This is a genomic window from endosymbiont of Acanthamoeba sp. UWC8 (genome assembly GCF_000730245.1).
GTDB lineage: Bacteria > Pseudomonadota > Alphaproteobacteria > Rickettsiales > Midichloriaceae > Jidaibacter.
The window spans coordinates 173,015-1,095,760 of sequence record NZ_CP004403.1; the positions used below are offsets into that span (position 1 = coordinate 173,015).

Genomic DNA, 922,746 nt, shown 5'->3' on the forward strand with positions numbered 1-922,746 from the left:
GGTTGGAAGAATTGGTTCAAGCAATCCTAGCTCCTAGGGTCAAACTATTAAAATATTTATCAAAATTCAATGATGAAGAGCATCTGAAGCAGGGAATCTATCATAAGCATGAAGCGAGCCCTGAGCTATCCAGCCAAGAAATTTTGACAAAAGCAATGGAGCTTAGTAATCAGCTAATTTCTGATAAGATTTTAAATCTGCTTAGTGAAGAAGGTGAACAAATAGGTAAATCCATACGGCAAAATAAAGATACTTTTATAAGATATAAGAAATGTTTTTTAAAAGCGGATGGAGAAAGGTTCGTCAGATTGGTTAAAGCAAACTTTGCAAAGAAGTATCCTGATATTGTTGAGATTTTAACAAGAGAGCAGGAAAGAGTTTATGATGTTGACCAAACATATAAAAAGTATATTTCTGCCGAGCTTTGCTTTTCACTTACTTTATTTTGTAAAAGAATACTTGAAATATATGAGGCATTAAAAGCAGAAGAACAGTTATTCGAGTATGATGATTTAATTATCAAGACTTTAGACTTACTGCAAAATTCTGAAAGTTCTTATTGGATTCTTTATAAGCTTGATATGGCAATAGATCATATTTTAGTCGATGAGGCACAGGATTTAAGTGAGATACAATGGGAATTAATAAAATCCGTTTCTGAAGAATTCTTTGCAGGGGAAGGCACAAAAGATTATGATAGAACGGTTTTTATAGTCGGAGATTTCAAACAATCGATATATAGCTTCCAAGGAGCAGACCCGAAAGAATTTGAAGCAGCCAGGGCTTACTTTGAGGAAAGAGTAACTAATGCTTTAAAAGTTTGGAGAGAACTCAATATGAGCACTTCTTTCAGGACTACTGCTCCTATTCTCGGATTTATTGATAATTTGTTAGGCGATAACCATGCCTTTATTCATAACTATACAAAACATATTCCTTTTCGAAACGGGAACGGCTATATCGGGATGTTGCCGTTAATAGAAAAACCAAAAAACAAAGAATTAGAAGGTTGGCACTTACCTGAATACGAAGATGATATAAAGCATAATCAAAAGAAATTATTGGCTAAGCAAATTGTAACAAAAATTGACGAATGGATTACAAGTAAACGTAAACTTTACGGACACTTAAGGGCAATAGAGCCAAAAGATATCATGATATTGGTCAGAAAAAGAAGTGAGCTTATAGATTACTTAATTGCTGAGCTGAAAAAGCGTAAAATTCCAGTAGTTGAGCATGACCAATCCAATTTACAAGAAAATTTACTTATTCTGGATTTACTTTCACTTATTAAGTTTATTAATTTGCAGTCTGATGATTATAACTTAGCTTGCTTACTTAAGTCTCCTATAATAGCTCTCAATGAAGAGCAGTTATTTGAAATATGCCATGCAAGAGAAACATCAATATGGGAAAATTTAAAATTAAAAAACCAGGGAGTTTATAAATATTTAGAAAGCCTAAAAGATTCCTCATATGATTTAAGTATATTAGAGCTCATTAATAAGGTTTTATATATTGATGAGAAATATAAAGTTTTTATAGAAAGATATGAAGATGGAGCTAAAGACTTAATTAATATATTTATTGAAGCGATAATAAAATTTGAGATCTCATCATTCAGCCTTTGTGCTTATCAGGGATTTGTGGAGTGGTTTAAAGATTATAAAGCTAAGTTCGGAAGCTTGGTTCACAATGATAAATTAAGAATAATGACAGTTCACGGCTCTAAAGGTTTACAAGCGCCGATTGTTATTATAGCTGATAGTGCTTCTTCTGAACAATCTCCGATTGAGAATGTATATTGGGATAAAAATGAAGATTTATATTTAAGTTGTTATAGTGAGTTTGATTGCGAAGTAATCAAGCTTGCAAAAGAGTTCTGCAATTCTAATCAGGAAAGAGAAAATTTAAGGTTATTATATGTAGCTTTAACCAGAGCGGAAGATGAGCTATATATCGCGGGATGGGAAAATAACCGGATAAAGGGAAGTTGGTATGATTTAATTTCTAAAAAGCATGATAGTAGTATTGAAGTTATATCGAGCTATGCTGAAGAGGAAGCAGAAATAAGAAGTAAAGATAATTATAAAGAAGTTATATTAAGTAAAGCAATAAACTTAGAAAAGAAAAAAATAATACGGCCTTCATTGACCAAAAAGGTAAGTGTTAATCCGGCATTCATGGAAAGAGGAAAGGTAATTCATAAATTGCTTCATGAGCTTCCGCAAATTCCACAAGCAAGCTGGAATAATATTCTAGAATCCTTAGATGAATCAATCATACAAGATATTACCTTAACTATAAAAGCATTTCCTGATATATTCTTTTCAACAAACTCAATTTCCGAACTTCCGATAGTGGGTGAATTGAACGGCTCACAGCTTAGCGCTCAAATTGATAAAATAATTTTTAAAGAAGACCTTATCCAAATAATTGATTTCAAAACTGATACTCGGCCTAATTTGAATGAGATTAAGGAAAATTACATAATACAACTTAAGTTTTATAAGCAATTACTCCAAAAGAAATATAGACAAACTCCTATAAAAATTTATTTACTTTTTAGTAGTAATCAAGAGCTTATAGAAATATTTAATTGAAGACAAAAAATATGTACACATCTTATTTATATTAGATTAGACTAAATTTATAATAATTTGCTATATAGCTGGTAAATTATTTATAGTTAGCAAGTAGCATATAAATTTTAAATCCAAGCAGGATAGAAAATTTAACCCTAACTGATAAGGTAAATATGGGTACACCTGAACTTAAGTGCATTGAGAATGTACCGGCTATTCTTCAGCAATCTGGAATAAGTTTAAAGCAAAAATATTTTAAAGAAATTATTGATATCAGTCCTGAGATCGGCTTTTTAAAAATAAATATTGAAAAATGTTTGGCTGAAGGAGTTGTACTACACGTTTTAGAGCGAATCAAAGATAAATATCTCTTTAGCTTACATTCCAACAATCTTTTATTAAGCTCCAATCAAGGCACGTTAAATGACAAGCTCATTAAGCTTAAATTATTAACTGAAAAGTTTAAACCGCTAAATATCACCATGCGCGCAGCATGGTCGGTTCTAAAAGGAATTCCTGCAGTTGATTTTCTACCATTTCCTTACAATGAGAAAAATCTCAACATTATTAGTGATAATGTTATGAGGATTCAAGATTATTTATCGCGGCAAATATTAATAGAAAACCCTATGAGTTATTTTGAATTCAAAGGAAATATCAGCGAGCCGGAATTTTTCATGAGATTGGTTGAAAGAACGGGGTGTAGCTTATTACTTGACCTTAATAATATATATGCAAATTCAATTAATCATAACTTCAATCCGAAAAACTATATTGATATTATTTCAGACAATATAATTAAAGAAATTCACATATCAGGGCATACTAAAGCCAAAGTAAACGGGAAGGAAAAAATCATTGATACATCCAACAATAAAATCAGCAAAGAAGTATGGGAGCTGTATTCTTATACTATTTTAGAAAAAGGGTGTATTCCGACATTAGTAAAATGGGACTATAATTTACCCGAATTTGGCGAGTTATTAGCAGAAGTAAATAAATGTAATGAAATATTAAAATTGAATAGCTATAGAAATGCTGCTTAAGTTACAAAAGCACTTTGAAAGATATATTATTACTAAGCAGGCCTCAAAGCTTATATTAAAGCTGATTAGAAGTAGTGATCTTCCAAAAGAAGCCATGCTTGAAGTTTATCGGAACAATGTTTTCAGCAGGCTGATAAGTTCTTTAAGAGATATATATCCTTTAAGTAATAATGCTCTTGGAAACGAATTTTTTGAGCAGTTAGCTAAAGAGTTTATAAAAAAAGATTTAGCAATTCTAAGTTCAAATAATGAAAACGGCAGAAATTTGGCGGATTTTCTTTTAAGTTATAATCATGTTCATAAAATTGATTATTTATCCGACCTTGCAAGGCTTGAATGGTTGGTGCATGAATCAAGCCTTGCCGCAGAAGATTATCCATTATTATTATGCATGTTGGACGGAATAAATGAAAATGATATCGATTTAGAACTGCGAGCTTCAGTTAGAATATTTTATTTTGATTATCCTGTTGATAAAATTTATAATCAAAAAATTGACTTAAAAGAAATTAAAGAAACTGGTGAGAAGGTATATACTCTGGTGGTTAGAAACAACTTTGAAATTGAGCTTTTTACACTTTCTGCTATTGAGTATCACTTCTTATTACTATTTATGCAAAAAGTTACCCTGGATATGATAATTATTGCATTACTGGAAAAGTTTAACACTACCGAAGATGAGGTGACGCAAATTCTGGAAAGGTTATTATCACTTGGTATTTTCAAAGTAAAATAGTCTTATAAATCTATAAACTTTAATTGAAAATAAAACTTATAGTGTTACATTTGCTCAAAAATTGCGGTTAAATATAAATGCAAGTAAATCAGGTTAGAAAATCCTTCTTAGAATATTTTGAAAAAAATGACCATAAAATAATACCTTCTGGTTCGCTTGTACCTCGCAATGATCCGAGCTTGATGTTTACCAGTGCCGGCATGGTGCCATTTAAAAATTATTTTACCGGTACTGAAGTTGCTATTAATAAGAGAGTAAGCACAGCACAAAAATGCGTACGTGCCGGCGGAAAACATAATGATCTGGAAAATGTGGGTTACACAGCACGGCATCATACATTTTTTGAGATGTTGGGAAATTTTTCTTTCGGAGATTATTTTAAAGATGAAGCTATTTTACTAGCTTGGAATTATTTAACTAAAGAGGTCGGCTTAAATACGGATAAGCTTTATATTACAATCTATCATGATGATGAAGAAGCTTATAAAATTTGGAAAAAAATTACCGGCTTTTCTGATCAAAAGATAATCAGGATTGCTACCTCTGATAACTTTTGGTCAATGGGCGATACGGGGCCTTGTGGGCCTTGCTCGGAAATATTTTATGACCACGGCGATAAATATTGGGGTGGGTTACCGGGAAGTGCGGAAGCGGACGGAGACAGATTTGTTGAAATTTGGAACTTAGTATTTATGCAATATGAGCAGTTAGCCGACGGCTCAAGGATTGCATTACCGAAACCGTGTATAGATACCGGTATGGGACTTGAGAGAATTTCAGCCGTATTGCAAGGCACTAATCATAATTATGAAACTGATTTGTTTAAAAGCTTAATCAAGGCTTCAGAGCAGATATCAGGTAATAATGAAAATATTACTTCACATCGGGTTATCGCCGATCATTTAAGATCAAGCGCTTTTCTTATCGCCGACGGCATTCTGCCATCAAACGAGGGTAGGGGATATGTTTTAAGAAGAATTATGCGGAGGGCTATGCGGCACATACATATATTAGGTGCTAAAGAGCCGTTAATGCATAAATTAGTGCATACTTTAGTAAATGAAATGGGAGAAGCTTATCCTGAACTAAAAAGAGCCGAAGCGGTAATTACTACAACTTTAAATCTTGAAGAACTTAAATTTAGAGAGACTTTAGACAGAGGATTAAAATTATTAAATACAAATATTGAAAATTTAAACGCAGGCGAAGAACTGAAAGGTGAAATAGCATTCAAACTTTATGATACTTACGGTTTTCCGCTTGATTTAACCAAGGATATTTTAAGATCTAAGCAAATCATGGTTGGCGAAGCCGGGTTTGAACAGGAAATGGAAGCACAGAGAAGTAGAGCAAGAGCCGCATGGGTAGGTTCGGGAGAAAAAGCAACCGATGAAGTTTGGTTCAATATCCATGAAACTTCAGGCGCTACCGAGTTTTTAGGTTATGCGTCGGATGAAGCTGAAGCTATTGTGAAAGCAATTATCGTTGACGGCAAACTTGTAGAACAAGCCTCGGGCGGAGAAGCAATTATAGTTTTAAATCAAACCCCGTTTTATGCCGAATCGGGTGGGCAGGTAGGAGATACCGGATTTATTGACCGGCATATGGTTACGGATACTAAAAAATATGCTTCTCATATTTTCGGCCATATTACCGTTCTCAGCGGAGAAGTTAAATGCGGCGATATTGTGCATGCTAAAATCGATGTTGAAAGAAGAGAAAGGATAAGGGCAAATCACTCCGCAACTCATTTGCTTCATAAGATTTTAAGGGAAAGTTTAGGCGAGCATGTCACGCAAAAGGGATCGCTTGTTACTGCGGAGAAATTGCGATTTGATTTTTCCCATGCACAGGCTTTAAATAAAGAGCAGATACGGAAAATTGAAAAAGAAGTGAACCGAATGGTTATTAAAAATCACGAGGTGCTTACGGAGCTTTCTTCCATGGATAAAGCCATAGAAAAAGGTGCGATGGCACTTTTCGGTGAAAAGTACGGTGAGGAAGTAAGAACAATCGGCATGGGGGAATCTCTGGAGTTATGCGGTGGAACCCACGTAGCGAGAACCGGAGATATCGGCTTATTTAAAGTTGTTTCCGAAGAAGCTATAGCTGCGGGAGTGAGAAGAATTGAGGCGGTTACGGCTTTAGATGCTTTGGAATATGTTACTTCCAAGGAAGAAATAATAAAAGATACTGCCGGTATGTTAAAATGCTCGGAAGGTGATATACATGCAAGGGTGGAATCGTTAATTGAAGAAAAGCGCAAAGCTGAAAAAGAAATTTCCTCACTGAGGATAACGCTCGCTTTATCATCTGAAGTTACCTCGGAAATGCTCGGGAACATTAACTTTACGGTTAAAAAGCTTATAAATATTGCACCTCAGGAATTAAAAAACATTGCACTTGAAGTTCAAAAGCAAGTAAAAGAGGGTGTTATACTGCTAACTACTATTTATGAAGAGAGAGTATCGATCATGGTATTGGTAAGCTTGGGTTTGCAGGCTAAATATAAAGCCGGAGATATCATTAAAGAGGTTTTAACTGCAATAGAAGGTAAAGGTGGAGGAAAAGCCGATATGGCTCAAGCCGGCGGAACTAGAATAAGCGGTATCGATCAGGCTATTGAGCAGGTAAGGAAGTTTATTTTACAATTAAAATAAACTAAATATATTCAAATAAATTTAATATATTTAAAATATTAAAATAGGATTTTTGTGCTAAAAATTATTCTTATGATGAATTTTAGTAAAAAGAATAAGATGTTTAATAAAAGATTTAATTATAAAGCCGTTATAAAAGGCCGACATATTGAGGTGCAAGATGTTCCTTTAAATATAGGACTTCCTTTGATTGAAGTAATAAAATCCGGAAATTTAGATGAAATAAGGGCTTATTCAGAGGATATTAATGATATAGAGGTGGTAAACCGTAATCAGCAAACTTTACATACGCATGCATATTTGCTTAATCATAATAAGAAAAGCACTTTTGAAACTGTAAGTATACCTTATAACAAGCAACAAAATAAGATAACCCTTTCATGGTTATATGTTTCTTTATGTTATTTAGCGGCAATGAATGACAATAAAGCAATATTAGATTATCTTTTTTGTACTAAGAAATTTCGAACTTTTTCAGAAGCTTATCAGGGTTATGTTATTTTAAATGCTCTTGATGTTGCGCTCGAGTTCGGCAACAAAGAAACCGCAGCGTTTTTATTGGAGGAAGGTGTAGAACCTTTATATAAACATCCTCTATGGCCAAAGTGTAGAGATATATTCGGAAGTGAAGAACCCTACTCTTATTTTTATAAAATAACATTATATAATATTATAAATAAAGAAAACAGTTTGAAGTTATTTGCAGAGCATTATAGCGGGTTACCTGCTGAGATAATTGAACATATTTGGTCATATAAGGTTAAGCATATGCTTAAAAACACTGAGCTGATAATACCTTGCAGAGATGAAATATTGGAAGAAAGAAAAAATAGTGCTATCCTATGCGGAAGTATTTTATTAGGAGCTTCCTTAGGTTTAGGGTTAGGGATGAGCTTATCCCCCTTACTAACAACTATACTTTGCACCAGGGTTGGCTTGATGTATTACGTATATAATACGGAATACAAGAAAAATGCACTAATATTTTCCGAAGCAGTGAATTTTGCATTATTGTCCTATTTCTTAGGAGGAATGGATTCAGTAGTAACAAATTCAATATCAATGGTTGCCGTTGAAAGATTCAGATCATTAGGGAGCGAGCTTAATAGTAAGTTAAAACTTGCCGGAACAGCGCTTGCTGGAATAGTTACGTTTGCTGCTGCTAATTATGCTTTTAGCTATGAATATAGTTATCTCTCTTGTATCGGTTCACTAATTTTAATTTTCGGGGTAGGAGCAGGTATGAGTAATATATTGAATGCATCTGAAGGGCATGGATTAAAACCATGGCTTAACTACGGGATAAGCTTAATCCGCCCGGAAGTGGAAATATTTGCCGATGTTTCATATAAAACCTGTTTACGCGCAAAAGATTATGCAATGAAAAGTGTAAGCAAATTTACTGATAAAATAGCAAAAAGTACTAATAATTCACAGCTCGACGAGGTAGGAGAAGGAATAGCTCGTTAGATTATTAATACGCTATTGAGCTTAAAATTCAATTATATAACTTTATATTGAAATATAATTTTCATATTTATATATTATAATGTTATGCATAAATGATAGTGTACTGATAACGATGAAATCAAATAAAATTTTAATTAATGGATTTAACATAAGAATCCATAATCTTATTTGTAAATGTGAAAAAGAAATAATTAATAATATTTTAAATGAGGATATCAAAAATACTATCACGTGTTTTGAAAAGTATAAACAAAAATTTGAAATCCATGCTAAACATAGTGTTAAAAAATTTAATAAAAATGCTGAAGACATATTTTTGAAAAGAAAAGGCAAGCAGATAGAACTGTGGTGGTCGAACGGAACTTTATTTTATCTGGCCGCAATTAATAATAGTAAAGATATATTGAAATATTTTATGCAAAACAAAATATTTGTAAAGCCTGCTATTATAGAAACTAAGCTTTATTATGAGCATATACTAAGAAATTCTCTTGACCTTGCCCTTAAACTTAATAATAAGGAAACAGCATTATTTTTAATGAAGAGAGGTATAAAACCTCTTACTAGGCCAAGAGCTTTTCTTGACTTAGCACTTGAATATAATAAAAAAGAAAAGGTAATATCCTTACTGGAAGAGGGCATAAAACCACTTTATAAAAAAGGTGATCACCATTCATATATATATAAATTAAATCTATATAATGCATTAGCTGCAATTAACAATTCGCCGATATGTTTGGAGTATTTTTCAAAAGCATCTTTGGCCAATGAAATACTTTGTGAAATTGCTTCTCATGTAAAACCTATATCTGAAAAAAATAAGGCGCTGATTGAGCCGCTTAGGCAAGAAATATATGAAGCGAGAGTAAAAACCTGTAAAAAAGTTATACCTCTACTGCTTGGAACGGTGGCGGCTCTGGGGTTAGGGATGGCATTTTCACCTCTGGAAACTACTATGCTGTGCGGAGTAGCGGGAATGATGTATTTTACTTATCATACCAAATTTGAAAAAGTAGGTAAGCAACTAGCTATGCCACTGATAGCAAATATATCAACAAGTAAGACATTAATTATCATGGGAGAAATAGATCATGGAAAAATATCTTACTTAAATAAACTTAGCATATATGGAATGCTTAGCACGGTAACGGTAATTCCTAACATAATAACCCTTATATTGGAAAAAGCAACAAACAATAAACCAATTAGTTATGCAACATCTACTGTATTGTCAGCGATGTTGCCTAACTTAATTTATGCCAATCTATGCAGAGAAAATTGTTTAAATCTAAGCTTAAATCAGCATTTGTTACTAAGTGGGTTCCATTTATTAATTAGCTCTTTAAGCTTAATTTTAGGTTTAGTTTTTAAAGATGAGTCTCTTATTAAATATATTGCAACTTCAACTGAAGAAGATAGAAAGATATTTGCCGATATTTCATATAAAACCTGTATATCATTAAAAAACTATACAATGAAAGGAGTATCTAAGTTCGCCGATAGAGTATCCGAAAGCTTGGAAAATATAGCTGAAGGGGTGAGTGATTTACAATCAAACGTGATGATGCGCTGAAACACAAAAGCGCATCATTCGTAAAAATGCGCTTTGTTCAACTTAAAGCTATATTATAAAATTTTAACCTTATAAGCAGCATCAATTGATTCAGGTAATGTTCGGGTTCTTTCAAATTTACTTAGTAAAGGTAATATAACAAAGAAGTGAAAGAAATACCAGGCAGTGGAAATTTGTCCGATTGTTATATAAGGCTCTTCCGGGGGGTTACCGCCGATATAGCCTAGTATTAAAAAGTTAATACAAAATATAAAAGTAAAAATTCTGAATATCGGCCTGTAATTTGAGCTCTTTACGGGGGAACGATCCAACCACGGCAAAATGAAGAGCACAAGTATAGCACCGAACATAGCAAGCACCCCGAGTAACTTATCGGGAATCGAACGTAGGATTGCATAGAAAGGCAGGAAATACCACTCAGGCACAATATGAGGCGGCGTAACCAACGGATTAGCTTCTATATAATTATCCGGGTGACCCAACTTATTAGGCTCGAAAAATAAAAATGCAAAGAAGACTAAAAAGAAAACACCGATACCGAAAAAGTCTTTTACCGTATAATAAGGATGAAAAGGAATAGTATCTTTTTTAGACTTAACTTCTACGCCCGTCGGGTTATTGGAGCCGTGAATGTGAAGAGCTACAATATGGATTATAATTACTCCGACAATTACAAAGGGCAATAAAAAGTGCAGGGCAAAAAACCTGTTTAATGTGGGATTATCAACCGAGAAACCGCCCCATAGCCACACAACTATGCTTTCGCCGATAAAAGGAATCGCCGAGAATAAGCTGGTGATTACTTTCGCCCCCCAAAAGCTCATCTGCCCCCAGGGTAATACGTATCCCATAAACGCGGTTGCCATCATAAGCAGGAAGATTAAAATCCCAAAGAACCAAACCATTTCCCGTGGTGCTTTATATGAACCGTAAAATAAGCTTCTGGCAATGTGGAGATAAACTACGATAAAAAACATTGAAGCCCCTACCGCATGCATATAACGAATTAACCACCCGTAGTTAACATCACGCATAATATGCTCAACACTATCAAAAGCCATTTTTACATGCGGGGTATATTGCATAGCTAAAAATAAGCCGGTTAGAATTTGTATCACAAGCGCAAGGCCTGCAAGCGAACCGAAGTTCCATGCGTAGTTTAAATTTTTAGGTGTTTGGTATTCGGCATTATGTTTCATAAATGAGAAAACCGGCAAGCGGTATTCAACCCAATCAAACACATTTTGAGCTATAGATTTTTTATCTTTAACTTTCATTTTTATAATTATCCTATTTTTATAGTAGTATCGCTAACAAATTCATATGGAGGAATAGCAAGATTAGTTGGGGCAGGGCCTCTTCTTATTCTGCCCGAAGTATCATATTCCGAGCCGTGACAAGGACAAAACCATCCTTGATAATCTCCTTTATACCCAAGCGGAACGCACCCTAAATGAGTACATACTCCGATTGTAACCAGCCATTTCTCATAACCTTTCTTTACGCGCTCGGAATCTTCCTGCGGATCCTTTAAATCCGAGATCGGCACGATTTTAGCTTCGTCGATTTCTTTTTGACTCCTATGTCTTACAAATACCGGTTGCCCGCGCCACATGACGGTAACACTCTCACCTTCATTAATTTTCGATATATCAACCTCCGTGCTACCTACTGCAAGCACTGCTTTATCCGGCGCTAAAGATTTTACGAAAGGAATTGCCGCTGCTGCTGCACCTGCGCATGCTACCGCTGATGCAGTGAGGACGATAAAGTCTCTCCTTGTGGTTCCGTCTTCGTTGGTTTCTTCCGAATCATGGGAGTATATGTTATTTTCTTTATTCTCAGTCATTTTCTTAATTAAAAATTAATAAACTGAAGTATAAGGAATGCACGATTTCTGTCAATTAGCTTATAAAAAAAATATTATTTGGCAAGATAATATTCTTTGTACCAATCAACGAATAAAGGTATCCCCGTATATATATCAGTTGCCGGTATAAAGCCTAAATCCTGCTTAGCCTCACTTATATCGGCAAACGTTTCTTCGACATCCCCCGGTTGCATAGGTTGGTAATTGATGATTGCTTTCTTTCCGACGCATTCTTCAATGACTCTGATAAATTCTTTTAAATCTTCAGCTTTGCTGTTACCTAAGTTATATACTTTATGCCCGATAAAACTTGATTTAAGTGCTCCCATAACCCCGTAAACAACATCGTTTATGTATGTAAAATCTCTTTTCATGTTTCCCATGTTGTAAACATCAATGGGCTTTTCTTCAAAAATGTTCTTGGTAAACTTGAATGGAGCCATATCAGGACGGCCGTAAGGACCGTATACGGTAAAGAATCTTAAACCGATAGAATTGATTCCGTAAAGGTGAGCATAAGTATAACTCATTAGTTCGTTAGCTTTTTTGGTTGCTGCATATAATGATATCGGCTCATCCGTTCTATCATGAGTAGAGAAGGGAAGTTTCTTATTATTTCCGTAAACTGAGCTCGAGCTTGCATAAACTAATTTATTAAAATTTTTTATATTGCGACAAAGCTCAAGAATATTTAAGTGCCCTTGCACGTTACTTCTCTCATACTCAAAAGGGTTCTCAATCGAATATCTTACACCGGGCTGAGCCGCTAAATGAATAATATCCTTAAATTCATGTTTTTTAGCTAATTTGGTTAAGAAGTTGTAATTGCAGATGTCTTCTTCGTAAAACTTAAAATTCTTATGTTGTTTCAATAGTTTAGTCCTGCTTTCCTTAAGCTGCTTGGAATAATATTTATTCATATTATCAATCCCGACCACTGAAAAACCTTGCTCAAGAAGATATTTAGCAACATGAAACCCGATGAAACCGGAGCACCCGGTAACTAATATTTTAGATTGGTCGATAACATCTTCTATAACATTATCCAATTTAGCAGTTATATCTATTGCACCGACAAGCGGAATTGCTCCTACTCCGGCAGCAGTGCCTGAGAAAGAAGATTTTAGCGTAGAGTTTTCAGATATAGAGGAATTTTTACTCTTTAAAAATTTTGTTATACTATCCATTTAGTTAGCAACATTTTTTATGATGAAAATAAAGGATATAAGCTTTATGTCAATTGTGAAGTAGTAAGAATTTGAAGGAAGGAAGTCATATGGTTAAAAGGAAAGTAATTTTTTTAATATAGTGTTCCTGAGTACATATATTGTTGCAGGTAGGGTGTTTATTAGTTAGGATTAAATAATTATGTATTTTGTAGACTAGTTAGATGTTGGGACTCCTTAAATTAAACTTCAGCAAGTTTATAATAATATTAACAGCAGTTTTATTGCCTCATATAGCTTTAGGATGCTCAACGTATGATTATCTTACTAAAGAATTTGAGCTGTATTTAGAGAATAATTATCAGGGAATTGCGAAGAGATTATATGATAATGCGGTAGAAAGCACTGCAAAGCTGAATGAAGAATGCTTAGACAAATATTCTATCGCTTTAGGAGATATCGGCATTTTTGAGCATGTTGTATTTAATCAAAATAAGCTTCATCCGGTTAAGGGTAGTTGGATGCATAGGTATAGAGTCAAGAGGTGTGGTTTTGATAGGGTATATAATCTATATTATTTTGCAAACGGGGGTGATTTACCAAAGGTGTTTGCAGGTATTATGGGAGAAACCAATGCTTCTCTTCAATTAACCAATGATACTTTACTTGCTGTGCATAGTATTAAAAGTAAATTGTTTCCATCTTGTAAAACCGAAGAAGAGGTAGAACAAACTTTTGTTGTATTTAATTCAAAAGTAATTTTGTTTAATAATGAGAAAACTAAGTGGAGTGAGGAGTGGGATATTAAAGCCTGTAGCCAGAGGGCTAAGGTAAAAATTAGTTTTCAGCTAGACGGTAAAGGCGGAGCATATTATACTCTCAATGAATCGGAAAGTATTAAGCATGAGTAGTCTAAACAAAAAGGGTAAAGCCTGAAACTTTACCCTCCTTATTGTGAACTTTAATTATATAAAACATTATATAAAGTTATTTATTCTCTTTATCTTCTTCTTTGTTCGTATAAGAAGAAGAATGAGCCATTTGCTCTTTACGCGCATTACCGCCTTTTTCGCCTATATCATGATAAAATTCACTTCCGTAAGTTTCTTTAGTAATATTACCGCCGATTTTACCACCTTCATGACCCATTGCCGCATAATTATCATGCATTTTTTTCTTTTCATCTGCACTTAAATTCTCTGAGCTTTTATTCTTATTATTTTCATTAACTGCCATAACAGCCTCCTTTAGTTGTATTTAACTCTTCAAAGCATATAGTTAATAAACCACAAATAGGCTACCGATGTAACATTAAATAAAATTAATTTTTAACTTACGCATAAAGTTATAATTTATAATTATAAATCACTTTCAAAGCAGCCGATACTTACAGGTATAGCTAAATTTAAAATTTAGAAATCCATAACCTGACATTTTGTGTTGATATATCAATCTTTAATAATTTCAGATGACATACTCTTTATAAAATTGATGAACATTGCTTACTTATGAATAAAGAAGAAATTTTTCCATAATGCAGTTAACAATAGTTCAGGCAATTTAATACAAATTTAGTTGTAAAATATGGCTGTCAAGTATACTTACCGTGAGTATGGAAGTTAGTTAGGAACAATTATGAATTATTATGATATTTTAAAAGTTGAATATAATGCGACAGAGGAAGTGATAAGAAAAGCTTATTATAAAGCAGCTCGTGAGTCACATCCTGATAAAAACCCGGAGGACAGGGAAGCTGCGGAAGAAAAATTTAAAAAAATTGCTGCTGCATACGAAGTTTTGAGTAACCGAGAATCGCGTGCAGAATATGATGCTTATTTGTTGCTCGAAAAAAATAGATCTAAACAAAAGGCATATCAAACAAGCGCACAGAAAGCAGACGACTACTCGCCGAGCGAAAACCAATGGCAAGATCCGGATATGGATAGAGAGCGTGCCGAGCAATTACTTAGAGACATAACTAAAATTATGGAGAGCTACATTGAAGAGCAAAAGCGCAGACATGAGTTAGGTAAGCAACTTGCTAATGCGGCAAAAGAAGGTAACTGGCAGCAGGTGAATAGCTTGTTTAAAGAAGGTGCTTTTTTAGATGAATTATCCGATGAGAACCTAGCTGCATTGCATTATGTAGTTGAAAATGGAGATTCAAAACGTATGCAAGCATTAATAAATAACGGAGCTAATATTGATGTTCAGGACGGGTATGGTAATACACCGTTGCATTATGCCGCCAGCAAGGGAGACATAGAGACTTGCAGCTATTTAATAAGTAACGGGGCTAATTTATATTTACAAAATTATAGGAATAAGAATACACCATTGCATTCCGCACTTAAAAACGGACATATTGATGTGGCTCTTTTTCTAGCCGAGTACCCTACTGAAGGAGGATTATTTATTTGGAAAACAAAAAGCCATGATTTACAAGATAAGGAAGGAAATACCCCTTTGCATATTGCTTTAGAAAATCAATACTATGACCTGGCAAATGAATTATTGCATCAAGGTGCAAAAGTTGATATTCAAAACAATAAAGGATTTAAGCAGAGTAGTTATCTTAGTATAGTAGGGTCTCATACGACAAAGATATTGTTGGAAAGAAGAATTAATGATTTAGCTAAAGAAAGTTCATCATGTATAACAATGTAAGTAATAATTATTAATTAGTGCATAAGCAACATCTTTATATAATATAATCCTCATGATTTGAGGTAAAAACATGATAATATATATTATGGAAAATATGGTTGTAGCTATATATAAATTACGGATTTGAAAAAAGAATAATAACAATAAAAAAGAAATCTTATACAACTTTCTGCTGACTTTAAAAAAAAGGGCAACTCTATTTTTTATTAAAGCTGCCCTAGCACAACCTTGTCAAGGATTTAAACTATAACATGAAACTTTCTATAATCACTATAAAATAAACCAATCCGGTATAAGAATTAAAGCATACTGATTGCTAAGGTAGCTGCTATTGCTGCCGAATCATAAGAAAAGTTCATTTCAGGAATTAAAGAAGTTTCTTCATATGCTGGTTCTGTACCGTTAACTAAAGTATTTAAAGATTCTGTAGCTGAAATGCTGTATTCCAAACCTTTACCTATTGTATAAGGGATGTAGCTGGAATAACCTGCAACAACTGATCCTAAGGTTAATAAGTGAGCAGGAAGTTGTATAATTTTATCAAAAGTATAAGAAATACTATCTTCATATTCACTTCTAAAGAGAAGCTGCATAGCTTCAGTTTCATTATTAGTAATTTCTACTAAATTATAATACTTTAAAAGTTGTTCATTTTCTAAATGATAAGAACGAGTCACGCAAGATGTATAGTATAAAAATGATGCTCCAGCAGGCTTATTCCATTGCGTTATTGATTCAAGAGAGTTCCAATATTCATCGGTTAAACTTGTAGGAGTTATACTACTGGAATATTGTGCTAATTTATTAGACAAAGTATCTAAAATATCAGAAGTTTTTAAGAAAGAGCTTGCTAAAAAATTAATTGCGTTGTTAATCATATTTGCATTCCGTTAATCTTAGTTATATATCTTATTATATACTATATTTATTACAAAAATATTATGAAAACTCTAATTTAACACAACTTTAACAAAAAACTTTGTTACTGGTAATCTTTTACTCTCCTTTAACAGTAAAAATGGTGTATAAATTTGTTGCAATAAGATAAATACCGGAAGCACCAACTAATGAGTAGATAATTCTGCTCATTAAAGTGAGTTCACCAAAAATAAATTTTACTAAGTCAAAATTAGCGGTGCCTATCAGCCCCCAATTAACTGCTCCTATAATTGTTAGTATAAAGGCCGCCAGTTCCATCCAATTATTTGTATCTCTCATAGTATTGCTCCTTTGTTTAATAAAATATCAAGTTATTATCTAACTATTATAATTAAATAAAAATCACTTTATTATTAATTTTTTGTTAAACATTGCTAATTTAATATTAAGGGTTAGGTAATATTATATAAAGTGAACTTGACTTTACTAAAAAGTAGATTATTTTTTGTGAAAATAATCTATAAATATTAAAAATGAAAAGTAAACTTATATGTGCGTCAATGCTCGCTTTAAGCATATCTTTAAGTGGTTGCGGTTTTAAATCAATTTCTCATGGTCGTGAAATTAGTGAGAAGGAAGCCTCTAATATTGAAATCGGTAAAACTTCAAGAGAAGATGTAATTATAATGTTTGGTGAGCCTTCTAAAATAACTGATGATGGTAAAGTATTTTTTTATGGATGGACCAGAGGTTCAAAAGTAGAAGTATTAGGCATGGGCGGTGGGTCATCTGAAGGTAAATCTTTGGTTGTAATTTTTAATAATAATGGAATAGTAAAAAATTATAGAATAACCAGGGGCATGGCAACTGGCCAACAAATTGATTAGTATGCTTAAAAATATATCAATCTCATTAATTGCTTTAGTTCTTATACAAGGATGCACTAATAATGCAAGCAGTGACCCTGCTCTGTTTGATAAGCTTCAAAAAAAATATGAAAGCATGAATTGCAATGAACTTAAAGCAGAAATATTATCTTTGGATTCAAAGTTAAATAGCGCTTATAAAGGTAGAGAACCAGGTATAGTGGATGCTGTTAATCCTATTTCTTATATCCCCGGTGTTCTTAGTGGTCAAAAAATGTTTAATGAGAATAAATCTAAGGAAATTAATGATAAACTAACAATTTTAAATACTATATATCAAAAGAAAAGGTGTGTAAGTACTATGGTTATTGAAAAATAGGAAAAATTGGGGTTTTTATTATTGGAGATTTATAACTCCTAATTTAGCTAAGCAAGAGAAATTAGCCCATGTTTTTTTTACAAGAATGCTGGTGTTAGTAGTTTTATATATAGTGTATTAAGTTGAATATCCTAAATACATGGAGCATAGTTGAACTACAAAAAATTAAACTAAGTTTGCGTATAATTGACTATGTCATTTATACAGCGCACGTGCCATAAATGGCGGGTAGGCGTGTGCTTCTTACCATTCTTATTATCTGATTTTTCAGTTGTAGGCTATATAGTCATATTAAACTTAATTTATTGTATTTGAATAAACACGTTAGATATTCAACTTAATTTACCATATCAATCACTATGAATATAATTAAAAACCGCGGAGTCATATGTAACGTTTTAAGCTTTGAATATGATAAATTAAAAACGTTGAACCAAGCTCATTCTGTTTCTATGGTTATTGTAAATGATAAAAAATAATATTTAAAAGCTGATGCTTTAGTGAATAAATTGCCCAATATCCTTTTAGGAATCAAAACTGCTGGTTGTGTGCCTGCCTTATTTTTAATTATAAAAATAAGATTATTGTTGCGTGTACATACCCTCAAAGTGGAAAAGTACATTTTTACCTCAGTAGAGCCGTGTATTCAACAAAAATCCTGTGAGGTGAACCTGAAAAACAGTTTTTTATTTATTCTAAAAATACAGAGCATTATATGCTATTAAATATTGAAATCTATTCTAACTCTGACACTTTATTTGGCTTTAGACGTGTAGCACATGAAAATAAAAAAAATGCAAAAATTGAATTCGGCAATCAACTCTCAGTAAATGATATGTTATAATTGAGTATTGAAAGTGCATTATACAAATAAATTTATTTACTCTTAAGCGGTATACCAAGCTCTTCTAATTTACGTTTAATATCACCTATTGATTCATTTGCCGCATCTATGCCCGCTTGATAAAGCTCCTCATTTTTGCTGCCGTCATCAAAAGTGCCGTAACCATCCATATTCGGATGTATCTCTATATCAGCCTTCTTGGCTTGCAGCCTTGAGAGCTCATAATAAAATATCCAAAATGCTCTGTAAGTTAAATCCAGCATATTACCTAATTCATCTTTCGGCGGCGGCGCACTGATATCAATGGCAATTATAATTTTAGGCCCATATTGCTTAGCAACTTTTACCGGTACAGGCGCTTTGACTCCGCCGTCAACTAAGGTTCTGCCGTAAATTCTTACCGGGGTAAATAAGGGCGGAATAGCTGATGAAGCATGCACAGCAGGAACAATAGGCCCTGTTCTTATAGCAAAGAGATTATTGGTGCCTATATCGGTCGTAACTGCTACAAAAGGAATTTTCAAAGATTCAATATTCTTTGTATTAAGATTTTTTGCTAAAAACTTTTGATAATGATAGCCTCTAATCGGTCCTTTCAGGGTAACAAGCATCTGCAAGGAATCACCGATTGAAGGATCCAATAATTCCTCTCTTTTAATCTTAATTAGTTTATTTTTGATTTCTTCAGCGTTAGGGTTATCGGCATATAAAGCTCCAACGGCACTACCTACACTACACCCGACAATTAAATCTATAGGAATGTTATTTTCTTCAAAAACTTTTAATACTCCAAGATGAGCAATCCCTTTAGATCCCCCTCCCCCTAAAACTAGTGCAATATTAACATTTTTTAGTGGCGGAGCATAAGGGGGCTCCTTAGGTGCTTGAACAAAAAGCTTTGTTTGCGTACAAGCTGAAGGAAGTAATAATAATAATAAAATAAAGCACTTAAAAAACTTCTTCATAAATAATTGTAAATATTCAACTCATCTTTCTATAGATATACAAGCAAACCAGCTAAGATTAAATAAATTTTTATAAGTTATTTATAGTGCATTAAGTTGGAATATATATAGTGAGACTGAAATATCTTATTAAATAAAGTTTATGTATGAAGGGCATAATCTTTTATACAAGCACGCGATATATAATGCGGCTAGAACAAGTTTCTTAAGATTTTAATATGTATTAAAAAACTTAACTTAGTATATCTATTTAACCTGCAATTAAAGACTTTAGCATCCAACAAATCTTTTGATGGAATCCCAGCCTTTGAGTAAGCATATCATTTGTAGTATAATCCTGCTCATCTTCGCAAACTTTTATCAATTTTTCAATATTAATACACATGGTTTTATGATCATTTAAGAGGTCTTCTACCATTTTTCTCCACGGATACTCCGAATTTGGGTTTTTTGTACTACTAAGTGCACTGAATTCACTAAAAGTTCCCGGAGCTTTATCTCCTAACATTCTGATTTTTTCCGCAGTTTCATCGACCATTTCTGCTAACTGCTCATATTGCTCTTCAAGCATTTTATGTAAAGAGTTAAAATGCTCACCAACGACGTTCCAATGATAGTTTTGAGTTTTTAAATAAAGTGAATAAGTATCAGCTAGAATAACTTTCAATTGGTTAATAACCTTAGTCATAGTTAACTCCCCTTTTAACTACTATTACCTCTTATATTTAAGTCTAGCTCTTAAGCAATAAAAAGACTACTATTTTTTATTTAGCGCACTAAAAAGAGATTCAATTTTAGCTGCCTTTTCTTGCGTTTCATCAAGTGCAAACCTGAGCTCGGGAGAAAATCTTAATTTTAATTTTCCTGACATTGCTTTACGAATTTCAGGAGCAGCTTCTTTTAAAAATTTTAAAACTAACGTCTTATCTTCAAAGTTGGAAATAAGTATAAAAGCGGTAGCATGTTTTAAGTCAGGGCTAATCCTTACTTCCGTAATAGTAATCATAACACTTTCTAATAGTGGGTGATAATATTCACCCTTTATAAAATATTCGGATAATGCGCTCCTTATTTCTTGGCCGATTTGTAATTGCCTGCTCGACGGAGGTTTAGAATAAATTTTTGTCATTATAAAGTTCTTGCCTCTTCAATAAGCTCATAAGCTTCAACTTTGTCACCCGGCTTAATATCTTCATAGTTTTCAAACGTGATACCGCACTCAAAGCCTGTTCTAACTTCTTTAACATCATCTTTAAAGCGTTTTAAGGCTTTAAGTTTACCGTCAAAAATTACTACGTTATCACGAATGAGCCTTGCATTAGCCTGCTTTTTAATCGTACCTTCCGTTACATAGCATCCGGCTACTTTGCCGAATTTGCTTAAATCGAATACTTCTTTAATATCAACATACCCTAGAATATGCTCTTTAATAGTCGGTGAAAGCATACCAGACATAGCTGCTTTAACATCATCAACCAGATTATAAATAACCGAGTAATATCTAATTTCCACCCCGTATTTTCTGGCAAGATCACGAGCAAGACTATTAGCTCTTACGTTAAACCCGACGATAAATGCTTCGGATGCATTAGCAAGAGTAATGTCAGATTCCGTAATTCCACCAACACCCATATGCAGCATTTTAACTTGAATTTCTTCAGTAGAAAGCTTCATTAAACTATTAGAAATAGCTTCGACGGAACCCTGTACATCCGCTTTAATAATAATATTAAATTCTTTAAAGTGGGAGTTCTTAGCTCTTAAGAATAACTGCTCTAAAGAAGTTTTTCTGGAACTTATTAAGGCTCTTTCTTTTTCTTTATTGATTCTAAACTCAGCAATTTCTTTCGATAATTTTTCATTAGCCGTTATGATAAATTCATCCCCGGCAATCGGAGCTTCATTTAATCCGAGAACTTCTACAGGTGCTGAAGGCCCTGCTTCAGTAGTTCTCTGCCTTTTATCATTATTTAGAGCTTTAACTTTACCATATGCTGTTCCGGCAACAATAAAATCACCGTTTCTTAGTGTTCCGTTTTGAACTAAAAGAGTTGTTGCAACCCCTCGCCCTTTATCTACTTGAGCTTCAATTACTACTCCTTTGGCAAGCCTATTAGGATTAGCTTTTAAGTCCATCACCTCAGCTTGTAGCAATATTGACTCTTCAAGTTTATCAAGGTTAATCCTTTTTTTAGCAGAAACTTCAACAACAATGGTATCACCGCCCATATCTTCAGGAACAAGTCCATGGATTAAGAGTTCATTTTTAACTCTATTAGCATCTGCATCCGGTTTATCAATTTTGTTAATTGCAACAATTATAGGAACTTCAGCTGCTTTTGCATGGTTAATTGCTTCAACTGTCTGCTGCATTATCCCGTCATCAGCCGCAACAACCAGAACTACTATGTCAGTCGCTTTAGCACCCCTGGAACGCATTGCGGTAAATGCTTCATGCCCTGGAGTATCTAAGAAAGTTATATAATGACCGCTTTCAAGTTTAACTTGATATGCCCCGATATGTTGAGTAATACCCCCTGCTTCGCCGCCGACTACATCGGTAGATCTTAGAGCATCAAGCAATGAGGTTTTACCGTGATCAACGTGCCCCATTACCGTAACAACTGGTGGTCTGGTTTTTAAGCTTTCAGGAGAATCTTCAATTTCACTAAGCAATGATTTTTCAATATCTTCAGCAGTTACTCTTTTAACTTTATGACCGAATTCTGTGGCAATAAGTTCAGCAGTATCCGCATCAATTGATTGATTTAGGGTAACCATCATTCCCATTTTCATTAATGCTTTTATAACATCTGCAGCTTTTTCCGACATACGGTTTGCAAGCTCTTGAACACTGATTACATCAGGTAAAATAACTTCACGGAAAACTTTTTCCTTATCTTTCGGAGTATCAAAATTTCGCTTAAATTTATCTTTAGATCTTTTAAACGGTGAGGAACTTTTGTTTCTTCTGAAAGTTCCGTCTTCCTGATCCATCATCATAACTTGCGCAACAGAGAGTTTTTTATTAACTCTCTTATCCGGCTCTGCTTTTTTAACCGGAGCAGTGAATTTTTCTTCTTCCTCAATTTCAGCTTTGGTTTTCTTCTTAGCGATTATAACCCCGGGCTTAATATTAGTGTCCGTAGGTTTGGTCTCTTTATCCGCTACACCGACAATATCTTTTTTAACTTCGGTTTCAGGTTGTTTTTCTTCTTTAGGTTTTAAACTTGCACCAATGGTATTTAAATTTTTAACTTTACCTTTAGTAAGAAGTATAGCCTTTAGCTCATTACTTCTTTTCTTAGCTTCTTCTTCATGCCTCTGTTTTTCTTGTGCAATTCTTTTTTGCTCTTCAGGGCTTATGTTTTCTTCTACTTTTTCCACTACCGGTTCAGGTTTAGGTTCTACAACTACTACTTTTTCTTCTTCTTTCTCTTTCCGGGCTTTATTGCTGCGGCCTCTTCAGCCTTCTTTTTAGCTTTACTGATAAGCTCTTGTTGCTCTAAGCGTTATTTTTCTTCTTCTTTAAGCCTTTCTTGTTCTATTTTTTTATCTATTTCAGCTTTGCGTAAAACTTCAACTCTTCTTTCTCTTTCTTCTAAAGTTAGCCCGTCCAGCTCATCGATTCCGTAGTTACTGACTTTTTGTTTAGGAGAAGCCTTAGTTGAACCTCTTGCTTTAGTAACAACTACAACAGTACCTTTTGAATGAGTAACCGGTTGCTGAGCAGGCCTGTTTTTTATCTGTACCCCCCCGGATACACCAAGCTTACCTCCGGCATTACTAAGACCCAAAGTACCTGACTTTAGTGTTAAAGTTTTTTTGCCTGTAGATTGGTCTTTATTATCACTCATTAAATACTACCTCGCCGAGAATTTATTTTTGAGCTGCCTCAGGTTCGAAATACGCAACCTTTCTTGCAGCCATAATTATATTGTCAATTTCTTTATTGCTAAGCCCGCTTTTCGGACATAGCTCTACCAACTCATCATGAGATAAGTCCGCTAAATCATTTAATTTTTTAATATTGCTCTTATATAATTTTATAGCAAAATCATTAGTTATACCTTCCAGCTTTAGAATTTCAGGATCAACTTTACTTAGCTCTTCCGCCTGTGGAGTAATTAATTGCGAAGCATCCTCATGAACTAAAGCATATTGCCCGGCTCTGGAAATCAACTCTTCGGCAATACCTTCATCAAGTCCTTCAATATTAGCTAAATCTTTAATTTCCGCATCAGCAATGTCTTGAATCGAGGAAAATCCTTCTGACGCAAGAAGTTGCGCTAAAATTTCTTCCAAATCAAGAGCAGCCATAAATTTAGCAGTAATTGCATTAAATTCTTCGGTTCTTCTCTTGGATTCTAAATCTTCAGTAATTACATCCAAGTTCCAGCCCACTATCTGGGAAGCAAGCCTTACGTTCTGCCCACGCTTACCGATTGCAATACTTAATTGCTCATCAGGAACGACAGCCTCAATTCTTTTCTTATCCTCATCAATAATAACTTTAGTGACTCCGGCCGGAGCAAGCGCATTAACGACTAGTGTCGCATAATCCGAACTCCAAGGAATAATATCAATCTTCTCGCCGCCCAGCTCGGATATTACCGCTTGAACTCTTGAACCTCTGACGCCTACGCATGAACCAACGGCATCTATTGAGGAATCCGAGGAATACACTGCTATCTTAGATCTTAAGCCCGGGTCTCTCGCCACTGCTTTAATCTCAATAATTCTATCATAAATTTCAGGAACTTCTTGAGTAAATAATTTAGAAAGGAAATCGTTATGAGTTCTTGTAAGAACAATTTGCGGTCCTTTGCTATCTTTATTAACTTCAAGCACTAATGCCCTAATTCTATCACCTTGCTTCACTTTATCATTTTTAAGCAGATTTTCTTTTTTAATTAAAGCTTCTGCCGAACCGATTTTGATTAAAATATTTCCGTATTCTACTTTTTCAATTACTCCACTTATAATCTCGCCGACTCTGTTTTTAAACTCATCATATTGTTTATTCTTCTCAATTTCTCTAACTTTATTGGTAATTACCTGCTTGGCGGATTGGGCAGCAACTCTTCCTAGGTCAATAGGAGGAAGCGGTTCTGAGATTATATCGCCGACTTCGGCATCTTCACTTTTATTTTTTGCATCAGAGAGCGCAATTTTGTTTAAGCTTCTAATATATTCATCAACTTCATCACCCAATTCATCTTCAACGTTGTCAACGACCAACATTTCTCTATAAAGCCTAATCTCACCGGTTTTACGATCAATTTCAGCACGAACGGAATGTTCATGACCATACTTTCTTCTTGCTGCAATTCTCACAGCTTCTTCTAATGCTTCAAGAATTAAATCTCTATGTATGGATTTTTCTCTTGCAACAGCATCTGCGATTTGTAAGATTTCAGTACTTCCAAAACTTCTCTCGCTCATCTTAGCTTAAAACCTCGTTTATTTCGTGTTAGAGTTTATATTAGAATCAAAATATTGCAAGAAAGCTTCTTCAATATTATTAAAATTTAAATTTATTATTTCATTTGCATCTTTCGGCAAAATTACAATATTTTCTTCGTTGACTTCATTAATTTTACCGACAAATCTTCTTCTTCCGTCTACTGCTTCGAATATAGTTAACTTAATTATATTGCCTATATTATTTTCAAAATCCTTTAAACGAGTTAACGGTCTATTTAAACCGGGAGAGCTAACTTCTAGGGTATATCTTTCATCGATTATATCCTCAACATCAAGCAGTGCGGATATATGTCTGCTAACTTGTTCACAATCTTCAATAGCAATATTCTCATTATCCATTCTATCAATCATGATTTGCAAGGTCTTGCTTCTCCCTGCTTGGAGATTTTTAATTCTGACTATATCAAAGCCTAAAGCCCTAACTGATTCATTAATAATCTCAAAAATCTTACTTTCCGCCTGTGTTTGGTAAATTGCCATGTCTTTTAAAAATTAATTAAAACAAAAGGCGGGAAAACCCCACCTTTTGTGGTATATAAACACTAAATCAGAGCGATTGTCAAGAATTGTTATCATCAATGAAATTATAATAACTCTGCTAATTTTTGCCTAATGTAATCTTCTCCAATATGAGAGCTAAAAGCCACGAAATTCGGGCATCTTAAAGAATTTTTATTGTAAGTTAGTATATTACCCTTTCTATCGAAAATTAAACCTCCTGCGCAAGTCAAAATAGCATGCCCGGCGGCTATGTCCCAAGTGTTTATGCGTGAAAAATTTGAATACATATCATATATTCCTTCTGCGACTAAACAAAACTTAAAAGAGCTTGAAACCTGTTCTGACGATGTAACATTCAGAGAAGCGATAAAATTCAAAGCATCTTCACCTAAGTGCCTGGTCGGAACTACAATATTTAGAGCTTTATCGTTTTTTATATTTTGGTTAACTTTTATTTGAGTAGTAATGCCGTTGTATTCCTTATAAGCTTTTTTATCAGCGCTTGTATAATATAGGGCTTGTTTTAAGGGTTGGTAAATAATACCAAATTCAGAGGTTTTATTTTTAATTAAAGCGATATTGATTGTAAAGTCGCCCTTTTTTCTAATAAAAGATTTTGTGCCGTCAATAGGGTCAATTAACCAGTAAGTATCGTTTTCTTTTAATATATCCATATTATGTTCCTGATCCGCTTCTTCGGAAATAATCGGTATATGAGGAAACATTTGCTTAAGTTGAGCAGTGATTAAATCGCTTAATTCCTGATCTGCAATTGTTACAGGAGATTTATCGGGCTTATACTGCACATTGATATTGGAAAAATCATAATATCTCCTCGCCTGCTCTCCGGCCTCTTTAACTAAAATAATAAGCTTTTCTATTTGATTTTGTTTAAGCAGCATTTTTCAGTTTCATATCTAATAGTTTTGTTACTTCTTTAATAATTTTAGAAGCATTAAGCCCCGCTTCTTCATACATAACATCCACATTATTATGATCGATAAATCGATCAGGTAAGAACATTGCTCTGAATTTCAGATTATTGGAATCAAGTAGACCTTCCTGTGATAAAAATTGCATTACATGGGAACCGAACCCACCTATCGCTCCTTCCTCCAGTGTAATCAGCACCTCATGATTTTCGGCAAGATTTAAGATTAGCTGCTCATCAATAGGTTTAGCAAATCTTGCATCAGCTACAGTAATTTTAATATTAAATTGTTTTTCAATTTCGTGAGCAGCTTTTAAAGCTTCCTCAAGCCTGGTACCAAGCGAAAGGACGGCTACTCTCTTGCCTTCTCTTACCACTCTACCCTTACCGATGGTAAACGGCTCAATCTTGGCCGGTATCTCTGCAAATGCGGCTTCTCCCCTTGGAAACCTGAAAGCTGACGGCCTATCATTAATCATATAGCAAGTTTGTATGGCGCGCATTAATTCAAGCTCATCGCTTGGTGCTATAACTACAAAGTTCGGTAACATTGCCAGATATGCTATATCAAACGAACCTGCATGCGTAGAGCCGTCTGATCCCACTAAGCCAGCTCGATCAATTGCAAATCTTACCGGTATCGATTGAATAGCAACGTCATGTACTACTTGATCAAATGCTCTTTGCAAAAATGTTGAATAAATAGCAACAAATGGCTTAACCTTATCAAGTGCTAAACCTGCTGCAAAAGTTACCGCATGTTGCTCTGCAATCCCGACATCAAACATTCTATCCGGGAATCGTTCTGCAAATATATTTAGTCCCGTACCTGAAGGCATTGCCGCCGTGATACCGACCACACTTTCATCATATTCGGCAATTTTAGTTAAACTTTCGGCAAACACTTTAGTATAGGTAGGCCTGATACTTTTTGACTTGATCTGAATTTTAGTATCTAAATCAAACTTGGATACCGCATGGAATCCTTCCAAGCACTCTTCCGGTGAACCGAACCCCTTCCCTTTTTTAGTTATAACATGAAGAAGTATTGGGCTTGAAATCCCTTCCGCTTCTTTTATATTTTCCAAAATAGGAACCAGTTGATCAAGGTCATGCCCGTCAACCGGGCCTACATAGTGAAACCCCATTTCTTCAAAGAAGTTTCCGCCTGTAGTAAAATCCTTAGCATATTTTTTAGCTTTCTTAGCAAAATTTTCTATAGGGGAAGGCATATGGTTTAAAAAGTTTTTCGCTAGGCTTCTTACGCTTAAATAAGGCTTCGATGACATAAGCCTGCATAAATATTGGCTCATTGCGCCGACTGCAGGTGCAATTGACATTTTATTGTCATTTAATATCACAACCATTTTTTTCTTTAGGTGCCCTGCATTATTCATCGCTTCATAAGCCATTCCTGCACTAATTGAACCATCTCCGATTACCGCAATCACATCATGGTCGCTTTCATTTATATCTCTTGCAATAGCAAGGCCTAAAGCAGCCGAGATAGAAGTGGAGCTATGCCCTGCCCCGAATACGTCATATTCACTTTCAGAGCGTTTTAAAAACCCTGAAATACCTCCGGGTTGTCTTATGGTATGTAATTTATCTTTCCTGCCGGTTAATACTTTATGCGGATATGCCTGATGCCCGATATCCCAGACCAGCAAATCTTTCGGAGTATTAAAAACATAATGTAGCGCAACCGTAAGTTCGGCGACTCCTAAACCGGCGCCCAAGTGTCCGCCCGTTTTAGATATGGTAGATATGATTTCTTCTCTTAACTCTTCAGAGAGCTGTTTTAATTCTTCAATATTTAAGTTTTTTAAATCGGAAGGGTAGTTAACACTATCTAAGATTTTATATGGATGTTGTTTGACCATGCCGGAACTTCATATTTTTGTTCCCAAGTATAATGAAAAAGATTAATTTTATCAAAGAAATAAACAAATAGATGGAATATTTTTTTGCTTGTTTTATATAGGGTATATATAAAGTAGGCATTATCAGTTAAACCAGAGAGAAGATTTATGGAATATAAATTAATTGTGCAGGACTCTGAAAATTCTGAAATTACAGAAATACTTAAGCAAGGAGTTAGATCTTATAGCTCTGCCTATTTTAACGGAGTGGTGGGGGGAGATAGCTTTGTTATATACGCTCAAAATAAGGTAGGGAAAGTGATCGGAGGTATCTCGGGGAATTTGGGAAGGTATGCAAAAGTTGCGTGGGCGTGGGTTGATGAAGAACATCGAAGTCAAAAGCTCGGGACAAAACTTTTTAACGAACTGGATAAGTTTGCAAAGTTAAAGGGTTCGAAGTATATTCTACTTGATACTTTTGATTTTCAGGCACGGCCTTTTTATGAGAAAATAGGTTATGAATGCATTGGTACAGTAAAGCGGTTGGTAGAGGGCTATGATTGCCACTTTATGAGAAAAGAGTTATGAATTTTTAGGGGGAATGGACTTATGAAAAATCACTTGTTTTGTTTTGGGCTTGGTTATACTGCTCTTGAAGTTATAAGAGAGCTAAATTCATTAGAACCTGAAAGTTGGAAATATTCGGGCACAAAACGCAATCCGGCCAACGTTCCCGATAAGCCGATAATTGAAATAATTGATTTTGATGATCTTATCATTATACCCAAATCAGTTACTCATATACTTCTTTCCATACCGCCTAAAGAAGATGGTGATATAATATACAACCGATTTTTACATCAAATTAAAAAGTTACCTAACCTGAAATGGATAGGTTACTTTTCAACAACCGGAGTTTACGGGGATTATCAAGGTGAATGGGTAGATGAACAGAGTTTAACAAAAACTGAGAACTTCCGATCGCTTTTAAGGCTTAAAGCTGAATCACAATGGCAAAGTCTTACCGAATTAGCAGCTGTCAATATATTTAGGCTTTCCGCAATTTACGGAGTTAATAGAAGCGAGTTTGAAAAGATTTTATCAGGTAGAGCTCAAGTTATTATTAAACCTAATCAATTTTTTTCCAGAATTCATGTGAATGATATTGCTCAAATTGTGGCAAAAGCAATTACTTTCTCAGCTACAAAGGAAATTTATAACTTATCCGATGATTATCCGTGCGCGCAGAATGAAGTTACCGAATATGCTTATAAGCTTTTAAACTTAACTCCTCCAAAACCGATTGCTTTTAAGGAAGCTGAGTTATCGGAAATAGCACAATCATTTTATCTGGAAAGTAAGCGTGTAAGCAATAATAAAGTTAAACAAGGTTTAGGTATTAATTTAAGATACCCTACTTTTAAAGAAGGGTTACAAGCTATATTCAAAGAGATTCATGAAAGCTAAATTTTATTATATTTTAATAGTTATTGTAATAACTATTTCTCGGTTTGTATCTTTAGCATTTGGCGCTCAAGAGAAAAATATTGTTTATATATATCAAGATGAAGGTGTTAGCGACGAATCATTATTACATACCATCTCTACCTTAAAAACTATTTTACCTTCAAGCTATATTGTAAATAAAATCAATGCAAAGGAAGTAAAATTTGGCCAATGGGCTAAAAATGCAGCGTTATTCGTAATGCCGGGTGGAGCTGACCTACCTTATGTTAAAAAATTAAACGGTAAGGGTAATAGAAATATTAAAAATTATGTTAGCAACGGAGGTTCATATTTAGGTATTTGTGCCGGTGCTTATTATGCTTCAGCCTATGTAGAATTTGATCAAGGAGGTGAATTGGAAGTAGTAGGATATCGAGAACTTGCATTTTTCCCGGGCAAATCAATAGGATCTGTTTTAGCTAAGTACAGCTACAAAAATAACAGCGGTTCCCGAGCCTCTAAACTACATATTACCTTAGATAATGTTAAAGAAACAGTTACTTACTACAACGGAGGCGGATACTTCGCCGATGTAAACAAGTATCCTAATGTTACAGCCATCGGATATTATGAAAATAATTTGCCCTCGATAATATATATTACTTATGAGAAAGGAAACATTGTATTATCAGGCGCACACTTTGAATATACTCCCTCTTTATTGGATGCAAATGATCCATATTTAAAAGATATTTTGCCGGCTTTAGAGTATCATAACACCTCACGCAGCCTTCTAACAATAGAAATACTTAAAAAGCTTGGTATAAATTATGATTAAAATTATGCCAGAAATACTTCGCATATACTTTATTGTTACCTTATAAGCATGATATAGCTAATAACCTATTAGCCTTTAGCATAAAATCCTCTAATAATTTTAAGGTTATGGATAATATAATATCACAAAGTGTTGTATATAGCCCAGCGCAACAAAGTATTATAAAAATGCATAAATCTACTTTTATGATTAATCAATTAATTCTACCCAAACTTAAGTATAAACTCAGTATACTTACCCAACTCTGATCTACACTCTAAAGCTCCCCCCATTTCTTCCATTACCATTTTACAAAAGGATAGACCTATACCGGTGCCTTTGCTACTCTTAGTGTAAAACCTTTCAAAAATGTGCGGGAGGTCTTCCTTACTAATCCCTTTTCCATAATCTTTAAAATATAACTTATGACCTTCTGACCAAATATCTATTTCTACATTACTGCCGCCATGCTTTAATGCATTGCTGAATAAATTATATAATACATGTTTTATATAATGCTTTGATCCGTAAAATATAATATCATTTTCAATATTTATATTCACTTTTCCTAAAGATTCAGTTGAAACCATAAAATCCTTTATAGTTTCTTCTAAGCATTCTTTTATTGAATATTCATCTTTATCTTGAGCAATTACCATAGCTTTTAAGGAAGTTAACAATCTATCTACCGTGCTTATTCCCTCTATACTTGCTTTCTTCAATAATATACAAGTTTCCTGCAAAGTTTTTAAAGTATTATCTTTTTCAGCTATGCTTGATATAGCCTGTTTTTTATCAATTACTTTTTGAGCAAGAAGTGAGATATATTGAGCTCCCATATTGATTGTTGCAAGCGGAGTCTTAACCTCATGAGCAATTGCACCTCCGAATAATTGCATAGCCTCAAGTCTTTCTTCGGAGTTAAGTTCCTTCGGGCGCGCAAACAAAATACCGATTAAACTTGCAAACAGATAAACATATATAGATAAATATATAGTTTCAAAATCAGCCGGGAGAATAGCATCACCAATAACCAATTCATAAAATAAAAATCCGAAAAGCATACCGACCAGTGAGATCAAAATAAAACTTAACCAATCTACAAGCATTGTAAGCAGCATTATTGATAAAGTTAAATTAATTAACCACTCATAGTGCGCTTCTAATATAATTAGCATTACGGTTGTAACAAACGGCAAACAATACATGAGTGTAAAATGCCAATATAAGGGAAAGTAATGTTTTAACTTTTCAGGCCAATAATCTTTCATCAATAAACCAACGCACAGCATTCCTGCAAATATCCTTAATCCAAGCATAATTAGGTAATGCGTAGGCTCCTGATATGTCCACATAAAGTAAGGCACCACATAGTTAATACAACAAAATATCCCGAACATTAGATAGTTAGCCCCATATCTTTTAACTTTATCGTTAGAGTATTGATATATATTTTTCGGGGTAGGTAAGTATTTACTAATTATTTTAATTAACGGAATATTGTTAAATTTAATATTTTTCTTTTTATTGGGCACTTTAGGATCAACAAAAGCAATACAACGGTTTTGTATAATATGCGTTGAAATAAAGCCGATAAATCCCAAAAGAGCAATAATGATCGGGATCGAAAAATTTGGAATACCAACTATCTCAGCGGCAAGAAATGATATTATAGAAACTAAGTTACATACCCAAAATGATTCTTTACTTACTTTAAACTTAAGTAAGCCGAAAAGCAAAGGGATCCCTATTGAGGATACCAGCAATAAACTGGTAATTACAAGTAAACTTACAATATTATAATTTTGTAAAGATATAAATATCCCTAACGCGCCGGTAATTAAAGTTGATACCTTCATTAAATTCAATTTTCCGATTTCCGTATTAAAACATTTTTCAGGAAAAACATTGTGTGCTATCAGTATGCCTGCTGAGTTAAGGGAAGAATCTGCAGTCGACATAATAACTGCAATCATTCCTGAAATTGCAACTCCTTTCATAAACGGAGGCAATAAATTATCTATAATGGTTGGGATTACAGTTTTCGGCTCAATATTTGGAAATAATTTTAGCGCGGAAAAAGCCATGCATACTACTATAAATATTAAAGCAAAAGAAAGGAAAGAGTATATATATGTTATCCTACTTAGTTGATTATGGTTTTGCGCCATTAAATATCTTTGAATTAAATGCGGCTGAAAAATTATAAGCGGGATAACCATAAAAAGAAATAATGCAATATACTCATCAAATTTCGGGTGAGAAAGAATATGAAAATGATAGGTAAGATCTGGGTTAGAAAAAACTTTAGCTAGCCCTCCTACTTCAGTTATCGCAACGCTTGCAACTAACGGGATAACGACTATTAGTATGGCAAACTGCAACACATCAGTCATAGTAACCGATTTTATCCCCCCGAACGTAGAGTAGCAGACTATTAAACTGCAAGCTATATAAATTGCAGTTGAATAGTTAATACTTAAAAAAGAAGCCATTAAAGAGCCTAAAGCAGTAAACTGCACTCCAAGTACTCCTAAGCAAACGGCATATCCGACAAGACCTGAAAACACCTCTGCTTTTACTCCGTAAAAATATTTAATTATATCCGAAACCGAAATCATACCATCAAAACGATTATCAAATTTAGGCGCTATATACTTAGCAGCTAGAAATATCGCAATCGGAATAGCAAGGCTTGGGATAAGATATACCAAGCCGTCTTGAAAGAATTGGGCAGTGTCACCGGTTGTAGTTCCTCCCCCAATCATGGTTGCAAGCAGAGTAAGTGCAAGGACGGGAGTACTATATGACTTATTAGCTATTGCATAATCTTTTATATTCTTAATATCTCTGCCGGCAATAATCCCTACTATTAAGGTGATTGTTAAAAAAGCTAATACTATAGCTTTATCCGGATCAAAAAATTTAATAATACTTTCCATTACCATGTACTCTGAATAATTTAATCAATTGATCATGTTATAGGTGTAAATTAATCGGAGAATTACCTATATCTCAATAACCCTTACCAAAATTTTACAAATACATAACCATATGTTAAAAATTATGCAACATTCTTATAATTTAATTATATTTAGTATTTTTTAAGTAAAAGAATAAGGTATTGAAACTTAATATAATAAGTACAAAATATATTATTGTGTAAAAGATAAGCTTATTCTTTTCCTAACACGTGCCTTTCAATGCTTTCAATCATACTGCCGGCAATATCCTCACCACTAACGCTTTCAATACCTTCTAAGCCGGGAGAAGAGTTAACTTCCAGAACTTTTGGCCCGGTATCAGATCTGATTATATCTACTCCCGCTACTTTAAGCCCTAATATTTTTGCAGCAGAGATTGCCATTTTCTTTTCTTCAGGAGTAAGTTTGACGGGTGCAGCTACTCCGCCCAAATGTAAATTCGCCCTGAATTCATCATCAGCTGCTACTCTCTGCATTGCACCGACTACCTTGCCGTCAATAACGAAGCAACGGATATCTTTTCCTTTTGCTTCCTTGATATATTCCTGAACCAAAATATTTACTTTTAAACTCTTAAAAGCATTGATAACGCTTTCAGCAGCTTTATTGGTTTCTGCAAGCACAACACCTACTCCTTGGGTTCCCTCTAATAATTTTACAATCAGTGGAGCTCCTCCTACCGTCTTTATCAGATGCTTAGTATCTTCAGGTGAGTTTGCAAACCCGGTTATAGGCATATTAATACCTTTATCGGCAAGCATTTGTAAACTTCTTAGCTTGTCTCTGGAGCGAGTTATTGCAACAGCTTCATTTAATGAGAATGCACCGGATGCTTGAAACTGACGGGTTACCGCACAACCGTAAAAAGTGGTAGAAGGTCTAAGCCTCGGAATTACCGCATCTATACTTTTTAATATCTCACCGCCTCGATAGCATACGGTTGGCTCATTGGCGCTTATATTCATATAACAATGGCGAACATTTATAAATTTCATATTATGCCCTCTTAGCTCACCTGCTTCCATAATCCTTCGATTAGAATAAAGATCAGGGTCGCTTGCAAGAAGAACTATATTTAAAGACGCTTTTTTAGATACATGAAGTTTGTACAGATTCCTTGCTTCTTTGCCAGAAATATCGGAAACCATGAACACAGCATCAGGATCAACTAAAACTTTATTTTGCATAGCTTCTCTACCGAGCAGCATACGATAACCCATAGAATCCCGATTGGTCAAAGTGATTTCAATATCCCAAACTTGATCACCAAGCTTAATAGGCGTAACTACTACTACTCGCTTTTCCACTTCACCGTTAGAGCTTCTGACTACTCTTCTATCAACAACGGGAGCTATGCATCTATGAATAATTTTACGGTTGTTTTGAATCGGGTGAACATCAAACTTTGCATAAGCTTTGCCTCCCTCATCATAACAATGAATATTAAAAGCATGTAAAGCAGAAGTTTTGGCTCCGGAGTCAACTCTAATCTTTACTGCGGGCAATCCAAGCTCCGGTAAAGAACACCATTCCTCACTTCCAATTATAAACTTTTCGGTCATTTATTTACTAAAATTAAAATCTAATAAGTTATTTCTGATATATATAAAAAATTTATTAAGTAAATATATATTTAATATATTTTTAAATTATTTTTATTTTAGCATCGGGCAGCCTAATGTAAAGAGGATCAACTTCATTTAATAACTCAGTATTAGAATTTTGCAAATACTTTAATGCGACCATACCGACATTCTTAGCGTTCGGAATATTTATCTCATCGGCAAATTTGTTACCTATTATTTTAGAACCGGCCGCAAATTCACTTACTAAACTATACTCAACAAGCTCAATAGTGCTATGCGGAATTTGGTTAATAAATTTTTGTGCATATACCTGGTTTCTGCCCGCGTCTAAAACCGAACAAATTTTTTCATCCTTGCCGAAAGCAATTGTCTCCAAGCAGCTTATACCGATTACTTTTTTACCGGCTGCAAAAGCAATTGCATTGGCGGTTGCAACCCCTATTCTTATACCGGTAAAACTTCCCGGGCCGTTAGAAACTGCAAGATAATCAAGCTCCTCATAAGTAGTATTATTTTCCTCAAGCACCTGCTCAATCATTAAAATTAACTTTTCCGATTGCTTATGAGCTCTGCTTTCTAAAATATAAGATACAACACTACGGTCATTTAGGAGAGCGACCGAGCACTCTCCTAAACAAGTTTCTATAGCTAACATTAACATATAGGCTTAGTTCTTATGTCTTCTAGGGTCGCTTTTTAAAGTCATATGGCTTACAACTTCTTTAACGCCTTTAACTTGACTTGCTAATCTAACAGCCAAATCCAATTCTTTTTTAGTTTTAGCAATACCGATTAAATATACTACTCCGTTATTTACATCAACGGTGTAGTTAATTGAGCTTACGCCTTTTTGGAAAAGAAGCTTTGTTCTTATTTTGGTAGCGATCCAAGAGTCATTTGCTCGTGTTTTGATATCTTTATCACCGACTTCCAGTTCATTGATTACTTCATGCACACCCTCAGTAGACCAAGCTATTTTTACGGCTCTTATGGCATGTTGATTTTTAGCAACGCTTCCGGTTAAAAGGACTCTGCCTTCTTTGACGGTTACGCTGATTTTCGATAAAAGGTTTGCTACATCTTTTTGAGCAAACTCATTCTTTATTTTTGCCATGATGGTTGCATCATCAATTATATGTCCGAGGGTTCTCTCTTCGGCAATAGAGGCTCCGACTTCACCTGTAGCTACGACTGCCACCGGTGCACAGCTGGTAGAGCTTAAGACTACAATTCCAAGTGATACCAGTATATTAAATTTATTCATTGCGACTATCTCCTTTTAATAATATATCTTTTGCTTTATTTAGCTTTTGGGCTATGTACTTTGAACCTCCGTGGTCAGGATGGTTTTTAAGTATAAGCTTTTTGTAAGCTGCTTTTATTTCTTCTTCGGAAGCATTCTTATTTACTCCCAAAATTTCGCACGCTTCATTTTTGCTTACCTCTTGTCTATCACTACTAGCATTAATTTTTTCAGATTGCACTCTAAAATTCTTTATAAAAGGCAGAATAGCTAAGAAAAGATTAGCAAAATATGCTAACTTTATTGAACCCACTCTTAAAATAATAAAGAGAGCAGCAATCAAGCTTCCGAAGCTAAATAATTTATTGAATTTACTGGTATTTCTAACCCTATTACTTTTTCTATTTAGAAAGATAAACGCTAAACATATTAACAAGATTATTAATGCAATATAAAAAATCAATGAAATTAACCATATTATATTTTTAGCAGTGTTACCTAAGTTGATAGCTAAATCAACAGATAATCTTACTAACAGCCTTAAGTAGCTCCGATGGTGTTTTTATAGGAGGTAAGCATTTACCTTGTGTACAGATATATGCAAGTGGAGAAACTTCATTGCTTTCAGTATCCCTTATTTGTTCGATGATAATATTAGCATTCGGGATCCGTGCTGCTTCTAATACGAGTGGATAAGCCAAGTCTACATCACCGATTATTTTAATATGGATAGCATGTTCAAGCAGTGCTGCTCCCGACAATAATGAGCTTATGGAAAACGCTTCTATATCAGTGCTATATAATGCGCTAATTAAATCTTTTGCTTCATCATGAAATTTATCTTCCCCCAAGAGGTAGTATAATTTTGCTAAGACAATAGTTAATATACCACTACCGGAAGGGGTGACACTATCCTCTACTGTTCTAGTTTGGCTGATTAGGTCTTTCTGAGCAGTAGTATCAAAATAAGCTTTGCTTTCTTCGTCATAAAATAATTCTTTTATAGTTTTCACCCATGTTACCGATTGATCAAGGTATGCTCTATCTCCGGTTGTACTATACAGCTCTAAAGCAGCAAGGCAAAGATTGGTATAGTCCGTAAGGAAAGCGATATTCATTAAATTTCCTTTACAGTAACTGTGACCAAGTATCGCATCACTACTTTGCATATTATCTTTAATAAACGCAAAAGCGGAAACCGCAAGTGCAAGCCATTCTTTTTTATCGAAAACCAGGGCTGCCTTTGTTAAGGAATAAATCATTAAACCATTCCAATCAGCCAACACTTTATCATCACTGGAAGGTCTTATCCTCTTTTCTCTTGCTTTAAAAAGCTTTTCCTTACAATGAATAAGTAATTCAGCTGGAATTAAAATATCATGATTTTGATGATTCCTATGTAAAATATTTGTGCCTTTTTCCCAATTTCCATTCTGCTCAATACCATATGCCTTTTTAAATAAGGCACTATCGTCACCTAATATTTCATCTATTTCTTTTGATTTCCATACATAAAACTTACCTTCCATTCCCTCACTTTCAGCGTTTTGGCTTGAAATAAATGCTCGATTGCCTTGGCTATCAGGAACGGATAACATTTCTCTTTTAAGCCATTCAACTGTTTCTTCTATACGTGTTTCATATAATTTATTTTTCGATTCCCGCCATACTTCGGTTAATAAGCTGATAATAAGCGCATTATCATATAACATCTTCTCAAAATGAGGGGCAAACCACCTACTATCGGTGCTGTATCTAGCCCAACCGCCGCCGAGGTGATCATAGATACCGCCTTCGCACAGATGAAATGCCGTATTTTTAACAACTTGCTTCATATCATCCCGATTTTTTCTCATCCCGACGCGCCATAAATATTGCCACATTAATGTCTGAGGGAACTTAGGCGCTTTTTTTATACCGCCGTATTCCGGATCTGATATTCCCACTAATTTCTCTGCCGACATATCAATATCTTTGAGTGAAATATTCGCCGCCTGCGCAAGACCAGGTTTTCTTGAGACATCGGCATTTAGAGCATTAGTTACGGTTGTTGCTATATCGGAAAGACCTCTTTTGTTTTCTTCCCAAGCTTGACGTATATAGTTTAGCACATCTTTAAAGCTAGGTAGACCATAACGCCGCTCTTTAGGGAAATATGTACCTCCATAGAAAGGTTGCCCATTGGGAAATAAGAACATAGTAAGTGGCCATCCGCCTTGCTGCCCCATTAAATTTATCGCTTGCATATAAATATGATCGATATCAGGACGTTCTTCTCTATCAACCTTAATGTTAATAAACCAATCGTTCATCAGTCGGGCAGTTTCCTCATCTTCAAAGCTTTCCCTTGCCATTACATGGCACCAATGACAAGCGGAATAGCCGACGGATAAAAGTATAGGTTTATTTTGTTGTTTAGCAAGATCTAAGGCTTCATCACACCAAGGCCACCAATTGACATAGTTATGCTTATGTTCTAAAAGGTAAGGACTGGTTTCTTGTGCTAAGCGATTGCAGCTTTTAGATTCATTCATATAATTCAACCCTCAAATAAATAAAAATAAACCAGCAAAATTATTGCTATTGTTCCTAAGATAATATGGGTAATAATTAGAATTTTTGATCTGTTTAACCCTAAAAAGTCTTTATAGGTAACGATCATTCCTCCTATCGAGGTAATTACCAATATTGCGATAACAATTAAATAACTAAAGTGTTGATAAGTATATATTCCTAAAACCGCAATTCCAATTATTGAGAGTAGCCCGTGAAGTAAAACATAAGCTTTAGGGGTTTCTTTATCTTTATAGATATATGTAGTAATTACCAACCCTAAAATTGTCGCAATAAGCAAGATAAGTATTGTAGATATAAGCATTTTTTTACCTCTTTTAAGATATTATATGTTGCTTTTTAAGCGGGCATAAAGCCGGCCCCTCAATAATGCTTCCGTCTATGTTAAATCTGCTGCCGTGACACGGACAATCCCAACTTACTTCAGCTTCATTCCATTTAACAATGCATTTAAGATGCGTGCAAACTGCCGAAACCACATGTAACTCATTGTTATCATCCCGATAAACAGCAAACTTCTCTCCATTTTTTTCTATAATCTTTCCTTCTCCGGCTTCTATACCGGATAAATTTTTAGCATCAACGTTACTCGGGTAATCAGAAAGATATTTGACTGTGGAGTTTACATTTTCTTTAATAAACTTCTTAGCAGAAGCTATAGGCTTAAAACGATTTGAATTATAAGTACTAATTACAGGAGATTCTTTCCCCTGAACTAAATCCGCAAGCAACAACCCAGCAACTGTTCCATAAGTTAAGCCATCAGCATTATAACCTGTCGCAATAAATATATTTTTTGATTTGCTTGAAACAGAACCTATGTAAGGAATTCCATCAGAGGGTTGATAATGTTGTGCAGACCATTTGTATAATATCTTATCAACTTCAAAATTTTTATAAATATAATTTTCAATAATTTTATAATGTTGTTCATGGGTTTTAAAACCGGGTTGTCCGGTTTTATGACTACTGCCGCTAACAATTAACGTATCTATTTTGTCGGAAGTAATATTATGAGTACTAATTGCAAAACCGGGAACGCGGATATCCCAAAAATTCCCGTTAGGGTATCTTTCACCTTTTAATTTAACCGCGACTGCATAGCTTCTATATGGGAATGCTAAAATTTGAAACTTATTAATTCCAATCGGTAAATGGGTAGCTATTATTACTTTCTTTGCTTTTATATTACCTTTTGGAGTATGAACCAAAGAATAATCACCCTCCTCTTTTATACCTAAACAAGGTGTGTTCTCATATATATCACATCCGATGCTACTTAAGTAGTTTGCTAATGAGCGGAGATATTTTAAAGGATTAAACCTAGCTTGATTATCCAGCTTAGCAGCTGAAAGAAAATTAGTTGAGAAAGGCAAACGGTCTATTTTTTCTATATTAATTCCAAGATTTATAAGAGCTGAGGTCTCATTATTAATTAAGCTGACACTTGCCTTATTATTAGTAAAAAAATAAAATGGCCTTCGATGGAAGTCGCAATTGATACTATGCTTTATTACCATATTCTCTATAAAATCGATCGCGTCTTTACGGGATTGACTAATTATTTTCGCAGTTTCAAAATCAAACTTCTTTACTATATTTTGATAAAAAGTTTCAACTGGTATATATAAATTGCCTGTAGAATACCCACTGGTTCCAAGGGCGACGCTATGTGATTCAATAACGCAAAGTTTTTGTTCTTTTTCAATTAAATTGATTGCAGCAGTAATACCCGTAATGCCGGCTCCAATAATAACTGTATCAACAATTATATTAGTATCTAAAGTGTTAAATTGAGTATTAACATTAGAATTAAAATCCCAAAGAGAGCTTTTGGTCATTATATTCTTCTCCATTGTAGTTCGCTACACCAAGAAAGTATTTTGTTTTTTATTGTAAGTACTAAAAATACCTTTAATTTATGTTTTAATCTAACGTGAAATTAATATTATTTTAACTTTATTAAATATCCGAAGCTTTTTAAGTTATACATAAAGATATTGATCTATGAAGTTTAAAATTTCTCCCTCAATATCTTTCTCTGCTTCAGTTAATTCATGCCCCGTATTTTTAAATAGTCTTAGCCTTTTTGGCTCATGAGCTAAAGTATAAGCATAAATTGAACAATTTTCAGGTAATATGGTATCTAAGGCTCCATGAATAAAAAGCGATGCAACGCCGGATTTAATATTAGAAATAACATCTGCGCCGTAGCTTTGCGTTGCAAGAGTAATTATGACTTTTACCGCTGTTGAATCTACTGCTGCTCTTATGGCTACCGCACCACCGAATGAGTGACCTACTAATGCAATATTACTAATTTTTTCTTGCTTAAGAAAAGATATCCTTGCTTCCACATCCTTGACTGAGCCGTCTAATGAACGAGTATCGCAAAATTTAATTCGTAGTGCCGAGATAGCTTTAAAATTAAGAATGTTACATAGGCTTGGGTAAAGCTCACCATTACACGGGCTATCAAACCCACCGCCTATGCCGCCGACAAGGATAATACAGCAAGTTGCATCATCAGCTTTGTAATATTGCATTTCAACATTACCTCTTTCGGTACTGACTGATAAGGATTGATAGTTACTCATTAAGCTTCTTCTAATAAAGTAATTTTATTTTGTTTCATCTTTTATATTATCTTTTTCCCGCTTAAATTTTTTGTGCATTTCTTGCGCTTCAGCTTGAGTAATATGATTATTAGCTAGCATAAACATCTCCTTTTCTTCTTTCTCAATATGTTCTAAAATACTTCTTTTTAATAAAGAAAATATCGTGTTTTGATCATCTTTGTTTACGGTGCTATTTATATAGGTTGCAAGAAGTTGATCCGCTGACTCATGTTCTTTTTTACCGAGATCAGAAACTACGCCTAAAGCTCCTAGTTTATCTTTTAAGGCATAATAAAATACTTTTTCTTCAGCCTGATTATGCAATAACATTTCATTTTGCAGCTTATGCAGTGTTTTCATATCTAAAGGATCCTTCTCTAACTGTGCTAAGAAGTCTCTGATTTCATTGTGATCTTCTTGTAATGATGCATATATATCGATCATAAAATATTTCTCCGAATACAAGTTTCGATTCTAATCGCTTAAACTTAGCTATTTAAATTATATAACTGGTTATATTTAATCCTGAGTTTTTTTCTTACCACCAACTTCCCCTCCTGCACCCGCCGGGAAAGGTGCCGTAGTATCAATGCCGTTTAACGGGCCTTCTTGGCCTCCCGCAGGTATTTGGTCATCTTCATTCGTATCCAAAAGATCTGAGGAAAGCTGCATATCTTTATAAATATCCACCTCATGATTTTTAGCGAATTCCTGATAAAAAACTTTCCTTGGTTTCATGTCGTTTTTTTCATCTTTATTATGTTGGGTATTGATTTTTTGGTTACTGTTATTGGGGCTCATGATAAACCTTTCAATTTTATATTTATAATTTATTTATATAAATATAAGCTTTTATAAATGTATTATAAAAGTGAAAATGATACACATTTTTACCATTTGCTAATTCACTATGATTTATTTATAAATAAGCTTCAAATATAGAAATAGATCAATAAATATTGCATTTAAACTTAAATTTATTTATAATAACAAATAATACCTTTAATAAAAAGAATTAAGTAATATGAAAAAAAGATATATAATTATAACCGCAAGCTTAGCTGCAATATATGCAGGTTTTTGGGGAGTGTGCGCAAATACTTTTAAACACCATTTAGAGAGCGAGTTAAAAAAGAGTAATGTGATGTATGAATCAATTTCAATCACCGGTACTCCTCTTTCCATCGGAGCCAAAGTTTATAAGCCAAGCACTGAAATTAATAAAAACCTTAGCTTGAAAAGTAATGATATAGCGACTGTTAAAGCCGATTTATTCGGACAAAAATATACTTTGTTACTACCTAAACAAGTAGAGATTATTCATATCAAAAATGAAGAAATATACAATAATTTAATCGACTTAAAAAATGCCGAATTTACTATCGGGTTTAAAAATAAACCGATTAAAAATTATAAGGTAGATTACTTTGAACAATTCGAATTACCGGCAAGTAAAGAGTTTGAAGCGCTTAAACTAGTAGCTTTTAAAGCTGATGAGGTTGCGGTTTTTAATAATGAAAACAAACTACTACTGAAAAACCATGGATTTTCTTTCAAAACAGATTTTGAAAAAATAAAGCTTCCAGTGATTAAGGCTGATACTGAATTTACGTATAACGGCACAAAATATGAAGACGAATTTTTCCCTGTTGAAACTGATCCTAGGATAAAAGATTTTTCTCAAATGATTAAATTTATCTTAACCAGTAATTTATATGATAATTTAAAATATAAACTTAACTTAAAAACTGATATTCTTCAGGATGACAATATAGGCAAATATAAATATGGCTTTAATACTATAAGCCACATGGACATAAGAGATTTAGTAAATGATCAGCAAACTTCTACTGTAAACATTAATGCTGAAAAAAACAAAGTTATAAATATTGCTGCTAATTATCATTTAACTTCTAAATATACTCCTAAATGGTTTGATGCATCCTTAGAATATAACAAAAAAATGCATAAAATAAGTCCGTATTTAAAATCAATAAATATTCATGATATTGAAAGTATAATTCCTAAGCTGCATGAATTTAAGTATATAAATTTTGATCTAAATGCAGAACTTAGCCTCTTATTAGAGTCTCCCTATCCCGCCCCTACAGTTAAAATAAATAAAATTGGTTTTGAGACAGATCAGTATGCAGCTTATGTAGAAGGGATAATAGCTGAAGCAACTGATAACCCAGTGGAAATGTTTATATATATAAATAATTATAATCAGCTTTTTGATGACTATATTAATTATGGAAATAAGATGCTGGCAGCTATGCAAGTTAAGGATATCGACATATCTTCCAGGAAAACTGCCGTTAAAGATACCTTAATAGGTATAGCTGAAGAAAAAGACGATACTAACATGAAAATTAAAATTTCTTATAATAAAAATACTAATGAGTTACTTTTAGGTGGAAAAAATTAGGTTCGAAATAGTTGCGCTATTTGAGCCGTGGAATAAAGACTCACCCTTATTATTTTAAAAAATTATTCAATTATAAAATAATGCCTTGAATAAAAACCAAGGCTCTTTTTTATTTATATTCTTAAGTACCTCAAGCATGCTTATAACTAAATAAAAAAAAATAACTCTTTATCATATTAACAACATATTAAAGATTTTCTATTAAACCTTATTTTATGTTTGCTTTTTAAAGTTTTTTTCACTAGCTTTAAAATTAGCTATTTCAGCATGTAGCTTTTTAGCATTTAGTTATATTTTACAAAAAATATTTCAACCTTTTTAATTTCTTTTTAAATAAGGGAGGTCTAAATGGCACACATTTCTTTAATCGATAAATCAATGCATAAAACTTATTCATGGCTCTATGAGATTGAAGAACACATGGGCTGGGATGAAGGTAATGAAGGAAGAGCATTATCATTGCTCAAATCTACACTTCATAGGCTAAGAGACAATTTACTTATAAATGACTTAGCACATTTCGCCGCTCAGCTTCCCGTCTTAGTCAGAGGATTGTTATTTGAAGCCTGGAACCCTGATCACACCCCTGTGAAAGATAGAAAACACGGTGAATTTTTGGCAGCTGTATTACACGGATTACCGGAAACACATAAAAATATCGACATTGAAGAAGGGGTAAAAGCCATTTTCAAAACATTATATTATAAGATTGATCCTTTGGAGGTTGAAAAGTTAAAAAAAGTGCTCCCTGACAGTATCAAGGTCTTGCTTCCTTGAGACGCATGTTAATAGCCGACTATTATAAGAATTAAAAAACTAATATTGAGGAAATTATGATTACAACAACTGATAAGGGATATAAACAAGATTTAAATAAAGATTTAATAAATGATGAATTCGAAAACGCAAAAAATGATAGCCAAAGCGAAGATGAAATGTCGGAACATTTAAATAACATTGACGGCGGTTCTATACAGATTAATGAGCCGATCAATGATAACTTTCCCGGAGAACTAGACAATGGTTTTGCGACAACTAATGATAATAGCAGATCACCATATTATAGCCTTGGCGACGGCGGAGATTAATTGCTATCTAACTTAACTTTCATAATAAAAAATATTTCATTAAATTAATTCGCGTCATAAAAGTTTTAAAGGCGCGTTTTATAATCTTATCTTCCCTTGCTTCTTAAGAACAACATATCCGTATTTAACAAGTTTATTTATTATGTTCATTATTGTAACTTCTTAGCTAGCCGATAATATAAAATCAAATATATCAACTTTCGGTAAATATGATTAAAAATGAAATTCATAATCTTGCGAGAGGCATCATAATTCAAGATAATCATATATTATTGGTTTCTCATCCTGATTGGGACGGAAATACATTTTATCTTCCGGGTGGTCATATAGAGCATAGAGAAGCTGCCGTTTTAGCATTAATAAGGGAATTACGTGAAGAAGTAGGATATGAATTTGGAGTGGGAAGATTTTTAGGTTGTCTGGAATATATTTTTAACCCTACTATTGATATTACTGTTTGCCATTCACATGAATTTAATTTTCTCTTTTTAGTGCACTCGGAAAGCATACAGGATATATCTCCTATCGCTCAACAAGAAGCAAAAGTTAAGTTAACTTGGGTTAATATGAATAATTTAAATAAAATTAACCTTCTTCCGAATCCTTTAATTAAGCTTATCCCTAAATGGCTTAAATTAAATTTAAAAAACTCTTTCAGCAGTTATTAATAATATTGCAATGATATTAAAAATAAGTATAACTTAATGATATCGCTAAACTATATCGTGTAATTATTATGACGGGGATATTAAGTAGAAGTCGAGAGGGAAATAGGGTGAACAATGCAAATTGCGAAATAAAAAAAATGATAAGAGTAGAGAGCGAGGAAGAATTATTAGGACTAACTAAGCTTTATAGTACTCAAGATTTATTAGGAACCAAAGATAAAAATCAAGGTTTTATAAATTATAAATTTGTTGAAGAAGTAGCTTTGTCTATATGTTTATATTCACCGTTAATTGCAATTCCCTTTGCTTATCTTCCGATTACTTTTAATAATGTTACTTTAGTTTGTCTTTCAGCAATAGCATTAGCTGCTAATACTGTAATGGGCATAAATTTACTAAAAAACTATTTTTTACCGGCAAAGAGCTTTGTAGCCGAAATATCTGAAGAGAATAATAGTAGAGGTTTTAAAAAATTACTAATTATAAGCAGTGATGAAAATGATTATACAGATGAAGAAGTAACAACGCCTAGAATTTATGATATCAACGAAGAAACCCCAAACTCTAAAAGAGAAAATATCATATCAAGCCTTCGAAGAAACAGTAGTTTTAGTGAAACAGTTATTCTCAAAGGCCTTAAAAAAACATTCAGCTATGAAACTTTAATTTAGTTATGGAAAACCTTTCTTTTTAAACATCTATTTTCCTTGCTTATAAGAAATAAATTTGTATATTGATAATAAAAATTTATTGAAATATGAGTGTTTTAATTTCTACCGAACTAAAGAGTATAGTTAAGGATTGGATCAGCTATCTTTCTAATATAAAGAAATATTCTAAGCACACATGTAATGCATATGTTACGGATCTCTTTTACTTTATTTCATTTATATCAAGACATAACGGCGGAGAACAAGTAGATATAAAGCTAATCTCCAATCTAGGTGTACAAGATTTTCGTGCATGGCTTGCCGGCAGAAAAAATAAAGATTTAAAAGCTACCTCAAATGCTCGCGCTCTCTCAACCTTAAGAGCATTTTATAAATATTTAAGTAATCAAAAGATTATTGATAATAAAAATATATTTAATATAAAAATTAATAAGGTGAATAAGCCGCTTCCTAAAGCCCTACCCCCTAAATCCGCCGTGGAAGCGACTAAAATCATTGAAATTTTAGCTAAAAAAGATTGGGTAGGAGCAAGAGATACGGCTATTTTACTACTCTTATACGGCGCAGGGCTTAGAATCAGCGAAGTATTATCACTCAAGCTTTGTAATATACCTAAAAATTCGAATGAAATGCTTTTAATTAAAGGTAAAGGTAATAAAGAACGGCTTGTCCCTCTACTCCCTAAAATTTTAGATGCAATAAACCATTATATAAAACATTGCCCGTATGACACATCGGAAAAAGAGATTTTCAGAGGGGCAAACGGCGGGGTATTAAACCCTGATGTCTTCAGGGAAACAATCAGAAGCTTAAAAAACACTTTAGGCTTGCCGCACTACACCAGCCCGCATGCATTCAGGCATAGTTTTGCTACGCATTTACTGGGGAGCGGCGGCGACTTAAGAACAATCCAGGAACTACTAGGCCATCAAAGTTTATCGACCACTCAAAGATATACTAAAGTTGATGCTGAAAATATGATAAACGCCTATAAAATGTTCCATCCCAGAAGTAAAGAAGCCAAGGGCAGTTAGCCCTTTATTTTTATAACTCGTCGGTATGCTCCGTAGACATCTTTTCAGGGAATAATTTATTAAAAAGTTCATTTGCCAAATGATCTGTTTGGAACCTGTCTTTTAAATTTATTTCCATTAATTCATAATAATTTATATCAAAGTAACCGGGCTCAGGAAAATACTCCATACACTTTTCAACTCTATCAATAACTATATTTTCATTATAGAAACTATATTTAAAACAAATCCCTTTAAAGATATCATAATAATCTATAGACTCGGAAATTTTCTTGCATTCTTTAACCTTAGTATCAATTATTTTTTTGTAATTTAGTCTTGAATCGATCGGAATAATTTTTTTTGAAAATATTCCGCAAAATTAGTTATGTCTTCTTCAGAGAAGCCTTCAAGGCTTGATTTGCAGAAATTTTTAACCTTTTCCTCGATATAATCAATATCAAGAAGTTTAAATGCATCTTTATCTGCTAAATCATATATTGGAAACAAGCTCTCTGAGAAATTATTTTGTTTTGCAGCAGGGGTATTAAAAAGATTGTTAAATTCCCAATTACCAATAATATCATTAGTATCAAGAATTTTACAACTATATTTTTGAACTAAATTCTGGTAATAACCGATAAGCTAATTTTTAATTGTTAGAATGTATAATTAACTACTTCTTACCAAACTTCTTCCCCCTCAAGCGCATTACATAGGTAATTACTTCAGCTACCGCCTTATAATGCTCAAACGGAACATACTGATCAATCTCGGTAGAGCTGTAAAGTGCGCGAGCAAGCGGAGGGTTTTCAATGACGGGAATCATATTTTCAATAGCAACTTCTTTTATTCTAAGCGCTACATTATCCTGACCCTTAGCGATAACCTGCGGTGCCGGCATGTTATCCTGATCATATTTTAAAGCGACTGCAAAGTGAGTCGGGTTGGTGATTATCACATCAGCACTCGGCACTGAGGCCATCATACGTTTCTGCGCCCTTTCCATTCTAATCGATTTCAACTTAGATTTAATTTCAGGGCTTCCTTCAGTTTGCTTATACTCCTCCTTTATCTCCTCTTTAGTCATCCTTAAGTTTTTATAAAATTCGTACCTTTGATAAAAATAATCGATGGCCGCAATTGCTCCCATTACAATGCAAACCGCTATCATCATTTTAGTTATAAACTTTAAAGTGAGTGCTAAAAACCCGTAAAAGCTTAAAGTATGAATCATAGGCAGAACCTTGAGCTCTGAAGAGATTGCCAGGTATATTGCCATTGAAATCGCGATCATTTTAAAGATCCCTTTAATAAGCTCAACAACCGACTTCATTGAAAATATTCTTCCGAAACCCTTCATCGGGGAAACTTTACTTAGGTCAAACTTAAGCACCTCAGCAGACAACACAAAACCATGCTGTGCGAAATTACTGAATATAATTGTAATTACCGCAATTACTAAAGGAATAGATAATATAAAAAGAAAATCAAAGATCAACCTCTTAACAAGATGCATTATGCTTATCCCGTTATCACCTATAACCAGCTGATGAGCCGAATAAATATAAAAAGAAATTTTATTTTGAATCATTTTCAAGAGATAGGGGTAAACCCAACTTAGCAAAATGGTAAATGCAAGCAGAGTAATAAAATTATTTACTTCTTTAGAAGTAATCACCTGCCCTTTTTTAAATGCTTCATCTAACCGCCGCTGGGTAGGTTCTTCAGTTTTTTGATCCGTATCTTTATCATCCGACATATTTTAACTACCGTAAATCTGTGACAATTGCTCTTGGTAATAATCTACAAACCACATACTGAGGCTTGATAGTATAAATATAAATACCAAAACGTTTATTATAATTTGTATAGGAAAAATCAATGAAAATAACTTGGAGTTGCGGTATCAGCTTTGCTAATATACCCACCCCTAAAAAGAGCATCAAACTTACTACTAAAAAGGGTAATGACATTTTAACCCCTGTTATAAAAGCACTTGATGCGCTTCTGATAATCAACTCGGAAAAACTCTCAAAATGTTGGGCGAACCCTCCGATCGGTAAATGTTTATAAGTATCAGCAAGGCCGGAAATTATTACTAAATGCAAATCAAGACTTAAAATAAGCATTATAGCAAGCATAGTAAAGAAATTACCGAACAAGCTACCTTGGGTAGCTTGAGTAGGATCAAAAAGCATGGCAGATGCAAGGCCGGATTGAGTTGCCATCACTAATCCGAATACATGCACAGCACTAATGATAAATTTAGTTGCAAGCCCAATCATTATTCCGATGCTTATTTCCCCAAACAGTAACGCTGCTATTGAAATCACCGAATCAGGGAATAAAATATTATTTTGCATTGACGAAAAAATTAGCAGACTTACAGCTCCGGCAAAGATTACCTTTACCATAGAAGGAATACTTGTTTCACCAATAGCCGGGATGAACATAAATGCTGACCCTACCCTACTAAAGATAAGAAAAACCGAAAACAACCCCGAATTGGAAAATTCAACTAATGTCATATAAAAAATTAAAATTTAACTCAATGATAACAAATAACAAATTGCATTTATTTGCAATATTAAGTTAACATAAACATTAAATAATATTAGCAGTTTAAAAAGTCTATATGTTATATTTAGTAAGAAAGCCGGAAGAGTCCATTATTATAAATAATAATATTGAGATTAAAGTTATTGAAATAACAAGAAAACATGTAAAGTTAGGTCTTAGTTTTCCAAATTCTTGTTCGGTTTTAAGAAAAGAAGTATATGATAGAATGCAAAAAGAGAACTTGGAAGCGCTTATCGCTTTTGATGTTGAGCAAGATGATAGTAATGATGATAAAGTAAAATAATTATGAAAGAAAAATTAAAAGAAATAATACTAAGTAGAAAATTTCAGGTTGCAGCCGTAATAACTTTAGTAATTGTATTGACTGCCGTAATTACCTATCTCATCAGTTATACTTTACTTACCCGGCAGACAAAAGATGTGGTTTTAGTTGAAACTAAGTATGAGTTCCCGCTGCTCGTAAACAGTCATGATGAATATCAGGGCAAAGCTCTTATTGAGCACGGCACATATAAAGAACATTTGACGCCTATTATTAAGAAGATAGTTAAAAATGATGCTACATGTATTGATATAGGTGCAGGCTACGGGTATCATACCGTTTTAATGTCTAAACTTGCAACAGATGGAGAAGTTTATAGTTTTGAAGCAATTCCGAATGTATTTAAACTGCTTCGTTATTCAGTTAATATGAATAAGCTGAAGAATACTAAAGTATTTAATAATTTACTTTCTTCGGAAAATAATAAAGCTTTCTTAGAAACTTATACGGAATACCCTACACTTTCCTCAACTATAATAAGCACTAAAACAACAAATGCTAAAAAAGATCATTATATTGAAAAAAATGCAGAAGCACTTGATTACTTACTTCCTGATTTAAGTGATGTTTCCTTAATTAAAATAGATACCAACGGAAGCGAACTTGCAATCATTAAAGGAGCTAAAGGAATTATAAGCAGATCTCCTAAATTAAGCATAATATTACATTGGAACTTTAAAAAGTTTGCCTATTATGGAGATATTTACCCAAGACTTATAGATAATTTTACTAATGCAAAATTTGAATTTTGGATAATTAATCAAGACGGAAGCATGAAGTTGATTACTAAAGACCAATTGCTTATCTTAGAAAATGCCGATGTATTAATCACTAAAGACTATATCGGTTAAGAAGATTTAGATAAAACAAAAAAATAACTATAATGTTATATTTAACTTTTTATGGTATTTTATTGAATTATAAGTTAAATTAAAAAGAATATAAGCTTTTATATTTTGAGGGGATTATGAAATTCGGGGATAAAAATAGCACCGGGGCAAAAAGTAAGTTAAAAATCGGAAATAAGGAATATACTTATTTTAATCTGAATAAAGCAGCTCAAAACTTAAATATTGATGCTAAACGGCTCCCTATTTCAATGAAAATTATTTTAGAAAATCTTTTGAGGTTTGAAGATAACCGAGTTGTTAAAAGAAAAGATCTTGAAGCTGTCGCTGAATGGTTAAAAACCAAAAAATCCGATCATGAGATAGCCTTTTTACCGGCTAGAGTTTTAATGCAGGATTTTACCGGAGTGCCGGCTGTGGTTGATCTTGCTGCCATGCGTGATGCAATAAATAAATTGGGCGGAGATGCGAACAAAGTTAACCCTCTTATTCCCGTTGATCTGGTAATTGACCACTCTGTGCAGGTAGATAAATACGCCACCCCTGATTCTTTAAAAGTGAATGTAAAATATGAAATGGAAAGGAACCTGGAAAGATATGAATTCCTAAGGTGGGGTCAGGATGCTTTCAATAACTTTAGAGTTGTGCCTCCGGGCACCGGGATATGCCACCAAGTAAATTTAGAATATTTAGCTCAAGTAGTTTGGACAATGTCGATGGGAGGTGAAACTTTTGCCTACCCTGATACTTTGGTCGGGACGGATAGCCACACAACCATGATTAACGGTTTATCAGTTCTCGGTTGGGGAGTCGGAGGTATTGAAGCGGAAGCTGCAATGCTCGGGCAGCCTATCTCAATGTTACTGCCGGAAGTAATTGGATTTAAAATGACCGGCCACTTAAGAGAAGGCGTAACAGCAACTGACTTAGTGCTAACTGTTACTAATATGCTTCGTAAAAAAGGTGTAGTCGGTAAATTCGTTGAGTTTTACGGAGAAGGCTTAAAATATTTGCCGCTGGCGGATCGTTCCACAATTGCTAATATGGCACCGGAATACGGGGCAACTTGCGGGTTCTTCCCGATTGACGAAGAAACTATAAAATATTTGGAGTTATCGGCAAGACCTAAAGAAGTAATCGAATTAGTTGAAACTTATGCTAAAGAACAGGGCTTATGGCGCGATGACTCAATGAATATGGAATTCACCGATACCTTAGAGTTAAACTTAAGCGAAGTAGAACCAAGTTTAGCAGGGCCGAAAAGACCTCAAGATAAGATAAACCTTTCTGCAATACCTCAAAATTTTCAAAAAGAGTTACCAAGCTTAAATAAAGACAGCTCTAATACGAATAAAGAATTTCATGTTCAGGGCAAAAGCTTTACACTCGGCAACGGTAATGTAGTTATTGCTGCAATCACAAGTTGTACTAATACCTCTAACCCGAGCGTAATGATCGGTGCAGGACTATTAGCTAAAAAAGCTTTAGAAAAAGGCTTAAATGTTAAACCATGGGTGAAAACTTCACTCGCTCCGGGATCAAAAGTGGTTAGCGAGTATTTGAGTAAATCCGGCTTGCAACACTATCTTGATGAATTGGGGTTTTATCTGGTCGGTTACGGATGCACTACATGCATAGGTAATTCAGGGCCTTTACTTGAAGAAATTGAAAAAACTATAGTGGATAACAATCTGGTAGTTGCAGCCGTTCTTTCAGGGAATAGAAACTTCGAAGGAAGAGTACACCCTTATGTAAGAGCTAACTATCTTGCTTCGCCACCGCTTTGTGTAGCTTATGCGATTGCAGGAACGATGGAAATTAATTTAAGCTCCGAGCCGATCGGTAAAGATAAGCATGGGAACGATGTTTTCTTAAGAGATATTTGGCCGAGTAATGAAGAGATTAGAGAAGTCATGAGCAGTGTAATTACGCCTCAGATGTTTGCGAGTAAATATGCCGAAGTTTTTGAAGGCGAAGAAGAATGGAAGCAAATCACCATTTCAACCGGGCTTAATTATACATGGAATGATAAGAGTACTTATATCAAGCAACCTCCATACTTTGAAAATATGAGCATTAATCCGAGCGGAACGGATAATATATCAAATGCTCGAATACTTGCTCTTCTTAGTGACAGCATTACAACCGATCATATTAGCCCAGCAGGAAATATTGCTAAAACCAGCCCGGCTGCTAAATACTTACTTAGCCATAATATTCCCGTCGATGAATTTAACTCTTATGGCTCAAGACGCGGCAACCATGAAGTTATGATGCGTGGAACTTTCGCCAACACCAGGATTAAAAATGAGATGGCCGGCGGTGCTGAAGGCGGCTTAACCAAATATATGGGTGAAGGTGAGGTTGAAAGCATTTATGATGCTGCAATGAAATACAGAGAAGAAAATATTCCATTGGTAATTTTTGCCGGTAAAGAATACGGAACTGGTTCATCCAGAGACTGGGCAGCTAAAGGAACTAATCTTTTAGGGGTAAAAGCGGTTATTGCTGAAAGTTTTGAAAGAATCCATAGATCAAACTTAGTTGGAATGGGAGTTATGCCTTTAGTATTCCAAAACGGTTTAACCTGGAAAAATTTAAAGCTTACTGGCAAGGAAACTGTGCATATTACAGGTTTGGAAAATATTACCCCGCTTAAACCGGTTAAATGTACTATTTCATTAGATGGTATGATTATTCATGAAATTACTTTAACTCTAAGAGTTGATACTGAAGTTGAAGTGGAATATGTGAATAATGGCGGTATTTTACAATATGTGCTTAGAAAATTAGTTTAATTATTTAATTAATATTTGCTTGAAAGAGCAGACGAAGAAAGATACAAAAGGTTCTATCAGTAATCACACTAATAAAGTAGAACCTTATGTCCTTACCTCTTGTTACCAAAAAAATTCCTTATATATTTGAGATCCATGGTGAAAAATTAACTGATGATTATGCTTGGTTAAGAGATAAAAACTGGCCGGATGTTAGAGATGAAGAAGTTCTAAATTACCTAAGGGAAGAAAATAAATATTTTGATAGTATTATGGCTTCTCAAAAAGATGTGGAAGAGGCTATATATAATGAGCTTAAGAACCGTATAAAGCTCACTGATACCACCTATCCTATAAAGCGCAATGAATATTATTATTACTCCAAAACAACCGAGCATTCCAACTACCAGATTTTTTGCAGGAAGAAAAATTCCTTGGATAATCCTGAAGAAGTTATTCTTGATTGTGATGAGCTTGGAAAAGATCTTTGTTTCTTTGATTTGGGAGCAGTTGCCGTAAGTCCCGATCACTCTATGTTAGCATATTCTACTGATACTACGGGCGGTGAAAGATATACTATATATGTTAAAAATTCAAATAATAACACATTATTAAAAGATGAAATTAGTGATAGCATTGGAAGCATAGTTTGGCATAAGAACGGGAAAGGGTTCTTTTATACTAAACTTAATGAATTTTGGAGAACGGATAAGGTTTATTACCATGAACTCGGCACTTCAAGCGAGCAAGATAAGGTGATATTCAAGGAAAATGACCAAATATTCAGGGTCAGCATTGGCAGATCAAAAAGTGAACAATTTTTAATAATTGAGTCTGAAAGTAAAGATTATAATGAAAATTGGGTAATTGATTTTAACTCGGATACCTTAGAGCCAAAGTTAATTGAGCCGAGGAAAGATGATCACCTTTATTATATCGAGCACAGAGGTGAATATTTTTATATAAGAACCAATTCAGGCGGGAAAAATTTTAGGTTGGTAAAAGCTCCCTTAACTAGTCCTGAATCGGCTAATTGGCAGGAAGTTATCTCGCATAGCAATGAAAATTACTTAACTGATTTCTTTACCTTTAAAGATAAAATAGTGGTGCAGTCTCAGTACAAAGGTTTAAGTTGTTTAAAAGTATATGATTATGATTTTAGAAACTACCATGAGATAAATTTTCCCGATCCTACCTACTTTATCGCCCCGATTTTCACAACTTTTAATGCTGCAAATATTAGGTTTTCCTATTCTTCATTAAACTCCTCTGAGGCGGTTATGGAAAGCAGCTTCTCTGACAATCAATTAGAAACCTTAAAAACTAAGGAAGTATTAGGTGGGTATGATAAATCTCACTATGCTTCAGAAAGAATATTTGCTAAAGGTAAGGATGGTGTAGAAATACCGATTTCTTTAGTTTATAGGAAAGATAGATTTAAGCATGACGGCTCTAATCCGTTATACCTTTACGGATACGGTTCATACGGATGTGCTACCTATGCAAGATTCCGTTCTGATATAGTTTCCCTACTGGATAGAGGGTTTGTATATGCGATCGCTCATATTAGAGGCGGTGATGAGATGGGACAAGAATGGTATCTGGATGGTAAGTTATTAAATAAGAAAAATACTTTTGATGATTTTATTGCTTGTGCCGAATACTTAATCGCTAATAATTATACTCGTAAACAAAATATTGTAATAGTCGGCTGTAGTGCAGGAGGTTTGCTGGTTGGAGCCTGCGTGAATGAAAGGCCTGATTTATTTAAAATGGCTGTTGCGGATGTTCCTTATGTCGATGCGCTAAACACTATGCTCGATGAAAATTTACCTTTAACTCCAGGAGAATATTCCGAATGGGGTAATCCTAAAAATGAAGAATATTACCGCTATATTAAATCTTATTCACCTTATGATAATATAAAGAGACAAGATTACCCGGCATTATATGTAACAGCCGGATTAACCGATCCAAGAGTAACTTATTGGGAACCGGCAAAATGGGTAGCAAAACTTAGGGAATATAAAACGGATAATAACCTGCTCGTGCTTAAAACTAATATGGACGCCGGCCACTGCGGAGCTTCAGGCAGGTTTGGATACTTAAAGGATATCGCACAGGAATATAGTTTTATACTTAAAATCTTCGGGGCTTGATTATTATATCTCAAGCCCTTTAGTTTTAATATTTATAAACGTGAATTTCGCACAGAATCTTTATTTATTGCAAGTTCTGTAATTATTCTTTCAGCCCATGTCTTAACTTCAAATTTATTTAAAAAACTTACAACATCAGCTTTTCCTTCGAGAAAGGCACAATCCTCCGGAGCTTCACCTCGCTTATTTTTTAAATTAACTTCTAATCCTTTTTCTTTAAGGAACTCAACCGTGTGAAGTTGCCCGCCGCGTGCGGCAAAATGCATAGCTGTTTCTCCATCCTCAGCCACAGCGTTAATATCTGCTCCTTTGTCTACAAGACGCTCAATTATATGGTTATGCCCGTCTTGTGCAGCATAATGGATCGGGGTTTCACCTTCTTCAGTTTTGGCATTAACTTCAAATCCTTTTTTTAATAAAAATTCTACTGTATCTTGATGCCCGCCTTCAGCAGCAAAATGTAAAGCCGTTTCATTGTCTATAGTTACAGCATGAATATTGGCACCATATCTTTCAAGAAGCTCAATTATATGGTTGCACCCTTTTTGTGCAGCATAGTGAATCGGGGTTTTATCCTCTTCCGTTCTAGCATTAACTTCAAGTCCTTTTTTTAGTAAAGATTCTACTATAAGTTGATTCCCACCCTTTGCAGCAAAATGTAAAGCCGTTTCACCGCTTTTGGTCTTAACATAAATACCAGCCCCGTTTCTTATTAGTTCATCTACCCTTTTTAAATCCCCTGCCTTTACAGCTTCTATGGATTGCTCATTAATTTTATCTTTCATTTTAATTTTCCAAAATAATAATATTATTTTTATATTTTTATAATTTATAAGCATATTACTTATACTTAATATTGTACTAGCTAGCTAGCTTGCATGCTAGTTAATTACTACACTTAATATAAATAGTAACCACAAAATTATTTAATAAATAAATAATTATTATAAGTAACCTATATAGCAATAAACAAAAGAATATACAAAGGGTGTTTAAGTATAATTTATAATAAATGTTCAAGAAAGGTATTCGGATATTGCAGCCGAAAACCCCAAAATCACCAGTACTTTGGAGGCGGGCTAATCCTCTTCAATATCCCAATTATACCGCTTAGTTTTGCCGGTCTGATAAAAACAGGTAACCTCTTCAATAAAGCCCTGAAAATCCCTATTCTCTTCAACTAGCCTATTTACAGTATCCCAATCAATTTCAATACGGCTCTTTAGCAGGAATTAACACCTGACTCTCTACAGGAGTTTTACTATCAAGCAAGATAAAGCCGATTCCGTGTAGTGCAGAAAGAATCTGCAATTCACGCTTGGTATCGGAACCTTCCAATTCCGCCGCTACCAAATAGCCATAGTTAGCCCAGGAAGAATTAGATACTGCCTGAAAGAATGCCCGGCGAACATTTGAACGGTTGATGAGCAGCTTAACTTCAAATGACCACAATTTGTTTTTTTTATCTAAATGCGCCATCTCCCTTTGAGGTATTGATGCACAGAAGAAATCAGATTCTGCTTCCTCTATTTCGGCCTGATCGCTTTGAGTCGTGTAGTAATATTTGCGGGGTCGCTCTTCTATGGTTTTCAGTTTTGCATTTCATTTCTGCATGTGCTTACGCCGCGCCCCGATTTCTGCGATAATTTGCTGGATTAATGCTTGATCATCATCAAGCTTATTAACAATTGCTTTACTGCGCTCCCGTTTGGCCTCGCACTCATCAGGATAGATTTCAAATATCCACTCTGCAATATCCCGGGCAATAAACTTCTGCCCAGGATGCTTCGATAGGTACTCGATGATTTTTTTACTTAAATCCAGATTCATATTCTTACTTTTTAGGGTTCAAGGACAAGTAATCCTATCAATTTATCAAAAAATGACAATAGAAAGCAAAAGTTTATAAGTCATATTACACAAAACGGAATAAATCTGATTTGGTGTTATATCCTTAATACCATACAGCACATTAGTTAATGTTAATAGCAATTCATTTTATACAGAGCATAGAAAATAATCAAACTTTAGTAAGATAGAGAAGGAAGATATTGCTGAAAGCCGGATTTTATGTGGTGGAGACAAACGGATTCGAACCGATGACCCCCTGCTTGCAAAGCAGGTGCTCTACCAACTGAGCTATGTCCCCATATGCTTTAAAACTGCTTACTTGCTTATAAATATGTTTTTATAAAAAAGCAAGCATAAAATGGAGCGGGAGAAGGGATTCGAACCCTCGACCCCAACCTTGGCAAGGTTGTGCTCTACCCCTGAGCTACACCCGCATGTTTTAAGCAAATGCCAATATAATTGTAAAATTAATAATTGCAATAGTATTTTTAAAATTTCTCATCCTGGATTGTTTCTTCAGGAGTTATAGCTTAAGAACCACTAAAAAAGTTAGGGTTTTTAAATATAAATTCAGATTTATTAATCTTAGTATTAGTTTTTATATTATTAAATATAATTTCTATTTCCTGCCCGCTTTCATCAATCACATCAACTTCTACTAACTTTATTTTATGATTATCATCACGTTCAAACTTAAGTGTCAACCCGGCTATAGCTGATTTTTCGTAATCTTTGTTCTTCTCTGAGATAACAAGTTCGGAACAATGCTTGCCTGCCGTATATTTCTCAACATGCACATCTTTTGCAAGGTTGATTCTTTCTTTACTTAAAAAGTGAGCAAGTACGGCTTTGGTTGAAATATAACTAGCCTCCTCCAGCTCATAATCATAATATACTATATTTTTTCCGTTACTGATAACAAGTGCTTTTTTTGGCTTTAAGTATTCCCATTTCATCTTGCCTGGCTTTGATAATAAAAACTTACCTTCTTTAATTGTACCATCGCTGCCATATTGCTTAAAATCAGCGCTAAACGTTGTAATTGAGTTTAGATAGTTTTCAACTTCAATAACGGGATCAGCAGCTGCAAACATTATATTCGGGATTAGCAAAAAAAAGATAAAAAGAAGTGATTTATTATACATATGACTTTCCTTATATTTCTTGTATTTTAAAACGTTAAAAATTTATTATTTTATGTTACAGTAGTATAATAAGTGAACCCAACTCAAATATTCAAGTGGTTATTAGGGCTTTTAAGATATTAAGTAAAATTATTTTCAGCTTAGTTGCTTTAGCGGCAATATTGTTGTTTTCAACTTATATTTGGCTTGCAACCGGTTCAAAATCCATACCATTCGCTGCAAAATATGTTTCAAATCAAGCGACCAAATTAGTACCTAATGCAAAATTTAACATAAAAGAGTTAAAAGCCGGCCTTAATAAAAAAGACTATAGCATATATTTTGATATTAATAACCTAAACATTACTCTATCAAATTATGACCCTTTTGTTTTAACTAATACAAAGATAAAATTCCATCCGGCTGGTTTAATCCCTTTCACCAAGCAACCGCTGGTTAATTTAGAACTTTCACTTGATAAAATTAACTTTGCTCCTTTAAAAAGCGGAAATCAGGAGTTAACCAAGGATATTCCGGTAGACTTAATTGATAACTTTATTTTAAAAAATAAAAAGAGATTAAAAAGATTTAATTTCATACTTCTTAATACCAGCTTCACATTCATAAAGAATAATAACCCAATTACATTCAAGGTTGAAAAAGCTTCATTTAGTCCGGTAAAAAGTGGTAACACCCTATTACTTAGAGCAAAAGTACAAGCAAAAATAAATAAGGAAAATATTACCATTAATTCTTTATTTAATACTTCTTCTAAAAAAGAACTTGTTATCTCAGGAGTAGTTAAAGGGATAAGTTATAAATCTCTTAATGAGCTTGGCTTTGGTACAAAGATACTTAACAATGCAGATATTAAATTAGATTTAAATTTTAAAGCAATAACTACAAAGTTTAATACCTTTGATCAACTTAACTTTAATATTAACAGCACTAAAGGCTTAATCAACCCTAATCAGGATTTTACCACACCGGTAATAATAGATAGTTTAACAATTTTAGGAAAGTGTTTAAACAGCTGTAGCACTATTGAATTTGAAAGGCTTAAGATTCTTTTCCAAGGCAATCAAATTTTAGTAAGCGGGAAATTTACTGATAACATATTAAGTATAAATACAAGCACCAGCAAAATTAACTTAGAACAAGTATTAAAACTCTGGCCGAGAACCTTATCTCCTAAGTCATATACTTGGCTAAGCGAGTACTTAAAAGCGGCAGAAATAAAGGGAGTTAGCGCACACTTACATTTTAACCTCGAGGATTTGGCAAACGGAAAAGATTTAAAAGATGATAGTTTATATGTAACATTTCCGATTGAAAATGCAGCTTTACAATATCCTAAAGACTCCCCTTTAATAAGTAATATTGACGGCATAATAGATATTTATCCAAATAAAATTGATATAAAAATTAAAAATGGAAAAATACTTTCTTCCGAACTTAAAGATTTTGATATTAATATCAATGATCTTATCGGCAAAAATACTATGCTTGATATTAAAGGTAAATTAATCGGTTCAGTTCAGGATTCTATAGATTTAGCTTATATATACTCTAAAAAACAAAACTCGGAGTTTAAAAACTTACAGGGCAATATAATTTCTGAATTAGAAATATTAATCCCACTTATAGGAGAAGAAAATAATAAAAATTTCAATCTTAGCGTGGCTTCTCAAATATCCGACCTTAAAACTGAAGTATTTAATAAATACCCGATTTCTAATGGGTTATTAAAAGTAAATTTAAAAGATAATATTCTACTTATAAACGGCACGGCGGATTTTGCTGATAATGTTCCGCTTATAATCAATCACGAAGAGTTTTTAAGCCCAGAAGATACTAATAAATATATTAGTAAAACTAAGGTAGAGCTGGCACTAACTAAGGATTTTATTAATAAACAGGGGCATAGTATCGGTAATATTATTGCAAGCAATAATAAAATCCCTGCTAATTTAGTTATCACTAAGGATTTAAACCAGGCAACCAGTGCAGAAATTGAAATTAATTTAAAGAATAACAGCTTAAATATTAGTAAAATAGGAGTTAAAAAGAGAATCGGAGATCCGGGTTTTTTAAAATTAAAATTGGATAACATAAATGGCGAATATAAAATTAAAGATTACAAACTAAGTATTCCAAACCTTACCAGCGAAGGCACAATTGAAACAGACCAAGACTTTAACATTGCAAGTGTAAATTCCAATAAAACAATTGTAAAAGGCAGCTCATTCGGTTTTACCTATAAAAACTCCATAAAGTCCGATTACTTACTTTTAAGAGGTAATGAGGTAAACTTAAGTACCTTAGATTTTTCTAAACTTTCCGAAACATCAAACACTAAGCGAGATAAACCATTTATATTTGAAAGTAAAATAAGGAGGTTGGTGCTTAAAAACGGAGTAATTATTAATTCTCCGGCATTTAATGCAAAATGCACCCAAAGCAGCTGTAATTTCTTTAGTTTAAACGGAAGTTTAGGAAATAATGAAACAATAGAAGCAAGCCTCAATTATCCCATTCTTAATATACAAACCTCCAATGCCGGTAAAATTATTGCCGCATTCGGTATTTCATCTAATATAGAACATGGGTCATTGAAGCTGACCGGAACTTATTCACAAAAAGATACCCTTACGGGTAGTTTGAATATAACTGATTTTAATTTAAAAAATGCTCCTATCTTTACTAAGCTACTCTCAATATCCTCACTTACGACTGCATCAGGAATTATTAATATTATGCAAGGTAAAGGCGTATCTTTCGATAAGTTAAGCTGCCCATTCACTTTTAAATCCGGGATTATAACCATAAATAATTGCGTCCAGAAAGGTGCGGTTTTAACTATTGTTACCGAAGGCACTATAGACTTAAACAAAAAATATATTGATATTTCAGGCACATTAGTTCCTGCAAATATTATTAACTCTATTGTTGATAACATTCCACTAATCGGTAGCACCATCTCAGGCGGCAAAAACTCAGGAATTATAGGCACTAAATTTGCTTTAAAGGGTAGTTTAGAGGGTGAAGGCCCTTCTCCCTCGGTAAATCCGCTCTCTATATTAACCCCCGGATTTTTAAGAAATATATTTTAAGATTTGCTCTTTAATTATTGATTTAACATGATATATTGCCTACGCGAAAATAAAATATATGAGTAATTCATGAAAATAATTAAACTGAGTAATGACGATAAAGTCCTCTCTTTAAAACAAGCACTTTATGCAACGGAACCTTTGCATAAAGATGCACAAGAAAAATATGAAGCTTCCACTGCACTTATCTCTCAGGCTATCCTGACATCTGCAGCCTATATACTCACAGTTATTTCAAACCAGGTTAGCTTAACTTCAAGCTTTGTTAATAGCTTTGTACTTAATTCAGCTGATCACTTAAGCGGGATTAGTAAATAAATTGATACTATAAAACTTTAAAATGCTGCTTAAAATTTATTTAAAGAACTAAGCAGCATATACAATTACTCATTAGTCTTTTGTTCTAAGTTTTTAGCTTCTTCCTGATACCTCTTTAGTTCCTTTAAGTTTTGTGGCAAAGGCGGTACATCTTTTAAATCGGGGGTAATCTTTTTATTTTCTTCCATATCCTGATCGGTAATCACCGGAGTCTTTAACTTACTTAGTTCATTCACTTCATTATTGGAATCAGCTTTATTATCTTCAACTTCAGCTGCATTTGCTTCATTAAATTTAAAAATGCCGGATGCTTTTTTAGCATACTTTTTAAAGAATTCTTTAAATGAAGAGGTTGGCTTATTTTGCTGCAAGCAATACTCATCAAATTCAGTCTTTTCCGGATAGGGGTAAAATATCACCTCTCTGTGGTTTATTCCTTTATTAATAGGAACTTCTCGGGTTTCTTCATATCCTATATTATTAATAGTTACATCATTATTTACAACTTTAGGTTTTCTAAACTCTGAACTAGGGACATTAGGTTTTGTTGTTACTGCGGCAGCAGAAGGGGGCGGCAAATCATCCGCAAAGTCATAATAGCTATAACCCAAACTCGAGCTACCTCCCTGCTCCGTTATATTTAAATCATCGTCGGGTAATGATTGATTGCTTGTATCATAATTTCCCTTCGGTACTCTCTTAACTTCCGTCGGTGCTTGCTCTATATCATTTTGCTGTGAAGAGGAGCTATTATCTTCACCGCTAAAAAAGCTTTTTGTTTTTCCTACCCCACCCTTAAAGAAGCTCATAATAGAAGATTCCTCACCTTTCTTCTTAGTTTCAGTGTTTTGGTGCTGCGTAACTGCGTTATTTCTTTCGACCTCAGCACTATATGATCCGCCTAGAGGATTCTTATAAACCCCGGTAGTTTTATTAATAGGTTTAATTCCGGGATTAGTTGAATAAAATCCGTTTGCTCCGATATCAGTAGTAAAAGGATTGTTTTTAGATTTTTTAGATAGGCCGCCGTTTTCAACAAACATATTATCCCTAACCGGATGGCGTTTTATAAATGATTGTTTTCTTTGCGGGTGCTTATTATTATACCATGGATTAATCGCGCTAGAGCAACCCAAAAGCGAAAGTGTGCATGATAGCACTACCAACCTTGGTAACAACTTTATTATAGCGTGACTCATAGTAAAAACCCCTGTAACAAATGATAACAAATATTATCCAAGATACTAATATGATTTATTTCTGTTATCAATTAATTTTACTTTATTACTTACTTATAAATAATTGACTAATGGTTGCTTAACGCTTATATGTAATAAAACTTCTTATATAAGTATATATTTCTAATATTTAAGAGTAATTACATGGCTTTAATGCAAGTTATAAAAGAACCAGATCCTTTACTAAGAAAAGTTTCAAAACCCGTCCAAAAATTTGATGCGGAGCTTACAAATTTTATTGATGATTTAATTGAAACCATGTATGAGGAAAAAGGCATGGGAATTGCGGCAATTCAGGTAGGCAAGCCGATTAGAGCATTAGTTGTAGATATCCCAATTAAAGAAGAAAAGAACCCTCTTGTTATAATAAATCCTAAGATTAAATTTTTATCTAAAGAAACGGTAATTTTAGACGAAGGGTGCTTATCAGTAAAAAGCGACAATGGTACTTTAGTGAACGGTAAGGTTGAAAGACCTATCAGCATCACGATTGAATACCGGGATTTGCAAGGTAACTTTAAAAAACTGGTAATCGACGGCACAAAATCAGAATATGACTTATGGTTTGCAAGGTGCTTACAGCATGAGCTCGATCATTTGGACGGTATTTTATTTATAGATAAGCTTTGTACAATGCAAGATATTGCTGCCGTAAGTAAAAAAGAATGCATTAAATCCTAAGAGTTAAGCGGATTATTAAAAACTACCGCCCCGATTACACTTGAATAAATAGAAGTTTTAAAATACTATGCAAACAAAAAAGTAGTTTATGTCATTTAGTGAAAAGTTAGATAAAATTATTGGCCGTTTTGATGAATTGAATCAAAGATTCTTAAATCCGGACGCTATTCCCTCTGCTGAATTTTCTAAAATAGCTAAAGAGCGATCGGATCTTGAGCAGATCGTTCCCTTAGCACAAAAATACAGAAAAACCGAAGATGCAAAGCAAGAGCTCGAGCAAATGCTCAAAGATCCCAATCTTGACCCTGATTTTAAAGAAGTTGTCCAGCAGGAGATTAAAGATAGCACTAAACAGCTTGAAGATCTTACGCAAGAACTTAAAGTTGCTTTAATTCCGAAGGATGAATACGATGAGAAAAATGCTATTATAGAAATTAGAGCAGGAACCGGCGGAGATGAAGCTGCACTTTTTGCGGCAGTACTTTTTAGAATGTATCAAAGATATGCTGAAAAAAACCGATGGAAAGTTGAGATATTATCAGCATCGGAAACTGGTTTAGACGGATACAAAGAAATCTCTGTTTCTATTACCGGTCGAGGCGTATTTGCAAGACTTAAGTTCGAATCAGGAGTGCATAGGGTGCAGAGGGTTCCGGAAACCGAGTCAAGCGGAAGAATTCATACTTCAGCTGCAACAGTTGCCGTTTTACCTGAAGCCGAAGAGGTTGATATTCATATCGAAGAAAAAGATCTAAAAATTGATGTCTTTAGAGCAAGCGGTGCAGGAGGACAGCACGTAAACACAACCGATAGCGCAGTCAGGATCACCCATATACCTACCGGGGTAGTCGTTACCCAACAAGATGAAAAATCTCAACATAAAAACAAAGCAAGAGCCTTAAAGATACTAAGATCAAGGCTATTCGAAGCACAAAGGGAAAGAATCGAAGCTGAACGCTCAGCACTTAGAAAGGGGCAAGTGGGAAGCGGAGACAGGTCGGAAAGAATCAGAACTTACAATTATCCGCAAAGCAGAGTAACAGACCACAGAATAAACATTACTTTGTATGATCTGAATAAAGTTACCAATGAAGGGTTTATAGATCCGTTTATAGACGCATTAAATGCTGAAGACCAAGCTGAAAAACTCTCTGCCTCTGAGGATTAAAAAATGAGTAAGGAATTTAATACTGCAAATGGTCATAAATTCCTTAACATTAGTTGGAAACTATTATTAATTACGTTTTCCATCTCTTTAGTCGGAGTTGCATTGTTATATTCTGCTGCTAACGGCAAGATGGAACCCTGGGCAATTAAACAACTTTATACAATTTTGTTTACTCTTCCGTTAATTATTCTTTTATGCTTAGTTGATACATATTTAATTTTTAAATATGCATATGTCTTTTATTTCATTTGTCTCTTTTTATTGGTTTTAGCTGAGGTTCTCGGGCATAAGGCAATGGGAGCACAGAGATGGTTAAAACTAGGTTCCTTAAATATACAACCTTCCGAATTCGTTAAACTTGCTATCATATTATCATTGGCACGCTATTTTCATACCTTGCATTCGAACCAGGTAAGCAACTTTAAATCTCTTATAATTCCAATATTAATTTTTTACTTCCTGTGATTCTTGTTTTAAAGCAACCTAATCTCGGTACTGCGGCAATAATTATTATGATTTCTGCTGCGATTTTTTTTGTTTCCGGAGTGAAGATTTGGAAATTTGCTCTGGTCATTATAGCGGGTTTAGGTATTCTGCCGGTTATTTGGCAGTTTATGCATGATTACCAAAAACAGCGTGTACTCACTTTCCTTGAGCCGGAACGCGATCCTTTAGGCGCAGGATATAACATTATTCAATCTAAGATTGCAATCGGATCGGGCGGAGTATTAGGCAAAGGTTTCTTACAAGGCTCGCAAAATCAACTTAGCTTCTTACCTGAAAACCAAACTGATTTCATATTTACTTTACTTGCCGAAGAGTTCGGCTTGGTTGGCGTTGCTATATTACTTATTATGTATTTTATAGTTAGCTTATATTGTTATTACATATCATTTAATTGTGACAGCCATTTTTGCAGGCTTGCTTCAGTCGGAGTTGCAACCATGCTATTTGTTCATGTGTTTATTAACATAGGAATGATTTCGGGTATGTTACCTGTAGTCGGAACTCCCCTGCCCTTTCTTTCTTACGGAGGGTCAAATTTGATTGCCTCATTTTTGGGTATCGGGATTGTGCTTAATTCCCAAAGTCATAAAAGTTTAAAGCTTACTAAGTCATTGTAAGACTCCTTATATATCAAGCATATAAAATTTCATTGCAATATCATTTTAATCTATTACGCTGATATACTTATTGTTAACGGGGGAGGCTAACAATGAGTAAAATTTTCCAAAGGGAATCTATTGTAGATTTACCAACCGATGAATCTTTACACCGTATAAGCATAATAAGAAAGCTAATCGGTTCTCTAAACGTTATTCAACTTGATAAAGATTTACAGGAATTTAAAGATTCATTCCAAAGATTAGATATTTTACTTGAACATTACAATGTACAAGATCTAATCGAAGAAACTATTAATTTTGAAGCAAATTTCCATGATGGCTCAATGGAAAGAAAGTATGAATGTATTGATTATTTAGTTTTAAAGGGCGCAAAATTAAATGAATTAAAATATGTTTTTGACAACTTAAATATCTATGAAATTCAGCTCTTACTTGATAGAGGATACCCTCAAAATTTAGCATTCAAAAGCATTTTTGAAATATTAAATCAACAGGATAGCCAGGAAGAAATCTTACATAAAGCGAAATCGTTACTAGACCACCTTATACAAGATAATAAAGAAATAATTAATGAGCTGGATCACAAATCATTACCGGACAACCTACCGAATGAGTTTATTCACCTTCTCATCGAAAAAGGACTCGATTTAAAAGTAATATTTGCTAAAGCATTGTTTAGTAATCCTGAAAATGGTTTAGAAATACATGAGATACAAAAAAAATACTTTGATATCGCGTTTAAGCATAAACCGGATATTGATAATACCTTTTATGATTTAAGTTTATTCAATCTTACAAATATTAATATTGCTGCTGTTGAATATTTGCTTAGCAATGGGCTATCACCCGATGCACTTACTAAAACAATAATTAATTGTTTAACTATAGAAAATTATCTTAACTATGATTTGGGCTTACAAAAAGAGTTTGTAAAAGAATTACTTGAGCTTGCTTTAAATAAAGGTGTGGAGATTAATTATACAAAAAAGAATAATTTTTTAATTGAAGAATTTGCAGGGCTGGGTGAATATGAGCTTCTTGACTTAGTTCTTTCCAGAGGCACGGATAATATACTCTCTATCTCTGCTTATATTGAAAGCTGCTATTCAATTACGGCTTGCATGGAAATACAAAAAAGGTTCCCTGATACTTATTCAGAAAAAGAAATTTACCAATATTTAAGGGCGGAGGGCAAATCAAATTCCGAAACCGGATTATTTTTAGACAAATATAATTTAACCAAAGATTATTTTAATTACCAAAATGGTTTTGAAAGCAACCTTAGCGATATAGAAATTGCTATAATCGAATCGCAAAATATTACCGCGCACGCAATAGAAGAAGCTAAGCCGATTAATAAATACGGCTTTAATTTATTGCATATCGCTTTGTTAAATCGAGACTTCGCCCTAGCCAATAAACTAATAGAAATGGGGGTTGACCTTACTGAAGCTAATAATAATGAGGTATCCGGAATTCTAATGTTACCGAGAGCTTATGACTCCAGAGGAGTTGATGAGAAAGAAGTAGAAAAAATATACGATATAATTATGGCTCAATATAAAGACATTGATATTATACTTTCTAACGGAGAGAACGTTATAGATCATTACCTGAGCAACCAGGCACACAAAGAACTGGTAATAAATAAATCAAAAGACCCGTTATTTTATTTCTTTAAAGAAGATTCGGATCTGTTTTTACCTTCACAACAGACTGATAAGACCCACATAGCAATTAGCCACGGTGAGCATTTTTGGTCAACTGGCATATACGCATTTGCAAGGCTGGTAATGAAAAAGCATTCCGATGTAATGTTCCATCTGGTTACTAAAGAGATGCTGGAAAGCGGGGGAGATGAATTTGTTAAGCAATTTGACGGGTGGATAAACCCGGGCGCAGGAGACAGTTACCCGAAGCATCTTAATGAGTTTAATATAACAGACTGGCAACCGCAGTATGAAATTGAAGAAACTTATCAATTAGCACTAGATAAAACCTCCTTGTACAATATTCCCTATATGGGCATGTGTGCAGGAGCGCAACATTTTATACTTTATAATAAAGGATATTTAAGCCCGTTGAATGATTATGACCATGGTCGACATGAAATTTCATACCTTAAGGGAACGCTTGCGCACTTCCAGGCGATGACTTCACTGGAACAACAGCAAGCTCTCTTAAGTTGCGAGTTTCCGGAGATAAAATTTATGGGCGACACTGCTCACCACTTTGCGGGAGTTTTAAATAAGCTTGGAAACGATATTGAGCTAGGTGCAATTTCAGAAGATGAGATACCGATGTCATATGCTCATATTAACGGATTAAGCTATGCTACGCAATTTCATCCCGAACATTATTATAATATTGATAATGGTGAAGGGGCTGTAAATTACCAAATGGTTTGGCTGGATAATTTTATAAATTTAAGCAAAATGCATCATCAGGCTGTTTACAATAATGAAATTTATCCTGAAATTTATATGAGTAAAATTAAGCATAGGCTTAAGGAATGTAATAATCAAAAAACAAATATTACTCAAAATGAACAGCATGAACAACCATTTAATATTGAAAACACTGAGATTTTGCACTTAATAAGTTGGTAGCAAATTATAATAATAACAATATTAAAGCCGGTATTTTAATCTTTCGTTAAAAAGATTTACTAAAATTAATATCGGCTCTTCGGTTCTTTTGTATTGACGGGTTTATGTATATGCACTACTATATCAAAATTATTTTTACGCGAATCCACAAGCTCTTTTTTATATATTTGAAGCATGGAATTACGTAAGATTGTGCAACAAATTTATTAAAAGGACGCTACTTATGTCAACAGGAACAGTTAAATGGTTTAACGCTCAAAAGGGTTATGGCTTTATTGAATTAGAAGAAGGTGGGGACATTTTTGTTCACATTAGTGCAGTTGAACGCGCTGGTTTAAATTCACTTCGTGAAGGTCAAAAACTTACTTTTGAAGTTAATAAAGGTAAAGACAATAAAGAATCTGCAGTTAATTTACAGCTTTTAAAAGGCTAATTAACCTAAACAATTTTCTAATAAAACTTCTTTTAAAGTTCCGTAAAAAAAAGCTTTCAAAACAAGTTTTATATATATCTAAAAGCTTAAAAGCTAGAAAATTATAAATCTATATTAGATGAGGAAGATATTTAAAACCTTCCTCATTTAGTTTTAATATGAGAGTTTTTTTATGAGTAACTTTAATACAATGAATCTTTCTGATTCATTAATGAAATCTATTACTAAAATGGGTTATACAACCCCTACCCCAATTCAAGCGGAAACAATTCCTATTGCATTAACAGGCAAAGATATTATAGGCACTGCACAGACAGGCACTGGGAAAACAGCAGCTTTTCTTATCCCGCTTTTTTCAAAGTTAATGGCTTCCAGAGAAAGCCATGCTATAATTTTAGCTCCGACAAGAGAGCTAGCTCTACAAATAATGCAGGTTGTTGAAAGCCTTATGCCTCAAGACGGAAGATTTCCGACCGCACTATTAGTCGGCGGCGCCGATATAGGAAAACAATTAAGACAACTTAAGGCAAAACCGCGCTTAGTTGTAGCAACACCGGGAAGAGTTAACGACCACATAAAGAGAAGAAGTATAAATCTTAAATTCTTTAACTTATTAGTTTTAGATGAGTTTGATAGAATGCTGGATATTGGCTTTACTCCGCAAATTGAAAAAGTTATAAGCTTTATGGGAGAGAATCGTCAAACTTTAATGTTCTCTGCTACCCTAACCCCGCAAGTAATTAAATTATCTAAAAAATATTTAACGGATCCTGCGGTCATAAATGCCGGTACAGTTAATACTCCGGTTAAAAATATTGATCAGAAGATGGTTAACACTACTGAAAGAAATAAATACGATGACCTTTTATCTGAGCTAAGTAAGCGTGACGGCTCAATAATTATATTTGTCAGTACAAAAAGCGGTGCGGATAAATTAAGCTTCAAATTAAATAATGATAACCAAAACACTTCTCCTTTCCATGGTGATATTCCACACAGAAAACGTGAGAGAGTGGTTAAAAACTTTAAATCTCAAGATTTTAGAATTTTAGTTGCAACTGATATTGCGGCACGCGGTCTTGATATTAATCACATTAGGCATGTAATTAATTATGACTTGCCAAGATGCCCGGAAGACTATATTCACCGTTTAGGAAGAACTGCACGTGCCGGCGCTAAAGGTTCGGCGGTTAGCTTCATAGTTCCTGCTGATGGTAAAAAATGGACGGCGATTAAACGTATAATGAAGCAAGCATAAACTTCATTTAACTCTAAGTATTTAAAACTCCTTTGAGGCAACCCTTAAGGGAGTTTTTTTATGATAAAATTTTATAAAATAGCGCAAGCAATATAAAATTATAGATAATTTTGAATAGGATTTAGGCAACTGTAGCAATGAATGAATTGTTAAGAACCTAATAACCAAAGTATGCCCTTAAATAAAGATAAGGGTTTTATTACTTTAAACATATACGGTAATTAATCCATCCTCCGGCAAAAACATTCATATTTTAACTTGAAAATTTAATAACTTACAATTCCTATAACCTTAAAATAATTGCATTTTACTGCTTTTGTGTAGATTAAGGCTAAGCTTAATAAAAAATTAACAACTTTTCACTTCCCCCTTAACATAATTTAAATATTAGTATGTTATAATATGCTTTAATTATAATGAGAACTAGATATGAATAAGAATAAATTACTAAATGATCAGGATGAACGTGTTGAGAATGACTACACAAAATTTGCAAGTGAATATAATGAGCAATCTGAAATTATAGATAATTTAGAACAAGGATTTAACAGTCCTAATAATGAATGAATAAAAGACTAACGCCCCTAATAAGAAATAAGGACTTTATTATATTAAATAAATAAATTAAATGGTAAATAAGATGGCTAAAAAAAAATTTGCTGAAGCAGCCTTAAGTAGAATAATTTCTGATATTAACACACCTGATAAAATAAAGAGTAAAATAATTGAAAATGTGCTAAATACATATGTAGCTTCATCAAAAGTAAAACAGCAAGAATTTGCTAAAGAAGTGTTTAATGAAGTGTATATTGGAAGAATACAAATATCTAAAGAATCCAGACAAAAAATCATTACACAATATGAATCTGAAATAATAATACCCGAGCCAACTCCTGAAACTAAAATACCTAAAGCTGAGCAATCTTCTGCTCCTAAAGAAGAGGCTAAAACTTCACAACAACCACAAACTGAAGCTAGCGATAATACAGCAGGCAGTAGCACAGAAGGTTCTTCGAACACAACATTAAATGAAGAAGCTAAAGCTGGCGAAGATGTAACAGATGATAACACGGAAGCTTCCTCTAATACTACTACCGATAAAACTCAGAAAAACCCAAAAGAAGGATTTTATAAAAATTTTACAAAATTTTTCAAAGAAGGGTTAAATACAACTCAAAAGGTATTTTATACCTTTACAGGTGCTGATAAATATGACGAAAATGGAGAGCCGATAAAGCACCCGGAAGAAAACAAGGAAGAAAATTTAGGCGCAACTAATAATAATCAAGAAAATTCTACACCTTCTTCCAAATGGTATTCATTCATTTTTGGTAAGAAACTAAATAAGAGTGCAACACCTGAAGCAAGTGCAACACCTGAAGCAAGTGCAACACCTGAAGCAAGTGCAACACCTGAAGCAAGTGCAACACCTGAAGCAAGTGCAACACCTGAAGCAAGTGCAACACCTGAAGCAAGTGCAACACCTGAAGCAAGTGCAACACCTGAAGCAAGTGCAACACCTGAAGCAAGTGCAACACCTGAAGCAAGTGCAACACCTGAAGCAAGTGCAACACCTGAAGCAAGTGCAACACCTGAAGCAAGTGCAACACCTGAAGCAAGTGCAATACCTGAAGCAAGTGCAACACCTGAAGCAAGTGCAACACCTGAAGCAAGTGTAACACCTGAAGCAAGTGTAACACCTGAAGCAAGTGTAACACCTGAAGCAAGTGCAACACCTGAAGCAAGTGCAACACCTGAAGCAAGTGTAACACCTGAAGCAAGTGTAACACCTGAAGCAAGTGTAACACCTGAAGCAAGTGTAACACCTGAAGCAAGTGTAACACCTGAAGCAACTAATTTAGCTAAAAATATGGCAAAAGAATTTGAAGAAGTATTTGCTAGTATGCCGGTAGTAAGTGAATCACCAACTATAACCCCCATTCCTTTTACTACGCCAAGTGCAAGCCCTGAACCGATTTATTCTCCTTCACCTAGCATAAATGGTTTCTTTAAATGCTATAATGCCGATGGAAGTGTTTCCGGGGCTAATTTACATCTTCCTGAAGATCCTAATGGGCCTACGCTTATTTGCTCTACTCCTGATGTAACGGATTATACTTATTAACCTTAATCAGAGCTGCTACATTTTATTTGTTACATCTAGCAGCATTCTTTTAATGTTAATTAAAAGGTAAAAAATATATTAATGCTAAAAATAAAATAGAAAAATAAAGGAAATAAATTTATGAACACTAAAATATTTACCGCTCTAACCGCCTTAGCTGTTATAATCCCGCTAAGTGCGCTCGCAAATTCATATGATGAGAAAAAAGATAGCTATTCTCCAAGCTTTTTTAATAATGATATTTTAAAAGATACATATGTTTCTATTGGGTATGGAAAGTCATTGCCGCAAGGAAAGCTTAAATTGCTTTCTTTTAATGATAATAATGATGAGATTTTTATAAAAGAAAAAAATAAAAATAAAGATATTTTTAAAACTTCTTTAGGAAAAAAAATCAATAATATTAGAATTGAACTTGAATTTCTATACAGTAAGAAACATGCCTTTAATTCAGTAAATAATTATTTCCCAAATCAAACTTTATCACAGAATATTACTACTTCTCATTATACTTATTTGATCAATACCTTATATGATTTTAAGAATTTTCACAATAATCTAAAGCCTTATATCGGCTTAGGTATCGGTATATCGCGTAATAAAGTTGCCTCTACACCCCTTATACTTAATACAGATTCATTACCAAGTACAATTTTTGCAAATAATACAAAAAAATCTTCCACCTCATTTGCCTGGAATACAAGCTTAGGTGTTATAGTAGATGTTAATGAGCACGTGTTTTTAGATTTTTCTTATAAATATATGGATCTAGGTAAAGCTAAAGGTACACCTCTTATTGATGCAGGGGGAATTACTACAGACAACAACAACATCAAGGGTAGATTCAGGAACAATGTGTTCTTAGTAAGTGCCGGGTTTAAGTTTTAATTAAGCTTAAATATTTTAAATAATTAAAAAGAGGTATAGCTAAAAATTATACCTCTTTTTTTACTTGCCTTTTTTATCCTTATACTTCTATAAATAATTATAAGAAAACTCACTGCTTTCATAAAATTTTTCAAATCAAACAGCAAGTCTCTTAGGGCTTTAATTTAGAATAAGATAAAAAATTAATTTAGTTTTCGTCTTTATCTATTTTTTTACCGGCATCAAAATCTTCATGAGCCATTTGCTCTTTTCTTGCTTCGCCGCCAATTTTCCCGCCCTTTTTACCCATAGCGGAGTAATTATCATGCATTTTTTTCTGCTCTTCGCTACTTAAGTTAGAATTATCATTTTGGGATTGTTGGTTTTTATTTTCTTTATCATTTTGATTAACAGCCATAGAACGCTCCTATTATTTTTAGTTTTTTAATATCACTTAAAAAAATAAGTAATTAAATATAACTGTAGAAATTTACTCTCTTATAATATAGGTAAAAATTTATTTAATTTTACTTGAAAAGTATGTATTAATTTATTATCTTTTTATATCGGCATCACTATTTCCTGTTTTTATTGTATAAAACCTGGTATCCAGTGATTTTTTTTATACCACTATATAAAAGATCATAAGTAGTAAAGTTTGAAGAAATCAGGGGCTGTAAGCTATTAGCTACATGTGCGGCAACGAAAGAATTATTGGCACGTGTATAGGAATTAAAAAGATTTCCTTTAAAGTTATTAAAATAATTTTTTATGGACTGTGTGTGTAGTAAGTCTGAAACCAAATAAGCAACTAATACTGCACAAAAGCATTGAAGATTATATATAAATGATTCATTAGAGTAATTTTGAGGGTTTTTATCGCGAATTAATGGCGCTTCGTACTTAGCAGGCATACAGGCTGCTTTTATGCCTTGAAAAAAAGTAAATTTTAGTGCATTTATTAAGCAGCTATTATTATAATTTTCATTATTATTCTTTGTAAATGAATTTTCATAATTACTAATAAATAAATTAGCTACCTGAGTATTTGAAATAATGCCAAGCATGGGAATGAACCCGGTTGACAATATTCTTTCTAAGTAAGCTAAGCTTAATGTTTGAAAAAGTATTTCTTTACAGTAATTAAAGGAAGCTGCGAATATTAGCCCGCCTGATATATAATCAATTAAATCTTTTGTTTGCTCAGAGATATATTTTTTCCTATTTAGCAAAGAGGTAACTATTCTAACTGATAGATCAAAAGTTATAATACCCATAAAATATTGCGGATCAGAAGCAAGAAATGTACCTGTTGAATACATGATAGCCATGCTTAAAGCTATATCAATATTACCTTTTGATAACATAAGTAAAATCCCCCTCTTTACAGCTAAGGAGATATTGCTCTTAAGCTTGTAGAAAACCTTAAGACTAAACCCCTCCCCCTTAACTGGATATTAATCACTATATAAGATTAAAAGCTTAAAGAAAAAAGGCAACTAAGAAATTACATGCATTAAAATAATGATAGAATTTAAGTAAGGCTCTTTACTCTGCTAATATTAATTATCATTAGCAGATTTATTAAGCTGCTTAACAAGTTCTTTACTTGGTCTAAAATAAAGGGAACCTTTATTTCCGACTTCAATTTTTTGATTAGTTTTAGGGTTTCTCGCAACTTTCTCCCCTCTTTTTCTCACCACCATCGAACCGAAGCCTCTAAGCTCAACTCTATCACCGCAAACTAAAGCAGTAGCTATTTCACTAAAGAAAATATCTATTACTTCTTCCAGTTTATTAAGTGACATACCTTGATTATGTTTTTTTAACCAAGATACAAGGTCTTTTTTACTAACTGCTTTACTCATATTTGCAATAAATTATAATTTTTAAAGAATTATATCAGTATTGATGGCAATTGTCTATATTTATTGTAAAACCATTGTATTAGCTGTGTATTTAAGATTAGAAAAAATGGTAGCCGTAGAATCCAAAATCTTTTCCAGCCTGCTGGTTTGCTTAACTAAGCTGACATCAACCACTTCCAGGCCTTTTATATCTTTGTCTTTTGCAAGCCAGGCGATTGCTTCATCTTCTCCCCCTAAAGCATCAATTAAACCATATTCGAATGCTTGCCTTCCCGTATAAACTCTACCGTTTGCAATCGTTTTTAATTTATCGCTTTCTATTTTTCTTCTTTCTTGAACCATATTTAAGAAAACCTCAAAACTATCCTGAATGGTATCTTCGACTGCATTCTTTACTTCTAATGGCATTTTTTCAAACGGATTAGGTGAAGCTTTGTAAATAGATGTTTTTAGCGTTTGTAACTTAACTCCTAAACGTTCGGCAAGCTCGGTAACTTCAAAGGATTTTAATAATATTCCTATTGAACCGGTTAAAGTTCCTTCACGTGCTAAAATATGATCAGCTCCAATTGCAGACATATATCCTCCGGAAGCCGCTATTTCACCCATTACTGCCACTACTGGTTTTTTATCGGCAATTTTTCTTAAAGCATAAAATACGTTCTGCCCTCCGACAAATGACCCGCCCGGGCTATTAATATGTACAATTAAAGCTTTAACGTTTTTATCATTTGCTAATTCCTTGAGGGCTAAATTTCTCTCATGATCATCCATTATGATCCCTTCGAGCTGAACCCTAGCTATATATTTTGAAGGGGAGGATATATTTGCTTTATTTCCAAACAAGCTCCAAAGTAATAAAATAAGAGCGAGTAATGCAAAAAAACGCCAATTAGCTATTTGTGTTTTAAGTTTATTTCTGTCGAAAATCTGATCTGAGGTAAATGACATATTAAAATATTATTATTATCTTTTCTAAAAAGTTATATTAACCTAAAACTTTAATTAATCATCCTTTTTTTAGTAATTTTTTAATTGACCTATTGCTGGAATGAGGCTACACAACCCTTAAAGTTAATTTTTTAAATATGATGCTGTTATTATTGATTTTATGCCTATTAGGATACTTTATATATTTTAAGGATAAATTTAATTTATCATATAGCGTTGCTATCCCCCTATCCTCTTCATTAATTATTTCTCTTCTTTACATATCAGCTTTGCTTAGAATCTTAGACATCACTGTATATTTTATCTATATTTTAGGAGTTTTACTTTCTATTTATTATATTGTCAGCAATTTTAGAGACAAAAGATTATTAATTGATTTTTTTTCTTATGATCTCTTATTCCTACTTGCTGCAATCGGTATATATTATGTGAGAATAACACCTTCATACTACATTTCATGGGATGATTTCACTCATTGGGGAACAGCTGCTAAAGAGATTTACCTTTATAAAGGCTTGCACACGGTAAGTGACCTGACTTCTCTTTACCCGATCCATTTTAATTATACCAGAATACCTGCTCTTTTTTGTTACTTTATAACTAAGAGTATCGGATATACTGAAGGTAATAATATGTTTGCCATGGGTTTATTATGTATGCTATTCAGCTCAACGGTGTTAGTGCGCCGAAGCATGTTGCAAAGTGCATTATTATTCTTTTCAGTGCTCGCTGCTGCAATACTTTACACTCCGATTTTAAGATCCCTTTATATGGATGGAGTAGTCGGCATAATTTTTGGATGTGTTATATCAATTTATTTGCAAGAGAAACATAAAACAAGAGCCTTGCTTTGTATTCTCCCCATATTGTTTATATTGCCAAATATTAAGGAAATTGGTTTTTGGCTCGCATACTTTGCAATTACAGCTATTATTATAGATTTATTTATTCGCCATAAATTAAAAGGCTATGTAATATTTTATATATTACTTTTACTTATTGCGCCGTATGTTAGTCATAAATTATGGGTAATTTATCTACACAAATTTAATATAATTTCTTCTCATAGCACTTTTAATATAATATTATTTTTTAATACTTTTATAGACCTGCCTAACTTAGCTTATGGCAAATCAATACTTATAATGTTTATGAAAACCCTTCCCGAGTTCGCTGTAAAAGAAGGAACTATTGTAATTTATTCTCTATTTGCAATGGCGATATATGTGTATAGAAAATATCAACTTCCACAAAATGAGTTGGTTAGAATTAATTCTATAATGCTGGTTTTATTCTCCCTTTATTTAAGTTTAAGGCTATTTATATGGTTACATTATGCGGGAGTTTATCTAGCATCAAATAATAAAGTTCAGTCTTCTTCATATTTGAGATATTACGGATCATTTTTTATAGCCTTCGCTTTTATAGCAGCTACTTATATAAAAAAAGGATTTTTAAATTCAGCTTATAAAAAAACTACTTTAACTGACAATATTACTCTAATTTTTACATTAATTTTCTTTAGTATTATTAGTTATAATTTATATAAAAGGCCGCCCATTACATTCGATAAAGATAGAAAATTAGCTTTAGATGCTGCCTCTCCTCTTCTTGAATTTAAAAAAAATAACCACAAAGTAATGATAATATTTAATAATGTCAGCCAATTTCATTGCCCGCAAATCATTTATGAAATCGCACCTTACGGGACTTTTGAAGAATTAGATATATGCAGAAATAAAACCGGAAATTTCTGGCCGGGCTCTTATAAGCTTGAGGAAAACTTTACTATTGATTTTAATAAGTTCAATGACAAAACAAGCAACAATAAAGACCCTGAAAAATATGATGTTCTATATATAACTTCATTAGATGATAATTCAGAAAGAATAATAGCTAAAGCCTTAGGCTTAAAAGAAGTTAAAGACAAAGCATTTATTAAAATAAATGGTAAGTTTACTCCTTATAAGACATAAAAGTTGATAAGTTTACCTTATTAAATAGCTTTTTTATTATAATATGTTTATTATTATAATTAAGGCTTATAAAAAATAAGAGGGAGTTTATGACTAAATCATATAAGGAAATTACCGGAGATATATCTGTATACTTAAGTAAAATGCATAAAGAAATTCCGGATGTGATGAGTAGTTTGGGGGCTTTATCTAAAAGCGTCAGTAAAAACGGAGTTTTAGATAAAAAGACAAAAGAACTGATTGCTATGTCGCTTGGGGTCGCTGCTCGCTGTGACGGTTGCATTGGGTTTCACACAAAAACATTATGTGAGCTGGGAACAACGCGTGAAGAACTGTTGGAAGCACTTTCTATGGCTATTTATATGGGCGGTGGCCCTTCTACAGTTTATGCGGCATACGCGCTTAAAGCTTTTGAAGAATTCAGCAACCAGTAAGACTAAACAAAAGAGATAAGAAGCGGGGGGATATGGTACTCATTCGTGTTAATTTTATTTAACAGCACAAATTCACCCTGCTTTTTTCTTCTATTTATTTACACTTATAGAATAAATTTGATATATATCTCCAGCTCTCTAGATTGGAAGATTTTCTATTTTAAACTATAATAATAAATAATATAATAAATTAAGTTGAATACCCTACATATAGAGAGCATAGTTGAACTATAAAAAATAAACTCAGTTTGCGTATAAATGACATAGTCATTTATACGAGCACGCGCCATAAATGGCCGCGAGGCGCGTGCTTCTTACTATTCTTATTATCTGATTTTTCAGTTGTAGGCTATATAGTCATATTAAACTTAACTTATTATATTTGAATAAACGCGTTAGATATTCAACTTAATTCATTATATTATTTTAAGGCATCAAGCGATTCGAAAATTTCTTTTGCCATGGCTTTAGCTCTTAACCCGCCATATTCATTAGATTCTTGCTTATCCAGAATGTTTAGAGCAAAAATATAAGTCTGGCCTGGTTTTTCCAGAAAGCCTATAAACCAACCAAGCCACATATCTTCTTTTTTACTACCATTAGTATTTTTTTGTAAAGCGCTACCGGTTTTACCATATAACTTATATCCATTGGCTAATTTCTCTATAAACATAATATTTTTAGTATGGTCTATTGCAGACTTAGAGATCGGTAACTTGTAAGCAATCATTTTGTTTAAAAACTCTATCTGCTCATTAGCCGAAATTTTGAGCGATGAGTTAAGCCAGCTATGTGTCAAACCATCTTCTTTGCCCAGGTTTCCGGTTAAATCCCGGTTACCGTAAGAAAGTCTTGCAATATAGTTTTCAAACTTCTCCATCCCTAATTCTTGGGTCAAAACTTGCGAATACCAAACGACTGAATTAGCCATCCATCCCTTTGGCGTATGATCTTTAGCATGAACTTCAAGTACAGTGGAATATTCAGGTTTAAATTTCCACTTAGGGTTATCTTCGTCTTTAAGAATACCGCTATCAAACCCTATTAAACTCAAAGCAACCTTAAATGTAGAGCAAGGAGCAATTCGTTTATTACACCTGTTGCTATTAATGATTTCAACAGTCTTTTCCTTGTTTAAATCATATAGAATAAAGCAGGGTTTAACACCCTCAAATATTTTATTATAATTCGGTTGAGCGCTAGCATTGCTTGCTAAAAGCAAAGATAAGGAAAAAAACAATGGTTTAAGCAATTTCATAAGATATAAGCTCCGGTTATTAAAAAAAGGGATTAATAAAAAACTCTTTTAGTAAAATATCAAGTAAAAAATAAAATAAGCTTTACCTCATCACTATAAATTTATCTTCCAGATATTCTAAAATACCTGATCTTCCCCCTTCTCTACCGATGCCGGATTCTTTAACCCCACCGAATGAAGCAACTTCGCTTGATATGCCGACATCATTTATTGCAACCATACCATATTCCAATTCCTCAGCTACTCGCCAAGCTCTTCGCATATCTTCAGTATAAACATAAGCAGCAAGGCCGTAATTAGTTGCATTTGCCCTATCTATTACTTCATCCTCATTTTCAAACTTAAATAATGAAATTACCGGAGCAAAAATTTCTTCTTTTGCAATCAGGGTATTATCTGAATTATTACTAATAATTAGAGGTGCTAAAAAGCAAGGGGAAGACCTATCAATTTCCGCCTGATATAAAATTTCTCCACCGTTTTGTAAAGCATCGCTCACTAACATATTAACCTTATTTACAGCCTTCTCGTTAATAAGTGCTCCAATGTTGTTAGTTTCATCAAGTCCGTTACCGACTTTTATGCTGCTAAATTCTGCTTTTAGTCGTTTTAAAAATTCTTCAAAAATATTTTTATGAATATAAACTCGATTTACACAAATACAACTTTGTCCTCCGTTCCTTAGCTTTGAAGCTAACAATCCTTTAACGGCTTCTTCAATATTTGTGTCTTCAAATAGAATAAACGGTGCATTACCGCCCAGCTCAAGCGTAACTTTTTTAACGGTTTTACTGCATTTTTCCATTAATAATTTACCGACGCTTGTTGAGCCGGTAAAAGTAAACATCCTAACCTCAGGGCTTAAAGTTAAAGCATCCCCAATTGCATTCGCATCTCCGAATACTATATTTAGCACACCATCAGGAAGCCCGGCTTCTTGAGCAAGTTTTGCCAAAAATAATGCGGAATAAGGAGTTTCCTCGGAAGGCTTAACTATGAGGGTACATCCTGCCGCGAGCGCAGGGGCAATTTTTCTTGTAATCATAGCTGAAGGAAAGTTCCAAGGAGTTATAGCAGCTACCACTCCGATCGGCTCTTTAAAAGTAAATAGTTGCTGATCGGCTTTCAGTTTAGGCACAATATCACCGTAAATTCTTTTAGCTTCTTCAGAAAACCACTCTATAAATGAAGCTCCATACTCAATCTCAGCTCTAGCTTCAGCAATAACCTTACCCTGCTCCATAACCATGATCTTTGCAAGCTGCTCTTTATTAGCTATAATCAGCTCATAAAATTTGCGTAAAATTTTGCTGCGTTCTTTTCCGGTAGTTTTTTTCCATGGCAAGAATGCATCTCCGGCTGATTTAATTGCCAATTGCGCATCAATTGTTGAACAGAAAGGAACATACCCAAGAATTTCTCCGCTTGCAGGATTATACACGGGAATAGTTTTCCCTGAAGCCGCATCTACCCACTTTCCGTTAATAAAGCATTTATTTATAAATTCCATGACGCCCCCTTTTTATATATTTAAAGGCGACACGATCTAATAAACTCTTATTGATAGCCTTTACTTTAAAATCGGCGACCAAGCAGGATCTGAAGCATCACCAGGTGTTTCAATCATTCTTTCATGATAACCTGTAATATCAATTGCGTAAATATTACTTTTACCACCGGGCTTTTGTCTTTCAAACATAATAACCCTACCATTCGGAGACCAGGTCGGCCCTTCATCTAACCAACTTGAGGTGAGCAATCTTTCACCGCTGCCGTCAACTCTCATCACCCCGATATAAAATTTTCTATGCTGCATTTTAGTAAATGCTATATAATCACCCCTCGGTGACCAAACAGGGGTTGCATATGAACCACCGCCAAAACTAATCCTTTTTATATTCGAACCGTCACGATCCATAACATAAAGCTGCCTTGAACCACCTCTATCGGAATTAAAAGTAATTTTAGTTCCGTCAGGTGAATATGAAGGAGAGGTATTAATAACCGCACGATCATAAGTTAACTGCTTAACGAAATTACTTCTTAAATCGATTTCAAAAATATTTGTTGTTCCACTCTTTGCAACCGACATAATTGCATAATTACCATCTGGGGAAAAGCGGGGTGCAAATGACATACCCGGAAAATCACCGACTAGTTTTTGTGTGCCTGTTTCTAAATCCAACATATAAACTTTTGGTACTAAATTTTTATAGGACATAAAAATAGCTCTTTGGCTATTAGGGTCAAATCTTGGGGTAATAACCAGATCACTGCCATTACTCAGCAGCTTTAAGTTCGCTCCATCCTGATCCATTATAGCTAGTTTTTTTATGCGTTTAGTATATGTCCCGCTTTCAGCTATAAAGAGAATTCTGGTATCAAAGTACCCTTCTTCCCCGGTCAGCCTTTTGTAAATTACATCCGCAATTTTATGCGCTACTCTTCTCCAGGCGTTTTTGGAAACCGTGTAACTTCCTCCTTCAAGCTGAATCTCGTTATATGGATCCCACATTTTAAATTTAATATTAATATGGTTTGAATCTTTTATTTCAACCTGACCTGAAATTAATGAAGTAGCATTAATTCTTCGCCAATTGGAATAGGTGGGCGCCTTATCTAAAGTTATATTTTCTAAAAATGCATTTTTATTGATAGGTCTAAAAAGTCCGGAGTTTTCAAGATCATTACTGATGACTTGCTCAAGTTTTTCTCCGATTTCTTTACTAAGATTACCGGTTCCTTTGAAGCTATCAACTGCAATCGGCATAGCCTCAACATTTCCTCTGGTGATATCAATCTCAACTAACGCCTGAGCTATGCTAACCTGCAATAGTATTAATGAACAAAAAACAATAACTCTATTTAGCATCCCTTACCTCTTTTTATATTTTTCGTCGGTATCCTGCATTAATTTACCGCCAATAGCATAACCGTTGCCGGGCATTTCATTAATAATAATCCTCACCCTGTTCGGTTCACTTCCTAAAGCTACACAAACTGCATCAGTGACTTTTTCAACTAACAATCTTTTTTGATCATCAGTCCTTCCTTCCATCATATTAACTACTAGTACCGGCATATATTTTATCCTACTTAATAACTATTCCGTGATTAGGAGCGGAGCAGCATCACCACTTCCATCAGTATTCACGTTACTGCTAACCACCTCAGCTATAATTTCAGCTTCTTCTTCCGCTTCATATACTCTTGTCACGGAAATAACTTTTTCAGCTTCTTTAACATCGAATATTTTTACTCCCATGGCATTTCTGCCTGTGATTCTAATATCATGTACCCTGGTTCTAATTAATGTACCACGGTTTGTGATCAAAATAATTTGCTCATCTTCATGCACCGGGAAGCTTGCAACAACGGAACCGTTACGTTTTGAGGTATTTATATTTAATACACCCTGCCCGCCTCTATCCGTTATTCTATACTCATATGCCGAGGTACGTTTTCCATAACCGTTTTCAGTTATCGCTAGAATATACTCTTCATTTTTGGCAAGCTCAACAGCTTCTTCTTTAGTAAGCTTTTCAAAATTATATCTGTTTAGTTTGTTTATTGCGCTCTGATCTTCCGGGTTCGCAGCAATCATCATTCTTACATTTTCACTTATTTTTAAGAATTCATCGCGCTTCTCCATTTCTATTTCAGCCCCTTTTAAGACTGATAGTGAAATTACCGCATCTCCTTCCCTGGCAAGCTTAATACCTCTTACACCATCCGAAGATCTACTCTTAAATACCCTTACCGAATCTACGGGGAAACGAATCGATTTACCCATTCTGGTTGAAAGTAGCATATGATCATGAGATTCGCAAACTGCAACACCGATAAGTTTATCATTATCATCAAGTTTGATGGCAATCTTACCGTTGGATTGAATATTTACAAAATCAAGTAAGCTATTACGTCTGATATTACCGTTAGAAGTTGAGAACATAATATTTAATTGATCCCAAGTAGATTTATCTTCCGGGAAAGCCATAATATTATTAATTTTCTCACCATCAGAAAGCGGGAATAAGTTAACAAGCGCCCTCCCTTTGGATTGAGGGGTACCTAGTGGGAGCTGATAAACTTTTGTTTTATAAACTTTACCGATATCCGAAAAGAATAGTAATGTCGTATGGGTGTTACTTGCAATTATGTCGGTCGTAAGATCTTCATCATGCATTGAAAGCGCTGACCTACCTTTACCTCCACGTTTTTGCGACCTATAAGCATTAAGCGGAACCCTTTTAACATATCCGGTTAAAGTAAGGGTTACTACCATTTCTTCTTTCTGAATCAAGTCTTCAATATCAACTTCTGCTTCATTCAATTCAAAATCAGTTTTTCGAGGTGTTGCAAATTGCTGTTTAACTTCTGCAAGCTCAGTAAGTATAATTCCATATAATTTTTCTCTTGAAGAAAGAATGCTTAAATACTCTTTAATCTCAGCTGCAAGTTCTTTCAGCTCATTTTCTATTTTTTCTTTTTCTAAACCGGTAAGTCTTTGTAATCTCATTTCTAGAATGGCTTTTGCCTGCTCTTCAGTAAAATAGCAAGCTCCGCTAACCAGGTTGTTTCTGTAATCATCAACTAAACTTAGCAATGATTCAACCATTTGCGCTTCCCAAGATCTTTCCATTAACCTTACTTTAGCCGCTGCCGCATCAGGCGAAGCTTTAATTAAGGCAATCACTTCATCAATATTACTTACTGCTAAATATAAACCGATTAATACGTGCGCTTTATCTCTGGCTTTAGATAGAAGGAAAGAAGTTCTGCGCGCCACTACTTCTTCTCTAAATTCAACAAATGCTGCAATTATGTCTCTGATTGACATAACTATCGGGATACCTTTATTAAGCGCAAGGGTATTATAAGCAAAAGAAGATTGAAGTTCGGTAAATTTATATAGCTGTTTTAATATTACGTTAGAGACAACATCTTTCTTAAGTTCAATTACCACCCTTACACCGAGCTTGTTTGACTCATCTCTTAGTTCATATATACCTTCAATTATCTTTTCTTTGGTTAAGTGCTCAATATGTTTAACTAGCTCAGCTTTATTAACCTGATAAGGTATTTCATTAATAACAATTGCTTGTCTGCCGCCGATTTCCTCAAATTCCGTTTTCCCTCTGACGATTACAGAGCCTCTGCCTGTCATAAGTGCTTTTTTAGCTTTCTCACGACCTAGAATTAACCCTCCTGTCGGGAAGTCTGGGCCTGGAACATAAGCGGTTAGTTCCTCAGCGGTAATTTCGGGATTTTCAATATAAGCACAACAAGCATCAATAACTTCACCAAGATTATGGGTTGGAATATTAGTTGCCATTCCGACCGCAATACCGTTGGTACCATTTACCAATAGGTTGGGGAACCTTGTCGGAAGAACTCTCGGCTCTCTTTCCGAACCATCATAGTTATCTTGAAAATCAACCGTACCTTTATCTATATCGTTAAGTATGGCTGAGGAGATTTTAGCAAGCCTTACTTCAGTATAACGCATTTGCGCCGGTGAATCTCCATCCATAGAACCAAAGTTACCCTGACCGTCAATGAGGGGAATTCTAAGTGAGAAATCTTGTGCCATTCTTACTAAAGCAAGATAAATCGAATCATTCCCGTGTGGGTGATATTTACCTATTACATCACCGACGATTCTTGCGGATTTTTTATAAGGTTTATCATGAAAGTTATTCATTTCATACATTGAAAATAGTATTCGGCGATGCACCGGTTTTAAACCGTCTCTCGCATCCGGAAGCGCCCTGCTTACGATTACGCTCATTGCATAATCAAGGTAAGACTTTCTCATCTCATCTTCAATTTTAACCGGTAATACATTAAAAAATTCTAAATTTAAATTTTCACCTTTACTCAACTTCTTGCGCCTTAATTAATTTTTTTAATTACGTGAATACTAGCTAAGTTCAGAATAAAAGGCAACGGGGTATTAAAAGTTTTATTACTAAGAACGATAAACTATAAAATGCTTGCAGTCAGATGAGATATTAAAGTATGTTGATATTATAATTTATATAAGTTTTATTCTATATGATCACAAGAATCATAACAGTTTTTCTGCTTATCTTATTATCTCCGTTAATTTCACACGCTGATAAACCTTTATTAAATTCAAATATACAAAATGCCAAGCGTGGAATTGTAAGCATCAGTAATAAGCTGGTTGCTTCACTTTATGCTTCGGATACCAGTAAAGAAATTTTCGGCACCGGTTTTGTTGTCGATAAGAAACAGGGGTTCATCATAACCAATGAACATTTAGCTTCAAAGCAAAGGATTAGTGATTATAAAGTCAGCTTTTTTAACGGTAGGGAAGCTGAGGCAAAATTTTTTTACAGTGACCCGTGGATAGATTTTGCCTTATTGAAGGTTGATCCGAAAGATATTCCCCAGAATGTTGTGCAATTGGAGTTTAGTAACACACCTATTGAAAATGAAGAAAGCGTAGTCATTATCGGCAATAATCAAGGTAATAACTTTTCCGTCCAAACCGGGGTTATCAGCAATCTATACGAGTCATGGGGTGCCTTCCCAAGTCAAAATATGATTATTAGCTTAAACACTAAAGGCGGTTCAAGCGGTTCACCTATATTAAATAATAGAGGAAAAGTTATAGCTTTAAATTATGCTGCAGATCAAACTTATGCTGCCGCAATTCCAATTGCTTACATCAGGGATGCACTGCAATATTTAAGCAAGAATAAAATACCTCCGAGAAGAGATATAGGAGCCCTGCTTGAATATTATTCATTGGATAAAGCAGCTACGTTTTCCAACTTTCCTAAAGGCATTATAGATGATTATATTAATAAATATCCGGGCTCTTTCAGCAAAGCACTAAAGGTGAGTACAGTGCTTGAAGAATCTCCTGCACACGGAATATTGCAACCCGGAGATATTATTTGGAAAGTAAATAACATTGGAATCGGGGCTAAGCTTTATGAATATCAAAAGCTTTTAAATACATCTTCAGATGATTCAGTTAATTTAGAGGTTTACAGAAACGGTAAGCTAATAAGTTTAAAAGTTCCCTTATATAACTTATATGATTTAGAACCTTCTAAGTTTGTCATGTTCGGTGGAGCAACTTTTGTTGAGGTGGATAACTTTTTAAAGCTAACTACGGGAGCACCTAAAGGAAAAGTCTTTGTAACCAATGTTAATACAGGTTCAAGCTTTGATGTTTTACCTTGGATTAAAATTAACAACTACGGACTAGTCTATCTCATTAACGTGGTAAGTATAAATAATACTCCCATTAATAACTTAGGTGATTTAATAAAAATAATTCCTGAACTTACTGAAACTAAAAACTTTAAAATTAATTTTAAAAATTATGCTTATTACCAAGGTTTCGACTCAGTTCCCTATACTAATAGAAATGAATTTGAATTAGAAATTAAATATAATTCTCCCGATTCCGAACCTACCCTTATGAAGTTTGATAATAAAAAACTGGAGTGGGTATCTCAGAAAATTCAGGAATTACAAAATAAATAGAGCTGAGGTAATCTTATTTATAATTAGAAGTGACTACCTTCTTTCTAACTATATTTAAAATTAATATATAAAAAAATCTTCTACACTAAGCGCATTTTCTAAAAATATTTGCGAGTAGTAAAGAGCCAAAGTCATTGGTAGGGATAATAGCTATTTCATCTTTATAAATTATTTTAGAAATAATTTCATCTATTGAAGAATAAAGTTCTTTCGGAAAACCAAGTTTATCACCTTCAGAAGAATTAAAATCTATTATTGTAGTCAGCCAATCAGATTCAGCAACATAGATTATATCGGCACCACCCTTTCCAATAACAATATTAGCAGTGTTAGGCAGTAATTTTATTATATTATCTCTATCATCACCTTTTATTATATATGTAAGTCGGCCATTTTCTGTATCAAATGGATCAGGCTCAATTTTAATATTACTTGATAGTAGCTTAGCTATATTTATTTGTTGATGAAATGCCGAACATATATACCTTTCTGTCCCATACGGGTTATAGCCGCTATGCAAAAATATTTTTCCAAAATCATCTTCTATATGAGAGTTAGTCGGCATATAATGTTTATTTCCCTCATCATTTAAAAATATCCCTCTTTTCTCAGGCTCGTGAGCTGAAAACATCTCAGCATTTTCATTAAATACAGCCTCAAAATCATTACTTTTTTTATTTCTTTTACCGTATAATGCGAGATAATTATTAGGAATTATATTAGCAGGAATAACTACTTCCGGGCTATATTCCTGATAATATTGATCAAGCTGATCTAAATATTTATCTGCCGCTTGTATAAAGAGAGGCTTAGCGGTTATCCTATGTTTCAGCAAAGTTAATACACTATCGAGCCCGCTAATATCATGCCTAATTTGCATATTATTTTCATGCCTTTCAAGATATTGAGACAAAGTCATTTTAGAAGCTTCATAGGCAAAATAATCAACCTTTCCTCGCAAACGGGAATTATAAACATAAACTTCATCCGAGTTAACTTTTATTGCTATAAACGGACTATTTTCATCAATAAAACCTATTGTCGGCCAGAAATAAATATTTTCATGTTCATCAGAAAATATTCCCTTAACAGGTAGTTCCTTACGTATGCCTTCTTTAATTAATTGATTTTTTGACTTTAACCCGACTTTTAAACAATTGCTTAGAATCATATCCGCTAGCTCATATGCACTTGCATCAAAGCTACCGATCTGGTGAAAAATTAAAACTTCCATAATGCAACTATATCTAATTGACAAATATTTGTGCATTATAGCGTTTTATATAAACACAAACAACAAATATGTAAAATTATATAATTAAAGGTATAAATTAAATATTTAATTGTTTAGCCGAGTTCTTTATCCACCCAATCCTCACGAACTTTTACGTAAAGAAAAAGGTGAACCTTACGTTCTAAAATTTTTTGTAGTTCAAGCCTTGCTCTTCTGCCGACTTCTTTGATTTTTTGGCCGCCGGCTCCTACTACTATATTTTTATGGGTTGATCTAAGTACCACAATTGCTTGATGAAGCTTTAGGCTGCCGTCTTTCTGATCTTCCCATTTTTCGGTTTCCACTTTTAAAGAATACGGCAACTCTCTGTTAAGTAACAAAAACAACTGTTCACGAGTAATTTCTTCCGCCAGGCTTCTACTTGGAGTATCCGTATATAAATCTTCTTCATAGTACCAAGGAGAATTCGGCGCTTGGCTTACTAAATGGTTTACCACATCCTTAACACCGTCATTTTTAAGCGCAGATATCATAAATATTTCTTTAAATATATTTAAGCCGTTTATATCTTCAGCTAATTTTAATAGTAGATCTTTCTTAATTAAATCGACCTTATTAATTACTGCAATCAGTGGTTTATCCTTAATACTTACAATAATTCTATTTAGCTCAGGGGTTAAACCTCTTTTCGCGTCAATCAGCACACAGATTAAATCTGATTCGTCAATTCCTGCTCTGGCATTATTGACAATGTATTTTTCTAAAGTTTTGCTTGGCTTAAAAATCCCGGGGGTATCAATAAAGACAAGCTGAGTACTCTCAACATTTAAAATGCCTCTGGTCAGAGTTCTGGTGGTCTGAACTTTCGGGCTCACAATTGAGATTTTTTCACCGATTAATTGGTTGATAAGGGTTGATTTACCGGCATTCGGCTCGCCGATCAAGCCGACTTTTAAACATTTTGTAATTTTATCAGACATTATTTTTTTCCATTATTTTTAACATTAGAGTAGCTGCTGCTACTTCAGCTTGTTTTTTTGATTTCCCTTCACCGATTGCGCTCCCTATATTTTCCACAATAACCTTTACTTTGAAGTGGGGAGAATGATCTAAACCCGTTTTTTCAACAATTTTATAAATCGGAATTGCCAGCCCCATATGTTGCACATCTTCCTGCAACCTGGATTTAATATTTTTTTCAGTCAGCAGCGCTTTATTACTGAGGTACTTACCCCATAAATTTTCAACTATACTCAGTATGGTAGCATAGCCTCCATCCAGATAAATAGCCGCAATCACTGCTTCCATAGCATCTTCCAGGTTTCCGGGATTTTCTCTGCCTCCGTTGGTATCCTCTCCGCTATCTAAAATTAAATCTTCTCCGAGATTTATGCTTTCGGCAATTTCCGAGACTATATCTTTACTGACCAGTTTTGCATGCATAGTTGAAAGCTCCCCTTCATCCGCATCCGGGAATTTCTTATATATTGCTTCAGCAATTACCAACCCTAAAACACTATCCCCTAAGAACTCCAGTCGCTCGTAGGTTGCATTTTTAGTATCTGAGTTTTTAGCAACACTCGGATGCGTTAAGGCAAGTTTAAGTAATTGCCGGTCTTTAAATTTATAATTAATCTGCATATTTAAAACTTTGAAAAGATCTGCCGGCATTACCTTCCGTTATTAATTTCCATAATGACAAATCCGAGGTAAATACTAAGAATGCCGCTCTTCCTACCAGATTTTCTACCGGAACATAGCCCACTTTATTAAGAAATCTACTGTCAAGTGAATGATCCCGATTATCACCTATAAAGAAATAATGTCCGGAGGGAATTTTAAACACTTGAGTATTATTATGTGAGCTATAGATACTTATTCGTTTATCTCTTAAAATTTTATAGGTTAACCCGTTTGGTAAAGTTTCTTCAAAAGCCTCGCAATATATGGTTTTACCATCCTTATCTTTAAATTCAAAATCACCGATTTTATCTCGAATTACCGGCTTACCGTTTATATATAATAGCCCTTCTTTCATTTGAATTTCATCACCCGGCAACCCGATTAATCTTTTTATATAATTAGTGCTGCTATCTAGGGGTAACTTAAAAACTATTATGTCACCTCTTTCAGGCGGTTTAAAAAAAATTCTTTTCTCAAAAAGCGGGATAGGGAAAGGTGAAAAAGAATATTTACTATACCCATAATTATATTTTGATATAAATAGATGATCCCCTTCTCTAAGCTCCGGAATCATTGAACCCGAAGGAATTTTATAAAATTCGAAAAGAAATGATCTGAACAACATTGCAAGTACGAGAGCATACAGAAAGGACTTAGAAATATCCATCCAATCATAGCTTTTTATATTTCTTATAAAATTAGAAGAATTCAATTTTCAACCTATAAATAAACTTAAGCAGTGAGTAGTATTATCTATTTATACATTTTTTCAACAAAGGCTTGTAATATTACTCAACTTTTTTCATACTATAGGTGAGCAATAAGCCCCCATCCTTAGTTAAAATCTTAGCGGAAGCATTATATACAAGCGGATAATTGTGATATCCGTGACCGAAATACTTTGTTTTAAAAACCGGAATATCTAAAGAATTTGCCAACCTGGTTAATGCATCATTAACTGTTGAGCTCACCCCTTCTTTTTCAAGGAAATCACCGAATATAATAGCTTTCGCCCCCTTAAGCACACCTGACTGTTTTAGATGCTCAAGCATTCTATCAACTTTATAGCCTTCTTCATTTATATCTTCTAAGAAGATAATCTTATCTTTACTTTCTAACTCCCATTTTGTACCAATACTATTTTGTATAATCGCCAAATTCCCACCGCTTAACTTACCTTTTAAATTAGAAAATTTGATTTTATTAAGTTGGAAATCTATAGGAATTTCAACTTTATATCCTTCCGTTTTAATCAAGCTTAAAAGCATTTCAAAATTTTTCGGATCAAATTTTTCAGCTATTTCTTTAGCTACAGAGCCATGAATAGTATACCACCCCCATTTTTGGCTTAGAAAAAGATGTAAGGCCGTTATATCACTGTATCCGATAAATATTTTTTCTTTTGAGGGCTTTTCTAAGTCATAAAGTTTTGCTATGATTCGCATAGAACCATAACCTCCTCTTAAAGCCCAAATGATTTTTTGTTTTTCATCTCTTAAACTTTTTATAAGATGATTTGCTCTATATTCATCCGTATTAGAGCAGAATAAAGTTTCCTTAAGTAAATCTTTAGGCATATCAACTTTAAATCCTAAGCTTCCGAATTTTTTAAGCATGGATTGTATGGTAGCTTTATTTACTTTGCCGCTTGCAGGGGCAATAATATCTATATTATTTAATTTTTGAAGAGAAGACAATCTATCCTCATTAACATGAGAAGCAAATGAGTTCACTGAAAAACTACCCACCATAAAAAATAAAATATAAAATATACTTTTCATATTAACACAGCTGCAAGCACCAAACAAATTATTCTACTTATTAATTCTAATTAATTGCTAAAAAGCAACTTATTACAAGTTATTCTTTAAGTCAAAAACCATATAAAATATTTAAATATTAAAGTTTTGTTAAAATCGGCTTGATTAATATGTTATTTGTTAATATAATTCACTTAATTCAATAATAAGGTAATAATATATGAGATATAATATAGATAAGGAGTTATTAACTATTGATATATTTAACGATCAACCTATCTCAGAGACAAACCCTGAAATCAAAAAATATATAAGAGTTTGGAGAAGTGTAATTTTTCAAGCAATAGTTGATGCAACAAATTGTTCTAAAAAGAAAAAGAATAAGATACTTAAAATAAAAGCTTTACAATGGTTAAACGGTAATTCACAGGATTTTATAGAAATTTGCTCTTATGCGGAACTTAACCCGGATTACGTTAGAAACAAGGTTATGCCTTGGATCCAAAACCACCGGAGAAGCACTCTACCATACCATGAAAAAAAGGCATTAGACCTTACGACTCATTAAAAACGCATCTCCGATTTTTTGCGCAATTTATTGACATATTGCTAAATTGCATTTAATAAACTAACTAAAATAATTAATAATTACTTGGTATACATGACTAAACCGTTAATGCCTAAAGCGACCGCTATTTGGCTTATTGAAAATACAACTTTGACATTTGGGCAAATTGCAGAATTCTGCGGGCTACACCCGCTTGAAGTGCAAGGAATTGCCGACGGTGATGTAGCAAAAGGTATTATAGGGATTGATCCGGTTACATCAGGACAAATCACTAAAGAAGAAATAACCAGATGTGAAACCAATCCGAAACTTTATTTAACTCTTTCTGCCAATGCTCAAAAGCTGATGAAAGAACAAGCCAGGCAAAAGAAAAGCGCGAAATATACTCCCGTTGCCAGAAGGCAGGATAAGCCTGATGCAGTTGCTTGGATAATTAAAAATTGCCCTGAACTTAATGATTCTCAAATCATGAAGTTAATTGGAACAACAAAAACAACCATTAATGCCGTTCGCGATAAATCACATTGGAATTCCCCTAATATTAGGCCACGTGACCCTGTATTACTCGGGCTTTGTACCCAGACTGAACTGGATAGAATCTATGATTTAGCTAAGCAAAAATCCGTGCAAAAAGCACAGGAAGAAAAATCCGAAGCTATGAGAAAATTAGAAGAATAAATGTTTTCTAATCAATACATGCATCAGGCATATACGCTTGCATGTAAGGCTTATGATTCAGGTGAAGTTCCGGTTGGAGCAGTAGTTGTGCATAATGAAAAAATTATCGGAGCAGCATATAATCAAGTGGAAGTTGCAAAAAATCCGCTTGCACATGCTGAAATTTTAGCACTTGAGCAGGCTTTAGCTTTTACCCGTACAAAATATATTGAGCAATGCGAGCTATATGTTACATTAGAGCCCTGCCCTATGTGTGCACATGCTATATCTCTTGCCAGAATAAAGCGAATTTATTTTGGTGCTTATGATGAAAAAGGCGGAGGCGTTGTTCATGGAGCTAAAGTTTATAACTCGAGCTCATGCCATCATCATCCTGAAATTATAAGCGGAATAATGGAAGATGAGTGCAGCAGGCTTCTCAAAAATTTCTTCAACAACTTAAGAAGATAAAAATAAATACTCCTTTTTTAATTTAGTGCGTTATATTTTTTAAATTTTAAACTTGAATTATGGTTTAATACCACTATACCTTATCAAAATTGAAGTTATAAGGATTTTAAATATGCTGAGTATGCTTGTTTCTAAAAAAAAGATGTTTCTGATTTTTATCCTTGGTTTTTCTTGCGGGCTGCCTTTGCCGATCACCCTTTCTACTCTCTCTGCATTTTTAAAGGAATATGGTTTTGCTCTTTCATCTATCGGATTATTTAGTCTTACTCAAATTCCGTATGCTTTAAAACCACTTTGGTCACCATTTTTGGATAATTTAAAACCTCCTCTGCTCTCTTTTTTGGGCAAGCGTCGCGGCTGGCTTATAATAATACAGGCATTCCTTATCATATCCATATTTTTATTAGGGCAATTTGACCCTAAACAATATTTATTTTCAGTTGCAATTATTTCTTTAAGCGTTGCTTTCTTCTCGGCAAGCCAGGATATCATTGTTGATGCCCTAAGAATTGAAAGCTTGAGCGAGGAAGAACAAGGAATAGGGGTAGCTTATTACACATTCGGCTATCGAATCGGTATGTTTGTTGCAACTGCCGGAGCTTTATATTTTTCACATATTTGGAACTGGAAAATTAGCTTCTTAATTCTATCATTGTTATCAGTACTAGGGATTATTTCTGCTCTGCTTATTAATGAACCGGAACACAAGGTATTAAAAGAAGCCGAAAATATTAAAGAATGGTTTTATAATGCTTTTGTGGTTCCGTTTACCGAACTTACTAATCGGTATAATTGGTTTTATGTACTATTATTTATATCTCTCTATAAACTTTCTGATGCTTACCTCGGAGCAATGACTAATCCGTTCTTATTAGAAATGAAGTTTTCCAAATTAGAAATTGCGTTAATCATAAAAACATATGGGTTATTTGCAATGCTTATTGGAACCTTTGCAGGAGGTTATCTTGTTAAATATTATAACATCTATTCATTGCTGTTATATTCTGCAATTATTTCTTCCGTTTCTAATTTAGCCTTTATTTTACAATATTATGCGGGACATGATGCCGAAACTTTAATGATGGTAATATCAATAGAAAACTTTGCAAGCGGCCTAAGCTCTGCAGTTTTTCTCACTTATATCGGCTTGGTTTGTAATAAGCAATTGACCGCTACTCAATTTGCTCTTCTTAGCTCTATTGCTTCGATAGGTAGGACTACCCTATCTTCAAGCTCAGGTTTTTTAGCGGAAAAGGTAGGATGGGTTGATTTCTTTATTTTCTCTGCCATACTGTGTTTGCCGGCATTAATACTTATTAAATTTATAAATAATAGTCAAAAGGGTAGCATATGGAATTTAAATACGAAACACACGGAGATACCAGAGAATCAAGTATAGTTTTTTTAGTCAGCGAAGAACTTGATTTACCGCAAGCGATAAATGACATTGATAAAAACGGATTAGTAAAAAATGCTGTTTCAGCAGACAAAAGTTTTACGGGTAAATTCGGCCAATTTTTAAGGGTATTTGTTTCATCAGAAAATAAAACAAATACAATTATATTAGCCGGGATAGGAAAGCCTGAAAAGCTCGATGAAACCAACCTGCTCAGCTTAGGAGGCAAGATTTCAGACCTGGCTAACCAGCTGAAGATTGAAAGTTTAGAAATTTTCTTTGATAAAATTAGTAATCTGACTTTAAAAGAAGCAGTGCTTGCTAACCAATTAATGCTTGGTATTAAACTTAAAAATTATAACTTCAATAAACATTTTGTTGCTAAAAAAGATGAGCATGTTCAATACCTAAAAAATATTTCTCTAAGCTTAGTAGAAAGCAAGGAAGCAGAACAGTTAGCAAATTCTTATTCCAAAATTGCAGAAGGCGTTCATCTGACTCGTGATCTGGTTTCCGAGCCACCTAATGTGATTTATCCGGCCTCTTTCGCTAAAAAGTGTGAAGAGTTAAAAAACCTTGGTGTTAAGGTTACCGTTTTAAACAAAGATGAAATGAAGGAATTAGGCATGAACCTAATTCTTGCTGTCGGCCAAGGAAGTGATAATGATCCGTATACTGTGATTATGGAATGGAACGGCGATTCTGGATCTAAGGATGCACCGCTCGCATTTATCGGTAAAGGGGTTACTTTTGATAGCGGCGGGATTAACATTAAGCCGTCAAGCGGAATTGCTGATATGAAATATGATATGGCAGGCGCCGGAGTTGTCACCGGGCTTATGCATACACTTGCGGCTAGGAAAGCTAAAGTAAATGTAATCGGGGCAATAGGTCTTGCGGAAAACATGCCATCCGGTTTGGCGCAAAGGCCAAGTGACGTGGTTGCTTCTATGTCAGGCCAAACGGTAGAGGTAGATAACACTGATGCCGAGGGAAGATTGGTTTTAGCAGATGTACTTTGCTATGTAGAACAAAAATACAAGCCGAAATTTATGATTAACCTTGCCACCCTCACAGGTGCAATTGTAGTTGCTTTAGGTGATGGCCATGCCGGATTATTTTCTAATGATGATGCTCTTGCAGAACAAATTTCAAAAGCCGGTAAAAAAACCGGTGAATTGGTTTGGAGAATGCCGATGTCTGAGCATTATGACAAACAAATTAATTCAGATATAGCAGATATTAAAAACACAGGCAGCGGAAATGGCGCAGGAAGCATTACCGCAGCTCATTTCCTACAGCGTTTTGTTAATAAATGTGCTTGGGCTCACCTCGATATAGCCGGAGTAACTTGGAATAAAAAAGGCACGGATATATCACCAAAAGGCGCCACAGGCTTCGGAGTAAGGCTACTTAACCAAATGATTGCGGATAATTTTGAGTGATATTTTAGCAAATCAGATTTTAGAAAAGACGCGTCATTTACTTTTTAAATTGGCGCGTTTTATTTTTTTAGTAAGCATGCTTTATATAACTCTGTTTTTAATTTTCTTTATCTATTAAAAACTCATTGCAAGGTAACAAGTTATAACGTAAGTATTTCAAAAAAATAACACAGCGGTACAGTGAAAGAATTATTAAATACTATCGCAAACAAAAAAGAAAGTGATACATTTGTTGATTGGATTGTTAGTTTAAGCGTGCCATGTGGGATTATCAGCGTTACTTTTATACCTTTTGCAATATTTTCAGACGTTGCTCGTTTCATTTCAGTTTTAACCGGAACATTATATGTAGGTGCAATGGTAGCTGAGCTTGCAATAAATAAGGAATACACATATTTCTCCCCTACCCAAACTACTGTAGCGCCTATAATAGGCATTTCCGATTCACAGGATTTAGATCCGGAAATTTTCGACTATTATAACCCAAGCTTAAACAACCAAGGAACTGATGATAGTTAAATAACTGTTGCTGAACCCATCTGCAAAAGCTTATTCTATGGTTTTTTAAGAAAACCTTACGGGATTAATACCTATAAACTTAGCTCCTTTAGCAAGGAAGTAAAATAAGGGATTACTACATAGGGTGAAAAACAATTTATACATATAGCTGTTTACAATCAATATTAATGCCTGCTCTTTCGGCAGGACATCAAAAATAGCTAACAAGCTAATTACGAGAGTAGTATCAATCAGTAGCGAAATTGCAGTACTTAAATTGCTCCTAAGCAACAAAAATTTCCCTCTCGAAAGCTTTTTAATCCGCATATAAAGAATAACATCCAATGATTGCGCAGCATAGCTTGCAATAATAGAGCTAATGAATGCAACATTGAATGAACCGAATATATGAGCAAACTCAGGATTACTAACTTTTGACCATGCGGTTGCATCTAAATGAGTAGCAATTATAACAATAAAAGCAACCATGATATTCATAATGACTGATAGCCTTACGCAAAATTTGGCTTTTTCAGCTCCATAAAACTCAGCTATTATATCGGCTACCATAAAGGTAAACGGGTATATTATAGCCCCGACGGATAATTCAAATGTGTGAAATGATAGAAGAGGCAAATAAACAAACTTTTGATAAATAAGATTACCGGTTGTTACCAATACGGAAAAAATTGCACATAAAGAAACATAAATCTTTTCTCTAATATCCATATAAATGATTAATTACTTTTTTGTGAATTGTGATTATATATTTATTTATATGCCTTGTATATATTGTGTGTATTAATCTCTTATATTTAAAGTATTTTTATACTATATATTAGGCTATAAAAAAATAAACATACCATACCCCATGAAATCCCCTATTTTAAGTTTAAAGGAAGTAAGCCTGACTTTTGGTGTTAAGCCTTTATTTGATCATCTTTCACTAAGTATTTATCCTGACGACCGCATTGCCGTCGTGGGACGTAACGGAGAAGGTAAATCCTCCCTACTTAAAGTGATAGCCGGATTATATGACTTAGACGGTGGAGAAAGGTGGGTAATGCCCGGTATTGAGGTAGGTTATCTTCCTCAAGCAATCGATGTTGAGGATCATAATATAACAGTTTATAATTTTATATTAAGCGGTATCAAAAATGGTGAAGAAGAAACCTCAAGTTATTTAATAGATATTATCATTGCACCCCTGAAATTAGATCCGAATAACTTATTAAGTGAACTATCAGGAGGCTTACTTAGAAGAGCATTTCTTGCTAAGACATTAATCAGCAGCCCTAAAATACTGCTTCTCGATGAGCCGACCAACCACTTGGATATTGATACCATTGAGTGGCTTGAAGAGTATGTAAAAAGTTACCAAGGTGCTGTAGTCTGTATAAGCCATGATAAAGCTTTTCTAAAAAATATTTCAAATAAAACTTTTTGGCTTGATAGAGGAAAACTGAAAGTTAATAACTTAGGGTTTGAAAATTTTGAAAAATGGTCTTTGGAAGTTCTTGAACAAGAACAAAGAGAGCTAGAAAAAGCCGAGAAAAAGCTGGATGAAGAAGAATTGTGGAAAGTTCAGGGAATCTCAGCAAGGAGAAAGCGAAATCAGAAGAGATTAGCTGATTTATATACTTTAAGAGAAAAGACTCAGCAAGGTAAAGCTGCCCGTAAAATTTTGTTAAATAAAATTCATCTGGATCCGCTTACTCCAGTCCTTTCCTCAAAAATGGTTTGTGAGTTCAGAGACGTATATAAAACCTATGAAAATAAACATATTTTAGAATCATTTTCCATGCGCATAATGCGTAATGATAAGATAGGTATTATTGGCTCAAACGGTACAGGTAAAACAACTTTTTTAAGGCTATTAACGGGTGAAGAACAACCAGATAAAGGCTCGATTAAAATCGGTAAAACCGTTGAGGTAACTTATTATGACCAAAAAAGGGTAGCTTTAAACCCAGATGACACTTTGTGGAAAACATTATGCCCCGAAGGAGGCGAATATCTAAAAGTCGGCGAAAAATTTATGCATGTTGTCGCTTACTTAAAAAACTTCTTATTTGATCCTAAACAAGCGAGGGATAAAGTTGCAACCCTTTCGGGCGGTCAAGCTAACCGGTTACTGCTCGCTAAGGCATTAGCTAACCCTGGATCTTTGCTAATCTTAGATGAACCGACAAATGACCTCGATATGGATACATTAGAAATGATACAAGATGTTCTTGCCGATTACCAAGGCACCTTAATTATTGTAAGCCATGATCGTGATTTCCTGGATAGCATTATCAACAAAACTATTTATTTTGAAGGCAACGGAGTGATTGAAGAATTCTTCGGCAGTTATACTGAACTTAGAAAAATAAAAGACGATCAAGCCAAAGCTAAGTCAAATAATAACTCAAAATCATCTCTTAAGCTAAAAGAAGAAACTAATAAAGATAAAGTACCTTCAGCTAAAAAATTATCTTATAGCCTGCAAAGAGAATTGAGCCTTATGCCTGAAAAGGTACTGGAATTGGATCAACTGATAGAGCAATTGGAAATTATACTTTCTGAGCCGGATTTATATCAAACCGCACCGGAAAAATTTGACGAGAAATCAAAACAACTGGAAGAAACCAGACAAAAACTTGAGGATACTTGGGCAAGATGGCAAGAACTGGAAAGCATGTTATGAGCTAAATAATATGCTTTCCTGTTTTACTGATAAACTAACTCCATTTAGGCTCAAATTCATAATGTAGAATCAGTCTTCCAGATAATATTCAACACTGGTTAGCACTCTTACCAACTTATCCGAAAAATAAGCATCATTAGTACCGTAAGACATATTATCCTGAGCTATTATAATTTCTCGAGCAGAAATACTAAAGACTCCTTGAGAGGCACGCTTAATTTTACCGATTTTGCTTCCGGAGTTGACGGCAAATTCTTCTGCTGCTTTTCTTGCTTCTTTGGTTGCACTCGCAAGCATCTCAGGTTTTATATCATTAAGCCCGGTAAAGAAAAATTTAGGACCGTTATATTTATATTCATCATAAGCAACAGTAATATTTTGTGCGATGATCTCCCCTATATTTTGACTTGCCTTTATTACTTCATCAATCTTTTTAGATTTCACTACGACTTCCGACTCCATAAAATATCTGGGAGCCTTATTATTTTGATCATAATAACGCTGTGCAAGCTTATCGGATACCCTTATGCTTTGGATTGTCACTTCATCTTCAGATAAATTATATCTTTTTAAAAAACTCTTTATTTTATTTATATCATCATTAATTTTAGTCTGTGCTAATATTAAATTTTCATTAGCAGTATTAATAGGAATCACCCAAACCGAGCTATCAGCCTTAACTTTTTTCTCAGCAAGTCCCTTTACTTGCACAGTTCTATCCAGCATTTTTACATTACTGAAAGATTTAGCCATAATTGCAGCACTTCCGGTGCTTCCTAAAAAGATCGAAAGAGCAAGTAATGTAGATCCTAACTTCATATTTAATCCTCCTTAATGTTTAGTTGCTTTAATAATTTTTTAACTCTGCCTCCGGGAACTTCCCTTACCTCGCTAGGGTTTAAATCGCCAAGTTCAAACTCATGATAGCTAACTCTGATAAGTCGGCTTACTTTAAGATCGAAATACTCAAAAGTTCTTCTTATTTCTCGATTTTTGCCTTCATTTAGAATAACAGTCACCCAAGTGTTAGTGGAAACTATTCTATCTATGGTAACTTTAATACTACCATATCTGATGCCTTCAACGGTAATTCCTGATTTTAACTTATTTATCATTTCATCAGTTACTCTACCATGCACTCGGCAACGATATTTTCTATCTAAATTAGAACTGGGAAGCTCCATTTCCCTTGCAAGCTCACCTGAGTTAGTAAGTAGCAGTAGTCCCTCACTATTTAGATCCAACCTTCCGACCGAGATAACTCTAGGCAAACTTTTGGGTAGTATTTCAAAAACGGTTTGTCTACCTTGTGAATCTCTGGTAGAGGTGATAACTCCGGTCGGCTTATAAAATAGCCATAGCCTTATCGGCTCTGCTGCTGAAATAATTTTACCCTGAACTTTAATTATATCCTGATCCGTTACATTTAAAGCCGGGCTTTGTATAACTTCAGAGTTTACTTCTACGCTACCCTGCTCTATCAGCCGCTCCGCTTCTCTTCTCGAGCACACTCCGCTTCGAGCAATAACTTTTGCAATTCTTTGTCCGCTATACATTGCATTCTCTTATAAAAGCATTAAATATTTTATAATCATCTTCCGTGGTTAAATATTCCGGATGCCATTGCACGCCTAAACAAAATTTATACTCACTATGTTCAATTGCTTCAATTACGCAATCAGAAGCAAAAGCCGAAGCTATGATATTATCTCCCGGTTTTTTGACTGCCTGATGATGAGTGCTATTTACCATACTTTTATTACTTCCGATAATTTTATGAAGCAAGGTGCCCGGCACTAACTCGATTTCATGGCTTGGTAAATGCTTAGGGTTCTTTTGCTCATGTTCAAGGCATTGTTCTACGGAATCAGGAATGTGCTGAATGAGAGAGCCGCCGAATATTACGTTTAGCAGCTGTTCTCCTCCACAAATTCCTAATATTGGTTTATTTTTAGCAAGCATGGCTTTTGTAATACTAAATTCAAAACCGGTTCTGTTATCTTTGGTTATAACTTTATCACTTATCACTCCTTCATTATAGAAAGACGGGTCAATATCAAAATTACCACCGGTAATTATTAACCCGTCAATAATATCCGAATAGTTATCTTCAAACCCGACACCGTAAGGCAAAGCGATGGGGATGCCACCCGTCTCAACTACAGCTGTAATATAATTTTCTCTTAGCGCATACCAGGGGTATGCTGAATATGATTCACTGGTTTCATGATCTAAAGTGATGCCGATTAATGGTTTTTTCATTAATAATTAGGATTTCTTACGCTCTTAATAAAATCTTCTATCATATTAGGGTCTTTTATTCCAGGAGAACTTTCAAGAGTTACCGAAGCATTTATCATAACGGCGCCTGAAACTCTTCGTGCATAATTGACGTTGTATTTATCTAAAGAGCCGGATAAGAACCAAGGCTTATCAATCTTTACTTTTTTTAAAAGCGACCAATCAAATTTACTCCCCGGCTTGTCTATATAAAAATTGTTATCCGAATATGATTCAAACAAGTACATGTCCGCAATTTCAGAGTATTTATCCATTAATTTAAAATCTTCTAATCTACTTACCCTTATAGTTTTTATAATTGGCAAACCGAAGCGGGATTTTATTTTTAATATATCTCCCACCTCTTCATCAGAATGGAATTGAAGAATCTCAGGTTTATAATATTTTATAATATCTTCAACATTTGACTCATAAGTTGAAAGAACGGCAATTTTTCGAATTCTATTCGGGATTTCTTCGGTAATGCTTTCTGCGAACTGCGGGGTAATATTTCTTGGAGAATACTTGTAAAAAACACAACTGATATAATCTACTTTATTCTTCACGGCAGCGTTAACTGCCTCTAAATTAGTTAACCCACATATTTTTATTTTCGGTACCATAAATCTATATAAGCCATAAGATATTTATATGCTAAAAAGCTTAAAGAAAAACCTTTTTTCTCATTTAATTGTAACTTACTAAGCTATCTAAATATTATATTAGAAAATTTGTTTAGTGTTGTCAAACCTAACTCTATTCTTTTTGTTTAATCGGAATACCGAATAGCTCAAGCCTATGCTCCACTATCTTATATCCAAGCTTTAGTGCAATTTTTTCTTTTAGGATCTCAAGCTCTTCATCATAAAATTCAATAATTTTGCCGCTTTGAATATCAATTAAATGGTGGTGATGCTCTTTATCGTCTTCTTTAAACTCATACCGTGCCTTGCCTTCTCCAAGCTCTAATTTCTCAATGATTCTATATGATTCCAATAAGTTTATCGTTCTATATACGGTTGCTAAGCTAATTTTCGGGTCAATTGCATTGGCTCTCATATACACTTCTTCTACATGAGGATGATCTTCTGAAGTTGCAATAACTTTCGCAATCACTCTTCTATGCTCAGTCATCTTCAAACCTCTTTCAAGGCAAATCTTCTCAATATCTAATGCCATCCGGATTTATCCCGTTGTTTAAATGAATAGTAAAATAAATATTGCAAAATGTAAATTCTAAGAAGTAATATGCGGCTAATAGTTTAAAATAATAATTTTATAAAGTTATCAATATGCCGGATGAAAAACAAAATAAAGTGAATATATTATGTATGAAGTGGGGAACCTTATATTCAGCGGATTATGTTAATAAACTATATAATATGGTTAAGCGTAATTTAACCTTACCCTTTGACTTTTACTGTTTTACGGAAAATGGGATAGGCATTTTACCTGAAGTAAAAATTAAACCCCTGCCTGAAATCAACATCCCGGCTAAGAATCAAGTCTCCCCTTGGCGTAAACTAAGTATGCTAGCTTCCGATCTTGATGGTATAACCGGCAAAGCTTTATTTTTAGATTTAGATAACATTATTATGGATAATATTGATTGTTTTTTCACTTATTCCGACAAGCTCTCGATAATTGAAAACTGGACGCAAAAGGGGCAAGGTATAGGTAATTCCTCGGTGTATTGTTTTGAAATCGGAAAATACGGCTATATCTTAGATAAATATAACCGCGATCCTGAAGCGATCGTCAACCGATATGATAATGAACAAATATTTGTTTCAAAGGAAATTGGTAAGGACTTAGTTTTCTGGCCTGAAGAATGGTGCAAGAGTTTTAAAAGGCACTGTATTGCAGGTCGTTTCATGAGGTTTTTTAAATCTCCTATTATTCCTAAAAATGTTAAAATTATAGCTTTCCATGGCCATCCCCGCCCGCATGAAGCTTTAGAAGGCAGATGGCCTAAAAAGCTAATACCGTTCTTAAAGAAACCAAGCTGGCTTTCTGAGTATTGGAGATAGTGTAGTTTCATGTATGCCCATTGACTCGAAAGTTATCATTTCAAACAATGGTTTGCCGGAATCCAAGCTGTTCGGAGATCTTTATTTTAGCCGTGAAGATGGGTTAGAAGAAACTAACTATGTATTTTTAAGCGGCAACCGCTTAGAAAAAAGGTTTCAAGAACAGAAAATTTTTAAGATAGTTGAACTGGGTTTCGGCACCGGACTTAACTTTTTAGCTACCTTAAACTGTTGGAGACAGTATTATAGAGTAGGAAAAAAACTTAGCTATATAGGTATAGAAAAATTTCCACTCTCTTCTGAACAAATTTTTCAGGCACTTTCCCGGTGGCCGGAATTAGAACATAAATTATTGCTTAAAAACTACCCTACTAAGCACAGCGGTGTTTTTGAAATTAAAATGCCTGAATGGACAGTAGAGCTGACTCTCATATTTGATGATATAAACAATGCACTTAAGCATAAGCAGAATTCTGTTAATGCATGGTTTTTAGATGGTTTTGCGCCGAGCAAGAACCCTGAGATGTGGAGCGAATTCGTTTTTAAAAAAATGGCCGAATACTCGAGCGGATGTGCAACATTTGCAACTTTTACCGCAGCCTCTCTGGTGAGAAAAGGCCTAGAAAAAGCAGGTTTTAATGTAGTAAAGCATAAAGGATTCGGAAGGAAAAGAGATATGCTGATAGGAAATATAAAAAACAACCTCACAAAAAACAATCATTTTAATACGGTTATAACCGAAAAGAAGGCAATAGTTATCGGTGCCGGCATTGCAGGTGCTTCAGCTGCTTACTCATTAAATAAAAGGGGTTGGGAGGTAACAGTTTATGAAAAGGAGAATGATATTGCTTCCCAGGCTTCAGGCAATGATTTCGGTATTTTATACCCTAGAATAGAAGCTATTTGGAACAACATAACCGAGTTTTATTACCAAGCTTTTGAGCATTTACTCTACATTTTAAAACAAGATAATTTAAATGAAATTTGCGGGTTTAATCAATGCGGACTACTTATTTTACCACAGAAGGAAGAGGAAATAGTTAGATTTAAAAAAATTGATCTTCATTCGAAAGAAAGTTATGTAAAGCTCATATCTTCCCTAGAGGCATGCGAAATTTCCGGAGTAGAAATTAACACTCCTTGTTTATATCTGCCCCGAGGTGGTATACTCAGCATTCCTAAACTCTGCAAATTCATGCTTTCACAAGAAAGAATTCAAGTTAAAACAAATGCTGAGATTACCGAGCTTAAGTTTGAGAATAACAGATGGCATATTTTTTCTCATTGTAGTTTAATAGATAGCGCTGAAACTCTTATCATCGCCAATTCTTATGCAGCGGAAACCTTACTTCCATTACAATCAGCCCAAATACAAAAAATAAGAGGCCAAGTAACTTATTTGCCCGAGATGAAATCTGAGCTAAAAAGTGTGCTTTGTTACGGAGGATATATTACCCCCTCAAGGAATGGATATCACCACCTGGGAGCAACTTTTGACAAGCATTTTTTCTCATTAGAAACAAATCTTGAATCTACATATAAAAATTTAGCACAACTGAATAAGTTTTTACCCGACTTCATTGATCAAGGGATAAATGCAGAAGAGCTGAAAGGCAGAGCTGGCATTAGGTGTTACAGTAAAGATAAGCTTCCTCTCATCGGTTTATGCCCTAATCCGGAATTTTATAAGACTAATAACGGCGAACAAATCCCTTACCTCAAAGGGTTGTATCTTTCAATTTGCCACGGTTCCAGGGGTGCTTTATCCGGAATTTTAGGCGGTGAAATCATTGCTTCTCAAATAAACCAAGACCCGGCTAATCATACGATTACACAAGAAACTATTGATCTGATAAACCCTGCCAGGCTTTTACTAAGGGAACAAAGGAAATTACTTTAACACCATAATACAAAACTAAACTACATTTAGATAATTTTTTAGATATATAAAAACAATTAATATTTTTGTAATAAATTTATAAAACTTGTCCAAAGATCATTTTTTTTATGTCAAGACCTAATTTGCACATTATCAATAAAAATATTATAATATTTGAAATATTATTAATATAATAAGTAAAAGTATGCTACATAATTTTGATAGCTATAACCAATATAATGTAATATCAAGTAGATATGAAATAAGGCTTACTTTTAGAAAGCTTGTAGACTTTAATTTTGTTAAAACATATATTTTTAAAAACTTGCCGGAAATTAAAAAAGCGGTAGCAATAGAAAATGATAACATCAACGCTATAGAAGCAATAACAGAGAAATTCTCAATTTTAATACATGCAGCAACATACAGTAACCCTGAAACAGTTAAATATTTAATAGAAAAAGGTGCCAATGTGAGCTATGAACGTCATATTAATCATGATGCACAACCTCATATAGCTATAATTGCATATACATTGCTTGCTGACTTTAAAACATTAGATACTTTAATTAGAGCCGGAGCTAACATAAATTTACATCACTTTAACACTTATATATTGCCTAAAAGCCGCCTTGAATTTAAAGAAAAGCTATATACTATCTTGAGAAATATATCAGATGAGTATAAAGAAAAGGTTACAAGTCGAATCATGGTAGAATTTGTCCTTACAGAGGGCTTAAATGTGAATATAAATGGCTTAATAAATGAAAAAAGTTTAAAAAATATTTTTACCACAATTTCTAACGAAGAAAATGACAGGATTGAGGACTTACGAATAAACTTACTGCGTCCTTTACATAATAATATAATTAAATCACGAGGGAGTTTAATAAGACTAAGCTTGTGTGTTAGCGCAGTTGCGGCAATTGCTGCACTGAGTTACTATGCCTCTCCTTTAACAGCTATAGGAGCGACAACCTGTTTAGCTGTATATGCTGTATATAAATATTTTTCATCTGATATAGGTTATAATTTTATAACAGATATTAATATTGTTAAGGAAAAAGTAAGCGAAAAAGCTCATAGTTTTATTGAAGCTATAAAAGACAATAGTGAAAAGGTTATTTCTTTTATCAGATCATAAGATACTAATAAAAAACTCTTTTAGAAAATGAATCTAAGAGGTTTTTTTATTTAATAATATTATTTAGCTTTGCTTCTCTATCCTATTCCTTATTTCCTGAAATGAACTTTCATATAATATTTCACCATTTCTAAACACTTTATTAAGTAGGTTTTTATTCTCACCAAGCCGGCTTAAATTTATAGTAGAAAACTTATTTTCTTTATCTTGAATTAATGCAAGCCTACCTTTCTTAGATTTTTTAGAAAGATCGGTAATCGGGTTTTTAGAAACCTCCAGCCACTTCCCGTTGCAGCAAATAGCTGAAGCTTTCATTGCAAATAACATAGTATCTCTATTTAGCTTCTGTAGCAAAGTTGCACCCATACCAAAAGCAATATTATCGGCACTTTGCTTTTTATTCTTCATAGCGGCTAATATAGCATCTATATTTTCTATGGAAACACCATCACCCTGAATAACCCTGAGATAATCGGGCAGCACCTTATAACCTTTGGAATTTGTGATGTAGCCGAATTTATCCATCAGCATTTCGATGGTATTGGTCACAACCGTAATCGGGTCTCCACTATCCGGCCTGATTACTAATGTGCCCCCGTGATTCTTCACTTTATCGAAAAGTTGCTTGCCCCAAATATTTTCAATTGCATGCCATATATCATATGAATCGGAAACGACCGCAACTAATTTCCCCTTTCCTCCACAGGTGTTTAAAATATGCTCATAAGCCTCACTCTCATTTTCTTTACCGTAAGCAATTATTGTAGAATGCTCAGCAGCAGGAATCGAGTAACCGGCCATCAACTCATTATAATATTTCTTTGCACTTAAAATTCCCGAAATGGTATCAGAACCTTTAAAATTAACCAAATGCGCCATCCCGCCTATAGAAGCGGTTTCAAATGAGCTGGCTCCCCTTGCCCCGAAATCATGCAGCTTAAATTCCAATCCCGCTAAGGTATCACAAGTTTCCGACATATATTTTTTAATAACCTGCTTACAGGTATATGAAATGGTGGCAACGGTAGTCGGGTACCAAATCCCCCTTAGCAGCGCAGTTTCTATATAGGTGGTTAACCAAAAACATTTCGGATCAGTATTAATAACTTGCGCTAAAACATTTTGTATGGGAATAATACTACCTTCTTCCACCGCTTCAATTTCAATCGGAAGATATCCGTTATACTTATCTAATATATATTGCCACCCCTCCTTGTTAAACGGAAGCCCATGAACAGTAAGAAATTCCTCCGCTTCCTCAATATTTTCTTTATTGATCGGAGAAGTTAAATATTCTTTCAGGAAAGCCTGTAACCCGAAAAATATACTTTGCGGGAATATTCCACCCCTCGCTTCAATATAGCAAGAAACATACTCGGTGTTAACCGGATACTGGAGGTAGTGAGATGTTTTATATGAATCAGTATTAAGGATAAAATTTTTATTCATACTTTTCCTCCGTTTTTCCCCATAATACATAGCCTTGGTTGCGAATTGTCTGAAGGTATTGCGGGGTTTTATTAGTTCCTTCAATTTTAGCTCTAATTCTTGCTACTATAACATCTATTGTTCTTATATTAACATCTAAAAAGCATTCAATAATTTTATCACGGGTGACTATCTCTGCTGGTCTCTGAGCTAATATTTGCAATACTTTTGATTCATTAGTAGTCAGGTGTATATAATCACCGTTATTTTTTCTTAAATTACTGCTTTCAATATCAAATGTATATTCACCGAATATACACCTCTTACCTTGTTGCTTTCCTTCATTTCTCTTTAAAATATTTTGGATTCTAAGAAGTAATTCTTTAGGTTCAAAAGGTTTTGCCAAATAATCATCCGCTCCGCTTTCTAAACCATTTATTCTATCATCAACATTACCAAGTGCAGTTAACATAATTATTGGAGTTTTCAGTTTATCTTTACTTCTCTTCAAAAACTCTAAGCCGGATTCCCCGGGCATTATGGTATCAAGTATTATTATATCAAAAATAAACTCGTCCAACTGTTCTTCACATTCTTTAATATCTTTTGCAGTCGATACTATATAGCTATATTCCTTTAAAAACTTAGCAATTAAAAACCTAATTCTATCATCATCATCAACAACTAAGATATGTTTAAGCATTATTACTCAACTACTTTAGGAACAACAAAGCATCCATACTTGCTTGTCGGAGAATTTTTAAGCACAGCTTCTTGTATACCACCATCGGTAACTTCATCTTTCCTCCTCGGTAACTCCGCATTAATAACGCTTCTTAGCGGCTCAACACCTTCAGTTTCCGCTTCATTTAATTGCTCAACCCAATTCAAAATACTATTCAACTCTTTTTCATAGCCGCTAGCCTCCTCATCAGTAATACGGATTCTCGCTAAGTGAGCAATTTTTTTAACAACGGAACTATCTATAGACATTGGCTTATGAAATAAGTTAATATATATAAACTTTTTTATATGATTATCAGATTTTTTCAAGCAATGATTTTTGAGAACCACCAAAACTTTTTAAGCGCTATAAAGCAAAATTCCTCACATTATAAACTCATGGCGTTGGATGTGGGGGGTAAAAAAATCGGCCTTGCGACTTCTCATGTTAGTTTAAATGTTGTTACTCCTTATAAGGTAATATTACGTAAAAACTTAAAGGCTGATATAGCTTCACTAAAGCATGAGATTATGGAAAATAATATCCATGGGTTAGTAATAGGGTTACCGATATCCTCTAACGGGGAACATACGGAAAACACTAATAAAATGGTTGTTTTTGCCAATAAGCTTGCAGGAAGTATTGATACTCCGATAACTTTTTATGATGAGCGATATAGTACAAAACTTGCCGATGTAATGTTAAGAGATTTAGATATGAATCGGAAGGAACGTAATCAAATCGACGATCAGATCTCTGCAAGTATAATTTTAGAAGATTTCCTAAGATTAAATGAATTAAATAAAACTAAATACTTATAAATTTTGTATATAAGGCATAATTACGAGATATTATGAAAAAAATTCTGGAAGAGATGAATATATAGAATTATTCATAGATTGCAATAAATCATTTACAGAGGAATTAAAGGATTCTCTAAGCAAATATCAACGGCTTTCACTTTATGAGCTCAATATAACGGATTATCAAGCTGAAATATTAGCAGAAGCATTAAAAGTTAGTACTTCTCTATATAGATTTGAATTGCTGGGTTGCGAAACTAAATTAAAAAATTGGATAAAGTTAGCGGATGCTTTAAAAATCAATACTTCTATTAATTCCTTAACTATAAATTACCCTAACATCAAAGAAAGAGGGTTAAAAATATTAGCAGAAGCTTTGAAATATAACGTTTCATTAAAAGATTTATATTTAAATAGATTTACTATTAATGATATAGTTGCGAAATGCTTATCTGAAGCTTTTAAGTGCAATATTTCACTTGAAAGAATAACTTTAAATAAGGTTAGTACTGATAAAGGCATAAAATACATAGCAGAAGCTATTAAAACCAATCTTTTTACAAATGAATTAACAATTAATTATAAAAATCCTTTGTCTGAAGAAAGTGAATTTTTCCTTAATAAGAATGATAGCAAGGAATTAATAGTTGATTGTATAAAAGCAGAAAAAGAGGGTAACCTTAATAATATTCCTTTTCCAAAAATTGAATTTTGCTTTCCGTTTATCAGAAATATGCTTGACAACCTCCCCTCAGCAGATAAAAAAGCAACCAGATATAATTCTTTAAAATCTATAGTAAATTACCGAAACACAACTCTTTTAGCGCGCAGAGGAATAACTAAAAGCTGCTTGCTGCCGGGCTTACCTTTGGAACTTACAGCTCACATAAATAACTATTTAACCCATGAAGATTTTTTATCGCCGATATCTCCTTTTCGAAAAAGAGATATGGAAATGGATTTATTAATAAGAAGAGTATTAGAGTTGCCACCTGAAGATTTATCCGTTTCTTCTGAAGAGCATAAGCAACGGCAGAATAATCCCATATTACCGTCAGTTAATGAATATAACGGGGCTTTTAATATGGCTTTATCTGCTTTGCTGCTATCTGCAGCATCTGTTAGCATAGTGGTAGTCGCTTCAATATCAGATATCTGCACAACCTCTACTGCATTAATATATGGTGTCGTAATTCCTACGGGAGCTATTTATCTATTTAAAAATATTAACTATGCTTTACAAAGAACTTCTATCTTCCAAGATAGATTGGTGCACCTTACTGCAGAGAAAGATATAAGCCGCAACTAAAAATATTAAGTTTATATCGAGGGGGGCCTTATCACTATTTATAGCGGGTGCTTGTATAAATAACTATGTGATTTATGCACAAACTTTGTTTAATTTTAAATTTCAGCCAAACTATATGTGTGTATGCTATTTAACAATATTTATCTTCCCTTGGTGCTTCGATAATTTTCTTTACTTCTTCAAAGTCACTAAAGCGATATTTAATATCACCGATAATCTGGTAATCTTCATGACCTTTACCGGCAATAATTAAGGTATCACCCTCTTTAAGGCTATAAATTGCATGCTTAATCGCAGCCCTTCTTCCTTCAATTTCAAGTGCGCCTTGAGTTCCGCTTAGTACTTCCTTTCTAATCTGCTTAGCATCTTCATGTCGCGGATTATCATCAGTAATTATAACCACATCCGCTAAGCGGGATGCAATCTCACCCATAATCGGGCGCTTTGATTGATCACGATCTCCGCCGCAGCCGAATAGTATATGAAGTTTTCTTGAGGTAAACTTTTTTGCCGAGATCAGAACTTTTTCCAATGCATCGGGTTTGTGAGCATAATCAATGAAGATTTGTGCGTCTTTATATTCCCCGACTTTTTCAAGCCTCCCTACCGCAGGTAAAAGAGACGGAATAGCGGAGACGGCATCTTTAATCTTTATATCGCTTGCAGTTATTAAACCCAGTGCACAAGCTAAGTTATATTTTTGGAATTCAGCATTAAACGGAAACTTAGTTTCAAACTTCTCCCCAAATACAGCAATATTTAATAACTCACCGCTTTGAGTAAAAGTAATATCAGCATCTCTTATTCCATAAGAAATTACCTGAATATTTCTTACGTTACAAATAGACTTTAATTTCTCAAACTCTTTAATGTCCTTATTCAACACGGCAGCAGAACCGCCAGGCAATAGCTCTGAAAAAAATCTTAGCTTTGCCGCAAAATATGCATCTAAAGTTTTATGATAGTCTAAATGATCTTGAGTAAAATTGGTAAACCCGCCGGCTTTGAAGTCTACCCCATCTAATCTATATTGATCCAAGCCATGGCTTGAAACCTCGATTGCCGTGTGAGTTATATTTTCTCTGACTAAATCTTTGAGAACGGAATGCAGCTTAACAGGGTCAGGTGAGGTCATGGTTCCTAATGAATCATACTCGAGTTCATTGGATATCACTCCTAAAGTACCTATACTTGCAGCTTTTATGCCAGCATATTCCGCCATTTGCCTATAGAACCCGACGGTAGAGGTTTTACCACTGGTTCCCCCGACTCCTACTATATTTTTCGGCTGGTGTTGATAAAATTCAGCAGCAATAATTGCTAATTCTTTTCGCGGGTTTTCAACAAAATGATAGGTTGCCCCTGGCTTTTGAGCGATCTTTGAAGAAGAAGCAACAATAATTTGTGTAGCACCTTTTTCTATGGCTTCGTCAATAAAATCTTCACCGTTAAATTTCTCTCCCCGTATAGCCACATAAATATTTCCCTTTTCAACTATTCTTGAATCGAAAGCAATCCCGGTAGCTCTACTTAGGTCGGTCATTTTTCATCCCCAACCTTAAGTGCTGCAATAAATGCGGATTGTGGGATATCAACCCTACCGATCGACCTCATTTTCTTTTTACCTTCTTTCTGCTTATCTAAAAGCTTACGTTTCCTGGAAATATCTCCGCCGTAACATTTAGCGGTTACGTCTTTTCTAAGCGCACTTATTGTTTCGCGAGCAATAATCTTTCCGCCGATTGTAGCTTGAATCGGAATGGTAAACATATGCTTCGGAATTAAATCTTTAAGCCTCATGCACATTTCTCTTCCTCTCTGCTCGGAGCGGGATTTATGAACGATTATTGAAAGCGCGTCCACCGGCTCGGAGTTTACCAGAATAGTAAGCCGCACCAAATCACTCTTCATGTGGCAGTCAAATTGCCAGTCGAAACTTGCATAGCCTTTTGAGCAGGATTTTAGCCTATCATAAAAATCATATACCACTTCATTAAGCGGTAGCCTATAAACTAACATAGCTCTGCTGCCCACATAAGTAAGATCGAGTTGCTCGCCTCGCTTCTCCGTACATAAACTTAACACCGAACCCAAGTACTCATCCGGCACCATAATGGTCGCTTTAATCCACGGCTCTTCCATGAATTCTATATGTGTCGGGTCAGGCATATCGGAAGGATTATGAACCTCGAGCACTTCGCCGTTTCTAAGGTGAACTTTATATATTACGCTTGGTGCAGTGGTAATAAGATCAAGGTTATATTCCCGCTCTAATCGTTCTTGAATGACTTCCAAGTGGAGCAATCCTAAAAACCCGCATCTGAACCCGAAACCCAACGCCGTTGAAGTTTCCGCTTCAAATTCAAAGCTTGCATCATTAAGCCTTAACTTAGCCAAGCTTTCTTTTAATACGTTAAAATCACTTGCATCGGTCGGATAAAGACCGCAAAACACTACCGACTGAGTCGGTTTGAAGCCGGGTAAAGCTTTATCGCAAGGGTTTTTATCATCAGTTAAAGTATCTCCGACCTTGCAATCAGCCACCTGCCTGATTGAAGCGGTAATAAACCCGACTTCTCCCGCGGATAATGCATCAGCCATAACTTTTTTAGGGGTAAAAATACCGACGCTGTCAACGTTATAAGTTGCATTATTGGACATCATCTTGACCTTCATTCCTTTGCGAATAGATCCATCTATTATCCGCAAAAGAATAACAACTCCAAGGTAAGCATCATACCAACTATCCACAAGCAATGCCTTAAGCGGTTTCTCCGCTTCCCCTTCAGGTGCGGGCAAAAGATTAACGATTGCTTCCAAAACCTCATCAATTCCGATACCTGTTTTAGCGGAAATATGTACTGTAGAAGAGGTATCAAGCCCGATTACTTCGGTAATCTGCTCTTTAACCCTTTCCGGATCGGCTGCCGGTAAATCTATTTTATTTAGTACCGGGATAATCTCATGATTATTTTCAATTGCTTGATAAACGTTTGCTAAGGTCTGCGCTTCTACCCCCTGACTTGCATCAACTACCAGGATTGAGCCTTCACAAGCGGCAAGGGACCTACTTACCTCATAAGCAAAGTCAACATGTCCCGGAGTATCAATTAAATTTAAAATATAAGTTTTTCCATCTTTAGCTTTATAATTCAGCCTTACGGTTTGGGCTTTAATCGTAATACCCCTTTCTTGCTCAATATCCATTGAATCAAGCACTTGCTTAGTCATTTCTCGTTTTTCCAAACCGCCGCAGGTTTCGATTAATCTATCCGCTAAAGTAGATTTACCGTGGTCAATATGTGCAACAATTGAAAAATTTCTTATTAATGAAAGGTCTGTAGTCATTTTTTACAAGCATCATTTTATATGGCATGAATGATACATGCATTCCATAGAAGCCTCAAGCTAAAAAATTTTAATGTGCCTGCTCTTTCATTACTCCATATGCTATTCTAAACTTACTTAAACTTCAGCACTGATCTTTTTAACCCCATCTTGCTAACTAATTGAATCATTATCCGATAGATTGTATTAATTCCATATGTTCAACTTTGATTTCTAGAACACCTCTTTCAATTGAGTTTATTTATAACTATTTAGAGAGCTCAGGAAATATGCTCCCCCTAGATACTAAGCTTTGCCAATACCCTTGTTCCCCATTTATTGTCGGATTATTATTGCTCTCGGATGGATGAAGCCTAAAGCTACTTTTATTAACAGGAGCTATATATGAGAGGGTAGTTAACACTTCCGGCGCTTCTTTCTCAGCTTGCTGTTCAGGAAAGAAAAGTTTTTCTTGGGGTTGAGTTGGTTCCTTTTCAGGATCAGCCTTCTTTGCTTCAAGTTCATCTACTAATATATTTAACTGATAATTGCTTCCTAATAAGCGATTATTTTCTTTCTGCAACTGAGCTTTTTCTTCTTGCAAACTAGTAATTTCATCCACAAAAGCATGGTGCTTTTCTTTTAAAGAATCGATAAACTTATATAACCTGTCATTTTCCATTTTTAACATGGAATTTTCTTCTTTAATATTCGTTATTTCAGCAGACATTGTTTTTATATAATTCTCTAAAATCGGTTGCAGAATTTTATCACGATAGTATCTATCTAAAACATCTCTCCACCCACTTTCAAGCAATCCTTCCAATGATCTAATCGTACTATATTCTTCTGAAGACGAAGAGTTTATTGTATACTGTGGAGTGTTCGCAACCTCAGACATTGAAGCTTGGAATATAATATTCCCTTCCGCTTTTTTAATGTGACAATTCTCCTTTCCCTGCATAACCCGCCTCTTATTGATGATATAAAATTTATAAAAGTTAACAATCTATTATAAAGAGTTAAAATAATTTTCAATATATATTTTATAAACTCCAATTATTGGTAGATGGTATTTTTATAACCTGGTCGTAGTAAAGCTACTCTGGCTTTTTTCATTACTTATCCTTTCTTGCCAACTAAAAGGCTTATTATCATATATATATTTAACCTTACTATCCGCGGAAAGATGGGCTACCAGCACCGTATTCCACTCTTTCCCGCCAATATCCCGGCGCTCTCTCAATCGGCTGCGTGCTACTCTCTGAATGTGTTGTAAGCGTATATCCCTCAGGAGGCAGAGTTATGAATTGCTCAAGAGCTTCTAATGTAAATTGCTCAGGAGCAAACTTTGAATTTTCCGGGTTGGGTTCAAAATAAAATTGATTAGAATGAGGCTGGCTGGATAGGGCTGTAGAAGTTTCGGTATATTCAGTAGGTCTAATGATTTGTTGCTTAAGAAGAGCATTTTCTTCTTTTATTTCTTCTAACTCATTTTGTTTTTCTTCCAATTCCGCTTGCTTTAATAAACAAAACTCCTCCCAGCGCCCGGCAATACTTATCGAGCGCTCATTATTATCCTTTAATTTAGCAAATTTTTCTTCTAAGACTGCTCTCTCGTTTTGCACTTTACTAAGCTTTTCGTCTAAGACCGTATATTCCTTTTGCAAAGCAAGAACTTCACTTCTTAAACCTTCCTCTCTTTTTTTTAAGTATTCAAGGCACTTAAATAAATTTTTATTATCTTCAGTCAAGCTCCCAACTTTCGCTCGCAAAACTTCATTCTCATCATTTAAACTAGTTTTTTCTCTCCACAAGCTGCCGTTTTGATTTCTCCAATTACCTATCTCTTTTTGTAAACCTTTTTTATTTTGCTTTAAATTAGCAATTCTTTTTAATAATTCTTCTTCGTTTCTTCTTGCATTAGCTTCGTTTTCTATTGCTAACTTTTGTTCCCTTCTTATTTTTTCAATAAAAAAGCTTCCTAACGAAGCTTTACTACTACTTATACTGCCTAAATCTTTTAGCGATTCACTTAGAAAGCTATCGCTACTCGCGTTACCTTGGTTAGGCACGAATGAAATATTTTGCTTCGGCTCTTCTATCCTCCTTTTTTTGCGTTCAGGCTGCGATTCGCTTGTAACTTCAGTGTGACGCGGCCTTATCGGAACATGGCTATACCCGTTTTCATTTGCATTCCCCCTCTCCTGCATAGTGCTTCCCCCTTTTTAACTTATACTCTTTATAAAACTTAATCATTATACTATAAAGAGCTAATATAATTATCAAATACTTTTCTTTCTCTATACTTCAATTAAATTTATTGGCTAATTACGTGATATATACCAATAGCTTTTAAATTTAAAAGTATCTACTCGGGCTTTCCCTACCGGAGACTAAATCCTGCCAAAATCCTTGGCTTATCTCAGGTGATCCCGGGAATCGGAATTGATCATCCTGTTCGTTAATGCTTTCCACAGCCTCAGAGTCTTTATGTAAATGCTCCGGGTTAATAGTAGTTAATTGAGTAGAAGTTTGTTGCTCTGAATAAATTTGCATTAAACTTTCATCGTCAAGTATAAAGCTTGGTTGATGATAAACTTCCTCTAAACTAGCTATCTTAGCTTTTAACCAACCAACCTCTTGGGTTAGAAGAATATTAGAGTCTGCTAATCCGATATTTTCTTCCTTTAATCGGCAGTTTAATTCTTTCATGGCTTCAACTGCTTCCCTCGCTTCATTAACCATTTCTTGCGCACATTTAATTGTCTTTTTCATGTTATAAATTTCGCCCAATAAAAATTTATTTTGATTTTGCAAATGTTCATTTTTTTTATTAAGATCCTTAATAGCTTTTTTTTCCGCTTTTTGTTCTTTTTCTGATAATTCAGCTATTATTCGTGCTTTATATAAGCCGAGATATGGATTTAAAATATTTAAAATATTATCCATTGTATAATGTGATTTAATTTTCGGATCAGCATTACACGGATTATCCGAAGCTATTTGAGTCGCATGCCCAACTTGTTTTCCCTCTATTTTTAGATACGCTTGCCTTAACACTTCCATTTCGGCACTTGTAAGATGCTTACTTCCAAATTTAGAAATACTTCCCTGCTTATCTGCTACTCCCCTCTCCTGCATAGCGCTTCCCCTTTGACTATACTTAATTCTATAAAGACCTAATATCATATTATAAAGGGGTAAAATAATTTACAAATAGTTTTCTATTAAACTTTTAATTTTATTTATTCATTAATTAAAGCCATACTAAAATTCAGAATTGAACTTTCAATTTAAATGTGAATTAATATTACTTAATTAGAAATAAAAATTAACGGATAAACAATTTAGATCATGAGTAAAATACTGGATTTTTCCGAACTTCTTATCACAAAATTTTGCCATGATATTTCCGGGCAAATTAGCGCTATTGATAATGGACTTGAGTTTTTAAAGGATGGCCATGAAGAAATAAAAAACAAAGCAATGGAGTTGGTTTCTTCATCAAGCGCAGAGCTGGTAACCAGAATGAATTTTTACAGGTATGCCTACGGCAATCTCAAACGCAACGGAGAAGCGGATATTGAGCAATTAAGCAAGCTCATTCAAAAACATTATATGAATTCTAAAATAAAAATAAATTGGCAATATAACACTGATATCTGTTTAAGGGGAATAACTAACCGAGCCTGCAAATTGCTTATTAACCTTGTAATAATCGCCTCAACTTACCTTATTCACGGCGGTGAAACGGAAATTAAAATTGAAAAAGGTTCGGCTGGCAAACTACTTAGAATCACGGGAAGGGGTAGAGATATAAAAGTTAATCCCGAGCATAAATCAATTTTAACCGAACATAATGAAGCAGAGCCGACTATATTTAATATACAGGTTTTCCTAACCCGAAAACTTGCTGATGAACTAAACGCTCAACTTCAAATGGACTACAGCAACGGCCATATTACTTTTTATGCGGAGCTTTAATCGGCAGAAAAATTAAGGGCTATATATGCATTATTAGTTAATGTTTTATCTCTCTAATAATCATAGTTATCAAATAAAATAAGCTAAGTTGACTTGCTATTTTACTGTTTCACATGTAAAAACTTTAAATAGTTAATTTATGGTTTAAATGGATATTACAAATGTTTTCTTATTTTGCTAAAAAATTGTTCGGTAGCTCAAATGATAGGTTTGTTAAATCCTTATATCCTGTTGTTGCCAAAATTAACTCACTTGAGCCTATATTTGAGAAGCTTTCAAACGATGCATTGAAGGCAAAAACTTTTGAATTTAAGGAACAGCTAAAAACCGGACGGACTTTAGATGATTTACTGCCAGAAGCATTTGCAGCCGTAAGGGAAGCTTCCAAGCGCACACAGGGAAAGAGACATTTTGACGTGCAGCTAATCGGTGGCATAGTGTTAAATAATGGTATGATTTCGGAAATGAAGACCGGCGAAGGTAAAACATTGGTTTCAACACTCCCCGCTTATCTGAATGCATTAACCGGTAAAGGTGTCCATATTATAACCGTTAATGACTATCTTGTTGAACGCGATTCAAAATCAATGGGAGAAATTTATAACTTCTTAGGCTTAAGCGTCGGAAGTATTACTAACTCAATTCCAGACTGGGTGAGAAAAAAAGCTTATGAAGCTGATATAACTTACGGAACTAATAATGAATTCGGGTTTGATTATCTCCGCGACAATTTGAAGTTGGATCTTGAAGAAATGGTTCAAAGGCCGTTTAATTATGCAATTGTTGATGAGGTGGACAGCATTCTTATAGATGAATCAAGGACACCACTTATAATTTCCGGGCCTACCGAGGATAACTCGGATCTTTACTATAAAATCAATAAACTCATCCCACTTCTAGGAGAAGGAGACTATGAAACTGATGAGAAAGGAAAGAATTGCGCACTGAGCGATAAAGGCCATGAGACGATTGAGCAATTATTGAAAGACCATAAGATAATCAGCAAAGATGCGGAGCTGTATAACATAGAAAATATGGGGATTGTCCACCATGTTAATCAAGGATTAAGAGCTCATAAAATCTTCCAAAAAGATGTCGATTACATCATCAAAGATAATAAAGTAATGATCATCGATGAATTTACAGGAAGAGTTTTAGATGGCAGAAGATATTCGGAAGGGCTTCATCAGGCATTAGAAGCTAAAGAAAACGTACAGATTCAAAATGAAAACCAAACCTTAGCCTCAATAACTTTTCAAAATTACTTCAGAATGTATCCTAAGCTCGCGGGCATGACAGGAACCGCTATGACTGAAGCAAACGAATTTATTGATATTTATAAGTTACCGGTATTCAGCATTCCAACCCATCTTGAAGTAAAGCGTAAAGATGAGGAAGATGTTATATATAAAAGCATGAAGGAAAAATATGATGCGATTATAGAAGAAATAGAAGCAAGCCATAAACACGGGCAGCCTATACTGGTGGGAACAGTAAGTATTGAGAAATCTGAATACCTTTCATCCTTACTTAAAAAAAGAAAAATTAAACATAACGTACTAAATGCAAGGCAGCATGCTAAGGAAGCCGAAATCATAGCACAAGCCGGAAGACCGGGGAATGTTACCATTGCAACCAACATGGCAGGTCGCGGAACTGATATTATGCTTGGTGGCAACCCTGATATGCTAATTAACGAAGAGCTTAAGAAATATCCTAATAAAGATATAAATATCATAAAGGAAGAAGTTTTAGCTACAATTGCCTCTGATAAGGAAAAGGTACTTGCAGCCGGCGGATTATACGTTTTAGGAACTGAAAGGCATGAATCCAGAAGGATTGATGACCAATTGAGAGGTCGTTCGGGAAGACAGGGAGATCCGGGAAAAACTAAATTTTATCTTTCGCTTGAAGATGATTTGATGCGTATATTCGGCTCGGAAAAGATCAGCAGCATGCTAACTAAGCTTGGCCTTAAAGAAGGTGAAGCAATTATTCACCCGTGGATAAGCCGCTCGATCGAAAAGGCTCAACAGAGGGTAGAAGCCAGAAACTATGAAATACGTAAGAATTTACTGAAATTCGATGATGTTATGAGCGAGCAGCGCTCGGTAATTTACGAGCAACGCTTGGATTTAATGAAGTCGGAAAAATTATCCTCCTTCGTAAAAGAGCTAATTGTGGAAATAAACGGCTCATTGGTTGAGAAGTTTGTTCCTAAGAAATCTATCTCGGAAGAATGGGATTTAGACTCATTTGAAAAAGAGGTGTTTAGAATTTACGGCTTACATTTAAATATTAAGGATTTTGCTTCTAGTGAAGGTGTGGCAAACGAAGAAATTTTAGATTTTCTGGAAGAGCAGGTATTTAGCGCTTATCAGGATAAAGTGAATAAATATGGTCAAGAGTCGATGCAATATGCTGAAAAGCATATAATGTTGGTTACACTCGATCACTTATGGAAGGATCATTTGCATATGCTTGATCATTTACGTACCGGGATTAATTTAAGGGCTTACGGGCAAAAAGATCCGCTTAATGAATATAAAATAGAAGCATTTAAATTATTCCAAACTATGCTTGATGATTACAACATATTAATTGTACAAAGAATTTTCCAATTACATATTCAAGATGCTTCCGAGCTCGAACAGCATAACAATGAAGCAAAAATGATCGAATCTAGAAACGATCCGAGCATTGAGCAAAGCCGTAACTTTTTAGGAGAAAGAGATCCGAGCAATCCGGAAACCTGGGGCAAAGTTTCACGTAATGAACCCTGCCCTTGCGGTTCGGGTAAGAAATACAAACAATGCCATGGTGCAATTGCTTAAGGGTTTTAAGTAATCATTCCTGATCTTGTGATGTAAAAGTGTTACACTGATTTTATAGCAATGATAGATATGTAAACATAAAAATGACAACAAAGAACCCAAGAATTAATGTTACCTTCGAAGCAACAACTATAGGCTTGATTTCACACCTGGCACACTTGGAACATAAATCCGTAGCTAGCTTTGTTCGAGAACTGGCTCTTGAAGCATTAGAAAGGCGCGAAGATCTTTATCTATCTCAAGTAGCTGAAAACTTGGATAAAGATAACGTAAAAATTTATAGCCATGAAGAAGCATGGAAGTAAAATATCACATATGTTATCAGGAAGAAGTAGTCCGAAAATATATTCCCAACCTTTCATCTTCTGCTAAAGCACTTATCAAGCAGGCAATTGAAGAACTTTTAATGGTAGACCCGGTCGGGTTCGGTAAAACCTTTACGTTATAGTTTTAAAGGGCATAGGCGATTACGTGTAAGTGATTACCGAATAGTTTATCGCATTGAATATGAAACCACCACAGTTGTTATCGTTGCCATAAAACACCGCAAGGAAGTTTATGAGTTATAAAGTAAAGTAAGTTGAATATCCTAGTATATAGGGAGCTAGTTGAGCTATAAAATTTCAGCTAAGTTTGCGTATAAAAACCATAGACATTTACAAAGCGCACGCGCTATAAATGGCGGTGAGGAGCGTGCTTCTTGCTATTTTTATTAAACTCAATTTATTATACTTATTTTTATATAATAAGGATAGCTTAATTAAAACAAACTAATCTATGTTAAGCCCCTAATCCTTTATTATTACCCTAATCCTATATTATTATTTTGGCTACTCCTCTCGGCTTTGAGATTTGCTGTTTTTTCCCCTACTACCGGTTTACCTTCTCCTTTCTCCTTAGGCTTATCATCTTTCTTAGTCAGCTCTACTTTCCCGTCATTCCTGGCTTTTTCAAGCATTTCATCAAATTTCTTAGCATCCTGAGGACGGGAATTTTTTTGAAATTCATCGGCATTTTTATTTGTGGAGTTTTCAGGGTCTTTTCTTTTATCACCCATTACATCTCTTTTAACATCTCCTGCTACGCTTACAACATCTTTTAAAACCGTGTTACCGGCAGCAAGTGCACCTGCTCCTACAATTTTCCCACCTTCTTTAAGATCACCCACCGCCATTTTTCTAAACCCTTGCGCGGCTCCTTCGGTCATTTGGGTAAATGATTGTACTGCTCCTCCTAATAATCTTAAGCCTTGAGTAAGAAGAGGTATCTTAACTTCGTCTCCGATATCCTTAACTTCAGTCCCTAATTGCTTTATCGGCGCAGTTACGTTCATAACAAATTCTCCGCCCACTCTTGTTAAAGCAGCTCCGGCAATTTTATATGAATCCAGTTCATTTGGTCGTAGTATAGTCCTTCCTGCCGCACCACTTAATATACATGTTTCATGCACAAGATGCCCCGCCGCCTCGGTGGAAGCGGCTCCTATACCAAAAAGTCCACCCACGGCTTTTAGTGCGGTAGAAGCGGCAATAGCTACTCCCCACAATGATTTCCTGCTGAAAGACTTTGATTCGGTAAAATTTTCTCTGGTAATTCTTAAAGGCATTGATGCCCATTCATTTATCTTTTGCATTCCTGTGCTAGCCGCGCTACATACTGTATTCAAAGCAGCACCTAAATTATTAAACCCGGCATAAACTCCATTTCCTGCTTTCTGCAGAATAGTATCACTAGGATTATCCCCCAGCTCATATTTCTTTTTGAGTTCACCAAAACCCGGTTTTTTATCAGCCATTTTATTCACTATATAATTTATTCCTATTGTTTCATAATATTATAAATAAGTTAATAAATAGTTAATTACTTGTATCTATTTTTTATATTATTATTCAGAAAGGCACAGGTTAATTATTAATACTTAAAAGCTTGAAAAAGCTAAAAAAATAGTAATACTACGAAACCAGAGCTTTAAAGCAAAATTATAAAATGCAGATAGCGGCAAAAATTACGGGCTTTCCTTTTTCGGAAGATGTTTTAGGTTATTTAGCTAAAGATATTAGTGCTAAGTTTAATGATATTTATATAGCAAATAAGGTTGTTGTTGTTCTTCCCAGCCGAAGGGCGGTAAGGAATCTAAAATCTAAATTATTAAGCTTGAGTCGCGATAAAATTTGCTTCCTTCCTCAAATCATCACTTTTTCGGATATACCTAATAACCTGATATTATTTAACTCTGACTGTGATAACTTAGACATGAGACTGCCTGATATAATAGATAGCTTTTCGCTCGATATGATAGTCTTAGAAATTATCGAAGAAATAAAAAGTTTATATCCAAGCTTTAAAACCTTTCAGGATAAAAAAATTTCAAGTTATATAAAAAATTTTTATTAAATTTTTTACATACAACCAATGCTCATCCTCAATAAAAATCGATAATCCCGATTATGAAATATTTAATTACTTACTTGATACCTTCACTCAGAAACTAAAATCATTAGGTAAGGTAACTGAACAGCAATTAAGAAACGAAGCAATTTTTAGACTTAAACATGCCTGGAATGTTGAAAAAGCCGGCAGTCATATTTATTCGGTTCTTCCTACTTCTAATACACCTTATATATTTGATTTTTTAAAACTGGTTAGTATAAGAAAGAATGCTGAAATTATAATTAACGGATTAGAGCCCCCGATCGATCTTACGGAATGGGAAAGCACTACTGAAAAACATGCTAATTTCTTTATTAAAGGCTTTTTAAACCATATAGGCTTAAATATAGATAAAATTAATTGCTTACCTATGTCTCAAGCTGTTAGTAATGATTATAGGATTATTGAAGCGAAAAATGAGATAGAAGAAGGAAGGCAAATAGCTTTAGCTATAGTAGACCACTTAAATTCCGATATTCACAACATCGGTATTGTAACTGAAAACCGTATAGTTGCGAAACTTATTAAAGAAAATCTTAAAAGATATAACCTTGACATAAATGATACCGTAGCAAGAAGCTTAATAGAACTTAATGAGGTTAAGTTTTTCTTACTTATTTTTGAGCTTGCTGTTAATAATACTTTAGATAAAGTTGCCCTACTTAGCTTTCTTAAACACCCTCTTACTAATTTAACCATAAATGAAGTAGAGGAATTTGAAATTAATTATTTTAGAATTCCTAAAATTTATAACTCGCTTTTTGAAGTGCTAAGCCAAATTGAGCGCAATGAGCAATATTTAGGAATTACACAAGTTATAAAAACCGTGTTGGAATTTAAACCTAAAATATTATCCGGCAAAACTTTTTATAGTTTTTTCTCTGAGCACTTGAGGTACTTTAACACGCTAGTGAGTGAAGAGATAAGGAATAGCTTACCTAGCTTGGACTATCTTATCGATTTAAAAATGGAATTAAAGCCTTTAACTTATGCCCATAAGCCGATAAAAATCCGACGTTACAAAGAGCTGTTAATAAAAATATTAAGCGAACAATCTTATCGGGATGAGGAATTCATTGAAGAAGTACAAATCCTCACTCCACTTGAGGCGAGGCTACAATCATTTGACCTTGTTATTATTCCAAGCCTTAATGAAGGAAATTTTCCTGATATTACACGAGATTGGCCGCTTATCGATGCTGCTCTGGCCACGCAATTTAACTTTCCTAACTATCAGGAGCCTTTAGGTTTCGGTGCTCATGATTTTAATAGTTTAATTAGTAATAGAAAGGTTATATTATCGCGTTCACGATACTCCCAAGGCAAAGAAACTACGGAATCCAGGTTTTTATCCCAACTTAAAGTTGCCACTTCAATTGAACAAGTTAATTATAAATCTGCTGAAGACTCGGAAATATTTGAATATAAACCATCTGCGAGGGCTAACCCTAAGCCGCCCCTTTCTGCAAGACCCAAAAAGTTTTCCGTAAGCTCCATTGAGCGGTTGATATATAATCCGTATGTTTATTATGCAAAATATATTTTAAACCTTAATCCTCTGGATGAGCTGGACGTAACTTCAATAAAAAGAGATTTCGGCATTCATTTACACAAAGCACTCGCTGAGATTTTTGAACAAACCTTACCTCTTTGTGCTGAAAAATTTACTAACGATTTACTAAATAAATTTAAGGCTTGTGCTGAAAAAAGCGTTTTAAGTGATAGTAACACTTTACAATTTTGGCTTAAACGCGTGGAACGAATTGCTCCTTGGCTATATGATTATGAGAAAGAGATTTTGCCGAATTTGAAAGGAAGCCTTACTGAAAAAAGAAAAGAGATTAATTTTAATATTGCAAATACGACTATCTCAATTTCAGCTATTTTTGATAGGGTGATGTTATATAAAGACGGTGGGATTAAAATTATTGATTATAAAACCGGGTATACCCCGCTGCAAAAAGAAGTAGATAGAGGCTTATCCCCCCAGTTTCCGATTGAAAACTTGATATTGCGAGAAGTAATGAATACCGATGATATATCTCAGGAGTATATAGAACTACGGGGCAAAAAAGACATAGCAAACAGCAAACCGATAACGGTTGATAGCAAAGTCAGTAGAACAGAACTTATTAAGTTAATCACCATATTTTTAGATCCTAATCAAGGATATTTTACAAGTATTGACTTAGAAAAAAATCAAAGGTTCAAAGAATATCAACACTTGATTAGCTTAAATCTAGAGTAAATTATGCAAAACGGGTATTACCTAGGAGTTACTTTTAAACTTCTTAACTTATTAATTTTTACCGCTATTTCCTTAGGGCTGCTCGCGAAAAGTAAAACGTTGAATCCTATTGAAGAATTTTTTATTATCTGTATTTCCGGCACCTTATTTCTATTACCTTGGGTAGTATTCACCAAAGCAAAGCACCTTAGGGTTAAAAGCTATTGGGGTTATGTTTTAAGAGCTTCATTTAGTATTATCGGCATGGTTGCCTGGATTGAATCTTTAAAAAGTCTTGGTGCTAATGAAGCAACCTTAATAGCTTACCTTAATCCACTGTTTACCATAATTCTTGCTACACTGTTCAGAGAGGAAAAACTTAAGCTAACTTCGTTTTTTGGGATAGCGTTATGCATACTTGTTGTAATTTATACCCTTAAAGTTGAGACTGACAGGTTTAATATGCAAGGTATGTTTTTCGGGTTTTGTTCAGCTTCAGCCTGGTCATTTTATGAAATAATTTGTAAAAAACAATCTTATGCCGAGCATTTTTTGACGCAGGCATTTTATACTCTTTTATTCGGTATGCTTATAATGTTACCTTATGTGATACTTAACAATACTTTCAATAAAGTTATCGAATTTGAGGTAATTGGAATATTAGGTATCTTAAGGGTGCTCAACATAATCTGCTTATTTCTGGCTTATAAATTCGCTCCTATAAATATATTAGCGCCGTTTGGTTATTTTAGATTAGTATTTATGGCAATAGGCAGCTTCCTCATCTTCCATAACACCCCTACCCTAAGCGTCATATTTGCAGCAATTATAATAATTGTTATTAATATTTATATTTTTAATATACAAAAATTAAGAACCGAATAAACATAGAAAAAACTTTATAACTATAGTTATTATTATATTATGTTATAAATGAAAAACACAAAATATATGGATTGATTTATACTTTTTAACTATATATAGTGTAATTATAATTAATAACCATAGATACCAGTTGAGGGAAGTTTATATGTCTTTATTAGATGCAGCTCCGATATTTAAGCCTTTTTCTTATCCGTGGGCATATGATGCTTGGAAGGTACAACAACAAATACATTGGTTGCCTGAAGAAGTACCGATGGCGGATGATGTTAAGGATTGGAAAAAGAATCTTACCGAGGGCGAGAGACATTTACTTACCCAAATCTTCAGATTCTTTACTCAAGCTGATATTGAAGTGAATAACTGCTATATGAAGCATTATGCTAAAGTATTTAAGCCGACTGAAGTGCAAATGATGCTTGCCGCATTTTCTAATATGGAAACTATCCATATTGATGCTTATTCACATCTCCTGGATACTTTAGGGATGCCTGAAGTAGAATATCAAGCCTTTATGAAATATAAAGAGCTTAAAGATAAATATGACTATATGCAGCAATTTAATTCCGACTCTAAAGAGGATATTGCAAAAACATTAGCGGTATTTGGAGCTTTTACCGAAGGATTACAGTTATTTGCTTCTTTTGCAATGCTGCTTAATTTCCAAAGATTCGGGAAAATGAAAGGAATGGGACAGATTATAGCATGGAGTGTCAGAGATGAAACATTGCATACTAACTATATTATTCGTTTATTTAGAACATTTATAAGTGAAAACCAGGAAGTTTACACTGATAGCTTTAAACAGTTTTTAGTAGATGCTTGCCAAACTATTGTTTCTCATGAAGATGCATTTATTGACCTTGCTTTTGAGTTTGACGGTGCCGTACAAGGATTAACCGCAAGTGACGTAAAGCGCTATATCAGGTATATTGCAGACCGCAGGATTACTCAATTAGGTTTAAATCCGGTTTATCATATAGAACGTAACCCGCTTCCATGGCTGGATGAAATACTAAATGCTCCGGAACATACTAACTTCTTTGAAAACAGGGTTACCGAATATGCAAGGGCTGCCACTAAGGGAACTTGGGATGAAGCCTTTTCAGCAGCATAGGCCTCTTTGATTATATAAGCTTTTTGAGATAATATTTTTGGGAAGCTTATTATTCATTTAATGCTTGGTTGGATCATTTGGGCAGATTCTTTATAACTCTCGGGTGCTTTACCTTTGGGTAGATTATCTTTTATATACTCTTTATTCTCATAAACTTGCTTAATTTCACTTTTTGCTTTTTCACTTATCTCGATTTTAGGAGAGTCAATATTAGCAAATTTCTGAAATGTTTTACCCAAAAGAACATCGATAGGTCTAAAAACGGCTGATAATAAAGTTCCTACTGCTATTTTTTCAATAAGTGAGTCAACATGTAAATTAGTACCTAGAGTGCTGTTGATATCGACTTCAGCAGTTTTAGTTGCACCTTTTAAAGAGCTTTTTACCACATCTTGAAAATTTATATAATCACTTTTACTCATAAATTCGGAAAAAATAAGGCTGATACTCACCGTTAATAATGTCCCTACCCTAACAGGCAGCTCAAGCACATTAAGAAAAACTGAGCTTAGCGTACTTCTAACAGCTGCATTTATTATGGATTGAAAAAGATCCTGTGCATTAGAAATAAATTTTCGGCCTAAATTTCTTTCCAGTTCATCTTTTCCTATTGTAGAGTTTTCAATAGCATATTCTAATCTTCTTATTTGAGTAAAAACCGCAGCTGAAATGATTGCGGCAGGAATTATAAGGATTGCTACAGGGATTGCCGCTAAAGGAGAAGCAGCAAATAATGACATAACCGCAGCAGAGATAATAGTCATACACACCATGCTCATTACCGCTTCACCAATGGTAGTAATCATTTGCGCATAAAATTTACCCTCATCGCCGTAAAGGTTTACAATATGGTTAGCAAGTGTAGTTGCGCCATAGGAAACTCCCATCGCCCCGATAATCCCGGCAGTTGCAGGTAAAGATAAAAAGCTTAGAGAAAAGAAACCTAGAAACAAAGCATTGTAATATATAGGCCTCTCATCCATTTTATTAACACTGCTACTGATTACATAACTGCAATAATTATAAGTTGAACAAATCCAGCTCTTTGTACCTTTAATCACCTCATAAGGCTGATATAATATTGAAGTAACTCTAGCTAAGGGATATTCTTTCAAATTTAACCTTTAAAATGATCAAAACTTCATATTTTAAATTATAAATATAATTAATTAATAAATGGTTAATTGGTGTTTTATTTATAAAAATACTAACTGTTGTTTTATTCCACTTTTATGTTAAATATTTGTTAGTCAATTATTTATTAAAAGCATGAGTTTGCTTAAAGGTTTTTTAGTACAGTGCGACGTTATTAAAGCTTTAGTTTTAAGAGAGGCACGCACCAGGTTCGGAAACAACTGTTTAGGATTTCTTTGGGCTTTTATCGAGCCTATAATTTGTATTATTACCTTCTATGGGGTTTTTTATTTTTTAAACCGCTCAACATTCTACGGTTCGAATATAATAAGCTTCATAACCACCGGGTTAATTCCTTTTATGTTATTTAGGCAAATAACCATTGCAGCAATGAATGCCATTGATGCAAACAAAGCCCTTCTATTTTATCCGCAAGTTAAGCTTTTAGATTTAATCATTGCGCGGAGCCTTCTTGAGATCGGCACAATAGTTAGTGTCTTTATTGTAATTATGTTCTTGAATTGTATATATATAAATAACTTTCAAATTGATAATCCGCTAAATGTTTTAATGGCTCTCTTTACTACCGGCTTTTTTGCAATGAGTTGTGGATTAATATTTTCCGGCCTAAGTATTTATAGTGATATGGTAAAGCGGGTAGTACCCCCTGTTATTAGAGTATTATTTTATATCTCAGGTATATTTTTCAGCATCTCCTCGCTCTCTAATAATTTGAAATCAATACTTTTAGTCAACCCTATTTTGCATCTGGTTGAGATGCTGAGAAGCGGTTGGTTTATCACCTATGAAAACACTGATTATAGTTGCCGATATGTGCTTTATATATCGATATATCTTACTTTTATCGGCTTAGCTTTACTAAATTTTTCTAAGAATAAGCTTGAGCTCACATGATTAAATTAGAAAATATTAGTAAATCTTATCATACTAAGCATGGTACTAAAATTTTATTTAAGAACCTATATTTAAATATGCCTCTTCGGCAAAACATTGCAATATTAGGCAAAAACGGCGTAGGTAAATCTACATTACTCAGAATAATAGCGGGCATTGAAGAGCCCGACTCGGGCAGCATTATAAGAGATGCGCGCATATCATGGCCTATAGGCTTTTCAGGCGGCTTTAACGGATCATTAAGCGGAGAGGAAAACTGCTTTTTTGTTTCCCGCATATATGGCGAAGAGATAAAAAGAGTAGCTGAATTTGTTAAAAACTTCTCAGAGCTTGAAGATTATTTTTACATGCCCTTTAAAACTTATTCAGCCGGTATGAAAGCAAGACTCGCTTTCGGGTTGAGTATGGCTTTGGAATTTGATATTTATTTAGTTGATGAAATTACTGCCGTCGGAGATGCTGCATTTCAGAAAAAATGCCGTGATGCTTTTGCAGAGAGAAGAAAAAGATCAAATGTAATTATGGTTTCACATAACTTTGATATTTTAAAAGAATATTGTTCGCTGGTTGCAATTTTAGAAAGCGGTAAAATTACCTTGTATGACAACATTGACAAAGCTATAGAAATTTATAAAAAGAGTTTAAATCAAAATGAGTAATGCAAAAACAATAAAGTCGATAATACTAAAAACCGACCAAAGAAGATTAGCAAGGGGAAAAGCTACGCTGATTAAACTCGGAGTTTTTGTATTATTACCTACCTTAACAGCATTTATTTATTATATGTTTATTGCAAGTAACTTTTATGAGTCCGAGGCGCAGTTTAAGGTGCACACGGGAAGCGGAAAAGCATTAAATAATGATTTGACTGCCGAAGCCTATATTCTCTCAAGAGAAGCCCTTACCAGATTAGAAAAAGATTTTAATTTTATAGCTTCCTATCAATCTAAAAAAGTTGATTTTTTTAATAGACTGCCTGAGCATGCCAATTTTGAAGATGCTTATCAGTATTATTTAAAACTGGTTAAAATTTCATTTGACCAAACTTCGGGTATAGCCACCTTAAAAATCAAGGCTCCCACTCCATATAAAGCTAAAATTTATGCGGATGCATTGCTAAAATATTCAGATGATATAATTCTTAAACTCGCGGATAAATTCCGAAATGAGCAGCTGACTTTTGCTAAGCAGGAATTAAATAATGCGGAAAGTAGGCTGGCAGTCGCCAGAAGCTCCCTTTTGAAGCTTGAAGACTCTGACCGCCCCCCCCTTAATTCTCAAACTACTATATCTAATCTTATTCCGGTAAAGATCAGCTTAGAAAAAGAACTGGCACAAACTAAAATTAAATACAATAAGCTTAAAGCTAACCTTAAAACTACTTCTCCTCAGCTGGTCGCCTTACAACATAAAATTAATTACTTAATTTCAAGCATTGAGCAAGAGAATAAGAAAATTGCAGATGCGAAGGCTAATAGAGAAAACCCTCCTACACAAAGCTTCTTATTAGAGCAAATTTTAGCTGAAAGAGATTTTGCTGAAGAATCTTATAGATCTGCTATAAACTTTCTGGAGAACTCAAGGAACGAACTCTTAAGGCAATATCATTATCTTGCGATAATTGTTCCGCCCAACATGCCCTTCTCAGCTATATATCCTAATGTTTTTACCGGCACGCTTACGGTTTTTTCATTAACCCTTGCTTTATTTGGGATATTTAGCTTATTAATAGCAATAATTAGAGAGCATGTAAGGATTTAATTTAAGTAATGAACATCGGCACGACTTCCAAGGGTATATATAACATTCCTCAGCTAAAATACTTTTTCCCCAGAGAAGCAAACCTTTTTCTCATAAACCGTTTTAGCAGAGCAAGGGCTGATATGGTAGTCGGCTGGGGCAATAAGCCTAGTTCAATAAATGCAAAGAAATATGCTAAGAAACATAACTTACCCTATACAAGTTTAGAAGACGGGTTTATCAGGTCACTGGCACCGGCAAAAATTTGTCCTTCTCCCCTCTCGATTATATTTGATGATATCGGCATTTATTATGATGCTTCCAAGCCTTCGCAACTGGAAAACTTAATAACAGCTAATGAAGTTACCGCTTCTGATTTAGAGCGTGCTAAAAACTTAATCAGAATAATAAAGCAGCATAAAATCAGTAAGTATAATCATGCACCGGAAAATTTATCTATTCTTAAAAAGATAAAAAATTATGTTTTAGTGATTGACCAAACTTATAATGACTTATCGGTTTCAGGCAGCTTAAGTAGTGCAATTACTTTCAAAAATATGCTGGAAGCGGCACTTGACGAAAACCCCGGCACAACTGTTTTAGTTAAAACCCATCCTGAGGTGGTAGCCGGATATAAAAAGGGATACCTCACGGAACTCGCTAAGCAATATCAATGTCAAATTATTTCCGAGGCTATAAACCCTTGGAGCTTACTCTCTTATGCACAAAAAGTTTATACCGTTTCCAGCCAAATGGGTTTTGAAGCCTTAATGGCTGAAAAACCAGTTCGTTGCTTCGGGCTACCCTTTTATGCCGGTTGGGGTTTAACCATAGATGAACAAACTACAAGTAGGAGAAATCAAAAACGGAACTTATGTGATGTTTTTATTGCTACATATTTAAAATATTCCGTATACCTCAACCCTTTTACTTTACAAAGATGCGAGTTGGAAGAAATCCTGCCTATAATTTCCCTATGGAAAGATATTAACCAACAAAACATAGATATAAAAGCTTGCACTTACATATCTAAATGGAAGCAAAAAAGCATAACAAATTTTTTAAAAAGCACCGAGGCAAAGCCTAAATACTATTATTCAATAAAGAAAGCTATAGCGGCCGGTAAAACAAATGAGATTTCAGCTTGGGCTTCTAAACTAAAGCCGGAAGAAATATTAAACTTTAGAAAGCAAGGAATTAAGCTGAACCTAATAGAAGACGGGTTTTTAAGATCAGTCGGCTTAGGAGCAAACCTTATAACCCCGCAATCAATTGCGATAGATAAGAGGGGAATATATTATGACCATCATCATCCCTCTGACTTAGAATATATTATTCAAAACACTAACTTTTCTGATGAAATAATTTTACGAGCAAAAAATATTATTAAATCGCTAAACGAGCTGGAGATCACCAAATACAATGTTGGTTTAAAAAATACTAAGCCACTTACCTTACCACCCGATATATTAAAAATCTTGGTAGTCGGCCAAGTGGAAAATGATGCCTCAATAAAGCTCGGTACAGTAGATATAAAAACTAATCTTGATTTGTTAAAAACGGCCAGAGAAAAAAACCCCCTCTCCTTTATTATATATAAACCGCATCCTGATTGCGTTGCCGGGCAAAGACGAGGCATGATCAGCACTAACACTGCAATTCAATATGCTGATCTAATAGTTGAGGATATTTCAATCATTAAGCTTATTGATGAATGTGATGAAGTGCATACTCTTACCTCCCTTACCGGTTTTGAAGCGCTGATCAGAGGAAAGCGTGTAAGCTGCTACGGTCTTCCCTTTTATTCCGGTTGGGGCTTAACTAATGATTTATATAAATGCTCAAGAAGAAACCGAAAGGTGACTATTGAAGAATTGGTAGCAGGAACTCTGATTATTTATCCCAGATATTTAGATCCTAAAACAAATCTATGGTGCTCGGTAGAGGTGATTATCGATAGGCTAAATGAAATGAAACAAAAGGGTGTGACATTATCCAAACTAACGCGATTACGTACACTTTTCGGAAAGCTTAAAAGAATGAGGGTATCGGTATGAGAAAGGTACAGAAATTTCTTTTCCTTCAAGGCCCCCATGGTTCATTTTTCAAGCTTTTAGCTCGAGAACTAGAAAAGGAGGGGCATAAAACCGTTAGGATTAATTTTAACGGCGGTGATTGGATAGATTACCCCAAAGGAATAGCTTATAAACATTCAATGAAAATGTGGCCGGAATGGTTATACAACTTCACTCTTCACAATGAAATAACCGATATAGTTTTATACGGAGACTGCCGTCCCCTACATCGTCTGGCTATTTTACGCTTAAAAGGAAGCAATATAAAAATTAATGTATTTGAAGAAGGGTATATTCGTCCCCATTGGATAACTTATGAGCTTGACGGGGTTAACGGTTATTCTCAAATTCAAGAACAGATAAATAAAATAATTGAAGATAGAAGAAATGACCAACCTTTTGTTGATCCATTTATTCCAATAAAATACAACATGCGTTATATGATGAGATATTGCATACGCTATTATTTGTTTAAATGGTTAGGGGTATTATTTTATCCTCGTTATAAAAACCACCGACCGGTTAATTCATTATATGAAGCAATCATGTGGATTAAGCGCTTTTTTATTTTGAAACTAAAAAGGCGATTTGTGCTTAAGAAAGCTCGCTACCTTACTCAATCAAATACTAAATACTATTTGTTTTTAATGCAGCTTTATACAGACTATCAAATCCGTGAACATAGTCCTTATACCTCAATGAAGCATACTCTGATAGAGACTATTTACTCATTTGCAAAATTTGCGCCCATTAATACTAAATTGGTGATAAAAAATCATCCCCTTGATAGCGGGCAGAAAAATTACGGAAAATTAATAAAAAATATTTGTAATGAGCTAGGTATTAGCGGAAGAATTCTATATTTAGACGGCGGCAACCTCCCTGAGTTATTAGAGGGCTCACTTGCCGTAGTTACGGTGAACAGCACGGCAGGCCTACAGGCAATTCATCATAAAAAGCCGTTAAAAGTGCTTGGCACTGCAATTTATAACAGTGAAGAACTTGTAAATAAAGCTACCCTTGATGAGTTTTGGAATAATTATAAAAAACCTAATCAACAAGCTTACACAAGGTTTAAAAATTATCTTATGCGAAAAAACCAAATTAACGGCAGCTTCTATGATCCCGAGGGAATTAGCCAATTATTGCAACAAATAGTTAAAAAGCTTTGTAATTAAATGTTATTATAATAAAAGTTTCATTATTCCTTCTTCTAGCTTATAATTCTCAAAATTATAAGCTAGAATATATAAATGCATATTATTAGAAGTAATCCGTTTTGGAGTGAAGATAACGTAATGAACATGCTTTTGCGTTATGATAATTGGAATAATGCCACTCATACCCCGCTTAACTTAAGCTATAAAGTTAATGTACCTCATATAGGACAGCCTTTAGAAACGTATAGTGATCTGGAAGCTTTAATGCATATTATGTCGGATACATTCGGTATAGAGATAAGAAGCACGGGGCCTTTGGGTGAGTATGACATCGAGACTAAACAAGGCACATTTTTGACCAGTGATGATTGGAAATATTATGATATTATAAAGAAAATAAAAGATACTTCCGCTTACGACACACCTAGGAGTAGTATTAAACTAGCTGAACTCGGAATAACTAAAGACCAAATTAACAGCGCTTTTGAAGAGGTTGAATTTGCATCCGATATAAATATCGAAAAGTTTTCTTTTATGTATGAAAGAATTGAAGCAGTTAAAAATTCGAAATCTATAAATCAATATCAATCTGCATTTAAATCATCTCAAGAATTTGACGAGAGCCTTGAAGTTGCTAAATATACTACGAGCAATTTATTTGAATTATGGGCAAGATATACGGATATAAATATCCAACCTACCAATAATAACGAGGAAATTAAAATTGATGTAAGACTTTTAAAGTCCGAAGACGAGAATAATTATTTCACGGTTTATTCCGGTCCTCAGTATGAGTATACCGAATGGGATAACGGTAAAACCACTTCTTTCAAAGGTGAGTTGAGCTTAAGTATTAGAGGCCCTGAATTCTCGGTTATACCTATCAGCATGAGTGATTTTCCTGCCGATGCATTTATTGAATTGCATCACGGTATTGCACATGCATTTCTGGATCACCCGGTCGATAGCTTGTTATTTAACGGCGGTAGGAAAAATTTCAAATATGATGGCTGGGAAGATATTGTTATTTCATCACTCACTTATAATCCGTTTAGTCTATGCATGTCTGTGCTCGGTGATATACCCTGTATGAAAAATCCTCACTTGGTAAGGTCTATAGACAGCTCTCTTATAAAAGAAAATCGGGAGGATTATATTGAAGCGGATGACGGAGAGAATATAATTTATTTAAAAGGAAAAGAATTACACCCGATCACCCCGATGCCACTTGATATTAAAGCAATGCAATATCTCTATACCCCTAATTGTAAAAATTCCGGACAGGAAATTACATATAAATTTGACGGCAACGGCAGTGAATCAATTTTCGGTTTTAAAATCCCACCGCAAGCAATTTTTACGCTTTGGGATTGCAGCAAAAAAAAGCATAATAGATGCCTCAAGCGTTAAAGATACTATTAAAATAGATTTGGAACCGGGTGCCGGGCATTTTAACAGCATAGGCAGTGAAACTTTCTTAATCGGTTATGATGCTTATGTTAAAACCGTGCATATGGGAATAAACGGGGGAGCCATCCATACTTCCCTCAGCGGAGGACATAACATATTTTTAAATGGCTTAAATAATCAAGTATATTTGGAAAGCTCATATAATAACATTATCCTCCCAAATGAAGAAAGTAATGTATCAATACATAATTTTTTTCAACACTTTACTAATTCACTATATGCAGATAATGGTTCAATATGCGAGGTTATTGATTTAGGTAATATTGCTGAAGATCATGTTTTAACCTTCAGTAATCATACTATTGAATTTATCTAAACAATATGACCGGAACAGTATTGTTGTAATAGACTAAAGAAGCTGGCAGCTGTTATTCACTACTAAACTGTTCCTTCATCACTCTTTCTTCAAACATATTTTGCTTATCAAATAAAATCTTAAGCACCTTATCTTTTCTTTCGGTTATTTCTACCGATCTCACATTTCTAACTTCGGTAGAATCCGCAACCGCGCTCACAGGTCGTTTATCCGCCTCCAATACTTCAAGCCGTACCCGGCTTTTATGAGATAAAAGCGCGCCTCTCCACCTTCTCGGTCTAAAAGGACAAATCGGAGTAAGCGCTAAAATATTGGCATCAAGAGGAATAATCGGTCCATATGCGGCAAAGTTATAAGCACTACTTCCGGCAGGTGTAGCGATTAAAACACCGTCGGCAACTAAACAATCCAGTCTAACTTCATCGTTTACAAAAATTCTGATTTTTGCAGCTTGGTTAGTTTCCCTAAGCAGCGATACCTCATTAACTGCAAGCGCCACATGTATTTCACCTTCCAACGTTTCTGCTCTCATCTCTAAAGGATAGAGCCTTGTTTCCACTGCTTTATCAATATGATCCAATAAGTCCTCAAATACATAATCATTCATCAAAAAGCCTACGGAACCTCTATTCATCCCGTAAATCGGAGTGCTATGATCCATATATCTATGCAGCGCCTTAAGCATCATGCCATCACCTCCGATAGTGATCACTAAATCACACTCCTGAGGAGAGACGCTCATAGCATCAATAAAATCATATTTTTTCATGATTTCCTTATAGGCATTCAGCGCTACTATGGAATTAAGATCAGCCATTACTCCGATGCGTTTATATTTACTCATTATATAATGTTTAAAAACCTTGCAATAAGATGTTGTTTAAAAGCTTATTTACCATAAAATGTAAATGCAGGAAACAGTATTAAATAATAATGACAAACGAAGTGGATGATTTCAAGCTCTGGTTTAGTATGGTTAAGGATGTAAAAAAACTTAATACCAAAGCTAAAGTAGCAACTGAACTGAAGCCTCTCCCTAAACTTGACCCTTACAAGGCTAAACCATTGCCTCAAATCTTTGCTCCAAAGAACAGTAAGAATTTAATTGATTTAGAGATTAATAACAGCGCCGGGATTGACTATTCAACAAACAGGAAAATTGTGAAAGGTGAATATGTTATAGACGGCACTCTTGATCTTCACGGAAAAACTCAAGAGCAGGCTTTTTTAACTTTAACTAAATTTATTGAAGAGGCATATCATGCTCAAAAACGATTATTATTAGTTATAGTCGGCAAAGGTAAGCAATCGGAGAACAATCACGGGTTATTAAGAGGATTAGTACCACATTGGGTTAACCACCCAAGTCTCAGGCATCTGATAATCGGCATTAAGACCGCAGCTCCTAAGCATGGGGGAGACGGTGCAATTTATATATTATTAAAAAGAATAAGAAATGATTCTAATTACAAGACCAAAAGTACAAGCAAGACTTACAAAGTTTAGGCTTAAAAGTATGGGTTATAAAGTTATTTGCTATCCTCAACTTAAAATTGAGTTTAATATTAATATTACTCTACCAGAAGTTGATTTATATAACAGCTTAATTGTTACTAGCCAAAACACCGCTCAAGCTATAAAAGATTATGCTCAACTAAAAGATATTCATGTTCACATAGTCGGGGAGAAAACCGCTGAAGTTTTAAGAAATTACGGTTTTAAGAATATAGCATCTATCAGCAATGATCATATAGAGTTAATCAGTAAAATTAAAGAGGGGGTGCCGCATTTATCAAAACTTCTTTATCTGCGCGGAGACCATGTAGCCGGTGATATCAAAAGGAAGCTCAGGCAAAATTACATTATTGATAACCTAATAGTTTATAAATCAGTAGAAATTCCTATGCCAAAAAAAATACTTTGCCTCTTAAAAAGCAAAATCATCAGTATGGTACTTTTTTACTCTCCGCGCACTGCCGCCCTATTTGCAAAGAACACCATAAACCTAAATTTTTTAAATATAAGCGCGATATGTATTAGCCAAAACACAGCAGATGAGTTATCTTCTCTAAACTTTAAAGAGATAAAAATAGCTAAGCTACCGAACGAGAATTCAATGCTGGAATATATTACAAATGAATAAAAAGATATTAGTTATCTGCGGGGCTACCGCTTCCGGCAAATCCGCATATGCAATTGAACAGGCACTAAAAAGAAATGGTATAATTTTAAATGCCGACTCGATGCAAATATATAAACATATCCCTATACTTACCGCCCAGCCGAGCAAAGAAGACTTAAGTATTGTGCCACATGAATTATATGGCGGGGTTGAAATTGACGCAGAATTTTCGGTAGGCAAATGGCTAAGCCTAGTAGTACCTAGAATAAAAGAAATATTAACAATCGGAAAAACACCGATTTTAGTCGGCGGCACCGGTTTATACCTAAAGTCCCTAATTGAAGGATTTGCAGTTATTCCACAAATCTCTTCGGAAACCAAAAAATACATAGCTGATATCAGAGCTAAACACACAAATTCAGAGATTCATGCAATGCTTGAGACGAGGGATATTGCCTTATACAATAGGCTAAAACCCAATGACACGAAAAGAATATTGCGTGGACTTGAAGTTTACCATGAAACTAAAAAATCCCTTTCGGATTGGCAAATAAATAACCATACCTCTTTCTTTAATAGAAGTTTATTTTCCATAACCCTAATCAACCCTGAACGTGAAGTTATATATAATAACTGCAACCAAAGGTTTATTAAAATGCTGGAAAATGGTGCGATTGAAGAGGTTAAATTCATTATGGAAAATTATCCTGATATTAGATACCCTGAAGCAATCGGTCTGAGAGAAATTATATCATACCTCAAAAATGAATGTACGTTAAATGAGGTAACTGTTAAAGCACAACAGCTAACCAGAAATTATGCAAAGCGCCAGCTAACTTGGCTTAAACACCAGATGAAGTATGATAATATCATAGAAAGTACCTGATTATCACAACTCGGTAAACAGGCTGGTAAACTCTAAGTTTATCTCCTCAATAGTTGTATTATCATTTGCGCAAAACTCCTCCAGTAGTATAGCATATTCTTTCTGAAATGAAGGTTTGCCGGCATAAGCAAATTCCGCATTGCGGTACTGATCCAAGTCAATCCCCATTTCAATAATGCCGAACTTCTTTAAATTCTCATTTATTATTTTTATTTCTTTATTAAGTATTTCATTTTTCGCATTGTCATAAAATTTTAATTCCTGAGATTGCAAATCAAATTCAAATATTACGTTTTCATCTCCGGCTATCTTAACTGCGAGCTTAAAAAGAAACTCATCCATATCATTTATATATTTCTCAACCAGCTCACCTTCCGGAGTAGTTTTTTCATTGCAGGGGTTTTTTAGCTTAAATTTATGATTAGCATATTCGGTTATATTATTTTTGCTCAATGCTTTTATTGCACCGTAAAAATTAGGTGCCTGTTCTTTAAATCGCTCGTATGAAACTAAAGTCATCCCTTGCCTATGCTATATAACTATTTAAAATTTATGGTAATGTGGGTAATAATTCTTTGTCAAATATTTTAAAATATAGCTGATTCTAAAAACCCCTTGCCTACATGCTGAAGTGTGTTAAATTTCTTGTATAATATTACTCTATGGAATTTTAATGCCTGCAATTTTCACCCTCATTACCGCTGCACCCGTAGATCGTGTCATATCTTCGGTAGATAATGTTGCTAATCAAACCGTACATGCTGCTCCGAAATTTTCATTTTTAGGGCTTTTTTTTCAAGCTGATTTTGTTGTTCAAACAGTAATGGTGCTATTGTTACTCGCTTCAGTGTGGAGCTGGGCTATTATTTTTAATAAAACAATCTCATTAAAAGCTATTAAATTTAGGATGAACCGTTTTGAAAATGAGTTTTGGTCGGGCGCATCTTTGGATAAACTTTTCAGACAAGTTAAAAATAAGCAGGATCACCCGCTGGCTATCATATTTTCTGCGGCAATTGATGAATGGAATACCAGAAACACTAAAAACATCGGTTCTGATTCAAGTCTAAGAGCCAGCGCCAAAGAAAGAATCCATCAGGCGATGCAAGTTGCCGCCAACAAAGCTTTAGATAATATTGAAAAAAACTTAAACTTCCTAGCCACAGTTGGCTCAAGTGCACCGTTTATCGGTCTGTTCGGCACCGTGTGGGGAATCATGGTAAGCTTCCAATCAATTGCAGTTTCAAAGAATACCAGCTTAGCAGTTGTCGCTCCTGGAATTGCCGAAGCATTGCTTGCAACTGCTTTAGGGCTTGCTGCCGCTATACCGGCGGTAATTTTTTATAATAAATTTGCTTCGGAAGTAAACAGAATTTCAAACAAGGTTGATGCTTTCTCAATGGAATTAAGCTCAATGATTTCAAGAGAATTGGATAATCAATAATATGGCTACAAATCTTTTTCGAAATACCTCAACCCGTGCAAGGCGCACACTAAACAGCGAGATAAACGTTACGCCTTTCGTTGACGTTATGCTGGTACTGCTGGTAATATTTATGGTTACTTCACCAATGCTGGTCGCGGGAGTAAATGTTGACCTTCCGAAAACTAAATCTTCCCCACTTTCCGGGCAGGATGAACCGCTTGCAATCACAATTGATAAGAAGGGGAACATTTATTTGCAGGAAAACAAAATAAGTATTGATGAGCTGCCTAAGAAGCTGGGAGCAATACTTGGTGAAAAGAAGGATACCAGAATATTTGTGCGTGGCGATCAGAGTGCAAATTATGGTAAGGTAGTAGTAGTTTTCAGTTCATTAAAAGAAGCCGGGTTTAATAACGTTGCGCTTGTAACCCAAGCACATACCACCCCTTAAGAAGAGAGCATTTTAGATGTACAAGGGTTTATTAGCTTCAGTAGTATTTCATATTGCAATACTATGTTTATTTATTTTTGGCCTGCCTTTTAGCTACCATAAAGCCGATCTCGATTATGCTATTGTGGTTGATATGGTTGATATCTCTGAAATCACTAATATTAAAGTCAATAACTCTCAAAAAACTAAACCTAAAGAAGTTGAACAAACAAGAAATATCCCTAAAGCTAAACAGGAAAAAAAGATAGAAAAGATTGAGCCTGAAGCAAAAGAGGAGCCTGTAAAGAGAGCTGAAGATACAAAGGCTGAAACTTTACCTGAAAAGAAAAAATCACCTGAAAAGCTTAAGAAAGAGGATCAAAAAAAACTTGAGAAGGAAAAAAAGAAGAGAGAAGAACAAAAGAAAAAGCATGACGATGATCTTTTTGCAAAATCAATATTAAATACTTTGGAAGAGGCTTCCGAAGCTGAAAAAGAAGATAAAAAAAAGCCCGATAAGAAGGAGACTAAAACAAAACCTTTAAAAGGTGAAACAAATAAAGAATATAATTCATCACTTCCCCTCTCGCTTAGCGAGAAAGATTTTATTCGCTCACAAGTTGAAAAGCACTGGAATACGACAGCTTTCAGCGGCGCTGATAGTTTAGGTATGCAAGTAACTCTCCATATTAAACTTGATAGAGAAGGAAACGTAGTTGAAGTTAGACCGGTTAAAAAACTTTTTAATAATAATCCTAAATATGAAGCTTTCGTTGAAAGCACAATAAGAGCTGTAAAAATGGCTTCCCCAATTCAAAATTTACCTATTGAAAAATTTAAAACCTGGGAGGAGATGAAATATAACTTTGATTCGAGCGGAATGATTTATTAATATTCTCGCTTCGCCTCAAAGAGGGATCTTAAAACCTCCCTGGCGCACTTAGAAACCATTGAAAATTAAAGAATTGAGATAATAGCAGATAAAAATAATATTAGAATTGAACTAAAACTCTACAGCTTGAAGCAAATCAATGCCACTATTTCTAAACATAGTTTATTAAGTTATAAATCACACAATAATATTTATTTAACCTAGGCGCTTTATAACAAAGTAAAGATACATAAAAATTATTTAATAATTTTTATGAGCGCTGCCCCTTTAAAAAAAGGGTGGGGCGGAGGGGCGCGCTACTATTAATTCTATTAATTTTGATAATAAGTCATTAGGATTATCTGAAGGCTTGTTTAAATAAATATGTAAGTTATTCAAATTAATTTACTATATAATAAATTAATTTGAATATCCGGCATATTTAATATGTTGTATAATTTAACAACTGAATAATCAGATATAATGATAGTGAGAAGCACGCGCCTTAACGCCATTTATAGCGTGTGCTTGTATAAATGGCATAATCATTTATACGCAAACTTAGTTAAATTTTTTATAGTTCAACTATGCCCTGTATGTAGCATTTTCAAATGCTTAAGAAATCGTAGAAAGATCAGTTTCAAGAGGTATAAAATAATGTACTTTACTCAACTCTTCATTACCGTTTATAAATTCATTTACCTCAATTGTATCATTCGGACATTCATCATATGTCTCGATAATAGATCGACTATCAATCCGAATTACCCCAACATTTTCATTAGCGGCAACTTTTAACCATTCTTCCTGAGCGACTTTATCCAAACATAGTTTTTTATCCTGAGGGTCAAGGTAATTAACTTGAATATATCCGTCATACTCATCACTTTGAGAGAGGATTTGAGCACCGGGATGGGCTTTAAGCTTAAGGGATTCTTCCTGTTCCCCTGTAAGATTTGCAGAAGAAGTACTATTTTTATATTTTGAAACTATCGTTTCTAAATAGTCTGAATCAGTATAATTTTCAAATATGAGAGTCACTATACCGTCCGTAAGCCCGCTCCAACTATCAAGGTAGCTGGTGTCCACCATTTTAGAAGCAATTAATCCGGCATATATTGCATATTTAAATTGATTTTGTATGTCTAACTTATTAACTAAATGAATTTGTAAAGCAACTTCAGCTAGCGGAAGAACTACTTTCTCGAAAGTTAATAATACACCAAGCTGAAGAAAATCTAAACCAGCAGGTTTTAGCTCATCAATGGTTGTATCATTTTCTTTAGTTTTTAACTGATCATAATGATAAACCATATTAGTTATCGGGTATATGGAACTTAATGCCGCAATATTTTTCACCAACGAGAAAGTTTCCAATACTATAAAACTTTTTATAGGCGAAGAGTTTGGAACCTTAGAGTAACAAGCACTAACTATAGAATTTAAAACAGTGTCGGTTAAGAAACTGGTCGGAATATCCGTGTATTTGTTCATGGTTTACCTCAAAATAATTGATTAAATCAAGGTTATGATATCACTTAGGAATTAAAAAGTTGATTCATATTAATTAGAGAGGAATATATGCTAAGCTTCTGTTAAGATAGGGTGGTATTGTTATGAGATATTACCCTATAGATCCATGTATATAGCATTAGCCGTTTTTTAAATTAAAAACTCTAATTTGCAAGTAATTAACTATAACAGCTTATTTCAAACGTTTCCTTAAGACGGATTCTTTATCCAATTGGTTATATTCCTCTGCTGCATCGGCTATATTACCGATTGACCTGGAGCGTATATTTACATATTCGGTTAACTTTGCAAGATCTCTTGTGGTTGTAAGGTTGGACATTGCGCCCTTACTTGTAAATTGAAACTCAATAGGAGTCGGCCTATTTATCGGTATAAACGAAAATTTTATAATACTATTTATTATGTTATTATATATATCATATTTAGCAGCAAATGCACCCCCTACCCGGTTGTTCTCAAGCGTGAAGTCCTCAAAGCTTGCTATACCGTTATTTACTTTTATTCTGCCTTTCACCTTATCAAATAAGCTTTCTCCATATTTAGCATAATAATCAAGCCGTTTTAATTTATCATTAACAGGAGTAGCAAGTTCAGGGATATTTACTAACTGCCCAACATCAAAACCCTTAATCCCCACCTTTTTAGCTAATAATTCAACACTGCCTTGCATATTGGATACTAAAGAAGGCATGTTCATTCCGCTACTGCTTACTGAACCGCTCGCACTTAAATATCCCGACATATTGTTTACTCCGGTAAAACTTTCCATTAGTTTCCCGGGGTTAACATTATATAAAGCGAGAGAAAAGCTAACACTTGGTACAGGAGATAAAACGGCAACATTACCTCTAATGCTAGTTTGACCGTCAAAAACTCTTGCATTCAGCTTATCAATTATGATAAGACCGTTATTTAGCGTGCTTAAAAACTCAACATCACTTGCATTAAATTCATCATTAATAAATTTGTTTGCTTTCAGTTCTATGCTTCCTTCATGATTATTAGCGCTAAAGAAATTAAATCCGCTAACTATAGCATCCTCTTCTTTTTTATCGTATAAGCTACTTTTACTTTCTTTTTCCTGATTTCGGAAATGAACTACTAAGGCTTCTCGTAGTGAAGCTTGAGAAGGTAGAACATAATTTAAAAATTTTGTATCTAAAGAATCAAAGTTAAAATTTAAGTTTATAGTCGGTTTAAACGACGGTAAAGATAAATTTACCCTTCCATCAAAATCTGCAAATTCAGACTTTGCGGCAATTTTGTTTAAAGCAAGTAGATTAGGAGATATCCCCAGTGAAAAATCAAAATTATTATATTTATATTTATTTAAAGTAAACTCATCTACGGTAATATCAAAATTTACATTCCCGCTAAATTTTCTAAGCCACTTATAATCATCCGTATTTTTAGAATAAACATCACCGGTTTTATCATAATCACTAATGTAAAATTTCGTGACTAGGTCACTTAGCATTTTATCGAGGTTAAAATAATCACCGTCTACTTTATTAAATCTTAGCCCTGTATAAAGGCTAACTTTTTCCTTATCCCCATTACGCGCGCTTAAAGAACCCACGAAAAGTAAATTATCTAAAGCTGCCTTTATATCCACCAATTTAAAATTATTAGGAATTAATTCAGCTTGAGATTTAATAATAAACTTTTTGAAGGAATATAATTTATCATTATCCTTATCAATGTTTAACCAACCTAAAAATTTTGGAAAATCATTAGAAACAAATTCCAGATCACCGATAAATTTTGGCCTAATTGTGTTGTTAGTTATTATTCCTTTCAAGTTTAACTCACTACTACCAGGAAGCTTAAATTCAAAAGTATTAAGAGAAATATCGCCCGCAAAGGAATCAAAATCAAATATTAAATTTGTTATAAGCTCTGAATTTACAGTTAAAGAATTGATTTTAAAGTTAAAGAAAAGATCAATACTATTAAAAATTTCAGTATTAAAATAGCTCAACAATCCATAAACTATCTCCTGTAGCTTGACTGAGGTTGCGGTATCTTTATTTTCCCATAAGGCAAATTTATCTAAATTAATATTATCCGCCGTAATATCTATATTAGATTCAATATTCGGGTAAAACTCAGTTTTAGAATTTATAATAATATTTTTAATATTATTGGAATTTATAGTTAGTTTTTTAATATTGAGATATTTTCTACTTGCTTCAACCTCACCTGCTATACTTAAATTCTCTTTACTTAAAAGAGTTTTTATATATTGAGAGCTTGAAAAATGCTGGCTAAACTTCTCTACATCAGTAACTTTAGCAGTAATATTCCCGGCAAGTTTGGGTTCTGAAATTAAATTCTCTAATTTACCTGCGAAGCTTATTTCTCCGGTTTTATCATATAATCTTACTGCTGCTTGGTCAGAAGAACCTTGAGCATCCACAGCATCAAAAGTTGCTGTAAAGTTTATCGGTTTATGATTGATCTCAAAATCACTCTCAAGTTCAATATTTTTAGAGAACCAGCCATCCTTGCTAAGTTTTAAGTTTAACTTCTCTAATACTCCTTTTTCCACCTTATCTTTTGTAGAACTTAAAACATCAATTGATGAGTTTGTTATAACAAAGCTATTTAAATCCAACTTTTCGTTTAATTTATTTTCTTTAAAATTTTCTAAAATATTAGTTAGGTTAAATTCCCCGTTATTTAAGTGCAGCTTTTTAAATTTAGCTTGTCCTAAAGAATTCGGTAGTGATAAAAGACCGGAATATATTTTGACTCTAGAAACTTTAGTAAGTAAAGCGTTCTTATTATTATTAATTGCTACTTTTTCCAGCTCCACATGGGGAAGCGGGAATATCTTATATCTTATATTACCGTTAATTTTTACTTTTAGATTAAATTGTTCTTTAAAAACTTTTTCAACTACTTCTTTATATTGATTGAAAGCAATAAAATATGTAGCAAACTCTAAAACTCCTAACACAATAAATATGATAAGCAAAAACTTAATAATTTTACTTGCTAAAGTTTTCAAGATTAACCCCTGGAACGTTGAAATAGTTGTATATATTATTATTTAATATTAAAGCTGCTCAAGAGAATGGTCAACAAAAAACCCTTTTCTACTTTTTATAGTTTAAAAAAAGCTCTTTTTAAATAAGCTTAAGAATAATAGTTAATTTTTTAAAACTACTGCTAACCGGCACAGTCGTAAAACATATAACCTAACTAGCTTTCAATATCATACACCTCCTGCAAGCACCATAGGAGATGCAACTGTTGTTATATTATTTACCTGCATGCCTGCAATTTTTCATTTCAATTCTCTCACACCAATTTCTGTTATCATTCTCTCCCGCAAGGTTATATTTTATTGCATCAATTAAGGGGCGTTCGTAAATATTATTTAACAACTTACTTTTACCCGGGTTTCTTGCTGCTACTACTGAATTTAACGGAGCTTTGCTGATATCTTTTGCTAATTCGCATGCCAAAGAGGTGGAAATATTTAGCTTATCTTCGGCATTAAACTCAAATTTTTGATCTTTGTTAAATTTCTCAATAAGCACACTGCCCAAGGCAGAGTAAGTAATTGCAAGAACTTTAGCTTGGTTCTTTTCATCTAATTTTATACTATGGTCATTTTCTAATGCTTTGAAAGTTTCACTTAATATTTCCTCAATTTGCTTAACTTGGACAGTAATTAAATATTCACTCTCAGCATCCTTAATAATAAGACGCCTAGCATATAAACTCCTAATCACATCTTCTAAGCGCTCGACAATCTCCCTTTCATTAGTCTCAATATTTCTTATGTTAGTATATAAATTATAAAACACATAGGAAGTTAATAATGAGCCGCAAGCAAGCAAATATCTAAATACTACCGAATAATTATTATCAAAAGCTAAAGGATTATAGATTGCTAACCCGGCGGAGGCTGAGCAGAAAATTTTATATATACATTGCGCAACAGTACCGCTATTTAAGTATTTATTATACAACCCTTGATTAAGTGAAAAGTTTATAGGCTGAGAACCGGACTTAGACTCTCCTAAGAATTTATCATATATTTTACTTTTATTTTTATAAATTTTTTGCGATCCCTTAGGTAAGTTTTCCTCATTGCCCCGGCTCTTTGCAGTCGCTTCACTTAACTCTCCCTCCTCATACTCATCCTCGGAGAATTCTATATTATAGCTTAGTTCTTCGCTTGCATCATATTTGTGATCCGATAATTCTCCCGCATGTCGGCTCCACCTCTCGCTTATTTCCCCCTCAGCATTTTCTGCCTCGGAATAGCTGCTAATTTCGAACCTCCCTTTTTCACTACCGTCTCTTAAGCTTTCTTTTGATGCTTCCTTCTCTTTACCTTTACTTTTAGCATCATCTTCATCTTCAGAATGTTGCTTTATGGCTCTTATGGACTCATTAGACGGCTTTTTAACTTGGTTATCTTTAGTCATAACCTCATCAATAATAATTAAAAAATTTTCTATACTCGGTGTTAACTTCAGCTGTGCATGATTTGGTTTATGCGCGCGAACTAGATTAGATACATAAGATCTTTTATTAATAGTGGAGGCGATAATCTCCGCAAATTCTTCCGCTATCCGTTCACAGTGGTCGTTATCAAAAGCTAATAAGCCTAGGCTGCCCTGATTTAACAAATATTTATTAAATGCAATCAACATGTTTAAAGTGTATTCAGTAACTCTAAAATCATTCAAGCAATTTATATTCTTTACTCCTTTTAGAGTTAAAGCTTTTTCCAATGCTTTTGCGATAGTATCTCCTACTAGTTTATATGGTCGCTCAACTTGGTTTTCTATATCTCCTTCTTCATTAGCCGAGTACTTATCAATTTCCTGGAAGGTCTGTTTAAGCTCTGAATATAGCTTTTTATTTTTTCTGCAGTTTATATCGATTGCATGCGTATATTGATATATACTATGGCTTAAGGAAGTCGACACGGTAAAAATTAAGTTATTAAGCGCTTGGATCCCTTTATCATAGCTCTCATCATCCTCGTCAGTAAAAAGTATAATCCCTTGATTGCCGAATATCTTGGAGAATGATATTGCAGCAATAAATACACTGATTATTTGTAGCGGAATACTCTGCCAAGCAAAAGTTCCTACCTTTTTAATCAACCTATTTTGCATCCAACCTTTTATGTCATTTAATTCTTTATTTTCCTCACCTGATGTCCCCACCTCTTGAGTAAAATATGAATTCACAATATCTTTCCATTTGTGCTGCACGGTTCCCTCCCCTTACCTCTTTTTATAAGCTTGTATTCATGCAGATAAATACAGCTTCCCCAATATCATATTATGCAGTTTAAAATAATTGCAACAAATTAATTTAGAAAAAAATTATTGTTATTCTGAATTAGCCAAAAGCACATCACCGGCAAGATATAAAGAGCCGCAAACTAAAATCCTTGCAGGAGCAGAAGAAGAGCTTATACAATAACTAACAGCTTCTTTTAATGACTCTGCGGCAAATGAGGAGAATCCTAATTTCTCCGCAGCTACCGCGATTCTCTCCGGCCTCTCGGCAAGCGGTTCGGATTTTACCTCCACCCCGACTACGCATTCCACTTTATCCTTAAAATGCATTAAAAATGATTCTACATCTCTATTTCTCGTCCGGCCGTTAATTAAGTAAATTGGTTTATCCTTCCACTTTTCCATCATTAGCGAAAGCATCTGTGCACCTGCGTTGTTATGAGCTCCGTCTACCCATAATTCCCAATCTCGGGGCAACATTTTAACTAATACTCCGCTTGTTATATTTTGCAGACGTGCCGGCCATTTAGTTTTAGCAAGCCCGTTAATAATATTTTTATAAGTAATATCAAACCCTTCCAGATATTGTAAGGCTGCGATCACTGCACTTGCATTGATTATTTGGTGGTAGCCCTCTAATGCAGGAAGCGGGAAGTCATACTCTCCATCTTCATCAATAAAACTAAAATGATCTTTTTCACCTCTAAAATTCCAGTGCTCACCACACGCAAATAAAGGAGCATCTAATTCTTCACACCTGTTTTTTATTACCCTGTAAGCTTCTTTCGGCTGCCACCCTACTATGCAAGGACAATTGTTTTTTATAATACCTGCCTTTTCATAAGCTATCTTACCAATCGTATCACCCAAATATTCCATATGATCATCAGAAATTGGAGTAATTATGCTAAGTAGCGGGTTATCAATCACATTAGTAGCATCAAGCCTTCCTCCCATCCCGGTTTCAAGCAATACAATATCAGCCGGAACTTTTGCAAAAGCTAAGAAGGCTGCAACCGTGGTACCTTCAAAGAATGTTACCCCTAAATCTCCGGCGGCAATTCTGGTTTCTTCCATTATTTGATATAAATATTCATCGCTGATCTCCTCGCCTGCTATAGTTATTCTTTCATTAAACCTTACTAAATGGGGAGAGATATATCTATGCACTTTATACCCTGCATCTTCTAGAATCGCCTTTAGGTAAGCAATGGTAGAACCTTTACCGTTCGTACCTGCTATATGTATCACGGGAGGAAGATGTTTATGAGGATTACCAAGCTTATTTAAAAGCTCTCTTACTCTTTCTAAACCTAAGTCTATCGGCTTTTTACCGTAAGGTATCGGCCAATGCGGCATTTTAACCATATATTTTTAAGATAAAAATGATTGTTTCTCATATAAATGCTAGTTATATTATAGGACAAAATAAGTAGCTATAGAAAACTTTATGCAACAAAAAAGAATTAAGTTAGGGAATTTTGAGATAGGGAATGATCTTCCGTTTACCTTAATTGCAGGTCCTTGCCAAATGGAATCAAGAGATCATGCGATGAAAACTGCAGAGGAAATTTGCAGTATTGCAAAAAGGTTAAATATTAATGTGATATATAAAACTTCTTTTGATAAAGCTAATCGCACATCACTTAGCGCTCAAAGAGGTATAGGATTAGAAAAAGCTTTACCGATATTTGCCGAAATAAAAGACACTTTCGGCTGCCCGGTTATAACTGATGTTCACTCCGAGTTTCAATGCGAGATCCTTTCTCAAGTTATTGACGTACTGCAAATTCCGGCTTTTCTATGCAGACAAACGGATTTATTAATTGCAGCCGGAAATACTGGAAAAGTTATTAACGTTAAAAAAGGACAGTTTTTAGCTCCTTGGGATATGAAAAACGTTGCAGATAAGATAGCTTCCACGGGCAATGAGAACATTATGCTTTGCGAGCGCGGGGCAAGTTTCGGTTATAATAGATTGGTAAGTGATATGCGTGCACTTCCTATAATGGCGACAACCGGCTACCCGGTTATATTTGATGCCACTCATTCCATACAAGAACCCGGAGGAGCAGGCGCACAAAGCGGCGGGCAAAGAGAATTCGTAAAAGTTTTAGCAAGAGCTGCGGTTGCAGTTGGAGTAGCGGGCGTATTCCTAGAAACCCATCCTGATCCTGATAATGCGCCCAGTGACGGGATGTGCATGATTCACTTGCATAAACTTGAGGCAATTCTTAAAGAGCTGATTCAATTTGATAATATTGCAAAACAATATCCTTCCAATTACTGATTATGAGCGAATTTGATAAAAACATCAGAAAGATTATTACCGAAAATAGAAGAGCTTATCATGAATATTTCATCGAGGAACTTTATGAGGCGGGAATAGTTTTAACCGGCAGTGAAGCTAAATCCTTAAGATGTGGGAAAGCAAGTATCGTTGAGTGTCATATCTCAGAAGATAAAGGTGAGTTATTTATCCACGGATCATATATTCCGGAATACGATAAAGCGAAGTTATATAATCACTACCCGAGAAGGCCGAGAAAGCTATTGCTCCATTCCCGCGAAATAAAAAAATTAACCGGGCTCATTCAGCGAAAAGGGTATACGGTAGTACCGCTCAAATTTTATTTCAATCTTAAAAATAAAGCAAAATTGTTAATTGCAGCTGTAAAGGGCAAGAAACTCCATGATAAAAGGGAAACCATCAAACAAAGAGAATGGGACAGACAAAAAGCCAGGGTTTTGAAAGATAGCGGTAATATTTAAGACTCATTATATTAATTAAAAAAAACAAAATTGTCATCATACATATTATAAAAACTAAATTTCTGATCAATTAAGAATATAATTCTAAAACCTTGAATAATTCTCCCATCTGCTCTTTATCAACTAATCTACCTAATTCGGATTGTATTTTCTTTTTGTCCGCTCCGTTTTTTATTAGCTGCTCTGCGCGGAACTCAATCCCGCACTTTCTTAGAAATTCCCCTTGAGTGCTAAATAGACACTGTAATTCTTCTCTTTTGAATATATTTATAAGTGAGCTAAAATCCACATGAGATGTTAAATCCGAGTTACCAATATTATGAAAAATATCACGGTAAGCATTATCTTTCATTGCTTGTAATGTGCTTATAAAAGGTGGATTTAGATAACCGTAATCAATTATTAACGCCGCCCCTCCATAATTTTTTAAACAAGTAGTGATTTTATTTGCATATGATTCTCTTACTGGTGAAACTTCTATAATATCCTCTGCTTTGCATTCAATATCCAACTGAATTTCTGCTCCTAAAGGCATTAATATGAATTCATTTTCTTTTAGAGTAACATATATTTCTCTAAAACCATGTCTAACTTTAATAAACTGCTTTATAGGCAAGGCATCAAAAAATTCGTTATTAATAATTATATTATAGCAAGGTTCAAGATTCTCTATATCCTTAAGCCATATAAAATTATAATTATGTCGGGAGAGCTTTTGTCGTTGAATTGATTTTAAGCTTTCGCTGGTTTCTACCATATAAATTTTTTGTATATCCTCACCGAACTCTCCAATGTGCTTAGTACCTCGCAGTAAGTCATCCATAAGAGTTCCTCTGCCCCCGCCGATTTCAACTAGATTAAATTTAGGCTTACCTAAATTAATCCACGCATTAACACACCATATCCCGATTATTTCTCCGAACATCTGACTTATCTCGGGCGCGGTAATAAAATCGCCTTTTTTACCAAAGGGGTCACGCGTATTATAATAATAAGAAATGCATAAGCTCATAAATTGATCAAGCGGAATACCTTGATTCGAATGAATCAGACTCCTTATTCTCTCATTCGGATTCATCGGCTAAGTTCTCGGGCATATATTTTTCTAAAACTTTTTTAACCAGAGGAGCAGTAATTTCTCGCTTTTGCTCTAGAGAAAGCTTATCAATATTTTCAACCAATCTTTTTATATATTCAAAGCTTCGTTCGGTACGAGTAAAAATATACTCCATTACATCTGAGGAAACAATTAGCTGCCGATCAGAAAAATGCCTCATCAATAAAGCTCTTAAAAGCCCATCATCCGGCCTCTTTATAATCACTTTAGCGGTTGCGTTAATTCTCGACTGCAAATCTTTTAAATTATACCTGGGCAAAAACTCTGCCGTTATAAGCAATCTTATTGAATGCTCCTTAGCAAGATTAATTTTATGAAACAGCTGATTTTCATCTCCAAATTGCTCAATATCTTCTAATATCCAAGCTTTAGCTTTAAGATTAAGCTCTTCATCATCATAACTTATAAATTCACCCCCTGCTTCTTTAGCAAATATTTTAGCTAAATGGCTTTTTCCCCCTCCTTCAGAACCTAGTATAAGCATTCTATATTCAGGCCATGTCTGAAAACTTTTTATAGCCTTATAAGCTTCAAGGTTACAGTAAGAGATAATAAAATTCTCTTCAGTAAATTCTTTTTCATGAATAAATTTAAAGGTAAATTGCATAATCCACCGTCAAATCAACCAAGTGACCATTGCAGGAACATACACCATACCTAAAACCGTTCCGGCCAGCACTGCCGCTGCCGCCTGCTCAGGATGGCACTTATTAAGGGTAGCGAAAACAACCGTATTCGCAGCAGGCGGAACTATAGAGAGCAATATCATAATTTTATATATAAACTCATTGCCTTCAAATATATGCATAACATTTTGATCTAAAGTAATTATCGATAACACAATCATTGGAGCTGCTAAAAATTTTGCCGAAAGAAAACAGGCTAAAAATTTATAATCAATTTTATAAGCCTCAAGGTTAGCAAGCGCAAGCCCGATAATCATCATCCCTAAAACTATATAAGCCCCTCTCAAATGTTGCGCAAAATGACTTACCTCACTAGGCAACTTAAATCCGAGATAATTTAAAGTTAACCCGAGTATAAAAGCATAAATCATAGGTAACCTCATCACCTTATGCAAAGCTTGCTTCTTGGTATAGGTTCCTCTGGTAATAATATATGCACCAACCGTATAATCGTATAAAGAAAACCCGATATTTCCAAGCATATAAATTCCAACCTGATGCTCATCGAAAAGCATCAACGCAAGCGGGAAGCCAAAATATCCGGTATTTCCCGTGCCTGCTGCAAAAGCGATTAAATTCGCTTTACCGTCTTTCCAAAGTTTACCTGCAAAATATAAATAGATAAAACAAAGAGAAATACAAAGAATGAAACAAATTAGGGGGAGAAACAAATAACAAGGTTGAATTTTAACATTTAGTGCTACGTTAAAAAATACGAAAGGTACAATAAAATAAAATAATAAGGAAGCTATAGATTGCCTATCAATCTTAAATAACCTTCCACCGAAATACCCCATTATTATATAAATATATAACGGCCAGATTTTAAGACAAAAGCTTAAAAAAATCTGCATCAGTTATTACTCTCATACTTCGCAAGCTCAACATGCGCTCGAAGCTCTATTTCATCCAACAAGGCTTCCAACTTTCTATCCTCGGTTTTAACCCTTTCAAAACTCAATTTAGCTTTAATCTCTTCTAATTTATCTTTGCTGATATTACCGCTTAACAAGATATCTTTAAATTCTTTAAGTTTAGCAAGTATATCTTCGCCGCGAGCAAAGTTTTGCTGCCTGCTTATATCAGGAAGATTAGCTTCCTGTAAAAAAAATAAGCTCGAGACTGCAGAAGTATTCGCGGCTCTCGCAACTTCCTCTTTTTCATCTGCTTCTGAAGCTAAAAGTGTTGAAAACCCTGAGCTTAAGCTAACTTTTTTCTTCTTCTTAAGTTCAGAAGCTTCCTTCGGTTTATTAATTTTAAAAACTTCCATAATACTTTTATAACACAAGCTTTTATTGTTAACATTTATATAGAACATTTTAATCGCTTATGCTACAAACAAAACATTAGAATAACCAAAAATAAATGAGATATGCCTAAGCTAACTATTGACGGCAAAGAAATTGTTGTTGAGGAAGGAACTACCGTAATTCAAGCATGCGAAACGCTGGGGATTGAGATACCGAGGTTTTGTTACCATGAAAGGCTTGCAATTGCTGGTAATTGTAGGATGTGTTTGGTTGAGATGGAAAAATCTCCAAAACCTGTTGCAAGCTGTGCACAGCCTGCACTTGAAGGTATGGTGATTAAAACTGATACTCCAATGGTTAAGAAAGCTCGTGAAGGAGTAATGGAATTCTTGCTTATCAACCACCCGCTCGATTGCCCGATTTGTGATCAAGGCGGCGAGTGTGATCTTCAAGACCAGGCATTTTTTTACGGGAGGGGTAAAAACCGTTATACTGAAGAGAAGAGAGCAGTAAAAGATAAATATATGGGGCCTTTGGTTGCAACCCATATGACCAGATGTATTCACTGCACACGTTGCGTTAGATTTTTGGAAGATATTGCCGGCACTCCGGAACTGGGCGCAATCGGAAGAGGTGAAGAAATGGAGGTGACCACTTATATTGAAAAATCATTAAGTTCAGAGTTATCGGGAAATATAATCGACCTTTGCCCGGTTGGTGCATTGACTTCTAAACCTTATGCATTCAAAGCAAGGAATTGGGAACTTAAAAAAACCGAGACCATAGATGTTTTAGATGCAGTCGGTTCAAATATTAGGGCAGATAGTCGCGGCCGTGAAATAATGCGTATACTTCCGAGGATTAATGATGATATAAATGAAGAATGGATTTCCGATAAAACCAGGTTTTCTTATGACGGATTAAAGTATCAACGCCTTGATACCCCTATGGTAAAAAAAGGAGATTTATTGGAAGCCGTTTCATGGGAAGAAGCTTTAAGCACTTTAGCAGATAAGATAACAAAATCTTCAGCTGAAAAGATCGGGGCTATCGCCGGGGACTTAACTGATGTTGAAACCATGTTAGTTACTAAAGAGATGCTGCAAAAACTCGGCAGCGCTAATTTTGATTGCAGGCAAGACGGTAGCCAAGTTGATAACAAATATAGATCACTTTACACATTTAATACCACAATAGCGGGGATAGAGCAAGCTGACATCTGTTTAATCATCGGCTCAAATCCAAGGCATGAAGCAGCTATTCTTAATGCACGAATCAGAAAAGCACATCTATATAATAACTTAAAAGTCGCAGTTATCGGTGAAAAAGTTGATTTAACTTATCCTTATAGATACTTAGGAAATAATGCATGGATATTAAAGCAAATTGCCGATGGGGATCACCCTTATTGCAGTATCCTGAATAGTGCTAAAAATCCGATGATAATCCTCGGTTCACAAGTGTTATGCAGAGATGATTTTGAAGCTACGCTTTATCAAGTTAAACGCATTGTTAATGAATATAAAGTAATAAGAGATGATTGGAACGGCTTTAATGTGTTGCAAAGAGCGGCATCTAGAGTTGGCGGACTTGATATCGGCTTCATTCCCGGCAAAAACGGCAAACCCGTTAACAGAATGGTTACTGAAAAAATGGATGTTTTATTCCTGCTGGGTGCTGATGAAATAAATTTTTCAAAACTTCATCCTGATACTTTTGTAGTTTATATCGGTCATCATGGCGATAAAGGAGCTCATAGAGCTGATATCATTCTACCGGGTGCGACCTATACTGAAAAAGAGGCCACTTATGTTAACCTTGAAGGTAGGCCTCAGCGAACTAATTTAGTTGTTTATCCACCCAATGAAGCGAAAGAGGATCGGGTAATTATAAGCGATATTATCAGAAGCTTAAAGCTTGACCTTGATTACTCTACCGTTAAGCAGGTCAGAAATAAGATGTCGGAAGTTTCAAAAATATTTGAACAGATGAACAGAATTAAAGCATCTAAAGAGTTTCCTGAAAAAGGCGGGAAGTTTAAAGATTTCTTATCTGATAACTTTACAAATCCTTTTGAAAACTATTACATGACTGACCCGATTTCGAGAAACTCCAGGACTATGGCATTATGTACTAAAGAAATCACAGGATCTGCTGATCAAAAAGTTGCTTAAAGGTTTTTAGTTATAACTATTTTATAGCTTTAATATTTACTATCAAGAAGTAAGTTAAGGTAATAACTACATAAGCTTGTTATTATTATTAATATATGGTTTATTAAATATAGTAAGTCTAAATAGTAAAGGTAAATATAATGAGCAAAGTTTTAGTTTTATATTACAGCATGTATGGCCATGTGAAAACTTTAGCGGAATCTGTTTGCGAAGGAGCGAGATCAGTCCCGGGTACTGAAGTTGTATTAAAAAGAGTTCCTGAACTTATGTCTGCTGAGCATTTCAAGCAAGCAGGCGGAAGAGAAGATAATACTCCGATTGCCGACCCTAACGAATTAACCGATTATGATGCTATAATCTTCGGCTCACCCACCAGATTCGGCAATATGACTTCTCAAATGCGCAATTTTCTTGATCGTACAGGTGGGATTTGGGCGAAAGGAGGGCTGGTAGGAAAATTAGGCAGCGTATTTACTTCAACAGGCACAGGCGGCGGTAATGAGACCACTATTACTTCCTTCCACAGCACGTTATTGCACCACGGTATGATAATTGTAGGATTACCCTACAGCTGCCCTGACCTTGTAGATATGGAACATAAAATCGGCGGCAGCCCTTATGGCGCTTCTACTCTTGCAGGCCATGACGGTTCTCGCACTCCCCATCAAAAAGAACTCAATATGGCTAAGTTTCAAGGCAAACATGTAGCGGAAATTACGGCAAAACTGACTAAGTAGCGTAAATATAAAATAAGCTTTTAAGATTATATGGAGCACATTAGCTCCTTTCTTAAACTTTATTAAGATTTAGTTAGACCTGCTAATAGCTTAGCTCTCATGCTTTTTTAATAAGAAGGCAACAACATAAAATATATCTTCATTAATTTACTAACCCTTATCTATCTAAATTAAAAAGCTTAGTTTTTATAAGCAGCATTATACTAGTCAGAGAAACGGTTAAACTAATAGCCATGATAAAAGCAGTGCTCTTAAAACTACCTTGATGAAAATAACCAGCAACCTCTAAGCCTATCGCAGTAAGAATAAGTCTTGCTGAAAGTATGATTGCTGCAATTTTTCCCTTAGATTCTTTAATTATTCCAAGCGCCTCATAATATAATATATTAATCGGCAAAACTACACCCATCGAAAGCAGCACAAGAGCACTAGTTATAGCAATAGGGTTCTTACTTTCAGTAACTCCTAAAAACAAGATTAATACCGCACTGGATGCACACAAAAATACACCCGCTAAAAATAACTGCTTTCTACTGATTATTTTTAAAACATAACTACTGGATATACTAACCGTAGAAAAAGCTACCGCCATAGCTCCTTGATAGAAACCGAATTTTTCTAAACTCATTTTAAAATCCGCCATATAAAGTATCGGAGATATACCTATAAAAATCCAATAAGGGCAGGAAAGAAAACAAAATGAAACGGTAAAAGCAATCACCTTTCCGGAACGCAAAACCGGCAAATAGGAAACAAATAATTCAAGGTTCCCGCTTTTTAATTCTCTATCATGCTGCTCCTTAATAAATAAACAAAGCATTATAAGGCATATTATTCCGAAAATTAATAGAACGATAAAGTTGCCTTTCCAACTATAATACAGATTAACATAGCTGCCAAGAATAGGTGCAAATGCCATAGCTAAGGTCACAACTCCGTTTAAAATTGAAATAACATTTAGTTGATCTTTTCTTCCATATATATCGGAAACTATGACATAAGTCAGAATTGCCGGAGCAGCTACCCCTGCTCCTTGTAGAAACCTACCCAAGATAATAATATAAAATTGTTCGGCAATAACACATAATATGCTGCCTAAAATAAAAACAACCAGCCCCCAAATCATCACGATTTTCCTACCGTAACGATCTCCGAGAGAACCTACCACCAGTGAACTAATGCAATATGCAATAAGATTAGCACTTAGAGTCAGCTCAACCATAAACGGCGTAAGCTGAAACTGTTTGCTGATTTGAGGAAAGCTCGGCACGAACAGATCAACTTCCGCCCCTGCTAAAATACACAAAAGTATGATAGTTAAAAAGCCGGAAGAAACTTTCATAAATTTAAGCCTTCTCCCCACCAAGCCTAGCTATAATCTTATCTCTACCGATTAAAGGTAATATGTATTTCAGCTCAGGGCCATGCTCCATTCCGGTGATTGCTTTTCTAAGCGGCATAAATAAATTCTTACCGCTTTTTCCGGTTTTTTCTTTAATTTTAGAAATCCATTCATCCCAAGTATTTATAGTAACTTCCTCTTCAGGCAAAAGCTCAGCTGCTGATGCGGTAAAATCTTTATCATCAATAGTAGGCGTTATATCTTCTCTACAAATTTTACTCCACAGCTCAACTTCTTTTATAGTATTTATATTGGGCTTTACTGCTTCCCAGAAACTTTCATCAACTTCACCGATATTTAGTCCATTTAGCCTTTCCTTAACTTCGGAATATTTTAAGTTATGAACCAGCTTGGTATTTAATCTCTCCAGTTCTGAAATATCATAGTTTACCGGGGATTTACTAAACTTTTTAATTGAAAAGTCTTTAATTAATTCTTCTAATGAGCTTTTAATCTCAATCGGATCAGAAGTTCCGATTTTAGCTAAAAAACTATTAATAGCCATAGGTTCAATGCCGCTTTCCCTCAAAGATCTGATATCAAATCCTCCTATTCTTTTAGAAATTTCACCTGATTTTGAATTAAGCAATGAAAGATGGGCAAAATTTGGCGGGGTAGATCCCAGAGCTTTAAATATTTGGATATGTATCGCACTATTGGTGACATGGTCTTCACCTCTTATGATATCAGTGATACCAAATTCAATATCATCCCAAACAGTCGCAATAGTATAAGTCATGGAGCCGTCAGCTCTAATTAGCACCGGGTCACTTATATTAGCGGCTTTAAAATGCAAATTCCCTCTTACTCCGTCATCCCAAACAATATCTTCCTTATCAATTAAAAACCTCCAATGCGGCTTAATCCCCTGCTCTTCAAGCTCCCTTTTCTTTTCATCGGAAAGCTTTAAAGAAGCTCTGTCATAGATAGGAGGAAGATTACGGTTAAGCATAATCTTTTTTTTCATCTCCAGCTCTTCTTTAGTCTCATAGCATGGGTAAAGCCTGCCTTCTTTTATCAGTCTTTCTTTAACCGCTTCATATTTCTCTACCCTATTTGATTGAAACTCTATCCTATCCCAATCTAAACCGAGCCATTTTAAATCTTCTTTTATAGCCTCTGTGTACTCATCTTTCGAACGCTCAACATCAGTATCATCTATTCTTAAAATAAACTTTCCACCCATACTTCGGGCAAAAAGCCATGATACAATTGCGGTTCTTACATTACCGACATGCAAATATCCGGTTGGGCTTGGGGCAAATCTTGTTATAACACTCATATAATCAACTTATTGTTTAGTTCTAAAACATGTTCGCTAGTATTTTCTTTATACCGATTCAAATCAAGTAGTTTTTTCGCTTTTTAGTAGATTGTTATCTATTAAAACACTGTTTTCACCATCTCTACTATGGTATATTTTTATAATATCGCTTAAAGAAGCTTTACTTAAAGCCTCTTCAACTGATGCGGCTTCTATAACTTCTGTTTTATTATCTTTATTAAATAAAATATATTTATTTTTATCATCACTTAAATTAAACATTTTTTCGGTTAAAGTATTATCAAAACCTTCCGGCTTGACTTCAGTATTTTCCCACAGTTTTTCAAAACTTTTATTTTCCATACTTAACACCTTATTATTATATTAATTTAAGTATATAAGGAAAATTTAATTCCGGGAATATTTCAGTTGTTGTATAAGATATCAAAACTTAAGAAATAACTACGCATCTTTCAATACCGGCTAAATCTTTAGCAATATTTTCAACTCTGTAACCTTGTGATTCAAAAATTTCCTTTACACCTAAAGCTTGACCTATTCCTATTTCAAAAAAAGCCTTACCGCTTTGCTTAAGATAATCCCTCATCTCATCGGCTATTATTTTATAGCATGTATAACCGTCTGCAAAATCAGTTAGCGCAATTTGCGGCTCAAAATCCTTTACCTCATTAGCAAGTTCCCTCAATTCATTTATCGAAATATAAGGAGGATTGCATACAATAATATCATATGTGCGTCTAGGCACCTCGCTAAACCAGTCGCTCTTTATAAAAGCAATCCTATTATCAACTATATTTTTTACTGCATTTTGCTTAGCAATTTTAAGAGCAGCAGGAGATATATCAACCGCAGTTATTCTTGCATTTGAAAATATAGCTGCAAGAGTAACGCTTAAGCACCCACTTCCTGTGCCAAGATCTAAAATATTAAGCTCAGCTTCTTTATCGGAAAAATATTTAATCACTTGTTCAATAATGGTTTCCGTATCATTCCTTGGAGTCAGTACCGAAGAATCAACTATAAATTCATAATCCCAAAATTCTTTTTTACCTAATATTTGTGATATAGGTTCATTTTGTATTCTTCTTTCTATTAAGTTGAAAAATTCTTTTTCTATATTTTCATCAACCTCACTATCCGATAGTGCAAATAATCTTTCCCTACTGCTTTGGCATACCAGCTTAGATAATAACAACTCTGCCTCTAAAGCAAATACCTCAATCCCATGATCACGCAAAATCACTTTACCTCTTTTTAATATCTCAAAAATTTTATACTTCACTTTTTAATTATCTCTTTTTCTGTTACTATATAATCAAGCTTTTGATCATGGTCTTCAAGAGGAATGTTTTTCACTTCTTGGAAAGAATACCCTATTCCTACCCTTATAGCATTAGGATATTCTATAAATGTTCTATCATAATAACCACCTCCGTATCCAATTCTGTTCATACTTCTGTCAAATCCGAGTAACGGCGTTATTATTATATCCGGTGTAAGTTCCTCACCCGCTGCTTTTGGCTCAAATATTCCATAATCATTTCTTTCAAGCGGGTCATCGTTCATCCATTTTATAAACTTTAAGTAGCTGTTTTTTTGTATTATTCTCGGTAACGCTACTTTATAACCCGTACTCATAGCTTTAATTAATATTGGCAATATATTAACTTCATCCGATTTAGGATGGAAGCCGGCAATTGTTTTTATATTAAAACCTTCTATTAAGCTAAAGAGATTATTTTTAAAACGAATAAAATCATATTCGATATATTCAAGCTTTATTTTCTTCAGTTGTTTAAGCTCTATTCTTAATTTATTTTTCATTCACTTCTAATTAAACTTTTATATTAATATATATATGATAGTATGAAACATAGATAATTTTTAGTTATATCGCGAAACAATGAGAGTGCTTTTAATTGAGGACGACCACGACACTGCCAAAATAATAGAACTTGCTTTAGCGGCAGAGGGCATTGTGTGCGATATTACCGACCTAGGTGACGACGGAAAAGACGCAAGTAAGTATAATGAATATGATTTAGTCATCTTAGATCTTATGTTACCTGATATGAGTGGCTATGATGTACTTAAAAGTATACGCGATTATAATCTAAATGTACCGGTTTTAATTTTATCAGGCTTAGGTGATTCAGAAGAAAAAGTTAAAGGATTAGTTTGCGGTGCTGATGATTACCTTACTAAGCCGTTTGATAAACGCGAACTTATTGCTCGCTTAAAAGCTATCATAAGAAGGTCTAAGGGGCATGCGAAATCGGTTATAAAAATAGATAATTTAGTAATCAATTTAAATACTCATACTACAACAATTGATAACAAACCTGTTCATTTAACCAGCAAAGAACAAAGTGTTTTAGAGCTAATGGCTTTAAAAAAAGGTGCGGTAATTTCGAAAGAAAACTTTTTAAGCCATTTATATAACGGCATGGATGAGCCGGAACTAAAGATCATAGATGTATTCGTGTGTAAAATGCGTAAAAAATTATATGATATATCAGGCGGTATAAATTATATAGAAACTATCTGGGGACGAGGATATGCATTGAAAGATCCTGATGAAATACCGGAAAGCCAAAGAATAATCGGAGACGGGCGCCTATTTAATGCAGTGTAATTATAACTAGTAATTAATATCTTTATTTTCTGAAAGTAACTTAGCTAGGTTTAATACGTGGTCTCTTGCTTTTTTAGAAGAGATGCTTTTAAAATATTTTACCACCTCTTTTATTTCATTACCTAGGGACTCATTAATATTTTCTGCTACTTCATATTGATTGCTTGCAGAATCTAAGGTCATATATTCATTTTTATCAGACTTAAACACATAAACTTCTTCCGTAGCACTGCTGACTAATGCTTTTAGGCCTTCAAAAAAATACTCGATGTTTGTTTTTAAAATGCCTGCAAATTCATAAAGCTTACTACAACTAATTCTATTATAGCCTTTTTCATATTTCTGAATCTGCTGGAATGTTAACTGCACTGCCTCGCCTAGCTTCTCTTGACTCATACCAAGCTCTTGCCTTCTTTTTCTAAGCCTCTGACCAACATGCAAGTCAACCTGGTGTCTATTTTTACTACCCATATATCAATAATATATTACGTAATTACTATCATAAAATTAAAATTATTTATTTCTTGCTAAAAAGTATTATAGTTTCAGTATTAGGATTTTATTTAAATCTCCTTTTTGCACAAATAAGCAAAAAAGTGAGGATTGCTATCCAAATTGCACTAATGTGATAATATAGTAAGTAAAAAGATGATTGCAATGTTTTTTTTGGAACATTTGTGTTAAGGAAACCTTCATGATTTATTTCAAGCTCGGCTAAAACCCTGCCAAACTGATCAATTACTCCTGTAATACCATGCTTAGCAACTCTTATTAAAGGAGTATTATACTCTATCGCTCTCATTCTGGCCATGGTATAATGTTGGTATGGACCTATGCTATTACCAAACCATGCATCATTAGTAATGTTAAGCATTAATCCGAAATCCTGGCCTTGGTAAGCATAGGGAATGTGCGTAAAAATTGATTCATAACATATTAAATTTAGGATCCCCGGTAGGTTTTCAGATATTCTAGTGGTTTTAAACTGTTTTCCGGAGTTAAAATCTCCTATACCGTAAGCTACCTTTTCAACAAAGTCAGGAAAGTATTTTCTAAGCGGTATATATTCCCCGAATGGAACTAATAATATTTTTTTATAGACTGATACTACCTTTCCCTCTTTATTTAATGTAACGATAGAGTTATAAAGATTCCACTTCCCACTCTCTTTATCAGGTTCCAACCAATCCGCCCCGGTAATTAGAAATCCGTTTTTTGAAATAATTTCCGCAAGCAAAGTTTTAAATGTAGAGCCTTCATGTAAAATATATGGAAAAGAAGCTTCCGGCCAAATTGTAATAGTGTTCTCTCTTAAATCTTTTAAAGAGAGTTTTATCAGCTTTAAAAAATCTCTACTCTGCTTTTCAGGGTCACCCATATGATGCTCAGTTAAATTCGGCTGTACAAGCCTAAGGGTATAATCTTCAATATATTCTACTTTAGCATCCTTTAAACGCATATACCCGAAGCTAAATATAGCTAAATAGCACATAAAAATTGCTAAAATATATTTTATATTTCTTGAATAAAAACACGTTCCAAGTGCGCATACGATAAAACTTAGCCCATAAACACCAACCACGGATGCAAACTGTGAAATGTTTTCAAGCGAAAGCACTGTATAGCCTAATAAGTTCCAAGGAAAGGGAAAGATTAGAAAGCTTCTTAAAAATTCAAAAATTACCCATAGTGCCGAAAACCCTAAAACATATGCTATCCTATGGTAATTAAAATATTGTGCCGCTATAACCAACAACCCGATAAATAATGCTATAACCAGAGGGATTAAGATTAGCACAAACGGAATCATCCACCAAAAACCGGAGAAATCAGTGAGCAAAGAATACATTATCCAATATAAGCTGCTAAGAAAATGACCGTATCCGAATATCACTCCGGCTATAAACTTTTGTTTTAAACCTTTTTTAGAATCCAGATAAAGTAATAAAGAAGTTAAGGAAATAGGGATAATAAGAAATAGGTCAAACGGATGATAAGCAAGAGTGAGCAGCGCTCCTAAAAACAGGAGAAAAACTATTTGTTTAAAAGTAAATTTATTTACAAATTTATAGTTAAAAATTAGAAGAACACACTCATTTACCTTCTTCTTTACCACTTTTCTTCTCCTTATTAGCAGGTGAATCTAAGACATTATTTTCACCTTCTTTAACGTACGTTACTTTATTTGATGTATCAAAATATTTTTCATATTCTTCTTTAGTATATATCTTATTGTTTATATCTTGAGGAGCTGATAATTGAACATCTTCGTCTTTTCTATTATTATCCGATTCTGGGACTTTGTTCTTGCTTTTTTCTTTGGTTGCCTGCTTGTGAAGTTCAAAAAGTTGAGAAACTGGAACCAGCATCACTTCACTATTATTTAGTTCCCCTATCCATTCATTTATGGCTTTAACTGACATAGGATACGCATGAAATTTTCCTAATGCAAATCCTCTGACTTTTGCCATATTTTCTAAACGTAATAGATTACTTTTTACGGCTTCTACATCAAGTTCATCATCAATTGTAATATTAATATCAATATAATTTACATTCAAAGCTTCGGAAAGATCATCTAAACTTTCATTATTGACTTCCCCTCCATATATGTAAGACAGTTTTTTTTGTTTTAAAAATCCAAGAATCGGTAAAATGTCATCTTTAGAATCAGTAAAAATTTCTCTTGCACCAGAAATCACCCCTTTAATTTTATCAGATTTAAAAGTAATAAGCTTTAACCTTAATAAATTTTCTTCCACACTTAAATTGTTCATTAAAGCTAAAGATCCTGCATCATTAGCGGGGTACTCCGCAGGATGCATAGGAAGATTAATATAAACTTCATGCCCGCCTGAAACGCCTTTATTTATCCAATTAATAACATCTTGGCTATAAGGCGAAAACCCGAGTGCAATTAGAGCATCCATTTCAACGGCACTTATAGTCTCTGACCTGGATAGGCCTAGGCCGTCTACCAGAAGAGCGACCTTAGGGCGGATGACAGCTAAATCCCCGTTAGTCTCAGGATTATTAAGCAAAGTAGAGTTTACCGGCTGCTTAGTTGCTTTTTGAATTGTGTGCGGTATAATATTGTCATTCGATTTTTCTGCTTTTACTTCTTTTTTACTATCTTTAGGTGTGTCAGATGCAAAGGATCTTTGATCCTCTGATTTAATAACCTCTGGCTTCGCTAAAACCGGTGAATTGTTATTTAAACCGGTTAACACCAATTTACCTTTCTCAAGTTGATGATTAAGAAATACTTCCTGATTTAAATGTATAATAAGAAAGATAGATACTAACGAAGTAATTAATATTACATATAAAGTAATATTAGTTTTTATTCCGTTTAAGTACTGCAAAATTTTAGTTAACATACTTCTATGCTAGTTAGAGAATATTTATTTGGAAATACTAAATCGCATTAAAAATTTAAGCAAGCAAAAAGGGTGACAATTTATTATAGGCATAAGCAATTTAATGGTGCCGAATGTCTGATTTGAACAGACGACCTACCGCTTACAAGGCGGTTGCTCTACCCCTGAGCTAATTCGGCGTAATTTAACGAGATTTTATTTATCATAGTTATATGCTTTTGGCCAGCAATATTTTTGTTTGATAAATTAATTACGGTTATTATTTATTACAAACATATATACTAACTAATGTAAGTTATATAATATTTTAGTGCAATAACTTTAATATATGAAACATGAAACAAGATTTTTCGGTTAGATATTCCGCCCCCAGTTTCTGTAATAATCCGGAGAGTATCAACTCCCTTAATGCAGAGCAAAAATATAGCTTTGCACTACAAGTTTGCTACTTTATTGAAAACGGATACCTTTACGAGGAAGAAGACCAATTAAAAGATTATTTAAAACAACTTACAATTCATCCCGATTTAGAATTAAGAGTATTGATAGCAAATCGGCTTAAAAATTCCAAACATCTTCCGCATGAAATAGCATTAAAGTTAGCTTTAGATATCAATAAAGTTGCTGCCCCTATTATTGCAGATTCCCCGCAGTTAAATGATTATGATTTAATAACGCTGCTTAATACCTCCAAAGAGACAAGCAAACTTATAGCACTAACAAAAAGGAATAATTTAAGCGAAGAAGTATGCTTTAAAGTCGTTTCCCTAAAAAATTTAGCGCTGATTATCAGCATTATACAGAATCCCGGTAGCCAAATCAGCTTTGAACTTTATCGCAATTTACTAAATACCTACTATGATGATCAATCCTTCTTAAGCGCACTTTTAATGCGAAAAAACTTAGATAACAGGTTGTTACAAAAGCTTGTTATAGAACTGAAACCGGAAGCAAAGAATATTATCACTAAGCATTTCAATCTTTATATTAATAATATTACTAAGATATTTTGCCCAACCGATATTAATTCATTTGAAGATAAACCCACACATAACGAAGAAAACGAACTAAGAAGAAGAATTGACCAACTTTACTCTCAAAACAGTTTAAATAATGCGATCATTATACACTATCTATGTAAAGGCGACCTATATTCATTCTTATATTCAATAGCTAAACTTTCCGATATACCTTTTAGTCAAATTAGGTTTATAGCCATTAACCGCCTAACAACCAAAGAGTTTGAAAACCTTTATTACTCTTCGGGGCTACCGGTTAATTTTATGGAAGCTATACAAACTATACTAACGGCAATTACTAGTGCTTCAAAAGAAGGAGTACGTGTCACTAAAAGCGACTTTCCGTTATTGATAAGCAAATATTTAAAAGAGAATAAAGCAAAATATAAAGTTGAGGGGATAGGTTATTTGCTTAAGCTCATCTTTCTTAAATAGTAGTCCAAGGAAACCGGAGGATCTAAATCCGGCTTAAGAATCGGTAACCTTTTTAGCACCAATGCTTTTAGGCTTTGGTTTAATAACTTTACTTTTTTCCTGTTTTTTAGGCGCTTTTGCTTCTTCAATATTCATATGTTTTTTGAGTTGCTGTAGCTCTTTATCAGTTTGAAGGGCTATTTTTTTTACCACTTCTAACTCATCCTTAGTAACAAAGTCCATCTTTTTAACAAAAGATTCTACATACTGTCTTACATAATCGGAAAGCTCCCTTCTCATGGTGGCTGCCGAGGCAAATGCTGAGCTAGCTAATTTGCTGAAATCTTCGAAAAATTTATTGTCTTTTTTCATAAAACCCCTTAAAAGATAATAACTTACTAATATTATTTTATTTTACTATTATAAATCAATGCTCGCAATCATTTTTCCACAAATTAACCCTGTAGCTTTCTCAATCGGCTTTTTTGATATTAGGTGGTATTCACTTGCCTATATAGCAGGTATTTTTATCGGCTACTACCTATTTATTCATCTTGCTAGAAAATCTGGATATGAAATTTCTAAAAAAGCTCTTGATGATATTATAGTTTATTTTATAGCAGGTATAATGATCGGTGGTAGATTAGGATTTGTCCTATTCTATGATTTAGATCGATATCTCACGGAGCCAATTGCAATATTTAAAACTTGGGAAGGCGGCATGTCATTTCATGGCGCACTTATCGGCTTAATTACGGCGATTTACCTTTTATGCCGGAAACATAAGCTTCTATTACTGCGCATATTTGATTTATTATGCTGTGTAGTTCCTCCAGGAATTTTTTTAGGGAGGATTGCTAATTTTGTTAACGGCGAGCTTTACGGAAGAGTAACCGATGTAGAGTGGGGAGTAATATTTCCTAATGCCGGGTATTTACCGAGGCACCCCTCACAATTATATGAAGCACTCGGTGAAGGTTTAATATTATTTATAATAATGCAGCTATTATTTCATTTTACGCTTCTTAGGAATAAATCAGGAATTTTAACCGGCATCTTTCTGATCGGATATTCCTTAATCAGAATATTTATTGAAAATTTTCGAGAGCCTGATTTTCAAGTAGGATATATTTTAGATAGCTTAACTTTAGGGCAGCTTTTATGTGTACCGATGTTCATGTTAGGAATATATTTGTTACTAAGAGATTCTATAACTAAAGTTAAAGCTAATTTAAACCTATAAGCAACCTGCAAGCTTTGCTTGTTTGAGCCATATTATATACTCCCGTTGAGCTGTTAACACATGCACCTGCACCCATACCGCTACCTTGCGTAGCCCTCACAATTCCAGTAGTAGCGCCTTTAGAATTCCCTAAAGCGTCCGTAAGACCGTCATCCATTTTCTGATCAATTAACAAAGCCTCCCCGGGTACTAAAGCACTTCCTAACAACGGAAAACTGGGCGTAACATCTTTAGCAGCCAAACATAAAGTCGTAACGCTTGCATCAAACACTGAAGAATATGATCTGAGTACATAACCCGCGGCCTCTATTTTACTTGCCGGCGCAGTAACACCGGGTGTTCCCGTAATATTGGTTACGGGAGGTATATACATATTCAACATTTCCGCCAGGTAAAGATGGTTCCAAGCTTGAGATATCTCATTTAAATTAACATCGGTGTTATAATCGATTGATCCATTGCCGTTCCCGTTACAGATTGAGCTGTTAGCTGCACATCTTGTTCCCCACATGGAGAAAGCCGAATTCATATCCCCGGGAATTTTATTATATTTATTAACAAATGTGTTGAAAGAAGTTTGGTAAAGTTGATAGTCCTTAATAATCGATTGCAGCTTTGCTTGATTTATCATATTATACCCGATACTGATGCCTGCAACTATTAATGCGATAATTATAATTGCTATTGCAAGCTCTATAAGAGTAAAGCCGTTTCCAACTAAATTATTTTTATTCATTTTATTAAACAAGATTAAAAGCGCCCTTCCCATTATATTAAAATTTTCAATACTAAGGGCTTAGGCAATATAAATAATAATTACAAAATTTTAAATTTAGCCTGCACGTACGACTAACAGGCATTACTGCTATTATAACATTTTTTAAGTTTTTCAACTGAGTAAGTAGTCTGCTTAATGCTTGGAACCACAACTTCATTACAACAATCAAGGATAGTTTGAGAATTAACTAAGCTCATTTGCCTAACAATATTAGTAAATGATTCAACAGCATTCATATTAACTTTAAATATATCTTCAAAGTTTTTAGAAGCTATAGCATCATTACTGTATTTTTCACATACCGACCACATATCATCCATAATTAAATTCCAATTGGTAATATAATTATTAACTATTTGCGCTGAAAATTCACTATTTTGAGTAGCATGGTCAATTCCTTTTATGCATACATTAACCAATTGCTCCGAGTGGTTGCTAATATCTTTTATTATTAACTTTTCTACCTTATTAATCGCTGCTTTATTTATAGTCTCAATCGACTCCTTTATTATGCTTGCATTTTTATCTACCTGCTCAGCTACTTTTGCGGTATGATCAATATGAATTTTTCCTTTCTTATTAGGCTTAGCCATTACTTATCCGTTAAAATCTTTATATCATTTTTGATGATAAGTGAAATTTTAAAACAAGTAAAGACAGTAAAAACTTTCTAGATTAAGTTTTTGATTTCCAAGGCTTAACAATAACGATTGTATTAGCCAGTTTATCATGCAACCCTTGCTTTTTTTTAGTCAGTGGCATAAATAAAAAGCCGATAAAGAAAGTATATCCGACAAAGCGTAAAATATATTGTTTAAGCGTTGGAGTGTCACCGGTATTTGCATCAATTATTTGACATCTGGTTATCATTTTACCAGGAGTTGCCCCTTTCCACTTCCAAAATAAAATTACGAATAAGGCAAAGAAAGAAAATGATAGTATTTGCAGTATAATAAAGCTTCTTATCAACCCATTATTCATTAAATAAAAAGGAAGAGCTTTTGCAAATTCAATAGCAGAAGATATTCCGACTATATTAATACTGAAATTTTCAAAACCTTCATATACTTGATCCGAAGTTTGTCTATTGTAAAGGTAATAAGCTATTATTCTTAATATAGGAGTAGTTATAATAAATATTATAAAGACATCAACAACCGTAGCTATTAATCTTCTATTCATTGTTGCAAGCTTGAATTGCCGGCCGTTTATAAATGTTGTATACTGCTCATCTTTTAATTTATTATGTGCACCCAACATAACAACCGGGTTTAGATTGTGTAAAAAGTTCTTCATAAGATTTACCTCCCGATAATCTTGGTTCCGTTCATATATTTTTGTAATGCGTGTGGTATATTAATACTTCCGTCACTATTTTGATAGTTTTCAAGGATTGCAACTATGGTTCTGCCTACTGCAAGACCTGAGCCGTTTAAGGTATGAACAAAATAGTTTTTTCTACTATCCAGTTCCTTATACCTTGCTCTCATTCTTCTTGCTTGGAAATCTCCGCAAGTTGAGCAGCTTGAAATTTCTCTATATTTATTTTGCCCTGGCAACCATACCTCAAAGTCATATGTCTTTTGTGAAGAAAAACCGGTATCTCCTCCGCAAAGCAGCATTATTCGATAAGGTAATTCCAATCTCTTTAAAATTTCCTCGGCACAAGCCGTCATTCTTTCATGCTCAGCTTTAGAATCTCTCGACCTTACAATACTCACCAGTTCAACTTTAGAAAACTGATGCACCCTAATCATCCCTCTGGTATCTTTACCTGCACTTCCTGCTTCAGATCTGAATGAGGGAGTATATGCAGTATATCTTAAAGGAAGTTCCTCTTCCTCTAAAATCATCTCTCTGACTAAATTAGTCAATGAAACTTCAGAGGTAGGGATTAACCTTAATCCTTCCCTGGTTAAGAAAGAATCCTGATCGAATTTCGGTAGCTGCCCTACCCCGAACATTGCCTCATTCTTCACTAGTAGAGGTGGAGAAACTTCAGTATAACCGAATTCGGATGTATGAATATCAAGCATGAAGTTAGCTAATGCTCTTTCCAATTTTGCTAAATCTTTTTTTAATATGACAAATCTGGAGCCGGACATTTTAGCAGCTGCTTCAAAATCCATCTGCTTTAAATCTTCACCAAGCTCATAATGGTGCTTTGGTGTAAAATCAAATTGTTTAGTCTCGCCCCATTTTTTGATTTCTTGATTGTCAGCTTCATCTTTCCCTTCCGGCACTTCATCAAGCAGTGTGTTAGGGATGTTTATCATTATCTCTTCCAGCCTGCTTTCTAGTTCTTTTATACTTTCCTCAAGCTGTGGCACCTGCACTTTCAGCTCATCTGCTTGCTTAAGCAAGTGGCTCACATCACTTCCTGCTGCCTTACCCTTGCCTATTTCCTTTGCGAGCTCATTCCTTCTAGTTTGCTTTTCCTGTAAATGTGTCTGCTCTTTCCTTAGCTTTTCATCAAGTGTAATAATATCATTTGAAATATTTTCTAAGCCTCGCTTGAGTAAGCCTTTATCAAACAGCTCCGGGTTCTCTCTAATAAATTTAATATCATGCATACTTTTTGCTTAAACCTTTTCAATTACTTTGCATATTACTATAGAAATTTCGTAAAGCAAAAGTAGCGGTATTGCAAGCAAAACTTGGCTGATTACATCAGGAGGAGTTAGAATTGCCGCGACTATAAATATAACAACTACGGCATATTTTCTCTTATCTGCAAGCCAACTACCTTTCAAAACTTTAGCTTTTGCGAGAAGCAAGGCTATTATTGGCAACTGAAACGCTATACCAAAGCCAATAATCATCTCTAATGTTAAATCAAGATAATCACTAATCTTTGCTTCTAACATAACGGGCAAATATTCAGTAGAATTAACATTTTCAAAACTGAGGAAAAACTTCCAAGCCATTGGTATTACAAAATAATATACCGTCGCTGCACCTAAGAAAAATAGTATGGGGATAAATAAAAGTATAGGAATTAATGTCCACTTTTCTTTCCTGTAAAGCCCGGGCGCAACAAAAAAATAAAGCTGAAAGGCAATGAAGGGAAAAGAAAATATAAACCCCGAGTAACAGGCAACTTTAAAATAAGTAAAAAATGCTTCGGTTAAATTAGTAAAAATCAGGCGCCTACCTGCTTTAGGGGAATATATTTCAAGTAACGGCTTAGTTAAAAAACCATAAATTTGCTCCGAGAAATAATAACTGATAAGAGCAAAAAATATAAAAGTAATTACACAAAGAAAAAGACCTGGTCTTAAGCTCAACAAAATGGTAGCTGAAATTATTTTTTTCAAACTCTCTTTCCGGCTGTTCAGAACTTTTAATCATCGGCATTGCGCTTCAAATCCGGCATAATCTTAGAGAGGTCATAAGTTTTCTGAATATTTCCGTCTAAGTCTAAAATATAATTTACAATATCGCTTTCATCTTCAGCTTCCGACTCGCTTTCTTCCTTAAAAGCTTCGTTAAAATAGCTTAGGTAATTTTGATAATATTGTTGAATTTGAGAAGATAGTTTTCTCCATGACCTTACCAGTGCTTTAAGCTCTTTCGGCTTTAATGCCAACAAAGCAACTACTGAAACAACAACCAATTCTCCGAAAGAAAAGCCGAGCATAAATTTTTTTTTATTACTTAAACTAAGGTTTAGCATAATATAGACTTGAATTAAAGCGCTTCCTGCAATATTTTTATATTAATAATACAAAAAATTTATAAGCATGTCCAATTTAGAGCAAGTAAAAGAAAGACTGAAGAGCGCATTGAATAAAGTCAATAATAAGATTATTGATGCACAAAAAGCAATTCAAAGTCAACATCAATTAGAAACTGAAAATAATGAATTAAAAGCAGCCATGGCTCTTTTGCAAAAAGAAATTTCAGAACTTAAACATAAGATAAGGAGCATAGGAATTGAGCAGGAGCAAAAATCTTTGAGTAAACAAGCTGAAATATCTGCTCCAGAAATTAAGGCTCCCGGTTCGAGGGTAAGAAAATCTATTGACGGAAATAAGACTGATGAAAGCGAAGAGATTAACTCCAAGGTTTCACTTAATGAATTGAAAGGTTTAGTGGGGAATAAGAAATGGGAATAGTTAACTTAAAATTTCGTAATCATAATATCCAATTTGAATGTGATAATGAGGAAAGAGTAATAACTTTATCTGAAAGACTAAAGAAAAAAATTGAAAATTTTTCAAATATTAAAGGAGCAACCGATACAAAGTTAATGTTTTTAGTAGCTTTAATGCTTGAAGATGAAGTTGATAATTTAAGCAAAGAACTTGAGCAAACCAAGGTTCAGCTTGATGAGGAGTCTGAAAGTAATAATGATGTTCTGTGCGATACATTAAATTATGTGGCAGAATACTTAGAAAATATTGCAGAGAGATAATAAAAGTAGTAGAATACGTTTAAGGATAGACTGAGTGGTTCGTCGATGGGGCTAATTTCCTCCGGGGCCGATAAGTAGCTACATCGGGAGCCGTCCCTGACATCTAACCCGGCGTGGTGATGTTAAATGGCGCCCACCTTAATATAAAGGGCCTGTAGCGGGAAGCTTACCAACGGCCAAGTCAGTTTATCCTTTCGCTATAATAATTATGGCTTCTTATAGACTAGAATTTACTCTTTTATTTTCCATTAATTTTACCTTCTGTTAACTCAGCTTTCTTATTTAAGTTTTTAGTAAAATTCCCAATTGATTCCCTTAATCCTTCTTTAGTTAGTCCTTGTTCTTTACTCAGGTCTTCTGTAAGTATGGGGAATATTATTTTTGTAATCTCTTCAACTGCTTTCTGTAATTGCAAATCTTTTATCCCCATACCTACTAAATTCTGAAACTTATAAGCATTTTGTTTCACGCCAAAAAACTTTTTCACCATATTAGAGTTATTATCTACACTATCTTTCTCTATTTGAGTTTGTACTGAATGTATTTTAGTAAGTAATTCCGGTGGGCTATTCTCAATAATTTTCTCTACTTGTAAGGCTTGCCGCTCTTCAACCGGATTCAACATTTTAGATACTTTGTGGAGGAAAAAAGATATTTTACTGTTGCTATTGCTCATTAGCAACCCGTAAAAAGAGCTATCTTTGTTTATTACCGCTGTAATTCCAGTCTCCTCTACCACACTATGATATTGCTGCTTCAAAGCCTCTATACCTTTATCTATTTCTTTTGTAAGCATATCTTTTTTTAAATCTCGCTTACTTAATACATTTTCTTCCTTATAAGCTTGCTTCAGATCAAGTAATTCACAGCTACCCTTAGATATTTCAGCTAAAATATTTTGAAATTCTTGCTTTATTACTTTCTTTTTTTCAGCTTGCTCCTCAAACAATAAATGGGAAGCAATTTTACTATACAATACATTATGCAAAGCCTCTGCTAGATCATCAATTTTTTTCGATTCTATTGAGGTTCCAGGTAATGATTCCTGTAATAATGCTTGTAGCGCTTCCGGTGTAACAAATTCCTCAATATTACTTCTACTTATACTAAACCCTATAGGTAGGCTTATGTTATAATTAACACTTATATTGAAAGGAATTTGCATTTCTTTAAATATATTTCTTAATACATCCTCTGCATCTTTATATTCTATATTTATTTTATGTGCTTTCGCCGCTTCAGCCCCTAAATTATCAGCAAAATAATCTATCTGGAAATAGAAGTCGAATGCTTGGTTTAGATCATTAAATTGCTTAATAAGAGCTCGGCATTTTATTCCTCTTTCTCGATACCTATCACGTATCTCTCTAACCTGAGCATCATATCCCTCTCTTTTCATAAAAGTTTATTAATATATTATATATATTAATAATCATCTTATAAAAAAAAGCTTAATATTTAGTTAATCAACTTATTACTTGCTATTAAAATCACAAGATTTGCTTATAAAGCTCCTATCAATGTAAGTTTTACAAAAGATTAGGCCATATGTAATTTACACAAGGCAGCAGCTGCAGGTGGAGTTTATTACGAGGCAATCGTAATAATTCCTCTTTATTTACAAAGAAACCTCCGGAAACTTCTTTATCATTAAATTGCATTTCTTTATTTAAAGTGGTTTGATATAAAAATATTCTTCTATGATGCCGGTCATTATCAAATATAAATTCAGCTAATGTTTTAAGCTCCGCTTCTAAGCCTAATTCTTCCTCCAATTCTCTTTTTGCTGCATCAAGAGGAGCTTCTCCCGCCTCAACGTGCCCGCCCGCCGATGTGCAATAATATCCGGGTAGATATTTAACATGATTAGCTCGCTTTTGAATAAAAATTTTGTCTCCTTCTCAAACTAAAATATGCACTATTTGATTGGGTAATAACTCCTCATATACTTGCTCACGAGTAGCTCGTATAAAATCTTTCCTTTATAGTCTATTACATCTATTTGCATAACATTATAAAACAAAAAAGTTGTGGATGGATAATATGCAATCAGGATACTAAAGCAACTATAATTGAATTCTAAATTATCTTTTACCCATGACGTTCGGCAATTTTTGTCCACCGCCAATCGGAGTTACGGGTGGGGTAAGTTGGTTGAATAATTGATTAGGCGTAATGCTTTGCACAAACCCTTGCATAGCAGAACATGCCTTATAAATTAATAAACCAAAGAAAGGTGAAATCTGGTTTGCCTTTTGCCATAAATCATCTTCAAATTTAAAAAGCCCAAATTCAGTATTATTACTTGCACCCGTACTTCCGCCAGTTCCCATTCCTCTTAAGGTGTTTGCAGTAAAATTCTGCATTGCAACATCATCTGACATTAGAAAAAACCTAAATTAACTTTGCTATTCATACTTTAATTATATATTAATTGTACTACATTATATATGTAACTACAATCTGATCAGCCATGTTTGTCGAACAATCAATTAAAAAAGGTATCGGTATAGTCTCGGAAGCTGCAAGAGCTATGCCTGCGGCACCGGGTATATATAAGATGATTAATATTGAGAGTGAGATTGTATATGTCGGTAAAGCCAAAAATTTACCCAAGCGGGTTATATCTTATACTAAAGTTGAAAACTTGCCAACCCGCCTTAAGCGTATGATTGCCTCACTAAGCAGAATTGAATACTTAACCACTAACACCGAAGCTGAAGCATTACTTTTAGAAGCGAATCTTATAAAATCATTAAAACCGAAATTTAATATTGCTTTAAAAGATGATAAATCTTTCCCCTATATAGTTATAGAAGATAAACATGACTATCCCAGAATTGCTAAATTCCGAGGGACAAAGAAAGAAAATTATACTTATTTCGGCCCTTTCGCGCAAGCCAGAAACGTAAATGAAACCATAGTCGAACTGCAAAAACTATTTGGAATCAGACCATGCAGCGATAGTTACTTTGCATCACGGAAAAGGCCTTGCCTACAATATCAGATTAAGCGCTGCACCGCCCCTTGCACTAATAAAATATCCAAAGAAAACTATCAAAAAATAGTTAAACAAACAAAGGATTTTTTATCGGGTAAAAACTCGGAAATTCAAACTAAGCTGATCAGTGAAATGGAACGCGCCAGCGAAAAGCTTGATTATGAGAAGGCCGCGGAGCTAAGGGATAGAATAAGGCTCTTAAGCCAAACTCAAGCTAAAAATAAATTTAAAACAGACAGTATTTCAGATGCGGATTTAATCGCGCTCCACAGAGATGATACAGGCTGTGCAGTTCAGGTTATGTTTATCAGAAACGGCACTAATTACGGCGATAAAGTATACTTTCCCATTCATACCGAAGAATTGAGCGACGGTGAAGTCATTGAACTTTTTATAGGACAAATATACCAAAGGACTCCTCCTGCAAAAAATATTTTAACCACTACCGAGCTTCCTTCAAAGGAGGCGCTTGAGCAGGCTTTAAACAAATTATGGGATATAAAAACTAAAATAATTATCGCTAAAAAAGAAGCGCATAAACACTTAATGGAAATTGCATTACTGAATGCTAAAGAGGCATTGAGTAGAGTTAATAAACAAAAAGCAAAACAATTATCTACGCTTGAAAATGTGGCTAAGTTATTTGAGTTACCGAAAACACCAAAACGCATTGAAGTCTATGACAACAGCCACATTCAAGGAACTAATGCCGTCGGTTGCATGATTGTTGCAGGCGCTGAAGGATTTATGAAAAATCAATATAGAAGATTTTTGATTAAAAGTCTAAAGGGAATAGGTGAAGGCGATGATTACCAGATGCTGAGAGAAGTTTTAGAACGAAGATTTAAAAGACTTATGCCTGATAATTATCCTGATTTAATACTAATCGACGGAGGCAAAGGTCATCTGAGTGTTGCAAAAGAGATGTTTGAGAAGTTTAATATTAGTGATATAAAATTAGTCTGCATTTCAAAAGGAGCTGATCGAAATGCAGGTAGAGAGTTTTTCCATACCCTCGATAAAAAACCTTTTCAATTGGATAGAAATGACCCTACGCTACATTATTTACAACTGATAAGAGATGAAGTGCACCGTTTTGCAATTGAATCACATCGTAAGCGCAGGATTAAAGACACGACTAAGTCCGGAATTGATGAAATTCCGCAGATCGGCGCAAAACGCAAAAAGCTGCTATTAAGCCACTTCGGTTCTTTAGAAAGATTAAAAGAAGCAAATTTTGAAGATATTATTAGGATAGGCGGGATAAGCAAAAAGATTGCAAAGTTAATTCACAACTATTTACACAATGAGCAATAGTTAGTAAACTAGCCTCATAATTAACCAGTCCCCTGCTAGGTTCATGTTAAAAGATCTACCTAATTTTCTAACCATTTTAAGGATTTTATTGATTCCTGTGTTAGTATTATCTTTTTATCTGGAAGGCAAGCTTTCTCATTATATAGCAGCTTCTATTTTTATATTTGCCAGTATCACCGATTTCTTTGACGGCTACCTGGCCAGAGTATTAAAAGCTCAATCTAATTTCGGAAAAATGCTCGACCCTATAGCCGATAAGTTATTAGTTGCCTCAACTCTTATGATGCTGGTTCACTTCGGCCATGCACCTGTAATTCCTACCATTGCTATTTTATGCAGAGAAATATTGGTTTCGGGATTAAGGGAATATCTTGCCGAATTTAAAGTCAGTATTCCCGTTTCAAAATTAGGTAAAGTTAAAACCGCAGTTCAGATGGCGGCAATCATAATATTGCTGTTAGGTAATAAAGTCTTACCAATACCTTATTTAGACCGTATCGGCGAAATAGCACTATGGGTGGCAGCAGTTTTAACCCTGATTACCGGGTATGCATATTGGAAGGAGAGATTTAAATATATTTAAACCGTTTTCTATTATCACAAGCTTAAACTTGTATTTTTATTATTATTTTCACTATATCTGTCTTGATGAGATTTTGTAATCTCTATACCTAATCCTTTATTTAGTTGGTCTTTTACAGCGTTTTCTAATTGCTCATTAAAAGCTTCTTCAGGTAAATATATACCGCCACTAACCAGACCTGCCCCTGTATATTTGCTGGCATCATAAAATATCTTACTTAACCCCGTAGCATTTCCCTTACCCCAACTATTAAATACAACTTCTCCAACAATTTTTTCCGACTTACTACTAAGCTTCAGCTCTCCTTCCTTAATCTCTATCAGATTTTCAACATTTATAGATTGGCCAGATAATTCTTTTATAACTTCTTTCATCATTAATCTTATATTATAGCCATCTACTCCGCGGTTTTCCCCTTCTCCGAAAAGGTTTTGCGTAATTTTATCCGCTATCATATCAAATACTATAATTAATTCTATATCTTGAGGGTTATCAAGATTTTGGTATATCTCTCTTGCAAGTAAGTTTATGTTTCCCTTGTATTCTGAAACATGCTTTAAACGGTCGGGGTCAATTTCAAAATTGGCATCAATCTCCTCATGCTCAAATTTTTTAATCAAGTATTCCCCTAAATTCTTGTTATGAGGCAGAATATTTTTCTTCAAGCCTTCCATTAGGTTTTCTTTTATTACCTCCGATATTGCCTTTTCATCCGGTAATTCCGCCTCACTTAAATCCACGCCAACTAACGAAATACCCCTCAAATCAACACCTGAAAAATCACCGATTAATTTTGCTCCGCCTAAATTCAAATCTCCACCCAGATCTAAAGATTCTACCATCGTCTTTAGGGTAGCAGCATCGATTACCGCGCCTTCAAAGCTGACATTTTCCAGAGTTGTACCTTTAAAGGAAGTATTAGTAAATTTACTACCGTTAAAGCTGGTATTAACTATTACAGATTTATCAAAGGAGGTGTTAATAAAGTCTTTACCTGATAAGTCTCTGCCGTCAATGATTATATCATCATATTTAACCTGCTCCTCCGGCTTTTTACCTTCCCCGCTTTGCTCAATTTTATTTTCCATAGCTTGGTCAAACTCTTTTTGTCTTTCAATCTCTGCAATAGTATTTTTAATATCGTCAGCTATATTTACTAATATCTCACCGGCCTTTCTTCCTTTAATTACTTGGGGGATTCTTTCACTTCTTTCAAGTTGTTCAGTGACTAGATCTATAATATTATCTTTATTTACCTCAAACTGAACTTTTAATTCTTCTCTTATACTCGGGTCGTTTTTAATTATCTCAAGTAGCACCCTTAAAGCTTTAATACTTTTTCCCTCTCCATAGGCATCAATTATTTCAATCAACTTATCTGAATGATTTAATAAATGAGGAACAAGATCATATAAGCTACCTTTTAATCCATATTCATTCAGTACTTCAACCTTAGGTAATACTTGATCTAATACGCCAACGATTATCTCGCTTTTCTCTAAAAAATACTTCCTTACGTTTTCATCATTCTTTGTAATCTCCAGCAAATTCTTGGCAATTGATAAGTATTTTTGCTGATCAGTTATTTTATCGTCTTGATAAATATCTATTATCCCAACCAACTTATCTGAATGGTTTAATAAATGCGGGACAAGATCATATAAGCTACCTTTTAATCGATATTCATTCAGTGCTTCAACCTTAGGTAATACTTGATCTAATACGCCAACGATTATCTCGCTTTTCTCTAAAAAATACTTCCTTATATTTTCATCATTCTTTGTAATCTCCAGCAAATTCTTGGCAATTGATAAGTATTTTTGCTGATCAGTTATTTTGTCGTCTTGATAAATATCTATTATCCCGGCCAACTTGTCAGAATGATTTAATAAATGCGGAACAAGATCATATAAGCTACCTTTTAATCCATATTCATTCAGTACTTCAACCTTAGGTAATACTTGATCTAATACGCCAACGATTATCTCGCTTTTCTCTGCAAAATACTTCCTTATATTTTCATCATTCTTTGTAATCTCCAGCAAATTCTTGGCAATTGATAAGTATTTTTGCTGATCAGTTATTTTATCGTCTTGATAAATATCTATTATCCCGACCAACTTATCTGAATGATTTAATAAATGCGGAACAAGATCATATAAGTTGCCTTTTAATCCATACTCTTTAAGCCCTTCAACATTTTGGAATACCTTATCTAAAACTTCCGCAATAAGTCCACTGTTTTTAGTCAGATAATCTTTGATTTCCTTATTTTCATTTACTAGGGATAAAAGTTTTGCTGACATATCAACAAATCTTCCTCCCACGAAATCATTAAAAACATTTTGTAGAACTTCCGGTTTATCAATAAGGCTTGGAAGTATTTCAACAAATGGGTAAATATTAGCAGCCGAGATACCGAATTGCTCCGCTTTTTTACTTATACTTTCCGGCTCAAGCTTTAGTCCTTGTTCAACTTCTTTTTTATCCTGCTCTAATATCCCGACAATTAAATTTGTAAATAACTCATCTTGAGCTTGTTTTTTGATTAATTCTTTTAAAGATGTTTCCTTATGATCTACCGTGCCTACCATCTTAGGATCATTTAATAGCTCTAGAATTTTTTTGGATAAAACTATATAATCATTATTATTTATAGCACTTACTATGATTTGAGCTTCCTGCGGCTTAGTTAAAACTACATTTAAAATATCGAGAATTTGACTATCAAACTTATAATCTTTAGTTGTGTTCTTTAAACTTTCATTTTCTTCTATAATTTTCTTAGCAATTCGGGGTAAAATGGTAGGATTATTTTTAATAATATTTTGTAACTTCGGGTTACTTATTAAATTTTCAAGCCGGATAAATATAGAGCCGTTTAATGCTCCTTTGGTAATATTTTTTATAGCTTCTCTATCTGTTGTTATATCTGTTAAGGCAGGTTTTAATTTATTTATTTCATCAGAAGTAAGGTAATTATTTTGCTCTAAATATTTACTGATATGAGGCATAAAGCTTTTATTACTAAGATCTTGGATAAAATTAGTAAAACTTTCTTTTTCAGTTAATCCGCTTTGAAAATCCGGATCCTGGGCTATCTCAGATGATAGCGCGAGTTTAATTAGATTAAAAGCATGTATAGGGTGAAGTATAGCAAATGAAAGACTTTTAAAAATTAACCCGAAACTGATCGCTGGTGCTTTCTTTGCTTTTTCCTCCGGAAGAATTGCTTTTACGGCGCTTTCGAGTAACCTGTCATTCTTACCCTCTAAAAAATAATCAATAGCACTATAAATACCGCTCCATGCTTTTCTTTTCTCTTCTAATTCAATATTTATTTCATTTAACGGCTCTAAATTAGCATCTCTCATTTTAAAACATCCCTTTATCTCTCTTATAAATAAAGTTTAGCAATAATAAGTTAATGAAAGGTTAAGGGCTAAACCAGTAAGCAAAAAAAGTAATAAAAAAAATGAGAAAAATCACTTCTTCTCACTTTTTTAAAAAATTATTTATATAAGCTTCTATTTTTCCTTAAACGCTTTATGGAAGCTATCAAGGATCGGGCTCAACAAATATTGAAGAAAAGTCCTTTCACCCTTGATAATAAAGGTCTCAGCAGGCATACCGGGTTGCAGCTTTATATCATAATTGATGCTTTCAATCGCTTCCGGCTTTATTTCAATTTTAGCAACATAGTAGAAGGGCTGTTGTTTGCTTCTATCTTCTATCGTATCTGCTGAAACATAGATCACTTCCCCGTCTATTCTCGGCACCAACCTGGTTTTATATGCGCTAAGCTGAACTTTAGCTTTCAGCCCTTCACGAATACTTTCAATATCTTTAGGCTCTACATGCGCTTCAACAATCAGCTTATCATCCTGAGGGATAATTTCTAAAATCGGAGCTCCTTGCCCTACAACCCCGCCGACAGTGTGAAATTTAAGCCCGGTAACAATTCCTGCATTTGGAGCTCTGATTATGGTTCTCTCTAATATATCCTTATCCGCTTCATATTGTTCTTTTAAATCCAATATCTTGGAATAAGTTTCTTTGAGTTCGTCATCAACTTCCTTCTGGTTTTCGTTTTCTAAGCTTATGATGTGTAATTGATTCTCAGAAATTGCTTCGTGAGCATTAGCAATATCAGCCTTGATTTGACCTACCCTACCCTCTAATTCCTGCACTCTCCTTCTTTGCTCCAAAAGCTCTGTTTTTTTAGCATAACCTTTGTTAAAGAGAGTTTCCAAGTTCCTATATTGTTCCTGAAGTATTTTAAATTGCGATTCATAAGATTTAAGCATAGCTTCTAAACCTTTTATCTGCTCCCTTTGCTCTACAATTTTCTGATTATAAATATCTTTTTTACCGTGATATGCTTTCCGCTTGGATTCAAATAATGATTGCTGGTTTTTTATAATCTTTTCTACCTCAGGAACTTCTCTATCAAATATTGGGTCACTGAAATCAATTTGTTCTTCATCAAATTTTTCAGCAAGCAACCTTTGCTCAATAGCTTTAGTAGCACGCAACCTACTTAAACTGATTTGCAACCTCGCCTTATCGGACGTATCATTTAAAATCACCAGCGGCTGGTTTTCTTTCACCACTTCTCCGTCTTTTACCAAAATGGCTTGAATAATTCCGCCTTCTTTATGCTGAATGGTTTTACGATTACCGCTTAAAACGATATGGCCTTGTGCAATAACTGCGCTATCAAGAGGCGCAAGGCTACCCCAAACTATAAAGAAGCCGAAAGCAACCCCGATTACCATAAAGGTAAATTTTATAGGCTTATATATTTGTTTTTTCAGATCAAGAGAATGCTGCATGATATACTTAGCTTCTTCAGGGTTCGCCCCTTTCATAAAGCTGTTAATCTCTTCATAAAGTTTTTTAGCTGCCGGGACAAAACCTTTAAAGCTAATTAATTTTGATATAATATTTTTACGCATTGCCGTGCCCCGGTACATTTTTCAGTTGATTCATTTGGCTTGCCTGATTCATTTGATCCATTACCTCCTTCTTACTTCCGAAGGTAGCAATCACCCCGTCTTTAAGGATCATGATCTTATCCGCTACATTAAGTATAGAAGTTCTATGTGAAATAATTATGCAAGTAATATTTCGATCTTTTGCCACATCAATTGCAGTTGCAAGCGCAGCTTCACCTACGCTGTCAAGATTAGAATTAGGCTCATCAAGCAGTAGAATTTTAGGATTACCGTAAAAAGCTCTCGCTAATGCAATCCTTTGACGTTGCCCGCCAGACAGCATGGAACCGTCAAACCCGATTTCGGTATCATATCCCTTAGGTAGCCTCAAAATCATTTCATGCACACCGGTAATTTGCGCAGCCATCACCACTTCTTCAGGATCGGCATTCGGATCCATTCTTGCAATATTCTCTTTAATAGTTCCGGCAAAAAGCTCTACATCCTGCGGCAGGTAGCCGATATATTTACCCAGCTCCTCGCGCTTCCAATCTTTTAGGCTGGCATCATCCACTCTCACCGTACCGATCGAAGGGTTAAGCGCCCCTGCAAGCAATTTCGCAAGCGTAGTTTTACCTGAAGCACTAGGGCCTATTATAGCTAAGGTCTCACCGGCTTTTAAAGAAAAAGTTATCCCTTTTACAATATGTCTTTGCACGTTAGGCGGGTTATAAAATAAGTTTTCAACATCAACCCTACCTTCCGGCTCAGGTAAAGACATTTTCTCTTCATGCTTCTCAACTAGCTCATAAGCCGCATTTAATCTATCATATGCTTTTCTGCAATTAACAAACCCTTTCCAGGAATTAATCGCCCCTTCAAACGGAGCAAGCGCCCTTCCTACCAGTGATGAACTTGCAATAATTGCACCCGAAGACATTTGGCCATTAATTACAAGGTAAGCTCCGAAACCCGTTACCAGAATTTGTATAACAAGCCTGATGAATTTAGTGATTTCAGTGAGGACGGAATATCTTTTGGTAAATAAAGAATGCGTAGTCTGAATTTTTCCGTTTAATTTCTGCCAACTTTGAATGATGTTAGGCAACAGCCCCATAACTTCAATAACTTCAGCATTTCTGGTTGCTTGATCGACTTGCCTTCTGCTTTTGATATTTTCATCATTCATTGAATCAAGCAGAGGCTTAGTCAACTTATCTGATAATATAGCGAACCCGACTAATAATGCGCCCCCGATAACAGATAGAAAGCCCATCCACGGATGGATTATGAAAAGTACTATAATAAATATTATTGCCCATGGAGTATCCAGCACCGTGAGTAGCCCGGGGCTGGTTAAGAAATTTTTAATGGTTTGCAGATCGGTTAATTGTTGGCTCCCGATGTTCACTTTCGATTCAAGGGACATTTTTACACTACCCGTGAACACCTTCTCGGAAAGCTGCCTTTCTATCCAATTACCCATTTGGGTCATAGCAAATGACCTTCCCGCCTGAAGCATGGCAAGCAACAGAAGTGCAAGCATAATAACGAGAGTCAGCATAACCAGCGTATCCACGTTACCGCTTGAAATCACCCTATCTAACACCTGCATTGAATAAATCGGAGTTGAAAGCATGAGTAAATTTATAATGCACCCGAAGAGCAATGCATACTTAAACATTATCTTACACGCAAAAAGCGTCTCTTTTATCGGGGTGATATTCTCTTTTCTTTTCATAAAACCTGAACTTTTTTAGTATAATATACAATCAACCATTCTTTAACTCTAGCAGGAAATTATTAACAATTCATTAACAACTTATGTATCTCCATGTATTTACAATATTATTTTAACAATAATATTATTATTTGCATTTAATTTATTTTATATTATAATTCGCTTTGTGAATTTTAACAATATTGAGGGTTTATGAAAAAGATTCTAGGAATTGCTGCATTAGCTATTATGGCTAGTTCAACAGCATCTGCAGCAGAGTATTACGCTTCTTTTAGCGGTTTATACGGTAAGGGTGGCGTAAAATCATCAAGTAAAGATTTTGGAGAATATAACTCTAGTAATTCTAAACCAAAAGGTTTTGATGTAGCAGTTGGGTCGCAAATCACACCTGAAACTAGAGCTGAACTTGCTATTGGTTACCTTGTAAGCGATAAAAAAAGCAAAGCTTATGAAAGCACTTCTTATAGAGGTGAAAATTTTGGTAAAGCACAAACAATATCTGTAATGTTAAATGGGTATTATGATTTCGCAAATTCTGGCGCATTTACTCCATATGTAATGGCTGGTGTGGGATATGCTCATAATAAATTCAAAACTGGATTTGTTGGAAAAGATTTAAACAATGGTGGGAAAGTTATCAATACTCCTTACAATAAATCTAAAGGTAGTTTCGCTTATCAAGTTGGCTTAGGTATAGATGCTAAAGTAGCTGACAATGTTAAACTTGGTATTGGTTACAGATTTAAAGATACTGGGCTTAATTCAGTTAAAAAAGATGGAAACAAAATCAAAGTTAAACACTCTCACTTAGCATTAGCTCATGTTAGATTTGAGTTTTAATTATCTTAAAGCTTAAGTCGAATATACTACTAAAAAAGCTTACCTCCATAACGGAGGTAGGCTTTTTTTTATTGCTTGAGTTTTGCCTGGATAATGAACAAAAATATAAAAATAAAATTGCATTCAATATACATTTGAGTATAACTATTTGGTAAATAACTAATGTATAAATAGAACAATAATGAAAAAAGTTTTCTTTTTGGGCTTATGTTTAAGCCTTTTCGCCGCACAAGCAAACGCTGATGATTGGTATGGTTCGATAAGCGCAATAATCGGGAAAAATAGAGATAAAGATAATATTACTCGCAAAGGAGAAATTAAAGGGGTTTCACTAACCTCGGATGGTGCTGAGATAGGGCTTGGTACTTATCTTACTCCTGATATGCGCGGCGAACTCAGCTTAAACTATTTTGTCGGGAAAAAAGGATATTTTTTAAAATCTCAAGAAGCTACCGGTCATATTAAATTAAAGCATGAATCATATTCTTTATTATTCAACAGCTATTATGATTTTAACAATCATACCATGGCTGTCCCTTATGTTATGGCAGGCTTAGGTTATGCAAATAATAAAATTAACATTAAATACTCTGAATATGAAATGTCTAAAACTCAAACAGATCAGGGAAAACTTTTCGGCTCAAAAAAAGGCCTTACATGGCAATTAGGAGCCGGGATAGATATGAAGGCAGCAGAAGATCTTAAAATCGGTATAGGATATAGATTTAGAGACACAAATACATCAGGCAAGAAACTAAACCAATATCATATGGTTTTAGCAAACATTAAAATGGATTTCTAATATCCGACCCTCAAACTACATAAAGTCGGTTTATCAATTTAAAGTAAACCGGCTTTTTTCTAAAAATACCTCATGATCACTCAAACTAAAAATTGCAATAATATTTCACTTTATGTATAACCTATTATGCAACATATATATTTTAGGATAATATAATGAAGAAAACTATATTAGCAGCAGTGGCATTCAGTGCAATTGCAGCAACTGCGAACGCAGACGACTTTTATGGCTCAATTAACTTAGGCATGGGGAAAGGTAAGCCCAAAATCGAGGGCACTACAGGCAAGATGAAAAGCTCATCTCCCATAGCCGGTGATATTGCATTCGGAACTTATTTAAATCCTAATATCAGATCTGAATTAGCATTTTCTTTACATAGCCATAAATCTAAAAATAAAGATATTGGTTTACAAGTTAAGGAATCAGGCATGGGTGGGATGTTAAATTTCTATTATGATCTGTACCCTACCGATAAATTCACACCTTATTTTGTAGCCGGAATGGGTTACGGTAAAAACAAGTTTAAAATCACCGGGACAAACGTAGTAGAAAGAACTAAGCCTAAGTCGAAAGGCAGCTTCGGCTATCAGGCAGGTCTTGGGGTTGATTTCAATTTTGATGTTACCAAGGTAGGCTTAGGCTATAGATATCGTTCATTCGGAATGAGTAAATCGGGTGCAGATTATTCGCTCAACGGAACTAATTTAAAAGTTGAACCGAAAGCAAGCCATATGTTAGTTTTAGGTGCAAGATACGATTTTTAATTAATCGGCTGCTTAAAAACATAGTTTGAAAACTAAACTAATAGTAGCGCGCCCCTCCGCCTCACTGAAAGAGGGGCGGCGCTCATAAAAATTGTTTAATAATTTATGTATATCCTTGAGTATTTATCCTCAGATTTATAGCTTAATTTACTACCATTTTTATTGAGCTAAGATCTGGATATAATTGCTCCTGCTATCTTCAGAGCTTCAATGATTACTAGATGTAGCTATTATTCTTAATATCTCTCTACCACTTATCTCTATTCTCATCCAGAATCTTTAGCTTTTCTTTAACTCGTCTTCTTAGCTCAGCTTCATCAATGTTTTCATCTTCTTCAAAGTATTCATCATCTCTAGGCCAGAAGTCTTCTATATCTATGGCTTGTAACTCATCAAATGTTTTTAGGAACAAGCTACCTTCAGGATAAATTTTATACGGTCTAGAGAGCTTATCATATTCATCACTACTTATTTCATCTTTAAAAAATTTACTTAGCAATTCTTTTAAAGGGGTATTCTTTTTATCTTCTTTTAAATCCTTACTTCTTTTACTTAAAAAGGTTCTAGAAAAAGTTTGACCATCCATTTTGCTATCAGCAAAATCTTTCATCATTTGATAATATTCAAACCTATTTTTATATATTGAATTACTCATTGTACATTACCTGTATTTTTTAAAGATTTTATTTGTGCCTCACCTAATTTCCATCCACTAACAAAGTTACCCTCTAAGTCCTTCATAACATTTACTCCCGTCTTTTCATTACAATAATGAATAACTCTCTCAGTCCCACGATGTGTTCCTGCTATTACTATAATATCATCCTGCTTAATATGCTCTACTATTTTTTGTTTAAACTATACTGTGTTAAATTATATATCCTACATACCTGGAGCATAGCCAAACTATAAAAAATTAAACTAAATTTGCGTATAAATGACTATGTCATTTATACGAGCACGCGCCATAAATGGCGGCTAGGCGCGTGCTTCTTACTATTCTTATTATCTAATTTTTCAGTTATAGGCTATACAATCATATTAAACTTAACTTATTCTATGTAAATAAACGGGTTAGATATCCAACTTAATTTACTATGATCGAATGTTAAGATTCTTCTTGTTTACATGAGGGAAAATTTTTCAACAGTAATGAGAACAAAAACAGGCCTATCCGCAAATAATAGGTCTATTTTACCTTTAAAACTAACCTTTATACATTCTCTATTAAAGGATGATATTTAAAATTATCAACATAAGGCCTCGGCTTCTTCTTTTTCGGCTCATTAGGCTCTTCCAGTTTAAACTCAATGTTATGCTTGCTTGCATAAGCGATCGCTTCTTCTTTGCTATTAAAATGTAAACTAACTTCATTAGCCATCATATCTTCGGCACCCGTCCAACCCATGATAGGGTCAATAAAGCGTGAGTTTTGCGGTATATATTCCAATATCCATTCCTTAGTTCTATTTACGCCCGATTGCATTGCAGTTCGACATGGCTTATAAATTCTTGCAGTCATAAAATTATTTCACTATTTTAACTTTTATTAATAACTAACATATCTAAAATAAGGTTTCAAATAATATGGCTGAAAATAAGAAAAAATCCGTAGATAAGCTTTCTTTCGAGGAAGCATTAACTGAGCTTGAATCAATTGTAAAAAGCCTAGAAACGGGAAGTGTTGAGCTTGATAATGCAATTGAGCTTTACCAAAGAGGGCTTGAGCTAAAGCAGCATTGCAGCACCCGGCTCGATCAGGCTAAATTAAAAGTTGATAAAGTTATCCATGAAAAAGGTGTGGCTAAGGAAATAGAACCTTCTAATTTAAATGCTTTTTATGAATAAAGTTATTTAAATAAATACCTCAATCTCCTTAAGAATATAAACCTGGAGTCCTCAAAGAAATTATGTGGATTATTGATTAATTTCCGAAGCCTTCTGATTATAACAAATCTTCTTTTCGTATTATTTCTTATAATAGGTCTTCCTATAAGCCCGGTTCCTTGCCTTAATTTATAATCCGTACTAAATCGGTAGCGGTCAAATAAAACCGACTTATTATCTATCTTTATGGCACGAACAGGGTTATATATGTATTTTGTTTTGCCTATGTTATTTATTTGATAAAAATTAATCTCACTGGTAATAGTCATTTTTGATTCTAAAGACCAATCAATTACTTTGGTTGTAAAATTACCGAATGAATAAAAGTCATTAATTAAATAACTCAAGAATCTGAATATTCTTTCCTTATCAGGAACAAACAAATTATTTAAATGCGAAATTACCTCTTGTTGATTTTTTACCCTCCTGTTAAATGCATCATGGGCATAAAAAGCTTCTCCCGTATATAACACCGGCTTCTCCCAAAGCATGGAAAGCACCCCTACCCCTGAGTTTATGAGAAGGATGCAATCCGCGATATTAAGCAGATCTTTTATGTTATAATCATCTGCCTCAATTCCCCCTGCAACCTCATAACTTTCTTTAGTTAAAGGATGCTTTTTATAAACCAGCACCCAATTCTTCGGCAAGCTCTTTGCAACGCTTCTAACTAACTCCACGAATTCATCATAAGTTTTGATATATACCCCACAGAAGAACTTGATTACCGTATCGGAAGGAGTTTGAAACGGAACAAATAAAACTTTCTTACCGGGGTTAATCTTAAGTTGCCGTAATAATTTATTTGCCGCTATTCTTTCGGGCTGATCCTCCAAAGCAGCATCATTACTTTTTTCTTCGCTTATATAATTTAATACTACTTCCCTCTTTTCTTCACTTATTTCAAAATCCCAATTTTCCGAATTATAGCTTTTGCTATCCGCGTTAAACCCATTTCTATCAAAAAACATTGAGTTAGGAAGCGCTCCCCGTTCAATCACGAAGTACTCGACTTCTCTTTCACGCAAGAAATTATAAATTTTTAGCCTGATCTCATTAGAATAAGGGTTTTGTAATATTACCCGATTAATATTATTATCTTTTAAATATTCTTCTAAGTAGTTAATATCCTCAAACTTCTCTTCTTCCTCATAAAATATTTTACCGTATCTGGGTAACACTTCGCGATTATATATTGCAGGATGTGTTAGAGTAAAAATCAAACTATTACCTTGCGAAAGATCAGGTAGCGGTTCAGGCTCTTCTTTCCGTTCTATATAGCTCTTTAGCAGCTTATTAAACAATAATCTGTTCTTTTGTTTCCGCTTCATATAAGAAGATGAGCTATTTACCTCATGCCAGATATGAAAAAGCGAAATACCTTTAGCAAAAGTTATGTCTCCATATAACCTTATTAAGCTCTTAAACCCGTTATACTCTACTACATCCCGACAATTTTTATAATCTTGCAGAAAATTTTGCGGAAGCGGAAAGTGTTTAGCTCTATGCGCAAGCCTACAGGTAAATTCCAGATCCTCAAAACCCCAACCGGCGAATTCTTCATTATTGCCTCCCCTTGCCAGGTAATATTCCCGGTTAAAAACTTGTACTGAAGTGCCGGTGGAAAACTTTTCAACTACTTCTTCATTATTTATTAAAAAGTGTTGTAAAAACTGCTTTCTTCTCGCGGTGCGTTCCGTATTAAAAAATAACTCGCTACCGTGCTTGGTAAGATAAACCACCCCGAAGCCGATAAAATCCCTTACATTATTTTCTAAATCATTGAGCTTAATTTCTTCTAAAACATCTTGGTAAAACCCATCATATACCGCCAGGTCTATATCCATAAACATTATAAAATGTGATAAACTGTACATTGCGCCGTAGTTTCTTGCCCTTGCCGCTGAAAACAACAGGTTATCGCTATCTAAGCGCATATAGGATATACCTAACTCCTTGCAAAGGTTTGCGGCTTGCTCGCTGATATCAAGTTCAGTGCAATCATCTACCAGTAGGAAATCAATATTATTCGGTAAATTTCTATCTAACTTACAGAAAGATATTCTTTCCAGTATATCTTCTCTTTGGTTAGTGTATTTAAAAGGAATAATCACGGTTAAATCCGCATCATTCCTCAAATCTAAAGGCTTAATTTTAACTATGTCTTCCATCTATAAATATGAATTTATCAGTATATATTGCGCCCGAGTATACAACAAATTTCGCTACATGCATTAATGTTTATATAATTCTTTTCTCATTAAATAACAGGTTGTTGCAGGATAACTTAATTTAACTTCTTAATGTTTTATGTATTGAAGGTTGATTGCTTATCACTTTTCTGTTAAAAGCTTTATATAATTAAGAAAATTAGAAAAAATGATAAAAAACTTTTTCTTTATGGTGCTTAGCCAAGTAATTAATATTCTATTAATATTTAATTGCAATGCTAATACATTTAATCAAGCGGAAAAAAATGCGAATACTCAATTTATTAAGTCACGTGCTATTTTACCTAATCACACCTCTCACGGCCCTTCGGTTATCAACAGCGCTTATATTGAAAACACCGCTCAAATTTTCGGACATTTTACCGCAGAAGATGCCTTCTTTAATAAATTGATAGTTTACGGATTTCTTAATATCTCAAATTCGCAAATTAAAGATGCCTCTATATATGGCTCCGCCAAAATTAGCAACTCCAACTTCATTAATAAGCTTACCGTGTTTGGTACCATGATTGCCAAGCATTCCACATTTAAGAATATTAGCACTAATGCCAAAAAGATATTTATTGAAGATTCTAAAATTGAAAATCTTGAAGTTATTGCAAATGAAGATCCCTCTATCCCGCAAATTCTATACTTAGATAAGAAAGTGAATATAGGCAGCATAGAATTTAAATCAGGGAAAGGTATAATTATATCATCATCCAGAGATATTAATATTGATCAGATCAAAATAATAGGTGCGGTGGTTAAAGAAAATTATTTATAAATTCACCACGCTTTAAGCAAATCGCTGCTTAATTAAATTAATGATCAGCTCAATCTCTGCGCTTGTATATTCTTTTTTCGGTAGGTTATTTCCCCATACCGGGTTAGGGTATAACGGGTCATCTTTATAACGCAAAATAATATGGATATGTAACTGCTCAACTATATTACCGATAGCAGCAATATTAAGCTTATAAGGAGAATAGCTTTGCTTTAAAAACTCCGATATATCACAAATCTCTTTAAAGAGTAAAATTCTCTCCTCTTCATTTAAATCAATAATTTCTCTCAATCCCTCTACTCTCGGCACTAAAACAAACCATTTGAAGTTAGCATCTTTTATAAGAAGCAATCTTGAAAGAGAAAAATCATGAATAAATATAGTATCTTCATTTAGCTTAGGGTGAAGCTCAAAATTCATAAATGCAGCCTCTGTTTTATATTTTCAATCAGCATTTGAGTATAATTATGTTTTAAAGGAGTAAAAGGTTCAAATTCATTACTTATAGGAGCAGCTAAACCGACTTTAAATAAATGCTTTACAAAAGCCATATGCTTACTGCTTAACATACTTCTCGGAGCATAAATGAATACCGGCTTACCAAGAGAACACGCTTCACTGCACATAGAAATTGAATCACCGGTTACTAATATTGCTTCAGCATTAACGAGAAATGCCTTATAAGGATTATTTTCACATTTTTCGGGCTCATATAAAAAATACCTTGCTTTAGTTTTTTCTAAAGCCTGCTTAATTTTTCCAATTAATGCAACAGGAGTTCTTCTGCTTGAGGTGATAAGTAAGCTTCCCGAATAATTTTCGGCAATATTCGTAACATTATTAATAAACTCGGTAATATGTTTTTCTTTAAATTTACATTTTTTTGTAATTTCCGCCGATTAGTATAGCCAGATACGGTTGCTTATATTCAGCTAAAACAGCTTGCCATTTTAAGCTTTCCTGCCCAAGCTCGTAAGAAGAAAAGCATGAAATAGCGAGCGGAGTAAAAATCACATTATCAGGATAAGATATAAATTGTTTTCTATCATGCTCAGGAAGGATTACCAGATCAAAAAGCTTATAACTTTTTTGTGCTCCTAAAATTTGAATGATTTTAGTGTTTCTATTTCTGTCCTTTAAAGCCAGCGCAACACTTGCGGCTCTTCGCCCTGCACTTATTATTACATCCGGCTTATCTTGCATTAAATGCTCGGCGCTATTCTTATTTAATAATTCAAACCCACTTTTAAAAAAGATCGGTATAGCAACAAGTTTGTTATACTCTAAGCGCTTTTCTTCATAATCAAATCCCAATAATTTAGCTAAGGCGATTGCCTGATTCGAGTTGCCTGCCCTATCATCCGTCAGCACAAAAACTTTTAGCGACATACTTCACTACATCTTACAGTACACATCTCACTACACATCTCACTACACATCTCACTACACATCTCACTACACATCTCACTACACATCTCACTACACATCTCACTACACATCTCACTACACATCTCACTACACATCTCACTACACATTCCGCTTGCAGTTTACAAAAAAATTTGCTACAAACCAACTAAATAAATTTGATATTTTACAAGTAAGGTTAATTAATATGTCTAGAAGATGCGAGTTAAATTTAGAAAAAGCAGTAATGAGCGGTAACAACGTTTCTCACTCAAACAGAAAAACCAGAAGAAGATTTCTACCCAATATTCAGACTTTTTCTTTACTCAGCGATGCACTCGGTACTTTTATTCGCTTTGATGCTGCTCCAAGCACTATCAGATCTGTTGAGCATAACAACGGTGTTGATAATTATTTGCTCAAAGCCAGCCCTTCAAACTTAGGCAAAAAAGCTAAAGCGCTTAGAAAAAAAATAATTGAAGTTTTAAAAGCTAAGCAAGCCGGCTAAATTTAAAATATTATACCATTTAAAAGAAAAGCAGCCCTTAAACCAAGGCGTTGCTTTTTTACCGTATCACCATAACTTTTTCACTTAAATTATATATTCAATATATTAATATTACAAAACCCCCATCTTTTTGACTAATATTTAAATTAATGCTATTATTATATTAATAACAACAAATTAAGTGGGGATTAATGAATAATCATCAATTAGCACAATTTAGTGCAGCAGCTTATACAAAAAATTCTTCTAAATATGAAACTAGTGAATGGAAAATGTTATTAACTTCTGATGATGTTAGCGCCAGTAAATCAGGATTTTACGGTACGGCTTATATAAATGAGACAAGCAAAGAAGTAGTTATTGCCAACAGCGGCACCAACTTTAATGTGTTTGGTTTAGGATGGTTATCAAAATTTGATTTCTCGGTTCCGGTTGACTTCGTAAAAGACTTATACTCTGATACACAGTTATTTTTCGGATATGTTCCAAACCAATTTACTTATGGTGCAGATAAATTTACCGATGCAGTAATTAAGCAGCTCGGCAATGAGGCGCATGACTACACATTCACAACTACCGGTCACTCGCTTGGTGCTGTTTTATCAAATTTAGAAAATGCTAAACTTACATCATTAGGATATCAGGTTTCTTCAGTAAATATTGATAGCCCGGGTTCTAAGCCTATATTAGAGAACTATATACAAGATAATAACTTAAAGCTTGGATGCGATAACTTGGATATCACCACTTTCAATGCACCTAAGCACCTTGCAAATACAGTTCATAATGAAGTGGGAAATGTTTATGAATTTACAATGCCGTATACCGATTCTTCCATCTTCGGCAGCATAATGGAAACAATCCACAACCACCAGTTTAGAAACATTATTACCAAAGCTTTTGATAAAGATTCAGGTGATTTTATTGAGTATGAAAGGGTGAATGATGAACTTGTTTACTTTGTTGAAAATAATGCGGGCTTTGAAGTTGCATAATTTTATTGCCTAAAAATTAAACGTTAATTAAACGGCACCCTGCTCAAAACCTAGAGCGGGGTGTTTGCTATTATGAATAGCATTTGAGCTTTTTTATTGAATTAACAAGCTAAATCCCTTAATAAATTATTAATATTCTTTATTTCTTAAAAAAATTATCCTGCCCATAGATAAATAATTAACTGTGTGCTAATGTAGCGCAAGAACAAAGGGTTTTATAATGAGAAGTCATCATTCAAAAGTTTCAATTGATAAAAGCCAGATTTATAGGCAAAACACCCTATTTGATCACTTAATCGGGTTATGCCAAGATTATCTGAAAAACAAAAAAAGAGAAAAGGATATAGACCGATTCCTGAGATCCGGCAATAATATTAATGCTTTGATGCAAAGGGGGCGTAATGGAGATTCCCCTTTAAAAATGATTATATTTATTGCTTTTAAAAATATTAAAAATCCTCACGAAGCACAAGCTAAGGCGATAAAGCTACTGGATATATTGTTTCACTATACAGGGAGGTTAAGCTCCACGCAAAGACGAGATCTTCTATGCATGAGAAACAATAGCGGTTATAGCTTTTTAAATGAAGCTATACAAAAGAAAGGCTTAAAACTAATCAAATTCATTTTTAATAAAGTTAAATATGAGCTTGGTAGAGATTCTTTGGAATATAAGAATCTAATCAGCACAAAAACCGGAGAAAATTTTACTTTACTCCATGACGCAACTAAATCAGGAGATAAAGATATAGTTGAGTTCGTATTTAAAGAAGCTAAAGAATGCTTAGGCGATAATTCTTTGGAATATAAAGAGCTACTTATCGCCAAAACTAAAGAAAATTTTACCTTACTGTTTTACATGTTAACTCCGGAAAATAAAGAACTTCTTAAATTTATATCTGAAGAAATAAAAAGTATATTTGGTAGCAACCTTTATGAATATAAAGATTTGCTGACAACAAGAACTAAAGGAGGTTTTAACTTGTTTCACCGAGCAGTTGCAATGGATAATACTAATAGTCTTAATTTTCTTATCCAAGAATTTAAAGAGGTATTTGGAAGAAATTCCGGTGATATAATAGCAGAGCTGCTTAATCAGCGGAATGATAATGGGCGTATTCCGCATTCCGGTAGAAATAGGGAGATAAATATTTTACTTAAAACTTACAGGAAAGGTAAGGAGGATATTTTTACAGAATCCGAGATCGATATTTTCTCCGGTTCTTTAATAGAGATAAAAGGTAAGAATGCTGAACTTGGTAATGCAATAAAGGAGTTTAGTGCATTCTTTAAGGAACAACTTTTTATTGTGAAACAGACATATAGGCTACTTTTAGATTTATATATTACAAAAAATTTTATCTCAGAAAATCAACGATTATCAACAAAAAATAATTTTAAAGAAGCTACTAATAAAATTAATGATGCTTTATATGGTAACTATAATACCCGATCAATATCAGGAATAGAGCAGTCGAGAGATGCGGGCAGTAATAATAAAAGGAAAGAAATAAAGCTTGATAATGAAGCAAGTTCATGTGAGCAACCAAAACAAAAAAACACAGGGTTTATTTTGAAACCGAACAAAATGAAGGCATGCACCCCAAAGAGCGCTTAGAGCAGGAGCTTAAGAGAGAGGAAGACGTGAATATATTCTTATCAGCTAAGTTTGCTTTTTTCAAAAATACAGCTATAGATATCCTAAAGTTAATAGAAAGAGAATTGAATACAATTAAAATTTTACTTAAATTACCTACCTTAGAGGCCGGCTCAAATAATATCTCAGTTAAAATCCAGACAAACGAACAAAACATGGCAAATTATGACTTATCCTCCGTTCATCAATTACCGGCAGTTGCAACCGCTGATAAAGAGAAACCCGCAGTAGCTAAAATCAATCAAGTTAAAAATGATTCTATAAAAAGCCAGCATATAGAGGAAAAAGGGGGCACCGGTGACAAAAAACCTATCAGGAGTTATACTGAAGCTTTACAAAGGGAGCAGCAACCGCCGCTACGTTATTTTCCGAGAGGTTAATTTTATATATAAATCATCGACACTGGCAATATTAATCAGATAATATCATAGCTATTCAATAGAAATTTAAGCGGACAAACTATGGTTAAAATCGAACAAACACCTTTAACCGACCAAATAAAAAGCACTATTTTTAAAGGGTTTGCCGAGCATGCAATAGAACGAACCGGAATTAACGGTATAAATGATGCTATTTCCTTTGTTGCCTACCGAGGCACTGAATTCATCGGAGCTATGGTAGTTGATCTTTTTTGGGGTCAATTGCATATAAAATATCTTTATATAAAGAAGGAATATAGAGGTCAAAATCTAGGTAATCAGCTTACGGAGCATGCTTTAAACTTCGGGAGGTCACATAAATGCGATTTTGCTTTTGTGGAAACTATGAGTTTCCAAGCATTAGATTTTTATATAAAACTTGGATTTAAGCTTGAGTTTACCAGAGACGGTTATGCAAAAAATACCTCATTTCATTATTTAAGGAAATATTTATGAACTATATAGTTAAAGCAAATAATCTCATTATCCTCAGAAAAGGACATATTTGGTTAAAATTTTTCAACCACTTACCCCATTAAGCTTTTTACTTTTGAAGTCAGAATGTCAAAATCTATAGGTTTTATCAGGTAATCCGCCACGTTTAATGCCATACCTTTTACTATATCCTGCTTCTGCCCCATTGCGCTTAAATAAATTACCGGGATGCTAGCTGCTTGAGAATCAAGCATTTTGATTCTTCTGACAAACTCATATCCTGAAACTTGAGGTAAGTTTATATCGCATATAACAATCTTAGGCAAGCCTTCATGCGGTGATTGCATATAATTTAATGCTTCAGCCCCATCACTGAAAGCTTTAACTTTATATCCTTCCGCCTCTAATATTTCAGTTAAATTTCTTCTAAAAACTTCTTCATCTTCAATACAAATTATATCTATCATAGATCCCCCTTGAGTTTATCCTTCTGACTAAAAAAAGAAAGTATAACCTTGGTTCCCTTACCAAGCTCACTTTCTATATTAATACTTCCACCGTTAAATTCCATCAATTTGTGTGCTAAATATAATCCTATACCGGTACCTGAGATAGTTTTAGCATTATGTGCTCTATAAAACTTACTAAATATCTTGCCCTGGTTCTCTTTAGGAATACCAATGCCTTGATCTTCTACTACTAAAATTGAATTATTATTTTCGGCAAATAACTTTACTATAACTTTACTATTAGGCTTAGAAAATTTTATTGCATTGGATATTATATTAGAAAGAACCAAATATATGCTCACTTTATCAAAATATATATTATGTAAATGCTCATCGCAGATAAATTCTAAAAGCACTTCTTCTCTAAAATTTTTAAAATTAACTGCCAGTTCTTCTAAAGTACTTTTAAGGTTGATTTCAACGGGGAAATAGCTGCTATTTTCTTTAGCTACACTACTTTCGATCATTGAAAGCTTCATAGTATTTTCTATGAGCGTAGAGAATTTTAATATATAGTTATTAATATTTTTAATTTGCTCATCAATTTTATCTAATCTTAATCCCTCTTTAATGCTAAGTTCCTGATCATTAAACATCGGCGCAACCTTAGTGAAGCCTTTAGTTGAGCAAAGCACTTCAAAACGTTGGGTTAGTTGATTTAAAAAGGAATACATATGATTTATATTAATCTGTAATAATCTTATAGAAGAGGCAATTACAGTTAAAGGCGTTCTAAACTCATGAGAAATAATACCGATAAATTCATTTTGCAGTTCGCTATTTCTTATTTCCTGTTCTAATTTTTCGGCAAGATCTACTGCTTGTTTTTCACTCCTTTCTTTTTCTTCTATTAATTTATCAACTTCAACCCTTTTCCTTACATCTATAATCAAACCGGTTAAGTGAGTGCAATAATATAGAACCTGGAAAATAAAATTATCTATCTTTTCATCTGCTTTTTCTTTACCGGTTACTTTAAATACAACTATTAAACTAAAAGTCTTATCACTATTTGCTACCGGCATAGTAATAATATTTATTAACTTATCATTCAAAATAAAGTTTTTTGATAATATAGAATTAGCTTTTTGATTAGCAGTAACCTCATTAATAAATTCAGCAGTTAAATATTTTTTACAAAGATTTTTATTATTTTTATCTACAAAATATTCTCCCATGGTAAGATCAATTTCATTTTGTAAAATTTTATATATACCCATCCCCTCAATTTTTAATAAATTTGCTAAGGTATTACACATAATGTTTGATGAGGTATGGATGTTTTCTTCTTGCCTAATCACCTCAATCAAGCTTTTTACTGTGGTTTCAAGGGCTAGAAATTCTTGTAGGTCTTGGTTTGAGGTATGCAATATACTCAGCTTTTTCCTAAGCCGGAAAATATAAAATGCCATAAATAGGCTAAGAAAAACTAAGATAATTATATAATACAGCATACTCCCCCTAACACAAAGCAAAATGCGAATACCCCTTTAATTTAATTTTCAACTAATTTTATAATTTTTACTACTAAAAAATATCACTTCAATACATATAGCTTATATTTAAATAACCATATTATTAGAGAACTTCTTTTACTTTCTCAATATCGACAGATATATCATCTTCCTCAATTTGATGGGGAGTCAGGCTATTTGTAGTTGTATCAACATCCTGATAACTTAACTCCATTTGCCCTGCAAGCATCTTATAAGGCCCCCTATGCCCATCAAACGGGTTAATCTCTACTATTTTCGTGCCCGGTTTACAAAAAACCAAGTTACTAAGGCCGGAACCGTGAGCAGCGACAATTTCTTTAGCATGATGAAATATTACCGCCTGCTCCCTTACATGCAAATCTTCAAGGAACACTTTTTTATAGCCTTTAGGTTCTAATATTTTAAAAAGCTCATCTTCATTAATGATTCTTCTTGAAAAGGCCTTACTTCTTGATACAAAAATTTTCTCGGGAAATTGCTTATTTTTATCATTTATTAGGAACTTTTCATTTAGAAAGCTTATAACCCATTTCGGAAATAATTTGCCTATCGCCGGCTTAACCGCTATCGAAGGAACAAGCAATTTTTCAGCTTGTATAAATTGATTTTCTTTACCTATATATATTTTATCTTCATCTATCCCTAAGAGCCTTATTGATTCTTTCTGATACCGATACTTAATGTTATAAATATAAATTTTATCAAACGGAATTTTAGATTCCTGCAAAAGTTTAATTCTAGGCAAGACATGAAACACCCAATGATAATAGTTCTCCTCACCATTAGATGCGATCACAGCTAAAGTACTACCAACCTTCTTTGGTTCAGGAAAGCCTTTCTTTTTTAGTAATGGGTTATCTTTGATTGTACCCCCGTATTTTAAAACGGCCACTTCTTCAAGTATCTCACTTGCCTCGGTTATTACCCGCCCATCTTCAAATACATATCCGTTATTAAGAATTACTATAAATTCCTTTGGATCTGCGGTATTAAAATCGATATACATTACATTTTTGGGATATTTCTCTTTATACTCTTCCAAGGTAGTAGTTTTCAGAGGTAAACTAAGCTTCCTCTTATCTTGAAAGAAATAAAAGGATGCAGCCGTAATAAATATAATACTAAGAAAGATAGCAAAACGCTGCATCAAGCAAACCTATTTTAAATAAATAACAATAATTTATACCAATTGCTCAGATATACTAAATAAGCTTTTCTGTCAACGGTTATAAGAATTAAATAATTTCTGAAATCCTGGCCAAAACTTCGTCTTTGCCTAGAATTTCAACAACCTCATAAATACCGGGCGCAGCAAAAGTTCCTATCACCCCTGCCCTCAACAGCTGCATTACAAGAGTTGACTTGACTCCTTCATTTGCTGCAAATTCGCTGCTATTTTTTTTCTAGCTCTTCTTTTGTCCATGGTGAGATATCTTTAAGTAGAGGTAATAATTTTGATATAACCTGCCTACCCTCCTCATTTAAGACTTTATTTGATCTTTCATCCAGAGGCTTTGATTTACTTATATAAATTTTAGCTCCTTCTTTAAGCTCATTCAAAGTTTTAGCACGAACTTTTAATCCCGGTATGCCACTTAAAATTCGCTTTGCATATATATCATCCAAAGAAATACCAAGCGCAGGTGTAATTAATTTTAATAGCTCATTATCATCGGAATTTGCTATATAATGAGCATTAATTGAATTTAGTTTATCAAAATCAAATCTGGAAGGAGATTTACCTAAACCGTCTACATCGAATAACTCGATTGCTTTTTGCTCGGAGAATATTTCATCATCACCGTAACTCCAACCTAGGCGGAGTAAATAATTTTTTAAAGCCTCAGGTAAATATCCTATTTCTCTATAAGCTTGCACGCCTAAAGCACCGTGACGCTTGGAAAGCTTTGCTCCGTCGGAACCGTGAATAAGAGGTATATGCGCATATTTAGGCACCGGCCAGCCCATTGCTTCTATAATCTGTTTTTGTCTGAAAGTATTAGTAAAGTGGTCATCTCCTCTAATTACATGATTTACCTGCATGTCAAAGTCATCTACGACTACGGCAAGCATATATGTAGGGCTACCGTCGGATCTAAGCAAAACCATATCATCAAGCTCAGCGTTTTGCACAACCACCTTTCCTCTCACAAAATCCTCTACAACGGTTTCCCCGCTCCTACTTGCTTTTAGTCGAATTACGGGGTTTATTCCCGCAGGTGCTTCGCTTTTATCTTTCTCTCGCCAAGGGCTTTGGAATTTTTGATTAGGATTCTTATCCCTAAATTGTGCTATCTCTTCAGAAGAAGAATAACAATAATAAGCTTTCCCCATATTTAAAAGCTTATAAGCAACTTCTCTATGCCTTTCCTCATTTTTAGATTGAAAAACCAACTCCCGATCCCAGTTAAGCCCCAACCACTTCATACCTTCGATGATTGCATCAATTGCCTCATCAGTTGATCTTTCCTTATCGGTATCTTCAATTCTAAGTAAGAACTCACCTTTGGTATGCTTAGCATATAACCAGTTAAATAAAGCCGTTCTTGCACTTCCGATATGCAAAAACCCTGTAGGAGATGGAGCGAATCGAGTTATAACTTTCATGGATGCTATCTATTTTTTAAAAAAACATAACATAACATTAAATAAAATGAAAGCCTACTTAATGCCCCCGAAGCTTGCATAAACGGGGCCGAATACCGAAATTGTTATCCAACCGAGTATTGCACCCATGACTAAGGTAAGTGCCGGCTGTAGAAATGATACGATACCGTTTACGGCCTCATTTACTTCCTGATCATAAAAGTGATTAACATTTTGCAGTGAACCGTCTAAGTTACCGCTGTTTTCACCAACCTTAAACATTCTCACAACCAGGGAAGGAAATTGTCCGGTAGCTTTTAGAGCATTAGTAATTTTTTGGCCTTCCGATACACCTGTTTTAGCAGCCTCTATACTTTCCTTAAGTACTTGGTTTTGTACTACGCTGCCTGCAATGGTCAAGCATTCCAAAATACCCATCCCGCTTTTATATGTTAGCGCAAAGAAGTGACAGAACCTGGAAATTTCAAGTTTTCTGACTACAAGACCGACATACGGCAATTTTAATATTATCGCATCCACTTGATAAGCAACAGCAAGAGAAGCCCAGCATAATAGCCTTATTAAACCAAAAAATATTACTGGTCCGCAAAACACTACATACCAGTAATTTACCACAAAATCGGAAGTTGCAATTAATGCTTTAGTATAAAAAGGCAATGGAATATTTTGAGCTAACAAAAACACTGTTAATTTAGGTATAACATATACCATCATTATCATGATTACTCCCATTAGAAGGAAGAATAAAAATAACGGATACATGGTAGCTTTTTTTATCTTGGTTTTTATATCCAAAATCCATTTCAAGTGGTGCTCCAAGTGCCCGAATATTTCAGCGAAACTTCCGGTTTTTTCGCCGGCTGCAACAAGTGAAATAAAAACATTATCAAATATTTTAGAATGCTCTGCCATCGCAACTGATAACAACTTCCCACTTTTTAACGAATCATGTACATCCATCATTACATTTTTAATAGTTTGTGAATCTGAATCCTCCTTTAAATCCCCGATTGAATCTAATATAGGTACACCTGCTTTCTCCAATTGATGAAGATGAACACAAATAAGGATTAAATCCTGCAAAGATGCTTTATTAAAAAAATTTACTCCTGAAGATTTTAACTCTTCGGCAGTTATTAAATCCAAGGATGATTGTTTTAGTTTGGCTTCAAGCTCCTGCTCATTTCTGGCACTGATCTTACCTTTCACTACTTTTCCTTCTTCATTTAATGCTTTATAAGAATATAGCGCCATTTATTTCATCCTCTCCGTCATATCGACAGTACTGATTAACTCATCTATATCGATAGTCCCCTCTAATACTTTATTAATTCCGTCCTGAGCCATAGCGATAAAACCGTTTTCTTTAGCATAGCTTAAAATTTGTTTGCGTGAAGCTTCTCTGGAAATCATATCATCAATCTCCTCATCTACGGCTAAGATCTCCATAATTGCTACCCTGCCTTTATACCCTGAATCATAGCATTTCGGGCACCCTTTATGCTTATATAGCTTAGGTGGATTTTCTATACTATGTCCTAAAATTTTGCATTCAAACTCATTTGGGCTATATTCTTCCTTGCACTCGATACAAAGTTTTCTCGCAAGCCTTTGGGCAACCATGCAAATAATTGTTCCGGCAAGTAATGAACCTTTTATTCCTAAATCCATCAACCTTGGAATAGCACCTACCGAATCATTAGTATGAAGAGTAGTAAACACCTGGTGCCCGGTCATTGCCGCTCTTATTGTCATTGAAGCGGTATCTTTATCCCTCACCTCCCCGACAAAGATTATATCTGGATCCTGACGCATCATTGACCTGATACCATCGGCAAAATTCATCCCCGTGCCTTCCCTAACCCCGCTTTGCCTAATCAATGAAAGCTGATATTCCACCGGGTCTTCAAGAGTCATTATATTTACATTAATGGAATTTATAAATGACAGTATGGAATAAAGCGTGGTACTTTTACCACTACCCGTAGGCCCAGTTACGATGATTATTCCTTCAGGGCGTTTTAAGAGCCTGTATAAGAGCTCGACATTATATTCCGATAAACCTAAATCTTTTAACGAAACCAAAGCTTTTGCCTTATCCAAAATCCTTGCAACAATGTTTTCGCCGTGAACCGTCGGCTGGGTTGAAACCCTAAAATCAACGGTTCTTCCCATTACGACATAAGAAATCCTTCCATCCTGAGGGCTTCTAGTTTCCGCTATATTCATAGAAGAAAGAATCTTTATCCTAACTGCAATCGCCGACCAATATTCTTTATGAAAGGTAAGGATCTGCATTAGCTGACCGTCAATCCTATATCTCAACCTTACAAAATTATTTTCAGGTTCCAGGTGAATATCCGAGGCTCCCCTTCTTATTGCATCAAATAAAATTGCATCTACAAGTCTTACGGTGGGATTCAGATAGCCTTGGTCATCAGCTGATAAATTACGCCCCTTTTCAAGCTCAGCTTCTATCTCTTTTAAAATCCCCTCAACCTTCATTTCATATTCGTAGTATTGCTCAATTACATCGTTGATTTGTGATTCATTGGCATACTGAGCAACCACTTGGATACGTTTGTCAAAAAACTTTTTTATCTGATCAAAAGCTACAATATTATAGACATCGGTAGTCACTACGTGGAGTTTATCTCCATCTAGAGAGATCGGAAGAATTTTATATTGGGTAGCTATTGTTTTTGGAATTTTTCTGATTAAATCTACATCGAGAGCGATTGCTTTTAAATCTAAAGTTTCTATACCCGAGGATTCTGCAAAAACTTCAGCTAAAGCTGTTTCTGTTATAAAACCTAAGTCAATCAGTGTTTTTCCTAAGTCTTGTTTATCTTTAGCTTCTTTTTGCTGCTTTAAAGCAACTTGTAACTGATCTTTAGAAATCAATCCTTTACTTAAAAGCGCCTCTTCTAAAGAAATAGTTACTTCCTTAAGATTCGAATCCGATGAATCGGGATAATTTAAATTTGGTATAAATTCATCACTTTCCGCAATATTAGTTCCATGCTCTTTGAGTATGCGCATTGCTTTTTCATTGATCTCTTCAATTGCAGCATAAGTATTCTTTTTCTTCTGCTCAGGTGAAAATTCTTCATCATCCGGATGATTATCGTATCCTATACTCATCTTATATTAACCCCCCGAGAAACCCCTTCTCTACTTTTAAGTATAATATAAATTTAGCTCTTAAGTAAACAATAACTTCATATATTATGTAGGCTACAATAAAACCAAGCAAAGTTTTTTAAAAATTATTAAATAGATTTTTCCTAATCTCAGCTGCCAGGGAAGTAAGCAATTGATTCCCGCTTAAGTTAAAACTTGAAGCATTTTGAGAAGGAGAAGAATTTTTATTTGTATTAAAAAAATTATTTACCTTACGTTGGTGCGACCTTTCCGAGATACTAAGAACTATTCTTTTAAATTCCTGATGTAATTGTTTTGACTTTCTTTCCATGCTCTTTTCAACATATTTTGTAATGTCTTTTTCTAATTTATTTATCGCGGCATTTATATAGCTTTGCGTTTCCAGTAAATGTTTATTTTTATTATTACTTTTCATATTTATCCTTTTTCTTGGGATAATATCTCCTTACCGGATTATACGGAAGTCCTCTTATAAAGATTTATGGGATAATTTTAGTATACCACATTTTTAAAATATAAACCGTAAGGAGGCGCAGTTGAACCGGCTGCAGTTCTATTTTTAGCTGCAATAATTTCCTTCATCTTTTCAACCCTCCATTCTCCTTTCCCTATTTTTACCAGCGTCCCGACGATTATCCTTACTTGATTATGTAAAAATGACGGTGCGGCAATGTTAATTAATACTTCATTACCGTTTTCTAAAATTTTAATTTCATCTATAGATTTAATTGAAGTATCGGATTGACAATATACGGATCTAAAACTTGAGAGATCATGCTTACCGATCAAGAAATCGGCCGCTTCCTGCATATCCGATATATTCAATTTCTTAATTACATGCCACGCTTTATTATTATCCAACGTTAAAGGAGAGCTTCTGTTAACTATTTTGTAAAGATAACTTCTTTGCTTTGCATCAAATCTGGCATGGAAATCAGAAGCTACTTGCTCAGCTTTGATAATCGATACTAAATTAGGTTGCAGGAAATGATTCAGTGCATCTCTAATTTTATGCAGAGGGACTTCTTTTACTAGATCGAAGTGCGCAACTTGTGCGTATGCATGAACTCCGGCATCGGTTCTTCCTGCGCCGTAAACGGTAACATTCTCCATAGATAACTTATAAATACTTTCTTCTATAAGCCCTTGAACGGAGATACCCGTCTTTTGGCGTTGCCAACCGACCAGTTCGGTTCCGTCATACTCTATTATAATTCTATACCGTTTCAATTTCACTACCAAATCAATTTAATAAAATTACTTTGTTAATTATTCAATATCTTCGCTTAAGATTATTTAGCAAAATTATTTACTTATATGAATAGAGAATATAGAATAATTATAAATTAAACGAGTACTTAAAATGCTAGCTGAGTCAAACAATGCCGAGGGCATTAAGTTTGGCAGGTCGATTAGAGGATTAGATTGGAAGTTTGAAGAAGGTTGCGAAAGAACAATTAGAACTTTATGCCAAAAACTTAATATTAATGAGGTTTTGGCTAGAATACTTTATAATAGAGACGTAAAAACTGCTGAAGAAGCAGAAAACTTTTTAGACCCTAAACTTAAAAACTTAATCCACGATCCATTTGCCCTAAAAGATATGGATAAAGCATCTAAACGAATAATCGATGCTATTAATAATAAAGAAAAAATTTGTGTTTTCGGCGATTACGACGTGGATGGCGCTACTTCCAGCGCGTTGTTAAAAAGATTCTTTAGAGATTTAAATATTGAAATCGGTGTCTATATACCCAACCGCCTCAAGGAAGGATATGGCCCCAATAAGCTAGCTTTTGATAAGCTGAAAGAGGAAGGTTATAGCTTAGTAATCACGGTAGATTGCGGAATAGTTTCCTTTGAGCCGCTTAAACATGCAAAAGATATTGGCCTTGAAGTGATTATAGTTGACCACCATTTAGGGATAGAACAGCTACCTGAAGCTGTAGCCGTAATTAATCCTAACCGATTTGATGAAGATTTTCCTTATAAATATATGGCTGCCGTTGGTGTAGCATTTATGGTAACGGTTGCTCTAAGAGCTAAACTAAGAGAAGAGGATTGGTTTGTAAAAAATAATATAAAAGAGCCTGATTTACTCAAACTTTTAGATCTGGTTGCACTCGGCACCGTATGTGATGTTATGATATTAAAAGGAGTTAATAGAGCTTTTGTTACCCAGGGTCTTAAGATTATTGCAAAGCGCGGGAATATAGGAATTGCTACCTTAGCTAACCTGGTTAAAATTGATTCCGCTCCGAAAGCACACCATTTAGGTTATGCTTTCGGCCCCCGTATCAATGCGGGAGGCAGAGTCGGCGAGGGTATTTTAGGAACTTACCTTCTTTCTACCGAATGCCCTAAAGAAGCATATAATATTGCAATGCAGCTAGAAAAATATAATGAAGAAAGACGCTCTATAGAAATAAAAGCTTTAGAAGAAGCTATTGAACAGATCGAAAAAAACCGGCTTTATAATAATTCAATTATGCTGGTAAAAAGCAAGGATTGGCATATTGGAATTCTCGGCATTCTTGCAAGTAAATTAAAAGAAAAATATTCCAGACCCGCTGGGGTGATGGTAATAAAAGAAGATACCGCTAAAGGCTCAGCACGTTCGATCACAGGCCTTGATTTAGGCAGGGCGCTGGCAAGCGCTAAAACTGAAGGTTTACTCCTTGAAGGCGGTGGTCATGCTATGGCCGGCGGATTTACAGTTGAAATTTCTAAAATGCAGCCATTTTGTGATTATCTTATTAATAAACTGGATATAGGTGCAGAACCTTTCATTAAAGCTAAGGAATTACATATTGATCATGTTCTTTCTGTCGCTTCCGTGAACCATAAATTAATTGAAGATATCAACATAGCCGCACCTTACGGCAGCGGCAACCCGGCGCCTAAATTCGCCCTTCATGATGTCATCATAACCCGTGCTCTTATAGTCGGTGGCTATCATGTTATGGTTATTGTTACCGATAAAAAAACCGACAGGGGCAATAAAGTACAGAAATGTATTTTATTTAAAGGCTCAGAAACGGACTTAGGACAATTTTTGCTAAATAGTATCGGCAAAAAAGTCAACATTGCCGGTACTATTCAAGCGAGTAGTTTTGATAAAAATAAAATAGACTTTATTATAGAAGATGCAGCAATAAATGATTAAACAATTTAAAAATATTTTAATTATCGGTGACGGCGCTTGGGGCTCGGCCCTGGCAATTACTGCAGCAGATAATATAGAAAAAGTAATTATATACAGCCGGAATTTAAAGGTAGTTGACTCAATTAACAAGAATAATATTAACCCCAAAAGCTTCCCTTCCATAAAGTTACCCGCTAACATATCTGCAACCGATGAGCCTGCTTCTTTTAAAAAGGCGGAGTTAATTTTAATTGCTATTCCCGCCCAGATTTTAAGAAAATTTTTATCGGATTTCAAGGAATATATTTCAAATAATGTTCCTATAGTCATCTGTGCTAAGGGTATAGAAAACAACACATTAAATTTAATGAGCGAAGTATGTAGGCAAATCATGCCTCAGAACACTATTGCTATTCTTTCAGGGCCTAACTTTGCCAGTGAAATTGCTGTAAAAAAACTCTCGGCATCCCTTATTGCATGTGCACAGGAAGAAACAGGGGTTAGTATTGCTCGTGCGCTCAGCAACCCTGCATTCAGATGTTATTACTCAAATGATATTATAGGTGTACAAATTGCCGGAGCTGCAAAAAACGTGATTGCTATTGCGGCAGGTATTCTTGAAGGCTTAAATTTAGGAGAAAATGCTAAAGCAGCTTTAGTTACTCGCGGATTAAATGAAATAACCCGCTTATCAATTGCGCTTAACGGAAAACTCGAAACTTCTTTCGGTTTGGCCGGTATGGGAGATTTGATTTTAACATGCGGCAGCAGAACCTCACGTAATATGAGTTTGGGGTTTATGCTTGCAAGCGGCAAATCGATCGGAGAAATCTTAAATGAAAACGGGACTTATGAAGGATACCCTACTTCACATTCAATTAATGCATTATGTGAAAAATTAAACTTGGATTTACCTATATTTAAGGCGGTATATAGGATTCTTTACCAAGGAAGCAACATAGAAAAAGAAATTGATCTGCTGGTTAACCGCCCGCTTAAAGCCGAGACGTTTTAAATAATTCGGCTTTAACTTTAGGCTTATTTTTTCCCCGCACTGTAGTAATAAATTATTTTATTGAATTGATTAGTTAGCCAAGCAATCAATATAAATTATATTTTTCAAAATATAATATTTCATCTCTTATGACAGATATGCCGATTTTATTCTCTTCTTTAAACATTAATTGCAAAATAAACTTACTAATATATAATATATTTAGAAAATTTATAATAAATATCATATATAGCGTTTATATTAATAAAAATTTATGAAACCTTTGTTAATTTTTAATTAAATCTTTTAATAAATACGAAGGAAATAACTATGAAAGAATTAAGAGAAAAGTATGATAGTTTACGTTTTGATAACTCGGAATACTATAATAGTAAGAATAGACTTATATATACTCTTGAAAGTATAGAAATTATAGAAACCATCATCTCAAAAAACGAGAAAATTAACTCTATAGAAGAAGTGGCGTTTATATTATTAAATTTACAGTTTATCGGCTCAGCACAGGAACAGCTTGCTCGCAACTTTACCGAAAAGCATGCCAAACTTGCAAGCATGAGTTTTGCACATGCAGAAGGGAAAACAAATAAAAATTGGTTTGGACATGACAGATTAGCAATAGCTCATGCAACAAATATACAAGAGCTAATATCATATTGGTGCTCAGATAATCAATCAACCTTAGACTATATATTTAAACTAAAAGATACAATTAGAGAAACATTATGCGAAGGCCGTATTTTAGAAGAACCAAGCATATTAATGCTAAATAACAATGTAGAAATTAAGTTTGAAGCCGGGGTGCTACCTTTAATATCCCAATCATATAAAGCACCGAATATTAGGAAAGCTTCCGATAAAGCATTATTTAATATTCGAGAAACATATAATTTAATTCGCCCCTTCATAGAACCTAATGATTTAAACCATGATACCTTTGTTAAATCACCGCTGAGACAAGCTTTAATTTTACTTGCCGTACAGGTTATCTGGGAAAATCTTAAAGATTACATGCAAAAGAAAAGAATACATAATACTCCTGAGAACTGGCAGCTTTTAAGGGAATATAGAAATAGAATAGCACATGGTTTACTCTTTAGAAACTTAGTAAGGAATACAACTTTATTATGGGAAGATGTAATAAATTTACCCCATATCATTGATATAGAAATGATAGAACATACCTTAAAAAATAAATATAAGGATACTAAAAAACACGAAGATCTAAAAACAAAAATTATAAAAACCGATTTAGCTACTAAAGAAAGAGGTAAAAATAAAGAAAAAGAGAAGGAAGTAGAAAGGGCGGTTGTAAAAACAAATCATAAAAAGAAAGGGAAAGAAAAAGGAGATAGTCCCTATGGTGTTAACTTATTGTCCATACAATCACCTGAAGAGATTAGAAGAGGGATAATAAGAGAAATATTCCTTAATCTTACGTCTAAGGATTATGAAGCTTTTACTGATAATATAAAAAGGATTAATATAAATGAACCCTTAATATTTGAGTTAAATGAAGAGGTAAGATATGAAGAACTTATAAACGGTAGATCATCACGTATTCAAAAAAGATTGGAGCAAAGTAATAAAAGAATAAATTTTATTAGAAATCATCGGGAGCTGTACGCTAAAGAAAATTTAGATATAGAGCAGCTTTCAAATAGAGAATCAAAGCTTGCTTATTTAAAAGAAATACTTTTAGAGGAAGCATTCGAACAATTTGGGTTAAAAATAGTTTGTACCGAGTATACTTTTGAGGTTTCTAAAGGATTTGTTTTTGATTTTAACCCCACGTTTAATTCAAAATGTAAAGTCCCTAAAAATTATGCTTTGCATATTTTGTCGTGGTGTCTTTTAAATGGGGACTTAAAAGCTGCCGGAATTTTGCTGGATCATGGGGCAAATATTAATATAACTGTTCTTGATGACTTTATATCTCCGAATTCCTTATTGCATGATTATATTAATAGAGAACAAATTGAAGTAATAGAATTTTTATTAAAAAATGGTATTGACCCGAATATTGTTGATAGCTTTGGTAATACTCCTTTATCTTTTGCTATCGGTACAAATTATAGAGAAGCAGTGAACCTGCTGATTAAATTTAGCGCTGATATTGAATTTACTCCTCGACTTGACATAAAAAAGCTTGCATCCACTCCTGAAAGTAAAGACTTTTTACATATAATGGAATCACCGTTTTGTAGAAGTTTAAAAGGAGAACTTGCGATAACGGTTGACTTAATTAAAGCGGTCATCTCTCAAGATGGTTTAGAGAAAATGAAACGAGTTTTATCTGCTAAATCCTTAATACTCACCCCGGGGCGTAGAATTTCGACGGATTGCGTTGGGTACGCATTACATTATAATACTCAAGCATCAAAATTAATTACTACACTTGCAGAAATTTGCCTCTCTCCTACAAGTGAATATAGAGATTTATATGAAGCTATATTGCTTAATAATGCCGAAGGTATTAAGCAATTTTTTGCTGATAAAAATCCTCAAATGATTTGTAATATTTTTAAATATAAAATCCCTATTTTAAGTCATAGACACGAATCACAAGGTAAACCTTTAGGAAAAGAAGGATTTAGTATTCTACAGTTTTCTCAAGCAATGGATTACCCGCAAATAACTGAACAACTTAAACAAATATTTAGCGAGGCGCTTAACGGCATGAAAGCCTTGACTTTTACCGAGCGCTTAGAGAATGAAAAGGGAAAACCTGATTCATATAGAGGAGTATAGCAAAGTATGTTACATGAAGTTATGCGGCCACAGGCAGTTCAAACTGCTTGAATACAGCGGATAATGCGCTCACCAATTCATCCATCATCTGCTCGGTATGGAACGGGGTTGGGGTAATTCTCAACCTTTCTTTCCCTTTCGGCACGGTTGGGAAATTAATGTGCTGAACATATAATCCGTAATCTTCAAGTAGCCTGGTTGATATCATTTTTGATAGAATCGGATCTCCGATATGGACAGGAATTATATGAGTTTCATTTTGATAATATTGTATTTTAGCCTTATCAAGCTTCTCTTTTAACTTACTTACTACTTCCTGATGCTTTTTACGTTCAAAATCGGATGTTTTTAAATGTCTGATACTTTGAGTGGCAGCGGCAGCAACCGCAGGCGGAAGCGCAGTGGTAAAAATAAATCCGGGCGCGTAGCTTCTTATTGCATCAATAATTACTTTTTTTCCTGCGATATACCCACCGATTACCCCATAAGCTTTTGCCATGGTGCCTTGAATAATATCCACCCTATCCATCACCCCTTGCATTTTGGCAATTCCTGCGCCCCTCTCCCCGTATAATCCGACTGAATGGACTTCATCAATATAAGTGAGAGCATTATACTTAACCGCAAGATCACAAATCTCTTTAACGGGAGCAATGTCACCAAGCATCGAATAAACCGATTCGAATAAAATCAGCTTCGGTCGCCAAATTTGGGTTTCTTTTAAGCTTTTTTCCAGATCTTCAAGATCATTATGTTTAAATACTCTCTTCTCAGCTCTGCCGTCTTTAACTCCGTGTATCATGGAAGCATGATTAGCTTCATCCGAAAACATAACTACATCGGGTAAAATTTTAGTAAGTGTTGAAAGCGTTGCCTGATTTGCCACATAGCCGGAAGTAAAAACTAAAGCCATCTCTTTTTCGTGTAACTCGGATAGTTCCCTTTCAAGCTCAACTATAGGCATACTGTTTCCGGAGATATTCCTGGTGCCCCCGGCGCCCACACCCATAACTTTTGCTGTTTCCACCATTGCTTCAACAACTTTAGGATGACGGCTCATACCTAAATAATCATTACTACACCACACGGTTATCATTCTATTCAGCCGCGGACAAAATGCTTTAGGCGACGAGTTTTCCGAATATTTCAACTCGGTAAATACTCTGTATCTCCCTTCGTCTTTCACCTTATCTAAGGCTTGCTGAAAAATTTCTAAATATTGTGGCATAATATCATAAAATAAAAGAGGCAGAAAAACACTAACATATTTTCCCGCCTCATGAAATCAAAAAATAATTTTTATTATTCTTTTGTTACAGAAACCTTTACAGCTTTCTTTTGAGAGATATTAAATGCAACAAAAGCCAAAGTTGCAGCATAACCGAAGCATGGGTCTAGAAGTTGAATACCGTGATGGTGTTCAAATGCACCTGCTAAAATCCCGATAGAAGATAATACCAACATCGTTGTATTTATTTTAGCATTTTCTAAATTTTTACCCAATAGTGATGCTAATTTTGGTGCAACTGCAAGCGCAAGGATTGCTGCAAGCGGCGCTACATGAAGAAAATTAATTATTGTTTCAAACATAGTTATGGTCTCCTTGATTAAGTATGTGTATATTTAATATAAATCTGTCTAATGCGCAATTATATATTATTAAAATATATTGGCTCATTTATAATTTCAACCTTTGCTTTGATAAATTTTATAGTTAGTGCTATTATAGCATGCACAAAAATGATTTTATTCGTATATGACTTTATTACAACCCATACGCGGCACACATGATATAATGGGTGCAGATGTTAAATTACATAACCACATAACTGAAACTGCTTATAAAATAGCACAGAACTATGGTTATGAAGAAATACAAACTCCTATATTTGAGAGAAGTGAAGTTTTTCATAGAACTTTAGGTGATACTTCCGATATTGTAAGTAAAGAAACATATACTTTTATTGATAGAGATAAAACAAGTATAACTTTAAGGCCTGAATTTACCGCAGGCATTGCAAGAAGTGTAATTTCTAACGGGTTAACTCAAAACTTACCTCAAAAACTCTTTTCTGCGGGAGCACTATTTCGTCATGAGCGTCCGCAAAAATGTCGTTACCGTCAATTTCACCAGATTAATTTTGAGTATATAGGTGCTAAAACCGCTTATTCCGATATAGAAACCATAGCGCTTGCCCATGAGGTTTTAAGTAAACTTGGTTTTAATGAGGAAATTACTCTTGAGATCAACACTCTCGGTGATCTTGCGAGCAGAGGAGAATATAAAAAAGCTTTGGTTGCATATTTCAGTAAATATAAAGAAAAGCTTTCTTTTGATAGCTTACGGAGATTAGAAAAAAATCCCCTTCGCATATTAGATACTAAAGACGAAGAAGATAAAAAGATTGTTGCAGATGCTCCACTTCTTTTAGATTATCTTAATGATAAATCTAAGGAGTATTACTACAATCTGCTGGAGGGGATTACAAAATTAGGTATAAATTATAAAGAAAACCCTAAGATAGTCAGGGGAATGGATTATTATACTCATACTGTATTTGAATTCACTACTACCGAACTCGGCAGCCAAGGCACTGTTCTTGCCGGCGGCAGATATGACGGATTGGTTGAAATCATGGGAGGATCTTCAATCCCGGCGATAGGCTTTGCAGCAGGGATTGAACGCTTAGCTGAGCTTATGAAGCTTAAAGGCTTTAATTTCCCTATCGATAAAAATTTTTACTTTATTGCAATCGGCGAGGTTGCCGAGCAAAATGCATATGTATTATTAAATAATTTGAGGAAAGCCGGATTTAGAATTTTTGCGGAGTATAGCGGCAATATTTCAAAAAGATTTAAGAAGTCTAACTCTCTAAATGCCGTAGCTACCCTTATTTTCGGTGATGAAGAATGTGTAATGAATGTAATAAAAGTTAAAAATATGATTTCAGGAGTTGAAGAAACAATTCCTTTGGATAAACTAAATCAATATCTAGAAAAATTTTAGGAGAAATAGGGTGAGTGCTCATATAATAGTTTTAGGGAATGAAAAAGGCGGAAGCGGTAAAACCACTTCAGCAATGCATTTAATCATCAGCTTATTAAAGCTTGGGTTTCGAGTCGGATCTATTGATATTGATTCCAGACAGCAATCTTTAACTCGCTACATAGAGAACAGAGCGCTTAGTAAAACTAAGAACAATCTTAATTTAGAAGTCCCTGAGCATATGGTAATTGCTAAAAGCAAAAACCCTAACATAATTGAAGGGAATAAAGAGGAAGAGGAAAAGTTTTTAAGCGCACTTAATAATTTAAAAGAAAATAATGATTTTATTGTTATTGATACTCCCGGAAGTGATGCGCCTTTAAGTCGAATTGCTCATTCATATGCCGATACCTTAGTCACCCCGATAAATGAAAGCTTTATTGATGTAGACTTATTGGGTAAAATTAGTGCAGATAATTTGGAGGTAATAACTCCCGGAATTTATAGCGCAATGTTTTGGGAACAAAAATTAAGAAAAGCTGCTAGAAATCGTGGGGAAATAAGGTGGGTGGTAGTTAAAAACCGAGTATCCTCGCTTGATACTTTAAATAGAAGAAACATCGAAGCTTCTCTCGTAAAACTTGCCAAAAAACTCGGTTTTATTGTAGCGCCAGGGTTTAGTGATAGAGTAATTTTTAAGGAACTTTTTTTACACGGCCTTACATTACATGATGCCGGAACAACTAATTTAGTTAGAATAAACACCTCTATGATAGCAGCAAGGCAGGAGTTGAGAGAATTTATTCAAGCTTTAAAAATTAAAGAAATTACTGAAAAAATTGCGGCTTAACAATTGAGGATGTTCTAAATTTTATGAAGGGTATAATTTATACCCTTTGTTATCCTAGAATTTTTATGAAAATAAATTATTAAATTTATTGTTTAAAAATATAAGATTTAATAGATAAACAATCTTCACTTTTACCAAAGTAATTAATAAGAATGTATCACATTTGTAACCACGCCCCAAATCACTATACTTTCTTTATCAGTAATATCGATTGGTTGAAATTCGGAGTTTTCAGGAAGAAGCAGGATTTTTTCCTTATCTTTATAAAGTCTCTTTACCGTAAGCTCTCCTTCAATTGCCGCGATCACTATTTTACCGTGCTGCGGCTCTAAGCTTCTGTCAACTACCAACAGGTCATCGGGATGTATTCCGGCATTAATCATTGAAAGGCCGGTTGCACGCACCAAATATGTCGAATCAGGGCTCTTTACCAGGTATTCATTTAGATCAAGCATATTTTCAATGTTATCATCCGCAGGTGAAGGGAAGCCGGCTGCGACCTTAGAGCTATAGAGAGGCAGTTTGCAAGGCGGACGATCAAGTATGGTTAACACCTCTTCAATTCGAGTAACCGGTACTCTTATCGGTTTTGTCGGTTCACCATATTTACTCCCTGCCCCGCGTGGTCTACCTGACCCCTCTCTTTTTCCGCCCCAAATAACATTCATGAACTAACCTCCTTACTCTACAATTTATCCATAAATAGTTCTTATTATATAGATTATCGTACATTATTCAAGTTAGTTTTTATATAATTGCTGATTTATAATCCTAAAGCATCCCACGCATCCTTAAAATTTATTCGTGCGCTTGACTTAGCCCCGGCTTTTTCTGATTCAAGTATAAATTTTTCTTTTTCTTTAAAGTTAATTTTATCAACCCAGCTTTTTAACTCGCTTTTTAAAGGATTTACATATGTTACTTCCGTCGCTTTAACATTAGGTATAATATCATCAACCATAATTGCCAGCTCATAGGGTATTAATTCCTTAAGTGTAGTATTATTATGTTTGATATTATTATCTATGAAATTCGGATTACCTCCCAACCCGTTAACAAAACGCTGAAGTACAATACGAAGTAAGGATGGTACAGTTGTATTATATTTATTAAATTCTTCGAAAAACTCTTTAGTATTATCGTTCAATTTATCATCATTATTAAGCCTTATACCTTGCTGCATAAAATATTCTATAGCTTTTACATTTTTTTCTATAACAGCCTGCATTAATGCTGTTTTACCTTCTTTATCCTTTATCTCCGGATCAGCCTCATAGTCTGTTAAATATTTTATAATATCTTTATCCTGAGATTTTATCCCCAATTTTCCTACATACATTAGCGCAGTTTTACCATTAATATCTTGGATATTTGGATTTGCTCCTACCTCCAGCAAATATTTCACGATTGCTAAACATCCGTTTTGCGCTGCAAACATTAATGGTGTTTTACCTTCATTATCCCCTAAATCCGCATCCGCTCCATTTTCCAGCAAACATTTTACCTCCTCTTCTTTCCCCATACCGGCTAAATATATTAAGGCCGTTTTATGGCGGTCACGAGAATACTTTTTATTTATATCTTTACCTTCTGCTATAAGATGCGCTACACTTTCCACGCCCTCACTTGCAGCAGATATAAAAGGATTTCTATCAAGCAGGGTATAGTCAGGAATATCAGTATTTTTCATTTTTCTTCATAATTAGTTAAAAAAGCATTATATCATGTGCAAATAGCATAAGAAACTAACGTTTATTTAAGCTAAAGTTAAGATTGTTTATATTATATGTTACTAAATTTATGCTTGTAAAGTAACAAATTAAGGTTATGTGTAAGGAATATAGAGTGGTTACTATAAGTAATAATGTATTTCTTAAATATGGCTCAATATAGTTTGAGGGAAAGTTAAATTTTTGTTAAGGGTTTGAATAATAAGGAAAAACAAATCATTCTCCAATAATTTCAACTATTGAAAACTAATAATAAAGCAATATTTAACAACTAAATTAAAATTAATAGTGTACAGGTTGTTGGATTTAGTTAATAAACACTCAGTAGCTCATCCCATCTGGTCGTATACCTGGGAGATAATAAGTCAGCCTTTACCTTCCATTCTTTTCTAATGCCTTCGGCCGCATGCTGAATCAAACGTTTACCGAATTTCTTATTAAGCTCATCAACTGCCTTCATGAGAGCAACCGACCTTAACTCTTTTCCCGAGTTGAATTCCTCGGTTATATCCTGCTGAAAGTAATTTTCTCTTACTATATCCAGTAAAACCACTCCAGCTTTTTTATACTGGAATCCGCGCTTATATATTGCTTCCAGGCCTTTTATTGCCGCACTGATCAGCGCCCCCGTATCCGAAGTCGGATAGGTAAGTTCAATTAATTTACTTTTGTTGTATTGCTTAATATCTCTAAAACTATCAGTCCTGATATAAATATATATCCCGTATGCTTTAGAATTTTGCCTTCTCAGCTTTCTTGCAGCATTTGCCGTATATGAAGCAATTGCTTCCCTTAGCTCACTAAGTTCGCTCACACTCCTGCCGAATGTGCGGGTGGAAGAAATTGATTTCTTTGCCTCAATCTCTTCAAGCTCTAAACAGGATAGCCCGTTTAATTCATATATTATTCGCTCAATTACTACTGAAAAATGCTTCCTAATAAAAGTAGCACTTGCTTGTTTTAAATCATAAGCGGTTCTGATCCCGAATTTTAGCTCAAGTTTCATGCCCCATTTTTTTCCGATACCCCAGACGTTATTAATACCCAAAGACTGCAAAGTCAGGTTTATCTCTTCCTCTCCCAATAAACCGCAAACCCCGCTCTTCGATTTCTTAGCTACTTCTCCGGCGGCTTTTGCCAGAGTTTTAGTATAACTTAAGCCGATAGAAACCGGCATACCCGTCCAAAGCATTACCTTCTCTCGGAGCATTACGCAAAATGCAACGGGGTCAGCTATACCGGTTAAATCAATAAACGCTTCATCGATTGAATAAATTTCAATATTCGATACAAACGCTTCAAGGGTAGCCATGACTCTTCTTGAAATATCACCGTAAAGCTCAAAATTTGATGAATGAATAATTATTTTATGCTGCTTACATAATGCTTCAAACTTAAAATATGGCGCTCCCATGGGTATGCCGAGTAATTTGGCCTCATTGGAACGTGAAATAACACAACCGTCATTATTAGAAAGAACTACTACCGGTTTATCAATATAAGAAGGACTGAACAATCTTTCACAGGAAACATAAAAATTGTTACAGTCCACTAACGCAATAAACCTTTTCATACTATTTAAAATCGATGAATAACCGCAGTTACAACCCCCCAAACCGAGATATTCGGCTTATTCGTAATATCAATTGCGTTATAATCATCATTTTCGGGAAGTAATAATATACTACCGTTATCGTTATAATATCTCCTCACGATCAACCCTCCTCCAAACGTTGCCACCACAATTTTTCCGTTATCAGGTTCAACGCTTCTATCAACGATCAATAAATCACCCGGATATATCCCGACATTCATCATCAGCACGCCAACCGCACGCATGAAATAAGTGGAAGGAGGATTTTTAACCAAACAGTCATTGAGATTGATTAAGTCCTCAACGAACTCATCGGCAAGCGCAGGTGAGCCGGCGGCGACCTTGGAACCGAAAAACGGTAATGTCATTGAGTTATATCCTGAAAAGAAGAATTTTTTCTCCATCATATTAATAGGATCTATATATTCCTCTACATCTTCCTTGCAGTTAATATCCGCATTAATAAGTAGCTTTAATTCGGTTTTTAATGTATTTAAATTATTGTGCATATCTTTCCTCGGTATGTTTCCAGTTTATGTTTTTTACTATACATGATATCCGTACACTAATCAAGAAGAGATGTATTAAATATACCTACTTAAATTATAAGTTTGAAAATTGCTCAAAGTGTATATATAAATTTTTTTAATAAAAATAGCTTATTATTAAAAACCCATGAGAAATCAAGAGATAAACTTAATTGCATTGGCATACTATGGTAAAATAGAGGAAATCAAATCTTTATTAAATGCAGAAAAAAATATTAATATAAAAGCCCAAGGGTTTTTAAACGGACACCCTTATACAGCGCTAATCGCCGCAGCTGAAGGCGGTCATGCAGATGTGGTGGAGTTATTATTAAATAAACAACAAAAGCCCGGTATTGTAAACAGAGTGCTTAGCTGGCTTGCAGGAACATCCCAAGATGAATATATAATTGCTTTAGGTAAATCAATCCGTCAAGGCCATTTAGAGGTAGTAAAGTTACTATTAAAGCAAGGTTTAGATTTAAATAAAAAAACCAAAGACGGGGAAACATTATTAATAACCGCAGCTAAAGGCGGTCATACGAAAATAGTAAAAGAGCTTTTAAGTAGTGGCGCGGATTTCAATTTAGAAGACAAAAGTAAAAACACCGCATTAATACACGCCGCCGAACGCGGACACACGGAAACATTAGAAATACTTCTGGAAAAAAAACTAACAAAAGGCTTGTTTACAAGGATATTTGAACCTTTGTTGAGATGGTTTATAAAGCCGAATGATGGTGAAACCGAATATAGCAAAACTTTTGAAAAGGCAATAGAAAACGATCATAATGAAACAGCGGAATTGTTGCTGAGTAAAGGCTTAAATATAAATATTCAAGGGGAGTTAGGCTATAAAACATTAATATCCGCAGCAAAAACCGGAAGCGTAGAGCTGGTAAGTATTGCTTTAAATAACGGCATAGATCCCGATAAGAAAGATAAGTTAGGTTACACTGCATTAATGCATGCTGCAGAAAACGGTCATATAGAAGTGGTAGCAAAACTATTAAACAAGAAGGCTAATGTAAACGCTTACCGCAATGATAACAGAACAGCATTAATGCTTGCAGTGAAAAAAGAGTATGAGGAAATAGTAGCAATATTATTAGATAACGGTGCCGATCTAAATACAAGGGATAAATTCAGTTTAGAAACTGCTTTAATAATTGCAGCCAAGAATGGAAACTTAGAGATGGCAGCATTACTTATAAAAGCAGGAGCAGATATTAATATTACGGATATTCACGGCAGAACAGCTAAAGAACTGACGGAAAATATCGGTATAAAAAAATTATTTGAAAAATTTGATTTTTACAAAACAGCACAATTGAATGATACGCCGCCTTTACTTAATATAACAACTCGATATATTTCTTACCTTCTAGTGAAAGATCAGGATTTTAAAAAATCTTATGAAACTTATATAGAAAAATCCAAACTTACTCCGGAAGCAATTGAACTGATTAACGATTGCATACCGAATAGAGCTTCAACTGCCGTTATACCTTATAATCCTACAAAGTCGATGGTTAACAAATGGATTACTCAGATAGAGGGCGAAAAAAAATTATTTGAATACACTTTCGCCGGAAAAGCAAAAGAAATTAAGTATTTACTGAGGAGTGTAGAGAATATTAATATCAATGCTCAAGGTTACTGGCCTAACAACTCAAGTTATACGCCGTTAATGCTGGCAGCCGCCGGGAATTCAAACCGCTATATTGCCGCCTTCTTAACGCTTTCAATGACAAGTCACCTGCCATTAGCTATATTAAAAGACTCATCTTCCATTAAAACAGTAGTAACCCTCCTAAAAGCAGGGGCGGATCCGGATATAACGAATAATAAAGGTCAAACAGCTAAAGACCTCACTCAATCGGAAAATGTTAAGCAACTGCTTGAAAAGGTTTCGGAATATAGAAAAATCAAGCAGGAAAAAGCATTAGCTCAAGGAGTACCGTTTTCAATAAATAAGAAAAAAATAAGCAGCTGGGCTAAACAAATAGAGCAGGAAAACGCCGTTTTGCAAGAGATATAGCTTAACGGTTAAAACCTTATATATAATTTATTTAATGTTCTCTACTTGAATGCAAAATATATTTAAATTACACTTAATTTAAATATATAAGTATTTGAAAATGAAAGCCTTTAATTCTTATGACGCAGTGAAGAAGCTAACTGATAGAGGAGTTCCCGAAGAGCAGGCAAGCGAGATTATTAATGCCATTATGGTTAGCAAAGAACATGACTCGACTAATGATACAGCTAACAACCAGAGTACAAAAATAGAACAGGAGCTCGCTTTAATTAGAAAGGATATTGAAATACTCAGAAGTGAAATAGCTACTAAATCCGAGCTCAGTGAAATAAAAACAGAATTGGTCGAAATTAATTCGGAACTCAAGCAGGATATCGCAAATACAAAATCTGAAATAAAACAGGAAATCAATGATTCTATAAATGAACTAAAGCAGGATATCGCGAGCACCAAATCTGAAATAGAACAGGAAATCGATGACTCCGCAAATGAACTTAAACAGGATATCAACAGCGCAAAGCAAGAAGCTACCGAAACAAAGCTGGAATTCAAGGAAATTAAAAGAGACCTTTTAAAATGGATCATACCTCTTTTTATTGCATTTGCAGTAGTTCTTATTGTTAAGAATTTTCCTGTTTAGGCATATTTATTCTACCTCTCGCTCAATCCTAATTATATATATAGTAAAAATATATAAAAAAGTTAGTTAGTAATTTTTATAAATGCTACTTATCTAAGGAGCGAAGGAGGGCACTAATATTTCATTAAGGTAGCTCTGAAGTTTTATTCAAATAAATATATAAGATATTCAATTTGATTTACCGGACATAGAATGCATTTAAGCAAAATTCTGTTTTAGCCAACGAAACAAATTTTTAAATAATCCGTCATTATTTGAACTTCTTAAACCGAAGGGATCCATTGAATTTTCTGTTTCGGTCAAGTGTATCAACATCCCGACCGGTGTTGCGAATGAAACTCCGCTCGAATTTCCCCCTAATCCTTCTAATTTTATCGGGTACCCTACTCTTACGGTTTTAGAAAATATATGCCCGACCAACTCTTTCATCCCGGAAAGCTGGCAAGCTCCACCTGTGATAACTATTTTATTTCCACCCTGCCTACTCACTCCACTTTCATCAAGCTTATGCTGGATAATTTCCAAAATCTCTTCAACTCTGGCGCGGATTATTTCAACCAGCATGGTTTTAGGTACAACATTCATCTCACTGTCATCATCATCAGTTAAAGGAACTTCGATCATTTCCCGCTCATCCGAAGGGGTTATAATAACTCCTCCGTAAAGGTTTTTTACCCGCTCCGCATTAGTAAAATCAGTACAAAGCCCTCTTGCAATATCATTAGTAACATTAATTCCACCAAGTGGAACTCCGTCGGTAAAAATTAAATTACCTCTGCTGAAAACTGAAACCGAGGTACAGCTACCCCCAAACTCAATTAAAGTTACCCCCAAATCCATCTCATCGGCAGTTAGGCATGCTATACCGCTTGCATAAGCCGAAGAGATATAACCTTCCACTTCCAGTTGGCATCTTGCCGCACAATTAGCAATATTTAACAATGTGCTTGCTTGCCCGGAAATAATATGGAAATCACAGGAAATTTTATTACCGTACATGCCGAGCGGACTCTCAATCCCCCTATTCCCGTCAAGCATATAATCATACGGAAAGGAATGAATGATCTCTATTTCCTGATCGTTATATTTATCGATCACTTGGAAAAGCAACTTATTTAATATCTTCTCATTTATTTCATGTCCGGTCACCACCATTTCAGATGGCACTCTATGTGAAATTAAATTATTGGAAGTCATCCCGATATAAATCTTCTGTATGCTTTCGCCGGCAAGTTTTTCAGCCGCTTCTACTGCATAAATGATTGATTTCTCGGTTGCTTTAATATCAGTTATAATTCCGGCTCTAATGCCATGGGAAGCATGATGCCCGACGCCGAGTATTTCAATTCTCCCTTGGGTACCCATTCGGGCTATAAAACAAACTACCTTAGAGCTCCCGAGATCTAATACAGCCACAATGTTACTTCTTTGTTTAGGCATAATTTATGCTTCCAGTTATCCGTCTTTTGATTTGTATTCAATATAAATTTTATCAGGGATGAGCCTTAAATCAATAACGCTCAAATCATTATTTTTATATTTAACTATATTTGTAAGAATTTCCAATGATTTCTCTACATTAACTTCCGGTAACTTCACTTGTAAATCTCCTTGTAAGTAAAGATCCCACCTTCTATTACCGATTTTAATAATTGATAATACCCGGTTTGATAATTTGTTATGAAACAGCATATCTTGAATAACATGATAATCTTTATTAGCATCTTCTCCTACTATCAGCAAATAGCCGGTTTTAAGACTATTTTCCGATACTTTTTCTATAACAAACCCGCTATGGTCAACCAAATAAAACTTCCCTTTATACCACCAAATCGCACTTGGCACTCTTTCTTTAATTAAGATTTTTATTTTTGAGGGCAATATCCTACTTAAGCTTGCTCCTTCAATCCAAGGATTGGTTTTAAGCTTTTCTCTAAGAGAGATTAAGTCTATATCAAATATATTTTTAACTTCATCTAATTCGGCAGTTTTTAAAACTTGATTATAACTTAGTTTATTTACTCCTAATATTTCAACCTCATCCAAAGTAAAAACTTTCTGCTTTAAAAATTTGTTCGGTAAGCTCGGGATATTATCAAAAGCACCATGAGGAAAAATGTAATAACCGACTATGCTTAAAAAAACTAAAGTAAAAATCTTCAGCTTAAAAGTTCTTAGTCTTTGTGCTTTTGCTTTAAGCAAAGTTTGTCGTGATTTAATTTTATAAGTTTGCTGCTTCATTTTTTAATTGATTTCATACTTAGCATCACTTATTAACTGCTCCACTAAATCTTTCATAGTTAGGCCGACTCTTAATATCAGATCCGGTACCATTGAATACTTGGTAAGCCCCGGATGCGTGTTAATCTCAAGGAAGTATAATCCTTCGCTACCTTGGTTTTCATTATATCTGAAATCGCATCTGCTTACTGTTCTGCACCCCAGCGCTTCATGCACGACTTCAGCATATTTTAGCGCTTTTTTATAAACATCTTCCGGAATTTCCGCCGGAAATATATGATCGGTAACCCCATCGGTATATTTTGCTTCATAATCTAAAAACTTGACTTTCGGTCTCAGTTCAAGCACACCTAAAGCTCTGCCGTTAAAATATGCTACACTCAGCTCTTTACCGGGAATAAATTCTTCAATTAAAAGCTGATTACCATACTTCCAATCTTTATAATCAAACTGGAAATTATCACCTTCTTTTATAATATGCACACCCAAACTTGAGCCTTGCTGCACAGGTTTAATTACATACGGCTTTGGAAATAACCCCTCTTTAGCTTTAGATGCTTCGACTACTTCTTCTAAGGTAACAACTTTTCCGGGCGCAACCTTAACACCCCTGCTTGCCACTATTTCTCTGGCCATCCTTTTATTAATCCCAATCGCAGAAGCCATAATTCCTGAATGCGTGTAAGGAATTTTCATAGTTTCCAATACCCCTACTATAGCGCCGTCTTCTCCATAAGTTCCATGTAACGCATTAAACACAACATCAGGCTTGACCTCAGCAAGCTTTATTGCAATATCTTCTTTCGGATCTATAATACTCACCTTATATCCCAGCTCATTTAAAATTTTAACTACCTGTTCCCCTGACATTATAGAAACGTCATGCTCAGCAGATAAGCCGCCCATTAATACTGCTACATGCTTAAACTTATTACTCATATATTTTTTTCTTCCCTCTCATAGTATTGGAATTCTTCCAAATAATTTTTGAGCACTCCTTGCTCATGAAAAATATTTTCTGCTTCTTTTAAATCCTTAGGTAGCAATTGTAAAGCATACTGTTCATCAAATGCATTTCCATAGATTCTTTCATAATATAAATTCTCATTTTTTAAGCCGTGTAATGCCCCAATTAATACAAAAGCAATCACTTTTTCAAGTGATGCATTTGCCGAAGGCACTCTAAGTTCAATTCTTCTAAACTCAGGTTTACTATCAGGAACCCTAATTGCGGTTGTTCGGTTATTTCCTCCCCAACTAATATTAATTGGAGCCATAAATTTTGCACTAAATCTACTAAAATCTTTCTCACCCCCGAAAAAATATATTCCCTCTCTTATAATATCAAGTATTCCGTATATGCATTTCTTTAATTCATAACTCTGATTAGTATTAGCTAAAGAAAAAAAATTTCTCTCTTCTTTATTAAGAAAATTTAGATGTACATGCAGTGAAGAACCGTAATCTCCCGGGAACGGCTTCGGATCAAAATTAACCAAGTAACCACATGCTCTGGAATGCTTCCCTAAAATGGCTTTCAGCTCCTCCAAGTAAGTTATCAGTATGGGTAAATCGGAAGTATAGTTTGATTGCACCTCAAATTGCCCCCTTCCCTTCTCTTCTTCAAGTATTATGTTTTGTTCAGCCAAAAGCTGCCTAAGCAGAGAAGCTTGAAGATGATCAATTTGATTATCCTTTAAATCAGTAAGATAAAACTCAAGTTCAAAACCGATTTGAGGAGTAAGGTTGAGAGTAGAAAAAAGCTCATCCTGCAAATTAAGAATGAGCTTTTTTAAATTTCCGGTAACCACAACTTATTTTATTTCTGAATTTATCCAATCACTTAATGTACTCTTAGGCATAGACCCAACTTTTGTAGCAATATGCTTGCCGTCTTGGAACAGCATTAACGTCGGTATGCCACGAACGCCCATTTTAGTCGGGGTATCCGGGTTTTCATCAATATTCATTTTCAACACTTTAACTTGGTTTTCAAATTCGGAAGCAATTTCATCAACAATCGGGCTCAGCTGCCTGCATGGACCACACCATTCCGCCCAAAAATCAACTAAGGCATATCCCTTATGTTCTTTTACTTCTTTTTCAAAAGTTGTATCGGTTACTGAATTTGACATTATTAAGTCCCTATTAATACATTTAAACTGATTAGATGCTATTTTAAATAGGTTATATTGTCAATACGCGCTTGAAAGTATACGAAATAGTGGTATAAGTTTACAAATCAATATATATATTTTAGAGATTCATGGCTAAAGAAGAATTACTTGAATTTAAAGGAAAAGTAGTAGAACTTTTACCAAACGCGACTTTTAGAGTGCTTCTTGAAAACGGGCATGAGATTATTGCTTATACTTCCGGCAAAATGAGAAAAAACAGAATAAGAGTTTTAGCCGGTGACGATGTTACCGTGGAGATGACTCCTTACGACCTTTCCAAAGGAAGAGTAAAACATAGACATAAAGACGGCATCCCCGCTCCCGTTGAGGAATAATGCCTAAACTTATCCTTGCCTCAACCTCACCGAGAAGATTATCTTTACTTAAGCAAATCGGATACACACCCGACCTCATCTTCGCCCCCGAGATAGATGAAACTCCTCTCAAAAAAGAACTGCCTTCAGCTTTAGTAAAAAGATTATCCTATGAGAAAGCTAAGAGAGCGCAAAGCGAGCATAAGGATGATATAATACTTGCAGCAGATACTGTGGTTGCAAGAGGAAGAAGAGTTATCGGAAAACCTGAAGGAACAGAGGAAGCGCGCGCTTTTCTTAACTTTCTTTCAGGTCATAAGCATAGAACCTATACGGGAGTTTCAGCAATTTACAAAGAAAAAGTAATTACTAAAATTTCACATACCACAGTTAAATTTAAAAGAATTTCTGCTGAAGAGTTGGATTTATATATAGCATCCCGGCAGTGGGAAGGAAAGTCAGGCGCCTATTCTATTCAGGGTATGGCTAATATGTTTATAGAATATATTATCGGCTCTGACACTAATGTAATTGGGTTAAACTTAAACATAACTTATAAAATCTTAAGCTCTTTAGGGCTGAAACCGATGGTCGGAAGCAAAAGCACTTAGCTGTAATTCTTTGCAGAAGATAACTTACATATAAATTAAGCTTGGCAATAAAATACAGTTAATTTTAGAAGCACATCTTTATATTAATTAATATATACTTATATTTTACCTACATATTTATATTAACAACTTGGGATAAAAATCGCTTAAAAGTTAAGTATTTATTAAAACCTGACTTTAAGCTATGATATTTGTATAAACAGTTGAGCATATTGTTGCAATAGATTCTTTTACCCGCCCTTTCCTTTTTCTTAAATTAAATATAAGAAATTGATTAATAACCTTACACTTCATAAGTTCACTAATCTCCTCTTCAAGCAGCTCTTGTTCAAAGCGCAATCTTTCTAATTCTTTAAAATACTTTATGTCTTCAATCATAAAAAAGCTCTAAAAGCCAGTTAATATTACTATTACAGCAGGATCAACTAAACCCCATACCCCATATATTTAACAAATTCTTAATAAAAAGTTAATAAAAAATTTAAATTTATAAAACCGCAGATTCTTGAAGCCTCCAGATTAAGTAAAAATCCTTTCATCCCATTTTGGCATTATATACAAAAATAAATTATTATTACACTTAATTTTTATTATTTTTTATAATAAATTAACTTTATAGGTCATATTTATTTATTAGACATTAAATAACTTAGAAAAAATTATGAATTTTAAAAACTTGTAAATATTGTGATTTATTACTATTCTATGATGTGTAGTGTTTATTGGTAATTGGAGATAAAATTAAATGAATATTCATGAGTATCAGGCAAAACAAGTGCTTGCAAAATATGGGGTATCTGTACCGACGGGAGAAGCGGCATTTAGCGTTGAAGAAGCAGTTGCTGCGGCTAACAAGCTAATTCCGGCTGATACTAAAGACAAAGATTCTATTTGGGTAGTGAAAGCTCAAATTCATGCAGGCGGCAGAGGCAAAGCAGGTGGTGTTAAAGTTGTTAAAACCATTGAAGATGTAGAAGCGGAAGCAAAAAGAATGCTTGGCATGACACTAATCACAAAGCAAACCGGGCCTGAAGGAAAGATGGTAAGAAGGCTTTATATTGAGAAAGGCTCTCATATTAAGAAAGAATATTACCTATCTTTAGTTCTTGATAGAATGACAGGCGGCTTGGTGTTTATAGCATCCACTGAAGGCGGAGTAGAAATTGAAGAAGTAGCTGAAGCTCATCCTGAAAAAATCGTAAAAGTTGCAGTTGATCCTGCATATGGAATTCAGGATTTTCACCTGAGAAAAATTGCTTTTGGGCTCGGCTTTGAAGGTGATAAAGTTAAGGCTCTTTCTAAGCTTGCGAGGAACTTATATAATGCGTTCATCGCAACCGATGCTAATCAAATTGAAATCAACCCGCTTATTGAAACTACAGACGGTAGCATATTAGCACTTGATGCAAAAATTAACTTTGATGCAAATGCTCTTTACAAGCACCCTGAGATCGCCGAACTTCGCGATGAGCATGAAGAAGATCCACTTGAGGTTGAAGCTCATAAGGATGACCTTAACTATATTAAGATGGAAGGGAACATCGGTTGCATGGTAAATGGTGCCGGGCTTGCAATGGCTACCATGGATATCATTAAGCTTTACGGCGGTTCACCTGCAAACTTTTTAGACGTGGGCGGCGGAGCAACTAAAGAAAAAGTTACTAAAGCTTTTAAATTAATTCTTTCGGATAAGAACGTGAAAGGCATTTTAGTTAATATCTTTGGCGGAATTATGAGATGCGACATTATTGCAGAAGGAGTAATTCATGCTGCTAAAGAAGTTGGGGTGCAGGTGCCTGTAGTTGTTAGACTCGCAGGAACAAATGCTGATAAAGGCAAAGAAATGCTTTCCTCTTCAGGGCTTGCTTTAATTCCGGCAAATGATTTAGCTGACGCAGCTCAAAAAATCGTAAGTGCAATCAAATAATTTAAAGGTTAACAAATGTCTATTCTGGTAAATTCTAATACTAAAGTAATATGCCAAGGTTTCACCGGAGCACAAGGCACTTTCCATTCCGAGCAAGCAGTTGCGTACGGCACGAAAATGGTTGGTGGTGTTACTCCCGGCAAAGGCGGCACAACACACCTGAATCTTCCGGTATTTAATACCGTAGATGAAGCGGTTAAAAAAACACAAGCTAATGCATCGGTAATTTATGTCCCGCCTGCATTTGCAGCCGATGCTATTTTAGAAGCTATAGATGCTCAAGTTGAGCTTATAGTTTGTATCACCGAAGGTATCCCCGTGTTAGATATGGTGAGAGTTAAACGTGCATTGGTCGGCTCAAAGTCAAGGCTTATCGGCCCCAACTGCCCGGGTGTTATCACCCCCGATCAATGTAAGATCGGTATTATGCCGGGTTACATTCATAAACCGGGTAAGATCGGTATAGTATCAAGATCAGGTACTTTAACTTATGAAGCAGTTGCACAGACTACTGCCGTAAACTTAGGACAATCCACGTGTGTGGGTATTGGTGGTGATCCGGTAAACGGCACTAACTTCGTAGATGTACTTGAGCTTTTTGTGAAAGATGAAGAAACCGAAGCAATTATCATGATCGGTGAAATCGGTGGTACTGCTGAAGTCGACGGTGCAAACTTTATTAAAGAGTCAAAAACCAAGAAACCGGTAGTAGGGTTCATTGCAGGAATAACTGCTCCTCCTGGTAAAAGAATGGGGCACGCAGGTGCAATAGTTTCAGGCGGGCAAGATACAGCTGAAAGCAAGATCGAGGCAATGAAAAGTGCCGGTATATTTGTCTCTGAGTCTCCTGCAAGCTTAGGGACTACAATGCTGGATGCATTAAAATCCAAATAAGCTTTATAACTAATCACATTTTAAAAGCACTATTAGTTCCGAAAAAGCTAATAGTGCTTTTTTAGCAGAAAAATTATGTAAGCAAATCTGGAGATAGTAAAAATGATATGTTAGAAATTATTAAAATTAAATCGTGAGTATATATAATGCGTATTATCACCGGAAAACATAAGAACCGAAAAATACTTACCGCCTTAAAAGGTAACAATGCTAAAAACTTTAGGCCAAGCACCGAAAAAACTCGAGAGGCTATTTTTAATATTATTAATAGCACAACCTTTGAAATTGAAAATTTTATGGGAAGTGCCAATGTTCTTGATTTATTCTGCGGCTCAGGAGCATTAGGCTTGGAAGCGTTATCGAGAGGTGTAAAATTTGTAACTTTTATTGACAAGGAACCATCTCATATTGCGATCTCTAAGCAAAACGTAGAAAATTTTAACGAGCTTACAAACTCTGAATTCATAGTCTGTGATGCTACAAAGCTTAAAAGCAACCATAAGAAATATAATTTAATTTTGTTAGACCCCCCTTACAATATGCCAAACATCATTACCTCTTCTCTTAAAGCTTTAGAAGAAGGCAATTGGATTGATAAACAGAACTTTATAATTATTGAACATGCCAGAAGAGATAAGTTTGTTTTAAGCCCGGGATATGAAATTCTTTCTTCAAAAGTATATGGCTCTTCAGCACTCACAATTTGCAGATTTTTAGGCCATAAGTAAAAAAATGCTTGTTTTATGTGATAACTATGATATATAAATGACCCATGACAGGATGATCCCGTAGCTCAGTTGGTAGAGCAATTGACTTTTAATCAATTGGTCACGCGTTCGAGTCGCGTCGGGATCACCACTTAAAGCCCCACAAATAGCACTCTCCAGCCCTTTCTTATATTTTTTACTCACTAATACTAAAATATTCTTCCCCTCCCCTCTTATCTTCGCCCTAACCTATTGTATTTACGAATATATTAGCAGCTTTTTTCTTCTCATTTTATTGATATTATACTTAGAAACTTTCCCCCTCTTTAGTACACGGTTAGTACACAAAATTATCCTTTTACACTCTCATTTCGATTTGATTATTTTGTTTTCTAACCACTTTTATCAGAACTTAATTACGGTTGACTTTGCAAGCCTTTGTACGGTAACACCTGAATTTATAAGCAAAACTTAATTAAGACAAAAGATGACAAAGCTAACTAAAACAATAATTGAAAACGCTGAGGTAAAGGAAAAACCTTATTTTATATTTGATACTCAAGTTCCCGGATTTTGTGTAAGAATATCACCAACAGGCAAACGCCATTACTACCTACAATATATGGCTAATAAATCCGTTAAAAGGCTAGCGCTAGGGCAACACGGTATTATAACGGTAGAAAAAGCCAGGGATAAAGCAATTACCATGTTAGCCAAGGTTAAAGACGGAGGAGACCCGCAAGCAGAAAAAACTAAAAAAGCTCTGGAAGCAAATATGAAAGAACTTGCTGCTCGTTATCTGGAATATATCCCTTCTCACTGTAAAAAACGTACTATAAAAGGATATGAGCATTACCTCAATCAGCATATACTTCCTTCCTTAGGTAACATGAAAATCTCGGAAGTTACTCGTGCCGATATTGCTTATATCCATCATACAATGAACCACATCCAATACAAAGCTAACCGTTGCCTGGCTGTGTTATCTGTTATGTTTAATCTTGCCGAAATGTGGGGTTTAAGAGTTGCCGGCACCAATCCCTGCAAGCATATTAAGAAATATACAGAGCAGAAGCGAGAACGATTCTTAAGTAAAGAAGAAGCTAAGCGCCTAGGGCAAGTATTACAACAAATGAAGACTGATGATAGTGAGAACATAGCAGCCGTTTATTGCATTGAGCTTTTACTTTATACAGGTTGCAGGCTTGGGGAGATTCAAACTTTGAAATGGGGTTATATAGATTATAATAGTTCCTGTATACGCCTGCCTGACTCTAAGACCGGTGCCCGTATAGTCCATATAGGAGCTAATGTGACTAGTTTACTAAAAGAGATACAAGCTCATCCGCTAAGGCCTAAATGTCAAGCCCCCGAAATATGTTCCAGTTTTTAGTTAGTGACAAGTCATGTAGTTAACGATTGTATTAGGAGCTGGCGGCTTGTAATTTAGAGAGCTATGAGGTCTAATTTCGTTGTAGTGTTTACGCCAGTTTTCTATAATAACTTGTGCTTCATTTAATGTACAAAATGATTCTCCATTTAGTAATTCATCTCTAAGGCTACCGTTAAACCTTTCATTGAATCCATTCTCCCATGGGCTACCGGGAGTAATATATGCTGTTTTTACCTTTAGCACTTCTAACCATTTCTGAAGAGTTTTAGCAGTAAACTCACTGCCATTATCTGAACGGATAAAATCAGGTATCGCTTCCGTCATAAATAACTTAGATAATACATCAATCACATTATCAGATGTAAGGTTATAACCAACCTTGATTGCTAAGCATTTACGACTAAATTCATCTATTACCGTTAGCATCCTGATCTTCCTGCCATTACTTAGCCTATCCGTTACAAAATCGTAACTCCACACATGATTAGCATATAATGGCCTAAGTCTAATACAGCTACCATCATTAAAGTATAACCTTCCTCTCTTCTTCTGCTTTTTGGGGACTTTTAATCCTTCTTCACGCCAAATACGCTCAACCCGTTTATGGTTAACTTGCCATCCGTCAGCTTTTAGTAATGCTGTTATCCGGCGATAGCCATAACGTCCATATTTAGTTGCTATATCTATAATATCTTTACGAAGAGCATCTTCATCATTAGCTTTTTTAGGTATATAGCGCTGAACAGAGCGAGAGACATACAATAATCTACATGCCTTACGCTCTGATATATCATATTTTTGACATGCTGATACTACTGCTTTACGCTTCTGCTCAGCGCTTATTAGTTTCCCTCAGCTACATCTTTTAGTATTAAATTACTAAGGGTAAGCTCAGCTACAGCGCGTTTTAAACGCATATTCTCAACCTCAAGATTCTTTAGACGTTTAATCTGGGAAATCTCCATGCCGCCATATTCTTTACGCCATTTATAATATGTAGCATCAGAAATACCTAACTGTTTGCACATCCTGATAACGCTCTCTCCCTGGCTAAGTATTACCTCTGCCTGCCTTAATAACCTTATTATCTGCTCACTATTATATTTCTTCTTCATCATATAATTACTCCATCTAAATTTATTTATAGATTAGCTCAATAGCTATCTATTTACTAACCTATTCATGGAGCTATTATACGGGGGCAGGACAAAATAGTAAAACTAACTCAAAATCTCATCCTCTTAAGCCAAAGTATTTACAGCATCTTTTATTAGAAGATAATGATTTTAAACATTTAAATACTACAACTAAGGTTACTCCAGAGCTATTAGAGAAAGTTGAGCTACGAAAGTATTACCTTTTTTGGACTAAGGATAGAGAGCTATATAACTACGAGCAGGAGATCAGGAGGGTTCACGAACTTTGGGCTATATGGTTAAGAGAGCATGGAAAATCACTATTTGAAGAAATTGAGTGTAAAATAGATACTCAAGAAGAACAAACGGAGTTAGAAAAGTATCATCAAGAAAAGAATGATACTATTTCTAAAAGTTTTAAAACATTCAAAGAAGAAATTAATAAGCTTCATACTTCAAATAAGTTAATGACTAATCCTCACCTTTTAGTTTTAAAAGCTTGGGATTATGAAAATATTTATTATGATCGAGAGCAATACCGCTTTAATAATTTTCTTACAACGACTGCAGGCGATCCGAACGAAAATGACGAAGGTAGTTTGAATAGCTTTATATCCTGGGGAGCAGGTGTATTTAGAGATGCAGTCAATAAAGTTACCGGTACGGTAAGCAGTATATTTCAATCCATGTTTGGAGAATATGAGGTTACAGACCCGCTAAGTGAAGCAATGACTTTCTTAGAACGTGCTAAAAGCTTAGATGATGTTTATTCCTGGACGATTCATAATGCTCTAAGTTACTTTTATCTGCTTAAGGAGAGCAAAGGCATTGTAGATATTGATCAAGATAAAGATGCAGGCAGGATAAAACAAACATTTTACGAGCACTCTATAAATGCTTATAGGGCAATAAATGATACGGTAATACCGCAGCTCGAAAGCCAGCTTGCATATTTAATGATGCATAACGTAATAAACTCTACAGATGATCTAACATTGCAGTTAGCCGGCTCAATAGAGTTGTATAAAAAGATTATGGAGCTTATAGCCGGTAACATAAATGTTATTTCAGAAAGTAGTGGGGAGCAAGGGATAAGGGTTAAACGAGGAGTAGGGTTAAGTGAAGTAATAAATAAAATAAATATGACTGAAGCAATCATGCAGTTTGCAAATAACAGCATTGAAACTAAAGCAAACAGTAGAACTCTTTTAACCAGCTTGGCTGACCCGGTGATATTCAAAGGTAGCCAGATAACCGCCGCTGAAATTGAGGATTTAGGAGGAAGATTATTTGAGATAGAAGCATATGACTTAGATAATGACGAAGATTGGTTTGGAACTATCTTTTCTGCACTTATCGGTATTGCTCAGATCGTAATAGGAGTAACATTAATTATGACTGGTCAATTATCAGCCTTTTCAGTACTATTTGCCAAAGGGATGATAATAAGCGGGATAAGTGATATAGTATCAAGCACAATATCTATAATTAACGGCACCCCGATTGACCCGATAGAGTTCTTTAAATCTAAAGGAATAACCTATGCTATAAATTTAATAACCGCAGGACTTGGTCAGTTAGGAACTAACCTAGGAGTATTTGAAGGTCTAGCCAAAGGTTTAGAAGAAGCGGGAAAAGTAGCTACATTCATAAAGGAAGGAGCTGTAATTGCAGTAGGAATACAGGCGGTAGGAGCCGTTTTATACAATGTAGGTAAGCATGCGGCATTAGATAAAGATGAATTGGAAGCAAAAGTTAGAAATGAAGTAGAAACTTTAGTTGCTCAGTATATGGCGCAGTTAAAGCAAATATTTGCAGCAGATACCTGGAACAAGAATAACCAAGCTATAGAAAATATGCTAATGAAGCAGGCTGAAGAGATAATTAAAGGCTATAGCAAGAAATTTACCGATACAGGTACCCAGAGTATCCTTGGAGGACTATCAAGCGTAATAGGATTAGTTGCGAGCGGCACGGGATTTGGGAATATAGGAGGAGGGTTTAATGTAGCCGGTACAGTCTTTAACGGAGTAACTACGCTTGCCATGAACGGGATAAAGAGCAGTGAAGCGCTGGATCATTTTATAGAGAAGATGCAAGCAAGGATTAAAAGTCTTGCAGAAAGAAATGCACTTAATAGTTATAATATGATGCAAAGTCAGTTAGTGAGTAGTTTTGGCGAAGTTGTATCGGTGGAGCTGATGGATGCGATCAGCAGTCAGGGATATTTAGTAAACGGAGGGATAGATTATAATAACTGCCAATCACTTAAAAAGCTCAATGTAAGCCCTGCAACACAAGCAATAAGAGATGTCGGGCTGATTACGATATGTGATAAGATAGGTCAAGCATTAAAAGGGGATTACTCTTCAGATATATCAAGATTTAAAAATAATTTAGTGAGGTTATTAACCGGAGGATTATATAGCGTTAAGAAAGAAGGGATAAGTAATATAGCACAGTTTCTAGCCAGCGAAGGTGTAAACTTTGTGAGAAGCAGAGTTGAAATGCATGAGAAGGAGAAGGCTGAGGCTGAGGCTAAGGCTGAAAAAGAGAAGGCGGAAAGAATGAGGCCTGTAAGAGAGCAAGCGGATGATATGCTCTTTAGGTATGATGAAACGACCGAGTATGTAAAAAACAAACTTGACGAATCGATGAAGCGCGCTGAAGTTAAAATACATGAGGTTGAGATAGGAGATACTGTAGATGGTATAGCAGCTGAGTACGGGGTGAGCAGAGATGATATTTTAGAAGCAAACCCTAACTTAAAAGATAAAACCTCTGTTGATAAGCAAGGCAGAACAATAATACTGATTAAGGAAGGAGAAAAATTAATCCTACCTCAGGGCGCCAGTAAACAAACGGGTTCAAAAGGCAATAGCGGTAATCAAAAGCCCAATAAGCCTACAAATGATAATACAGATACTAAATCCAAATTTACCCAACCTGAGCCCGATAGAAGCAACAACAAGGCTGAACCCCGATCTTCCTCACAACCGACATATACTTGTATAGATGGAATGTGCTCTATGGACGGGGAACAACTACGGGGTAATGATAGGAGTAATAGTGTAGATGAACCTATATTTCAAAATATCGGATTATCCACAAACGATAATAACAAAGAGGAGCTTTTAAGGTCAATAGAATTAAAGCTTCAAAAAGCATATAAATGGAGCGAAGATAAGGTTGATGATGGAATCCGTTGGATGGAAAAAGGACTTGCAATAGATAAAGCGAAAGCTGAAGCAGTTGCTTCACAGTTGCCTGGCAGAGAAGATGGCCCAGCTGATGCTTATAGGCATTTATTATGGGCTGCTGAACTTACTAGAAAATCTTATTTAAGTGGTATTATTTTAACTCTTCACGAAATTTCATCACCGAGTAAAGGCACAATGTCAGATTTGCATAATAATAGAATAGGTAAAGAAATAGGCTTATATGTTGCTGAAAATGGTGGAGATTGGTTGGAAATAGTAAAATTATCTAGAGATATAATGAAAAAAAGTTTCAGTGACTATGATTATAATTTTCCACAAGACTGGATAAAACATGATAGCATTATTTTTAAGGAATACTATACTACTGATAAAGAGAAAATTATTTTACATAACGGCTTGAAAGTTGATAGACCAAGTGTTCTTCATCCATCACTTTGGACAAAAAACCCTGAAGTAGTAAGGAATGGCGCTAGGGTAAGGCTAAGTAACCAAGAATCAAATTGGCCTAAAGAAAATTGGGAAAATAATTTTTATTACGAACCTGGGAGTAAAGCAAAGTAATATGAGTAAGATTAAAAAATTTTTTAACATTAATATATTTAGAAAGAAATATCTAATACTCAAATTAATTATACCAATACTATCAGTTTTATATTTTATATTATTTCAAATTTCCTTCTTGGGAAAAGAAGAAATAAATATATTTTTTTCTATTTCCAATATATTTTTAATTATATCAATTTTTATAATAAAATTCCCTAGAAAATATAAAATTTTATTCCTACCTTTTTTTATAATGAATATTTTCGTTTGTTGTAGAGGAATTGGGTATTTAGTAGTATTTCAATTTTTAGAATATAATAATGACTTCATATTTATTATTTTGATATTACTGGTTTACTTATTTATTAATTTTTATATGTTGTATTTATTTTTAAGCATAGTTAAATTAAATATCAAAAAATAGAAAAAGCAAGATTGTGAAACTTAAGAATTTAAAAATTAGGCCTGAATTGGAAGGAAATAAAGATAAAAGGCTAATTGACGATATACAGGAAGATAAGCAAGATAATCCTACCTCACGGTGCTAATAAACAAATGGGTTCAAAAGGCAGTAGCGACAATCATAAGCACCATAAAGCTGCAAATGATAATACAGATACTAAAGTCGCATTTACCCAACCTGAGCCCGATAGAAGCAACAACAAGGCTGAACCCCGATCTTCCTCCCAACCGACATATAGTTGTATAGATGGAATGTGCTCTATGGACGGTGAACAACTATGGAGTAATAAAGAAGCGGGTTACACAGCACAGGATTCAGCGAAAGCAACCCGAATATCCGATAACCATGATTACACAACTAATGCGGGGGATGATAATGCAAACCGCGCAGGCGATTTGAAATACGAGGAATTTAAAAGACGCGAATTAAGTAAGTGGCAATGGGAATTATATGAGCATCATGTTAATAACAATGTTAACAATAATATTTTAGAAAACCCTTATACTATAGAATATAATTTATATAATGATGAATTACTGGATGACTACTTAAGAGGAGCATATGCTCGGTATCAAAAAGAAGGTGACTTTACAACCTCTCCTTTTGGGTTAATGTTACACACGACGGGAAGCGGGATTAAAGAATTCAAACGAGAAAACCCTAAAACTGCTCAATTCATAAGGGATGCAATAGATGAGGTAGAAAAGGCATTAGGTTATGCAATAGATCCTTACCTGAAAATGAATAGTGAGTTCGCTGACTTATTCTATGATGCTACTATAGGGAAGGAAGCTAAGGAAAATTTATATCGGAAAGAGAATGAGTTTTGGAAAGATGTTCACAGCAAATATGAATCAAGCTTTACCGATGAACAAAAGGAAGCATTTAAAACAATTCTTGAGGCTTCAGGGATTGCAGGAACGGGTAAGCTAATTAAAGAAGGGGCAACCGTAGCTTTTAAGAAAGGTACGCATCATCTACACAAAAATGATATCCCAACGCAAGCATAGTTGATGATATTAATATTGGATCAGGGAAAGGAAATGTGTAAAGGTTGGAGATGTAAGAATTGATGATATCAGCCACCTACCACCACTAAGACAAGAGTATATTAAGGAAGTAAGAGGACTAAAAGAGGTAGTAAACGACTTATATAGCCAAGGAAAAACGAGCGAGGAAGTTGCTCGAATAGTTAGCCAAATGAGAAAAGATATCGGAGTTAAATATAAAGATTTGACTCCTCAAAAATTATTAGAAAAAATATATGAGAGAAATGAGATAAAATATGGTGATAAACTCGGCCCTACCACAGATTATTTTAGAAGCCAGGGTATGTCATGGGAAAATATTATCGAGAAAGCTTGCCGTGAAGGTGGGAAAGATATTAATTTTAATAAATAATTGTAGGTAAATTACTTATGGAACAATTTTATGATAAAAATAATAAATTAAATATAAAATTATCTGAAGTAGCAAATGATCAGTTATTTATTAAAATAGCTGATATTATAATTCAAACTATTGGTGCTACTATTATTGAAAAATTAGATGGAATTGATCAGCGATATTGGGATTTTAAGCTAGGTAAAGCTAAGTTTTGTTTACATCAAGAACATTATTTAGGTATCATTGTTTATTCTTTAAGTGAGGATGTAAATGAAATTATATATAAACTATGTTGTAAAGTAATAGACATACTGCGAAATGATAAAAGGATATGATTATCTATCAGTGAATAATATCACCCTACTAGGTCAATACACTTAGGAGGACATTCAAAAATAGTAAGTGAAAAGCTTGCTGATAAGATGGATAAAGCTATTAATACCGGTGAAATGCAAGGATGGACACAAGAGCAGTATAAAGAAGCGTTGCATAATATAATAGTTGAGGAGAGAGCTAAGCTTAGGAGTGGAGATAGAGCTTTAAATAAACATAAACGATATTGGGCTGAGGAGCAGAAGTAAAATGGATAAAGAAAAAAAACTTGGTTTATTAATGATGACGGAAGGTGTCCCCAAACTTTATATGTCATGTATGATCATAGAAGATGTGGATCTAAAGTAAGATTTATGGTGGGTAAAGAAATTGATATAGAAGAGACAGGCATTTTAATATTTAATGTAGAAGATACAAAGTGGGCTAAACCTGAACATATATTAAAGTGGGACTTTTTACCAAATAGCACAAGGATACCGCTTGCAAATGATAAAGCGCTAAAGTTACTGGAAGAAGTAGCACCCGGGCAGTTCCAGGCAATCCCAGCTGAGCTTAGAATGCCCGATGGTAGCATAATTAAAGATTATAAATTGATCAATATTATTTGCCCGGTAGAAGCTATAGAGTATGATAAATGTCCTTTGAAACCAGAAAAATTTAGAACAGAGGCTAATAAACATGAGGAGTATTATTATAAAAGAGATTGCTTAAAGGATAACATACAAATAGCTGTTGAAAAAACCCGCCCTGTATTTCTAGCCTCCGAAAAACTAAAAAAAGCTATAAAATCTAATAATATTACAGGCATGGTTTTTAAAGACACATACGCAGGCTGCCATAAGTTTATAGAGGAATAGTCTTCCGGCGGAGTAACTACGCTTGCCATGAACGGTATAAAGAGCAGTGAAGCGCTGGATCATTTTATAGAAAAGATGCAAGCAAGGATTAAAAGTGCTGAAGAAAGAAATGCACTTAATAGTTATAATATGATGCAAAGTCAGTTAGTGAGTAGTTTCGGCGAAGTTGTATCGGTGGAGCTGATGGATGCGATCAGCAGTCAGGGATATTTAGTAAACGGAGGGATAGATTATAATAACTGCCAATCACTTAAAAAGCTCAATGTAAGCCCTGCAACACAAGCAATAAGAGATGTCGGGCTGATTACGATATGTGATAAGATAGGTCAAGCATTAAAAGGGGACTACTCTTCAGATATATCAAGATTTAAAGATAATTTAGTGAGGTTATTAACCGGAGGATTATATAGCGTTAAGAAAGAAGGGATAAGTAATATAGCACAGTTTCTAGCCAGCGAAGGTGTAAACTTTGTGAGAAGCAGAGTTGAAATGCATGAGAAGGAGAAGGCTGAGGCTGAGGCTAAGGCTGAAAAAGAGAAGGCGGAAAGAATGAGGCCTGTAAGAGAGCAAGCGGATGATATGCTCTTTAGGTATGATGAAACGACCGAGTATGTAAAAAACAAACTTGACGAATCGATGAAGCGCGCTGAAGTTAAAATACATGAGGTTGAGATAGGAGATACTGTAGATGGTATAGCAGCTGAGTACGGGGTGAGCAGAGATGATATTTTAGAAGCAAACCCTAAATTAAAAGATAAAACCTCTGTTGATAAGCAAGGCAGAACTATAATACTTATCAAAGTGGGAGAGAATTTAATCCTACCTCAGGGAGCCAGTAAACAAACTGGTTCAAAAGGCAGTAGCGGGAATCAAAATAACTATAAGCCGGCGAATGATAATACGGATACTAAATCCGCATTTAACCAACCTGAGCCCGATAGAAGCAACAACAAGGCTGAACCCCGATCTTCCTCCCAACCGACATATAGTTGTATAGATGGAATGTGCTCTATGGACGGTGAACAACTATGGAGTAATAAAGAAGCGGGTTACACAGCACAGGATTCAGCGAAAGCAACCCGAATATCCGATAACCATGATTACACAACTAATGCGGGGGATGATAATGCAAACCGCGCAGGCGATTTGAAATACGAGGAATTTAAAAGACGCGAATTAAGTAAGTGGCAATGGGAGTTATATGAACATCATGTTAATAACGATGTTAACAATAATATTTTAGAAAACCCTTATTTCATAGAATATAATTTATATAATGATGAATTACTGGATGACTACTTAAGAGGAGCATATGCCCAGTATCAAAAAGAAGGTGACTTTACAACCTCTCCTTATGGGTTAATGTTACACACAACGGGAAGCGGGATTAATGAATTTAAGAATACAGAAAAATATAAAGATATAAAACGATTTATATTTAATCCTATAGTAATAGATATATCTATCTCAGAAGCAGTAGCTTCTCAGTTACCAGGTAGAGAAAATGGTCCTGCTGATGCATATAGGCACTTACTATGGTCAGGTGAACTAACTAGAAGATACCCCGAGTGGGGAGTAGAATGGGGGTTAAATAAGCATGAGGAAACCTCACCAAGCATAGGTTCAGCTTCAGATTATTATAATAATAAAATAGGTATGGAAATAGCCAGGGATGTTGCTAAAAAAGGAGGAGATTGGCATGATATAAAAAGGTTATCTAGAGATGCAATTAATAAAAGTTTCAGAGACTATGATCCCAATTCTCCCCAAGGTTGGATAAAACACACAAATGAGTATGGTGAATTTTATACTACCTGCAAAGAACGTATCACTTTAGATAATGGTTTGGAAATTGACAGAGTAAGCGTTCTCCACCCGTCACAATGGAATGGTAATCCTAAAATAAAAATAGATGGAGTGGAAGTTGAATTAAGTATAAAAGAATCAAATTGGCCTAAAGGTAATTGGGAGAAAAATTTTATATATGAACCGGGAAGCAAAGCAAAGAAATATGAATAAGATAAAAAAATTTTTTACTATTGAAATATCAAAAACTAAAATTTTTATTAATAAGAATATTTATGTCAATCTCAGCTTTTTGCTACTATACACTTTTTACATTTTTAGCAGCTTTCAATGAAAAAATCATACACCTTATACCTCCTATAGCAAATATAGCAATAATGATACCTGCATTTTTAATTAGATTTCCAATAAGATACAGAATATTATTACTACCTTTTTTGATATTAAATATAAATATATCTTTCAATGAAATCCGAGATGCAGCTGAGATATTATTAAAACGAAGTGATATGCGAACAATTAATAATTATATTTTTATCGTCATGATATTATTGCTTAACTTAGCAATTAATATCTACGCAATATATTTAACTATAAGTACAGTTAAAGTTTCTGATAAAGAGTATATATATAAAAAAATTAAAGGCTCATTATATGTTTTTTATAATGAGAAAGGGAAGAACTTGTTAGCATTTTATACTCCACTTATTTTAATGATTAGCTATGCATTAATATATATAGTTTTAAATATAATTTATAATAGATTAGCAGCATATTTTATTATATTTAGTGCCCTTGTTATTATATTTTGCTCGATACTTAAAAAATATTGCAATTCTTATATAAATGCACTTTTAAGAATATTTATAAATTTACTAATATTATTAATCTTGGGCACAATAGTAGCACCTATGATTATAACTTTTATAATAGCAGTGGGAGATTTTTATTAATAAAATAAAGAAATACGTCGAGAAGCTGAGGATATGAAGAGTAAATCCGCCAACAGGATTAACAGAGCTTCCGGAGTATTTGTAAAGCAACCTCAATCTACTGCTGAGCCTGAGGTTTATCCGGTTAAGGATGGTGACACTGTAGATGGTATAGCAGCTGAGTATAGGGTGAGCAGAGATGATATTTTAGAAGCAAACCCTAAATTAAAAGATAAGATATCTGTTGATAAGCAAGGCAGAACAAAAATACTGATTAAGTGTCAAGCCCCCGAAATATGTTCCAGTTTTTAGTTAGTGACAAGTCATGTAGTTAACGATTGTATTAGGAGCTGGCGGCTTGTAATTTAGAGAGCTATGAGGTCTAATTTCGTTGTAGTGTTTACGCCAGTTTTCTATAATAACTTGTGCTTCATTTAATGTACAAAATGATTCTCCATTTAGTAATTCATCTCTAAGGCTACCGTTAAACCTTTCATTGAATCCATTCTCCCATGGGCTACCGGGAGTAATATATGCTGTTTTTACCTTTAGCACTTCTAACCATTTCTGAAGAGTTTTAGCAGTAAACTCACTGCCATTATCTGAACGGATAAAATCAGGTATCGCTTCCGTCATAAATAACTTAGATAATACATCAATCACATTATCAGATGTAAGGTTATAACCAACCTTGATTGCTAAGCATTTACGACTAAATTCATCTATTACCGTTAGCATCCTGATCTTCCTGCCATTACTTAGCCTATCCGTTACAAAATCGTAACTCCACACATGATTAGCATATAATGGCCTAAGTCTAATACAGCTACCATCATTAAAGTATAACCTTCCTCTCTTCTTCTGCTTTTTGGGGACTTTTAATCCTTCTTCACGCCAAATACGCTCAACCCGTTTATGGTTAACTTGCCATCCGTCAGCTTTTAGTAATGCTGTTATCCGGCGATAGCCATAACGTCCATATTTAGTTGCTATATCTATAATATCTTTACGAAGAGCATCTTCATCATTAGCTTTTTTAGGTATATAGCGCTGAACAGAGCGAGAGACATACAATAATCTACATGCCTTACGCTCTGATATATCATATTTTTGACATGCTGATACTACTGCTTTACGCTTCTGCTCAGCGCTTATTAGTTTCCCTCAGCTACATCTTTTAGTATTAAATTACTAAGGGTAAGCTCAGCTACAGCGCGTTTTAAACGCATATTCTCAACCTCAAGATTCTTTAGACGTTTAATCTGGGAAATCTCCATGCCGCCATATTCTTTACGCCATTTATAATATGTAGCATCAGAAATACCTAACTGTTTGCACATCCTGATAACGCTCTCTCCCTGGCTAAGTATTACCTCTGCCTGCCTTAATAACCTTATTATCTGCTCACTATTATATTTCTTCTTCATCATATAATTACTCCATCTAAATTTATTTATAGATTAGCTCAATAGCTATCTATTTACTAACCTATTCATGGAGCTATTATACGGGGGCAGGACAGATAAATTACGTTTAGGATAGATAGCCTGTATTTCCAATATACGCATTATCCTTAATACACGCTTGCGGTTCGTTTCATATCCGGCATGACTTAGTAATACCGTAATCCTCCTGTAGCCCATAAATGGATAACGGTTATGTAAATCTTTAATTTCATTCATCAAAGTAACATCATCCGATAACACTTTAGGTTTATAATATAAGCTTGATAAATTGACTCCCAATAATTTTGCCTTGCAACGTTTACTTAGCTTGCTACCTTTAGATGTATTTACTATTTGTTGTCGCTTCGCCAGGCTTATTTGCCTAGCACTTTCGACAAAAAATCGTTCTCTACCTTTAATCTCCCTATAGTAGCATGTAATGCTTCTATCTCTTTGTTTGGATCTTGAGTTGTGCAAGCGTTCTTAAATACTTCAGAACCATGTTCTAATAAGGCGGCTTTCCATTTGTATATTTGGCTGGATACTACCGCATATTCTTGGCAAAGCTGGCTTATCGTCTTATCTCCTTTCAAGGCTGCTAGCGCTACCTTAAATTTATATGCTGCTGTATGGGGTTTCTTCTTTATATTTGATTTAGTCATAAATTACCTTCTATATTTAAGTTTAATTTACACCCTAAATCCTCCTCTCTCAACTGTTCCAGTTTTTGGGGAGCACTTCTGGTATTTAGGGAAATCTTTAGCGGATGAGCTAAGAGTTCAAGGTATGGAAATATTTACCAAAGTGAGGAAAAATATGAAGAAGCGTATAATCAACAAAGCGCAGAAGTTCTTATTAAGCAAGAGAGGTATAATTGAAACCGTGATAGATCAATTAAAGAATTGCTGCCATATAGAGCATAAGGCATAGGAGCCCGATAAATGCCTTTGTAAATATCATCTCGGGTTTAATCGCTTATTGCTTTAAAAATCGCAAACCATCATTAAAACTTAATGATTTACAACCGCTTAACCATTCCCTTATGCCGAACTGAGGTTAAGTAATAGCACATTTATAAGTGAGGCAAACATGAAAGAAAATCTAGAATTGTTACAAAATAAAATAGATCAAGCAAAATATGAACTTAGAGAAGTTAAGCGGGTATGAAGCAGGAATTAAAATAGCAGGTAGTTTTGAATGCCATTTTTTAAGAATTCGTATATCTTACTTGCTGAACCTCCCTTCTCATGTACAACTATAAAATCAGCCCCTGCATCTGCAAATTGATGACATCTATTTAATGCCACCTCAACAGTTTCACCGATTACCAAAGCTTCTGTACGCGCAATTATCTTAAAATTATTATCCTTCCTTGCAGTTTTTATTGCTTATAGCTTTTCGCAGAATTTATCAATATCTTCTAAATATTGATTAGAGCTTGAAAAGCTATTTCTTTTAGGGGTTTGCTTATCTTCAATACAAAGTCCATTAGCTCCTGAGTAAATCAAAGTTTTGACAGCAGATTTTAATGCAACCCCTCCATTAAATCCTGTATCCCCATCAACCCAAATTGGAATAGTTGTTTCACATCTCATTGAACGAAGCATGTTTGAAAGAGCTTCAATTCCAGCTATCTCTGCATCAGGTAAGCCAAGAGTTTTTAAATGGCAAAGGCTACTTAACCATATGCCATCTTTGCCGGCTTCTTGGGTAAGATAGGCTGTAACACCATCATAAGCTCCCCAAAAATATTGTATTCTATCCAAGTTTGCATACATAATTCTTTTTCCCAAAGCATTTTTCATTAATATTGACTGAGATGGATAAATTTCAATATTACCATCATAATTTTTAAAGGTGTATTCGTTTGCTTAAAAGAAAATCAAAAGTATAAAATAACCAATGGCTTTATATAGCCCCGGGGGGGTATTGAGGCCGGAGAAACGGCTATTCAGGCAGCTATCCGGGAATTAAAGGAGGAAATAACCTTAGATCCTTTAGAGATGTATTGTACTGACAAATGTGAAGTATTTTTTTCCAAAGATGACAACTCAATCAGGATTGCCCCTGTTTTTTATGTTATTGTTTCTGCAAAAGCTATTGTTTCTATAAATGAAGAGCACCGGGAATATGCATGGTTAACTATCGATCAAGCTCTAAATAAACTTTCCATGCCTTTGCAAAAAGAGGTAGTACGCCATGTATATGAATACTTCATCATTAACACCCCTCCATCTTACTTAAGGGTTTAAAAGCATAATTTAAATCAACAAAGCTTGCTCTTACGGCTAAAGTATGAAGATTTAAAAAGAGAGATAGAGCATTATATTAGAGGTTATTAAGAGTCACTGAAGCATAGAGGGTATGCATTATATATTAGCTATAACCTTTAAAGAAAAAGCTTCAAGAATAAGGCAAAAACATGCGGATCACAATTCTGGCAATCTTATATCGCGCTGCTCTTAACATGCTCAAATCCTCAAATATCCCTAAAAAATTCATATAATCTCTAAAAGAATAAGCTGGTTGACAAAATGCTGTATTAACCTAAGTTTGGTATAAAGGATGTTGTAAAAGGGTATTGCGATAAGGAAGGATGTGAACTAAGTTAGCCGCTAATCGGCTCTAACATCAATAAGAGGTAACGATGTTCGCATCCCTGATTGATATATTCAGTGCAGTTGACAATTTTTGCAAGCATTTTGATAAGAGTTGCGGCAGATTTTTAATCAGAGGGGATAATAAGCGAAGGCAAAGGGCATGCAGGATGACATTATCGGAAATAATGACGATCATGATACTATTTCATATAAGCAACTACAGGACATTTAAAGAATATTATAAAGATTGCATACTCAATCACCTTAAGAGCTGTTTTCCTAATTCGGTAAGTTATAACCGTTTTGTAGAACTAATACCTGTAGGCATAATGCCGCTTACTGCTTTTCTTCACGGCATGAGAGGTAAAGAGACCAATATATATTTTTTGTAGATTCAACTGCAATAAAGATATATCATATAGCGAGGGAGAAGCGGCATAAAGTATTTGCAGGCTATGCAATGAATGGCAAAAACTTTATGGGATGGCTGTTTGCAGACAAAGGATATTTAGGAAAATCTTTAACAGGAGAGCTAAAGGCTCAAGCTATAAAAATATTTACCAAGGTGAGAAAAAATATGAGCAAACGTATAACCAATAAAGCGCAGGAGCTCCTGGTAAACAAGAGAGGGATAATTGAAACCGTGATAGATCAATTAAAGAATTGCCGGCACTACTAAAACAAGTTCGTGGTTTTTAGCTAACTCTATATGAAGCATAGGATTATAATGCGAATCTTCAAATACGTAATCATTATAAATAATAGCTTTAGTTAATGAAGAATAGGTAAGCGGGCTAACGAAATGCTTTGCCGATTCAGTTAATATAATGCTGATCTCATGCCCTTTTTTCTCTAATTCTCTAACTAAATCAATACTTTTATAAGCTGCTATGCTTCCTGTGATTATTACCAGTAATTTGGCCATAAAGTATACCTATTTTTAGATAAATTACTGCTATAAATAATATACTAATACTTACTAAGCATAACTTGAAATTAAGAAGCATTATTTAGTCTGATTTAATATATATAGTAAATTAAGTTGGATATCTAACACATTTATTCAAATAAAATAAAATAAAATAAATTAAGTTTAATTTAATATGACTATATAGCCTACAACTGAAAAATCAGATAATAAGAACAGTAAGAAGCACGCGCCTAGCCGCCATTTATAGCGCGTGCTCGTATAAATGACTATGTCATATACGCAAACTTAGTTTAATTTTTTATAGCTCAACTATGCTCCATGTATGTAGGATATTCAACTTAATACACTATATATAGCTTTCTAACAGCAATTCCGCATTATATTCATTTGTTGTATTGTACATGGCTAATGAAAAATATTTTTCTAAAGGGATTTCTGTCCAATTAGGGTTATCAGAATTAATTTTTAAGTAAATATTTTTATTAAACGAATCATAAATTATTTGATAAATAGTATAATCCCATACACTCCCTCCTTTATCCATAGATTTATCCATTAAATCTTTAAAACATTCAATATCACATCCTCCCTTATCATGCAAAAAATTAACTAAATTATCCCGCCTACTAACTCCTAACCAGGTACTCTCATCTGTCGGTGCGGGAATATCCCCCCAAGTATCATTATGAAAAAAATTTGTAGATCCGTATGGTTGATTTAAAATAGGGTAATAAGGTCTCATTCCTAATAGAGGAGAAAATTCATAAGAATGTGTCTCATTATGGCTTGCAGCATTAATTATTAAAGAATAATCGGCTTCTAAACTATACATTTCATCTTTGAATTCTGAAAGGTTTCTTGAGCTTTGGACTGCTTTCAAAAGAGTAGCCAGCAATGTTTCTTTGCTGGTATCAACAGCAAAACCTCCCGAAGGCATACCATTATTAAATTCTGCAAATATTCCCTCGGAATTTATACAAGTAGGACAATAAATTTGACCCGGCATAGATATAAAGGCAGTAGGAAGCTTATTATCCTCATATAGCACTGTCAGTGTCAAATATTTAGCACACTCATCGAAGGGTTTAAAAAAGTCATAATTTCTACCTATAAGCCCTGCATTTAACTCATTTGAAGTAGGCGAAAAAAGAAATGCACAAGCACTTATCTCGCTTGATTTTTCTCTCAGTAAAGAATTAAGTGTTTCCATTCCTAAAAGAATTTTACAATCGCTTAGGCTTATTCCCGATCCTTCAGCCATACCTTCTATAAAACTTTTATAGTCGGTAGGATATCTTTGATAAAAAATTTCGGCTTTATCCGCTAGTCTCTCATATGAAATACCTTGCTGACCATAGTAGTCTGTTAATATATTCAACGTTTTTAATAAATCTTCTTTTAAAAAATAACCATAGTCAGTACCCATTTTTTTTCGGGTTCCGGTTAAAACTAAAAGGTTAATATTATTTATTCTTTCATAAAGGGATAAATGCTTAATTGGCATAATGCTTAAATAATTATGTTTAGGAATAGTGACACTTAAATTACATAAAAGTTTCTGTCAAGGTTAAATCACTGCACTACTGACAATTTGTATTACATACAAACGACAAAAACCATTTAAGGTTATTGTATATAAGCAACAATTACAATATTGTATTAAGACCGTTGATTATTCTTGGTTCTTAAAACTATCGATAAGATTTCATCTATTTGTTTAATGATTTGAAATTTACCATTTTCCTTATTATCAATAATAAAGCAATCTTCCGTAGGTTCAAAGTTTTTGCTAATTAATTTAGCATAATCCGGTTGAACATGATCCCCCCTTTCTAACAACCTTTTGGTCATAGTGTCATAATCTGATACTACTTGAATAAATAAAGCATCCGGTAATGCGGTTTTAATAGCTTGACGGTTTTTTCTTTATAAAGTGCCTGGGTTATTACCAACCCCTCATCTTTATTATTAATCATATTTTGTGTATTTTGTATTATTATCTCAGTAAAACCATCCCGCATCTCTTGAGTAAACGGCTGCTTGCTTGTAATTGCTTCTAGCATAGGAGCAGGAAGCCAATTATCAGCATCTATAAATTTATACTTCAAATGCTTAGATATCACTTCTCCGGCATAACTTTTCCCGGCGCCCGCTAAACCAAATAAAAATATAATCATAATTATTCTCCTTATAACTCATCTTTATATGAGTTGTTATAAATTTTTTCCTCAATCCTTAGTAAGGCTTCTTCCATATTTTGCACATCACTTAACGAATCCCTAATTGCAAGCAAACTTGCCTGATGATCATCCCAGTCTTTTACTATATCATTAACTAAACCTGATATTTGCTGCTCAATAGGTAAGTTACTATCTACAGTTTTTGCAGCATTTAATTCAACTAGTCTTTTAGCTATAAAGTTTTGATCGCCGGCGATAGGCATAACTATCATAGGCACCAGGTGATATATTGATTCTTGGACGCTATTAAACCCACCATGAGTAATAAAAATGTCCGTATTTTTTAAAATAGTAGTTTGATTTAACATTAGGTTAATTGAAATATTAGGATTAGTATTATACTTCAATAAGCTGTTATATACCTCTTCTTCTCCGCCGGTAGATAATGTTACCTTATATTCGGTGCCTTCAAAAGCATTTAATATTTTAATAAACCTATCTAAATCATGGTTATACAAGGTACCGAATGAAACATATATCGTAGGTTGTTTTAAGTCGGATATACTATTATTAGCCGGTAATTCCTCACCCAGGTAGCGAGCAGGGAAAAAAATATATTTATTTTTATTAAAATATTGAGAATGCCGTTGCAGGTAGCATGAGGTATAAAGGATAATATCCGAACTATATTGACCTGATATTAAATCAACCAGAGTTGAAATATCACTCGGATAAAGCTCTTGCAGCCTATGAAACGGCTCTTCTATAAATTCGGGAAGATTAGTATATACAGCCCCTTCTCCGGTGTTTATTATAGTCTCATTATTGATTGCCATAACTGTTGTGGAGCAAATTGATGGGATGGAAAGCTTTTTAGCAATAACATGTCCCCAGATTGCCATATTATCATAAATTATTAAATCTACCGATTCTTTGGTACAATCTTCAATTATTAAAGGAATAAGATCTTTTGCTGCATTTACGGCACCTTCAGTAAGCCTTAGCAATCTGGCATGTAAATCAGTCGGCGGAAGCTTAGTAACCATCAGATATTCTAAGGAAGGTATATTCGGATACTGCTTATATTCAACATTCATATTTTGTATCAGCTCCTGATATTGTAAAGGAGCATAATAGATTACCTCATGTCCGCGCTTATTCAAAGCCTCAACCAGAGATTCCGTTGCAACAATATGCCCTCGATACACCGGGGCAAAAAAAGCAATTTTTGACATAAACTTAAAATCCTATAATTTTTTAGTTAAAAAAAGCGGTAGTATTATTTATAATAACCGATTCTTGATAAAGATAGTTAATACTGCATACTAAACCGTCTTTATTATATATTGAAAAAGCTTCCTCATCTGATAAAATTGCTTGCTTTTGATCTTCTAGCCAATGGAAAAGCTGTATATTTCCTATTGCATCTAAGTCGCTTAAAGAAAAACCTTTTTGAAAATATGAATTATATACTTTTGTATAATAAATTCCTAAATATTCTATATTATATTCTTCGGCGAATCTCTCAACGTGATGATGATTTCTAATTATATCATCAATTAACACTATTTTTTCTATAGGTTTGGGATACAGTTTAATGAATTCATTCAGTGCTTTTCCTTTATCTTTCGGTAATCCGGTAATAATTTCATGACCTACATAAATTACTCCGTTTGACATTATAGGAGAATCAGTAGAATTACTAAACTCAACTTCCGATTCAGTAAATTTCATACCTAATTTTGTTAGCCATTCACCTGTTTGCTCACTAAACAACCCTGTACGTCCTGTCAAACCTATAACAAGGTGCTTTGAGGAAAGAGAAGTCAATAAATTGATTAAATTGGAGTCTACTGCATTAAAGCTTGTTGCAGTAAAACAATTATACAGTATATCTGCGAAATATGTGGTTAATAGTGAGTTATCTTCAATCCTTTCATTTATATGGCTTTTAGTATTACGTATATATTGAGCATACCATGTTGAGCTACATATGTACTGGGCGGGAGTAAGTATAACATCATCAAGGTCGACCAGCACTAAATCCGCTTCCAGCAGTCGGCCTTGAATAAAAATATAGTCGAGGGAAGAAGTTTCTATAACCGGCATGATTATAATTTCACCATCATATTAATTAATATTATTAAAAACCTTATAGTAATAAATTTTTATATTTAGAACATCAAAGGTAACATAATCTATTTTATAGAAAATTCAATAGTTTTAAGGATTGCTTAAAAACTTATTATATTACGCAACGCACTATATCTCTCCTTATACATTAACTATATACAAAAGAACTAAGCTTAGCACTACAGCATTGTTCAAGCCGGTATTATATAAAGACCGGATTAAAAGAATTCAGATGATAGTTTAATAATTTAATTGACGACGAATAGTATTATAAGATTTCGTTTGCATTATTTTTACGAAGCTTTTGTATTTGGAAAGTATAAATATTAATAGCAACTATTATTATTGAAGCTATCACCACACTCAAAGATGGTATAATTTGAAATAAAATAAAACTTCCTATCCCCATAAATACCAGTCTTAAAAAAGCTAATGGGGCTAAAACGTTAATAGGAGCGAACTTATAGGCTAAGAATAAACAAACTACATTCATTACTCTTAGTGCACCTAAAAACCCAATTTCTTTATGATCAATAATTTTACTTAATATATCATTTCTTATAACATATGGAAGCATCATAAGTCCGGCAAATAAAAAAGTATAAAATGCTTGAGATAAGTAATGCTCGGAATAAGACTGTTTCTTACAAATTATCTCATATAATGCCCAAGATACTACTGAGCATAATGCAACCGATACCCCCCAAAGATTAAATTTTAAAGTTTCCAGTTTAAGAGTAAAAAGTATTATAACTATACATAGCGTTATAGATAAAAATACTATTTTGTTTATTTTCTCTTCTTTAAAAACAGCGGCAAGCGCTAAAGTAAATAACGGAATAAGGTAACTTATTAAAGTTGCTTCATTAGAACCGATACTTTTTAAAGCTTCAATCCATGTAACCATACCTGTTATGCTAAATAGCGCCCTAAGTATATATCCTAAATGATTTTTTGTTTTTAAATATTTTGCCTTAGTAAAGACCACCCAAGGAAAAAGGAAAGCAATGCCAGAAATACAAATTATAAAAAATTCTTCCACAGGATTAATTGTATGACTTTTTGCTAATAATATTATTGAAATAACAGTAAATATTAATAGATTTAGAATTTTAAAAACAACACCTAAAAAATTTATTCTGCATTTTCACTTAAACATCTAATAACATTTATTGATAATTAATTTTTTAAATATCTATAGTATTAAGCAAATAAATTTCACGACTATAAATAAAGTTCTTTTAAATTAATTTAAACCAAACATTAATATGTTTAGGATATTATTGTCAAATAAAATAGTTAAGTCAGGGAAATGATTTTGATTATAAACCAAGAAGCTCTTTATATCCAAGTCGTATAATATTATGATTGTTCAAAAAATGAAAAAACAACCAGTAAATAATATTTCACAAAAAGTATAGAGTATTTTAGGTTGTGTGAACAAAATCTACAAATAAAAGAGAGGTGGTAGTTTCTTGCTAGGAAGAATAAAAGAACTACCGAAATTAATTACTACATAGAAGAAGGGGTTTGGAAACAAATATATGCATTTTTAGGGAGAGAAAAAGGGATACGTAGAAAAAAAGAAGGAAGCTTAAGGTAATCTATTGAAAGGGTATGTTATATAGTAAGCAGCGGTTGCCGGCCTAAGGTTGTAGGTTGGTCTATGAGCAGCCGTATGAAGGCTGAGGTTGGTTAATAATGCATTACTCATGGCAATTTGGCAGCGTAATCCGCCTAAAGGGCTTATTTGGGATACTGACAGAGGTAGCCAATATGCTTCCGACAGTCACGTAAAAATTCTGAATGATCATCATATTGTTCAAAGTATGAGTCGTAAAGGTGATTGCTTTAATAATGCCCTTACAGAGAGCTTTTTCCATACCTTGAAAACTGAATTAATTCACCAATGCAAATTTAAAACCGGGCATCTTCAACAAAGTAATGTTAGGGATCCCACGTAGTAATGCTCTTGTGCTGCTACTAAATCTTCTTGAGTGAATACAGGAGGCCGCCCTCCTTTTTTCCAAATAAGTAATATGCTTTCAATGGATTAGTTGCTCAAATAATAATTAAGCTACAATGCACATAAGCTAAAAACTTGGGATCTCACTATATTTATTTACTTTAGATCCATTTACATATAAATGATTTCTTAATTAAAATTAACTAGCAATATCTAAGTAATTGCATTATTTCAGTAAATAAAAACGGTAATTCATAAGTTAACCATATTTAGATTATGCATAAGCATATAATTGAGGATAAAAATGAAAGAAAGATTAGAAACGTCTCAGAAATTAAGAAGAGAGGTAATGAATAAGTTATTATGGCTTGTAATAAATAATGGTAGTAAACCGATAAATGAAATACTTAATGCCGGTGCCGACTTACATCTTAGCGAATATGTAGTTTTAATAAATGCTGCCCAATATGGCGGGTATAAAGAAATGGTGGAATTTTTTCTCAAAAATGGAGCTGGTATTAACGAGAAAGATAATGATGGCAATACATCATTAATACTGGCTGCTCGCAAGGGGCATAAAGAAGTGATAGAAATACTTTTGAAGAGAGGAGCTAACATTAACGAGAAAGATAATAATGGTGCTACAGCACTGATTGCTGCTGCTCAAAATGGGCATAAAGAAGCAATAGAAGTTCTTATTAAATATAAAGTAAGCGTGGATAGAGGAATTAGAGGATATACAGCATTAATGTTTGCTGCTCAAAATGGGCATTATAAAGCAGTAGAAATTCTTCTCAAAAATGGTGCAAGCATGGATAGAGAAGTTAAAGGAGAGTCAGCATTGATAATGGCTGCTAGAAATGGGCACAAAAGAGTTGTAGAAGTTCTGCTCGAGAATGGTGCAAATATCAATAAAAAAAATAATAGCGGTTATTCAGCATTAATGCTTGCTGCTCTAAATGGACATTTTGATGTAGCGATTGTATTGATAAAAAATAATGCGAATATTTATCAAGCAAATAATGATGGTAAAACTGCCGTAGAGTTAACAAGCAATCAGAGCATTACGAGCTTACTTACGCTAGTGATTTCTTATCACAAAATACCAAAGCTACGTGATACGATAGTTTACTGGTTGGCAAAAGCCGTAAATAGGGATCCTAACTATGAACAATTCGGATCTGTTTATAACAGTCGTATGATGGAAAGCAATTTTTTACCCGAAGACTTAAAAGACGAAATTGAAAATTATATTTTTCCTGTCAAACCTTCTAATAACCCTATTGTAAATCCTTCCGGGAGTGAGATAGATTCTTGGGTAGCAAAAATCCAGGCAGAGCAACAAAGGAAAGAGTTAGATAAAGAAGGTTTAAGGATATCATAGGAAAAACTTCCTATTGGAGCAGTTTCTAAAGAAGTTTTTCACAGAAGGCTTATAATGATTTAATGATGCAATTTTTCTGCTTAACAAGCCTTCCTTCTAGTACTATATTCCAAACTTTGATAACATTTTTTTTAATACTCCAATGATTCCTTTACCATGAAAAAGTGAAGCAACGTGAATATTTCTTTCCAACGCTTGCTCTATTTTTGCTTGCTCCTCATACCCGATATGATTAGAATCTAACTTTAAAGCAGTCAAGGTTCTATTGGTTTTTAGAGCTTGAATAATACTTTCTGCTCCTTCATCATGTATATTATTTGCACCTAAGTTCAAAAAAGTTAAGGAGCTGTTTTCGGCAATAGCCTGAGCAATACTCTTTACCCCTTCATCATCTATAGGATTAAAATATAGATCTAAAAAAGTTAAGGTATAATTCTTTTCTAGTGCTTGAGCGATGCTTTTTGCTCCTTCATTGCCTATATTGTTATAATTTATATTTAACGAAGTGAGGATTTTATTGTTTTCCAGTCCTTGCGCAATATTTTTCGCCCCTTCATCGCCTATATTATTTAAGCCTATATTTAAGGAAGTAAGGGTTTTGTTATTTTCTAATCCTTGAGCAATGCGCTTTGCCCCTTGAACGCCTATATTATTACAATATAAATCTAAAGTAGTTATTGTTCTGTTATTTTCCAGTAGATCAGCAATATTGCTTATCCCATCACAACCTATATGATTACCGGATATATCCAAAGAAGTTAAGGCTTTGTTTTTTATAAGAGCTTGAATAATACTTTTTGCTCCTTTGTCACCTATATTGTTCAATCCTAAATGCAAGGTAGTTAAAGTTTTATTTTTTATAAGTGCTTGAGCAATGCTTTCTGCGCCTTCAGAATCAATATTGTTAGAATCTAAGTTTAAAGAAGTTAAAGTTTTATTCTCCTGCAAAATCTCAGCTATCATTTGAATATGTATTAATTGCAGCTTTGCCCCTTTTAAGTCAATAGATGTATAACGCCTACATTCAGTTTCAACTCTTTCTTGTAACCCTTTTTCGCCTTGAGCAAGCAGCTTATTCCATTGTTCTTTATTAAACATATAAAACATAACTATAAAGTGATTTAACCACTAAATATTAAGGTTAACATGAAATATTATTATTAGCTATTACATAAAGCCTTGTTGCTCAAATAGGTATCAAGGAATATTCTTGATCTTATCCCGTTATAGTGGAGAAGTAGTTAAGCAACTTTGTAGTAATATTGCTCAAAAATGTTAGGAGAGCAATAGTTTAAAGTAGAATGTCTACGTTTTCCATTATAGAAAGCTTCTATGTATTTAAATACAGCACTTTTTACCTCACTTTTAGTTTTAAAAATACGCTTAAAAGTTAATTCGTTTTTTATAGTATGAAAGAATGATTCAGCAACGGCGTTATCAAAACAGTTGCCTTTGCCTGACATGCTTGATCTTACGCCTAATTGGGTCAAGGTTTTCTGGAATTTAGAGGCAGTGTATTGGCTACCCCTGTCGGAATGATGGATCAATCCAGGAGAAGGTTTACGATTCCAAAATGCCTTAAGAAATGCTCTTGTTACTAGGCTCTGAGTCATTCGATCTTCCATCTCCCAACCCACAACTTTCCTTGAATAAAGGTCTAGGACTATGGCCAAATACATCCAACCTTCCCGAGTCCAAAAATAGCTGATGTCAGCAACCCAAACCTGATTAGGTGCAAGTACATTAAAGTTCTGCTCAACTAAGTTAGGAAGAATAGGATTATTGTGCTTGGAATTAGTAGTTACTTTAAACTTGCGTCTGTACTTACCTTGTATGTTACACAATCTCATTAGGCGATATATACGTTTATAGCCAACTTTCTCTCCCTCTGCCTTGAGCTCGGCATGGATTCTGGGACAGCCGTATATTCCCTTAGAGATTACATGAATTTCTTTTATCCTTACAAGAAGATAAGCATCTCTAGTTTTCCTAGCACTTACTTTGTTATTCTTCCAGCCATAATAACCACTTTGTGCTATCCCAAACACTTTGCACATTTCTCTTATACTATATTTGTGCGCTTCTCTCTCTATAAATGCATATTTTACTTTAGCGGGTCGGCAAAATATGCTAGCGCCTTTTTTAATATGTCTCTCTCCCTCTTTACTCTCTCCAGCTCCTTCTGTAACCCCTTAAGCTTTGCTTCTTCAGGATTAAGCTGCCCTTTGCCGGGAAATGCTATATCCTTATCTCCTTTATTGCTTAATACCCGCTTCCATTTAGCTATGGTACTTTTACTGATCCCTAGACCCTCCGCTGCTTGACTGAGGCTATATCCTTCTTCAGTTACTAGCCTTACTGCTTCTACTTTAAATTCTTTTGTATAATTCCTTCTTCTTTCTTTTCTCATTTCTTTCCTCTGATCGGTTATTTCTTTTTTATCAGAGTTCCTTTCCTCCTTCTCTACTTTTTCGGCACAACATAGAAGTGCTCCCCAAAAACTGGAACAGTTGAGAGAGGAGGATTTAGGGTGTAAATTAAACTTAAATATAGAAGGTAATTTATGACTAAATCAAATATAAAGAAGAAACCCCATACAGCAGCATATAAATTTAAGGTAGCGCTAGCAGCCTTGAAAGGAGATAAGACGATAAGCCAGCTTTGCCAAGAATATGCGGTAGTATCCAGCCAAATATACAAATGGAAAGCCGCCTTATTAGAACATGGTTCTGAAGTATTTAAGAACGCTTGCACAACTCAAGATCCAAACAAAGAGATAGAAGCATTACATGCTACTATAGGGAGATTAAAGGTAGAGAACGATTTTTTGTCGAAAGTGCTAGGCAAATAAGCCTGGCGAAGCGACAACAAATAGTAAATACATCTAAAGGTAGCAAGCTAAGTAAACGTTGCAAGGCAAAATTATTGGGAGTCAATTTATCAAGCTTATATTATAAACCTAAAGTGTTATCGGATGATGTTACTTTGATGAATGAAATTAAAGATTTACATAACCGTTATCCATTTATGGGCTACAGGAGGATTACGGTATTACTAAGTCATGCCGGATATGAAACGAACCGCAAGCGTGTATTAAGGATAATGCGTATATTGGAAATACAGGCTATCTATCCTAAACGTAATTTATCAAAGCGCAGACAGGAGGATGTGGTGTATCCATACCTACTTACAGAATATAAGCCCGTTAAACCTAATGATGCTTGGAGTATTGATATTACCTATATAAAAATGCAAGGAGGCTTTATCTATTTAGTAGCACTAATAGATATAGTATCACGCATGATAATAGGGTGGTGTTTAAGTCCCTACCTTGAAACAGAAAGTTGTTTAGAGGCTTTTAATATGGCTATTGTATTAGCTGTTCCTACTATTATCAATTCAGATCAAGGATGTCAGTTTACCAGTAAGAAATGGGTTGAGAAAATGCAAGAATATCAGATATTAATCAGCATGGACTCAAAAGGTGCTTGGCTGGACAATGTATGGATTGAAAGATTTTGGCGCAGCATAAAATATGAGGAGGTATATTTAAAGTCATATGATAGTATAGCTGAGGCAACCCAAAGTATTGCCCAATATATTGAGTTCTATAACCACAAAAGGCCTCATCAGGCCTTAGGATATAAAACTCCTGCTCAAGTTTACTTAACATTAAAAAGGAGTGATATAAATAATATATAAGACACATAGTTACAAGGCACAAACCCTCCAAGGAGCGCATTGTCCCTACTTGAACGAGCCGGCAGTTATAGATAACCTCAGTAAATCTAAGTTTAATATTGACACCGGCAGCCTTCAAGAGTTATAAGAAAAAAAATATCTGTAACAGACATGTAACCAGGTATAAAGAAAGAAATACAGGTAGAGAACTTCTTTGTCTGGATTCCTTAAAAACAAACCTTATTTCTCCTCAACTCAGAGGTAAGTTCATTCCAAATAAATGGGAGCACTTACCATCATCTTTCTATATCCATGCGTAGTATTCTCTACAATTTCTCTCCTTACATATTTATTTTTATTACACTCCGCATGGTACCCTTTTGTTTAAGTACTATACCTACATAATTTAATATTAATTATTATACTAACTTAAGTAGATTGTTAAGTTGATAGTACCAATCTAGCCTATATATATGTATAAATTACTAAAAGAGGACTAGCCAATAATCTTTCTCTAGCTAGACCTCAATTTTAGTCTTTACTCAAATGTTTCAGGTAATAGAGAGATTAAGCATAGTTATCTGCTATCTGCTCTGCATTTACTGTATATAAGCTTAACTCCTCTTCTACATTTAAGTCGTAACCATATGATAATAAGAGTATCTTTTCTAAAATGCTTTTACCGAACATATATGTTACTACAGCAGTATCTATCAACGCATTAGGTGAGAATGATATAATAGAATTAGGAACGAGTGAATTGGCTGCACCGGAGTGTGGACTTGGTGAGGCACTAGGACTAGGGCTTACCGAAATGCTTGGAGTTGGTGAAGCACTAGGACTAGGACTAGCTGTTAAAATCATAGGCCCAGATACTACATAACTTACCCCTTTATAAGAATTAGCACTATATGCACCAATAATAAAATCATCAACACCATCTCCGGTTACATCCCCTGCTCCGCTAACTGAATAGCCTGAAAAGCTATTCGATTCCCCGTTTAGTTTGAAACCATTGCTTCCATCCAAACCGGATAAGTTAATGCTTGAAGAAAACGGTGTTTTACTTCCAAATACTACATAACTAGCACCAGCCTTAGAATTAGCACGATATGCACCAATAATTAGATCATCAATACCATCATTGTTTATATCTCCTGCTCTACTTACTGAAATGCCTGCATTATCATCCGATACCCCGTTTAGTCTAAAACCGTTGCTTCCATCCAGAGCAGATACATTAATACTTGAGGAAAATGGAGTTTTGCTTCCAAATACTACATAACTAGCCCCTGCCGGGTAATTAACACTTTCAGCGCCAATAACTAAATCATCGATACCATCGCCGTTTATGTCACCTGCACTGCTTACTGCATGGCCTGCATTCCCGCCTGTTACTGCCCCGTTAATCTTAAAACCGTTGCTTCCGTCTAAGTTAGATAAACTAAAGGGATTAGAAAACTCATATTATTCCTCATATTAATAAAGTTAACAATTACATATCCACATATTAATAATATCAATGAATACCAGTATAATTCATAAAATATTTATATTACTTAAATACACTATTATTGTTAATTTCATGCTATTAATTATTAAATTAAATAACAATAATATAGTTACTCGGTTGGTTCATAACTTATTTCTTTCACCGCCGTTAAGGTGATGGTACCGATCCAGCCTATGAATAATATTATTTTTTTATAGTATCTCATTTCCCCCAATTGCGTGCAGAATGTACCTCCACCTCCAGAGGGACGCTTATTTTGCATACACCTTCCATTACTCTTTTTATAACTTTAGAATAATCCTCAAGTTTATTTTCCGGAATTTCAAACAACAGTTCATCATGAATTTGCAAAACCATGCAATCTTGAATTGACTCAGGCATATGCACCATTGCTTTCTTAATTATATCGGCATTGCCGCTTTGCAGAGGAGCATTAATTGCAGCGCGTTCGGCAAATCCCCGCATAGAATAATTTTTATCATTAATACCATTAATATAACACTTTCTGCCAAGTAAATTTTTTACATACCCATGAGTTTTTGCATATTCTATTGTCTCATCCATATATTCTTTGATTCCCGGATACTGTTTAAAATATTTATCTATATAATCCTTAGCTTCATATTGCGAAATATCCAAACGCTTGGCTAATCCAAAGGCACTAATACCGTAAACTATACCGAAGTTAATAGTTTTAGCCTGCCTTCTCAGATTGGAATCTACATCTTTTAAAGCAACCCCAAATATTTGGCTTGCGGTTATTGCATGTATATCCTGCTTATCATGAAATGCTTGTTTCAGGGCTTGAATATCCGCAATATGAGCAAGTAGCCTTAGCTCTATTTGTGAATAATCGGCAGAAATAATTAAATGGTCTTTGTCAGCAACGAATGCTTTTCTGATTTTTTGCCCTTCATCGCTTCTGATCGGAATATTTTGTAAATTCGGATCCCGGGATGAAAGCCTACCGGTATTGGTCAGCGTCATCATAAATGTGGTATGCACCCGCCCGGTTTTTGGGTTTATTGAATTAGGTAGCGCATCCGTATAAGTGTTAATCAGCTTTGAAAATTGTCGCCATACCAAAATTTTATCTGCTATATCATAGCCTTGATCCGATAGTTTTTCTAAAATATCGGCACCTGTTGAAAATGTTCCGGATTTAGATTTTTTACCTCCTTTAATGCCAAGCTCGGTAAATAAAACTTCCCCAAGTTGTTTCGGTGAAGAAAGCAAGAATTCCCGCCCGACTTCTTTAAAAATTTCTTTTTCCAGTTCGCTCAACCTTAGCTTAAATTCTTGAGATAGGTTTTTTAAAAATGTTCCGTCAACTTTAACTCCTTTTATCTCCATTTTAGCAAGTATAGGAGAGAGTGGCTTTTCAATACTTTCATATAAGTAGAACTGCTTTTCATGCAAAAGCCTTTCCTGTAAATTATCATATATTCTTAATATAGTTACTGAGTTATGAGATGCTTCTTCACCCAGATAAACTCTTATTAAATCATTAAGTTCACATGAATGCTTTCCGGTTTCAAGCGAATAAGATATCTGCGCAATATCATCAAAAGCTTTAAGCTCAATATTTAAGCAATATAATTTTTTATATAATTCTTTTGCATTTATAACTATTTTCAGCACATAAGTTGCTTCGAAAAGCTCCTTAAATTCTTTGACTATATCATTATAGTTTATTGACTCACTTTCAAGGAAGCTTTCCTGTCGGCTATTATTACTATAATGTATCTCATAATTAGAGTTATCGTAAGAGAAATAGAAAGTATTGCCGTTATCAAAAATACTAACCTTCCCTTCTCTTATAATTTGCTCAATATGGCTCTTTATTTCGCTTAGCTTTTCGATTTTAATAAAGTTTTCATTCCTTTTTGGTTGCGTAAGCTTGATGCTTGTAGTTTTTTCTTTAATAAATTTACTTACTAAAGATTTAAACCCCTGTTCATATAAGTATTTAGCTAACTTTTCATTATCAGGCTCTTTTATTTTTAGTTCATCAAGATCACAATCAATATTATAGCTTCTCTTTAGGTTTGTTAAATCTTTAGAGAGATAAACTATATCCTTACTCTCAATTAATAGGCTCTTAAGCCTATCTTTTTCAATATTATTAATGTTTGCATATATATTATCCAAAGTTTCAAACTTGGATAACAGCTCTATTGCTGTTTTAGGCCCAATTCCTTTTGCTCCGGGAATATTATCCGAACTATCTCCTATTAAGGCTAAGTAATCCGCTACCTGATACGGCTTAACCCCTAATTTGGCGACTACCTGCTCCTCTCCTATCTCAATATTTTTAATCGGGTCGGAAAGCTTTAAATTATCGCATACAAGTTGCATCAAATCTTTATCGGAAGAAATGATTTTTACTTCCATTCCTTGCTTTAAGGCGTCACTCGCATATGCGGCTATTAAATCATCAGCTTCGTAGCCATCCGCTTCCAATGAGATAATGTTAAATGCTTCAATCGTTTCTCGAATAAGGGGAAATTGCACAATTAAATCATCAGGTAGCTGAGGACGGTTAGCTTTATATTGAGGAAACATATCATGTCTAAAATTTTTTTTACCTGAATCCAACACGACAGCTAAATAATCCGACTTATCATTGGAAAGAAATTTAGAAAGCATGTTACAGAACCCGTATACGCAGGAAATAGGCATACCGTCGGCTCTGGTTAACGGAGGTAATGAATGGTAAGCTCTAAAAACAAAACCGTACCCGTCAATTAAACATAATTTTTTCATTCTTAACTTTACTTAAAATATAATTATTCATATTAATTGAAAGCAAAGTACTATGTGTAGAGAATTTAATCAATAATAACCGTTACTCGGTTAAAAACAAAAATTTTATAATTACTACTTTGAATACATTGCTATCTTGAGATAATTTTATTACTCTTCTAATAACCGGTATAAAGTTAATCCATTTGGCGTTTAATATGAGCAAATCCTACTTTAACGACCTTTTCACTTATGCAGAAAACTGGGTAACTGATAATTATTGGATACTTCTTGAAATAACATTGATTATTTTAGGCTGCTATTTTTCTAATAAAATCTTTTCCCATTTTTTATATAGGCTTAAGATAATTTCGAAAAGAACCAAAGCTTTTTGGGATGATGCGTTACTTATCAGCATAGAAAAGCCGATAAAGCTTGCTATATGGTTAATTGGTTTCACCTTTATATTTGATGCTGTAAACCATGAGATAAAAATTAATTTATTGAAGTTTGCCCCCTTAATTAGAAACATATCCGTTATTGCCATCGTAAGCTGGATAGCGATCAGCTTTACTTCTGCATTTGAAAACAACTGTATTAAGGGCACTAAAAAAACCAGGTTTGATAGGTTTACCGCTGATATAACGGCTAAGATCTTTAAAGTTACAGTCATTACTATTGCAGGGTTAGCAATATTAGAAAGCTTCGGTTTTAACATCAGCGGTATAATTGCTTTGGGAGGTATCGGGGGTGCAGCCTTAGCTTTTGCATCACAAAGCTTGCTTTCCAACTTTTTTGGTACCGCGATAATTTATCTTGATAAGCCTTTTGCTATAGGAGAAAACATTCTGATTAAAGGGGAGAATCTTAGAGGAACGGTTGAGGAAATCGGCTGGAGGATTACTATGATACGCACCATGGAACAAGTTCCGGTCTATGTACAAAATTCAGTTTTTTCAAAAGACTCAATTATTAACTACTCAAGAGTTACTCATAGAAAAATTAGTGAAAAAATTGGGATAACCACACTTGATATTAATCAGGTGGAGATTATTACCCAGGATATTAAAAACTTTCTTGAGTTACATGCCGATATAGATAATGAGTTTAAAATTATAGTAGCACTAACAGATTTTGGCCAAGAATTTGTTGAATTACTTGTCGATGCGGTAATAAAACTAAGAGATACGAAAGATTTTCCTAACATAAGGCAAGAAGTTATGATCGGAGTATTCAACGTTTTAAAGAAACATCAATGCCAGGTCGTCTTCTCGAATGATAATAAAGCCTTATTGGCTAGAATCTAGGGGGAATAAAATTAGGCAAGTACCCAGGCTGCTTTTTATTTCACCAACTCAGCTTCAACCACATCGGCAAACTTGCTGTAAGGTAATAAACCTTCAAGCTTTTTACCGTTAATGAAGAACACCGGAGTAGCATCAAGCTTTAACGCTCCTACAGCTTGGTAAGCATTCTCAAGCACTTCATCAGTTTTCTTTTTATCATTGATGCATTTATTATAGTCTTCATCAGATATACCGCCGAGTTTTGCAATATTATGTAACTTCTCTTTATAAGAAATATTGAATGCCCAAACTCTTTGGGTTTTAAATAAGGTTTCTATAAATTGAAATTTTCTTTCCCCCGAGCAGTGAATCAGCATGGTAGCAAGAGTAGCCGGGTGGTTGGTCGGAAAATCACGCATAACATAGGCAATTTTACCAGTATCAATATAATTCTCTTTAATTACAGGAAATATATTTTCATGAAATGTAGCACAATGAGGGCAGGATAACGAGGAATATTCAAAAACTTTAACTTTAGCATCTTTATTACCTAGCAAAAAATCACCTTTTTTAATGGTTAAAACTTCCTCTTTTGTTTTCTTGGTCGCATAATCTGGCTCTTGTGCGGTTAAGCTCAAAGGATGAAGAGTTAGAAATAATGCAAATACTTTAAAAATTTTATTCCTTAACATATTGTATAACATAATAATTGTTTAACTAAATATAAAGCCGGCAAGTAAAAACTCAAGCACTAAATCGCGAAATCAAATTCTCTCTAGATTCCTAAAACCTGTTTTTGTAATTCAAACAGCTGATTAGTCCCTACCCTTGCGAGCTCAAGCATCTGCAAAAAATCTTCTTGCGTATAAGGTTTTTGTTCAGCGGTTGCTTGAATTTCAATAATTTTATTATCATTAGTTAAAATGAAATTAGCATCAACCTCAGCGCTGCTGTCTTCAAAATAATCTAAATCCAATAAATGCGACCCATCAACTATACCACAGGAAACTGCTGAAATCATTGATGTAATAGGCATTTTTGAAATTATTCTATCTTCCAATAATTTCTTACAAGCTAAATATAACGCTATATACCCGCCTGTGATTGCAGCCGTCCTGGTGCCGCCGTCCGCATTTATTACATCACAATCAATTATAATCTGTCTTTCTCTAAGCAGCTTTAAATCTATAATAGATCTTAAAGAACGCCCTATTAATCTTTGGATTTCCTGAGTTCTACCGCCAAGACCTCCCTTAGATACCTCTCGCTGCATCCTAGTATTAGTAGACCTAGGAAGCATACCGTATTCGGCAGTCACCCAACCACTTCCTTTACCTCTTAAAAACATCGGCACCCTATCATCAATAGTTGCTGTGCAAGCTACATGAGTGTTACCAAACTTAACTAAACATGAACCTTCTGCATTATTAATGAAATTGAGGTCAAAACTAATTTCTCTAAGTTCATTGTGTCGGCGGCTGTTTTCTCTGATAATATTTTTCATATTTTATATTTATAATAGTTCTGCATAAGCATCAAAAAGCTCAACTTTATTATATGAGCTGTTGATAAGCGTGTATTTCACGGCTTTCATTATTCCGCTACTGTGCTCAATAAAAACTAACTTACCTTTGTTTTTAAGTTGCATTAATAGCTCGTCGGGAGCTTTATTTAAAGCACCGTTTATAATTATAATATCATAGGGAGCATTTTCCGGTGCACCTGCTAATAAGTTGCCACTCTTAATTGCAACATTGTTTAAGCCTTCCTTTTTAACGTAGTCTGCTGCTTTTATTGCAAGAGAGTTAATCGATTCCAAACCGATCACTTTTTTTGCAAGCTTAGCTATAATAGCCGTGGAGTATCCGCTTCCGCATGCAACATCCAGCACTGAATCGTCTTTACTAACCCCGCAAACATCCAACATTCTAGCGAATACAGCAGGTTCAAGCATTTTTCTGTTTTTATCAAGAGGAAGTCTAGCATCAAGGTAAGCCATTTCTCTCCACTTTCCCTCAATGAATTCATGTCTTGGTACTTCTTGCATTGCATCAAGTATATTATGATTAAAAACATTATTTGTCATAACTTGGTTTTTAACCATGTTGGTTCTAGCTTGATTAAAATCTTTCATTTAACTCTTTTAAGAAAATACACTAATAGGAGCAATGTAAAGAATTTATCCTTTTCTTTCAATAGGCTTAATTAGTTAGCTGCAAAAAACTACTAATAATTTTGCCTTATAATAAGTTAAATTTAATATGCTGCATAGCCTACAACTGAAAATCAAATAACAAGACTAGTAAGAAGCACGCACCTAGCCGCCATTTATAGCGTGTGCGCTTTATAAATGACTATATCATTTATATGTATAGTTTATTTTTATAGTTCAACTATGCTCTCTATATGTAGGATATTCCACTTAATCTACTATATAAATAGATATGGGCAAGAAGACATAAACATAAATCGATTCATACATTGTTGCAGAGCTGAGTTTACCTAAATATCGAAAACTTAGTCACCACTCATTCTTTATAATTTATAAATTTATACTGCTTGGTTTAACGCATCAACTATAAGGTTACTGGCTTCTTCTTTATTAATATTAGCTGCTGCCGAGTATTCTTGAGCTAATCTGTCTAAAGCGGCATCATAGATTTGTCTTTCACTATAAGACCTATCAGGATCATCAATATTTCTGTATAAATCTCTAAGAACTTCCGCAATTGCTACTGCATCCCCAGAATTAATTTTATTTTCGTATTCTTGTGCTCTCTTACTCCACATACCTTTGACTATTTTCGCTTTACCTTTTAAGCTCTTCATCACAGCACCAAATTCATCTGAATTACATAAGTGCCTTAAACCTGTTTTGATAGCTCTTGAGGTTGGAACCCTAAGAATCATTTTATCTTTTGCAAAGGTAATGACATAAAGCTTCATCTCTACTCCTGCAATCACCTGAGTTTCTTCACCGGTAATCTGCCCAACGCCATGGGAGGGATAAACTACGGAATCCCCAACAGTAAAAATCTTTTTGCTTGCAACTTGAAACATAAACCTTCCTCAATTTTAAGCTTTCCACGCGATCATTCTATCATAATTGTAAAAAAATACAAACTTTATCATTTATAAAATTCAGTAAGCTTTACAACCTGATTAACACAGATTATACAATCAAGGTTTAACTCTTATATTTTTATTACCGGTTAAGGTTAGCGCCTATTTGACGTATCCTTTTTCCTGATAATATTTCATTGCACCGGGATGAATCGGTATAGCACGGCCTTCATTAATCATAGCACTCGGCTCTAAGTTAACAAATACTGGATGAAGTTTTTTAAAGTTACTTAGATCCTCAAATACTGATTTGGTCACTTCATATACGATTTCCGAACTTGTATCGGTAGTAGTCAGAAGTAATGCTTTTAGTCCAAAAGTGTTGATATCTTCCGTCTCACCTACATATAATCCGCCGGGAATTTTAGTCATGGAATATTCATAGTTTTTAGCCACAAAATCTCTTACTAAAAGATCATCAACATTCAGTATTTTTGTATCGCACATACTCATTGCATCCTGGAGCATTCCGCTCGGGTGACCGGCTAAAACCACCATAACATCTATTTTTCTATTACATAATGCTTCAATTTGCTCTTCAGGCTTAAGTTCGGTTGCACTTTTAAATGTCGAAATGCTCCAACCCTTAATGCTCATGAGCGCTTCCATAGTAGCTCTGGCGCCTGTGCCAAGATTACCGATATTTACTACCTTACCTTGAATGTCATCCAGTTTTACAATTTTGGAATCTTTCCTAACTACCATAGTAAAAGCTTCGTTGTGTAATGACAGAACATATCTTAGCTTTTCAAACGGTCCTTGCTTTTCAAATATATATGTACCGTCAAAAGCATATTCCTGCCAATCGGATTGAACAATTGCAAAATCCATTTCCGCATTTCTTAGCGCTGCAAGATTATATATTGAACCCGGCGATGACTCAACGGCACATCTTAAGCCCGTCTCATTTCTTTTTCGGTTCATCATGCGGCAGATTGCTCCTCCTGCCGGGTAATATACCCCGGTTATAGGCCCGGTTCCTATAGTAATTAAGTTATCATCAATATAGGGCTTTTTTAAATCAATTTTTGATAATTTATCTAATTCTTTTATATTGGTATTAGGTGTGTTAATCGGTTTACTTACACTATTTTTCAAAGTTGAAAAGGTTTGGCGGATACCTTGAGTAATACTTTCCTGCTTAGGCTGCTCCGAACCGCTCGGCTTAATTATAACTTCAGGGCTTGATGATTCGTTTTGTCGGTTATTCATTTGCTCATCAGTTTTCTGCCCCGGCAGATTAATCGGAGGTAAGTATGTTGGTGCGTTCTGTGCGCAAGCTACAGTTCCGATATTTATAAATAAGCTTACAAAGCAAAACCAAACAACTCTTTTCATTACAACCCTTTATACTTTTAAACAGATAATCATATTATATTTATGAATTACTTTTACATTATTTACAAGAACCATAACGCTTTTTTAACATATACGCGGTATGATTAAATTATATCGGCAACTTAAATTAATCGGTATTATATGCAAAATTTGTTTTCCAGTCCTAAGCCCGATTCAATAGCAGCTGCTTTCTTGCACAGTAAGTGATACTAACCTCGGGAGATAACCCGTTCAGGAGTTTCTAAGTAACATTTCCTCAAATTGGATCAATAGCATTAGAAGCAGAGGAGAAACCCCGCAAGCTTTAACTATAGGTTATGTATCTTTGAAGAGGTACTTATAACTTTTCCTCTTTTCTCCTTTACTTCTTCTCTTTTTTCTATCCTTTGCTGCCACATTATTTTCCTTTCACCTTTTCCACCATGTATATTATCATCTTGCGAATCTCTATTCTCCTTATTTGAAGCATCTTGTCCTATATCATCTACGCTTTGCTTTGATACAAATCTATCAATAGCTTCATTTAAATCCTCTTTTAACATTTTATAAACTTTAAAGTTGCGTTCTTTAGCTTCACTCATCCATTCAAATAAATAATCTTTTATCTTATCATTATCTTCATTTATAAAATCCGTAAAAAATCTTATACGCTCTTCTTTATTATACTTCACCTCATCCGAGAGATAACTTTTAATAAATGAATTTAAGTATTTTTTCATAATTGAATCAGTCGCAACCGTGTATATACTTATAATTTTAAAAAATTTAAAAAACAAGCGAATGATCTTTTTTCTTCAATAAGAAAGTTAAAAGGCGCAATTATTTTATTTTTAATTTCCTGTTCATCCGATATTTTAATACGATTTATCCCCCTAATCATTAAACCGAAGGAGATTTGTGCAGATCGATTAATTTCTTTTTCAAGAAAATACATAGTATTTTCAGCTTCCTCTTTAATAGTTTTAGTAATTTTTTCCAGCTCTTCCTTACTGATTTCCTGCTTTGTATTGCTCCCACTTTCTTCAACTCTGGGTTTAACTCTCCTTTGCCTTTCTCTTGAACTTTCCAAAATCTTTTCCTCTAATTCTCTCTTTTTTTCAATTTTGCTTATTTTTTGTTTCATTTTATTTCCCTTAAATAATAGCGTTAAAATAATTATTAATGTTTATAAACACAATAATATTCAATAAGGCTATAAATCTTTCATAATATTTCTATATTAAATAGTAAATAAAAACTTATTCTAAAAATTTTTATCATATACTTTGTTAAAATATTATTTAATTCGCAAAATATCAATATACTTTTCAACGCATTCAAATAAGCAATTTTTAGTTAAATGCTATTTTTTATTAAATTTTAATTAAAATGTCCTTAATTTTTCTGTAACTTTCTTATGGTATAATTCCTTTTAATAAAAATCAAAAGATAAAAATATTTTAAAATATGCGTAGAAAAAGAGATAATGAACAGCAAATACCAAATGAAAATTTATCCCCGAAAAGCACTCAAGGTAAAGTTAAAAAAATAAAAACCGGAAGGCATTCCAATATAGAAGATTTAACTCCTGAGCAAAGAATATGGGATCAATTAGCCCGCCTGATGCAGGATAAAACTGAATCATGTACAGCTATAACCTTTGTAAACAATAAAATTATTATAACTGATAATGATGTATTCTATAATTCTAAAGAAGTTAACCTAAAAATTAGATTTATAGAAAATATTATGGCGTATTTTTCTAATTTTATTCAAAACAATCCAAGCTTAGAAGAAAGGAAGCGCATTTTCATAGATATTTGTTTAAAAAAAGGCTCAGGGAAGGTTTGTACAACCTGTTACTTTATCTGATGATATTATACAAAAAATAGCTATGGAAGTTATTACCGAAGAAAATTATCTTAATTATCCGCTTGGAAAAATTAATTGTACTACAGTTATAGAATCGGGTTTAAGCCCGGAGGATACAGCCCAAGCTCTTCAACTTTTTATGGTTTTCACAGAAATTGCGATAAACTTAATTAAGATTGAAGAGACATTAGTTAAGTTTGGAAGGACACATCCGGTAAACCTTGCTTTTATTAATAATGAAATAGATTTACCGACTCCTAGAAAGGGTAAGAGCAAATTAAATTTAATAAAATATAAAAACTTAGCAGTTAGCGATGCTTTCGGATATATGCTGCTTCATATTGAAGATAAAGCCGTGCACGCGGAAATGCGAATACTTAGTTTTCTGCTGGCCACTACTTCTTTAACTAATTTGCCAGATATATATATCGGCATAACAAAGCTATGCTGCCATAATTGCAGGCTAGTACTTGAAAGTGTAAACAAGGTATTAGATAGAGATTTTATACTTAATAGAGGACAACATGATTTAGAATTTAAGAATTGGGAGCCTCCTTTTTTTTTGAAAGATAATTTTAAAAAGCATTGTTTTAAAGATAATTACAGCTTAGTTAAAAAAATACAAGAAAACTATAATACCTACCTGAATGCAGGTGCTAGGACACCAAAAAATTGCACCCCTAAAGTAAATCAGTATGCTATTTCTCCATTTAAAATCAGAACTGCTAATACATCACGCGTAAAAGCATTAACCGGCTCAGATACCGAGATAAGCCCTTTAAATGCTCCTCTTCCCTCTTTTTTCTTACCTCCCGCTATTTCAGAGGTAAGCCGATCGGTGCAAAAAAATCTTTTTGTTTTTGAAGATACTAATTTTGAACAAGAACTTGAAATATTAAATCGGCTATTAAAATTGGATTCTGAAGTAAAAATCAATTTTTCAGATGATACAAAATACCAATATAAGATTGTAGCTAGTCCCACAAAATTTCCTGAGTTATCTCCGGTTCTTATGAATATATTCAGTGAGTTTGACTCAAAATATGCGGACGGTTTTTTTACGATAATTGCAGATCCCGGTAAGATAATTTGCAATACTTTAACCGAAAGGTTGTTTAATATAACTCAATTTGCCTTAACTAAAACATCAAATAGTAATGATATCCTAAACCAAAGCTTTTCAATTGACTCATGCTCCGAGAGCAGTTCTTTTGACGATATAGAGGATATGCCTGATCTGTCTCCTATAATTGGCAGAAGATTATCTAAGCCTGCGGAAGGGATTTACCGAAGCTAAGCCGGAAAAATTAATTTTTCGGCCAGATTCTTTCATACCATTTAATAGGTTTTTTGAAAGTAGTTTGGCCGTCTTTTTTCATTTTCTCTCTAATATCTTCTATTTTCCACCCGGTAAGTTTCGCAAGGTTTTGTGCTTCTTCCTCAAATCTCACACCTAAACCGTCTTTATACTTCTTAGCTTCTTCACAGCTGCTTTCCCCGTTCCAAGGATGATTCATAATAAATCTGCCCTGAAAATTAGCTTTGTCTTTTGTTTCGTTAAATACTATATCATCCGGGAAATGCTCAAGGTCGTACCTGACATGCATTCTGGTTACAAACACGTCATTAACCGGCTGGATAAATCTTTTTCCTACACCTCCTGATGCAAAAGAATCGCTTGTGCCGGTATTAAGTAGGCTTTCCACCCAGAATACTCCGAGCTCTCTTAATTCTTCAGGTGACATCGGCTCTGAAGCACACGGATCGCACCATCCCATATCCCAAGCATATTCAAGCATTATTGTTTGCATATTCTCCTTTCTAACATGCTCATCAAACATAGCTTTATAAAAATTATTGAATTCCTTTCTGACAAAGAGAGGAACATTTATATCGGTAGGTATGCGTGAGGTTCTATAATTGGTCGGCTCAACTCTGCCGTCCTTAGTTAAGGTAAAAATAAATAATTCCTGCGCGCCGTCCGCATTAACGGTACCGAGCCTAATCGGCAGCATAAATTTCTTTGATTCGAAAGCGACCTGAATAGGCCTTAAATATTTATGTCCAAGCTTTTCATACTCAGCAAGGTTTACTTTAGCAACGAAAAATTTTATTCCCTGCTTTATATAACTCATCACGACATCTTTAGCCTCATGCGGAACTTTGTAACCGTTTTGATTTAGCCACTGAATGAGCCCACCGCTCTCTTTTGCTGATAAAATTACTATATCATATTCACCAACCGTATATTCTTCTTCAATCGTGATCCCAAGTGACGATGCGGAATTACCGCCTCCTTGAGCCATTTTGCCTACAGCAGAAAATGCTATAAATCTTTCCTCTTTCCTACAAGGATCAGAATCAAAATACTCTACAAGCCTGGGAGAAGTAAAAGCATCCAAGTGATCTACTATTTTATTTTCAGTTACATGCACTTGCTCTTTAGTTATACTAACCGGCACTGGAACAATCATCGCGAACTCTTTAACATCGCCTGTATAATCACTTGCCATGGTTATCACATTTTTATCTTCGTTGCGGGTAATTACTACCTTAGATGCCTTATTAAAAATTTTCGTATCAGCTTTAGCAACATAAAATCCGCAAAATGCATTTGCATTATTTGCGGTAAAAACTGAAAGAAAGGCTGAAGTAATTAACAGTTTAGAAATAATTTTTTTCATAGTGCTTTGCTCATTTTATTAAAAATTTTCGGGTACTCAAAAGAAAGAATAATTCTTACCAGTAATACCATGCCTGATGTTAAGGCTAAAGAGTACACAATATAATACGGATTATAAAAATAATATCTTAGTATTATTGCCCAAACTCCGGCAATAATACCGAATACTATTCGCCTAGAGGAAGTTTGAGGCGTAGTTTTCGGATCGGAAATAGTAAAAAACGTAAACAAAAATGCCGCGCCGTTTTCAAACTGATAAAAAATAAGGTTTAAAGGCTCATTAAGCCAAAATCCGCGCGCACCGGTTAATACTATATACGTAGAAATAAAAGCCAAAGCAACATCAAGCCTATTTGATTTCACTGCGACAAACAACCCGATTATAATTAAGAGTGCCAGCACCCAAGATAAAGTCCCCCACTGCCCAGGCGATATCCAGGCGGAATTTGAAAATAATAATACACTGATTAACCCGAAGATTGCCGGGTTAAATATATGACGATTATTAAACCTGACAATAAACTTTGAGGCAATAGCAACTACTCCCGCCAGTATAAAAATTATAAGATCATTACTTCTTAACACCAAGCTTAATGATAACCCGGTAATTACCGCATTTTTTGCTTCAAATCTTTGCTTAAATAAAAGACAACAAATATATTGAGTAAGTGAGGTGCTTAAAGCCACGATAAAAACATTAAAACAATTAATATCAAAATCTAAAAAATATATGCCGAGCGTTAGGAAAAGCACTTGTGCAGCCATTTGATATGACCTGACATCAGTTCTCTTTATATTCTCTGTATTTTGCATTTTTATTAATTTCCGTATCTTAATTAAGATATTAACATTTTTGCAAGCTTAAAGTAAAGGCTTCAATATCTCAGAGCTTGGCTTGTTAAATAATTTTTATTAAATTACTTAAAAACTTTTTAAGATAACTAACTGTGCATAGAAAAAAGATATTAGAATTACTTAATGACTACACCTCGCAACATATAGAAGAAGTTGAATATAAAAACCGAATTATTTCATTTATTAAACAAAACAGTGATTGTTTTGACCGATCTAACAAGGCAGGTCATCTTACCGCCTCAGCATGGCTTTTAGATAAGAGCGGTGATAAAGCATTACTTATGCACCATGCGAAGCTAAATTCATGGATGCAGCTTGGCGGACATTGTGATAATGACCCGGATATAATCTCAGTTGCATTGAGGGAAGCTAAAGAGGAATCCGGAATTAATGGTATTGAACTTGTTTCGCATGCAATCTTTGATATCGATGTTCATTATATTCCGGCATTTCATACTGAAACCAGTCACAATCATTATGATATTAGGTTTTTACTTCAAGTTAAAAGCAATGAAGAAGTAAAAATAAATCATGAATCTAAGGAACTTAGATGGGTGAGTAAAAATAAATCCGACCTCCCTACAGATTCCTGGTCAATTGTAAGGATGTTTAATAAGTGGAGAGAATTTCAATAAAATTTAAAATCTTAAAACACTTTCTTTAGTTATTTGCCGGCGTTCTTTTAATAATTTAGCTGTAAAAGAACCTTGCCCGAAAGCACTATTTGCCATCTCAATATCTGATATTTCATTAAAACTTAGTATTTACTTTTTACTGATTCTTCAATCTCAGGGGGCGGGTTTTTACCCCACCCTGATAGAATAATTTCCCCATACTTCTGCGGATTAATTTTTTCACCTTTTCGAGGTTTCAGATATAACGGCACTTTAATCTTCGGTACTTTAATATAGCACCAAACATACTTGCCTCCGACCTTACCTCTTTCTAAAAAAATTTTACAGCTTGATCTCATATTTTTATAAACTTAAATGACTACCGACTTCTTTAAGAGCTAGTTCTAAAGGAAATTCCTCCCTAACCATCTCTCCTAATAAAACAGGCTCAGGCATCGGCGGCAAATTTTCTTTTAAGTATTGTTGCCTGGATTGAAACATTAAATGGCCGGTATCTCTTTTAGCTTCTTTTCCTTCCGTAATTTTTAGGTATTGTTCGGAAATTAGCGTTGCCATATCAGAATGAAGAATTGAAATATTAGTAAGGGCTACTTGTTCATTTAATTCGGGCGCCAAGGAATGTGTAGAAATTTTAATATGTGCAAAATCTTTATTTTTTAATTCATTATCAATAATCCTTTGAGCACCGATTCTTTGTCTTTCAATATGAGGTTGTATAGAAGTAATTAATATAGTTATTTCCTTTCCTTTTTTAAATTCTTCTTTTTCTTCCACTTCTTGGATCAACTTATTTAAAGCTGCTTTTATAGTATCTCCGGTGTCCGGCCTGGCAGTACCTTCTCTAGCTACCACATCAATTAAATTTTGCTCATCTAAAGGTTTATTAAAGCAATCTTGATAAATATACTTTACTAAATCACTTTCATAAACTTTCTTTGTTTCACCTTCAGCATAGTTTAAATACTGCCTACCATCCGACCTTTCTATAAAAGAATTAGGCTCACCGATATATTTAACTCCAATAAAATCAGCTACTTTCTTAATAAAGCCGGGGCTTTCCAGAGCACCCATATTACTTAACTCTCTTTTACCGGTTAAAAACCTTTCAAAGCCTAGATTAACTCCTTTTAATTCTTTTATATTCTTAAGATTATCCATATTCCATATTAATGGAAGTGCAGCTGACCCCAAAACCCAAGTTTCATCGTAGCTTTCGACTAATGGCACCTTAGCTACAACTAAACCCATTATTTTAGCATTTTCAAAATAATCTTTCTTTAAATCATTATTTTGCATCCAATCCATGGTAGCCAGTGAAGTACGCTCTTGGTTAACTTTTCTGTTAAATGCAGTTTGAGTCCAATATAAAATAAAGTCCTGAATATCTTGATTATCGAATATAGATTCGGAAAATAAATTTTTTAATATCTCAGCAGCTTTAAATTTTTCAAAACTAGGCTGAAATGCACCTGCACCGTTAAGATGGGTACAAATTGAATTAAATGTAGAAACAGGATCTTTAAATCCCCCCATAATATTTATACTTTCCCAAATATTTTCCTTTGAAAAAAGGCCTGAAATATACATATTCTTTATAAATGCTTCTTGCTGAACCTGTGCCGAATAGGTTTCAACAACTTTAGGCGGGTTTCCGTCTTTGTAAGAATAATCTACATTATATTTATCCCAACCGTTAAATCCTAACTCAGATAACACGAGCATTAAGCTTGAACTTTGCTTCATATTTACCTTTCGAATTCAATTTATAAATCAAGGTATAGAATATTTTTTCAAATAACAATATTTTTATTGTTAAAATATAAAGGAGCTTTTAAAAATATCAGTATATATAATGAAATTATAATTTTTCTACAATACGCGCTCTGGGGAAAGATATACTAAATACAGTTCCTTTGCCCGGTTCACTTACCACGTTAATTTCTCCGTCGTGAGCAATAACACAAGTTTTAGCAAAGGCTAATCCTAAACCGTAACCCATAACCCCAACATTTCTATCATTCTGAATCCGCTCGAATTTTTTAAATAGTTTTTTTAAATCCTTCTCTTCAATACCTATTCCGGTATCTTTAAATTGAATCACAATCTCCTTCTTACGATTACGCACTCTGGTAAAGGCCTTAACTTCCAAACTTCCGCCCTGCTTGTTATACTTAGCTCCGTTGGTTGCAAAATTCTGTACCATTTGTCCTATCATTATATCATCCCCTATCATATTAGGCAGATCGGGAGCTATATTTAAAATTACTCTTACTCCTTTCTTATTTGCATGGTGCATAACCATGTTGATATTGCTTTGAATTACCTCGGTTAAATTAATTTCCTTATATTCAAGTTTCTTCCCTCTCTCCTGAAATTCAAATAACTTTAAGAAGAAATTTATTTGTTTATCCTGATGCACGGCAATATTATAAATAAATTCCGTATACTCTTTATTTTCTTTATCCTCTGCATCGCTTAATTTCTTTTTTAAAAGCTTAGCAAAACCAATTATACTTGAAATCGGGTTCCTTAATTCATGGCTTAAAAATGACATATTACTTTGAATAAATTCGTTTGCATTACGAAGGTTTTCATTTGCTTTAGTAAGCTCAGCTTGTTTAAGCCTTAAATCCTTAGTAATATTCTGAATATTCGCGAGCTGAGAAGCAAGGTTATTCAATTCCAAGGCTTCATATTCCGGAATTTCTACATTTGCCCCTTTACTGATGTTATCGGCGGCATTACTTAGCTCAATTATCGGCCTTACAACTATATAGGATAAAAATAACAAGATAGTTATAAAAACAACCCCCAGTGTTATATTTTTAATGATATGCGGAATTATTTCCTGCTTAAATTGTTCATAATAATTTACGGTATCTTGGCCGACTAAGAATATAAAAGGATAATTTTCCGTATTCATTTTTAGGGTAAAAATATGATTACCTATTTTGATAGGTTTTGATAGAAGATAAGAATTTGAATGTTTTAACCTAAAAACTTCGTACTTTAATGCTTCAGGTATTTTAATACTTTGTTCATTGATACTACGATCTGATGCAAGCAAAAAATTCCCTTCTGTATCGAGTAAAATGAAACTGACGTTTTTATCAACTACTGACTGCAATGATTTTGCAATTTTTGCAAGATAAATTGCGATAGATAAATATCCTATAAATTTATTTTTAGCCTGCATTCCCAGTGCCGTAGAAAGCACCCTTTGTCTAGTAATTAAGCCGAAATCTGGCTTAGAAAATTTTAATTTCCACGGGTCTTCAAATGCCGCTTCAATCCATGAGCGTTTCGTTGAGCTTAAGTTTATCGGTTGCTGTCTAACCCCCATTATACTATCAACCACCATGTAATGTTCAGGGTTTACATAATGAATTAATGTCCATGCTAATGTATCTTTCTTAAAATTTTCCCTTTGATGCTTTACTAAAAAAGCTATATTTGAATATGAGTAATCACCACTTTGGATAATTTTTTCAGCCAAAAATTTAACCATATTTTCAGCAAAGCTAATTTTTTCATAAAGAGCTATATTTAATTTATAGCTTTGCTCCAATAAATAATAATTTTTTTCTTTTTGAAATTCTTTATATTTTAGCACTGCGAAAATAATTGAAACACAGACAGTTATTATTACAACGCAAACGGAAAAATGAAGGTGAAGATTAGCAAGAGAGAATCTCTTAGTTAAATTTAATAAGCTCTTTTTAAAGATTTTCAGGTTAAATAAATTTTTGGCCTTCATCAACATTTTTACCTTAATAAGATAGCGCTAATATATATAAAATTCTGTTATAAAAAATGTTCAAAACTTTATATATAGAAAATAAATAGCTGCATTGGTTAGAGAAATATAATATGCATAAATTGTTTTTTAAATAGTTATAAACAGATAAGTTCATATAAGCGACTTAATCAACCTTTTATTTTAATATAATTCTTTTTTATTAAGTTCAAATAAACTTATAGCAACAGCATTTGAAAGATTTAAGCTTTCTACTTTATTTGATATCGGTATTGATATTAAAAAATCACAGTTTTCTTTAGTTAACTTTCTTAACCCTTCCCCTTCACTACCGAAAATTATTCCGGTTTTCTTAAAGGAGTTCACCTTAGCAAACCCTTTGTCTCCAGCTGCATCCATGCCTATAATCCAAAATTCATGCTTTTTAAGCAATTTTATAGCATCAGATATATTAGTTACCGATATAAGCGGTATATTTTCAATAGCTCCGCATGAAGCTTTAGCCGAAACCGCTGTTTCGCTTACCGAGTTTTCTTTTGTAATAATTACGGCATCCGCATCGAATGCTGCACTTGATCTTAAAATCGCCCCTAAATTTTGCGGGTCGTTAATTTTATCTATAATAACAATGGTAGAAATTTCATTCTTACTTAGATTTAAAAAATCTTTTAAATTAGGTTGCTCAAGAGGATTTGTTTTTAAGATAACACCTTGGTGTACCTGATTACCCACTAATATTTTGTCGATTTCGTATCTTTCAACTATCTTGGCGGCTATTTTGCTGGGGATTGCTGATTTTATTTCATTATATGCTTCTTGAGTTATAACCAACTCATGAATCTTCCTTCTTGAATTGGATAACGCAGCTAAAACCGTATGTTTCCCGTAAATCCAATAATCTTTATTTAATTTATTTTTTCTTGTTTTCATCATAATTTTATTTTATTAAAACTTTTACATTATTTTTAAATATTAAAACATTAGCTGAAGGCATCTCAAAATTGCCCGCCTCTAAACGTAAATCTTTACCTTCAATATGAATAGGAGTTATAGTATAAGCACTCCCTTTTTTATAGTTGATTACCGCTTCCTGAGTAGTCGCCGTATACCCGTCCTGGTTTGTAAGTACTATATCACCGCATAAATGTATTAAATCCGAATTTTGCTTATATTCTCCATTTTTAGAAGATAAGGCGTAGAATTTATGCTCACCCTCAATTCTTAGCTTACCTGTTATGTCGGATAATTTAATTGTATTATCATTTGTTTTATAACCGCTTTTTGCCGTAAGTATATAAGGCCTACCGTTTTTATCTTGCCCATGTAAATTCGGGTTAACCATTTCATTAGAAGAAAGAGTGTCTAATTCTTCATTACTTATACTATTTAATTTTACTCTATCCTTACTTTTTAAAAATGAGGGTAATATCATGATGCTAAACAATAGAATAGCCACTAAAACTACCAGCATTCTTTTTAAAACCTTAACTGCTAAACTGTATTTTTTCTCCATATTCTAAACAACACCAGCCCTTAAAAGATCATGTATATGAATAACCCCTACAGGTTTATTTTCATCATTTACTATAAATATTACGGTAATACTTTTTAAATTCATAATTCCTAAAGCTTCCGAGGCTAACTTATCCTCATGCAGGGTAATAGGATCAGCAGTCATTACCTTAGTCACTTTAGTTTGCTTGAAATTTAAATCCATATGCCTCCTTAAATCCCCATCGGTAATAACCCCCATAAGTAAACCGGCTTCATTTAATACGCCGACGCATCCTAACCTTCTGCTTGTCATAGTTAATATCGCTTCAAAAGCAGTTTCATTATAATTAATTAACGGGATTTCTTTATCCTTATGCATTAGATCTTTGAGCCTTAATAATTTGGCTCCGATATTTCCCCCTGGATGGAACACTCTATAATCGGAATTGGTAAAACCTCGTCTTTTATATAATGCAACTGCTATAGCATCACCGTATGCCATCATCATAACTGCAGAAGTAGTAGGAGCCATTATATCACAAGCTTCCGGCGTTGCAGGCAGCACTACGGGGATAAAGCTGGCATTTGAAAGGGTGGAGCTTTTCTTTCTACTAATACCGATAATTTTTATTGAAAATCTTTTACAATAATCAATGATGGGAGCAAGTTCCGGAGTCTCTCCTGAATTAGAAAGTAAAATTACAATATCGTTAACAGTTATCATACCGAGATCGCCATGACCTGCCTCGGCGGGATGAATATAGATTGCAGGCGTGCCCGTAGAAGCAAGAGTTGCAGCAATTTTCCGCGCTATGTGTCCGCTTTTTCCCATACCGCTTACAATTACTCTGCCGGTAATAGCATATATTTCATCAATGATATTAGTGAAGTCTTGGTTAATTTCCGATAATAGATCTTGAAGCCCTTGGATCTCGCCTTTAATCACTTGACGGGCTATATTTTCATCAGATAATTTAAATTGATTAATATCTTGGATATTCACGGCTGCCTTTTTTTATCTGTAAAATTTTTGGCAGTATAACATAAAAATATTGTATGATAAATAAATGAATAAAGTCAGGAGCTTCTCCCCCAAAAAACACCTGACTTTAAAACGAAGCCTCCTATCTACTTGATAGACTCCCCCGCTTCATGTATTTCATTATACACACACCAATCGTTAACAAATCGTTAACAACAACCTATAATCTTACTCAGGTATTGTTTTTTTATGACTATAATAACTTAGTTGCTTCATTTTTTGGCTTTATATTCTGTATATTTTTGCTTTCTGATATATTCCGCCCAAAGCATCTTACCTCTATTGGGAGCAAAGCTACCTTCTTCACCCGACTCTCTATCTTTATCTCTTATTAGTACTTTTTCAATTAAGTTTGCTGCTACCTTATCTATCTCCGCACCTTTATCCTTATCTCTTATTATAATTTGAACAGGCGTATTCTCATTAATATCACAAGCATTGCGATTTGCCCCGTAATCAAGTAAAAGATCTACTACCCTTTCATGCCCGAACATACATGCATTAATTAATGAGCTTCCGGTTAATATACTAATTTGAAACTTTATTTGCTCATCACCGTAAAATTTTTTTGTTATACTCTTCATCAAAATAATTTTTTTTCAAAAAATATCAGTCGACTTTTTTTTAATGGAGACAGCTCCACCGGGACGCTCAAAATTTTGCCCGTTTGCCATTTGGAAATAATTACTCAGTGCATTCTCATCTCTTTTAGGTGCAATACCCGCTTCTATTAATAAATTTTCCACAAGCTCGCTTCTTAAAACCGCATAATGCAATGGAGTTCTTTTACAATTATCCGTTGCATTAATATCAGCACCGGCTTTAATCAAAGCATGCGCAGCTCTTATATCACCAAGCGCGCAAGCTATATGAAGCGCGGTTCTTCCTTCCTTATCCCTTTCGTTGATATCCAAGCCTTTATCCTTCAGAAAGCATAGCGACTCCGTGAGCTTGGAAGCCCTCATTTTCGCAGCTAAAATTAATACCGCATTATCTTCACCATCTTTACTGTTCCAATCAAATTCCTTTTTTTTAAAAGCATTAATTAAATATTCCGCTATATAAGGCTTATCTTCTTTATAAATTTCTTTTCTGATGGCTAAATGTAAGGCAGTGCCGTAAGTTTTTTCCGAGTAATTATACTTTACTCCTTCCTCTAATAAGTAAGTAATCTTATTAATATCACATGATTCCACCGCTGCATGCAACGGAGTGTAATACGAAGGTGTAATGCTGTTAACATTAACTCCATGTCGTATTAACTGCTTAATAACTTCGAGAGGAGATTCCTTTGTTATCAAAGCTGCATTCCCTTCACATCCTTTACTAAGTAACAGATTTATTACTACTCCTCTATTAGGGGACGGGCTACCGATTTTGTTTTCATTAATTAAAAAATTTCTTATAAACATTTTTTTGTCTTCATTTCTTAATCGGAAGTTTAAAAACAGATTTTTTAATCCGTTTATATTATTACCTCTCTCTCTTAATTTTGCGCTTATTTTCGCAGAAAATACCTCTTCCAATCCCCTAACTTCGCTTCCTTTAAGGGAAACTATTTCTTCCGTTACTCCGTTAAGTGCCGCCAACATAAAAAATTTTACATTTTCATTATTTACAAACGGAAGCTCTTCTTTTTTATCTTCTCTATTTTTATAAGTAGTATTATTTGATTTATGGCTTTTTTTCTACCCATCCTTTCCTCTTTATCTATATAGCTTTGCAAAAAGCATACAAATAGATAAAACTAAATTACATTGGAAGTTAAATTTTATAAATATTTCTCTTTATATGATTTTGGCTTTCAGTACATCAAACCTAAAACCGTCCCAAAGTAATCCACCATATGGAGCGAGCAGTTTAGTGACTAAGTTTTTCAAATCCTGAACATCCACACCTTGGAACGCTTTTTCAAAAGCATGTGAATATTCATAAGCAATATTAGAATTATCTTTTTCTAAATAACGCAAAATTGATTTTCCGCTTGCACTCCATTTATTTTGCGCTCTAAAATAAAAGCGTGCCAGCTGCTCATAAAGCTTGGCAGTGGAAGCAATCTGTTCTGCACGTGAATTGGGATAAAGAATATCATCAAGTAAATCAGTGATTAAAAAACGCTCTTTATCAGTTTCTTTCTTTTCCCAGACTAAGGGTTTGAGATCAAATTTTTCTCGGGTAAAATCCTTAATGCGTTTTGAGAAATTTGACTCAGGCATTATTTCCCTTCCGTTTAAAATCATTTCCATACTACCGCATATCCCTATTTCCTTTATCTTTTCAAATAATACTCCCAAAGTCTCAGGATCATGAATAAAAACATCGATCAGCCAATCATCATAGATGAAAGCTTCCCGATAAGAATTAGATATTCGCTCATAAACTATGACAATATCCAAATCGGAAGCGTTTGTGCCTAGCCCCTGTGAAACGGAACCTCCCCAAAAGACTGCTTTTGCCGCACTATAACGCTCATCGATTAATTTTTTAATTACACTTAGCGGTTTTTTACGCATTATTCCTCTTCTTGATCATCCATATCACGCTTAGGTCAGTCTCTTGTTTCACAGCCTTAAGCCCGGCTTTTTTATAAGCGTGTATAGCTGCTTTATTATAGCTGCATAAAATGTTGTTTTCTGTCAAGGTAAAGGTTATTTTATGGATATTGATGGATAATAACAACATGAAATTAGTTGGCTTCACGTTATGTTACCGGCTCATGCATAACGGTGGACGGCGGAATTTCATGGGGAGGATAATCGGAAAGTAGGTAAACTCATGCGCTTATTTAATTTTATTTTAAAAGCAGCTTACCCCTATCGCATTTATTTAGCCGGTATGTTACTTACCATGGCAGGCACAGCTTTACATATTAACTTACGAAATTACCTGACGAAGTTATTAATCAATGCGGTAGTAGGTTCTCAAAATAATGAAGTAATCTATATAGCTTTTACTTATTGTGTACTTCAGGTTTTCATTGTTTTAGTTTGGGTGGTTTATGACTTTTGTGCAATAAAAAATATTCCGCTTACATCAGATATAACCAATCTAATGATAGCAAAGATCGAAAAATATGATATTACTTTTTTCAAGATAATCTCGGCGGCAGCCTTTCGTCTAAAATTAAAGATACCGCCACCCTTATTCCCCATATTATCTATACTATAATAGATAACTTTCTCCATTTTTGCTTTCTTATCTTAATTGCCTTTATACTTTTATTCCAAGTGCATTGGTTTTTTTGCTTTATCGTATCTTTTAATAGCACATTACTGCAAAGATCGGAGAATGGCCATGAAGACATTTTAATTTTATAAAGGTACTTAATTATTTTATCTCCGGGTTGATTTAAATCATAGATTAAATATAGTTAACTTACCTTTAACCATTATATGAGCAAATAATGGCATTTATAGAAGAATTTAAAGCTTTTATTTCTCGTGGCAATGTATTTGAGCTTGCAGCCGGGATTATGATAGGGGCTACATTCAACAATATGCTGAATTCTCTGGTAGGAGATATAATTATGCCGATAGTCGGCTGGTTGACGGCAGGGATTGATTTTTCCAATTACTTTATAGCTCTTAACGGAAAGCATTATGATAGCCTCAGATCTGCTAAAGATGCAGGGGCGCCGGTGGTAGCCTATGGAATATTTATTAATTATGTCATCAAATTCTTAATTTCTTCAGCTGTAATTTTTCTGGTAATTAAGCAAGTAAACCGTTTACATTATTCATTAGCACCACAAGATAGCAGAAATCTCAAAAAGGACTAAACATGAAAAGAATAAATGTTACACATGATGAAATAAAGTTAATAGGCATTAAAGTAAGGACGAGTAATAAAGCTGAATTTAACCCGAGCACTGCAAAAATAGGGGCAACTATTGAGCGATATTTTATAAATCAAATTGCCGGTAAAGTAGCTGATCGGAAGAATCCCGGTACGACAATTTGTTTATATATGGAATATGAAAGTGATATGGACGGGGAGTATTCTTACTTTATCGGTGAAGAGGTAACTTCTTATGATAATTTACCTGAAGGATTAAATACTCATACCATCCCTTCTCAAACATATGTAAAATTTACTACGCAATCAGGAGTTATGCCTAATGTAGTTATAAATGCCTGGCAACAGATTTGGCAAATGTCTGCAAGCGATTTAGGCGGCATACGTAGTTACCGCGCAGATTTTGAAATCTATGATACAAGAAGCAAAGATCCGAATAACACTATAGTTGATATTTATATAGGAATTAAATCATGACATATATAGTTGAACAAACTTTATCTCCCTCCGGTAATGATATTGACTTTCTTACAAGAAAAATTAATGAGGAAGCAAATAAACATGGAATAAGTGAAGAAGCTTATCAGTTTGCTTTTTTTATAAGAGAAAACGGAGAAAAAATTATTGCAGGCTGTAACGGTTCGGTCATTTACGGAGCAATTTATACTGATCAACTCTGGGTTGATCCCGAGTGTAGAAATAAAGGCCTTGGTAGAATGCTAATGGAAAGAGTGCATAGCTACGGAGGTGAAGTCGGCTGTAATTTAGCAACCGTTACTACTTTAAGCTTTCAAGAGGCTTCGAGTTTTTGTGAAAAACTTGGATATAAATGTGATTTTGAGCGTGCAGGCTATTCTTATAATTCTAAATGCATATTTTTAAAGAAGAAGTTATAACTTTTAAATCTGAACAAAAAAGAAATATAGTAAATTAAGTTATAAATCATACAATAGCATTTATAATCCGTGCACTTTATAACCAAGTATTCCGTATCACTAATTTAATTGTTAAATTATTAATTTAACATATATTTTTTATTTATACTCTAATACTTAATATATTTTAACATTGTTGATGAGTATTTACTGCTAATATTATTTTTAATAAATAATTACTTTTAGTAATCTATATTTTTTAGTTTTATACAAAAGTATAATGTTGATTGCTCTATAAACATATAAAGTATTTTGATAATTTAAAATTTTTTTATTTTATCTACTTTTAATAGAAATATAAGTTTAAAAATAAATTTTGTAACTAACGTTAATTTGGTTAATTTAAAAATTATACAGGGGTATTAATGGAAGATCATTTTATTAATTTAGCTTCAGCTAACATTCAAACACATAACTCAGATGACTCAAGCTTCATAGTTTTTGGAAGAGATGAATTGCCTAAAGAAGAAGAGAGCTTTATACATTTTGGAAGAGATGAATTACCTAAAGAAGAAGAGAGTTTTATACGTTTTGAAAGAGAATATGGAGAAGGGCAGTGTTCCGGAGAATGGAGTAGCTAATTCCAACGCTTTCTATTATATAGTAGATATACTTACTGCAAGAGCATAACTTTATATGGCTTTTTATAAGCTTAGCCTCTATTATATTTCTCTATATTATTTCCAATCTTTTCTCCTAATCTCTAACCTCTTTTTTTACTTTCTCTTTCCTATCTGTCGGGTAGTGTGACTATTATTGCTTTTTTATTTCAGGTTTGTTACTTTTTTATTAATTAAAACTTATTTGCATATGTACTTAAAATAATTTGTATTTATTTGGTATATATTATCTCTTATTTTGCACCACCAGGAACATTTGAACTTAAATTTATAGCTTCGAACTTAAATTAGCTGTAAAAACCTCAGCGTAGAACATTTTCCGTTTTCTGTCGTGACCCCAAGTACAGATACATAAGAATTATTAAATAATTTTTATGAGCACTACCCTTTAAAGGGGGCAACGCTACTATTATTTAAGTAATTTCAGAAAAGAAGCCGCTAAGGTAATTAAAGTCTATCAAAATAAATGTGTAAGGTATTTAACTTAATTGACTATAATTCTTTATACAAACATGTAGTAAATTAAGTTAAATATCATCCATATAGAGAGCATAGTTGAACTGTAAAAAACTAAGTTTTCCCATAAATGATATAGTCATTTATAAAGCACCTGCTCCATAAATGGCGGTTAGGCGCATGCTTCTCATTAGCTTATAATATGAAGGCTTTATTAGCGAACAAAAACTTTTCCGGTTCTTTTAATTTTTCTTTGTAATTGAAGGATTCCATATAACAATGCTTCAGCTGTAGGCGGGCAACCGGGAACATAAACATCAACGGGCACAATCCTATCGCATCCCCTCACAACCGAATAAGAGTAGTGGTAATACCCTCCGCCATTTGCACAGCTTCCCATAGAAATTACATACCTCGGTTCAGGCATCTGATCATAAACTTTTCTAAGCGCCGGCGCCATTTTATTGGTCAGCGTCCCTGCAACAATCATCACGTCCGATTGCCTTGGCGAAGGTCTGAATATAAGCCCTAACCTATCAAGGTCATAACGGCTGGCTGCAACGTGCATCATCTCGACCGCACAGCAGGCAAGCCCGAAAGTCATCGGCCAAAGCGAACCGGTTCTCGCCCAATTTACTAACTTATCAAGCTGAGCTATAACAAAACCGCGGTCACTCATTTCATCAGTAACCTGATTAAGTAGAGCATCTTGTTCAATTCCAGGTGGTATAGGTCTTAACGTCACTTTTTTCTACTCCCTTTTATTCCCAATCTAATGCGCCTTTTTTCCATTCATATATGAAACCGATGGTCAGCACCACTAAAAAAACTATCATTGACCAAAAGCCGAGCAACCCGATATCTCTTATAACTACCGCCCATGGAAAGAGAAAAGCAATCTCAAGGTCAAAGATTATAAATAAAATTGAAACTAAATAGAACCTAACGTCAAATTTACTTCTGGGAGCATCAAATGCTTCAAACCCGCACTCATAGGAAGAAAGTTTTTCGCTATCGCCTCTTAGGGTAGCAAGCAAAAAAGGCAGAATAGACATTATAAACGCCAAGCCTCCAGCTAGTATTAAAAAAAGTAAAATCGGTAAATAATCTGTTAGAATATGTTGCATACTAGCTCTTCTTATCAACCATAATGTTTCTTGTTGCCGACGGTAAAGTTACCGTTAACCCTTCCAAATCTTCACTCACAATTATTTGACATCCAAGCCTTGAAGTACGGGTAAGCCCGAATGCTAAATCGAGCATATCTTCTTCTGCTTCAGAAGGCTCCGGTAACATATCGTAAAACTCTTTATCCACAATAACGTGGCAGGTTGAGCACGCAAGCGAACCGTCACATGCTCCTTCCAAATCAATATCATTTTGATGAGCAACCTCAAGCAACGAGAGCCCTAAGGGCGCATCTATCACCTTTGTAGTTCCGTCATTTACAATAAAATTAATTTTAGGCATCTTATCCCTTAAGCAGCTTTTAGCGCGTTTTGCTCATTTATAACTTCAGAAACGCTTTCTCTTTTAATTTTTACTTTAACGTTTTCTGCTATTTCTACAACCAAATAGTTACTGTTTTCGTCAACTTTAACAACTTGCCCGAAAATCCCGCCTGAAGTCACTACTTTATCACCTTTGCTAATTTTGCTCAGCATCCCTTGATGCTCTTTCATTTTCTTTTGTTGCGGACGGATAAGGAGAAAATAAAACACCACCATGATTAAAACAAGGGGAGCAAAACTGGTGAGCATTGAGGGTTGCTGAGTTGCTGCTGATGTTGCATCCGTTGCAAAAGCTTCTGAAAATAAACTCATTATGTATCCTACTTTAAATTTAAATTTTTCGGTATATTAATTTAACCGCAAAGTTAATGCAAGTAATTTGGGCAGGAGTATATATTCATTGAGTTTTAAAATAGCTCTCAGCCGGCTTATTCGCTTCGCTTTTTAAATACTGATATTTTTACATCTACCGTCACGGTTAATTCTTTTAATGAAAGCAGCTCTGCTTTTTTTCTCCCCTCTCGATTTAAAATAAAAAGGAGTCATGGCAAGCAGGTTTTCTATATCTTCCTGCACGCCGATCCGGCATTTAAATGTGAGAGGTAAAGAATTTTCAAGTGTGAAATATTCTTCTGCTTTTTTTATTAATTTATCTTCTGCTTTTTCGGCAATAGAGGAAAATAATATATTTCTCATTTCTATTAAATGTGAAGAGGAAGGCGTAATAGTAATTAACCTACCCGTGTCGGCAAGCACCCTATGATATTCATTAAAATAAAGCGGAGCAAACACGGAAAGTGCTATATCTATTGTCCTTTCTTGAAGGGGTAGCTTAATTGCGCTCCCCACACACCATGAAACCCCTTTATTATGCCCGGCAGCTAATTTTATCGCCTCTTTTGAAATATCAATTCCGTAGTAATTTCCTTTTACTTTTAAATGGCTATCTAAATGCTGTTTTAAATTAGATAAATAGTACCCCTCTCCGCAGCCGATATCAGCTATATGAAAGTTTTCTTTTACCGGTTTTAAGTATTCATTAGTAATGAACATATTTAAAGCGTCGGATATCGGTTGGTAATATCCTTTATTTAAAAACTTTGCTCTGCTATTTACCATCATCCGGTTATCACCCGGGTTTTTAGAGTTTTTCTGATTTACAGGTAATAAATTCACATAGCCCTGGCGTGCTTTATCATAAATATGACCTTTCTCACACCCTAAATATTTATCATACCCGATGAGCTTTTCCGCACCGCAGATAGGACACATAAGCGCCAAAACTTCATTAGCCGTAATTTCCTGGTTTGTATGCGGCATTATAGCTCCTAAAGTAAGTTAATTAATTTTTAGAATAGCGAGCTTAAAAGTAGTGCTTGTAAGCTGCTCCTGAGAACAAGTTGCTTATATAGTATTGCCCTCCCTTCGTTTAAACCGATTCAACCCCTTTAACTTCAGGTATATAATGTTTGAGCATATTCTCAATACCGCTTTTTAAGGTAAGCGTTGAACTTGGGCAACCTGAGCAAGCGCCATGCAACTCAACATAAACCACTCCTTCTTTAAAACCTTTGTAAATTATATCACCGCCGTCATTAGCTACAGCCGGCCTTACTCTGGTCTCAATTAATTCTTTAATTTGTTTTACCGCTTCATTGTCTTCCCCATCATCCCCGGCTTCTGCTTTAAATGCATTTTCCATTATCACAGGTTTTTGTGCGACAAAGTGATCCATAACGGAAGCAAGTACTATAGGCTTTAAAACACTCCAATCAGCACTCGGGTCTTTTGTAACAGAGATAAAATTATCAGTTAAAAATATTCCCTTCACACCTTCAATTTCAAGTAAGACAGCGGCAAGCGGAGAAGTAGAACAGTCTTCACCTGAATGATAGGTGAGAGTACCTTCTTTTAATACTTGAACGCCGGGAATAAATTTTAAAGTTTGAGGGTTAGGAGTTTCTTGAGTCTGTATAAACATAACTTTCACTCATTAATTTTTTGAGGAATGATACTCTTTAATCATATAAATGAAAATAAAATTATTTTTATTAATTGGGATTGAATTTTCCAATCTCCTTAGGCTGCCGGCTTTAAAATATATTTATTTTGCACGCACACTTCCATCAAAATCATTTCTTGAAGGGGTTCCGATTAAATCCTTAGGTGCAGAAATTTTATTATAAGGAATTATTGAATTTCTAAGTAATGTAATAGTAATCCTTCTATTTTTCTCGGCATAAGGGTTATTCGGATCCGCCGGATCCGTATCCGCTTTTCCGACTACTCTTCCGATTTGCTCGGAAGGAACTCCGCTTTGCACTAAATATCTACGTGCTGCATTCGCCCTATCCGCAGAAAGCTCCCAATTAGTATATATGCCGTTAGTATCATTTACCGCTCTATCGGTAAAACCTGAAAGCTGGAGGAAGTTAGGAGTAAATTGAATGAGCTTGGCAATTTTAAATAATATTACTTCCGTAAAAGCGGTAAGCTCAGCGCTGCCGGGTTTAAACATAGGGTGCTTATCTTGTCCGAAAATCCTAATCTCTAAACCTTCAGGGGTAACAACTAACTGTAATGAATTTTTATACTCCTGTAGGCTTTTATCTTTTTCAATTAACTTATTTAACTCACCTTCAACTAATTCATATCTTTGATTTTCTTGTTCTTCTAAGCTCGCTTCGGTTCCGATTTTTTTTACGGTTACAATATCACCGACGCTTTTTACGCCGTATTTGAATCCTTGAGTTTTATCTTCATCTTTTAATCCTTCTTTTTGTGCAGCTGAACTAAACCCACCTTTAAAACCTTCACCTAGCTGCCCTGAGATTCCGATCGTCGGATCAAAGTATTCGGCAATACCTTTTAGCTTTTCAGTCGGCACGGCATTTAAAAGCCACATAAGTAAAAAGAAAGCCATCATTGCAGTCACGAAATCTGCATAAGCCACCTTCCAAGCTCCACCGTGATGCCCATGATGTGCGGCAAACACTTTCTTTATAATTATCGGAGCTTTTTTAGTTTCTTCTTTTTCCTTATCTATATCTTTCTCTTGCATTCCTATCTCACAATTAAGTTCTTTTTCAAGCTTTTTTCAAGTTCGACAAAGCTTGGTTTTAAATGATCTGGGATAATCTGGCGTGCACATTCAATGGAAATGGTGGGAGGGTGTCCCTTAGCATGCGAAACAATTGCTGCTTTTATGCACTCCAGAAATTTTACTTCTTCATTAGTATAGCCTTCGAAAAACGCACCGATTGGGGATATTATTCCATATGATAAAAATACACCTAAGAATGTCCCTATAAGAGCCGCTGCAATTTTCCTTCCGAGTATGCTCGGATCAGCTGCAATTGATGCCATTGCATTAATTACACCAAGAACTGCTGCAATTATTCCAAGCCCGGGTAAGCTATCCCCTAACCTATTAAAGCAGGAAGCAAGGTTTTGACCCTGTATTTTTTTCTCAAATAATTCATCTTCCATCATTTGTTGCAATTCATAAGGGTTTTCAAACCCTAGTACTATTAGGCGCATATAGTCGGAGATAAAGGTGGTAACCTGCTTATCTTCAAAAATTTTTTTAAAGCGTTTAAATAGAAAACTCTTTTCAGGGTATTCGATTTGATTCTCTAAATCCATTTTGGAATTTGATTTAGAGTATTTAAGTAAATTGAATAAAAACGAGAGCAACTCAACATAGTCTTCTTTTGAATAAGGCTCTCTTTTTGTAACTTTATGAATATTAGTGAATGCTAATGTCAGCGAAGTTTTTGAATTGGATATAATAAAAGAACCGACTGCCGTACCAAGAATAATTAAAGCTTCGAAGGGATGAATTAAAACTAAAATATTACCACCTCCGCCTATGAAGCCGATAACCAGTGATAATATTACTATAATTATGCCTAATTGGAACACCGTTGCCGAAATATTAAATACACCCTTAAGAATTAGTATTATATAATATTTCGGCTAGGTAAAGGATTGAATTAGAAAAATTATATTTTTACCACCAGCCTAAAGCATACCACCATGCCGAGCCGATAGTCGCCCAAACCGCCAAATTAACTAAACTTACCAGAAAACCGACCTTCCACCAAGTTTTAGTATTAAAGTAACCTGCTCCGAAGAAGACAGGAGCCGAGCTGATTCCATAGTGAGTTAACCCTGCGGCAAGCGAGGAGAAATAAGCGAGAGCTAATGCGGAAACCAACTTCGGTACACCTGCACTGATCAGTAACATTAAAAATGTACTGTAAAGCACGGTAATCTTTGCAGTAATACTTGCAAAGAAGTAATGAACATAAAAATACAGCAATCCTATTACCACAATTGTCAGCATCATGCCTTTGCCTGCAACCAGGTGCTCAATTTGCCCGCCGATCCATGCCATTATACCGAATTCTTTTAAAAAACCCGACATCATTACAAGCGTACCGAACCAGGTCAAAGTATCCCAGGCTCCTTTTTCGCTTAAAGCATCATTCCAGCTTAATACCCCGGAAATTATCAGTATACAAAACCCAAGTAACGCAGTGGTAGTTGCATTGAACCCTACCCTATAATCTAAAATCCAAAGTGTAATTAATAATACGAAAGTTAAAAGCATTACAACTTCATGCTTAGTAATTTTACCCATCTCTTTCAAAGCCTGCTTAGCAAGGCGGGGAGCATTTTCAGTGCTTTTAACACTAGGTGGATAAATAAGATAAATGACTAAAGGAATGAGGAGCAAGCTTATTATCCCCGGAACAATTGCGCCCAATGCCCAAGTTTCCCAAGATATATCTACGCCGAACTGCGGCGCAAGTTTAAGAACCAAAGGGTTTCCCGCCATTGCAGTTAAGAACATAGCACTGGTAACTACGTTCGATTGAAAGCAAACCTGTATTAAAAACCCTCCGCTGTGGTTTTTATCCTTCCTGGAAGGGTTATTCTTTTCATATTCATCAGACAACGCTTTTGCGATCGGAAATATTATTCCCCCGCCTCTTGCCGTTACGCTTGGAATCATTGGAGAGAGTATAAAATCGGTTAATACTAAACCATATGATAGCCCTAAAGTACTTTTACCGATTTTAGAAATAAAGTAGTAAGCTATCCGCTTACCTAAACCCGTTTTAATGAATCCCCTTGATATAAAGAAAGCAAACACTACAAGCCAAGCTATATCTATACTGAAAGCGGAGAGCGCCTGATGGAGAGTCAGAGTATGAGTAATTATACATACTAAAATACTGAATAACGCTATGGCTCCAATCGGCATAGGGTTTAAAATTATGGCAATAATAGTGGTTATGAAAATCCCGAACAGGTGCCAAGCTTTAAGATCGACCCCAATCGGTGCAGGAACATTCCACAGCACTGCTCCTAAAATGAATACTAACAGCACTTGTTTAAGGTTTATGTTGCCGGAGCTCATATATAAAAACCAAATGAATTTTTAAATTTAATGCAAAATATACCAAATAATACCGAAAAATCTAGCGGTAAAATAAGAAAATAATTACCTTGAATCCTATTTATTTAATGATATGAACAATAGCTCATTTATACTTCTGCATTGTTTATTACCCCCCTTTCCGAGCCTTAATTCCCCAAAAAAATCTTCGGTTGATCGATAAAAGCTTGCAATATAAAGAAAAATAGGGTATAATTCAGCGCTTTATAAATAAATTTATTATGGTAAGCATGAATATTATCCTTCGGCTTTTTACTGTTTTATTTATCTTATTCTCACAAGCTGCAACAGCAAATAACAATGAAGTGTTATTTGAGAAAGAAATGCAGGTTATATCAATAGATAAAAAGAAAAAAATTGCAAAACCCGTGGTCGGATTATCTTTTACCGAAACCGGGATTGCTTCATGGTACGGCCGTGAATTCGGCGGAAGGCCGACTGCAAGCGGAGAAATCTTTAATCCTGATTTAATGACCGCTGCTCATAAGTATCTACCTCTAAACAGCATAGTTAAGGTCACCAACCTTGAGAACAGCAAATCAATAAAAGTTATTATTAATGACAGAGGGCCTTATATAGAACCTCGCGTTATTGACCTTTCAAGAATGGCGGCGGAAGTGCTGGGTTTCAGCAAAAAAGGGTTGGCTAAAGTTAAAGTAGAATACCTACATAACGAAACCATGGACTTAAGCAATGCTATATCTCCTAACAGAAAAAAAAGGTTGCATAGAGAGATTGAAAAGTTTTCCGCTAATAAATGGCGGAAGGTTATCAAGGCTCATCAGTAGGTAAGCAGATTATATGTATAGTTGGTTCCTTTTATCTTTTACATCTATTCTTTTTGTAAAATACTGTTGACCTATAGAATATTCATTTTAATCTATTGGAAGATAGAAAATTTGTTAATTAGATTAAAGTGTTTTTTAAAGACAGATCCATTTTTATAGAAGATGAGAAATATTTTATTGAAGATAAAGTAGCGGAGTTTATTCCGATTGCCTGCCATTACGATAAAGAAACACTACTTACCAAGAACGGGGAATTACTGCAAATAATTAAAATTTCCGGGCTGGAAACAAATGATAGCGAATTTCAAAAAGTGAATTTGCGTGACCAACTTAGAAAAGTAATAAAAAAACATGTTACCGAATATAAGTATGCAGTTCATATACATGTGCTTAGAAATAGAGAAAATATGGTTCCTCCAGGTGAAATGCCTTTTGGCTTTGCTGAAGAACTAAACCAACAGTGGGCTAAAAAAAACAATTGGGATAAACAGTTGGTTAACACGTTATATGTAACCATTATCAGACAAAACATTCAAACCGGTACCTTCGACCCGAAAACTTTGATTTTTCCACTAATTAAAAACCAACATTATAATCACTTAAATGCTGCATGTGAAGAGTTGCACAATATCACCAATAATATGGTTGATGACCTAAAAAGATTCGGTTCAACCAAGCTTGCCATGCAGAAAACCGAAGACGAAGGATATATATCTGAACTCCTTTCTTTATATAACAACCTTGTGCAATTAACCCAAACGAGAGCTCATGTACCGATTAAAGATTTATCCGAATACTTAGCAAATATTAAAATTAAATATAAATTTAATACCGTGGTAATAGAAGGCGCTGATTTTAAAAGATATTGCGCTGTATTTAGTTTAAAACAACCGCAAAATATCTCGGTTAGTGCATATGATAAGCTGCTCCAGCTTGGCATGCAGTTTATAATTTCAGAATCTCTGTACTTCGTATCATCAGATACCGCATTAAAGAACCATAAAAAAATGATGTCTCATTTAGAGGCTGCCAAAGCACAAGATATAGCCCAAGAGAATGACTTAGCCGACATTCTAAATGAAGATAAGGGCAATAATAATGATTACTGTGCTCATCAGGTTACCCTCTTGGTATACAGCGATGATGAGAGTTTTTTCCAAGATAAATTAAACAAAACCGTTGAAGTGCTGCAAAATATTGGCCTGGTTGCAGTAAGAGAAGATTTTAAAATGGCCAAATGCTTCTGGTCACAACTACCGGGCAATTTTAGATTTATAGATAGAATTAACTATACGGCAACTAATTTAATCGGTGCACTCACCTCGATTCATCATAAAAATATAGGCTGTTATAGCGGCAGTAAGTGGGGGCCTGCTATTTCCCTGTTTAGAAACAATGACGGGAACCCATATTACTTCAATTTTCATAATCATAACAACGGTAACACATTAATTATAGGCAATGAACACAGCGGAAAAAATGTGCTTATGAAGTTCTTTCTTACCCAAAGCACTAAATTAAATCCACGAATAATTTTTATTGATGGTGAAGGCAATTCCGAAAAATTTATCGAGGAGCTAGGCGGATTATATGTTAAACCGAACCCGGATGATTTCTCTCCCGTTAAAATAAAGCTTTTTGATAAAGAACTTTTTAGAGGAAAATTAGAACTGTTCAGTAATTTCTTAACTAATTTAATTTATCCCCGTGCCAGTGATAATGCGCAATACCAGGCTTTTTTTGCCGCCCTTGCTAAAAGCTTATTCGAAGGTAATGAGAATGAGGATCCTTATACCCTACTTAGCGGTATAATTGAAAAATCAGAAGATGAAGCAATAAAATCCAGTTTCAACAGTTACTTTAATAGTGAAATTTACTCCAACTTCTTCGATGAGGATTTTTTGGATTTATTCACTTTAGAGGATATTCTAAGTATTGATATAACGGAGCTTTCCAAGTCTAAACCGATTCAGGAGGCTTTCTTAGTATTATTACTGCTTAAGATACCTTCACTTCTCGATGGTAGACCTACTATTATTGCATTTAATAAATGTTATGACTTATTCTTCAGCAACGTGTTTTCCTCGCTCTTTCCCTCCTGGCTTGATGAACTGACGAGTAAAAATGCAATTGCTTTTTTCTCAACCGATACGACTGATAAAATATTAGATAATGATTGTTTGCGAAATTGTTTAGATAAGTTTGCTACTCAAATTTTTACTTCAAATAAATTTGCCGATAAAAAATTTAAGCATTCGTTCAGCCTTAATGAATTTGAGTTAACTCAAATTAAAGCTTATAGTGTTGAGCGCCGAATGTTCGTGCTAAAACAGGGAGAATATTCAATTGTCGGTGTGCTTAATCTTGCGGATTTACCGGAAATATTAGAGGTACTTAAATAATGCGTTCTTTTTTATATATATTTTTCTTATCGTTTTCTATTATTTTTATTGATATCAGTTTATCTTTTGCTTACTCGGAGAGCGGTTCCTGCGCAGATTGGACAAGGGGATCGGATACCATGGGGAGGAGGGAAGTATGTAAAGGCGGTTTCCCCACCACTAATGAGCGCATGAAAATAGCAAGAGTTAATACTGATGCGTTTAGTCCCGTATATAAAATTTACCATCAATGGTGTTGGTTTCAATTTTTCGGAGAATGTGTACTTTGGGATACTAATATTCGTAGCGCAACATTTCATGAAAGCGATTTTTATAATCGGCTTAGTGAAAACTTTGGCTTAAGCTCAAATGCAAGACAGTTATTTTGTCATACGGTTGCAGTGTATTCATATGCTCCGGGCGCAGGTTATCAGCATAGCGGAAGAAATGATACAAATCGCACGAAAATTTGCGGATATTACTGTATGTCTGATGTCGGGGGCACGTGCTCTCCTACTTTCAATTGGGATTATTCCTTAATAGGATGTGTTGACGGACCTATTTATCCCGGCCCTCCTACTTTTAATGACACGATCGCACCCGGAATGGAACCGATGGTTGATGACACGATCGGGCTTGAGGATTCACTTGATGTAAACGGCAATAGAGTACAAGGATATATAAGTTTAGGCAGTAAATTCGATCAACCGGTGATTCGCTTAAATGAAATAACCGGTGCCGGAAGTATTGAACGTACACTACTACTTAGATATAAGTTTCCCGGTGATACTACAAATTACGACAATTTAAAAACTTGCAACCAAATCCCGGGCTCGGAAAATAAAATAAGCTATTGCGCGCAAGTTCCATCCGATAATCCTTCGCAGGTGTGTGTTTGTCAGGAAAATTCCTGTGCAAATGAAGTTTATTTAGGATGTGTACCAAGACCGACTCCTCGTCAATCAAACTACGGAATTGTCAGTGAATATACTACCACTAATGGCACAGTTAGCGGCAAATCTACACAAAATCCCGCCCTAAAATATTATTTTGTTAAGTTAACTAATAGCGGAGAAATCATTTATATTGATGCCGATGGCTCGGCCGCAGCCTACGGTAGTGATAAAATAGCCTATAAGCTTGATGCTGCGGGTAGTTTAAGCGCAACGCCGGCTAATGGAACCTTGAATTATGCGACGCTTGCGCTCTCCCCGACATTCGGCAATCAAGAAAAAGATTCCCTTCCGCTAAAAGAATATTATGAAAATATTCTTACCGCTTCTAACGGTCAAACTACAACTATACTTGCACAAGACGTTTCGGCAAAAATTTACGGTGTACAATTTGCTGCATTCATTCCGCAATTTAATGCTAACGGCACATATCGCAAAGTAAAGATTATAACTCCTGCTATAAGAGCAAGTACGGACGGTTGCGGCGCTTATAGTGTAATTGTGGGAGAAGACGGGTACACAGGTTCCGATATGTATCCTTCATATACCGTCCCTTCAGGAAAAAGAATCAGAAATCTCTGCTGTGCTGGAGGAGCGGGGTCTTCTAACTGTTTAGTTCCGCCTATTACGGCATGTAAAAATCCGAAAGGTGCTATGCCTGAGCCTGATTATACTGCTGAATTCTCAGTGTGCCCCGGAATTTATAACGGCGCTGTTGATGTTAATAAGCCTGATAAGATGTGTTTAGTCGAAAGTGACAGTTTAGTCGGGAAATCCGACTGGGATTTTATTAACGCAAAAGACCAGGTATGCGTTGATATAATAACTCCTTAATTATTCCGGTTCTATGATCATAGAAAACATTATGGTTATAAGATCTGATTTAATCTGATAATACTCCGGGTTATTTAAACTTCTGATTGATTAGTAGTTAAAGTTATAATAAAGTGACGCTTTGAGTTTTAAATCCTTAAATATTTTAACAATAATTATGCGATCAACGGTTAAAAAAATGATTTTTTGGAATGACATAAAGCTAGCTCTTCAATTAAGAAATAGTGAAATAGATGAAGATGAAAAATTTTATTACTATTTAGTTACTGTTGTGCTCTTTACAATATGCGGTTTAAAGGGGGGATTGTTAGCTTTATCAGTTGAAATAATAGGATTATTTTGTATATTTAAAGCTAATCGCCGAGGAGATAATAAAGCTTTTATCGAGCGCGTTGTTTGCCTTTCCTTACCAATTGCGGTTAAAGGATTTGTACTTTTACTACTAATAATATCAATTGAAATGCTAATGCTTGAATTTATCATTAACAGTAAATCGGGATTAAACTCGTTCATTTTAATAAATAGTTTATTTTATTTATTTTATTATTATATACGTTTATATAAATCTATAAAAGTCGCTTGCGGGCTAACAGATAGGTAACAGCAACTTTACGGCTCATAAAATAAGCAGATGGAGCACTTATTTAAACTTTAAATTATGTGTTGCATTTATAACAATAGGGGTTGTAATTATCACCTTTAATGCTACTATTAATTGAGAATATTTTATCTAAAATTTAGAGTTATAATTTATGGCATTAAGTATTAGTCTTCCAAACAACATGGATATGATAGTAAAAATCGGAGTATTCGGTGTTGGTGGGGCAGGTAATAACGCAGTCAATAACATGATTACGTCGAACCTTGAAGGGGTGGATTTTTGGGCGGCAAATACTGATGCACAAGCATTAGATCACGCACTTACCAGTAACAGAATTCAGTTGGGAGCAACTTCGACAAAAGGTTTAGGAGCCGGTTCACATCCTGAGGTCGGTAAAGGAGCGGCGGAAGAATCAATGAGTGAACTTCTTTCTGCGATGGAAAATTTGAATATGGTGTTTATCACCGCAGGTATGGGAGGCGGAACCGGAACAGGTGCAGCTCCCGTCATCGCTAAAGCAGCAAAAGAAAAAAATATCTTAACCGTGGGTGTTGTTACCAAGCCGTTTCATTTTGAAGGAATGCGCAGGATGAAAGTTGCCGAACTCGGTTTAGAAGAAATGCAAAAATATGTGGATACATTAATTGTGATCCCGAACCAAAATTTATTTAGAATTGCTAATGAAAAGACAACTTTTGCAGATGCTTTTAAAATGGCGGATAATGTTCTGCATTCGGGAGTAAGAGGTATAACCGACTTAATCACCATGCCGGGACTTATTAACCTGGACTTTGCGGATATTAGAACCGTTATGAGTGAAATGGGCAAAGCAATGATGGGCACCGGTGAAGCTGACGGTGAAAATCGCGCGATTAAGGCAGCTGAAAATGCCATCTCTAATCCGCTCCTTGATAATTCGTCCATGAAAGGTGCTAAAGGCGTGCTGATCAATATCACGGGTGGCGCGGATATGACCTTATTTGAAGTTGATGAAGCAGCTAACAGAATTAGAGAAGAAGTTGACGGTGAAGCAAATATTATTTTCGGTTCTGCTTTCAATGCGGATTTAGAAGGGAAAATCAGGGTATCGGTGGTTGCAACCGGAATTGATTCCGAACATTTCATCAAACGCACTAAACCTGATGTAAATTACCAAAAGCCTGAAAATATTATAACCAAACCTCAAGCGATTGATACAACTACTTATGCTAATGACTCGGAGACTGAAAGTGAAGAGCAGCAGCAGACGAGCAATGCTTTTATAGCACCAAAACCGGCTGAACCTGAAGAATATGAGTTTCAAAACTTGGTTAATGATCAGGAAGAGGATGCGGAAGATAATGCATCTTTTGAGCATACTCAACCGACTGCTGAAGCTTCAACTGATAAAACCAAAGAAGCTAAACCTTTCAGTTTATTTAGTAAAGTTACTTCAAGCTTTGCACATAAAAACACTTCTAATGACGAGAAATCTCAGAAGCAGCCTTCAAAAGAGGATTTATTTGATATTCCTGCATTCTTAAGAAGAAAAGGTAATCAATAACTTTTTTAAACATTAAAAATAATTTAAGAGGCTATTACAAGCCTCTTAATAATTACGGATTTTTTTTAAAAGCATTAAAATAGCCAGGTATTAATGGATATGGATTATTAATAGCAAAGTTATGAATCACCTCATGACAACTACTGACAAGAAGCTTATTAATGCTAGTGGTTTTACACTTATAGAACTTTCTATAGTATTAATAATAATAGGATTCTTAATTGCCGGGGTATATGCCGGCACCACCCTTATAAAACAAGCACAGTTACGTTCGGTGGTAGAGGATTTTCAAAAATATTCCATGATGTATAATACATTTTATAATAAATATAATAAAGTTCCGGGAGACACGAATATAGCTTTTTCCTTATGGGGTACTGAATGTGCAGCCTCTATGGCGTTATGCAATGGAAATAATAATGGTATAATTTTCAATAACGATGAATCAAATAAAGCTTGGAAGCACTTACAGCTCGCAGGCTTACTAAATTCTAATATAGCCATACCTAACGGAATTGAAGAAAGTAAAATAGGGGTTAACGCGCCGGCCAGCAAGATAAAAGGAGGGGGCTATATGTTCTTTGGTGACCTTTCTCCCTACACCAATAAAGATAATGTAATATTCATAGGGTCAGAGCGACCTTCAACAATGTTGATAGGTAGTATACTTACCCCTTATGAGTCATGGAGCATAGATCAGAAAATTGATGACGGTGCACTAGACGACAGCGGTAATCACAGCGGCAGTATTACTGGCATGGTGAGAGCTATCAGCGGTAGTGGTGGCAGTTGTATGAATTCTGTCACCAATTATTATAATATAACGATCGCAACCCCTGCATGCAGGCTGGGTATGAAGGTAAATACCTGGTAGTAAACATTATTCATTAATAAAAATTCTTTTTAAGAAAGTTTTTTTACAAAAAGATTAATCTAAAATTTCATCATTATTAATAAAATTATACCATAAGGAGCTGCCCATATTGCTTAGCATAGCGGGCATATTACTAAAGCCTAATTTTATTTCATATAAATTATTAGCCAGGCAATAGGAAAGATTATCAGTACAATGCCCTTCGTCCAGATAAGTTTTAAACTCTTCCCTAAATAAAACATATTCTATATTTTCCTCAACACAATTACTAAACTTCGGTTCGAAGTTTTCTGCACTACTGTTTTCCTTATAACATTTTGAAACAATATTAGTACATATAGCAAAATCGGATTTGTTATAATTAAATGCTTTATCATATAGTTTATTGAGCAAACTTGTTATCTTTAAGATGTTAAATGCTCCTTCAACCTTCTTCTCTAGCTGAGTGTCTATTTGGTTATTTAGAACCTTTAGTACATTATATTTCTCACATAACGCTCGCGAGAAAGTACCCTGCTCAAAGGGTAAATCATCATATTCTTTTTCCGGAAAGATCGGCATCATAAAATTTTTTCTCATAAGCTATACTCCGGTTAAATTAATTAATTAAAAAAGTTATTTTGAAACTGAAACTGATTAATAAATCTTTTCCGAATATACTCCTTTAAAAAAAAATGGTATACTTTCCGAGAATTTTTATGCTTAATTTATGTGGATGGTATGATAAAAATACTAGTATTACAAAGTAAGCCGCCTTATAAGCTCAGATGGTACCGAAATTTTATTCCCTTCCCCTACCGTTTGAGAAAGTTGTGAAATTTTAACCATAGCTCCTTTCTCTCTTAATATCTTTATAATTTCCAAGTCTATTTTTAACTCAGGAAGGTGGGTAATTATCTCTTTTATAACTTCATTATTAGTTATTCTCACTAAATATTCTTCTTTTTCTTCGTTAAGCACAACATCAACATTATCCCTTAGTTCCCCTTCTCCTCTTGTTCTTCGTAACCATTTCAGTGTTTTTAAGTTATCCGCTTCTTTTACAACATGAAGATAACATGGGCTGTAAGGTTTTAAGCAATTAGCCTGATATGTTATCTCCTTAAGCTCGGCTTCCTTATTTTCAAGTTCACCAAAGCTTATTGCTTTATAAAGGGCTGTTTTACCGATATATTGGTTAGGCATTTCAACATATTCTAAACTTTCATCTAAAAGTATAAACCTATCCCCGCTACTATGGTTACCGACCTCTTTTTCGGTACCAAATCTTCCTCTTAGAAACTTACTTAGTTTATATTGATTCTCACTCAGAAGCTCAGCATTTTGAAATTGGATAATCTCATTATTTATCACGGCTAAATTGCCGTAGTTAATTAACTCATCAAAGCTTATGCTCTTTAAGCTACCGCTTATGATATTTACCGTCACTGAACTTTCAAGATCAATAACTCCCGGAATTGCCTCATTATTTAAAGTGCTTAACACCGCTCCCATAGTCGCAGCTCTTTTTACTCGGCAAATTTCTTTATATTCTTGTGTATTAAAATTTAAATATACGGTGCAGCCGCTCCAATTGCTGCTCAGTGGGCAAGCTGCAAATAGTACCCTACCCGTCTGATTAGTTTTTTCTTCTCCCAGTGACGGTATATCTAAAATTTCCAGGTAAGTTTCTGCAATTCTATTATCGACGGAATTTATACCACTGATATCCATATCAGGTCTCATATCATATAAATCAAGATTTTCAGCTACCCCTTCAACTTTTAAAACACGGTTTTTACCGAAACATATATTAGTAATTCTAACGAAATGCTTTTCATTGTTAACTTCAATTTCAACTAAATTCCCGGGGTTAAGGAATGCATATTTAAGTGATAAGGTAAAAGTATATTGCATCTGCTCAAGCCATGAACCGAACAAAGCTATATCAGCAATTCTTCGGGCGATATGCTCAGCCATAACAATCGGCAAGTTAAGGGTTAGTTGCTCCTGACTTGAGGTGTGATATCTTTGTGCATGAACGGTAGAAACCTGAAAATCACGATAAGAATTGAAGAAATTAATATTAATGAATTGAGGCAGCTCTGTTTCCTGCACTCTTTTTATATGAATTGTTTCAATATTATCTCTTGAGACTTTAGTAGCAACTAAGTCATCTGGATCAATTTTATATATTTCTTTATGTATCCGCGGCATAAAAGTAAGGCGCCGGTTCTGCTCAACAATATCAAAGAAGTAAGCTTGTTGAAGCATTTTGATCACATTTCTTAGATTGCTTGGTGATGTAATACAAAATCCCTCAATCGGGTGATTAAGCTTAGAGACATCAATATCGGATTGCTTTAATGCAGTCCTTTGCAACAGCTCCATAATCACTTGCGCAAGAGTCGAGATACCTAATTTACCTTGTACCCAGTGCCCTCTAGCCCAGCAGGCACCATCAGCCCAAACATCATTTAAATTAGGCCAATAAGGATAAGGCCTTGCATCCCAAGTCCATAAAAATTTATTTTCAATCATCTCGGAATTTCGCCACTTCTTCTCGGTGGCCTCAATTGCGGCACGCTGAGCAAAAAGGTCTATACTTGCATCGGAATGAATCGGCACATTTGATTCCGAGGTAGACGGATCATAAAATACATTAGGTTGATTCGAGGCACAGGTTATCGAAGGAAATCCGTATTCGGTAAACCAAATTTTTTTAGATTTCGGCCGCCAGGAAGTCTTTTTACCGTCTGGGTTATAGTGCTCGTTCTCCCACCAGTATCTTATATTTTTCCATGCCCACTCGGGTGATAAATCTGCCTTTCCTTCTTTTTTAGCTGAATCCGAATAGTAAAAATCATACCCTTCTCCCGATTCCCATCCCTTCATTAATTTCTCAACATCGTATACACTGTGCTTTTCATTACTAAGTGGGAAATATGCATCGATTCCGATGAAATCAATATGAGGTGATGCCCATAAATCATCGAGATGATGCCACCCCTCATCAGAATGGTGATATTCACTCCAATCGGCAGCATAACTGACTTTAACCTTCTCCCCTAAAATAACTTTTACTTTAGCTGCTAAATTTATTAGCTCCTCAACAGCCGGAAAGTTATTATCTTTAGTTTTTACAGAAGTTAAATTTTTCAACTCCGAGCCGATGATAAAAGCATCAACTTTGCCTTTAACCAGGCGGGCATAATGCAAAATAAATTCATTATAACCCCGTTTTTTATTAAAAAAGCTTTTAACATCTTTGGCTTCACCCGATATATGTCCTCGCCACGGCTTATCCTCTTGATCCACAAAGACCATAGGGTAGAACATTACTTTAAATCCTCTCGATTTCATTTCATCCAAATAGCGTGATATGCTTTCATCATTAGTAGTACCGCCGTAAATCGGACGTCTTTCTTTCTGAGTAATAAGCCGAGCTGTTTCACGAGTAAATCCGGCAACTTTCCACATTGAAGGAGTAGTCAGCACATTAGCTTTATATTCGACTCCCGGTTCAATAATTGCATTATTTATATCAAGCGAAGAGGCAAACCATGAAGCTACGGGAGCAACCCATTTTACATTAGGCAGTGTTTCTTTCAACTGATCCAGCGCGAGCACGGCATCGGCCTTACCCGATAAGTTATTCCGGTTAATTGATTGTCGCATTCCCCTTTGAATCCAACCTCCGTCATAATAATCCACATCCAGTTTTTGCTGCGTATTCGTATCATAAACAAACTCACCGCAACCCGGGATGATAATAATCGATTCAATCAAATCCTCTACTCTTTCTACTTCCCCGCCGGAGCTAATTTCCTTTCTTACTTCAAAATTAAAATTAGGAATACGGTTGCCGAATTCCGCAAGCTCTAAATTTTCAAATACTACATAAGCAACCCCTCGATAAGCTGGAGTTTTTCCTATTCCCTGTATACTTTCTATCAAGGGATCTGGAAGTTGGGCTTCATCTCCCCGATAAATCCTCATATTATAAAGAGTGGGGTCTAACGCTCTTCCATCGGCTATCACCTTATTAATTGAAGAAATTGTTCCTTCACATAATGCAATTGCAAGTGAAATACTGTAACTGTAATCAGTATGGGTTTGCTTAATTTTCATCCCCTTACCGCCGCCGGTCTGGCGCCTGATATGAGAAGTTTCCTTGATATCGGTCGCCCATATAATGTTTCCTGCAATAAGTGCACTACCGAAAAGTATATTAATCATTTCACCGTACACCGAGCTTTGCATTGCTAAATCAGAAAGTCGCTTCCCGTGAGTATTAATATTCTGCTTACTTCCAAATAGGTTTTGATCAATAAATGAACCGGCAAAACTTCCGGCCAGCTGACCGATACTTGCCCCGAGCGCACTTCCGATACCTGCCATACTTCCTAAGCTTGCACCTGCAATGCTTCCGACACTACTTAAAATAATTGAAGCCATATTTAATTACCCCCCCTGTTTACAAATTGATAAATTTTTATAATTTTATTTTTAAGCTCATCGGTTAACCTATGCTCAACCACCTTACTTCTACTAATACATGCATGAATTAATGAAAAATTATCTGTGCTATAATCTGCAATAATTCCTAAATGGTATGAATTCGGCAAACCTTGAAATAAAACAATATTGCCTAAATTTAGAAAATTAGTTTCCTCTAAGTGTTGCGTTAACTCCTTTTTTAAATATTGCGTTCCATCAAATATAGAATAGTTTAAAATATCATAATCTTTAATTAACCCGCCTTGCTTAGAATAGATGGTAAGAGATTCTGCAATACCTATAATAAGGCCTATACAATCCACTCCTATTCCCTTTTTTTCTTCCTTGTAGATGGAAGGGAGTGTTTAAAAAGCTTCGAGCTTCAGCTACTATTCTTGCATTTATTGTTATCATGGTTATATTTTCAAAAAAAATTAGTTGGTTGATATGAGTTGGTTAGAAAGAATTAAAAAAGGCCTAAGCAAAACCTCAGGCAATATAACATCAAGCATAACTAGTATATTCACTACTAAAAAACTTGATGAGCAGACTTTAGAAGAGCTTGAAGAACTCTTAATCATGTCGGACATGGGGGTAAAAGTCGCAAGCGGTCTTATCCAAAGTTTAAAAAAAGATAAATTTCAAAAAGATATTACTGAAGAAGAAGTTAAAACTTATCTTGCAGATAAAATAGCAAATATAGTTTCTCCCTTTGCTAAAGAGCTGCAATTTACATGTAAACCACAAGTTATATTAGTATGCGGAGTAAACGGCAGCGGTAAAACTACTACTATCGGCAAAATTGCCAATAAGCTGAAAAATGAAGGAAAAACGGTTTTACTTGCAGCTTGTGATACCTTTCGAGCGGCCGCCGATCTTCAACTTAAAGTTTGGGCTGAACGCGCAGGATGCGAACTAATTCAAGGAGAACCGGGAGCAGACCCTGCAAGCGTTGCATATAAAGCTTTAGAAAAAGCAACTACCGAACAAGTCGATGTTTTATTAATCGATACTGCGGGACGTCTGCAAAATAAAAAAAACCTCATGGAAGAACTCGCTAAAATTATTAAAGTTATTAAAAATTAAATCCTGAAGCTCCGCATGACACATTGCTTGTTCTGGATGCATGCGTCGGGCAGAATGCTATCTCTCAGGTTGAAATATTTAAAGAAGTAGTAAACATTACCGGACTTATAGTTACTAAATTGGATGGTACTGCTAAAGCCGGCATATTGGTTGCAATCGCTCAAAAGTTTGCTACTCCTGTTCATTTAATTGGAGTAGGAGAGAAAATCGAGGACTTAGATCAATTTGATGCTAAAGCATTTAGTAAAAGCTTATTCGGCTTAGAATAAGTCTTATTTATTTACCTTAAAAATATTATTTCTTTAATTTAAAAGTAATATTTAAAATTTATTTATTTAATTAAAATATACTTTGTTTGTATAGTATAAGCTATAATTTCGCATTTATGGAAGTCTTCTCTTATAAAAACAATAAAAATACAAATAATATTAACTAAATATTAACATATTTACTTTACATTTATATAAGCAATTTAAAATGGAAGGCAATAATGGGATTATTAGAAGAGTTAAATGCTAAAAAAGGGAAGTTAAATAAAACCTCTGAAAGAAGCAAAGAAGTAGAGATTAAAGAAACGGAAAAAACTTTTAGTGAAAAAAAGCATCTCTTGGGAAAGTTGCTGTTAAAAGTAAAAAACTGGAGATAGTAGAAAAAGAAGTTTTTCAGAAAGAGATCGATGATGCCTACAAAGAATGCCAAAATAACACACGACCTTTAGAAAAGTTAAAAAATACATTGCAAGAAGATCTTCTATTTATAACTAATACTCTTAACCATTTAAATAAAAGCGGCAAACTCACCCCTCAAAAAGAGCTGGAATACAATAAATATAAAGAAAACCTCCAGGCAAGAAAATTATATGTAGATAAAAAGATTGCTCAATTTAAAATTGAAAACAGTATAATTCTTGAGCAAAATACATTGAAAGATAATATTTCTAGAAAACTTGATGATATTACATTAGAAGATGCTCAAGCTTTAAAATCAATGTTTGACCAAGGTAAAGCAATTTCCTCAATGGTGATAACAGAAACTGGAAACGCCAAAGATGCAACTGAAAATGAAGATCGTTCTGCATTATTATCAGCAATTCAAGGTTTTAATAAAGGAAAGTTAAGAAAGGCATCCCACCAAGAAACCAACCGGCCTCAAAAACCTGGTAAGGAGCCTGAGTTATCCATTTCTCAAAAGTTAGGCTCAATGAAAAATCCTTATGAAGACGTATTGGAACTTAGAGAAAAAACCGCAGAACTCAAACTAAATTTGAAAACTACAAAAGAGCTCAAAGATATTAAAATTAAAATTACTGATCTTTCCGTGCAATTGATGAAAGAAATCTCTTTTGCTAAAAAGAAAGGGGTGAATAAAGAAATTATAGATGCAAAGCAAGCACAAATTCATGAGCTTGGGAAAGTATCAAAAGTTGTAAATAATATGATCGCTGATAGACGTGAGGCGGATAGAGAAAAATCTGATATAGCATTGGAAATAAAAAAGCATATTGAAAAGCTTAATATAAATGATCTAAGTGCAATGAATAGATTGCTGGGCAATATCGGTAATAGAAAACTAAGCGAGATGATTGATAAAGACGGGAAGCAACAATATAAGGAAGAATCTTTAGCTTCTACTAAGACAACTTCCAAAAACGAAAAGAATACACATTTAACCGAGCAACAAAAGAGAAGCAAACAAGAACATAAAGATATGAAGCTTGCTAAGAAGCTCCAGCAAGAGGAATCAGATTATGAACTGGCTTTAACACTTCAGAAAAAAGAAGATAAAAAACTTGCTAAAAAATTAGATACACAAGAAAAAGATGAACACCTAGCACGTAACCTCCAGGAAAAGCAGGATAGAAAATTAGCGGAAAGCTTAGGTACTGTATCAAATAAAACAAAAATCAGCCATAAAGCACACTCACCGGTAAATAAAGATAACATACATTATGTTAAGAATACCCAAAAATCTTCGCAAGAATCTAACCACTTGCAGCCGGAAAATTTTCCCGGTAGCTTTTCAATATTACAACATTTTTATAAGCTGATAGAAAATATAATTGATTTAATTTATCCAAAAGTACAAATAGAAGATAAAGTTAGTAAGAATCCGGTAAATAGCTTTAAAACAGCTGTAAAAAATAATGAAAGGCAAGATGATAAACCGCTTTCACGTTAAAACAAAAAATTAAATTATTAATTTATATGCTATTAATCTCCCCCTATTTCCAAGCTTTTTTATAAAAGTTATTCATATTTGTATATAATAACTAAACAAAGTTTATATACTTTCTCTTGAGCAGGCTTTTAAAACTTGTTAACATTGCTCGAATTTTAATTTTAAGAGTTAGTAATGATCAAGAAAAATATATTTCGTATTATTATAGCCTGTATGGTGCTTTATCTAGGAGTTATGGGCTATATTTACTTAAATCAAAGAACGTTATTATATCATCCCGAGCAGGAAATGATCGGTTTAGAAAGTTATAACATGCCAGGCACCGAAGAAATATTTTTAACTACCAAAGACGGAGTTAAAATTCAAGCATGGTATAAAAAACCGGATACGGGTAAAGAAATGGTAATATTTTACCATGGTAATTCCGGACATATCCCGCAAAGGATAGATAAATTGAAAGAATTAAATGCAATGGGTTATGGATTTATTATTCCTGCCTGGAGGGGATTCGGGAAGAGTGAAGGCTTTCCGACCGAAAAAGGAATCCTTAATGATGCGGAAGCAACTATTGAATTTATTAAAAAAGAAGGCTATGACCTCAAAAAAGTTATTGTTATAGGAGAATCTTTGGGAACTGGGGTCGCCACTCAAATGGCTGCTAAGCATGAATTTAAAGGTTTACTGTTAATTACTCCTTATACAACTATTCAAGATAGAGCCAGTGAAATATATTTTTATATTCCGGTTAAATATTTACTCAAAGATAACTTTGATACTATTAACAATATATCAAAAGTTAAGGTTCCGGTAATTATTATTCATGGTGATAATGATGAAATTATTCCACATACTCACTCATTAAAAATTATAGAAAAAGTAAATGAGCCGAAAAAGTTGATTATTTATCCGGGTATAAACCATACTAACTATGATTCAAAAACAGTGTTTACTGAAATGAGAAACTTCTTTAAAAGTTTAGAAAAAGATACTGAGGTAGAAGTTGATCAAGAGTGATTTAGCAATAATAGGTGCCGGTCCCGTCGGGCTTTTTACAGCCTTTCAAGCCGGCATGCTTGGCTTAAAATCAATAATTATTGATTCGTTGGAATTTATGGGCGGCCAGTGTGCTGCTCTATATCCTGAGAAACCAATTTATGATATTCCCGGTTTTGAACACATTTCAGGCTTGGAACTTATTGAAAACCTTTATCGCCAGGCAAAACCTTTTAATCCTCACCTGCTGCTTAACAACACGGTTAGTCATATAAGCAGGGAAAACGGCAGATGGCGGTTAAAAACTTCTCAAGATATGGAAATTGAAGTTTCCGCAATCATTATTGCAGCCGGCGGCGGCGCTTTTGGTGCGAATAAACCTCCGCTTGAAAATATAGAAAGTTTTGAAGGTAAAAGCGTTTTCTATATGGTAGGAAAAATGGAGGATTTTAGGGATAAAACGGTTGTGATAGCCGGAGGCGGTGATTCAGCCGTTGATTGGACAATTATACTTTCGAGTATTGCTAAAAAGGTTTATGTAGTACATAGAAGGGATAAATTCAGAGCTTTACCTGAGAATATAAACAAAATGCATGAAATATCCAAGACAGGTAAAATTGAATTTGTAATTCCTTATCAGTTAAAGGCACTGCATGGAGAGAACGGTTATCTGAAAGAAATTGAAGTTATTGATTTAGATAATAATGTAAGAACTATTGAAGCGGATATACTCTTACCCTTTTTCGGGCTTGCAATGGAGCTTGGAGCAATTGCCGATTGGGGGTTAAATTTTGATAAAAAACATATAGCGGTTGACCCGGTAAATATGACTACAAACTTAGAGAATATCTATGCAGTCGGTGATGTAGCCACCTATAAAGGAAAATTGAAATTAATCCTAACCGGTTTCTCGGAAGCAGCGTTGGCTTGCCACTCAGTCTATTCTGTGGTATATCCGAATAAGCCTTTACATTTTGAATATTCCACAACTAAGGGCATACCAAAAATATAAAAAATATTAAGAGAATATGATTTTATGGCTAATTGCCAAATTATAGATGGTAGAAAGATAGCAGAAGAATATTATGCATGGCTTAAAGCTGATGTGGATTATTTAAAGGAAAAACACCATCTTACTCCCGGGCTTGCAGTAATTTTGGTAGGTGATGACCCGTCAAGCATAGTTTATGTGAATCATAAGTTAAGAAGAGCAAAGGAAATCGGTATAAATATTTTTGAATACCCCCTGCCTGAGAAAATTTCTTCTAAAGTACTAATTGCAAAAATTGAACATTTAAATAATGATCATCGCGTACACGGTATTTTACTGCAACTTCCCCTCCCCGGCCATTTAGATTCTCATGAGATAATCAATTATATTGATTCCGAAAAAGATGTAGACGGTTTTACAATCAAGAATATCGGATTACTCAGCTCATGGCGGGATTGCCTTGAACCGTGTACACCAAAAGGCGTGCTTATCCTTTTAAAGCGCATATTCGGAGAAGACTTATCAGGAAAAAAAGCTGCCGTGATCGGTAGATCCATGATTGTCGGTAGGCCGATGGCTATGATGTTACTTAAAGAAAACTGTACGGTAACCGTTTTACATTCAAAGTCTGAGAATATTGAAGAAGAGTGCAAACGAGCCGATATTTTAATTTCTGCAACCGGTAACCCCGGAATGTTGAAGGCAAGCTGGGTTAAAGAAGGAGCATGTGTTATTGATGTCGGGATAGTAAGAAGAGAGGGAAAACTTTACGGAGATGTGGATTTTGATGAGGTAAAACAAGTCGCCGGCTATTTAACTCCGGTTCCCGGCGGAGTAGGCCCTATGACTGTTGCTTGTATGCTCGGCAATACAATTAAAGCTGCATGTGCTCAAAAAAAGATATCGCTTGATAAAGAAAAAAATGAAAAATAGATTAAAAACACTTTTGCGTTGCTTTTATAAAGCAATATATAACACTGTGTATCACGAAGGGGTTGAGCATGCGGGTTACATGGCATTTTTACTGATGCTGACTATTTTTCCAACCCTTGTATTTTTTGTCGCTCTAGTCGGGTTTTTCGGCAAGCAGAACTTATCTGAACTATTAGTTAATTTAATTCTTGAAAGCTCATGGGCTAATTTTATTGAAGCTTTAAAACCGAGGATTATTGAAATTACCTCCAGTCCTCCACAAAGTTTACTTACTATTGCGATTATAAGTGCACTCTGGACTGCTTCTTCTATATTTGAGGGGTTACGTACTATTTTAAATAAAGCTTATAAGATAACTACAACAGCTACCTATTTAAAAAGACGTCTGATAAGTTTTCTGGAATTTGCCGGCTTAATGATGATAACTATTATTTTACTGGTTACCTTGTTAATCGTGCCTTGGATATGGAATTATGTATATATGTTTGTAGAAATTTACGATAACCCGCTGATTAATTTTATAGGTAAACCGACACATATGCTCCGTTACCTGATTTTAATCTTATTCGGCTTTATACTTGTTTCCGGGCTTTATTATTATTTACCAAATAGAAAGATGAAATTCACCCTGACATTTCCAGGTACTGTTTCAGTGCTCTTAGGATGGGCAATATCTTCAGCGTTATTTAGGTTATATTTAAGCTACTTTCCTTCAATTAATATAATTTATGGGAGTATTGCAGGTGTAATAATCGCTCTGCTCTACTTTTATATATGTAGCTTAATATTCATTTTCGGGGCTGAATTTAATTATCAGGTTGAGAAAAATTTCGGATTAAATGTTAACTTATATACCAAAGATAAGAATAAAGTTTAATTTTTTAAACTTAGATAAATAAAAAATTGAATAATGAAAGCTTCATTACTAATTATAATATTTATTTAATATAGTTATGTTATAATACTAAGCTAAATTAACTATTAAATAATCTTTATCTAATACCATGAAAGAAAACATAAAAAATACCTCACGAAATAACTTTAATGCGACCGATATACAACCGGATTTAATCTCAAGCATTAAAGATGCTAATGAAGAAGTTGCCAAACAACTTTTAGAGCAGGTCGGCTCCACATATTCAGAGTATATAAAGAATAAGGCATTAAGGCTTGCAATTCAATACAATATGGCTGAAATAGTGAATATTTTAATTAATAAAGGTGCTGACATTAATGCAACCGATAATAGGGCTAATACTCCCTTAATGTTTGCAGCCGAAGGAGAAGATATTAAAAGTGTTGAATTACTTTTAAGTAAAGGTGCTGATATTAATGCTCGAAATAGCGATGGTAATACTGCTTTAATGTTAACCGTAGAAGTTGATATAGCCGAATTCCTTATCCGAAAAGGTGCTGATATAAATATTGAAAATAATCAACATAGAACTGCCTTAAATATTGCGATCGAGAATGAGAAAATAGCTATTATGGAGCTACTTATAAAAAAAGAGGCTAAAGTAAATATGATTGCTCCGATATCGCACCAAAATAAAAATTTTTCATATTCTATCCACCAAGGCGGTAATAAAAGTTGGGTAAATATGATAGGCAGAGAAAATGAAATTAAACTACGTAATTTATAATTTAAAAAAAAATATTAGTTTTAAAATAGCCGTGAACTAATAGTAAGAAGTGTTTATAATATGATCACAATAAAAAAAGCTCACTATTCTTAAATAAAAACAGTGAGCTAAATTTTTATAATTTTAATATTAATTAATTTAAGGCCATACCTATTCTGCATGCAGATGAGGTAGTTGTCATATTATAATACCCGGTTGCCGATGCAACACAAGCACCCACTGCTGCTCCGTTTCCGTCAAGAGATCTTACAATTCCAGAAGTCCCACCAACAAAATTTCCGCTTGCATCACTTCCCGCATCATCCATTTTCTGGTCAATACTCCATGCACTGTCAGGAGTGAGTATCCCGGTAAGCAAAGTATCAGATGCGAGCGGCGCCCCTAAAAACACTGCATTGGTTGTTGAAGAAAATGGTGTAATATTACCGGCCATTATATATCCTCCTCCGCTTATTTTACTAGCCGGAGCATTTGTTCCTATAGCAGTTGTAGTTGCAGTAACAGCGACAATATTAGCATTCAACATACCGGCCAGTTGCAGGTGCTTCCATGCTTTGTTAACTTCATTATTAGTAGTTGAAGCATTATCGTAGTTGATTACTCCGTTATTATTCCCCACACAAATTGCAGAAGATGCAGCACAGTTAGTGTTCCAAAGGTAGTATGCGGTATCCATATCTCCCGGAACTTTACTGTATTTGCTCAAAAAGTTATTATATGTTGTTGCGTATTGTTGAAAATCAGTAATTACTGAACGTAATTGCGCCTGCTTTATAAGATTATTACCGGCAGATACCCCCGCAATTAAAAATCCTATAATAACTAACACTATTGAAAGCTCTACAAGCGTAAAACCTTTTTGATTTAATAAATTCTTATTAACGTCTTTCATACCCTCTCCCAAAGTATTTCCTAGTAGTATACTTTAATTAAAATATAGAGATAATAACTTTGCAAGCAAAATATCAAATTATCTGCGAAAAACTCTAATATTTCTTAATCTATATTTCTTACCGGTTTATAATCTCATTTTCCCTAACCCTTCCAATGGATTTAAAAAATGCTCCATTGTTAAAAAATTTTAAAAATGATGCTAGCTTTTTTATTTTTATATGCTATAAACTTTTTTGGATGTTCCTCGGTAGCTCAGTGGTAGAGCAAGCGGCTGTTAACCGCTTGGTCGCTGGTTCGAATCCGGCCCGGGGAGCCATCTTTTGTTAATAAGTGCTAGCTTTGGGTATATTAATGGCACTAATAGTCAGTTGGAATATCAATTCAGTCAAATCTCGTCTCTTACATCTGATAAAGTTTATTGAAGCTAATCAACCTGATGTTTTATTACTTCAGGAAATCAAATGTGAAAAGCATAACTTTCCTTTTCTGGAACTTGAAGAACTCGGTTATAATATAGCAGTACATGGGCAAAAATCTTATAATGGAGTAGCAATATTAAGTAAGTCTCCTATTGAAGATATTTTCATTGATCTTATTACAGAACCTGATTTTAAAGAGCATGCCAGGTATATAGAGTGCTTTACCCGGGTACACGGGTTAAACTTAAGAGTTGCTTCAGTATATGTTCCTCAGGGCACTGAAGTTGATTCGGAAAGGTTTGCTTTTAAGCTTAGATTTTATAAAGCTTTGGAAAAACGTTATCGGCAGATAATGATACAGGATGAAATGTTGGTTGCAGGGGGAGATTATAACGTTGCGCCTGAAAATATGGATGTTTACGACCCGAAAAAGTTAGGCGGAAGCCTAGGTTTTCATTTAGAGGAAAGAAAATCGTTTAGATCACTTTTAAATATGGGAATGAAAGACTCATTTAGAGTGCTTAATCCGCTTAGCCATGAGTATAGCTGGTGGGATTACAGAAGCAGCGGATGGCAGCATAATAAGGGCATGCGTATAGATCAAATTTTGGTTTCCCCCAATGTTGCAAATCATTTACAAAGTGCCGGCGTTTATTCCGAAGTGAGAGGATGGGAAAAAGCTTCCGATCACGCTCCTATTTTTTGCAAGCTTACTAATTTATAATATATAATATTAATGCTTTTTAGAGCGGGTATTCTGCAGCTTATTTATCTCTACTTCAGATAATCCGGTAGCTTTGGAGATAAATAATATACTTTCCCCCATATTAAGCATATTTAAGGCGACTTGACGCATACCTTGCTGCATGCCTCTTTCCATTCCCTGCTGCATACCTTTTTCGATTCCTTGTTGTACGCCTTTCTCTATAAGTCTATCCGCAATAGTCATAATATCTCTCCTTCCTTCTTCGGTTACCGCCTCTTTAAACGCCTCTATTATCTCTTCGGCTCTTTCACTTTCACCAGCTTCTACAGTATACCACAAAATGTCAATTATGTAATTACTATCTTTTTCGCTTATCTCTCTAAGCAGCGGTCGGATACTTTGCAAAAACGGTAAAATGTCGCGTGCGAATATCCTCTTCATTACATATTCCATTACTCCCGACCACACTCTTTTTCTCAGCTCATCATCTTCTATCTTTTGCACCTCTATGAGTTGGAATGGGTCATTATATATTTGCTTTGCAAGAGAGGGGTCGTCAAATAAGCTCCATAAATCAAGTGGAGCAGTATATTTTTCCAGCCCCGCATAAAATATCATCGGGTATACAAACGGCAAATGCTTGGCTTTAGGGTTCTTTTTTAAGTGCTTATCACAAATGTGAAGCATATATTTATACAACCTAAACGGCATCCAGTAATCAGGCTTACTTTGATGCTCGACCAATAAATAGAAATACCCTTTCTCTTCACCGAAGTTTACTGAAAAGAGAATATCTACCATCCCCTTACCTAAGCTGTTATCCAGGAAATTTTCACTCTCGGGTTTCAAAGGTATTCAGGTTAACTTTATTTCTTATTTCTTTAGGTAAATGTGCTTCAAAGAACTCTTTTGCTACCCTCGGGTTAGCCATTGCTTTCTTGAAAAAAACATCATGCGGTTGGTTATTACTTACTTTCTTGACGGGCATTTCGGCTAATTGGCTTTTCAAATATACCTAATATAAAGCTTTAATAATCGCAAGCTTTTATATGGATACTTTTTTAAAGAGAATGCGCTACAGTAAAGTTTTTACCGAACACCCTTTCCGTCCACTCAGCCACTACGCGTTCTTTAACCGAAGCTAATATATTTTCCGGATAGGATTTATCTCTTTCAGAGTGTTTAAAACACATATTAACAATATGAGTAATTATCTCAGGCGGTATTTTATATATCGGAGTTAGTTGATTAGCTTTAGCAAACTCTTCACCTTCTTCACTAGTACGGTTTTTATACAATGGATAATACAATAAAATAGCAGCAACTCCACCCTCGGTAATCTTCCCCTTCACCATCATTTCTCTTTCTTTTAAGTAAAAATAAGCACTATCCGCATTGATATGTTCCATATCAAGCTTTTTCGGGTTCAACACAACCTCACGACTTCTTATAATGATATTTTTATTTTTTTCATCAATAAGATGAGCATAGTTAATGTAAAACTCATGACTTAAGGAAGAAAAAAATCTTACTGCGTTTATTTCATTTGAAAGATACATTTTTAAAACACTCTCGTTTTTCTTAATATTACAATTCATAAGATTAACTGATGCTAAATATGCGAAATAATGATTATATTCAATATCATTATATGCTGTTAGTTGAGCCATAATATATTCGATACCTACTTTACCGCTTAGCCTTAAATCTTCTAAATAGCTAAACCGCTTAGTATCTAATGCTATAAAAGCTAAGTTATGTAAGTCAGGTATTTTACTTAAAAGTTTATCAGCATAGCCGTAGTCTCCTATATTAATAGCGCAAAATGCAGCATATTCAACACCTCCCCCATGCTTTAGCAGGAAATCCGTTTCTTCCTCTAAACCATTTTGAGCAAATTTTTCAATTGCTGAATTAATAATATTTTTGAAATTAAAGCTTTTAATGCTTTTCAACCCGTTTACCAGTAGATTATCTCCGTCTATGGCAGCCTTCATTAGGATCAACAAATACTTGTCTTGGGTTTCATCCAGAATTTTTCTTCTGATTATCTCTTTGCTAACTTTTCTCTCCTTGCTATTCTCAACAAACACTATGTGATCAGAAGTTTTGCTCTCTATAAAATTAGGATTTGAAATGCATAAAGTGCTTTCAGACATTGCATTTTGCTTCATAATATTGATATTGTTATTTTCCCCTTACTAACACCGTATATTAAAAAAATACCGCCTGTAAAGTTATTTAAATAGAATGCTTTCTTCCAGCTTTTGAATTTGATCCCTTATCTCAGCTGCTTTTTCAAACTCAAGTTCAGCTGCAAACTTAAGCATTTCTTTATGTAGTTTTTGAATTTTAGACTTAATTTTTTCAGGGCTCTCAAGCTTCCCTTCAGTCTCAATCGTTAAATGATCATGCTCATAAACGCTTTCAATTATATCTCTAATTGATTTTTTAATAGTTTGCGGAGTAATTCCATGTTCCTCATTATACTGCTGCTGTATCTTCCTTCTTCTTTCAGTTTCTCCCATAGCCCGCTTAATTGATTCGGTAAGTTTATCGGCATAAAGAATAGCTCTGCCTTCTACGTTTCTTGCCGCTCTACCGATAGTTTGGATAAGTGAAGTTTCCGAACGTAAAAAACCTTCTTTATCAGCATCAAGAATAGCAACTAAGGAGCACTCAGGGATATCCAACCCTTCCCTTAGCAAGTTAACCCCAACTAAAACATCATAAATACCTTTTCTAAGGTCTCTGATAATTTCCACACGCTCAATGGTGTCAATATCAGAGTGCAAATAAACCGCTTTAATTCCGATATCGGTTAAATATTCGGTCAAATTCTCGGACATCTTTTTGGTAAGTGTCGTGACCAGAACTCTTTCTCCTTTTTCTACTGCATTCCTACACTCATTTAATAAATCATCTACTTGGGTTTCAACCGGCTTCATCGTGCATATCGGGTCTATAAGTCCGGTCGGCCTGATCACCTGTTCGGCAAATTCTCCGTTTGTATATTTCAATTCAAGCTTTCCGGGAGTGGCTGAAACAAATATGGTTTGCGGTCGCATTGAATCCCATTCGGCAAAAGTAAGCGGCCGATTATCTAAAGCCGAAGGTAATCTAAACCCGTATTCAACCAAAACATTTTTACGAGCCCGATCCCCGTTAAACATTCCGCCCACCTGGGGCACGGTTACATGACTTTCATCAACGAACAATAATGCATTAGAGGGTAAATATTCAAATAATGTCGGCGGCGGCTGCCCTGCTCCTCTACCGGAAAGATATCTGGAATAATTTTCAATACCCTTGCAGCTTCCCGATTCAATCATCATCTCAAGATCAAACTTAGTGCGCTCTTCAATGCGCTGTGCTTCGATTAATCTATTGTGCTCGCGAAACCATTCCACACGCTTGCGCATTTCTTCTTTTATAAACTTAATCGATTGCTCGAGGGTTGGCCTTGGAGTAACATAGTGGCTATTAGCAAATACAGTAATTTCTTCCAGGTCTTTAATCTTTTCTCCCGTTAACGGATCAAATTCATAAATTTTTTCTACATCATCACCGAACAAGCTTATTCTCCATGCTCTATCCTGATAATGTGAAGGAAAAATATCTAAATTATCTCCCCTTGCTCTAAATGTACCGCGCTTAAAATCTATATCATTACGCTGATATTGCAAGTCTACCAGTTTCCTCATAATACCGTTGCGATCAACCTTAGTATTCTTTTCAATTTTAAAAGTCATTTGAAGATAGAGTTCAGGCGAACCGAGACCGTATATACATGAGACGGAGGCAACTACAATTGCATCTTTACGCTCTAAAAGCGCCCTGGTTGCGGAATGCCTGAGTAGATCAATCCTTTCATTAATCTGCGCATCTTTTTCGATAAAAACATCTTTATTTGCTATATATGCTTCAGGTTGATAATAATCATAATATGAAACAAAATATTCAACCGCATTATTGGGGAAAAAGCTTTTCATCTCCGAATATAGCTGAGCCGCCAGAGTTTTATTATGCGCCATAATAAGAGCCGGTTTTCCGGTTCTTGCAATAAGATGCGCCATGGTAAAAGTTTTACCGGAGCCCGTTACACCAAGTAACACCTGATCTTTTTTATTAGCTTTGATCCCCCGTTCGAGCATATCAATTGCTCTTGGTTGATCCCCTGCAGGTTGATAGCTTGATTGTAAATCAAATATGCTCATTATCTTTTAAAAAAAAGAGTTATAATTAAAAAATTTCCTGCTTGTTTATAACATGAATACTTTTTTATATAAACTGATTTTTACTTTCATAGATTTTGTTTTTACAAAATGACTATTTATGTTAGGTTGAGTTTTAAGTTAAACCTTATTGCAGGCTTTAAATTATGAAAAAAAATCTTCCCCTATTATTTTTCTCTTTTATTATACTTAATATATTTTGTTGGCTTTCTATAACCGCTTCGGCTTGCGAAAAGCATGCAAAGTATAATCATTCAAACCATAAAGCCGTAATTAAAGAATTACTGAACTTAACCGGGGTTGTGTGCAATGAAGAAGTAGGAGATATTACAAGCTGCACTAAACAGTGGATAAGACCTGAAAATAAAGAGCGATGGGAAATAAGTGATGCCGAGAATGAAAATATCTTAAAAAATAAAGATAGGATAATCACATTACTTAATGAATTAAAAATTTATGAGGCGATTGATGCTAAACATTCTCAATATGATTACGGAGTAGTCTTAGGTGCAACCGCAAATACCATGAGAATTAGGCTTGCACACTTAGCTAAGCAGATTGATCAAGGCATAGAGATTAAGCAGGTGGTTTTCTTAGTTTCCCAGCGTCCCCGATTCGAAAATATTGAAACTGAGGAAATATTATTTAATGAAAATAATTTTTATCTTCCTCTTAAAAAAGGTTGGGTTAAACCTCAAAAAACGCCTGCAACAGAAACTGAAATTGCTAAATTTTTATTTGAGCAATCCGATTTACCTGAAAAACTTCAAAGTTTAGCGGTGGTATTTGTCGATACCCCGGGGAAAAACGGTTTGCCGGCAACAGTGAAAAGAGCTTCCACAAGTGATACGGTTGTAGCCTGGATGAAGTTAAACCCTAAATCAGGTAATGTTTTAGCCGTTTCCAACCCGCCTTATATCGGTTATCAGCATGTCGTGTTGAAAAAATATTTAAATCCCGGGTTTGAGTGTGAAACCATAGGTGCACCTAAAGTAGATCCTGATAAAGTTAGCATTAGAGTTGTGCTTGACAGTATTGCTAAAAATATTGAGAATGATCCTTCTTTTCTTAGCTAAACAATTAATATTTTAAAGGCTTATAATCAGCCTCCCTTCTTTTTATGGTTATAAGCCTTACTCATAAAATGACTATAGATTAATAACTTAATTTGCTTCATAATATTTTTTTAACATTAATGTTATGAATAAATTATGCGGAATAGGTCTGAAATACAGAAATTCATTAATTCTTATGAATGGAAAAATTTACTTAAATACATTTCCTGCCAAGACATAGAATTAAGAGACTTAAATAGCATTTATCAATATCAGAAATCGCGCAATCGATATTCTTTTCCTAATAGAACGATTTTACCTGCACACATACCGGATAAAGCAAGTTTACTTACCATAGCAACTCAAGCAGCTGAAGAAGACTTGGTAAATTTTCTGTTGAACAAAGGTTGTGAAATTAATCCAGAATTGGGACAAACCCCGCTTGAAGTGTTATTAGAAAGTTTATTTCGTAGGCATGAACCGGACTTTAAATATGACGATTTTAAAGGTAAGCAGCTTTTGTTGATGGAAAAAATTTTAAATTATGCTTTAACTAATAACATTAAAATTAATTTAAAAAAAATTCCGCTTGAAACCACTTCTCCCTCTTCCACTACTTCAAGTTCTTCGCTTAATCTACCTAAAAATTTGGAATATAATCCATATAAATTTAATTATTTACAAATTATTTGCTGCGGAAAACCTCGGGAACTGAAAATGGATGAAAAATCATTATTTAATATAATCAAATTGCTTATTAGTTGCGGAGATGATGTATATTACCTCAATGAGAGAAAAAAGAGCTTAATAGATTGTATACGGGATATTAAAATTCTGGAAATGATTTTAGAAGTTGGAAAATTCACCTCTGAATTTATAAACAAGCATATTGACAATTATAGATCACAAGAATCAAGGTTTAAATCTTTACCCGGAACCAAATTATTATCCTCAAAGATCAAAGCCTTATCAGCTTACCAAGATTATAAAGATTATAAAGATTATCAAATTAATATAATTGGAAAGCAGCTTGTAATACAAGCACTCATGACTAAAATATTTCCTATAACCTTGTCAGATGAAGCGGAAGTTGCTTTTAGAGAGACTTTAACCGTAAGAGATATATTAAATTTAAAGCTGACTTGTAAAAGTATATACGACAGTGCTAATGAAAAACAACCTGTAAGTTATATAGAGTATATTAAAAATGAAAGGAAAGCTCCTAAACAAGTTGGGAACCCCATATTGATTTAAGCAAACAATAATTTAATACTGAGTTAGGTTATAAATTTCTTCCCTTACCGAGTTGACTCCTTCTTTGCTCACGCTACTGGTAGAAATAATATTGTTAAACAGTATAGCATGCTGCTTTATTTCCGACTCGGTTTTTTCATTTACCGCTTTCAGTTCCGAGGCTTTTAACTTATCAGTTTTAGTCAGGATAATCTGTACCGTAGTTGCATAATCGCCTAAGAATTTAATCATTTCCAAATCGTTATCTTTAATGCCGAACCTGGAATCAATGAGCATAAAAATACGCCTCAGCTCTACTCTTCCGCGCAAGTAATCATATATTAACCGGTTCCACCCTTTTATCTCGCTTTTAGAAGCTTTGGCATAGCCGTAGCCGGGTAAATCAACGATATGCAACTTATTATTTACCGAAAAAAAATTAAGCTCGCGCGTTCTGCCCGGGGTATTGGAAACCCTTGCGATGCGCTGGCCGAGTATCGCATTAATAATGCTTGATTTACCAACATTAGAGCGCCCGATAAAAGCAACCTCCGGAATATTAGCTGAAGGCAATCCTTCTATACTTACAGCTCCGGTTACAAACTTGGTATCTTTTAGGAAAAACTTTTCTATTTCTGTAATCATATAAATCTTTTTTAGTTCACAATATAGCTGAGAAAGCCGTAGAGCGCAAATTATCAATACTGATATATTAAAATAAAGCAATAGCTGCACTCATTTTTAAAAAAAGAACGGCTTTTTATTCCCTACCCAGAGCCGGTTGAGGCTGAGCTTTGGTTATCTTGTCAACAAATTTCTCCGTTGTTTCTAAGCTATGGTTAATCGGGTTGTTAATTTTCGGGAGGAGAAAATCTTTAAACTTCAAATAGCTGCAAATTTTTTCAACTACTTCAGGGAGTAGGGTTACCTCCTTTATTTCATGTTCAGGCATATATGCCGTCAAACTACCGTCAGGATTTAAAACCTTATTTCTTATCAGCAGATCACTTATTAATTTGGTGTGAAGCTGATTAAGTTTTTCCGTGTGATACTCATTTAATTCATCTCTTCCCTTGAGTATTTCATAACACTTAACTACATGCTCGTTAAAAGGAGGAAGTTTATCCCAGCCGGTTTTTTTAATTTCAGCTAAACTTGCTTGAAATTCTTTATTTTTATTAAAATAATTTTTATGGGAAGTAAAAAACTCTGAAACCCCATTCATACAATTATTAATATTAGGGTTAACCTTAATCAAATCAGTTATTAGGCTATTTATTTTCTCCATTTCCAAAGTACTACAATATGAATTAATTAAATTAACATCATTAATGGAGTAGTTTTCTTTTAAATTATTAGTAATTACTTCTACCCCTGAACCAGTAAGGTTATTAAAAGATAGGTCAATGGAACGCAACGTTTGATTAATTCCTATTGCTTCAGCTATCGGTATAATGCTTTCATCATTAAGTTTACAGCTCTCCAGGTTAACTGTTTTTAAAACTTTATTATTTTTTAATAAATCCGCTATTAATAATGCTGTCGATAAATCAATATTATTGTGTGAAAAACTTAGGAAATTAATTGATTCATTATATGTCAAAACTTTAAAAAAAGTTTTAAGCATACTCTCATTTAATTTTATACTTTTATAAAAATCTCTGGATAAATGTAAAGTGGTCATATTTTTAAGGTTTTCTCGTAGGTTTTCAAAAAAATTTTCCTCACCTTTGTTTAAAACCGATAATAACATTTCTTTATCTATATACTCACCTGACAATAAACTTTTAGTTTTTTTAATAATTTTTTTCCGCTTCTCTTCCGGAAGGTTGCTTTCAACATGTTCATTGCGCTCTAAATCATGTGGTATATCCACATATAGTCCATCCACATGTCCATAATGCTGCTGTAAATCATAATTAGGACTTACATCCACATGTCCCGGATGCCTTGATTCATAATTATATCTCATTAGTTTACCGTGTTAATTATTAATTTTCGTAATTTTAAAACATAATAAAATTAAAAACAATAAACATATAAAATATTTATATTAAATTACTATTAAGAAGAAATAATTATTAACGTTTTCCGCTGAACTTCATAAACTATAATCTTTAAGCCTTCACCTGCCCTTTAGGCTTACCATTTACTATGCCACTAAAGAGCTCAAGCTCTTCCACTAAAATATAGTCATTTTTTCTGATTTTTTCTTTAGTGGTTAGTATCTCATGCTCAACAATACCTAAGGATTTTAAGAGCGCCCCGCCGAGCTGCAATCCCGTCTCGATAGTTGAAGGCACTGCAATATCGGCGCCTAATTTTCTGATTCCTTTACCTTCCCTATAATCCTGAACTCTGGCAATAACTTCAAGGTTTTTATAGTGCGCGGATATAGTCTTAACCGCTTTCCTTAAATCAACCTTATCATCCATGGTAAGTATAACCGCTGCCGCCCTTTCAGCTCCTACTGCTCTTAGAGTATCAATCTTGCTGAGTTCGCCGTGATAGACCGGGAACCCTTGCGTACGCGCTTGCTTAACAAGCGTATAGTTGCTGTCAACCGCAACATAGTTTATCTGCTCTTGCGATAGCATAAAACCGACAACTCTCCCTACTCTTCCGAATCCTGCAATAATTACATGCCCGTTTAAATCACTAACCCCTTTAAATTCCTGGTTTCCTTCCACTTCCTGATTAATATCCACCTTATCTTCAATAAATGCACCAAGCATGGAAAGCAGCGGCGTAACCGCCATAGTGATTGCAACCAGCATAAACAGAAACTGCGCAGTTTGCTGATCAATAATTCCTCCTTGCGAAGCAAGCCCAAAAAGTACAAACGCGAACTCCCCCCCTTGAGAAAGTAATAAACCTGAATGTATAGCAGCTCCGGTACCGAACCTAAATATCTTACACAGCACGAATACAATCGTTGCCTTAATTGCCAGTAACCCGAAAGAAATAGCAAACAGTTTGCTTAAGTTACTTAGAATAAAATTGATATCTATCGACATCCCGACAGTCATAAAGAATAACCCTAACAGCAAGCTTTTAAACGGCATTATGCTGCTTTCAACTTTATTCCTGTATTCGGTTTCCGCAATCAACAGCCCTGCTATGAATGCACCCATCGCCGTTGATAGCCCGAGCTCATTGGTAAGCATAGCCGCGCCCAAAACAATAAGCAGAGTAGCTGAAACATATACTTCTTCACTTTTTGCCGAACCTATTAATGAAAAGAGGGGGCGCAGAAATAATCTACCGGATATGGAAATTAAAATAATTACCACCAACGCCTTAAGCGATGCCAAGCCGATGCCTGCAAGTAAGTTTTCCTTTGAGCCGCTGATGAGCGGAAGTATGGCAAGAAGCGGGACAACGGCAAAATCCTGCATAAGAAGCACTGCAAGCGATAACCTTCCCACCTGGGTGGATTGCCTTTTACTCTCTGCCAGAACCTGTAAAATAATTGCAGTCGATGAAAGTGCAAGCGCTGCTGCAATTAAAACGGCAATGCTGGTTTCAATCATAAATATTTGCTTTAACACTGCAACTATAGCAAGCGTACTCACCGCAATCTGCAACCCTCCAAACCCGAACACGTGCAGACGCATTTGGATTAATCGCTCGAAAGTAAGCTCAAGCCCTATAACAAAAAGGAGGAAAACCACACCGAATTCGGCAAAATATTGAGTATACTGATAATCTTTTATTAAATTAAACCCGTGCTCTCCGATTGCCGCACCCACAACTAAGTAACCTAAAACCGGGCTTAAACGAAGTTTTTTTAATAAAACAACTATAAAAACCGAAGCTCCTAGAAGCACTAATATGTCTGGTAAATATCTGAGATTATGCATTAAACCTTTAAAACCTATAAAAAACCTTTTGTATACAATATTTAATTATATTATACCATATGAATTGCACAAGCATTTTATCTGATAATCAATGACTAATAAAACCGTTTTAGTTACCGGAGCTGCAAAAAGGATAGGCAGAGAGATATGTTTATTTCTTGCTCAAAACAGTTATAATATACTTTTGCATTACAATCACTCAAGCGATGAAGCATTCAGACTGAAAAAAGAAGTTGAAAGCCTAGGTGCTACCTGCAAATTGCAGACTGCAGACTTTCTTAATGAAGATGAGACAAATAACTTATTTGTTAATGAAAAGTTTGATTTGCTTATTAATAATGCAAGTATATTTGAAAACGATACCTTCAAAAATATTGATTATAAAAGTTTAGATAAGCATTTTAAAGCTAACTTATATGCTCCAATTCTCTTAAGCCAAAGATTCTTTAAAGATTTACAGTCGGAGGGTAAGCTAGGTAATATTATCAATATACTTGATTACTGTATAAGCGCGATGCCTAAAAATTTTCTCTCCTATATTTTAAGTAAGAAAGCTTTGTGGGAATTTACTCAAGTTGCCGCTTATGAAATGGCCTCCCATATTAGAGTAAACGCGATTGCACTTAGTAACACTTTAAAAGCGGAACAGCAATCGGAACAAAATTTTGCTAAATCCATCAATGATTCGCCGCTTAGGCTCTCGCCGAATATAGAAGAAATCTACAATTCAATAAATTTTATTTTAAATACACCCTCAATGACCGGACAGGTTTTATTTTTGGACGGCGGTAAACACTTAAACATTTTAGAACAATTATAAGTATGAATAACAGCACGTTAGATAAGTTAATTTCAACTATTGCAAAGCTACCCGGCTTAGGACCGAGATCGGCAAGAAGAATCGTATTACATCTGATTAAAAGCCCAGATGCACTGATGCTACCTCTTGCCGAGCAGTTGACTCAAGCAGCACAAGAGATAAAAATATGTGAAGTATGCGGCAATGTGGATGTGGTATCACCATGTAACATCTGTAATGATGAAAAGCGTGATGATTCTATAGTTTGCGTAGTTGAAACTGTATCTGACTTGTGGGCGCTGGAAAGGTCAAACTTTTTTAAAGGAAAATATCATGTATTAGGAGGCACTCTTTCCGCGCTCGGTGGAAGACCCCCAGAAAGCTTAAACTTTAATTCTTTAAGCACACGAGTTGCAAAAGGTGCTATTCAAGAAGTAATCATTGCAACTAATGCGACACTTGAAGGGCAAACCACCGGCCATTATATCGTTGATTTACTCACCCCGTTTGAGGTGAAGATAACCAGGCTTGCTTATGGTATCCCGATGGGTGGTGAACTTGATTATATGGATGAAGGCACATTAAACTTAGCACTGAAAATGCGCCAGGATTTTTAAAAAATTATTACTCCTTTCGCATGATAAAAAAGCGAATTATTATACAGCGAAATGATATTGATAAGCGTCCGGGAAGATATAAAACACCCATTGAAGTGAAAGGGCATGCTTTTGTGAATTCTTTGAATTTACGCTATGTAAAACTTCTAACTTATAATTTAAGTTAAAATTTATTCTTTTTATTAAGAATCATTATCTTTTTGTTAACTAACTATTAATAGTTGGGTGGTACTATCAATTATTATTCGGTTATTACGATGGTTATTCAATGAAAGGATTAAAGCGTGAAGATTTAAAGAAGCTGGAAGGGTTGGTTGATAAAATTATAAAAGGGGAAATGCAAGAAAATGATTATAAAGACTTTTTAAGTATTTTCTCAAATCCCAGATTAGCGCTATGCCAAGCATTTGCTGAGGCTTTGGTTCCACCGGGTGAAAACCCTAATATTTCTGAAGAAGATTTGCATAAACTGGTTTCAGGGCTAATTAAAGAAAGTGCAATACGGGCACAAGCTAACACTTTTTTTAGAGCGGCAAATAGTTATATAGTAAAGGAGCTGTTAGTTACAGAACTTAATTATCATATATCAAAAAACAGAGCAGATAAAGTAGAGCAAACATTTAATATTCTCAAAAAGCATTTAGGCGAGATTACAAAGTTAGAAAATAGTGAGGCATTGGCAAAGACGACGGAATCATATAGAAACTTCATAGAATTTAATATACTAGATAATTTCAAAGGTGAAAATAAACAAAAATTAAGTAATAGTACGGAAAACCTCACGATAGAGGATTTAAAAGGTGGCTTAATCGAGCTTTCGTTTAACAAAGAAAGGTCGGTTAATAAAAATCCGAAAGAGATAATTGCAACATACCAAAAACTTGAAAAAGAAAAGATGGAGGATGTATATAAAGATAATCCATATCTACGCCCTAAATCCGGTACTATTACTCAAAGATTAAGCAGCATCACAGATTTTATAAAAGATAATCCTATCACAGATTTTATAAAAGATGGTGCGAATACAACTATAAATTATGTAAGGGAAAACCCGTGGAAGAGCGCGGGTATGGCGGTTGGTGCTTTAGTTCTGGCGGCTGCAACCGTTGTAACCGCAGGGACGGCACCAGTAGCTGCCGGTATTATCGGTGGAGCCGGATATCTCGGTTATAAGGCTGTTACCGAACATAAAACAAAGTCTAAACCCCAAGAAATTGAAGTAGGTAACCCTATCCTACAAAGTACTACCAAAGATAGCTCTACTCCTTCGGTGAGTCCCCCTACTCTTACTAAGGATTTAAACTCACAACCCGCTATGGATCCGCATGTAGCACAGACATTAATGCAATTAACAAGCTTATTCCCGGACGAGGACAAAAAAGCAGTTTCAGCTTTAATGGTGGAAACAAATAATTCTCATCCGAAAAAAACTGAAGAAAAAGCGGAGGTACCAGCTAAAGCGCAAGGAGAGATAGAAAACCAAAGCCTAGAAGCAAGCGCCGGTTTTGCAGCCAAAATCGGGCAACACAGGATCTCGGGCGAAGGAATAAGAAAAAGTCAAGCCGAGGCTAAATCAGGAACAATTAGCAAGTAAACTAAGTTTAATTTCTAATGCACTATTTTAAATATACTAAGTTAAACTCAATAGTAGATTATCCCCCCACAACTGAAAAAACCATAAAGAATGCATTATTTACCTTCTTTTATGCGTAGGATCAGATTACTCGTAGTTCAACTATACTGTCTATAATCTAACAGCATTGCAAAGTAAGATCACACTCAAACTCAGGCTCAGACTTCTCCGCGGCAACCACTTCTTCATAAACCGGACGCCCTTCAAAAAACGGTTTTAACATCTCTTCAGAATAACTGTACTTTGTAAGAAAATCATTATACCCCTCATACTCAATTCTTTTACAATCTAATGAATTATATTTCTGAATTGCTTCCTTATCCTTCTCAATTATGTCACCGACTACATACCTCGGAGTAAGGGAGGCATCTTGAAGATATGGATTTTTATACACTGATTTTATCATCTTTTTATTATTAAGCTTGTAAACCGCAATGATTTCAGAGCCTTCAACGTTATTCGGAACTAACTCATATTCGCGGGGATAGCAACCGCAAATTTTCGGTGCTCCCGCTTGCAACTTAATTTCCAGAAGAATATTTTCTCCCTTTACTTTAGATGTAAATCCGAGAGCAAATACGGAAGCCATGAAAGGTTCAACTGATACATAAGTGCCTCCGTACGGCCACAAATATGCTTTCTCAACTTTGAGTTGGTTCCAGCTTTCGTCAATATGAAAACCTAAAGTTTTTTGCATTTTAGTTTTTCCGAAAGCCCTAGTGCCGTACTTAAACAATATATCCACACTCCCATCATCCAAATCTGCAACAAAACCCCGATAAACCGTAATATCCTCCTCAAATACAGGCACACTAACTCCGTTAAGCGCTAAAACTTCCAATGTAAAATCATTATCAAGCCGGTTAAGGGCATTGCCGACAACCATATGGTAAGCATCAAATTCGTTTACTATTTTGCTTAACTCCATATCATCGGGAAATATACATTTCAGTTCTTGAAAACCTTCGAGCCTTGCCTGGCTATCCTCATTAAAAATTTCATTTAAAATTTTTTTAGCTTGGTTAATTTTATTTTCATTAACCGTTTGAGATAATAAATTATTTTCAAGCTTAACTTTAGCAAGATTAATATAATGCTGCGCCAGCTTATGAGTTAAACCGTATATAAAATCAAATTCTTTTGAATCTATATCGTCATTAATATTATTTACTAAGTGTTTATGCTGACGAGGTATTTTAATACCCGCCTTATCAATAATATTAGCAATTGCATGATACTTATTATTTTCTATAGAGTTATCCAACCCTTTTATAATTGCATTACTTATATCGGAATGAATATTAGTTTCAAAACATACGTCGAGCCCATAATGCAGCTGAGCAGCAAAGTCATAATTACCTGTAACAATAGCATTATTATAAATTTTATTTAGATTTTCAGTTGGGATTTTAACAATTTTTAGCAGCATCTTGAGTAATTCAATCTCCCCTGAGAGTATAAATAAATTATTTTCATCTATCGTAATAGTAGCTTGCGGCTCGGGAAAGATTTCCAAAATATACTTAATTAATTTTTTATCACCTACCTTTATTACTGTTGATAAATCATGATTCCTAACTTGTACGCCACACTCAACTAAGAATTTTACTATATCCAGATGTCTGCCGTAAATCGCATTTACTATTGCATCATCACCAATCTTAGCTCCATGTTCGAGCAAAAGCTTTATCATCTCCAAGTGCCCGCTGCCTGAAGCTACAGTAATTATTCCTGCATTTTTACCAAACTCAACATTACCCTTTATAAGAAATTTCATTATATTTAAATAATTACCGTCTACTACATCATATATGCTAACCACATCAAATTTATTCAGATATTCATTTGCCTCTTGAGTAAAGCCCCCTTCTAAAGCAGCAATAAAAAGTTGTTCTCTTGAAATATTTTTATAGTTTTTTAAGGCATCCATATATTTATCTATTTAATATTTATTATATTAAATACTATTATAACACGACATTATTAAACAAATATTAAGTCATTGATTAATATTGCAAAAATACATCTAAAGTATTGATTTAAATCACCTCTTGAAGTAACTTTTAATTTCTCTTAATGATGTTGCTTTGGTTATTATTACGCTTAATAAATAAATCAGACCGCCAAAAGTAATTAATATGCTAAGTGATACATAGGCTTTAAAATTAATCGTAAATCTCTTAAGCAGGTATATTGAAATCGTCATTACTATTGCAGATATAATATATTTAATAATTTTAGAACTCATACCTGAATTAAGTTTAAACTTACCTCTCTTTTTAAGCAGTAGCCATAGTAGCGAGATGTTTATCCATGCCGAAATCGAAGAAGCTAAGGCAATCCCGACATGCTTTAGATACTGAAGCAGAATAATACTAAATAAAGCATTACTTAACACACATATAAAAGCAATTTTTACTGGGGTTTTCGTGTCTCCCCCGGCGTGATAGTTAGCAACGAAAATTTTAACCAAACTATAAGCAGGAAGCCCTAAGGAAAAGGCCATCAGTGCTTTAGCGGTTTCATTTGTAGCAAGGCTTGTAAACGCATCTCTTTCAAATAAAACTTCCACTAGTTCAAAGGCAAGTATGAAGAGTGCAAATGATGCAGGAATAGAAATAAACAGAAGAAAGCTTATTGCTTGATTTTGTAGCCTTATCCCCTCCCCGATATCACCTCTTTTAAAAGCTTTAGCAAGCATAGGCAGCATCACTATCCCCATGGTTGTGCCGATCAAAGCAAGCGGAAGCTGGTTAATTCTATCCGCATAATATAAATAAGAAAGTGCACTCGGGATAAATGAAGCAATCACGGTATCAACCAGTACATTAATTTGCGCAACCCCCGAACCTATTATACCGGGTACTATTCTTCGCGCCATAGTACGGATATCCTCAGTTAGTTTAAGTTTAGCAAACCTAACTAAGCATCCTTCTTTATAGAGGAAAATTATCATCCAAATTAATTCTGCAACTCCGGCTACTACTATTCCATAAGATAGCCAATGTAATTTTTCTACTTGAGAATTTCCCTTAAGCGCAAAAAATATAAGTACTAAATTTAAAATAACAGGTGCTGCTGCAAAAGCAAAATACTTCCCCCTGCTGTTTAAAATACCTCCGTAAAATGCAACGAAGGAAATCAAAGCCAAATAGCTGATGCTCACCCGCGATAATGATACAGCCAGATTAATATTATCAATTCCTTTAAGCCCGGGCGCCGTAAATTTTATCAACTCCGGCATAAAGATAAATATGAGCCCACAAAAAATTATTAATGCAATAAGCAAGAACCCTTGAATTCGGGATGCAAACTTTTGAGCTTCAAGCTTACCTTCTGTTTCCAGAATGCCTGAATAAAGAGGAATAAAAGAAGCGCTGAAGGCACCTTCCCCGAAAATGGTTCGGAAAAAATTCGGCATTCTGAATATTATTATAAATATATCGTTATATATTCCGGCTCCCAGTTGAGCGGCAAGTATTACATCTCTAATATATCCGAAAAACCGGCTGATAAGGGTAGTAAGGCTAACGACCAGAGCACTTCTTAAAAACATCTCAAAGTATAAATAAATTAATTAATAACCTTTTATAGCAAAGAACCAAGGCTATTTAAACAACAGATTTTTAAGGCTATAGAAGATACGGTCGACGTTTACCCCATAAATTCCAAAACTGTAAACACTATAGTATTTACGCCTAAGAAGAAGCCAAGGCTATACAGAATCGACCTAAGATACTTTTTCATTTTGAAGAATATTACGGAGATAATTAGACTTATCAATATTATTAATGAAAGCACTATAATAATGCTTATATAAAAGTAAATGGCATCCCGATGTAATTTTTTATCCAGAGCATTTAATATTGATGCAATAAAAGGCGCAATAATCACGAACAGCACAAATAATATAGCTATACAGGTTATATAAAGCAGGTTAATATACTTAATTTTAAACCCCTATAATTAGATAATTTATTAATATCCCGCTTATTTTACCATATAATCATTTTTATTCATAGATAACATTAATAACTTTAAGAAAAATATTTAAACGCTCATAATCTCGCACCCCAAGTAATTATATTAATTCTAATTGCTGATTAGCAAATACTTAAAGTTAAGATATAAAAATAATTCTCTACATATAGCACACCCTTCCACCTTTATTCGGAACGGCATATAGCACATAAGCTAAAGATATAGTGAATTAAGTTGAATATCCTACATACCTGAAGCATAGTTGAACTATAAAAAATCAAACTAAGTTTGCGTATAAATGACTATGTCATTTATAAAGCACACGTGCTATAAATGGCCGCTAGGCGCGTACTTCTACTATTTTTATTATTTGATTACTCAGTTACAGGCTATACAGTCATATTAAGTTAAATAACTTACATATTTATTTAAACAAAACTTCAACTTTATTAAATTAATAGCAGCACCCCCTCCGCCCCCACCTGAAACGCATTTATTCCAATATCAATACTTAAGTATACTATACCTATAATCAACTAAAAAACGCATACCATAAATAAATTACGATATGCGCTATAATTTGATTACCAATGAAGTAAAATATCGGTTATTTTATATTTGACTACTTAGCCGCGGAAGAAGGCTTGTCTTTTCTTTCTTTAATCCTTGCAGCTTTACCTCTTAAGTCTCTCATGTAGTAAAGTTTCGCTCTTCTTACTTTACCTTTTCTCACTACTTCAATTTTATCGAGACGCGGAGAATATAATTTAAATTTTCTTTCTACGCCTTCGCCGTTACTGATTTTTCTTAAAGTGAAGCCGGAAGCGATTCCTCTGTTTTTAATATGGATACAAACTCCTTCGAATGCTTGTATTCTTTCTGTCGCACCTTCTACGATTTTAACGTAAACTTTTAAGGTATCACCGGATCTGAATTCCGGAATAGTTTTGCCTGCAACTAAGGCTTGAATCTTTTGAGATTCATATTGTTGAAGTAAGTTCATTTCTTTTCTCCTTTAATGTATTGGTTCCATAAATCGGAACGTGCATTTTTAGTTTTCATTTCAGCTTGCTTTAGGCGCCATTTTTCAATTTCCTGATGATTACCGGAAAGCAAAACATCCGGAACTTCATGGCCGCGCCAATTACTTGGCTTTGTAAAGTGAGGGTACTCTAAAAGGTTTTCAAACTTTCCTGCACCAAAACTTTCATTATCTAAAGCTTCGCTCTTTTCCAGTACACCCGGCAACAACCTTACACAACAATCTATTAGTGGAAATAAAGCAATATCACCGGATGAGACAACATAGTCGCCCATACTTATCTCGGCAATGTTATACTCCGTAAATATTCTTTCGTCAATCCCTTCATACCTGCCGCAGATAATATTAATACCTGAAGGATGTTCACTTATAATTTCTTTAGCAATTTTTTGATTAAAAACTTTACCTCTGGGAGTAAGGTAATAAATAGGTTTGCTATTATTTATAAAGCAAGAATCAATTGCAGCACCCATTATATCAGGTTTGATAACTAACCCCGCTCCGCCGCCGTAGGTGGTATCATCTACGGTTTTATGCTTATCATATGCAAAATCTCGGATATTATATACATCCAATCCCCAAAGCCCTGCTTTAAAGGCATTACCAATAATTGATGAATTTAATGCACCCGGATAGATCTCAGGAAAGAGAGTTAGAATAGAAACCTTCCACACGGCAGATAAGTTCTCCCTACTCTGAAGCTGCAAGAACTTCTTCTAACGGCTCAAGTAAAATATGTCTTTTTTCTAAGTTGATTTCCGGTACGAATTGCTTAGTAAAAGGATAGTAAATAGTTTTTTCCGAGTTTAAATCATAAATCTCTAAAATATCTCCGGCACCGAAGTTTACTACACCCTTAACTACCCCAAAGTTAGTACCGTTTTTTAATTTAGCATCTAAGCCCATAAGGTCTGCATGATAAAATTCATTGCTGCCTGCTGAAGGCAACTCCGACCTTTTAATATAAAGCCTGGTGTTTCTTAATTTTTCCGCATCATTCCTTGAAGCAATACCTTCAATACCCGCAATTATATAATCTTTCTTAAGAGTTATAATATTTATTTGGTATTCTTTATTGCTTTCATCAAATAACTTTTTAAAGTTAGCCAGATCCTGCGGATTGTCAGTAAAACTTCTAATCTTTACGTATCCTTTTACCCCATTTACTGAAGTAATAACCCCTACACAGATATCGTAATCGTTTTTAGCTCGTTGAATCGACATTTTAAGACCTTTTATTAAACCTTAAGCTCGTTAAATAATTTATTTATTAGCTACTTTCTCTTTTTTATCGGCTAATAAACCAAAATTAAGTAAAAATTTCTCCACTCTATCAGTAGCTTGTGCCCCAACAGAAAGCCAGTGTTTAGCTCTTTCCTGATTAATAACAACTCTTTGCTCGTTATCCTTAGCAAGCAACGGATTATAACTGCCTATCTTCTCAATAAACTTACCGTCTCTCGGTGAGCGAGCATCCGCAACAACTATTCTATAATAAGGTCTCTTTTTAGCGCCTGATCTGGATAATCTAATTTTTACACTCATTGTTTCAAATTATTCTTAAATTATTTTGAGATACTTATAATCCAACTCTTTATTAATGTAAAGATATAATATTATATGATAGTCATTTTTCATAATTCTCATTAAAAATATGACTAAAGTATTAAATTATCTCAACTTACTACCTACCATACAATCATAATTGTTATAAAATATTAAATATTAACGTAGCGTTTATTTTTAAGTTAACCCACTTTACTTTAGAATAGTTTAGTGTTTCTAATTAATATTAACGCAATTAATAAAGGGGAAGAGGCGTGATCCATCAAGCTAATGTTACATTTAAAGGTAAGCGATACGAAATCTCGGTTTTAAGCTGTGAATCAGAGAAAGAATCCGATCCCGATGATTATCTTACTAAAGCTAAATTCTTTGAAATTTGGAAAAGCTTTTTGTTAGGAAGCACTGTAATTGCAGGTATTGAGAAGCTGAGTTATATTAAAAAACTTAATCCTATGTCGATTAATCGTGTTTTTAACGTTATTATGCAGAAAGCTAACGCTACGGATAAAACAGATTTAAAAGAAGAAAAGATTGATGAAGATATAGATGAACTGATCTTTACATTTGAATCCGATCTACCTGATGAAAAAGCGAAGCATGAGGCGAATGTGAGTAAATTACAACTTGCCTTTGAAAGCAATCGAGTTGAGCATAGCATAATCGAAAAGAAAGACCTCCTACAAATTGCGATCGAAACCAATCAAATGGATGTAGTAAACATTCTTTTTGATAAGTTTCAAATAAACTATAGTGATACTCATATGAAATCTGCTCTTTCAAGAAGAAAGGAATATGGTAAAGATATGTCGATTCTGTTACTCAAAAAAACGGAGCCTGATCTATATTCGGAAAAAGTAGCTTTAAATGAGTTATTTCGTTATGCGAAAGAGAATGATTGGGATAAATTTTTATCATTTTTAAAAAAGCAGCCCAAAGAAATTGAAAAGTATATTAATAACAAACTTAAAGGCCATTGCTTGCTGCACTTAGCTACCGCCCATGCTCCACTGGAAGTGGTTAAGACTCTGGTTGAGATGGGTGCGGATTGCAGCATTACAAATGATAGAGAGCAAAATTCTCTGCATATAGCCGCCCTTCTTGCGGATGATAAAAAAACCTTCTATTACTTACTAGAAAAATTTCCTTTGATGCTAGAGTCCAAGGATTATTTCGGCAATACACCGGCTATGATAATAGGTCGCAAAGATAGCCCTCCTGAAGTTGAAGAAATTGCTTCCGGATTTACCGAATTCAGCATCTCCTCCAAAGTTAAAAAAGATACTTTAGATAACACACCTTCAGGCGAAAAAAGTTTTTCTTTCGGAAGCCCTAAAATCTGGGAACTTTATGAAAAGCTAATGCAGAAGGCTTATTCAACAGATAGTAGCATTTTTAATTCCAGATCATAAAAACTTTATATTTCAATAGCTAAACTCCAAAGGAACAAAGGTATAAAAATCAGCAAGTTAAAAATATTATTATTATCAGTTTAATATACTTTACTTGCTATTAATTTTATGATCTCCTAAATCGGAAATTTTATAAAGGACACGGCATGAAACAAGAACAACTCTTAGAAAGATCTTTTAAAGCTGGTGATGTAACTCATAATTTAAAAGTTATTAGCGGTGGTGCAGAACCCGAGTCTTCAGCTTGGTGGGCAGCTCAATATATATATTTAGTTTCAAGGAATTTAACAGCTGAAAGATTTATAGACCTTTGGGCAAGTTTTATCCGTAATGATAGCGAAATTAAAAATTGGACCATAACGGATTACATTAATTCTTTAAATTCAACACAAATTAACGAACAATTTGAAGTTGAATATAACGGAGAGAAAAAGACTACTAATCTTTTTTCACTCGCGATTGAAAACAATCAAATAGATATAGTAAACACTCTTATTGAAAAATTTGGTGTGAAAGCTAGTCTAAAAGATTTAGAGAAAACCATAACACTACCGCTTAACAATGGCGCTTTAATGTATAAAAATTTACTAAATTTAACTTCAACTGCGATGCCTATGTTAATAATGCTTGCTAAACATAACAAATGGGACTTGGTTTCAGATACACTTGAGCAGCCAACCACAACAATAAAGGAAAGTATAGATCAAATGAACCAAGGTAAAACTCTCCTACATCTTGCCTCAGGCGCAGGGAAAGAAGAGGTAGTAAATAAGTTAAACGATTTAGGGGCGAACTGTGGGATTGCTGACAAATATGGGATGACTCCTTTACACTTAGCTATCGCATCAGGTAAACAAGAAACAGCTGAGAGATTGTTTACAAAATATCCTCAAGCTTCAGAACATAAAGATAAATATGGAAGAACCCCTATGGAGTATGCTAATCATAAAATTAGAGCTTCTAGTTTTGCAGATAATGTACTTCAATCAACAAGCAGCCAACAAGTCCGCTCAATGTAACTGAGTAGCATAAGACAACGGCTTACTCACAATAAGTAGGTCGTTTTGCAAATTAAATAATATAAAATTTAAAAATATAATTGATTACTAAAATGCTGGATCGATTGAATAGATATGTATGTACCCCGGATAGCCGAATACTGAATGCTACTACATATGGCAAGCTGATAAATGCGATAGAAGGACAAAAAGAATTGATAGGAAATCTTGGAATATCTGAGTACATCAGTAGCCTTGATCCTTCAAAAGAAGATTTTGGAACAAAGAGCATAGAATTACTTAGGCTATTAATCGAGCATAATAGAAAAGTTCAATATAAGGATAGTAATGAACAACCTGTAGGCGCATTATTTGAAATGATGGTAAAACGCACTACTATCCTAAAAGATAATCCCGGTGCTATTCACAGCTGTATAAAACTAGCGGAAAAAAAAGGCTTTATATGCCTTTCAACTTTTATGAAAAAAATTACTGATCCTGAGTTATTTAAAACACATTCGGCTCTCACAATGATTTTTATGATTGCTGATCATTGTAGAAAGGATAATAATTGGGATAATTTTTTCTCAGCTTTAAAAAGTTCACATGAAATATTTAAAGACTATATAAACGAACCTTTTAAAGGGAGGATATTGCTTGAGCATGTTTGCATAAGCGGCAGATCCGATATAATAAACGGCCTTCTTGATTTAGGAGCTAAATGTAACATTGCCTCTCCTGATAACGGCAGGTATCCGCTCCATAGCATAATAGAAAGCACAGAAAAAAATTATAATGAAGAATCTATTGTAGTGATTCAAGTAATATACAATAAATACCAAGCTGCACTTCAAGTTGCAGATTATTCGGGAAGTACTCCGTTGTTATATGCTTCTGCAGAATTTTCAATGACTAAATATTATGATAAATTAGCCTTAGATGCAAAAGATAAAAACTTGTGTAGCATCAACAAACCATCTTCGCAATCTCGCGGAAGAGGCTAGCCGTTGCCCCATTTACTTCACTTAGAACAATCGGGGTACCATGATCGGAGGAGGAAGCAATTTTAGGATTAAGCGGAATCTCGCCTAAAAAGTTAATACCTGCTTTTCGGGCGAAGTTCTCAGCACCGTTTTGACCGAAAATATAAGTAATATTTTTAGACTTTTCATCCTCAAAATAACTCATATTTTCAACCATTCCAAGCACGGGAATGTGAAGCTTATTAAACATGTCATAAGCTTTCCTGACATCTGCGAGAGCCACCTCTTGAGGGGTGGAAACCAGCACTACACCATCGATAATATAATTTTCCGCTAAACTTAAATGCACATCCCCGGTTCCGGGCGGGGTATCAATCACCATTACATCCACTTCTCTATCATCAAATGCCCAATTAGTCATTCTCATTAACTGAAATAAAGCCTTAGTTACCATAGGCCCACGCCACACGGCTGCTGCATCGGGATTGACTAAAAACCCCATAGACATTAATTTTATTCCGAATTTTTCAAGTGGGATCATAAGGTTGTTTATCAATTCGGGCTTTTCAGAAATTCCAAACATCTTAGGCATAGAAGGGCCGTAAATATCAGCATCAACCAATGCCGTTCTCTTTCCGTTCTTGCTTAAAGCAACCGCTAAGTTGCAGGCAACAGTAGATTTACCAACCCCTCCCTTTCCGGATGCAACTAATATTATTTTCTTTATTCCCATTATGGGTAACTTTTTGCTTATTTTGGGGTTTTCCTGAGTAGAGCTAAGAGTTATTTTCACCTCCCCTACCCCTTTAATTTTTTTTACTTCTCCCTCGCATAAGTCTCTCAAATGCTCTTTAGCTTTGATTTGTTCAGGGGTTTTTAATGCACTGTATTCAAGGGTAAAAAATACCGAATTATCTCTTATTACCACTCTTGGAATAAAGTCGGTAACCGGCTTTCCCGTTTCAGGATCAATAATATTAACTAACGATCCGATAATTTGTTTTTCTGTAATCATAGACATACTCTTGCCATAAGCGTTGAAGTTCGATATAGTTGATACCTATATGGAAAATTGAATACTAGGCAACAACAATATGTCAGACTTTCGCAATCCTTGGGATGATAGCTCCAACCGAAATAAAAAACCAGATAATAATGATGATTTGGATGAAATAATCCGCAAAAGCCAAGAAAAAATCGTGGATTTCCTTCAAGCTAAGAAAAAACCTTCAGGAAGCGGAGGAAACAGCAATTTCAGTGGTTCAAATTTCTCCTTACCTTCAAATAAAATCATCATAATTGCATTGCTCGTCGGGCTACTTTCCTGGCTTTCAACCGGTTTTTACACCGTGCAACCGGATGAGGAAGGTGTAGTTCTAAGACTAGGGAAATATAATAGAACTTCGATTCCAGGTTTAAATTATAAGTTTCCTTCTCCAATAGAAACTATCGTGAAAGTAAGTACTACACGAATTAACCGTGAAATTATCGGCTTCCGTTCAAACTCACCGCAAAACTACGGTACTTCAAGGCTATTCGGTTCTAAACCTAATGACGTTGCGGATCAAAATATTGAAAATCGTCCTGAAGAAAGTCAAATGTTAACAGGCGACGAGAATATAGTTGATATAAACTTTGATGTACAATGGAAAGTAAAAGATGCAAAAAACTTCTTATTTAATTTAAGAGATTTGCCTAATGAAAACACGGTTAAAAGCTGTGCGGAAAGTGCGATACGTGAAGTAATAGGTATACATAAAATTTCCGACGCTTTAGCGCAGGAACGTTTTCAAATTGAACAGAAAGCTAAGCAACTGTTACAAGAAATGTTAAATAACTATAAAATGGGCGTGCACATTGAAAGATTGCAATTACTCAGGGTACAACCGCCGCTTGAAGTTATTGATTCTTACCGTGATGTCCAATCTGCAAAAGCCGATAAGGAAAAACTTATCAACGAAGCTTTGGCTTATAGAAATTCAATGCTACCTCGAGCAAGAGGTGAAGCCGAAAAATTCCTCCAGGATGCGGAAGGTTATAAACAGCAGGTTATAGCTAGCGCTCAAGGTGAATCAAGTAGGTTTAACTCAATCTATAACGAATACCAAAAAGCAAAAGATGTAACCCGTAAGAGAATGTATCTGGAAACCATGGAAGAAATACTTTCGGGAATGGATAAGATTATTATGGACGGCAAAGCTTCCGGCGGAACCGTGCCTTATCTTCCTCTTAACGAACTACTGAAAAAATAACAATAATAGCGAAAAGAAATAGGGGTTAATATGACAAAGAATTATTTTGGTTTAACACTAATAATTATAGTAATTGCGGCTCTGTTAGCAATATTCAACTCCGCATTCATTGTTGATCAAAGACAAGTTGCTTTAGTAATTCAGTTCGGTGAACCGATTAAGCAAATTGATACACCGGGGCTTAAGTTTAAAATACCTTTTATTCAAAATGTGTTCTTTTTTGACAAAAGGATTCAAAATTTAAAATCTGAACCGACTGAAGTTATAGCTTCCGATCAAAAAAATATGCGTGTTGATTCTTTCGGCAAATATAGAATAAAAGAGGCTCTTACATTTTATCAAACAGTACAAACCGAGGAGAAATTAAAATCCAGACTTTCATCAATTTTAGATTCTAACCTTAGGCAGGTTTTAGGTAGTGTTCCTTTTAAAGCTTTGCTTAGCCCGCAAAGACCCGAGCTCATGAAAAAAATTTGTGACCTGGTGAATACGGAAGCAAATAGTTTAGGAGTTGAAATGGTCGATGTAAGAATAATGAGAGCGGATCTCCCTGAAAAAAGCCGCGAGGCAGTATATCAGCGTATGAAAACCGACCGTTTGAAAGAAGCTAAAGAAATTAGAGCGCAAGGTGATGAGCAGGCACAGATTATTAAAGCTACCGCTGATAAAGAGAAGAAAATTATCTTAGCGGAAGCGCAAAAGAGAGCCCAAATGCTGCGTGGTGAAGGTGACGGAGAAGCAATTAAAGCCTTCTCATCAAGTTTTAGCCGTGACCCGCAATTTTATGAATTCTATAGAACTCTGCAAGCTTATAAAAAGTCTATTAATAAAGATAACACTAAGCTTATTTTATCGCCTGACGGTGAGTTTATGAAGTTCTTCGGCAAAGCTAACTAAGGTTTTTTTGTATGAAATGGCTTGATGTTTACGATATTGCAATTGAGCTTGAAGAGCGCTACCCGGAAGCTGATATTATTAATATTAGATTCACCGACTTAAAAAGTTGGGTAATGTCTCTTCCGCGCTTCAATGATGATCCGAATAAGTGCAATGAAAAAGTGTTGGAAGCAATTCAAGCAGCATGGATCGAAGAGCGGGAATAGTTGTGCAGGCAAATGAAGAAGAATTAAAGGCACTTATCACGATCACTTTAAAATATGCTGCTAACGAAGGCATAACTTCAAAATCCGACACAATTCACAAAGATGAGGTAGCAAAAGCAATTTTAAAGCAAGCAAAAGAAATAGGGATTAATATGGACTCTGATAAGCAATCGGAAATTATCTCTGATACCCTTAGGCTTAATGATTATTTTCCTTCAGAAGCTTATATAACGGCTACTAAAATTCTAGCTTTTATCCTGGAGAAGGATAGATAGAAGGATAGATAGAAGGATAGATAGAAGGATAGATAGAAGGATAGATAGAAGGATAGATAGATAGATAGATAGATAGATAGATAGATAGATAGATAGATAGATAGATAGATAGATAGATAGATAGATAGATAGATAGATAGATAGATAGATATAGCTACTTTCACATAAGTTGAGAATAAATATTTTTATATAGTAAATTAAGTTGAATACCCTACAGAGAGCATAGTTGAACTATAAAAAACAAACTAAGTTTGCGTATAAATGACATAGTAATTTATAAAGCGCACGCGCCATGAATGGCCGGAAGACGCGTGCTTCTTATCATTCTTATTATCTGATTTTTCAGTTGTAGGCTATATAGTCATATTAAAATTAACTTATTATATTTGAATAAACGCGTTAGATATTCAACTTAATTCACTATATTACTTTCTTTATTATTTGGATAAGCATTGCTTAAACATGCCGTTATGCCGAAGGTTATTACTGCTTAGTTAGTAAATCAGCAAACTCATGATTTACATCTCTATGCTCCGCTTCATCATTGCGAACTGCAACTACTACATCACGTAAAGTTGCATTACTGGGTAGTTTCCAATATTCTATAGCAGTGTTTGTAGCCGGGGTATTTATGATACGCCCGTTATCAATCTCCTCTAAATAACTTGTGTAGCTAATGATAGCCTCTTCTTCAAAATATCCTATTAATCTATGAGCTGTTTTCGGTGAAATTAAATATAATACGAAGAATGCATTAAAGAAAATACCTTGCGCCAGCAGTATTACCATACGCTCCAACCAATTTGGTTTCGCAATTTCCAGAAAGGTCATTAGGTGTATGCGTTCATTCTCAGCTTCATCAAGCAGCGTTTTTATCCATCCGTTATCAGGACACTGCTTGCGCAAGCATTTTAAATGAATTAATAAACCTCCTACCATTCCTGGTACAGCAGCTACGGTTTCCAGCACTACAGCTCTATGGCCGTATCTTTTTCGGAAAAAAGTGTCGGCTATCCAACGTAAAAACTTACACATAATCATAGCGAATCTATCAGATAAACCATTGGGTTTATGATGAAGGGTTAAATTTGGTTTGTCGATTTTCATAGTATAGCTCTTATAAATTTAATTCCTTATTGTAAAATTCTATACCCAGCATGAGACTCTGAGCAATTTTTCGTGCACGATCTATAAAAAAATCAGCAATTTCTTTTGAGCAAGTATTATATGCATTTTCTTCAAATATAGATAGCCAACGCAAAAAATGCTCTTTGTGTAAATTAGGAATATTTATGTGCTTTAAAAGAGGCTGACCTTTATATCGGCCTGTAGAGAGCACAATAGACGACCAAAAATCACACATACGCGATAAATGCTCATCCCAACTACCTTCAATAACACTATCAAAAATAGGCGCAATAAGTTCATCTTCTCTAACTTTAGAATAAAAGCTATGCACCAAATTCTCAATTATAGGCTCCGTAATACCTAGCGATAATCCGACATTATTACGAAAATTGGAAGCCAGCCTCGGTTTTTCTGCCATAATTACTTTACAAATTTTAAAGTTGCATCTAAAATACCCCTTATAAAATAATCTAACATATTTAGTTTATTAAACACAATAGTTTTTAAAAATTTATATGCGATTAACTCTTCACACTGATTATGCTTTCAGAATATTAATGCATTTAACCGCAAATAATGAAAGCTTAAGTACAATAGATCAGATAGCAAAAATATATAACATATCTAAAAATCATTTAGTTAAAGTAGTAAATACATTGGTAAAAGCAGGTTTTGTTAAAACAATCAGAGGTAAGGGAGGGGGTTTACGCCTGGCTTTTAAGCCTAAAGAAATTAACCTAGGCGCTGTTGTAAGGGCAACCGAGCCTGACTTTGCATTAGTGGAATGTTTTTTACCTACTAATTCCTGTATTATCACTCCTATTTGCGGATTAAGACATATATTTAATAAAGCCATTAGTAATTTTCTTAAAGAGTTAGATACTTATAATTTGCATGATTTAAATTTAAGCAAAGAAAAGATTGCCGGTATTGCAAAAATTTAATTTGTGCTCAATTATTGGGCACGCTAAGCAAGTAATTAGCTATCACTATAAAAAGATATAGTAAATTAAGTTGAGAATAACCTACATATAGGGAACATAGTTGAACTATAAAAAAATAAACTAAGTTTACGTATAAATGACTATGTCATTTATACGTGCACTCGCCATAAATGGCCGCTAGGCGCGTGCTTCTTACTATTTTTATTATCTGATTTTTTCAGTTGTAGGATATATAGTCAATATTAAACTTAACCTATTATATTTGAATAAGCGCGTTAGGTATTTAAGTTAATTCACTATATAAATTTTTCTATAATTAGCCTCGCCCGCTACCCTTGGATTGCTCTTCCGGCTGCTTATCCTTCAGTTCCTGTTTCAATTCGGTAAACACTTTATCCACTTTTTGTTCAGCACTCTTACCAAAAATAGAGCACACCAGATCCTTAATATTATCCATTAATCTTATTACAATATTGTTTACACTCGCATCCATCTTTATTGCATTCTTTGAAATTTGTGCAGCCTTGTTATAAATCTCTTCCATTTCTTGCGGAGTTACTTTCTGCTCTTTAGCATATTTCTCGGCAATTTCTCTTATGCCGCTCACAAGCTCCTGCGGTGATTTTTTACGATTATCGCCTATGACATTTTTAATATCTTTAATACAATTACCGATTGCTGCTTCATGTTTTTCTATCTGATCCAGAAAATAATTAATTTTAGTAATTTGCCGTACTTTTTGCATTAAATCATCTTTTGAAAATACAGGCTCTTTGATAATTTTTCCATTTTCACTTATAAGCTCTAAACCATATACTGTATTACCTGGTTTATCGAAGACATATTCGCAGTTAATTTTCAATTCCCGTTCATGAAAAATTGATTGTACTGCGGCATTTAAAATGTCTTTAGCTGTTGTCAGGCATAAATCATTCTTTCTCATATCATTATACGCATCTCTATAGTTACTTGCATCATTACTTCTTGACTTGCGTAACTTTCCGCTAATATCAGCAAAATCAATTTGAATAAAACCTTCTTTATTATTAAATTCATTTCCAATATGCTCTAACATACCGCGAACTGCGAAATTAACGCTCCTAAAATCCACTTTATCTTCCTTGGATCCGTTACGTAAAATTTTGATATTATCTACATATCCCGGATCAAAAGTTAATAGTTCTTCTTGCGGAGTAATGCCCTTCGGCGGTATAGGTTTTATTTCTTTAAACGGTGATTTAATTCGCCCTTTCATTTCTTTATTATCATTTTTCATATGTTTGCCATATTTATTATCTTTACATTATAATAACAAAATATGATTAACATCCGGTTAATACAAAAAAACATTTAACCGCTTAATCCTACCCCTTATCTTCAAGCGCGATTAGCACCAAGTACTTTGAAACAACAATAATTATAGGTATAAAAAATAAAATTAGCGCAACCAATAGCCATAAATAACCGTGGTTACTTATCCCGAGTGTTGCAAATATTAAGCTCGGCAATGCAAAAACCAATACAATAACGGAAAGCAACACGTTAGCTTTACTCCCGAGCAGCATAGCGCTTGATAACAATAAAAACAGTAATACAACCGCGCTTAGCAGCACTTGTGATATCAGCACTATATGCCAATATTCAAATCCCACTTCGGTTAAAAATAAAACCAGCGGGATGAGGCAGGATGATATCAAAACATAAAGTGCAAGTTGAGCCAAATATTTTGCGAGTATAATTAGCGCAAATTCCGCTCCGATTAAGTAAAACTGTTCCAAGAACCCAAGCTTATAATCTTTTGAGATGAGAGTTTCATGGGTTAAAATTAACACAAAAATGTTAATTACGAATATAATCCCAATGTTTACTTCAAGCGCCGCTTTAGCCGCCCCGATTGCAATTTTAAAAGTAATTACCGCAGTTAAGAAATAAAATAGCGGATAGATAAGCTCATTAAAGTTCCTAACACTTAACAACCACTGCCTTTTAAAAATCAGCTTAAAAACCTTAAAATCACTAGGCCTCATCTGCTGAGCTATTCGACTCATGTTTATAATCCTCAATTTCCAAAGTTAAAGGTGTTTTTAATTTAGTTTCCTGGTTGGTGGAAATTATAACAATTCCGCCTTGTGAACATTTAGCGGAAATTATGTTATGCAAGGTTTCTACACCTAAACTATCTAAATTTACTAACGGTTCATCTAAAAGCCAAATTTTAGCATGGCTAAGTAATAATTTACTCAATATAACTTTTCTTTTCATCCCTTTAGAAATTTTCTTTACCGGCAAATCCGCGACTTCCTCCAATGCAAAAGTTCTAATTGCAGCAGTAATAATTAACCCTGTATTATAAATTTCTGCCCAGAATTTTAGATTTTCCAATACGGTTAAGCCTTCATCCAAAGCTTCTTCATGACCTATATATTCGGTAAGGTAGCAATATTCATCAAGCGCTGATTCAATATTAATTTCATTAAAAAATATTTCACCTTTTTGAGGTTTTAGGATAGTTGCTATGGTTTTAAGCAAAGAAGTTTTACCGCTGCCGTTGCTTCCTTTAACAATAAGGCAAGCCCCATTCTGTAAAGAAAAGCCGAGATTAGAGAAAATATTTTTATTGCCTCTATTTAAGGATAAGTTGTTGCAGGTAAGCATTACTTACCGTCACTTTTATACTCTTCATAGAGATGCGCATATTCTTTGCCTAAACTTAAAAGCTCCTCATGACTTCCGAATTCCGATACTTTTCCTTCGGAAATAACATATATTATATCCGCTGATTCTATGGTCGATAACCTATGCGCAATTACTATAGTGGTTCTACCTTTTTTCAAATATTCCAAAGCCATTTGCACTTGTTTTTCCGATATTGCATCCAGAGCTGAAGTTGCTTCATCCATAAGCAGTATAGGAGCATTTTTTAAAATTGCTCTTGCAATTGCAATCCTCTGCCGCTGTCCGCCTGATAATTTCACCCCGTTTTGTCCGATTTGCGTATCATATCCCTCAGGCAAATTTATTATAAAATCATGAGCTGCAGCTGCAAGAGCCGCATCCGTAATCTCTTCCTCGGTTGCATTTAACTTACCATACCTGATATTTTCTCTAATGGTATCGTCAAAAAGCGCAACTTCCTGGCTGACTAGCGCCATAGAATCCCTTAGTGATCTAATCCTGATCTTAGAGATATCTTTCCCATCAATTAAAATCTCACCATAATTCGGATCATATAAACGTTGCAGCAGATTTAAAATAGTAGTTTTTCCACTTCCTGAAGTACCAACTAAAGCAATGGTTTTTTCCTGTGGAATAAACATATTTACCCCATCAAGAATTTTTATATCATTTTTATAAGAAAAGAAGACATTCTTAAATTCGATATTATAGCTTTTAAATTTAGCTTCCGGCAAGGTGATGTCATCATATATAGCCGGCTCTTCATCAAGCATGGTGAATAATCTTTTACATGCGGCAAGCCCCTCTTGTAATGAGGTATTAAGCTGAGAAATTGCCTTTAAAGGCCGGTATGCCATTAAAAGTGCAGCTACAAAAGAAAAGAATGCACCCGGAGTAGTGTGCCCTGAGATCACCTCTAAACCACCATACCAAATAATGGTTGCAATAGCTATTCCCCCTAAAGTTTCCATAATAGGAGATGACGCGGATTCAACATAGGCTCCTTTTTTGTAAAGCTCTAAAAACCTATCGATAATTCTATTAGCTCGAGAAATTTCATATTCTTCCCTGCAATATGATTTAATAATTCTGGTATTTTGGAATGTTTCATCAAGCCTTACGGTAAAGCCGCCAAGCTCTTCCTGAATATTACGGGCAATCTTACGCATTCTTTTACCAAGTCTGATGATAGGCAAAAACGCGATTGGAATCATAAGCAGTGCAATTATAGCTAAGCTAAAGCTTTGATAGAACATCACACCTATTAAACCGATCAAGGTAAAAAGCTCCATAACTCCACTGGTTACCACATCGGAAACCGTTTTCCGCATAGCGTTTATATCATTGGTAAAACGTGAGATTAAATTGCCTGAAGCATAATCGGTAAGAAAGTTTGTATCCGCATAAATTAAATGCTCATAAAGCCTAAGTTGTATGTCGGAAATGATTTTCTGCCCGATTTTCTTCATAGTGTAAGATTGTAAAAAAGAAGCTATTCCTTTAATTATCGCATTCACCACCACTGCGAAAGGAACAATGTAAAGCATGGTTAAATCTTTTTTAACAAAGATGTCATCCAATACAGGTTGCATCAACCAGGCTCCGATCGAAGTAGTAACGGAGATTATAATCATGCAGAAAATGGCAAACTGAATTTGTTTGCCCTGTAATTTTACATGCTCGCTAAACAGTCTTCCTATTAGGTATAAACTGCTGTCATATTTACTTTTCTTATTTTTCTTCTGAAACACACTAGTATCCCCTTATTCTACTATTTTTTTCCAGATTTCTTTTAAGAAAGATTGGTTTTGCTTTCTCTTTTTTTCCATGTTTTCTTCAAAAGCATTATCTTCCTCATAATCATAAGGAATTATTTCTTTAACCGGAGCTCGGTTTTCTTTGTTTTTAAATCTATTATTATTAACACCTTTTCCTTTTCTTTTGTCTACTCTTTTGTGGGTATGCTCCACTTCTCTCTCCTGTTCATGGAAGGTAGGTTTCTTAGCATTAGTTTTCCACTTTCTCTTAGCGGAAGAATCTTCTTCTTCAGCCGGTTCTTCAACCGCATAAGGCTCGACATCAATTGCCGATAATGCTGATTGTGTCACGGCTTCTTCCTTAGTCTTCTTACTTTTTTCAATAAAGAACCCGTCTGCACCCGCTTCTTCATCAGTATAAAAAGTTATTCTGACTTTATGTGATTTTTCAAGTTTTGAAATTTCCTCACGCTTATTATTTAAAATATAAAACATTAGTTTTTCACTGCCTGATACTTTAATCTCATCACAGCTTCCTTCAGCGAGATCATTATCCAATGCTCTTAAAACGGCAATAGCGGTTGCTTCCACTGGTCTGATTCTTCCCCTACCGTCGCAGTGCGCGCAAACGTGAGTGCTTGATTCAAAGAAGCTTTTACGCAGCCTCTGACGTGTCATTTCAAGTAAACCAAACATACTGATTCTATTTACTTGGATCCTTGCGCGGTCGTTACTAAGCGCCTCTTTAAACTCTCTTTCAACTGTTCTGCGATTTCTGGAATCCTCCATATCGATAAAGTCGATTACAATCAAACCGGATAAATCTCTAAGCTTAATTTGTCTGGCGATTTCCCGTGCAGCTTCCATATTGGTTTTTACTGCGGTGTTTTCTACATTTCTTTCAGAAGTTGCTCTTCCGGAGTTAACATCGATTGCAACAAGTGCTTCCGTATGGTTGATAACCAAATACCCGCCTGATTTAAGAGGTGCTACAGGATCGTAAAAAGTATTTAATTGATTTTCAATGTTATATTTTACAAATATAGGTGACTTGCCTTTATATTTTTTGACGCTGTCTACGCGTTTAGGCAGAATAAGTTCCATAAATTTTCTGGCATTTTCATAAGCTTCGTCGCCTGCAACCAAAATTTGCTCCATGTCGCTATTATAAAGGTCACGAATTGATTTTTTAATTACATCTCCTTCTTCATGGATGAAAGCCGGGGCTTTTGAAGCAAGCGTGTGTTCCCTAATATTATTCCAAAGCCTGATCAAATAATTAAAATCTCTTTTTACTTCGGTTTTGGTTTTATGAGCACCTGCGGTGCGCACGATAACGCTTGCGGCCGTACTTGCCTTCTCGTTTAGTTCATCCGCAACACTTTTTAGCCTTTGTCTTTCCTGGTTATCCATAATTTTTCTGGATACACCGCCTGCCCTTATTGAATTCGGCATTAAAACGCAATATCTGCCTGCAAGTGAGATATAAGTTGTAACCGATGCTCCTTTATTTCCCCTTTCTTCTTTTACGATTTGGATAAGCAGTACCTGATCTTTCTTTATTACTTCCTGAATTTTATAGTTTTTATAAAAATCTGGACGGAATTCTCCGACCGAACTTTCTTCACCTTCAGCTTCCGAAGAAATTAATTCGGCTTCAGCTTCCTCTCCTTCGGAAGCGGCATCTCCTTCAGCAGGTTCTTGAGCGATTGTATCCTTAGTATTTTTAGTCTCTTTAACTTCTTCTTCTCCTTCTTCTTCGATATCAAACTGCTCGATTTTCCTATTTTCATCTAATAACAACTCTTTATCTTCCGCATCAACCATAGATGAAAGTAAAGCTTCTTTATCCACCTTAGGCAATTGGTAATAAGAAGGGTGGATTTCAGGAAAAGGTAAGAATGCATGTCTTTCCCCTCCGTAATCAACAAATGCAGCCTGTAATGAAGGCTCAACTCTAATTACTTTTGCTAAATATATATTTCCCTTTGTAGATTTCTTATAAGTGTTTTGATAATCAAATTCTTCAATTATTCCTTTATTAATCACTACTGCGCGCGTTTCTTCAGGATGTGCGCCATCTATCACCATCAGTTTTGACATCTCTTTTCCTCGTTATCTCTGATTTAAATTCTAAAAACATAGTTTAATTTTGATAAAACTTTTGTGCTTCAAAGCATTGTACAATTGCCTGCACCGATAAAATAAGCTATTTAAAGCAAGTATTTAAAAGTAAATCCGCATTTAGTCAATCTATTTTAAGTAACAGCCTTAGTTCCTTAATTTTTGTATAAAGCGATGCATTAAACTATATCGAATGAGCAAAAATATCTATTTCCGGCCAACCGCTTAAATCCAGATCGGCTCTGGTAGGTAAAAACTCAAAGCACTTCCCTGCAAGTTCCAGTCTCCCTTCACGCTTAAGCATAAAATCCAACTTATCTTTTAATGCATGCAAATATAAAACATCCGAAGCTGCATAATTAATCTGATCCTGGGTAAGCTTAGCCGCCCCCCAATCGGAGGTTTGCTGCTGCTTGGAAATCTTAACTCCGAGCAGTTCATGGCATAAATCTTTTAAGCTATGCTGATCCGTATATGTACGCGCAAGCCTGGAGGCTACCTTAGTACAATAAACGTTTTTAAGTTCGACTTTTAAGTAATGATGCATAATTGCAATATCAAAACGAGCAAAATGGAAAATTTTTATCCGGCTTTCATCATTTAAAAACTTTTTTAAATTAGGACAATCATATTGCTTATTCGGAAAATGCACCACATGGACATTTTTTGCTTCATCGCTTAGTTGCACGACACAAAGCCTATCCCTAAAGTTATTAAGACCCATAGCTTCGGTATCAATTGCTAGATTACCTTGAAGTGAAACATTACTCGGAAGGTCATCAATATGATATTTAGTATTTATAGCGGTCTCCTTATTACTGGTCATTCGTTCCTCTTTATATAATACAAATCAATTAATATAAATAAATTTTCTGTCATTTTTTATCCTAAAAGGTTAATATGCGTTCGCAGCATCAATTGAAATAACAATATGTATAAACTTATTGCAGGGCTCGGCAACCCGGGAGAGAGATATAAAAACACTCGTCATAACTTAGGGTTTATGGCGATAGATGAAATTGCACTGAAACTCAATGTTATGCAATTTGTTAATAAATTTCATGCTGAATTTATTTCTCTCCAAGTTGGAAATTACAAAATTCTTCTGCTAAAGCCACAAACTTTTATGAATAATTCAGGCACGGCAATCAGAGAATGCGCTAATTTTTATAAGATACTACCCCAAGATATTTTAGTAATCCATGATGAGCTTGATCTGGAAACAGGCAAAATAAAAATTAAAATAGGCGGCGGCAGCGGCGGCCATAATGGTTTAAAATCAATTGATCAAAATATAGGTAATAATTATTACAGGCTTAGGTTCGGCGTAGGAAAGCCGGAGCATAAATCTCAGGTTTCCGATTATGTTCTGCATAATTTTAATAGTAATGAAATCAAAATTGTATCTCAGGGCTTAAAATTTATTAGTAATAATCTTGGATTATTACTCAATTCCAACTATGATAATTTTCTAAATAATTATGCAAATGAACTTAAAAAAAACGTGGAGCAAAAATAATGGGATTTAAATGTGGAATCGTCGGTCTTCCTAACGTCGGTAAATCAACTCTTTTCAATGCACTCACCTCTTCTCAGGCTGCTGAGGCGGCAAATTACCCTTTCTGTACAATTGAACCGAACGTCGGAAAAGTTTCCGTTCCTGACGAAAGAATTAATAAACTTGCAGCTATTGCGCATTCGGCTAAAATTATTCCCAATCAAATAGAATTTGTTGATATCGCAGGTTTAGTCAGGGGCGCAAGTAAAGGCGAAGGTTTAGGCAATCAATTTTTATCTCATATCAGGGAAGTAGATGCGATAGTAAACGTACTACGTTGCTTTGATGATGATGATATCACCCATGTCGAAGGGAAAGTTGACCCGATCAGCGATATTGAGATCATAGAAACCGAACTTATTCTTGCCGACCTCGAAAGCTTAGAGAAACGCTTACCCAATTTAGAAAAGAAAGCAAGAACCGATAAAGAACTGGCACTTGATGTTGAGCTGATTAATCAGGTTACTAAAGTATTAGGCAGCGGTAAACCTGCAAGACTTGCCCTGACTAAGGATAATGAAAAGCGCCTTAAGAATCTACAGCTTCTTACTTCAAAACCCGTAATGTATGTCTGTAATGTTGCGGAAGATGATGTTTTATCAGGCAACAAATACTCCGAACAAGTTTTAAACAAGGCGAAGGCTGAGGGGGCATTTTGCGTTTTGGTTTCTGCTAAAATTGAAGCTGATATTGCAAATCTTGAAAGCGAGGAAGAGAAAAAGGAATTTTTAGAAAGTCTCGGTATGAAAGAAACGGGTTTAAGCCAAGTAATTAAAGCCGGCTATGATATGCTCGGGCTCATTACTTTCTTTACCATAGGGCCTAAGGAAGCTCATGCTTGGACTATTATAAACGGCACTCTTGCTCCCCAAGCTGCCGGAGTTATCCATACCGACTTTGAAAAAGGATTTATCAGATCCGAAACCACTTCTTACGAAGATTATATAAAATATAACGGGGAAAGTGGCGCAAGAGAGGCTGGAAGACTAAGGCTGGAAGGTAAAGATTACAAAGTTAATGATGGTGATATACTGCACTTTAGATTTAATGTTTAAATTATTATTATAAATATGCTAATCTATTGATTAACTATAATGTAAATAATTGAATTATGAATTTCTTACTTAGCAATAGAACAGTAACTTTAGGTGCAATCGGGCTAATGTTTTTTTTAGCTTACAGTAATTATAAGGAATATAAAAAAGAATATACTCCCGAGTATTATAAAAAGCAGGAAATTTTTTATAAAGGAGTAAATCAAACCGAATCCAAAGGTGCTAACGCAAAACACAGCATTAATTTTGATCCTCATAAAGATCCTGATGATTATTCTTTAACCGAGAAAGTTATCTACAAAGTATTTAAAAATGATATTGAAAAAGCTAAGCAGATAAGCGGGCAAGCTGCATTAAGATTTAATACTAATCACGATACCCAAACTATCAGAGGAATGAATAATCAACTCGGCAGATTTACTCCACCTCCTCCGCAGCAGCATGTTATAGCTGGCTCAAGTGATGATACGCCTCTCATATTCGGCGCTAAAGGGGGTGATAAACTAACTTTTTCTTATAAAGTCCGTGAGCTTGAAAATGCCATCCCCTATTCCAAACAAATTATACTAGGCAAAAAAACCGCTCCTCAAGCAATTGAAAAAGCTCTTATAGGTATGACAGTTGGGGAAAAACGATTAACTAAGCTGGCACTTAAAGAGATTGATAAAAATAGCCGAACTGATGAAAAAGTCGTGATAGAAATCACGCTGCATAAAATAGGTTAAAGAGAGCTTTTAAAATAGGATGCTTACCCTAAACGGTAAGCTGAACACTTGCTATTTTAGCTAAATTAAGAATTATGATAATTAATAAGAATATCATATTTACAAAAATGAAAAATAACAGCAACCGCACCTTAACGGACGACCCGATAATCCTGAAAATTATCGAAGCGGCTAGAAACTTCGATCATAAAGCTTTAGAAGAGGTTAATGTAAATCAACGAGATAAAAAAACAGGCTTCCATGCTGCAACGATACTAGCTTATAACAGAGAAACGGAGGTAATAAAATTTTTAAAGCCATACATACTAGGTATCGCTAAAGATAGATTTGGCATCAGAAAAAAGGTAATGAAAACAGCAACTGAACTTATTAATTCGCAAGTAGGGATAAAACATGTTTGGGATCACCTTTATAAAAATATAGTAGTAGAGGGATTCATCATGGGTGGACATACCGATTTAGCGCTAGAATGGATCAATAAAGGAGCAGATGTAAATATTGCTGTAAGTATTGCTGCTAAACAGGGGAATGATGCGTTGGTAACTTTATTGCTGAATAACTATAAAGTAAATATTCATGCAGCCGTATATATGGCTGCCGAAGGCGGGAATGAGGAACTGGTAGATTCATTGCTGACTCGCGGAGCCAATACATCTTTCGCTATAAGCGGTGCTGAAATAGGAGGACACAGGAACCTAACGCAGAGGTTATTAGAGCAAGCAAAAAATGAAGATAATTATGAATACGCTTTAAATAAAGCTGTGAGGGAAGCCGCAGGTTATGAGCATAAAGAGCTGGCGGAATGGTTAATTGAAGAATATAAGGCAAATCCGCTTGAAGCCTTAAATGGAGCTATTTGGAATAAATCTTTTAACTTTGCTACATACTTGATAAGCAATTATAAAATATTACCTGAAAAAATATCTGCTTCTTATAATGATGATTTAAAATCATATTTCAAAAAAAAGAAATACAATATCTATTCTTTTCTCAGCGGCATCACTGATAATGAGCTAAGAAAAGCATATATCCACCATACAGCTACTATCTTAGACATTAGTCCTGATAAGCTTAGTAATAATTTTAGCAGTATACTAAAAACTATGGAAGACGAGAAATTATCTTTCGATGATGCATATGTTTACTATGTTGAGAAGAAATATATAGCCTGCGGAATATCAACTCCGCTGGGTGATTATGTAGCCTCTTTCTATAAAGTATATACTGCAAATGCTCCTATTACGAGGGAAGAAATACTAATACCTTCTGAAATTTTAAATAAAATCGCGCACTTTTGTATAGAGCACCCGAAGCTTAAGCGTGATGATAAATCGAATGAGCAGAAATACCCCCCGTTATCGGAGAGCGGAATAAATAAGGTTATTAATTTATGGGTAAATAGAATAAATGTTGTTTGCTTTGAAAGAACCGAAAGAATTAAAGCTCAAGTCAGTGAGCTGGCACTTTTAATTACAACGGCTTATAATGATAACTTCCCCGCAGTAATAACTCACTCTATAAATGACCTATATAATTCGGTAACCGGCTTTAGAGATAAGCTCACGGAAGAAAAATCCGATGGAAGGGGGAACCAAATCTAAAGGGTTAAAATTAAGAAAAATTTTTAACAATATATTAATTATATTATTCATAAAAATATATTATAACAGCAGGTTAAATTATTAAATTTATATTATAAATGAAAAATAACCTCAATTCCATTTTAATAAATAATCCGGAAACACTACAGATCATTGAAGCGGTAAAGATACGGGATTATGAAGAATTAAAAAAAATATGGGATAACCCAGCAAATAAAAAAACTGCTCTTAATGCTGTAAAAATATTAGCCGGGCATAGAGAGCTGGAAGCAATTAAACTTTTAATGTCTATTTCTTCTTATGATATTTCAAGCTTCATGGTTGAAGGGTTTGCGGTGAGGGGCGATATTGATCTCACTTTAGAATGGATAAACAAGGGGGTAAATGTACATAATGCCGTAAAAGGTGCCGCAGAAGGCGGCCATGTAAGCTTGGTAAACTTGCTACTTGGAGAACATAAGGCAAGTATACATGATGCCGTAAAAGGTGCTGCCGAAGGCGGCCATGAAGAATTGATGTATTCATTATTAGCTCGGGGAGCAAACATAAATTTTGCTGTAGAAGGAACTGTACTACGGGAAGATAAGAAATTACTGGGAAGGCTATTAAATCAAATAAAAAAAACAGTAAATTATAAAAATATTTTAAACACGGCCTTGATTACAGCTGCAAAACATCAGCAGAGAGAATCCATAAAATGGTTAATCGAAGAATATAATACGGATCCGATAAAAGCTTTAAACGGGGCAATTTATGAAAAAGATTTCGGTTTTGCAATAGAGATAATGCTCACCTATAAAGATAAAATAATACCCGAAAATATATCCCCTGTGTTAACTCCTCATTTAAAAAAGTATTTTAATGAAAAATTTAATATTTACTACTTCTTAAGCAGTGTTACTGATGATGAATTAAGAGAGAAATATATCCAGCATATAGCTAAAATCATAAGAGCTGATACTGAACAACTTAAGGATAATACGGAGGATTTCATTGATATTATGAAGAATCATAAATTATCCGCCAATGATGCATATGTTTACTATGTTGAAGCTAAATATATCGAGCGGAAGAACCCAACTCCGCTGGGTGATTACATATCATCATTTTATTCTTTATATAATACGAATATATTTACTCCCCAAGGAGGAAACAATGAAATATGCATACCAAATGAGATACTGAACAGAATAGCTTATTTTTGTACGGAGCACCCTAAACTTAAACATGATGATAAATCTTCGGGTCATAGATATTCTTCCCTATCTGAAAAAGGAAATAATGCGGTTATTGACCTTTGGTTTGAAAGAATAGGGGAGATTATTTCTTTAAGACCTGAGGAATATATAAGAAAGGTTAGCGAGTCAGCAATAATGCTCACCTATGAAGATGACGACAACTTCTCTCCGGTGATATCCAATCCCATAAAATATGAATATACTTCAGGCTTTGCAGATAGGATCAGAGCTAGGCAAACCAATGTACTTGATCGTTAAGCATAGCCCAAGCCGATAAAGTAGCACCTACCTTAGATGGGCAGCGCTCATAAAAATTATTAAATAATTTTTATGAATATCACTTTTTATACAACCAATAAGCTAAAGATATTTATTAGCAAACATATTGCTTAATTTATCATACAATTCCCGTAAACAGCTTTACCGCTAAGCTTACAGGTGAAAAACCCGAGGTAAGAGAGCGTTAAACCGAGATAAACATCAATAAAAAACAGACCTATTGTTGATAAGCGAAACATCTGTTATAATATTCTAAAAATAGTAACAGACAGCGGATGAATACCCCCAAACATTTCGATGCGGTTATATTCGGCGGCAGCTATATGGGACTTACCCTGGCACTTTTTCTTGCAAAGCTTGATCTCAAAATCGCTGTAGTAGAGAAGCAAAACCTGAATTTGACTAAAAAGAATAATGAGCCATCCCGTTTACTGGCAATTGCCAAAGCTTCCATGGATATTTATAAGAAATATAATATAAATGACCTGTTTGGGAGTGAAGCTGAGCCGATTACTTTTATTAGAGTTTTAGAAGAAGGAACTACCGCTTACCTTGATTTCAACCCGCAGGAACTTGGCTTAAGCAAGTTCGGCGTAATGATTGAAGAGCATGTGTTACTGAAAAGGTTATATAACAAAGCAATTAACACCCCAAATATATCTCTGTTTTATAACCGTGAAGCCGCCAACATAATCACTGAGAAACATAAGTCTCAAATTAAGTTTAAAGATGAGTCGGAGTTCACCACCTCACTCATAGTTGGATGTGACGGCAGAAATTCCTGGGTTAGAAGATTTTCAGGAATAGGTGTGCAGAATTTTGATTATAAACAATCGGCGATTGTGTGCGATATTTCACATACTCACAACCATGAAGGTGCGGCAATTGAAAAATTTATGCCCGAAGGACCTTTTGCTATTTTGCCGAAATTCGGCGGCTATAGTTCGGCAATCGTCTGGACTTGTGAATCCAAGCATGCAGCGGCAATTGCAGAGCTTGATAAAGAAACGATTGCAGAAATTATAGCAAAGAAATTTGGTGATTATTTAGGGGAGCTAAAGGTAACCGGTGACATTAAATTTTTTCCGCTCAAATTAATCAGTGCAAAAAGTTATATAGCATCAAGGCTTGCTTTAGCGGGAGATGCAGCGCATGCGATTCATCCTATTTCCGGTCAAGGCCTAAATCTGGGGATAAGAGATGCCTTAAAGCTTGCCGAGCTAATTGAGCAAAATCTGGAATTGGGTTTGGATATCGGCTCGGAATTAATGCTTAAAGAATATGAGAGAACAAGGAAAGTTGATAACAATGTGATGATAGAGGCAACTCACCATTTAAATTTATTGTTTTCCAATAATATAATGCCTATAAAACTAATCCGCGGAATCGGACTAAAAGCAGTGAATAAAATACCCCCTCTTAAAAAAATGTTTATGAAATATGCAATGGGTCTGATATAATGGTTTTAATTATAAAAATTGAAGATAAGCTGAGGTCGGCATTTAATCCTGAGCACCTGGAAGTATCGGATGATTCGGCAGCACATGAGGGGCATTTAAACTATAAGCACGGGACTGTTACTCACATTAAAATAAAAATAAAATCATTATGTTTTAAAGGCAAAACTAAGATCTCTATGCATCAGTTAATTTATAACACCCTGGCAGAAGAGATAAAAATGGGACTACATGCAATTTCAATCGAGGCAGACGAATAAATTATGAAAGCTTTAAAAGAAACCGCTAAACATTTTTTTGATCAAGAAATTTTAAGGAAATATGATATCAGAGGTACCTTCGGTAAAAACCTCAATGAAGCTGATGCATATTATTTAGGCAAAAGCTTCGCCGTGTTTCTGCATAATAACAATATACCCCTTAAGGTGTGCGTCGGTTACGACGGAAGAATCAGTTCTCCTTCCCTTGAAAAGGAACTGACGGAAGGATTAAGCGAGTCAAACGTTGAAGTAGTAAGAATCGGATTAGTGCCAACTCCGGTACTTTATTTTGCTACTCACTTTATTCCCGGAGCCATATCAGGCATTATGGTCACCGGCTCACATAATCCGCCTGATCAAAATGGTTTTAAAATGGTAGCCGACCATGCCTCGGTTTTTGACAACGATATATCGGAACTGGGAGAGATTGCGAAGAGAGGAAAGTTTATCGATAGCAGCGGCGAAGTTAAAACAACTAATATTATTGAAGCTTACCTTAGTAAAATTATTAAGCTCAACACTCCTTCTAATTCTATTTTAAAAAAATTAAAGGTAGTATGGGATCCGGCTAACGGAGCGGCTTGCGAAGTAATCAAGCAATTGGTTGAAAGATTGCCCGGTGAACATAAAGTTATTAACGGCAAGGTAGATGGGACGTTTCCATCTCATCATGCTGATCCCACCCAACCGGAGAATTTAGTGCAACTGATAGATGAAGTTAAGAAAGAAGGAGCAGATTTAGGCATAGCCTTTGACGGCGACGGTGACCGTATAGGAGTAGTTGATAGTGAAGGTAGAATACTATACGGTGATCAACTGCTTATGATATATGCAAAAGATCTGCTTAGCAGAAATAAGAATGCTAAAATTATAGCTGACGTCAAAACCAGCCAAGTTGTTTTTGAAAGTATCAGAAACTGGGGCGGAGAAGATATTTTATGGAAGACGGGGCACTCTTTAATTAAGCAGAAAATGAAAGAAGAAAACGCTATGCTTGCCGGCGAAATGAGCGGGCACGTGTTCTTTGCTGAAGATTATTACGGCTATGATGATGCAATTTTTGCCGCAGTCAGGTTATTGAAAATTTTATATGACGGCGAGAAATCATTAACTGAAATTTATGATGAGTTACCTAAAACCATATCTACTCCCGAAATCAGAATTGAATGCACGGAAAAAAGAAAGTTTAAAATCATTGATGAAGTCACCTTGCATGCAAAAAAGCTTGGTTTAAGTATTAATAACATCGATGGTGTCAGAGTAAACAATGATTTAGGCTGGTGGCTGGTGCGTGCTTCAAACACACAAAATTGCCTGGTTGTAAGAGTGGAAAGTCTTAGTGAAGCCGGTTTGAATGCACTGTGCAAAGAGCTTTTTGAAATCCTTGAAATTATTGAAAATACTTTGGATTTATCTCCGCTTAGTAGATTTGTTTAAGATGTATATAGGATATTCAACTTAATCTACTTATATTTAAAACAGAATAAAATCGAACGGCTTTAAGCTTATAGTTTTAAGCCTTTCACACCTTATAACTTTTGCAATAATAATTCATTGATAAGTTAATAATAAATTAACCTAATATCTCTATTTATTTAATCTCTTTATATTATATTACCTGCATTATTAAATTTAGTATCTTATATGTATTATAATGCTTTAAAAAATTATCATGGCCTGTTTAGAAACCCTTGGGTAGGAACCGCCCTAAGTGCAGGGCTTATTTATGCCTTAGACGGTTACTCAAATTATATGCAGATAGCTCACATGGCATTGGGCTTAACATCTATGTATTTACAACTAAAATCCAATCCTTGGGACTATGAATTTATAAAGAATTCTATTCAGTATTACATAAGGTCACATTTATGGGAATTTGCTTTTACGGCATGTACGGCACTTGTTATCTACTCTGTTGCACCTTCCTACCTTTCCGTTTCCTTCTCTGATTTATTAGTAAGGCATAATACTGCCCAAAACGATACTATCAAGATTATTAATCTGCTTACAACAGTATCGGATTGTATTTTGGAAAGGATTGCAGGGTATAATACTATGTATTTTATGAAAACTCATCAACTAAATGACATTAGCCGGTATGCTGATAAAACTAATAAAGAAAATTTGAAATTATTACTAAAAGAGATAAGTTTTTCTTTTGAAGAATTAAAAGAAAGCATAGGTGTATCAAAAAACACACAATTATATATCAATAATAACCCATTTTTCGGGGGAGCATCAACAGGAGAAATAGTTGTAAAACCCTTTGTTGAATTAAATATAGGAACGATTAATCATCACCTTAACAAAAATAATGGCGATAGTACCAAAACCATAAAATGCCTTAATGCAATAATTGCACATGAACTAGGGCACATAAAGCATCATCACACTTTGAAAACTCTATTACTAAAGATGTGTATTACTACTATAGAAGTCCTAAGTTCAAATATTTTACCTACAGCATATGTAAACTCAATTCTAAGCACTATAGGGAAAGCATTTTCTCAACATAATGTATATGAAGCCGATGAGGTTGCAATAAGAGCAGTCGGTAAAAAAGCTTTTATAAAAGCATTAGATAATAGCTTTGCAAATCCGTTAATTCAAATATTGGATCCTATAGCAAAAAATAGCGAAAATACCCATCCAACAATTATAAACCGGATTGAAAGAGCTAGAAATTTTGTTGACACCATCGATCAACCCTTAGGCAGCAGAGTAGTTTCCATAGTATGATTACAGGGTAGATTCGGCACCCTTAACCTCTCTTGAAGGTAGCTTTACAACCTCTATTTATAGTGTATTAAGTTGAATATCCTACATACATCGAGCATAGTTAAACTATAAAAGATTAAACTAAGTTTGCGAATAAATGACATAGTCATTTATTCGAGCACACGCCATAAATGGCCGCTAGGCGCGTGCTTCTTACTAGTCTTATTATCTGATTTCTTAGTTGTAGGCAATATTGTCATATTAAACTTAATACACTATATCTGTTTAGCTGCCTCCTCATCTTCCAGCTACTCTGCATAATTATTACTGACTCTACTTAAATAAAAGCATTTCACATAAAGAGAGAGAAGCAGCATAGAGTATTTACAGGCTATGCAGCAAAAGGCAAGAATTCAATGAGATGGTTTTTAGCTAAAGTTACAATGTTGTTAATTTAAAAAAGAGGGCAGTGTTATATCGAATATCTTTTTTGCTCAGATATAATCTCGACCCTATTATTTGCAGTAATCAGCTAAATCAGTCAACACAATCACCTTGTATGCGAGTTATCAGAAGCATGCTTAGTTACCTTTTCAACAAAAGTCTCTACTTTATACTTTTCTGAAAGAGAAGCTTTAGCATGTAGCTTAGTAAGCAATGATTGAACCAAATCGTTTACCAAGTCTAAAAGATTAAATTTTTTATCTGACGAACCTTTGCTTTCGTTTGCTAATAATTTATTATCAATTTCTTTACAAAAATCATTCTTAAACCTTCTAAAATCAGCCTTAAAGCTTTCTCTATTAGTTAAGGAGTTATGTATTTCCGTAACCATTTCTTTCATAGCTGTTGCTAAATGTTTATTATACCCTTCTTGTTTAACACCCTCTAGTGCGGAGGATAGAGCACTAGTCATTTTCTCAAAATCTTGGGCAAAATGATCTAAGTGCTTAGTATCATTAGATTTGCTGTATTTCTGTAAATGTTCAGTTAGAGGCTTTATATAGTTATGAGCTATTGCACTAACCATAACCTCCCGCATATCATCATTATAGAGCATGGCCTTAATGACCTCATTTTTACGTGTATGCTTCTCGATTAATGAATTAAACTTATTTTCTTCTACCTCACCATATTTCTTTGCAACTTGGTATACACTTTGCTCCATTGCCTTATCTAATTTATCTTGACTGGTAATCAGAATTTCAACTAATTCATTCTCTCTCCCTGCAAGCTGTTGCACAAGCTGCTTTAGATCTCTTTTCATTAGTTTATTAAAACTATCTTTATCTCTTAACAAACTTTCACGATCTGCAAGTTCATAAATTTTTGAAAAATATAAGTAAGTTTTCTCCTGAGCTGTTTTAATATCATTTGCATTCAAAGCTTTCCTTATTGAAGCTATAAAGACATCTTTGTTCGCAGTATAGGATACTGAGGATCGATCCTCTCTGGCAGAATTATACCTAGCATCCGTAATAGGATTCATAATCTGACTTACCTCTTTGTTTTGCGCTTCTATATAGTTTTTAAAATCCTTAGTTATGTCTAATAATATATCAACGTTTTTAATTAGATATTCTTTAAGTGCAGGCCATTGCTCAATTAAAGCAGATAGCTTATCACCCTCCCTACCAAGCGCATTATATCCTTCCATATAATCTGGAGTGATCCCAAATTGGCTTAATATATTAACTAAATTTTGGCTAAACCCTGTAACTTTCATCCTCTCTACCGGCTTAAGCTCTAACCAAGTATTAAAATCAAAATCCTTTGTCATCTCTTTAAGCGCTTCAGCTAATTTAAGATTTCCTGACTTTCCTTCAGCTTGCTGATCAGATCCCCCTTTTTCCGCTCTATTTATTTCCTTTGAAGCAACAACCTTCTCAGCGGAATTAGACTTAATTAAGCTTATCTTTTCAACTAGCTTCTTAGTCTCATCACTGATTTCGGTATAATTTATTTTACCTTCAGATGTTCTCATCACTCACCCCATTACTACAAAATTCCCATAACAATTTTATTATAACATAAAATTAATATGAATTAATAAAAACATAATTTATATCTTTATATTATCACATATATAAAATCAGCTTTATATTTTCAGAATTTTGAAGATACTCCACGATCTATAGTGATTTGCTCAGCTGCCTCCTCGTCTTCCAGCTACTCTGCATTATTAAGCAAATATTTTCTCTGGAGCACTACAAATCAATTGAGCAAATATTATAGTAAGTTAAGTTGAATATCTTACATACTTATTTAAACAAGCCTTCAGACGACCTTAATGATTTATTGTTGAAATTAATAGAATTAATAATAGCGCGCCCCTCCCGCCCCTCTTCAGAGGGGCAGCGCTCATAAAAATTATTAAACAATTTTTATGTATCTTTATTTTGTTAGAAAGCACCGAGGTTAAATAAACATTATCGTATGATTTATAACTTAATTTACTAGAAGTTTGTATTTTTACACAATTTCATGCATTTTTTATCGGTATAGAATCATACTTTGAACATCTTTAAAGTCCTATAAGAATGAGCTCGTTCTTGATAAGGCAAGCTTTTTAAAATAAATCTAATAAAAACCTTTGTCGTATAGCAGAACCCGACTATCGTATGTCAAACAGCCGGTCGAACTTGGAAATTTTAAACATTTGTTTAACTTGCCCTTCCGGGCTGCATAAAATTAATTTGATATTAGTATTTGCGCATTTATCTCTGGTAAGCAATAAAATACCAAGGGCTGCCGAATCAATAAAATCAACCCCTGCAAGGTCAATAAAAAGAGTATTAAAATTTTTAGCAATAGTATCTTCTATAAAGGATAGAAAAGCTTTATTATCCGTGAAAGTAAACTTTCCCGTTAACTTTAATTTTATACCCTGCTCTTCTTCTTTATATGTATATTCCATATCATTTATATAGCTGTTTTTTTATACTTGTTTAAATTATTAAAAATCATGTGAAAAAAGCTTCCTCGGCAACCACCCTGTTTCTTCCGCCTTCTTTAGCTTTATATAAGCACTGATCCGCCCTTTTTAAAAGATTTTCAGGGGAATCATCGCTGCTTAAAGCACTAACACCTAAACTTATCGTGCACTTAATTTCCGAGGAATCCACGGTAGTAAGCGGATACATCTCAACTGACTGCCTAATTCTTTCACTAACTTTAATTGCATCTTCAAGTTTTGTATCAGGCAATATAACTACAAACTCTTCCCCGCCGTACCTAGCACTTAAATCGGTAGGCCTTACGCCAAGCAGAATTCTCCTTGCCACCTCTTGTATGATAATATCCCCGGCTTGGTGACCGTAGGTATCGTTTATATTTTTAAAGTGATCGATATCCAGCATGATTAAAGATAAGCTTTTCCCGGTGGAAGCTGCATTAGTAACCAGGTTTTTTATATGAATATCAAAATATCGGCGGTTATAAAGATTAGTTAATTGATCAATTACGGATAGAGAAAGATTGTGTATATAATTTTCTCTCAATGCATCCTGATAATTTTTTCTCTTAATTTGAGTACTGGTTCTGGCTAAAAGCTCATTTGATTCTACCGGGTAAAGTAGATAATCATTTACTCCCATTTCCAATCCTTTAGTTAAAGTCTTCTCGTCAGCTTCTTCAACTATAATTAGAATCGGTATACCTCTAAGCTTGTCATGATTTTTAATATGAGAGCATAGTCTTAACCCGTCTGAATCTATAAGCTGGGTACTTATTATAAATAGCCCATAATTGTTTTTTTCAGCTAAGCTTAAAGTTTCCTGTTCTTCAGTGACTATATCAACGCTAATTCCTGCTGAATTTAATTTTTCCTTAATTTTTTTCGCTTGGGCAACATCATCATCAACTAAGATTACTTTCGCCCCTTCAATCTTGTTGCTTTCATCGATAATGATTTCTTCCCCTACCCCGAGTTGGTTACTGGTAACATGCCTTGCCCTTAGCTCATCCATCATGAATTTTAATCTGAGCAACGATTTAATACGGGTAATAAGCGCGTGATCATTAATAGGTTTGGTCAAAAAGTCATCAGCACCAGCACTTAAGCCGTTCACCTTATCTTCCTGCGCATTCAACGCGGTCACGATTATGATAGGAATATGCATAGTATTGGGGTCATTTTTTATTATTTTAGTTGCTTCAATGCCATCCATTTCCGGCATCATGACATCCATTAAAATAATATCCGGGTTAAGCTCCTTAGCTTTCTTAACTGCTTCCACCCCGTTATTTGCCACGAATACTTCGTAATATTCCTGTTTTAGCTTGGTTTCCAGCAATTTGACATTAAATACTATATCATCGACTACTAAGATTTTTGCTGTCATTTTTCAAACCATAAACTTTTCTATTTTTAAGCCAAAGCTTTGGAAATCTATCGGTTTTTCAACATAGTCTATAAAGAATTCCGAAAGATCTTTTTCTTCAAGTTTCTCTTTAGAAAAGGCAGAGACCGCTATAATCGGGATGTTTTTCAAAATCGGATCCTCCTTGATAGATTTAGCAGCTTCAATACCGGACATTCCAAAAAGCTGAATATCCATTAAAATAAGCTTAGGTAACTCTTTAAGCACAATTTCTTTGGCATCCAATCCACTTGTTACAATAATTACATCATAACCCTTAAATTTTAAAAAGTCTCTAATAAGCTTAGCATTAATTTCATTATCTTCTACTAGAACAATTTTTCTCATTAGTTACTGATATTAGTTTTTTATATTTATTATAATTAATTAAAAATACACTGTATTTATATCTTTTATTATTTCATATTAATTTACATTACTCCATCTTATATTTTGCATTCCTATATAATATATTACAATGTATACATAAAATATAAACCTAAATGCAAATTATTATTTATCGTTACCCACAGATAAATACTACAATTTTACATGAGTTTATTTTCTTATTATTAAGCAGTAAATATTGTTAAAAATATGTGCTTCGCTTATAATTCTTTTAATAAAATCATAAAGAATTAATAAATGGTTATAGATTTCCCTATATTTGAAGCTGAGATTAGAAGCTTATTAGAACATAAACAAGTTGATAGAATTGCAATTGCAGTATCGGGCGGGGCGGATAGCATGTGCCTTACATACTTATGCAGAGAGTGGGCTAAAACAACAAATACCGAGATAATCTGCTTAATTGTTGATCATAAATTTAGGCAAGAATCTACAATTGAAGCAGAATTAATAAGAAAAACCCTCTTAGACGAAGGGCTGAGAACAGAGATATTAACTTTCCATACGAAAAAGCCGAAAGCTAATCTTCATGCGATCGCAAGGGAAGAGAGATATAATTTGCTCACCAACTTTTGCAAAGAAAATAATATTAAATACCTACTTACCGCACATAATAGAAATGATCAGGCAGAAACAGTGTTAATGCGTATATTTCGCGGCACGGGAATAGACGGGCTTGCCGGCATACCGATGCATTATGAAATAAACAGTGTAAGCATATTGCGCCCTCTACTTCCATTTTCCAGGGAAGAAATTGAAGCAACTTTAACATATGCAAAATGGGAATGGGTAAATGATCCTTCCAACTTAAACGAGAAATACGAGCGCTCTAAAATCAGGAAGCTGATTAACGCATTACCGGAAAAACAGCTTATAATATCAAGATTAAATTTACTCGCTAAAAATTCCACAAGAGCTAAAAGATTTTTAAATAGCTATTCAAATAAGGCGTATGAAGAAATATCCTATGAGGGCAAATTCGGAGAAATAAATTTAAATAAAACGCAATTCTTAAAGCTTGATGAAGAGATAGCACTTCGAGTTTTAACCAAGATATTAAATCGAGTAAGCGGTAATCATTACCCTCCCCGACTGGAAAGCTTAGAACTGTTATATAATTTAATTAGGGAAAACAAAGATTTTATAAAAACATTATGGGGTTGTGAAATAAATACTAAAGCTGAAACTATATTGTTCTATAGAGAATTAAATGCTGTAGAGCATATAAAAAAGCTTATCCCTCATCAGGAAACCATTTGGGATAACAGGTATAAACTCAAAGTCACGGAAGAGCTTTCCGTAGGAGCACTAAATCAACAAGGGCTTAAAACCCTTAAATCCTGGATTAAAGATAGTCCTATTTCAAAAATCACTAATGACGATAAAATGGAAAAAGAGGGCACAGAAGATCATAACAAATTTAGTGAGAAGCTCCCCGCTAAACTATTATATACTACTCCCGGATTATTCAAGGACGGGAAGTTAGTATTTTACCCGATTTTAAGCATAGGTTTACAAGAGTATAAAATAGATTTCAGCCGCAAGAGCTAGGTTTTATAAATACTCTGGACATATATTTTAAAGTATAATAGCCTCTAAGTTATAAGGGGTGGAATATTATAAAAATCAATGCTTAACCAAAAACTTACGGTTAAAACCGCTCAAAGTTTGGCAATGACTAAACAGATGCAGCAATCATTAAAAATTCTGCAAATGAACACTATTGAACTAAGGGAATTTATAGATACTCAAATTCTTGAAAACCCGTTTATTGATTTTCCCGAAGGTGCCGGTTTAGGGGCTAAGGAAAATCTTGAAGAACACCGCTATGAAAGTGTACAAACCAAAGAAAATGACGGTAATTTTAGAGAAGATTATATTAGTCGAATAGTAGATAATCAGATCACTCTAAAGCAACACTTGATTGATCAAATATTTATTACGATACATGATAATAAAGAAAAACTAATTGCGGTAAGGTTTACCGATTCTTTAGATGATAACGGATACTTAACCGAAAATATTTCAGAAATAGCTAAAGCTCTCAAGTGCGAAACAGCAAAAGCGGAAGCTGTATTAAATAAGTTATATAAGCTTGATCCTATAGGCGCCTATGCACGAAACCTACAGGAATGTTTAAGCTTACAGCTTAAGGAAAAGGGTATATACGATGAAGTTTTTGCAAACATTTTAGCAAACCTTGAAGGCATAGCAAAAGGAGAGATTAATAAGCTTATAAAAGTGTTTAAAATTACCTTGGAAGAATTTAAAATAAGAATGGCTTCAATTAAGAAACTTGACCCGAAACCGGGTAGGAATTTTTTTACCCACATAACACAGACATTAATCCCTGATGCTTTCATATTTTTTGATACACATGCTAACCTTGTAGTTAAGTTAAATAACGAACACCTTCCGAGCATTAACTTAAACAGCAATTTATATAAAGATACATTAGAAAATTTAAAGACTAAAGATGACATAAGCTTTTGTAAGCATAGATTTCATGATGCTATGTTTATCGCACGAGCGCTCGAGCAGAGAGCAAACACCATATTTCAAGTCACTTCAGCCATTGCAGAAGAACAATATGAATTTTTTGAAAAAGGAATAAATTATTTAAAACCTATGACTCTTGCTGATATTGCTAAAAAAACCAATCTTCATGAAAGCACGATAAGCAGAATAAGTAATAAAACTATTGCAACCGTGATCGGTACTTTTGAGATTAAATACTTTTTCACCAGCAAAATTAAATCTAATTTTGCAGAAAACATTTACTCCTCAAGTGCAATTAAAAATAAGATCAAAGAATTGATTGAAGAGGAACAAGCGAATGAGGTGCTGGCCGACGATAAAATTTCCGCAATATTACAATCAAGAGGAATAGATATCTCAAGGCGCACGGTAACTAAGTACAGAGAAGCGATGAATATTCCGTCATCTCACCAACGCAAACGTTTAAAAGCAGCAGCTTCTTAAAAAAACTTAAACCTGTTTTAAAGATTGAATATTTGCCGCATAGTTTTGCTCCCTAAATATATAACTTCCCGCGACCACTATGTTTGCTCCCGCTTCTTTACACATGCGAGCGGTAGAATCATTAATTCCGCCGTCAACTTGAAGATCAATATTTCGCTTTGACTCAATTATTTTCCGCCTAATATTTTTAATTTTCACTAGTTGAGAAGGAATAAAACTCTGCCCACCGAATCCCGGATTCACGGTCATTACCAAAATTAAATCAATTTTATCATATAAATAATTAAGTATTGATTCATCACTACTCGGCACTAGCGATATACCTGCTTTCTTCCCTAAAGAGTGAATTTTATCGATTAACCTCTCAATATGAACCGTGGCTTCTGCATGAAAAGTAATAATATCGGCGCCTGCTTGCGCAAATTGTTCAACATGTTGTTCCGGGTTACTCACCATTAAATGAACATCGAAAGGAAGCGGGCTATATTTTCTGATTGATTTAACCACATTTGAACCGAGAGTAATATTTGGAACAAAGCTTCCGTCCATAACATCAATATGGATATAATCCGCGCCGGCCTCAGTGATACGTTTTACTTCTTCGCCCAAAATTGCGAAGTCACTTGAAAGTATGGATGGAGCAATTTTAAGTTGCATAGTTTCTCTTAAAATTTTGACTTTTAACTATTTAAATGATAATAAAATTCTAACTGATTTTCTATAAATATAAATATTAAATGAAAGCTCCGATTAAGAAAATTTTTAATGAGCAAGTAGAAATGCTAAACGAAAGACTGCATGTAGGCATATTAAAAGCAACCAAAGCAGCTGCAAAAGCCTGTTATAGCTGGATAGGAAAAGGTGATGAGAAGGCGGCCGATCAAGCGGCGGTTAATGCAATGCGAAGCGCATTAAATGAACTTGATATAAGCGGAGTGGTTGCAATCGGAGAAGGCGAAAGAGATGAAGCTCCCATGCTATATATCGGTGAGCAGGTAGGCAGAGGAGGAGTAGAACTTGATATAGCGCTTGATCCGCTGGAAGGAACCACATTATGTGCTCATAATGCCCCTAATTCGATTTCCGTTATGGCGATGACCAATAAAAACGGCTTCTTGCATGCACCTGATACTTATATGGAAAAAATAGCGGTAGGCAACGGTCTTCCGGTTGGAGTAATCCATTTAGATAACTCTATAAAACAAAACTTAAAAAACTTATGCACAGCTAAAAAATGTTCAATTTATGACCTCCATGTGTGTGTGCTCAATCGTCCTCGTCATGATAAACTCATAGCTGATATCAGAGAAGCCGGTGCAAGGGTGAAACTGATCAAGGACGGGGATGTAATGACTGCAATTGCAACCACACTGCCTAGCTCAGAGATTGATCTTTATATTGGCACCGGCGGTGCTCCTGAAGGCGTACTGGCTGCGGCTGCTTTAAAAGTGTTGGGCGGCCAGATGCAAGGCAGATTACTGTTTAAGGATGAGATAGAAGAAGCGCGCGCCAAACGCATGGGGATTTTAGATACAACCAAAGTTTATGAAATTAATGACATGGTGCAAGGGGAAGTTATTTTTGCTGCAACCGGCATTACTTCAGGGGATTATCTGGAAGGATTAAAGCAACATAAAGATGAAAGGTTTAGCTATCATTCTCTTTTAATTTCATCAATTACTAATATGATTTCTTATCATAAGGCTTGTGAACTTTAACTTTAACTTCTATATTATAAATTAGTTATAATATAGTTAAATCAGGCAAGCGATATGAGGTCTGAGCATTTTACCAAGTTTTTTATATTTATAGCTTTAGGGTTAAACATCGGTTTTGCTCAAGATTACCCCTGCCCCCTCAGTTTGTACTTACCGGAGCTTAAGCTGGAAACTAATTATCTCAAAGTTCCCCAGGAAAAAGATTTAGTGCATGAAAATGCTTCAGATCTGATTAATACTAAGGCTAAACTTAAAGAAACCAAGAATCCTTCCATACTTGGAGAGGAAGGCAGCAATTTATATTTAATATTTGAAGAGCAAAAAAACCTTTGCCCCAACAATAAGATTATGGCCGAAGAATATGAGAGAACTCAACATTTTAAGAAACACCCTACCGATTATGCTAAGGAAAAAAACTCAGCATTTAAAATGCCAAGCCCTACAATCGGATTTAAAATCGATCTTGATACTTCCAAATAAATTTTGGAGCTAATTAAGTTGAATACCTTACACATTTATTTTGATATGACTTTAATTACCTTAATGACTTCTTTTTTGAAATTACTTAAATAATAATAGCGCGCCCCTCCGCCCCCCTTTAGAGGGGCAGCGCTCATAAAAATTATTAAATAATTTTTATGTATCTTTACTCTGTTACAAAGTACCCGAATTAAATAAATGCTATTGTATGATTTGTAACTTAATTTATACTATTATATAACAAGCAAAAGTATTTTAAGCCTTCCGCTGCTCTATCTTCCCTGCCCTTTTTCAACCCCTGGTTCTTTAGCTTTCTCAATCATTGTATTAGTAAGACTTTTTAGTGTTTCAGCTTTCTCACTTGCAATATCTTTAAATTCATTCGGTGTCATAACCGATTGTACTGCAACCGCGCTCAACCCTGCCACGGATGCAGCTACCCCTGTTATTAAACTAACTTCTCCTCCCATCATTCCTAATCCCCCGGTTATAACTGAAGCACCGGCCAACAGCCCTAAACCCGGCAGTACTATCCCTACACTTGCAGCAATGCCTACCACTGCCGCCGCTACAAAAAATGCTGCCCCGGCAGCAATAGCAATTGCTCCGGCTTTTAAAATAGAAGTTTCGTGCTTTTCAAAAGATCCTTTTTGTTTATATTCATTAACAGTTTCAGCTATATCTTCAAAAGCTTTATCAACTTCTTTTTCAAATTTAGATATTTTATCAACTGCTTTTTTGACTGATTTCTCAAGCTCTTCATCTTGAATTTCTTTAACGGCTTCTAAGATATCTTTTCTTCCTCCTTTACCAAATTTTTTTAGCATAGAACTTAAAGTGCTACCGCATAATACCTTTTTTGTGGCTTCATCAAAATGCTTAATTATCTTTTTTTTATGATCTTTCTTAAGCTCATCCAAAGCTTCATCCAAGTTATAATGTTTGCCCCGCTCCCCTTTATCGCTTTCTCTTTTATACTCTTTTGCAAATTGCTTTAATTCACTGTCAATATTAAGCTTTAGTTTACTTAAAATTTGGTTTTGCTGTATCTTTTTCGGCATATACTCCCCCTTCCTTAGCATAAAAAGCACTGAATAAGCACTCCCCCCTTATTTATTCAACTATACAAAAGAATAGGTTAATATTTGGTTAACTTTTATTATATTTTCTTAATAAAATAAATTTTATATATTAATTACATGCTTTATCATAAAAAACTAAGGATAAATAAAGGGCACATTAGTATTAACCTAAGTGCCCTCATTAAAAGTTTTAATCTTAATTAAGTTTTAGTCTTTAATCTCCCTGGGATTTAGTGAACCCGGCCATTCCCTCAAACACATAAAGCATTTGAATAGTGCTGATCTCTACACCTTTGTTTGAAATTGCCTCACTAAGTTCTAAAATATCTTTTTGGCTAAGTTTATGATCTGCATTTGAAGAAATATACCTTAAACGCCATAAATCATAGGATAGGTTTTCCACCTCATTCTCCGGCCAAACTTTAATTCCTCTTTGCGAAATATTTTCAAGTTCTAATTTAGGGTGTAAAGCCTTCACTTGCTCAGCTATAGCCTTCGGGTTAGCACTTCTGTCTTCAATATAGAAATCTACTCCGATAATCTCTTTGCTTTGTGTATCAAGCTCCATTTTCGGCAAGTTAATAAGCTTAGATTCACGCTCAGCCAGTGGAGAAAAATGTACAGGCTTTTTACCTAGATTTTCCACGACTGCTTTAGCAAATTCCATAGTCTCAACTTTTTTCTTACTTTTACCTTCTTTATAAATATCAGCGGTATGGATTCCCTCTTCAATCGTTTTAAGCCAGGCATTTTGGATTTTTACCGCCACATCAGCTTGCCCGATGTATTCAAGCATCATTATTGCACCATTTAATAACCCTGAAGGGTTAGCCATCTTTTTACCTGCAATATCGGGAGCAGAACCGTGGATTGCTTCAAACATCGCATAATTCTCTCCGATATTAGCGCTTCCCGCTAAGCCTACCGAGCCTGATACTTCTGCGGCTATATCGGAAATAATATCACCATATAAATTTAGGGTCACTATAACATCAAAGATCTCCGGGCGAGAAGCAATTTTTGCTGCTCCAATATCGACTATAAAGTGATCAGTCTTAATCTCAGGATAGAGAGGTGCAATTTCATCAAATATAGCGTGGAAAGAACCGTCGGTAACTTTCATTATGTTATCTTTAGAAACACAAGTTACTTTCTTCCTATTGTTAAGGAGTGCATATTCAAAAGCATATCTTATGATTTTCTCACAGCCCTGCCTGGATATAAGCTTAAAACATGCGCTACTGTTAGCAGTCATGCGATATTCAATACCGGCATATAAATCTTCTTCGTTTTCTCTCACAATCACCATATCCATCTTTTGGTGGTTGCTTTCAATATAAGGATAATATGAAACAGTCGGGCGCACGTTAGCAAATAACCCTAAGCCTTTTCTAAAAGTTACGTTAAGGCTTTTATACCCCTTACCTTGAGGGGTGGTAATCGGTGATTTTAAAATAATTTTATTACGCTTTACCGTCTCCCATGCTTCCTTAGAAATTCCCGACCCGAAACCTTTGAGATATAATTTTTCACCGATATCTATGGTTTCTATATTAAGCTTTGCTCCCGCCTCTTTCAATATGAAAAGCGTAGCTTCCATTATTTCGGGGCCAATGCCGTCACCGTAAGCTACCGTAATAGTTCTTTCTGTCATAATTTTTCCTTATTTTGTCGATCCCTTAATTTAATGTTAGCTGCTACTATATTAAAATCAAGATTTTAAGTTTATTTTTTCAAATGCTTCTGCACTATGGAAAACAATTTTTGAGTTCCGTTAGTTGTTTTCATTTTATCATAAGCAGTTTTAAGCTTTTTAAGCTTGATACTTGATTCTACCAATTCTTCAAGTTGCTCCGCAAGCACTATTGATTTAAATTTGTCTTGTGTAATAAGACGTGCCGTAGCATTTTCTGCAAGATATAAAGCATTGTAGTATTGATGGTTATCAGTTGCATGCGGAAACGGAACCAAAATAGCAGGTAGCTTAAAGTTAATCAGCTCTGAAATAGTCGAAGCGCCTGAGCGGCAAATGACCAGATCCGCTTTTAAGTATAATTCGCCGATATTTTCAAAGAATGGCTTAATAACAGCTTCTACCTCAATTTTCTTATAAGCCTCTATAGTTTGCTCCACTAAATTAGGGCGTGCCTGCTGGATAATTAATAACTTTTTACGTAAAAGAGGCGGCAATAGTTTTACAGCTTCCGGAATGACTTCAGAAAAAACTTGTGCTCCTTGGCTACCACCGAAGACTAATAAAGTAAATTTTTTATTTTTAATTCTCTCTTGCTCTGCTTGCTTTAAAAGTTCATCCCTAACCAAGTCCCCAACAACTTCCACCTTGTTTTTATATTTTTCTGCAATTTTTGTAGTGTTGGGCATAAAAAGAGTAAGCACCTTTGCATAACGCAGGAACCATTTATTAACACGACCTAAAACTGCATTAGGTTCATACATAATGATCGGAATATTAAGTATAATTGCTGCAACAATACTAGGCAATGCAGGATATCCGCCGAATCCTACCACACATCCCGGCTTTATTTTAAGGTAAATAAATATGACTTTTAGGATATTAATCAACAGTAAACTTAAACCTTGAAGCTTAGAGATTATCCCTCCCGAAAGATTAGAAGAGCTGATTTGAAACTTTTTAACTGATTGAAAGCTTCCATAAAGAAATTTATTCGCCCTATTATCACAAATAAGTACCGGATTAAAATTTTCTTTAACCAGTTTATCGGATAAGGCCTGTGCAGGGAATATATGCCCTCCTGTACCGCCGGTTGCTATAATAATAGTGTTGTTATTCATCTTTAGTAATATTTAAATTTTCAATAAATTTTCCGAAATCACTTGCTTCCGCAAAGTCTTTATATACGGAAGCATATCTTACGTATGCCACCTGATCAATTTTTAAAAGCTCATTCATCACCAATTGCCCGACTGCCTGTGAAGTTATCTCACCCTCGCCGTATTTCTCAAGTTTTTTAGTAATACGGGATACTATTTCTTCGAGCTGCTCCGCCTCCACCGGTCTTTTTCTCGCTGCAACCTGCATGGATTTCAATAATTTTGACGGGTCAAAAAGTCGCTTGTCTCCACCTTTTTTAATAACAAAGAGCTCCCTCATCTCAATTCTTTCATAGGTAGTGAACCTTCCTCCGCAATCAGGGCAAAACCTTCTGCGTTTAATAGTTAGGCCATCCTCTGATGGACGAGAATCTTTAACTTGACTATCTAAAAACCCGCAGAAAGGACATTTCATAGATTTATCCTATTATTGAATTACTTTCTAATTCTCCGAGATCTTTAACCTTTTTATCCTTTATCTCAATTAGGAGATCGCTTATAATTTTATTCTGGCAGTAATCAAAAATAATTATTTGCTGGCTCCCTGCTTCCGGGACGGTAAGCAATATCAGCTTATTACCGACTTCTTTCATATCCTGAATTTTAGATTCAAGGATGATTTTAGCGGAAAGATTCTCGCACACCAAGCTTGCAGAGTTTTCTCCTTCAGGAGCTTCTTTGACAAAATTGTATTTATTACTTATATAAGTTATAACTCCTATACCTAAAGCTATTACTATTGCGTAAACAAAAAAATTTAATAATCCGAACTTGTTGCTTTTATGATAACCCATATTATTCCTCTTAATTTATGAGTAAGTTTTATAACCAAACCTTTGAATTCGTAGTTACACTTGAAGAACAAGGTTTACGACTCGATAAGCTACTCGCATATAAACTAACAGAATTTTCCAGAACTAAAATTAAAAAGTTAATAGAGAGTGATAATTTTTACTTAAATGATTGTACCTTCTCTAATATCTCTTATTCTGTCAGGGAAGGAGATGAGCTAAGAATATTTGTTCCACCCTGTGAGAAATCGTTACTTACCCCTAAAAATTTAGATTTAAATATTATATATGAAGATAATGAATTAATTATTTTGAATAAGCCCCCTTATCTTACTGTGCACCCAGGTGCCGGCAATCATAATGATACTTTGGTAAATGCGCTTATTCATCACTTCGGCAATAATTTATCCCAATTAGGCGGTGCTCAAAGGCCGGGTATTATACATAGATTGGATAAAGATACTTCAGGGCTGATTGTAATTGCCAAAGATGATATCACTCATGCCAAGCTTTCAAAGCAATTAGCGGAGAGGGAAATTAAACGCACCTATTTAGCTTTAGTTTACGGCACACTTACCCCTCATATAGGCACAATTCAAACTAATATTGCAAGAAACCCGAAAGATAGAAAAAAAATGACGGTAGTCAAGGGTGAAGGCAGGGTTGCAATCACAAGATATAATGTATTGGAAAAATTCGGCGGGGACGCTATAAGCTTAATTGAATGTGAACTTGAAACCGGTAGAACCCATCAGATAAGAGTACATCTAACCCATAAAAAGACTCCGATTATCGGCGATCAAACTTACGGCACTAATTTAAATCATAATTTAAATTGCTTTAATAAAGAAACAGCCGAGCTTATCAAACAGTTCCCACGCCAAGCTTTGCATGCGGTTAGGCTTAAACTTACCCACCCATCCGGTGGGCAGGAACTCAGCTTTGAAAGCAATTTGCCTGAGGACATTACGCAGCTTTTGGCTGGACTTAGGAGTTGATATATTATAATATGCAGCAAGTTTAAAAAAGAAGAAGTTAATAGCGCCCCCTCTTTAGAAGGGCAGCGCTCATAAAAATTACCAAGTAATTTTTATGCATCTTTACTTTATTATAATCCATCCGGGTTAAATAAATGCTATCATATGATTCATAACTTAATTTACTACACAGAGAATCGAATCAACTTATTAAAACTAAAGCTATTAAGCCCCTACCATAGCCTTGTCCGTTTCCTGAGCGATATATTTCAACTGTGCTTCTTCCAAATTGTGAGCTGCAATCACTCCTTTAAAATCATAACCCTTTTTAGTTAGGCTTTTTGCATACCAATCCTTTGCGAACGACCCGATGTAAAGTGATAGCGCTAAAAATAACAGCATAAAAGCCTCCTGATTGATTTTAGCCCAAGAAAACAATAAATATAGTATAAAATACGCTAAAAAGATAAGCACACTTGTGCACCACATGCGACAGTAAAGCGCCCATACCCAGCTGAAGCAGGCTGCTCCGACTGAGAATTCCTCTTCAATATAAATCACATCTTTGAAATAATCATTAACTTGCTTTTTTGAAAATACGGAAAAAACTTTCATAAGTGTTATAATCCTCCTGATATTGCAAGTATTATACTAAATAATACTATAATGTAACTAACTTTTACCGCAATTTTTAATCCCCACTCCTTAGCTTCACGCTCTATAGTATATTTATCTTTTAAGCGTTCCAGTTCTTTATTTATAAAATCTACGCGTGCGGTAGCTTGGGTAAAGCCTTTAATATCCTGCTCGAGATAATAGATATCGGTAGCACTTTGCTTAATTAGATTTAAATTACCTTGTGATTTTACTTTATTAATTGCCGCAAAAATGTCTTTCTTTATTGCCTCGCCTTTAATAACTTCATCTAAAATAGTTTTAATTTTTTCAGCATAAAGCTCGCTTAAATTTATAAGCTCTTTTACTCCTGTCTTTTCCTGTGCAATACCTAGAATCATTAGACTTATAAAAGTTTTATCCTTCTCCAGCATATAAAAACTTATAAGTTTAGTTACCCTAAGCTCTTCAGCAAGGCCGATTCTGCTTGCTACAAAACAAAGTAAGTTCTTTTTCAAAAGCAGTTCGTCAATCTCTATGCTTTGCTTATCCAAATAGGTTAAAATGTCTTTAATTCCGTAACATATTTCCCCTCTTATTACATGGCTTTGAGAGGGCAAAGAAACATTAAGATCATAACAGCATCTTTCAATCCCAAACCCGAACCCTGCTTTTCTTATATTATTGGTTGCTTGCTTAAGCTCTTTTAAACCGGTTGCATAGTTTTTATTTTTAAACCAAATTGCAATCTGTTCATAATATGAGAACAAATCTACAAACAAGCTATTGGCAATAAATTGGGTAATTTCATTTTCTTCGTTATTAATGCTGTATATGAGCAATGGCCCTAAACTTTCTTTATAAAAAGTTAAATTTTTATATCTGACGGGTCCATTAGGATCTAAAGCAATAATAACTTTTATTAAATGCTCATCCTCTTTAGAAAATAAGGAATACGAAGAAAACCTTTTTTTCGCTATCTCCTGCAAACTTTCTAAAGCTTCGATAGTTAGTTGCTCGGAAGCACTTATATCCAGCCACTTCACTAGTAATGATTGCTTTATAAAAGCTTTTGCATCTTCCCAATTACGTGCCAAGTCATAAGCGAGTGGAGCTTTATGAAAATATTCTTTTTCCTTGAATATTACCGGGCGAGGTAATGCCGGCTTTTCAAGAACGGCCGGTAAACTATAGCTGCCGTCCATTAGTATATTTTCAATATCTTTAAAGCCCCATCTGATATCTTTATCATCCGTTACCAATCCTTTGAGCATATCCCCAATCGTACCGCCGAAATGAAAATGCTGATTTAAAAAGCTGAAAGTGCCGTTTTGCAACTTACTTTCCAGTATGTTTATATGCTTTATATCTTCAAAAAAGATTTTGGAAATTATACTTGAGATTGTCATGCCGAGTGCATAATAATCCACGCTCTTATCCCCCTCTCCTTTTCCCCATTTATGGCATTGAGCTCTATTTACCGTTTCATAAGCATCCCCTTGGCAAAGTCCATTTAAACTTGATATACATTCGGATATAATAATTTCATCTTTTTCATCTAAGAAAATTGTAGAAGGATTAATATTACCATGCACGATTTCAATGTTATGCATATCCTTAATTATTTTATTAAGCGGAGCGACTATTTTTTTAAGTATAAATTGATGGGAAAATTCTCTCCCCTCTTTAATTAATTCTTTTAAAGATTTACCGTTAGGCTTTTCACATATTACGCATAAAAACCTTTCTCCTTGCTCTCCGATTGGGGTTATCCCTATTTCCAGCGGTCTGATCAAGTTATGAATAGTTATTGCTTTTAATGCAATAATTTCCGCAAGTCTTGTCGGTATATTCTTCTTAAATACTAAACAATAATAGTTTTGGCTGCTTGTACTTACGATATCTTTTGCAGAGTAGGCATCGGCATTAGGAGTGGAAAGGCTTTCTATCTTCCCTCCGCTTATATCAATTAAGTATTTATCCGCTACCAAATCAACCGCTTCGCTGATACCTATAGTTTCGCAGTTAATATCCTTCAGTTCGGAGCGGATTTTACCTAAAATGCCGTTTAAACTTACTTCCGTTATATTCGTTGCTTCCGAAATTAATTTTGAGATAAAAAGGGTCATAATTTACTAAAGCTTCTTAATCTCCTTTAATACTTCGTCTATATGTGTTTTAACCGAAACCTCAGGCCATATTTTTCTTATTACACCTTCTTTATCAATCAAAAAAGTACTACGTGTAATACCCATATATTTCCTGCCCATAAAACTTTTTTGCTCCCAAACTCCATATTGCTCACAAACATCCGATTCATAATCAGAAGCAATTCTAAACGGCAGACAATGTTCCCCAGAGAATTTACTATGGCTTTTTAGATCATCTTTGGAAACCCCTATTATTTCAGTATTCAGCTCCTTAAATTTCAACATATGATCTCTAAAGTTTTTTGCTTGGGTAGTGCAACCCGGGGTGTTATCCTTAGGATAAAAATAAAGTATTACGTTCTTTCCTTTAAAATCTCTTAAGCTAACACTTTCGTTTTCACTAATAGGCAACGTAAAATCTATTGCTTTATCCCCTTCTTTCAAACCTATTGCCATTTTTTCTACTCACATTACGTTGTTATACCTTTCAAGTTATATAAAAATATGCTTCAAGCAAAGATTTTTTTGACATTTATTGCATTTTCAATGAAAGTATTTTTGAAATTTCTTGAGCTATTTAAAGTGTATACGTTATTTATTAAATTTTTAATTTTTATTACTCCTATTTTAGCAAGCCTTGCCGCTCTCTCATGTTCGGCTGTATTCATAATATATTTACTTAGCTTTTCTTATAGCCTTGTTAGAATTGATGAAATTTTCTCTTCCTTTAAAAGGAATAAACTTTTGGTGCTTAGCTTATTAGCATTCTTAAGCTTTTGTTTTTTAAGTGCTTTATATTCTTTAAATTATAAAAGCACCCTTTTAGAAAGTTTAAAAGTTTCGGCGACTATTCTTTGCGGATTTATGTTGCTATTTGCTTCTCACTCAAAGTTACCCAACACTAAACTATTTTTGTCGGGTTATCTAGTTGCATTGGTTTTTTGTTATATGGAATCTATCTTTAACGGAATGATTATAACTAATATTAATCATTATTTATTAAATAAGACGATATATTTTGATCCATCTTACCTTAATCGCGGAATGACATTTATTGCAATTGCCGTGTGGGTTGCAATTATTCCCTTAATTCAGAATAATCGCAAAATCAGTAGTTATTGCTTATTGCTCTTAAGCTTTGTTATCATCTTTATTTACACAAGTGAATCAGCAAAACTCGGTATAATAGGCGGAATAGTTACTTATATTTTAGCTAAAATATTTAAGCATAATTTTGTGGCAATTTTTCAAGTTGGGATAGGTGGGGTTTATATTTTTATTCCCATCGCAATTTGCTGCTTAATTTATAATCCGCGCGCCCAAACTTTGTTTCAACACATTCCATGGTCGTTTGAACATAGGATTTATATCTGGCAAAATGTGCTCGATTTAATTTCACTTCGGCCGCTCACCGGCTATGGCTTTAATGCTGCAAGGATTATCTCCGAGCTAAACTTAAGCTCTATGATGATCGGTAGTACAAGTATCAGCCTTTTACCTCTTCATCCGCATAACGGTGTTATACAGATATTACTTGAGCTCGGACTTATCGGTTTAGTTTTAAACCTAACGGTTTGGCTAAGTATTATAAGAAGCATTGCTCTTACTTCTTCTATAGGAGAAAATTTCAAGCCGTTTATTTATGCGCTTCTTGCTACATATATTACCATTTCCCAATCAAGTTTTAATATATTTATGAGTTGGTGGCTATGTTTGATCTTCATTATTGTATTTAACTTTTTGATTTTAAGCAAAGTTGAAGATAACAAAGAATAAGCTTATTTTTTCTCCAAGTTACTAATTTTAGCTCTACCCATCAATTTGAAAAGCACAATGTTACGTATACTCCGAAAGAACGGGTATAGCACTTTAGACATTAAGTGTGATTTAAATACAAAATAGTTAATTTTGTTAAACAGCCCCGTCCGAGTGCTAAGTAGGGTGAGAATATGGATTGCTTCACTGCCGTAATATAATGAGTCATCAACTTTCAATACCATCCCGTTATCAATATCCCAACCGAGCTTAGTTATTTCATCCATTACACTGCTTGGTTGGCGGGCATCTACCAGGGTTAAATTGCCTATATCCTTTTTAATTCTGATTGCGCGGCAATACATATCACATAGGGGGCATTCATAATCATAAATCAGCCATATACCCTTTTCAGCCTGCTTAGTAGGTGTATCCGTCATCTTTTTAGCCCGTGTATTGTGTTGTTCTAAGTTATTATTATAAAAGCTTTTAGCTTTTCAAATTATATTATTAGTTTTAATTTATTTTATTATCACTTCTTTATTTTCAATCCATTCATAACCGAGATATCCGGATCTTAAGGTCAGTTCTATTGCCGAGCCTTCCTTTACTCTCTCAAATTCAGCGGCGCTTACGGATGTGGTATATAAGTCTTTATTCTTATTCCAATGAGGAATTGAGATATAATAATATTTGTCTTTTTTACCTGTTATCTTTTTCTCAACAACCTTTGCATAGTATATTTGCTTGGAAGATTTATCCAAATGAATATTAATAAAATCCGTTACCGAATATATACCTAACATAAAAACATGTAAGCTTACCATCAAAGCATGGATATAAACAATGTGTGCTTGCGAAGTTCTGAAAAAGTAAAATACAATAGCAATCAAATATACGCTAAATAGTTTTAACGAATGTCCCAATGAATCTTCAAGTAACGAGGAGCAGTCTTCCTTGCTCTCTATCATCGCTAAGATAACAAGTGCATAACATATGAAGAAGCAAACGAAGTTTATATGGAATAAATTAACCATTGAGTTATATTTATTGTCAGCTTTAAAATTCGGAAGCATGGCTCTTTCCATTGACTTATCCAGCTCTTTAAGTTTCAACATTATCGTATTTTTATCATCTTTTGTACCTAAATCATTTTCTCTACCTATAGCCCATAATTTTTTATTTCTGCAATGAATAAAGTTTATTCCTGTAGAAAACAACTCTAAAACTTGGGTTTGAAAAACTGCATTTTTTAATAAAAGCTGGTACAATGTGAGGTCATTTGAAACAATATAGATTTTTTTATCAAATTCTTTATTTCCTATTTGAAGTTCTCGTGAAACCTTAATTAATTTAAAAAATTTGTCCAACCTTGTTTCTCTTTTTAGAGTAAAATTATACTCGGAAGAAGAATTGATATGAAATATTATATTATTATTACGAGCAAACCTATATTTAAAAACAAATAAATTGATAATCTGATCCAGCTTTGAATTTGAGTACCCTTCCTGTAACCGTAACAAATACCATGATGAATAGAATTTATAGGTATAAATTGCTCCTACAAAAGAAATAACGAATATAATGAACTCTATCATATTATATAATCTCCTTCTTACCTTATACCTTTAAAAATACTCAGGATGCCTTTCACGTAATTTATCTTTTAAAACCTCCGCACCTTTGTTCATATAATGTTCGGGATTTATTTTATAAGCCAGATCAAGAATAAACCATGCTTTCTCAGTATCATACGCTTCAAAGAATACTTTACTTAAATCAACATAGGCGCCGACTATGAACGGATTTTTCTGCAATGCTTTTAACATGTAATGGTAGCCCTCGTCAAATTTGCCTAGGCTATAATAATGGTTAGCCATAAAAATATATAGCACATAACCCTTTTTCGTATTTTGAGCAGCCGCTTCTTCAAGCACGGCGATTGCCTTTTCTGCTTCTTCTTTAGAAGGTTGTTGATTGATTGCGCTCATTACCTCGGTTAATTGCTCATCATTATTATCACTTATGATTTTTTTAAATAGCCCAGTTTGTTTTATTCCATATTGTAACATGTATTCGTTGGCAGTTAGAAAAGCAGTGAGCTGATCATTTCTGCGTAAATGCTCATCAATTTCATCGATAAACCGTTGTTCGGAGATTTTTAATGACCCACCTTTTACTAACGAATATAATCTGCAAATATCTTTATTAATGCCGCAGGTTTCAAGATAATTCCCGGGGATCCCGAGATCGCCTTCTTGAAAAATTATACCGTCACGTGCGGTTGTAACATTTACCTGGTACTCTCCTTCCAAGCCCGGTTTAAAAGTATAATTTAATTTTTCAAACAACTTTTCTCGGGATAAATAATCTTCAATAATAAATGGATGAAGGTTTTGAGTATAGAGAATATATTTAAAGTACATATTTTTGAACGCAGCAGGTATAACAAATGAACCCGTTTCAAATTCCGCTGCTTTTTTACCGTTAAAAAAGAAACTCGTGTTTTGTGTTTTTGTTTTTTGAACCGTTTTAGAAGTAACCGCAGAATCTCTACCTATGGAAAAAGCCATCTCCAAATCAAATTGTCTAGTTTTATCCGAAATAATTTCCCGTTTTTTCGGAAGTGTTATTTTATCTCCCTTTTCCAACTGTTTAAACAGTTCGTTTAAAAACTCTCTGTTTCGCTTTTCCTTACCCCTGAAATTTATAATGTAATAGATAGGTACGCTATGGTAGGTTTGTTTTTCATGGTTAATCGTATATTGATAATTATTTGAAAAATCATAAATTATCTCGCGATCAGCTTCCCGTACGGAAAATTTATCGGGTGAAAGACTAACGATTGCAAAAGTTTCACTATCTTTAATGTTTCCTGACGTATCATGAATTTTAGTTACTTGAGAAAACCGTAACACCTCTGCGCTTGCTGAAAGAGGAAAAGATAAGTTTAGAATTACTGCAAGGATCATTAGTTTAAACATATTTTCTTCTAAAGTTTAAAAATTTTTCTGTATTATATCAATATTATTCATAACATTCAATAAGTTATTAGTTTAAAACTTTAAGCAATCAACTTGTTTTCAAGGTACAGTCATTTTCACTTAAGTTGAGAGCAAAAATTTGTTATGCATTTGAACCCGAAAATTCTGAAAGTAGCTTTCTTACACGCCTATTTCTAGCTTATTAAATTATATATCGTGTTAAGTTGAATATCTTACATACATGGAGCATAGTTAAACTAAGTTTGCGTATAAATGACCTAGTCATTTATACAGCGCACGCGCCATAAATGGCCGCGAGGCGCGTGCTTCTTACTATTTTTATTATCTGATTTTCAGTTGTAGACAATAAGTCATATTAAACTTAACTTATTGTATTTGAATAAACGCGTTAGATATTCAACTTAATTTACTATACCTTACCTGCATCAAACCTTAAGCAGTTTACTTATCCCGGGGATATGCGGCTCTCCCCTGAAGTTAATCGCATTATTGAATTGCTTGTAACAAGTCGTGAAGGATTTATTACATCCGGCTATGATTTCATAATTATCACCTATGCTCGGTTTGTAAGGTAGCGGGTTTGCCAGCACTATTCTTCCGCCTTTCTTATAGCTTTGAATTTCTTTTGCAACTCCTTGGTTTACGCCGGTCAAAAATTTTATACTACCGTATTGAAAGAAATCGGATTCCTCTGCGCGATTAATATCAATTATAATATTATTACTTTGAGCCTCGGTTATGCTACCTGAAAAAGTATATTTGCTTAAATCCGTTTTACATTTTTCATCACCGAACTTAGCTCGGCAGCGGTGGGAATAGAGATCCCCGATATTTTTATTTAAAGCATGGGTCAGACCTTTTACTTCAGCGATAAACATATTATCTTTAATGCTGACTTCACCAAACCAACCTCGCTTCAAGTGAAGCTTTCCCGCACTTAAATTTTCATAGTTAAATAAAAATATTTCAATCTCGGCATGATCATATTTTCCGGCAATTAAGTCCTGCTTTAAGATAAGCTCGTTATCCAACATACCTTCAATCTCAAGGTTATCAACCGCAAGGCCGGAATTACTTTGGATTGCGGTTCCCGTAAACCCGGAAGCCGAATGGTAGGTTATATTATTAATATTAAGATCCTGATCAAAATCAGTAAAGCCCAGCTCTTCGCCGGATTTTAATTTCAGCAGCCAACAGGTGGCGAATGTTGTGGTTTCCTGCTCTAGGAGCTCGGCTAGTTTGGGGGTGATTGTGTTCATAGGTATTATACTCTTATTTCAACAAGCGGAATATTATTTAACGAATGGGTTTGATAAGCTTCAATCGAGGTAAGCAGTGAATCCGTATCAAACCTCACCGGCACATCAAACTTAAAACTTGCGGTAATTTTTACATCTGCAGCAGGAGGCGTTTTAAAAGTTATAATTCCTGCAGTATAATCCACGTCTACCTCCTTATATTCATTATCATCTAAGAAAATTTTGACCTTGCCGGGCACCGGTTTAGATATTATTCTCTGTTCTTTAACCGCTGCTGTTTTATAGGTTTTTACCAGTTGGAATGATTTTTTCTTCCCATCTCCAATGGCGATCAGTTGGTTTTTAGCCGTATAATCATTCCAATCTTTAAACCTGAATCCGATTGCCTTACCTTTACAAATTCTGAAAAAAGCTATCAGCTCCTTAATATGCTCTTCGGTTTTTATGCCGTAAGCAACATTATATTGATTTCTTGATTGCTGCCAATTTATGTTCCTTTGCTCGTATCCGCTAGTCATCGTAATAACATCGGTGGAGTAGCAAGGGCCGCCGCTTGATCCATAGGAAATATCCTCGGGAAAGCGTTGTTCAATGAACTTTATTTTTTTCTCTTTCATAGCGTTCTATATAATTTTTCATTACGTTAATATCTGCGTCAGTGATTAGATTCTCGCTCGGCTCTTCTTCTTTAGGCACATCTTCCAAGCTTTTGACGAGCTCAGTGCCTATAATCCTGTGCTCCATAGGGAATATTTTGATTATAAGCGAGCTTACCTTAAAAAAGGTGGTAAGCAGATCGTGTTCCTTAGAGTTATAAAGCTTTAATTTTTCCAAAGCCTCCTCGTCGCCAATTAAGGCGAGTTCTATGATATTCATCACTTCATCAGATATGGAGCGGATGGTTGAAGCCGTCAGCTTTTGTGCCGACAGCAACTTGGTTAACTGTTCCTGGTTCATTTTTATATGTGGGGAAGAATTTATAAATTGTTAAATTGTCATTCCTTTTTTAACATCAGATGCAGAAGCATTTCTTTTTAACCTCTCTTGTTGAGATTCATGGGTAACATTATGTGATTTTGAAGTAAGATTAGGGCTACTCATACTTCTAGCTAGTTTTTGCACTTCTTGTTGGTCTTGAATATTTAAATTTTTTAGGCCATTACCCTGATTATTGTGACCTACCTCAGGTGTTGTGACTGTTGCTTGCTGCTGTTGTGGTGCAGGCACAGGCTCTGGTGTCGGCTGCTGCTGTCCTGCTGCTGGTGATGCTTTAGCCGCTTCTAGTTCTGCTTGTGTCGGACGTGGCGGCACAGGGGGTGATATTGGCTGCTGTTCCTGTTCCGTAGAGATTACCTTTTTATCAGTGGACGGGCTAGCAGCGCCCTTCCATTCAACTGCCGCAGTTGTAGCTTCTTTATCTTCCTTCTTAGACTCCTGTCCCTTACCGTCATTCCGCTTAGCAGTGTCGGTAGTTTTAGAATTAGCCGTATTTGCTTTTTGCATACTTCCCGAATTATTAGGCTGATTAACTCCTCCCGTAGTAAGCGCGGCTTTCGTGAAGCTGCCCAGTTCAGGGAGAGCCCCGGTTGCAGCTTTCACATTTTCAGCCAATGTTTTATCGGTAAACGGAGTAGCTACAATAGCCCCGAGCGCCGCAGTTCCCTTTAAAAGACCGTTCACCAGATCACCGAACATGCCCATCGGAGCGGAAACCGCCTTAGCGATGGAATGTCCGACCGGAGAATTGAATACTTTAGCTGCCTTATTTGCAGCTACCGTTCCTGCGGCAGCCGCCCCGAAAATTACCAACGGCAAAACAGCGGGAGGGAAGAACAGCATAGCTGCAATCAGTAACCCCGCCCAAATCATCATCATAGTTTTATTAGACGGAGTAAATTCATCTTTAAGTGCATCGCCGAACCTACTTAAAAACCCGCGTTTTTTAGGTTTTCCGTCATTTTCCTGCTGTGCTTGAGCATCTTGATTTTGAATAGTTTGCTCTTGAGCTTGGTCTATCTTGTCTACTTGATTAGAGCCCGGTTTCTGATCTTGCACTGCCTGTTCAGGCGTCGGTGGAAGAGGCTTGTTCGGTACTATACGTTTTTGTTGATCAGCTTGCTGTTGTTGTGCTGCCTGCTCAGGCGTAGGCGGAAGAGGCTTGTTCGGTACTGCACGTCTTTGTTGCTGCTCTTGTGCTGCTGAGGTAGGTATATCTGATATGTTATTATTAGGGTTACTCTCCGCCAATTGCGGTATCACAGTTTCTTCCATACCTTCTGTCTTTGCTTGTAGTTCATCCTTGGTCGCAGGAGGTGCTCCCTGTATTTGTGCTTCAGAAGCTAAATCCCTTGAACTATTTTCATCTTCCGGAATCGGTGGAAGAGGCCTATCTTCTATGTTTCCTGCACTTTCTTCCCTACTCTTCAATCTTTCTTCTTGCTCCTTTGCTAACTGAGCAACACTTTTTGGCTCTGTACCCGCTTCCTGATGAGCTTTTGCTATTTCTTCCTTTGCATTTATTTTATTAATATTTTCAGACTGATTTTTAAAAGCTTTTTCCAGAGCATCTCGTCTTTGCGCCAAACTTAAAGGCTCCTCCCCTGCTGCCGCTCTAAGCTCTCTGATCTCTTGCTCGGCATCAATTTTATTTGCATTCTTTGCTTGATTATTCTTAACCTCTTCCTCTAATGCCGCTTTTCTATCCGCTATGCTTTTTCCGCTTTCTCTTATAACTCGCTTAGCTTCTTCAGCGTTGGTTTCCGCGCTTATTTGAGGAGCTTCAGGTGCAGTAGTACCCTGCTCACTAGTATTGGAGTCTTTACCATTAGCTGCATCTAGTTGAGATAAGGTGGGGGTTACTCCTTCTACCGCATCCCTTGGAGGAAGGGGAGGAGGCATATCTTCTATGTTTTTTGCACTTTCACCTCTACTCTTCAATCTTTCTTCTTGCTCCTTTACTAGCTGATCAACGCTTTTCCTCTCTATGCCTGCTTCCTGATAAGCTTTAGCTATTTCTTCCCCGGCGTTGATTTTTGTACCCGCTTGAGGAACTTCCGGTGTAGTAGTACCCTGCTCTCTGATATTGGAACCTTTATCATTTACAGACTGTTCTACCGCCTGCTGTGAAATAGGTTTATCGGGAGTAGCTGCTTCTAAGATAGAGTCTACCGTTACTCTTGCCTTCTCTGCTATAGCGAGTCCGGGCTCCGTTGTCTGCTGTCTGGCGTTGCTATCTACTTCAGGTGAAGGTTTAGTATTAATCCCATCACTTAATGATTCATTAATGCTTTGCATTTTATCAGCTACCTCTTTAGCCGCCTCTAAAAATGCCCGTGATTTAGTATTATCAACCTTTTTTACTTGTCCTAACTCTATTCTAATAGGAGATACCGGCTTTTTATTTCCTGAAAGCTTTAAAGCTTCAAAATCATCTTTAATTCTAGCGTGTTGTTTTATATTTTCATCTAAGCTATTGGTAAACTCTAATATATTTTGACCTATGGCTTCCCGATTATCCCCTTTATAATTATTTGCAAAATCGAGCACGCTGCTCGCAGCCTCAACCTGTTCGCTCACATTCTGCACTGGGATATTTTTATAAAGTTCCCGCATAGTTGAAAATACAACGGCAAATTTTTCAGCGGAATCCGCAACTTCCTGCATATAGGCAAAAGTATTTTTAAAAGCTATAGTCGGATCATTTTCAGATTCGCCTAAAATCCGTGCAGTTCTTGCTTCTAAATCTAAATTTTGTTCAAAAATCTCTTTCATATACTTAAGCCGAAATAAAAAATTATAATTTTATCTTAATAAAAAATAGTTAACAAAATATTAACTTAGAACGAAATACCGGGAGTTTTTTGTGAAACATCGGGAGATGCATCGGGTGATTTAATATTATCCGAAAACTTCATACTTTTACTCATTGAGTCCAACACCCCAAATTCCTGCCCGAGTGAGGCTATATCTGCTTGAATACTTTTATTCTGTGCTGCTTGGGTTTTCTGCATCTCCATCACTTTTTCCTGATGTTGCATTGAAAACTGTCGATCTTCTTTAAACTTTTTGGAATCTTCAATTTTACCCATCACCGAAGAAGCTGGTAGATCTTCTCTAACCGCGCCATGCAACTCATGTGGCTCTAGAAAAGTTGTCGCACTTTCAAGCAGCGAAACCTCAGCCATATTTTCTGCACCCCCGATCACCATATCTTTAAAACTTCTGTTACGATTTAACAGCCCACTTTTATATTGCTCGAGAGCGGCAGTAGCCTTCCCGATATCACTGATTCCATTACTGATTTTTATATCAATAAGCAATTCTTTATCGGCAAGTAAACTCACCTTCTTCTCGATAAAATGCGATAATTCATTTAAGAGCGCGCTTTGTGATTCGCTTAATTTAGCATTCGGCAAAGGTTGATACCCGTTTTTAAGCGCATCTTTAATTTCGCTTAAATAGTCTTCATTATTTTCTTTAAATTCTTCGTGCTTTTTGAAAAAAGTATAAAACTCTTCTTTAGAATTTACCATATATCACTCCCTTTCCCCTCTTCTCTTTAATTCTAACATATAATATTTATTATTTAAGAAAAAATTGTAAAGCCGCTCCAATAGTTGCTATGAAGGTGGACGTTTGAATAAGTGAAACTCCGATAAACCATTTAAGCAATTCCGACCTCAAATGGGCTATTTTTATTTCTATTCTGAGGGCAACTTCCTGCATATTATGTTCAATTTCCTTGTCTCCTTTAAACGCTTTCTTTTTGTTGATTATATTTCTAAAATAATTTTCTTGAACGTTTTGCATATGTATTTATTTCATTAGTTAATAATATGTTTAATCAATCCGGAACTAATCAGACCCAGTTCAAATTCAATGAATGAATCAAATTTTGCGGTTACTTCGTACTTAGTAATTAAAAACTTTCCGCTTATCAGTCCGCTATCCAGATATATCCTGCATTCTAATTCAGTATTACTGAAAGCTAAGCTCTTCAGTAGATTCTGCACTTCACTTTTATGATATTCTCCCCCCCATAGAAACAGTTAAACTATTTGTAGAGGAAACGGGAATTTTGGTTTTCCAATTAGTATCCAAAATACTGTTTTCATTTAAAAATTCGTTTTGTAGACTAAAGTTATATATTTTTACTCCTTTAATCCGGTAGCTTTTATTTTTAATATCAAAATAAAAAGCTGAATTATCAAAATCTTGTGCTGTCATATATTTAATGAATTGTTTCTATCCAGAATTTTACCTTAATTTCTCCGCACCATAGCCTTTCAGCTTTAATAAAGTTTATTTTAGAACCTAATATTTTTATTCTTGAGACCACAAAGTCCTGCGAGATGTTATTTAAGGTCGGTAAATAATCTTCAATAAGATCAATAATTTCAATGCAGGATTTGCTGCTTATATCACGTGTCATAACTTCAAGGCTTACGTTAAACACCCTGCCGTTACTTGAGACGGACGACCAATCCTCAACTATCAGATTACTGAATTTTACTACTGGTAAGCTCACTTCTTCAATTAGCCCTGAATATACACCTGATATTTTGCCGGATAATTTTTGACAATTATTTAGCGCCCCGATTAATTCTTTTTTAAATGATATTATAGATGTCATGTTATTCCTCTCTGCAATAGATGATTTGAAATATATCTGCTTGGTTATGATTTATGATCTTTTCAATTTTGAATATTTGCCGGTTAAATTTTATCCGCATATTTTCCGTAATATTCTCGTTGTAGCGAATCACTATGCTATAATGCCCTTCTTTTAAATCTACATGAGCCCTATGCTTAACATTCCCCTTTTGAGGAGTTACGGCCGCCCAGACGGATATACCGTCATGCCATGTATAAATACTACCGCCCATGTCATCACGAGCTAATTTATAAATTTGAAAGGTAATTCTTTTATTTAGTTGAGTAAATTTCGGGTTCATAGCTGATTATATTTTTAATTTTTTAAACGGGTCATATCTTTTCATATCGAAACTTACTTTAGTTCCGCGCGACTCATAAAGGTGAGCAACATGCTCGAGTAAAATTGAACCTAAATGTGCAGGAATTGCTGCAAATGCAGAACCATATCCGCACTTACATATTATATCAATTTGTGCTGCAATCGGAGTGACGTGAAGCAATAAACAATTCTGATCCAAGCTATAATGCTCAAGTCCATATTTCATTTTACTGCCGTCATGATACCTTATCTCCACTTGCTTTATGCTTTCTATAGGCCGTATAGGCAATTCAATCTTATAGGTTGCAATATCACTAAATTGGATAAGCCATTCCTGATTGATTAAAGCAAGCCCGGTATAGTTTTCACACATTTCGGCCGCGGCATTTATCATTGTTTTAATTAAATTGTCATCATCATTATGTTCTATCTTGAGAAAGTTTTTAACCTGTGTCATATCAAGTGCCAACCCATGCTCTTTATTCAGCCTTCTCATTACTTTAAATTTTTTCATAATTTTAGTGGATTAATTAATTATTTAATATTATCTTAATATTATACTTTAAGGAGCTAGCCGGACGCATTTATATAAACCAAATACACACACAATGCCTCCAACTAGATTACATCCCCTAAAGCTTTAGCGAGGGAAGGGAAATATTAGGGAGATAAAAATATCTCCCTAAATTCATTAAGCACTAAGCTTCATTATCTTAAGCGCTTCGAAGTTAATTACATCGCCCCCTACTCTTTTAGTGGTATAGAATTTAACGAATGGTTTATTGGTAAACGGATCCCTTAAAATTCTTATATCCTGTCTATCCGCTATTTGGTAAGCATGCTTGAAATCCCCGAATATAATTGATAAGCTACCGTCTTTCATGCTGGGCATATCCGCTGATTCAACCACTTCCGCGCCGAGTAAAGTATTAGGTACCTTATGCTCAAGACCCGGCTGCCATAAATATATCCCGCTTACCGGATCCTTTAAAGTCCTTATGCTTTGCATTGCATCACGACTCATTAAAAATTTTGCATTATTTGTATAGGCATTTTTTAAGCTAAAGAATAATTTAACTATACTTTCTGCGGTAATCTTGCCGTTAACCGAAGAATGGATCTGCTCAATTTTTCCCCATTCTTTACCTGCTCCGTAGGTAAGCATACCTTTTGGTTTACCTTCACCGTCTCCGCTTAAAAATGCTTCATTTTCTTTTCTCTCAAATATGTCAATAAGCTTATTAGCTAACCAGGATTCAAGGTCAATACTGGTATCATCAATAAGTTTTTGAGTGAGCTTAGGCTGCGCATATAATTCATGCACCATTATAACTTTTTTAGATAAGTTCAGCTGAGTAGATTTATCTATATTATCTGCTTCCTGTGTCCATCCGGCATTTGCTTCCGCTCTATCTTCAATTATTTCCAAGCTACTGCTTGAAATTTCAGCAATGCTCGCAAGTTTTCTGATCGGGGAAAGTTCCTTTAAAGCTTGAGCAATTTTTACCGCCATTTTATTAGTAATAAGATAGCCGCTGTTTCTATCGGAAAGCTTTGCATGTTTTTGCTCAATATTGATCAAATCATGCTCCATTCCTTTTCTTAAGTAGTTACAAAAAGCCTTACCGTGGTTCTGCTCATCAATATTATTATATTCGGCTTTCACTTCAGCCGCCGGTCTTGAGAGAGCGGTTTCAATTTTATTTATGCTTTTTTGATAATGATCAATACTGTCATTTAACCGCTTCAAGTGCATCTCTGTTAACGGGTCAGCTGTACCGTGTTTATTAACTTCAGAAAGTTTTCTGTCATTTATCGCCTTAAACTGCTCCCAGTTGTGAGCTAAAGTATCAACTTTTTGAGTAATTTCTCCGATATTCATATAGTTCCTTTATTTAGTTATTATTAGATTTGATTGTTATAGTGATTTATTCTAGGCATTAGCCTTGAATTCTTTTTATTTCTAAGTTATAAGATAGCTTCCCTTGTCAAAAAGGGCGATTAGCTCAGATGGCTAGAGCGCTACGTTGACATCGTAGAGGTCACTGGTTCGATTCCAGTATCGCCCACCAAAATCCGATTTGCTCTTTCTAAACTTTGCTTAAGTCTCAGATAATCATCCTCACTTTTTATGTAATTAATCTCGGCATATTTATTTGCCGGGAAAGTAACCAGGCTGATTTCTATTAAATTAAGCTTAGTAAGGTAACGTGTTTGTTTTTCGATAAAGTAATCAACAATGGTATATCCTATGCTTAGGCCTTTAATAATTTGATTAGTAATTAATGAGTAGGCCTCTCTTGCTCTATTTAGATCTAAAAGTAACCTACCCTCAACTAATAAGCCTTTCTCATCTTGGGTCATCTTATTAATGATTCCGATTGGCTCCTTTTGATCATGCTGCCACAAAAGTTTTATATTCAGGTTCATCTTTAATGAATCAGTGAACGCACCTGGCATAATAAGATCATTGTGGCTATCTTTCACATTAAAAACAGAAGCATAGCCTTTAAAAAATCCTTCCTCGTTAATACTTTTTTGTAGCAGAGAATTGTGGGCTGTGTAATGATAATTCATATAAGGGGTTCTCAAATAATATTTTTAATATGCGTTTTTTTATAATTTTTTTATTGTTTCCAATACTTGGATTTGCAAAAGTATATCAGGAAATTACTGATCCTAAGATGCTTGCTTTTCTTAGTGTAGCGGGGCCAGAGCCTGCAAATGAAATAATTTTGCAGGATGATAGTAGAATGTGGGTACACGGCTGTGCTGCGGGCTCGAGGGTTACTATAAATGATGTACCTGCCAAGGCCGGCGAATACCGAATAAAAGATAGCGACCATATAATAAAAGTTGACGAAAAGGGCAAATTAGTAGAATCAATAAAGAATATAAAAAACATTACATGCATAGGAACTCCAAGTTGAATTATTGGTTAGCAAAAAGTGAGCCCGGGGATTATTCCTGGGATGATTTAAAAAGAGACCAAACCACAAGATGGGACGGGGTTAGGAATTATCAAGCCAGAAACAATCTAAAAATGATGAAAAAAGGTGACTTATGTTTCTTTTATCATTCAATCCATAAACCTGCAATTCAAGGAATTATGGAAGTAATAGGAGAGCATTACCTTGATCCGGCAGACGAGAAACAAACCTTTGTTGCGGTTGATATGAAATATGTCAAACCCTTAGCTCGTCCTGTTTCTTTGTCTGAGATTAAGCAATACGAAGAGCTTGGCAAATTACCGCTTCTTAAACAATCCAGACTTTCAGTGATGCCGATCAAAAAAGAAGAATGGGACTTTATATTAACTCTTGCAAGTAAAGCGTAACCTTCTGATTTTTTTATAGCTTATCTCCTTCTTTTAAAGGTGCAAGCCCGACTGCTGCTCGCTTTTCGTTTATGGTCATGAAGCTTGCGTTTTGTACCCTTTCCCAAATTGATTCACGCCTTAAAGCTAATGCAGTTATGCTATCGGTATCATAGGTCACCGTATATTCTCTACCGTAAACCGCTCCGAACCAACTGCTTAAATGTTCACAAATATTGGCAATAAGCGGAATAATAGTTTGCTCCCATAGTGCAAGCCTTGCTTCCACCAAATTACTGTAAGTGTTATCCCCTGGAATTCCGAGCAGTTGCGGCGGCATCCCGAAAGCAAGTGCTATATCGCGAGCAGAGCTATGCTTAGATTCTATAAAATCCATATCTTTCGGTGACATGCTCATTTCTTTCCATTCCAAGCCACCTTCCAGAATTAGCGGCCTTCCTGCATTATTTGCTCCCGTAAAATTCTCATCAACCATATTTTTTAGGCGGTTAAACTGCTCCTCACTCAAGTTAGCCGGGTTACCTTCACTATTTTTTACCGTTATTGCTCCGCTCGGTCTCGCTCCGTTTTGCAGCAGCGCCTGATTCCATGCTCCTGCCTGGTTGTGCTGGTCAATACTATAGGCGGCGGATTCAATTGAGGATAAGCCGTACCAATCAGAAAGAGGGTGAAAGTTTTTTATATGTAAGAGTGAAGAATACCCCGTAATCGGATCAACATTATAATCTACCGATTTACTACCAACTGTATATCTATAACCTGAAGGCATAAAATTATGCCCGGCAATTACAGCTACTCTATCCGGCCTTAAGGAGACCAGTTCTTCAATTCCTCCCCGTTCGGAGCCGATTGCCAGCAAATAGGCATTACCGTTTATCAACCTATAAGCGTAGATTGACTCCATTAGCTCTTTACCGCTCATTACAGGGTTAGGATTGTTAAGCAAATCTAAAATCGGGTGCTTCTCTATTGGTACCTTCCCGGCTTCATTTGCAAGATATAATTTAAACGGAACACTCGCCGCACTTTGCGCAATCATAGTAATTGAGCGGTGGGCAATCACATTTTTCATATAGGCTTCACTTGCAAAAATCCGGTATTCCCTATCCATCCATACCGGCTTATTAAGCGCATATATATAGGAGCTATCAAGATTCATATGCGCATAATTTTGACCGGCAAAGTTCTTATGAAGAAATCTTTCTTTAATTTTTTTAAACATGATAAGCAACCTTTTTATTTAACTTTTAAAAAAACCGAGTAATGATTAAGTAAGGTAATTTTTTAAAAACTATTAATCTTATATTTATTGTTATAGTTAATATAATATTAATACGGAAGCCCCCACCATCTAATAAATTAAAAAAATGTTAAAAAATTTAGAAAAATATCAAGAATCTATAAAAAAATCCATACGTGCAATTGCACATGCACCGGATTTAAACATTAGTTTTAGTAGTGAAATTGAAAATGCTGTTTTTGAAAATAAACATGTTACGCTCCCCCAAATTACCTCTCCTAAACAGCTGGAGCTTATAAAAGGCTTGGCTGATTCTGCGGCTTTTAGGTTAAAATTTGATGTAAATTCTTATACCCTCAATCCTCATACAAAGCATAAAAAATGTTTAACCCATTTAATCACGGCAAGGTGCGAAATTTTAGGGATGGAACAATATCCAGGCACAAAAAAAAACATATTGACCAAGCTTCTTGAAACACAAAAAATAAATGATGATTATACCCAATTTTTATATGTAGGGTTACACTATTATTTAAATAATTTTGATATTGACTTATTCCCAAAGACTAAATTACTTATCGAGCAACATAGGGAGCATTTTGAGCAGTTAAAACTCACTTTAAGAGATGCAAAGGGATTTATAAGCGCAGCTGAGAGCTTAGTTAGTATCTTACCGATTAAGGAAGATGAGGAAAAGGCTCAAGTGGAAATCATAGATTCAGAAACACTTATAGAACCCGTTTCTCAACCTCCCGAGTCCATTCCTACCGAAGAGAAGAGTCCGTTTAATTTAAAAAACCCTACCCTGATTGAAGGTAGTCAAATAAATCATACATCATTTTTGGATAATATGATTTTAGATTATAAAATATTTACTACCGAATTTGATCAGGAAATGCCTGCCGAGAAACTGGAAAGCATTGAAAAACTCAAAATACTTCGTGACCAATTAAGCTTAAAAACTGCCGGCATACACAAAGAATTTGAACAACAGGCAAGAAAATTTAAGCAAAAGCTTATGGCACGAAGATTTTGTAAGTGGGAGAAGATGCATGAAGATGGTGTAATTGACAGCACTAAACTAGCCGGGCTGATCAGTAATCAAAAACTAAATAACGTTTTCAAAAAATTTAAGCAGGATAATTTAAATGATACCATTATTACCCTTCTTATTGATAACTCAGGCTCAATGCGAGGAAATAATATTGCAACCGCCTCAATACTTGCGGATTTATTAAGTAAAACACTGGATTCCCTACGAATCAGCATGGAGGTATTAGGCTTTACCACCCTTGATTGGAAGGGGGGAAAAAGCTTTCAAAAATGGCTCGGAGCCGGCTCACCGAAAGATCCGGGCAGGCTAAACGGCACACTTCATATTATTTATAAAAAAGGATTTGATTCATGGAGAAAATCTGCGCGTAATTTCGGGCTTATGCTTAAAGAAAGTATGTTGAAGGAAAACATAGATGGGGAAGCATTAAAATGGGCAGCGGAAAGAATTTTAAAACGTCCTGAGAAGCGTAAGATTCTAATAGTAATATCAGACGGTGCACCGCTTGATGAAGTAACTATTGCTAATAATTCACCCGGCTATTTATCTTCCCATTTAATAAATACTATAAAAAGAATAGAAAGAATGCCACTTGAACTAATTGCAATCGGCATCGGACATAAGGTAGAAAAGTTCTACAAAAACTCAATCAGTATAAAGAATCATAACCATCTCGGCGAAGTACTTTTCAGTAAATTGGATCAGGTTATGAGTAAATTTTATACTTAAAGTTTTAGAGTTAGATCACTTTGCAAACTTCAGTATTAAAATTCCGAATAATGCGGAAGCCATAGAGGCTATAATTACCGATGAACGCATAATGTTAATGAATTCCTCTCTTTCGAAAGTAAGGCCGCCGATGAATAAACTTAAAGTAAAGCCTATTCCGCCTAACACACATATCGCATAATATTTCGCCCAGCCTGTGTTGTTCGGCAGCACGCACCATTTTAATTTTACAACTAAGTAAGAAAATAAAAATATACCTAGCTGTTTACCAAAAAACAGACCGAAAATTATACCTAAACCTAAATTTGAAAAAAGAACGTCAGTAGTTAAGTACTTGAGTGGTATTTCAGAATTTATAAAGGCAAATATCGGTAAAATACAGTAATTAACAAAAGGGTGTAAATTAGCTTCCAGCTCCTTAAGAGGTGAAGCATTACTCTCCTCAATTGCAACAGGAATAAAAATAGCAAGTATGACCCCTGCCAGCGTCCCATGGACTCCTGCTTCAACTATAAAGATCCATAGCAATATACCGAGTATTGCATAGTATTTTACTTCTTTTACTTTAAAATAATTTAATGCGAATAGTGCTATGGTCACAAGAGCTGCAATCAAAAGCGCAGCTGTATTAATAGCGGAGGTATAAAACAAAGCTAAAATAATAATTGCAAGTGCATCATCAATTAATGAAAACCCGATAATAAAAAGCCTGAGCTCTAAAGATATTTTTCTGGCAAAAAAGGATAAAATACCTAACACGAATGCAGTATCGGTTGCCACCGGTATTGCCCATCCTTTTTCGGTAATCTGGCCATGATTAAAATGCATATATATCAGAACAGGTATTACTAGTCCGCCTATTGCCGCGGATGTCGGCAGTATCAATTTTTTTCTTTCTTTATATTCACCGACTACCAAGTGATATTTCATTTCTAAACCTATAAGAAGGAAAAACAGAGTCATCAACCCGTCATTAACAAGTTTAAGGAAAGTAGTAGTAGTTCCGAACCCTCCGATTTCTAAAGACACCGGCAATTTAACAAGCTTCAGATAATATTCATATAATGCAGTGTTACTGATAACTATCGCAAGGAATAAACTGCAAATCAGCAGCAACCCCGAGAAGGCCTCAGTTTTAATAAATTCTCTAAGATTTAACGCCATATTAACCCTACATAACTACACCTATTATCAAACATCCTAAATAATAATGGTTAATATTTAGTTAACAAATTAGAAAAATATAGATTTATCAATTCCTGTTAACAGTTTATTAACTAACTCTCGTTAAATTTATGGAATATTCCGATACTGTTTTCATATAAATAAAATGAAAGAAAATACCAAAACCGCAGCTAAAATTTTAACCCGAAAAAAGGATCAAAATCTTATTTCATGGAGAGAGCAAAGGAAATTAATCCTTCTTCAAGAAAATATCGATGAACTTAAAACCGACCTTAACATATTAACAGGTAAAATAAATATTTTATACAATTCAGGTATGTTGGAAGATGAAATATATAATCCGCTATTAAAAAATATTACGGATAATATTAATAAACTTAACACTTTAGAGGCAAAGGCTACCCAAGAAATTAAAACAAAAAAAATGAGCGGGCATACAATTGATATAGGGCAGCTTAAAATTCAACTTGAGCAACATTCAAAAACTACGGAAAAAATCGGAGAAAATATTGAAAAGCTTATATTTAAAAGACGCAAAATTGTAAATCAGATTAGAAACATTAACTCCGTTAAAAGTTCACTGGAAAAGAACCTTAATGAAATTAAGCAGTCGATAAACTCCACTCCTCAGGAATCACGCATTGAACATAATTTACAGGGTAAAATTGTAAAAAAAGAAACTGAAAAGACGAAACTTATGTCTGATAAAAAACAAATTGAGGGAGTGATTTCAAATATCTTATTAAAGGAAATTCCTAATTTGAGTATAGACTTAAATAATTTAACGGATAACTTGCCTTCTAAAGAGCTGGGGCTTCAAACAGTAATTGATAAACTTATAGATAAAATAACCGGCATAATCTCGAATATTAAAGAATATTTAAAGCCTTCTTCCGAGGCAAAAAATATTCAAAAACCAACTGAGATTATGAACGAAGAGGTAAAATTGACTAAGCCTGTTATTAAACTTTACAAAGAAAAGGAACCGGAAATACAAGAGAATAAGAACGTACTCCCTAAGAAACAGGTAAAATGGGCTGATAAGGAAGAACAAAGGAATAATTCCCCTCTTCCCGAGGGAAGAAAATTATAAATTTATAAAAAGGCTTTTTTTGCTTAAAAAAGTTTCTTTAATTTACTGTAAAAATTACTTACTGCCTATTTTCTGCCATGAAATAAACCGGAACAATAATCCCCGAGCTTTAAAGCCAGTTTAAAGAAGAGGGGAATAAAGAAGACTGCAATAAAGGTTGCAGCAAGCATTCCTCCTATAATCCCGGTTCCTATGGAATGCCGACTTGCCGAACCTGCCCCCGAGCTTAGCGCAAGAGGCATACATCCTAAAATGAATGCAAGCGAAGTCATAATTATCGGCCTGAAACGCAAGTGTGCCGCCTCAATTGCCGCTTCCGTGACCGATTTACCTTCCTTGTGCAGCATAACGGCAAATTCGATAATTAATATGGCATTTTTTGCCGCAAGCCCGATTAAGGTTAATAAGCCGACTTGGAAATATAAATCAATATTTAAATTCCTTAAAACGACCGCAAGCAATGCGCCGAAGATAGCAAAAGGAACTGCCATAATTACCGCAAAAGGCAATGACCACCGCTCATAAAGAGCAGCCAGAATTAAAAACACCATAACAATCCCGAAACCGAAAGCTGAAGAACTTGAGCCGCTCGCTGCCTTTTCCTGATAGGCTGAACCCGTCCACCCTATGGTATAATCGGAAGGCAAAGATTCCTGAACCACCTCTTCTATAGCAGCCAGTGCTTGTCCCGAGCTAAACCCGGCTGCAGGTGCACCCATAATTTTAGCCGCCGGGAAAGCATTAAAGCGCTCGACCAGATCAGTCCCCACCGTTCGCTTCACCTGTACCAGTACATCAAGCGGAATCATTTTACCGCTACTTGATTTAACAAAAACATGTTTTAAATTTTCAGGGCTGCTCCTGAAGTCGGCATCGGATTGTAAAATTACTTTATAAGGCTTACCGTACAAATTAAAGTCATTAATATAGGAGCTGCCGAAAGTGCTTGTCATCGTTGAAAATAAGGTATTTATCGATACCCCTAAAGCTTTGGCTTTCACTCTATCTACGATAATCGAATACTGAGGTATGTTAACTGAAATCGTGGTCTGCATACCGCTAAGCTCAGGGCGTTTGCTTGCTTCGACCACTAATTTATTCGCGGTTGCGGCTATAGTTTGGATATCGGCTCCGCTCTTATTCTGTAAATAAAACTCGAAACCTCCCGTCATGCTGATCCCGGTGATCGGAGGCGGGTTGAAAGCCATAAATACCGCTTCTTTAATGTCCGCTCCCATTCCCATAAAAGTTCGGGTTAGAGCTCTGGAGTCATGCGCCGGATCTTTTCTTTCCTCCCAATCTTTAAGTGCGACGAATGAAGCTCCCGCACTGCTTTTAGAGGATGCGGAAAGAAGATCAAACCCGGCGAAAGTTACAATACTCTTTACCGCAGGATGACTCATCATTCGCTTGGTTACTTCATCGGTAACCGCAGTTGTGCGAGAGAGCGAAGCACCCGGAAGTAAAAAAGGCATAGCGAGTATATAACCCTGATCCTCCTCAGGCACGAGTGCGGTAGGAGTACGCGCAAACATAAGTGCGGAGAACAAAATCAGTACCCCGAATATTGCAATGCCCCTTGCGGCACGCAGTATAATATAACGTACACCTGCACTATACTTATCAGTTACGCTCTCAAACCATTTATTAAATTTTTCGAATATTTTAAACGGTTCCTGATGATCATTTTTTAACATAAGCACACAAAGCGCGGGAGTTAAGGTTAATGCTACAAATCCTGAAATAGTTACCGAAACGGCAATTGTTATTGCAAACTGTTTATACATTTCGCCCGTCAAGCCGCCCATAAACCCGACCGGTATAAATACCGCACACAATACGAGAACAATCGCGATAACCGGCCCGCTCACCTCTTCCATGGCTTTAATTGAAGCATCATGTGAGTTTAAGCCTTGTGTTCGCATGATTCGCTCTACGTTCTCAAGCACAACTATTGCATCATCTACTACAATTCCGATTGCAAGCACCATCCCGAAAAGTGTGAGCAGGTTTATTGAGAACCCCAGCAGATACATTCCGGCAAAAGTTCCGATCAATGATATAGGTATAGCAATTATCGGAATAATTGTTGCCCTTGCATTTTGCAGGAAAATATAAACAACGATTACCACCAGTAATATCGCCTCAAGAAAAGTCGTAATAACCTCCTTAATTGATGAACTTACGAATTTGGTAGTATCAAACGGCAATGCATAAGCTACCCCTTCAGGAAAATTTTTATTTAATTTTTCTAAAGTTTTAGCGACAGCTTCTGTGGTTGCCAGAGCATTTGCTCCAGGCTGCAGATAAATACCGATTGCCACCGAAGGGTTGCCGTTATAAGTTGCCGCAAAGCTGTAATCTAAAGCACCGAGCTCAACCCGCGCCACATCTTTCAACCTTAAAGTTGCACCTTTAGAATCTGCTTGCAAAATGATATCTTCAAATTGCTTTATATCCGAAAACCTGCCTTGGGTAGTGATAGTATAGGTAAAAGCCTGCGGGCTGCCGTTCGGCTCCTGCCCGAACTGGCCGGGTGCAAATTGTGAATTTTGCTCAGCTATAGCTGCTGCAACATCGCTTGGACTTAAATTATATTGCGCCAATTTATCAGGGTGCAGCCAAATACGCATTGAATAATCTTTGGCACCGAAAAGAGAAGCATCTCCTACTCCCGGAGTACGTTTCAGTTCATCTATAATATTAAGTAATGCATAATTACTTAAATAAATCGGATCATAACGATTATTGGGAGAAAATAAGGTTATAACCTGTAAAATAGAGCTTGAACGCTTATTAACCGTAACCCCCTGCTGCCTCACTTCGGCGGGCAGTCGTGCGAGTGCAGCTTGCACTCTATTATTTACGTTAATCGTTGCCTGATCGGGGTCAGTGCCGATTTGGAAAGTTACGGTAAGGCCTAATTTCCCGCTGTTTGAGCTTGATGAACGCATATAAAGCATGCCGTCAACACCGTTAATCTGATCCTCAAGAGGGGCTGCTATAGTGCTTGCCACCACCTCTGCACTTGCACCCGGATAATTTGCGGAGACAACCACTTCGGGCGGAATAATATCAGGATATTGTGCAATCGGTAAAGCACGCATTGATATAATTCCGGCTAAAACTATGATAATAGAGAGAACGGAAGCAAAAATAGGCTTATCTATAAAAAAACGCGATATCATATCTCTCTCTAATTATTGTGATTTTTTCAGTTCTTCGGTTTTAGCAAATTGTACCGGCTGGCCGGGGCGAGCTTTAATCATTCCTTCTATGATGACTCTATCCCCTACGTTTAACCCGCCGTTAATAATTTGGCCTTTAGAAGTTTTGCCGCCTAATGCAACCGGTGCCACCGCTGCTTTATTTTCTTTATCAACGGTATATACAATTGCCCCTTGTGCAGTTTGAATTATCGCCTTTTCCGGAATTATAGCTTTGCTATGGTCTTTTAAACCTTTAACTTTTACTCTGACGAACTGCCCGGGTAATAATTTCATTTCAGGATTAGGGACAATAGCTCTTGCATTTATAGTTCCCGTTGCACTATCTATTATCACATCCGTAAAATTGATATCGCCTTCATGCGGATAAGCTGTATTATCCCCAAGTTTAACTTCTACTTTCAGGTTGTTCTCGGTTGAGCTTCCCTCATTTTGAGTAACTGATTTTTGACGGTTTAAAGCATCACTGTCCGGATAGGCGAAATTAATATATACCGGGTCAAATTGAGTAATTCGGGTTAAAAGATTATTACCTGAACTTCCTCCTACTAAGCTGCCTTCAGAGTGAGATTCCTGGCTGGTAATCCCCGAAATCGGTGCAACTACTTTAGTATAGCCTAAATTTATTTGAGCAGTTTTAACTTCAGCTTCCGCTTGTTTCACTGAAGCTTGTGCCTGTTGATAGCTATAAAGTGCATTATCGCGCTCCTGAACCGTTACGAATTTACGTTTGAGCAGTTCTTCAGTGCGCTGTAAATCACGCTTGGTTCGTTTTAAAAGATCGCTACTATCCTGCAATTTTGCTTTTGCTTGTTTTAACGAGGCCTTAAATGGCTCAGGGTCTATTTGAAATAAAACATCTCCCTGCTTCACAAGCTTACCTTCAGTATATTTACGTTCTAATATTATACCCTCGACTCTAGCTTGTATCTCAACTTCTTTTATTCCGGCTACTCTTCCCGGGTATTCATATTCAAGCTCAATATCTTCAAGAGTTATTTCCTGTATTGAAACTTGCGGAGCAGGAGGCTGCATATTTTTTGCCTCATCTTTACAAGCCGCCAGTGCAAGCAAAGAACACATTCCTATATATTTAAATATTGATGATTTATTACTAAATCTATAACGCATATTGAATACCTCAAAACCTGATAAAATTAACATATCAGTATTTACTAATTATTTCTGCAGTTATTTTTACCTATTAATTAATAGTATAGTGTTCTTTTGTTATAAAAAAAGTTATTTTTTTGAGCATCGTATATTATAAGTTTCTCATATCCAAGCTTAAATACAGCCTATTTAATTGATAACCCGGTGATAAGCGTTATGTAAAAACCTAGCATAATTAAGCAACCATAATATATTATACTATGGTTTATTTCACTGGTGTTCCCGACAAGATTCGAACCTGTGACCTTTGGATTAGGAATCCAACGCTCTATCCTGCTGAGCTACGGGAACATACAATTGTTTTTTTATATAAATTAATCTTGTCATGTGTAAAGCTATTTTTACCGAATATTTAATAAGTGCGTAAATTCTCCGTATAATTTTATTGATAAAAGGTTTATTATCTGTTGTAATTAGAGAAGATTTTATATTTTAGTAAAAATGAAAAAATACCATATTAGTCCGGCAAAATTATTTTGGCATTTAATTGAGGGAATAACCTCAAGTTGCTTCTTAAAGTTTAAACACAGATTAATTATAAGTGATTATGATGTAAGCAGGAATATTGCCAAAGACACAGGAATGGTAGCAAAAGATATAAATCGTATTTTAGAAAAAGTAAAAGGTAGCCATGAAAGACAACAGAAGAGATAATAAACCAAGATATAGATATAATAACAGAGATAACTATTCGGATCAATCCAGAGGCTTAGCGCTTCCTTCCCCTGCACTACTTGAAAGTTATGATGAGATTTCTCCCGGATTAGCTGATAAGCTTGCAGATATCATAAAACAAGAGCAAAAACATCGGCATGATTGGGAAAACAAATATTTGCGTGCAATGAGTAGTATTGCGAAGATAGGTCAATTGTTCGGATTGGTGCTTGCTGTTATAATCATTTATGCAACGATACTACTTGCCGGCGAAGAAAATAATACTTACATTGCTGCAGTCACTTGCTTTTCCGGATTTGCATTTTTATCATGCGCAGTTCTTGCTTCAATAAAAACTAAGCAGCATATGCGTAGACCTCACTATACAAAACAATATAAACGATAAGATAGTTTAATAGTATTAATATCGGCTCTTCATTTTAGCAACAGAGAGCCGATGATTTTTGAAAAAATCTTAATAAGGCATTTTAAATTCTTAAACTATGTTTATATATTTAATCATAATGCTGTTATCAGGCAAGGGTTCAATTTTTGCTTCTATTTTTTGCTTATCTTGAAATTGCAAAGCTATTGAAATATTACTTCTTTGATCGAGCGCACTCGTTAAAGCATTTTTATAATTTTGATAAGAATCAACTGATTGGAAAGCTTTTTCTTGGGCGAGCATCATATCCATAAAGTGCATTTCTTCCGGAGAATCCACAAAATCAAATAGCTTAATAAACTTATCATTACATATAAGCAACCTTCCGTTATGCCCTAAAATAGCTGCGGCGTAATCATATGAAGCAACTAATGTCTTAAGTACATTTATATGTTCATTATAAACTCTTCCCATTGCAAGTTGCTCTATTATATTCTCATAGCGGAAAACAGTATCCCCTCCTTGCACAGGAATCACCGATACTTTTAAAGTTTTCCCGTCGGGCAGATACATAAAGAAAAATTCGGATTCAGTTTGCTCCGTTATGTACTTCATCTGCTGCCATTTAAATTCTTTATAATTTTTTACTTCAGGAAGCTTACCTTTCTCTCTCATTTTATCTATGAGTGATGAAAAGCTGAGATTTGATGAAATACTATTCTGCTCTAAATTGAATAATGTAATAAAAGCTTGGTTATAGAAAGCTACATTCCCTAAATTATTTATTATCAGTAACGCATTAGCATCAACTTTCAATAAACTTTCCAAAGTATTATTTAAAGCAATAACTTTCTTCTCGAGCTGTTCTACCTCATTTATAAAATTACAATAACCTATACTTCCTTCGCCCGATACCTTGATCTCATTTATTCGTAAAATCACCGGCTGATTATCAATAATAAATACTTTTTTTATACTTATTTCTTCTGAGTCATCTTTGGTTAATTCTTCATAAAAGAAATTATTAAATTCCGGTATATTTCCGGAAGAATCATTATACCCCATTTTTTGTATCAAATCCTTGTATGCCTGATTACAAAAAATAATTTTCCCGTCAATTCCTCTTTTCCATGTAGGGATAGGTAAACTATTAATCAACAAATCCAACTCATAGCTCATTACTCTGTATTTATGAAATAGTTGAGTTAAATTTAATTCTTGAGATTTAGTTTCGGAAACATCAAAGAGCCATACCAATAGCCCATCAAGTTTATAACGCTTTGCTACTTGTGCAACATAATATAAATACTTAAGTTGCCCGGTATTATCTAAAAATGAAATAAACCCAGAGGTTTTTTGTTTCTTTGAAGTGGATTTAGTTACTATATTTTCAATTTTTTCCCATTCTTTAAGCGAAAATAATGCTTTGAATGACTTAGCATTCATATTTGTAGGCATACCTAAAGAACTGTAACTTCCGTTTAAAATTTCCAAACTTCCTTCCCTATTAATATAAATTAGCATGGTGGGGGAAATTTTAGCTATATATCCTTCCTTAATTTCTTTATTTTCATAGTCTTCAAGGTCATTTGAAAGCATGAATACATAAAAAATCAGTGCAAATGTAATTGATATTTCTATTATGTCATAAACGCCGAAATATGCGGTTGATTCAAGATAGATAAATGCTGAAAGTACTATCTCTACCAGCACGAGAGAGATTAACACTCCTTTTCTGAATTTTTTATAACCGTTAATAAGCGACATATATTATGGGATTAAAACAATTGAACCGCTGGAAGCGCCTGATTCCAGTAATTTATGCGCTTCCGCCGCTTGTGATAGCGGGAATCTGGCAGCTATGTTGATGTTTAATACTTTACTTGTTATCATTTCAAATACTTCTTCGGCACTTAAAATCAGCTCCATTTTATTTGCTTTATAATCGGATAACGTCGGACAGGTTAAGAATAATGATTTTTTCTTTAATAAACTTAAATCAAGCGGCTCAACAAACCCGCTTGCATGCCCGTAATAAACCATAATCCCGCCAGTCATTAAGCAATCTAACGATTTATAAAAAGTATCTTTCCCTATCGCATCATAAACTGCATTAACACCTATGTTTTTAGTAAATTTTACCACTTCTTTTTCCCAATCCGCTGTCTTATGATTTACAACATAGTGGCAACTTTTAAGTGCAATTTGCTTTTTTTCCTCTGAACCGACGCTGCCGATCACTAATGCTCCTAAGTGCCTGCACCATGCTGATAAAATTTGCCCGACGCCTCCTGCCGCACTATGGATCAAAACAGCTACCCCTTCCCTTACCAAAAACACCCTACGGATAAGGTAATGCGCAGTTAATCCTTTAACTAGAGAAGCAGCAATTGTTTCATCGCTAATATGGTCAGGAACGGCAACCAAATATTTGGAATCAATGCATCTAAACTCTGAATATGCACCACTTTTTACGGTAGCGTATGCAACTCTTTGCCCGATCTCAAAACCCTCTACCTTTTTGCCTAGTTTTTTTATTACTCCGCAGGCTTCTATTCCGCAAATAGGATCAGTAGAATTATAGCTCCCTCGCCTAGTCTGCACATCAATAAAGTTTACCCCGATTGCAGTATGCTTCAGTAAAACTTCGTTATCTAAAGGCTCACCTTCTTCCCTTTCTCCTATCCTCAAAACTTCAGGTGTACCGACTTGATCAAAATAAACGAACTTACCCATTTTAAACTTTTAATTTATTTTTTATAGTATCATATTGATATAGTTTATCTATCTTGCCAATAGAAGAAATGGTAGGTTGCTTATTATTTGATAAAATTTTTCTTAAATACTTCTGAACCTTGCTCGGATCTATAGCATTAACCTTATCAATTACCTCGGAAATAGGGACATAGCGGCCATAAATTGAAAGATTGGAGGCAAACTTTTCAGCTCTTGACACCGGGTTTTCCCTGGACATTAATAACCCTGCTCTCACTTGCGCTTTAGCACGCTTTACTTCTTCTTCCGTAATAGTGGATAGCATTTTATGAAGTTCTGCAATTACTACATCGACTAATTCATTTATATTATAATCACTACTTGAAGAATAGATGCCGAAAATTCCGTTATCTGCATAGCTGCTACCGAAAGCGGAAATAGAATAAGCTAACCCTCTATTCTCTCTAACCTCTTGAAATAATCTGGAGGACATTCCTCCTCCGGCTATTATAGAGAGGGCTTGCTGAGTATAATAATCATCATCATAGTAAGAGACTCCTTCAAAACCAAGCACAAGATGAACTTGCTCTAAATCCTTATTTATCCTTGATTCACCACCTCGGTAATCACTTTTTATCTCTAAGTTTTCTGATTTACCGGGGAGTAAGTTAAACTTGGATTTAATCAAATTATTATAATTATTAACATCAAAATTACCTGCTGCCGAGACTATTACATTATTAAATCCGTATCTTGAATTAACATATTCTATTATTTGATCTCTGCTTAAACTTTTAATTATTTCTTCTTCACCCAAAATTGATCTTCCAAGCGGTTGATCCGGGAAAGCAGCTTCCTGAAAATTATCAAATATTATATCATCAGGAGTATCTTTAGTTTGTGCCATCTCCTGTAGCACTACTTTTCTCTCCTTATCAATTTCTTCGGTTGAAAAAGAAGAGTTTTGTAGAATATCAGAGAGAATATCAACCGCAGTATCAATATCATCTTTCAGCACCTTAGCATAGTAAACTGTTTTCTCTCTTGAAGTGTAAGCATTGAAATATCCGCCTATCATATCAAATTCTTCGGCTATCTGCTTAGCAGTTCTGGTATTGGTACCTTTAAATGCCATGTGCTCTAAAAAATGGGAAATTCCGGACTGTTCTTTTTTCTCAAATTTACTACCCGTTTTCATTAATACGCTTATCGCAACCGTTTCCACCTCTTTCATTTGGTCAAATGCCACCACCATGCCGTTTTCTAAAGTACAAAAGTTGCGTTCATCATTCATATCCCATATCCTATAAAGCTTAATTTACTCGGAACCTAAAGTAATTACGCTTTATCTTCAATTGAAAAGTTCATTACATGTTCGGAAAATTTGAATATGGGTGTTACTTAAATACTATAATATAAATTATATTATAAATAATATTTAATATAATAATATCAAATAAGAAGATTTTAAATTAAAAAATTAGGTAGAATTAAATAATAATTTTTTTTATAATATGAAAATAAATCTTTATTAAGAAGAAAGTAAGAGAAAATTTTTTAAGTAGCTAATACTATAGCATTAATACAAAGATGATAAATATGATTTAGAAATAAACTAAAAGGTATGGATAGTATGTTAAATAAACCTATTGAAAAAGAAATATGTAAATTAACAATCGATCCAATTTATTCCATACAGACCGCAAGATTATATATTCGACAAACTTTTAAAAATGATTTAGATAATTTTATATCTCTATATGGGGATGAAAAAGTTATGGAAAAATATACTGATGGAAATATCCGTAATCCAGAAAGAATAAAAATAATGATAGATATTAATATAAAAAGGTGGGAAGAAAAAAATCCTTATAGCAGTATGTCAATATTTGATAAAGAAACTAACGAATTTATGGGTAATATTTTTATCTCATCATTTGAAAGAAGTGACAATACTGGCTTACTTGGTTTTCTTTTTCATCAAAAATTTTGGAACAAGGGTTTTGCTAAAGAGGCGGCTTTTGCTCTTACAAATGTATTCATCCCTTATATTACCTCAGTAAGTAATATCGAAACAATTAATGAAATTATTGCTTATGCAAGACCTGACAATCTCGCTTCGAACAAAATTCTGCAATTTTGTGGTTTTGAATTAAGTGAGGTTGTTGAAAAATTTGGAGCGGAAAGATTTAAATACAGCTTAACTCTAGAAAGATTAAAAAATTCAAGAATTAACCACGAACAAAATACCATATGTATTTAGATATCTCTATTGTAATAATTTTTTAATTTCTAACTTAATATTAGGTGTAATATCAGGCGCTAAAATTAAAAACTTAAGAGAATAAGCGGCTTTGCTCCCTAAATCAGCGGAAGTGATAATGTGATCAGCAAGGCATATGATGTATTACTGAGCCATCACTGGAGTGACCAGGAACTTAATGCATATGAACAGGTAACTAAGGCTAACCTTGATGCTATTGCAAGAGAGGCGCAGGTTAAGGAAGAAGCTATGGCTGAAGGTAGGGAGAAAGGAATAGCTGAAGGTAGAATAGAAGAAAAAGTATCTATAGCTAAAAAGATGTTACAATATGGAGTACCTTTAGAAGAAGTAATGAAAATCACCGGGCTTTCGCATGGAGAAATTGATAACCTGAAATAGAGAAAAAGCAGCTGACTAAAGACCGGGAGATAATATTTTTAGCTATAACAAATACTTTGAAAATCAGATAGGATATAAGCTTTTAAGCTATATTTCATCCTCTATCTCAAAATACTTTGCTATAATAATCTTAATTATCTAACTATCTACTTATCTGCAAAATCAGAATTGCGGTAAGCTGCCATTGCCGCCATATTTAAAACATCTGATTCAGTGGAGCCCATTTGCACAATTTGAATTGATTTCTTAATTCCGCAAAGAACGGGCCCGATTAGCTTACCACCTCCCAATTCTTGTAATAATTTTGAAGCAATATTAGCACTGTGAAGCGCCGGCATTATTAAAATATTAGCCGGTTGAGATAACCTGCAAAACGGATATAGTTTTAATAGCTCAGCATTTAATGCAACACTTGCCTGCATTTCACCGTCATATTCAAAATCAACATTGCGCTTATCAAGTAAGGTAACGGCATCTCTTATTCTTTGAGCTTTTTCTCGCATAGGGTTCCCGAAATTTGAGAAGGAAATAAATGCAACTCTCGGATCATGCCCCATAGACCTTGCCTCTTCTGCCGCATGGATGGCAATTTCGGCTAACTCGTTAGAATCCGGGATTTCATTAATTGTAGTATCTGCAATAAAAATGGTTCGGTTTTTCGCAATCATGATGGAAAGTCCGAACAATAAATTTCCCTGCTTAACTTCAACTGCTTTAGTGATGTCATCAACGCAAGATAAGTAACTCTTAGTCAACCCTGTCACCATCCCGTCATTATAACCGAGCTCAACTAAAAGTGAGGCGAAAACATTTCGCTCTCTTCTTAGTAAATTCTCACAGTCTTTATATAGGTAACCTTTTCTTTGCAACTTACCGTATAGGTAATCTACTAATTTTTCATAGTCGGGATGATGAACGGCATTGATAATTTCTATATCACTTAAACTTCCGACTTCAAGCTTACTTAAGGTGTGGTTAATCGCCTCTTCATAACCGACTAAAACAGCCTTTCCATAACCTAAATTGCGCCACTCTATTGCAGCCCTGATCATCGCTTCTTCATCGCCTTCGGTAAATAGGATGGTTTTAGGGCTCGCTCTTAAGCGCTCAAAGAAGAAGTTCATCATATTAATTGAAGGGTTGAGTCTTGCAGCCAATTGATTTTTATATGCATAAAAATCTTCTATCGGTTTACGCGCAACACCTGTTCGCATAGCGGCTTCGGCAACTGCCATTGAAACCACATGGATAAGCCTGGAATCAAACGGAACCGGGATTATATAGCTTGCTCCGTACTTTAACTTTTTGCCTCCATAAGCTGCTGAAACCTCTGCCGGCACCTCTTCCCTGGCGAGCATTGCAATTGCTTTTGCGGCAGCTATTTTCATCTCATCATTAATGGTTGTAGCCTGAACGTCAAGCGCGCCCCTAAATATATAAGGGAAGCCCATTACATTATTCACTTGGTTATCGTAGTCGGATCTTCCTGTTGCAACAATAGCGTCACCCCTAACTTCTCTTACTTCTTCGGGTGTAATTTCCGGGTCAGGATTCGCCATTGCAAATATAATCGGGTTTTCCGCCATTACCCTAACCATCTCTTTAGTCAAAGCACCTTTAGCCGACAAGCCTAAGAATACATCTGCTCCAACCATAGCTTCGGCTAAAGTTCTATGCGGAGTATCGACCGCATGGGCAGCTTTCCATTGGTTCATCCCGTTAGTTCTGCCCTCATAAATTACTCCAGACGTATCACATAAGATAGCATTTTCATGCGGCAATCCCATATTTTTTAATAATTCGATACAAGCAATACCTGCTGAACCTGCACCGTTTACTACTACCTTTAAGTCTTTAAATTCTCTACCCGTGAGGTGGGCTGCATTAATTAGCCCTGCGGCGGTAATAATTGCAGTACCGTGTTGATCGTCATGGAATACGGGAATATCCATTAATTCTTTTAGTTTGCTTTCAATGATAAAACATTCCGGGGCTTTAATATCTTCTAGATTAATCCCTCCCCAACTTGCGCCTAAATATTTAATTGAATTAATGAATTCTTCGGGATCTTCCGTAGACACTTCTAAATCAATAGCATCAATGTCAGCAAACCTTTTAAACAATACTGCTTTTCCTTCCATTACCGGCTTGGATGCGAGCGCACCAAGATTACCTAAGCCTAAAACAGCGGTTCCGTTAGAAATAACTGCAACAAAATTACCTTTTGAAGTATATTCAAAAGCTTTAGCAGGATCATTATGAATTTCAAGGCAAGGCGCAGCCACACCAGGTGAATATGCTAATGATAAATCCCTTTGATTAGTAAGCGGTTTTAAAGGATCTATTCCTAATTTTCCTTTTTTGCCCTCAGCATGAAATTTCAAGGCTTCGTTATAAATACTAACCTTATAATCATTATCATTTTTGGCTGACATATATTTAACATTTCAATGAATATTTTATTATGCAAGTTATAAAACTCCAAACTTAATTTGCAAGCTTAATTAGAATATACGCAACCTGATTTTTATCTTTCTTTACTATATTTTATAAAAAACTTTTTAAGACATGTATGATTTATGATTTCTATCTACCCGGTTTTTCGGAAAAGTATTCCTCATACTTTCCTTCTCTACCGTTAAATTGCTCAGCATCTGGTGCGTGAGGATGCTTTTCGGTAATATTCGGCCATTGGACGGAAAATTTCTTATTAATTTCCATCCATTGCATTAAATCTTCAGACTCAGGCTTTATCGCTTCCGCCGGGCATTCAGGCTCACACACCCCACAATCGATGCATTCGTCAGGGTTAATAACCAGCATGTTTTCACCTTCATAAAAGCAATCAACTGGGCATACTTCGGCACAATCCGTGAATTTGCACTTTATACAATTTTCCGTAACTACATATGCCATATCCCGAAACCTTAAGACTTGTTTTTTTATATCTTGAAATGTAAACTCTTTTAGTTTATATACGAGAACTAATATTTTGCAATATTTCTCTTTGAGCAAAATGTGCGGATGTGGCGGAATTGGTAGACGCGCTAGACTTAGGATCTAGTGTCTTTCGACGTGTGGGTTCAAGTCCCACCCTCCGTACCAATCTTAAAACCCTAACTCTAAAGGATAAGAAATGAACAAAGTGCTAATTGTGGAGGCGACATTACACCCTGATACCGCTGACGCCTTATCCAGCGCGGTCAGATTCGTATTAGAACAAAACGGAATTGAATATGAAAGAGTTCAAGTCTCAGGTATATTTGAAATTCCTGCAGCAGTAAGCATAGCCTTAGATGCGTTTGATTACGACGGAGCTATTGTCGTCGGTAGCCTTATTGGCCAAGAAAGTATTACTCTAAATACAATTTATCAGGAATGTGCCCGCGGTGTTAACGATATATCTATCCATTTTTCATTACCGATCGGATTTGGAATATTTATGGTAGAAAATGAAGCTCAAGCTTTAGAACAAGCGAGCGCTATAGGTAAACAAGCTGCCACCTGCTGTTTGGAGCTAATTAAAATAAAAAACCTCTATCAATCTTTTCATAATGACTCAGGCAGTGGATACAAAAATTAAATTTTATTCTTCCAAAATTAGAGCAAAAAGAAACTCAAGGATTTTAGCAATTCAATGTATATATGCTTACGAAACTTGGCTTTATCATCTTGACTCAGTAGATATTAACCAATTGATAATAGATGTTGCATCAATTAATAATTTTGATCTTTTTGACTCGACCAAGAAAGATCCGATTGATAAAAAGTATTTAATACACATGATTAAAGGGGCTATCGCCAGCTTAAAAGAACTGGATCACAACGCATCTCTTTACTTGGCTCATGACTGGAAAGTTGAGCGGTTACCTAAGTTGGTAAAAAATGTTATCAGACTGGGAATCTATGAGCTTATTAATACAAATGACTTGGATAAATCAATAATTATTAATGAATACCTTGATATTGCCAAGCTTTTCAATCATGAAGGAGAAGTAGGATTTATTAATACCGTGCTTGACAAAGTTTCCAAGGAAAATTTATAGATGGATGTATTGATTTATTTAGTACCGTTTACCGTTCTATTTAGTTTGATCGGCCTAGTTGCACTTATATGGGCGATCAGATCTAAACAATATGACGATATGAAAGGTGCTGCCGAACGTATTTTATTTGATACCGAAGACAATAACCGGAATGATTCAAAAGATAAAAATCATAAAAAATAAAAATTACTATTAATTTCTACTTAACCATTTTGATGGATCTATATTCGGAAATATTGAATTTTCAATATATAATAATTTTACTAAAATGGGAGATGTATGTTAATTGAAGAAAAAGGGATTATTATTTCAGTAAGAAAATTCCGGGAAAGTAGTTTTATAATAAAGTGTTTACTTGAGCATTCCGGTTTAATTGCAGGGCTACATAAAACAAGAAAAGCTAAGCATATCCAAGAACCGATTGTAGGTAACTTAATTCAAGCTAAGTGGCAGGCACGCCTTGAAGAACATTTGGGTTTTTTAAATTTTGAAAATGTTAAAAATACTGCTTCACTTATTTCAGGTAAAAAGTTACCGGTTTTAATTTTAGATTCAGCAGTAAATCTAATTAATATTCTAGTAGTTGAAAAAGAGCCTCACGATACTTTGTTTTCCTCACTTGAGAATCTACTTAATATTATAGAAGATTATCACGATGATAAGCTTGAAATATTAGCTGATTATATCAAATTCGAAGTTTTCGAGCTACTGGGTAATTCAGGGTTTGGCCTGGATTTAAGTAAATGCGTAGTAACTAACAGTACGGAAAACTTAACTTATATTTCTCCAAGATCCGCTTCAGCCGTAAGCTTAGAAATCGGCAAACCTTATGAAAATAAACTTTTTAAACTTCCAAAATTTTTGCTTCCCGGGGAATCAAATGATTATGTGATAAATGATCTAAAAGAAGCCTACAAAATTTCACTTTATTTTCTTGAAAAACATTTATTAAAGCCTTTTGCCAAACCTTTACCGCTAGCCAGAAAATTACTGCAAGAGTATATTTTGCAATTAAGCTAGCTTCTAGCCCTTTTCATATTCTTCACTTCCCTTCTAATCAACATAAATCCGGAAAGCATAATTAACAGATAACCTAAGTACTGCATATTATTAGGTACCTCACCAAACACCATATAGCCTGCAATCCCGCTAAAGATCAATTTACTGTATCGAAATGGTGCGACTACCGATATATCTCTCTTTAAAGCATTAAAATAAGCTAAACTATGTACAAAGTAAAATAAAGCCATAATAACAATATACTTTAAATGAACCCATTTGAGGTTAAACGCGGAAAAGTCAATAAGCCCATTAGGGATAATCGATAGCTTAACCCCATATAGATAAACATCATCAAATTTTAAGATAGCGCCGGGCAATGACCACATGAGCGCAAACAGAAGCAAATAAAACAACTGAGTACGATTTTTTTCGGTTCTTCCTAAAAGTTTTACGGTTACACTGTTCATTGACCAAAAAATTATGGCTAAAATAGTATAAACGTAATAACTGTTAATATTTAATTTGTATTCCGAAGAAGTAAAAAGCTGTGGATTTACAATTATTATCGCCCCGATAAATCCTAGCATTATTGAAATTATTTTTGTTTTAGACCATCCCTCATTAAAAAAAGCCATTCCGATAATCGCAAGAATAATATATTGCAAATTTTCAAGCGCAGCAGCATCAGCAATTTTTATATTTTCTAAGCCTTTATAAAAACAAATTCCCCCAAGCACACTAAAAAAGCTGCGTAGAAAGTGAATTTTTATTTCAGAAGTTTTTAGTAGCTGGAGCCCTTTAAATAAGACCCAAGGCAAGGTAATAATAAAAAGTATTAATTTATAAGCAAAAACTATTTGAGCAGGGGTTATTGATTGAGTAAGTATTTTTGCACAAATATCCAACGAAGCAAGCGCTATATTGTTGATTATCATGAAGCACATTCCCAATACCGCATAGTACTTATACATACTCTCAACCATATAAAAATTTTGAAAATTATACTGTTTAATTTTTATTTAGCAAGGGTAATGTTGAAAAATTTTGTTGATATATTAAAAATTAATATATTTCCAAATGATTACACATTAATTTAACTAACTTAATCTTATATTTTTATATGACAAATAGACGAAATGTATTTGTTGTAAGATTTATAGTTTAATTTACTATATTACTCAATTTAAACTCCCTGGTCTCCGAATATTTATTTTATACCGGGAACTCGCTATCTACCCCACATGAAAAGTCTTCAGCATTGAGTAGATATTAATTAAAAAATAAGCTCGCAGCAATTAAACTGAGAGCTCATCAATAAGCAATAGAATTAAAAAATTCTATGAATTTACAGCTTTTTTAAGATCCTTACCGGCAACAAATTTAGGGCGCTTAGAAGCAGGAACTTTAATTTTTTGCCCATTTTGCGGGTTTCTTACTTCTTTAGCAGGAACATCAGATATTTTAAAAGTTCCGAATCCGACTAATCTTAGATCTTCACCTTTTTTAAGCGTCTGCTTTATAACTTCCAACACAGCATCAATAGCTCTTGATGCATCAGCTTTTGTAGATTTTAATTCATCTGCAATCGCAGCAATGAATTCCGACTTATTCACAGTTTTACCCTCGTTTTATGGTTAATTAAAGTCACATGTATGACCTTATTGTAGTAAGAATTTTATGGCAAGCGATTTTTTAATTAATTCTAAAATATTTTTTCCTCTGTAAGCGAGATAACACCTCCCTTGAAGGAGATTTATGAATATATATTAACCCTGTTTTTATCAAGCATTTAAATACTCAAATGCTAAATTTTTATAATTTTGTTCAGAAGTTTTAATAAAATTAATTTCATCCTGAGTAAGCAAGCGGTGGAGCTTTGCCGGCACCCCTGTCCAAAGCTCTCCGGTACTGACCACCTTCTTCGGAGGAACTAAGCTTCCCGCTCCAACCATAGCATTAGTTTTTACCGTTACATAATCAATAACTTTTGCTCCCATACCGATAAAACTATAATCTTCAAGCCGGCATGCATGCAGTAATGCGCTATGGCCGATAGTCACTCCCCTCCCAATAATCGTAGGCCCTTCATGGCGGTTAACATGCACAATTGTTCCGTCTTGTATGTTACTTCCCTCTCCTACCCTAATATAGTTTACATCACCCCTTAAAACGCAATTAAACCATATACTAGCTTCTGCTCCTATTTCCACATCTCCGATAATAACTGCGTTTTCCGCAATGAAAGCGGTAGGAGCAATCTTAGGATATTTATCCTTATAGGGAAGTATTATAGCCATATCATTTCTTCTTAAAGGTTTTTTTAGGTTTATTAGCGCTTGCTGATATTATATCCAGAGCTTGAGGCAGATCGATTTCCATTAAATTTTTCTCTTTTACGGAAGTAAAATTTTTTCCCCTCTGAACATAAGGACCGAACTTACCGATACCTAATTTTATCTCCTCTCCAGTTTCTGGATGTTTACCTAGAATTTTCGGCAAACTGAAAAGAAATTCTGCTATTTTTAAATCTACATTTTCGGGTGAGAACATTTTCGGTAACGAAACTCTTTTTTTAAGGCTATCTTCACCAATTTGAAGGTAATGCCCGTAAGGACCTTTTTTAAGGAAAATTTCTTTACCGCTCTTCTCGTCAACTCCGATAACTTGAGGTGCCTCAGCCTTAATCTTCTCATCTTTACCTTCATCTCCTTCCTGCTGATTACCGGAAGCACCCAAGTTCTGTATATAATCACATTGCGGATAATTACTGCATCCAATAAATGAACCGAAGGAACCTAGCCTTAGGTGCAAAGTCCCGTTGCTGCATTTCGGGCATTTGACTTCGTCAGGAGAATCAGGAAATAAGAAATGTCTTAAATGGTTTTCTAAACTGGCTAGCACATCTTGATTTTTATATTTCAATACTTCTTCGGTCTTAGGCTTAAATTCACTCCAAAATTCTTTGAGTACCGCTTTCCAGAGTTTCTCTCCATTTGCCACGTCATCAAGTGCATTTTCTAGATTCGCAGTAAAACTATACTCTACATATTTTGCAAAATTTAATACTAAAAATGCACTTACTATCCTCCCTCTAACTTCAGGAACAAACCTTTTTTTTTCAAGTACTACATAATTTCTCTCCTGTAAAATCGAAAGAATGCTCGGGTAAGTTGAAGGTCTACCGATACCCAACTCTTCCAGCTTTTTAACTAAGCTTGCTTCAGTATATCTTGGTGGCGGTTGGGTAAAATGCTGCTCTCCGTTAAGATTTTCTAAATTTAAATCCTCACCTTGTTTTAAATTCGGTAATAAATTTGTTTTCTCTTCATCTTCGTCATCTTTATCTTCCCGATAAATTTTAAGGAACCCGTCAAAAGTGATTATTGAGCCGGATGCACGAAAGGTGCCGATTTTATCATCATCTTTAATAATAACACTTGTAACATCCAACTCAGCACTTCGCATTTGGCATGCTATCGTTCGTTTCCAAATCAGTTCGTAAAGTTTATAAAAATCCGTTTCCAAATATTGTTTTATCTCACTAGGCTTTAATGTAATATTTGTCGGTCTGATCGCTTCATGAGCTTCTTGTGCATTTTTACTTTTCGTTTTATAAAAACGTGCCGCACTCGGGATATAATTTTTACCGAAACTCTTTTCAATTTCTCCCCTAATATCTGTAACTGCTTCATCAGATAAATTTACCGAATCAGTTCTCATATAGGTAATAAGCCCTTTAGCCTCACCGGCAATTTCTATTCCTTCATATAATTTTTGGGCAACCATCGAAGTTTTCTTTGCCGAAAACCCGAACTTTCTTGCAGCTTCCTGAATTAATGTTGATGTAGTAAACGGTGGGCTCGGGTTTCTGGTTGATTTTTTCTTCTCAATTTCGCTGATGCTATAATGCTTTTTATTTAATACATCAATTATATTATATGCTGTTTCCTTGTTCTCGATAGTTAGCTTTTCTAACTTCTCACCTTTATATTCTACAAGGGTTGCTAGAAAAGTTTCGTTTTTTTTATTTCCAAACTCAGCTTCAATCGACCAATACTCTTGAGTTTTAAAACGTTCGACCTCTTCTTCCCTTTCAACTATTAACCTAAGCGCTACCGATTGAACTCTGCCGGCTGAACGACTACCGGGTAATTTTCTCCATAGTACGGGAGAAAGAGTGAAGCCTACCAAATAATCCAACGCTAGCCTTGCTTGTTGGGCATCAACCAAGCTCATATCAATATCACGAGGATTAGAAACCGCATCTAAAACAGCTTTCTTGGTAATCTCATGGAATACTACCCTTTTAACCTTGCTTGTAGGCTTCAAAGCTTTTTTCTTTTTAAGAATCTCAAGTATATGCCAAGAAATCGCTTCACCTTCTCGGTCAGGGTCAGTAGCTAAGTAGATGGTATCTACGTCTTTTACCTTTTTCACTATTGCTTCGACATGCTTTGCTGATCTGCTCATCACTTCATAGTGCATGGCGAATTCTTTATCCGGATCAACTGAGCCGGATTCCGAAGGAAGCGAGCGTACATGACCATAAGAAGATAGTACACTGAAATCTTTGCCCAAATATTTACCTAAAGTCTTGGCTTTAGCCGGCGATTCTACTATTAATAAATCCATATGTTTTTATTGAACTTACATGTTGAAAATTGCATAATACAAAAAATGTCATAACATGTTTTATTCAATACTCCTATGCTAAAAATTTTTCTAAGAACAATATTAAAAGCCCTACTTTTTGTATTGTTAATCATTTTGGTTTTCATTTCTACTAAAAATATCGAACCAAATCCACAAATAAAAGAAATAGAAATTAATAATCAACCGAAATGAATAATAACCTACAACCTTTCACTTATATAGAAAATTTTCTTGAGATGCTTTCAGCTGAAAGAAATGCTTCTAAAAACACAATTCTTTCCTATAAAACGGATTTAATTTATTTTATAAGATTTTTAGAAACGACCGGTTGCTCACTCTTTAGCTGCGATCCTAAAATATTAAATAGATATATTATTTCTTTAAGTGAAAAACATTTGGCAAGTAAAACCGTCAGGCGTAAAATTTCAGCACTAAGGCAGTTTTTTCAATTTCTGGTAGAAGAAAAGCTTATTATGCAAAATATTACTCTTGATCTGGAAATGCCGAAAAAAGATCACAGTTTGCCCAAAGCTTTAAGCCAAGAGGATATGACGATACTAATCAATACTTCTTGCCTCGATACTTCGGCGGAAGGCTTGAGGTTAAATGCCATGCTTGAAATTTTATATTCTACGGGACTTAGAATCACTGAACTGGTTAGCTTAAAAATGCAATCTTTGCAAAAAAGCTCAGCTGGAATCGAGCAGTTTATGATTATTAAAGGTAAAGGTGGTAAAGAAAGACTGGTTATTTTAAACGACCAAGCTGTAGAAGCATTAAATAAATATTTAAAAATAAGGCTTAGTATTTTTAAAAAGAATATTAGTACTGATTGGCTTTTCCCTTCTTTGGAAAAAAGCGGCAAAGTAAGCCATATTACCCGGCAAAGATTCGGGCAACTTTTAAAAGAACTTGCCGTTGATTCAGGCGTTGATCCGAAAAAACTTTCTCCGCATAAAATCAGACATTCATTTGCTAGTCATTTATTGGAAAACGGAGCTAACTTAAGAGTGGTGCAGGAACTACTCGGGCACTCTGATATCTCCTCCACACAAATTTATACCAAAGTACTAAGCGAAGCTGCAAAAAAATTAGTCTTTGAAAAGCACCCTTTAAGTAAAGAATAAATAATAATAATAATTTATTACTTTCAAAACTAAGTTTTTGATATTTACATAATTAACTAAATACCATATTCTGAGATAGTAATCATTATTAAGGGGAACCTATGAACAAATTTACAACCATTTTAAGTGGTTTAGTAGTATCTTTTATTGCAAGCAGTGCATTAGCAGATTCTTCTAGCGCAAGCACAGCACCGGATGAAAGCAGCAAGCCGATGGCTTCTACGGAACAAAGCGAAATCAGCCCAGCACCGAGCAGCAGTGAAGCATCAGGTGAAAGCAGCACTAAAAGCTCTATGAGTTCTAAAGAAGAAAAAAAGTCTCACGAGGAAGGACTTGATGTGCATAAAACAGATGAACATATCGAGACAAAATAAATTTTAATTTAACTTAAATTTTATTATGAGATGCTTTTAACAATTTATGTTTTAAGCATCTTTTTTTATATAGTAAATTAAGTTGAATATCCTACATATAGAGAGCATAGTTGAATATCCTACATATAGAGAGCATAGTTGAACTATAAAAATTAAACTAAGTTTGCGTATAAATGACTATACCATTTATAAAGCTTACGCTCAATAAATGACGGCTAGGCGCGTGCATCTTACTATTCTTCTTATATTTGAATAAACGCGTTAGATATTCAACTTAATTTACTATAAGGTTCCTTCTTCGATTTGATTTATTTTTATTTGTCCTTCCCTAATAACCTTGTAATCTCTATCATTAATTTTAACAATCGTTGAGGGTAAATGCTTGCTTTTTCCTTCTATTATAACGACTCTTTCATCAAAAACTTTGAGTGCTTCAGCGGAATCTTTAACCGGAGCATGTCCTGAAATATTCGCACTAGTTGCAACAATAGGTTTATCAAGTTCCTTAATTATTTTTTGCAGGTATGCAGAATCCGGTATCCTTACTGCTAAACTTTCACCGTTATTATAAACATTTTCAGCAATCAAATTTTGATTGTTTTTAATCGGAAGCACCAAAGTCAAAGCTCCCGGCCAAAATCTTTCAGCTAAATTTAGCGCTAAGTTATTTACCTCACAAACTTGCCGGATTTGCTCAATATTTGCAAAAAACACCGGTAAAGATTTCTCTTTCTCTCTCACTTTATATTCAAATATTTTTCTAACTGCCTCAGCATTGCTTGCATCACAACTTAAAGCAAACAAAGTATCTGTCGGCAACACGATAATCTCGCCTCTCATAAAGCACTCGGTTATATATTGCAAATTATCATTAATTGATTTTATAATCATTATTATGGTAAAAAAATTTGGAATTATAGTCTATCTAAGCTGCCTGGTAGTTTTTGTAAGCTAATTGCATCTTTTTACTTGTTTTAAACTTATCCGGGAATATCTTTAGTTAATGATTTTTTATCTTTTACTGATTTTGCTTCTGATGAAGGTTTATAAATAAACAACTTTCCGCAGTAAGGGCAACTAATTTGACTATTTTCTAATATTTCCAAATAAACTTTCGGATGACCTAAAGCGCCGTTGCCGCCATCACAGCTTACCTTTCTTTCATCTACAACAACTTTACCTTCAGTCATATTTTACCCGCACAAGATCATTAATATGTTTAAATAATATTGGTACTTTAAATAAATTTAAAGCAAAATCCAATCTCTTATGTTTTAAAGAATACATCCCCAGCCGGAATAGATTTTATCCCGCCTCCCGTAACTAAAAGTAAATTACCTTCATCTTCAATACCGATAAAAATTCCTTCAATAGTTTTATCAGCAAGGTTTACGGTTAAAGTTGAGTTTATCCCTTTGGCTTGGCTTAACCATTTATTTTTAATCGGTGAAAACCCACTATCCAGCCAGATGTTATAAATATCAACAAAATTTTTTAAGATATTCTCAACCAACGCATCATATTCATAGGCTATTTTGCAGGCTTCTAAGCTGGTTGCATTATATTTTGCCAAATATGCAGAATCTTTTAAATTTACCCCGATTCCAACTAAAACCAAATCATGCTTAACTTTCTCCAGAAGTATTCCACATACTTTCTGGCCATTAATTAACACATCATTTACCCATTTGAATTGCACATGTAAGGGCGGAGATAAATTTTTAATACTTTTAGCAACGGCAAGAGCTGCTATGTAGCATATTTGCCCCAAACGCTCAGCTTCAATCTCAGGCTTTAAAATTATGGTTAAGGCTATATCCGATTTACTCCCCTCCCATAATTTACCCGACTTTGCATGAGCTTTAGTTTGCTCTTTAGCTAATACAACATATCCTTGATGTGCTGCCCCTGAATCTATTAACCTTTTTGCTTCTTCTTGAGTGCTGTCTAAAACTTGATATTTCTTTATAAACCAATTGTCTAACTTACTCATGGACGCCAATCTAATAATACTTTTACTACTTCCTCGGCAATAATAACTATCGGAGCCGGAGAAATGAAATACAACAGGTTAAACACTACTGCTAAAGCCCCAATAACTTTTAAAGTAAGGGGGAAGAAACCTTGTACCGAATTTTTTGTTTCATCAAAATACATAATTTTAACAATTCTTAAATAGTAAAATGCAGAGATAACACTTGCAATAACCGCCGCAACCGAATAAACATACATTCCTTCTTTAATTGCCGCAAAGAGAACATGAAATTTAGCAAAGAATCCGGCAAGCGGAGGTATACCCGCAAGGGAAAACATCAATACCGCTATTGCGAAAGCTAAGTACGGATACTTTTTAGCAATACCTGATAAATCCGATATATTATCTTTATATTCATCATCTTTTCTTAGCATTAAAATACAGGCAAATATTCCTAAAGTCATTGCTAAGTAAATTATAATATAAACGACGAATCCTCTTAAACCTTCAACTTGGTTAGCGGCAATACCGATTAATGCAAAACCTACGTGCGCAATCGAACTATAAGCCAACATCCTCTTTATACTTTTTTGCATTATAGCACCGAAGCTTCCGATAAACATAGAGGCTATTGAGACAAATATAATAATTTGATCAAATTTATATAATCCTAATAATAAATTATACGGGTCAGATAAGATACGTGCAAACAATGCAAGCATTGCCACCTTCGGGAGAGCAGCAAAAAACGCAGTCACTATAGTCGGTGAGCCTTGATAAACATCCGGCGTCCACATATGAAACGGTGCAGCGGAAACTTTAAAACATATTGAAACTACTATAAAAATAATTCCGGTTAAAATTATGACAGGCAACATATTACCACTCTCAACACCCATGGCGGCAGCATTATAACGGTAGTGCGTTATTGCTTCAAATCCTCCCGTACCGGTAAATCCGTATAGCAAAGACGCCCCGAATAAATAAAGTCCGGATGAGAGCGCGCCTAAAACAAAGTATTTTAGACCGGCTTCAGCGGAAAATTCATTATTGCGGTTAAAAGCAGCCATAATATAAAGCGGCAAACTCATAAGTTCCAAGCTTAAATAAAGACTTAAAAAATTTTTAGAGCTAACTAGAAACATCATGCCCGCAGTTGAAAGCATCATAAGCACCGGCATTTCAAAGCTAATATACTGATCAGTTTTCTCTAAGGAAGCTTGCATGAAGAATATAGCTATTGCAGCGATCAAAAGTAAAATTTTTATAAGGGAGGTGTATTCATTAACTAATAACATGCCGTTAAAAAGCATAGTATCTTTAACTGTATTTGCACACACATGATAAATCGAAGCAATCATCAAAACAATTGCGCCGTAACAAACATACTTTAAAGTGTTTTTCTTTGCAAAAGCACCGAAGAGAAGAAAAAGCAATGCACCGAAGATTAAGTTTAATTCCGGCACTATAACAGAAAGGTCATACCAAATTGAATACATATTTCTCAAAGTTAATAGTTTGTATCATTTATATCATTTATAGCACTTTGGTCTACAATATCTTTCAGCACCTCAACGGAGCTTGTGATATTTTTAGTTATAACCTTAGGATAAATCCCTAAAATAATAACCAGGAACAAGAGTGGAAGAAATGCGGCAACTTCCCTTTTATCCAAATCGGAAATCAAGGCAAGCTTTTCATTTTTTACTTCTCCAAACATTATTCTTGCATAGAGCCATAACATATACGCGGCTCCCAAAACCATTCCCGTGGCAACTAATGCACCATAAATTTTATTTGCTTCAAATACACCGAGTAATACTAAAAATTCCCCAACAAACCCTGAGGTACCGGGGAGCGCAACGGAAGCAAGCATAAAAACCATAAACACAAGTGCAAATTTAGGCATTAAGCTGGTTAATCCACTATAAAATGCGATTTCTTTGGTGTGCATTCTATCATAAACTACTCCTACACAAAGGAATAGAGCACCTGAGACCAAACCATGACTAACCATCTGAAATACTGCTCCTTCAATTCCCTGTTGCGTGAAAGCGAAAATGCCGGCAGTTACAAAGCCCATATGGGCGACCGAAGAGTAAGCGATTAACTTTTTCATATCTTCCTGCATCAATGCAACAAGTGAAGTATATATTACAGCAATAATACTTAGAATTATCACCATATCGGCGAAATAGTGAGATGCCTCGGGAAGCATAGGTAAAGAAAATCTTAAAAACCCGTACCCGCCTAATTTTAATAATACACCCGCCAATATTACCGATCCTGAAGTCGGAGCTTGTACGTGCGCATCAGGAAGCCAGGTGTGAACCGGCCACATCGGAACTTTTACCGCAAAAGAAATAAACATCCCGAGCCATAACCATTTCTGCACTTCTAAAGTATAGGTGGGAAGTATATCATATAACTCAAATATGTCGGTTGTATCGGTGTGATAATATATAAATATAAAAGAGATCAATAGAAACACCGAACCGAAAAAAGTATAAAGAAAAAATTTGAATGCAGCATAAACTTTTTTTTCTCCGCCCCAAACACCGATAATTAAAAACATAGGAATTAGAACAGCTTCAAAGAATATAAAGAACAAAAGAATATCCGCTGCACAGAAGGTACCAATTACTAATGCTTCCAATACTAAAAAATTAATCATATACTCTTTTACGCGCTTCTTAATGCTATTCCAACCGGCAAGAATACAAATAGGAAGTAAAAATGTCGTAAGCAGAACAAAGAATATTGATATCCCGTCAATACCAAGCGAATAATGAACATTATAACCATCTATCCAAGCTTTTTTCTCTACAAATTGTAAAGAAGCGTTATTAGGGTCATATAACCCCCATACGTAAAGCGAGACTATGAACTCTATAAGTGTGGTGATAAGGGCAAGAGACTTTATAAGTAATAAGGATTTTTTTTCGTTATTAGTAATAAAGATTAAAGCAGCTCCGATAAGCGGAAGCAAAATTAAAACTGTTAAAATCGGAAAACTATTCATAAACCATCAAATCCTAATAAGTGACCATGTTAATAATAATACAAGCCCTAAAAGCATTACAAGTGCATAGTGGTAAATATAACCGGTCTGCAAAAAGCTTACCACTCTTGCAAATCTATATGAAGTTAGCGCTGCTCCGTTCGGTATACTATCAACTATTCTTGCATCTGCTATCTTCCATAGTTTTAATCCGAGCAACTTGGAAGATTTTACAAACAGCACATTATACAGCTCATCAAAATACCATTTGTTAAATAAGAATTTGTATACTCCACTAAATGTTCTTTGAATTTGGTTAGGTAGATTAGGTGCAAACATGTAAAGAACATATGCCGTAAAAATTCCGAATATACCTGCAAAAAGTGGTAACCATTTCACCCATGCTTCAACGTGATGAGCTTTCTCTAAAGTGTTATGATGCTCAAGCCAAACAATTGAGCTCCTCCAGAATTCCCCGTTCGGGTTTACTATATCGAGTGTATTATATCCGATATATCCTGCAAATACAGCACCTACCGCCAGAATAAGTAACGGAACCGTCATAGAAAGCGGAGATTCATGCACGTGAGAAATAACTTCTTTACTCGCTCTAGTTTTACCTTGAAATACTAAAATTAATAAGCGCCAAGAGTAAAAAGCCGTAAGTACAGCCGCGCTAATCCCAAGCCAGTAGGCAGTTTTCCCATAGATAGATCCTGCTGCATAAGCTGATTCTAATATAATATCTTTAGAATAAAACCCTGCAAACGGATATATTCCGCCCAAAGCAAGAGAACCAATCCACATCATAACAAAGGTAAAAGGTATTAATTTCCGAATACCACCCATTTTATTAATATTTTGCTCATCACTCATTGCATGGATCACACTTCCCGCGCTCAAGAAGAGTAAGGCTTTAAAGAATCCGTGGGTAAGCAGATGAAATACACCGGCGGCATATGCGGAAACTCCGCTTGCAAAAAACATATAGCCGAGTTGGCTACAGGTTGAGTAAGCAATAATCTTTTTAATATCAGTTTGCACCAATGCCACGGTTGCAGCAAAAATACAAGTAAATGCTCCAACTACAGTTATTACATTTAGCGCAACCTCTGAATGCTCAAAAAGAGGCGAACACCTTGCAGTTAAGAATACACCGGCTGTTACCATGGTTGCAGCGTGAATAAGCGCAGAAACCGGAGTAGGCCCTTCCATAGCATCGGGCAACCATGTATGCAAGCCGAGCTGCGCGGATTTACCCATGCATCCGATAAACAATAACAAGCATATCACGGTAATAGTACTTACTTCACAGCCCATAAAGGGAATCGTCTGATTTAACTTTCCCGGAATCTGCGGAAATATTTGCGAAAATTCCACACTTCCGAAGGTCAGATAAATTAAAAATATTCCAAGCGCAAAACCGAAGTCTCCTACTCTATTTACCAGGAAAGCTTTCATTGCTGCTGAGCTTGCACTCTCACGTTTATACCAAAAGCTGATTAAAAGATAAGAACTTAACCCTACTCCTTCCCATCCGAAAAAAAGCTGCACCAGATTATCGGCACAAACTAACATAATCATACAGAAAGTGAATAAAGAAAGGTATGCCATAAACCTCGGCTTATGTGCATCATGACTCATATATCCGATCGAGTAGATATGTACTAGAGCGGAAACTGAAGTAATTAATAAGAGCATCATTGAAGTCAGCACATCTATATAAATAGACCAGTCAACTATAAAATTGCCACTCTTAATCCATTCCAGAAGCTTAATATGAACTATCGCACCATCTAAAGCCACTGATTTAAAAAGCATCCCTGCACATAATGCTGAAATAATTACTCCGCTACAGGTAATTGCTTGCGCTGAATAATCGCTTATTATACGCGTATTAAACCCGACAATAGCTGCTGCAACGAGAGGAGAAAAAACTAATAGTATTGCATATAACTCTAAGCTCATAACCCCTACCCTTTCATCGCTTTAACTGATTCAACGTCAATGTCACCTTTATTCCTAAAGTAAACGACTAGTATTGCAAGCCCGATCGCCGCTTCCGCCGCTGCCACGGTCAGTATAAATATAGTAAAAATTTGCCCGTAATAATCATTAAGCACTACCGAGAAGGTCACGAAGTTAATATTAACCGCGAGCAGCATAAGCTCGATTGACATTAAAATAGTGATAATACTTTTGCGGTTAATGAATATCCCGCATACTCCGATAACAAATAAAATTGTTGATAAGGTTAAATAATGATTTAAACCGATATTTCCGAATAACATTGTCTTCATTAAATATCCACTCCTTCTCCGACTTTTACGTTTACAAGTTTAACCGTATCTTCTTTTTTCCTGGTTATTTGTGTATGTATGTTTTGCCGTCTTACTCTCTTTTCATGTCTTATGGTAAGCACGATTGCACCGATCATAGCTACAAGTAAAATTAACCCTGAAACCTGAAAAGCAAAGAAATACTCTGTATATATTCTAAGCCCTAAAGCTTGGGTATTAGGAATGTTAGGATCCAAAAGGAGGGGAGAGTTAAATGCAATATTATCAGATGCTTTTATAGCATAAAAAAGCTCGACAAAAATAATTATCCCGAGCACGACAGCAAGCGGCATAGTTTTAAGAAACCCTTGCTTAAGAACTGCAAAATCAACATCAAGCATCATGATAACGAATAAGAAAAGCACCATGACTGCTCCTACATAAACTATAACCAAGGTCATTGCTATATACTCTGCACCGATTAATATAAATAATCCGGCTGCATTAAAAAATGCAAAAATTAAAAATAGCACTGCATGCACCGGGTTTTTAACACTAACCACCATCAGCGCAGAAAGCACAATCAATATGGCAAAAGAATAAAATACTAGCTCTTGCATTATCCGTTTATAAAAATATTTGATATGATATAGATAATGCCCAAAAGATTTATATGCAAGAAATTTTATATGTAACTATTATTTTCGGTTAAGGATATAAAGGTATTCTTGAGAGGATATTTTATATTTATACTTTTATTTAGTCATCAAGCTTATTAATTTCTTAACATCTAGTTAACATAATTTAATATAACTTAACTTTTTATATTTAACAGCTCCCAATATAGCTTAATTTTAATAATATACTTAGGAAGTTGTAGAATGTCATTTAAAAATACTATTGAGTTAATGTATAGTAAGGAAACTGAAGGAACTCAAAATGCTTCATTAAGTAGAGTTAAGCCTTATCTTTTTAATGCAATACTTTTTTACGCTAGCTCGAATAAAGCTAACGGCATGAGATATGAGGAGTTACTTAAGTTAATGACTATAACTTTTATCAAAGATACTACTAATTTGTACATGAATACCCCCGATGATAACCCCAAAAAAAACTTACTCTTGAGAATTAATAAAATTATATTCAGCGGAATTTATATACAATACAGCTTTAATCGCAGAAACTTACTACCAATTCTATTATTTTGCAACATTCACTGATTTACCGCCTTCATTATCAAATATTGTTTTTAGTATTATAATTTTTCATGCTGTAGAAGTATCTTTGGATTTTAAATTAAGTAATATTGAAGAGATTACTCAATTAGTTATACGTTATTTTGAAATCTTTACTAAACCAGATAAGGAATTAATTTCTCATAAAGAAGATTTAAAAACAACCGAATTTACCGGTATCCTTCCGCTTATCGAATATGAAGCTGATACACCTTGCTTTAAACTTGGTGAAGGTAAACAATTATTAGTAAAAAGCTTTATTCCGAACGAATATAAACAGGTTAATTTTCTTGATCTTAAAGACAAAAAACTGTGTCTTGATAGCAGTACACAAGAAAAATGGATTGAGCTTGCTAATAAAGATGGGTATACCTTACATTTAATCGATAGCAAATCCCTTACCGGGATATATAATCACTGTCCTAATACCACCGTAGAAGCAGTAAAATTTCTGAGTGATAGCAATCTTAACCATGAACCTGCTCAAGTACACTATTTACTCTCTAATGAAGCTTATCAGGAATGTAACTTATAATGAAGGGTTAATAAAAAAGAAAAAAGATGAACGCTAAAAAATCTTTCAAACCGGCCTATGCCTCTTAATAGTGACTATTCTTACTCTAGCAACTCATATATACACTTCCGAATAGATAAATCCAAATATGGATCTAATGACCTAAGAGCAAATTTGCTTGCTGAACTTTAGCTATTATAAAATTAATTATATAATAAAATTGCGGCTCCCATAATAAAATTTTAACATATTTAGTATATAGTCCATCTATAAACACATAATCTCCTATTTATATAATGCCAAGTAACAGCTTAAAGAATAATAATCCTAAAACCCCTCGCAATACTTTACCATACAACGATGCATTTGGATTTTACATACCCGAAACCGAAATTAATAAAATTTACAATATACTTGCACTTAAAGTAGCAAAATACATATTATTAATCCCTTATGGAATAGCACGCTTTACAAACCACGATACTATTGCTTTAATAATGGGAGCCGGTCATATTGCATTAGATTATACGGGAAATTATTACCGCTTTAAATATTCAATGGAGGCTTTAAATAGCTACCTGAAATATTTCAGTACATATGAAGAAAATATAGAGCCTAAAATAACTACGCTCGTTTCCTTAGTTTATAAACCGTATGATATAGCTGAAAATCTTGTATATTCGTTATCCTCATTTACATATAATAAAATAGCTGAATCAGTTACAAATCACATATACACGTTTATGTTTACGGAATATATGAAACCGTGTTTTAATCTTGATAAAAATAATGAACAAGCATTTTTCACTCAAAGCATGGAACATGAGGATTTTATTAACTTAAATTTAGAATTCCTTCCAAACACCCTAAAACTTTGTGTTGACGACAAAGGAGAAAATGCATGGTCTTATGCATTTCTTGAAGATACAGGACCTCAAGGTTATTTGGTTAATACTGATACGAAAACAGGATTGTATTTTCATAAATGCCCCCCAGAAACTGAAGAATTTTATCAATTTATAAAAAGTTATTCAAATTCTAAAGAATCTGAATGCCTGGCTAAATACGGAGCTAAATATGCTATTACCCTTGAAGCATATAAACAGTGTTTTGGGGATACACCTGAGTTTTATTCAACGCTCTCTATATATAAAGCTGAGCGTGAATGCTTAAACTCTCCTGAAGGAACGGATATATTCTCTACTTCATTTTCAATTACTAACACGCATGATGAGTTATAAATTAATGAGAACCCTTTAAAATTTATTTAAAGGGTTTTTACTAGAATCGTAAATTAAAAATTTGAGCCAGCGGGATCAATTTCCTTCAATTCACCTTTTTCGATTTCAAATATAGAAAGCATTCTTTCATTGCTACCGTCTTTTTTAAATCTGAAGATACCGGAAGCCCCTTGAAACCCGCCATCATCCAACAAAGCTTCTAAAATATTATCTTTAGTTGATAGCACCGCAAGTAATGCTGCTGCATCATAAGCAAGAGCTGATATCTTGAATGGTTCTGCGCTATTGTTATCATAGAATCGTTGTTCGAAATTTTTTAAATGTAAATTCGGAGCGGCTGCAATCCAAGCACCGTTTAAATGTTTTGCTGAAACCAGTTTTTTATTATCCCATTGCGGGGATCCGAGGAATTTTAATTTAATTTTATTTTCTTCTGCCCAATCATACATATCTTTTGTAATTTCATAGGTAAATTCTCCCCCCTCAGGCATTAGAAGGGCAAAGCTTTTTGTATTATTTCCTTCAACTGCCGCTTGCTTCAATATAGCAGCTTTAATTATAGTTAAAGCATTTTGAGCATTTGTTAAGACGGTATCAGGAGAATGAATATATCTAGCTATATCTATAACTTGATAATTACCTTCTTCCGCATTGTTTTTAAGAATGTTTTCAACATATAAGCCATATCTGTTCTCAGGCAACAATCCGAAGAGCTTATTATATCCTTCCAGTGCAGCGTAATTTACAACTCTGTTAATAACTTGATCAGGCATTATCCCGATCAAAAATAATCCCTCATTATTTAATAAACTAATATCATTTGAAAAGGAAATAAGCGGGATTTGATGCTTGTAAGCATAACTGTAAATTACTTTGGTATGATGGGAAAATATAGGCCCTATAATAATATCATATTTTTTTTCATCCAATAAATTTAAAATTTCTTCCGGATGAGCTATATCGCTTCCGATATCGATCGGGTTGATATCAACTTGGCTTACTTTTAATTCATGAAGAGCCAATCGGGTAGCTTGCAGCATGTTATCACCTATCTCGGTATGCTCCCCTGAGAGCGGTAGGAGAAGAGCAACATCTAATCTTCGTTGGTTTTCTGAAACATTTTTTTCCGGGATGGGTTGAAGTTCAACTTGTTTATTATCAACATTATTGCTAGTACAGCCGGATAGTGTTAATAAGGATAAAACTATAAAAATTTTCTTCAACATAAATAATAATTGTAAATTAATGTACGAGCATAAGATAAATAAAAAAAATGAATTTTCAAGCATATCTAACGCTTTGTTTATAATTGCTACTCCGATCGGCAATCTTGAGGATATTACTTTAAGAGCTTTAGATACTTTAAAAAAAGTTAATCTTATATTATGTGAAGATACCAGGGTTACGCAAAAGTTGCTTTCCGCTTATCAAATTAACACTAAATGCTTCCAATTTGATGACCATGCTTCAGATAATAAAATCGAGAAGTGCCTTACCCTCATTGAACAAGGCCAGTCAATCGCTCTGGTTTCTGATGCAGGTACTCCCATTCTTTCCGATCCCGGCTATAAGCTCGTTAATAAAGCGATGGAACGCGGCATAAAAGTGGAATCTCTGCCTGGAGCATGTTCATTGATTAATGCCTTAGTTTTAAGCGGATTCAAAAGCTTAAAATTTTCTTTTTTAGGATTTTTACCGCATGAAAAGGCTGCCAAAGAAAAAACTTTATTGGAATATAAAAAATTTGAAACCACTTTAATCTTTTTTGAAAGTCCCAGACGATTGCTTGATACCTTGGAAACTGCAAGTAGAATATTCCCTACCTCACAAGTATGTGTAGCGCGGGAAATGACCAAAAGGTTTGAAGAGATTACCAGAGGTGATTTCACATCACTGATTAATCATTATTCCTCAAAAGATGAAATAAGAGGAGAAATAGTAGTATTAATAGAAACTGAAGCCGATAAAGAAATAGATGAGCAACATATTAAAGAGTTATTAAAATCACTCTTGCGACAGAAAACTAGCTTAAAAGATGCTGTTGCAGAAATTTCAAACTCTTTTGGCGTTGACAAAAAATAAAGTATACGACCTAGCCTTATTAGTTAGAAATGAACTATAAACTTAAGCATATGGTTCATTATTTATTAATTTAGCTTGGTATAGCTATTCACTAAAATCATGAGTAATATGTTCAGCTAGATTTATATATTCCTCATAAACCTGTTCCCAAATTTGCTTGTCTTTAATTTCAGGCACCGGTATTTGATAGCTGTAAAATAATTTTGCTTCCTCATATGATAGCTCAAATATTTTATCCTTAATTAAACTTGAATCCTTTTTATATTGAGGGAATAAATTAATGAATTGTTTTAAAGATGATTCATAATTTTTATTACAATCTACAGGTTGGTTATTTTTGGTTAAAGTGCATAAATTAGATTGTTTTTTAGCTTCTACCAGATTTACGAATATTTTTACCTTTGCCATCTCAACGATATTATGAAATGAATTAACATATTGAGCAACATCATCTTGTGCTGCTTTTACATTATCGGATGAGGAATCAAAATAAAATTTATAATAATTATTTATGGTATCATAAGTATTATCTACAAAAGCCGCGGAGTATTGCTTCAGATTCCACCAATCGCTATGATCGAGCAGATCTCTTAAATTAGGAGCCTTTTCTAAATTAAAGCTATTATTATTTTCTAAATGGCTCTGCTTTTCCAATACCTCCAATTTCTCATAAATTGTATGCATTTTTTCCACATGCCTCATGAATTTGAGTTTAGAAACGAATTCTTTATCTGTTTCATCCAGCGTATTAAGATCAAAGCTTTCTAAATATTCTATGTTGCTTAACTTTTTATTAAGTTCGGCGGTATTGAAAACTATATCTTTAAATAGCAAATTAGTATGGTGTTCAACACTTTCCTCAGTAAGAACCCGGGAGCTTTTTAAGTTTTCATATTGATGTTTAATACCGAAAAGTTCTTTTACCTTATATAATAGTGATTCTTGTTCAATATATTCATTGCCGTTTCGGTCAACTTTAATTCCAAAGAACTCTTTAGTTTCTTCGATCAAGTTAATATTAATACCGGAAAACCCCGTTTCATATTCATCTATAATTTGTCTACCTTGCTTGTCAATAAACTCCATTATTGCCGGGGATATCTTTTCCAGGGCATCAGAAAGAAATAGGACAAATTTCTCATCAATAATTTTAGTATATTTATCCGGAAGATTCTTCAATAATTCCGCCTGATACTCAAAAACTTCTTTCATTACTTTTTCTAAAGTTTGATGAAGTTTTTCAGGATCTATACTTTCATCAGCAGGCAAATAATAATGCAACCTATCAATCGCTTCCAGCTTAAATGCTCTCAGTTCATTGCTTATATCCTGCTTAAGGGCTTCATTGATTTGATTCAATTGCTTGCCTATAATTGCCCCAATCATTTCGGAAGATAATTCAGTAACTTTTAATATAATACCAGCTCTTGCATCATTTGCGGAAGCTTCTATATTTTTTTCAATAATACTAATTTGCTCCCGGGCTCCTTCTTCAAATATATTTATGTGGTTTTTTATTTTTGCTTTTATTTTATCAGCAAAATTAAACTTTAAAATCGGATGGATGTGCTTTGCTTCATAGGCATCAAATTTGTTAATTATTTCAGTGCTTTTCTTACCTAGCATAACAGGTTGAAATTTAAAAATTTTTGAGAAAGCAGCTAGTTTATTATGATTAAGCTTTATAGTAATAGCATCTTCTCGATCAGTATTAATAAAGCCCTGCTTAGTTATAAGGCTATTTAATTTTTCAAAGCTTTTTTCTTTAATTGCATCTAACTCTTCCATTAAAGCGGAATCTATATTTCCACTTACCTTTTTACTCCATGATATCCCTTTGCTAAATTTTTTACCTGAAAGCAGTTCTGCGGATGCTTCTCCGGTAAGAATTCCTTTTATTATATCTAATCCTGTATTAATACTATCTACAACAGTAGTAAACGGGTACCACTCCCCTTGTTTGCTAAATAGCTTATCTTGAATTCGCTCCCCATATGCAAAGAAATCATAATTACTATACTTATTACTTATCTCTTCTACTTGTTTTTGAAATAAAACTTCATTCGCATTTTTTTCTAAGCTCAGCTTATTTTCTTTCAATATATCGGTTACTTTTTTAAATATCTTGTCACCTTTAAATTTAGCGCTCCACAAGCTCAGCTGCTTAATAACCTCTTCTTTCTCCTTAAGTTCCTTTTCAAGAATACTACTTTTTACACTTTTATTATCATTTTGTTTTGCCGGCAGCTTATTTATTTTTTCTATAAGTTTCTCTCTAAGCTTAGTTTCCGAATCGATAAGTTGACTAACATATTTCTGATTACTAAGCTTTTCAGCTATAGAGTTATTTTTTTCAAGTTTTACTTCGAATATATAGCCTTTAACTAAAGTCAGGATATTATCTTCATTTCCGATTCCCTTGGTATCAAAGCGGTTATTCAATTCTTTATAGACATCTTTTGTAATCTCATCTATTTCGCTTTCTCTACTTATTATCTCCTGCTCTATCAACTCTTTTGCCTGCTTCACACTTTTTATTTTATTTTCAGGGTTTATAAATTCACTTTTTAATTGGCTCTCCACCTCTTCTTTAAAGTTTTTAATAACATTCTTCATTTCCTCAGAGTGAAAGGAAGACTCATTCTTATTTTTCATTAAATTATAAGATATTTCTCTTAGAAGTTGCCCTTGTTTAGCTGAATCAATCGTATTTAATACTCCGATCGCTTCTGCGGTCAGTGATTGCAGCTCTTTCTTTCTTAACCCTGCTGCTGCAATAAGTTTATTAAGCTCTATCTCGAAGTTTAATGGCGGTAGAATCTCTTCGACATTTGCCTCGGTTAATTTATTAATTTCATTTATTTGAAAAGAATTAAAGCTATTTATTTTTAAAAAATCATTCAGTTTATCCTCCCATTGCATAACTTCAACAAGTTGCTTGTTAGAGTCTTTAATTAGAGAATTAATTAAATTTTCTACTACTTTTAATTCCTTGTTATGCGCCTTATTTAATAGTTCAGCTAATCCGGTTTCCAAAACATCAAGTTTTTCAAAATGTAAAATACCTTCCTTTATTATCTTACTAAAATTACTTGTTATGGATTTTAATACATCTTCTTTTTTACTATCCATTAGATTTAAAAATTGCTTTAAGTCACCAATCTCTTTGGCTTTATCTTCTTTTTGTTTATTCAGGTTATTTAATTTTTCTTTCCATTCTTTGAGGCTGTTTAATTTATATTTGTTGAAAGCATTGTTTTTCAAAGAGGAAGCGGCATAGCCGCTAATTATGTCTAAAAACTTAGGATCAAGCATTAAGCTCAATACTTTAAAATCTTGCATTGCTTCATGATTATTATATTTTCCTTCCCCCAGCGCTTGAAAGCTAAAATTTTCTATTTGGAATAGCTGCTTAGCTTTATCTGGGCTTACCCCTATATCCTGTAGCATTTTCATAACCAGAGATTTATTCACCGAAGAAACTTCAGGTAAAAAATCCGTCTCCACCTTATCAGCTGATGCAATGTGTTTTGATTCATTAATTACAAAGTTAAGTTCATTTAAAAGATTTTTTATATTTTCCTGATATTCTTTGACTATTAATTTACCCATAAAACACCGTTTATTAAACATATACCTTTAATATATTTAATAGTAACATATATTTAATAAATAATAATTAATAAATGAGATATTAATAAAAAATACTATGAGTTAAATTTATAGTATAGTTTAATGTATCATCAATTAAATCATTCGTTTGGTCTATTTTTTCGGCCAGGTACTCAAGGCTCTCTTCCGCTAAATATAAAGCGCCGCTTGTAGTATAGCTTAATAGCCCTAAAACGGAAATTATTGCCATATTTTTTACTTCAGGTGCTCTTATTGCTTTCCCGTCTTGTAACTGGTTTTGGCTGTTAATGCAAATAGCTCCATAAGTTAATGCTATCCCATTTACTATATAGCCCATATTCATTATTTTATTTGAAAAAAAAGCTAACCAGTTTGCACTATTTTTTAGTGAAGTACTCGCTGATACAAAGATCTTCATACTGGCATTTATATCTAACATTCTTATTATATTAATATATTATAAAATTATTATTTATCAATTTAATATTTATTCTTATTCTTAAGTAAAATAAGTGTATAAATAGCCATTATACCTTTGTCCACATTAAAACCCCTTTAAAATCACTTTTCTAAAAACTTGTAAATAAGTTAAAAATTTATAAGTTAGTTCAAAAATAATTCCGGGAGTAAAAAATGGTAAAAGATACAAAAGACGGAAGAGTTGAAGGCGGGAAAAAAACTAGCGAGGGTGGCAGGGGTGATCCTGAAAAAGCAAGCCCTGCTGCCGTTGAGCGTTATCTTAAAGGGATTCATTATCCTGCCGGCAAAGCGGATCTTGAAAAAACTGCTAAGGAAAACGGGGCTCCCTCAGATGTATTAAGTGTTTTAAGCCGCTTTGATGATAAAGAGTACAAAAGCCCGATTGATATTGCAAAAGAAGTGGGCAACGTTGAATAAAAAATAATTTAGCTAAATTATTTTGACTAAATATTTTTATCAAAGCTTGCATAATTGAAAACAATAGAGTATATTATGTTTTCAATTATATTTGACGCGGGGTGGAGCAGCCCGGTAGCTCGTCAGGCTCATAACCTGAAGGTCGTTGGTTCAAATCCAGCCCCCGCAACCAAATATTTCCCAGTGTTTCAGCGTTTTTATAAAATCATAAAACTTTCCGGGGATACCTTGGGGAAACTTTGTGATTGCAATATTTAAAGAAAATTATACAATTTCATTTTTCACTTTTAGAAAATCTTCAGTAAAGGTTTATTTTAAAATTTAAAGTAAAATTGACTAAGGATGGAAAATAATTTTTTGCTGTTGTAAAAATTAGCAGAGTGCACGCTATTTCTTTTCCCCCACTTCAAACCCTGATTGCTCCTTAAGTGTAGCCGTGTACCCAATATGTTAAGGAGAACTCTTTTATCTTGCCTTAAAGACTAATATATACTCCCCCGCCTCTTACCTTATCAATGCCCTTACACCCTTTTGTTAAAGTTATTTGTTATATACAAGAAGTTGTATGATCTTTTAGCTTAAAAAAATAGACTCTTAACTAGTAATAAATGTTTTATGGTAAGCTTTTTTATTTGGTTTTTCACAACATTAAACTGAGCTTTATTTATTCTATATATAAAATAAACTAAGTACCCTTGCTTTTACCATGAAAGTTACCCTATTCAACTTATCTACTATAATTCTTTACCTGATAGGGAGTTAACATTGAAGACTAATTAAATAATTTTTTATTTGGAATATCAGCTTTATTTACCTCTTTGAGAAGTATTACTGCATTGTGTCTCAAACCTTCTGTTTACAGAAAAAGTTGAGAATTGAGAAGAGCTTACTCTTTGCTCTTCTATTTCCATGTTATCCAGGCTAACTAATTCTGTTTCCAAATGATCTCTGGTTCGGAACAAATGGTTTTTTAAAATTACTGTTATTGTTTTATGTGTTGCTTGTACAGCTTCCTTAATTTTTTCTACATCCTCTTCTTCACAGAAAATACCCTCTTCTATTACAGGAGGATTTATAGATTCGGGATCAAGTTCTTTAATCTCTTCTATACTTTTGAAGAATAATGGATTCCCCTTTTTGAAAGCCTCTTTTAGTACTGTTTTTAAACCTATTATATTTCTCTTTTTGTCGCCCCAACCTTTATCTATACCTTCTTCTATTGAAAATTCTTCAATCATAACCATATTATTAGCCCATGTTTGATCTGCACAATGTGATTGTGACACTATTGGTTGTCTTATAAGTTTCAAATCATCCATTGAAGGAGAACCTCCTGCTTTAAAATCTGAGCTGAATTGAATAAACCCTTTACCATTTCTAGTACATCTATCAGGTATAGTTGTTATAATAGGGTTTTTATCACTAAATATAATTGCTATATTAGACCTGCTTTTTATTATGTTTCTTAATAAATGAACTGATTCCATATCACCTTTTTGTCTGCCAGCATTGTCCTCCGCCACAAATGATTCCGGCAATGTCGACTCGTTATTAGATAGTAATACACAAGTATTGGGTTCAGGATAATATACTCTACAAGGAAGGATTTTTGCTACAGCTATTCTAATCGCTCTATCAAGCTGGCTTATAAAGCTTAAAGCTGGCATCATTTCTTTTGTCTCTTGGTTTATATTAATCGGCAAATCTTCTAGCCTAGAAGGGAACTCATAACCTGTTGTCATAATTGTAGGTAATGAAGTTGATTCCATGTATATTTGATCATATGCTGTATATATATTATTAAAGCTTACAACATCAATATCAATGAAACTAAAATAGATAGGTGCGTTAGGAGCAATTTCTCTAAAATATTTTACATAGTTTTTAGTATTTTCATGAATTCTTAATCTCTCTCTTAGAGCTTGATATGGTACTTTATGCTTTATTCCATCTTCATTTATAGTTCTAAAAGATTCAGCTTTTTCTTCATCATACCTTTTGAGTTGTTTATAGAAGCTTCTTACTATATGGTATACTACAGGCTTACCATTACTATCATACCAATGAAAATCCCAAAACATCCCAAATTTCTCATGAGATATTTCACTGCCTACCTGTATGCTCATTTCTCTAAATAGGCAGTGATTTCTTCTCGTACTCAAAGAGCGAGGTCTATTTAAAGCAAAGCTGACAGCAAAGCGGTTTTGATTAGATTCATTAGGGTCATTAAATGCTTGTTCAGCAAGTTTTTGCAAAAATGGTTCTATAACTGTACTTTTTGGATATTTATCAGATAATAAGTCATGTTCTTTAATCCTCTCTTTTTTAATAGGAACATTTCCTCTTAAAAGTGTACCTGCCGATGCATCTTCTAATTTGTCCTGAATTTGATTTTTTGGTAAAGTTTTAATTGCTCTATATGGCATAGTCTCAAGATTTCCAGGATTGAAATTAAACATTTCTTCGGTAAATTCTCCATCTAATTCTTCATCTGAAGAAAGCTCTTCTAAATCTTCCTCATGGTAAGGTACATATGCTATTGTATTTATTAGGTAATTAGGTTTCTCCTTTTTTAGATTAGCAACTGTGGAGGTAGGTGTATCACTAGCCAATAATGTGTCTTTATTTTGTTTATTTTTTAAAACCTCTCTTATTTCATCACTAATCTTTGCTCCAGCCTTAATTAATATTTCAAAAATTTTATTATAATTTTTTTCATAAGCGTATATTAAGGCTGTTTTACCAAACGCATCTTGCTCATTCAACGCAGCACCAGCTATAATTAGTTGATTAATAATTTTTAGACGACCGAATCTAACAGCTTCGATTAAAGGAGTGGTGTTATTAATTTGTTCATTGATATTTACTATCTTTGCAATAAGGAGTTGCGCGATATTTTCTAGATCGTTTTCTATTGCATACATTAAAGCATTAAGTTTTGTTTCATCATCTGCTTTAGCTATTATTAGTTCGACTAGACTATTGTTTGCGTTATTTTGCATAGCATAAATTAATGCTGTATAATTCTTTTCATCCGATATATTTACATCTGCTCCCTCCTCAATATATATTTTTGCTATGCTAAAATGATCATTTTCAAGAGCAAGCATTAGTGCAGTCCATTTGTCCTCATTTTGCAAATCTAGATTAGCTGAATGGGTAATAAGAGTTTGTGTTATTTCTCTACCAATTTTCATATTATCACAATTTGAAATAAGCATTAAAGCAGTATTTCCATAATGATCTTGTAGGTTAGGATTTGCTTTAGCATTAAGAAGATCTCCAACTATTTGTATATAGCCTTTTTCAGCAGCAAGCATTAAAGCAGTTCTACCCTCATCATCTTGATAATTAACATTGGCCTCAGCACTGATTAGTTTATTTACTATATCTTCATGACCATTGTCGGCTGCTAAAATTAAAGCAGTGTTACCATTATGGTCTGTAATTTCTACATTTGCTCCATATCCAAGTAATATTGATAAAGCCTCACAGCACCCATATTGTGCGGCAACCGTTAAAGCAGTTTCTTCATTACTAGGAAAGTTCACATCGGCTCCTTTAGCAATTAAAAACTCAATTGCTTCTGTAAAATTCAAGCGTGCTGCACGGGTTAAAACGGTAAAACTTTCATGTTCTTCATCATAATATATATTATGTAATTCTTTATATCCAGCTTCAAATATAAGTTTAACTGTACCAATTTCTCCGGAAAGAATAGCTGAAATAAAAGCATCATCGCCTAGCTTATTTATAATATTAATATCAATATCAGGTTTATATTTAAACAGCATTTCAACTGCTTTAGTGTTTCCTTTCCTTGCAGCAATTATTAAAGTTGTGTCACCGTCTCTATTCTGAATGTTAATATTGGTATCATTCTTTTTAAGTATTTCTACAAACAAACTTAATTTTGGTACAGTACTATCAAGAATTAGCATTAAGGGGGTCCAACCTTTAGAGTCTTGTTTATTAGTATCTGCATTTTTGATAATTTTCTTAGCTTTAACCCAATTTTCTTCCTTAATAGCATCTATGAGCAATCGACTATTGTCGTGGTCTTTTGAAATTAACTTTCTTTTCATCTTATATACTCCTAGCTATAGGCATATTTTATGCCCAAGATAATTATAATGTTTCTAACTAAAAAGGATTATAATACACCTTGGTTTTATGCATGTTAAGTTGTATGGTTTGACTGTTAAGAATAATTAATTATGTTTCTACTCATTCACTGAATTTGGCTTTTCTGGTAAATGAGGATATAATTTTATTGCAGTATAGAGCTAATTAAACTCTCTAAAAGAGTAATGGGGTTTTTATTAATATAATATTATATGGATAAATAAAATTTCTCTTGTTAAAGTCGTTTTTATTATAAATTTAATATGTTGTAAGTATTCTTAGCCTAAAACCAAAGGCATTAGTTGGTTACAATGGCTTTATATTAAATTTCTTTTATTTAGCTTTCTCTATCAATATGTTGATCTTCTTATATTGCCAATTTCTTTGTTTCCAGGGTTCTGCAATCATCTCAAGTAATTGCCCTACTTTCGGGAAATACGGCTTTGTTGCCTAAATCAGAGGTAAACAATATTTTACCCTTTACCCTGTTATTTAAGAGAGTTTTACCGATTGAGGCCTACCTAGGATAGTCATTTTGTTAAGCATATGGCAACCAAGTAATGTTTCTGCATCTTGATTGTCCCATTTTCTAGATCTTAGTTTTGCACCTATAATGCTTTTGTACCGGTAAAATGCATTCTCTACAATTTCTCTTCTTCCATACTCGTTTTTATTATACCAAGCATGGTACCCTTTTTCTCTTATATAATGTATTGTATCAAATCTCGGTGTTATGGGAGAGCTTTTAGCATTCTTGGGGGGTGGAATTATGGGTTTAATATTTTGAGTTTCTAAGAATCTGTAAGTATTGTTACCATCATAACCTCCATCAGCTAAAACCTCAGCTACCTTCTCTTGGTTTGCTTGCTCTATTAATGGTTCTAAGCATTTACGATCATCTGTTATATGATTGGTCATAACACGTGAAATTATTAATCCCTCTTTGTTAACTCCTATATGTAACTTACGCCATACTCTTCTTTTTACTTCACCTCCATACTTGAAAACAAGCCATTCACTTTCTCCGTATACTTTTATGCCAGTGCTATCTATTACTAAGTATCCATTTTCAGTTAGTGGTGGTAACTTTATTCTCTCAAGTAAACATTTAGACCGCTTAGATAGCCTACTAAATTCAGGTACTTCACGCTTAACTTTAATAAGCTCAAATATTGATTTGACAAACCCTTCGGTTTGCCTTAGTGGCAGCTTTAGTAACATACGCATTGTTAGCATCATCTCAATTGCATAATCAGAATAAAAGGTTAACCTTCCACGTTTACATATACTGCCTTTACTAAAATACCATAACTCATCTATATCCTTACTTATCCATACAGTAAGTGATCCTCTATTCTTTAGTGATTGGTTATACTCTTTCCAATTCTTTATTTTGTATTTAATTTTCCTAGAGTCGCTTCTTCCTTTAATTTTCTTCTTCATAGTAGCTTTTTTCTTTTTGTCTTTAGCTTGTTAGTATTACTGCCTTACTTATCTTTTGCTACCGCTCTTATTTTAATTCTTTTGGTATTCTGGTAAACTTCCAGCTCTATACTTATTTGCGCAACAAGACCGCAAATCACTTAATCGACCGTCCCTAAAACGGGCGATTTAGGGACGGTAACTTTACTAAACAAAGCATACCTAAAAACCTGTCTCTAAAATGCGTCCATAAATTGTGCTTGTCTATAAATATCTTTATGCCTTTTATGGACACCCCTCAAAAAATCCTTTTTGAAAAGGAAATTCAGATTTTATTTTCTAAGAAAGTTGTAAGTATAATACTGGATTCTAAAATAGATACTAACCTTATAATTAAAGCTTTCAACCGGGTTATAAGCATAAAACTAAATTCAGCCCATTGATGTTATAGTAGTATTGCAAAGAATGAGATTGAAGGAAGAAGTTATTTAGTTTTATGAGGTATTTTATAATTCATAAGCAGGAGTAGGTAAATGAAATTGTCCCCTTAATAAAGTATTTATTATTTATAGGTGAGCTTTTAAGGGTAGCGTTGCAAAGAATGGAATTGAATGAAGAAGTTATCTAGTTTTATGAGGTTTTTTAGAATTCATAAGCAGGAGTGGGTAAGTTGAATTGCCTTTCAATAAAGTATTCAATATTTATAGCAGAGCTCTTATGCAAGTGATAAAGCTGCCCCTTAAATAACATGGTCATTGTCTCAATTCCTCGGATGGTATTATAAGCTGTTTTATAACTATGATAACCCATAGCATCTTTAGTTTTCCATTTTACCCGTCTATGATCTTGCTCAATAATATTATTTAGATATTTGTTCTTTCTTATAGTTGTATTGGTAAACTTTCCTTCTTTTTGTAATTGAGTAAAAGCTAAGGTATATGAGGGATTAGCATCTACCGTGATACTTTTTGGTTCATAAGTATTTTTCTTATTGAGTAATTTAGTTAAGAATAATTTAGCTGCTTTGTGATTACGTGTCTTGCTTAAGTAGAAATCAATAGTGTTTTTGTTACTATCAATTGCTCTATATAAGTATAACCATTGACCTTTAACCTTTAACCTTGATATAAGTTTCATCCAGGTACCAAGAAGAATTGGTGGATTTGACAAAATAGCTAACTTTCTTTTGTATTTCAGGCCCATAATGCTGAACCCACCTGTATATGGTACTTGGAGAAATGTTTAATCCTCTCTCTTCCAGCATTTCACTTAAATTACGATAACTAAGTCTGTACCTCAAATACCAGCGTACACATAATAATATAATCTCCCCTTCATAGTGGCGCCATTTAAAATCTATAGGCTGATACTTCCTCATATGAATAAATCATTAGTTGCTTGCTTAACTCTATAGCTACTCTCAAATCTTATTCTTTGCAACACTACCCTTTTAAGTAAGTAATAAAGGTACCCCTTAAATAGCTTGGTTATTGTAATTTATCTCTCTCACTAAACTATAAAATAATATAAAAATTGTAGATTAAATAGCATTTTACTTATAAAATGACACTATATTATTTAAATTGGTATATTCCATGTTGGATAAAAGTAAAAATTTCCAAGATATTGCACCTGCTGATGAAGAGCCACAGGACTATGAGGTAGCGGAATTATTAGCAGAGTTTGCCGAAGTGGATATCTCTCAATATAAAGGGATTACTCCAACAACAACCGAAGCTTCACCTATTGATTTAAACTCCCCTTACCTTGACTTAGGAATTAAGTTTTCTGAATTAAAAGAGCATGAAAAAGTTGTGATGGCTATGGCTCCCCTCAATAGCTCCGGTGATATTTACCATATGCTGGCATTCACTATACTATCTAAGCACCACAAAAAGTTAGTGCCTAAAATATTGCTAACTCATGATAAGGATGCTAATAAAGAAATATTTCCCGAGTCCAGCAAGTTAAATACCGGTGATCAAGTAAGAAGAGCTTTAAGCTTTGTCAACACTTTAGGTTATAAAGATTACTTTGAAGCTCTAAGAATTGATAATAGTGCACATTACGCAAACATAAGGCAAGGAACATTAGAAGAAGTATTGGAAGAAAAAGAGTATAAATATTACATTGATCATAGGCTATCAACTACAATAATTTCTAATCATTTTGATGAACATGGTTTTGATAAGACTACTAACATATTAAGAGATGGTTTTAAGAAATGGGAAAAGGAATATATTGTTCCACCACAAATTAAAGGAAGAATATATTTTTTTGTAGATCACAGCTTGAGAAATATAAATTATGATATAAACCCTAAAAATGAAGAAATAAAAAAACCTACTATCATTTTTCATACACGATATTCCGCTAAAGCAAACTACAAGCAAAGTTCTTTTATTAATGTTTTAAATAATCTAGCTTCCTCTCTGCAAGAACGTTATAATATTATAACAATCCATGCGGATAATAGAAAGAATAAAGAAGGGAAAATAAAAAATTCTATAGCTAACATTTACCCATTTATGTATGAAATATCAGATGAACAAGATTATTCAAAATTAGCCCACCTTCGACTTTTGACGTGCTTATATGAAAATCGAGATAAGATTAACTTACATGGTATAATAGGAACTACAAGCGGCACTTTAGATTTAGCTGCCTTTATTGGACACAAGGTATTAAATATACATCAAGTTACCACTCCTTTTAACTATCAAGATTACCGCCTATTCATGCAAAGTACCTTTCTATCTATTCAAGCATTATGTATAAAAGAATTGAGAGTCGAATTATTTAATGAAGAATGTGAATTATGGCTAAGCAAACAACCAGCAAATAATATAGTATGTTTACCTATAAAAGGCATAGGGAATATTGATCCTGAAGATAAAGAATTTATCTTATTAAGGAAAATAACTAATATTAATAATAATAAGGAAGCTGAAAGGCAATCTTTCGTCGAACGCTTAGAAAAACAAATAATACAAAGGCTATCATCTGCCCAGCAAGAAAACACCGAAAAAAATGAAATTGTAAGGCAATAAGAGTGACTAACAGCAGTTAATACCTTATATACTTGGATTAACTGTTGACACATCACCTAACTTGTAGCTGAAGCTCAATTTGTAAAAATTGTACGTGAAGGATTTTTATTGAGGTGGAATGATCTCAAATCCCTGTTTTTAGCATTCCAGGTAAAATTGGAATAATTTAGCTATCCTACTCGCCTACCTCCCTTATATTTAGATAATACCTTGTATGTTTGCGCTCCCCTCTACGGGTAAGGGCACCTTTTTCAACTAGATCATGTAAATCTCTTGTAGCAGTTGCACGTGTAGTTTTAGTAATGCTTAGGTAATTTTCTGCACTCAACCCCCCTTGAAAGCCCTGTGATCCTTCTTGAAATATACGTTTGATAACTTTATTTTGCCGTTCATTAAATTTATCTTTAAACCGGTCATAAAACTTGGTCTTATTAATCATAAACTCAATTTGTATTTGCGTATGGCTTTGTGCCTCTAAAACAGTTTGTGCAAAGTATGAAATCCATGCGGTAATCTCATTATGCTTATTAGCTCTTTCCAACTCGTCATAATATATCTTTTTCTGCTTTGCTATCATATGCGATAAAGCTATAAGGGTAGGCTTCCCAATACTTTGTGCTAAAGCTTTTTCTGAAATCGCCCGTGCAATTCGTCCGTTGCCATCTTCGAAGGGATGAATAGATACGAAATATAAATGCGCAATTGCAGCACGTGTAAGAAGAGGTAATTTATCTTTGCCCCCGAGAGCAGTGTCATTAAACCACTTTATAAAATGCTTCATTTCTTTTTCCATATCTTTTGAGGGGGGTGCTTCAAAATGAATATTAGGTCTGTGAAAGGCACCTGATATTACCTGCATCGGCTCACTATGTGTACGATATCTTCCTACATCTTTTAAATCATTGCGGCCTTTAGTTATCATTCTATGCCAGTTAAAAAGTTGTTCATCATCCAGTGGCTTATCAAAAGATTCGTATAAATTCATCATTAATTCCGTTATACCTTGTTCTGCCGGTGTAATGGTATGGTTGTCGGTTTGCAAGCCAAATTGCCTACGAATTGATGACTGTACACTATCTCGGTTTAAATACTCGCCTTCTATTTCTGAGGTTTTAAGTGCCTCATTACTTATAATCTCGATAATTAACTTCTTTTTATTATCTTCACTTAAATGTTTAAATGCACCAATTAATATACCGGAGTTTTTTAGAAAATTGTTTTCCAATCCTTCTAAAACACTTTTATCATATTTAAAATTTGGCCAATCTTCTTGTTGCCAGTTCCAAGTCATGAGTTATAGCTCATTATTTTATAACTTATAATATAGCTTATTTATGAGTTATAAAAAAGGTTTTTATAACTCATATTGGTTTAACATAAAGCTAATTCTAAAAAGACAAGTGCCGGGTAAAAACAAAATAATTCGGCATAGATGATTAACTATGTTTTAAATAAAAGGTTTTATTAGAATTTATATTTCCACAACAAAATAAAATAGATTACTTATTCAAATACCATATCGTAACATTAAGCACATTAGCATAAGTTATCCAAATAAAATAGGGTATCAACAATAGTCCTGAAAATTTAGATACATTAAAGAAATAATACATAGTAATTATTACAGTAAACCATAATAATGTAAGATCTAACCAAGCATAAAGAATTTTATGCGCTCCAAAATATATATAAGACCATGTGCAATTAAGGGCTAATTGTATTACAAAACATATGTTTTGTTTTGTAAATATAGTATTAGAGCGATCAATCTTATTAATATGCCCCCAAGCAATTCCAATTATTATATATAAAATTAACCAAACTGGGCCAAACAGCCAATTAGGTGGTGTAAAGCCAGGCTTTAAAAGATTTGTATACCAATCCTTTTCAGATAATTTTGTAATAACAGCAGCTAACCCTCCTATAATCAAGCAAAGCGACACACATATAAAATAAGGCTTATATATATTAATTGTTATTTTATTACTTTTTATAGACATAGCCTGTTACTCCCCTAAGATTATTTGAAAGCATTTAGTAGCTTTACCCCAGCTTCTTTCAAAGAACCATCCCCATTAACATAATAATATAGAGTGGCTTTCTTTATCCCTAGTTTCTTTGCAACTTCCTCAGCCATCGACTTACGATTAGACATAGCAGCCATTGCCATCTGTAAGGTCGCTATATCCATCTTACGTGGCCTTCCTCCTAATCTTCCTCTCGCTCTTGCTGATAGTAAACCAGCTTTCGTTCTCTCTATTATCAATTCTCTCTCGTATTCCGCTATAGCTCCAAATATACCAAACACTAACTGATCTTATCCCGCTAAGTGGAGAAGTAGTTAAGCAACTTTGTAGTAATATTGCTCAAAAATGTTAGGAGAGCAATAGTTTAAAGTAGAATGTCTACGTTTTCCATTATAGAAAGCTTCTATGTATTTAAATACAGCACTTTTTACCTCACTTTTAGTTTTAAAAATACGCTTAAAAGTTAATTCGTTTTTTATAGTATGAAAGAATGATTCAGCAACGGCGTTATCAAAACAGTTGCCTTTGCCTGACATGCTTGATCTTACGCCTAATTGGGTCAAGGTTTTCTGGAATTTAGAGGCAGTGTATTGGCTACCCCTGTCGGAATGATGGATCAATCCAGGAGAAGGTTTACGATTCCAAAATGCCTTAAGAAATGCTCTTGTTACTAGGCTCTGAGTCATTCGATCTTCCATCTCCCAACCCACAACTTTCCTTGAATAAAGGTCTAGGACTATGGCCAAATACATCCAACCTTCCCGAGTCCAAAAATAGCTGATGTCAGCAACCCAAACCTGATTAGGTGCAAGTACATTAAAGTTCTGCTCAACTAAGTTAGGAAGAATAGGATTATTGTGCTTGGAATTAGTAGTTACTTTAAACTTGCGTCTGTACTTACCTTGTATGTTACACAATCTCATTAGGCGATATATACGTTTATAGCCAACTTTCTCTCCCTCTGCCTTGAGCTCGGCATGGATTCTGGGACAGCCGTATATTCCCTTAGAGATTACATGAATTTCTTTTATCCTTACAAGAAGATAAGCATCTCTAGTTTTCCTAGCACTTACTTTGTTATTCTTCCAGCCATAATAACCACTTTGTGCTATCCCAAACACTTTGCACATTTCTCTTATACTATATTTGTGCGCTTCTCTCTCTATAAATGCATATTTTACTTTAGCGGGTCGGCAAAATATGCTAGCGCCTTTTTTAATATGTCTCTCTCCCTCTTTACTCTCTCCAGCTCCTTCTGTAACCCCTTAAGCTTTGCTTCTTCAGGATTAAGCTGCCCTTTGCCGGGAAATGCTATATCCTTATCTCCTTTATTGCTTAATACCCGCTTCCATTTAGCTATGGTACTTTTACTGATCCCTAGACCCTCCGCTGCTTGACTGAGGCTATATCCTTCTTCAGTTACTAGCCTTACTGCTTCTACTTTAAATTCTTTTGTATAATTCCTTCTTCTTTCTTTTCTCATTTCTTTCCTCTGATCGGTTATTTCTTTTTTATCAGAGTTCCTTTCCTCCTTCTCTACTTTTTCGGCACAACATCAATCTACGTCCATACTTGAAAAGCAGGGGATATCCAGGCTACTATTAGCAAAATATAAGAAGAGCGGGTGGCTGGAATCACTAGGTAAAGGAGCTTTTAAAAGAGCCGATGATATAGTGGGTTGGCATGGCGGAGTTTATGCAATTCAAAAGGAAGAGAAACCGCCGCTTATACATGTTGGGGGCTTAACTGCTATTATTTTACAAGGCTCGGGGCATTATATAAGATTTAAAGAAGCTATACAACTATTTGGACAGTATAAAGTAAATTTACCAAGATGGTTTAAACAATATAAATGGGAAGAACCTATAGAATATTACAGCACTAATTTTTTACCCGCTGAGCTAGCTTTAACTACTTATAAAGAGAAGAACTTTTCTATAATTGTATCAGCATTGGAGCGGGCAATACTGGAATGCTTATATCTTGCTCCCGACAAAATTGACTTGGTAGAGTGCTACCAGATCATTGAAGGTTTAACAGGTTTACGTCCTGATATACTACAAGAGCTACTGGAAAATTGCAGCTCAATCAAAGTTAAACGTTTATTCATGTATATGGCTGATAAGGCCAATCATGATTGGCTAAAATTCATTGATCTTACCGATATAAATTTAGGTAAAGGGAAAAGAAGCATTGTTAAAAACGGTGCATATAATATAAAATATGCAATAACGATATCAAAAGAATTAGAAAAACCTCAATAAGAGAAGAATATAAAGCACAAGTCGATTTTTTATTTATAAAAAGCATATTTTTATATTTGCAAACTCTGTAAAAGCTCAAAATAATAATTTATATTTTTACCTTATTTTCCCATACTAAGTGTAGAAAATATGTAGAAAATAAAGAGATTATGAAAATAGGATAAATAGTAAAACCCTTATTTTATCTGGCGTGCCCGGGAGGAGTCGAACCCCCGACCCACTGCTTAGAAGGCAGTTGCTCTATCCGGCTGAGCTACGGGCACATATGTCGTTGCTAATATATAAATTTTTTCTCTTCTTACGTCAATTAAAATATACAACTCTAACTCATTTAAGTAACAATATAGAAATTAACTTACAATTTTTCTTTCTTATCACTTTTTCATTATAATTATACCTTTTGATACTTTATGTTTAGCAAACCTTTAGAGCCCCTGCTCCACTGTTGCTGAAAATAAGCGGGATATAGTAGTTACTCCTCTAAAAGAGTTAGAGGAATTTTTTATCAATGTTAAGGAAATGCTTAGCTTTGCTTTAAGCATTATTGGTGATCGGCCCGGTAGTTCTTCCGCTGATAAATTGATCAACATACTCATTCCCTGAAGACTCGATGTTCTTTCCTTCACCTTGCCAGATAATCTCGCCCTTATAAATCATGGCCACTTTATCAGCTATAGTTTTAACACACTTCATATCATGAGTAATAGTAATTGTGGTTGCTTTAAGCTCTTTAGAAAGATTAGCAATCAACTCGATTATTACCTGCGAAGTAATCGGGTCAAGCCCGGAAGTCGGCTCGTCAAAAAATATAATACTCGGATTATTTGCAATGGCTCTTGCAAGAGCTGCTCTTTTTTGCATCCCGCCTGAAAGCTCGTTAGGGTAAAGATCTAGTGTTGCTTGGTTTAAACCCACTAGTGCCAGCTTTTCCTCAGCTATTCTTCTCGCTTCTTTACGAGAAATATTTTTGCCTTGCAGAAGAGTAAATGAGACATTTTCCCAGATTTTCAAACTATCAAACAAAGCCCCACCTTGAAACAGCATCCCAAATTGATTAAGCAAATCCCCGCGCTTTATGATCGGGATATGCGTTACATCTTGCCCGTCAATTTTTACCAAGCTGCCCTCATCCGGTTCCAGCAAACCCATAATCGTTTTGATTAATACGGATTTCCCACTGCCCGAGCCGCCGATTACCACCAGCGATTCCTGTTCGGGAATATTTAAATTAATCCGTTTTAGAACTTGCTTAGTTCCAAATGATTTTGATAAATTTTCTAATATTATTTTATAATTTTCTGCCATAATTTACTTTGAAAAAAGAAGTCCGGTAATAATATAATTAGTAAATAAAATAAAAATTGAAGCTGCAACCACGGAATTTGTAGTAGCACTTCCAACGCCTTGCGCTCCACCTTTGGAGTTATAACCATGATAACATCCCATAATCGTCACCACGAAACCAAATGCCGAAGCTTTAATTAAACCTGAAGTCACATCCTTAACTTCAAGGAACTGTATAGTACTTTTTAAATAAGTATGCGGAGAAAAACCAAGCTTATAAATACTTACCAAATATCCACCAAATACTCCGATAATATCAGCAACTAACACCAAGCACGGAAGCATTATAATCCCGGCCAAAACCCTGGGAATAACTAAATAGTTAAATGGATTAGTGTTTAAAGTATATAACGCATCAATCTGCTCGGTTACCCGCATAGTACCGATTTCTGCAGCAATTGCCGCGCCGATTCTGCCTGCAAGCATTAACCCCGCCAATACAGGCCCTAGCTCCCTGGTAATTGATAACACAACGACCGAGGCTATCGAACTTTCGGCATTAAAACGAGAAAACCCGGTATAGCTTTGCAAAGCAAGCACTGCACCGGTAAAAACCGCAGTAAGGCCGATCACGGGCAGAGAATAATAGCCTATTTCTATCATCTGCCTAAATAGCACTTTAAAATAAAACTTGCCGAAAAAACAAGATTTTACTGTTTCATACGTAAACATGCCAAGCCTTCCTAAAGACCTTACAAAATCTAAAAAAACCCTACCGACTACTCCAACGAAGTTCATATTACCCTATATAAACCTTTTTATATCTACTACCTAATGAGGTTAGCACCTCATAGCCAATTGTTCCAGCACAATTTGCAACTTCATTTACGGTAATATTATCTCCGAGCAATTCAACGTAGTCTATTTCATTAAATTCTTCTTCAGTCAGATTGTTAGCATTAAAGATTATCATATCCATTGAAACTCTGCCGATTTGCCGAAGCTCTTTATTATTGTAATACCCCTTACCTAAATTACTTAAGTTTCGAAAGTATCCATCCCCGTAACCACACTCAAGAGTGATAATTTTATCGCCTCTTTTTGCACTTACGGTTGCGCCGTATCCTATCGCCTGATCTTTTTCCAATATTTTTTTCTGAAGGATCCCTGCTTTTAAAGTCACGACCGGTAAAAACGGGGTGTGTTTTTGATGACATGAATGAATTCCGAATAGTGCCGCTCCCGGCCTTACCAAATCAAAATGATATTCTTCTCCTAGAAATATTCCTCCTGAATTAGAGAAGCTAATAGGAATATTTTTAAACATTTTTTGATATTTCTGCATCTCATTAAGTTGCGCTTTATTCATTACATGATTAACTTCATCAGAACAAGAAAGATGGCTCATTATATATGTTAACTCAATATTTGAAATAAGCTCCGAATTTGTACTGATTTGTAGAGCATCGCTCTTTTGTAAAGCAAGCCTTCCCATACCTGTTTCCAAATGCAGCACGGCAGCCAATTTCTTACCGATTTTTTTCCCGTAATTATTCCAGATTTCCAATTGAGATAAATCACTTATTATTGGGGTTAACCCCATCTCGGCGGCAGCTTTTGCCCCCTCAATGCAGCTTACACCGTGCAGAATATAAATATTAGGATTTTTCAAATAAGTTTTAGAGTCAACAACTTCAGTTATACTTATAACTTGTTCATGCTGTAATTTTTCATATGCATCTTCACCGCTTGCTGAGAAATTTTGTTCATTATAATTTAAACTTATAATGCTATCATTAACCACCTTTGGTAAACTATAATCACAACTTCTGTTTAATAAATAAATATTATTATTGCTCAAAACTTTTCTACATTCCAAAGCCTCATCAAGATTAGCAACAAAAAAATCATTACAGCCTTCAGCAAAAAGCTTTCTAGCAACCGGCATCATCCCAATACCATATGCATTAGTTTTTATTGATGCTCCACAAATTGCCTTCCTTAAGTAGCTTTTTAAGATTTTATAGTTTTGCGATATCCTGTCTAAGTTTATCTCAAGCACCGATTTTGCAAATTTCCCCACAGAGTTTTTTATATTATTTTCAACATACTAATTAAGATATCATAATTTTTAAAAAAAAGAATTGAATATATATATTAGGTGTATTATAATGATTCTTAAGAGCGTCCCTTCCCTCCCCCTTATTCTCCAGGGACGCTTCCTTTTGCTTTATTTTATGAAGATTTTAAATTTAAATTCTCCAAATTTTGATAAAAGACCAGATAATTCATCTATTGATACTCTCATCATTCATCACACCAACATGCAGGATGCGGATTCCGCGCTAAAAAGGCTCTGTAGCCCGGAATACACTGTAAGTAGCCATTATTTGATTGATAAGCATGGAGTTATTTATCAATTGGTGCCGGATCATTTAAGAGCTTGGCATGCCGGTATAAGTTCATGGAGAGGTAAAGAAATGGTAAATAATTTTTCCATCGGCATAGAGCTGGATAACCAGGGAGCAGAACCTTTCCCGCCTCAACAAATTGATTCATTAATAGCTTTAAGTAAAGAACTTATAACCAAGCACCCGATCGAAGCCAGAAACATTATCGCTCATTATGACATCGCACCCCACCGGAAAGATGACCCTAACCACTTTTTTAATTGGGAATTGCTGGCAAGCGAAGGTATCGGCATATTTCCGAACATAAATAATACTGCTGAGCAAAAGGTTCTAAGCAATTTAGTCTGCGAAGATATAATTAAAATTCAACATAAGCTTAAAACTTTCGGGTATGACATTAATCTCACCGGCGAGTTTGACTTTCAAACCGCGCGGGTTATTATTGCATTTAAGCGCCATTTCTGCTCTTCTTCATTCTTAACTAATAATCAGGAACTATGGACTTTAGAGGCAGAAAAAAAACTGAATCACTTAATGAGCATGATAAATGAAGAAAGCTAATTTCGGTTTTAAAGAAGTAGAGGAAACCAAGAAAGAAAAATTAGTACAGAACGTGTTTACGACCGTGGCATCGAAATATGATATCATGAATGACGTAATGAGCTTTGGGCTTCATCATATTTGGAAAGATATGGTAATTGAAGAGATTAAACCTAAGTATTACGATACTCTTTTAGATGTTGCCTGTGGCACAGGGGATATTTCAAGAAAATTTTTGGAAGCTGGCGGCAAAGAAGCTTACCTCTGCGATCTGAATCAAGCTATGCTTGATGCCGGCAAACAAAAGATGCTTGATGAATATGCATATCTTAATAATAAGATGCATTATATTTGCGGTAATGCCGAGAACCTCCCTTTTGAAGATAACAGCTTTGAATATTATACCATTTCATTCGGTATTAGAAATGTTACTCATATTGATAAAGCTCTAAAAGAGGCTCACCGAGTTTTAAAGAAGGGCGGTAAATTTATTTGCTTAGAGCTCTGTAGCACACATGAAGGGCTGATAAGAAAATTTTATGACTTTTATTCATTTAAGGTTATTCCTAAAATCGGCAAAATGATTACGGGGAGCGAGGATTCATATAGCTATCTGGTTGAAAGTATCAGAAAATTTCCTAAGCCCGAAAAGTTTTCTTTAATGATTGAGCAGGCAGGGTTTGATAACATAAAATATAAAACCTTAACTTTCGGGGTGGTCGCAATCCATACCGCTTATAAGGTTAGAGATTAAGGTAAAGTTTGAAAATTTTACTCCTTACTTATTTTTGAGGAATAAATATCATTAAGCATTCTGTTTGCTTCTTCCTCTTTCCAGTTGCCGGCAAACTTTAGCAAATTACTTTTATCCTTTTTGTTATTAAGCGCATAAGTATATAATAATTTTTTAATAATTTCAGCTTTTATATCGAGAGCCTTATTTAAATATAATTTAAGAAAATAGTAAAACTTTACGAGCATTTTTTAACCCATTTTGCAGCTGAATTTATCATATCCTGTTTTAATTTTATGAGCCTACTTTCAAACGTCTTATCTTTAAGAGACCAGTTATTAAGAATATCCTCATATTCGTAATACAAGCCTAATAAACTATGAATACCATAAGAATCACCTAAATACTTATTACTTTTAGAGTAAATATCAGCATTAAAGTCAATAATTTTCATTATTTTTTCTAATACTTCAATAGGATCCATCTCAATAAGTGCAATCTTCGTAATATAATATTTTAGCAATATTAATACCGCTTCATCTCGATTATCAGGAACTGTAATTCCTAATCTCTTTAATGCTGCATTAAAGGCAAGAATAAATTCTTCAGTATAGTCTGATTTTGGATATGTTATGTCAATAAATTCATCATAGAAGATACCTTGGTTCATTAATTTATCAAAAATATTTTTTATTCTTATTATATTAATTGGCTTAAAATAAATTATGGCAGCATAATATTTTAATTCATTTTTAAACTCATTTATATTCGTTAATAAGTCTACCACTCACCTAATATCCTACACTTTATTCCAAGTATAAAGCTCCATGGAAAGTACCAAGCACTCATCATTTACGCATTTACAGCCGCCGCAAATTTGTGTCGGTTTAAATCTGTCTAGCTTGCCTCTTTCCACCCAATGATCAAGCATATTACGTGCCTGCTCACCACTTAGATTAAATTTTTTGGTAATCTCAAGTAAACTTACTCTCGGGTGCTCCATTATATATTTTTTAAGCTCCAAGATTAGCATCTTTTTGCTCCGTTTTTTTATTAGTTACAAAGAGTATAAATACGGTAATCAGTATTAATAAACCTATGCTCATATAAATCTCTTTTGCATCTTCTCTATAAGATATAACTGCAAGCTGATAGAAAGAACATGAAACAACATAAGCAAGCAATGTTGACCATACGGCGGAAATAACCGCCCACTTGGTTCCAATCTCTCGTACTATTATTCCAAATACCGAAACACATGGGAAATACAGCAATACAAATAATAGATATGAAAATACAGCTATTCTCCCGTCAAAGCCTTTTTGCATAGCTCGGTAAATTGACGCTGAAACCCCTTCCGCATCTAAAAATTCATCTATGACGTTTTGATCGGAAAGATTAAGCCAGAGCGGGGTGGATAAATTTTCCGTAATTTTACTTATATTCTCAGGAATGCTTAAAAATGCATTTTTAAGTTTCTCTGCTATATTTATCGGTTTAGGCTTAATTTCATTGTTACCCTCAATAGAAAGATATAAAGAGTTTAAAGTGCCCACCACCACTTCTTTCGCAAAAATCCCGGTAAACAGCCCAACAGCCGCCGGCCAATTTTCTTCTCTGATTCCGATAGGTTTAAACAGGGGAGTAATTTTTTTACCGATAACCGCAAGCATGGATTTACCGTTAGTTTGGTTGCCGATAGTCAAATCGAAACTTACCGAGTTCAAGCATTGCAGCACAATGAACACTATGACTATAAGCTTTCCGGCACCAAACACGAATGAATGCACTTTATCAAAAGTTTTAAGCATTATTCCTTTTAGAGTTGGTAAATGATAATCAATCAGTTCCAACATCAAATGCTCAGGCTCTGATTTTAAAAATGTTTTTTTAAGTAACCATCCGGTAAATATTCCGACCATGATTCCGATTATATATAATAAAAATACTATATTTTGCCCGCTCTTGGGGAAAAATGCGGCACAGAACAGGGCATATACCGAAAGCCTTGCCCCACAGGACATAAACGGTGCAATCATAGCGATTGCAATTCTGTCATTTTGATTATTCACAATACGGGCAGCCATTATAGCAGGCACATTACAGCCGAATCCTACCACAAGCGGGAAAAATGCTTTTCCGGGAAGCCCGATTGCTTTCATTGCTCTATCTATTAAATACGCAGCTCTAAGCAAATAGCCGCTATCCTCTAAAAATGAGAGAAACAGGTATAACCCGAATATGATGGGAATAAAGGTGAGTACGGTTTGAATGCCCCCTCCGATACAATCGGCAATCAGAAAAGTAAGTAATCGGGGAGAAGAAATTTTTTCCAACAGTAACCTCGGTATATCCATAAATACTACTTCCGAGAACAACTCAAAAAAATCTTGAAATGCCCCACCCACTACTATACTAAAAGTAAAAGCCAGATATACCGAAAGTAGAAAAATAGGTATACCAAGAAATTTATTTAAAAATATTTTATCCAGCTTATTACTAAAATCACTACGTGTAATTTTTTCCCGACTTATAGCAATACTTGTTATTTTATTAATGAATTCGTATCTGATGCCGGGAATAATTATTGAGCTTTCTTCATCATATTCTGTCATTATCGCCTGTTGAGCAGCCTGAATCTGATGAGAGGCGACCGACGCTTTATTATCCTCTGCTCTATTTTCCAGGTTCTGTAAAACTTGCCGCTCGCTTATCAGATTTTCTTTAGCAATCCACTTTATCTGCCCATATATTTTCGGAGGATAAATCTTCTCTATAAAGCTTTCTTTATCTTCCGTATTTCCGAGAAACCCAGTTATTTCTTCTTTTAAATCATTAACCCCAATATCTTTCCTGGCAATCAATTTAACAACTTTCGCCCCTAAGGCTTGCTCGATCTTTTTACTATCAATATTAATCCCTTTATTTTTAGCAACATCGCTCATATTAAAAGCTAAAATCAAAGGAATTTGCATTTCCAGTAACTGAACGGTCAAATATAAATGGCGGGCAAGATTGGAAGAATCGATAACATTGACGGCTAAATCATATTCTTCATTAACTAAAAAGTTATGGGCTATTTCTTCATCTAGAGACCCGGATTGATTTAAAGAGTATACACCCGGTAAGTCAATAATTTCAATTTCAGTATCATTATGCTGGAATGTACCTACTTTCTTTTCAACCGTAACTCCCGGCCAGTTGCCGACAACTTGTTTTAAGCCTGTTAAAGCATTAAATATTGTGGATTTACCACAATTAGGATTACCGATAATTGCAACTCTTATCTTTTTCATCTCCCTTGAACCTAAAACTTAATTGATCGGCTGAACGATTATATGTTTAGCGATATAACTATCAAAAGCCAACTTAAAATTCTCGGTGGCAATAATCATATAGCCACTTTTTTGTTTATTGACTACCGTAAGCTTTGTCTCAGGCGTAATCCCGAGCTCAATCAACCTTTTCTTCATTATAGGTTCAAGGTCAATATTTTTTACAATAGCTTTAAAACCTTCTCTAAGTGTAGAAACAGGAGTAGTCATATTAATCTCCTAAACAAAAAACGAGATTGAGAATCATTCTCATTTTATACTATAAATTAGCTAATCAGTCAATACTATTAAGGAATGATAGAAAGTTTTAGCCTTAGCTTAAATTACGTGATCAGCCCAGTTCTCATTTAGATATACATCATTCAGCAGCTCCGGGTGCTCACCCATGAAAGCAATTGCTATCTCACCGCTCGGGTTATTAGCTATAGTTAAGAACGTTGCATTATATTGCTCATTATAATAGATGGCTAAATCCTCTTTCTCTATTGTTCGCTTGCTGCAAAACAAGTATATTTTATCTTTCCCCTCTTCAAATGCATCTATTACATTTGTTTTTTCACTATAAACTTTAGTGCTGCACATACTAAAGAAAAATTTATCCTCTCCTCTATTTCCGCTAACATAATTTACTCCGCCTTTGATAAATATCTTACTTCCTTGCGTAGAAGCAATAAGAGAATTATTTTCATTATTATTATCTACCATAATAACATCAGTTGGGATCCTTTGGACGTTTACTTCTTTTATGAGGTCATAATCAGCAACGCTATGATGAGTGAAGAGAACATAGTCTTTATGGTTGTTAGTGTTTGAGGTATCGGCTGTATCATATTCATCGTGGCAGCTGAAGCCTATACTATTTAAAACTTTACCCCCATACCAATAAGCAAGGAAAGACATAGCCCCCGCTGAAGTAAGGTAAGCAGCACCGGCAAACACAGCAGAAACAGTAAATGCATTAAATTTTAAAATTATTGAATTCAAAAATGTATTTGGATTTTCAAGAGCACGATTATAGAAATAAGCACCTAAACCTGCACCTGCTGCTCCGGCAACCGCACAATTTTGACAAACCATTTCCCACCCCTTAAACATAGTAATTTTTCTAAGAGCACTTTACCTTATTTCCATTGAAAACAAAACCTCAATTTCTTAGAAATTTTTAAGCTTTGTTAAATGTTAATAGCCTTTTATTAAGGCAATGAATCCTACTTATTTATTATATATGCATTTAAGCCTTTGCTATATAACGGTGAATTATCCAATACCCTGCCCCTGACTCTGCTGCTTACCTGCGCCTGCGGAAGGTGATTGGCTACCGCTGGCAGCCTCTGTTGCAGCTGATACCCCATTTTCGACTAATTTCTTACCTGCATTTAATGCTCCCGTTAGATCACCTATTCCGCCACCTTTATCGCCGCCGCCTTCCTTACCGCCGCCTCCACCGCCGCCCATCATAGAACCTAATTTACCGCCTGCTCCCCCGCTTGCTCCACCCATACCTCCTACTTTTGCTGCACCCGCAGCTACTAATGGCGCTGCCATATAATCCCCCTTATTTTATTATATAATTTAATTATAAAATAATTTATAAAATAAGGTCAAGTTTATTTAATAAAATACAGTTATGTCCTATATTTTTATATATTACAAGATATACTAAATTAATGGTAAGAAAAGATTTCAAGCTTGATAGAATGGCTTTTACACAACCATTCTTATCATTATTAATACACTCGTTTTTTAGGCGGAATCACTTTCATTTCCTCATCTAGAGTAGTAAGAACCACAGGGCGGTAATCAATGCTAACCTCTCCTTTATCATCTAAATAAGTTAAGCTATGCTTCATCCAATTTTTATCATCACGCTCTGAATAATCTTCTCTGGCGTGCGCTCCCCTACTTTCTTTTCTATTTAAAGCCGCATTGATGGTTACCACTGCTTGCGCTCTTAAATTATCAAGTTCCAAAGCCTCGACCAGATCACTGTTCCAAATCAACCCTCTATCGGATATACCGATATCCTGATATGAGCTATAAACATTCTTCATCATTTCCACCCCTTCAGCCATCACTTCTTCCGTCCTAAAGACACTGGCATGGGTCTGCATGGTTTTTTGCATCTCTTTCCTAATTTCCGAGGTATGAAGTTTACCGCTTGAGTTTCTGATTTTATCAAATCTTGCAAATCCAAGTTCAAAAGCATTTTTCGGTAATTCCTTATGCGGTGTTTGAGGTTTAACCAGTTCAGCCGCTCTAATTCCCGCCGCTCTTCCGAACACGATTAAATCAAGTAGTGAGTTAGATCCTAATCTATTAGCACCATGGACTGAAACACATGCAGCTTCCCCGATCGCCATAAGCCCTGGAACTTCCACCATTTCTTCGCCTTTTTTAGTTAAAGCTTCACCCATATAGTTAGTCGGTATACCGCCCATATTATAATGCACGGTAGGTAGCACCGGTATAGGTTGTTTGGTTACATCGACGCCTGCAAATATTCTGGCCGTCTCCGATATACCCGGTAGCCTTTCATGAATTACTTTCGGATCAAGGTGAGAAAGCACTAAGTGAATATGATCTTTATTTGCGCCACATCCTCTTCCTTCTCTGATCTCCATCATCATCGAGCGACTTACTACATCCCTTGAAGCTAAGTCTTTAGCGGTCGGAGCGTAACGCTCCATAAATCTTTCACCGTTGCTGTTTATAAGATATCCACCTTCTCCTCTCACCCCTTCGGTGATTAAACATCCTGCTCCGTAAATACCGGTCGGGTGGAATTGAACAAATTCCATATCCTGTAGTGGTAATCCTGCTCTTAACGCCATACCACCGCCATCACCGGTGCAGGTGTGCGCAGAAGTTGCCGAGAAATAAGCCCTGCCGTATCCGCCCGTAGCAAGTACGACCAGATGAGCTTTAAAACGGTGCAGCGTTCCGTCTTCCAAACAATATGCAGTCACCCCTCTACACTCACCGTCAACCATGATTAGATCAAGGGAGAAATATTCAATAAAGAACTCTGCATTACGTTTTAAGCATTGCTGATATAAAGTATGTAAAATAGCATGCCCGGTTCTATCGGCAGCAGCACATGTTCTTTGTGCAGCTTTACCTTCACCGTACTCGGTAGTCATCCCGCCGAACGGGCGTTGATAAATCTTTCCTTCCTTTGTACGTGAAAACGGCACACCGTAATGCTCAAGTTCAATGATTGCTTGCGGCGCATTTTGGCACATATACTGGATTGCATCCTGATCTCCGAGCCAATCCGAGCCTTTAACCGTGTCATATGCATGCCAACGCCAATCATCTTCTCCCATATTGCCGAGTGCGGCGCTAATTCCGCCTTGCGCAGCAACCGTGTGGCTTCGAGTAGGGAACACTTTTGAAATACATGCGGTTTTTAAACCTTTTTCAGCCATACCAAGGGTTGCTCTTAATCCGGCTCCACCTGCTCCGACCACAACCACATCATATTCATGATCAATAATTTTATACGTACTCATTTTTCTTTACTCTCACCCGACGATTCTAAACACAATATGCATGCTGAACAATGAAATAATCCCGCATGTTAAAGTCACTATTGAAACAAAATACAATATTATAAGCGACCAGATTTTAATATATTTACGATGTACGTAATCTTCTATTATCACCCTCATCCCGATCATACCGTGATAAATGGAAACACATATAAATAAAATTATAAAAGTCATATTTATCGGCGAAATGATATATTGAGGTATCATCTCTTTAGGGCTTCTTAAAATCAGTATTACTGAAATTACAAACCATATACAAAGCGGAACCAAAGCGATTGCGGTAAATCTTTGATGAATCATATGTGCAGTTCCGTTTCTTGCGGAACCTAAGCCCTTAGCTTTACTTAATGGTGAATTATAATCCATATTTATACTCCCATCCTTAAAGCTATTATCCATGAAACTACAGCTAGAATTAAGGAAATTACGATCGAAAGCCAACCGCTTTTATTCATAGCCTCTATCGAGAAACCCATACCGAAATCCCAAAATAGGTGTCTAATACCTGTACAGGTATGAAAAAAAAGCGAGTAGCTCCAGAGCATTAAAAATGCTTTTCCCGCTGGATGCGCAAAAAATTTCCATATAATACAGTTTTCCGGATCTTGCATATACGGCAAATAGATAATCCACCAGATGATGCCAATTAAACCGATAAACAAAGCCACACCAGAGACGCGATGAAAAATGGATAAGACTGAGCTTATTTGGGGCTTATATATCCCTAAATGCGGGGATAGCGGCCGTACTTTTATATGTTGCATATTCAATAAATATTCTACTAAATATTTATATGTTAGTATTTTATTGCTGATATGCAAGCGATAATTTCCTCTCACAATAGAAAAAGGTCTTAAGCTTACAACTACTTAAGACCTTTTTAGTAAATTTTACTTACTTTAAAATATGAAAATATGCTATTTAAACCGCTTCACAATTTGAGCCGGCACTAACAAACTCATCAATCGCTTCACTTGACTCAGAATCAATATACGGAACTTCACCGCTCACGACTTTACTACTTAGCTCATGAAGCATAGCACCCTTAGCAATCGATGCTGAAAAATCCAACTCATTGCCGCTTACTTCAACTTCACCGGCCGTTTCTGCCGTACCCATACCTTCATATAAAGGTTTTTCAATTTTAACTTCTCCCGAGCTTATCTTTTGATTCAACTCATCGATCATTTTAGCATAGTTAACTTTGCTTATCGAGTCCATAATCGCCTCCCTCTCAGTTAATAACATAAGAATAATTTATAATAATTATCTTTTATAATAAATTAGCCCCTTATTTATTAATTAAATAGCAATTTTAGATGTTTTTCAATCTATTAAGATAATATAAATTAAAATAATTCAGTTGATTTTAATAAAAATTAGGTTTTATAGGCATTTAAATTTTTAATTTTTTATATATCAATAACTAAGTTATTAAAAAATAAAAAAAGCAGAGCTTTTACACTCTGCTTTTTTAATCTTAAAGCTTTTTAAGCAACAAGTATTAGAACTGGAGTTTAGATCCAAGTAAGAATACTGTACCTTTGTTGCTCGCATAAGTAGTAGCACCATCAAATGTATTGTCTTTGCTCTTGAAGCAAGTAACTTCAGCATAAGGCATTAGGCCTGGAGCTAATTTATAATCAAGCCCTAAAGAAAGCATCTCGAGCTTGTTTCTCTTAGCATTTTCCTGAACACCGGTTTGTGTGTTAGCATAAGTTAAGCTTACACCAGCTGGGCCAAACTCATAACCTGCACCTAAAGTCCAATACTTAGTACCTTTAGCGCTAGTATCTTTACGAACTGTAGATTTACCCCAATCACCATAAGAACCACCAAGGTTAACACCCATGAAGTTTAAATTTAAGCCTGCATTCCAAGCTTTTAAGCTTCTATAAGTTTTGTTTAGTGCGCCAGCAGTATTAACTTTCTTAGAATCTCCTGCTTGGCCGGTAAGAGCTGCTTTAACACCGACTTGGTCAAACATGTATTCATATTTTAAACCAGCTTCAAATACGTTTTTGAATGCTTGCCTACTAGCTACAGAAGTTGTTACGCCTCTAGCTTCAGCCACAGTTCCATAAGATTGAACATCAGGCGTATAAGAAAGACCGATCATAAAACCAGAAAAGCTTGGAGTATAGTAAGAAACTTTACCTGCATTAACTCCTTTACTTCCGACCTGCCCTAAGTTATTAGTAGGAAGGTTTGGGCTTACAAGGAATAAATCTTTAAAATTATTTCCATCAGCAGCTTTTGAATTCCACCAATATTTTGCATCACCGATTATCCCACCGGTTGCTCTTGCAAAAGTAGAAGCATCAACATGCATTGCGTGGCTCGCACCATGAGTATTACCCATTTCGATATGACCGAATGCACCTTCAACATAAGCCATAGTTTGCTCAGCTCTTCTGTTGCTATCACCAGTATCAGCAAAAAAATCTTCTTTAGCTTTAGAAGTATCTGCATTAAGCTTAACCATACCACCATATTTTAGGCCTGATTCAGCTTCACCATCAATCTTAACCCATAACTTGGTATCATTAACAAGTGAGTGATTGTTAAGTTTAGAAGTTGTTGTATCGCTTGGATTAGAATGCCTAAAAGCTTTCTTCTGTTGAACATATCCGAGTTGAGTATCAAGCGAACCGCCGAGTGTTACTTGCGGGCCAGAAACCTCAGATGAATCACCGGCATTAGCAGTAGCTGCGAAGCTTGCTACAAGTGCAGATGTTAATAATACTTTTTTAATCATCGTTTTCCCTTTTTTAGGTTTATTATTAAAAAGCCAATTGGCTCGTTTATAGATCTTAATTAAGCATAAGTTACCCTAAGCCCTCAACATTTACTTTTTGATTTCTATTTTTTATGAAGAAAAAGTTGCGATTCAGCAACAGGGGTTCTTGCTAAAAAGCACCTTATATAATAACAAAAAGCGGCACTTAAGTACCGCTTTTCATTTTATATTAGTAATGAGTCTTATTTAGAAAGAAACCTTCACACCGGCTAAGTAAACCTGGCCTTTGTTATCTTTAACGGTTCCCGCTCTGTCATGCTTAAAGTGGGTTGCTTCAGCATAAGGCATAAGCCCTTGAGCAAGTTTATATTCCACGCCTAAAGAAACGACTTTTAATTTGTTGTATTCGGAAGCAGGGTTATCGACGAATGCGTCGGCAGTTCGATTCCAAGATACGGTTGCACCTCGCTTACTTTCATAATAAGTTACGCTTGCTCCGAATTTATCGGTTTCATATGCAGCTCCCACGTTCCATAGCGAAGCACCGTATTTTTGCCCTGCAACTTTAGCTGTGGTCGCTCCGGTTTTGCCCCAATCAATATATGAACCTGCAACTGAGAAACCTTGATATTTAATAAGCGCTCCTACTTCCCATGCATTTAACTTCTTTCTACCTTTTTCTACGCCTTCAACTATATATTTTTTTGCTTTCCCGTGTTGGAATAATAAAGAAGTATTAAATTCAAACTCATCGAATGATTGTTCATACTGAAGTGCAAGTTCCACTATATTAGTATAACCTAACCCTCTGTCATTTTTCCTGGTATGCATTTTTGCATTCGCAATCGTTCCTTTCGCTTCAGAATCCGGAGCGTAGCTTACACCGGCTTTAAACCCGTTAAATGAAGGAGTATAATAAGAAATTTTATTAGCCTTCGATGTGATTTCAGTACCGACTGCCAAATAAGGATCGGAAACAAAAATATCCTCATAGCTTTCAAATTCCCGCTTGGCAGGATTAGGATTAGCTTCTCGTTGCGAAGTATTTTGATGTATCCAAAATTTATAATCTCCATCGATACCGCCAGTCGCTTTAGCAATGCTTACCGCAGAAACTTTCATTTTATCGGTTGCACCGCCATGGCTTCCCGCTTCAATTCTTCCAAAGCCGGATTCCACATAAGTCATTACGCTGTCGGCAATATCTTTCGATCCGTTTTTAGCTCTTGAGGTATCCGCGTAAAGCTTAATTGCGCCGCCGTATTTCAATCCGTTATAATCACCGTCAACTTCGATTTTAATTTTTGTATCATTAACAATTGCAGAAGAATTAAGTTTGCCGCTATCTGCTCTTGTAGGCGTTTTATATCTGAAAGCTTCTTTCTGCTGAACGTATCCTGCTTGAGTATTAAGGCTACCGCCTAATTTTAATTTTATTCCTTCAAAATTATCTCCCGCTAAAGCCGTTAAGGGAAATAATCCAAGGATAGTTGCCGTTATAAATTTATTCATTTTACTTGCTCCGCAATATGTTTTGCTGTATTTTGGGCGATATTATAAATCGAGATATGATTTACAAGCTTAAAACCCATACTTTTATTTATTTTTAAATAATAAGTAGCAATTATATCACAAATATCTTTTCAATAACGTTACATATATGACATTTAGCATTGAAAATTATAAAATTAGCTCCCCTGTTATTCTTGCCCCAATGTCGGGGGTCACTGATAAGCCTTTTCGCAAGATGGTAAGAAAGTTCGGTGCACCATTACTAGTGACCGAGATGGTCGCAAGTCGCGCGATGATCGTGCAAACCCGTCAATCCATGCAAAAGTGTGAGCTTGATCAGGAGGGAGGCTTAACTTCCGTACAGTTAGCTGGCTGTGAACCTGATATCATGGCTGAAGCTGCCAGGTTAAATGAAGATATGGGAGCAAAGATTATTGATATTAACTTCGGTTGCCCTGCTAAAAAGGTAGTTAACAGCTACTCAGGTTCTGCTCTTATGCGAGATGAAGATAAAGCTTTTAAAATTTTAGAAGCGACTGTTAAAGCGGTGAAGATCCCGGTTACCCTTAAAATGCGAATGGGTTGGGACGACAATAGCCTTAATGCTCCGAAACTTGCAAAAATGGCAGAGGATGTCGGGATAAAAATGATAACCGTTCACGGGCGCACCCGCTGCCAATTTTATTCCGGCTCGGCAGATTGGGAATTTATCAAAAAAGTTAAAGAAAGCGTTAATATTCCGGTAATTACCAACGGTGATATAAAAACTTTTGCCGATGCGGATCAGGCGTTAGAAAAATCAAAAGCCGATGGTATAATGATCGGGCGTGGTGTTTATGGGAAACCGTGGCTTATAAACCAATTAGCTCATTATTTATTGACAGGTGAAAAACTACCTGATCCTTCTATTGCAGTTAAGCTTGAAACCTTGTTGGAACATTATGAAGAGATATTGTTATATTACGGAACGCAAGCAGGGATGATGATGGCAAGGAAGCATATCAGCTGGTATAGCTCAAGCCTACATGGCTCAGCTGAATTCAGATCATCTATTAACCGCTCTTCGGATCATAACCAGGTCACTCAGCTGATCAAAGAATTCTTTGGTAGATTTGAAGGTCAGTAATAACTAATTACTCAGCTTATTAAAAAAATTAAATTATATTATCGGCGGTTCTACCAGGTCTTGAAGCTCACCGGAGTTATCATTCTCCGATAAACTTTCTACATTTTTAAGTTTGCGCTGAATTGACCGGGTTCTGACCTCGGCATCCCCTATCACTTTACTTGCCTGATCTAATTTTAACTTAGTTTTGTTAAGTATATCGGAAAATTTGTAGAACTCATTCTTAACTGCACTTAAAACTTTCCAAACTTCACTGGAGCGCTTTTCGATTACCAAAGTTTTGAAGCCCATTTGCAGACTGTTTAATATAGCGCTTAATGTAGTCGGACTGGTAATAATTATTCTATATTCTCTTTGCAGAAATTCAATCAAACCCGTTCTTCTGATTGCCTCGGCATAAAGGGTTTCCACAGGCAAAAACATAATGGCGAAATCAGTAGTATGAGGAGGCTGAATATATTTTTCGGATATTAGTTTAGCACAAGATTTTATACTGCTTTCAAGCAATTTTGAATATTGCTCTACTTCCTCTAAATTTCCTTTCTCCTGAGCTTCAAGTAACCTATGAAAATCCTCAATAGGGAATTTAGAGTCAATCGGCAGCCATACCGTTTTCTCAAGCTCTTTTCCGGGTAATTTAACTGCGAACTCAACTCTATTACTCTTCTCAGGAATCACTAATACATTTTTTTCATATTGTTCATTAGTAAGCATTTGTGTGATCAGGGAATCAAGCTGAACTTCTCCCCAAATACCGCGCACTTTTATATTAGTTAAAACTTTCTTTAAATCACCCACACCGCTTGCTAAAGTCTGCATTTCTCCTAAGCCTTTATGCACCACTTCCAGCCTTTCACTCACCATCTTAAATGATTCGCTCAATCTGGTTTCCAAAGTAGTGTGAAGCTTCTCTTCCACGGTTTCACGCATTTTTTCCAGTTTCAAGCTATTGTCGGTTTGAAGTTTATGTAAACTTTCCGATAAATCTTTTCTAATATTATCAAATTTAATTTCGTTAAGCTTGGTGAGGTCGGAAATTTGCTTACCGAACAATTCCAATTGATTCTTTTGCATTTGCCCCATACTTTGCAGGCTGTCTCTCATCGAGTTATTAGTATGAGTTAAGTGTTTAAAGCTATCTTCTCTGGCTTGCTTGGAATTAACTTCAATTATTTCCGATAATCTTGTAAGACTAAACTTAAGCTCCCTGATTAAATCACAGGATGTTTGATGCTTAATAAGAAGCACAGCTATAGTTATAGCCATGCCTATTGAAATCCCAAGCAACGCATATATTAGATATAAAGGCATATAAAATTATTTTTCCTTAGTAGGATTCATTATTTCTTCCGAACTGATAGAGTTATCTTCCACTATTTCATCGGGAGCTTTAAAAGCTCTAAGCCCCGGAAGATTAGCAAAGAAAATGGCTTGAATCTGCTTAATCACCAGCATTATCGGCTTACCTGAAATTGTGGCCGCATCAGGTGTTCTGATTATCTCTAAAATAATATCATTCTTATTTTCCACCTCACCGACGGAAAGTCTCTTTAACATCCCGGCAAAAGTGTGAACCTGCTCCTCATTTACCTTTTTTATCGGCATTAAACGCTGATTGCTTGAAACCTGATCAATATAATTATTGATTTCCGAAGCATAGATTTCCAACATTTTTTCATATCCTCTTAAATAAACTTTAAAGTTAAATAAAGGAAAAGAATCACTTGAAATTTTCTCATACCCTCCTTGAATAGTTATTCCGAAAGGCTGGGTACTGATTTCAGCTTTTTTAAACTCAATTTTTTGAGTATTAACAGCAGGTTTAGAAACAGGCGATGATTTATTTTTCTTCTCACTTTCTTCAGAATGGTGCTTTAATTCATTAATTAACAAATCAAGCTCTAAGCTTATATCACCTAACTCAACTTGGCTTAAATGCCTGGATTGCATCTTAGCGTCTTTAGCAGCATAGTTAGGATTATATTTCAAATTCGGCATAGTAAATTTTATACCCGATGAAATACTATTATTCTCATTTTTGTTGACTATCCAAAAACTAAAGCAATCTCCGCTGAATAATAACTGATTTTCATTGGTTTTATCATATGCTTCAAACTTATCATTATAATAAAGCATTTCTTGTATGTGATTATTAAACTTGGAAGTATCCGTCTCATCTTTAAGCTTTGCAAGAGATCCGTTCAGCTTTAAACTTAAAAAAGGTCGTTTATTACCTTCAAAATCTTTAAACTTAATTAATAATTCCTGCTTATGACTTATGGAGTTAGCTACCGAGTGCAATTGACTTGGAAAAATTATTTTTACTCGATTACGGATCGGGTTACTTCTTAAGTCGATTCTTTCCATATTTTTAATATTATAATACTTACCTGAACCGTATTTTATTGAAGGGCTTTCAATTACCGCTTTTACATCCCAAGCTAGAAAATTAGTAAATTTGATGTCTTTATACTTAAATTCCACTCCCTTTAAAACAAGCTGCTTGGTCATAGTTTCTACTGATTTTGTTATAGTGCGGGTGTGTGCAAACCAGAAACCGAAGTTAGCTATTAAAAGTATTATAACTATTACAATGATCGAAGTAAAAAATTTACGCATGGATAAAACTTAAGTTAAAAAATATTTATAAAGATATTGTTAGCGTACTCTTAATTTGTCAATCGGGAAGTTAAAACAACTCAATATAATTGAAGCAAGAGACCCATAAACTATACTACCGTTTTTTCCGGACATAAAAGTAATATGTTAATATGTTGTTACCTTATATAGCTTCTCTGCTTGCTAGGACGGTAAATATTAACAATTATAACATTTGTAATAAAAAACTAATAAAAAAATTGTAAAAGGTAAATTTGTGTGCTAGGTATCTAACTATCATGTAAATTTTTACAAATGATATCTAGGTCATTAAACGATTTTTACTAACTACTATTGTTTTAAATACAATAATAAATTATAGGAGATAAGTTTATGAAACAGACTGAAAACTTAAAGAACGACTACCAATCCATCAAAAAAGATCTAGCCGATACAACAAAAAAAGCCGGCGCTGCTGCTGAAGATAAATACAATGAATATAAAGAAAAAGGCAAAGAGGTCGCGGAAAATATCGGAAACAAATACACCGAGCTTAAAGAGAGAGGTAAAGAAATGGCGGAAAATATTGAAGATAGAGCTTATGAAATGGGCGCAAAAGCCAAAGATATGATGAACGATGCCGAAGACAAACTTAAAAAAGGTGTTTCTTGCCTGGAAGATCAAGTTAGAGCGCATCCTATGGTATCAGTCACAGCTGCAATGCTTGTCGGTGCAATGCTAGCTAAGCTTTTTTCAAAAAAATAAGAGTAGGCATATGCTTAAATATATGGTTTTAGAATATCTTAAAAACAGAATAGTAAGCCCGCAGCAAAATAGTAATTTTTCTATGTGCGTTATAATGCTTATGTTATTAGGATTTATCAGCTTAATAGTAGCTGAGTGTTATCTATCTTATTATATATATAAGTATGCGATAACCTTACTTCATTATTCCGAGCTGAAAGCTTCCGCGATAACCGCAGGTATGTTTTTGCTGCAAGCTGTTATTCTCATTTACATAGGTTACTTAAAATTTAATAAGCCTATGAAAAAAAATTGGGTACCCGAAGAAAAGGATAAAGTTAAAAACATAACTTCAGCCTTTATTCAAGGCTTCCAATCAAGATAACGTTCCAGTAAAAAAGTGTTAAGTTTGTTTAAAAGGGCTTTTTTAATAAGAGCCCTTTTTTATTGTGTAAGTTTTTTTGTTTAAAAATATGTTGCATGGTTATCTGCTAATGCAGGAAACGTTATTGAATGATCTCGTTTTCACCCGGTGATGCGATGAACTCGTTATAAGATAATTCTTCTAAGCCGAATTGCTCCTTATTAGCATCTAAATATTTTGAGACTTCAGGTGAAATATTTGTTTTCCAAAAAGATATCATATCCGCAAAATAGTAATCGATCAGCTCCTCATTAACGCCTCTGGTAAATAGCTCAGGTACTCTTACTATCAGTTCTGCTTCATATTCATGAGAGCCCCTATAGATAAAATCGAAAATCCTTTCAGTAAGCTCCATATCCCCAAGTTTTAGAATTAAAGAATTAATTTCATCTTGGTAATTATGACATACACTGTTTATAATTTTAATTATTTCATTGGACTGCTCTTTACCGGTCATCCGGTAGATATTTTCCAGTTCTTCTTCAGATTTATCACTAAATCTTTTAATAAACTCCTTTACTTGATTGCTTAATTGAAAGTCATCAATTTCACCTGAATTAATTTGATCATAAGCTTTTTTAAAAGGGAATAAACTTAGTAAGGATTTATTCTTGATTAAATCAATAAGCTCACGGTTTGAACAGCTTGAAAGAGCGGGATTTCCTTCATTTAAGCCTAACACTTCAGCCAGTTTTTCCAAAGTACCGCGCTCGGCTTTCAGGTATAATTCCTGCATAAAATAATCATTTTTGCCGAAAGGTTTACTATCGTTTGAAAAAAGCATATAAAACATGCTGTGCGCCGCTTCATGAACTATACCTGCGCGCGTAATTTCCGAACTCTCACTTGGCAACACCATAAAAACTTCTCCGTCCGGAAAAGATACTGCTATATCATCACTTTTTTTTACTTCGCTTGAGACATAAATAGTGAATCCCGGTTTATAGTCAGCGGTAAGTATATTAAATATATCCTGATGCATAAATGTAGCACTAAGAACGCTTTCATGATTATAAGCGTTAAACAATATTTCTTTATCATATCCGGCTTCAGCTTTAGTTTTGGTTAATAATATATGCGGTAGAGAATACGGAAATTCATTTTCGTCTAATAGATATACCATATCTTTTAAGTTTGGGAGCTTTTCAAAAAAACGAGCTTTTTCAGCTTCTCCCGAGCTAATTATATTATTATAATTTTCTACCGCCATTTCTAATATTGCATTAATATCTTCAAAAGTATTTTTCATCTTTTTTTGCAATGCTTCCGGCTGATCCAGACAAAACACAACATTTTTTATATCCCCTTTTACTTCATTCCTTTTAGTAGTTAATTGAGCGTGCGCTTCGGATGCACACATCTTTCCCCCGTCCTTTAACACCATCATTGCTCGATCAACCGATGCTTTTGCATTGTTAAATCCGGCCTCTCTCAAACGTTCAATTAAATTTTCATATTTCCCCTCTTCCTGTAACTCGCCCGGCTCTACGCCAATGAAGCCGACATCAATTTTTACTTTTTCAAAGGCTGCCGGAAGTTTATTATATATAGCTAATGTTTCACTTTCAGGATCTTGTTCAATTGGAAGCAAGAAAGTTAAAGTGGTATTTTTAAACGGAGTATTAAGCATATTAATGCACCTAAATTAATAATATATATAAAAACAATTATAATTTAGAGAATTAATTAAATAAATAAAACTTTTATGAATAAATATGAATAATAAAGAAAAAATGGTACCCGCAGCCGGACTTGAACCGGCAAGGGATCGCTCCCCACGGATTTTAAGTCCGTTATGTCTACCATTCCATCATGCGGGCACAATATGAAACTGCATTATGCCTATTGTTACAAATAATTCAACAACTTTTATTGCAGTAAATCATTTTTTATGGCTCTATATAAAAAACTTATGTGAATTTATATATGATAGGTAAACTTACCGGGGTTATTGACTCAATAGAAGATGATCATTTAATACTCGACGTAAGCGGTGTCGGCTACTTAGTTTACTGCGCAGGTAGCACCTTGGCATCCCTTAACATAAACCAAAACTTAGCTATTCTTATTGAAATGATAGTAAAGGAAGATCAGCTTACTTTATACGGTTTCACCGATAGTTCTCAGAAGAAATGGTTTAAATTGCTACAAACCGTGCAAGGTGTAGGGGCTAGGATGGCACTTTCCATATTAGGTATTTTAACCCCCGATCAACTGATCGGCGCAATTTTAGCTCAGGACTATAATAGCTTTAAGCAGGTATCAGGGATTGGAGCCAAACTCGCCTCCCGAATCGTTAATGAGCTGCAAAACAAAGAAGGCATAACTTCGTTATCCGGCGGCTTAACCGGGGGTTCACCAAACAAATCCTCCATCTCCGCCTCACAATCGCAAAATATAGTCGGTGATGCGCTTTCCGCCCTATCAAATTTAGGGTTTAATCGTAGCGAAGCTTATAAGGCACTTACCGAAATTTATAATCAAAATAATGAAATAACTTTAGAGCAACTGATTAAACAAGGCTTGTCAACATTAGGCAGGAGATAGTAAGGAAGTTCAAGAGGCTAAAGTTATGAAGACAAAGTAACTATAGAATTACTTTAAAGAAAGTCGTTTTAAGAAATTAATATGTCCTTAACAGTAAAGCATTCCTCGAGGGTGAGGCAAGCTAGGATGATGATTAACATTTAAATTATACAGTGAAGTTAATGCCTTTTCATCATCCCGCTCATACCTGATTATTTAAGGTTTACAGCTCAGTATGCCCTTCAATATGTTGAGGCAATACGAACATATCTTGGGTTAAATCACCACTATATCCGTAAAGCGCAACGGTACATTCCGCCGAATCACCTGCAATGTGAAAAGCTTTAGAAGGCTGCTCATTCATAGTAATATCAAAGATATTTACATTATTAAAGGCTTTGCCGTAAAGTTTAAAAAGATCAATTTGATCACCTTCTTTAGGGTTAAAATCTCTTATAATGATTTTACAACCCGGTATTTCTTTGCCGTATTGGTTAATTGACTTCCCTATGGAAGTTTCTTTGCCGGAATCAAGAATGCTTGGACGAACTTGTACTTTATCGATAATACCGTTTATACATTGAATCTCACCGCTGTTATAAACTTCATGAACCTTAACGGGATTATTACACTCAATAAGCCCCTTCTCTTTAAAAGCATTAAGGCAATATTCCAATAAAGACCCCCCATCATACATCTCAATCCCGGTTATTACCGTCGGAGAATTAACTTCAACCCCGGTATTAGCGTCACAAAGCTCAATACCGTTTTCTTTTACAACCACATCAAAGCACTTCTCAGCTCTTTCATCTTTATCGCTTACTAGGTTTTTTAATACTTGTTTTAATTTAGGCATAGAAAACTCCTACATTAATAATTCAATAATCATATTCACCTTCATACTTTCACTTATATATGTCAATACTTTCTTCTTTATTATCACAATAAATAAAATATTAACAAATATATTAAGGAATTAATATAAAGCGAAACTTTATAAATAAACTTATAAAGGCTTGATCAATATTATTTTAATTTTATCTACCCCTGCCCTGGTCTTTACCTTGCGAAGCGGATTGGGCTTTTATTAAGTTAGTCCAAAACCCGTTATTAGGCGCATTATTTTGAAATTGCAGCCTTGCCATAATATAACTCATTTTTTGACCCATGATAAATCTTGACCAGAATCCTTTAGGCTCGGCAAGGCCAACAATCTTAACGTCTTCAAACTGTTTATCCAGGCCTTTAGGATTATATATGCTAACCGCCGACTCCATCTCTTCCTGCTTTAGCTTCTCTGCAAGTTTATTACGTGCCAGCGGTTCATTATGCGGCCTGAGTGCTTTAGGATCACTTTTACGAAAGGGCGATTCATTAACAATTTCTTCAACTAATTTATTTACCTTTTTTTGGTCGGATTTAGATATAAGAATGCTTATTACTATTATTAAAAGCAATATTAATATGCTTGCCGCAATTATTATATAAATTAAATTTTGCATAAGGAATTTTTTAGCTATTATATATTTATAATATCATTCCTAATAAATATTAACAATATAAGATAGCTTGGAAAAAATGCAGCATAAACAAAATTTAACTAATGAAATATTTAGGAAACTTATACATTTATCTTCCATATGGGTTCCGCTTTCTTTACTCTTCATTCCGATAAATTTCATGCAAGCAGTCTTTTTTACTTTAGCTCTATCGCTAACTTTATTTGATACTCTAAGAATCAGCAAAAAACCGATCGGTCAAAAAATAAGAAAATTTTTAAATAAAATTAAGCTTAATTTTATTTATCGTGAACATGAAATAAATAACTTAAGCGGTGCGACTTATATGATGATTTCCGCCGCCTTTTGCTCATTTATTTTTGATGCGGAAATTTTTATAATCAGCTTCAGTGTTTTGATCATTTCAGATACATTAGCCGCAATAGTAGGTAAAAGCATAGGTAAACGCCCTATATATAATAAGACATTGGAAGGAAGCCTTACATTTTTTATTTCCTCTCTAATTATTTCGGAAATTCTATATATATTTTTATTACAAAAGATCGGCTATAGTCTAACTATTCTGATTATAGCCTCTGCATTTACTACACTTGTTGAGCTTTATTCCAAAAAATTGAAAACGGATGATAATTTAAGCATCCCGATTAGCTTTGGTTTAATTTTATTAATTTATAAATATTTTATGCATTATAATTGATATGGATGAGTTAGATCAAATAACCGGCATACGCCCGATAAGACCAATCGATCCGATAGGGTATGAGAACCTGATAACCTCATTTCCGCAAAGCTTGATAAGACAAAAACCTAAAACACAAATTAATGGGCTGGTTGTAAGAGTAGATAAACAACATATTACGATAAAAACTGCGCTTGGTGAAGTGATACTTAAATCAAAGTTAAATTATGAGACAGGTACGGAACTTACTATTGAGCCTTATATACAGGGAGAGGACGTAAGACTTAAAATTTATGCTCTAAATTCTGGAAATAAAGCTGCGTTTGCGACTTTTAACCTGGCACGAAGACGGGGACACAAATCTTATACAAAAAGCACCCACGTTGAACAGGCTTTTGCAATTGATAAAACCTCTGAATTTATACATGCAATATTAGTCAATAAAAGAAACTCAAATTTAATTACCAATAACCCTAATATTTTAGAATCCATTTCAGGCCATCTACCTAAAAATACAAGTAACTTAGAAGGAATCTTTTACGAAGGAAACAAATTTCAATTTAAATTGCTGCAAATTACCGAATATAGTGAATCAGTTATATACCTTTCCGAGGAAAACAAAGTTATTTTATCAGCCACAATAAACGCTAACGATAAATTTAGCGAGGCTATCTTAGAAACTATTATAGGTAATTTTACTTTTAGTAATAGTGAACTTGAATTTAAAAACGAGGACTTTATATATCTTGAGTTAAGTGCAATTTTACCTTTGGAAGTTGGAACTTTAAAGCTTGATGACCTAAATGAGATGCTGGGGTTTTTAGATAGCTTGGAACATAAATCAGTTCAATCTTTCTCTTACTCAGCCGACTACTTAAATTTACTTAAATTAAAGCTTGATACAAGAGATGATTTATTAGCTGTTAACCTTGCTCAAATTCTACTTACCAATTTTAGTAAAACGGATTTGCACATAGCCGAGAACGAGCTGGAGGGAAAGATACAAGTTGTTACCCACCATATATATGAACTCAGTTTAAAAATGCCATGGCAAGTTATAATTGCTCCCATCATTCATAATGAGATATTATATTTTATAAAAATTTTTATAAAGAAGCCTATAGAGGAACCCAAAGAGTTAGTCAGACGTTTTGTAATTGAACTTGATACCGTGCAATTGGGGAAAATAGTATTGGACGGATTATTTACCGAGAATAAAAATATTACTTTGTTATTCTTAAAGTTAAAGTCCAAAACTATTTTTAGTTCCGATTTTGAAGAAGAGATAAGAAACTTATTTTCAATGATCAGTAAATCCCAAGGCTATGAAGGCACAATCAGCTTTAGTTCCATGGAAGAATATACTTCGCCCTTAGCTGAAAATCTTCGCTCTCAACGCCCGCTTTAAAGTTAACAAATATATTTGATAGTATATATTAGATCACTAAGCGTAAAAAATCAGTTGCAAAAAGAGCAAATTGTTATTAGATTCTCTTCTGAAATCATTACGGCGGAGTAGCTCAGCTGGTAGAGCAGAGGAATCATACTCCTTTTGTCGGGGGTTCAAGTCCCTCCTCCGCTACCACTTATTTAAATTACATATCTCATATCATTTGCAAGTATAATACAAATTCTCTTATAGTAAGCCTAAGAAAGTTTTATTCTTTATTTATAAGCTCAGTTAAAGTAATACCGATTTTATTATCAACAAGCACTATTTCCCCCTTAGCTACCAAGCGATCATTAACATAAACGTCAATCGCATCTCCGACCTTACGATCAAGCTCAATTACAGCTCCGCGGGTGAGCTTAACCAGTTGGTTAACTTTCATTTCAGCTTTGCCTAATACTGCTGAAATTTGTAACGGGATATCATATACTACTTGTAAGTTAATATCACCTTCAAGGCTGCTGCCTAAATTTTCCGTATTTTCCGTCATATACTCTGCTCCTCGTTAACTGCTGGCTGTTCTTCTTTATTTTCAGTTGGTTTTATATTATTTTCAACATCATTTTGATATTCTTTTTCTTTAAAATATTTTGCATATATATTATCTAAAGCGGCAATGATTTCTTGCTTGGATTTTTTAATACATGCATCTTGAAACTCAACCGCACAATCCTCTTTACCTAAATTATGATCGATAGCAAACATTAAACTTCCTTTAAAGCTATGCTCACTATACGCTTTTTCTATCTCATCTTTAATATGTAAATAAGTTTCCGGGTTTAATTTAATATTTAATATCGGCTCATCGGCAAAATGGTTAAAATTATCTTTTATAAAATTAATAATTGAGTTTTCATCAGTTGACTGTTCAGCACTTCCTTTAATTTTATCGGCAATAGCGAAAGCAAGCTCGGCACAGCCTTGAATTAATTCTTCTTGATCAGAATTAATATTCAAACTTAATTCATTAATTTTTTCCATTATACTGTTGAGAGTAGTAAGAATTGTATGTTTAAATTGCTCTTCTAATCCTTTTTGCTTTTCGATCCCTTGGAGTTCGCCTTCATTAAAAGCCTGCTTTTTCGCATCCTCTAAATCTTTTTGGGAATAAAATATATCTTTTAAATCATCATTTGTTTTTTTCTCAACTTCTAAAATATCATCAAATAATAAAGCATTGTCATCATTCATTAAAGCATGAGGCGATGAAGATCCTAATTCGGCAAACGGAAATCTTGCAGTTGTCATATTAATATACCATCTGATCGCCGTTTTCACCGGTTGCAATCTCTATCTCAGCTTTACTGATCAATTCCTTGACCGAATTAATAATTGCAGTTTGGGCTTCATTAACATCTTTTAATTTAACTGGTCCCATACCTTCTATCTCCTCCAATAATATTTTAGCAGCCCTTTGCGACATATTCTTTATAAACAAATCTCTGATTACTTCAGAAGCTCCTTTTAATGCGAGTGCAAGTTTAGATTTATCAATAACTCTAAGCACGGTTTGAATACCATTACCTTCGATTTTCTTAAGATCTTCAAAGGTGAACATCAGGCTTCTGATTTTCTCTGCCGCTTCTACACTATATTCCTCAAGCATCCCCATGAACTTCTCTTCCACATTACGTTCCAAGTTATTAAATACTTCAGCTATAATTTGGTTGTTATCACGTTTTTGGGTCTTGCTGAGGCTACTTATAAATTCTGATTTTAAAGTTTTCTCCACTCTTTCTAATACTTCTTTTTTAACCGTATCCATAACCAGCATCCGCTTAATTACTTCAAAAGCAAACTCGGGACTAAATAAACTAAGGACTTTAGAAGATTGCACAGGGTCAAGCTTACTTAAAACTAAGGCTGCAGTTTGCGGATATTCTTTCTTCAGATAATTAGCGAGTAGTTCCTCTCCGACATTGGCGAGCTTATCCCAAATATTTCGGCCTGCCGGGCCTCTAATATCTTCAAGGATTGAATCCACCTTATCTTTACCTAATATTTTTCTAAGGAAACGCTCCGTATTTTCTATATTTCCGACTAATGATAAATTCTCGGTAATCTCAACACTGAATTCACTGATTAACTTTTCAATTGATTCGGGAGGAATATTTCCTAAATTAGACATTGCCAAAGAAATTTCTCTAATCTCACTTTCCTCAAGCATTGAAAATATCTTAGTAGCAAGGTCATCATTCAATGTCATAATTAACATTGCCGCCTTTTCAACCCCTTTATTTTTCATTTCCCCTACCCCTTATTATTCTTGGTATATCCAGTTTTTAATCAAGGATACCGTTTCCTCTGGGTTCTTATCAACGAGTTCGTTAAATCGTTTAGTCACCCCTTCTCTCCTTTGCTTTTGCTCTTCCATAGTAATTTGATCTATATTGGTCGGATTTGCTCCTCCAGAGTTCGGAGCGTTTCCGAAAGCCATATTTTTCGTATCAGCTAATCCTTTAGCCATTCCTTTCATCTCCTGTTCCAGGCTTGCCATAACATCAGAGGTTAGTCCTTGTTCTTGCATAACACTTTTAGCTTTTTCCAATGAACGCAATACAAGCGGCCTTATTACTAAAAGAACCATTAATATCAGCACTATTCCAATCACCACAGTTTGGACAATATTCTGTATATCATTTTTGATGAAATCAAACATTCCTTCCTTAACGGGAGCATCAACAAAATCGGTAGCAAAAGGCATATTTATAACTTCTACTTTATCGCCACGCGCAATGTTTACTCCAACACCCGAAATAATCAGCGATTTTATTTTATCTAATTCAGCTTGGCTTCTTTCGCTGTACTTCATTTGCTTGGTAGTCGGGTCAGTTTCATAATTACCGTCGACAAGCACTGCAATCGATAAGGCTTTTACCCTTCCGTTTTCTATAACTTTATTGCTGACGGTTTTTGAAATCTCATAATTGATAATTTCATCAGTTCTTGAGCGCTGCCTTGAAGCGCCTGCCGCCGCTCCTTGCTTAGCATTCGGAATATTTGAAGAAACTCCGACCACGCCGCTAGGCTCGGTATCATTTTCATTCTCTTCGCTGCTTTTTTGCGATCTCACTACTTGGCTACTCGGGTCATAAATCTCTGAGCTGATAACCTCACGATCCAAATCCATATCTACAGCCACATTAGCTTTAACTTTTCCTATCCCAATTGTTCTTTCCAATAAATTTTCAATTTCCTGCTTAAGTTTATTTTCGATATTAAGCTGCATTTCCATTGCAGTAGAAGCAAGATTTGCCGCACTCGCATCCTCAGCCCCTAATTTTAAGGGTCTACCTAGGTTATCAACTATAGTTATATTTTCAATTTTAAGACCTGGCACCGCAGTTGCAACCAAATTGGCAATGGAAGCCACTTCAAGCTTACTTAATGCTTGATTCCCTTTCATTTTAAGTACTACGGAAGCTGAAGGCTCGGAACCGATTTTTGAGAATAATTCTTTTTTAGGTATAACAAGATGCACTCTTACATTCTCAATCTGGTTAAGGCTGCTGATGGTTCTCACCAATTCACCTTCCAGCGCTCTTACTAAATTAACATTATAGACGAATTGCGAAGTGCCTAGTGCATCCGATCGATCAAAAATTTCATAACCTGTAATATTTCCGGAAGTCGGAAGCCCTTCTTGAGCGAACATCATTCTAAGCATTAAAAGCTTATCACTGGGTACGCTTATCTCAGTACCTTCCGTGTTGTTCTCATACTTTATTCCCATTGATTGCAATTTCATTCCGATCATACTTGCATCTTCTATCGAAAGATTAGAATAAAGCGGAGTTAAAACCGCCGAAGACATTTTAAAAACCAGAAAAATAAAGAAAGCTATCACTATTATTGCAGCACCAATAATAGCAGAGATTTTTGCTGCACCCAGCTTCTTTAAAAACTCCATTAACCCTCTAACCTCTTACCCATCTATATGTATCATAACTAAAATTTTATATAAATAAAGAGGGTGTTTTAAATTTTAATTATTTTTTAATATTCACAAGTTGACTTACAGTCGCTTTGAATTAAAAGTATAATGCTTATTCTGAGCTATCTTCCACCCTTACAGCCTCAGTAATTTTAACTTTTCGCGCTTTTTTGAGATTAATTTTATTTGAAGATTTCTGCGTTATATAGCTATCAAAACTATTATCAATTGTAATAATCACTTTATTATCATCTGGTATAGTATTAGGTTTAGCCTTAAATATTTTTTGACGAATGGTGCTGAAAAAAGAGTCTTTCAGATTATCTCTGTCATCCGTTATAATAATATTTTTTTTATTTTTGATAACTTTTTCTTCAGTATTTAAATTAGTTTCAGGTGCCGGATTTATAACTGAATTATTCATGGCTAGTTTATTATTAACCAGTTCTTTAACTTTCGGGTTAGACGATCTTTCACTTAAAGCTAATATATCCTCTCCCTTATCATTTTTCCTCTTTAAGTCGAGAGTATTAAGCAGTGCTTCGAATGCTTTAACACGGTCATTGAGTATAGCTCGCATGGAAGGAGTATATCCTTCAAAATCAGGGATTTCTCCATAAACGCTATAATCAATTAGTAAACTTACTATTTCATAATGGCCTTCTCTAGCTGCAAAGTGTAAAGCGGTAGCACCTCCCATATCCTGTAGATCAGGGTTTGCTCCCTTTTTAAGTAGATATTTCACCACTTCCGTATGCCCCATATAGGCGGCTCTAATCAGAGGAGTGGCATTTATTTCACCTTGTATATCAAGCGGGTAGCCTGTGGCTGCTAATTTTTTTTACCATGGCCAGGTCGCCGCTATTTGCCGCATTAATAAGCGGGTCTCTAAATAAGTTTTCTTTCGAATAAGAAGTATTGGAGAAAATTAAGAAAACAAGGAATAAAAAGAGGATTTTAATTTTGGAGGCCGAGGCCGGAATCGAACCGACGAGTGGCGGATTTGCAATCCGCAGCATTACCACTTTGCTACTCGGCCATATTATCCTAAAAGCAGAGCTTATTTTATTGATTAATCTTAATAGGTCAAGTTGCATATTTTAAAAAATAAAAGAAATAATTTATTTTTATACTTATTTGAGTATTATCGTTTTAATTCAAATTAGCAAGCAATGAAAACCTCAACCAATAAACTTTTGTATTTTATAGCTTTTATTCTTCTTTCAGTAGGAAGTATAAGGATTATATTAACATATGATAAGCTTACTATTTCTCCTGATGAACTAGTGCATGTTGCAACCGGTTTAGAACTGATTGAGAACGGAACTTATTATTTGGAAGCTTTGCATCCGCCGCTGGCAAGGTTATCGGTTGCGATTCTTCCTTATCTGGGAGGAGCAAGTTTGAGTGAAGAATTCTATGCTAAGTATTCCCATCCCTTCAATGAAAATAGCGGTTATAAGCAGAGCTTTGAAGGAAGGAACCTTGGCGGTCAGCAGATATTTTTTGCTAAGAGCCATGATAACTATAAGAAAATGGTGTTTTTAAGCCGCTTAGGCATACTGCCTTATTTTCTCCTTTGTGGAATAGTTATATTTGTTTGGGTTAGAACCCACATAGGCAGTTATACCGCATTATACTCAATTTTGTTTTATACCACACTTCCGATAATACTTGCCAATAGCGGCCTTGCCACTACTGATATGCCGATGTGTGCATTATTAACTTGCACGATTTTTGCCCTCTTAGAGTGGTTGGAGAGTGCTTCATTTAAAAACACTTTATTACTTGGCTTTTCTTTTGCGCTGCTTGTGGTAACAAAATTTTCGGGCGCTATTTTTTTTCTAATTGTTGCAGCCCCGATCATACTTGCTAAAGACTATGCAACCGGCAAAGTTTCAAGAGGGTTTAACGGAGCAAGAGTTACATCAATTATGTTAATCAGCATAATTACTTTTTTTATGGTTTGGTGTACTTATAATTTTGAGCTTACAACTTTATCTTACCCTTATTTTTTAACTCCTGAAAAAGTAAGCGCATTAAAAGCCAGCTTACGGGATTTTGGTTTAAGTGAAAAGTCGGTCAAAAAATTATTTACCGCAAAAATTTTACCGTTTCCCGAATTTTTTCATGGCTTATCGGATCTTAGTGACCGCATTGCTTATGTTTACGCCGGGTATATTTTCGGTAAAGTTTTACTATTTCAAGGAGTTTGGTATTTCTTCCCTGCTGCAACCCTTTTTAAGACTCCCCTATTTGTTTTAGCTTTAGGGCTATTGGGCTGCTGTTTATTAATAAAAATATTTATCAGCCAAAAAAATTGGAAAGTAGTAGCCCCGGTTATCGTGGTATTTACGCTGCTTTTAGCAAGCACGGCTTTCAACATGAATATAGGGCTTAGGCATTTATTACCAATTTTCCCGTTTATTTGTATTACGGCAGGCTATTCACTGGACTTTTTACTGAATAGGAGGCCACTATTTATAAATGGACTAACCGTTCTTTTACTTGCAGCCTACTTAGTTACCACAGCTCTATCCCACCCGTTTTATGTAGCTTATTTTAATTTTATGGCTCAGGGTAGGGGAGAAGAAATTTTAATTGATAGTGATTTTGATATCGGCCAGGAGCTGGAATATGCACTTACCTTTCCTGAGGTTCATAATAATATTGATAGCTTAAAACTTTACTACTCAGGCCTTGCTGACCCCGGGTTCTTTGGTTTCAAAGAATATGTACTTTATCAGATGGAACTGCACCATAAGAACTTTAATATAAATTTCGGCAACTCAAGATATTTATTAATCAGTATCCCGTTACTTAAACTGCTACCTAAGGAAAAGAAATCAGATATAGCAAAATGCAAAGATGCCCGAAGAATCGGGCAGACTTTCATGCTTTATGATTTTAACAGTTGTATTTAACTATCCTCTACTTGACGAAACGTGCCCTTCATTACCCTGAACCGCTTTTTTCAATCCTTCTAATCTATCTTTCCATTTATTCATTTTTTCTGAACAAACTTCTTCTGTAATCTCTTTAACTTTTTTGCCTTCGCCTTCACCTTTAAGCAAAGAGCATTCATGTTTATAAACACCAACAAATTCATTCACGCATTGGAAATATTTACTTTTTACCTCATTCATATTAAGTATACTTTCTTCCGTCAATAATTGCTCTTTTGATTTGCTCGGAAAAAACGTATTCCAAGCAATTGTACAAAGCGAAGTAACCCCAAGCGCAACAGCACCGTAAATGGCTGTAGAATATGCTTCCTGTGATTTATACTCATCCCAATAAGTAAAAGCTGAACCGAGTGTAGCACCTATTATAGAGTAGATTAACAAACATCCGAAATTACCTATTTTCGGACTAGATTGGGAAATACACTCTTTTACAAGCAATCTTCTTTGATTACATTTTGCATTATAATCCTTAGCCAAATCCTTATAAAAATCATCAAAGCTTTTTACCGCTTCTTTTTGCTCTTCGGAATTTTCCGGAGCGGAATGTTTTTCAAGTTGTGCTAATATGTTTTTTTCAAGTGCTTTTTTTAAGCTACCCTTCCCATGCCCTGTTTCATCTTCTGTTGAAATCACACGTGCAATCACAGTCTCGGGTATTTCCTCAACTCTCAACCTATTAAGGGTTGAAGATGCTACCACAGGAACAAAAATTTTCTTTATTCCCTGCTCAATCTTGGCTACCTTATCATAATCATTTTTTAACTCATAGTTTTCTTCTAAAACTAACCTCATTGAATCATAACAGGCTTTTTCAATTTCTTTATTTATTATACTTTCAGGACTTTGAATTAAAGCTCTCATCTTAATAACCTCCTTTCCAAGTAAACTAAACTTATCTTAATACTTTTAGTTAAAGCATTAGAATTCATACTATTTCTACTCTTTAGAAGAAGATAGGTGAAAAAAAATATAATTTAACGTATTAATTTATATTACTTTTCTAATACTATCATAAGCTCATCCCACTCACGCTTAGACATGCCGCTTAGCTCTTGGGTTACTTTTTCGCCGGCAAGCATTCTTTTTACTACACCCATACCCTGCTCGGAAATCGAGGCTGAGTTTAAACGATAGTTTTTAAATGCTTCAAAGGTTAAAGGCAGCCATTTTTCTAAGATTGAAATAATAGCATTAGCATATTCCCTAATCTCAAACTGGGCATGCGCATCCGCTCTAAGCCTTAAGAAATGAAGTAGATTATTCAGATCCACCTTCCAATACCATTGAGTATAATAATTCACCGGCAGATTCATCCTGGCAAGTTCACGAGTAAGCCCTGCACGGCTCGGATCTAATACTTCATTAGTCTCTTCGTTAAGGTTAAGCATTTCCATATAATGCTTATAGCTTTGTTCGGAATCATTCTTTAAAATCTCGAGTACTCTGGCTGCTTCTTCGCCTTCTAAAACTCCTCCCCTACCCTGCCTGTTAGTATGTGATTGCATGGCTAGATTTTCGGGAGCGGGAATATAGAATTCTTTATCCAAAATAGAGTAGCGAGCGGAATATTCATTAACATTTGCAGTTCTATGCCTTATCCATTGTCTTGCAATAAATATCGGAAGTTTCACATGTAACTTTATTTCACACATCTCAAACGGGGTGGTATGCCAGTGGCGCATTAAGTAATTAATAAGCCCTTTATCCTCATTAATTTTCTTAGTACCCTTACCATATGAAACCCTTGCCGCTTGGACGATTGCAGAATCATCACCCATGTAATCAATTACTCTTACAAAACCGTGATCCAAAACTTTTATCGGCTCAAAAAGTATTTCTTCAAGTGCATCTACGGTTGCTCTTGAGGTTTGTTTCTTAAATTGCTTTGCTTCTCTAATTTCATCTAATTGAAGTTGACTTAAACTCATAATCCCTTAATCGAATAGTTTTTTATATACTATTAACCCAAATAAAAACTTTTGCAAATTGAGTTTAAAAATTTCCTAAGGTTTTCTTTTCTTGTGATTAATTATAATGTAAATTAATAGAGTACTACTACTCCTATATAAGGCGCTTAGATGGAACCGATTGTTTTACAGGAAAAAGAAAAATTAATTAAGCGGATCGCAGAATCCAAATCTAAAGCAAAGGTAGCTAAAATCGAGGCTGCATTTAATATGGCTTATGAAGCTCACAAACCGCAGTTTCGCGCATCCGGAGAGCCTTATATTCTTCACCCGCTTGCAGTTGCAGATATTTTATTGGATTTAAACATCGATACCGCCTCAATTATAACTGCACTACTGCATGATACCGTAGAAGATACTCATGTAACCATTGAAGATATTGAAAAAACCTTCGGCAAGGAAGTAGCTAAGTTAGTCGACGGAGTAACTAAATTAAATAAAATTGAAAACCAACCTGAAAATGTTAAGCAGGCTGAAAATTTCAGAAAATTATTGCTGGCAATTTCTAAGGACATTAGGGTTCTTCTTGTAAAGCTTGCCGATAGAGTGCATAATATGCGCACTCTAAGCTATATGGGCAATGATGATAAAAGGCTTAGAATCGCTCATGAAACTATGGAGATTTATGCGCCGCTTGCTGAAAGAATCGGTATCCATAAATTTAAAAATGAATTACAGGACTTAGCTTTCGCCGAGTTACATCCGGATATGAGGAAATCTATCTTAAGCAGACTGACTTTCCTCAGAAAAGAAGGGTGCTCGCTGGTAGATACTATTGTTAACGAAATTACCGGTATACTTGCTCAATCGGGAATAAAAGCAGAGGTACACGGTAGAGAAAAAACTTCCTGCTCCATTTGGCGTAAGATGGAACGCAAGAATGTTACTTTTGAGCAATTATCGGATATTATTGCCTTTAGGATTTTAATTGATAATATTGAGGATTGTTACCATGCCCTTGGGGTGATGCACTCAAAATACCATGTAATACCCGGAACTTTTAAAGATTATATAAGTACACCGAAAGCTAACGGCTACCAATCCTTGCATACAATTGTAATGGGCCCGGAGCGCAGATGCATTGAAATTCAGATCAGAACCTATGAAATGCATGAAGTTGCCGAACTTGGTTTTGCAGCTCACTGGTCTTATAAACAAAACAACCCTTACGGCCATGAAGGCACCCAGTTCAGATGGGTACGAGAACTCCTGGATATTTTAGAAAATGCCTCCTCTCCCGAGGAGTTTATGGAGAATACTAAGCTTGAAATGTATTATGACCAGGTGTTCTGCTTTACTCCTAAAGGTGATTTAATTGCACTGCCTAAAGGTGCCACCCCGATTGATTTTGCTTTTGCCGTTCACTCTAATGTAGGCTTAAGCTGTATCGGAGCCAGGGTTAACGGCAGGATAGTACCGCTTAAAACCGAGCTTGAAAACGGAGATCAAGTCGATATCTTACGCTCTAAAGTTCCGATGCCTTCTCCAACCTGGGAGAAAATCGTTATAACAGGAAAAGCAAGAGCGGAAATTAGGAAATTTATTCGCTCCAAACAGAGAGAAGAATATATCAACCTCGGCCGGGCTATTTTAACTAAAACTTTTGAGCAAGCCGGAAAAGAATATAAAGAAAAAGATTTAGAACCGATTTGCGAACAGTTCCAATGCAAAACTATTGAAGATATTTTAGTCTCGGTGGGAGACGGCATATTAAACAGGCTTGAAGTGTTGAGGGCTATTCATCCGGAAGAAAAACCTGCACGAAAATCTTTAAATCCCCTCTCTTTACTACGCTTTAAACCTAAAAAAGAAGAGTTAAGCCAATCCTTACCTATAAAAGGCTTGATTCCCGGTATGGCGGTGCACTTTGCCGGTTGCTGCCATCCTCTTCCGGGTGATAGAATCGTCGGAATCGTAAACACAGGCAAAGGAATTACTATTCATACACTTGATTGCGAAATGCTGGAAAACTTCTCAAGCATACCGGAAAGATGGATAGACGTAGGTTGGGAAGGTACCGGGGATGAAGCTTATGTCGGCAGAATTAAGGTAGTAGTGGCTAATGAAACCGGAGGGCTGGCTGCGGTCACGAGCTGTATTGCCGCACAGGAAGTTAACATTACCAATATAAAAGTAGTCGGCCGTTCATTGGATTTCTTTGAACTATTGATTGATATTGAGATTAAAGGCACCCAGCAGCTGGTTGGTTTAATCACTGCGGTAAGGTCACTTAACTGCGTTCACTCGGTGGATAGGACGAAGAGTTAAAGATTTGTTAAGATTTTCAACTCTTTTGCTTTAGTAATTAACAATTTTCCATCATTAAAAAGTTATTTGATATTTTCAAAATAAAAATATATAATAGGCATGTTTTAAATATGATTTTAATTTATGTCTAGTTTTATTGAAAGAATGAAACCTGTTTGCAGGAATCTGCATCTCTTTGTATTTCCCTCTAGAATCAATAGAATAAAATACCTTTCGGAATGTACGGTTAATTTATTAATTACCTTTGCAGCTCTTCTTATTTTAGAAATACTTTTCTTCATTACTAATCTGCTCTTCGGCTCTTCTCCACTCCAAACACATGGAATTATTAAAGAACTTACTTTTTGCATTCCCGGTATTATCCTCATAGCCAATCAAGTAATATTAGCTGTTAACAGATTACATGACATTAATCTCAAAGGTTGGTGGATCTTACTGATTATTATTCCTACACTTTTTTACTTTATTGTGTGTATTATTCCCGGTACTAAGGGTGATAACAGATTCGGAGCCCAGCCTGAAAAGGCTACGAAAGCGGAATATTTCTTAGCGGCGCTTCCAATCCTACTTGTTGTTATATACTTTGTTATATACATATTATTAGATTTATATTTCCCCGAACTAATTATTAAACTTAAAGCTATATAAACATTGTAATTACCCATATGACTAACATTATTGAAAAATTGAGACCTGTCTGCGCAAAACTTAACCTGTTTGTGTTCCCGGAAAGGATGAATAGAATAAAATATACTATAAAATTTTGGTTAAATTTATTATTAGCTTCTGCTATCAGTGCTGCAATTCCTTTTGGGGAGTCCGTTATTTTTAAAAGTTTATTTTTTGTTCTAACTGTAATTTTTGCAGCTAACATACTTATTTTGATTACTAAGAGATTACATGATATTAATCTCAGCAGTTGGTGGGTATTATTAACTTTTATTCCCTTAATCGGAACAATATTCAGCTTTATATTATGGGTCTTTCCCGGCACTAAGAACGAGAATAGATTCGGCTTGCCTCCGGCTAAAGCCTCAAAACTAGAATATGCTTTCGCCGTTTTAATAATAATTTTTATGACCCTGTTTTTTATTGTAATACTATTTATACTATATTTTAGCTCCCTTTATACCCCTATAGATAAACTATCTATATCAAATAATTTATAGATAAATACAATAAAAAAACGCACCCTAAAGTAAATTAGGGCGCGCTTTTCAAAACTATTAATTTAACTTAATACTTAAACAATCTGTTTTTTAACATAAGAACCGGGTGCAGCCTCAATAGCAGCTTTAGCATTGATTTTACGGGGCTCAACTAATTCTCCCGATTTAGGCTTCAGCCATTTGTCCCAATCAAGCCACCAAGAACCCACCACTTCCTTAGCATTATTAAACCAAGTATCAGGGTTTGCATCATACTTTTCATTCACCCAATGATTATATTTATTTTTACTCGGATGATTGACGACACCTGCGACATGACCTGATGCACTGAGCACGAAACGTATATCGCCCTTATAAGTTGAAGTTGCTTTATAGGTAGCCTTCCACGGCGCAATATGATCTTCACGGGTTGAAAGCACATAGGTAGGCAGATCAATTTTGCTTAAATCAATACCTTGACCGCAGAGTGATATACCGTTTGGCTTTATTAGTGCATTATTTTGATACATATTTCTTAAATAAAATGAATGCATTTCAGATGGAAGCCTAGTCGGATCGGCATTCCAATATAAAATATCAAACGGGAACGGTTCTTTTCCAAGCAGATAATTATTTACGTAAAATGACCAAATCATGTCATTAGCTCTTAGCATGCTGAAAGTTTGTGCCATTTCAGAACCGTCAAGATAACCTCTCTTATTCATCCTACTCTCAAGCATGGAAAGTTGCTCTTCATCAATGAAGACGCCTAAATCACCGCATTCCTCAAAATCAATTAATGTGGTTAAAAAGGTCGCAGACTTAATATTATTAACTTTCTTACTTTTTAGGTAAGCTAAAGTACAGGCTAGCAATGTACCCCCTAGGCAATAGCCTAAGAAATTCACCTCTTTTTCTTCGGTTATTTCCTGCACAACTTTAAGCGCAGCAAGCGGGCCTTCTTTCATATAATCTTCAAAATTTTTACTTTTAAAGTTTTCATCCGGGTTATTCCAAGAAATCATAAATACGGTATAGCCCTTATCTACAATCCATTTTACAAAAGAATTTTGCGGCTTGAGATCTAGAATATAATATTTATTAATCCATGCAGGCATCATGATTAAAGGAATTTTTTTTACCTTATCAGTCGTCGGCGCATATTGAATCAACTGCATCAAGTCATTTTGATACACCACCTTTCCTTCAGTAATCGCTAAGTTTTCACCTACTTTAAAAGCTTTAAAATCAGTTGTAGCAATTGAAAAATTACCTTTGCTCCTTATCGCGTCTTTTAAGAAATTTTCAGCTCCCTTGGCAATATTTTCCCCGTTAGTTTCTAAAGTTTCTTTAATCACCTGCGGATTAAGGTGAGGAAAGTTAGTCGGTGCCATTGCATCAATAAATTGCTTAATGAAAAAATCAAGTTTATGAATTTCTTTTTTATCAAGATTGTGGCATTCTTTCATTACATCTTTTACCCAAGCGGAATTTAGGTAATAAGCTTGTTTAATAAAATTAAAGAAAGGGTTATTCTCCCATGCTTCATCAATAAAGCGATTATCTTTACCTTCCGACTTAAATTCAGATTCAATCTCTTTTCCGGCAGCTTTATGTGCAACATTAGTCATAAGCTTTAAGTAATCTTTATATAGCTCCAAACTATGCTCCAGCATCTTTTCCGGATGCACGTATATCTCTTGCATAGCCTTGCGTGTTGCATCGGATAAATTAAACGGATCCGGCTCCACAGCTTTCATTTTATCGGACATATTTGCCGCCATTTCACTAAAAGCATTTTGGTAAGCTGTGAATGCATGTATTAAATTCTCGGATAGTTTATGAGAATCGTAGTTGGTATTCATTTCTCCTCCCCTATTGGTCTTTAACATATTGAAATTCTATTAACATTAAGTTAAAACATTTTTTTATATAACACACTAACTATTTGATTTATACTCATATAAATTAACACTTATACAGAACCAAAAAGTTAAATGAATACTAATAAACACAATCTTAGAAACTTATTGTTTTCTACGCTTCATAAGGTAATCAGCACATATTACCCAACCTTACTTAAGCTCGAAGAAGAGTTTAATAGCGCAAAAGATAAAGATATTTTCTTTCTTAATAATACGACAAATACAGAAGCAATAACATGCCTACAACAATTTATTCAATACACAACAATTAAACTGCTGTTAAACAACCTAAGTAATAACCTGGAATTTGTTGCAGAGTATAAAAAAAAATATGATAATTTCATCATAAATAAAGATAATTTTGATAGTACTACATTATTAAAAAAAGCTGACCGGTATAACCTTTGAACCGGTGCTGACAGCTCACCCGACTGAGCCGCTTTCTCATGAAATTTTGCATAAAGTTTCTAAATTGCATATTCACCTGGAAGAAAATCCGGCTTCTTTTGATGATAAGTTTGTAGCTGCTCTTTTGCTCGAGCTGATGCAAACTCCGCTCACCCCGAAGTGCAAACTTTCAGTTGAAGATGAAGTGAAAGATAATTTAGAGTATTTTTATAAGTTGTATCAAGCACTGCCTATACTTATTAATAATATAGTTGAGACGTTTTCAAGCAGTGAGATAAAAACAATTAAAAGACATAATTTCCTGAAACCGAGAAGCTGGACGGGTGGAGATGCCGACGGCAATCCTAATATTACTGCTCTCACTATGCTAAATGCAGTTGAAGCGCAATCGAAAGCAGTGATTGCTTGGCATATAAAAGTATTAAATCAATTAATCCAAAAAGAGATTCCTGACCTCGGGTTATATCAAAATATCATACAGCTAAGGCTGCTTTTAGTGCAATATCACGGTGATACTAAAAATATAGAAGAAAACTATAAAAGCTTTATAGCATTCTTTAATAATATTATGCTTAAAAATGAAGCAGTTTTGAAACAATATCCCCATATTGGAACAATATTGGAAAACTTTAGCATGCAGCTGACTACTTTCGGTTTCCACCTTGCTTTAATAGATGTCAGGCAAAATGCCGGAGTTTATGACGGGGTTTACCTGCAAATTTCTAAGTTTCTTAAAAAACCGATAACCTATACGGATATTATTCAAGATAGCTCACTCAAAGAAACTTTATTTAAAGCCTTTAAAGAGAATAAGTTTCTGAAGGATTACCCGTTAATTCAAACTGAATTCTTAAGAATTCAGGCAATAGCTAAATTTCCGCATATATTTTCTAACTTAATCATATCTGATACCCAAAATATATCAGATATATTAAACCCGGCTGCACTATGCCGAATATTTAAAGTGAACCCGACCATAATACCTTTGTTTGAAACTATAGAAGCTATAACTAACGCCCCCTCTATCATGCAGGCTTGTTTAAACAACAGCCATTATCAAGACATACAGGGAAATAAGCCGATAAAGATAATGCTGGGCTATAGTGACTCGGAAAAAGAAGCAGGAATTTTTATCCTTCCGTTAATTGAAAAAGTTACCACGGATATTAAAAAGTATTTTGAAAAACAAAACTTGGAACTTTCTATATTCCACGGCAACGGGCTTGACTTATCCAGAGGCGGGTCAACTCTTTTTGAAAGCGAGCAAACCATTCAAGGTAATCAAAAACGTTATTTATTTAATACGGTAGATAACACCATAATATATTTTTTCCATATATTGAATTCTAAATTGCATAAAGTTGAAGATAGCTTTCTTCCTGAGGTCACTAAATTAGCCGAATCCTCGGTTATTTCCTTTAAGAATCTTTTTAAGAAAGGAGATAATTTAAGCTCACTTGAAAATTATCTATCTTTGGCTTCACCTTATTGGTTATTTGTTAAAACTAACAATTTCAGCTCTAGACCTAGCTCCAGAAAAGCTGAAGATAGTAAAAACGCGGCTTTCAAGCCATGGCTCATCCCGAAGTTTTATCCGAATGGAGAAGTGCTGGCAGGGATTAGAGCGATTTCTCAAGTAAACACGATTGAAGGAACATTCTTAAACTTTAATTTATGGTATGGCTTAGAGGAATTTTTACATGCAACCGAGCCGAGTAAACTTAATAAATTATTAACCACTTCACCCGTAGTTAATGACTTATTATTAAAGTCATTAATTGGAGTTGAACTTACTGATTTAAATGCGGCTAGGCAGTTTTTCCCTCTGCAAATTGATAATAAATTCTTCTTAACAATTGAGCAAAAATATAATTCGCTATTTAATATAGTAAATAAATTAAATTTAAAACTGCCCATCCAAGTAGTAAGTGAGTTATCATCTAAAAAAGATTACGCAAACCCGATTAAGCATTTCATCAGCTTTTCCTGTAAGAATTTAGTATATAAATCCGTAAATTATCATCCGAAGACAATTAGGGAACTTTTTTCTTCCGATCTAACCGAAGAAAAATACATTGAATTAATTACAAATCTTTTCGGCGCTGCATATTGCGGTTTTACCGAATATCGCACCCCGCCCTATTCTTTACTTGATGTTAGTTTTACTTTTCTTTTGCAAAGCAACAACTTGCAAAAGGGTAAAGACAAAAGTTAAACCCAACACCCCGAAAGTTTTAAAAGAAACCCAAGTTCTTTCAGAGAAATTTCTCCAGATTACTTCATTTAAAACCGCACAGGTAATAAAGAAAACCAGCCATTGTTTTGATAAATTAAGATAAGTTTTATCATCTAACTCAAATGCTTGACCAAACAAATGTTTTAATAAAGCTTTTTTTGCGATAAGATCATATATAAGTATTGAAGCAAAGCTTAAATATAATATGGTAGGCTTAATTTTAATGAAAGTGGAGTCTCCGCTAAAAACTGTGATTCCGCCGAAAATTATGAGAATAATATTAGAAAAAACCATAATCTTAGGTAGCTTGCGCTTTATAATATAAACAACCGAAAGAGAAAGAAGGGAAGCAATGATTAAGCAAGTAGTGGCAGTTACAATATCACTTTTGTAATAAGCTATAATGAATACAAGCAGGGGAAGGAAATCACATAACTTTTCAATTAATTTTTGCATTTTAATAATTTTATAAAAAACTTTATGAACATACTATTGTTAAACAATTTCAACCACAAGCAAAATATAGGCGGTGTTCTTATCAGGCTTGCTTTCACTCTTCTTTTTATATCTTTAGCACAAGTTACATACTCCGAAGAGAACGAAGAGCATAGTGATCAGAAAATTTTTACCGTAAAAAATATTAATATTTATGCGGAAGGCGAAACCTTAGAGGAAGCTACCGACAAAGCACTTAGAGCCGGGAGTATTGAGGCTTTGGACAAATTACTGAGTAATATTATAGTATATGATGAGCGCCATAAAAGCAGCTCAATTATCAATCGAACGAATGCCTATGATTTTGTTAATTACACAGAAATTGAATCTGAAAGAATGACTTCTCATTCCTATAAAGCAACTATTACTTATAAATTTAACCATAAAAAAATCCGCAATCTTTTAAATTCCTCAGGGATAAAATACGTCGGTAGAACTGTACAAAATGCTTTATTGATACCGATTTTACATAGCAAAGGCGGTAGTATCACTATATGGAGTAACGATGATTGGAGAAATGCCTGGGACGAAACTTCGCTGAAAGTAGGCTTAATGAATTATATTTTAAGCGAAGGAGATTTGATTGACATAGGCGCTCTCAATCCTAAAGAAATAATGTCGGCACCTCTTGAAAAATATACTTCGATACTTAAAGATTATGAATCGGAAAGCTTGATTGCGATATTCAGCACCGAACTTGATAATAAACTCGATATCACCATAAGGTTTTTGAATCCTACCAATAATTATTATAGATATACTTCGCTTTTACGAAATAAAGATGAGAGCGAAAAAGAATTTTATAAGCGTGCGGCACATGAGCTTACTATTAAAATTGATGCCGATTGGAAAGGTGAAAAAGTATTTGATAATGAACGATACTATTCTTCAAAACTCATAGTTAAATATAATAAGCCTGCAGGATGGATGAAAATTAAAAAAGATTTGGAAGAGATCAAAGAAATACTGCAGATAAAACTTTTAAACAAAAGCGCAACCGAAGCTGAAATTGAAATTATTTATACATTACCTCCCGCTATATTTTCCAATGAATTATTATATAAAGGCTATGCACTTAAAAAAACTGAAGGGCAGATTCATTTAGTCAGTCGTTAAAGTTTTGCCCGTTAAATAAAAATTTTTTTCCTCTTAGTGATTCGTTAACCATTTGTTAACTTTTGATTGTTAACCTGCAAGAATAATTCAAGCATGAGGAATAAAATGGCAACAGTTACTTTATTCACTAATTTAGAAACTACACCTTCTAAATTTAGCCTGCTCTCTTTAAAAGGGTTTTGGTTATCATTATTTTCTATAACCGCTTACTTTAAACAAAAAAAACTGACCACTTCAGGTAACGCAACTAATTCGATAGCGAACAGGAGCAACCTTGATAAGGAAATACCTAAGCCTCTGACATACGGAGTCTGGTATGAAATTTACAAAGAAAGAAACAAACTGGAATTTGCTTTAGATAGCATATACTCATCAAATTTGCATAATTTACCTTTTGAAGTAAAAGATAATTAAAATAAATTAAATTAAGCTGCAAAGCACAAATTTAACACCTTTTAAAATCCGTAGATAAAAATTCTTGATAAATTTTATTGAAATATATAATCTTTTTTATATAATCAGGCTTTATTTTTTATTTTGGTAAAGATGAAGTTCCCGATTACATTAATACCTGCCGGCACTCAGATTGATTTTATTGGTAAAAAATCAATAGCATTTGTATTCAGCTTAGTGTTAACACTTATAATATGTGTACTTTTTTTTGTAAAAGGGTTGAACCTTGGTATTGATTTCACGGGCGGAATAATATTTGAAATAAAAACCTCAAAAGAAGTCGAGCTGAAAGACCTTAGAGATTTATTAAGTAATGCGGGCTACAAAGGTGCAACTTTACAAAATTTAGGCCAAGCTGATACAATTTTGATTAGGATTCAACCTAAAGATAATGCGGAACAAAAACAGGAAGTTGAAGAAGTTAAGAATTTATTAGTCCGTCACCTTGATAAGCAGGTAGAATTCCGAAAAGTTGATTATGTCGGCCCTAAAGTAGGTAAAGACTTAGTATTTAAGGGTATTTCAGCAACCGTGCTATCTTTAATATCGATGATGATATATATCTGGTTCAGGTTTAACTGGCAATACGGAGTAGGCGCAATATTAGCTTTAGTTCATGATGCTTTTGTTACTTTAGGGTTTTATATAATTTCAGGTGAAGAGTTTAATTTAACTTCCATTGCTGCGATTTTAACCGTAATCGGTTATTCGATAAACGATTCGGTAGTAATTTTTGACAGAATTAGAGAAAACTTTAGGAAATATAAACTTACGGATGTTGCAAAACTGATCAACCTAAGTTTAAACGAAACTCTTTCAAGAACGATAATGACGGTACTTACCACTTTAGTTGTTTGTATTGCCTTAGTCGTCTTTGGAGGTGAAGTAATTTATGGATTCAGTATGGCTATGTTAGTAGGTATTGCTTTTGGTACTTATTCATCCGTATATATAGCAGCACCAATATTATTACATACTAAAATCAATAAATTATAATTGAGCTTAATTTAAAGGAGCATAACAATGAGTTTTAAAAGGTATTTTACTCGAAAACCAATAGACGAGTTAGTAAAAGAAGCAAATAGCTCGGATGGCCTGGAGAGGTCTTTAGGCGCTTTCCAACTTATAATGCTTGGGATCGGAGCAATTATAGGTGCAGGAATATTTGTATTAGCCGGAACAGCAGCAGGTCACTATGCAGGCCCTGCGGTTGTTATTTCTTTCGCCTTAAGCGGCCTTGCCTGTGCTTGTGCAGGTTTATGTTATGCAGAACTATCCTCCGCTATTCCGATTTCCGGAAGTTCCTATACATATACCTATGCTACGCTAGGTGAATTGGTAGCATGGATAATTTCAGGGATGATTTTACTTACCTATATTTTAGGAGCATCGGCAGTTGCCAGTGGTTGGTCGGATTATATGCTAAGCTTTTTAGGTGACTACGGTATCACTTTAGCACCTCAATATACCTGTCCTACAGGTAATGCGCTAAGTTTACCGGACGGCTCTTCAGTCACATGTATTTTAAATCTTCCTGCGGCAATTATTGTCGGTTTACTTGCAATAGTGGTTTTTTTAGGATCTGATGCTTCTGCAACAATCAATACCATTATAGTTGTAATAAAAATGACCGTGTTGCTTGGATTTATTGCAATCGGTGCTACTAAGGTCGATGTAAATAACTGGATACCGTTTATTCCTGAGAATACAGGAAAATTCGGAGAGTTCGGTATTTCCGGGATTATAGGCGGAGCAGGAGTAGTATTTCTGGCATTCACCGGATTTGATGCAGTTGCAACTGCTGCACAAGAAGCTAAAAACCCGCAAAGAGATTTACCAATCGGAATTTTAGGCTCTCTCTTTATCAGCACCATCACCTATATTTTAGTATCAGGCGTGCTAACCGGAGTTGCTAATTATACTGAACTCGGTGTAGGTAGCCCGATTGCGGTTGCGGTTGATAAAATGAATATGCCGTGGTTTTCGACTGTAATTAAAATTGGAGCAGTTGCCGGCTTAACTTCGGTAATTCTAGTTTTAATATATGGAGTGGTAAGAGTTCTATATACCGTTACTCATGACGGTTTATTGCCTAAAGCTTTAGCTAAATGTCACAAGAAGTATCATACTCCGCATATTTTAACTTTCCTTGCGGCAGGTGTTATAGCGATACTCGGTTCAACTTTACAAATCAATAAGCTTGTTGAACTTGCAAATTTCGGTGCAATGGTTACTTTTGCAATTGTATGCTTCGGTACACTTTACTTAAGATATAAATATCCTGATCTTCCAAGAGGCTTCAGATGCCCGCTGGTTCCATGGATTCCGCTTGCAGGGGTTATATTGTTCGTACAAATTATTGCCGGCCTTTCATTAACCACATTTATTTATGCGGGTATTTGGATTGCATTTATACTGGTTATTTATTTTGCATACGGGCAATTTAACAGTAACCTTCAGAAAAGCATAAACGAAGGTAAACTTAAAGAAGAAGTTCTATAAATAAAATCCAAAATATTAAGAATAAAAAAAGCGCTAATATTAGCGCTTTTTTTATTTTCATTATATAGTTAAATTTTATTCGTTTGAATATCTTCGGTTTTCATACCTACAGCTCATGGTGGTGAGTGTGCTCGCACATGCTTAAAATACTGCCGACTTTATCCTCATAGTTATGGTATTTAGCCCAATCAGCCACTTCATGATAATCTATATGGCTTTCTTCGCTAAGTTTGTATACCACGTCAAACTGGTTGTTATTAAGTGCATGCCTTAACTCAACAATATCGACTCCGGGCAGCTCTTCACTTTTTATAACTTTATGATAACCGTTCCATATGTTTTGAGATGCTTCAGTATCTTTAAGTAAGGTGGCTATATTTTTATTGTTCTTAAGCGCATAATCATAAGCTTTATTACCTTGTTCATCAATCAAATCAGCCCTTGCTCCGTACCTAACCAACAGTTTTGCTACCTCAAATGCATCTTCTTGATTTTGACATATGGAAGCAGCATGAAGTGCGGTATAGTGATCTTTATAACTTACTATATTAGGATCGGCTTTATATTTCAGTAGCAGCTCAACTAAATCCTTTTTACCGGTAAATGCCGCTAAGTGAAGCGGAGTTAAACCGTCACTTTTACGTTGAATATCGGGGTCAGCACCATTTGATAAATCTTTCATTAAAAGTTTAGGATTATCAATTATCACATCATAATGTAATTTTGATTCACTATTTTTATTAGCGTTCGCTATTATTTCCACAATCTTATGAGCCAAAGGCTTTAAGTTTTCAAACATCCCGTTTAGCATTTCTTCTGCATTTTTTATAAAATTTATAAAATTCTTAACATTTTTCTTATCATTAAGAAAATCGTTTATTAAATTTAATGTTTCATGTTTAGCCATTTTATTTCATCTCCTATACTTAATTTTCATTCACTATAATCTACTTTTAACATAAAAATAAACACTAGATTTGTGAAAATATAAAGGAGCGCTAAAAACTCAAATATTTAACTAAAAGAGATCATAAGGCTTTTCTTTATACAAGCCTTCAATTTTTACTATTTTACCGTCAAATTCTCTTATCTTAACTTCAGCTTCGGTCATAAGTTCACGGGAAATTTCAATGCTGCGTTTCCAATCTTCCTGGTTATCCTGGTGGTTGCCCGGGAAATTAACATCATAAACCACTTCGGTAATACCGGCCTGTATAATTGATTTTGCGCATCTTGAACATGGTATCCAAGGTGTATATATTGTGCAGCCTTTAGCTGAAACCCCAATCCGTGCACAGTGTAAAATTGCATTTTCTTCAGCATGGTTAACCGCAAGCAATTTATACTCTCTATCATAATAACGGTAATCATGATCAGCAATTGCTCTAGGCAAACCGTTATATCCGGTTGATCTTATTTCTTTATCAGGCCCCACAATTACTGCCCCAACACGGGTGCTCGGGTCTTTGCTTTTCATTGAGACCAAATAAGCCATGGTCATAAAATATTCATCCCAGTGTATACTATGCAACATCTCTTAACTCTTTAATATTTAACAAGTTTAATTCACCTACTATTACTGTAACAGCTTTACCTGAAATTAAAACCTTATTTCCAAGATTTTTACACTTAATCACCCCACCCCTTGCAGAAGCCTGGTAAGCGATCATTTCAGTTTTATTCAATTTTTCGCTCCAATAAGGGATAAGCCTACAATGTGCCGATGCACATACCGGATCCTCATTGATCCCTACTCGAGGGGCAAAATATCTTGAAATAAAGTCATATTTATCATCGCGAGAAGTTGCGATCAAAGCGCGGCATGGATATTTTGTAAGCAACGCCAAATCGGGAGCTAATTCTTTTACCTCTCTAGCTTCGGCAAACTCGGTAAATATACAATTCTCGGAAAACCCGACAAATGCAGGTTTAATTTTAATAATTTCAGCAATTGACGGAGAATATTCAATTGAGGTTACATTATAAAGCGGGAAATTCAAGTTTAGCCATTCTCCGGTTTTATTGACAATTAGTTCCCCGGCTAAACTCTTAAAACTAATCTCATCATTTTCATTATGTAATCCTTCTTGAATAAGGATATGGCTTGATGCAAGAGTTGCATGCCCGCAGAGGGGAGCTTCGGAGTTAGGGGTAAACCACCTGATATGGTAGGAATTTTTAGCCAGCGGCTTCACAAAAGCAGTTTCGGAATGATTTACTTCTTTTGCAATATTTTGCATTAATTCTTGAGAAGGGAATTCTTTAACAATACAAACACCAGCAGGGTTGCCCTTAAATTGCTCGGAGGTAAAAGCATCTACAATCCAAATTTTCATGAGGAATACTAAATATAAATTTCTTCACCACTTTACCACTATTTAAATTAGATGCAAAATTATTTAATGAGCTCGATAAACACAAGGAATTCTGATATTTTTTGGAAACATAATATAATATGAGCCTTTATTATTCATATATCCGGCAAGCTCTTCAGCTACTTTCCCCCTGCCGTAAAATATATCCGCGCGTATCGCTCCCTTAATCGCTCCACCCGTATCTTGCGCTATGAATAAACGGTTATAATCAAATGAAGGAAAGTTAGTAGTTTTAGGAGTAGTGGTTTCCACCCAAACCGGAGCTCCATACGGATATAATCTTGCATCAATTGCAATTGATCTCTCGGAAGTTAACGGCACGCCCTGCCCGCCTATCGGGCTATCCCCCTTAACTGAACGGAAAAATACATAAGACGGATTTTCTTCCATAATCTTTTTGCCAGCACTCGGGTTTTTATGTAGCCATACCATCATATCAACAGCTGAGGATATTTTATCCTTACAATGCTTTTTAAAAAGAGGCCCGATTGACTTATAGGAATGCCCGTTTTCATTATGGTAACCGACCTTGAGCTCTCCTCCTTCCTGCAATTTGACTACTCCTGATCCTTGGATATGCATAAAGAAAAGCCTGGCTTTATTGTCCGTATAAGCAATTTCCAATTTTTTACCGTTTAGCAATCCTTTATTGATTGCAGAATGCGAAAAGTGAGCTTTGCCTTTTAATTTTAAAATATCTTTAGGGGTAGCATATATCGGATATTTGAATTTTTTTGTTTTTTTCCTACTTCCATTTAATTCAATTTCATAATAACCGGTAAATTTACCTACATCACTCATCTTAGCATCAAATACCTTATAAGGAATAAACCACTTTTCAAAAAACAGCCTTGCCACTAAATTATTTTTTAAGTTTGAACTTAATGCTTCATTACAGACAGGCATCCAATCACCCACTACTCCGCCGATATCTGTGAGTTTACTGATATGCTTATTCGGTTTGCGTTTGATTATAGCTTGGCAGGATTTTTGAAAAGCTTTAAAGGCGTCAAGTTGGCAATCATATTCCCAGTGTTTTAAATCACTAAAAGCCGCTTGCTGGAAATGCACTTCTTTTAATTGTTTTTTAGTTTTGGTCGGGGCACAAGAACTCAGCCCAAGTATAACTAAGAGGAACATAATCCAGGGAGCTTTTATCTTATTTGGATTCATATGTTTTTTGTTTCTACTAATTCCCAGATAGAAGTGTTACCCTTTAGGTGCTTAGCAAAAACCCAGACATCTTGAATTGTTTGAATTTTTGAAGGGTCACCCGTGATAATGTTACCTAAGTTATCCTTAATCAGATTAATTTGCTCACTGATAAATTTTACTGAAATAGTTAAAATGTTACCGTTTAGCTCAGCATCGGTAATCTCGCACTCTTTAAACCTTATAAGTGTACTTTCATGTACTTCTTTCGCATCATTTCTTCTCTCGATTTCTCTTGCAAAGCTACTGAATACATCGCGGCTAAGCAGTTGTTGTAATACCGATTTATCACCTCCTACATACGCCTTCACAATCACCTCAAATGCTTGCTTTGCCCCGTTTATAAATTTTTCCGCATTAAACCTCGGATCTATTTTTCGTGCTTTATCAAAAGTATCTCTTACCTTCTGCGGCATTGAGGCTTCAAATGCCGAAGCAATATCAATTTCAGCTTCGGTATTATCTTCTCTGGATTGGCGCTTTTTGAAGTTCTTTATTATTTCATTTGTTCTTGTCTCATCCCCATCTTCAACTTTTCCTAAAGTTTTAAAAAGCTTAGTAAATATAAAACCTGCAATAACCGCTAAAATCAATACATCCAACATAGTAATAATACTTTCAAATTTATAAATTTATTTATACTATATTTTTATCAGATTATCTTTGTCTTGTACAAGATAATTTGCTATAAATTAAATTTAGTAAATTAGTTTGGAAGCAATATGGAAAATAATTCGGAGCAACCTCAGAAAAAGAGCTCAGTAGTAGTAAATGCACAATATATTAAAGATTTATCATTTGAAAATCCTAAATCTCCTATGAGCTTAATGCTCGAAGAGCAACCCCAGATGAACGTCTCTCTTGATATTTTAGTTACTCCTCTGGAACCTATGGTTTTTGAAGTAGTACTGAGTATTGAGGTGCGAAGCTCTGCTAAGGGAGAAGATTTATTCATCATTGATTTGCATTACGGAGGAGTGTTTACCCTTGAAGCTGAGAATGATGCCGAAAAAGAACTCACCCTTCTGGTTTACTGTCCTTCTATTCTTTTTCCTTATGCAAGAAGGATTATTTCCGACGTCTCCAGAGACGGTGGCTTTCCACCGCTTATGATTTCACCTATCGATTTTATGGGGCTTTATTCTCAGAAGAAAGCCAATGAAGCGGCACCGAATAAAGAAGAAGAAAGCAAAGTTATAAACTGATGGAACCTAATTTAATAATTGATATAGCAAAAGAGGCGATCTGGGTATACTTTAAGTTAGCCTTACCTCTTTTACTTATTTCACTTTTTATCGGGCTGATAATTTCCCTCTTCCAGGCATTAACTCAAATTCAAGAAGCTACTCTTTCATTCGTACCGAAGGTCATCGTAGTATTCTTAAGTCTTATTTTTCTTTTTCCTTTTATCGGCAGTAGCTTAAGTGACTTTAGCGATCATCTCTTCTCTTTTATGATCAATTTGGATTAACTGCATCTTTTTACAATATCCCAGACACAAGCCACTAGCCCTTTTTAGTGGTCAAAGGCATATAACTCTATCTCAAAATAGAGCCCACCTTAAATCTTCTTTAAAAACTACTTTTCAGGTTAAGAATTAAATACGACAAGTTAATACCCGGAGCTATCCGTAAATTAATCTTCATTATGGCTCTTTTCAAAACGTTCATGTCTTTCCTGCGCTTCAATTGAGAGGGTAGCGACCGGCCTTGCTTCCAACCTCTTAACTCCGATCGGCTCACCGGTATCATCACAATACCCGTAAGTACCTTTAGCAATCCTCATTAACGCAGCATCAATCTTATCAATAAGTTTACGATACCTATCACGGGTTCTGAGCTCAAAAGTAGTCTCTGTTTCAATACTTGCCCGGTCATTCAAATCCGGCTCGTTCCAGTTCTCTTCCTTCAAGTGTTCAACTGTCTGCATAGATTCGGAAAGTAAATCCGCTTTCCATTTTAATAGCTTTCTTCTAAAGTACTCCAACTGATAAGACCCCATATATTCTTCAGATTCGGAAGGCTTATAGTCGTGAGGTAAATCTACTATTTTTATGTCTGACATGTTTGCAACTAAAATTTAATTAAGCTATTTGATTTTATATCTAAAAGCCCCAAATGATCAAGGAGAATTAATTAAATAGTTTAGGGTTTAAGCTAGGTAAATAGTATTTTAGATCTCCTCTCTTAAATAGAATGAATAACTTAAATTATTCGTTATCTCTTTTCTTAACTTCTTTTCCCCATTCATTAACAAGCTTATCAAGTTCGTCGTTGAGCTTATTAATCTTAAACTGGACTAAAACATTTTTTATTAACAAATTTATATTCGGAAAACACCAGTAAACTACCCAACCAATTGTACTATAGCTGTAAATATATAACCAGGTTTTAGGCTCAAGAATAAATTTGATCGCCATATCATGAGCTTGGCTGTAATTGAGAATAATTTGTATTAAGTACGGGGCTATGCCGGCAAAGTTAAACATTAATACTATTTTCGTTAAGTATTTGTTTTGATAACGATCTACTACGCCTGCAATAAATCCGGGTAACATTCCAAAGAGAATTAAAAATAATACATGAGTAGAAAAGACGGCAATAATAACCATAAGCACGGTTATAAAAAACCCGCCGATACCTATCGGGGAAGTTGCCTCACTTTGTTTTTCTACTTTCCTCATATGTATGAGCCTTTAACCTTAACTCTAATTTATAAAATGCCTTTTCTATTATTTATCACAGCATTTATAAAAGATGTAAAGAGAGGATGTGGCTCGAATGGCTTAGATTTTAATTCAGGGTGAAACTGTACCCCTAAAAACCATGGGTGATCTTTAAGTTCGATAATTTCCATAAGCTTTTTATCTTTTGATATTCCGCTAAAAGTGAAACCGACGGATTCCAATCCATCTTTATAGTTAATATTGAATTCATACCTATGTCGATGGCGTTCGCTTATAATCTCCCGGTTATAAATTTGGTATGCAAGGGTATCTTTTTGTAATACACAATCATAAGCTCCCAAGCGCATAGTGCCGCCCAAATCTTCATTTACTTCCCGCTTCTCGGTAGCTCCGCTTTTTTCCCATTCGGTAAGTAATCCGATAATATTAGTGCAGTGCTCAGTAAATTCAGTTGAACTTGCATTTTCAATATTCAACAAATTCCTGGCCGCTTCAATAGAAGCTAATTGCATCCCAAGGCAAATACCGAAAAAAGGAATCTTGTTGATACGCGCATATTTTATTGCAGCAATTTTCCCTTCTATGCCTCGGCTTCCGAAACCACCGGGCACCATGATTCCATGTACGTCTTTAAGTTTTTCATCTGCATTTAAATCATTAAGGCTTGATGCATTTACCCAACATAGTTTAACTACACATTTATGATATATTCCGGCGTGATCAAAAGCTTCAATTAAAGATTTATAAGCATCTTTAAGCTTATTATATTTACCGACGATCGCAATTTTTACTTCTTGTTCCGGGTTTTCTGCTGAATGAATAATATTATGCCACTTATCAAGATTAGGTTTCACATCATAAGGTAGATTGAAGCATTTTAATACCTGCTTATCAAGTTGCTCTTCATGGTAAGCAACTGGAACGCGGTATATGTTTTTCTGGTCTAACGCCTGGATTACCGAATCTTCCGGAATATTGCAAAACAGAGCAATCTTTTGACGCTCGGAGAGCGGAATTTCTCTTTCCGAACGGCATAATAAGATATTAGGCTGAATACCAATCGATCTTAATTCTTTTACCGAATGTTGGGTAGGCTTGGTTTTTAGCTCTTTTGCCGCATTTATATAAGGAACTAAAGTCAAATGTACATAGATAGACTTACTGCTACCGAACTCATAGCCTAGCTGCCTAATTGCTTCGAAAAACGGCAGTGCTTCAATATCTCCGACCGTGCCGCCTATTTCACATAATACGAAGTCTGCATCTTCCGTGCCTTCTTTGATAAACTCTTTAATTAAATCGGTCACATGTGGTATTACCTGCACGGTTCCGCCTAAATAATCTCCCCTTCTCTCTTTAGCAAGAAGCTTAGAGTATATTCTGCCGGCAGTAGTATTATCACCTTTTCTAGCCGGAACCCCGGTAAATCTTTCATAATGCCCGAGATCAAGATCCGCCTCTGCCCCATCATCGGTTACAAAAACTTCCCCGTGTTGGTAAGGGCTCATAGTGCCCGGATCAACATTCAAATAAGGATCAAGTTTTTTCAGTCTTATTTTATATCCTCTTGCTTGCAGCAATGCTCCCAGTGAAGCGGAGGCCAGGCCTTTTCCCAAAGAAGAAACGACTCCGCCCGTAATAAAGATAAATTTTGCCATATTTATTTTGCAATCGGTGCTTGCGGCATTTCCTTAGCCTTACGGGAATGCTTACGGTCAATCACCAGATGTTCGTCTCCGATAGATTCAATTATTGATTTAGCTTCTTTTCTTTCTAATATCACCAGTTTTGCTAAAGCTAAGCTGTTTATCATAAATGCTGCAGCTAAAAACATTGTTAGTTTAGAAAAAATATTACCTGTTGCTCGGCCGGATAAAACGTTATGCCCGCCTCCTGATAGACCTGAAAGCCCGTCATTTCCTGTTTTTTGTATTAAAATAACTGCGACCAGCGCTAAAACGATGAAGATTTGTAAGATTAAGAGTACTGTTGCCATATATCCCATGTTATGCTAATTAGTGGAATATAATAATATTTTTAAGTATAACTTGCAACTTTGATTTCAGTATTTTTAAATTAATATATCAATATGAGTAAACATCAAAATAACAAAAAGGCCGCCAATTTAAGTATAATCGGGCTTAATCTTATAATATATTTATTGGTTATTTATTTTATTTATCACTCGTTAAACGGAGAACGCGGTATATTTGCCTATCGAAGGCTTTCTAAGGAACTGGAAATTAAACGGAGTACTCTGACGAGCTTAACTACTGAAAAATCTCAACTGGAAAATAAAGTCGGGCTTATAAGCAAAGATAAAGTTGATCTTGATATGCTTGACGAGCTGGTAAGAAGGAAACTCGGGCTAGCCGGCAAAAATGATATCATGATAATAATTAAAAAGGATTAATAATAAAATACCTCACCCATATTAAACGGGCAAGGTGTTACCGGTTAGCTTAACCTTCCAACCTCGGAAATACTCCGAACGGCTCATTAATTTCATGGCCTTCTTTCAAAGCAAAGTCTTTGTTTAAAGTATTAAAGCTTCTTTCTTTAACATTTAGAATATCAAGAATTTTGCCGGAAGCATCAGGCATTATAGGTTGTAATAAAATTGCAATTACTCTTATTACTTCAGCTAAAGTATATAGTACCGAACCCATTCTCTCTACATCGGTTTTTCTTAAATTCCAAGGAGCCTCGCGATCAATATATTCGTTAGCTTTTGCACTTAAATCTATGATAAATTGTATAGCATGATTTATGCCCTGTTGATCGATTTCTTTTCTTATCTTATCAATTGTCTGATAAGCAAAATTTAAAAATTCAACATCCTTATCGTTTAATGTGGAAGAATAAGGTACTTTCATTTCGCAATTTTTATATATAAAGGAGAGCACTCTTTGCGATAAATTACCGATATTATTAGCCAGATCCGCATTTACTCTGCTGATAAAACTTGATCTTGAGTAATTACCGTCATTACCGAACGGCACCTCCTTCATCATAAAATAACGAACATAATCTAAGCCGAATTCTTCAACCAAGTTCACGGGATTAATAGTATTACCTAATGACTTTGATATTTTAACCCCTTCGTTAGTCCACCAACCATGCGCAAAAACTTTTTTCGGGAGCTCAATTCCGGCAGCCATCAAAAATGCCGGCCAATAAACCGCATGAAACCTTAAAATATCTTTACCCACCACATGTAAATCACATGGCCAATAATGCGAATTTTCTCCTCCAAGTGCCGATATATAATTAAATAAGGCATCCAGCCAAACATAAATTACATGCTGCTCATCTCCCGGAACCGGTATTCCCCACTTAAACGAGGTTCTCGATACCGATAAATCGGTGAGGCCTGATTTCACAAAAGATATCACCTCATTCCTTCTTGAAGGAGGTGCAATAAAATTCGGGCTTTCTTCATATAATTTAAGCAACTTATCCTGCCAAGCCGATAATTTAAAGAAATAGCTGGGCTCTTCCAACCACTCCACATCAGCTCCAGTTGGTGCTTTGCCGTCAACCAGCTCGGATTCACTGTAAAAAGCTTCGTCACGAACTGCATACCATCCTGAATATTTACCTAAATAAATATTACCGCTATCAACTAATCTCTGCCAAATTTCAGCTACATATTTTTTATGCCTTTCTTCAGAGGTTCTGATAAAATCATCATTGGAAAAATTCATTGTTTGAGAAAGATTTTTAAAGCTTACATAGACCTTATCGGTAAATGCTTGCGGGTCTTTGCCTGCTTTCACCGCGGATTTTTCAATTTTTTGCCCATGTTCATCGGTGCCGGTCAAGAACATAACATCAAACCCGTCCAGGCGTTTAAACCTTGCTAATATATCACATGCAAGCGATGTGTAAGCATGCCCGATGTGAGGAATATCATTTACATAATAAATTGGAGTAGTAATGTAAAATTTAGGTTTTACCGACATATCAGCTATATTATTATGATTTTGTAAGCAAACTTTATACTCTTCTTAAACTCATTTCCAGTTCTTTTTTATTTCTTACCCAAAGTAAAAACTGAGTTATAGAATCAACTTGGTCATCATTTTTTACATTCGGGAAGCAAAACAGCTCCTCTTCCAGCCCCTCAAGCCATTCTCTACAGCTAGGAAAATAAACTTTCCCTGCTTCAAATAATATTGAAGTAAGTACTAATCTGGTAACTTTATCATATTTCGGAGTGGACTTAATAATGTTAAGCGGCGAAGATAACAATTCCTGGATAAGTTGCTGGCCGCTTGCCTTATCTTCTATTATAATCCCGATTGCATTATGTTTCTGCTGTTGCTGCAAAATACTTTTTTTAAGTTCAGGGTAATTGAGTTTATCACGAAAAATATCCAGTAAATAAAAATTGTTCTCTTTTAGCCCCCATGTAGTACATACGGAATAATCGTTCGACTCTCCATTTTTGATGGCGGTATCCCAACTTTGATATATTTCTTCTATCCCTTCGGCATTATCATATCTTAAAATCCAGTTGGGTTTTATTATTCCTGAGTTAGTCGTCAAGGGATTTTGCTGATACTGAGCTTCATATGCGTAAGCTCCCATCTCTTGTTTATACATATTTAAAGTTTCCGCATTATCTATACTTTCATTAAGTATCTCCCCTTTTTTTCTTAAGCGATAAAAACTGTTAAATTTTATTTCTTCATTTTTTTCAGCAACCGCTTGTAGCTTTAAATGTTTAAAAATATTCTTCTTAAGTAAATATCCGCTTAAATCATCAGGGTGTAACCTTTGCATAACTAAAATAATCGCCCCGTTTTTTTTATCGTTTAAGCGTGAAGAAAGAGTTTGCTCATACCAATTAATACATTTCAAGCGCTCAAGTCTACTCATTGCTTTGAGGGATGAAACGGGGTCATCAATTATTATAATATCTGCTCCTTCTCCCGTCAGTGTACTACCTACCGAGGTTGCAAACCTGAACCCGTGCTCATCGGTTGAGAATTTATGTTTTTGGTTTTGCCCGTGCTTAATTTTAAACTTAGGAAAATATTGCTGAAACCATCCAGTTTCCGTAATGCTCTTTGAATCCTGCGAATGCTTATTGCTTAATGCCTGGTTATAAGAAGCCACGATAATTTTCTTATTCGGGTTATTGCCCAGTATCCATGCCGGCCAGGCAACACTGATACAAAAGGATTTTAGTGCACGAGGCGGCATATTAATTAATAATCGCTTTATCTGTTTTTTCTCAACTGCTCTTAGGTGCTCAAGAATTAAATCAAGGTGCCAGTTATCAATAAATTTTTGATTGGGATGTAAAGTTTCAAAGCTCTTAACCAGGAAGCTTTTAAGATCAAGGTGATATAATTTTTTTAATATATTTTGGGTTTCACTTTTTTTGTTTAAATTTTGCATTATAATCAAAACGGTAAGTTCAATGGAATTTTAACATAACTACTAAGCACCTGGAAGCCCATGCAAGATAAGATCCTTAATTTAAGAGCGTTATTTCCTACATATGATATTGACGGTTATATCATTCCTTCAAGTGACGAATTTAATAACGAATACCTCCCTAAACATTTAAAGCGCTTAAAGTGGCTAACCGGCTTTACTGGCTCCAACGGCCTATGTATCATTACTGATAAATTTAAAGCTTTTTTTACCGACGGGCGCTACTTAATTCAAGCTAAAACGGAGCTCGGAGATGATTATCAAATATTTAATATGACAAATGAAGAATATACTAAATTTTTCACTTCTATTGAAGGCTCTAAGCTTGGATTTGATCCAAATCTGCTTACCAAATCAGCATATGATCATTATTGCTCTTTAGCTAAAAAGCTTAATATCGAGTTAATTCCATTAACTAAAAATTTAATTGATGAAATCTGGCTGGATAAACCATTACCAAAAAAAGTAATATTATTGAATTAGGTTTAGAGTTTGTTGGATTAAGCAGAGAAGAGAAAATTAAACAGGTTCTTGAAAATTTTTCCGATTGTGCGGATTATTTACTGCTCACCTCATTAGATTCAATTTGTTGGCTGTTGAATATAAGAGCTGATGATATCAGCTATACACCATTTTTACTATCATACTTGATTATGGATAAAGAAGGCAACCTAGAGCTTTTCCTAGATCAAAACAACCAAGATTTTCAGCTAAAAAATATCAAGGTAAGAACATTTAAAGAATTAAAACCATATTACCTGGAGTTAGTTAATAGTAACAAAAAAATAGCTTTTGATCTGACTTCCTGTTCTTACTGGTTTTTTGCTAACGCTGAGCGTGAGCAAATCATGTCTATTTCAGATCCTTGCCAAATGCTGAAAGCCTGTAAAAATAAAGTTGAAATCAAGGGCTTTAGAGATGGACATATTGAAGACGGCATAGCACTTTGTAAATTCCTATTTTGGCTTGAGCATAATATTGATAATGGAATAAATGAAGTGAGGGCAGCTAAAAAATTGCTCGAGCTGCGAAAAGAAGGAAAATATTTTCAATACCCGAGCTTCGGTTCTATTTCAGCTTTTAAACAAAACGGTGCGATTATTCATTATCACCCTACCCCAAGAACTTGCCTTAAACTAAACCGGGACGGGTTATATTTAATTGATTCGGGAGGACAATATTTGAATTGTACTACCGATGTCACCAGAGTCACTTGCTTCGGAAAAGCTCCTCAAGAACAAACAACTAATTTTACTTTGGTGCTAAAAGGTTTTATCACCCTTTCAAAAGCTGTTTTCCCGGTATCCGCCACCGGGCTTCAGCTAGATGCATTAGCTCGTTATCCGCTGTGGCAACATGGTTTAAATTATCCGCACGGCACCGGGCATGGAGTTGGGCATTTTTTATCGGTGCATGAAAAACCGAATAATATATCTCCTGCAAAGCACTCATATGTAGCATTGAAGCCCGGTATGATCACTTCAATTGAACCGGGATTTTATAAACAAGGTGAATACGGGATAAGGATTGAAAATTTAGCTCTTGTAAAAGAATCCGAATACCCGGGGTTTTTGGAATTTGAGGCTCTTACCTTAGCCCCGATTGAAAGTAAGCTTATTAATGTAAATTTACTCGATGAAGGAGAAAAAACCTGGCTTAATCATTATCATGAGAAAGTCTATAACAACATAGCACCCCATTTAAATCGAGAAGAAAAAAAGTGGCTTAAGGATAAAACCGATCTGCTTTAAGAAGCAGGTGCCTTCCCTGCTGCTTGCGATGCTGGTTGAGAATTAGTTAAAATAGCCTCGGCGTTTTGATTAGAAAGTCCTTTAACATTTTGCATAGAAGTATTAGTTATTTTAAGCCCGTCAACTTTAATGCCGTTTAATATAGCTAAATCTAAATTACTGCTATATATACGAGCACCCGACAAATTAGAAAATGATAAATCTACTTTTTCCATATAAGTTGAATTTATTATAGCGTCTTTTAATATAGTATTATTCAATTTCGCATTAGTTAAAATAGAATCGGATAAGTTAATTGCCGTTAAATTTGAACCTCCGAAGTCAGCATTATTCAATATAGATTTAGTAAAATTGCTCTTAACCAGACTGGCATTTTTAAAAATAGTATCTTCTAAATTTGATTTAGAGAACTTACTTTCTAAAATTATCGAATTGCTAAAATCAGCTGCTTCCCCATATATTTTAGTTAAATTTGATTTTAAAATATTGCTGCGTTGAAAATTTGCAAAAAATAAAACCGAGTTACTAAGGTTAGTGTTATTAATTTTAGTATTAGATAAATCTGCGGAATATAAGTTAGTTTTTTGCCAATCGGCATTTTTTAAATGTATATTAGATAATGTTGCATATTTGAATTTCGCTTCAGATGCTTTGCTGTTGCTGAAATCACTGCCTGTAAAATCACTATAGGAGAAATCGGCATGATTTAAAGCTGCTTCTTCAAAATCAGCACCTTTAAAATTTGCTTTATTACCGATTGCTCCTACCAAATCTGCTTTATAGAATTTAGCTTCTTCAGCATAAACCGAGTTAAAGCTGGCTTTTTTAAGTTCAGCTTTGGAAAAATTAGCAACTGCTAAGCTCGCCTCATCAAAAATAACTCTTTCAGCCTTTGCGTTTCTAAAATCAGATTCTTCCAAATATGCATTTTTAAAGTTGCAATCAGTTAATACCGAATTAGCAAAATTTGCCCTTAATAATTGAGCATTAGAGAAATCAAGCCCTGATAAATCCAATCCTGATAAATTAGTGCCTAAGTCCTGAGTAATTTTAATAGGCTCCTGTTTATCTCTTTGCTTATCTAAATAGCTTTCAATTACTTTACGAGTAAGATTGGATTTAACAACTTTAACTTCCTCTATTTTCCTATCGCTTGAAGAAGAGCTGATTTCTCCTATAATATCATCAAACTCTTGTAATATATTAGAATCGTTTGCTTCTTGGCTATAAGCATTAACTGAAAATATATTTGCTGCAACAAATATTGCTCTAAAAGCTAAGCTTTTGATATTCATCGAATTTAACTTAAAAATCTATTATAAATACTTTTGTACAAGTTCTTCGGCGATTTGTACAGCATTTAAAGCAGCCCCTTTTCTTAAATTATCACAAACTACCCACATATTAAGAGCGTTAGGGTGAGTAAGATCTCTTCTTATTCTGGAAACGAATACGGCGGTTTCGCCTGCAGCTTCTATAGGCGTTATATAATGATTATCCTCAGGATTATCTATAACCAATACTCCGTCGGCTTCATTTAATGCTTCTCTTGCTTCTTCAGTGGTAATGCTGTTTTCAAACTCTACATATACGGATTCCGAATGCCCGACAAACACCGGCACTCTTACACAAGTTGCCGAAAGCAGAATAGAGGGATCTAAAATCTTCTTTATTTCGTCATGCATTTTCCATTCTTCTCTAGTGTAATCATCTTCTACAAATTCATCAATATGAGGGATTATATTAAATGCAATACTTTTAGGCAAAACGTTTGCCGGAACATGAGCGTTCATATATTTTGCCTTAGTTTGTCTAAACAACTCATCCATTGCGTTCTTGCCTGCTCCTGATACCGACTGATAGGTAGAAACTATTACCCGCTTTATTTTCGCACATGCATGCAATGGCTTCAACGCAACAACCAACTGAATTATTGAGCAATTAGGATTAGCAATAATATTTTTCTTATGAAAATCTTTTAGATCATCAATGTTTACTTCCGGAACAATAAGCGGAACCTCAGTATCCATTCTAAAGTAAGATGAATTATCAATTACTATGCACCCACTCTTTGCAGCAATATCGGCATATTTTTTTGCTACCTCAGAACCTGCGGAAAAGAGCGCAATATCGGTTCCCGTGAAATCATAACCTTCAAGAGCTTGAACTTCTAATATTTCATCTCCGAAGCTAAGTTTTTTACCCCTCGACTTTTGTGAAGCTAGGGCAACTATTTCATTTACCGGAAATTCTCTATCAGATAAACACTTAAGCATTTCCCTCCCGACGTTACCCGTGGCTCCGACAACTGCTACTTTAAACGACATACTTAGCTCCAAATGCTTAAATTTTAGCCCGAATTGTAGTATAAAACTTACTTTTTACAACAAAGAAATGTGAGTGGCAAAAAACGGACAATAAAATCATAATTATAAATTCAGTAAAAATATTAATTATATGTAAATAATTATAGATATCTTACTATAGGAGAATATAATAATTTTAATTAAACAAAATTTGGTATTGGTAATGACCGAAGCTAAAATCAATGTAAATTCAAATATTAATATTTATGCAAATGATAATGAATTTGATTCTTCTTTAGAGTCGGAAATTATTCTCGGTATCAATACCCTATCCGAGCTTGAAGTCATTAACAATGTAAAAGCTTTTCTTCTTCGTACCGGTAGATTCTCTCCGGAGATAATTGAAGAATCCATGTTAAAAGCAATTGAAACTTACAAACCGAGTAGCCTTGAAGAACTTTTATCTAAGGAAAATTTATTATATCGGGAAGAAGATTTAGCTTCGGCTTACAAGGGTCGATTAACCATAAAAGAAATGATGGAAGATTTTGATGAAAAATATGGAGATAATTTTCAAGACACTATAGATCCTGATATTCATTGGGAATTTTACGAACCTTGCTAAACCTCAGCAAATATATCCCTCTAACCGAAAGGATTGCTTTTTATTGACTTAACCGCCCTACCCCAAGCAGGCTTGTTAGGGTTCTCATGGATTGAATTATGCTTAGTTTCAGTCCATTTAGGCTTAATCTCTTCTAAAGGCTTTATATATTCTTTGCTTTTAGTTGCAATATTAAAATTAATCTTTGAATTTATAGTATTATAAAAATCTCCGGCTAAAAACTTTACCGTATTATCAAAAAACTGATATATCTCCTGCATATTATAGCCATATTGAGCACCAAACCCCGCTACTTCCTTTGCACTAGCTACCAGCTGAAAAAATCGCGCAAACCATTCAGAAATTTTATGCGCTGCGGGATAATTTTCCACCTCACTAACCATAATTTGCTTTATAGCGGCTCGCAGTGAAACATTATTTGAATTATGAATTTTTAAATCTAGGCTTATTTTATCCGCAAATGGTTGAATAGAAGTAAAATCCCCTTCTCCTTCCAACATATGCGCAAGTTCATGTACAATTACATCAGCGGATATTTTTTTTATTGTTATCACATAATTTTTTTCCGACTTAATTTTATTTAAAACCTTATTAAATGAGCTGCCTTCAATTGTTCTGCAATTACCCTCATCAAGTTCGAAAAACCTTCTGTCATACACATTAAAGCTCAGCCTACCTTTCATGCATAATGTAGTAACTAAATCAAACATATGTTTAAATACTTCATACTGATAAAGCTTCTTAACCTCGGCCATGAACCTGGTCATATTTAAACTATTTTCAGCTTTGGTGTTCAGTTCGATTATTTCAAGCGGGGTTTTATTAATGATCGGTAGATTCATAAACTTATTTTATAATAATTTTTTCAATACAATTCATTCCTGAGATTATCGGGGTAGCTACAGCACGCAATAAGCTTATATTGCAGTTAGTTGCCGCCTTAGCTTTAACTCTCTGATTCTTTCCTCTCTGGGTACGATCAGGTATAACCGTAATTGAGGACTCATCAACACTTATTGAAACCACTGCCGACAACCCGTCTTCAGCCAGCTTAAAAGAATCTACTTTTGCTTGATAATTAATTGATAGTACGGATTTACTGATTCTTATCAAATACGCTATATATTCTTCTCTGCTTCTGTTTATAATGCCCCTTTCGGTTTTATCAGGCAAGGTGGAATCTACTCCGGTTATCTGATAGATAAACCTTGCTTCAGTGTCAGCATAATAGCTAAAAAAGCGTTTTATTTTAGCAGCATCCTGAGTAGAAAGAACCGCATACATATCCATCACCAGCTTTTCTGCACTATCTTTATTTAAAGAAGACGCATAAGCTTTAGAATATGCCGCTTGAGATACCACTATTATCAACAAAAAAACTAATAAGCTTTTTTTCATATATTGTTTAGAGTTAAGTCTACTTAATATAATGCGCTAAGAGTAGTAAAAAGGTCAATTTATTTTATAATTTTATTGCATATAGGCCTGATAAAGTATATGTTGGCCTTTAAATTTTAATATTATTTTTTTACTGATTGCATGAAAGATGTATAAAATACCGACAAAATTTTTTAACTTTTTATGGTTTTTCATTAAGAAACAACCGATCGGTTTTATAATTATTACTCTTACCTCACTGGTAAATGCAATTTCAAGCACAGTGTGGCCTTATGTTACAGGCAATTTAGTCGATGCTTTCGTTGATTACTCCGGCTCTATGGAAGGTGCATTTGAAGCCCTGAAAAAACCTATTATTATTGCATTTTGTTTTTGGATAGTTATTGAGCTTTTATCCCGAATCAGGGGGTTCTCATTATCAGCCGTCATGCCTAAATTTCAGGCGGCAATCAGATTAAGCGCTTTTAAATACGTGAGCCAGCACTCACATGCTTATTTTGTTAGTAATTATGTCGGAGGGATAGCAAACAGAATATCCGACCTCCCGCGCGGCGCACAAATGGTGGTTGATGTTTTAATTACCATCTTTATCCCGGTATTGGTTGCAATAATAATCTCCTGCTCCTTTTTCTTTTCGGTTAATCCTTATTTATGTTTAGTGCTGTCTACCTGGCTCGGGTTACATTTACTTATTTTATTCTTTATGTGCAAAAAAGCTGCTAGCCTTTCTCGCACCCAATCGGAAGCCAGAACTTATCTACAGGGTAAGATAGTCGATACTATCAGCAATCATCTTAATGTAAGATTATTTACCCATCACAAACATGAAGAAGAAAAAATAAATGAAATTTCCGATGATGAAAAAGATAAACTTAAAGCCACTCTCCATTATGTTGAAATAATTAAATTAGTTTTAGGGGTGATGGGAATTTTTTGGATGGTAGTATTATTTTCTACTACTTTTAAATTTTGGAGTAGTGGGATTATCACGATCGGTGAGGTGGTGTTAGTAATTAATTCTACATTAAATTTAATGGCGCAAATGGGTGTTGCCGCTGAAGAAATGACTTATCTAATTAGAGAAATTGGAGTTTGTCAGCAAGCCCTCAGAATCTTCCAAGATCCGGTAACTATTACTGATGTCCCTAATGCAACCAAATTAAAAGTTAAAAACGGCACTATTAAGTTTGAAAATGTTAACTTCAGGTATCGTCATAATGAAAATATGTTTTATGATCAGTCTTTAACTATACGGGGGGGACAAAAAGTCGGGCTGGTAGGGTTTTCAGGCAGTGGTAAAACAACTTTTGCCAACCTTATTTTAAGATTATATGAGATTGATTCAGGAAAAATTACCATTGATGATCAGGATATAACCCAAGTTACCGCTAAATCTTTAAGAAAAAATATTTCATTTATTCCGCAGGATCCGATTTTATTCCACCGGACGGTAATTGATAATATTAAATACGGAAATATTCGCGCAACCGATGAAGAAGTAATTGAAGCAGCTAAAAAGGCCGGTTGCCATGAGTTTATTCTCGGCCTGGATGAAGGATATAATACTACCGTCGGAGAAAGGGGCACTAAACTATCGGGCGGGCAAAGACAAAGAATAGCAATCGCACGGGCAATATTAAAAGATGCGCCAATTGTAATTATGGATGAAGCAACTTCAGCCCTGGATTCGGTAATGGAAAGACAGATCAGAGAAAGCTTAAAATACTTAATGGAAGGGAAAACTACTCTTATTATAGCGCATAGACTTTCAACATTGTTACATGTAGATAGAATCCTCGTATTCGACAGGGGGCAGATACTTGAAGACGGCTCTCATACCGAGCTCTTAAGTCACAAAGGTCATTACTCTTTATTGTGGAGCTTACAGCAAGACGGGCTGTTACCTGATATGAATAAAAAAACTGAATAAGGGTTGAAATGAGAACTGCACTTTTATTTCCCGGCCAAGGTTCACAGAGCATTGGAATGGGTAAAGAACTTTATGATACATTCTTAGAAGCTAAAGAAGTATTCCAGGAAGTCGATCAAGCTTTAAAGCAAAACCTCTCTAAAATTATATTTGAAGGCGATCAGGAAACCTTAACCTTGACTTCAAATACTCAACCTGCCCTCATGACGGTTTCAATTGCCGTCATGAGAGTATTGGAAAAGCAAGGCAAGTTAAATATATCAAAAGATATCTCCGCAAGCGCCGGCCATTCCTTAGGAGAATATTCAGCTCTTGCAGCAGCTAAGTCTTTCAGCTTAACCAATACTGCACAGCTGTTAAGAACGAGAGGCAATGCAATGCAGGAAAGCGTTCCATACGGAAAAGGCGGCATGGTTGCGCTGCTTGGAACCGAGATAGAACAAGCTGAAAGCATTTCCAAAGAAGCTAATAATTTCGGAATTTGTAATATTGCCAATGATAACGGCGCCGGGCAAATTGTTTTAAGCGGCGAGATCTCAGCAATGAATTACATTCTAGAAAACTATAAAATCTTTGGAATAAAGCGAGCTGTCAAGCTCCCTGTCAGTGCTCCGTTCCATTCGGACTTAATGAAAAATGCCGAAAAAATTATGGATCAGGCATTATCAGCATCTGAGATTAATTTACCCCTCATTCCGATAATAGCTAACATTTCGGTTAAAGCCTATTCATCTACCGTAGAAATAAAAGAAAATTTGGTTAAACAAGTTTGCGGAAGAGTAAGGTGGAGAGAAACCATGAACACTTTAGTTAATGACTATAAAATTGAACGTTTTATAGAGATCGGTTCAGGAAAAGTGCTAAGCACTATTGCAACTAAAATGTTTCCTGAGTATAAAGCTTTAAGCATATTATCCCTCCAAGATATAGAAGAATTTTTAAAGTAGGAGAAACAAAAGATGTTTAGCTTAAATAATAAAAAAGCTCTTGTCACGGGAGCAAGCGGCGGCATAGGCAAAGAAGTTGCAAAAAGCTTAGTTGAAGCCGGCGCAAGCGTAATTTTAACCGGTACCAGGGAACAAGCTTTAAAAGAAGCTTGCGAGTCCTTAGGGGATTCAGCGAATTATTTGGTAGCTAATCTTGGTGACTCCGATTCGTTATCCGGTTTATTCAATAAGGCTGAAGAAATGACGGGTGGTATTGATATCTTAGTTTGTAATGCGGGAATTACGAAGGATAATCTTACTATACGAATGAAGGATGAAGAATGGGAAGAAGTAATCAGGATTAATTTAACCGCTACTTTTAAGCTTAATCAAGAAGCCCTAAAGAAAATGATGAAAAGAAGATTCGGCCGTATAATTAATATAACCTCGGTAGTCGGTTTTACCGGCAATTTCGGTCAAGCTAACTATTGCGCCTCTAAGGCAGGAGTAGTAGGGATGACTAAAGCAATTGCCATAGAATCAGCCACCAGGGGAATTACGGTAAATTGTATTGCTCCGGGATTCATTGAAACTCCTATGACCGATGTTCTAAAAGATGAAGTCAAGCAGCAGATATTACAAAAAGTGCCGATGCAAAGAATGGGGACACCTAAAGAAATTGCAAATGCAGTGCTGTTCCTCGCTTCCGAAGAAGCTTCTTATATCACGGGGAACACCCTGCATGTTAACGGCGGCATGTACCTGGCTTAATTCCATGGGATTCAACTTAAGAGAGTTATATAGTAATTTTATAAAAGATAAGGGATTAGAAAACGATCCCGGCCAATTTGAGTTGGTGAATATATTAGATCAATATAAAACCTATCTTGAAACAAAAAACCAACCGCTTATAAAAAGAATTTTTTCTAAAGGCTCTCGAAATAAAGAAGAAAAAAAGAAAGGCATATATATTTACGGTGATGTAGGTAGAGGTAAATCCATGATCATGGATTTATTTTATAATAGCTTAATTTTAAAAAATAAACGGCGTATTCACTTTCATCAATTCATGCTTGATTTTCATAATGCCTTACATAAATATCGCATTAAAAATCAAAGTATAAGTAATAGTGATGATCAAGTAATTATGCTTGCCAAGCAAATTGCAAAAAAAGCCAAAGTTATCTGCTTAGATGAGTTGCAGGTAAATAACATAGCTGATGCTATGATTGTGGAGAGGTTATTCACTGCTATAATTAACGAAGGAACCTTTATAGTTATTACCTCTAATCGTCATCCTGAAGAGTTGTTTAAAGACGGGTTGCAAAGAGAAAGATTCGTACCCTTTATAAATTTAATTAAGCAGAATTTTTTAATATTTCAACTTAACAATTTTAAAGATTATCGCCTGGATAAACTAACCTGTTTAGATAAGCTTTTTTTCTCCCCCTTAAATCAAGAAACGAAAAACCGAATTAACGAGATAATCGGCACTATTACCGGCAATAAAAAATTAGAGCGTAAGGAATTATTTATTGAAGATAATAAAATATTAAAGCTGGAAAGGACGTATGGAAATATAGCTGTTTTCACCTTTAATGAGTTATGTCTTATGCCGCTTGGCGCGATTGACTATTTTAAAATTGCGCAAAATTTTAATACGTTAGTTATTGAAGATATACCGGAGTTAACTAATGATAACCATAATGAAGCTTTAAGGTTTATTACTCTTATTGATTGCTTATATGAGAATCATACCCGCCTTATATGCTCCGCAGCAAATCCGATTGAGAAGATCTATAACGGTACCAGAAACCGCTTTGAATTTGATAGAACTATATCAAGGCTTACGGAAATGCAAAGCGCCGAGTATATCATGGCTCAGCAAAAGTCTTAGGTTTAGTTCTTATCTTTAATAGACAAGCTTAAAAGTTCATTTTATACTTAAAGTTCATATATGTTTAAAGTGGATAAAATGTTTTCAGTTTATTTTTGGGTAGGATTTGTTGCTTTTGTTTTGGTTATGCTTGCAATTGATCTCGGTGTGTTAAATAAAAAGCCTAAAGAACCGAAATTTAAAGAGGTATTCTTTTTAACAATTTTTTGGATGATTCTTGCTTTCTTATTCGGAGGCTTGATTTATGCTTATGCCGGCAGCCAAAAAGCAATGGAGTTCATCACGGGTTATTTAGTCGAGCTTTCTTTAAGTATCGATAATGTGTTCGTATTCGTATTATTATTTAATTATTTTAAAGTAGAAATTAAATATCAGCATAGAGTGCTTTTTTGGGGAATAGTAGGCGCAATTGTAATGAGATTCCTCATGATCACGGGTGGAATTTATTTAGTGCAGCACTTCCAGTGGATATTTTATATATTCGGAGCATTCTTAATATTCAGTGCTTATAAAATTGCTTTTTCGAAAAGTGAAGAAGTGGAAATTGAAGATAATAAGTTAATTAATTTCTTAAAACGTTACCTTAGGGTTACAAATAAGCATCATGGCGATAAATTTGTAGTAATAGAAAAAGGTAAACGAGTATTCACTCCTTTATTTATACTATTAATTTTGGTTGAAAAAAGTGACCTTATATTTGCCATGGATTCAATTCCTGCCATCCTTGCAATCACTCAAGATTCTTTTATTGTGTTTACCTCTAATATATTTGCTATTCTCGGGCTTAGGTCGCTTTACTTTTTACTTGCTAAAGTAGTGCATAAGTTTGTTTATTTAAAATACGGCTTAAGTGTTATTTTAGCTTATATAGGAACTAAAATGATTTTACTGGTGCAAGGAGTTCATATCCCGACTTCTTTATCCCTTGGAGTGATAATCCTATCTATTTTAGTTTCCGTATTGCTTTCTTTAAATAAAGCTAAAAAAATACAATAACTTATAAGTTGAAATATAGAGTTTTAATAAAACCATTGCATTTAGATTTTCAATCTTCTAAAAAAGCTTAATATAAATAATTTTTAAGTAATATTTTATTATGAACCCTACTCAAAAAGTTAGAAAAATTTTATCCTATTATGAAAGTGATAACCCCGGAACTAAAACAAATATAGCAAGAATATTAATGGCCGGGAAGCTGGGCGGCACGGGAAGGATGGTAATACTTCCGGTTGATCAGGGTTTTGAACACGGACCTATAGCAAGCTTTGCACCAAACCCGGAAGCTTATGACCCGCATTATCATTATAAGCTTGCAATTGATGCAGGCTTAAGTGCATATGCCGCTCCTCTCGGTATGCTTGAAGCAGGAGCCGATACTTTTGCGGGAGCAATTCCGCTTATATTAAAAGTTAACAGCTCTAATGTACTATTAAATAAAAATTTGGCTCCCGATCAAAGTATTACTGCAAGTGTTAAAGATGCACTTAGACTCGGTTGTGCAGCTGTAGGGTTTACTATTTACCCGGGCTCGGATCATTCCCTTCATATGATAGAAGAAATTAAGGAAATGTCTGCTGAAGCTAAATCTTATGGGTTAGCTACGGTAATTTGGTCTTATGCAAGAGGAGGCATGGTTTCCAAGGATGGAGAAACGGCTCATGACGTGATAGCTTATGCGGCACATATTGCAGCACTACTCGGTGCACATATCATTAAAGTTAAGCCTTCTATTGATGCTATTGAATTAGATAATGCTAAAAAAGCATTCGAGAAAAACCCCGTCTCAATAAAAGAATTAAAAGATAGGATAGCACATATTGTGAAAACTACCTTTAACGGCAGAAGGCTAATGGTGTTTTCAGGCGGAGCAACAAAATCTACCGAAGATGTATATAATGAAGTAAGAGCTATTCGAGACGGCGGCGGAAACGGTTCAATCATCGGTAGAAATACTTTCCAAAGACCAAGAGCCGAAGCTTTAAAACTTCTTTCGGATATTATAGAAATTTATAAAGGCAGGCTATAAATTAAACTTAGGATTAAGTATCTTAATCCTAAGTTTATAAACCGAGCTATATCTTAAAAAACTTAACAAGGAACCGGCGGTAGATTTCTTCGAGCTTTTCTATGTGCTCTATTGACGAACATTCGTCTACCTTATGGGCAGTACTGTTTAATAGACCAAATTCGATCACGGGACAATAATCTTTAATAAATCTTGCATCGGAGGTGCCGCCCGAAGTGCTGAGTTCTGCTTGTTTGCCCACGATTTGAGTAATACTTTCCTGCAAAATATTTATAAGCTCAGCTGATTCAGTAATGAATGATTCCCCGCTTATACGATATTTTAACTCATATTTTTCAAAAGCAATATCATCACAAATGGATTTAATTAAATTAATTAATCCTTCTGAAGTATGGTTATTATTAAACCTGATATTAAAAGTAGCTGAAGCAAGCGCAGGAATTACATTATCTGCCGAGTTACCGACATCTACTGAAGTGATTTCAAGGTTTGACGGATCAAAAAATTTATTCCCCTGATCTAAGTTATATATTTTTACTGCATTTAATATTTTGATTATATAATTAATCGGGTTATCAGCATTATGCGGATAAGCAACATGGCCTTGCGTACCTTTTATTTTTAAATAAAAAGTAATACTTCCTCTTCTGCCGACTTTAATTGTATCGGCAAAATTAATTGTTGAGGTCGGCTCCCCTACTATGCAGGCATCAAGCTTTTCCTCCATCTTAGAAAGCTGATTTAAAACTTGTTTAGTGCCGTTTATCCCTTCGGCTTCCTCATCCCCGGTAATTAAAAAACTAATGCTACCGCTAAATTGATTGTCTTCAATAAACTTAGATACAGCAGAAATCATAGCAGCAACTGCGCCTTTCATATCCACCACACCCCGCCCGTAAATTATCCCTTCATCAATAATGCCTGCGAAGGGATCAAATTTCCAACTACTTATATCCCCGGTCGGCACCACATCTGTATGCCCGGCGAAACAAAGGTGCGGAGAAGCAGAACCAAAGCGCGCATATAAATTTTTAACCTCATATGAACCATTCCCACTAAAAGTCATAATTTCACAGTTAAAGCCATGCTCTTTAAGAATCTGATAAATTAAATCAATTGCCCCATCATCCGTCGGAGTCACACTGTTGCATGCAATCAGTTTTTGAAGTAAAGGGATCAGCTGCATTTACGGCCTCAATAATTCATTTAAAGAAGTTTTCGAGCGGGTTTTTTCATCAACTTTTTTAACTATTATAGCTGCATAAGTATGAGTTTTACCGTCACTGCTCGGTAGCGTCCCGGGCACCACTACCGAGTAAGCGGGAATTCTGCCGTAAATAACTTCATCCTTCTCACGATCATAAACCCTGGTTGATGAACCGATATATACCCCCATAGAAACAACAGCTCCCTGCTCTACAATTACACCTTCGGCAATTTCGCTTCTTGCCCCGATAAATACATTATCCTCAATTATCACCGGGTTTGCCTGCAACGGCTCTAAAACTCCACCTATACCTGCTCCGCCCGAAATGTGACAATTTTTCCCGATCTGAGCACAACTTCCGACAGTCGCCCAAGTATCAATTAATGTACCCTCATCAATGTAAGCACCGAAATTTACGAATGAGGGCATTAATATTACATTTTCAGCAATATAGGCACCATGGCGCACGATGCAGCCCGGCACTACTCTAAAGCCGGAATTTTTAAAATCATCTTCGGTATAACCAGCAAATTTCAAAGATACTTTATCATAATATTTAAAATCCGATCCATCAGTAATCATCTTATTTTGATTATATTTAAATGATAAGAGAATAGCTTTTTTTATCCATTCGTTTACTTGCCATATTCCCTCTTTTTTTTCGGCGACTCGAATTTCTCCTTTATCCAGCTGTTGTAATACTTGAGAAATTTTTACTTTTATGTCTAAAATTTCCATTGGATCTGAGGTTGAGTTACGCTTTTCCCAAGCTGACTCAATAAAATCTATTATATTTACCATATTTTTACTCGAAGCAAATTAAATATAATTGAAAATATACCTAAAATAGAGGTATAAACAATAACAAATGATTTTATTCCATCTAACATGATTGTAACTTGCGATAATTGTAGTACTAGTTTTAATGTGCCTGAAAATGCTATCGGTGAACATGGCCGGTTTGTACGCTGCTCTAAATGCGGGCATGAGTGGGTAGCCACACTTCCCGAAAAGCCGTTTAATTTAGATCAGGAAATAATAAAGAAGGAGATAGCCCCTCCCCCTTTACCGGATAAAAATCCTTCTGAAGCAAAGGAGCCAAAGCAAACTGCCTTATCTCCTAAAGCAAGCACAGGAAGTGAAGTGCAATTTGATTTAAATGCCCTACGTCCTAAAAAAGTTACCACTCAAGAAATTGCCCCGCCTCCGCGTAAAAAAACACTCTTCTTTTATAGTTTGTTAATAATAACTCTCATTGCTGCTTTATTATTAGCCGGGGTTTCTTTATTAGTTTATAGAGATGCCGTAATTAAAAAATTACCCAGCCTCGAAAAAATATATAAAAAAGTCGGTATTTATAATTACAGCAACTTGATTTTTGAAGAAGTAAACTGTCAAATAGGCCAACAAACTTCTACTACGCCAACGTTAAAAACTCAAGCTGTTGATATACATTTAAGGGTAAAGAACACCGGTTTAACTACCCAACGTTTAAGCTATATAAAAATTACCGCATTTGATAAAAAAATGAATAAACTTAGCGATTTTAAAGTTAAGCAGATGAAAGCCGTTAAGCCTAATAAAGAACAGGTAATTAACATTACTATTAATGCCGTTTCTAAAAAAACTCGCTTTATCAGCATAGAGATGGGCAACTACCCTGATTTTTATTTATATAATTCAAAGTATATTAAGACTTTTGTTCCGCTGAAATAACTATTTATTAGGGTCTTTGACAGGCCTTAGGAAGCAAAGTAATTACCAAGGCCTAAGACTTATTAATTTAAGTTAGCAATTACACCATTAATAAATTGTTTAACCAGAACTTCCGGGTTATCCAGCTTTATTCTTGCGAGCTTGCCTTTAGTGCCGAGTGAGCAAATACCATGAATTCCCGCCCATATAATTGCAGTGGTAGATTTAATATCAGATGTCTTATTGCTTGCAATATCAGATATAACGCCCTCTAAGAGATCAAATAACTCTGCAATTTTATTAGTATACCAATTAGGTAATATCTGCTTATTTGAAAAACGGTATTCAAATAATATATTCCATAAATTATAATCTTCTCTACTGAATTTTAAGTATTCTTCTGCAAGCAGATATATAGATTTCTCGGGAACAGCCTCTTGATCAATCACCGCTTTCAGGCGGTTTAAAAGCATATCAATTATTCTTGCATTTACATGAATAAATATATCATCAAGATTAGTAAAAACATTATATAAAGTACCCACCGTATAGCCTATCTCAGCAGCAATTTTTCTGGTGCTTACCTGGGTATATCCGCTTTTACTTACAAGGTTAAAAGCCGAATCCAATATTAGCTTAGTTAATTCATCTCTTGTGTGATCGCTTCTGCGTGCCATTTGTTTATAACTAATATGATAAAGTGTGGAAAACTTACCATTTTTAAAAAAGTTGTTCAAGTTAATAAATAATAATTTATTAACATAATTTTATTTTAACTATATTATTCGTATAAATTTAGGGATATATCTATTAAAAAAGGTGCTTACTTATAAAGTAAACACCTAATAGATTATATATCTAATTTATATTTAAGCGTGCATATTTTCTTGGCTATTAAAGATGAAGCTATCTTCAATTAATGAGCCGCTATAATTATATAAGCACACCAAATATTCCGGACTTACATCAGCTAAGTGTATAGCCTTTGTAGCCAATTCATTCATCTTTATGTTTGTAATAAATAAATCTTCAAAAGTTGCTTCAGGAAAATTAGAAAAGTCTAATATCGCCTTTCCTTCAAAGAAATCTCTCACTACAAATTTGCACCCGTTGATTTCCTTACCGTTTAGCTTAGTCGCTTTCCCTATGGAAATAGTATCATCTCCCGGAGTATTCGGGATAGCTACAATTTCACCGCCGTCATAATGTACTTGTAATATTGCAGCACTCGATTCCGCTGCCGCTTTAAAGTTTGCTCCATCTGATGCAGGAGCTACTTGAAGCACAGGCATAATAACCTTATAACTATCTAACAAATCACAAGAAACAAAACCTTTTTTCAGGAATTCCTCCAAACAAAAATCCTTGCGATGTTCAAAAGCAATATTACTACTAATTCCGATACCCGCAATATCACTTTTGGTTGCTACTTCCCTATCTGATTCAAGATTACAAATTTTTATGCCTTTCTCTTGGTTTAAGTATTCAAGACACTGTTCTGCTCTTTCTAACTTATCACCTCCGATATTAGCTTTAACTTCTTTTTGCAATTTTTTACCAAAATCGCTTACCTTGTCTATAACATCACTTACATCAGCTTTTAATTTTTTTTACTTCTTCAGAATTTTTTAATTTTTGCAGTCCCTGCTTTATCTTTTGTTTCAATTTCCCAAAATCCATAACACCTCTAATATGTTCATTTAGTTAATGCATTGATTTTAATAATTTTTCTGCAAAAAATCAGCATAAAACATAATAATTTATTATTAAGAAATAAAAACTAAATTTTCTCAATTCTAATTTCATGGTTGGTATAAACACAAATATCAGCTGCAATTTTCATAGATTTCTTAACTATTTCCTCCGCGCTAACCTCTTTAATATCAATTAAAGCTCTTGCGGCAGAACGTGCATAATTTCCACCCGATCCTATCGCAGCTATACTATGCTCAGGTTCTAATACATCCCCTGTTCCGGAAACAATTAAAGTTATATCTTTATTTGCGACAATCAGCATTGCTTCTAATTTCCTTAAATACTTGTCAGTACGCCAATCTTTAGCCAGTTCAACAGAAGCCCTAAGTAATTGCTGCGGATGTTTCTCCAATTTCTCTTCCAATTTTTCAAATAGTGTGAAAGCATCTGCGGTTGAGCCGGCAAACCCTGCAATAATTGTGCCACCTGCAAGTGTTCTCAGTTTATTAGCCGTAGATTTCATTACACAATGCCCCATGCTCACCTGGCCATCACCGGCTATCACCACTTGCCCGTCTTTTCTTACGCATAAAATAGTTGTTCCGTACCATTTATTTTGATCATCATGCTGCATAAATTTCATTACCCGTTTAAATTACTTATCTTTTTTGTTATTGGAAGAAGGGTTCAACCCGGACATATTTTTAAGCATTGCTTCCATAAAATCAGCATTTTTCTTACTATAGTCTTCCCACATTTTTGTCCAGTTATTTGTGAATAAGAAATTGCCGCCGCCTGCGGAACTCATGAATTCCTGCATATTATTTTCATTTTTCTTAAAATGATCCATACTATGAGTTATATATGCATTAAACACTGACGAAAGGTTGTTATCATAAAGCTTTATTATTTGCTTTAAAAACTCTAATGGAAGTAGGCTATACCCCTTAGATTCATGTTCCAAAATAATTTGAGTTAAAGTTACCCTGGTTAAATCTTCTCCAGTTTTTGCATCTATAACTATTATGTTGTGATCCTCTTTAATCAGATTACTTAATTCCTCCAATGTAATATAAGCACTGATTGCAGTATTATAAAGCCTACGATTAGGATATTTTTTGATGACAATTTTATTATTTTCTGGCAATGTTCAACCTATAAAATTACTTTATATATTTATCATACTGAAAAAATGGCAACTAATCAAAACCCTTTCGAGGAACTTTTAAAACAATGGACGGAACAAACCCAAAAATTTACTCAAGATCCTCAAGTTCTCGACGCAATGACGGAAAGTTTTTTAAAATTGCAGAAAAATATTTTAAATTTCTATGAAAATAAAGACAGTTCAAGTTCCGGAATTAATTTATCTCACGACATACTTAATGCAATCGTTAAGCTCAGCAACCGGGTTAATGAACTTGAAGAACGGATCAGAATATTGGAAAACAATACCGGAAACACTTAAAGACCGGATAAACAACGATTATTATTACCTACAAAAAGGACTAAACTTATATAACACTTCTCATATAAGCACTTATAGCTCACCAAAAGATTTAGTTAAAAAAATTGGTTCAACTCAATTATTTCATTTTAAAGGTAATGGAGTACCGCTGGTATTCATACCCTCTCATATTAACAAAGCTTACATTTTAGATTTCTCCGAATCCTGCAGTCTTATAAGGAGGCTTAAAACTTCAGGAGTTAACCCCTATTTAATAGAATGGAATGAACCTGGAGAAGAAAAATATTTTAACTTTGAGGACTATCTTAATTATCATATAAAACCGATTCTAGATATTGTTAAAGCTAGAGAAGGAAGAAAAGTGATTGTTGCAGGTTATTGTATGGGTGGGTTATTTGCACTTGCAGCTGCACAATTATTCCCGGATTTAGTGGATGGTTTGATTACTCTTTCAACTCCTTGGAATTTTCATACTCCGAGCTTCCTTGATTATCCCTTGAGCCCCTATTATGCAGCATTACTGAACTCCCTATATAAAAATTCTCCTTCTATCTCAAAGCATTTAATTCAGCTTATTTTTTACTTTTTAAAATATAGAGATATTAATAATAAATATATTAAATTAGGCAAAGGAGAATGCCGGCCTGATGAATTTGCTATGCTTGAGAACTGGGCTAATGATGGATTGGATATATCAACCACCCTATTTATGGAATGCATGCAGGATTTGGTTATTCAAAATAAAAGCTATTTAAATGAATGGCGAATTAACGGAGAAATAATTACTCCCGATAAATTAAAGCAGAAGTCATTTTGTGCCGTGGCATTGAATGATAAAATTACTCCTATTTCTGCAACACTACCTTTAGGTATATCTCTTAGAAATTCCGTACTAAAAGCTGTGAATTCAGGACATTTAGGGATGATAATTAGTGACAAGCATTCAATATCTCCTTCGCTTATCGAGTGGATAAAATTAAATTTTAAGCATTAGTGAGGAGGAATAAAGATGAAATTTATTATAATTGCTAATTCTTTAACCATTTCAAAGGAAGAGATAAAAGATATTGCAGGGGAAGCAAAAATTATTGCACTCGATGGTATTGCTAATCATCTGCTAAATATTAATATAATACCTCATGCTGTGGTAGGAGATTTTGACTCAATTTTTGCTGAAACTATAGTTAATTTAAAAAAACTTGATGTAATTTTATATAGAATAAATGATCAAAACAGTACTGATCTGGATAAAGGAATTTGTTTTTGCAAACAAAATGGTGCAACGGAAATTATTATAATAAATGCATTCGGTGGCACGCGGCTTGATCATAGCTTAATGAATTACAGAACATTAAAAAGACATTACTCAAAGCAATGCAGAATAAAAATTAAAGAGCAACAGTCATATTTAGAATTGTTTACTAACTCAACTTTGATAATTTCAGGCATCCCGAAATCGAATCTTGCACTACTGGCCGCACCGCTTGCAGCGACTACCTCTCAAGGTTTAGAATATGATATGGATAATCATATTCTAGAGTTCGGCTTAAGTGAAAGCACCTCAAACTCGTTAAAAGCTGAGCAGGCAACTATAGAAATTGCAGGCAGTGCATATTTAATTCATGAACTTAATTGCCAAGTACAACCTATTTAGAATTCTTTAAAAATAATTTAATTGAACCTAAACTAGCCCCGACCAGAATTAAAATCATTGAAATTAATACATTCATACTAAACTCTGCTTTTCCGAGTAAAATCATCCATACTACTCCTAAGAGCGGCATTAAGTACCCAAATAGCATAACAGCTTTTACATCACCGAACCTTACGGCATACCCCCAAATAGTATAAGCAGCTCCCCAAGGGGCGATACCAAGATACATAATAGCTAGTAAATGTTGAGTAGATATAACTGTCGACTCTTCTACAAATATGTGAGTAATAAAAGCTAATATTGATATAATTCCAAGGGGAAGCCCTACCGAATCAGCAGGAATATCGGAAAATTTTCTATTAATAACGGAAACGAATGACCAAATAATAGAGTTCAAAAACCCCATCATAAATCCGAATAATACCTCTCCTTTCATGCTCATCCCACCGTCTTTAGCTGAAATGAAAACAACCCCTATAAACCCGATGACAGCACCGATATAATGCAAATTACTAAGCTTTTCTTTGAAAAGAAATGCAGCAAAGAATAAGGCAAAAATAGGCCATAGATTAGATACTAAATAAGAAAGCACAGGATCACCATGTTGCATGGCAATTAAGAATGTAGCATTAGAACTGAATATTCCGATTACATAAGTTAACACATAGTTTAACGGCTGCTTCAATTTAAGCGTAATGCTCCCGTATTTATATTTCCAATAAATCATATGTACTATAAATGCAAAAAAATAAGCTATGGAAAGACATAAAAAAGGAGGGATTCCTTTTGTATATATTGAAACGATCGGAAGGGTAGACCAAAATATAACTGCAATTAAACCGAGTAGGGTTGCACTCTGAGTATTTTGATTAGAAACCATGCTAACTCCTCTTTGACAAAATTAGTAGGACTTTATCGAAAATACATAAGAAAAGCAATAAATTAATGTTTTTTATTTCTCAACCACATGAGAAAATATACACTTTTTATACTTTTTGAAAGTATGGTTTACAATATATTCCATCGTTTTATCAGTAATTCTATTCAGACACGGCAAGGTAGGCAAATATTATTTTATCTTCTCAGCAGCATAACCTCTGGCAGAAATATAATCTAAAAATTCTTTCCCTTCATTAGTAAGCTTGATTCGGTTTTTCTCCTTTTTAGTTAAGCCAGACTTTTGTAAAAAATCTATTAATTTTTCAGAAGAAATTTTAGGCTGCCCGGCTTCATGAAGTTTAAAAATCGAACTTATCTCTTTACTATCAATCGTCTTATCTTCAGCGCTAGCTAATTTTTTAAGTAAAGCTAACTGGCTTGGTAAAATTATCTGATATGTGCGCTCAAAATATAGCGATATATATGCATCACACAACAACCCTTTAAGAAGTTCTTTTTCTGATTCCTTATCCTCATTCTCTTCTAAGAATGTATTTATAGCAAAATATATGTCATTAACCAAACTTATTTCATGCATTCTAACTACCTCTTCAGCGCTTTGCGGTGAATTAGCCGTCGTTTCTTGTAAAGGTTCAAGAGGGGTAGTTTCAATTTGCCCAGTCTTCATATATTTTTGGGGCACAGCTTTTGTTACAAATTCTTTAATATCCCCTACTTCTTCTTGATTCCCCGGTATTTCTACATCAACTCCTTGAGGGCTTGAAACCTTCAAACCTCTTTCATGAACAGCATCATTTACTGATACCATAATATTCCTTAAAGGATTCGCAAAGTACTTAAATATAAAGAACGCAACGATGGGCCATGATATTGCCTGAAGGAAATTTAATATATCTATAAAGTGATCCATGACATTACATCCTATTATCAAAAATTAATAAATTAACAAGTTAGCACTATTATTTTTTTTTAAGTATGATATTAAAAGATTATAAGTAACCTTAGGAACGTGAAAAAAAATAAAAATTTACTTAAATACCCTTTAATCCTTAAAAAGTATAGGGCTTTATGAATAGATTACAAAAATTATTACCCAATCCCCATCAGATAATACCTAAAGAAAAGATTAAGAAAACCTTATCACCCGTCAACTGTATTTTACCCTCTTATTCCAAATGTTTCAGCAGTAATAACGGGCTTCTTGAAATGATGCAACCTTTAATCACCCATATAACTAATTTAAGGTTAATGCAGGATCCCGGACTTTCTTATAAAGAAGTTGTTAACGAGTATATTACAAATTTTATTAAAAATGCTCCGATTGCGGTAGCTTTTTTGGATCTTGATTTAAGAATAGTTACTTATAGCTCTAAATGGACTTTATGGTTTAAGGAAAACTTAACGGCTAAATCCAATTCTACCCAGCTGGAAGGAAAAAATATAATTGATTTACTTTCTCCATGCCCGAAGTTAATAAAAAAAATATTAAATAATAACTTAAAAGGCATCAGTGAATTTAGAGATGTTTTAGAATATAAAATCAAAAATCGCACACGTGCAGTCAGGTGGGAATCTTTCCCTTGGCGCGACCATGAACAGAGTCCTCTCGGGGTTGTAGTTTTTTGTGAGGATATTACCAAAAGGCAACAACTTACTTTACGTGCTAAAAAACTTGAACAGAGCAACCAATTACTTGAGAATTTTGCGTTAATTTTTTCTCACGACTTAATTCAACCGATACGTCAAATTAGTAATTTTATCGGAATTCTAGAGGAACAATTTAAAGAAGCTAATATAAAAAACACTCAAATAGAACATACCTTCTCAATAATAAATAAAAGTTTATCTCAAATTAATACTCTTTCAGAAGGTATTATACTTTATTGTAGAAAAGGAGAATTAGCAATTAGCTTAGAACCGGTATCCTTATTACAGACTATAAATGAGATAAGCAATAGCTGCCTTATGTCCAATCAACTAAACTTAAATCTCTTATTTGATAACACTATATACCTAAAGGCCAATAGAACCTGCATGCTGCAATTATTTCAAAACTTACTTACTAATGCAGTAAAACACTCTTCTACGGAAAACCCTTTAATCACAATATGCAGTGAGAAATTAAATAATAATTTTTATAGGGTAACTATTCACAATAAAGGCGCTTGTAGTTCCCGTTATATTAAGAAAAATATATTTGAACCCTTTTGCTCTTCCAATAAGGATGGTTCAGGCTTAGGTTTAATGATTTGTAAAAAAATCGTTACTTCGTTTGGCGGAACCATTGATATTAATTCAACAAAAAAACACGGCACTACCGTTACCCTAACTCTTCCGGCAGCTGATTAGCTAGGTAAGGTTACGGTTTTAGTCCAATAAGTGAAAGCTTTATGGAACTGGTCTTTAAATTCCTCAAAAGAAAAAGATTTTCTTATAAAACCACTCGCCTGCAAATGATAAGAAGAGAGCACATCTTCGCTGCTTACGTTACTGGTTAGCATAATTACCGGTATATCGCGATATATCGGCCGTTTTTTAATATCTTTTAGAATATCAAAACCTTTCATCCCGGGTAAATATATATCAAGTAATATTAGATCAGGTTTTGGAAATTGGCTTTTACCTTCTTCATTTGAATCTCTAAAATATTCTAATGCCTGTTGACCGCTATGTATGGTATATATAGTTATCTGCTCGGGGAAATCCTCTAATGCTTTTCTTATTAAGAATTCATCCTGTAAGTTATCTTCAACTAATAATACGTTAAAATGTGTCTTCTTTTCTTCTACTACAGAATTTTCTGCTTCAAAGCCTTCAAAAAAGCATGTAATTTGAGCATTAAATATTTTAGCAATTTCATATAGCAAGCTTGCGGATATTTTATTTATTCCCTGCTCATAACGCTGAACTTGTTGAATAGAAATATTAAGTTCACTAGCTAATTTTTTTAAAGGCCAACGCATTTTTACTCTAAAATTACGAACCTTTTTACCAAGAAATTTATCTAAATTATTTATTTCTAAACTCATATAAGATCAATTAACCATATGATTTTTTATATAATAGCAAAAATAAGCTTAAAAGCTAAGGTAAAATTTTTGTTTTTTTAATGCAGCATACAAACAAGCATTATGGTTTATTAGTTGGTATGTCAGGTTATTAAACTTTCATAAATAAAACTTAAGGAGGAAACTATGGCAGTTAATCAAAATAAAAAGTCAAATTCACAAAATCTAACCAACGAAGATAAGCAAAGAATGAGTGCTAATTACGCTGCAATGGGCAAAAAAGGTGGAGACACTACCAAAGAAACTTACGGCAGCGAATTTTACAAAAATATTGGTAAAGAAGGCGGTAATGCACGTAAAGAACAAATGGCTCATTCCTCTTCATATACTAATAAAGAGAAAGGAAATAAATAGTTCTTATGCGGGGGGTATTTTTCATACTGAAATATTCGCTTAATAATGAAGACTAAATTATATAACCCGAAGTATTAATTATTTCTAAGATCATAAAATAATATACTACGGGTTTTTTTACAAAGATTCTTAAAGCATCCTTACCCTTCAATTGAATAACAAGAAAAACCACTTTTTACTAAATATTTGTTTAAATTGAGCACTAAATAAGTAGATATTATAACTCTCACACTTTCATAAATTAATATTTTCAATCTTTTTTATAACCATCCAACCTTCTTTTTTTATAAATCTTATCTAATAATCAAAAATAGTTCCATGTTCTTAATAAATTATTAACCATATTAGGTTATATTATTTAAGCATTAACAACATAAACTAATCAAAATTATATGAATTTTAAGAAATTTATCCCGATACAAGCACACGAGTTACCTAAATTTTTACTCACCTCTTTTATGATGGTGCTAACCCTTTATATATACAGCATTGTAAGAAATGCTAAAGACGCAATCATTATCTCTAATGTTGGTGCCGAATTAATAAGTACCTTAAAGTTATTCGGCGTACTACCCTTCGCAATAATATTTATGGTAGCTTACACAAAAATAATTGATTACTTAAATAGAGTCACCACCTACCACGTGGTAAACTGGTTTTTCATGAGCTTCTTCATAGTATTTGATTTATTTCTATACCCGAATACGCATTTAATTCATTTTGATTTAAGCAATATGATAACTAAGCTTCCGGCACTGAAATATTTTTTCGTTATGGTTGAAAATTGGTCATACTCATTATTTTATATAATGTCCGAGTTATGGGGCAGTATGATGCTATCATTAATGTTCTGGCAACTTGCAAACCAAATTTATTCTATAACTGACGCGAAAAAGTTTTATTCACTATTCGGCTTTGTCGGGCAAATCGGCTTATTTTCCGCAGGTTCATTTATGATGCTGTTTACTAAAACCGGTACAACTTGGCAAACTTCATTACATTATATAACTTCCTCTATATTATTATCAGGAATATTACTTAGCATTGCATTATTTGTTTTAGGTAATTACCTTGTCGGTAATGATACAATAAACGGAACCCAAACTAAATCCAAAAAGAAAAAGCCGGGTTTAGTTGAAAGTTTAAAGTATGTTTTCTCCTCTAAATATATAGGATTAATTGCTCTCCTTGTTATATGCTATGGTATTTCAATTAATCTGGTGGAAGGAGTGTGGAAAAAGCTAATTCAAATAGTTTATCCAGATCCAAAAGATATTAGTAATTTCGGCGGCAAAGTACAAATGTACACTGCCCTTGCTACGTTTACCGCGATGCTGGCAAGCTCTTTTGTGCTTCGTATTTTTAGCTGGAGAACGGCTGCTATAATAACTCCTATTATTATTTTAATTACCGGAGTACCGTTTTTCATATTTGTAAGTTATAAAGGATGGTTTGCAAATACATTGGATGTGACAAGCACAACTATACTATTCTTCGCAGTTATATTCGGCGCTACACAAAACGTTTTAAGTAAAGCAATAAAGTATTCTTTCTTTGATCCGACCAAGGAAATGGCTTATATACCGCTTGATGAGGAACTTAAAGCTAAAGGGAAAGCAGCTGCTGACGTTATCGGCGGCAGGCTGGGGAAATCCGGAGGTGCAATCATTCAGTGGAGCATGCTCTCTTTCATAACCGGTTCTACACTTGTTAGCCTTGCTCCCATACTTTCTATTATTTTTGTAATAGTTATGTGCATATGGTTTATTGCAGTAATTAAGCTTAATAAAGAATTTAAAATAAAATCTTCCGGATCTAACTAATTTTGTTATTTAAGCGGCTTATACTGTTTAGTATAAGCCGCTTTTTAATTTAATATAATAAATTATATTAAAAAAACCAATACAATATTATCTTCTCGCTTTTTACTAAGAAATTTGCTCGGCGATGCTTTGAAATATTTCTTTAATTTCAGGATCTTCAATCTCTGCTAATGCATTAGTCATGGTACTATTTATAACACCCGGTTTTTTCGGCTGTAGTGTATTTAAGCTTGCATCTTTCTTTTTTCGTTTGGGTATTATCTGTAGTTTAATTTTATCTACTGCTCTATAGCCGAAATAGGTTGCAATTTTTTCAACAATTATATTGGAATTCGCCTGAATTTCTAATCCGAATCCTGGGTTTTCAACTCCTATAGTTAAAATACCATTAATGTTTTCCTCTCCTTGAAATTTTACTACCACGGGAGAACAAATTTGAGCAATTCTTACTCCTACAATTTGCTGCCAATTGGCTGTTATTTTAAAGTTAATAAACCCATATTGTTTACATATCGGCTTAGTCACTTCTTCAATAATGTTTATCAGCTTCTTGGGTGCAGAAATTTTTTGCATATCACTTTTGGAATTTACTTATTCTAAAGCTTAAGGCTTCAGCTATATGGTTTTTGCTTATATTTTCCTGATTGTCAAGATCTGCAATAGTCCTGGCAACCCTTAATACTCGATTATAACCTCGCATTGAAAGATTAAATTTTTCAACTGCTTTCTTTAAAAAGTCGATTATCTCTCTATTAAGGTTGGTAGCTTTAGTCAGTACTTCACCGTCGGCATGCGCGTTAAGCTGAATCTTTACTCCACTATATCTGTTTTTTTGTATTTCACGAGCGCGAGTTACACGGGCAGCCACATTTTCGGAAGATTCGCTCTCATCTTCTTCAATCTCTAAAATATTTACAGCCGGCACATCAACTTTCAAATCAAACCTATCAATAAGAGGGCCTGAAATTTTTGATTGATAATCCTCAGCGCACCTGGGAGCCTTGGAACAAGATGAGTTAATATCACCGAAATACCCGCACCTGCAAGGGTTCATCGCAGCAATCAGCTGAAAACGCGAGGGGTAGGTAATATGGGAATTTACCCTTGCAATAGTTATGCTACCGGTTTCTATCGGCTGTCTTAAGGATTCTAAAACATTACGGGGAAATTCAGGCAGTTCATCTAAAAACAATACTCCGTTATGAGCAAGGGTCACTTCTCCGGGTTTAGCATTTCTTCCACCCCCTACAATTGCAGCCATTGAAGAGGATGAATGAGGATCTCGATAAGGCCTTTTAGTAATAATTCCTTCAGAATCGGCAATAATCCCTGAAATACTTGCAACCACACTTACCTCCAGCACTTCTTCAGACGTAAGCGGCGGCACAATTCCGGGCAAACGTTTTGCAAGCATCGATTTACCTGAACCGGGAGGGCCGATCATCAACATATTATGCCCTCCTGCAGCAGCAATCTCTAAGGCTCGCTTAGCAATCCTTTGCCCTCTTATATCTTTAAGATCCGGATACTCGCATACATATTCAACCTTATCAACTTGCGGACATGTAATGAAGTGCTTTCCGTTTAAATGGTGAATTAAAGCTATAAGCGAACTTGCTGCAACTATTGAATTATTACCCGACCATGCTGCTTCTTTTCCATTTAACTCTGGACAAATCACTCCCAATTCCTGTGAATTAGCAAATATCGCAGCCGGAAGTACACCATTCACATTCTTTATTTTACCGTCAAGCGAGAGTTCACCCATAATAATATATTTTTCTACTTCCTCTTGCGAGACTATTTCAAGTGAAACTAATAATCCAACGGCAATAGCCAAATCAAAATGATTACCTTCTTTTAAAAGATCGGCAGGGGAAAGATTCACCGTAATTCTTTTTGCCGGGAAAGCAATCGCCATACTATGAAATGCTGCTCTTACTCTTTCTTTAGATTCTGCAACCGATTTATCAGCAAGCCCGACAATATTAAAACATGGTAATCCCGGTGCTATATGTACTTGAACATCTACTTCCTTACATTCTATTCCTAAAAAGCAAACAGTTTTTATACTAGCAATCATTAGCAATTTATATTATTTAATTAAAGTTATTACTGCTATAGCATGTTAAATATGCTATTTCTAGGAAAGAATTTTATATATCTATGTTATGAAAATGAATTTTATTATAATACTATTGATTTTAGCTGCCGTTTTTATGTTGCTTAACATATATTTAATAAAAAGTTACTTAAACCTAAAATTAAGTAACCAAAAAATTCTTTTAGCAAGTAAGGCAAAATCACTTTTTATGCAGAAATTAGCTTATGAATTTCGTAATCCTTTAAATGGTATTGCAGGATTTTCGGAAATGCTGGAAGCCGGATATTTCGGTGAACTTTCTCCAAAACAACAAGAACGTGTACATGATATATATACCTGCGGAAATCAGCTTCAAAGCTTAATAAAAGATTTAATCGATTTATCTAAAGGTGAGTCGGGAATGGTTGAACTGATTGAAACTGGGACAAATCTTTCTGTTATAATTGATAAAGCTATAGATGGTCTTAAAACTAAAATTTCTTCTAATAAAATTCGTATTTTAACTGATTTGGAACCTATTGACTGTCAAATTACGGGGGATCAAAATAAGTTGGTTCAGGTTTTTAGAAATATTATTGATAATGCGGTGAAATTTTCTTTAAAGGGCGGGCAAGTCACTATAAAGCAATCAAGTATTCAAGATAAATTTCTTAAAATCAGCATTGCTGATTCAGGTATAGGTATGAATCAAGATATTTTGGATACTCTATTTTTATTCCCTGATGACACCAAAAAAACCAAAAGTTTGAATAACGGGTTAGGCATGGGTATGCCTTTGGCTAAGCTTTTTATTGAACTGCACGGGGGAATAATTGAAGTTGATAGTGAGGATAAAATCGGTACTACGATTGCAATTTTAATTCCTGAATCCAGGTTAAAACTTTGTTAGCTTAACTTAAATATTTATAAGCCCAGCTCATCGTCATCCATTGCAGCTTTGATGTTAATTTTATCATACCCGTAAGAGCTGAACTTATCCTGCTGGCCTTCTATGATCCTTTCTTTAACCGCCTTTATGGCAAGAGCTTTATCTTGATGTGTTTTATAGTCCCAAACTACTTCATCAATTTGTTCCGCACTTAAATTTTTAAGCTGCATGGTGCTTGCAACCCCTTCACTTGCTAAAAATGCGGATCCGTATTTACCATTTACTTCCATTGAAGCAAGTTGAATTAGCATTTGCACTAAGTTAGAAGCTTTTATTTGATCCATTGAAAAAGCTATAATATCTTTTACTTGCTCATCTTTAAGCTTAATGATTAACGCTTCTTTAAGCCCATATTCCATTAATTTTAATCGTTCTTTCTGCATAGGTTGATTCCCCTCATGTTCTTCCCATACATTCATCTTCCCATACAAGTTATTAATAAAACGTTAATTTTTTTAATTATTTTAAATATTTTTTTATTATTTTCAAATGTAATGCTATAAAAACATTTCAAGCATGCTGCCAAAAACCGGCTAATTATTATAAAATTTTAACCGTGTGTACTTTCTAATTATTTACACTTTAATTAATTTGTAATAATAGTATTACAAAAATATCAGTTTTGTATTATCACTAACAATATATTTATAGAATTAATTCAGCTAAAGTTTATATAAGCCTTTAGTAACTCTGTACTTAATTATAACAAAAATTTAAAAAAAGAGCTTTTAGATGAAACGTAGAACTCGTAGCCAAAGCAATAGTGTTAATGAAGAAGTAATAATTAAGTTATTAAAAGAAAAGTTTATTTTTGCTTTAATTGATAACCCTGAATGTGATGTGATAAATCTATCTGTTTATGATAGTGATATTGCATTAAGAATATTTAGCATTATTGAAAATTATTTTGATAAAAATTCTATTAAACCAGAAGGTACCAAGTTAAATATTAAGGAATGTGCAATCCTAATATCAAGCTCAGATGTTGAGAAGTTTACCGGACTTGATAAAATTATTAATAGAAATTTTATAAAAAATCATAATAGCCGGAATACCAATATTCTATACGTTCCGCTAACCGAAGACGAGATTATAAATCATAAAAATTCCACACAAGTTTCCGAATTTGAAAAAGAGAAAAAAATACTTATAGACAAGCAAAATGAACTTAAAACAACTTTAGCTAAGGAACTAAGAGAACTTACTAAGCAATCAACTATCAATATCAGGCTTATAGAAAAGTTATTGGAAGAACAATCAGAAAATAGAATATATATTACTGAGCTAACTTCAGCATTAGTTAATATGAAAGCAGAGAGAGTAAAGTTACAGGAATGCATAGAACATTTTTTCCCTCTTTCTTTACCAGGCAATGACGAAGTTTTTGCAAGCGAATTACCTAAAGTTTGTACTATCAATAAACAGCTCGACAATGATGATGAGGAAATTGACGTTGAAACTACAGGTGAACCCTTAAATAAGAAAATAAAGTTTAATAAAAAAGAAGTGGCTGTAGAAGCATTAATTTCTTTAAGCTCTACAAAAAGTACAAATACAGAACCTTTTGTATCAAAGATCAATAAGTTTAAACCTAATAATACAGATACTAAGTTTGCTGAAAGGATTTTATACAATAAAAATAGTAATACCTACTGCAAATAAGTATTTTTCAGTTAAATACATTTCTTTTTATTTTAACCTTAAATTTAGGTACTATATGGATTATGCAGTCTTTTTTGTATAAAGTGATTCAATCACATGGTTCGCATTTTGCGGAATGAAATTACAATAGTAGTCTTTGGCTAAAGTCGGCTTGTCTAAATTTGAGTATCTCCACACAAATTCTAAAAAACTATTGTGTGTGGTTATTTCTTTATCTTTAAGTCGGATTTTTATAGACAAACCATTAGTTGAAGATTGTGCAATCCCGCAATATTCACCACCTTTTATATAATTAGAAGTAGCATTTAGGGTTATTACATTGCTTTTTAAAACATTATCATTAAATTCAGCAAGGCTACTCGCTTTATTATCTAAATGGATTGATATACCAAAATGGTTAACTACTCTTCCAAAAGCAAGTACCCATGCAATCAGCTCGTTCTCTTTAAATACCGTTTCATATTCTTCAGAAGTCAGCTTAGGTCTTTCTTTATCAATTAAGTGATTATATAAAAACCCGGTAATTTCCAGGATTAAAGCTTCATTATTTTTATCAATCTGCTCTCCATAATATTCAAACTTCTCCATATCCAGAGGCTTTGTAAGTGCTGCATATTTTTCTACTATATACCTTACCTGAGGAGAAAGTGCATCAAGCTTAAAATCAGCAATAACAGGTTGAGCTGTGGTATGATGTGCTAGTTTTTCATCGTAATTTTCTTCTCGCATCCATGCAAAAGGGTTATGCTTCTCCGGCAGATATCCTTCACCTTTATAAACAAATCCTAAACTTGAAAAAATGGCTTTTAAATGGTTAATTCCTGAGTTTTCAGAAGGTAAATCTATTATTGCAAAATGATCTAAATGTATGTCATCTCCATTAAAAAGCTGATCATAGAACGGTATACTCTCTTTATAACCATCCCATAACATTTGAACTAACTGCTGCCTAATTTTTTCCTTCATAAAGCCTCCCTAATTTGTTACCCCTTAATATGGGAAAGAATAACACATTAGTTTGTCGATACAAATGTAAAATAGTAGATTTAATACTATAGTGAAATAAGCTGTATTATGGCGCTCACAAACTAATATAAGCCTTAAAGGCTATAAGTACATTAATTCTCTTATTATGCTGCAATTTAATTGCTTTTACTATACATGCTCATAAGTAACTAAACCTACTAATAAATAAAAATAGCCTAACCAATTAATGGTTAGGCCATCTTTATTTATTTTATTCAGTTACTAGTTAGCAGCATTCTTTAAATTTTCCTGATCTGAAGAATTTTCTTCATTTTCAGAACCTGTGCTATGTGTAACCTGGTTTGCTATAGCAAAATCTTTATCCCGTTTGTAAGCAGCTTTTTTGATTACATTAGTATAAAAACCGGTTCCCGCAGGAATCAGCCTACCTACAATAATGTTTTCTTTCAAGCCTTGAAGCTTATCAATTTTACCTGCAACCGCCGCATCGGTTAAAACTCTGGTGGTTTCTTGGAATGAAGCAGCCGAGAAGAATGAACGAGTCTGTAACGAAGCTTTGGTTACCCCTTGTAAAATCGGGATAGCAACCGCAGGCATATAACCTTGCTCTAAAGCTTTGTTATTTACAATCTCAAATTCTTCACGATCAACCTGTTCTCCGGTCAAGAATGTAGTTTCACCCGGATCAGTAATTTCAACTTTTTGCAACATTTGTCTTAAAATAACTTCAATGTGCTTATCGTCAATTTTTACACCCTGTAACCTATATACTTGCTGTACTTCATTCACCACATAAGTAGAAAGAGCCTCAACACCCATAATTCTTAAAATATCATGAGGAGATGGATTTCCTTCCATTAACATATCACCTTTAGAAACAAAGTCTCCTTCATTAACCGTAATGTGTCTGCCTCTCGGAATGAAATACTCTACAGGCTCAAGTGCAGTATCTTTTGATCTTACTATAATTCTACGCTTAGATTTATAGTCTTTACCGAATTCAATATAACCGTCACTTTCACTAATTAAGGAGTGATCTTTCGGTTTCCTTGCTTCAAACCTTTCCACAACTTTTGGAAGACCACCGGTAATATCCTTAGTTTTCGAAGATTCTTTCGGTATACGAGCAATAACGTCACCCGCATTAACATATTGATTATCACTTACACTTAAGATCGCATCTACAGGCAGGAAGTATCTGGCTTCCAATCCGTTAGCTAAGGTAATAACATTTCCTTCTTCATCCTGAAGTAAAATTCTCGGTCTTAGTTCAGAACCTCTAGCTTGCTGTTTCCAATCTATTACAACCCTGTTACTTACTCCGGTAGTTTCATCCAATACTTCTTTTAATGAAACACCTGACATTAAATCTGCAAAAGTCGCTCTACCTGATTTCTCAGTAATAATTGGAATGGTATACGGATCCCACTCGGCCATTTTCTGACCCGGCTTAACTCTTGTGTCATCATCGACTAATAATTTGGCGCCGTATGGAACCTTAAAGCTTGCCTTCTCACTTCCCTTATCATCAAATATTAATACCTCACAGCTTCGGCTCATAATAATCTTTTTACCTTGGCTATCCGTTACGATATTTTTGTGCAGTACTTTAATATTCCCTTCATGTGAAGCTATTGCCGATGATTGAACTGCACCTTTTTGCGCAGCTCCCCCGATGTGGAACGTTCTCATAGTTAATTGAGTTCCGGGCTCTCCGATCGATTGAGCAGCAATTACGCCCACTGCTTCACCGATATTTACCATATCTCCAGTAGCAAGATCTCGACCGTAACACTTAGCGCATACTCCGCCTTTACTCTCACAGGTAAGTACGGATCTGACTTTAATTCTATCAACCCCTGCTTCGTCAATTCTTTCAACTACTGCTTCGGTGATCATTTCGTTAGCTTTAGTGATTAACTCACCACTTGTCGGATGGAAAACATCAGTAATCGCAACTCTTCCAAGTATGGCTTCGGAAAGTTGAACGACGACTTCACCTGCTTCAATGATCGGTTTAGCTACTATACCGTTTTGAGTTCCGCAATCGTTCTCAACAATAATACAGTCCTGTGCTACATCTACTAATTTTCTGGTTAAGTATCCAGAGTTAGCAGTTTTTAAAGCCGTATCTGCCAATCCTTTTCTTGCCCCGTGAGTTGAAATAAAGTATTCAAGCTCGGTTAAACCTTCTTTAAAGTTAGAAGTAATCGGGTTTTCAATAATTTCACCCGACGGCTTAGTCATAAGCCCTCTCATCCCTGCAAGCTGCCTTAGCTGCGCAGCTGAACCCCTAGCTCCTGAATCCGCCATCATAAATATACTGTTGATTTTCAGCTGGCCGGGAGTGTTATCGTTATTGCTCTTCGGCTTGCTTGATATAATTTTCATCATATCATTTGCAACTCGGTCGGTACAACGAGACCAAGCATCAACTACTTTGTTATATTTTTCACCGCTGGTAATCAAGCCGTCAGCATGTTGACTTTCATATTGCCTTGCTTCACTTAGTGTTTCTTGAATATGCTTCTCTTTAGTTTCAGGTATAACAATATCATCTTTACCGAATGAAATACCCGAGATACAAGCGTTGCTAAATCCGAGCTGCATAAGTTGATCGGAAAATATTACGGTCGCCTTTTGCCCACAGTGCCTATAAACCGCATCAATTAATTTAGAAACTTCTTTCTTAGTAATAACTCTATTAACTAAATCAAAGCTCATATTTGCATCTTTTGGCAGTAGCTCGGATAAAATAACTCTTCCCGGAGTAGTCTCTGCAATAAAAGTAGTTATATTCCCGTTGCTATCAATTTTTTTTCTTCTGGCTTTAATTTTTGCATGTAATGATAATGTTCCGGCATGCAATGCATGCTCTATTTCAGCTACATCCACAAATGCCATCCCCTCGCCTTTTTCATTATCAAGCTGGATAGTCATATAGTAAAGCCCTAAAATAATATCCTGGCTAGGTACAATTATCGGCTTACCATTGGCCGGGCTTAAAATGTTATTAGTAGACATCATAAGCGCTCTTGCTTCAAGCTGAGCTTCAATTGAAAGCGGAACGTGAACCGCCATCTGGTCACCATCAAAGTCAGCATTGAATGCTGCGCATACGAGAGGGTGTAATTGTATAGCTTTACCTTCAATGAGTAGGGGTTCAAATGCTTGGATACCGAGCCTGTGAAGGGTTGGGGCACGGTTTAATAACACCGGGTGCTCTCTGATAACTTCTTCTAAAATATCCCACACCTCAGGTTTTTCCAATTCCACCATTTTTTTAGCGGATTTAAGCGTGGTTGCAATTCCGTACATTTCAAGCTTGGAATAAATAAACGGCTTAAATAATTCTAATGCCATTTTTTTAGGTAATCCGCACTGATGTAATTTTAGTTCCGGGCCGACAACGATTACCGAACGACCTGAGTAGTCAACACGCTTACCAAGTAAGTTCTGTCTAAATCTTCCTTGCTTACCTTTCAGCATATCCGCTAAAGACTTAAACGGACGTTTGTTGGAATTTTTAACAGCTCTTCCTTTTCTACCGTTGTCAAATAACGCATCAGCTGCTTCTTGAAGCATTCTTTTTTCATTACGTACAATAATATCAGGCGCTTTAAGCTCGATTAAGCGTTTAAGTCGGTTATTTCTATTAATTAGCCTTCTATATAACTCGTTAAGATCGGAGGTCGCAAATCTTCCGCCGTCAAGCATTACAAGCGGTCTTAAATCAGGAGAAATTACCGGAAGAGCTTCTAAAACCATCCATTCAGGTTTATTACCCGACTCTATGAATTCTTCAATAAGCTTAAGTCTTTTAGCTATTTTTTTACGCTTAGTTTCAGAGAAAACATCTTTTAATTCTCCCCTTAACCTATTTTTTTCTTCTTCTAGATCTAATTTTTGCAATAATCTTTTAACTGCTTCCGCACCCATTGATGCTTCAAAAGAATCTTCACCGAAGTCATCTTGAGCTTGATAGAATTCATCATCATTCAGAAGTTGGCCATATTGTAAATTAGCCATTCCCGGATCAATCACAATATATGATTCGAAATAGAGAACTTTTTCGATGTCTTTAATCGGGATATCAAGCAAATTGCTGATTTTGGAAGGTAGCGAACGCAAGAACCAAATATGCACAACCGGGCTCGCAAGCTCAATGTGCCCCATTCTTTCACGTCTTACTTTAGAGGTAGTTACTTCAACACCGCATTTTTCACATACGATACCTCTATACTTCATCCTTTTATATTTTCCGCATAGGCATTCATAGTCTTTGATCGGACCAAAAATACGGGCGCAGAACAACCCGCCGTTTTCAGGCTTGATTGTTCTATAGTTAACCGTATCCGGCTTTTTAACTTCTCCGAAAGACCACGCTCTAATCTGCTCAGGATTTACGATTGAAATTTTTATTTCATCAAATTCCTGGCGACTATTTGCCAATCCAAAATATCCAAAATTGCTCATTAAGTTACCCCTTAAATTAGGACTTTCTTCAATTATTCTTCACTCTTTCTCTTTTCAACGTTAAGGCCTAAAGCACTTAATTCTTTAACCATAACATTAAATGATTCCGGCACTCCCGATTCAAATGATACATCACCTCTTACAATTGCTTCATACATCTTAATACGCCCGGTTACATCATCCGATTTAACGGTTAACATTTCCTGTAGAGTATATGCAGCTCCATAAGCTTGTAACGCCCAACATTCCATTTCACCGAATCTTTGACCACCGAAATGAGATTTACCTCCCAGCGGCTGTTGAGTTACTAAGCTGTAAGGGCCGATTGATCGAGCATGAATCTTATCATCTACCAAGTGGTCAAGTTTCATCATGTAAATATAACCGACCGTAATCTTTCTATCAAAAGATATACCGGTTCTACCATCAATCAGAGTTGCCTGCCCAGAGACATTAACACCGGCTTTTTGTAAAGCTTTAGTAATATCCTCTTCTTTTGCTCCATCAAATACCGGAGTGGCATATGGTACACCCTTAGTTAAGTTACCTGCTAATTCTTTTAGCTCATCTTCATTCATACTTGCGATAAGATCTTGGTCATTTTGATTCACTTCCGAAGCATAAATCTCGTCGAGTTTACTTCTTAGCTCTTCAATATTTTTACGCTCTTCCAGTTTATCCAGAATTGCACCGATTTGCCTACCTAAATTTGCTGATGCCCATCCTAAGTGCGTTTCAAGAATCTGTCCTACGTTCATCCTCGATGGTACACCAAGCGGGTTTAAAACTAAATCAACCGGAGTTCCATCTTCTAAGAACGGCATATCCTCAATTGGAACAATTTTAGATACAACACCTTTATTTCCATGCCTTCCGGCCATTTTATCACCAGGCTGAATTTTAAGCTTAGTTGCCAGATAAACTTTAACAACTTTAAGCGCGCCTTGTGGAAGATCATCACCACTTTGTACTTTCTCAACCTTCTTCTTAAATCTATCTTCCAGTTTTTCAATATACTGATCATAAATAGATTTAATTTTCTCCAGCTGATTCATTGCTGTGGTGTCATCCACTACAATTTGCCAAATCATACGCTTCGGAATTTCATTGAAAGTATTTTCGGTAATTGTATCACCTTGCTTCAGAGGCTTCGGAGCTGAAACAATCGTGTTGTTAAGCAATAATTCCTTAACCCTGCCGAAAGCATAGTTTTGCAGAATATTGAGCTCATCATCCCTATCTTTAGATAACCTCTCAATCTCATGCCTTTCAAGCGCAATAGCTCTTTCATCTTTTTCAACACCTCTTCTGGTGAAAACTCTTACCGAAACTACCGTACCTTTAGCTCCCGGAGGAACTCTAAGCGAGGAATCACGAACATCAGCCGCTTTTTCACCGAAGATTGCTCTAAGTAATTTTTCTTCCGGGGTAATCGGTGATTCACTTTTCGGAGTAACTTTACCAACCAAGATATCTCCAGGCTTCACTTCGGCACCGACGTGTACAACACCTATTTCATCAAGATGTTTCAAGCTTTCTTCGCCGACATTAGGAATATCACGAGTGATCTCTTCAGGTCCTAAACGCGTATCTCTTGCAACCACTTCAAATTCTTGAATGTGGATAGAAGTAAACACATCTTCTTTAACCAATCTTTCGGAAAGAAGAATAGAATCCTCATAGTTATAGCCGTTCCACGGCATAAATGCTGCAAGAACGTTTTTACCTAAAGCGAGCTCACCAAGATCAGTACTCGGCCCATCGGCAATAATATCACCACTCTTGACGATATCTCCTACCTTGACAACCGGCCTTTGGTTAATGCAAGTGTTTTGGTTAGATTTTTGATATTTTACAAGTGTATATATATCAACACCCGGCGCATCTTCAGCATGCTCCTGACTTCTTACCACAATACGGTTAGCATCAACTCTATCTACTACTCCGTCTCTTCTGGCAACCACAGTCGCACCAGAATCTGAAGCTACAACCCCTTCCATTCCAGTACCGACTAACGGTGCTTCAGACTTAACAAGAGGAACAGCTTGACGTTGCATGTTCGACCCCATTAAGGCTCTGTTAGCATCATCATTTTCTAAAAACGGGATTAATGAAGCAGCAACAGAAACTAGTTGTTGAGGTGATACATCCATGTAGTTCATCTTATCAGGAGTAGCAACTATAATTTCTCCGTCTTCTCTGGATCTGACTAACTCTTCTGCAAAAGTTCCGTCTTTATTTAACTTAGCATTTGCTTGAGCAATAACATATTTGCTTTCTTCAATAGCCGATAAATAATGCACTTCATCAGTTACTTTTCCTTCTACAACTTTTCTGTATGGGCTCTCAATAAATCCGTATTTATTAACTCTCGCATAACTTGCAAGTGAGTTTATAAGACCAATGTTTTGCCCTTCAGGAGTTTCAATCGGACATATTCTTCCGTAGTGAGTCGGATGCACATCCCGCACCTCAAACCCTGCTCTATCTCTAGTTAAACCACCCGGGCCGAGCGCAGATAATCTACGTTTGTGCGTAATCTCAGATAACGGGTTAGTTTGATCCATAAACTGGGAAAGTTGCGAAGTACCAAAGAATTCTCTAAGTACTGACATTAAAACTTTAGAATTTATAAGGTCATGCGGCATTACGGTATCAATCTCAACCGAAGCCATTCTTTCCATTATAGTTCTTTCCATTCTGACTAAACCTAGTCTGAATTGATTTTCAACTAATTCACCAACTGATCTTACTCTTCTATTGCCGAGGTTATCAATATCATCTACTTCGCCAAACCCGTCTTTTAATTTAATAATATGCTTAACAATAGCTATTATATCTTCCTTTGTTAGCACACTATGATCTTCAGGGATTTTCAAATCATGCTTAGCATTAATTTTCATCCTACCAATCGGTGAAAGATCATATTTTTCTTTTTCAAAAAAGGTACTTCTGAACAAAGCTTCGGCAGCTTCCGGAGTAGAAGGTTCACCCGGTCTCATTACCTTATATATATCAGATAATGCATCTTCTTTAGTTAAGTTTTTATCTAATACTAAAGAATTTCTGATGTATGGCCCGACTTTAACGTAATCAACATCCAGAATATTTAATTCTTGAACTTTAATTCCGTCAATTTTCTCTAAAATAGCTTCATTAATTTCATCACCGGATTCAATAATAATCTCCCCGGTTTCTTCATCTATAATATCTTGGGCAATATAGGATCCGATAAGCTGGTCTTTAGGAACAATATATTCCCTTTCTCCGCCGGCTTCGGCAATTTTCTTAGCCACTCTCGGAGTAACTTTGGTATTAGCTTCAATAATAACTTCACCGGTGGCATAATCTACTATATCAAAAGCTACTTTGGCACCTTTGAATTTCTCGGTAGTGAATTTAGCTACCCAAGCCTCTCCCTTTTTATAATAACTGATAATTTTATAGAATTCATTTAAAATATCGTCTTTCGAAAGATTAAGAGCGCGTAAAAGAGTTGTAATGTAAATTTTTCTCTTTCTATCAAGCCTAAAATAGAGCAGATCCTTAACATCAAATTCAATGTCTAACCATGAACCTCTATAAGGTATAACTCGAGCATAAAATAAATATTTTCCTGAACTATGAGTTTTACCGCCGTCATGAAAATAAAACACCCCTGGCGAACGATGCATTTGAGAGACTACTACGCGCTCCGCACCATTAATGATAAAAGTTCCCCTATCAGTCATAAGAGGGATTTCACCCATATAAACATCTTGCTCTTTGATGCCTTTTATTTCTTTAATACCGGCTTCTTCATCAATATCCCATACAATCAGTCTTAGGGTAACTCTAAGAGGTGCAGCATAGTTAACCCCCCTTTGAATACACTCTTCAACATCATATTTAGGTCGATCCAACTCATACTTTACATATTCAATAGTCGCCTGACCTTCATAATCGGAAATAGGAAATATTGACTTAAAAACTGATTCAAGCCCTTTTTCTTCACGATTATCTGATCTATTATTTAATTGCAAAAAATCCTCATAAGAGGCTTTTTGAACATGTATTAGGTTTGGAATTTCAGCAACTGATTTGATTCTGCCAAAGCTTTTTCTAATTCTTTTTTTAGCTGTTAAGCTTACCACACGAACTACCTTATATTGTTAGTCAAAGGCTTAAAAAGGGTATACCTTAAGTAAAATATACCCTTTGATCTTATTTACTACTAGCTTAATAGCAGTAATTATTTAATCTCAACTTTTGCTCCAGCAGCTTCTAATGCAACTTTAATTTTTTGCGCTTCGTCTTTAGAAACTCCGCTCTTAATTGCTTTAGGCGCTGACTCAACTAAGTTTTTAGCTTCAACAAGACCAAGTCCTGTAAAGGTTCTTACTTCTTTAATTACGCTAACTTTATTTGCACCGATATCAGTTAAAACCGCATCGAATTCAGTTTGCTCAGCCGCAGATTCACCCCCGCCGGCAGCAGGCATAGCAGCCATAGCGACCGGTGCAGCAGCAGAAACGCCCCACTTCTCTTCAAGCATTTTAGATAACTCAGCAGCCTCAAGAACTGATAAGGTTGATAACTCGTCAACTAGGTTTTGTAAATTTGCCATTTTTCTCTCCTTCTACGTTTATTTTTAGTTATTTTTTAGAATATGCACTTAAAACTCTTGCTACCTGAGCACCAGGAGCTTGAAGAATCTGAGCAATTTTTGTCGCAGGCGCATTCAAGAGCCCTAAGAACTTAGCTCTTAGTTCATCAAGAGATGGTAATGAAGCCAATGTTTTAATCGCATTAACATCAAGATACGCACCATCCATGATAGCACCACGGATCTCCAGCTTTTCATTTACTTTAGTAAAGTCGCTTAATATCTTAGAGACGGCAACCGGATCATTAGAATAAGCTATCGAGGTTGGACCCTGCATTAACTTTTCCAATTCAGCAAATTTCGATTCTCTTAAAGCGAGTCTTACTAATGTATTTTTAGCAACTATATATTTACTTTCTGCCTGTTTCACTTTTTTTCTCAAATCTTTTACATCAGAGACAGTCAGACCTTTGTTATGCATTATGATGACAATATTGTTGGATGCAAATACTTCTTGCATACTTTCAACAACTTGACATTTAATTTCTCTATTCTTATTCACAGTCTTTACCAAATTAAAACTTTAGCATTAGCAGGGGGTGATACTAGCTTACCACTTTTTGTATGTCAAGAGGTATAGAAGGACCCATTGATGTAGATAAATGCATCTTTTGCATATATACACCCTTAGAACTACTCGGTTTAGCATTTACAAGCGCATGATAAAGAGCAATAATATTCTCTTTTAGAGAGCTTTCTTCAAAACTCACCTTACCGACCCCAGCGTGCACTAACCCGGCTTTCTCCGTTTTATACTCAACCTGACCTGACTTAGCTTGCTTAACAGCAGCAGCTATATCATTTGAAACCGTACCTAACTTAGGATTCGGCATCATTCCTTTCGGACCTAAAACTTTACCTAAAGTACCAACCTTAACCATCATATCAGGTGTTGCGATACAAAGATCAAAATCAAGCCTACCATTTTTAACTTCTTCAACTAAATCATCTCCACCAACAACATCAGCACCAGCTTTTTTAGCTTCTTCCATACGCTCAGGTTTTGCAAACACTGCAACTCTAACTTGCTTACCTAAACCGTTAGGCATGGCGACCACACCTCTTACCATTTGGTCGGATTGCCTTGGGTCTACCCCGAGCTTAAACACAACATCCACAGTCTCATCAAATTTAGTCTTTGCTTCTACAGCATATTTTTTAACTATCTGCAATGCTTCATCTAAGCTATACACTTGATTTTCACTAACTAATTCAAATGATTTTTTTAATCTCTTGCTAAGTTTAGCCATTTTATTTATCACAACCTCTAAACGTTAATTAAGCTTCAACTTTAATTCCAGCTGAAGTCGCTGTTCCTATTACTTGAGAAATAGCAGCTTCTAATGAATCTACTCCCATATCCGCCATCTTCATTTTAGCGATCTCTTCAATTTGAGGCATCGTAATCTTACCAGCAAAATCTCTGCCAGGAGTTTTAGAACCACTCGTAACCCCGGCCTTTTTCTTCACAAGGTAAGAAGTAGGAGGTGTCTTGGTTATAAAGGTGAATGTTTTATCAGCATATGCTTCAATCACTACAGGGATTGGCATACCGACTTCCATATCTTTAGTTCTATCGTTAAATTGCTTACAGAACTCCATTATATTCAAACCCCTCTGCCCTAATGCCGGCCCTACGGGAGGAGAAGGATTAGCCTTCCCTGCAGGGATTTGTAATTTTATCTTGGCTACTACAGTTTTTTTTGCTCCGCCTTTCACAACTAGACTCCTTTCTTATTTTAACTTCTCAACTTGACCAAATTCTAATTCCACAGGGGTTGATCTGCCGAATATAGATACCAAAACTTTTATTCGCTTTTTCTCTGAATCAACTTCTTCAATCACACCTGCAAACGTCTCAAACGGCCCATCAATTATTTTCACTGTTTCATTAATATCGTACATTACTTCAATTTCTTTAGTAACCGCACCTTCTTCGACCTGCTTTAGAACTCTATTAACTTCAACTTCAGGAACCGGAAGCGGTTTACTACCACCCAAAAGACCTGCAACTCTCGGAGTATTCTTTACAATATTCCATGTCAAGTCGTTTAATGCCATCTTTACCAAAATATATCCCGGGAAGATCTTCCTTGCGGAGGTAACTTTTTTCCCCCTTCTTAACTCGGTAACATTTTCAACCGGAACGATAATATCTTCAAACGAAGGCAACACACCTTTTTGCTCTGCGGTTTCGCGAATTGCTTTTGCAACTTTCTGCTCATAACCAGACAATGTATTTATTATATACCAACGAGCTGGCGATTCCATTATTTAAATACCTAATATAAACTGAATAATTTTGTATATAGCCGAATCAACAAGCAAGAAAAACACACCAGAGATTGCTGTGATAAATAACACCATTACACAAGTCATTAAACTTTCCTTGCGTGTGGGCCACAATATCTTCATCGTCTCTAATTTTACTTCTCTGGCAAACTCCGCTATTTTCACACTTTACTCTAAAAAAAATAACTCTTTAATCAATATATGAGAGTGACTTTTATATCTAAACCTATTTAATGTCAAGGCAATATAATTCATTTGCGGCGTTTTTTTAAGTGCTTAGCTTTTTGGTAGATATTAATGTTTAAACTTATGCCCAGATCAATACAATTATTTCTATTTAATATTCTGTACAGAGATGCTAACAATTTTATACACAAGCAGCAATGTAACGTAAAAAGATATTTTATAAACTATAAAATATACCTTTGTTAAAAAATAATATTTTTTTTCTACATACTTAATATTTTTGTAACTACTTTAGTGTATAATACTTAAGTTATTAACTTATTAAGTGTATTATTATGCCTATAGATAAAAAAACTTTACAACAAGAAAAATTAATTAAGGCTCAAGAGGAGCAGCAACGTAAAGTTAAGGAAGATGCAGCAAATAAAGCAAAAGCTGAAGCAGAGCGTAAAGCCAGAGAAGAGCAACAACGTAGGGATGATGCTAAAAAAGAGCAGCAACGCAAAGATGATGATAAAAAAGAGCAGCAACGCAAAGATGACGCTAAAAAAGAGCAGCAACGCAAAGATGATGATATAAAAGAGCAACAACGCAAAGCCAAAGCCGAAAACGAAACTAAGTCTAAAACCAAAGTTGCTAAAAAAGATTGGGTAAAAAAGAAAGCTGTTGAGTTTGAGGAAGCTCGTAAGTCTAAAGCAGAGGATGAAAAGAGTTTTATTCTCTCTTCTACCCACCAGGAAAGCATAAAAAAATCTGTAGATAATATCTTTGGTGCTAAAAAATTCGTTGATACTACCTCACCAATTTTAGAGGAGTATGAAAAATTACTAAATAATAGAAATAAATGTGACTATGGATTTAGTCCTATAAAAAGATATGAAACTGAGACTGTTACAGAAACGAAAACACATAGTTTTGCTGGTTTTAAATATACTTACGAAGAGGAGGTAAAAAGAATACGCGAAGAAGATGGTGAGAAAGTAGAAACACAAGAGTATAAGGAGTATAAAAAAGAAGTTAATAAGTGCGAAAGCAAATACACCAAACCAATCGCTAAAAAGTTGATCGAGTATAGAACTGAAATAAACAAGCAAAAAGACGACCTGATTAAGGCATTCAATCAAATCGATAAAGTTCAAGTTCTAAAAGACACTAAAGAAAATTTCATTAAAACACAATGTGAATCACTTCATAATACTGCTAATGAAGTAGGTTTAAAGTTTAATGATCTGTTAAATGAATATTGCTCTTATAATGAATGTTCCAAAGACTTCATTAGTGATTTTGTAATTTGTGATCGCGAAGCATTTGTATCTGACGGCTTCCCTTTATAAACCAACTATCTAAATGCCTATAAACTAATTAAGCTGTGGTATAATTCAAATCTTACTACAGCTTTTTTTATTATTCAGTCATACTTTTAAGCGTCCTAGCATAATATTACATACTTCAAGCGTTACTTTGCCGAATCTTTTTATACCATTATAGAAAATTTATATTTTATATGTTGAGAATAAAAGTTGATATACAGGGATTTATAAGAGCTCATAAATACATGACTTATATCGGCAGCAATACCTCATCATCTCCTAATATATAATATTTTTAGTTTATAAAAAACCTGCCATACACCCACACTTTTATAAAGATTTTATACGGCAAATTTTCATAAACTTAACAATAAATGGTTGAATGGGATTATTAAAAACCAGGATATGCTTATAATAACAATCAAAAGAAATTAGCTTTTAATACTTTAAAAAGGTCAGTATATCACTTTTCGCTTAACGGAGGAAGCTGATTAGTAGCTAGAAGATTTTAAGAGATAATTTACTTATCTGAAATAAGCTATGAAGATTTTTATAACTGAATATATAGGGTGCTACCAGAGAGCTGGCAGGAGCGAGAGGGATCGAACCCCCAACCCCCGGTTTTGGAGACCGGTGCTCTACCAATTGAGCTACACTCCTACGAAAGATTCCTATTTTGCTTTAAAAGGAGAAAACAGGTAAAATCCTTTTTTAATTACTCAATTATTTCAGCTACGACGCCAGCACCTACAGTTCTGCCACCTTCACGGATAGCAAACTTAAGACCCTTGTCCATAGCAATCGGAGATATTAACTCAACCGTTATAGCTGTGTTATCTCCAGGCATAATCATCTCCACTCCTTCAGGTAACGCGATAGAACCCGTTACATCAGTAGTCCTGAAGTAAAACTGAGGTCTATAGTTACTAAAGAACGGTGTATGTCTTCCACCCTCATCCTTATTCAGTACATATATTTCAGCCTTAAATTTCTTATGCGGCTTTATAGTTCCGGGCTTAGCTAAAACCTGCCCTCTCTCTACATCTTCTTTACCTACTCCGCGTAATAACACACCAACGTTATCACCCGCCTGTCCTTGATCAAGAAGCTTACGGAACATCTCAACTCCCGTACAGGTCGTCTTAACATTAGGCTTAAGACCCACTATCTCAATCTCTTCTCCAACTTTAACTACTCCCTGCTCAACTCTCCCGGTAACTACAGTTCCTCTTCCGGAGATAGAGAATACATCTTCAATCGGCATTAAAAACGGCCTATCAATCGGACGATCTGGTAACGGGATATATGCATCAACCTGCTTTAACAACTCTCTGATCGCATTCTCCCCAAGCTCAGGATTACTTCCCTCAAGCGCACATAATGCAGATCCTCTGATAATCGGAATATCATCACCCGGATAGTCATACTTGCTTAACAAGTCTCTTACTTCCATCTCTACCAGCTCAAGCAACTCAGGATCATCTACCATATCTACTTTATTTAAGAACACTACAAGTGCAGGTACACCAACCTGGCGTGCTAATAATATGTGCTCTCTGGTTTGTGGCATAGGTCCGTCAGCTGCGCTAACCACCAATATCGCTCCATCCATTTGTGCAGCACCGGTGATCATGTTCTTAACATAGTCAGCGTGCCCAGGACAATCTACGTGCCCATAGTGCCTATTCTCAGTCTCATATTCAACATGCGCGGTATTAATTGTAATACCTCTTTCTCTCTCTTCAGGCGCTTTGTCAATATTATCGTAACTTACAAAATTTCCGAAAAACTTCGTTATCGCTGCCGTTAAACTCGTCTTCCCATGGTCAACGTGCCCTATCGTCCCTATATTAACGTGCGGCTTATTCCTTTCATACTTCTGTTTGGCCATCTCCGGTCTCTCCTAAAAAATAAATTTCCTACTATATAAAATCTATACTGGAGCGGGTAGTGGGAATCGAACCCACGCAACCAGCTTGGAAGGCTGGGACTCTACCATTGAGCTACACCCGCTTTTTGGCTGAACTTTATCTAGCTCTCATACGAGTGATAGACATACATCCAGATAAATAAAAAGTCAAACGCTTAATTATCTTAACATACGCAAACATAAAAAAGGTTTTAGATGGTGGAGAGAGTAGGATTTGAACCTACGAACGCTCGCGCGGGCAGATTTACAGTCTGCTGCCATTGACCACTCGGCCACCTCTCCAAAAAGCTTCTAAAAGCGCTCTCTATAAAACCACATTTTTTCATTAATGGCAAGCAGAGATAACAACTAATAATTAAATTTTTCTCCTAAGTAAACTTTCCGCACCTCGGGATGGTTAACCACATCTACGACCCCGCCCTGCATAAGCACTATTCCGTCATGAATTATGTAAGCTCTGTCAATAATCGATAAAGCTTCGCGCACGTTATGATCGGTAATAATTACTCCGATGTTGCGGTCTTTCAAATGCATAATTAAGTCTTTAATTTCCGAAATTGCAATCGGGTCAATCCCTGCTAGCGGCTCATCAAGCAGAATGAATTTCGGCTTTGCCGCTAAGCACCTGGCTATTTCCACCCTTCTTCTTTCCCCCCCCGAGAGAGAGAGAGCAGAAGCATTTCTTAAGTGAGTAATCGAAAACTCGGCAAGTAAGCTTTCAAGAATAGTATATCTATTTTCTTCGATAGGCTCATTGATTTCAAGTACGGCTAAAATATTTTTCTCAACATCAAGCCCACGGAAAATTGAAGGTTCCTGCGGTAAATAACCGACTCCAAGTCGTGCTCTGCGGTAGATAGGAAGATGAGTTATATCAACGTCATTTAGAAAGATATTGCCGTAATCAGGCTTAATCAATCCCATAATCATATAAAAAGTAGTAGTTTTACCTGCACCGTTCGGGCCTAAAAGCCCTACTACTTCTCCCGTATTAACTTCAATATTTACATCTCTTACAACGCGTCTTCCGGAATATGCTTTACCTAAATTTACCGCCTTTAAAATTTCATTCATCTAACTTGCTCCGGGACAATTAATGCTTTAGCTCTCTGCTTGTTTTTACCCCCCTTTCCACCGGAGGTTAAAACTCCCTTACCGTTTAATCTGTTATAGATAAACTTATTACCGGTTAAGATATTTTTTCCCTGAATCAACTGCACATTCTTCTTGAGGATAAATACTTGATCTTTAGTAATATACTCTCCCTTTTCCCCTTTCGCCTTTTCTTTCGGGGTAGTGATAACAACATTTCCAAACGTTTCGATCCTGGAAATTTTATTACTGCCGAGTAGCTCTTGGGAATCTGCATTATCAGTTGTAGGTTCAGCATAATAAACAATCATTTTATCCGAATTGATCACCATATCGCCTTGGATGACTTCAACATTACCGGTGAACACTCCCTTGTTCTCTTTTTGCTCTATTACCAATTCATTGGATTCAATATTTATTGGATCCTGAGAAGCTTGCACTGTTTCTTTAGCAAAAGCATTCGAAATACTAAAAATAAAAGCGAGCATTATAATAAAATTTTTCATATTCAAACCACCAGTAATTGTTTAATTAATTTAGCACATACCTTTTCTTGTAATGAATTTTGATTTAACCGTAAGTTCAGATGGTTAAAATCTACTTCGTCAAGCAACTGATCCTGATTGGAACAGCTAAAAACATAGTAATCTTTTTGAGTAACAGGATCAACATGCCTTTGCAGGCATTGCGCACAAATTTCCTTCATCATGCATTGCATCGGAGAATTTATCGAGCCGATCGCAATATGATCGCCTTTAAAAAAGCTTTTTAAGATATTATGCCTCGCATAAGCAACTGCAGCCATCATTTTATCAGAACCGATGACAATAATTCTATCCACCTCTTCCAAACTTATTTCAACCGCACCCAAGCTTTTTTCCCCATAAGCTTTTATTGCTTGTATAATATTACCATTGAAAGCCTTATCGATATCTCTGTTATAACTTAATAACTCTTCATCACAGCACCAGACAGTTACATCAGAGGCTTTTTCAATCTCTTCCACTTTATATCTATCCGCCTTTTTTCTATAGCCGGCAAAATAAAGCACTCTACAACCCTTTTCTTTCATTGCCTTACCGATAGAAAATAAAACAGCATTGCCTAGACCTCCCCCTACCAGCATAACCGTTTTATTTTCAGGAATTTCGGTAGGGGTACCGGTAGGCCCCATTAGCACTACATTCTCTCCTTCTTTTAAATAACGGCATAGATTAGAAGAACCTCCCATCTCAAGCACAATGGTTGAAATTAAGCCTTGCTCTTTGTCAACCCATGCCCCCGTGAGAGCTAAACCTTCCATCGCTAAAGAAACACCGTTTCTCACAAGCGCATTTGCTTCATAATTCTGCAAACGATAAAATTGCCCGGGTTGAAACTGAGCAGCTACAACTTTTCCTTGAAAAATAATTTCTATTATATTGGGCGCAAGCTCTTTCACCTCTTTAACTTTAACCGACAGGTAATCATCTAATTGTTTAAAAAATTCTTTTTTTAATAAATTGTTCGAAGGCTCAAATCTTCTAATAATCTCAGTTACTACACTATAGCCCTGCTTAGCACTTGCCATCGCTTTTACTACATTGCCGACATAAGAGGGGTGTAGGTCTCCAAAGAAACTAACCGCTTTATTTTTATTATTCAGTGAGCTTAAAACATAAGGCTTTTCAGGTTTAGCAATTCTTTCCGGCGAGGTTATATTAAAATTTTCATCAAGCGCGGTAAAATATCTGCCGTCCAGTTTGAAATGCTCTTCATCTTCTCTGGCAAGGACTGTATTCGGCTCCGTTCCGGTCGCAATTAATATGGTTTTGGCATCCAGCACTCCATTACTATGCCGCAACCCTATACAACTGCCCGAATTATCGATTAATATTTCCTCCGGTATTATATTTTCCGCAAATTCTATTCCCTCTTCAAAGGCCTTTTCTACTTCTTCATGATTGAATCTATAACTCGGCGCTTCCTGTAAAGTTTTTCTGTAAACTACTTTAACTCCGCCCCACGCGCGCAATAACTTTATTTTATCATCTTCTGCAACTTCTCTTAGTTTTTTTGCATGCTCAATATATTCTAAAGCAACTTCCTTTTCTTCATTACTAAGATTATCAAATATTTCTTCTCCCAATTTTTCATAGCTTTTAAGAAATTTCTCAACTTGGACACAATAATAAGCTAAGCTTTCAGTTGCAGTATCAACTGCGGTTAACCCCCCTCCGATCACAACCACGGGCAGCCTCACCTGTAAATTAGCAATTGAGTTTGCGCGCTGAGCACCGGTTAACTGTAAAGACATCAGAAAATCTGAGGCAGTTCGCACTCCCTTGGCTAAGGCATTAGGTATCGGGGGGATATTAGGCTTACCTGCACCGAGGGCAAGAGCAATATGATCAAACCCGAGATTGAATGCAGTTTCATAGGTGATTGTGCCGCCGAACCTAATCCCGCCGTACATTCTGAAATTCTCTCTTCTTTCAAGCAGCAATCTGATTAAAGTAAGATAGTTTTTATTCCACCTAACGGTTATGCCGTATTCGGCTACTCCCCCGAACCCTTGTGGCACTCGCTCACTGAGCGAAGAATATAACTCATTAACATCTTTAATCGGCTTAAATTCTACTCTATTTCCATCCAAATCTATTCCGGAAACTTTAGAGGTTAAAGGTTCAATCTTTAACCCGTCAATGCCGGTTACTATGAATCCTTCATTGAGTAAATAGTGTGCAAGAGTAAACCCAGCAGGTCCCATCCCGGCAACTAAAACTTTATAATTACTGCTTTCCTTAGGTAAGTAATTTTTAAAATGCAAAGGATTCCACCGAGAAAGCAAACTATATATCTCAAACCCGTAAGGAAGAGCCAAAACATCATCTAAAGTCTGTGTTTCAATAAGCGGGATATTTACCGGTTCCTGTTTTTGATAAATGCAGGATTTCATGCAATCATTACAAATCCTGTGTCCCGTCGCGGCAAGCAATGGGTTATCTATCATCGCCGTAGCCAGTGCGCCGATAATTATTCCCTTAGCTTTTAAAGTATTCATCTCGGAAATCTTTTCTTCAAGCGGGCATCCCGTAAGGTTTGCTCCGAGCTCACTGACCGCAAATTTATTAGTCGCTTTATTTTTTATGCCGTGAGAACAGGAATCTTTTTCTTGGTTATGGCACCATATGCAGTAATTACTATGATCAAGTGCATTAACTAAATTTAGTGTATTATCAGTCAGGTCGAACCCTTCTCTTTTTCTTACATTTTCCGAGCTGTATTTATACACTCCCTCTTCATCTTTATCAGCTTCTATAAGATGAGATAAAACCAGCTTTTTCGGAGTTTTAAATAGCGCCCCTTCTTTATATATTCTTTTACCTTCTTCGGAAGTTAAAGCCCATGCGGCATAAATTTTTGCATAATTTAATTTTTCTTCTTCTAGATCCTCGGTTGCATCTTGTACAAATTTAGCAAAGGATAATTCATTATATAAGTCTACACCCCATTGCGCTAAGTTAAATTTAGCTTGTTCCAGGTGCGCAATATCAAGTTCACTAGTATTCTTTGCTACCTTCCTCTGTATAAACTGCCTTTTACACCAAAAAATCGGAGCTAAGTCATGGTGTAAATTAGCTAAGCTTATCACCTCATCTTTTATTTGGAACAGCTCAGCTATGAAATCTTCCAGATAAGGAGCTAGATTAATAATTAAATCGGATTCCTCTTTAGCACTTAAGCTTAGGCTACGAGCTAACATCAGTTGATGATATAACTTATCATCAAAAGCAATAACATACCCCAAAAACCGCTTATCCAAAAGAGGTAGCTTATTTGGAGAGTATAAATCTTTAAATTCTAATTTAAAGGAGGGATCAAGCATTTTTAAGTAAACAGATTCTTCTGCACCTTTTTTACAATTATTTCATCACTAAAATCAACTATTCTTATTACTTTTTGTTTTGAAGCCGCGCCTAAGATGATTTCAATATTTGATTTAGCAAGGTCAAAATACTTTGAAAGAAGTTTAATTACCGCCTCATTTGCCTCTCCCCCCTGAGGAGGAGCTTTTACCCTCACTCTCATGAAATACCGGCTATCCATGTCCTGCAAAAATTCCAGCACTTCATCATTTTTACTTTGAGGGCTAACTTTAACACTGATTTTTAAAAAATTTTTTGGCACGAATCTTGCTTATAAAATAAGTGGAATAAGGTTTTAATGTTTTTATGATGTTAGCATATTTAAATAGATTATTCGAGCAAGCTTTTTTCTTAATTGCAGTATTGATAATAACTTTTACTGCTTTTGAAGTTAAAGCCGATTCTCGTATTAAAGATATAGTAAACTTTGATGGGATCAGGGAAAACATGCTGATCGGCTATGGGCTGGTTGTTGGACTTAATGGCACCGGAGATAACTTAAAAAACTCGGTATTTACTCAAAAAGGCTTAACCGATTTTTTAGAAAAACTCGGGGTTAACACTAGGGGTGCAAATTTAAAAACTAAGAATGTTGCAGCTGTTACGGTTACTGCTTCACTTCCGGCTTTTGCAAGAACGGGCAGCAAAATTTCAATCAACGTAAGCACGATCGGAGATGCAAAAAGTTTAAAAGGTGGAACTTTGATTGCAACACCATTGGTTGGTGCGGACGGTGAAGTTTATGCAGTATCACAAGGAGCAATTAGCATTGGAAGCCCTGCAACTTTATCGGATACTACCGCGACATTAACTCCTACATCAGGATATATAACTAACGGTGCAATTATAGAGCGTGAAATTGATTTCAGACTCGATGATCTTTCCGAAGTAAGGCTTGCGTTGAAAAATGCTGATATTACTACTGCGCGCGCTATAGCAACCGCAATTAATGCAAACTTGTTTTACGATTATGCGCAAGCTTTAGATCCGGGTACGGTGAGAGTAAATATTCCAAGCCAATATAAAGGAAGAGTTCTATCTTTGCTTGCTGATATTGAAAGCATAACCATACAACCTGATTCCACCGCTAAAATAGTTATAGATGAAGCTACCGGCACGATAGTAATCGGAGAAAACGTTAAACTTAGCACAGTTGCCATCGCTCAAGGTAATTTGATCGTAAAAGTAAAAGATTCGGAAGAATATGCTTATGAGATCGGATTAACTAAAGTTGAACCGCTTCCTTCCGAGCCCGGGAAAGAAATAGCAGTGTTTAGTCAAAATACAAATTTAAGTGATCTGGTTCAGGGATTAAATTCCCTTGGTGTTACGCCTAAGGATTTAATTTCTATTTTAAAAACTATAAAACAAGCAGGCGCACTACAAGCAGATATAGAGGTAAGATAAAATGACTAATATACATAATTTAACCAACAGTTTTGCAACTATGCAGGTTGACCAGGGAAGGGAAAAAAGTTTATCAGGTAATTCACCTACTAAAGAAGCTGCACAGGAATTTTCCGCTTATGTCGTTTCCCATTTATTAAAAGAGGCTTCCCCTCCGGTAAATAATCATATGCTTAACGAAAATAGTACAACTCAAGAAATATTTGAAGGCCTACTCACCAACGAGTATGCAAAGGTGGCGGCAAAGCAGGATAGCTTAGGTATTACAAAAATAGTTGAATCGTCTTTATTACAAGTTCAAGAACAAAGTTTAGGGGAGTAAGAATATGGAAGCTGAAAAAATATTTTTTAATTATGATATTGTAACTAATGCTTTTAATAAGCTGATAAACCTTATCAAAGATGATGAGCAGCATATAAAGAATAACAATATTGATAAGATTAATGATTCCCTAAATGAAAGAACTGATTTAATGAATTTTCTTGCTAGACAAAAGGAGACTTTAGCTAGGTTAGCCGATAAACGATCCATCCTTAATGAAGATCAGGCAAAGGTTCTAAACGAGCTTTCTCAAGAGTTACATTTTTATGCAAACAAGAGCAAAAGAGAAATTTCTAAAGCAATGTATGTTAACCAAAAGATCTTAACTATTGTTAGAGGTATTGTAGATAAAGAAGCCAGAAGTGTTAACTATAACCAAAGAGGGGTGAGAAAAAATACCTCTAAATTCCGTGAGATTCCCCATCTTGCTATCAATAAGAAACTTTAAAGAGGGATAATCAAATGTCTGCAATTGCTTCGTCACTCACCGGTATAGAACTAAATAAGAAAAAGCTGGAAATAACCAGTTCTAACGTAGTAAATGTTGATACGGAAGGTTACGGTCAGCGCTCGATCATACAGAATTCAGTAGTTACTGCCGGCAATATTCAAGGAGTTTCAATTAAAGGTATAACTACCAAAACCGATAGGCTTCTTGAACAAACATTACTGCAAAAAACTTCCGAAGCAAACTATACGGAAACTAAAAAACGTTATTTTGAATCTATGAACCAGGTTTTCGGAACACCGGGTGAAGGTAATAGTCTGGATTCTTTTATTACCCAAGCTTTTAAAGAGCTTGATACTCTTTCGGGTAACCTTAATATTGCAACCCAAAAAGTAATCACGGTTGATAGTCTAAGCAATGCTGCAGAGAAAATTTCTTCTCTGGCAAGAAGCCTAGAAGATTTAAGGTATCAAGCTGATACGGAACTAAGCAGCATTACTTTAGGACTAAATGCTGAACTAAAAACCGCCTACGCATTAAGCCAAGAAACCACTGCTTTTCCCGAAGGCAGCATAGAGCATGTTGAAAGTGCAGAAAAACTAAAAGCCAGCGTTCTGAAGCTTTCAGAATATTTTGAATTAAAACAATATCCCGATAAACTCGGCCGCCTAAACCTTTATACTCCGACCGGGATTAATCTACTCGGTACACAGCATGCTTACCAGGCGAAATACACTCCCGCTTCATCAGCAGATGACTTCATTGAGCAACGTCCGCTAAACAGCTTCTTTATTACCGCAGTGGATGATTTCGGTAATGATTTGAATTTGGATATTGTTGTTACTCCTCCCGGGATCAGCGGACAAACCCATTATGAATTATCCCCCGGTAAAGTAGCCGGTTTACTTGATATGCGTGATGTTGAGATTCCAAGAGCATTAAATCAATTAGATCAACTGGCAAAAAAATTAAAAGATGAGTTTAATAAAGTTCATAACACCGGGACAGGCTATCCGCCTGCGACTACGCTTACTGCAACTAAACTTACCGCCCGCGATGAAACTTTGCAATTCAGCGGATCCGTAAGGATTGCGGTTGTCGGCGATGACGGGCTTCCTTTACCTAACCCGAGTACTCCAGCATTAACTCTTGATCTTTCTAAATTAGATACCGGAAGCGGTGCAGGACGACCTAATATGGAAGGTATTATAAATGAAATCAATTATCATTTTAATCAAAGGTTTACCGGGGACAATAGCGTTAAATTAGGAAGATTAAATGATATAAAATTAGCAGCGGTAAGTGACTCAATAACTCCGGGCGCTGGTACAACATTTGATCTGGAACTATCCAATTTCTCAGGCAAAGATACGAAAATTAATATAACTTCAGCAACAGCCGTAGATAATATGGGGGTAAATATACTATCATCCTTTAACAATGCAGTATCAACTATTACTAGTGGCAGCATGCAAAGAACAGGGACTACAGGTTCTTCCATTATTTTAAATAATACAGCCGCTCCGCTGGAATATCCTTATACAATTTCCCTGGATTGCCAAGTAACTGATGAGACCTCAACTTATACCTCAACACTTACCTTCCAAATAAATAATCCGTCTCCAGATCCTTTGAACGGAATCATAAATAAGCGCTTTAGCGCGAACAGCGTAAGCGGCCAGGCAACTTTAGTTCAACCGGCGGTAAACGGCGGAGTATTAAGTGCAACTATTGTTGATGACCAGGGGAATAGTATACCGTCTAACAGCATACAGCCCGGAAGATTAAATATCTCAACCTTACAAGGTAATTATCGCTTAGTAATAGACCAGCTTGATAGCAAATATTTAGGTAATCCGACTAATAACACTCCGGCGACTAATGACGGGTTTAATACCTTATTCGGCTTAAATGATTTATTTGTGCGTAATGATGCACCGAAAAACTGGGGCAACTTAAAAAACTCCGCGGTATATTTGGAGGTAAGAAGTGAAATTCAAGCTGACCCGAACTTGCTTTCTACCGGTAAGCTTAGACAGACACACTCAAATTATGCTGATTCCCCGATTTATACTTATGAAGTTACTTCAGGAGATAAAGATACGTTAACTAATTTAATTCATATTGGTAATCAAAAATTTTTATTTGCCAATACTTCCGGGCTTCCGGCAACAACTGTAACATTTTCAAGCTATGCTACTGAAATACTGTCGTTCAACTCGGTTTCAACCAAGCTGATCTCAGAGGAAGCGGGTAGGAATGAGCTGTTTAGAGAAGCATTACAGGATAAATTGGATTCAATTAGAGGAGTAGATTTAAACGCGGAGCTAACCAACCTGATATTATACCAACAAAACTTTACCGCCTCAGCTAAAATCATCCAAACCGCAAGGGAATTTTTCGATACTTTAATTTCAAGTTTTTAATAAAAGGGTAATGTTATGACTACAATCGCTACTTTTACTTCACATAAGCAAATGATTAAAAATGTTTCCGAGAACTATGCTTCGGTTAATAAATCAAGTAACAAAATCTCGGCAGATAAACAATATGAATCTTTTCACGAAATGGCACCCAATGATTTAAGGTTATCGGAAGATTTAACTAACCAAGTAGAACTAACCGCAAACAGAATTACTAATAATAAATTGCTGACAAGTAAACTCAATGAATATGAAAATACTGTCCAGACAATCCAACAAGTAACCGAAGATGCAATGCGCTTTGTTCAAGTGGCTAAAGATTCCAGTAATGACAATACTTTAGCTATAAAAGACATATCGACCAATTATATAAATGAAGTCAAAAGACTTTTATCAAGCAACTTTAACGGAGAGTATTTATTCTCCGGTTCTAAAACTAATATATCTCCGATTTCACACATTGAGTCTATTTCAAATGTTTTACCAGACGGCACCATTACTTCAAATTATTATCTCGGCGATAATGTTACCTCCGCCCAAAAGGTTTCTTCTACTCAAGACTTAGATTACGCTATAACAGCAGATAATGAATCTTTTCAAAAGTTATTTGCTGCTTTTCACTATGCGGCGAAATATGAAGAAAGTAAGGATAAAGCCGACCTGGTCAAATCATTTAATCTTATGGATGAAGCTCAAAAAGGGTTAAATGAAATGGTAGCGGTATTGGGAAGCAATGGAGAGACGGTAGAAAGGATAATTCAGAATGACGAAGTAGCAATTATTGATCAACAGGCAGCATTGACTTCAATAACTTCAGTTAATCCGGAATTAGAATATCCGAAATTAATTATGAAAATAGGAAAGTTGCAAGCAAGTTTTATGGTTGTTGCCAGAGCTTCCGAGATGTTTATCGGGGATTATATAAGATAGTACTAAAAAATAAGGGGGAGAAAATGATTAGTCATACTATAAAATACGAACTTAGAAAAGATCCGTTTGTCACAATCATCAATCAATTCGGTGAAATTGAAATTAATCTTGAGAATCAGATTATATTCCCTCATGGGATGATCGGAATGCCTGATTGCAAACACTTTTGCCTTGCTAATATAAATGTTGAAAAATTTAAGTATTTTAAGCTGCTGCAAGGAGTAGTGGACACTAAACTTTCATTTCTTACTTTACCCATCCTGATACATAATAAATTTATTGATTCCTCCGATCTTGAGAAGGCATGCAGTGTATTGGGAATAAAGGTAGAAGATGTTGCAATTCTTCTTATTGCTTCAACTAAAATAACCGATCAGGGGAAAAAAATCATTGTTAATGCTCGCGCACCGATATTTATTGATTCAACTGCAAAAACTGCTATTCAATACGTAATTCCTGAAACTAAGTATAATATACAACATATTATTGATTAAGCCTTTTAGAAGATGTAGTTTACCTCGCAAGTAGCAACCTTACTCCTTGTGATCGCGGGGTTCATCCTTATCTCGGTTATTTACCCCATCTCTCAGCGAGCGGATACCTCTGCCTAATTCTCCCATTACTTTCGGAAGTTTACCTGCTCCGAAGATAACAAAAATTATTAATAAAATTAATAACAATTCACCAAGTCTTCCCGACATAATATATAATTACCTTAAATTGCCCCTGCATCTTAGATTTACCCTACTCATATTTAATTAGCAACTAAAATTACCCTTACTATATTATTTATATAATTGTAAAATGATTGCATTAGCATACATAATTTCATATAAATTATTAAAAGTAATTAAAAATTGTTTTATGTATTTCCAAGATTTAATTTTTGAACTTCAAAAATATTGGGCTGATAAAGGCTGTGTAATTTTACAACCTTATGATATGGAAGTGGGAGCGGGAACTTCACACCCTGCAACCACTCTAAGATGCTTAGGCTCCAAACCCTGGAATGTTGCCTATGTTCAACCTTGCAGGCGCCCTTCCGACGGCAGATATGGAGAAAACCCTAATCGAGTACAGCATTATTATCAATATCAGGTAATCCTTAAACCCTCTCCTGATAATATTCAGGAACTATGCTTAGAGAGCTTATATAGGATCGGTATTGATCCTAAAAAACATGATCTAAGATTTGTCGAGGATGACTGGGAAAACCCTACCTTAGGTGCATGGGGTTTAGGATGGGAAGTGTGGTGTGACGGCATGGAAGTATTTCAATTTACCTATATGCAACAAATTGGCGGAATTGAATGTAAACCTATCCCGGGAGAACTCACCTACGGCTTGGAAAGGCTTGCTATGTTCATTCAAGGTGTAGACAGTATTTTTGATATTACCTGGAATGACAGGGGCGTTAAGTATAAAGATATATTTCTAGCCAATGAGGCTGATTATTCAAGCTATAATTTTAAATATGCCGATACTGAATTATTAATGCGCCATTTTACGGATCATGAGCAGGAGTGTAAAAATCTATTATCTCATAAACTTATTCAACCCGCTTATGATCAGTGCTTGAAAGCCGGCCACATATTTAATTTACTTGATGCCCGCGGGGTTATCAGTGTTACCGAGAGAACTTCTTATATCTCAAGAATAAGAAATTTAGTTCGCGAATGTTGCCGTATGTGGATTGAGAAGGATTCAAATAACTAGAGTATTTAGAAATAGCCTCTTTAAAAAGGCTATTTCTATCAGTTGAGAAGTTGCTAACAACATAAATATTCAGGGTCACATGTATTATATTCAAACCCATCAAACCCGAACAAGGCTTTTATTGTATAATTCCCATAATGTACTCTATCAGTAAAATAAGTTGATAGTAACGTATTTTGGTCTTCTGAATATTGATCCTGAGTATATTTATTTATAAAATTATCATAATCTTTATAAAGTATAGATTTCATATCAGCAGTATGCTCGGCGGGGCACTCGAGACTTTTATATTTTGATACGGCTTCCTGATCAACTTCAATGTAGTCCCCGACCTGGTACTTTGGCTTTACATCATCAGATATATAAGGATTCTTTTCCACTGAGATTACTTTAAATTTCTTATTATAGTTAAGCTCTTCAACATCAAGCTTATATACCGCTACAACTTCTTCACCCTTAATGCCGTTAAAAATTAACTCATGCTCGTGGGTATGGCTACCGCATACTTGAGGAGAATTTTTTGAAATTCGCATCTCAATAAATACGCTATCTTGGCTTGTGTTTTCTGCCGTCATACCGGCGGCAAAGCTTGCTGACATATTCGGTTCTAACGAGACATACGTACCGCCGAACTCCCATCTTCCTTCGTCAACTTCATTCCAAGGCTGGTTAACGTAAAAACCTAAGAACTTTTGGTTTTCTCCAATAGAAAAAGCTTTGATCCCGTATTTAAACCATGATTTTATATCTTCGCTATCAACATTAAATTTTAACCCTCTGAATATAGCAATCTCTTCTTCTATCGGCTTTGGGACTAAGCCGTTTAAAGTTAGCACCTCTAAGCTAAAATCTTCATCAAGTCTGTTTAGTGCTTTTCCGACTAGTTGATAATAAATATCAAAATCATTATCTATTTTATTCAGAAGCACACTACCTGCACATAATGCTTTAAAATCTGCAAAAGTAGAATAACTTAACTCTTTACCTAAAAATGACCGGTTTGCTAAATCCAGTTTTAACATAGGGCATTCACCGGCTAATTGATGTTTTAAATCCTGTTCTGATTTGCTTAAGTAGTAGGCTGCAAGTTTATGAGTAAACCCATCTAAAAAACCAAAATCGTTTTTAGTAAAATCATCATGGAAAGTATGGATCATGTGCTCAAATTTGCTTGGTATTTTGATTCCCGCCTTGTGCATAAGGTTGAGTAAAGCCTGATATTTATTATTTTCAACGGAACTTTCTAAACCTACTTCAATAGCATCAACTACATCCTTTAAAGGGGTAGGGTTTAAAGCCATGCCATAGCTAAATAACTTATAGGCATGTTCATAGTTACCTTTAATAAAGTGATCTTTTAATATTTTATCATTTTCTAAAATAGGTAAAATATAATTTTTCTCACTTAAATATTTAATAAGCTCTAGGCTTGGATTTCCGAACCAAATATTCCCCTCTATATCTTTGATTGATAAGTCTGCACCATGACTGATCAGGAGATCGGCAATCTTGGAAGTAGTAGCATAAAATAAAGGTGTCTGGTTTTTGTCATTTAGTACGTTTAAGTTAACTTCAAAATTATCTAATATATAATCCAAATTTTCTTTTGAACCGCTTTTAACCATAATGTGCAGTAATGAACCGCTGTAAGCTAATAATTTGCTTATCCCCGAGCTGCCGATATTGTTAATAAGCTCATCAAGGTATTCTTTAAATTGCGAGCCTAATTTAATGTATTCATCATACATAGATTTAAAAGTTATTTTCTCATCTACTTTAACAGTGGCGTTTTTAATAAGTAGTTGAATAGTCTCTAACGGAGTATCGGATGATAAGGTAATAACCAGCTCTAAGGGAATAATTTTTATTCCCTGATCTAAAGCAAGCTTAATGAGATTATTATGCGTATCTGTACAAATGATATTTTGATCTAAAAGCAGTGCATGCGGATTCAAGCCGTGATCAAGCAGTAACTTGGCAGTGTCAACCGTTAAAAATGATTCGATCAAGTCATTAAGCTTCATGTTTTTTAGGTCGGCTCCCTGCTCAAACGCAAACTCAACAAGGTCTTGCCGTAATTTTTGAAGGTACTCAGGGATTACAGTTGTATTCTCCTCTATTTTAACATAAGCCTGTAAAGCAAATTTTAAAAATACTTCAGCGGAAAAATATTTTTCTCCTCGGTTAATCATAACTTCTTTTAATGATAAAACTGATTCCAAAGGAATCCCACCTATTTCTATAGCTTCCGGCTTAGCTCCATTTTCCAAAGCTAATTTAACCAACTCCTTCTGCTTAGCGTATAACTCTTCATCTATGGTGTGCTCTTTATCAACAGAGTTAATATCTTCCGTATTAACTCTTAAGATTAAAGCTAAAAATTTGTCAACTGTTGTATGAGTTAAAAATAATTCCGAATAATTATACAAGTTTTTCAAATTAATATAGCGTATAGAATCAATAATATTTTCAAGTTTAGCTCCTCTATTAAAAGCAGCTTTAACTAATTCTTTCTGAGTAATTTCTGATGCTTTATCACCTACATAACTCTGTAAAACTAATTTCAAAAATATATCCGGATCGGAATTTAGGAATAATTCCGAGCTATTGTGTAAATTTTCAAAAACCAGATAAATTGAGTCAGTAATATATTTAAGTTTAGCTCCTCTATCAAGGGCAGCTTTAACTAATTCTTTCTGAATACTTCTTTTCTGTTTATCAACTTCTTCCTCACCTGAAGTAATAATATAATCCAGCACAAAAGCTAAAAATTCATCTGCTTCAAAATATTTGTTGAAAGCTTCCAAGTAGTTTTTTATTTCATGTAATGAGCAATCGATGTATATCCAGTATAAATCTAAATTATTAGCTTTATGATACTCTAATAGTGCCGTTAGTAAATTCTCTGATTTATAATTGAAAGCAGTCTTCAATAATAATGAAAACTCTTCCTTATCAAGCTTTTGTTCAGCAAGATAGCTGGTGATTTCTTCTTGAGATTTATTATAAAGCTCTAATTCCGACATAATTTTACTCTAATTTTTATTGTAAATTATATACTATAAACGTTAAAGTTTTATTACCATTACTAAGTTTTTTATTATTTTTTATTACACTACCGAAACAACCAGCTCATTTAAACCTTTTCCCAACGGAACCAGAGCCTTAATTTTTAATATTTGTTCCGCCTTAACGGGAGAACCGACTGAGATTAGCGCATCTCCTTTCTTAGCCGGTAAATATTCAATATTTACTTTACCTAATATGGAAAAAAGCTTTTGTGCTAATTCATTTACTGTGGTTCCTTTACCGGTGCAAACATTAGTTACCGGAGCGTGAGCCGAGACATTCTGCATGGCTGCAATGATAAAATTCACTACATCTTTTACAAAAATAAAATCCCTCGTTTGGTTACCGTCACCGAAAATAGTAAGTGGTTGCTTATTTCTTATTCTGCTTAGGAAGATAGAGATTACTCCTGAGTAAGATGAATCAGGGAGTTGGCGTGACCCGTATACGTTAAAAAACCTTAGACCGAAAGTAGGAAGGGCAAAAATTGCACCGAACGCCTTAGCTTGCAGCTCGCAAGCATACTTATCCGCAGCATAACCTGAAATAGGCTGCGGGAGAAGGTCTTCCGTTAAAAAAGACTTGGAAATATTTCCATATACGGCAGCTGACGAGGCATAAACCACCGGAATATTTTGTTTTTCAGCTTCTTCAAATATATTAATGGTGCCGGTTAAATTAACTCTATGGGTGTTAACCCAGTCTTTTACCGATTGCTGCACCGAGGCAACGGCAGCTAAATGGAAGCAACCGTCGACTCCCTTAAAAGCTTTCTTAAGAACGGTTTTATCTAAAATATCACCGTAAATAAATTCACATTTATGCGGTAAATTTTCTTTCTTACCATAAGATAAATTATCTAAAACAGTGACTTCATGCCCGTTCTCAAGAAGTTGCTCCGTAAGATGAGAACCGATAAACCCTGCCCCTCCGGTCACTAGATACTTCACTTTAACCTAATACTCATACTATTTAATGTTTAAAAGTTATAGGCTCATTTACCTATACTTTCAAATAAAATATGGTATTTAAAAGGTATTATAAAATATATCCTTCAAAGCTTTATAAATGAAAATAATTCTTTTTAGTAACGCGGATTGGCACTTTGTTGCCCATCTTATGCCGATTGCACTTGCGGCAAAGGAAAAAGGTTATGATATAAAAGTTATAACTTGCGTAAATGAGCACGGGGAGGAAATTAAAAAACAGGGTTTGGAGCTGTTCCCTATCAACTTGGAACGTTTTGGTTTAAATATATTTAAGGAATTGAAAATTATTTTTCAATTAATAGCAGTATATAGGAAAGAGAAGCCTGATATTGCGCAACATTTCGGGATTAAGCCTATATTGTACGGCAGCATTGCAGCAATATTCAATAAAGTCCCTAAAGTTATTAATACCTTTTTAGGCATGGGCTTTGTGTTTATCAGTGATAAATTATGGGTAAAAGCCATCAGAGTAGTTTTCACTAATTTACTTAAGCTGTTCATGCTTAAACAAAACAGCATAATCATTGTGCAAAATAAAGATGATAAGGAACTGCTTTTAAAAGAAAATATTGCTAAGCCGGCACAAATTTTTGCACAGTGTTCGGTAGGAATAGACTTGAAAAATTTCCTACCCCTATCCGAACCGAACGGCAAGCCTGTTTTTGCACTAATGGCAAGAATGATTCTTGATAAAGGGATAGCTGAGTTTGCGGCAGCAGCTGAGATTATCAATAATAAAGGATTGGAAGCGGAGTTCTGGCTGGTCGGAGCTCCTGATCCCGATAACTCGAGGTCAGTTACTGAATATCAACTAAGAGAATGGGAAGATAAAAAGATAATTAAATGGCTGGGTTTCCAAAGTAATATAAAAACTATTTGGGAAAAAGCACATGTTGCCGTGCTTCCTTCCTATAGAGAAGGCTTAAGCAGAAGCCTGCTTGAAGCTGCTGCTCTCGGTAGAGCGCTTATCACCACCGATGCCCCCGGCTGCCGAGAACTGGTTGAAGATGGTATAAATGGCTTATTGGTTAAAGTGAGAGATGCTGATTCACTGGCTGAAGCAATAGAAAAACTAATCGTGGACAATCAATTACGTACCTCACTTGCCTTAAAAGCCAGAGAAACTGTAGTTAGAGATTATAGCGAGGAAGTCATAGTTAAGCGTATGCTTAAGTTTTATAATTAATCTAATTTAACCATCAGCAAGCATAAATAAATATTTATATTTGCTAATAGAATCAGTTAAATACCTCTACCTATTTGGCAAATCTTGCTTTCTCCGGATTCTGGTAGAATAGATGGGTTTAGTCTAGCAGAAACTACCATCTTTCTAAAACCTCCGGAGGTACCGGGAGCCTGAGTAAGAGTAAATTTTTGAGGTGGAATATTCTCTTTATTTCCAGCTTCTTTGGCTAATCTTACTTTATCAGCATAAGAAGCATGTTGTACTTGAACATTAGTTCCGGGCAATACCGGGCTACTTTCTTGCGTACTAGTTTCTCCGATATCATCCGGGGTATCATCTACAAGCTCAGGTAGTTCACCTTGCATTTTATGAGCTTCTAAAGCTAGCTGTTCGGAAAAAGTATATTCCTCTTTTTCTTTCCCTTTGCTAAAACTTGATACTCTCAATGTAGCCAAAGCAGAAACAGGAGTTCTTATTGGTAAGCTATTTATCTCTACTTTTTCAATATCCGTTGTATATTCAAGTTCAGGGTTATCATATCCTTTTGGAAAAGCAATTCGTTTAAAGCTTCTGATAGTAACCTCCAAAATAGGATCATCCTCAAATAATAAACAAAAATTCTTTAAATTTGTTTTGTTATCAGTATATAATAATTCCATCCCAATAGAATCAATAATTTCTGTTTCTAAAAATCTTTTTTCTTCATTTCTTAAATGGTTTGTTCGACAAAGTTTAATACAAAACTTAAATACATTTAGTTTTAAAGAAAATGTTTTTATTAAAGATTTAAATATCACTTCATTAGGTTCCATTAGACTTTTATTATTTAAAATATCTAAAATTAAATTTTCTGTTGGGCCTTTTAATTCCGGATTATCAATTACCTTAATTAATTTCAACAAATTAAGAATATTAATAATATTATATGATAAAAAGTATACTCTTTCTATTTCCAGCCTTACTTCATCATTAATTTCAAGATTTAATAATGTAGCAATATTAATATTAGTAATTTTTGTTCTAATAGCCTCTAATTCATTCAGCAGATTTTCTTCTGATCTCTTAAGCGAATCAAACTTAGATTGTAATGCTTGAACAATTACTTCCATTGATTGATTTATATACTTTTCCTGTGATTTCTCTTTTATTTCTTGAAATAAAGTGGATAAGCCATAAGTTGTAGATAAAGTTTTCCGATAATATAAAGTAGTAGAATTTGCAATATCACTTAAATAAGATATAGCCTTAGTATCATATACCCATTTCTCCTTTGGTAATTTTAATAACTCCTGAATAGAAATTATTTTAAGCAAAATAGCTTTTTTATATAATGGTGATATGGCAAGTAACTTTTTACATTGCTTATAGCAATCTTCAAATCTTAGTAGATAAAGGTAAGCAAGAGCACAATTATAACCCACATTAATTGAACGAGGATTTTTTTCTAAATACTCACTTGCAATTTTTACAGTTTCTTCATATTTTTTATTTCTAAACAAATCTGCTGTCAAATCAGCATATTTATCTTCTTCTGCCTCCTTCTTTCTTCTTATAATAGTTTTTTCTCTTTGCTCTCGGGTTATTACCTCAACCCTTCCCTCTTCATCTGTTTTTGGTCTTTTATTATTCTCATCTTTAAGTGCTGCTTGGCTGCTTTGCACAAACTTCTCTTCTGATTTTCTTTTCATAAATAATCTTGCTTAAATTGTATAAGGTTAAGTTATGGTTATGTGCTTAGATTTATAATCGAATAAATCATCAACTATTCTTGCTAAATTTAATAATGAATTTAAAAATGTTGTTGAGTTATAGTAATCATTTTCTATAAACGCAATAAAAATTTAATATATATAGATAAAATATTTATATAATATTAAGCTTACTTTTTAAACAACTGACCCAGATGTTATTTACTCAAATAAATATATAGTTGTTTTAACAATTTATTCTCAATATAGTTAATATATAATTAACTTATAATTTTAAATTCAAAGGGGAATTAAAGTGAGGGAAGGCGGGGAAAAATCTACACCGAAAGTAGGGTTGGGCAGAAATATACCATCATTAGTATTAGATAGCGTAAAAAAGAAGCAAGATGATAAAATACCTATTAATTATGCATTTTTGTCACCGAGAGCACTTCCATCAACACAAAGTATAGTTGATAAAAGCTTACCTGAGAAAAAATTAAGGTCACCGCTTGCTTTATCAGCTGATTCAATATCAAGTACAAAGGAACCCGAGGGTGTATTTTTAACCCCGAGAGGAACTTCTTCCGGAGAAAATTTATTATCTAGGGGTATAAAATTAATTAGAAGAACCAGTAGTCGAGAGCTAAGCTCAAAAACAGATAATACAATCCCTGATATAAAGAATAGCACAAGCACTCCTGCTACCCCGAGAAGTGACGGAGAAAATGAATTTTCACCTAGAAAAAATAATTTCAGTTTTTTTGGTTTTAGACTTTCACCGAGAAATGAAAATAAAATTAATAAAAGAAATATATTAATTACAAATTTTAGAGATGCAGAATCTCCGAAAGCTCGGAAGAAAGCAGCTATAGCTATAGTAAATCAAAGCGACTTATTTGAAGAAAATTACCTTCACTTTCTAAAGTTGGCCAATGATATGGTAGCAAACCGGGAAAAATATGAAAATAACGGATATTTTGTGAACCCTATTCTTCCTTTAGATAGAAAAGATCAAGCTGATGAAGTGTATACATTTATGCTAAGATTAGCGGAGAACTCTACTAAAAGCCTTACCGCTCGAACTGATTCGTTAATTCCTCCCGGCAACATAGTTTGTATCGGGGTTAATTTCGTAAATGATGATAAGAAGGACGGAGCTTATACTAGGAAAGTTGGGGGAATTAAAGAGTTTCTAAATGAATGTAATACGGCTGTTTGCAGTATAGAAAAAGTTACGGCATTACTGGAAGTAATAACTGTAAAATACCCTTTAACTATGCACTTAATAACCCCTTTAGAAGAAAGTATAGCATCCGATTACAGACCCATGTTTAAACATGGGTCTTATTTTAAGGAACGTGACTCTGAATTTGCTCAAAGATGGATTGAGCATCAAGGTTTAAAGAAACAGTTTAAAATTGAACTTAATAATTTTATTTCCTTAGGTATGGAAAACCCTGATAAGTTTGAAGATGAAATGAGAAACATCTCAAAAATAGTTGCCGGGTTTTATATTAAAGATTTAATTATGATGCCGGATGATGAAGATAGAAAATACGGCACAAAAACCAGAGAACAGGCAATTGAAAAAATTAAGACTCATGTAAGTAAATTACAAAAAAATGAGAAATTCTTAGCAACCGCTTTAAAAAAAGCTGAACTATACACTGATAGCTGGTTATCTGCAAAGATAGATGAGCAAACTCAACAGAGCGAAGGTTCTTTCCGGGTAGTAGGGAAACATACCTCACGCCTTGAAAAAGAAAAAAAAGAATTGAGAGAAAAGGGAAAAGAAAGAAAATTTGATTAAAACATGTTAACTTCATAATCACTTTTATAAGCTATACAACCTGAGGACATATGAAAAATAGACAATCGACTAAAGGGTCTGCTCAGAACTATTCAGTGAAAGCTAAACAATTAAAACAGCGAGCATTAAATTCTAAAAAACAAGCTATAAGGGATAAAGGTAAAAAAGGTAAATAGGCTTAAAGTATATATTATTAATGAATACTTAAACAGCCGGTTTTGTAGCAACTATTTCCAGATTATGATCATATAAAATCACACTACCATTTTGATTAACAGGGAATTTTGATATATAAACATCGACAATTTCATTAACAAACTTATCTGCCTCTAAGCTATTAATACTTTTTAAATAATGATAATAAGGTAGCCAGCTTTTTATTTGCATCTTTAATTGTGCGGTATTATTTAAAAAATTTTTATCTTCTACATTACGGATACTGACTATTTGAAAGTTATTTTTTTCGAGCAATGCAGCATATTCCCCTACCGTAAAACGTTTCATATGACTTTTAAAATTAGCAAAATAAGCTTTCCACTTTGCACTTTTAACCAATCTGTCAGCTATATCCTGAACAGGATCTCCCCCTTTTGAGGCTAATCTCAAATAACAAATACCGTTCGGCTTAAGAGCAGTGAACATTCCTTTTAAAACTTTATCGTTATTTGATATCCAATGTAGTACTGAAAAAGAAGTTATGATATCAAACTTTTCTTTATGCGAATTATAAAAATTAGCATCACCGGCGAATTTATTTAGGAAGCTTAAGTTTTTTATATATTTATAATCTTGCTTAGCTGTGTTAACTACAGCCTCATCGCTATCAATTCCGACTACATCCCCCTGCGGCACATAGTTTGCCATCATAGCAGTAATATTTCCGACCCCCGAACCAATATCTAAAATAGATTCACCCCCTTGAAAAATATAATCTTGAAAAAAGAATTTTGTTGCCCAGCTTTGTTGCAGAAGCGCATTTTCCGCATAATTATCCGCATACCAACGCTTTGATGCACCTGCAAATGCGTTTAAGCTGCTTAGAATTAATAATAAGAAAAAAATTTTTTTCATATATGAAATTGAAATTTCTTATTGCTCATTTTTATAATTATTATTGAGCAATGTAAATAAAATTATTCTGATATAAATATCGGATATATAGTATTCATTACATTACTACAAGCAATCCCTACTGCAGCAACAGTATAATCTTTTGCACCAAACAATTTTGCAACACTTTTACTGAAAACCTTAGCCCAAGCATTCCAACTGAAGCGCTTGCCTGACTCTAGGGTAAGATTATCTTCAAACAAAATATTTTTAATTAGATTAGCTGCAATCTCAGAATCAAATGAGGAATCAGTAGCAAGTTTAACCGCTTCTTTTAACCCTCTACCGGAAAAGTTTTTTAAATGGAATTTAGCTTGATACTTAAAGTCTGCTTGTAATTTCTCACTTATAAGCATGTTTTCAGCTTCTTCATTGCAGGTTACGGAGTTTTCTAAATTTAAAGTTTCAGATATATTTTCTTCAAGTGTGTTTTCTAAGTAGCTATATGCACTTGAGATTAGCGGCATACCTAAGCTGGTAATAATTTTCGCCGAACTGAAATAAATAGAATCATTTTTACTCCACCCGCTATAGAATAAAACTTTTTCAGTCACAAAGCAGCTATATATACCGGAAAAAACCTTTACCGCATTATTATTAACAAAATTTCCGATTTCACCTATCACTCCATCAAAACATTCGGAAGCTATATACCCTACACCTGATATAATTAACGCTGAAGCAGTCAGATTTATAATGTTAGGGTTTATATATTTATAACTTAAAGCGAGTACTGAAATTGAAGCTAGAAACAGCGTTGCGTTATATAGCTTTGTTGCCCACGGGTCATAATTATAAGCTTCACCGGTTGCCTCTTCGCTTTCTTCTCCAAAGGTCAAATATGTAGGAATATTATTTAAAAGCCCATCGCTAAACCGGTTATTATAAAGGTTACTTAATTCATCCCCATAAATTGGTTGGGTACCATTTGAACTTATTAAATTTTTTAAATTAAAAAATGAGCCGATATCATCATATTGAACATTTAATATATCATTATAATATTGATAATTAGGGCAATAACTACTACTTAAAGCTAAAAGAAACAGATCTACAGATACATCATATTCACTAATTAAGTCCATGATTAATTACCCTTTCCCCTTATATATTTAAAGTATGTCATAATTAATTAAATTATGCACCAATGTTTTCTTAAGATAAATTGTGCCGATATTATCAGTAAAAAACAATATCAGCAATAGAAAACATTGTTTATATATCAAGCAATATATACGTTAATTTAAAGTTTTTAAAATATTTGTTACAGTATGCATAATCTGTTCTCCTACCACCTTAGAACTATACTTCGTTTTAACTAAATTTAAACCTTCTCTAGCTAGGTTGATTGCAAGCTCTTTATTCTTAATTAAAAGCTCAATCTTATCGGCTAAGCTTTGAGGATTATCATTTTCTGCAAACAATCCGTTTAGTCGGTCGGTAATAATATTGCTCGGTCCTTCGGTTTTAGTTGAAATGACCGGTCTTGAATATTTAAATGCTTCTAAGATTACTATTCCAAAGGGCTCATGCAAAGAAGGAAGACAAAAGATATCTATATTTTTATAAAAGCTTTCCTTATCTTCCACCCATCCTATAATTTTTACTTTATCAGATAGTTGTAGAGTCCTAACCATCTTTTCCAAATTTTCTCTTTCTTCACCCTCACCTCCTATGATAGCTTTAAACTCAACTTTTTTTTGCTCTAATATTGATAAAGCTTTTAGAAATATATCAAAACCTTTTTTCTTTACAAACCTGCCGACCGTACCAATTATCGGAGGGTTATAAAATTGAGGAGCTATAAACTGAATATCATCATTAATTTCAATCATGTTGGGTATAGTAAATACATTTTTATAGCCCATTTGTTTGATTTTTACATTTAAGTCATCTGCAACAGTGATTATAGCCTTGCTTTTAAATAATTGTTTAAAACTATAATTATGACATAGTGAGATAATCGGAACGTTATTTGCAGCGAATTGAAGTATTCTTGCTGCTCTATTACCATGTGTAATAATGCAATCAGGCTTTTCAGCCTTTATAATTTTTTTAAGCCTAATAATAGTAAAAGGGTCATATTTTGAGAAATTTGAAACAGGATAAAAATCTTCTTTTAAGTATTTTTTAATTTCCGCATTCTTGTTAATAATTTGAACGACTTTACAGCCGACTTGAGTAAGAGCATTAGTATAATCTAAAAAAGCTTGCTCAATTCCGCCAAGCCCTTTACCCAACATTGCGTTTAAAATTTTCATTTGGTTATTTTATATTCTGAGATATTTAATTACCAAATTAGCATCTAATTAAAAATATGAGAAGTTTTTGTTTGCTGGTTAAGTAATAATAGTATGCTTATAAATTTTCTGTTTGTTGATTCTTAAATTTCAAAGCTATTAGGTATACTTCTGATGAATCATCATAGCTCGCATCCGGCTTAAAGTATTTTACTGTCTGAAAATGTTTTTTTGCTTCATCAAGGAGGAATTTTTCTTCCTTACCTTTTAAAAGTTTAGCAACAAAGCATCCACCCTTATTTAATTTTTTAAATGCAAACTCTAAAGCAAACCCCACCAGCTCAACTAATCTTAAGTGATCAATCTGCCTATCACCGCAGGCATTAGCCGCCATGTCGGAGAGCACGACATCAACTTTATCAGGTAAAGCTCCTTGGAATTCATTATTGTCAATTAGCTCTAAAAAATCACCTTCAATTAAAAGCACCCCTTCTACCGGCTTGATTTCTTTTAAATCTATCCCAATTATTTTTGCTTTATTCGCCTTTTCTTTTGCGATCTGCAGCCACCCGCCCGGAGCTGCTCCCAGATCTATTATGCACTTTACATTATTTAAAATTTTGAATTTTTCATCTATTTCAAGTAATTTAAATGCAGCTCTTGATCTATATCCTTTCTTCTTGCAAAGGTTCACGTAAGGATCATTTATATGGCGTTGCAACCAATTAATCGAACCGATTTTTCTTCCCTTGGCTGTTTTAAGTTTTTGTTTTGTATTTCTAAAGCTTTTATCTTTCAAGTTATACTACCATTATTTCATTCTGGTATTATATGCGCTTATCGTTTAAACCTCAATCTCTGCTTTTGTAAAAATTAGAATACCAAAAAATAATTTATCAAAAAATCTTTAAATATATTATTTTTTTAAATGCAGCCCAATTAAAGCTCAGAAAATAAAAGTAAATTAATAGTTATTAAAATCCATTTGATTTAAAGTACTCATTAAAGCGTGTATACTAAATAAAGCTATTACATTATTTTTATGAGCTTCCGCATTCTTAATCTTAGCAGCAAATAACTCATTTTCGGCATCCAATATATCAAGTGTTGTTTTAGTGCCGACCTTAGCTTCTTCTTCTGTACCGAATAATGCATTTTGCGCTGCAACTACAGCTTTTGCCGAAGATTCAATAACTGCTTTAGTAGTATAATATTCGCTCCATGCCTGTATAACTTTTTGAGTAACCCCAGTAATCGTGGCCTCATGCAGGTGTTGTGCTCTACGCTCTTGGTATTTACTACTCCTAATATCCGCATATTCAGCTCCGCCTTGGAAAATAGGAACCTTAACTTGTACACCGTAAGTATCCCCATCGCTTCTGGCAATTTTGAGGTCATCATTTCGATTAAACTGAGCAAATGCATTCACTTTAGGAGAAAGTGCGGAGAATGCTTTTTGTTTTTGATTTTTAGCAGCGTATGCATCGCTTTTTGTTTTCTGAATATTAGAATTTTTTTGTATAGCCGCTTCCATAAATTGCTCAAGATTAGCCGGTATACTCATTTTTTCTAATTTGATCGGTTCCATATTAGCAGGAACCGGATCCCCAGTTATGGCAGTAAAATTAGCTTCCGCAGCAATCACCGCACCTTTTGCCTGCTCTTTATCCGAGATTGCAGCGGCAAGCCTTGAAGTAGCTAAAGAAACATCGGTGATAGTTGCTTCTCCCAACTCTAACTTAGCTTGGGTTGCCTTTAAGTGGTTGCTTATTGCTTCTTCTTTTTTAATGCTTAAATTATAGAGCTCTCGCTTAGTAAGCAGGTCTTCATAAGCATTAATAGTACTTAAAATTATCTTTTCTTTAGTATTTAGCAGATTGGCTTGAGCAGAATTAATCGAGTTTTTTGCGTAATTTAAATCAAATAAAGTGCTTCCGCCACTGAATAAAGGCTGTACAACATTAAGAGATAATTCACTTCTATTCGGATTTTGTACCCTATTCTTATATGCTTGCGACTTATAATCCGTGTTAGTAAAATTACTTTCAGCATTAATGTTGGGCATAACTCCGGCAAAGGCTTTATACTTTAGGGATTTAGTAGATTGCAAATCATCTCTACTTGCTTTAATATCCAGATTGTTAGCCCTTGAAGCCCTTATTGCATCCGCTATAGAATATGCATTAGATACATAGGGTATAGTAAATGAACTAAATCCTATCAAAAAAGCCATTTTCTTTAAAATGTTATTCATAATCAAAGCTTCCTCCCATATTTTAAGCAACTTTAATTTTTTGTAAATTTGCTAATTGTTCAGGCAATTGGTATGCCCATTTAGTTACATTCCCGGCACCTAGAAAAATTATCAGGTCATTTGGTTGTATGGTGCTTTTCAGTATTGATGCTATTTGGTTATGATCAGGTAATAAGTAAACTTCCTGACCGGTAGTTTTTTTGATATTTTGTACTAGTGCTTGAGAGTCAATTCCATTTATAGGTTCTTCACCCGCAGGATAGACTTCCGATATATACAAAGTATCGGCTTCTTTAAAGCAAGCACTAAACTCATCCATTAAATCTTTCAGCCTTGAATACCTGTGCGGCTGAGCAATTGCTATCACTTTAGAACCCTTGTCATCGGCAATTTTACGGGCAGTTTTTAACGTAGCCTTAATTTCTATAGGATGATGCGCATAATCATCAATAATAGAAATGCCGTTTATTTCCGCAACCTTAGTGAATCTTCTTTTTACACCTTGAAAAGTACTTAACCCTTTTTGGATTAACTCTTTGCTGATGTTAAGCTTTAAAGCAACAGCCACTGCTGCTAATGAGTTAAGTAAATTATGCTCTCCCGAGATACTGAGTTTAATATCTTTAATCTCGTTAAAATCAATCTTTAAGTGTTTCTGTAAAGTTTCCGATATTTTGACATCAAATGTTATCTTTTCAAGCGCTTGATTAATATTTACAGCCACTAAATCAGCATTCTTATTATTAATACCATATGAAACGATTAACCGATTAGTAACTCTTGCAGCGATCTCCCTTACTGTTTCATGGTCAAAACAAAGCACTCCGAAACCATAAAAAGGCAAGTTTTCAATAAATTTAAAATATGCATCTTTTGCATTTTCAAAACTACCGTAATAATCTAAATGCTCGGGATCTATATTAGTTACAACTGCAACAAAAGCAGGGATACTGATAAACGTACCATCCGATTCATCTGCTTCAGCTACCAGGAATTTGCCTGAACCTAATCTGGCATTAGTACCAAGTTCGTTAATTATACCGCCGTTAATTACAGTTGGGTTTAGACCCGCTTCTTCGAGCATTTTAGCTACCAAGGAAGTAGTAGTAGTTTTTCCGTGAGTTCCGGAAACTGCTATACAATGCTTAAACCTCATAATTTCAGCTAACATTTCCGAACGTTTAATAATCGGTATATTAAGATTTTTTGCCGCAATTATCTCCGGATTAAATGGATTAATCGCAGTTGACCTAACTATAATCGCAGCATCTTTAACGTTTTCTTCTTTGTGTCCGATAAATATGGTTATACCTAATTTTTCCAGACGCTCGGTTACATAGGAATCGCTTATATCCGAGCCCTGCACTTGATAGCCGAGATTTTTTAATATCTCCGCCATTCCGCTCATACCTATACCGCCGATCCCTATAAAATGGATGATACCTACCTCAATCGGGGATATACTATATAGCTGGCTATTCATAACTCCGTTTACCATATTTTACTGATTATTCTCTTAGTGATTGAGGGTTGCGGTTCATTGATATTGGATTCAAGTAAATTATAAGCTTTACTATACCATTTATTGTTCGGATAGTTATACCCGAGCACGGATACATATTTCTTTGCTTGGTCAATTGCACCGAGCGAATAATAAATTTCCGTCATCCTGTAAAGTGCTTCAGGCACGAATATGGTTGTATCGTACTCACTAACCACTACTTTAAACCGGTTTAAAGCTGCAATTAAATTACCTTTATGTAAATAAGATAAACCGATATTCATCTCTTTACCCGCCAGTTGATTAAATGCTAAATCAATTTTTAGTTTAGCATCATTGGCATATTCGGAATCCGGAAAACGGGTAACCACTTCTTCTAATGCCTCTAAAGCTTCTCTTGTCAGCTGTTGATCCCTTCCGATATCAACTATCTGATCATAATAGCATAGCGCTTTTAAATAATACATGTATGCAACACTATGATGACTCGGATACTGCTTTAAGAAATCTTCAACGGTAAATATGGCATCATCGAATTCATCATCCAAATAGAAGCTATAAGCTTTTTTTACTGTTGCTTCAGGAGCAAGCGGTGAGGCCGGGTGCTCTCTTTCTATAGTCTCAAAGCTTTTTATCGCTGATTTATATTTGCTTTCTTTTATTGCCAGGTTCCCTTCACTATAAAGTTCGGAGGGATTATGTGAAACTTTATTATCCGCATCTTTTTTACTCGAATTACAAGCACTAAGAAAAGCGATTAAAGATATCGTTAGTAGATGTTTATTAAATTTTTTCATGAAAGTCTGCATACTTTTGATTTCTCTATAACAAAACTATTGCTGTCTTTCAACTAACATTTCTTTAATTTTTGAAATAGCTTTCGCCGGGTTCAAACCTTTAGGACAAGTTTTGGTGCAATTCATAATGGTGTGACACCTGTAAAGCTTGAAAGAATCTTCTAAATCATCCAGCCTTTCTCCGGTAAATTCATCTCGACTGTCGATTATCCATCGGTAAGTTTGCAACAATATTGCCGGGCCTAAATATTTATCACCGTTCCACCAATAACTCGGGCAGCTGGTTGAACAGCAAGCACATAATATGCATTCATATAAACCATCAAGTTTTTCTCTGTCTTCCGGCGATTGTAGCCTCTCCTTACCTGAAGCTCCGTCCTGCTCAGTCTTTAACCACGGCTCAACCGATCTAAGCTGCGCATAAAAATGCGTAAGATCCGGGATTAAATCTTTTACAACCGGCATATGCGGCAGAGGATAAATTTTTACATCACCTTTAACATCGCATATTGCTTTTGTGCACGCTAAAGTATTAGTACCGTCAATGTTCATTGCGCAACTACCGCAGATACCTTCTCTGCATGATCTCCTGAATGTAAGAGTGCTGTCTACTTCATCTTTAATTTTTATTAAAGCATCCAAGACCATAGGACCGCAATTATCTAAATCAATATGATAAGTATCAACCTGCGGATCTTTATCTTCATCCGGATTATAGCGATAAATATTAAATTTCTTAGTTTGTTTACCGGCAGCTTCTAAATTATGCTCTTTACCTTTTTGAACTTTGAAATTTTTTAAAGGTTTTGATTCACTCATATTAACAATAAAATATTGATCCTAAATACATAATTACAAATCTTGGATAGAACTTCAAGATAAAGCTTTATAAAAATGTTTAATAATTTAATACTTAACTGATTTATAACCACATCAATCAATTTCATCCAAGGCATTTAAAGCCTTTATTATATCTATAAATAAGGAAATTTTTATTTCAGTAAAATTTATTTTAGATACCTTATATTAAAAAAATATTGTTTATAGCTAATGACCTTGTTACTATCTAAAGAGTATGTAATGGTTGAATAATAAAATTTAGAGTTTAAATTCAACATAAGCACAAAATATTTAAAATATAAGGGAGAGAATAATGCAAGCCTCAGGGTTGAATTATATTAACAAAAACTTTTTAGTTAAGATTATTATGGTAATAATGCTGAGTATTTCTGCATTAATGCCGACTAATTCTTATGCACAAGGCGCAGATGATACAAAAATCACTGAAACATTGTGTAATGCCGTTAACCAACTTACCGGTAACATCGGTAGATCGATTGCTATTTTGATAGTTATATCTTTAGCTATAATGCTTTTCTTAGGTAAAGTGACCTGGGGTGTGGCAATTGCAGTCGGAGTCGGTATGGGTATTTTATTCGGAGCACCGGATGTTGTACAACTTCTCTCCGGAGGCACGGCTTGTAAAGGCTAATTAGTTTTACACAACTCTTAAGAGGCCTTTAGTAAATCTAAAGGCTTTTTTTATTGACTAAACACACAAAGTAACTAATATTGTTTCACAAATTTCAATTGGTTTAAAAAGCAAATGGCAAAGAAAAATATAGTGCTGATCAAACTTGCGAGCAGTGAAGGTACAGGTTCTTTTTTTGTAAAAAAGAAAAACCCGAAAAAATTGACTAAAAAACTTAATTTTAAAAAATACGATCCTAAATTAAGAAAGCACGTACTCTTTGAAGAGAAAAAACTAAGTAGCTAAGTGAGTGACTCTTCTTCGCTTAGAAAATATCAGTAAAACTTTTAAGCAAGGTGAATCAAGCCTAGGAGTATTAGATGATATTACATTCACCCTTGAAGAAGGTGAGATTATAGCTTTAGTCGGCCCATCAGGTTCCGGCAAAAGTACTTTTTTATCTATTGCAGGCCTGCTTGAAAACCCGTCTTCGGGAAAGATATATTTCAATGACCGGGATTGCTCTAAAAGCTCTGATAGATTAAGAACTAAAATTCGTCGGGAAAGCCTCGGTTTTATTTACCAATTCCATCATTTACTTCCTGAATTTACCGCATTGGAAAATGTAATGATACCCGGGATGCTATTAGACAAAAGCGAGAATGAAGTAAAGGAAGAAGCAATTATACTCTTAGACTCTTTAGGGCTTAAGGAGCGATTAAACAGTATGCCTTCCGAGCTTTCAGGCGGAGAACAGCAGAGAGTCGCCATTGCGAGAAGCTTAATTAATAAGCCGCAATTAATACTGGCTGACGAACCTACCGGAAACCTGGATAATGCGAACGCTGAAAAAGTAATTAATATAATCATAAAACAAGCCAGGGAAAGGAAATTATCTGCAATTATCGTTACACATAATGTTGAACTTGCAGGAAAAACTGATAAAGTCATGACTATAAGAGACGGTAAAATTTTTTAATTAAGAGTTAATAGTGACTCAATCAAACAGATTCTATAACCCGCAAAGCGAAGAAAATGAATTAACTTTAAGGCCTAAAAAACTTAATGAGTTCATTGGCCAGCATGATTTAAAGAAAAATTTATCGATTTTCATAAATGCGACTAAAGCCAGAGGTGAAGCTTTGGATCATGTGCTTTTTTATGGCCCTCCCGGACTTGGAAAGACCACATTATCGCAAATAATTGCCAATGAGCTGGAAGTGGGCGTAAAAATGTCATCAGGCCCTGTTCTTACTAAATCCGGGGATTTGGCTGCAATCCTTACCAATTTACAAGAAAATGATGTTTTATTTATTGATGAAATTCACAGGCTTCCCAGCGCAGTTGAAGAAGTTTTATATTCAGCAATGGAAGATTTCTATATTGATATAATAATCGGTGAAGGACCTGCTGCAAGAGCAGTTAAAATATCTTTGCCGAAATTTACTTTAGTTGGAGCAACGACGAGATTAGGACTACTTACCAATCCTTTAAAAGATAGATTCGGAATACCGCTTAAGTTAGATTTCTATAACCGGGAAGAGTTGGTAAAAGTGGTGGAAAGAGGAGCAATCTTATATAATATCAATATTGACATGCAAGCTGCATTTGAACTTGCTAAGCGCTCAAGAGGCACCCCCAGAATTGCTATGAGACTACTGAAAAGAGTTCGGGATTTTGCCGAGCATTTAAAGAGCGCTAAAGTCGGGCTTGAAGAAATTAAAGAAACTTTAAACAGCTTAGATATCGATGAATTCGGTTTAGATAAATTAGATAGGAAGTATATAAACTATATTGCTGAAAATTATAAAGGCGGACCGGTCGGAATTGAAACTATAGCTGCCGGTTTATCGGAAGATAAGGATACATTAGAAGATACCATAGAGCCTTATCTGCTACAGATTGGTTTTTTAGCAAGAACACCTAGAGGAAGAATGTTAACCGAAGCTTGCTTAAAGCATTTAGGTGCTCCCTATCAATCACTTATCCAAAAACAATTAGAGATTTAAAAAATTAAGCAAAATAAAAAAAGGGATACTTAATATCCCTATTTTTTAAAAGCTTGTTTATATATTAATTAATTGCTTTCAACAGGTGTATTGGTATCTCCATGGCTTTGCTCGCTTTGTTGGCCTTCATCAGCAGCAGATTGCGCAGAAGCATGAGATTCGCAGGCAACTGCTTTAGATGCCACGCCTAAAACTAAAGATAAGGTAGCAACTTGTAAAAATGTCATATGATTCTCCGTTTATTAATAACGTTTATATTTATTAACTCCCTCAAGAGTTAAATTAAAGCTATATGTCACCGGAACATTAGAGGACTCAGTGTAGGCGGAAATTAAAAGGTTTTTTTCTTTTTTGTCTACAATATTTTTAAGAGAAGCATCAAATTCATTCAAATTGTTGTTAGGAAAATACATATAACTTTCAAACGGCAAAAAATCAGGGTGCTTAACTTTAAAATGTATACGTGGAGCTTGCTTATCAACAACACCGGGGAATATGGTAAAAAAATTATATTGCCCTAGGTTGTTAGTGATTGCAGTTCCGGTATAGGCAAAGTTTTTATCGATCTGGTTATTTGCCAGAACTATATTGCCTGATGCATCCGCCTGCCAAATTTCAATTACCGCTTCAGCTACCGGTACGCAATTACTATCTAAAATTTTTCCGGTAATATTAATAAATTCACCTTCTGCAAAATCTGGTGAACCTGCCTTTTTTCTTAAATTATTATTTTTAATAACTTTGCCTTCAAATGGAATATCATCCCAAATTGACGGAGTTAACGGGCACTGAGTATTAAACTGTGCATCAAAATTACTATAGGCTTCCTTAGCTATATTTAGCTGTATTAAAAATGCCGCCACAAGTATACAATAATTAACCTTTAGCATATTTCTACCACCTTTTTTACCAATTGTTCAATTCCCCTAGCTACTCTCGATATTCTTTCATTTCTCATATATGCTGGAGTAGATACTATCTTATTTTTTTCATCATATACACATGATTCAGTCGGGCAAACTTCTTGCTCGGCTGAGAATGCAGTAAGCAGATTATTTTCTTCGCCTAAGGTAAGTTTTACTTTATAAGAACCTTTTACTGCTTGAGCTACTACTACGGGGGCAATACATATTGCCCCTATCGGTTTTTTCTCTCTTATGAAATCATTAATTATATTCTTCACTTCAGGTATAGCTTCACCCTTTTCACCTTTTTGCGCAATATCCGCTAAATTTTTAGCCACTCCGTACCCACCCGGAATAATGAGTGCATCAAAATCTTTACTTTTTAATTTATCCAGGGCGCTAATTTCCCCCCTCGCTATTCTTGCAGCTTCAACTAATAAATTTCTACTTTCATTCATCACGCTCCCGTCAAGATGATTAATAACATCATATTGTTTAACGTTTGGAGCAAATATCGCTACCTTTACATTATACTTATCAAGCTCAAGTAAGGTTAGAACGGATTCTCTGATTTCAGAACCGTCCTGATGGCCACATCCGGCTAAAATCACGGCAATTTTTTTCATACATTACCTTTGTTAATATTTAAGAAGATTTTAATAATCATTCTTATACTATATAATTTATGTTTAAAAATGAAAATACCGATTATATAATAAAATGATATAGCAAAATGTTTTTTACACTAATTGCATGAGTCAAAAGCCTGATAACTCCTCGGATGATAAAAAAACCGTCAACAATATGGATTTGGAATCTCTTATTAAATTAATTAATATTGCTTATGACCTTAAAAAGGCTTTTTCAAAAGGAAATGAGGTAGGCTCTCAAGAGATTGCGGTAGATATCAGCTTAATGGCTATGCTATTTGAATATATGGTTCTTAACTTAGACGAAAATAATATAGACCCGGAACTAATAGAATTTCTAGAAAAGATTCTAGGACTTAAGAAGAAAAGAAAAAGGAAAAAAGAGCTTGTTAAGGATGAAGAACAACAGGAAGAAGATTTAGACTTAGAGCCTGAAGAGGCACAAGAAGTAGAGCTATCTAAAGAAGAAAAAGAAAGACGCTACAGGCTTGCAATGTATGAGATATACAAAATATTAAATCCGCATCAGCTAGCCGGGGAAACTTCATTAGAAAACTTTGTAAATAATGTTAAAACCAGAGGAGTGGAGGAAGCTATGAAATATGAGGGGGCGGAACATGTAAAAAACTTTAATAGTAATGAATTAGAAAACCTGGAATCACATAAATTCGGATTCGTGCAAGCATTAGAAGCTCACGGAGCTAAAGGCGGGGGGAGAGGCTTGTAATTTCTTTATTATTAACTCTATCACTTACTTTATTTTCCGGTATTGTAACTTTTATTTCGCTTTCTATTATTAAAGGGGTTTTCTTTTCCGTATGCTCCGAGGCTCCATATTGCCCGATGTTTTTTTGTTTACCGTTAACAATTGCATAATTAACCCAATCTAATCCATGCTGTATAGTATTTAAATTAATACTTGTATACCCTAAGGTTACTATAGCAGTTAAAGTTTCTAATATATCATTCAATATCTTTTGTACTCTTGTTTCAATAAATTTCTCCCTCGTTAAAGGGGCTGCTTCAAGTTGAAACCAAGTAGCGGGAGGGTTATTAGTAAACCCGAATAAGAATTCACTAAACATTTTACCTGCCGTTAGCGAACGGTCACTTTTACCGTCTACTGCTCCGTTTTCTTTACACGCCCCATAGTGGGAAGAAATTCTTTCTCTAGTCAAACCGCTCTTTTCAAGATTGGCATAAAGTTCGCCATTATCATTTATTTTAAAGTGCCCTCCCTTGAACCCTTCTTCCAAACCTGCTGAATTATGCTTCTGGCATGTAATCAGAATATCTAAAATAATATTAGCTTTTTCTAATACTAATGTATTTTCATTTTCAATTTTTTCTAATTCATTTTTGCTTTTATTTAAGCGCCTGGATTCAATTTTTAATCTATGATTATTATTTTTTATTGGGCTCTCATCTGAAATCTTTATGAATGGAGCCACAAAATGAATGCATTTATATAAATGCTCGGAAAGCTCTTCATGAAATTTTAAATTTTCTAAGAATTGAGTTTTTATTTTCTCATCGATCAGTTTATCAGCTTTAACTTTTAGTTGGTTAACTAAATTCTTTATAATGCCTTGTTCTTCTAAACCATTCATAGTGCAACCAAAAAATACTCAATGGCACTACTATATATATAACAGGTTAACAAACAGTTAACTTGTTTGGTTGATTTGAGGCTAAATATAAAATTATTAAGAATTAACCGAAGAGTTTACTAAAGCCGGACTTTTGCTTTAAATTTTTAACTTCACCTTCGTTAACGGGCTTGCCTTCTTTAAGGTTATTAGAGATTCTTTCCTTCTCTAATTCAGCATCTACCACTGGTTCTTTCCCGCTTTCATCATTTAATGATCCTAAAGTTTTTCTGATAAAACCACGATTTTCTGTAGTATCTTGTTTACCTAAAGCTTCATTATCTATTGATTCTTTAACCGCACTTTTTGTTGCCGAGGTTGAAACCGCATTAAGCAAACGGCTTTCCTCTACTGTGTATTTAGCAGCATTTTCGGAATTCCTTCTGGGTAATGCTCTTTTATCCACGCCCGGTTCATTTAAATTAAATTCGGGAGGTATGCTTAAGGGAGGATAAGAGACTACGGTAAACTCATCTGGTCCTTCTTTTCTAAGCCCTAAGCTGGATTTAACATCATTACTGCAGCTAGTTAGAAGAATTAAAAATGGTATAGATAAAATTATTTTTTTCATATATATAAAATCTTAGCAAACTTTGCCTTATTTTCTACAGCGGTTTTTCGCTTTTTACAAGCATTTTTAAGGATATAAACTATATATGAATAAATTCAAGAAAGCAGTAGTATTATTTAACTTAGGTGGGCCCGATAGTTTAGATGCAGTGAAACCCTTTTTGTTTAATTTGTTTTATGATAAAGCTATTTTAAATATTCCAAATCCTTTCAGGTTTCTACTTGCCATATTTATTTCCTCAAGGCGGGCTGAATACGCAAAGAAAATATATGAAAAAATAGGCGGCAAATCTCCTATCTTAGAACTGACAAAGCTTCAGGCAGATGCCTTAGAATTAAGCTTGAATAAGGAGAGCGGCAATGAATTCAAAGTTTTTATTGCGATGAGATGCTGGCATCCTTTAACTGAAGATGTGGTGAGTAGAGTAAAAGATTTTAATCCTGATGAAGTTATTTTACTTCCCCTGTATCCGCAGTTTTCCACTACCACTACCGCTTCCTCAATTTCACATTGGCATAAAACCGCACATAAATTTAACTTGCATGCGCCCTCTAGAACAGTTTGCTGCTATCCACAAAACCAAGGTTTTATTGATGCATATGTTGATTTGACTCGAAAAAAATATGAAGAAGCAGTTAATATTGCACATCCTATAATTCTATTTTCAGCACACGGCATCCCTCTTAATCGTGTTAAAGCGGGAGATCCTTATGAATGGCAGGTAAACCAAACAGTAAAAGCAATTGTAGAAGGTTTGAATATAGAAAATTTAGACTATAAAATTTGCTATCAAAGTAAAGTGGGACCTCTGGAATGGCTTAAACCTGCCACCGAAGACGAGATAATAAAAGCAAGTACTGATAAGAAACCTATTGTTGTGGTGCCTATAGCATTTGTTTCAGAACATTCGGAAACTATAGTTGAGTTGGATATGATGTATAAGGAGTTGGCTGAACAAAACAGCTGCCCTGGATATTTCAGGGTTGAAGCGGTTGGTACTCATCCAAAGTTTATTGAAGGCCTTGCAGAACTTTGTCTAAATCAGGATAATAATTCATATATTAATAATAATATAAAAGAATGCTCACAAAAATTTAGCAAATGTCCATGTTCTAATTAATAAGAATTAGTTTATTATATAATAATTAATTATAGTTATTATATACATCATAAAAATGGAAAATTGTTTAGATAGCAGCATTACTACCAGACAATCACACTCTTTAATAACCGGCAGTGAATTCTTATATGATTTAATTCAATGGAGTATTATTGCTAGGCTTACTTATAATAATAAGCAAAGCTTAACTTATTCTTTTGTATTAACGAGCCTTAAAAGTGCAGTCGGTACATTTGTACAGCCGCTTTGCAGTAATGATAATAAATTCTCAACCGCTTACTTAGAAACTTTTTCAACAGAAATTTTTAATTTTTCAAAGGTTTTTATAATCTATTCTGCAGGTGCTTCAATATCGCATTCACTAAATGATAATGGTTATATATCCAAAACCACTGTAGAAATTTCTAAAGCAGCTTCGGCCTTTTTACTAAATACAATTATACACTATTATCCTGACTATCAAGATTCCTTTTTTGAAAATTTTATTAGCGGAACATTAAATAAAACCATAGCGGAACTTAGCGAACCGGAAAGCATACAAATTCACTACCCCTCTTTCCAGAATGAATTTAATGCTTGATACCCTGCTTTTAAACTAATTTTAAAACCTTTAAAAAGTTATTTACCAAATTTTTAATCTATCTATATTAAAATCTTATAAGATTAATACAATGTGATAGAGGGCTCATGGCAAATTATCTGATAATTGCGGGAACTAGTAGGATTGGTCAATCAGTAGCACAAGATTTGCTTAAATCTGGAAACACCGTTTTCATTACCGGCAGAAATAAGGAAAAAACCAAAAAAATTGCAGATGAACTCGGTAACGTTCAATATGAAATCTTGGATGCAACTGATTTTGATGCAGTAAATTTATGCTTTGCAAAAGTTAAATCATTATGCGGTGAGCTTCATGGAGTGGTAAATTGTGCCGGCTCGTTCTTACTCAAGCCCGCACACTTAACAACACGGGAAGAATTTGATTTAAACATAAATGCTAATTTAACTTCAGCTTTCGCAGTCGTAAGGGCAGCCGGAGAACATATGTTAAACGGCGGATCGGTTGTTCTTATCTCTTCGGCGGTGGCTAAAATCGGGCTTGCGAGCCATGAGGCAATGGCTGCGGCTAAAGCCGGGGTCATTGGCCTTATGATGTCAGCCGCTGCAAGTTATGCACATCAAAACTTAAGGTTTAATGCAGTAGCCCCGGGACTTGTGGAAACTGATATGTCTAAAAAAGTTACCTCTAACCCGCTTACCCTTGAAGCATCAAAGAAAATGCATCCATTAGGAAGAATCGGAACCCCCGATGAAGCGGCAAGATTAATCACCTTCCTGCTTGCTGAAGAAAACAGCTGGATTACCGGGCAAGCAATTAGTATTGACGGCGGCATAAGCACTATCCAGCCGAAAGTTAAAATTTAGTTTTATAAAATATGAGAGGAAATATGAACAATAATGAGATTACCGCAGAAGGTTTAAATCACCTTTCTACTATGATTAGTGTTAAAGATGCTAATGAAGCAGTAAAATTCTATGTTGAGGTATTCGGATTTAAAGCACATGAGGTTACCAATGACCGAGAGGGAAATGTTGTATTTGCAAGGCTGGTTTATAAAGGGATTAACCTAATGATCGCCCCTCCAAATCCTATTGAAGAGGAAGATTTTATGTCACCTCCCGTTTCAAGTAACTGTCCTCCGCAAGTTAGCTTTTATGTTTATTGTGATAATCTTGAAGAAAGCTACTGCAAAGCAAAAGATTATGGGCTAAAATTTCTTCATGGTAAAGAAATAAAATTTTGGGGTGATAAAGCTTTTAGAGTATTAGATCCAAACGGATATATCTGGAATTTTGCGACCAAGTTCGCTGAGCATGATGCAACTAAAGTACCTCGCGAAGTGTTATAATAAAATCCAAAAAGCTCATTTGGGCTAAATATTTTTATATTTATTTTTATGTTGTGTTTTTTAAATAGTTATATTTCTAATTCCTTCCAAAGTTAGAATAGAGTGCTTTAGCTCTATTCCACCGGCATATCCGGTAAGAGAATTATTGCTACCTATAACACGATGGCAAGGCACAATTAATGAAATCGGATTTCTTCCGACTGCCGCCGCCACGGCTCGAATGCTATTCGAAGCACCGATATTATTTGCCAGTTCCTTATAGGTTATAGTTTTTCCGTAAGGTATTTTACTGAGCTCTTCCCATACTTTTTTTTGAAATTCGGTGAACTTTATGAAACTATAAGGTATTTCAAATTTTCTTCTATTCCCGCATGAATATTCTTTAAGCTGCTTTTCAGCTAATTTTAATATCTCCAGTTCCGAGTCATTTTGCCACTCCAGTTTGAGTTGGGGAATATATTTTTCTTTAACAAAATATAGTCCAGTTATATTTTCCGAATCCGATAATAAAAGTATATCTCCTAGCTTTGTAGTAATATTAGAATAATATTTTGTCATATAAAAAACCGTGTTATATAATTATCAGAAGCTTACACTACTCTTTAATAATATTGAAAATATAAAAAAATCTGCTCATACTTAATTAATAAGCAAAAATATTAAAGACGAATAAAATGCTAAAATCAAATATAATATTTTTAAAAAACGCACAAAACCCGGTAAAAATATTATTTTTAAATTTAGCGGCATTAACCATTGTACTTAGTATGTTTTTCTGTCTCAGTCTTGCAGCAAAAAAGACAAATGTTAATATTAGCGTTTATGAAACCGAGTATATTTCCCTAGCAAGTTCTAACTTACCCTATTATGCCTTAATGACCTCGGCAAGAATATTTATTGCGGTTATTTTTTCACTTATATTTGCTCTCTGTGTCTCTACACTCGCTGCAAAAAGTAAAAAAGCGGAGGAAATTATTCTTCCCCTTTTAGATGTTATGCAATCAATTCCGATTTTAGGCTATGCCTCGTTTGCAGTTACTTTCTTTGTTGCGCTTTCTCCTCATAAAGTATTGGGCGTGGAAATGGCGGTAATTTTTGTCATTTTTACTTCTCAGGTATGGAATATAACATTTAGCATGCATCAATCATTGAAAACGGTACCACAGGATATAATAGAAGCTTCAATTATTTTCGGATTATCTCCCTGGCAAAGATTTTGGCTGGCAGAGCTTCCTTTCGCCATTCCGGGTTTAGTTTGGAATATTATGGTTTCGGTATCGGGAAGTTGGTTTTTCATAGTTGCTTCCGAGGCAATATCGGTAGGTAATATTAATTATACCCTACCCGGCATAGGCTCTTACCTCGGTGCTGCAATAGCCCGAAAAGACTGGCATGCTATTATATATTCAATTCTAACTACACTGATTCTAATCATTTTATATAATAAGCTAATTTTTCAACCTTTAGTAGTTTGGGCAAGGAAATTTAAGTATGAAATGGTAAATGCTCAAGAAATAAGCGGATCTTGGATTTACAATATACTAAGTAAATCCGTATTATTAAAAATTCTATTCAAACCTTTTTCCTGGTTTATAAGCAAAATCTTTAAATTTAGTTTTAGAAGCTCCCTATCATTACCCTCTTATAAACAACATGCCATCGCTAAAAGTAAGAGCTTCAATTATGCCTGGTATCTGAGTATTGCGTTTCTAACGGCAAGCCTTGCTTATTATATATTCAGCTTTTTGTATAATTTCAGTAATTTGAGTCAACTTACCCATGTGCTTTTTTTAGGAGCTATTACTGCCTTAAGAATTATTGTTTTAATATTTTTAGCTTTAATTATATTAATCCCTATCGGAATATATATAGGTTTAAATGAAAAGCTAGCTGCAGGGGTGCAACCGGTAATATTGTTTCTTGCTGCTTTCCCGGCAAATCTGTTATTTCCTTTTTTTGTTATAATAATCGTAAGTAATAATTTAAACCCTAATATTTGGCTTAGCCCTTTGATTATACTTGGTGCACAATGGTATATTTTGTTAAATATCATTGCTGGGGTTTCAGCACTGCCGAGAGAACTCCTTGAAGCTGCTTCTTTATTTAATATTAAAGGCTTAATTTTTATAAGGAAAGTTATTCTGCCAAGTATTCTTCCTTATATAATTACCGGCTCTCTTTGCGCTTCAGGAGGAGCTTGGAATGCAAGCATTGTTGCAGAAGCTGTTAACTGGGGGGGAACCACTCTTTATGCGACCGGTTTAGGCGCTTATATAGCTCAAAACACTATTGCGGGAGAATATCATAACATAAGTTTAGGAGTATGTATTATGTGCTTTTACGTTATGCTTTTAAACAAATTAGTATGGCGCCCTTTATATAAATTAACTGAAAAAACTTTGCATTTGGGATAGGAGAAATTTATGGCCATTAAAACTAATTTACCGATTTTAGAGCTTAAAAATCTTAATAAATATTATGATCAACCGGATGGTGGAAAAAAAGTTATTTTAGATGATATCAATTTATCTCTCAATGAACGAGAGATAGTAGGCATACTAGGACGTTCGGGTAGCGGTAAGTCTACTTTACTCAGAATTATTTCAGGATTATTACCTATGAGTAGCGGAGAGATTATATATAACGGTATTCCTGCTCCCTTGCCGTCCAGTACGCTTGCAATGGTTTTTCAAACATTTGCACTTTTCCCTTGGCTAAATGTTATTGAGAATGTATCAATAGGGCTGGAATCAAAAAATATGCCAAAAGATGAAATTAATAAGAAAGCTCTGGATGCAATTTCTTTAATCGGCCTTGACGGTTATGAAAATGCCTACCCCAAAGAGTTATCGGGCGGCATGAAACAAAGGATAGGTTTTGCAAGAGCACTAGTGACTAACCCTAAAATTTTGCTTTTAGATGAAGCTTTCTCTGCCCTTGATATATTAACTGCTACTGAACTTAAAGCTGAATTTATTGACTTATGGTCGGTTAAAAAGACCGGCTTAAAGTCGATTCTTATTGTAACCCATAATATTGAAGAAGCAGTTTTACTTTGTGATAGAGTTTTAATTTTTTCCTCTAATCCGGGCAAGGTAGTTTCAGAAATAAAAATTAATATATCTCATCCCCGCAATAGACATGATCCTGAAGTGAGAAATTTAGTGGATAATATTTATACCATAATGACTAACGCATTAAGTAAAAATAACTCGACCGATACACTTACTAAATCGGTTGAGAATGAGAGTTTACTGGCTCAAATTTCAACTAATAAGCTAAACGGGGTAATTGAAATTTTATTTGCTGAACCGTATAACGGCACGGCTGATATTTACCGACTATCTGAACAACTAAGCCTTTCTATTGATTGTTTGTTTCCTATTTTAGAATTATTAAAAACATTAAAGTTTGCATTAATTAAAAAAGGAGATGTTTTATTGACTTCCACGGGTAAAATGTATGCCGAAGCAGATACTGATGAACGTAAACAAATATTTGCCCGCCATTTAGTTGAAAATATCGCACTTATCAGCAATATCAGAACAGCATTAAAATTAGCTAAAAGAAAGAAAGTAAATCGCAGCCATTTTATAAAAGAGCTAACGAAAACCTTAGCCGAAGAGCAGGCAAATAAACTATTAAACATAGTCATCAGCTATGCAAGGTATGCGGAAATTTTCTCATATAATTATGCTACTAAAACATTTAGCATAAAGTAGTTATTTTAATGGCATAATAAAATAATGAGTTATTGTAAAAAACTCTTCAAAATAGTGCAGAGCAAGTTAGGAATAAAATAAAGAAAGATGCCATCGAATCCTTATAGTTTAGATTTAAGATATAAAACAATAAGATACTTGGGTAAAAGCCGAGGATTAGTAGTAATAATGGATAATATTTCTTTTTATAAACCTCAGAGAAGTGATCAATTAATTAAATCAGTTTGCTTTAAGCTACCCCCCCATTACTCACCGAATCTCAACTCGGTAGAGAAATTTTGGGCTAACATGGAGCAATAGATGTAAAAGTATTAGCATTCATATGATGCAATCTCCGCTTTTTCTTTATAAAAGAATTTAACTAATTCATTATATAAAAAATTACAACCTTATTCAAAAAAGGGTTTATTTAAATGAATCCCATATGTAGTCAAAATTCTTAACACCCACATCAAACAACGCTTGATCTTGGATAACAATAACTTTTAATTTTTCCATACAAAATATAGCTACATTACCCGAAAAATATGAATGTGCAGCTAATGGGGAGCTATATAGCGGAATTTTCTTGATATTAAAATTACTATATTTATCAAAATTTAAAAATTTTCCATCCGGAGTAAACATTTTTACTTTTACACTATCCAATTTGGCAATTCTCTCATAATGAACCTGTATCATAGAACCAAGTTTTTGCCTGAGCACTACGCCGTTAACAGTAAAAATTCTATGGTAACTTGAACTTGCTTTTAACACCTCATAATTATAATCCAAATATTTCTGGATACCATTCAACCCTTCATACACCTTAATAGAAGAATTAACTAATACCCCACTATTTTCAACGAAACATACCCCAAATTTCTCAAAGGTAATCATTACTTTTTCCATAGTCTTTTTATGAGTAGAATGCCGATCATTTTCTAAATTATTAATCGTGCTTACGGATAAATCGGAGAAATCGGCAAGATTTTGTGTAGTCCAGCCTAATAATGTTCTTGCAGCTTTTATTTGGGCGGTAGTAATTTGCATTGTTTAATGTTGTAAAAATTATACTTTATAGATACCTTATAAGGTAATTATTATATTTTTAACAATTAAAAAAATATTTTTTAATTAGATATAAAAAAAGGATCCTTGTTTGACTAGCTTAGCTAGAATGATGAATTGATCACGGATTAGTGTAATAAGCTTTATAAAATAGTAACCAATCAATCTAAAAAAATACTACTAACATAAATAAGTTTATTAAGTATTTTGGCTAAGGCTATTAATATTAGTATTTAAGATTAGTAATTTTAAATGATATATTTAATGCTATAAAGTCTTACTTTTAGGCTTGGCAACAACCTACTCTCCCGTGCCTTAAGACAAAGTACCATCGGCGATGAAGGGTTTCACTTCTGAGTTCGAAATGGGATCAGGTGTTTCACCAGCTCTATAATCACCAAGCCAAAAAGTAAGACCTCTATTTTATAAGAGGTATTGTGAGAAATTTTCAAATTCACTGGGAAAATAATTTATAAGCTTAACACTGTAAGCGATATTAGTTTCCAGCTAAAGTCAATCGTGCTATTAGTATCGGTTAGCTCAATGGATTGCTCCACTTACACACCCGACCTATCAACGTCATGGTCTTTGACGGCACTAGTTGGGAAAATTAGTTTTGAGATGGGTTTCCCACTTAGATGCTTTCAGCGGTTATCCCTTCCGTACATAGCTACCCAGCGTTGCTCTTGGCAGAACAACTGGTACACCAGTGGTACGTCCAACTCGGTCCTCTCGTACTAAAGTCAGATTCTCTCAATTTTCCTTACACCCACGGCAGATAGGGACCAAACTGTCTCACGACGTTCTGAACCCAACTCACGTACCACTTTAATCGGCGAACAGCCGAACCCTTGGGACCTTCTCCAGCCCCAGGATGTGATGAGTCGACATCGAGGTGCCAAACGAGCTCGTCGCTATGGACGCTTGGAGCTCATCAGCCTGTTATCCCCGGAGTACCTTTTATCCGTTGAGTGATGGCCCTTCCACACAGAACCACCAGATCACTATGACCGACTTTCGTCTCTGCTCGACTTGTCAGTCTCGCAGTCAGGCAAGCTTATGCCATTGCACTCTAACAGTTGATTTCCGACCAACCTGAGCTTACCTTCGCACGCCTCCGTTACGCTTTGGGAGGCGACCGCCCCAGTCAAACTACCCACCATGCAGGGTCCCAACCCCTGATTCAAGAGGTTTGGTTAGATGTCAAAAGTTTGAAGGGTGGTATTTCAAGGGCGACTCCACGACAGCTAGCGCCATCGCTTCATAGTCTCCCACCTATCCTACACATCAAACCCCTAACACCACTGCAAAGTTATAGTAAAGGTTCACGGGGTCTTTCCGTCTAACCGCGGGCACTCCGCATCTTCACGGAGATTTCAATTTCGCTGAGTTAATGTTGGAGACAATGGGGAAGTCGTTACGCCATTCATGCAGGTCGGAACTTACCCGACAAGGAATTTCGCTACCTTAGGACCGTCATAGTTACGGCCGCCGTTTACTGGGGCTTCAGCTCAGTGCTTGCACACCTCACCTTAACCTTCCAGCACCGGGCAGGCGTCAGACCATATACTTCCTCTTACGAGTTTGCATAGTCTTGTGTTTTTGATAAACAGTCGCTACCCCCTGCTATGTGCCACCTTATCTTAGTTGCCTAAGTAAGGCCATCCTTATCCCGAAGTTACGGATGCAATTTGTCTAGTTCCTTCAACATCATTCTCTCTACGCCTTGGTATACTCTACCAGTCCACCAGTGTCGGTTTGGGGTACGGTCTTATACGCTGGAGTTATTTCCTGGAAGTCTTAGGTTGCACCATGGAATCCAATCACCCAGTACAACTTTCAGCCTTCGTCACTTCCAGCAGGCCCACGAATATTAACGTGGTTCCCATCGACTACGCCTTTCGGCCTCGCCTTAGGGGCCGGCTAACCCTACGCAGATTAACTTTACGTAGGAACCCTTGGACTTTCGGCGAAAATGTTTCTTACATTTTTTTACGCTACTCATGTCAGCATTCTCACTTGTGATACCTCCAGCATGCCTTACGACACACCTTCACAGGCTTACACAACGCTCCGCTACCGCTTATATTCTAAAGAATATAAACCCGCGTCTTCGGTATATGGTTTTAGCCCCGTTACATTTTCGGCGCAGGATCGCTATTAGACTAGTGAGCTGTTACGCTTTCTTTAAAGGATAGCTGCTTCTAAGCTAACCTCCTAGTTGTTTTGGCATTCCCACATCCTTTAACACTTAACCATAATTTGGGGACCTTAGACGGCGGTCTGGGCTGTTTCCCTCTCGGCCATGGATCTTATCACCCACAGCCTGCCTGCTGTCCTCTACTCATCGGTATTCGGAGTTTGGTTAGGTTTGGTAGGGCTTTGGGCCCCCCTAGCCGATCCAGTGCTCTACCCCCGATGGTAATAGACAACGCTCTACCTAAATAGATTTCGCGGAGAACCAGCTATTTCCGAGTTTGATTGGCCTTTCACCCCTAGTCACAAGTCATCCCTCACTTTTGCAACAGTGATGGGTTCGGCCCTCCGTTAGGTTTCACCCTAACTTCAGCCTGCTCATAACTAGATCACCCGGTTTCGGGTCTAATGCACCTAACTTAACGCCCTATTAAGGCTCGCTTTCACTACGGCTACACCTATCGGCTTAACCTTGCTAGATACACTAAGTCGCTGACCCATTATACAAGAGGTACGCCGTCACAACACATTCTCTTGCGAGAAAGGCTGCTCCGACTGCTTGTAAGCATTTGGTTTCAGGTTCTATTTCACTCCCCTTATCGGGGTTCTTTTTACCTTTCCTTCACAGTACTTGTTCACTATCGGTCGTCAGGTAGTACTTAGGCTTGGAGAGTGGTCTCCCCATATTCAGACAAGGTTTCACGTGCCCCGCCCTACTCGAGATCTTCATCACTTTTTACCTATACGGGGCTATCACCCTTTATAGCTATCCTTTCCAGAATATTCTAGTTTTTATGATAAAGATACTGGCCTAGTCCGCGTTCGCTCGTCACTACTAGCGGAGTCTCGGTTGATTTCCTTTCCTCTAGGTACTTAGATATTTCAGTTCCCTAGGTTCGCTTCTTTAAGCTATTTATTCACTCAAAGATACTGAATAAATTCAGTGGGTTTCCCCATTCAGACATCTACGGATCAAAAGTTATTGGCACTTCCCCGTAGCTTATCGCAGCCTATCACGTCTTTCATCGCCTCCTGTCGCCAAGGCATTCACCAAATGCTCTTTTTATACTTTAGCTGATTCTTAAAAAATACTAACATCGCATACAGAATTAAACTTACAACAAAATTAAATTTTATTTTCGCGGTGTATTATTTGGAAAATTTCTCACAATTTCAAAAGAACAATGTAGACTAAATCTACATTTTCACTAACGACGTTTGTTTTTTCGTGTCGCTTCGTGAGTTGAATTTATATGCGAATTCATTTGCCTAGTCAACATCTATTTTTAATTTTTTTTTGATTTTTTATATTTCAAGGTTTAAATCTATTATGAATGAATAACTTAAACTTAATTCAATTTATTATGACAAGCAATATAGTTGCGATTCAAATGGATCCCTTAAATAAAATCTCTTTTGCCACCGATAGCTCCTGGCTTATTGCCTATGAGCTTTTCAAAAGAGGATTCGCCTTATTTATATATACGCCTATAAACCTTTTTTACCGGGATGATGAGGTGTGCGCACGCGGAAATTTTATTGAAATTGATGTGTATTTCCCGGCTAAATATAACGTAAGTAAAACTACAGTAATAAACCTTGCAAAAACTAAAGCCGTTATTATCAGGCAAAACCCTCCCTTTAATATGGAGTATATCACTACTACTTACCTGCTTGAGTTAATAAAGGATAAAACCCTTATAATTAATAACCCTACGGAAATCAGAAATTATGCTGAAAAACTTTGCGTTTTAAATTTCCCTGACCTTACGCCTGCAACGCTTATAGCCTCAAGCAATACACCCGAAGTAATGCATTTTATTGAAGCACATAAACAGGTTGTTATAAAACCTATATATGCATTCGGCGGGCTTGATATAGAAAAAATTGAAAGCACTACGCCTAATATAAAAGGTATATTGAATAAATATATCAGAAAATACGGCAATTTCATATTGCAGCAATATTTACCCTCAATAAGAGAGGGCGATAAGCGGATAATATTATTAGACGGGGAGATTCTGGGAGCAATAAAGCGAGTTCCGGATGAGCAGGATTTTAGAGCTAATCTTGTAGTAGGAGGTAGCGCACAAACCACCGAACTTTCAAAAAGAGATCTTGAAATTTGTTTAGCGCTTAAACCGGAATTAAAGAAAAGAGGATTATTTTTTGTCGGTATAGATATAATTGATAAGTATTTGATTGAAATAAACGTGACATCACCGACAGGGCTTGTTGCAATAAATAGACTCTATAACAAAAATGTTGAAGTCGAAATCGCAAATCAGATTGAAAGCAAGTTAAATTGCATGTTATAAGGGTGCGATTAATATTAATCGATTGCCATATAATATATGTTACAAATTAAACGTCGCGGGCTTATGTTAATTCTTTCTTCTCCGTCGGGGGCAGGAAAAACTACCCTAGCACAGCTGTTATTAAAATCCGATCAGCATATCAGACCTTCAGTTTCGTTTACCACCAGAAAAAAACGTGCGAATGAGATTGAAGGTATACATTATTATTTTACCGATCATGAAACATTTAAAAAAATGATTGAACAAAATGCTTTTCTTGAATATGCGGAAGTGTTCGGAGAAATGTATGGTACGCCTAAAAAGTTTGTTGATCAGCACTTGGAAAATGGTGAAGATGTATTATTTGATATTGATTGGCAAGGTAACCGTTCACTTACACAAATAGCCAGAGAAGATACGGTAAGTGTTTTTATCTTCCCGCCTTCCAAAAAAGAACTGCTTGATAGGCTTAAATCACGCGACCAAGATAGCGCGGAGGTTGTGAAAGCGCGCATGGATAAGGCTAATGAGGAATTAAGCCACTGGCATGAATATGATTACTCGATTATTAATCGTGATATTGATGATAGCCTTAAGAAGCTACTTGCCATTCTGCGTGCCGAAAGGTTGAAAAAAGCCAGAAGACTAGGTGTGTCGGACTTTGTTAATAACTTGATTAATGAAGAGCTTGAATAGTTGTTCGCTAAAGATATCATCATTATAAAATTAGCTTTTTCCGGTTTATAATATCCCTACTCCCCGAATAATAACTTAATAATGTCGTTTTATTATTGATTATAAATACGGCATCATAGTTTGTTGTAAAAACCTTGCAAACAGTAGACTTTCTATATTACCGGCAAATACTTTAACTTAAGAACTTTAACTTAAGAGATTTTTACAGCTCGTCATTAAACTCGGTAAACTTATAGAGATTAACCAGCTCATATGGCGTAATCGCTTCATAATCTTGATACATACTTGTGCATTTTTGTTCACCGTCTTCCATGAAGTTCTCCAGCTCGGATAATTTAGTCTGATTATGTCCCAGTGCAGCTAATTCTACTTCAAAGCAGTTTCTAGTGGTTTTCAGCTCATCCAATCTATCATCTAAAACTTTTACCAATAAGCTTTCCAGTGCATTTGCAGTGTTTGTTGCTTCAGGAGTAAACTCTTTAAGTTTTTTAAAATTAAATATCTTATTTAATTGGTTGCTTGAATAATAACTCGATACGACTTCCATTCTTTCATGAATTATTTTTCTAATCTCAGCTATTGGAGTAGAAGCAACTGCATCTAAAGCTTCTAATAACTTTTCACTGTCTATTTTTTTTACCAATTCTTTTCCAAATTTAGTTTTCAGATAGCCGGGTGCAGCAAGGCTATAATAAATATACTGAGCATCAATCATATATTGTATTTGCCAAGGTAATAAATGATGGTCACTTACAACGCGAGTAGGAACCATAAAAGAAAAGCTGTCATCATAATCAAATCTGGTTACCTTTAAGCTATCCCCGCCATTAATAAGGGCATAGTTTATCCCATTATCAATATCTCTGTCATCTATAAATATAGATAATATAGTAGCTACTTCAAAACCAAGAACCGGTTTCCCGTTATATATAGACGGGTTTATGCTATTATGTTTTAATATACCGCCTTGAATTTCACACCCCCCTATAACACAATCAAAAGGGATACTATCTGCGTTAATCTTAGCTGCTACCTCATATCCATAATTATCGAACTGGTGAAAATTATTTATATATTTAACGGCAAGCTTAATTTGGTTAGCATATTTACTGTCTTTTACAAGCATCATAGTAGAGGCATTATCACCCAAAAAATATTTATAAATTCCACCTGCAATAAATTCTCTGATTATCCAGGAATTAATATTTTCTTTTATAATCCACAAGCTTTGATTGCTGCTTGATTCCTCATCTTTTAACTTATAAATATAGGTATTAATACTTGAAGACTTTGAGTATCTGTCAACCGGTGCATATTTAATAAAATCTTTGTCTAATGTAAAAGTTTTTGAGTATTTAGCCATAATGGAAGGAACAATTTTTAATTATTCGCAAATAATAGCCAACTCTTCTTACAATGTAAATCTAAAGCCTTTTAGGTTATAATAAATTTATCATAATTTTTCAGGATAAGATTTCATTTTTATTAATTTTTATTATGGATACTAAAAATAACTTTCTAACGCTTTTTAGAATAAGTTAATCAAAAACCGTAATGTTTTATCCAACGGATATCACCTTCAAAGAAGGTTCTTAAATCAGGAATGTTGTATTTAAGCATAGCAAGCCTTTCCACTCCCGCTCCGAAAGCAAAGCCTTGATATTCATTAGGATCTAATCCGACATTTTCTAAAACTTTCGGGTTTACCATTCCGCAACCTAAAATTTCTAACCAATCATTACCCATACCAATTTTGATTTCCTGTTTGCTGCTTCTATCACATTTAACATCCACTTCGGCAGAAGGCTCGGTAAATGGAAAATGATTAGGTCTTAGCCTTACAGGAGCATTTTCGACTTCAAAAAAGAGTTTTAAAAACATTTCCAGATAGCTTTTTAAATGCACCATGGTTATATTTTTATCAATATATAATGCTTCAATTTGGTGAAACATAGGGGTGTGAGTTGCATCATAATCCGAGCGATAAACTTTGCCGATAGAAATAATTTTTATCGGAGGTTTATGGTTGGTCATGTGCCTGATTTGCACCGGCGAAGTATGTGTGCGAAGTAATAACTTATCTTCTTTTAAGTAGAATGTATCATGCATCTGCCTGGCAGGATGATGCTCAGGAATATTAAGAGCCGTGAAGTTATTCCAATCATTTTCTATATCAGGCCCTTCCGCATAGTCAAAACCCAGTTTGGAAAATATAGATCTCAGCTCGGTAATTACTTTAGTTATCGGGTGCTCTTTACCCACTGAATAATTTCTAGGAGGTAAAGTTATATCTATTTTTTCAGCAAGTAATTTTGCTTCCAGAAATTCTGCTTCAAGCTTAATTTTAATATGCTCAAGCTCTTCTATGATATAGTTTTTCAGAGTATTTATCCTCTCCCCGTAAGCTTTACGCTCTTCTGGGTTAACCTTGGAAATTAAGCTGAGAGCTTCAGTTACCTGCCCTTTTTTCCCTAAGAATTCTATTCTTATCTGCTCAAGTTGAGCAAGGTCATGAGCAGAAGCAACTTTATCAATAAAGTATTGCTTAATTTCCTCAGTACTTTTCATAGCTATGCAGCTTTTTTGATTGCTTCTAATGAAAGTGCAACTACTTTTTCAAATGCCGGCTGATCATGGATTGCAATCTCGGAAAGCATTTTTCTATTTAAATCAACTCCGCTAAGCTTTAAGCCCTTGATGAATTGAGAGTAAATCATACCATGCTCTCTAACCGCAGCATTAATCCTTTGAATCCAAAGTGCTCTAAAATCACGCTTTTTATTTCTACGGTCACGGTAAGCATATTGCAAACCCTTCTCAACTTTTTCAACTGCTACTCTAAAACAATTTTTTGAGCGTCCCTTATATCCTTTAGCAAGCTTTAATATTTTTTTATGTCTTGCTTTTGCGGTAACTCCGCGTTTAACTCTAGCCATTTTTATTTCTCCTGTTAACTAATTAATCACCATACGGCATATATGCAATTGCTCTTCTTGCTTCAACAGCATTAAGAATCGTAGTACCTCTTTGGTTACGCAATTGTCTTTTGCTTCGCTTACGCATGTTGTGTTGTTTATTAGCTTGGCTAGATTTTACTTTACCAGTGCCGGTGAGCTTGAATCTCTTCTTAGCACTGCTTTTAGTTTTCATCTTTGGCATTTTGTCTCCTTTATAAGTTTTTTAGTTTCGCTTATAGGCATGCCTTTAAGGCCTATATAACATAAACGGGCTCTGAGTCTATACTTAAAATATAAAATTGCAAGTTCTAATTCGCCTATTCGGCACCTATAAAGTAGGTCGCAATGTTATACTCCAACTGCTGCTCAGCATTATCAAGCAGCTCCTGCAGCATCTTGGTAATGATCAGATTTTTATCTTCCGAAGAAATAACCCCTTCTACATTCCTTGTGCTGAAAGCTTCGATCTCAATTTCCGAAACCTTATTGCGTGCAGCTTCATCCGAATATAATTTCATAGATATAAGATAGCGTGCATCATACTTATTATGCTCTCCTCTTCTTAAAGATTCTATAATTTGCCCGGTTTCATTTTTGAGTTTTTCTTCTTTAAAGCTTGCTTCCTTAATAACAACTTCAATCTTTCCTACGCTCCCTTTAGCTCTTAAGCGCTTTTCCGCCCAATTAATAATTGCCTGTTTAGGATTAATCGGAGGTTTGTAATTGCTTCCAATTGAATTTGTATTATCTGTTCTATCTATGATTACTATATCCTTAACATCTAAAACTATAAAACCCGGTTTATATGCCGTTTCCTGGTTGATTGCCGGAGTTTTAATATTATTCTCCTGAATTGTATTACAACCGGCAAGTAGTAATGCCATTGCCGGAAGGATCATTTTTTTAATCATCGTCTTCTTCATCATCTTTTTCCTCCGAATAATATATTTTTTTGTTAAACGTTCCTTCAGATTTATCAATAAGCACTGTAATTGTACAGTCCCCTGTTATATTAACCGTTGTTCTTAACATTTCAAGGAATCTATCAACTCCGAGAATAATTGACATCCCTTCAAGCGGTAACCCGACCGAAGTCAGCACCATACCCATCATTACCATCGCACCGCCCGGGAAACCAGCTGCACCTATAGAACCTAGCGTACAAGTTAAAATTATCATTAAGTATTGAGTCATACCCAATTCCATACCGACAACTTGCGCAAAAAATACGCTGCAAATTCCTAAATAAATAGCGGTGGCATCCATATTAATCGAAGCCCCGAGTGGTAGTAAAAATGAAGCTGACTGCTTGGAAACCCCGACTTTATTTTGCAATTCCTTAATTGCAGTTGCAAGCGTTGCCTTACTGCTTACGGTTGCAAAAGCAAGCATTTGAGTATTAATCATCTTTTTATAGAAAGGCAAGGGGTTTAACCCGGCGAATACAAAGAGCATAACTCCGAATAATATGTATTGTACGCTAAGCGCACCCATTACGACCAATACAAATTTTCCTAATGAAAACATAACATCTAAGCCATACACTCCCACCACCCAAGACATAATTGCAAAGACACCATACGGAGTAAGCTTTATAACAAGCTCAATCATTTTAAATACTAAGTGTGAAGCGGATACTACCAAGTTTTTCACTTCTCTCCCTTTATCCCCGATTAAGATAAGTGCAAACCCCGTAAAAAATGCGAATACCACTACCTGCATCGTGTTAGAGGCTGCCATTGCTTGAATTGGGTTAGTCGGAACTATATCCATCAAAATTTCTACCGCACTCTTTTGAACATGCGTAACGCTTTCAGTCCCAAGCTGAATATTTAAGCCCTCACCGGGTTTGAATATTATTGCAAAACCAAGCCCTATCATTACGGCAAATATAGTGGTGAAACAATATGCAAAAAATGCTTTTGAGCCTACCCTACCAAAGGTGCTCGCGTCATTCATATTAGTGACCCCGTTTAGTATTGAGAAAAAGATGAGCGGTATTACTACCATCTTAATCATATTAATAAATAAAGTACCTATCGGCTTTAAAATCAAAGCTTGTTCTTTAAGAATATACCCGGATATAATACCCAGCACCATTCCGGCCATCACTTTTTGCCACAGCTTTATTTTCATGTTCCCTCTTTAAAAAATCAGCTTTTAATTCATAAACATTTGCCAAAATGCAAATACAAATTCTATTAACTTTATATGCAAATGACAAGATTATTTTCATAATACAAAGTCTGGCTCCCTTTTATATCACAAAAACTAACGATCTTTTCTAAATAAAAAGCCCGCTATCAGCCCTGCCGACAAAGCAATTAAAATTGCATAAACAGCATATTTTAACGGCTCCCTTTTCGATATTTCGTCGATTGCCGCATATAATCCTTGCTTTCCAACCTCAAAGCTTAAATGGATATTGTTTACTTCTTTACCCTTTGTAAAAGCATAAATACTTACATCATATTTGCCGCTATAAGCATAATTCGGGATATAAAACTTTGCTCTGAAGATATTTTCCCCTATGCGCTCAATGCTCTCAACTTTAGTCGGATATAATTTCAAAGCTTGTCTATAAAGCTTAAATTCTTCTTTAAATCGGTCAAATTGCAGTTGAGGATATCTTTCCTGGACTTGATAATTTTCAAATTGGTAGTCCAGGGCAAGATCCCTTAATGTATCCAAGTCTGCAATACTATAGAGGTCTTTAGTTGAGGCCAGGAAGAAATACGAGTGCTCGGAAGGTATGGTAAAACTTTTAGCATTTATCCAGACCCCGTTTATTTTTTCTTTTTTCCAAACCCTATACGCCCTAACCGGTCCGTCTACGGAAATTATAATTTCTTCAACTCCGGTGCTTATCCCGGAAATAGTTATATACTGTCCTTTAAAATCATAATTTAAGATAATACTTTTTGTAGAAAGATCAGCGATAAGGTAGCCGGCATTAGCTTTAACACCTATGTTTAAGCTCAAAATAATTATAACTAAACTGAATAATAATCGTCTCATTTAATTAGATGCTCAACTGTATATAAGGACTGAGGAGTTACAACCAGCCCGCAAGCTACTTTTACACAAAGTATAAAGATAATTAAAGCAAATAGTAATCTATAATTATCAGGATTACATTTAGACCCCAACCTCGCTCCAATTTGTACTCCGAAAGCCGTACCGATAATCAGGATAGTTGAAAGAACAATATCTAAATTATGTGAAGTTACGGAATGCAGGATAGTCGCGAGTATAGTAGTAAATATAATTTGAAAATGGGTAGTACCGGCAGTAAAAGCCTCGGAAACTCTAAGCAGATAAATCATTGCAGGAAGCATAATTAAACTTCCTCCGATCCCCATAATTGCGACCAAAAATCCGCCTATAAGCCCGACCAATACAGGCGAAAATATACTCATTTCCTGCCTGGTACTGATAAAATTGATTTTTAGCGGTAAAGATAGATTTTTGAACAATTTTTTAGGTTGGTGTTTCGGTCTCTCTAATTTTTTAAATTTATAATATAGTAATGTAATAGCATCTTTTGAAGTTGTAAAACCTACTATACCGAGCAATACCAGAAAGCTTAAGGATATAAAAATATCAATCATTCCGAGCTCGGTTAGAATATCAAAAACTATAACTCCTAAAGTTGCTCCGGCTAAACCGCCGATAAGCATTAATACTCCTAACTTATAATCCACTCTTTTTCTGCGGGCATAAGCTAAAAACCCGGAGAAAGAGGCCGCTGTCATCTGATTAGTTGAAGTTGCGACCGCAACCTGTGAAGGAACCCCAATTGCAACCAAAATAGGCACTAAGATTAATCCGCCTCCTATACCAAAAATACCGGCAAGTATCCCCACACCTATACCTATTGAGATAATAAGGAAGATATTTAAGTTCACCTCAGCAATTGGAAGGTATATATTAATAATATCGTACAAAACTTATTCTCACTTTTTATTTAAGCCCTTTTTCTTGAAGCAAGTTTTGCAACTGACCGGAAAGGTACATCTCTCTTACAATATCACACCCGCCGATAAATTCCTGCTTAATATATAATTGAGGAATAGTCGGCCAGTTAGAGAACTCTTTAATACCCTGCCTTAACTCCTCACTTTCAAGAATGTTAATATCCTTAAAAGGTAATTCCAAGCGGTTAAGAATTTGAACTACTACCCCGGAAAAACCGCATTGCGGCATATTTGCAGTTCCTTTTAGAAACAAAACTATATCATTGTTTTCTATTTCATTCTTTATTTGAGAAAGTACATCATCCATATTCGTTTACTCCTTAGCCTTTGTTTTTAATGAAATCGCATGCAATTCTCCACTTTTTAAATGGGAATTTAAGGCATCGTATACCAGCCTGTGTTGAGCAATCATACCTATTCCTTTAAATTTAGAAGAAATAATTTTTGCTTCATAGTGATTGTTATCACCAACAGTATCTATTATTTCAACTTCTGCATCCGGGAATGCCTGTAAAATCATTTCTTTTAAAATATCGGGTTTTAATGGCATAATTTTAATCCTTAGCTCTTTCCAAGTATTCTATCTCAGCAGTCTTAATCACTATTTTTTCACCCATACTGATAAACGGAGGAACCATTACTCTAACTCCGTTTTCTAAAATTGCGGGTTTATATGATGAAGCTGCGGTCTGACCTTTAACCACCGGTTCACATTCTTTAACGGTTACTACTAAAGTCTCGGGAAGGGAAATCGTAAGCGGTTTATCTTCATAAAACTCAACATTTACTTCCATTCCGTCTTGTAAGAATACTACTTGCTCACCGACAATCTCTTTATCGATATAAATTTGCTCATAGCTTTCGTTATCCATTAAAGCCAGGTTATCCCCTTCCATATAAAGGAACTGAAATTTCTTTTGATCCAGGCGCACTTTTTCAATATTTTCGCTACTTCTAAATCTATGATTTAATTTGGTGCCGTTAATCATATCTTTCATTTCAACTTGCATATAAGCCCCACCTTTACCGGGCTGAGTATGCATAGTTTTTTGCACTACCCAAAGTTTGCCGTTATATTCAAGCACATCACCTACACGAATGCTGTTAGCATCAATCTTCATGATCTCAACTCATTGGAAATTTTATGGAGATAATCTAACATAAGCTGTTAGAAGATCATAGAAAAAGTTTTATATTACTTTCAACATTCTCTTCTTTTTACTTACTTTAACTTATTAACTTTATAAAATTACTGGCATGCTAAGCATTCATCATAATTAGTATTACTACCATCACCCGACACTGTACCGTCACCTTGAATACCTGCCGGTATCAATTTCATTTCAAGCTGTATAGGAGAATGCTCGGACTTAATTGATACTTTATCCGCCCTTTGGAGCGACTTGGAACGACAGTAATACATACTCTTCACCCCTCTCTTCCAAGCCGTAAAATGCAGCAAATGCAAATCACGTTTATGGATATCCGCCGGGATAAAGATGTTTAACGATTGAGCCTGGCAAATAAACGGAGTTCTATCAGCAGCTAAATCAATTACCCACCTTTGATCAATTTCAAATGCAGTTTTAAATACATCCTTTTCTTCTTGACTCAAAAAATCTAAATGTTGAACCGAGCCTTCGTGATTCATGATTGAAGACCAAACATCATCATTATCGTGTTCCTTTTCCTGCAATAGCTTCTTTAAATGCTTATTTCTAACATTAAATGAGCCGGTTAAAGTCTTTTGGGTATAAGTGTTTGCATTATAAGGCTCAATTCCAGGAGAAGAATTACCTGCAATAATAGAAATTGAAGCAGTAGGAGCTATTGAAGTTTTATGACTGAACCTTTCCATTAATCCTGCTTCCAAAGCATCAGGACATGCTCCCTTTTCTTCAGCCAGCATTTTTGAAGCTTTATCCACTTCTTGCTTGATATGCTTAAATATTTTCAAATTCCATGCTTTAGCCATAGCTGATTCCATAGGCAGCATCTTAGATTGCAGGAACGAATGCAATCCCATCACTCCTAAGCCTACACTTCTTTCTCGGTAAGCGGAATATTTTGCTTTACTCATGCTGGTCGGAGCTTTATCAATAAAATCTTCCAGCACATTATCTAAAAACCTCATAATATCAGGAATAAAATCTTCGTTGTTATTCCATTCTTCATAGGTTTCCAGGTTTAATGAAGAAAGGCAGCATACCGCCGTTCTTTCATTGCCCAGATGATCCTTACCGGTTGCAAGAGTAATCTCGCTGCATAAATTGGAAGTTTTTACTTCAAGACCTAGTTTTTCATATACTTCAGGTTTTGCATCATTCACATGATCGATAAACAGTAAATAAGGTTCTCCGGTTTCTACTCTGGCGGTTAGAATTCTAATCCATAAATCTCTGGCTTTTACGACTGCAATCGTCGACTTATCATATGGGCTTTTTAACTCCCAAGGATCATCCTTTTCAACCGCTTCCATGAAGTCATCGGTAATAACTATACCATGATGTAAGTTGAGCGCTTTACGGTTCGGGTCACCTCCGGTCGGTCTTCTAAGCTCTATGAACTCTTCAATCTCAGGATGCCATACAGGTAGATATACAGCTGAACTTCCTCTTCTTAAACTGCCTTGAGAAATTGCAAGAGTTAGCCTATCCTGAACTCCTATAAACGGAATAATTCCTGAAGTTTTACCGTTGCCTCTTACTTTTTCTCCGATAGAGCGTACCCCCCCCCAATAGGTGCCGATTCCCCCGCCTCTTGAAGCCAGCCACACATTCTCATTCCAAACATCAACAATTCCATCCAAGCTATCTCCGGTCTCATTTAAAAAACACGAGATCGGCAAACCTCTATCAGTTCCTCCGTTACTCAAAATCGGAGTAGCCGGCATAAACCACATTTTACTCATGTAATCATAAAGCCTGTTTGCATGCTCTTCGTCATCAGCATAATACTTAGCAACTCTTGCAAACAAATCTTGAAAAGTCTCCCCTTCTAATAGGTAACGATCTACCAATACTGCTTTTCCGAAGTCAGTTAAATTTTTATCTCGCTCAGAATTTAAAGTTATTTTAAACTCTTTTTTATTGATTAACTTTTGCGGCTCTACCTTGAACGCGGCAACTGAGCACATAATAATTCCCTCTTAAAAAACCTTTGATCCTATACTATATATAGTATTAGAATTTGCAATGACTTTTATTTTCAACTATATGTTGATTTTGTAAAAAACATGTTGACACCCCATTAATCCAGCCATTGGAGAAGAGAAAAAAGCAAGATGGTACGAAAAATGTTATTTACAACCCAAACTTGTTATTTGTTCATTAGCTCTCTTTTTAAGAAAAGTTGAAGCATTAGGAAATTCTTTTTTAAATTTGGCAAATGTAAAGCAAGCCTGCTTAACTTTATGCAATCTGCCGAGAGACTCACCCAACTTTACTAAACTATCCGGCGCTTTATCACCATTTGGGTTTTGCTGATAGCTTTTTAAATATCTTATTGCAGCTTGATTATATTTTTCAGCCTGGAAGTTAATTTCTCCGATCCAAAATTGAGCTTCGCTCACTCTTGTATGATTTGGGTTATTATCAATAAATTCCTGAAATGACTTAAGTGCTTTATCCGCATCTTTTTCTTTGATTGCAGCATAAGCTTTTTTGTAAAGGATTTCTCCTTGATCATCTTTAGTATTATTTTTAGTCTTATTTAAGCTTTGTTCTTGCTTAGCTTTTTTTTCCAAAGCTTTCTGATCGCTTCCTTTGAATACATTTTGTTCAGTTAATTGCTCATCAATGGAATCAAGTTTTTTATCAGCTTCACCGGCATTAATTTTAGCTTGATCCTTACGTTGATTAAGTTCATTAAATCTATATTCAATATCGGAGGAAAATTTTATAAATTTATCATTAAGCTGTGAATATTCAAATTGGAGTTGCTCTATATCACCCCTAATCGTTTTTAACAATTGATAAAGCTCATCGAACTGCGCAGAAACCGCTGCACTATTTGAACCGCCTGAAGTTTTCGGCTCGGAATAAATCTGCTTCTGTAAAGCTACCATGTTTTGCTCGATACCTTCTACTCTTGCAAATAAATCAGTCTCGGAAAGCTTTGGCTTCCTTAGCGCACTTGACTCATCTGATAGTTGGGCAACCGCATTAGCATTTAAACTTAAACTTAAACAACAGGCGAACAGAAATAATATTTTTTTCATATATTTATAAAATTATATTAATTATTTTATTAGGCACATGGATCACTTTCTTAATTTCTGACTTCTCTAAAACCGAACCGATATTACCCAGAAGTTTAGCCTGCGCTAGCGTTTCTTCTTTAGTTGCATTTAACTTTATTTCCATAACGCCCCTCATTTTACCATTTAACTGTACAGCAATAGTGACATTATCATCAACTAAAAATTTCGGATTAGCTTCAGGCCAAGCTATATTTATTAATACATTTTCATTTCCTAGCATATGCCATAATTCTTCCGTAATGTGAGGCGCAATCGGGTTTAATAACCTTATCGCCATTTCCATCCCCAGCTTATAAGTTGCTTCCGATAAAGAGTTACTACTCAAATAGTTAGTAAGTTCTCTAATTTTAGCTATCGCCTTATTAAAATGGAAGTGCTCCAAGAAATCCGTCACATCTCTGATAGTTTTATGAATTACTTTTAAAGCCTTTTCATCGTGAGTCGGATTCGAAGATAAAGCAGGATTAATTTCATGCACCATTTTATATAACTTGGAAAGGTATTTATACGAGCCTTCAATCCCGGTATCAGTCCATTCCAAGTCGCGATCAGGTGGAGAATCCGATAGTAAGAAGAAGCGTGCGGTATCGGCTCCGTACTTCTCTACAATAGAATCCGGATCCACAACGTTCTTCTTAGATTTACTCATTTTTTCCGAACGGCCGAGAACCACCTCTTCTTTGGTCGAAGAATGATAAACCTTATTACCTTCTTTTTTAACTTCTTCGGGATATAACCAGCTGCCTGTTCCGTCCTTATAAGTTTCATGGCAGATCATTCCTTGGGTAAGCAACCTGTCAAACGGCTCGGAAAGGTTTAAATAACCGCATTGCTTAAGCGCTTTAGTGAAAAAACGCGAATATAAAAGATGCATGACCGCATGCTCAATGCCTCCGATATATTGATCAACGGGCAACCAATAATCTACTTGTTTTCTGTCGAAAGCTTCTTCGCTTTGCGGGGAGCAAAACCTTGCAAAATACCAGGAAGATTCAAAGAAAGTATCAAAAGTATCGGTTTCGCGGGTAGCTCCTTTGCCGCATTTCGGGCAATCAACATGTTTCCAGGTCGGATGATTGGAAAGAGGGTTCCCTTTACCGGTAAAACTCACATCTTCAGGCAGCTTAACAGGGAGCTGTTCTTTAGGCACCGGAACTACTCCGCAATCATCGCAGTATATCATCGGAATTGGGCAACCCCAATAACGTTGACGGGAAACACCCCAATCCCTAAGCCTATACTGAACTTTTCCTTCACCTTGCTTTAAGCGCTCTAATTCTTCTACCACCCTTCTCTTAGCGCCATTACTATCCATCCCGTCTAAAAATGCGGAGTTAAACATTACTCCGTCTTCTTCTATATATGGCTCCTTATTATAATCTATTTCCTGATCGGACACAGGCTTTATCACCGGAATGATAGGTAAATTATATTTTAAAGCAAATTCATGATCTCTCAGGTCATGGGCAGGGCAGGCAAAAATTGCCCCCGCGCCGTAATCCATAAGAACAAAATTTGCGATATAAACCGGAAGCTTAATTGAATCATCAAGAGGGTGCAAAACATAAAGCCCGGTAAATACCCCCTTCTTCTCGACAGTTTCTAAAACTTGTTCGCTTACGGCATTATGGGCACACTCTGCGATGAAAGCCTTAACTTCTTCGTTTTCTACCTGAGCTAGAATCGGGTGATCATAAGCAACTCCTATATAAGAAGCGCCGAATAAAGTATCTGGGCGAGTAGTATAAATATCTATATATTGCTCACTATTCTCTACCTTAAACTTAACTATGGCACCTTCAGATTTACCAATCCAATTTTTCTGCATGGTCAGCACTTTTTCAGGCCAGTTTTTAAGCTTATTTAAGTCATCTAATAATTCATCGGCATACTCGGTAATTTTTAAAAACCATTGCTTTAATTTCTTACGCTCTACAAGTGCGCCCGAACGCCATCCTCTACCGTTTTCAACCTGTTCATTCGCAAGCACGGTTTGATCGACCGGATCCCAATTAACTATCGATTCTTTTTGGTAAGCCAGGCCTGCGGTATAAAAATCTATGAACATTGCCTGCTCATGTTTGTAGTAATCGGCATCACAAGTTGCAAGCTCTCTTCCCCAATCATATGAAAAGCCGATCGGGAGAAGTTGTTTTTTCATCGCTTCTATATTCGAGTATGTCCATTCCGCTGGCTGCCGGTTATTTTGAATTGCAGCGTTCTCAGCCGGCAAACCGAACGCATCCCAACCCATCGGATGCAATACGTTAAACCCGGCGGATTTCTTAAATCTTGCGACCACATCACCTATAGTATAATTCCTTAAATGCCCCATATGCACTCTCCCGGAAGGATAAGGGAACATCTCAAGCACAAAATACTTAGGTTTTGAAAAATCCTCGGATACTTTAAATGAATTGTTTTGATTCCAATATTCCTGCCATTTTTTCTCTATAACTTTCGGATTATAATCACTCATATTTTTTTGCCGTTTAGTAATTTGGAGTTCAATATATAGCACCCGAAATAAAAGTGCAAAAATAAAGTACAAAAATGGTTATAAAATTATGAGTATTAAATAACCGGTTATACTAGTCATTAGTTTACGGTTAATATATATTAAATGCCCATCAAAATGCTTTTTAATTTCTAATTAAGTTATCTTTATATTTTATTTTAGAAAAGATTTTTATATACTTCGGTAAAATATAGAAAGATTTTACATAAATATATGATAGCTTCCTCTACCCCGCAATCGGATTTACTATCAGATTCAATAAAAACCGCAATAACTCCGATGATGCAACAGTATCTTAATGTGAAAGCAATGCATGAGGAGTACTTGTTGTTTTACAGAATGGGTGATTTTTATGAACTCTTTTTTAATGATGCAGTGGTTGCGGCAGATATTCTAAATATCACACTTACTAAGCGCGGTAGGCATAAGGGTGAAGATATTCCTATGTGCGGAGTTCCTTCCCATGCTTATGACTACTATCTTGAAAAGCTAATTAAGGCCGGTTTCAAGGTTGCTATCTGTGAACAACTGGAGACTCCGGAAGAGGCAAAAAAGCGGGGATATAAAGAAGTAGTAAAAAGGGAAGTGGTAAGGATAATTACTCCGGGAACTATAATAGAGGAATCTTTACTTGAATCCAAACAAACTAATTACCTTTGCTCGATTGCTGTAATTGATAAAATTATTGCCCTTGCTTGGATTGATATAACTACCGGGGAATTCTATATATCTACTACTAGCGGCTTTTCTCTTGCAAGTGACCTCGCCAGGCTTTCGCCAAGTGAGATAATATTACCTGAAAAGCTGTTTCAAGGCGAAAGGATGAAACATGTATTACAGGAATATAACAAAAATATCTCAGTACGAGCTAATAACATATTTGATTATACCAGAAGTGAGAATCGCCTAAAACAATTTTTTAACCTCACCTCATTAGAAGGCTTAGATAATTATAATAAAGCTGAAATAACAAGTGCAGGAGCATTAATTGAATATATAGAACATACGCAAAAAAGCGCTCTTCCTAAAATTAACCGCCCGAAGAAAATTGACTCCAAACATTTTATGCTGATTGACCCTGCTACCAGAAGAAATTTGGAAATTGAGAAGGATATTAAAGGTCAAAAGAAAAACTCCTTACTTAGCGTGGTTGATAAAACATTAACTTCTTTAGGGGGAAGGTTACTCAGCACTCAACTCTCTGCACCCATGTGTGATCAAAGCTCGATTAACCGAAGGCTTGATAATGTTGAATGTTTTATAAAGCAAAGCAGCTTAAGAACTAAAGTAAGAGAGCTTCTAAAAGCATTTCCGGATATTGAACGCGCTCTATCAAGGATATTTGCGAAACGCACAAGCCCGCGCGATTTAGGGATAATTCGTGATGGACTGGATATTGCCTTGCTTATAGCTGAAACTTTAACCTTTTCATCTGAATATTTATCTGAAGAAATAAAGCAAAACTTAAACTATACGGGTAATTTCGGCAACCTTTTAGAAAAGCTTAAAAGCGCGCTGAAAATTGAATTACCCCTTAATATTAAAGAAGGAAATTTTATTAGACAAGGCTATCATTCAAAACTGGATGAGTTAAGGGATATCAAAACCAACGCTAATTCAAATTTAATTAAACTTAAGGAGAAATACCAATTATTGAGCGGTATACCAACACTGAAAATATCACATAACAATATTTTGGGCTATTTTGTAGAAATAACTCCTTCCAACCTCAAAAAAATGCCTGAAGATTTATTTATTCATCGGCAAACTCTGGGTAATTCAATCAGGTATACCACTGAGGAATTAAAGCAACTTGAAAGCGATATCAAGCTTTGTGAAGAACGGTTTTACGGCTTAGAGCAGGAAATATTTGCCGAACTTATTAATGAGATTACTTCTTATTCGGATAATATAGCTCTTCTTTCCCAGGCAATTTCCATAATTGATGTTTCTTCCTCGCTTGCAACTCTTGCAGTTGAGATGGAATATGTGCGCCCCTTAGTTGATAGCTCAAAAAACTTTGAAATCATAGAAGGTAGACACCCTGTTGTTGAAAAATATTTAAAATCTAAATTTATTCCTAATGACTGCATTCAAAATGAAGAGCAAAATTTATGGTTGATTACCGGACCTAACATGGCAGGGAAGAGTACATTTTTAAGACAAAATGCATTGATATGCATACTCGCTCAGATCGGTAGTTTCGTGCCTGCTAAAAGCGCCCATATCGGAATTGTTGATAAGCTGTTCAGCAGGATAGGCTCAGGTGATGATATTTCGAGAGGACAATCCACATTCTTGGTTGAAATGGTGGAAACCGCTTCTATTTTAAACAATGCTACCGCCAACTCGTTTGTTATCTTGGATGAACTCGGCAGAGGTACTTCTACTTACGACGGCTTATCGATCGCCTGGTCGGTGATTGAAAACATCCATAATGAAATTAAATGCCGAACATTGTTTGCTACCCATTATCATGAACTCACCGAACTTGAACAGCATTTAAAGTACCTAAGGTGCTATACGATGAAGGTTACCGAGTGGGAAGAAAAAATAATATTCATGCATGAAGTTATAAAAGGGAAAGCTGATAGATCATATGGCATTCATGTGGCTGAAATTGCAGGCGTACCTTTATCGGTTATTGAAAGAGCAAACTTAATTTTATCTCAACTGGAGCTTAAAAATTCCGGTTCCTCGGCACCTCCTCCTATACCTATTGCTTCTCCCTCTCTGAAGCCTAAAGCTGATAAACTTGAACTGAAGCTAAAAGCAATTGATATAGATGCGCTTACTCCCAGAGAAGCACTTGATATTTTATATGAACTTAAAAACATGGTTAAATAATATGAAAGCATTTCCTTATACCAGGCTTAGAAGAAACCGCAAAGAACAATGGTCGAGAGATATGGTTGCCGAGAATCATCTTAGGCCTTCTGACTTAATACTCCCCATATTTGTTAAAGAAGGTAAGGAAGAGCTGGAGCCGATTACCTCTATGCCGGGTGTAAATAGGCTTTCAATCGATAATTTGGTTAAAACGGCTAAGGATGCAAAGGCGCTAGGGATTCCGGCGATTGCTCTTTTTCCTTATATAGATCCGACGTTAAAAGATGATAAAGGTAGCGAAGCATTAAATAAGGAGAATTTAGTATGTAGAGCCATTAAGGAACTGAAGAATAAAGTTCCCGAGCTTGGCGTAATTACCGATGTTGCACTTGACCCTTATACTATTCACGGCCATGATGGCCTTATCACTGAAAGAGGGGATGTACTTAATGACGAAAGCGTGGATGCTTTATGTGAACAAGCGCTACTCCTTGCTCAAAGCGGTTGTGATATTGTTGCCCCCTCCGATATGATGGACGGCAGAATCGGTGCTATCAGAGAAACTTTAGAGGAAGAAGGCTTAACCGATACTCAAATTCTTGCTTATGCTGCAAAATATGCTTCTTGCTTCTACGGCCCCTTTAGAGGCGCTGTCGGCTCGCAATCTTTGCTGGGCGGCAAGGATAAAAAAACTTATCAAATGGATTTTGCTAATTCCGATGAAGCTTTACGAGAAGTGGAGCTGGATATTTCAGAAGGAGCGGACATGGTGATGATAAAACCGGGACTACCTTATTTGGATGTCATCAGGAGAGTTAAGGATAATTATAACATCCCGATTTTTGCTTATCAGGTAAGCGGAGAATATTCAATGATTAAAGCAGCAAGTGCCGCCGGGTTTATTGATGAACAAAAAGCATTTTTAGAAACCATGCTTTGTTTCAAGCGTGCGGGTGCAAACGGAATATTTACTTATGCGGCAATCGAAATCGCAAGGTGGCTGTGATGAGGAATTATACATACAGAAAACATAAAAACGATGCCCATCCTTTTGCAATAGTTTGCATGCAGACTATAAAGTACTTCCCGGTATTACTTCCGGCTATGGCTTATTTATATGATTATATTTATTTTATTCAGTTAGGTATTCAAGTTGATCAGATTCCAAGCACATTTTTTGATCATCTTAGGTCTGCTTTAAATTGGTTACCCGAAATAAGCTTGTACTCTTTATTTAATTTTGCTTTAATTCTATGCTTTATTCGTAACAATAAAGAGGAAGAGCCAAATAATAAAACAAGAGTTATTAGTTTTATTATTTTACTTCCAGCTATCATTTCTTTTTTAGCAGCAATATTATTTGAACTCTCTTACCCTTACGTTATACTATATATGACTATTATTATTTCCCTACTCACCTCTTTTATATATTTTATAGAAAATTCGAAAACATATAGAGAAGCACTTTCTAACCAAATAAGAACAGGGATTAGAAGCTTTTTAGCTTTATTAACAATCACTTTGTCTCTTAGCTTATACCAAGGCAAATATGATTATTATCAACTAAAAACGGGAACAGAAAAATTTAAAACTAAGATAATTATAAAAGATTATAAAAATATTAATCCTAAAGAACAAAGCTATAAAGAGGAAGTTTTAGTTAGGCCGCTTGAAGCAGGCGTAATATGGTATAATAGGTCCAATAATTCATTTAATTTTTCTAAATGGGATTATATTGAGGAAATAAATTTTCCAAATAAACGGCCTTTATCAAGTAATATTAAAAACCCGCCTAATAATACTAATACAACACAAATAAAATAAGCTATATAAAATACTTAAAGTCTTAAGCAAAAAAAATGTGCAATGTATTAAACTTAATTTGAAATACATTGCAATCAATCTAACTTATTTTAGGGTATCTTTGGGCAGCTAACCTCAAAATTCTTATCGCTCTTTCAGGCTGAAGGGCATAAACTCTTCTCACCACTTCTTCTAATGGCGGCTTTCTTCTTAGTTCATTTTCGGTTTGCATTAACACAAATCTAAAATCGATTAAGGCTGCTCTTTTTTCTTCTTCACTAAAGTAGATCGGCTTTAAATCATGCTCAACCACAAAATTTGTCATTTTAACCATAAGAGAATTGAACTTTTCCTTAGCAACCAGTTTCTCCTCATTTGTAGCAGATTTAGAATTTTTAATCAGGGAATATGACATAACAGCTTTATGAAGTATAATAAGCTCTTCATCAGGAAGACTCTTTAAAATCTCATTATCTAAGTTAAAATGTTCTTCATCCTTCAAATCTTTATTACTCGCTTTACCGCCTGAGCAACCTACCAGTGAAAATGTCAGTATAAATAAAACTACATATCGCATTAAAAACATAATCTAATAACCACGCAATTATTTAATAATTCGCTGAATTATAACATTATAAATTCAAATTCGCTAAATAAAAATAGATTTATATAGAAAATTTAATATTATTTTAAAATATTTTATAGTGTTTTTCATATTAGAAAACTTGACTACCAAACAAGCGGAAGCTTTATTAGTAATATATTTTAAATAATTTTTATGATCATAAGATGAGTAAAACCTCAATACTACCCAAATTAAAAAATGATTTAAGTTCCTATTTTGAAATTCTTACAAAAGTTGCTATAGCTGCTTTAGTAACCTCAGGATTAATAATTAATTATATATATGTATCCTTTCTCGGATTTAACCCGTATTTAATACCGTTTACTTTATCGGATCACATTAATACTTCATTAAGTGTAGTATTTGAGCTTTTGATAGTTTATTTCTGTTTATTTATTCAACCCTTTTTTCTTTACAAGGAAACGGTAACCAGCGCCTTTCCTCATGTTAATAGTAGAAAAATCAAATTCGCTAAATATGTCTCTTTATTTTCTAAATTATTGCTTATTATATTAGCTGCATATTTTAGTTATAAAATATATACGCTTAATAAAAATTTTAATTTTAGCACCTATATATTTTATCCGATAATAATTGCTTTTGCCTCTTATTTGGTAATAGCTTACGCTTTAACTTTTATTACTGCTTTTAATCCGAAAATTAGATTAGGCCTAAGTTCCTCCTTTGCTTTTTTAGTCTTTGCTGTTTCCAAAGCTTTATGTATTTTTAATATGGATTCAGTAAATTTCGACCGTGAACTTTATTTAACAACAGTAGAAAACTCTGACGGTAAAGAATATACTCTTTTAAAATCTTTTGAAAAAGGTGAAGTTATCTATGAAACTGATAAGAAAAGAGTTGTTTTCTTAAAAGCAGATAAAACAGGAGTAATAATTCCTATGATAAAAGTTGAAGCTGATAATAATAAAATTTAAATATACTTCACTAAACCCTAAACTTAAGTGCTTCTTCCAGGTATTTTATTTCATCCTTCAACTCATCTTTCACAATTTCGGAGGATTCTTTTTCCATTTCCCGGATGGTTTCGGCAAGCCTGCTTTCAAACTGCTCAAAATTAATTTTATCTGCGCTTACAGCTTCATCAATTATAACCGTACAAAGTTCCGAGGTTACCTTAACCGTACCTGCCGAAACAATATATTTTTCGGTTATTGCCTCATCTTGATAAACATTAATTACTCCGGGAGTAATAGTAGTAATATAGTTCTCATGACCGAATAATACACCGAACTCTCCGCCTTCACCCGGAAGCACTGCCATAGTAACTTCCAAGTTAGCTAAGGTCTTTTCAGGAGAAATAATTTCAAGTCTAATTTTAGTCATCTACTATGCAGCCTCTAAAGCAAGTTTTTTAGCCTTCTCAATTGCCTCATCGATATTCCCTACCATATAAAAAGCAGCTTCCGGAAGATCGTCATACTCCCCTTCCACCAAACCTTTAAACCCTTGAATGGTATCTTTAAGCGCAACAAATTTTCCTGAAATACCGGTAAATACTTCCGCTACATGGAACGGTTGTGATAAAAATCTCTGAATTTTCCTAGCTCGAGCTACAATAAGTTTATCTTCTTCACTAAGCTCATCCATACCTAAAATCGCAATAATATCCTGTAACGACTTATAAGTCTGAAGAATTCTTTGTACTTCCCTCGCAATCTTGTAATGCTCTTCACCGATAATATCAGGGCTTAGCATTTGTGAGGTACTATCTAACGGGTCTACCGCCGGATAAATCCCTAGCTCGGCAATTTGTCTACTGAGTACAGTAGTCGCATCAAGGTGGGCGAATGAGGTAGCAGGCGCCGGATCAGTTAAGTCATCCGCCGGAACGTATACCGCCTGAACGGAAGTAATCGAACCTTTCTTGGTAGAGGTAATCCTTTCCTGCAATGTACCCATTTCGGTCGCAAGAGTCGGCTGATAACCTACAGCAGAAGGAATCCTCCCGAGGAGTGCAGAAACTTCGGAACCAGCTTGAGTAAATCGGAAAATATTATCAATAAAGAATAATACGTCCTGCCCTTCCTGGTCTCTAAAATATTCAGCTTGAGTAAGGCCGGTTAATGCTACTCTTGCCCTGGCTCCCGGCGGCTCGTTCATTTGGCCGTATACAAGTGCGACTTTAGAATTTTGCGGAGTTTCCAGATCAATAACTTTTGAGTCAATCATCTCATGGTAGAGGTCATTACCTTCTCTTGATCTTTCCCCCACCCCGGCAAACACTGAAAATCCGCCATGTGCTTTAGCAATATTATTAATCAGTTCCATGATAATTACGGTTTTACCGACCCCTGCTCCGCCGAATAAGCCGATTTTACCCCCCTTGGCATAAGGCGCTAAAAGATCAATAACTTTAATGCCGGTAGTTAGAATTTCATTTGCGGTAGATTGCTCGATTAATTCGGGAGCCGGTGCGTAAATGGAAGCTGATTGAGTTGATTTTATTTCACCTCGGTTATCGATTGGCTCACCGATAACATTCATAATACGACCTAAAACTTCTCTTCCAACCGGAATGGTGATGGGGCTTTCGGTATCAATAACTTCCTGTCCTCTGCTTAAACCGTCGGTGGAGTCCATAGCAATCGTCCGCACGGTATTTTCACCGATATGCTGAGCTACTTCCAGTATAAGCTCTTTGCCTTGGTTTTCACATTTCAGTGCATTTAAAATTCTAGGCAACCCTCGCTCGAATTTAACATCTACTACCGCACCGATTACTTGTTTTACAATTCCTTTATTTGCCATAACTCACATCATTTTTAAAGTTTTAGTATTTTTATTTATATAATTAAACCTGCTTCTTTTCCTCTGCTTTCTGACAGCCTATCTACAGCACTTTTTTCCTTATTAGCACCATAGTTTTTTGTAACTTTATCCAATCCTATAATATTATCTTTTCCTCCGCAGATTTCTAAAGCTCGATCTATAACCTCTTTACCTCTGTCATTTAACAGCTCTATAGCTTCAGAGATTATTTCTTCAGCCACACTTTCCTTTTTATTGGCAGCACGGCTTTCAATAGTTTCACTTACCCCTTTAACGTTAGCTTTTACTCCGCAGATTTCTAAAGCCTTACCTATCTCTTTCTCAACTTTATTTTCTAATAGGTCTCTTATCTTTATAATGGCTTGTATAGCATCCACCTTTCTAACTGAAGAAGGTTCATTAATAGAAGAGGGCACAGGCCCATAATTTAGAAACTCAAAATATTCGCGCGCTTCAATAATAAAACCACTTATTTTTGCAATCTCGGATGATTCCCTTCCTTTGTAAAAATAGGTTTCTATTTTTTTTAGTGCATCTGCAAGCTCTTCAAGTTCACCTATTGTTAAATGCTCCTTGCTTGTGCCGAGTTGTAAAAAATTTAAAACTTCTGAAGTTGCCATATAACCGCTCATAGAAGTATGGCTCGTAAGTGATTGGGCGCTTGTACTCAAAACTGTTGTAGGGGCATTTATAGATAATGTACGTAATGCTGCTCTTCTCATAATCTTCTCCTTTAAATTGCTTCCGCGCCTGATATGATTTCAATTAATTCTTTAGTAATATATGCTTGCCTTGTTCTATTATAAACAAGCTGTAATTTCTTAATCATCTCGCCCGAGTTTCTTGTGGCATTATCCATTGCAGTCATACGCGAAGCATGTTCACCGGCAAAACTCTCAAGCAATGCCTTATAAATTTGCACCTTCAAATTTTTCGGCAGTAAATCCAACAATATTTTTTCTTTATCCGGTTCGAATTCAAATTCATTAACAATCTTTTCTTCCTCTTCCTTCAGCTCTTCCTTTAAGAGCGGGATTAATTGCTGCTGAGTCGGAACTTGAGCTATTACCGATTTAAATTTATTATAATAAATATGACAAGAATCAACCTGATTATCATGAATTAAAGATAACGCTCTTTCAGCTATATCACAGGCTTCGGAGTATTTCACTCCCTTGCTTCCGATTCCGTCTTTATGAGCAATAATATATTTACCGTAATTTTTCTTTAAAAGTTCATATCCTTTTTTACCAATACAAATAATTTTGATGTCCTTACCTTGGGCAACGAGGTCATCTATAGCCTTTCTAACCGTCTTAATTATCGAAATATTGAAAGCTCCGCAAAGCCCTCTATCAGCTGTCACTACGATCATTAACTGCACTTTTTCTTCACTATTATTTTTAAGTAAAGATGTTTCTTCAAATTCTTCACATATTAACGAAGAAGCAGCAATTAATATGTTTTGCATTTTGTCTGCATAATGGACTGCGGCTTCAGATTTTTCTCTAGCTTTTTTAAGCTTAGAAGTAGATACCACTTTCATCGCCTTAGTAATCTTTTGCGTAGACTTAATGCTTTTTATTCTATTTTTTAGTGACTGTAATGACGGCATCTGTTTTCAACCCTTTTATGCAAACATTTTAGCACTTTGCTCAAGAAAAGCTCTAAGCTCGGCTTCCGTCTCTTCGCTAATCTTCTGTTCTTTTTTAATTTTATTTAAGATTTTCGGATTATTATTAAGCCCTCGGACTAATTCTTCCTCAAATCTTTTTACATCTTTTACTGGAATAGTATCAAAATACCCTTTAACGCCGGCAAAGATTATTGCGACTTGAGTTTCCACAGAATACGGCTTAAACTGAGCTTGTTTTAATAATTCCGTTAGCCTTGAACCACGCGCCAATAACTTTTGGGTTGAAGCATCGAGATCCGAACCGAATTGAGCAAAAGCTTCCATTTCACGATATTGAGCAAGCTCAAGTTTAACGCTTCCCGCAACTTGTTTCATCGCCTTAATTTGCGCGGCAGAACCTACTCTACTTACTGAAAGCCCTACATTTACCGCAGGCCTAACCCCTTTATAAAACAATTCTGTTTCAAGGAAAATCTGGCCGTCGGTAATAGAAATTACGTTAGTCGGTATATATGCCGAAACATCCCCGGCTTGTGTTTCAATAACCGGAAGCGCAGTCAAAGAACCTGCACCTTTCTCATCAGACATCTTAGCAGCACGCTCAAGTAAGCGCGAATGTAAGTAGAATACATCTCCGGGATAAGCTTCACGCCCCGGCGGACGCCTTAAAAGTAACGACATCTGACGATATGCAACAGCATGCTTAGATAAATCATCATATGCAATTAACGCATGCATAGCGTTATCTCTGAAATATTCACCCATTGCGCAGCCTGTATAGGGAGCTAAAAATGCCATCGGGGCAGCTTCCGACGCACTTGCTACAACTATAATTGAATAATCTAACGCACCTTCTTCTTCTAACTTTTTCACTATTTTAGCAACCGAAGAACGCTTTTGCCCAATTGCAACATATATACAGTAAATTTGCTTTGCCGTATCTTTTTCAATGTGAGCGGTCTTTTGATTTAAAATTGTATCCAAAACGAGAGCAGTTTTACCTGTCTGCCTATCACCGATAATTAATTCACGCTGCCCTCTTCCAATCGGAATTAAACTATCAATCGCTTTGATACCTGTTTGCACCGGCTCACTTACCGATTGCCTATCAATAATACCCGGTGCTTTAACTTCAACTCTTTTATATTCCACATCAGTAAGGGCACCTTTACCGTCCAGGGGATTTCCTAAGGCATCAACAACCCTACCGAGCAATCCTTTGCCGACCGGCACTTCAACAATTTTGCCGGTTCTTTTTACAATATCACCTTCATTAACTTGTCTATCTTCCCCGAAGATTACTATTCCGACACCGTCTTCACCCAAATTCAGCACCATCCCTTTAACACCGCTGCTAAACTCTACCATCTCAGAGGCTTGCACATTATCCAGGCCATAGGCAATCGCTACCCCGTCAGAAACCTTAACAACCTGCCCTACTTCACTTAGCTCAGCATCACTTTCAAAATTCGCAATTTGTTTTTTTAATACTTCTGATATTTCTGATGCGTTCATCAGTATCTCCTAATTTATTTTAATTTTGTAAAGCTAATTTTCTAATCCTTTGCAGCTTGTTTTTTAACGTTGCATCCAGCAATTGCGATCCAACTCTAACTAAAAGACCACCCAAAACATTCTTATCCACAACTACATTTAGAATTATTTTTTTATTAAATATCGCCCCAAGCTCATCGGAAAGTTTTTTACTCTCAGCTTCAGGCAAAGCAACTGCACTGGTAACAAAAACCCTAAGCTCATTATTATGAACTTCAAGACTTTCAAAAAAAGCTTTTCGGATATCATCGATCGCATAAACTTTATTTTGCCTGACAAGCACTCTTAAAAAGTTATGTGTAATCTCATTCAGCTCAAGCTTTGAAATTGCCGTATTTAAAAATATATTTTTAATTTTAGAAGGAACTACCTTGGGCAGTATGAATTTCAAATACCGCTGATTCTCCTTAAAGACTACTTTTAACTTATCTAAATCCGCAGCCACCTCTTTTAAAGCATGCACACCTTGGGCGGCACTAAAAAGTGCTTCTGAGTAACGCTTAGCGGTAACATTTCTTGCTGCTTCCATAATATACTTAAATATTAACACTGGGTAGGATTATCATACATTTATTCTACTTACAAGCATAACTGTAAAATAATTTTCATATAAAAAAGACTTGCAAAAAGTAAGTAAGGTAATATATTAGTTTCTGTTTTTAAGTCTTTGGGATGTCGCCAAGTGGTAAGGCAGCGGTTTTTGATACCGCCATTCGTAGGTTCGAATCCTGCCATCCCAGCCATTTAAAATTTATTCATATATCTGCTAAAATATTCTATAATTTTTTCTAACCTTCGCGCGCTAGCAAGCCTTACTTCTTAACCAACAGTATATAATGGCTTCTGCCGGCCAAGGCTTTGGTTTCATACTTAGTTTTTACCCAATACTCAGGCTGTTCATATATGTCAAAATTTTCATCATTAAATTTAAATAAGTCAATCTCTTCTATATCTTTAAGAATTGATTGAGCATAATCTTTGTGATCGGTTGCAATAATTAATTCACCAGTATTACATAACTTTTCATGTATCATGCTTAATGTTTCTTTATTAATAACTCTGCGTTTTTTTTGTTTATTTTTCGGCCATGGATCGGGGAATAATATATAAACTGTTTGTAACACACCAACTTCTATAATCTCCAACGCATTTCTTGCATCATCGGGATAAAGCAAAATATTTTTCAAACCTTGGTTTTTAATTTCATCCAATACTTTGGTCACCCCGTTTAAGTAAGGCTCACAACCGATAAACAAAGTTTTAGGATTTTTTATTGCTTGTGCTAATATGTGATCTCCATTACCGAAACCGATTTCAAACTTGGCTCGTGTATAATTCTTTAGCACATTTTCAAAATTTTCTCCATTAAACAATACAAGGGGTAGAAATTGATCCAACAGTTCTTTTTGGTACGGAGATAGCTTCCTGCTTATTCTGCGTGCAAATGATGATAGGTATTTTTTTTCTTGATTCATGCTAAATATGACTTAAGTTTTTCAATTAAATCCATCTTCTCCCAGGTAAAATGTCCCATCTCATCCGGCTTTCTGCCGAAATGCCCGTAGGTTGCGGTTTTTGAATAAATAGGTTTATTTAAATTAAGGTGAACTCTTATACCTTTAGGAGTCAAATCCATCAATTTAGGAATAATAAGCTCTATTTCTCTATCCTTTATTTTACCGGTACCGTAAGTACTAACATATATTGAAACAGGCTGAGGAACACCTATCGCATAAGAAATTTGGATCAGGCATTTATTAGCCAGACCCGAAGCAACAATATTCTTTGCCAGGTAACGTGCTGCATATGCCGCTGACCTATCAACTTTAGTTGGATCCTTGCCCGAGAATGCTCCGCCGCCGTGCGGGGCTGCGCCGCCGTATGTATCTACTATGATTTTTCTTCCCGTAAGCCCTGCATCGCTCTCAGGCCCCCCTATTATAAATTTGCCTGTCGGGTTCACGAGTAACCTATCATACTCGCACATCCACCCTTTAGGCAGTGTGGCTTCAACATAAGGGTAAATTATTTCTTTAACTTTCGCTTGGGTAAGGCTTGCATGATGTTGAATTGAAACCACAACATCGGTTGCTTTAAGCGGTAACCCTTCTTCGTCATATAGCAAAGTAACTTGGCTTTTTGCATCCGAATATAAGCCTTGTATTTTTCCTGACTTCCGTGCAACTGAGATATTCTCTAAAACCCTATGCGCATAAATGATCGGCGCAGGCATTAAATCCTCCGTTTCCCCGCAAGCATAACCGAACATCAGCCCTTGATCTCCTGCACCTTCTTCCTTTTCTTTTGAACTGTCTACCCCTAACGCTATATCAGGTGATTGCCTTCCGATAAAGTTTAAAATCTTTACCGTTTGCCAGTGAAATTTCTCCTGCTCATAACCTATTTCTTTTATTTTATTTCTCACGACCAGTTCAATCTCTTCGCTTGAAAGTAAATGTGTTGAACTAATTTCACCGCCAAGTATTACATGGTTCGGCACCACCATGGTTTCGCACGCTACTCTGGCATTCGGGTCAGATTCAATAAAAGTATCGAGGATGGAATCGGATATCTGGTCGCAAACTTTATCCGGGTGCCCTTCAGCTACCGACTCACTGGTAAATAGGTAACCGCTTTTCTTTAGTTCCATATACATTTACATCTATTTATTACGTTCAACAATAAAGTATGCAAGCTCCTTTAACAAATTAGCTTTGCCGTCAAATATGTTCAAATGCTCAATTGCCTGTTTAGCTAAAACCAGCGCATGTTCCCTTGCTTTTTCTATCCCTATGCATGAAACTAAAGTTGCTTTCCCTTGGGACTTATCTTTTCCGACACTTTTTCCGGTTTCTTCTCTTGTGCCTTCGGCATCTAATAGATCATCGGTAATTTGGAAGGCTATACCGATATTATTTGCATAAGCCCTTAAAGCATTCCTTAAGTTTTTTGAAGCTTTGCCTAAAATTGCGCCCGCTTCACAAGAAATAGCAAATAATGCTCCTGTTTTCATGCGCTGTAAGCGTACAACCTCAGAAAATTCCAGGGTATTATGCTGAGCTAATAAATCCATCATTTGCCCACCGACCATACCCCTATAGCCTGATGCAACGGCTATTTTAGATATCAACTCAGTTCTAACCCCCGGATCAGGATGGGTTGATTCATGTGCAAGCATTTCAAAAGCAAGAGTAAGAAGCGCATCTCCGGTTAAAATAGCAGTAGCTTCATCAAATTTTTTGTGGCAGCTCGGTTGCCCCCTTCTAAAATCATCATTATCCATTGCCGGTAGATCATCATGCACTAGTGAGTAAGCATGGATAAACTCAATTGCAACTGCTGTCTTTAACGCACAATCAAGAGAAACCCCAAAAGCATTTGAAGTTGCCACCACCAGGTAAGGCCTAATTCTTTTTCCTGGAGAAAGAGCAACATATCTTAATGCTTTGAATAATTGATCCTCAATTAACCCGCTCGGCTCAGGAAGCAATTCATCCATTATTGCGTGAAGTTGTTCCGCAGTGCTTTCAATGGATTTTTCAAGCATTTCTCTACCCACAGGCTTACCTTTAAAATTAATTAGTAATTGTGTGCCTTTATAACACTTTAATAAGATTATTTACACCTAAATTTGCTAAATAATTTTTAGCCTATTTGCTTAGCTATATTTATCCATTCCTCTTCGGATAAAATGTTCACCCCGAGCTTTTTAGCATTTTCAAGCTTAGATCCCGCATCTTCTCCTGCAACCACGAAGTTTGTGCTCTTTGAGACTGCTGAAGCAACCTTAGCCCCCATTCTTTCGGCAATTGCTTTTGCTTCACTGCGTGTCATATTTTTAAGACTGCCGGTAAATACGAATGTTTTACCGCTGTATTCATTCTCACCTGTTTTGGGAGAACTGTAATCCAAAACAGTAATATATTCCAAAAGCCTAGCAATCAAATTACTATTAAAATTATCTTTAAAGAAATGAATGATTTCATTTGCCATCACCTCACCAATACCTTCAATATTGATAAGTTCATCTTCAATATTTTCTACATTAAAAGCATTTAATAAAAATTCTATATTACTGAAATGTACAGCCAGAAGCTTAGCGGTAACTTCCCCCACATGCCTAATCCCTAGCGCATAAATAAATTTATCTAACGTAATGGCACGTGACTTGTTTATAGCATTGAATAAGTTTTCGGAAGATTTTTTCCCCCACCCTTCTCTTCGCATTATTTTATGATCAGCTTTAATATCTCGTTCTTCAAGAGTAAATAAATCAACCGGAGTAGTAACTAAGCTATCATGATAGAACTCTTCTATTTGCTTTTCTCCTAAGCCCTCGATATTAAAAGCATTACGAGAGACAAAATGCTTTAATTTCTCGATCACTTGTGCTTTACATTTTAGCCCGCCTGAGCACCTTTTAGCAACTTCATCCGGATTTTTTACAGCTTCACTTCCACATATCGGACAGTAACCAGGTAACCTGAATGCCTTAGTATCAGAAGGTCTATGATCTAAAATTACTTCAATTACTTGAGGTATAACATCCCCGGCTCTCTGCACTACTACAGTATCACCGATCCTAAAATCCTTACGAATAATCTCTTCTTCATTATGGAGCGTAGCTCTGGATACCAAAACCCCGCCTACATTCACCGGTTCCAGCTCGGCAACCGGAGTGAGTGTTCCCATTCTGCCGACTTGTATAATTATATTTTTTATTTTTGTTATCGCTTTTTCAGCTGAAAATTTATGAGCTATCGCCCACCTTGGCGCCCTACTTACTATTCCTAGCCTATTCTGCAAAACAAAATCATTAACCTTATAAACCACCCCATCTATATCATAATCAAGTGAACTGCGCTTAAATTGCATATCTTTATAGTATTCTTCAATCTCCTCTACTGACCCGGCTACTTTAATATGGATATTAGTACAAAACCCTAAATCCTTAAGTTTGCTTAGCAACTGATGTTGAGTACTTACGCCCCCTATATCTCCGCTCCAAATAAAATATCGTAAATTCCTTGATTTAGTAATGCTGCTATCGAGCTGCCTTAATGAACCTGCGGCGGCATTACGAGGATTTGCAAATATTTGTTTATTCGCTTTTTCCTGAGTCTCGTTAAGCTTAAGAAAATCACTCTTAAGCATATATACCTCACCTCTAACTTCAAAATCCTCCTTTAATTCCACCTGCTCAGGAAAGCTTATCACCTGCTTTAAGTTTTGGGTAATGTCCTCACCGAATTCTCCGTCTCCCCTGGTTGCACCCCTCACTAACTTTCCTTTTTCAAATACTGCGGCGAAAGATAAGCCGTCAATTTTGGGCTCACAGCATAAATCAAGCGAATTATCTTCGGGTAGTCCTAAAAACCGATTAACTTTTGTAATAAATTCCTCTATATCCGTCATCTCGAAAGCATTAGCAAGTGAGAGCATAGGATAGGTATGCTTAACTTTTTTAAATCTCCTATCCGGCTCAAAGCCGACCAGATCAAGCGTGCTTTGCCCCCCTTGCCGCTTCAGCTCTTTTTCTAAAGCTTCCAGCCTTTTTCTTAATTCATCATATTTAGCATCGGAAATTTCAGGACTATTCAGGTTATAATATAGGTAGTCGTGATGCCTGATTTCTTTTTGTAAATTAGCTATTTCTTCCGACAAACTTCTTTTCATCTACTTTACTAGAGCTTCAACTATATTTTCCATTTTCATTGTGCGGCGGCCTTTTACTAAGATAACATCGCTTTCATTGACATATTTTTTGATAATTTCAGCCATTTGTTCTGAAGTATCAGTATGAGCTTCTTTCAGCTCTTTCGGTAATTCTTCATGCAAATGATTCATGTATGCACCAACCGTAAATACCTTATCGATTTTATTTTTAATAATGTCCTGAACTAATTCTTTGTGGAAATTTGCCGAATTTACACCAAGTTCAGCCATATCACCAAGAACGGCAATAAGCCTTACACCCTTAGCTTGATAATTACCTAAATTGCTAAGTGCGGCTTTAACTGCCACCGGGCTTGCATTATAAGATTCATCAAGCACGGTAATTTTTTTTAAATGATGGATTTCTCCTCTTCCTTTTACACTATGAAACTTTGAAAGATTATATGCTGCACAATCCACTTCGGCTCCCGCAATCTTAGTTGCGGCTAATACTGCGATACTATTATAAGCTAAGTGCTTTCCAGGTGCATTTATAGTATATTCGTATTCTCTGCCGAACAGCTCAGCCTTTATATGCGAAATACCTTTTTCCAACTTATAGCTTATCAAACGTGCCGGGGTCTTTTGTGTTTCGCTAAACCCAACTACATTAAGCTGTTTATTATGCGCCTTACTAACTAATATTTGGTGATAAGGGTTATCAAAATTTATAATTGCAAACCCGCCTGCTTGCATACTGTTAAATATTTCCGATTTAGCGTCAGCTATGGCTGATACTGATTTAAAAAACTCTAAATGTACGGCTTCAACATTGGTGATGACGGCAATATCCGGAATTGCAAGCACAGTTAAGTCTGCTAATTCACCGGCATGATTCATACCCATTTCTATAATCGCATAATCACTATCCTCGGGTAGCTTAGCTAGCGAAAGTGGTAAGCCTATATGATTATTATACGAGCCTTCGGTCGCAAATACGTTACCTTGGTTCTCAAGAGCTAATTTTAACATTTCTTTCGCACTGGTTTTGCCGACGCTTCCAGTAACTCCGATCACTTTGCCTTTAATTCTGCTACGAGCAAATTTAGCCATTTTAGTTAAAGCAACCATGGTATCTTTAACTACAACCACTTTTTTATTGTCATGCAGCAAATTATTATCAGCGCCGCTTACGATTGCAAGCGATGCTCCTTTTTCTAATGCGTCAAATGCAAAATCATTACCGTCAAAATTTTCACCCTTAATTGCAATAAATATTTCCCCCCTCCGAATGGTTCTTGAATTTATAGAAACCCCGCAAGCTGAAAAAGAAGCTCTTACTTCACAGCCTAAAGCTTGCTCCAGCGAAGCTTTATTCCAAATTATTTTTTCCTCTCCCTGAAATTTTTCATGAGCTTTATCAGCTAAAGAACTATTCATACTCAAGCCCTCAAACAAATTACTTTCCTACCAAATTTAGGGTCAAAACCCATATAAAGCAAGTATAAATAGCTAGTGCTTAAGATTACAAGTATACCTTTCTTAATTAAAGAATGGGGAAAAAACCAATTTTATATATAGCTATGTATAATATACTTATTATCTACTAAGTATTTAAAGAAGTTTAAAAACTATTCTGCATATTCCCAGGCGTTTTCGATATGTGAAACTACTTTATTGCCTTCTAATAATATAAAATCAAACCTTATATCTTTATCATTAATACTATTCTCGGCCAGATAGTAATTTGCCGCTTGAGATATCCTTTTGATCTGCTTATTTGATAAAACTTCATAGTGCTTTAGTTTGGTTCTCGCTTTAACTTCAGTAAATATAATAGTGTCCTCATGACAAGCAATTATATCAATTTCTCCGTAAGCAGTTTTAAACCGTATTGATAAGATTTTATAGCCCTTTGATCTTAAATACTCGCATCCCAACTCTTCTCCCCTTAAGCCGTATTGATAGGATTTCAGCATACTAATTAAAATTCGTTATCCTGATAAGTAAAGGGAGAAGCTAAGTTTTCCGAAGTTTTCGGCTGCTCTTCTTTATTATTAAGCTGCGCAGCATAATCTTTAGCAACTTCCTCGCTAATCATTCCTTTAGAATAAAGAGCATTGATAGATTGATCCATTAGTACCATTCCTTGTTTACTGCCAATTTGCATTAAAGAAGAAACTTGGTAAAGCTTATTTTCTCTTATTAAATTTCTGATTGCCGAATTTGCAATCAAAACTTCATAAGCCGCTACCCTCTCATTACCGTTAGGTTTAGGCAGCAACGCCTGTGAAATAATGCCTTCCAGAGAGCTTGCAAGCATTGTCCTGATCATCGGTTTATCATTGGTCGGGAAGACATCCACTATCCTATCAATAGTTTTAGCAGCCGAGCTGGTATGCAATGTTCCAAAAACCAAATGCCCCGTTTCCGCGGCCGTAAGTGCAAGCTGAATGGTCTCCAAGTCTCTCAGCTCCCCGATCATTATTATATCCGGGTTTTCTCTCAATGCGCTTTTAAGCGCTTTAGCAAATGAGTGAGTATTAGCACCTACTTCCCTTTGGTTTATTAAACATTTATTAGAAGTGAATTTATATTCTATCGGGTCTTCAATAGTTATGATATGTTTGCTGTATTGTGTATTAATATGCTCAATCATAGCTGCAAGTGTAGTACTTTTTCCGCTTCCGGTAGCCCCCGTCACAACTACTAACCCTTTTTTAATTTTAGTAAACCTCTCAACTACTGCCGGCACCATTAATTCTTGCAGGTTTTTTATCTTGTCCGAGATTACCCTAATCGCAATACTTGGACCATTAATTGTGCTATAGATATTTGACCTATATCTAAATTTGTTGGATTCAATTGCAAAATCCAATTCTAAATCCTGTTTGAATATTTCTGCTTGTTGCTCATTAGCTATTGAGAAAAAGATCTTTTCTATATCTTCGGTAGTTAATTGGCTTACATTCAGCTTTTGCATTACACCGCCGATTCTAACTATCGGAGGATAACCGCAAGCCAGATGCAGATCCGAAGCATTATGTTCCCTTGCGTAGGTAAGTAAGCTGTTTAAGTCCATAAAATTATCTCCCTCATTCGGATATTGTCTATCCGTTCCCTTTTGCTATTAAAAATCTCGCTCTTTGTTTAATTATATTCAAACTCTGCGGCAAAGCTTCACCTGAATCCCCTGCTTCAATAATTTCTTTATATAATTTTAATGCCGGTTTGTATTTACCGATTTTGTCATACATTACTGCAGTATTATATTTATAAAGAATTTCCTGCGGTGAAATAATCATTGCTTTCCTAAGATAACTTTCAGCTTTATCATATTCTCCCTGCCTTGCATATATCATACCGATTTGTGCGAGCACCGGTGAATAATTCGGATTAGCTTTATTAAGCAGCATTAGTTCCTGTAAGCCTTTCTCTGGTGATTCTTCAGCAATTACCGCTAAGAAATTATGCAGCGCTTTCTGCTGATCCGGCTTGAGCTTCAGTACTTCTTTATAGTAATATTTAGCCTCTTTTAATTGCCTTAGTTTATGGTACATAATACCTAAACTATAAAGAATATTTATATTATCCGACTCATGTATAAGAGCTTTTTTATATAAAAAAATTGCTGATTCATAGTGCCCGGCTAAAGCAGCTCGGTAGCCTTTATTAATAATTTCAACCAGGGGTAATTCAGTAGTTGATTGATTTTCAATTTTGATATTTAAATTAGTACTTTTAGAAGCACTTCCTCCGAGATTAACCGGGCTGGCAGGAGTAAAACCATAATTAATTTCCACTCCTTCTTTAGTAGGTATAGGCGGTTTAATAGCTTCCGCAATAGAATGAATCAGATCTTGTTCGGTTAAATTTTTATTAGTATTTTGAGGTATATTATTCGGCTCGGTTATAACTTTAGAAGCTTTGTTATCGGCTACTTTTTTTATATCCTGGCTACTGAAAGTAAGACAAGGAAACAAAATACCTAAAATATATAACAATAATAAAACTAGCTTCTTATATTTACAAAGCATAATAAATACTTAATTGAAAAATAATTTTTTTCTTAATATATATTAAGGTAATGATTTTTAGTTTAATTTTCAAACTATTTATCCATTCTTAAGTTATATTGTATTTCATATATATTATGGCTTTTAGCTTATTGGACATAAGCTCTTCATAAACATACGAAGCATGCTTCATATGTTTTATTTATAAAAAGATTGCAATAATATTAAAAATTTATTACTAATTTGCCTAATGGCCGTAAGTTATATAGGCACTTAAGCTTTAAAAGCTTAGTTAAAAACTTTATTATCTGTGAAATGATTTTTAGGTAGCTAGAACAATATATTTATAATTAGTGATGGAACAGGGTTACATAATGCAATATTTTGATATAGATAAAACCATAGTTCTTATATTTTTGATGGCTACTTTAGTAATTGGAATAATTGCCGGCAAAGACCTCAAAAACATAAGAGAATATGCCATTGCCAATAAATCATTTGGTACACCAGTATTGCTTATTACCCTGCTTGCAACGATGGTTGGGGGAGGCTCTACTACCGGAGATGTTGCTCAAATATTCGAGGATGGAATAGTTTATCTTTTAGCTATGATAGGACCGATAATAAGCGCCCTGATAATGGCTTATTATATCGCACCAAGATTTGACGGTAGATTTGACGGCATGATATCAGCAAGCGACCTGATAAAATACTTTTACGGAGTTAAGGCTGAAAAGTTTTCAGGAATTGCCGGATTCATAGCCTGCACTACATTACTTGCAATGCAATTAATCGCACTTGGGCATTTAGCTGCAAATATTTTAAACATAAACTATACTTATGGAGTATTAATTACCAGCGGATTAATTATCGCTTACTCAACTTTCGGCGGAATTAAATCGATAACCGTGACTGCTATTCTCCAATTTGCAATGTTGATTATCATGGTACCGATCATTGCTAATGTGGCGACTAACCAAGTAGGAGGATTAGGTAAAGTTTTTAGCGGTATTGAAACCGAACCTCATATGCAAATTATAAATCACCCTAAATTTTATGAATATTTACTACTTGGACTATTTTTCTCCTTACCTTTCAGCCTTTTCTTTCCTTCAATCATTCAGCGCTATTTAATGGCACAAAACAATAAACAAGTCGCCCATATTACCTATGCATACGCTGTTTTACAAATTGCCATGGTATTTATGGTAACCTGTATCGGTCTTTCCACATTAAAATTATACCCGAATGCCGAACCCCGAGTGCTGATACCCACATTAATAAATGACTACCTTCCTCCTTTGATAAAAGGTTTGGCAATTTCCGGAATGATAGCAGTGTTAATGTCCACTGCCGATTCATTTCTTAACTCAGCAGGTATACTAATTGCTCATAATGTAATGCCGCAAAAAGCCCTTAAGACTGAGCTCGGCAAACTTAATTTCATGAAGTTATGTACCTTAACGGCAGGTTTGTTGGCAATGATGATTGCCCTGAGAAATTATAATATTATTAGCATATTAACATTAAGTTGTTCTCTTATACTCACCATTTTTGGTATACCTTTATTTTTCGGCATTTTAGGCTATCGGGTTTTAAAATCTTCTTTTTGGTTATGCAGCATTTGCTCTATAATTGCATCTACAGTAGCAAATAGCCTTAATATGGGGTCAGCAATTCCGATATTTACTGCTGCCCTAGGTTTTTTAGGTTATATCATCCCGCTTTTTATATTAAAACAAGGCTTAACAAAAGTCCTCTCGAATACGGCATCTCCTAAACAAGCTAGCACTGTAACCTATGAAAAAATGATTAAGATGATAGTTAAGCATTTACCTACGCCTAAGAATATATACAGGTATTCTAAAACCAAAGTAGAAAATTTTGGTGCTAATCATCTAATGTTCGGAATATTTTGTTGTGTTAACTACATCGTGCCTTACTTTATGTGGACTCATCAAAAACCGCTTAATTACTTTGTAATGCTTAGCTTAAGGTTAATTGCCGGGCTACTATGCGTCGGATTATTATTTAAAGAATATTGGCCTAAACGATTTAAGAAATATTTCCCCCTGTATTGGCACCTTACTCTTATGTATTGTTTGCCATTTGTAACTACCGTTATGTTTATTGTTATGAGTGCGGATGTCGAATGGCTGATCAACTTAACTTTAGCTATCATGTTGCTTGCAATGCTTGTTGATTGGACAAGTTTTATTATAATATTTCTCACCGGTGTATTACTGGGCTATCTATTTTATGGGTCGGTGATCGGAGCACCTATTCCTCAGGTTGATTTTGATACTGTTTACTTATCAATTTATGTTTGTGTTTTTGCTACCCTAATAGGCTTATTATTTGCAAGGCGTAAAGAAATTGATACAGAGGAAAAGTTAGAGGTCATGCGTTTTTTCGGTGGCGCAATGGCACATGAAGTAAAAACTCCTCTTGCTGCTATTGATATGTGCGCTCAGCATATAGATCTGACTTTATCAAGAATGATTACAACTCTGGAATCCGGCTCATCCGATAATTCTGTTTTAAAGGAATGTTCCGAACTTAAAGATTTAGCCTTAACCTTAAGAAAGATTAGCTCTCAAGGAATTAATACGGTAGGTAATCTACTAATGTCCTTAAAAAGCTCGGTGATCGCTGAAGATAAAAATGAGTATTATTTAATCGATTGCATAGACCGTGTGCTGGTAGAATTTGGGAGAGATTTTGCCAAGCTTGAAAATATAGAAGTTAATATTCCCGGTAACTTTAAGTTTTACGGTTCAATGCACTATATGGAACAAGTTTTCCAAAACCTTTTTAATAATGCGTATAAATATGGTGGGGAGGCTGTTAATATTAAAATTTGGACTGAAGATAACAAATTAATTTTTGAGGATAATGGAAGAGGTATACCTAGCCAAGATTTACCATATATATTTGATAGGTTTTATACTAAAAGTAAAGATGGTACAGGAATCGGATTAGCATTTTGTAGAATGGTTATGGAAGATATGGAGGGAGATATCTCCTGTGAATCAGAGCTAAATAAATATACTCAATTTACTTTAGAGTTTCCGAAGCTCAAAAATGAAGAGCTAAAAGAAGAAGAGAAATCTATATTGGTAACTGCCGGTTAACAGCATCAAGTAAAATGATTATTTTCATCCAATAAAGATTGAAGAAATTGTAAAAATGTATTATATTTAAAATTGTCAGCAATGACTATGGTAATAAATGTCGCTTATAATAGGCGTTTTGGACTCGGGGGCGGTACCCGACGCCTCCACCATTAAAATTATGGGGGCGAACTAGCTTCGACAGGCGTTAAAAAAGGTAGATTTTACCCGGTATGATACCACCGATTATGGGTCAAAATAGTAAATGCAAACGATAATTTTGCTAGCAATGAAAGATTCGCTCCTATGGCTCTAGCAGCTTAAGTGTGAATTAATCATTAGCGGTTTGGGGGCTACCGGGCAACAGAAAGCCCCTTCTTTTAACTATTAGTAGGATAAAAGTGAAAAAATACGACAGCAATAACATCTTTGCTAAAATTATAAAAAATGAGATTGCTTGTAATAAAATCTATGAAGATGATAATATAATTGCCTTCCATGATCTTCATCCCGCTGCCCCGCTTCATATTTTAGTAATACCTAAGGGAGAATATACTTCCTATGATGATTTCATTCTAAAAGCCTCAGAGCAGGAAATTGCACATTTTTTTAAAACGGTTAGAACCCTTACACATGATTTCGACCTTGCTGAAAGTGGATACAGATTAATTACCAACCATGGCAGTGACGGAATGCAAACCATACCTCATTTTCATCTGCATATATTGGGCAAAACTAAGCTTGGCGCTTTAGTTGCTAATGATCAATATCACAAAGATATATAAATGTTGAAGCAAATAAAATACTTATCAGAAGCTTTACTTGCTTGCATATACTTTTTGGTTTGCTACTTATTGCCTCTGGAAGTTGCATCTTCCTTAAGCGGTAAATTACTTGAAATAATAGGATGTTTATTTAAAGCGAACAAGGTAGCTTATAAAAACCTTACCTTATGTTTTCCGAACCTTAGCGAGCAAGAGAAGCATAAAATAATAAAAAAGATGTGGAATAATTTAGGGAGAGTGATTGGTGAGATTCCTCACTGGCAAACCATGTCTTCAAAAAAATTTGCTAAGCAAGTAACCATATGTGATTACTCAAATGGTGCCTTTCAAAAGGTCAAAAGTGCACTTTTTCTTTCCGCCCATTATGGTAATTGGGAAATCTTTCCGCGTTTATTAAAGGAAAATAATTTAAATCTTTCACTGGTTTATCGGCCGGCTAATAATCCGTTTGTAGATTACATAATTAGCAGAGCGCGCCACAAGCATGGAATAATTCAAATAAAAAAAGGAGTCGGTGGTATACGTAAAATTATGGAGAGCTTAAAATCAGGGCATTTAATCGGCATGCTGGTTGATCAGAAGACTAATGACGGCATTGAAGTACCTTTCTTTAATCTTCCCACCCGAACTACCCCTGCTCCCGCAAATCTGGCTTTAAAGTTTAATATCCCGATTTACCTTGCTTGCGTTACACGGATTAAGGGAGCGCAATATAAAATTGAAATTTTCCCGGCTATAATTGCAAGTACAGAAGAAAATGCTTATTCCATTATGAGTAGAATTAACCTAAAAATGGAACAATGGATTAGAAAAGACCCGACCCAATGGTTTTGGGTTCATAAACGCTGGGATAAGGAGCTTTACCGTGAATAACCGAAATTCTTTTTCAAAATATAATTTTGAGAATTAATTTTTGTTATGTTATTCCCTTTTCAGATTGTTTTTGTGTCAATTCTCCGGCTTCCTTCATTACTCTACACATGGATTCAAGTTGGCTAACCCCATCTCTTGTCACCTCACCTTTGCTATACTTTATACCCTCATTAACTGCCCAAGTAGCTAACCCACCTACAACTCCGGCTACCATAGGTCCTTCTATAGCAAGAATAATCCCTGCAACAAGACCCGCACCCGGTACAAGAGCTGCCAGGGCGACTCCGGTCGCGATTGCAGCTGCGGCCACAACGACGGTTACTATGGTTCCTACAGCTATTGCTATTTTAGATTGCAGGTCTTTTTTAGCCGAATCCATACCCTTTCCTTGTTCTATACTTGCTGCTAAATTATCTACACAAGAATTAATAATATTATCCAGCGCTTTAGAATTTTCATTTAACTTTTCTTCTAAAACATTAGCAGCCTTAATTTTTTCTTGTAACTCTTGCGGGATATCTTGAGAAGCAGGTGGGTTATTATCTCCTTTCGAATCTTGTTGCAGGGTTTTTAAGCTTTCTATAGTAGAAACTATGGAAAAGGGATTATCTTTAGAAGGATCAAATATAACTTTCAACGGTACATCTAAATTTGAAAAGTATTCACCAACCTTTACGGCTAATTCTGTTTTTAGTTTATTTTTTGCATTATTCTTTATATCTTCAGAAATGTCTGCTTTAGTAATTAGTCTGTCATTTTTCAGCTGTTCAATGATCTCCTCAATGTGATCCTTTAAGCTTTCTTTAAATTTTTCCGTAGCTTTTTTAGCTTTTAATTTTTCTACATATCTTTTATTATCTTCTTTACTCGGGATAATGAACATATCCACCTCTTCATTATACAATAATCATTATTATATAATAATTATAAAAGGTTAATTTTCAGTTAATTAAGAAAATGATAACATATATAACTATGCATTCTACTTTTCTGTACACATATTTTATTTAGATTTAATATATTTATCCCAATAATATCTTATATTTTGCGTAGCTCTACCGAGTATATTTGCTTGCGCTACATCTTCTTTTGCGACTAAATCCGTAGAAAAGAGCACTTGGTTATTCTCTTCAATTTTAAGTTGAGCAATTATATCTCCCTTTTTAATCGGAGCTTTTATCGGTGAATTATAAACTACCTTAGTAGTTTGTTTATTCTTTTTACCGATAATTTTCGGTAATACGACTTCTATATCTTTTGCAGCAACTGCTGCTACATCATTTTGCTTACCGTACCAAACATCGACCACTGTTACTTCTTCATTAGCACTAAATAGTTTTTTATTAATAAAGTTACTGAAGCCATAGCTTAGTAGCTTATCAGCTTCCTTTATTCTTTCCTTCTCACTGTTTAAGCCGTTTACAACTGCAATTAATCTTCTGCCATCCCGCTTTGCAGACACCACCACACCAAATCCGCCTGCATCGGTATGGCCGGTTTTCAACCCGTCTACCCCTTTCTTACCTAATAATGTATTTTTATTATATTGATGAATATTATTATATTTAAATTCGGTTTCTGAAAAATAATTATAATACTCAGGAAAATCTTTAATTGTAGCTTCCGCAAGAACGGCGATATCTTTTGCTGTTGAGTAATGCTCTGCATGAGGCAAACCTGAAGCATTTTTAAAGTTACTTCTATGCATTCCGATCTGCTTGGCATGCTCATTCATGCTTTCAGCGAAAGTGCTTTCCTCGCCGTGTATACCTTCCGCCAGTACTTTAGATGCATCATTGCCGGATTGGACAATCACTCCTCTTAATAAATCTTCAACCCTAACTTTAGAATTCAAATTCACGAACATTTTTGTCCCGCCTGTCCTCCAAGCATTCTCACTCACTAAAAATTCATCGCTAATATCAATATTATTTTCTTTTAAGTTACTAAAAACTACATAAGCAGTCATAACCTTAGTCATAGAAGATGGAACCATTCTTTTTTCGCCATTTTTGTCAAACAAACATGTCCTTGTATTAAAGTCCATCAAATAAGCCTGTTTAGCGCTGGTTTCAAAAGCATAAGCAGTATTATCAGCTAAAATTGTCGAAAAAATAATGACAAAATATCGAATATATGTTTTAAGATTAATCATTTCTTAACCTTTAAAGATTACTATCTATAATTAAAGGGATATATTAGCATTTTAAAAGGCGCATGCAATGAAAAGATGTTTTATTTTTATACTACTTCTACTACTAACTCAGGCGAATGCAAATGCTGATGAGCAGGATTTGAACCAAAGGTACGTTTATGTACCTCAAACAGAACTAAAATTAGTTAAAACTTTTAGTGATTGGGAAGTCTATCACCAAATTTCTAACAGCACTACAAAATGCTATGCATTTGCATCGTCTTATCGAACAAAAGCATTTGAAGGCGTGAGGGAAGCTCCCTATCTGATTATATCATTTAAAGGGACAAAGCAATATTCTATATCTTTAAACCCCGGGTTTTTAATTGATAAAAACAATGAAATAATTTTAAAAACCAACAACCGCTCATATCTGCTTAATTCCGCCCTGCCCAACTATGCTTGGACTTATTCAAGCACGCAGGATAAGGCAATAATAGAAGATATGATTAAGGATGGGCGTAGCTTAAGCGTCAGAAGCTATAATGTTTCGGATGATACTGCTTTAGATTTTTATTCGCTGAAAGGAATGGCTGAAGCATTAAAATATATGGAAGAAAACTGTTTAATTTTTTATAATTGATTATATCGTTGGATAAAGAAGGGGGAATATATAATGTTTGGTGCTTTAAAAAGTTTAATAGTTACCATGATGCTGCTTGTGGCGATTGCTTACGGCGCGATAATGAAACTAGATCAAAATGCTATATTAGCTCAAATAAATGCATTGGTGGCTAATTTACAAGGTAACTTTAAAGATATAAACCTTGATGAGCTGATCAGAAAATTTAAGCAAAGCACCCCTAAGTGAGCTTCTCCCAGTTATTACCATTAAATCCGTAAAAGGCTTTTTCCTCATAAACAAAGAAAAATGCCCCTGCTCCCGGTTCTATGAATTGCCACCCATCTCGGTAATATGCTATTTTATTCTCCTGCCCGCTCCATTCATCTTTTGCATTTTGCCCGACTATATATAAATAATGTTGTGCTTCTTCCAGTGGCGGTGATGAAAGCTTAATACTCTTTATATATTTATTAAACAGCTTATCCAGTAGTACGAAATTTTCATTAATAACAATTTCTTTTTGAGATTGGTTTTGTGAGAGTTTTAAAAAAGTAGAAGATTTATTATCCATAAATATAATTTTTAGATTGGTTTATCTGAATTATATTTAATAAGCTTTATCCATGGAAGCCCAAATAAAAAATAATTTTTCAACATTTAATAAGAGGTAACCTCAATGAACCGGCTAAGTTTACAGCTTTTACTTATAATTGCACTCATCAACAGCTGTATCGAACTTGAGATATCTGCACCGAGTTTTCCTGATATAGCGAAACATTTTGCCGTTCCCGAATATAGAGTAGGGTTAACTATTACTTATAACTTATTTGCTTTTTGCTTAGCTTCATTAGTGTATGGAGCTTTATCCGATAATTTCGGGCGTAGGCGCATTATGCTGATCGGCAATGCCATCCTTGCAATTGGTGCTGTTGCTTGTGTTTTCGCGCCATCAATAAATTGGCTACTTTTGTTTCGCTTTATTCAAGGAACGGGAGCTGCAACTTCCGCAGTTGTTGTTTCAGCTATTATAGCTGATGTATATAATACAAATAAGGCAGCAAAGCTATATGGTATTATGAATGCAGTATTCACTACTCTCATGGCACTTGCCCCGGTTCTAGGAGGTTTTATTAATCAGGCAGTTGGTTGGCGCGGAAATTATGCAACAGTCGCATTGATATGTATTATATCATGGATATTATTATTACTTTTTTTACCGGAAACTAAAAAACAAAAAGAATCATTTAACTTAAACGCAACTCTTAATGATTTTAAAGCAATATTATCAAGCACTGTCTTTATCAGTGCTGCTGCAATTCCAAGCTTGCTCTATGGCTGCTATATAGCATTTGTCGCAATCGCGCCGTTTCTTTATATGCAAACTTATAAGCTTGATATTCTTACCTATACTATTCATCAGGGTATAATTGTCGCTGCGTTTGCCTTAACCAGTTTTATATCAAGTAGCATCACAAATATGTTGGGAGTTAAAAAATCAATTTATTTGGGATTATTCTTGATTTTAATTAGCTCAACCATGATACCTGTCATCCCTTCGGAAAATTATCTTACTTTAATGATGGCAGTTTTTTGTATAGGCTTTGCTATTCTTTATCCGCTCATCTTTGCTCGCTCAATGGAAATATTTCCGAATAAGAAAGGGGTGGCTTCTTCACTAATTATTAGTATAAGATATTTATTATGTTCCGCGGTTACTTGGCTGGCAAATTGTTTTTATAACGGAAGTGCCGCAAGCTTTGGATTAATAAATTTAGTTTTAAGTATAATTATAGTGTCTTTAACCTCGAACCTAATAAGAAATAAAATTATTTATAATTAAACTTCTATAGCATCAGGAAGGGTAGTTTCATTGATGCAAGCATAGTTAGTATTTATAATCTTCAGCTCTCTGCTTTTAGCGGTAAAAGTATTTTTTATCACCTGATCAATAAAATATACGCTACGCTTTAAGGATTGTACTGCGCTTTTAGTTGAAAGATAATTACCTAAAAACAACGCGGAGAATAAATCTCCGGTACCGCTGGGAGGAGTATCAAAATTATATTCTACTGTTCTTGTTATATAAGTATGCACTTGATCCGACACAAAGATATATAAACCGCTCTCAGATAACTCTCTCAGATTTAAGCCTGTAATCACTACTATCTTTACCCCCCTATTATGAAAATATTCAGCTACATCTTTTAGATCTTTTATAGTTTTTATTTTAATCCCTGAAAGAATCTCAGCTTCAAATTCATTCGGGGTTATAATATCAGCTTGTAGATTTGCTTTAAAAAATTCTAATACTTCCGGCTTCACATAGCAGCTTGTGTTACCGATTACGGGATCACAAAGATATATCAGATGTTTATTTTTGGATTTAAATCTTTCCACTGTTTCAAATACTTCCAGGCATATTTCACGGCTACCCATATACCCCGATAATATAGCTTGGCAGTCTTTATCTGCACCTATATCTTCTATCCCTCTGATAATGCTTCTAATATGATCTCTGGTAAATATCTCCCCTTGCCATTTTTTATAACCCGTATGGTTGGAAAATTGCACCGTGTTTATCGGCAGCACTTCATGCCCCATCGATTGCAGAGGGTATACTGCCGCTTTATTGCCTACATAGCCGTATGCCACATGTGATTGAATGGAGATGATGCTCATTTTAAAAGTAAGCAATTAATTTATAATTTAGAAAGAAAAATATCATATTTATTTAGGTAGTTAAATTAGTAATTATAAATACCCTGAGCTTTTAAATGATTAATACCCTCTTTTTATCTCTTGTAACTTTATTAAGAGAATTAAAATTGAAAATATTAATAGTAAAAAATTGCTTTTTCTATCAAAACCTTGTAATTATCACCTTGCAAAATAATAAAAAACTTGCTATATCACTTAGATCTGTTCGGGGCATAGCGCAGCCTGGTAGCGCATCTGGTTTGGGACCAGAGGGTCGGGAGTTCGAATCTCTCTGCCCCGACCATGAATATTACTGTAGGAAATAGCCTTGCAAGACCGGTATATTAAACACAAAGAAAAGCCTGCTAAATTTATTACCAAATTTATAATATTAGAAGTAATACTTTTTTTAATCTTAATCACCTGGTATATCAGCAACTTACAATCCATTAATTATTCCATAATAAAAGATAAATTAACTAATGCCGCTGAAAGCATTGAGGTAAGTTTTACCGATCCTTTTGACAATGCAAGAAGCATTATTTCGTACATTGGAGAATTAATTGTAAAATTCAATGCTGATGATAACCAAAAAATATTAAATTTATTAGATACATTTCATGAGCAGTCCAGTGTTAGAGAATTAGTTACTTGGAGCGCAATAACTTGGAGTGATAATGCTTTTAATATAAGGGTGGATTCCGGGCTCGGCATTATGAAATCACCATATAAAAATATTTCTACCCGACATTTTCTCCCCGATACGGTTACTCAACCTTGGGAGCTGCGTATAGGATCTTATAAAACGGATATTGTCACGGGAACTAAGGTTATACCATTCGGGATGGGTATAACCAATGAAGTAGGACAGTACCTGGGAACCATAACTTCAGGATTTGAGCTATTTAAACTTGAACAGCACCTTTCAAATATTGAAATGTATAATAAAAATATCAGTTTTTTTATTATTGATAAAGAAGGCAAGGTTATCATCAAGTCAAAGAGCGGCATTATATCCGAGAATTTAAATAACTCTATTAAAAAATTTATTAATTCAAAAAATTATAATTACCTTGATATTACAGCAATGCCTTGGTCTAAAGGTGCGGAAAGTATATTTATAAAAAAACTTCGTATTTAAAAAATTTTTATATCGTTGTAGTTTTCAATGAAATAATCTGGGATGAGTTGCTACTTACCAGCTTTAAAAAACTTTTTATAATCTTTCCCTAATTTTTGCCTATGCATAATAATTCTTATTTTTGTCAATAAATTTGTAGTTCGACCTGTAATTGAATTGTCGGATGTGGCTGAAAAAATTTCCTCTAATGATCGTTTAGTTGAAATTAATGAATATACAACCACAGAAATCTCTCTTTTGGCAAATAGTTTAAAAAAGGTGATTTTACAAAAAGCGGAATTAGTTGAAGCTAATGAGAAACTTGAGTTTTTACTTAAAAAACTTGAGGCAATGAATAAAACTAAATTAGATTTTATCAGAAATATTCAACACGAACTCAGGACTCCCCTAAATCATATCATAGGCGGATGCGATGTACTCGGCTCGGAATTTGCAGGCCCTATGCTTCCTGAATATTTTGAATATATTCAAATCATTCATCAATCCGGACGGGACTTACTAGGAAAAATTAATAATATTATAGCAGTAGCGGATTTCGAATCAGGTAATGTCAAACTAAATGAGAGCAAATGTAGTATTAAGGAAATTATAGATAATGCACTTAATGCATTAATACCTAAAATCAAACAACATAAGCTAAATTTAAAGCTCGATATTCAGCATAATTTACCATATATTTATCTGGATCCTGAAAAGATAAAAATTGTATTATTAAATTTTATTAATAATAGTATTATATTTAATAAACCTGATGGGGATATTCTGATTTCTGCCTTACAATCAGTCGCAGGTATCATTATCGAAATTTCCGATACAGGCCAAGGTATCCATGAAGATAATTTACATAAAATTACTGAAATGTTTTCTACTACCGGCGATGTGTTAACTAAAGTTAAAAGCGGATTAGGACTAGGGTTGACTATAGCGCAAAGTATCCTAGATTTACATGATATAAAAATGGAGATTGAAAGCAAAGTTAACCAAGGCACAAAAATAAAAATATTAATTCCTAATATTAGATTAGAAAAACATTAAGTAAGGAAATATGCTATGTTTAAAGGGTTATTAACCGCACTTATAACCCCTTTCATAAAGGGGGAGGTGGATTATGAAAGCTTTACAAGATTCGTAAGATGGCAGATTAAATCTAAGGTACATGGGTTAGTTGTCCTAGGAAGCACGGGTGAAGGCGCAACTATTGGAGATGAAGAAAGGACGGCACTAATTAAGTTATGTCGCAAAGAGATTGATAATAGCGGCACAAAGATACCTTTAATCGCCGCGACCGGAAGTAATTCAACAATTAAAACTTTACAGTATACGGAGGAAGCAAAAGAGTTAGGCGCAGATGCAGCCCTAATAGTGTGCCCATATTATAACAAACCTTCTCAACAAGGTATGTATGAGCACTATAAATATATAAACGATAATACTGATTTACCGATTTTTATTTATAATGTCCCGGGTAGAACAATAGTTAATATTAATAATGAAACAGTTTCGGAATTGGCTGAACTTAGAAACATTATAGGCATTAAAGACGCTACCGGTGATCTCGCCAGGCCGCTTAACTTAAAAGCTACGCTTAGTAATACAGATTTTATCCAGCTTTCGGGAGAAGATGCAACTTCCGCAGTATTTAATTTAAACGGAGGAGTAGGTTGCATTTCAATTATCGGCAATCTTTTCCCGGAAGCTATGTCTCGTATTCAGGATTTAACTTTAAACGAACAATATCCTCAAGCTGTAAGCGAACTAAAAAAATATCTAAGAATTATAGATTTAATGTATTGTGAAACTAATCCCATACCGGTTAAATATGCTGCTTTCAGGATGGGGTTGATTTCGACTCCGGAATTAAGACTACCGCTTCTTACACTCACTCATCCTAATTGTATTAAGATTGATAATGAGCTTAAAACCTTAGGGGTAATTTAATGGTTATAAGCCCGCTTAAAAATAATAAAATTTATGGCCATAAAGAAGCTAAACAGCTTTTCCTGGATTCATTTCAAAATGAAAGATTACATCACTCATGGCTGATTACCGGGGAAAAAGGGATAGGTAAAGCAACTCTTACTTACCATTTTGCAAAATTTCTACTTCAGCATCCACTGTATCAACCGAGCAATCTGGAAATTTCTACCCGAAACTCGGTTGTTAAAAAAATAGAAGGATTAACCCACCCTGACTTAATCATAATTGATGCTGAAATAAAAGACGGAGAACCTCGTAAACAGCCGACTATTACCATTGAAGAAGTCAGAGGGGTAATACAATTTTTAAGGCTAACCGCAAGTGAATCAAAATATAAGGTTGTAGTTATTGACGGCGCGGATTATATGAACATCAGTGCCTCCAATGCTATGCTTAAAATTTTAGAAGAGCCTCCAAAAAATACATTTATTTTTTTAATTGCGAGTTCAGCATTTAAAATACTCCCTACCATTCGCTCTCGCTGCCTTAACCTGAAGCTTAAACCTTTATCATTTAAAGATTTTAAAACAGCATTAGAGCAAAACTTGGAAAATATTGATACGCAAGAAGCTGAAGAACTATATAATATCACAAGCGGCAATCTAAAACTTGCGGTTGAAATACATAGCGAGTACGGAATCAAATTTTTAAAAGAATTGGAACACTCTTTAAATAGTAATTCTATTAATGATATCTTAAAGTTTGTCGAGAATATTAAAACAGGGCAGGAAAACTGGTCTCTAGTAAAATTCATGTTACTTAAATCAATAATAAACAAGATTAAATTATCATTAAATGACAGTAACTTAGAAGACAGGCTAAATTATTTCTTTGAATTGCAGAAAAAGCTGATTGAGGTGGAAACATTCCATCTTGATAAACAACATTTCATCCTTTCAACATTGAGTTAAATAAATGCTAAACGGAAAACTGATAAAATTACTTTTAATTATTATTATTGCAGTCGCAATGGATCAAATTACCAAATACCTGGTGCTTAATTTCTTTACTCACCATAATGGGACGCATGCTATAGAGGTAGGATTGTTCTTAAACATAGTTTTAGTTTGGAATCACGGGATTAGTTTCGGGATGTTTAATGATCTGGAACAAAGTCAAATTATTTTAATTTCGGTTTCTCTTGTTATAGTGGCAGGGTTAATCATATGGCTTATAAGATCTGATGATAATAAGGTTTTATTCCCTATTGCCTTAATCATCGGAGGGGCTTTAGGCAATATTATTGATAGAATTCAATACGGAGCGGTTGTTGACTTCATAGATTTCTACTTTAAGCAGTATCATTACCCTGCATTTAACCTTGCTGATTCCTTTATTGTAATCGGCGTTTTAATTTTAATGATACAATCATTTCAGGAAAAAGAACAAAATCGACAGTTGTAAAAAAATTTACTTATTCTATTGCTAGTTGCTTGTTAATAGTTTAAATATCTTTAAACTATGCTTAAATTTCATATTAGGCTTTTATTTCATGTTAAGATTCAAAGATTCCGAAGTGCGTATAGCTTCCGATGCAGCCATTTTATGGGCACTTTCCAATAATTCTTACTGTTTCGCTTTAGCGGCTATAACAAGCACCTCATGCGGAGTATTAAACGGAATATACGACACACTTTCAAGTAATAGCGGCAAGCTTGAAATACTATTGAATACAGCAGTCATGAGCGTTACTTGGGGAATTGAAAAAGCTATAAAAGGCGGAGTTATTGATATAATTTTTCCAAAGTTACCGGGTATGGCCATGGGCTTTTTAGGCGGTAATATACTGGATGCTGCTTATTCTCACATTCATGAGGTTTCCTCAATTAAAGGCAGAGTAATTTTAACAACAGCCGGATTAGTAAAAGATTACTTTACATATGAAGAGGATGAAGCCACCCCGGACGAAAAGGATTATGCCGCACCTACTTTAGAATCCGTAGGTTTTGAATTATACCCCCAATTATAAAGGCTTTAATTATGTGTATACTTAGATTCTAAATATTCTATGAAGTACCTGGGATTCAAACTTTCTCCCGTAGAATTAACGAGCATTTGATCAGCTGAGAACAATTTTCCTTTTGCATGGACATTTATTCTTAACCAATCATAAATTGGCTTTAATTTACCTCCTTTAATCAGTTCATTTGTTTCAGGAATCGCTTTTCTAATCGAGTTCATTAATTGAGCAGCAGTAACCGCACCCAGCGTATAGCTTGGAAAATACCCGAAAATCCCGCTATACCAATGCGTGTCCTGTAAAACACCTAAAGCATCATTATCAGGCGTTAATCCTATAGTTTGCTTAAAATAAGCATTCCAGGCGGAAGGTAAATCACCGACCTCCAAATCTCCCCTTATAAGTTGCTTTTCAAGCTCATAACGCATAATTACATGCAGCGGATAGGTAACTTCATCAGCATCTACACGAATAAAAGAAGGCTCCACATGCTTGACGTATTTTGTAATATTTTTCTGATTAAATTTAGTTCTATCGACTGAAAAATACTTAATCAGCTTAGGGGTAAGGTACTCGACAAATTCATCACTTCTTCCGATTTGCATCTCAGTAAGCAGTGACTGGCTTTCATGAATAGCCATCCCGAGGTTGCGTCCGACGGGTTGATATGCATATTCGAGGGGTAAATTATATTCATACGAAGCATGTCCGGTTTCATGGATTATACCTTGCAAAGCAATAAATAAATCATTTTCGTCGTATCTCGTAGTAAGTCTTATATCCTGTGGTATCCCTCCGCAAAAAGGATGAGTGCTGGTATCGAGCCTTCCTTTATTAAAATCGAATCCGAAATCTTTCATGATCTCTATACCTAATTGCTGCTGAAGTTCGATCGGGAAGTGCCCGCCCAGCTCCGGCTTTTCACCTTGAGTACTTCTCACCTTTTCAATAAATTGGGGTAAAAAGTTTTTAAGTTCGGAAAATATATTATCTATTTCTTCAACTTTTCGCTTAGGGTCATATTCATTTACTAATGCCTGATAAGGAGAAACTTTAAAATAATCCGCTTTCGCGGTTGCAATTTTACGCACTACCGATAACAGCTTTGCAAAATAAGGCTTAACTTCATTAAAGGATTTATTTTTCCTTGCCGAACGCCAAACCATTTCACATTCTTGCCTTAGTGATGAATATTCTCTCATCAAACTATTATCAACGGAGGCATAATCATCGAAAATTTTTTTCATTTCAAGTAAGTTGGCTTTTTGCCAATCATTTAATAAATTCAAATCCGCTAAAGCTTCATTAATTTTTTCCCTTATTAACGGGTTACAAATTTTCTCATGCGCCAGTTTTATAAGATAAGATGACTGCTCGATTCTGGCATGCAGTGACCCAGTCGGCATTATCACTTCTTTATCCCAGCCGAGTATGCTTGAAATTTGATCAATGATTGAAATTTCTTTAAAATGTGTTTCTAAAAAATTATATGCTTTCATGAGCTTTTAAGGATTATATTCTATCTAAATTTGTTTCTATATCAGTTAGGTTTACGTTGTCCAGTCGTTTAATTTGAGTTAATTAATTACATAAACGTATTCGGCAAATAGAAATGAAATTCACCCCCGGTTCATTATTCGGAAGATTTTTGTTAATTATCATGCTCCCTATGGTGTTGCTGCAGGTAGTGATCACCATAATATTTTATGAAAGGCATTGGGAGAATGTCACCTCTCATATGCAAGATGCACTGGTTGGAGAAGTGGAAACAGTTTTAAACACCATAAACAGCACAAAATCAAATAATAAGAAGGCTTTAAATATACTAAGTCCCCTAGGTTTGGAGGTAAAATTTTTAACTAAGGAAACATTTCTACAAAATAAAAATAAGTTTTCTTCCAAGCAATTTGACCAAGATCTTTCAGAATTTAAAGCAAAGTTGAAGAAGCTTAAAACCCAACCAAGTTATATAAGTTATATTAGCGATAAATCATCAATTACAGTCGGCTATACCACAAAAGGAAAATACATGGAAATATGTTTTTCAAGCAAGCGGATAAAAAGCCCTACCACTTATATATTTATGCTATGGATGATAGGGGTTGCTTCGCTGTTAATTATAATATCCCTAACGTTCATGCGAAACCAAATAAGATCGATTACTAAACTTGCAGAAGTTGCCGACCAGTTCGGTAAAGGCCATGATATAGAATTTTTCAAGCCCTCGGGCGCTAAAGAAATCAGAACTGCGGGTAATGCATTTATAAAAATGAAACAAAGAATTGAGAGACAGATAAAATATCGAACTGAACTTCTAGCCCATATTTCACATGACTTGAGAACACCGCTTACTCGGTTAAAATTACAAACCGCTATGCTGGATGATAAGGGAATAGCTGAAGAAATAAGCCAAGATTTAAATGAAATGGAGCAAATGGTCATAAGTTATTTGGATTTTGCCAAAGGTGAGGGTAATGAAGAGGTGGTTGAAACAGAAATAATAGCTTTATTAAATAAAACATTAGCAAAGTTTAATGATGCCCGATTGGTTATCAATACTTCCGTTAATATGCAGTACATGCCTCTCCGCCCTAATGCATTCCAACGCGCGATTAATAATATAATTGAGAACGCTATCAAATATGCAAAGAGTAAAATAGAAGTAATAGTTTATAAGCTGGATGATAACCTCTATATCACGGTTGACGATGACGGCAAAGGTATAGAAGAGCAGGATAGAAAAATGGTTTTCAAACCATTCCAAAAAACCTCTAATAGTAAAGAGGGTTATGGACTTGGGCTTGCAATTTTAAAAAGTGTCGTTCAAGCGCATGGAGGGAAAATTAAACTTGCCCAAAGCCCTTATAATGGTTTAAGAATTATATTAATATTCCCTATTTAGTAATTATATGACTACTCGTATTTTATTAGTTCTTGACGGTTGGGGTTATAACCCTTCGCCGAAGTATAATGCGATTTTAGGCGCTGATACTCCTAATTACTCATATATATTACAAAATTATCCCCACTCTTTAATTGAAACAAGTGGTTTAGATGTCGGCCTACCTGAAGGGCAGATGGGCAATTCCGAGGTAGGTCACATGACTATAGGCAGCGGAAGAGTAATGTTCCAAGACTTACCTAAAATAAATCATGCGGTTGAATCAAAACAGATAGAAGATAATGAAGCATTAAAGGAGCTGATTGCAACATTAAAAGAAAACGGTGGAACCTGCCACATAATGGGGCTTATATCTGACGGCGGAGTGCATTCGCATATTGATCATATAGTCGCCCTCAGCAAAATACTTCGGAAACATAATATTAAAGTTTTAATCCATGCAATTACTGATGGTAGGGATACCCCTCCGAAATGCGCACAAAGTTATATAAATTTCATTACTCAAGCAGGGTTAGAAATTGCAAGTATAAGCGGAAGGTTCTATGCAATGGATAGAGATAAAAGATGGGATAGGATTGAACTTAGTTATAATGCTATAATTAAGGCACAAGCACCAAAGTTTAATACTCCGCAGGAAGTTATCGAGCAAAGCTATACTCAGGATATATCCGATGAATTCATCATTCCGCACGTAAGAAACAACTACCAAGGGATAAAAGAAAATGATGCTATACTGATGGCAAACTTCCGCGCTGATAGAGTTAGAGAAATTTTAACCGCATTAGTAGAAGAAGATTTTAAAGATTTTCCTCGGGAAAATAAAGTAAAACTAGCATCGGTTGTAGGAATGACTGAATATTCGGAGGAGCTAAACCGATATTTAAGCACTCTTTTCCCTGCTGAAAATATTGCTTATACTTTAGGAGAAGTTATCTCAAAGCATGGAATGCGGCAACTAAGGATAGCGGAAACCGAGAAATATGCTCATGTTACGTTTTTCTTAAGCGGCGGAAGAGAAGAGCCGTTTGAAGGAGAAGAGAGGATTTTAGTTCCCTCTCCGAAAGTTAAAACTTATGATCTAGCGCCTCAAATGTCAGTATATGATGTAACCGATAAATTAATTGAGGCTATCAAAAGCAGATCTTATAACTTAATTTGTGCTAATTTTGCAAATGCTGATATGGTAGGTCATTCCGGTAATATTGAAGCTACAGTGAAAGCTATAGAAGCTATTGATGATTGCTTAGGTAAAATCCTAACCACTATTAAAGAAACTGATTCGGAAATGTTAATTACAGCCGACCACGGTAACGCGGAATTAATGAAGAACCCGGATACCCTTGAACCGTTTACTTCTCATACTTTATTTAAAGTACCTTTAATTTACATCGGGGAAAAGAATATAAAGTTAAAAGATGGAGCATTATCTGATATAGCGCCTACACTTTTGGAGTTGATTGACATAAAAAAACCTAAAGAAATGACCGGGAATTCGTTAATCACATTCTTTCCGTAAGTTATTTCAATATGTCATTGCTCGCTTGAGATTTTAGTTAATTACTTTAATAACTTATAAACTAATTGCTTCATCCCTTCCACAGCCGGTTGCCCGAAAGGATTTATATTATTCATCAGCCCTAAAACTATAGTTTCAACCATTGAGAACATCATCAAGGCTCCTAAACTTTTGGGAGAATCATCTAGCATGGTGATTTGACGGGTAGGTATATTATGTTGCGATAAAACATTTATAAATGCTTTATACTGAGCTAAAGTCAAATCTTCTATAGTTTTATTAAATATCCCCTGAAACTCTACTGATGGCAAGCTAGGCGCTTTATATGTTGCAAAGTTATAAAGAGAGAAAAATTTATCTTTATACCCATCAAGGTATAATTGCAGCTGGCTATGCTGATCCTCAGGACCATGCGCACACATCGGGGTAATTCCGAAACCCTCTTTACCCAAGCTTTCAGCAATTATCTGCTTGTTCCATTCCAAAAAATTATGTAAAGACCGCGCATATGACATATTAATATGTATGCTATATTTTTTTTCAACCATGCTAGTTAAAAAAGCCACTCCTTTTGCTATTAAGCTATCCTCTCGGTTATAAAAAAAATCCCTAAGCACTTCTTCTCCCCCTTCACAAAAGGCATGAGCATCTTGATTCATAAGCATTAAAGGCAGAATATTAATGTTAGTAAACGATGCAAATCTACCGCCAATCTCTTCATGCGGAAGAATAGTGCTGCCTAAATTTATAGCAATTTCTTTTAAGGTGCTACTCTTGAATTCTGTAATAAATATAAAATGTTTATTGATATTTTTTATTCCCTGCTGTTCAAAAATTTTAATTAATGTAAGGCATAGAGAGATTGTCTCAAGTGTTTCACCGGATTTACTGATTATTAAAAATTTCGTTTGCTTAAGATCAATTTTTTCAATTAATAGCTGGAAATAAACCGGGTCTAAAGTATCCAGATATTCTATGTTTAAATCTATATTTCGGTTAAATAAAGCAAAAGTTTTAGGGTTTAATATAGCCCCACCCATCCCGACCATTACTACTGTACAGCAATCTTCCTTTATTTGCCTTGCAATAGGCTCCAGCAAATTAGTTAAATTATAGTAATAACTTGAATTGAAGCTAAACAACTTATAATCAGAAGCTCTATTATCTTTTATATAATGTAATACTTTTAAGAATTCTTCTCTTCTTTGAGAGCATTCCAGATTGCTACTAAGCTTTATATTCATATGTCCTTAACTATCTTTTTCGTTTGTAATCTACATCAATATTCTAAAGGGTCAAAGAGCTTTTTATATTGCTCAATAGCATATCTATCCGTCATGCCTGCTATATAATCTATTATAATCTCAGCTTTCTTTTGTTCGTCGCAATCAACCAGCTTCTCATACCAATCGGTCGGCATACAATTCGGATTTTTCATTAAGGTTTCAAACAAATTTTTCACCACATGGCACGCTTTTACTTTAGTACGATTAATTTTATAATGACGATAAATCCTTTCGAACAGAAATGCTTTTATTTTATCCTTTATCACTTCCATATCTTTTGAAAAGGCCGCAATCGGCTCATGCATGTTTCTAATATCTTCAGCAGAATGAATATTGTAAAAAGATATTCTTCTTTTAATCTCGGCAACTAAATCGGTAACCATTTGTTTTTTCAATCTTCTTAGCGCCTCACTTATCATCTTTGAAACAGAGAGATTCGGATAAGTAGATTCAAGCATAGTAAATATTTCACCCAACAGATCTAAAGATTTAAGATCCGAAATGGTAATAAATCCTGCTCTATATCCGTCATCAATGTCATGATTTATATAAGCGATATCATCGGCAAGCGATGCAACCTGCGCTTCAAGAGAGGCAAAGGTTTCAAGTTTTAAATCAAATACTTTAGTTATATCGGTATATATATTACTCAGTTTTTTAGGCTTACTGTATTTCCCGGTTAATGGGCCATTATGCTTGGCAATTCCTTCTAAAGTTTCCCAGGTTAAATTTAGTCCGTCAAATTCTGCGTACCTTTGCTCAAGATAGGTTAGAATTTTTAAGGTTTGAGCATTATGGTCAAATCCGCCGAATTCTTTTGCTACTTCCTGCAAGGCATCTTCACCCGCATGCCCGAAGGGTGGGTGGCCTAAATCATGAGCTAAAGCTATGCACTCGGTTAAATCTTCATTTAAGTTCAGCTCATATGCAATAGCTTTTGCAATTTGAGCGACTTCTAAGCTATGGGTTAATCGAGTTCTATAGTGGTCTCCCGCATAATTTATAAATACTTGAGTCTTGTATTCAAGTCTTCTGAAAGATATGGAATTTATTATACGATTTCGGTCATTTTGGTATGGTAAAAGATATCCTTCATAGCTTTCTTTATGCCGTCTTCCCTGGCTATGCGCAATATCAACGGCATAACTTGCCAACCGTAAATTCTTCTTATCATTGCTGATTATCTGCTCCATCGCTTACCCGTATATACTCATTTCTTTCCCATTATACCCCATTTACTCCCAAAAAACACTATTATTCAATACAAAATTGTGTAATACTATTAATAAACACTAGTCATGCATAATATGGGAATTTTTATTTCTACTTATATAAATAAGTTAGATGATAAGAACCGCCTTTCAGTTCCGGCTCCTTTCAGGAGCATAATTGAAGCTGAGGGAAGTATGACGATTTACGGGTATTGCTCATTTATTAATAATGCTATTGAAGTTTGTACGGAAAAAAGAATGCGGGAGTTACAGGGATACATAGAAGATTTGGATATCTTTTCACTAGAGCGCGATGCGTTAGAAACTGCAATTTTAGGTGGTGCAGAGTTGCTTAATATTGATAGCAAAGGCCGCATTGTTCTACCTGAGCGTTTAATTAAATTCGGTAATATAAAAAATGAAGCAGCTTTTGTAGGTAAGGGAAAAACATTTGAAATATGGTCGATTGAGGAATTTCCGGAGCATTCTAAAAAGTCAAGAGATTACGCTATCTCCAAAAAAATAACTTTAAAGCAAAAAAGAGGAGGGGAATAAATGCAGATTATAAACTCCTCAGAAACTTTAAAGCCTCATAAGCCCGTATTGATAAAAGAAGTATTAGAAGCCCTTTCTCCTCAGGATGGAGGTATATATATCGATGCAACATTTGGTGCCGGTGGGTATAGTAAAGAAATTTTAACTAATGCCGGTTGCAAGGTGCATGGTATAGATAGAGATAGCAGTGTTACAAAATTTGCAGATGATTTATCCAAGCAGTTTGAAGGACGTTTTAATTTTATAAACGGGGAATTCGGTAGTTTAGAAAACATTATACTAGAAAATAATCTAGATAGAATTAACGGTATAGTGTTTGATATCGGGGTTTCTTCCATGCAACTGGATCAAGGCGAGCGAGGCTTCTCTTTTGCTAAAAATGCACCACTTGATATGAGGATGGATCAAAATAGCGGCGGCATTACTGCTTACGACATAGTGAACAGCACTTCGGAAGGAGAGCTGGCTGATATAATTTTTAAATTCGGCGGAGAGAGAAAATCAAGAAAAATAGCTTATCTGATTAATAAAGCCCGCAGTATTAAACCTATCGAAACAACTTGTGAGCTGGCAGAGATAATTGCTCGCGGAAACGGTAGATATAATCATTCCATTCACCCTGCAACTAAAGCTTTTCAGGCATTAAGGATTGTTGTTAATGACGAACTTACTCAATTGGAAAATGCATTAATTGCTGCTGCTAAGCATATAGCTTTGGGTGGAAAGATATTAGTTATCACTTTCCATTCATTGGAAGATAAAATAGTTAAAGAATATTTTAATGAGTTATGTGGAAAACGTATTAATACCAACCGCCATCTACCTCAGATTGAATTTTATAACGAACCGAGCTTCGAATTTGTATTCAAAGGAGCTTTAACCCCATCAAACGAAGAAGTATCAGGCAACCCCCGAGCCAGATCGGCCAAACTTAGAGCAATAAGGAGGATAAAATGATTAACGCCTTATTTAAGCCTTCAAGTTTAATCGGAATTCTAGCACTGATTTTAAGTTCTATATTGTTATTTGAAATTAAATATAGCGTACAAAAAATACGCAAAGAACTAAATTCGGTTGACAATGAAATAATAAAGACGAAAGAAGATATACATATTTTAAAAGCTGAATTATCCTATATTACTAAGCCGGAAAGTTTAGCTAAGCTTTCCAGGAAAAATTTAAACTTAGTATCGATAGATCCGACGAGGATTAAAAGTGTGTATTTAGGGGAAATAAACAAACTTTTTTTGGAAGAGGGGACGGAATAAAATGCAGCTTCGAACAAAGCAGCATAACCAGCAGATTACTGAAAGGGCTAAATCTGCAAATTATGAAAAAGCCATGGATATATGCCACGGTAGGCTAACTTTTGTTATCATATGCTTAACCTTATCTTTTTTAGCCTTGATTTTTCGACTTTTTTATTTAACTGGTTTTTCATCAATTGAAGATATAAAACTTACTTCAAGTAGAAAACCCTCTAAGGAATTTTTATTAAAGAGAGCTTCAATTACCGATAGAAATGGAGAGCTGCTTGCAACCAACATTACTACTGCTTCGTTGTATGCCAATCCTCGTTACCTAATTAATGCTGAAGAAACTGCAAGAAAATTATCAGATGCTTTACCCAGCATAAAATATCAGGACTTAATAACTAAATTTAAATTAAATAAAAATTTTGCCTGGGTAAAGAGGCACCTCACCCCTAAAGAGCAGCAAATCATTCATGATCTTGGTATCCCGGGTTTATATTTTACTAAAGATGAAAGGAGAGTCTACCCGCAAACTCACTTATTTGCCCATAGCGTCGGGTTTACTGATGTTGACGGCAATGGGCTCTCAGGCATAGAAAAAACTTTTAATTACGATTTGACTGAGTCAACTCAGCTGCCCCTGGAACTCTCTCTTGATTTAAGGATACAAAATATAGTACGTGAAGAATTATTGAGTGCCATTGATTTAAACCAAGCCATAGGTGCTTCAGGTTTGGTTATGAATATTAATAACGGAGAAGTTATTTCGATGGTAAGCCTACCGGATTTTAATCCTAATAGAACCGAAGGTACCAACGACAGACAAAGATTTAATCAAATTAGCCTAGGCTCCTATGAGATGGGATCGGTATTTAAGGTATTGACCACTGCCTCAGCCTTTGATTTAGGAAGGGTAAAAGTTAATGATGCTTTTAATGTCTCCATTCCTTACAAGGTCGCAAATTTTAAAATCAATGACTATAAAGGTAAAGGCGGAGAGCTTTCCATACCTGAGATTTTAATGTATTCATCAAACATCGGCACCGCTCAAATAGCCTCTTATATCGGAGTTAAGGATCAGCAGGAATACATGCAGAGGTTCGGAGTTTTGGACAAGCTAAGCATTGAAATTCCTGAAGTATCCTCCCCTCGCTATCCGCCAAAAAAGAAATGGAATGAAGTAAGTATGGTCACGATCAGCTATGGGCACGGCATAGCAGTCACTCCTCTTCATCTAGCAAGAGCTATTGCAGCTTCCGTAAACGGCGGGGTGTTAGTACAACCTACTCTACTTAAACATCATGCGCCCAGAGACGAATACCCCAGAGTAATCGGAGAAGAAACCTCACTACTTATGCGTAAGATGCTAAGGTTGGTAGTTACCGGCGGTTCAGGAAGAAGGGCTGAAGTACCCGGATACTTTTTAGGCGGGAAAAGTGGTACGGCCGAAAAAATCTGTGGTCGAGGTTATTGCAAAAATTCAAATTTATCTTTATTTGTTGCCGCATACCCGATCCATAAGCCTGAATATTTGGTTTTAGTCATGGTTGATGAAGCAAAACGCAATATTCACAATAGCGGGTTACTCTCCGGCGGAGCGGTTGCCGCCCCTGTTGCAGGAGAGATCGTGAAAAGAATATCTCCTATACTCGGTGTTAATCCGGTTTTAGACAAGAGTGAAGAGATAAACGATATGCTCTCACTTGATTTCAATCCTCGTCATCAAAAAATCAGTAATCGCTGACTAAATCCGTTTTTTCTATTAGATTAACTTTTTATTAACTTTTTATTAACTTTTTTTATTTAAAATCTAATAAAAGAAGTCAGGCAAAGGTTAAATAATGGCAAGAGATCAAAAGCATAGAGAGACATTATATAGATATAACTCGGAAACTAAAGAAAACGAGTTTGTCACTCAGTCTTCCCCTAATGCTATTGAACCTGAGGTTTGGCAGTACAAGGAAGGTAAAGGAGGCGGTGCTAATGAAGCCGGGAAATTAGGAGGCGTATATCAAAGCTTTACTCGAACCGCTTTATTTAAACAAGACCCGAATCCCGCTAAAAATATAGCTGAGTTTTTAGCTTCTCAAATGCACAGATCCACCCATCCCGAGCATCAGGCAGAAGTGTTTTTTGCTAAAGTTACGGATGAAACAGGAAAACCGACTCATCCTTATATTGCTTCCATATTTTTTAATAATTACCAAGGAGATCTCTTTAAATACGCTTATACAAGCAAGGGCTTAATCCCGCCGAAAGATAGACCGAAACTTATAGGAACTAAAAATTTAATTGCCTCTACATTCGAGATAGAGAATACGACCACTCTTATTAATGAAGTTTTAAGTAGTTCGCCGGGTTTTGCCGAATCGGTAGTACCAAGGTTGCTGACCAATGATATGGATATGCATTCGGGAAACTTGGGAGTGAAAGTTGAAAACGGTATGAAAATAATTGTCAGTATTGATTTTGGCGGCGCCAATGCTTCCCTTGAAGAAAAGATCCACCCGCATTCCCATACCAGACATATACCCGGCTTAGGACCTACTAACCACTTTAGAGAATACGGCAGGAAATATAAAATTACTCCCACCTTTGTCGCAGAATGCGATAAAGTAGCTAAGCATGATTACACTGAAACTATTGATGATGCTTTTAAAAAAATCGCCGAATACAATAATTTTAAAGCAATTAAAGCATTCGGAGAGCTCTTAGGTGTGCCGACAAAACAACTACGTATTCCGAATACCGAGGTAAATAAAGAGAAATTAACAGGAATTATTAAAGAGTATTACAAAGTTATTATAAAAGCCAGGCAAGAAGACTTAAGCAAATTCTCAGCCCAAATCAAAACTGATTTATGCTTAAAAAATTATAAAGAAAGCGGTGAACTTTCATATAATAATGCTAAGGAAGAAGTTATTACTTTGCATCAGGTTATCAAAGAACATAAAGAGTATTTCACGGCAATTTTAAAGGGTGAGGAGAAACTGAAATTCAGGGATAAGGATAACTTAAAAAATTACCGTGAGTTCAAAGAAACGGTATTAAGCACGGCGGAGGAAGCACTCGGCATCGAGCGTAAATACAATATAACCGATACTTTGCTTAAAGGTCTTGACTCTGTAGATCTAAAGGTAAGCGAAGTATTAAATAGTATAAAATTTATGCTTTTTCCTTCTAGAACTCTTCCTAAGCAGGAAGGAGAATTTATCGAAAATGCTTTGGGTTTTAGCGATAATCCTGTTTATGAAGCGAAATTATCTTCAAAAACGGAATTAAAAATAGATGCCTTGCAGCAAACTACCTCCCAATTACCAAAAACAGGCGAACATACAAAGCTCGGTTTAGCTTCCTCACCTGCTACCATTAAGAGATTTACGACTACTACAAATTTAGCAGATAACCAAAGTGCATTCAAAAATACACAACCTTCTAAAATAGAAGGCTTAGAAAATATCATAACAAGGGCATGGAATAGAATAAAAAGCTTTACCGGAAGCTTAAATGAAAAATTCATATCTGAGAATAATGGTTCAAAAGAAAGATAGATGATTTTAAAACAACTATTAACTACTTATTAACTATTTTTGGAATATACTTATTTATGCAAGTTAAATTTATAAAAGATATAGTTATGCCGGTAGAAAGAGATCCAGTCGAAATGAAGAAAATTATTGATAAAATATGCGATCAAGTCTTTACAGATATATTAGATGAAATGATTAAACTTAAAGCATCTCGATGTCAAACATTCGGTGCTGAAACAATTCCCGGATGCACAAAGGAAGACAAAGAAAGCTTACTTGGTAAACTGTATAAAAATATGACAAAAAGAGTTTATGAGGAAGGAGTTGATGGTAGAACTTTAGATATTACCCCAATAGATGAAGATGATCGTATAGAATTCAAACCCAAGAGACTTGAAGAAGGTACAATGCTTGAATTACTTACTAAAATGGAAAAGAGCATCGACTCTTTTATGAAGAAAAACAAACAAGAAAACAAAATTGATTTTAAAGAATATGCAATTCAATCAACTCCTAGAAAAGAATGTATTCAAGAGATTGGAATTCAAGATGAATTGAATAAATCCCCGTTAAGGAAATCTTTAGAAAATTTTATTGGTAAGTTAATTGATAAGGTTACCGGCATAGATCGAGAACACGAACGAGCTCAAACTAAGGATTTAACTAAGAGCGCAAAGGAAACAAGAGAAGACATAGGTAAGTTTACTAATAAGATTATGAAAGAAGAAGCAGCTGTTACAAGCTTAAGAAGATAACCATACTAGGAATAATAGCTATTTTCCACCTTATAAGTACAGCAAAATTAATAAGAATTAAGAAAATTGTATAGTTCTTTATTATAATACTACAAGTCTTACTGATATACTTCCTATACTTAAAGGCCACTAAGCACAGTAAGCTAAAGGGGTATGGGGTGAAATAACTAGAGTTTGAGATTATTAAAAAGTTTTACCGAAACAATAAAAGAAAAATTTATGTCAGCAAATAATGATTCAAAAGGCAGATAGGTAATTTTAAGTGGTGCCCAGAATTGGAATCGAACCAACGACACAAGGATTTTCAATCCTTTGCTCTACCGACTGAGCTATCTGGGCTTATGAAATAGCCGCAAAGAAAATGGCGACCCCTGCGGGACTCGAACCCGCGTTGCCACCGTGAAAGGGTGGAGTCCTAACCGCTAGACGAAGGGGTCGCTGCATTTGCTTGTATATTCCTATACTGTTTGCTTTCTAAAAGCAAGTAATAATTTATAAATCCACAAAAAGAGCATTAATTATCCAATCTTAACATTTTCAAAAGCATAGTTGATAAACTTAGGATTAGTGAAATAATAATTATACTTATGATAATACATTCTTATTTCCAAGATGCTTAACCGCCGCTCCTTAAAGATCACTTATACAGAGAAAAACCAAAATAGAAGGAGCATGCAGCAGGAAGAACTTAATTATCAACCTTTAAGAATACATTTTGATCAAAGATAATATATATCTAAATAAAATATATTACATCAATGTATATTTTACCGTGTCTCAACCCCCCATCTAAAGGTTGCGGATTTTTTATTTCAGTGTTAATTATTTTACATAAAAAATAATTAAGAGCATTTTTAATGTGTGGAATTATAGGCATAGTAAGTAATTATCAGGATGTAAGTGAAAGAGTATTACATTCAATCGCAAGATTAGAATATAGAGGTTATGATTCAGCCGGCATTGCCACAATATTTTCTAATGGCTTTAACCTGCTGAAATTAGCCGGCAAGGTAAAAGACCTTAAAGCCGTTTTTAAAAAGAACCCGACTCGCGGCCGGATAGGTATAGGCCACACAAGGTGGGCTACTCACGGGGCTCCGTCATACGAAAATGCACACCCTATGTTAACTAAAGATATCGCACTGGTTCATAACGGTATTATCGAAAATTATATGGAAATCAAAGAAGAGCTAAAGGAACAAAATTATGAGTTTAGCGGCGATACCGATACTGAAGTATTAGCAAATTTGATCCAATCTTATATTGACCAAAAGCAGCCACTCGATCAGGCAATAAGAAATGCAGCCGACCGTTGCCATGGCCTATATGCTTTTATTGTAATCAGCAGTCATGATCCAAATACGATAATAGGGGTAAAGAAAGGTTTGCCACTCGCAGTCGGAATAGGTGAAAATGAGATGTATTTCGGCTCGGATGCTTATGCCTTATTTCCGCTTACCAATAAGCTTATTTATTTAAATGATAATGAAATTGCTACCATTACCTCCCGCGAATATAAAGTTTGCGACATGAAGGGAAATGAGCTGAATAAAGAAATTAAAAAAGTTTCAATCCAGGAAGTTTCCGGTAAAGAAGAATTTGAGCATTATATGCTTAAAGAGATTTATGAGCAACCGAGTGCGATTGCTCGCTGTTTTGATCACTATTATGATTCTAATAAGAAAGAGCTGTTATTTAAGGCAATGGACTTTAACTGGAATGAAGTTAAAAAGGTATATATAATTGCCTGCGGCACTTCATACTATGCCGGAGCAGTGGCAAAATATTGGCTCGAGCAAAAAACTAAAATTAACGTTGAAATTGATATAGCTTCGGAATTTCGTTACCGTGAACCGGTTTTAGATACTAAAGACGTATTTATTTTTATCTCCCAATCAGGCGAGACTGCCGATACTCTCGCTGCACTTAAAATGGTTAAGGAAAAGGGGATTAAAACATTTGCAGTAGTAAACGTGGAAGAGAGCTCTATGGGTAACCTTGCTGATTTTGTTTTACCTATTTGCGCCGGAAGTGAAATAGGGGTTGCTTCTACTAAAGCATTTACATGCCAACTTATAGTATTATCTCTGCTTTCTCTATATATCAGTTATGCGAAAGGCCTACTAAGCAATATAGAATTTGAAAAGGAGTTGTTAAAGCTGCATGAAACTCCTGGTAAAGTTACGGAAACGTTAAACTTGGATAGAAATGTTAAAACCCTGGCTGAGAACATTCTTCACCTTAATAATATTATTTATATCGGCAGAGGTATTGCCTACCCTATAGCATTGGAAGGAGCACTAAAAATAAAAGAATTATCATATCTTCCTGCGCTCGGTATGCCGGCAGGGGAATTAAAACATGGACCGATAGCCTTAATTGATAACAACACGCCTGTTTGTGTAATCGCTCCAAATGATAAGCTATTTGCTAAAACAGCCTCCAACTTACAGGAAGCATACGCAAGAGGAGGTAAAATCATTTTATTCAGTGATAAGAATGGTATAGAACAACTCAAAAACTTTTGTTTTATGACCATTGAGTTGCCTGAAGCAGATGATTTTACCGCCCCCCTACTATATACTATTCCGTTACAAATGCTTGCCTACCATTTTGCAGTGCTTAAAGGTAATGATGTAGATCAGCCCAGGAATTTAGCAAAATCAGTAACCGTAGAATAATAATTATAGGAGCTTAAGCGCATATATAGGCATTAAAGGTAACTATATCGGAAACAAAGCTAACCATAAAACAAAGTAAATTAATAATTTATCAAATGTTGCTTAGCTGTGAGATTGCTTAATAATATTAATTCAGCCTTACCCCACTAAAAGGCTTCATAATTAAGCTTTTTAGTATTATCATAACTAAAAAATAAGCAGTTTAAAGGTTCTAAATTTAAATGAACATACAAGAAAAATATACATTAGACACACTCATTCAAGTGCTACTAAAATCATTCAATATTTTTCGTTTAAATTTTTGGCAGATTGGAATAATAGTAATTATTGTCTCAATGGTCTCTCACTTAGCTATTTACCCTGTTACCGAATATCTGACTGCATTTGCCAAGAACCCCGAAGCATTAAAGGAAGCTAAGCTTCTACCTATAATATTTACCGCCCTAACTATACTACTTAACCAAACGATGTTTGTAATCGCTATAACTTTAGTTGTTTTATCTAAACCGAAAAATATTTTTCAATGCTTTGAAAGAATAAGAGCTTTTGTTAAAAACAAATTTATTACCCTTTATTTGGCTTGCACTCTAAAATCGATATTAATTAATATCGGTCTAACATTATATTTTTTTCCCGGGATTATCGTAGTAGTAGCATTTTCTATGGTGGAATTTATAATATTAATTGAAGGTAAGGGAATAAAAGAATCAATATATAAAAGTATTGAAATGGTTCGTCCGTTATTTTTCAAATTAGTAGTTTGTATTTCTTTATTTTACTTTATTTTATTTATAGTATTAGGCCTCCCTATTTACTTTAAAAGCGTAATTTATTTCGGCTTAATCGCACTTTATATCATTAATATGCTGGTTCTATATCTAAGACTTAAAGAGTAGCATTAATTTGCAACTATAAGAGGAATGGTGGGACCTGTAGGACTTGAACCTACGACAACACCGTTATGAGCGGTGTGTTCTAACCAACTGAACTAAGGTCCCCTGGAAATTTAAAATCTATTTTATATCAATAAATATAGTAGTTGTCCAGATAGAATTAACATCAAATTAGCTTCTTACAAAACTCTATATAATTTTTCCGCAAAAGCAGCGGCTCTTAAATTTCTCATATGCTTATTTTTAATATAAGCTATTCATTTATATTAAAGTACACTAACTATAAACTTTGCGTAAATTAAATACTTATTGTACCCTTATAATTATATAATACTAATAACTCGTATATGTTTTTTTATAAGTATTGGAGTTTAAGAACAAAAATTTTAGTAGTAACGATTTTGCCGTTTATTATTGCGGCATTGTTCGTATTCATTTTTGTTACTGAAAAGCTTGGAGAATTTTCAAAAGATAAAGCAAAGAGCGAAACCTATAAATATACTTATTACCATGCCCATCAAATACAAAACCACCTTAATAATGTCAGCTATGTTATTAAACATTTAAGCGGAGTCATTGGCGGCTTGTCTAATGCCGATATGCTTAATGATCATGCGCTTAACTTTTTTCTCGATTATACGGTAGGTAATTTAGATAATGTTTATATGGCTTGGATAGTATGGGATCAGGATAATCGGCAGCTTAACAATTCCGCAGATAATGAAAATAGAAGACGCATTCTCCTCAAAGCTAAAGATAATAAATTTATAAAAAACAAGTTACAGGACTATACGCAAGAATACAAAAAGCAATATCAATTAGCTAATAAAAAAAATAATCATCTTTATATTGTAGTAAGGAATGAAGATACCCGTAATTTGGTCACTTTTTTTAAACCTTTATATAATATGAACGGAGAATTTATAGCTCTGGTCGGGATTGATATTTATATATCAAGCATCCAAGATATTGTTAAACAAACAAAAATTTCAAATGATGAAGTGCTTTCACTTTCAACTGACCAAGAAATTTTTATTACGGGCATAAATATTGATAAAGAAAATTTTTATCATAAATTGTGGAAAGAAGATAATGAAATGTATAAAGTAACTATTCCGATTACTATTGATGACTACCAAGGTAATTGGCTTTTTTCATTAGAAGTTCCGACTGAAAAGATTAACCTGGAAGCATTAAAAATTATTAAAATTACTATCGTAATATTCCTCATCTGCTTGAGCATAGCAATATTTCTCTCTTTCTATACGGCAAACAATTTAGTACGTCCACTCTCATACCTTACTAAAATCTTAACCAGTATTTCTCAAGGTAGGATAGTTACCAATCTTGAAATACCTTCTATACATAGATTCGATGAAATAGGGAAAATCGCCAGAGCTACTGAAGTATTTAAGGCTAATACCCAGGAATTAATTCAAGCCAAGCAAAAAGCTGAAAGTGCCAACCGCGCAAAAAGCGAATTTCTGGCTAATATGTCACATGAGTTGCGTACGCCTATGCATGCAATTTTAAGTTATACAAAAATTATATTGGATCGTTATAATGAAGGCAAAGACCTATCAAAGCTAATAAAATATCTTGATAATATATATTCAAGCGGCAACAGATTGCTTAAACTTCTTAACAACCTGCTGGATCTTTCCAAATTGGAAGCAGGCCAAATGAAAACCAAATTTGAAACAACTAATATTATTGATATCATTAACAAGTCATTAAATGAGCTTTCCGCATTATTGGAAAACAAACAATTACATGTTTCATTTTCTAATAAATTATCAAATTCGGAAATAACTCTGGATACTGAACTTATAATGCGGCTTATAATAAACTTGCTTTCAAATGCAATTAAATTTTCACCTCCTAGTTCTACCATAGAAATTAATATTGAAGATACTTTGTATGAACGAGAAAACAACGTTTACCCGGCAATAATTATTAGCATTAAAGACTATGGCACCGGAATTCCTGAGGGCGAACTGGAATTAATTTTCCAAAAATTTAACCAAAGCAGTAAAACCAAACAAAGCAGCGGGGGAACCGGGCTAGGGCTTGCAATATGCCTGGATATAAGCAAAATACATAACGGTAAAATATGGGCGGAAAACACCCCTCAAGGCGGAGCTATGTTTAAAGTCATCCTACCGAGAGACTTAAATGCAACAACAATAGATGAAAATCCCATAGTTAAAACATAGGTAAGGCAAAATGAGCACTGAAGATAAAAAAATAAAAATTCTAGCAGTAGATGATGAAGAGTTAAACTTAGATATTTTATTAGAATATTTTGAAGAAGAAGGCTATGAAATCGTTACTGCTCCTGATGGAGTTAAAGCTTGGGAAATTCTTCAGGAGGAAGAAGTAAACCTAGTTGTGCTCGATCGCATGATGCCTAATATGGACGGAATTTCACTATTGAAAAAGATTAAAGCTACCGAAAAATTCAAAGCTACCCCGGTTATTATGCAAACAGCAGCAACTTCCGTAGAAGAGGTACGTGAAGGGGTAGAAGCAGGTGCATTTTATTATTTAAGTAAGCCTTATCAAAAAGAGTTGTTGTTATCTATAGTAAGATCCGCACTTGAAAGTGCAAAGAAATATTCTGCGCTGGTTGATACCGTAAGCTTGAACTTAAACGCCTTAAAACTTATAAAAAAAGCCAGTTTTGAATTCAGAAGTTTGGAAGAAGTTAAATCGCTCTCCGCCCTAATTTCCAATAGCTGCCCGAAAGAACGAAATGTTCTATGGGGGATTACCGAGTTAATGTTAAATGCTGTTGAGCACGGAAACCTTGGCCTAACTTACGAAGAAAAGAAAAGGTATTTAATTGAAGGGGGATGGCTTGAAGAAATTAACACCAGATTACAGGGAGAAGAATATAAACACAAAATTTGCAGACTTGAATTTGAAAGAACTAATACTGAGATTATAATCACTATAATTGACCAAGGTGCAGGCTTTTCCCCACAAAAATATATAGAAATCGACCCAAATAGAATTACCGACCCCAACGGAAGAGGGATTGCTCTTTCAAAGCAGATTAGTTTTGATAGTCTGGTTTATTCAAATAAAGGTAATAGCGTTTGTTGTAAGATATTTTTATAATCTTAGTTTATAAATTCATTTTCTAATTAAATCTGGAAATAATAAATTTTGCATGTTAATAGTGTAAGGTAAAGGCCTGGGTGATTAGGAGATATTAGTTGATAGTTTATCTGCGTAATTTATGCCTCACATTACTTGCTGCTTACTTAAGCATTGTTGCTCTTATTCCAAGTTCATTTGCCGGAACTTTAGAAGGAAATACCCTCCCAAAAAATAAGCATATTAGAATCCTCTCAATTGACGGAGGTGGGATTAGAGGTATTATTCCGGCATTAGTACTAAAAAATCTGGAATCCAGATTAAAAAAAGGGCGTCATCTTACAGATTGTTTTGATATAATGACCGGCACTTCGACTGGAGGAATTATAGTTTTATTGTTAAATACCCCCGATGAAAGGGGCAAACCGAAATATCAAGCCGATCACATACTTAAACTTTATTTAGAATTAGGTAACAAAGTATTTAAAAACTCAATTTGGCAAAATGTTAGAAGTGGTGCGGGCTGGTGGGGAGCTAAGTACTCGGAAAAGAATTTAGAACAATTATTAAGTAAATATTTTGGTAATACTCAATTAAAGGATACTTTAAGTAATGTAAGTATACCGGCGTATGAGATTGAAAAAGATCAGACTTTTTTCTTCCACACCAATAAAGCACGCAAAACAGAGGAAGGGAATTATTTACTTAAAGATATTGCACGCGCAACTTCCGCGGCACCTGGATACTTTAAACCCGCCCAAATTAATAATATACTAAAAACCGCTAACCATGTGTTTATTGACGGAGGAATATCGGTAAATAACCCTACTCTTTCCGCAGCCGTATATACTTCGGAAATTTACGGGATAAAAACTCCATTTTTTATAGTGTCGTTAGGTACAGGTACTAATTATGGTGCTAAAAGCAAATATATTGCTCGCAAAGAGGTTGCAAACTCAGGTTTTTTAGGCTGGGCAAAAAAGATTATTCCGACTATGATGTATGCGGTTAATGCAGTAACCGATTATGAAATGCGTTATACCTTTAATTATAACAATCCCCATACGGACTATTTCAGGTTTCAGCCGATTATTGAATCTGAGCATGGAGATTTAGACAATATATCTGAAGAAAATTTAAACGCTCTTAAACGATATGCTGAACGAATCATAAAAGATAATGAACAAACTTTACAAGAGATCGCTAATGTTTTGAATGGAGATAGAAACATTTCTAATCATTAATTTCATATATTTCATGAACTAGGCAAGAAGACTTTATTAAATAAAAAGCAATATTTACACAAAAAAGATTTGACATATCCAAAATTAAAAAGATATTATAATGGCGTAACATATCTTTTTCTTAATCAATAAAAAGACTTAAGCCTATCAATCTCTTTAGGGGTACACCTTATAAAAGCCCCATTAGACTTATGACTTGGCTTAAGCATGCTTAAGCATAAATTTTAATAGACTTAATGAGGATTATAATAATCTATGAAACATGACAAAGAAGTAGCATTAAACGAAGAGCTAATTTCTGACGATAATAAAATTACCCAAGAAGCAGAAAAAAAAGGATCATCTCCAAGACGCAGGAGAATTTTAAAAGCTGTTAATCCTGAACCGCAACCAGAAACTTTAAATGCTCAAGAAGAAGTAATAAAGAAGCATGAAGATAAAGAGACCTTAGATAATACTTTAAATGAACCTAAAAGTGATACGTTAGAATTAGATAAAAAAGATAAAGCCCCTAATCAACAATGCGCTGAAGAAGAGGCATTTGATAAGCAGGAACCCGAGCCTGAAATGACATTCCACCTTAAAGATCTAAAGAAAAAAGCTCCTGACGAGCTTCTGGATCTTGCAGAATCTTTAGAAGTTGAAAATCCGAGTAGCTTAGCAAAAAATGACCTTATCTTTGTTATCTTAAAACGTCTTGCCGATAGAGGCGGTGTAATGATAGGGGAAGGGGTGCTGGAAATTTTACAAGACGGATACGGATTTTTACGCTCATCCGAAAATAATTATGTTCCCGGTCCTGATGATATTTACGTATCGCCGAACCAAATCAGAAGATTAGGTATGCGAACCGGAGATACTGTAGTGGGTCCAGTAAGAGCGCCGAAAAAAGGCGAAAGATATTTTGCATTAATTAAAGTAAATAATGTAAATGCTTATGAAACCACAAGCATTCACCATAGAGTCCACTTTGAAGACCTTACTCCCCTCTATCCGGATGAAAAGATAAGGCTGGAAACTCACAAGCCGACAAAAGATTTAAGCTCAAGAGTAATTGAGATGGTAGCTCCGCTCGGGAAAGGCCAAAGGGCTTTAATAGTAGCTCCTCCCAGAACCGGTAAAACTGTTTTACTGCAAAATATTGCGCATGCAATCAGTGAAAATCATCCGGAAGTTGTATTAATCGTTCTTTTGATTGATGAAAGACCGGAAGAAGTAACCGATATGGCAAGATCGGTAAAAGGGGAAGTTGTGAGCTCAACTTTTGATGAACCATCTAATCGACACGTACAATTAGCGGAAATGGTAATTGAAAAAGCAAAAAGATTAGTTGAACATAAGAAAGACGTAGTAATTCTTTTAGACTCGATTACAAGACTTGCACGTGCTTATAACAACGTTGCTCCTTCATCAGGAAAGGTTTTAAGCGGCGGGGTAGATTCTAATGCTTTACAAAGACCTAAAAGATTTTTCGGAGCTGCAAGAAACATTGAAGAAGGCGGGTCACTTACTATTATTGCAACGGCTCTTATTGAAACCGGTTCGAGAATGGATGAAGTTATTTTTGAAGAATTTAAAGGCACCGGTAACTCTGAAATTGTGCTTGATCGTAAAATCGCTGATAAACGTACTTTCCCGGCAATTGATATATCTAAGTCAGGCACCAGAAAAGAAGACTTGTTAGTTGATAAATCCACTCTTTCTAAGATGTGGGTATTAAGAAAAATATTAAATCCAATGGGTTCTACCGATGCTATTGAATTTCTAATCGGTAAGTTAAAATCAACTAAATCGAATGGAATGTTTTTTGAACAAATGAATACTTATAATGGTAGCGGTTCATCTCATTAATGATTTTTGCATAGAAAGCTAAGATGAGACAACTGGAAGAAATTGCTTTTGCTAAGGTAAATTTATTTTTAAATGTTATCGGTCGAGATGAGCAAGGCTACCATCTTCTGGAAAGTTACTTTGCTCTACTTAATTGCGGTGATGCAATTGCGATTAAAGAATCTTTAGCCTTAAACTGCATTACTGAAAATGCTGAAATAAGAGAAGAAAACATTGCTTTAAAAGCTTTTAAAGCAATGGAGGCATATATAGGCTTCTTAAAACCGGTAGAAATACTGATAAATAAAAAAATCCCGATTGCCGCAGGCATGGGCGGGGGCTCAAGTAATGCGGCAAGCACCATAAGGTTGGTAAATACTTTATATAACCTTAATCTAAGCATGAAGGAAATGGCAGATATTGCTTATAATGTAGGAGCGGATGTTCCATTTTTTATACATAATAATAGTGCTTTTGCTACAGGCAGAGGAGAAAAGCTCCTACCCCTTAAACTTAATATTTCTTTACCCGTATTATTAGTTAAGCCTCCCGTCAATGTTAATACAAAAGAAGTTTATAAACTAAGCGTTAAATCTTTTACTCCTAATTTGGAGGAAATTAGCGCTAAATCCATGATTGAGCAAATATATTACGGCAAAAATGATCTTACTGCACCTGCATTAATCATTGCCCCCCCGGTTTCGGAAACACTGGATATAATAGCTAAACAAGCAGGATGTATAGCATCCAGAATGTCCGGAAGCGGTAGCACTTGTTTCGGTATTTTTTCAGACGAGGAAAAAGCTAAGCAGGCACTATATAATTTAAATAAAACTTATCCTAAGTTTTGGTGTCATTATCAATTGTTAGAGTTGTAAACAAAAAAAACTTTTCATATACTGGTTATATATCTCTTAAATATAGAAAATATGTATATTCATAAAAGCCAAGCAGAGCAAAAATTAATAAATATAATTAATAATCAGCATACCAAACAAAATGCTCGTATCGGTTTAATTTTTAATCTTGCCGGCCTTGAAGACCAACATAAAAATGAGGAGCATTTTAATATAGCGCTTAATGTTTTAAGGGATAAGCTAAGCACTTGTGTTGGAGATATAGTATCATTCGGGGATGGAGACATTTTCGTAATTTGCAACAATACAAATTTACAACAGATAGAAGAGGCAATTTTTCAAATGCGTTATCTATTTGTTGACGATCAATTAGCTTACCTAAGCCCCGGAATCGCAAACAACAGCTTTTGCCAAATGTACGATCTTCAAAGTGATTGGAATGATTTTTTCGCCAGATGTGAAGATAAAATAATACAGGCTCAGAATGATAATTTTGAATTTAATTTATCCCCTGAAATAGAATCTGATATAGAAAGTCTCTTAACCGATTGTCTTGAAAATTCTTTGGCAAAAATAGATATGGAGAGTTATACTGATAACTCTCCTATATGGATGCACTCTGACGATGATTCTTTCAAAATGGTTATTAGAGAAATTGAAATCAATAAAAACAAATTAAGAAATGATTTAATCCACACCTTAGATTTTCTCAACAATTCTCATTTATTTAAATATTTGTGTGATATTGTGGATATTAAGCTTTTGATACAATTAATCAATGAGGCTCAAGGAGAAGAAGGTGTAGGCTGCCTTATAAACATTTCTCTTTCAACGCTCAAATCTGAAGAATTTGAGCTCTTCGATTCTGCAATTGCTGAAGTATTTAAGAAAAATATTATAATTGCCTTTAACATAAGCGAAGTACTTGAAAATATTGATGAGTTTATGGATATTAAGAATACTCTACAAAATCATGGCTATAAAGTATGTTTAAATGATATCGATTATAAAATATTTTTACTTATTGAAGCAGAAATTTTTGGGTTCGATTTGATTAAATTAAAGTTTGATAAGATATTAATTGATCCAGAACAAGAAAAAGTTCTTAATTTATTATATAATAAAATTGAGTCATTAAATTCTACACATCTTATATTAACTAATTGTGATACTGAAGCCTTTGCGCTTGGGAAGGAGCTGGGAATCTATCTTTTTAAAGGTAATTTTTCCGAGGATGAGTAAGTCATTTAGATTTACTATAAAGTGAAAAAGGCATGCCTAAAATAGGTTTTTTATTTTTTGGCGAGGGAATACAAATATATCTATGGCTATAAATTAAGTAATCTACCTTGATTATTTATAGTTGATAGGTATATAAATAAATATTATAAGCCGAAGTAGCACAGGGGTAGTGCAACTGATTCGTAATCAGTAGGTCGGAGGTTCAAATCCTCTCTTCGGCACCAGGTAATATGCGGCTTACAGCTGTTTTTAAAGTACTTTACTTTAAAATACTACATACTGCTTTTTATGCTTACTTAATTTCGCCCTAACCTATTGTATTTACGGATATATTAGTAGCTTTTTTCTTCTCATTCTTTTGCTATTATACTAATCAACTTTCTCCCTCTTTAGTACACCGTTAGTACACAAAATTATCTTTCTACCACCTACTTTCGAATTATTTATTTTGTTTTCTAAGCACTTTTATCAGAACTTAATTCAGGTTGACTTTGCAAGCTTTTGTACGGTAACACCTAAATTATAAGCAAAACCCAAACAAGACAAAAAATGACAAAGCTAACTAAAACAGTTATCGAACAAGCTGAGGTAAAAGAAAAACCATACTTTATATTTGATACTCAAGTTCCCGGGTTTTGTGTAAGAATATCACAAAAAGGTAAGCGTCATTACTACCTGCAATATATGGTTAAAAAATCCGTTAAAAGGCTAGCGCTAGGACAACACGGTATTATAACGGTAGAAAAAGCCAGGGATAAAGCAATTACCATGTTAGCCAAGGTTAAAGACGGTGGAGACCCACAAGCAGAGAAAGCTCAAAGAGCAAAAGAAATTAACATAAGGGAATTTTCCACCCAATATTTGGAATATATTACATTACATTGCAAAAGTCGTACTATAAAAGAGTATAAGCGCTATTTAGATAAACGTATTTTACCCATCTTGAGTAATGCAAAAGTATCAGAGATCAGTCGAGCTGATATTGCTAATATACATAATGCCATGCGCCATATTCCCTATGAAGCTAACCGTTGCCTTGCTGTGTTATCTGTTATGTTTAATCTTGCCGAGATGTGGGGCTTGAGAGTTGAGGGCACCAATCCCTGTAAACATATAAAGAAATATACCGAGCAGAAGCGAGAGCGATTCTTAAGTAAAGAAGAAGCTAAGCGCCTAGGGCAAATATTACAAAAAATGAAGACTGATGATAGCGAGAATATAGCTGCCGTTTATTGTATTGAGCTTTTACTTTACACAGGATGCAGGCTTGGAGAGATTCAAACCTTAAAATGGGATTATATAGATTATAATAACTCCTGTATACGCCTGCCTGACTCTAAGACCGGTGCCCGTGTAGTTCATGTTGGAGATAATGTGCTTGAGATACTAAAAGAGATAAAAGCTCATCCGCTACAGCCTAAGGATAATCCTTATGTTATCTGGGGTGCAAAACCCTTAGCTCATTTGAATAATGCACATAAACCTTGGCGCCGGATTAAAAAGAAAGCAGGTCTGGGAGCAGAACTACGCATCCATGACTTACGGCATAGCTTTGCTTCTTTTGCTGTTTCTCAAGGGATGAGTTTACCTATGATCGGCAAGCTGCTCGGTCATACCCAAGTGCAAACGACTGCCCGTTATGCCCACCTCATGCCTGAAGCAGTAATTGAAGCAGCAGGGAATGTTACATCTCATATCGCTGCCATTATAAGGCAATAGTATAAAAACTAAAATAGCAATTCTACTGCAAGCTAGGGTTTCCCTTGATTGCAAGTGTATAATCACCATAAAAAAAGAGTTGACTGGCATTCGATGTAGAGGTAACTGTCTGTAAGCAAAGCTAAGGGAAATACTGCAATATTTCCCTCTTAGCTTAAAGAGTCTGATAGACCTAAAAACAGTTAAAATTCTCTCAGACTCTTTATTAAAAGTCAAACTTTAATTAAAGGCTATAAATGCCTAAGGAGATGTTCTGTGCTGAATTCAGGATATGTAGAGATTACCGGTATAATTCGTACCGATGTAGAAGTGATTATATCTAAATATAATGTTAAGTATGGTATAATTTTAGTAGAGAAAGTAAATGAGCATAGCAATCCAAAACAAGAGCACCGTTCTTTCCGGTTTTATGTGTTTATTTGGAATTATGAGCTGCTTAATAGATATTTACATTCGTTGAAATATGGAAAGAGAGTAGTGGTCAGAGGTGAATTTGAGATTATAGGTGAAACTTATTATAAATATGCCTGGTTCTCAAAGCTTGTAGTTAATGTAAGAAAAGAAGATGAACTCATTATTCTAGATGGTATTTAGGGTTAACCAGATATTTTAATACTTAGATAATCTGTCATACAGTAAAAACTGTGTGATTCATATACCTAGTTACCATTGGAATGTAAGGTTAACTCCTTACTTTTACAGCTGATTTTATTATAGAAAATGCTAATAACAAGTTACCTAAAATTATAAAGGGATATTTACCATATTAGAAATCCAGATGATAAAGATAAGAAAATCAAATTGCACTAATTATTGATTATACCTACTTATTAACTAAAAATTAACCTTTTTAAATAAAATAATATTATGGTCTAAAACAATGGTTTAAATTATGAAATTAAATTATAATGATAATTTATATAATGCAGTATTAGCTGGAGATGAAAGAAAAGTATTTAAATTTTTATTAAAAGAGGCTAATCCGAATTATGAGACAGAAGAAGGGTTAACTCCACTTACAAGAGCTATACTTAATGGCCATGATAATATAGTTGAAATTTTGCTTGAAGCCGGAGCTGATCCGAATTGGGAGGTACTTTCCAGAGGATTACCTTTCGATATTATTAGAAAGCAAAAAGGTTTGAGACATTTAAAATTATATTTTTTAACGCTTAATTCTACTGCTTTTAGTTATTCATTAGATTGCCCAAACTCTCCATTATATATTGCGATAGCTATGAGCAACGTTAAAATTATAAAGATGCTTTTAAAATATGGTGCAAAAGCAAATTATTTAGAAACAGAGACAAAGAAAAATGCAAATAATATTCCTCCGATTATCTTTGCCATTTTAATTTCAAATTACAAAGTAGTAAGTGCTTTATTGCCTGCAATAAAGCATATTGATGAAAAATGGGGAAAGAACGATGAGACACCTTTAATGGTTGCATTAAATTTACGTGCCTTAAAGATAGCTAAATTATTAATAGAAAAAGGAGCGGATGTAAATGCGAAAGACCGAACGGGTTGTACACCATTATTGATAGCTATAGAACATTATAGTTCGTTAGTTGTCAAAAAATTATTAAAATATGGAGCTATTATTAATACTGAAGATGAAAAGACATATTCACCTTTAATGAGAGCAGCATATCTAGGTGAAAATATAAATATGACAGTATTATTAAAAAGTAATGCAAATGTAAATCAAGAGAATAAATATTTTAAATCTGCATTAATGCAAGCAATATTAGGAAAAGGGGATATTAGTACAGTTAAATTATTATTGAAATACGGAGCTAATTTTAATGCAAGTTTTGAAGGTAGTTGTACTCCTTTAATAGCAGCTATAAGGAGAGGTGATCCATTATTAGTTGAAGAGCTACTTAAGGCAGGAGCGAATCCTAATCAACAAAATAAATTTGGTGAAACTCCGCTAATTGTATTAGCCACGCTTTATAAATTTAATGCTAGAATTGCTAAACTACTTGTAAAATATGGAGCTAAATTAAATTGTGAAAGTAAGAGAGGTACTCCATTAATGTATGCTGCACAAAATAGTAATATAGATATAATAAAATGTTTTATAAAGTTAGGGGCTGACGTAAATTATCAACATAATAAAGGGAATGCATTGCTAGCAGCTATTTCTTGGTGGCGAGTTGATACTGTTAAATTTTTATTATCGGTAGGGGCTGTTATACCGCAAGGGAAAGCATTATATGAAGCTGTATTGAGTATGTCTGGTGATATAATAAATATATTACTTGAGAATGGTGCCGATCCTATGCATATTAACGATGAAGATTTCAGACGTATAGAAAATAATATAAAATGTTACCCGATATACTATAGAAAGGTTGCAGCTATAGTTAACCGGTGGATTGAGCAAAGAAAAAGTAGAGATAAAGCTGAATTAATCAGCAAACTTACAAGTGATAATACAATTATAAGAAAAGCATTCAAAGCAATCGAGGATAGTGATGCTAGCGTAATAAAGCATATCCTACAAACAGGAACAGATCCGAATAGCTTAATTAATGAACAAGGGTTAACATTATTAGGTAAAGCTTGCCAAAGCGGCTGTTATATGATTACGGAATTATTACTTAAAAATAAAGTAGATCCTAATCAACATAAAGCTTATGATTTTGCACCAATAACACAAGCTGTGAGATTTGGACACTTTAATATAGTTAAGCTTCTTTTAAAGTATGGTGCTGATCCAACTATAGAGGATTCAGGTGATAATCTCTTGCAAGAGGCTGCAGTATGGGAAAATCAAGATATGCTGGAATTACTATTAAAAACAGGAGCAAATCCAAATTTAGAAAACCCAGTTTTAAGTACCCCTTTTAGTAGAGCGGTTCATTTCCGTGGTTTTGAAATTGTCCGGTTATTCCTAGAAAACGGCGCTGATCCTAATCTTGGTAACATTTATGGAAATACGCTATTATTACATGCCATAATTAATAGTGAAGAGGAAACTGCAATATTATTATTGGAGTATGGAGCTAGCCCCCTATTAACAAATTTTAATCTTTGTACAGGCATAGCAATAAAACAAGGGAAGACAAAAATCGGGCAAATGTTAATTGATACAGGGGCTATAAATCTTATACCTAAAAATACTTCTAATAAATACTCCGTATTACTTGATTCAAAGGCTAAAGACCAATTTCCAAGAAAAAGCATTACCGAAATTTTAGATACTTCTATTCAATATAAACATTTCGGTATGGTAAAATTTTTACTTTCGAATTTCAAAGAATTTAAATTAACAGCTAAAGATATAGAGAAAGGGTTTAATTGGGCAGCAGTTAATGGAGAGTTAAAGATATTAAAGCAATTAATGAAGCATATATTATATTTAAATTCATATGATAAAAGCATAAATATAAGTTCTGCTTTAATTTCTTTAGTAAAAATGAAAGAACCGGAATTAGAGCAATCTTTATCTAAAGATCATAATACCACTATTAAAACTAATACTGTTGAGGTTGATAACCCACAACAAAGTTTGCATTAAGTGTGTGATCCATATAGAAGGTTATAGGTATCAGGAGAAATTATGACTGTTTAATAAATAGATGAATATATAAAGAGAGGTTACCTATTACAGTATTGCTTAAGGTTGCTAGGATAGCTGCCTGAGAGCCATAAGTTTGATTTGCAGGTAAAATATAGGATACAATTTCAGCAGAATTTTAATTTTTCTGTTATAATGTAATTACATATGTTAGTTTGAAGTATAATATTTTGTTTTATTTCGGACATGCTTTTATGACTTCTTTCTTTCAAATTTATTTTACATAAACTGTCCGACTTACTGTAGCCACTTCTATATTATCTTTAAAGCAAATACAAAAAAGCTCTGAAAAATATAAGAGAGGCAATACTGATTGAAGAAGAAAAAATCATAAAGCAATACCCGGAGTATATCACTTCACTCAATAATATAAGCTATGTGATTACACATGATAAATATGAAGAAGCCTTAAAATACTATAAAGATATTAAAGCTCAAGAGAAAAAAAGTATTTATGCTACCTACCCTCATCATTATAATAATTCGTACCGCATGAGTAGTATATTATATCAACTGGGCAATAGTAAAGAAGCATTACTATATATAAGCCAGGCTCTATCTGTAGTGGTAAGAATATTTGGTAAGAAGCATCAAAAGTATATTGATTGCTTAAAGTAGAGGGAGACATATTTTATGCATTAGGTGAATATAAAAAAGCACTGAAGTGTTATGTAGAACGGGCGAAAATATTAAAGAAAATGCATGGTGAAAAGAACAGTGATTATTCCAGTGCACTGAATGATCTAGGGGATATATTAGCAATCCGGGATAAATATAAAGAAGCATTGGGATATCATAAAATAGCTTTAAAAATAGATGAAGAAATGTTTGGTAGAGAACACGGATTTAATGCAGAAAGCCTGTACAATATAGGAAATGTACTTTTTGCCCAAGGCAAGTGTGAAGAAGCATTAGAATATTTTAATCGTGGTTTGGAAATAATAGATAAAGCCGAAGCACCGGGGTGGTATATATCCTTTATTCAAGGCATTGGAGAAGTGCTGGAGTATCGGGAAGATTATGAAAAAGCATTAGAAAAATTCGACGAAGGTTTACAGCTAACAAAAAAATATTATTCGGGAGATAAATACCAGGTGTCCTGGGGCTTGGGTCTCAAAGGTAGGGTGCTTTATAAATTGGGTAAGAATAAGGAAGCATTAAAATGTCAACAGCAAGCACTTAATATTAGAAAAAAACCCAAAAAGACATCTCCCCCAGAATAACAAATAATTTCGAAAATCTAGGAATAGCATATATAGGACTAAACAAAATTAAAACTGGAATAAAATATATTAAGCAAGCATTGCTGTTTAAGAAAAAGTATTACGGAATGCACAATACAGCTATAGTCAAGTCCTTTAAAGAGTTGGTAATGTATGTATGAAGTTAAGAGATAAAAGCCAAGCTAAGAAATATTATAACAAAGCGCTTGGAATATATAATAGAGTGTTTGGAGAAAAGGATAAGGAGGTTATAAAGCTAAAAGAGTGTATTAGTAAAATAAACTGATAAGACCCTGGAGCCACAAGAAAAAACCATTATTTAAAAGACAGAGCTCTAATTGTACGATTGTAATACGGAGATAATAAAGTTACGGTTAAAAAATATACCCGAACCAAATGAATATAAGAAGCAGGGCGGGTGTTAGAATAAAAAACAAGTATGGTTCCTCACTCGTCTTCTTAGCGGAATGTACTGCCCTGGATTACTAAATATATTCCTAAAGAAAGAATATTTTAATAAAAACTAGGCCGATCTACATAGTTTAAAATAACCTAAGTTAAGCCTATTAAATATTTTACTTAATAAATTCTTAAAATACAAGAATTAAAATCTGTTTACCTTTTATTAACACTTAGTTGGTAAGATCAATAAATAATAGATCGATACCCACTTTAAATCATTATTAAGCATTTAAATTAATTGGGTAATTTATACAGGGGAACAGACGAATGGCGGAATTAACTACGGAAGATAAAAAGGTACAGGCCATAAGAGCATTGGATATAATTAAATCATTAATGAGGAGGGGTGTTGGCGATCCTACATTGTTACTTAAATCTGCTTTAAATATTATAGAAGGCAGCGGACTTGGATTGGAATATACCGATGAACTCTTTTTTGCTTTTCATGAAGGAATGAAAATTTATCAGGTTATACAATCTATAAAAGATGCTGCCTTAACAAATGATGTCGAGCACTTAAACTCTATTAAGAATGAGGTATTGAAAGATCTTAAGCAATTTAAGAAAAATTATGCTCAAACTTATATTAATGCAGGGTTAATCGACGAAATTCTAAAAGACCCTAATTCTAAGGAAGCTAAAATACATGGCACAAAATTAATAGAAAATTATAAAAATACAGAGGCGAATAAAGAAAGAATTTCTAATGGAGCACAAGATTTAAAGGGGCTGAAGGATACAAAAGAGAAACTTGTTGTAAAACATAATGAACTAGAAAAACATCCGCATAAACATCTTCCACATGTTAGTAATTTATTATCTGATATTAAAGAGGGAATAGTACATATTACACATGAAATAACTGAAGCAGAAAAAAGTTTTGTAAAAGATGTAAAAGGTTTTATAGCTCATGAAAAAGTTAAAGAGAGAATGGGTGAAAATCCTAATGCAGAAGAATTCTTGGAGTCTTTTATTGGCCAGTTAGATATAGAGATTAGCTCTGGAATAAATGATAAAGATTTAAGTAAATATGTAGGAGAATTAAAGCTAAGCTCTATTATTAGCAATCCTTACATGGATACGGTATTTGAAGACAAAAGAGTTGATAAAGAGACTATAAACATACAACAATCAACATCGGCTCCACCTAATGAAAAAACTTTTAATACAAAAAAAATGCAATTAGAAGACAACGAACAAAGAGATAAACTTAATAATGAAAAGCCGCTAAATAATTCTAAGGTAATAGATCAGAATGATTTAATAGAAGCACATAATATTATTTCAAAGTATCAGGAACATGATAGTTTGATAGCTAATAAAGAGGATAAATTTACTTCTAAAGAAAATGAAAGAAGGAGTAAAGAAGCACATAATAATATTTCAAAGTATCAGAAACATGATAATTTAATAGCTAATAAAGAGGATAAATTTACTTCTAAAGAAAGTGAAAGAAGGAGTAAAGAAGAAAATAATAATATAAACAGATAACATAGTACTTTAATATAGTTATTTCAAAAAATTATAAATATATACTAATACTTCCATTAATATTAATAATATTATATAATAAGAGTTATTATTACCATAGTTGTTAAAAGATTGCCTTAATACTACTATGTTAAACTAATTAATTTATAATTGGAGATCCATAATGAAACATGAATTACATGAAGCCATAAGAAACGGTGATGAAAAAAAGGTGATGGAATTAATAAATACTTCCAAAAATGTTTACGACCTTGTGAATTCGCGAGATTCAGAAGGAAGGACGCCTCTTCATATTTTTGCAATGTATCGTTCATATATTAGTGCTGAATTAATAGTAGCAAAGTACTTAATAGAAAATGAAGCTAATATAAATGCTGTGGATAATGAAGGTTTTACTCCATTGCATCTTGGAGTAGCAAGCTATGGTCATAAAGTTAAAATTGGAAGTCAGAAATTAGCAGAAGCTGGGAGCCAGTACCCTGAATTAAGGCTTCTCCAGGCATATTCGCCATTCCTAGGATGGCTTGTAGACAGCGGATGCGATACCATGATTAAATGTAATTTTCATAAAACAGCTTTAGGAATATTACAAGATATAATACCACAAGATATAAATGTTGATGAAAGATTGCTCTCGCAATCATATAGGCACTGGGAAGAAAAGGGACGTTATTTTGACTTTCAAGGTTATATGAGGCAACAACAAGGGCATACTGAGCGGGCTCAAAATACACCAGAACAAGTTTATAACAGTCATAACACAAATGGCCAAAGTTTACATGCTCAACGCCTAAAAGATCGTGACTCACAAGCTGAAAAAAAAGGTTGCTGTATAATGATGTAAACATAGAAGAATACTTCCTATAATAATGAAAATCAGGTGCTATTAATCATAATAATACTACCTGATTTTCTCTTTTCAAGACTATGGTGTTATATTTTAATGCTATGCTACTAAGGCAGAATTTAAGGTATAATTATAATAAAATTATTACATTAACCAATCAGCTATTTGCTTCAGTGTAGCAAATGGTAATCATTTATTATACAATTCTTAATAAAATAGCTATTGTCAAATTAATTAACATTCTTTAATCTTTTGCAAAGTTAAATAAATAACTTTGAGGCAATCAAAATGTCTATTTTTAAAAATGGTTTTGTTCTTAGCGCAGTAGCAGTAGCTTTGGTTGCGTTATCTGGCATTTACTCAAGTAATGCTGAAATAAGCATTTTTAATAATATGCCAGAAAGCATAGCACCTTATGTTAAAAATGGGATAAACATTGCATTTGAAAAAAGTATACTTTCTATACAAAAACCAGGCCATTAATTCTTAAAGTATGTTCTAATTTTATATATTTTGTTATATAAATATGGTAAATTAATAAATAGTTTTAATAATCTATTTTTTATAAATATAATTGAAATTTAATTATAAATTATATATAATTTATAAAGCATTACTAAAATAGAGGTAAAATGCTAAAATTAAGTTATATTGATTTATTCATTGTTATTACTTTTTTAGTAATATGTCTGATTATTGGCCTATATAAATCTGTTAAGATTAAGACTCTAAAGGATTTTGCTGTAGGTTATAAAAATATATCTGTTACAGTTCTGGTGTGCACTATATTTGCTTCTTCGGTAGGTGCCAGCAGTACTATTGGAATCACCAGTAAAATTTACGAATTTGGTGCAGTATTTATAGTGTTGCAGCTCCTCATACCCGTGTATTGGTTAATTACTGCAAAAATAGTCACTCGTAATATTGATCAGTTTAAGGATTGTATATCCATGGGTGAGATAATGTATAAGCTTTATGGTATGCCTGGGAGATGGATGCTAGCCTTAGCAGCTACTGCAAGAAGCTTAGGATCCTTAACAGCTCAAGCATTAGCCATGGGATATGTGTTTTACTACTTTTTAGGCATAGAAACAGGGTATGGTATATTAATTGGGTACGGTATAATTACTATTTATGCAGCACTAGGAGGTATCCGAGCAGTTATACATACAGAAACATTTAAATTTAATATTTTCTTTTTTATAATTCCTATTTCTTATATAGTCATTTTTACTCGTACAGGCGGGTTAGAGAATTTAATATCGCATCTTCCTGAATCTTACCTTCATTTAAAGCTTTCGAATGAAAACATAAAGTTCTTATCTAGTTTTATTATATACCTTTTATTACCAGGAGTTTATCCCGATTTTATACAAAGATGCTTAATGGCTAGAAATGCCGAACAGTTGAAACGTGCTTTGAATATGACTGCTTTAATATCACTTCCTTTTTCCGCAGCAATTTGCCTTATTGCTTATAAGATGAGAGCTGATTTTCCTAATATCAACCCTAATGATGCATTGTTGCACTTTGTTGGTATACTACCACCAATATTAAAAGGTACAATGGTAGCAGGACTGCTAGCTATTATTATGTCTGTAGCAGAAGCTACAATTAATGCAAGCAGTATTATCCTAGTCAATGATGTGCTTAAAGTTCTATACCCCAAGATTAGCAATACTTTACAGCTTATTGCTTTAAGGGGTATTACTATAATTCTATCCTTTGCTTCTTTGTGTATAATTAATTTAAGTCATGATATATTGCAGTTAGAGTGGTTGGTGGGTAACTTTTGGGAGCCTATAATTTCGATTCCTGCCATTGCAGGGTTTTTAGGTCTCAAGACTAATAGTAAATCTTTTATTGCAAGCGTAATAATGGCTATGGCTTTTATCATAATTGGGAGATTTATAGTCGGGGAGTTTACAGTCATCATTATGAGCTTTGGTATCATAGGAAGTGCAATAGGTTTATTTGGTATGCATTATTACCAGATATTTACCGGACAAGTTAAATTACAGCAAAGCCTACAAAAACCTAAGAATACAATAAGCCACAATATAGCTTTAAGTTTAGCAAGTAATTTATATAAGTCATTTAGATCTTCTATAAACTTACTTACATATAATCCTGGTCAACATAATTTAAAAATTAGGCAATTTTGTATTTATACACTAACTTACTATTTTACTTATAGCTTGCATTTAACATCTAACCCTGACCATGAAGTATTTGCATACCTCATAGCTATTGGTTATTTCTTCTGTATGGTTTTATTATTTAGGGAATCATTGTTTAGTAAAAATTTTATAAATAAATACCTACATTATTATTGGTATTTCTTACTTGCTTTCTGTTTGCCGTTTGTATCAAGTTATATGTTGTTTGTTAGCAAAGGAGATGATTTTTGGGTAATCAACGGCATACTATCTGCTTTTTCACTGTACTTGTTTGTAGATGCCAGAAGATTTATTCTTTTATATTCAATTGGGCTTATTTTTGGTTTTATTTTATTTAAATTAACTGGGCATAGCATTGAATCATTTGAGGAAATTACTACAGCAAGTAGCATAGCGTATATTTATTTATTCTTTACAACTATAACATTATTATTTTTTAGAAAGAAAGAAAAAGAACAAGATGAAAGGGTAGAAACCATGCATATGTTCGGTGGCGCAATGGCACATGAGGTAAAAAGTCCATTGGCTACTATGGATATGTATGCAGGACACTTAGGCTCATTACTGGAAGAAGCAACCAATAATAAACAGAAACAAGGAGACTTTTATCTTTTAAAAATTAAAGAAACTGAATTAGAAATGATTTTAGATGCCGGGAAGACATTGAAAAAAATAAGTTCCCATGGAATTACCACCGTTGATACTTTACTAGCTTCAATGAAGAGTTCCGTAATTTCTGATGATAAAAAAGAATTGTTTATGAATGAGTTTATAGATCTGGCAATATCTGAATATGAGCTCTTAAAGCAAAAACAAGACGGTATAAAGATTATAATCATAGATAACTTCCAATTTTATGGGTCTATGTATTTCATGAAGCAAATGTTATTCAACCTTCTTAACAATTCATATAAGTATGGTGGCAGAAACGTAAAAATAAATATAAGAGCAGAAAATAATAAGCTTTACTTTAGGGATGACGGTAAAGGTATTGCAGAAGAAGATATACCATATATATTTGATAAGTTTTATACCAAGAGTAAAAGCGGGACGGGTATCGGGCTTGCTTTCTGCAAAATGGTAATGCAGGACTTAGGAGGATATATTGAGTGCAAGTCAAGGTTAGGCAAATATACCGAATTTATCTTAACTTTCCCCAAAGCCAAGAAGATAAGGAAGCTAACTAAAAAGCAGTAAACTTTGATTATATAGTTAGTAAGATAACCACTATTATTTATATATTATTCATCTCTTCTCAGGAATTTTAAGTGTTTCTTCTATAGTTATATATACTGCTATTTTACCTTCCAAACCATAATGCGATGCCACCTCCATAAGTGCGCTTTTATTCTTTTAGTCTTTATGTATTTTAAGAATCCTATTATTAAACGTACTAGAAAATGCAGCAATTAGTAATCATATATCAAAAAAGTAGAAAATCTTTCCTTGCTATAGGTGATATGAGTATACTGTAAAATATACTATACCGCCCCACCTCAACCACTAAAACAAGCTTATAATATAAAAAAACAACAGCTTTATAAACTTTTAATGAAAAATATTAAAATTATTTTAATATCAGGACTTCCATACGTAGGTAGTGCCCTCTTATAATAATGAATTGTTACGGATTCAATCATTTATAAGAGGACTTATGAAAAACTTAAGCACAAAGAGCTTAACTCATCAAGGTATATTTTATGCCCCTATTCAACTTAATCTGAGATTATTAGAAAACATATGTATCGATGATAACCCTAAAATAAAATGTAAAAAAATTTATTCCAGATTTTTACACAAACTAAACTCTATAAAAACAAATAACACGGTAAAACAAGATTCCGATGCTTTAGATTATCCCTCCCCAGATGAAATCTGGGATAGTATTGCATTAGAAGGAAATAAAAAACATAACCACATTGATTTTAAAGCATCATCTATTCATAAAAGTTTAAAAGGTTCGTTTATTGTATCTTCAGATGGATATAGAAGCCCATTTAAAAAGGTTGAGAGTATTAAACCATCAGATATAGCTACTATTGCAATGGGTGGTATTGATTTTGACACAATGGAACATTTTGGCGCGTTAAGAAAAAACCTATTCCAATTTTACTCATGTTTAGGGATAGAAACAGGAGAAAAGGATATGAATAAAACATATTTTTATTTCCCACTTCATACTAAGGAAAAAAGGTACCATGAAATACTTAACTTCCATACCCAACCAAGTTATGCCTCCGAAGAAATGACCGAACTTACATTAAAGTATGTTTTGCCAAAAATAGAATATGAGCAGCCGCTTTCTTTCTTTTGTTTTAGTGCCTCTTGTAGAGAGCTTATGATGATTGAAAATGTTTGTAAGCAATATTTTAAAGACAAAGGTACCCAGGAGAGAGAAGTAAAAAGGCTTATGTCTTACGTTAATGCAGTTCTAGTCGGCTATGCTTTTGATTGGTCAATTGCTCCTGAAGAACCGGGATTTAGTAAGCTTGTATTACTCTCTACCGAGGACTTCGGAATATTAAGACCAAGGTTTAACAGGGAATTAGTCTATGGTGCTTCTTGCTTGGAACGGGGGCTCAATTTAATACAAAAAAGCGAAGAAAGTTTTGATAAAGCTTTAATTTTCGGATGTGATACGATCCCAATACAAATAGCTGATAAAGTTAATTGGAAGGGTCATTCTCTTCCCCATTATGTGCATGCTTTTACACAGCAGCTTGCAAATAAAGACAAGCAAGAACTTATAAATGTATACTGCTCTAAGTAATATTTGTATTAAAGATTAAATAGGATATATTACCCCCTTATATCCTATTTGTTGTATAATTTTTAATTTATTATCAAGAATGTTAAGAAAATGTTTACTTGTTTGCAGCTTGCTATTTATCCTCAATATCATATTAAGTGCTGTTTTTCTATTTAAAGTTGGAGATATGCAAAAAAATACATTTGAGATACTAGAACAAAACCTTGATAAAAAAGCTGCACAAATTAATTCACAAATTAATTTAATCAGTAGTTACTTTAAAGTAGCAGGGTTTGATGCAATAAATGATTTGGATAGCCACCTTGAAATTTTAAAAGCAAATCTTGGAAATGATACTTTTGATTTCAGTAATATCATTATTGCCGATCTACAAGGTAAGATAATATTTGCAACCCAACCATGTTCAACAAATAATTGCTCTATACGGCACAGAGACTATTTTAAGCAATCTTTACAAAATCCTAACATAGTACATCAAGGTAAGTTAGTAGAAGGTATAATATCCAATACACAAGCTATACCTTTTAGTAAAGCGCTTGAATATAATGATACCATTTACGGAATAATCATTATAGGGCTTGATACCAAAGATTTTTATAGCTCACTGATCCGCCATAAATATTTAAATTTTAAGGCAAGTTCTTTGAAACCCATGGAAGATGACCATAAAATATATACTATTAATCAAGCAATTTCCAAACCGCTTTGTATAGAACTAAATAATACTGTCTACGAGCTTGGGATAATACCCAATAAGGAATTTTATTTAGATTTTTTCAAATTCATTCTTCCTTGGGATATTGTCTTTTTAGTTTTAGTGGCAATCTTTTTGAAAATACAGAAAGGAAAAAACAAAATGATAGCGCTTTATCGTCAGTTATTTAGTAGCAGCCAACCGGAAATAGAACAATTTCAAAATAATTCGCTTTCTGATAGTTATGAAATAGCTTCCGATATTTTAATTAAAGTTTCACAGTTGATTAAAGATTACCGGTTTAATATATCTAATGTAGAAAAAATAGTAGAGGAGTTAATTAAAGAAGTTAGTCAAAATGAATTAGAAACTGCACATTTAGGGCAAGAAATAATTGATTTAATTAATGATAAAAGCATTAATTTAAATGAAGAATATATTACTACTCTTAAAGAGCTGCATATTAATACAGCTGATAATATTTATATTATTAATTCACTTTTAACCTTATTGAAGCAAAATTTATATAGCTTAAAAGATAAGAAGGGTACTATAAAGCTTAATGACCTCAAACTAAATTTAACTCAATTCTTAAAATTTAAATGTTCGGAATCAGACTGGACTTTAAAAGTATATGTTCAGCCTTTTTATCAGATGATAGACTTAATAAATGCTTATTTTGATCTTAAAAATGAGCATTATTCTTCTGAAGTGGAAATTACTACTTTAGAAGATTCTAGAATTCTCTTAACATTCTCAGGAGTGCCAAAAAATATAAATAACTTAACAAGCACAAAATTAAGGAATGAAATATTATACTATTATAAAATAAAGTTATTGGCACAGATAAACTTTGGTAATGTAGAGCTATTTGAGTTGGAAGATAAATTGACTTTAACCTTAGAATTTCCTCTTGAAATACAAGATAAGCAATTCTCCATAGAAGAAAATATTAAAAAACATATTAGCTTGAAGTAAATAAGTTTTAGGGGCTTCTATGAATTTAAACAATAAAATTAAGTCATTAGTAATGATTCCCGGCTCAGGAGAATTTGTTTACTCAGCTAGTATAGTATATGACTATAAAGGCGATCCTATAAATGCTGTAAATGGAATTAACGAATCAAATATTATTTTAACAGTTAAGCAACTCAAACAAAATTTTCCGGAGCTTAAAAATATATCATTAGTTGTTGGCTGGTTTGCAAATACGACTGAAGCCAAAAATATAAAAATAATACCGAAAGTTGAAAGTAAATCTCCGGTTAAAGGAGAGGACTGGAAGGTAGATAAATATACAAGAAACACGGCTGAGCCAGTTCTTCAAGTAAACGGTATACCAAACTGGGGTGGTACTCCAAGTGATAAATCAGTAATTGAAGCTTGTGAATTGCTTTATAACAATGGGTACAATGTTATGCTTTATCCAATGCTTTACATTGATTTACCAGGCAAACCTTGGAGAGGAAGCATTAAGGCTAACTCTTCATCTGAAATTAAACATTTTTTTAATCAGTATAATAAATTCATCTTTCATTATGCTTCTTTAGAATACCAAGGTAAAAGAATTACAGATTATATAGATAAGTTTATTATCGGCTCAGAATTTAAAGAGTTATTAAAATACCAAGATGATAAAGATAACTTTAAAGCAGTTGATAAGATGATAAACTTAGCTTCAAAAGTTAAAACTTTAGTAGGCGATAAAGTTGAACTTACTTATGCCGCTAATTGGGATGAGTACCATCATACTGAAGGAGGTTGGTACCATTTAGATAAGTTATGGGTCTCTCCTGATATTTCGTTTATAGGCATTAATGCTTATTTCCCCTTAACAGATAATCTACCCCAAAAAGAAATTACATATAAGATAATTAGAAAAGGTTGGGAATATGGAGAGTATTTTGACTATTTTAAAGATACAAAAGGAACTAAGCATCCGTTAGCACCGAAATGGGCTATAAAAAATATAGAGTATTGGTGGAAAAATTACCATATAAACCCGGATGGCAAGTATACTGATTGGAAACCAAAAATGAAAAGGATAGTTTTTACAGAAGTAGGCTTTCCCTCTATTGACGGCTGCACAAACCAACCAAACTTTTTTACCGATATTAATCAAAGTAGCTATAAAGCACCGATAAGGTCAGAAGAAAAAGTTAATTATAAAGCACAAAACCTAGCTATTGAAGCTACTATAGATTATTGGAAGGATAAATCATCTGAGCCGGTAAACAAGGGGTTAGTTAATCCTGAAGATATTTATATATATGCTATTGATGCCAGACATAAGTTTTACAAATATCCTAGCTATTATTCCGATGCAATTAATTACAATTATGGTCATTGGGTAAAAGCAAGCAATACCGATGTGCAATCAAATGTTTACTATCCATTTTTTATAATAGGCATAATAGTTTTAATTATTTTATTAATTGATAGGTTTAAAAACAAGACTTAATAACCGCTATACATCAAACTTTCAGCTTTTCTGCGTTTTATTAAGCCGTTTAGTTTTCTGTTTCCTGCCCAAATCCACCGCTGTAATTGGTTCGGAACCTCATCATGCTCTTCTCGGTTTACCTTTAAACGAAGAGTGGATCTTTGAAGTGCTCCTGCACCTAAGTTAAAGGTAAAGGATACCAGCGCATTAAACTGCATGTCAGACAGGGGCACTGCAATTAAGCGCAGAACCGCATGCTCGGCAATTTTAAGATCCTGTTTTAATAACTTTTCTGCTGCTTCTTTGGTAATAACCTCTGGAAACTTTTCATAGTTTTTTACCATATGGCCATACCCGATAGTCGGATATCCTGCCGGGCAAATATATAAGGTTTCCGAAAACCCTTCAAAATGTTTGATTAGATTCAACCCTTCTTGAGTAATAGATCTCATCTGCCGACTCTTGCCTTGGCTAATGCACGCTGCCCGAAATAAAAGCTGATTATACCGGCAAATATCACGGCATCATCTTCAGTCCATAGTGTTTGATAAACTACTATAAAAGGAACGCCAACCTCAGGCAATGCTAAAAAAGACATAAATTTTATTAACACATAAAGGGTAAAAAACGAATAAGCAATGATGGGACGAACCGTTCCGTTTAATGCATCCACCCAAGTAATCTTAGTGGTATATGTCCTGTAAATCGCTTGGCTTTCCGCAACATCCGCCTGTATGTTAATTTCCTCTAGCCGCTCTCTATGTCCCTGAGTTTGGAAATCCATCTGCATCTTAAGCAATGTAACTTCATGCTTTTTATCTGTCGCATCTTTGTATAACTTAATTATTTCAGGAAAAATTGAACCTAAGAACCCAAGTAAAGTTCCAAGTAATGTCATCATAATTATACTTCTCCTATTTTACTTGGAATGCCCTGCTATAAAACTTAAGAACGCAATAATTCCCGTCCATAATGCACCTAAAAATAAAAGCATACGTAAACTTCCCCTTCCCTGATCGGCAAAGGCAGTTAATATCTTAACTTCTTGGGTTAGAACATCTAAAGCTTTGGTGAGGTTTTCGATTTGTAACTGCATTACGACTATTTTCGTTATCAGTTCTTTTTCAGTAACTTTGGTTTTATTTACTCCCAATTCCATGCTCCTCTAGGTTTAAAATACTGTATTGTAATCTGCACGCTTCCTCCGCTAAATTTACCGTCATTTGCGGCAACCCTTACAGGAGTATCATTATAATAAGCAATCGGGTGATAACTTACTCCGATATTAGTAGTATTTAGAGATATGCCGATTTTATCCCCGTACCTGTTCTTCTCATCAGGTACACCGACATTAAATGAGCTTACCCCTTTAACTTCCGCATGAACCCATGTATTTACGGCAATCACTAAAGCACGCTTAGGTATTTTTATATTTGTATCAACTGAAGTGCCTAATAAATTAATTTTCTCATCTTTTTGCTCTATGCTTAAAAATTCACTAGCCTTCTTTACTCCTTCAGGCACCCAATTTAAGCCGTTATAAGTATAAAACTGTTCACTCGCCTCCACCCATACTTTCAGCATCTTAAAAGGTGCGGTAAAAAACCAACTTCCTCCTTGACCTGCCTGTGCTATATGTTTTTCCTTGCCTTGCCAAGCTCCTACGGGTGATTCCCCGATAATCCAACATTTACCTATACTCGGATTATCGGGAGGGTTGTTCAGATTTATATCTTCAACCACTGATTGAGTTAAAACATCTAAGATATTCAGTGCTTCATTATGAGTAACTTCCTTTTGGGATTGAGATTGTAAAATATAAGGAAGGCCAAGCCTGGGTGTAGTATTATTCATTTAAACCTCTTTAGATTTTTTAAATTGTTGCATTTGCCGCATAGCCTCTGCCTATGCTTGCAGAAAGCTGATAAACTTTAACTGTAATCTTATCTTGTACCAAGCCGAAGTCTGCTATCTGCCGGTCTATAGGGTAAATTACTTGAGTCTTAGATATACCTGAAATAGTACGCTTAATTTTTCCTTCACCCATGATATCGACCTCATAAGCCTCAACCTCTTCAGCAAGCGGTATATCAACTCCATCAAGCCAGTCTCCTCCTATACGAGTTCTCCGTTTCCAGCTTATGATGATATTACCGCTCTCATCACGTACTCCTCTGATATGAACCGGTGAATAAGGCTTTAATGCTTTTGCCGAATAAGTAAAATTTTGTGCTTCGGTATCACTAAGCGATGCTTCTATAGTTACCGGCTTATATTCTTTTGACATATTAAATGACGATTGAGGCATTAACTCTTTGGCAACCGTACTGTTAAGTAGAATAAACCTTTCCCCGATTTTATGGCTTTCCATTGCCCCTTCCGTACCTAACCTTCCGCGTAATAATCCGCTTAAGCGATATTGAAAGTCGCCGATAAGTATAGCATTCTTAAACTGGATTATTTCATCTCCTATCACACAGGCATTAGCACCGTTAAGTATTGCTATTTCAGTAACCGACTGCAACTCCCCGTAAATAAGCATGATGTCAATACAAGTTGCATTATCCCAAGTATAGTGCTGAGTACTCGGTATAGTATTCATTACTGCTCCCATAGTTGCTTGAGTAGTAATACGGCGTATAAGCTCGTAATTTTCTCCTCCGTCATTTGAGCAGTATATTGCTGATCCTGCCCAAGTGCTTCCCATACCTACCGTGCAATAACGTAAAACTGCTTCACTTGCATTATCCGTCGGGAAAGCAGGTAAATCAAGCAGCTCTAACCTGCTCGGAGAGACTTTAGCTGTAAGCTCGGTGTTAGACGGTATAACACCGGCTGGGATATAAAAGTCATAAGCGGTAATATCTTCGGCAACTGCGGTCACTTCCTGCATTCCGCTTTGCGTTAATTTAGTCGAGGTAATTCGAATAGAATGAATTACTCCTTCTTTATTTAAGGTAATGATATCGGTCGGTTCAATTGTTATATATTTAGGAGGCAGGGTAAATTGATAATGAAGTCGTTGTACCCATGCATTATATAATAAAACATCCGCTATATTCTTTGCCTGTTGATCTGAAAGTATAAGGGGCAGATTAATATTTAAAGAATCGACAGCCTTTACGGTTTGTCTCTGCGAAGATTGAACTGCCGATTGATACCCTCTTGTTTTATTAAGGTAAATAATATCTACCTGTCTTGGTAAATCAAGCTCTTGAGTACGCGTCAGGGTAAGAATTTCACTATCGTTTTCTTTGATTGCTAATTCACTGTAATCAACGGCAGCACAAGGAATACCGCCGCGCTTTACAAACTTTAATATTCCTTCTGATTCTACACTATCAAACGGATAAGCAATAGCTAACTGTTCAAGAATGCTTCTTAATGTTTGCCGGGAAGTAATTATATACCCTTCAACTATGTTATTTAAGCGACCGGTATCATATATAGTAGGATCTAACCCGACTTTACCGAGTAGCTCGGCAATAATCCGACCGAGGTTGGAAAGCCCGAGTTTCCCCTGCACCCAATGACCTGTCTTCCAATTATTATAATCCGCCCAAACTCTATGTAGATCCGGCCAAAAAGGAAATGGCCTTGCATCCCAAGTCCAAACAAATTTCTTTGCTACTAAACCCGGTTCTTCTAAACTCAAACTATCCAAATAATCAATTGAGGCATTTAAGGCATTCCTTTGAGCTAAAAAATCTATCCTTCCTTTTGAGCCTCTCGGAAAATTACTTTCACTTGAAGATGAATCATAAAACACATTAGGCTGATTAGAACAACCGTCAACTGAAGAAAATCCTATCTCGGTAAACCACAACGGTTTCATTTTAGGTTGCCACTCGGTATTACTGCCGTCAGGGTTAATGTGTTTACCGCTCCACCAATGCTTTATATTCTTCCAGGCATAAGTAGCATTTCCATAATCGGTTTTACCGGTACGTTTTACCGAATCAATATAATAATAATCCCAGCCCTCTCCTTGTGTCCAACCGTCATAAACTTTTTTATAATCAATTTGGTTTTGCGGTAAATCAGGAGTGAGCGGAAAATAACAATCAATACCGATAATATCAATATTCTCATCCGACCAAAGCGGATCAAGATTATACCAACCGTTTACGGAATGATATTCACTCCAGTCAGCTCCGTAAATTAACTTAACCTTCTCTCCAACTTCTTTTTTAACTAAGCCTGCAAGACTTTTCAAACAATCTACGGCAGGAAATACTCCGCTCTCACTCATATATTGCGTAAGTCCTACCAGCTCGGAACCTATCATGAAAGCATCTATGTAATTTTTAAGAGCTTCCTTATCTTCTTTCATATTTACATAATGGAGTATAAAGCCATTATAACCGTTTTTCCGCTCAAAAAATTTAAGTACGTCAGAAACGGAGTTAGGAATAATTCTACCCCGCCACGGTTTACATTCAGGTGTAATAGTATCAATTTGCAGCATAGGATAAAGCAGCACTTTATAGCCTCGGCTTTTTAGTTCCCTACAAAGCCTAAATATGCTTTTATCAGTAGGTGTACCTCCGTAGGTCGGCGTGCCGTGCGGAAAGTATAAAAGTTTATAAGCATTGCTTCTGCTAAAATTACCGACCCTCCATTCATCAGGAGTAATTTTAGTATTTCTGCCTTCATGCTCAACCCCGGGCTTTATCACACCTAACCCAGGATCTTTGGAATCCGTGAACCAGTTAATCACTACCGATACCCATTCTACATTCTTAAGGGTAGTTTTAAGATCATCAAGTGCAACCAGTACGTCAGCTTTAGAAGATACATTGTTCCTATTTATCTTTTCCGATTTTCCCGCCTGAAAGAAATTGCCTGACTCATCAACGGCTCCCGTAGTTTTTTCCTGTATAACGGTGTCATATACATATTCTCCTGCTCCCGGGATTAAAGTAATCTCTTTTATTTTGTCCTCTAAATCTCCCGGCAGCTTAACCGTGCGCTGTACTTCAAAGGTAAAATTAGGGATACGGTTACCGAACCTTGCGAGCGGAAAATCTTTAATTACTACATAAGCAATGCCTCTATAGCCGGGCATTTGATTTGCAGGATGAAATGATGCCATAAAGCTATCGGGCATTTGATCTTCGGTACCTAAATAAAGCGTATAGCTGCCTTCGGTTAAATTAAGCTGCATACTATCCGCCCATGCACGAGTGATCTTATCAATCACTCCTTCGCAAATAGCAATTGCTAGACTAACACTATAAGAGTAGCTATTAGTAGTAGTTGTTACTCTGCCGCCCCCGCCGCCTTTACCTCCGCCTGAGGTATGAGTTGTAGTACTTACATGCTCTTTTATGGGAAGCGACCAGATAATATTACCTGCAATCCTTCCACTGCCGTAAACAATGGGTATTACTTTACCGTATACGGAAACCTGTACCATCAGCTCAGCCATGCGTGAGCCTTCCTGATGGATATTGTGGTTTTTACCTCCACCGAATAGAGAACGATCGACCATCCCGCCCAGATAAGCACCCGCAAGCCCTGCAACTCCCGATAGAAAAGCCCCTGCTCCCAATGCTGTTGCTCCTGAGCCTGCAGCTGTTGCTAAAACTATACTTGCCATCTGAATACTTTAGTTAGTCTTTCATTCCATTCTTCATCAAAATAATGCTCTACAACCTTACGAGCTCTTGCCTCAGAATGAATTATACCCCGCTTCCCTCCGTAATTACTTATGATTGCCAGATGCTGAGGGTTATTGTTAATCAGAAATAATCCTATGTCTCCCGGTTCTATCTCACTAGTAGGTACTTCAATCAATATACTCATAAGCTTTGCCGTTAAGTGATTGCTATCAGGTTCTTTGGAATAATTGATCTCATCGTAGGAACTTAATCTAATCCCGTCTTTATCTTTTAAGTTTAGTTCATCTGCAACTCCGACAATAAGGCCTAAACAGTCGCATCCTATCCCTTTAATCCTTCCCTGGTGATGAAACGCTGTGCCCAGCCAAGTCCTCGCCTGCTCAACAATTAAGTTTGAAGTTTTAGTCATATTTGTTTATGGTGAACGCTTGAGTAGAAATAAAGTATACTATGGCTTATATATTTATGGATGAAAGCGGGTGCTTGGGTTTTAATTTTTCTAAACCCAAAACTTCTAAACATTTTATAATATCATTTTTATTTTGTACTAATAAGAGGCCTATAGAAAAGGTAGTTAAAAAAATATTTCAATCTTTTCCTCAGAAGGAAAGAAAATCTTGTTCCGGAGTTCTTCATTGTAATAAAGAATCACCAAAAACCAGAATTAAGCTTTTTAATAGCTTAAAAGAATTAGAGATTACGGTTATGTTTATTAGGCTTAATAAAAATAAAGTCTATACTAATCTGCATAATGAGAAACCTGTACTTTATAATTATGTAACCAATATTTTATTAGATAGAATTTTTTCAAAGAAACTTATTCCTACTAATGAGAAAATCTTTCTTATAGCCTCAAGAAGAGAAACAAATTATTTCCTTAATGAAAATTTTAAAAATTATATTAAAAGTAAAAACCACGCAGATATAGAGGTTATAATTAAAACCCCTGCACAGGAAAAAGCTCTACAAGCAGCTGATTTTATAAGCTGGGCTGCATTTAGAAAATATGAAAGGAATGATGAAAGCTATTATACTCTAATAAAGAAACTAATAATCGAAGATTGTCCTTTATTCGGTTAAAGCAAGATGCCTTAGATGCTATTTACGAGGAACCTACGGAGCCCCACACCAAAGGAACTTACACTTGCTTAGAATTATAATACCCTAAATAGCCTTTTATTGCAAGCTTTGAAAATAAAAGCCTGTTAATATGAAGTTGCAGCAGTCGCAAGTACTTTATCCATACCCGGTACATAAGGTTCTCCTCTAAAGTTAACCGCATTGTTAAACTTATTGCAGCAAGCAGCAAAAGACTTATCACACCCGGCTATTGCTTTAAACTTATCTTCTTCTTTAATGTTCTTGGCCATAGGCAGTGCAAGGGTAAATTGCTTATCAACAAACTCTTTAATTTCCATTCTTCTGCCCTTGTTTTCTCCGCTAAGCCATTCTATTTCACCGGCGGTAAAATAACCTGCTGCTTGTATTGCATTATTTGCAGTAAAAGTTTGCCTGTTAGTACTATTTGATACTATATCGGTTAAGCTAAAGTCATTTTCATTTAGCTTACAGCGTAAGTCTCCGAATATTGCTCTACAGCTTGGAGAATAAAGCTCTCCTATATTCTGCTGTAATTTTTGAGTGATACCTCGTATTTCTGCAATAAACCGATTGCCTTTTATGCTTATTTCCCCAACCCAACCACGCAGTTCAATTATTTTTCCGCTCTCTAAATCATTATAGTTAACCTGGAATACCTCAACTTCTGCAAAATCGTATATTCCGTTAATTATATCTTCTTCGGTAATTGCCGAGCTATCAAGAATTCCGCAAATATCAAGGTTATCTACCGCAAAACTATCTTTATTTTCAATCGAGGAAGGGCTAAACCCGCCGGCAGCTATATATGACACAGTATCAATATTTAAATCTGAAGTATGGTCGGTAAACCCCATTACTCTACCCCCAATAAGAGAAAGCTTCCAGCAGGTAACAATAGTGGTTACCTCACATGATAAATGGTCTTTAAGTATAGGTAAAATAGGTCTCATACTCTTACCTCTACGATCGGAATACTATCCCATACATATTGTCCGTATCTCTCAAGCCTAACATTTAATCTATCGGTATCAAATCTTACCGGTACGTCAAACTCGAAGTCGGCAATTATCTTAGTCTTTTTACTCGGAGCTTTAGTGAAGGTTATAATTCCCGTAGTATAATCAATAGTAAAACCTGAAGTTACCGGCTTATCATTAAGGTAAATTTTAACGCTTCCAATTATAGGCTTTTTTATTATTCTTTTATATTCATATTCTCCGCTTAAATATCGCTTTACTAATTGGAACTCTGCCTGCCTACCGTCTCCAACACCTAAACTTTCATGTAAACTTTGATAATCAGACCAATCTTTAAACCTAAATCCGTAAGCTCTACCCATACGAGCACGAAAAAAAGCTATAACTGCATCAATATCTTTCTTGTTCTTTATACCGGTAGATATATCCCACCTGCCTCTTGCGCTCTTCCAATTAATATTGCGCTGCTCAAACCCTGCAACCGTAGTTGTAATATTTGTATAAAACTCAGCTCCTCCGCTTGCACCGTATGCTATGTTTTGAGGGAACTGCACTTCATGAAAAGCAGTCATTTTTATGCATTCCTAAATTTATATCTTTGCATTTCACTTGCAAGCTGCGCCATGATCTGCCCTCTTGATTCCATAAAGCCTTTGATATTAGGAGTAGTTATGTTCATTGTTATATTTACCCTGTTTGCTTTATTTGCCCCTTTAGGTAATACGGTTTCTCCCTTTTGCAGAATTGCCGGGAACTCATCAGGCATTAATCCGCTGTGTAAGCGTGGAGCATTATTAAACATTTTTATGGGAACAAACCTATTAGGCACTGCACTTTCCCCGACTACACCCCCGGTATGAAACTGTGATGCACCTCCGAACATTGAGCCGAAGTTAAAATTGCCGAGAGCTTGTGCAAGCGGCTTGGTTATGTTTTGCTGTATCTGTATTCTAATTAAATCGGTAATAATAGAATCAGCTAATGATTTGAAATCCAACTTACCTGTCTTTACAAACCTCACTAAAGCATCTTCCATACCAGTAAATGCATTTTTTACCAGCCGCTCGGTGCTATTAGCCAAGTTTTCTGCTTCTTCTATTATATTGTTTAAGCCACGTTTTATACCGTCTTCCCAAGACTTAGAATTTTGCAAGTCCTGCTCACGGGCTTCAGCTATCATATGGTTATATATTTGCTCTACCTTAGCGCTGAATTCATCATATCCGGCGGTTACATCTTTAAGCCCGGCTAATGTCTCACTCTTCCATTTATTAGCTTTATCAACTGCACTTTGAGGAAATGCCGCATTATATGCTTTATCTATACTATTAAGTATATCAGCTTGTCGGTTTGTAGTCGGACTATTCTGCTTAGTACTTTCGGGCGCTTTGGAAAACGCTTGATCCATCGGTTTACTTTTATTCTCAGCTTTCCCCGACTTTATTGCTTCAATCTGTTCGCGTGCACGAGCTGCAGCAAGTTCAGCAGCTTTTAAAGCTAATACCTGTTGCTGTATTTCTTTTGCATGCTTAGTAAATTCAGGATAACGGGTGGAAAGCTCCCATAATGCTTCGCTATATTCATCAGCCGATAATTTACCGTTCTTAAATTCACTTCGTACTTGCTTTAGCTCTACTTTTAAATCCTTACTAAAGCTTGTCCAGTAATTCCAAACACTGGTGATGTCTCTATTCTTTAGCTGTTTAGTTACACTCTTGATATTATCTTTTGCAATACTCAGCTTTTCTTCTAAACGTACTAAAGCTTCATTTTTTGTAGCTCGGGTTAAATCCTCAACTTCATTGGTTGTAATTTTAAGTTTATCTTTCAGCTCTTCAAGCTCCATCCCGTGATCTTTGGCAGCTTTAGCCGCAGCATCATGGCTTTTAGTTAATTTATAAAGCGCATACCCGGCAAGTACTGCTACTCCTGCTGCTCCTCCCACTAAGAACAGCATACTACGTAACCCTGTAAGGGCAAGTGTTGCAAGCTTTGCCGCTCCTTCTACTATAACCATTTTTGCTGCTGCAAGAACAGAAACTTGTGCCATTAGCCTGAGTCCTGCAATTGCGCCTAAATTACCTAAAATGGCTATATTCATAATAGTAATAGCACTGGCCACAGTTCTTGCAATAAGCAAAGCAGTTAGTGCTTCCGCAGCTATACCGATATGTTGAGTAAATAATTTAACCGCACTTGCTGCATTTCTTATAACACCTGCAAGCATTTTACCTATAACCTGAGCAGTTTCTTTGCCTCCTTCGGTTACTTCCTTTAAACTTGTTGCTACTTCACGTATGGCATTATTAAATCCTGCTGAACCGATCTCACGGACAAAGCTTCCCAGGTTATCTTGAATATTACTGAATACCCCGTTTATGGTATTCATTTGCTCCGCCATTGCACCGGCAAACTGCACTTCACCGATACTTCTTAAGTAGCGCTCAATCTCGGCGGCATTTTTACCGACCGAAGTGCTTATCCCTTGGAAAGTAAAAGTAATTATTTCACCTTGCGTCCTAGCCTTAATCCCGAATTCTTTGAGTCTCTCAAACTCCCCGGTTACCGCATCGGCAATTGCCTCTACAAACATCATTAAGTTCTTGCCCATTGCTGAAGCTGTATTACCGTATGATCTTAATGCTTCTCTTGAAGGATCCAGACCTAATGCTTTTAGCTTTATAAAGGCAGTTGTAATTTGCTCTACGTTAAACGGAGTAGAATTTGCAAACTCTTCAATTAACTTAAATGCATTAGCGGCATTTTCTACTGAACCGGTAACTGTTTTTAAACTTGCCTGTAAACGTTCATATTCTCTATTGGTAGATAAGATAAACCCCAATGATTTGGATAAACTACGGATTCCTGCATAAGCTCCGACTAGCCTCGCCGCTTGAGAAAACACTCCGTTTAATGCTCGAGCCGATGCATCAACCGCCTTTATCCCGATACTCGCAGGAGTAGTAGAATCAGTTATCTTATTAAACGCTTGCTTTCCTCTTTTTCCAAGCTTATCAAAATCCCGAGCTAACTTTTCTCCCCCTACTGCACTTAAGCGTATAGATAATTTCTTCTCATGTGCCATGGTTTTAAGTCCTGTCTTTTAATGCTATAGCAACCCCGATTGCCGCTTCAGGTAATAATTCAGCCATAACGGTAGTATCATAACCTAAGCACTCGGCAAGTTTAAGCCCTTCGATAATTGGGAAATGTTCTCGTATTTGAGCGGATAATTTACATATTATGTCCCACGCTTGCCATCCTTCAAGCGTTTTGAGTTCGTTTTCCCGATACGGGCATCTTTTACCTTCTTTATTCTTTTCTCCCCTCGCACACGGGAGGTTTTGCTCCCGGCACTTGATGCAGTAACTTGCCCCGTCTCCGAAGTGCCAACCGACACGGGTGCGGATAAGTTTTTTTCCGCTTCCAGCAACTCCCGCATACTATTATATTGCTGCCTAAAATTCTCGGCAATCACCCAGTAATTACTGAATAACTCTTCAATCTTTTCGGCAGTAGCAGATGCCGGCTCATCATTATCACTGTTTAACACTCCTTCCCAGGAAATAATCCCTGCTCTTGCGAGTCCTATGGTTAGGTATTGTTCGGCTAATGCTTCCCTCACTTCCTGATCCTCTAAATTTAAGGTATCGGCAGTTAATGCTCCGACTTCTTTTTTTGCTTTATAATCTTCTCCGAATTTTTGCAGCTTCTGATTCATATATGCACGCGCCTGATAAAATACTGCTGCGGTACATGGTCTGACCGAAAGCTTTACTCCCATACCGAGATCAACCGAATAGGGATCCTTTGCTATTGTTAGTCTTAACATCATAATCCTCAACATCATTAATTAATATTACATCCAGCATATTACCCAACCCTTCATGTTTAGCTCCTTGAAAATCATAAGAGACTTCTACTCCTCCCGGTCCTGTAATACTTCGTTTAGGTTTAGGCAGATATACCTGATGCGCGGTAAACTTAAGTTTATTCTTTTCATCAATGGTATAAGAAAGCTCTATATCAATTGCTTCTCCCATTCGTGCAATATCCATTAAACTGCTATCGCCGTATCTGACTGAAATCGAACCGGTAAGACTAGCAATACCAAGATCAATACCGTCAAGTTTACCGTCATCACGGATGGTTTCTATTTTCTCTAAGTTATTGCTGTAGGTTAAGCTTGCTCCCGTCACATCAGCCAGTGCTTTCCCTCTTTGTTTTATAGCTCCCTGGAATTGGGAAAAACGAGTATAAATTACTTTATTCGGATTGGTATCAGAGCTTGACTCATTAGAAGATTCGCTTTGTCCTATAAGATTTATAGTTGCTTTAGCTTCTCCCGAACGCCCGAAATCAAGTGCAATTGAATTAGCTCTTACTCCGCTGAATAATATATACTCCGGAACATTAGGTAAACCTATCTCCAAACTTAAGCTTGGTATAAATGAAGCTCCCGATTTAAAAGTATGCATATAACTTTCTGTTTTTACCACCGAATAATCCCCGAATATTGCTTTAAGCCAATACCCGATATTACGCAGATCAATAGGAACTACTATATCTCCGTCAATATTAATAATATCCCTAAACGGTGAGGTAGGATCTCTCCCTAAACCTAAAACATTGGATTCAATTAGTCCCTGCTCGGAATCAATGCTTGATGATACAAAGGGAACCTGATGAAAGCTTCCGGGTGCTTTCCCATAAATTGTTTCAAAGCCGAGCAGAAGCTCTGCATTCCAGCCATAGGCACGTGACATAGTTTTGTTCTCTCTATAATTTAAATTAAAGTGTTTAGAGTGTATTCAAGATATAATGCTATCCTGGCGAGCTTTATTGCAGCAGCTCCTTCTATTGCTTCGGTGGTAAATTCTGTATTCCCGATAGATAAGAAATCAATCGCACCGTTTAGAGTTGGATTACCTGATAAAGCTATCCCTATACTCTTTATTAATTGGTCAAGTATATAATCCCGCTTATCAGGCCTTGGGTCTTGAACTATTACTTCTATTTCAATCCTTTGCTGATAGATATATTGCAAGGGAGAAAGAATAACCTCAGGTTCGCTTAACTCTCCGTCTCTTATGATTACTAGCCCGACTTCAGGAATTATAGCAGGCAGCACTTCATTACGCAGCACTACTACTCCTTTCAACTCTTCCCGCAAAAATGAACATAAGTTACATAATGCTCTTTCTCGGGTGGTTGGCATAGGATTTTATATTGTTAAAAAGCTGTTGGTTAAAAATAAATATAAGCTAAACTTGTGTGAAAGTTTAGCTTAAGGATTTTTATTATAAAATTTAATGAAAAGAGTTTAGCCTCTGCCACAACCTGTTTTTTCTTTTCCTTTATCTGTTGCTCTATCTACCCATGAACCTGGGGTACAACTCTCCTGCTCTGGTTCACTACCGGAGCTTCCTGAGGAGAAGCTACTTCGAGTTAAAGTGCTTCCCATTGAGCTTATATACAAAGGTATGAACTCTGTACTACCCTCTTCTCTCATTGCTCTTGTATCATCCTCTATATCATCGGACAACTCATCTTCAGCAGAAAGATTGATATCATTTAGACGTTTTAAGATAGTATTGTTAGTAAAGGTTGGTGCTGCTTCAATTGTTTTGCTACTTAATAGATTAGCTATACTATTTCCTAGCTCAGATATGCTATGTATCTTACTTAAGTTAATCACCTCTTCAACTTTATAACCCATTAATATAGCTATAGCTACAAGAAGTGTTGTTGTAATTATCGATTCATATTTATTAACAGTAGGCTTAGGGATATTTAGTTTTTTCGGTTCAAGCTCAGGTTGGTTCTCTTCGTAATAAAGACCTAGTGTATGTACTTGGTTGCCAATTCTTTTTCTCTTCTTCTTTTCTTCAGAAGTTTCCGGTTGACCATTCTCATTTAATTCTAATAGGTATTCTTTTTTTAAATCATCTTCCTTATGTTGGCTCATAGTTTCTTTATAAACCTTAAAATAACGTCTAATCAAGATTTCAATAATAGGATTAAAAGGCCTTCCAGAATCTTTTTCTTGTTCAAAGGATTCTAAAATCTGGGAAAATTGCGTCCTGAGTGTTAACCTTTCACCATTGATAATAAATTCTTTGTCTATATCTAATTTCTTATCTTCTATAATCCCTTTTAAACCTTTACGTACGACTTCTCCTCCATCATTACTACCTTCTATGGATTGTATAGTAGACATAAGATATTCCGGTAACCGGGTTAAGCAATAGATATTGTTTTCGCTATCAGCTGGAAAAGAATATTTTTTGGCAAAATCTAAAAAATTATTTTCCAACATAAATTCGATATCAAACAAAGAAAAAGTTGGGCATGAGTATCCATCAGATTGCCTCTTATAATCCCTTTTTATTTCATTTTTAGGATCTAAAAAGCCATGTGAAAATATTTTGACATATCTTTTTCCCTCTTCGGTAGATAATTGCGACAAGCTTTTTATTAAGTTCACCATTAAAGGTTGTTGGTCACAATCCATTACTACAGAATCAGTATGATAAATACAAACTTCTTCATTATCATCATCATAAATAACTTTTTCAATACAAAAAGGGGTTGTATGCCCATTGATTCTACATAACACACCTAATTTCATAGGCAAACTATCTGTACTATATACTAATTTAACTAGCTCTTCTAAAGTTTTATCACTATCAGAAGTCAAATCTATGAGTATTATATTTCTTTTCAAAGCACTAGGAAGTATTTTATCCCTATCCTTTAAAATGTAGGGTAATTGCTCAAATGTTATATTATAATCGGGTGGTATATAAACATTTTGTTCTTTCTCTCTAAAGGTCATATTAACATGCGATGCGATGCTACCTCTTCCTCTTTGTATATTAGTTGAGATTATAGTAGATGATTTTGATTTATCCATATTTTACCTTTAATTATTATCAGATATTTAGCAAATTATTACTAATTCACCTAAACAAGCTATGTAACAAACAAAAATAGAAGTAAAATACAATTATATTAAATTTATCAGTCCACCCAATTTTCAAGTATCAGCTGAGGCAATTTATTGTGCCACACTTTAGCTTTATGCTTAAAGTTAATTAATTTGGGCATTTTGACTGCCGGAACCAGCCAAAACATTACCACACTGCTTGCACCTTTACCGAAATTGTGAGCTGATTTAAAACTGTGGTTTCCGGTTCTTTTGCTGTAACTTGCTCTCATATTAGCGACCAGCAACGAAGCTCCATACTTACGATCAACAAACTGTAACTTAATCCCCATGTATTTTTCAAACTTTTGCGGAGTAATGCGCTTAGATAGTAAGCGTTTTGGTACATTAGGAGTAGGAACGGCAATCCATAAACCTTTATTTGAGCGGATATAATGAGCAAACTCAAAGCTCTGCATTATCTTTTCCGCTTTTGTGTAAACTACACCGGCTGCTTTTAAGCTATTCTTTTGCTTAGGATATACCTCACCCCTCCAGCTTTTAGCAAGCCTCATGCCTAAGCCTGAAGCTGTAACCTGACGCTGCATAGCTTGCTTTAAACCAAGCGTAGCACTCGATATACCTTTAGTTACGGCTTTTGCTGTTTTTTTCTTCTCATTCTTTAGAAAAGATGCCAAGTCACCTGATAATGCCGCTTTTAGTTTCATAATTCTTTACCACATTAAGCCTCCAAATAAGCCGGTGCCGATCTTGCTCAGGCTCTGCTTGGATAGTAAAAGTCTCATCATCTACTACTATCTTCTCCCCTACCTTAGGAGTAAAAACTTCCGACACTCTTACTTCAAGTAGATTCGGAGAACAATGAACCGTTAGCTCTCCGAATCGTAAGTCTTGATCGGGTTGTCGCTTAATAACCGTAATTAAATGGCTATTATCCTCCTTATCAAGATAAACCGCAGACTTACCGAACTTAATAAATAATATATTTAAAGCCTTGTTAAATGCTTTTATCATTTATTTTACTATGCTTAATCCTTGATTTATACTCTTTCTCCGGCTTAATTCCAGTGCTTACTAAAACAGCTAAATTTCTCTCAATTAAGCTAAGGGCTTCTTCTTCACTAAGGGTTACTTTTTCTTTAGGAGGTATATATCCGTCTTTTGTAAGTAAAGTAGTATTAGCAATGATCTCCATATCTTATCCTCTATTTAAGCAACCGTAGCACAAAAGGAAGCATTAGGGCGATAGGGCACTAGAAGAGGGGCTGATTGCATTAATAACCATCTTACCGCAGGATCTTCCTCAACCCATGATTTAGTAAAATAATGCTGTGCCCTATATCCTGCTTTTTCATCCTGGATTACCCCATAACACCTAGTCCCTTCGATCTGCTCACGACTCGCAATAATCACTGTATTCGGAGGCAGAAGAGTTTTAATTTCACCAGAATCATCCACATAAACATCATTATAAACATAAAAGTCAAAGTCCCCGATTGCACCCCCGTATCTAGCTTTCTCAGCTCCTTGTCCTCTTACTATAGGTGTAATGCTTAAACTTGAATTAGTTCCCCTCCTTATATCAAGCATCTCTTTTACAATCGGTTTATTCTTAAACAACCGCCAAGCTTTAGGATCCATGATAATCGTACGGGCAACCGCGCCCGACTTTTCCTGAATTAACGCCGCCCAATCTTCTATATCTTCTAAAACATTAACATTATCATTACTCCAACGGGTTGTACCGGTTAGAATTATAGTTAAAGCCTCATCCCTTTGGAAATCAACTTCTACGGTCGGATAATCTTCACCCGTTACTGTAATCTTACCCTTGCATAAAGCCTCTGCTGCCATTACTTCTTCTCTACGGGTAAGATTCTCAAGCTGATTGTGTAATGCTCTGCTTATTGCAGCTTCCAACCTTCTCCCTGCAGGCAAACTTCCGCCTATAGTTTCTCCGATTGAGCGCTTAAGCGGAGCATTGGCATCAAACCTGCGCTTATCTTTTACATAAGCAGGCTTGAAGCTTTTAGTCATAAAGCCTTCATTAGCTACGACTTTACCGGCAATAAGCGGTGATACAAAAGGTGCAAGGCGAGGTTTTGACTTATCTATATCAAAATGTATTTCCTCCGATTCCTCGGTTTGAATAGAACCAAAGAAGCTATTCAATAAGAATGAAGCCGGGCGTTCCAGGTGTTCGACCGTACGGTTTAATACAAAAGTAGAAAAAATATCCATTTAAGCCTCCTGATTCTTACGTAAGAAAATAGCACATGAGCTTTGAAAAGCTTCTCTTATACTATCTTCATCAAAACTTTTGCCGTAGATTAATGCATTAAAATTAAATTCTCCCGCATGATACACGGCAGCCTTCACCTCAGTTAGTTTAGCATCAATATCCTCAGCCAAGATAGCTACCGGCTTTTCAGAACCGTCGGTATCCGTCTTTTCACATATTTTATAACTGCCGCTTTCGGTAATTTTTCCTAAAACCGTGCCGCGCTTATATTTTCCTCCTACGATAGTTTCCATTCTCTGCACGGAAGGAAATTCTCCTGCAAATAAGTTATCGGGAGTATATTCTCCACTACTTCTAAATCCTCTTGCCGTCATTTGTTCTCCTGTTTTTATTAATATGAGGCTATACGCTTAGCCAGTGCATTTATGTCGTCTGCGTCTGCATCCGCATCAGTGCTTGGAATTATTTTAGGGTTTTTTATATTTTGCATCGCTGATATAAAGCTTGTATTATCCGTTGTTACGACTTTAGTAAGGGCGGCTATGGCAATATCTGCCTCGATATCGGTTGCAAATGCAAAATGCCGTGCAAGTTCCATATGATTTTCAGCTGCCTTTGAGTTAAGTATAGCTTCAATACGCTTTCTCTCTTCTAACCTCATTTCTTCTATAGATTTAAAGTCTGAATTTTGTTCTCGGCTTTCCTTATGCATAATTTTTTTGTCCTCGTTAGTTAAACTTAAAGTGTGATTATCTTGATTTAGTTCAGTCAGTATTTTTTCATAAGAGCCGACATAATCGGCTAGTCCTTTCTCTACTGCCGTTTCTCCTATAAACACATCACCCGCACCATAATTAGATATAACTTCCTGAGCGGAAATTCCTCTGTACTTGGCAATACTTTCTATAAATACCTGTGCCATTGTATCAATCCGAGCTTGTAGCCTTATCTTTCCTTCATCGCTAGCCAAATCAGGTTGTTTATACGGGCTTTGTGAAGAAACAATCTCAACTTCTTTTTCATTGCTATTATTTTGATAAACACCTACTACGCCGATAGAGCCTAAGGCCGAGGTCTTGGAAACTATAATCTTATCACATGCAGCTGCAATCCAATAAGCTCCTGAAGCCGCATCCCCCGAAGCATAAGCGATTATCGGCTTTTTACCTCTCTTCTCAAAAATCATGTCGGCAAGTTCCGCGCAACCGTTTACTTCTCCGCCCGGTGAATCAATATCAAGTATTATTGCTTTTATCTGATCATCTTCTATTGCTTTCCTAAAATCTTGCCCAATAATCTCATAAGATGAGGCTCCGCTTATATTAGTAAATAAATTAGCATAACGGAATAATGCCCCAACCACCGGCAATATAGCTACTCCGTCTCTTATGTTCATGGTATAAGTATTTTGCAATTCTTTACCTAAGCGTGCAGCAACTACATGCGGCGCCTCATTATTACGAGCGGCAATATCTAATATATTATGTAGAGAGCTTGCAGTTATTGCCCATGCCTCTTCTCTTATCTTATTCCATATACGCATGCTTATTCTCTCTATTCTTTTTTTTGTTCTTTCTTGTTAAATAATTTATCTTCCGAACTACTTAATCCTAATTCATCAATCTTTGCTTTTTCCCTCGCTTTCTGCTCTAGCACTTCTTCCCAATCCAAACCTTGTGCAGCACATTCTTCTTCTAGAGTTGAAAGATTATTTTCCATCCTGATCCGTGAAGCTTCGGCTTCTTTTACAGGGTCAATCCAACCTCTGCCTGCTCCGATCCACTTAGCTCTCGTCCAAGCTGCTTTGTTCTGATAAAAGTTAGGAGCTTCAACCAACTTTTTAGCAATAACTTCCTCAAGCCATAATTCATATACAGGCTTTGCCCAATAGGTGGTTAACCATTGTCTTCTTCCGATAAAAAACCGCCATGCTTCCATTAAGGCCGCTCTGGCACTGGAATAATTAGTCTTGGAAAAATCCTTCATTAATAACTCAAACGGAAGATTTAATCCGGTACCGATATGCCTTAAAATATTTTCAACAAAGTTCCCGTATGCGCTATTAGGTCGGCTTGGTGTAAACGGTGCAACCTTATCTCCCGGGAATACCGGAATTATTGCCCCTCCCTGCAGCTTAATCTTCCATTCATTACGCGCAGATATATAATTATCAACCGAGCCGCCGAACATCTCGGAGATTGACTCTCCGTCAAGCGGGGTTTCAATGAATGCCGCAATCATGGCATTGACTATTGCCGCCTGCAGCTCACTATTTTCATAATGATCAAGCATCTTAAAGAGCGGCATAATACTTGCCATTAACGGCTTACCCCGATTTTGTCCAGTACGCTCCTTATCATGTATATGTAATACCCTAAGCCTACCGAACTTGGTTCTAGCCGGCACTCTCTCCCAACTATTATCTTCAGCTAGACTAAAAATATCGCCCGGGTGCGTTTTTCTTATCCAATAAGCCAGTGGTGCTCCGTAATCATCAATTTCTATTCCACCTCTTAAATATTTAGAGTCAGGTTTATCTTCAGGACTACTTAAACGATCGGGTTCAATTAATTGTAAGGTTGTATTAAACGTTCTATCATCAAGCCATAGAGGAAAAGCAAGAGCCTCTCCGTTTACTATTAGTGAGCGAAATACTTGAGTGGTGAGTCCTGCAAATGTCAGCATCCTTGCCGCATCACACTCCGTGCTTTCCGCCCAGCTTCGCCAGTGAGACTCTACGCTCCTTGCCCATTCGTCAGCCCATATTTTATCTTTATTTAATGCTTTGTAATCGGGCACGGCTGCAAGCCTTAACCCTGTACCTACTACATTATCGACTAGAGTCTGAACTGCTCCGGATGCAATCCCGTGGTTACGCACCAAATCGCGTGAGCGTGCAACTAATGTGCTAAGCTCGGGTATAAGGTCTTGATCCGGAGATCCCGTTTGGGGCTGCCAGCTCGCTAATTCTCGTATATTCCGCGATGCAGCTTTATGCGCAGTCTCTTGCCCCATTATTCTTAAAACTCTATAAATATTGCTTTTCTTTTAATACCGCTTGTTTTGCGGCTAACCTCTGCTCTTAAACGGTATATATATTTCTCCAGCTTATCGGCACTGCTTTGGTTATAGGTAACCGAACCATACTCGCTTATATTTACCGCAACCTCTTTCGTTCCCGTTAACAGCATATGATAAGCCGTTTCCGCTTCATCTAATCTTTCCCTTAGGACTTTAATTTCAGTCATTATATGCTACCTTAAAGATAAGGATCATTTGCGATCACCATTGCTCTTTGCTCAAATCTTTTTTTTGTTGGCTTTTCTATTTCAGGAAGTATCTCAGCCCTAATTGCTAATGCTGCTTCCATCTCCTGCCAATGATGTTCGTAAAAACGATCAAGCCCATAAATACTTGCGGCAGCTCTTGCATAAACCCTTGTATCTAATGCCTCATTATTTCGGCTGGGATCCTTCTCCCAAATTGCTTTGGGGAATCCTCTATGTACCCTGATCACTCTTCTTTCAGCAGTGAGCTGCTTAAAATATTCTTCACTGTACTGAGGGAAGTGGCATTTACCTACTTGATTAGCTTCATTATTTTGTTCCACTCCTTTTAATTTAAGCCAGCGGTATAATTCCATTTTAGCAATAGTGCTGCTTATATTCCAAACCCTTAAACCTCGCTTACGTCCTTTGGTATCAGCCTTAGAAACACCAAGGATAAGTGCGGTATCTCTATCCCTGCCTTTAACCGCAATAACTGTTCTAGGTTGACTTGCCCTTGCTCCGTTTCCTCCCCATATGCCTTGCGGGTATTGTTTAACCCAATTATAAACATCCTGAGTTGCATAGCCGCTGTCTACCGCCATTACTCTAATAGGTAAGGTATTACCACTCTCATGTAACCAATCTTTTTGTAGAATATTATCTAATTTATGCCAAACACTTACCTCAGCCGTATTACCGCTTAATACTATATAATCCACCGACCAGCTTTCCTTATTTCTTCCCCAGGCAACTACCTCACATTCAATTCTATCTTTTTGGATATCTACTCCTGCGGTTAAAAATAACCCGCTTCTTGGTACTATACCTATAGAATAACTCTCTCTACTCTCATATAATACTTTCCAATCAGGCGCTTCATACTCTTCTTCAAACGGCTCACCAAGCACGGTATTAACAAAGCCTTTCATCAGTTCAGGATATTGTTTTGCCTGCTCATATATTTTAGCTGCATCTTTCCACTCAAACCATCCGACCGGACTATAAAGCGAAGATAAGTGATACCCGACTGTAGTGCCGTCCGAGATGGAAGTTGCCTGCCAATAACCAGAACCTAGCATCTCAGTCTTGTAATGTTCTTCAATCAGCTCTTCACAATGTTCACATTGGTATTTAACTTCGGCAGTATTTCCTTCAGGCCATTTAAGTTGTAAAAACTTAAGTACCTGATAATGATTACAATATGGGCAAGGTACATAATAATAACGTTGATCCGAATGTTCGAATTCCCTGGCTACCCTTGATAAACCTTTTAATGTCGGAGTACTTACCAGAAATATTTTTCGTCTGCTTTGGAAAGTGGCACTACGGCGCTCAGCAAGTAATATAGGGTCTCCTTCACCTTCTACATCTCCGGGATATGCATCGACCTCATCCATAAACAGGTAACGTGCCGGCATTGAGCGTAAACCTGAAGCACTGTTAGCTCCGGTCATTACCAGTACACCGCCTTGGAAATCTTTAGATAACACCGTATTACCCGAATCCCTCGACCTTGCAGGTTTTACTCTCATCTTTAACTCAGGGCTATCCTCAAGCAGCGGTTCAATCCTTTGTTTGGAATTACGTTTGGCCATCTCTACGGTCGGTGATATTGCCATCATAGCTCCAGGCGCAGTATGAATGATATAACCGATCCAGTTATTACCTGCTTCAGTCCCGCCGATCTGGGCTCCTTTCATAAATACTACTTTTTGTGTCGGACTATGTGAGGAAAGCTGATCCATTATCTCACGCAAATAAGGAGTACGGTCAGTACGCCATAACCCGGGTTCAGCTGCTGATTTCGCAGAAAGCATTCTATATTTATCCGCCCACTGCGAAACGGTTAAAAACTGATCAGGCTTTAAGCCCCTATACCAAGCTTCTTCAATATACTCATAGCCTTCATATTCATCCTCCGAAACTCGGCGGCTTGAGTTCTTCAAGTTGTTTACCGACATAACGCTCCAGTATTACATGCAATTTATGAGCATCTACTTTCAGCTCCGATGCCATCTGAGAGGAAATACGCGAAGGCCAAGTCATCCATGCATCACGCTCCTGACGAGCTAATCTAAATACATGTGCAATTACTTCCCTTCTATCAATTAACTCACCTTTAAGTTGTTTTAATTTTACTTTAACCGTTTGTGCCTTAAGTACTTCGTTAGCAGTGCGAGCTTGCATGAATGTTGTTGTGCTGCTTGGCATGGCTTGTTCAGAAAAACTATCTTTAGCCGATATATGCCTTTTCTTTACCGTATTAGCCTGCCACTCTTTATCTGCAACCTCAGGATCTATAGTGCCGTCGGTAAGCTGTGTAATACGACCTGCCTTAATTGCTTTACGTACCGCAGTATCGCTTATCTCGCGCATCCTTGCATAAGCACGTATGGATATTCCCATATCTTTAATTTATAATTCTTAATTTCTTTATTTCTTCAAAAGCTTTTCCTACTTCATCCAGAATAGCTTCTTTGCCCGTCATTTCTTGCCAACGCCTGATAATTACGTCAACATATTTAGGATCCAACTCCATAAGCCTTGCTGTTCGGTTTATATGTTCTGCTGCAATTAAGGTTGTACCTGAACCGCCGAAAGGATCCAGTACTATATCTCCGATCCGGCTTGAATTCTTAATCGCACGGATGACTAACTCCAGAGGCTTCATCGTAGGGTGTAAGTCATTCTTTTGTGGTTTGTTATAAAACCACACATCTGCCTGGTTGCGATCTCCACACCAGTAATGGTCATTGCCTTCTTTCCAACCATACAATATGGGTTCAAACTGCCGCTGATAATTAGAACGGCCTAAAGTAAATGCATTCTTTGCCCAGATAATAAAAGTAGACCATCTTCCACCGCACTTCTTAAATACGGATTGTAAGGTATGAAGTTCTGCAGATGACATACAGATATAAAGTGCCCCCTTAGTTAGGTTTAACATATTACTGCAAGCCGCGCTTAAGAACCTCTCAAAACTGCCGCCGAGGTTATCGTTTAATATGCTGCCCGCTTTACTCCTATAATCTACGTTATACGGCGGATCGGTAAATACCATATCGGCTAATTCGCCTTTCATTAAATTATTCATATCTTCCTTACAAGTTGCATCTCCGCATAGTAAGCGGTGATTACCTAATATCCATAAATCTCCTTGCTTACTTATCGCTTGCTCTTCAGGCTCAGGGATGGTTTCTTCAGTAATTTCATCTTCTATATCTTTAAAATCATATAACAGACTATTCAGTTCGTTATCACTAAATCCAAGCAGGTTAATATCAAAATTATCCTCCGACAACTGCTCAAGCTCTATCTTTAAAAGCTCTTCATTCCAAGCGGCATTTTCAGCTATTTTGTTATCTGCAATTACCAGCGCTTTATGTTGTGTTTCGTTCAGATGCTTTAAGTGAATAACCGGAACTTCTTTTAAGCCTAGTTTACGTGCTGCAAGTAATCTTCCGTGCCCGGCAATAATGATGTTATCTCCACCCATAAGAATAGGGTTTGCAAACCCGAACTCTGCAATTGAGTTTGCAATTTGGACTATCTGCTTTTCACTATGAGTACGGGCATTCTGCGCATAAGGAATAAGCTGCTCTATAGCTATATTTTGAACATTTAAATTCATAAGCCAATTTATATAAAATATTAAAAAAAGATTGCGAACTGCAAACCTGAATTTTTATCCTAACGCTAGATATTTCGAGCGGCTTTGCCCCCCGCATAGCACCTAGGCTAGGGAAGGAACCGTCGCTTTATTTTTTATCCAGGCAATTAATTTCTAAAAATGTGTCATTCGGATACATTTCTTTTAAGCATATTTGTTATTCTCTCAAAAACTGTTGCGGCTGTCAACCGCTATTTACCTGACTTCTAAGCGGTTAGAAAACAAAATTGATCTTAAATATTTATGCGAGTTACAGCGTAATATTATTTAGCTTTTGAGCAATCTTACTCAATGCCTCGCTATGACGCCGCCATGCTGTTGTCCTATTTACTCCCAGACGTAAACATATCGGCTTCCACGGTACTCCCCTTGCCCTAAGCCAAACTAATTTACGCTCATCTACTTCTATCCATAACACCCACTGCAATACCTGATCCAAGCGATCAATCGCATCAGGTAGCGGGGCGCCCAATTTAAATGGGAGTTTATCCTGCTGCAGAATTTCCATTTCACTACGGATAACCTCAGGCCATACACTAAAATACCCCGGTACTTTTACAGAAGGTAACCGCCTTAATGTTAATACAGCTTCTTCAAAACGCTCTGCTACCCTTTCTTTTGTCCATCGGGTCATATCAGTTCTTCCATTTGTTAATTGTAAAGTATAGTAATGCCAGCGCATCTGCTTCATTGTGATCTCTCGTATTATGGCCAAGCTTTCTAATTGCTTCTATCACTTCCTCTTTAGATGCATTGCCTTTACCGGTGATAAATTTCTTAATAGTTCCGACTCCTACACCGGAATAAGGTATTTGCTTATACTCACACCAGGCAGTTAGTTGTGCTAAAAATCCTCCGTAAATGTGAGCTGCATCAGTTCCTAAATGTCTTCTGACTTCTTCAAAATAAAGCATGCCAATCCCACTCACGGTTTTATTCATCTCCTCAAGCCATTGCTGAAAACGTAAAAAGCACATGCCTCTACCTTCAAAACGTCCGGGCTTAAAACTCATTACTCCGCTAACAATTGAGCTATCTAAATGCTTAATTGCCCAACCCGTTGTTGTTCCTAAGTCTAGTGCTAATATATTCATTTTTTTCTCCTATTATGTTTTTGTGTTTTGGCTCCCAACATCTCCTCTATATGAGAGTACTTTATAAGTACTCTCTCTTATAGAGAGGGGGAAAACTAAACTTAAAATCTAGCTTAAACCCTATTAAAATATGACTCTCCTGAAGTTTTCAAAATTAGAGTTATAAACTTAAAAATCACAAACTTGAAAAAGTTACTAAATACCTTGGTTTCTCTTGGCTTGGGTAAGTTTTCGGTTAAGATTTTGTTACTTGAAAACTTCAATAACTTAAAAATCTTATAGATAAGAATTTGCTCTAAATAATGCGTACATCTTTTACTTCTCGTTTTCATTTTAATGAACTACCCACACTGTTTGATTTTCAACTGGAAGAATGGCTCCGGTATTGGAACATTTATAATGGCTAGGAAGAACACTTATTCTTTTTTCACTAAAGTACATATCTTCAACACAAAGAAAACCATATTTTGATTTGCTTTTTGCATAGCCTAGGTGACTAAGATCTTTACAGAACTTAATATACCCTTTAGTAGCAAGAACAGATATACGTTCAATAATAGTACCTTTCCCTCCAAGCCCGGCTTTGTTCTCAAATTTCTCAGCAAATTGATTGCTCGTGTAAAGGTGACCTTTATGAGCTTCTTCAGTAATCAGCTGGAGGATTATATCTTGTTTACGATCACGTTCTAGATCTAACTTTTTACCATATGCTTGGCAAATTACTCTCTCATTATTTTGCTCTAACTCAACCCATTTATTTTCCAGTTTATCCACTATTTTCTTAGGTAAATTTAATCCATTACGTAGCTCAAAATAAAGATGACGCTCGGATTTAGTTTCATCAGGCTTAAATAACAGCATACCACTGCTATAAAAACTACGTAAACTTCCTGCACCACTTAAAGCCTGAAACGGATCTTCTTCAAATTGTTTTTTACCAATCTTACGTGTATGGTGCACAAGTATAATCCCACAATTTGGATTGCATGCAGCACGTAACTTTTCTATCCTTTGAGTTAAGAAAAACAGCATTGCATTGTTATCATTTTCTCCTCCGTTATTAGATCCTCCGTCAAATAGGTTACGAATCGGATCAATAGCAATTATATCCACCCCTTTAGAAAAGGATTTGTGTATCGCTTTAGTAAGCTCAAGTACTCCTTCATCGTTCAATAACATATGTAGCTGTGGTGTTATCATCAGATTTTGTGAGGCAAGCTCAATTTGTTCTTTATTAATCATATCCAATGATTTTACTCGCTCTCTTAAATAATGATATTGCACCTCAAGCTGACAATAAAATATCTTAAGCGGTTTAGGTGGTTTAAGCCCTAAAAAAGGCTCGCCAATTGCCATATGAGTAAACCACGATAATAAAAAATCACTTTTACCGACTTTAGATGCTCCCCCGAATACTAATAATCCTCCCTGAGTAAGTACACGCGGAGAGATTAAGTCTTCCGGCATCGGACTAGCGTCCTGTAACAGAGCCCCAAAACTATAAGCAGGTATTTTTTGTTTTAGCTTAATAGATTGAGCTTCCCTTAAAAACTCAGCAACATCAAATCCTTCAAACACGGCATCGGCAGCATCCCACTTAATCGGCTTATCCGATGGAGGTGTTAAAACCTTAACTGAACTTGCACCTATATTTAATATAGCTTTGGCTGCTTCTTGAGCATAAGCTAATCCGGGTTCATCATTATCAGGCCAAACTATAACCTGCTTTCCTATTAGAGGTGACCAATCGGTTTTATTAATTGGAGCTTGGGCACCGTTCATTGCAGTTGTAGCACAAATACCTTGCCTGATTAAAGCCTCAGCACACTTCTCCCCTTCAACTAATATTATCCATTCGTTTTCTTTAATTCCGGGCTGGTTATAAAGAGGACGGGGATCGGGAGCTCTCATACAGCTTGTTTTTATATCCCAAGGTCTATATTGCTTCTTGCCATCCTTTAAATCATAGCGATATACGCATGCAATCAGTTTACCCTCACTATTCAAGTAATCCCATTTAGCTGTATAAGCCCCAAGATCATTTAATTTAGAAGATTTAATTTTAGTAAAACTTGAACAATACCCAAGCCAATTATCGACTGCATCAAGAAGATCTCCAAATTTACCATTCTTACTTAAAACAGCCGCCCATAAGCCAAATACATCACCTCCTTCACCCGTGGCAAAATCATGCCATATTCCTTTCTTAGTTCCTCTTAGTTCTACTACCAAGCTTTTACCCTTATTTCCGTTTATATCACCGATATAAAACTTATGACCTCTAATATGTCCGCTTGGTAGCAATCTAAGCAGATAAGATGAAAGATTATTCAGTAAATCACTTCTTAATTTTTCTTTACGCTCTCTCTTATCTCTTATTTGTTCTTGAGCATGGTTAAAATTAAACCAAACAATATTTTCAGTCATAGTTTCTCCTCCCAACACTTATCCTGACAACTGCATAGTTTACAAATATGATATTGCGGGTTAGCTGCAATACGGGGGAGTAGCTCCCCTGCATCACAAGCGCGTAGTATATTTACCGCCTTGTCGCTCATTTTTTGTGCCACCTCTACATCAAACGGGATAAGCTCATGGTAAAGTTCGGCAGTATCCTTATTGATTGCGGTAAACAAGGCAGGATTGTGTGAAATACCGGGAATGGAGCTTTCCATATAGGCCTGGTAAAGCGCAATTTGAGCAGCATAAATAGGCTTTGAAATTGCTACTCCTCGCTTTACCGTATCATTCCAGGATTTATTGTTTAGTGACTTACATTCCCATATCGCAGGGTATGATAATCCGAGTTCTTTAGGAGCATCTTTTATTATTCCGTCTATATGACCTTTAATCTTTCCTTCTGCTACTTCAAATCCGAATTGCTTGCCCGTATCATCAACTGTCGCAAGCTCAAAACCTGAATTTTTCATCCAGTCTATGATTAACGCTTCAAACAAATGACCGATAGCAAAGATACGAAGAGTTCTAGCACTAATCTTACTACATCCTTCTAAAAACTCATATTGTAATGCTCGGCTGCATTCTGCTCCTAACCTTGAAGCTCCTAAGTAACTGCGCTTTGGTTGTCGTATACTCATTAAATACTTATCAATAAATGTATTAATATGAGCAGACTTTTGTTGGTTGATCTCTAACATTTCCTACCATCCTCTTTCAGTTCGGTTGCCGGAAATATTATTCATATAAGATGCATAGTCTTTATGATCAGGAGTGATTGCTAAACGTATTTCATTTTTAGATTCTCCGCTCTTATCCTTGCTTACTTCAATTTGAGCTAAAAACTCTATACCGTCTAAATCACTTAATCCTTTAATGTGGCGTTTAGCTTGCGTATAGGGAGACATATCCTGAGGGTGCAGGTTATATGCAGAATTAAGCATAGCTTTTATAAAAGCTCTTCCCCTATTTGCCCAAGCTGTTCCTTTAGAAGTATAAAGCCCGATTAATCCCCATACTTTACGGTGTACATATTCACCTTCCAATATTATATATTCACAATTAAGATATACTGATCCCGTAACATCATTTTGTGTGGCATAACCTCCAGTCCAACCTTGTTCCAAATCGTCATAACCGCCGGGACGTATTATCATCTTTACTTTAGCTATAGTATTTGCAGGTATAAGGTTAAAAGTACCTTGCTCTTCAGCAGAGTTAAAATCATTCCATGTCATTATTTGTTCTCCTTATTTTCTATTTAATTAATTGGTTCAAGGTGGATAAGCGGTAAACGGTTACCAGTTTTTATCTTTTTCATTAACTTCTCTAAATGCGGCTCTTCCAGTAAATCCAGTCTTCCTGACCTATCTTTCGCCGGATAATGAAAAGGGTTAAGAGTATGGTTAACAAAGGCTCGAGAAAGATTACCGTCTTCATTTCTAATTTCAGCCATAGTAATTACCTGATCTACAATACCGGGCAGCTCCAGACCTACCTTTGAACCTTCAATTTGAGGAGCAAATACCTTGCGGTTAAATTCATCCGACCTTTCATCAAGTATACCTACAAACCATATGTTTTTATCTCTGGTATGCTGTAAGTGCGTAAGCCAGGATATCATTTCCTGTCCGTGTAATCCGTAAGCTCCGCGTATATCTGGTTTACCGGTGCGTTCACTAAATGCCTGAGGTTGGCCTTTACACCATTGCAGGCAAAGTCTTCCTGCAACCGTTATGCTATCTATAAAGATAGTTTCATATTTATTTAAAACCTCCGAGTTACCGAACTTCTTACATACCGCTTCATAATGAGCATTACTATAAGGCTGATCTTCCCTTAATGCCGGGTTAGCCCCTCCTATAAATACTGCAAAATCACGACAATCCTGCCAGGTTTGCGGGCGTATAGTATCCCCTCTCCAATTCTCAATTGCAAGATCCCCCGCTTCCAGATCCATAAATAACGTGCTTTCTGTCGGAAGGGTGAGCAGTAGAGAAGTTTTACCTATACCGGCTTTACCGAAAATAACTCCTTTTACTCCCCTTTGTTCTTTAAGCCTTTGATCAGCTGAGATAATGTTTTTCATATATTACCTCTCTTTTCTGTATCACTTAACTTGTAGCTCGGCTTTCCGGTTCTTATAGTGCGTGCACTTTCAAATAATGCTTTTACTTCAGGCGGCCAGGATTGATATTTTACTTCAGGGATAAAATACTCACAGTCTAAATATTCACTAACTTCCTTTCCTTCTGACATTAGTTTTAAAGCAATCCCGAAAAGCTCGTTCTGATCCCACTCTACTTTTTTAGGTAGTTCACATGTTATACTTATACCTTCATCATCCAATCTAATGGTACCGGTATCTTTACCCGTCCTCAAACGTTTAGCTCTTGCTTTCTCCTCATAACGCAAGCTTAGTGCTCCTTGCAACCAATCTCTAATAGTTTTTGCTTTTACTAATTGCATGCTCGCTTCTTCTATAAGTTTTAACAGTTGCTTAGGAGGAAGTTTTGCTACCTCTCCAATCGGCATACTCGCTATTTGTTTTAAGGTAATCATATACTACCCCTGCTCTTTATTTGCTTAGCAGATATGAAAGCTTCAGATGTACTGCTTAGTATGTGATCATTTTCATATTGTTTTACGTCCTCAAGCTTATAACGCACCAATCCTCCAATCTTTACGAAACATGGTCCTGTACCGAGCCACCTCCAACGCTCTAATGTTCTTGGTGATATACTCCAGCGCTTAGATACTTCTATCTGGTTTAAAAACTGCTTGTCGGTCATTTTGAATCCTCATTAATCAGTTAGCATGACAAAGAGGATAATCGCATATGGGCGGTGTGAAACTCGGTGTGACAGATGTGTGATTTTCGGTGTGAAATGCAGTTTCTTATAAAAAAATTTCATAAGAAGGAAAATCTTGATAGAGGACAACCTATTTTTTAGTATTATTTTTTACTTATTCTTAAAAAAGAGTAAGGATAGCGGTGTGAGAATCGGTGTGAATAAGCGGTTTATTTAGAAAAATGCTATTTTATTCGATTATTAATATTCAAGCCAGTAATTTCCTTTACCGTCGTATTTAATAACTTCTCCCCATGCCGGGTGATATTTTCCCTGCTTTCTAAATATTCCTTTCAAATCATTTTGCATAGAGTTCGATAATGCGGTAATTTCATGCTTATGCATAGGACAACCGCTCTTATCCAATATCTCAAGTATTGATGCCTGTTGATTTGAGAATCTATAAGCTTTATCGTTTAAGTTAAGATTTCTATATCCGTTACTAAATCCATGTTGTGTAATATTATTCCCCATCTTTTCTGCTAAAAATGAGATATTTAAGCTAAACTTTTCATGGCTGAAAACCATTGCATCCTGAATTGTAACAAGCCTGTTTTTTGTAGGTAAAGTGATATAAGATGGTAAGTTAAGATCAAGCGTAAGTACTAATGCAGGTCTTTTACTATGTCTTTCTAACAGATAATTTGACAGTGTTTCATATACAGCTTTTTGTCTTAAGCGGCTTGCCAGGATAACCGGCACTTTTATATGCTTTAGCCATGCCTCACCCAGTACCCATATATGCTCATCTATTTGTTTTGCATCAGAGTAAGTTATCCCTATACTACTTTTTATCAGCTTTATAACCCACTTCATACTTACTTGGTATACAGTTATTTCCTGAGACGAAACAGCAACCCATCCTGAAGTATAGGAAAAGTATTTGAATTCTCTATCATGCCTTACGATTTCAACTAACCTCCCTTCATGATCACATATGTTTTCTACATATTTACAATGTACTGCAGGTACTAAAGCCCCAAGCTCTAATAGTTCTTTGCCTTCTAAGTAAAAATGCTCAATAAAATTTTGTGCGGTAATTGCAGGGATTGGAGAAGACATTATTTGATTCAATAAGCAAATTGCTTTAGTGCTAATGCTTGTTACCATCAACCTCCTCAAGTAAACCCCAACGTAAAAAGTACTTATCTCCTATTAACCGTTCTTTCTCAGTTTTACTTTTTAAATCACATCCGTTAGGCCAGGTAATCTTTATTGGTAATGTTATTCCTCTTGGGTTTACCTTATCAGGGAAGAAGTGAACTAATAATTTTACCTTATTTAATAAAATACCCCGTCCTAACGGATCATTTATATCAAACCATTTGTTTAAATTTTCATATATATTGCAATCTGATCTTGAGCTAACCTCAAATGTTAATTTGCTGCTGTTGTCATATGTTTTAAGCTCTAGCATAGTTACTTTAACCGACTCTATTCCATCTTCAGGATCAGTCGGAAAGTCATAAAAACTTCTTAGTTTGTTTATATTATATCGCTTGAGTGGAATACGTTCACAACCGATTAAGCTTTGCAGCAAAGAGATTGAAAATAACTTAGCCAGCTCTTCTCTATATTCACGCCCTTTAGCAATCACTTCAATCCAGCCGGTTGCAGGTTCATAGATCAATACCATCTCATATACGGGACGCATTAATCTCGGTACAACCTCTTCTCCATCAAAAGCAAGGTAGTTATCAGGTAATCCTTCACGGTATAACATTACCTGAACAACTTCGGAGTTATTATCAGCATTGTTACGGGTATACCTAAATAGCTCTATCTTAATATTGCCTCCTATATTAAAATAGCTAAGAACCCCTTGTTTAAAAGCTTCTATTTGCTCTGTCTCAGTTTTAACTTCCAGGTTTTTTGAGCCTAAAAACCCATCCCACAATCTACCTAACCTATGATGATCAGTGTAACGGATATCTTCAGCACAGCAGAATGATGTATATTCATTAAGCAGAAACCATAGAGCTCGGTCATAACCGTTACCAAGTGCCTGATAAGTTTTCTTGTCGTTAACTACCGATAGTAGAGCTGCTTGCCCTACTTCATCCGTCATCTCATGTATACGTTCAGCATCGGCGTGTAGTAATGCAAGGTCGTTCTCCTCCATTTGCTTTGCTGCTTCTATCACTAAATACATGATACCTGCTTGGGAAGAATCCCAATTTATGTTTTTAGAGAGGAAAGGAAATCTACAATTAAAGTAATTTTGAAGTGATTGCTTAGGAAGGTTACGGGCAAATCTAATAATAACTTCAGGTAAGCAGTATAAATTATAAGACATGCTGAGTAACATCCTTATTTATTAATAAAACATTAAAACTATTTTAAATATTAACTAATATCTTAAATATCAGGTTTAATACAATGCTTAATAAATTTGCAATAGTTATTTTGTTAAATTACTTGTATGTGTGCTATGGTGCTGCTGTGATATTAAAATATATTAAATTTATATTGCTATAGAAGTAATCAAACATAAATAAAGCATATATATAAAAAAAGACTGTTCTTATTGATTTAAAAAACAGTCTTTATTTTTTTAATAATACTTTTAGTCACAAAAGGTGAATCTAAGCCTAGCATTTATTAAACCTAAGCACCTACCCTCCCCACCGGCAAGACATTTGTAGCAATCCCCTTAAGACCCTCTAACTACTGATTGCTGGGTTCCTTGATCATTAGCTGGATTTATAAAGTCTTTACTAAGTCTAGGTTTTTTAGCTATAGAACTCACCCATCTTCCTTCTACGCTTCCCTGAGAATTTGCTGAGGGCTTATCAGGTGATGAGTCAGCTGAACCTCTTTCAGCTATAATATTGCTAGAATTTTCTATATTTACTTCTCCTTCAGGCTCATATCCATTTTCCTCAACTATACCTTGAGTTTCTGTAGAACCAATTACACGTTTCTTAGATCCAACTGTAATTATGCTTCGAAACTTATTATCCCTTTCAATTTCAACTTCCCTTTCAGCAGCTTCAAATTCTTTTATTTTTTCGGGATATAGTTTTCTGTATAGTTCTCTCGCAGAATAACTCCTTGTAACTACTTCCTCACCATCTACAATATCTTTTAATTCAAAAGTACGCATATCAGGATCAGCACCAAATTCAAGCAAGCATTTATAAATCTTCACTTCACCTGTTCTGGCAGCTAAATGTAAAACTGTACTACCTTCTTCTGCTCTTCTTGCATGAATATTAGCACCACGTCCCATAAGTAAAGGGATTAGTTCAAGACAATGCATAGTTAAAATAGAGTTATGTAACGGAGTCTCCCCTTCTTTATCAGTTAAATTGACATCAGCCCCCCTTGCTAGAAGCAACTTTGCTATTTCCATATACCCATTACGGGCAGCTACATGTAAAGCAGTAGTACCAAAGTAATCTTGGGAATTGACATCTAATTTTTCATGTTTCAGTAGGAACTCAACCATCTTAGCATCTTTACGAGTAACTGCATAATAAAGGAGTCCCATTTCACTCCCATCATCATCTTTCTCATTTATATTTCCCCCCTTTTTTAAGAAAGATTTAATATATTCTATTCCTTCTTCACCATAAGCCTCTAGCATTTTTTGACTTTCTTTCATTTTATACCTTTTTTATCTTTTACAAAACATTATAATTCACTATCTTAAATAAATCAATAATTTATACATTTAACGTTCAGTATATAAAAATAAAAATTATATTGCAAAACTACTTTTTATTATCCAATAGATCTACCGTCGTCTTTTTGCTTCCCTTTATCCATTCTAGATCGTCTAATTTGAGCAACGTGACCTTCTTTATTCTTTGCATGGTTGGCTGGTCTACCTATTCTATCTGTTTTCTCATCATTAAATTCTTCACTTTCTTCATTTCTACCCTTTCTTTTCTTATTTCCTATAGGCTTATCTTTTTCTTTTTCTTTTTCTTTTTCTTTTTCTTTTTCTTTTTCTTTTTCTTTTTCACTTTCTTCCGGTATAGCCCTAATATAGCTTGAAGAGCTAACACTTTCTTCTGTTTTTGTCTACCTCAGGTACTTCTCTTAGTATCTCAGGCGCCTCTACCTCTTTAAACCTATACGCAGGTGTGGCGATCTTTCATGTACTTGTATTCTACCGTCAACTCTTCTCTCTCCCTTCATTGCAAATGCTTTGCTTAGGCTATCTACTTCCATTTTTGCCAGAAATTTTCGTCTAATATTCCTTCTAAATCCTTCTTCTAATATGTTATTATTATAATCAATAAAATCCGGGATAGTAGCAGGAAAAATTTGTCTATGTATACCCCTTATGCTTATAAGCTCCTCTATTGCACTAAACCCCATCTCTCCGGCTGCTTCATTTATAGCTTCAATCATCTTTTCACATTTTAAGCAACATCGCTTTGATACCCCTATATAAATTGACTCTTCAGTACCTCCTCTTCTTCCTATTCTTTTCTTTTCCATAAGATGTTGAATGATTTTTAATTCTGCATGCACATTCTGCTTTCCTTCAATAAAGGTATATCTATTTTCAGCTAATGTTCTTACAAAGCCTGTTGTAAACGCTCTTTCATCACTAGGGTTTGAATAAGCAAGTATTATTGAGTTTGTTACTTTTTCTAAAGCAGCAGTAAATTGCTCGTAATACTTACCTTTATTTCTAAATCTAGTGCAGTATTGCCTTTTTATATCTTTTATTCTTTGATTAATAGTTTCTCTCCACTCATAATAATCAGGCTTTTCTCTATCACTATACTGCAATTCCGAACTTACGCTTATATAAGTAAGCAATCTCTTAATATCTTTTATCAGCTCTGATTCAATATTATTATTAGTAGCAAGCAATAATGTTCTTCCGTCAAAATAAGCCGCACCACACGGGTTAGTTCCTTCTATTAGAGCCCCTATTGAATCCAGCCTTCTACTTTTCGGAGGAATATCATTTATATCTCTTTCTCTGCCATGCATATTTATACACTTCTCATTTCGGTTTGGTACTTTCTAAGACAAGATAGCTAAAGAGATAAGTTATAGTAACTCTATTTTCTTTTAACCATATAAGAAAGAAAGCTGCTTTTAAACACATTATAAAGCAAAAAGTTTAATTATGGAAGGGATTTTAGTTAACATACTTTATTAGTTTAAATTAATTTAGAATTATTATTAAAATATTATTAATACCTCGTTAAGTTAACTAAGAATTTAGATACCACCTATATTTATTACTTATATATATGTAGTAAGAATAAATATACCTCTCAAGTAGTATTTTTATTTTAAAAGTTTCCAATCTATTGGTAGTAAATTCTTGCGTTTTTCTCTATAACTCGCTCCCTCTTTAGTACACAGTTAGTACACGAAACAAAAAGTAGGAAAAAAATTATAAATGTTGCAATCAATTAAACTATAAAATACAATAGCTTAACTTGTCATTCTTAATGACTTAAAATAATTATTAATCCGATTCGTAATCAGTAGGTCGGAGGTTCAAATCCTCTCTTCGGCACCAGGTAATATGCGGCTTACAGCTGTTTTTAGAGTGCTTTACTTTAAAATACTTACTGCTTTCTGTGCTCTCATACTCTTGCTCTAACCTATTGTATTTGCTAATATATAACTTTATTTATTAAAAGTAAGGCTATAAGTTTATAGTATAAAACATACCCATATTAATCTTTATATTGCTTTATGGATAATAATTAAAACAAAACCAAGCATTATTTAATTTCTTTCTATGCATAATAAAGTGCTACACTTATCATGCTCTGTATTAAATAAATAATTACTAAATGCTAAAGTGATTCTACACTTAAATAATATTATTTCAGCGTCTCCTAAGCTACAAATATAGTTGTTATGTGTTAATGATAGAAAACCGCTTCATTAATTATACAATTTAGCAAACAGTAAATCCCATCAATTTTCTAAATTTTTACATTACCTTAAGATTTACTATTTTTCTGTCTGCTCTTTTTTTATCATCTCTATTATTTTATAAGCATCAATCATGCCATGATCTTCTGGTTTGAATTCTTCAGGAAATACTGTAGCATTTCCTAAAATACCATATGGAAAATCTGATATACGAAAGGCACAAATATCTTCATTCATCCGTCTCATACAAAACTCTTCTATTTCTATGTCTGCCACTAAGTCTCTTGGAAACTGGAACTCATTCGAATTATACCAAGCCCCTTTCAATCTCGCCTTATCTAAGTCATAAGTATTATACAAATTAGCACCTATTAATATAGCCCCCCTAAGATCCGCCCCCATTAAAACAGAAGAGTGCATATTTGTACTTTGCAAGTTTGCATAGCTAAGATCAGAGCTTATTAAGCTTGCCTGATAAAAACTTGAGTATTCGAAATTACAACGATTCAAACCAGCCTTATGTAGTGAGGCATTATCAAAATTTGAATGTGCAAAATCAATATATGAAAATTTTACTTCATCTAACCATGACTTCGAAAAATTGGATCGAATAAAATCCCTTTCAAAGAGCCGGCCATATTTATATTTATTAGGTTTGGTATAATATGTATCATCATTAACATCAATTAAGATTAATTTATTAAGCATCATTCCGCTGAGCTCAGCTTTTTTACTCACAATTAAATCCTGCAATTCACTAATAACTTCAAGATCATAAGTATCCTTAGAAGGCAATAAAGAATAGAGTAATGTAATAGGCTTATCAATTGAAGGAGGATAAGGGATTAAAGTACGTTGCAAGCTAGATATCTTCTTAAAATATCTCTTCCAATTTTCAGTATCAGCTTGAAAAGAAATAATATTTAAACGATTCTCAAGTCTATTGATTTTATGTTCGTAACGCACATAAGCAATACCAAACAACCCTATATAAATACTTAGAAACCACAGAAGAAAAGTACTTGGCGACCTTGCATTATTAATAGAGGGATGGAATTTTTCTACAATAAATCTAATACATAATTTATCATAAAGAAAATAAAGAAATTTATATGCATTCCTTTTTAAAAAATCTTTATCCACTAATTACCATTATAAGAAAGGCCATTATAAGAAAGTGTATTTGCTACTTATATAGATAATATCATTATCTTTGCAATATTTATTTCACTCTAATTATTAATATGCAATCTATAAACTTTAACCATAATAGAAGCAACCCTAACAATTGCTTTTTATCATCACCATTAATAGCGATAAAAAAAAGAAAAGGATGAATGGAGAGGAATCTGAACCTACGATAACACAAAACTTATGCCTGTGTTTTTAAGAATAATACAAATTACTAGCTTATCTCCTAGGATTAGTTTTATTAAACTTACCTCTTATTCATAAACCCTAAAATTTTTACCTGAAATAAATTTTAACCGTAGTCAATAACAAAACGCCGAACAAGATTGGGATTTATTATTTACAAATTTCTTATATTCGCCATAATATATGAGGCAGGTATTTTATATAAGCATGGTATTATCTTCTCAATATCTTGTTGAAAAGTTTTCTTTGCTCGCATAGTTTCATATGAAAATTATAAACATAGGAGATAACATTCTGAAACGCTGACGTCGGAACCAATTAATAATATATTTTCTACACTTACGTTATTAGCTTTTCTCTATAACCCTCCCCCTCTTTAGTACACAGTTAGTACACGTGGCATAATGCTACTATTATCAATTATCTTGTAATAGCAGTAAGCATTTGAATTTTAAATAAAAAACTATTTATTGAAACCCGGGTAAATCTAACAACTTATTAAACTACGGATCTAAAGGCTAGGGGTTCGACTCCTCTCGGGCGCACCAGGCAATACCTAGGTTACAATATTTATTTTATATTTACTAACTCTTTATTTTCTGCATTTCATATAAAGGTATTTCATAAAATAAAAATTATTAACTTTGATTACAAGCGCTTTACAGAGACCTGTTTCAAGCATTTAATATCTTAAACCCGTTAAATTTCTACTGTATTAGCACTCAAACTGTATGCACTTCGTTCAAGCAATAGCTTTGCAGTATAATATAGTAGCTCAAGTTTATTTAACCACCCCTCCCTCTCAGAACACATTACTATTTTATTAGTAACAAATTTTATTATAGTAAATCAACCTGTAATAGGGATGGAGAAGAACAGTAATATAGTATGATATAAGTCAGTTAAATTTAATATGTTATTTTTTATCCATCGCTTCATATTAGCCCAAAACTTTTCTATCGGGTTAAGATCAGGAGAGTAAGGAGGCAGGAATATAATCCTACACCCTACTGATTCAATTAGTACTTGAGTCTTTTTCGACTTATGGAATGATGCATTATCGTAAGTGCTCCCATTTATTTGGAATGAACTTACCTCTGAGTTGAGGAGAAATAAGGTTTGTTTTTAAGGAATCCAGACAAAGAAGTTCTCTACCTGTATTTCTTTCTTTATACCTGGTTACATGTCTGTTACAGATATTTTTTTTCTTATAACTCTTGAAGGCTGCCGGTGTCAATATTAAACTTAGATTTACTGAGGTTATCTATAACTGCCGGCTCGTTCAAGTAGGGACAATGCGCTCCTTGGAGGGTTTGTGCCTTGTAACTATGTGTCTTATATATTATTTATATCACTCCTTTTTAATGTTAAGTAAACTTGAGCAGGAGTTTTATATCCTAAGGCCTGATGAGGCCTTTTGTGGTTATAGAACTCAATATATTGGGCAATACTTTGGGTTGCCTCAGCTATACTATCATATGACTTTAAATATACCTCCTCATATTTTATGCTGCGCCAAAATCTTTCAATCCATACATTGTCCAGCCAAGCACCTTTTGAGTCCATGCTGATTAATATCTGATATTCTTGCATTTTCTCAACCCATTTCTTACTGGTAAACTGACATCCTTGATCTGAATTGATAATAGTAGGAACAGCTAATACAATAGCCATATTAAAAGCCTCTAAACAACTTTCTGTTTCAAGGTAGGGACTTAAACACCACCCTATTATCATGCGTGATACTATATCTATTAGTGCTACTAAATAGATAAAGCCTCCTTGCATTTTTATATAGGTAATATCAATACTCCAAGCATCATTAGGTTTAACGGGCTTATATTCTGTAAGTAGGTATGGATACACCACATCCTCCTGTCTGCGCTTTGATAAATTACGTTTAGGATAGATAGCCTGTATTTCCAATATACGCATTATCCTTAATACACGCTTGCGGTTCGTTTCATATCCGGCATGACTTAGTAATACCGTAATCCTCCTGTAGCCCATAAATGGATAACGGTTATGTAAATCTTTAATTTCATTCATCAAAGTAACATCATCCGATAACACTTTAGGTTTATAATATAAGCTTGATAAATTGACTCCCAATAATTTTGCCTTGCAACGTTTACTTAGCTTGCTACCTTTAGATGTATTTACTATTTGTTGTCGCTTCGCCAGGCTTATTTGCCTAGCACTTTCGACAAAAAATCGTTCTCTACCTTTAATCTCCCTATAGTAGCATGTAATGCTTCTATCTCTTTGTTTGGATCTTGAGTTGTGCAAGCGTTCTTAAATACTTCAGAACCATGTTCTAATAAGGCGGCTTTCCATTTGTATATTTGGCTGGATACTACCGCATATTCTTGGCAAAGCTGGCTTATCGTCTTATCTCCTTTCAAGGCTGCTAGCGCTACCTTAAATTTATATGCTGCTGTATGGGGTTTCTTCTTTATATTTGATTTAGTCATAAATTACCTTCTATATTTAAGTTTAATTTACACCCTAAATCCTCCTCTCTCAACTGTTCCAGTTTTTGGGGAGCACTTCTCATATAAGTTTGCAGGATATTGTATACATTGATGAAAGCGGTATAGATAAAAATATTAGTAAGGAGAGAGGTTGGAGCAAGAAAGGAAAAATATTATGGCAAAAGTGTACCAATTTTCCCTAAAGAATTAGAAGAATCATTAATTGAATCAGTCAACAAAACGCAACCGGACGTATTAGATACAGGTGCAGGGATTGGCATGACCGTATGGAGGGAATTGCTTTCCGGAGCAAATGTGGTGGCAGCTGATATTGCTTATAAGGAGATGAGCGCAAGATTAGCATTTGAAACATATGTAAGCAATAAAGTGCCGCAGGATGTTTTGCAAAACAGATTAACCGTTCTAGACGATGATATCTTCTCACTAAATAAAATTGACGGTTTATATCAAGAAGCGTTTGACATAGTTAACATCCAAAATATAATACATTTTTACTGCTCTAAAGATATAAAGCTAATGATTGATGGCATTTATAACTTACTTAAACCAAATGGCATTGCTGTTGTGACAGCAAATTCCTTGTATTTACGCAAGATGTACATGGATGAAAAATGCGCTGAAATATACAAGAAAGCTACTGAAGCAAACAATGCTTTTCCAGGCTATATCAAAGTGTCTATGCAATCAGCGATGGAGAAACATATATACTTCAATTCAACCAAAAATTGCCATAAAATAGAAGACATGCAAGACGATAATTTGTGTTCGTTCAAGCAAGAACTTTTTGCGAAAGACGGTAATGCATACTTAACAGAAGTATGGAACGACTTCGATATTCAGAGTCTATCCCAGCTTTTTGCTAACGATAGGTTTGATATCATAAGCGCATCGTATTACAGCCTTACTCTTGGTCCCGACAGGATAGAAGGCCCGGAACAATCCTTCTCTGTATCTATATCCGCAAGAAAAAAAGAAACAGCAGAACACTGCCTTATTAATCACGATGATCAATACTATATGGATTGGTATGAATAATATTACAAACAACGGAAAAATATATGAAATAAGGTGAGATGCTGAGTATACTAGTTGGTGTGTTATCTGATATGCCAACTTTGCTTCAAAATAAAAGCGATTGGAAAAGTTTAAATATTAATGACGAATTTCCCAATGTAGACCGAATATGGAGACAGATAGGAAACATTCGAGTAAACCTCCATAGGATACATGTAAGCAAAGAAAAACCTTTATTCCATTCTCATCCTTGGCCTAGTGCTATGGCGATATTGAAAGGGGAATATGAGACTGCAATAGGGTACGGCAAAGAAAAGCCGCCGATAATATATAGCGGGATTTTCACAACAGAAACTATGTATGAAATGCCGGATAAAAATACTTGGCATTATGTCATGCCACTTAAGGAGCCATGCTATACTGTTATGGTTACCGGCTTGCCCTGGGATATGGTCCCCAAGTAATCGCACTCTCGTGCCATTGACTGATGATACCTTCGATGAAGTGTACTCTTTTTTTCAACAATGTTTTTATAAAAATAGATAATAGCCAAGGTATTATATGATGTTTTCCCGAAAAAGTAGAGAAGAAGAAAAGGAACTCTGATACTTGGGTAGCAACAGTAAGATATCCTGTTAAATTAACGGAGACTTCAGGTACGGCAAGTAATTTATTTGCTCAAAAGTTTCAAACCGATGGTACTTTAGTCGGAAGTAAAATACAAATTACTAATATTACCGGGAATGGTGTTAATGAGCAGTTTGATAGTCAAGGATTGAATGATGGAGGATTTGCTTTCTTCTGGAGCCAAATAAGTCCATTAGGTGTTGCGCTAGGCAGTGAATATGCCGATGATGGAAGCTGTATAGATATTAATATCCCGTCGCCATCTCCGAACCTTTCACCTTCCGCGAGCCCTAAGCATAATGGAGGAGGCAATAATGATCTTGGAAGTGCTGACTCTTTATTTGCAAATAACTGGGTAGCTCAAGTTTCAGAATTTTTTGATTTCTAAATTTAAATAGTAACTTATTAAGTTAAAATTATTTGAAATTAAATATTAGACTTTTTTGCATTTTTAAAAAATTAAACCTTTGCAAGAAGTCTAATTAATTTATCATAACTCCCCTTTTTTATTTCTCTTTAATAAATAATTATTTTTTTGATTGCTTTACCGATTTATCGCTCTTACCAGCTGAATATTGAACAACCTAGCCCACGCTTTGGTTACTTGTTGCTGGATGGAAGGAATATTAGTGTTTTTCGCCCACCAAATATTAGAGGAAGCGAGTAATATCTCATGGTCTATTTCCTAGTTAGCTTCTTTTTCTTCTTAAGCTTAGGAAAAGTTAAAATGAATTCAGTATACTTACCTAATTTGGATTTGCACTCGATATATCCGCCCAAATCCTGCATTACCATTTTGCAGAAAGCAAGCCCGATACCCGTTCCGCTTTTACTCTTGGTATAAAACTTATCAAATATATAAGGTATATCTTCTTCTGCTATACCTTTGCCGTCATCCCTGAAGTATAGCTTATTATTCTCTACTCTTATATTTATTTTTACGTTCTTGCCGCCATACTTATATGAATTGTTAAGAAGGTTAAATAACATTTGCTTCATGAAATACATAGACCCGTAAAAATGGAAGTTATCTATGATTATAATCTTTATACCGTCTTGTTTTTGCTTTAAGAGCTCATATTCAGATATTGCCAGATCTATAAACTCATTCATAAACAATTCTTTTTTATCATCAGAAATTACGGAACTCTTCATTGAAGCTAGTAAAGTATCAACGGTGGTAATTCCATGGGAACTTATTTTTTTCAATGTCTTCCCGGCATCTAAAATCATTTCTAATTCAGTTTCTTTAATTTTTAAAAAATAAAAGTCGCCTTGTTTCTGTTTATTATTAGTTGCTTCTTCCAGTAATGAGCCTAAGTGCCCTGCATACATATCCATAGTAGCCAATGGACTTTTTACCTCATGTGCCATAGCGCCACCGAACATATGCATAGTTTCTACTCTTTCTTCCTGCTCCTTCTCACGTTTGCGGAGGAAAAAGAGAGTTGCGAACAAGAAAAATAGATAAATATAGGCTATACGACTAGCCGTTGCAATTCCCTGGAATGATTCGAAATCATCTCCACTTTGTCTAAAAAGAATAAATGCGCATATAACACCTATAGAATAAAATAATATAAACCTTCTAGTATCAACGAATAGGTAAAGTGAGAAAGCTGATAATATGCCGTTAATAACCCAAAATGGATCATTAAACCCAATAAATAGCATATAGCTTGAAACAAAGGGTAAGCAAAAGGTAATCAGGAAATACCAATAATAATGTAGATATTTTTCTATAAACCTTTTACTAGCTATAAATTCTCTAAACAACAATGCCATACAGGCAAAATAACCTATAATTATAAGGTAAGCAAATATTGTATGACCAGGACTTGATGTTATATATAGGCTATATAAAAAATAATAAGAAAGAGTAAAGGTACAAAACTTTCTGATTTCCAGTTTATGCTGATCTGTGCCTTTTAAAACTAGATGTAAAATGCTTTGAAAAAATTTTGAGAAATTCTTTATAAGTTCTAAAAATTTATTTTTGGAGTTAGTAAATATTAGGTCTTTAATATTTAATGACAATTCTGCTCTACCAATTTTGCGATTGATTAGCTGATAATAATGAGTTCCAAAAAACCCAATCAAGCTTCCTAGTATACCAAAGCTCCAGCTCATAATAGCGAATTCACCAACAATCCATCTTCCAAGAAAGGTAAAAAGCATTGCTGCCGTAACACTAATTATAAAGGATTTACTGTTTGTCTTAAAACCTAAAAATCCTGCCATCATTGGCACTGATACTACAGGTCCCCAAAAATTAGCTATTAACCACACTAAGTTTAAAATGTCATTACTTAACCTAATAACAGATAATGAAGAAATAGCTAGAAGTACAGTACTAAGCCGAACAGCAATGAGTTGTACTCTATTAGTTAAATTAGGATAAAGCACCAATAGAAAATCATTAACAAGAATAATGCTCGTTGCATTAATTTCAGCTTCTGCTAAGGACATAATTACTGCAATAAGCCCTGAAACCATAAGACCTTGCATAATAGAAGGCAATAACCCAATAAAAGAAAATAATACTACATCTGAACTCATATTCGGATAATCAGCTTTCATTTTATATGCAATTAAGCAAAGAGCCGCAGCAAATGGCAAAGATATTAATGCAATCATTTTTAAAGCTTGCTTTAACTGTGCAGTATCCTTTGCAATTAAGCATCTTTGAATAAAAGCCGGATAAAACCCCGGTATTAGTGCATATAATACAAAACTAAAAAGTAAGCTAAGGTTGTTAGTAGATAAATCTATTTTTAGATGTGATTCAGGTAGCTTATGAAAAAAGACTTCAAACCCACCGCTTTTAGAAAAGACTAAAATATAAGAGATTGGAATGATAAGGAAGAAAACAATAAATTTAAAAATCTCTGTGTGTATTACTGCTCTTATACCTCCAAGCACAGAATATATAGTAATTATCCCATAACCAATTAATATTCCATATGCCATTTCAATACCAAGGAAATAGCTAAAAACAAAACTTAATGCTAATGCTTGAGAAGCTATAGCTCCTAAACTTCTTATAATTGAAGCCAGAACTATTACCCACCTGCCAGGCATACCATAAAGCTTGAACATTATTTCACTTAATGTAATACATCCCTTAAATAAGTTTATATTATTAATAATAATTCTTATAAGAATTATCCAATATATAGGTGCTAACAATTGTCTGACAACAAAAAGGAAGCCAGACTCGTAAATTTTTCCCACTACTCCTATTGTACTGCCCGCTCCTACCGATGATGCAAATATAGCACACACTAATACAGTTACAGAAACTCCTTTAAATCCTAAAGCAAATTCTTTTAAGGTTTTTATTTGAGCAGATTTATATAGACCAATCACTAAGCAAGTAAAAAGGAAAAATAAGACAATTGATAGATCAATATAACTTAATATTAACATTTAAATTATTTTAATAAGTATTTTAATAAATTATAAGATAAATTTTAAAGATTGGCAAAGGTATTATTGTATACACAACCAATGCCTATTAAGTTAGTTGATTATCTAATTGTATATATAACATTAGAATTATATTGAAAGCATTATATGCTAATAACTAAATTACATATCGCCGCCATTTTGACATAGAAATGCATTCTTGGAATAAAATAAATTATGCACATTTTCAGAATTGGCAAACACATTACTACTATTAATTTTGAAGCTAGAAAATACACAAATAGCTATTGCTGCAGCACCAAAAATAAAAGATTTTTTGAAAATAGACATTATAATAGCCTCAAAGTTATTTATTTAACTTTGAAATAGATTAAAGAATGTTAATTAATTTGACAATAGCTATTTTATTAAGAATTGGATAATAAATAATTACCATTTGCTACATCTTGATAAGAGTGGTTTAGAAGCCTAAGAGCTTGATATACTAAAAATAATTGCAGCCTTATTACTGTGCTAACATGATAATTTTAAAGATAAAAAATATAATATTTTTTAACTTTAAAAATTTTCAACCAAGACATTAAGTAAATATATTAATTATAGCTAAACATAAAGTAAGTATTAATTAACTTTCAGGTCAATGTTTTTATAATATATAAGCTTATTTGTATTCTTATTAAGCGCTCTATTTATACTCCCCCGCTTTAAATTAATGCTTCATATATTTTTTTGTAGTTATAAGATTGCATTTACCGGTGTTGTTGCCCAAATAATTATTAGAATAACACCATAGGTAAATCCCGATATAAAAAATTTTTAATATTTATACGTTAACTTTGCTGAGAAATACCTTGCTTATTGAGTAACTTTTGGATATATTAGGTTATAAAACTTAGTAAATAATACTTATGAAAATTTTGTCATCATTAAAATCTGCTAAAACAAGAGATAAAAATTGTAAGATAGTTAAAAGAAAGGGTAGAGTTCTCGTTATTAATAAAGCAAACCCAAAATTCAAAGCTAAGCAGGCTTAACTTTTAATTACTTATTGAAGATTTCTAAAAAGCTTTTTATTATGAAAAGTCTTTTTTGTTTATTACCTATTAACTTAACAATTAAAATATCATAAAACACTGCTTATAAGTAATTAATAAACAGCTCACTATATATATAGTGAATTAAGTTAAGTTTAATATGACTATATAGCCTATAACTGAAAATCAGATAATAAGAATAGTAAGAAACACTCATCTAGCCGCTATTTATGGTGCGTGCACTTTATAAATGACTATACCATTTGTACGTAAACTTAGTTTATTTTTTTTATTGTTCAACTATGCTCCCTATATGTAGGGCATTTAACTCTTTAAATATTTTTTAAATAAATTTTCAGCTACTCCAGCGGTTTTTTCCAAAATTCATCTTATTTTTTATAAAGCAAGCAGGTTAAAAAGCTTGCATTGTGAGATTTACGACTCAATTTACTATAAGTTTAGGTTTATTGTTTTTAAAATCCCCTGCCCTCTTCGCTTTTATAAGCTGTTCTACCAGCCCAAGTACCGGCTCTTCCTGTAGGGCTTCCGAAGAAAAACTCTTCATTTGAGCTTCTGCTGCTTCTTTTTTTAGTCATCGGGCTCTTTTCATAATCGTTATCTAATTCGACTTCAGATAATTCATTTTTTGAGGCACTAAAAAATTTACTTATTGTTTCACGAGCTTGCTTGATCCCCCACGATTCGGTACTACAGTCAACTTCCGATAATTCTTGAACCTCCGGAGATTCAAAATCATCATTATCTTGCAACAGCTTTTTAATCTTTAAATTTCCTAGCTCAAACGCACTTGCGCCATGCTCATTTTTAGCATGTGGGTCAGCACCATTTTTGATAAGCAATAATATAATATTAGATTGATGCTGTTTTTTACTATCTAAATAATCATCAGATACTGCATAAAATAGTGCAGTTAGTTTATAGCTATCAACTTTATTTATATCAGCACCGTTATTAATTAGTAATTCCGCTATTTCCGAACTTCCTATCCTTACCGCATAAATTAAGGCTGTTCTACCGTTGTTATCACTGATATTTACTTCCGCTCCTTTTTCAAGTAATAACTTAATTACTTCTTCCTCATTGTTTTCCGCAGCATATATTAATGCTGTCTTTCCTTTTAAATCTAGAGAGTTTATTTCAATTTCAGGGCGAGCCAGTAAATGCTTAACCATTTCTTTATCATTTGAGCTTGCAGCCAGCATTAATGCTGTCCATCCGTCATTATCCTTCTTATTAACATCGGCTTTATTTTCGAGTAAAATTTTGACTCCCTTGCTATATCCTATATTCACTGCATACATTAAAGCAGTCCACTTATATCGGTCGGAATTGCGGTCATTTCTCTTGTCAACCTCTGCTCTATTCTCTAAAAGCATCCTTAAAATTTCTTCCGATCTTTTGGAAGCAGCAATCATTAAAGGAGTCTTACCTTCTGCATTTACAACATTTAAATCAGCTCCTTTACTTATAAGAAATTCTAGTAGCTTTAAATCACCTTTTTCAACCGCCACCGAAACTAAGCTATTCCCTTTCCTATCTATGAATTCTTTGAGCTCTGGCTCTTTGCCCAATGCAATTTTTATTTTTTCTAAATTATTTGTTTCTACAAAATTTGTAAAAGTAAAATCTCTAGAATATCTCATATAAAAATGTATTTATCTAATATTATTAAACCGCAATTATAGGATAATAAATTGGAAATACAATTAGCTTATAATTAAGTTTTGATAGAATATCAGGCTAATTTATTAACAAATAATCACATCTTATAATACTTAGATATTCTTCTATCAATCAGCGGAAGACCGATGCTAATTATTAACCCTATGATAAAGGTTATAAAAGTATTATAAGTTATTTTTGTTTCATCAAAATGGTACCCGTAAAAAATTCCTGTAAACACTACAAGTAATATAAAAGAAATAAATTTTTTGTGCTTAATTTCGTAATGTTTATAAACTTTTTCCACAATCATCCAACCTATGGAGATACCAAGCATTCCGCCTAGCCCGTTCCACAGCCAAAAGTATCCTTGCTTGTTTGGGGTTAATAGAAACGATAAAAACAGCAATATAACAACGATTAAAAAAAAGCCTAGATAGTAAAACCCGATTTGATAATAATCCCATACTTTAAGCAAATAGTAGAAGAATATTATCTCCAATCCTGCAAAGCCAATTGCCGATAAAATTTCATACCATTCATGATAACCGAAATGAACGATCCCGGATACCACTCCAAGCAGAACAACAGGAGCACATATTATCATCCGGCGCTTTTCAAGCATTAAGCTTAAAAAGAACCAAAAGACGCAACTTGATTGCGTGTGCCCACTCGGAAAAGCCCACCCTTCTTTATTAAGTTCCGGGTTAAGCGGCACCTGCCAAACGGATTTCAGGTAAGCATTAAGTGCCATGGTAAAAATTGTGATAAAGAGCGCACTTCCAAAAGCTTTTCTGTTAAATAGCACAAACCCGATGATAGAGACTAAAGCTATAACATGAAAATGAGATAAATCAGTTAATATCCTAAAAAAAATATCAGATAAATTCATAACAAAACGTTATTGCAGAATAAATAATATAAAGTTATAAATTATACTCCCCGCTAGTCAAGCAAAAGTTCATGCAATAACATTATGCTTTCAAAGCTTAATGAGCTATTACAAGTTTATCCACCCATACTTATAGAAGAACCACTTTTATGCTTAGCAAGATCAGTATGGTTTTCAACTTTTTCCGGTTTATGGTGGTCTGCTGATGCCTTAGGTTTAACTATATCCGTAAATAATTTTGGCGATTTTTTTCCAATCTGATCCTGGCTATTCTCAGGCGTGCTTATTCCGTCACCTTTAAGCATATCCTCACTAGCTTTAAACCCACTTAATTTACTTGTTTTTATATTTTCATCCTCTTTATACTGATTATATTTCACAATTCCGTAAGCACCCGCACCGATTGCGGCACCCGCTAAACCGGCTCCCACGGCAAACAAGCCCCCTGTCGCCACAGTTGCAGCTAATGCCCCCACTCCCACAACTGTAGCAGCCACTCCTATTGCAGCAGCTTTTATCGGATGTTCTGAAACATATGACTTTATTCTGTTGAAAAGTGAAGGATTAGTTTCGGATACTTCAGGCTTCTCTTGCGGTTTTGTTGAAATAATTTGCTCTTGCTGCTGCTTAATATCGGGGAATAAGTTTAATACATCTTTAGCAATACTAATACCTTCGGGAAGTAGGTGTGATGTTCTAAAGCTTAAATTTTGAACAAGATTCTTCGGAAGAGGTTCTGGTGCTTCAGAGCGCCAGTTTTGAGCAAGCTTGTATAGATAATCGGTATTATCTATAATTTCTTGAAGCATTTTTTGATCAGTAAATTCTAATTTCGCAGTAAATGTTTTTTTGGTATCAACTGTATTAAAGTTAATATTAAATTTAGCGCTTATGTCACTTTTTTCATTTTTTATTAACTCTAAAGCTTCTCGTATTGCAGTATTAACATTTTCAATTTGTATCCAATCGTCTGCTATTGATACATTTATAGCATAAGAACCCTGTTGCTGGGCTATACTATTAGTTATATTACGGATTTCTTGAGCTTGTGGGTTCTTCGTATTAATAGCCTGGGATTCTGCACTTTCTTGTCGTATTACATCTGTTTTACCCACTTCAACACCTGTTGCTACGGGAGCCATTTCTGGAACGTCAGCTTTAGCTACCCCAACACTAATAGGAGTATTACTTGCAAAACCAGCCGACCTACTGACTTCACTTACTGCATTACTACTTACATTAACTTCTGTTACTTCTGCCTGCTGCTGCTTCACCCCGGGAAATAAACTCATTATATTTTCTTCAATTTTAATATCACCAGGAAGTTCAGCTGAAACTTTAAATCTTATATTTTCCTGAAGGTTAACATTTTCCAAGGGTATTTGGTTTAATTTAACCTCATTTAAAAAATCCGTAATACTTTTATCATTTATAGATTCAAGCTCTACCAAAAAGCCTTTTTTCTGAACAGGGTCGTAGAAGTTAATATTAACTTTGTTGTTTAATTCATTATGTCTCGCATCAATTGAGGCAACTTTTAAAGCTGCTCTTATATTACTCATTTGTATACTGCCTGTGATGGGTGCTAATATTACATTATTTATATCATCAATTTTTTGGCTATTATCAACTTTTGCCTCTTCTATCTGCTCTTTCTTAGCCCCATAGAACAAACCTCCTGTATCACTAGCAATCTCTATATCTTCTTGTTGTGCAACATTATTGGTTTTATCCCCACTTACTTCCACCTGTATTTTCTCTGTATTTAATTTTGCTTGGGGTCTTCCTGACATAGCAACACTGTTTCTTTGAGTTTTTATGGATTCTACCTTGGAGAAATTTTCAATTATATCTTCGGATATCTTAATACCATTTAAATCATTTCTTTTACCGATATTCTGCACAATATTAAAAGCATATTGCTTTTGTATGTCCGCTGCTGTCATATTCCTTATCTGTTGCAGGTTATTATCCATAAAGCTCTTATTAATACTTGCCCCATTTTTAGTCACTAGATCGGTTTCGAATGAATTTCCGTTTTGATCTTTAAAGTTTAGTTTAATTTCGCTCACAGGAGCTCCTAGCTTATCCACTTGTGTGTATGCAAGCTCAAGCGCAAGTTTCAGATCTTCTACAGTCAATTCATTACCTTGTATTGCTATACTGATCTCATTTATTTCCTGCGGTTGGTCACTTGATTTCCCTTCTAAGTTATTAATTGACCGAATAATTTGCGCCTTTTCCACTGTATTGGTAAATTCTTTAAAACTAATAAATGTTTTATCCGCCAAATCTTTTTCTACTCCAATTCCACTTTGCTCCCCATTAACTAACATCTCATCTACGGTAAATATTCTTATCATTTTATCAATGTTGGCATCTGTTCTTACATCATACCCTACTTGAAACTTTTTTAAATGGGCTGCATGCTTAAAATTGTCACTAAATGATTGTCCGGGAACAGCTGTTATATAAGCTTTTAAGCTTTTATTATCATATTTAAATTCAACAGGAATAACCCTTGTTTCATCTTGCTTATCAAGGCTTAATTTATCGAAATTATCCAAAGCTGAATTATATGCTTTATAGATATCCTCTGCAGTAATTTTACTTTTTGCTAATGTTATCTCAATTGTCTTTAATTCTTGCAACTCTTCAATCCCACCCTTCATCCTTATCCCCTTAAAATAAGTATTTCTTTATTAAATATAATTATAAATACTATTTATTAACAAAGGGTTAACGTAAACGACAATAATAGGGAATTATGTGATTTAAGCTATTCCATAGCTTTTAACTAAGCTGCCGCAAAGCACATACCACCCGTCGATTAACACAAAGAAGATAAGCTTAAACGGCATGGATATCAGCACGGGAGGAAGCATCATCATCCCCATAGCCATCAGCACTGAGGAGACGACTAAGTCAATAATTAAAAACGGCAGAAAGATCAAAAACCCTATTTCAAAGGCACGTTTCAGTTCACTGAGCATAAAAGAAGGAACTAAAATATGATAGGGTAGATCTTCCTTCTTTTCTATTTTAATTTTTGAAATATCAAGAAAAAGGGATAAATCCTTATCTCTGGTGTTTTCAACCATGAATTCATGGAAAGGTTTGGCGATAATCGGTAAAGCAATATCTTCGGTAATTTCTTCGTTGATTAAAGGTTTAATTCCGTATTCGTAAGATTTCTCGAAGGTAGGCGCCATAATAAAGAAAGTTAAAAATATGGCTAAGCTGGTCAGCACCATATTGGGCGGTGTTTGCTGTAAGCCTATTGCGGTTCGTAGCAATGAAAAAACTACTACAATCCTAACGAAAGATGTCACCATCATGAATATTGAAGGTGCAAGGCTTAGAATAGTTATAAGCCCGATTATCTGTACTACTTTTGAAGAGAGCGCACCACCCGTTGGGTTATCACCGCTTAAATCAATATTTACCGATTGTGCCAAAGCTTGAGGGGCAATAAAAAGTAAAATTGTAAAAAGAATGCTTAGTTTATTCATAGCTTGTTATCTATAATTTCAATTAGTTGATCCGTATTACTTAAAAGCAGTATATAGGTTTTATTTTCTCTCTTTATGGATAAGAGCTTACGTTTTTGGTCAATATATAAAATTTCTTCTATGCTGAATTTAGAATTTTTAGCGGCAATAATCCTTTGCAGCATATATTTCTTAAATAAAAAATATATTAACCCGATAATAGCCAGTACGAAGGTGAGTGCTAAAAATGATTTCAATAAATTTACCGCTTCCATTCTTAGTATATCCCTCCGAAATCTTCGTTAAGATCATGGGCTTTAGGTGTAGCGGAGCTCCCTTCGCCACCCTCGATAACGTCTAGTATTTCATCAATTGACTTTGCCTTTCCTTCAAGCTGAGCCTTTCTGATAGCCTCCTTGATAATATCACGAGGATTAGTTTCCTCAGTCGCCAAAGCTCCGGTTGTGGCATCTATCTCTACCAACTCAATCCCTTCAGGGATGGTAAACTTCCTATCCTCGGTATTTTTTAAACCCTCTTTTATGAAATCAATGAAGATCGGTAAAGCAAGTGAAGAACCACTTTCCTTTTGCCCTAAAGTTCGTGGTGCATCAAAACCGACATAGACCCCAACCACTATATCCGGGTTAAACCCGACAAACCAAGTATCAAAGCTATTATTAGTCGTACCGGTTTTCCCTGCCAAAGTTCGCTTCAGCTGCTTAGCAGCAACTGCCGTGCCCCGCTGCACTACTCCTTCAAGGATTGAGACCATTTGATAATTAATATTTTCGTCAATGAGCTGATCGTATTCATAAAATAACTCAGGCGGGGATGAGGTATTCAGCTCATCAACATTTGCAGCTTTTCTTTTATCTGAGGAATATATTAATTTACCTTTTCGGTCATAAACCCGATCAATAAAGTTTGGCTCAACTCTTTTACCGCCGCTCGCAATAATATTAAAAGCATTAGCAAGACTTAATACTTTAGTCTCAAAGGAACCTAAAGCCATAGAATAATTCCTCGGAGGATCTTTATATATCCCAAGCCGCTCGGACATCTCAATTACAGGGTTCAAACCGATTTTAGTAATTAGCCACACGGTGGAAAGGTTTCTCGATTTTTCTAAAGACTTCCTAAGCGTAATTGCTCCCAAATAGTCACCTCGCATATTTTTAGGTCTCCAAGGCGGCATGCCCGCACCTTGGCTTAACTCTATGGGAAGATCATATACTATAGATCTAGGATCATAACCGTTTTCCAATGCAGCCATATATAAAAATGCTTTAAACGTTGAGCCGGGTTGCCGATCGGCTTGAGTTACCCTGTTAAAATTACTTTTTTTATAGCTGTAACCGCCGACCTCAGCTAAAACTTTTCCGGAGTTAGGTTCTAAAACTACAATAGCTCCATTAACCTCAGGAATTTGTTCCAATACATAATTATTTTCAGCTTCAGAAAGTCGACTTACCAATATTACATTTCCTTTTTTCAATACCTCATGAGCTGATTTAATCGTTGCCCCTACCATTTGTTCTTTTAAGCTCATTCGCGCCCATGATAGGTGTTCAAAATTAATTACTCCTTTTTCCCCTCCCTCTAAAGCAATATTTACACTTGAGTTATCAACTCGTAAAACTGCTGCAAGCTTGAAAGCCCCGATATCAAGGGGCTTAGGAAAATTTTTCAGGTCTTCCTGCCAACTAGGGTTTTCAATATTAATGCTACCCAAAGCCCCTCTATACCCATGCTTCTTATCATACCTCAGCAACCCCTCTTTCAAGGTTTTTTCGGCGATTACCTGCATTTCCTCATTAACATTGGTAAACACCTGTAAACCATCTTTATAAACCGCATCTTCTCCAAACTTGGTAATCAATTCCTGCCTAACGGTTTCCGAATAATAATCGGCACGAAAGAAATCGGTTTCTCTTCTTTTTTTAAGACTAATTAAGCTCTTAGTTGCTCTACTTAGCTCCTCATCAGTTATATAGCCCTCTTCATACATTCTACTTAGCACCCAATTCCGGCGCTCTCTTGCGCGCCTCGGGCTTTTTATAGGGTTTACATATGAAGGCGCTTTAGGCAATGCTGCTAAAAGTGCAGCTTCTTCAGCATTCAGCTCATCCAGTTCTTTATTGAAATAATTTAATGCAGCGGAAGCAATACCATATGAATTATTCCCTAAATAAATTTGGTTTAAATAAAGTTCCATTATTTTTTCTTTGGAATATACTTTAGAAATTCTATACGCAAGAATAGCTTCTTTTATTTTTCTTGATAAAGTTCTCTCATTGGTAAGCAAAAAATTCTTTACTACCTGTTGAGTAATTGTAGAACCCCCCACCGGGTTTTTGTGCTTTCCGACATTTACTATATTAACTATTGCAGCCCTTGCAATTCCGACAGGGTCTAAGCCCTCGTGCTTAAAGAAATTTCTGTCTTCCGCAGCAATAAATGCATTAACAATTAATTCCGGAATCTCATCATACTTAGTATATATCCTATTTTCAGTTGCCGCTTCATCAAGAATATGTCCTTTTTGGGTATATAATCTCGTGATTGCAGGCGGGTCATATTCCTCCAGCTGCCTATAATCCGGCAAATCTTTTCCGAAATAAAGAATAATTTGCAATAAGACTATGAGCCCGATAATTGCACCACCAATTATCAGAGAACTCCATATATATAATGCTCTTCTTAGCTTCTTAAACATTTAACTTATCACTATCCTTACAGATTTACTAAAAAACATACTTATATAACGGTTGGTTATAACTTAATTCGTATGTAAAAGCTATTAATTTGAATGGCATATAATACTATGTATACTTTAACGATATGATTGCCGGAAAGCGTCCGGAAATTATATATTGTACCTCAATATCTTCTGTATAATACCTATTCGGAAAATATTATTGCTGCATTTTGTATATTTCTTTCTATACCTTGCTTTAAATCTTTATATTCAGAAGAATTTAATTGCTCACCGGTAATAAAGGTTTTTAGTATTTTAACCGTATCAAAGATCTCAATATCTTTGCCTTTATTTTTACATTCTCTTTTAAAATATAACCAGGGGCTCTTTATTTCATAATTTAAGCTTTGTACATTTTTTACTTTCATATCTTTTAACACGGTAGAACGTTTTAAAGTCATCGGCGACCCGACCATCGTATCTCTGATCTGATCATGAGCTACATTGGTAAAGCTCCCAAGCCATTTTGAAGAGAGAGTTAAAGCCTGACCCATATTGGTTTTAAAGGTACTATTCTTATGTTCATAGCTATATTTAACAGTTATATCTTTCACTTCTCTTTTGGTCAGATCAGGAACTTCTATGCTTTTCTTTTCTTCATCGGTTAAGTGATTTCCGCTAATCGCTGTAAATAAAAAGTCCTCTATTGCTTGTTTGGAAAAATATAAACCCATCCCGCTGAACTGCAAACGCTCTTCCCCTTTAATAGTTAAACTTCCCGTATCAAGTATAGCGCCGTCGCTTTTAAGCTCCATTACATTATTTTTAATCATCTGCGAATGGTCGGGATCAATTTCCGGTATAGTTTCATAACTTGGTTCTTTCGTATCCAGAACCAGAACTTTTTTACCTGCAATATCAGGGAATATTCCGTCAGTCATGCTTTGGAAGTTGGTCGGGTCAATCCAGTATACTTCTCCACCCTTTCCGATTACTTTAAGCATCGCATGGTTAAAACTATAAATATTAGGTAACGGCTCATCATATGATTGATTCATAACCCCTCTCATAACTAAAGTTGCCCTTGCTTTAAAGCCCAGTTTATTTAGAATTGCAGCAGTGCTTGCCGAGAAATCCTTACAATCCCCTAACTGGCTTGTTGCTACTTTTTCTAAATCCCTAGGAATTATCCGTCCGTTTACCGTGCGCCAATCTCCCATATATCTCACCTTATCATTCAGTAAGGAAATCACTCTCTCAATCTGCTCTTTTTCAGTTAAATTACTTTTTTTTACTTCGCTCACTATCTCATCGAAAGCTTTAGGTAAAGGTTGATTAATTATTTTCGCATAATCTTTTCCGAAACGAGTTCCGATTTCTTCCCAAGTATTTAAACTCGAAATTGATAAAGAGGTGATATATTTATTATTTATTATCGTACTATCTCTGGGCTCACCGCTAGTTTGAGTATATAGCGGTTTTATTAACTTTATTTTAATTATCGATAGATTGTTTTCTTTAGACTGAGTAATTTCCAAAGCTTTATTCGGGTCATTAACATAATACTTTAAAGGAAGTTCAGACCTGATTTCTATATTGGATTCTTTTTCATAACCGTCCAATCCAAAGGTGGCTCTAGTGAAATAACTATTAGCTAAAGGCACTTTATTTACAGCAATTTTATATTTTATATAAATCTTAGCACCGATTTCGGCTTTCGGGTAAGCTATCAGAATTTGTCTTTGTTGATCAAATCCCTGATGCGAACTTGCCAGAGGCTTATCTTCGATCATATCCTGATCTACTTTATATTCTTTTTCCTGATAAATTGTTTTTGCTTCTAATATAGTAACTTTGGAACTATCACCATTATATTTTATCACATAATTTGCGGCATAATCGCGCCCAAGTTCTTTTAGTATAGTTTTCTCTTCTTCAATTATGCTTTCATTTGTGCCGTCTTTATTAACAGTTTCAATTACATTATATTTATTAATCTCAATTGACGCATCGTCATAAGTTGCCCACCTTGCTTCCGCAGCATTACTTAAAAGAATAACCATGCATATTGCTGCTGAAAAAAAGTTAAGAAATGAAATATATTTACTTTTCATATTGCTCCTCATATGAACTTCAGTGCTTTCATAGCACACAACTTAAAAACCGAATTACCTAATAGTTATTATTTTTTCAAATAATGCAACTTAAAAAATATTATAATTAACTGTTCCGTTGTAATTTGTTAATTAATGCCTCAACTAAAGTGGTCGCCAGTTCAGGTTTCTCTAATCTGCCTAATTCTTCAATATAATCTCTATAAACCAATGTATAATCATTAAAACTCTCTTCTAAAAAGGCGACCTTATTTAATACTAAAAGATCAAGATTCTTATATTTTAACTTATTCTTAGCATTCTCGATATAATTCTCACTCTCTAACGCAAATCCTACAACAAGTTGCGGTCGCTTTCCATCAGTTCTGCCTCCGATAGTTGCTACTACATCCGTATTAGGAATAAACTCAATTGCTACATTTTCTCCAGTCTTTTTCTTAATTTTATTTTGCGAATAGATAAGTGGTTTAAAATCACATATTGCGGCACATCCAATAAAAATATCGGTAGGTAATTTAGAAAGAGAACTTTTCAGCATTTCTTCAGCAGAGAACGCACGAATTACTTTAGCTTCCCGAGGCAATTCACAAGTTATATTCCCGGCAATAATAGTCACTTCCGCTCCTTCTCTTATCAAGCGGCTTGCAATTAATGCGCCGAGCTTGCCTGAGGAAGTGTTACCGAGGAACCTGACTGGATCCAGCATTTCTTTGGTGCTTCCTAATGTGATGGTAACCTTAATACCTTTTAGGCGCCCGTTATTATATAGCATTTTATCGACTAATTCTAATATGGCTTCATTACCTATATATTTCCCGTACCCGATATCTTTACAAGCGGTAGAGCCGTAAATCGGCTCGGCAATCTCAACGTTTCTATCCCTTAAAACAGCTACATTATTTTGTGTTGCCGGATGAAAAAGCATCCTTGGATTCATAGCAGGTGCAATTAAAACTTTATTGCTATTAACTAACAGAGTACAAAGCGATAAAGTATCGCCTAAGCCTATTGCCATCTTAGCTATATAATCCGCAGTTGCCGGCACTACTAAAACAAGTTCGTGGTTTTTAGCTAACTCTATATGAAGCATAGGATTATAATGCGAATCTTCAAATACGTAATCATTATAAATAATAGCTTTAGTTAATGAAGAATAGGTAAGCGGGCTAACGAAATGCTTTGCCGATTCAGTTAATATAATGCTGATCTCATGCCCTTTTTTCTCTAATTCTCTAACTAAATCAATACTTTTATAAGCTGCTATGCTTCCTGTGATTATTACCAATAATTTTGCCATAAAGCTTACCTGTTTTTAAATAATGTTAGCTGCCTGAAAGCTTATCTATAATTGGCTTGAATTCCTCGACTAAACCCTGATAAAGTTTCTTTTTAAATGAAACAATCAGTTCGGGGAGTTCTTCAACATCTACCCATTTCCAGCTTATGAATTCAGGTATCTCAGTATTTATATTTATTTCGCTGTCCTTACCCAAAAATTTAGCTAAATACCATTTTTGCTTTTGACCTATATACTTCCCGCCCCACCAGAGGGGAGCAAATTGTTTAGGGAGATCATATTGATACCAGTCACTTGAAACGCCTATAATCTCTATATTGTCAGTGCCTATTTCCTCCAGCACTTCTCGCATCAAAGCCTGGTCGGGATTTTCTCCTTCATCAATACCACCTTGGGGCATTTGCCAAGCTTCACTGCTTTCTTTCACTCTTTGGCCGACAAAAACTTTATTTTCATTGTTAATCAGCATTATGCCAACCCCGTAACGGTATGCACTATTTTTTTCCATAGAAAGCCCTAAAGTAAAACTAATAAATTAGTTGCTGAAATCAAAATAATACCCAGCAATAAATTATTTTTTAATTATCAGTTTATTATATATCTAACTGATTAATAATACTATTTATAATTAAACGAAACATTGCACAATTTTTTTTGGAAGTAATTAACTTTCCTTTTATAGCTGTATTGAATAGTAAGTTGGATTATAATCCTATAAAAATTCACTTAATACGGTTAACTTAATTAATCTTTTTTTGCGACAATTCGGGTGGCATATTTTTGTTTATTATTAATTTTCTCGATCAATTCTTCATGCTGTACCCTTATGAGAAAAAAAAGTTCTTTATTATATGTCTGCTCAATAAATTCACGATGCTCGGTTAGATTTTTAAGTAACGCCTTTGCATAGCCCAAAAATATTTTGCTGTCATCACGAAATTCAATCTCACTGAATCCGGTATTTTTCAATACTTGTTCATAAGATTTTTTCGTTTCACACACCAAAGGTACCGAGCTATCAGTTATAGCTTGTGGAAAAATCCAATCAGCGATAACAAATAAGCCTGCCGGTTTCAATACGGCATTCACTTGACGAAACAAAGTGTCTTTGTCGGCAACATGATTTAAAACACCCTTGCTGTAAACCAAATCAAACGACTTTGGTTTATAAGGTAGCTCTCCTTTATCATTATACACATTAAATTCCAAGGAGTGGGCAAGGTTCTGAGGCATATGATTATGCGCATATCTTACCATCCACGGGTAAACTTCCACTCCGAAAACCGTCATCAGGTAGTTTTCAACCAAATAAAATGCAGCACCACCTAAACCGAAGCCTAAATCTAAAGCCTTTAATCCTCTTATATTAAGGCCTGAGAACATATTATCGATTGCAGGAAAGCCTCCTAAGGAAATTAAATTTTTGCCGTAAATAGTTTCAAAGAGCGAAATATTTTCCGGGCAATAAGGGTCTGCATCGGATGGCGTTTGGGATCGCGTGATATCCTTACTTTTTATCATAATTTTTATATAAAATATGATTGTTTTGTTTTATTTATATTATCAGTATTTTTAATTCAATTAATCATTACTGATTCTATTTCAATTAAAATGGGATGTCATCATCTAAGATTTCGCCTGCATCATGTGAAGAGCCCTGTTTATGGGCTACACCGGCAGGTGATTTGGAATTAGATTCAAAATCATTATGATCGTAATCAGAGCCAGAACCCCCGCCTTGGCTACGACTATCCAGCAATACAACCACACTATTAAAATTTTGCAGGACAATTTCGGTAGCAAATTTTTCCTGACCACTTTGGTCAGTCCATTTTCTAGTCTGCAATGCACCCTCCAGATAAACCTTAGAACCCTTATGCACATAATTTTTTATAATATTAACTAGGGGCGGAGCAAAGATAACCACTCTATGCCATTCGGTTTTCTCCTTTCTTTCGCCTGAGGATTTATCCCGCCAACTTTCAGAAGTGGCTAAGCTAAAGCTTACTATTTCCCTGCCGTCTTGCGTAGTTCTTACTTCGGGATCTTTCCCGACGTTTCCGATTAAAATAACTTTATTTAGACTTCCGGCCATAACTTTCATTGTATTTTTATTAATGTATTTATTAGACCCAAGCCGAAAATAAAGTCAAACTATTTATTTGTTTAGGTGAAAATATTACTTGTTTGCCTTGATTTTTTACTTTATAATTTTTTAGTAAATAAATTTGTATCGACTAGTAATATGGCAATTAAGAAATCTGACGCGAAATCTTCAACCACTCCGAACAAGGGTGAAAACAAACCGACTTTACATCCTAATTATAGAATTATTAAAGTAGAAATGACTGATGGTGAAGTGTATGAAACCCGTTCTACTTACCATAACAATGTACTTAAGCTTGATGTTGATAAAAAAACTCACCCGGCTTGGACAAGAGAAGCTAACTACATAAATGCTAAGGCAAGTGAAGTAGCTAAATTTAACGATAAGTTTAAAGGCCTAAGTTTTTTAAAATAAACTAAAAGCCGGTTCGTAATAACTTGCATTAAAAAGAGCAGCTTTAATTGTTTAAGGCTGCTCTTCTACTTTTATAGTACTCAGCTTAGGTTAATATTCCATCTACTTTCTTTCCCTACTATCATTTATAGTAAATTATACATAAATCTGACAATTCTTAGTATATTGATTGTATAAAATAATTTCTATGAGCGCTGCTTTTCTTTTAGGTTTCGGAGGGATGCGCTACTATTAATTCTATTAATTTTCTATAGTAAACTAACTTTTTTTTGGTGCAAAAAAACAGAGAAGCAAATATTAGCCTTTTTAAATACTTTTATCTTCTCGGTACTTTATTATCATCCCGATCTCCACCACCGACAATCTTTCCTACACTCATTCCAAGCATATGTGAAGCATTGCCGGCTGCCATTCCTACTAAGCTTCTGACGGGGCTAAGGATATTAATTGATCCCCTGCTCGTATCCGCTATACCGTAAACACCGGTTAGGACTACAATAAGCTTAATTGCCCCCCCGACGAAAAAATAAAAGATAGTTACGAATAATAATAATTTTAATGCCGGATGGAAATATGATTTAATAGCCAAAGGCTTTAAGCGCTTAAATTCACCTAAAGCACCAAGATCAACAGGCTCAATATAATTCTCTGCAAAAACTCCAATATTTGCCGAGCATGGATCTTTTGCAACCATACCGACCGTTGTGCAAAATATTGAATCGATATCTTTACATGCTTGAGTTATAGGAATATTATGCTCTTTGATCTCCGCACTCTTGGTAGTAAGTTCACCGAAATAAATCGAATCGAGTACTGTTAACATAAAAGAAAGTAATATGAATAATACCGCAGGAGCAATAATATAGCCTATAATCATTCTAAACCAGGATTGAAAAATGTTTTTAGTAGGATTAAATAAAGAGAAGCAAAGCATTATAGGAGATATCAATATCAGTATCGCTACTATAAATAACGAATGAATGAATACTGAGGTAAACCTAAAAATTATTAATAAAAGCAAAAAAACATATAGAACAGAGATAATTGTCAGCAAAAACCCGTCTCCGCTGACAAATAACGCAGCAGCACCAATCCACATACTAATCATTCCGCTCATGGAATAATGACAGGAACCGAAATTTAAATAATTAGCAAGTTTACAATCGACAAAGTCCCAAAAGGTTAACTTTACATTATGTGAACCGGCAGTAGGTTCAATCTTACCTGCAAATGAAAAAACATTAATATCTCTTTGCCCTAAAAGCTCTTTTCCTTCAAACCAATAATTACACAACCCGACCGGATCTTTATCAACTTGTACTTTAAAAAATATTAAAGATAGCTCTTCCGTTGCGGAAGTTATAGCCGGAAAAAGTCCTTTAGCCTCACCTTGTTGATAATAGTACCAAGTGCCTGAGCCGGTAAAAACAAGTACTAATGTAAATTTTATTATATACATTAAGAACTCACCCTGGTTCGGTACTTGGGTTGAGCTCATTATTTTAATTCCGACTAATGAAACATATAGTACCAAGACAGCAAACACCAACCCTCTAAAGTTTTCATGCAATATATTAAGCAACCCTCTTTTGTTGCTTTGATTAGCGCCTAAGAATACTTTTAGTATCATATCTTTTACACATCCTACTACCGTGCTCGTAACATGAAATTCACTCTCAAGAAATAATTTCATTGCTAACCCGTTTCGTGAATGCTGATCAGTAATAGACAAAGCCCTTCCTAAAGACTGCAAATCTTCTCTACCGCTAATCAAGTGGTAGCATCTTGTACTTTTAATTTGCTCTAAAAACGGCGGTTCCACAGCTCTCTCTACAGGTGGCGCAATTGAGGTGCATCCGACTTTAATAGGAATTCTCGTCTCCGGGGTCGCAACACATAATTGCATCTTCCCGAGCGCAGTATTAAAATAATTATAAGCATGAAATATTACTGATCTTAACTCTGCTGATTCCCCGGCTTTTAAAAACTTTCCTTCTCTTGCACTCAAAGAAGAATTGCCGTTCCTTGGAGAATATGAATCAGCATATTCAATTCTAACCTGCCCTACCAATTCTTTAAGCGCATAATTTTTAGCAATACCAGCACAAAACGGAGAAGCAGCCCCCATATATCCCCATACTTTGCCTCTTAAATGCCGTTCCGCTTCACTACGGTATATTTTGGAATTATGAAGAGGATCCCATTCAGGATCACATGAATAATAAAAAGGTATATCGGTTGCAGTTAAAGCAAGCGAATGCTGATTCCTGTAACCTCCGCCCGGCTGCACTTTAGAGTCTATCCATCCGTTCATTCTATTTATATATTCATGAGGCCTTACTATATATGCATTAGTACATATATCACCCAAAGTAAAACGATGCATCATAGGAATAGCCCCGACCAACGAATCTACAGCTCCTATTGCTTGTCTGGCAAAATTTGTAACATAGGAAAACATAGAAGCATTTAAGGGCGTATGTACCCTAGTATGATATTCTTCTCTTTCTTTTTTGGATTTTTGGAAGCTATCATATAAAACTTGGGTTTCATCATGGCCTGATATTTTATTTAAGCGAAGGCATGCAAACGTCCCGTTATCCTGATAAGACTCAAATTCTTCCAAGCTATTAAAAGCTAAAGCTTCATCAGCAATTATCAACAGAAAAAAAAATACTAATAGTAATTTAGCACCATATTTAATTTGGGTCATTGGTAATAATTTTCATAAATTATGTCGGGTTATATTAAGCTCAATCTTTTTATACATAAGCATTTAAAACACTACCGACATTTTCAAACTACGATTCAATAGCAAAGCTATAAAATTTGACAAGATAAATTTGTATAAAATAGAATAATTTACATATTAAAATAGATATATAATGGCACAATATTAAGCTATTAATAAATTAGCTTTTAAAGCATTATTTATTATATCTAAATAACTTAAGCTAAAAGCTTTCTATTCAATACAATATGATTAAACTTCAGTTCTTTCTGCCGGCAGGGTAAAATTCCACATTTTTTCTATGCTATAATTTTCTCTCACCTCAGGGATAAATATATGAATCACTACATCTAATGCATCAATTAAAACCCAATTACCCTCTTTCATCCCTTCAACACCTACTCCTCCGAAACCTTCGTTCTTTATGTCCGCCAGTATTTTTTCAGCTAATGAGTTAACATGCCTGGTTGAACGTCCGCTTGCAACTACCATAAAGTGTGCAAAATCAGCTTTACCTTCTAAATCAATTAAAGTGACGTCTTCCGCCTTATCTCTATCTAAACAACTTAGCACTAAATCTTTTATATCTATTGCTCTTTCTTTATTTCCTAATTCTCTGATTTTATTTTGATTTTTCATATTTTAACCTGCTCCTTATTTGGGTAGATGAAATCGGATTTTGCCGAATTTTAAAAAAACACCAATTTTTATTTTTAAAGTTAGTAACATTACCATAATTAAGCATTTTATGCGATGGAAAAATATTAGCAGCTTTTGACTTATTAACCTTAATTCCGAAACTGAAACGGTCAAAAACTGCTATATAAGATTGCCTAAATATTTGTTTCCACTGATACCATTTATGAATCTGCACCATATTATCCGCACCCATCAGCCAAACAAACTCTGCGTTCCTATGCTATTTTTTTTATTCTGTTAATTGAATTTGCCGTAAAGTTATTTTTAAAATATTTCTCAATATCACTGACTATAATTTTATTTGAATGCTTTGTATTTTCAGCTATTTCAACTCTGGTATTTAATGAACCTTTAACGTCTTCACTTTTTAAAGGATTTTGAGGGGAAACCAACCAAACCACATAATCCAGATTTAAACGCTTAATTGCTTCTAAGCTTATATACCTATGCCCTTCATGTGCGGGATTAAAGGTTCCTCCTAAAATCCCCACCCTTATTTTTGTATTTCCTGAAACAGGTAACAGCTTAAATCTACTCATTTAATGAGCGAAAGTTTGCGCATTAAGGCGTTTACCATATTCCTCCGATCTTTCTACATCCTCATCCCATTCAATAGGCTCGGGAATTTTAGTTAAAGCAATTTTTAAAACCTCATCTGCATTTTCTACCGGAATGATTTCTAAATTATCTTTAACATTCGCCGGGATTTCCTCAAGATCCTTAGTATTTTCTTTCGGAATCATAACAGTCTTAACTCCAGCCCTTAAAGCTGCAAGTAATTTTTCTTTTAGCCCTCCGATTGCGAGCACCCTACCTCTTAAAGTTATTTCTCCGGTCATTGCAACTGTTTTTCTAACCGGAATACCGGTTAGCGCTGAAACAAGAGAAGTATAAAGCGCAATACCTGCCGAAGGCCCATCTTTAGGAGTTGCCCCTTCAGGAACGTGTATATGAATATCCCTACGCTTAAATAACCCCGGGTTTATACCAAGCTCAACCGCCCTTGATCTTACATAGCTAAGCGCAGCTTGCGCCGACTCTTTCATAACATCACCCAATTTACCGGTGATCTTAATATCACCCTTGCCATACATCAATACCGCTTCTATGGAAAGTATATCTCCACCCACTTCGGTGTAGGCAAGACCGGTAGTTACACCCACTATATCTTCTTTCTCAAGCTCGTTACCTAAGAACTTTTTAACCCCAAGGAAATTATTTACATTTTCTAAAGTAATTTTTATATTATCAATTTTTTTGAGCATTATTTCTCTTATCGCTTTACGAGAGATTTTAGCAATCTCCCTATCCAAGCTTCTCACTCCTGCCTCGCGAGTATAAGAATAAATAACCTCTCTTATAACTTCTTCAGGAATTTCAACTTCTCCCGGTTTAATCCCGTGAGCTTTAAACTGCTTAGGAATTAAATAATTTTTAGCGATTTGAACTTTTTCATCTTCAGTATATCCTGATAATCTGATCACTTCCATCCTATCCATAAGCGGACGCGGAATATCCGTACTATTGGCGGTGGCAACAAACATTACCTTTGAAAGATCGTAATCCAGCTCGATGTAGTGATCATTGAACAAGTGGTTTTGTTCAGGATCCAGCACCTCAAGTAAAGCTGAAGATGGGTCACCGCGATGATCAAAGCCCAGCTTATCAATTTCATCAAGAAGTATTAATGGGTTGTTGGTTTTAGCTTTTTTCATAGCTTGAATAATTTTGCCCGGCATTGCTCCTATATAAGTTCTTCTATGCCCTTTTATTTCGGCTTCATCTCTAAGGCCGCCTAAAGAAATTTTCACAAAATTTCTTCCTGTAGCATTAGCTATCGACTTAGCAAGTGAAGTTTTACCTACGCCCGGAGGACCCACCAAGCAAACAATCGGGCTTTTCAGATCATTTGTCCTTAAGTTAACCGCTAAATATTCCAAAATTCTTTCTTTTATTTTTTCTAAGCCGTAATGCTCATCTTCCAGCACTTTTTCAGCATTTTTCAAATCTTTTTTAATTGGCGAATATTTACCCCAAGGCAGGTCAATAATCCATTCGAGATAGTTTCTGATTACGGTAGTCTCCGAAGACATCGGATTCATGGTTTTAAGCTTCCTAAGCTCTGAATCTACTCTTTCTTTAGCTTCTTTACTCAACTTCAGCTTCTTAAGTTTTTCAGTAAGAATACCGATCTCTTCTTTAAAATCTTCTTCCCCTAACTCTTTATGAATAGCTTTCAACTGTTCATTAAGGTAGTAATCTTTCTGATTTTTTTCTATTTGAGTTCTCACCCTGCTCCTAATCCTGGTTTCGGTATTAAGGAGCTCTATCTCGGAATCTAAAATTAACAGCAACTTCTCAAGCTTAGCTGAAACATCCGTGAGTTCGAGTATTTCTTGTTTTTTATCTGCCTTAATTATTAAGTGCGCACTGATTGCATCACAAAATTTATGGATGTCCTGAATTTGGCTTAAGCTCGCTGCAACCTCAGGGTTTGTTCTACGATTTAACTTAGTATAACTTTCAAACTGATCAGTGATTGAACGCTGAAGGACGCTTATCTCTTTGTTTTCATTACTTAAAGGCCTATCATTCATGTCTTTCACATGAGCACGGATAATATTATCATCCCCTAAAAACTTAATGACCTTAACCCGCTTTACTCCTTCGACTAATATTTTAACTGTCGAGTCCTGCAACTTAAGAACCTGTAATACGTTAGCAATCACTCCTACTTTATAAAGATCGGAAGTTTTTGGATCATCCCTATTTGCATCTTTTTGCGCCAGTAACAAGATTTTATTCTTATTAAGTACAGAGGCTTCTTCAAGGGCTTTAACAGATTTTTCTCTCCCGACGAATAGAGGAACTATCATATTAGGAAACATTACTAAATCTCTTAAAGGTAGAACCGGATAAATATCAATAGAAGTCATAGCTTACTTTTTTTATTGCTTTATATTAAGTATATATAAGTTGCTTTTTAAATTTCACAAGGTTTATACTTTAAATTTTCTTTGCTATCTTATATATATCACAACAAACATTTTTTATCTCCTATGATTTCACATCTTTTGAAAAAAATATTTATCTACTTTTTGATTATGCTCGTTGTAGTACTTAATCATATACCCATGCATTACACACTTGATATCCTTTACCCTAACTTATTGTTTCTTATAGTTTTCTTCTTTGAGCTAAGCGAAGGAGAAAAGTTATCTAAGTTATTTTTAATATTTTGCGGGCTACTTAATGATTACCTGGAAAGCAGCCTAATCGGCCTTACTTCCTTGCAGCTTATTATCTTAAGTTCTTTAATGAGTAAAAATATGAAGGCTTTAGAGGAGCAAAAATTCGGGATAACCTGGGCAGCTTTTACCGTGTTAATTTTTATAGTATACGCATTAAAAATTATTATATTAAGTATATTTTATAAAACATCTTTGTTTAGCGTCAGATTATTATTGGAACTTTGTTTAACCATTACTTTTTACCCACCGGCACATTTTGCCCTAACTAAAATGTTTTATTTCAGACGAAAATATAATGCGCGATAATTTTCAAAAAAATCAGGTTTTCACCAGAAGAGCTATTATACTCGGTTCAATAAAAACCGCTTTATTTTCTTTCTTATTTTGTCGTTATTATTATCTGCAAATTATAGACGCAATAAAATATAAAACCTTGTCTGATAAAAACAGGATCAAGATATCAGTTATTCCGCCCCTGAGAGGAACAATCAGAGACAGAAACGGCGTTGATCTCGCAACTAATAAGCTTAGCTATAGGCTATCCTTTACCACCCGAGATATAACACAAATAAAGAAAATGCTTGCCGCGGTTAACACAATTATTACTAATAAAATTGAAATAAGTGATAATGATATAAAATTAAGACTTAAAAAACTTTTAAGAAGTTCGCCCTTCATGGTAAGCGATAGGCTTAGCTGGGAGGATGTAACTAAACTTGAAATCAATAGCTTTAATTTACCCGGCATTCTTATTGATCAAGGTCAAAGGAGATATTATAATTTTCATAATATTACCGCTCATATTACAGGGTATATCGCTAGCCCCAGCAAAAAGGAATTAGAAAAAATATCTATTCCAAACTTTAATGATTTTTTAGTCGGTAAAAACGGAGTTGAAAAGATATTAGATACACGGCTTAGAGGCCACCCGGGGATAAAAAAAACCGAAGTTGATGCTCTAGGTAATCATGTTAGAGAAATCTCAAATTCTCCCTCCATGGAAGGAGAATCGGTTAAACTTGCAATTAATATTAATATTCAACAATATGCAGCAGAAGTATTAAAGGATAAAACCGGCTCGATAATCTTAATTGATATTAAAACCGGTGAGGTGCTTTGCTTATATTCAAGTCCGGCTTATGATCCTAATAGCTTCGTGGGTGGGATTTCTGCCGCAGAATGGAACAGTATAGCCAATGACCCACAAACTCCGCTTATAAATAAAGCAATTACCGCCCTGTATCCGCCGGGCTCCACTTTCAAAATCGTAACCGCGCTTGCGGCTTTAGAACATGGAATATCCCCCGATTTTAAGGTGTTTTGTAACGGAAAGCATAAAGTAGGCAATAGAATATTTCATTGTAACCGCGATACAGGTCATGGTGATGTTGATGTTAGGCTAGCAATTGCACAATCCTGTAATGTCTATTTTTATGTTGTTGCAGAAAGAATGGGAATCAAAAATATTGCAAAAACAGCACTTGGGCTAGGGTTTGGTGAAAAAAGCAATATTGAGCTTCCCTATGAAAGTAAGGGTAACATACCGGAACCCAATTGGAAATTTCTTAAATTCAGTCAAAAATGGACTATAGGCGACACGGTAAACGCTTCAATAGGTCAAGGGTTTGTATTAACCACCCCTATTCAACTTGCATTAATGGCGGCAAGAATTGCTTCAGGTAAAAATATAGCCCCCACAATTTTACAAAAATCCGGTCAACCGGCAAATCTAAAATTTTCTCCACATAACTTAGATACCATCAGAAAAGGGATGTTTATGGTATTTAATGATAATAGAGGGAACGGTTATAGACACAGGATATCCGACCCTGATTTCCAAATATGCGGAAAAACAGGAACTGCCCAAGTAATTTCCGCAAGAAAAACCACTAAAAAACATCATACCGACCATGGTTTGTTTTTAGGGTTCGCTCCATTTGAAAATCCGAAATATGCAATCTCCGTGATTGTAGAGCACGGCTCATGGGGCTCACAAAGCGCTCTTCCGATAGCTAAGGAAATTCTTTTATATGCTCATTCCCTAACTGAATAAAAAAATTTATTTATATTTTGTTTTATTAACCATTTGTTAACTATTGATATTACATACTCTATTTGTAAATAATTTTGAACTACAGGCATATGAAAAATTCAAGACAAAGAGTAGTAGTAATTAATTTCAAAAAAGAATTTAATCTTAGCATTGAAAACAATTTCCACACGCTTTCCAAGATTCAAATGGAAACGAATAAAAGTGTAATTATATGCCTTCCGAGCGTGATAGATTCTAAGCAAGAAAACGGCCGTATCAAGCTTGCTTAAGCAAAATAATAATATTTCCTTTTCTTATCTGTAATAAAGTAGCAATAAATAAGGCTTTTTATTGAGTTTTATCTCTTTTTAGCGCAACATTATCTAGAAAATCCCCTTTATATATAGTAAAATGTCTTTGCACTTACCTTGTGATTATTAATTTTTTTTTACTTACCGAATACCAAATTTATGATCTATGGTATTTTTAACAACTGGTTAAGTTTTAAATTCATCAATCATTTAATAATTATTTAATTTACTAAGGTGAAGTTTAAAATTTTTGGCAAGGGCAAGTAACATGCAAGCTATATCGGATATTTACCTTTCTCGCGCACTTGGCCATCGCCGAAGAAGGCGGAGTATGCAGTATGCTGCATTACTCGCTACCGCTTATATATTACCCCGTCTAAAAACCACTTTCTTTTTTTCTCTACCCGACGAAGCACCTTTATTTAATCAAAAAGAGTTTGATTTCTTACCTTTGGAGCTTAAAGCTTATACAGGTAAAATTAATAGAAAAGTTATTTCCGAGCCGCACTATTTGAAATCGGATGTAAGTGAAACAAGCCAAAGAACTTTCATTTCTGATTACAAAAAATTAAATTTCGGAAATAATAATTTTTCGGTTATACCGATTCAGGAAGTTTACCCTAAAAGTTTTTTTAATAAGTTAACTCCTTCATTTGAGTTTAATAGATTCTTTTTCTCAACGCCTAAACATAATACGGCTTATGGCAATTCGAACACCGGCTCAGGCAAAAGTCAAAATTTTAAAGGTAGCGAAGAATATTTTTCCGATGACGAAATTAAAGAAGCAGTAAATGAAACTGAAACTTATCATCACTCAGCTGCTGAGGAAAAAGAAAAACCCTTAAATGTAATAAATTTTTCTTCCGAACAAATAAAACAATTTGTTACTACGGAAAATAAAGAAGATATAAAATCCACCGCTTTTTCTTTAATTTCCCCAACAACTCATAACTTCCCAATTGCCGATGCTTATAATTTTTCATTAGGTTTAGCAGATGATAACCACTGCCGTATAAATTTATCCGATGTAAATATTCAACCTCAATACAACTCATTTAGCAGTTATATACCTGCCCTTACTTATTCTGATGATAATATTGCAATATTAAAAGCGGATTCTTTACCCCAAAAAACTTCCACTTTGGCATTAACCTTTGTTGAGGATGAAAAAGCGGTAAACGGCAATACTGTAAAATTTCTTACTTCAAATAATTTTCCGTTTTCAACAGAGCAAAATAATTATCCGCTTGCCATTTATCATGGTTCGGCTTCAATAAAGTTTGAAAATAATTCTTCAACCGAGCAAGCGGCAAACATTGAAAAGAGCAAGATTGATGTAACATCAGAGGCTGCTAATCCCGAAGTAGAAAAAGATGTTCCGCACTTTCCTCGTAATCAAGAAGAAAATCAAAATAATACTTATCATAATCACCCCCCGACTGTTCCTCCGTTTTTAAACGGTTCAATATGTTTAAAACCCTATATAAAAGAGACTAATGATAAAAATTCTCCAAATAACTTATCAAACACGATATCAAATCAATTTAACTGGTCGGATTTTATAAGTAGCAACTTGCTATATTCCGCTTTATATGCATTCGGCGTTGCTGCACTTTATAAACTCTCTTTAAAATCCTTTTTTGATGAGCACTCGCTCGTAGAAGATAAAAGTTTAAAGCATAAAGATATAAAACATTCAAATGCCGAGTCTCAAGGTAAAGAGGAAGATTATAAAACCAAGGAACCCCCTAAAGATGATACCCATAATAAGGAAGAGGATGATAAAGATGAAGGAGACGATCAAAGCGATGGAGATGATAAGGATAATCCGAAAGACGGAGACGGTGGTAAAATAAGGGTTACTTCCGAAGAAGAAAGAAGGAAAGCTGAAGAAGATTTAGACACCCCTTCGACCATTAGTCTGGACGGTGATTTGGAAGAGGATTTAGAAGGAGTGGATACCGAGTTTGTGACAAATGAAGTTAGACGGGATCATTTCAATGAAGAAGAAAGAAAGATAGCTGAAGAAGAAGCAATAGAAGCTGAGAAAATTGCTAAAGAAAAGGCGAGAAAGCTTGAGGAAGAAGCAACAAAAGCAGAGATAGAAGCAACCGTAAAAAAGCAGGAAGAAGTTAGAAAAGCAGCTAAAAAAGCAGAACAGGATAAAGAAAGCCAAAGAAAATTAGATGAAGAATTAAAGCAACAAGCAACAGAAGAAAGAGAGCGCGCGCGAAAAGAAAAGCAGAAAGCTAAACAGATAAAAGATAAGAAAAGAAAAATAGAAGATAAGATAAATGAAATAACCGCAGAGGAAGATAAGCTTAACTCATTATATAAAAATAAAAATAAGATTAAAGAATCATTAAAAGAAGCTAAACAAATAATCACTGTAAAAACAAATATAATAGAAGATATTAAGAGTAGTATTGAAGCAAAAAAAAGTTTAAAAAACAAACTCCTGAAAGAGGTTAAGCAAAAACAAGAAATTCTTAAAGAATTGAATATGTTAAAGGAAGAGCTGTCAGTGCATCTGGTAACATATAATGAACTCAATAATGAAATTGATTCTCAGCTGCAGCTGATACAAAACTCGGAAGAACCAGATGTAGCAGCCTTCAACCTTTTTAAAGAAATCAAGGAAGCTAAAAAAGCCAAAATTTTAGAAGATATAATTAATATTATAAATCGAAATTTGGTTGAATTAAATGAAGTTGTTGATACTTATGATTTGCGGCGAGCTTTAGAAGAGGGTAGCGATATTAACTCGGTTATTCCGATTGTTAACGCTATTATAGAAAATGAAACACGAACGGAAAGAAATTTAAATAGTGAAATTACTCGTTATAATGAAGAAATATATGCCCTAGGTCTGGATGCTAATGAAGCGCAGAAAGAATCAAACCAAGCAACTCAAAAAGGTATAAAATTAAAAGATGACTTAAAAACAATTAATGAAAAAATTAAGCTCTTAAGGGGAGAACTTACCGAAGTTTCGCGAACTTTAGATGAAGAAATATCCTCACTTGAAGCACAACTAAAGCACTTGAAGCAAGAACTTACCGAAGTTTCACGAACTTTAGATGAAGAAATCCCCTCAATCGAAAACCAACTAAAGCTTTTGAGGAAAGAACTTACCGAATTTTCGCGAACCTTAAATGAAGAAATTGAAGAAGCTTCTTCAATTCTTTCTAATTTAACCGAAGAACGAGAGTCAAGTCCTTCAACTACTCCATTACCGATTCCTTCAACTACTCCATTACCGATTCCTTCAACTACTCCGTTACCGATTCCTTCGCCTACTCCGTTACCGAGCCCTACACCTGCCCCGGAAGAAAATATTCCCGCACCTTATCCTAATGATGAAGATTCTTATTTACCCGAATCATTTGCCTTCACTCTGCCATTTGCTGCACCCTTAGTTCATGTCGGTTTGTCGTTTTTTGAAATAGTTAGAGCTGAAGGTTCGTCCGAATCCATATAATTTATTTTAAAGCGTATAAAAATTCATTTCTTATATTGCTGTCTTCATAGAAATTCCCAAGCATCTTAACCGTCCGCATTTTAGCATCCTTACAACCCGAGTGTTTAAATGATAAACAGTTGTGCTTCGCTTCTATTACCACTCCCACCCCCTTCGGCTGCAAATTATTATATATAGCTTCGGCAATTAATACGGTTAATCTCTCTTGAATCTGCAACCTGCCTGCAAATGCCTCAAGCACTTCTGCAAATTTGCCGATCCCGGCAATTTTTTTATTCGGAATATAGCCGATATGACATTTACCGCTAAAAGGCAAAAAATGATGCTCACAATAAGAAGTAAAATTTATATCTTTAAGCATAATAATATCATCATATCCCTCAACCTCTTCAATAGTTTCAGCTAATATCTCATCAGGGTTAACGACATAACCGCTTAAAGAGCTTTGTAAAACTTCTAATATCTTGTAAGGAGATTTTTTAAGCTCCGGTCGGCCAGGGTCATCACCTATACATTCTATTAGACTTCTAATGGCATTTATAGCTTTTTGATTAATAGCCCGGTCTTTTTTTAAAATTTTTGACATAAATTTTACTATATTTAATTATTTTACACCTACATACAAAGAGCAGGTATTCTAATCCAATGCAATATTATTTTACATATTTTTAATAATAATCCTGGATATAATCGCAAATGGATCTTATAAAGCTCTTGAAAAACTATCGCAGTAATTAATTATAACTGATTATATATGTTAACATGCATCTCAACTTATCTCACCCCGATTCAAAAATCAAATATTGATCTGGATATTGATTTGGGTATATCTACAGCTTTTCTTGTAACCACTTGTTATTACATACCTGCTCTTACTTACCCCCTGCTCGGCGCTCAAGCATTTAAGCTTACTCTACATATGAGCTTAAGTTATTTAAAAAGCAAGGATTACATAGGAGAACAATTTCATAAATCAGCTATGATTGCTTTAGACCCGATTTGGCCGATTATTTACCCGATCTGCCTTTCATCACAACTTACCCCATACTTTGCCGCACTTATTGAAAACGATGTTTTACTAAAAAGCGCTTCAAACCTATTAAGCTATGCGCCCTTGCTAATAAAAGAACCGATTTCTTATTTAACATTCAATAGTGCATTAAAATTTTCCGCAGCTTTTACTTCAGGTGTAATTACTCCGATTGTTTATAAAACACTAGATAAAATTTGTAATCCCTTAACCCGAGATATTGAGAAAAAATTTAATCCTAACAGCAATTATTTAAGTACAAGCAATTTAATACTTACTTCCATACTTCCAGGGTTTTCAGCCCAAATTGCAAGTGAATACGCCACCCCTTACGGCTGTTTTATTAAAGGCTTAATTTTACATCTTTCCATGCATGCGATGAATATTGCTCAGCCTAGTTTAGACAATATTTACAGCATTACTAAAAGCAGCATAATAAAGGGAGGTATATACGCGGCAGCTAAGGGCGTCGCCGCTGCTTTACCCGTTCCTGCATTTTTGCCCGAAGCCGTCACCAGATTAGAAATTTATTATAGTAATCGTAAAGCATTAGAGGAATTACTAATTTGGAGTAAAAATACTTATATTGAAAAACTTAAAAATTATATAACAGAGAAAATTTTATGCCTACAGATCCTCGTTTTAGAACTTTTTTATCTTCAGTTGATTTTGTTACCGCAACTGCAATTGTTGCCTCTGCGACATATAGCTTATGTGCATCAACTTATCTTAGCCCGTTCATTTTAAGTAATGCTGCGCACTTAGGCGCCTCTTACATGTTAAAATATGCGGTAAATAATACCCTCATTTCTAAAGATGCAGCAGCAATAGCTGAAACTGCGTTTGTCAGTGCAACTATTTGCATGTCTTTTGCAGGGTTTAGTAATAATATAACTAATTCGGTAGAAGGAAATTCTTTAAGTGATTGTTTAGGTGTTAAGCCATTGGTTAACACTATATTAGTAGGCGGAATCCCCACTCTATGCTTTGGGCTTATAGGTAAAACTTCCAACTATATCTATGGAAATGAAGATAAAAAAGATAAACCCGCAACCGAGAAGGTAGCACCGAATAATACTTCTAAAACCTCTGAAAGTACTGAGGTTAATAGTATTTTATATTCGACATTTAAAGAAGTAATAGCCCATTATCCAAAATATTATATTCATCTTGTGACCTACGAAGGTTTATTATACGGAGCCGCACTCGGAGGTGCATTAAAATATTTAATAAGCTATGCCTTTGCTGATAATAAGCCTGAAGGATGTAAACATAATTTTGCTTTAGGAACAACACTTGCGGCTTTAGGCGCAGCTAATCACACAGCCTATCAGCTGGTGAATTACGGTAATGATTTTACCAATATCTGCATATCTTCCGCAATTGAAATGTTTGATATGATAATAGCCACCGGAGCTAAAAATTATTTCTGCAACTTGGTTTCAGCACAACCTGAGCCGGGAAAAGAAAAAACACATTAATAAAACAGCTCTAATGATACGTTTATTAGAGCTGCTTATATAGAGCTAAGCCAAGCAATTAATATGATCTTTATATAGGAAAAACTATATATGGATATGAAAAATGTATAAACATGGAATTATAAAAATATAAAGAGTAAAAATTTTTATATTAAGCAAACTTAATAACTGCTGCTCCAAGCATAATTAAAGATATCCCGCAGACTTTATTTTTAGTAATCTCTTCTTTTAAAAAGAAAGTACCGAGAAGGGTGGCGATAATTATCGATACTTCCCTAAGAGCTACTACATATGAGGCCGGGCTATTGCGAAAGGCAAATAGAATAATGCTATAGGTGCTGAACATTGAAACATTAATAATAAAGCTTGGTAATTTATATCTCCTCAAAGTATTAAGTAGTTGCGCTTTACGCTTTATTATAATAAACGGTGAAAGAATTAAGGCAGTAGAAATAAACATAATTGAGCCGTAGAAAAGCGAAGGTATGAATTGAACTGCAAGTTTATCAACCACTGAGTATAAAGAAATAGCGATCCCGACCATACTTGCGGAAAATACAACTTCATTACGGGTAACGGATTTACTTATCGCTATAGATAATATGCCTAAAATTAAGACTAAAATTCCGATAAACCCTACAAAAGAAATTTTATCAATACCAAGCATTATTGCAAGTAGAGAGGTTCCTATAATTCCCGTGCCGCGTGAGACCGGGTAAACAATGGATACTTCCCCGACTTTATAAGACCACCCGAGAAGCGTTAAATAACATGAATGAATAACCCCGGTTAATATTATATAAAAAACAAATTCTTTTGTTATACCCCCGAAATCAGAAAGGTAATAAGTGATGGGGAGAGTAATAAATCCTACTGCTAATTGACCGAGCCAAAGCATGGTTAGCCTATCTCCTTTTGTTTTTTTAGTAAAAAATTCCAGGTAGCATGCAGCATTGCTGCTGATATTACTAATATAAAAGTAAAAGTATCCATATAACCATATAGTCAAAATTTAATTTTTTTGATGTTACTTATTGAGAGTGTGCTTTTAGCACTTTTAATTCCAACCCGCAACTACAGGCTTAATTTATAAAAAAGTTAATGATTGATAAGAAATGATATATTAATAATGAGTGTTAAAGTTTTTTATTTATAATAGGGAAATGAAGTGCAAACTCAGTGAACCTTCCTACTTCGGAATTACATTTGATTGATCCGCCGATATCTTCCATTACTATTTTGCAAAATGCGAGTCCAATGCCGTTGCCGCTTTTTGAATCAGAATAAAACCTATCAAATATGAAAGGCAAATCTTCTTTTAGTATCCCGCGTCCATTGTCCTTAAAATATAAAATATTACCTTCCGTGCGTATATCAATATTTAAAGAACGGGTATTATGCTTGTATGCATATCTGAATAAGTTAAAAAATAGATGCTTCATATATTGCATCGAACCGTGAAACTTTATATTTTTGGACAAAAGTATTTGAATATGATTCGGATTTGAATTACCTTGGTGATATTCCGTAATTGATTGTTTTATACATTCGCTAATCAGGTATTCTCCTCTATCATCAGCGATCACGCTACTTTTTAGGGATGTAAGGAGGCTATCAATAATTTTAATACCTTGAATACTCGTATTTTTTAGAATTTCTATTAATTCTACTAGCTGTGAATGGTAATTATCAATTTCGGATTGCTCTAATTTTGAGCTATCAGCTAACTTTTTTAAAATCATTTCAATGTGTTGGATACACATATTAAGTGAGCTTAACGGATCTTTAACTTCATGGGCTATTGATGCTCCGAACAACCTCATTGCCTCAAGTTTCCCTTCATTAACAACTTCTTTTTTTCTTGCAAATAATAAACCGATTAAACTGGAAAAGACACAAACATAAATTAAGAGATATATTGTATCAAAATCCGTAGGAATATCCGGAACTCCAATTGCAATTCTATAAAACAAATATCCCAAAATGGTGCCGGTTATTAATATTACGATGAAGCTGATCCAATCGACCAGCATAGTAAGTAGCATAATTGCTAAAGTTAAATTTATAAGCCATTCAATATGGGCTTCCATCAGCATAAACATAATGGTTGTCATAAACGGCAAACAATAAAGCACGGTAATATACCAATAAATAGAAAAGTATTTTTTTATTTTTTCAGGCCAATAATCTTTTACGAGTAACCCTGTACATAAAATGCCTGCAATTAGCCGCATTGAGAGCATAAGCAGATAATTTTCAGGCTTTTGATAAGTCCACATAAAATATGGCACGGTATAATTTATACAGCAAAAAATTCCGAACATAAGATAATTAGCACTAAACTTATCAAGATTAGTTTTCAAATATGATGAAGCGGTTTTAAAGTTAGGTAATAAAGTATAAAAATTTTTTATTGTATTTAGGAGGACTAATTTACCGGATTTTCGTTGTGTATATCTTCTTTCAATAAATACTATTTTTCGGTTTTCAATAAGATGAACTAACATAAATCCGCTAATGCCGGCCATACATGTAATAATTGGAACAGCAAATTCTCGTATATTATAATAATTAGAAATAAAATAAGCACACCCGGCAAAAACATTACATACCCAAAAAGATTTATTACTTACTTTTAAATCCAGCATACCTAAAAGTAAGGGGATACCTAGTGCTGAAAATGATAATATTTCACTTAAAACTAATACGCTAATAATATTGTAATTTCGTAAAGCAATAAACATAGCGATAATGCCGGTTATAAATGTAAATATTCTTAAAAAGAATAATTTAATTCTATCCGTGTAAAACCAATTTGCAGGTAATGTATTATGAATAATTAATATACCCGCCGTATTGAGAGCGGAATCAGCAGTAGACATAGTGACTGACAGCATGCCCGCTATTGCGATGCCTCGAATTATAGGAGGCATTAAATCATCAATTATTTTAGGTATAATTGCTTTAGGTTCTACATCGGGAAATAGTTTTACGGCAGAAAAAGCTATACTCATCACTATAAAAATAATAGCAATCTTTAAAAAAAATATAAAAAAGTTATCCTGGTTGCTTGTTTGTGGTCTTTTGCCATTAAATATCGCTGGATTTGCGGAGGAAAAAAGGCAGAGAAGGGTAATGACCAAAATAAAAATAATGCTAAGTAATCAAAAAATTTCGGATGGTTTAAAATTTGCATATGGGAGTTAGTTTTAAAACTACTAAATATACTGTTTAAACCTCCTGCTTCCGTCACTGATACACTTGCAATCAGCGGTACCATTACAATTAGCATTGCAAATTGAAATACATTAGTAACGGTTATTGCTCGAATTCCTCCGAAAGTTGAATATGCTATTAATAATCCTACTGATAAACAAACGCTTGCCGAATAACTTATCTCTAAAAAAATAAAAGTTAGATATCCCATTACCATACATTGCATACTTAAAATTCCTAAGCATACAAAATATCCGATTATTCCGGCAAATCTGCTCGGAGTATAACCGTAAAAATATTCAATCATATCCGCAACTGAAATCCTGCCGTTAAACCTACGATCGAATTTCGGAGTTACATATAAAGCAGTAAGTAATATTGAAACAGGGGTACCTATTGAAGCGATAAGGTATACTAAACCGTCACTATAAAATTGGGCTGCTTCACCTATCGTAGAACCTCCTCCTATCAAACTCACGCTTAGGGTGAGGAGAAGTATAGGAGAGCCGTATGCCTTATCGGCGATTGCATAATCGTTTGTATCTTTTGTTTTTCTGCCGGCAATTATGCCGATGATTAGGGTAAATACTAAGAAAATTAGTATTATTGCTTTATCAATATCAAAGTATCTTGCTAAATACTCCATGGTAGAAAATCCACTAATATCAAAATTATAATAAGCATTAAATTATTAAAATGCCAAGACTTATAGGCGATATATTAAAGTTTATTATAAAATCCCATATTTTATTAAGAACATACTTAGATTTAAATAATTGTGCAATAGGATTATAATGAATTATATAAAATAAATGTAATATTTAATGAGTTATAGTATATACAGGTTTCTTACGTTCGGAATAAATAAGATATAGGCTTGCAAAGACAATTATAGTCGAGCCGATAATAGTATTAATCTCCATTATCTCACCGAACATAAGATAGCCGAGCACGGTACTTAAGGGAAGCCTTAAATAGTCAAACGGCATAACTATGGAAAACTCCGCATTTTGAAATGATCTAAATATACTTGTGGTTGCTGCTAAACAAAGTAAGCTTATTAAGGTGATAATAAAAAAAATCATCAATAACAATCACATTTTGCCAACCGTATGCAGCAAAGGGAGCGCTTAAAAGGCTGCCGAAAAGAGTATTATAAAATACTTGGCTAAGTGCATTTTCCGTTCTGCCGAGGTTTTTAGTTAAAAGGTCGGATGCTGACCATAATATAACACTGACAAACACCCATAAACTTGTTATCTCAAACGTCGGTGCTCCCGGTTTTAATATAACCAAAACACCAGCTAAGCCGAGTATAAGAGTAACGAATCTTTTTCTATTAAGTTTTTCATTAAAAAATATTGTGCCTAGATATGAAAGAAAAATAGGAATTAAGTAAGTAATAGAGGTTGCGCTATCAAGAGTAGTAAATTTCAAACCGTAAAAGTAGGTTATGTACCCGCATACATTAAGACTACCCCTCAAAAAATGTATTTTGATTCTAGAGGTTTTAATCTTTTCAAATCCTGTGATAAATGTGTAAAAAAGAGTAATTAATAATGCAATAAGATGATAGGTAAATATCATTTGCATTACATCCATTTTTTGGCTAAGTGTTTTACCTAAGGCAAACATTAGAGTGAGGGTAATACCGTGAAATATCATCCAGTATATGCCAAATGCATTCTTTCGTGTCATAATCAGTATCTGTTATAGTTATATTAAATTGTATATATTGCTTAATGTCATTTAAAACAATACCTACCTAACAACATATCATGAATAAGTTATCTTAAGAAGTTTTTTTCTTATTTTTAAAATAGTAGAGCAGAGCTACCAGCGTCAGAATTATAATTATAACAATATTTATTTGTTTAATATATTGCTTTAACAATGCTTTGTTTTCACCGATTAAATAACCCAAAGTAAGTAGTGTGGAATTCCAAATTAAGCCGCCTGCTAATGTATAAATAGTAAAAATCCTTAAATTCATCCGGCCAAGGCCTGCCGGGAAGGAGATAAAGTGCTTGATACCGGGAAGGAGCCTGCCGCTAAAAGTTGAAATAGCCCCATGCCTTTCAAAAAAGAATTCAATAGACTTAAGTTTATCTTCATTAATAAAAAAATACTTGCCGAATTTAAGCAAAAGTCTTCTTCCGAAGTGAGAAGCGATCCAATAGTTAAATAAAGATCCTCCAATAGTTCCGAGTACGCTTACGAATAATACTACAAAAAAGTTCATTTCACCTTGTGAGACTAAAAACCCCGCAGGTATAAGAGTTACTTCACTGGGGATCGGAGCAAAAGTACTCTCGATAAAAGTCATAATGAATATACCTAAATATCCAAAGGTTTTAACAAGATCAACCAACTGCAGAAAAACTTCATACATCATTATAAAAAACCAGCCCTTTTGTAACTGAGGTCAGTATACTTGTTTATCTAAAAAAATCTATAAATTTAAGGGCATCATATCAATAAATAAAGTTGATTGCAAAAACTCTTTACAAATAAGCTAAAAACTGCTCTAAAGTTATTTGCGGTACTATAAGGGAATAGATAAATGGTTGATATTTTAGATGAAGCTATACAAGACATAAAAGAAGAAAGAGTTGAGCGTCTTTTCTTCAAATATGCTAAAGTATTTATAATGTTGATAGTAGCTTTTTTGATCGGTAGTATCAGTTACTACGGATGGAAAACTTTTAAAGAAAACAAAATATACGCGTTAGGAGGCGAGTACCTAATGGGAATGTATAGGATGCAATCCAAAGATTTCGAAAAAGGCGCCGATATTATGGAAAGGCTTGCAGCCGGTGATATCTCTTATTCTGCGCTTGCCGGATTAAACTATGCATCATTTTTATCTATAAAACAGCAGTTTACCAAAGCAGGGCAAATTTATAAAATGATTGGGGATAACACGGATTTTGATCCTCTATTTCGGGAGTTTGCCAAATTAATGCAAATCTCAATGCGCTTAAACGCCAAAGAGCTTGATGCGCGTCAAGGGATTGAGGAGTATGAAAATTATATTAAAAACAATTTAATATTTAAAGCTTCTGCGATTGAACAACAAGCTGTTCTTTATCTTTCACTGGGAGAGAAGGAAAAAGCTAAAGGAATGTTAAACACGGTTATCACAAGCGCTGATGCACCGAGTATGATGAAAAGAAGAGCTGAGGAGCTGTTGGTTTTAACTTCACTCTAAACGGATAGAAAACATAAAAAGCTTATGGATAATGAATTAAAAATTATTTTGGATAAGGCTCCCACTGAGCAAGATTTGGAATTTCTTTCCGAGGGACTTGATAAAGATACTTTTAATAAAATTGGTATTGAGAAGTTGGAAGAGAATATTGCTCTCTTTATTAAGGATGAGACGGGCAATATGTATGGCGGATTAAGCATGATTTTATATTTGGGTTGTATTTATATTCGTGATGTATTCGTGGCAGAGATTATCAGAAATAGGGGATTTGCAACTCGGTTAATACATAAAGCGGAAGCGATCGCCAAAGAAAATAATTGCGGTTTTCTGGCGCTTCATACTCATCAGTGGCAAGCCAGAGGGTTATATGAAAAACTCGGGTTCAAGCTTAAATATATTGAATCGGGTTATAAGCTCAACTCAGAATTATACTATATGGTAAAAATTATTAATCCCGATTGCGGATATAATTTTAAAATAAGTTAAGTTATATATTATATAAAAGTTTACCCTATGTCATGCTGCACAGGGAGCATAGTTAAACTATAAAAAATTAAACTAAGTTTGCGTATAAATGACCTAGTCATTTATAAAGCGCACGCGCCATAAATGGCCGCAAGGCGCGTGCTTCTACTATTTTTATTATCTGATTTTTCAGTTACAGGCTATATAGTCATATTAAACCTAACTTATTGTATTTGGATAAACGCATTAGATATTCAACTTATCTTACCATAAAAACAAAGCAAGAGCGCCTTCTTTCTTGCGCCGTAATTTAACTTGTTTTACTATCATCTAATAAAAACAGCGATTCCTATGTCAGTACCAATAATCGGCAATGCTTTTATCGGAATAGCCATTCCTGAGCATATTACTGACTTAATTACCGCCTTATATAATAATGATTTAAAAAATATAAAGTATATTAAACCATCTAATTTGCATATTACCCTTAAGTTCTTAGGCAAATCGGATGAGCGGAAAATTATACTTATAAAAGAAGCTTTAAACTATATTAGGTTTCCTCACTTTGATATTATCCTTAATAAGGCGGTATTTTGGAACCCTAATATAGTTGTGGTGGAAGTAGAGTTAAATCCATATTTAAATACAATTAAACATGAGCTTGATGAAATACTCTTCCGGCATGCTTTGTTTGATATTGATAAAAGACCATTTAAACCCCATATCACAATTGCACGCACAAAAGCAAAATTTAATAAAATTGAACTTAACAACCTTTTAACCACTTATAAGGCAATCAATAATAAAAAGTTTCAATCTAATCAGATTCATTTATACCAATCATTAAGGATTGAAGGGAAGCAAAGTGACTATATAAAATTATTTACCGTTTAATCAAATAAAATAGAAATTTACGCTGGCCATTTTAAAATTAAAGTTATATTTATAAAATGAATGTTAACTTTTAATAAGGGTTTGTTTATGCAAGTATCAATTATAGGAAAACATTTAGATATCGGTGATTCTCTACGGGAGTATATAGAAAAAAGTATTACCGGGAATGTAACTAAATATTTTGATTCGGCAATAAGCGCTCATGTTGCAATCGCAAAAGAAGGGCATCACTTTAAAAATCATTTATTCAAAACTGAGATTATTGTCAATGAAGGCACGGGAAATAAAGTATTAATAAAAGGCGAAGGCTTAGAAGCGGATGTTTATCAAAGCTTTGACGATGCAGTAAGAAGAATGGAAAAACAACTGCGACGTTATAAATCAAAGGTTAAGAACCACCATAATATAAGGCCTGAGAAGGAGTTCGCAGCAACTAAATACATAATCTCTCCTTCTACTGAGGAAGATGAGGTCGAAGAAACTTCCGAGGCTCCCGTTATAATAGCTGAAAAAGCAACCAGCATACAAAGCTTAAGTGTGAGCGATGCAGTTATGAGAATGGATTTGATGAATCTTCCCGCTCTATTATTTATTAATAGTGGAACCAATAAGCTAAATCTGGTATACTATCGCAGCGACGGGAATATTTCCTGGGTAGATACTAACGTTTCAGCTTAAAAATTATTATAAATGTCAGAAAATATAAAAAAAACTTAATCGGTTTGGATAAAGTAGAGCTCGCTGCAGCAATTAAAGAGCTTGGCGAGTCTTCTTTTCGTGCGAAACAAATTTGGCAATGGATATACCGCATAGGTATTGCCGATTTTAATCATATGACTAATCTCCCCGCTTCCTTAAGAGAGAAGCTTAATGAGTCATATACTTTAGAGCGTGCACAAGTTTCTAGAGAACTGATTTCTTTTGATGAAACTAGAAAGTGGTTATTAAAATTTTCTGATAGTAATGAAATAGAAGCTGTTTTTATTCCTGAAAAAACCAGAGGTACTTTATGTGTTTCCTCACAAGTCGGATGCACATTAAACTGCAGCTTTTGCCATACGGGAACGCAAAATTTAGTTAGAAACTTAACTGCGGGAGAAATTGTTGCGCAGATTCTACATGCTAAGGACTCTTTATCAGATTGGAATTTTAAAGAAGAGAACAGAAAACTTACCAATATTGTTATGATGGGAATGGGTGAACCGTTACTTAATTATGATAATGTGGCAAAAGCATTAAAGATTGTTATGGATCCTGACGGGCTTGGGATATCAAAAAGAAAAATTACTCTTTCCACTTCAGGAATTATTCCCCTAATTGAAAAATGCGGTGATGAGCTTGGGGTTAACCTTGCAATTTCCTTACATGCGGTGAGAGATGATTTGAGAAATATATTGGTTCCTATCAATAAAAAGTATCCTATAAAAGATTTACTTAATGCTTGTAGAAAATATGCTCCCACACAAAACAGTTTTAGGAAAGTAACATTTGAATATGTCATGCTTAAAGGAATAAACGATAGTAAACAAGATGCAAAAGAATTAGTACGGTTAATTGAAGGGATTCCGGCGAAAATCAACATAATTCCGTTTAATAAATGGCCTGGCACCGAATACCAATGCTCCGACAAGAAAACAATTCATGAATTTGCTCAAGTTGTGGAGGCAGCTGGTTATATGTCCCCCGTAAGAAGACCGAGAGGGCAGGATATTTTAGCTGCATGCGGGCAATTAAAATCAGAAAGTATAAAATTAAGGAAATCCTCCACTTAAAATAGCATAAAGAATAATAATGAAGAGTGAGTAAATTGGAATTATTTTTATTTTATTTCTATTCCGATTATCATACCGGTAATAATTTTATAAAAATGGGTTATATAAAATGGAAAAAGCTGAATAGGAGAATGTATATAGCCGAGTGGCTAGTATTTATTCACTTATTAATTCAAAGTAATAAAGCTCTGTCTTATGGACTTTTCTTTTTTATTCCTTTATTTATGCTTCAGGCTTTAAGAATAAAAAAGCAGAACCGGATTAATACTGAAGCAAACTTATTTAGTAAAAAAATTTTAGGAAACAATGCGTTATGATTTTCATTGAAACCATATCTTCTAACCTTTTATCAATACCATTAATGTTTTTTATTTTAGGGATTCTAGCCGGAGTAGTAAAATCCGACCTCTCAATACCTGAAAGCATCGGTAATTATTTAACTATATACCTTATGCTCGCAATAGGCTTTAAAGGCGGGGTAACTATTGCCGAAGCGAATTCAGTGGATAATAATATGTGGATTTTGATATCTTTGAGCTTAATACTAGGCTTTATCCAACCTTATATCGGCCACATATTATTGCAGATTACCACAAAAATAGATATTCCTACCTCTGCTGCGATTGCTGCACACTATGGCTCGATTAGCGTGGTTACCTTTATCACTGCTTCTGCATTTCTAAAATCGAATCAAATTGAATATGCCGGCTATATTGTAGCTATCATGGCGTTAATGGAAGCACCCGCAATATTATCCGGGCTACATATTGCTCACAGATATGCCCCTTCTAGTTTTACGAACACCAATTCAGCTTCCTCTCATCCGATGCACAAAATTTTTACTAATGGCGCTATCGTGCTTCTTTTGGGCTCTTTTGTTATAGGTTGGCAAGGAGGGGCAGGCGGAATGGAAAAAATGGAAGGTTTTATAGTCACTCCTTTTCAAGGTATGCTATCTTTATTTCTTCTGGATATGGGTTTAACGGTGGCAAAAGAATTAGGGTACTTGCGTAAATTTACCCTTCCCTTATTTTTATTCGGTATTTATATGCCGCTCATTGGAGCAGCAATCGGGCTAAGTGTTAGTATGCTGCTAAACCTTGATTTAGGTACCGGTATGCTGTTCATGACGCTTTGTGCCAGTGCTTCATATATTGCCGTTCCCGCCGTAATGCGCCATGCACTCCCACAAGCTAAAGCTGCGCTTTACATACCGATCTCACTTGCCATCACCTTCCCTTTTAATATCATTATCGGGATACCGCTCTATTATGCGGTTGCGAGTAGGTTTTTGGGCTAGGTGCACACTACCCAACATGTAAATATGAATGATAAGCAAAATCAATTTTGTAATATGAGGGAAGAGTAAGCGCGTGCACTTTATAAATGACTATGTCATTTATACGCAAAACTTGGTTTAATTTTTTATAGTTCAACTATGCTCCCTATATGCAGGTATTCAATTTGATTTACTATAAATATTACTTAATAAGCAATGGACTTTAAAAAAGAAAATTGTAATAATCTTATTATAGTATTGTTTTATAATTAGTTTTAATGCATAAACCAAAAGTTGTTGCTATTGTTTTACTGCTTCTTGCAGGGTGCAGTTGCAAATCTTCTCATATGGAAGAAATGAAGGTAGTTGAAATAACTGATGAATATAAGGATTGTAGCGGCCTACTTTACTCCATAAAAGAAGCTGAGCATTTAGTAAATTATGCAAACAAACGCTATAAGTTCCCGCAGGTGTTTATGTCATCTCCCGTATGTATTCCCGTTGTTCAAGTAGACTCGCTAAAAAATAAACTAATTTTACAAGATAGGCTTGATTATCTTAACTCTTTATTTGAAGCAAAAGGCTGCAATTTACCTACTAAAAACAAAGAAGAAAAAAATAATGATGACGGTGCTTTAAGTAAAGTAATATATACGAATTTAATTCCAAACAAATAGACAAAAATTAAATTATATACATGACCTTCTTGCCGCTTCCAGGTCTTCTTTAGTATCCACTCCGATCGGAATTGAATCAACAACACTTACGCTTATCGAAAGCCCATTTTCCAATGCTCTCAGCTGTTCAAGTCTTTCCCTCTTTTCTAAAGGTGAAGGCGGGAAGTTAACATATTGTTCCAGTGCTTCTTTTTTATAACCGTAAATGCCGATATGATGATATAAATCCCCCTCTCCCCAAGGGCAGGCACTTCTGGTAAAATATAAAGCTCTCATATTAAACCCGATAACCGCTTTCACAACATTAGGATTGTTTTTTTCTTCTTCATCGGTAATTTTAGCTGCAGCAGTTGCTATATCAGCTTTTGAGCTAATTAAATCGTCATTTATTTTAATTATTAACTCAGGTGAAACCGTAGGTAAGTCTCCTTGTAAGTTAATTATAAACTCATGTTTTAGATTTAATTGCTTGTAAGCAGCATAAACTCTGTCACTCCCGCTGGAAAGATTCGGGTCCGTCATTGCTGCGTTAAAATTATGTGCTTTAACCAGATCAAAAATCTGTTGGTCACCGCAGGCTACCAATACCTCCCCTACTCCGGATTTTTGCGCTTGTTCAGCAACTCTTATTATCATAGGCTTGCCGGCGATATCAAGCAACGGTTTGTTCGGTAATCTTGTGGAAGCTAAACGCGCCGGAATAATAACTATAGAGTTTTTGCTCATTATTTTACTGTCCCCGAAGGTTGTACTAAGTTATCAACTATTGCTTTATAGTTAGCAATATCTTGCGCACCTATAATACCACTACCCGGCTTGGTAAGCAATGCCTCGGAAAGAATTTTTAGTACATTTGAATATGCGGTATTTTGTGGCATACGACCTTTAAAGTTTTTATATAATTCTGCAAGCAAATCCTTTCTCTCCGTTATGATATAGGAGACAGCCTGCTTTAATACTCTTTTTACTTCTTTTTCGGAAAGCGGATCATTTTTATTTATTATTGAATATAAATAGGGTTCGGAATAGTTGTTAAATTCGTTCCAATATTGTAAATCCCAATATATATCAGCTTTTATATCATCGGCTCTTTGTGAATAGTCATTCTTAAGATCATCAAGAGCTTGATTATAATTGCGGGTTAAATATAAAGCTTCAGCCTTAATATATTTTCTTTCAACTAATGCATTTACCATAGGAAAATCTTTATCACCCAATGCTAAAATTTCTAAAGCTAATTCAGGTTTCAGATTATTTATATCTATCTTAGCCAACTTATTAATTGCCTCTTCCCTTTCTAAACCCGTTAATCTGTTTAAAACCTGGTAATTCAAAATTGCCGCCGCTCTATCCAGTAAATCAAGCCTTATTAAGCTGTCAATAAACTTAGATATTATCTTATCTCCGGTATCTCCAAGCGGAATTAAATCCTTAAATTCATAAAAGATTCCTAAAACTTCCAACGGAGCCATTTTTTCATCTCCGCTATTAAGGAAAAATTTAATAAATGTTTCACTCATATTACGTTGAACTACCATAGTATTATTCGAGTTCGGGTAATATTTAGCAATTTTATTCCATGTTTTTAATGCTTCTATATATTTATCATTTTTATTATAAAGATTCCCTAAGTAGTCCAATATATTTATTTCGACCTGATCTCCGCGCCAAATATAAGTCAACTTATCAAGCTCATCAATTGCTTCTTCAGGATTTATCTTTGAATGGTCAAGTTGATATTTTACTTTCTCAAATCTGCACAAAGTTCGATTCAATGTATCAAATACATTTGCAATACATTCATCTAAATATGGATTAGCCACTTTTTCCTGATTTTGTGAGAGATAGTATTTTGCGGTAATATAATTTAATCTATTCTTTAAATGCTCGCTTATACCTTTAGTATCGAGAGCTGAATTTACAATTTGCTCAGCTACCTTAAATTGCTTGTTTGCCACTTTATTATCAATTGTAATTATAGCTAATTCCGTAATTATATTGGGAGTATACCCTGATAAAAAATTAAGCGATATATTTTCGAATAAGCTGCCCACCCGGTTACTTAATATATAGTCTTTAGTGTTACCTGAAGCATAAGCAATAATTGACTGCCAAAATCTTATTTCATCTCTAAAATTAATAGGTATGTCGGTAGTATCTATAGACTTAACTACTATAAAAGCATCATCATATCTTTTATTCATGAAATTTATGATTACTTCTAATAACTTAAATTTATAGCTATACGAATAATCATAATTACTTTGCTTAATAATTTTGAGCATAAGATTAGCTTCTTTATAAAGGTCATTTGCTAAATAAAGTAAGGCGAGCTTAGTATAAGCCGCTGCATTTTCGTCTTTATTTAACCCACCTAACCCATGCATTAATTTATAATTTTCATAATTAAAATTTGCATCTTTAACCATATAAGGGCGTAAATTTATAATACCTTTCTCATGACTGGTTAATCCGGATAATTTATCAATAAGCAGAGGCTTAATAACTTTTGATTTCGGCGGAATAACTTTTGCTGAGAGCGTCGTAATATCATCAGAGCTAATATATAACACATCACCGTTTGCACTATAAGCTACTTCATCGGAAATTTTCCGTATAGCAATTCCTTGAATTGATTTAAATATATTAAAATCAACAAATCTTCTTTCCTTAGATACTTGCTTAAAGCTTTTCATAGGCACTATTAATAAGTTATCCCCAACAAACGGGTCAATAAAATCTATAGCATTAATGCTTTCAGCTACCTCTATTTCAACCCTGGAAAAAGGAAGCTCATTGGGTTTACTTACCACATTTATATCGGGATTCGACTGAGATATATTTTCACTTATCTCAAAAATCCAATTTCCATCATTATTGGTAAGTTTTATTTGCGGAGTTTTCGTGAATATTGTAAACAGATCTACTACTAAAAAAGTATTATTTTGATCTAACTCTTGTTGACTTAAAGATTTGATCCAATAATTATCTTTATTAAACGTAGAATTATTATTCTCTAATCCAAATTCATCATAATTATATTTTTTATATTCATCGAATATTATCCAAAGCTTATTCCCTCTTATGTAGGCTGCTACTGCCGAATCCTTTTTAAAGGGAATTTCTATTGTTGCTTTAAATGGCTGTTGCTTAACTGAGATATAGCGGGAATCATTATCTTTCCCCTCTTGTGCTAACGTGTTGGAAGATTCCTGACTTTGAGCTTTTACTTCCAAAGCAAAAGTTAGTAAAAGTAATATAGCAATTATTTTGCTCAATTTAAACACAAGCTACGCTGCTAAACAATTATTCTGTAAATATGTTACTAAATAATTTAGATAAAATAAATTAGTATTTGAGATAAAGGTTATCTCCCTGAAATTCATATGATTTGAATTTATTTAAAAAAGACATGCCAAGCAGAGGGATAGTTTCATCATAATCACTAACACTTAGTATAAAATTATTTAATTTAAAATCAGCTAATCCAATTTCCCTAACTATCGCATTAGCTGTTCTTATCACTCCATTTGCCGTATAAGCAGTATATATAAATTTCAAGTCTTCGGTATTAATTCCGATTTCTTGAGCTAAGTTTTTAGAAATTGAAACGTTGGTTGCACCTGTATCAACCATAAACCTAACTGTTTTACCGTTTAAATTAAGATATAAGTAAAAATGCCCGTTATCAGCTTTTTTAACTACCATCCGCCCCCCACTGCCGACTGCATATCCGGGTATAAGCTCAGCAGCCATTTTTTCTTTAACTTCAAATGCTACATTTTTAAAAGTATAAATAAGCCCGAAAAATACAAATATAGCAACCCAATAAAGGGAATACTTTAATAAGGGAATATTCTTATATCTTTTTGCAGCAATAAAAGAAGCTATTATTAGCATTAAAACTAAAATACTTCTTACTATTTCTACTTTCTCATGCTGCATACATTTTATTTCTCGGTTAAGTAAAATTATATCTTACTCTATCTGCTCTTTTGAGGCAATCGCTGAGATTTCGTTGTTTTCTCAGTAAAGCTCTCTTTCCGTATATGGTTATAATATATAAGCTTATTTACTTACTATAAAAGAAGCTACTTCTTTAAAAATATACTCTTTAATAATTAATAAAGGGTTAACAACCAATAATTAAAAAATGGCGCATTCGGCGGGATTCGAACCCGCGACCTTTGCCTTCGGAGGGCAACACTCTATCCAGCTGAGCTACGAATGCTTAGAAACTTTTTAAGAAATAAATTGAACATCCAGTATTTCATAATATTTTAATCCTTTAGGAGTATAAACCTCTACTGTTTCTCCCTTATCTCTACCCAATAATGCTTTAGCTACCGGCGAAGAAAATGAAATAGCTCCTTTTGAAATATCAGCTTCAATATCACTTACGATTCTGTATATCATCTCTTCTTCGGTATCTTCATCAACTAAAGTCACGGTGGCACCGAAAACTACTTTATCACCGCTTAAAGACTTAATATCAATAATTTCCGCTCTTGATAACTTACTTTCCAAATCAGCAAGCTTTGCTTCAATAAACCCCTGCTTCTCTCTTGCCGCACTGTATTCCGCATTTTCAGATAAATCACCGTGCGCTCTCGCTTCAGCAATTGCAACAATTATGGCAGGCCGCTCAACGGACTTTAGCTTAGTTAATTCTTGGTTTAACTTTTCATATCCTTCAGGCGTAATTGGAAACTTATCCGACATAACTAACTCTTTATACTTAATTCAACGCAACCATTTTATATTTATAAATGATAAAATGCAAGATCAGTAAACTTATATTGCATAAAGTATGAGTAATTTTATATTATCTAGTAACACAAAGTCTTTTACTATCATGGTTGCTGCCTCTCTCACGCTCTTTCTCAGCACGTCCAGCTTTATTATCTTTTTGTTCTATGTCCTCTTTTTCTTCCCTTGCTCTTTTTATTCTTGAGACAAAACCGGGTTTTTCATTTTCATCCATTAGTTGTAAAAATTTAATACTAGGATCCCATTCTACAGCTTGCGAAGCATTAAATATATAATGTGCCGTAGAATTAAAGCCTTGTGCATTTCGCCTAATATTGTGCTTTTCTAACAATCTTTCACGAATTTCATTTTTTTTATTGGAGGCTCTTTGATTTTCTTCAATAATTCTTTGACTTTCTTCTCTTTCTTCCTGGTCTTTTTTTAGGATGAGATTAGTGAGGTCTTCTCTCCTGCCAATATATAGCTGAAAGTTTTTCGTATCTATTGATAAATGGTATGCTTCTCTATAAACATAGTGTGTAAATAAACGCTCCGGAAAGCTAAAAGTTGAATCCTTCATATATCTATCTGCTTAACAGTTTAATTAATGTGAAAGTTATATATAGAAGTATTATTAAAGTTTCACTAAGTTTTTTTATAATGCTTTATAAATTATTTCATAATACCAATATTAAAAAGTTTGAGTAAAAAATTTTACCGTTACCTTACTTCATTTTCTATTTACAAATTGAGCAAACAATCATTAATATTGTGTTGATAAAATGTTTTAAATAAAGATTAACTCTTTTAAATTATAAACATTTTCTAAACAGTTGAATATGATGAAGTAGTGTATATAATCACAGTCTTAAAAAATTACTTTGAGGGTTAGTTGCAATGGAAGGGTTTATTTCAGTAAGAGGCGCTAAAGAGCATAACTTAAAGAATGTTAGTGTTGATATCCCAAGAAATCAGTTGGTTGTAATTACCGGAGTTAGCGGCTCGGGTAAATCTTCTCTAGCGTTTGATACCATTTACGCAGAAGGCCAAAGAAGATACGTAGAAAGCTTATCAGCTTACGCAAGGCAGTTTCTCGAACTGCAAAACAAGCCTGATATCGAATCGATAACCGGTCTCTCTCCGGCAATTGCTATTGATCAAAAAACCACTTCAAAAAACCCGCGCTCTACCGTCTCTACCGCAACTGAAATTTACGATTATTTACGTCTGTTATATGCTCGAATTGGGATACCTTATTCTCCTGCAACCGGCAAGCCAATTGAAAAACAAACATCTTCGCAAATGGTTGAAATTGTCAAAGAATTACCTCAAGATTCTAAAATATATATCTTAGCCCCGATAATTAAAGGACAAAAAGGTGAACATAGAAAAGATTTTCTAACCTTTAAAAAACAAGGGTATGATAGATTTAGAGTTGACGGGATACTCTATGAATTTGATGAATTACCGATTCTGGATAAAAATAAAAAACATGATGTTGAGGTAGTAGTTGATAGGCTGGTTATTGATGAAAATTTAGGTAATAGACTGGCAGATAGCATTGAAACAGGACTAAAATTAAGTGAAGGGATTTTATTTGTTGAAGTTGTGTCTATCCCGGAAGGTAAAGAAAGTAACCGTAAACCGGGTGAAGTTATAGTGTTTTCTGAAAAGTTTGCCTGCCCTATTTCAGGTTTTACTTTAACGGAAATTGAACCACGTATTTTCTCTTTTAATAGTCCTTATGGTGCATGCCCGAAATGCGACGGGTTAGGATCGGAAGTATTTTTTGATGCAAGTTTAATTGTACCTCATCCTGAACTTAGCTTGAAAGAAGGTGCTATCGCCCCTTGGCATAAAGTTAATTACAAATTCGGCACCAGCGAAACAAAATTCTATCAACAAACCTTAGAATCAATCGCCAAACATTATGGATTTTCGATGTTTAAGCCTTTCAAGGATTTACCTCCTGAAATTCAGGAAGTTCTCATTTACGGTTCTAAGGAGGAAGAACTAGATTTTATTTATGATGACGGCTTTAGAACTTCTAAAATAACTCAACCTTTTGAGGGGGTTATGCCTTACCTTGAAGAGAGGGTTTTAAGAACCGAGAGTGAATTTATTAGGGAAGATCTTAGAAAATACCAAAGTAGCAAAGCTTGCCGTACTTGTAACGGTTATAGGCTAAAACAAGAATCGTTATGTGTAAAAATCGGGGGCAAAAATATCGGTGAAGTATGTAAACTTACTATCAGCGATGCCATAAAATGGTTTGAAAATCTTGAAAATTTATTAAGCTCTACACACAAGCAAATTGCAGAACGAGCTTTAAAAGAAGTAAGAAGAAGATTAGGGTTTTTATATGATGTAGGCTTGGAATATATTACCCTAAATCGAGAATCGGGAACCTTGTCAGGCGGCGAAAGCCAAAGAATTAGGCTTGCTTCTCAAATCGGCTCCGGGTTAAGTGGTGTACTTTATGTATTGGATGAGCCTTCTATCGGGTTACATCAATGCGATAACGAAAGACTGCTCAGTACTTTGCGCAATTTGCGTGACCTCGGCAATACGGTTATTGTAGTCGAACATGATGAAGATACCATGATGTGTGCTGATTATATAGTCGACGTAGGTTTAGGTGCAGGTATCCACGGCGGTAAAATAATTGCAGCCGGAACCCCGCTTGAGATAGCTCATGCTGAAGAAAGTATTACAGGAAAATATCTTTCAGGCAGAGAGTTTATACCGGTTCCGCAAAATAGGAGGCCTGGGCATCCTAATAAGTTTATTGAGATAACCGGAGCCAGAACTAATAATCTTAACAATATATCGGCTAGCTTTCCGCTCGGTACATTTATTACTGTTACCGGCGTATCTGGAAGCGGCAAATCAAGCTTTACTATTCATACTTTATATAAAGCTGCGGTTAAAAAACTTCATGGAGCTAAAGCAACTCCGGGAGAGCATGATAAAATAACGGGGCTTGAATATATAGATAAGATTATTGAAATCGATCAATCACCTATCGGTAGAACACCAAGATCAAACCCGGCGACTTATACAGGTGCTTTTACCCCGATCAGAGATTGGTTTGCTTCACTTCCGGAAGCTAAAATCAGAGGATATAAGCCGGGCAGGTTTTCTTTCAACGTGAAAGGCGGCCGGTGCGAATCCTGTGAAGGTGACGGGGTTATCAAGATTGAAATGCACTTCTTACCTGATGTATATGTTAAATGCGAAGAATGCCAGGGTGCAAGGTATAATAAAGAGACATTAGAGATTACATATAAAGGAAAGTCTATTGCTGATATACTCAACATGAATGTTGAAGATGCTGCTATATTTTTTGAAAATGTTCCGCTCATTTATGAAAAACTTGCTGCACTTAAAGAAGTCGGGTTAGGTTATATGAGCGTAGGCCAATCGGCAACGACTCTATCAGGCGGAGAAGCACAAAGGGTTAAACTTGCTAAGGAGCTCTCACGCAAGTCTACGGGAAGAACACTTTATATCTTAGATGAACCGACTACGGGATTACATACTCACGATATCAGAAAGCTTTTGGATGTTTTACATAAGCTGGTTGATTCCGGAAATACAGTGCTTGTTATTGAGCATAACTTAGATGTCATTAAAACTGCGGATTACATTATTGATATCGGCCCCTATGGTGGTGATAAGGGTGGTAATGTTGTTGCGGTCGGAACTCCTGAGGAAGTGGTTAAGTGCGAACAAAGCGTTACCGGCAGATATTTAAAACCGTATTTAGTAAACGGTAGAAGCCCTTTAAATGCCAATAATAATATTTAAAGTACTACTATTTTAACCGCATACTAAAAACCCTTAATTATTTAATTATAGAAGTAATAAGTTTTTTATTGCTTTTATAATTTATATTTATTAAAAAATATGCCTCTAAACTTATGGTTTTTATTTTATGCAATTAGGATTATATCAGCATTTTAAAGGTAATTATTATCAAGTTCTCAGCGTATGCATTCATAGTGAAACTCTTGAAAAGCACGTGATCTATCAAGCTTTATACGGAGATTATAACCTTTGGGTTCGCCCTCTCTTCCCATGTTTGAAGAAAAGGTTGTATATAACGGTGAAGAACAGTTGAGGTTTAAATTTATTAAAGAAATTAATACCGGCAATTTTGATAAGCATTAACCCGGAGTTCACTGATTTTTTATTACTGCTTACCATTATAGCTACCGGGGTACAAAAATTATATAGTAAATTAAGTTGGGTACCCTACATATAGGAAGTATAGTTGAATTATAGAAAATCAAACTAAGCTTGCGTATAAATGACTATGTCATTTATACAGTGCACGCGCCATAAATGGTGGCACAAGGCGCGTGCTTCTTACTATCTTATTATCTGATTTTTCAGTGGTAGGCTATATAGTTATATTAAACTTAGCTTATTATATTTAAACAAATGCATTAGGTATTCAACTTAATTCACTATAAAACAAGTTAAGCCGAATACCTTATATAAAAATAAAAGGTTATAAAATAAACTAATCCTTAATCTTGACCTTAGCTTTCTTGATTTTGCGTTTATCTGCATCAATGATTTCTATCCGTAAACCGGAAGGATGATCGAATTTTTCTCCGATTGCGGGTATTTTACCTAAATAAGCCAGAATAAATCCCCCGAAAGTTTCGAAATCATCTTCATCTTTAGCTAAATCTACTTTGAATTTCTCTTCAATTTCTTCAATGCGCGCCTTGCCGTCTACAGTAATGGTGCCGCCTTCAATTTTTACCAATTCCGGGTCTTCACTATCGTCATGCTCATCTCTTATATCCCCCACGATCTCTTCTACCAAATCCTCAATAGTGACTAACCCTTCCGTGCCGCCGTATTCATCAAGCACAATTGCAATATGTATTCGTGCTTGGCGCATTTTAGTTAATAAGTCGACCAATTTCATAGAGCGCGGTACATAAATCAACTCTCTTAAAACTTTCTCCATTTTAAATTCTTCTTCCTTGCCGACGAAGAGGATAAAATCTTTCATATGGACAAAACCTATAATTTCATCCAGATTTTCTCTAAAAACCGGGATTCTGGTGTGCTCTTCTTCAATGAACTTCTGCTTTAATTCTTCAAAAGTAGCATTTTCAGTGATGCCGATAATAAAAGTTCTCGGGATCATCACTTCATAAGCTTTTAAGTCTTTAAAATCTACAAAGTTTTGCAGCATTACTTTTTCTTCGGAATTTATCGTATCTTGAAGATCATGTTCTTTTATTAATTCATTTACCGACTCTTCAAGGGTAATCATTTTAGGTTTGATTATTTTTGCCAGTAGAAACATAAAATATTTAAAAGTAAGCCGGTGATTATTTTTACCTGGATATTCATCTTTAATTTTCATTTCATTCATATAGATTCTAATTTGTTAATATTAATAAGGGTTTGATATATTTAGTTTTGTTAAAATTTTTATTTCCAGCTCTTCCATTTTTTCGGCTTCACTTTCATCCTCATGATCATAACCTATTAAGTGCAGCATGCTATGCACAAGCATATGCGCTAAATGGTGCATAAAAAGTTTATCCTGCTCTATTGATTCGTGATATATAGTTGTGTAACTTAATGCTATATCTCCCAAATATATTTCCTTTTCTTTCTTTAAAATTTTAAGGTAGTTGCCTGGTTTTAAATCATAATTCGGGAAAGAAAGTACATTGGTCGGCTTATCCTTATCTCTGTATTGCCGATTTAGTTCCTGTAGTTTTTCATCATCGGCAAGCAATACGGAAATCTCAATTTTCTTGCTCGTTTCATTGAGCTTAAGTTCGACGAGTGTATGAGTTATAACTTGCTTGATAAAATCTTCGGGCTCACAATCAAGTGTATTCCATAAAGATGAGTCGTTGATCAATTCAACTTCAATGTTAGAGAAATTTATACTATCGGGTTCTTCTTCAGCTTTGCTCATATGCATCAATAATTTTCGAAGTTAAAGGATGTCTTACTACATCACTACTACCAAATTTTACTATACCTATTTCAGGTATATTTTTTAAGCGGTTGGTAGCGTCAATAAGGCCGGATTCAATGGTTTTCGGCAAATCAATCTGTGTTATATCTCCTGTTATTACCATTTTAGAGCCATAACCCAAACGAGTCAAAAACATTTTCATTTGAAGAGAAGTTGCATTTTGCGCCTCATCTAAAATTACAAAGGAATTACTTAAAGTTCTGCCACGCATAAAGGCAAGTGGTGCAATTTGAAACTCTTGGGTGGCAAAACACCTTTCCACATTTTCACTTGGCAGCATTTCAAACAGCGCGTCATATAACGGCCTTAGATAAGGATCTACTTTATCTTTGATATCACCCGGCAAGAACCCTAACTTCTCCCCTGCTTCCACTGCCGGACGAGTCAAGATTACTTTTTCAACTTGTTTTTTTAAAAACATTGAAACTGCAGCAGCTACGGCTAAATAAGTTTTCCCTGTGCCTGCCGCACCTATACCGAACACTATATCCTTGGTATGTAGCAATTCTAAATATGCATGCTGATTTTTATTATAAGGTATAACTTCTTTTTTTCGGGTTTTAAGTGCGTACTTACTCTCTACTCTTTGTTTGTTCTTGAGTTGTTCAAGATCGGTCACTCCAATAGTGAAGCGGATGGCTGCCTCTATATCCGCTTGAGTTACTTCTTTTATACCATTTTTTATGCGCTCATAAAGCCAATCAATCGTATGCGATGCACGCCTTGAGCTTTCCTGATCACCGGTAATTGCAAGATAATTCCCTCGGGAAGAAATATGTACAGCCAAGCTTTGCTCTATGAACTTTATATTACTATTTTGCTCACCGAAGAGTATAGGCAATAAGCTGTTATTATCAAAAACTAAACTAACCGATGTTTCCATCAATAAATTTTACTACATTTCATAAAGATTACATTATAAGCAATTTAAAATTTTATCAAGGCTTTATATATTGAAATTAATCATTTGAAAGCATTCCGGATGCCGCCATAAATAAAAAAGTACGCATAAGAAGTAAATATCTTTCCTTAAGCGCACTTTAGTTTTTTTAAAAATTTAAGCCTTTATTTTAACTTAGAAAGTATACCTTAAACCCACGGTCACTGCATGAGCACGTAGGCTGGTTGAAATTGGCGTACTTTCTGTACTTGCTCCACCATTAGCTGAATAAGTTGAGGAAGTAGTAGCCTTACCTAAGTGATAGAATTTATAGCCAAGGTCTATATAGGTATTTTCAACCAATTGAAAGCTAGCGCCGGCTCCGATATTCCAGGCAAAGTTATTTTTCTTATGGCCTTTCTGTAATGATTTACTATTAGTATTCTTAATCGCAACCTCATAATCTTTAGCGACATTATGTGCAATACCAATACCTGCAGTTAAATAAGGAGTAAAACCACTATAATTACCAACATCAAAATAAGCATTTAGCATTGCAATATTACTATGAAATTTTTGGCTAACAGCAGAAGTTACATTATCAATAGTTAAATCATGGGAAAATTTAAAGTTATTAGCTCTTAAGTAATTAAGGTCTAATCTAAAGTTTTCATCAAACTTATAACCTGCTCCTAAACCGAAAGCCAAAGAATTACTTGGCTTTTTACTACCATAATCATCCCCTTTGAGTTTTGTCGGCAATGCTCCACCTAAATCCAGCCGAACATAAGGGTTAGCTTCAGCGCTTGCCAATAGCGGCAAAAAAGATACAATCACTGCTCCATATACTATTTTTCTCATTATTATTACCTTATAAAATTCATTTTTTATTCTATGCACAATCATCCCAGGCATTATTAAAATTAAAGCCTGATTCACAGATATCAATACAAAGAGTATTATTTGTTCCGTGTTTAGGTGTGCAATAATCTATTATATGATCTAAAGTTTGTTTAACTACGGATCCTATATGGTCAAAGGTATCATTTTTACCTCTTAAGCCGGAAGTCCTTGTTGCAATATCAAATCCATCAGCCTTGGCACTTTCAAGCCCTAAAGTATTTATTGAGTCATCTATATTATATTGGTCTATAGGTGCATTTAAACCTATTTTTAAAGCACTGTCATTCAATTCACTAAATAAAGTGGAATTCACTTGATAAGCTTTAAATGTATTAACTGTTTCAACTATGTTTGTTGAATTAATAGCATTAAAGCCTTGATTAGCAAGTTTACTATTAAACGTGCTTAATAGCTGCGCATCATTTTTATAATTTTTAAGAATGTTTAGTTCATTTATTACTTGGTCAATATTATTTTGATTAACAGAAGTAGAGGTTACCCCTTCGCTAACAAGCTTATTATTTAATTCTGTCAGAGTATCAGCGGCTATTTTATAGCTTTCAGTAGCTTGTAGTACAGCTGCTATTTTAAGTATATCCTTCATATCCGCACTTCCTAAAGTTGGAGCAGGCGTTGGTGTTTTTTGGTTAGTTACCGGCTGTTGTTGAGCTGCTTTAACTAAATCTCTTAAACTCATATATACCTCTTTTATTTATTAATTAATTGCATTAACCTTCAAAACTGACTACCACCATATCTCGAATAAAACTTAACTGTTAATATTTAATTTTTATACCAAATATAATATCAATAAAAGTGAATTATAGAATAATTTCACGCATGAGGTAAAATTTTAAGAAATGCATATAACATAGGATACATAATATTTCTTTTAACACTTATCGAGCAAAGTTGTTTTTTAAAGATAGGATTAATTTAATAATAAATTATTCATAGCCCGAATCACACTCACATGCGTTAAATCTATCTACTAAATCATCAAACCTATCTACTAAATCATCAAACTTATTTTTACACTTCACATTTTCTGTTGATATTCTTTTATACCAACCTTTTTCCGTGAAATGCTTTTCTTTAAATAATTCATACTCTTCCCTTAGCTGCTTATGCGCCGCCACCTCTTCTTCATACCTATCAGCCTCTTTTAACTTCTCTTTAAAAAAATTTATGGGGATATCAGGTGAATTTAATGCTTCATCAACAGTAAAACCCTTTCCTGTTAACTTGAATAATTCTTCAAGCAAACTGATTTTTACAATTTTTATTGAATCTATTATTTCCGGCTGATTCTGTACTGGCGAAACAGTTGGGCTTTGCACCGGTGAAACAGTTGGACTTTGCACCGGTGAAACAGCTGGAGTTGCCGCCGAAGGACTTGGACTTGTTGTACTCATTTCTTCACCTCTTAAATTACTGTTAATTTAACAACTGAAACTACCCATACCTTACTGTTAATTAAACTTAAATGTCAATATTTTATTTTAATTTAAATATTATATTGTTATATGAAAAATATACAAAGAATAAGAAGTTTTAATATAAAGTTATGAAGCTGCTTAATAAATTGGTTTTTAAAATATTTTTTCATAAACTTTATTACTCCAAAAACTATTAAAAATTCAACTCTTATAATACATACTAACCAACCGTAAAAGCTTAGATACAACATACTTTACTTTTGAAAAAAATATCTTAATATCTTATAAATATACATTATTTAAAAACCGTTAAGTTTTGAGGTAGGATAAGGGAAAATGGGAATCGAAAAATCTCGATCGGCAGGTTTGTTTCGTTATGCCTGTTTTAAAAGTTTATTAATTGCTTTTATTATTATCTTTAACTCCATTACCTTTACAGCCTATGCGAATGATATTACACGCTCAACCAGATATGCGGCATTAGTTTTAGATTCTGCAACCGGGAAAGTTATATACTCAAAAAATGCGCATGATTTACGCTATCCGGCTTCTCTAACTAAATTAATGACGGTTTATTTAGCATTCGAAGCCTTAGAAAGCGGAAAACTTACTATGAATCAACAAATTGTCGTTTCCGATCGGGCTAGCCGAGAAATTCCACGTAAGTTAGGACTAAAAGCGGGAGAAAGAATTACGGTTAGAGATTGCATATATAGCACCATAGTTATCTCAGCGAATGATTCCGCATCCGTACTTGCCGAAGCGATAGCCGGAAGTCAATGGAGTTTTGCTAAAATGATGACTAAGAAAGCTAAGGCTTTGGGAATGACCAGAACCAATTTTGCAAACGCACACGGCTGCCATGATAAAAATCAGTATACCACCGCAACCGATATGGCAAAGCTTGCGCTTGCTCTTAAAAAAAAGTTTCCTAAGTATTATTCGCTCTTTTCGAAAACCACCATTACCTATAAAGGCAAAGTACTGAATGGCCACAATCATGTAACTAAAAGATATGCCGGTGCCGAAGGATTAAAAACCGGTTATATAAGAACTTCAGGATTTAATCTAATCACTACGGCTAAAAAACCTCATGGTCACTTGGTAGGAGTAGTTTTCGGTGGGGAAAACGCAAAGATAAGGGATGATCATATGATAAAAATACTGGATTTGGGTTTTTGTCATCTTTCTGAAAATAAAGGCATTTATAATCCTAAATGCATTAAAAAATCACCGGTTCTCGTTGCTGCTAACAATGCCGCAGCATCACACAAAAGTATCTTCAGCATAGTTGATAATATTGAGCCGATAAAAACCGCAAGTTTAGATAGCAAGAAAGTTGCTCACTTATTAAAAACTAAAAAATCCAAACAGCTTATAGCTCAAAATGAAATTAAAGATATTAATCCATTAAGTATTCAAAGCATTGGGCAAGATTCTAAAAATAATAAGTCTAAAAAAGCCAGAATTTAACTTAGAAAATTGTATAGGAGTATATGTCTCTCAGAACCAGGTTGTTTATTGAACATCTATTAACGGAAGGGGAAAATATTAACTTAAATGAAGAGCAATCGCATTACCTAAGCAATGTTTTAAGATGCAAAACTCATAAGCTATTGAGAGTCTTTAACGGAAAAGACGGAGAGTGGGAAGCAACTATAACCGGGATCAGCAAGAAACACGTTATAATCAATTTAGTAAAACAACTAGCCTCTCAAACAAACCAAGCTCCTTTACACTTTGCATTTTGTCCGGTTAAAAATGTTACACCAAGCTTTATCGTACAAAAAGCAACCGAATTAGGAGTAACGGAGATTTGGCCTATTACTTCAAGACGCACAGTGATAAACAAAATAAACTTGGAAAAACTTAATAAAAACGCTATTGAAGCCGCGGAACAATCAGAAAGATTATGTATACCTAAAATTCATCCTATGCAAAATCTTGCCGACTTTGTGAAATGCAAACCTTTTGACGGTAACCTAATATTCTGCTATGAGAAAGCTGACCCCTTAGGGGTTCAACCATTAAAAAGCAAGTTAAAACAAACCGGAAATTGTATACTAATCGGCTCTGAAGGCGGGTTTAGCTCTGAAGAAGCTGATCTTATAAAAAGCTTGGACTATGCAGTTACTGTTAATTTTGGAAGACGAATAATGCGTGCGGAGACAGCCGGCATTGCCGCAATAAGTTGCTATAATACAATAATGGATAACTGGAAATAAATAATTTGATAAGCTAAAGGTTTAAAAAGTGCAGAGGACAGAAGATAATAAACATTTAAAAATATCAGAATATCTAAACAAAGCAGTAGCTGATAAGTCTGCTCAAATGAAAGAGTGGATAATTTCAAATTATAAAGAAAATAAAAGGCCGTTATACGGCTCTGTAGATGTTAGAAACTCAGGTTTTAAGGTTGCGCCCGTAGATACCAACCTCTTCCCGGCAGGTTTTAATAACCTGGATATACACGGGCTACAAAATGCTAAAGCAGAATTTGCGGAAATTTTTAAAAAAACCAAGCCAAGTAAGATACTTATCATACCTGAAAATTTTACCCGCAACCAAAACTATTTTGAAAATTTGCTGGCATTAAAAAACATAGTAGCTTCTAACGATATAGCGGTGGAATTCGGGTCACCGCATATTACGGAGATTCAAGAATATAACGCATCCTCAGTAATTACACTTAATCCTATTACTCGTCATCAAAATACAATATATATTAAGCAAAACTGGAAACCGGATTTAATTATTTTAAATACCGATCTTACCGGCGGAGTTCCGGAAATTATAGAAAATATATCTCAACCTATTATACCTGAACTAAATAAAGGATGGCATAAGCGGAGAAAATTTACTCACTTCACTACTTATAATAAAATTGTTGAAGAATTTTGTCGGGAGTTTTCTTTGGATCCGTGGCTGCTTTCCACCTACATTGCAAAAGCCGAAAATATTGATTTCCGGAATAAAGTAGGCTTAGAAAAAGCTGCATTATTGGTTAATAATATAATTGAACAAATTAAATTAAAATATGAAGAATATCAGATAACCTCACCCCCGTATGTTTTCATCAAAGCTGATAACGGAACATTCGGGATGGGCATCATGATTGCAAGTAGCGGTGATGATATACTAAATATTAATAAAAAAAAGCGTCACTCCATGGATGTTATAAAAGAAGGCGTACTTAATCGTGAAATTATTATTCAAGAAGGTGTACCCACTATCCATAACCTCAACTCATCTCCTTATGAAAATATCGCATATGCAGTCAATGGTAATATAGTGAGCTTTATCAGAAGAATCAATTCATCGCGCGATCACTTAACTAATTTGAATTCTCCAAATGCCAGCTTTACTTGTAATAGCGATTTTATATATAACTCTGAAGCATTAGTCGCTGAGCTTGCTTTGCTTGCAAGTGTTTATGAATGAATAATACATATTACTTGTTGAAACTAAGTACCCCTACCTCTTTTTTCATCCTGAGGTAAATTTCTCTCCTTTTCTAATTTTTCTGTAAAAGTTTGTTCTTCTCCGCGCTTGCGTTTATTTGATCCTGTATAGGTGAGAGCTTCTTCCGTATCTGAGCCGTTTATAATTATAACTTCACAATCATCTTGAGGTAGTCTGAATTGCTGAACTATAACTTCATTCCAGTCTTCAAAATCATTAACTCGGCTCATAACGCACTCCCCTAACCAATCTCCTTGCTCAATAGTAATGTTTGGCTGCATATGATCTGTTTTAACCTTTTTTAACGGCCTTAAATTTTTATCTTCCAACCTTATTTTTAAAAATTCAGCTATCTCTCCTGCACCTTCTAGTTTGGCTCTTTCTAATGCATTACTTAAATAATAATTATATCTATCAATATCAATGCATTCATATTCCAATAGCATTTTAACAATAGGCAAATTTTGATTGGAAATTGCATAGTATAAAGGTATCTCCCCACTATTCGTTTCTGAAAAGATATTAGCTCCCTCTTTAATAAGTCCTTTTGCTATGTCTAATTTGTTATTAAGTACCGCCAAATGTAAAGGTGTTGTACCATCATGAGCTCCGGCATTTACCACAGCCCCGGTATTTAATAGGCTATCAATAAGCGTTACATTATCTAGTGTTGCTGCTTTATGTAATGCTGTGTAACCTTTGCTATTGCATTCATTAATATAGCTTTTATTTTCTTCATTGATTAAAAAGAAATATATAAAGTCTCTTGTAGTGGGATTTTCTTTTTCCAATATTTCAATATAGTCATCTCTTGGTGTGTTTTGCTTCATTTTAATACACTCTAAAAAGTATAAGATTCTTTTAAGCAAGCATTATAGCACAAGTATATTAAAGAAATATTGTGGTAAGGAAAATTTATTATTAAATTACATTTTTTTCGAATATAAAATATGTCAAATCAAATAAGATCTAATTATCTATACAATCACTAAGGATAAACTCATACTTTTCATTAAAGTATTTTGAAATCCCTGCATTATTAGAAAATATCCAACCGCTAAACTGCTTATCCAACTCATTTTGCTTGGAAACCGTATAAAATTCAATCCATGCTTTACTATCAGGTAAAAGTTTTTTTTCATTCTCCTTCCAACAGCTAAGAACTCTAATAGCAATTTCATCATTAAACATGATAGGTTTTTGGAGATTAACCGTTACAACATCCATCTTACCCATTTTTTTATCGACAATGTTAATTTGAGCTGTATTATAGAAGCTCCCCATTACTCCTTGTCTTTCTATCTCCTCCGCGCTCTCTTTATCCAGAGCACTAAATATTGATTCATCTATTTTTTTTACAAGAGTGCTGTCATTACTTTCAGCCGCAAATACAGTATTCCAAAAAATAAAAATAAAAGCTAAAAATTTAGCTGTGATTTGTAGCATGCGAAGTATCCGAAGAATTATTAGTATCCTTTTGTTTCTTATTACTATCCGTGGAACCGAAAATAAACTTGGCAATTAAGCTTTCAAAACTAATAGCAGGTTGAGTGAATTCGATTCTACCGCCTTCTTTCAGCAATTCTTCATCCGCTCCGGGGGCAAGTGAAATATACTTATCACCCAACAAACCATTACCGATAATTTCAGCTGAACTATCAACGGGAAGCTTATAATTATTATTTATAACGAGCTCAATTACTGCATTATAACTTTTCGGATCCAACCTAAGAGAGATAACATTACCGACCTTAACCCCGCTTAATTTAACATCACTTCCGATATTAATACCATCAATCCTGGTAAACTGAGCAGTTACCTTATAACCTTTAATATCCTTATAATTAATACTGCCGCTTTTATAGGCGATTATTATAAAGCCTACTGCAACTGCAAGCACTATAAACCCGACCACTGTTTCAAAAATATTCTTAGACATTTCCTCTCCCGTTATTAATTTGGTTTCCAGGCTTCATAATCGCCGGTCGCCTTTCTTCTTTTTCCGTCACCTAAAACATGTCCGCTTGGATAATATGCAAACTCCGTACCGGTTAAATTTGGTACTTTTTCTTTTTCCCATTTATATAATTTTTTATCTTTTTGCGGCACATCATCCGATTGATAATGCAACCAACCATACCACACGGGGGGAACCTTCGAAGGTTCAGGTATACCTTTGTAATAGACCCAACGGTCATTTCTGTTAAAATCTCTATGAAAACGTTTTGATTCATAGTATCGATTACCGAATTGATCCTCCCCCCTATACTTTCCAAAAAGCTTTGTATAAATCCAAATTGTCAAATTCATAGAAAAATTATATTTCCTCTCTTTATTAATATAATAATATTATTGCCCGGAGAATAAGTCAATTTAGTTATCTGATATACTCGGATAAAACTGCCTCCATTGAGGTTGGGGTTAAGCCTAATTCTTCAAAACCGTTCTTATTTTTTACTATAATATTATCGGTTTTAAGTAACTCAACTTGGTCACAAGTAAGTAATGGCCGAGGTAATAAAGTTAAAACCGTAGCCATAACTTTAGCAAATATGAATGGGATGCTTACCAACGGCTTTTTTTTGCCGATCAATTTAAATATTAATTCATATATCTCTCGTAGGGTATAAACTTTTGACCCTCCCAACTCAAAAACTTTTCCGCAAATATTATCCTTAACTAAGCATCTCCCCACAGCTTTAGCAACATCCGAAACATAAACCGGCTGAAACCTGGTTCGGCCGCCGCCGATTAAAGGAATAACAGGGAATACGGCAACAAGTTTTGCAAACATGTTTATAAAGTTATCTTCTCTTCCGAACACTACGCTTGGTCGAATAATTACTGAATTCGGGAATGTCTGAAGCACAGCTTTTTCACCCTCAAGCTTAGTTGAGGCATATTTAGAAGTATGATTCCTATTTACTCCCAGCGCTGAAAAATGTATTAATCTTCTTATACCATTATTAGAACAGGATAAAGCGATATTTTTTGCAGCTTCTAAATGTAACTTGTTAAATTTCTGCTTGCCACTCTCAAATAATATCCCGACCATATTTATTACGAAGGTTGAACCTTCAACGTTTTTTTCAATATCTTTAAAACTTTTAATATCCCCTTTAACAAAAGCAATTTGCCCGACTGAACCGCAAACTTTCAGCTGATTATTCTCTTCAGGCTTACGAGAAACTATTTTTATCTTAGCCCCCGTCTTAGCTAATTCTTTTACAATATAACTTCCGATAAAGCCGCTACCACCAAAGATAGTTATTGTATCATTTATACCAATTTTTTTCATAATTTTATGTTAAAAAAATAAATAAGTTTTTGTTTAATATAATCTACACCTTGCAAATTACTTTCTACCCTATTAAAGATAATAGTAACAGTCAAATTTATTTGGGTGCTTTTTTGCCTTTTGAATATTGCTATTTATGGTATTTATATTTTAAATTGGTTAGTATTCAAGAGTTAAATTAATTAAGGAGAAGACAATGTTAAAAGATTTACTTTCGCAAAGAAATAATTTTACCCTACCTCAGTTGCCTTATGCAAAAAATGCACTGGAGCCTTATGTCTCCGAGGAAACTTTGTCTTTTCATCATGGCAAGCATCACCAAACCTATGTTACAAACTTGAACAACTTAATAAAAGATACTTCGTTTGCTGAAATGGGATTAGAAGAAATTATAAAAGAATCCTATAAAAAAGTTGATAAAGTGGGAATTTTTAATAATGCGGCGCAAGTTTGGAATCATGCTTTTTTATGGCACTGCATGAAAAAAGACGGCGGTGGATTACCTTCTCAAACTTTACAAGATAAAATAAATGAAGATTTCGGTAGCCTGGAAAAATTTGTCGAAGAATTTAAAAATGCTGCAATCACTCAATTTGGTAGCGGTTGGGCATGGCTGGTTTCAGATCAGGATAAGTTAAAAGTAATAAAAACAGCTAATGCCGAACTTCCAATGGTTTTGGGTCAAAAAGCCCTTCTGACTATCGATGTTTGGGAACATGCATACTATCTGGATTACCAGAATCGCAGAGCTGATTATGTAAATACGTTTATAGAAAAGCTAATTAACTGGCAATTTGTTGAAGAAAACTTTAATTCAAGATAGATTATTAATTGAGGCGGGGAAATATAATTTAGGAATCATATGAAATTTATAGATAAAATAAAAGGGTTATTGAAAAAAGAGGAGCAATCAAAGGAAGCTACGCTTTCATTAAAGAATTGGTACTCTGAACGCTATGAAAAAATGCTTATACAACGCAACCTTTTGTTTTTAGTTTGTGTCATTTCATTGATTACTATAGCACTTTCAGTGCTTGCCATCAGGTATATAAAAAGTACCCGCTCAATTGAACCGTTCGTAATTGAAATTGAAAGAAAAACGGGTGTACCTACTGTTGTAGAGCCTGTGAGCGTTAAAGCTTACTCGGCGGATGACGCCGTTAAAAGATATTTTGTTATGAAATATATAAGAGCAAGAGAAGAATTCATTTTCAATTCCTATGATTATAATTACAATACAGTAGTAAGGGTTCTTTCTTCGGAAGATGTGTATTATAGTGACTATAGACCTAAATTCAGTATTAAAAACCCTAATAGCCCATACAATTTATATGGTAATAATAACTATAGAACAGTAAGCTTAAAATCTATAATTTTCCAATCACCGACATCTGCACAAGTTAGAATCAGGATGGAAGTAAAAGGAATAATGAACCAGGTAATGGATAAAATTTGTTTTGTAGAATTTAAATTTGCTAATTTACAAATGAATGATGACGAAAGGTTAATTAATCCGTTAGGATTTAAAGTAACCTTATATAGAATTGAAGATGAACAACAAAGAGGAGCATAGTAAAGATGTGTAGTTTAACTAAAAGATTTGTTTTATTAATATTATTAATCTTATTAATCTTACCTTGCGCATTTGCTCATGCCAATCAACCTATCGCAATCGATAGCAGAATAAAAACTTTCGTATATAGTGAAAACGAGGTTTTTAGAGTGGTTGTACATTATGGCTATCAGACGAGTATCGAATTTGCCGACGGCGAAGAAATACAAACTATTTCAGTAGGAAATAGCTTTGCATGGCAGCTAATTCCGGTTGGCAGAAGACTCTTTATTAGGCCATTAGAAGAAAATATTCTTACTAACATGACAATCATAACCAATATGAGAACATACCAATTTGAAATTCAATCAAGATTGCTGTCATATACAATTGATGAGGAACTGGTATATGTAGTACGATTCTTCTACCCTGATGATGAAACCGATCAGATTAAACCTCAAGTTAAAAGCTTTTCAGAACAGGATGCTATACCTGTCGTTAAACCTTTCAACTTTAATTACACTCTTTCCGGAGCTGATAGAATTGCGCCAATTAAAATATTTGATGACGGGATAAATACGTTTTTCGAGTTTCCTTCAACACGAAACGTTCCGCAAATAAGTACTGTGAACGGTAAAACTTCAGTAAAACTCGTTCCTAAAATAAAAGGAAAATATATTGTAGTTAACACGGTTGCTCCGGAATTTGAGCTATCTGATAATACGGATATCGTGAAAGTATATAATGAGAATTATAAAAAATAAATGATGGAATAAATGATGTCAGACGATAAAAATAATAAAGTAATTGAGGTCGATGCCAACCATACTGAGGTTCCCGGCAGTGAAGCCGAACCTTCAAGTGCTCCCTCGGGAAACAGCAACGAACAGGAAAGTCAAGCAAGCCAATTTTCTATAGTTGCTTCTACACCACAACATAAGAAAGTTATGGCAATTGGAATTGTAGTAGTTACCATCGGGGTGTTATACTATATATTTTTCGGGCGCCCTTACTCTCCGGAAGAGATTAAAGATAAGAAAGAAAGAGAAATAGCAGCTCAAAAAGAAGAGCTGCTAAAAACCTCGGCACCGGTAACTAAACCGGCGGAAGCAACCATAAGTATAACTCCGCCTAAATTACCGGAGCCGCCGCCGCTTACCGACCCGACTCCTCCAGAGCCGCCTCCCCCGCCTACTCCGTTATCACCTTCCTCACCATTGTTTAATCAGCCAAACAATACACCTATCATTAACAATATTGTAAAATCTAATTCAGATGATCTTGAAAGGATAAAAAAGCTGGAAGCTAAACGTAAAGCAGGCATGATTGTGGTGGGTGGCGGAGGAGCATTTTCTACTAATGATAAGAAAGGCGAAGCTGATGAAAAAGACTCTGGGGAATCCAAGAAAAAAAACAAAGTTGATTTTTTAGGCTTTGGTAACGGTTCTTTGGACAGCGTTTCACTTTCCAAAACATCTTCCGAACAAGTTACCGCCACTAAAATAGGTAATACTGATTTAATTATTGCCCAGGGAAAAGTTATTAATGCAGTTTTAGAGACGGCAATTAACACTGATCTGCCGGGAATGTTAAGAGCTGCTATAGTGCGTGATGTTTATGCAGAATCAGGAAAAAACATTTTACTTCCTAAAGGTTCAAGGGTAGTCGGAACTTATGATTCTGAAATTAAAGACGGACAAACCAGAGTTAGTATAGTTTGGGATCGAGTGATAAGGCCTGACGGTATTGATCTTGCAATTTCTTCTCCGGGCACAGACCAACTTGGCAGAGCCGGGGTTGAAGGTAAACTTGATAACAAATTCTGGACTAAACTGGGCTCTGCATTACTTGTTTCGTATGTAATACCTATTCTTGCCAATAAATTTACTAACGTGAATAAAAATGACCAGATAAGTACCACTACGACTACAGGTGTAGGTGGAACATCAACTACTTCGCAATCAAGTTTTGCCGCTAAGCAAGCTCAGGAAGCTTCTGATGAATTTACAAAAGTCGGTAAAGAAATAGTTGAAAAAACCTTCTCTACAAAACCGACTATTACCGTAAATCAAGGTTCTTATATCAATATTTATGTTAAAAAAGATCTTGTATTCCCTTCAGGCTTTACTTCAAACAGTGCACAGGTATTGAAATGACCTTAACTGCTTTAGAAACTTACCTCGAGCCTTTGAAGAAAATCTTTGCCGAAGAGGATGTTAATGAGGTTTCCATTAACCGTCCTTTTGAGGCCTGGATCGAAAAAAGGGGAGATATCAGATATGAAAGTATGCCTGAGTTGGATTTTGATCACTTAAGGGGCTTAAGTTTGCTGGTTGCTCAATCAACAGACCAAAAGATAAGCGAGGAAACCCCCCTGCTCTCCGCGACTCTTCCAAACGGCTACAGGATTCAGATTATTATACCTCCTGCCTGTGAATCAGGAACTATTGGCATGTCGATCAGGAAACCTTCAACAATCAAAATGAGCTTGGATGATTATGAGAAAATGGGGGCTTTTGATAGTACTGCTATCGAAGAAGAACACGATGAAGCAAGAGAAATTTTAAATAATTATCTTAAGAACAAAAATATAAAAGAATTTCTTAAAACCGGAATACTTTCCAGAAAAAATATTATAATCAGCGGGGGTACTTCCACCGGTAAAACAACTTTTACTAATGCTATGCTCCGTACTATCCCTAAGGAAGAGCGTTTAATCACTTGTGAAGATGCAAGAGAAATAGATTTGAGCGGTCATCCGAACAGGCTTCATTTATTATCCTCTAAGGGGGGACAAGGTCGTGCGAAGGTAACAACTCAGGATCTGATCGAAGCATGTTTACGTTTAAGACCGGACAGAATCATTGTAGGAGAACTGAGAGGCGCCGAAGCATTTAGCTTTTTAAGAGCGATAAACACCGGCCACCCGGGCTCGATATCAACATTGCACGCAGATACTCCGCTAATGGCACTTGAGCAATTGAAGCTTATGGTTATGCAAGCAGGCTTAGGAATGCCGCCGGAGCAAATCAAAGAATATATTTTAAATGTAATTGATGTTGTTGTACAATTAAAAAGAGCCGGAAAAGGTAAACGGTATATATCGGAAATTTACTTTAAAGGCTCAAGAAATATAACCCAAGGACTATAACCGGTATGGCTGAAAATTTTGGTAAGACAGGTAATTTTATTAGAAACGCAATGGTGGCTATTGCTTTTGGAATTGCCGTTGTTATTTTTGCATTTTATCTTTCGGGAATTATATTTAGTATTACTGAATCAGGAATATATTCAATAACTCCGTATTTCCTAACCTCATCTAAACCTTTTTCAGTCTTAATATATTATTATTCCTGGTGGATAAACAATCTATCCAGCATCACTATAACTTTTCATAATTATTTCATATTCAGATTAGTGCTTGCTACTATTATACCTATTATCACATTTGCCTTCCTGATTTGGAAATATCGGGAAACCATTTATGAAAAAAGGCCTTTCAAACCTGAAGAAGCCCTGCACGGTGATGCGAAATGGGCAAGTGAGGATGATATATCTAAAGCAGGTTTAAGAGCTAAAAAGGGAATGTTACTCGGAAAAGATAATAAGGGTTATTTAGTTGCACCAGGATATCAACATTGTTTGCTGTTTGCCCCTACCGGATCTGGTAAAGGTGTCGGCTTTGTAATTCCGAACTTACTTTATTGGGAAGATTCCGTTTTTTGCCATGATATTAAGTTGGAAAACTTTGAGCTTACCAGCGGTTGGCGGCAGAAAATGGGGCAACAGGTTTATTGTTGGAACCCGGCTGACCCGGATGGTATCACCCATTGCTATAATCCGATTGACTGGGTAAGTAGTAAACCCGGCCAAATGGTGGATGACGTGCAGAAAATTGCTAACCTGATTATGCCTGAGAAGGAATTTTGGAATAACGAAGCACGCTCATTATTTGTCGGAGTGGTGTTATATTTGATTGCGGTGCCTGATAAGATAAAATCATTCGGTGAAGTAGTTAGAACTATGAGAAGCGATGACGTAGTATATAACCTTGCGGTAGTACTCGATACTATCGGTCAGGAAATTCACCCCGTAGCTTATATGAACATAGCAGCTTTCCTGCAGAAAGCCGATAAAGAGAGGTCGGGCGTAATATCCACTATGAACTCTAACCTTGAATTGTGGGCTAACCCGCTTATTGATACCGCAACCGCTTCCAGTGACTTTAACATACTCGACTTTAAACGCACGCTAACTACCGTATACGTCGGTTTAACACCTGATAACCTACAGCGCTTACAGCCTTTAATGCAGGTATTTTACCAGCAGGCTACCGAGTTCTTAGCGAGAAGACTGCCCAGTAAGGAAGATCCGTATGGAGTAATGTTCATGATGGATGAGTTCCCTACCCTCGGAAAAATGGAGCAATTTGCAAGCGGTATTGCATATTTCAGGGGTTATCACGTCAGATTATTCTTAATTATTCAAGATACGGAGCAGTTAAAGGGGATATATGAAGAAGCAGGGATGAACTCGTTTTTATCCAATGCGACTTATAGAGTGACTTTTGCAGCAAACAACGTGGAAACCGCTAACCTGATTTCTCAGCTAATCGGTAATAAAACCGTTGACCAAGTTTCAGCAAACAGACCTAAATTCTTAGACTTTAATCCGGCTTCCAGATCATTAAACGTTTCCAAAACTCAAAGGGCTTTACTTTTACCTCAGGAAGTTATTGGCTTACCGCGTGATGATCAAATTTTACTTATTGAATCATGCCCGCCGATTAAGTCTAAAAAAATTAAGTATTACGATGATGCCTTTTTTAAGAAAAGACTATTAAAGCCTATCAGCTTGCCGCAACAGGAACCTTATGACCCGCGTAAAGCTAAAGAGACGATGGGCTCTAAAAAACCCGCAACTGAAGAAATCTGATATTTTAGTACTGCTTAACTATTTAAGTCTTATTCCAAGCTTTAATAGATACTTTTACTTAACTAAAACTTAATATAATTTTTATACTAAACTTCCATATTCGATAATATGTTTCATTTATAACTAATTGAGCAGTATTATGAGTAATCAAGTTAGCGAAGCAGTAGCAATTGACCAATTCGGCAATAAACAGCCGCTTAAAATTGTTGATCAAGTGACCAGGAAAAAAACCGGTGACGGAAAGATAGAAAAGATTACCGGCACTACAAAAAATGACCATATCATTTCCAAAGATAGTAAAGACGCCGGAAAAAAACTTATTTTTGCCGGAGCAGGTGATGACACCATCGAATCTTTAAACCAAGGTAATGATATTTATATTTGGGGCAAAGGCCATGGCAATGATGTTATTATTGAAAAGAAAACAAAAGGCGATCATAAAGATATGGTGCAAATGGTAGGAGATATAACTTCAGAAGATATTGATTATCACATGCAAAATGATAAGAAGGGAGACAGAACTTTATATATAAAAATTAAAAGCAGCAGTGAATTTTTAACTATTCCCAGAGATGAGAATCCTGAAGCGATGTATGGTATACATTTTTTAAAATCAAATGAAAAAATTTTTTTTAATGAAAAAGGACTTGAGTATAGAGCAAGAGATATAGAAGAAGGCAGTACGAACGGCGATACCTTGAAAGGTAGTTCGTTTTTAAGCACATTTATAGGCAGTAAATTTAATGATGTTATTTATGATAATTGGCCTCAAACGAAATATCCCCCTGCTATCAAACATAATACCTATATCGGTAATAAAGGTAATGATGTAGTATACGGAGGCCAAGGTAATAATAAATTTATTTGGTCACCGGGCGACGGAAACGATACTTATTATGACCAGTGTATTTCAAATAAATGTATAAAAAGCCATATAGAGATTCCGCTTTCCGCTAAACAAGACTTAATTTATTATTCAACGAATAACGGCAATCAGGATAATGTGTTAGTTATTTGGCATAAATCTACTAATGAATATATTACCGTCATGCGTGAAGAAAACCTGAACACAATTTCCGCCGTTAAATTCAGCGGTGGCAAAGAAACAATCAATTTGATTAATGATATAGAGTACCTTTTTGATGCTTATCCGCCTACACAAGATATTTTCGATAAATATTTTGCCAAAGGCAATGATGCCGTGCATGAGGATCTGTAAGTAATTTTTTAGCTTTATAGATTATCAGATACGTGCAGAAATTTAATACAAACTCTCATGCGAGGTTTTACCGCGGAATATATAATAGCTATATGCAGTATATATTAATACCACCGGAAGCAAAATAGCAGCCCCTACTGAAATGAGTGAAAGTGATTCGGAAGCCGCTGCCGCTTCCCAAACAGAAATACTGTAAGGCACCACCCAGGGCCATAAGCTTACTGCTAACCCTATGTACGCCAATATAAATAGCGATATAGATAACAAAAACGGCACCACTTCTTTACCGTTGGTAATTGTTTTTATAAGATAAAAAGAAACGAAAACCGAGATAATAGGTAACGGAGAAAAGTAAAACATATTCGGCCATGAAAACCAACGATCAAAAATCTGATTATTTAAGAACGGTACCCATAAGCTAACTATCCCCATAAATCCAAGCACATATATTAAAACATACAGGGAACATTTTCTTGCCCAACTCTGAGTTTCTTCTTCAGTTTTCATAATAACCCAGGTGCTGCCGAGCAGCGCATAACCGAAAACCATCGCGACCCCTACAGTAATAGAAAAACCGTTTAACCAACTCCAGGCTCCTCCTGCGTATTTTCTGTCTACTACATTAATACCTTGCACGAATATTCCAAGAATTACGCCTTGCATGAGAGTTGCAACCAAAGATCCGTAATGGAAACAATAATCCCATACTCTCCTTGTCTTAATACTCGCTTTGAACCTAAATTCAAAAGATATTCCTCTAAAAATCAGGGCTATCAGCATTATGGTAAGCGGCATATAAATCGCAGGCATAAGAACTGAATAAGCTAACGGAAAGGCTGCAAGTAAACCTCCCCCTCCCAATACCAACCAAGTCTCATTCCCATCCCAAAAAGGAGAGATTGAGTTCATCATTTTATCACGACACTTATCTGAAGGGGCAAATGGGAATAATATTCCTATTCCTAAATCAAACCCGTCTAAGCAAACGTATAAAAGTACTGAAAGAGCAATTAATCCACCCCATAGTAACGGTAAGTCAATTGATGAAGAGAGGTCAAACATAATTTACCTTTTTAAAAAGTTTTCGGAAAAATATCCGCAATTGATATCGGATGCTTTTGTCCGTGCTTGCCATACATCTCAATCCAATCCCCAATCTTTACACCTTTAGAAATTAGTTTGAAAATATAGTAAACCCCAGCCCCGAAAACAAACGCATAAACTACAAAGAATGCAATTAAGGCAATCAGAACCTGCTCTACGGTTACCGGGGAATGCGCTTCAATTGTTTTCATTACTCCATATACAACATAGGGCTGCCTTCCGACCTCAGTAGTAATCCACCCGCATAAAATAGCAAGTATCCCGAGCGGAGAAACCATTATGCACCATTTAAGAAAAGGTTTGGAAGTAAAGATTTTTTTACGTGCATACTGTATTATCGCAAGTACTCCGGTTAGGCTCATGATTAATCCAATCCCTACCATTATTCTAAAGCACCAGAAAACTAGAGCTACACCATCGGTACGTTGCTCTTTAGGCCAATGTTTTAATCCTTTAATTTCTGCATCAATATCATGGGCAAGGATTATACTGCCGAGCTTAGGTATTTCAATACTATAAAGTGTTTTTTCTTTTTCCTGATCAGGCCATCCGAATAACTTTAGCCCGGCACCTTTTTCAGTTTCCCAAAGACCTTCAATAGCTGCAATTTTAGCCGGCTGATGTTTCAAGGTATTAAGGCCGTGCATATCTCCTATCATAATTTGCATAGGAGCAACAAGGATTGCCATAAGCATTGCCATCGTGAGCATTATGCGAGCATGTGAGGTATATCTGTCTTTAAGCAAATACCAGGCGGCAACTCCGGCAACAATAAAAGAGGTAGTAAGGTATGCAGCGGTAAGCATATGAAAAAATCTATAGGGGAAAGACGGATTAAAAATTATTTCCATCCAATCAGTCGGATAAAAAATCCCATCTTCCTTCATGGTAAAGCCTTGGGGAGTATGCATCCAGCTGTTGGCCGAAAGAATCCAAAAAGCTGAAATTATGGTGCCGATTGCAACCACAAGGGTAGAAATAAAATGCACTTTAGGGCTCACCCTATCCCAAGCAAAAAGCATAATACCTAAAAAAGAGGCCTCAAGAAAAAAAGCGGTCAAAACTTCAAAACTTAAGAGAGGCCCGAGCACATTACCGACTTTTGCCGAAAACCCTGACCAGTTCATGCCGAATTGATAAGACATTACCACCCCCGAAACCACACCTAGTCCGAAGCAAACCGCAAATATTTTTACCCAAAATTTATATATTTCTTTGTATACTGGGTGTTTAGTCTTAAGCCACAGCCCTTCAAGCACAGCTAAAAAGCTAGCTAAACCTATAGTTAAGCTAGGAAAGATGATATGAAATGAAATCACAAAAGCGAACTGTATTCGCGATAACAAAACCGGATCTAATAATTCCATAATCCCATCCTATATAAATCTTAGAAAAGATATATCACGATGATATCCTTAGTAAAGCAATATTTTACCTAACTAAACTTAATACTAAAGGTAAAAAATTTGTATTTTTTACTTCTTTACAAAAAAAAATAAACCATAATAATGTGACTCTCAACAACCTAACCAGGCAACCTTACATGTATTTAAAAAACTTAAGTACAATTTTAACTTTTATTTATCTGATTTTAAATATCAATCTTGCTCAAGCGACCTCCCCTTCCTTAATTCTCGGGTTAGGAAAACAAGGCATTATAGCTAAAAAAAAGCCTATGGAGGGTAATGAAGCTAAGCTTGAATATCGTTTTTCTTCTTTTTATTATGATTTTCAGCCGCATATCGGCGTGATAGGAAGCAGTAAAGAAAGTGCATATGTCTATGCCGGCTTAAATTACGTGATTGATTTCTCTCCCCTGCATCTCGGCATTTCATTTAGCCCGGGAATTTATCACCGCGGCAAAGGCAAAAAGTTAGGCCATCCTTTAGAGTTTAAAAGCCAGTTTGAAGTTTATTATGATATAGCTCCTTCAGTTTCCTTAGGAGCAAGCGTATCACATAGATCAAATGCCGGCATCTCTAAAACCAACCCGGGGCTTAATAACATAATGCTTGAATTACAATATAGGCTGAACTAAGGTTCAAGCAAGGGGCGGCCTACAATAATTTTTTAACATTTATAAGGTAGCACATATGAAAAAAATCTCTTTAAGTTTTATATTAGCTCTAACTTTAACTTCATGTTCTTCCAACCCGAAAGATAAATTGGATTCCGAGTTTTCCTTTCAAGGAAGACCTATTGAACCATGGTGCATTAATTCAATAACCCATTCTTCCTCACCTTCGGTTAATCTTGCCCGATGCAGTAATCCTTTTTCGGAAATTAATATAACCAGCCCGGTTACTCCCGACCTCCAAAAACAAGGATTTATGGGTTATTCTTATGAATATAAAAGCGATACTCCGGTAATGTCTCCTCCTTATATTTTTTATAAATATTTAGGTAAAACAGGTGAATTACATGCAGTTCATAAAATGTGGAGTGATGGAAGATCCGGTAAACATTCTTATGTTTATTTAATTGAAAGAAAGGGTGATAACCTGAACTTTATTAACGGTTACGGTGGTGATCGTTGTATGGGCGGTGTCATTGATGCTAAAGTTGAAGCCGGCAAGGTGAGATATACCAAACAACTTACCCCGTTAACTTTCATCCAAAATTCTTCGAGAAATGTATTCGATTATAATACAAGCAGTAGCTTAAGCGATTGCGCGACCTGTTGTTATATGACCGGAGAGTTTTCCGATAATGAAATGATTTCTGTTAAACTTAATCCCTCTTTGAATCAATTGTTCTCGGATAATAAAGCAGGACATATGCAATATTGCTTTGATAAGCTTTTTAAAAGCTATGTTAAGAGAAACAAACTCACCCTCAACTCTATTGAGCTTAATCAGTTTATAGATAGCTTTGAAAAGAAATGCGTCAAATATAAAAGATAAACCGCTAGGTATTTAGTAAGATGCTTAAAATGCTATAAAATGTATTTTAAGCATTTTTTTATTTAGATAGTTTTAAGCTTATATTGCATAGCTTAATTACTTAGACTACTCGGCATAGGTTAATCATACTGGAGTGTAGTTTTTATTATTTTAAACATAATTGTAGCATTTCCATCAAAGATGATAAGAAGCTATAGAAGCATTTAATAAAAAAGATTGCATATAAAATCTAATTATTTCAGTATCTATTATGTTAACAACCATTAAACTATAACGATTAATAATTAGGGAAACTATATGAACAAAGAAGAATTAATAAGTGCATTATCTGCAAAAACCGATGCAACTAAGGTTGATAGTAAAAAGCATTTAGAGGCATTACTTGAAGTAGTACAGGAAGTATTAGTTAAAGGAGATAGCTTACAGCTTGTAGGTTTCGGTACATTTGCAGTATCTGATGTGAAAGCAAAAGAAGGCATTAACCCGCAAACAAGAGAGAAGATAAAAATTCCGGCTAGTAAAAGAGTTAAATTCTCAGTGGGTAAGCAGCTTAAAGAAGCAGTAAACCACAAGAATTCAAAAAAGAAATAATATTCTACGGATTAAAGGCACCGGTCAAAAAATGAGCTATTAAAACTCTTAAAAAGCCGGTGCTGCTAATCCTATCTAAGTAAAACCGCAAATTTATAAAATGTCTTAGTATATATTTAATAAAAATAGGATAAATATATATGTCAAAAACGTTAGATACTGCTTTAGATGCACTTATCACCCTTGAGCAGGATACAAGGGAATACGGCTTTGACTGGCCAAATCAGGAAATGATCATAGATCAGGCAATCAGTGAATGTGAAGAGATAAGAGAAGCTATATTACATAAAGAGCCCCCACATAGAATAAGGGAAGAAATAGGAGATTTATTACATACCGCTATCTCTCTATGCATTTTTTCCGGGTATGATGTTAAAGATACTTTAGCAAATGTTAATGAGAAATTCGGGGCTAGAATGAACGCATTAAAAAAGATAGCCAGGGAAAGAGGACTAGAGGATTTAAAAGGGCAACCATTAGAGTTTATGCTTGAACTGTGGCATGAGGCTAAAAAGCAAAGCAAATGCTAACATACTCTTTAATTTAGTAGAAACTATAGGGAATTTTAGCGATTCCTGAAGTGGCTACAGTAAGTCGGACAGTTTATGTAATACAAATTTGAAAGAAAGGAGCCACAATAGAATGTCCGAATTAAAACAAAAAGGTTACTCTGGTGAATTTAAGGAATCAGCGGTAAAATTAGCTAATGAATCGAAGCAATCGATTGCGCAAAGCGCAAGGGAACTAGGCATTAATGTTAATACCTTATATACTTGGATTGATAAATACTCAAAACCCAAGGATCCGGCAATGAAAACTGATGAGCATATATATGACGAAGTGAAGCGACTGAAAAAAGAATTAGTAAGGGTAACGCAAGAACGAGACTTATTAAAAAAGGCAGCCGCATACTTTGCCAAGGACTCGGGGTAAGGTATGCATGGATAAAGAAGCAGGGAGGTGATTTTTCAGGTATATACTTTATTAAAGCGTCGAGATATTTTTGCTCGGTGTTAAAAGAATCGCGTAGTTTAGCAAAACCTTGGGCAATATTATCATAAGATTCTCCTTGATTATACATCATTGGGCTTCTAAGTTTTCATAATACTTTTTTAATATATGATATTTTACCAATAAAGTAGAGAGTAAAATAAATGACTTGGATAATAATAAAAAAGCTGATGTTAACCCAAAAAAGCAGATAAGAAAAAAGCAAAAAATTATAAATAATCTAAAATTTGTGTAAGATTATTAATTATGGCTGTAGGCTTTAATTCATTTAGTCCGGGAAGCAATTTCTCGTTCAAGTGTTTATAAGCTAATACATCCATTTTAGCTGCTTTTGCAGCTCTCACTCCGACAATGCTATCTTCGATTACTAAGCATTCCTTCGGAGAAAACCCCATTCTTTCCGCAGAATATAAAAATAGATCCGCCGCCGGTTTCGGGTGTTTAACTAATTCGTAGGTAAATATTGTTTCTTCGGTAAAGTGATTATAAAGTCCCGTGCTTTTTAAAGAGTGTACCACCGTAGAGCGATTACCGTTTGAAGCCACGCATTTGGAAAAATCTTTTAATTTTATAAGTAGGTCGCCTGCATTCGGCATAGATTTAATTTCAGTTTCAATTAGTTTTTTTGATATTTCCCCTGCCCTAGCTACAAACTCACTCTGATCAAACTCATCTCCTACTTCTTCCCGCAATATATCCAAAATATCCTTAAGGCTTACTCCGACAAATTTTTCTAAGCAATATTCCGGGGTATACTGCTTATAACCCATATAGTTTAAAACACCCGCACAAGCTCTGTTTAAAAGTGTTTCAGTATCAACTAATGTTCCGTCGCAATCAAAAATTATTAATTTATAGTTATTCATCAATCAACTCCTTAGGTAAAAACCCGTCATTTTGCATTTCCCAAAGCTTATAGTATTCACCGCGTTTTTTAAATAATTCCTTATGGCTTCCATCTTCAACTATGTCACCCTTTTTAAATACTATTATCCTATCTACGTCGGTAAGAGTTGAAAGCCTATGAGCTATAATTATCGTAGTTCTATTATATGTAACTTGCGCCAAGCTGCTTTGGATTTGTTTTTCAGTTATTGAATCAAGAGCAGATGTCGCTTCATCTAATATAATAATCGGTGCATTTTTTAATATAGCTCTGGCAATAGAAATTCGCTGTCTTTGTCCACCTGAAAGCTTTGATCCCCTTTCTCCTGCAATCGTATCATACCCTTGCGGTAAACTCATGATAAATTCATGACAATTGGCAATCTTTGCCGCTCTATATACTTGTTCGTCACTTGCGGTTATATCGCCGTACCTGATGTTTTCCTTTAACGAACGGTGGAAAAGCATCGGTTCCTGCGGGATCATAGCAATTTGCCTGCGCAAGCTTTCCTGGGTCACATTTCTAATATCCTGCCCGTCAATTAATATCTCACCGCCTTCTAACTCATAATGTCTTAAAATCAAGTGAGCAAAAGTAGTTTTCCCTGAACCCGAAACACCGACCAACCCTACTCTTTGCCCGGGCAAAATTGTAACTGATTTATTTTCAAATAAGTTTTCATTATGATGATATTTGAAAGTTACGTTATTAAATTTAATTTCTCCTCTGTCTACTTTAAGCTCCTCTGCATTCGGTAAGTCTTCTATTTCCACCGGCGAGTTAATAATGCTAAGCGCTTGCCTTGCTATTCCCACTTCTCTAAAAAAATCAGGCAGCATTATCCCTGCCATCCATGTGATGGAAGTGATCTGAAAGGTAGTATTTAAGATAAATATAAACTCGGCAATATCAATAATTCCTTTTCTGTAAGAGTACACCTCATACCAAATCATAAGCACACCCGTAATGGAAAAGCATATCAGTGCAAGTATCAAGCGCATTTTCTCAATATGCCATAATGTTTCGGCATATTTTTTGCGCTCATCTTCCTGAAATTCTAAAGTATATTGATATTCATATGTATTACGTGAAAAAAGGCGTACGTTAAGGTTATTTGTAATGGTATCCACGATTCTCCCGAGTAACCTGCTTCTACTTTCCGAATGAATCGTTGAGTAACGGGTACATTTCCTTAGGAAAAAGTAACAGCTTATTATATGGATAATAACCCACCCTCCCAGGATTAGTGCAAATACCGGAGAAATAAAACTAAAAAATATTATAGATATTATAAGAGCGACGAAGGTAGGGATAAATGTAGTGATGGCCATATCCACGATAGATCCGCAGCTTCTCGGCATATCAGCTACTTTATTTGCTATGGTTCCGGTAAAATTATTTATAAAGAAAGAATAGGAATGGCTATTGACGTAATCATACATAAACATTCTTATCGCGGCCTCAAAACGAGGATAAACTTTGGTTTTAAATAGACCGTTTATCCAAAAAGCGATATCAAGTGAAAACCATAATATTAAACCCAAAATGATGACATGCGAGATCACAGGCCATATTTCTTCTCTGGGACCTTGAAACCCTTCAATCGTTTCGATTATTACTTTAATGACATAAGGCCAAAGGGTAGCATCTAAAGCCAAAGCAAGCGCAAATACTTGCGTAAAAATGAAGCCCCCTTTTTGCTTTTTAACAAAATGCCAAATAAAATTCTTAACTGACTTTACAGCGTGTTGCATACCTTAAAGCTAAAAAGGTTAATGCGGCATAATAACATAACAAATTAATATAAGTCAACTTTACATAGAGTTAAAAAGCGGGATCTACGAATAAAAATTGTATTTCAGCTAATTATATTGCAACAAATGAATTTTTTGATTCTTTAAGAAGAGGAACTAACATATTTAAAAATGTACACCTTAATAAATACATCTTTAATAGTTTTTTATGTAATTTACTATTTTTAATTATTATGATAAAAAGCTTTTTATACGGAAAACTATTCAATAGAAAAGATATGAATTTAGAAAAAATAAAAGTAGGTAATCACCCACCTGATGATATTCATGTTGTTATCGAAGTTCCGATGAACTCTGATCCTGTTAAATATGAATATGATAAAGAAGTCGGTGCTATATTTGTAGATAGATTTATGCCTACCAGTATGTTTTACCCATGTAATTACGGGTTTATTCCTAATACCCTTTCCGGTGATGGTGATCCTGCCGATGTGTTGGTGATTTCCAGCTATCCCGTAGTTCCCGGTTCAATTATTAATGCAAAACCGATCGGTGTATTAATAACAGAAGATGAAAAAGGCAAAGATGAAAAGATATTAGCCGTCCCATCTCCGAAAGTCGATCTTGCTTATGCTGATATCAACTCGTATAAAGACTTACCTGAAATCATCATTCAAAAGATTTCTCATTTTTTTTGAGAATTATAAAAGCTTAGAAAAGGGTAAGTGGGTAAAAGTAACCGGTTGGGAAGATGTGGATATTGCAAAAAAAATAATAAATGAAGCAATCAAGCGCTTCCATGAAACCGAAGAATAAATTATTACCAAATTATTATTTATATATAAAACCGATGAGTAATTCAGAGAATTTTATTGTAACAACATTTTACAAATTCGTTGAGCTTAAGGATCTAACTGAACTTAAGTTACAACTCCTAAAGTTTTGCAATGAAGTAAAAATTAAAGGAACCATTCTTATCGCAAAAGAAGGTATAAATGCTACCTTAACCGGAAACAAAGACTCTATAATTGCCTTTTATTCATTTATAAAAAGCTATAACTGTTTTTCCGACTTAAACTTTAAAGAAAGCATCAGTAACTTCATACCGTTTAAAAAAATGAAGGTAAAAATCAAACCTGAGATTGTTACCTTTAAAGCAGATGTTAATATTGATAATAGGGGGGAATATTTAAGCCCTGAGGAATGGGATAAGTTTTTAGAGAAGGATGATGTAATAGTTATTGATACCCGCAATAATTATGAAGTTGCACTTGGCACTTTTAAAAATGCAACCGATCCCAAAACCAAAGCTTTCACTGAATTGCCTATGTGGGTGAAAGAAAACTTGACTGAAGAAGATAAAGAGAAAACAATATTAATGTTTTGCACAGGTGGAGTAAGATGTGAAAAATCCACTGCATATATGAAGCAAAACGGATTTGAAAAAGTATATCATTTAGAGGGTGGGATATTGAAATATTTGGAAATTACAAAAAATGCAAATAACAACTGGATAGGCAGTTGTTTTATTTTTGATGACCGAGCAGCGCTTTCTCATGATTTAACTGCATTAGAAAGTCTAAGAAATGCTTAGTCATTTTAAAGAGTGGTTTATTATAATTCTTATCATCGGTATAAATTCGTTGTTTGTGCTCGCTGAAATTGCAATAATTACCTCACGTAGAACCAAACTGAAAAAATATGCCGACGACGGAAGTTTAGGAGCTAATAAAGCACTGCGTTTAAAAGATCAACCGGAAGCTTTTCTTTCTACCGTACAGATAGGAATTACTTTACTTAGTATTATAATCGGTTTTTATAGCGGAAGCGAACTGAGCGGGGATCTGGCGGATAAGCTTAAACAATATCCTATTATCAGCACTTATGCAGGTGTAATAGCCAACCTATTAGTCGTTGTCGTTATAACTTATCTTACAGTGCTCGGAGAAATTATTCCCAAAAGAATAGCAATGCTTTATCCTGAAAAGCTGGCAACTTATGTCTCTTATCTTATGTTGCTGTTCATGAAAGTGTTTTATCCGTTTATATTTTTGCTGAGCGGTTCTACAAAATTTGCTTTAAAATTACTTAAAATAAAAGATAGAACTTCTGAGATAACCCATGAAGAAATAAAAATGTTCGTAACTCAGGCTGAGAATGAAGGAACAGTGGATAAAACCGAGATGGACATGATAAAGCGCCTGATTCACTTAAGCGATATAAAAGTCGGCACTATTATGACTCCAAGGAAGAAAATGGTTTGCTTGGATTTAAATGATCCGGAAGAGATTAATTTAGAAAAACTATCTAAACATCCGTTTAACTATTTTCCCGTTATCGACGGTAAACTTGAAAATTTTATCGGCTTAGTTTCAGTAAAAGATTTATTTAATACCCAAATTACCGATAGTATACTTAATTTAAAATCCAAATCTATTGATGTTCTCTATATTCCTGAAGTCGCCACACTGACAAAATTACTTGAATCATTTAAAGAACATCAGTCAAGAGTGGCGATGGTTTTAGATGAATACGGAGAAATTGAAGGGATTGTTACCTTAAATGATATCTTGAAAACTTTTGTCGGAGATTTGGTAACCCAGGACAGAGGCCAAACCCCGTCAATTATTAAGAAAAAAGACGGCTCACTAAATGTAAACGGAAATGTCCCGATAGAAGAAATTATGGAGCTACTCCAGCTTTCCTCTCTTCCCGGAGATAAGGAAGAAGATTATAGAACGATTTCCAGTTTCATTTTAAAGCAATTAAACCGCATGCCTGAAATCGGCGATTCATTCGAAGCCGGCGGATATATTTACAAAGTTACTAAAATGGATAAATTTAGAATAGATAGGGTTTCTATAAAAGCAGTCGGTACTAAGAGTTAATTACTAACAAAACATTCCTTACATAGCTGATTAAAATATTTTCCGACAAGTTTACCTCATTTACATCATGATACAAGAAGCAGGCTCTGTTTCTCGCTCGCGCTTAAGTCTCTCCACATAAGTTATATCCTTATATTCATAAGCTTTATCATTAATTGCTTTGCAGGTTAGTTTTAAATTAAATAATTCGTTTTCACCTAAATATTTAATAAATGCTTCTTCAACATCGCTTGATAATGTTATTTCAGGGAGGTCTTTATCATTATAACTTCCTGATAACATTTTAGGTAAGTAGTACATAAAAGCTTGCACTACAGGCTTTTTCTCAAATTTATTAAATATATGATCTGATAATATTTTTACCAAATCTTTTAATAAATTCCCTTTTTCTTTATCATATTCATCGAGCTTGCCGGATAATTTTAGATCTATTAATTCTGACTTATAACTTCTAATATGGGTATCTATAAACTCATATTCAAAATCTGCTATTTCTAATAACTTACCTAGTATTTTTGGTTCATGAATATGGTCAATCACTGTACACTTCATGGAATCTCTATAATTTACCTCTGCTTCAGCTTTTATCAAAAGCTTTATTATTTCGAATATATCATCCTCTTTTTCACTTGTTAAGTTTTCTCCGGCGCAGATCAGTTGTAAATAGCTTATTTTATCTACATTCCCTTGGGCAGCCATAAGAGCAAAGTTTCTTAGCGGATTCCAACGTGAAGCCCGGGTTTTTATTTCTAAAGGCACTTTATTCAGCGCTAACTCCATATTATTTTCAATAGCATGCGTTAAGAGCATTTTTATTAATGTGAGTCTTGTCTCTGATAAATCTTGGTATTTATAGAAAACATCCTTCATACTAAATAGATTATCAAATAACACTTCTAACGGATGCACCCCGACTTCAGGATTAAGCTCACACCCTTTTTCTAGTAAAAATCTTACAAGCTCAACTTGCCCTCTTTGTGTTGCTAAGGTAAGTAAAGTTGCAGAAGACGAGGAAAATCGAGGTGAACATCCTGAAGAAGGCGCAATATATTGCATTGCATCAAACCTATACTTATAAACTGCATTTAGATTAGTAATAGGCAATTCTTCACTGCCGAGATAATCATATAAATCATCCCATTTTTCAGTTATCACAAGCTCTTGAATTTTTTCATTCATAATAAACCACTTATCAATATTAGATCTATATAGGCATAATACTTAAGGTGTTATCCGGTATTAATCAAACGTAAAAAATAGAATTTTATCTGATATTTTTATCCTATTCAAGCTATATCCCCAGTAATTTTTATAAGCTTAACTACTTCCAAACTTACTTTAAGTTTTCATTTTTCTCTTTATATTTGTTAAAAATATAGCTATAGTTCAGAATAAAATATATAAATTGTGCTATGGTTGCTTTATCCCCTATAAATCGTCATAAAACACACCAGGTTATAGTCGGAGGAGTGGCAATAGGCGGCAATGCCCCTCTAGTCGTGCAATCGATGACCAACACTGATACAAGCAATGCGGAATCCACCACAAAACAAATTATTGAACTATATGAAGCAGGCTCAGAGATAGTCCGTATCACAGTCAATAATGAATCTGCAGCGAAAGCAGTCCCGAAAATTAAAAATAATTTAGTAAAACAAGGCTATAACGTGCCCTTGGTCGGCTGTTTCCATTATAACGGCCATAAGCTTTTAACTGATGTACCGGAATGCGCAGCTGCGCTTGATAAATATAGGATTAACCCCGGTAATGTAGGGTTCGGCGAAAAGCGCGACAAGCAATTTGATGTTATGGTCGAATGTGCTATAAAATATAATAAGCCGGTTAGGATAGGAGTTAACTGGGGAAGCTTAGATCAGGATTTAGCTACAAAATTAATGAATGAGAACGCTACTTCCGATTCACCAAAATCCGCAGACGAAATAATGCGCGAGGCATTGGTAGTTTCTACATTAAAAAGTGCACTTCGTGCTGAAGAGTTAGGTCTTCCCGCTAATAAAATAATCATTTCAACTAAGGTCAGTCGAATCCAGGACTTAATTGCAGTTTACGGAGAACTAGCTAAGCGATCTAATTATTGTTTACATTTAGGCTTAACTGAAGCAGGTATGGGCAGTAAAGGCATAGTTGCTACCGCAAGCGCTCTTGGAATATTGCTCTATCAAGGTATTGGAGATACAATCAGGGCTTCCTTAACTCCAGGAGTAGGTGAGTCTCGAACTCAGGAAGTGGTAGTATGCCAAGAGGTTTTACAGACACTGGGGCTTAGATCATTTTTACCTATGGTTAGCGCTTGCCCGGGTTGCGGCAGAACCACCAGCACGTTTTTCCAAGAATTAGCCAGTAAGATTCAGGACTTTATTCGTAATCAAATAAAAGAATGGAAGAAAGTTTATCCCGGCGTTGAAAATATGAACGTCGCAGTGATGGGCTGCATTGTAAACGGCCCCGGAGAAAGTAAACACGCCAATATCGGTATAAGCCTTCCCGGCTCGGGTGAAGAGCCTATAGCCCCGGTATTCATTGACGGAAAAAAAGCTCATACCTTAAGGGGAACAAAAATTGCAGAAGAATTCCAAACAATATTAACTGAATATGTGGTAAAAAAATATGCAAAAAATAAGTAAAATTATATACTCGATTTTAATACTTTTTAGCTTAATCTTTCAAATAAACTTAGGTAATGCTGAGATAGCTAGCCTTGAAAGTAAAATAAGTAAGTCGATAGAAACTTATTCTTTTTTAAGCAATAAAGAAAAAAAGAAAGTAGAAAGGCTTTGGAAAAAGCTTAACAGCAGAGGATATGTTGCCATTGAGGGTAAAGATTCCGAGCTACGTCAATTAGCTGTTACCTTCCAGGAAATTATGGAATCGAGTATAGCTGAATCATTAGAAAACGGAGCTGCTTTATCAGTAGTTGGAATAATACACACCCCTACCCCGCCTACTCCGCTTAGAGTAAAAGATTTATCAAGCATAGAAGACTTCATTCCTGAACATAATCGAGGTGACTCACAAGTTATAAAAACACTTGGTAACCGCCATATAATTTTACTTAAATTACTTAAATTAAAAGCAACTTTAATAGCTGCCTATTCTAAAGATATCTCCACCTCTAAAATTCCGGGATATAACAACTTCCTGAGCTTAACTAAAAGTTATACTAACCTGATTGATAAGCCGATCAAACACCTTACCCCCGACTTAAGCGGTGCAACTTATCTAATCAAAGACAACAGCGGTAATATCAAAGCATTCTCCCTTCACTCTACTCAAATTAACAAACAGTTAGTAGGTGAGCAGAAATGGAAGATTTGGTTCGGCGATATAAAGAATAAAAAGATAGCTAAACGCATGGTTAAAATCGATAGCTTTTTAAAAGCTGAAGATGTGGATATTTACCAATATCTTAACTAGGAAAATAAGTTATATTATCGATTATTTAAACTAAGGGTTTATATGTAATAAGATTATTATATATAAACCTATTATTTTCTAATTACATGTAAAAACTGTTGAAGTTTTGTGCTCGAAGAGTAATATCGCAAATTATTAACTATAATTTCAGGTTCCTTATGAAAAAGTTTATCTCAACATTTTGCGGCATAGCCTTCACTTTTTCCTCTATACAAGCGGAAGCAACTTCAGAAGGAAAACTTGATCCGGAAAATATTATAGTTATGGAATTAAAAGATGGCACGGTGGAAATCGAACTGTTTCCGAATAAAGCACCCGAGCACGTAAAAAGAATTAAGGAGTTAACCAGAGAAGGTTTTTATAACGGCGTGGTCTTTCACAGAGTAATTAAAAATTTTATGGCACAAACCGGAGACCCGACCGGCACCGGAATGGGAGGAAGCCCGAAACCTGATTTAAAGGCGGAATTTAATGATACTCACCATGTAAGAGGAATAGTTTCCATGGCAAGAAGTATGAGTCCTAACTCAGCAAACAGTCAGTTTTTTATTGTGCTTGCAACCGCTTCTCACCTGGATAAACAATATACTGCCTTCGGCAAAGTGATAAGCGGCATGGAATTCGTCGATAAAATTAAAAAAGGCGGAGAAAATAGCGACGGTAAAGTCATTAATCCCGATAAAATTATTAGCATGAAAATATTAGCAGATATTGAAAAGAAAAAATAAATAACCGAAGGAAAGTAAATGTCCTCATTACCGGAAAAGTATAATTCACAGGAAGTAGAAAAAAAATGGCAAAAAACTTGGGATACAACCCAAGTTTATGCTTATAATACCGAAGAGGAAAGAGAAAACACATTCTCAATAGATACCCCTCCTCCTACGGTTTCCGGCTTATTACATATGGGGCATATATTTAGCTATACTCAAACTGATTTCATAGCTCGCTATCAAAGAATGAAGGGAATGAACGTGTTTTACCCTATGGGATTTGATGATAACGGGCTGCCGACTGAAAGGTTGGTGGAAAAAGTTAAAGGTGTGCGGGCAGGAAAGATGCCTCGTGCAGACTTTATTAAAGTTTGTGAAGAAGTAGTTGAAGAATCCGAACAGGAATTTAGAGCACTATTTAAAGAAATAGCTTTAAGCGTTGATTGGACACAGGAATACCAAACTATCAGTAAGCATTCCCGCAAAATTTCCCAAATGTCTTTCATTGATCTGTTTAATAAAGATTTAGCTTACCGGAAATTTTCTCCTACATTTTGGGATCCGGTAGATAAGACTGCTATTGCCCAGGCTGAAATTGAGGATAAGGAACGGAAAGGTTATATGAATGATATAGCTTTTGCAACAGCAACCGGGGAGGAGATTGTTATCGCAACTACCAGGCCTGAACTTATTCCTGCTTGTATTGCGGTATTTTATCATCCTTCCGATAAAAGATATGCTCACCTGGCGGGTAAGAAAGCTCTTACCGCTATATTTAAACATGAAGTGCCTATAATTGCCGATGAAGACGTAAATCCCGAGAAAGGTACCGGCCTCGTAATGTGCTGTACTTTTGGGGATATCCAAGATATTGAATGGTGGAAAAAGCATAATCTTTCAGTTAAGGAATGTGTTACTTCCGACGGAAGAATGGTGAATGCCGAAAAATATGACGGTTTAAAACTTGAAGAAGCTAAAAAACAAATCATAGAAGATTTAAAGACTCTTGGGCTACTTAGAAAGCAGGAAGAAGTTACTCAATTTGTTAAGTGCGCGGAAAGATCAGGTGCTCCGCTTGAAATTATTCCTACCCACCAATGGTATGTTACCCTTTTATCTCATAAAGATGCTTTAATTGAAAAAGGCAGGGCATGTAATTGGTATCCGGATTATATGAGAATAAGGCTTGAAAATTGGATTAATGGCTTAAACCAGGATTGGTGTATTTCAAGGCAACGTTTTTTCGGGGTTCCGTTTCCGGCTTGGTATTCCAAACGTAGCGGAGAAGAAGGAAAAATATTACTTGCCGATATTGATCAACTACCTGTGGATCCGCTTACCGATTTACCGAAAGGCTATACGAGGGAAGAAGTTGAGCCTGATTATGATGTTATGGATACTTGGGCGACAAGTTCAATCAGCCCACAGCTTAATACTTCGGCAATAAGTCGCGGGTTAGCTGTTGATTATGAAAGACATCAAAAATTATACCCCTTTGATTTAAGACCCCAAGCTCATGAAATTATTAGAACCTGGGGGTTTTATACGATCGTAAAATCTCTCTTTCATGAAGATTCTATTCCATGGAAAAATTTAATGATCAGCGGTTGGTGCTTAGCAAGTGATAAAACCAAGATGAGTAAATCTAAAGGTAACGTAGTTACCCCTAAGGAACTAATTATTGAAAAAGGCTCTGACGTGGTGCGTTATTGGGCATCTACTTCCAAGCTCGGTGTGGATACCGCTTACTCGGAGGAATTGTTTAAAATCGGCAGAAAGTTAGTTAATAAGCTTTGGAATGCTTCTAAATTTGCCGGTTTTCATTTTGCTAAACTTGATGGTAATCAGCCGACTTCCCCTCAGGAAGACATTAAGAATGGAAAAATCTTTGAATCCCTCGATTTATGGATATTATCCGAACTTCATAAAACAATTGAATGCGCAACCGCTGAATTTGAAAGGTTTGAATACTCGGATGCTCGAGTGATAATAGAAGATTTCTTCTGGAATGCTTTTTGCGATAATTATCTCGAATTAGTTAAAGCCCGAGCTTATGACGAAGCCAAACTAAACCCTAAAGGTCAGATGAGCGCAGTGTATACAATATACCATTGCTTAAAACATATTTTGATACTATTCGCACCCCTTCTACCTCATATTACCGAAGAAATTAATCATCATATTTTCGGTGGTGAAACTCTACATAAACGCGGCAGTTGGCCGAGGCTTGAAAACCATTATTTTAAAGAAGAATTATACACACAGGGAGCTGCTGCATTACAAGTGCTGGAGCTGGTTAGAAAATTTAAATCCGAGCGGAACTTATCGCTTCGTGTGCCGCTTAAACTTGTTGAGTGGAGTGGAGCAGACTTGGATAGCTCTGTATTAAATGACTTAAGGTTGGCTGCCAATGCTTCTGAATTTAAATATAACCGTGCCTTAAATAATTCTAGCTTATCTTCACTTGACGGTAAATATTCAATTTATGCGGAGATAGAACAACATGATGATGAAAGGGTCTGACTCTAATCTTCCTGAATACAGCGTTTCAGAAGTTGCTCATGCAATAAAGGTTACACTGGAAGAAACCTTTTCTTATATTAGAATTAGGGGTGAAATCTCAGGACTTAAAGTTGCCTCTTCAGGTCATATATATTTTAGTTTAAAAGATAACAATGCCGTACTTAATGCAGTTTGTTGGAAGAAGGTAGCGAATCAACTCCCATTTCAAATTGAAGATGGAGTTGAGGTAATATGCACCGGTTCCATCTCCTCTTTTCCGGGGAGATCTTATTATCAGTTAATTGTTGAAAAAGTTGAAGTAGCAGGGATCGGCGCATTACTTGCCATGCTTGAAAAAAGAAAGCAAAAATTGGAAGCTGAAGGTTTATTTGATCCCGACAGGAAAAAACCGATTCCTTATTTGCCGAGAACCATCGGGGTTATTACTTCTCCTACCGGGGCGGTAATCAGAGATATTTTACATAGGATATCCGACCGCTTTCCGATTCATATACTACTCTGGGGAGTATTGGTACAAGGAAATGAAGCTGCCGAACAGATTGCCGATGCTATAAATGGCTTTAATAACCTCCCATCCTCTATACCTAAACCTGATATTTTAATTGTTGCAAGAGGAGGCGGTTCAATTGAAGATTTATGGGCTTTTAATGAAGAAATAGTAATCAGAGCAACAGCTGATTCTAAAATTCCGATTATTTCAGCGGTAGGCCATGAAACGGATACCACACTTATAGATTTTGCTTCCGACAAAAGATCTCCTACCCCGACTGCAGCAGCGGAAATTGCAGTTCCCGTACTCTCAGATTTAAAATATACCGTGGAAACTTTAAAACGAAGACTTGATTCAACTCTGCCGAATTTAATTAAACATAATGAACTCAAGCTAAATAATCTCTCAACCGCCTTAGGTTTTTTTCTTTCCAAAATAATCTCACTGGAAGGAAAGTTAGAAAATATTGAGTTTAAACTTTCTAATCTGATGACTAATTTACTACAACGACTTAATTCAAAATTACAAATTCACGGCATGCTGCTTGACAGTTTCCATTATCAGAAAATTTTAAAGCGCGGCTTTGCGTTAATTAGGGATAATAAAGGAAAAGTAATAAAAAGCATTACCCAAATTAAGCTGAACAGCGTAATAAAAATAGAGCTGCATGACGGCACTCAAGAAGCTTTAGCTTTAAACGTTTCCGGCAAAAGCCACAGTATAAAAAACCCCTCGGAACAGAACAAGCAACAATCATTGTTTGACAACACCTAGCTTTGCATCTTAACATAAATTTAAGGTTACTAATTATTTGGTATGAAATTTGCTTACTCTTTTGTATATAAGAAAAATTAAATACTATGGATAATTCGACTTATTTTATGCTATCTAAACAAGTTGCAGCATTTAATAAAATAAATGTTACAGCTGATAATGTGGCAAATTCAAACACCACCGGCTTTAAAAAAGAGCACATGGTCTTTGATAAATACTTAACTCAAGATACGAGAGAAAAAGTAGCTTTTCCAAATGACGTTGCAACTACTCTTGATCTTAAAGACGGAGGATTAGTTCCGACTCAAAGGCCATTAGATGTCGCATTGGTAGGAAGCGGTTTTTTTGTGGTTAATACTAAAGGCGGTATTCAATATACCAGAAACGGCAACTTTTTTATTAATGCGGAAAATACTTTAGTAAACGATAAAGGAAGCCCGATACTCACTGCCGACAACCAGGAAATCGGATTTGAAGAAGGTGACCCACCACCCGTTATACTTCAGGACGGAACTATAACCGTGAACGGAGAAGCAAGGGGAGTAATCGGGGTAGTAGAGTTTGCTAATCCACGTCTTATCCGAAAAACAGGGGAAGGATTATTTACTTCGGAGGCAGCTCCAGAAGCTAAGGAAGATGCAAGAATCATACAAGGTATGCTTGAAGGTTCGAACGTTAATGCAATTGAAGAAATGGTAAAATTAGCTGAGGTGCAAAAAGATGCAACCGTTACATCAAACTTAATTAATGATTTATATAATATGCAACGTAGTACTTACAAGGTATATTCAAAAATAGGGGAATAAAACAGGGGACTAAAATAGGGGGAGGATAACTTATTATGTCGTTAAGAGCATTAAATATAGCTGCGACCGGTATGGTAGCAAACGAGCGCAAGATTGATAATATTTCACATAACGTCGCCAACTCGGAAACAAAAGGATATAAAAGGTCGGATGTCATTTTCAATGATTTATTATATCAAACCGAAACCAGGATGGGGTCTTTATCCGCTGCTGATGGAAGCATAATCCCCACAGGTATACAATTTGGTCTAGGAACGGCCGTGGGAGCAACATACAAAGTTTTTTCACAAGGGGAATTAATCCCGACACCTAATACTCCGCTCAACCTTGCACTTGACGGCAACGGGTTTTTTCTGGTCAACTTACCTGACGGCAATACCGGATATACAAGAGCCGGTGAGTTAATGCGGAGTCCTGATGGAGTGATTGTTAACCCTTTAGGGTATGAAATATCCCCGGGCATCACTATTCCGCAGGATGCCCTCAATGTAACAATAACCAGAGATGGAAGGGTACAGGCAACTATAGCCGGCCAGCCTGACCCTCAAGATTTAGGGCAACTTGATTTGGCAATATTTCAAAACCCTTCGGGATTAGAGGCAATAGGGGATAGTATATACAAAGAAACTACCGCTTCCGGTGCTCCTATCTTAGGCTTTGCTCTTGATGATGGATTCGGAAGTATCAAACAACATTTTGTTGAAAGTTCTAACGTAAATTCAATCACCGAAATTATGAACCTAATTAAGGCACAAAGAAACTATGAAATGAACTCAAAAGTTATGCAAACGGCGGAGCAGATGGCAAAAGAAGCAATTGATTCTAAATCGTAAATAATATGAAATATATCCCTCACCTATTTTTCATTATTATTTTTCACTACTGCTTTGCTTTTGCTCATACCATCACTGAAATTAAAGAGATGGTTGAGGAAGAACTGGAACGTGAAAAATTTATTGATCATGTTATAGTTAGGTTAAATGCAGGTAGTCACCTCAAGAACACAAAAGATATCGAGCTGTTGGCTACTGAATATGAAATTAACTCTAATAAGGTTAAATTATTAGTTACTTCCGAGGGACATGAATATTCACTCGAAGGCATTAGCACGGAAGCAATAATTATCCCTACCCTCACCCGCAAGGTTAATAAAGGAGAATTACTTAATGAGGATATGTTCGGAGAAGCAAAATATCCGAAAGATAAGCTTTCAGGGCTTATAATCCAAGATGTAAAAGAAATTATAGGCAAATCAGCTAAAAAAACCTTGCAACCGAACAAGCCTATAAAACCAAGCGAGCTTATGTCACCGACTATAATTAATAAAGGACAAAAGGTTACCTTGCAATTTAATAAAACTGCTCTCATAATCGAAACACTGGGAGTAGCCTTAGAGGCCGGTGGCTTAGATGATATTATCAAGTTAAAAAATATTGATAGCGGCAAGTTAGTTATCGGAAGGATAAAAAATGCTCAAGTAGTTGAGGTTGGGGGAAAAATATAAATTATGAATATTAAGCAAATTATCTTACTTCTTTCTTTATCTTCTTTAACAGCCTGTGATATTATGGCGAACCGACTTGCTAATGTCGGGCGTCCTCCTGAATTTAATAAGGTTAATACTTATAATGACTATATTCAACAGGAACAATACCTTAAAGCTAAGGCGGCTCAATCGGAACAGCAATCATCAATAGAACCCACGGCGCAAGGAAAAGCTGCCAATTCTTTATGGAAACCCGGCTCAAGGGCTTTTTTCCGTGATTTGCGCGCAAGAGCAATTGGAGATATCTTAAAAGTGAATATTACTATTCAAGATAAAGCAAAACTCGATAATAAGACTACAAAAACCAGATCAGGCTCTACAAGTGCAGGTATGCCAAGCTTATTCGGCTTTGAAAACAAAGTTAAAAACATTTTACCTGATGCGGTAAATCCTTCTAAATTATTAAATGTTACCTCAAATGACAACAACACCGGCGAAGGCAAAGTTGATAGGCAGGAAACCATTAATACAACAGTTGCCGCAACAGTAATAAAAATACTTCCTAATAATAATTTATATATTAAGGGATCCCAAGAAGTGAGGGTTAATTTTGAGGTAAGGGAAGTAACTATAGAAGGTATAGTAAGGCCTGAAGATATCAGCACTGAAAATGCCGTTACCTTAGATCAAATCGCAGAAGCCAGAGTATCTTACGGTGGGCGCGGGCAATTATCGGAATATCAGCAGGAAAGATTAGGCAGACAAATATTGGATATTGTTGCACCATTTTAGGATATAAGCGCCTTAAAGAAGTAAGCTTTTTAAAGCCTGTGCAATCACTTGAAATTTCGGCAAAGATCTTATAAATAAAAGTTAGTTACTTTTTTGTTAGCAAGTTTAGTATGAATAAAAATAGCCTTAATAAAACATTTAGTTGAAATATACTCTAAGGTATCATTAAAATAATTCTTTGCTATAATCCTGAAGTAAAATAATAAAGGCTGCTGATTGTCTTACGCAATTGATCAAGTAAAATCAAGGATAAATCTATCGTCCGTTGTATCCAAAAAGGTTGCGCTTAAACGTAAGACGAGCGGAGAATACCTTGGTTTATGCCCTTTTCATCCGGAAAAAAGCCCTTCATTTAACGTGAGTGATAACAAAGGATTTTATCACTGCTTCGGTTGCGGTGCTCATGGTGATGTTTTTTCGTATTTGATGGAAACCGAATATCTTAAATTCCCCGAAGCTTTGGAAAAATTAGCCCAAGAAGCAGGCATTGAGCTGCCGAAACATACCGAAGTGCAAAAAAAAGCAGCAGGATATTAGAGATATTTTAATAGAAATTCATGAAGCGGCAGCGAATTACTATACACAAAAACTATTTAGCCCGGAAGGAAAACAAGCTTTAAATTATCTTAAAAAAAGAGGCTTGAAAAATGATATTATTGCAGAATATAGGCTAGGATTTACTCCCCACAACCATAGTGAGTTGCATGATTTATTAAAGCAAAAATTTAATGAAACTCAGATAGCTGCTTCTAAAGTATTATTAAAAGGCGATTACGGGGTTTATAACCCATTAAAAAATCGTGTTATTTTCCCGATTTTTAATAAGAGCGGTAAAACCGTTGCTTTCGGGGGAAGGTTAATAGAAAAAGGAGAGCCTAAATATTTAAATTCTCCGGAAACATTAATATTTAAAAAAAGTGAAACCTTATACGGCTTAAACTTTGCCAAAAAAGAAGCCCTTAAAACCAAGCAAATAATAGTAGTTGAAGGGTATATGGATGTTATAGCCCTAGCAAATAATGAAATTTATAATTCCGTAGCTCCTCTTGGCACAAGTATATCCGCAGATCATATAAAATCTTTATGGGAAATTGTTGATATACCTACCCTCTGTCTTGATGCGGATAACGCAGGAAGAGCCGCAACCTCCAGGCTTGCTTCCGAAATCCTCCCTTTTATAAAAGCGGATAAAACATTAAATTTTGCCTCTCTCACGGGGGGGAAAGATCCCGATGAAGTAATTGTTAATAAAGGTAGAGAATTTTTTAAATCAATAATAAATCACCCTACCCCTTTATCAGAGTTGTTGTTTACGTCACTTTTAAAAATGCATACTGTAAAAACCCCGGAAAATATTACAACTTTAAGGAAAAACCTGGAATTACTAGCTAAAAAAAATTATTGATAAAGACCTGCAAAAATCATATAGTTCATACTTTAAAAACAAAGTATATGAGATACTTTCAAATAAGAAAAAACCCAATATTAATAAAGAATTTTTAAATTCAAAGCACAACATACAATCAATACTGAGCGAACAGGAAAACAATATTTTAACTATTCTGGCAACAGTTATTAACCACCCTGAAATTATTTCTGATGATGAAATATATTATGAACTACATGACATCGAAATAAGGTCTAATTTTCTTGACAAAATCCGTGAATATATATTAAATTTAAAAGGTTATATCAATTACGAAAACGAGCCTTGTCGGAAAACTTTGCGGCAAACTTTGGAAGAGCAATTTAATTTTAAGTTAAATGATAATATGTTTGACACGTTCGCGAAAAGCGAGGCAAGTAGTGAAGAAGCTAAAGAGGGAATAATAAGAATTTTCAAATTAAACAATTTGATTATAATTCAAGAACAAATAAAAACCACAAGTCAATTACTGATGGAAAGACAAGATGAAGAAACTTATAACAAGTTAAGCTATTTGAAACAAATTGAGGAAATCCTAAAAACAGAACTTAACATTTTAAATTAACGAGAACAAAATGAGCAAGGCTACTTCTAAGAACCAAAAAACGGCAACAAAAGAGGATAATAAGATACTCAAGGAGTCTAAAAAACTTTCTTCGGCTGAAAAGTCCTCAATTAATAATATGGATTCAGTTGAGGTGAAGACCCAAACTGCTAAATCACCTGCAAATAAAGCAGCTAATGAGGATTCTTCCTTTGAAAAATTGATAAAAAAAGGCAAAGAGACCGGAAGCGTAACATTTGATCAGCTTAACAGTGTTATCAGTGATACCGATATTGAAAAAATTGAAGATACCATTTCCTTTTTTGATGACGCAGGGATTACTCTATCAGAGAAATCTTCTGATGATGAAGAGCTGGTTTTTGACCTTCCGATATCCGAAGAAGAGCCTGCGGAAGAAGAAGAGGAGCAGGAAACTTTAAGAAGTGATGATCCGGTTAGAATGTATCTCAAAGAGATGGGACATGTTGAGCTGTTATCCAGAGAAGGTGAAGTTGAGATAGCTAAAAAGATTGAAGATGGTCGTTATAAAATGATCACTTATCTTTGTCAAACACCTGTAGCTTTAAGAGCATTTATTGATTGGTATGATGCATTATCTAATGAGGCTATTTTATTACGTGAAATAATTGATCTTGATGCAATGTACTCTAAAGAATTCGGTAAAGATGAATTTTCTGAAGCTAAGCTTGCTGAAGATGATTTCGCAGGTTTTAAGGAAGAAGAAGAAGACGAAGATGAGGATGAAGCCGAAGAAGAAACTGAAGAATCGGAAGATGAAGATTTAGATGAAGAAGAAGGCGATGAGAAGAAAGCTGGAACTTCGGATGATTACGATAGTGAAGAGAATTTATCCATTTTAAGTATGGAAATAGAACTTAGACCAAAAATGATTGATGTTTTCGGAAAAGCTGCACAACTTTCCGGGCAGATTTTAAACATTCAACAGGATAAGCTTGCTGCTGCACTTGAAAACAAACCATTTAGCACGACATTTTAATAAAAAATATGAAACTTTAAATCAGGAACTTAGTACCTTAATGCAGGATATGCGTTTCAATGAAGCTCAAATTGATAGAATTTTAGACAAATTATACAGCATAAATAAGAAACTTATCGGTATTGAATCTCAAATTTTAAGGTTAGCTGAAAATAACAAAATTAACCGTAATACTTTCTTAACTAAATATACGGGAAATGAGCTTGAGCCAATGCTGCTGGACAAATTGGAAGGCTTAAAAGACAAAGGGTTTAAAGACTTTATTCAAAAAGAAAGAGAACAAATTAATTACTTACGCGGTAATGTAATTGAAATAGCTAAAGAAGTGGGCTTGGATATTTCTACCTTTAAACAGCTGGTTTCCGAAGTGCAAAGGGGGGAACGCGTTGCAAGCAAAGCTAAGAAGGAAATGATCGAGGCAAACTTAAGGCTGGTAATCTCAATTGCTAAGAAATATGCTAATCGCGGGTTACAGTTCCTTGATCTTATTCAGGAAGGAAATATCGGTCTTATGAAGGCGGTAGATAAGTTTGAATACAGAAGAGGTTATAAGTTTTCTACCTATGCAACATGGTGGATTAGGCAGGCAATTACGAGATCTATAGCTGACCAGGCACGGACTATTCGTATCCCTGTGCATATGATAGAAACAATCAACAAGATTCTCAGAACTTCAAGACAAATTGTTCATGATATGGGAAGAGAACCAACTCCTGAGGAAATTGCAACGAAACTTGCAATGCCGGTTGAGAAAGTAAGAAAAGTTCTTAAAATTGCTAAAGAGCCAATGAGCTTAGAAAACCCTGTGGGTGATGATGAAGGCAGTATGCTTGGTGATTTTATTGAAGATAAAAATGCTATCCAACCGCTTGATGCAGCGATACTTACCAATTTAAGGGAAGTTACTACTCGGGTGCTCTCTAGCCTTACCCCTAGGGAAGAAAGAGTGCTTAGAATGAGATTTGGTATTGGGATGAATACCGACCACACCCTTGAGGAAGTCGGTAAACAGTTTAGAGTAACTCGGGAAAGGATTAGGCAAATTGAAGCTAAGGCTTTAAGAAAACTAAGGCATCCAAGTAGAGCTAAAAAGTTAAAAGGCTTTTCAAGTAATACCCAGTAGAATTATAATAGTTTCCATACATAACGCGTCATCATAATGTACAAGATGACGCGTTTTTTTATATTTTATCAAATTAAAAGTAATTTATTTAAATTGATATAGTATATTAAGTTGAATATCTTACATACCCGGAGCATAGTTAAACTATAAAAAATTAAACTAAGTTTGCGTATAAATGACATAATCATTTATACGAGCACGCGCCATAAATGGCGGCTAGGCGCGTGCTTCTTACTATTCTTATTATCTGATTTTCAGTCGCAGGACTTAACTTATTGCATTTAGATAAACGCGTTATATATTCAACTTATTTTACTATAAATAAGCCCTACAATGGCTTTAGCAATTCAATTAAAGTCTTGAGTGCTATCCATATAATAAAGATTATTAATTTCATCCAGTTGCAGATTGGACTCAAACTGCTCATCAGAAGAATAAGGGAAGTTAACTACAGCTGCTTTGTTTAGCATCTCCTGCTGATTTGCATTATCGTTTCTCATAAACATAGCACCCAAGATTATAGCAGATGTTGGAAATGCCTCATAAGCTTCCTTCTGCTGCATACTATAAGCTGAAAATAGAATTAATGCTGCTTTAAAGTATTCTGAACTTATTATGTTCGAAAGGGCATTGTTAGAAAGATAGCTTGTATATGTTGAAACGCCTTCCTCATTGAAAGGTATATCCCAAAATGAGTTATTAACATTTTCTTCTTTTATTGTTAAATTAGTACCATTATTAATCTCATTATCTACACCTGTTTTTAGCAAATTATCATCAATATCTGCATTTATATCTTCTAAGTTATTTCCATCATCTTCATCAATAATGTTCTGTATGTTTTCAGACACTACGGAAGATATAGTACCAACAACCGGCATAAACATCTTAAACGAACCGGCAGCATAATTATCAAAGTTCAATTTAGCTAAGGTCACAAATGTAGCTTTAAAAATAGGGCTTTTAATTATCGGTTTTGAAATTGATATAAATTTTTCTGCCCCACATATTAATACATCTGATAAATCATTATAAAGTTTCATTATATCAATACTTGAAGGTTGGCTCCACCAATCATTAAATGCCTGATGAGCATCATTATAAATTTTAGCTATATCAATACTTGAAGGCTGGCTCCACCAATCATTAAATGCCTGATGAGCATCATTATAAATTTTAGCTATATCAATACTTGAAGGTTGACTCCACCAATCATTAAATGCCTGATGAACATCATTATAAATTTTAGCTATATCAATACTTGAAGGTTGACTCCACCAATCATTAAAACTTGTTTGCATATTTTCAAATGTATAAGCAGCAGCGTCTTTAGCTGAAATACCTGCTTCAATCATCTTCTCAGCCGACCAAATAGAAAATGGCTTAACTATATTTTCAAATGTGTAAGCAGAAACTTCAGCTACAGTAATACCTGCATCAATCATCTTTTCAGCTGACCAGATAGAAAATGGCTTAACTATATTTTCAAATGTGTAAGCAGAAACTTCAGCTACAGTGATACCTGCATCAATCATCTTCTCAGCAGACCAAATAGAAAATGGCTTAACTATATTTTCAAATGTATAAGCGGCAACGTCTTTAGCTGATATACCTGCTTTAATCATCTTTTCAGCTGACCAACTTGCAAAAGGCTTAATTACGTTTTCAAATGTATAAGCAGCAGCATCTTTAGCTAATATACCTGCTTCAATCATCTTTTCAGCCGACCAACTTGCAAAAGGCTTAATTACGTTTTCAAATGTATAAGCAGCAGCATCTTTAGCTAATATACCTGCTTCAATCATCTTTTCAGCAGACCAGCTTGCAAATGGCTTAATTACGTTTTCAAATGTATAAGCAGCAGCATCTTTAGCTGAAATACCTGCTTCAACCATCTTTTCAGCTGACCAGCTTGCAAAAGGCTTAACAATATTTTCAGAAATATGTATTAGAGTATCAAGAAACAACTCTCCTTTTATAGCTAATTCTTGCAAACTCTTAGAGATAATATCTTTAGTAATAGAAATTAGAGCTTCTCCAATATCGTACCCGAATTCAATTAATATATTTAAAGTAGCTTTAGCAAGAGGGAGCATTGAATCGATAGCAAAGTTTAAACTATACTCACCTATTTTACTTGTTATTGATAGAGCACTACTGGAAAGATTATACATTGTATCCTTAGTGAGACTTAAGAAAGAAGATGAGTAATCCATTATAGAACCTAATAAGCTCGTAACACTCGGTATTATTGCATTCTCACCGAAATCATATATATTTTCAACACCTGCAAAAACATATGGTTCTAATGTCTCAAGCGAGATTTGGGTAGTGCTTTTAATATTATTACCAAAATAATATCCCAAGAACAGTGAACCGGCAGTATCTGCAAAAAAAGTAGCAAATTTATAGGAATTAATAACTGCAAGCGCAGCACCTGCAGCTGGGAAAGAGGCAGCAACACATGGTAATGCGGCTGCCACTACGCCATATTTCACCACTTTATAAGTAACAGGCACCGAAGCAACGTTAATTACTTTATATATTGAATTTTTTATTGTTTCTCTTGAAATCATCTTTTAAAAGCACTGCTAATTATAATATAACAAATATTATACAGTAATAATGTTACAATATTATTATCAATATAGATTTTTTTAAGCATAAATTGATTTTTTTAAGCTTTATATTAACGATATATAAACAAGCTTCTTTTAAAGGAATAGCAGAAAAAATAAAAAATACAATATTAATAAATTAACCAAAAACCATATACTCTATATATTATAAAGTTATTGTTTTAAGAAATATTTTTATTCAATTGTATATAAGTATATAAAAGAACCTTGAGGAAACCCAAGGTTCTTTGTTTTTAAGTGTAGTTTGTATGAAGGTGAGAGTAAGGATTTAGAAATCCATACCGCCCATGCCTCCCATACCACCCATTCCGCCCATACCGGGCATGCCACCCATTGATGCAGCATCTTTGCTATCATCAGGCTTATTAACAACCACTGCTTCAGTAGTAATTATGAGGCCTGCAACAGATGACGCACTTTGTAGTGCGGTTCTAACAATCTTAGTCGGGTCAATGATACCGGCTTTAAATGCATCAACATATTCATGATTTTGTGCATCAAAGATTTTATTAACATCATTTTGCTCAAGAAGCTTAGAGGAAACTAATGCACCATTTTCTCCGGAGTTCTCAACTATCTGCTTTAACGGAGCGCAGAGAGCTCTTTGAACAATCTTAATACCAGATTGCTCATCAGCATTTTTACCTTTTAGGTTTTCAAGAACTTTCGAAGCATACAATAAAGTGCACCCGCCGCCAGGAACCACGCCTTCAGCAATAGCAGCCTTGGTTGCATGATAAGCATCTTCTACTCTATCTTTTTTCTCTTTAATTTCCATCTCGGTAATCCCGCCGACTTTAAGGATAGCAACACCACCTGCAAGCTTAGCAAGTCTCTCTTGAAGTTTTTCTTTATCATAATCGGAAGAGGTTTCTTCAATCTGAGCTTTAATCTGTGCACAACGAGAAGATATTTGCTCCTTATCACCGCCGCCGTTTACAATAGTAGTATCTTCTTTAGTGATTATAACTTTCTTGGCAGTACCTAAAGGATCAAGAGTTGTGTTCTCAAGCTTATGCCCAAGCTCTTCACTAATCACATGTCCGCCCGTCACGATTGCGAGATCTTCAAGCATAGCTTTTCTTCTATCACCAAAGCCCGGAGCTTTAACTGCAGCAACTTTTAAACCACCACGAAGCTTGTTAACAATAAGAGTTGCAAGCGCTTCACCTTCAACATCTTCAGCGATCATAAGAAGAGGTTTACCTGCCTGTACTACTGCCTCAAGGATAGGAAGAAGTTGCTGTAAATTCCCTATTTTCTTCTCAACAAGTAAGATATACGGATTTTCAAGTTCACAAGTCATCTTTTCAGCATTGGTAATAAAGTATTGAGAGAGATACCCTCTGTCAAAATTCATACCTTCAACGATTTCAACTTCAAATTCATCGCTTTTATTTGCTTCTTCAACGGTAATTACACCATCTTTACCAACTTTTTCAAAAGCTTCAGCAATTTTTGCCCCAATATTTGCATCACCATTGGCGGAAATAGTTGCAACTTGAGCAACTTCCGCAGAAGATTGAATACTTTTTGATAATTTCTTAATATGATCAAGCACGTTATCAGTTGCGCTATCTATACCGCGTTTGATATCCATCGGGTTCATTCCGGCGGCAACTGCTTTAATACCTTCAACAGCTATCGCTCTTGCTAGCACGGTTGTAGTTGTGGTTCCATCACCTGCATTATCATTAGCTTTTTTTGCAGCTTCGATAATAACCTGTACGCCTGCGGTTTGTACCGGATCAGCAAGTTTATCGATAGATTTAGCAACTGTCACACCGTCTTTTGTAATTTGTGGAGCACCGAATGATTTCTCTATTACTACATTTCTTCCTCTAGGCCCTAGTGTTGAAGCCACCACATCAGCAGCAATCTGAATCCCTTCGAGCATTTTTTTTCTAGCTTCTGAACCTTTAAATATTAATTTTTCAGCCATAATTTTTTACCTCTATAATTTTTATAATTTACGCAGCATCAATGATTGCAAGAATATCGGATTCTTTCATGATTAAATATTCTTTACCTTCCAGCTTAATTTCAGTTCCGCCCCATTTAGCGAACATAATTTTATCACCGACTTTAACATCCAACGGGCGAACTTGTCCTTTTTCATCTATGCTACCTTTACCCACGGCAACCACTCTTCCCTGCATAGGCTTTTCCTGCGCGGTATCAGGTATGATAATTCCTGAAGCGGTTTTTTGTTCCTGCTCTAATCTTTCAACTAGAACACGATCGTGTAATGGTCTAACTTCCATAAATTTACCTCGGATTATTAATTTAAAACAAAATTTTGTAATTACTTATATAGGGGTTAATAAATTTGTTTCAAGAGGTAAAAATAATTTTTTGTGTGATTGGGTGTTTATATGATTTTGTGTATAGGTAAAGATTAGGATTTTCCTGTTAAGTTAAATATAACTCTTTAAATGCTTTGATTCGTTTTTAAAATTGCTTTCAGATGCCTTTATAATAATATTATAATATTATTATAAACTCACTAACTTTACTAGAAACTATTAAGACTTTCTTTCAACTATTAAAATCAGGGTATAATAAATATTTTATATAACATATTTTAGTAGTAAGATTTAAATTATAAGTTAAATTATCACTACCGACACAGGTAGTGCTGGAGCCGCTATTAAACCCTATTATTTTTCCCTTTTGCCCGATTCCGTCATCAATTTTGGAATCAATATTCCAAGCATCAAGCGGAGTCATTATATCAGGAGATTTTGCTGCGGAAGAAGATGTAAATCCGGCAACTTGGATTGCATTACCGCTTGTGCCGTTTTGTGAAGTTGCACTTGCATTTAGTTCTATACCTGCACTTGGCCATGCCGAAGGGGGAATATTCACACCGATATCTGATTGGCCGCTCACAGTTGCGACCCCTGGATAAGCAGTACTTAAGAGCCCTGCCAGATATAAGTGCTGCCATGCTCTTAGTGCTTCCACATCATTTACTGTACTATTTCCCTCTATAATCCCGTTGGAATTTCCATTGCAATCGGAAGCTGACGAGGAGCAAGCATTACCAAAAGTATAATACGCATTGGCGAAATCCCCCGGAAGAGCTAAGTACCGAGTTCTAAAAGCTTCTATAATTTGTTGATATTGACTTAATTCGGTAATTAGAGACTTTGTTTGTGTTTGCTTAATAAGACCGGCTGCATAGGTGACTAGGCTGAAAATTAGTGCTATTATTACAAGCACAATCGAAGTTTCCAGTAAAGTAAAACCTTTTCTATTTCTCATTAATTCTCAGCTCTAATCCATTATAGTATATATATTATAATACTACATCAGATTTAACTCTTAAGGAAAAGAATTTTATGGTGCCCCTGGCCGGACTTGAACCAGCATGTCCCGAAGGACAATAGATTTTGAGTCTACCGCGTCTACCATTCCACCACAGGGGCAAAACAAGTATTATTTTTTATATCAAAGCAAACTTAATTACAATAAAAACTTATTATACTATATTATTATCAGTTATTAAAAAAATCCTACTTATACTAGTTGACTTTTATTGATGAAGAATGTAAAAGGTAAGCTCAATTGAACAATTTGGAAGCAAGTATGTTTGCGGTAATTGAGACAGGAAGCAAGCAATATCATATTAAAGTAGGTGATGTAATCAAAGTTGAACAACTTCAAGGTGAAGTCGGTTCAGTGATTGAGTTAGATAAAGTTTTATCCGCTGGTGATAAAATTGGTGACCCGCTTCTTAGTAATGCTATGATAAAAGCGGAAGTATTAGAGCAGAAAAAAACTGATAAAATTATTGTATTTAAGAAAAAACGTAGGCATAACTATCGTAGAAAGCAAGGGCACAGACAATTAATTACAGTGCTTAAGATCAAAGAGATAGTTTCCTAAGTCTGGATTTAAGGGAGATAAAAAATGGCAACGAAAAAAGGTGGTGGTAGTAGTAGGAACGGAAGAGACTCCATAGGTAGAAGACTTGGAGTTAAAAAATTCGGCGGTGAGCACGTAATTCCGGGCAATATTATCGTAAGACAAAGAGGCACTAAGTTTTATGCCGGTGATAATGTGGGTATGGGAAGAGATCATACGCTTTTTGCATTATCTGAGGGCAGAGTTGAGTTCTGTCGTAAAGTAAAAAACAGAATTTTTATTTCAATCACTCCATCTGAATAAGATGGTAATGGGTCTGTAGCTCAGGTGGTTAGAGCGCACGCCTGATAAGCGTGAGGTCGGAGGTTCAACTCCTCCCAGACCCACCATTACAAAATAATTAAATTTTTCTAAATCTATAAATAATTATTTTATAACCTTTCAAAAATATTCTTTTTTATATTAATAAATATCTTCCTATAGTATCTCTTGCTGATTCGGCAGTTAAAAATTAACTTGTTTCATCTTCCTTTCCTTCTTTGATTCACTACAGAATACTGAGTTTTACTTTTTTCGTAATCTTTAAGTTATTATTGTTTTGCGGAATGCTATACTAAGCTAAGTTTAGTACCTTACACATATAGTGTATTAAGTTGAATATCCTACATACATGGAGCATAGTTAAACTATAAAAAATTAAACTGAGTTTGCGAATAAATGACTATGTCATTTATTCGAGCACGCGCCATAAATGGCTGCTAGGCGCGTGCTTCCCACTATTTTTATTTGATTTTGCCGTTTTTACTTTACTTAAAAACTATACCTTTATAACTCAGTATGATATTGCTCGCTACTGTAAGCGCTGCTATCCAATAAATCTTGTATCGGATGGTTATTTTCAATTTAAGGACTGTGGATCTATATTAGCAAATTTAAACCCAATTTTACGGCCTTCTATAATAAGGGTTTTTAATGCCGAGATTGAATCGCGTACCGCGCCCTCTTTTTCAATAGCTTTCTCTAAAGCCTTTAATTGGTTCAGAAAATAATTTACGGGTTTCTGCTTATCAAGCTCTAAACAGATTACTTTATATCCTTTATCGTATAAACTACGTAACTCATTTATAATCAGCTTAGGTGCGATTGGATCAGCATGGCTGGAAAACATAATAATAGGTTTTAATATATCTTTCCGAGCGGTCATAGGTTTTCTCCTAATATATTTTTTTCATACACTTTGTTCCTAGTTAATAAGAGAAAATTGAATAAAAATATACCTATATTTATTATAGCCCGTTTTTTGTTTAAATTAGAGGAATAATGTCTGGCATAGTGCGTTGTAAGAAAAACAGTTATTACTTAAATAGGTGCTTTAGCTATACCCTATAAAGGCATTTTTAAAATTTCCTGATAGGCATTGATAACTTTATCTCTAACAGTCACAAGCAAGTGAAGTGCGCCTTCAGCTTTATTTAGTGCTGCCGCAACTTCAACTAAATCTTCTTTAGAGTTAATAACTTTCGTAGATTTTTTCTCACCTTCCTGAATCTTTTTTATCTGAGGAGCTACTATCTCACTTACTAAACCGGAAAAGCTCGCCGATTGCTTGCTCACAACATCAATAACATCCCCTGCTCTAAGCACGTTAAGCGGCTGTGCTATCTGCTGTTGTTCTTTGCTCGGGGCAATTGCCTTATTATTAGTCAATGCTTTGTTATAAGCATTGACCGCCTTATTAAAATGATTAGTTGAAATTTTACTTGTAGGCATTTTATTATTACCTCATCAGGTCAATTATTTTGGATTGATTTGCTCTTGCTATTTCCATAGCGCTTAAATTTGCTTCAAAAGTCCGTTGTGCTTCTTTAGCATCAACGGACTCAATTACATTATTTATATTAGGATATTTCACGTACCCGTTTGCATCGGCTGCAGGATGGTTAGGTTCATATTTTAAAATAAAATCGGATTTATCGGGAGTAATGCGATCAACTTTTACCGTTACTGCCTTTAAGTTATCATCATATACATTTTTGAAAATTATTTGCTTTCTGCGGTATGGATCCTCATTCGGATTAGCGCCCGTTACTTCGCTGTTAGCAATATTTTGAGTAATAATTTTAAGCCGCTCGTTTTGAGCACGCATTCCGGCTACAGATATAGCAACCGCAGAACTAAGGCTATCTCCTTCACCGGCATATGAAGCAATAGCTAATATATTAAATACAGCAAAAAATTTCAGCATCCCCCTCCCCCGCTTCATATATGGTTAATTGTGCCCCGTAATTGCAGTTTTCAACATTCCTTTAGATTTACTGTATATATTTGCTATTTCCTGCAATTTAACCGCATTTTCGCTCTTCTTTTGCAGCTCATGTTCAATAGTTACAGCATTTCCATTCGGTTTTAACTCAAGTATTTCACTGTTCATAACATGGAACTTAGATTCTCCTTCTAAGCTTAAATGTTTTGAATTCGTAGTTGTAAGCTTCATTCCTTGCAAAGAACTTTGGCTATAGTCCGATAAATCCTTAGGTTTGAATCCCGGTGTATCTGCATTCGCGATATTTTGCGCTAAAACCGTATCTCTCTCAGTTAGATATTTCATATAAGCCGTCAGATCATTAAGGTTATCCTTTGCTACAGCTGTATTTATAACTGATAAAGAACTTATAAAAATGATTGAGAAAATCCTATTTTTCATAAGCCCGCTTCCAATCATTTAAAAAGATATCCAAGCCTTTATCAGTTAAAGGATGGTTAAACATCTGCTTAATTATCTGTGGCGGGGCGGTCACTATATCAGCTCCCATCCTTGCAGCATCTATGATATGTTGCGGGCTTCTGATCGAGGCAACTAATATCTGGGTAGTGATGTTAGGGTAATGTTGGAAAGCTTCACAAATTTCGGCAATCAGATTCATACCGCATTGCCCCACGTCATCAAGTCTCCCAACGAAAGGAGATATGTAAGTTGCACCTGCTTTCGCCGCAAGCAATGCTTGAGCTAAAGAAAAACAAAGCGTAACGTTAACCATATGCCCATCATCAGTTAATGTTTTACAAGCTCTTAAACCATCCCAGGTAAGCGGAACTTTAATAGTAATATGATTGCCTATCTTCAGTAGCTCTTCAGCCTCTTTCATCATTCCCGAATAGTCGGTGGATATTACTTCAGCACTAACTGAAGTTTTAACTATATGACAAATTTCTTTTATAACTTCAGAAAATATTCTTCCTGTCTTTGCAACCAGTGACGGGTTGGTAGTCACCCCATCAACCAATCCCAATTCATGTAAGGCTTCAATTTCCTTTATATCACAGCTGTCAATAAAAAATTTCATATGTATATCTTTATATTCTTTAATTATACGATAATGAAAATTATGGAAAAAGCAACTGCCGCATGAATTATGCTCTTATCGGATTTATTTTTTTATATCCAAATATACTCATAATTCTCGTAAATATTTTCTTTGGCACAATAGTTTTCTTCTTCGGAATGAGAAAAAGCAGGTTCATATTTGGAGTTTTGATGCTTTGTAGTTTTCTTTTTGTGAACATCATAGGTTTTTTGATTATACTTAAAAAGGAATTCTATCTGTTCGTATGGATATTTAAGGTCTCCCTTCTTCCACTTCTCCATTATTGCTTCATACTCTTCTATGGTCTGTCCATCAACGGTTTTCTGTCTAAACAAATCATAATAATTTTCTTTAAGAAAAGATTTAATTTGTTCATTTGATTGCTCAACTGCAATGCGTGCTAAATTTTTTCCTTGAGTATCGGTGAAGTTAATTCCTATACCGGAAGAACCTCCTATTATATTAACAGGTTTATTACAATAACTTAAAATTAGCTTAAAAAGCCCTACGCTACAATTAGCTTTAACCGCTTCAACTAAAGCATTAAAATCACCAGTGTTATCAACGGAATTAGGATTAGCATCTTTTTCAAGCAAAATTTTGACTAAGTTCAGTTTTTCTTCTTCATTCCAATTTGAGGATATAGCATAATGCAACGGAGTATAGCCTTTCTTATTGAAAGTGTTAGGATTAGCTCCTTTTTCCAATAATTTTATAGCAAACTCATAGCTTTTTTTTACCGCAATATGTAATGGGCTATCCCCAAATTGATTGGTTGCATCAATAATAAACCGCTCTTTTGCTGAAAGCTGTTTAAGATAATATAAATCATTGTTATATGCAGCAACATGCAATCTAGTATTACCATAAAAGCTTTCATCATAAGCATATTTATTTTCTCCGGTACGGGAATAAAGGAAATATTGGATATCCCTGTTACCAAGGTAGCTACTCACCTTCAAAAATGTATTGCTTAAAAAACTCAGAAATATTTTCTATATAAAAATTACCATATAAAGCATTTGATGCATTATCCAAAATCTGAGATAAAGAGGTTCCTCTCCAACTTAACATTATATCGTTTAATATCTCTGAATAGCTTTTATCAAAAGCTGTATCGGATAAACCATCCATAATTTCTGAGGGAAGCTGAAAAAATTTATTTGGACGTGAAGAAATAAAAGTATACAATACCCCTTTATCATTAAAATCCAAGTTTTCAGAAATAATATACTCACCGTAATGACCATTGCCGAATAATTTTTTGTAAATTTTACTAGCGAAATCAGCACAATTATTACTAAATAGAATATAAAAATTAAAATGCATATACCATTCTTCAGATAATTTGCTATTTTCCCCCCTTAAAAATATTTCGATATCTTGAGCTTGTTTAGCTGTTAAATCAAGATTAATTGATATTGATGCAGAATCAAGAATATCTTTAGAATAAAGAGTCTCAAAAATTTTTCCATGTTCTTGAGATATATTATTAGGATACTTTTTTTCTTTAAAATGTCTTAAATTATAAAGAGTATCATTTCTTATATAAGGTGTACTAAAAATACTATTATATGTTTTTGGGGCAACACCGAATTCATATGAAACACCGGTTTCCTTTTCTAGTATACTGATATAATGATGCATTTTAGCAATTCTAAAGCTCATTAGATAAGGATATTCAGTTGTATCATTCAATACTTTTCGCACTATATCGGAAGGCGTATCTCTAAAGATTACCAATTCACCTGAATCTAATTTAATCATCGAGTTATATCCGTCATTAACGACAGGCTCTGTTTTACCTTCTAAGAGCAGCTTTAAGGTTTGCTCTTCCTCTATATTCAGAGAAGGACTATCTTTAAGCCCGATAACATAATGATTTTTTATACCGGTTATCTCATCATCAATATCATATATTCTGATATTGGCACCTGAGCTTTTTCTTGCCTCCAGTTTACCGGCCTCCGTCATGTGAATAAAATATCTTTGTTGTGCGGTGTTTAAATCAAGAGCCATAAATTTCTAATGCTTATTAAATACAATACTAACTCGATAATTAATAAATTTGTTACAACTCGTCAATTCAAATAATTATATGTTACTATGCTAACTTAATGGCAAATAATTTGCTTTAATTTGCTCCTTTTCTGAGAGCTAATTTTTAAGCGTATTTACAATAATGAAAAAATTATTCTGTAGAACTTGTATACATAATAGCGTAGGAATGAAAAGTTCCGTTTACTACAATATATTCTTGCTCTTCAAATATATTTTTTTCCGAATCATCTTGCTTTTGGTAATATTTAAAAGGGAATTCTATTGTTTTAAAATGATACTTTAACTCACCATTCGACCAATCTCTCAGCTTTTTTTCAAATTCCCTAGGAGTATGACCATCGTTAGCTTTTTGATTAAATAGTTCATAATGATTTATTTTAAAATATTTTTTCATTTTCTCTTTACTTTTGTCAACAGCAATACGTGCAAGGTTTTTTCCATCTGGATTAGTAAATTTAATTCCAAAATTATATCCATACTGTATAGAGAAAGGAATTTCTCTTAAATTTGTCCTGAAATAACAAGATTTTAATATTAATTTAAATAACTCAACGTCGTCATTTTTAACAGCTTCAACTAAAGGATTATTAAAACCTGTAATATCAAGAAGGTTAGGATTTGCTCCTGCATCCAATAAAGCTTCAACTATCTGATATTTTTCCTCCCCATTCATTTGCGAAGTGATAGCACTATGAAGGGGAGTTAAACCCTTAGTATTGGGGAAATTAGGATTTGCTTTTACTTCTAGGAGTTTTTTAGTAAATATATAACTTTTGCTTGCTGCAATATGTAATGAGCTTTCACCAAGGCAATTAATATTATTTTTATTAGCTAATAAATAATCGAGAGATAATTTATTCAAAAATTCTATATCGTTATTATATGCAGCTACATGTAGTTTAGTATTTACATTATCGTTTAAACACTCATCATCCTTAAAAAATATCTCGTTTACAATATCAAACCCCTTTTTTTTATAAGAAGTTACAGATACAGCATCTATTATATTTAATAAAACTTTATTTGAATGATTATTTAAGCTTAAATAAGTAGTATTTAAAAACTCCAATAAATTTTTTCCAGTACTAAAATGAATTAAAGCGCTTAATATTTGAGGTATAAATTTAGGGGCTGTTTCAGGATAGGCCGAAAGAAAAGCGTATAGCACTCCTTTATCCTGCAATTCTAAGCTATCATCCATACAATATTCTATAAAACTGCCTTTGCCAAATATTAAAGCAAAAATTTTATTAGTGAAATCAACACAATTTTTCCCAAATAAAAAATAATGGTTTTCATGCATTTCGCTATTTGCTTGATGCAAAAAATTTTCTATTTTCATAACTTGTTCGTCAGTAAGATCAATTTCAACCGACATCGATGCCCAATCAACAACATGGTCACGCTCCTCTCTCTCAAATACTTCATCTAAGTCTTCTTGTCCAAATCCTTCCCTTTTTCTTTTTTTAAAGTGCTTGTTATCGTAAAGAGTTTCATTTCTGATATATGAAGCGCCAAATATACTACCGTAAACTGCAGGTGCCAAGCCGAAATCAACGGTAAGATTGGTCTCTTTTTCCCTTATGCTTATATAAGCATGGTATTTGGCAATCTTAAAACTTATGGTATAAGGATAAATTGTTTTATCATTAAACACTTTTTCTCTTACTAATTGAGGAGGGGTATTTATAAAAATAATTAATTCCTTGGAATTTAATTTATAAACCGAATTGTACCTAACCTTTGCTACAGGCTCTTCTAAATCATTAACGGATATTTTAAAGAAGTCTTTTATCTCTGTTGTATATAGGGCTTCATTAAAATTTACTACATAATAATATCTTTTATCGGTAAAACTATCCTCAATTCGACATATTTTAAATGTATTAGTCTTAAATATTGTCTTTAAATCACAATTTAAAATATAATTCGGAACCATATCTCTCTTTCCTCTAAAAATAAATTGCCTCAAATTACTATTGTGCTTACTAATAGTGCATAAGTTAAGTTACTATGTTACTAAAATAAGTAATGAACTTGTTATAAGAGCTACAATTAATGCTAAACGTCAAACATTTTAATATTAAAATGTAGATGCCTAAGATCATTGACCATACCAACTGCTTAAGTTATATTGCGTTAGATGTTGTTATAAAAAGTTAAGAAGAGTATGACAAATAAACCTATGCATTATCCTGAAGTTAATTCCAATCCTCATTTCCCAACCCTTGAAGAAAAAATCATTAAAAAGTGGAAGGAGGAAGATACTTTTAAAAAGTCGGTTAAAGGGGATAAAGATTTTATATTTTATGACGGTCCTCCGTTTGCTAACGGGTTACCGCATTACGGTCATTTACTTACCGGGTTTATCAAAGATATATTTGCTCGTTACCAGACAACACAAGGAAAAAAAGTTGAGCGCCGATTCGGCTGGGATTGCCATGGTTTACCGGCTGAGATGGGAGCCGAAAAAGAATTAGGCATCAGCGGAAGGATAGCCATTGAAGAGTACGGGATAGATAAATTTAATGATTACTGCAAAAAATCGGTACTAAAATACACCAAAGAATGGGAAACATATGTAACCAGGCAAGCTCGCTGGGTTGATTTTGAAAATGATTATAAAACCATGGATATTAACTTCATGGAAAGTGTATTATGGGCTTTTAAAGCACTTTACGACAAAGGGTTATTATATGAATCTCAACGTGTCTTACCTTATTCATGGGCATGTGAAACACCGGTTTCGGATTTTGAAACCAGGATGGATAACTCATATAGGGAAAAAAGCAGTAAAGCGATTACGGTAACATTGAAGCTTAAAAAAGTACCTCAAAAGCTGGCCGGCAAATCCTGCAGACTCGTAATTTGGACGACGACGCCTTGGACATTACCTTCGAACTTAGCAGCGGCAGTCGGCGAAGATATTGATTATTCTTGTGTAGAGAAAGAGGGCGAACATTATATCATTGCTTCAGCTCTACTGCATAAATACGAAAAAGAATTAGGTAATAATGTTACTTTAGAAATAAAAGGTAAGGAATTAATCGGCTTAGAATACGAGCCCCTCTTTAAATATTTTGAAAATCATGAGAACGCATTTAGAATTCTTGCCGGTAGCTTTGTAACTACAGAAGACGGAACGGGTATCGTTCACATCGCCCCCGGCTTCGGTGAGGATGACCAAATATTATGTGAGCAAAATAACATTAAAGTTGTTTGTCCGGTCGATAACGGCGGTAAATTTACTCATCCGGTGGAAGATTTTCTAGGTCTGCAAGTTTTTGATGCCAATGACCCGGTAATTAAAGCATTAAAAGAGCAAGGTAATTGGATAAAAACCGAACAATATCTGCATAACTATCCGCATTGTTGGCGTACTGATACACCGCTTATTTATAAAGCAGTTCCCTCATGGTATTTAAAAGTGACTGCAATTAGGGATAAGATGGTTGAGAATAACCGGCAGATAAATTGGATTCCGGGTCATATTAAAGACGGTTTATTCGGGAAATGGATAGAAAACGCACGTGATTGGTCAATTTCGCGCAACAGGTTTTGGGGTTGCCCTATCCCGGTTTGGCAAAGTGATGATCCGAAATACCCTAATATTGAAGTTTATGGTTCAATAAAAGAGCTGGAAGAAGCATTCAAAGTAGAAGTAAAAGATTTACATAGGCCTTTTATTGATACCCTTACAAGACCTAACCCGAAAGACCCGACCGGTAAATCTATGATGAGACGGGTATCCGATGTACTGGATTGCTGGTTTGAGAGTGGCTCGATGCCGTTTGCTCAGGTGCATTACCCGTTTGAGAACAAGCAGTGGTTTGAGGAAAATTTCCCTGCCGATTTTATTGTCGAATACTTAGCGCAAACACGTGGATGGTTTTATACGTTAACTGTGTTATCAACTGCATTATTTGATAGGCCGGCATTTTTAAATTGCATCTGCCACGGAGTAATTTTAGGCGACGGAGGGCAAAAGCTTTCTAAACGTCTTAAAAATTATGTTGATCCAAATGAAGTGTTTGATACTTTAGGTTCGGATGCAATGCGTTGGTATATGGTTTCTTCAACCGTTATGCGCGGACAGGAAGTAGTGATTGATAAAGATGCGCGCGGTATGAAAGAAAGCTTAAGAGCTGCAATCAAGCCCTTATGGAATGCATATAACTTTTTTACGCTTTATGCCAATGCCGATAATTTAAGAGCAACTTTTGATCTTTCCTCACAAAACTTAATGGATAAATATATTTTATCCAAATGCTTTAAAAGTATAGAGCTAATTCAAAAAGCAATGGATGAATACGATACTCCGAGTGCAACTAAAGTTGTCGAGAACTTACTTGAGGTGGTTAACAACTGGTATATCAGGCGTTCACGTGAAAGATTTTGGAAATCCGAGCATGATCAGGATAAACTGGATGCTTATAATACACTCTATAGTATTTTAAATTTAATTTGCCGTGCGGTTTCTTCATTACTACCTTTAATCACTGAAGAAATCTATCTCGGGTTAAATGATAATCGGGGTAGCGTTCACTTAGAAAGCTTTCCTGATCAGGCGATGTATAAAGCTGATGAAGATTTGATTTCCGACATGGAAAGAGTTCGCGATGCCTGCACGGCTGCACTTCATATCAGAAGCGAATCAGGGATTAGGGTTAGGCAGCCGCTTGCTAAAGTTACATTTATTGGGGTTGCGGCAAATGTTATCTCCGATGAACTCAGCCATTTGATATTAGATGAAATTAACGTCAAAGCTTGGAATAGCGTTGATAAATCAAAAATCACTGACTATGCGACTTATAAATTACAAATCAAATTTCCCGTTCTGGGCAAGAGAATCCCTAAAAAAGTTAAGGATATTATCAGTGCCAACAAGCAAGGTAACTGGAAATTTGAAAACAGCAAGTTATTAATTGGTGGCGAAGAATTAAGAGAAGATGAATTTGAGCTAAAGTTAGAACCCAAAGCTGAGTTTGCGGGAAGAATCACTGCTTTATCAAGCAATGATGCACTTGTATTATTAAATCTCAATATCACCGAAGAATTAAGGTTGGAAGGAATAGCACGCGATATTGTCAGGTTAATTCAACAGGCGCGAAAGAGCGCTAATCTGGAAATAACCGAGCGTATTAAGGTATCCTTAATTTCAAGTGATGAAAATATAACTCAAGCTATTAAAGCATGGGATCAATATATCAAAGAGCAAACTTTATGTGTTGAAATCACCTCGGATAAATTTGCTGAAGAGCAAGTTTATGAGGAAGAAGCCGAGCTTGAAGGTATAGAAGTTAGTTTAAAACTTGCTAGATATTACTCATAAAAAATATTAGTAATTATTCAGAGCAACAAGGCACTTAATTTGAATCATATTAACGTTAGGGCTAATAAACTTTAATAAAATAGATATCATTTATATTAATCTTTTATAAAGCAGGACTATCTATCGCTTGTTTACTAAATAAAATGCAGTAAATAATCTATATATTATATATTATTTACTTAAATAATTAAATAATATATAAAACTACCAATATAAATTTATATTACGGTTAAAACCAATGCGCTCACTAGATAAAGCTTTATTAGATCCAAGGTTGGATCCACTAAATACACCAATTTCTATTTTTGATAATATTTTAGAAGAATCACGCCAAAAATTTGATAATGATAGAGAGGTAATAAAAAAACTATTCCAGCATGTTAAATATGAAGAATTTGAAGAAGCATATAATTTCTTCATTAAGCAAAGCTGGGAAGGCTCTTCAGTTCTAACGAATTGCTTATTTCCGAATAGTGATCCTAGCTTAAAAAAATATAATGAAGCGCATACTCAATTGCATAGATTTCTTCTAAATTCTTCATCTGAAGATAAAAATACTAAATTAAAAAATTTCTACGAAGCTTCACGTTCTAAAGATTTTAATAGAATTAAAGAAGAGCAGGATAAGAATTTTAACGAAAACAAAATTGACTTTTTAAAATATCTTATTAACTTTATTTATGTAAAGCACCCCGAGTTAGGTGAGCTATGTCGCACACCCCTTTACTTTGGTTTTGATATATATATTGATACTTTATTAATACAAGCAGCATATAAAAATCCGGCTAAATACAATAGCTCGGAAATGCAGCCGGAAATTACTGACTGTTTAAATAAAAACAAAATTTTCGGTAGGTTTACCGAGGATTATAAAGCTCAAAAAGCTATATTATCAGAAGTATCGCAAGGAAGAGGAGCTTAAACAAGTTAGTGAAAACAGGGCTAGAATATTTCGTTTACTAACTAATTCTTAGTCCTGTCTCTATATTCAAAAAATTAAATTATAAAAATTTAAAAGTACTAACAGCTGTTAAAGCTTAACCAATGCACTTCCCCAAGTGAGCCCGGCACCGACCGCAGTCATTAATATAAGATCACCCTTTTTAACTCTTCCGGTTTTCACGTACACATCCAAAGCAAGAGGAATAGAAGCAGCAGAGGTATTTGCATGCTGATCAATCGTCATAATCACTTTATCTTCTGCTATACCTAACTTTTGTGCTACTGTTTGCATAATGCGATAATTAGCTTGGTGAGTGAGTATCCAATCAATGTCGGAAAAATCTACTTGGTGAGTCTTAAGTAAGTTAGTCGCACTCGAAGACATTTTCTCAACTGCATTTTTAAATACTTCCCTACCGTTCATCTCAATCTTTGCTCCGGGATTACCTTTTATAACCCCGCCGTTTACTTTCAAAATATCGACTAAACTTCCATCCGAATGAATCTCGGTTCCTAATATTCCTCTATTTTTTTCCTTGGTCGCTTCAAGTATGACCGCCCCTGCTCCGTCACCGAACAGCACACAAGTTGATCTATCTTTCCAATCAACTATTTTTGAAAGTACTTCAGCTCCAACTACTGCTATACGTTTAAGGTTACCTGCTTTAATCATTGAGTCAGCAACTGATAAAGCATATATAAACCCGCTACACACTGCGCTAATGTCAAAAGCGAATCCTTTCTGCATATCGATCTTATACTGAACGCTTGTTGCTGTAGAAGGAAAAATGAGATCAGGTGTTGCAGTTGCTACAATAACGCCGTCCAGGTCATTAGGACTCAAATTTGCATAATCCAAAGCACTCAAAATTGCTTTTGCAGCAAGGTCGGAGGTAAGTTCATCTTCAACTATGTGGCGTTTTTTTATTCCTGTACGGCTTACAATCCATTCATCGGTAGTTTCAACGCTTTGCGCTAAATCATTATTGGTAATAATTTTTTGAGGTAAATATGCCCCTACCCCAACTACTGCACAGTTAGTCATGAACCAATACCTAAAATTCTTGCTGAAGTTTTCTTAATTTTTTCAACTATATTTTGACCTAAACTCATTTCACCTTGCAGAATATCAAGCTCTTTTATGATTTCCTGGTTGATATTGCGTTGAGCTAAATCATAAGCAACGTTGATAGCATTGGCAAAACCAATAGCTTCAGCGCCGCCGTGACTTTTGACAACTATACCGTTTACTCCGATAAACATTGCCCCGTTATTAACATTCGGGTCAACATTTTTGAAACTTTCCTTCAATGACTTTTTAGCCAATAACCCGCCGAGCTTAGATGATAAGTTGTTTTGGAATCCTTGTTTCATGATTTGCATCAACAACCTTGCCGTTCCTTCCGCAGTTTTAAGAACTATATTTCCTGAAAACCCGTCTGTAACCACGACATCAACCACGCCTTTAGTTAAATCATGCCCTTCTACATAGCCGATAAAATTAAGACCGGATTTTTTAAGCAAATTATAAGTTTTCTTTTCTATCTCTCTTCCTTTTATCTGCTCAACACCCACATTCAAAAGCCCGATACTCGGAGTTTTCTTATCTAGAATGATCTTAGCAAAACAATCTCCCATTAAGGCGAATTGAAACAAATTAGTTTCATCACATTCGGCATTGGCACCTAAATCCAACATAACCGTGCCTCCGTTTAGGTTCGGAACCACTCCGACAATCGCCGGCCGCTTTATACCGGGAAGCTCCCCAAGCACCATTTTAGCCATTACCATCAATGCACCAGTATTTCCCGAAGATACGCAAGCTACCGCAGCATTTTCCTTAACTGCATCGATTGCTTTTCTCATACTTGAGTTAACACCGTTTTTCAGCGCTTTAATCGGCTGCTCGTCATCAGAGATATAAGTTCCCGTTTCAATGAACTCATAGTTTTCTTTAAGTATAGGAAACTGCTCAAATAGATTGCCTATTAACTGCTGGTTACCAAAAATCTTAAAATAAAGATTAGGGTTTTTACTTAAAGCAATACTTGCCCCTTCTATAACGGCACGAGGCGCATTCGCGCCTCCCATTGCATCTAAACTTATAACTATCCTTTGGGACATAATATTATTAAATCAATTTATGCCTCAGCAGCTTCGCTTGCTGAATCTTCCGTAGGTTTTTCTCTTTTAATTAAGATTTGCTTGCCGTTATACATCCCGTCTTTTAAAGAAATATGATGCGGAAGCTTTGCTTCACCGGTATTTTTATCAAAAGAAACATTAATCGGTTTCAAAGCATCATGAGCTCGTCTTTTATCTCTTCTTGACGTCGAAGTCTTCTTCTTAGGTACTGCCATTATATATTACTTTAAATTATTCTTTAGTGTGCTTTATAATACATCTTTATAATTAAATCCAGAACTTTTATAAATGAACGCCGATTAATTTAAAATGTTTTAATAAAGTAAATTTGTGATAAATGTATATACCTTGAAAAGATAATAAGAAAATTATTTTTATGTCCTCAACGACTACTTCATTACTCAGCAAGAGACGGTTCCTGACTATTTTCATCTGTCAATTCTTGTCTGCCTTTAGTGATAACTTCGTAAGAACGGCTTTTACAACCCTGGTCACTTATTATATTGCTGAAATCTCCGAGATAAGCAGATCAATTCTAATTACGCTCTCCATGGCGTTATTTGTTTTGCCGTTCTGTATTTTCTCTGCTTCGGGCGGAAAATTGGCGGATAAGTTCCGTAAATCCCGTTTAATAGTATGGCTTAAAGCAATTAATATTATAGTCGCACTAATTGCCGTCATCGGCTTTCTTACCGGCAGTTATTTTATTTTGTTATTCTCTATTTTCTTAACCGGAGTTGAAGCGGCATTATTCGGCCCAGTGAAGTATAGTATACTCCCGGAAGGCTTAAAGAAAAGTGAACTTATACTCGGAAACGGTCTTATTGAAGCCGCTACTTTCGTAGCTATACTCTTTGGAGTTACTTTCGGCGGACTTTTTGTCTCGCATGATAGCTTTGATGTATATCTGATCTGCTTTATAATCCTTGCCGCAGCTGTTATATCATATGTTTTTGCCCTCTTCATTCCCAATTCAACCGTATCCGACCCGAGCATAAAACTTTCCGTCAACTTATTTTTAGAAACTAAAGAGTGTATAACTTTTACCCGTAAACACCGCCGTGCCTTCTTGGCAATTCTAGGTATTTCCTGGTTTTGGCTAATCGGCAGTGTTTTAATTTCTCAAATGTCCAACTTAACTAAGGAAGTTTTCGGAGGGGATGAATCCGTGTTTACCCTTCTGCTTGCCGCCTTTTCTTTTGGAACGGGTGTGGGATCCATGCTATGTAATAAGCTTCTAAAAGAAGAAATCACAACTAAATATGTGCCGACTTCAATGATGGTAATGAGCTTTTTCTTTCTTGATTTATGGTGGACTTCCACCATTTTTGAGAAGAAAGATTACCTTGGGGGTATCCATTATTTTCTTTCTAATGTTGACGGTATTAGAGCATTTATTGATATTTTTATGATTTCAGTTTCGGGCGGAATATATATAGTCCCCCTTTATGCCTTATTACAACTCGAAATTAAAAAAGAATTTCGTTCGCGCGCAATTGCCGCAAGTAATATCATGAGCTCATTTTTTATGGTAGTTGCAAGCTCAATAACTATGGCGCTGATTGCCATCGGGCTTTCGGAACCGCAACTACTATTTATTCTGGCGGTAGCTAATTTCTTTACCGCAAGTTATATCTGCCAAATTTTACCGGATACCGTAATTAAAAACTTTTTCCAAATGGCATTAAAACTTATTTATAGAGTAGAAATCGAAGGGATGGAGAATTACCACAAAGCCGGAAAAAGAGTTTTGATTATTGCAAACCATGCTTCTTTTATTGACCCGATTTTAATCGGTGCATTACTGCCTGATAGGCTTATTTTTGCTATAGATACATATATTGCCCGTAAGTGGTGGCTAAAACCTTTCCTTACCTTTTTACGCGCTTTTCCGGTCGACCCTTCAAATCCGATGGCAACTAAAACGTTAATCGATAAGTTAAAATCTAATACGCCTGTAGTTATATTTCCTGAAGGCAGAATTACAGTCACCGGATCTTTAATGAAGATTTACGAAGGTCCTGGTATGATAGCGGATAAAGCTGATGCAGTGCTTCTTCCGATAAGGCTGGATGGCCCTCAGTATAGTGTATTTTCCCGCATGCACGGTAAATTGCGCTTAAGGTTATTCCCTAAGATCAGAATGCATATTTTAAAACCGCAAAAGCTTAGCGCAGCTCATGACCTTATGGGAAGAGATCGCAGACATGAAATTGGTAATATGCTGTATGATATTATGACTGAAATGATGTTTAGTGGCACAAAAAACACTCAAACTCTTTTTGAAAGTTTTGTTCATGCTAAAGAGCAATTCGGTGGCAATACGACCATTATTCAGGATGCTAATAAAAACTCTCTTACTTATAATAAGATCTGTGCAGGCAGCTTTATATTAGGAAAAAGAATTGCAGCAAGAACTAATTATAGAGATTATGTCGGGTTTTTACTGCCTAATGCCGCAGGAACGGTAGTAGCATTTTTTGCAACCATTTTATACGGCAGAGTCCCTGCAATGCTTAACTTTTCCACTGGGCTCAAAAATTTAATTTCCAGCTGCAAAACAGCTAAAATAAAAATTATTTATACCTCCAGAGTCTTTATTGAAAAAGCAAGCCTGGAGCACATGATTGAAGAAATTAATCAACATGATATAGAAATTGTATACTTAGAGGATTTACGTAAGGAGATTAAATTCTATAATAAATTTAAAGGAATATTAAAATCATTATTCCCCCTCTATTATTACCAGCACTATTTTACTAAGAAAAAGTATAAAAAACTACCTCATGCCAATGATCCGGCGGTTGTGCTATTCACTTCAGGTTCCGAAGGATTGCCGAAAGGAGTTGTCTTAAGCCATTCAAATATAATTGCTAATTTAAAACAGCTTTCCTCAAGAATAGATTTCACATCATCCGACAAACTCTTTAGCGCCCTTCCGATATTTCACTCATTCGGGCTGACGGCAGGTATGATTTTACCTCTCTTATATGGTATATCCACCTATTTTTACCCCTCCCCTCTTCATTATAGGATAATTCCCGAGATGGTTTACGGAGTAAATGCAACTTTCTTTTTTGCAACCGATACGTTTTTAGCCGGATATGCAAAATATGCCCATCCCTATGATTTCTTCAGCATAAGGTATGTTTTTGCCGGAGCAGAAAAATTAAAGGAAGAAACCAGAAAAATTTGGCAGGAAAAATTCGGTATAAGAGTTTTAGAAGGATATGGTGCAACTGAAACTGCTCCGGCAATCTCGGTTAATAGCCCGATGCATTATAAGCCTGGCACTGTAGGTAGAATACTGCCGAATATAAATTATAAGCTCGAGGCGGTTGAAGGAATCAATGAGGGCGGGAAACTTATTGTCAATGGACCTAATGTAATGCTTGGTTACCTAAGGCCTGAAAAACCCGGGATTATACAAAAGCCTGCTCATGTTACTCAAGATGAAACATATGAAGGATGGTATGATACCGGAGATATAGTCTCGGTTGATGAGGATAAATACATAACTATATTAGGTCGTGCTAAGCGATTTGCTAAGATCGGCGGAGAAATGGTCTCACTTGCAGCCATTGAAGAAGCGGTAACTAAACTATGGCCTGAAAACCTTCACGGCACACTAAGTGTGGATGACCCTAAAAAAGGTGAAAGCATCATTTTATTTACTGATAAGGAAGGAGCGGCAAAAGAGGATATTATTCGCTTTTTAAACAAAGAAGGTTATTCGGAGTTATATATTCCTAAATCAGTTATATATATTGAGGAAATGCCTCTCTTAGGCGCCGGAAAAATAGATTACATGTCTTTAAAAGAAAAACTTAAAAATATGTAATTTAGGTTTAATTTATGATTAAGGAGCCGCTTCTTATCAATACACCATTTCCGATAAAAACCGAGCGGCTTATCTTGCGCCCGATGATGCCCGGAGACGGTAAAATACTATTTAACCTGGTGGAGGAATCAAGGGATGCACTTGGTGAATGGCTGCCGTGGGTTAGTAGTGTAAAAACTGAGGTTGATAGTGAAAAAAATGCTTGTGAGTTTTATGCTCAATTTATTTTAAAGAAAGCTTTTCGTTTCCTTATTTTTCATAATGATTTATTAGTCGGGGGTTGCAGCTTGCATAAAATTGACTGGAATATCCCTTCCGCAGGGATCGGTTATTATTGCCATAAGCTGCATCAAAATAACGGCTATATTTTTGAAGCTGTAACCGCACTTATCTTTTATGGTTTTCACCAATTAGGCTTGAGACGCATAACTATTATTTGCGATGATGAAAATATAAAAAGTGCTCGTGTTGCCGAAAAGCTAGGCTTTATGCTTGAAAGTAAAGCTAAGGGGTTAATTTCTAAGCCCGGTAATAATGAACTTAGGGTTAGCCGCTGCTATGTGAGGTTTGATATAAAGGGCTTAGAAAAACATAAAGTCGCATGGTAAATAAACTTTTATAGTTTGCTAAAAAGCTTAAAAATTATTATAAATATAGTTAATAAGGGAAGGGAATTTTTATGAATTATTTTGGGGACTGGTTCTCATATCATATTATTATCATTATAAGTATAATAGTAACTTGGTTAAACTATCTTAAAATTAGCAGTTTAGAAAAACAAATCAGCTTTCTGAAAAATGAATTACAAAGAGTTCTTACCCTATTAAAATCAGAGAATAAAACTTTTCTTAAAGAAAATCTATCTTTAAAAGATGAAAGCTTAGAAGAGCCTAAAGCAGGCACTATTCCATCACATCAACAGATCAGAGAAGATACGGTATCTTTTAATACATTACATCAGGAAATACCGAAAGATATAGAGAGCAGTATAAGAGCCGATGAAGAAGTGAATGAGAAGATACAACCACAAGAGAGCTTTGAACACAAATTCGGAACTAAACTTTCCGTGTGGATCGGCGGTATTGCACTAATACTAGCCGTCTTTTACATGGTAAAATATTCAATTGAGCTTGGTTTAGTAACACCTGCTGCTCGTGTGTTATCAGGTATCTTTTTCGGTATCGGAATGTTATATATCGGGCATATAGTCAGAGAGAAAACTAACTTAGCCAATGGAAAACGTATAGCCCAAGCATGTTCGGGCGCGGGCATTGCTTCTCTTTATATATGCATTTTCAGCGCTGTCACACTTTATAATCTTATACCCGTTATGATCGGCCTTACAGGTATGACAATCATCACCTTAACTGCAATTATTTTATCATTAGGACATGGTGCACCGATTGCAATTTTAGGTCTGGTAGGCGGATTTTTAACTCCGATAATGGTGGGTATTCAAGGTATTGATACTCCCGTTATGTTTTTATATTTATATTTTGTGCTAACAGGACTGATGGTAGTGATTAAAAAGCAGTATTGGTGGTTTTTAGCAGTTCCGGTAGTACTTTGCGCTTTCTTATGGGTAATATTCTGGTTGTTTGCCGGTTATACCAGGGCTTTTGATACCATATGGCTCTCATTATTCTTGATTGCAATAAGCGGCACCATCATTGCTTTATCGAAAGATGAGCGTGATAGCCTTAATACTGCTGACATTAAATCCAGAAATAATATTTCAGCTTTAAATTATTTTACTATCGGCGGAGCTTTAAGCTTAATGGCGGTTATTACTACGCATAGTAATTTCAGCGCAATGGAATGGGGGCTATTCGGCTTACTATCGCTAGGCACAATCTGCCTTGCTTATTTTAACCAGAAACTTTACGGAAAATTTCCTTTTATATCATGTTTAATCAGTATCGCTTTATTGTGGTTTTGGAATTATGATCAGACTAGCCATTTTATATTTATGATATTATTATTTTCCCTAATTTACATGGGTAGTTCCTATTTTCTGCAATGGGAAAGCAGAGATCCGAGACTTTGGGGATTGCTGTTTGCAGTGAGTAGTATCGGATATTATATTGTAAGTTGCTATAATATTAATTTTTCTTTTTCCGCCGGGAAAATATCATATTTATGGGGCGGCATAGCTTTACTGCCGGCCTTGCTTGCTTTTTTCATATTTAAGCAAGTTCAAAGCAGGATACCCGAAAACCATCCTTATAAAGAACATGTTTCGACAATATACGCTGCACTCTGCACTGCTTTCATCTCGATCAGCTTTGCAGCCGTTGTCAGTTATGATTCATTACATGTTGCTATTGCACTGCAAATGATGTTTGTTGCCTGGATTAATACTCGAACTAACATAAAAGCTTTAAAACATATTACTACTGCACTTGCTTTTATTTTCGGAGCTTTAATTATACCAAAAATATTTGCCATATTAGGAAGAATAAACTTTCATCATATATTTAATACACAATTTTATGAGTCAAAAAATATTGACAACGTCGGAACTTTCTTTTCACATACTTACGGACTAATAACTCTTACTGCTTGTATTTCTATATGGTTTTTAAGCCGTACATTTAAGATATTAGGCTTAATGTTAATAACCTCATTTATTTGTCAGCTTCTATTTTCTACCTGGCCGATTCAAGGTAAAGCAATTGCAGAAGCTCCGTTATTTCACTTAGGTTTGCCGGCTCTTTGCTTTTTGGTTACCAATTATTTGTTACCTAAGGAGAAAAACGGGGCACTGAATAATGTATTTGACGTAGCTACTGTAGCATTATTAAGCTTAACAAGTTATTGTGTGATTCGCTATCTATTCCAAACTGCTGATCAAAGCTTCTTGAGCAAAGCTGCCGGTTTTCTTGAGCGCGGAATAATAACTAATCTGTTTCTCGTTATCGGATTAGCAAGTATATTTTTAGGCAAACATGAAAACCGCCGCGGACTTATTTTAAGCGGCCTGACGCTTTATGCTATCTCGGTATTCAGAATTTGTTGTTATGACCTGATTATATATAATCCGCTATATTCATCTCAACCCGTCGGAGGGTTTCTTATCTTTAACTCTCTATTAATAGTATATGCACTGCCGATCTTTTGGATTCGCGTTTTTATTAATAATTTTCCACTGGTTAATAAAAATAGTTGGGTAAGCTATGGTTATGCACTTATGATGATATTATCTTTTGCATATGTCACACTCAACATACGCCAATTCTTCCAAGGTTCATATCTGAACGGCTTCCAAGCAAGTAATACGGAAATATATACCTATTCCATAGTATGGCTGATATTCGGCTTAGGATTATTATTTTTAGGCACAATGCAAAATGATAGAATGATAAGAATTTCATCGTTAATCGTTATGGCTGCTGTAATCGGCAAGGTATTTTTATATGATGCCGGAGAGCTTTCCGGGTTATATCGTGTATTTTCCTTTTTCGGGTTAGGGTTTAGTTTACTCGGATTAAGTTGGTTTTATACGAAATTTGTGCTTAATACTGCAAAAGAGACCTGAATATTAATGTTTTTTACTTTAAAATAATTTTGGGTTTAGCTCGAGTAACATGGTTAAAATTTAACGGTAATTCCTACCAAAAACATAGCGCCTTTAATTTTAACTTTTGCAGTACCGACATTATCAATCATTATGCCGTTTATATATTTTTTATTTTCAGCTTTTATTTGTCCGTAGTCATAATATCTCAATGCTAAATCCAAATATAATTGCTCGTTAATCGGCAGGTGCCCTCCAATTCCTACACTCCACGCGAAGTTATTTTGCACTTTACCCGGTATTTTATAGTCAACAGCTCTATATGAATTGGAAATTTCCTCCAAACAATTTACCTGTGAATCGGTACTGCGGTACTTATGTCGAGCCATACCTGCTCCTGCAAATATATAAGGAGAAAAGTTATAGATTTTGCCTAAATTATAATTAACGTTGGCAAGTAAAGCCGTAGTAGTGATTTTTAGTTTAGATGCTGCAAACGGTGTGCTATCAATTCTTATTGGATTCCCATTCTCATCTACGGTAGTAATAGGATGAGCAGTATCACCTAATGAGCCGGCATTTAATCTACTTTTTCCATGTTGGAAAGTTAAGCCAACCTCAATTGCATCACTTACCTGATAACCGATGCCAGCATCAAACAGGTAATTATTGGTAAAAAACGAATTATTTTTATGCATTCCCGTACTATCACTGTAACTGGAATTTTTATTAGGCTTAAGATATCCAAGCCCAACTTTAGCATAAAAACTATCATTGGCACTGGCAAAATTTGGTACCAGCACTATTAATAATACCAATATTTTTTTTAGCATTTAAAAAACTTTATTAAATTATTAAAAATTTATTTATGAAGGAAGGTAAGAATTAAATTATTACTTTACGTGCCAGTTGTTTATAAAGCCTAGATTAATTAATTTGATTATAATTTTAGTTCTTACCGAATAATATAGATTAAAAAGTATTATTATAAGATTAATCAATAATACTTTTAGCATAGCTTATAAAATTGTCTGAGCAAAGAGTGTATTGATCTTCTAAATCAGAGCTTTCCGCCACACAAAATTTAATTAATCTGTCTCTTAAAGTCAGATCAGAGTGTACATCTTTTAGCGATAATTTATAACTATTAAAAAGCGGATCATTGCGAGCAAAAACTTTTTGCTTTACAGAAGTCTCGAATTTTTCGATTTCTAAGCCATAGACATTTATAATTTCTTCTTTAGGAGTTCCTATAAACTCTCCATCCTTTTTATAGGTCATAAGATGAGGTAAAAATTGAATGAATTCCATTTTTGGTGCATCAGCTTCGGTGTAACTTTGGTATTCTTCTTCACAGATATGTGCAATTTTTCTTAAAAGGAAGCTTGCCTCTCTGAGTTTTGCTTTGTCTAAAGCTTTTTGATAAGGTTTTTTTTCTGCTGAACCGTTAGCCATATAATTTTACTCCTTGAAATAATAATTTTTTGTTAAGACAGGGGCAAATTATACAAATTTTTTTTCAATTACCACAATACCAATTTATAATCAAACTGATACTAACAATGTAAAAAAACAGTAGTTTTTTAAGATTTGTTTAAAATATCAATAACTTAATTAACATTTTAAATTTATTCTAATAGTTGTACTAACTAATTTAATATATGTTAATTAAATATGCAAGGAAAACTAATAACAATAAATCAACAACTATTAGCTAAACTTAATGCTATAGTAACTATTTCTTAACTAAATTTTAAAATATAGATAAATACCAAGGTTTTATTAAATATTGAAAAACTATATTCCAAATATAGCTAAGTAGAATGAGCATTAATCAGGATAAATTATAAAATAATATTAAGCGGATTAAGTAGAATATACATAAAAAAAGACGAGCATAACGCACGTCCTTTTTATTACTTTTTACTTTTAATTAAGTATTACTTTCTATCTGAAAGCGAAAGAAATTCCCTGTAACTTTCTCCGATATAAAGCTGTCTCGGACGACCGTATTTTTTGTTGTGGGTCTTCAATCATTTCTTTCCATTGAGCTATCCAGCCGGCCGTTCTTGCGACCGCAAACATTACCGTGAACATAGGAGTCGGAATCCCGAGCGCTCTATAAATAATACCCGAATAGAAATCAACGTTAGGATAGAGCTTTTTCTCGATAAAGTATTCATCTTGTAGAGCAATCTTTTCCAATTCAATTGCAATCTGAAGTAGCGGATCATTTTTAATATGCAATTCATTCAATACTTCCTGGCAGGTTTTTTTAAGCACAGAGGCGCGAGGATCATAATTTTTATATACCCTATGCCCAAAGCCCATAAGCCTAAACGGATCATTTTTATCTTTAGCACGCTCAACGAATTGCGGCACTCTATCAGGGCTCCCTATCTCTTCAAGCATTCTAAGCACGGCCTCATTTGCACCGCCGTGTGCAGGCCCCCAAAGAGAAGCAATACCAGCACCGATCACCGCAAAAGGATTAGCGCCCGAAGATCCGGCAAGCCTTACAGTTGAAGTTGATGCATTTTGTTCATGATCGGCATGCAAAATAAATATCTTTTCAATAGCTTTAGCAAATACCGGATTAATCTTATATTCTTCAGTCGGTACGGCAAACATCATTTTAAGGAAGTTTTCACCGTAACTTAAGCTGTTATCCGGATAAACAAACGGTTGACCGACAGAATATTTATAAGTCATTGCAGCAAGAGTCGGTACTTTTGCAATTAATTTTAAAGCAGCATTCTCTCTCTGTACGCTATCTTTAATATCAAGTGTATCATGATAAAATGCCGATAAAGAACTAACCGCTCCAACCATAACAGCCATTGGATGAGATCTTCTCGGATATCCTCTAAATAAAAACTGAAGCTGTTCATGCACAAGTGTGTGTTGTTTTATATTTTTAACAAATACCTCCTTTTCAGAAGAACTCGGCAGCTCACCATGCAACAATAAATAGCAAACTTCCAGAAAATCACTTTTTTCCGCCAGATCTGCAATATCATAGCCTCTATGTCTTAAAATCCCTTCTTCTCCGTCAATGAAAGTCATTGCAGAGTGACAAGAAGCAGTAGACATAAAGCCGGGATCATAAGTAAACAACCCGGTTTCCTGATATAATTTTGTAACATCCATAACTGCAGGACCTTCATTTCCCTCTATTATAGGCAGCTCTATCTCCTTATTTAAAGATGGTATAACCAACTTTGCAACTTTCTTATCTTGAGCCTTTGCACTTAAAGATTCCACCATATTTAAACCCATAAAATAATTCCCCATTAGTATTATAATATATTGCGATGCAACAAGTTGCAAGTATTTTAAAAATATTAGTAATATATTACTATTCCAAGCAGTTATTAATTATACTTGTTACAAAATTATTAAATAAAGCAAAATTTAAAAATATTCAACCTTAAGCTGAATCCCAAACCGCTCTAATTAAAAAATTACCCTTGCAGGAAAAATTTACTTAACTATGCTCTCATAAAAATATTTTTAGTTATGCAGAATATAGAAACGAAACGTAAACAGCTATTATATAGAAGCACCCATAGAGGCTGCAAAGAAACCGATATTTTAATCGGAGAGTTTGCCGAAAAGTATATACCTTCTTTTTCCCTGCAGGAACTACTGGATTATGAGCGCGTTCTTGAAATAGATGATGTAATTTTATATGACTTAATTTGCGAAAAAATAAGTCCGGAAGACAGCCTTGTAGACTCTAAAATTATAAAGCTTATTATTAATTTTAATAGAATAAGAATAAATGCCGCCTAAGATTTTTATTATTGCCGGGGAACCTTCCGGGGATTTGATCGGAGCAAACTTAATTAAGTCCTTAAAGCTTTTGCTGCCTAATTGCAGTATTTATGGTGTAGGCGGTAGTAAAATGATTTCTCAAGGGCTAAATAGCATATTTGATATAGAAGAAATTTCTATTATGGGTTATATTGAGGTACTTCCTAAAATATTTAAAATTAAGAAGCTTCTAACTAAAACTTATCAGGAAATTATAAAAATAAATCCTGATGTAATTATCACCATTGATTCGCCCGGCTTCAATTTAAGGTTAATTAAACGTTTAAGAAAATATTTCGGAAATAAAATTAAAATTGTTAATTATGTTGCACCGAGTGTTTGGGCATATAAACCTAAACGTATATATAGAGTTAAAGCATTATATGATCATCAACTTTTAATTTTGCCGATTGAAAAGCCTTATTTTGATACGATCGGGTTCCCTTCAACTTTTGTCGGGCATCCAATCCTTGAAGAACCTTTAGTACAAAGTTTATCCAAAGAAGAAACTTATACTAAATATAATGTTCCCTTAAAAAATAAGCTACTAACTATAATGCCCGGTAGCAGAAAAGGTGAATTGAAGAAACATATACCTATCTTTATTGAGGCGCTAAAAAACATTAAGAATAAACAACCGAATATTACTCTTTTTATCCCTACTCTTCCTCACCTGGAAGAGATTTTAAAAAAAGAATTTGGTCAGTTTTCTCCCCTTATTTCTTCGGATAGTAAAACTAAAGATGAGTTATTATTTGCAAGCGATGTAGCATTAGTTAAATCCGGAACTTCTTCGCTTGAATTGATGCGTTATAACTTACCTATGATTGTAGCTTATAAGGTATCCGGCTTAACTGCATTTATTTTAAAATTCTTTATTACCACAAAGTACTTTGCTCTTCCGAATATTATTTTACAGGAGGAAGTAGTCCCCGAATTAATACAGGATAAATGTACCGCTGAAAATATTAGTAAGGCACTATACGTGCTATTAAACAATAAAGAGAAGCAAGATTATCAAAAAGAAAAGTTCAATCTTGCTTTAAATATGTTTAATGTCAAAAGTGGTGAAAAACCCGGTATGCTTGCAGCTAAAAAGATTGCTGAGCTACTGTAACTTCACCATGCCAAAAACTTTGGTCTAGAACCAGGTGATCAGTTAAGGTTGACTCTATAATTTCAAGCTTATTAATACCTGCACCATCCATGACTCCATAGACTAAGATTAATGCTTGTTGAATTAGCGGAGCAAAATGATCTGGTAGCTTAGGATATTTCTTCTGAGCCTCACTAACCGTCATTCCGGCAAATTCATATATTAAATCCTTGATTTCTTCTTTACTGATCGGATTAGTAAGATCGAGCTCATATTTAATGCCCATATACATTATTCTGCCTATACCTACTATTTTTGCGGTTTTAAGCTTCTCAACAATCAATCTATCTTTTTGAATATCTTTACCTAATTCATGCGAAGTATATTCTAAAATTTCTTTTAATTCATTTTTGTTAAAGAAACCTTCTTTAGTTAAATTAATTCCTTTTAAGGAGAAATCTTCTTTTAACTGGTGAACAAAATTAAATAAGCCCCATGGTCCTTCATATGTATGGATTTCATCATGTTCGTCTTGCACCGAGAGCTGAAAGCTACCGCCTCCGATATCCCAAATAAGTAACTTATCAGGATCAACTCCTTTTAGATACGGATCACTTAGAGCTGTTTTGAACCCTAATTCTCCTTCTTCTTTTTGAGAAATTAAGTTTATGTGTATATCATGCAGTTTAAAAGTGTTAAGTAATTCGCTTGAATTTTTTGCGTTTCTTGCCCAAGCGGTTGCAACTCCTTTGCATTTATGCTCACCGCAATCAATCCCGTATTCCTGTTCAATAGCTTTTAATGCACTTAACCCGCTTGTCAAACACTCTTCGGTTATTGAGCTTTTGTCAATTGAACTTGATATACATTGCTGGTACCGTACAGCCTTATTTACCTCACCTAAATTTTTAATTAATTTGTTTTGACAGATATCTACTAGATATCCTTTAGATTTAGTTGACCCTGACCCTATGTCAAATACATATCTTTTTTCTAAACAATTTTGATTTTCATCTTGATTTGCATTTTGATCTGCTAATGTTTGTGTAGAAAGAGAAAGAATAAACAAAAAGTTAAAAGCTATTCTCATGATTTCCCTGTAAAAAGTTCGCCCCATTCTATAAAGATAATCATAAAAGTCAACCGTAGTCACCTATAATTTTACATGCATCCTAAATTAGTTAGCATAAGATGTGAAGAGCAGGTAACAATATATACTTATACCGATGAAATACAATTTAATTTAGTTAAAACCCCCATAAACCTTAAGCTTCGGAGGTTTTAAACTAAATTATAATATTAAAAAACAGATGGCGCTTCATCCGTTGCTCCTTCTTCAGATGATAAATTATTACCGACTTCATCAGAGATTATAGAGGCCACGTTACTATTGGTTCTGATTTGCATTTCAATTTCGGTGGCTATTGAGGGATTATCTTTTAAATACTTTTTAGCATTCTCACGACCTTGGCCGATTTTCTGCCCCTTATAAGCATACCATGATCCGGACTTTTCAATAATATCAGCTTTAGTAGCTAAATCTATTATTTCTCCTGTCTTAGAGATACCTTCACCATACATAATATCAAACTCAACAGTCTTAAACGGAGGCGCAACCTTATTTTTTACCACCTTAACCCTGGTTTGGTTACCGATTACATCATCTTTTTCTTTTAAAGCACCTATCTTCCTAATATCAATTCTTACTGAAGCATAAAACTTTAAAGCATTCCCGCCAGTTGTTGTTTCCGGGTTACCGAACATAACGCCGATTTTTGATCTGATTTGGTTAATAAACACTAAAATACAGTTTGACCTTGCGACACTTGCGGTAATTTTCCTTAAAGCTTGGCTCATAAGCCTCGCCTGTAAGCCCATATGGCTATCTCCCATCTCACCTTCAATCTCAGCCTTCGGCACTAGTGCAGCCACACTATCAATAACAATTACATCTAATGCTCCTGACCTAATTAATGTATCTGCAATTTCTAAAGCTTGCTCGCCGGTATCAGGTTGCGAGATGATAAGTTCATTGATATCTACTCCGAGTTTTCTAGCATACACCGGATCAAGCGCATGTTCCGCATCTATAAATGCACAAGCACCGCCTGCTTTTTGCGCCTCAGCTACAACATGCAAAGTAAGCGTAGTTTTACCTGAGCTTTCAGGCCCAAATATTTCAATAATCCTTCCTCTCGGAAGCCCGCCTATTCCAAGTGCAATATCAAGGCCTAACGAACCGGTTGAAACTGCTTCAACATCCACGGTTTTTTTATTTCCGAGTTTCATCACCGAACCTTTGCCGAAGGATTTTTCTATTTGGCTTAATGCTACTTCTAACGCTTTTTGCTTATCCATAATTCACCTAATAATTTTATTTATATCTTTTGCCGAAAAATTAGCTCTTTGACAATTAATATAATACAAAACAGCATAAAAATACATCTTTAAATTACTAATTAAAGCATACGGGGTTTAAGATTTATTGTGCGGCTTTTCGGTTATCAGATTGCTTTTTATTCTATATAATACATGCTTGGAAAGCTTATGATCGGGGGGTAGTTTGGGATGAGCAAAATCACCCGCCCCGTCATGCTGCATCCCTATTTTCTCCATAACCCGAATAGAACGTTTATTCATTGGTACCGTAAAGGAAACTATTTCTTTTAAGCCACACCTATAAAATCCATAGTTTAATGCTGCTTTTGCACCTTCGGTTGCATAGCCCTTACCCCAATGTAGAGAACTTAAGCGCCAGGCTATTTCAGTGCAAGGAGTGAAGGCGGCTTGCCAATCAGTATAACCAAGCCCGATAAACCCGATTAACTCTTTTGTTTCCTTAAGCTCGGCAGCAAATAATGTATAATTATTTTTTTTATACTGATCATTCATAGCGGAAATAAAATCTTTAACTTGCTGCATAGTAAGCTTATGAGGCAAGAACTCTACTACTTTGGGATCTTGGTTAATATCAAAGTAAGCTTTAGCATCCTCATCACTCCAGGTACGTAAAATCAACCGCTCGGTTTCAATAATTTTCATAATTAGTAATAATCGGCTATAGTTAACTGCTTAAGCGCTTAAAATAATTTATAGCAGTTAACTTAGCAATTAATTTTATCTAAACTACCCACCCCTTAGATCCACACCTTACAATCACCCCCCGAACAATCTATGAGATGGTCGTTTGAATAATTTTCTTCTTGCTCATCATATTTTTTACAAAGAGATAATAAAATTTCATGGTTAGGTTTTCCATTTTCTCTAAGAAACATCTCTTCAAATGTAATAATATTTTCGATAGGCAGCTGATAATTTTGAGAATCACCATTTTGAAGTTGATTACCGGATTTATCAACTATCATAGATATATTATTATACCCTTCCGTCATATCAATTGGACTTTTCTTACTAAGAGTAGCATTACATAACACTTTAAAAGCTTCAATATTACCAATCTTTGCAGTAAACTCAAGCGGAGTCCCTTGAAATACACTATGGCTATCCTGCAGGTAATTATAAGAAAAAGTTTGCTTAGCATTTAAATCAAGAGTTTTAAAATTATTAAGTAAAACATCTAGTGCGACTATATTATTACTCGCTATTGCATCTTGTAGAATAGCTATATCAGGTTTTGCACCTGCATCAATTATAACTTTAAAGGCATCGTTCTTATTCTCGGCCAATGCTAATTTTAAAAATGTACCTTCCGTAATTTTATTGCTATCATCTTTATAATCATATTGGAAAGTATATTTATTATTTATTAAGTTTGAATCTTTTGTATTCTTCAGCATATAGCTTAGATTCTCTATATCTTCATTTAATATTAAATAAGCTGTTAAAGCTTTTAATATTTCAGTATTATTTATGTCAATCGCAACTTTAACGGTATATAGGTCAGGTTTAGCTCCGGCATTAAGAAGCGTTTTAAAAGCATTCTCCTTTTCTTTTATTATAGATAAACCTAAATATGTGCCGTCAATAATATATTTACGGTTTAAATCAGATATTTTATCATATATTATTGTTCTTTCGGAATTTAAAGCTAGCTCATCAACATTTTTAAGTAATTGTTTGAGTATATCCGGATTATCGATTATTACTGCCTTTATAAGAGTTGATTGAGCAGGTTTTGCCCCTGCATCTATAAGCGCTTTTAGTGCGACTATTTTATTTTCCGCTAAAGCAAGGTCTAGAAACGTACCTTCTTCTATCCTGTTACCATCTTCGGTATAATTAAAACGAAAAATATGCTCGGAATTTAAGTCTAATTCTTTATTATTTCTAAGTAATAAATCCAGTATTTCCTGATTATCATTTAATATGGCATTCATTAATTCAACAGGATGAACTTTTACTCCGGCATTAATAAGAGATTTGATCGCACTTTTATTATTTAGCATGAGTGCAAAGTCTAAAGGCGTACCTTCAAAATAATCATTACCACCTTGATCGTAATTATAACGGAAAACGTGCTTTGTGTTTAAGTCATTCTTATTATCCGGTAGTATATCGGACAATAATTCTGAATCCTTAGATAAAATAGCTTGAAATAATGTGTCTATCATGAAGCATAACCTTAAATTTGATATTTAAATATTAGTAGTTATATCTTCACTATAAATATAATATAATTTTAATATACTAATGTATTTTTATAATAAATTTTATAATATAAAGATTACATAAACCATAATTTTTTAGTTATTATATTGCTTCATTTATATTATTGATAACTCAGCTCCTTCGTACCTTGCTAAATTTATTGATTTATACTTTATATAAAATAAAAAAACACCCGAACATTTGTAAGGGTGCTTCTCCAAATAATGGTGAGTAATATATTTGTTTAACGTTTAGAGAACTGGAAGCTTTTACGAGCTTTTTTATGTCCGAATTTTTTACGTTCAACTTTCCTGCTATCTCTGGTTAGGAATCCACCTTTTCTTAATGTTGGGTGTAAATCCGGAACCATTGTATCCAGTACTCTGCTGATTCCGAGTCTAACAGCACCTGCTTGGCCGGATAAACCGCTTCCTTTAACTGTACACATTACATCAAATTGACCGGTAGTTTCTGTGGCAACGAACGGTTGATTGATAATCATTCTTAAAACCGGACGTGCAAAATATTCGGTAACATCACGATCATTAACTACGATTTTTCCGCTACCTCTAGAGAGCCAAACTCTCGCAGTTGCTTCTTTTCTTCTACCGGTTGCATAAAACCTTTCAACCGAGCCCTTCTTGGAAGAAGCCTTCTTAGTAGTAATTATAGTCGGAGCAGCTTTAGATTCAGCTGTTTTTTCTTTGCTCTCTATTGCTTTAGGCTTTGTAGTCTTTTTTGCAATATCGTTTATACTTGCTACTTCCGTTTCTTTTTTAGTAGTTTTTTTAATATCTGCCATAAGTTTAATTATACCTTATTTTTTATTCTTTGGATTTTGTTTAGCAATATCTAATGTTATAGGACTTTGCGCTTGATGCGGATGAGCTTCACCTGCATATACATGCAAACTTTTCATTTGTTTGCGTGCAAGCGGGCTATCCTTCGGCATCATTCTCTCAACAGCTTTTTCAAGAAGTCTGTGCGGGAATTTTCCGGTTAAGATTTCTCCTTTAGTTCTGCTTTTTATTCCACCTGCATATCCTGTATGCCAGTAAAAAGAATCCTGATCAAGTTTTTTTCCGGTAACTTGAATTTTATCGGCATTAATAACAACAATGTTATCGCCTGTATCAATGTTTTGTGTGTAAGAAGGCTTGTGTTTACCTCTTAAAATTTTCGCAATTTCCGCAGCGAGTCTACCGAGAACTAATCCATCAGCATCAATTAAATGCCATGCTTTATTAACTTCCGAGGGCTTTGCAGTATAAGTTCCAGCTGTAAATGAAGACATAATATTCTTTATATAGTTTTCTATTCTAAGGTGGCCATTATGCAAATATATATATATTTTGTCAATATTCAAAGTTGAGGGATTTTGAATTCTTGCATTGTTTTTAAAAATTATCCCGAAAATTACTCTCTTCCCTTCCCTAAATTTACATATAGTTATATAGTGCCTAATAAAAAAACAGAGAAAGAATGAACGGCTGGTTATTAATTGATAAACCTGAGAACATTAGTTCAGCAGGCGCACTAAATTATATAAAAAAATTGTTTAAAAGCATCGGTCTTAAAAACATAAAAATCGGACATGCCGGAACACTTGATCCTTTTGCATCCGGATTACTTATCGTGGGTGTAGGTGAAGCAACTAAGCTAATTAATTATATTATGGATAATTCAAAAGCTTATGATTTCACCATCAAATGGGGAGAAAATAGAGATACTATAGATAGAGAAGGAAAAATAACCGAAGTCAGTGATAAAGTCCCTACCCCGATGGAATTAAAAATGGCAATCAAACCGTTTTACGGAGTTATAAACCAAATGCCTCCTGAATTTTCCGCCCTGAAAATAAATGGTGAAAGAGCTTATAATCTTGCCCGTCAAGGATTAGAGGTAAAACTTGAGCCCAGAAATGTCACTATTTATAATTTAGATATAATTAGCTGCAATAATGATAGCGCAACTTTTGCGGTTAAATGCGGCAAAGGTTTCTATGTAAGATCGCTGGCAAGGGATATAGCTTTAAACTTAAGTATATGCGGCTATGTTACTTACTTAAGAAGAACAGAGAGTAAAAATTTTATAGTTAATGATGCAATTCCTCTGGATAAAATCAAAAATCTATTGCATAATGATGACCAAATCTCTTCTTTGCAATTTTTGCAGGAGAATTTAAAGCCCGTAACTTCTGTACTGGACGACATCTTAGTACGGAATTTAAATGAAGCGGAAGCAAAAAAATTAAAAACCGGAATGCCGATTTATTTAGATGCTGAGTTTCATAAAAAGAGCGAAGTCGCAGCATTGTTTAACTTGAAGTTAATTGCAATATGCATCTTTGAAAACGGGCAGCTTAAACCAAAACGTGTTTTTAATTTATAAGGAGTATACGATGTCGATAGCAGCAGAAAAAAAACAAGCTCTTATTAAAGATTTTTCTTTAAGTAGCAGCGATACAGGTTCAGTTGAAGTTCAGGTTGCAATATTAAGCGAAAGAATCACTAACTTAACCGAGCACTTCAAAGGTAATACTAAAGATTTCCAATCAAGAAGAGGATTATTAGTTTTAGTTAACAGAAGAAGAAGATTGTTAAGTTATTTAAAAAGAGAAGACTTGAATAGATATCAAGATCTAATTGCAAGACTAGGGCTAAGAAAATAACTAATGATGTTATTAGGAATAATTTTTAATTAAAGAAAGTTGCGTTAGCTCTAGCGCAACTTTTTATTTTTTATAGGTAAAGGATGTTTAAACTACACACAAAAATCATTGATTGGAACGGAAAAACTTTAGAACTGGAAACAGGAAAGATTGCAAGGCAAGCAGATGCCGCAGTAGTAGTAAAAATGGGTGGTACAGTTGTTTTATGTACTGTTGTCGGTAATAAAAAGCAGAAAGAAGGAATTGATTTTTTCCCGCTCACCGTTAATTATCAGGAAAAATTTTATGCAATCGGTAAGATTCCCGGCGGATTTAATAAAAGAGAAAGCAAGCCTTCCGAGCATGAAACCTTAGTTTCAAGACTTATTGATAGGCCTATTCGTCCGCTTTTCCCGCAAGGGTTCTATAATGAAGTACAAGTTGTATGTACCGTACTTTCTTATGATACCAATTATGAAGCTGACATTCTCTCTATTATAGGTGCTTCGGCAGCTCTTACTATTTCAGGTATTCCGTTTACAGAACCGGTAGCAGCAGCAAGAGTCGGATACATTGACGGAAAATTCGTACTCAACCCGACTTATGAAGAAACTAAAACAATCAGTGATTTGGACTTAATAGTATCAGGAACGGAAAGCTCGGTTTTAATGGTAGAGTCCGCAGCTAAAGAGCTAAGCGAAGAACTCATGTTAGAAGCGGTTATGTTCGGGCATAAGCAATTCCAACCTATAATTCAGGTAATCAAAGAATTTGCAGCTGAGGTCGGAAAACCTGCATGGGAAGTAAGTTTAGTTGATAACTCCGAGATTGATACGAAAGTTAAAAAGCTAGCTGAAAAAGAGTTGAAAGCAGCTTATGCTGAGACTCAAAAGCAAGCGAGAAATGAGAAAATTTATGCGACCGAAGATAAAGTTATAGCAGAGTTGGTCACTAACCAAGGTCTGGATGAGCTTAAAGTCAAAGGGGCTTTTAAAAACTTACAAAAAGACTTAGTCCGCAGCAATATTTTAGATAACAATCAAAGGATTGACGGCAGGAACTCGAAAGAAATAAGAAACATTGTCGGTGAAGTAGATTTTCTACCTAAAACTCATGGTTCAGCATTATTTACCAGGGGAGAAACCCAAGCGATTTGCGTAACAACACTCGGTACTGAATCAAGTGAACAAATGGTTGAGAATTTACACGGGTTACGCCATGATCGTTTTATGTTGCATTATAATTTTCCGCCGTTTTCTGTCGGTGAAGTTGGTAGAATGGGTGCGCCGGGCAGAAGAGAAATTGGGCATGGTAAGTTGGCTTTCAGAGCTTTAAGTGCGATGCTTCCTTCAAAAGAAGAATTTCCTTATGCTATAAGAGTGGTTTCTGAAATTACCGAATCCAATGGTTCTTCTTCAATGGCAACTGTTTGCGGCTCTTCTATGTCTATGATGGCGGCAGGCGTTCCGCTTAAGTCTTCAGTAGCAGGTATTGCTATGGGTCTCATAAAAGAAGGAGAGAAATTTTCCGTACTTTCTGATATCATGGGTGATGAAGATTACTTAGGCGATATGGATTTCAAAGTTGCAGGAACAGCAAAAGGAATCACCGCCTTACAAATGGATATCAAAATTAACGGTATTAATGAAGAGATTATGAAAATAGCTCTTTCTCAAGCCAGTGAAGGCAGACTTCATATTTTAGGTAAGATGGCTAATGCGATTTCTACATCAAGATCCGAACTGAATGAAAATGCTCCACGCATTACCTCAATTAAAATTGAAAAAGATAAAATCCGTGAAGTAATAGGTTCAGGCGGAAAAGTAATCCGTGATATTTGTGAAAAAAGCGGAGCTGAGATTAATATTGCTGATGACGGAACTGTTAAAATTGCCTCAAATAATGATGCCGGCACTCAAATAGCACTTAACATGATTAAGGGTATTACTACTAACCCTGAAATTGGCGATATTTATGACGGTGTTGTTATTAAGCTCGTTGATTTCGGTGCAATTATTTCTTTCTTCGGTGTACGTGAAGGTTTATTACATATCTCGGAACTAACCAACGAAAGAGGCAGCAATATCTCTAACTTCTTAAGTCTTGGACAAGCTGTGAAAGTGAAGGTGATCTCGCTAGACCATAGAACAGGTAAAGTTAAGTTAACTCTAAAAGATAAACCTAATTTTTCTGATGACAAGAAATCTTCTTCCCAGGAATCCGAAGAATCTACAGAAAGTGGAAGTAAACGTGAACCGAGAGAACCTAGAGGTGAAGATAAGCGTGAGCCAAGAGAACCTAGAGGCGAAGATAGGCGTGAGCCAAGAGAACCTAGAGGTGAAGATAAGCGCGAGCCAAGAGAACCTAGAGGTGAAAGCAAAGACAGAGATGCTAATTTTAGCAGAAGAAAATCCGGAAATGGTCATAAAGCTGACCAAGAAAGAACATCTACCACTGAAATAGCTAAGAAAAAGAAACGTTTCTTCTAAGCTCAAAGTTCTAATTCATATAATATTAGTATAGCGTGTCATTTAGGTTCATTAAACGGCACGCTAAAACTAAAAAAGAAGTTATAAGTTATTAATGAAAATTATAGTTTAGTGAATTATTACTAAAATAGTTACTGCTATCATCGGTTAATAATGGTTGATTTAAGTCTAAACTTTCTTCATTAAGTCCTTGATTATCCCCTAACAGCCTTTTAATATTCTCAAACTTATGCATAAAGATAGCTTTATCAACCTCACTTACTTTGCTTGAAGCGACTATTAAACCGATAGAGGCGGCATTAAGTAAATTAGCTGCATTTAGATAGTTTACGTTGTTTACCTGCCCTTCTTCAAAAACTTGCGGGTAAACTTGCTGTTCAAAGCTTGCATATAAAGCATAAACTTTATGTGCAATCCCTAACATTTCACCAATATTACTTAAAGTAAAAGCTGTTTTAGATAATATGGAATCTTCAGGATTATAAAATAAATCCAGCCTATTTACCTCACCGAAATGCTTATTAAGTTCATTTATGATACTCTCTGTAGTATTATAAACTTGGAAGTTTTCTTGGATTCCTTCTAAGTTAATATTATTATAAGCAGCATATTTTTCAAGAATCGGTTTTGATCCTAAGTTTTCATAAGTAATCGATACTGAGGTATAACCTAGTTTATTAAAATATAAGCTGGCAAGATCACTATTTATTGCTCCTGTTGAGTGACCCAAATTAATAAGCTTATAATCTCCTACCTGCTCCGCCCCAACCTTCTCTATAACTTTATTTAAAAAACTTACTCCTCCGTTAGTAAATTGATGAGGCACTTCTTGTTTATAAATATCAAACCACACGGAAAGATCCTGATAAAGTTGCTTAAAGTTATTTATGTTGAATAAAGTCCCATTATACGCTATGACAATTTGCTTATATTCATTATTAATGAAAGCAACAGCATCAAAAACAAGCGACCCGTCTTTTAAGTCTTTTGCATCCAACAAGATATCCCAATTGTGCGGTATATGCTCATGACTGCGGTTATATGAATAATTTAAAAATTTAATAATATTTTTATGTACTGACATTTTTCCCTCCGGATGTAATACTCCTATAATTCAGTGGTATATAGGTACTTAAGAATTCTGCATTTTACCCCCCAGAAAAACTCCCTTATTAACTTAATTATAGAGCAATAAACTTATTTATTCAATTTTTTATTAAATTAGCAAATAATATAGCATTTAAATGCGGAAGTGAAAAAAATAAATTGATTATAGGGAGATTGATTTTTAAGCTTTTTATCCTTATTATCTAATTAAGTTATTATTTTAACATTGCATATGACGAAGCTAAAAGAGATATATGCCTGCCAAAGCTGCGGGGCTCAGTATAAAAAGTGGCAAGGCAAATGTGACGAGTGTAACAACTGGAATACCTTAGTGGCAGAGAACTCAATCGCTTCCCCTTTTAGCAAGAAAACTACTGCAAAACAAAGAGGAACAAGTTTAGAAATTTTCGGATTGGATGAAAGCAACGAGCATATAATTAGACTTCAAGTCGGTATTGAAGAACTCGACAGAGTACTTGGAGGCGGCTTAGTTGCCGGCTCTATCACTCTACTCGGTGGTGACCCGGGAATCGGTAAATCAACTATTTTGCTACAGGTGGTACATAAATTAGGATTTAACGGTAATAAAAGTTTATATATCAGTGGTGAAGAATCTTTAGAACAAATTAAGCTCCGTTCCCAAAGGCTTAATACTACTGATAATAACGTTAGGGTTGCAATTACTACTAACTTAAAGGAAATTATCAGAACATTAGAAAGCTCTTCAGATTTAAGCTTAGTAATTATTGACTCCATTCAAACCCTCTACCATGAAGATATAGAATCAGCTCCAGGAACGGTGAGCCAAGTTAGAGCGTGTGCGTTTGAACTTATTAGAGTGGCTAAAAGTAAAGGGATATCAATAATTCTTGTCGGTCATGTTACTAAAGAAGGCCAAATAGCAGGGCCTAAAGTTCTTGAGCATATGGTAGACACCGTACTTTATTTTGAAGGCGATACTTCAAATGAATTCCGTATTATTCGCTCGGTTAAAAACAGGTTTGGTGCAGCTAATGAAATCGGGATCTTTGAAATGACTAAAGAAGGGTTATCCGAGGTAACCAACCCGTCGTCAATATTTTTACCCCATAGGACACAAGATATCAGCGGCTCAACAATTTATCCGTGCATAGAAGGCAGTAGACCGATCTTACTTGAAATCCAAGCATTAATTGTTCCTTCATTCCTGGCAACACCGAGAAGAGCTGCAATAGGATGGGATTTAAATCGCCTAAACATGATGATAGCAATTCTAAATTCAAGATTCGGATTAAATTTACTTGATAAGGAAGTTTATCTGAATGTTACAGGCGGTCTGAAAATTACGGAACCTGGCGCGGATTTAGCTGTAGCGGCTGCTTTAATTTCTGCAGCTTCCAACCTACCTATCCCCGGAGATATAGTCTTTATCGGAGAAGTCGGACTCTCCGGAGAATTAAGACAGATTTCTCACCTTGAAGCAAGACTTAATGAAGCACATAAATTAGGGTTTAATAAAGCAATACTTCCTAAATCAAATAAAAACATTACTTGCCAGATTGAGCAAATTTCGTTATCTCACATTAATGAATTAAGAAAAATTATTTTAGAATAACTTTATGAACTTTAACGAATTTAATTTATTAGACATAGTAGTGGTAACAATTGTTGCTCTTTCAACTATATTTGCAATTTTCAGAGGATTGATCGGTTCGGTATTATCTTTAACCGGCTGGATTCTTTCTATATATTTAACTGATTTAACTTATCCTCATCTAAAAGAAGTTCTTGCTGATAAGATTTCGAATGAGGTAGTCCTTACGGCAATAGGGTATGGTGGTTTAATGGTATTCTTCCTGATATTTTTTGCAATATTAAATAGCCTAATCAGTTCAGTTAAAATATTCGGTTCAAAATTTGTCGATAGTACTTTGGGAGCTTTTTTCGGATTTTTCAGAGGGTTTTTGATTGCTTCATTTTTCTACTTCTTTTTATCAATCGGTATAAGCTTAATAAACGGTACGGAAGTTAAAGACGAAGCAAAAGTAGCACCTAATTGGCTGAAGAATGCCCAAACTTATGATTTATTAAAATTCGGGAAGCAGCTTTTACTTACATTTACGTCAGAAGATTTTAATGAAAAACTAGATATATCTTATCAAAAACTTGCCAAAAAAAGTAAAGACGAGAGATTCATTTCTTATGCCAAAGGGGTTATGCTAAACTCGCTTTCTAAAGATGAGCAAAAACATATTGAGGATATTAGGGCTAAAGAGTATTTAACAAAATCAGACGAAGAAATTGAAATCAGTAATTTAAGATCTCTGCTTGAATTATACAAAAACCATACTAGCAAAGACAACAACTTAAATGGACTTGATGATAAGGATATAGAACGTTTAGAAGATATTGTTAATGGCTTTAAACTTAAAAATGACGATCGGAAATAATGGTAAAAAACTATAATTTCGGCATTAGTTTAAAGCTGCTTAATTTACTATTTTTTACGAGTAGTACTCTATTATTCTTATCATTAAAAACCTCCATTCCGACTTTTCAAATATTTTTTTTAATCTCTGTGACAGGCCTTGCTATAATGTTCCCTTGGCTTTTAGTAGTAAAAGAAGAGAGATTGAAGGTTAAATCATATAAATTATATGCTTATAGAGCTTTATGCAATATAATGGGAATGGTAAGTTGGGTGGAAGCGTTAAAATATATTTCACTTAACGAAGCTTACAGCATTGATTATATGACTGCGATTTTTACTACTATACTCGCAGTTTTATTTTGCAATGAAAAACTAAGTTTAAAATCATTTATCATCTTACTTATCAGCAGCTTTGGAGTCTATATTATAATTTCTTCAGATTATACGGTTAATTTAAACGACGGTACTACAATAGGGGTATTTGCTACATTCATGTGGTCATGTTATAATATTATCTGCAAACTTCAATCCTCTGAAGATATAGTTGCTCAAACTTTTTATACCTTTTTATTTACCGTAATATTAAGTTTGCCGATTGCGCTCTTTATTTGGAAGCCGATTACTTACGATGAACTCAGCACCATACCCGTGTTGGCTTTTCTTACCATTTTTAGCAGCATTACTCTTTTTTCTGCATACAAGAGTACCCCTATAGTAATTTTAATGCCGTTTACATTTTCAAAAGTTTTATTCATAGAATTCGGAATGTATATATTTTTTGAAGATGCAATCAGTAAACATGCACTGATCGGTATTATAATTATCTTAATTGCCATGGGATATTTTTTCCATCAGCAATACAAAGGAAAAGTATCTCATTAAACTCTATTTAATATTGCACCTTTAATCTTAAAATATTATATTAAAACTTTATAACAATGCGTAAGCATAATTTTGTTTTTGAGGAACTAATGGCAATTGAAATTTTAATGCCAGCACTTTCTCCGACTATGACGGAGGGAAATCTTGCTAAATGGCTAAAAAAAGAAGGGGACACGGTAAAACCCGGCGATATTATCGCAGAAATCGAGACTGACAAAGCAATAATGGAAGTTGAAGCTGTTGATAAAGGTATTATCGGTAAAATACTTGTCGCGGATAAAAGTGAAGGGGTTAAAGTTAATCAACTTATTGCTATTTTGCTTGAAAGCGGTGAAGATCACTCGGCAATTGAAATAATATTGAAAAAGAATGGTAGCTCTGATCAGAACACAATCGCTAGTACGGAACCGACCAAACAAGAACAAAATACAAAACCTGAATTACCTTCTGCTCATATATCTAATAGTACAAACCAAGCTAGAGTTTTTGCAAGCCCTCTTGCTAAGCGTATAGCTCAGCTGGAAAATATTGATCTCAGCACTCTTAGCGGCACCGGCCCTCACGGCAGGATTATCAAAGCGGATGTGTTAAACGCAGAATCTGCACCTCAGCCTATCGTTAAAGCTTCTTGCTCTACTTTCGGCAGAAATCCTCATGAATTTTCGTTAACTCCGTTAAGTCAGATGCGCAAAGTTATTGCTAAGAGATTGGTAGAATCCAAACAAACCATTCCGCATTTCTATCTGACTATAGATTGCAATATAGATAAGCTTTTAAGCTTAAGAGAAGAAATGAACAATAAATCCGTTAAAGTTGATGGTACTCCGAGATATAAAATTTCAGTAAATGATATTATGATCAAAGCTGTAGCAAATGCTCTTCGCGATACGCCACAAGTAAATGCTTCATATACTGATGAAGGAATTAAATTTTATAATAATGTTGATGTTTCAATAGCAGTTGCAATTGATGAAGGACTAATTACTCCGATAATCAGAAATGCCGATCAAAAGTCTTTAAGTATGATTTCCAACGAGATGAAAGAACTTGCTAAAAGGGCTAAAGCTAACCAGTTAAGACCGGAAGAATTTCAAGGCGGTGGATTTAGTATTACTAATCTCGGCATGTTTGGGATTAAAAATTTCAATGCTATCGTTAACCCCCCTCAATCAGCAATTCTTGCGATCGGTGCGGGCGAAGAAAGAGCGGCGGTTATAAACGGCGAAATAAAAGTAGTAAATATGGTAAGCGTTACCTTATCATGTGATCACAGAATTGTTGACGGAGCACTTGGGGCTGAGTTTTTAAATAAATTTAAAAACTTTGTTGAGTGTCCGGGTTTAATGCTGGTTTAATATTAATTTAAGGGAAAGAGAGAATATATGAGTTTTGATATTGTGGTAATCGGTGGCGGACCGGGCGGATATGTGGCTGCTATAAGAGCAGCTCAACTAGGGTTAAAAACCGCGCTTGTAGAACGTAAGCACTTAGGCGGCATCTGTTTAAACTGGGGATGTATCCCGACTAAAGCATTACTTAAGTCTGCTGAAGTCTACCATCTTGCTCAACATGCCGAAGAATTCGGTATCAAAGTTAAAGGATTGAGTTTTGATTTTGAGAAAATAATAGCGCGCTCAAGGGCAACAGCCGAAAAGCTGAGCGGCGGCATTAAGCATCTGCTTAAAAAAAACAAAGTAGAGATTCTTGAAGGTCACGGTAAAGTTACTAAATCTAAAACCGTGCTTATAGAAAATGAAGGAAAGAAAGTTAACGAGATAAATGCAAAACACATTATTATTGCAACCGGTGCCAGAGCTAGGGTGTTACCGGGGATAGAGCCGGACGGAGAGCATATTTGGTCATATAAAGAAGCAATGACTCCCAAAAGTTTGCCTAAATCTCTTATAATCATCGGCAGCGGTGCAATTGGAATAGAATTTGCAAGTTTCTATAATATGTTTGGAGTGGAAGTCACTGTTTTAGAACGTAGCCCTCATATTTTACCGCATGAAGATTATGAAATTTCCCAGCTTGCTCATAAAGCCTTTGAAAAACGCGGCATGAAATTAATCACTAATGCTCACGTGAATAAAGTCAGTAAGAAAAAAGTTGGTGTTGAAGTCAGTTATGAAGCGGACGGAAAGATCAAAACCGTTGAAGCCGATCGAATTATATCGGCAGTCGGGATTGTAGCTAATGTTGAAAACATCGGCATAGAAAATACCAAGGTACAAATTGACAGAGGGTTTATAAAAACCGATCCGTATCTTAAAACTGATGAGCCGAATATTTATGCAATTGGAGACGTAACTTCACCTCCTTGGCTTGCACATAAAGCAAGTCATGAAGGAATCATCTGCGTAGAGAAAATAGCAGGCCTTAAAGATGTTCATCCGTTAAAGTTGGAAAACATCCCGGGCTGTACCTATTGCTACCCGCAAATTGCAAGCATCGGACTTACGGAAGAAAAAGCCAAAGAAAAAGGATTGGAAATTAAAGTAGGCAGGTTCCCTTATTTCGGTAACGGTAAAGCTATGGCGATCGGGGAGACCGAAGGCTTAATCAAAACAATTTTCTGTGCAAAAACCGGTGAACTGATAGGCGCGCATATGGTGGGTGCAGAAGTAACGGAAATGATCCAAGGTTTCGGCTTAGTTAAAAATATGGAAGGTACTGAGCTTGATATAATGCATACTATTTTTGCTCACCCAACCTTATCGGAAATGATGCATGAATCTACCCTTAATGCTTTTTCCAGATCCATACATATCTAATTATTTTAAGGGCTCTTTGAAGCTATTAAATAGGTAATCAGAGAGCTCTTTTATCAAACCCCTTGTTTATCATTATGTTTTACTTATCTGTAATAAATATGTTATATTATAAATAGTATTTTATTCACAGAGTTTATTGTATGAGAGAGCAAAGAGGGTTTACCTTAATGATGGTTTCGGTAGGAATTGTACTTATTTCCCTTTTCGCTGCTGCATCCATAGGCTTTCGTGCTTCTCAAAGCAGTATTGATAGCAACCAAATCACTATACATAGAATGAATACCATAAATGATGCCCTTATAAGGTTTGCTGCTCTGAACGGTAGGCTTCCCTGCCCGGCTTCGCCAACTGCTACTCCTTCTAGCTCTATTTATGGCACAGAGTCAAGGACTAATGATGCTTATTTTATATGCAATGCTCCTAATATAATAGAATCATCTCCCGTAATGAGATTATTTTTAGGCGCTGTACCTACCAGAACTTTGGGGCTGCCTGATGAATATATGATTGACGGTTGGGGAAATAAATTAGAATACTCCCCCTCACCGTATTTATATAAGAATTATAACGAGGATAACTTAGGTAACTATTTGGGTACGGATGCTGTTATAGTAGTCAACAATGAAAACGGCACAGCAATAGAAAGCAATGCGGCATATATTATAATCAGCAGAGGTGCAAACGGCTATGGTGCTTATAATGCCTATTCCTCAAATAGGAATGCTTATCCTCCTGCAAGCTTACCGATTGAACGAGGAAATATGGAGTGTAACAATAGTTCTTGCGGCGCATCTGTGTTTGATGCTAATTACCAATTATCAAATAGCCCTGCAAACTCAGATGATATATTAGTATATAAAAATAAAACCGATTTTATTAATGATTGTTTTATAAAAACTAATAGCCCTAACTGCCTTACCAATCAATGCGTGAATAGCACTGCTGCTGCAAACTGGCAAAATGCGGTAAGAACCACTCTAAATAAAGAAGAAGTTATGATAATTTCATCCAAAACTATTCCTCCTACTTTGGATTTAAGTACATTTCAATTAAATAGAGCCGGAAATCCCGAGTTAAGTTTGACAGTAAATGAGATTTTAACCACTAATGCTACTATTACCTTAAGTTATACTTATACAACAACAACCAACCCTTCCACTGAAGTTACTACTAATATTGCTACATTCTCAGCTCCTTCCAGCACTCTGGTTGTTAACTTTGCTCCAACCAATTTTTCATCTTCAAGAACAGGCAATACTATTAAAGTCACATTCGGGGAAGGTGATCAGTTATTCAAAAGGTTAAATTTTACTATTACAAATACCTCCTCACCTTCAAATGCATACATGGCTGTTTCTAATATTAATCTTGCCGACAATGCTCTAACTACTTTTATAAATGGCCAAGCATCCGTTCAATTATGGTATGGCTTAAGCAATACCGTTAACACTATGGCACTTTCAGGAGGATTTAATGCCCCGCAATTCATTACATTACAACCTAAAAAGTTCTCAACCAATCCTTTGGAAAGATCAGACTTACAAGATTACTTTTTTCAAAAAATTTACGGATACATAACCCCTACTTCTACCAATAATTATAACTTTTATATATCAAGTGATGATGATTCGGCATTTTGGATAGAAGACGATTCTAACGGAGATAATAGGCTTATCAGGAGGGCTTTTCTTAAAGGGAACAAGGTTGACCCATATACATGGACAACTTATCCTACTCAACAATCTGCCGCTATTAGTCTAACTGCGAATAAAAGTTATTATTTTGAAATTTGGCATAAAAACGGCCCCGGTGGCGGGGCATATGGCGGCGGCTACGTCAATGTCGGCTGGAAGACTCAAGCCCAGCCTAATTCTTCTATTTCTTTAGTAGCAAGTACCTTCCTTTCAAGAATACCTAAAAATTTAATTAGCTCTCCACCCACCTGCAAAGCTTTCTATTCTACAACTGCAACACTAACACCTGCGCAAACTATCCAATCTGCAGATATTATACCTTTAAATAATACCAGAGGAAGATATGTAAAACTTTCTCTACTTTCCAGCCAACCGACCGGCAGCGGGCAGGATCCAAGGCAGGATGTGTATCACCTTGGTCAGGCTCAAGTGTATACTAGCTCTGGCACTGCGCTAACAACCATGAGAACTTTTGCCTCATCTAGTTCCTTATATGTAGATAATGGTAGCGTATCTAATGATCTACCATTCCAGCCTATTGGACTATTTGATGGAGCTCCTTACGGAACGTCACAAACATTTTCTGCACTTTCTGCAGACTTTATAGCAAGTGCCTCAACTTATAGAGGTAAAATATTCGTAACTCAAAATACTAGGTCTCCACAATATGTTATAATTGATTTAGGGGCTTCTTATCAGCTTAGATCTATAGCTATATGGAATGGAAACCAACTTTTCACCAGTGGGGGAGTAACATGTTGCCCCGGCCGCTCGGTAAAAGATGTCAGGGTTTCGGTTTCCGATGATATAGCTTATTTATTAAGCCATGCAGCCTAAAAGGCATTATAGGTTTACAAAAAAATTATTACTGATATTAAGTATGTAAACTTTAAAAGGTAACAGGCTAAATAATTGATTATGCAAAAGAATTACAACCTGGCCATCGGCTTAAAATTTTGTAATATATTATTATTCACTATTATGTCGGTTTTAATGATCACCTTAGGCAGTAAGCTGCCTATTATACAGATTTCATTTCTGCGAGTATTGTTCGGCTGTTTTGTGGCTTATCTTTATCTACTTATAATTAAACAGAAAATCAGTTTTTCATTAGCCCCGAAGGTTTTAGCAGCTTATATATTACGCGCCGTTTTAAATTTTGCTGCACTTGTTTTATGGGTTAAGGCTCTACATTTACTCGGGCTTAATGAAGCAAGTGCAGTAAGCTATATGGTACCTATTTGGACTACCCTACTTGCCACCCTTTTTTGCGGAGAAAAATTAAATTTAAAATGTGCGGGGGCAATTTTAATTAGCTTAATTGGAATGGTTATCATTCTAAAGCCTGACATTTATGAATTTAAGGTTGAAGGACTGATTATTGCTTTTGCTTCCACCCTTATGTGGGCAGGATATGACATAACCTGTAAAAAGCAAACGACTACCGAACATTATATGCTTCAGACATTTTATACATTTATGTGGTCATCCATAATAAGTTTTCCGTTTGCCCTATACTATTGGCAACCGGTGGAAATGATTGACATATTTGATGCTTCAATTATCAGCGTTATAGGAGTTACTAATGTTACCGTATTATTTCTCTCTTATAAATTTGCCCCCATCACGGTTCTTATGCCGTTTAGTTATTGCCGGTTAATTTTCATGGGCATTGCTTCCTATTTTGTATATAATATATATCCCGGCTCACATTTAATAATCGGAGCTTGCGTCATAGCTTCAGCCAGCTTTTACATCTTTATTGAACAGAAGAAAGGCAAACTTCAGGTTGAAGCCAAGTCTTGAGGGGGAATTACGACATATTTAATTATTATGTCCTTTTACAAGCTCACCATTCACAATTTTTGCCGGAATATATAAACCTTCAGTTTGGTAGTAAAAATTAGTGAAGATAAATATACAAAAGCATATTAGAGCAATTACCATACCGGTAATAAAAGCTTTATATAATTCTTTTGAAAAAAACTTAGGTTGTTTATTGCCGTATCTTAATGCTTTTCTATTACTGTAAATAAATGATACGACATATAATAATAACGGCAATACAGCAGGTAATAAAAATAACATTATTCTACTCATAATAAACTCTCTGATTTTATCCATTGGCTTTTTTGATCTTGGGTAATAAAGTTACATACTCCCCCCATTTCATTAATTTTTTTTATTTTATCTTTAGTTATATTAAGAGTCTGCTCATTATAAAAAAACAAATATTTTTCAAAATTATTAAGGTTGGAAGGGATATAATTTTCTGCAACAACAGCAATAAAATTAGCTTTTATAATATTATCCTGTTCAGAAGTAGTTATATATATAGGGTTTCCTTCTCTTAGCCCATCTTTATAGGTAGCATGGGGCAGAAAAGAAAGCTGGCTATATACCCATAACAAATCATCTAATGAGCTTATTTGCTCATCATTTGCAGCAAGCAATACAATCCTATTCCCTCTAGTCACTATACTTTCCAACAATTTGGGCAATACTTTAAAAAAGTTTGCCTCAGGAATCTTATAAAAATTTACTTCTTTTTTGCTAGGCATTCATTAGCTCCTTAACTCTTCTTACCGCAATAATTAATAATGATACCCAAGAATCGGAATGACTGGCTTTAAGCTCGGAAATAAATTGGTTATATTGCTCCTTATCCGAGGTCTTAACTAAACAACATGCATCTATGCTATCATCGATTATTTTAACAGTTTCTTTTTGCAGCAATATTTCCTTCTTAGTCAATTCCATATGTATATCTTCAATTTCACTAATAATTGACCTTAAAGCAACATTCTCAATATACTGGTTAGATGTATATTTTTTTGCCTGAGATAGCATCCAGTTCAGGTGCATTTTTTCGCCCAGTAAATAAAATGTTTTAGCGACTTTAAGCACATCCTCTTCTATATTATCAGCAATAACTACTATATCACATGCGGAAACCGCGGCCTTAAGCGTAATGATACCATCCATTAGTTCCGAAGGTATATCATATCCATCAAACATATGAGTAAACGACTCAATTTCAGAAAGTAAAGTATTTGAAACCAGATCATTATAATTAGATAATATTTGATCTACACCGGCTTTATATTTCTTAACTATGTCATCTAAATTATTTAAAGAATGATTATGTCTTAAAAACCAACTAATATTCCTTTTAAGTAAATTTTGGAGCTCCTTAAATAGTAATATTTTAATTTGCGGCGGTACTTTTCCGGTTAGATCTTCCACCAGTTTCCAATATTTGGATATATCGAATATTTCTCGTATAGCTGTAAACGCTTTGATTAAATCTTCCGGGTCATGGCTTGTATCGTCAAGTAGTTGATGGAAATAACAGCAACCAAGCATATTTACAAAATCATTGGTCATCATGGTTGCAACAATCTTGTTTTTGAGTTTATGCTCAACAATTAAATCTTTAGATTTTTCTCTTAACACTGTTGGAAAATACTTAAGCAAATATTTATAAAAGAACTTATCTTTTAAAAAATTATATTCGGAAAGCATATTAAAAATTGAATTTTTAGAATAAGCTATAAGTACGGAAATTTCAGGTCTCGTCAGTTTACCTCCCTCTGCTTTTAAGGTAGATATCTGCTCTATAGAAGGCAAAAATTCTATATCTCTATCCAATTCTTTTTTAGACTCCAAGCGCTTGATCAGCCATGCATGCTGATCCAAATTCTCACTTCCTCTCTCTTCTTCAATGCTGATAATCTGAGTTTGTTTCATATTATCCTGTAAAACCAGCTCAGAAACTTCATCCTTCATTTGGTCAAGAATAATATTTCTTTCCTCTAAAGTAATTTTAGAGCTATTCAAAGCTTCAGAGAAAGCTATCTTAATATTAACTTCATGATCGGAGCAATCCACACCTGCCGAGTTATCAATAAAGTCGGTATTAATTTTTCCGCTTCTCCTTGCATACTCTATTCTACCTAATTGAGTGAAACCTAAATTTCCGCCTTCACCGATTACCTTACATCTTAAGTCTTTACCGTTGACTCTTAAGTTATCATTGGCTTTATCACCGATTTTATCATTAGTTTGGCTGGTAGCCTTCACGTAAGTACCGATTCCTCCGTTCCACAACAAATCAACCGGCGCTTCTAAAATAGCTTTAATTAATGCATCGGGTGATAATATATCTTCCGTAATATCTAATGCTTGTTTAATTTGTGGAGATAATTTAATTGTTTTTTCAGTCCTACTAAATATTCCTCCTCCCTCCGAAATCAGCTTAGCATTATAATCTGACCACTGTGAGCGCGGCAGATAAAATAGCCTCTCTCTTTCTTTGAAGCTAGCCTCAGGCTCAGGGTTTGGATCAATAAAGATGTGCATATGGTTAAATGCGGCAACCAGTTTAATCTTCTCGGATAATAACATCCCGTTACCGAACACATCTCCGGACATATCGCCGATTCCGACCACAGTAAACGGATCTTTTGCAATATCCATTCCCAGTTCTCTAAAATGTCTTTCAACCGATACCCATGCCCCCTTAGCTGTGATACCAAGCTTCTTATGGTCATATCCCGCAGATCCTCCCGAAGCAAAAGCATCGCCGAGCCAAAAATTATATTTTAAAGAAACTTCATTGGCATGATCAGAGAATGTTGCCGTACCTTTATCTGCTGCAACCACAAGATAAGGGTCTTCATCATCAAATCTTACTACATCATTAGGCGCTACTACCTTTCCATCCACTATATTATCAGTAACATCCAATAAACCGCTTAAGAAAGTCTTATAGCAATCAATTGCCTCTTGAAATACTTCTTCTCTACTCATGTTAGGTGTTGTACTTTTAAGCACGAAACCTCCCTTAGAGCCGACAGGAACTATTACGGCATTTTTTGTCATTTGAGCCTTCATAAGTCCTAAGACTTCAGTTCTAAAATCTTCCGAACGGTCAGACCACCTTAATCCTCCCCTTGCTACTTTACCTCCCCTTAAATGCACGGCTTCCACTCTTTTTGAAAATACAAAGATTTCCGCGTAAGGTTTAGGCAATGGAATATCCATAACTTCCGATGAAGTAATTTTTAGTGATAAATAATCTTTATGCTGGTTGTTCTCATATGTTTGGAAGTAATTAGTTCTTTTAGTTGCTTGTATTATATTTAACAAGGTTTTGATAACCTTATCTTCAGTAATGCTTTTTACCGCGGCAAGTTTTTCATTAATGTGAGCAATTAGTTTATTTATATCTGCTTCACTTCTCTCTCTATTCGGATTAAACATTAGCTCGAACAACTCAACTAATAACTTAGTAAGTTCATAATTATTTACCAATGCATCTACAACATATTCTAAAGTGAACTGAAAGTTAATTTGCTTTAAATATTTTGAATATGCTCTAAGAAGGTTAGCCTGGCGCCAGTTAAGGTTACTGAATAATATTAAGCTATTAAACCTATCATCTTCAATGCTTTGATCCCATATTTTATTTAATGCTATTTCTATATTGCGTTTAAATTCATTGGTTAAATTAAACTCCGATAATTTGAATTGAAGCCTAAAATGATGGATATAAAATTCTCTAACCGCTCCTAAATCTTTTAATGAAACTTTAAATGTTAATACATCCGAGGCAAAGAAACCAATATGTTCTAAAATAGGCAAGGTAGATGACAGTGCCAATCTTTCATCGGGAGAAAATATTTTTAGCTGAAGTACTCGTTTATCCGATTCCTCATGCTCATAAAGATTAAATTTTACCGCATTGTCCTGTAATGAAGATTCTAATATTTCGATATCGCTTACTGCTTCTTTAGCAGTAAAGCTTGATGTATACTTAATATCAAAGGCATCTTTATATATGACATATTTAGCTTTTGCGTCTTTGCGGGAATATTTTTGCCCTAATGCATGCAATAGATAATCACCCCAGACACTAATAGCTTTTACTATATTTTCTTCTATCTCCGTAACATCATAGAGGGGAAGATTATTCGGCTCGGTTTTTAAAGTTATTTGCAGATTTGCAAGCTGTGATTCACTAATGTTTACATGCTGACTGGAGATCACTCCGTTAAAGACATTGCAAAGCATACTTTCAATCGTTTCTCTTACTTCCGTACTAAATCTTGATTTTGGAATAAAAATTAAGCAGGTAATAAATTTTTTGGAAGTATCTTGTCTTACAAATAGCTTAACTTTCGGCATCAGTGCTAATGAAACTATTCCTTTTGCTGTCTCTAAAAGCTCATCTTCATGCATTTGTATTAACTCCCCTCTCGGGAAATTTTCAAGTGCGGTCACCAGCTCTTTACAATTATGGCTATATTCCGGGTATCCGTATTTCTCAATTACGTTAAAAACTTTTTTTCTGATAAGCGGGATGGTTTTGACGGATTGGTAGTAAACCGAAGAAGTAAAAAAGCCTAAAAAATCAATGGTACGGATACATTTTCCTTTGTCATTAAATTGTTTAATTATTACATGATCCATATGAGAGGTTCGGTGTACAAGCGAGTGCCCATCCCATTTCGTAATAAATAAAACATCTTCGGATTCATATTGACCATCAAAATGAGATTCTTCTAAATAATAAGCTTTATTTTTTAACCCTCCCATAACGCTATCTTTCTGAGGGATTACCGAAGAATTTATAATCTTAGATTCATAACACCCGACAAATACGAAATTACCATTAATTAACCAGTTTAAAAACTTAATATTTTCTTCTTTTAACTCGGGGTCTTTGCTTAATTTATTATTTTCAATCAGCTTTTTAGCATCTTCCATTTTTTGACGCATCGGCTGCCAATCATTAACGGCAAGATTAACACACTCTAGAACTTGCTCAATTATATGATAGAATGAGGCAAGATATTCATCTCCACACCATTTAGAGATGTGGAATTGTATTATTGATTCTTTGCTGCTGGTTTTACTTTCTGAAAAGCTTATAAAATGCCCATCTTCTTCCCTTGCAATCATTACTGCCTGGTGAGTGATCAAGTGAATATCAAAATCTTCAATTTTTAATTGGTTGCTGATTGAATCAACTAAAAATGGGATATCCTTTATTTACCACTTCCCAGGATAATTTGCTCTTTATCCTTATTAGGTTTGTATATATGGAGTTTTGTTTCTTCATCTTTTTTGCTTTGCATCAACCTAAACGTTGAGGCGGCGGCCTTAAATAAATAATCAGTTTCAAATAAAGATAATTCATCGTACGGCAAGCTGGAATAAAGGATTTTTATGAACTGTTTTAAATTTTTATCGTTAGTCTTGAGTGTTAATTGCTCAATTACAAGCTCATTATTTCCTAAATCATTTTGTGCCATAAAATTTTCCCTCATTATTTTGTCAAAACCAATTTATTTTCCAACTATATTTCTATTTTTACCCGTCTTCATAGTGTAACACAAGATAAAGTCCAATTGTAAAACATATTAAAGTGGGAGCAATAGCAGAAAATATAACTGGTATGTTCCCTGCAATACCGATTGCATTTATAATATCAGATAAGAAATAAATTAAAAACCCGACCATAATACCTAAAAACATAAAAATCCCTACCCTTCCACTTCTTGAAGATTTAGTAGCAAAAACCAGCCCGATTAGTACCATTGAAAGATAAAAGAACGGAGATACCACAATTTTGAATAAGTAATTTAAATGTCTAAGGGTTGAAAACCCTGATTCTTGTGTAGTTTTTATAAAGGAAGGTAAATTATAAATTGAAATGGTATCCGGAGATATTACACTTTCCTGAATTTGTAAAAAGCTGATTTTGGTCGGCATTTGATATGCATCCTTATGCTCAAATGAATAATCTGTATTTGATATATCTACATCTGATAGAAGCCACGATTTGCCGTCTTCCAGCTTAGCTGAATTAGCATAAATCCTAGTTAAAAACTTATAATTTTTATCAGCCAGAAAGAAGGTAACTTCAAATAGTTCCTTAGTTTCTTGGGATACTCTCATAGCATGAATAATTGTATTTCCTTTTTTATAAGCTTCTTTTAACCATAGCCCGTTTTTAGATATAGCAATTGTGCTTGAGTGACCTTTCAAATGTATTGCTTCCAGCCGTTCAAATTTCCCTAGCATACTACTGCCTATAGGGTTTAAAAAAAGAACGTTTATTACCCCGAAAACAAAAGCAACGGTTACTGCAGGAAATATAAATTGCCAAACTGACATGCCGTATGATCTTGCAACTATAAGCTCGGAAGATTTGGTAAGATTCGCATAAGTTAAAATAGTGGTAAGTATAAAGATAAAAGGGAAAGTCTTTTCAACATGATAATAATTTCTTAAAGTCGCTAATTTAAAAATCATACTCATACTTAAATCAATATTATATGAAATTTTTACTAACTCCATAAAATCAAAGATCAGCATCATTATCGAAACAATAAGAAGTATAACCAGAAAGTAAGTAATGTTTTTCTTTGCTATATATTTAAAAAGGATTAAGGGCACGGAATTATTCAATTACAAACTATATATTTATTCTAATTTGAATATAGTCAAATTGGATTAGTTAATCAAATAGAAAGCCCGAATATAGCTTTAAAAATATATAAGTATTAATTTCTACTTTAATTTATTAGGTTGCTCTCAGAAGTAAGAGCTTTTATAATTCCTCGCATGGTTCTCACCTCTTGCTCCGTCATCTTGGCTTTTATAAAAGTATTTCTAATATTTTGGAACATTCTTTGCTCCTTTTCCTTTGCTTTAAAGAAATCTTTTTTATCAAGCTCTTGTTTTAAATGCCGGAAAAGATATTCCAGTTCTGCCTTATTAGCTAGGCCTTGTACTTCCGAGCTAGTTTTTATTTCATTCGGAAGCGAGATAGAAAGCTCATAAGCGATAACACATGCAGCTTGCGCAATATTTAACGAGCTATTTATTGCAGAAGTTTCTATAGAGCAAAAAATATCAGCACATATAACTTCTTCATTAGTGAGCCCGCTTCTCTCCCTACCTAGCAGAATACCAACTTTACCACCATTTCGGACAATATTGCTACCTACCATAATCGGCAGGTCTTCAGGCTTACAAACTTCTTTTTGCATATCTCTTTTTTGTGCTGAAGTAGCAACTATAAAATTAAGATCCTCAATTGCTTCATTTAAGTTATTAAAGACTTCTGCACTATCTATAACAAATTTGCCGTGTGCGGCAAGCTCACTTGCTTTAGCATTCGGCCAACCGTCACGCGGTGAGACAATCCTAAGTTTAGTGAAACCGAAATTACTTATTACTCTGGCAACTGCCCCGATGTTTTCTCCCATCTGCGGCTCAACAAGTATGAAATAAATATTATCCACCCGATTTTTCATTTTAGACTATTCCTCTATAATTTCTAAAGCGCTTGAATTTCTCAGCATAGAAATTTTTTCTCTATCAATAAAGATAGGTTTGTTATTTTTAAAAAACACTTCACCTTCACCATCAATACATACTGCAAGTTTAATAGGTATACCTATTTCCGTAATACTATCTTTTATTATATTTATAGCCTGTTTATCTTTGATGGTAATTTTTAAAGTAGTTTTCACATCTTTTAAAGCATCTTCAATATATGACATACTATCAATGATAATCCTTAAACCTGTATTATCTTTTTTTGCATCGGCGACTATAAACACTACCTTCCCTACCTCCAATAATCCTTCTTCATTATATTGCACCAGTTGCTTTTCATCAAAGATTGAAACGTCAAATAAACCGGTCTTATCCGATAGTTGGATAAAGGCAAATTTACCTCTTGCTGAAGACTTAATTTTTTTAGAAGTTATTACACCTGCAAAATTTAGTTTAGAAGATTTACTCCCTACCCTACTATCAATTTCACAGGCGAAAGTAATATTCATTTTTCTTAATTTTACTGCATATTCTTCAATCGGGTGAGAAGAAAGATAAAAACCGAAAGCTTCAAATTCAGCTTCTAAAGTTTGTTTGGTATTCCACTGCTCTACATTTTCCAGAAATATTTTTTGGTAGGCGATATCTATATCTTCGAATAAACTTGCCTGCTTTGTGGATGCATTTTCTTCCTGCATGGAAGTCCAGCTAATGATTTTTTCCACACTTTTAAATATACTTTTTCGGTTGGTGTTAAAGCAATCAAATGCACCGGCTTTAGACAAGCCTTCCAACATCCTTTTATTAAGATTACGCAAGCTGGCTTTAATTAAAAAATCTTCCAGATCCTTAAATTCTCCTTCTTCTTTTCTAATCTTTATTATTTCCTCAACTGCTTTTCTACCCACATTTTTAATTGCAGATAACCCATATCTGATTGCTTTATCTTCTATTACAAACAAAGCTTCGGAATGATTTATCGAAGGAGGCAAAATCGTAATATTATAATTTCTTGCGTCATTTAAGAATAAATTAATCTTATCAGCATCATCTATCTCTAAGTTTAGTGAAGCGGTAAAAAACTCCAGCGGATAATTAGCTTTTAAAAATGCAGTTTGGTATGAGATGATAGCATAAGCCGCAGCATGCGACTTATTAAATCCATAGCTAGCGAATTTATCAATTAAATTAAATATTTCTTCTGCTAAATCTCGATCTATTCCGTTTTTTACCGCGCCATGAATAAACACTTCCCGGTTGGCATCCATTTCAGCTTGGATTTTTTTGCCCATTGCCCGTCTTAACAGGTCAGCTTCGCCTAAAGTGTAGCCGGCGAGTGCCTGCGCTATAATTATTACCTGCTCTTGGTAGACAATAATACCGTAGGTTTCTTTTAAAATTTCTTCTAATTTAGGGTGAAGGTATTGCGGCTTTTCATAGCCGTGTTTTCTATTAATATAGCTAGGTATGTTATCCATAGGTCCCGGCCTATAAAGTGAACCTAAAGCAATTAAATCCTCAATTTTATCCGGTTTTAATTTTTTAATAGTCTCTTTCATTCCAACACTTTCAAATTGGAACACACCTACTGTTTCACCTCTAGAGAGTAGCTTAAAAGTTTTTTTATCCTCTAATGAAATTTCGCCTATATCAAAGCTTTCAGTCTCTTTTTTATTAATTAGATCACATGCCCAAGAAATCACGGTAAGAGTCTTTAGACCTAAAAAATCAAATTTAACTAAGCCGGCATCTTCCGCCGCTTTCATATTAAACTGAATTATAGGCATCGGTGAATTATCGTCTCTATAAAGAGGCACAACTTCAACAAGAGGCCTATCTGCAATAACAATACCTGCGGCATGGGTGGAGACGTGCCTGTTCATTCCCTCAAGCTGCAAACCGATAGATAATAACTTTGCAATAACCGGATTAGTATCTCTTTGACCTTGCAGATCCCGATCAAGATTAATTGCCTGGCTTAGGGTAACCGGGTTAGCAGGGTTATTAGGAACCATTTTACAGATTCTGTCTACCGTCATATAATCCATTCCCAAAACTCGGCCTACATCCCTTAAAACCGCCCTAGGCTGGAGCTTCCCAAAAGTTATGATGTTTGCAACTCTATCTTCACCATACTTTTCTTTTACGTATTTTATCACTTCTTCACGTCTTTCCTGACAGAAATCTATATCAAAATCAGGCATAGATATTCGATCAGGATTTAAAAACCGCTCAAAGAGAAGCCCGAACTTTATCGGATCTAAATCAGTAATGTCAATTGCCCAGGCAACCAATGAACCGGCACCCGATCCTCTTCCGGGGCCTACCGGAACTCCGTTATTCTTACTCCATTTTATAAAATCCGAAACTATTAAGAAATATCCTGCAAATCTCATCTTAATGATTACCGAAAGCTCAAAATCTAATCTTTTAAAATACTCCTCTTCATCAATAGTGTATTGTAGTTTAGCAAGCCTCTTTCTCAATCCTTCTTTAGCAAACTCGGATAAAATTTCATCTTCATTAGCTTTATTTGCAGTTGAGAAACTAGGCAGTAACGGCTTACTAGTTTCAGAATACACTAAACATTTTTTTGCTATATTAACCGTGTTCTCGATTGCTTCCGGGAGATCCTTAAACAGTTCAAACATTTCTTCTGTGCTTTTGAGATAGCAATCCTTACTTACACTCGGCCTTTCCGTCTCTTCAAGCTTTCTGGCTTCTGCTATACAGTATAACGCATCTTGCGCTATATGCATTTGGGGGGTTAGGAAATATATATCATTTGTGGCAACTATTCCTAGCTCCAAGTCTTGTGCATATTTTAGAATATTTTGCTCAAACTCTTCGTTATAGGTATCAACATTCCTTTGCACTTCTATATACAAATCGTCCTTAATCCTTTTCTTCAACTGCTCAAGAAATATTGTCCCGTCCTCAAATTTATTATCAAGAACATATTTGCCGAGTACACTTTCTTTACCGCCCGTAAGCGCAATTAGGCCATCTATATTTTCCAAGAAATAATCAAGGCTAACATTGGGATCTTCTAAACTATCACTGCTAAGGAATGAGTGACTAACAATCTTCATAAGATTTTGGTAGCCCTGCTTGTTTTTAGCAATAAGCAGCACTTCACCTAAACTCTTCCGGTTTAGAGTTGTTTTTTATCATATTCAACTTTTACAATGCATCCTATTATAGGTTGCACACCTGATTTTATACATGCTTGTGAAAACTCAAGTGCACCGAATAAATTTTTATGGTCGGCAAGACATATCGCCGGGAATTTATATTCTACGCATTTTTTCGCCAGTTCCTTAATTTTTACGGCACTCATCCCGAGGGAATAATCCGAATGTGCCCTTAGGTGGATAAAAGTTTTCATCACTTTATTAAAGTTGTTTTCGGAGAAGATATTACCACAAATATTTTACTAGTTAACTGATAATATTTAAAGCATTGAGGGTTTTGTAATTCGGTAATTAAACTTTACTATTAGTTACTCTTATTTGTTTTTTTATTTTTTCTTCACCTTGCTGCTTATAAAGATAAAGCAATATCCTATCATGTAAGCCCTGAACTCCATATTCCTCTCCTTTTATTAGCTTTGAAGCAACTACCTCTTCTTAAGGTCAGCTTCCATAAGCTCATTAAATACACATAAAGTATCAACCCCGTGGCGCAGGGTAAACTTGGGAGCGACCCTTTCAATCACTACGTACTCACCCGAAACTCTATAATTAATTAAGCCTTCATTACCTTTGTCATCCACTAGGAAAAAAGCAGGAATTTCAGCATTTATATTTCTGAATTTAAAGTAAGTAAACTCCCCATCATCAAATATTAACAACGGTTCTATTAGCCTCGCATTACCGCTTATAGTATATTTAAAGTTATATAATTCAGGTTTAGATAAATCAGGCCCGGTGTTTGAGCTAACTTGTTTAATACCCCCTATAGTGCCGTCTTCAGGATAAACAAACTTAACGACGAACGATAGCTCATCATCGCTTATGCTTTTCGCATCTTGGGCATGCATTTCAAAGAAATACATCCTTTTATTGGTAATTACCGTCATATTTGTAGTTGCGTCATCTTCTACAGGCTTAATAAATATGCGGTTACCTGCAGGGACAATCTGCCAAGGAGTCGGTGTTCCCATGGTAATGGTATCTATCTCTTCATCTAAGCCGAATTCAATTATAGATTGATAAAAATAATGACCGACGAACTTAAACACGGTATTCGGCATATAGTTTATAATCTTTATTCTTTTTTCATTACCTATCGGGCGCGGAGTAGATGTTGCATTTGCTTGGGCGGATAACATGCTCAAACAAAGTGAAAAAAGTAAAAATATCCTAATAATTTTCATGATAAAGTAAAATTTTAATCCTCAAATATTTATGTCATAAAACATATGTTGTAAGCAAGCTTTAATTATTTCATTTATACTAATTATTTTGCTTGAGCTCCGAATTATCATACTTAGTAATAGTAAATTCCACTTCGGACTTATTATCTAAAATATTTTCAATATTACTCATACTAAAAGTTATACTTGTCTTCCAAAATGAAACTTTTTCTTCTTTATCGGTTTGTTCTATGGCTTTATAATAAACTATAGCTGATTCAGGGTTAACGGAATTTTTCGGAAATTCTATATTTTGAATTTGAATTATTCGCTTGATGCTGTCTTTATATTTAATTATAGGGCTATCCGGGTTAGTAGTGGTATCGATATAATCGACATAATCACTAAATATTTTCCTTGAAGACAGTTCCCTCACCCGCCTTAACAGTTCTTTCCACGCCTCTTTATCATTTACTACTTTAAAGTCATATTCTTCACGTGATTTTATATAGGCGGAAGCAAAATACCTGGCCACCGAAATCGTAACCGGCTCACTACCCTTTGATACCGGGATAATTTTTGAATAATATTTAACCTCATCTTCCGAATAGAGGGGGAAAGGATAAAGTTTTTTTATATTATCAATCATCACTGTTTTAAATATTACTATAGTAAAAATAACGGAAAATATTGCGATAATTCCTATATAAGCTTTTTGAGTATAAGAGTATAAATATTTTGAGGCATACCATTCCTTGGAGTCATTAAAGTATTCCCCGTTATCAATCATTTTTGCTATTATCTGCTTTGCTTCATCCATCTGCTAAATTTTACTTTGTTTATTTGCCTATATAAATAATATCCCCTGTTTTTTATATTAGGGCAAATGAAAAATCACTATTTAAAATTAAAACTTTAAAACGCCTTTGTTCTTAACTATTGCATATCAGCCCTCTAAATTTTCAATTAATATTATAAAAATGCTATCAAATTGCTAAGAAAATGTTATTAGTGGGTGTAAAGCTCGCCTCTTTAAGAGTATGAAACTTTAAGTTTAGAGTAGATGAATGCATAATAACTTATCACAAGCCAAAAATATTATCGACTACTGGTCTTGGGTGGAGCGTTTTACTCCTCCTACATTATTTGACAACGATAGCGCGATAAAAACGGTTTTAGGGGATCAGGAAATACCGTGGCTTAATCCTGACTATTCCGAGGATGAAACTCATACCTGGCTTTACAGCGTTTATGTAGGGGTAATTAATTGCAAAAATATAATTGAAAAGTTAAAGGCGGAACTTGGCTCCGAGTTAATCGATTCCAATTCTAAAAATGAGGAAAGCGAGTCATACCTGTTTTGTTTTGAAGTTGATATTAACGGTCATCCCATAGGGGACTCGATTGCTATTCCGGATTATGTCGCTTCCATGGGGTGTTTGATAAAAGTCAGACATCTTACTCCTGATATATGGCTGGATAATTTTGATCCGATTAAAACTAAAATTGAGGAAATGCTTAAAAATATTTTTTGCAATTTACGGCAACCTGATACTCAAGCACCTCTAAATTTTACTCTATTTGAACAAATGGTGGGTGCCGTTAAACAGATAACCGAGTGGAAGGAACTACTGTACGATGTAAAAAATCAAGTAAGAATAGATATACGCAAAATTGCTAAACCTAAAAATATACAGGATAATTCAATAGAGGAAATTGAAACTGAGTCGGAAAACGAATCTTTAAAACTTTTCAATAGTTTCTTTTTTAAAGATTTAAAATCAATTTCAGATGATATGAAAAGAAATGAACCGTTAGGCGAAGTTCTATTGGAGTATCTTAATATAGTTCCCTGCCCGCCTAAAGCGGATATCAGAAAAGATAAAACCCTTTTGCAAACTCTGCTGTCACCTAATAATTTAGCTGTCGCTCGCTGGCCGGGAAAGGGAGATCACCCGTTGGTATTAGGACAACAACTTGCGGTAAACACTCTGTTTAATTCAAAAACAGAGATGTTCTCGGTAAACGGCTCTCCCGGTACCGGTAAAACTACATTATTGCGGGATGTTATTGCTAATATTGTTGTCTTACGAGCACAAAAATTAGCTGCCCTTAATTCTCCGGACGATGCTTATACTGGAAGTGAAAATGTTTGTATTGCAAATTATAATTATAAAATTTGGAAACTGAATGAAGAGCTTTTAGGCCATGGTATAGTTATAAGCAGCCCTAATAATGCGGCAATTAAGAATATTACGACGGAGATTCCGCTTGCCGGTGCAATCGATGATAAATGGGGGGCAGATTACTTCTCAGAAGTAGCATCGCACATATTCGGTAAAAAATGCTGGGGTTTGACTGCAGCGCCTCTCGGCAGTTCAAAAAATGTTAAAGAATTCTTTAACGCATTTTGGCCGATACACCCTAAAGATAAAACTTTTAATAAATTATTATTAGATAACAATGCAGACTTTGAAGACTGGCAACAAGCTAAGGAAAACTTTTTAGCTTGTATAAAAAGTTTTAATTCAATTCAGAATGAGCTGAATAACATTGAAAAATTTTTAAAAGAAAAAGCCCAGATACTGGATTGTTTAAATACTATTAAACTAAAGCATAATGATTTGACTAAAGAAATTAAATCGGTTGACGAAAGTAAGCAAAAAATATTTCTCAAAAAATTAGAATTAGAAGATAAAATATCAGAACACGAAAAGGCTAAAGCGTATTTAAAAGAAATAAAGCCTTCATTCATAAAAAGAATATTAAACTTTTTCTTTGACCGTAAAAAAAATTTAGAATGGGATACAAAATATAATCAAAGAATTCAATTATTAATAAAACTTTCAGATAAAAAGTAGTAAGCTAAATACCGCTTTAAGTAAGAATGCACAAGAACTAAAGCACTTGAGCAATGACTTAAGGCTCTGTGAGACTGAAAAGCAAAATATATTGGAAGAACTTAATAGAATCAACAATTCCCTTTTTTCCGCTAAAGAGATAATTGGAGATAACTTCCCTGATGATGAATATTGGGCATTGGAAGATGAAAAACTACAAAAAACTTCACCTTGGAATTTTTCTGACTTGCATGAAATAAGAGCTAAAATTTTTATTGAAGCACTAAATCTGCATAAAATTTTTATTTTATATAATAGAGAAAAAATTGCTAATACTCTGAGAGCTGCTCGCCAAGTCATAGCCGAAGGAAAATTACTCTATGACAAGATGCATTTAATACCTCATATTTGGGAAACTTTTCATTTAACGGTTCCTGTGGTTTCAACTACATTTGCTTCATTTTCCAAACTATTTAAGGGTATGGGCAATAATACGATCGGTTGGCTGCTCATAGACGAAGCCGGGCAAGCTATGCCTCAAATAACGGCAGGAGCTTTGTTTAGAGCGAAGAGAGCAATGATAGTGGGGGATCCGCTGCAAATAGAGCCGGCTGTGACTATCCCGGAAGTAATGTCATTGGTACTTAGAAAATATTTTAAGGTTTCAAATAGTTGGGATCCGTACAATCAATCGGTTCAGACATTAGCGGACAGAGCTAACCCGATAGGAACGGTACTGCAATCAGGAGGGAAAGAAAACAGTCATTGGGTAGGTGCTCCCTTAAGAGTGCACAGAAGATGTAATGATCCTATGTTCACTCTGTCAAATTCCATTGTCTATGATAACCTTATGATTTACGCAAGTAACAATAAACCTTTGCAGGTTGACCTAAAATTATCCGATAGTTTGTGGGCGCATGTCACTTTAAATGGAGAATCAAAAAATAATTGGTCTAAACCGGAAGGTGAGGTCGCATTTGACTTTTTAAAGCATATTAATAAATTAAATGATAAGGTAATTAATTTAAGGTCTACTTTCGTTATTTCCCCTTTTAAGAACATGAAACAAGGTTTTCGAAAACTTCTTAACGAAGATCTGGCCTACAAGAAGCTTTTTAATAACAAAGTAGAATTTAATCGGTGGATGAAAACAAACGTCGGGACAGCTCATACTTTTCAGGGAAAAGAAGCGGAAATAGTAATATTTATACTAGGCGGCAGTTCCAAAAGGGCTTTACAATGGGCTTCAAAAAATCCTAATCTATTAAATGTCGCTTTAACTAGAGCAAAGAGAGCTATATACATTATCGGGGATTTTCATATATGGTCAAAGATGAATTATTTTAATCAACTAGCCGGAAGTCTTCCGATAAAACCTTATAATGAAAAATTATTGCCCTATAAGAAAGGGGGGCAAAGCTCATAATTACACGGCTTTTAAAGCCGATCTCACTTACCGATTATTACTTAGAATAAAAATTTTAAAATTACTCATATTTGTTAACTATTTGTTAACCATTTTATATTAGCTTCTGATTTCTAGATAAACCACAGAGGGTAAAATGGCAACCAAGACTAATAAAACACAAGCAGAATTACTTATAGTTAACAGATATATGGAGTCGCTTCTTCCATTATTTAAAGAAGCCGTCGTTAGAGATGAATGGGATGGGCTTACAGGGTCTAAAAAATTCATTAATAATATTGAAGTTTTTACCGAGAAGAAAGGAGATGCAGCAAAGAATCAAGCATTTGAGGGGTTCTTCAAAGCAATAACAGAAATTGTAATTTCAAAAGATGATAAGACAACCGCACTTAAAGAATTTACTAAAAAATATATGGATTTTACTCTGCAGTTATCGAAGAAAAGCCCGGAAATGTTTACCGGAGAGAATGCTAAAGTCGCACAAACATGTAAAAGCGTAATGGATCCAAAACAGAAAACTACTTTTGAGAAAAATTTAGGACTAAATAATAAAGTTGAGAAAGATTCACTTGTTAATAAACATTTAGGTGCTGATAAATTGAAACCGGCTACTTTTGCGGAAAGAGTTATTCAATCAAGAGAAGAAGGCTTACAGCAAACGGCAAGGTAAGGATAGTGACTGCACTTATCCTCCGAATTTTATTAATAGAATATAATCTATATAAGAAGTATTTTTTTCAAATGACATTATTTTTTTGCAACAAACTAAGTACTTCTTCTTCCTTCAAGCCGTATGCAGGTTTAATTTCAATTTCCTGCTTAGTTTCTGTAAGCTTTTCATAAGCGGTTACCGTTAAAATTCCGTCAGCATCAATTTTGAAAGTAATCTCTATTCTCGGTTCTCCGGCCGGTAATTGAGGCAGGCCTTTAAGCTCAAAATGAGCAAGTGACCTACACTCGGAAACCTTCTCACTTTCCCCTTGGATCACATGTATTTTTAACCCGGTTTGGCCATCACTATGTGTGGTATACATTCTTTTTTGCTGCGTAGGTAACGGGGAATTCCTAGGAATAATTATTTCCGAAATGCCCCCCATAAGTTCTATCCCTAAGGAAAGAGGTGTAACATCAAGAAGGATATTGTCGCTTCCATAAGTTAAAGCTTCAGCCTGAATAGCAGCCCCCAGAGCTACAATTTCTTCAGGGTTGATTGTATCTAACGGCTTCTTATCGAAAGCTTGAGTTAAAGCCGCTTTAACATAAGGAACTCTGGTAGATCCGCCGACCAGAATGATTTCACTAATATCGTTAACCTCAATTTCCGCTTGCTTTAAAACATTCTTAAATATTTTAATTGTCTTACTGATATAAGGCTTAATTAAATTATTAAACTCAATTTGAGAAAGAGAATATTTTTGATTTAAAATTTCACCTTGCCAGTGAGTGTTATCAGTTAAATATTCTTTTATCTTTCTTGCTTCCCGTAGGTAAACCTGAAGGCTATTAATATCAAGCTTCTGATCGGTAAAATAGGTTATAATTTCTTTATCAAGCTCATCTCCGCCGAGCTCAACATCTCCACCCGTAGCTAAAACCTGGAAAATTCCTTTCTCAAGTCTAAGTATAGAAACATCAAAAGTACCACCCCCGAAATCATATACGGCAAAAATTCCTGATTCATTTTTATCTAAGCTATAAGCAATGGCTGCAGCCGTCGGCTCATTTAATAGCCTTAAAACTTTAAGGCCGACAATTTGCGCGGCATTCTTAGTGGCTACACGTGCAGCATCATCGAAATATGCCGGAACAGTTATTACCGCATTTTCTACCTTTTCTCCCAAATATTCTTCTGCTCTTCTTTTTAATTCTTTTAAAATCTCAGCAGAAATTTCAATCGGGTCTTTAACAGTATTATTAATATTAAGTTGAATTAAGTTTTGGTTAGAATTCTGATTAATATCATATGGCAGATGCAAACCTTTGATATCTTCTATTCCTCTCCCCATCAATCTTTTTATTGAAGAGATATATGTGCTGTGGTTTAAAGCATCATTTCCCACGTAGCTGCGGTTATTATCAAAAGCGACTATAGAAGGTAAAATTTTTTCACCGCTCATCTTATCTGCAATTATTACAGGTTGCCGGTTCGAAGAAACTGCCGCCAATGAATTAGTTGTACCTAAATCAATACCTATGCTTTTACCGATCGGGTAGCTTTCTGTTTCTCCCGGCTCTTGAATATCAAATAGTATCATTTATTAAATCAAGCTTATTTATAATTTCCAGTTTAAAACGTGTATAGAATTTAAGTTCAATATATATTGATAAAGCCTGATTATAAAGCTCTTTTATAAAATATTCCGTTAAAAGCTTATAAGCGTTATTTTCTTTATATGAAACCTCTTCTAATAATTTCCGTATAGATCTTTCATCCTCACTTGATTCAAGGCTCTCTCGCCATTCCATTGATTCAAGTAAAAGATGTTGCGGCACTTCCTCTTTATCAATATCAAAGCCTTTTAATTTAAGTAGATATTCCGCCCTCAAAAGCGGTGTTTTTAATACCTTATACGCTTGGTTAATAAGTGCGCTATTATTTAATGCGATGCTTTGTTCTATTAGGCTTTGATTAATAAATTTATCAGGATGAAAACACCTTTGCAGCTCAAACAGCTTTGTATCTAATTGCTTTATATCAATATTATAGTTTTCGCTCAGCCGAAAAACATCAAAGTAGCTTAAAGCTCTAATCGGTAAAACTTTATTACATTCTGAGCAAAAGTGCTCCTGTATTGTGCTATGACTACAGTGCGGGCAAACTAAATTATTCATCATATAATGTGCTATTAACTGATTTATGCTTTTCGATATTAGCTTTTATCTTATAAAATGCATATAACTTTTATACTTTATAAACTGATGCCTTTAACTTAATAAGGCAATAATGAAGTAGGTTTTTTAGCAGTATCAGCGGGAGTGGTTTTGACTGCCGATGACGCTGGTATTTCCGGCTCTGGTTTAGATGGAGCTACAGGTGCAACGGGTACTACCGGAATTACCGGAGTAGATGCAACTGATGATTTAGGTGGAGCTACAGGTGCAACGGGTATTACCGGAATTACCGTAGTAGCGGCAGCAGCTGACTTTGATAAAACTTCAGGTGCATCCGGAATTATCGGAGCTATAGGCATAGTTAAAACTGTCGGCTTTGATAAAACTTCAGGCATAGCCGGAATTACCGTAGTAGTTGGAGCAGTTGGTTTAAGCGAAGTAGTTTTAGGTGGGGTATTTTTTTCATTAGCTGCACTTAACTCATCCTGCATAGCTAACGGACTAGAAACCATATCCTTTATATTTGTTGTTAAATTTTTTGAATCTTGTTGATTTTCCGGTGGGCTAACCTTTTTTACTTCTCTTAACCCATTATCAGCCCTAGATGCTAAAGGTTTAGAGTTAGCAACCTGTGAAGAAGTATTTGTGGTAATCAAAGTTTTAGGAGCTGCTTGCGGTTTAATAACCACTTTAGTAGCTTGTTCAGGTTTAGTAGTGATTATGGTATTATTTACCTTAGTTGCATTGGAAGCTATTTTAGAATCTTTTAGAGCTACAGGTTCTCTAACTACTTTAGGCACCTTTAATGTTATATTATCATTTTGCTTAGAATCAACTTGCGATTTAATAACCGGGATAGTTTGATTATTTTTAGTGCCCGGAAGATCGGTAACAGGATTAATCGGCTCTATTTTAGTTAAAGGAGGAGAAACTATAACTTTCGGCTTTTTAAGCGACTCATCACCTATTAAAGATTTTTCCATAACTTTATTTGGTCCATGGCTTACTACCACCGCTTCCTTTTTGGTAGAACACTTATGTTTTCCCTCATGCTTTTGATGTTCAACTTTTAAATTACTTGACGGATTACAACGTGAATAATGTTTATAAGCATTATTACCATCTCTACCAGAGTTACTGTTTAAAAACCTTTCTTCATTTTTAGTTAAATTTACTTCTTCGGTTCCTTCAAGTTCTTTGGTTATAATAACAGTTTTAAGAATGTCCTTTAATTCTTTAGAGTTATTCATTACAGCATAGTCAATTGCTGATAAACCTATCTTGTTTCTCAGTAGAGGATCAGAATCTTTAGAAAGCAAGTAGCCGGCTAATTTCACATTATTTTTTTGTACAGCAATGATTAAGGCCGTATTACCGTTGGCATCCTTATAATTCGTATCCGCTCCAAGCCTTAAAGTTTGCTTAACGGCAGCAATAGAGCCGTTTTTGGTAAAATCTATTAAGGCTTTATTCATATTTTTATATTGCTTTACTGCAATATAAGCAAATTCATCAGTAAATTGAGTCGAATAATAATATGGAGAGTTACCCTGATTATCATGAATATTAGGATCAACCCCATAATCTATAAGCAGTTCAAAAGCTTTTATGTTATTTGCGGTTGCTGCAAGGTGAGCAACCGTTTTACCGTCATTACTTCTGATGCTAAGATCCGCCCCTTTAGTTATTAAATAATTATATGACTTTTGTTTATTATATAAAATACTATACATTAGCGGAGTATAACCGTATTTAACATCTTGGGCGTTAATATCGGCTCCTTTTTCTAAAAATGCTTTTATGCTGCTTACATCGTCATTAATTGCTGCAATAAATAAATACTCGGAATACTCTTTTTGATAAAAAGTTTTAGGTAAATGCTGATTATTTGACCCGTAATGCTTTTTGCTGATTTGTGGGGAAGGAATGGTGTTTCTATAATCATATACTTTTCTGTTATAAATATATGGAGAATAGTTATTTTTCTTCTTTAGCGAAGCATCAGCTTTTGACGGTTTATCGGAGGCGGAACCGGGTTTATTTTGTTTTATACTCGGGCTAGATAAATATAGGTTTTCCATTTGATTCAACGGATCCTGTTCGTCAATAAATGGAGCTTTTTCAGCTTCTTCTTTAGTTTCCTTTAAAGTTCTTTGAGTTTGTGAGTAGAAGTAATTAAACTTTTCATCAAAGTTATTAGGCAAATTAGAACCTTCACCTTTATTAGCCTCAGAAGCTTTGCTTGGAGCTTTATTCGGTTGAGCGGCAGGATTGCCAGAAATATTTTCATCATTTTTCATAATACTTAGTGGAACTGGTGAAGAAGCTACCGAAACCGGATTAGCTTTAGAATTGCTTATGGTTGATTTTAAAATGGGTTTAGAGATTTTGTCTGGTTGTGCAGAAGCTGCTCCCGACGGGTTTACCGTTGTATTATCTACATTAATTTGGGGTATAGGAGGAATAGGAAGAGCTGGCTGAGTAGAATTATTTAATTCTTCCAACTCGGAACTCACCTTACTTTCTATATCATCCGAATCAGCAGATACAGTAGGATTGGATTCTGCGATTGCTAAGTTTGCCGTATAGATGAGACATGATCCGATAAACGCCGCGATAATTCTCTTACCCTTATTCTCCATAATCTATTCGTCCTGAGGAATGAGCTTCTTAACTTCTTTTTCTACAATACTTTTAA

The 922,746-nt window shown here is 34.9% G+C and carries 868 protein-coding genes, 25 tRNA genes, 2 rRNA genes, 2 other RNA genes and 19 pseudogenes (2 of these 916 only partly in view); 392 read left to right on the top strand and 524 right to left on the bottom strand.

Annotation, left to right across the window (positions count from 1 at the left end; all coding sequences use genetic code 11):
• The 6 genes from I862_RS00795 to I862_RS00820 all read left to right on the top strand — a co-directional run.
• Positions 1–2,603: the 3' portion of a UvrD-helicase domain-containing protein gene (locus I862_RS00795; protein WP_038537819.1), read on the top strand. It extends 580 nt beyond the left edge of the window; the window shows 2,603 of its 3,183 coding nt (coding positions 581–3,183); its start codon lies beyond the left edge, outside the window; it ends in the stop codon at positions 2,601–2,603.
• Between the two features lie 155 nt (positions 2,604–2,758).
• Complete coding sequence (locus I862_RS00800; RefSeq protein WP_038537822.1) at positions 2,759–3,631, top strand: MbnB/TglH/ChrH family RiPP precursor modification enzyme; 873 nt, start codon at positions 2,759–2,761, stop codon at positions 3,629–3,631.
• Entirely contained in the window at positions 3,621–4,367 is a 747-nt protein-coding gene (locus I862_RS07735) for an HvfC/BufC N-terminal domain-containing protein (RefSeq protein ID WP_052646277.1), read from the top strand. The genes I862_RS00800 and I862_RS07735 overlap by 11 nt, the downstream gene beginning before the upstream one ends.
• A 77-nt stretch (positions 4,368–4,444) precedes the next feature.
• On the top strand, positions 4,445–7,027 hold the full coding sequence (gene alaS / locus I862_RS00810; RefSeq protein WP_038537825.1) for an alanine--tRNA ligase: 2,583 nt from the start codon (positions 4,445–4,447) through the stop codon (positions 7,025–7,027).
• A 99-nt stretch (positions 7,028–7,126) separates the two neighbouring features.
• The gene (locus I862_RS00815; protein WP_148299456.1) at positions 7,127–8,497 is read left to right on the top strand and encodes a hypothetical protein; all 1,371 of its coding nucleotides are present in this window, start codon (positions 7,127–7,129) and stop codon (positions 8,495–8,497) included.
• A gap of 112 nt (positions 8,498–8,609) precedes the next feature.
• A complete protein-coding gene (locus I862_RS00820) occupies positions 8,610–10,070 on the top strand; it encodes a hypothetical protein (RefSeq protein WP_038537831.1) in 1,461 nt (486 codons plus the stop codon).
• A 53-nt stretch (positions 10,071–10,123) separates the two neighbouring features.
• Here I862_RS00820 and I862_RS00825 read toward each other — a convergent pair whose 3' ends face one another.
• The 3 genes from I862_RS00825 to I862_RS00835 all read right to left on the bottom strand — a co-directional run bounded on the left by I862_RS00825 (position 10,124) and on the right by I862_RS00835 (position 13,127).
• Complete coding sequence (locus I862_RS00825; protein WP_038537835.1) at positions 10,124–11,347, bottom strand: cytochrome b; 1,224 nt, start codon at positions 11,345–11,347, stop codon at positions 10,124–10,126.
• 8 nt (positions 11,348–11,355) lie between these two features.
• Complete coding sequence (petA, locus tag I862_RS00830) at positions 11,356–11,919, bottom strand: ubiquinol-cytochrome c reductase iron-sulfur subunit (protein ID WP_052646278.1); 564 nt, start codon at positions 11,917–11,919, stop codon at positions 11,356–11,358.
• A 74-nt stretch (positions 11,920–11,993) separates the two neighbouring features.
• A complete protein-coding gene (locus I862_RS00835) occupies positions 11,994–13,127 on the bottom strand; it encodes a GDP-mannose 4,6-dehydratase (RefSeq protein WP_084173747.1) in 1,134 nt (377 codons plus the stop codon).
• Between the two features lie 203 nt (positions 13,128–13,330).
• On the opposite strand from I862_RS00835, the gene I862_RS00840 reads away from it, so the two are divergent.
• Complete coding sequence (locus tag I862_RS00840) at positions 13,331–14,017, top strand: hypothetical protein (protein ID WP_038537838.1); 687 nt, start codon at positions 13,331–13,333, stop codon at positions 14,015–14,017.
• 76 nt (positions 14,018–14,093) lie between these two features.
• Here I862_RS00840 and I862_RS00845 read toward each other — a convergent pair whose 3' ends face one another.
• A complete protein-coding gene (locus I862_RS00845) occupies positions 14,094–14,342 on the bottom strand; it encodes a hypothetical protein (RefSeq protein ID WP_038537841.1) in 249 nt (82 codons plus the stop codon).
• A 399-nt stretch (positions 14,343–14,741) separates the two neighbouring features.
• Between I862_RS00845 and I862_RS00850 the strand changes: the two genes are divergently transcribed.
• Complete coding sequence (locus tag I862_RS00850) at positions 14,742–15,773, top strand: ankyrin repeat domain-containing protein (RefSeq protein ID WP_038537844.1); 1,032 nt, start codon at positions 14,742–14,744, stop codon at positions 15,771–15,773.
• Between the two features lie 299 nt (positions 15,774–16,072).
• Here the strand turns inward: I862_RS00850 and I862_RS00855 are convergent, their stop codons facing one another.
• Together I862_RS00855 and I862_RS00860 are read right to left on the bottom strand one after the other, a co-directional pair.
• Positions 16,073–16,651, bottom strand: coding sequence for a hypothetical protein (locus I862_RS00855; RefSeq protein WP_038537848.1), 579 nt, complete (start codon positions 16,649–16,651; stop codon positions 16,073–16,075).
• 118 nt (positions 16,652–16,769) lie between these two features.
• Positions 16,770–16,991 (bottom strand): DUF378 domain-containing protein, encoded by a 222-nt coding sequence (locus tag I862_RS00860; RefSeq protein ID WP_038537851.1) that lies wholly within the window; start codon positions 16,989–16,991, stop codon positions 16,770–16,772.
• A gap of 194 nt (positions 16,992–17,185) precedes the next feature.
• Here I862_RS00860 and I862_RS00865 point away from each other — a divergent pair, with 194 nt between their 5' ends.
• Positions 17,186–17,539 carry a hypothetical protein gene (locus tag I862_RS00865; protein WP_148299457.1) on the top strand — a complete coding sequence of 118 codons (354 nt, stop codon included), beginning with the start codon at positions 17,186–17,188 and terminating at the stop codon, positions 17,537–17,539.
• A 1-nt stretch (position 17,540) separates the two neighbouring features.
• On the top strand, positions 17,541–17,897 hold the full coding sequence (locus I862_RS00870; RefSeq protein WP_038537857.1) for a hypothetical protein: 357 nt from the start codon (positions 17,541–17,543) through the stop codon (positions 17,895–17,897).
• An 876-nt stretch (positions 17,898–18,773) separates the two neighbouring features.
• Here the strand turns inward: I862_RS00870 and I862_RS00875 are convergent.
• The 9 genes and pseudogenes from I862_RS00875 to dxs all read right to left on the bottom strand — a co-directional run bounded on the left by I862_RS00875 (position 18,774) and on the right by dxs (position 28,508).
• Positions 18,774–19,706: a patatin-like phospholipase family protein gene (locus I862_RS00875; protein WP_038540951.1), complete on the bottom strand. Its 933-nt coding sequence runs from the start codon at positions 19,704–19,706 to the stop codon at positions 18,774–18,776.
• Positions 19,707–19,956: 250 nt separating this feature from the next.
• On the bottom strand, positions 19,957–20,394 hold the full coding sequence (locus I862_RS00880; protein WP_038537860.1) for a Dps family protein: 438 nt from the start codon (positions 20,392–20,394) through the stop codon (positions 19,957–19,959).
• A 69-nt stretch (positions 20,395–20,463) separates the two neighbouring features.
• Positions 20,464–20,835, bottom strand: a complete 372-nt coding sequence (gene rbfA, locus I862_RS00885) for a 30S ribosome-binding factor RbfA (protein WP_038537863.1) — start codon at positions 20,833–20,835, stop codon at positions 20,464–20,466.
• Positions 20,835–22,589, bottom strand: a pseudogene (infB, locus tag I862_RS00890) (translation initiation factor IF-2); the annotation flags it as partial. The gene rbfA and the pseudogene infB, both read right to left, overlap by 1 nt.
• 629 nt (positions 22,590–23,218) lie before the next feature.
• Positions 23,219–23,563: a hypothetical protein gene (locus I862_RS08345; RefSeq protein WP_038537866.1), complete on the bottom strand. Its 345-nt coding sequence runs from the start codon at positions 23,561–23,563 to the stop codon at positions 23,219–23,221.
• 22 nt (positions 23,564–23,585) lie between these two features.
• Positions 23,586–25,151: a transcription termination factor NusA gene (gene nusA / locus I862_RS00900; protein WP_038537869.1), complete on the bottom strand. Its 1,566-nt coding sequence runs from the start codon at positions 25,149–25,151 to the stop codon at positions 23,586–23,588.
• 18 nt (positions 25,152–25,169) lie between these two features.
• Positions 25,170–25,673, bottom strand: coding sequence for a ribosome maturation factor RimP (locus tag I862_RS00905; protein WP_038537873.1), 504 nt, complete (start codon positions 25,671–25,673; stop codon positions 25,170–25,172).
• A 104-nt stretch (positions 25,674–25,777) separates the two neighbouring features.
• On the bottom strand, positions 25,778–26,596 hold the full coding sequence (gene cysQ / locus I862_RS00910) for a 3'(2'),5'-bisphosphate nucleotidase CysQ (protein WP_052646280.1): 819 nt from the start codon (positions 26,594–26,596) through the stop codon (positions 25,778–25,780).
• A complete protein-coding gene (gene dxs / locus I862_RS00915) occupies positions 26,586–28,508 on the bottom strand; it encodes a 1-deoxy-D-xylulose-5-phosphate synthase (protein ID WP_038537875.1) in 1,923 nt (640 codons plus the stop codon). Before dxs ends, cysQ begins: the two co-directional genes overlap by 11 nt.
• Positions 28,509–28,655: 147 nt before the next feature.
• Here dxs and I862_RS00920 point away from each other — a divergent pair, with 147 nt between their 5' ends.
• The 3 genes from I862_RS00920 to I862_RS00930 are packed head-to-tail and all read left to right on the top strand — an operon-like array spanning position 28,656 to position 30,771.
• Entirely contained in the window at positions 28,656–29,075 is a 420-nt protein-coding gene (locus I862_RS00920) for a GNAT family N-acetyltransferase (RefSeq protein ID WP_038537878.1), read from the top strand.
• A 21-nt stretch (positions 29,076–29,096) separates the two neighbouring features.
• Positions 29,097–29,954 carry a Rossmann-fold NAD(P)-binding domain-containing protein gene (locus I862_RS00925; RefSeq protein ID WP_038537882.1) on the top strand — a complete coding sequence of 286 codons (858 nt, stop codon included), beginning with the start codon at positions 29,097–29,099 and terminating at the stop codon, positions 29,952–29,954.
• Positions 29,944–30,771, top strand: coding sequence for a BPL-N domain-containing protein (locus tag I862_RS00930; protein ID WP_084173748.1), 828 nt, complete (start codon positions 29,944–29,946; stop codon positions 30,769–30,771). Before I862_RS00925 ends, I862_RS00930 begins: the two co-directional genes overlap by 11 nt.
• Positions 30,772–30,974: 203 nt before the next feature.
• Here the strand turns inward: I862_RS00930 and I862_RS00935 are convergent, their stop codons facing one another.
• The 11 genes from I862_RS00935 to I862_RS00985 all read right to left on the bottom strand — a co-directional run bounded on the left by I862_RS00935 (position 30,975) and on the right by I862_RS00985 (position 42,556).
• Positions 30,975–33,692: a sodium:solute symporter family transporter gene (locus I862_RS00935; RefSeq protein WP_158499235.1), complete on the bottom strand. Its 2,718-nt coding sequence runs from the start codon at positions 33,690–33,692 to the stop codon at positions 30,975–30,977.
• A 233-nt stretch (positions 33,693–33,925) separates the two neighbouring features.
• Positions 33,926–35,296: a 30S ribosomal protein S6--L-glutamate ligase gene (gene rimK, locus I862_RS00940; protein WP_038537888.1), complete on the bottom strand. Its 1,371-nt coding sequence runs from the start codon at positions 35,294–35,296 to the stop codon at positions 33,926–33,928.
• A gap of 82 nt (positions 35,297–35,378) precedes the next feature.
• Positions 35,379–35,975: a tRNA (adenosine(37)-N6)-threonylcarbamoyltransferase complex dimerization subunit type 1 TsaB gene (gene tsaB, locus I862_RS00945; RefSeq protein ID WP_038537891.1), complete on the bottom strand. Its 597-nt coding sequence runs from the start codon at positions 35,973–35,975 to the stop codon at positions 35,379–35,381.
• A 12-nt stretch (positions 35,976–35,987) separates the two neighbouring features.
• The gene (locus tag I862_RS00950) at positions 35,988–36,584 is read right to left on the bottom strand and encodes a BON domain-containing protein (protein ID WP_038537893.1); all 597 of its coding nucleotides are present in this window, start codon (positions 36,582–36,584) and stop codon (positions 35,988–35,990) included.
• The gene (locus tag I862_RS08230; RefSeq protein ID WP_199398810.1) at positions 36,577–36,804 is read right to left on the bottom strand and encodes a DnaJ domain-containing protein; all 228 of its coding nucleotides are present in this window, start codon (positions 36,802–36,804) and stop codon (positions 36,577–36,579) included. Before I862_RS08230 ends, I862_RS00950 begins: the two co-directional genes overlap by 8 nt.
• A 274-nt stretch (positions 36,805–37,078) precedes the next feature.
• Positions 37,079–39,097 (bottom strand): thioredoxin domain-containing protein, encoded by a 2,019-nt coding sequence (locus I862_RS00960; protein WP_038537896.1) that lies wholly within the window; start codon positions 39,095–39,097, stop codon positions 37,079–37,081.
• A 5-nt stretch (positions 39,098–39,102) separates the two neighbouring features.
• Positions 39,103–39,441, bottom strand: a complete 339-nt coding sequence (locus tag I862_RS00965) for a hypothetical protein (RefSeq protein WP_038537899.1) — start codon at positions 39,439–39,441, stop codon at positions 39,103–39,105.
• A gap of 13 nt (positions 39,442–39,454) precedes the next feature.
• A complete protein-coding gene (locus I862_RS00970; RefSeq protein WP_052646282.1) occupies positions 39,455–40,993 on the bottom strand; it encodes an FAD-dependent oxidoreductase in 1,539 nt (512 codons plus the stop codon).
• A 129-nt stretch (positions 40,994–41,122) separates the two neighbouring features.
• Positions 41,123–41,734 (bottom strand): alpha/beta hydrolase, encoded by a 612-nt coding sequence (locus tag I862_RS00975; RefSeq protein WP_052646283.1) that lies wholly within the window; start codon positions 41,732–41,734, stop codon positions 41,123–41,125.
• 24 nt (positions 41,735–41,758) lie between these two features.
• On the bottom strand, positions 41,759–42,199 hold the full coding sequence (locus I862_RS00980) for a hemerythrin domain-containing protein (protein ID WP_038537905.1): 441 nt from the start codon (positions 42,197–42,199) through the stop codon (positions 41,759–41,761).
• Positions 42,200–42,274: 75 nt separating this feature from the next.
• Positions 42,275–42,556 carry a hypothetical protein gene (locus tag I862_RS00985; RefSeq protein WP_038537907.1) on the bottom strand — a complete coding sequence of 94 codons (282 nt, stop codon included), beginning with the start codon at positions 42,554–42,556 and terminating at the stop codon, positions 42,275–42,277.
• 223 nt (positions 42,557–42,779) lie between these two features.
• Between I862_RS00985 and I862_RS00990 the strand changes: the two genes are divergently transcribed.
• The 6 genes from I862_RS00990 to I862_RS01015 all read left to right on the top strand — a co-directional run bounded on the left by I862_RS00990 (position 42,780) and on the right by I862_RS01015 (position 47,644).
• Entirely contained in the window at positions 42,780–44,183 is a 1,404-nt protein-coding gene (locus I862_RS00990; protein ID WP_038537911.1) for a hypothetical protein, read from the top strand.
• A gap of 348 nt (positions 44,184–44,531) precedes the next feature.
• Complete coding sequence (locus I862_RS00995; RefSeq protein ID WP_038537914.1) at positions 44,532–44,960, top strand: DUF2267 domain-containing protein; 429 nt, start codon at positions 44,532–44,534, stop codon at positions 44,958–44,960.
• 56 nt (positions 44,961–45,016) lie between these two features.
• Positions 45,017–45,271 (top strand): hypothetical protein, encoded by a 255-nt coding sequence (locus I862_RS01000; protein ID WP_038537917.1) that lies wholly within the window; start codon positions 45,017–45,019, stop codon positions 45,269–45,271.
• A 209-nt stretch (positions 45,272–45,480) separates the two neighbouring features.
• Positions 45,481–45,939, top strand: coding sequence for an NUDIX domain-containing protein (locus tag I862_RS01005; protein WP_038537919.1), 459 nt, complete (start codon positions 45,481–45,483; stop codon positions 45,937–45,939).
• A gap of 107 nt (positions 45,940–46,046) precedes the next feature.
• A complete protein-coding gene (locus I862_RS01010) occupies positions 46,047–46,610 on the top strand; it encodes a hypothetical protein (protein ID WP_038537923.1) in 564 nt (187 codons plus the stop codon).
• A gap of 86 nt (positions 46,611–46,696) precedes the next feature.
• Positions 46,697–47,644, top strand: a complete 948-nt coding sequence (locus I862_RS01015; protein ID WP_038537926.1) for a tyrosine recombinase XerC — start codon at positions 46,697–46,699, stop codon at positions 47,642–47,644.
• Positions 47,645–47,654: 10 nt separating this feature from the next.
• Here I862_RS01015 and I862_RS08350 read toward each other — a convergent pair whose 3' ends face one another.
• The 4 genes from I862_RS08350 to I862_RS01025 form a co-directional block, all read right to left on the bottom strand.
• The gene (locus I862_RS08350; protein WP_158499236.1) at positions 47,655–47,813 is read right to left on the bottom strand and encodes a hypothetical protein; all 159 of its coding nucleotides are present in this window, start codon (positions 47,811–47,813) and stop codon (positions 47,655–47,657) included.
• Between the two features lie 143 nt (positions 47,814–47,956).
• Positions 47,957–48,133 carry a hypothetical protein gene (locus I862_RS08355; RefSeq protein WP_158499237.1) on the bottom strand — a complete coding sequence of 59 codons (177 nt, stop codon included), beginning with the start codon at positions 48,131–48,133 and terminating at the stop codon, positions 47,957–47,959.
• Positions 48,134–48,299: 166 nt separating this feature from the next.
• On the bottom strand, positions 48,300–49,385 hold the full coding sequence (flhB, locus tag I862_RS01020; RefSeq protein WP_038537929.1) for a flagellar biosynthesis protein FlhB: 1,086 nt from the start codon (positions 49,383–49,385) through the stop codon (positions 48,300–48,302).
• 7 nt (positions 49,386–49,392) lie between these two features.
• Positions 49,393–50,154: a flagellar biosynthetic protein FliR gene (locus I862_RS01025; protein WP_075260570.1), complete on the bottom strand. Its 762-nt coding sequence runs from the start codon at positions 50,152–50,154 to the stop codon at positions 49,393–49,395.
• A gap of 107 nt (positions 50,155–50,261) precedes the next feature.
• Between I862_RS01025 and I862_RS01030 the strand changes: the two genes are divergently transcribed.
• From I862_RS01030 to I862_RS01045, 4 genes are all read left to right on the top strand, one after another.
• Complete coding sequence (locus tag I862_RS01030) at positions 50,262–50,489, top strand: carbon storage regulator (protein WP_038537934.1); 228 nt, start codon at positions 50,262–50,264, stop codon at positions 50,487–50,489.
• Between the two features lie 2 nt (positions 50,490–50,491).
• Positions 50,492–51,379 (top strand): FkbM family methyltransferase, encoded by an 888-nt coding sequence (locus I862_RS07745; RefSeq protein ID WP_052646284.1) that lies wholly within the window; start codon positions 50,492–50,494, stop codon positions 51,377–51,379.
• Positions 51,380–51,495: 116 nt separating this feature from the next.
• On the top strand, positions 51,496–54,174 hold the full coding sequence (gene acnA / locus I862_RS01040; protein ID WP_038537937.1) for an aconitate hydratase AcnA: 2,679 nt from the start codon (positions 51,496–51,498) through the stop codon (positions 54,172–54,174).
• A gap of 86 nt (positions 54,175–54,260) precedes the next feature.
• Entirely contained in the window at positions 54,261–56,312 is a 2,052-nt protein-coding gene (locus I862_RS01045; RefSeq protein ID WP_038537940.1) for a S9 family peptidase, read from the top strand.
• A gap of 32 nt (positions 56,313–56,344) precedes the next feature.
• On the opposite strand, the gene I862_RS01050 is transcribed toward I862_RS01045, so the two are convergent.
• The 5 genes and pseudogenes from I862_RS01050 to I862_RS01070 all read right to left on the bottom strand — a co-directional run bounded on the left by I862_RS01050 (position 56,345) and on the right by I862_RS01070 (position 59,308).
• Positions 56,345–57,097 carry an ankyrin repeat domain-containing protein gene (locus I862_RS01050; RefSeq protein ID WP_158499238.1) on the bottom strand — a complete coding sequence of 251 codons (753 nt, stop codon included), beginning with the start codon at positions 57,095–57,097 and terminating at the stop codon, positions 56,345–56,347.
• A gap of 294 nt (positions 57,098–57,391) precedes the next feature.
• Positions 57,392–58,142: pseudogene (locus I862_RS08790) on the bottom strand (HrgA protein).
• A gap of 243 nt (positions 58,143–58,385) precedes the next feature.
• Positions 58,386–58,461, bottom strand: a tRNA-Ala gene (locus I862_RS01060).
• Between the two features lie 61 nt (positions 58,462–58,522).
• Positions 58,523–58,597 (bottom strand) — tRNA-Gly (locus I862_RS01065).
• 96 nt (positions 58,598–58,693) lie between these two features.
• A complete protein-coding gene (locus tag I862_RS01070) occupies positions 58,694–59,308 on the bottom strand; it encodes a LolA family protein (RefSeq protein WP_038537946.1) in 615 nt (204 codons plus the stop codon).
• A 95-nt stretch (positions 59,309–59,403) separates the two neighbouring features.
• Between I862_RS01070 and I862_RS01075 the strand changes: the two genes are divergently transcribed.
• Together I862_RS01075 and I862_RS01080 are read left to right on the top strand one after the other, a co-directional pair.
• On the top strand, positions 59,404–62,400 hold the full coding sequence (locus tag I862_RS01075) for a YhdP family protein (protein ID WP_038537949.1): 2,997 nt from the start codon (positions 59,404–59,406) through the stop codon (positions 62,398–62,400).
• Between the two features lie 69 nt (positions 62,401–62,469).
• Positions 62,470–62,718, top strand: coding sequence for a hypothetical protein (locus I862_RS01080; RefSeq protein ID WP_038537952.1), 249 nt, complete (start codon positions 62,470–62,472; stop codon positions 62,716–62,718).
• Positions 62,719–62,783: 65 nt separating this feature from the next.
• Here I862_RS01080 and I862_RS01085 read toward each other — a convergent pair whose 3' ends face one another.
• On the bottom strand, positions 62,784–63,917 hold the full coding sequence (locus I862_RS01085; RefSeq protein ID WP_148299459.1) for a hypothetical protein: 1,134 nt from the start codon (positions 63,915–63,917) through the stop codon (positions 62,784–62,786).
• Between the two features lie 183 nt (positions 63,918–64,100).
• On the opposite strand from I862_RS01085, the gene def reads away from it, so the two are divergent.
• From def to I862_RS01125, 9 genes and pseudogenes are all read left to right on the top strand, one after another.
• Complete coding sequence (def, locus tag I862_RS01090) at positions 64,101–64,637, top strand: peptide deformylase (RefSeq protein WP_038537958.1); 537 nt, start codon at positions 64,101–64,103, stop codon at positions 64,635–64,637.
• A gap of 88 nt (positions 64,638–64,725) precedes the next feature.
• Positions 64,726–65,805 carry a peptide chain release factor 1 gene (prfA, locus tag I862_RS01095; RefSeq protein WP_052646287.1) on the top strand — a complete coding sequence of 360 codons (1,080 nt, stop codon included), beginning with the start codon at positions 64,726–64,728 and terminating at the stop codon, positions 65,803–65,805.
• 129 nt (positions 65,806–65,934) lie between these two features.
• Positions 65,935–66,929: pseudogene (rodA, locus tag I862_RS08500) on the top strand (rod shape-determining protein RodA).
• 92 nt (positions 66,930–67,021) lie between these two features.
• Entirely contained in the window at positions 67,022–69,541 is a 2,520-nt protein-coding gene (locus tag I862_RS01105; RefSeq protein ID WP_038537962.1) for a gamma-glutamyl-gamma-aminobutyrate hydrolase family protein, read from the top strand.
• Positions 69,542–69,764: 223 nt separating this feature from the next.
• Entirely contained in the window at positions 69,765–69,974 is a 210-nt protein-coding gene (locus tag I862_RS01110; RefSeq protein ID WP_038537965.1) for a cold-shock protein, read from the top strand.
• Between the two features lie 172 nt (positions 69,975–70,146).
• Positions 70,147–71,232 carry a DEAD/DEAH box helicase gene (locus tag I862_RS01115; protein ID WP_084173750.1) on the top strand — a complete coding sequence of 362 codons (1,086 nt, stop codon included), beginning with the start codon at positions 70,147–70,149 and terminating at the stop codon, positions 71,230–71,232.
• Between the two features lie 429 nt (positions 71,233–71,661).
• Positions 71,662–71,799 (top strand): hypothetical protein, encoded by a 138-nt coding sequence (locus tag I862_RS08360; RefSeq protein ID WP_158499239.1) that lies wholly within the window; start codon positions 71,662–71,664, stop codon positions 71,797–71,799.
• Between the two features lie 73 nt (positions 71,800–71,872).
• On the top strand, positions 71,873–73,357 hold the full coding sequence (locus I862_RS08235) for a hypothetical protein (RefSeq protein ID WP_038537967.1): 1,485 nt from the start codon (positions 71,873–71,875) through the stop codon (positions 73,355–73,357).
• Positions 73,358–73,477: 120 nt separating this feature from the next.
• Complete coding sequence (locus I862_RS01125) at positions 73,478–74,245, top strand: outer membrane protein (protein WP_038537970.1); 768 nt, start codon at positions 73,478–73,480, stop codon at positions 74,243–74,245.
• Positions 74,246–74,432: 187 nt separating this feature from the next.
• Here the strand turns inward: I862_RS01125 and I862_RS01130 are convergent, their stop codons facing one another.
• From I862_RS01130 to sppA, 4 genes are all read right to left on the bottom strand, one after another.
• A complete protein-coding gene (locus tag I862_RS01130; protein WP_038537973.1) occupies positions 74,433–74,642 on the bottom strand; it encodes a hypothetical protein in 210 nt (69 codons plus the stop codon).
• 157 nt (positions 74,643–74,799) lie between these two features.
• The gene (locus I862_RS01135; RefSeq protein ID WP_038537976.1) at positions 74,800–75,591 is read right to left on the bottom strand and encodes a hypothetical protein; all 792 of its coding nucleotides are present in this window, start codon (positions 75,589–75,591) and stop codon (positions 74,800–74,802) included.
• A 195-nt stretch (positions 75,592–75,786) separates the two neighbouring features.
• Positions 75,787–76,092, bottom strand: a complete 306-nt coding sequence (locus tag I862_RS01140) for an HU family DNA-binding protein (RefSeq protein ID WP_038537979.1) — start codon at positions 76,090–76,092, stop codon at positions 75,787–75,789.
• A 60-nt stretch (positions 76,093–76,152) separates the two neighbouring features.
• Positions 76,153–77,043, bottom strand: a complete 891-nt coding sequence (gene sppA / locus I862_RS01145) for a signal peptide peptidase SppA (protein ID WP_038537981.1) — start codon at positions 77,041–77,043, stop codon at positions 76,153–76,155.
• A gap of 269 nt (positions 77,044–77,312) precedes the next feature.
• On the opposite strand from sppA, the gene I862_RS01150 reads away from it, so the two are divergent.
• Both I862_RS01150 and I862_RS01155 read left to right on the top strand, forming a co-directional pair.
• The gene (locus I862_RS01150; RefSeq protein ID WP_158499240.1) at positions 77,313–79,019 is read left to right on the top strand and encodes a hypothetical protein; all 1,707 of its coding nucleotides are present in this window, start codon (positions 77,313–77,315) and stop codon (positions 79,017–79,019) included.
• Positions 79,020–79,108: 89 nt separating this feature from the next.
• On the top strand, positions 79,109–79,453 hold the full coding sequence (locus I862_RS01155) for a carboxymuconolactone decarboxylase family protein (RefSeq protein WP_038537997.1): 345 nt from the start codon (positions 79,109–79,111) through the stop codon (positions 79,451–79,453).
• A 421-nt stretch (positions 79,454–79,874) separates the two neighbouring features.
• Here I862_RS01155 and blaOXA read toward each other — a convergent pair whose 3' ends face one another.
• The 5 genes from blaOXA to gyrA all read right to left on the bottom strand — a co-directional run bounded on the left by blaOXA (position 79,875) and on the right by gyrA (position 86,595).
• Positions 79,875–80,711, bottom strand: coding sequence for a class D beta-lactamase (gene blaOXA, locus I862_RS01160; protein ID WP_038538000.1), 837 nt, complete (start codon positions 80,709–80,711; stop codon positions 79,875–79,877).
• A gap of 82 nt (positions 80,712–80,793) precedes the next feature.
• Entirely contained in the window at positions 80,794–82,221 is a 1,428-nt protein-coding gene (locus I862_RS01165; RefSeq protein WP_038538005.1) for an NAD-dependent succinate-semialdehyde dehydrogenase, read from the bottom strand.
• A gap of 60 nt (positions 82,222–82,281) precedes the next feature.
• Positions 82,282–83,583 carry a Tol-Pal system beta propeller repeat protein TolB gene (gene tolB / locus I862_RS01170; RefSeq protein WP_038538007.1) on the bottom strand — a complete coding sequence of 434 codons (1,302 nt, stop codon included), beginning with the start codon at positions 83,581–83,583 and terminating at the stop codon, positions 82,282–82,284.
• 3 nt (positions 83,584–83,586) lie between these two features.
• Positions 83,587–83,793, bottom strand: coding sequence for a 2-hydroxymuconate tautomerase (locus I862_RS01175; RefSeq protein WP_038538010.1), 207 nt, complete (start codon positions 83,791–83,793; stop codon positions 83,587–83,589).
• A 21-nt stretch (positions 83,794–83,814) separates the two neighbouring features.
• Complete coding sequence (gene gyrA / locus I862_RS01180; RefSeq protein ID WP_075260571.1) at positions 83,815–86,595, bottom strand: DNA gyrase subunit A; 2,781 nt, start codon at positions 86,593–86,595, stop codon at positions 83,815–83,817.
• A 173-nt stretch (positions 86,596–86,768) separates the two neighbouring features.
• On the opposite strand from gyrA, the gene I862_RS01185 reads away from it, so the two are divergent.
• Positions 86,769–88,238, top strand: coding sequence for a S1C family serine protease (locus I862_RS01185; protein ID WP_038538013.1), 1,470 nt, complete (start codon positions 86,769–86,771; stop codon positions 88,236–88,238).
• Positions 88,239–88,323: 85 nt separating this feature from the next.
• Here I862_RS01185 and I862_RS01190 read toward each other — a convergent pair whose 3' ends face one another.
• The 5 genes from I862_RS01190 to I862_RS01210 all read right to left on the bottom strand — a co-directional run bounded on the left by I862_RS01190 (position 88,324) and on the right by I862_RS01210 (position 92,936).
• On the bottom strand, positions 88,324–89,472 hold the full coding sequence (locus I862_RS01190) for a hypothetical protein (RefSeq protein ID WP_038538016.1): 1,149 nt from the start codon (positions 89,470–89,472) through the stop codon (positions 88,324–88,326).
• Between the two features lie 113 nt (positions 89,473–89,585).
• On the bottom strand, positions 89,586–90,452 hold the full coding sequence (gene era / locus I862_RS01195; RefSeq protein WP_038538019.1) for a GTPase Era: 867 nt from the start codon (positions 90,450–90,452) through the stop codon (positions 89,586–89,588).
• Positions 90,445–91,113: a ribonuclease III gene (gene rnc / locus I862_RS01200; RefSeq protein WP_158499241.1), complete on the bottom strand. Its 669-nt coding sequence runs from the start codon at positions 91,111–91,113 to the stop codon at positions 90,445–90,447. Before rnc ends, era begins: the two co-directional genes overlap by 8 nt.
• A complete protein-coding gene (lepB, locus tag I862_RS01205) occupies positions 91,103–91,867 on the bottom strand; it encodes a signal peptidase I (RefSeq protein ID WP_052646289.1) in 765 nt (254 codons plus the stop codon). The genes rnc and lepB overlap by 11 nt, the downstream gene beginning before the upstream one ends.
• A gap of 76 nt (positions 91,868–91,943) precedes the next feature.
• A complete protein-coding gene (locus tag I862_RS01210) occupies positions 91,944–92,936 on the bottom strand; it encodes a S66 peptidase family protein (protein WP_038538026.1) in 993 nt (330 codons plus the stop codon).
• Between the two features lie 199 nt (positions 92,937–93,135).
• Between I862_RS01210 and I862_RS01215 the strand changes: the two genes are divergently transcribed.
• From I862_RS01215 to I862_RS01240, 6 genes are all read left to right on the top strand, one after another.
• A complete protein-coding gene (locus I862_RS01215; RefSeq protein ID WP_052646290.1) occupies positions 93,136–93,483 on the top strand; it encodes a hypothetical protein in 348 nt (115 codons plus the stop codon).
• A 93-nt stretch (positions 93,484–93,576) separates the two neighbouring features.
• Positions 93,577–94,161 (top strand): DUF1013 domain-containing protein, encoded by a 585-nt coding sequence (locus tag I862_RS01220; RefSeq protein WP_038538028.1) that lies wholly within the window; start codon positions 93,577–93,579, stop codon positions 94,159–94,161.
• Positions 94,162–94,611, top strand: a complete 450-nt coding sequence (locus I862_RS01225; protein WP_038538032.1) for a nucleoside deaminase — start codon at positions 94,162–94,164, stop codon at positions 94,609–94,611.
• A 112-nt stretch (positions 94,612–94,723) separates the two neighbouring features.
• Positions 94,724–96,010 (top strand): AmpG family muropeptide MFS transporter, encoded by a 1,287-nt coding sequence (locus I862_RS01230; protein ID WP_052646291.1) that lies wholly within the window; start codon positions 94,724–94,726, stop codon positions 96,008–96,010.
• Complete coding sequence (locus I862_RS01235) at positions 95,962–97,452, top strand: leucyl aminopeptidase (protein ID WP_038538036.1); 1,491 nt, start codon at positions 95,962–95,964, stop codon at positions 97,450–97,452. Before I862_RS01230 ends, I862_RS01235 begins: the two co-directional genes overlap by 49 nt.
• Positions 97,453–97,632: 180 nt before the next feature.
• Positions 97,633–97,971: a hypothetical protein gene (locus I862_RS01240; protein WP_038538039.1), complete on the top strand. Its 339-nt coding sequence runs from the start codon at positions 97,633–97,635 to the stop codon at positions 97,969–97,971.
• A 45-nt stretch (positions 97,972–98,016) separates the two neighbouring features.
• On the opposite strand, the gene I862_RS01245 is transcribed toward I862_RS01240, so the two are convergent.
• Positions 98,017–98,679 carry a queuosine precursor transporter gene (locus I862_RS01245; protein WP_038538042.1) on the bottom strand — a complete coding sequence of 221 codons (663 nt, stop codon included), beginning with the start codon at positions 98,677–98,679 and terminating at the stop codon, positions 98,017–98,019.
• A 142-nt stretch (positions 98,680–98,821) separates the two neighbouring features.
• Here I862_RS01245 and I862_RS01250 point away from each other — a divergent pair, with 142 nt between their 5' ends.
• Positions 98,822–100,639, top strand: a complete 1,818-nt coding sequence (locus I862_RS01250; RefSeq protein ID WP_038538045.1) for an ABC-F family ATP-binding cassette domain-containing protein — start codon at positions 98,822–98,824, stop codon at positions 100,637–100,639.
• Positions 100,640–100,708: 69 nt separating this feature from the next.
• Here the strand turns inward: I862_RS01250 and I862_RS01255 are convergent, their stop codons facing one another.
• The 5 genes from I862_RS01255 to I862_RS01275 form a co-directional block, all read right to left on the bottom strand.
• A complete protein-coding gene (locus tag I862_RS01255) occupies positions 100,709–101,458 on the bottom strand; it encodes an SIMPL domain-containing protein (RefSeq protein ID WP_052646292.1) in 750 nt (249 codons plus the stop codon).
• A 2-nt stretch (positions 101,459–101,460) separates the two neighbouring features.
• Entirely contained in the window at positions 101,461–102,195 is a 735-nt protein-coding gene (locus I862_RS01260) for a pseudouridine synthase (protein ID WP_052646293.1), read from the bottom strand.
• Positions 102,188–102,901 carry a gamma-glutamyl-gamma-aminobutyrate hydrolase family protein gene (locus I862_RS01265; protein ID WP_038538049.1) on the bottom strand — a complete coding sequence of 238 codons (714 nt, stop codon included), beginning with the start codon at positions 102,899–102,901 and terminating at the stop codon, positions 102,188–102,190. The genes I862_RS01260 and I862_RS01265 overlap by 8 nt, the downstream gene beginning before the upstream one ends.
• Entirely contained in the window at positions 102,901–103,542 is a 642-nt protein-coding gene (locus I862_RS01270) for a phosphoribosylanthranilate isomerase (protein WP_038538052.1), read from the bottom strand. The genes I862_RS01265 and I862_RS01270 overlap by 1 nt, the downstream gene beginning before the upstream one ends.
• A gap of 133 nt (positions 103,543–103,675) precedes the next feature.
• A complete protein-coding gene (locus I862_RS01275; RefSeq protein WP_038538054.1) occupies positions 103,676–104,098 on the bottom strand; it encodes a Fur family transcriptional regulator in 423 nt (140 codons plus the stop codon).
• Between the two features lie 113 nt (positions 104,099–104,211).
• On the opposite strand from I862_RS01275, the gene I862_RS01280 reads away from it, so the two are divergent.
• From I862_RS01280 to I862_RS01290, 3 genes are all read left to right on the top strand, one after another.
• Positions 104,212–104,949, top strand: a complete 738-nt coding sequence (locus tag I862_RS01280) for a hypothetical protein (RefSeq protein ID WP_038538057.1) — start codon at positions 104,212–104,214, stop codon at positions 104,947–104,949.
• 13 nt (positions 104,950–104,962) lie between these two features.
• Positions 104,963–106,849, top strand: a complete 1,887-nt coding sequence (gene mnmC, locus I862_RS01285) for a bifunctional tRNA (5-methylaminomethyl-2-thiouridine)(34)-methyltransferase MnmC2/FAD-dependent 5-carboxymethylaminomethyl-2-thiouridine(34) oxidoreductase MnmC1 (RefSeq protein ID WP_038538060.1) — start codon at positions 104,963–104,965, stop codon at positions 106,847–106,849.
• Between the two features lie 184 nt (positions 106,850–107,033).
• A complete protein-coding gene (locus tag I862_RS01290; protein ID WP_038538063.1) occupies positions 107,034–107,972 on the top strand; it encodes a hypothetical protein in 939 nt (312 codons plus the stop codon).
• A 63-nt stretch (positions 107,973–108,035) separates the two neighbouring features.
• Here the strand turns inward: I862_RS01290 and I862_RS01295 are convergent, their stop codons facing one another.
• Genes I862_RS01295 through gatC form a run of 3 tightly spaced genes read right to left on the bottom strand, consistent with a single transcriptional unit; the run spans position 108,036 to position 110,393 of the window.
• Complete coding sequence (locus tag I862_RS01295) at positions 108,036–109,421, bottom strand: nicotinate phosphoribosyltransferase (RefSeq protein WP_038538065.1); 1,386 nt, start codon at positions 109,419–109,421, stop codon at positions 108,036–108,038.
• Complete coding sequence (locus I862_RS01300; protein WP_038538068.1) at positions 109,414–110,103, bottom strand: response regulator transcription factor; 690 nt, start codon at positions 110,101–110,103, stop codon at positions 109,414–109,416. The genes I862_RS01295 and I862_RS01300 overlap by 8 nt, the downstream gene beginning before the upstream one ends.
• 2 nt (positions 110,104–110,105) lie before the next feature.
• Entirely contained in the window at positions 110,106–110,393 is a 288-nt protein-coding gene (gene gatC / locus I862_RS01305; RefSeq protein ID WP_038540996.1) for an Asp-tRNA(Asn)/Glu-tRNA(Gln) amidotransferase subunit GatC, read from the bottom strand.
• A gap of 39 nt (positions 110,394–110,432) precedes the next feature.
• On the opposite strand from gatC, the gene ruvX reads away from it, so the two are divergent.
• The gene (gene ruvX / locus I862_RS01310; protein ID WP_052646294.1) at positions 110,433–110,945 is read left to right on the top strand and encodes a Holliday junction resolvase RuvX; all 513 of its coding nucleotides are present in this window, start codon (positions 110,433–110,435) and stop codon (positions 110,943–110,945) included.
• Positions 110,946–111,168: 223 nt separating this feature from the next.
• A complete protein-coding gene (locus tag I862_RS01315) occupies positions 111,169–112,236 on the top strand; it encodes a leucine-rich repeat domain-containing protein (protein WP_038538071.1) in 1,068 nt (355 codons plus the stop codon).
• Positions 112,237–112,366: 130 nt separating this feature from the next.
• On the opposite strand, the gene I862_RS01320 is transcribed toward I862_RS01315, so the two are convergent.
• From I862_RS01320 to I862_RS01340, 5 genes are all read right to left on the bottom strand, one after another.
• On the bottom strand, positions 112,367–113,779 hold the full coding sequence (locus I862_RS01320) for a UDP-N-acetylmuramoyl-L-alanyl-D-glutamate--2,6-diaminopimelate ligase (protein WP_052646295.1): 1,413 nt from the start codon (positions 113,777–113,779) through the stop codon (positions 112,367–112,369).
• Complete coding sequence (gene lepA, locus I862_RS01325) at positions 113,776–115,584, bottom strand: translation elongation factor 4 (protein ID WP_038538075.1); 1,809 nt, start codon at positions 115,582–115,584, stop codon at positions 113,776–113,778. The genes I862_RS01320 and lepA overlap by 4 nt, the downstream gene beginning before the upstream one ends.
• A 247-nt stretch (positions 115,585–115,831) precedes the next feature.
• Positions 115,832–116,527, bottom strand: coding sequence for a hypothetical protein (locus tag I862_RS01330; protein WP_038538078.1), 696 nt, complete (start codon positions 116,525–116,527; stop codon positions 115,832–115,834).
• Between the two features lie 211 nt (positions 116,528–116,738).
• Positions 116,739–117,776 (bottom strand): hypothetical protein, encoded by a 1,038-nt coding sequence (locus I862_RS01335; protein ID WP_038538081.1) that lies wholly within the window; start codon positions 117,774–117,776, stop codon positions 116,739–116,741.
• A 148-nt stretch (positions 117,777–117,924) separates the two neighbouring features.
• Entirely contained in the window at positions 117,925–118,707 is a 783-nt protein-coding gene (locus tag I862_RS01340) for a hypothetical protein (RefSeq protein ID WP_038538084.1), read from the bottom strand.
• Positions 118,708–118,920: 213 nt separating this feature from the next.
• On the opposite strand from I862_RS01340, the gene I862_RS01345 reads away from it, so the two are divergent.
• The 5 genes from I862_RS01345 to I862_RS08795 all read left to right on the top strand — a co-directional run bounded on the left by I862_RS01345 (position 118,921) and on the right by I862_RS08795 (position 122,953).
• Positions 118,921–119,550 carry a histidine phosphotransferase family protein gene (locus tag I862_RS01345; protein ID WP_038538087.1) on the top strand — a complete coding sequence of 210 codons (630 nt, stop codon included), beginning with the start codon at positions 118,921–118,923 and terminating at the stop codon, positions 119,548–119,550.
• 161 nt (positions 119,551–119,711) lie between these two features.
• On the top strand, positions 119,712–122,384 hold the full coding sequence (secA, locus tag I862_RS01350) for a preprotein translocase subunit SecA (protein WP_038538090.1): 2,673 nt from the start codon (positions 119,712–119,714) through the stop codon (positions 122,382–122,384).
• 83 nt (positions 122,385–122,467) lie between these two features.
• The gene (locus I862_RS01355) at positions 122,468–122,689 is read left to right on the top strand and encodes a DUF6290 family protein (RefSeq protein ID WP_038538093.1); all 222 of its coding nucleotides are present in this window, start codon (positions 122,468–122,470) and stop codon (positions 122,687–122,689) included.
• Positions 122,680–122,832 (top strand): hypothetical protein, encoded by a 153-nt coding sequence (locus I862_RS08505; RefSeq protein ID WP_199398813.1) that lies wholly within the window; start codon positions 122,680–122,682, stop codon positions 122,830–122,832. Before I862_RS01355 ends, I862_RS08505 begins: the two co-directional genes overlap by 10 nt.
• A 40-nt stretch (positions 122,833–122,872) precedes the next feature.
• Positions 122,873–122,953, top strand: a complete 81-nt coding sequence (locus I862_RS08795; RefSeq protein ID WP_411572134.1) for a type II toxin-antitoxin system RelE family toxin — start codon at positions 122,873–122,875, stop codon at positions 122,951–122,953.
• 233 nt (positions 122,954–123,186) lie between these two features.
• On the opposite strand, the gene I862_RS01365 is transcribed toward I862_RS08795, so the two are convergent.
• On the bottom strand, positions 123,187–124,179 hold the full coding sequence (locus I862_RS01365) for a hypothetical protein (RefSeq protein ID WP_038538096.1): 993 nt from the start codon (positions 124,177–124,179) through the stop codon (positions 123,187–123,189).
• Between the two features lie 191 nt (positions 124,180–124,370).
• On the opposite strand from I862_RS01365, the gene I862_RS01370 reads away from it, so the two are divergent.
• The 4 genes from I862_RS01370 (at position 124,371) to I862_RS01385 (ending at position 129,040) form a co-directional block, all read left to right on the top strand.
• Positions 124,371–124,778, top strand: a complete 408-nt coding sequence (locus I862_RS01370) for a hypothetical protein (protein WP_038538099.1) — start codon at positions 124,371–124,373, stop codon at positions 124,776–124,778.
• Between the two features lie 370 nt (positions 124,779–125,148).
• Positions 125,149–127,062, top strand: a complete 1,914-nt coding sequence (locus I862_RS01375; protein ID WP_267880536.1) for a PD-(D/E)XK nuclease family protein — start codon at positions 125,149–125,151, stop codon at positions 127,060–127,062.
• 3 nt (positions 127,063–127,065) lie between these two features.
• Positions 127,066–127,926 (top strand): DMT family transporter, encoded by an 861-nt coding sequence (locus I862_RS01380; RefSeq protein WP_038538105.1) that lies wholly within the window; start codon positions 127,066–127,068, stop codon positions 127,924–127,926.
• A 145-nt stretch (positions 127,927–128,071) separates the two neighbouring features.
• Positions 128,072–129,040 carry a ribonucleotide-diphosphate reductase subunit beta gene (locus I862_RS01385; RefSeq protein WP_038538108.1) on the top strand — a complete coding sequence of 323 codons (969 nt, stop codon included), beginning with the start codon at positions 128,072–128,074 and terminating at the stop codon, positions 129,038–129,040.
• Positions 129,041–129,093: 53 nt separating this feature from the next.
• Here the strand turns inward: I862_RS01385 and I862_RS01390 are convergent, their stop codons facing one another.
• Positions 129,094–130,155 (bottom strand): hypothetical protein, encoded by a 1,062-nt coding sequence (locus I862_RS01390; protein WP_038538111.1) that lies wholly within the window; start codon positions 130,153–130,155, stop codon positions 129,094–129,096.
• Positions 130,156–130,315: 160 nt separating this feature from the next.
• Between I862_RS01390 and I862_RS01395 the strand changes: the two genes are divergently transcribed.
• The 7 genes from I862_RS01395 (at position 130,316) to I862_RS01425 (ending at position 137,850) form a co-directional block, all read left to right on the top strand.
• Positions 130,316–131,089, top strand: coding sequence for an ABC transporter permease (locus tag I862_RS01395; protein WP_038538114.1), 774 nt, complete (start codon positions 130,316–130,318; stop codon positions 131,087–131,089).
• On the top strand, positions 131,086–131,748 hold the full coding sequence (locus tag I862_RS01400; protein WP_038538117.1) for an ABC transporter ATP-binding protein: 663 nt from the start codon (positions 131,086–131,088) through the stop codon (positions 131,746–131,748). Before I862_RS01395 ends, I862_RS01400 begins: the two co-directional genes overlap by 4 nt.
• Positions 131,741–132,850: a hypothetical protein gene (locus I862_RS01405; RefSeq protein WP_038538121.1), complete on the top strand. Its 1,110-nt coding sequence runs from the start codon at positions 131,741–131,743 to the stop codon at positions 132,848–132,850. The genes I862_RS01400 and I862_RS01405 overlap by 8 nt, the downstream gene beginning before the upstream one ends.
• 8 nt (positions 132,851–132,858) lie before the next feature.
• The gene (locus I862_RS01410) at positions 132,859–134,886 is read left to right on the top strand and encodes a capsular polysaccharide biosynthesis protein (RefSeq protein ID WP_038538124.1); all 2,028 of its coding nucleotides are present in this window, start codon (positions 132,859–132,861) and stop codon (positions 134,884–134,886) included.
• Positions 134,883–136,082, top strand: coding sequence for a capsule biosynthesis protein (locus tag I862_RS01415; RefSeq protein WP_038538127.1), 1,200 nt, complete (start codon positions 134,883–134,885; stop codon positions 136,080–136,082). Before I862_RS01410 ends, I862_RS01415 begins: the two co-directional genes overlap by 4 nt.
• A gap of 75 nt (positions 136,083–136,157) precedes the next feature.
• Positions 136,158–137,474: a hypothetical protein gene (locus I862_RS01420; RefSeq protein WP_038538130.1), complete on the top strand. Its 1,317-nt coding sequence runs from the start codon at positions 136,158–136,160 to the stop codon at positions 137,472–137,474.
• The gene (locus I862_RS01425; RefSeq protein ID WP_148299460.1) at positions 137,380–137,850 is read left to right on the top strand and encodes a hypothetical protein; all 471 of its coding nucleotides are present in this window, start codon (positions 137,380–137,382) and stop codon (positions 137,848–137,850) included. The genes I862_RS01420 and I862_RS01425 overlap by 95 nt, the downstream gene beginning before the upstream one ends.
• Positions 137,851–137,902: 52 nt before the next feature.
• Here I862_RS01425 and I862_RS01430 read toward each other — a convergent pair whose 3' ends face one another.
• Positions 137,903–138,694 carry an NAD kinase gene (locus I862_RS01430; RefSeq protein ID WP_075260573.1) on the bottom strand — a complete coding sequence of 264 codons (792 nt, stop codon included), beginning with the start codon at positions 138,692–138,694 and terminating at the stop codon, positions 137,903–137,905.
• Between the two features lie 89 nt (positions 138,695–138,783).
• Here I862_RS01430 and I862_RS07760 point away from each other — a divergent pair, with 89 nt between their 5' ends.
• The 3 genes from I862_RS07760 to miaA are packed head-to-tail and all read left to right on the top strand — an operon-like array spanning position 138,784 to position 140,858.
• Positions 138,784–139,356, top strand: coding sequence for a Smr/MutS family protein (locus tag I862_RS07760; protein ID WP_052646296.1), 573 nt, complete (start codon positions 138,784–138,786; stop codon positions 139,354–139,356).
• A 10-nt stretch (positions 139,357–139,366) separates the two neighbouring features.
• Complete coding sequence (locus I862_RS01440; protein WP_038538136.1) at positions 139,367–139,993, top strand: uroporphyrinogen-III synthase; 627 nt, start codon at positions 139,367–139,369, stop codon at positions 139,991–139,993.
• Positions 139,986–140,858 carry a tRNA (adenosine(37)-N6)-dimethylallyltransferase MiaA gene (gene miaA, locus I862_RS01445; RefSeq protein ID WP_052646297.1) on the top strand — a complete coding sequence of 291 codons (873 nt, stop codon included), beginning with the start codon at positions 139,986–139,988 and terminating at the stop codon, positions 140,856–140,858. The genes I862_RS01440 and miaA overlap by 8 nt, the downstream gene beginning before the upstream one ends.
• Before the next feature lie 3 nt (positions 140,859–140,861).
• Here miaA and I862_RS01450 read toward each other — a convergent pair whose 3' ends face one another.
• Positions 140,862–141,377, bottom strand: coding sequence for a hypothetical protein (locus I862_RS01450; RefSeq protein WP_038538139.1), 516 nt, complete (start codon positions 141,375–141,377; stop codon positions 140,862–140,864).
• A 202-nt stretch (positions 141,378–141,579) separates the two neighbouring features.
• Between I862_RS01450 and tolQ the strand changes: the two genes are divergently transcribed.
• Genes tolQ through I862_RS01465 form a run of 3 tightly spaced genes read left to right on the top strand, consistent with a single transcriptional unit; the run spans position 141,580 to position 143,606 of the window.
• The gene (gene tolQ, locus I862_RS01455) at positions 141,580–142,302 is read left to right on the top strand and encodes a protein TolQ (protein WP_411572135.1); all 723 of its coding nucleotides are present in this window, start codon (positions 141,580–141,582) and stop codon (positions 142,300–142,302) included.
• 1 nt (position 142,303) lies between these two features.
• Positions 142,304–142,735, top strand: coding sequence for a protein TolR (tolR, locus tag I862_RS01460; protein WP_038538142.1), 432 nt, complete (start codon positions 142,304–142,306; stop codon positions 142,733–142,735).
• 16 nt (positions 142,736–142,751) lie between these two features.
• Positions 142,752–143,606 (top strand): energy transducer TonB, encoded by an 855-nt coding sequence (locus I862_RS01465; protein ID WP_038538145.1) that lies wholly within the window; start codon positions 142,752–142,754, stop codon positions 143,604–143,606.
• Positions 143,607–144,200: 594 nt separating this feature from the next.
• Here I862_RS01465 and I862_RS01470 read toward each other — a convergent pair.
• The 4 genes from I862_RS01470 to I862_RS01485 all read right to left on the bottom strand — a co-directional run bounded on the left by I862_RS01470 (position 144,201) and on the right by I862_RS01485 (position 151,759).
• Positions 144,201–145,079: a hypothetical protein gene (locus tag I862_RS01470; RefSeq protein ID WP_038538148.1), complete on the bottom strand. Its 879-nt coding sequence runs from the start codon at positions 145,077–145,079 to the stop codon at positions 144,201–144,203.
• Positions 145,080–145,290: 211 nt separating this feature from the next.
• Entirely contained in the window at positions 145,291–148,131 is a 2,841-nt protein-coding gene (locus I862_RS01475) for an AsmA family protein (protein ID WP_038538151.1), read from the bottom strand.
• A gap of 253 nt (positions 148,132–148,384) precedes the next feature.
• On the bottom strand, positions 148,385–150,361 hold the full coding sequence (locus tag I862_RS01480) for a hypothetical protein (protein ID WP_038538154.1): 1,977 nt from the start codon (positions 150,359–150,361) through the stop codon (positions 148,385–148,387).
• Positions 150,362–150,481: 120 nt separating this feature from the next.
• Entirely contained in the window at positions 150,482–151,759 is a 1,278-nt protein-coding gene (locus I862_RS01485; RefSeq protein WP_038538157.1) for a bifunctional folylpolyglutamate synthase/dihydrofolate synthase, read from the bottom strand.
• Positions 151,760–151,841: 82 nt separating this feature from the next.
• Between I862_RS01485 and kdsA the strand changes: the two genes are divergently transcribed.
• Both kdsA and smpB read left to right on the top strand, forming a co-directional pair.
• On the top strand, positions 151,842–152,681 hold the full coding sequence (gene kdsA / locus I862_RS01490) for a 3-deoxy-8-phosphooctulonate synthase (RefSeq protein WP_038538159.1): 840 nt from the start codon (positions 151,842–151,844) through the stop codon (positions 152,679–152,681).
• A 2-nt stretch (positions 152,682–152,683) separates the two neighbouring features.
• Positions 152,684–153,163 carry an SsrA-binding protein SmpB gene (gene smpB / locus I862_RS01495; RefSeq protein WP_038538162.1) on the top strand — a complete coding sequence of 160 codons (480 nt, stop codon included), beginning with the start codon at positions 152,684–152,686 and terminating at the stop codon, positions 153,161–153,163.
• Between the two features lie 70 nt (positions 153,164–153,233).
• Here the strand turns inward: smpB and I862_RS01500 are convergent, their stop codons facing one another.
• The 4 genes from I862_RS01500 to I862_RS07765 are packed head-to-tail and all read right to left on the bottom strand — an operon-like array spanning position 153,234 to position 156,236.
• Entirely contained in the window at positions 153,234–154,241 is a 1,008-nt protein-coding gene (locus I862_RS01500) for a class I SAM-dependent methyltransferase (RefSeq protein WP_038538165.1), read from the bottom strand.
• The gene (locus I862_RS01505) at positions 154,228–154,887 is read right to left on the bottom strand and encodes an HdaA/DnaA family protein (protein ID WP_038538168.1); all 660 of its coding nucleotides are present in this window, start codon (positions 154,885–154,887) and stop codon (positions 154,228–154,230) included. The genes I862_RS01500 and I862_RS01505 overlap by 14 nt, the downstream gene beginning before the upstream one ends.
• Before the next feature lie 9 nt (positions 154,888–154,896).
• The gene (locus I862_RS01510; RefSeq protein WP_038538171.1) at positions 154,897–155,820 is read right to left on the bottom strand and encodes an AEC family transporter; all 924 of its coding nucleotides are present in this window, start codon (positions 155,818–155,820) and stop codon (positions 154,897–154,899) included.
• A complete protein-coding gene (locus I862_RS07765) occupies positions 155,820–156,236 on the bottom strand; it encodes a flagellar assembly protein FliX (RefSeq protein WP_158499242.1) in 417 nt (138 codons plus the stop codon). The genes I862_RS01510 and I862_RS07765 overlap by 1 nt, the downstream gene beginning before the upstream one ends.
• A gap of 102 nt (positions 156,237–156,338) precedes the next feature.
• On the opposite strand from I862_RS07765, the gene nuoG reads away from it, so the two are divergent.
• Together nuoG and wrbA are read left to right on the top strand one after the other, a co-directional pair.
• Complete coding sequence (nuoG, locus tag I862_RS01520) at positions 156,339–158,390, top strand: NADH-quinone oxidoreductase subunit NuoG (RefSeq protein WP_038538174.1); 2,052 nt, start codon at positions 156,339–156,341, stop codon at positions 158,388–158,390.
• A gap of 140 nt (positions 158,391–158,530) precedes the next feature.
• On the top strand, positions 158,531–159,127 hold the full coding sequence (gene wrbA / locus I862_RS01525) for an NAD(P)H:quinone oxidoreductase (RefSeq protein WP_038538177.1): 597 nt from the start codon (positions 158,531–158,533) through the stop codon (positions 159,125–159,127).
• A gap of 157 nt (positions 159,128–159,284) precedes the next feature.
• Here wrbA and I862_RS01530 read toward each other — a convergent pair whose 3' ends face one another.
• The 5 genes from I862_RS01530 to I862_RS01550 form a co-directional block, all read right to left on the bottom strand.
• Positions 159,285–160,469, bottom strand: a complete 1,185-nt coding sequence (locus tag I862_RS01530; RefSeq protein ID WP_038538180.1) for a multidrug effflux MFS transporter — start codon at positions 160,467–160,469, stop codon at positions 159,285–159,287.
• Positions 160,470–160,473: 4 nt separating this feature from the next.
• Positions 160,474–161,811, bottom strand: coding sequence for a glutamate--tRNA ligase (gene gltX, locus I862_RS01535; protein WP_038538183.1), 1,338 nt, complete (start codon positions 161,809–161,811; stop codon positions 160,474–160,476).
• Positions 161,812–161,874: 63 nt separating this feature from the next.
• Positions 161,875–162,156: a hypothetical protein gene (locus tag I862_RS01540; protein ID WP_038538185.1), complete on the bottom strand. Its 282-nt coding sequence runs from the start codon at positions 162,154–162,156 to the stop codon at positions 161,875–161,877.
• 88 nt (positions 162,157–162,244) lie between these two features.
• Positions 162,245–163,096, bottom strand: coding sequence for a peptide chain release factor N(5)-glutamine methyltransferase (gene prmC / locus I862_RS01545; RefSeq protein ID WP_052646301.1), 852 nt, complete (start codon positions 163,094–163,096; stop codon positions 162,245–162,247).
• Positions 163,093–163,638 (bottom strand): 5-formyltetrahydrofolate cyclo-ligase, encoded by a 546-nt coding sequence (locus I862_RS01550; RefSeq protein WP_052646302.1) that lies wholly within the window; start codon positions 163,636–163,638, stop codon positions 163,093–163,095. Before I862_RS01550 ends, prmC begins: the two co-directional genes overlap by 4 nt.
• Before the next feature lie 79 nt (positions 163,639–163,717).
• On the opposite strand from I862_RS01550, the gene I862_RS01555 reads away from it, so the two are divergent.
• Positions 163,718–164,449, top strand: a complete 732-nt coding sequence (locus I862_RS01555; RefSeq protein WP_038538188.1) for a response regulator transcription factor — start codon at positions 163,718–163,720, stop codon at positions 164,447–164,449.
• Positions 164,450–164,455: 6 nt separating this feature from the next.
• On the opposite strand, the gene I862_RS01560 is transcribed toward I862_RS01555, so the two are convergent.
• The 4 genes from I862_RS01560 to I862_RS01575 form a co-directional block, all read right to left on the bottom strand.
• Positions 164,456–164,920 carry a helix-turn-helix domain-containing protein gene (locus tag I862_RS01560; protein WP_038538191.1) on the bottom strand — a complete coding sequence of 155 codons (465 nt, stop codon included), beginning with the start codon at positions 164,918–164,920 and terminating at the stop codon, positions 164,456–164,458.
• Positions 164,921–165,008: 88 nt separating this feature from the next.
• Positions 165,009–166,565 carry an apolipoprotein N-acyltransferase gene (gene lnt, locus I862_RS01565; RefSeq protein WP_038538194.1) on the bottom strand — a complete coding sequence of 519 codons (1,557 nt, stop codon included), beginning with the start codon at positions 166,563–166,565 and terminating at the stop codon, positions 165,009–165,011.
• Complete coding sequence (locus I862_RS01570) at positions 166,543–167,829, bottom strand: divergent polysaccharide deacetylase family protein (RefSeq protein WP_038538197.1); 1,287 nt, start codon at positions 167,827–167,829, stop codon at positions 166,543–166,545. Before I862_RS01570 ends, lnt begins: the two co-directional genes overlap by 23 nt.
• Positions 167,830–167,933: 104 nt before the next feature.
• Positions 167,934–168,008, bottom strand: a tRNA-Thr gene (locus I862_RS01575).
• 156 nt (positions 168,009–168,164) lie between these two features.
• Here I862_RS01575 and I862_RS01580 point away from each other — a divergent pair.
• A complete protein-coding gene (locus tag I862_RS01580; protein WP_038538201.1) occupies positions 168,165–169,283 on the top strand; it encodes a DUF2336 domain-containing protein in 1,119 nt (372 codons plus the stop codon).
• Positions 169,284–169,316: 33 nt separating this feature from the next.
• Here I862_RS01580 and I862_RS01585 read toward each other — a convergent pair whose 3' ends face one another.
• Positions 169,317–169,634, bottom strand: a complete 318-nt coding sequence (locus I862_RS01585; RefSeq protein WP_052646303.1) for an accessory factor UbiK family protein — start codon at positions 169,632–169,634, stop codon at positions 169,317–169,319.
• A gap of 67 nt (positions 169,635–169,701) precedes the next feature.
• Here I862_RS01585 and lgt point away from each other — a divergent pair, with 67 nt between their 5' ends.
• Positions 169,702–170,505, top strand: a complete 804-nt coding sequence (lgt, locus tag I862_RS01590) for a prolipoprotein diacylglyceryl transferase (protein WP_038541032.1) — start codon at positions 169,702–169,704, stop codon at positions 170,503–170,505.
• On the opposite strand, the gene I862_RS01595 is transcribed toward lgt, so the two are convergent.
• The 6 genes from I862_RS01595 to I862_RS01620 all read right to left on the bottom strand — a co-directional run bounded on the left by I862_RS01595 (position 170,489) and on the right by I862_RS01620 (position 174,959).
• Positions 170,489–171,241, bottom strand: coding sequence for a prepilin-type N-terminal cleavage/methylation domain-containing protein (locus tag I862_RS01595; RefSeq protein ID WP_158499243.1), 753 nt, complete (start codon positions 171,239–171,241; stop codon positions 170,489–170,491). The genes lgt and I862_RS01595 overlap by 17 nt on opposite strands.
• Before the next feature lie 113 nt (positions 171,242–171,354).
• Positions 171,355–171,876: a hypothetical protein gene (locus I862_RS01600; RefSeq protein ID WP_038538207.1), complete on the bottom strand. Its 522-nt coding sequence runs from the start codon at positions 171,874–171,876 to the stop codon at positions 171,355–171,357.
• A gap of 82 nt (positions 171,877–171,958) precedes the next feature.
• On the bottom strand, positions 171,959–172,579 hold the full coding sequence (locus I862_RS07770) for an RDD family protein (RefSeq protein WP_052646304.1): 621 nt from the start codon (positions 172,577–172,579) through the stop codon (positions 171,959–171,961).
• A gap of 5 nt (positions 172,580–172,584) precedes the next feature.
• Positions 172,585–173,856: a serine--tRNA ligase gene (gene serS / locus I862_RS01610; RefSeq protein WP_038538210.1), complete on the bottom strand. Its 1,272-nt coding sequence runs from the start codon at positions 173,854–173,856 to the stop codon at positions 172,585–172,587.
• Positions 173,857–173,865: 9 nt separating this feature from the next.
• Positions 173,866–174,600 carry a twin-arginine translocase subunit TatC gene (tatC, locus tag I862_RS01615; RefSeq protein ID WP_038538212.1) on the bottom strand — a complete coding sequence of 245 codons (735 nt, stop codon included), beginning with the start codon at positions 174,598–174,600 and terminating at the stop codon, positions 173,866–173,868.
• A gap of 26 nt (positions 174,601–174,626) precedes the next feature.
• A complete protein-coding gene (locus I862_RS01620) occupies positions 174,627–174,959 on the bottom strand; it encodes a hypothetical protein (protein WP_038538214.1) in 333 nt (110 codons plus the stop codon).
• 67 nt (positions 174,960–175,026) lie between these two features.
• Here I862_RS01620 and I862_RS01625 point away from each other — a divergent pair, with 67 nt between their 5' ends.
• The 3 genes from I862_RS01625 (at position 175,027) to ssrS (ending at position 175,892) form a co-directional block, all read left to right on the top strand.
• On the top strand, positions 175,027–175,401 hold the full coding sequence (locus I862_RS01625; RefSeq protein WP_038538217.1) for a hypothetical protein: 375 nt from the start codon (positions 175,027–175,029) through the stop codon (positions 175,399–175,401).
• A complete protein-coding gene (zapA, locus tag I862_RS01630; protein WP_038538220.1) occupies positions 175,392–175,700 on the top strand; it encodes a cell division protein ZapA in 309 nt (102 codons plus the stop codon). The genes I862_RS01625 and zapA overlap by 10 nt, the downstream gene beginning before the upstream one ends.
• Positions 175,701–175,724: 24 nt before the next feature.
• Positions 175,725–175,892, top strand: a non-coding RNA gene (ssrS, locus tag I862_RS08065) — 6S RNA.
• A gap of 46 nt (positions 175,893–175,938) precedes the next feature.
• Here ssrS and I862_RS01635 read toward each other — a convergent pair.
• The 3 genes from I862_RS01635 to I862_RS01645 all read right to left on the bottom strand — a co-directional run bounded on the left by I862_RS01635 (position 175,939) and on the right by I862_RS01645 (position 178,084).
• Positions 175,939–177,099 (bottom strand): hypothetical protein, encoded by a 1,161-nt coding sequence (locus I862_RS01635; protein ID WP_038538223.1) that lies wholly within the window; start codon positions 177,097–177,099, stop codon positions 175,939–175,941.
• 130 nt (positions 177,100–177,229) lie between these two features.
• Positions 177,230–177,589: an NUDIX domain-containing protein gene (locus I862_RS01640; protein WP_199398832.1), complete on the bottom strand. Its 360-nt coding sequence runs from the start codon at positions 177,587–177,589 to the stop codon at positions 177,230–177,232.
• A gap of 195 nt (positions 177,590–177,784) precedes the next feature.
• Complete coding sequence (locus I862_RS01645; RefSeq protein ID WP_038538239.1) at positions 177,785–178,084, bottom strand: hypothetical protein; 300 nt, start codon at positions 178,082–178,084, stop codon at positions 177,785–177,787.
• An 89-nt stretch (positions 178,085–178,173) separates the two neighbouring features.
• On the opposite strand from I862_RS01645, the gene uvrC reads away from it, so the two are divergent.
• A complete protein-coding gene (uvrC, locus tag I862_RS01650) occupies positions 178,174–180,018 on the top strand; it encodes an excinuclease ABC subunit UvrC (protein ID WP_038538242.1) in 1,845 nt (614 codons plus the stop codon).
• 43 nt (positions 180,019–180,061) lie between these two features.
• Positions 180,062–180,601 (top strand): CDP-diacylglycerol--glycerol-3-phosphate 3-phosphatidyltransferase, encoded by a 540-nt coding sequence (gene pgsA / locus I862_RS01655; protein WP_038538245.1) that lies wholly within the window; start codon positions 180,062–180,064, stop codon positions 180,599–180,601.
• Between the two features lie 14 nt (positions 180,602–180,615).
• On the opposite strand, the gene I862_RS01660 is transcribed toward pgsA, so the two are convergent.
• The 3 genes from I862_RS01660 to I862_RS01670 form a co-directional block, all read right to left on the bottom strand.
• Complete coding sequence (locus tag I862_RS01660; RefSeq protein WP_038538249.1) at positions 180,616–183,975, bottom strand: pentapeptide repeat-containing protein; 3,360 nt, start codon at positions 183,973–183,975, stop codon at positions 180,616–180,618.
• A gap of 153 nt (positions 183,976–184,128) precedes the next feature.
• Positions 184,129–185,559 carry an HlyD family type I secretion periplasmic adaptor subunit gene (locus tag I862_RS01665; protein ID WP_052646306.1) on the bottom strand — a complete coding sequence of 477 codons (1,431 nt, stop codon included), beginning with the start codon at positions 185,557–185,559 and terminating at the stop codon, positions 184,129–184,131.
• Positions 185,552–187,279 (bottom strand): type I secretion system permease/ATPase, encoded by a 1,728-nt coding sequence (locus I862_RS01670; protein WP_052646307.1) that lies wholly within the window; start codon positions 187,277–187,279, stop codon positions 185,552–185,554. Before I862_RS01670 ends, I862_RS01665 begins: the two co-directional genes overlap by 8 nt.
• Before the next feature lie 192 nt (positions 187,280–187,471).
• Between I862_RS01670 and I862_RS07775 the strand changes: the two genes are divergently transcribed.
• From I862_RS07775 to I862_RS01685, 3 genes are all read left to right on the top strand, one after another.
• Positions 187,472–188,119 (top strand): outer membrane protein, encoded by a 648-nt coding sequence (locus I862_RS07775; RefSeq protein ID WP_052646308.1) that lies wholly within the window; start codon positions 187,472–187,474, stop codon positions 188,117–188,119.
• A gap of 181 nt (positions 188,120–188,300) precedes the next feature.
• A complete protein-coding gene (locus I862_RS01680; RefSeq protein WP_038538252.1) occupies positions 188,301–188,921 on the top strand; it encodes an outer membrane protein in 621 nt (206 codons plus the stop codon).
• 155 nt (positions 188,922–189,076) lie between these two features.
• A complete protein-coding gene (locus I862_RS01685) occupies positions 189,077–189,685 on the top strand; it encodes an outer membrane protein (protein ID WP_038538255.1) in 609 nt (202 codons plus the stop codon).
• Between the two features lie 247 nt (positions 189,686–189,932).
• Here I862_RS01685 and I862_RS01690 read toward each other — a convergent pair whose 3' ends face one another.
• From I862_RS01690 to I862_RS01695, 3 genes are all read right to left on the bottom strand, one after another.
• Positions 189,933–190,340 (bottom strand): hypothetical protein, encoded by a 408-nt coding sequence (locus tag I862_RS01690; RefSeq protein ID WP_038538257.1) that lies wholly within the window; start codon positions 190,338–190,340, stop codon positions 189,933–189,935.
• Entirely contained in the window at positions 190,337–190,531 is a 195-nt protein-coding gene (locus tag I862_RS08680) for a colicin D domain-containing protein (RefSeq protein WP_075260575.1), read from the bottom strand. The genes I862_RS01690 and I862_RS08680 overlap by 4 nt, the downstream gene beginning before the upstream one ends.
• Before the next feature lie 367 nt (positions 190,532–190,898).
• Complete coding sequence (locus I862_RS01695; protein WP_038538262.1) at positions 190,899–191,207, bottom strand: ETC complex I subunit; 309 nt, start codon at positions 191,205–191,207, stop codon at positions 190,899–190,901.
• A gap of 65 nt (positions 191,208–191,272) precedes the next feature.
• On the opposite strand from I862_RS01695, the gene I862_RS01700 reads away from it, so the two are divergent.
• Positions 191,273–191,533, top strand: a complete 261-nt coding sequence (locus tag I862_RS01700; RefSeq protein WP_038538265.1) for an exodeoxyribonuclease VII small subunit — start codon at positions 191,273–191,275, stop codon at positions 191,531–191,533.
• Between the two features lie 2 nt (positions 191,534–191,535).
• On the opposite strand, the gene I862_RS01705 is transcribed toward I862_RS01700, so the two are convergent.
• The gene (locus I862_RS01705) at positions 191,536–193,743 is read right to left on the bottom strand and encodes a capsular polysaccharide export protein, LipB/KpsS family (protein ID WP_038538268.1); all 2,208 of its coding nucleotides are present in this window, start codon (positions 193,741–193,743) and stop codon (positions 191,536–191,538) included.
• Positions 193,744–193,951: 208 nt separating this feature from the next.
• On the opposite strand from I862_RS01705, the gene I862_RS01710 reads away from it, so the two are divergent.
• Entirely contained in the window at positions 193,952–194,569 is a 618-nt protein-coding gene (locus I862_RS01710) for a hypothetical protein (RefSeq protein ID WP_038538270.1), read from the top strand.
• Between the two features lie 12 nt (positions 194,570–194,581).
• Here I862_RS01710 and I862_RS01715 read toward each other — a convergent pair whose 3' ends face one another.
• Genes I862_RS01715 through I862_RS08365 form a run of 4 tightly spaced genes read right to left on the bottom strand, consistent with a single transcriptional unit; the run spans position 194,582 to position 196,104 of the window.
• Positions 194,582–194,989 carry an HIT domain-containing protein gene (locus I862_RS01715; RefSeq protein WP_038538274.1) on the bottom strand — a complete coding sequence of 136 codons (408 nt, stop codon included), beginning with the start codon at positions 194,987–194,989 and terminating at the stop codon, positions 194,582–194,584.
• Positions 194,986–195,459: an ELM1/GtrOC1 family putative glycosyltransferase gene (locus tag I862_RS08240; RefSeq protein WP_084173754.1), complete on the bottom strand. Its 474-nt coding sequence runs from the start codon at positions 195,457–195,459 to the stop codon at positions 194,986–194,988. Before I862_RS08240 ends, I862_RS01715 begins: the two co-directional genes overlap by 4 nt.
• On the bottom strand, positions 195,443–195,958 hold the full coding sequence (locus I862_RS01725; RefSeq protein WP_038538280.1) for an ELM1/GtrOC1 family putative glycosyltransferase: 516 nt from the start codon (positions 195,956–195,958) through the stop codon (positions 195,443–195,445). The genes I862_RS08240 and I862_RS01725 overlap by 17 nt, the downstream gene beginning before the upstream one ends.
• The gene (locus I862_RS08365; protein WP_158499245.1) at positions 195,949–196,104 is read right to left on the bottom strand and encodes a hypothetical protein; all 156 of its coding nucleotides are present in this window, start codon (positions 196,102–196,104) and stop codon (positions 195,949–195,951) included. The genes I862_RS01725 and I862_RS08365 overlap by 10 nt, the downstream gene beginning before the upstream one ends.
• Before the next feature lie 77 nt (positions 196,105–196,181).
• Between I862_RS08365 and rpmB the strand changes: the two genes are divergently transcribed.
• From rpmB to I862_RS01750, 5 genes are all read left to right on the top strand, one after another.
• Complete coding sequence (gene rpmB / locus I862_RS01730) at positions 196,182–196,481, top strand: 50S ribosomal protein L28 (protein WP_038538282.1); 300 nt, start codon at positions 196,182–196,184, stop codon at positions 196,479–196,481.
• 191 nt (positions 196,482–196,672) lie between these two features.
• Entirely contained in the window at positions 196,673–197,476 is an 804-nt protein-coding gene (locus I862_RS01735; RefSeq protein ID WP_038538285.1) for a lipase family protein, read from the top strand.
• A gap of 220 nt (positions 197,477–197,696) precedes the next feature.
• On the top strand, positions 197,697–199,094 hold the full coding sequence (locus I862_RS01740) for a hypothetical protein (RefSeq protein WP_038538288.1): 1,398 nt from the start codon (positions 197,697–197,699) through the stop codon (positions 199,092–199,094).
• Positions 199,073–199,513, top strand: coding sequence for a hypothetical protein (locus I862_RS01745; RefSeq protein WP_038538291.1), 441 nt, complete (start codon positions 199,073–199,075; stop codon positions 199,511–199,513). Before I862_RS01740 ends, I862_RS01745 begins: the two co-directional genes overlap by 22 nt.
• A gap of 81 nt (positions 199,514–199,594) precedes the next feature.
• A complete protein-coding gene (locus I862_RS01750; protein WP_038541047.1) occupies positions 199,595–200,008 on the top strand; it encodes a GNAT family N-acetyltransferase in 414 nt (137 codons plus the stop codon).
• Between the two features lie 71 nt (positions 200,009–200,079).
• Here I862_RS01750 and I862_RS01755 read toward each other — a convergent pair whose 3' ends face one another.
• The 8 genes and pseudogenes from I862_RS01755 to truA all read right to left on the bottom strand — a co-directional run bounded on the left by I862_RS01755 (position 200,080) and on the right by truA (position 208,994).
• A complete protein-coding gene (locus I862_RS01755; protein WP_052646309.1) occupies positions 200,080–200,454 on the bottom strand; it encodes a response regulator transcription factor in 375 nt (124 codons plus the stop codon).
• Complete coding sequence (locus I862_RS07780; protein WP_158499246.1) at positions 200,451–201,908, bottom strand: sensor histidine kinase; 1,458 nt, start codon at positions 201,906–201,908, stop codon at positions 200,451–200,453. Before I862_RS07780 ends, I862_RS01755 begins: the two co-directional genes overlap by 4 nt.
• A gap of 166 nt (positions 201,909–202,074) precedes the next feature.
• Positions 202,075–203,139, bottom strand: a complete 1,065-nt coding sequence (locus I862_RS01765) for a glycosyltransferase family 61 protein (RefSeq protein WP_038538294.1) — start codon at positions 203,137–203,139, stop codon at positions 202,075–202,077.
• 88 nt (positions 203,140–203,227) lie between these two features.
• Positions 203,228–204,599, bottom strand: a pseudogene (gene gltX / locus I862_RS01770) (glutamate--tRNA ligase).
• 54 nt (positions 204,600–204,653) lie between these two features.
• Entirely contained in the window at positions 204,654–205,853 is a 1,200-nt protein-coding gene (locus tag I862_RS01775; protein WP_038538297.1) for a type II secretion system F family protein, read from the bottom strand.
• Positions 205,854–207,743, bottom strand: coding sequence for a GspE/PulE family protein (locus tag I862_RS01780; RefSeq protein ID WP_199398815.1), 1,890 nt, complete (start codon positions 207,741–207,743; stop codon positions 205,854–205,856). It abuts the gene before it with no gap.
• 118 nt (positions 207,744–207,861) lie between these two features.
• Positions 207,862–208,179: a hypothetical protein gene (locus tag I862_RS01785; protein WP_038538300.1), complete on the bottom strand. Its 318-nt coding sequence runs from the start codon at positions 208,177–208,179 to the stop codon at positions 207,862–207,864.
• 77 nt (positions 208,180–208,256) lie between these two features.
• A complete protein-coding gene (gene truA / locus I862_RS01790; protein WP_038538303.1) occupies positions 208,257–208,994 on the bottom strand; it encodes a tRNA pseudouridine(38-40) synthase TruA in 738 nt (245 codons plus the stop codon).
• Between the two features lie 133 nt (positions 208,995–209,127).
• Between truA and recJ the strand changes: the two genes are divergently transcribed.
• The 3 genes from recJ (at position 209,128) to I862_RS01805 (ending at position 214,672) form a co-directional block, all read left to right on the top strand.
• A complete protein-coding gene (gene recJ / locus I862_RS01795; RefSeq protein WP_052646311.1) occupies positions 209,128–210,930 on the top strand; it encodes a single-stranded-DNA-specific exonuclease RecJ in 1,803 nt (600 codons plus the stop codon).
• Positions 210,923–211,924 (top strand): NAD(P)H-dependent glycerol-3-phosphate dehydrogenase, encoded by a 1,002-nt coding sequence (locus tag I862_RS01800; RefSeq protein WP_038538306.1) that lies wholly within the window; start codon positions 210,923–210,925, stop codon positions 211,922–211,924. The genes recJ and I862_RS01800 overlap by 8 nt, the downstream gene beginning before the upstream one ends.
• 309 nt (positions 211,925–212,233) lie before the next feature.
• On the top strand, positions 212,234–214,672 hold the full coding sequence (locus tag I862_RS01805) for an ankyrin repeat domain-containing protein (RefSeq protein WP_038538309.1): 2,439 nt from the start codon (positions 212,234–212,236) through the stop codon (positions 214,670–214,672).
• A gap of 19 nt (positions 214,673–214,691) precedes the next feature.
• Here I862_RS01805 and hemA read toward each other — a convergent pair whose 3' ends face one another.
• Entirely contained in the window at positions 214,692–215,900 is a 1,209-nt protein-coding gene (hemA, locus tag I862_RS01810) for a 5-aminolevulinate synthase (protein ID WP_038538312.1), read from the bottom strand.
• 74 nt (positions 215,901–215,974) lie between these two features.
• Positions 215,975–216,262: a hypothetical protein gene (locus I862_RS01815; protein WP_038538315.1), complete on the bottom strand. Its 288-nt coding sequence runs from the start codon at positions 216,260–216,262 to the stop codon at positions 215,975–215,977.
• Positions 216,263–216,428: 166 nt separating this feature from the next.
• On the opposite strand from I862_RS01815, the gene hisS reads away from it, so the two are divergent.
• Together hisS and I862_RS01825 are read left to right on the top strand one after the other, a co-directional pair.
• Entirely contained in the window at positions 216,429–217,679 is a 1,251-nt protein-coding gene (gene hisS, locus I862_RS01820) for a histidine--tRNA ligase (protein WP_038538318.1), read from the top strand.
• 10 nt (positions 217,680–217,689) lie between these two features.
• Positions 217,690–218,508 (top strand): division plane positioning ATPase MipZ, encoded by an 819-nt coding sequence (locus tag I862_RS01825; protein WP_038538321.1) that lies wholly within the window; start codon positions 217,690–217,692, stop codon positions 218,506–218,508.
• Positions 218,509–218,651: 143 nt separating this feature from the next.
• Here the strand turns inward: I862_RS01825 and I862_RS01830 are convergent, their stop codons facing one another.
• The 4 genes from I862_RS01830 to I862_RS01845 form a co-directional block, all read right to left on the bottom strand.
• Positions 218,652–219,176, bottom strand: a complete 525-nt coding sequence (locus tag I862_RS01830) for a LexA family protein (protein WP_038538323.1) — start codon at positions 219,174–219,176, stop codon at positions 218,652–218,654.
• Positions 219,177–219,271: 95 nt separating this feature from the next.
• Positions 219,272–220,198 (bottom strand): ankyrin repeat domain-containing protein, encoded by a 927-nt coding sequence (locus I862_RS07785; RefSeq protein ID WP_052646312.1) that lies wholly within the window; start codon positions 220,196–220,198, stop codon positions 219,272–219,274.
• 350 nt (positions 220,199–220,548) lie between these two features.
• Positions 220,549–221,811 carry a Y-family DNA polymerase gene (locus I862_RS01840; protein WP_038538325.1) on the bottom strand — a complete coding sequence of 421 codons (1,263 nt, stop codon included), beginning with the start codon at positions 221,809–221,811 and terminating at the stop codon, positions 220,549–220,551.
• 5 nt (positions 221,812–221,816) lie between these two features.
• Positions 221,817–222,341 (bottom strand): LexA family protein, encoded by a 525-nt coding sequence (locus tag I862_RS01845; RefSeq protein ID WP_084173755.1) that lies wholly within the window; start codon positions 222,339–222,341, stop codon positions 221,817–221,819.
• A 166-nt stretch (positions 222,342–222,507) separates the two neighbouring features.
• On the opposite strand from I862_RS01845, the gene I862_RS01850 reads away from it, so the two are divergent.
• Both I862_RS01850 and I862_RS01855 read left to right on the top strand, forming a co-directional pair.
• The gene (locus I862_RS01850) at positions 222,508–224,400 is read left to right on the top strand and encodes an ankyrin repeat domain-containing protein (protein WP_038538327.1); all 1,893 of its coding nucleotides are present in this window, start codon (positions 222,508–222,510) and stop codon (positions 224,398–224,400) included.
• 100 nt (positions 224,401–224,500) lie between these two features.
• A complete protein-coding gene (locus I862_RS01855) occupies positions 224,501–225,040 on the top strand; it encodes a coiled-coil domain-containing protein (protein WP_038538330.1) in 540 nt (179 codons plus the stop codon).
• Positions 225,041–225,238: 198 nt separating this feature from the next.
• Here the strand turns inward: I862_RS01855 and ftsA are convergent, their stop codons facing one another.
• From ftsA to trxA, 5 genes are read right to left on the bottom strand one after another with little or no spacing between them, the layout of a single operon-like run.
• Complete coding sequence (ftsA, locus tag I862_RS01860) at positions 225,239–226,480, bottom strand: cell division protein FtsA (protein ID WP_038538335.1); 1,242 nt, start codon at positions 226,478–226,480, stop codon at positions 225,239–225,241.
• Positions 226,481–226,495: 15 nt separating this feature from the next.
• Positions 226,496–227,281, bottom strand: a complete 786-nt coding sequence (locus I862_RS01865) for a cell division protein FtsQ/DivIB (RefSeq protein WP_038538337.1) — start codon at positions 227,279–227,281, stop codon at positions 226,496–226,498.
• Between the two features lie 3 nt (positions 227,282–227,284).
• Positions 227,285–228,220, bottom strand: coding sequence for a D-alanine--D-alanine ligase (locus I862_RS01870; protein ID WP_038538340.1), 936 nt, complete (start codon positions 228,218–228,220; stop codon positions 227,285–227,287).
• Positions 228,217–229,092: a type I glutamate--ammonia ligase gene (locus I862_RS01875; protein WP_038538343.1), complete on the bottom strand. Its 876-nt coding sequence runs from the start codon at positions 229,090–229,092 to the stop codon at positions 228,217–228,219. The genes I862_RS01870 and I862_RS01875 overlap by 4 nt, the downstream gene beginning before the upstream one ends.
• A 3-nt stretch (positions 229,093–229,095) precedes the next feature.
• Complete coding sequence (trxA, locus tag I862_RS01880; protein ID WP_038538346.1) at positions 229,096–229,416, bottom strand: thioredoxin; 321 nt, start codon at positions 229,414–229,416, stop codon at positions 229,096–229,098.
• 131 nt (positions 229,417–229,547) lie between these two features.
• On the opposite strand from trxA, the gene infA reads away from it, so the two are divergent.
• Both infA and I862_RS01890 read left to right on the top strand, forming a co-directional pair.
• Positions 229,548–229,793, top strand: a complete 246-nt coding sequence (gene infA, locus I862_RS01885; RefSeq protein ID WP_038538349.1) for a translation initiation factor IF-1 — start codon at positions 229,548–229,550, stop codon at positions 229,791–229,793.
• Positions 229,793–230,383, top strand: a complete 591-nt coding sequence (locus I862_RS01890; RefSeq protein ID WP_038538352.1) for a Maf family protein — start codon at positions 229,793–229,795, stop codon at positions 230,381–230,383. Before infA ends, I862_RS01890 begins: the two co-directional genes overlap by 1 nt.
• 177 nt (positions 230,384–230,560) lie before the next feature.
• Here I862_RS01890 and I862_RS01895 read toward each other — a convergent pair whose 3' ends face one another.
• Positions 230,561–230,761: a hypothetical protein gene (locus I862_RS01895; protein ID WP_038538355.1), complete on the bottom strand. Its 201-nt coding sequence runs from the start codon at positions 230,759–230,761 to the stop codon at positions 230,561–230,563.
• 367 nt (positions 230,762–231,128) lie between these two features.
• On the opposite strand from I862_RS01895, the gene sucC reads away from it, so the two are divergent.
• The 5 genes from sucC (at position 231,129) to I862_RS01920 (ending at position 235,304) form a co-directional block, all read left to right on the top strand.
• Positions 231,129–232,310 carry an ADP-forming succinate--CoA ligase subunit beta gene (sucC, locus tag I862_RS01900; protein WP_038538358.1) on the top strand — a complete coding sequence of 394 codons (1,182 nt, stop codon included), beginning with the start codon at positions 231,129–231,131 and terminating at the stop codon, positions 232,308–232,310.
• A 15-nt stretch (positions 232,311–232,325) separates the two neighbouring features.
• On the top strand, positions 232,326–233,204 hold the full coding sequence (gene sucD / locus I862_RS01905; RefSeq protein ID WP_038538362.1) for a succinate--CoA ligase subunit alpha: 879 nt from the start codon (positions 232,326–232,328) through the stop codon (positions 233,202–233,204).
• 146 nt (positions 233,205–233,350) lie between these two features.
• Entirely contained in the window at positions 233,351–233,932 is a 582-nt protein-coding gene (gene rsmD, locus I862_RS01910; RefSeq protein ID WP_038538365.1) for a 16S rRNA (guanine(966)-N(2))-methyltransferase RsmD, read from the top strand.
• A gap of 54 nt (positions 233,933–233,986) precedes the next feature.
• Positions 233,987–234,062, top strand: a tRNA-Lys gene (locus tag I862_RS01915).
• Between the two features lie 336 nt (positions 234,063–234,398).
• On the top strand, positions 234,399–235,304 hold the full coding sequence (locus tag I862_RS01920) for a tyrosine-type recombinase/integrase (RefSeq protein ID WP_052646313.1): 906 nt from the start codon (positions 234,399–234,401) through the stop codon (positions 235,302–235,304).
• On the opposite strand, the gene I862_RS01925 is transcribed toward I862_RS01920, so the two are convergent.
• A protein-coding gene (locus tag I862_RS01925) for an IS3 family transposase (RefSeq protein ID WP_095666394.1) occupies positions 235,305–236,422 on the bottom strand; the annotation gives its coding sequence in 2 pieces (ribosomal slippage) (positions 235,305–236,158 and positions 236,158–236,422; 1,119 coding nt in all). It lies immediately after the preceding gene.
• 485 nt (positions 236,423–236,907) lie between these two features.
• On the opposite strand from I862_RS01925, the gene I862_RS01935 reads away from it, so the two are divergent.
• The 9 genes from I862_RS01935 (at position 236,908) to I862_RS01975 (ending at position 246,293) form a co-directional block, all read left to right on the top strand.
• Complete coding sequence (locus I862_RS01935) at positions 236,908–240,222, top strand: LysM peptidoglycan-binding domain-containing protein (protein ID WP_038538372.1); 3,315 nt, start codon at positions 236,908–236,910, stop codon at positions 240,220–240,222.
• A 537-nt stretch (positions 240,223–240,759) separates the two neighbouring features.
• Positions 240,760–241,677: a hypothetical protein gene (locus I862_RS01945; protein WP_038538378.1), complete on the top strand. Its 918-nt coding sequence runs from the start codon at positions 240,760–240,762 to the stop codon at positions 241,675–241,677.
• A gap of 190 nt (positions 241,678–241,867) precedes the next feature.
• Positions 241,868–242,068, top strand: a complete 201-nt coding sequence (locus tag I862_RS08515; protein WP_052646314.1) for a hypothetical protein — start codon at positions 241,868–241,870, stop codon at positions 242,066–242,068.
• Between the two features lie 17 nt (positions 242,069–242,085).
• Positions 242,086–242,388 carry a DUF3630 family protein gene (locus I862_RS07795; RefSeq protein ID WP_052646315.1) on the top strand — a complete coding sequence of 101 codons (303 nt, stop codon included), beginning with the start codon at positions 242,086–242,088 and terminating at the stop codon, positions 242,386–242,388.
• 87 nt (positions 242,389–242,475) lie between these two features.
• Positions 242,476–242,634 (top strand): hypothetical protein, encoded by a 159-nt coding sequence (locus I862_RS08370; RefSeq protein ID WP_158499247.1) that lies wholly within the window; start codon positions 242,476–242,478, stop codon positions 242,632–242,634.
• A 66-nt stretch (positions 242,635–242,700) separates the two neighbouring features.
• Complete coding sequence (locus I862_RS01960; protein WP_148299461.1) at positions 242,701–243,243, top strand: imm11 family protein; 543 nt, start codon at positions 242,701–242,703, stop codon at positions 243,241–243,243.
• 27 nt (positions 243,244–243,270) lie between these two features.
• Complete coding sequence (locus I862_RS01965; protein WP_038538384.1) at positions 243,271–245,262, top strand: LysM peptidoglycan-binding domain-containing protein; 1,992 nt, start codon at positions 243,271–243,273, stop codon at positions 245,260–245,262.
• 20 nt (positions 245,263–245,282) lie between these two features.
• Entirely contained in the window at positions 245,283–246,002 is a 720-nt protein-coding gene (locus I862_RS01970) for a hypothetical protein (RefSeq protein WP_148299462.1), read from the top strand.
• Positions 246,003–246,035: 33 nt separating this feature from the next.
• Positions 246,036–246,293, top strand: coding sequence for a LysM peptidoglycan-binding domain-containing protein (locus tag I862_RS01975; protein WP_038538390.1), 258 nt, complete (start codon positions 246,036–246,038; stop codon positions 246,291–246,293).
• Here the strand turns inward: I862_RS01975 and I862_RS01980 are convergent.
• From I862_RS01980 to I862_RS01990, 3 genes are all read right to left on the bottom strand, one after another.
• Positions 246,294–247,411, bottom strand: a protein-coding gene (locus I862_RS01980) for an IS3 family transposase (RefSeq protein ID WP_095666394.1) whose coding sequence is annotated in 2 segments (ribosomal slippage) — positions 246,294–247,147 and positions 247,147–247,411 — 1,119 coding nt in all. Because the reading frame shifts where the segments join, the coding sequence is not laid out codon by codon here.
• Between the two features lie 42 nt (positions 247,412–247,453).
• Entirely contained in the window at positions 247,454–247,726 is a 273-nt protein-coding gene (locus I862_RS08080) for an IS3 family transposase (protein WP_075260576.1), read from the bottom strand.
• Between the two features lie 74 nt (positions 247,727–247,800).
• Positions 247,801–248,088, bottom strand: coding sequence for a transposase (locus I862_RS01990; RefSeq protein ID WP_038538395.1), 288 nt, complete (start codon positions 248,086–248,088; stop codon positions 247,801–247,803).
• Positions 248,089–248,113: 25 nt separating this feature from the next.
• On the opposite strand from I862_RS01990, the gene I862_RS08800 reads away from it, so the two are divergent.
• Positions 248,114–248,356 (top strand): transposase, encoded by a 243-nt coding sequence (locus tag I862_RS08800; RefSeq protein ID WP_411572136.1) that lies wholly within the window; start codon positions 248,114–248,116, stop codon positions 248,354–248,356.
• A 245-nt stretch (positions 248,357–248,601) separates the two neighbouring features.
• Here I862_RS08800 and I862_RS08590 read toward each other — a convergent pair.
• Positions 248,602–249,231, bottom strand: a pseudogene (locus tag I862_RS08590) (isocitrate lyase/phosphoenolpyruvate mutase family protein).
• A 123-nt stretch (positions 249,232–249,354) separates the two neighbouring features.
• Here I862_RS08590 and I862_RS02005 point away from each other — a divergent pair.
• From I862_RS02005 to I862_RS02015, 3 genes are all read left to right on the top strand, one after another.
• Positions 249,355–249,678 (top strand): NUDIX domain-containing protein, encoded by a 324-nt coding sequence (locus I862_RS02005; protein WP_084173758.1) that lies wholly within the window; start codon positions 249,355–249,357, stop codon positions 249,676–249,678.
• A 395-nt stretch (positions 249,679–250,073) separates the two neighbouring features.
• A complete protein-coding gene (locus tag I862_RS02010; protein ID WP_038538398.1) occupies positions 250,074–250,418 on the top strand; it encodes a hypothetical protein in 345 nt (114 codons plus the stop codon).
• 26 nt (positions 250,419–250,444) lie between these two features.
• The gene (locus I862_RS02015; protein WP_233485253.1) at positions 250,445–250,705 is read left to right on the top strand and encodes a transposase; all 261 of its coding nucleotides are present in this window, start codon (positions 250,445–250,447) and stop codon (positions 250,703–250,705) included.
• On the opposite strand, the gene I862_RS02020 is transcribed toward I862_RS02015, so the two are convergent.
• The 7 genes from I862_RS02020 to I862_RS02050 form a co-directional block, all read right to left on the bottom strand.
• On the bottom strand, positions 250,682–250,951 hold the full coding sequence (locus tag I862_RS02020) for a flavoprotein (protein ID WP_038541081.1): 270 nt from the start codon (positions 250,949–250,951) through the stop codon (positions 250,682–250,684). The genes I862_RS02015 and I862_RS02020 overlap by 24 nt on opposite strands.
• 352 nt (positions 250,952–251,303) lie before the next feature.
• A complete protein-coding gene (locus I862_RS02025) occupies positions 251,304–252,461 on the bottom strand; it encodes a C45 family autoproteolytic acyltransferase/hydolase (RefSeq protein WP_038538399.1) in 1,158 nt (385 codons plus the stop codon).
• Between the two features lie 155 nt (positions 252,462–252,616).
• Positions 252,617–252,808 carry a hypothetical protein gene (locus tag I862_RS02030; protein ID WP_038538401.1) on the bottom strand — a complete coding sequence of 64 codons (192 nt, stop codon included), beginning with the start codon at positions 252,806–252,808 and terminating at the stop codon, positions 252,617–252,619.
• Between the two features lie 17 nt (positions 252,809–252,825).
• Positions 252,826–253,134, bottom strand: a complete 309-nt coding sequence (locus I862_RS02035) for a shikimate kinase (protein WP_038538406.1) — start codon at positions 253,132–253,134, stop codon at positions 252,826–252,828.
• 11 nt (positions 253,135–253,145) lie between these two features.
• A complete protein-coding gene (locus tag I862_RS02040; RefSeq protein WP_038538409.1) occupies positions 253,146–254,372 on the bottom strand; it encodes a glycosyltransferase in 1,227 nt (408 codons plus the stop codon).
• A gap of 22 nt (positions 254,373–254,394) precedes the next feature.
• Positions 254,395–255,246 (bottom strand): DUF2608 domain-containing protein, encoded by an 852-nt coding sequence (locus tag I862_RS02045; protein WP_038538412.1) that lies wholly within the window; start codon positions 255,244–255,246, stop codon positions 254,395–254,397.
• 292 nt (positions 255,247–255,538) lie between these two features.
• The gene (locus I862_RS02050; protein WP_267880537.1) at positions 255,539–256,408 is read right to left on the bottom strand and encodes a DMT family transporter; all 870 of its coding nucleotides are present in this window, start codon (positions 256,406–256,408) and stop codon (positions 255,539–255,541) included.
• Positions 256,409–256,918: 510 nt separating this feature from the next.
• Here I862_RS02050 and I862_RS02055 point away from each other — a divergent pair.
• Together I862_RS02055 and I862_RS02060 are read left to right on the top strand one after the other, a co-directional pair.
• Positions 256,919–257,219, top strand: a pseudogene (locus I862_RS02055) (DDE-type integrase/transposase/recombinase); the annotation flags it as partial.
• Positions 257,220–257,540: 321 nt separating this feature from the next.
• A complete protein-coding gene (locus I862_RS02060; RefSeq protein WP_038538418.1) occupies positions 257,541–258,620 on the top strand; it encodes an ankyrin repeat domain-containing protein in 1,080 nt (359 codons plus the stop codon).
• Positions 258,621–258,722: 102 nt separating this feature from the next.
• On the opposite strand, the gene I862_RS02065 is transcribed toward I862_RS02060, so the two are convergent.
• The 3 genes from I862_RS02065 to I862_RS02075 form a co-directional block, all read right to left on the bottom strand.
• Positions 258,723–259,718, bottom strand: a complete 996-nt coding sequence (locus I862_RS02065; protein WP_038538421.1) for a leucine-rich repeat domain-containing protein — start codon at positions 259,716–259,718, stop codon at positions 258,723–258,725.
• Positions 259,719–259,861: 143 nt separating this feature from the next.
• The gene (locus tag I862_RS02070; protein ID WP_148299464.1) at positions 259,862–260,767 is read right to left on the bottom strand and encodes an IS3 family transposase; all 906 of its coding nucleotides are present in this window, start codon (positions 260,765–260,767) and stop codon (positions 259,862–259,864) included.
• Positions 260,725–261,030: an IS3 family transposase gene (locus I862_RS02075; protein ID WP_038538426.1), complete on the bottom strand. Its 306-nt coding sequence runs from the start codon at positions 261,028–261,030 to the stop codon at positions 260,725–260,727. Before I862_RS02075 ends, I862_RS02070 begins: the two co-directional genes overlap by 43 nt.
• A gap of 153 nt (positions 261,031–261,183) precedes the next feature.
• On the opposite strand from I862_RS02075, the gene I862_RS02080 reads away from it, so the two are divergent.
• On the top strand, positions 261,184–261,471 hold the full coding sequence (locus tag I862_RS02080; protein ID WP_038538395.1) for a transposase: 288 nt from the start codon (positions 261,184–261,186) through the stop codon (positions 261,469–261,471).
• A complete protein-coding gene (locus I862_RS02085; protein WP_148299465.1) occupies positions 261,369–262,322 on the top strand; it encodes an IS3 family transposase in 954 nt (317 codons plus the stop codon). The genes I862_RS02080 and I862_RS02085 overlap by 103 nt, the downstream gene beginning before the upstream one ends.
• Positions 262,323–262,868: 546 nt before the next feature.
• Here I862_RS02085 and I862_RS08520 read toward each other — a convergent pair.
• The 4 genes and pseudogenes from I862_RS08520 to polA form a co-directional block, all read right to left on the bottom strand.
• On the bottom strand, positions 262,869–263,330 hold the full coding sequence (locus tag I862_RS08520; RefSeq protein ID WP_052646321.1) for an integrin alpha: 462 nt from the start codon (positions 263,328–263,330) through the stop codon (positions 262,869–262,871).
• Positions 263,331–263,387: 57 nt separating this feature from the next.
• A pseudogene (locus tag I862_RS08805) lies at positions 263,388–263,477 on the bottom strand (integrin alpha); the annotation flags it as partial.
• Between the two features lie 147 nt (positions 263,478–263,624).
• Positions 263,625–263,711: pseudogene (locus I862_RS08810) on the bottom strand (hypothetical protein); the annotation flags it as partial.
• Between the two features lie 304 nt (positions 263,712–264,015).
• Positions 264,016–266,580 (bottom strand): DNA polymerase I, encoded by a 2,565-nt coding sequence (polA, locus tag I862_RS02095; RefSeq protein ID WP_038538428.1) that lies wholly within the window; start codon positions 266,578–266,580, stop codon positions 264,016–264,018.
• 197 nt (positions 266,581–266,777) lie between these two features.
• Between polA and I862_RS02100 the strand changes: the two genes are divergently transcribed.
• A complete protein-coding gene (locus I862_RS02100) occupies positions 266,778–267,866 on the top strand; it encodes a mechanosensitive ion channel family protein (protein WP_038538431.1) in 1,089 nt (362 codons plus the stop codon).
• Between the two features lie 35 nt (positions 267,867–267,901).
• On the opposite strand, the gene I862_RS02105 is transcribed toward I862_RS02100, so the two are convergent.
• The 7 genes from I862_RS02105 to I862_RS02135 form a co-directional block, all read right to left on the bottom strand.
• The gene (locus tag I862_RS02105) at positions 267,902–268,537 is read right to left on the bottom strand and encodes a DsbA family protein (protein WP_158499250.1); all 636 of its coding nucleotides are present in this window, start codon (positions 268,535–268,537) and stop codon (positions 267,902–267,904) included.
• Between the two features lie 83 nt (positions 268,538–268,620).
• Positions 268,621–269,337, bottom strand: coding sequence for a ribonuclease PH (gene rph / locus I862_RS02110; RefSeq protein ID WP_038541091.1), 717 nt, complete (start codon positions 269,335–269,337; stop codon positions 268,621–268,623).
• 21 nt (positions 269,338–269,358) lie between these two features.
• A complete protein-coding gene (locus I862_RS02115) occupies positions 269,359–269,979 on the bottom strand; it encodes a protein-L-isoaspartate O-methyltransferase family protein (RefSeq protein WP_052646323.1) in 621 nt (206 codons plus the stop codon).
• Positions 269,980–270,395: 416 nt separating this feature from the next.
• Positions 270,396–270,905 carry a CarD family transcriptional regulator gene (locus I862_RS02120; protein WP_038538433.1) on the bottom strand — a complete coding sequence of 170 codons (510 nt, stop codon included), beginning with the start codon at positions 270,903–270,905 and terminating at the stop codon, positions 270,396–270,398.
• Positions 270,906–271,070: 165 nt separating this feature from the next.
• Positions 271,071–272,306 carry a TAXI family TRAP transporter solute-binding subunit gene (locus tag I862_RS02125; protein WP_199398816.1) on the bottom strand — a complete coding sequence of 412 codons (1,236 nt, stop codon included), beginning with the start codon at positions 272,304–272,306 and terminating at the stop codon, positions 271,071–271,073.
• A 308-nt stretch (positions 272,307–272,614) separates the two neighbouring features.
• Complete coding sequence (locus tag I862_RS02130) at positions 272,615–273,025, bottom strand: hypothetical protein (protein ID WP_148299466.1); 411 nt, start codon at positions 273,023–273,025, stop codon at positions 272,615–272,617.
• 29 nt (positions 273,026–273,054) lie between these two features.
• Complete coding sequence (locus I862_RS02135; protein ID WP_038538439.1) at positions 273,055–273,429, bottom strand: hypothetical protein; 375 nt, start codon at positions 273,427–273,429, stop codon at positions 273,055–273,057.
• Between the two features lie 323 nt (positions 273,430–273,752).
• Here I862_RS02135 and I862_RS02140 point away from each other — a divergent pair, with 323 nt between their 5' ends.
• Positions 273,753–274,157 carry a hypothetical protein gene (locus I862_RS02140; protein ID WP_038538442.1) on the top strand — a complete coding sequence of 135 codons (405 nt, stop codon included), beginning with the start codon at positions 273,753–273,755 and terminating at the stop codon, positions 274,155–274,157.
• A 22-nt stretch (positions 274,158–274,179) separates the two neighbouring features.
• Entirely contained in the window at positions 274,180–275,454 is a 1,275-nt protein-coding gene (locus I862_RS02145; RefSeq protein WP_038538445.1) for a hypothetical protein, read from the top strand.
• A 10-nt stretch (positions 275,455–275,464) separates the two neighbouring features.
• Here the strand turns inward: I862_RS02145 and I862_RS02150 are convergent, their stop codons facing one another.
• Positions 275,465–276,841, bottom strand: coding sequence for a DUF2330 domain-containing protein (locus tag I862_RS02150; RefSeq protein ID WP_038538448.1), 1,377 nt, complete (start codon positions 276,839–276,841; stop codon positions 275,465–275,467).
• Positions 276,838–277,653 (bottom strand): RnfABCDGE type electron transport complex subunit D, encoded by an 816-nt coding sequence (locus I862_RS02155; RefSeq protein ID WP_052646324.1) that lies wholly within the window; start codon positions 277,651–277,653, stop codon positions 276,838–276,840. The genes I862_RS02150 and I862_RS02155 overlap by 4 nt, the downstream gene beginning before the upstream one ends.
• A gap of 134 nt (positions 277,654–277,787) precedes the next feature.
• Between I862_RS02155 and I862_RS02160 the strand changes: the two genes are divergently transcribed.
• Positions 277,788–278,330, top strand: a complete 543-nt coding sequence (locus I862_RS02160) for an NUDIX hydrolase (RefSeq protein WP_038538450.1) — start codon at positions 277,788–277,790, stop codon at positions 278,328–278,330.
• Between the two features lie 122 nt (positions 278,331–278,452).
• On the opposite strand, the gene I862_RS02165 is transcribed toward I862_RS02160, so the two are convergent.
• From I862_RS02165 to I862_RS02205, 9 genes are all read right to left on the bottom strand, one after another.
• Positions 278,453–278,668 carry a hypothetical protein gene (locus I862_RS02165; protein WP_038538453.1) on the bottom strand — a complete coding sequence of 72 codons (216 nt, stop codon included), beginning with the start codon at positions 278,666–278,668 and terminating at the stop codon, positions 278,453–278,455.
• A 4-nt stretch (positions 278,669–278,672) separates the two neighbouring features.
• On the bottom strand, positions 278,673–280,073 hold the full coding sequence (locus I862_RS02170; RefSeq protein ID WP_038538456.1) for a hypothetical protein: 1,401 nt from the start codon (positions 280,071–280,073) through the stop codon (positions 278,673–278,675).
• A gap of 115 nt (positions 280,074–280,188) precedes the next feature.
• Positions 280,189–282,093, bottom strand: a complete 1,905-nt coding sequence (locus I862_RS02175) for a sensor histidine kinase (RefSeq protein ID WP_084173763.1) — start codon at positions 282,091–282,093, stop codon at positions 280,189–280,191.
• A gap of 177 nt (positions 282,094–282,270) precedes the next feature.
• Complete coding sequence (gene rlmB / locus I862_RS02180) at positions 282,271–283,020, bottom strand: 23S rRNA (guanosine(2251)-2'-O)-methyltransferase RlmB (protein WP_084173764.1); 750 nt, start codon at positions 283,018–283,020, stop codon at positions 282,271–282,273.
• Between the two features lie 4 nt (positions 283,021–283,024).
• Positions 283,025–283,600: an LPS export ABC transporter periplasmic protein LptC gene (gene lptC, locus I862_RS02185; RefSeq protein WP_038538467.1), complete on the bottom strand. Its 576-nt coding sequence runs from the start codon at positions 283,598–283,600 to the stop codon at positions 283,025–283,027.
• Positions 283,601–283,603: 3 nt separating this feature from the next.
• Positions 283,604–284,584: a KpsF/GutQ family sugar-phosphate isomerase gene (locus I862_RS02190; protein WP_095666396.1), complete on the bottom strand. Its 981-nt coding sequence runs from the start codon at positions 284,582–284,584 to the stop codon at positions 283,604–283,606.
• A 251-nt stretch (positions 284,585–284,835) separates the two neighbouring features.
• Positions 284,836–285,207, bottom strand: a complete 372-nt coding sequence (locus I862_RS02195; RefSeq protein ID WP_038538470.1) for an ankyrin repeat domain-containing protein — start codon at positions 285,205–285,207, stop codon at positions 284,836–284,838.
• A 15-nt stretch (positions 285,208–285,222) separates the two neighbouring features.
• Positions 285,223–286,215, bottom strand: coding sequence for an ankyrin repeat domain-containing protein (locus tag I862_RS02200; RefSeq protein WP_038538473.1), 993 nt, complete (start codon positions 286,213–286,215; stop codon positions 285,223–285,225).
• 195 nt (positions 286,216–286,410) lie between these two features.
• Positions 286,411–287,136, bottom strand: a complete 726-nt coding sequence (locus I862_RS02205) for a nucleotidyltransferase domain-containing protein (RefSeq protein ID WP_038538476.1) — start codon at positions 287,134–287,136, stop codon at positions 286,411–286,413.
• 262 nt (positions 287,137–287,398) lie between these two features.
• On the opposite strand from I862_RS02205, the gene I862_RS02210 reads away from it, so the two are divergent.
• From I862_RS02210 to I862_RS02230, 5 genes are all read left to right on the top strand, one after another.
• On the top strand, positions 287,399–287,791 hold the full coding sequence (locus I862_RS02210) for a hypothetical protein (RefSeq protein WP_038538478.1): 393 nt from the start codon (positions 287,399–287,401) through the stop codon (positions 287,789–287,791).
• A gap of 235 nt (positions 287,792–288,026) precedes the next feature.
• A complete protein-coding gene (gene mscL, locus I862_RS02215; protein WP_075260578.1) occupies positions 288,027–288,401 on the top strand; it encodes a large conductance mechanosensitive channel protein MscL in 375 nt (124 codons plus the stop codon).
• Between the two features lie 2 nt (positions 288,402–288,403).
• Entirely contained in the window at positions 288,404–288,895 is a 492-nt protein-coding gene (locus I862_RS02220; RefSeq protein WP_038538481.1) for a GyrI-like domain-containing protein, read from the top strand.
• Positions 288,892–289,314: a GNAT family N-acetyltransferase gene (locus I862_RS02225; protein WP_038538483.1), complete on the top strand. Its 423-nt coding sequence runs from the start codon at positions 288,892–288,894 to the stop codon at positions 289,312–289,314. Before I862_RS02220 ends, I862_RS02225 begins: the two co-directional genes overlap by 4 nt.
• A gap of 404 nt (positions 289,315–289,718) precedes the next feature.
• Complete coding sequence (locus I862_RS02230; RefSeq protein WP_038538486.1) at positions 289,719–289,934, top strand: hypothetical protein; 216 nt, start codon at positions 289,719–289,721, stop codon at positions 289,932–289,934.
• A gap of 709 nt (positions 289,935–290,643) precedes the next feature.
• Here the strand turns inward: I862_RS02230 and I862_RS02235 are convergent.
• The 9 genes from I862_RS02235 to I862_RS02275 all read right to left on the bottom strand — a co-directional run bounded on the left by I862_RS02235 (position 290,644) and on the right by I862_RS02275 (position 297,368).
• A complete protein-coding gene (locus I862_RS02235) occupies positions 290,644–291,174 on the bottom strand; it encodes a NuoB/complex I 20 kDa subunit family protein (RefSeq protein WP_038538489.1) in 531 nt (176 codons plus the stop codon).
• Positions 291,175–291,190: 16 nt separating this feature from the next.
• The gene (locus I862_RS02240) at positions 291,191–291,556 is read right to left on the bottom strand and encodes an NADH-quinone oxidoreductase subunit A (RefSeq protein ID WP_038538492.1); all 366 of its coding nucleotides are present in this window, start codon (positions 291,554–291,556) and stop codon (positions 291,191–291,193) included.
• Position 291,557: 1 nt separating this feature from the next.
• Positions 291,558–291,899 (bottom strand): ferredoxin family 2Fe-2S iron-sulfur cluster binding protein, encoded by a 342-nt coding sequence (locus I862_RS02245; RefSeq protein ID WP_038538495.1) that lies wholly within the window; start codon positions 291,897–291,899, stop codon positions 291,558–291,560.
• Positions 291,900–291,907: 8 nt separating this feature from the next.
• On the bottom strand, positions 291,908–292,252 hold the full coding sequence (gene yajC, locus I862_RS02250) for a preprotein translocase subunit YajC (protein WP_038538498.1): 345 nt from the start codon (positions 292,250–292,252) through the stop codon (positions 291,908–291,910).
• A gap of 132 nt (positions 292,253–292,384) precedes the next feature.
• Positions 292,385–293,260, bottom strand: a complete 876-nt coding sequence (locus tag I862_RS02255; protein WP_052646325.1) for a putative RNA methyltransferase — start codon at positions 293,258–293,260, stop codon at positions 292,385–292,387.
• A gap of 109 nt (positions 293,261–293,369) precedes the next feature.
• Positions 293,370–293,921: a NifU family protein gene (locus tag I862_RS08750; RefSeq protein ID WP_038538502.1), complete on the bottom strand. Its 552-nt coding sequence runs from the start codon at positions 293,919–293,921 to the stop codon at positions 293,370–293,372.
• A gap of 123 nt (positions 293,922–294,044) precedes the next feature.
• Positions 294,045–295,001: an OmpA family protein gene (locus tag I862_RS02265; protein WP_052646326.1), complete on the bottom strand. Its 957-nt coding sequence runs from the start codon at positions 294,999–295,001 to the stop codon at positions 294,045–294,047.
• A gap of 2 nt (positions 295,002–295,003) precedes the next feature.
• On the bottom strand, positions 295,004–295,864 hold the full coding sequence (gene motA, locus I862_RS02270) for a flagellar motor stator protein MotA (RefSeq protein WP_038538504.1): 861 nt from the start codon (positions 295,862–295,864) through the stop codon (positions 295,004–295,006).
• 88 nt (positions 295,865–295,952) lie between these two features.
• Positions 295,953–297,368, bottom strand: coding sequence for a DASS family sodium-coupled anion symporter (locus tag I862_RS02275; protein ID WP_038538507.1), 1,416 nt, complete (start codon positions 297,366–297,368; stop codon positions 295,953–295,955).
• Positions 297,369–297,637: 269 nt separating this feature from the next.
• Here I862_RS02275 and I862_RS07805 point away from each other — a divergent pair, with 269 nt between their 5' ends.
• The 6 genes from I862_RS07805 to I862_RS07810 all read left to right on the top strand — a co-directional run bounded on the left by I862_RS07805 (position 297,638) and on the right by I862_RS07810 (position 305,381).
• A complete protein-coding gene (locus I862_RS07805; RefSeq protein ID WP_199398817.1) occupies positions 297,638–298,195 on the top strand; it encodes a septal ring lytic transglycosylase RlpA family protein in 558 nt (185 codons plus the stop codon).
• 128 nt (positions 298,196–298,323) lie between these two features.
• Positions 298,324–300,597 (top strand): VirB4 family type IV secretion/conjugal transfer ATPase, encoded by a 2,274-nt coding sequence (locus I862_RS02285; protein WP_038538510.1) that lies wholly within the window; start codon positions 298,324–298,326, stop codon positions 300,595–300,597.
• Positions 300,597–302,363 (top strand): hypothetical protein, encoded by a 1,767-nt coding sequence (locus I862_RS02290; protein WP_038538513.1) that lies wholly within the window; start codon positions 300,597–300,599, stop codon positions 302,361–302,363. The genes I862_RS02285 and I862_RS02290 overlap by 1 nt, the downstream gene beginning before the upstream one ends.
• A gap of 178 nt (positions 302,364–302,541) precedes the next feature.
• Entirely contained in the window at positions 302,542–302,964 is a 423-nt protein-coding gene (locus I862_RS02295) for a hypothetical protein (protein ID WP_038538515.1), read from the top strand.
• Positions 302,965–303,115: 151 nt separating this feature from the next.
• Positions 303,116–304,507 (top strand): cell division protein FtsZ, encoded by a 1,392-nt coding sequence (ftsZ, locus tag I862_RS02300; RefSeq protein ID WP_038538518.1) that lies wholly within the window; start codon positions 303,116–303,118, stop codon positions 304,505–304,507.
• A 133-nt stretch (positions 304,508–304,640) separates the two neighbouring features.
• Entirely contained in the window at positions 304,641–305,381 is a 741-nt protein-coding gene (locus I862_RS07810; RefSeq protein WP_052646328.1) for a pilus assembly FimT family protein, read from the top strand.
• Positions 305,382–305,435: 54 nt separating this feature from the next.
• Here I862_RS07810 and I862_RS02310 read toward each other — a convergent pair whose 3' ends face one another.
• The 3 genes from I862_RS02310 to I862_RS02320 all read right to left on the bottom strand — a co-directional run bounded on the left by I862_RS02310 (position 305,436) and on the right by I862_RS02320 (position 310,183).
• The gene (locus I862_RS02310; RefSeq protein WP_038538521.1) at positions 305,436–305,960 is read right to left on the bottom strand and encodes a hypothetical protein; all 525 of its coding nucleotides are present in this window, start codon (positions 305,958–305,960) and stop codon (positions 305,436–305,438) included.
• A 159-nt stretch (positions 305,961–306,119) separates the two neighbouring features.
• The gene (locus tag I862_RS02315; protein ID WP_038538524.1) at positions 306,120–309,818 is read right to left on the bottom strand and encodes a baseplate multidomain protein megatron; all 3,699 of its coding nucleotides are present in this window, start codon (positions 309,816–309,818) and stop codon (positions 306,120–306,122) included.
• Between the two features lie 2 nt (positions 309,819–309,820).
• Positions 309,821–310,183 carry a hypothetical protein gene (locus I862_RS02320; protein ID WP_038538527.1) on the bottom strand — a complete coding sequence of 121 codons (363 nt, stop codon included), beginning with the start codon at positions 310,181–310,183 and terminating at the stop codon, positions 309,821–309,823.
• Positions 310,184–310,307: 124 nt separating this feature from the next.
• Here I862_RS02320 and I862_RS02325 point away from each other — a divergent pair, with 124 nt between their 5' ends.
• The 9 genes from I862_RS02325 (at position 310,308) to I862_RS02355 (ending at position 317,684) form a co-directional block, all read left to right on the top strand.
• Entirely contained in the window at positions 310,308–310,946 is a 639-nt protein-coding gene (locus I862_RS02325; RefSeq protein ID WP_199398818.1) for a signal recognition particle receptor subunit alpha, read from the top strand.
• A 23-nt stretch (positions 310,947–310,969) separates the two neighbouring features.
• Complete coding sequence (locus I862_RS08690) at positions 310,970–311,215, top strand: P-loop NTPase family protein (RefSeq protein ID WP_199398819.1); 246 nt, start codon at positions 310,970–310,972, stop codon at positions 311,213–311,215.
• A gap of 221 nt (positions 311,216–311,436) precedes the next feature.
• Complete coding sequence (locus tag I862_RS08380) at positions 311,437–311,592, top strand: hypothetical protein (protein ID WP_158499251.1); 156 nt, start codon at positions 311,437–311,439, stop codon at positions 311,590–311,592.
• An 89-nt stretch (positions 311,593–311,681) separates the two neighbouring features.
• Positions 311,682–313,124, top strand: a complete 1,443-nt coding sequence (locus I862_RS02330; RefSeq protein WP_038538529.1) for a WH2 domain-containing protein — start codon at positions 311,682–311,684, stop codon at positions 313,122–313,124.
• Between the two features lie 174 nt (positions 313,125–313,298).
• A complete protein-coding gene (locus tag I862_RS02335; RefSeq protein ID WP_084173767.1) occupies positions 313,299–314,138 on the top strand; it encodes an alpha/beta hydrolase in 840 nt (279 codons plus the stop codon).
• Positions 314,125–315,129 carry an NAD(P)/FAD-dependent oxidoreductase gene (locus tag I862_RS02340; RefSeq protein ID WP_038538535.1) on the top strand — a complete coding sequence of 335 codons (1,005 nt, stop codon included), beginning with the start codon at positions 314,125–314,127 and terminating at the stop codon, positions 315,127–315,129. Before I862_RS02335 ends, I862_RS02340 begins: the two co-directional genes overlap by 14 nt.
• A 24-nt stretch (positions 315,130–315,153) precedes the next feature.
• Positions 315,154–316,041: a bifunctional 5,10-methylenetetrahydrofolate dehydrogenase/5,10-methenyltetrahydrofolate cyclohydrolase gene (locus tag I862_RS02345; protein WP_038538538.1), complete on the top strand. Its 888-nt coding sequence runs from the start codon at positions 315,154–315,156 to the stop codon at positions 316,039–316,041.
• Positions 316,031–316,918 carry a YihY/virulence factor BrkB family protein gene (locus I862_RS02350; protein WP_052646329.1) on the top strand — a complete coding sequence of 296 codons (888 nt, stop codon included), beginning with the start codon at positions 316,031–316,033 and terminating at the stop codon, positions 316,916–316,918. The genes I862_RS02345 and I862_RS02350 overlap by 11 nt, the downstream gene beginning before the upstream one ends.
• A 127-nt stretch (positions 316,919–317,045) precedes the next feature.
• Positions 317,046–317,684: an ankyrin repeat domain-containing protein gene (locus tag I862_RS02355; protein ID WP_038538541.1), complete on the top strand. Its 639-nt coding sequence runs from the start codon at positions 317,046–317,048 to the stop codon at positions 317,682–317,684.
• A 133-nt stretch (positions 317,685–317,817) separates the two neighbouring features.
• Here the strand turns inward: I862_RS02355 and I862_RS02360 are convergent, their stop codons facing one another.
• Positions 317,818–318,576, bottom strand: coding sequence for a type II secretion system protein (locus I862_RS02360; protein WP_038538543.1), 759 nt, complete (start codon positions 318,574–318,576; stop codon positions 317,818–317,820).
• A 243-nt stretch (positions 318,577–318,819) separates the two neighbouring features.
• Between I862_RS02360 and I862_RS02365 the strand changes: the two genes are divergently transcribed.
• Both I862_RS02365 and xth read left to right on the top strand, forming a co-directional pair.
• A tRNA-Asn gene (locus I862_RS02365) sits at positions 318,820–318,894 on the top strand.
• Positions 318,895–318,929: 35 nt separating this feature from the next.
• Positions 318,930–319,721 (top strand): exodeoxyribonuclease III, encoded by a 792-nt coding sequence (xth, locus tag I862_RS02370; RefSeq protein WP_038538546.1) that lies wholly within the window; start codon positions 318,930–318,932, stop codon positions 319,719–319,721.
• 9 nt (positions 319,722–319,730) lie between these two features.
• On the opposite strand, the gene I862_RS02375 is transcribed toward xth, so the two are convergent.
• The 4 genes from I862_RS02375 to uvrB form a co-directional block, all read right to left on the bottom strand.
• On the bottom strand, positions 319,731–320,552 hold the full coding sequence (locus tag I862_RS02375) for an Rpn family recombination-promoting nuclease/putative transposase (RefSeq protein ID WP_158499252.1): 822 nt from the start codon (positions 320,550–320,552) through the stop codon (positions 319,731–319,733).
• On the bottom strand, positions 320,536–320,712 hold the full coding sequence (locus I862_RS08255) for an Rpn family recombination-promoting nuclease/putative transposase (RefSeq protein ID WP_148299467.1): 177 nt from the start codon (positions 320,710–320,712) through the stop codon (positions 320,536–320,538). Before I862_RS08255 ends, I862_RS02375 begins: the two co-directional genes overlap by 17 nt.
• A gap of 52 nt (positions 320,713–320,764) precedes the next feature.
• Positions 320,765–321,862: a hypothetical protein gene (locus I862_RS02380; RefSeq protein WP_158499253.1), complete on the bottom strand. Its 1,098-nt coding sequence runs from the start codon at positions 321,860–321,862 to the stop codon at positions 320,765–320,767.
• Between the two features lie 78 nt (positions 321,863–321,940).
• A complete protein-coding gene (gene uvrB, locus I862_RS02385; protein WP_052646331.1) occupies positions 321,941–323,920 on the bottom strand; it encodes an excinuclease ABC subunit UvrB in 1,980 nt (659 codons plus the stop codon).
• Positions 323,921–324,084: 164 nt separating this feature from the next.
• On the opposite strand from uvrB, the gene I862_RS02390 reads away from it, so the two are divergent.
• On the top strand, positions 324,085–325,014 hold the full coding sequence (locus I862_RS02390; RefSeq protein ID WP_038538553.1) for a hypothetical protein: 930 nt from the start codon (positions 324,085–324,087) through the stop codon (positions 325,012–325,014).
• 135 nt (positions 325,015–325,149) lie between these two features.
• On the top strand, positions 325,150–326,247 hold the full coding sequence (locus tag I862_RS02395) for a hypothetical protein (protein ID WP_038538555.1): 1,098 nt from the start codon (positions 325,150–325,152) through the stop codon (positions 326,245–326,247).
• Positions 326,248–326,259: 12 nt separating this feature from the next.
• On the opposite strand, the gene yihA is transcribed toward I862_RS02395, so the two are convergent.
• The 3 genes from yihA to I862_RS02410 form a co-directional block, all read right to left on the bottom strand.
• Positions 326,260–326,871, bottom strand: coding sequence for a ribosome biogenesis GTP-binding protein YihA/YsxC (yihA, locus tag I862_RS02400; RefSeq protein ID WP_052646332.1), 612 nt, complete (start codon positions 326,869–326,871; stop codon positions 326,260–326,262).
• 115 nt (positions 326,872–326,986) lie between these two features.
• Entirely contained in the window at positions 326,987–328,198 is a 1,212-nt protein-coding gene (locus I862_RS02405; RefSeq protein WP_038538558.1) for a leucine-rich repeat domain-containing protein, read from the bottom strand.
• 145 nt (positions 328,199–328,343) lie between these two features.
• Positions 328,344–330,089 (bottom strand): monovalent cation:proton antiporter-2 (CPA2) family protein, encoded by a 1,746-nt coding sequence (locus I862_RS02410; RefSeq protein WP_052646333.1) that lies wholly within the window; start codon positions 330,087–330,089, stop codon positions 328,344–328,346.
• 91 nt (positions 330,090–330,180) lie between these two features.
• Here I862_RS02410 and I862_RS02415 point away from each other — a divergent pair, with 91 nt between their 5' ends.
• The 3 genes from I862_RS02415 (at position 330,181) to I862_RS02425 (ending at position 333,099) form a co-directional block, all read left to right on the top strand.
• Positions 330,181–330,909, top strand: coding sequence for an SDR family NAD(P)-dependent oxidoreductase (locus I862_RS02415; RefSeq protein WP_038538561.1), 729 nt, complete (start codon positions 330,181–330,183; stop codon positions 330,907–330,909).
• 2 nt (positions 330,910–330,911) lie between these two features.
• Positions 330,912–331,505, top strand: a complete 594-nt coding sequence (recR, locus tag I862_RS02420; protein WP_038538564.1) for a recombination mediator RecR — start codon at positions 330,912–330,914, stop codon at positions 331,503–331,505.
• Between the two features lie 268 nt (positions 331,506–331,773).
• The gene (locus I862_RS02425; protein ID WP_038538567.1) at positions 331,774–333,099 is read left to right on the top strand and encodes a hypothetical protein; all 1,326 of its coding nucleotides are present in this window, start codon (positions 331,774–331,776) and stop codon (positions 333,097–333,099) included.
• 157 nt (positions 333,100–333,256) lie between these two features.
• Here the strand turns inward: I862_RS02425 and I862_RS02430 are convergent, their stop codons facing one another.
• The 6 genes and pseudogenes from I862_RS02430 to rpsP form a co-directional block, all read right to left on the bottom strand.
• On the bottom strand, positions 333,257–335,068 hold the full coding sequence (locus I862_RS02430; protein ID WP_038538571.1) for an ankyrin repeat domain-containing protein: 1,812 nt from the start codon (positions 335,066–335,068) through the stop codon (positions 333,257–333,259).
• A gap of 114 nt (positions 335,069–335,182) precedes the next feature.
• Complete coding sequence (gene murJ, locus I862_RS02435) at positions 335,183–336,694, bottom strand: murein biosynthesis integral membrane protein MurJ (RefSeq protein ID WP_038538573.1); 1,512 nt, start codon at positions 336,692–336,694, stop codon at positions 335,183–335,185.
• Positions 336,695–337,741: 1,047 nt separating this feature from the next.
• A complete protein-coding gene (rplS, locus tag I862_RS02440; protein WP_038538576.1) occupies positions 337,742–338,122 on the bottom strand; it encodes a 50S ribosomal protein L19 in 381 nt (126 codons plus the stop codon).
• Entirely contained in the window at positions 338,119–338,868 is a 750-nt protein-coding gene (gene trmD, locus I862_RS02445) for a tRNA (guanosine(37)-N1)-methyltransferase TrmD (RefSeq protein WP_199398820.1), read from the bottom strand. Before trmD ends, rplS begins: the two co-directional genes overlap by 4 nt.
• The gene (gene rimM, locus I862_RS02450) at positions 338,852–339,385 is read right to left on the bottom strand and encodes a ribosome maturation factor RimM (RefSeq protein ID WP_038538583.1); all 534 of its coding nucleotides are present in this window, start codon (positions 339,383–339,385) and stop codon (positions 338,852–338,854) included. Before rimM ends, trmD begins: the two co-directional genes overlap by 17 nt.
• Before the next feature lie 90 nt (positions 339,386–339,475).
• Positions 339,476–339,706, bottom strand: a pseudogene (rpsP, locus tag I862_RS02455) (30S ribosomal protein S16); the annotation flags it as partial.
• A 275-nt stretch (positions 339,707–339,981) separates the two neighbouring features.
• On the opposite strand from rpsP, the gene I862_RS02460 reads away from it, so the two are divergent.
• From I862_RS02460 to I862_RS02470, 3 genes are all read left to right on the top strand, one after another.
• Positions 339,982–341,136, top strand: a complete 1,155-nt coding sequence (locus tag I862_RS02460; RefSeq protein ID WP_038538586.1) for an ankyrin repeat domain-containing protein — start codon at positions 339,982–339,984, stop codon at positions 341,134–341,136.
• A 146-nt stretch (positions 341,137–341,282) separates the two neighbouring features.
• Complete coding sequence (locus tag I862_RS02465) at positions 341,283–342,155, top strand: ankyrin repeat domain-containing protein (RefSeq protein WP_038538589.1); 873 nt, start codon at positions 341,283–341,285, stop codon at positions 342,153–342,155.
• A gap of 92 nt (positions 342,156–342,247) precedes the next feature.
• Positions 342,248–343,138, top strand: coding sequence for a hypothetical protein (locus I862_RS02470; RefSeq protein WP_148299469.1), 891 nt, complete (start codon positions 342,248–342,250; stop codon positions 343,136–343,138).
• On the opposite strand, the gene I862_RS02475 is transcribed toward I862_RS02470, so the two are convergent.
• Complete coding sequence (locus I862_RS02475) at positions 343,101–344,132, bottom strand: Mrp/NBP35 family ATP-binding protein (protein WP_038541133.1); 1,032 nt, start codon at positions 344,130–344,132, stop codon at positions 343,101–343,103. The two genes, I862_RS02470 and I862_RS02475, sit on opposite strands and share 38 nt — an antisense overlap.
• A gap of 79 nt (positions 344,133–344,211) precedes the next feature.
• Between I862_RS02475 and hflK the strand changes: the two genes are divergently transcribed.
• Genes hflK through I862_RS02495 form a run of 4 tightly spaced genes read left to right on the top strand, consistent with a single transcriptional unit; the run spans position 344,212 to position 346,747 of the window.
• Positions 344,212–345,369, top strand: a complete 1,158-nt coding sequence (gene hflK / locus I862_RS02480) for an FtsH protease activity modulator HflK (protein WP_052646335.1) — start codon at positions 344,212–344,214, stop codon at positions 345,367–345,369.
• A 30-nt stretch (positions 345,370–345,399) separates the two neighbouring features.
• Positions 345,400–346,266 (top strand): protease modulator HflC, encoded by an 867-nt coding sequence (gene hflC / locus I862_RS02485; protein WP_038538596.1) that lies wholly within the window; start codon positions 345,400–345,402, stop codon positions 346,264–346,266.
• 11 nt (positions 346,267–346,277) lie between these two features.
• Positions 346,278–346,472 (top strand): Fe-S cluster assembly protein IscX, encoded by a 195-nt coding sequence (gene iscX, locus I862_RS02490; protein WP_038538599.1) that lies wholly within the window; start codon positions 346,278–346,280, stop codon positions 346,470–346,472.
• On the top strand, positions 346,451–346,747 hold the full coding sequence (locus I862_RS02495) for an EscU/YscU/HrcU family type III secretion system export apparatus switch protein (protein WP_148299470.1): 297 nt from the start codon (positions 346,451–346,453) through the stop codon (positions 346,745–346,747). The genes iscX and I862_RS02495 overlap by 22 nt, the downstream gene beginning before the upstream one ends.
• Before the next feature lie 483 nt (positions 346,748–347,230).
• On the opposite strand, the gene I862_RS02500 is transcribed toward I862_RS02495, so the two are convergent.
• Positions 347,231–347,854 (bottom strand): alternative oxidase, encoded by a 624-nt coding sequence (locus tag I862_RS02500; protein WP_038538604.1) that lies wholly within the window; start codon positions 347,852–347,854, stop codon positions 347,231–347,233.
• Positions 347,855–347,864: 10 nt separating this feature from the next.
• A complete protein-coding gene (locus tag I862_RS02505; RefSeq protein ID WP_052646336.1) occupies positions 347,865–348,293 on the bottom strand; it encodes a group III truncated hemoglobin in 429 nt (142 codons plus the stop codon).
• A 97-nt stretch (positions 348,294–348,390) separates the two neighbouring features.
• Between I862_RS02505 and I862_RS02510 the strand changes: the two genes are divergently transcribed.
• The gene (locus I862_RS02510) at positions 348,391–348,819 is read left to right on the top strand and encodes an RrF2 family transcriptional regulator (RefSeq protein ID WP_038538606.1); all 429 of its coding nucleotides are present in this window, start codon (positions 348,391–348,393) and stop codon (positions 348,817–348,819) included.
• 316 nt (positions 348,820–349,135) lie between these two features.
• On the opposite strand, the gene I862_RS02515 is transcribed toward I862_RS02510, so the two are convergent.
• The 6 genes from I862_RS02515 to I862_RS02540 form a co-directional block, all read right to left on the bottom strand.
• Positions 349,136–350,095, bottom strand: a complete 960-nt coding sequence (locus I862_RS02515) for a hypothetical protein (RefSeq protein ID WP_038538609.1) — start codon at positions 350,093–350,095, stop codon at positions 349,136–349,138.
• Positions 350,096–350,183: 88 nt separating this feature from the next.
• Positions 350,184–350,867, bottom strand: coding sequence for a heme exporter protein CcmB (locus I862_RS02520; protein WP_084173771.1), 684 nt, complete (start codon positions 350,865–350,867; stop codon positions 350,184–350,186).
• Complete coding sequence (ccmA, locus tag I862_RS02525) at positions 350,836–351,474, bottom strand: heme ABC exporter ATP-binding protein CcmA (protein ID WP_052646337.1); 639 nt, start codon at positions 351,472–351,474, stop codon at positions 350,836–350,838. The genes I862_RS02520 and ccmA overlap by 32 nt, the downstream gene beginning before the upstream one ends.
• Positions 351,474–353,246: an ABC transporter ATP-binding protein gene (locus I862_RS02530; RefSeq protein ID WP_052646338.1), complete on the bottom strand. Its 1,773-nt coding sequence runs from the start codon at positions 353,244–353,246 to the stop codon at positions 351,474–351,476. Before I862_RS02530 ends, ccmA begins: the two co-directional genes overlap by 1 nt.
• A 12-nt stretch (positions 353,247–353,258) precedes the next feature.
• Complete coding sequence (locus tag I862_RS02535) at positions 353,259–355,355, bottom strand: Rne/Rng family ribonuclease (protein ID WP_052646339.1); 2,097 nt, start codon at positions 355,353–355,355, stop codon at positions 353,259–353,261.
• A 205-nt stretch (positions 355,356–355,560) separates the two neighbouring features.
• Positions 355,561–356,178, bottom strand: coding sequence for a ribonuclease D (locus tag I862_RS02540; RefSeq protein ID WP_038541150.1), 618 nt, complete (start codon positions 356,176–356,178; stop codon positions 355,561–355,563).
• Positions 356,179–356,307: 129 nt separating this feature from the next.
• Between I862_RS02540 and pth the strand changes: the two genes are divergently transcribed.
• From pth to I862_RS08815, 10 genes are all read left to right on the top strand, one after another.
• Complete coding sequence (pth, locus tag I862_RS02545) at positions 356,308–356,895, top strand: aminoacyl-tRNA hydrolase (RefSeq protein WP_038538616.1); 588 nt, start codon at positions 356,308–356,310, stop codon at positions 356,893–356,895.
• Positions 356,895–357,989 (top strand): redox-regulated ATPase YchF, encoded by a 1,095-nt coding sequence (gene ychF, locus I862_RS02550; protein ID WP_038538619.1) that lies wholly within the window; start codon positions 356,895–356,897, stop codon positions 357,987–357,989. Before pth ends, ychF begins: the two co-directional genes overlap by 1 nt.
• Positions 357,990–358,045: 56 nt before the next feature.
• Entirely contained in the window at positions 358,046–358,714 is a 669-nt protein-coding gene (locus I862_RS02555) for a hypothetical protein (protein ID WP_038538622.1), read from the top strand.
• Positions 358,715–358,821: 107 nt separating this feature from the next.
• Positions 358,822–360,315: an ankyrin repeat domain-containing protein gene (locus tag I862_RS02560; RefSeq protein WP_148299471.1), complete on the top strand. Its 1,494-nt coding sequence runs from the start codon at positions 358,822–358,824 to the stop codon at positions 360,313–360,315.
• 98 nt (positions 360,316–360,413) lie between these two features.
• A complete protein-coding gene (locus I862_RS02565) occupies positions 360,414–361,811 on the top strand; it encodes an ankyrin repeat domain-containing protein (RefSeq protein ID WP_038538630.1) in 1,398 nt (465 codons plus the stop codon).
• Between the two features lie 296 nt (positions 361,812–362,107).
• Positions 362,108–363,292 (top strand): UbiH/UbiF/VisC/COQ6 family ubiquinone biosynthesis hydroxylase, encoded by a 1,185-nt coding sequence (locus I862_RS02570; protein ID WP_052646341.1) that lies wholly within the window; start codon positions 362,108–362,110, stop codon positions 363,290–363,292.
• A complete protein-coding gene (locus I862_RS02575) occupies positions 363,292–363,549 on the top strand; it encodes a BolA family protein (RefSeq protein WP_038538633.1) in 258 nt (85 codons plus the stop codon). Before I862_RS02570 ends, I862_RS02575 begins: the two co-directional genes overlap by 1 nt.
• Positions 363,550–363,552: 3 nt before the next feature.
• Positions 363,553–364,986 carry a phosphoglucomutase/phosphomannomutase PgmG gene (gene pgmG, locus I862_RS02580; protein ID WP_038538636.1) on the top strand — a complete coding sequence of 478 codons (1,434 nt, stop codon included), beginning with the start codon at positions 363,553–363,555 and terminating at the stop codon, positions 364,984–364,986.
• 207 nt (positions 364,987–365,193) lie between these two features.
• Positions 365,194–366,288, top strand: a complete 1,095-nt coding sequence (locus tag I862_RS02585; RefSeq protein WP_038538639.1) for a M48 family metalloprotease — start codon at positions 365,194–365,196, stop codon at positions 366,286–366,288.
• Positions 366,289–366,623: 335 nt separating this feature from the next.
• Positions 366,624–366,725 carry a hypothetical protein gene (locus tag I862_RS08815; RefSeq protein ID WP_411572137.1) on the top strand — a complete coding sequence of 34 codons (102 nt, stop codon included), beginning with the start codon at positions 366,624–366,626 and terminating at the stop codon, positions 366,723–366,725.
• A 92-nt stretch (positions 366,726–366,817) separates the two neighbouring features.
• On the opposite strand, the gene I862_RS02590 is transcribed toward I862_RS08815, so the two are convergent.
• The 4 genes from I862_RS02590 to I862_RS02605 all read right to left on the bottom strand — a co-directional run bounded on the left by I862_RS02590 (position 366,818) and on the right by I862_RS02605 (position 370,976).
• The gene (locus I862_RS02590) at positions 366,818–368,251 is read right to left on the bottom strand and encodes a hypothetical protein (RefSeq protein WP_038538642.1); all 1,434 of its coding nucleotides are present in this window, start codon (positions 368,249–368,251) and stop codon (positions 366,818–366,820) included.
• Positions 368,252–368,881: 630 nt separating this feature from the next.
• Entirely contained in the window at positions 368,882–369,184 is a 303-nt protein-coding gene (locus I862_RS02595) for an STAS domain-containing protein (RefSeq protein ID WP_038538644.1), read from the bottom strand.
• Between the two features lie 46 nt (positions 369,185–369,230).
• Positions 369,231–370,610: a PleD family two-component system response regulator gene (locus I862_RS02600; protein WP_038538648.1), complete on the bottom strand. Its 1,380-nt coding sequence runs from the start codon at positions 370,608–370,610 to the stop codon at positions 369,231–369,233.
• A gap of 3 nt (positions 370,611–370,613) precedes the next feature.
• Positions 370,614–370,976, bottom strand: coding sequence for a response regulator (locus tag I862_RS02605; protein WP_038538650.1), 363 nt, complete (start codon positions 370,974–370,976; stop codon positions 370,614–370,616).
• A 297-nt stretch (positions 370,977–371,273) separates the two neighbouring features.
• Between I862_RS02605 and tilS the strand changes: the two genes are divergently transcribed.
• Together tilS and rpoN are read left to right on the top strand one after the other, a co-directional pair.
• Entirely contained in the window at positions 371,274–372,587 is a 1,314-nt protein-coding gene (gene tilS / locus I862_RS02610) for a tRNA lysidine(34) synthetase TilS (protein WP_038538653.1), read from the top strand.
• A 78-nt stretch (positions 372,588–372,665) separates the two neighbouring features.
• Positions 372,666–374,018: an RNA polymerase factor sigma-54 gene (rpoN, locus tag I862_RS02615; protein ID WP_038538656.1), complete on the top strand. Its 1,353-nt coding sequence runs from the start codon at positions 372,666–372,668 to the stop codon at positions 374,016–374,018.
• A gap of 6 nt (positions 374,019–374,024) precedes the next feature.
• Here the strand turns inward: rpoN and rpe are convergent, their stop codons facing one another.
• Entirely contained in the window at positions 374,025–374,675 is a 651-nt protein-coding gene (gene rpe / locus I862_RS02620; protein WP_038538660.1) for a ribulose-phosphate 3-epimerase, read from the bottom strand.
• 80 nt (positions 374,676–374,755) lie between these two features.
• Between rpe and glpX the strand changes: the two genes are divergently transcribed.
• Together glpX and I862_RS02630 are read left to right on the top strand one after the other, a co-directional pair.
• Positions 374,756–375,736, top strand: coding sequence for a class II fructose-bisphosphatase (glpX, locus tag I862_RS02625; RefSeq protein ID WP_199398821.1), 981 nt, complete (start codon positions 374,756–374,758; stop codon positions 375,734–375,736).
• A gap of 54 nt (positions 375,737–375,790) precedes the next feature.
• A complete protein-coding gene (locus tag I862_RS02630) occupies positions 375,791–376,216 on the top strand; it encodes a hypothetical protein (protein ID WP_038538663.1) in 426 nt (141 codons plus the stop codon).
• Between the two features lie 272 nt (positions 376,217–376,488).
• Here the strand turns inward: I862_RS02630 and I862_RS02635 are convergent, their stop codons facing one another.
• From I862_RS02635 to I862_RS02655, 5 genes are all read right to left on the bottom strand, one after another.
• Positions 376,489–377,277: a hypothetical protein gene (locus I862_RS02635; RefSeq protein ID WP_038538666.1), complete on the bottom strand. Its 789-nt coding sequence runs from the start codon at positions 377,275–377,277 to the stop codon at positions 376,489–376,491.
• A 235-nt stretch (positions 377,278–377,512) separates the two neighbouring features.
• Entirely contained in the window at positions 377,513–378,952 is a 1,440-nt protein-coding gene (locus tag I862_RS02640; protein WP_038538669.1) for an NADP-dependent isocitrate dehydrogenase, read from the bottom strand.
• Between the two features lie 71 nt (positions 378,953–379,023).
• On the bottom strand, positions 379,024–380,112 hold the full coding sequence (gene murG / locus I862_RS02645) for an undecaprenyldiphospho-muramoylpentapeptide beta-N-acetylglucosaminyltransferase (RefSeq protein ID WP_038538671.1): 1,089 nt from the start codon (positions 380,110–380,112) through the stop codon (positions 379,024–379,026).
• A complete protein-coding gene (gene nrdR, locus I862_RS02650) occupies positions 380,105–380,566 on the bottom strand; it encodes a transcriptional regulator NrdR (RefSeq protein ID WP_038538674.1) in 462 nt (153 codons plus the stop codon). The genes murG and nrdR overlap by 8 nt, the downstream gene beginning before the upstream one ends.
• Before the next feature lie 4 nt (positions 380,567–380,570).
• Positions 380,571–380,945, bottom strand: a complete 375-nt coding sequence (locus tag I862_RS02655) for a hypothetical protein (RefSeq protein WP_038538677.1) — start codon at positions 380,943–380,945, stop codon at positions 380,571–380,573.
• Between the two features lie 17 nt (positions 380,946–380,962).
• On the opposite strand from I862_RS02655, the gene I862_RS02660 reads away from it, so the two are divergent.
• Entirely contained in the window at positions 380,963–381,940 is a 978-nt protein-coding gene (locus I862_RS02660) for an RluA family pseudouridine synthase (RefSeq protein ID WP_038538680.1), read from the top strand.
• A gap of 204 nt (positions 381,941–382,144) precedes the next feature.
• Here I862_RS02660 and I862_RS02665 read toward each other — a convergent pair whose 3' ends face one another.
• The 4 genes from I862_RS02665 to I862_RS08385 are packed head-to-tail and all read right to left on the bottom strand — an operon-like array spanning position 382,145 to position 385,352.
• Positions 382,145–382,534, bottom strand: a complete 390-nt coding sequence (locus I862_RS02665) for a hypothetical protein (RefSeq protein ID WP_038538683.1) — start codon at positions 382,532–382,534, stop codon at positions 382,145–382,147.
• A 5-nt stretch (positions 382,535–382,539) separates the two neighbouring features.
• Entirely contained in the window at positions 382,540–384,663 is a 2,124-nt protein-coding gene (locus I862_RS02670; RefSeq protein ID WP_038538686.1) for a protein kinase family protein, read from the bottom strand.
• A gap of 6 nt (positions 384,664–384,669) precedes the next feature.
• The gene (gene bcp, locus I862_RS02675) at positions 384,670–385,140 is read right to left on the bottom strand and encodes a thioredoxin-dependent thiol peroxidase (RefSeq protein WP_075260580.1); all 471 of its coding nucleotides are present in this window, start codon (positions 385,138–385,140) and stop codon (positions 384,670–384,672) included.
• A gap of 53 nt (positions 385,141–385,193) precedes the next feature.
• Entirely contained in the window at positions 385,194–385,352 is a 159-nt protein-coding gene (locus I862_RS08385) for a hypothetical protein (RefSeq protein ID WP_158499255.1), read from the bottom strand.
• A gap of 280 nt (positions 385,353–385,632) precedes the next feature.
• Here I862_RS08385 and I862_RS02680 point away from each other — a divergent pair, with 280 nt between their 5' ends.
• Positions 385,633–386,460, top strand: coding sequence for an O-antigen ligase family protein (locus I862_RS02680; protein ID WP_158499256.1), 828 nt, complete (start codon positions 385,633–385,635; stop codon positions 386,458–386,460).
• 2 nt (positions 386,461–386,462) lie between these two features.
• Here the strand turns inward: I862_RS02680 and I862_RS02685 are convergent, their stop codons facing one another.
• From I862_RS02685 to I862_RS02755, 15 genes are all read right to left on the bottom strand, one after another.
• A complete protein-coding gene (locus I862_RS02685) occupies positions 386,463–386,879 on the bottom strand; it encodes a DCC1-like thiol-disulfide oxidoreductase family protein (RefSeq protein ID WP_038538693.1) in 417 nt (138 codons plus the stop codon).
• An 81-nt stretch (positions 386,880–386,960) separates the two neighbouring features.
• Entirely contained in the window at positions 386,961–388,037 is a 1,077-nt protein-coding gene (locus tag I862_RS02690; RefSeq protein WP_038538696.1) for a hypothetical protein, read from the bottom strand.
• Positions 388,038–388,067: 30 nt separating this feature from the next.
• A complete protein-coding gene (locus I862_RS02695; protein WP_038538699.1) occupies positions 388,068–389,423 on the bottom strand; it encodes a tetratricopeptide repeat protein in 1,356 nt (451 codons plus the stop codon).
• A gap of 446 nt (positions 389,424–389,869) precedes the next feature.
• Positions 389,870–390,703 carry a DUF2163 domain-containing protein gene (locus tag I862_RS02700; protein WP_038538702.1) on the bottom strand — a complete coding sequence of 278 codons (834 nt, stop codon included), beginning with the start codon at positions 390,701–390,703 and terminating at the stop codon, positions 389,870–389,872.
• Positions 390,704–390,708: 5 nt separating this feature from the next.
• Entirely contained in the window at positions 390,709–391,320 is a 612-nt protein-coding gene (locus I862_RS02705; RefSeq protein WP_199398822.1) for a DUF2460 domain-containing protein, read from the bottom strand.
• On the bottom strand, positions 391,292–391,660 hold the full coding sequence (locus I862_RS02710) for a hypothetical protein (protein ID WP_038538705.1): 369 nt from the start codon (positions 391,658–391,660) through the stop codon (positions 391,292–391,294). The genes I862_RS02705 and I862_RS02710 overlap by 29 nt, the downstream gene beginning before the upstream one ends.
• A 30-nt stretch (positions 391,661–391,690) precedes the next feature.
• Complete coding sequence (locus tag I862_RS02715; protein ID WP_038538708.1) at positions 391,691–394,474, bottom strand: hypothetical protein; 2,784 nt, start codon at positions 394,472–394,474, stop codon at positions 391,691–391,693.
• A 65-nt stretch (positions 394,475–394,539) separates the two neighbouring features.
• Positions 394,540–395,235, bottom strand: coding sequence for a hypothetical protein (locus I862_RS02720; RefSeq protein ID WP_038538711.1), 696 nt, complete (start codon positions 395,233–395,235; stop codon positions 394,540–394,542).
• Positions 395,236–395,284: 49 nt separating this feature from the next.
• Positions 395,285–395,512 (bottom strand): hypothetical protein, encoded by a 228-nt coding sequence (locus tag I862_RS02725; RefSeq protein WP_038538714.1) that lies wholly within the window; start codon positions 395,510–395,512, stop codon positions 395,285–395,287.
• 14 nt (positions 395,513–395,526) lie between these two features.
• Positions 395,527–395,715: a phage tail protein gene (locus I862_RS02730; RefSeq protein ID WP_038538717.1), complete on the bottom strand. Its 189-nt coding sequence runs from the start codon at positions 395,713–395,715 to the stop codon at positions 395,527–395,529.
• Positions 395,716–395,722: 7 nt separating this feature from the next.
• Positions 395,723–395,929 (bottom strand): hypothetical protein, encoded by a 207-nt coding sequence (locus I862_RS02735; RefSeq protein WP_038538721.1) that lies wholly within the window; start codon positions 395,927–395,929, stop codon positions 395,723–395,725.
• A 4-nt stretch (positions 395,930–395,933) separates the two neighbouring features.
• On the bottom strand, positions 395,934–396,335 hold the full coding sequence (locus I862_RS02740; protein ID WP_038538724.1) for a hypothetical protein: 402 nt from the start codon (positions 396,333–396,335) through the stop codon (positions 395,934–395,936).
• A 1-nt stretch (position 396,336) separates the two neighbouring features.
• Positions 396,337–396,657, bottom strand: coding sequence for a phage head closure protein (locus tag I862_RS02745; protein WP_038538728.1), 321 nt, complete (start codon positions 396,655–396,657; stop codon positions 396,337–396,339).
• Positions 396,658–396,663: 6 nt separating this feature from the next.
• On the bottom strand, positions 396,664–397,191 hold the full coding sequence (locus I862_RS02750; RefSeq protein WP_038538733.1) for a head-tail connector protein: 528 nt from the start codon (positions 397,189–397,191) through the stop codon (positions 396,664–396,666).
• A 177-nt stretch (positions 397,192–397,368) separates the two neighbouring features.
• Complete coding sequence (locus I862_RS02755; RefSeq protein WP_038538736.1) at positions 397,369–398,559, bottom strand: phage major capsid protein; 1,191 nt, start codon at positions 398,557–398,559, stop codon at positions 397,369–397,371.
• Between the two features lie 113 nt (positions 398,560–398,672).
• Between I862_RS02755 and I862_RS02760 the strand changes: the two genes are divergently transcribed.
• Positions 398,673–398,749, top strand: a tRNA-Val gene (locus tag I862_RS02760).
• Here the strand turns inward: I862_RS02760 and I862_RS08820 are convergent.
• Entirely contained in the window at positions 398,700–399,254 is a 555-nt protein-coding gene (locus I862_RS08820; RefSeq protein ID WP_075260607.1) for an HK97 family phage prohead protease, read from the bottom strand. The genes I862_RS02760 and I862_RS08820 overlap by 50 nt on opposite strands.
• A gap of 29 nt (positions 399,255–399,283) precedes the next feature.
• On the opposite strand from I862_RS08820, the gene I862_RS02770 reads away from it, so the two are divergent.
• Both I862_RS02770 and I862_RS02775 read left to right on the top strand, forming a co-directional pair.
• The gene (locus tag I862_RS02770) at positions 399,284–399,607 is read left to right on the top strand and encodes a hypothetical protein (RefSeq protein ID WP_038538739.1); all 324 of its coding nucleotides are present in this window, start codon (positions 399,284–399,286) and stop codon (positions 399,605–399,607) included.
• The gene (locus I862_RS02775) at positions 399,604–400,014 is read left to right on the top strand and encodes an EVE domain-containing protein (protein WP_038538742.1); all 411 of its coding nucleotides are present in this window, start codon (positions 399,604–399,606) and stop codon (positions 400,012–400,014) included. The genes I862_RS02770 and I862_RS02775 overlap by 4 nt, the downstream gene beginning before the upstream one ends.
• Positions 400,015–400,027: 13 nt before the next feature.
• On the opposite strand, the gene I862_RS02780 is transcribed toward I862_RS02775, so the two are convergent.
• On the bottom strand, positions 400,028–401,173 hold the full coding sequence (locus I862_RS02780; RefSeq protein WP_038541168.1) for a phage portal protein: 1,146 nt from the start codon (positions 401,171–401,173) through the stop codon (positions 400,028–400,030).
• 208 nt (positions 401,174–401,381) lie between these two features.
• Here I862_RS02780 and I862_RS07815 point away from each other — a divergent pair, with 208 nt between their 5' ends.
• Positions 401,382–403,037 (top strand): cobaltochelatase CobT-related protein, encoded by a 1,656-nt coding sequence (locus I862_RS07815; protein WP_052646342.1) that lies wholly within the window; start codon positions 401,382–401,384, stop codon positions 403,035–403,037.
• Positions 403,038–403,052: 15 nt separating this feature from the next.
• On the opposite strand, the gene nhaA is transcribed toward I862_RS07815, so the two are convergent.
• The gene (gene nhaA, locus I862_RS02790) at positions 403,053–404,201 is read right to left on the bottom strand and encodes a Na+/H+ antiporter NhaA (protein WP_038538746.1); all 1,149 of its coding nucleotides are present in this window, start codon (positions 404,199–404,201) and stop codon (positions 403,053–403,055) included.
• A gap of 166 nt (positions 404,202–404,367) precedes the next feature.
• On the opposite strand from nhaA, the gene I862_RS02795 reads away from it, so the two are divergent.
• Positions 404,368–405,315 (top strand): hypothetical protein, encoded by a 948-nt coding sequence (locus I862_RS02795; RefSeq protein ID WP_038538748.1) that lies wholly within the window; start codon positions 404,368–404,370, stop codon positions 405,313–405,315.
• A gap of 65 nt (positions 405,316–405,380) precedes the next feature.
• Here the strand turns inward: I862_RS02795 and I862_RS02800 are convergent, their stop codons facing one another.
• The 3 genes from I862_RS02800 to I862_RS02810 all read right to left on the bottom strand — a co-directional run bounded on the left by I862_RS02800 (position 405,381) and on the right by I862_RS02810 (position 410,006).
• Positions 405,381–408,503 carry an efflux RND transporter permease subunit gene (locus tag I862_RS02800; protein ID WP_038538751.1) on the bottom strand — a complete coding sequence of 1,041 codons (3,123 nt, stop codon included), beginning with the start codon at positions 408,501–408,503 and terminating at the stop codon, positions 405,381–405,383.
• Positions 408,504–408,515: 12 nt separating this feature from the next.
• Positions 408,516–409,673 (bottom strand): efflux RND transporter periplasmic adaptor subunit, encoded by a 1,158-nt coding sequence (locus tag I862_RS02805; RefSeq protein WP_038541173.1) that lies wholly within the window; start codon positions 409,671–409,673, stop codon positions 408,516–408,518.
• Between the two features lie 256 nt (positions 409,674–409,929).
• A tRNA-Arg gene (locus I862_RS02810) sits at positions 409,930–410,006 on the bottom strand.
• A 150-nt stretch (positions 410,007–410,156) separates the two neighbouring features.
• Between I862_RS02810 and I862_RS02815 the strand changes: the two genes are divergently transcribed.
• The gene (locus I862_RS02815) at positions 410,157–410,369 is read left to right on the top strand and encodes a hypothetical protein (RefSeq protein WP_038538754.1); all 213 of its coding nucleotides are present in this window, start codon (positions 410,157–410,159) and stop codon (positions 410,367–410,369) included.
• Complete coding sequence (locus I862_RS02820; protein ID WP_038538757.1) at positions 410,347–410,775, top strand: DUF2335 domain-containing protein; 429 nt, start codon at positions 410,347–410,349, stop codon at positions 410,773–410,775. The genes I862_RS02815 and I862_RS02820 overlap by 23 nt, the downstream gene beginning before the upstream one ends.
• A 90-nt stretch (positions 410,776–410,865) precedes the next feature.
• On the opposite strand, the gene I862_RS02825 is transcribed toward I862_RS02820, so the two are convergent.
• From I862_RS02825 to I862_RS02835, 3 genes are read right to left on the bottom strand one after another with little or no spacing between them, the layout of a single operon-like run.
• Complete coding sequence (locus I862_RS02825; protein ID WP_038538760.1) at positions 410,866–412,521, bottom strand: PAS-domain containing protein; 1,656 nt, start codon at positions 412,519–412,521, stop codon at positions 410,866–410,868.
• A gap of 3 nt (positions 412,522–412,524) precedes the next feature.
• On the bottom strand, positions 412,525–413,490 hold the full coding sequence (locus I862_RS02830) for a quinone oxidoreductase family protein (protein ID WP_038538763.1): 966 nt from the start codon (positions 413,488–413,490) through the stop codon (positions 412,525–412,527).
• 1 nt (position 413,491) lies between these two features.
• Positions 413,492–414,763 carry a M16 family metallopeptidase gene (locus I862_RS02835; RefSeq protein WP_038538766.1) on the bottom strand — a complete coding sequence of 424 codons (1,272 nt, stop codon included), beginning with the start codon at positions 414,761–414,763 and terminating at the stop codon, positions 413,492–413,494.
• A 339-nt stretch (positions 414,764–415,102) separates the two neighbouring features.
• On the opposite strand from I862_RS02835, the gene I862_RS02840 reads away from it, so the two are divergent.
• Both I862_RS02840 and I862_RS02845 read left to right on the top strand, forming a co-directional pair.
• On the top strand, positions 415,103–415,732 hold the full coding sequence (locus I862_RS02840; RefSeq protein ID WP_038538769.1) for a GNAT family N-acetyltransferase: 630 nt from the start codon (positions 415,103–415,105) through the stop codon (positions 415,730–415,732).
• A gap of 120 nt (positions 415,733–415,852) precedes the next feature.
• A complete protein-coding gene (locus I862_RS02845; RefSeq protein ID WP_038538772.1) occupies positions 415,853–416,131 on the top strand; it encodes a hypothetical protein in 279 nt (92 codons plus the stop codon).
• 146 nt (positions 416,132–416,277) lie between these two features.
• On the opposite strand, the gene I862_RS08755 is transcribed toward I862_RS02845, so the two are convergent.
• Positions 416,278–418,566, bottom strand: a complete 2,289-nt coding sequence (locus tag I862_RS08755) for an NADP-dependent malic enzyme (protein WP_038538775.1) — start codon at positions 418,564–418,566, stop codon at positions 416,278–416,280.
• A 151-nt stretch (positions 418,567–418,717) separates the two neighbouring features.
• Entirely contained in the window at positions 418,718–419,047 is a 330-nt protein-coding gene (gene fdxA, locus I862_RS02855) for a ferredoxin FdxA (protein WP_038538778.1), read from the bottom strand.
• Between the two features lie 104 nt (positions 419,048–419,151).
• On the opposite strand from fdxA, the gene I862_RS02860 reads away from it, so the two are divergent.
• From I862_RS02860 to recO, 5 genes are all read left to right on the top strand, one after another.
• Positions 419,152–419,236 (top strand) — tRNA-Leu (locus tag I862_RS02860).
• Positions 419,237–419,267: 31 nt separating this feature from the next.
• Positions 419,268–419,714, top strand: a complete 447-nt coding sequence (locus I862_RS02865; RefSeq protein WP_052646344.1) for a 6,7-dimethyl-8-ribityllumazine synthase — start codon at positions 419,268–419,270, stop codon at positions 419,712–419,714.
• A complete protein-coding gene (gene nusB, locus I862_RS02870; RefSeq protein WP_038538782.1) occupies positions 419,686–420,177 on the top strand; it encodes a transcription antitermination factor NusB in 492 nt (163 codons plus the stop codon). The genes I862_RS02865 and nusB overlap by 29 nt, the downstream gene beginning before the upstream one ends.
• A complete protein-coding gene (ccoS, locus tag I862_RS02875) occupies positions 420,178–420,360 on the top strand; it encodes a cbb3-type cytochrome oxidase assembly protein CcoS (protein ID WP_038538784.1) in 183 nt (60 codons plus the stop codon).
• A gap of 96 nt (positions 420,361–420,456) precedes the next feature.
• The gene (gene recO, locus I862_RS02880; RefSeq protein ID WP_038538787.1) at positions 420,457–421,197 is read left to right on the top strand and encodes a DNA repair protein RecO; all 741 of its coding nucleotides are present in this window, start codon (positions 420,457–420,459) and stop codon (positions 421,195–421,197) included.
• Here the strand turns inward: recO and I862_RS02885 are convergent.
• The 4 genes from I862_RS02885 to topA all read right to left on the bottom strand — a co-directional run bounded on the left by I862_RS02885 (position 421,194) and on the right by topA (position 425,811).
• Positions 421,194–422,150 carry a DMT family transporter gene (locus I862_RS02885; protein ID WP_075260581.1) on the bottom strand — a complete coding sequence of 319 codons (957 nt, stop codon included), beginning with the start codon at positions 422,148–422,150 and terminating at the stop codon, positions 421,194–421,196. The genes recO and I862_RS02885 overlap by 4 nt on opposite strands.
• A 366-nt stretch (positions 422,151–422,516) precedes the next feature.
• The gene (locus I862_RS02890) at positions 422,517–422,792 is read right to left on the bottom strand and encodes an HU family DNA-binding protein (RefSeq protein ID WP_038538792.1); all 276 of its coding nucleotides are present in this window, start codon (positions 422,790–422,792) and stop codon (positions 422,517–422,519) included.
• A gap of 168 nt (positions 422,793–422,960) precedes the next feature.
• Positions 422,961–423,476, bottom strand: coding sequence for a gamma carbonic anhydrase family protein (locus I862_RS02895; protein WP_038538794.1), 516 nt, complete (start codon positions 423,474–423,476; stop codon positions 422,961–422,963).
• A gap of 1 nt (position 423,477) precedes the next feature.
• Complete coding sequence (gene topA, locus I862_RS02900) at positions 423,478–425,811, bottom strand: type I DNA topoisomerase (RefSeq protein ID WP_038538797.1); 2,334 nt, start codon at positions 425,809–425,811, stop codon at positions 423,478–423,480.
• A gap of 209 nt (positions 425,812–426,020) precedes the next feature.
• Here topA and I862_RS02905 point away from each other — a divergent pair, with 209 nt between their 5' ends.
• Together I862_RS02905 and I862_RS02910 are read left to right on the top strand one after the other, a co-directional pair.
• The gene (locus I862_RS02905) at positions 426,021–426,959 is read left to right on the top strand and encodes a site-specific tyrosine recombinase XerD (RefSeq protein ID WP_038538800.1); all 939 of its coding nucleotides are present in this window, start codon (positions 426,021–426,023) and stop codon (positions 426,957–426,959) included.
• Positions 426,960–427,060: 101 nt separating this feature from the next.
• A complete protein-coding gene (locus I862_RS02910; RefSeq protein WP_038538803.1) occupies positions 427,061–427,333 on the top strand; it encodes a hypothetical protein in 273 nt (90 codons plus the stop codon).
• A gap of 282 nt (positions 427,334–427,615) precedes the next feature.
• On the opposite strand, the gene I862_RS02915 is transcribed toward I862_RS02910, so the two are convergent.
• The 8 genes from I862_RS02915 to I862_RS02950 form a co-directional block, all read right to left on the bottom strand.
• Complete coding sequence (locus I862_RS02915; protein ID WP_052646345.1) at positions 427,616–428,224, bottom strand: L-threonylcarbamoyladenylate synthase; 609 nt, start codon at positions 428,222–428,224, stop codon at positions 427,616–427,618.
• 89 nt (positions 428,225–428,313) lie between these two features.
• Positions 428,314–428,523 (bottom strand): zinc-finger domain-containing protein, encoded by a 210-nt coding sequence (locus I862_RS02920; protein ID WP_038538806.1) that lies wholly within the window; start codon positions 428,521–428,523, stop codon positions 428,314–428,316.
• Positions 428,524–428,600: 77 nt separating this feature from the next.
• Positions 428,601–429,326: a biotin--[acetyl-CoA-carboxylase] ligase gene (locus I862_RS02925; protein ID WP_038538809.1), complete on the bottom strand. Its 726-nt coding sequence runs from the start codon at positions 429,324–429,326 to the stop codon at positions 428,601–428,603.
• The gene (gene nuoN / locus I862_RS02930) at positions 429,323–430,807 is read right to left on the bottom strand and encodes an NADH-quinone oxidoreductase subunit NuoN (protein ID WP_038538812.1); all 1,485 of its coding nucleotides are present in this window, start codon (positions 430,805–430,807) and stop codon (positions 429,323–429,325) included. The genes I862_RS02925 and nuoN overlap by 4 nt, the downstream gene beginning before the upstream one ends.
• 11 nt (positions 430,808–430,818) lie before the next feature.
• A complete protein-coding gene (locus tag I862_RS02935) occupies positions 430,819–432,330 on the bottom strand; it encodes an NADH-quinone oxidoreductase subunit M (protein ID WP_038538815.1) in 1,512 nt (503 codons plus the stop codon).
• Between the two features lie 6 nt (positions 432,331–432,336).
• Complete coding sequence (nuoL, locus tag I862_RS02940; protein WP_038538818.1) at positions 432,337–434,277, bottom strand: NADH-quinone oxidoreductase subunit L; 1,941 nt, start codon at positions 434,275–434,277, stop codon at positions 432,337–432,339.
• Positions 434,278–434,282: 5 nt separating this feature from the next.
• On the bottom strand, positions 434,283–434,609 hold the full coding sequence (gene nuoK / locus I862_RS02945) for an NADH-quinone oxidoreductase subunit NuoK (RefSeq protein ID WP_038538820.1): 327 nt from the start codon (positions 434,607–434,609) through the stop codon (positions 434,283–434,285).
• Positions 434,609–435,208 (bottom strand): NADH-quinone oxidoreductase subunit J, encoded by a 600-nt coding sequence (locus I862_RS02950; RefSeq protein WP_038538823.1) that lies wholly within the window; start codon positions 435,206–435,208, stop codon positions 434,609–434,611. The genes nuoK and I862_RS02950 overlap by 1 nt, the downstream gene beginning before the upstream one ends.
• Positions 435,209–435,469: 261 nt before the next feature.
• On the opposite strand from I862_RS02950, the gene I862_RS02955 reads away from it, so the two are divergent.
• The 3 genes from I862_RS02955 to I862_RS02965 all read left to right on the top strand — a co-directional run bounded on the left by I862_RS02955 (position 435,470) and on the right by I862_RS02965 (position 437,578).
• A complete protein-coding gene (locus tag I862_RS02955; RefSeq protein WP_038538825.1) occupies positions 435,470–435,808 on the top strand; it encodes a hypothetical protein in 339 nt (112 codons plus the stop codon).
• 64 nt (positions 435,809–435,872) lie between these two features.
• Complete coding sequence (locus I862_RS02960; protein ID WP_038538828.1) at positions 435,873–436,358, top strand: hypothetical protein; 486 nt, start codon at positions 435,873–435,875, stop codon at positions 436,356–436,358.
• Between the two features lie 275 nt (positions 436,359–436,633).
• The gene (locus tag I862_RS02965) at positions 436,634–437,578 is read left to right on the top strand and encodes a hypothetical protein (protein ID WP_038538832.1); all 945 of its coding nucleotides are present in this window, start codon (positions 436,634–436,636) and stop codon (positions 437,576–437,578) included.
• 53 nt (positions 437,579–437,631) lie between these two features.
• Here the strand turns inward: I862_RS02965 and I862_RS02970 are convergent, their stop codons facing one another.
• Positions 437,632–438,804 carry a penicillin-binding protein activator gene (locus tag I862_RS02970; protein ID WP_158499258.1) on the bottom strand — a complete coding sequence of 391 codons (1,173 nt, stop codon included), beginning with the start codon at positions 438,802–438,804 and terminating at the stop codon, positions 437,632–437,634.
• 19 nt (positions 438,805–438,823) lie between these two features.
• Between I862_RS02970 and rsmI the strand changes: the two genes are divergently transcribed.
• Complete coding sequence (gene rsmI / locus I862_RS02975; protein WP_052646346.1) at positions 438,824–439,660, top strand: 16S rRNA (cytidine(1402)-2'-O)-methyltransferase; 837 nt, start codon at positions 438,824–438,826, stop codon at positions 439,658–439,660.
• An 84-nt stretch (positions 439,661–439,744) separates the two neighbouring features.
• Here rsmI and I862_RS02980 read toward each other — a convergent pair whose 3' ends face one another.
• Both I862_RS02980 and I862_RS02985 read right to left on the bottom strand, forming a co-directional pair.
• Positions 439,745–443,272 carry a rhoptry family protein gene (locus I862_RS02980; RefSeq protein ID WP_038538837.1) on the bottom strand — a complete coding sequence of 1,176 codons (3,528 nt, stop codon included), beginning with the start codon at positions 443,270–443,272 and terminating at the stop codon, positions 439,745–439,747.
• A gap of 82 nt (positions 443,273–443,354) precedes the next feature.
• The gene (locus I862_RS02985) at positions 443,355–443,711 is read right to left on the bottom strand and encodes a hypothetical protein (protein WP_038538840.1); all 357 of its coding nucleotides are present in this window, start codon (positions 443,709–443,711) and stop codon (positions 443,355–443,357) included.
• A gap of 215 nt (positions 443,712–443,926) precedes the next feature.
• On the opposite strand from I862_RS02985, the gene I862_RS02990 reads away from it, so the two are divergent.
• Together I862_RS02990 and I862_RS02995 are read left to right on the top strand one after the other, a co-directional pair.
• Positions 443,927–444,190, top strand: a complete 264-nt coding sequence (locus tag I862_RS02990; RefSeq protein WP_052646347.1) for a DUF2795 domain-containing protein — start codon at positions 443,927–443,929, stop codon at positions 444,188–444,190.
• A 95-nt stretch (positions 444,191–444,285) separates the two neighbouring features.
• Positions 444,286–444,362 (top strand) — tRNA-Met (locus I862_RS02995).
• Positions 444,363–444,996: 634 nt separating this feature from the next.
• On the opposite strand, the gene I862_RS03000 is transcribed toward I862_RS02995, so the two are convergent.
• The 3 genes and pseudogenes from I862_RS03000 to I862_RS03010 all read right to left on the bottom strand — a co-directional run bounded on the left by I862_RS03000 (position 444,997) and on the right by I862_RS03010 (position 451,115).
• The gene (locus I862_RS03000) at positions 444,997–448,275 is read right to left on the bottom strand and encodes an ankyrin repeat domain-containing protein (RefSeq protein ID WP_038538842.1); all 3,279 of its coding nucleotides are present in this window, start codon (positions 448,273–448,275) and stop codon (positions 444,997–444,999) included.
• Positions 448,276–448,807: 532 nt separating this feature from the next.
• Positions 448,808–449,758 carry an IS5 family transposase gene (locus I862_RS03005; RefSeq protein WP_052646348.1) on the bottom strand — a complete coding sequence of 317 codons (951 nt, stop codon included), beginning with the start codon at positions 449,756–449,758 and terminating at the stop codon, positions 448,808–448,810.
• Between the two features lie 621 nt (positions 449,759–450,379).
• Positions 450,380–451,115: pseudogene (locus I862_RS03010) on the bottom strand (IS6 family transposase).
• Positions 451,116–451,332: 217 nt separating this feature from the next.
• Here I862_RS03010 and I862_RS03015 point away from each other — a divergent pair.
• On the top strand, positions 451,333–452,787 hold the full coding sequence (locus I862_RS03015; protein ID WP_038538845.1) for a hypothetical protein: 1,455 nt from the start codon (positions 451,333–451,335) through the stop codon (positions 452,785–452,787).
• A 175-nt stretch (positions 452,788–452,962) separates the two neighbouring features.
• On the opposite strand, the gene I862_RS03020 is transcribed toward I862_RS03015, so the two are convergent.
• From I862_RS03020 to I862_RS03040, 5 genes and pseudogenes are all read right to left on the bottom strand, one after another.
• On the bottom strand, positions 452,963–454,078 hold the full coding sequence (locus tag I862_RS03020; protein ID WP_038538848.1) for a Fic family protein: 1,116 nt from the start codon (positions 454,076–454,078) through the stop codon (positions 452,963–452,965).
• 208 nt (positions 454,079–454,286) lie between these two features.
• Positions 454,287–454,787, bottom strand: a complete 501-nt coding sequence (locus tag I862_RS03025) for a TspO/MBR family protein (protein WP_052646349.1) — start codon at positions 454,785–454,787, stop codon at positions 454,287–454,289.
• Between the two features lie 20 nt (positions 454,788–454,807).
• A pseudogene (locus I862_RS08760) lies at positions 454,808–455,101 on the bottom strand (recombinase family protein); the annotation flags it as partial.
• Between the two features lie 27 nt (positions 455,102–455,128).
• Positions 455,129–456,034, bottom strand: coding sequence for an IS3 family transposase (locus tag I862_RS03035; RefSeq protein ID WP_148299464.1), 906 nt, complete (start codon positions 456,032–456,034; stop codon positions 455,129–455,131).
• A complete protein-coding gene (locus tag I862_RS03040; RefSeq protein WP_038538426.1) occupies positions 455,992–456,297 on the bottom strand; it encodes an IS3 family transposase in 306 nt (101 codons plus the stop codon). Before I862_RS03040 ends, I862_RS03035 begins: the two co-directional genes overlap by 43 nt.
• Before the next feature lie 85 nt (positions 456,298–456,382).
• Between I862_RS03040 and I862_RS03045 the strand changes: the two genes are divergently transcribed.
• The gene (locus I862_RS03045) at positions 456,383–457,078 is read left to right on the top strand and encodes a type IV toxin-antitoxin system AbiEi family antitoxin (protein WP_075260582.1); all 696 of its coding nucleotides are present in this window, start codon (positions 456,383–456,385) and stop codon (positions 457,076–457,078) included.
• 186 nt (positions 457,079–457,264) lie between these two features.
• On the opposite strand, the gene I862_RS03050 is transcribed toward I862_RS03045, so the two are convergent.
• The 4 genes from I862_RS03050 to alr all read right to left on the bottom strand — a co-directional run bounded on the left by I862_RS03050 (position 457,265) and on the right by alr (position 460,445).
• A tRNA-Arg gene (locus I862_RS03050) sits at positions 457,265–457,341 on the bottom strand.
• 271 nt (positions 457,342–457,612) lie between these two features.
• The gene (locus I862_RS03055) at positions 457,613–458,383 is read right to left on the bottom strand and encodes an ABC transporter ATP-binding protein (protein ID WP_038538855.1); all 771 of its coding nucleotides are present in this window, start codon (positions 458,381–458,383) and stop codon (positions 457,613–457,615) included.
• Between the two features lie 3 nt (positions 458,384–458,386).
• A complete protein-coding gene (locus I862_RS03060) occupies positions 458,387–459,160 on the bottom strand; it encodes an MlaE family ABC transporter permease (protein WP_038538857.1) in 774 nt (257 codons plus the stop codon).
• 1 nt (position 459,161) lies between these two features.
• A complete protein-coding gene (gene alr / locus I862_RS03065) occupies positions 459,162–460,445 on the bottom strand; it encodes an alanine racemase (protein ID WP_052646350.1) in 1,284 nt (427 codons plus the stop codon).
• A gap of 154 nt (positions 460,446–460,599) precedes the next feature.
• Here alr and I862_RS03070 point away from each other — a divergent pair, with 154 nt between their 5' ends.
• Positions 460,600–461,334 (top strand): N-acetylmuramoyl-L-alanine amidase, encoded by a 735-nt coding sequence (locus tag I862_RS03070; RefSeq protein WP_052646351.1) that lies wholly within the window; start codon positions 460,600–460,602, stop codon positions 461,332–461,334.
• Positions 461,321–462,067, top strand: a complete 747-nt coding sequence (gene ubiE / locus I862_RS03075) for a bifunctional demethylmenaquinone methyltransferase/2-methoxy-6-polyprenyl-1,4-benzoquinol methylase UbiE (RefSeq protein ID WP_038538861.1) — start codon at positions 461,321–461,323, stop codon at positions 462,065–462,067. The genes I862_RS03070 and ubiE overlap by 14 nt, the downstream gene beginning before the upstream one ends.
• A gap of 17 nt (positions 462,068–462,084) precedes the next feature.
• On the opposite strand, the gene I862_RS03080 is transcribed toward ubiE, so the two are convergent.
• The 13 genes from I862_RS03080 to I862_RS03140 form a co-directional block, all read right to left on the bottom strand.
• Positions 462,085–462,294, bottom strand: coding sequence for a hypothetical protein (locus I862_RS03080; RefSeq protein ID WP_038538864.1), 210 nt, complete (start codon positions 462,292–462,294; stop codon positions 462,085–462,087).
• A complete protein-coding gene (locus I862_RS03085; protein ID WP_038538867.1) occupies positions 462,285–462,833 on the bottom strand; it encodes a hypothetical protein in 549 nt (182 codons plus the stop codon). Before I862_RS03085 ends, I862_RS03080 begins: the two co-directional genes overlap by 10 nt.
• 12 nt (positions 462,834–462,845) lie before the next feature.
• A complete protein-coding gene (locus tag I862_RS03090) occupies positions 462,846–463,079 on the bottom strand; it encodes a FeoC-like transcriptional regulator (protein WP_038538869.1) in 234 nt (77 codons plus the stop codon).
• Entirely contained in the window at positions 463,060–465,342 is a 2,283-nt protein-coding gene (feoB, locus tag I862_RS03095; protein ID WP_038538872.1) for a Fe(2+) transporter permease subunit FeoB, read from the bottom strand. Before feoB ends, I862_RS03090 begins: the two co-directional genes overlap by 20 nt.
• A gap of 18 nt (positions 465,343–465,360) precedes the next feature.
• Positions 465,361–465,591 (bottom strand): FeoA family protein, encoded by a 231-nt coding sequence (locus I862_RS03100; protein WP_038538876.1) that lies wholly within the window; start codon positions 465,589–465,591, stop codon positions 465,361–465,363.
• A 108-nt stretch (positions 465,592–465,699) separates the two neighbouring features.
• The gene (locus tag I862_RS03105) at positions 465,700–466,458 is read right to left on the bottom strand and encodes a hypothetical protein (RefSeq protein ID WP_148299475.1); all 759 of its coding nucleotides are present in this window, start codon (positions 466,456–466,458) and stop codon (positions 465,700–465,702) included.
• Positions 466,459–466,638: 180 nt separating this feature from the next.
• The gene (locus I862_RS03110; protein WP_052646352.1) at positions 466,639–466,926 is read right to left on the bottom strand and encodes a hypothetical protein; all 288 of its coding nucleotides are present in this window, start codon (positions 466,924–466,926) and stop codon (positions 466,639–466,641) included.
• A gap of 182 nt (positions 466,927–467,108) precedes the next feature.
• The gene (sdhA, locus tag I862_RS03115; protein ID WP_038538882.1) at positions 467,109–468,893 is read right to left on the bottom strand and encodes a succinate dehydrogenase flavoprotein subunit; all 1,785 of its coding nucleotides are present in this window, start codon (positions 468,891–468,893) and stop codon (positions 467,109–467,111) included.
• A gap of 12 nt (positions 468,894–468,905) precedes the next feature.
• The gene (gene sdhD / locus I862_RS03120; protein ID WP_038541205.1) at positions 468,906–469,298 is read right to left on the bottom strand and encodes a succinate dehydrogenase, hydrophobic membrane anchor protein; all 393 of its coding nucleotides are present in this window, start codon (positions 469,296–469,298) and stop codon (positions 468,906–468,908) included.
• A 2-nt stretch (positions 469,299–469,300) separates the two neighbouring features.
• Complete coding sequence (gene sdhC / locus I862_RS03125; protein WP_038541208.1) at positions 469,301–469,696, bottom strand: succinate dehydrogenase, cytochrome b556 subunit; 396 nt, start codon at positions 469,694–469,696, stop codon at positions 469,301–469,303.
• A 157-nt stretch (positions 469,697–469,853) separates the two neighbouring features.
• Positions 469,854–470,153, bottom strand: coding sequence for a hypothetical protein (locus tag I862_RS03130; RefSeq protein WP_038538885.1), 300 nt, complete (start codon positions 470,151–470,153; stop codon positions 469,854–469,856).
• 283 nt (positions 470,154–470,436) lie between these two features.
• A complete protein-coding gene (locus I862_RS03135) occupies positions 470,437–471,690 on the bottom strand; it encodes a porin (protein WP_038538888.1) in 1,254 nt (417 codons plus the stop codon).
• A gap of 228 nt (positions 471,691–471,918) precedes the next feature.
• Positions 471,919–473,184, bottom strand: a complete 1,266-nt coding sequence (locus I862_RS03140) for a porin (protein ID WP_038538891.1) — start codon at positions 473,182–473,184, stop codon at positions 471,919–471,921.
• Positions 473,185–473,332: 148 nt separating this feature from the next.
• On the opposite strand from I862_RS03140, the gene dusB reads away from it, so the two are divergent.
• The gene (dusB, locus tag I862_RS03145; protein ID WP_038538894.1) at positions 473,333–474,310 is read left to right on the top strand and encodes a tRNA dihydrouridine synthase DusB; all 978 of its coding nucleotides are present in this window, start codon (positions 473,333–473,335) and stop codon (positions 474,308–474,310) included.
• A 33-nt stretch (positions 474,311–474,343) separates the two neighbouring features.
• Here dusB and I862_RS03150 read toward each other — a convergent pair whose 3' ends face one another.
• Both I862_RS03150 and I862_RS03155 read right to left on the bottom strand, forming a co-directional pair.
• Positions 474,344–475,621: a DNA recombination protein RmuC gene (locus I862_RS03150; protein WP_038538897.1), complete on the bottom strand. Its 1,278-nt coding sequence runs from the start codon at positions 475,619–475,621 to the stop codon at positions 474,344–474,346.
• A 6-nt stretch (positions 475,622–475,627) separates the two neighbouring features.
• On the bottom strand, positions 475,628–476,929 hold the full coding sequence (locus tag I862_RS03155) for a hypothetical protein (RefSeq protein ID WP_038538900.1): 1,302 nt from the start codon (positions 476,927–476,929) through the stop codon (positions 475,628–475,630).
• Positions 476,930–477,301: 372 nt separating this feature from the next.
• Here I862_RS03155 and I862_RS03160 point away from each other — a divergent pair, with 372 nt between their 5' ends.
• A complete protein-coding gene (locus I862_RS03160; RefSeq protein WP_038538902.1) occupies positions 477,302–477,673 on the top strand; it encodes an ElaB/YgaM/YqjD family protein in 372 nt (123 codons plus the stop codon).
• Positions 477,674–477,683: 10 nt separating this feature from the next.
• Complete coding sequence (locus I862_RS03165; RefSeq protein ID WP_038538904.1) at positions 477,684–478,037, top strand: hypothetical protein; 354 nt, start codon at positions 477,684–477,686, stop codon at positions 478,035–478,037.
• A 121-nt stretch (positions 478,038–478,158) separates the two neighbouring features.
• Here I862_RS03165 and I862_RS03170 read toward each other — a convergent pair whose 3' ends face one another.
• A complete protein-coding gene (locus I862_RS03170; protein WP_038538906.1) occupies positions 478,159–479,706 on the bottom strand; it encodes a hypothetical protein in 1,548 nt (515 codons plus the stop codon).
• Positions 479,707–479,810: 104 nt separating this feature from the next.
• A tRNA-Leu gene (locus tag I862_RS03175) sits at positions 479,811–479,896 on the bottom strand.
• 106 nt (positions 479,897–480,002) lie between these two features.
• Here I862_RS03175 and ruvA point away from each other — a divergent pair.
• Entirely contained in the window at positions 480,003–480,623 is a 621-nt protein-coding gene (gene ruvA, locus I862_RS03180) for a Holliday junction branch migration protein RuvA (protein WP_038538908.1), read from the top strand.
• 202 nt (positions 480,624–480,825) lie between these two features.
• Here ruvA and I862_RS03185 read toward each other — a convergent pair whose 3' ends face one another.
• On the bottom strand, positions 480,826–481,458 hold the full coding sequence (locus I862_RS03185) for a hypothetical protein (RefSeq protein WP_038538910.1): 633 nt from the start codon (positions 481,456–481,458) through the stop codon (positions 480,826–480,828).
• 181 nt (positions 481,459–481,639) lie between these two features.
• Entirely contained in the window at positions 481,640–482,104 is a 465-nt protein-coding gene (locus I862_RS03190; RefSeq protein WP_038538912.1) for a hypothetical protein, read from the bottom strand.
• A gap of 76 nt (positions 482,105–482,180) precedes the next feature.
• Between I862_RS03190 and I862_RS07820 the strand changes: the two genes are divergently transcribed.
• The 3 genes from I862_RS07820 to I862_RS03205 all read left to right on the top strand — a co-directional run bounded on the left by I862_RS07820 (position 482,181) and on the right by I862_RS03205 (position 484,386).
• Positions 482,181–482,819: a diacylglycerol/polyprenol kinase family protein gene (locus I862_RS07820; protein ID WP_052646354.1), complete on the top strand. Its 639-nt coding sequence runs from the start codon at positions 482,181–482,183 to the stop codon at positions 482,817–482,819.
• A gap of 1 nt (position 482,820) precedes the next feature.
• Positions 482,821–484,209, top strand: a complete 1,389-nt coding sequence (locus I862_RS03200) for a hypothetical protein (RefSeq protein ID WP_038538914.1) — start codon at positions 482,821–482,823, stop codon at positions 484,207–484,209.
• A gap of 101 nt (positions 484,210–484,310) precedes the next feature.
• Positions 484,311–484,386 (top strand) — tRNA-Met (locus I862_RS03205).
• A gap of 73 nt (positions 484,387–484,459) precedes the next feature.
• On the opposite strand, the gene fliN is transcribed toward I862_RS03205, so the two are convergent.
• From fliN to I862_RS03235, 6 genes are all read right to left on the bottom strand, one after another.
• Positions 484,460–484,741 carry a flagellar motor switch protein FliN gene (gene fliN / locus I862_RS03210; protein ID WP_038538916.1) on the bottom strand — a complete coding sequence of 94 codons (282 nt, stop codon included), beginning with the start codon at positions 484,739–484,741 and terminating at the stop codon, positions 484,460–484,462.
• Entirely contained in the window at positions 484,738–485,499 is a 762-nt protein-coding gene (locus I862_RS03215; RefSeq protein ID WP_038538918.1) for a FliH/SctL family protein, read from the bottom strand. Before I862_RS03215 ends, fliN begins: the two co-directional genes overlap by 4 nt.
• Before the next feature lies 1 nt (position 485,500).
• Positions 485,501–486,496 (bottom strand): flagellar motor switch protein FliG, encoded by a 996-nt coding sequence (fliG, locus tag I862_RS03220; protein WP_038538921.1) that lies wholly within the window; start codon positions 486,494–486,496, stop codon positions 485,501–485,503.
• A 15-nt stretch (positions 486,497–486,511) separates the two neighbouring features.
• A complete protein-coding gene (fliF, locus tag I862_RS03225; protein WP_052646355.1) occupies positions 486,512–488,161 on the bottom strand; it encodes a flagellar basal-body MS-ring/collar protein FliF in 1,650 nt (549 codons plus the stop codon).
• 136 nt (positions 488,162–488,297) lie between these two features.
• Entirely contained in the window at positions 488,298–488,993 is a 696-nt protein-coding gene (locus I862_RS07825) for an ankyrin repeat domain-containing protein (protein WP_267880539.1), read from the bottom strand.
• A 156-nt stretch (positions 488,994–489,149) separates the two neighbouring features.
• Positions 489,150–489,224, bottom strand: a tRNA-Cys gene (locus I862_RS03235).
• A gap of 133 nt (positions 489,225–489,357) precedes the next feature.
• Here I862_RS03235 and I862_RS03240 point away from each other — a divergent pair.
• Positions 489,358–491,109: an ArnT family glycosyltransferase gene (locus tag I862_RS03240; RefSeq protein WP_038538923.1), complete on the top strand. Its 1,752-nt coding sequence runs from the start codon at positions 489,358–489,360 to the stop codon at positions 491,107–491,109.
• Here the strand turns inward: I862_RS03240 and I862_RS03245 are convergent, their stop codons facing one another.
• Positions 491,110–492,012 carry a hypothetical protein gene (locus I862_RS03245; RefSeq protein WP_038538925.1) on the bottom strand — a complete coding sequence of 301 codons (903 nt, stop codon included), beginning with the start codon at positions 492,010–492,012 and terminating at the stop codon, positions 491,110–491,112. It abuts the gene before it with no gap.
• Positions 492,013–492,143: 131 nt separating this feature from the next.
• Positions 492,144–493,079, bottom strand: a complete 936-nt coding sequence (gene thyX, locus I862_RS03250) for an FAD-dependent thymidylate synthase (RefSeq protein WP_052646357.1) — start codon at positions 493,077–493,079, stop codon at positions 492,144–492,146.
• A gap of 150 nt (positions 493,080–493,229) precedes the next feature.
• Here thyX and I862_RS03255 point away from each other — a divergent pair, with 150 nt between their 5' ends.
• The 3 genes from I862_RS03255 to I862_RS03265 all read left to right on the top strand — a co-directional run bounded on the left by I862_RS03255 (position 493,230) and on the right by I862_RS03265 (position 496,555).
• A complete protein-coding gene (locus I862_RS03255) occupies positions 493,230–495,386 on the top strand; it encodes a RelA/SpoT family protein (protein ID WP_095666397.1) in 2,157 nt (718 codons plus the stop codon).
• Between the two features lie 123 nt (positions 495,387–495,509).
• Positions 495,510–496,034, top strand: coding sequence for a DUF805 domain-containing protein (locus I862_RS03260; RefSeq protein ID WP_038538927.1), 525 nt, complete (start codon positions 495,510–495,512; stop codon positions 496,032–496,034).
• A 17-nt stretch (positions 496,035–496,051) separates the two neighbouring features.
• Entirely contained in the window at positions 496,052–496,555 is a 504-nt protein-coding gene (locus I862_RS03265; RefSeq protein WP_038538928.1) for a DUF805 domain-containing protein, read from the top strand.
• A 74-nt stretch (positions 496,556–496,629) separates the two neighbouring features.
• Here I862_RS03265 and I862_RS03270 read toward each other — a convergent pair whose 3' ends face one another.
• Entirely contained in the window at positions 496,630–498,399 is a 1,770-nt protein-coding gene (locus tag I862_RS03270) for a PHA/PHB synthase family protein (protein WP_052646358.1), read from the bottom strand.
• 132 nt (positions 498,400–498,531) lie between these two features.
• Between I862_RS03270 and I862_RS03275 the strand changes: the two genes are divergently transcribed.
• Together I862_RS03275 and I862_RS03280 are read left to right on the top strand one after the other, a co-directional pair.
• On the top strand, positions 498,532–498,867 hold the full coding sequence (locus I862_RS03275) for a hypothetical protein (RefSeq protein WP_038538930.1): 336 nt from the start codon (positions 498,532–498,534) through the stop codon (positions 498,865–498,867).
• Between the two features lie 4 nt (positions 498,868–498,871).
• Positions 498,872–501,082 carry a phosphoenolpyruvate carboxylase gene (locus I862_RS03280; protein ID WP_038538932.1) on the top strand — a complete coding sequence of 737 codons (2,211 nt, stop codon included), beginning with the start codon at positions 498,872–498,874 and terminating at the stop codon, positions 501,080–501,082.
• On the opposite strand, the gene ispZ is transcribed toward I862_RS03280, so the two are convergent.
• Positions 501,014–501,559, bottom strand: coding sequence for a septation protein IspZ (gene ispZ / locus I862_RS03285; RefSeq protein WP_038538934.1), 546 nt, complete (start codon positions 501,557–501,559; stop codon positions 501,014–501,016). The genes I862_RS03280 and ispZ overlap by 69 nt on opposite strands.
• A gap of 24 nt (positions 501,560–501,583) precedes the next feature.
• On the opposite strand from ispZ, the gene I862_RS03290 reads away from it, so the two are divergent.
• From I862_RS03290 to I862_RS03305, 4 genes are all read left to right on the top strand, one after another.
• Positions 501,584–502,714, top strand: coding sequence for a DUF2066 domain-containing protein (locus I862_RS03290; RefSeq protein ID WP_148299476.1), 1,131 nt, complete (start codon positions 501,584–501,586; stop codon positions 502,712–502,714).
• Positions 502,715–502,819: 105 nt separating this feature from the next.
• On the top strand, positions 502,820–503,128 hold the full coding sequence (locus I862_RS03295; RefSeq protein WP_038538938.1) for a hypothetical protein: 309 nt from the start codon (positions 502,820–502,822) through the stop codon (positions 503,126–503,128).
• A 132-nt stretch (positions 503,129–503,260) separates the two neighbouring features.
• Positions 503,261–504,163, top strand: coding sequence for a protein translocase subunit SecF (gene secF, locus I862_RS03300; RefSeq protein ID WP_038538939.1), 903 nt, complete (start codon positions 503,261–503,263; stop codon positions 504,161–504,163).
• 27 nt (positions 504,164–504,190) lie between these two features.
• Positions 504,191–505,669, top strand: coding sequence for an amino acid permease (locus I862_RS03305; protein WP_038538941.1), 1,479 nt, complete (start codon positions 504,191–504,193; stop codon positions 505,667–505,669).
• A 106-nt stretch (positions 505,670–505,775) separates the two neighbouring features.
• Here I862_RS03305 and I862_RS07830 read toward each other — a convergent pair whose 3' ends face one another.
• From I862_RS07830 to I862_RS03330, 5 genes are all read right to left on the bottom strand, one after another.
• Positions 505,776–506,576 carry an ankyrin repeat domain-containing protein gene (locus tag I862_RS07830; protein WP_052646359.1) on the bottom strand — a complete coding sequence of 267 codons (801 nt, stop codon included), beginning with the start codon at positions 506,574–506,576 and terminating at the stop codon, positions 505,776–505,778.
• Positions 506,577–506,687: 111 nt separating this feature from the next.
• Positions 506,688–507,203 (bottom strand): deoxycytidylate deaminase, encoded by a 516-nt coding sequence (locus I862_RS03315; protein ID WP_038538943.1) that lies wholly within the window; start codon positions 507,201–507,203, stop codon positions 506,688–506,690.
• Positions 507,193–508,005: a PhzF family phenazine biosynthesis protein gene (locus tag I862_RS03320; RefSeq protein WP_052646360.1), complete on the bottom strand. Its 813-nt coding sequence runs from the start codon at positions 508,003–508,005 to the stop codon at positions 507,193–507,195. Before I862_RS03320 ends, I862_RS03315 begins: the two co-directional genes overlap by 11 nt.
• A gap of 63 nt (positions 508,006–508,068) precedes the next feature.
• On the bottom strand, positions 508,069–509,217 hold the full coding sequence (mltA, locus tag I862_RS03325; RefSeq protein ID WP_052646361.1) for a murein transglycosylase A: 1,149 nt from the start codon (positions 509,215–509,217) through the stop codon (positions 508,069–508,071).
• Complete coding sequence (locus I862_RS03330) at positions 509,214–509,861, bottom strand: Tim44/TimA family putative adaptor protein (RefSeq protein ID WP_038538945.1); 648 nt, start codon at positions 509,859–509,861, stop codon at positions 509,214–509,216. Before I862_RS03330 ends, mltA begins: the two co-directional genes overlap by 4 nt.
• A 117-nt stretch (positions 509,862–509,978) precedes the next feature.
• Here I862_RS03330 and secB point away from each other — a divergent pair, with 117 nt between their 5' ends.
• Together secB and fliQ are read left to right on the top strand one after the other, a co-directional pair.
• Complete coding sequence (gene secB / locus I862_RS03335) at positions 509,979–510,461, top strand: protein-export chaperone SecB (RefSeq protein WP_038538947.1); 483 nt, start codon at positions 509,979–509,981, stop codon at positions 510,459–510,461.
• Positions 510,461–510,727, top strand: a complete 267-nt coding sequence (gene fliQ / locus I862_RS03340; protein WP_038538949.1) for a flagellar biosynthesis protein FliQ — start codon at positions 510,461–510,463, stop codon at positions 510,725–510,727. Before secB ends, fliQ begins: the two co-directional genes overlap by 1 nt.
• A 164-nt stretch (positions 510,728–510,891) precedes the next feature.
• On the opposite strand, the gene dksA is transcribed toward fliQ, so the two are convergent.
• The 4 genes from dksA to secG all read right to left on the bottom strand — a co-directional run bounded on the left by dksA (position 510,892) and on the right by secG (position 513,938).
• Positions 510,892–511,305 carry an RNA polymerase-binding protein DksA gene (gene dksA / locus I862_RS03345; protein WP_038541236.1) on the bottom strand — a complete coding sequence of 138 codons (414 nt, stop codon included), beginning with the start codon at positions 511,303–511,305 and terminating at the stop codon, positions 510,892–510,894.
• 160 nt (positions 511,306–511,465) lie between these two features.
• Entirely contained in the window at positions 511,466–511,939 is a 474-nt protein-coding gene (locus I862_RS03350; RefSeq protein ID WP_038538951.1) for a hypothetical protein, read from the bottom strand.
• Positions 511,940–511,968: 29 nt separating this feature from the next.
• Positions 511,969–513,600, bottom strand: a complete 1,632-nt coding sequence (locus tag I862_RS03355) for a CTP synthase (protein WP_038538953.1) — start codon at positions 513,598–513,600, stop codon at positions 511,969–511,971.
• A gap of 2 nt (positions 513,601–513,602) precedes the next feature.
• Entirely contained in the window at positions 513,603–513,938 is a 336-nt protein-coding gene (secG, locus tag I862_RS07835) for a preprotein translocase subunit SecG (RefSeq protein WP_158499259.1), read from the bottom strand.
• A 93-nt stretch (positions 513,939–514,031) separates the two neighbouring features.
• Between secG and I862_RS03365 the strand changes: the two genes are divergently transcribed.
• Complete coding sequence (locus I862_RS03365) at positions 514,032–514,355, top strand: FtsB family cell division protein (RefSeq protein WP_038538955.1); 324 nt, start codon at positions 514,032–514,034, stop codon at positions 514,353–514,355.
• Between the two features lie 49 nt (positions 514,356–514,404).
• On the opposite strand, the gene metG is transcribed toward I862_RS03365, so the two are convergent.
• Entirely contained in the window at positions 514,405–515,907 is a 1,503-nt protein-coding gene (gene metG, locus I862_RS03370) for a methionine--tRNA ligase (protein WP_038538957.1), read from the bottom strand.
• Between the two features lie 34 nt (positions 515,908–515,941).
• Entirely contained in the window at positions 515,942–517,351 is a 1,410-nt protein-coding gene (gene terL, locus I862_RS03375; protein WP_075260583.1) for a phage terminase large subunit, read from the bottom strand.
• A gap of 60 nt (positions 517,352–517,411) precedes the next feature.
• Between terL and I862_RS08260 the strand changes: the two genes are divergently transcribed.
• Positions 517,412–517,873 carry an aminopeptidase P family N-terminal domain-containing protein gene (locus tag I862_RS08260; RefSeq protein WP_038538959.1) on the top strand — a complete coding sequence of 154 codons (462 nt, stop codon included), beginning with the start codon at positions 517,412–517,414 and terminating at the stop codon, positions 517,871–517,873.
• Between the two features lie 35 nt (positions 517,874–517,908).
• Complete coding sequence (locus tag I862_RS03385; protein WP_233485259.1) at positions 517,909–519,141, top strand: aminopeptidase family protein P; 1,233 nt, start codon at positions 517,909–517,911, stop codon at positions 519,139–519,141.
• Here the strand turns inward: I862_RS03385 and I862_RS03390 are convergent.
• Positions 519,138–520,436 (bottom strand): pentapeptide repeat-containing protein, encoded by a 1,299-nt coding sequence (locus I862_RS03390; RefSeq protein ID WP_038538961.1) that lies wholly within the window; start codon positions 520,434–520,436, stop codon positions 519,138–519,140. The genes I862_RS03385 and I862_RS03390 overlap by 4 nt on opposite strands.
• A 21-nt stretch (positions 520,437–520,457) precedes the next feature.
• Positions 520,458–521,468, bottom strand: a complete 1,011-nt coding sequence (locus tag I862_RS03395; RefSeq protein WP_038538963.1) for an aspartate-semialdehyde dehydrogenase — start codon at positions 521,466–521,468, stop codon at positions 520,458–520,460.
• Between the two features lie 202 nt (positions 521,469–521,670).
• Here I862_RS03395 and I862_RS03400 point away from each other — a divergent pair, with 202 nt between their 5' ends.
• On the top strand, positions 521,671–522,072 hold the full coding sequence (locus I862_RS03400; RefSeq protein ID WP_038538965.1) for a hypothetical protein: 402 nt from the start codon (positions 521,671–521,673) through the stop codon (positions 522,070–522,072).
• A gap of 20 nt (positions 522,073–522,092) precedes the next feature.
• Here I862_RS03400 and I862_RS03405 read toward each other — a convergent pair whose 3' ends face one another.
• Entirely contained in the window at positions 522,093–522,914 is an 822-nt protein-coding gene (locus tag I862_RS03405; protein ID WP_038538967.1) for a WD_0702 family putative metalloprotease, read from the bottom strand.
• Positions 522,915–522,918: 4 nt separating this feature from the next.
• Positions 522,919–523,470: a hypothetical protein gene (locus I862_RS03410; RefSeq protein WP_038538969.1), complete on the bottom strand. Its 552-nt coding sequence runs from the start codon at positions 523,468–523,470 to the stop codon at positions 522,919–522,921.
• A gap of 148 nt (positions 523,471–523,618) precedes the next feature.
• On the opposite strand from I862_RS03410, the gene I862_RS03415 reads away from it, so the two are divergent.
• The 6 genes from I862_RS03415 (at position 523,619) to I862_RS03440 (ending at position 530,249) form a co-directional block, all read left to right on the top strand.
• The gene (locus tag I862_RS03415; RefSeq protein ID WP_038538971.1) at positions 523,619–525,400 is read left to right on the top strand and encodes an ABC transporter ATP-binding protein; all 1,782 of its coding nucleotides are present in this window, start codon (positions 523,619–523,621) and stop codon (positions 525,398–525,400) included.
• An 8-nt stretch (positions 525,401–525,408) separates the two neighbouring features.
• On the top strand, positions 525,409–526,347 hold the full coding sequence (fabD, locus tag I862_RS03420) for an ACP S-malonyltransferase (protein ID WP_038538973.1): 939 nt from the start codon (positions 525,409–525,411) through the stop codon (positions 526,345–526,347).
• A 12-nt stretch (positions 526,348–526,359) separates the two neighbouring features.
• Complete coding sequence (fabG, locus tag I862_RS03425) at positions 526,360–527,097, top strand: 3-oxoacyl-[acyl-carrier-protein] reductase (protein ID WP_038538975.1); 738 nt, start codon at positions 526,360–526,362, stop codon at positions 527,095–527,097.
• The gene (gene zapE, locus I862_RS03430) at positions 527,069–528,223 is read left to right on the top strand and encodes a cell division protein ZapE (RefSeq protein WP_158499260.1); all 1,155 of its coding nucleotides are present in this window, start codon (positions 527,069–527,071) and stop codon (positions 528,221–528,223) included. Before fabG ends, zapE begins: the two co-directional genes overlap by 29 nt.
• A gap of 60 nt (positions 528,224–528,283) precedes the next feature.
• Complete coding sequence (locus I862_RS03435) at positions 528,284–529,219, top strand: TerC family protein (protein ID WP_199398826.1); 936 nt, start codon at positions 528,284–528,286, stop codon at positions 529,217–529,219.
• A 100-nt stretch (positions 529,220–529,319) separates the two neighbouring features.
• On the top strand, positions 529,320–530,249 hold the full coding sequence (locus tag I862_RS03440) for a class I fructose-bisphosphate aldolase (protein ID WP_038538977.1): 930 nt from the start codon (positions 529,320–529,322) through the stop codon (positions 530,247–530,249).
• A 46-nt stretch (positions 530,250–530,295) separates the two neighbouring features.
• Here the strand turns inward: I862_RS03440 and dapE are convergent, their stop codons facing one another.
• Complete coding sequence (gene dapE / locus I862_RS03445) at positions 530,296–531,435, bottom strand: succinyl-diaminopimelate desuccinylase (RefSeq protein WP_038538979.1); 1,140 nt, start codon at positions 531,433–531,435, stop codon at positions 530,296–530,298.
• A complete protein-coding gene (gene dapD / locus I862_RS03450; RefSeq protein ID WP_038538981.1) occupies positions 531,436–532,257 on the bottom strand; it encodes a 2,3,4,5-tetrahydropyridine-2,6-dicarboxylate N-succinyltransferase in 822 nt (273 codons plus the stop codon). It abuts the gene before it with no gap.
• 87 nt (positions 532,258–532,344) lie between these two features.
• On the opposite strand from dapD, the gene I862_RS03455 reads away from it, so the two are divergent.
• Positions 532,345–533,172 (top strand): zinc-ribbon domain-containing protein, encoded by an 828-nt coding sequence (locus I862_RS03455; RefSeq protein ID WP_038538983.1) that lies wholly within the window; start codon positions 532,345–532,347, stop codon positions 533,170–533,172.
• 62 nt (positions 533,173–533,234) lie between these two features.
• On the opposite strand, the gene I862_RS03460 is transcribed toward I862_RS03455, so the two are convergent.
• The 4 genes from I862_RS03460 to phaR all read right to left on the bottom strand — a co-directional run bounded on the left by I862_RS03460 (position 533,235) and on the right by phaR (position 535,993).
• Positions 533,235–533,828, bottom strand: coding sequence for a TetR/AcrR family transcriptional regulator (locus I862_RS03460; RefSeq protein ID WP_038538985.1), 594 nt, complete (start codon positions 533,826–533,828; stop codon positions 533,235–533,237).
• A gap of 192 nt (positions 533,829–534,020) precedes the next feature.
• The gene (locus tag I862_RS03465; RefSeq protein ID WP_038538987.1) at positions 534,021–534,701 is read right to left on the bottom strand and encodes a hypothetical protein; all 681 of its coding nucleotides are present in this window, start codon (positions 534,699–534,701) and stop codon (positions 534,021–534,023) included.
• Positions 534,702–534,931: 230 nt separating this feature from the next.
• Positions 534,932–535,480: an ATP-dependent protease subunit HslV gene (hslV, locus tag I862_RS03470; RefSeq protein WP_038541251.1), complete on the bottom strand. Its 549-nt coding sequence runs from the start codon at positions 535,478–535,480 to the stop codon at positions 534,932–534,934.
• 21 nt (positions 535,481–535,501) lie between these two features.
• Positions 535,502–535,993 carry a polyhydroxyalkanoate synthesis repressor PhaR gene (gene phaR, locus I862_RS03475; RefSeq protein WP_052646367.1) on the bottom strand — a complete coding sequence of 164 codons (492 nt, stop codon included), beginning with the start codon at positions 535,991–535,993 and terminating at the stop codon, positions 535,502–535,504.
• A gap of 45 nt (positions 535,994–536,038) precedes the next feature.
• On the opposite strand from phaR, the gene I862_RS08390 reads away from it, so the two are divergent.
• Genes I862_RS08390 through I862_RS03490 form a run of 3 tightly spaced genes read left to right on the top strand, consistent with a single transcriptional unit; the run spans position 536,039 to position 537,968 of the window.
• Positions 536,039–536,314 carry a hypothetical protein gene (locus tag I862_RS08390; protein ID WP_038538989.1) on the top strand — a complete coding sequence of 92 codons (276 nt, stop codon included), beginning with the start codon at positions 536,039–536,041 and terminating at the stop codon, positions 536,312–536,314.
• The gene (locus I862_RS03485) at positions 536,268–537,308 is read left to right on the top strand and encodes an alpha/beta fold hydrolase (protein ID WP_158499262.1); all 1,041 of its coding nucleotides are present in this window, start codon (positions 536,268–536,270) and stop codon (positions 537,306–537,308) included. The genes I862_RS08390 and I862_RS03485 overlap by 47 nt, the downstream gene beginning before the upstream one ends.
• A gap of 15 nt (positions 537,309–537,323) precedes the next feature.
• Complete coding sequence (locus I862_RS03490; RefSeq protein ID WP_038538993.1) at positions 537,324–537,968, top strand: thiamine diphosphokinase; 645 nt, start codon at positions 537,324–537,326, stop codon at positions 537,966–537,968.
• On the opposite strand, the gene I862_RS03495 is transcribed toward I862_RS03490, so the two are convergent.
• Both I862_RS03495 and I862_RS03500 read right to left on the bottom strand, forming a co-directional pair.
• Entirely contained in the window at positions 537,961–538,848 is an 888-nt protein-coding gene (locus I862_RS03495) for a DMT family transporter (RefSeq protein ID WP_038538995.1), read from the bottom strand. The two genes, I862_RS03490 and I862_RS03495, sit on opposite strands and share 8 nt — an antisense overlap.
• A gap of 189 nt (positions 538,849–539,037) precedes the next feature.
• The gene (locus I862_RS03500) at positions 539,038–539,676 is read right to left on the bottom strand and encodes a hypothetical protein (protein WP_148299478.1); all 639 of its coding nucleotides are present in this window, start codon (positions 539,674–539,676) and stop codon (positions 539,038–539,040) included.
• Between the two features lie 260 nt (positions 539,677–539,936).
• Here I862_RS03500 and I862_RS03505 point away from each other — a divergent pair, with 260 nt between their 5' ends.
• Positions 539,937–541,217 (top strand): PAS domain-containing sensor histidine kinase, encoded by a 1,281-nt coding sequence (locus tag I862_RS03505; protein WP_038538999.1) that lies wholly within the window; start codon positions 539,937–539,939, stop codon positions 541,215–541,217.
• On the opposite strand, the gene I862_RS08265 is transcribed toward I862_RS03505, so the two are convergent.
• A complete protein-coding gene (locus I862_RS08265; RefSeq protein ID WP_052646370.1) occupies positions 541,214–541,897 on the bottom strand; it encodes a response regulator in 684 nt (227 codons plus the stop codon). The two genes, I862_RS03505 and I862_RS08265, sit on opposite strands and share 4 nt — an antisense overlap.
• 165 nt (positions 541,898–542,062) lie before the next feature.
• Here I862_RS08265 and I862_RS03520 point away from each other — a divergent pair, with 165 nt between their 5' ends.
• A complete protein-coding gene (locus I862_RS03520) occupies positions 542,063–542,290 on the top strand; it encodes a hypothetical protein (protein ID WP_038539000.1) in 228 nt (75 codons plus the stop codon).
• 392 nt (positions 542,291–542,682) lie between these two features.
• Positions 542,683–544,113 (top strand): Npt1/Npt2 family nucleotide transporter, encoded by a 1,431-nt coding sequence (locus tag I862_RS03525; protein WP_038539003.1) that lies wholly within the window; start codon positions 542,683–542,685, stop codon positions 544,111–544,113.
• A gap of 105 nt (positions 544,114–544,218) precedes the next feature.
• Here I862_RS03525 and I862_RS03530 read toward each other — a convergent pair whose 3' ends face one another.
• Both I862_RS03530 and I862_RS03535 read right to left on the bottom strand, forming a co-directional pair.
• Positions 544,219–544,686, bottom strand: coding sequence for a DUF721 domain-containing protein (locus I862_RS03530; protein WP_038539005.1), 468 nt, complete (start codon positions 544,684–544,686; stop codon positions 544,219–544,221).
• Between the two features lies 1 nt (position 544,687).
• Positions 544,688–546,196, bottom strand: a complete 1,509-nt coding sequence (locus I862_RS03535) for a YifB family Mg chelatase-like AAA ATPase (RefSeq protein ID WP_038539007.1) — start codon at positions 546,194–546,196, stop codon at positions 544,688–544,690.
• Positions 546,197–546,332: 136 nt separating this feature from the next.
• Between I862_RS03535 and I862_RS03540 the strand changes: the two genes are divergently transcribed.
• Complete coding sequence (locus I862_RS03540; RefSeq protein WP_324604785.1) at positions 546,333–547,106, top strand: sensor histidine kinase; 774 nt, start codon at positions 546,333–546,335, stop codon at positions 547,104–547,106.
• A gap of 14 nt (positions 547,107–547,120) precedes the next feature.
• Here the strand turns inward: I862_RS03540 and I862_RS03545 are convergent, their stop codons facing one another.
• Entirely contained in the window at positions 547,121–547,564 is a 444-nt protein-coding gene (locus I862_RS03545; RefSeq protein ID WP_038539011.1) for a hypothetical protein, read from the bottom strand.
• Between the two features lie 313 nt (positions 547,565–547,877).
• Between I862_RS03545 and I862_RS03550 the strand changes: the two genes are divergently transcribed.
• Positions 547,878–548,807 (top strand): hypothetical protein, encoded by a 930-nt coding sequence (locus I862_RS03550; protein WP_038539013.1) that lies wholly within the window; start codon positions 547,878–547,880, stop codon positions 548,805–548,807.
• Between the two features lie 60 nt (positions 548,808–548,867).
• Here I862_RS03550 and I862_RS03555 read toward each other — a convergent pair whose 3' ends face one another.
• The 9 genes from I862_RS03555 to secE all read right to left on the bottom strand — a co-directional run bounded on the left by I862_RS03555 (position 548,868) and on the right by secE (position 561,372).
• Positions 548,868–549,773, bottom strand: coding sequence for a DUF1338 domain-containing protein (locus I862_RS03555; protein WP_038539014.1), 906 nt, complete (start codon positions 549,771–549,773; stop codon positions 548,868–548,870).
• A gap of 282 nt (positions 549,774–550,055) precedes the next feature.
• Positions 550,056–554,270, bottom strand: coding sequence for a DNA-directed RNA polymerase subunit beta' (gene rpoC / locus I862_RS03560; RefSeq protein ID WP_052646372.1), 4,215 nt, complete (start codon positions 554,268–554,270; stop codon positions 550,056–550,058).
• A 32-nt stretch (positions 554,271–554,302) separates the two neighbouring features.
• Positions 554,303–558,403: a DNA-directed RNA polymerase subunit beta gene (gene rpoB / locus I862_RS03565; protein ID WP_038539015.1), complete on the bottom strand. Its 4,101-nt coding sequence runs from the start codon at positions 558,401–558,403 to the stop codon at positions 554,303–554,305.
• 98 nt (positions 558,404–558,501) lie between these two features.
• Entirely contained in the window at positions 558,502–558,876 is a 375-nt protein-coding gene (gene rplL / locus I862_RS03570) for a 50S ribosomal protein L7/L12 (protein ID WP_038539016.1), read from the bottom strand.
• Positions 558,877–558,904: 28 nt separating this feature from the next.
• Entirely contained in the window at positions 558,905–559,429 is a 525-nt protein-coding gene (gene rplJ / locus I862_RS03575) for a 50S ribosomal protein L10 (RefSeq protein ID WP_199398827.1), read from the bottom strand.
• A 31-nt stretch (positions 559,430–559,460) separates the two neighbouring features.
• Complete coding sequence (rplA, locus tag I862_RS03580; RefSeq protein ID WP_038539019.1) at positions 559,461–560,165, bottom strand: 50S ribosomal protein L1; 705 nt, start codon at positions 560,163–560,165, stop codon at positions 559,461–559,463.
• Between the two features lie 28 nt (positions 560,166–560,193).
• Positions 560,194–560,634: a 50S ribosomal protein L11 gene (rplK, locus tag I862_RS03585; RefSeq protein WP_052646374.1), complete on the bottom strand. Its 441-nt coding sequence runs from the start codon at positions 560,632–560,634 to the stop codon at positions 560,194–560,196.
• 15 nt (positions 560,635–560,649) lie between these two features.
• The gene (gene nusG / locus I862_RS03590; protein WP_038539021.1) at positions 560,650–561,186 is read right to left on the bottom strand and encodes a transcription termination/antitermination protein NusG; all 537 of its coding nucleotides are present in this window, start codon (positions 561,184–561,186) and stop codon (positions 560,650–560,652) included.
• Positions 561,187–561,189: 3 nt separating this feature from the next.
• The gene (gene secE, locus I862_RS08825) at positions 561,190–561,372 is read right to left on the bottom strand and encodes a preprotein translocase subunit SecE (protein ID WP_075260584.1); all 183 of its coding nucleotides are present in this window, start codon (positions 561,370–561,372) and stop codon (positions 561,190–561,192) included.
• A 356-nt stretch (positions 561,373–561,728) separates the two neighbouring features.
• Between secE and I862_RS03595 the strand changes: the two genes are divergently transcribed.
• Complete coding sequence (locus I862_RS03595; protein ID WP_038539023.1) at positions 561,729–562,727, top strand: cell envelope integrity TolA family protein; 999 nt, start codon at positions 561,729–561,731, stop codon at positions 562,725–562,727.
• Between the two features lie 560 nt (positions 562,728–563,287).
• Here I862_RS03595 and I862_RS03600 read toward each other — a convergent pair.
• The 8 genes from I862_RS03600 to I862_RS03635 all read right to left on the bottom strand — a co-directional run bounded on the left by I862_RS03600 (position 563,288) and on the right by I862_RS03635 (position 569,895).
• Positions 563,288–563,363: transfer RNA gene (locus tag I862_RS03600), tRNA-Trp, on the bottom strand.
• A gap of 55 nt (positions 563,364–563,418) precedes the next feature.
• Positions 563,419–564,594 carry an elongation factor Tu gene (gene tuf / locus I862_RS03605; protein ID WP_038539026.1) on the bottom strand — a complete coding sequence of 392 codons (1,176 nt, stop codon included), beginning with the start codon at positions 564,592–564,594 and terminating at the stop codon, positions 563,419–563,421.
• A 48-nt stretch (positions 564,595–564,642) separates the two neighbouring features.
• Positions 564,643–564,716 (bottom strand) — tRNA-Gly (locus I862_RS03610).
• Positions 564,717–564,829: 113 nt separating this feature from the next.
• A tRNA-Tyr gene (locus I862_RS03615) sits at positions 564,830–564,915 on the bottom strand.
• Between the two features lie 66 nt (positions 564,916–564,981).
• Positions 564,982–565,707 carry an LPS export ABC transporter ATP-binding protein gene (gene lptB / locus I862_RS03620; RefSeq protein ID WP_052646376.1) on the bottom strand — a complete coding sequence of 242 codons (726 nt, stop codon included), beginning with the start codon at positions 565,705–565,707 and terminating at the stop codon, positions 564,982–564,984.
• Positions 565,704–566,231: a lipopolysaccharide transport periplasmic protein LptA gene (gene lptA, locus I862_RS03625; protein ID WP_038539029.1), complete on the bottom strand. Its 528-nt coding sequence runs from the start codon at positions 566,229–566,231 to the stop codon at positions 565,704–565,706. Before lptA ends, lptB begins: the two co-directional genes overlap by 4 nt.
• Positions 566,232–566,233: 2 nt before the next feature.
• Positions 566,234–569,593, bottom strand: a complete 3,360-nt coding sequence (locus I862_RS03630; RefSeq protein ID WP_038539031.1) for an FAD-dependent oxidoreductase — start codon at positions 569,591–569,593, stop codon at positions 566,234–566,236.
• A 2-nt stretch (positions 569,594–569,595) separates the two neighbouring features.
• Positions 569,596–569,895, bottom strand: a complete 300-nt coding sequence (locus I862_RS03635) for a DUF167 domain-containing protein (RefSeq protein ID WP_052646378.1) — start codon at positions 569,893–569,895, stop codon at positions 569,596–569,598.
• A 44-nt stretch (positions 569,896–569,939) separates the two neighbouring features.
• Here I862_RS03635 and I862_RS03640 point away from each other — a divergent pair, with 44 nt between their 5' ends.
• The 6 genes from I862_RS03640 to fliW are packed head-to-tail and all read left to right on the top strand — an operon-like array spanning position 569,940 to position 575,657.
• Entirely contained in the window at positions 569,940–571,040 is a 1,101-nt protein-coding gene (locus I862_RS03640) for a flagellar basal body P-ring protein FlgI (protein WP_052646380.1), read from the top strand.
• Position 571,041: 1 nt separating this feature from the next.
• On the top strand, positions 571,042–571,362 hold the full coding sequence (locus tag I862_RS03645) for a rod-binding protein (protein ID WP_038539033.1): 321 nt from the start codon (positions 571,042–571,044) through the stop codon (positions 571,360–571,362).
• 4 nt (positions 571,363–571,366) lie between these two features.
• Positions 571,367–571,810 (top strand): hypothetical protein, encoded by a 444-nt coding sequence (locus I862_RS03650; protein ID WP_038539035.1) that lies wholly within the window; start codon positions 571,367–571,369, stop codon positions 571,808–571,810.
• A 14-nt stretch (positions 571,811–571,824) separates the two neighbouring features.
• Positions 571,825–574,236, top strand: a complete 2,412-nt coding sequence (locus I862_RS03655; RefSeq protein WP_038539037.1) for a FlgK family flagellar hook-associated protein — start codon at positions 571,825–571,827, stop codon at positions 574,234–574,236.
• Between the two features lie 15 nt (positions 574,237–574,251).
• Positions 574,252–575,163, top strand: a complete 912-nt coding sequence (locus tag I862_RS03660) for a hypothetical protein (protein ID WP_038539039.1) — start codon at positions 574,252–574,254, stop codon at positions 575,161–575,163.
• Positions 575,164–575,186: 23 nt separating this feature from the next.
• Positions 575,187–575,657 (top strand): flagellar assembly protein FliW, encoded by a 471-nt coding sequence (gene fliW, locus I862_RS03665; RefSeq protein WP_038539041.1) that lies wholly within the window; start codon positions 575,187–575,189, stop codon positions 575,655–575,657.
• 113 nt (positions 575,658–575,770) lie between these two features.
• Here fliW and I862_RS08830 read toward each other — a convergent pair.
• A pseudogene (locus I862_RS08830) lies at positions 575,771–575,864 on the bottom strand (twin-arginine translocase TatA/TatE family subunit); the annotation flags it as partial.
• A gap of 163 nt (positions 575,865–576,027) precedes the next feature.
• Between I862_RS08830 and I862_RS03670 the strand changes: the two are divergent.
• On the top strand, positions 576,028–576,879 hold the full coding sequence (locus I862_RS03670; RefSeq protein ID WP_038541266.1) for a glycine--tRNA ligase subunit alpha: 852 nt from the start codon (positions 576,028–576,030) through the stop codon (positions 576,877–576,879).
• Positions 576,880–576,932: 53 nt separating this feature from the next.
• Here I862_RS03670 and I862_RS03675 read toward each other — a convergent pair whose 3' ends face one another.
• Entirely contained in the window at positions 576,933–579,905 is a 2,973-nt protein-coding gene (locus tag I862_RS03675) for an ankyrin repeat domain-containing protein (RefSeq protein ID WP_038539043.1), read from the bottom strand.
• An 84-nt stretch (positions 579,906–579,989) separates the two neighbouring features.
• On the bottom strand, positions 579,990–580,898 hold the full coding sequence (locus tag I862_RS03680) for an NAD-dependent epimerase/dehydratase family protein (protein ID WP_038539045.1): 909 nt from the start codon (positions 580,896–580,898) through the stop codon (positions 579,990–579,992).
• A 118-nt stretch (positions 580,899–581,016) separates the two neighbouring features.
• Between I862_RS03680 and I862_RS03685 the strand changes: the two genes are divergently transcribed.
• Complete coding sequence (locus I862_RS03685) at positions 581,017–582,123, top strand: glycosyltransferase family 4 protein (protein WP_038539048.1); 1,107 nt, start codon at positions 581,017–581,019, stop codon at positions 582,121–582,123.
• 56 nt (positions 582,124–582,179) lie between these two features.
• Here the strand turns inward: I862_RS03685 and I862_RS03690 are convergent, their stop codons facing one another.
• Complete coding sequence (locus I862_RS03690) at positions 582,180–583,811, bottom strand: hypothetical protein (RefSeq protein WP_038539050.1); 1,632 nt, start codon at positions 583,809–583,811, stop codon at positions 582,180–582,182.
• A 316-nt stretch (positions 583,812–584,127) separates the two neighbouring features.
• Between I862_RS03690 and I862_RS03695 the strand changes: the two genes are divergently transcribed.
• Both I862_RS03695 and I862_RS08695 read left to right on the top strand, forming a co-directional pair.
• Entirely contained in the window at positions 584,128–585,624 is a 1,497-nt protein-coding gene (locus I862_RS03695) for a hypothetical protein (RefSeq protein ID WP_038539052.1), read from the top strand.
• 50 nt (positions 585,625–585,674) lie between these two features.
• Complete coding sequence (locus I862_RS08695) at positions 585,675–585,800, top strand: hypothetical protein (protein WP_267880535.1); 126 nt, start codon at positions 585,675–585,677, stop codon at positions 585,798–585,800.
• 28 nt (positions 585,801–585,828) lie between these two features.
• On the opposite strand, the gene I862_RS03700 is transcribed toward I862_RS08695, so the two are convergent.
• The 8 genes from I862_RS03700 to I862_RS03735 form a co-directional block, all read right to left on the bottom strand.
• On the bottom strand, positions 585,829–586,695 hold the full coding sequence (locus I862_RS03700; RefSeq protein ID WP_038539054.1) for a class I SAM-dependent methyltransferase: 867 nt from the start codon (positions 586,693–586,695) through the stop codon (positions 585,829–585,831).
• Between the two features lie 62 nt (positions 586,696–586,757).
• Positions 586,758–587,819, bottom strand: a complete 1,062-nt coding sequence (locus I862_RS03705) for a hypothetical protein (RefSeq protein ID WP_038539056.1) — start codon at positions 587,817–587,819, stop codon at positions 586,758–586,760.
• Between the two features lie 153 nt (positions 587,820–587,972).
• A complete protein-coding gene (locus tag I862_RS03710) occupies positions 587,973–588,995 on the bottom strand; it encodes a glycosyltransferase family 4 protein (RefSeq protein WP_038539058.1) in 1,023 nt (340 codons plus the stop codon).
• A gap of 97 nt (positions 588,996–589,092) precedes the next feature.
• Positions 589,093–589,773 carry an RlmE family RNA methyltransferase gene (locus tag I862_RS03715; RefSeq protein WP_038539060.1) on the bottom strand — a complete coding sequence of 227 codons (681 nt, stop codon included), beginning with the start codon at positions 589,771–589,773 and terminating at the stop codon, positions 589,093–589,095.
• Positions 589,774–589,938: 165 nt separating this feature from the next.
• The gene (locus I862_RS03720) at positions 589,939–591,228 is read right to left on the bottom strand and encodes a TolC family outer membrane protein (protein ID WP_148299479.1); all 1,290 of its coding nucleotides are present in this window, start codon (positions 591,226–591,228) and stop codon (positions 589,939–589,941) included.
• Positions 591,229–591,250: 22 nt separating this feature from the next.
• Entirely contained in the window at positions 591,251–592,726 is a 1,476-nt protein-coding gene (murC, locus tag I862_RS03725; RefSeq protein WP_199398828.1) for a UDP-N-acetylmuramate--L-alanine ligase, read from the bottom strand.
• Positions 592,720–593,526: an outer membrane protein assembly factor BamD gene (locus tag I862_RS03730; RefSeq protein WP_038539064.1), complete on the bottom strand. Its 807-nt coding sequence runs from the start codon at positions 593,524–593,526 to the stop codon at positions 592,720–592,722. The genes murC and I862_RS03730 overlap by 7 nt, the downstream gene beginning before the upstream one ends.
• Positions 593,527–593,562: 36 nt before the next feature.
• Positions 593,563–594,345 (bottom strand): succinate dehydrogenase iron-sulfur subunit, encoded by a 783-nt coding sequence (locus I862_RS03735; RefSeq protein WP_038539066.1) that lies wholly within the window; start codon positions 594,343–594,345, stop codon positions 593,563–593,565.
• Positions 594,346–594,679: 334 nt separating this feature from the next.
• Between I862_RS03735 and I862_RS03740 the strand changes: the two genes are divergently transcribed.
• The 4 genes from I862_RS03740 (at position 594,680) to ruvB (ending at position 597,006) form a co-directional block, all read left to right on the top strand.
• Complete coding sequence (locus tag I862_RS03740) at positions 594,680–595,018, top strand: TrbC/VirB2 family type IV secretion system protein (RefSeq protein WP_038539068.1); 339 nt, start codon at positions 594,680–594,682, stop codon at positions 595,016–595,018.
• Between the two features lie 114 nt (positions 595,019–595,132).
• Positions 595,133–595,303 (top strand): 50S ribosomal protein L33, encoded by a 171-nt coding sequence (rpmG, locus tag I862_RS03745; RefSeq protein ID WP_038539070.1) that lies wholly within the window; start codon positions 595,133–595,135, stop codon positions 595,301–595,303.
• Positions 595,304–595,307: 4 nt separating this feature from the next.
• A complete protein-coding gene (locus I862_RS03750) occupies positions 595,308–595,976 on the top strand; it encodes an ABC transporter ATP-binding protein (RefSeq protein ID WP_038539072.1) in 669 nt (222 codons plus the stop codon).
• A gap of 13 nt (positions 595,977–595,989) precedes the next feature.
• A complete protein-coding gene (gene ruvB, locus I862_RS03755; protein WP_038539074.1) occupies positions 595,990–597,006 on the top strand; it encodes a Holliday junction branch migration DNA helicase RuvB in 1,017 nt (338 codons plus the stop codon).
• Positions 597,007–597,074: 68 nt separating this feature from the next.
• Here the strand turns inward: ruvB and I862_RS08395 are convergent, their stop codons facing one another.
• From I862_RS08395 to elbB, 3 genes are read right to left on the bottom strand one after another with little or no spacing between them, the layout of a single operon-like run.
• Entirely contained in the window at positions 597,075–597,233 is a 159-nt protein-coding gene (locus I862_RS08395) for a hypothetical protein (protein ID WP_158499264.1), read from the bottom strand.
• 15 nt (positions 597,234–597,248) lie between these two features.
• The gene (locus I862_RS03760) at positions 597,249–597,896 is read right to left on the bottom strand and encodes a dioxygenase family protein (RefSeq protein WP_052646383.1); all 648 of its coding nucleotides are present in this window, start codon (positions 597,894–597,896) and stop codon (positions 597,249–597,251) included.
• Positions 597,890–598,537, bottom strand: coding sequence for an isoprenoid biosynthesis glyoxalase ElbB (gene elbB, locus I862_RS03765; RefSeq protein ID WP_038539076.1), 648 nt, complete (start codon positions 598,535–598,537; stop codon positions 597,890–597,892). Before elbB ends, I862_RS03760 begins: the two co-directional genes overlap by 7 nt.
• A gap of 127 nt (positions 598,538–598,664) precedes the next feature.
• Between elbB and I862_RS03770 the strand changes: the two genes are divergently transcribed.
• Positions 598,665–599,288 (top strand): DUF5394 family protein, encoded by a 624-nt coding sequence (locus I862_RS03770; protein WP_038539077.1) that lies wholly within the window; start codon positions 598,665–598,667, stop codon positions 599,286–599,288.
• Here the strand turns inward: I862_RS03770 and I862_RS03775 are convergent.
• Both I862_RS03775 and I862_RS03780 read right to left on the bottom strand, forming a co-directional pair.
• Positions 599,263–600,171 (bottom strand): hypothetical protein, encoded by a 909-nt coding sequence (locus I862_RS03775; protein ID WP_038539079.1) that lies wholly within the window; start codon positions 600,169–600,171, stop codon positions 599,263–599,265. The genes I862_RS03770 and I862_RS03775 overlap by 26 nt on opposite strands.
• A gap of 103 nt (positions 600,172–600,274) precedes the next feature.
• On the bottom strand, positions 600,275–600,781 hold the full coding sequence (locus I862_RS03780) for a DUF3035 domain-containing protein (protein WP_038539082.1): 507 nt from the start codon (positions 600,779–600,781) through the stop codon (positions 600,275–600,277).
• Positions 600,782–600,866: 85 nt separating this feature from the next.
• On the opposite strand from I862_RS03780, the gene hemH reads away from it, so the two are divergent.
• The 4 genes from hemH (at position 600,867) to I862_RS03800 (ending at position 603,811) form a co-directional block, all read left to right on the top strand.
• On the top strand, positions 600,867–601,901 hold the full coding sequence (hemH, locus tag I862_RS03785) for a ferrochelatase (protein WP_038539083.1): 1,035 nt from the start codon (positions 600,867–600,869) through the stop codon (positions 601,899–601,901).
• Positions 601,902–601,956: 55 nt separating this feature from the next.
• A complete protein-coding gene (locus I862_RS03790) occupies positions 601,957–602,481 on the top strand; it encodes a hypothetical protein (protein WP_038539086.1) in 525 nt (174 codons plus the stop codon).
• A 107-nt stretch (positions 602,482–602,588) separates the two neighbouring features.
• Positions 602,589–603,326, top strand: a complete 738-nt coding sequence (locus I862_RS03795) for an SDR family NAD(P)-dependent oxidoreductase (protein WP_038539089.1) — start codon at positions 602,589–602,591, stop codon at positions 603,324–603,326.
• Between the two features lie 23 nt (positions 603,327–603,349).
• Positions 603,350–603,811 carry a VOC family protein gene (locus I862_RS03800; RefSeq protein WP_158499265.1) on the top strand — a complete coding sequence of 154 codons (462 nt, stop codon included), beginning with the start codon at positions 603,350–603,352 and terminating at the stop codon, positions 603,809–603,811.
• A gap of 60 nt (positions 603,812–603,871) precedes the next feature.
• On the opposite strand, the gene I862_RS03805 is transcribed toward I862_RS03800, so the two are convergent.
• The gene (locus tag I862_RS03805) at positions 603,872–604,369 is read right to left on the bottom strand and encodes a methylated-DNA--[protein]-cysteine S-methyltransferase (RefSeq protein WP_038539095.1); all 498 of its coding nucleotides are present in this window, start codon (positions 604,367–604,369) and stop codon (positions 603,872–603,874) included.
• 116 nt (positions 604,370–604,485) lie between these two features.
• Here I862_RS03805 and I862_RS03810 point away from each other — a divergent pair, with 116 nt between their 5' ends.
• The 3 genes from I862_RS03810 (at position 604,486) to I862_RS08835 (ending at position 607,833) form a co-directional block, all read left to right on the top strand.
• Complete coding sequence (locus tag I862_RS03810; RefSeq protein ID WP_038539098.1) at positions 604,486–606,225, top strand: ABC transporter permease; 1,740 nt, start codon at positions 604,486–604,488, stop codon at positions 606,223–606,225.
• 9 nt (positions 606,226–606,234) lie between these two features.
• Complete coding sequence (locus I862_RS03815) at positions 606,235–607,533, top strand: ABC transporter ATP-binding protein (protein WP_038539101.1); 1,299 nt, start codon at positions 606,235–606,237, stop codon at positions 607,531–607,533.
• An 87-nt stretch (positions 607,534–607,620) separates the two neighbouring features.
• Positions 607,621–607,833, top strand: coding sequence for a transposase (locus tag I862_RS08835; RefSeq protein ID WP_038539104.1), 213 nt, complete (start codon positions 607,621–607,623; stop codon positions 607,831–607,833).
• A 105-nt stretch (positions 607,834–607,938) separates the two neighbouring features.
• On the opposite strand, the gene I862_RS07845 is transcribed toward I862_RS08835, so the two are convergent.
• The 3 genes from I862_RS07845 to I862_RS03835 form a co-directional block, all read right to left on the bottom strand.
• Positions 607,939–608,565: a helix-turn-helix transcriptional regulator gene (locus tag I862_RS07845; RefSeq protein WP_052646385.1), complete on the bottom strand. Its 627-nt coding sequence runs from the start codon at positions 608,563–608,565 to the stop codon at positions 607,939–607,941.
• Between the two features lie 305 nt (positions 608,566–608,870).
• A 5S ribosomal RNA gene (rrf, locus tag I862_RS03830) occupies positions 608,871–608,985 on the bottom strand.
• Between the two features lie 102 nt (positions 608,986–609,087).
• Positions 609,088–611,854: ribosomal RNA gene (locus tag I862_RS03835) — 23S ribosomal RNA — on the bottom strand.
• 259 nt (positions 611,855–612,113) lie between these two features.
• Between I862_RS03835 and gshB the strand changes: the two genes are divergently transcribed.
• Together gshB and gmk are read left to right on the top strand one after the other, a co-directional pair.
• Entirely contained in the window at positions 612,114–613,097 is a 984-nt protein-coding gene (gshB, locus tag I862_RS03840) for a glutathione synthase (RefSeq protein WP_052646386.1), read from the top strand.
• 36 nt (positions 613,098–613,133) lie between these two features.
• Positions 613,134–613,772 carry a guanylate kinase gene (gene gmk, locus I862_RS03845; RefSeq protein ID WP_038539106.1) on the top strand — a complete coding sequence of 213 codons (639 nt, stop codon included), beginning with the start codon at positions 613,134–613,136 and terminating at the stop codon, positions 613,770–613,772.
• A gap of 202 nt (positions 613,773–613,974) precedes the next feature.
• Here gmk and I862_RS03850 read toward each other — a convergent pair whose 3' ends face one another.
• From I862_RS03850 to leuS, 14 genes are all read right to left on the bottom strand, one after another.
• The gene (locus I862_RS03850) at positions 613,975–615,135 is read right to left on the bottom strand and encodes a hypothetical protein (RefSeq protein ID WP_038539109.1); all 1,161 of its coding nucleotides are present in this window, start codon (positions 615,133–615,135) and stop codon (positions 613,975–613,977) included.
• 179 nt (positions 615,136–615,314) lie between these two features.
• Positions 615,315–616,340, bottom strand: coding sequence for a phenylalanine--tRNA ligase subunit alpha (gene pheS, locus I862_RS03855; protein WP_038539112.1), 1,026 nt, complete (start codon positions 616,338–616,340; stop codon positions 615,315–615,317).
• 2 nt (positions 616,341–616,342) lie between these two features.
• The gene (gene rplT, locus I862_RS03860) at positions 616,343–616,708 is read right to left on the bottom strand and encodes a 50S ribosomal protein L20 (RefSeq protein ID WP_038539115.1); all 366 of its coding nucleotides are present in this window, start codon (positions 616,706–616,708) and stop codon (positions 616,343–616,345) included.
• Between the two features lie 22 nt (positions 616,709–616,730).
• Entirely contained in the window at positions 616,731–616,931 is a 201-nt protein-coding gene (gene rpmI / locus I862_RS03865) for a 50S ribosomal protein L35 (RefSeq protein WP_038539118.1), read from the bottom strand.
• A 115-nt stretch (positions 616,932–617,046) separates the two neighbouring features.
• Complete coding sequence (locus tag I862_RS03870) at positions 617,047–617,655, bottom strand: hypothetical protein (protein WP_148299480.1); 609 nt, start codon at positions 617,653–617,655, stop codon at positions 617,047–617,049.
• Positions 617,633–618,865, bottom strand: a complete 1,233-nt coding sequence (locus I862_RS03875; RefSeq protein ID WP_052646387.1) for a dicarboxylate/amino acid:cation symporter — start codon at positions 618,863–618,865, stop codon at positions 617,633–617,635. The genes I862_RS03870 and I862_RS03875 overlap by 23 nt, the downstream gene beginning before the upstream one ends.
• 135 nt (positions 618,866–619,000) lie before the next feature.
• Entirely contained in the window at positions 619,001–619,747 is a 747-nt protein-coding gene (locus I862_RS03880; RefSeq protein ID WP_038539124.1) for a TIGR02186 family protein, read from the bottom strand.
• Positions 619,744–620,676, bottom strand: a complete 933-nt coding sequence (locus tag I862_RS03885; protein ID WP_052646390.1) for a sulfite exporter TauE/SafE family protein — start codon at positions 620,674–620,676, stop codon at positions 619,744–619,746. Before I862_RS03885 ends, I862_RS03880 begins: the two co-directional genes overlap by 4 nt.
• Positions 620,677–620,692: 16 nt before the next feature.
• Complete coding sequence (gene grxD, locus I862_RS03890; RefSeq protein ID WP_038539129.1) at positions 620,693–621,013, bottom strand: Grx4 family monothiol glutaredoxin; 321 nt, start codon at positions 621,011–621,013, stop codon at positions 620,693–620,695.
• Between the two features lie 6 nt (positions 621,014–621,019).
• Positions 621,020–621,256, bottom strand: a complete 237-nt coding sequence (locus tag I862_RS03895; RefSeq protein WP_038539131.1) for a BolA/IbaG family iron-sulfur metabolism protein — start codon at positions 621,254–621,256, stop codon at positions 621,020–621,022.
• Between the two features lie 4 nt (positions 621,257–621,260).
• Positions 621,261–621,827 (bottom strand): elongation factor P, encoded by a 567-nt coding sequence (efp, locus tag I862_RS03900; protein WP_038539133.1) that lies wholly within the window; start codon positions 621,825–621,827, stop codon positions 621,261–621,263.
• A 128-nt stretch (positions 621,828–621,955) separates the two neighbouring features.
• Positions 621,956–623,842 carry a ribonucleoside-diphosphate reductase subunit alpha gene (locus tag I862_RS03905; protein WP_084173783.1) on the bottom strand — a complete coding sequence of 629 codons (1,887 nt, stop codon included), beginning with the start codon at positions 623,840–623,842 and terminating at the stop codon, positions 621,956–621,958.
• A 162-nt stretch (positions 623,843–624,004) separates the two neighbouring features.
• Complete coding sequence (ybgF, locus tag I862_RS03910; protein WP_038539135.1) at positions 624,005–624,925, bottom strand: tol-pal system protein YbgF; 921 nt, start codon at positions 624,923–624,925, stop codon at positions 624,005–624,007.
• Between the two features lie 4 nt (positions 624,926–624,929).
• On the bottom strand, positions 624,930–627,446 hold the full coding sequence (leuS, locus tag I862_RS03915) for a leucine--tRNA ligase (RefSeq protein ID WP_038539138.1): 2,517 nt from the start codon (positions 627,444–627,446) through the stop codon (positions 624,930–624,932).
• 252 nt (positions 627,447–627,698) lie between these two features.
• Between leuS and mutS the strand changes: the two genes are divergently transcribed.
• From mutS to I862_RS03930, 3 genes are read left to right on the top strand one after another with little or no spacing between them, the layout of a single operon-like run.
• Positions 627,699–630,332: a DNA mismatch repair protein MutS gene (gene mutS / locus I862_RS03920; RefSeq protein ID WP_038539141.1), complete on the top strand. Its 2,634-nt coding sequence runs from the start codon at positions 627,699–627,701 to the stop codon at positions 630,330–630,332.
• Position 630,333: 1 nt separating this feature from the next.
• Positions 630,334–631,320: a porphobilinogen synthase gene (gene hemB, locus I862_RS03925; protein ID WP_038541287.1), complete on the top strand. Its 987-nt coding sequence runs from the start codon at positions 630,334–630,336 to the stop codon at positions 631,318–631,320.
• Positions 631,320–632,138 carry a hypothetical protein gene (locus tag I862_RS03930; RefSeq protein WP_038539144.1) on the top strand — a complete coding sequence of 273 codons (819 nt, stop codon included), beginning with the start codon at positions 631,320–631,322 and terminating at the stop codon, positions 632,136–632,138. Before hemB ends, I862_RS03930 begins: the two co-directional genes overlap by 1 nt.
• A gap of 79 nt (positions 632,139–632,217) precedes the next feature.
• On the opposite strand, the gene I862_RS03935 is transcribed toward I862_RS03930, so the two are convergent.
• A complete protein-coding gene (locus tag I862_RS03935; protein WP_038539148.1) occupies positions 632,218–632,703 on the bottom strand; it encodes a hypothetical protein in 486 nt (161 codons plus the stop codon).
• A 203-nt stretch (positions 632,704–632,906) separates the two neighbouring features.
• Here I862_RS03935 and I862_RS03940 point away from each other — a divergent pair, with 203 nt between their 5' ends.
• Complete coding sequence (locus I862_RS03940) at positions 632,907–633,677, top strand: hypothetical protein (protein ID WP_038539151.1); 771 nt, start codon at positions 632,907–632,909, stop codon at positions 633,675–633,677.
• A 10-nt stretch (positions 633,678–633,687) separates the two neighbouring features.
• Here the strand turns inward: I862_RS03940 and atpC are convergent, their stop codons facing one another.
• Genes atpC through atpH form a run of 6 tightly spaced genes read right to left on the bottom strand, consistent with a single transcriptional unit; the run spans position 633,688 to position 639,251 of the window.
• On the bottom strand, positions 633,688–634,086 hold the full coding sequence (gene atpC, locus I862_RS03945) for an ATP synthase F1 subunit epsilon (RefSeq protein ID WP_038539153.1): 399 nt from the start codon (positions 634,084–634,086) through the stop codon (positions 633,688–633,690).
• Positions 634,087–634,089: 3 nt separating this feature from the next.
• The gene (atpD, locus tag I862_RS03950; protein ID WP_038539156.1) at positions 634,090–635,511 is read right to left on the bottom strand and encodes a F0F1 ATP synthase subunit beta; all 1,422 of its coding nucleotides are present in this window, start codon (positions 635,509–635,511) and stop codon (positions 634,090–634,092) included.
• Positions 635,512–635,546: 35 nt separating this feature from the next.
• A complete protein-coding gene (locus tag I862_RS03955) occupies positions 635,547–636,254 on the bottom strand; it encodes a hypothetical protein (protein ID WP_038539159.1) in 708 nt (235 codons plus the stop codon).
• An 11-nt stretch (positions 636,255–636,265) separates the two neighbouring features.
• Positions 636,266–637,147, bottom strand: a complete 882-nt coding sequence (locus I862_RS03960) for a F0F1 ATP synthase subunit gamma (RefSeq protein WP_038539163.1) — start codon at positions 637,145–637,147, stop codon at positions 636,266–636,268.
• Between the two features lie 15 nt (positions 637,148–637,162).
• Positions 637,163–638,683 (bottom strand): F0F1 ATP synthase subunit alpha, encoded by a 1,521-nt coding sequence (atpA, locus tag I862_RS03965; RefSeq protein WP_267880528.1) that lies wholly within the window; start codon positions 638,681–638,683, stop codon positions 637,163–637,165.
• A 19-nt stretch (positions 638,684–638,702) separates the two neighbouring features.
• On the bottom strand, positions 638,703–639,251 hold the full coding sequence (gene atpH / locus I862_RS03970; protein WP_038539167.1) for an ATP synthase F1 subunit delta: 549 nt from the start codon (positions 639,249–639,251) through the stop codon (positions 638,703–638,705).
• 139 nt (positions 639,252–639,390) lie between these two features.
• Between atpH and I862_RS03975 the strand changes: the two genes are divergently transcribed.
• Positions 639,391–639,465 (top strand) — tRNA-Gln (locus I862_RS03975).
• 69 nt (positions 639,466–639,534) lie between these two features.
• Here I862_RS03975 and trmB read toward each other — a convergent pair.
• The 8 genes from trmB to I862_RS04015 all read right to left on the bottom strand — a co-directional run bounded on the left by trmB (position 639,535) and on the right by I862_RS04015 (position 648,414).
• On the bottom strand, positions 639,535–640,197 hold the full coding sequence (gene trmB, locus I862_RS03980) for a tRNA (guanosine(46)-N7)-methyltransferase TrmB (protein ID WP_052646393.1): 663 nt from the start codon (positions 640,195–640,197) through the stop codon (positions 639,535–639,537).
• Positions 640,194–641,372 (bottom strand): methionine adenosyltransferase, encoded by a 1,179-nt coding sequence (gene metK / locus I862_RS03985; RefSeq protein WP_038541293.1) that lies wholly within the window; start codon positions 641,370–641,372, stop codon positions 640,194–640,196. Before metK ends, trmB begins: the two co-directional genes overlap by 4 nt.
• A 12-nt stretch (positions 641,373–641,384) precedes the next feature.
• Positions 641,385–642,281, bottom strand: coding sequence for a polyprenyl synthetase family protein (locus I862_RS03990; protein WP_199398786.1), 897 nt, complete (start codon positions 642,279–642,281; stop codon positions 641,385–641,387).
• Positions 642,282–642,367: 86 nt separating this feature from the next.
• Positions 642,368–644,398 carry an NAD-dependent DNA ligase LigA gene (gene ligA / locus I862_RS03995; protein WP_052646395.1) on the bottom strand — a complete coding sequence of 677 codons (2,031 nt, stop codon included), beginning with the start codon at positions 644,396–644,398 and terminating at the stop codon, positions 642,368–642,370.
• Positions 644,399–645,817 carry a UDP-N-acetylmuramoyl-tripeptide--D-alanyl-D-alanine ligase gene (locus I862_RS04000; RefSeq protein ID WP_052646397.1) on the bottom strand — a complete coding sequence of 473 codons (1,419 nt, stop codon included), beginning with the start codon at positions 645,815–645,817 and terminating at the stop codon, positions 644,399–644,401.
• A gap of 191 nt (positions 645,818–646,008) precedes the next feature.
• Positions 646,009–646,356: a YraN family protein gene (locus tag I862_RS04005; protein ID WP_052646399.1), complete on the bottom strand. Its 348-nt coding sequence runs from the start codon at positions 646,354–646,356 to the stop codon at positions 646,009–646,011.
• 5 nt (positions 646,357–646,361) lie between these two features.
• Positions 646,362–647,459 (bottom strand): type IV pilus twitching motility protein PilT, encoded by a 1,098-nt coding sequence (locus tag I862_RS04010; RefSeq protein ID WP_075260587.1) that lies wholly within the window; start codon positions 647,457–647,459, stop codon positions 646,362–646,364.
• 28 nt (positions 647,460–647,487) lie between these two features.
• Positions 647,488–648,414 (bottom strand): tetratricopeptide repeat protein, encoded by a 927-nt coding sequence (locus tag I862_RS04015; RefSeq protein WP_038539170.1) that lies wholly within the window; start codon positions 648,412–648,414, stop codon positions 647,488–647,490.
• A gap of 353 nt (positions 648,415–648,767) precedes the next feature.
• Between I862_RS04015 and I862_RS04020 the strand changes: the two genes are divergently transcribed.
• The 4 genes from I862_RS04020 (at position 648,768) to I862_RS04030 (ending at position 653,164) form a co-directional block, all read left to right on the top strand.
• A complete protein-coding gene (locus I862_RS04020; RefSeq protein WP_158499266.1) occupies positions 648,768–651,527 on the top strand; it encodes a sodium:solute symporter family transporter in 2,760 nt (919 codons plus the stop codon).
• A 34-nt stretch (positions 651,528–651,561) separates the two neighbouring features.
• Positions 651,562–651,885, top strand: a transfer-messenger RNA (tmRNA) gene (ssrA, locus tag I862_RS08140).
• Positions 651,886–651,907: 22 nt separating this feature from the next.
• On the top strand, positions 651,908–652,291 hold the full coding sequence (locus tag I862_RS04025) for an HIT domain-containing protein (RefSeq protein WP_199398787.1): 384 nt from the start codon (positions 651,908–651,910) through the stop codon (positions 652,289–652,291).
• A complete protein-coding gene (locus I862_RS04030; protein ID WP_038539178.1) occupies positions 652,292–653,164 on the top strand; it encodes a lysophospholipid acyltransferase family protein in 873 nt (290 codons plus the stop codon). It abuts the gene before it with no gap.
• Between the two features lie 43 nt (positions 653,165–653,207).
• Here the strand turns inward: I862_RS04030 and I862_RS04035 are convergent, their stop codons facing one another.
• The gene (locus I862_RS04035) at positions 653,208–654,047 is read right to left on the bottom strand and encodes a hypothetical protein (protein ID WP_038539182.1); all 840 of its coding nucleotides are present in this window, start codon (positions 654,045–654,047) and stop codon (positions 653,208–653,210) included.
• 120 nt (positions 654,048–654,167) lie between these two features.
• A complete protein-coding gene (locus I862_RS04040) occupies positions 654,168–655,319 on the bottom strand; it encodes a D-alanyl-D-alanine carboxypeptidase family protein (protein ID WP_038539184.1) in 1,152 nt (383 codons plus the stop codon).
• Positions 655,320–655,386: 67 nt separating this feature from the next.
• Here I862_RS04040 and I862_RS04045 point away from each other — a divergent pair, with 67 nt between their 5' ends.
• Entirely contained in the window at positions 655,387–655,941 is a 555-nt protein-coding gene (locus I862_RS04045) for a hypothetical protein (RefSeq protein ID WP_038539187.1), read from the top strand.
• A gap of 33 nt (positions 655,942–655,974) precedes the next feature.
• Positions 655,975–656,169 carry a hypothetical protein gene (locus I862_RS04050; RefSeq protein WP_038539190.1) on the top strand — a complete coding sequence of 65 codons (195 nt, stop codon included), beginning with the start codon at positions 655,975–655,977 and terminating at the stop codon, positions 656,167–656,169.
• Here I862_RS04050 and I862_RS04055 read toward each other — a convergent pair.
• Complete coding sequence (locus tag I862_RS04055; RefSeq protein ID WP_052646401.1) at positions 656,162–656,494, bottom strand: DUF2793 domain-containing protein; 333 nt, start codon at positions 656,492–656,494, stop codon at positions 656,162–656,164. The two genes, I862_RS04050 and I862_RS04055, sit on opposite strands and share 8 nt — an antisense overlap.
• Positions 656,495–656,599: 105 nt before the next feature.
• Here I862_RS04055 and I862_RS04060 point away from each other — a divergent pair, with 105 nt between their 5' ends.
• The gene (locus tag I862_RS04060) at positions 656,600–657,763 is read left to right on the top strand and encodes a multidrug effflux MFS transporter (protein WP_038539192.1); all 1,164 of its coding nucleotides are present in this window, start codon (positions 656,600–656,602) and stop codon (positions 657,761–657,763) included.
• Here I862_RS04060 and pdxY read toward each other — a convergent pair.
• Positions 657,760–658,602: a pyridoxal kinase gene (gene pdxY, locus I862_RS04065; RefSeq protein ID WP_052646403.1), complete on the bottom strand. Its 843-nt coding sequence runs from the start codon at positions 658,600–658,602 to the stop codon at positions 657,760–657,762. The two genes, I862_RS04060 and pdxY, sit on opposite strands and share 4 nt — an antisense overlap.
• A gap of 245 nt (positions 658,603–658,847) precedes the next feature.
• Here pdxY and I862_RS04070 point away from each other — a divergent pair.
• The 7 genes from I862_RS04070 to I862_RS04100 all read left to right on the top strand — a co-directional run bounded on the left by I862_RS04070 (position 658,848) and on the right by I862_RS04100 (position 663,707).
• Positions 658,848–658,924: transfer RNA gene (locus I862_RS04070), tRNA-Pro, on the top strand.
• 24 nt (positions 658,925–658,948) lie between these two features.
• Positions 658,949–659,761: a cache domain-containing protein gene (locus tag I862_RS04075; RefSeq protein WP_038539195.1), complete on the top strand. Its 813-nt coding sequence runs from the start codon at positions 658,949–658,951 to the stop codon at positions 659,759–659,761.
• 165 nt (positions 659,762–659,926) lie between these two features.
• A complete protein-coding gene (locus tag I862_RS04080) occupies positions 659,927–660,796 on the top strand; it encodes a sensor histidine kinase (protein ID WP_038539198.1) in 870 nt (289 codons plus the stop codon).
• A gap of 15 nt (positions 660,797–660,811) precedes the next feature.
• Complete coding sequence (gene dapA / locus I862_RS04085; protein ID WP_038539201.1) at positions 660,812–661,699, top strand: 4-hydroxy-tetrahydrodipicolinate synthase; 888 nt, start codon at positions 660,812–660,814, stop codon at positions 661,697–661,699.
• Entirely contained in the window at positions 661,699–662,649 is a 951-nt protein-coding gene (locus tag I862_RS04090) for an AAA family ATPase (protein WP_052646405.1), read from the top strand. The genes dapA and I862_RS04090 overlap by 1 nt, the downstream gene beginning before the upstream one ends.
• Positions 662,650–662,653: 4 nt before the next feature.
• Positions 662,654–663,142: a signal peptidase II gene (gene lspA, locus I862_RS04095; RefSeq protein WP_052646406.1), complete on the top strand. Its 489-nt coding sequence runs from the start codon at positions 662,654–662,656 to the stop codon at positions 663,140–663,142.
• Between the two features lie 88 nt (positions 663,143–663,230).
• A complete protein-coding gene (locus I862_RS04100) occupies positions 663,231–663,707 on the top strand; it encodes a hypothetical protein (protein ID WP_038539204.1) in 477 nt (158 codons plus the stop codon).
• Between the two features lie 5 nt (positions 663,708–663,712).
• On the opposite strand, the gene I862_RS04105 is transcribed toward I862_RS04100, so the two are convergent.
• Entirely contained in the window at positions 663,713–665,197 is a 1,485-nt protein-coding gene (locus tag I862_RS04105) for a carboxypeptidase M32 (protein WP_038539207.1), read from the bottom strand.
• Positions 665,198–665,310: 113 nt separating this feature from the next.
• Here I862_RS04105 and I862_RS04110 point away from each other — a divergent pair, with 113 nt between their 5' ends.
• The gene (locus tag I862_RS04110; protein WP_038539209.1) at positions 665,311–666,600 is read left to right on the top strand and encodes an ATP-binding protein; all 1,290 of its coding nucleotides are present in this window, start codon (positions 665,311–665,313) and stop codon (positions 666,598–666,600) included.
• Between the two features lie 7 nt (positions 666,601–666,607).
• A complete protein-coding gene (gpmI, locus tag I862_RS04115; protein ID WP_038539212.1) occupies positions 666,608–668,116 on the top strand; it encodes a 2,3-bisphosphoglycerate-independent phosphoglycerate mutase in 1,509 nt (502 codons plus the stop codon).
• Positions 668,117–668,157: 41 nt separating this feature from the next.
• Here gpmI and I862_RS04120 read toward each other — a convergent pair whose 3' ends face one another.
• Positions 668,158–669,360 carry a hypothetical protein gene (locus tag I862_RS04120; protein WP_038539215.1) on the bottom strand — a complete coding sequence of 401 codons (1,203 nt, stop codon included), beginning with the start codon at positions 669,358–669,360 and terminating at the stop codon, positions 668,158–668,160.
• A gap of 35 nt (positions 669,361–669,395) precedes the next feature.
• Entirely contained in the window at positions 669,396–670,595 is a 1,200-nt protein-coding gene (locus I862_RS04125; protein ID WP_095666400.1) for a deoxyguanosinetriphosphate triphosphohydrolase, read from the bottom strand.
• A gap of 105 nt (positions 670,596–670,700) precedes the next feature.
• On the opposite strand from I862_RS04125, the gene I862_RS04130 reads away from it, so the two are divergent.
• The 6 genes from I862_RS04130 (at position 670,701) to I862_RS04155 (ending at position 676,706) form a co-directional block, all read left to right on the top strand.
• Positions 670,701–671,168 (top strand): division/cell wall cluster transcriptional repressor MraZ, encoded by a 468-nt coding sequence (locus tag I862_RS04130; RefSeq protein ID WP_084173784.1) that lies wholly within the window; start codon positions 670,701–670,703, stop codon positions 671,166–671,168.
• On the top strand, positions 671,169–672,125 hold the full coding sequence (gene rsmH, locus I862_RS04135; protein WP_052646408.1) for a 16S rRNA (cytosine(1402)-N(4))-methyltransferase RsmH: 957 nt from the start codon (positions 671,169–671,171) through the stop codon (positions 672,123–672,125).
• Entirely contained in the window at positions 672,122–672,436 is a 315-nt protein-coding gene (gene ftsL, locus I862_RS04140) for a cell division protein FtsL (protein WP_038539220.1), read from the top strand. The genes rsmH and ftsL overlap by 4 nt, the downstream gene beginning before the upstream one ends.
• Before the next feature lies 1 nt (position 672,437).
• A complete protein-coding gene (locus tag I862_RS04145; protein WP_052646410.1) occupies positions 672,438–674,165 on the top strand; it encodes a peptidoglycan D,D-transpeptidase FtsI family protein in 1,728 nt (575 codons plus the stop codon).
• A 97-nt stretch (positions 674,166–674,262) separates the two neighbouring features.
• Positions 674,263–675,972: a hypothetical protein gene (locus I862_RS04150; protein WP_038539222.1), complete on the top strand. Its 1,710-nt coding sequence runs from the start codon at positions 674,263–674,265 to the stop codon at positions 675,970–675,972.
• 86 nt (positions 675,973–676,058) lie between these two features.
• Entirely contained in the window at positions 676,059–676,706 is a 648-nt protein-coding gene (locus tag I862_RS04155) for a hypothetical protein (protein ID WP_148299482.1), read from the top strand.
• A 263-nt stretch (positions 676,707–676,969) separates the two neighbouring features.
• On the opposite strand, the gene I862_RS04160 is transcribed toward I862_RS04155, so the two are convergent.
• Both I862_RS04160 and I862_RS04165 read right to left on the bottom strand, forming a co-directional pair.
• Positions 676,970–677,045, bottom strand: a tRNA-Phe gene (locus tag I862_RS04160).
• A 23-nt stretch (positions 677,046–677,068) separates the two neighbouring features.
• A tRNA-Glu gene (locus I862_RS04165) sits at positions 677,069–677,143 on the bottom strand.
• A gap of 420 nt (positions 677,144–677,563) precedes the next feature.
• Here I862_RS04165 and glmS point away from each other — a divergent pair.
• Positions 677,564–679,387 (top strand): glutamine--fructose-6-phosphate transaminase (isomerizing), encoded by a 1,824-nt coding sequence (gene glmS, locus I862_RS04170; RefSeq protein WP_038539227.1) that lies wholly within the window; start codon positions 677,564–677,566, stop codon positions 679,385–679,387.
• A gap of 221 nt (positions 679,388–679,608) precedes the next feature.
• Positions 679,609–680,283: a hypothetical protein gene (locus I862_RS04175; protein WP_148299483.1), complete on the top strand. Its 675-nt coding sequence runs from the start codon at positions 679,609–679,611 to the stop codon at positions 680,281–680,283.
• 25 nt (positions 680,284–680,308) lie between these two features.
• Here the strand turns inward: I862_RS04175 and I862_RS04180 are convergent.
• Positions 680,309–680,385: transfer RNA gene (locus tag I862_RS04180), tRNA-Met, on the bottom strand.
• Between the two features lie 1,337 nt (positions 680,386–681,722).
• On the opposite strand from I862_RS04180, the pseudogene I862_RS08840 reads away from it, so the two are divergent.
• The 20 genes and pseudogenes from I862_RS08840 to I862_RS04275 form a co-directional block, all read left to right on the top strand.
• A pseudogene (locus I862_RS08840) lies at positions 681,723–681,810 on the top strand (histidine kinase dimerization/phospho-acceptor domain-containing protein); the annotation flags it as partial.
• On the top strand, positions 681,798–682,496 hold the full coding sequence (locus I862_RS08845) for a sensor histidine kinase (RefSeq protein WP_411572138.1): 699 nt from the start codon (positions 681,798–681,800) through the stop codon (positions 682,494–682,496). The pseudogene I862_RS08840 and the gene I862_RS08845, both read left to right, overlap by 13 nt.
• Before the next feature lie 10 nt (positions 682,497–682,506).
• Positions 682,507–683,403: a response regulator gene (locus I862_RS04190; protein WP_038539233.1), complete on the top strand. Its 897-nt coding sequence runs from the start codon at positions 682,507–682,509 to the stop codon at positions 683,401–683,403.
• 98 nt (positions 683,404–683,501) lie between these two features.
• Positions 683,502–684,626: a patatin-like phospholipase family protein gene (locus I862_RS04195; protein ID WP_038539236.1), complete on the top strand. Its 1,125-nt coding sequence runs from the start codon at positions 683,502–683,504 to the stop codon at positions 684,624–684,626.
• A 567-nt stretch (positions 684,627–685,193) separates the two neighbouring features.
• Positions 685,194–686,477, top strand: a complete 1,284-nt coding sequence (rho, locus tag I862_RS04200; protein WP_038541339.1) for a transcription termination factor Rho — start codon at positions 685,194–685,196, stop codon at positions 686,475–686,477.
• A gap of 23 nt (positions 686,478–686,500) precedes the next feature.
• The gene (locus tag I862_RS04205) at positions 686,501–687,334 is read left to right on the top strand and encodes a 4-(cytidine 5'-diphospho)-2-C-methyl-D-erythritol kinase (RefSeq protein ID WP_038539239.1); all 834 of its coding nucleotides are present in this window, start codon (positions 686,501–686,503) and stop codon (positions 687,332–687,334) included.
• Positions 687,335–687,385: 51 nt separating this feature from the next.
• Positions 687,386–688,555 (top strand): EAL domain-containing protein, encoded by a 1,170-nt coding sequence (locus I862_RS04210; RefSeq protein WP_038539243.1) that lies wholly within the window; start codon positions 687,386–687,388, stop codon positions 688,553–688,555.
• 149 nt (positions 688,556–688,704) lie between these two features.
• A tRNA-Thr gene (locus I862_RS04215) sits at positions 688,705–688,779 on the top strand.
• Positions 688,780–689,104: 325 nt separating this feature from the next.
• Complete coding sequence (locus tag I862_RS04220; RefSeq protein WP_038539247.1) at positions 689,105–690,274, top strand: site-specific integrase; 1,170 nt, start codon at positions 689,105–689,107, stop codon at positions 690,272–690,274.
• Positions 690,275–690,529: 255 nt separating this feature from the next.
• The gene (locus I862_RS04225; RefSeq protein WP_038539250.1) at positions 690,530–690,868 is read left to right on the top strand and encodes a hypothetical protein; all 339 of its coding nucleotides are present in this window, start codon (positions 690,530–690,532) and stop codon (positions 690,866–690,868) included.
• Positions 690,869–691,166: 298 nt separating this feature from the next.
• Positions 691,167–693,803 carry an ankyrin repeat domain-containing protein gene (locus I862_RS04230; RefSeq protein ID WP_038539253.1) on the top strand — a complete coding sequence of 879 codons (2,637 nt, stop codon included), beginning with the start codon at positions 691,167–691,169 and terminating at the stop codon, positions 693,801–693,803.
• A 438-nt stretch (positions 693,804–694,241) separates the two neighbouring features.
• Positions 694,242–694,481 carry a tetratricopeptide repeat protein gene (locus I862_RS04235; RefSeq protein WP_038539256.1) on the top strand — a complete coding sequence of 80 codons (240 nt, stop codon included), beginning with the start codon at positions 694,242–694,244 and terminating at the stop codon, positions 694,479–694,481.
• Complete coding sequence (locus tag I862_RS04240; protein ID WP_038539259.1) at positions 694,469–695,086, top strand: tetratricopeptide repeat protein; 618 nt, start codon at positions 694,469–694,471, stop codon at positions 695,084–695,086. The genes I862_RS04235 and I862_RS04240 overlap by 13 nt, the downstream gene beginning before the upstream one ends.
• Before the next feature lie 729 nt (positions 695,087–695,815).
• On the top strand, positions 695,816–697,039 hold the full coding sequence (locus tag I862_RS04245; RefSeq protein WP_038539261.1) for a hypothetical protein: 1,224 nt from the start codon (positions 695,816–695,818) through the stop codon (positions 697,037–697,039).
• Positions 697,040–697,202: 163 nt separating this feature from the next.
• Positions 697,203–697,883: an ankyrin repeat domain-containing protein gene (locus tag I862_RS07855; protein ID WP_052646414.1), complete on the top strand. Its 681-nt coding sequence runs from the start codon at positions 697,203–697,205 to the stop codon at positions 697,881–697,883.
• Positions 697,884–698,174: 291 nt separating this feature from the next.
• Positions 698,175–698,369 carry a hypothetical protein gene (locus tag I862_RS04255; protein ID WP_038539264.1) on the top strand — a complete coding sequence of 65 codons (195 nt, stop codon included), beginning with the start codon at positions 698,175–698,177 and terminating at the stop codon, positions 698,367–698,369.
• Positions 698,370–698,518: 149 nt separating this feature from the next.
• The gene (locus I862_RS04260; protein ID WP_038539268.1) at positions 698,519–701,263 is read left to right on the top strand and encodes a sodium:solute symporter family transporter; all 2,745 of its coding nucleotides are present in this window, start codon (positions 698,519–698,521) and stop codon (positions 701,261–701,263) included.
• Positions 701,264–701,720: 457 nt separating this feature from the next.
• Complete coding sequence (locus tag I862_RS04265) at positions 701,721–702,836, top strand: hypothetical protein (RefSeq protein WP_038539270.1); 1,116 nt, start codon at positions 701,721–701,723, stop codon at positions 702,834–702,836.
• 166 nt (positions 702,837–703,002) lie between these two features.
• Complete coding sequence (locus tag I862_RS04270) at positions 703,003–704,508, top strand: PDC sensor domain-containing protein (protein ID WP_038539273.1); 1,506 nt, start codon at positions 703,003–703,005, stop codon at positions 704,506–704,508.
• Between the two features lie 19 nt (positions 704,509–704,527).
• The gene (locus I862_RS04275; RefSeq protein WP_052646416.1) at positions 704,528–705,991 is read left to right on the top strand and encodes a baseplate megatron protein TIM-barrel domain-containing protein; all 1,464 of its coding nucleotides are present in this window, start codon (positions 704,528–704,530) and stop codon (positions 705,989–705,991) included.
• On the opposite strand, the gene I862_RS04280 is transcribed toward I862_RS04275, so the two are convergent.
• Genes I862_RS04280 through I862_RS04305 form a run of 6 tightly spaced genes read right to left on the bottom strand, consistent with a single transcriptional unit; the run spans position 705,988 to position 712,006 of the window.
• The gene (locus tag I862_RS04280; RefSeq protein ID WP_038539276.1) at positions 705,988–706,425 is read right to left on the bottom strand and encodes a lysozyme; all 438 of its coding nucleotides are present in this window, start codon (positions 706,423–706,425) and stop codon (positions 705,988–705,990) included. The two genes, I862_RS04275 and I862_RS04280, sit on opposite strands and share 4 nt — an antisense overlap.
• A complete protein-coding gene (locus I862_RS04285) occupies positions 706,422–706,874 on the bottom strand; it encodes a 3TM-type holin (RefSeq protein WP_038539279.1) in 453 nt (150 codons plus the stop codon). The genes I862_RS04280 and I862_RS04285 overlap by 4 nt, the downstream gene beginning before the upstream one ends.
• An 18-nt stretch (positions 706,875–706,892) precedes the next feature.
• Entirely contained in the window at positions 706,893–707,132 is a 240-nt protein-coding gene (locus I862_RS04290) for a hypothetical protein (protein ID WP_038539282.1), read from the bottom strand.
• Positions 707,117–707,827 carry a DUF2793 domain-containing protein gene (locus tag I862_RS04295; RefSeq protein WP_052646418.1) on the bottom strand — a complete coding sequence of 237 codons (711 nt, stop codon included), beginning with the start codon at positions 707,825–707,827 and terminating at the stop codon, positions 707,117–707,119. Before I862_RS04295 ends, I862_RS04290 begins: the two co-directional genes overlap by 16 nt.
• A 19-nt stretch (positions 707,828–707,846) precedes the next feature.
• Positions 707,847–711,575, bottom strand: coding sequence for a baseplate multidomain protein megatron (locus I862_RS04300; RefSeq protein WP_038539285.1), 3,729 nt, complete (start codon positions 711,573–711,575; stop codon positions 707,847–707,849).
• Entirely contained in the window at positions 711,563–712,006 is a 444-nt protein-coding gene (locus tag I862_RS04305) for a C40 family peptidase (RefSeq protein ID WP_038539287.1), read from the bottom strand. The genes I862_RS04300 and I862_RS04305 overlap by 13 nt, the downstream gene beginning before the upstream one ends.
• Before the next feature lie 41 nt (positions 712,007–712,047).
• On the opposite strand from I862_RS04305, the gene I862_RS04310 reads away from it, so the two are divergent.
• Positions 712,048–712,677 (top strand): DUF3800 domain-containing protein, encoded by a 630-nt coding sequence (locus tag I862_RS04310; protein ID WP_038539290.1) that lies wholly within the window; start codon positions 712,048–712,050, stop codon positions 712,675–712,677.
• A gap of 125 nt (positions 712,678–712,802) precedes the next feature.
• On the opposite strand, the gene I862_RS04315 is transcribed toward I862_RS04310, so the two are convergent.
• From I862_RS04315 to I862_RS04475, 34 genes are all read right to left on the bottom strand, one after another.
• Positions 712,803–713,648 carry a DUF2163 domain-containing protein gene (locus tag I862_RS04315; RefSeq protein ID WP_038539292.1) on the bottom strand — a complete coding sequence of 282 codons (846 nt, stop codon included), beginning with the start codon at positions 713,646–713,648 and terminating at the stop codon, positions 712,803–712,805.
• Positions 713,645–714,247, bottom strand: coding sequence for a DUF2460 domain-containing protein (locus I862_RS04320; RefSeq protein WP_038539295.1), 603 nt, complete (start codon positions 714,245–714,247; stop codon positions 713,645–713,647). Before I862_RS04320 ends, I862_RS04315 begins: the two co-directional genes overlap by 4 nt.
• Positions 714,248–714,249: 2 nt before the next feature.
• Positions 714,250–716,760 (bottom strand): phage tail tape measure C-terminal domain-containing protein, encoded by a 2,511-nt coding sequence (locus I862_RS04325; protein WP_038539298.1) that lies wholly within the window; start codon positions 716,758–716,760, stop codon positions 714,250–714,252.
• A gap of 156 nt (positions 716,761–716,916) precedes the next feature.
• Positions 716,917–717,507, bottom strand: a complete 591-nt coding sequence (locus I862_RS04330) for a hypothetical protein (protein ID WP_075260588.1) — start codon at positions 717,505–717,507, stop codon at positions 716,917–716,919.
• On the bottom strand, positions 717,467–718,441 hold the full coding sequence (locus I862_RS04335) for a phage tail tube protein (protein ID WP_038539301.1): 975 nt from the start codon (positions 718,439–718,441) through the stop codon (positions 717,467–717,469). Before I862_RS04335 ends, I862_RS04330 begins: the two co-directional genes overlap by 41 nt.
• Before the next feature lie 20 nt (positions 718,442–718,461).
• Positions 718,462–718,893, bottom strand: a complete 432-nt coding sequence (locus I862_RS04340) for a hypothetical protein (protein ID WP_038539305.1) — start codon at positions 718,891–718,893, stop codon at positions 718,462–718,464.
• Between the two features lie 105 nt (positions 718,894–718,998).
• Positions 718,999–720,513, bottom strand: coding sequence for a hypothetical protein (locus I862_RS04345; protein WP_148299485.1), 1,515 nt, complete (start codon positions 720,511–720,513; stop codon positions 718,999–719,001).
• Positions 720,514–720,698: 185 nt separating this feature from the next.
• Positions 720,699–721,331, bottom strand: a complete 633-nt coding sequence (locus I862_RS04350; protein WP_038539309.1) for a DUF6441 family protein — start codon at positions 721,329–721,331, stop codon at positions 720,699–720,701.
• The gene (locus I862_RS04355) at positions 721,303–721,638 is read right to left on the bottom strand and encodes a head-tail joining protein (protein ID WP_038539312.1); all 336 of its coding nucleotides are present in this window, start codon (positions 721,636–721,638) and stop codon (positions 721,303–721,305) included. Before I862_RS04355 ends, I862_RS04350 begins: the two co-directional genes overlap by 29 nt.
• Entirely contained in the window at positions 721,622–721,819 is a 198-nt protein-coding gene (locus tag I862_RS04360; protein ID WP_038539314.1) for a hypothetical protein, read from the bottom strand. The genes I862_RS04355 and I862_RS04360 overlap by 17 nt, the downstream gene beginning before the upstream one ends.
• A 14-nt stretch (positions 721,820–721,833) precedes the next feature.
• Entirely contained in the window at positions 721,834–722,865 is a 1,032-nt protein-coding gene (locus I862_RS04365; RefSeq protein WP_038539317.1) for a major capsid protein, read from the bottom strand.
• A complete protein-coding gene (locus tag I862_RS04370) occupies positions 722,866–723,240 on the bottom strand; it encodes a head decoration protein (RefSeq protein ID WP_038539320.1) in 375 nt (124 codons plus the stop codon).
• A gap of 17 nt (positions 723,241–723,257) precedes the next feature.
• Positions 723,258–724,409: a S49 family peptidase gene (locus I862_RS04375; RefSeq protein ID WP_052646420.1), complete on the bottom strand. Its 1,152-nt coding sequence runs from the start codon at positions 724,407–724,409 to the stop codon at positions 723,258–723,260.
• 11 nt (positions 724,410–724,420) lie between these two features.
• Positions 724,421–725,881 (bottom strand): phage portal protein, encoded by a 1,461-nt coding sequence (locus tag I862_RS04380; protein WP_038539323.1) that lies wholly within the window; start codon positions 725,879–725,881, stop codon positions 724,421–724,423.
• Positions 725,882–725,886: 5 nt separating this feature from the next.
• Positions 725,887–726,114, bottom strand: coding sequence for a gpW family head-tail joining protein (gene gpW, locus I862_RS04385; RefSeq protein WP_038539325.1), 228 nt, complete (start codon positions 726,112–726,114; stop codon positions 725,887–725,889).
• Between the two features lie 11 nt (positions 726,115–726,125).
• On the bottom strand, positions 726,126–728,096 hold the full coding sequence (locus I862_RS04390) for a phage terminase large subunit family protein (protein WP_084173786.1): 1,971 nt from the start codon (positions 728,094–728,096) through the stop codon (positions 726,126–726,128).
• On the bottom strand, positions 728,047–728,541 hold the full coding sequence (locus I862_RS04395) for a hypothetical protein (RefSeq protein WP_038539328.1): 495 nt from the start codon (positions 728,539–728,541) through the stop codon (positions 728,047–728,049). The genes I862_RS04390 and I862_RS04395 overlap by 50 nt, the downstream gene beginning before the upstream one ends.
• Positions 728,542–728,545: 4 nt before the next feature.
• Positions 728,546–729,766 (bottom strand): site-specific DNA-methyltransferase, encoded by a 1,221-nt coding sequence (locus tag I862_RS04400; protein WP_095666401.1) that lies wholly within the window; start codon positions 729,764–729,766, stop codon positions 728,546–728,548.
• A 289-nt stretch (positions 729,767–730,055) separates the two neighbouring features.
• Entirely contained in the window at positions 730,056–730,439 is a 384-nt protein-coding gene (locus I862_RS04405; protein WP_038539334.1) for a DUF6362 family protein, read from the bottom strand.
• A gap of 1 nt (position 730,440) precedes the next feature.
• Positions 730,441–730,899: a crossover junction endodeoxyribonuclease RuvC gene (locus tag I862_RS04410; protein WP_038539336.1), complete on the bottom strand. Its 459-nt coding sequence runs from the start codon at positions 730,897–730,899 to the stop codon at positions 730,441–730,443.
• Between the two features lie 333 nt (positions 730,900–731,232).
• Positions 731,233–733,326 carry an AAA family ATPase gene (locus I862_RS04415; RefSeq protein ID WP_199398788.1) on the bottom strand — a complete coding sequence of 698 codons (2,094 nt, stop codon included), beginning with the start codon at positions 733,324–733,326 and terminating at the stop codon, positions 731,233–731,235.
• Positions 733,323–734,057 carry a hypothetical protein gene (locus tag I862_RS04420; protein WP_038539339.1) on the bottom strand — a complete coding sequence of 245 codons (735 nt, stop codon included), beginning with the start codon at positions 734,055–734,057 and terminating at the stop codon, positions 733,323–733,325. Before I862_RS04420 ends, I862_RS04415 begins: the two co-directional genes overlap by 4 nt.
• Positions 734,058–734,060: 3 nt before the next feature.
• Complete coding sequence (locus I862_RS04425; protein ID WP_052646422.1) at positions 734,061–734,594, bottom strand: hypothetical protein; 534 nt, start codon at positions 734,592–734,594, stop codon at positions 734,061–734,063.
• A gap of 23 nt (positions 734,595–734,617) precedes the next feature.
• Positions 734,618–735,445 carry an ATP-binding protein gene (locus tag I862_RS04430; protein WP_052646424.1) on the bottom strand — a complete coding sequence of 276 codons (828 nt, stop codon included), beginning with the start codon at positions 735,443–735,445 and terminating at the stop codon, positions 734,618–734,620.
• The gene (locus I862_RS04435; RefSeq protein ID WP_038539342.1) at positions 735,442–735,918 is read right to left on the bottom strand and encodes a hypothetical protein; all 477 of its coding nucleotides are present in this window, start codon (positions 735,916–735,918) and stop codon (positions 735,442–735,444) included. The genes I862_RS04430 and I862_RS04435 overlap by 4 nt, the downstream gene beginning before the upstream one ends.
• The gene (locus I862_RS04440) at positions 735,915–736,148 is read right to left on the bottom strand and encodes a helix-turn-helix transcriptional regulator (protein ID WP_038539345.1); all 234 of its coding nucleotides are present in this window, start codon (positions 736,146–736,148) and stop codon (positions 735,915–735,917) included. The genes I862_RS04435 and I862_RS04440 overlap by 4 nt, the downstream gene beginning before the upstream one ends.
• A gap of 261 nt (positions 736,149–736,409) precedes the next feature.
• Positions 736,410–737,318 (bottom strand): hypothetical protein, encoded by a 909-nt coding sequence (locus I862_RS04445; RefSeq protein WP_038539348.1) that lies wholly within the window; start codon positions 737,316–737,318, stop codon positions 736,410–736,412.
• Complete coding sequence (locus I862_RS04450) at positions 737,302–738,504, bottom strand: hypothetical protein (protein WP_052646426.1); 1,203 nt, start codon at positions 738,502–738,504, stop codon at positions 737,302–737,304. Before I862_RS04450 ends, I862_RS04445 begins: the two co-directional genes overlap by 17 nt.
• Before the next feature lie 357 nt (positions 738,505–738,861).
• Entirely contained in the window at positions 738,862–739,815 is a 954-nt protein-coding gene (locus I862_RS07860; protein WP_052646428.1) for an ankyrin repeat domain-containing protein, read from the bottom strand.
• 458 nt (positions 739,816–740,273) lie between these two features.
• A complete protein-coding gene (locus I862_RS04460; RefSeq protein WP_038539352.1) occupies positions 740,274–741,164 on the bottom strand; it encodes a nucleic acid/nucleotide deaminase domain-containing protein in 891 nt (296 codons plus the stop codon).
• Positions 741,165–742,148: 984 nt separating this feature from the next.
• Positions 742,149–743,213 (bottom strand): pentapeptide repeat-containing protein, encoded by a 1,065-nt coding sequence (locus tag I862_RS04465; protein WP_038539356.1) that lies wholly within the window; start codon positions 743,211–743,213, stop codon positions 742,149–742,151.
• Between the two features lie 1,083 nt (positions 743,214–744,296).
• A complete protein-coding gene (locus tag I862_RS08700; RefSeq protein ID WP_199398843.1) occupies positions 744,297–744,527 on the bottom strand; it encodes a transposase in 231 nt (76 codons plus the stop codon).
• A 255-nt stretch (positions 744,528–744,782) separates the two neighbouring features.
• Complete coding sequence (locus tag I862_RS04470; RefSeq protein WP_148299465.1) at positions 744,783–745,736, bottom strand: IS3 family transposase; 954 nt, start codon at positions 745,734–745,736, stop codon at positions 744,783–744,785.
• Entirely contained in the window at positions 745,634–745,921 is a 288-nt protein-coding gene (locus I862_RS04475; RefSeq protein WP_038538395.1) for a transposase, read from the bottom strand. The genes I862_RS04470 and I862_RS04475 overlap by 103 nt, the downstream gene beginning before the upstream one ends.
• A gap of 222 nt (positions 745,922–746,143) precedes the next feature.
• Between I862_RS04475 and I862_RS04480 the strand changes: the two genes are divergently transcribed.
• The 3 genes from I862_RS04480 (at position 746,144) to I862_RS04490 (ending at position 747,971) form a co-directional block, all read left to right on the top strand.
• On the top strand, positions 746,144–746,977 hold the full coding sequence (locus I862_RS04480; protein WP_267880540.1) for a class I SAM-dependent methyltransferase: 834 nt from the start codon (positions 746,144–746,146) through the stop codon (positions 746,975–746,977).
• Positions 746,978–747,015: 38 nt separating this feature from the next.
• Positions 747,016–747,420 (top strand): hypothetical protein, encoded by a 405-nt coding sequence (locus tag I862_RS04485; RefSeq protein ID WP_038539363.1) that lies wholly within the window; start codon positions 747,016–747,018, stop codon positions 747,418–747,420.
• Between the two features lie 311 nt (positions 747,421–747,731).
• Complete coding sequence (locus I862_RS04490) at positions 747,732–747,971, top strand: hypothetical protein (RefSeq protein WP_038539365.1); 240 nt, start codon at positions 747,732–747,734, stop codon at positions 747,969–747,971.
• A gap of 290 nt (positions 747,972–748,261) precedes the next feature.
• Here the strand turns inward: I862_RS04490 and I862_RS04495 are convergent, their stop codons facing one another.
• Complete coding sequence (locus tag I862_RS04495) at positions 748,262–751,012, bottom strand: sodium:solute symporter family transporter (RefSeq protein WP_038539368.1); 2,751 nt, start codon at positions 751,010–751,012, stop codon at positions 748,262–748,264.
• A gap of 908 nt (positions 751,013–751,920) precedes the next feature.
• On the opposite strand from I862_RS04495, the gene ykgO reads away from it, so the two are divergent.
• The gene (gene ykgO / locus I862_RS04500; protein WP_038539371.1) at positions 751,921–752,046 is read left to right on the top strand and encodes a type B 50S ribosomal protein L36; all 126 of its coding nucleotides are present in this window, start codon (positions 751,921–751,923) and stop codon (positions 752,044–752,046) included.
• Between the two features lie 473 nt (positions 752,047–752,519).
• On the opposite strand, the gene I862_RS04505 is transcribed toward ykgO, so the two are convergent.
• From I862_RS04505 to ssb, 11 genes are all read right to left on the bottom strand, one after another.
• The gene (locus tag I862_RS04505; RefSeq protein WP_038539375.1) at positions 752,520–753,710 is read right to left on the bottom strand and encodes an ankyrin repeat domain-containing protein; all 1,191 of its coding nucleotides are present in this window, start codon (positions 753,708–753,710) and stop codon (positions 752,520–752,522) included.
• A 116-nt stretch (positions 753,711–753,826) separates the two neighbouring features.
• Positions 753,827–754,621 carry a phosphatase PAP2 family protein gene (locus I862_RS04510; protein WP_038539378.1) on the bottom strand — a complete coding sequence of 265 codons (795 nt, stop codon included), beginning with the start codon at positions 754,619–754,621 and terminating at the stop codon, positions 753,827–753,829.
• Between the two features lie 116 nt (positions 754,622–754,737).
• Positions 754,738–757,293: a hypothetical protein gene (locus I862_RS04515; protein ID WP_038539379.1), complete on the bottom strand. Its 2,556-nt coding sequence runs from the start codon at positions 757,291–757,293 to the stop codon at positions 754,738–754,740.
• Between the two features lie 102 nt (positions 757,294–757,395).
• Positions 757,396–758,133 (bottom strand): flagellar type III secretion system pore protein FliP, encoded by a 738-nt coding sequence (gene fliP / locus I862_RS04520; protein ID WP_038539382.1) that lies wholly within the window; start codon positions 758,131–758,133, stop codon positions 757,396–757,398.
• The gene (locus I862_RS04525) at positions 758,130–758,387 is read right to left on the bottom strand and encodes a hypothetical protein (RefSeq protein ID WP_038539385.1); all 258 of its coding nucleotides are present in this window, start codon (positions 758,385–758,387) and stop codon (positions 758,130–758,132) included. The genes fliP and I862_RS04525 overlap by 4 nt, the downstream gene beginning before the upstream one ends.
• A 2-nt stretch (positions 758,388–758,389) precedes the next feature.
• Positions 758,390–760,831: a penicillin-binding protein 1A gene (locus I862_RS04530; RefSeq protein ID WP_052646430.1), complete on the bottom strand. Its 2,442-nt coding sequence runs from the start codon at positions 760,829–760,831 to the stop codon at positions 758,390–758,392.
• Between the two features lie 185 nt (positions 760,832–761,016).
• Positions 761,017–762,927 (bottom strand): DUF3857 domain-containing protein, encoded by a 1,911-nt coding sequence (locus I862_RS04535; RefSeq protein WP_158499268.1) that lies wholly within the window; start codon positions 762,925–762,927, stop codon positions 761,017–761,019.
• Positions 762,928–763,033: 106 nt separating this feature from the next.
• A complete protein-coding gene (coaBC, locus tag I862_RS04540) occupies positions 763,034–764,224 on the bottom strand; it encodes a bifunctional phosphopantothenoylcysteine decarboxylase/phosphopantothenate--cysteine ligase CoaBC (RefSeq protein WP_038539387.1) in 1,191 nt (396 codons plus the stop codon).
• Positions 764,225–764,249: 25 nt separating this feature from the next.
• Positions 764,250–764,732, bottom strand: a complete 483-nt coding sequence (locus tag I862_RS04545; protein WP_038539390.1) for an RNA pyrophosphohydrolase — start codon at positions 764,730–764,732, stop codon at positions 764,250–764,252.
• A 236-nt stretch (positions 764,733–764,968) separates the two neighbouring features.
• Positions 764,969–765,745, bottom strand: coding sequence for a class I SAM-dependent methyltransferase (locus I862_RS04550; RefSeq protein WP_038539393.1), 777 nt, complete (start codon positions 765,743–765,745; stop codon positions 764,969–764,971).
• Positions 765,746–765,830: 85 nt separating this feature from the next.
• On the bottom strand, positions 765,831–766,319 hold the full coding sequence (gene ssb / locus I862_RS04555; protein WP_038541423.1) for a single-stranded DNA-binding protein: 489 nt from the start codon (positions 766,317–766,319) through the stop codon (positions 765,831–765,833).
• A gap of 150 nt (positions 766,320–766,469) precedes the next feature.
• On the opposite strand from ssb, the gene rpmE reads away from it, so the two are divergent.
• Positions 766,470–766,745 carry a 50S ribosomal protein L31 gene (gene rpmE / locus I862_RS07865; protein ID WP_075260611.1) on the top strand — a complete coding sequence of 92 codons (276 nt, stop codon included), beginning with the start codon at positions 766,470–766,472 and terminating at the stop codon, positions 766,743–766,745.
• A 316-nt stretch (positions 766,746–767,061) separates the two neighbouring features.
• Here rpmE and I862_RS04565 read toward each other — a convergent pair whose 3' ends face one another.
• The 5 genes and pseudogenes from I862_RS04565 to lon all read right to left on the bottom strand — a co-directional run bounded on the left by I862_RS04565 (position 767,062) and on the right by lon (position 773,111).
• A complete protein-coding gene (locus I862_RS04565) occupies positions 767,062–769,458 on the bottom strand; it encodes a TrbL/VirB6 family protein (protein ID WP_038539395.1) in 2,397 nt (798 codons plus the stop codon).
• 270 nt (positions 769,459–769,728) lie between these two features.
• The gene (gene rsfS, locus I862_RS04570; RefSeq protein ID WP_052646434.1) at positions 769,729–770,115 is read right to left on the bottom strand and encodes a ribosome silencing factor; all 387 of its coding nucleotides are present in this window, start codon (positions 770,113–770,115) and stop codon (positions 769,729–769,731) included.
• Positions 770,099–770,377 (bottom strand): annotated as a pseudogene (locus I862_RS08850) (nucleotidyl transferase family protein); the annotation flags it as partial. The pseudogene I862_RS08850 and the gene rsfS, both read right to left, overlap by 17 nt.
• A gap of 13 nt (positions 770,378–770,390) precedes the next feature.
• A complete protein-coding gene (locus I862_RS08705) occupies positions 770,391–770,714 on the bottom strand; it encodes a nucleotidyl transferase family protein (protein ID WP_052646438.1) in 324 nt (107 codons plus the stop codon).
• Entirely contained in the window at positions 770,715–773,111 is a 2,397-nt protein-coding gene (gene lon, locus I862_RS04580; RefSeq protein ID WP_052646440.1) for an endopeptidase La, read from the bottom strand.
• Between the two features lie 123 nt (positions 773,112–773,234).
• On the opposite strand from lon, the gene mreD reads away from it, so the two are divergent.
• The 4 genes from mreD to I862_RS04600 all read left to right on the top strand — a co-directional run bounded on the left by mreD (position 773,235) and on the right by I862_RS04600 (position 779,250).
• The gene (mreD, locus tag I862_RS04585) at positions 773,235–773,732 is read left to right on the top strand and encodes a rod shape-determining protein MreD (protein WP_038539398.1); all 498 of its coding nucleotides are present in this window, start codon (positions 773,235–773,237) and stop codon (positions 773,730–773,732) included.
• Positions 773,722–775,479, top strand: coding sequence for a penicillin-binding protein 2 (mrdA, locus tag I862_RS04590; protein ID WP_038539401.1), 1,758 nt, complete (start codon positions 773,722–773,724; stop codon positions 775,477–775,479). The genes mreD and mrdA overlap by 11 nt, the downstream gene beginning before the upstream one ends.
• Before the next feature lie 89 nt (positions 775,480–775,568).
• Entirely contained in the window at positions 775,569–775,748 is a 180-nt protein-coding gene (locus tag I862_RS04595) for a hypothetical protein (protein ID WP_038539403.1), read from the top strand.
• A gap of 289 nt (positions 775,749–776,037) precedes the next feature.
• Complete coding sequence (locus tag I862_RS04600; RefSeq protein WP_148299488.1) at positions 776,038–779,250, top strand: ATP-binding protein; 3,213 nt, start codon at positions 776,038–776,040, stop codon at positions 779,248–779,250.
• A 1-nt stretch (position 779,251) separates the two neighbouring features.
• Here the strand turns inward: I862_RS04600 and folE are convergent, their stop codons facing one another.
• The gene (gene folE, locus I862_RS04605) at positions 779,252–779,836 is read right to left on the bottom strand and encodes a GTP cyclohydrolase I (RefSeq protein ID WP_052646442.1); all 585 of its coding nucleotides are present in this window, start codon (positions 779,834–779,836) and stop codon (positions 779,252–779,254) included.
• A gap of 168 nt (positions 779,837–780,004) precedes the next feature.
• On the opposite strand from folE, the gene I862_RS04610 reads away from it, so the two are divergent.
• Together I862_RS04610 and I862_RS08400 are read left to right on the top strand one after the other, a co-directional pair.
• A complete protein-coding gene (locus I862_RS04610) occupies positions 780,005–781,027 on the top strand; it encodes a hypothetical protein (protein WP_038539409.1) in 1,023 nt (340 codons plus the stop codon).
• A gap of 29 nt (positions 781,028–781,056) precedes the next feature.
• Entirely contained in the window at positions 781,057–781,761 is a 705-nt protein-coding gene (locus tag I862_RS08400; RefSeq protein WP_038539412.1) for a hypothetical protein, read from the top strand.
• Between the two features lie 151 nt (positions 781,762–781,912).
• Here I862_RS08400 and I862_RS04620 read toward each other — a convergent pair whose 3' ends face one another.
• The 6 genes from I862_RS04620 to I862_RS04640 form a co-directional block, all read right to left on the bottom strand.
• Positions 781,913–782,770, bottom strand: coding sequence for a DMT family transporter (locus tag I862_RS04620; protein ID WP_148299489.1), 858 nt, complete (start codon positions 782,768–782,770; stop codon positions 781,913–781,915).
• A gap of 127 nt (positions 782,771–782,897) precedes the next feature.
• On the bottom strand, positions 782,898–784,775 hold the full coding sequence (locus I862_RS04625; protein ID WP_038539417.1) for an ATP-binding protein: 1,878 nt from the start codon (positions 784,773–784,775) through the stop codon (positions 782,898–782,900).
• A gap of 23 nt (positions 784,776–784,798) precedes the next feature.
• On the bottom strand, positions 784,799–785,623 hold the full coding sequence (locus I862_RS04630) for a sodium:solute symporter family protein (protein ID WP_038539420.1): 825 nt from the start codon (positions 785,621–785,623) through the stop codon (positions 784,799–784,801).
• Positions 785,624–785,798: 175 nt separating this feature from the next.
• A complete protein-coding gene (locus tag I862_RS08405; RefSeq protein ID WP_158499270.1) occupies positions 785,799–785,966 on the bottom strand; it encodes a hypothetical protein in 168 nt (55 codons plus the stop codon).
• 31 nt (positions 785,967–785,997) lie between these two features.
• Positions 785,998–786,675 (bottom strand): DMT family transporter, encoded by a 678-nt coding sequence (locus tag I862_RS04635; RefSeq protein ID WP_084173788.1) that lies wholly within the window; start codon positions 786,673–786,675, stop codon positions 785,998–786,000.
• Between the two features lie 94 nt (positions 786,676–786,769).
• Positions 786,770–787,369 (bottom strand): DedA family protein, encoded by a 600-nt coding sequence (locus I862_RS04640; protein ID WP_084173831.1) that lies wholly within the window; start codon positions 787,367–787,369, stop codon positions 786,770–786,772.
• Positions 787,370–787,540: 171 nt separating this feature from the next.
• On the opposite strand from I862_RS04640, the gene I862_RS04645 reads away from it, so the two are divergent.
• The 7 genes from I862_RS04645 (at position 787,541) to I862_RS04680 (ending at position 793,275) form a co-directional block, all read left to right on the top strand.
• Positions 787,541–788,188 carry a DUF2659 family protein gene (locus I862_RS04645; RefSeq protein WP_038539429.1) on the top strand — a complete coding sequence of 216 codons (648 nt, stop codon included), beginning with the start codon at positions 787,541–787,543 and terminating at the stop codon, positions 788,186–788,188.
• A gap of 24 nt (positions 788,189–788,212) precedes the next feature.
• Positions 788,213–788,674, top strand: a complete 462-nt coding sequence (locus tag I862_RS04650) for a GNAT family N-acetyltransferase (RefSeq protein WP_038539432.1) — start codon at positions 788,213–788,215, stop codon at positions 788,672–788,674.
• Positions 788,675–789,004: 330 nt separating this feature from the next.
• Positions 789,005–789,547, top strand: a complete 543-nt coding sequence (thpR, locus tag I862_RS04655) for an RNA 2',3'-cyclic phosphodiesterase (RefSeq protein ID WP_038539435.1) — start codon at positions 789,005–789,007, stop codon at positions 789,545–789,547.
• Between the two features lie 87 nt (positions 789,548–789,634).
• Complete coding sequence (gene hpf / locus I862_RS04660) at positions 789,635–790,225, top strand: ribosome hibernation-promoting factor, HPF/YfiA family (protein ID WP_038541438.1); 591 nt, start codon at positions 789,635–789,637, stop codon at positions 790,223–790,225.
• Positions 790,226–790,233: 8 nt separating this feature from the next.
• Positions 790,234–791,319, top strand: a complete 1,086-nt coding sequence (gene rlmN, locus I862_RS04665; protein ID WP_075260591.1) for a dual-specificity RNA methyltransferase RlmN — start codon at positions 790,234–790,236, stop codon at positions 791,317–791,319.
• Between the two features lie 313 nt (positions 791,320–791,632).
• Positions 791,633–792,619, top strand: a complete 987-nt coding sequence (locus tag I862_RS04675; RefSeq protein ID WP_038539445.1) for a sodium-dependent bicarbonate transport family permease — start codon at positions 791,633–791,635, stop codon at positions 792,617–792,619.
• Between the two features lie 257 nt (positions 792,620–792,876).
• On the top strand, positions 792,877–793,275 hold the full coding sequence (locus I862_RS04680; RefSeq protein WP_038539449.1) for a hypothetical protein: 399 nt from the start codon (positions 792,877–792,879) through the stop codon (positions 793,273–793,275).
• A 12-nt stretch (positions 793,276–793,287) separates the two neighbouring features.
• Here I862_RS04680 and I862_RS04685 read toward each other — a convergent pair whose 3' ends face one another.
• The 6 genes from I862_RS04685 to I862_RS04710 all read right to left on the bottom strand — a co-directional run bounded on the left by I862_RS04685 (position 793,288) and on the right by I862_RS04710 (position 798,604).
• On the bottom strand, positions 793,288–794,001 hold the full coding sequence (locus I862_RS04685) for a 3-deoxy-manno-octulosonate cytidylyltransferase (RefSeq protein WP_038539452.1): 714 nt from the start codon (positions 793,999–794,001) through the stop codon (positions 793,288–793,290).
• Positions 794,001–796,562 carry a hypothetical protein gene (locus I862_RS04690; RefSeq protein WP_038539455.1) on the bottom strand — a complete coding sequence of 854 codons (2,562 nt, stop codon included), beginning with the start codon at positions 796,560–796,562 and terminating at the stop codon, positions 794,001–794,003. The genes I862_RS04685 and I862_RS04690 overlap by 1 nt, the downstream gene beginning before the upstream one ends.
• A 61-nt stretch (positions 796,563–796,623) precedes the next feature.
• Positions 796,624–797,220 (bottom strand): retropepsin-like aspartic protease family protein, encoded by a 597-nt coding sequence (locus tag I862_RS04695; RefSeq protein ID WP_038539458.1) that lies wholly within the window; start codon positions 797,218–797,220, stop codon positions 796,624–796,626.
• Positions 797,221–797,429: 209 nt separating this feature from the next.
• Positions 797,430–797,506 (bottom strand) — tRNA-Arg (locus I862_RS04700).
• A gap of 11 nt (positions 797,507–797,517) precedes the next feature.
• A complete protein-coding gene (gene greA, locus I862_RS04705; protein WP_038539462.1) occupies positions 797,518–797,997 on the bottom strand; it encodes a transcription elongation factor GreA in 480 nt (159 codons plus the stop codon).
• A 103-nt stretch (positions 797,998–798,100) separates the two neighbouring features.
• Positions 798,101–798,604 carry a hypothetical protein gene (locus tag I862_RS04710; protein WP_038539465.1) on the bottom strand — a complete coding sequence of 168 codons (504 nt, stop codon included), beginning with the start codon at positions 798,602–798,604 and terminating at the stop codon, positions 798,101–798,103.
• 317 nt (positions 798,605–798,921) lie between these two features.
• Here I862_RS04710 and uvrA point away from each other — a divergent pair, with 317 nt between their 5' ends.
• Together uvrA and I862_RS08765 are read left to right on the top strand one after the other, a co-directional pair.
• Positions 798,922–801,834: an excinuclease ABC subunit UvrA gene (uvrA, locus tag I862_RS04715; RefSeq protein WP_052646446.1), complete on the top strand. Its 2,913-nt coding sequence runs from the start codon at positions 798,922–798,924 to the stop codon at positions 801,832–801,834.
• A gap of 127 nt (positions 801,835–801,961) precedes the next feature.
• A pseudogene (locus I862_RS08765) lies at positions 801,962–802,197 on the top strand (DUF1653 domain-containing protein).
• Positions 802,198–802,552: 355 nt separating this feature from the next.
• Here the strand turns inward: I862_RS08765 and I862_RS04720 are convergent.
• The 6 genes from I862_RS04720 to I862_RS04745 all read right to left on the bottom strand — a co-directional run bounded on the left by I862_RS04720 (position 802,553) and on the right by I862_RS04745 (position 807,244).
• Complete coding sequence (locus tag I862_RS04720; RefSeq protein ID WP_052646448.1) at positions 802,553–803,425, bottom strand: hemolysin family protein; 873 nt, start codon at positions 803,423–803,425, stop codon at positions 802,553–802,555.
• A gap of 21 nt (positions 803,426–803,446) precedes the next feature.
• Positions 803,447–803,983: an rRNA maturation RNase YbeY gene (gene ybeY, locus I862_RS04725; RefSeq protein ID WP_052646450.1), complete on the bottom strand. Its 537-nt coding sequence runs from the start codon at positions 803,981–803,983 to the stop codon at positions 803,447–803,449.
• The gene (locus tag I862_RS04730; protein ID WP_038539468.1) at positions 803,970–804,929 is read right to left on the bottom strand and encodes a PhoH family protein; all 960 of its coding nucleotides are present in this window, start codon (positions 804,927–804,929) and stop codon (positions 803,970–803,972) included. The genes ybeY and I862_RS04730 overlap by 14 nt, the downstream gene beginning before the upstream one ends.
• Positions 804,930–805,121: 192 nt before the next feature.
• Positions 805,122–805,787 carry an outer membrane protein gene (locus I862_RS07875; RefSeq protein ID WP_158499271.1) on the bottom strand — a complete coding sequence of 222 codons (666 nt, stop codon included), beginning with the start codon at positions 805,785–805,787 and terminating at the stop codon, positions 805,122–805,124.
• A gap of 31 nt (positions 805,788–805,818) precedes the next feature.
• Positions 805,819–806,526, bottom strand: a complete 708-nt coding sequence (locus I862_RS04740; protein ID WP_038539470.1) for a hypothetical protein — start codon at positions 806,524–806,526, stop codon at positions 805,819–805,821.
• Between the two features lie 250 nt (positions 806,527–806,776).
• Positions 806,777–807,244, bottom strand: a complete 468-nt coding sequence (locus I862_RS04745; RefSeq protein ID WP_038539473.1) for a hypothetical protein — start codon at positions 807,242–807,244, stop codon at positions 806,777–806,779.
• A 360-nt stretch (positions 807,245–807,604) separates the two neighbouring features.
• Here I862_RS04745 and I862_RS04750 point away from each other — a divergent pair, with 360 nt between their 5' ends.
• Genes I862_RS04750 through gshA form a run of 3 tightly spaced genes read left to right on the top strand, consistent with a single transcriptional unit; the run spans position 807,605 to position 810,709 of the window.
• Complete coding sequence (locus tag I862_RS04750) at positions 807,605–808,741, top strand: D-alanyl-D-alanine carboxypeptidase family protein (protein ID WP_052646454.1); 1,137 nt, start codon at positions 807,605–807,607, stop codon at positions 808,739–808,741.
• A gap of 23 nt (positions 808,742–808,764) precedes the next feature.
• On the top strand, positions 808,765–809,493 hold the full coding sequence (locus I862_RS04755; protein WP_038539476.1) for an RsmE family RNA methyltransferase: 729 nt from the start codon (positions 808,765–808,767) through the stop codon (positions 809,491–809,493).
• 28 nt (positions 809,494–809,521) lie between these two features.
• Positions 809,522–810,709 carry a glutamate--cysteine ligase gene (gshA, locus tag I862_RS04760; RefSeq protein WP_052646456.1) on the top strand — a complete coding sequence of 396 codons (1,188 nt, stop codon included), beginning with the start codon at positions 809,522–809,524 and terminating at the stop codon, positions 810,707–810,709.
• A 23-nt stretch (positions 810,710–810,732) separates the two neighbouring features.
• On the opposite strand, the gene I862_RS04765 is transcribed toward gshA, so the two are convergent.
• The 5 genes from I862_RS04765 to I862_RS04785 all read right to left on the bottom strand — a co-directional run bounded on the left by I862_RS04765 (position 810,733) and on the right by I862_RS04785 (position 814,028).
• Positions 810,733–811,560 (bottom strand): ankyrin repeat domain-containing protein, encoded by an 828-nt coding sequence (locus I862_RS04765; RefSeq protein WP_038539479.1) that lies wholly within the window; start codon positions 811,558–811,560, stop codon positions 810,733–810,735.
• A gap of 139 nt (positions 811,561–811,699) precedes the next feature.
• Positions 811,700–812,176, bottom strand: a complete 477-nt coding sequence (locus I862_RS04770) for a DUF2155 domain-containing protein (RefSeq protein WP_038539483.1) — start codon at positions 812,174–812,176, stop codon at positions 811,700–811,702.
• On the bottom strand, positions 812,157–812,669 hold the full coding sequence (gene mlaD, locus I862_RS04775) for an outer membrane lipid asymmetry maintenance protein MlaD (RefSeq protein ID WP_052646458.1): 513 nt from the start codon (positions 812,667–812,669) through the stop codon (positions 812,157–812,159). Before mlaD ends, I862_RS04770 begins: the two co-directional genes overlap by 20 nt.
• 14 nt (positions 812,670–812,683) lie before the next feature.
• Positions 812,684–813,040, bottom strand: coding sequence for an NADH-ubiquinone oxidoreductase subunit NDUFA12 family protein (locus I862_RS04780; RefSeq protein ID WP_038539487.1), 357 nt, complete (start codon positions 813,038–813,040; stop codon positions 812,684–812,686).
• A gap of 67 nt (positions 813,041–813,107) precedes the next feature.
• Positions 813,108–814,028, bottom strand: coding sequence for a complex I NDUFA9 subunit family protein (locus tag I862_RS04785; RefSeq protein ID WP_052646459.1), 921 nt, complete (start codon positions 814,026–814,028; stop codon positions 813,108–813,110).
• A 196-nt stretch (positions 814,029–814,224) separates the two neighbouring features.
• Here I862_RS04785 and I862_RS04790 point away from each other — a divergent pair, with 196 nt between their 5' ends.
• The 7 genes from I862_RS04790 to I862_RS04820 all read left to right on the top strand — a co-directional run bounded on the left by I862_RS04790 (position 814,225) and on the right by I862_RS04820 (position 821,734).
• Positions 814,225–814,851, top strand: a complete 627-nt coding sequence (locus tag I862_RS04790) for a superoxide dismutase (RefSeq protein WP_052646461.1) — start codon at positions 814,225–814,227, stop codon at positions 814,849–814,851.
• A 39-nt stretch (positions 814,852–814,890) separates the two neighbouring features.
• Positions 814,891–815,601: a VirB8 family type IV secretion system protein gene (locus I862_RS04795; RefSeq protein ID WP_038539492.1), complete on the top strand. Its 711-nt coding sequence runs from the start codon at positions 814,891–814,893 to the stop codon at positions 815,599–815,601.
• A 5-nt stretch (positions 815,602–815,606) separates the two neighbouring features.
• Positions 815,607–816,344 (top strand): TrbG/VirB9 family P-type conjugative transfer protein, encoded by a 738-nt coding sequence (locus I862_RS04800; protein WP_052646463.1) that lies wholly within the window; start codon positions 815,607–815,609, stop codon positions 816,342–816,344.
• 15 nt (positions 816,345–816,359) lie between these two features.
• Entirely contained in the window at positions 816,360–817,736 is a 1,377-nt protein-coding gene (locus tag I862_RS04805) for a TraB/TrbI/VirB10 family type IV secretion system protein (RefSeq protein WP_038539494.1), read from the top strand.
• A complete protein-coding gene (virB11, locus tag I862_RS04810) occupies positions 817,727–818,731 on the top strand; it encodes a P-type DNA transfer ATPase VirB11 (RefSeq protein WP_411572139.1) in 1,005 nt (334 codons plus the stop codon). The genes I862_RS04805 and virB11 overlap by 10 nt, the downstream gene beginning before the upstream one ends.
• A 5-nt stretch (positions 818,732–818,736) precedes the next feature.
• Positions 818,737–820,515 carry a type IV secretory system conjugative DNA transfer family protein gene (locus I862_RS04815; protein ID WP_084173792.1) on the top strand — a complete coding sequence of 593 codons (1,779 nt, stop codon included), beginning with the start codon at positions 818,737–818,739 and terminating at the stop codon, positions 820,513–820,515.
• 139 nt (positions 820,516–820,654) lie between these two features.
• The gene (locus I862_RS04820) at positions 820,655–821,734 is read left to right on the top strand and encodes a hypothetical protein (protein ID WP_038539501.1); all 1,080 of its coding nucleotides are present in this window, start codon (positions 820,655–820,657) and stop codon (positions 821,732–821,734) included.
• Between the two features lie 42 nt (positions 821,735–821,776).
• Here I862_RS04820 and cydB read toward each other — a convergent pair whose 3' ends face one another.
• Complete coding sequence (gene cydB, locus I862_RS04825; protein ID WP_038539504.1) at positions 821,777–822,796, bottom strand: cytochrome d ubiquinol oxidase subunit II; 1,020 nt, start codon at positions 822,794–822,796, stop codon at positions 821,777–821,779.
• Positions 822,797–822,807: 11 nt separating this feature from the next.
• Positions 822,808–824,205: a cytochrome ubiquinol oxidase subunit I gene (locus tag I862_RS04830; RefSeq protein WP_038539507.1), complete on the bottom strand. Its 1,398-nt coding sequence runs from the start codon at positions 824,203–824,205 to the stop codon at positions 822,808–822,810.
• A gap of 176 nt (positions 824,206–824,381) precedes the next feature.
• On the opposite strand from I862_RS04830, the gene I862_RS07880 reads away from it, so the two are divergent.
• From I862_RS07880 to I862_RS04855, 5 genes are all read left to right on the top strand, one after another.
• A complete protein-coding gene (locus tag I862_RS07880) occupies positions 824,382–824,876 on the top strand; it encodes an acyloxyacyl hydrolase (RefSeq protein ID WP_052646465.1) in 495 nt (164 codons plus the stop codon).
• Positions 824,877–824,931: 55 nt separating this feature from the next.
• Positions 824,932–825,741: a hypothetical protein gene (locus tag I862_RS04840; protein ID WP_038539510.1), complete on the top strand. Its 810-nt coding sequence runs from the start codon at positions 824,932–824,934 to the stop codon at positions 825,739–825,741.
• 297 nt (positions 825,742–826,038) lie between these two features.
• Complete coding sequence (locus I862_RS04845; protein WP_038539513.1) at positions 826,039–826,332, top strand: HU family DNA-binding protein; 294 nt, start codon at positions 826,039–826,041, stop codon at positions 826,330–826,332.
• A gap of 140 nt (positions 826,333–826,472) precedes the next feature.
• Positions 826,473–826,862: a MazG nucleotide pyrophosphohydrolase domain-containing protein gene (locus tag I862_RS04850; protein WP_038539516.1), complete on the top strand. Its 390-nt coding sequence runs from the start codon at positions 826,473–826,475 to the stop codon at positions 826,860–826,862.
• A 112-nt stretch (positions 826,863–826,974) separates the two neighbouring features.
• Positions 826,975–827,265: a transposase gene (locus I862_RS04855; RefSeq protein ID WP_038539519.1), complete on the top strand. Its 291-nt coding sequence runs from the start codon at positions 826,975–826,977 to the stop codon at positions 827,263–827,265.
• 287 nt (positions 827,266–827,552) lie between these two features.
• Here the strand turns inward: I862_RS04855 and I862_RS04860 are convergent, their stop codons facing one another.
• Both I862_RS04860 and I862_RS04865 read right to left on the bottom strand, forming a co-directional pair.
• Positions 827,553–828,209 carry an HAD family hydrolase gene (locus I862_RS04860; protein WP_038539522.1) on the bottom strand — a complete coding sequence of 219 codons (657 nt, stop codon included), beginning with the start codon at positions 828,207–828,209 and terminating at the stop codon, positions 827,553–827,555.
• Complete coding sequence (locus I862_RS04865; protein WP_038539525.1) at positions 828,202–829,983, bottom strand: ABC transporter ATP-binding protein; 1,782 nt, start codon at positions 829,981–829,983, stop codon at positions 828,202–828,204. Before I862_RS04865 ends, I862_RS04860 begins: the two co-directional genes overlap by 8 nt.
• 278 nt (positions 829,984–830,261) lie before the next feature.
• Here I862_RS04865 and ppa point away from each other — a divergent pair.
• From ppa to I862_RS04880, 3 genes and pseudogenes are all read left to right on the top strand, one after another.
• A pseudogene (gene ppa, locus I862_RS04870) lies at positions 830,262–830,799 on the top strand (inorganic diphosphatase).
• Positions 830,762–831,577 carry an oxygen-dependent tRNA uridine(34) hydroxylase TrhO gene (trhO, locus tag I862_RS04875; protein WP_084173793.1) on the top strand — a complete coding sequence of 272 codons (816 nt, stop codon included), beginning with the start codon at positions 830,762–830,764 and terminating at the stop codon, positions 831,575–831,577. The pseudogene ppa and the gene trhO overlap by 38 nt, the downstream one beginning before the upstream one ends.
• Positions 831,570–832,871, top strand: a complete 1,302-nt coding sequence (locus I862_RS04880) for a hemolysin family protein (protein ID WP_038539528.1) — start codon at positions 831,570–831,572, stop codon at positions 832,869–832,871. Before trhO ends, I862_RS04880 begins: the two co-directional genes overlap by 8 nt.
• A 60-nt stretch (positions 832,872–832,931) precedes the next feature.
• On the opposite strand, the gene I862_RS04885 is transcribed toward I862_RS04880, so the two are convergent.
• Positions 832,932–834,050 carry an ankyrin repeat domain-containing protein gene (locus I862_RS04885; RefSeq protein WP_038539530.1) on the bottom strand — a complete coding sequence of 373 codons (1,119 nt, stop codon included), beginning with the start codon at positions 834,048–834,050 and terminating at the stop codon, positions 832,932–832,934.
• Between the two features lie 233 nt (positions 834,051–834,283).
• On the opposite strand from I862_RS04885, the gene ispG reads away from it, so the two are divergent.
• From ispG to rpoD, 13 genes and pseudogenes are all read left to right on the top strand, one after another.
• Complete coding sequence (gene ispG, locus I862_RS04890; RefSeq protein ID WP_038539533.1) at positions 834,284–835,516, top strand: flavodoxin-dependent (E)-4-hydroxy-3-methylbut-2-enyl-diphosphate synthase; 1,233 nt, start codon at positions 834,284–834,286, stop codon at positions 835,514–835,516.
• On the top strand, positions 835,500–836,306 hold the full coding sequence (locus I862_RS04895; protein ID WP_038539537.1) for a hypothetical protein: 807 nt from the start codon (positions 835,500–835,502) through the stop codon (positions 836,304–836,306). Before ispG ends, I862_RS04895 begins: the two co-directional genes overlap by 17 nt.
• Before the next feature lie 158 nt (positions 836,307–836,464).
• Positions 836,465–837,034, top strand: a complete 570-nt coding sequence (locus I862_RS04900; RefSeq protein WP_038539540.1) for a peptidylprolyl isomerase — start codon at positions 836,465–836,467, stop codon at positions 837,032–837,034.
• A gap of 18 nt (positions 837,035–837,052) precedes the next feature.
• Positions 837,053–839,542 carry a valine--tRNA ligase gene (locus I862_RS04905; protein ID WP_075260592.1) on the top strand — a complete coding sequence of 830 codons (2,490 nt, stop codon included), beginning with the start codon at positions 837,053–837,055 and terminating at the stop codon, positions 839,540–839,542.
• A complete protein-coding gene (xseA, locus tag I862_RS04910; protein ID WP_052646469.1) occupies positions 839,523–840,806 on the top strand; it encodes an exodeoxyribonuclease VII large subunit in 1,284 nt (427 codons plus the stop codon). The genes I862_RS04905 and xseA overlap by 20 nt, the downstream gene beginning before the upstream one ends.
• A gap of 86 nt (positions 840,807–840,892) precedes the next feature.
• Positions 840,893–841,612, top strand: coding sequence for a flagellar hook-basal body complex protein (locus tag I862_RS04915; protein ID WP_038539544.1), 720 nt, complete (start codon positions 840,893–840,895; stop codon positions 841,610–841,612).
• A gap of 35 nt (positions 841,613–841,647) precedes the next feature.
• Positions 841,648–842,445, top strand: coding sequence for a flagellar basal-body rod protein FlgG (gene flgG, locus I862_RS04920; RefSeq protein ID WP_038539548.1), 798 nt, complete (start codon positions 841,648–841,650; stop codon positions 842,443–842,445).
• 5 nt (positions 842,446–842,450) lie between these two features.
• The gene (flgA, locus tag I862_RS04925; protein WP_038539551.1) at positions 842,451–843,116 is read left to right on the top strand and encodes a flagellar basal body P-ring formation chaperone FlgA; all 666 of its coding nucleotides are present in this window, start codon (positions 842,451–842,453) and stop codon (positions 843,114–843,116) included.
• Between the two features lie 3 nt (positions 843,117–843,119).
• The gene (gene flgH, locus I862_RS04930) at positions 843,120–843,890 is read left to right on the top strand and encodes a flagellar basal body L-ring protein FlgH (protein ID WP_038539555.1); all 771 of its coding nucleotides are present in this window, start codon (positions 843,120–843,122) and stop codon (positions 843,888–843,890) included.
• Between the two features lie 216 nt (positions 843,891–844,106).
• A complete protein-coding gene (locus I862_RS07885) occupies positions 844,107–844,427 on the top strand; it encodes a CHC2 zinc finger domain-containing protein (protein WP_052646471.1) in 321 nt (106 codons plus the stop codon).
• The gene (locus tag I862_RS04935) at positions 844,378–845,295 is read left to right on the top strand and encodes a DNA primase (protein ID WP_052646473.1); all 918 of its coding nucleotides are present in this window, start codon (positions 844,378–844,380) and stop codon (positions 845,293–845,295) included. The genes I862_RS07885 and I862_RS04935 overlap by 50 nt, the downstream gene beginning before the upstream one ends.
• Positions 845,296–845,662: 367 nt before the next feature.
• Positions 845,663–845,881 carry a hypothetical protein gene (locus tag I862_RS07890; RefSeq protein WP_148299493.1) on the top strand — a complete coding sequence of 73 codons (219 nt, stop codon included), beginning with the start codon at positions 845,663–845,665 and terminating at the stop codon, positions 845,879–845,881.
• A 64-nt stretch (positions 845,882–845,945) separates the two neighbouring features.
• A pseudogene (gene rpoD / locus I862_RS08855) lies at positions 845,946–848,001 on the top strand (RNA polymerase sigma factor RpoD).
• Between the two features lie 347 nt (positions 848,002–848,348).
• Here rpoD and I862_RS04945 read toward each other — a convergent pair.
• The 5 genes from I862_RS04945 to I862_RS04965 all read right to left on the bottom strand — a co-directional run bounded on the left by I862_RS04945 (position 848,349) and on the right by I862_RS04965 (position 854,071).
• Complete coding sequence (locus I862_RS04945; RefSeq protein ID WP_038539557.1) at positions 848,349–850,577, bottom strand: hypothetical protein; 2,229 nt, start codon at positions 850,575–850,577, stop codon at positions 848,349–848,351.
• Positions 850,578–850,908: 331 nt separating this feature from the next.
• A complete protein-coding gene (groL, locus tag I862_RS04950; protein WP_038539560.1) occupies positions 850,909–852,582 on the bottom strand; it encodes a chaperonin GroEL in 1,674 nt (557 codons plus the stop codon).
• 28 nt (positions 852,583–852,610) lie between these two features.
• Positions 852,611–852,904, bottom strand: coding sequence for a co-chaperone GroES (groES, locus tag I862_RS04955; RefSeq protein ID WP_038539563.1), 294 nt, complete (start codon positions 852,902–852,904; stop codon positions 852,611–852,613).
• Positions 852,905–853,178: 274 nt separating this feature from the next.
• Positions 853,179–853,907, bottom strand: coding sequence for a type II secretion system protein (locus I862_RS04960; protein ID WP_038539566.1), 729 nt, complete (start codon positions 853,905–853,907; stop codon positions 853,179–853,181).
• Between the two features lie 78 nt (positions 853,908–853,985).
• A tRNA-Leu gene (locus tag I862_RS04965) sits at positions 853,986–854,071 on the bottom strand.
• A gap of 160 nt (positions 854,072–854,231) precedes the next feature.
• On the opposite strand from I862_RS04965, the gene rplU reads away from it, so the two are divergent.
• From rplU to I862_RS04980, 3 genes are all read left to right on the top strand, one after another.
• Positions 854,232–854,531, top strand: a complete 300-nt coding sequence (gene rplU / locus I862_RS04970) for a 50S ribosomal protein L21 (RefSeq protein ID WP_038539569.1) — start codon at positions 854,232–854,234, stop codon at positions 854,529–854,531.
• Positions 854,532–854,555: 24 nt separating this feature from the next.
• The gene (gene rpmA / locus I862_RS04975) at positions 854,556–854,813 is read left to right on the top strand and encodes a 50S ribosomal protein L27 (protein ID WP_038539572.1); all 258 of its coding nucleotides are present in this window, start codon (positions 854,556–854,558) and stop codon (positions 854,811–854,813) included.
• A gap of 9 nt (positions 854,814–854,822) precedes the next feature.
• Positions 854,823–854,899, top strand: a tRNA-Ile gene (locus I862_RS04980).
• Positions 854,900–855,408: 509 nt separating this feature from the next.
• Here I862_RS04980 and I862_RS04985 read toward each other — a convergent pair.
• From I862_RS04985 to I862_RS05020, 8 genes are all read right to left on the bottom strand, one after another.
• Positions 855,409–855,714: a hypothetical protein gene (locus I862_RS04985; protein WP_038539575.1), complete on the bottom strand. Its 306-nt coding sequence runs from the start codon at positions 855,712–855,714 to the stop codon at positions 855,409–855,411.
• Between the two features lie 179 nt (positions 855,715–855,893).
• Positions 855,894–856,280 carry a flagellar hook-basal body complex protein FliE gene (locus I862_RS07895; protein ID WP_052646475.1) on the bottom strand — a complete coding sequence of 129 codons (387 nt, stop codon included), beginning with the start codon at positions 856,278–856,280 and terminating at the stop codon, positions 855,894–855,896.
• A gap of 7 nt (positions 856,281–856,287) precedes the next feature.
• Positions 856,288–856,755, bottom strand: a complete 468-nt coding sequence (gene flgC / locus I862_RS04995) for a flagellar basal body rod protein FlgC (RefSeq protein WP_052646476.1) — start codon at positions 856,753–856,755, stop codon at positions 856,288–856,290.
• Between the two features lie 24 nt (positions 856,756–856,779).
• Complete coding sequence (locus I862_RS05000) at positions 856,780–857,214, bottom strand: flagellar basal body rod protein FlgB (RefSeq protein ID WP_038539578.1); 435 nt, start codon at positions 857,212–857,214, stop codon at positions 856,780–856,782.
• A complete protein-coding gene (gene fsa, locus I862_RS05005; RefSeq protein ID WP_038539581.1) occupies positions 857,204–857,854 on the bottom strand; it encodes a fructose-6-phosphate aldolase in 651 nt (216 codons plus the stop codon). The genes I862_RS05000 and fsa overlap by 11 nt, the downstream gene beginning before the upstream one ends.
• A gap of 92 nt (positions 857,855–857,946) precedes the next feature.
• Complete coding sequence (locus tag I862_RS05010; protein WP_158499272.1) at positions 857,947–858,831, bottom strand: ankyrin repeat domain-containing protein; 885 nt, start codon at positions 858,829–858,831, stop codon at positions 857,947–857,949.
• Positions 858,824–859,894, bottom strand: coding sequence for a hypothetical protein (locus I862_RS05015; protein WP_038539586.1), 1,071 nt, complete (start codon positions 859,892–859,894; stop codon positions 858,824–858,826). Before I862_RS05015 ends, I862_RS05010 begins: the two co-directional genes overlap by 8 nt.
• Positions 859,895–860,066: 172 nt before the next feature.
• Positions 860,067–861,875 carry an ankyrin repeat domain-containing protein gene (locus I862_RS05020; RefSeq protein ID WP_038539589.1) on the bottom strand — a complete coding sequence of 603 codons (1,809 nt, stop codon included), beginning with the start codon at positions 861,873–861,875 and terminating at the stop codon, positions 860,067–860,069.
• 231 nt (positions 861,876–862,106) lie between these two features.
• Here I862_RS05020 and ileS point away from each other — a divergent pair, with 231 nt between their 5' ends.
• Positions 862,107–865,268 carry an isoleucine--tRNA ligase gene (gene ileS, locus I862_RS05025; RefSeq protein ID WP_038539592.1) on the top strand — a complete coding sequence of 1,054 codons (3,162 nt, stop codon included), beginning with the start codon at positions 862,107–862,109 and terminating at the stop codon, positions 865,266–865,268.
• A gap of 238 nt (positions 865,269–865,506) precedes the next feature.
• On the top strand, positions 865,507–866,190 hold the full coding sequence (locus I862_RS05030) for a hypothetical protein (protein WP_038539595.1): 684 nt from the start codon (positions 865,507–865,509) through the stop codon (positions 866,188–866,190).
• A gap of 108 nt (positions 866,191–866,298) precedes the next feature.
• On the opposite strand, the gene I862_RS05035 is transcribed toward I862_RS05030, so the two are convergent.
• The 3 genes from I862_RS05035 to rpmF are packed head-to-tail and all read right to left on the bottom strand — an operon-like array spanning position 866,299 to position 868,570.
• Positions 866,299–867,255 carry a beta-ketoacyl-ACP synthase III gene (locus I862_RS05035; protein WP_038539598.1) on the bottom strand — a complete coding sequence of 319 codons (957 nt, stop codon included), beginning with the start codon at positions 867,253–867,255 and terminating at the stop codon, positions 866,299–866,301.
• The gene (plsX, locus tag I862_RS05040; protein ID WP_075260593.1) at positions 867,252–868,334 is read right to left on the bottom strand and encodes a phosphate acyltransferase PlsX; all 1,083 of its coding nucleotides are present in this window, start codon (positions 868,332–868,334) and stop codon (positions 867,252–867,254) included. Before plsX ends, I862_RS05035 begins: the two co-directional genes overlap by 4 nt.
• A gap of 17 nt (positions 868,335–868,351) precedes the next feature.
• The gene (gene rpmF, locus I862_RS05045) at positions 868,352–868,570 is read right to left on the bottom strand and encodes a 50S ribosomal protein L32 (RefSeq protein ID WP_038539601.1); all 219 of its coding nucleotides are present in this window, start codon (positions 868,568–868,570) and stop codon (positions 868,352–868,354) included.
• Between the two features lie 161 nt (positions 868,571–868,731).
• On the opposite strand from rpmF, the gene I862_RS05050 reads away from it, so the two are divergent.
• From I862_RS05050 to I862_RS05060, 3 genes are all read left to right on the top strand, one after another.
• Positions 868,732–872,196 carry an acyl-[ACP]--phospholipid O-acyltransferase gene (locus I862_RS05050; RefSeq protein ID WP_038539604.1) on the top strand — a complete coding sequence of 1,155 codons (3,465 nt, stop codon included), beginning with the start codon at positions 868,732–868,734 and terminating at the stop codon, positions 872,194–872,196.
• A 14-nt stretch (positions 872,197–872,210) separates the two neighbouring features.
• On the top strand, positions 872,211–872,804 hold the full coding sequence (locus I862_RS05055; RefSeq protein ID WP_052646477.1) for a GNAT family N-acetyltransferase: 594 nt from the start codon (positions 872,211–872,213) through the stop codon (positions 872,802–872,804).
• A gap of 71 nt (positions 872,805–872,875) precedes the next feature.
• Positions 872,876–875,734, top strand: a complete 2,859-nt coding sequence (locus I862_RS05060) for a DUF2339 domain-containing protein (RefSeq protein WP_038539608.1) — start codon at positions 872,876–872,878, stop codon at positions 875,732–875,734.
• Positions 875,735–875,787: 53 nt separating this feature from the next.
• Here I862_RS05060 and I862_RS05065 read toward each other — a convergent pair whose 3' ends face one another.
• The 3 genes and pseudogenes from I862_RS05065 to I862_RS05075 form a co-directional block, all read right to left on the bottom strand.
• Complete coding sequence (locus I862_RS05065; RefSeq protein ID WP_038539611.1) at positions 875,788–876,546, bottom strand: outer membrane protein; 759 nt, start codon at positions 876,544–876,546, stop codon at positions 875,788–875,790.
• 160 nt (positions 876,547–876,706) lie between these two features.
• On the bottom strand, positions 876,707–877,168 hold the full coding sequence (locus I862_RS05070; protein ID WP_038539614.1) for a hypothetical protein: 462 nt from the start codon (positions 877,166–877,168) through the stop codon (positions 876,707–876,709).
• A 485-nt stretch (positions 877,169–877,653) separates the two neighbouring features.
• Positions 877,654–878,980, bottom strand: a pseudogene (locus tag I862_RS05075) (citrate synthase).
• Between the two features lie 252 nt (positions 878,981–879,232).
• Here I862_RS05075 and I862_RS05080 point away from each other — a divergent pair.
• Positions 879,233–879,508: an FAD assembly factor SdhE gene (locus I862_RS05080; RefSeq protein ID WP_038539617.1), complete on the top strand. Its 276-nt coding sequence runs from the start codon at positions 879,233–879,235 to the stop codon at positions 879,506–879,508.
• Positions 879,498–880,646, top strand: coding sequence for a lipid-A-disaccharide synthase (gene lpxB / locus I862_RS05085; protein WP_052646478.1), 1,149 nt, complete (start codon positions 879,498–879,500; stop codon positions 880,644–880,646). Before I862_RS05080 ends, lpxB begins: the two co-directional genes overlap by 11 nt.
• On the opposite strand, the gene I862_RS05090 is transcribed toward lpxB, so the two are convergent.
• The 6 genes from I862_RS05090 to rplM all read right to left on the bottom strand — a co-directional run bounded on the left by I862_RS05090 (position 880,621) and on the right by rplM (position 886,527).
• On the bottom strand, positions 880,621–881,715 hold the full coding sequence (locus I862_RS05090; protein ID WP_038539620.1) for a Ppx/GppA phosphatase family protein: 1,095 nt from the start codon (positions 881,713–881,715) through the stop codon (positions 880,621–880,623). The genes lpxB and I862_RS05090 overlap by 26 nt on opposite strands.
• A 209-nt stretch (positions 881,716–881,924) precedes the next feature.
• Positions 881,925–882,983: a recombinase RecA gene (recA, locus tag I862_RS05095; protein ID WP_038539623.1), complete on the bottom strand. Its 1,059-nt coding sequence runs from the start codon at positions 882,981–882,983 to the stop codon at positions 881,925–881,927.
• A 117-nt stretch (positions 882,984–883,100) separates the two neighbouring features.
• Positions 883,101–883,667, bottom strand: a complete 567-nt coding sequence (locus tag I862_RS05100; RefSeq protein ID WP_084173796.1) for a GNAT family N-acetyltransferase — start codon at positions 883,665–883,667, stop codon at positions 883,101–883,103.
• Between the two features lie 95 nt (positions 883,668–883,762).
• Complete coding sequence (locus tag I862_RS05105) at positions 883,763–885,196, bottom strand: ankyrin repeat domain-containing protein (protein WP_038539630.1); 1,434 nt, start codon at positions 885,194–885,196, stop codon at positions 883,763–883,765.
• Positions 885,197–885,477: 281 nt separating this feature from the next.
• Positions 885,478–886,035, bottom strand: a complete 558-nt coding sequence (gene rpsI / locus I862_RS05110; RefSeq protein ID WP_084173797.1) for a 30S ribosomal protein S9 — start codon at positions 886,033–886,035, stop codon at positions 885,478–885,480.
• A gap of 15 nt (positions 886,036–886,050) precedes the next feature.
• Positions 886,051–886,527, bottom strand: a complete 477-nt coding sequence (gene rplM, locus I862_RS05115; RefSeq protein ID WP_038539634.1) for a 50S ribosomal protein L13 — start codon at positions 886,525–886,527, stop codon at positions 886,051–886,053.
• 188 nt (positions 886,528–886,715) lie between these two features.
• Between rplM and truB the strand changes: the two genes are divergently transcribed.
• The 3 genes from truB (at position 886,716) to pnp (ending at position 890,372) form a co-directional block, all read left to right on the top strand.
• Positions 886,716–887,624, top strand: coding sequence for a tRNA pseudouridine(55) synthase TruB (gene truB / locus I862_RS05120; RefSeq protein WP_038539637.1), 909 nt, complete (start codon positions 886,716–886,718; stop codon positions 887,622–887,624).
• A 10-nt stretch (positions 887,625–887,634) separates the two neighbouring features.
• Complete coding sequence (gene rpsO, locus I862_RS05125; RefSeq protein WP_038539641.1) at positions 887,635–887,904, top strand: 30S ribosomal protein S15; 270 nt, start codon at positions 887,635–887,637, stop codon at positions 887,902–887,904.
• A gap of 83 nt (positions 887,905–887,987) precedes the next feature.
• On the top strand, positions 887,988–890,372 hold the full coding sequence (pnp, locus tag I862_RS05130) for a polyribonucleotide nucleotidyltransferase (protein ID WP_075260594.1): 2,385 nt from the start codon (positions 887,988–887,990) through the stop codon (positions 890,370–890,372).
• A gap of 91 nt (positions 890,373–890,463) precedes the next feature.
• Here the strand turns inward: pnp and I862_RS05135 are convergent, their stop codons facing one another.
• Positions 890,464–891,456, bottom strand: a complete 993-nt coding sequence (locus I862_RS05135; RefSeq protein WP_038539644.1) for a hypothetical protein — start codon at positions 891,454–891,456, stop codon at positions 890,464–890,466.
• 255 nt (positions 891,457–891,711) lie between these two features.
• Here I862_RS05135 and radA point away from each other — a divergent pair, with 255 nt between their 5' ends.
• The 7 genes from radA to I862_RS05170 all read left to right on the top strand — a co-directional run bounded on the left by radA (position 891,712) and on the right by I862_RS05170 (position 901,045).
• A complete protein-coding gene (gene radA, locus I862_RS05140) occupies positions 891,712–893,073 on the top strand; it encodes a DNA repair protein RadA (RefSeq protein WP_038539651.1) in 1,362 nt (453 codons plus the stop codon).
• Between the two features lie 4 nt (positions 893,074–893,077).
• Positions 893,078–893,908, top strand: a complete 831-nt coding sequence (locus I862_RS05145; protein ID WP_038539654.1) for a CvpA family protein — start codon at positions 893,078–893,080, stop codon at positions 893,906–893,908.
• The gene (locus I862_RS05150; RefSeq protein WP_038539657.1) at positions 893,908–894,771 is read left to right on the top strand and encodes a DMT family transporter; all 864 of its coding nucleotides are present in this window, start codon (positions 893,908–893,910) and stop codon (positions 894,769–894,771) included. The genes I862_RS05145 and I862_RS05150 overlap by 1 nt, the downstream gene beginning before the upstream one ends.
• 89 nt (positions 894,772–894,860) lie before the next feature.
• A complete protein-coding gene (locus I862_RS05155; protein ID WP_038541504.1) occupies positions 894,861–896,126 on the top strand; it encodes a pyruvate dehydrogenase complex dihydrolipoamide acetyltransferase in 1,266 nt (421 codons plus the stop codon).
• 27 nt (positions 896,127–896,153) lie between these two features.
• Positions 896,154–897,545, top strand: coding sequence for a dihydrolipoyl dehydrogenase (gene lpdA / locus I862_RS05160; RefSeq protein ID WP_038539660.1), 1,392 nt, complete (start codon positions 896,154–896,156; stop codon positions 897,543–897,545).
• Positions 897,546–897,685: 140 nt separating this feature from the next.
• Positions 897,686–900,076 carry a PA14 domain-containing protein gene (locus I862_RS05165; protein WP_038539663.1) on the top strand — a complete coding sequence of 797 codons (2,391 nt, stop codon included), beginning with the start codon at positions 897,686–897,688 and terminating at the stop codon, positions 900,074–900,076.
• An 81-nt stretch (positions 900,077–900,157) separates the two neighbouring features.
• Positions 900,158–901,045 carry a DMT family transporter gene (locus I862_RS05170; RefSeq protein ID WP_038539667.1) on the top strand — a complete coding sequence of 296 codons (888 nt, stop codon included), beginning with the start codon at positions 900,158–900,160 and terminating at the stop codon, positions 901,043–901,045.
• A gap of 18 nt (positions 901,046–901,063) precedes the next feature.
• On the opposite strand, the gene I862_RS05175 is transcribed toward I862_RS05170, so the two are convergent.
• The 10 genes and pseudogenes from I862_RS05175 to I862_RS05210 form a co-directional block, all read right to left on the bottom strand.
• Positions 901,064–901,339: a hypothetical protein gene (locus tag I862_RS05175; protein WP_158499273.1), complete on the bottom strand. Its 276-nt coding sequence runs from the start codon at positions 901,337–901,339 to the stop codon at positions 901,064–901,066.
• The gene (locus tag I862_RS07900; protein ID WP_052646479.1) at positions 901,336–901,800 is read right to left on the bottom strand and encodes a DNA polymerase III subunit chi; all 465 of its coding nucleotides are present in this window, start codon (positions 901,798–901,800) and stop codon (positions 901,336–901,338) included. The genes I862_RS05175 and I862_RS07900 overlap by 4 nt, the downstream gene beginning before the upstream one ends.
• A complete protein-coding gene (locus I862_RS05185) occupies positions 901,793–906,295 on the bottom strand; it encodes an NAD-glutamate dehydrogenase (protein WP_084173798.1) in 4,503 nt (1,500 codons plus the stop codon). Before I862_RS05185 ends, I862_RS07900 begins: the two co-directional genes overlap by 8 nt.
• Positions 906,292–906,558, bottom strand: coding sequence for a hypothetical protein (locus I862_RS07905; RefSeq protein WP_052646481.1), 267 nt, complete (start codon positions 906,556–906,558; stop codon positions 906,292–906,294). The genes I862_RS05185 and I862_RS07905 overlap by 4 nt, the downstream gene beginning before the upstream one ends.
• A 58-nt stretch (positions 906,559–906,616) precedes the next feature.
• A complete protein-coding gene (gene lptG / locus I862_RS05190; RefSeq protein WP_158499274.1) occupies positions 906,617–907,705 on the bottom strand; it encodes an LPS export ABC transporter permease LptG in 1,089 nt (362 codons plus the stop codon).
• Positions 907,706–907,824: 119 nt separating this feature from the next.
• Positions 907,825–908,568 carry an RNA methyltransferase gene (locus I862_RS05195; RefSeq protein ID WP_038539677.1) on the bottom strand — a complete coding sequence of 248 codons (744 nt, stop codon included), beginning with the start codon at positions 908,566–908,568 and terminating at the stop codon, positions 907,825–907,827.
• Positions 908,569–908,574: 6 nt separating this feature from the next.
• A pseudogene (dnaE, locus tag I862_RS05200) lies at positions 908,575–911,733 on the bottom strand (DNA polymerase III subunit alpha); the annotation flags it as partial.
• A 14-nt stretch (positions 911,734–911,747) separates the two neighbouring features.
• On the bottom strand, positions 911,748–911,981 hold the full coding sequence (locus I862_RS08710; protein ID WP_052646483.1) for a PHP domain-containing protein: 234 nt from the start codon (positions 911,979–911,981) through the stop codon (positions 911,748–911,750).
• Positions 911,982–912,212: 231 nt separating this feature from the next.
• The gene (virB9, locus tag I862_RS05205; RefSeq protein WP_038539680.1) at positions 912,213–912,971 is read right to left on the bottom strand and encodes a P-type conjugative transfer protein VirB9; all 759 of its coding nucleotides are present in this window, start codon (positions 912,969–912,971) and stop codon (positions 912,213–912,215) included.
• Positions 912,972–913,050: 79 nt separating this feature from the next.
• Entirely contained in the window at positions 913,051–913,770 is a 720-nt protein-coding gene (locus I862_RS05210) for a VirB8/TrbF family protein (protein ID WP_038539683.1), read from the bottom strand.
• Positions 913,771–914,017: 247 nt separating this feature from the next.
• On the opposite strand from I862_RS05210, the gene I862_RS05215 reads away from it, so the two are divergent.
• The 3 genes from I862_RS05215 (at position 914,018) to I862_RS05225 (ending at position 917,886) form a co-directional block, all read left to right on the top strand.
• Entirely contained in the window at positions 914,018–915,811 is a 1,794-nt protein-coding gene (locus tag I862_RS05215; protein WP_038539685.1) for a DEAD/DEAH box helicase family protein, read from the top strand.
• A 46-nt stretch (positions 915,812–915,857) separates the two neighbouring features.
• Positions 915,858–917,216: a DEAD/DEAH box helicase gene (locus I862_RS05220; protein ID WP_038539689.1), complete on the top strand. Its 1,359-nt coding sequence runs from the start codon at positions 915,858–915,860 to the stop codon at positions 917,214–917,216.
• A 136-nt stretch (positions 917,217–917,352) separates the two neighbouring features.
• On the top strand, positions 917,353–917,886 hold the full coding sequence (locus tag I862_RS05225; protein WP_038539693.1) for a hypothetical protein: 534 nt from the start codon (positions 917,353–917,355) through the stop codon (positions 917,884–917,886).
• Positions 917,887–917,953: 67 nt separating this feature from the next.
• On the opposite strand, the gene hscA is transcribed toward I862_RS05225, so the two are convergent.
• From hscA to I862_RS08550, 4 genes are all read right to left on the bottom strand, one after another.
• Positions 917,954–919,471 carry a Fe-S protein assembly chaperone HscA gene (hscA, locus tag I862_RS05230; protein ID WP_052646484.1) on the bottom strand — a complete coding sequence of 506 codons (1,518 nt, stop codon included), beginning with the start codon at positions 919,469–919,471 and terminating at the stop codon, positions 917,954–917,956.
• Positions 919,458–920,051, bottom strand: coding sequence for a Fe-S protein assembly co-chaperone HscB (hscB, locus tag I862_RS07915; RefSeq protein ID WP_084173799.1), 594 nt, complete (start codon positions 920,049–920,051; stop codon positions 919,458–919,460). The genes hscA and hscB overlap by 14 nt, the downstream gene beginning before the upstream one ends.
• Positions 920,052–920,146: 95 nt before the next feature.
• Positions 920,147–922,690: an ankyrin repeat domain-containing protein gene (locus tag I862_RS08715; protein WP_038539696.1), complete on the bottom strand. Its 2,544-nt coding sequence runs from the start codon at positions 922,688–922,690 to the stop codon at positions 920,147–920,149.
• A gap of 3 nt (positions 922,691–922,693) precedes the next feature.
• Positions 922,694–922,746, bottom strand: the final stretch of a protein-coding gene (locus I862_RS08550) for a DUF2497 domain-containing protein (protein ID WP_052646486.1). Its footprint extends 595 nt past the window's final position; only the last 53 of its 648 coding nucleotides appear in the window; the start codon falls outside the window, past its right edge; the stop codon is at positions 922,694–922,696.

What these genes read in the sequence shown, in the direction of transcription:
- I862_RS00800 (WP_038537822.1), top strand. Translation starts at nt 2,759, where the DNA reads ATGGGTACACCTGAACTTAAGTGCATTGAGAATGTACCGGCTATTCTT.
- I862_RS07735 (WP_052646277.1), top strand. Translation starts at nt 3,621, where the DNA reads ATGCTGCTTAAGTTACAAAAGCACTTTGAAAGATATATTATTACTAAG.
- alaS (WP_038537825.1), top strand. Translation starts at nt 4,445, where the DNA reads ATGCAAGTAAATCAGGTTAGAAAATCCTTCTTAGAATATTTTGAAAAA.
- I862_RS00815 (WP_148299456.1), top strand. Translation starts at nt 7,127, where the DNA reads ATGTTTAATAAAAGATTTAATTATAAAGCCGTTATAAAAGGCCGACAT.
- I862_RS00820 (WP_038537831.1), top strand. Translation starts at nt 8,610, where the DNA reads ATGAAATCAAATAAAATTTTAATTAATGGATTTAACATAAGAATCCAT.
- I862_RS00825 (WP_038537835.1), bottom strand. Translation starts at nt 11,347, where the DNA reads ATGAAAGTTAAAGATAAAAAATCTATAGCTCAAAATGTGTTTGATTGG.
- petA (WP_052646278.1), bottom strand. Translation starts at nt 11,919, where the DNA reads ATGACTGAGAATAAAGAAAATAACATATACTCCCATGATTCGGAAGAA.
- I862_RS00835 (WP_084173747.1), bottom strand. Translation starts at nt 13,127, where the DNA reads ATGGATAGTATAACAAAATTTTTAAAGAGTAAAAATTCCTCTATATCT.
- I862_RS00840 (WP_038537838.1), top strand. Translation starts at nt 13,331, where the DNA reads ATGTTGGGACTCCTTAAATTAAACTTCAGCAAGTTTATAATAATATTA.
- I862_RS00845 (WP_038537841.1), bottom strand. Translation starts at nt 14,342, where the DNA reads ATGGCAGTTAATGAAAATAATAAGAATAAAAGCTCAGAGAATTTAAGT.
- I862_RS00850 (WP_038537844.1), top strand. Translation starts at nt 14,742, where the DNA reads ATGAATTATTATGATATTTTAAAAGTTGAATATAATGCGACAGAGGAA.
- I862_RS00855 (WP_038537848.1), bottom strand. Translation starts at nt 16,651, where the DNA reads ATGATTAACAACGCAATTAATTTTTTAGCAAGCTCTTTCTTAAAAACT.
- I862_RS00860 (WP_038537851.1), bottom strand. Translation starts at nt 16,991, where the DNA reads ATGAGAGATACAAATAATTGGATGGAACTGGCGGCCTTTATACTAACA.
- I862_RS00865 (WP_148299457.1), top strand. Translation starts at nt 17,186, where the DNA reads ATGAAAAGTAAACTTATATGTGCGTCAATGCTCGCTTTAAGCATATCT.
- I862_RS00870 (WP_038537857.1), top strand. Translation starts at nt 17,541, where the DNA reads ATGCTTAAAAATATATCAATCTCATTAATTGCTTTAGTTCTTATACAA.
- I862_RS00875 (WP_038540951.1), bottom strand. Translation starts at nt 19,706, where the DNA reads ATGAAGAAGTTTTTTAAGTGCTTTATTTTATTATTATTATTACTTCCT.
- I862_RS00880 (WP_038537860.1), bottom strand. Translation starts at nt 20,394, where the DNA reads ATGACTAAGGTTATTAACCAATTGAAAGTTATTCTAGCTGATACTTAT.
- rbfA (WP_038537863.1), bottom strand. Translation starts at nt 20,835, where the DNA reads ATGACAAAAATTTATTCTAAACCTCCGTCGAGCAGGCAATTACAAATC.
- I862_RS08345 (WP_038537866.1), bottom strand. Translation starts at nt 23,563, where the DNA reads ATGAGTGATAATAAAGACCAATCTACAGGCAAAAAAACTTTAACACTA.
- nusA (WP_038537869.1), bottom strand. Translation starts at nt 25,151, where the DNA reads ATGAGCGAGAGAAGTTTTGGAAGTACTGAAATCTTACAAATCGCAGAT.
- I862_RS00905 (WP_038537873.1), bottom strand. Translation starts at nt 25,673, where the DNA reads ATGGCAATTTACCAAACACAGGCGGAAAGTAAGATTTTTGAGATTATT.
- cysQ (WP_052646280.1), bottom strand. Translation starts at nt 26,596, where the DNA reads ATGCTGCTTAAACAAAATCAAATAGAAAAGCTTATTATTTTAGTTAAA.
- dxs (WP_038537875.1), bottom strand. Translation starts at nt 28,508, where the DNA reads ATGGTCAAACAACATCCATATAAAATCTTAGATAGTGTTAACTACCCT.
- I862_RS00920 (WP_038537878.1), top strand. Translation starts at nt 28,656, where the DNA reads ATGGAATATAAATTAATTGTGCAGGACTCTGAAAATTCTGAAATTACA.
- I862_RS00925 (WP_038537882.1), top strand. Translation starts at nt 29,097, where the DNA reads ATGAAAAATCACTTGTTTTGTTTTGGGCTTGGTTATACTGCTCTTGAA.
- I862_RS00930 (WP_084173748.1), top strand. Translation starts at nt 29,944, where the DNA reads ATGAAAGCTAAATTTTATTATATTTTAATAGTTATTGTAATAACTATT.
- I862_RS00935 (WP_158499235.1), bottom strand. Translation starts at nt 33,692, where the DNA reads ATGGAAAGTATTATTAAATTTTTTGATCCGGATAAAGCTATAGTATTA.
- rimK (WP_038537888.1), bottom strand. Translation starts at nt 35,296, where the DNA reads ATGACCGAAAAGTTTATAATTGGAAGTGAGGAATGGTGTTCTTTACCG.
- tsaB (WP_038537891.1), bottom strand. Translation starts at nt 35,975, where the DNA reads ATGTTAGCTATAGAAACTTGTTTAGGAGAGTGCTCGGTCGCTCTCCTA.
- I862_RS00950 (WP_038537893.1), bottom strand. Translation starts at nt 36,584, where the DNA reads ATGAATAAATTTAATATACTGGTATCACTTGGAATTGTAGTCTTAAGC.
- I862_RS00960 (WP_038537896.1), bottom strand. Translation starts at nt 39,097, where the DNA reads ATGAATGAATCTAAAAGCTGCAATCGCTTAGCACAAGAAACCAGTCCT.
- I862_RS00965 (WP_038537899.1), bottom strand. Translation starts at nt 39,441, where the DNA reads ATGCTTATATCTACAATACTTATCTTGCTTATTGCGACAATTTTAGGG.
- I862_RS00970 (WP_052646282.1), bottom strand. Translation starts at nt 40,993, where the DNA reads ATGGAGAAGAATATAATGACCAAAAGCTCTCTTTGGGATTTTAATTCT.
- I862_RS00975 (WP_052646283.1), bottom strand. Translation starts at nt 41,734, where the DNA reads ATGAGTAACTATCAATCCTTATCAGTCAGTACCGAAAGAGGTAATGTT.
- I862_RS00980 (WP_038537905.1), bottom strand. Translation starts at nt 42,199, where the DNA reads ATGATCGATATATATGCATCATTACAAGAAGATCACAATGAAATCAGA.
- I862_RS00985 (WP_038537907.1), bottom strand. Translation starts at nt 42,556, where the DNA reads ATGAGCCCCAATAACAGTAACCAAAAAATCAATACCCAACATAATAAA.
- I862_RS00990 (WP_038537911.1), top strand. Translation starts at nt 42,780, where the DNA reads ATGAAAAAAAGATATATAATTATAACCGCAAGCTTAGCTGCAATATAT.
- I862_RS00995 (WP_038537914.1), top strand. Translation starts at nt 44,532, where the DNA reads ATGGCACACATTTCTTTAATCGATAAATCAATGCATAAAACTTATTCA.
- I862_RS01000 (WP_038537917.1), top strand. Translation starts at nt 45,017, where the DNA reads ATGATTACAACAACTGATAAGGGATATAAACAAGATTTAAATAAAGAT.
- I862_RS01005 (WP_038537919.1), top strand. Translation starts at nt 45,481, where the DNA reads ATGATTAAAAATGAAATTCATAATCTTGCGAGAGGCATCATAATTCAA.
- I862_RS01015 (WP_038537926.1), top strand. Translation starts at nt 46,697, where the DNA reads ATGAGTGTTTTAATTTCTACCGAACTAAAGAGTATAGTTAAGGATTGG.
- I862_RS08350 (WP_158499236.1), bottom strand. Translation starts at nt 47,813, where the DNA reads ATGGAGTATTTTCCTGAGCCCGGTTACTTTGATATAAATTATTATGAA.
- flhB (WP_038537929.1), bottom strand. Translation starts at nt 49,385, where the DNA reads ATGTCGGATGATAAAGATACGGATCAAAAAACTGAAGAACCTACCCAG.
- I862_RS01025 (WP_075260570.1), bottom strand. Translation starts at nt 50,154, where the DNA reads ATGACATTAGTTGAATTTTCCAATTCGGGGTTGTTTTCGGTTTTTCTT.
- I862_RS01030 (WP_038537934.1), top strand. Translation starts at nt 50,262, where the DNA reads ATGTTATATTTAGTAAGAAAGCCGGAAGAGTCCATTATTATAAATAAT.
- I862_RS07745 (WP_052646284.1), top strand. Translation starts at nt 50,492, where the DNA reads ATGAAAGAAAAATTAAAAGAAATAATACTAAGTAGAAAATTTCAGGTT.
- acnA (WP_038537937.1), top strand. Translation starts at nt 51,496, where the DNA reads ATGAAATTCGGGGATAAAAATAGCACCGGGGCAAAAAGTAAGTTAAAA.
- I862_RS01045 (WP_038537940.1), top strand. Translation starts at nt 54,261, where the DNA reads ATGTCCTTACCTCTTGTTACCAAAAAAATTCCTTATATATTTGAGATC.
- I862_RS01050 (WP_158499238.1), bottom strand. Translation starts at nt 57,097, where the DNA reads ATGAAAGATAAAATTAATGAGCAATCCATAGAAGCTGTAAAGGCAGGG.
- I862_RS01070 (WP_038537946.1), bottom strand. Translation starts at nt 59,308, where the DNA reads ATGTATAATAAATCACTTCTTTTTATCTTTTTTTTGCTAATCCCGAAT.
- I862_RS01080 (WP_038537952.1), top strand. Translation starts at nt 62,470, where the DNA reads ATGAAAATAATTAAACTGAGTAATGACGATAAAGTCCTCTCTTTAAAA.
- I862_RS01085 (WP_148299459.1), bottom strand. Translation starts at nt 63,917, where the DNA reads ATGAGTCACGCTATAATAAAGTTGTTACCAAGGTTGGTAGTGCTATCA.
- def (WP_038537958.1), top strand. Translation starts at nt 64,101, where the DNA reads ATGGCTTTAATGCAAGTTATAAAAGAACCAGATCCTTTACTAAGAAAA.
- prfA (WP_052646287.1), top strand. Translation starts at nt 64,726, where the DNA reads ATGTCATTTAGTGAAAAGTTAGATAAAATTATTGGCCGTTTTGATGAA.
- I862_RS01105 (WP_038537962.1), top strand. Translation starts at nt 67,022, where the DNA reads ATGAGTAAAATTTTCCAAAGGGAATCTATTGTAGATTTACCAACCGAT.
- I862_RS01110 (WP_038537965.1), top strand. Translation starts at nt 69,765, where the DNA reads ATGTCAACAGGAACAGTTAAATGGTTTAACGCTCAAAAGGGTTATGGC.
- I862_RS01115 (WP_084173750.1), top strand. Translation starts at nt 70,147, where the DNA reads ATGAGTAACTTTAATACAATGAATCTTTCTGATTCATTAATGAAATCT.
- I862_RS08360 (WP_158499239.1), top strand. Translation starts at nt 71,662, where the DNA reads ATGAATAAGAATAAATTACTAAATGATCAGGATGAACGTGTTGAGAAT.
- I862_RS08235 (WP_038537967.1), top strand. Translation starts at nt 71,873, where the DNA reads ATGGCTAAAAAAAAATTTGCTGAAGCAGCCTTAAGTAGAATAATTTCT.
- I862_RS01125 (WP_038537970.1), top strand. Translation starts at nt 73,478, where the DNA reads ATGAACACTAAAATATTTACCGCTCTAACCGCCTTAGCTGTTATAATC.
- I862_RS01130 (WP_038537973.1), bottom strand. Translation starts at nt 74,642, where the DNA reads ATGGCTGTTAATCAAAATGATAAAGAAAATAAAAACCAACAATCCCAA.
- I862_RS01135 (WP_038537976.1), bottom strand. Translation starts at nt 75,591, where the DNA reads ATGTTATCAAAAGGTAATATTGATATAGCTTTAAGCATGGCTATCATG.
- I862_RS01140 (WP_038537979.1), bottom strand. Translation starts at nt 76,092, where the DNA reads ATGAGTAAAGCAGTTAGTAAAAAAGACCTTGTATCTTGGTTAAAAAAA.
- sppA (WP_038537981.1), bottom strand. Translation starts at nt 77,043, where the DNA reads ATGTCATTTACCTCAGATCAGATTTTCGACAGAAATAAACTTAAAACA.
- I862_RS01155 (WP_038537997.1), top strand. Translation starts at nt 79,109, where the DNA reads ATGACTAAATCATATAAGGAAATTACCGGAGATATATCTGTATACTTA.
- blaOXA (WP_038538000.1), bottom strand. Translation starts at nt 80,711, where the DNA reads ATGAAATTGCTTAAACCATTGTTTTTTTCCTTATCTTTGCTTTTAGCA.
- I862_RS01165 (WP_038538005.1), bottom strand. Translation starts at nt 82,221, where the DNA reads ATGGAATTTATAAATAAATGCTTTATTAACGGAAAGTGGGTAGATGCG.
- tolB (WP_038538007.1), bottom strand. Translation starts at nt 83,583, where the DNA reads ATGCTAAATAGAGTTATTGTTTTTTGTTCATTAATACTATTGCAGGTT.
- I862_RS01175 (WP_038538010.1), bottom strand. Translation starts at nt 83,793, where the DNA reads ATGCCGGTACTAGTAGTTAATATGATGGAAGGAAGGACTGATGATCAA.
- I862_RS01185 (WP_038538013.1), top strand. Translation starts at nt 86,769, where the DNA reads ATGATCACAAGAATCATAACAGTTTTTCTGCTTATCTTATTATCTCCG.
- I862_RS01190 (WP_038538016.1), bottom strand. Translation starts at nt 89,472, where the DNA reads ATGGAAGTTTTAATTTTTCACCAGATCGGTAGCTTTGATGCAAGTGCA.
- era (WP_038538019.1), bottom strand. Translation starts at nt 90,452, where the DNA reads ATGTCTGATAAAATTACAAAATGTTTAAAAGTCGGCTTGATCGGCGAG.
- rnc (WP_158499241.1), bottom strand. Translation starts at nt 91,113, where the DNA reads ATGCAGATTAATTATAAATTTAAAGACCGGCAATTACTTAAACTTGCC.
- I862_RS01210 (WP_038538026.1), bottom strand. Translation starts at nt 92,936, where the DNA reads ATGAAAAGTATATTTTATATTTTATTTTTTATGGTGGGTAGTTTTTCA.
- I862_RS01215 (WP_052646290.1), top strand. Translation starts at nt 93,136, where the DNA reads ATGAGATATAATATAGATAAGGAGTTATTAACTATTGATATATTTAAC.
- I862_RS01220 (WP_038538028.1), top strand. Translation starts at nt 93,577, where the DNA reads ATGACTAAACCGTTAATGCCTAAAGCGACCGCTATTTGGCTTATTGAA.
- I862_RS01225 (WP_038538032.1), top strand. Translation starts at nt 94,162, where the DNA reads ATGTTTTCTAATCAATACATGCATCAGGCATATACGCTTGCATGTAAG.
- I862_RS01230 (WP_052646291.1), top strand. Translation starts at nt 94,724, where the DNA reads ATGCTGAGTATGCTTGTTTCTAAAAAAAAGATGTTTCTGATTTTTATC.
- I862_RS01235 (WP_038538036.1), top strand. Translation starts at nt 95,962, where the DNA reads ATGGAATTTAAATACGAAACACACGGAGATACCAGAGAATCAAGTATA.
- I862_RS01245 (WP_038538042.1), bottom strand. Translation starts at nt 98,679, where the DNA reads ATGGATATTAGAGAAAAGATTTATGTTTCTTTATGTGCAATTTTTTCC.
- I862_RS01250 (WP_038538045.1), top strand. Translation starts at nt 98,822, where the DNA reads ATGAAATCCCCTATTTTAAGTTTAAAGGAAGTAAGCCTGACTTTTGGT.
- I862_RS01255 (WP_052646292.1), bottom strand. Translation starts at nt 101,458, where the DNA reads ATGAAGTTAGGATCTACATTACTTGCTCTTTCGATCTTTTTAGGAAGC.
- I862_RS01260 (WP_052646293.1), bottom strand. Translation starts at nt 102,195, where the DNA reads ATGTATAGCGGACAAAGAATTGCAAAAGTTATTGCTCGAAGCGGAGTG.
- I862_RS01265 (WP_038538049.1), bottom strand. Translation starts at nt 102,901, where the DNA reads ATGAAAAAACCATTAATCGGCATCACTTTAGATCATGAAACCAGTGAA.
- I862_RS01270 (WP_038538052.1), bottom strand. Translation starts at nt 103,542, where the DNA reads ATGGTACCGAAAATAAAAATATGTGGGTTAACTAATTTAGAGGCAGTT.
- I862_RS01275 (WP_038538054.1), bottom strand. Translation starts at nt 104,098, where the DNA reads ATGGCATTAGATATTGAGAAGATTTGCCTTGAAAGAGGTTTGAAGATG.
- I862_RS01280 (WP_038538057.1), top strand. Translation starts at nt 104,212, where the DNA reads ATGCCGGATGAAAAACAAAATAAAGTGAATATATTATGTATGAAGTGG.
- mnmC (WP_038538060.1), top strand. Translation starts at nt 104,963, where the DNA reads ATGCCCATTGACTCGAAAGTTATCATTTCAAACAATGGTTTGCCGGAA.
- I862_RS01290 (WP_038538063.1), top strand. Translation starts at nt 107,034, where the DNA reads ATGCTACATAATTTTGATAGCTATAACCAATATAATGTAATATCAAGT.
- I862_RS01295 (WP_038538065.1), bottom strand. Translation starts at nt 109,421, where the DNA reads ATGAATAAAAATTTTATCCTTAATACTGATTCATATAAAACATCTCAC.
- I862_RS01300 (WP_038538068.1), bottom strand. Translation starts at nt 110,103, where the DNA reads ATGCTTAAACATATCTTAGTTGTTGATGATGATGATAGAATTAGGTTT.
- gatC (WP_038540996.1), bottom strand. Translation starts at nt 110,393, where the DNA reads ATGTCTATAGATAGTTCCGTTGTTAAAAAAATTGCTCACTTAGCGAGA.
- ruvX (WP_052646294.1), top strand. Translation starts at nt 110,433, where the DNA reads ATGATTATCAGATTTTTTCAAGCAATGATTTTTGAGAACCACCAAAAC.
- I862_RS01320 (WP_052646295.1), bottom strand. Translation starts at nt 113,779, where the DNA reads ATGACCGACCTAAGTAGAGCTACCGGGATTGCTTTCGATTCAAGAATA.
- lepA (WP_038538075.1), bottom strand. Translation starts at nt 115,584, where the DNA reads ATGACTACAGACCTTTCATTAATAAGAAATTTTTCAATTGTTGCACAT.
- I862_RS01330 (WP_038538078.1), bottom strand. Translation starts at nt 116,527, where the DNA reads ATGCAGGGAAAGGAGAATTGTCACATTAAAAAAGCGGAAGGGAATATT.
- I862_RS01335 (WP_038538081.1), bottom strand. Translation starts at nt 117,776, where the DNA reads ATGCAGGAGAGGGGGAATGCAAATGAAAACGGGTATAGCCATGTTCCG.
- I862_RS01340 (WP_038538084.1), bottom strand. Translation starts at nt 118,707, where the DNA reads ATGCAGGAGAGGGGAGTAGCAGATAAGCAGGGAAGTATTTCTAAATTT.
- I862_RS01345 (WP_038538087.1), top strand. Translation starts at nt 118,921, where the DNA reads ATGAGTAAAATACTGGATTTTTCCGAACTTCTTATCACAAAATTTTGC.
- secA (WP_038538090.1), top strand. Translation starts at nt 119,712, where the DNA reads ATGTTTTCTTATTTTGCTAAAAAATTGTTCGGTAGCTCAAATGATAGG.
- I862_RS01355 (WP_038538093.1), top strand. Translation starts at nt 122,468, where the DNA reads ATGACAACAAAGAACCCAAGAATTAATGTTACCTTCGAAGCAACAACT.
- I862_RS08505 (WP_199398813.1), top strand. Translation starts at nt 122,680, where the DNA reads ATGGAAGTAAAATATCACATATGTTATCAGGAAGAAGTAGTCCGAAAA.
- I862_RS01365 (WP_038538096.1), bottom strand. Translation starts at nt 124,179, where the DNA reads ATGGCTGATAAAAAACCGGGTTTTGGTGAACTCAAAAAGAAATATGAG.
- I862_RS01370 (WP_038538099.1), top strand. Translation starts at nt 124,371, where the DNA reads ATGCAGATAGCGGCAAAAATTACGGGCTTTCCTTTTTCGGAAGATGTT.
- I862_RS01380 (WP_038538105.1), top strand. Translation starts at nt 127,066, where the DNA reads ATGCAAAACGGGTATTACCTAGGAGTTACTTTTAAACTTCTTAACTTA.
- I862_RS01385 (WP_038538108.1), top strand. Translation starts at nt 128,072, where the DNA reads ATGTCTTTATTAGATGCAGCTCCGATATTTAAGCCTTTTTCTTATCCG.
- I862_RS01400 (WP_038538117.1), top strand. Translation starts at nt 131,086, where the DNA reads ATGATTAAATTAGAAAATATTAGTAAATCTTATCATACTAAGCATGGT.
- I862_RS01405 (WP_038538121.1), top strand. Translation starts at nt 131,741, where the DNA reads ATGAGTAATGCAAAAACAATAAAGTCGATAATACTAAAAACCGACCAA.
- I862_RS01410 (WP_038538124.1), top strand. Translation starts at nt 132,859, where the DNA reads ATGAACATCGGCACGACTTCCAAGGGTATATATAACATTCCTCAGCTA.
- I862_RS01415 (WP_038538127.1), top strand. Translation starts at nt 134,883, where the DNA reads ATGAGAAAGGTACAGAAATTTCTTTTCCTTCAAGGCCCCCATGGTTCA.
- I862_RS01420 (WP_038538130.1), top strand. Translation starts at nt 136,158, where the DNA reads ATGCATATTATTAGAAGTAATCCGTTTTGGAGTGAAGATAACGTAATG.
- I862_RS01430 (WP_075260573.1), bottom strand. Translation starts at nt 138,694, where the DNA reads ATGAGTAAATATAAACGCATCGGAGTAATGGCTGATCTTAATTCCATA.
- I862_RS07760 (WP_052646296.1), top strand. Translation starts at nt 138,784, where the DNA reads ATGACAAACGAAGTGGATGATTTCAAGCTCTGGTTTAGTATGGTTAAG.
- I862_RS01440 (WP_038538136.1), top strand. Translation starts at nt 139,367, where the DNA reads ATGGGTTATAAAGTTATTTGCTATCCTCAACTTAAAATTGAGTTTAAT.
- miaA (WP_052646297.1), top strand. Translation starts at nt 139,986, where the DNA reads ATGAATAAAAAGATATTAGTTATCTGCGGGGCTACCGCTTCCGGCAAA.
- I862_RS01450 (WP_038538139.1), bottom strand. Translation starts at nt 141,377, where the DNA reads ATGACTTTAGTTTCATACGAGCGATTTAAAGAACAGGCACCTAATTTT.
- tolR (WP_038538142.1), top strand. Translation starts at nt 142,304, where the DNA reads ATGGCTACAAATCTTTTTCGAAATACCTCAACCCGTGCAAGGCGCACA.
- I862_RS01465 (WP_038538145.1), top strand. Translation starts at nt 142,752, where the DNA reads ATGTACAAGGGTTTATTAGCTTCAGTAGTATTTCATATTGCAATACTA.
- I862_RS01470 (WP_038538148.1), bottom strand. Translation starts at nt 145,079, where the DNA reads ATGAACAAATACACGGATATTCCGACCAGTTTCTTAACCGACACTGTT.
- I862_RS01485 (WP_038538157.1), bottom strand. Translation starts at nt 151,759, where the DNA reads ATGGTTAAAATGCCGCATTGGCCGATACCTTACGGTAAAAAGCCGATA.
- kdsA (WP_038538159.1), top strand. Translation starts at nt 151,842, where the DNA reads ATGCAACAAAAAAGAATTAAGTTAGGGAATTTTGAGATAGGGAATGAT.
- smpB (WP_038538162.1), top strand. Translation starts at nt 152,684, where the DNA reads ATGAGCGAATTTGATAAAAACATCAGAAAGATTATTACCGAAAATAGA.
- I862_RS01500 (WP_038538165.1), bottom strand. Translation starts at nt 154,241, where the DNA reads ATGAATCCGAATGAGAGAATAAGGAGTCTGATTCATTCGAATCAAGGT.
- I862_RS01505 (WP_038538168.1), bottom strand. Translation starts at nt 154,887, where the DNA reads ATGCAATTTACCTTTAAATTTATTCATGAAAAAGAATTTACTGAAGAG.
- I862_RS01510 (WP_038538171.1), bottom strand. Translation starts at nt 155,820, where the DNA reads ATGCAGATTTTTTTAAGCTTTTGTCTTAAAATCTGGCCGTTATATATT.
- I862_RS07765 (WP_158499242.1), bottom strand. Translation starts at nt 156,236, where the DNA reads ATGGAAGTTTTTAAAATTAATAAACCGAAGGAAGCTTCTGAACTTAAG.
- nuoG (WP_038538174.1), top strand. Translation starts at nt 156,339, where the DNA reads ATGCCTAAGCTAACTATTGACGGCAAAGAAATTGTTGTTGAGGAAGGA.
- wrbA (WP_038538177.1), top strand. Translation starts at nt 158,531, where the DNA reads ATGAGCAAAGTTTTAGTTTTATATTACAGCATGTATGGCCATGTGAAA.
- I862_RS01530 (WP_038538180.1), bottom strand. Translation starts at nt 160,469, where the DNA reads ATGAAAGTTTCTTCCGGCTTTTTAACTATCATACTTTTGTGTATTTTA.
- gltX (WP_038538183.1), bottom strand. Translation starts at nt 161,811, where the DNA reads ATGAGTGTTATAACAAGATTTGCCCCAAGCCCAACCGGATATTTGCAT.
- I862_RS01540 (WP_038538185.1), bottom strand. Translation starts at nt 162,156, where the DNA reads ATGGAAAATAAAAGTTTTGAAAAACTGTGGGAAAATACTGAAGTCAAG.
- I862_RS01550 (WP_052646302.1), bottom strand. Translation starts at nt 163,638, where the DNA reads ATGAAAAATAAATTAAGAATAGAGCTTAAACAACTGAAGAAAATAAAG.
- I862_RS01555 (WP_038538188.1), top strand. Translation starts at nt 163,718, where the DNA reads ATGAGAGTGCTTTTAATTGAGGACGACCACGACACTGCCAAAATAATA.
- I862_RS01560 (WP_038538191.1), bottom strand. Translation starts at nt 164,920, where the DNA reads ATGGGTAGTAAAAATAGACACCAGGTTGACTTGCATGTTGGTCAGAGG.
- I862_RS01570 (WP_038538197.1), bottom strand. Translation starts at nt 167,829, where the DNA reads ATGTTAACTAAAATTTTGCAGTACTTAAACGGAATAAAAACTAATATT.
- I862_RS01580 (WP_038538201.1), top strand. Translation starts at nt 168,165, where the DNA reads ATGAAACAAGATTTTTCGGTTAGATATTCCGCCCCCAGTTTCTGTAAT.
- I862_RS01585 (WP_052646303.1), bottom strand. Translation starts at nt 169,634, where the DNA reads ATGAAAAAAGACAATAAATTTTTCGAAGATTTCAGCAAATTAGCTAGC.
- I862_RS01595 (WP_158499243.1), bottom strand. Translation starts at nt 171,241, where the DNA reads ATGAATAAAAATAATTTAGTTGGAAACGGCTTTACTCTTATAGAGCTT.
- I862_RS01600 (WP_038538207.1), bottom strand. Translation starts at nt 171,876, where the DNA reads ATGGCTAAGCCTAATAAGAAAGGAAAAATTCATATTGATCATACCGCA.
- I862_RS07770 (WP_052646304.1), bottom strand. Translation starts at nt 172,579, where the DNA reads ATGAAGAACTTTTTACACAATCTAAACCCGGTTGTTATGTTGGGTGCA.
- serS (WP_038538210.1), bottom strand. Translation starts at nt 173,856, where the DNA reads ATGCATGATATTAAATTTATTAGAGAGAACCCGGAGCTGTTTGATAAA.
- I862_RS01620 (WP_038538214.1), bottom strand. Translation starts at nt 174,959, where the DNA reads ATGCTAAACCTTAGTTTAAGTAATAAAAAAAAATTTATGCTCGGCTTT.
- I862_RS01625 (WP_038538217.1), top strand. Translation starts at nt 175,027, where the DNA reads ATGTCCAATTTAGAGCAAGTAAAAGAAAGACTGAAGAGCGCATTGAAT.
- zapA (WP_038538220.1), top strand. Translation starts at nt 175,392, where the DNA reads ATGGGAATAGTTAACTTAAAATTTCGTAATCATAATATCCAATTTGAA.
- I862_RS01635 (WP_038538223.1), bottom strand. Translation starts at nt 177,099, where the DNA reads ATGAAAAGAGAGGGATATGATGCTCAGGTTAGAGAGATACGTGATAGG.
- I862_RS01645 (WP_038538239.1), bottom strand. Translation starts at nt 178,084, where the DNA reads ATGTCAGATGATGTTGCAATGCAGAATTTTACTGCAAACACCTTAAGA.
- uvrC (WP_038538242.1), top strand. Translation starts at nt 178,174, where the DNA reads ATGTTTGTCGAACAATCAATTAAAAAAGGTATCGGTATAGTCTCGGAA.
- pgsA (WP_038538245.1), top strand. Translation starts at nt 180,062, where the DNA reads ATGTTAAAAGATCTACCTAATTTTCTAACCATTTTAAGGATTTTATTG.
- I862_RS01660 (WP_038538249.1), bottom strand. Translation starts at nt 183,975, where the DNA reads ATGAGAGATGCTAATTTAGAGCCGTTAAATGAAATAAATATTGAATTA.
- I862_RS01665 (WP_052646306.1), bottom strand. Translation starts at nt 185,559, where the DNA reads ATGCGTAAAAATATTATATCAAAATTAATTAGCTTTAAAGGTTTTGTC.
- I862_RS01670 (WP_052646307.1), bottom strand. Translation starts at nt 187,279, where the DNA reads ATGAAAAGAAAAGAGAATATCACCCCGATAAAAGAGACGCTTTTTGCG.
- I862_RS07775 (WP_052646308.1), top strand. Translation starts at nt 187,472, where the DNA reads ATGAAAAAGATTCTAGGAATTGCTGCATTAGCTATTATGGCTAGTTCA.
- I862_RS01680 (WP_038538252.1), top strand. Translation starts at nt 188,301, where the DNA reads ATGAAAAAAGTTTTCTTTTTGGGCTTATGTTTAAGCCTTTTCGCCGCA.
- I862_RS01685 (WP_038538255.1), top strand. Translation starts at nt 189,077, where the DNA reads ATGAAGAAAACTATATTAGCAGCAGTGGCATTCAGTGCAATTGCAGCA.
- I862_RS01690 (WP_038538257.1), bottom strand. Translation starts at nt 190,340, where the DNA reads ATGAGTAATTCAATATATAAAAATAGGTTTGAATATTATCAAATGATG.
- I862_RS01695 (WP_038538262.1), bottom strand. Translation starts at nt 191,207, where the DNA reads ATGACTGCAAGAATTTATAAGCCATGTCGAACTGCAATGCAATCGGGC.
- I862_RS01700 (WP_038538265.1), top strand. Translation starts at nt 191,273, where the DNA reads ATGGCTGAAAATAAGAAAAAATCCGTAGATAAGCTTTCTTTCGAGGAA.
- I862_RS01705 (WP_038538268.1), bottom strand. Translation starts at nt 193,743, where the DNA reads ATGGAAGACATAGTTAAAATTAAGCCTTTAGATTTGAGGAATGATGCG.
- I862_RS01710 (WP_038538270.1), top strand. Translation starts at nt 193,952, where the DNA reads ATGATAAAAAACTTTTTCTTTATGGTGCTTAGCCAAGTAATTAATATT.
- I862_RS01715 (WP_038538274.1), bottom strand. Translation starts at nt 194,989, where the DNA reads ATGAATTTTGAGCTTCACCCTAAGCTAAATGAAGATACTATATTTATT.
- I862_RS01725 (WP_038538280.1), bottom strand. Translation starts at nt 195,958, where the DNA reads ATGTCGCTAAAAGTTTTTGTGCTGACGGATGATAGGGCAGGCAACTCG.
- I862_RS08365 (WP_158499245.1), bottom strand. Translation starts at nt 196,104, where the DNA reads ATGTGTAGTGAGATGTGTAGTGAGATGTGTAGTGAGATGTGTAGTGAG.
- rpmB (WP_038538282.1), top strand. Translation starts at nt 196,182, where the DNA reads ATGTCTAGAAGATGCGAGTTAAATTTAGAAAAAGCAGTAATGAGCGGT.
- I862_RS01735 (WP_038538285.1), top strand. Translation starts at nt 196,673, where the DNA reads ATGAATAATCATCAATTAGCACAATTTAGTGCAGCAGCTTATACAAAA.
- I862_RS01740 (WP_038538288.1), top strand. Translation starts at nt 197,697, where the DNA reads ATGAGAAGTCATCATTCAAAAGTTTCAATTGATAAAAGCCAGATTTAT.
- I862_RS01745 (WP_038538291.1), top strand. Translation starts at nt 199,073, where the DNA reads ATGCACCCCAAAGAGCGCTTAGAGCAGGAGCTTAAGAGAGAGGAAGAC.
- I862_RS01750 (WP_038541047.1), top strand. Translation starts at nt 199,595, where the DNA reads ATGGTTAAAATCGAACAAACACCTTTAACCGACCAAATAAAAAGCACT.
- I862_RS01755 (WP_052646309.1), bottom strand. Translation starts at nt 200,454, where the DNA reads ATGATAGATATAATTTGTATTGAAGATGAAGAAGTTTTTAGAAGAAAT.
- I862_RS07780 (WP_158499246.1), bottom strand. Translation starts at nt 201,908, where the DNA reads ATGGCATTTTATATTTTCCGGCTTAGGAAAAAGCTGAGTATATTGCAT.
- I862_RS01765 (WP_038538294.1), bottom strand. Translation starts at nt 203,139, where the DNA reads ATGCAGCGTTTTGCTATCTTTCTTAGTATTATATTTATTACGGCTGCA.
- I862_RS01775 (WP_038538297.1), bottom strand. Translation starts at nt 205,853, where the DNA reads ATGGCGCTATATTCTTATAAAGCATTAAATGAAGAAGGAAAAGTAGTG.
- I862_RS01780 (WP_199398815.1), bottom strand. Translation starts at nt 207,743, where the DNA reads ATGAGTATAGGATACGATAATCATCCGGATGATGAAGAATTTTCACCT.
- I862_RS01785 (WP_038538300.1), bottom strand. Translation starts at nt 208,179, where the DNA reads ATGAAAAGTAATAATAAAAATAAACATTTACTGGAAACGCAAAGCTAT.
- recJ (WP_052646311.1), top strand. Translation starts at nt 209,128, where the DNA reads ATGCTAGCTGAGTCAAACAATGCCGAGGGCATTAAGTTTGGCAGGTCG.
- I862_RS01800 (WP_038538306.1), top strand. Translation starts at nt 210,923, where the DNA reads ATGATTAAACAATTTAAAAATATTTTAATTATCGGTGACGGCGCTTGG.
- I862_RS01805 (WP_038538309.1), top strand. Translation starts at nt 212,234, where the DNA reads ATGAAAGAATTAAGAGAAAAGTATGATAGTTTACGTTTTGATAACTCG.
- hemA (WP_038538312.1), bottom strand. Translation starts at nt 215,900, where the DNA reads ATGCCACAATATTTAGAAATTTTTCAGCAAGCCTTAGATAAGGTGAAA.
- I862_RS01815 (WP_038538315.1), bottom strand. Translation starts at nt 216,262, where the DNA reads ATGTTTGAAACAATAATTAATTTTCTTCATGTAGCGCCGCTTGCAGCA.
- hisS (WP_038538318.1), top strand. Translation starts at nt 216,429, where the DNA reads ATGACTTTATTACAACCCATACGCGGCACACATGATATAATGGGTGCA.
- I862_RS01830 (WP_038538323.1), bottom strand. Translation starts at nt 219,176, where the DNA reads ATGAATGTTATTTGGGGCGGAAAAAGAGAGGGGTCAGGTAGACCACGC.
- I862_RS07785 (WP_052646312.1), bottom strand. Translation starts at nt 220,198, where the DNA reads ATGAAAAATACTGATATTCCTGACTATACCCTGCTTGATAGAAATCCT.
- I862_RS01840 (WP_038538325.1), bottom strand. Translation starts at nt 221,811, where the DNA reads ATGAAAAGGTTTATTGCGTTAGTGGACTGTAACAATTTTTATGTTTCC.
- I862_RS01845 (WP_084173755.1), bottom strand. Translation starts at nt 222,341, where the DNA reads ATGCACAATAATTTAAATACATTAAAAACCGAATTAAAGCTACTTATT.
- I862_RS01850 (WP_038538327.1), top strand. Translation starts at nt 222,508, where the DNA reads ATGAGAAATCAAGAGATAAACTTAATTGCATTGGCATACTATGGTAAA.
- I862_RS01855 (WP_038538330.1), top strand. Translation starts at nt 224,501, where the DNA reads ATGAAAGCCTTTAATTCTTATGACGCAGTGAAGAAGCTAACTGATAGA.
- ftsA (WP_038538335.1), bottom strand. Translation starts at nt 226,480, where the DNA reads ATGCCTAAACAAAGAAGTAACATTGTGGCTGTATTAGATCTCGGGAGC.
- I862_RS01865 (WP_038538337.1), bottom strand. Translation starts at nt 227,281, where the DNA reads ATGAAGCAGCAAACTTATAAAATTAAATCACGACAAACTTTGCTTAAA.
- I862_RS01870 (WP_038538340.1), bottom strand. Translation starts at nt 228,220, where the DNA reads ATGAGTAATAAGTTTAAGCATGTAGCAGTATTAATGGGCGGCTTATCT.
- trxA (WP_038538346.1), bottom strand. Translation starts at nt 229,416, where the DNA reads ATGTCAAATTCAGTAACCGATACAACTTTTGAAAAAGAAGTAAAAGAA.
- infA (WP_038538349.1), top strand. Translation starts at nt 229,548, where the DNA reads ATGGCTAAAGAAGAATTACTTGAATTTAAAGGAAAAGTAGTAGAACTT.
- I862_RS01890 (WP_038538352.1), top strand. Translation starts at nt 229,793, where the DNA reads ATGCCTAAACTTATCCTTGCCTCAACCTCACCGAGAAGATTATCTTTA.
- I862_RS01895 (WP_038538355.1), bottom strand. Translation starts at nt 230,761, where the DNA reads ATGATTGAAGACATAAAGTATTTTAAAGAATTAGAAAGATTGCGCTTT.
- sucC (WP_038538358.1), top strand. Translation starts at nt 231,129, where the DNA reads ATGAATATTCATGAGTATCAGGCAAAACAAGTGCTTGCAAAATATGGG.
- sucD (WP_038538362.1), top strand. Translation starts at nt 232,326, where the DNA reads ATGTCTATTCTGGTAAATTCTAATACTAAAGTAATATGCCAAGGTTTC.
- rsmD (WP_038538365.1), top strand. Translation starts at nt 233,351, where the DNA reads ATGCGTATTATCACCGGAAAACATAAGAACCGAAAAATACTTACCGCC.
- I862_RS01920 (WP_052646313.1), top strand. Translation starts at nt 234,399, where the DNA reads ATGACAAAGCTAACTAAAACAATAATTGAAAACGCTGAGGTAAAGGAA.
- I862_RS01935 (WP_038538372.1), top strand. Translation starts at nt 236,908, where the DNA reads ATGACTAATCCTCACCTTTTAGTTTTAAAAGCTTGGGATTATGAAAAT.
- I862_RS01945 (WP_038538378.1), top strand. Translation starts at nt 240,760, where the DNA reads ATGGGTTCAAAAGGCAGTAGCGACAATCATAAGCACCATAAAGCTGCA.
- I862_RS08515 (WP_052646314.1), top strand. Translation starts at nt 241,868, where the DNA reads ATGAGAAAAGATATCGGAGTTAAATATAAAGATTTGACTCCTCAAAAA.
- I862_RS07795 (WP_052646315.1), top strand. Translation starts at nt 242,086, where the DNA reads ATGGAACAATTTTATGATAAAAATAATAAATTAAATATAAAATTATCT.
- I862_RS08370 (WP_158499247.1), top strand. Translation starts at nt 242,476, where the DNA reads ATGGATAAAGCTATTAATACCGGTGAAATGCAAGGATGGACACAAGAG.
- I862_RS01960 (WP_148299461.1), top strand. Translation starts at nt 242,701, where the DNA reads ATGTATGATCATAGAAGATGTGGATCTAAAGTAAGATTTATGGTGGGT.
- I862_RS01965 (WP_038538384.1), top strand. Translation starts at nt 243,271, where the DNA reads ATGAACGGTATAAAGAGCAGTGAAGCGCTGGATCATTTTATAGAAAAG.
- I862_RS01975 (WP_038538390.1), top strand. Translation starts at nt 246,036, where the DNA reads ATGAAGAGTAAATCCGCCAACAGGATTAACAGAGCTTCCGGAGTATTT.
- I862_RS01990 (WP_038538395.1), bottom strand. Translation starts at nt 248,088, where the DNA reads ATGACTAAATCAAATATAAAGAAGAAACCCCATACAGCAGCATATAAA.
- I862_RS02010 (WP_038538398.1), top strand. Translation starts at nt 250,074, where the DNA reads ATGTTCGCATCCCTGATTGATATATTCAGTGCAGTTGACAATTTTTGC.
- I862_RS02020 (WP_038541081.1), bottom strand. Translation starts at nt 250,951, where the DNA reads ATGGCCAAATTACTGGTAATAATCACAGGAAGCATAGCAGCTTATAAA.
- I862_RS02025 (WP_038538399.1), bottom strand. Translation starts at nt 252,461, where the DNA reads ATGCCAATTAAGCATTTATCCCTTTATGAAAGAATAAATAATATTAAC.
- I862_RS02030 (WP_038538401.1), bottom strand. Translation starts at nt 252,808, where the DNA reads ATGACCAAAAGGTTGTTAGAAAGGGGGGATCATGTTCAACCGGATTAT.
- I862_RS02035 (WP_038538406.1), bottom strand. Translation starts at nt 253,134, where the DNA reads ATGATTATATTTTTATTTGGTTTAGCGGGCGCCGGGAAAAGTTATGCC.
- I862_RS02040 (WP_038538409.1), bottom strand. Translation starts at nt 254,372, where the DNA reads ATGTCAAAAATTGCTTTTTTTGCCCCGGTGTATCGAGGGCATATTGTT.
- I862_RS02045 (WP_038538412.1), bottom strand. Translation starts at nt 255,246, where the DNA reads ATGCCGGTTATAGAAACTTCTTCCCTCGACTATATTTTTATTCAAGGC.
- I862_RS02060 (WP_038538418.1), top strand. Translation starts at nt 257,541, where the DNA reads ATGAAAGAAAGATTAGAAACGTCTCAGAAATTAAGAAGAGAGGTAATG.
- I862_RS02065 (WP_038538421.1), bottom strand. Translation starts at nt 259,718, where the DNA reads ATGTTTAATAAAGAACAATGGAATAAGCTGCTTGCTCAAGGCGAAAAA.
- I862_RS02075 (WP_038538426.1), bottom strand. Translation starts at nt 261,030, where the DNA reads ATGAGAAAAGAAAGAAGAAGGAATTATACAAAAGAATTTAAAGTAGAA.
- I862_RS02080 (WP_038538395.1), top strand. Translation starts at nt 261,184, where the DNA reads ATGACTAAATCAAATATAAAGAAGAAACCCCATACAGCAGCATATAAA.
- polA (WP_038538428.1), bottom strand. Translation starts at nt 266,580, where the DNA reads ATGAAAAAATTATGTTTAATTGACGGGTACGGTTTTGTTTTTAGAGCT.
- I862_RS02100 (WP_038538431.1), top strand. Translation starts at nt 266,778, where the DNA reads ATGAGCAAATCCTACTTTAACGACCTTTTCACTTATGCAGAAAACTGG.
- I862_RS02105 (WP_158499250.1), bottom strand. Translation starts at nt 268,537, where the DNA reads ATGTTAAGGAATAAAATTTTTAAAGTATTTGCATTATTTCTAACTCTT.
- I862_RS02115 (WP_052646323.1), bottom strand. Translation starts at nt 269,979, where the DNA reads ATGAAAGATTTTAATCAAGCTAGAACCAACATGGTTAAAAACCAAGTT.
- I862_RS02120 (WP_038538433.1), bottom strand. Translation starts at nt 270,905, where the DNA reads ATGTTTCAAGTTGCAAGCAAAAAGATTTTTACTGTTGGGGATTCCGTA.
- I862_RS02125 (WP_199398816.1), bottom strand. Translation starts at nt 272,306, where the DNA reads ATGAAAAGAGTTGTTTGGTTTTGCTTTGTAAGCTTATTTATAAATATC.
- I862_RS02130 (WP_148299466.1), bottom strand. Translation starts at nt 273,025, where the DNA reads ATGAAAAAATACTTAAATTCATTTATTAAAAGTTATCTCTCGGATGAG.
- I862_RS02135 (WP_038538439.1), bottom strand. Translation starts at nt 273,429, where the DNA reads ATGAAACAAAAAATAAGCAAAATTGAAAAAAAGAGAGAATTAGAGGAA.
- I862_RS02140 (WP_038538442.1), top strand. Translation starts at nt 273,753, where the DNA reads ATGCGTAGAAAAAGAGATAATGAACAGCAAATACCAAATGAAAATTTA.
- I862_RS02145 (WP_038538445.1), top strand. Translation starts at nt 274,180, where the DNA reads ATGGAAGTTATTACCGAAGAAAATTATCTTAATTATCCGCTTGGAAAA.
- I862_RS02150 (WP_038538448.1), bottom strand. Translation starts at nt 276,841, where the DNA reads ATGAAAAAAATTATTTCTAAACTGTTAATTACTTCAGCCTTTCTTTCA.
- I862_RS02155 (WP_052646324.1), bottom strand. Translation starts at nt 277,653, where the DNA reads ATGCAAAATACAGAGAATATAAAGAGAACTGATGTCAGGTCATATCAA.
- I862_RS02165 (WP_038538453.1), bottom strand. Translation starts at nt 278,668, where the DNA reads ATGAGATCAAGCTGTAAAATTTTTTTAGAAAGAGGTAAGGTCGGAGGC.
- I862_RS02170 (WP_038538456.1), bottom strand. Translation starts at nt 280,073, where the DNA reads ATGAAGCAAAGTTCAAGCTTAATGCTCGTGTTATCTGAGTTAGGATTT.
- I862_RS02175 (WP_084173763.1), bottom strand. Translation starts at nt 282,093, where the DNA reads ATGTTGATGAAGGCCAAAAATTTATTTAACCTGAAAATCTTTAAAAAG.
- rlmB (WP_084173764.1), bottom strand. Translation starts at nt 283,020, where the DNA reads ATGATGAAAACAAGAAAAAATAAATTAAATAAAGATTATTGGATTTAC.
- lptC (WP_038538467.1), bottom strand. Translation starts at nt 283,600, where the DNA reads ATGGAGAAAAAATACAGTTTAGCAGTTAAGGTTTTAAAAAGAATGCTG.
- I862_RS02195 (WP_038538470.1), bottom strand. Translation starts at nt 285,207, where the DNA reads ATGAAGAGTATAACAAAAAAATTTTACGGTGATGAGCAAATAAAGTTT.
- I862_RS02200 (WP_038538473.1), bottom strand. Translation starts at nt 286,215, where the DNA reads ATGTTGGCGGCACTTAACGGAGTAACGGAAGAAATAGTTTCCCTTAAA.
- I862_RS02205 (WP_038538476.1), bottom strand. Translation starts at nt 287,136, where the DNA reads ATGCGTAAAAAACCGCTAAGTGTAATTAAAAAATTAATCGATGAGCGT.
- I862_RS02210 (WP_038538478.1), top strand. Translation starts at nt 287,399, where the DNA reads ATGCGCTTATTTAATTTTATTTTAAAAGCAGCTTACCCCTATCGCATT.
- mscL (WP_075260578.1), top strand. Translation starts at nt 288,027, where the DNA reads ATGGCATTTATAGAAGAATTTAAAGCTTTTATTTCTCGTGGCAATGTA.
- I862_RS02220 (WP_038538481.1), top strand. Translation starts at nt 288,404, where the DNA reads ATGAAAAGAATAAATGTTACACATGATGAAATAAAGTTAATAGGCATT.
- I862_RS02225 (WP_038538483.1), top strand. Translation starts at nt 288,892, where the DNA reads ATGACATATATAGTTGAACAAACTTTATCTCCCTCCGGTAATGATATT.
- I862_RS02230 (WP_038538486.1), top strand. Translation starts at nt 289,719, where the DNA reads ATGGAAGATCATTTTATTAATTTAGCTTCAGCTAACATTCAAACACAT.
- I862_RS02240 (WP_038538492.1), bottom strand. Translation starts at nt 291,556, where the DNA reads ATGCAACATATTCTAACAGATTATTTACCGATTTTACTTTTTTTAATA.
- I862_RS02245 (WP_038538495.1), bottom strand. Translation starts at nt 291,899, where the DNA reads ATGCCTAAAATTAATTTTATTGTAAATGACGGAACTACAAAGGTGATA.
- yajC (WP_038538498.1), bottom strand. Translation starts at nt 292,252, where the DNA reads ATGAGTTTATTTTCAGAAGCTTTTGCAACGGATGCAACATCAGCAGCA.
- I862_RS02255 (WP_052646325.1), bottom strand. Translation starts at nt 293,260, where the DNA reads ATGCCGCATACAAACCAGGAAATTACGGCTAATGAAGTTTTGGCGCTT.
- I862_RS08750 (WP_038538502.1), bottom strand. Translation starts at nt 293,921, where the DNA reads ATGTTTATACAGACTCAAGAAACTCCTAACCCTCAAACTTTAAAATTT.
- I862_RS02265 (WP_052646326.1), bottom strand. Translation starts at nt 295,001, where the DNA reads ATGCAAGAGAAAGATATAGATAAGGAAAAAGAAGAAACTAAAAAAGCT.
- I862_RS02275 (WP_038538507.1), bottom strand. Translation starts at nt 297,368, where the DNA reads ATGAGCTCCGGCAACATAAACCTTAAACAAGTGCTGTTAGTATTCATT.
- I862_RS07805 (WP_199398817.1), top strand. Translation starts at nt 297,638, where the DNA reads ATGAATATTATCCTTCGGCTTTTTACTGTTTTATTTATCTTATTCTCA.
- I862_RS02290 (WP_038538513.1), top strand. Translation starts at nt 300,597, where the DNA reads ATGCGTTCTTTTTTATATATATTTTTCTTATCGTTTTCTATTATTTTT.
- I862_RS02295 (WP_038538515.1), top strand. Translation starts at nt 302,542, where the DNA reads ATGATTTTTTGGAATGACATAAAGCTAGCTCTTCAATTAAGAAATAGT.
- ftsZ (WP_038538518.1), top strand. Translation starts at nt 303,116, where the DNA reads ATGGCATTAAGTATTAGTCTTCCAAACAACATGGATATGATAGTAAAA.
- I862_RS07810 (WP_052646328.1), top strand. Translation starts at nt 304,641, where the DNA reads ATGACAACTACTGACAAGAAGCTTATTAATGCTAGTGGTTTTACACTT.
- I862_RS02310 (WP_038538521.1), bottom strand. Translation starts at nt 305,960, where the DNA reads ATGAGAAAAAATTTTATGATGCCGATCTTTCCGGAAAAAGAATATGAT.
- I862_RS02315 (WP_038538524.1), bottom strand. Translation starts at nt 309,818, where the DNA reads ATGGCTTCAATTATTTTAAGTAGTGTCGGAAGCATTGCAGGTGCAAGC.
- I862_RS02325 (WP_199398818.1), top strand. Translation starts at nt 310,308, where the DNA reads ATGAGTTGGTTAGAAAGAATTAAAAAAGGCCTAAGCAAAACCTCAGGC.
- I862_RS08380 (WP_158499251.1), top strand. Translation starts at nt 311,437, where the DNA reads ATGGGATTATTAGAAGAGTTAAATGCTAAAAAAGGGAAGTTAAATAAA.
- I862_RS02335 (WP_084173767.1), top strand. Translation starts at nt 313,299, where the DNA reads ATGATCAAGAAAAATATATTTCGTATTATTATAGCCTGTATGGTGCTT.
- I862_RS02345 (WP_038538538.1), top strand. Translation starts at nt 315,154, where the DNA reads ATGGCTAATTGCCAAATTATAGATGGTAGAAAGATAGCAGAAGAATAT.
- I862_RS02350 (WP_052646329.1), top strand. Translation starts at nt 316,031, where the DNA reads ATGAAAAATAGATTAAAAACACTTTTGCGTTGCTTTTATAAAGCAATA.
- I862_RS02355 (WP_038538541.1), top strand. Translation starts at nt 317,046, where the DNA reads ATGAAAGAAAACATAAAAAATACCTCACGAAATAACTTTAATGCGACC.
- I862_RS02360 (WP_038538543.1), bottom strand. Translation starts at nt 318,576, where the DNA reads ATGAAAGACGTTAATAAGAATTTATTAAATCAAAAAGGTTTTACGCTT.
- xth (WP_038538546.1), top strand. Translation starts at nt 318,930, where the DNA reads ATGGCACTAATAGTCAGTTGGAATATCAATTCAGTCAAATCTCGTCTC.
- I862_RS02380 (WP_158499253.1), bottom strand. Translation starts at nt 321,862, where the DNA reads ATGTCTGAAAGCACTTTATGCATTTCAAATCCTAATTTTATAGAGAGC.
- uvrB (WP_052646331.1), bottom strand. Translation starts at nt 323,920, where the DNA reads ATGAGCATATTTGATTTACAATCAAGCTATCAACCTGCAGGGGATCAA.
- I862_RS02390 (WP_038538553.1), top strand. Translation starts at nt 324,085, where the DNA reads ATGAAAAAAAATCTTCCCCTATTATTTTTCTCTTTTATTATACTTAAT.
- I862_RS02395 (WP_038538555.1), top strand. Translation starts at nt 325,150, where the DNA reads ATGCGGAATAGGTCTGAAATACAGAAATTCATTAATTCTTATGAATGG.
- yihA (WP_052646332.1), bottom strand. Translation starts at nt 326,871, where the DNA reads ATGATTACAGAAATAGAAAAGTTTTTCCTAAAAGATACCAAGTTTGTA.
- I862_RS02405 (WP_038538558.1), bottom strand. Translation starts at nt 328,198, where the DNA reads ATGAGATATAATTATGAATCAAGGCATCCGGGACATGTGGATGTAAGT.
- I862_RS02410 (WP_052646333.1), bottom strand. Translation starts at nt 330,089, where the DNA reads ATGCATAATCTCAGATATTTACCAGACATATTAGTGCTTCTAGGAGCT.
- I862_RS02415 (WP_038538561.1), top strand. Translation starts at nt 330,181, where the DNA reads ATGACTAATAAAACCGTTTTAGTTACCGGAGCTGCAAAAAGGATAGGC.
- recR (WP_038538564.1), top strand. Translation starts at nt 330,912, where the DNA reads ATGAATAACAGCACGTTAGATAAGTTAATTTCAACTATTGCAAAGCTA.
- I862_RS02425 (WP_038538567.1), top strand. Translation starts at nt 331,774, where the DNA reads ATGAAAGGATTAAAGCGTGAAGATTTAAAGAAGCTGGAAGGGTTGGTT.
- I862_RS02430 (WP_038538571.1), bottom strand. Translation starts at nt 335,068, where the DNA reads ATGGATGCCTTAAAAAACTATAAAAATATTTCAAGAGAACAACTTTTT.
- murJ (WP_038538573.1), bottom strand. Translation starts at nt 336,694, where the DNA reads ATGTTTTTAAGAAGTGCTCTGGTCGTTAGCCTTACTACCCTTATCAGC.
- rplS (WP_038538576.1), bottom strand. Translation starts at nt 338,122, where the DNA reads ATGAACTTACTTCAACAATATGAATCTCAAAAGATTCAAGCCTTAGTT.
- rimM (WP_038538583.1), bottom strand. Translation starts at nt 339,385, where the DNA reads ATGTCGATTCAACGAGCTAAAAACGATTACGATATCTGTGTAGGGGTT.
- I862_RS02465 (WP_038538589.1), top strand. Translation starts at nt 341,283, where the DNA reads ATGAAACAAGAACAACTCTTAGAAAGATCTTTTAAAGCTGGTGATGTA.
- I862_RS02470 (WP_148299469.1), top strand. Translation starts at nt 342,248, where the DNA reads ATGCTGGATCGATTGAATAGATATGTATGTACCCCGGATAGCCGAATA.
- I862_RS02475 (WP_038541133.1), bottom strand. Translation starts at nt 344,132, where the DNA reads ATGATTACAGAAAAACAAATTATCGGATCGTTAGTTAATATTATTGAT.
- hflK (WP_052646335.1), top strand. Translation starts at nt 344,212, where the DNA reads ATGTCAGACTTTCGCAATCCTTGGGATGATAGCTCCAACCGAAATAAA.
- hflC (WP_038538596.1), top strand. Translation starts at nt 345,400, where the DNA reads ATGACAAAGAATTATTTTGGTTTAACACTAATAATTATAGTAATTGCG.
- iscX (WP_038538599.1), top strand. Translation starts at nt 346,278, where the DNA reads ATGAAATGGCTTGATGTTTACGATATTGCAATTGAGCTTGAAGAGCGC.
- I862_RS02495 (WP_148299470.1), top strand. Translation starts at nt 346,451, where the DNA reads ATGGATCGAAGAGCGGGAATAGTTGTGCAGGCAAATGAAGAAGAATTA.
- I862_RS02500 (WP_038538604.1), bottom strand. Translation starts at nt 347,854, where the DNA reads ATGAAAATCGACAAACCAAATTTAACCCTTCATCATAAACCCAATGGT.
- I862_RS02505 (WP_052646336.1), bottom strand. Translation starts at nt 348,293, where the DNA reads ATGGCAGAAAAACCGAGGCTGGCTTCCAATTTTCGTAATAATGTCGGA.
- I862_RS02510 (WP_038538606.1), top strand. Translation starts at nt 348,391, where the DNA reads ATGCGATTAACTCTTCACACTGATTATGCTTTCAGAATATTAATGCAT.
- I862_RS02515 (WP_038538609.1), bottom strand. Translation starts at nt 350,095, where the DNA reads ATGAAAAATGATAATAAAGAAATGAAAGGGCGAATTAAATCACCGTTT.
- I862_RS02520 (WP_084173771.1), bottom strand. Translation starts at nt 350,867, where the DNA reads ATGAGTCGAATAGCTCAGCAGATGAGGCCTAGTGATTTTAAGGTTTTT.
- ccmA (WP_052646337.1), bottom strand. Translation starts at nt 351,474, where the DNA reads ATGCTTACCTGCAACAACTTATCCTTAAATAGAGGCAATAAAAATATT.
- I862_RS02535 (WP_052646339.1), bottom strand. Translation starts at nt 355,355, where the DNA reads ATGTCAAAACTGATGGTGATAGATGGCGCACATCCTGAAGAAACGCGC.
- pth (WP_038538616.1), top strand. Translation starts at nt 356,308, where the DNA reads ATGTATAAACTTATTGCAGGGCTCGGCAACCCGGGAGAGAGATATAAA.
- ychF (WP_038538619.1), top strand. Translation starts at nt 356,895, where the DNA reads ATGGGATTTAAATGTGGAATCGTCGGTCTTCCTAACGTCGGTAAATCA.
- I862_RS02555 (WP_038538622.1), top strand. Translation starts at nt 358,046, where the DNA reads ATGAATTTCTTACTTAGCAATAGAACAGTAACTTTAGGTGCAATCGGG.
- I862_RS02560 (WP_148299471.1), top strand. Translation starts at nt 358,822, where the DNA reads ATGAAAAATAACAGCAACCGCACCTTAACGGACGACCCGATAATCCTG.
- I862_RS02565 (WP_038538630.1), top strand. Translation starts at nt 360,414, where the DNA reads ATGAAAAATAACCTCAATTCCATTTTAATAAATAATCCGGAAACACTA.
- I862_RS02570 (WP_052646341.1), top strand. Translation starts at nt 362,108, where the DNA reads ATGAATACCCCCAAACATTTCGATGCGGTTATATTCGGCGGCAGCTAT.
- I862_RS02575 (WP_038538633.1), top strand. Translation starts at nt 363,292, where the DNA reads ATGGTTTTAATTATAAAAATTGAAGATAAGCTGAGGTCGGCATTTAAT.
- pgmG (WP_038538636.1), top strand. Translation starts at nt 363,553, where the DNA reads ATGAAAGCTTTAAAAGAAACCGCTAAACATTTTTTTGATCAAGAAATT.
- I862_RS02585 (WP_038538639.1), top strand. Translation starts at nt 365,194, where the DNA reads ATGTATTATAATGCTTTAAAAAATTATCATGGCCTGTTTAGAAACCCT.
- I862_RS02590 (WP_038538642.1), bottom strand. Translation starts at nt 368,251, where the DNA reads ATGAGAACATCTGAAGGTAAAATAAATTATACCGAAATCAGTGATGAG.
- I862_RS02595 (WP_038538644.1), bottom strand. Translation starts at nt 369,184, where the DNA reads ATGGAATATACATATAAAGAAGAAGAGCAGGGTATAAAATTAAAGTTA.
- I862_RS02600 (WP_038538648.1), bottom strand. Translation starts at nt 370,610, where the DNA reads ATGACAGCAAAAATCTTAGTAGTCGATGATATAGTATTTAATGTCAAA.
- I862_RS02605 (WP_038538650.1), bottom strand. Translation starts at nt 370,976, where the DNA reads ATGAGAAAAATTGTTCTAGTAGAAGATAATGAAATTAATGCTAAGCTT.
- tilS (WP_038538653.1), top strand. Translation starts at nt 371,274, where the DNA reads ATGGTTATAGATTTCCCTATATTTGAAGCTGAGATTAGAAGCTTATTA.
- rpoN (WP_038538656.1), top strand. Translation starts at nt 372,666, where the DNA reads ATGCTTAACCAAAAACTTACGGTTAAAACCGCTCAAAGTTTGGCAATG.
- rpe (WP_038538660.1), bottom strand. Translation starts at nt 374,675, where the DNA reads ATGCAACTTAAAATTGCTCCATCCATACTTTCAAGTGACTTCGCAATT.
- glpX (WP_199398821.1), top strand. Translation starts at nt 374,756, where the DNA reads ATGAAAGCTCCGATTAAGAAAATTTTTAATGAGCAAGTAGAAATGCTA.
- I862_RS02630 (WP_038538663.1), top strand. Translation starts at nt 375,791, where the DNA reads ATGAGGTCTGAGCATTTTACCAAGTTTTTTATATTTATAGCTTTAGGG.
- I862_RS02635 (WP_038538666.1), bottom strand. Translation starts at nt 377,277, where the DNA reads ATGCCGAAAAAGATACAGCAAAACCAAATTTTAAGTAAACTAAAGCTT.
- I862_RS02640 (WP_038538669.1), bottom strand. Translation starts at nt 378,952, where the DNA reads ATGACAGAAAGAACTATTACGGTAGCTTACGGTGACGGCATTGGCCCC.
- murG (WP_038538671.1), bottom strand. Translation starts at nt 380,112, where the DNA reads ATGAATAACAACACTATTATTATAGCAACCGGCGGTACAGGAGGGCAT.
- nrdR (WP_038538674.1), bottom strand. Translation starts at nt 380,566, where the DNA reads ATGAAATGTCCTTTCTGCGGGTTTTTAGATAGTCAAGTTAAAGATTCT.
- I862_RS02655 (WP_038538677.1), bottom strand. Translation starts at nt 380,945, where the DNA reads ATGGGTTATCATAAAAGCAACAAGTTCGGATTATTAAATTTTTTTGTT.
- I862_RS02660 (WP_038538680.1), top strand. Translation starts at nt 380,963, where the DNA reads ATGAGTAAGTTTTATAACCAAACCTTTGAATTCGTAGTTACACTTGAA.
- I862_RS02665 (WP_038538683.1), bottom strand. Translation starts at nt 382,534, where the DNA reads ATGAAAGTTTTTTCCGTATTTTCAAAAAAGCAAGTTAATGATTATTTC.
- I862_RS02670 (WP_038538686.1), bottom strand. Translation starts at nt 384,663, where the DNA reads ATGACCCTTTTTATCTCAAAATTAATTTCGGAAGCAACGAATATAACG.
- bcp (WP_075260580.1), bottom strand. Translation starts at nt 385,140, where the DNA reads ATGGCAATAGGTTTGAAAGAAGGGGATAAAGCAATAGATTTTACGTTG.
- I862_RS08385 (WP_158499255.1), bottom strand. Translation starts at nt 385,352, where the DNA reads ATGAATACAGCCGAACATGAGAGAGCGGCAAGGCTTGCTAAAATAGGA.
- I862_RS02680 (WP_158499256.1), top strand. Translation starts at nt 385,633, where the DNA reads ATGGAATCTATCTTTAACGGAATGATTATAACTAATATTAATCATTAT.
- I862_RS02685 (WP_038538693.1), bottom strand. Translation starts at nt 386,879, where the DNA reads ATGACGGATACACCTACTAAGCAGGCTGAAAAGGGTATATGGCTGATT.
- I862_RS02690 (WP_038538696.1), bottom strand. Translation starts at nt 388,037, where the DNA reads ATGATAGAGTTCATTATATTCGTTATTTCTTTTGTAGGAGCAATTTAT.
- I862_RS02695 (WP_038538699.1), bottom strand. Translation starts at nt 389,423, where the DNA reads ATGTTTAAACTAATGATCCTTGCAGTAATTCTAAACTTATCTTTTCCT.
- I862_RS02700 (WP_038538702.1), bottom strand. Translation starts at nt 390,703, where the DNA reads ATGAACACAATCACCCCCAAACTAGCCGAGCTCCTAGAGCAGGAAACC.
- I862_RS02705 (WP_199398822.1), bottom strand. Translation starts at nt 391,320, where the DNA reads ATGAAAGAGAAAAAAATAAAGTTCATTGAACAACGCTTTCCCGAGGAT.
- I862_RS02710 (WP_038538705.1), bottom strand. Translation starts at nt 391,660, where the DNA reads ATGAACCAGGAACAGTTAACCAAGTTGCTGTCGGCACAAAAGCTGACG.
- I862_RS02715 (WP_038538708.1), bottom strand. Translation starts at nt 394,474, where the DNA reads ATGAAAGAGATTTTTGAACAAAATTTAGATTTAGAAGCAAGAACTGCA.
- I862_RS02720 (WP_038538711.1), bottom strand. Translation starts at nt 395,235, where the DNA reads ATGGTAAATTCTAAAGAAGAGTTTTATACTTTTTTCAAAAAGCACGAA.
- I862_RS02725 (WP_038538714.1), bottom strand. Translation starts at nt 395,512, where the DNA reads ATGCAAAACGTTCAAGAAAATTATTTTAGAAATATAATCAACAAAAAG.
- I862_RS02735 (WP_038538721.1), bottom strand. Translation starts at nt 395,929, where the DNA reads ATGACAGCACAAGATTTTGATAATTCAGCTTTTTATTTTGATATTAAA.
- I862_RS02740 (WP_038538724.1), bottom strand. Translation starts at nt 396,335, where the DNA reads ATGACATCTATAATATCATTTAAAAAAGAATTAATCGGGGCGCTAAAT.
- I862_RS02745 (WP_038538728.1), bottom strand. Translation starts at nt 396,657, where the DNA reads ATGAACCCGAAATTTACTCAACTAAATAAAAGAATTACCTTTCAAATT.
- I862_RS02750 (WP_038538733.1), bottom strand. Translation starts at nt 397,191, where the DNA reads ATGAAAAAATTTAAAGTAATGAGAAGGCTGAATAAAGAGCATGGGTTG.
- I862_RS02755 (WP_038538736.1), bottom strand. Translation starts at nt 398,559, where the DNA reads ATGAATATCGGAGAAATTACTCAAAAAGTTGATACTTTAGCTCACAAC.
- I862_RS08820 (WP_075260607.1), bottom strand. Translation starts at nt 399,254, where the DNA reads ATGAATTATCATTACACAGCCCACAATTCTCTGCTACAAAAAAGTATT.
- I862_RS02770 (WP_038538739.1), top strand. Translation starts at nt 399,284, where the DNA reads ATGCGTTTTTTTATAATTTTTTTATTGTTTCCAATACTTGGATTTGCA.
- I862_RS02780 (WP_038541168.1), bottom strand. Translation starts at nt 401,173, where the DNA reads ATGAATCTTGATAGCTCCTATATATATGCGCTTAATAAGCCGGTATGG.
- I862_RS07815 (WP_052646342.1), top strand. Translation starts at nt 401,382, where the DNA reads ATGTTAAAAAATTTAGAAAAATATCAAGAATCTATAAAAAAATCCATA.
- nhaA (WP_038538746.1), bottom strand. Translation starts at nt 404,201, where the DNA reads ATGGCGTTAAATCTTAGAGAATTTATTAAAACTGAGGCCTTCTCGGGG.
- I862_RS02795 (WP_038538748.1), top strand. Translation starts at nt 404,368, where the DNA reads ATGAAAGAAAATACCAAAACCGCAGCTAAAATTTTAACCCGAAAAAAG.
- I862_RS02800 (WP_038538751.1), bottom strand. Translation starts at nt 408,503, where the DNA reads ATGATATCGCGTTTTTTTATAGATAAGCCTATTTTTGCTTCCGTTCTC.
- I862_RS02805 (WP_038541173.1), bottom strand. Translation starts at nt 409,673, where the DNA reads ATGCGTTATAGATTTAGTAATAAATCATCAATATTTAAATATATAGGA.
- I862_RS02815 (WP_038538754.1), top strand. Translation starts at nt 410,157, where the DNA reads ATGAAAAAATACCATATTAGTCCGGCAAAATTATTTTGGCATTTAATT.
- I862_RS02820 (WP_038538757.1), top strand. Translation starts at nt 410,347, where the DNA reads ATGAAAGACAACAGAAGAGATAATAAACCAAGATATAGATATAATAAC.
- I862_RS02825 (WP_038538760.1), bottom strand. Translation starts at nt 412,521, where the DNA reads ATGTCGCTTATTAACGGTTATAAAAAATTCAGAAAAGGAGTGTTAATC.
- I862_RS02830 (WP_038538763.1), bottom strand. Translation starts at nt 413,490, where the DNA reads ATGGGTAAGTTCGTTTATTTTGATCAAGTCGGTACACCTGAAGTTTTG.
- I862_RS02835 (WP_038538766.1), bottom strand. Translation starts at nt 414,763, where the DNA reads ATGAATGATGAACGCAACTTTTGTACTTTAGAAAACGGCATGGTGGTG.
- I862_RS02840 (WP_038538769.1), top strand. Translation starts at nt 415,103, where the DNA reads ATGTTAAATAAACCTATTGAAAAAGAAATATGTAAATTAACAATCGAT.
- I862_RS08755 (WP_038538775.1), bottom strand. Translation starts at nt 418,566, where the DNA reads ATGTCAGCCAAAAATGATAATGATTATAAGGTTAGTATTTATAACGAA.
- fdxA (WP_038538778.1), bottom strand. Translation starts at nt 419,047, where the DNA reads ATGGCATATGTAGTTACGGAAAATTGTATAAAGTGCAAATTCACGGAT.
- I862_RS02865 (WP_052646344.1), top strand. Translation starts at nt 419,268, where the DNA reads ATGAACAAAGTGCTAATTGTGGAGGCGACATTACACCCTGATACCGCT.
- nusB (WP_038538782.1), top strand. Translation starts at nt 419,686, where the DNA reads ATGACTCAGGCAGTGGATACAAAAATTAAATTTTATTCTTCCAAAATT.
- ccoS (WP_038538784.1), top strand. Translation starts at nt 420,178, where the DNA reads ATGGATGTATTGATTTATTTAGTACCGTTTACCGTTCTATTTAGTTTG.
- recO (WP_038538787.1), top strand. Translation starts at nt 420,457, where the DNA reads ATGTTAATTGAAGAAAAAGGGATTATTATTTCAGTAAGAAAATTCCGG.
- I862_RS02885 (WP_075260581.1), bottom strand. Translation starts at nt 422,150, where the DNA reads ATGTATAAGTACTATGCGGTATTGGGAATGTGCTTCATGATAATCAAC.
- I862_RS02895 (WP_038538794.1), bottom strand. Translation starts at nt 423,476, where the DNA reads ATGGCTATAATACTTCCCTATAAGGATAAATATCCTAAGATTGCTCCT.
- topA (WP_038538797.1), bottom strand. Translation starts at nt 425,811, where the DNA reads ATGGATTTATTAATAGTAGAATCGCCGGCTAAAGCCAAGACTTTAGGT.
- I862_RS02905 (WP_038538800.1), top strand. Translation starts at nt 426,021, where the DNA reads ATGAATAATAACCTACAACCTTTCACTTATATAGAAAATTTTCTTGAG.
- I862_RS02910 (WP_038538803.1), top strand. Translation starts at nt 427,061, where the DNA reads ATGAACAAATTTACAACCATTTTAAGTGGTTTAGTAGTATCTTTTATT.
- I862_RS02915 (WP_052646345.1), bottom strand. Translation starts at nt 428,224, where the DNA reads ATGATTATAAAATCAATTAATGATAATTTGCAATATATAACCGAGTGC.
- I862_RS02920 (WP_038538806.1), bottom strand. Translation starts at nt 428,523, where the DNA reads ATGACTGAAGGTAAAGTTGTTGTAGATGAAAGAAAGGTAAGCTGTGAT.
- I862_RS02925 (WP_038538809.1), bottom strand. Translation starts at nt 429,326, where the DNA reads ATGAGTAAGTTAGACAATTGGTTTATAAAGAAATATCAAGTTTTAGAC.
- nuoN (WP_038538812.1), bottom strand. Translation starts at nt 430,807, where the DNA reads ATGTATTCAATTTGGTATGACCTTTCTGTTATAGTGCCGGAATTAAAC.
- I862_RS02935 (WP_038538815.1), bottom strand. Translation starts at nt 432,330, where the DNA reads ATGAATAGTTTTCCGATTTTAACAGTTTTAATTTTGCTTCCGCTTATC.
- nuoL (WP_038538818.1), bottom strand. Translation starts at nt 434,277, where the DNA reads ATGAGCTTAGAGTTATATGCAATACTATTAGTTTTTTCTCCTCTCGTT.
- nuoK (WP_038538820.1), bottom strand. Translation starts at nt 434,609, where the DNA reads ATGAAGACAATGTTATTCGGAAATATCGGTTTAAATCATTATTTAACC.
- I862_RS02950 (WP_038538823.1), bottom strand. Translation starts at nt 435,208, where the DNA reads ATGCAAGAGCTAGTATTTTATTCTTTTGCCATATTGATTGTGCTTTCT.
- I862_RS02955 (WP_038538825.1), top strand. Translation starts at nt 435,470, where the DNA reads ATGTCATTTAAAAATACTATTGAGTTAATGTATAGTAAGGAAACTGAA.
- I862_RS02965 (WP_038538832.1), top strand. Translation starts at nt 436,634, where the DNA reads ATGCCAAGTAACAGCTTAAAGAATAATAATCCTAAAACCCCTCGCAAT.
- I862_RS02970 (WP_158499258.1), bottom strand. Translation starts at nt 438,804, where the DNA reads ATGTTGAAGAAAATTTTTATAGTTTTATCCTTATTAACACTATCCGGC.
- rsmI (WP_052646346.1), top strand. Translation starts at nt 438,824, where the DNA reads ATGTACGAGCATAAGATAAATAAAAAAAATGAATTTTCAAGCATATCT.
- I862_RS02980 (WP_038538837.1), bottom strand. Translation starts at nt 443,272, where the DNA reads ATGGGTAAATTAATAGTCAAAGAATATCAGGAAAATATAAAAAATCTT.
- I862_RS02985 (WP_038538840.1), bottom strand. Translation starts at nt 443,711, where the DNA reads ATGAAGATCTTTGTATCAGCGAGTACTTCACTAAAAAATAGTGCAAAC.
- I862_RS02990 (WP_052646347.1), top strand. Translation starts at nt 443,927, where the DNA reads ATGGTAAAAGATACAAAAGACGGAAGAGTTGAAGGCGGGAAAAAAACT.
- I862_RS03000 (WP_038538842.1), bottom strand. Translation starts at nt 448,275, where the DNA reads ATGAAAAGAAAGTTAATTTCAAAAGACCACGACAATAGTCGATTGCTC.
- I862_RS03005 (WP_052646348.1), bottom strand. Translation starts at nt 449,758, where the DNA reads ATGAAGAAGAAAATTAAAGGAAGAAGCGACTCTAGGAAAATTAAATAC.
- I862_RS03015 (WP_038538845.1), top strand. Translation starts at nt 451,333, where the DNA reads ATGTTGGATAAAAGTAAAAATTTCCAAGATATTGCACCTGCTGATGAA.
- I862_RS03020 (WP_038538848.1), bottom strand. Translation starts at nt 454,078, where the DNA reads ATGACTTGGAACTGGCAACAAGAAGATTGGCCAAATTTTAAATATGAT.
- I862_RS03025 (WP_052646349.1), bottom strand. Translation starts at nt 454,787, where the DNA reads ATGTCTATAAAAAGTAATAAAATAACAATTAATATATATAAGCCTTAT.
- I862_RS03040 (WP_038538426.1), bottom strand. Translation starts at nt 456,297, where the DNA reads ATGAGAAAAGAAAGAAGAAGGAATTATACAAAAGAATTTAAAGTAGAA.
- I862_RS03055 (WP_038538855.1), bottom strand. Translation starts at nt 458,383, where the DNA reads ATGGCAGAAAATTATAAAATAATATTAGAAAATTTATCAAAATCATTT.
- I862_RS03060 (WP_038538857.1), bottom strand. Translation starts at nt 459,160, where the DNA reads ATGAACTTCGTTGGAGTAGTCGGTAGGGTTTTTTTAGATTTTGTAAGG.
- I862_RS03070 (WP_052646351.1), top strand. Translation starts at nt 460,600, where the DNA reads ATGAAGATTTTAAATTTAAATTCTCCAAATTTTGATAAAAGACCAGAT.
- ubiE (WP_038538861.1), top strand. Translation starts at nt 461,321, where the DNA reads ATGAAGAAAGCTAATTTCGGTTTTAAAGAAGTAGAGGAAACCAAGAAA.
- I862_RS03080 (WP_038538864.1), bottom strand. Translation starts at nt 462,294, where the DNA reads ATGCTCGTAAAGTTTTACTATTTTCTTAAATTATATTTAAATAAGGCT.
- I862_RS03090 (WP_038538869.1), bottom strand. Translation starts at nt 463,079, where the DNA reads ATGCTAATCTTGGAGCTTAAAAAATATATAATGGAGCACCCGAGAGTA.
- feoB (WP_038538872.1), bottom strand. Translation starts at nt 465,342, where the DNA reads ATGAAAAAGATAAGAGTTGCAATTATCGGTAATCCTAATTGTGGTAAA.
- I862_RS03100 (WP_038538876.1), bottom strand. Translation starts at nt 465,591, where the DNA reads ATGACTACTCCTGTTTCTACACTTAGAGAAGGTTTTAAAGCTATTGTA.
- I862_RS03105 (WP_148299475.1), bottom strand. Translation starts at nt 466,458, where the DNA reads ATGGTTTGTCAAAATTGTGCGGTTGCCGGAGCAGCAGGTGCAGGTTTA.
- I862_RS03110 (WP_052646352.1), bottom strand. Translation starts at nt 466,926, where the DNA reads ATGGCAGCGCCATTAGTAGCTGCGGGTGCAGCAAAAGTAGGAGGTATG.
- sdhA (WP_038538882.1), bottom strand. Translation starts at nt 468,893, where the DNA reads ATGAGTACGTATAAAATTATTGATCATGAATATGATGTGGTTGTGGTC.
- sdhD (WP_038541205.1), bottom strand. Translation starts at nt 469,298, where the DNA reads ATGGATTATAATTCACCATTAAGTAAAGCTAAGGGCTTAGGTTCCGCA.
- sdhC (WP_038541208.1), bottom strand. Translation starts at nt 469,696, where the DNA reads ATGCAACATATAAAAGTACGGCCGCTATCCCCGCATTTAGGGATATAT.
- I862_RS03130 (WP_038538885.1), bottom strand. Translation starts at nt 470,153, where the DNA reads ATGGACTCGATAAGCAAAGTTAACTATGCTAAAATGATCGATGAGTTG.
- I862_RS03135 (WP_038538888.1), bottom strand. Translation starts at nt 471,690, where the DNA reads ATGATTAAAAAAGTATTATTAACATCTGCACTTGTAGCAAGCTTCGCA.
- I862_RS03140 (WP_038538891.1), bottom strand. Translation starts at nt 473,184, where the DNA reads ATGAATAAATTTATAACGGCAACTATCCTTGGATTATTTCCCTTAACG.
- dusB (WP_038538894.1), top strand. Translation starts at nt 473,333, where the DNA reads ATGACATTTAGCATTGAAAATTATAAAATTAGCTCCCCTGTTATTCTT.
- I862_RS03150 (WP_038538897.1), bottom strand. Translation starts at nt 475,621, where the DNA reads ATGCCTTTATATCTAATATATGCGTTGCTTGGGATTTCAATAGGCATG.
- I862_RS03155 (WP_038538900.1), bottom strand. Translation starts at nt 476,929, where the DNA reads ATGCGTAAATTTTTTACTTCGATCATTGTAATAGTTATAATACTTTTA.
- I862_RS03160 (WP_038538902.1), top strand. Translation starts at nt 477,302, where the DNA reads ATGAAACAGACTGAAAACTTAAAGAACGACTACCAATCCATCAAAAAA.
- I862_RS03165 (WP_038538904.1), top strand. Translation starts at nt 477,684, where the DNA reads ATGCTTAAATATATGGTTTTAGAATATCTTAAAAACAGAATAGTAAGC.
- I862_RS03170 (WP_038538906.1), bottom strand. Translation starts at nt 479,706, where the DNA reads ATGCTTAATACTCCGTTTAAAAATACCACTTTAACTTTCTTGCTTCCA.
- ruvA (WP_038538908.1), top strand. Translation starts at nt 480,003, where the DNA reads ATGATAGGTAAACTTACCGGGGTTATTGACTCAATAGAAGATGATCAT.
- I862_RS03185 (WP_038538910.1), bottom strand. Translation starts at nt 481,458, where the DNA reads ATGCCTAAATTAAAACAAGTATTAAAAAACCTAGTAAGCGATAAAGAT.
- I862_RS03190 (WP_038538912.1), bottom strand. Translation starts at nt 482,104, where the DNA reads ATGCAAAATTTAATTTATATAATAATTGCGGCAAGCATATTAATATTG.
- I862_RS07820 (WP_052646354.1), top strand. Translation starts at nt 482,181, where the DNA reads ATGCAGCATAAACAAAATTTAACTAATGAAATATTTAGGAAACTTATA.
- I862_RS03200 (WP_038538914.1), top strand. Translation starts at nt 482,821, where the DNA reads ATGGATGAGTTAGATCAAATAACCGGCATACGCCCGATAAGACCAATC.
- fliN (WP_038538916.1), bottom strand. Translation starts at nt 484,741, where the DNA reads ATGACGGAAAATACGGAAAATTTAGGCAGCAGCCTTGAAGGTGATATT.
- I862_RS03215 (WP_038538918.1), bottom strand. Translation starts at nt 485,499, where the DNA reads ATGACAACTGCAAGATTTCCGTTTGCCGAATTAGGATCTTCATCGCCT.
- fliG (WP_038538921.1), bottom strand. Translation starts at nt 486,496, where the DNA reads ATGAAAAATAAAGGGGTTGAAAAGGCGGCAATGTTAATTATGACATTG.
- fliF (WP_052646355.1), bottom strand. Translation starts at nt 488,161, where the DNA reads ATGGAGTTTTTAAAGAAGCTGGGTGCAGCAAAAATCTCTGCTATTATT.
- I862_RS03240 (WP_038538923.1), top strand. Translation starts at nt 489,358, where the DNA reads ATGAAAACCTCAACCAATAAACTTTTGTATTTTATAGCTTTTATTCTT.
- I862_RS03245 (WP_038538925.1), bottom strand. Translation starts at nt 492,012, where the DNA reads ATGAGAGCTTTAATTCAAAGTCCTGAAAGTATAATAAATAAAGAAATT.
- thyX (WP_052646357.1), bottom strand. Translation starts at nt 493,079, where the DNA reads ATGAGTTTAAGTCAACTTCAATTAGATGAAATTAGAGAAGCAAAGCAA.
- I862_RS03255 (WP_095666397.1), top strand. Translation starts at nt 493,230, where the DNA reads ATGGAACCGATTGTTTTACAGGAAAAAGAAAAATTAATTAAGCGGATC.
- I862_RS03260 (WP_038538927.1), top strand. Translation starts at nt 495,510, where the DNA reads ATGTCTAGTTTTATTGAAAGAATGAAACCTGTTTGCAGGAATCTGCAT.
- I862_RS03265 (WP_038538928.1), top strand. Translation starts at nt 496,052, where the DNA reads ATGACTAACATTATTGAAAAATTGAGACCTGTCTGCGCAAAACTTAAC.
- I862_RS03270 (WP_052646358.1), bottom strand. Translation starts at nt 498,399, where the DNA reads ATGAATACCAACTACGATTCTCATAAACTATCCGAGAATTTAATACAT.
- I862_RS03275 (WP_038538930.1), top strand. Translation starts at nt 498,532, where the DNA reads ATGAATACTAATAAACACAATCTTAGAAACTTATTGTTTTCTACGCTT.
- ispZ (WP_038538934.1), bottom strand. Translation starts at nt 501,559, where the DNA reads ATGCAAAAATTAATTGAAAAGTTATGTGATTTCCTTCCCCTGCTTGTA.
- I862_RS03290 (WP_148299476.1), top strand. Translation starts at nt 501,584, where the DNA reads ATGAACATACTATTGTTAAACAATTTCAACCACAAGCAAAATATAGGC.
- I862_RS03295 (WP_038538938.1), top strand. Translation starts at nt 502,820, where the DNA reads ATGGCAACAGTTACTTTATTCACTAATTTAGAAACTACACCTTCTAAA.
- secF (WP_038538939.1), top strand. Translation starts at nt 503,261, where the DNA reads ATGAAGTTCCCGATTACATTAATACCTGCCGGCACTCAGATTGATTTT.
- I862_RS03305 (WP_038538941.1), top strand. Translation starts at nt 504,191, where the DNA reads ATGAGTTTTAAAAGGTATTTTACTCGAAAACCAATAGACGAGTTAGTA.
- I862_RS07830 (WP_052646359.1), bottom strand. Translation starts at nt 506,576, where the DNA reads ATGGCTAAACATGAAACATTAAATTTAATAAACGATTTTCTTAATGAT.
- I862_RS03315 (WP_038538943.1), bottom strand. Translation starts at nt 507,203, where the DNA reads ATGTTGCATAGTATACACTGGGATGAATATTTTATGACCATGGCTTAT.
- I862_RS03320 (WP_052646360.1), bottom strand. Translation starts at nt 508,005, where the DNA reads ATGAAAATTTGGATTGTAGATGCTTTTACCTCCGAGCAATTTAAGGGC.
- mltA (WP_052646361.1), bottom strand. Translation starts at nt 509,217, where the DNA reads ATGAATCCAAATAAGATAAAAGCTCCCTGGATTATGTTCCTCTTAGTT.
- I862_RS03330 (WP_038538945.1), bottom strand. Translation starts at nt 509,861, where the DNA reads ATGTTGGATGTATTGATTTTAGCGGTTATTGCAGGTTTTATATTTACT.
- secB (WP_038538947.1), top strand. Translation starts at nt 509,979, where the DNA reads ATGGAAAATAATTCGGAGCAACCTCAGAAAAAGAGCTCAGTAGTAGTA.
- fliQ (WP_038538949.1), top strand. Translation starts at nt 510,461, where the DNA reads ATGGAACCTAATTTAATAATTGATATAGCAAAAGAGGCGATCTGGGTA.
- I862_RS03350 (WP_038538951.1), bottom strand. Translation starts at nt 511,939, where the DNA reads ATGAGGAAAGTAGAAAAACAAAGTGAGGCAACTTCCCCGATAGGTATC.
- I862_RS03355 (WP_038538953.1), bottom strand. Translation starts at nt 513,600, where the DNA reads ATGGCAAAATTTATCTTTATTACGGGCGGAGTCGTTTCTTCTTTGGGA.
- secG (WP_158499259.1), bottom strand. Translation starts at nt 513,938, where the DNA reads ATGGCAACAGTACTCTTAATCTTACAAATCTTCATCGTTTTAGCGCTG.
- I862_RS03365 (WP_038538955.1), top strand. Translation starts at nt 514,032, where the DNA reads ATGAGTAAACATCAAAATAACAAAAAGGCCGCCAATTTAAGTATAATC.
- metG (WP_038538957.1), bottom strand. Translation starts at nt 515,907, where the DNA reads ATGTCGGTAAAACCTAAATTTTACATTACTACTCCAATTTATTATGTA.
- terL (WP_075260583.1), bottom strand. Translation starts at nt 517,351, where the DNA reads ATGCAAAATTTAAACAAAAAAAGTGAAACCCAAAATATATTAAAAAAA.
- I862_RS08260 (WP_038538959.1), top strand. Translation starts at nt 517,412, where the DNA reads ATGCAAGATAAGATCCTTAATTTAAGAGCGTTATTTCCTACATATGAT.
- I862_RS03390 (WP_038538961.1), bottom strand. Translation starts at nt 520,436, where the DNA reads ATGAATATCAAAAGCTTAGCTTTTAGAGCAATATTTGTTGCAGCAAAT.
- I862_RS03395 (WP_038538963.1), bottom strand. Translation starts at nt 521,468, where the DNA reads ATGTCGTTTAAAGTAGCAGTTGTCGGAGCCACGGGTAACGTCGGGAGG.
- I862_RS03400 (WP_038538965.1), top strand. Translation starts at nt 521,671, where the DNA reads ATGACCGAAGCTAAAATCAATGTAAATTCAAATATTAATATTTATGCA.
- I862_RS03405 (WP_038538967.1), bottom strand. Translation starts at nt 522,914, where the DNA reads ATGAATCTACCGATCATTAATAAAACCCCGCTTGAAATAATCGAACTG.
- I862_RS03410 (WP_038538969.1), bottom strand. Translation starts at nt 523,470, where the DNA reads ATGAAAAAAAGCTTATTAGTTTTTTTGTTGATAATAGTGGTATCTCAA.
- I862_RS03415 (WP_038538971.1), top strand. Translation starts at nt 523,619, where the DNA reads ATGTATAAAATACCGACAAAATTTTTTAACTTTTTATGGTTTTTCATT.
- fabD (WP_038538973.1), top strand. Translation starts at nt 525,409, where the DNA reads ATGAGAACTGCACTTTTATTTCCCGGCCAAGGTTCACAGAGCATTGGA.
- fabG (WP_038538975.1), top strand. Translation starts at nt 526,360, where the DNA reads ATGTTTAGCTTAAATAATAAAAAAGCTCTTGTCACGGGAGCAAGCGGC.
- zapE (WP_158499260.1), top strand. Translation starts at nt 527,069, where the DNA reads ATGTTAACGGCGGCATGTACCTGGCTTAATTCCATGGGATTCAACTTA.
- I862_RS03435 (WP_199398826.1), top strand. Translation starts at nt 528,284, where the DNA reads ATGTTTAAAGTGGATAAAATGTTTTCAGTTTATTTTTGGGTAGGATTT.
- I862_RS03440 (WP_038538977.1), top strand. Translation starts at nt 529,320, where the DNA reads ATGAACCCTACTCAAAAAGTTAGAAAAATTTTATCCTATTATGAAAGT.
- dapE (WP_038538979.1), bottom strand. Translation starts at nt 531,435, where the DNA reads ATGCAGCTGATCCCTTTACTTCAAAAACTGATTGCATGCAACAGTGTG.
- dapD (WP_038538981.1), bottom strand. Translation starts at nt 532,257, where the DNA reads ATGGTAAATATAATAGATTTTATTGAGTCAGCTTGGGAAAAGCGTAAC.
- I862_RS03455 (WP_038538983.1), top strand. Translation starts at nt 532,345, where the DNA reads ATGATTGTAACTTGCGATAATTGTAGTACTAGTTTTAATGTGCCTGAA.
- I862_RS03460 (WP_038538985.1), bottom strand. Translation starts at nt 533,828, where the DNA reads ATGGCACGCAGAAGCGATCACACAAGAGATGAATTAACTAAGCTAATA.
- hslV (WP_038541251.1), bottom strand. Translation starts at nt 535,480, where the DNA reads ATGCAGCATGATGATCAAAATAAATGGTACGGAACAACTATTTTATGC.
- I862_RS08390 (WP_038538989.1), top strand. Translation starts at nt 536,039, where the DNA reads ATGGCAACTAATCAAAACCCTTTCGAGGAACTTTTAAAACAATGGACG.
- I862_RS03490 (WP_038538993.1), top strand. Translation starts at nt 537,324, where the DNA reads ATGAAATTTATTATAATTGCTAATTCTTTAACCATTTCAAAGGAAGAG.
- I862_RS03495 (WP_038538995.1), bottom strand. Translation starts at nt 538,848, where the DNA reads ATGGTTTCTAATCAAAATACTCAGAGTGCAACCCTACTCGGTTTAATT.
- I862_RS03500 (WP_148299478.1), bottom strand. Translation starts at nt 539,676, where the DNA reads ATGGTATCAGTAAATGATGCTGTTCATGAAAGAGGTTTGAAGGTTTCA.
- I862_RS03505 (WP_038538999.1), top strand. Translation starts at nt 539,937, where the DNA reads ATGAATAGATTACAAAAATTATTACCCAATCCCCATCAGATAATACCT.
- I862_RS08265 (WP_052646370.1), bottom strand. Translation starts at nt 541,897, where the DNA reads ATGAGTTTAGAAATAAATAATTTAGATAAATTTCTTGGTAAAAAGGTT.
- I862_RS03520 (WP_038539000.1), top strand. Translation starts at nt 542,063, where the DNA reads ATGGCAGTTAATCAAAATAAAAAGTCAAATTCACAAAATCTAACCAAC.
- I862_RS03525 (WP_038539003.1), top strand. Translation starts at nt 542,683, where the DNA reads ATGAATTTTAAGAAATTTATCCCGATACAAGCACACGAGTTACCTAAA.
- I862_RS03530 (WP_038539005.1), bottom strand. Translation starts at nt 544,686, where the DNA reads ATGCAAAAAATTTCTGCACCCAAGAAGCTGATAAACATTATTGAAGAA.
- I862_RS03535 (WP_038539007.1), bottom strand. Translation starts at nt 546,196, where the DNA reads ATGATTGCTAGTATAAAAACTGTTTGCTTTTTAGGAATAGAATGTAAG.
- I862_RS03540 (WP_324604785.1), top strand. Translation starts at nt 546,333, where the DNA reads ATGTTGCTTAACATATATTTAATAAAAAGTTACTTAAACCTAAAATTA.
- I862_RS03545 (WP_038539011.1), bottom strand. Translation starts at nt 547,564, where the DNA reads ATGAATGTATGGGAAGAACATGAGGGGAATCAACCTATGCAGAAAGAA.
- I862_RS03550 (WP_038539013.1), top strand. Translation starts at nt 547,878, where the DNA reads ATGAAACGTAGAACTCGTAGCCAAAGCAATAGTGTTAATGAAGAAGTA.
- I862_RS03555 (WP_038539014.1), bottom strand. Translation starts at nt 549,773, where the DNA reads ATGAAGGAAAAAATTAGGCAGCAGTTAGTTCAAATGTTATGGGATGGT.
- rpoC (WP_052646372.1), bottom strand. Translation starts at nt 554,270, where the DNA reads ATGAGCAATTTTGGATATTTTGGATTGGCAAATAGTCGCCAGGAATTT.
- rplL (WP_038539016.1), bottom strand. Translation starts at nt 558,876, where the DNA reads ATGGCAAATTTACAAAACCTAGTTGACGAGTTATCAACCTTATCAGTT.
- rplA (WP_038539019.1), bottom strand. Translation starts at nt 560,165, where the DNA reads ATGGCTAAACTTAGCAAGAGATTAAAAAAATCATTTGAATTAGTTAGT.
- nusG (WP_038539021.1), bottom strand. Translation starts at nt 561,186, where the DNA reads ATGGAATCGCCAGCTCGTTGGTATATAATAAATACATTGTCTGGTTAT.
- I862_RS03595 (WP_038539023.1), top strand. Translation starts at nt 561,729, where the DNA reads ATGCCTATAGATAAAAAAACTTTACAACAAGAAAAATTAATTAAGGCT.
- tuf (WP_038539026.1), bottom strand. Translation starts at nt 564,594, where the DNA reads ATGGCCAAACAGAAGTATGAAAGGAATAAGCCGCACGTTAATATAGGG.
- lptB (WP_052646376.1), bottom strand. Translation starts at nt 565,707, where the DNA reads ATGAATGAAATTTTAAAGGCGGTAAATTTAGGTAAAGCATATTCCGGA.
- lptA (WP_038539029.1), bottom strand. Translation starts at nt 566,231, where the DNA reads ATGAAAAATTTTATTATAATGCTCGCTTTTATTTTTAGTATTTCGAAT.
- I862_RS03630 (WP_038539031.1), bottom strand. Translation starts at nt 569,593, where the DNA reads ATGCTTGATCCCTCCTTTAAATTAGAATTTAAAGATTTATACTCTCCA.
- I862_RS03640 (WP_052646380.1), top strand. Translation starts at nt 569,940, where the DNA reads ATGATGTTAGCATATTTAAATAGATTATTCGAGCAAGCTTTTTTCTTA.
- I862_RS03645 (WP_038539033.1), top strand. Translation starts at nt 571,042, where the DNA reads ATGACTAATATACATAATTTAACCAACAGTTTTGCAACTATGCAGGTT.
- I862_RS03650 (WP_038539035.1), top strand. Translation starts at nt 571,367, where the DNA reads ATGGAAGCTGAAAAAATATTTTTTAATTATGATATTGTAACTAATGCT.
- I862_RS03655 (WP_038539037.1), top strand. Translation starts at nt 571,825, where the DNA reads ATGTCTGCAATTGCTTCGTCACTCACCGGTATAGAACTAAATAAGAAA.
- I862_RS03660 (WP_038539039.1), top strand. Translation starts at nt 574,252, where the DNA reads ATGACTACAATCGCTACTTTTACTTCACATAAGCAAATGATTAAAAAT.
- fliW (WP_038539041.1), top strand. Translation starts at nt 575,187, where the DNA reads ATGATTAGTCATACTATAAAATACGAACTTAGAAAAGATCCGTTTGTC.
- I862_RS03670 (WP_038541266.1), top strand. Translation starts at nt 576,028, where the DNA reads ATGTATTTCCAAGATTTAATTTTTGAACTTCAAAAATATTGGGCTGAT.
- I862_RS03675 (WP_038539043.1), bottom strand. Translation starts at nt 579,905, where the DNA reads ATGTCGGAATTAGAGCTTTATAATAAATCTCAAGAAGAAATCACCAGC.
- I862_RS03685 (WP_038539048.1), top strand. Translation starts at nt 581,017, where the DNA reads ATGAAAATAATTCTTTTTAGTAACGCGGATTGGCACTTTGTTGCCCAT.
- I862_RS03690 (WP_038539050.1), bottom strand. Translation starts at nt 583,811, where the DNA reads ATGAAAAGAAAATCAGAAGAGAAGTTTGTGCAAAGCAGCCAAGCAGCA.
- I862_RS08695 (WP_267880535.1), top strand. Translation starts at nt 585,675, where the DNA reads ATGAAAAATAGACAATCGACTAAAGGGTCTGCTCAGAACTATTCAGTG.
- I862_RS03700 (WP_038539054.1), bottom strand. Translation starts at nt 586,695, where the DNA reads ATGAAAAAAATTTTTTTCTTATTATTAATTCTAAGCAGCTTAAACGCA.
- I862_RS03705 (WP_038539056.1), bottom strand. Translation starts at nt 587,819, where the DNA reads ATGGACTTAATTAGTGAATATGATGTATCTGTAGATCTGTTTCTTTTA.
- I862_RS03710 (WP_038539058.1), bottom strand. Translation starts at nt 588,995, where the DNA reads ATGAAAATTTTAAACGCAATGTTGGGTAAAGGGCTTGGCGGAATTGAG.
- I862_RS03720 (WP_148299479.1), bottom strand. Translation starts at nt 591,228, where the DNA reads ATGAATAACATTTTAAAGAAAATGGCTTTTTTGATAGGATTTAGTTCA.
- murC (WP_199398828.1), bottom strand. Translation starts at nt 592,726, where the DNA reads ATGGTAAACGGAGTTATGAATAGCCAGCTATATAGTATATCCCCGATT.
- I862_RS03730 (WP_038539064.1), bottom strand. Translation starts at nt 593,526, where the DNA reads ATGAAAAAATTTAATAAACATCTACTAACGATATCTTTAATCGCTTTT.
- I862_RS03735 (WP_038539066.1), bottom strand. Translation starts at nt 594,345, where the DNA reads ATGAGTGAATCAAAACCTTTAAAAAATTTCAAAGTTCAAAAAGGTAAA.
- I862_RS03740 (WP_038539068.1), top strand. Translation starts at nt 594,680, where the DNA reads ATGCAAGCCTCAGGGTTGAATTATATTAACAAAAACTTTTTAGTTAAG.
- rpmG (WP_038539070.1), top strand. Translation starts at nt 595,133, where the DNA reads ATGGCAAAGAAAAATATAGTGCTGATCAAACTTGCGAGCAGTGAAGGT.
- I862_RS08395 (WP_158499264.1), bottom strand. Translation starts at nt 597,233, where the DNA reads ATGACATTTTTACAAGTTGCTACCTTATCTTTAGTTTTAGGCGTGGCA.
- I862_RS03760 (WP_052646383.1), bottom strand. Translation starts at nt 597,896, where the DNA reads ATGCTAAAGGTTAATTATTGTATACTTGTGGCGGCATTTTTAATACAG.
- elbB (WP_038539076.1), bottom strand. Translation starts at nt 598,537, where the DNA reads ATGAAAAAAATTGCCGTGATTTTAGCCGGATGTGGCCATCAGGACGGT.
- I862_RS03770 (WP_038539077.1), top strand. Translation starts at nt 598,665, where the DNA reads ATGAGTCAAAAGCCTGATAACTCCTCGGATGATAAAAAAACCGTCAAC.
- I862_RS03775 (WP_038539079.1), bottom strand. Translation starts at nt 600,171, where the DNA reads ATGAATGGTTTAGAAGAACAAGGCATTATAAAGAATTTAGTTAACCAA.
- I862_RS03780 (WP_038539082.1), bottom strand. Translation starts at nt 600,781, where the DNA reads ATGAAAAAAATAATTTTATCTATACCATTTTTAATTCTTCTAACTAGC.
- hemH (WP_038539083.1), top strand. Translation starts at nt 600,867, where the DNA reads ATGAATAAATTCAAGAAAGCAGTAGTATTATTTAACTTAGGTGGGCCC.
- I862_RS03790 (WP_038539086.1), top strand. Translation starts at nt 601,957, where the DNA reads ATGGAAAATTGTTTAGATAGCAGCATTACTACCAGACAATCACACTCT.
- I862_RS03795 (WP_038539089.1), top strand. Translation starts at nt 602,589, where the DNA reads ATGGCAAATTATCTGATAATTGCGGGAACTAGTAGGATTGGTCAATCA.
- I862_RS03800 (WP_158499265.1), top strand. Translation starts at nt 603,350, where the DNA reads ATGAACAATAATGAGATTACCGCAGAAGGTTTAAATCACCTTTCTACT.
- I862_RS03805 (WP_038539095.1), bottom strand. Translation starts at nt 604,369, where the DNA reads ATGACAAAATATTATTCTAATATTACTACAAAGCTAGGAGATATACTT.
- I862_RS03810 (WP_038539098.1), top strand. Translation starts at nt 604,486, where the DNA reads ATGCTAAAATCAAATATAATATTTTTAAAAAACGCACAAAACCCGGTA.
- I862_RS03815 (WP_038539101.1), top strand. Translation starts at nt 606,235, where the DNA reads ATGGCCATTAAAACTAATTTACCGATTTTAGAGCTTAAAAATCTTAAT.
- I862_RS08835 (WP_038539104.1), top strand. Translation starts at nt 607,621, where the DNA reads ATGCCATCGAATCCTTATAGTTTAGATTTAAGATATAAAACAATAAGA.
- I862_RS07845 (WP_052646385.1), bottom strand. Translation starts at nt 608,565, where the DNA reads ATGCAAATTACTACCGCCCAAATAAAAGCTGCAAGAACATTATTAGGC.
- gshB (WP_052646386.1), top strand. Translation starts at nt 612,114, where the DNA reads ATGAATAACTTAAACTTAATTCAATTTATTATGACAAGCAATATAGTT.
- gmk (WP_038539106.1), top strand. Translation starts at nt 613,134, where the DNA reads ATGTTACAAATTAAACGTCGCGGGCTTATGTTAATTCTTTCTTCTCCG.
- I862_RS03850 (WP_038539109.1), bottom strand. Translation starts at nt 615,135, where the DNA reads ATGGCTAAATACTCAAAAACTTTTACATTAGACAAAGATTTTATTAAA.
- pheS (WP_038539112.1), bottom strand. Translation starts at nt 616,340, where the DNA reads ATGAAAAGTACTGAGGAAATTAAGCAATACTTTATTGATAAAGTTGCT.
- rplT (WP_038539115.1), bottom strand. Translation starts at nt 616,708, where the DNA reads ATGGCTAGAGTTAAACGCGGAGTTACCGCAAAAGCAAGACATAAAAAA.
- rpmI (WP_038539118.1), bottom strand. Translation starts at nt 616,931, where the DNA reads ATGCCAAAGATGAAAACTAAAAGCAGTGCTAAGAAGAGATTCAAGCTC.
- I862_RS03870 (WP_148299480.1), bottom strand. Translation starts at nt 617,655, where the DNA reads ATGATGAAGAAGACGATGATTAAAAAAATGATCCTTCCGGCAATGGCA.
- I862_RS03875 (WP_052646387.1), bottom strand. Translation starts at nt 618,865, where the DNA reads ATGAAAATAAAGCTGTGGCAAAAAGTGATGGCCGGAATGGTGCTGGGT.
- I862_RS03880 (WP_038539124.1), bottom strand. Translation starts at nt 619,747, where the DNA reads ATGAGACGATTATTATTCAGTTTAGTTATAATTATTTTGAGCTTAAAC.
- grxD (WP_038539129.1), bottom strand. Translation starts at nt 621,013, where the DNA reads ATGGATGATGTACTTTCTCAAATAAAGAATGAAATAGAAAACAATGAT.
- I862_RS03895 (WP_038539131.1), bottom strand. Translation starts at nt 621,256, where the DNA reads ATGCCATTAAAACCCGATATTTTAAAAGAAATGATTTTACAGGCATTC.
- efp (WP_038539133.1), bottom strand. Translation starts at nt 621,827, where the DNA reads ATGAAGATTGATGCTAACAGCATTCGTGTAGGTGATGTGCTTGAATAT.
- I862_RS03905 (WP_084173783.1), bottom strand. Translation starts at nt 623,842, where the DNA reads ATGTGCTCAGTTGCCGCGTTCAAGGTAGAGCCGCAAAAGTTAATCAAT.
- ybgF (WP_038539135.1), bottom strand. Translation starts at nt 624,925, where the DNA reads ATGAAAAAAATATTATTTCTGTTCGCCTGTTGTTTAAGTTTAAGTTTA.
- leuS (WP_038539138.1), bottom strand. Translation starts at nt 627,446, where the DNA reads ATGAGTGATTATAATCCGAAAGTTATAGAGAAAAAATGGCAGGAATAT.
- mutS (WP_038539141.1), top strand. Translation starts at nt 627,699, where the DNA reads ATGATAGCTTCCTCTACCCCGCAATCGGATTTACTATCAGATTCAATA.
- hemB (WP_038541287.1), top strand. Translation starts at nt 630,334, where the DNA reads ATGAAAGCATTTCCTTATACCAGGCTTAGAAGAAACCGCAAAGAACAA.
- I862_RS03930 (WP_038539144.1), top strand. Translation starts at nt 631,320, where the DNA reads ATGAGGAATTATACATACAGAAAACATAAAAACGATGCCCATCCTTTT.
- I862_RS03935 (WP_038539148.1), bottom strand. Translation starts at nt 632,703, where the DNA reads ATGTTTTTAATGCGATATGTAGTTTTATTTATACTGACATTTTCACTG.
- I862_RS03940 (WP_038539151.1), top strand. Translation starts at nt 632,907, where the DNA reads ATGAGTAAAACCTCAATACTACCCAAATTAAAAAATGATTTAAGTTCC.
- atpC (WP_038539153.1), bottom strand. Translation starts at nt 634,086, where the DNA reads ATGACTAAAATTAGACTTGAAATTATTTCTCCTGAAAAGACCTTAGCT.
- atpD (WP_038539156.1), bottom strand. Translation starts at nt 635,511, where the DNA reads ATGGCAAATAAAGGAATTGTAAAACAAGTAATCGGTGCGGTAGTAGAT.
- I862_RS03955 (WP_038539159.1), bottom strand. Translation starts at nt 636,254, where the DNA reads ATGAGAAGAGCAGCATTACGTACATTATCTATAAATGCCCCTACAACA.
- I862_RS03960 (WP_038539163.1), bottom strand. Translation starts at nt 637,147, where the DNA reads ATGCCGTCATTACAGTCACTAAAAAATAGAATAAAAAGCATTAAGTCT.
- atpA (WP_267880528.1), bottom strand. Translation starts at nt 638,683, where the DNA reads ATGAACGCATCAGAAATATCAGAAGTATTAAAAAAACAAATTGCGAAT.
- atpH (WP_038539167.1), bottom strand. Translation starts at nt 639,251, where the DNA reads ATGGAAGCAGCAAGAAATGTTACCGCTAAGCGTTACTCAGAAGCACTT.
- trmB (WP_052646393.1), bottom strand. Translation starts at nt 640,197, where the DNA reads ATGAATCAAGAAAAAAAATACCTATCATCATTTGCACGCAGAATAAGC.
- metK (WP_038541293.1), bottom strand. Translation starts at nt 641,372, where the DNA reads ATGGAACTAAAGAAAAGCGGTTACCTATTTACCAGTGAGTCGGTAGCT.
- ligA (WP_052646395.1), bottom strand. Translation starts at nt 644,398, where the DNA reads ATGAAAAGAAGTTTGTCGGAAGAAATAGCTAATTTACAAAAAGAAATC.
- I862_RS04000 (WP_052646397.1), bottom strand. Translation starts at nt 645,817, where the DNA reads ATGAATAGTTCTTTAGCTGATAAAGCTCATGAAAAATTTCAGGGAGAG.
- I862_RS04005 (WP_052646399.1), bottom strand. Translation starts at nt 646,356, where the DNA reads ATGCTGAAATCCTATCAATACGGCTTAAGGGGAGAAGAGTTGGGATGC.
- I862_RS04010 (WP_075260587.1), bottom strand. Translation starts at nt 647,459, where the DNA reads ATGGACTTAAACAGCTTACTTACCTACGCAAGGGAACATAATGCTTCG.
- I862_RS04015 (WP_038539170.1), bottom strand. Translation starts at nt 648,414, where the DNA reads ATGCTTTGTAAATATAAGAAGCTAGTTTTATTATTGTTATATATTTTA.
- I862_RS04020 (WP_158499266.1), top strand. Translation starts at nt 648,768, where the DNA reads ATGCAATATTTTGATATAGATAAAACCATAGTTCTTATATTTTTGATG.
- I862_RS04030 (WP_038539178.1), top strand. Translation starts at nt 652,292, where the DNA reads ATGTTGAAGCAAATAAAATACTTATCAGAAGCTTTACTTGCTTGCATA.
- I862_RS04035 (WP_038539182.1), bottom strand. Translation starts at nt 654,047, where the DNA reads ATGTTCATTATCCCGAGTAAAGAAGATAATAAAAGATATGTAGAAAAA.
- I862_RS04040 (WP_038539184.1), bottom strand. Translation starts at nt 655,319, where the DNA reads ATGATTAATCTTAAAACATATATTCGATATTTTGTCATTATTTTTTCG.
- I862_RS04045 (WP_038539187.1), top strand. Translation starts at nt 655,387, where the DNA reads ATGAAAAGATGTTTTATTTTTATACTACTTCTACTACTAACTCAGGCG.
- I862_RS04050 (WP_038539190.1), top strand. Translation starts at nt 655,975, where the DNA reads ATGTTTGGTGCTTTAAAAAGTTTAATAGTTACCATGATGCTGCTTGTG.
- I862_RS04055 (WP_052646401.1), bottom strand. Translation starts at nt 656,494, where the DNA reads ATGGATAATAAATCTTCTACTTTTTTAAAACTCTCACAAAACCAATCT.
- I862_RS04060 (WP_038539192.1), top strand. Translation starts at nt 656,600, where the DNA reads ATGAACCGGCTAAGTTTACAGCTTTTACTTATAATTGCACTCATCAAC.
- pdxY (WP_052646403.1), bottom strand. Translation starts at nt 658,602, where the DNA reads ATGAGCATCATCTCCATTCAATCACATGTGGCATACGGCTATGTAGGC.
- dapA (WP_038539201.1), top strand. Translation starts at nt 660,812, where the DNA reads ATGTTTAAAGGGTTATTAACCGCACTTATAACCCCTTTCATAAAGGGG.
- I862_RS04090 (WP_052646405.1), top strand. Translation starts at nt 661,699, where the DNA reads ATGGTTATAAGCCCGCTTAAAAATAATAAAATTTATGGCCATAAAGAA.
- lspA (WP_052646406.1), top strand. Translation starts at nt 662,654, where the DNA reads ATGCTAAACGGAAAACTGATAAAATTACTTTTAATTATTATTATTGCA.
- I862_RS04100 (WP_038539204.1), top strand. Translation starts at nt 663,231, where the DNA reads ATGTTAAGATTCAAAGATTCCGAAGTGCGTATAGCTTCCGATGCAGCC.
- I862_RS04105 (WP_038539207.1), bottom strand. Translation starts at nt 665,197, where the DNA reads ATGAAAGCATATAATTTTTTAGAAACACATTTTAAAGAAATTTCAATC.
- I862_RS04110 (WP_038539209.1), top strand. Translation starts at nt 665,311, where the DNA reads ATGAAATTCACCCCCGGTTCATTATTCGGAAGATTTTTGTTAATTATC.
- gpmI (WP_038539212.1), top strand. Translation starts at nt 666,608, where the DNA reads ATGACTACTCGTATTTTATTAGTTCTTGACGGTTGGGGTTATAACCCT.
- I862_RS04120 (WP_038539215.1), bottom strand. Translation starts at nt 669,360, where the DNA reads ATGAATATAAAGCTTAGTAGCAATCTGGAATGCTCTCAAAGAAGAGAA.
- I862_RS04125 (WP_095666400.1), bottom strand. Translation starts at nt 670,595, where the DNA reads ATGGAGCAGATAATCAGCAATGATAAGAAGAATTTACGGTTGGCAAGT.
- I862_RS04130 (WP_084173784.1), top strand. Translation starts at nt 670,701, where the DNA reads ATGCATAATATGGGAATTTTTATTTCTACTTATATAAATAAGTTAGAT.
- rsmH (WP_052646408.1), top strand. Translation starts at nt 671,169, where the DNA reads ATGCAGATTATAAACTCCTCAGAAACTTTAAAGCCTCATAAGCCCGTA.
- ftsL (WP_038539220.1), top strand. Translation starts at nt 672,122, where the DNA reads ATGATTAACGCCTTATTTAAGCCTTCAAGTTTAATCGGAATTCTAGCA.
- I862_RS04145 (WP_052646410.1), top strand. Translation starts at nt 672,438, where the DNA reads ATGCAGCTTCGAACAAAGCAGCATAACCAGCAGATTACTGAAAGGGCT.
- I862_RS04150 (WP_038539222.1), top strand. Translation starts at nt 674,263, where the DNA reads ATGGCAAGAGATCAAAAGCATAGAGAGACATTATATAGATATAACTCG.
- I862_RS04155 (WP_148299482.1), top strand. Translation starts at nt 676,059, where the DNA reads ATGCCGGTAGAAAGAGATCCAGTCGAAATGAAGAAAATTATTGATAAA.
- glmS (WP_038539227.1), top strand. Translation starts at nt 677,564, where the DNA reads ATGTGTGGAATTATAGGCATAGTAAGTAATTATCAGGATGTAAGTGAA.
- I862_RS04175 (WP_148299483.1), top strand. Translation starts at nt 679,609, where the DNA reads ATGAACATACAAGAAAAATATACATTAGACACACTCATTCAAGTGCTA.
- I862_RS08845 (WP_411572138.1), top strand. Translation starts at nt 681,798, where the DNA reads ATGCATGCAATTTTAAGTTATACAAAAATTATATTGGATCGTTATAAT.
- I862_RS04190 (WP_038539233.1), top strand. Translation starts at nt 682,507, where the DNA reads ATGAGCACTGAAGATAAAAAAATAAAAATTCTAGCAGTAGATGATGAA.
- rho (WP_038541339.1), top strand. Translation starts at nt 685,194, where the DNA reads ATGACATTCCACCTTAAAGATCTAAAGAAAAAAGCTCCTGACGAGCTT.
- I862_RS04205 (WP_038539239.1), top strand. Translation starts at nt 686,501, where the DNA reads ATGAGACAACTGGAAGAAATTGCTTTTGCTAAGGTAAATTTATTTTTA.
- I862_RS04210 (WP_038539243.1), top strand. Translation starts at nt 687,386, where the DNA reads ATGTATATTCATAAAAGCCAAGCAGAGCAAAAATTAATAAATATAATT.
- I862_RS04220 (WP_038539247.1), top strand. Translation starts at nt 689,105, where the DNA reads ATGACAAAGCTAACTAAAACAGTTATCGAACAAGCTGAGGTAAAAGAA.
- I862_RS04230 (WP_038539253.1), top strand. Translation starts at nt 691,167, where the DNA reads ATGAAATTAAATTATAATGATAATTTATATAATGCAGTATTAGCTGGA.
- I862_RS04245 (WP_038539261.1), top strand. Translation starts at nt 695,816, where the DNA reads ATGGCGGAATTAACTACGGAAGATAAAAAGGTACAGGCCATAAGAGCA.
- I862_RS07855 (WP_052646414.1), top strand. Translation starts at nt 697,203, where the DNA reads ATGAAACATGAATTACATGAAGCCATAAGAAACGGTGATGAAAAAAAG.
- I862_RS04255 (WP_038539264.1), top strand. Translation starts at nt 698,175, where the DNA reads ATGTCTATTTTTAAAAATGGTTTTGTTCTTAGCGCAGTAGCAGTAGCT.
- I862_RS04260 (WP_038539268.1), top strand. Translation starts at nt 698,519, where the DNA reads ATGCTAAAATTAAGTTATATTGATTTATTCATTGTTATTACTTTTTTA.
- I862_RS04265 (WP_038539270.1), top strand. Translation starts at nt 701,721, where the DNA reads ATGAAAAACTTAAGCACAAAGAGCTTAACTCATCAAGGTATATTTTAT.
- I862_RS04270 (WP_038539273.1), top strand. Translation starts at nt 703,003, where the DNA reads ATGCAAAAAAATACATTTGAGATACTAGAACAAAACCTTGATAAAAAA.
- I862_RS04275 (WP_052646416.1), top strand. Translation starts at nt 704,528, where the DNA reads ATGAATTTAAACAATAAAATTAAGTCATTAGTAATGATTCCCGGCTCA.
- I862_RS04280 (WP_038539276.1), bottom strand. Translation starts at nt 706,425, where the DNA reads ATGAGATCTATTACTCAAGAAGGGTTGAATCTAATCAAACATTTTGAA.
- I862_RS04285 (WP_038539279.1), bottom strand. Translation starts at nt 706,874, where the DNA reads ATGATGACATTACTTGGAACTTTACTTGGGTTCTTAGGTTCAATTTTT.
- I862_RS04290 (WP_038539282.1), bottom strand. Translation starts at nt 707,132, where the DNA reads ATGGAATTGGGAGTAAATAAAACCAAAGTTACTGAAAAAGAACTGATA.
- I862_RS04295 (WP_052646418.1), bottom strand. Translation starts at nt 707,827, where the DNA reads ATGAATAATACTACACCCAGGCTTGGCCTTCCTTATATTTTACAATCT.
- I862_RS04300 (WP_038539285.1), bottom strand. Translation starts at nt 711,575, where the DNA reads ATGGCAAGTATAGTTTTAGCAACAGCTGCAGGCTCAGGAGCAACAGCA.
- I862_RS04305 (WP_038539287.1), bottom strand. Translation starts at nt 712,006, where the DNA reads ATGACTAAAACTTCAAACTTAATTGTTGAGCAGGCGAGGACTTGGCTG.
- I862_RS04310 (WP_038539290.1), top strand. Translation starts at nt 712,048, where the DNA reads ATGGCTTATATATTTATGGATGAAAGCGGGTGCTTGGGTTTTAATTTT.
- I862_RS04315 (WP_038539292.1), bottom strand. Translation starts at nt 713,648, where the DNA reads ATGAGACCTATTTTACCTATACTTAAAGACCATTTATCATGTGAGGTA.
- I862_RS04320 (WP_038539295.1), bottom strand. Translation starts at nt 714,247, where the DNA reads ATGACTGCTTTTCATGAAGTGCAGTTCCCTCAAAACATAGCATACGGT.
- I862_RS04325 (WP_038539298.1), bottom strand. Translation starts at nt 716,760, where the DNA reads ATGGCACATGAGAAGAAATTATCTATACGCTTAAGTGCAGTAGGGGGA.
- I862_RS04330 (WP_075260588.1), bottom strand. Translation starts at nt 717,507, where the DNA reads ATGTTAAGACTAACAATAGCAAAGGATCCCTATTCGGTTGATCTCGGT.
- I862_RS04335 (WP_038539301.1), bottom strand. Translation starts at nt 718,441, where the DNA reads ATGTCACGTGCCTATGGCTGGAATGCAGAGCTTCTGCTCGGCTTTGAA.
- I862_RS04340 (WP_038539305.1), bottom strand. Translation starts at nt 718,893, where the DNA reads ATGCCAACCACCCGAGAAAGAGCATTATGTAACTTATGTTCATTTTTG.
- I862_RS04345 (WP_148299485.1), bottom strand. Translation starts at nt 720,513, where the DNA reads ATGACCTTTAGAGAGAAAGAACAAAATGTTTATATACCACCCGATTAT.
- I862_RS04350 (WP_038539309.1), bottom strand. Translation starts at nt 721,331, where the DNA reads ATGAAACTAAAAGCGGCATTATCAGGTGACTTGGCATCTTTTCTAAAG.
- I862_RS04355 (WP_038539312.1), bottom strand. Translation starts at nt 721,638, where the DNA reads ATGATAAAAGCATTTAACAAGGCTTTAAATATATTATTTATTAAGTTC.
- I862_RS04360 (WP_038539314.1), bottom strand. Translation starts at nt 721,819, where the DNA reads ATGGAGATCATTGCTAATACTACTTTACTTACAAAAGACGGATATATA.
- I862_RS04365 (WP_038539317.1), bottom strand. Translation starts at nt 722,865, where the DNA reads ATGGATATTTTTTCTACTTTTGTATTAAACCGTACGGTCGAACACCTG.
- I862_RS04370 (WP_038539320.1), bottom strand. Translation starts at nt 723,240, where the DNA reads ATGACGGCAAGAGGATTTAGAAGTAGTGGAGAATATACTCCCGATAAC.
- I862_RS04375 (WP_052646420.1), bottom strand. Translation starts at nt 724,409, where the DNA reads ATGCGTATATGGAATAAGATAAGAGAAGAGGCATGGGCAATAACTGCA.
- I862_RS04380 (WP_038539323.1), bottom strand. Translation starts at nt 725,881, where the DNA reads ATGGGGCAAGAGACTGCGCATAAAGCTGCATCGCGGAATATACGAGAA.
- gpW (WP_038539325.1), bottom strand. Translation starts at nt 726,114, where the DNA reads ATGACTGAAATTAAAGTCCTAAGGGAAAGATTAGATGAAGCGGAAACG.
- I862_RS04390 (WP_084173786.1), bottom strand. Translation starts at nt 728,096, where the DNA reads ATGTCGGTAAACAACTTGAAGAACTCAAGCCGCCGAGTTTCGGAGGAT.
- I862_RS04395 (WP_038539328.1), bottom strand. Translation starts at nt 728,541, where the DNA reads ATGGGAATATCCATACGTGCTTATGCAAGGATGCGCGAGATAAGCGAT.
- I862_RS04400 (WP_095666401.1), bottom strand. Translation starts at nt 729,766, where the DNA reads ATGAATTTAAATGTTCAAAATATAGCTATAGAGCAGCTTATTCCTTAT.
- I862_RS04405 (WP_038539334.1), bottom strand. Translation starts at nt 730,439, where the DNA reads ATGACCCGATGGACAAAAGAAAGGGTAGCAGAGCGTTTTGAAGAAGCT.
- I862_RS04410 (WP_038539336.1), bottom strand. Translation starts at nt 730,899, where the DNA reads ATGAATATATTAGCACTAGACTTAGGAACAACAACGGGTTGGGCAATT.
- I862_RS04415 (WP_199398788.1), bottom strand. Translation starts at nt 733,326, where the DNA reads ATGACTGAAAATATTGTTTGGTTTAATTTTAACCATGCTCAAGAACAA.
- I862_RS04420 (WP_038539339.1), bottom strand. Translation starts at nt 734,057, where the DNA reads ATGTTAGAGATCAACCAACAAAAGTCTGCTCATATTAATACATTTATT.
- I862_RS04425 (WP_052646422.1), bottom strand. Translation starts at nt 734,594, where the DNA reads ATGACATGGAATGATTTTAACTCTGCTGAAGAGCAAGGTACTTTTAAC.
- I862_RS04430 (WP_052646424.1), bottom strand. Translation starts at nt 735,445, where the DNA reads ATGAAAAACATTATCTCAGCTGATCAAAGGCTTAAAGAACAAAGGGGA.
- I862_RS04435 (WP_038539342.1), bottom strand. Translation starts at nt 735,918, where the DNA reads ATGATTACCTTAAAACAAATAGCGAGTATGCCGATTGGAGAGGTAGCA.
- I862_RS04440 (WP_038539345.1), bottom strand. Translation starts at nt 736,148, where the DNA reads ATGACCGACAAGCAGTTTTTAAACCAGATAGAAGTATCTAAGCGCTGG.
- I862_RS04445 (WP_038539348.1), bottom strand. Translation starts at nt 737,318, where the DNA reads ATGGTAACAAGCATTAGCACTAAAGCAATTTGCTTATTGAATCAAATA.
- I862_RS04450 (WP_052646426.1), bottom strand. Translation starts at nt 738,504, where the DNA reads ATGTCTTATAATTTATACTGCTTACCTGAAGTTATTATTAGATTTGCC.
- I862_RS07860 (WP_052646428.1), bottom strand. Translation starts at nt 739,815, where the DNA reads ATGAAAGAAAGTCAAAAAATGCTAGAGGCTTATGGTGAAGAAGGAATA.
- I862_RS04460 (WP_038539352.1), bottom strand. Translation starts at nt 741,164, where the DNA reads ATGCATGGCAGAGAAAGAGATATAAATGATATTCCTCCGAAAAGTAGA.
- I862_RS04475 (WP_038538395.1), bottom strand. Translation starts at nt 745,921, where the DNA reads ATGACTAAATCAAATATAAAGAAGAAACCCCATACAGCAGCATATAAA.
- I862_RS04485 (WP_038539363.1), top strand. Translation starts at nt 747,016, where the DNA reads ATGCTGAGTATACTAGTTGGTGTGTTATCTGATATGCCAACTTTGCTT.
- I862_RS04495 (WP_038539368.1), bottom strand. Translation starts at nt 751,012, where the DNA reads ATGTTAATATTAAGTTATATTGATCTATCAATTGTCTTATTTTTCCTT.
- ykgO (WP_038539371.1), top strand. Translation starts at nt 751,921, where the DNA reads ATGAAAATTTTGTCATCATTAAAATCTGCTAAAACAAGAGATAAAAAT.
- I862_RS04505 (WP_038539375.1), bottom strand. Translation starts at nt 753,710, where the DNA reads ATGAGATATTCTAGAGATTTTACTTTTACAAATTTTGTAGAAACAAAT.
- I862_RS04510 (WP_038539378.1), bottom strand. Translation starts at nt 754,621, where the DNA reads ATGAATTTATCTGATATTTTTTTTAGGATATTAACTGATTTATCTCAT.
- I862_RS04515 (WP_038539379.1), bottom strand. Translation starts at nt 757,293, where the DNA reads ATGAAGGGTGGGATTGAAGAGTTGCAAGAATTAAAGACAATTGAGATA.
- fliP (WP_038539382.1), bottom strand. Translation starts at nt 758,133, where the DNA reads ATGAATAAACTAAGCATTCTTTTTACAATTTTACTTTTTATTGCCCCT.
- I862_RS04525 (WP_038539385.1), bottom strand. Translation starts at nt 758,387, where the DNA reads ATGGAAGCGGTAAATTTATTGAAATCATTTTTAGCACTCACCTTCGTA.
- I862_RS04530 (WP_052646430.1), bottom strand. Translation starts at nt 760,831, where the DNA reads ATGTTTAAGAAGCTAAGAAGAGCATTATATATATGGAGTTCTCTGATA.
- I862_RS04535 (WP_158499268.1), bottom strand. Translation starts at nt 762,927, where the DNA reads ATGAAAAGTAAATATATTTCATTTCTTAACTTTTTTTCAGCAGCAATA.
- coaBC (WP_038539387.1), bottom strand. Translation starts at nt 764,224, where the DNA reads ATGGCAAAATTATTGGTAATAATCACAGGAAGCATAGCAGCTTATAAA.
- I862_RS04545 (WP_038539390.1), bottom strand. Translation starts at nt 764,732, where the DNA reads ATGGAAAAAAATAGTGCATACCGTTACGGGGTTGGCATAATGCTGATT.
- I862_RS04550 (WP_038539393.1), bottom strand. Translation starts at nt 765,745, where the DNA reads ATGATAAAAAGTAAGGATATCACGCGATCCCAAACGCCATCCGATGCA.
- ssb (WP_038541423.1), bottom strand. Translation starts at nt 766,319, where the DNA reads ATGGCCGGAAGTCTAAATAAAGTTATTTTAATCGGAAACGTCGGGAAA.
- rpmE (WP_075260611.1), top strand. Translation starts at nt 766,470, where the DNA reads ATGGCAATTAAGAAATCTGACGCGAAATCTTCAACCACTCCGAACAAG.
- I862_RS04565 (WP_038539395.1), bottom strand. Translation starts at nt 769,458, where the DNA reads ATGACCCAAATTAAATATGGTGCTAAATTACTATTAGTATTTTTTTTT.
- rsfS (WP_052646434.1), bottom strand. Translation starts at nt 770,115, where the DNA reads ATGAAAAATCAAAATAAAATCAGAGAATTAGGAAATAAAGAAAGAGCA.
- I862_RS08705 (WP_052646438.1), bottom strand. Translation starts at nt 770,714, where the DNA reads ATGAGTAGATTTAAGCTGTTACCTGTTTCAGGAAATACAAAAATAAGG.
- lon (WP_052646440.1), bottom strand. Translation starts at nt 773,111, where the DNA reads ATGACTTCTATTGATATTTATCCGGTTCTACCTTTAAGAGATTTAGTA.
- mreD (WP_038539398.1), top strand. Translation starts at nt 773,235, where the DNA reads ATGATTTCACATCTTTTGAAAAAAATATTTATCTACTTTTTGATTATG.
- mrdA (WP_038539401.1), top strand. Translation starts at nt 773,722, where the DNA reads ATGCGCGATAATTTTCAAAAAAATCAGGTTTTCACCAGAAGAGCTATT.
- I862_RS04595 (WP_038539403.1), top strand. Translation starts at nt 775,569, where the DNA reads ATGAAAAATTCAAGACAAAGAGTAGTAGTAATTAATTTCAAAAAAGAA.
- I862_RS04600 (WP_148299488.1), top strand. Translation starts at nt 776,038, where the DNA reads ATGCAAGCTATATCGGATATTTACCTTTCTCGCGCACTTGGCCATCGC.
- folE (WP_052646442.1), bottom strand. Translation starts at nt 779,836, where the DNA reads ATGTCAAAAATTTTAAAAAAAGACCGGGCTATTAATCAAAAAGCTATA.
- I862_RS04610 (WP_038539409.1), top strand. Translation starts at nt 780,005, where the DNA reads ATGTTAACATGCATCTCAACTTATCTCACCCCGATTCAAAAATCAAAT.
- I862_RS08400 (WP_038539412.1), top strand. Translation starts at nt 781,057, where the DNA reads ATGTTAAAATATGCGGTAAATAATACCCTCATTTCTAAAGATGCAGCA.
- I862_RS04625 (WP_038539417.1), bottom strand. Translation starts at nt 784,775, where the DNA reads ATGAGTATAGCTTTTTCTGCCGTAAAACTATTTCCCGATGTAGAACCT.
- I862_RS04630 (WP_038539420.1), bottom strand. Translation starts at nt 785,623, where the DNA reads ATGGAGTATTTAGCAAGATACTTTGATATTGATAAAGCAATAATACTA.
- I862_RS08405 (WP_158499270.1), bottom strand. Translation starts at nt 785,966, where the DNA reads ATGCCGTTTGACTATTTAAGGCTTCCCTTAAGTACCGTGCTCGGCTAT.
- I862_RS04635 (WP_084173788.1), bottom strand. Translation starts at nt 786,675, where the DNA reads ATGACACGAAAGAATGCATTTGGCATATACTGGATGATATTTCACGGT.
- I862_RS04640 (WP_084173831.1), bottom strand. Translation starts at nt 787,369, where the DNA reads ATGTATGAAGTTTTTCTGCAGTTGGTTGATCTTGTTAAAACCTTTGGA.
- I862_RS04645 (WP_038539429.1), top strand. Translation starts at nt 787,541, where the DNA reads ATGGTTGATATTTTAGATGAAGCTATACAAGACATAAAAGAAGAAAGA.
- I862_RS04650 (WP_038539432.1), top strand. Translation starts at nt 788,213, where the DNA reads ATGGATAATGAATTAAAAATTATTTTGGATAAGGCTCCCACTGAGCAA.
- thpR (WP_038539435.1), top strand. Translation starts at nt 789,005, where the DNA reads ATGTCAGTACCAATAATCGGCAATGCTTTTATCGGAATAGCCATTCCT.
- hpf (WP_038541438.1), top strand. Translation starts at nt 789,635, where the DNA reads ATGCAAGTATCAATTATAGGAAAACATTTAGATATCGGTGATTCTCTA.
- I862_RS04675 (WP_038539445.1), top strand. Translation starts at nt 791,633, where the DNA reads ATGATTTTCATTGAAACCATATCTTCTAACCTTTTATCAATACCATTA.
- I862_RS04680 (WP_038539449.1), top strand. Translation starts at nt 792,877, where the DNA reads ATGCATAAACCAAAAGTTGTTGCTATTGTTTTACTGCTTCTTGCAGGG.
- I862_RS04685 (WP_038539452.1), bottom strand. Translation starts at nt 794,001, where the DNA reads ATGAGCAAAAACTCTATAGTTATTATTCCGGCGCGTTTAGCTTCCACA.
- I862_RS04695 (WP_038539458.1), bottom strand. Translation starts at nt 797,220, where the DNA reads ATGCAGCATGAGAAAGTAGAAATAGTAAGAAGTATTTTAGTTTTAATG.
- greA (WP_038539462.1), bottom strand. Translation starts at nt 797,997, where the DNA reads ATGTCGGATAAGTTTCCAATTACGCCTGAAGGATATGAAAAGTTAAAC.
- I862_RS04710 (WP_038539465.1), bottom strand. Translation starts at nt 798,604, where the DNA reads ATGAAGGATTCAACTTTTAGCTTTCCGGAGCGTTTATTTACACACTAT.
- uvrA (WP_052646446.1), top strand. Translation starts at nt 798,922, where the DNA reads ATGGAAGGGTTTATTTCAGTAAGAGGCGCTAAAGAGCATAACTTAAAG.
- I862_RS04720 (WP_052646448.1), bottom strand. Translation starts at nt 803,425, where the DNA reads ATGAATGAAATGAAAATTAAAGATGAATATCCAGGTAAAAATAATCAC.
- ybeY (WP_052646450.1), bottom strand. Translation starts at nt 803,983, where the DNA reads ATGAGCAAAGCTGAAGAAGAACCCGATAGTATAAATTTCTCTAACATT.
- I862_RS04730 (WP_038539468.1), bottom strand. Translation starts at nt 804,929, where the DNA reads ATGGAAACATCGGTTAGTTTAGTTTTTGATAATAACAGCTTATTGCCT.
- I862_RS07875 (WP_158499271.1), bottom strand. Translation starts at nt 805,787, where the DNA reads ATGAGAAAAATAGTATATGGAGCAGTGATTGTATCTTTTTTGCCGCTA.
- I862_RS04740 (WP_038539470.1), bottom strand. Translation starts at nt 806,526, where the DNA reads ATGAGTTTAAGAGATTTAGTTAAAGCAGCTCAACAACAGCCGGTAACT.
- I862_RS04745 (WP_038539473.1), bottom strand. Translation starts at nt 807,244, where the DNA reads ATGAGTACAACAAGTCCAAGTCCTTCGGCGGCAACTCCAGCTGTTTCA.
- I862_RS04750 (WP_052646454.1), top strand. Translation starts at nt 807,605, where the DNA reads ATGGGAATCGAAAAATCTCGATCGGCAGGTTTGTTTCGTTATGCCTGT.
- I862_RS04755 (WP_038539476.1), top strand. Translation starts at nt 808,765, where the DNA reads ATGTCTCTCAGAACCAGGTTGTTTATTGAACATCTATTAACGGAAGGG.
- I862_RS04765 (WP_038539479.1), bottom strand. Translation starts at nt 811,560, where the DNA reads ATGAAGCAAAACACACCAAGAGATGACTATATTGAAATATTGGAAAAA.
- I862_RS04770 (WP_038539483.1), bottom strand. Translation starts at nt 812,176, where the DNA reads ATGCTACAAATCACAGCTAAATTTTTAGCTTTTATTTTTATTTTTTGG.
- mlaD (WP_052646458.1), bottom strand. Translation starts at nt 812,669, where the DNA reads ATGTCTAAGAATATTTTTGAAACAGTGGTCGGGTTTATAGTGCTTGCA.
- I862_RS04780 (WP_038539487.1), bottom strand. Translation starts at nt 813,040, where the DNA reads ATGAATTTGACAATTTGGATTTATACAAAGCTTTTTGGAAAGTATAGG.
- I862_RS04785 (WP_052646459.1), bottom strand. Translation starts at nt 814,028, where the DNA reads ATGAAAAAAATTGGTATAAATGATACAATAACTATCTTTGGTGGTAGC.
- I862_RS04790 (WP_052646461.1), top strand. Translation starts at nt 814,225, where the DNA reads ATGTTAAAAGATTTACTTTCGCAAAGAAATAATTTTACCCTACCTCAG.
- I862_RS04795 (WP_038539492.1), top strand. Translation starts at nt 814,891, where the DNA reads ATGAAATTTATAGATAAAATAAAAGGGTTATTGAAAAAAGAGGAGCAA.
- I862_RS04800 (WP_052646463.1), top strand. Translation starts at nt 815,607, where the DNA reads ATGTGTAGTTTAACTAAAAGATTTGTTTTATTAATATTATTAATCTTA.
- I862_RS04805 (WP_038539494.1), top strand. Translation starts at nt 816,360, where the DNA reads ATGTCAGACGATAAAAATAATAAAGTAATTGAGGTCGATGCCAACCAT.
- I862_RS04815 (WP_084173792.1), top strand. Translation starts at nt 818,737, where the DNA reads ATGGCTGAAAATTTTGGTAAGACAGGTAATTTTATTAGAAACGCAATG.
- I862_RS04820 (WP_038539501.1), top strand. Translation starts at nt 820,655, where the DNA reads ATGAGTAATCAAGTTAGCGAAGCAGTAGCAATTGACCAATTCGGCAAT.
- cydB (WP_038539504.1), bottom strand. Translation starts at nt 822,796, where the DNA reads ATGTTTGACCTCTCTTCATCAATTGACTTACCGTTACTATGGGGTGGA.
- I862_RS04830 (WP_038539507.1), bottom strand. Translation starts at nt 824,205, where the DNA reads ATGGAATTATTAGATCCGGTTTTGTTATCGCGAATACAGTTCGCTTTT.
- I862_RS07880 (WP_052646465.1), top strand. Translation starts at nt 824,382, where the DNA reads ATGTATTTAAAAAACTTAAGTACAATTTTAACTTTTATTTATCTGATT.
- I862_RS04840 (WP_038539510.1), top strand. Translation starts at nt 824,932, where the DNA reads ATGAAAAAAATCTCTTTAAGTTTTATATTAGCTCTAACTTTAACTTCA.
- I862_RS04845 (WP_038539513.1), top strand. Translation starts at nt 826,039, where the DNA reads ATGAACAAAGAAGAATTAATAAGTGCATTATCTGCAAAAACCGATGCA.
- I862_RS04850 (WP_038539516.1), top strand. Translation starts at nt 826,473, where the DNA reads ATGTCAAAAACGTTAGATACTGCTTTAGATGCACTTATCACCCTTGAG.
- I862_RS04855 (WP_038539519.1), top strand. Translation starts at nt 826,975, where the DNA reads ATGTCCGAATTAAAACAAAAAGGTTACTCTGGTGAATTTAAGGAATCA.
- I862_RS04860 (WP_038539522.1), bottom strand. Translation starts at nt 828,209, where the DNA reads ATGAATAACTATAAATTAATAATTTTTGATTGCGACGGAACATTAGTT.
- I862_RS04865 (WP_038539525.1), bottom strand. Translation starts at nt 829,983, where the DNA reads ATGCAACACGCTGTAAAGTCAGTTAAGAATTTTATTTGGCATTTTGTT.
- trhO (WP_084173793.1), top strand. Translation starts at nt 830,762, where the DNA reads ATGAAGCAATCAAGCGCTTCCATGAAACCGAAGAATAAATTATTACCA.
- I862_RS04880 (WP_038539528.1), top strand. Translation starts at nt 831,570, where the DNA reads ATGCTTAGTCATTTTAAAGAGTGGTTTATTATAATTCTTATCATCGGT.
- I862_RS04885 (WP_038539530.1), bottom strand. Translation starts at nt 834,050, where the DNA reads ATGAATGAAAAAATTCAAGAGCTTGTGATAACTGAAAAATGGGATGAT.
- ispG (WP_038539533.1), top strand. Translation starts at nt 834,284, where the DNA reads ATGGTTGCTTTATCCCCTATAAATCGTCATAAAACACACCAGGTTATA.
- I862_RS04895 (WP_038539537.1), top strand. Translation starts at nt 835,500, where the DNA reads ATGCAAAAAATAAGTAAAATTATATACTCGATTTTAATACTTTTTAGC.
- I862_RS04900 (WP_038539540.1), top strand. Translation starts at nt 836,465, where the DNA reads ATGAAAAAGTTTATCTCAACATTTTGCGGCATAGCCTTCACTTTTTCC.
- I862_RS04905 (WP_075260592.1), top strand. Translation starts at nt 837,053, where the DNA reads ATGTCCTCATTACCGGAAAAGTATAATTCACAGGAAGTAGAAAAAAAA.
- xseA (WP_052646469.1), top strand. Translation starts at nt 839,523, where the DNA reads ATGATGATGAAAGGGTCTGACTCTAATCTTCCTGAATACAGCGTTTCA.
- I862_RS04915 (WP_038539544.1), top strand. Translation starts at nt 840,893, where the DNA reads ATGGATAATTCGACTTATTTTATGCTATCTAAACAAGTTGCAGCATTT.
- flgG (WP_038539548.1), top strand. Translation starts at nt 841,648, where the DNA reads ATGTCGTTAAGAGCATTAAATATAGCTGCGACCGGTATGGTAGCAAAC.
- flgA (WP_038539551.1), top strand. Translation starts at nt 842,451, where the DNA reads ATGAAATATATCCCTCACCTATTTTTCATTATTATTTTTCACTACTGC.
- flgH (WP_038539555.1), top strand. Translation starts at nt 843,120, where the DNA reads ATGAATATTAAGCAAATTATCTTACTTCTTTCTTTATCTTCTTTAACA.
- I862_RS07890 (WP_148299493.1), top strand. Translation starts at nt 845,663, where the DNA reads ATGTTTGACACGTTCGCGAAAAGCGAGGCAAGTAGTGAAGAAGCTAAA.
- I862_RS04945 (WP_038539557.1), bottom strand. Translation starts at nt 850,577, where the DNA reads ATGATTTCAAGAGAAACAATAAAAAATTCAATATATAAAGTAATTAAC.
- groL (WP_038539560.1), bottom strand. Translation starts at nt 852,582, where the DNA reads ATGGCTGAAAAATTAATATTTAAAGGTTCAGAAGCTAGAAAAAAAATG.
- groES (WP_038539563.1), bottom strand. Translation starts at nt 852,904, where the DNA reads ATGGAAGTTAGACCATTACACGATCGTGTTCTAGTTGAAAGATTAGAG.
- I862_RS04960 (WP_038539566.1), bottom strand. Translation starts at nt 853,907, where the DNA reads ATGAGAAATAGAAAAGGTTTTACTTTACTGGAAACTTCGATTGTGCTT.
- rplU (WP_038539569.1), top strand. Translation starts at nt 854,232, where the DNA reads ATGTTTGCGGTAATTGAGACAGGAAGCAAGCAATATCATATTAAAGTA.
- rpmA (WP_038539572.1), top strand. Translation starts at nt 854,556, where the DNA reads ATGGCAACGAAAAAAGGTGGTGGTAGTAGTAGGAACGGAAGAGACTCC.
- I862_RS04985 (WP_038539575.1), bottom strand. Translation starts at nt 855,714, where the DNA reads ATGACCGCTCGGAAAGATATATTAAAACCTATTATTATGTTTTCCAGC.
- I862_RS07895 (WP_052646475.1), bottom strand. Translation starts at nt 856,280, where the DNA reads ATGCCTACAAGTAAAATTTCAACTAATCATTTTAATAAGGCGGTCAAT.
- flgC (WP_052646476.1), bottom strand. Translation starts at nt 856,755, where the DNA reads ATGCTGAAATTTTTTGCTGTATTTAATATATTAGCTATTGCTTCATAT.
- I862_RS05000 (WP_038539578.1), bottom strand. Translation starts at nt 857,214, where the DNA reads ATGAAAAATAGGATTTTCTCAATCATTTTTATAAGTTCTTTATCAGTT.
- fsa (WP_038539581.1), bottom strand. Translation starts at nt 857,854, where the DNA reads ATGAAATTTTTTATTGACAGCTGTGATATAAAGGAAATTGAAGCCTTA.
- I862_RS05015 (WP_038539586.1), bottom strand. Translation starts at nt 859,894, where the DNA reads ATGGCTCTTGATTTAAACACCGCACAACAAAGATATTTTATTCACATG.
- I862_RS05020 (WP_038539589.1), bottom strand. Translation starts at nt 861,875, where the DNA reads ATGGTTCCGAATTATATTTTAAATTGTGATTTAAAGACAATATTTAAG.
- ileS (WP_038539592.1), top strand. Translation starts at nt 862,107, where the DNA reads ATGACAAATAAACCTATGCATTATCCTGAAGTTAATTCCAATCCTCAT.
- I862_RS05030 (WP_038539595.1), top strand. Translation starts at nt 865,507, where the DNA reads ATGCGCTCACTAGATAAAGCTTTATTAGATCCAAGGTTGGATCCACTA.
- I862_RS05035 (WP_038539598.1), bottom strand. Translation starts at nt 867,255, where the DNA reads ATGACTAACTGTGCAGTAGTTGGGGTAGGGGCATATTTACCTCAAAAA.
- plsX (WP_075260593.1), bottom strand. Translation starts at nt 868,334, where the DNA reads ATGTCCCAAAGGATAGTTATAAGTTTAGATGCAATGGGAGGCGCGAAT.
- rpmF (WP_038539601.1), bottom strand. Translation starts at nt 868,570, where the DNA reads ATGGCAGTACCTAAGAAGAAGACTTCGACGTCAAGAAGAGATAAAAGA.
- I862_RS05050 (WP_038539604.1), top strand. Translation starts at nt 868,732, where the DNA reads ATGTCCTCAACGACTACTTCATTACTCAGCAAGAGACGGTTCCTGACT.
- I862_RS05055 (WP_052646477.1), top strand. Translation starts at nt 872,211, where the DNA reads ATGATTAAGGAGCCGCTTCTTATCAATACACCATTTCCGATAAAAACC.
- I862_RS05060 (WP_038539608.1), top strand. Translation starts at nt 872,876, where the DNA reads ATGAATTATTTTGGGGACTGGTTCTCATATCATATTATTATCATTATA.
- I862_RS05065 (WP_038539611.1), bottom strand. Translation starts at nt 876,546, where the DNA reads ATGCTAAAAAAAATATTGGTATTATTAATAGTGCTGGTACCAAATTTT.
- I862_RS05070 (WP_038539614.1), bottom strand. Translation starts at nt 877,168, where the DNA reads ATGGCTAACGGTTCAGCAGAAAAAAAACCTTATCAAAAAGCTTTAGAC.
- I862_RS05080 (WP_038539617.1), top strand. Translation starts at nt 879,233, where the DNA reads ATGCAGAATATAGAAACGAAACGTAAACAGCTATTATATAGAAGCACC.
- lpxB (WP_052646478.1), top strand. Translation starts at nt 879,498, where the DNA reads ATGCCGCCTAAGATTTTTATTATTGCCGGGGAACCTTCCGGGGATTTG.
- I862_RS05090 (WP_038539620.1), bottom strand. Translation starts at nt 881,715, where the DNA reads ATGAGAATAGCTTTTAACTTTTTGTTTATTCTTTCTCTTTCTACACAA.
- recA (WP_038539623.1), bottom strand. Translation starts at nt 882,983, where the DNA reads ATGGATAAGCAAAAAGCGTTAGAAGTAGCATTAAGCCAAATAGAAAAA.
- I862_RS05100 (WP_084173796.1), bottom strand. Translation starts at nt 883,667, where the DNA reads ATGAAAATTATTGAAACCGAGCGGTTGATTTTACGTACCTGGAGTGAT.
- I862_RS05105 (WP_038539630.1), bottom strand. Translation starts at nt 885,196, where the DNA reads ATGATAGACACATTATTTCAAGCTATTTTATCTAAGGATTCAGAATTA.
- rpsI (WP_084173797.1), bottom strand. Translation starts at nt 886,035, where the DNA reads ATGGCAGATATTAAAAAAACTACTAAAAAAGAAACGGAAGTAGCAAGT.
- rplM (WP_038539634.1), bottom strand. Translation starts at nt 886,527, where the DNA reads ATGTCTTCATTTACAGCTGGAACTTATACTGCAAAGCCCTCGGAAGTT.
- truB (WP_038539637.1), top strand. Translation starts at nt 886,716, where the DNA reads ATGAACGGCTGGTTATTAATTGATAAACCTGAGAACATTAGTTCAGCA.
- rpsO (WP_038539641.1), top strand. Translation starts at nt 887,635, where the DNA reads ATGTCGATAGCAGCAGAAAAAAAACAAGCTCTTATTAAAGATTTTTCT.
- pnp (WP_075260594.1), top strand. Translation starts at nt 887,988, where the DNA reads ATGTTTAAACTACACACAAAAATCATTGATTGGAACGGAAAAACTTTA.
- I862_RS05135 (WP_038539644.1), bottom strand. Translation starts at nt 891,456, where the DNA reads ATGTCAGTACATAAAAATATTATTAAATTTTTAAATTATTCATATAAC.
- radA (WP_038539651.1), top strand. Translation starts at nt 891,712, where the DNA reads ATGACGAAGCTAAAAGAGATATATGCCTGCCAAAGCTGCGGGGCTCAG.
- I862_RS05145 (WP_038539654.1), top strand. Translation starts at nt 893,078, where the DNA reads ATGAACTTTAACGAATTTAATTTATTAGACATAGTAGTGGTAACAATT.
- I862_RS05150 (WP_038539657.1), top strand. Translation starts at nt 893,908, where the DNA reads ATGGTAAAAAACTATAATTTCGGCATTAGTTTAAAGCTGCTTAATTTA.
- I862_RS05155 (WP_038541504.1), top strand. Translation starts at nt 894,861, where the DNA reads ATGGCAATTGAAATTTTAATGCCAGCACTTTCTCCGACTATGACGGAG.
- lpdA (WP_038539660.1), top strand. Translation starts at nt 896,154, where the DNA reads ATGAGTTTTGATATTGTGGTAATCGGTGGCGGACCGGGCGGATATGTG.
- I862_RS05165 (WP_038539663.1), top strand. Translation starts at nt 897,686, where the DNA reads ATGAGAGAGCAAAGAGGGTTTACCTTAATGATGGTTTCGGTAGGAATT.
- I862_RS05170 (WP_038539667.1), top strand. Translation starts at nt 900,158, where the DNA reads ATGCAAAAGAATTACAACCTGGCCATCGGCTTAAAATTTTGTAATATA.
- I862_RS05175 (WP_158499273.1), bottom strand. Translation starts at nt 901,339, where the DNA reads ATGAGTAGAATAATGTTATTTTTATTACCTGCTGTATTGCCGTTATTA.
- I862_RS07900 (WP_052646479.1), bottom strand. Translation starts at nt 901,800, where the DNA reads ATGCCTAGCAAAAAAGAAGTAAATTTTTATAAGATTCCTGAGGCAAAC.
- I862_RS07905 (WP_052646481.1), bottom strand. Translation starts at nt 906,558, where the DNA reads ATGGCACAAAATGATTTAGGAAATAATGAGCTTGTAATTGAGCAATTA.
- I862_RS05195 (WP_038539677.1), bottom strand. Translation starts at nt 908,568, where the DNA reads ATGAAAAATCGGGTGGATAATATTTATTTCATACTTGTTGAGCCGCAG.
- I862_RS08710 (WP_052646483.1), bottom strand. Translation starts at nt 911,981, where the DNA reads ATGAAAACTTTTATCCACCTAAGGGCACATTCGGATTATTCCCTCGGG.
- virB9 (WP_038539680.1), bottom strand. Translation starts at nt 912,971, where the DNA reads ATGAAAATTATTAGGATATTTTTACTTTTTTCACTTTGTTTGAGCATG.
- I862_RS05210 (WP_038539683.1), bottom strand. Translation starts at nt 913,770, where the DNA reads ATGGATGAAGCAAAGCAGATAATAGCAAAAATGATTGATAACGGGGAA.
- I862_RS05215 (WP_038539685.1), top strand. Translation starts at nt 914,018, where the DNA reads ATGCATAATAACTTATCACAAGCCAAAAATATTATCGACTACTGGTCT.
- I862_RS05225 (WP_038539693.1), top strand. Translation starts at nt 917,353, where the DNA reads ATGGCAACCAAGACTAATAAAACACAAGCAGAATTACTTATAGTTAAC.
- hscA (WP_052646484.1), bottom strand. Translation starts at nt 919,471, where the DNA reads ATGATACTATTTGATATTCAAGAGCCGGGAGAAACAGAAAGCTACCCG.
- hscB (WP_084173799.1), bottom strand. Translation starts at nt 920,051, where the DNA reads ATGATGAATAATTTAGTTTGCCCGCACTGTAGTCATAGCACAATACAG.
- I862_RS08715 (WP_038539696.1), bottom strand. Translation starts at nt 922,690, where the DNA reads ATGGAGAATAAGGGTAAGAGAATTATCGCGGCGTTTATCGGATCATGT.